Origin of the sequence: Streptomyces clavifer (assembly GCF_036345975.1) — a bacterium.
In the GTDB taxonomy this organism is placed as follows: Bacteria; Actinomycetota; Actinomycetes; order Streptomycetales; family Streptomycetaceae; genus Streptomyces; species Streptomyces clavifer.
Window position 1 is genome coordinate 3,379,015 of record NZ_CP107793.1, and the last position, 915,576, is coordinate 4,294,590.

Here is a 915,576-nt window from a genome sequence, read left to right on the forward strand (position 1 = left end):
CTGTTGGGCCGTTCCGACGAGTGAGACTTTAGCGGAATCCCCGGCCCCGACGCTAATCGGGGGTCCTTCGAACGCTGATTCCCCATTCCGCACATGCGCACAGAAAAACGTGCGACAGATGTCGCGCGTTTCGAGTGGTTACTGCGGAATGGTTGTCCGGGGACCGACCGGGGTCGGCACTCACGTCGGACAACTCGGAGGACACTACGGATGCGGGCGGGCGCTGTCAACCTCCGTCTGCCCACCTGTGTCGTGGAAGGCCAGCCGGTAGTCGCGCGGGCTGATGGCCAGGTGCGCGGCGAAGTGCTGGCGCATGGTGATCTCGCTTCCGATGCCTGTCCGGCGGGCGACTTCGGGAAGGGGGAGGTCGGTCCGTTCGAGAAGCTTCTGGGCTGCGGCGATCCGCTGGGTGATCAGCCAGCGCAGCGGCGTCGTCCCGGTGGTGGCCTGGAAGTGGCGGGCGAAGGTCCGTGCCGACATCCCCGCGCGGGCGGCGAGGCCGGCCACCGTATGGGGGTCCGCCAGATGGGCCAGCGCGTGGGCGCGTACCGACGCGAGGGCGTCCGCGTCCCGGTCGGACTGCGGGGTGGGTTGCTCGATGAACTGGGCCTGGGTGCCCGTGCGGAACGGAGCCGTGACCATCGAACGGGCAATGGTCGCCGCCGTCTCGGCGCCGTGCGACGTACGCACCAGATGGAGGCAGAGATCGATGCCGGCCGCCGTGCCCGCCGAGGTCCAGATGTTGTCGTCGTGGAGGAAGAGGGCATCCGGCACCACGGTCACCCGGGGGTGGTGGGTGCTGAGGAGCTCGGTGAGATTCCAGTGGGTGACGGCGCGGCGGCCGTCCAGGAGTCCCGCCTGGGCGAGGGTGAACGCTCCTCCGCAGAGCGCGGCGAGGGGGGTGCCCCGGCTGTGGGCGCTGCGAAGCGCTTCGAGTACCGGCTCCGGGGCGGGCGTCAGGTGGTCGTCGAGACCGGGAACCACGATCAGATCGGCGCGGTCGAGCCAGGCCAGTGTGCGGTCGGGGGTGAGCGACAGTCCGCCGCGGAGCGGGACGGGTGCCGGATCGGCGGCTACCCGGCGCAGGTCGAAGGCGGGGACTCCCCGGTCGGTACGGTCCACGCCCCACACCTCCGTGATGACCGAGACGTCGAACGCGCGGACCCCGGGGAACGCGACCAGGGCGATGCGGGAGGGGCGGTGCTGCGGCGACACGTTCATGGTGGCAGTAAAGCATCGGTCGATGACTTTCCGACCTCTGGGAGCCGGCCCTTCGCAGGGGGAGGCTGGTGGGCATGGAGATCGCAGAGAACGCAGCGCTCGTCGTCGTGGACGTACAGCGGGGATTCGAGGAGGACGCCTACTGGGGTCCGCGGAACAACCCGGAGGCGGACCGGAACATCGCCGGGCTCATCGACGCCTGGCAGGCGAGCGGCCGTCCCGTCGTGTTCGTCCGGCACGACTCGCCCAAGCCGGATTCGCCCCTGCGCGTGGGGTGTGCGGGGAACGGGTTCAAGGAGTACGTCGAGGAGCGGCGCGGAAAGGGGCACGGCGCCGAGCTGTTCCTGACGAAGTCGGTGAACTCCGCCTTCTACGGGACGCCGGATCTGGACGCCTGGCTCAAGGAGGCCGGGGTGCGGCAGATCGTGGTGGCCGGGATCCAGACCAATATGTGCGCGGAGACGACGGCTCGCATGGGCGGGAACCTCGGGTACGACGTGTACTTCGCGTTCGACGCGACGTACACCTTCGACCAGGAGGGCCCGTGGGGCTGGCGGCTGAGCGCGGACGAGGTGGCGCGGGCCACCGCCGTGACGTTGCACGGCGGTGGGTTCGCGAGTGTGGTGCGCAGTGCCGAGCTGGTCGCCGCAGTGAAGTAGTGGTGCGAACCGGCACGTGGTGCCGCGGATCAGCCGTTGCCGGAGGCCAGCTCGCGGCTGCGGTCGCGGGCTGCCTCGAGGGCGGCGATGAGGGCGGCGCGCACGCCGTGGTTCTCCAGCTCGCGGATGGCGCTGATGGTGGTGCCGGCCGGGCTGGTGACGGCCTCGCGGAGCTTGACCGGGTGCTCGCCGCTGTCCCGGAGCATGATCGCGGCACCGATGGCGGCCTGGACGATCAGGTCGTGGGCCTGGGCGCGGGGCAGGCCCAGCAGGATGCCGGCGTCCGTCATGGCCTCGACGAGGAAGTAGAAGTACGCGGGTCCCGAGCCGGAGAGCGCGGTGGCCGCGTCCTGCTGCGACTCGGGGACGCGCAGGGTCTTACCGACACCGCCGAAGATCGTCTCGGCGTGGCCGAGGTGCTCAGGGGTGGCGTGGCTGCCCGCGGAGATGACGGACATGCCCTCGTCCACGACGACCGGCGTGTTCGGCATGACGCGCACGACCGGGGTGCCGTCGGCGAGGCGCTCCTCGATGAACGCGGTCGGGATGCCGGCGGCGGCGCTGATGACGAGCCGGTCGGCGGTGGCGTGCGGGGCGAGTTCGTCGAGGAGCTTGCCCATGTCCTGGGGCTTGACCGCGAGGATGAGGATGTCCGCGCTCTTGGCCGCCTCGGCGTTGGTGACGGCCTCGACGCCGTAGCGGGTGCGGAGCTCCTCCGCGCGCTCGGAGCGGCGGGTCGTCACCAGCAGGTCGGGGGCGCGCCAACCGGCCCGGATCATGCCGCTGAGCAGTGCCTCGCCGATCTTTCCTGTACCGAGGACTGCGACTGTCTGGGTCATGCGGTTCACCCTCCGGATGGCGGTACGCGTCGTTGCCGCCATCCTCGCACCGGGTCGTCAGCCGGTGCGGCGGCGGAGGGTGGCGGCGCCGAGACAGAGGACGAGCAGGGCGCACCCCGCGACGATCAGGATGTCGCGGTAGAAGTCGGTGGTGACGTCCGTGTGGGTGAGGACCTGGTTCATCCCGTCGACGGCGTACGACATCGGCATGACGTTCGAGACGGCTTCGAGGACGGGGTGCATCCGGTCGCGCGGGGTGAACAGGCCGCACAGCAGCAGCTGAGGGAAGATCACGGCCGGCATGAACTGGACCGCCTGGAACTCGGAGGCGGCGAAGGCCGAGACGAACAGGCCGAGCGCTGTGCCGAGCAGGGCGTCGAGCAGGGCGACCAGGAGCAGCAGCCAGGGTGATCCGCCGACGTCCAGGCCGAGCACCCACACGGAGAGTGCAGTGGCCAGGACGGACTGGGCGACCGCGACGGCGCCGAAGGCCAGCGCGTATCCGGCGATCAGGTCGCCCTTGCCGAGGGGCATGGCGAGCAGTCGTTCGAGGGTGCCCGAGGTGCGCTCGCGGAGGGTGGCGATCGAGGTCACCAGGAACATCGTGATCAGCGGGAAGATGCCGAGCAGTGAGGCGCCGATGGCGTCGAAGGTCTGCGGGCTCGCGTCGAAGACGTAGCGGAGCAGCGTGATCATCAGGACCGGGACGATCAGCAGCAGCGCGATGGTGCGGGGGTCGTGCCGGAGTTGGCGCAGCACGCGGGCGGCGGTGGCCAGGGTACGGGCGGGGCTCAGCGGCCGGGGGGCGGGCGTGGTGGCCGTGGTGCTCATCGGGTCGCCTCCTTGCGGGCGGTGGCGGCCGCCTCGTCGACGAGGTGGAGGAAGGCCTCCTCGACGGTGGCCGAGCCGGTGCGGGTGCGGAGGGCGTCGGGGGTGTCCGCCGCGAGGACGGTTCCCTCGCGCATGAGCAGCAGCCTGTGGCAGCGCTCGGCCTCGTCCATGACGTGGGAGGACACGAGGATCGTGGTGCCGCGGTCGGCGGCGAGGGTGTGGAGGAGGTTCCACAGATCGCGGCGCAGCACGGGGTCGAGGCCGACGGTCGGTTCGTCGAGTACGAGGAGTTCGGGTGTGCCGAGCAGGGCGACGGCGAGCGAGACACGGCTGAGCTGGCCGCCGGAGAGGTTTCCGGCGAGGGCGTCCGCGCGGGTGGTGAGGTCGACGTCCTGGATGACGCGGGTGACGGTTTCCCTGCGGGAGTCACGGTGGGCGCGCCCGGGCAGCAGCACCGCCGCGAAGTAGTCGAGGTTCTGGCGGACGGTGAGGTCGGAGTAGACCGAGGGGGCCTGGGTGACGTAGCCGACGCGGGGGCGCAGGGCCGGGTGGCCGGCAGGGAGGCCGAGGACGTCGAGGGTTCCGCCGACCTTCGCCTGGGTGCCGACGACGGCACGCATGAGCGTGGACTTGCCGCAGCCGGAGGGGCCGAGGAGGCCGGTGATCCTGCCCGGCTCGACGGTGAAGTCGAGGCTGCGCAGGACGGTGCGGTCGCCCCGCTCGACGGTGAGGGCGCGGGCCTCGACGGCCCCCGGCGGTGCGGCGCCTTGGGAATTCATCATGTGATGAATATTGATCCCGGTGAGGTCCTTCGTCAAGGGAGCGGAGCGTCGAGGACGCGGGTTCGCCCCGCCAGGAGGTCGGCACGCCAAAGGCAGTACGTGGCTCGGGGCGCGGGTGGCTTACGGCTGCCGCTCTTCGCCGCCGACCTCCCGGCGGCCCGCGGAAGAGCTCATCCCGATACGGACGCTGGTGCCGCTGTGGCGCGGGCATCGCGGCGAGGGGGTGGCGCCGGGAGCGACGGCCGCCACCGTCGTGGTGACGAGCCTGTTCGAGGGGGTGCTGGTGGGGCTGCTGCCGGCGGTCACCAGGACCGCTCGGGACATCAGCCCTGTGCACGTGGAGGAGGTGGACGAGGACGCCGGCGGTGCGCTGCGGGTGCCGGGCCGTGTCACGTTGCTGCGGCTGCGGCTGCGGCTGCGGCTGCCGAGGCTGCTGGACGCCCCGGGACGCCCTGCCGCGCGGACGGAAGGTGGAGCTGGATCCGTCCGGGCCGCGGCACACCGGCCACGCGTGCGCCGCCGGGTCCGAGGGGTGGGTCGGAGACCCCACTGCTGGCGCGGTCTACGGGCTGCTCGCGCCGGCGGCGGTTCGCCGCGCCGGACCGCCGCCGGGCTACGCGCGCCCCGGGCGCTTCCCCTTGCCGCTCCTGCGGGCCGCCGGGTTACCGGTGCGGGCCGAACGCCGCTTCACGTACTGGGCGAGCGCCGTCTCGTACTCGGTACGCCGCAGCTTCTCGCCCGGTGCCTCGATGAGCGAGCGGAAGAAGTAGGCGAGGAGCGAACCGATGAAGCCGATCGACTTCAGGCCCCGCAGGCTGTCCTCGCGGGACGGGTCGGACGGTCGGCGGCCGAACCCCTCCCAGGTCCTGCGGAACGCGATGGCGCTGCAGACCGCGAACATCAGCACGACGAGCATGCCGACGAGGCCGCCGACGTCGGCGATCTCCAGGCCCTCGTACGCGAAGCGCAGGACGAAGCACGCGGCCACGGCCGCCGCGAGCGAGCCGACGCTGGCCCCGGCGCGCCGCAGCCCGTAGCCCCCGTCGTGGTCGACCCAGGTCGTACCGAAGAAACGCAGGGGCTCGGGCTGCGGCCCTGGTGCGGTGCCGCCGGGCGGCGTACTGCCGGAGGGCGTGCCGGATGCTTCGCTGTTCTCGCTCACGGAATCGATTATCCCCGGGCGGGCACCGTACGGGTCAGTCGCAGCGCGGGGCGATGTACCCGTCACTGCCCGTGTGGACATAGGCGTCCGCCACGAACTCCCCGCCGGCGATGTTGTCCCAGAGGTTCGACGTGCCGTACGGACCGGTGACCCGCTCCCCCGGCTTCTGGCAGTAGACCGGGACGCTCATGCCGTACGGAAGGGTCCGGACGATCCCGTACTGCGTGCCCGGTCCCTTGCGGACGTTGACGCGGTACCCGGGAGCGATCGGGTACCGGGCGACGCCCACCGCGAGCGTCACCACCCCCTGCTCGCCCCGCTCGTCCGCCGCCGCGCTGTCCGCGATACCGGTGTTCTCCCCAACGCCCATGAAGGCCTCCCCCGTTGAAATGACGCGTACGACGCGCAGGCTAACAAGCCCCACGCTGCTCGCACGCACCATCGACTAGGCTCCGTGCGTCGCGCTTGCGCACGAACACACGGGGGTGGGCGATGCCGCCGCTGCGAGGGACCGGATCACATCCGGAAGCGGAGCATCCTGAGTACGCAGGGCAGTACCGGCTGGAGGCATGTCTCGGGGCGGGCGGCATGGGCGTGGTGCATCTGGCCCGCTCCCCTTCCGGGCTGCAGCTCGCGGTCAAGGTGGTGCACCGCCAGCATGCCGCGGACCCTGAGTTCAGGGCCCGGTTCCGGCAGGAGGTGGCGGCGGCCCGGCGGGTCAGCGGCGCGTTCACCGCGCCGGTCGTGGACGCCGATCCGACCGCCGCGCTGCCCTGGATGGCCACCCTGTACGTGCCCGGCCCGACGCTGTCCGCACAGGTGAAGCGGAACGGGCCGATGAGCCCCGCCGAACTGCGCAGGCTGACGGCCAGCCTCGCCGAGGCGCTGCGCGACATCCACCGGGCCGGAGTCATCCACCGGGATCTGAAGCCGAGCAACGTGCTGCTTCCCGACTCCGGGCCCAAGGTCATCGACTTCGGGATCTCCCGGCCCTACGACAGCGACCTGCGCACCGAGACGGGCAAGCTGATCGGCTCGCCGCCGTACATGGCGCCCGAGCAGTTCCAGCGGCCCCGGGAGGTCGGGCCCGCCGCGGACGTCTTCGCGCTGGGCGCGGTCCTGGTCCACGCGGCGACCGGCCGCGGGCCCTTCGACTCGGACAGCCCGTACATCGTGGCGTACCAGGTGGTGCACGACGAGGCCGATCTGACCGGGGTGCCCGGGGACCTCGCCGGGCTGGTCGGACGCTGCCTGGCGAAGGACCCGGCGGAGCGTCCCACCCCGGACGAGATCATGGCGGCGCTGCACCCCCCGTCGTACGAGGCCGCGGCGTTCATTCCGGCCCAGCGGCGACCGGCCGCGTCGGCCGTCACCGGGACCGGGGACGCGGCGGACGGACCCACCCATGTGCGGGCGGCGGACGGGCTGCCCTCCCGGGCCGGTGGAGTCCGGCGGCGTACGGTGCGCCGGCTCGCGGCCGCCGCGGCGGTCCTCGCGCTGGTCGCCGGATGTGTGTGGGCGGCCGGGGCCCTCGGCGGATCCCCGGCACCGGACGCGACGGACTCCGGTGGGAAGGAGGAGCGGCCGCCGGCCTTCGTCCCCTGGCAGACGACGCTGCGGTCCCCGAGCGGCTCCACGCCGTCGTGCTCCCCGGGCGGCGAGGCGCTGTACTGCGTCGCGGCAGGTTTCGGCACGGCGCGGCTGGATCCGTCGGACGGCCGGGTGGTCTGGTCGCGCCGGGACGCCTCGCCCGAGGCCCCCGAGCTGGGGACGGCGCCCGACGGCACGGCGTACACCGCCGAACCGGGCGGCAGACTCCTGGCGTACGCCCCCGGCCGGGCCGCGACACTGTGGGAGACGGGTCTCTCCGCCTACCTGGACGTCCCCTTCCCGGCGGGTGACACGCTGCTGATGGCCGGGCGGGACGGCACCACCCGGGGACTCGACGCGAGGACCGGTGCGTCCCGCTGGCGGCACGCCGTCCCCGGCCACCAGCAGCCGGGCTACGCGCTGTACGACGGCGGGACCGGGCTCGCCTACGCCTTCGAGCACTCCGCGGACGGGGCCACCACCCTCGTCACCGCGGTCGAGGCGCGGACGGGACGCACGGACTGGCAGCACCGGCTGGACGGGATGCTCACCCCGGCCGGGACCGCCGGCGGGTCGCTCCTACTGACCTCGATGAACGGCAGCGCCCTGACCACCGGGCTGGTCCGCTACGACCCGGTGCCGCGGAACGCGACGCCGCTTCCGCTGCCCTACCGGATGAACGCGCCGGAGGTCGTGGTGGCCGGCACCACCGCCTTCCTGCTGGAACGCGGTGGCGCGCTGCTGGCCGTCGACATCCGTCCCGGCGCGGCGACGGCCGAACGGTGGCGGCTGGAGACGGCCGTCGGCCTGACGTCGACGCCGGTCCTCGGCGCGGGGGACCGCCTGTACTTCTCGGCGGCCGACGGGCGGCTGCTGGCCGTCGACACGGAGCGCGGGACGCTGCTCGGCCAGACCCGCCCGCGGCTGAGAGCGGGGAAGCTCGGTCACGCCTCGTCGCTGCCCGCTCCCGTGGTCCTCGGCCGGAGCGTCGTCGCGACGGCCCCGGACGGATCCGTCTTCGCCGTGGACGCGGACGACCCCGCCCGCTGGTGAGTGACCAGGGGCGGGGCCGGACGGGGCTGCCGGGGTGTCAGCCGAGCTTGGAGACGTCGCGGACCGCGCCGCGGTCCGCACTCGTCGCCATCGCCGCGTAGGCGCGCAGGGCGGCCGAGACCTTGCGGTCACGGTCCTTCGGCGCGTACACCCCGTTCAGCGCCTCGCGGCGGGTGGCGAGCTCGGCGTCGGGGACGAGGAGTTCGATCGATCGGTTGGGGATGTCGATCCGGATCCGGTCGCCGTCCTCGACCAGCGCGATCGTGCCGCCGGACGCCGCCTCCGGCGACGCGTGGCCGATCGACAGCCCGGACGTGCCGCCGGAGAAGCGGCCGTCGGTGACCAGGGCGCAGCTCTTGCCGAGCCCGCGGCCCTTCAGGAACGACGTCGGGTAGAGCATCTCCTGCATGCCGGGACCGCCGCGCGGGCCCTCGTAGCGGATGACGACGACGTCGCCCTCCTTGATCTCCTTGCGGAGGATCTTGTCGACGGCGGCGTCCTGCGACTCGCAGACGACGGCCGGACCCTCGAAGGTCCAGATCGACTCGTCGACGCCCGCGGTCTTCACGACGCAGCCGTCCTCGGCGAGGTTTCCCTTGAGGACGGCGAGGCCGCCGTCCTTGGAGTACGCGTGCTCCATGTCGCGGATGCAGCCGCCGGCCGCGTCCAGGTCCAGGGTGTCCCACCGCTCGGACTGCGAGAAGGCGGTCGCGGAGCGCACGCAGCCGGGGGCCGCGTGCCAGAGCTCGATGGCCTCGGGCGACGGGGAGCCGCCGCGGATGTCCCAGTTCTTGAGCCACTCGGCGAGGGTGTCGGAGTGGACCGAGTGCACGTCCTCGTTGAGGAGACCGCCGCGGTGCAGCTCACCCAGCAGGGCGGGGATGCCGCCCGCCCGGTGGACGTCCTCCATGTAGTACGTGCCGCCGGGGGCCACGTTGGGAGCGACCTTCGACAGGCAGGGCACGCGGCGCGAGACCTCGTTGATGTCGTCGAGGTCGTAGTCGAGCTCGGCCTCCTGCGCCGCGGCGAGCAGGTGCAGGATCGTGTTGGTCGAGCCGCCCATGGCGATGTCGAGCGCCATGGCGTTGTCGAACGCGGCGCGGGTGCCGATGGCCCGCGGCAGGACGGTCTCGTCGTCCTGCTCGTAGTAGCGCCTGGTGATCTCCACGACCGTGCGGCCCGCGTCCTCGTACAGCGCCTTGCGGGCGGTGTGCGTGGCGAGGACGGAACCGTTGCCGGGGAGGGAGAGGCCGAGGACCTCGGTCAGGCAGTTCATCGAGTTGGCCGTGAACATGCCGGAACAGCTGCCGCAGGTGGGGCAGGCGTTCTCCTCGATGCGGAGGATGTCCTCGTCGGAGATGCTTTCGTCGACCGCGTCGCTGATCGCGTTGACCAGGTCGAGCTTGCGGACCGTGCCGTCGACGAGGGTGGCCTTGCCGGCCTCCATCGGACCGCCGGAGACGAAGACCGTCGGGATGTTGAGGCGCATCGCGGCCATCAGCATGCCGGGCGTGATCTTGTCGCAGTTGGAGATGCAGATCAGGGCGTCGGCGCAGTGGGCCTCGACCATGTACTCGACGCTGTCCGCGATGAGGTCGCGGGAGGGAAGGCTGTACAGCATCCCGCCGTGCCCCATGGCGATGCCGTCGTCCACCGCGATCGTGTTGAACTCGCGGGGCACCGCGCCCGCCGCCTTGATCGCCTCGGAGACGATCCGGCCGACGGGGGCGAGGTGGGTGTGGCCCGGGACGAACTCGGTGAAGGAGTTGGCCACCGCGATGATCGGCTTACCGATGTCCTCACTGGCTACGCCGGACGCCCGCATAAGGGCGCGGGCGCCCGCCATGTTGCGGCCGTGGGTGACAGTGCGGGACCTCAGCTGGGGCATCGTCGCTCGCTCCTTCGACAGAAAAGACTGTCTCCGAGCGTACGCCTCGCTCCAGGATCTGGACAATGTGTCCGGATTTCGGGACACAGTGCCCTGTGTCCGGGCGGGGCGGCGCGCCGCGGCACGGTGCCTACGGGGCGTCCCGCTCCGTGAGGTACCGCTGGAGCGTCGGGGCCGCCATGGCGATGATCTTCTCCGGGTCCGCCGAGGCCAGGGGCTCCGCCCGGAGCACGTACCGGAGGATCGCGATCCCGATCATGTGCGAAGCCGCCATCTCGGCGCGGAAGGTCGGATCGGGCACGTCCAGGTCCGCCGCGATCCGCTCCAGCAGCCGCCGCAGCACGAAACCGCGCAGCACCTTCGCCGCGGCCTCGTGGGTGAGCGCGGAGCGCAGGATCGCCAACAGGGGGGCCCGGGTCGCCGGGTCCTCCCACACGCCGATGAAGGTGCGGGCCAGCCGCTCCCCCATGCTCTCCACGGGGCCGGCGAGGATGTCCGGGACGACGAGCGCGGGCTCGAAGGAGACCTCGATGGCCGCCGCGAAGACCTCGTCCTTCGTGCCGAAGTAGTGGTGCACCAGGGCCGCGTCCACGCCGGCCTCCTTGGCGATGCCCCTGATCGACGTCTTGTCGTAGCCGCGCCCGGCGAATTCCGTACGGGCCGCCGCGAGGATCCGGGTCCTGGCGTCGGGGCCCGTGCTCGTCGCCGCGCCGGAGGGGCGCCCCCGGCGCCGGGGGGCCCGGCCCTCGGGTCCTTCGGGCGTCACGAGCGGGGAGCCCGCGCCGAGGACGCCAGGTGGAGCCGGGTGAAGGCGAGGGCCTCCGCCAGGTCGGCCTCGCGTTCGGCCGACGACATGGCGCGGCGCGTGTTGACCTCGATGACCACGTGCCCGTCGAACGCCGTCCGGGCCAGTCGCTCCAGCAGCTCCGCGCAGGGCTGGTCGCCCCGGCCCGGCACCAGGTGCTCGTCCTTGCTGGAACCCTTGCCGTCGGCGAGGTGGACGTGGGCGAGCCGGTCGCCCATCCGGTCCACCATCGCCATGCTGTCGGTCCGCGCGGTCGCGGTGTGCGAGAGGTCCACGGTGAAGTGCCGGTAGTCGTGCCGGGTGACGTCCCAGTCGGGGGCGTACGCGAGCATCTCGCGGTCCCGGTAGCGCCACGGGTACATGTTCTCGACGGCGAAGCGCACGTCGGTCTCGTCCGCCATGCGCCAGATTCCGGTCACGAAGTCCCGCGCGTAGTTGCGCTGCCAACGGAACGGCGGGTGGACGACCACGGTCGACGCCCCGAGCTTCTCCGCCGCCGCCCTGGCACGCTGGAGCTTCACCCAGGGGTCGGTGGACCAGACCCGCTGCGTGATCAGCAGACAGGGGGCGTGCACGGCGAGGACCGGCACTCCGTGATAGTCCGAAAGACGCTTCAGCGCCTCGATGTCCTGGCTGACGGGATCGGTCCAGACCATGACCTCGACACCGTCGTAGCCCAGGCGCGCAGCGATCTCGAAGGCCGTCGCCGTCGACTCCGGATAGACGGAGGCCGTCGACAGGGCGACCTTCGCATCCGGGATGCGCACCACTGGATCTGCCACGTGGACAGGGTACGGGCAGTGGTACGCGTCGCCGCGGGGCCCCGGCCGAAAGTGAGAAGGCCCATGGGGCGGATACGGCGGTCAGGTGAGGGCGGCCCGTATAGGCGGGAGGTGGTCCAGGCGGCGCAGGATGACCCCCTCGCGCAGCGCCCAGGGACAGATCTCCAGCTCCTCGACCCCGAACAGGTCCATCGCCGCCTCGGCGACCAGTGCCCCCGCGAGCAGCTGTGCGGCGCGCCCCTCGGTGACCCCGGGCAGGGTGCTGCGCTGCTCGACGGTCATCGCCGACAGCTTCGGCACCCACTCCTCCAGGGCCTTGCGGGTGAGAACACGCTGCACGTACAGGCCTTCGGCGGAGCGTGGGGCGCCGGCGATCCTGGCGAGCTGCTTGAAGGTCTTGGAGGTGCCGACCACGTGGTCGGGCGGCCCGAGGCGGGTGAACTCACCGACCGTCCGGGCGATGCAGGTGCGGATGTGCCGGCGCAGCGCCCGTACGGCCGTGGGGTCCGCGGTGTCGCCCGGCAGCCAGCTCGCGGTGAGCCGCCCGGCTCCGAGCGGCAGCGAGACGGCGGCGTCGGGCTCCTCGTCCAGCCCGTACCCGACCTCCAGGGACCCGCCGCCGATGTCCAGGACCAGCAGCTTCCCCGCCGACCAGCCGAACCAGCGGCGGGCGGCCAGGAAGGTGAGCCGCGCCTCCTCCTCACCGCTGAGGACGGCGAGGGCCACGCCCGTCTCGTCCTGTACACGGGTCAGCACCTCGTCCGCGTTGGTCGCCTCGCGCACGGCGGAGGTGGCGAAGGCCAGCACGTCCTCGCAGCCCTTGTCCTCGGCGGCCCCGAGCGCGTCGGTGATCGTCGACACCAGGCGGTCGACCCCCGCGGGGCCGATCGCTCCTTCGGGATCGAGCAGTTCGGCCAGCCGAAGTTCCGCCTTGTGCGAGTGCGCGGGCAGCGGGCGGGCACCGGGGTGCGCGTCGACCACCAGCAGATGAACCGTGTTCGACCCCACGTCGAGGACTCCGAGTCTCATACCGGAACGCTACTGCCGCCGCGGACTTACTCTTGGCGCGTGCCAAAGACGAAAAAGGCGAAGCCGGACAAAGTCACGAAGAAGCAGAAAACGAAGCAGGAGATGCAGCAGCCGGAAGCAACAGGGCCGCACGGGCCCGACGAGAAGGGGCTCGACTTCGCGCGGGCCTGGGTCGAGTTCCCGGACCCCGCCGACGACGAGCAGGTCTTCCGCTGCGATCTGACATGGCTCACGTCCCGGTGGACGTGCATCTTCGGCAGCGGCTGCCAGGGCATCCAGGCGGGCCGGGCGGACGACGGATGCTGCACCCTGGGCGCCCACTTCTCCGACAAGGACGACGAGAAGCGGGTGGCCGGGCACGTCGCGCGGCTCACCCCGGACCTGTGGCAGTTCCACGACGTCGGCACGAAGACGGGCTGGGTCGGCGTCGACGAGGACGGCGAACGCCAGACGCGGCGCTGGGAGGGCTCCTGCATCTTCCAGAACCGGCCCGGGTTCGAGGGCGGCGCGGGCTGCTCGCTGCACATCCTGGCCCTGCGTGAGGGCAAGGAGCCGCTGGAGACGAAGCCCGACGTGTGCTGGCAGCTGCCGGTCCGGCGTACGTACGACTGGATCGACCGGCCCGACGACACACGCGTGCTCCAGATCTCGATCGGGGAGTACGACCGCCGGGGCTGGGGCCCGGGCGGTCACGACCTGCACTGGTGGTGCACGTCGGCGACGTCCGCGCACGGGGCCGGGGACCCGGTCTACGTGACCTACCGCCCCGAGCTCACCGAACTGATGGGTGAGGAGGCGTACGAGCGGCTGACCGAGCTGTGCGAGCAGCGGCTGGCGTCGCTGCTGCCGATGGCACCGCATCCGGCGGATCCGGCCTGACCGGAGCGGTGTGCCACGCCCGGGCTTCGGGCCGGCGCCCCGGCTTCCTTTCCGCTCGCCGGTTCCGTGCACCGGCCCGCCGTGACGGCGGCCCGGTGTGTGAGGGACGTCCGCTCCCCCGCGCACCGGGCCGCCGTCTCGCTGTGCGTCAGTCCGCGGAGTCCGGTGACGGCTCGCCCGGCCCCTCCGTCGGACCGGACGGCGCGGGGGTGGGGGACGCCTCGGTCGGGGACGGCGTGGGACCGGGCGAGCCCGGCGGGCTCGTCGGCGGATCGGTCGGGGACGGCGTCGGCTCCGGAGTGGGGTCCGGGGACGGGCCCGGCGACGGAGGCGGGGACGACGGCGACGGACCGGGCGGACCCGACGGATCCGGAGCAGGGTCCGGGCCTCCGTCGGGCGGTGCCGCGACGCCGTACCCCGTGACCGCGACCGCCGAGCCCGACGGGGCGAACACGACCCGTGCGCTCCACGGGCCCTCCGGTTCGGCCGCCTCGTTCACGAGCACCCGGACGGTGACGCTCCGCCCGGGGGCGAGCGTGCCGGACGAACGGCTGAGGTGCAGCCACGGAGCCTTCACCCGGGCCGACCAGGCGACGGCTTCGTCACCGGTCGCCGTCAGCGTGATCGTCGTACGGCCGCCGGAGGAACGGGCCACGATCCGGATCGCGTCGGAGGCGTGCGGACCGCCCCCGGCGCTGATCACCTCGGCCGTGACGTCCGGCCTCCGGGCGGCGTCCGTGAAGCGGTGGTTACTGTCGGGGCGGGCGTTGCCCGCGTTCTCGTAGGGGCCGTTCGGCTCTCCGGCGAGGCCGGAGGCGTCCCCCGCCTCCGTCGCCGTGACCGAGGTGCCGTCGCGGCCCTCCCCGGTCGGCGGTGCGCCGCGGTAGGCCGCCCACAGGGCGATCACGGGGGCCGCGACCACCGTCGCCACCACCGTCGTCGTCACCACCCGTGCGCGCAGCCGGTCCCGGCGCGCGGCATGGTCCTTCGGGTCCAGCGGGAAACCCGTCCGGCCGAAGCGCGGGCCGGCCGGACGGGCCCGTCTGGCGTGGGCCAGTGCGACGTGGACCGAGGGGCGGGGCGCCTCGACGACGGGCAGCACGGCGACCCGGTGGACTCCCGCGCCGGGCCACGGCCCGGTGGCACCGGCCCGCTCGGCGGCGCGGCGGCAGCGGGGGCAGTCGTCGACGTGCCGCACGAGCTCCCGGCGCAGGGCCGCGGAGAGCAGCGCCTGGTGGGTGCCGGTGAGCCGGGCGACCGTGGGGCAGTTCCCCGACTCGACGACGGCGAGGGCGGCGCGGGTGCGCTCCACCTCGCAGGCCGCCGCGGCCAGGAGTTCCCGGGCGTCGGCCGGTTCGAGGCCGAGGACGGCGGCGACGGCGCGGGGGGTGAGCCGGTGGCGTACGGCGAGCTCCAGCGCCTCGCGCTGCTCGGGGGTGGTGCCCGCGGCCTCCGGCCAGGCCAGCTGTGCCAGCTCGCGCCTGCGCGCCTCGGCCGCCGGGGACTCGGCGGGATCCGGGGCGAGCGCCTCCTCCGGAGTGCCGCGGGAGCCGGCCGCGGAGGCCGCAGGCGGGGCCGGGGCCGGTGGGGTCCGGCGGTGGGCCTGGCGGCCCCGCCTCTGTTCCGTGAGCGCGCGCAGACAGGTCCACCTGGCCAGGGCGTAGAGCCAGGATTTACGTTCCGCCTCGGCCGGGGGGCACCGGCCGTCCTGCCGTTCCGCGATCGCCAGGAGCGAGCCGAGCGCCTCGGTCGCCGCCTCGTGGTCGCACAGCACGGAGAGGCAGTAGGTGAACAGGCCGTCGAGGTACGGCTCGAAACGTGCCGCCGGCAGCTGGGCCGACGGGCGGGGCACGCGGCGGTGCGCCCGGTGTGCGCCGGTGGTGCGTCCGTGGGTCTCCAGCCTGCTGCTCGTCACGTGGCGACCGTAGGCAGACGAGGGCGCCTCCCTGGGGGCCCTTTCCCGCATTTAATCCTTATGAGTGAAGGTATCCCCCGAAAGAGGACAGGAATCCCAGAATTCCACCGGTCTCCTGCATCGGGCACCTGTTCGCCTCCCGTGCCCGTGGTCGGCGGTGTCGGACCCCACCTATACGGTGACGCCATGGCTGCCCGTACGAAATCCGCGAAGGACCGGCCGTCCTACCGCTGCACCGAATGCGGCTGGACGACCGCCAAGTGGCTCGGCCGCTGCCCGGAGTGCCAGGCCTGGGGGACGGTCGAGGAATTCGGCGGTGCCCCCGCGATCCGCACCACCGCGGCCGGCCGCGTCTCCACCGCCGCCCTGCCCATCGGCCAGGTCGACAGCCGGCAGGCCACGGCGCGCTCGACCGGTGTCGGAGAGCTGGACCGGGTGCTGGGCGGCGGACTCGTGCCCGGCGCCGTCGTGCTGTTCGCGGGCGAGCCCGGCGTCGGCAAGTCGACGCTCCTGCTGGACGTGGCGGCCAAGGCGGCGACCGAGGACCACCGCACCCTCTACGTCACGGCCGAGGAGTCCGCCAGCCAGGTGCGGATGCGGGCCGACCGGATCAAGGCGATCAACGACCACCTGTATCTGGCCGCGGAGACCGATCTGTCGGCGGTTCTCGGGCATCTGGACGCGGTCAAACCGTCCCTCCTGGTCCTCGACTCCGTACAGACCGTCGCCTCTCCGGAGATCGACGGCGCACCCGGGGGCATGGCGCAGGTCCGCGAAGTCGCGGGAGCGCTCATCCGGGCCTCGAAGGAGCGCGGCATGTCGACGCTCCTGGTCGGCCACGTCACCAAGGACGGTGCCATCGCGGGGCCCCGGCTCCTGGAGCACCTCGTCGACGTGGTGCTGTCCTTCGAGGGCGACCGGCATGCGCGCCTCCGCCTCGTGCGGGGGGTGAAGAACAGGTACGGGGCCACGGACGAGGTCGGCTGCTTCGAGCTGCACGACGAGGGCATCACCGGCCTCGCCGACCCCTCCGGCCTCTTCCTCACCCGGCGCGACGAGCCGGTTCCCGGCACCTGCCTGACGGTCACCCTGGAGGGCAAGCGCCCCCTGGTCGCCGAGGTGCAGGCACTGACGGTCGACTCGCAGATCCCCTCGCCCCGGCGCACCACCTCGGGGCTGGAGACCTCCCGGGTCTCGATGATGCTGGCCGTCCTGGAGCAGCGGGGCCGGATCAGCGCGCTCGGCAAGCGGGACATCTACAGCGCGACGGTGGGCGGCGTGAAGCTCACCGAGCCGGCCGCGGACCTCGCCATCGCCCTGGCGCTGGCCAGTGCGGCGAGCGACACACCCCTCCCGAAGAACCTGGTCGCGATCGGCGAAGTGGGCCTCGCGGGCGAGGTCAGAAGGGTCACCGGGGTGCAGCGCCGGCTTGCGGAGGCGTACCGTCTCGGGTTCAAGCACGCCCTGGTTCCGAGGGACCCGGGGCAGGTCCCCGCCGGTATGAAGGTCACAGAAGTCGCCGACATGGGCGATGCTCTGAGAGTCCTCCCCCGCCGGTCTCGCCCGGACGGACCACAGGAGGACGGCGCACGCCGGTAGACTTTGCCCTGGTCTCGCCCGCCCGTACGAACGGCATGAGGGAATCAGGGCACCGTAAACCTGTGACCGGAGGAGTGCAGTGGCAGCCAACGACCGGGCAGCAACGCCCGGAAAGTCCGGCCAAGGCACGGGTAACGAGTGGCTGATGCGCGCCTCGTTGAGCGCGGTCGCGCCCGGACAGCCCCTCCGTGACGGCCTGGAGCGCATCCTCCGCGGCAACACCGGCGGGCTGATCGTGCTCGGCATGGACAAGACCGTCGAATCCATGTGTACCGGCGGCTTCGTGCTGGACGTGGAATTCACCGCGACGCGGCTGCGCGAGCTGTGCAAGCTGGACGGCGCACTGATCCTCGACAAGGACATGACCAAGATCCTGCGGGCCGGTGTACAGCTGGTCCCGGACGCCTCGATCCACACCGAGGAGACGGGCACCCGTCACCGCACGGCGGACCGGGTCTCCAAGGCGTGCGGATTCCCCGTCGTCTCGGTCTCCCAGTCGATGCATCTGATCGCGCTGTACGTGGACGGGGAGCGGCGGGTCCTGGAGGAGTCCTCCGCCATCCTGTCCCGCGCCAATCAGGCGCTCGCCACCCTGGAGCGGTACAAGCTCCGGCTGGACGAGGTCGCCGGAACGCTCTCCGCGCTGGAGATCGAGGACCTGGTGACCGTCCGCGACGTCACGGCGGTCGCGCAGCGGCTGGAGATGGTGCGCAGGATCGCGACGGAGATCGCCGAGTACGTGGTGGAGCTGGGTACCGACGGCCGGCTTCTGTCGCTCCAGCTCGACGAGTTGATCGCGGGCGTGGAGCCGGAGCGTGAGCTGGTCGTGCGCGACTACGTGCCCGAGCCGACCGCGAAGCGGTCCCGGACGGTCGCGGAGGCACTGACCGAGCTGGACGCCCTCACCCACACCGAACTGCTCGAACTCCCCGTGGTGGCGCGTGCGCTGGGGTACAGCGGCTCGCCGGAGACGCTGGACTCGGCGGTTTCCCCGCGGGGCTTCAGGCTGCTGGCGAAGGTGCCGAGGCTGCCCGGGGCGATCATCGAGCGGCTGGTGGAGCACTTCGGCGGTCTGCAGAAGCTGCTCGCCGCCAGCGTGGACGACCTGCAGACGGTGGACGGGGTCGGGGAGGCGCGGGCGCGGAGCGTGCGCGAGGGCCTCTCGCGGCTGGCGGAGTCGTCGATCCTGGAGCGGTACGTCTAGGTCGTCCCTGACCGGAGCCGGCGGGTGCCGGGGCCGCACGGTGGCCGGACCTGCTGGTTGCCGCTCCCCGTACGCCGATGCACGCCGATGCACGCCCGGCGGTCGTTGCTGTCCGCGCACGCCCGGCGCTCGTCGCTGTCAGCGCACGCCCGTCCCCCGTGACCGGACGGGTCCGGAGCGACCGTCCGCCCGGCCGAGGTGACTTCGGGGCGGAGGCGGCTCCGGTGGTGAGCACCCGCACCCTCGAAAGCGGCCCGGGCGTGGAGCCGGCCGGAGGCTGGAGCATCGCCGGAGCGGAGTCCGGCGCGCAGGGCGCCGGAGCAGGAGCCGACAGCCCCGGGATCAGTCCTTGGCGAGGACGAACGAGGCCCGCTGGACGGGCTCGCCCGGCACCTTCGCTTCCAGCAGGTACGTGCCGGGGGCCGCCTTGCCCGCAGGGGGTGTCGCACATGTGGGCGCGCTCTGCCTGCGGTCCCACTTCACGGTGTGGACGACTGTCGCGCCCGCCGGAACCCGCAGGAAGAAGGCTCCGGTCCGCGGGCAGTCCTTGGACGACCACAGCTGTTCGTCGTCGTCACCGCCCGCCTCGGTGATCGAGAGCACCGCGCTCTTCGGGCCGAAGTCGGCCTTGCAGTCGGCGGACGAGGTGTTCCTGGCGACCAGGCGGAAGACCGGCTTGTCGTCGGGCCCGTAGCTGATCTCCGTCCTGAGGCTCAACTGAAGCGCTGAAGCGGCGCAGTTGGGGAGCGATGAGCCCGCCGGCACCCGCTCAGCCGCTGTCCCGCCGCCGGTCGCGGCTCCGGTGGTCCCAGCAGATCCAGCAGATCCGGCAGATCCGGCAGATCCGGTCCCGGACGACGTGGAGCCGCCCGTCCCCGAGCCGCCCGATCCGGGCTCTCCGCCCGTCCCGGTGCCGCCCGCGCCGCCGGAAGTCCCGTCACCGCCCCCGGTCGCCCCCGACTCGTCGCGTCCGCCCGGCGGTTGGCCGACGTCCGGGCCGGAGCTGGAGGGGCCGGGCGTGATGGAGGGGGCCGGGGCCGAGTCACCGGGCTTGCCGTCGTCGCCCTTCTTCGCCTCGCCGCCACCCGAGGTGACGACCCACGCGATCAGCGCCGCGAGCAGCGCGATCACCATCGCCGCTACTGCCCTCCGACGCCAGTAGATGCTGGAGGGAAGCGGCCCGACCGGATTGCGCATAGATCCCACGGCCAGAACTCTACGAGAGTTCCGGACCAACTCCGGCCCCCACCCGCCGCTCTGATCGACAAGTTTTCCGGATCATCATCACGGAGCGGACGCTCCCGGTAACTTACGGACGCTTTGCGCTGTTTGGTCCTCCCGCTCCCGGCCCGAAGGGACAGAACGGGTGGCGTTATCACCCCGTGAACCCTTCAGCCGGGCCGACACCCCCGCAGCCGTGCCCCTCGTCCCGTCTTCCGTGTCAGGATCGTAGGTGCGATGACTGCCACGACTTCGACACAGACGCCCCCCGCCTCCCTCCACACCCCCGTCATCGGGTGGTTCGAGCAGCACGCCCGCGATCTTCCCTGGCGCCGCCCCGAAGCGGGCGCCTGGGGTGTGATGGTGAGCGAGTTCATGCTGCAGCAGACCCCGGTGAGCCGGGTCCTCCCGGTGTACGAACAATGGCTGGCCCGCTGGCCGCGCCCCGCCGACCTGGCCGCCGACGCGCCCGGTGAAGCGGTCCGCGCCTGGGGCCGGCTCGGCTACCCGCGACGCGCCCTGCGCCTGCACGGGGCCGCCCAGGCGATAGCGGAACGGCACGGTGGCGACGTGCCGAGCGAGCACGGCCAGCTGCTCGCCCTGCCCGGGATCGGCGAGTACACGGCGGCGGCCGTGGCCTCGTTCGCGTACGGACAGCGCCATGCCGTGCTCGACACGAACGTCCGCCGGGTGTTCGCCCGGGCCGCGTCCGGCATCCAGTACCCGCCGAACGCGACCACCGCGGCCGAGCGCAAGCTCGCCCGTGCCCTGCTCCCCGAGGAGGACGAGCGAGCGGCCCGCTGGGCGGCGGCCACGATGGAGCTCGGCGCGCTCGTGTGCACCGCGAAGAACGAGGACTGCACACGCTGCCCGATCGCCGGGCAGTGCGCCTGGCGGCTGGCGGGAAAGCCCGCCCACGAGGGGCCGCCGCGCCGCGGACAGACCTATGCCGGCACCGACCGGCAGGTGCGGGGCCGACTCCTCGCCGTCCTGCGCGAGTCGGTCGCACCGGTGCCGCAGTCCGCGCTGGACGCCGCGTGGGAGGAGCCGGTGCAGCGGGCGCGCGCGCTGGACGGGCTGGTCGCCGACGGCTTGGTGGAACCCCTGGCGAACGGACGGTACCGGCTTCCCCTGACCTGACACCGCACCGGCGGACCGGGCTGTCCAGCGGCTGTTACACAACCGATGGACAGCCGTGCGTCCGCGTACGGCTGCTCCGCACAACCTCGTGACAACCCCCTCGTAGCGTCATCGGCGTCGGCAACGGGACCACCTGCCGGCGGCGGCACCACGGGGATGTACGGGGACGGAGGCGGTTGTTATGGCGCAGGGCGAGGTGCTCGAATTCGAGGACTATGTACGCACCCGGCAGGACGCGCTGCTGCGCAGTGCCCGTCGGCTGGTCCCCGATCCCGTGGACGCGCAGGACCTGCTGCAGACCGCCCTGGCCCGCACCTACGGCCGCTGGGACGGCATCGCCGACAAGTCCCTGGCCGACGCCTACCTCCGACGCGTCATGATCAACACGCGTACGGAGTGGTGGCGGGCCCGCAAGCTCGAAGAGGTCCCCACCGAGCAGCTCCCCGACGCGAGCGTCGACGACGGCACCGAGCAGCGCGCCGACCGCGCCCTGCTCATGGACGTCCTCGGCGTCCTGGCTCCGAAGCAGCGCAGCGTCGTCGTGCTGCGACACTGGGAGCAGATGAGTACCGAGGAGACGGCGGCGGCGCTCGGCATGTCCGCCGGTACGGTGAAGAGCACGCTCCACCGCGCCCTGGCACGCCTGCGCCAGGAGCTGGAGGACCGTGCCGCCCGGAGCCGTGAGGCCGAGGGCGCACCGGCGCGGATACCCGCGCAGCGTGACGGGCGTCATGACGAGCGGGGGCGGGAGCGGTGCGCGGCCTGACGGGCAGCGGTGACGGCACGAGCGGAACGACCGGCCGGGGCGGCACGCTCCGGACCGGTCTGGCGGCGGGGAGTACGGCTCTGGCCGGACTCGCCGCCTTCGGGCTGTTCTGCGCCGGCTGTGCCACCGGCGGTACGGGCACCCGCGACGAGGGCCCCGCGGGCACCCAGCCGGTCGCCCGGGCCACACCGTCGACCACCGTGCCCACCGGGACGGCGAAGCCGGTCACGCGGGTGAACGCGGTACCGCTCATCAAGGCCGACGCCGAGGTGAGCCGGCAGATCAGGAACGACCTGAAGCCCTGCGCGGGCGACGAGTACCCGGTGGACACCTCGTACGGCACGCTCACCGACGGCCCGGCCGCCGACATCGTCGTCAACGTGATGACCTGCGGCGACTCGGTGGGGGTCGGCACCTATGTCTACCGGCAGCGCACGGACGGCTCGTACGAGAACGTCTTCGCCGTCGAGATACCCGCGGTCTACGGAACCATCGACCGCGGCGACCTGGTGGTGACGACCCAGGTGTACGGGTCGAAGGACGCGGTCGCCTACCCCTCCGGCGAGGACGTCATCACCTACCGCTGGGCGACCACCCGGTTCACCGAGACCGACCGGGTGCACAACGACTTCAACCGGGCCCTCGGCAACGGGGAGGGCGACCTTCCCACACCGCCGACGCCGCAGAACTGAGGACCGCCCGCATGGCCGAGACCCATGTCCTCTTCGTCGAGGACGACGACGTCATCCGCGAGGCCACGCAGCTCGCGCTGGAACGCGTCGGTTTCACGGTGACCGCGATGCCCGACGGGCTGCAGGGCCTGGAGGCCTTCCGGGCCGACCGCCCGGACATCGCACTGCTCGACGTGATGGTGCCGGGGCTGGACGGGGTCAGCCTGTGCCGCCGCATCCGGGACGAGTCGACGGTTCCCGTCATCATGCTGTCGGCGCGGGCCGACGCGATCGACGTGGTCCTCGGCCTGGAGGCCGGGGCCGACGACTACGTCACCAAGCCGTTCGACGGAGCGGTGCTGGTCGCCAGGATCCGCGCCGTGCTGCGCCGGTTCGGCCACGCCTCGGGCCCGGGGGCCCGGGGCGGTGAGACGGCCGGGAAGACGGACGGTGTCCTCGTCTTCGGCGACGTGGAGATCGACACCGAAGGCATGGAGGTGCGCCGGGCGGGTTCCCAGGTGGGTCTGACGCCCACCGAGATGCGGCTGCTGCTGGAGTTCTCCTCGGCACCCGGCACGGTGCTCTCCCGGGACAGGCTCCTGGAGCGGGTCTGGGACTACGGCTGGGGCGGTGACACCCGGGTGGTGGACGTCCACGTGCAGCGGCTGCGCACCAAGATCGGGCAGGACCGGATCGAGACGGTCCGCGGCTTCGGCTACAAGCTCCGCGCATGAGGCGGCTCGCACTGCGGACCGGTGTCCGCTGGAAGATCAGCATCGCGATCGCCGCGGTCGGCGCCCTCATCGCCCTGGCACTGAGCCTCGTCGTCCACAACGCCGCACGCGTCTCGATGCTGGAGAACGCCCGCGAGGTGCAGCTGGAACGTCTCCTCTTCGCCCAGCGGCTCTACGAGGCCCCGAACACGCAGAAGTCGTCGCCGAAATTCGGGGCGAAGCTCAACGACCCCACGCTCCCCGCCGGCCTGCGCGCACAGATCCGGGACAACCGGCGGGCCACGCACGTCGACGAGTACGCCGACGGGATCCCGGACGTCTGGGCCGCCGTACCCCTGGCCAACGGGGACGTCCTGTCGCTGCACACCCGCTTCGCCGACCGCAGTGTCGCGATCATGAGCGACCTCGACCGGGCGTTGATCATCGGCTCGGTCTCGGTCGTCTTCGGGGGCTGCGCCCTGGGGGTCCTGATCGGCGGCCAGCTGTCCCGCAGGCTGCGCAAGGCGGCGGCAGCGGCCGGCAAGGTCGCCCAGGGCAACACGGACGTGCGGGTGCGGGAGGCCGTCGGCGGTGTCGTACGGGACGAGACCGACGAACTGGCGCGCGCCGTGGACGCGCTCACGGACGCGCTGAACGAGCGGATCGAGGCGGAGCGACGGGTCACCGCGGACATCGCCCACGAGCTGCGCACTCCCGTGACCGGGCTGCTCACGGCGGCCGAGCTGCTGCCGCCGGGCAGGCCCACGGAGCTCGTGCGGGACCGGGCGCAGGCGATGCGGACGCTGGTCGAGGACGTACTCGAAGTGGCCCGGCTGGACAGTGCATCGGAACGGGCCGAGCTGCAGGAACTGCCGCTCGGCGAGTTCGTCAGCCGGCGGGTCGGGCTGCTGAGACCGGAGATCACGGTGCAGGTGGTGCACGAGTCGTGGGTGTCCACCGATCCGCGCCGCCTGGAACGCATCCTGGGCAATCTGCTGGGGAACGCCGCCAAGCACGGGGCGGGGCCGGTCGAGGTGACGGTGGAGGGCCGGGTGGTCCGGGTCCGCGATCACGGGCCCGGTTTCCCGGAGGCCCTGCTGCGGGACGGGCCGAGCCGGTTCCGTACCGGAAGCACGGACCGGGCCGGGCACGGTCACGGGCTGGGGCTGACGATCGCCGCCGGTCAGGCGCGGGTCCTGGGTGCTCGTCTGACCTTCCGCAACGCCGCGCCTGCCGGGACCGCCGACGGCACGGGCGGTGCGGTCGCCGTGCTGTGGCTCCCGGAGCACGCTCCGACGAACACCGGGAGCTTCCAGGTCCTGAGGCAGGCCGACCGGCCGTCGTGAATGCGGGAACGGGCCCCGGAGGCGATGCGCCTCCGGGGCCCGTTCCCGCACCGCACTCAGACGGACTGCGACTCCTTGGCCGCGAGCGACGGTGCGCCGCCGTCGTCGCCCGAGGGCGTCTCCGGCTTCGCGGCGCCCCGCAGCGGGACCTCCTTGACGAACAGCGCCGCCACCAGGGCCACGACCGCGACCGAACCGCCCACCAGGAAGGCGAGGTGGGTGCCCGAGGCCACGGCGGCCTCGTACGCCTCGCGCACCGCGTCCGGCAGCTTCGCCAGGCTCGCCGCCCCCAGCTGGGCGGACTCCTCGGTGGCTCCCCCGCCGCCGTGCGCCGCCATCTCGTCCTGGACCCGCCCGGTGAAGAGGGCACCCATGATCGCGACGCCGAAGGAGCTGCCGAGCGTGCGGAAGAGGGTGGTCGCCGAGGACGCGACACCCATGTCCTTGAGCTCGACGCTGTTCTGTGCGACGAGCATCGTGACCTGCATCAGGAAGCCCATGCCCGCGCCGAGCACCGCCATGTGGACACCGGAGGTGAAGCGCGTGGTGCCGGTGTCCATGGTGGAGAGCAGGAGCAGACCCGTGACCATCAGGGCGCTGCCGACGATCGGGAACACCTTGTACTTGCCGGTACTCGTGGTGACCCGGCCCGCGATCAGCGAGACGATCATCATCGAGACCAGCATCGGCAGGAGCAGCAGTCCGGAGTTGGTCGCGGAGGCCCCCTGGACCGACTGCTGGAACAGCGGCAGGAAGAGGACGGCCCCGAACATCACGAAACCGGCCATGAACCCGATCACCGACATGAGGGTGAAGTTGCGGTTGCGGAAGATGTGCAGCGGGATGACCGGTTCGGCCGCCTTCGTCTCGACGAAGACGAATCCGACGAGGGAGGCCACCCCGAGGGCGATGAGCTCCATGATCACCGCCGAGCTCCAGGCGTACTCCGTGCCGCCCCAGGTGGTGACCAGCACGATCGCGGTGATGCCCACGGTGAGCAGCGCCGCGCCCAGGTAGTCGACGTCGGCCTTCGTCCGCTCCTTCTTGGGCAGGTGCAGCACGGCGGTCACCATGGCCAGCGCGACGGCGCCCAGGGGCAGGTTGATGTAGAAGCTCCAGCGCCAGCCCAGGTGGTCGGTGATGGTGCCGCCGACCAGCGGGCCGCCGATCATGGCGAGCGCCATCACGCCGGCCATCATCCCCTGGTACCTGCCGCGTTCCCGGGGCGGCACCAGGTCTCCGATGATCGCCATGACGCCGACCATCAGACCGCCGGCGCCGAGGCCCTGGACCGCCCGGAATCCGATCAGCTGGCCCATGTCCTGGGCCATTCCGCTCAGCACCGAACCGACCAGGAAGATCACGATGGACGTGAGGAAGATGCCCTTGCGTCCGTAGAGGTCGCCGAGCTTGCCCCAGATCGGGGTGGAGGCGGCCGTGGCCAGGGTGTAGGCGGTGACCACCCAGGACAGGTGCTCCATACCGCCCAGGTCACCGACGATGGTCGGCATCGCGGTGCCGACGATCAGATTGTCGAGCATGGCCAGCAGCATCGTGATCATCAGGGCGAGGACCACCACCCGGACGCTGCGTGCCTGTGGTTCCGGTTCCCCGGCCGTCGTGGCCTTCTTCAGCTCCGCCATGTCGCGCGCTCCCCTGATCCCCTGCGGTCCGGTCTGCCGCCGGACCCGCACTTACTTGCCGCCCGGCTAGTTGACTACACTGAGGAAAGTAGACCCGTAACTAGCCGGTCGTCAAGTAAGTTCTTGGGAGAGTCGCATGGGCAGCACGCCGCAGCCGCGCCGGGGCAACACCCGCCAGCGCATTCAGGACGTCGCCCTCGACCTCTTCGCCGAACAGGGGTACGAGAAGACCTCGCTCCGCGAGATCGCCGAGCAGCTGCAGGTCACGAAGGCGGCGCTGTACTACCACTTCAAGACCAAGGAAGACATCCTCAACAGCGTCTTCGAGGACCTGAACCGGCCCGTCGAGGAGCTCATCACCTGGGGCAAGGAACAGCCGCGCACCCTGGAGACGAAGATGGAGATCCTGGTCCGCTACAGCAACGCGCTCGACGCCGCCGCGCCGCTCTTCCGCTTCATGCAGGAGAACCAGGCGACCGTGCGCGAGCTGAGCATCGGCCACACCATCAAGCACCGGGTCATCGAGCTGGTCGACCTGATCAAGGAACCCGACGCACCGCTCGCCGACCAGGTGCGCTGCTTCACCGCGCTCTTCGCGATGCACGCGGGGATGCTCGCCCTCAGGGACGCCGAAGGCGACCCCGAGGAGAAGCGCAGGGCTACTCTCGAGGTCGCCGTCGAACTGGTGACCAGGGCACACGACCCGGGTTCCGCCGCTTAGCCGCTGCGGGCGCGGCGCCGCGTCAGATGTGGACGTGCTCCGTCTTCAGGAAGGAGACCGGGTTGATCGCCGAACCGTAGTTCGGGGAGGTCCGGATCTCGAAGTGCAGGTGCGGGCCGCTGGAGTTTCCGGTGTTGCCGGACAGAGCGATCCTCTCGCCGGTCTTCACGCGCTCGCCGACGTTCACTTCAATCTTGGACAGGTGCGCGTACTGCGAGTACTTGCCGTTGGAGTGTTTGATCACGATGGCGTTGCCGTACGCGGGGCCGTCGCCGCCACCGTTCGGGCCGGCCTTGACGACCCGGCCGGAGTGCGCGGCCTCGACCTTGGTGCCGATCGGCACCGCGAAGTCCTGACCGGAGTGCTTGCTGGCCCAGCGGTCGCCGCCGGTGCCGTAGGTCGCGCTCAGCACGTAGTGGTTGACCGGGGTCCCCCACGACTTGGCCTTCTTCTTCGCGGCTGCGGCCTTCTTCTTGGCCGCGGCCTTCTTCTCGGCCTTCTTGTCGGCCGAGGACTTCTTGGCCGCGTCGGCGGCCTTGCTCTGGGCGGTCGCCTGCTGGGCGACGGAGTCGGCGGTGGCCGCGCCGGCGAGGGCCGCGGTGCCCGCGGTGCCCGTCGTGCCGGACGCGAACGCCGCGCCCGCACCGAACACCATCGACGCACCCAGGCCGGCGGCCACGACGGCGCCACTGACGCGGGACATGGACGGGCGGCGGGAGTGCTGGAACGTAACGCGCTTCGACATGCGGGGTGAACCTCCGGGGTGACTGGACCCAGTGCTCGGACCGGGCTTGCTCCACCTTGGTAACCCGCACCCCGGGCAACACTCAAACCCCCCATCTACGATGAAAAGCCGTAGATGACCCTTCGGGAATCAACGACCGACCCACCTGCCGAGGCGCCCCCGAAACCCGCACCGACCACATGCGCGGAACAGGTTTAGCCCCAGCACGAAAGCCCCCTTAACGGACACAGGGCGGCGATACGGGCGTATCGCCCCTCCGTGCCGAAGGTCCCGCGCCGCTCAGGGACCTAGGACCCTTGAGCGATCAAGGACTTTTCTCCTACCTCGCGTAGTAGGCCCCTGAAGGGCTGTGCGCCTTGTCACCGCCGGTGGGACCAAAGACCTCCCGTTTCGGGACCTCCCGCGCGGGGCAGAATGCGGCGCTTCGCCGTACGACGAGACGCCCGGAAGCCTGCCGGAACACCCTTGAACGCGCCGGAAAACCGCCTGAACACGCCGGACGGCACGGTGTCGGACGGCCGCACCGCGTCGCGGACCGTCCCCGAGGAGTAGGGCCGTACACAGCGGGGATGCCCCCGGGCGCAGAGGGCGCGGGTACGGGGGCGCGCAGGTAGTCGGCGCCCAGGCACTCCGGGCGCGCGGGCACGGCCCCGCGCCGGCGCGAGGCGGGAAGCAGCCGCCCGTGGGCGGGGAAGGGGCCGGCGATCCAGGCCGGTCGAGCACCATCTGGCGGGCGGAGAACGGTCCGCCCGAGCGGGCACCCGTCGGACGGCACGGGAAGCGGCACCGGCCCACTCCAGTGGCAAGCACCTCGCCCGCCCGACCGGGCTACCCCTCACCCACCCGCTCCGAGAGCGGGCTCAGCATCACATCGAACGGCCCCCGCACGGCCCGGGAAGCAGCATCCGCTCATCCCGCCGGAGGCCCCGGCCCACACCGTCCGGAAAGACCCCCACGGCACGGAACGCGGACCAGCCACACCGATCCGCGATCCGGGCAACCACGCCCACCGCGCGTAGAGCGGACGCGGCACCGTGCCCCACACCGGACCAACGCCCCCGCACCACAGCGGGCGGCCCCACCCCGGCTGCCCCGGGCAAGGCACCCCACCCCGCACAGCGGGCTGCGCACCGGAACACCCGAGCCGTCGCGGACCGGCAGGCCCCCCGCACCGCAGGGACGGGCCGCCGCTCCCGGCGGGACTCCGAAGGCTCTCCGGTACCGCGTGCGAAAGGGCCCCTTCACGACGCCCGCGGACGCGGCCGAAGCCGGGCCGGGCCGGACAACGGCCCGGCCCCAGCACGCGAAGAGAGGGCGCGTCCCGGCCCCGGGCGTACCCCTCGGCGCACGCGAAAATGGGGCTGCCCCGGACCGTTGACCGGTCCGGGGCAGCCCCACACGCTCAGGCGCTACGCGCCCTACGCTTCCTTCGTCAGGTTCGGGCCGGCGCCGCCTGCCGCCTGCTCGACCGGCGGGACGTCGGGCAGTGCCGACTTCTCCTCGCCGCGGAACGAGAACTTCTTCTCGTCCCCCTCACCCTCGGTGTCCACGACCACGATGTGACCGGGGCGCAGCTCACCGAAGAGGATCTTCTCGGAGAGGATGTCCTCGATCTCGCGCTGGATCGTCCGGCGCAGCGGCCGGGCACCCATCACGGGGTCGTACCCCTTCTTCGCCAGGAGCGACTTGGCGTTGGAGCTGAGCTCCAGGCCCATGTCACGGTCCTTGAGGCGCTCATCCACCTTGTCGACCATCAGGTCGACGATCTGGATGATGTCTTCCTCGGTGAGCTGGTGGAAGACGACCGTGTCGTCGACACGGTTGAGGAACTCGGGCCGGAAGTGCTGCTTGAGCTCTTCGTTGACCTTGACCTTCATCCGCTCATAGTTCGTCTTGACGTCGCCCTGGGCGGCGAAGCCCAGGTTGAAGCCCTTGGAGATGTCCCGGGTCCCGAGGTTGGTCGTCATGATGATGACCGTGTTCTTGAAGTCCACGACCCGGCCCTGGGAGTCGGTCAGGCGACCGTCTTCCAGAATCTGGAGCAGGGAATTGAAGATATCGGGGTGGGCCTTCTCGACCTCGTCGAAGAGAACCACGGAGAACGGCTTGCGGCGCACCTTCTCGGTGAGCTGGCCGCCCTCTTCGTAGCCCACGTAACCGGGGGGCGAACCGAAGAGACGGGAAACCGTGTGCTTCTCGCTGAACTCCGACATGTCGAGGGAGATCAGCGCGTCCTCGTCGCCGAAGAGGAATTCGGCGAGCGTCTTGGACAGCTCCGTCTTACCGACACCGGACGGGCCGGCGAAGATGAACGAGCCGCCGGGGCGCTTCGGGTCCTTCAGACCGGCTCGCGTGCGACGGATCGCCTGCGAGAGGGCCTTGATGGCGTCCTTCTGGCCGATGACGCGCTTGTGGAGCTCGTCCTCCATGCGCAGGAGACGCGAGGACTCCTCCTCGGTCAGCTTGAAGACCGGGATGCCCGTGGAGGCTGCCAGGACTTCGGCGATGAGCTCGCCGTCGACCTCGGCGACGACGTCCATGTCGCCGGCCTTCCACTCCTTCTCGCGCTTGGCCTTCGCCGCCAGCAGCTGCTTCTCCTTGTCGCGGAGCGAAGCTGCCTTCTCGAAGTCCTGGGAGTCGATCGCCGACTCCTTGTCGCGGCGGACGCCCGCGATCTTCTCGTCGAACTCGCGGAGGTCCGGCGGCGCGGTCATCCGGCGGATGCGCATCCGGGAGCCGGCTTCGTCGATCAGGTCGATCGCCTTGTCCGGCAGGAAGCGGTCCGAGATGTAGCGGTCGGCCAGGGTCGCGGCCTGGACCAGCGCCTCGTCCGTGATGGAGACCCTGTGGTGGGCCTCGTAACGGTCGCGCAGACCCTTGAGGATCTCGATGGTGTGCGGCAGCGTCGGCTCCGCGACCTGGATGGGCTGGAAGCGGCGCTCGAGCGCGGCGTCCTTCTCCAGGTGCTTGCGGTACTCGTCGAGCGTCGTGGCACCGATGGTCTGGAGCTCGCCTCGCGCCAGCATGGGCTTGAGGATGCTCGCCGCGTCGATCGCGCCCTCGGCGGCGCCCGCACCCACCAGGGTGTGGAGCTCGTCGATGAACAGGATGATGTCGCCGCGGGTGCGGATCTCCTTGAGGACCTTCTTCAGGCGCTCCTCGAAATCACCGCGGTACCGGGAACCGGCGACCAGCGCACCGAGGTCGAGGGTGTAGAGGTGCTTGTCCTTGAGGGTCTCGGGCACCTCGCCCTTGACGATGGCCTGGGCCAGGCCCTCGACGACCGCCGTCTTGCCGACGCCGGGCTCGCCGATGAGGACCGGGTTGTTCTTCGTACGGCGGGACAGCACCTGCATGACCCGCTCGATCTCCTTCTCGCGCCCGATGACCGGGTCGAGCTTGGACTCACGAGCGGCCTGGGTGAGATTCCGGCCGAACTGGTCGAGCACCAGGGACGTGGAGGGCGTGCCCTCCGCGGGGCCGCCGGCGGTGGCCGCCTCCTTGCCTCCCGAGTACCCGGAGAGCAGCTGGATGACCTGCTGCCGCACCCGGTTCAGGTCGGCGCCCAGCTTCACGAGGACCTGGGCGGCGACGCCCTCGCCCTCGCGGATGAGGCCGAGCAGGATGTGCTCCGTGCCGATGTAGTTGTGGCCGAGCTGAAGGGCCTCGCGGAGCGACAGCTCCAGGACCTTCTTCGCCCGGGGAGTGAAGGGGATGTGCCCGGACGGGGCCTGCTGGCCCTGACCGATGATCTCCTCCACCTGCTGGCGGACCGCCTCGAGCGAAATCCCGAGGCTCTCCAGGGCCTTAGCGGCGACACCCTCACCCTCGTGGATCAGGCCCAGGAGGATGTGCTCGGTGCCGATGTAGTTGTGGTTGAGCATCCGGGCTTCTTCCTGAGCCAGGACGACAACCCGCCGCGCGCGGTCGGTGAACCTCTCGAACATCGTTAATCGCTCCTCAGAGCGGTCAGGCAGTAAGGGGTCGGTCCCCTCCCTGTCCTTCCGCAGCTTAGTCCCGCAGGCGGGGACCGCTCATTTCAACTGCCGACACCCGCGAAGGCCTCCTGCCCCGAACGCCGACAACTGCTCCAACCCGATGGTGCGAGACGATGTTCCCGCAGGCCAGGCAGATAGCCCTTTCGCCAGTACGCCGATGGCGAACGTGAGACGTTTTTGCCCGCGTGTCGCCCCTTCCCACTAGGGATGTCTTACCCGCACTCACTGACAGTCCATGCGGCGCACCCCCGTTTCCTCCGCTACGGGCGAACAACTTCGTGCTGTCCAGTACCTCCGCGCGCCCCCGGAATGGACACACTGGGCCATCGATCGACGACGGAGCGTAACCCCGGGCCCGGTCCGGCGGTTCATCGGTCATGGTTCCCCTCGTCCCGCCTCCCCGTACGGCTCCGGAATCCGACGACCGGGCGCAGTGGTACGTCCGCGTGCTCGGCTGGGCCACGGCGGGGGGCTCTCCCGTACGACTGCTGACGGGGCTGCGCTTCGACGTGCTGGAGCTGCCCGCGGCGGCGGGTCATGCCGTGCTGCGCCGGGTCGGACGCACCGGCCCCGTGGCACTGACGGGGCAGCGGATGCGGCTGCTGGTGGCCGCGGGAAGCGCCGACGAGCTGCCGGGGCTGCTCGACTGGCTGGAGTGGGGCGGGATCGCACTCGACCTGAACGCGATCGGGGTGGGCGGGCACATCGCGGCCCCGGTACCGCCCGGCGGGACGGAAAGGACACCGGGGGCCGCACTCTGGCTGCGGCCCCCCGAACCTCACCAGGAGGTGGAGCGTCTGCTCCCGGCCCTGGCCGGCCTCGGGAGCAGGGGTGGGGGTGCTCCCGATCTCGTACGACTCGTGGACGCGGCGGCGACGGAATGCCACCGGGCCCGACTGACGCATGCCCGGACGCACCTGTCGGCCGATCGGCCGACAGATCAGCCGTTGGCCTTCTCGTAAGCCTCACGGATCTCGGCCGGAACGCGGCCGCGGTCATTCACATTGTGGCCGTTCTCGCGCGCCCACTTACGGATCTCCGCAGTGTCCTTGTTGCCACCGGCGACGGCGCGGCCCTTGCCACGACCGGTCGCGGCGCGGCCACCGGTGCGGCGGCCGCTCTTGGCGTACGGCTCAAGAAGACTACGGAGCTTGTCCGCGTTCGTCGTCGTGAGGTCGATCTCGTAGGTCTTGCCATCAAGAGCGAACGTCACTGTCTCGTCCGCCTCGCCACCGTCGAGGTCGTCAACAAGAAGGACCTGAACCTTCTGCGCCACCGGATTTCCTTTCATCGAAAATGCAGTACGCGGAAAGGAAACCGCTTTTCCGGGGAAAACACAAACCCCTGGGAGAGCCCGAGGAGTGCAAGAACGCGGGAAACATGCGCGATTCGGACATAGGGATCGGGCTTCTTCCCCGTTCACAGGTGCAGAAGCATCCGGCTGTTGCCCAAGGTGTTCGGCTTCACTCGTTCGAGACCGAGGAACTCGGCAACACCCTCGTCATAGGAACGCAGCAGCTCGCTGTAGACATCTCCGTCGACGGGCGTCTCCCCGATCTCGGTGAACCCGTGCTTCGCGAAGAAGTCCACTTCGAAGGTGAGACAGAAAACCCGGCGGACGCCGAGCCAGCGTGCGGTCTGCAAGAGCTTGTCCAGTACTTGGTGCCCCACTCCTGCGCCCTTGATGCTGTGATCGACGGCGAGAGTACGCACTTCGGCAAGGTCTTCCCACATCACATGGAGTGCGCCGCAGCCGATGACCCGGGCGTCCTCGTCGCGTTCGGCGACCCAGAACTCCTGGATGTCCTCGTAAAGCGTCACTGTTGCTTTGTCGAGCAGGATGCCTTCGGAGACGTACCCGTCAAGGAGAGCACGGACGGACGCCACATCACTCGTCCTGGCCCGTCGGACGGTGATGGCCTGCTTTTTTACCGACGGGTCGGTATGAAAATCCGTGTGCGGCTCGGTTTGCGGCTCGGTTTGCGGCAGCTCTGAGGACATGACCCGACGCTATCGCCCGGTCTCCGGCGGCGCTTCATCGGCCGGGGCGCGGTCACCGGACGGCTCGGGGAAGGTGGGCGCGACGATGCGCACCGCATCCTGCAGGGCTTCGCGCTGCTCGGGGGACATCATGCCGAAGAAGGCGACCAGAGCGGCCGCCGGGTTGTCGCTGCGCGACCAGGCCTCGTTCATCAGTGCGGCCGAGTAGGCGGCCCGGGTGGAGACCGCCGTATATCGATAGGCCCGGCCGTCCACTTCTCGCCGCACCCAGCCCTTCTGATGGAGATTGTCCATAACCGTCATGACGGTCGTGTATGCGATGGACCGCTCCTGCTGAAGGTCTTCGAGAACTTCGCGCACGGTGACCGGACGGTTCCATTGCCAGACGCGAGACATCACGGCGTCTTCCAGCTCTCCCAATTGGCGCGGCACAGCGTCACCTCAGTGCTAGATGTCTGGAATGGGGCATTTATGGGATACGAAAAGGGCGCACAGCTCGTGAGGAGCCGTGCGCCCTTCGTACGCGGGTCCGGTCAGACGCTGTCGGGCCGCGGGGCCTGCCGTGTCGATTCGGCGCGGGCGATCGCCGCGTCCACGGCGGCGTCCTCCTTGGCCTTGTTCGGGCCACCCTGGCTCTTGATGATCGTCACGACGAGACCGATGAAGAAGACGGCCATCACCACGGGGGGCACGAGCGCGGATACGTAGTCCATGCCGCCAGGATATCGAGCCCGGCATTCCTTTCCCCGCCGGGCACCCCGTGGGGCGCGCCGTGCCCTTCCGTCACGCCACCCTCAGGACGCGGCGCGTTCCTCAGGACGCGGCGCGTTCCTCAGGAGGGGGCGCGGGACGGCGGCGGGGCGGGAAGACCTCGGAGGGTTTGGGCATCGGACGCTCACCCGGGGCCGCCGGACGGGACGGCGGTGCGGGCCGGGACGGGGCCGCGGGGCGCTCGGGCTCCTTGGCCGCGACCAGACCGCCCGGCAGGGCCAGCAGCCGGGTGCGCTGTGCGGGTGCGGTGACGGAGACCGCGCGGCCGGCGAGGCGGGCCCGCACCGAACGCTCCGCCAGCACCTGGCAGCGCTCCAGGAGGGCCGCGGCCACCGGTCCGGCGCGCAGGGCCCGCAGGGCGGCGAGGTCGTCGGGGCGAGGGTCGTAGCCGGCGGCGAGGGCGTCCTGGAGGAGCTCCAGGTAGCCGGTGAGCGAACCGGGGAGCGCATCGCGGTAGCGGGCGAGATCGGCGAGGAGGAACGCGCGCAGCCGGCCGGCCTCGCTCACCGCCTCGTCCACCGCACCCGCGAGCCGCAGGCAGTCCTGGACGTCATCTTCCGGCAGGGGCGTGGGGTGGAGGGCGTTGGCGAGGGCACGTCGGAGCACCCGAAGCTCGTCCGCACCGAACGCCATGCCGCCTCGTGATCCGTAGGGCGTGGGCATGACGCGACAATACGTGCTAAATGGACAAAATCCGCTTAACTGGCCGCTCGGCGGCGCGCCGTTCCCCGCCGCGCCGCCGAGCCGTTCCCGCAGGTGACCGCGGGCGCGCCCTACATCCGGGCGATGTTGCGCTCGTAGACGAGACGCAGGCCGATGAGCGTCAGCCAGGGCTCGTGTTCGTCGATGACGGAGGACTCGCCCAACACCATCGGAGCAAGGCCGCCGGTCGCGATCACGGTGACCTCGTCGGGGTCGGCCGCCAGCTCCTTCTTCATGCGCTCGACCACACCGTCGATCTGGCCCGCGAAGCCGTAGACGATGCCGGACTGCATGGCCTCGACGGTGTTCTTGCCGATCACACTGCGCGGTCGGGCCAGCTCGATCTTGCGGAGCTGGGCGCCCTTCACCCCGAGCGCCTCCACCGAGATCTCTATGCCGGGCGCGATCACCCCGCCCGTGTACTCGCCGCGGGCGGAGACCGCGTCGAAGGTGGTGGCCGTGCCGAGGTCGACGACGATCGCCGGGCCGCCGTAGAGCTCGACGGCGGCGACCGCGTTGATGATGCGGTCCGCTCCGACCTCCTTCGGGTTGTCGGTCAGGACCGGCACCCCCGTCTTGACGCCCGGCTCCACCAGGATGGCGGGCACGTCGCCGTAGTAGCGGCGGGTGACCTCGCGGAGCTCGTGCAGCACGGCGGGGACGGTCGAGCAGATCGCGATGCCCTCGATGCCGTCGCCGAGCTCGACGCCGAGCAGCGGGTGCATGCCCATCAGGCCCTGCAGCAGCACGGCGAGCTCGTCGGCGGTGCGGCGGGCGTCGGTGGAGATGCGCCAGTGCTCGACGATCTCCTCGCCGTCGAACAGGCCGAGGACCGTGTGCGAGTTGCCGACGTCGATGGTGAGCAGCATCAGGCGCCGGTCCCGTCGGCCGGCACCCCGGCGTCGCGGAAGTCCAGGCCGATGTCGAGGATCGGCGAGGAGTGCGTGAGCGCGCCGACGGCCAGGTAGTCGACCCCGGCCTCCGCGTAGGCGCGGGCCGAGTCGAGGGTCAGCCGTCCCGAGGACTCCAGCACCGCACGGCCGCCGACGAGGGCGACTGCCTCCTCGGTCCCGGAGGGGGTGAAGTTGTCCAGCAGGATCAGGTCGGCACCGGCGTCGAGCACCTCGCGGACCTGCTCCAGGGTGTCGGCCTCGACCTCGATCGGGAGCTCCGGGTAGGCCTGCCTGACGCGCCTGAACGCCTCACCGATGCCGCCCGCCGCGATCACGTGGTTGTCCTTGACGAGCGCCGCGTCCACGAGCGACATGCGGTGGTTGACGCCGCCGCCGCAGCGCACCGCGTACTTCTCCAGGGCGCGCAGCCCGGGGGTCGTCTTGCGAGTGTCGCGGACCTTGGTCTTCGTGCCGTCGAGGACGTCCGCCCAGGCCCGCGTCGCGGTCGCGATCCCGGAGAGCCGGCAGAGCAGGTTGAGTGCGCTGCGCTCCCCGGTGAGCAGGTCACGGGTGCGGGTGGTGACGGTGAGCAGCTTCTGGCCGGGCACGACACGGTCGCCGTCCTCGACATGGCGCTCGACCTCGAACTCGTCCGTACAGACGATCGACAGGACGGCCTCGGCCACGCGCAGACCCGCGACGACGCCCGCCTCGCGGGCGGTGAAGTCACCGGTCGCCACGTCCTCCTCCGGGACGGTCGCCACGGTGGTGACGTCCACCCCGCCGTCGAGGTCCTCCTCGATCGCCACGTGGGCGATGTCCTCGACCTGGACGGGGTCCAGACCGGCCTCGGCCAGCAGCTGGGCCAGCGCGGGGTCCAGGCCGCACTCCAGGCCGTCCGGGTCGTAGCCGTCCCCGCAGCCGCAGTCGTCGCCGCAGCCGCCCCCGGACGCGGCGGGCACGCCGATCTGGATCAGCGGTACGTCCACGGGTGTGGGACGCGGATTCTCTTCGGGCGTGCTCACGGTTACGGCTCCTCGGGGGCGTCGGCGGGGTGGTTCGGGAGGCTGGTGGGTACGGCGGAGTCTGCTGGATCCCCCGGCCGCACGGGCGGGAACGCCGCACTGTCCGTCCGGTGGACGACGGGCCGCCGGTCCGGGGTGAGCCGGACGACGAGGTGGCGGCGCCATTCCGCGTCGTCCCGGTCCGGCCGGTCCTCGCGCCAGTGGCAGCCGCGGGTCTCCTCGCGCTCCCGGGCCGCAGCGACCAGCACCCGCGAGACGAGGAGCAGATTCGTGGCCTCCCACGCCTCCACGCCCGGCACGGCGTCCTTGGGGCCGTCCGCCTCGGCGTCGGCGGCGTCCGCTGCCTGCTGCTGCAGGGCCTCGAGCTCCTCCGCGGCGGCGGCGAGACTGGCGGCGGAGCGGATGACTCCGGCGCCCCGGGTCATGATCCGCTGGATCTCGGTCCGGGACTCGGCGGTGAGCAGCGGTACGGCCGCCCGGCCGGTGGCCGTCACGGCTTCGGTCCGCCCCGGCCGTCCGGGGCGGGCCCCGTCCGCCACGATGTCCGCCGCGATGCGCTCGGCGAAGACGAGGCCCTCCAGGAGGGAGTTGGACGCCAGCCGGTTCGCGCCGTGCACCCCCGTGCAGGCGACCTCGCCGCAGGCGTACAGGCCGGGGACGGTCGTACGGCCCCGGAGGTCCGTCCGTACGCCGCCCGACGCGTAGTGGGCGGCCGGGGCCACCGGGATGGGTTCCGTGACCGGGTCGATGCCGTGGGAGCGGCAGGCGGCCAGGATCGTCGGGAAGCGCTGCTCCCACATCTCGGCGCCGAAGTGGCGGGCGTCGAGATACATGTGCTCGGTGCCCTGGAGTTGTGTCTGGCGGGTGATGGCCTTGGCGACGATGTCGCGGGGGGCCAGCTCGGCCAGCTCGTGCCGGCCCACCATGAAGCGCGTACCGGACGCGTCGACGAGGTGGGCGCCCTCGCCCCGTACCGCTTCCGAGACCAGCGGCTGCTGGCCCTCGGAGTCGGCGCCGAGAAACAGGACGGTCGGATGGAACTGGACGAATTCGAGGTCGGAGACCTCCGCGCCCGCCCGCAGTGCCAGTGCCACCCCGTCGCCGGTGGAGACCGGCGGGTTGGTGGTGGCGGAGAAGACCTGGCCCATGCCGCCGGTGGCGAGGACCACCGCGGGGGCGTGGACGGCGCCGACGCCGTCGTGCTGGCCCTCACCCATGACGTGCAGGCTGACGCCCGCGGTACGGCCTTCGGCGTCGGTCAGCAGGTCGAGGACCAGGGCGTTCTCGACGGTGTGCAGGGCGGCCGAGCGGACCGCTTCGACCAGGGCGCGGGAGATCTCGGCACCGGTCGCGTCACCGCCAGCGTGCGCGATGCGGCGGCGGTGGTGGCCGCCCTCCCTGGTCAGGGCGATGTCGCCGGTGTCGGTGGTGTCGAAGTGCGCGCCGGTGTCGATCAGCCGGCGTACGGCGTCGGGGCCTTCGGTCACGAGGGTCCGCACGGCCGTCTCGTCGCACAGTCCGGCCCCGGCGACCAGGGTGTCGTCGAGGTGCTGCTCGGGGGTGTCGCCGTCGCCGAGGGCAGCGGCGATGCCGCCCTGGGCCCAGCGGGTGGAGCCGTCGTCGAGGCGGGCCTTGGTGACGACGACGGTGGCGAGGCCCGCCGCGGCACAGCGCAGGGCGGTGGTGAGACCGGCCACGCCGGAGCCGACCACGACGACGTCCGCGTCGATGGCCCAGCCGGGGGCGGGGGCGGTCAGCCGTATTCCGGTCACGTGAGGGCTCCGAGGTTCAGCGGGATGTTGTCGATCAGGCGGGTGGCGCCCACCCGCGCCGCCACGGCGAGGACCGCCTCGCCGCCGTCACGGTCGTCGGGGACCTCGGTGAAGTCCGCCGGGTCGACGAGGGCGAGGTAGTCGAGGACGAGAGGGACGTCCTCCTGGGCCGCCTCGTCCAGGACGGCCCGGGCGGCGGCCCGGACCGCGGCGGGCCCGACGGCCGGCCGGGCCAGTGCCACCGCCTGCGAGTCGGCGGCCGCCCGGGCCTCCCCGAGCCGGGTGAGCGCGGCGGCCCGGCCGTCCGGCTGGGGTGCGGTCCGGGCGCGGGCGTGCAGCGCCTGCTGGGCGGCCAGCCGGTCGCGGGCCGCGAACAGCGCCTTGGACAGGGCGAGCGCCGTGGTGCGTTCACCGGCGGAGAGGAAGCGGTTGCGGCTGGAGAGCGCGAGGCCGTCCGGGTCACGGACCGTGGGCACGGCGACGATGCCGATGCCGAAGTCCAGGTCGCGCACCATGCGGCGGATCAGTGCCAGCTGCTGGGCGTCCTTCTGCCCGAAGAACGCCGCGTCGGGCCGGGTCAGGTGCAGGAGCTTGGCGACGACGGTGAGCATGCCGTCGAAGTGCCCGGGGCGCGAGGCGCCCTCCAGCCGCTCGCCCATGGGGCCGGCGGTGATCCGCACCTGCGGTTCGCCGCCGGGGTAGACCTCCTCGGCGGAAGGCGCGAAGACGGCGTCGGCGCCGGCCTCCTCGGCGACCGCGAGGTCGGCGTCCAGCGTGCGGGGATAGCGCTCCAGGTCGGCGGCCTCGCCGAACTGGAGCGGGTTGACGAAGACGGTGACGACGACCTGGCCGTCGGGTCCCGCGGCGGCCCGTGCCGCACGGATCAGGGTGGCGTGCCCCTGGTGGAGCGCGCCCATCGTCATGACGACGGCGCGCTGCGCCCCGGCCGGCCGGGCGAGGGCGTGCAGCTCCCCGGAGGTGCGGATCAGGGCGGCGGGTGCGGTGGTCATCGGCTCTCCCCCGGCCCGGACTCGTCCGTGCCGTGTGTTCCGTTCACCGTGTTCGCGCCGTCCGACAGGACGTCGAGGAGGTCCTCCGCGAACTCCGGCTTGAGCAGGCCGTGGGCGAGCGCCCGGTCGGCCGTGGTGCGGGCCATGGCGAGGTATCCGGCCACCGCCTGCGGGGCGTGCGTGCGCAGCTCGTGGACGTGCGCGGCCACCGTGCCCGCGTCGCCCCGGGCGACGGGGCCGGTCAGTGCCGCGTCACCGGAGCGCAGGGCGTTGTCCAGCGCGGCGCCGAGCAGCGGGCCGAGCATCCGGTCGGGTGCGGCCACACCGGCCTTCTGGAGCAGCTCCATGGACTGGGCGACCAGGGTGACCAGGTGGTTCGCGCCGAGGGCGAGCGCGGCGTGGTAGAGCGGCCGGGACTCCTCCGCGATCCATTCGGGCTCGCCGCCCATCTCGATGACGAGCGCCTCGGCGGCGAGTCTGAGCTCCTCGGGGGCGGTGACCCCGAAGGAGCAGCCCGCCAGTCGCTGGACGTCGACGGCGCTGCCCGTGAAGGTCATGGCCGGATGCAGCGCGAGGGGCAGCGCACCGGCCCGCAGCGCCGGGGCGAGCACCTTCGTCCCGTACCGCCCCGAGGTGTGGACGATCAGCTGGCCCGGTCGTACGGCACCGGTCTCGGCCAGGCCTTCGACCAGACCGGGCAGCGCGTCGTCGGGAACGGTCAGGAGGACCAGCTCGGCACGGGCCAGCACCTCGGCCGGCGACACGAGGGGTACGTCGGGGAGCAGGGCCGCGGCCCGGCGCACGGACGCGTCGGACACACCCGACACCGCCACCGGTCGGTGCCCGGCGAGCTGCAGCGAGGCGGCGAGGGCGGGGCCGACCCGCCCCGCGCCGACGACGCCGACGGTGAGGCGCGCGGGGCGGTCCCTGGGGTCGGGGGATTCCTTGGAAACTGATGCGTTCACGCGGCGATGGCCTTCCGTTCCAGTCCGCGGGGGGTACCGGACGATTCCTCTGCATGCTACGCCAGCGTTTCGCGGCACCCCCCGACTGTCCACAGCCTGTGGGTAACTCCGCACGGCGACGGGAAACGAGGTGGGCCGTGTCGGCGGTCCGGGTGATGATCGTCCCATGGCAGTCACCGATGAGCAGCAGCAGAGGCACCGCAGGCTGACCGCGTGGCAGCGGTCCGAGAGGGTGCTGGCCCGGGGTTCCGCGGACCGCACGCTGCGCGAGCGGCTGGCCACGCTGACCGCCGGCGCCGGGACGGTCCACGACCTGGACGGCTGGACGGACGTGTACGGCGACGGGGTCGTCGCCGAGGTGGAGCGGCGGACGGCGGACCTGCTGGGCATGGAGGCCGCCGCCTTCTTCCCGACCGGCACGATGGCCCAGCAGGTCGCACTCCGGTGCTGGGCGGGGCGTACGGGCAATCCGGTGGTGGCGCTGCACCCGCTCGCCCACCCCGAGGTGCACGAGGAGGGGGCGCTGGGTTCGGTCGGCGGACTGCGCACGGTGCACCCGACGTCGGCGCCCCGGCTGCCCACGGCGGAGGAGATCCGGGACCTCCCCGAGCCGTTCGGCACGCTGATGCTGGAACTGCCGCTGCGCGACGCCGGGTTCGTCCTGCCGACCTGGGAGGAGCTGGAGGCCGTCGTGGCCGCCGCGCGCGAACGGGACGCGGTGGTGCACCTGGACGGGGCGCGGCTGTGGGAGTGCGGGCCGCACTTCGGACGTGGTCTGCCGGAGATCGCGGGGCTCGCCGACAGCGTGTACGTGTCGTTCTACAAGTCCCTCGACGGCATGTCCGGAGCCGTGCTCGCCGGACCCGAGTCCCTGGTCGAGGAGGCCAGGACCTGGCGCCACCGGTACGGCGGGCAGGTCTTCCAGCAGTATCCGGCGGCGCTCTCCGCACTGCTGGGCCTGGAGCGGGAACTGCCGAGGCTGCCCTCGTACGTGGCGCACGCGAAGGTGGTCGCCGCGGCCCTCGCCGAGGGCTTCGCGTCCTCCGGGGTGCCATGGTCCCGGGTGTGTCCCGAGCCGCCGCACACACATCAGTTCCAGGTGTGGCTGCCGTACGGGACCCGGGTGCTGGACGAGGCGTCCGTGCGGCAGGCGGAGGAGACCGGCGTGACGCTCTTCCGTCGCTGGTCCGCCGGCCCTGCCGGCCCTCCCGGGGTGTCGTCCACCGAGGTCACGGTGGCGGCGCCGGGGCTGGAGTGGACCGCCGAGGACGTGCGGACGGCGGTGGCGGAGTTCGTGGCACGGCTGGAGTAGGAGCCGGGCCCCGCCGGCGCCCCGGCCATGCGGTTCTCGCGCCCCGCCCTCAGCCTGCGGGCCTGCGCGGTGCGGCGGCACGGGCGGCGAGGCGTCTGCGGACCTCGCGCAGGACCTCCCGGTCGTGGCGGCCGGGCAGGGGCGGCGGCGGCTCGCCGTGCTGCGCAGCGCGCCAGCTGTCGAGCATCTGTTGCTGAACGATGTCCATGCGTCCAGCGTGGACCCGTCACCGCGGGCCCGCCCGTGGATTGACGGCCGCCGTCAAATGGCGCCGGACCCCGTCTCCGCACCCCCACTATGGAGGGGTGAGCGTGCACATCGACATCGCGGGCCTGCCCCCCGAGCGCATTGTCTTCGAGACCTCCCCCCTCGCCGAGCTGGGGCTGGCCCTGCATGCGCTCTCCGAACCCGGGCACCACCCGGGTCTGCACGGCTGGGCGACCGCGACGGCTGCGGCGCTGGAGCCGGACCTCGCGGACCGCATGCACGAGGCGGAGTTCCTCTGGCGGAACACCTTCTCCGACGTGTTCATGCCGTTCGCCGGCATCCGCGGCGGCGACGGCAGGACCGGGGCGACCCTCGCCGAGGACCTGGACGTCCTCGACCGGCTCGACGACGAGCGGTTCGTCGCCGCCGCCCTGGAGTTCACCTGCGCGAGCCTGTACGGCACCGGGGCGCCGTCCCCGCTGTCGGACGCCGGAATGCGGACCCGCGCGCTGGACATGGCGGCGGCCCGGGGACCCAAGCAGGTGGAGTTCACCCAGCAGCTGCTGGCCGACCCGGGCTCCGTACGCGGCTGGATCCGGCGCCTCTTCGAGGACTGCGACGAGGCCTTCTTCGCGGACACCTGGCGGCGGGTCCGCGTCCAGCTGGTCGCCGACGCCCGGCACAAGGCGGAGATCCTCCGGCGCAAGGGCGTCGGACCGGCGATGGACGCGGTGTCCTCGGCCCTGTCGCTCAACGCGGACGCGAGCAGGATCAGCGTCGACAAGCTGGCCGAGGGCCGCACCGACGCCGTCGGCTCGTCGGCGGGCGCGGGGCTCACCCTCATCCCGACCAGCTTCGGCTGGCCGCACCTGATGGTGCTGCACGCCCCGGGCTGGCGGCCGGTGATCCACTACCCGGTGCACCGGCCCGAACTCCCCTCCCCCGCCTCCGTGGAGCTGCTCCAGCTCCGGATGGAGGCGCTGGCCCACCCGATGCGGATGCGCCTGTGCCGCAACCTGGCCCGCTCCCCGTACACCACGGGCGAGCTCGCCGACTCGCACGGCATCACGCCCCCCGAGGTCTCCCGCCACCTCGCGGTACTCAAGAAGGCCGGCCTGGTCACCACGCGGCGGCGCGGACGCTACGTCCTGCACGCACTGGACCTGACCGTGGTGGCCCGCCTGGGCAGCGACTTCCTGGAGGGCGTGCTGCGTTGAGCGGCGGCCGTCGACGCCGCAGCGGGCGCGCCCGCGGCCCGTCCGGACCGAGTACGGCGCGCCGACGCCCCGGTCCGGGCCGGTGATCCGAGCCGCGGTCAGCCGCCCGGTACGGAAGCGCCGCCCGGACTCAGGTGCGGCGGGCAGGGGCTCCGGTCAGCCCGCGCCGCCGCCCGCCCGGACCAGACCCGTCTCGTACGCGAGCACGACGACCTGGACACGGTCGCGCAGGCCCAGCTTGGTGAGGATGCGGCCGACATGGGTCTTCACGGTCGCCTCGGACAGCACCAGACGGGCGGCGATCTCGCCGTTCGACAGTCCCTGGGCGACCAGCATCATCACCTCGCGCTCGCGGTCCGTCAGCTTCTCGATGTGCTTGTGCCGCGGTTCCTTGATGCTGCTCGGCAGCATCGGCGAGAACCGGTCGAGCAGTCTGCGGGTGGTGGACGGGGCCACCACGGCGTCGCCGCTGTGCACGGAACGGATCGCGGAGAGCAGCTCGCCCGGCGGCACGTCCTTGAGCATGAAGCCGCTGGCCCCCGCCTTCAGACCGGAGAACGCGTACTCGTCCAGGTCGAACGTGGTCAGGATGAGCACCTTGGGCGGATCGGCCTGCGCACAGATGCGCCGGGTCGCCTCGACGCCGTCCAGCCGCGGCATGCGCACGTCCATCAGCACCACGTCGACGGCGGTGGACCGCAGGACCTCGACCGCCTCCGCGCCGTCGCCCGCCTCGGCGACGACCTCCATGTCCGGCTGGGCGGCGAGCACCATCCGGAAGCCGGTGCGCAGCAGCACCTGGTCGTCGACGAGCATTACGCGGATCGTCATGGCTGTCCTGTCCCTCGTGTCACTGGTTGGCGGGCTTGAGCGGGAGCAGCGCGCTGATCCGGAAACCGCCGCCGGGGCGGGGTCCCGCGTCCAGCGTGCCGCCGACCATGCCGACCCGCTCCCGCATACCGATCATTCCGTGTCCGGCGCCGTCGGCCCCGCCGTCCTCGTACAGCTCGTGCGCGGCGCCCCGGCCGTCGTCCTCGACCAGCAGTCCGAGCCCGTCGTCGAAGTAGACCAGCCGCACGCTGGCCCCGGCGTCCGGGCCGCCGTGCTTACGGGTGTTGGTGAGGGCTTCCTGAACGATTCGGTACGCGGTCAGTTCGACCCCGGTCGGCAGCGGTCGGGGGGTGCCCTCGATCTTGAAGTCCACGGCCAGGCCGGTCTGCCTGACCTGGTCCACCAGGTCCTCGATCTGCTCGACGTCGGGCTGCGGCACGTATTCGCCGGTCTCCCGGGTGTCGCCGGTCCGCAGCACCCCGAGCAGCCGCCGCATCTCGGCGAGGGCCTGGCGGCCGGTGCTGGAGATGGTCTCCAGAGCCTGCCGCGCCTGATCGGGGGACGCGTCCAGCACGTAGGCCGCACCGTCGGCCTGCACCACCATCACCGAGACGTTGTGCGCGACCACGTCGTGGAGCTCGCGGGCGATACGGGCCCGCTCGGCGGCGACGGCGACCTTCGACTGCGCCTCCCGCTCACGCTCCAGCCGGGCGGCGCGCTCCTCCAGCTGGCTGAGGTAGGCCCGCCGGGTGCGCATCGAGTCGCCCAGCACCCAGGCCAGGACGAACGGCACGGTCAGCACGACGACGACGAAGACCGACTGCATCCAGCTGCCCGAGGACGTCTCCTCCGGCCAGCGCAGCTGCGCGAGCGTGGCCGCGCACAGACTGCACCCGAGAGCCAGCCGGGACGCCCAGCGCTCCCCCGCCATGGCCACGGTGTACGTGATCACCAGCATGGCGAAGTTCGCCGCACCCGGCTCCACCCCGATCAGCAGCTGCACGACCCCGGTCAGGATCGTGAGCAGCAGCATCTTCTCCGGGGCGCGGCGGCGCAGCGCGACCACGGCGCACAGGGCGACGGCGACGGGCACCGCCGCCACGCGCTGCGGGCCGTTGCCGACCTGGCCGGCCACGATGGACACGCCGGAGAGCCCGAGGAGGAAGACAGCCCAGAAGGTGTCGACGCCCGTCGGGTGTCTGCGGATGAAATCGTAGAGGTGCTGCACATTGCCCAGCGTAGGGACAGCTGATCGGTGCCCGGGTCAGCCGAAGGACCGATCCGGGTCCTGGGACCGTACTCCCCAAGGTGGAGACTTGCCTACGTGACGTATGACTGGTGCGGCTGGCGGGAAGCCGCAGAGACCGCTTTGTACGGTAACGAGGGCTTCTACCGGCGCCCGGAGGGACCCGCGGGGCATTTCCGCACCTCGGTGCACGCCTCCCCGCTGTTCGCGTCCGCCGTCGCCCGGCTGCTCGCCGCCACGGCGCGCGAGCTGGGGACGGACACCGTCGACCTCGTGGACGTGGGGGCGGGCCGGGGTGAGCTGTTGACCGGGGTGCTGGCGGCGCTGCGGGCCGGCACCGCTCCGGATCTCGCCGTACGGGCGTACGCCGTGGAGATCGCCCCGCGGCCGGCGGGACTGGACCCGTGCGTCGAGTGGGGCGCCGAACTCCCCCGGGGCGTACAGGGGCTGCTGTTCGCCAACGAGTGGCTGGACAACGTCCCGACGGAGGTCGCCGAGGCCGACGCGGACGGCGTGGCCCGCTACGTCCTCGTGCGCGGGGCCGACGGGGCGGAGCAGCTGGGCGATCCGGTGACCGGGGAGGACGCCCGCTGGCTGAGCCGCTGGTGGCCGCTGTCCCGGCCCGGAGACCGGGCGGAGATCGGCCGCCCGCGCGACGAGGCGTGGGCCCGGGCGGTCGCGTCCCTGGCGGGCGGGACCGCGGTGGCGGTGGACTACGCCCATGTCCTGGGGGCGAGGCCCCCGTTCGGGACGCTGACCGGCTTCCGGGGCGGGCGCGAAGTGCCACCCGTACCGGACGGAAGCTGCGACCTGACGTCGCACGTGGCGCTGGACGCGTGTGCGGCGGCTGCGGAGAGCGGCACGGAGACCGAGCTGCTGGACCAGCGGACGGCGCTGCGGGAGCTGGGCGTGAGCGGTGGGCGGCCACCGCTGGCCATGGCGTCGACCGACCCGGCGGGCTATGTGCGGGCGCTCGGGTCGGCGGGCGAGGCGGCGGAGCTGACGGCGCGGGGCGGGCTGGGGGACTTCGGCTGGCTGCGGCAACGGGTGGTGCCGGGGCTCCGCCCCTGACCCGGTGGACGGCGCGGGGGATACTGTGCCGCATGACGGAGACGACGGTCGGCATCGGCGGCGCGGCAGAGAGCACCGACATGGTGCTCAACATCGGTCCGCAGCACCCCTCCACCCACGGTGTACTCCGGCTGCGGCTCGTGCTCGACGGCGAGCGGATCCAGCAGGCCGAGCCGGTCATCGGCTATATGCACCGGGGCGCCGAGAAGCTCTTCGAGGCCCGGGACTACCGCCAGATCATCATGCTCGCCAACCGCCACGACTGGCTGTCGGCGTTCTCCAACGAGCTCGGCGTCGTGATGGCCGTCGAGCGCATGCTCGGCATGGAGGTCCCGGAACGCGCCGTGTGGACGCGCACGCTGCTCGCCGAGCTGAACCGGGTACTGAACCACCTGATGTTCCTCGGTTCCTACCCGCTCGAACTCGGCGGGATCACTCCGGTGTTCTACGCGTTCCGGGAGCGCGAGGAGCTCCAGGCCGTGATGGAGGAGGTCTCCGGCGGCCGGATGCACTACATGTTCAACCGGGTCGGCGGCCTCAAGGAGGACCTGCCCGCGGGCTGGCTCGGCCGGGCCAGGGACGCCGTGGCGTCCGTCCGCTCCCGGATGGACGTGTACGACCGGCTGGTCCTCGGCAACGAGATCTTCCGGGGCCGCACCCGGGGGGTGGGCGTGCTGTCCGCCGAGGCCGTGCACGCCTACGGGGTGTCCGGGCCGATCGCCCGCGCCTCCGGAGTCGACTTCGACCTGCGGCGCGACGAGCCGTACCTCGCGTACGGGGAGCTGCAGGACACGCTCAAGGTCGTCACCCGGACCGAGGGCGACTGCCTGGCCCGCTTCGAGTGCCTGCTGGAGCAGACGCACAACGCCCTGGACCTGGCCGACGCCTGCCTGGACCGGATGGCCGGACTGGAACCCGGGCCGATCAACCAGCGGCTGCCCAAGGTGCTCAAGGCCCCGGAGGGCCACACCTACGCGTGGACCGAGAATCCGCTCGGCATCAACGGCTACTACCTGGTGTCCACGGGAGAGAAGACCCCGTACCGGCTGAAGCTCCGCTCCGCGTCGTTCAACAACATCCAGGCGCTCACCGAACTGCTGCCGGGCACTCTCGTCGCCGACATGGTCGCGATCCTGGGATCACTCTTCTTCGTCGTGGGCGACATCGACAAGTAGCCCGGCGCCGCCCGCCGGACGGGCCGGGGGCTACGAGGAGACCGCGCTGCGCAGTTCGACGACGTCCAGCTGCTCGGTCTCGTCGTGCACGGTCAGGTCGATGACCTTGCCCACCGCGCGGTTCCGGGCCGCGCCCGTGCGGTGCGCTGCCAGCGCCTCCTCGCCCACCACGTCCGCGAGGTCCTCGTTCTGCACGGACTCGATCGCGGCACTCGCCTTCTGCGTACCGAAGAAGTCGAAGGTTCCCTGCGGCACGAGGTAACGCCGCGCGGTGGCGTACGGGACGACGGCCGAGGCGGCGGGGACGGCGCGGGGTGCGCGGGCGGGCGCGGGCGCGGCCGGCGGCCGGCCGGCGGGGAGGGCGGCGGACGCGCGGCGGTGCTGCTCGGCACCCTCTCCGGCGGCCGCCGCGTGCTTCCCCTTCGGGCCTTCGCCCTCCGAGTCCCGCTCGGCGCTCCGCTCGGCGAGATCGCGCTGCCTGGCCAGTCCGGCCGTGCGGCGCGCCTCCTGGAGGGCGGCGTTGCGTGTCAGGTCCTGCAGAGCCTGGGCGGCCCGCGCATAGGCGGCCGGTGTCGGCGTGGACGTCGCGGCCGGCAGCTCACGCGGCACGGACACCTCGATGGCGAGCTGCCTGCGTCCCTCCAGCGCGCTGGCCCGCTCGGTCTCGGCGTTGGCGTACCGCCGCAGCAGCGCGGCGTGTTCGCCCCGCAGACCCGCGAGCTCCACGCGCTTGCGGCGCAGTTTCGCCTCCAGCCGGGTGCGCAGCTCCCTCGATTCCTCCAGGTCCGCCTCGAGCTCGGCTATGCGCTCCTCGGTCTTCCACTCGTCGCCGGCCCGGGCGCGGATCAGCTCCGCGACGCGCATCCCCGCGGCCCGGTCCCAGCTGCGCATCAGATAGGCGCCGGTGAGAGCGGCGGCCGCGGTGCCGGCCACCAGCCCACGCAGGGCCAGGGGTTCGGCGAGGAGCCAGGCTCCGGCGGCACAGACGACCGACACTCCGGCCACCACGGAGGGCGGCAGGATTTTGTGAAGGGGTGGCGAATGGCGGTGACGTCCACGTGGCATGGCTCGAAATTTACCGTGCGTACGGGTCACTTGGGAGGCCGCACGGCAATCTGTTCCCCGCCGGTTACCTTGCGGCCCCTCCCACAGCCCTTCTTTGTGCCCTTTACTTCTTGATCAGCCCCTTCGACTGCAGATACTCCTTGGCCGCGTCGGCCGGCTTGGCGCGCTCCGCGTCGACCGAGCGGTTCAGTTCCGCGAGGTCCTGCGTGGTGAGTACGTCGGTGAGCTTGCCGAGCGCCTCAGCGATCTCCGGCGCACCCGCGTCCTTGGCATTGAGCACCGGAAGGACGTTGTCGGCGTTCTGGAGCTTCTTGTCGTCCTCGAGGAACACCAGCCCGTACGTGTCGAGCACCGCGTCCGTCGTCGTCGTGAGAACGAGCTGGTCCTTTCCGTCCTTGACGGCCTGCTTGGACTGCGGCGTGCCGACGCCCTTCGGGTCGATCCCGATGACGTCAATGCCGTACGTCTTCTTCAGGCCGGGTGCGCAGAACGGGCGCACCTCGCACTCGTCACCCGCCGCGATCTTCACTTTGATCTTCGACTTGCCCAGATCGGAAAGGGACTTGAGGTCGTTCTTCTCGGCGAATTCCCTGGACACCGCGAAGGCGTTCTGGTCGACGGCCTCGCCCGCCGGGAGAACCTTCAGTCCGAGCGGGGTCGCGAGCTTCTCCAGGGCCGCCACGGTCGCCTCGGTGTCGCCGGAGGCGACCGGCTTCGCCGCGGCCGCGTCCGCCCCGTTGACCTTGGCGTTGAGGAATTCCGCGAGGGTCGCCGCGTATTCGGGGACGACGTCGATCTCGCCCTTCTCCAGCGACGGCTCGTACAGTTCGCGGTTCTTCACCGTGGTGATCGATGTGGTGTACCCGGTCTCGGCCAGGAGCTGGGCGTACAGCTCGGCGAGCACCTTGGACTCGGTGAACGAGGCTGCGCCCACGACGAGCGAGCCCTTCTTGGAGTCCGCCCCCGCACCCGTCTTCGAGCCGCCCTCCTCCTGCTCCAGGCTGTCGCCGCCGCAGGCGGCGAGCGACCCGGTCAGCGCCACCACTCCTATGACCGCACCAGCTATGCGCGAGGTCCTGCTCATGTTGTTCTCCGTCCGCGAAAAAGTGTGCACAGTCCGAAAAGTCAGGGTGTTCGTACGGCCCGGCGGCGCAGCGGCGACAGCAGCCGGTCCAGGGCCACCAGCACGCCCTCCACCACCAGGGCGAGCAGGGCGACCAGCACAGCGCCGGCGAAGACCTGCGCGGTGTCGTACGTGTTGAACCCGGCGGTGATGATCCGGCCCAGGCCGCCCAGTCCGACCATGGCCGCGATCGAGGCCGTGGCGACCACCTGGACCGCCGCGGACCGCAGCCCGGTCATGATCATCGGGTAGGCCAGGGGGAGCTCGACCCGCACGAACACCTGCCCGCCGGACATCCCCATACCGCGTGCCGCCTCCAGCACGGACCGGTCCACCTCGCGCATCCCGACGTAGGCGTTGGTGAGGAGCGGCGGCACGGCGAACAGCACCAGGGCGATGATCGTGGGCAGGTAGCCGGAGTTGCGCAGCGGCGTCATCATGAAGAGCGCCAGCACCGCGAAGACCGGTATCGCCCGCCCCACATTGGAGATGTTGACCGCGAGCGCGCCCCCCCTGCCGATGTGGCCGAGGTACAGCGCGAGCGGCAGGGCGATGGCGCAGGCGACCGCGAGGGCGACCCCGCTGACGTACAGGTGCTCGCCCAGCCGGTGCGCCGCACCGCCGTCCCCCGACCAGTTGGCGCCGGTGGTGAGCCAGGTCCAGGCGTCCTCGACGACTCCCATGGAATCAGCCCGCCTCCGTCTTCGCGACCGCGGGCCCGGCCGTGCGGGTCCAGGGGGTGAGCAGGCGCTGCAGGCCGAGCAGGAGCAGGTCCGCCGCCACCGCGAGCAGCACGCAGAGCACGGACGCGGTGAGTACCTGGGCCTTGAAGAAGCTGGGCAGCGCGTCCTCGATGAGGTTGCCGAGGCCCCCCTTGCCGACGAGGGAGCCCACCGTGGTCAGTGCGACCGTCGACACCGTGGCGATCCGCAGTCCGGCCATCAGCGCCGGCAGCGCGAGGGGGAGCTCGACCTCCCAGAGGAGCCTGCCCGGCCCGTAGCCCATGCCTTCGGCGGCTTCCTTCGCCTCCTGCGGCACCGCTTCGAGACCGGCCAGGATGTTCCGTACGAGAATGGTCAGCGAATAGAGCACCAGGCCGGTGACGACCAGTGCCGCGGACAACCCGAACAACGGCAGCAGCAGCGAGAACATCGCCAGCGACGGCACGGTGTAGAGCACGGTGGTCAGGCCCAGCACCGGCCCGGCGAAATACCGGCCGCGGCGTGCGAGCAGGGCGAGCGGAAATGCGACCACGAGCCCTATCAGCACCGAAGCCACCGTGATCCAGATGTGCTGGACGGTCGCGTCGGCGAGCTCCTGGCTGCGGGAGCGCAGATACTCCCCGCAGATCCAGTCGTTCGTCACCAGGCAGTTCTGCTCCGCCATCCGTCCCCCACCTCCTGTTCGCCGTGGTGCCGCCGGTCCTGATCCGATCTCCGGCGACCCTATCCTCGACCACTGACAATCGCCGAGGCTGTCGTATTCCAGCAACATGTCCTTCACAGAACCCGCGTCACAATGGGGAATCATGATCCGTTTCGAGCACGTCACCAAGCGGTACGCGGACGGCACCATCGCCGTCGACGACCTTTCGTTCGAGGTCGCCGAGGGTGAACTGGTCACGCTCGTCGGACCTTCCGGCTGCGGCAAGACGACCACCATGAAGATGGTGAACCGGCTGATCGAACCGACCGGGGGCCGGATATTCCTCGACGGCGAGGACATATCGGCCATCGACCCCGTACAACTCCGGCGCCGTATCGGCTATGTCATCCAGCAGGTCGGGCTCTTCCCGCACAAGACGGTCCTGGAGAACACCGCGACCGTCCCCCATCTCCTGGGCTGGAAACAGAAGGAAGGACGGCAGCGCGCCGCCGAACTCCTCGATCTGGTCGGACTCGATCCGGCCGTCTACGGCGGCCGGTATCCCGAGCAGCTCTCCGGGGGACAGCGCCAACGCGTGGGAGTGGCAAGGGCCCTGGCCGCCGATCCGCCCGTCCTGCTGATGGATGAGCCTTTCGGTGCGGTCGACCCCGTCGTGCGGGAAAGACTGCAGAACGAGTTCCTGAAACTGCAGGCACAGGTCCGCAAGACCGTGCTGTTCGTCACACACGACATCGAGGAAGCCGTCCGTCTCGGTGACCGGATCGCGGTGTACGGACAGGGCCGCATCGACCAGTTCGACTCCCCCGCCACCGTGCTCGGGGCGCCGGCGACTCCGTACGTCGCGGACTTCGTCGGGGCGGACCGCGGTCTGAAGCGGCTCTCGGTCACCCCCATCGAGGAGAGCGACCTGGACCAGCCCCCGGTCGTCCACCTCGACGACCCGCTGGCGACGGCGACCGCACGGCTGCGGAGCGAGGGCGCCCGCTGGGCGGTCGTGCTGGACCGTGAGGACAATCTGCACGGCTGGATCCCGGTGGGCGAGGCGGTGTCGGCCACCGCGAAGGGCACGGTCCGCGATCACGCCCGGCGCATGGAGGCGTGGCTGCCGCTCGGCGCGCCCCTCAAGCAGGCCTTCGCCACGATGCTCCAGCACGACGCGGGCTGGATCGCCGTCATCGACGAGGAGGGCACGGGCCGTTTCCTCGGCGTCCTCACCCCGGCCCGTCTCCACGAGGCCCTGCGCCGCTCGATCGACGCGGACGCGCAGTCCGTCCCGCGCGCCGAGGTGGCGGTGGAGACGGTGGCGAAGGTCGTGGCGCCGTGAGGCCGTCGTTCAGTCCGCGGTGAGTCTGCCGCTCATCCACTCCAGGGCGGGAGGGATCTCCCGCCGCCATGTCGTGAAGTTGTGCCCGCCGCTGTCGAGCACGATGGAGGACACCCGGGCGGGTGCCCTCACCCGGTCGATGAACTCGCGGGTTTCCCGCAGGTTCCCCTCGCCCTGCCGGGACGTCGTGACCAGGAAGGACGAAGCGGCGGGCGGCCGGTGGTCCAGGCTCCACAGCAGATCGGCACGGCGGCGTGCCGCCCGGTCCCCGTGGAAGAGATCGCCGGTCGTCGGGTCCTCGGCCGCCCGGTAGTACGCGGAGAGGCCGGCGCTCGCCGCGAATCTCTCCGGATGGTGCAGTCCGAGCTTCAGCGCGCAGTAGCCGCCGGTGGAGTTGCCGATGACACCCCAGTTACGGGCGCGCTCCCCCACCCGGTACGTGCGGGAGACGGCCCGGGGCAGGTCCTCCGCGAAGAACGTCTCGGCCTGCGGGCCGTCCCGGACGTCCACGCACTCGGTGTCCCTCGGCGGCGCCACCGTCGGCCGCAGCATCACCAGGACCATCGGCTGCGCCCTGCCCGCCCTCACCCGCTCGTGTGCGGTCCGCGGGTACCGCAGCCCCTTGAACAGGTTCTCGGCCGTACCCGGATAGCCGGTGAGGACGATCACCGCGGGGAACGTCCGTCCGGCGTGGGCCTGCTGGAAGTACTCCGGCGGCAGATAGACGTAGGCCCGGCTGTCGATTCCCGAGGCGCGCCCGGAGACGACGACCTCGTCGATCCGGCCGCCCGACGCCGGCCGGCCCGCCCCCGGCGCGTCCGGCCGCACGGTACCGATGCGCACCACGCCCCCGGACGCGCCCTTCCCCGCCCCGTGGTCCGTGACCGTGCCCAACTCCTGCTCGCGCCCGAGCAGGTCGGCCCAGGAGCCGTAGAAGAGGAAGGAGTGGTTGGCCAGCAGACCGGCCGCGACGAAGAGCGCCAGCTGGGTCGAGAGCAGCAGAGCCGTCCGGCCCGCGACCGCCCGGGCGGTGCGGCCCGCCAGCCGGGGCCAGAGCAGGAGCGTGGCGGCGAACAGCCCGCTCGCCAGTGCGGCCGCCACGACCAGAACAGGGGTGCCGGTGAGGCCCATGAGCAGAGATGAGCTTTCTGTGCGGGAAATTTCCGGAAAGAGGATGAACCCACTCCGTGGAAGCCTCGTCCTAGAGGGCGCACATCGTCCGTAGGGGCTTCGGCCGACGGACTCGGAATCTCTCGCGGAGCCACGGGAAGCGATGTCTGGCACGGTAGATGGGGATACATCAGGATCGGTTCCGCTCGCGGTGCGCGGACGTGGGTTCCTCCGCGGGCCACGCCCGGCATCCGTACCGGCGCTGGTGGGGAGCGCCTGCGCGGCGGTCGGCCTGATCGACGTCGCCGCGGGGGTCTTCCCGCGCTTCCGGCACAGCCGCGTGCACACCTTCGCCGAGGTGCTCCCCGGCGCCCTCGGACCGTTCGCGGCGGCACTCTCGCTCAGTTCCGGCGTGCTGCTGCTCCTCCTGGCCCACGGCATCAAGCGCCGCAAACGCCGGGCCTGGCGGGCCGCGGTGATCCTCCTGCCCGCCGGGGCGGCGGCGCAGTTCGCCTACCGCCACTCCCTGATCGGGGTGCTGCTCTCCCTGGTGCTGTGCTTCCTGCTGGTACGCCACCGGAGCGAGTTCGCCGCACTCCCCGACCCGCGGAGCCGCTGGCGGGCGCTGGCCAACTTCGTCCTCCTCGGCGCGGGTTCGCTCGTCCTGGGCCTGGTCGTCGTGAGCGTGCACCCGGGCCGGGTCGTGGGCGACCCCTCCATCGCCGACCGGCTCCAGCACGTGCTGTACGGCCTGTTCGGGCTGGAGGGACCCGTGGACTACACGGGGCCGACCTCCTGGACGGTGGCGTACTCCCTGGGCGCCCTCGGGCTGCTGACCGCCGTCACCACGATCTACCTCGCCTTCCGCCCCGAACACCCGGCCGCACTGCTGAGCGAGGACGACGAGGCGCGGCTGCGGGTGCTGCTCGACAAGCACGGGAGCCGCGACTCCCTCGGGCACTTCTCGCTCCGCCGCGACAAGGGCGTCGTGTTCTCGCCCAGTGGCAAGGCAGCCGTCTGCTATCGCGTGGTGTCGGGGGTGATGCTCGCCGGAGGTGACCCGATCGGCGATGTGGAGGCCTGGCCCGGCGCCATCGAACGCTTCATGGACGAGGCGCGGGCGCACTCCTGGACCCCCGCGGTGATGGGCTGCAGCGAGACCGGCGGTGAGGTGTGGACGCGCGAGACGGGCCTGGCCGCGCTGGAGATCGGGGACGAGGCGGTGGTGGACGTCGCGGATTTCTCCCTGACCGGGCGCGCGATGCGCAACGTGCGCCAGATGGTGAAGCGCATCGAACGTAACGGCTACGAGACCCGGGTCAGGCGCGTCCGCGACATCGGCCCCACCGAACTGGAACGCATCCGCGGGGCCGCCGCCGACTGGCGCGGCACGGACACCGAGCGCGGTTTCTCCATGGCACTGGGCCGGATCGGCGACCCTGCGGACGGCGACTGTGTCGTCGCCACCGCCCATCTGGCCGAGTCCGGTGCGGAGGATTCCCCGTACGGCGACCTGAAGGCCGTGCTCCACTTCGTCCCGTGGGGCGCCGACGGCCTCTCCCTGGAGCTGATGCGGCGCGACCGGTCCGCCGACCCCGGGATGAACGAGCTGCTGATCGTCGCCTCCCTCCAGGCCGCACCGCGGCTCGCCGTCGCCCGTGTCTCGCTGAACTTCGCGATGTTCCGCTCCGCCCTGGCCCGCGGCGAGCGGCTGGGCGCCGGGCCGGTGCTGCGCTGCTGGCGCGGGCTGCTGATCTTCCTCTCGCGCTGGTTCCAGATCGAGTCGCTGTACCGGTTCAACGCCAAGTTCCGGCCCCGCTGGGAGCCCCGGTTCGTGGTCTTCCGCTCCGGACGGGACCTGCCCCGGATCGGCCTCGCCGCTCTCCGGGCGGAGGGTTTCGTGACCCTCGCGCCGCCCCGCCCGTTCCGGTCCCGGCGCCCCCGCCCCTGCGCGCACCTGCCCGCGCAGGGCGGTGAGCGCGGTGTCCGCGCGGCCTGACCGACCCGTGCGCGGGCCTAGGCTGGTCGTATGAGTACGTTGCGAGGACGGGGCACGGTCCGGGGCCTGCCGGAGTGGGACCGCTGCGCGGTCATGGGAGTCGTCAATGTGACGCCCGACTCCTTCTCGGACGGAGGTCACTGGTTCGACACCACGGCGGCGATCAAGCACGGCCTCGAACTCGCCGCCGAGGGGGCGGACCTGATCGACGTCGGCGGTGAGTCGACCCGCCCCGGCGCCAGCCGGGTGGACGAGGCGGAGGAGCTGCGGCGGGTCGTCCCCGTCGTACGCGGGCTGGCATCCGAGGGCGTCACCCTCTCCGTGGACACCATGCGCGCCCGCGTCGCCGACCAGGCCGTCGCAGCCGGGGCCGTCCTGGTCAACGATGTGAGCGGTGGCCTCGCCGACCCGGACATGATCCCCGTCGTCGCCGCGGCCGACGTGCCCTTCGTCGTCATGCACTGGCGCGGTTTCAGTGAGTCGATGAACAGCCGGGCCGTGTACGAGGACGTCGTCGCCGAAGTGGTCGCGGAGCTCCGCGAGCGCATGGACGCCGTGATCGGGGGCGGTGTGAGCCCGGAGAAGCTGGTGATCGACCCGGGGCTCGGCTTCGCCAAGGACGCCGCCCACGACCTCTCGCTCGTCGCGCACCTCGCCCGGTTGCGCGAGCTGGGCCGGCCCCTGCTCGTCGCCGCCTCCCGCAAGCGGTTCCTCGGCCATGTCCTGGCCGGCGACGGCGCCGCGCCGCCACCCGCGCGGGAACGCGACGCGGCCACGGCCGCGATCTCCGCCCTCTCGGCGAACGCCGGCGCCTGGGCGGTCCGGGTGCACGCCGTACGGGCCAGCGCGGACGCCGTGCGGGTCGCCCGCGCCGTCGAGGGAGCCGCGTGAGCTCCGCGCGCGACGAGCACGAGGCGGCCGCCGCCGACATCCGGGCCGTCGAACAGGCCAACACCGCCTTCTACGAGGCGATGGAACGCGGCGACTTCGAGGAACTCTCCGGGCTCTGGCTGCCGGGCGAGGACCTCACCGTCTCCTGCGTCCACCCGGGCTGGCCGGTGCTCACGGGCCGCGGCGAGGTGCTGCGCAGCTATGCGCTGATCATGGCGAACACCGAGTACATCCAGTTCTTCCTGACCGACGTCGGGGTCGCGATGACCGGGGACACCGCACTGGTGACCTGCACCGAGAACATCCTCAGCGGCGGTCCCGCGGAGGAGGGTGACGCGCTGGGCCCGCTGGTCGGCCAGCTCGTCGTCGCCACCAACGTGTTCCGCCGCACACCTGACGGCTGGAAGCTCTGGTCCCACCACGGTTCGCCCGTACTGGCCGAGACCGGCGAGGAGGACGACGAGGAGTCCCCGTCCTGAGCGGGTAGGACCCCGAAAGGGGATTGGACCGCCGGATCGCGGGGTATACGCGGCTACCGGCCTCGCGCCCGGCCGGCCCGCGTCCCCGCGGGCGGGAACTGTCGGTGCTCACGGGTAGATTCGAAAGACGGCACCTCTCCGCCCGCACGCGACCGGGTGCCGCCGGACCAACGAACAGCAGGAGTGATTCGCGTGGATCGTGTCGCGCTGCGCGGCCTCAAGGCCCGTGGGCACCATGGTGTCTTCCCCCGGGAGCGGGAAGAGGGCCAGACCTTCATCGTCGACCTGGTGCTCGGCCTCGACACCCGCCCCGCGGCAGCCGCGGACGACCTCACGAAGACCGTGCACTACGGCGTGGTGGCGGAGGAGGTCGTCGGCGTCGTCAAGGGTGAACCCGTCGATCTGATCGAGACCCTCGCGGAACGCATCGCGCAGCAGTGCCTCAAGCACGAAGGGGTCGAGGAGGTCGAGGTCGTCGTCCACAAGCCGGACGCGCCGATCACCGTCCCCTTCGACGACGTGACCATCACCATCACCCGGAGCCGAGCATGACTGCATTTTCCACCGAGGGGCAGAGCGACCCGACCGTACAGCCGGTTCCGGCCGCCGTCGTCGAGCAGGTGGACGCGGCGGACGTCACCCTCTCCAACCCCAAACGGGCCGTGATCTCCCTGGGCTCCAACCTCGGCAACAGGCTGGAGACCCTCCAGGGCGCCATCGACGCCCTGGAGGACACCCCCGGCCTCCGGGTCAAGGCGGTCTCCCCGGTGTACGAGACCGAGCCGTGGGGCGTGGACCCCGGCTCCCAGCCCTCCTACTTCAACGCGGTGGTCGTCGTGAAGACGACCCTGCCGCCGTCCTCGCTGCTGGAGCGCGGCCAGGCCATCGAAGAGGCCTTCGACCGGGTCCGTGAGGAGCGCTGGGGACCGCGCACCATCGACGTCGACATCGTGGCGTACGCCGATGTGGTCTCCGACGACCCGCTGCTCACCCTTCCGCACCCGCGGGCCCACGAACGCGCGTTCGTTCTCGCCCCCTGGTACGACGTGGATCCCGAGGCCCAGCTGCCCGGTTCCGGACCGGTCGCCGACCTGCTGGCCGACATCGGGCGCGACGGGGTACTCCCCCGGGCCGACCTGGAACTCCGCCTGCCCGAGTAGTCGTTAGGCTCAAGGACGGACGACACGGCAACGGCGGCGAAGGGCGGCACTCTCGGTGAAGCAACTACGGCTCGGCCTCCTGGCCGGACTCTTCGCCGGAGCCGGCGTGCTGTCCTGGGCAGCAGCCCGCCTCTGGGACTCCTTGGGGACCTTGCCGAGCGTGCCGCTCGCGGCGTCCGTCGTGCTCGCGGTGATCGCCGTGGTGCTGCTGGCCACGGCCCTGTCGATCAGGGCCCGCCTGCGCGCCCAGCGGGAGCGCCGACCGGGGGCCAAGGGCGTCGAGCCCCTGATGGCGGCGCGTGCCGTGGTCTTCGGCCAGGCGAGTGCGCTCGTCGCGGCGCTGGTCGCGGGGATGTACGGCGGTGCGGGCGTCTTCCTGCTCGGCTACCTCGACATCCCGCCCCGGCGCGATCAGGCGATCTACGCCGGGAGTGCGGTCGTGGCCGGCATCGCCGTCGTCGCCGCCGCGGTCTTCCTGGAGCGCGTCTGCAGGCTCCCGGAGGACAGGGACGACGACAGGAGCGCGGCAGCGGCCTAGCAGGCCCCGGCCCGCCGGGCTCTCGACCGGAGTGCCGCGACCGCCGGGTTCGTGGAACGCGGCGCCGGCGCACCCGGCCGTCCTCGCGTCGATCCACGAGCTCCTGAAGGAACGCGTCCTCCCTCCCGGGAGGCATCCAGGCCCCGACCCCCGAGTTCACCGGCCCGGCACGCGAAGACCTCGCGCCGGGCCTGCGCCGAGACGTTCCGGCCTGCCGGCCCGGCCTCACACCTCGTGTCGGCGGGCCCCCGAAATGCCTCGCGCACCCCTCCACGGCCGTCGCCGGTACTGCGGCGGGCAGACGACCGGGGGCGTCCGCGCCTCAGGGATCCGGCCGGGAGGCCGTTCACCTGCAAGGGAGCTCCGCGGCGGCCCCGACCCGTCGGTCCCGCACACCCCCCGCCTGTTCAGCGCGCCATGATGAGGCTCATCGCCTCCGCGCGCGTGGCGGAGTCGCGCAGCTGGCCGCGGACGGCGGACGTGAGCGTCTTGGCTCCGGGCTTGCGGATGCCCCGCATCGACATGCACATGTGCTCGCACTCGATGACCACGATGACCCCGCGCGGCTCCAGGATGGCCATCAGGGACTCGGCGATCTGGGTGGTGAGCCGCTCCTGCACCTGGGGACGCCGGGCGTACACGTCGACCAGCCGGGCCAGCTTGGACAGCCCTGTGATCTTTCCGCTGGTCGCGGGGATGTACCCCACGTGCGCGACACCGCGGAAGGGCACCAGGTGGTGCTCACAGGTGCTGAACACCTCGATGTCCTTGACCAGCACCATCTCGTCGTGGCCGAGGTCGAACGTCGTCGTCAGGACGTCCTCGGGTTCCTGGTAGAGGCCCGCGAATATCTCCTTGTACGCACGCGCCACCCGGCCCGGCGTCTCGCGCAGCCCTTCACGGTCCGGGTCCTCCCCGACCGCGATGAGGAGCTCACGTACGGCCGACTCGGCCCGCTTCTCGTCGAATACGCCGATCGAACCCTGCCCGTCGAGCGTCACCGGGTCGGTCATCTGTGCCTCGTTCCTCTGTGCTGTCACCTGCGCAGGCCCACCCGGACATCCCAGGAGAACGGCAGGCACGACGCGGGCACACGAAAGTGCCGCGCCCCCACAGGCTAGAACCTGGGGGGCGCGGCATCCATTCCAGGCCCGGTGCTGCACCCGTGACAGGGGCCACACCGGGTCGGGCAGGGGTCTAGCTCTCGGGACGCTCCTCCGGAAGGGCTTCCGTGGACGTACCGAGGTCCTTCGACGTGATGTCCTTCGGAGCGATCTCCGCAGGGCCGGCCGAACCATTGGCGGTGGTCGAGCCGTTGGTGAGGGCCAGCTCCTTCGGAGACAGCACCGGCGGACGCGTCGAAGGCGTGCGCCGGGCCGAACCGGTCCACGCCGGCCGGGCCGGACGCTTCACGATCGGGGCGAAGATCTCGGCGATCTGGTCCTTGTTGAGCGTCTCCTTCTCGAGGAGCTCGAGGACCAGGGCGTCGAGGATGTCGCGATTCTCGACGAGAATCTCCCACGCGTCGTTGTGCGCGGTCTCGATGAGCTTCTTGACCTCTTCGTCGACGAGCGCCGCGACCTCTTCCGAGTAGTCGCGCTGGTGGCCCATCTCCCGGCCCACGAAGGGCTCGGTGTTGTCGCCGCCGAACTTGATCGCGCCGAGGCGCTCGGTCATGCCGTACTGCGTGACCATCGCGCGGGCCGTGGCTGTGGCCTTCTCGATGTCGTTCGCGGCACCGGTGGTCGGGTCGTGGAAGACCAGCTCCTCCGCCGCGCGCCCGCCCAGCATGTACGCCAGCTGGTCGAGCATCTCGTTGCGCGTCGTGGAGTACTTGTCCTCTTCCGGGAGCACCATCGTGTAACCGAGGGCGCGGCCGCGGGAGAGGATCGTGATCTTGTGGACCGGGTCCGACTGGGGCGAGGCCGCCGCGACCAGGGCGTGTCCGCCCTCGTGGTACGCGGTGATCTTCTTTTCCTTCTCGGACATGATCCGGGTCCGCTTCTGCGGACCCGCCACGACGCGGTCGATGGCCTCGTCGAGCATGCTGTTGTCGATCAGCTTCTTGTTGCTGCGCGCCGTGAGGAGCGCAGCTTCGTTCAGCACGTTCGACAGATCGGCACCGGTGAAGCCGGGCGTACGACGGGCGACCGCGTTGAGGTCGACGTCGGGGGCGACCGGCTTGCCCTTCTGGTGCACCTTGAGGATCTCCAGGCGGCCCTGCATGTCCGGGCGGTCGACGGCGATCTGCCGGTCGAAGCGTCCGGGACGCAGCAGCGCCGGGTCCAGGATGTCCGGACGGTTCGTGGCGGCGATCAGGATGACGCCGCCCTTCACGTCGAATCCGTCCATCTCGACGAGCAGCTGGTTGAGCGTCTGCTCGCGCTCGTCGTGACCGCCGCCCATACCGGCACCGCGGTGCCGGCCCACGGCGTCGATCTCGTCGACGAAGACGATCGCCGGAGCGTTCGCCTTGGCCTGCTCGAAGAGGTCCCGGACTCGCGAGGCACCGACACCGACGAACATCTCGACGAAGTCGGACCCGGAGATCGAGTAGAACGGAACTCCCGCTTCACCCGCGACTGCGCGAGCGAGCAGGGTCTTGCCCGTACCGGGCGGCCCGTACAGCAGGACGCCCTTGGGGATCTTGGCGCCGACGGCCTGGAACTTCGCCGGCTCCTGGAGGAATTCCTTGATCTCGTACAGTTCCTCGACGGCCTCGTCCGACCCCGCCACGTCGGCGAAGGTCGTCTTCGGCGTGTCCTTGGTGATCAGCTTGGCCTTGGACTTGCCGAACTGCATGACCTTGGAGCCGCCACCCTGCATCTGGTTCATCAGAAACAGGAAGACGACGACGATCAGGACGAAGGGCAGCAACGAGAGGAGGATCGAGACGAACGGGGACTGCTTCGACGGCGAGACGGTGTAACCCTTCTCGATGTCACCGCTCTCGAACTTCTGCTGCAGCGTGTCGGCCAGTTCGACGCCCTGGTTACCGATATAGCTCGCCTGGAACTTGCTGCCGGACTCGCCCTTGAGCTTCTGGCCGTCCTTCAGCTCGATCTTGAGAATCTGTTCGTCACCGGTGGTCAGCTTGGCCTGCTCCACCTGGTCCTTGCTGATCGCCTGGATCACCTTGCCGGTGTCCACCGTCTTGTAGCCGCCGGACGAGCCGACGACCTGCATCAACACGACCACGGCGAGGACGGCCAGCACGATCCACATGACCGGCCCACGGAAGTATCGCTTCACGTCCATCCATACGGAGCGAAGTCGCCCCGTCCCTCCTGCCCGTAGGTAAATGCTGCTGTGAGAAAAGACTGTTCTTCGGACGGTACCCCAGCATTGTCACCCGCGACCGCAGGGGACGTCCGACAAACCCGCCTTCGAAGGCTCCAACGGCGGGAGGGCGGTGAGGGTTCCCCGGAGTCCGACCGGGTTCGGCCGGGACCGTAGGGGCGGGTCTCAGCCGCCGTACACGTGCGGGGCGAGCGTGCCGACGAAGGGGAGGTTGCGGTACTTCTCCGCGTAGTCCAGCCCGTAGCCGACGACGAACTCGTTGGGGATGTCGAAGCCGACCCACTTCACGTCGATCGCGACCTTCGCGGCGTCCGGCTTGCGCAGGAGCGTGCAGACCTCCAGGCTCGCCGGCTCACGCGAACCGAGGTTGGTCAGCAGCCAGGACAGCGTCAGACCGGAGTCGATGATGTCTTCGACGATCAGGACGTGCTTGCCCTTGATGTCGGTGTCGAGGTCCTTGAGGATCCGGACGACGCCCGAGGACTGGGTGCCCGCGCCGTACGAGGAGACGGCCATCCAGTCCATGGTGACGGGGGTGGACAGCGCACGCGCCAGGTCCGCCATGACCATCACCGCGCCCTTGAGCACACCGACGATCAGCAGGTCCTTGCCCGCGTACTCCGCGTCGATCTTCGCGGCCAGCTCGACGAGCTTCGCGTCGATCTCTTCCTTGGTGAGGAGCACCGACTGAAGGTCGGTACCCATGTCCTTCTCGTTCACCCGCGTCTCTTTCTCTGCCTGCCGGACCCGGGCTTCCCCGGGCCGGACGGGCCGTCTCGCCTGCACGTCAGCCGCTTGCGCTTCAGCTCTGCCGAATCACCAGTCTGCCACCCTGCCGCCGTGCCTCGACGCGGCCGGGCAGGTTGATGGCCCCCTGGCCCCGCCAGCCCGTGATGAGCCGGTCGACTTCCTCGATGTGCCGGGCGAAGAGCGAACCGGCGGGGGACCCGGCCTCGATCAGGGCCCGCCGCAGCACGCGGCGGCGTACCGCGGGCGGCAGGACCGAGAGCTTGGCGCACTCCAGCCGTCCGTCGTCGTCACGCACCGAGCGGGCGGCCTCGGCGGCCCAGGTGTCGAGGGCGTCGGCGTCGTCGCGGGAGAGCTGGGCGGTACGGGCGAGGGCCCCGACGACCCCCTTGCCCAGCGCCTTCTCCAGGGCGGGCAGGCCCTCGTGGCGCAGCCGGGAGCGGGTGTAGGCGGGGTCGACGTTGTGGGGGTCGTCCCAGACGGGGAGCGACTGGACCATGCAGGCCTTGCGGGCGGTCTGCCGGTCGAGTTGGAGGAAGGGGCGGCGGTAGCGGCCCTCGGGGCCGGAGGCGGCGGCCATCCCGGAGAGCGAGCGGATGCCCGAGCCGCGGGCCAGGCCGAGGAGGACGGTCTCGGCCTGGTCGTCACGCGTGTGGCCGAGGAGGACGGCGGCGGCGCCGTGGCGCTCGGCGGCGGCGTCCAGCGCGGCGTAGCGGGCATCACGGGCGGCGGCCTCGGGGCCGCCCTCACGGCCGACGCGGACGGCGACGGCCTCGACCGGGTCGAGTCGCATCTCGGCGAGGCGGGCGACGACCTCACCCGCGCGGAGGGCGGAGCCGGGCTGGAGATCGTGGTCGACGGTGATGCCGCCTGCCCGGACAGGAAGTTTGCGCGACTCGAAGGCGAGTGCGGAGGCGAGCGCCATGGAATCGGCACCCCCGGAGCAGGCGACGAGCACCAGCGGGGTGTCGGGCCGTTCGGGAAGCGCGGCCCGTCGGCCGCCGGCCCCGGCTTCGGCCAGCTCGGCGTGCCCGGCCTGTTCGGTGTGGCGGTTGTATTCGGTGACGACGTCGTGGAGTACGCGGCGGACCGCCAGGCGTATCGCCGCGACCGCAGGATGGGGACCCATGTCCGGTGCCCTTCGGATGGAGTTCTGGGGGTGTGCCTCGGAGCGCCGGGACGAAGGTCCCGTCACTCAGAGTGCGTCGATGGTGACAGAGCCAAGCTGTTCATCGAGCATTGCACGCCATCCCGTGCCCCTATGGTCCCCCGGATGGGTGATTGAGAGGGCGCCCTCCTGCCGTCGCGCCGGCCGCGGTCAGGAATCCGTCCTGCGGTGCACCCTCGCGACCCAGTCCGCGGGGGCCGCGATCTCCGCCTTCGTGGGGAGGGTGTTGGGGGAGGTCCACACCCGGTTGAAGCCGTCCATCCCGACCTCGTCGACCACGGCCCGGACGAACTTCTCGCCGTCGCGGTACTGACGCAGCTTGGCGTCGAGGCCCAGCAGCTTGCGCAGCGCCAGGTCGAGACGGCTCGCCCCGCGCGCCCTGCGCTGCTGGAACTTCTCCCGGATCTCGGCGACGGAGGTCACCACGTCGGGGCCCACCCCGTCCATCACGAAGTCCGCGTGCCCTTCGAGCAGGGACATCACGGCGGTGAGACGGCCGAGGATCTCGCGCTGCGCGGGCGTCTGGACGATCTCGACGAGGCTGCGCCCGCCGTCGTCGCCGTCGTCCCCCTGCTCTCCCTCGGGGCGGCTGCCGCCCGAGAAGGACTGGGCCGCCTCCCTGAGGCGTTCCACGACGGTCATCGGGTCGACATCGGTCTCGTCGAGGAACGACTGGATTTCGCCCTGCAGATGGTCGCGGAGCCACGGCACGCCGGTGAACTGGGTGCGGTGGGTCTCCTCGTGGAGGGCCACCCAGAGCCTGAAGTCGTGCGGATCGACGCCGAGTTCACGTTCGACGTGGACGATGTTGGGAGCGACCAGGAGCAGCCTGCCGCCGCCGTTGGCGGAGGCCGGGAGCTCCCGGGTGGCGGGGGCGAAGGTCTCGTACTGCCCGAGGACCCGGGAGGCCAGGAACGACAGCAGCATGCCCAGCTCGACGCCGGTCACCTTCCCGCCGACCGCACCGAGCACCGCACCGCCGGGGCCGCCGCCCCGCCGGTCCTGCATCTTCCCCAGCAGGGGGCGCAGCAGCTCACGGAAGCCCGCGACGTTGGCCCTGATCCAGCCCGCCCGGTCGACGACCAGGACCGGGGTGTCCTCGGGTTCGTGCCCCTCCGGGATCATCCGGGTGAACGAACGGACATGCTCCTCCGAGGCCTTGGCATGCCGACGGAGCTCCGCGACGACGGCGCGGGCCTCCTCGCGGCTGATCTCGGGACCCGGCCGCACCAGTCGGGTCGCGGTCGCGACCGCGAGATTCCAGTCGACCATCTCGGCACCACCGATGCTCGTCATGCGTCAACCGTACGTGAGGTGGTCGTCCGGTGGTGGGGTGTCAGCCGCTCACCGGGTGCCGGTGACGAGGGTGGTGGCCAAGGCGTCCAGGGTGGATTCCGCCTCGGACGGGGATGTGGTGCCGGAGGCGAGGAAGGCGAAGGCGAGCAGACGGCCCTGCGCGTCGAGCGCCGTGCCGGCGAGGGCGTTCACCCCGGTGAGGGTGCCCGTCTTGGCCCGGACCACGCCGGTGCCCCGGGAGTCGGCGGGGTACCGGTCGTCGAGCGTGCCGGTGAAACCGGCCACCGGGAGGCCGGTGAGGACGGGGCGGAGCTCGGGGTGGTCCGGATCGGCGGCGAGCGCGAGCAGGCCGGTGAGCAGGCCCGCCGTCACCTTGTCGGCGCGGTCGAGGCCGCTGCCGTCGGCGAGGTTCGCGCCGGCCAGCGGCAGCCCCAGCTTCTTCAGCCGGTCGGTCACGGCGCGCCGGCCCCCTGCGAAGGAGGCGGGCTCACCCGCCTTCAGGGCCGTCTGGCGGACCAGTGCCTCGGCGATGTCGTTGTCGCTGTTGGCCAGGGCCCGTTCGACCAGGGCGGAGAGGGGCTCCGACAGGTGTGTCGCCACCGTCCTGGATCCCTTGCCGGCACGCCCCGGGGAGGGCTCGGACCCGGTGGTCACGCCCGCGTCGTCGAGCAGACCGGCGAAGGCGCGGGCGGCGTCGCCCGCGGGGTCGTCGGTGCGCGGGGCGGGGCCCCGGTCGCTTCCGTCGAGACGGCCCCCGCCGACCATCAGCGCGCTGACCGGCGTGATGTTCTCGTTGGGGCCGATGGGGTGGAGGGCGGGTCCGGAGTACCTGGACGTGTCGTACGTCAGCTCGACGTCCCCCGTGCCGCTGTCGCGCAGGGCGCGCGCCGTGTCGGCGGCCAGACCGCGCAACGCGGCCTTGTCCAGCGTGGGGTCGCCGCCGCCGACGAGGGTGACGGTGCGGGAGTCGGCCGACGCACGGACCGTCGTGGCGATGCGGTGCCCGGGGCCGAGGGCGGAGAGCACGGCGACGCCCGTGGCGATCTTCACGGTGGACGCGGGTGTCATGGGCGTGTCCGCACCCTGTGCGTACAGCTCCCTGCCGGTGGCCGTGTCCACGACGACGGCGGTGCGCACGGTGCCGAGGGCGGGCGTGCCCAGCAGGGGCGCGAGGACGCTCTTCAGGCTGCTCGCGCCCACCGGGTCGGTCACGCCGGCCGAGGCTCCCAGGGGTGCCAGGACGGCGGGGGCGCTGGGGGCGGGCCCCGGCCCGGCGGGCGTGGACCGTTGGTGATGTGCGCCACCTGCGCGCTCCTGGGCGGCAGCCCGGTCCTGCTCGGCCTTACGCTGACCGGAGTCCCAGGGACCGGCGGCCAGGACGGCACCGGCGGCGACCACCAGGCCGAGCACCGCGGAGCCTGCGGCGAGCTGCCAGTCGCGCGACCCGCCCGCCCGCTTCAGGTACTTCGAGTCCTTCCACTTGCCCCACCTGTTCAACGGTTCGTCCGTCGGTCTCTCCACCGGCTCGGCCACCGTTGACCAGCCCCTTTCGCGAGCACTCATCTGCGTGAGGGACACTTAACCACCAGTCGTATGTGTTGATCATGGAGGAGCCACCCGTGGAGTTCGACGTCACCATCGAGATCCCGAAGGGTTCGCGGAACAAGTACGAGGTGGACCACGAGACCGGTCGGATCCGCCTGGACCGTCGACTCTTCACCTCGACCAGCTACCCGGCCGACTACGGCTTCGTCGAGAACACCCTCGGCGAGGACGGCGACCCGCTGGACGCGCTGGTCATCCTGGACGAGCCGACCTTCCCCGGCTGCCTCATCAAGTGCCGCGCCATCGGCATGTTCCGGATGACCGACGAGGCCGGCGGCGACGACAAGCTGCTGTGCGTCCCGGCGTCCGACCCCCGGGTGGAGCACCTGCGCGACATCCACCACGTGTCGGAGTTCGACCGGCTCGAGATCCAGCACTTCTTCGAGGTCTACAAGGACCTGGAGCCGGGCAAGTCCGTCGAGGGCGCCGACTGGGTCGGCCGCACCGAGGCCGAGGCCGAGATCGAGGCCTCCTACAAGCGTCTTGAGGCGCAGGGCGGCGCGCACTGACGTAGTCCCTCCGGTTCCGCTTCCGGGCGGGACGGCGCGGACTGCGGCGTACTGGGCCGACCGGCCCTGCTGACCGTACGGAACGGGCGGCGCACCATTCACCGGTGCGCCGCCCGTTGTGCGTGGCGGCCCATGTCCGTGCCCATACTGGGCAGGAGCGCTCCCAGAACGCGCCGTCAAGGAGGAACGAGGTCGAGTGGTGGCGGAACAGGGCGGTCCCGAGGACCAGAAGCCCCAGTCCGACGAGGCACGCAGCGCCTTTGTCCCACCGGCCGGTGTGGAGCAGCCGCCGACGCCTTCCGAGGACGACCACCCCACATCGGAATTCGCCCTTCCGGCCGGTCTGCACACTGATCCGTCGGCGGGCCCCGGCTCGGGCCAGGGTTCCGCTTCCGGTCCGGGCGGCGGTGCCGACGCGCCGGCGTCCGCGTTCGTCCCGCCGAGCGGGTACAACGCGCAGCACCAGCAGCCCGTCTTCACTCCGGCGCACGGTATCCCGATGGTCCGGCTGACCAAGGAGGCTCCCTGGCAGGACCGGATGCGCACGATGCTGCGGATGCCGGTGACGGAGCGTCCGGCGCCGGAGGGTGTGCAGAAGACCGACGACTCGGGCCCCGCGGTGCCCCGGGTGCTCGACCTGACGCTGCGTATCGGGGAACTGCTGCTCGCGGGCGGGGAGGGCGCCGAGGACGTCGAGGCGGCCATGTTCGCGGTGACGCGTTCGTACGGGCTCGACCGCTGCGAGCCGACGGTCACCTTCACCCTGCTGTCGATCTCGCACCAGCCTTCGCTGGTCGAGGACCCGGTGACGGCGAGCAGGACCGTACGCCGCCGGGGCACGGACTACACCCGGCTGGCCGCGGTGTTCCGGCTGATCGACGACATCACGACCACGGAACACGTCGAGGTCTCGCTGGAGGAGGCCTACCGCCGGCTGGCCGAGATCCGCCGTAACCGGCACCCGTACCCGGGCTGGGTGCTGACCGCCTCCGCCGGGCTTCTCGCCGGTTCGGCATCGGTGCTGGTCGGTGGTGGTGTGCTGGTCTTCCTCGTGGCGGCAGCGGGCGCGATGCTCGGGGACCGGCTGGCGTGGCTGTGTGCCGGGCGCGGGCTGCCGGAGTTCTACCAGTTCATGGCCGCGGCCATGCCCCCCGCCGCGATGGGCATCGCGCTGACCCTCACCCACTCGACGGATGTCAGGCCGTCCGCGGTGATCACCGGTGGACTGTTCGCGCTGCTGCCCGGGCGGGCCCTGGTCGCCGGTGTACAGGACGGACTGACCGGCTACTACATCACCGCGGGAGCCCGGCTCCTGGAGGTCATGTACTTCTTCATCGGCATCGTCGGCGGGGTGCTGCTGATGCTCTACCTGGGCGTTCAGCTCGGCGCCCAGCTGAACCCGGAGGCACGGTTCGTGCCCAACGACCGGCCGGTGGTCCAGATCCTGGCGTCGATGGCCCTCACCCTGGCCTTCGCCATCCTGCTCCAGCAGGAGCGGTCCACCGTGCTCGCGGTGACCCTCAACGGAGGCGTGGCCTGGATCATCTACGGGGCGATGGCCCGCACCGGCGGGATCTCGCCGGTGGCGGCGACAGCGGTGGCCGCGGGCCTGGTGGGGCTGTTCGGCCAGCTGTTCTCGCGCTACCGGTACACCTCCTCGTTGCCGTACATCACGGCGGCGATCGGCCCCCTGCTACCTGGTTCGGCGACGTACTTCGGTCTGCTGGGTGTGGCCCAGAACGAGCTGGACACGGGGCTCGCCTCGCTCTCCACCGCGGTGGCGACGGCGCTGGCCATCGCCATCGGGGTGAATCTGGGGAGCGAGATCTCACGGCTGTTCATGCGCGTGCCGGGCGGGATCGGGGGACCTTCCCGCCGGGCGGCCAAGCGGACACGCGGCTTCTGACACGCGAAAGGCGCCCCGGTCCCTTGCGGGATCGGGGCGCCGTACGTGTGCGGCCGGTCAGCGCTTGGCGTGCCGCCCGCGCTGGCCGGACCCACCCTGGTCATTGCCCGGACCGCCCGCGTCCGGGCCGCCGTACGGGCCGTTGCCCTGGCCGCCGTCGTACGGGCCGTTCCCCTGGCCGCCGTCACCGTACGGGCCGTTGCCCTGACCGCCGTCGTACGGGCCGTAACCCTGGCCGCCGTCACCGTACGGACCATTGCCCCGGCCGCCGTCACCGTACGGGCCGTAGCCCTGGCCGCCGTCGTACGGACCCGACGCGGGGCCGTTGCCGCCGTAGGGGCCACCGCCGTACGGGCCGGAACCCGGACCGCCGTTGTACGGACCCGGACCGTTGTACGGACCCGCGCCCGGGCCGCCGTCCGAAGGGCTCCGGTCCTCCTGGCGCTCCGCGGCGCGCTCCTTCTTGCCCTTGCTGCGTGCCCGCAGGTACTCGATCACGATCGGCACCACGGAGATCAGCACGATCAGGATGAGGATCATCTCGATGTGCTCGTGCACGAAGTCGATCTTGCCGAGAGCGGCGCCGACGACCGTGACCCCGACGCCCCAGAGGATGCCGCCGATGATGTTGTACGTGATGAACGAGCGGTAGTTCATCCGGCTCACACCGGCGATGATCGGCGTGAAGGTACGGACGATGGGCACGAAGCGCGCCAGCACCAGCGACTTCGGACCGTGCTTCTCGAAGAACTCGTGGGCCTTCTCGACGTTCTCCTGCTTGAAGAGACGGGAGTCCGGACGCTTGAAGAGGGCCGGGCCCACCTTGCGGCCGAAGAGGTAGCCGACCTGGTCGCCGATGATCGCCGCCAGTGCGACCAGGGTGCAGACCAGCCAGAGCGGGTACTTCAGATCCCCCGTGGTCACCAGCAGACCGGTGGTGAACAGCAGGGAGTCGCCGGGCAGGAAGAATCCGATGAGCAGGCCGGACTCGGCGAAGACGATAAGCAGAAGGCCGGGAAGGCCGAACGTGTTGAGCAGATAGTCCGGGTCCAGCCAGCTCGGGCCGAGCGCAAGCGTATTCAAGGGTCCGGGCTCCAGGATCGATCGATGGCGGCTGCGTGGCCGCCCCAAGCTATCAACGCTGCGGAACGCCTCTGGGTTCCACTGGCGTAAGCAAGGATGCGCAGCGGACGAACCGGGGCAAAGCTGTCCACAGGAGGTGCCTTCCATGAGCATCGAGGACTACGGCGGCGGGCAGACGGCCCAGGCGGACGTCCTGGTCGTCACGACGAACGACGTACCCGGCCACCAGGTGACCCAGGTCATCGGCGAGGTCTTCGGACTCACGGTCCGCTCCCGCCACCTCGGCAGCCAGATCGGCGCAGGGCTGAAGTCGCTGGTCGGCGGCGAGCTGAAGGGGCTGACCAAGACCCTGGTCGAGACCCGCAACCAGGCGATGGAGCGGCTCGTCGAGCAGGCGAGGGCACGCGGCGCCAACGCGGTGCTGATGATGCGTTTCGACGTCAGCGAAGCGGCCGACGTGGGCACCGAGGTCTGCGCCTACGGAACAGCGGCCGTGATCAGCAGGTCCTGACCGCCCCCGGCACGCCCCCCACCCGGCTCCGCATCCTGGAGGTTCCCACATGCCCGTGTCCGTCAACGTCGCCGTCGTCCACTACTCCTCCACCGGCACGATCTCCACGATCGCCGAGGCCATGGCGAAGGACGCCGAGAAGGCCGGTGAGCGGGTCGTGAAGTTCGCCCGTGCCGTCAAGGCCGGGCTCGCGGCCGAGAACTGAGAGGACGACCCGCCCATGCCGCTCCACCGGGGTACACACGATGCGCCCAGGACCGAGGAACACCGCCGGCTCGCCCTCAACCCGTTCTTCGGCGAGGCCGACCCCACCGCCTCGATGGACACCGCGCCGCCCACGCACCGCCTCCCGGACGGTCCGTTGCCGCCGTCGTCCGCCTACCGGCTGGTCCACGACGAGCTGATGCTCGACGGCAACTCCCGGCTGAACCTCGCGACGTTCGTCACCACCTGGATGGAGCCCCAGGCCGGTGTGCTGATGGGCGAGTGCCGGGACAAGAACATGATCGACAAGGACGAGTACCCGCGGACCGCCGAGCTGGAGCGGCGCTGTGTGGCGATGCTCGCCGACCTGTGGCACGCCCCCGACCCGGCGACCGCGGTGGGCTGTTCGACCACGGGGTCCAGCGAGGCCTGCATGCTGGCCGGGCTGGCGCTCAAGAGGCGCTGGTCGACCAGGAATTCCGACCGCTATCCGGCGACCGCCCGGCCCAACCTGGTGATGGGCGTCAATGTGCAGGTCTGCTGGGAGAAGTTCTGCACGTTCTGGGAGGTGGAGGCGCGCCAGGTCCCGATGGAGGGCGAGCGCTTCCATCTGGACCCGCAGGCCGCGGCCGAACTCTGCGACGAGAACACCATCGGCGTGGTCGGCATCCTCGGCTCCACCTTCGACGGTTCCTACGAGCCGATCGCGGAGCTGTGTGCGGCGCTCGACGAGCTGCAGGAGCGCACCGGACTCGACATCCCCGTCCATGTGGACGGGGCGTCCGGGGCGATGGTGGCCCCGTTCCTCGACGAGGACCTGGTGTGGGACTTCCGGCTCCCCCGGGTGTCGTCGATCAACACCTCGGGGCACAAGTACGGTCTGGTCTACCCCGGTGTGGGCTGGGCGCTGTGGCGCTCTCCGGACGAGCTTCCGGAGGAGCTGGTCTTCCGCGTCAACTACCTCGGTGGCGACATGCCGACCTTCGCGCTGAACTTCTCCCGGCCCGGCGCACAGGTGGTGGCGCAGTACTACACCTTCCTGCGGCTGGGCCGGGAGGGCTTCCGGGCCGTTCAGCAGGCCTCCAGGGACGTGGCCCGCCGGCTGGCGGCGGAGTTCGAGAACCTGGGCGACTTCCGGCTCCTCAGCCGGGGCGACGAGCTCCCGGTGTTCGCCCTGACGACCGGCCCCGACGTCCACGCGTACGACGTCTTCGACGTGTCGAGACGACTGCGTGAGCACGGCTGGCTGGTCCCCGCGTACACCTTCCCCGCCAACCGGCAGGACCTGGCGGTGCTGCGGGTGGTCTGCCGCAACGGGTTCTCCTCGGACCTCGCGGAGATGCTGCTGGAGGACGTGCGCAGACTCCTGCCCGAACTGCGGCGCCAGCCGCATCCGTTGAATCGCGACCGGGCCACGCAGACCGGGTTCCACCACTGAGGCCCTCCGCCACGGGGACCGGAGGTTCGTCCGCCTCAGTGGCTGAGGCGGACGAACCTCCGTACAGCCAGGGGGAGGAACACCGCGATCAGCGCCACCGGCCAGAGCACCGCGAGGAGTTCGGCGTGTTCGGCGGCCCAGGAGCCCGTGGCTCCGCCGGGGTTGCCGAACAGGCCGCGGACCGCCGTCGCGGTGGCGGACATCGGGTTCCACTCGACCACCGTGCCGAGCCAGCCGGGCATCGACTCCGGCGAGGCGAAGACGTTGGAGAGGAAGCCCACCGGCCAGACCAGGATCTGCACCGCCTGCACCATTTCCGGCCTGCCCGCCACCATGGCGAGGTGGATGCCGACCCACAGCATCGCGAACCGCAGCAGGAGCAGCAGTCCCAGCCCGGCCAGGGCGGCGGCCGGGCCGTTGTGCCAGCGCCAGCCGAGCGCGAATCCGACGCCGGTCATCACGGCGAGCGCGGCCACCGACTGGAGCATGTCGGCGGCGCTCCGGCCGACCAGGACCGCGCCCGAGACCATCGGCATGGAGCGGAAGCGGTCGACGACGCCCTTGCCCAGGTCCTGGGTGACGGCGAGCATCGTGCCCTCCAGGCCGAAGGCCATGGTGAGCGCGAGCATGCCCGGCACCAGGAACTCGGTGTTGTCCCCTTCGACCCCCCGGCCCCCGCCGACCAGGTAGTTGAACATCAGGAGGAGCATCACCGGGAAGACCAGGCCGACAACCACCTGGACCGGCTGACGCGCCCAGTGCGCCAGTTCGCGCCGGGTCATCGTCCAGGAGTCGGCCAGGACCCAGCCGATGCCGCCCGCGCCCGCCGTCGCCGTACTCATACCGCCACCGCCGTGTTCATCGCCGCTTCCACTCCGTCGCCGGGGCCCGTGAGGGCCAGGAACACCTCGTCCAGCGTGGGACGGCGCACCGCGATGTCCTCCGCCTCGATGCCCGCCTCCTCCAGCGCCCGCACGGTCCGCGTCAGGGCAGCCATCCGGTCCGGTGCGGGTGCGCTGAGCAGCCGTCGGTCCGTGTCCGCGGTGGCTCCCTCACCCAGGAGCCGGGCCGCGTCGGCCAGCCGGCCCGCGTCACGGACGACCACGTCGATGCGGTCGCCGCCGACCATCGCCTTGAGCCGGTCGGCCGTCCCCTCCGCGATGACCCGGCCGCCGTCGACCACCGAGATCCGGTCGGCCAGCTGGTCCGCCTCCTCCAGGTACTGCGTGGTCAGCAGAATGGTGGTGCCGCCGGCAGCGAGCGAGCGCACCGCACTCCACACCTCTGCCCGGCCGCGCGGGTCGAGTCCGGTCGTGGGCTCGTCCAGGAAGAGCACCTCCGGTTCGGTGATCAGGGAGGCGGCCAGGTCCAGGCGCCGCCGCATGCCCCCGCTGTACCGCTTGACCGCCTTGCGCCCGGTGTCGGCGAGCCCGAACCGCTCCAGCAGTTCGTCGGCCCGTACGCCCGCCCGGCGCGCGCCCAGGTGGTGGAGCCGGCCGAACATCTCCAGGTTCTGCCGGCCGCCGAGCTCCTCGTCCACGGCCGCGTGCTGTCCGAGCAGCCCGATCCTCCGCCGCACCTCGGCGGCCTCGGTGCGCACGTCGAAACCCGCGACCTCCGCCCGGCCCCCGTCGTGCCGCAGCAGGGTGGACAGGATGCGCACGACGGTGGTCTTGCCCGCGCCGTTGGGCCCGAGCACCCCGTGGACCGTGCCGCCGCGGACGGTGAGGTCGAGTCCGTCCAGGGCGCGCTTCTGTCCGTACCGCTTGTGCACTCCTTCGACGACGATCGCGTCGCTCACGGTGCCACCAGCCCTTCGGATCATGTAGTCAAATTTGACTAGCAAAGCGAAAGTAACGCCGCTCGCGTCATTAGTCAAACTTGATCAGACAGGATCGCCGGGGTCGGGGACCCCGGTGGCGTAAGGGTTGTCCTGCCCTTCGGCGAGCACTCCCACGAAGGGCTCCCCCTCGCCCGCGAAGGTGTACGCCCCGGCCTCGATGCGTGCGATCAGGCCCCGCGTCCACTCGGCGCCCGCGTCGGCCGAGTGGACCCACAGATTCATGATCTCGCCGATGTGCCCAAGGGATTCAGGGCCTTCGGTGGGCGTGTAGTACCCCGTGACCGACGCCCGCCAGGCCTCGATGGCGGCGACCCGCTCATGGAGCAGCGCCACCGCCTCGGCCCGTTCCAGATCGACGACGAAGCCGATGCCCGCCGAGAGCACGTCCATGCCCTGGTCGTACGAGACCAGGGCGGCACGCAGCAGCGACAGGAACTCCTGGGTGCCCTGCTCGGTGATCTCGTACTCGGTGCGGGGCGGGCCGCCGGCCGTGGACGGGGCCGTCTCGTGCGCGACGAGCAGTCCCTGCTTCGCCATCTGCTTGAGCGCGTGGTAGATCGAGCCCGGCTTCGCGTTCGACCACTCGTGCGCGCCCCAGTACTCCAGGTCGTTACGGACCTGGTAGCCGTGCGCACGGCCGTGCTGACGCACTGCGCCCAGGACCAGGAGCCGGATCGCGGACATACCACCCACCCTTTGTGTTCAGCTCCGCCCAGCGTAGCCCGCCTCTTCCGCCACCAGCTCGAAGGCCGTCCTGCCGTCCAGCGCCTCGCGGATGATGTCGGCGTGCCCCGCGTGGCGGCCGATCTCCTCGACGAGATGCACCAGCAGCCAGCGCATGGAGCAGCGCTCGCCCTGCGGGAACCAGGGGGCCTCGGGCAGCGGGAAGGTGTCGTCCATGCTGTCGACGTCCTGGTGGATGAAGGCCTCGGTCTCCATGGCGACCTTCGACCAGAACTCCAGCATCTGCGGAATCGTCTCGGCACCCACGAGCCGGAAGCTGTCGGACCAGTCGGCCTCGGTCCGCGCATTCTCGTTCGGCAGCTGCTGGGCCATCCGGAGCCAGTTCAGCTCGCCCTCCGCGACGTGCTTGAGCAGCCCGGAGAGGGAGAGCGCGCTGGCCGTGGGACGGCTCGCCGCCTGTTCCTCGGTGAGCCCGAGCAGGGATCGCCGGATCGCGCCGCGCTGTGCCTCGACGAACGCCAGGAGCGCGCCGCGCTCGTCGCCGGAAGTCTCCGCGGGAACATGAGTGACCATGATGTCTGCCTTCGGTGGTACGTGTCGGTGGTGCGCGCACCGACAACGTACGGAGCCATCAGGTCGGAATCCGTCCTCAACCCGCGACGCTCAGAAGGGAAAAGCTGTTCGCCCGTGCTGGATCGACATCCACCTCTGCGTGGTGAACGCCCGGACGGCCGCCTCGCCGTTCAGACGTCCCATACCGGAGCCCTTCTCGCCCCCGAAGGCGACCAGCGGGTCGTCCTGCACGGTGGAGTCGTTGACATGGAACATCCCGCTCACGACGCGCCGGGCGAAGCGCACCCCGCGCTCGGCGTCCGCCGTGTGCACGGCGCCGCTCAGCCCGTACGGACTGTCGTTGGCGATCCGTACGGCGTCGTCCTCCCCGTCGAAGGGAATCAGCAGCGCCACCGGGCCGAGGATCTCCTGCTCCAGCAGCGGTGAACCGTCCGGCAGTCCGGTCAGCACCGTCGGTCCGACGAGGTTCCCGCGGGTACGGCCCCGTACGAGCGCGGTGGCCCCCTGCGCGAGCGCCTCGTCGACGAGCGCGGTGAGCGCGTCGGCCTGGAACTCGCTGATGACCGGGCCGATCCTGGTGTCCGGGTCGCGTGGGTCACCCGTCCTGAGGGTGCGCACCTCGGCGGTGAACCGCTCGGTGAACTCCTTCTCCACGGACCGGTCCACCAGGATGCGGTTGGCCGCCATGCTGACCTGGCCCTGGTACAGGAAGCGGCTGAAGACGGCGGCCCGGACCGCGTGCTCGATGTCGGCGTCCTCCAGCACGACCAGTGCGCTGTTGCCACTCAGTTCGAGGATGGTCTTCTTGAACAGCCCGGCGGCGGTGGCCGCGACATGGCGGCCGACCCGGTCCGATCCGGTGAACGAGATCACCTTGGGCACGGGGTGGTCGATGAACGTGTCGCCTATCTCGGCGCTGTCGGTGATCAGCACGTTCAGCACCCCGGCGGGCAGCCCGGCGTCCTCGAAGATCCTGGCGACCAGGCCGCCGCCGACGATGGGGGCGTTCTGATGGGGCTTCACCACCACGGCGTTGCCGAGGGCGAGAGCGGGGGCGACGGTCTTCATCGTGACCAGGAAGGGGAAGTTGAAGGCGCTGATCACACCGATGACGCCGACGGGCAGCCGGTAGACCCGGTTCTCCTTGCCGTCCGCGGCCGCGGGCAGCAGCTGTGCCTCCGGACGGAGTGTCTGGCCGGCCGCGGCACGGAGGAACTCCTGCGCGGCCCGCACCTCGTACTCGGCCCTGAAACGGGTGCCGCCGAGTTCATCGATAATCATCTCGATGATTTCGCCGCTGCGTTCCCCCACGAGGCGCACGGCGTTCTCCAGTACGGTCCGCCGCGCATAGGGACCGGCTTCGGCCCAGGTGCGCTGAGCGCGTTCGGCCGCCCGGTAGGCCAGATCGACCTCGGCCGCGGTGGCCACGGTGACGGCGCAGAGCTTTTCGCCGTTGTAGGGATTGAAATCAATGATGTCCCACGAGCCGCTTCCGGTCAGCCACTCGCCGTCGATGTACTGGCGGGCCAGTTCATTGAAGAAGGACATGCAATCCCTTACTGCAGGCGCAGACTCCTGTCGGTACGTCATCGTACTGGCGAATCAGATGAGTTGGAGAAGACCGCGAAGAAGATCCCGGCTCTCTTCGGCTCCCGGACTGTCCGCGTGCAGACGAACCATGGCCCTTTCGTACTGGGCGACTTCCTCCGCCTTGTCCAGATAGAGCGCACTTGTCAGCTGCTCCAAATAGACAATGTCCGACAGATCGGATTCAGGGAATCGCAGCATCGTGAATGCCCCGCTCTCGCCGGCATGACCGCCGAAACTGAAGGGCATCACCTGAAGCGTGATGTTGGGCTGTTCCGACATGTCGATCAGATGCCGCAACTGCGCACGCATCACTTCGCGGTCACCGTAGGGACGGCGCAGCGCGGCCTCGTCGAGCACGGCGTGGAAGCGGGGGGCGCGCTCGGACACGAGTGCCTTCTGGCGCGCCAGCCGCAGCGCCACCCTGCGGTCGATCTCGGCCGCGGGGGCACCGCGCATACCGCGCGAGACGACCGCGTGGGCGTAGGCCTCGGTCTGCAGGAGGCCGTGGACGAACTGGACTTCGTAGATCCGGATGAGCGATGCCGCTCCCTCCAGACCGATATACGTCTGGAACCAGCCGGGCAGCACATCGCCGTAACTGTGCCACCAGCCCGCCACATTGGCCTCGCGCGCCAGGCCCAGGAGCGAGTCCCGCTCCGCCTCGTCCGCGACTCCGTACAGCGTGAGCAGGTCCTCGACGTCCCTGGCCTTGAAGCTCACCCGTCCCAACTCCATGCGGCTGATCTTCGATTCGGAGGCGCGGATGGAGTAGCCGGCCGCCTCACGGGTGATACCGCGGGACTCGCGCAGCCGCCTGAGCTGCGAGCCCAGCAGGATGCGCCGCACCACAGATCCACTCGACTCGCCTGCCGACACTGGTCCAACCCTCCCCATCGCTTCCCGTACACCCGGGGCCCCCGAACCCAGGAGCCGGATTCTGCCACCAAAACGCTTCAGCCCGTACTCATTCGATTACGGAAATGGCAAGAGTTCCGGAAAGCTTCCCAACTTGGTACCGGAAGAAATGACCAAGAACCGGCACGCTACAGGGCAGGTCCGGCACGTGCACGTGCATCTGCCCTTGCATCTGCTCTGCGCATTCGGAACCATGGGCCTCGCGCACCTGCGTTCACGTTCGTGTTGTGCCGCTGTACCCAGCAGTGCCGTTACCAGCAGTGCCGCTACAGCCGCGAATCCGGGGAGTGCCTCGCATGGGGACGAATGGATCCACGATGCTCGAGCCGTTACGGCAGGGGCTTCCACCCATCGACCCCTCGGCGGTCTCGGGTTCGGCCTCCTGCTCCCTGCCGGCCCGGTTCGAAGCGGTGGGCGGGGCGCGCAAGTTCACCAGGACGACGCTGACCTCCTGGGATCTGGGCGACCGGTTCGACGACGTCGCCCTGGTCGTGTCCGAGCTGGTCACCAACGCCCTGCGCCACGCCCTCCCGGCCGACCAGCCGCGCGGACGGCACGATCCGGCCGTACGGCTGCACCTGATGCGCTGGACCTCCCGGCTCGTGTGCGCGGTGCGCGACCCCAGCGAGGAGAGCCCGGTGGCGGGCGAGGCACCCGACTCGGCCGAGTCCGGCCGCGGGCTGTTCCTGGTGGAGTCGTTCAGCGACTCCTGGGGCTGGCACCCGTCCCCGGCACTCGCCGCGGACACGCACGCGGGCAGAGCCGGGCGGGGCAAGGTGGTCTGGGCCCTCTTCCGGCTGTCGGACACGACCGACCGGGGCTGCGGCTCGATGGACGGCGTGTCCCGGAAACGGCAGCTGATGGACAGCGCGGTACCGGAAGCCCTGTAGGACGGCACACCGCGGGTCGGCGTCGCGCAGAGCGCCACACCGCGGGTCGGCGTCGCACGGAGCGGCGCGCCCAACGGGCGGCGGACGTACGGACGTACGTTCAGCCGCCCGTCGCCAGGTGGTCGAACTCCCCGTCCTTGACGCCCAGCAGCAACGCCTCTATCTCCGCCGGCGTATAGACGAGCGCGGGCCCGTCGGGGTGCCGCGAGTTCCGCATCGCCACATTCCCTCCGGGCAGTTTCGCGAACTCCACGCAGGACCCCTGGGAGTTGCTGTGTCTGCTCTTCTGCCAGACGACTCCGCGGAGCTCTGTGGCCGCCATGCCGTTGTACACGTGGTGCACAGGACGCTCCCCGAGTTGCAAGGTGCAAGTGTCAACTAGCTCGGATCATAGCTGTGTTCATATGCCAATGCATGAGCAGATGCACGTGCACACGGGGTGCGCGCGCGATTACAGAATTCCTCGATCCGCACGCCTCCCCATACCGGCGCACCTATAGGAGTGAGACGAACGGTGGGGCGATTTGGCTCCCGAATCCAGGAGGCGCTCCGTTCTTCCCCTGGTAGCTTGGCGCGGGCTCCGGGCCGTGACTCACCGAGGGGGAACTCCGTATGGACAGGTTCGTACGCTCCGGCGCCGCCGTCGCCGGGCTCGTCGCGGCACTCGCGCTGAGCGCCTGCGGCAGCGACGAAACGACCGGCGAGGGCCCGGCCGCGGGCTCCGGTTCCGAGCGGAGCGCGACGCCCGGCCAAGACGCGGGCAGCGGGTCCGGCGGCGTGGGAACGACAGAACTGGACGGCACCTGGACGGGGACCTCCGACGGCCGGGCGGTCGTCCTGTCCATCGCCTCGGGAAAGGTGGCGCTCGTCGCCGACCAGCATGTCTGTCAGGGCGACGTGAAGGACATGGGCACGTTGACGCTGGCGTTGACCTGCCCCGACGGGAACACCGACCGCGCCATGGGGGCCGTCGAGTCCCACGACGGCAAGAAGCTCGTCATCGCGTGGGACGGCGGAGCCGAGGACACCCTGACCAGGACCGATCCCGGCAAGCTGCCGACCGGACTGCCGGAGATCCCCGCCCCCTGACGCGCCGGCAGCCCCGGCACCCGTCCGGGCGGCGGGCGTCCGGGCGGGCTCCCTCAGACCCTCCGCTTGCCCGCGGGCCCGTCCAGGCCCCGCGCGAAGTCCTCCAGGGCCTCGAGCAGCATGGCCGCTCCGCTGCGCACGAAGGCGTCGGGCGGCGGCGCCGCTCCCCGGCGGTCCTCCGGGGCGTCCCAGCCCGCGAGCACCTGACGCACCGGTTCCCAGTCCGGCACGCGGCGCTCCCGCACCGCCTTCGCACCCTGCTCCGTGACCCGCCGCAGCGTGGCGGCCAGCTCCGCCGCGCCCGGCACCGGGGCTGCCGTGCCCGTCGGCAGGTGCGCCTCCAGCAGCATCGTGACCCGGCCGAACTGGGAGAGCGCGTGCTGCGCCTCGTCGGCGGCGGCACGGGAGATGCCGCGGTGACGGACCGGTTCGTGCCGGGCGGTCGCCAGCGCCTCCTGCCAGGCGACGCGCGCCTCACGGGTGGCGAGCAGGGCCTTGCGCACATCGGCGTTGCTCCTGGCCGCCGGATCGGCGTACCCGTCGAGGACGGTCGCCGCGTACCGCGCGTCCGTGACCAGCCAGCGGGCGAGCCGGTTGCGCAGCCGCGGGGTCTCCCAGGCCGGGTAGACGGCGTACGAGACCATCGCGAGCAGGCCTCCGGCGAGCGTGAGGACGACCCGTTCGAGGACGGTCTGCGACCAGTCCTCGCCCGCCATGCCGAGCAGGAAGACGACATAGGCGGAGACGCAGGCCTGGCTGACCGCGTATCCGGTGCGCATCAGCAGGTACATCAGCCACGCGCAGATCACCGCGAGGACGGCGGCGAGCGTCACGCCGGGCTCGACCGCCTGCACGAGGCCGGTGGCGAGGGCCACCCCGACGACGGTGCCGCCGAACCGGGCCACGGCCCGCGAGTAGGTCTGGGAGAAGTCCGGGCGCATCGCCATCACGGCCGCCATGGGGGCCCAGTAGCCGTGGCCCAGGGGCAGCGCGGCGCCGAGGAGGAAGCCGAGGGTGGCGACCGCCGAGAGCCTGACGGCGTGCCGCAGGACCGGCGACTCCCTGCGCAGCTCGCGGCGCATCGCCGCCAGCGCCACCGGGACGAGCCGCAGCAGGCTGGGGCGCCGCCGGGTGTCCGCGGTGTGCCCGGCGGGCTCCCGGGTGCCCGCGCCCTCGGCGATCTCGATGACGTCCGCGAGCAGCGCGTCGAGCCGGTCGGCGGCACGGCGCGGGGGCCCGGCCAGGATCACCTCGTTGTCCGGGGTCCCCAGGACTCCCAGGTCGGTCGCGGCGAGGTGCACCGGCTCCCCGTGCCGGACGGCCCGGGCCGCCGCGTCCAGCACGGATCCGGCCGCGCCGAGCAGTTCATTCACCCAGACGCGCTCCAGCCCGTCCCCGGGCACGCCCAGTGCCGGGTCCGCCAGGGAGGCGAGGACCGGCCGCAGCCGCTCGGCGACTCCGCGGGCGCCGTGCAGTTCGACGGGGAGCCGGCGGGCCTCGCGGGGGGTGATGGCGGCGGCGCTGCGGGCCGTCATCAGCGGTACGGGGTCGAAGGGGGCGACCGGGTCGTGGCGCAGCCGGCGCGCGTAGTCGGCCTCGGCGGCCAGGGCGTCCGCGAGCGCGTCGCGCTGGGCGCCCCACCTGCGTACCGGGAACAGCACGATCAGGGCCGCCTGGACCAGCCCGCCGAACGCCATCATCGCGGCGTGCGCGGCGGCGTCGGCGACGGAGCCGGGGAGGGTGATCGTGACCAGCATGATCGCGACGTTGGAACCCGCGAGGATGCCTGCCGTGGGGCCCACCGCCCAGGTCATCCCGGCGACGAACGTCCAGACCGCCAGGAGGACCAGGAACACGACGGGCTGGGTGATGCTGACGTAGCCGACGAACGTCGACACGGCGAGGCTCGTGCCGGAGATCAGGGCGAGTACGGGCCGGGGGCGCCAGCTGCGCTCGAAGGTGGCGATGGCCGCCTGGAAGGCCCCGAACGCGGAACTGGCCGCGATCACCGGTCCGAAGAGGGCCAGGGAGAGCCCGACGACCAGGGCGAGACCCGCGGCACCGCGCAGGGCGACCAGCGGTTCGAGTCGCTGTCGCTCGATGCTCAGACCCGAGCGGGCGGTCCCCTTCAGCGCCCGGAGCCAGCTCATGGGGCGAGCCTAACCGCATTCCACCACGAGCCGGACTTATGCCACTCGCACTTCGCTAGCGGGTTATTCCGGGCCCTCTCCCGCCCATGCTGGCCCGGTCCGCCGCCGCCGTGCCGTGGTCCCAGCCCTCGGCGTCCGTCGCTCCGCGCACCCGGCTGGTGGTGGTCCGGGGGAACATCCGCTCGGCGGCGTCGGTGACGGCGACGTCGCGGGCCGCGAGCACCGGCAGCAGGCCCTGTGCGGGGGCCTCGCCGCCACGGCCCGCACGGTCGCCGGTGTCGGCGGCGGCGGTGACCCGGGCGGTGTCCGCCGCGAGCCGGCTGCCGAGGCGCTGGGCGTACGCCATCAGGAAGGACTGCCGGAAGGTCTTGGTCCGCTTGCGTCCGCCGGCCCGCTGGCCGGCCTCCGCCTTCGTCATCGCGGCGGTGCCCTGCACCAGGAGAGAGGTGAAGAGCAGTTCCACGGCCTCCAGGTCCGGTTCGAAGCCGACGACCGTGGTGAAGCCGAGATCGCTGTTCCACACGGCCCGGCAGCGGTTCGCCGAAGCGACCGCGTCGAGGAGGATCGCCTTGGCGCTCTCGTACGGGGCGTCCACACCGATCCGGCAGGCGCCCGGCGTCCCGCCGGCGTGCGTACGGGCGGCGAGCAGTGCCTCGTCGATGCTGTGCCGGGCCATCAGCTCCTGCGCCTTCGTGGTCAGCGCCTCCGCCTCCTCGGGGAAGCCGGTCGCCTCCGCCTTGGCGAGCAGGGCCCTGATCCGGGTGAGCATGCGGGGTTCGCCGTGGGCGGGCGGGAGGTGCAGGCCGTCGGCCGCGGTGCCGGGCGGCGGGCCGACCGGTTCGATCACCGGGAGCCGCAGCAGCAGACGGTACAGCTCCAGCAGCGCGGAGGCGTACGTGAAGCGGTCGGGCCGGTTGCGCGGCTCCGGCGCGGGCAGGGCGGCGAGCTGGTCCGCCCAGCGCGGGGGCAGTCGACCGTACCGGGCGGTCTCCGCGGTGATCAGCGCGGAGGCGAGCGCGGCCCCCGTCGCGTCCAGCTCCCGCCGGACGATCCGCACGACGTCGGCCGGCTGCCAGCCCCGTGACCAGGCGCGCCGGACGAACTCCTCACCGCGCCGGTGCAGCTCCTCGTCGGCCGACGGGTCGGCGGCGAGGAGGGAGGCACCGACATCTAGGCCCTCGTCGCCGTCCGCGTAGAGGGCCGCCGCACACGCCCGGTCGATCACCGATTCCATCAGGTCAGGGTAGGCGGCGGCCGTTGTCCGGGTGCTCCCCGGGGAGCAGCACGAGCTTGCCGCGGACGTGTCCGGTCTCGCTCAGTTCCTGGGCCCTCGCCGCATCACGGAGCGCGAACGTCTGCGCGACCGGGATCCGCAACTCGCCGACGGCGGCCAGGGCCGCGTGCTGCGCGAGCCGTTCGCCCTCGTTCGCGGACACGCCGGCCCCCGCCGAGAAGGCCACGCCGTACGTCGCGGCGTCCGCGTCGGCGATGGTGACGATCCGGTCGGTGCCGCCGCGCAGCTCGACCGAGTCCGCCAGCGCCCCCTTGCCCGCGGCGTCGAACACGGCGTCCACGCCCTGCGGGGCCGCCGCGCGCACCCGCTCGACCAGCCCCTCCCCGTACGCCAACGGGACCGCGCCGAGCACCCGGAGGTGGTCGTGGTTGGCGGGCGACGCCGTCCCGATGACGGTGGCGCCCCTGGCGGTGGCCAGCTGGACGGCGGCGGAGCCGACCGCTCCGGCGGCCCCGTGCAGCAGCAGGGTCTCACCCGCGCTCACCGCGAGCTCGTCCAGCACTCGTGCGGCGGTCGCCGTCGCGACCGGCAGGGCGGCGGCCTCCTCCCAGCCGAGGCCCTCCGGCCTGCGCGCGACGGCAGCCGCGTCCGCCAGTACGTACGTCGCGTACGCGCCGGTCACACTCCGGCCGAGCACCTCGTCGCCGACCGCCGGCTCCGTGACGCCCTCCCCCGTCTCGTCGACGACTCCGGCGAACTCGCTGCCGGGCGTGGCGGGCAGCGGGGTGGGGAAAGCAGCTTCCATCCAGCCGTTGCGGATCTTGTAGTCGACCGGGTTGACCCCGGCGGCCCTGACCGCCACCCGGATCTGCCCGGGCCCCGGGTGGACGTCGTCGACCCGGGTGAGACGCAGCACCTCGGGGCCGCCGAACTCCTCGTACACGATCGCTTCCATCAGCGTCTCCTCCGCGCTTCCCCCTCGTCCTCGGTACGCGCCGCGCGTCCCGTGAGAATCCTCGCGGCTGTCGCACGCGACCGCTCGGCGAGCGGGGGCACGTTGTCAGTGACGGGTGCCAGACTCGGGCCATGACCGAACGCTGGGCTGTGGCCTCCACGGAGGCGGGCGGCGCACTCCTGGTGCCGCTGGAGCGCGACGGCCTGCCCGCCGGCCCCGTCCTGGCCGAACCCGACCTCGTCGAATCCGTCCGCTCCCGCCCCGACGTGGCCCGGTGGGTCTGGCGGTCGACCGCCGACATCTACCCCCGGCTGCTCGCCGCGGGCGTGCGTGTCGAGCGGTGCTACGACATCGAGTGCGCCGAGCTGCTGCTGCTCGGCCACGAGGGACGGCTCGGGGAGCCCCGCTCCGCCGCCGCGGCCTGGGCCCGGCTGTGCAACGCCCCCGTACCGCCCGATCCGCCGCCCCGCTCCGCGGAACCGGGCTCCCAGTCCTCCCTCTTCGAAGCGCGGGCCGGCACGGACGTGCCGTTCGAGGCACTGCTCCAGGTGTACGCGGAGCAGACGCGCCGCCACGACGCGGCCGAGCACCCGGGCCGGATGCGGCTGCTCACGGCCGCCGAGTCGGCCGGGATGCTGGTCGCCGCCGAGATGAACAGGTCCGGCCTGCCCTGGCGGGCCGATGTGCACCGTGCGGTTCTCGGTGAACTCCTGGGCGAGCGCTACGCGGGCGGCGGCGAGCCCCGCAGACTGGCCGAGGCCGCGGACGAGGTGTCGGCGGCCTTCGGCCGACGGGTGCGCCCCGATCTGCCCGCCGATGTGGTGAAGGCCTTCGCACAGGCCGGCATCAAGGTGAGATCGACCCGTCGCTGGGAGCTGGAGGAGCTCGACCACCCGGCGGTGGAGCCGTTGATCCGCTACAAGAAGCTGTACCGCATCTGGACGGCCCACGGCTGGGGCTGGCTCCAGGACTGGGTGCGCGAGGGCCGTTTCCGCCCGGAGTACCAGCCGGGCGGCACGGTCAGCGGACGCTGGACGACCAACGGCGGCGGTGCCCTGCAGATCCCCAAGGTCATCCGGCAGGCGGTCGTCGCCGACGAGGGCTGGCGGCTGGTCGTGGCCGACGCCGACCAGATGGAGCCGCGGGTCCTGGCCGCGATCTCCCGCGACCGGGGGCTGATGGAGGTGGCCGCCCACGACGGAGACCTCTACAAGGCCCTGTCCGACCGGGCGTTCCAGGGCGACCGCGAGCACGCCAAGCTCGCCCTGCTGAGCGCTGTGTACGGGCAGACCTCCGGCGACGGCCTCAAGAATCTGGCGGCGCTGCGGCGGCGGTTCCCACTGGCCGTCGCCTATGTGGACGACGCGGCGAAGGCGGGCGAGGAGGGCCGTCTCGTGCGGACGTGGCTGGGCCGTACGAGCCCGCCCGCGGCGGGGGCGGGCGAGGACGGGGAGGCCGGCATCCCGCAGGAGAGCGAGGGCCCGCCGCCCGCGGAGAGCTCGGAGGAGTACGGGTTCACGCCGGGGTACGCCTCGTCGAACACCCGGGCACGGGGCCGTTTCACACGCAACTTCGTCGTCCAGGGCAGTGCGGCCGACTGGGCGCTGCTGCTCCTCGCGGCGCTGCGGCAGACGCTCTTCGCCGGGAAGATGCGGGCCGAACTGGTGTTCTTCCAGCACGACGAGGTGATCGTGCACTGCCCGGCCGACGAGACCCCCGCGGTGGTGGAGGCGATCCGGGCTGCCGGGGAGCTTGCCGGGCGCATCGCGTTCGGCGAGACGCCGGTGCGGTTTCCCTTCACCACGGCGGTCGTCGAGCGGTACTCCGACGCCAAGTAGGACCGGCGCCGCCGCAGACGCTCCCGCGCCGGCGCCGGCGCCGGGTGTGGGGCCGCGGGGGCGGGTGATCGCCGAAGGGGTTGGGCGGGCCGGAGCGGTACCCGAATACGGTCCGGTGTCCGCTATAGGCTCCGCCCATGGCGACGCACGAGCACGAGATCACCGAGCCCGTCGACCTCTGCCTGCCCGACGGCTCGCTGAACCCGGCGGCGGTCGGCTGGTCCAGGAAGCCGCTGCACCGGGCGAATCTGCGCGGCTGGGGCCGGACGAAGCGGTGGGAGTACTGGTGCGTGACGACCCCCACGCATCTGGTGGCACTGACCGTGAGCGACCTCGACTTCCTCGCGCTGAACAGCGTCTACGTCCTGGAGTACGGGCCCGGTGGACGCGAGTTCGAGTGCTCCTCGGTCGTCCCCGCGGGCCGTGGAGTACATCTCCCGGACACCGTCGCCGGTGCACCGGGCTCCGAGGACGTGGTGGTCGGTCCCGCCCGGCCGACCGGTGGCAAGGTCCGCGTCGAGATCCGTGACGAGAACGCCGGAACCCGGCTGCGGGCCCGCTGCCTGACGCCGGACCGGCTCCCGCTGGAGGCCGACATCCTGGTCGCGCGGCCGGACGGCCACGAATCGCTCTCCGTGGTCGTGCCCTGGAGCGAGCAGCGCTTCCAGTACACCTCCAAGCACACGGCGCTCCCCGCCGCCGGCCGCGTCCGGATCGGCAGCGAGCTCCTGAAGTTCGGCGGGGGCGACGACGGGACCTGGGCTGTCCTGGACCACGGCCGCGGCCGCTGGCCGCGTACGGTCGACTGGAACTGGGGCGCCGCGTCCGGACGCACCGACGGGCGCACGGTGGGACTCCAGTTCGGCGGGCGGTGGACGGCGGGCACCGGATCCACCGAGAACGGCCTCTGCGTGGACGGTACGCTCACCAAGATCGGCGAGGAGCTGGACTGGCACTGGTCCGCCAACGACCTCCTGGCCCCGTGGACCGTCCGGGCACCGTCGTCGGGCCAGGTGGATCTGACGTTCACCCCGTTCCACAACCGGTCCGCGCACACGGACGCCGGTCTGATCGCCAACCGCACGGACCAGTGTTTCGGCCACTACAACGGCCGGATCCGCACCGACGACGGCACCGAGATCGCCGTGGAGCAACTCCTGGGCTGGGCCGAGGACGTCCGCATGCGCTGGTGACTCCCCCTCGTGCGGCGGCCCGGGTAGGTTTCCCCTCATGCACATAGGCCCTCTACTGGGCTCGGGACGCACCGCCGACGTGTTCGCACTCGACGACGCCTGGGTCCTTCGCCGCTACCGCCACGACACCGACGCCACCACGGAACTCGCCGTGATGTCGTACCTCTCCGCCTCCGGATTCACCGTCCCGCGCATCGGCCCGCCGGCCGGGGAGGCGCTGCCCACGGATCTGGTGATGCAGCGGCTGAGCGGGCCGACCATGTCGGAGGCCCTGCTGGCCGGCGCGCTGACCGGGGCAGAGGGTGCCGAGCTGCTGGCACGGCTCCTGCGGGAGCTGCACGCGATCCCGCCACGCATCTCCCAGGACCCGGAGGACCGGATCCTGCACCTGGACCTGCATCCGGAGAACGTGATGCTGACCCCGCACGGGGCCGTGGTGATCGACTGGCACACGGCGGCCGAGGGGCCTCCCGCACTGGACCGGGCCATGTCCTCACTGATCCTGGCCCAGGTCGCACTCGCCCCGGGCTCCTTCCCGGGCGAGCTCGTCCGTGGCCTGCTCGCCGACCTGCTCTCCCGTCTCGACGCCGACGGCGGCGTCCCTGCCGACGCGCTCGCCCTCGCCCGCACCCGGCGTGCGGCCGACCCCGGCCTGACCGCGCAGGAGACGGCGGTGCTCGACGACGCGGCGGCGCTGGTCACGGAGCTCGCGGGCTGACGGTCTTCCGGGGGGCGTAGCCAGCTGCTCCCGGACACGGCCCGTCACAGGAGCACCGGCACGGCCGAGGGTGCGGGATGGGCCGGGACCGGTGGTCCGCTGTCCCCGGAAGGGCCGGAACGGTCAGGTCGCGTCGGTTGGTCGCTTCGGTTGGTCGCTTCGGTCGGGGAGAGGCCGAGCCTGGTCCGAGGACCGGCCCGAAGGGCGCGCCGACCGTGCCCTCGCCGACGGTCGGCGCCTCGGCGAACGAGGTGTTCGACAGGCCCTCGCCACTCTCGCGCCGTGACGCCGGGACGGCGGGTCCCGCCGGTGTCCGAGCAGCCGGCGCTACCGTCGCGGGAGTCGAGCAACTCCTCGGCGTAGGCCCGCTGTACGTATGTGACAGGTGGCCGTCGAGCACGGAGAGCCGCCGGCCACCCCGGAGGCCGCTTCCCCGGCGGTCCGCAGGGGGCGGACAGTCCGCGGCCGGCCTGCGTGAGCCGCCGGGGTCACCCATGGAGCACGCCGGCCAGCACGACGACCGGGAACGGCCACACCACCACGCCGAGCAGGGCGAACCGGCCCGTCGGGGACATGCCGCGCAGGAACGGAGCACGGTACAGCGCGGTCAGCACGGCGACACCGGCCGCGACCACGCCGGCGGACCCCAGCAGGAACACCGCAGGGGACTCGCCCGAGGCGGCGCCCCACAACGCCGCCATCAGCACCAGGAACCCGAGCATGCCCAGGGCGGCGAGTGGGACGCACCAGATCAGAGCGGTCAGGACGACCAGCCGGGTACGGGCGGGCCCGGCAGGTGGTGCGGGGTCGGGAGCGAGAGGTGCCGGGATCATGCGCAACTGCCCTTCAGTGCCGCGGAGTAGGTGCTTCCACCCTCCGGGAGGCGGCCCGGCGCCGCCATGGGCGCAGATACTCAGACCCCTGGGCCGCGGCACTCGATCCGCATCGGCACGTCAGCCCGGCTCGCCCGTCTCGACCGGAAGGTGCGACGGCCGGCCCCACTCGCTCCATGAGCCGTCGTACACGGACACCGCGCGGTATCCGGCGAGTTCGGCGCCCAGAGCCAGGACACAGGCGGTGACACCCGATCCGCAGCTGACGACCAGGCGTTCGCGCTCACCGGCCAGCGCACGGAAGACGGAACGCAGTTCGTGTGCCGGCAGCATCCGGCCGCCGCGCTGGATCTCACCGAACGGCAGGTTCAGCGCCCCGGGCATGTGACCGGGCCGCAGCCCCGGCCTCGGCTCGGCCCCGTCACCGGTGAAGCGTTCGCGGGAACGGGCGTCGAGTACGGCCGCTCCCGGGTCCGCGAGGGCCGCCGCCACCGCACCGCTGCCCACCAGCATCCCGTCGCGCGGGCGGGCGGTGAAGTCACCGGTGCGCGCCGTGCCGCCGGGCGCCCGGTCCTCCACCGGCCTCCCGGCCGCGGTCCAGGCGGGCAGGCCGCCGTCGAGCACCGCGACCCGGTCGAAGCCCATCGCGCGCAACATCCACCAGGCGCGCGCGGCGGAGTAGATCCCAGCGGTGTCGTAGACCACGACCGTGGACACGTCGTCGATCCCCAGGGTCCGCATCTCCTCGGCGAACCGTCCGGCGCCGGGCATCGTGTGCGGCAGGGGTGCTGTGTGGTCGGACAGCGCCCCGTCGAGGTCGAAGCGCCGGGCTCCCGGAATCCGGCGGCCCGCCCCGCGGTGCGCCCCCACCGAGGCGTCGAGGACGACGACGTCCGTCCGATCGATCCGCTCCGCGAGCCAGTCGGCGCCGACGAGCGGTCCCGGCAGGTCCCCGGCCCCCTCGGTGCCTGCCGCCACGTCCGCCGCCCCCCTGTCGCCGGTGGTTTCCCGGCCGTCGGCCGTCCCCGTGTCGTCGGTCATGCCGCACTCCCCCCGCTGTCTCTCATCCGTCCGTACCCGCCGTGCGCATCAGCGCCACCACACGCCGCAGGTCCCGGTGGCGGAAGTACGCGCCCGAGTCGTCCTGGTAGGCGGGCGGTTCCATGCGTCGCCGCAGCTCCTCGTCACAAGCGTCCAGTCGAGCCCGCTCGGGCTCCCCCTGCATGCCACCGGCCTCCAGGCAGTCGGCCGCACAGCGGTCCACGGTGCGGCCCAGCTCGTCGTGGAGCCCTGTGTCCCGCAGCCGTACGCGCCAATGGGCCACGGCGTGCAGCGCCGCCTCACGACGCGCGCCGTACCAGTGCTCCGGCTGGTTCGGATTGCGCGCGCGTGCGCCCGGGGTACGCGAGCCGCGCCGCTTCGCCTCCACGCGCTCCGCCGCGTACACCCGCAACTCCGCCTGCCATGCGGCGCGACTGGCCTCGATCACACCCAGCGCGCGCAACAGGGCGTTCTCGTCCTCGCGGAAGGGTCCCGCCCTGTGCGCGAGGTAGCTCACCGTCGCCTCGAATCCGAGCGGCCGGTACAGCTGCACGCAGGAGCGGAGCGAGACCACCCGGTGCCCGTACGGCAGGGAGGTATCGCGGACCTTGCGTGCGAAGTTGGTGAAGCCCATCAACGGGAGGCTAGCCGGGTGTTCGGACTTAAGCCCGAGTTAAAAGCGTCTTAAGCGAACCGGACCTCAGGACGCCCACCCAAGTAACCGCAGGTCAGGGCGATTTCATCGTGAGCACCGCAGTTGGCCGAGCCGGTTCGTCTGCGTAGCATCGGGCTCCGTCGGCGGGTGGAAACCGCAGGACGAGAGCGCTCTCAGGACGCGCTCGCGTACGTCCTTCCGCGCGTTCCCGCCGACGTCACGTCCTGCTCTTCCCCACAGACAAGGTACGTAGCCCATGGCCGCTCACCGCGCACGCAGATGGTCACTAGGCGGACTCGTCCTCCTGCTCTCCGCCGCGCTCGCCGCCGCTTTCCTGGTCACCACGACCGGCCCCGCCACCTCCCGGGCGAACGCCGCCGCCGCCGGCGCGCAGACCTGGGCCGACGAGTTCGACGGAGCCGCGGGCAGTGCGCCCGACCGGTCGAAGTGGACCCTGGAGACCGGAGGTTCGGGCAACGGGAACAACGAACTGCAGTACTACACCGACAGCACCCGGAACGCGTCCCTGGACGGCAACGGGAACCTGGTGATCACCGCCCAGAAGAACACCGACTCCGGCCTCCGCTGCTGGTACGGGACCTGCCAGTACACCTCGGCACGGCTGAACACCGCCAAGACGTTCACCCAGGCGTACGGCCGCTACGAGGCCCGCATCAAGATCCCGCGCGGCCAGGGCATCTGGCCGGCCTTCTGGATGCTCGGCGACGACCTCGGCAGCGCCGGCTGGCCCAACAGCGGCGAGATCGACATCATGGAGAACGTCGGTCACGAGCCGGGCACCGTCCACGGCACCGTCCACGGCCCCGGCTACTCGGGCGGTGGGGGCATCACCGCCTCCTACTCCCTGCCGAACGGCAAGGCCTTCGCCGACGACTTCCACACCTTCGCGGTCGACTGGAGCCCCAACGCGATCACCTGGTCGGTGGACGGCCAGACCTACCAGACCCGTAAGCCCGCCGATGCGAACGGCAACAAGTGGGTCTTCGACCACCCGTTCTTCATCGTCCTGAACCTGGCGGTCGGCGGTAACTGGCCCGGCAGCCCGGACGGATCGACCTCCTTCCCGCAGAAGATGACCGTCGACTACGTGCGGGTCTCCACGTCCGACAGTTCGGGCGGCGGTGGCTCCAGGACCGGAGCGATCAAGGGCATCGGCGGCATGTGCGTCGACGTCGCGGGCGCGTCCAGCGCCGACGGCACCCCGATCCAACTGCACAACTGCACCGGCGTGGACGCCCAGAAGTGGACGACGGGCAGTGACGGCACCGTGCGCGCCCTCGGCAAGTGCCTGTACGTGCAGGGCGGTTCGACCGCCGCCGGCGCCGTCGTGCAGCTCTACACCTGCAACGGCACCAAGGCCCAGCAGTGGACCCACACCGCGGCCCGCGACCTGACCAACATCGGGTCGGACAAGTGCCTGGACGCCAGGGGCAACTCCTCGGCCGACGGCACCCGGCTCCAGACCTGGACGTGCACCGGTGCCGCCAACCAGAAGTGGACCGTCGGCTGACCGCCTGCGCCCCCGTCCTCGTACGCCCCTCCGCTCCCCCACGAAGGTGAACCCTCACATGGCCCCTCGCCACCAGCGCGACCTCTCCCGCCGCAAGCTGCTCACCGCCCTCGCCGGAGCAGCCGTGGCCGTCCCCGCCGTCGCCGTGATCGCACCGCACGCCCTGGCCACGAAGGGCTCCGAGGAAGGAGCCCCGAAGGCCGCGGCCACGGGCGCCCTCCCGCTGACGATCGTCAACAACTCCGGCTCCTTCACCAACTCCTCGGTGCGCGTCTACGTCGTGGGCAACCAGGACGGCCGGCAGGTGCGCCTCACCCCCGAAGGCACCCTGGCGCCGATATCGCTGTCGGACAACGGTGCGGACGGCTTCACCGACTACTCCATCCCCCTGTCCGGGAGTGGCGAGACCACGCTCTCCCTGCCGTACATGTCCGGCCGCATCTACGTCGCACTCGGCGACAAGCTCAAGTTCAAGGCGGTGGCGGACGGCAACGGCAACGCCGCACTCCAGTACCCCGCGGGCTGGGTCACGTCCGACCCCAACTACACGGTGCTGCACGACTGCGCCGAGTTCACATACAACGCCGCCGGGATGTTCTGCAACACCACCATGGTCGACATGTTCAGCGTCCCCATGAGCATCGGCCTCACCGGTGCCAAGGACCAGACCACGGGCACCCTGCGCGACGGCGGACGCGCCCAGGCCTTCGCCGCGGTGTCCCGGATCCCGGAATTCGCACCCCTGGTGGTGGACGACCGGCGCATCATCGCCCCGGGCCACGGCCTGGACTCGGGCATCTTCGCCAAGGACTACTTCGCCCCGTACATCGACGAGGTGTGGAGCACCTACACGGGCAAGGACCTGACCGTGACCACCAACGCGGGCGCCTTCACCGGCCGGGTGCGGGGCGACCGCTTCGTCTTCGGCGGCCCGGCGTCCGTGTCCTTCGACCGCCCTTCCACGCGTGACGTGCTGTTCTGCGACGGCAGGCTGGCCGCCCCCAACGACGGCACCACCGGTCCGGTCGCCGCCGTCCTAGGCGCCGGCTTCAACCGGTCCACGCTGGTCAGCAACCCCGCGCAGCCCACGACGGACCCGGCCGCCTTCTACCGGTCCTCGCAGCTCACCAACCACTACTCCGCGGCGATCCACGCGGCCACCCAGGACGGCAAGGCGTACGGCTTCGCCTTCGACGACGTGGCCGACTTCGCCTCGTACATCCAGGACACCGCACCGACGGGCGCCCGGCTGACGCTGACGCGCTTCTGACCGGCGGTCACGGGTTCCGGTCCGTCGGGCGCCGGGCGTCAACGCGCTTTCGGCATAGGGTTCCGTGCATCAGTGCGCACGCGCGGGCGCCCGGCACCGGCCCTGGAGGCGGAATGGTTTGGACACAGTGCATCGAGTCGCGGCCCTTCGCCGAGCACCGGCTGGTGTGCTTCCCCCACGCCGGAGGCTCGCCCTACTTCTACCGCGGGTGGGGCAAGGCCCTTGAGGAGTTCGAGGCGCACACGGTGTGCTACCCGGGGCGGGCCGAGCGGATGGCCGAATCGCCCGCCACCGATCTGAAGGCGATGGCCCGGCAGATCGCTGCTTCGATCCGCCCGCTGGTGGAAAGCCGGCCGACGGTGTTCTTCGGCCACAGCATGGGGGCGATCGTCGCGTACGAGACCGCCTGCGCGCTGGAGGAGGACGGGGCCGGGGCGACGCATCTGTTCGCGTCCGGCGCCCGGGCCCCGCAGCTGATGCGGGGAGACGCCGCCGCGGCCGCCCGATGGGACGACGATGCCATCGTCCGCAACCTCGTCGAACTGGGCGGCACGGACGCCCAGATGCTGCGGAACCCGGATTTCCTGGAACTGGTCATGCCCTATGTCGGGGCGGACTTCCGGATGCTCTCCTCCTACACGGCCGGGGAGCGGGCGCCGCTCGGGTGCGCCGTCACCGCGCTGGTGGGAACGTCCGACCCCCGGGTGACCACCGAACAGGCGGATGCCTGGCGGGAGTCGACCCGGGGCCCGTTCCGCAGGGTGTCGCTGCCCGGCGACCACTTCTATCTGGCCGCCGCCCCGCCTTTCGGGCTCGTCCGGGAGGCCGCGACCGGCTGAGCGTGTGCGCCCGGGCCTCGAAGGGCTGCCGGGTGCGGGAAACGCCGGAGCCACCGGCGCGAGCCCGTACGCGTGCGGCGTGGAGGCCCCGCTGTCGCGGGCGGAAGCCGTCACGACGCCGTCCGTCCTGCCCCAGGAGGACGGCGACGCCCGCCGGAGGGGACTCGTTGACGTGCCGCGTCGTGGCGCCCGCCTCCAGTCCGGCCCGGGAAGTCGCAACAGCAAGGGCGCCGCCCCGCCCCGCTGACACACCCCCGGGCACCCACGGGAGGGAAACGGCGTCGACCGGTCAGAGGACAGACAAAAGCCCCAGGTCACGGCGAGTGAGTCCTGGGGCTTCTGCAGGGCCGCCTTCGGGATTCGAACCCGAGACCTACGCATTACGAGTGCGTTGCTCTGGCCAACTGAGCTAAGGCGGCACGCTCTGTCGCACCATGGTGCGGTCAGCAGCGACGCCAATTCTACACAGTTTCGAGGGGTGCTCCGCACCGCCCGCCCCCGAGGCCGTCTCCGCAGGTCAGGAGCACTTCTTCCCGTTCTTGGGCGGGGTGCCCTCCAGCAGATAGGTGTTGATCGCCGTGTCGATGCAGTCGCTGCCCCGGCCGTACGCCGTGTGCCCGTCGCCCTCGTAGGTGAGCAGGGTGCCGGAGGAGAGCTGCTCCGCGAGGGACACGGCCCACTTGTACGGGGTGGCCGGATCGCGGGTGGTGCCGACCACCACGATCGGGGCGGCGCCCTTCGCCTCGGTGCGGTGCGGGGTACCGGTGGCCTCGACGGGCCAGGAGCCGCAGTTCAGGGCTGCCCAGGCGAAGCCCCTGCCGAAGACCGGGGAAGCCTTCTCGAAGTCCGGGAGAGCCTTCTCGACCTCGGCGGCGCGGGTGAAGGCGGGGGCCAGGTCGAGACAGTTCACGGCGGCGTTGGCGAACATCAGATTGGCGTACTTCCCGCTCGGATCGCGCTCGTAGTAGGTGTCGGCCAGAGCGAGGAGGCCGGCACCGTCGCCACGCTTCGCCCCGGCGAGAGCCTCCCGGAGCTGGGGCCAGGCGGACTCGTCGTACATCGCGGCGATCACACCGATGGTCGCCAGGGACTCGCCCAGCTTCCGGGTCTCGCCGGTCGGGACGGGCTCGGCGTCCAGGTCGGCGAAGAGCTGCTTCAGAGCGGTCGCGGCGCCGGCTGCGGACCTGGTGCCGAGCGGGCAGTCCGGCTGTTCCACGCAGTCCGCGGCGAAGGACTGGAACGCCGCCTCGAAGCCCGCGGTCTGATCCCGGTTGATGTCGATCGCGGGGAGTGACGGGTCCATCGCCCCGTCGAGGACCAGACGGCCCACCCGGCCGGGGTACAGGTCGGCGTACGTCGCGCCCAGGAACGTCCCGTACGAGGCACCGACGTAGTGCAGCTTCTCGTCACCGAGCAGGGAGCGCAGGATGTCCATGTCGCGGGCCGTCTCCACGGTGGAGACGTGCGGGAGGATCTCCCCGGACCGCTTCTCGCAGCCCTTCGCGAACCTGTCGAAGGCCTCGGTCAGCTTCGCGACCTCGGCGTCGTCGTCGGGGGTCTGGTCCACCTGGGTGTAGGCGTCCATCTGCTTGCCGGTGAGGCAGGTGACGGGTTCACTGCGCGCCACCCCGCGCGGGTCGATCGCCACCATGTCGTAGCGGGCACGGACCGGGGCGGGGTAGCCGATGGCCGCATACCCCTGGAGGTAGTCGACGGCCGAGCCGCCGGGGCCGCCCGGATTCACCAGCAGCGAGCCGATCCGCTCGCCGGGGCCGGTGGCCTTCTTGCGGGAGACGGCCAGATCGATGTCGCCACCGTCCGGCTTCCCGTAATCCAGGGGGGCCTTCATCGTCGTGCACTGGAAGCCCTCCACACCGCAGTCCCGCCAGCGCAGCTTCTGCCCGTAGTAGGGCGACATGTCCTCGGTGGAGGCCGATCCTCTCGCCGACGCGCTGGGCGCCGAACCGCCGCTGCTGCAGCCTGAGACGAGGAGGCCGGCAGTGCCGAGCCCGGTGGCGAAGATGCGGAGCAGGCGCCTGGTGTCCATTCCCGGAGCGTAGCCGCCGGGTGACGACTCAACCGATTCCCTACTCATACGGGTGAATCCGCGTTGCGGCACGTGTGAATCCGCGCGAGTCGGCCCGCCGGGAGGCGCCCGGCGGGCCGACTGGCGCGGGTCAGCCGGCCCTGAGTGCCATCGTCATCGCCTCCACCGCGAGCAGCGGCGCCACATTGCGGTCGAGCGCCCGGCGACAGGCGATCACGGCCTCTATCCGCCGCAGGGTCCGCTCGGCGGTCGACGACTCGGCGGTCCGGTCGAGGGCGTCCTGCACGTCGGTGTTGGCGATGGCGATCCGCGAGCCGAGCTGGATGGCCAGCACGTCGCGGTAGAAGCCGGTGAGCTCGGTGAGCGCGAGATCGAGGCTGTCGCGCTGCGTACGCGTCCTGCGGCGCTTCTGCCGGTCCTCCAGCTCCTTCATGACCCCCGCGGTGCCGCGCGGCATCCTGCCTCCGGCGACGGCGCCGAGGGCCGCCTTCATGTCCTCGGTCTCCTTGACGTCGACCCCCTCCGCGACCTCCTTGGCGTCTTCGGTGGCGGTGTCGATCAGTTCCTGGGCCGCCTTGAGGCAGCCTCCGACGTCGTGGACACGCAGGGGGAGCTTGAGCACGGCGGCACGGCGGGCACGGGCCCGCTCGTCCGTGGCGAGGCGGCGCGCGCGGCCGATGTGCCCCTGGGTGGCGCGGGCCGCGGCGGCGGCCCGCGCGGGGTCGATGCCGTCGCGCCGGACCAGCACGTCGGCGACGGCGTCGACCGGCGGCGTACGCAGCGTCAGGTGACGGCAGCGGGAGCGGATCGTGGGCAGCACGTCCTCCAGGGAGGGCGAGCACAGCAGCCACACCGTGCGGGGGGCCGGCTCCTCCACGGCCTTCAGCAGGACGTTGCCGGCACCTTCGGTGAGTCGGTCGGCGTCTTCCATGACGATGACCTGCCAGCGGCCGACGGCCGGGGAGAGCTGGGCCCGGCGGACAAGCTCACGGGTCTCCTTCACACCGATGGAGAGCAGGTCCGTGCGGATGACCTCGACGTCCGCGTGGGTCCCGATCAGCGCGGTGTGACAGCCGTCGCAGAACCCGCAGCCCGGTGCCCCGCCGAGGGCCCGGTCCGGACTGGTGCACTGGAGGGCGGCGGCGAAGGCACGGGCGGCGGTGGCCCGGCCGGAGCCGGGAGGACCGGTGAAGAGCCACGCGTGGGTCATCTTCGACCCCGGCGGTACCGGCTGCCCCGTGGCGTTGGCGGTGACCAGCGCATCGGCGTCCCGGGCGGCGGCGCCGAGCTGCTCCTGCACTCGGTCCTGGCCGACCAGGTCGTCCCATACGGTCATGGGTCACCGCCCTTCCGGTGGTGTGGTGCGGGGAAGACGGATCCCATTGTGCGGGAAGGCTCTGACATTCCCGGCCTTCCGGCCCACGGGGCGCCCCCGCCCGCCCTCAGCCGCACGGCCGGCACTCTCCTGCCCTCAGCCGCACGGCCGGCGCTCTCCCGCCCACCTCGGGCGGGACAGGCCGTGAAGGACCCGCCCGCACCCGGCCGGTCCGCCCTCGGCCGCCGGGCCGAGGGCCCGCTCCGCGTGCGGCCGGGGGCTTCCGCCGTCCTCAGCCGCGGGGCTTGCGGCCGTCCCGCCCTCGGTCGTCCCGGTCGTCGTCCTGACCGCCGAGCAGTTCGTCGGCCAGCGTCGGCAGATCGTCGAGCGGTGTCTCCTCCGCCCAGTCGGGACGCGGGCGCTTCGGGCGGTCCCGAGCGGCCCGCCCGGCCTGCGGGTCGTCACTGACCTGGGGCAGCTCGCGCGTGCGCTCGTTCTCGTTCTCGCCGGCGGCGGGCGCGGCACGGCGCTCGTCGCGGAAGACGCCCGGCGGCACGCGGTCGGCAGGGGCCTCGTCCCGTACGGGCGGCAGGACGGCCGTCTCGTCCGCGTCACGGACCTTACGGCCCGGGGGCGGGGTGAACGGGACCCGCTGGGTGATCTCGTTCGGATTCACCACCGGGGTCGGGATCGTGAGCTCGTTGTCCGGCACGGGCGGAGCGGACCGCGCGGACTGCCTGCCCGCAGCCGCTTCCGCCTCCGCACGGGCGGCGGCCTCCGCCTCGGCGCGGGCAGCCGCCTCTTCCTCGGCCCGGCGGCGCGCCGCCTCGGACCGGACCAGCGCCTCCTCCGCCTTGCGCTGCTTCTCCAGGCGCAGTGCCTCCGCCTCCTGGCGGAGCCTGGCCTCTTCCTGGGCCTGCTGCCGCAAGCGCGCCTGCTCCGCCTCGCGCACCCGGTCCTCGGCCTCCAGCCGGGCACGCTCCTCCTCGGCACGGCGGCGGGCGTCCTCGGCGCGCTGCCGCGCCTCCTCGGCCTGGCGCTCGGCCTCGCGCTGCCGCGCCTCCTCCTCCTCGCGCCGCTTGCGCTCCTCCTCCTCGGCACGGAGCTTGGCGAGCTGGGCCTGCCGCTCCTGCTCCAGCCGCTCCTCCTCCGCCTTGCGGGCCGCCTCTTCCTCGGCCTTGCGCCGGGCCTCCTCCTCGGCCGCCCTGCGCGCCTCCTCCCGGGCCTGGATCTCGGCCTCGGAGAGCGGGAGCAGTTCGTCGAGCCGGTGGCGTACGACGGTGGTGATCGCTTGCGGTTCCTGGCCGGCGTCCACCACCAGGTAGCGGGTGGGGTCCGCCGCCGCGAGGGTGAGGAAGCCGGACCGCACCCGGTTGTGGAACTCGACCGGCTCGGACTCCAGCCGGTCGGGCGCCTCGGTGAAGCGTTCGCGAGCCGTCTCCGGGTCGACGTCCAGGAGCACCGTCAGATGCGGTACGAGCCCGCTCGTCGCCCACCGGGAGATCCGGGCGATCTCGGTCGGGGAGAGGTCGCGGCCCGCACCCTGGTAGGCGACGGACGAATCGATGTAGCGGTCCGAGATGACGATCGCGCCACGTTCCAGCGCCGGACGGACGAGCGAGTCCACGTGCTCGGCGCGGTCGGCGGCGTACAGCAGGGCCTCGGCCCGGTTCGACAGCCCGGCCGACGACACGTCGAGCAGGATCGAGCGCAGCCTCTTGCCGACCGGGGTCGCTCCCGGCTCGCGGGTCACGACGACCTCGTGGCCCTTGGCCCTGATCCAGTCGGCGAGCGCCTCGACCTGGGTGGACTTGCCGGCCCCGTCGCCGCCCTCCAGGGCGAGGAAGAACCCGTTCGCGGCGGGTGCGACGGCAGGGTCCCCGCCACCGCGCAGCGCCTCGCGCAGGTCACGGCGCAGCGGGACTCCGGCCCGGTCGTCCGTCCTGGCGAGGACGATCACGGCGACGGGCAGCAGCAGGGCGCCGATGAGCATCAGGACGAAGGCGGCCCCGCCGTGGGCGAAGACGAAGTCCCCGGAACCCAGCCGGTGCCGTCCGATGGCGGCGGCGAGCAGCGGACCGCCCACCGCGCCGAGGGCGACCAGTACCCGTACGACGGCCTGGAGGTGCTCGGTGGTCCTGGCCCGCCGGGGCTCCTCGGTCTCCTGCTCGATCACCGCGTGCCCGATGTGGGCGGTGACCCCTGCTGCGTAACCGGCGAGCAGCGCGGTCAGCAGCCCGGTCGCCGTGTCCGGGACCAGGCCCAGCGCGAGGAGCGCCACTCCGGTGACGGCGGTGGCGAGGGACAGCAGCCGGCGCCGCGACAGGGTGGGAAGCACCTTCTGCGCGGTACGGATACCGAGCGCGGTGCCGCCGGTCAGGGCGAGGATCAGCAGGGCGAAGGTGGCGGGTCCTCCGCCCAGGTCGGCCGCGTGGAGCACGGAGACCGCGGCAGCGGCGGCGATGGCCCCGGCGACCGCGGCACAGACGCCGACGACCAGGGGAAGGCTGCCGGTACGGCCCTTGTCGGTGCCCGTTCCGGTGGCCGGCCGGCGCAGCCCTTCCAGGGGCGAGCGCGGTCGGGGCGTCGGGATGCCCGGAAGTTCGAGGAAGTAGAGGACCGAGATCGAGGCCGAGAAGAGGCCGGCTGCGACGTACGAGCCCAGGGCCGCCTGGTGGAAGGAGAACCAGTCGAGCCCGGTACCGAGCAGGCTGCCGATCAGCGCGGCGACCAGGAGCACGGCCGCAGCGGCGGGGATCGCCAGGAAGTCCGTCCGCTGGGAGAGCCTCCGCAGCGGATCGAGGTGGTCGGGAAGCGGGCGGACGGCCGCACCCTCGATGGGCGGGGCAGGCAGCAGCGCGGGGGCCGCGCTCTCCTTGGCCACCGTCCACAGGCGTTCACCCGCACCGGTCACGAAGACGGTGATGAGGATCATCATGAGTGCCTTGTCGGGCATCCAGTCGATCCACAGCGGCGCGATGACCAGCAGGGCGAGCCGCAGCCCGTCCACTCCGATCATCAGCCAGCGCCGGTCCACGGGACCGCCGGGTGCTGTGAGTGCCGTCAGAGGCCCCAGGAGCACGGCTCCGAAGATCAGGGTGGAAAGGATCCGGGCACCGAACACGGCGGCGACGGCGAAGGCCGCCCCGCGGTATCCGGCCCCGAAGGAGCCCTCAAGGACCGCTGCCTGCAGCGACAACAGCACAAGCACAAGAACGGCGAGTGAATCGCCGATACTGCCGACGAGCTGGGCGCTCCACAACCGCTTCAGCGGAGGAATGCGCAACAGGGCTCGTACGGCGCGCTCGCGTGAGTCTGCGGCAAGTGTGTCGGAGGTGGGGCTCACGACCGGTAGCTGCTCGGCTCGCGTCATCCGCCCAGCCTATCGGGAGCGGTGCGATGCACGGGGGGCGCGTCCGAACATACGGCCGCCGAGGAGTGCGGGGCTCTCCTCCGCACACTCCTCCCCCGCCGGTCCCGGCACACATGACGGGGGAGGAGCCGGGTGTCCGGCCCCTCCCCCGTGTGCGGTTCCGGGCGAGGTCAGTCGTCCGACGACGAAGCGGAGGCCTTCTTGGCCGGAGCCTTCTTGGCCGTCGTCTTCTTGGCAGCGGTCTTCTTGGCAGCCGTCGTCTTGGCGGCCGTCTTCTTCGCCGCAGTCGCCTTCTTCGCGGGCGCCTTCTTGGCCGGAGCCTTCTTCGCCGTCTTCTTCTTCGCGGGCCCCTTGGCCCGCTTCTCGGCGAGCAGCTCGAAGCCGCGCTCCGGTGTGATGTCCTCGACGCTGTCGTCGGTACGCAGCGTCGCGTTGGTCTCGCCGTCGGTGACGTACGCGCCGAAGCGTCCGTCCTTCACCACGACCGGGGCGCCGCTCACCGGGTCCGTACCCAGTTCCTTCAGCGGCGGCTTGGCCGCGGCCCGCCCGCGCTGCTTGGGCTGGGCGTAGATCGCGAGGGCCTCGTCGAGTGTGATGTCGAAGAGCTGGTCCTCGGACGTGAGGGAGCGCGAGTCCGTGCCCTTCTTGAGGTACGGACCGTAGCGGCCGTTCTGCGCGGTGATCTCGACGCCCTCGGCGTCCACGCCGACGACCCTCGGCAGTGACATCAGCTTGAGCGCGTCGGCCAGTGTCACCGTGTCCGGCGACATGGACTTGAAGAGGGACGCGGTCCGCGGTTTCACCGCGTTCTTGCCCGTCTTCGGCGTGCCCTCGGGCAGCACCTCGGTGACGTACGGGCCGTAGCGCCCGTCCTTCGCGATGATCTGGTGTCCGGTGACCGGGTCGGCACCGAGCTCGAAGTCACCGCTCGGCTTGGCCAGCAGCTCCTCCGCGTACTCCACGGACAGCTCGTCGGGCGCCAGGTCCTCCGGCACGTCCGCGCGCTGGTGGCCCTCGGAGTCCTTCTCGCCCCGCTCGATGTACGGGCCGTAGCGGCCGACCCGCAGCTTGATGTCGTTGCCGACCGGGAAGGAGGAGATCTCCCGGGCGTCGATCGCCCCGAGGTCGGTGACGAGCTCCTTCAGACCGCCGAGGTGGTCCCCGTCGCCGTTGCCCGCGTCGGATGCCTTCCCGGCACCGATCGTGTCGTCGCCGGCGCCGAAGTAGAAGCGCCGCAGCCAGGGCACGGACTGGGCCTCGCCCCGCGCGATGCGGTCGAGGTCGTCCTCCATGCGGGCGGTGAAGTCGTAGTCGACGAGCCGGCCGAAGTGCTTCTCCAGCAGGTTGACCACGGCGAACGAGAGGAACGACGGCACCAGGGCCGTGCCCTTCTTGAACACGTAGCCGCGGTCCAGGATGGTCCCGATGATCGAGGCGTACGTCGACGGACGGCCGATCTCACGCTCTTCGAGCTCCTTGACCAGCGAGGCCTCGGTGTAGCGGGCCGGCGGCTTCGTGGCGTGTCCGTCGACCGAGACCTCGTCCGCCGTCAGGGCGTCGCCCTCGGCGACCTGCGGCAGCCGGCGCTCACGGTCGTCGAGCTCGGCGTTCGGGTCGTCCGCGCCCTCGACGTACGCCTTCATGAAGCCGTGGAAGGTGATCGTCTTGCCGGACGCGGAGAACTCGGCGTCCCGGCCGTCACTCGCACGGCCACCGATCTTCACGGTGACGGAGTTACCGGTGGCGTCCTTCATCTGGGAGGCGACGGTGCGCTTCCAGATGAGCTCGTACAGCCGGAACTGGTCGCCGGTGAGACCCGTCTGCGCGGGCGTGCGGAAGCTGTCGCCCGAGGGACGGATCGCCTCGTGCGCCTCCTGCGCGTTCTTGACCTTGCCCGCGTAGGTGCGGGGCTTGTCGGGCAGGTAGTTCGCCCCGTACAGCTGCGTGACCTGCGCCCGGGCCGCGGAGATCGCGGTGTCCGAGAGGGTCGTGGAGTCCGTACGCATGTAGGTGATGAAGCCGTTCTCGTACAGCTTCTGCGCCACCTGCATCGTCGCCTTGGCCCCGAAGCCCAGCTTCCGGCTCGCCTCCTGCTGGAGGGTCGTGGTGCGGAAGGGCGCGTACGGCGAGCGGCGGTACGGCTTCGACTCGACCGAGCGGACCGCGAACGTGGCGTCGGCGAGCGCCGCGGCCAGGGCGCGGGCGTTCGCCTCGTCCAGGTGCAGCGTCTGCGCGGAGCCCTGCTTGAGCTGCCCGTCGGGGCCGAAGTCGCGACCCTGGGCGATCCGGCGCCCGTCGACCGCGCTGAGGCGGGCGGTGAGCGTCGAGGGGTCGGAGGCGTCGCCGGCCCGACCGGTGGCGAAGGTGCCCGTCAGGTCCCAGTACTCGGCGGAGCGGAAGGCGATGCGCTCGCGCTCCCGCTCGACGACGAGGCGGGTGGCGACGGACTGCACTCGGCCCGCGGAGAGCTTCGGCATGACCTTCTTCCACAGGACCGGCGAGACCTCGTAGCCGTAGAGGCGGTCGAGGATGCGCCGGGTTTCCTGGGCGTCGACCATCCGCTGGTTGAGCTCGCGCGGATTGGCGACGGCGGCCCTGATCGCGTCCTTGGTGATCTCGTGGAAGACCATCCGGTGGACCGGGACCTTGGGCTTGAGAACTTCCTGCAGGTGCCACGCGATGGCTTCGCCCTCGCGGTCCTCATCGGTGGCGAGGAAGAGTTCGTCGGATTCGGCAAGAAGCTGCTTGAGCTTCCTGACCTGGGCTTTCTTATCGGCATTGACGACATAGATCGGCTGGAAGTCGTTCTCGACGTCCACGCCGAGGCGGCGGACCTCACCGGTGTACTCGTCCGGCACCTCGGCGGCGCCGCTCGGCAGGTCGCGGATGTGCCCGACGCTCGCCTCGACGACGTATCCGGGGCCGAGGTAGCCCTTGATCGTCTTCGCCTTGGCAGGCGACTCGACAATGACGAGTCGGCGGCCTGCGGTCTCGCTGGTCGGGGACAACTTCGCTCTTCTCTCCGGTCGGCACTCGTGGGCATCCGGGCAACGCAGTAGCGCTGCCCGCGGTGCTGTCGCTGCGGAGTGTGACGGTACAACCCGCCCCCGTGTCAAACGGCAAAAGCCCGCAACGGCCACTCGAACGGTAACCCGACTTCCGCCACTCCTGCCGCCCGGACCGCCCGGTCCGCGCTTCGCAGCGCTGTCGCCTGCGGGTTTCGGGCCACCGCCGGGATGCCCGCGGGACGTCTGCCGGCCCTGCCGCCGAAGAGGATCAGACGCGGGTGAAACACCACACGCCGAGGACGACGAAGAGTACGCCGAAGAGCGTGGCGAGAGCGGTGGAGGCGACGGGGCTCACACCATGGGCGACGGGCGCACGCAGGATGGTGCGCGCCCCCGTCCAGATGAGGAGAGCGACACCGAACAGTGCGAATGCCGTGCCGGCGAAGACCGCGGTGACGCTCTCCATGTCCGTACCCCTCAACCTCTGCGCGACGGCTGCTGCCGGCGCTGCCCGTCCGCACGGACAGCCCGTGCGGTCCGTACCGCTCAGCAGAGGGGAGGCTGCCACGCCGGGGCGACCCCGGCACGAACCCCGGGTGAACTCCGCGCAGCCGTCCCGGGAACGGCCTCGAGCGGAATCCGCGGGGAGGTCGGGGGCCGGGTCACAGTGCGTAGGAGAGCGCTGATCAGACGGCTGCCGAGAAGGGGAAGTGCAGCCCGTGCGCCCAGGAAACGGAGCACGGCGACGGGACGGCACGGGGGCACGGGACGCGAAGGCGCGCGGCCCCGCACGGCGCCCTCCGCCTCACACCTCCCGTGACGGGGTCAGCGTGCCTGCGCGCCGCCCCGCACCGGCTCCAGGAAGCCTTCCTCCACCAGCAGCCGGATCGCCTGCGGGGTGCGGTCGCGCAGCAGTACGGAGTCCTCGGACATCAGTTGGGCGATGGCGTCGAGGATCCGGCCCGCGGGCAGGGATCCGTCGCACACACCAGCGAAACCCGCGGCGACCGCATCGACCTTGGTCGCCCGCCGCATCCCGCGGTTCTGACGCAGCACCACATGCTCGGGATCCTCGGCACCGGGCAGGCCCACCTGTTCCTGCACGACCTCCTCGGCCAGGCTGAAGTGCGCGGCCAGCAGCGCCGCGTCATCGTGCCGGCGCAGATAGTCCTGCCGCATGAAATGGGCCTCGACGGCCGGACCGAGGGGCTGCTCCACCGGGTGCGGCCACTCCTCGGCAACGACCGAGGGGTTCCCCGCAGCGGCCGCTGCGGACTTCCTGAGCGCGATCCAGCCGAAGCCGACGGCCTTGGTGCTGCGTGCCTCGAACTCGTCCAGCCAGGCCTCGTACCGCTCGGCGTACGCGGCCGGATCCGTGCGGTGGTCGCCGCTGTCGCGCAACCACAACTCGGCGTACTGCGTGACGTCCTGCACCTCGCGCTGCACGATCCAGGCGTCACAGCCGTGCGGCACCCAGGAACGCACCCGGTCCTGCCACTCCTCGCCCTCCACGTGCTGCCAGTTGGCGAGGAACTGCGCGTATCCCCCCTCGTTCAGCCGGTCGCCCGCCTGCCGCACCAGGGTCTGGCACAGTTCGTCGCCGCCCATGCCTCCGTCGCGGTACGTCAGCCGGGCTCCGGGGGAGATGACGAAGGGCGGGTTGGAGACGATGAGGTCGTACGTCTCCGCGTCGACCGGCTCGAAGAGAGAGCCCTCCCGCAGATCGGCCGGAGCCGCGCCGGACAGAGCGAGGGTGAGCCGGGTGAATGCGAGGGCACGCGGGTTGACGTCCGTGGCCGTGACCCGGGTAGCGTGCTGGGCGGCGTGCAGGGCCTGGATGCCCGAGCCCGTACCGAGGTCGAGGGCCGAGGACACCGGCCTGCGCACGGTGATTCCGGCAAGCGTGGTGGACGCCCCACCGATGCCGAGGACGACTCCTTCCTCGTGCGAGCCGATCCCGCCCGCCCCGCCGACCGCGCACCCCAGGTCGGAGACGATGAACCAGTCCTCGCCCTCGGGCCCGCCGTACGGCCGGACGTCGACGCTCGCTCTGACGAGGTCACCCTCACGGACCACCCAGCCGTCCTCCACACACTCCTCCAGCGGGAGGGCGCGGGCCGCGGTGGCGGCCGGGACGGAGCGTTGGAGGAGGAACAGCCGCACCAGCGTGTCGAGCGGCGTGTCCCCTCGTGTGGCCCGGAGTGCCGGGACGGTCTCGCTGCGGGCGAGCGCGGCGTAGGCGGCCGCGCCGAGCCGGTCGAGGAGCCCGTCGGCGGTGAAGGCGGCCGCGATCAGTGCTTCGCGGAGGAGGGACGTGCGGGCGGCTGCGGGAAGGCTGGTCGTACTCACCCGCCCATTGTGTCCGCTCCCGCCGACAACGGCAGCGGCCCGGCACCCACGGGGGCGACCGGACCGCTGTGCACGCGCTGCGGTTATGCCTTCTCGCTCGCCGAGGCCGACGGTGACGCGGACTTCGACGGCGTCGCTTCCGGAGCGGACGGGGCGGCCGCGGGCGGGGCGGAGGCTGTCGGCTTCTGGCAGCCCTTCTGCTTCGCCATGGCCGAACCGACCTCACCGGACTGCAGCTTCTTCAGAGCCTGGTCGCCGCTGGTGCTGATCTTGTTCAGCTCGTCGGCGATCCCCTTGAGCCCGTCGGCGAATTTCGCCTGGTCCTTCGTGTCGAGCGCGTCGACCTTGGTCTTCAGATCCGCGTACGCCACGGAGGAGGCGTTGAGCTCCTTCACCGCTTCCTTCTGTGTGGTCTCGCCGTCGTCCACGGGCGGCGGGCCGGCCGAGTCCACGGCAGCGCCCAGCGCCTTGTAGGCCTGCGAGATCTGCTGGAAGGCAGCCGAGTCGGTCTGCTGGACGTCGGCGGGCTTGCTGTTGTCGGCCGTCTGCTGCTGGATCGAGGCGTTCGCGTTCGCGATCTTCTGCAGTTGCGGCTGGACCTGGTCGCAGACCTTCTTCGCCCAGTCGTTCACCTTGTTGTCGCTGTCGTCGCTGCAGCCCGACAGCGTCAGTACGAGTACCGCACCGCCGGACAGTGCGGCTGCAAGCTTCTTGTTCACCGGATTGGGTCCCTTCCAAGGCTCTCGGCCCCGGAACTTACACGCCAAGTGGGCGACATTCAGGCGCCAGGTATCCGATGTGCGTGCTTTTGCAGCCATTTGCATCAAGGGAAATGAGGGAGATACAACTCACCCACAGACTCGGACGCACGTGCGAACGGCCCCCGCGCGCGTGAGGCCGATGGGCCGGGAACGGGCGGACAGGACATCAGGACGTCCGGTCCGCCCACCCGCTGATCAGGCGTTACTCACATCATGGGACCACCTGCCGCCGGACGCCTCATGACATGGCGGCCGGATCAGCCGACTTGGCGCCTCCGCCGCCCGGTCCGCCCTCGTCACCCATGGCGATTCCCCGCCGCTTGGACACGCGGACCGCGCCGATGATGACACCGAGGGCGAACACGGCCACCACGGCCCGCACCCCCGCGCTCGCGTCGTCCCCGTAGCTGAACTGCACGACCGCGGGGGCGATGAGCAGCGCCACGAGATTCATCACCTTGAGAAGCGGGTTGATGGCCGGGCCGGCGGTGTCCTTGAAAGGATCGCCGACCGTGTCCCCGATGACGGTCGCGGCATGGGCCTCGCTGCCCTTGCCGCCGTGATGACCGTCCTCGACGAGCTTCTTGGCGTTGTCCCACGCACCACCGGAGTTGGCGAGGAAGACGGCCATGAGGGTGCCCGTGGCGATCGCGCCCGCGAGGTAGGAGCCGAGAGCCCCGACCCCCAGGCTGAACCCGACGGCGATCGGCGCGAGCACCGCGAGCAGCCCCGGCGTGGCCAGTTCACGCAAGGCGTCCTTGGTGCAGATGTCGACGACGCGGCCGTACTCCGGCTTCTCCGTGTAGTCCATGATCCCGGGGTGCTCGCGGAACTGCCGCCGCACCTCGTGAACCACGGCCCCCGCGGAACGGGAGACCGCGTTGATGGCCAGGCCGGAGAAGAGGAACACCACGGCGGCGCCCAGGATCAGGCCGACGAGGTTGTTCGGCTGGGAGATGTCCAGACTCAGCCCCAGCTCCCCGGCACCGGCCCCCACGTCGTCGACAGCCGTGGCGATGGCGTCCCGGTACGAGCCGAAGAGCGCAGCAGCGGCCAGGACGGCGGTGGCGATCGCGATGCCCTTGGTGATGGCCTTGGTGGTGTTGCCGACGGCGTCCAGGTCGGTGAGGACCTGCGCCCCGGCGCCCGTGACGTCGCCCGACATCTCGGCGATGCCCTGGGCGTTGTCGGAGACGGGGCCGAAGGTGTCCATCGCGACGATGACCCCCACGGTGGTGAGGAGCCCGGTCCCGGCCAGGGCCACCGCGAAGAGTGCCAGCATGATCGACGTCCCGCCGAGCAGGAACGCCCCGTAGACGCCGAGACCGATCAGGAGCGCGGTGTAGACGGCCGATTCCAGGCCGATGGAGACACCGGCGAGGATCACCGTCGCAGGGCCGGTCAGCGAGGACTTCCCAATGTCCCGGACGGGGCGCCGGGTGGTCTCGGTGAAGTAGCCGGTGAGCTGCTGGATCAGGGCGGCGAGCACGATGCCGATGGCCACCGCGACCAGGGCGAAGACGCGCGGGTCACCTCCGTGCGAGGTGATGGCGCTGTCGGTGACCCCGTCCAGCTCGGCGTACGAGGAGGGCAGGTAGACGAAGACGGCCACTGCCACCAGGACGAGCGAGATCACGGCCGACACGAAGAAGCCGCGGTTGATGGCCGTCATCCCGCTCCGGTCGGCCCGGCGCGGGGCGACCGCGAAGATCCCGATCATCGCGGTGACCACACCGATCGCCGGAACGATCAGCGGGAAGGCCAGCCCCGAGTCGCCGAAAGCGGCCTTGCCCAGGATGAGCGCGGCGACCAGCGTCACGGCGTAGGACTCGAAGAGATCGGCCGCCATGCCCGCGCAGTCGCCGACGTTGTCTCCCACGTTGTCGGCGATGGTGGCGGCGTTGCGCGGGTCGTCCTCCGGGATGCCCTGCTCCACCTTGCCCACGAGGTCCGCGCCCACATCGGCGGCCTTGGTGAAGATGCCGCCACCGACCCTCATGAACATGGCGATCAGTGCGGCACCGAGCCCGAAACCCTCCAGTACCTTGGGCGCGTCGGCGGCGTAGACGAGGACGACGCACGAGGCGCCGAGCAGACCGAGGCCGACCGTGATCATGCCGACCACGCCACCCGTACGGAAAGCGATTTTCATCGCTTTATGCGAAACAGTGGTGAGATCCTTTTCCGGTTCACCCGCTGCCGGAGTCGCCTCACGCGCAGCAGCAGCCACACGCACATTACTGCGCACCGCGAGCCGCATACCGATGTATCCGGTGGCTGCCGAAAAGAGCGCACCCACCAGGAAGAACAACGAGCGCCCCGCACGCTGAGACCAGTTGTCGGCCGGGAGCAGCAGTAGCAGGAAGAACACGACGACGGCGAAGACGCCGACGGTGCGCAACTGTCGCGCCAGATAGGCGTTCGCGCCTTCCTGGACGGCCGCCGCGATCTCTTTCATGCGCTCGGTGCCTTCTCCGGCCGCCAGGACCTGGCGTCCCAGCAACTGGGCGACGACCAGCGCGGCCACGGCCACGACTGCGATGACGACGACGATCAGCCGGTTGCCGTCGGTGAGAACCGCGGCTGCGAGCGAGGTGGGCCGGCCGGAAGGTACGGAAACGTGCGCCAGTTCTGCGAGTGGGGTGTTGAAGAACTCCGCCATACGTCCTCCTTGACGCTCAGCGCTCAAGACGTGGACGGATTGTAGGGAGCGAATCCTGATCAAAACAGTGGGTGGTCAATGAAATCGACTTTCGTCCACCCAGCAGCAAATGATCCCGACCGGCACTGCACCCGAATGCAGTAATGGGACGGGGCCATGGCACGTACAGGAATTACTGGACCATCGATCATGCGCACACGAAAAAGGCCCTGCTCAGCAGGGCCGAAAAATGATCACACGTACCGGCGTGTCCGTGGCCGACCTGGGCCGCATACCGCTCGCACGGCGGCATAGCTGACTGCTGCACGGCGGCACAGCTGAACTACTGCACGGCGGCACAGCTCAGGGGAGGACGACCGCCGAGGCCGTCGGCCACGTCATGCGGATGACTCCGCCGTCCACGCCCGACCGGACTTCCACGTCGTCGACCAGCCCGCTGATGACAGCGAGGCCCATCTCGTCCTCGATGTCCGCCTCGGTGTCCGGCCCACCCGATGCCACGCTTCCGCTGCGGGGCGCTCCCGACAGCGAGGGATCGCTTCCGGGGCCGGGGACTCCGTCGCCGACCTCGATGGAGAACGCCTTCTCCTCCTCGGTCAGCACGACCGTGACCGGAGCGGTGATGTCATGACTGCGGTGCAGACCGACGGCACGGCTGCACGCCTCGCCCACGGCGAGTCTGACCTCGTCGAGCACCGCCTCGTCGACGCCGGCCCGGCGTGCCACGGCGGCTGCCACGAGGCGGGCCGTCCTGACGTGTTCGGGCTGAGCGCTGAAGCGGAGTTCAACGGTTGGCATGCCATCCCCCTCGGACGTACGGGCGTGCATCTCAGGGGCCCGGGCGTGGCGCCCGGTACCCCTGCTCTCCAAGCTCCTCCGGAGCCGACGAAACCGGCAGCCGACCCCATGGGGTCGACCACCTGCCCGTAGCGGCCCGCCTGCTGCCGCCCGTCGGCCCGTCGCTGCCCGCCGCCCAGGGACGGCAGGCATGGACCGACGACTCAGTCGGTGGCCGCGACAGCCTCGTCGACCGTGGTGTGAATGGGAAACACCTTGGTCAGACCTGTGATCCGGAAAATCTTGAGAATGCGCTCCTGGTTGCACACCAGGCGCAGCGAGCCCTCATGGGCCCGTACACGCTTCAAGCCACCCACGAGCACGCCGAGGCCGGTGGAGTCGAGGAAGTCGACGCCTTCCATGTCGACAACCAGGTGGTAGCTGCCGTCATTCACCAACTCGACCAACTGCTCGCGCAGCTTGGGCGCGGTATACACATCAATCTCGCCACCGACCTCGACGACCGTACGGTCGCCACCAGGGCCGGACACATTGCGAGTCGACAGGGACAGGTCCACGGATCCTCCAGCACCTTGCTATCGAGCGGTCGCCCCTCGGTCTCCCCGACGGAGGCCAGGGGACGGATCGCCAGCCGCGATGGCATTCAATCACTTACCAGCAGCCATGCACGACGCCTTGGGACCATTGTCCGTCATGCCAGTGACACACTCGGTGCCGATGGCCAAGAATCACCGCCCCAGTCGACCACCCGGGAACGGGGGCTCGCGCCCCTCTCCCGCCATGGTCCTCGACCGGCTCGCCGCAAGGGCGGACCGGGCAACGCGCATCACTCATACGGAGCACCTGCCCCCGCGGGCGGGAACCCATGCCATCTGGCCGGATCGCATCCGGCCGGAAGTGATCTCGGCCATTGCCGGGGCCGGGATCGACCATCCGTGGGAACACCAGGCCACCGCCGCCGAGCACGCGCTGGACGGCGAGTCCGTCGTCATCGCCACCGGAACGGCGTCGGGCAAGTCGCTCGCCTACCTGGCCCCCGTCCTGAGCGCCCTCCTCGACGGCTCGGAGGCGCCGAACGGCCGCGGCGCGACCGCCCTGTACCTCGCTCCGACCAAGGCACTCGCGGCCGACCAGCGGCGCTCGGTGAAGGCGCTCTCCGCCCCTCTGGGCACCGCGGTGCGCCCGGCCGTGTACGACGGCGACACGCCGGTCGAGGAACGGGAATGGGTACGCCAGTACGCCAACTACGTCCTGACGAACCCCGACATGCTGCACAGGGGGATACTCCCGTCCCACCCCCGCTGGGCCTCCTTCCTGCGTGCCCTGCGCTTCGTCGTCATCGACGAGTGCCACACCTACCGGGGCGTATTCGGCTCCCACGTCGCCCAGGTACTGCGCCGCCTGCGCCGCCTCTGCGCGCGCTACGGCTCCGATCCCGTCTTCCTCCTCGCCTCCGCCACCGCGGCGCAGCCGTCCGCAGCTGCGGGGCGCCTCACGGGCCTGCCCGTGAAGGAGGTATCCGACGACGCCTCGCCCCGCGGTGAGATGGTCTTCGCCCTCTGGGAGCCGCCGCTGACCGATCTGCACGGCGAGAAGGGCGCCCCTGTGCGCCGCACCGCCACGGCCGAGACCGCCGACCTCCTGACGGACCTGACCCTTCAGGGTGTCCGCTCGGTCGCCTTCGTACGCTCCCGGCGCGGCGCGGAGCTCGTCTCCGTCATCGCCAAGGAGCGGCTCGCCGAACTGGACAGCTCCTTGCCCGCGCGGGTCGCCGCCTACCGCGGCGGATACCTTCCCGAGGAACGCCGGGCCCTGGAGCGCGCACTGCACTCCGGCGAACTGCTCGGACTGGCCGCGACCACAGCCTTGGAACTCGGGATCGACGTCTCGGGCCTGGATGCCGTCGTCATCTGCGGCTATCCGGGGACCAGGGCGTCCCTGTGGCAGCAGGCGGGCCGCGCAGGACGCTCCGGACAGGGCGCATTGGCGGTTCTCGTGGCCCGTGACGACCCACTGGACACATTCCTCGTCCACCACCCCGAGGCGCTCTTCCAGCAGCCTGTGGAGTCGACCGTCCTGGACCCGGACAACCCGTACGTCCTCGCCCCGCACCTGTGCGCCGCCGCTGCGGAACTCCCGCTCACGGAATCCGACATCGCTCTCTTCGGCCCGGCAGCGCCCGGCCTGCTGCCTCAGCTGGAGGCCGCGAAGCTGCTGCGCAGACGGGTCACGGGCTGGCACTGGACCCGCCGCGAACGGGCCGCCGACCTCACGGACATCCGCGGTGGGGGCGGCCGCCCGGTCCAGATCGTCGAGGAGGGCACCGGCCGGCTGCTGGGCACGGTCGACGAGTCGGCCGCGCACACTGCCGTGCACGAGGGCGCGGTCCACCTCCACCAGGGCCGCACGTACCTGGTCCGGAAGCTGGATCTGGAGGACTCGGTGGCCCTGGTCGAGGAAGCCGTCCCGCCGTACTCGACCCATGCACGCGACACCACGGCCATCACCGTGCTGGAGACCGACACCGAGGTCCCGTGGGGCGACGGGCGGCTCTGCTTCGGCTCCGTGGAGGTCACCAATCAGGTCGTCTCCTTCCTGCGCCGCAGACTGATCACCGGGGAGGTCCTCGGAGAGACGAAGCTGGACCTGCCGCCCCGCACACTGCGCACCCGCGCCGTGTGGTGGACGGTCACGGAGGACCAGCTCGATGCCGCCCGGATCAACCCCGAGATCCTCGGCGGCGCCCTGCACGCCGCCGAACACGCTTCGATCGGAATGCTGCCCCTCTTCGCCACCTGCGACCGCTGGGACATCGGCGGTGTCTCCCTACCGCTGCACCCCGACACACTGCTCCCGACGGTCTTCGTCTACGACGGCCACCCCGGGGGCGCGGGCTTCGCCGAGCGGGCCTTCCACACGGCCCGTACGTGGCTGACCGCGACCCTCCAGGCCATCGCGTCCTGCGAGTGCGAGGCCGGCTGCCCGTCCTGCATCCAGTCCCCCAAGTGCGGCAACGGAAACGAACCGCTGCACAAGCGTGGCGCCGTACGCCTCCTGACCGAACTCCTCAGAACCGCCCCGCCGGACCCAGTGGAGGACACACGGCCGGCGGCCGGAGGAAGCTAGCCACCTGCCCGGCGTGTCGGCAATCCGACGGGGCCCGCGCCCCGGCGGACGCCCGCAGCCGTTCACCGGCCCGGCGCTTCGTCGACGCCCCGACATGATCGGCCCCTCGGCACCCCGGCAGGTCAGCTCCTCGGTGCGCTCGGTATCCGGGCCGGTCGGCGTACTCGCGGCAGGTCGACGTCCTCGCGGCAGGTCGACGTCCCGGCAGTTCAGGACCCTTCGGCAGGTCGGGCGGTCGGCACGTCGGGGCCTCTCGGGCAGGTCGGCGGTCGGCAGGCCGGGACCTGTCGGGCAGGCCGGGCGGTCGGCACGTCGGGGCCGTCTGCGGCTCACGGACCGGCACCCCGCCCCGAGCGGTAGAGGCGTCACCGGCCTCGGCTGCCCGGTCCGTGGTGAGCGTGAGTACGCGCGTGCCTCGGCCACCACGGCACGGGGTTGATGCCGCTACGGTCGGACCCGGGGCTCCTGTACACCACCCGACGATGCCGATCCGCCGTTCAAGGCGGCTCGTATCTGCGCGCCCGGTGTGGCTGCCGCTGCCCCCGGTGCGACGGGGGCTCCGTCCCGGGTTGGGACGGGGGCTCCGTCCCGGGTTGGTGCTGTCTCCGGCGTCCCGAACTCCTCGGCGGCTGGTGGCCCCGCCCTCGACCTCACCTCCGGCGCGTAGGGGCCGAACCGTACGCGGGCCGTCACATCGGCGATCTCCCCCTGGACGGCACACCGGATCAGCTCGGCCCCCTGTGCCCCGGCCACCTCCCTCGCCGCACCGCACGCCTCCGCTTCCCCCCTCGGCGCCCGATCAGCCGCGGCGAGCGAGGCCAGGTCTGCCGCCCCGCCGGCCCTGTGGCGGGCCGCCACCGCCTGTCCCAGCGCGAGCATCATGGCGAACACCGCGCACAGCGTCACCGTGGTCATGGCCACCCACACGGTCGCCAGCCCACGATCCCCGCCCGACGCTCTCGTCCGCGCACCTCTCACGGTTCCGCCCCAAGTGTGTCCTCGGCCAGCGCGACCGCCTCCGCGCTCAGCGTCAGGGCGAGCTGCCCCGGGCCGGGCGTCGGTGACTCCACCCTGACCCGCCACAGCTCACCGGTTCGCTCCAGATCGACCCGGGCTCCGCCAGGCGCCGCCTCCAGCGATGCGGCCAGCACCGCGGCCTCCGGTTCCGAGCGGGCGGCGGCCCGCGCCCCGGCCCTGGCGGCGTCCACGCAACGGATCTGGTCGGACACGGCTACCAGTGCCCACACGAGAGCCAGGACGAAGGCGACCAGTACGGGGGCGGCCATGGCGGCCTCCGCCGTCACCGCGCCCGAATCACCGGCCCCGGCCGGCCGGCGGACGGACCGGCCGGGGCCGGCCCTGGCCCCGGAACCGGACCGGTCCCCGGTCCCGTCCTTCCTCCCCGTGTCAGAACTTCGCATCGAGGGCGTCCTTGATCAACGACTGCAGCGCCGACTGCACTGCCCCGCTCGTCACCACCTTGTAGAGCACCGCCGCGAACGCACAGGCCGCGATGGTCCCCACCGCGTACTCCGACGTCGTCATGCCCCGGTCCGTCCTTCCGTACCCGACGTACCTGTCCTCCCAGGCACGGCGCATGACACACAGCGCCCGCACCATGACGTTCTTTCCCATTTTCGGCCCCGTTCTGTTCAGATTCAGGATTTCGGTTCGTACATTCGGATCGGAGCGGGCAGGGGCGTGACGCCCGGAGCGAAGCTCCCGCATTGCCACGTCAGTTGCCGTGCAGGAGTCCGGTCGCCAGACCGATGACCACGGGGGCTACGCCCACCGCCAGGAAGGCCGGCAGGAAACAGAGCCCGACCGGCGCCGTGATCAGCACGCCGGCTCGCTGGGCACGCGCCACAGCCGCGCTCGCCCGTTCGGCACGTATCTCGTCGGCCAGTCCGGAGACCGGTTCCGCCGCCGGAGCGCCCGTCGATCCGGCCCGCTCCAGGCACCGGGCCAGTGGGCCCGCGCCCGGTATCTCCGCGAACCGCCCCCACGCGTCGGCCGGTTCCCCGCCCAACCGGATCTCGGCCGCGGTACGGGCCAGCTGCTCGCCGACCGGTCCGCCCATCGATTCGCCGACGGCCTCAGCGGCATCCCGGGGCCCGGCGCCCGCGGAGAGGCAGGCCGACAACAGGTCTGCGGCAAGCGCCAACTGCCGCGCCACCCAGGCGTCCTCCGCTTCCTGGGCGCCTCTCCTACGTCCCTGCTTGGACCTCTGCCACCGCCGAACCCCGTAGGCCGCCACCAGGCCGGCCCCGCACCCGGCCGCCCCACCGATGAGGATCCAGCCGGCTGCCCAGGCCCCGCAGGGGGGCGCCCATCCCAGCGCGAGGCCCCAGCCGCCTGTCCGCAGGCACTGCCAACCGAGCCCCTGGCTGCCTGGGCGCGTTCCCGACAACCGCGCTCCGCGCTTGCGCGTCGCGCGCTCCTGTCGCCGCCCGGCCAGCGTGAAGACCAGATACATGCCCGCGCCCAGCACCGCGCCCACGGCCTCCGTACGGAGCACCTCACCGAGGAGCCCTCTCATTCCGCCTCCCCGGTCCGCACGATCCGCGCCGCCCAGAGCAGCCCCGCTGCCTCCAGCACACCGCCCGCCACCAGACAGGCCAGCCCGCCCGGGCTGTGCAGCAGCACCCCCAGCGGGTCGGCGCCGAGCGCCGCCCCCAGTCCCAGTCCCGCAACAGGCAGCAGCGCCAGCACCACGACCGTCGACCATGCGCCCGCCAACTGCGCGCGTAGTTCCTCCCGTCGGCGCCGCTCTGCCCTCAGAGCGCCCTCCAGACGAGCCAGACCCGCCGCGAGACCGGCTCCGCCGTCCACCGCCACCCGCCAACAGGCCGCCACCCCCGCGAGTCCATCGAGGCCCGGTCCGACCGACGCCTGCCGGAGCGCGCCCGCCACGTCGCCGCCGAACCGCGCGGCCGCCAGCACCGCTGACTCGGCGGCCCCCAGGGCTCCCGCATGGTGCCCGGCGGCAATCAGGGCCTGCCCCGGCTCGCGTCCCGCCCGCAGCTCGCCCACGACTGCCCCGCAGAGCGCCGTCACCGCGTCGGCCGCCCGTTCCCGCTCGTGCCGCAGCACCCGGCGCCGCATCCACCGCCGCACCAGGGGCACAGCCACGGCCCCCGCGAGCAGGGGCAGCACCGATTCACCCAGCACGGCAAGAAGCGCCGCCACAGGGGCGCACAGCCATTCACGCCGCTGCTCCAGGCACATCCGGACGCCGGCCCATCCAGCTCTCGGCCCCCGCGGGCCCGCCCCCGCTCCGGTGAACAAGGCCCCTGCCCGCCGTCCGCCCGGGTCCCGAAGCACAGCCAGACCACCCGCGAGCCCCGCACAGACGGCCGGCACCAGAGACAGTGCATGCCTCAAGGTGTCCGGACCCTCAGCTGTCACCGCGCCGCTCCGATCAGCGACCCCAACCGCTCCCAGCCCTTGTCCGGAACGAACCCCTCCGCCCCCCAGCGCAGCGCGGGCACGGTCACCACCAGACCCACCTCGTCCCGTTCGAGCACGTGTACTTCAGCGAGCCGGCGCTGCCCTCCCCGGTCGCGTACGAGATGCACGACCACGGACAACGCAGCCGCCAACTGGCTGTGCAGCGCGACCCGATCGAGACCCGCCGCCGTTCCCAGTGCCTCGAGGCGAGCCGGAACATGCTCGGCCGCGTTGGCATGCACCGTTCCGCAACCACCTTCGTGTCCCGTGTTCAGCGCGGCCAGCAACTCCGTCACCTCGGCACCTCGCACCTCCCCCACCACCAGACGGTCCGGCCGCATGCGCAATGCCTGGCGCACCAGGTCCCGGAGCGTCACCCGGCCCGCCCCCTCCTGGTTCGCGGGACGCGATTCCAGGCGCACCACATGAGGATGGTCCGGGCGTAGCTCCGCTGAATCCTCGGCGAGCACGATGCGCTCCCGCTCGCCGACCGCGCCCAGCAGACTGGACAGCAAGGTCGTCTTCCCCGCACCCGTTCCCCCACTGATCAGGTAGGAGACCCGGGCCTCGACCAGCGCTCTCAGGAAATGGTCCCCACCCGGCGGAACCGTCCCGGCCGCGACGAGCTCCGCCAACGTGAAGGCCCGGGGGCGCACCACGCGCAGCGACAGGCACGTCGTGCCGACGGACACCGGTGGGAGTACGGCGTGCATCCGCGTTCCGTCCGGCAGCCGTGCGTCCACCCACGGCCGGGCGTCGTCCAGCCGCCGCCCCGCTACCGCGGCGAGCCGCTGTGCCAGTCTCCGGACCGCAGCCGCGTCCCGGAAGGTGACCGTGGTCAATTCGAGTCCGGCCCCGCGGTCCACCCACACCCGGTCGGGCGCGGACACCAGCACGTCGGTCACCGCCGGGTCGGTCAGCAAGCGCTCCAGCACTCCCGTGCCGACCAGCTCACCACGCAACTCCTCTGCCGCCCCGAGCACTTCCGCGTCGCCGAGCAAGCGGCCCTGCGCCCTCAGGGCAGCAGCCACTCCGGCCGGGGTGGGCGCTGCACCGCTGCGGGCCAGCCGTTGCCGCACGGCATCAAGCAGCGCCTCGGTCATGGCATGCCTCCCCCGGAACGTCCTGCCGTGAAGTCCGCCGCACCGGCTGCGGGGTCCGCCAGATCCCAGAACGCCGTACAGAAGCGGGCCAGCGGACCGCGGGAACTGCCGCCCGGCGGCATGCCGCTGTCCTGGGCCGCCGAGAGTCCCGCTTCCAGGGGCAGGTCGCCTACGAGAGGCAGCCCCAGGGCCTGTGCCACCCACTGCTCGTCCAGGCCGGCCGTGTAGGGCCCGCGTGCGACGACCCGCAGATCGTCCAGGACCGCACCGACAGCCGACGCCACCCGCTTGGCCGCCGCCACGGCCCTGAGCTCACCCGGCACGACCAGCAGCCCTACGTCCAGTTGCGCCAGCGCCTCGGCCACGCTCTCGTCGACCCGGCGCGGCAGGTCGACGACGACCACTCCGCCGAGCCTCCGAGCAGCCGCGAGCACCGCCTGCATGGCCGGCGGAGGGACCGTCACCTCGCTGTCCCGTCCCCAGCTGAGCACCCGCAACCCGTGCAACGCAGGTAGGGACTCCTCGAGTGCGCTGCCGCCCACCCTCCCTTTGGAACGGGCGAAATCCGGCCACCGCATCCCCTCGGATTCCTCACCGCCGAGCAGCACGTCGATCCCCCCGCCCAGCGGATCACCGTCGACCAGCAGCGTCCGCCGACCGGACCTGGCCGCGGTCACGGCAAGCGCGCAGGCCAGAGTCGACGCGCCGGATCCTCCCCGGCCTCCCATCACCCCGACAGTGAGCGCGGGACGCCCGACGCCTTCCGCTGCGTTTCCGATCTGATCGACGAGCCAGCCTTCGGATTCCGGTAGTCGGAGCACATACTCGGCTCCGATCTCAACCGCCCGCCGCCAGACATCGGGGTCGTCCTGCTCCCTTCCGACCAGCATCACTCCTCGCCTGCGCGCCATACCGCGGCATCTCTGCGCGGCGTCGTCGCCCACCAGGACCATCGGGGCTTGTTCCCAGCCGCTTCTCTGCGCGGGGGGCCCGTGATGGACCTCGGGCACTGCTCCCGCGGCTGCGCACAGCCTCAGCAGGTCATCAAGCAAAAGCACGTCCTCAGTCACGATCAACGGCCCGCCCCGCAGCCCTTCTGCGTTCGACCGACCTTCTCGCGCGATGGATCCAGCCACGGTCCCCGCCCTTCCCACTGCCCCTTCAGCGCGGTTCGCGGCGATCTCGGACCGATCCGAGATGCGCGATTCCGGAACCCGCGGACTTCGCGGGTGGAATCAACATGCACCGCCTCGGAAAAGCATGTGGATCTTGCTCAAAAACTGTGGACAACTTCAGAGTTGTGAATATCTCGGTAGCTCGTACAGGCGACATTCGGAGCGCAGCCCTTCCGCTACACACCGTGACGAGGCATGCTCGGGGGAGTCCGTGAGGAATGGCCGGTGCAACCGACGCAAGGAGGAGGCCCCCCGCGATCCCGGAGGGAGGAACCGCGTCCGGACATGCGACGACCCCCGCCGGGGGGGAGAGCGGGGGTCGTCCCCACGGCCGACTCGGGGGGGGAGGAGTCGGACCGGGTTAGCACGGTCGCGAACGATCCGTGACTTCCATGGTGTACCCGAGCGCTCTCACAGGCAAACCCACCCGCCGGGGTTTACGCCGAATGGTGGGCCCCTATGCTCACCATCGTGGAAAACTGCTTCTCGCCGCGTACAGCAGCCTTCTTTGACCTGGACAAGACGGTCATTGCGAAGTCATCGACACTGACCTTCAGTAAGTCCTTCTACCAAGGCGGGCTGATCAACCGCCGTGCCGTACTGCGCACCGCGTACACCCAGTTCGTGTTCCTCGCCGGGGGCGCCGATCACGACCAGATGGAGCGGATGCGCGAATATCTCTCAGCACTCTGCAAGGGATGGAACGTCCAGCAGGTCAAGGAGCTCGTCGCCGAGACTCTGCACGATCTGATCGACCCGATCATTTACGACGAGGCAGCAACCTTGATCGAGGAGCATCACACCGCCGGACGCGACGTGGTCATCGTGTCGACCTCGGGCGCGGAGGTCGTCGAACCGATCGGCGAACTGCTCGGGGCCGACCGAGTCGTCGCGACCCGGATGGTCGTCGGCGACGACGGCTGCTTCACCGGCGAGATCGAGTACTACGCCTACGGACCCACGAAGGCCGAAGCCGTACAAGCACTCGCCCTGTCGGAGGGGTACGACCTTTCACGCTGCTACGCCTACAGCGACTCCGCCACCGACGTCCCGATGCTGGAGTCCGTCGGCCATCCGCACGCGGTCAACCCGGACCGGGCACTGCGACGCGAGGCAATCCTCCGGGAATGGCCGATTCTCGTCTTCGACCGCCCGGTCCGACTCAAGCAGCGGCTGCCCAGGTTCTCCATGCCGCCCCGCCCGGCACTCGTCGCTGCCGCAGCGGTGGGCGCGGCAGCCCTGACTGCCGGAATCGTCTGGTACGCCAACCGTCGTCGCGCCACCGCACTCACGAACTGACAGAGCTGACGGGTCGACGCGCACACCGGCCCGTCAGCTCCTCGGACCATGCGGTCAGCACGGCCAGACACGTCCCATTCGCGCTTATTTGAACCCAAAAGTAAAGAAGTGCGGTCAGGGCTTCCACTACTCCCGGTCCTGGAGTACAAAGGATTCAACGGCCCGCGAGACCAGGGACATCCGCGAGGATCACCTTTACACGCAAGAACGGCCCCACGGACCGCGCATGAAAGCCGAGCACCCACGCGACGTCGACCCGTCGATTACGGGCCAGCCGCACCAGGTGACGGGCAAAGAACCCGACCTGATGGGCACATATCGAGGACGCTTGGTAACTGGGCGGACATGCCAGCGGCGGTACCGGATCCGGTACCGCCGCAACCCTTTTCCGGCGCACCTCGACGCTTCGACGGCAGCCCTCTCGCCCGCCTAAGCGGCGCCGCGCTGCAGCGCCTCGCACACCGCCGTCGATTCCCTGACACCCAGCTCGACCGAGCGCCCGCAGTGCGCGATCCAGGCAGCCAGCCCCTCAGGCCTCCCCGAGAGGTAGCCCTCGAAGGCCGCCACGTAGGCCGCCCGCCCCTGTTCCGCGTGGCCCACCTCGGCAGGGCAGATCGACTTCGGATCGAGCCCGCTTCCGATGAGCACGATGCGCTCGGCCGTCCGGGCGACCAGGCCGTTGCGCGAGCCGAAGGGGCGCAGCGCCAGCAGTTCACCGTGCACGACCGAGGCCATCACCAGCGCGGGCGCCGCACTCCCTGCGATGATCAACTGCGACAGCCCCTCAAGCCGACCGGCCACCTCGTCGGCATCGGGAAGCGACGCCTCGATCAACGGCTCGTCGACCGGTTCTCCCGCCAGCCGGGGCCGACCGACCGTGTCGTCGGGGGACGCCCCGCCGGCCGCCACCAGATGCAACCGCGCCAGGGCCCGCAGCGGAGACTGCCGCCAGATGGTGAGCAGTTGACCCGCTTCCGCGGTCAGCCTCAGGGCCGCCCCCACAGTGCGGGCCTCGTCCTCGCCACTGAAATCGGTACGTCGCCGCACCTCCTCCAGGTTCCAGTCGGCCCCCGACAGCGCCGCCGACCCGCGGGCGCCACGCAGAGCCGCCTCCGCGGTGACCTCGTTACTGCGTCGCCGCATGACCCGGTGCCCGTAGACCCGGTCCACGGCCTTGCGTACGGAGTCCACCGCACCGGTCACCCCCGGGAGTGCACCCAGGGCGGCAAGCGGGTCCGAGGAAGTCGTACTCATAAGTAGGGAGGCTACGCTCCCCCCGCTCGGATACCGCCCAGGAGTGGTCTTCTTCACGAAGCGTGACAGCACTGAGCGATGACACCGCTACCCTAGGTGAACATGAAGATCGCTTTCGTGGGGAAGGGCGGCAGCGGCAAGACAACGCTGTCCTCGCTCTTCATCCGCCATCTCGCTGCCAATGAAGCCCATGTCGTCGCGGTGGACGCCGACATCAACCAGCACCTCGGGGCCGCGCTCGGCCTCGACGAGGAGGAAGTCGCCGCACTGCCCGCCATGGGTGCGCAACTCCCCCTCATCAAGGACTACCTGCGGGGCACCAACCCCCGCATCACGTCCACGGAGACGATGATCAAGACGACGCCGCCGGGTGAGGGATCGCGCCTGCTGCGCGTCCGCGAGGACAACCCGATCTACGACGCCTGCGCGCGGACAGTGCGACTGGACGACGGGGACATCCGGCTGATGGCCACGGGTACGTTCACCGAGTCCGATCTCGGTGTGGCCTGCTACCACTCCAAGGTCGGGGCGGTGGAGCTCTGCCTCAACCACCTGGTCGACGGCCCGGACGACTACGTGGTCGTCGACATGACGGCAGGATCGGACTCGTTCGCTTCCGGCATGTTCACCCGCTTCGACATGACCTTCCTGGTCGCCGAGCCGACCAACAAGGGCGTCTCCGTCTACCGCCAGTACAAGGAGTACGCGAGGGACTTCGGCGTCGCCCTGAAAGTGGTCGGCAACAAGGTGCAGGGACGGGACGATCTCGACTTCCTGCGTGCGGAGGTCGGCGACGACCTGCTGGTCGGAGTCGGCCAGTCGGACTGGGTCCGCACCATGGAGAAAGGCCGCCCCGGGCCGTTCGAGCTGCTGGAGGCGGATAACCGGATGGCCCTGCAGGCCCTGCAGAACGCCGCGGAGGACTCCTACGAACAGCGCGACTGGGAGCGCTACACGCGACAGATGGTGCATTTCCATCTGAAGAACGCAGAGAGCTGGGGCAACGAGAAGACGGGCGCCGACCTGGCTGCCCAGGTCGACCCCGCCTTCGTGCTGCACGAACACCGCGCGAACGCGGGCGCCGCCCAGCCGGCCTGACCGGGCCGATTCATGACCAGCCGGTGCGCCACGAAGCCGATGCCGGGCGCCACCCCCCAGCCGGGCGACGGCGCCTAGTCCGCGCTTCTGTCCGCACCCTTGGCGGCCGGCTGGTCCGTCGGCCTGGCAGGCACGGGGCTACCGGCGGGCTTGCCCGGGGCCGTCCCGGCCAGGAAGGCCTGCCAACCCTGCTCGGGCTTCTGTCCCACCTTCAGCGTTCCGAGCTTCGCGAGCGTCGCCGGGCCTTGCGCGTCGAGCCAGTCCGCGAGCTGCCTGAAGGAGACACAGCGCACGTCGCGCTGGGTACACACCGTCTTGATGGTCTCCTCGATGGCGCGCATGTACGTGCCACCGTTCCAGGACTCGAAGTGGTTGCCGATGATCAGCGGAGCGCGGTTCCCGTTGTACGCGCGGTCGAATGCCTGGAGCAGGCCGTCCCTCATCTGGTTACCCCAGTAGGCGTGCCTACTGGGGTCGCCCTTGGTCGTACCGGACTGGTTGAACATGAAGTTGTAGTCCATCGAGAGAGTCTCGAAGGCACGTCCGGGGACCGGGACAAGCTGAAGGGGAAGGTCCCAGACTCCGTCCTTCTTCTCAGGCCAGACCTGGTTCCCGACACCGCTGGAGTCGTAGCGGAAACCCATCGTCCGTGCGGCTGCGACCATGTTCTTCTGCCCCTCCAGGCAGGGCGTGCGGGCGCCGACCAGCTCCTTGTCGTAGTCGAAGGGCAGCGGTGCCTCTGCCTTGAGAGCCGGAACGTTGGTCTTCCAGTTCTTCACGAAGGCCTTCGCCTGAGCGATCTCGCTCTCCCACTCCTCGACCGACCAGGTCCCGACACCTCCGTCCGGCCCGCAGAAGTGGCCGTTGAAGTGGGTGCCGATCTCATTGCCGTCCAGCCAGGCGGCGCGCAGCTCCGTCAGCGTGTCACGGATGCCCTCGGTGTCGTTGAAGCCGATGTCGGAGCGCCCCGCCGCATGCTGGGGCGGGTCGTAGAGCGCCTTCCTGTTCTCCGGGAGGAGGTACACACCGCTCAGGAAGTACGTCATCTTCGCGTCGTACTTCTTCGCGACCCCACGGAAGTGCGAGAAGAGCTTCTGGCTGTCCTCCCCCGCGCCGTCCCAGGAGAACACCACGAACTGCGGAGGCTTCTGTCCGGGTTTCAGTCGAGTGGCCACGGGAAGCTCGGGCTGAGCGCCGGTGAAGGCGGTGGACCCGTCACCGATCAGCTTGACCGCTCCCTTGGGCGCCGCCGCCGGGGAGTGCTCCTCCTTCCCCGGCGCCGCCTCCTTCCCGATTCCGGAGCTGCCGGCTCCGGAACAGCCCGCCAGGCCGGCAACCAGAGCCGTGACCACGGCGCCGAGAGCGATCCTCTTCGTGGCGGCCATCATCCGTCCACCCTCTTCCTTGCAGGAGTCGTGCGTTGAAGTGCCGACGCGGCGCGGTCAACGTCGCACGCAGTTGCGAGGAATCAGTACGACAAGACGGTAGAAAAGATGCTTATTCACTGGAATGAGTGATTCAGTACGCTATCCGCTCGAAAGTATGGACACCTTTCTTTACTCTGCATTACGATTCGTTTACCGAGAGTTGCAACTCCCGCCGCTGCACGCCGTGACCCACGGCCGCGTCACTCACATTCCGCGACCGCGCTGCCCCGGAGGAGACGGGAACATGCCTGCTTGCGTCCCCATTCGAAATGACCGTTCGTCCCGCAGTTCACGCCCTCCCCGCGCCTCGGGGATCAAGCGGCCACACAGTCCGCCTCCACCCCCGAACAACCGCCGATTCCGCATCTCGGGCGCCGATCTGTCCGCGTCCCTCACCGTTTTCCTGATCGCCGTGCCCATGTCGCTGGGCCTTGCGGTCGCCATGGACGCCCCACTCGCCGCCGGGCTGGTCTCGGCGGTCATCGGCGGCATCGTCGCCGGACTCCTCGGCGGCACACCCCTCCAGGTCAGCGGCCCGTCCGCCGGACTGACCGTGGTCACGGCCGAGTTGATCCAGATCTACGGCTGGCGCACCACCTGCGCGATCACCATCGGCGCGGGACTGCTGCAGATCCTTTTGGGCTCGTTGAGAGCGGCGCGCAGTGCGCTCGCCGTCAGCCCGGCCATCGTGCACGGCACCCTCGCCGGTATCGGGGTGGCCATCGCGCTCGCCCAGCTGCACATCGTGCTCGGCGGATCACCCCACAGCTCCGTTCTCGACAACATCCGCTCCCTGCCTGCCCTGTGGGGACAGCTCAACCCGGCCGCCCCCTTCGTCGGCGCGCTGACCCTCACACTTCTCGTCCTCTGGCCACGGCTGCCCGGACGCGTCGGGTCGATGCTCGGCCGGATTCCGGCCGCACTCGCAGCCGTGGTCATCGCCACGGCCGTAGCGGCCGTGGCGACACCGGGTATCGCCCGGGTCGATCTGCCGTCCTGGCGCTCGCACGCCCTGCCCGAGCTGCCTCAGGGCCCGGTGGCCGCCCTGGCCACCGCGATGTTCACGGTCATGCTCGTGGCAAGCCTGGAATCCCTACTCGCTGCTGTCGCCGTGGACAAACTGACTGCCGACCGGACAGCGGCCCAGCACAAGGACGGGAACACGCCACCCGTACCGGTCAAACGCTCCGATCTCGACCGTGAGCTGCGCGCCCAGGGTGTCGCCAACGCGCTGGCCGGGTTCTGCGGAGGGCTCCCCGTCTCCGGTGGCGCGGTGCGCAGTTCGGCAAACGTGCGCGCGGGCGCCACGAGCCGCGCTTCCACCGTGCTGCACGGCGTCTGGGTGCTGCTCGCCGCGGTCATGCTGGTCACGGCCCTCGAATGGATCCCACTGGCGGCACTCGCCGCCCTGGTCATGGTCGTCGGCATCCAGATGGTCAACTACGCGCACATCCGCAACGTGCACAGACACCGCGAATTCCTGGTGTACGGGGCCACGATCACCGGCGTGATCACCGTCGGCGTCCTTGAGGGCGTGGCGATCGGCATCGTCGTGGCGGTGGGCGTCGCCCTGCACCGGCTGGCCCGCACCCGGATCACGGTGTCGGAACAGGATGGCAAGCATCTGGTGACCATCCGCGGGCAGCTGACCTTCCTCGCCGTGCCCCGGCTCAGCCGACTGCTCGGGCGGCTCCCTCAAGGAGCTGACGCCATCGTTGAGTTGGACGGCTTCTTCATGGACCACGCGGCATACGAGGCGATTCAGGAGTGGTGCACGGCCCAGACAGCCCTGGGAGGGCGAATCGTCTTCACCGGGCGCTCGGGCGGCCGCATCGCCGAGCCCTCTTCGGCCGCCCACTCCTGCTGTCGCCCATGGACGCCGTGGCGCAACCACCACTGTCACGACAAGGCGGGGCATGCCGGCCCGCCCTCAGTTCCCGGCGCAGAGGTCACCGCCGGCTCTCCCGCCGTCCCGTCGGGTGCTTCCGCCGTCCGGCAGGGTGCTCATCGGTTGCTCAGCGGTCTCAGTTCGTTCCAGCGCACCACTGCTCCACTGGTGCGGGAGGAGCTGGCCCGACTGGCGGCAGAGGGCCAACAGCCCTCCCAGCTGTTCATCACCTGTGCCGATTCCCGTCTGGTCACCAGCATGATCACCGCCAGCGGGCCCGGCGATCTCTTCACGGTGCGGAACGTCGGCAATCTGGTACCGCCACCGGACACGGAGAGCACGACGAGCAGCGACGATTCCGTGGCCGCCGCGATCGAGTACGCGGTGGATGTGCTGGAGGTCGAGTCCATCACCATCTGCGGTCACTCCGGATGCGGAGCCATGCAGGCCCTGTTGAGTGCCGCACCCGACACGGAGGCACCCCGGACCCCGCTGTGGCGCTGGCTGCGCCACGGCCTGCCGAGCCTGGAGCGTATGCGCTCCCGCCACCATTCCTGGGCGCGGATCTCCGGCCGGATGCCCACCGACGCGGTGGAACAGCTCTGCCTGACCAATGTGGTCCAGCAGCTGGAACACCTGCGGGCGCACGACTCGGTGGCGCGGCGGCTCGCGGCGGGCACGTTGCAGCTGCACGGCATGTACTTCCATGTGGGCGAGGCCCAGGCCTATCTGCTGACCGAAGGTGCCAGTTCGGGTACCGGTCCCGACGAGGTCTTCGCACGGGTCGCCCCCGGCCCCGATCCTGTGACGGAGCCCGGCGTGGAGCCGGGCACGCTCCTGGGCACCCAGGCCGGGGGTGCGTTCAGCACCGGGACCGGCGTACGGCCCGGTACTTCCTCCTGCCCTGAGGCCCTCCGCGCAACGCCCGACACAGTGGTCGGCGCCTGAACCGTACGCGCCGCCGGTCCGTGAGACCTTGTGGTCCCGCTTCCGCAACACACAACGCTGCTTGCGGAAGCGGGGCGCGTGCCCCTATACACGAGGCAGAGGTCTAAACCAATTCCCGGCAGACACTTGTCACCCGGCCTGCGGCCTGATGAGCTATGCCCCGGGACACAACGGACACCCTGGGAATGGGAGATGTCGTGAGCAACGAAAGCCTGGCCAATCTGCTCAAGGAGGAGCGGCGGTTCGTACCGCCTGCCGATCTGGCCGCGAACGCCAACGTGACGGTGGAGGCGTACGAGCAGGCCGATGCGGACCGGCTGGGCTTCTGGGCCGAGCAGGCCCGTCGCCTGACCTGGGCCACGGAGCCGACCGAGACGCTCGACTGGAGCAATCCGCCCTTCGCGAAGTGGTTCGCGGACGGCGAGCTGAACGTCGCGTACAACTGTGTGGACCGCCATGTAGAGGCGGGCAACGGCGGCCGGGTCGCCATCCACTTCGAGGGCGAGCCCGGCGACAGCCGTGCGATCACCTACGCGGAGCTGAAGGACGAGGTCTCCCGCGCGGCCAACGCGCTCACTGAGCTGGGTGTCGGCAAGGGCGACCGCGTCGCCGTGTACCTGCCGATGATCCCGGAAGCCGCCGTGGCGATGCTGGCCTGCGCCCGTATCGGCGCAGCGCATTCGGTGGTCTTCGGCGGCTTCTCCGCGGACGCCATCGCCGCACGCATCCAGGACGCCGACGCCAAGGTCGTCATCACGGCCGACGGCGGCTACCGCCGCGGCAAGCCCTCCGCGCTCAAGCCCGCGGTGGACGACGCAGTCTCCCGCATCGACAGCGTCGAGCACGTCCTCGTGGTCCGGCGCACGGGTCAGGACACCGCATGGTACGAGGGCCGGGACGTCTGGTGGCACGAGATCACCGGCCGCCAGTCCGCCGAGCACACGCCCGAGGCGTTCGACGCGGAGCATCCGCTGTTCATCCTGTACACCTCGGGAACCACGGGTAAGCCGAAGGGGATCCTGCACACCTCGGGCGGGTATCTCACGCAGGCGGCGTACACGCACCATGCGGTCTTCGACCTGAAGCCCGAGACGGACGTGTACTGGTGCACGGCCGACATCGGCTGGGTGACCGGGCATTCGTACATCGTCTACGGGCCGCTGGCCAACGGTGCGACGCAGGTGATGTACGAGGGCACGCCCGACACCCCGCACCAGGGGCGCTTCTGGGAGATCGTGCAGAAGTACGGGGTCACGATCCTCTACACGGCCCCGACCGCGATCCGCACGTTCATGAAGTGGGGAGACGACATCCCCGCCAAGTTCGACCTGTCGTCGCTGCGCGTCCTCGGATCGGTCGGTGAGCCGATCAACCCCGAGGCATGGATGTGGTACCGCAAGCACATCGGCGCCGACGCCTGCCCGGTCGTGGACACCTGGTGGCAGACCGAGACCGGCGCCATGATGATCTCGCCGCTTCCCGGAGTCACCGCTACCAAGCCCGGTTCGGCGCAGCGTGCCCTGCCCGGCATCTCCGCCACCGTGGTCGACGACGAGGCCAACGAGGTACCGAACGGCGGGGGTGGCTACCTCGTCCTCACCGAACCGTGGCCGTCGATGCTCCGCACCATCTGGGGCGACGACCAGCGCTTCATCGACACCTACTGGTCCCGCTTCGAAGGCAAGTACTTCGCCGGCGACGGTGCCAAGAAGGACGAGGACGGCGACATCTGGCTGCTCGGCCGGGTCGACGACGTCATGCTCGTCTCCGGCCACAACATCTCCACCACCGAAGTCGAATCGGCCCTCGTCTCGCACCCGGCGGTCGCCGAGGCGGCCGTGGTCGGCGCCAACGACGAGACGACCGGTCAGGCCATCGTCGCCTTCGTGATCCTGCGCGGCACGGCCACCGCATCCGACGAACTGGTCGTCGAACTCCGCAACCACGTCGGCACCACGCTCGGGCCGATCGCCAAACCCAAGCGCGTCCTACCGGTGGCCGAACTGCCGAAGACCCGGTCCGGCAAGATCATGCGCCGCCTCCTGCGCGACGTAGCCGAGAACCGTGAGCTGGGCGATGTCACCACTCTCACGGACTCGGACAGCGTGCGGCGCATCGCTGACAGCCTGAAGCCCGCTGACCCGGAATAGGAAGCCGTAGGAACCGAAGCCCCCGCCCTGTGCGGGGGCTTCGTTCATTCGGGTGCCCGCTGTCCGCGATGCCGCGGCGGAACCGCTCCCCCGGGGCCTCGGCCGGAGCCGGCCGATCAGCACCGTGCCGACGGCCAACTGCGCACGAGGCGGCTGACGTGGACGTCAGCAGATCCGGATGCGGTACCCGGCACGGGGCGCGTTCCGTTCACCGAATGGACAAGCAGTGTGCTCGGCGAGGAGCTCTGGCGTCGGTGCGCGGCGTGGCCACCCCGGGACGGCGTGAAAGATCGGCGGAGACGGCCCCTCACGAACGACGGCGCCTCACGAACGAGGACTGCTCACCCGCACGGACGCGTCCGCCCCGGCCGAAACGCTGCCGAGCAGCACGCTGATCGGCGAGACCGGCAACAGTTGACGTTCGCGATCGAACCACCGGGTGCCCCGTACAGCGTGGTACCGATGCGCACCGGTGCACCGTGCGGGGTCCTGCTGCAGAGCCATCGCGCTCGAGGACTCGGGGACGGATCCGGCGGCACGGGGGTGACCGTCAACGGCAAGCACGACTGTTCCTGCCACGAGCGCACCGTCGGCGGGGAGCAGGAGCACCACCCCCTCCGCCTGGCCGCCGAGGTGGGGCTGAATCGTAGGGTCGTCAAAGTCCCGGACGACCTCAAAGCCGGGGACGACCCGGCCACCGGAAGTTGTCCAATCCTGACGACACGGACGCCTCGGGTGTCGGGCTGCGCCGGGAACGTCCCGGGCCGCGCCTCGGACCGCTCATCCGGACGGGGGCCCGGCCGGAGCGCAACCCGGTGGGACGACGTACTGTCCGGCCGAGCGGCCGACGAGGTGTTGAGCGGCCCCTGGCAGGTGCGCCGCCGCCCCCTCGTCGTTCGGTCCGGCTCGGCTTCTTCTTCGTACGGCTCCGCAGGCGCGGTGAGTCCGGATGCCGTTCGGTCCCCTGGGCACGATGCTGGTCTGCAACCGGCTCGACCTGCGACGGATCCCGAAGCCGGGCGCGCATCCGGGACCCGTTCCCGGGCGCCCCGGGTAGAGTGATGGCCGTTCGCCGCACATCACTGCGGTGGCGACAACTTCACAACGAGAACTCCACAGGGGCGCCGGGAAGTCTGGTCGGCACGTGTATCTGCCATGCCGTCGCAGCCGTACCCGACCCGGAGGTCCCCCTCGTGGCCGCGCCCGTCCCCCCTCCCTCCTCCCGCCGTACCCTGTTCGGCCGGTTGTCCCTGCCCGAGCGCAACTACGTCGCCGAGGCGCTGCGCACCGAGACGGTCGGCGGCATCATCCTGCTGGTCGCGGCCGTCGCCGCACTGATCTGGGCGAACACCTTCGGCTCCGCCTACGCGGCCGTCAGCCGTTTCCACTTCGGTCCCGAGGCCCTGGGGCTCGATCTCTCCGTGGCCCACTGGGCTGCCGACGGACTGCTCGCGGTCTTCTTCTTCGTCGCGGGTGTCGAGCTCAAGCGCGAACTGGTCGCTGGAGAACTGCGCGACCCCAGGGCGGCGGCCCTGCCCGTCGCCGCCGCACTCTGCGGGATGGCCGTCCCCGCCGTCGTCTACGCCCTCACCGCCGCACTCGGCGGAGGTTCCACCGCAGGCTGGGCCGTTCCCACCGCCACCGACATCGCGTTCGCCCTCGCCGTCCTCGCGGTGATCGGTACGTCTCTGCCGGCGGCACTGCGGGCCTTCCTCCTCACGCTCGCCGTGGTCGACGACCTCTTCGCCATCCTGATCATCGCGGTGTTCTTCACCGCGAGCATCGACTTCCTGGCACTCGGCGGGGCCTTCGCCTGCCTGGTGGTCTTCTGGGTGCTGCTTCGTACAGGAGTCCGAGGCTGGTACATCTACGTTCCGCTCGCCCTGGTCATCTGGGGCCTGATGTACAACAGCGGGGTCCATGCCACGATCGCCGGCGTCGCCATGGGCCTCATGCTCCGCTGCACCCGGCGCGAGGGCGAGGCGCACTCCCCCGGCGAGCACATCGAGCATCTGGTGCGTCCGCTGTCGGCCGGCCTCGCGGTGCCGCTGTTCGCGCTCTTCTCGGCCGGTGTCACCCTCAAGGGCGACGCCCTGGCGGGGGTATTCACCCGGCCTGAAACGCTCGGTGTGGTTCTCGGTCTGGTCGTCGGCAAGACGGTCGGGATCTTCGGTGGCACCTGGCTCGTCACCCGCTTCACCAAGGCCGAGCTGAACAAGGATCTGGCCTGGGCCGATGTCTTCGCGGTAGCCGCCCTGGCCGGGATCGGATTCACCGTCTCGCTGCTCATCGGGGAGCTCGCCTTCGCGGGCGACGAAGACATGATCAACGAGGTCAAGGCCGCGGTCCTGATCGGATCCCTGATTGCCGCCGTACTCTCCGGTGTACTGCTCAGACTCCGGGTACGCACATACAGAGCGCTGTACGAGGCGGAGGAGCGCGACGAGGACGAATCAGGGGTGCCGGACGTCTACGAGCAGGACGACCCGCAGTACCACCTGCGCATGGCCGCGATCCACGAGAAGAAGGCTGCCGAGCATCGCCGCCTTGCCGACCTGGCGGGGGCAGCGCGCAGTAAGCCGGACAGTCCGGCATGATCTGACATCGGATGTACGGAAGAGGAGAGGGAGTCAGGGATGAGCGACCCCGGCAACTACGCGGGCAGCACCGACCGTAGTATCGGCCAGCTGTTCGCCTCGGCGACGGCCGAGATGTCCGCGCTGGTGCACGACGAGATCGCACTGGCCAAGGCCGAGGTGCGCCAGGACGTCAAGCGCGGGGTGATCGGCAGTGTGGCGTTCATCGTCGCGGGTGTGCTGATCCTGTTCTCGCTGCCCGTGCTGAGCTTCGCGGCCGCCTACTGGATTCACTCGTCGGGGCTCGGGCTCGCCTGGTGCTTCGGCATCGTGGGCCTGGCGTTCATCCTGCTGGCCGTCGTGCTCGCCCTGATCGCCATCGCCAAGTTCAAGAAGGTCAAGCCGCCGGAGAAGTCCATCGCTTCGGCCAAGCAGTCCGCGGCAGTACTGCAGGGCGTCAAGCCGCACCCCCGCCCGGCCGTCGTCGCAGGTGCGGTCGGCAGGGCCCCGGGCAGCACGCTCGCGGACAAGGCCATCGAGAACCGTCCGGTCCAGGACAAGGCGGTCTCTGTGGCACGCTCATCCACATGACCGACCCCGATGTGAACGCGCCCGGCCCGAATGGACCGCCGGGACCGGCTTCCGGTTCCGGCAGCCCCGTCCGTCTGGACGGCCCCTGGACCCACCGTGACGTGGCGGCCAACGGTGCGCGCTTCCACATCGCCGAGATGGGTGACGGGCCGCTCGTGCTGCTGCTGCACGGATTCCCCCAGTTCTGGTGGACCTGGCGCCACCAGCTCACCGCTCTGGCCGACGCGGGCTTCCGCGCCGTCGCGATGGACCTGCGCGGGGTGGGCGGTAGCGACCGCACACCCCGCGGTTACGACCCGGCCAACCTGGCGCTCGACGTCACCGGCGTGATCCGCTCGCTCGGCGAGCCGGACGCGGCGCTGGTCGGTCATGACATGGGCGGCTATCTCGCCTGGACCGCCGCGGTCATGCGGCCGAAGCTGGTGCGACGGCTCGTGGTGTCCTCGATGCCGCATCCGCGTCGCTGGCGGTCCTCGATGCTCTCCGATCCGGCACAGTCCCGGGCCGGCTCGCACATCTGGGGATTCCAGCGCCCCTGGGTGCCGGAGCGTCAGCTCGTGGCGGACGACGCCGCGTTGGTCGGCAGGCTGATCCGGGACTGGTCCGGGCCGCGCACGCCGGACTTCCCCGACGACGAGACGGTGGACGTCTACCGGCGTGCGATGTGCATCCCGTCGACGGCCCACTGCGCGGTCGAGCCGTACCGCTGGATGGTGCGCTCCCTGGCTCGTCCGGACGGCATCCAGTTCAACCGCCGGATGAAGCGCCCGGTGCGCGTCCCTACGCTGCACCTGCACGGATCGCTCGACCCGGCTGTCCGGACCCGCAGCTCCGCGGGGTCGGGCGAGTACGTCGAGGCACCGTACAGATGGCGACTTTTCGACGGTCTGGGGCACTTTCCCCACGAGGAGGATCCGGATGGGTTCTCGGCCGAACTCATCAGCTGGCTCAAGGATCCCGAGCCCGATCGCTAGCCGATGGGCACAGGTGTACGTCGAACAGCCAATTGCCTGCCGCATAAGCCAATTGGCTGACTCGCGCGCGATTACCGACCTTGGGTCACGGGCAGACGTCGGGGTATGGGCTGGACGCGCGACTTCAACGACGCAGCACGCAACCACCGCTCGACCGCTCCTGCCGGTCAGAGCACTCACAAGGGGGACGGCTCCGTGAGCCGGGTGCACGAGGTGAGTGATTCCGAGGGCCTCCGGCTGGGCATTCCGCGCATCCTCCACCGTCGAGCCCGCTGGGTCTCGGCGCGGCTGCGCCATCCCCGCGGATGATGCACGGGGCATAGCCCGTCACGCCACGCACGAGCTCCCGGCCGCTCAGGGCCTCGGGCCGTAGGCGGCCCACCCGCCACGACACGGCCCGGGAGCCGAGCGGCTCGACGCCCGCACGTCCCGGTACGGAGTGGAAGCAGCCGGGTGGCTGCGGCAGGACGCCGGACCACAGCACCAGGACCTTGTCGGGAGACACCCGGCTCCCTGCTCCGGCGTCTCCCGGACTCTCCGGTCCGGCCGCGTCCGGGGTCTGGTCCGGCCGAGTCCGGGGTCCGGTCCGGCCGCGTCCGAAGGAAGGCCTAGAGCGCGCAGCCCTGGCTGTCGACCTGCTGGACCGCGGTCCTGCCGAGCTCGATGTCCTGACGGATCTCATCAGCCGTCAGCGCGTACCCCGTTTCCGGGTCGTCGAGCGACTTCGCGAAGACCACCCCGTACACCTTGCCGTCCGAAGTGAGCAGCGGGCCGCCGGAGTTGCCCTGGCGGACCGTCGCGTACAGCGAGTACACATCGCGCTGTACGGTGCCCCGGTGGTAGATGTCGGGGCCGTTGGCGTCGATGCGGCCGCGGATGCGTGCGGAGCGCACGTCATAGGCGCCGTTCTCCGGGAAGCCGGCGACGATCGCGTCGTCACTGCTCTCCGCATCGGTGTCGGTGAAGCGCAGGGGCTTCGCGTCGAGGTCCGGGACGTCGAGTACGGCGATGTCCCGCTCCCAGTCGTAGAGGACGACTGTCGCGTCGTACAGCCGGCCTTCGCCGCCGATCTGGACGGTCGGCTCGTCGACGCCGCCGACCACATGGGCGTTGGTCATCACTCGGCGGTCCGAGAAGACGAAGCCGGTACCTTCGAGTACCTTCCCGCAGCCCGGTGCCATGCCGACCACCTTGACGATGGACTTCTTGGCGCGAGCGGCGACGGGGCTGCCCGCCAGGGCCGGATCAGGCGCCTTGACCTCGGGGATGGGCTCGTTGGCGAACGGACTGAAGACCTGTGGGAAGCCGTTCTGGGCGAGGACCGAGGAGAAGTCCGTGAACCAGTTGGAGGCCTGAGCGGGCATCACCCTGGAGACCCCGAGCAGCACGGAGGAACTGCGGACCTCCTTGCCCAGCGTGGGCAGAGTCGTGCCCGCGAGTGCGGACCCGATCAGCCAGGCGACCAGCAGCATGGCCACCACGTTGACCAGGGAGCCGCCGGTGGCGTCCAGGGCACGTGCCGGCGACCAGGTGATGTATCTGCGCAGTTTGTTGCCGAGGTGGGTGGTGAAGGCCTGGCCCACGGAGGCGCAGACGATCACGATGATGACCGCGACGATGGCAGCCGTGGAGGAGACCTCCGACCCGTCGGTCAACCGGTCCCAGATCACCGGCAGCAGGTAGACGGCAACGAGGCCGCCCCCCAGGAAGCCGATCACGGACAGAATCCCGACGACGAAACCCTGGCGGTAGCCGATGATCGCGAACCACACGGCACCGACCAGCAGCAGGATGTCCAGCACGTTCACCGTCTATAGCCTCGCAGATTCGTCACCTGGCCCGTCCGGTTCGACGGGGTCCGGGCCAGACCCGGAACAGCGCAGCACGGGAGTCAGCCTGTCATGCGCGCCAGTCGAGCGGCACCTGCTTGGCCCGGTCCCAGGGGCGTTCCCACCCCGCGTAGTACACGATCCTGTCGATCACACCCGCCGTGAAGCCCCAGACCAGTGCGGATTCGACCAGAAATGCCGGGCCTTGGTGACCGCTCGGATGGATGGCGGTCGCGCGGTTGCCCGGTTCCGTGAGATCCGCCACGGGGACGGTGAAGACCCTGGCGGTCTCGGCCGGATCGACCACTCCCACCGGACTGGGCTCACGCCACCAGCCGAGGACGGGCGTGACGACGAAGCTGCTGACCGGAATGTAGAGCCGGGGCAGCACGCCGAAGATCTGGACGCCGCGCGGATCGAGACCGGTCTCCTCCTCCGCCTCCCGGAGCGCGGCCCTGAGCGGTCCGGTGGTGGCGGGGTCGCCGTCCTCGGGGTCGAGGGAGCCGCCGGGGAAGGAGGGCTGACCGGCATGGGAGCGCAGGGAACTGGACCGCTCCATCAGGAGCAGTTCGGGCCCGCGCTCCCCCTCACCGAAGAGGACCAGCACCGCGGACTGCCGTCCGGCGCCGCTCTCGGGCGGCAGGAACCGGCTGAGCTGCTGGGCCCGGACACTTCGTGCCGCCCGGGCGACGGGGTCGAGCCAGCCGGGCAGCCCGTCGGTGGTGACGGTGATCCCGCTGTCGTGGGGCGTGCTCGTCCCGGTGGCGGCCGCGTCCCGCGCGGCCCGTGTGCTCTGTGCGTGCGTCATGGGCACCCCCGTCGTTCCAACGCCTGCCGTCGGCGATTTCGTTCCGCGCGGCCCCGTACACCACCCCGGCGGGTGGTGTCGTTCACCCGGCTCCCAGGGGTGGGGCGGGACTGCCCGGGTAGTTCGGTGGCGGACTGAGCCGCTGACCCGGATAGCCGCCCATCTCGTACTTCAGGAGCTTCCTGGCCTTCTCGGGGTCCGTCTCGCCCTCGCCGTACGACGGGCAGAGCGGGGCGATCGGGCAGGCACCGCAGGCCGGCTTCCGGGAGTGGCAGATGCGGCGGCCGTGGAATACGACCCGGTGCGAGAGCATCGTCCACTCGCTCTTCGGGAAGATCGCGGCGACGTCCGCCTCGACCTTCTCCGGATCCTCCTGCTCGGTCCACTTCCAGCGGCGGACCAGTCGGCCGAAGTGGGTGTCCACAGTGATGCCGGGCACGCCGAAGGCGTTGCCCAGGACGACGTTGGCCGTCTTGCGGCCGACGCCGGGCAGTGTCACGAGATCGGCGAGGCGGCCGGGGACCTCTCCTCCGAAATTGTCCCGGAGGGATGCCGACAACCCGATCAGGGAGCGTGACTTGGCCCGGAAGAACCCGGTCGGCCGGATGATCTCCTCCAGCTCCTCGGGGACGGCGGCGGCCATGTCCTCGGGGGTCGGATAGGCGGCGAAGAGCGCGGGGGTGGTCTGGTTGACCCTCAGGTCGGTGGTCTGGGCGGACAGCACGGTGGCGACGAGGAGCTCGAACGGGTTGCGGAAGTCCAGCTCAGGGTGGGCGTACGGGTAGACCTCGGCGAGCTCGCGGTTGATCCGGCGGGCGCGGCGGACCATCGCGAGGTGCGACTCCGGCTTCGCGGTCTTCTTCCCGGTCCCGGTCTTCTTCGCGGCCCCCGTCGCGGCCTTCTCTGCGGTCCCGCTACCGGCTCCCGTCGCCCTGTCCGCGGCCCCGGCTCCCGTCGTCTTCTTCCCGGTCCCGGTCTTCTTCGCGGTCCTTTTCGCCGGCTTCCCGACGGGGTGCTCCACAGCCTCTTCCGCCGCCTTCTTCGCGACCTTCTTCACCGGCCGGGCCCGAGACGCGCCGGCCGGGCGTCCCGCGCCCTCCGACCGGGCCCCGCCGGCTCCCTGCGCGGTCGGCCCGGCCGGCTGGTCCGCCCCCTCCGCAGGTCGTTCTGTCGCATTTCTCCGACCTTGCGCAGACTGTTCGCCCACAGCGGAATTCCTGTCTTCCGACACCCCATCAGCCCCCTCTGCCTGCGCTCTCACCGGCGTTCCGGACACCCGGCCAGCCTAGAGCCAGGGGCTGACATCCGCCCCGGTCACCGCGCATCCACGCCCAATCGGCCCCCTGCCGTAGGGTCCGGCACGCCCGTGCGTCAAACTGGTTTGTGATTGATCGCACTGTTTTACCGTCCGGCATCATGGGGACCAGGCTTCCCTGAACAGGCCGACAAGGAGAGAACTCGTGGACGACGTTCTGCGGCGCGCCCCGCTTTTCGCGGCGCTCGATGATGAGCAGGCCGCGGAGCTCCGCGCCTCGATGAGTGAGGTGACCCTCGCACGCGGTGACGCGCTGTTCCACGAGGGCGACCCGGGCGACCGCCTGTACGTGGTCACCGAGGGCAAGGTGAAGCTCCACCGCACCTCCCCCGACGGCAGGGAGAACATGCTGGCCGTGCTCGGCCCCGGAGAGCTCATCGGTGAGCTGTCGCTCTTCGACCCGGGTCCGCGCACCGCGACCGCTTCGGCGCTCACCGAGGTCAAGCTGCTCGGCCTCGGTCACGGCGACCTCCAGCCCTGGCTGAACGCCCGCCCCGAGGTGGCCACCGCACTGCTGCGGGCCGTCGCCCGCAGGCTGCGCAAGACCAACGACCAGATGTCCGACCTGGTCTTCTCCGATGTGCCGGGCCGTGTCGCCCGCGCGCTCCTCGACCTTTCGCGCCGCTTCGGCGTCCAGTCGGAGGAGGGGATCCACGTCGTGCACGACCTGACCCAGGAAGAGCTGGCCCAGCTGGTCGGCGCTTCCCGCGAGACGGTCAACAAGGCCCTTGCGGACTTCGCGGGCCGCGGCTGGCTGCGGCTCGAGGCACGGGCCGTGATCCTGCTGGACGTGGAGCGGCTGGCGAAGCGGTCCCGCTGACCTCCTGGCCCGTGCCCCCGTCGAAAGGGCCCCACCGTGCGGTGGGGCCCTTCGCGTGTCCGGGACGGCGTCGCGGGCGGTACGTCTCAGATCAAGCCGTGCTCGGTGAGGTACTCCAACTGTGCCCGCACCGACAGCTCCGCCGCCGGCCACAGGGAGCGGTCCACATCCGCGTACACCGTCGCCACGACCTCGGCGGGCGTCCGGTGCCCGGCCTCCACGGCCGTCTCGACCTGGGCGAGGCGGTGTGCCCGGTGGGCGAGGTAGAACTCGACGGCACCCTGGGCGTCCTCCAGCACCGGTCCGTGCCCGGGAAGCACCGTGTGCACCCCGTCGTCGACGGTCAGCGAGCGCAGCCGCCGCAGTGTGGCCAGGTAGTCGCCGAGCCGCCCGTCCGGGTGTGCGACGAGCGTCGTACCGCGTCCGAGGATGGTGTCGCCCGTCAGGACGGCCCGGTCGGCCGGCAGGTGGAAGGAGAGCGAGTCCGCGGTGTGCCCCGGAGTGGGGACCACCCGGAGTTCGAGCCCTCCGGTGGTGATCACGTCCCCCGCCGACAGCCCCTCGTCCCCGAGGCGCAGGGCCGCGTCCAGGGCACGGACCTTCGTGCGCGTGAGCTCGGCGAAACGTACCGCGCCCTCCGCGTGGTCGGGGTGGCCGTGGGTGAGCAGGGTGAGGCCGACGCGCCGCCCGGCCCTCTCCGCGGTGTCGATGACGGCCCGCAGGTGCAGCTCGTCGAGCGGTCCCGGGTCGATCACGACCGCGAGATCGGAGTCGGGCTCCGCGACGATCCAGGTGTTCGTGCCGTCCAGAGTCATCGCCGACGCGTTGGGCGCGAGGACGTTGACCGTACGGGTGGTGGCGGGGCCGGAGAGGACGCCGCCGCGGGGCTGTCCCGGCAGTGCTGCAGCGTCACTCATACGGTGCCGCCTTCCGTCCCGCTGCTGCCGTCGTCCGCGGTGGCGGGGGCGGGGCCGGGGGCGGCCGTGGGCGTGAAGGCGGCGGGGGCGGAGGGGACGTGCTTCGTGAACTCGTCGTGCCCCGGCCAGCTCAGCACCAGCTCTTCCCCCTCCATGCGGGCCTCTGCCAGTACGGGAGCGAGGTCCTGGGAATCCGCCCCCTCCAGCGCCTCGGCGGCCGTCCCGTACGGGCTCAGCGCCCGCAGCGTGGTCACGGTGGGCGGCATCATCAGCAGTTCGCCCCGGTCGTATCGGTCCGTGGCGTCGACGGGCCGGATCCAGACGGTCCGGTCGGCCTCGGTCGATGCGTTCCGGGTGCGCTGCCCCTCCGGGAGTGCGGCGACGAAGAACCAGGTGTCGTACCGGCGCGGTTCGAACGCCGGGGTGATCCAGCGGGCCCATGCGCCCAGCAGGTCGGAGCGCAGCACGAGTCCCCGGCGGTCGAGGAAGCCGGCGAAGGACAGCTCGCGTGCGACGAGTGCCTCGCGGTCGGCCTCCCAGCCGGCGCCCGTGGTGTCGCTCACGACCGTGCCCGGGGTGGGCCCGGCCAGCAGGACGCCCGCTTCCTCGTAGGTCTCGCGGACCGCCGCACAGATGATCGCCTGTGCCTCGGTGACCGTGTCGACTCCCAGCCGTTCCGCCCAGGTCTCCAGGGAGGGCCCGGCCCATTCCACGAGGTGGTCGTCGTCGCGCGGGTCGACGCCGCCACCCGGATAGGCGTACGCACCCCCGGCAAAGGCCATGGAGGTGCGCCGGCGCAGCATGTGGACGGCGGGCCCCGGGCCCTCGGCCCCGGACGGCTCGTCCCGCAGCAGCATCACCGTGGCCGCCCGCCTGGGGGTCACGGCTGCCAGCTCGCCGCTGGCGAGGGCCCGGATCCGGGCGGGCCATTCCGGTGGGTACCACTGACCGTTGGACATGGCGGGAGGCTATCCGGAACCGCGCCGATGTTCGAGGGCCGCAGGTCCCTGTCTGTGCCCCGTACACGCGTGATCCCGCCCGGCCACGAGGGCGGGGCGGGATCGGCGGAATCAGCGGGATCAGGCCTCGACGAGCTCGACCTGGACCTCGATCTCCACCGGTGCGTCCAGGGGCAGAACGGCGACGCCCACGGCGCTGCGCGCGTGCACGCCCTTGTCGCCCAGGACCGCGCCCAGCAGCTCGCTCGCACCGTTGACCACACCGGGCTGCCCGGTGAAGTCGGAGGCCGAGGCGACGAAGCCCACGACCTTCACGACGCGGGCGATCCGGTCCAGGTCACCGGCGACCGACTTCACGGCGGCCAGGGCGTTCAGCGCACACGTCTTCGCCAGTTCCTTGGCCTCGTCCGCCGTCACCTCGGCGCCGACCTTGCCGGTCACCGCGAGCTTGCCGTCCACCATCGGCAGCTGGCCAGAGGTGTACACGTACACCCCGGACCGCACGGCCGGCTGGTACGAGGCCAGCGGCGGGACGACACCCGGGAGCGTCAGGCCGAGCTCGGCGAGCTTCGCCTCGACGGCGCCCGCCACTACGGCTTCTCCCTCTTCAGGTAGGCCACGAGCTGCTCGGGGTTGTTCGGGCCGGGAACGACCTGGACGAGCTCCCAGCCGTCCTCGCCCCAGGTGTCCAGAATCTGCTTGGTCGCGTGCACGAGAAGGGGCACGGTCGCGTATTCCCACTTGGTCATGAGCCGACTGTAATGCCTGGCACATGCGGCCTCGTGCGTAGCCTGCCTGCCGACTGGTTAGGCTCGAAGACGTGAGCAGGTTCCAGGTCGTCAGCGGCAAGGGCGGTACCGGTAAGACCACGGTCGCCGCCGCACTCGCGCTCGCCCTCGCGACCGAGGGCAGGCGCACTCTCCTCGTCGAGGTCGAGGGCAGACAGGGCATCGCCCAGCTCTTCGAGTCCGAGGCCCTCCCCTACGAGGAACGCAGGATCGCCGTGGCGCCGGGCGGCGGGGAGGTCCACGCGCTGGCGATCGACGCCGAGCGGGCGCTGCTGGACTACCTCCAGATGTTCTACAAGCTGGGCAGTGCCGGCCGGGCACTGAAGAAGCTCGGCGCGATCGACTTCGCCACCACCATCGCCCCCGGCGTCCGGGACGTCCTGCTGACCGGCAAGGCCTGCGAGGCCGTCCGCCGCAAGGACAAGCAGGGCAGGTTCGTCTACGACCACGTGATCATGGACGCCCCGCCCACCGGCCGCATCACCCGCTTCCTCAACGTGAACGACGAGGTGGCGGGCCTGGCCCGGATCGGCCCGATACACAATCAGGCGCAGGCCGTGATGCGGGTCCTGAAGTCACCCGAGACGGCGGTCCACCTGGTGACGCTCCTGGAGGAGATGCCGGTCCAGGAGACCGCGGACGGCGTCGCGGAGCTGCGGGCCGCGGAACTGCCCGTGGGGCGCGTCGTCGTGAACATGGTGCGGCCGCACCTGTTGGACGAGGACGCGCTGCGCACGGCGTCCGGGGGGCGCCGCAGGGAGATCGCCAAGGCGCTGACCCGGTCGGGCGTGACGGGCTCCGCCGCGCTCGTACGGCCTCTTGTCGAGCAGGCCGCCGAGCACGCCCAGCGCGTGGGCCTGGAGCGGGAGCAGCGTGCGGTGCTGGCCGGGCTCGGACTGCCCACCGTCGAGCTGCCGCTGATGGGCGAGGGCGTGAGCCTGTCCGCCCTGTACGACCTGGCGGCGGAGTTCCGCAAACAGGGTGTGGGCGACGACACGGTGGACGCGGCGGGGCAGGGGTCCGCAGGGGGCGCGCCGCGCTCCGGGCCCGGCCCGGGGCGCGGATCCGGACGAGGGGTGGGGGCATGACGCTGAACACGGACATCGCACCGGGGCTTGACACGGACGCGCTGCTGGACGACCCGGGGATCCGGATCGTCGTGTGCTGCGGATCGGGCGGTGTCGGCAAGACCACGACCGCCGCGGCACTCGGTGTACGGGCGGCCGAGCGCGGCCGCAAGGTCGTCGTCCTCACCATCGACCCGGCCCGCCGGCTCGCCCAGTCCATGGGGATCGACCAGCTCGACAACATCCCGCGCCGGGTCGACGACATCGGCGGTGACGGCGAACTGCACGCGATGATGCTCGACATGAAGCGCACCTTCGACGAGACCGTCGAGGCGCACACGGACGCCGAGCGGGCACGCGCGATCCTGGAGAACCCCTTCTACCAGTCCCTGTCGGCCGGTTTCGCGGGCACGCAGGAGTACATGGCGATGGAGAAGCTCGGACAGCTGAGGGCGCGCGACGAGTGGGACCTGATCATCGTCGACACGCCTCCGTCCCGCTCCGCACTGGACTTCCTGGACGCGCCGAAACGTCTCGGCTCGTTCCTCGACGGGAAATTCATCCGGCTGCTGATCGCCCCGGCGAAGATCGGCGGGCGGGCCGGGATGAAGTTCCTCAATGTCGGCATGTCGATGATGACGGGCACACTCGGCAAGCTGCTCGGCGGGCAGTTCCTCCGTGACGTACAGACGTTCGTCACGGCGATGGACTCGATGTTCGGCGGATTCCGTACCCGGGCCGATGCCACGTACAAGCTGCTCCAAGCCCCTGGCACCGCGTTCCTCGTGGTCGCGACGCCTGAGCGGGACGCGCTGCGCGAGGCCGCGTACTTCGTGGAACGGCTGGCAGCGGAGAAGATGCCGCTCGCCGGGCTGGTCCTCAACCGGGTGCACGGCAGCGAGGCCGCACGGCTCTCCGCGGAGCGGGCGCTGGCCGCCGCAGAAAATCTTGAAGACGTCGGCATTGTGGATCAGACGACCGGGAAGGCTGGCCTTTGTGACGCGTCGGACCCGACGGCCGTCACCTCTCCCGAAGCCTCCGAGTCACCGCTCTCCCCCGAGCACGGCGACGAGCCGACGCCGCACGGATCCACGCCCGAGCCGCATGACCGGAAGTCGCCTGCCCCCGAACAGCACGACGCCGAGCCGCATGACCGAAAGTCGCCTGACCCGTCCGGACCACCCACGCACGCCGAACAGGACACCAGGGCCGTCCCCGCGACCGATGTGTCCGTCGATCAGCTGACCGCCGGTCTGCTGAGACTGCACGCCGAGCGGATGCAGGTCGTCGCGCGCGAGCAGCACACCCGCGACCGCTTCACCTCGCTCCACCCCGAGGTCCCGGTGACCGAGGTGGCCGCGCTCCCCGGTGATGTGCACGACCTCTCAGGCCTTCGGGCCATCGGGGAACGGCTCGCGACCGGTTCCGCCCCGGCCTGAGCTGCGCAGGTCCGACGTCGGGCCCCCTCACGGGGCTCGCCCCGCGCAGGCTCTACCCCACGGCTGCGTACGTCTCGTGCAGCTCCTCGTCGTCCAGCCCCACCGCTGCGGGCAGCATGCCCGTGGACCGCTCGTACTCACTGCGCGCGGTCTCCAGCAGGCGGCGCCAGGACGTGACGGTGGGCCGTCGCCGCAGTAGTGCGCGGCGCTCCCGCTCCGTCATTCCGCCCCACACGCCGAACTCGACGCGATTGTCCAGCGCATCGGCCAGGCACTCGGTCCGCACCGGGCAACCGGTGCACACCGCCTTGGCCCTGTTCTGCGCTGCCCCTTGTACGAACAATTCATCCGGATCGGTAGTGCGGCAGGCTGCCTGCGCACTCCAGTCGGTTACCCAGCCCATGCCGGCGCCGTCCTCTCCCGAATCGAGGCTCCCCCACGGCGACAGCGGCATATTCACCGCTGCCAGTTGAGGACGTTACGGAAGCCAGCGACAGCGCAACACCCCCTTCGGGCCCAATCTTGAATGGCCCGAACGGACTATGCGTAGGCGGCAGATCACCCAGGGGAGTGATGCTAAGACATACGGGACTGTCCCGATGGAATCGGGACAGGATACCCAAGTCGCAACGGACATTCAGTGACACGTCGGGCGAATTCGGGAGCGCCTCGATGAGTGGCTGATTTGCGCAAGGGCCGTGCACAGGGGTTGATACGAAATCGGTCAGCTGTGACAGTTGAGAGCAGCTTAGGCCAAGGCCTGTACGTGTGTCCGGCGAATGAGAACGTAGGCTGCACCCATGCCAATGAAGCGCTCAGGCGGGGGTCTCACGACGACTCAGCAGGCCGCCAAGTTCCTCGGTGTCGCCGCCCTCTCAGGAGCTGTGCTGGCGGGCATCGCGTTGCCGGCCGCCGGAGCACTGGGGCTCGCCGCCAAGGGGACGGTCGAGGGATTCGACGAGATCCCTTCCAACCTCAAGACACCGCCGCTGAGCCAGCGGACCACGATCCTGGACAACGAGGGCGGCCCGATCGCCACGGTCTACTCGCGCGACCGCACCGTCGTCCCGCTCAAGGACATCTCGCCGTACATGCAGGCCGCGATCATCGCGATCGAGGACTCGCGCTTCTACGAGCACGGCGCGGTGGACCTCAAGGGCATCCTGCGCGCGATGAACCGCAACGTGCAGGAGGGCGGTGCCGCGCAGGGCGCGTCGACCCTCACGCAGCAGTACGTGAAGAACGTCTTCGTCGAGGAGGCGGGCGACGACCCGGACAAGGTCGCCGAGGCCACGCAGCAGACCCTCGGCCGCAAGGTCCGTGAGCTCAAGTACGCGATCCAGGTGGAGGAAGAGCTCGGCAAGAAGAAGATCCTGGAGAACTACCTCAACATCACGTTCTTCGGTCAGCAGGCCTACGGCGTCGAGGCCGCTTCCCAGCGCTACTTCTCCAAGCACGCCAAGGACCTGAAGCTGGAGGAGGCCGCGCTGCTGGCCGGCCTCGTGCAGTCGCCGAGCCGCTACGACCCGGTCAACGACACGGAGGAGGCGACCAAGCGTCGCAACACCGTGCTGCAACGCATGGCGGCCGTCGGGAACATCTCGCAGAGCGAGGCCGGGAAGGCCATCGCGTCCAAGATCGAACTGAAGGTCAGGAAGCCGCAGAACGGCTGCATCACCGCTGTCAGCGGCTCCGGGTTCTTCTGTGACTACGTACGCAAGACCATCCTCACCGACCCGGCCTTCGGCAAGACCGAGGAGGAGCGCTCCAAGCTCTGGAACCTCGGCGGTCTGACCGTCAAGACCACCCTCTCGCCGCGTGCGCAGAAGGCCGCCAACGAGGCCGCGACCTCGAAGGTCCACAAGGACGACAAGATCGCGGCATCGGTGGTGCAGCTCCAGCCGGGCTCCGGCAAGATCCTCTCGATGGGTCAGTCGCGTCCGTACGGCCTGGACCAGAAGCAGAACGAGACGGTGCTCAACCTGGCCGTCAGCAACAAGATGGGCGGCAGCACCTTCGGCTTCCAGGTCGGCTCGACCTTCAAGCCGATCACCGCCGCCGCGGCCCTGGAGAAGGGCATCAGCCCGGCGCAGAGCTTCTCCAGCGACTGGAAGATCTCGGTGCCGATGAGTTCCTACCGGGACTGTTCGGGGTCCCCCACCGGCGGCGGCACCTGGGATCTCCAGAACGAGATGGAATCCGAGAAGGGCGCCTATGACATGACCAGCGCGCTCGGCAAGTCCATCAACACCTACTTCGCGAAGCTGGAGCAGAAGGCCGGGCTGTGCGAGACGGTCACCATGGCCAAGAAGGTGGGTTACGAGCGCGGAGACGGTGAACCCGTCTCGGACAAGCACCCGTCGATCACCCTCGGCGGCACGGAGAGCACGCCGCTCGCCATGGCCGCCGCGTATGCCACGTTCGCGAACCGCGGCACGTACTGCACGCCGATCGCCATCGAGTCCATCACCGATGCGAACGACAAGAAGCTCGAGGTGCCCAAGTCCTCGTGCTCCCGGGCCATGAGCGAGGCCACCGCCGACACCCTGAACCAGATGCTGAAGGGTGTCGTCGAGGACGGTACCGGAACGCTGGCCGGCCTCACCGACCGTGACAACGCGGGTAAGACCGGCACCACGAACGATCGCGTGGACGCCTGGTTCGTCGGATACACGCCGAACCTGTCGACGGCCGTGTGGGTGGGTGCCGACGTCGGCAAGAAGGTGCCGATGTACAACATCACCATCGGTGGTCAGTACTACGAGAAGGTCTGTGGCGGTTGTCTGCCCGGGCCCATCTGGAAGACCGCGATGACCGGTGCGCTGTCCGCCTCGGAGACCCCCACCTTCAATCCGATCTCGGTGCCTCGCGCCAAGGAGAAGGAGGACAAGGAGCAGGACGGGGGCCGCGAGGAGGACAACGACGGCGACAACGACGGCAACGGCAGGCCCGGCGGCGGAAACGCCATCGGCGGCATCACCCTCCCGCCCGGCGTCATCGGTGGCAATGACGGCGGTCGCGGCGGCGGCGGCAACGGCCCCTGATCACCCGGACCCGCGTGGTCCAACAGGAAAGGAGGGGCGCTCCCTGCTCGGGAGCGCCCCTCCTTTCCTGCGTCGTACGTCACGCCGCCCTTCCGGCCGGCACGACGCTCCCGCAGTGTCCTCCCTCGACCCGCTCAGCCCGCGAGAAGCTTCTTCACCGCGGCGGCCACCCGGCCGCCCTCGGCGAGCCCCGTCACCTTCGGGCCGACGATCTTCATGACGGCGCCCATCGCCCGCGGCCCTTCGGCACCGGCGGCCTTCGCCTCCTCGACGGCCTGCGAGACGATCGCGTTCAGCTCGTCGTCGGAGAGCTGCTTGGGCAGGTACGCGTCGAGCAACTCGCCCTCGGCCTTCTCCCGCTCGGCCTGCTCGGTCCGGCCTCCCTGCGCGAAGGCCTCGGCCGCCTCACGGCGCTTCTTCGCCTCCTTGGCGATCACCTTCTGCACCTCGTCGTCGGAGAGCTCGCGCGCGGACTTGCCGCTGACCTCTTCCTTGGTGATCGCGGTGAGGGTGAGCCGGAGGGTGGACGAGGTGAGCTCGTCACGCGCCTTCATGGCCGTGGTGAGGTCTTCCTTGAGCTTGGACTTGAGCGTGGTCATGCGGCGATTGTGACAGGTACGGAGCACCTGCCGCCCTCCTGTTTTCCTCTCGTCCCACCGTGTCTGCGACGATGGGCACATGCGCGCACGCTACGGAGTACCCCTGAAAGTCACGGCAGTCGGCGCAGCGGTCGGTGCCGCCGGCCTCGTGTACGCCGCCGGATTCGAGGCCCGCTCGTTCCGCCTGCGACGGATCAACATTCCCGTACTCCCGCACGGAGCAAGGCCGTTGCGCGTGCTCCAGGTCTCCGACATCCACATGGTGAGCGGACAGCGCAAGAAGCGCGCCTGGCTGCAGTCGCTGGCCGGACTGCGCCCGGACTTCGTCGTGAACACCGGTGACAACCTCTCCGACCCGGAGGGTGTACCGGAGCTGCTCGACGCGCTCGGTCCGCTGATGGAGTTCCCCGGGGTGTACGTCTTCGGCTCCAACGACTACTACGGCCCCAAGCTCCGCAACCCCGCCCTGTACCTCCTGGAGAAGATGCACGGCAAGCACGGGCTCAATGGAAACGCCCCGGCGGTCGGCGTCGTCCACAACCCCTGGGAGCCGATGCGGGACGCCTTCGACGCGGCAGGCTGGCTGAACCTGACCAACACCCGGGGCCGCCTCAAGCAGGACGGGCTGGAGATCGCGTTCACCGGCCTGGACGACCCGCACATCAAGCGGGACCGCTACGCCGAGGTGGCAGGCGGCCCGGACGCGGGCGCCGACCTCTCGATCGGCGTGGTCCACGCCCCGTACCTGCGCTCCCTGGACGCATTCACGGCGGACGGCTACCCACTGATCCTGGCCGGCCACACCCACGGCGGCCAGCTCTGCATCCCCTTCTACGGGGCCCTCGTCACCAACTGCGACCTGGACACGGACCGGGTGAAGGGCCTCTCCCGCCACGTGGTCGGCGACAAGCGCGCCTACCTCCACGTCTCGGCAGGCTGTGGCACGAACCGCTACACCCCGGTCCGCTTCGCCTGCCCGCCGGAGGCGACCCTGCTGACGCTGACGCCGCGCGACTGAGGGTCACGGGCGCTAACCGCCGTTCCGTCGTCCGGAACAAAACCGGATTTCGCCTCCGGGCGCCGGTGGGCTAAAGTAATCGATGTCGCCGAGACAATCGGTGGACATCGGGGTGTAGCGCAGCTTGGCAGCGCGCTTCGTTCGGGACGAAGAGGTCGTGGGTTCAAATCCCGCCACCCCGACAGCTGAAACACCAGGTCAAAGGCCAGGTCCTAAATTCAGGACCTGGCCTTTGTCGTATGCGGGAGGGCCTCGGGCCCCTGGCTTCGGCCCTCCCGCCATCGCGCCTCGCCACTCCAAGACCTTCTCCGTCGCCTCGGATTTCTGCGTGCTCACGGCGCGGATCCGTTCGCGAGGGACGGCCTCCGCCGTCGCCCGGAGCCGCTGCCCCGCCCTGGCGAGATGCCGGCGGTCGAGCGCGGACACAGGGCCGAGAGCTGATGTCCGCGAGCCAGTGCGCCATGCGTTGCGCGCTCGCGCCCAGGTCGCTGCTCGGATCCTGTGGAGCGCTCCGCAGACCGGCGGCTCCCCCAGGAGAATCCTGGGGGAGGGCTCTCGCCTCTGCCGTACAACAGGGAAGAACGCGGCAGTGAAGTACGCGGCCACTGGGGCGTGCGGAAGGCTCAGGCGGCTCCGGCCCCTTGCCGCTGGGAGCGACTCGCGTCGATGCACGACGGGGCACCGGGGGCATGGGACCAGGGTGGCTGTGCCCCTGCGATCACGCCTGTTTCGGCAGGGTGAGGATTTCGGCTCCGTCGTCGGTGATGGCGATCGTGTGCTCGCTGTGTGCTGTCCGGCAGCCTGTCGCACTGCGGAGCGTCCAGCCGTCGGCATCGGTGACGAGCTTGGCGGTGTCCGCCATGACCCACGGTTCCAGTGCGAGCAGCAGACCGGGGCGCAGTTTGTATCCACGCCCGGGGCGCCCGGTGTTGGGCACGTGTGGGTCCTGGTGCATCGTCGATCCGATGCCGTGGCCCCCGAACTCGGTGTTGATCGGATACCCCGCCTCGCTGAGGACCGTACCGATGGCGTGGGCGATGTCGCCGATGCGGGCTCCAGGTCCGGCGGCCGCGATGCCCGCGCTCAGTGCGCGTTCGGTAGCGCTGATCATCGCGACGCTCTCCGACGGCTTCGAGTCGCCCACGATGAAACTGATGGCGGAGTCCGCAGCGATTCCTCGCATGGAGACAGCGAGGTCCAGCGTCAGCAGGTCGCCGTCAGCAAGCTTGTAGTCGTGGGGCAGCCCGTGGAGCACGGCGTCGTTGACGGCCGTGCAGATGTAGTGGCCGAACGGCCCGCGTCCGAACGAGGGTGCGTAGTCGACGTAGCAGGACTGCGCTCCCGCCTCGGCGATCATGGCCTGGGCCCAGCGGTCGATGTCCAGGAGGTTCGTGCCCACCCTGCTGCGGCTCTTCAGTGTCTGCAGGATGTGGGCGACCAGGGCGCCCGTCTCCTTCGCTCGGTCCAGTGCGACGTGGTTCAGGATCTCGATCATGCGGCGTCTTTCTCAGGGAACCAATAACTATCCCGGCCATATTATCCCGGTACTAGTATCGGGACATGGTCAGGTTGCCGCTCACACCCGCAGAGGTCGAGCGCGGACAGCGCCTCGGTGCCCTGTTGCGTCGCGCCAGGGGCGGGCGCTCGATGCTCGAGACCGCGCTCGACGCCCGTGTCTCACCGGAGACCCTCCGGAAGATCGAGTCGGGCCGCGTAGCGACCCCGGCCTTCCCGACCATCGCTGCGATCGCAGATGTCCTCGGCCTCTCCCTCGACGCGGTGTGGGCCGAGATCAACCAGCCTGAAGGTGCTGGCGAACCGACCGCCTCCAGTCATGGCGCACGCGCCTGGCTGGCCTCGTAGGGCGCCGCCCCGCAGGTGCCTTCGAGTGCCGGCGGCCCAGCAGCGGCGGGAAAGGATCCCCCACTTCCCCGCACCACGCGGACCACCTGCCACACCGAGGTGCACGAGGACGGCGCGGTGACGCACGGGAACGATCGCGCGGCGCACGAGCGGGCGGGGGAAGCCCTCTCCTGGCTGGACGCGGTCTGGCCGTGTGAGCTGTCCTGTTTCGTCGTCGTCGACCTGGACGACTACGCCAGGGCCCACGGGATCACGCACCCCGACGAGCGGACCGGCCTGAAGGAGCACATCCACGAGGTGCGGGGGGGCGCATCGGGCCGCGGGCGGAACCCTCGGAGTACACACGTCGGCGTCGAGGTCTCCGTTGCCTGCGGCTGCGCGAGCCATGACCTGAGCATCTTCGCGGCGCGGATACGGGAGCAGCCGGGATGAGCGGGAGCGACAAGCGGTGGCTGGTGCAGCAGAGGAGCAACCCCCGAGGGGCGCGCGCATACGCCGCGATGGCTCGACGCGCTGCCGCGAGCCCGCCGGTGGTGAGCCGCCGGGCATCACACAGGAACAGGGACGCCGGCCAGGAGTGGCGGAGCTGGAGCGGTGACGTCACCGTGATGCACGGCTCCGTGCGCGCGCTCGCCGCCCGGTGCTCCTGGCGTCCCGACGGGGCCGTCCCCATCACCGGCACCGTGATGCCTGGGCTCGACGCCTGGCCGTGGGCGGATCACTGCCGCGTGGGCCTGCTCATCGGGAAGCGCCGGACCATCGGGCGATGCCGGCTGCGAGCGAGAGGGCCGCGGGCCGGAACACCCACGGAGCGGCTACGCGTCATGCCCCGCCGGGACGGAACACCGGTGCGGGGCTGAAGCAGGCCGGACGCGGAACCCCAGTGGGGCAGGGCGGGGCCGCGTGAGGTGCCCGGCGGCGACGCGGCATCCTCGGCGCGCCGCCGGCGGGAGTGGGCTGCGTCAGGCAGCCGCGACGGGCTGCTCGGCGACCCGACGGATGACCTCGGTGAGCGAGGCGACGACCTCGGCGTCATCGGCCGGGTGGGTCTCGGCGAAACGGGTCACGGAGCCGGGGATGGAGAGCTTGACGTCCTCCAGAACCGCTCCGCCGGCGATGCCGACGGACTTGCGGGCGTCGTCCTGGGCCCACACGCCGCCGAACTGGCCGAAGGCCGTGCCGACGACCGCGACCTGCTTGCCGGTGAGGGCGCCGGCGCCGTAGGGGCGGGACAGCCAGTCGATCGCGTTCTTCAGGACGGCCGGCATGGTGCCGTTGTACTCGGGCGAGAAGAGCAGGAAGGCATCGGCCTCTCCCGCCGCCTCACGCAGACGGGCGGCCGCAGCCGGAACGCTGCCCTCGACGTCGATGTCCTCGTTGTAGAAGGGCACGTCGGCCAGGCCCTCGAACACCTCGACAGCGGCGTTCGCCGGGGCGTGCTTCACCGCGGCCTCGGCGAGCTGGCGGTTGTGGGAGCCGGCGCGAAGGCTGCCGACGAGGGCGAGGATGCGTACAGACATGGGGGAACTCCTGGGAGACGAGACTGCGGGAGCAAGCGGACCATGGTCCGTTTAATGTTGTACCACTCAAACGGACCACGGTCCACTTATCTTCCCCGAGCGTTACCCTGATGCCATGACCGGTTCCCTTCCCCTGCCACCCGGGCCGCCCGACCCGGGCAAGGCGCGGCAGGCTCTCGTGCTCTCCACCGTCGGCGAACCCGAGCAGCTGCGGTCGGACGCGGCACGCAACCGCACACGGCTGCTCGACGCCGCCTCCCGCCTGATGGCCGAACGCGGAGCAGCGAACCTGACCATGGAGTCGGTGGCCGCCGCCGCCGGGGTGGGCAAAGGGACCGTCTTCCGACGCTTCGGCGACCGCACCGGCCTGCTCATCGCGCTGCTCGACCACCGTGAGGGGCTGCTCCAAGCCGCCTTCCTGTCGGGGCCTCCCCCCATGGGCCCGGATGCCCCCGCCGCCGAGCGGCTGCACGCCTTCGGTCCTGCCGTCATGCGCCACGAACGCGATCACCACGAGCTGATCCTCGCCTCCCGGACCGACCCCTTGCGCGCCTACGCGGTACCGGCGCACCGCCTGCGCCTCAGCCATGTCGCCATGCTGCTGCGCGGCGCCCGGGTGGAAGGCGACACCGAGCTGCTCGCACACACCCTGCTGGGATCGATCGACGCCGCCCTCGTCCACCACCTGACCAGGCGGAGGGGGATGCCCCTCGAAGCGTTGGACCAGGGCTGGCACGACCTGGTCTCACGGCTCGGGGCAGCACGCTGACCGGTGGACCCGACGCCGGCCGAGAACACCCCCTCGGGCAACGCGACTTCACCCGCCCCCCGAACCGGCCGTGGGAATGGCGCGGGCTGGCTACGATTGTCCCGGCCCAGACGACGTACCCCAAGAAAGGGAACCCGCACCCATGCCGGCCGAGACATTCGAGTTCCAGGTAGAAGCGCGCCAGCTCCTGCAGATGATGATCCATTCGATTTACTCGAACAAGGATGTATTCCTGCGTGAGCTCATCTCCAATTCATCGGACGCGCTGGACAAGCTGCGACTGGAAACTCTCCGCGACGACACGCTCCAGGCGGATACGTCCGACCTCCATATCGCCGTCGAGGCCGATATAGAGACACGGACGCTGACCATTCGCGACAACGGGATCGGGATGTCGCACGACGAAGTCGTGCAGCTGATCGGAACGATCGCGAACTCCGGTACGGCGAAGTTCCTGAAGGAACTGAAGGAGGCCCAGGACTCCGCGACCTCCGAGGAGCTCATCGGGCAGTTCGGTGTCGGCTTCTACGCCAGCTTCATGGTGGCCGACGAGGTCACGCTGCTGACCCGGCGCGCGGGTGAGAGCCACGGAACGCGCTGGAATTCCAGCGGCGAGGGAACGTACACCGTCGAATCCGTCGACGACGCCCCACAGGGCACCTCGGTCACCCTGCGGCTCAAGCCGGAGGACGCAGAGGACCAGCTCTTCGACTACACCTCGCCCTGGAAGCTCAGGGAGATCGTCAAGCGGTACTCGGACTTCATCACCTGGCCCATCCGTATGGCCGCCACGACGGCGGACGAGGACGGCGCCGAGCCCGGCACCGAAACGGTCAACTCGATGAAGGCGCTGTGGGCCCGGTCCCGCAGCTCCGTGACCGACGAAGAGTACAGCGAGCTGTACAAGCACATCAGCCACGACTGGACCGATCCGCTCGAAACGATCCGTATGCAGGCGGAGGGCACGTTCGAATATCAGGCGCTGCTCTTCCTGCCCTCCCACGCACCTCAGGACCTGTTCATGCAGGGCCACAAGCGCGGGGTCCAGCTCTATGTCAAGCGCGTATTCATCATGGATGACTGCGAAGCGCTCATGCCGACGTACCTTCGCTTCGTGAAGGGTGTGGTCGACGCCCAGGACCTCTCGCTCAACGTGTCGCGCGAGATTCTGCAGCAGGACCGCCAGATCGAGCTGATACGGCGCCGCCTGGTCAAGAAGGTGCTGTCGACGGTCAAGGACATGATGTCCGCCGCCCCGGAGAAGTACGGCACGCTCTGGAAGGAATTCGGCCGGGTCCTCAAGGAGGGCCTGCTCGACGACTTCGAGAACCGCGACACCCTTCTCGAGATCTCCTCGTTCGCCTCGACCCAGGACGAGGAAGGGCTGACCACCCTGCGCTCGTACGTGGAGCGGATGAAGGAGGGGCAGGAGCAGATCTACTTCATGACGGGTGAATCGCGCGCCGCCATGGAGAGCTCGCCCCACATGGAGGCCTTCCGCGCCAAGGGCTTCGAGGTCCTTCTCCTGACCGACCCGGTGGACGAGGTCTGGGTCCAGTCCGTGCCGGAGTTCGACGGCAAACAGCTGCAGTCCATCGCCAAGGGCGAAGTCGACCTCGACACCGCCGAGGAGAAGAAGGAGGTCGAGGCCGAGCGTGAGAAGCAGCAGCAGGACTACGCGGGCCTGCTGACCTGGATGACCGAACAGCTGGGTGAGAGCGTGAAGGAGGTACGGCTCTCCTCGCGGCTCACCGTCTCGCCGGCCTGCATCGTGTCGGACACGCACGACGTCACTCCGGCACTGGAGAACATGTACCGCGCCATGGGCCAGGAAGTGCCGCACATCAAGCGCATTCTCGAGCTCAATCCCTCGCACGCCCTGATCGGCGGGCTGAAGAAGGCCTACGCCGAGCGGGACACCGAGCAGGGTGCCGACGACTCACTGGCAGAGGCGGCCGAGCTCGTCCACGGTCTGGCCATCCTCTCCGACGGCGGCGAACTGACCGATCCCGCCCGTTTCAGCAGGCTGATGGCCGGCCGGCTGGAGCGCACGCTGTAACCGGCGCGCCCCACCGAAGCGGCCGCCAGGACCTCCTGGCGGCCGCTTCCGTGTGCGCGGGGGCGGTTCCGGAGACGGTCCGCCGCACACGGGGGTGATGAACGAGCCGCACGAGCCGCACCCCTGATGGTTACTCAGAGGAGTCATCGGGGTGTCACGGAGAGCCCGGAACTTCACCGGTTCGAGGGTCTGCCAGAGGTTTATCTACGCGCGGAGCATTGACAACCGAACGATCATTCGGGCATATCAGACGACTTTTTTCACGCCTATTACCGACGGGTACCGCGGGCTGCTACAAACGTGCTCGCCCCACGAACTCCCCACCCGTCCCCCACACTTCGAAGGGCTGGCAGCCCCATGTCAGTACGTACCTTCTGGGCATCCGTCTCCACTCTCGCCATTGCCGCCGTGGCCGCACTCGGCGTCGCGCAGCCCGCCTCCGCCGCGGGCGCCAACTACGTCGCTCTCGGTGACTCCTACTCCTCCGGCGTCGGCGCCGGCAGCTACACCGCCGAGAGCGGTGACTGCAAGCGGAGCACCAACGCCTACCCCCGCCTCTGGGCCAACACGAACGCGCCGTCGTCGTTCAAGTTCGTCGCCTGTTCGGGCGCCACCACCACCAGCGTGTCCAGCGGTCAGCTGAGCGCACTGAGTTCGTCGACCACCCTCGTGAGCGTCACCGCCGGCGGCAACGACGTCGGGTTCGCGGACGTGATGCAGACCTGTGTACTGCAGAGCGAGGCCACCTGTGTGAGCCGGGTGAACACGGCGGTCTCCCAGGTGCAGAACACGCTGCCGGGCAAGCTCGACTCGCTCTACGGCGGGATCACCTCGCGGGCACCGCAAGCCCGTGTGGTGGTGCTGGGGTACCCGCGCTTCTACAAGCTCTCCGGCAACTGCATCGCCGGGCTCACCGAGACCGAGCGCGGAGCGATCAACAACGCCTCGAACATCCTGAACGAGGTGCTCGCCAAGCGGGCCGCCAACGCCGGGTTCACCTTCTCCAGCGTGGTGGACGAGTTCACCGGGCACGAGCTCTGCTCGGGCGACGCCTGGATCCACAGCGTGACGGTGCCGATCACCAACTCGTACCACCCCAAGGCCGTCGGGCAGTCGAGCGGCTACCTGCCCGCCTTCCGTTCTGCGGCGTAACGCGCGTAGACGTAGATCATCTGGGCCTGCGCGGCGGCGGCACCGGGAGACATCCGGTGCCGCCGCCCTCCACTGCCGGGAGCCATCGGTGGGTCAGTACCGCTCGACGAGGTGCTCACGGCCCGCCGGGGGCTCGTACGCCTCGGGCCAGAAGTCCGTGACCGTGGCGATCCGCACCTCGGCGTCGAACGTGAAGAAGTGAATGGCCTGCATCCGCTCGGTGCCGGCCGTGACCAGCGTCCGTGCGGCGGCCTGCCGCCCTTCCCCGTCGGCCACCAGCTGTTCGATCCGGACGCGCCAGTCCCCCGGGTACTCCTGGTTGAAGCGCAGGTACCGCTCCTTGCCGCGGATCCGCTCACGGCTCTGCGGCAGGTCGTAGACCACGTCGTCGGCGAGGGTGGCGGCGAACGCGTCCCAGTCGCGGGCTCCCGCCGCGGCCCAGTACGCCTCCACGGCGGCCCGCACCTCTGCCGTGCCGTTCGGGGTGGTGGCTCTGCCGCTCTTGTCGGCCGTGTCAGTCATGGGTCCGAGTGTGGCCCCCGCCACTGACAATCGGGCGTCGCCCGGGGCCCGTCGGCCGCTGACCGGCCACGATGCCTCGACCGAGTGCAGCATCGGGACACCCGGGCGGTCCGCCCGCCGGGAAGCGGGATGGCCGTCCGCCTGCCGTGGTCGCCCAACAGCCGGCCGGCGTCCCACCGGTCGCCGGTGCGTCGGCTATCAGTCCTCGGCCATCAGTCGTCGGGCTTCGGACTTCGGACCTCGGCTTCAGGCTGCAACGCGCACGACGGGACGTTATCCACAGGTCGGGGAGCCTTTCGACGAGTTGTCCACAGGCTGCCCGGCGTGGCCGCCACATCGGGTTTGATGGGGCCATGAGCGACACACAGAACGAAACGTCCGTGGCGGAGCGGGAGCAGTCGCCCGAGTGGGAGCAGCGCTTCCGCGCCGCCCGGGTCTCCCTGCCCGACTGGGCACAGGACGCTCCCCACCGCGCGCTGTTCGTCTCCAACGCCACCGGTACGTACGAGCTGTACGCCTGGGACCGGGAGACCGGCGAGCAGCGCCAGGTCACGGACCGGCCCAACGGGACGACCGACGGGGTGCTGACACCGGACGGGGAGGCCGTGTGGTGGTTCGCGGACACCGACGGCGACGAGTTCGGTGTGTGGATGCGGCAGCCCTTCGGCGGCGGCGCGGACGAGCCGGCCGCTCCGGGTCTGGAGCCCTCCTACCCGGCCGGGCTGGCGATCGGCCGGGACGGGACCGCGGTGGTCGGCCGGTCGACGGACGAGGACGGTACGACGGTCCACGTCGTCCGCGCCGGTGCTGTGCAGGAGATCTACCGGCACCGGGAGTCCGCCGGGGTCGGCGACCTGTCCCACGACGGCACGCTGATCGCGCTGGAGCACACCGAGCACGGCGACGCGATGCACTCCGCGCTGCGGGTGGTGCGTCCCGACGGCTCGACCGTCGCCGAGCTGGACGACACCGAGGGCGGCACGAAGGAGCTGGGCCTGTCCGTGCTGGGCTTCGCCCCGGTGGCCGGTGACACCCGGCTGCTCGTCGGGCACCAGCGCCGCGGTCGCTGGGAGCCGATGATCTGGGACCCGGTCGCGGGGACCCAGACGGACCTGCCGGTCGATCTGCCCGGCGATGTGGGCGCCGAGTGGTATCCGGACGGCTCGGCGCTGCTGATCGAGCACGACTTCGAGGCCCGCAGCGAGCTGTGGCGGTACGAGCCGGGCGCGGAGGGTCCCGCCCGGGTCGACACCCCCGCAGGGACGGTGTCGGGTGCTACGGCCCGCCCGGACGGCACGGTGGAGTACCTGTGGTCGTCGGCCGCGCAGCCGCCCGCCGTACGGTCCACCACCGGCGCCGTCGTCCTCGATCCGCCGGGGGCCGGGGCCCCTGCCTCCGTGCCGGTGCGGGACGCGTGGGTGGAGGGCCCCGGAGGACGTATCCACGCCCTGGTACAGACGCCCACGACCGGTGACGGCCCGTTCCCCACGGTCTTCGAGATACACGGTGGGCCCACCTGGCACGACAGCGACGCCTTCGCGTCCGGTCCGGCCGCCTGGGTGGACCACGGTTTCGCCGTGGTGCGGGTCAACTACCGCGGGTCGACGGGCTACGGCCGCGCGTGGACGGACGCGCTCAAACACCGGGTCGGGCTGATCGAGCTGGAGGACATCGCGGCGGTCCGGGACTGGGCGGTGAAGTCGGGCCTCGCCGACCCGGCCGGGCTGGTCCTCGCCGGCGGCTCCTGGGGCGGCTATCTGACGCTCCTCGGTCTCGGTACGCAGCCGGACTCCTGGGCCCTGGGGCTGGCGGCGGTCCCGGTCGCCGACTACGTCACGGCGTACCACGACGAGATGGAGGCCCTGAAGGCGATGGACCGCACCCTGCTGGGCGGGACGCCGGACGAGGTGCCTGAGCGGTTCGAGGCGTCGTCCCCGCTGACCTACGTGGACGCGGTGCGCGCCCCGGTCTACATCTCCGCCGGCGTCAACGATCCGCGGTGCCCGATCCGCCAGGTGGACAACTACGTGGACCGCCTGGCCGCGCGCGACGCGGTCCACGAGGTGTACCGGTACGACGCGGGCCACGGTTCGCTGGTCGTGGAGGAGCGGATCAAGCAGGTCCGGCTGGAGCTGGACTTCGCCCTGCGGCACCTGGGACGGGTGTAAGGCCCGGATAAATGGTGCACCCCGCTCCGTCCGCCCGGAGCGGGGAACCGTACCGTGGAGGGGTGTACAGGTTCCTGCTGACCCCCCGGTGGTGGGGCATCAACCTCTTCGTCGTGCTGGCCATTCCGTTCTGTGTGTTCATGGGCACCTGGCAGCTCGGCCGTTTCGAGGACCGTGTGCAGTCGCACGAGGAGGCCGGGAAGAAGCCCGATCCGAGCACCCGGGCCGCGAAGCCGCTCGACGATCTGCTGCCTGTGAGTACGGAGACGTCGGGTCGTCCCGCCGTGGCCACGGGAACGTACGCCGACCAGTTCCTGGTCCCCGGACGCAAGTTGGACGACCGTGAGGGCTTCTATGTGCTGAACCTGCTGCGCACCGAAGGCGGCAAGACACTGCCGGTCGTACGGGGCTGGCTGCCCGGCACCGCGGACAGCGCCAGGGTGCCGGCGGCACCGGCCGGCGAGGTCACGTTGACCGGCGATCTGCAGGCCTCCGAGAACACCAGCAGCGACGGTGTCGACCTCAGGGGAGGGCTGCCCGAGGGCCAGCTCGGCATGATCAGCGCGGCGTCACTCGTGAATCTCGTCCCGTACGACGTGTACGACGCCTGGGTGACCCTGACCGAGCCCGAACCGGGCGGCGCCGGCGGGGCGATGAAGCCTGTTCCCGCCGCAGCGGCCCAGGGCAGCGGGCTCGACCTGAAGGCCTTCCAGAACCTCGGCTACACCGGCGAGTGGTTCGTCTTCGGCGGCTTCGTGCTCTTCATGTGGTTCCGGCTGATGCGCCGCGAGGCGGAGGCGGCACGCGACGTAGAGCTGGGACTCGCGGCGGACGCCGACTGAGAGCCCGGGACAGCGACGCGGAGAGGCCCGCCGGACGGATCCGGCGGGCCTCTCCGCGTTCGCACCGGTCGGCGTGCCCCGGGTACCGGCGGTCCCGCTACGAGGCGTCCAGGACGCCCGTGCGGTAGATCGTGCCGGCGCAGGCACGGGAGATGGTGGTCTGCGCCGTCGGCGCCCCCGACTCCGGTGTGTGGGTGACCGCGACGGTGCCGTCCGCCGGGCCGCCGTCCGCGCTGCCGAACTGCGGTGCCGTGTCCGTCGACCCCGTGTCGCTCCCGGAGGCACCCCCGATGCCTCCGCCGCCGTCGCCGTCCGTGGGCGTCGGGCTCGGCGAACCCCCGCCGGTCGGGCAGGTGTCCGTCGGCACCCAGGCGAACCGCACCTCGTACGCCATGGCCGGCTTCAGCACCACCTTCCCCGGCTCCAGCGACGGATCGGGCAGACCGGCCGCCGGGTCGCCCGCGGTGTGCTGCACGACGGTGATCTTCAGCGGATCGGCGGCGCCGCCCGCCTGGAAGCCCACCGTGCCGTTGCTCGTCACCGAACAGCCCCTGTCGGACACGTTGGCGATCCGGAAACTCCCGTACACCGTGCCGTCCGCGCCGGGCGATCCCGCCTGGGCGGAGGCGACACCGAGCTGGTCGGGGCCGCAGACGGGCATGCCCGCGGCCTCGGCGCCCGGTGAGTCCTCCAGTCCGGCGGTACCGCCGTCCTCGTCCTCCGTACCGGGGCCCGCCGACGGAGCGGTGGAGCTGTCGGCCTCGCCGTTCACACCCTCGTTCTGCTCGGCGGCGGGGCCGGCGCTCTGCTTGCTGCCTGCTTCGTCGCCCGCGTCCTGGCCGTTGCCGCCCTGTGCCTGCTCGCCGTGGCCGGCGATGGCCGGGCTGGCGGTGGCCGAGCCCTCGGAATTCGTCACATGGACGAACGCGGGCACGGCCGTACCGATCAACAGCGCCGCGGCTGCCGCTCCCACCACGGCCTGGCGCCGCCTGGCCCGCCGGGCGGGTACCGCGCGGTGCAGGTGGTCGAGGATCCCGTCGGAGGGTTCGAGGTCCCGGACCGCGCCGTGCAGCATGCGACGCAGCGCGACCTCGTCCATGTCCACGCCGCCGGGAGCACCGCCGGCACCGAAGAGCTCGGTCAGCGTGCCCCCGCCGGACGCACCGGCCTCATGCTCCACGCCCCCACGTGACCCGGCCTCACGCGACCCGGCCTTGCGCGGCCCGGAGACAGTGGTCACGGAGTCGGAGATCCCGGTGACGGAGTTCCCGGTGACAGCGTCTCCGGTGGCGGACGCCCCTGAAACGGATGTCCCCGTGGCCGCCGCGGACCGTGAGGCCGGGGCCTCTTCCGCACCGCCGTCGATCGCGTCCTCGCCCTGCTCCCGTTCACCGTCCTGCTCCGGATCGGTGTGCGGGGTGTTGTCCGGCCCGTCGTTCACAATTCCGTTTCCAGTCCGGTCATCGTCGTGCCTGTGCTCGGGCCCGCTCATGCCTGCGCCTCCATCACGACGCGCAGTGCCGCTATCCCCCGGGAGCCGTACGCCTTCACCGAACCGAGCGATATGCCCAGCGCATCCGCGACCTGAGCCTCCGTCATGTCCGAGAAGTACCGCAGCACCAGCACCTCGCGCTGGCGGCGCTGCAGCCCCTTCATCGCCTTGATCAGCGCGTCCCGCTCCAGCTGGTCGTAGGCCCCCTCCTCGGCGCTCGCCATGTCCGGCATCGGCTTGGAGAGCAGCTTCAGACCGAGGATGCGCCGTCGCAGCGCGGAGCGGGACAGGTTGACCACCGTCTGGCGCAGATACGCCAGGGTCTTCTCCGGATCGCGCACCCGGTTGCGCGCCGAGTGCACGCGGATGAACGCCTCCTGCACCACGTCCTCGCAGGACGCCGTGTCATCCAGCAGGAGGGCCGCGAGACCCAGCAGCGACCGGTAGTGGGCGCGATACGTCTCGGTGAGATGGTCGACCGTCGTTCCTGCCGCCACCGTCTCCTCAGCGCCCTCGCGCTGCGACGGCAGCCGGGTGGGTCGCGCAGCGGGCATGGGCGCAATCACCGGCATACCGCCGGCTGCGCGGGGCCGCCGGAGCGGGCGCACCGAAGCGCCTCGCAACGGGCCCACCACTGTGATGTCGAGAACCTCTGCCACGCCAGTTGGACACGCTTCCCCCCGTCAGGGTTGTACGCGAACGGCACCGCGTTCGATGCTGTGCGACATGCCCTCATTCGTACCTGCTCTTCCCCAAATGCCCCGTAAACGCATCCAGCCACGCAAGAAGTGACGGCATAGACGCGCCGCATCCGACTAGCGGTTGCAGGAGGTCAGGAGATCATCGTCGGATATGGCAACGGCCCAGCTCAAGAGGGGCCGACCAGCGAGTTCCCCACAGGGCATACACAGATCCTACAAAACAAGTTCGATCAAACCCGAGAGAATTCTCCCGCTACGGATTCAGCGATCTCGGCGACATTCAGAGCTGCACCTTTTCGGAGATTATCTCCGCAGATGAACATCTCGACGGCGTACGGATCGTCCATCGACCGCCGCACCCGCCCCACCCAGGTCGGGTCCGTACCCACGACATCGGACGGCGTGGGGAAGTCACCGGCCGCCGGATCGTCGAAGAGCACCACTCCGGGGGCGGTCGCCAGGATCTCGTGCGCGCGCTCCACGGTCACCTCGTTCTCGAAGCGGGCGTGGACGGACATGGAGTGCGTCGCGACGACGGGTACGTACACACAGGTCGCCGTGACCTTGAGCTCCGGGAGGCCCAGGACCTTCCGGCACTCCGCGCGGATGGCCAGCTCCTCGGTGGACCAGCCGTCCCCCGCGTCGTCGCCGGCCCAGGGCACGACGTTCAGAGCGACAGGAGCGGCGAAGGGACCGCTCTCCGCGTCGCCCAGCGCCCGGCGTACGTCTCCGGGCCGCGTGCCCAACTCCGTACCGGCCACCAGCGACAGCTGCTCGCGCAGTGCGGCGACGCCGTCGCGGCCCACGCCGCTGACCGCCTGGTAGGACGAGACGATCAGCTCCCGCAGCCCGAATTCCGCGTGCAGCGCGCCGACAGCGACGATCAGCGACAGCGTGGTGCAGTTCGGGGACGCGACGATGCCGCGAGGTCTGAGCCGCACGGCATGGGGGTTGATCTCGGGGACGACCAGGGGCACGTCGTCGTCCAGGCGGAACGCCGCGGAGTCGTCGATGACGACGACGCCCTTCGACGCGGCGACCGGCACCCACTGTGCGGACACCTCGTCCGGCACCAGGAACAGGGCCACGTCCACGTCGTCGAACACGTCCTCGCCGAGCGCGAGGACCTCGGTCTCCTCACCGCGCACGACCAGCTTGCGGCCGGCCGCACGCGGGGAGGCGATCAGTCTCACCTCGCCCCAGACATCCGCGTGCTGCGAAAGGATCTGGAGCATGACGCCACCGATCGCCCCGGTCGCTCCCACGACCGCGAGCGAAGGGCGGCGGTGGGTCATCGGCCGGTGCCCCCGTAGACGACGGCCTCGTCGGAGTCGCTGTCGAGGCCGAAGGCGGTGTGCACGGCGCGCACGGCCTCGTTGACGTCGTCGACCCGGGTGACCACCGAGATGCGGATCTCGGACGTCGAGATCAGCTCGATGTTCACACCGACGTCGGACAGCGCCTCGAAGAAGCTCGCCGTGACGCCCGGGTTGGTCTTCATGCCCGCACCGACCAGGGAGATCTTCGCGATCTGGTCGTCGTAGCGCAGCGACTCGAAACCGATGCCCGCCCGGTTCCGCTCCAGGGCGTCGATGGCCTTGCGGCCCTCCGCCTTGGGGAGCGTGAACGTGATGTCGGTCAGACCGGTCGACGCGGCGGAGACGTTCTGCACCACCATGTCCATGTTGATCTCCGCGTCCGCGATCGCGCGGAAGATCGCCGCGGCCTCGCCGGGCTTGTCCGGCACGCCGACGACCGTGACCTTGGCCTCGGAGACGTCGTGGGCGACTCCGGAGATGATGGCGTGCTCCACCTGCTGGTCCCCTTGCGGCTCGTTGCTGACCCAGGTGCCGCGCAGTCCGGAGAAGGACGAGCGGACGTGGATCGGAATGTTGTAGCGGCGTGCGTACTCGACGCAGCGGTGCAGCAGCACCTTGGAACCGGACGCGGCCAGCTCCAGCATGTCCTCGAAGGAGATCCAGTCGATCTTCTGGGCCTTCTTCACGACCCGGGGGTCGGCGGTGAAGACACCGTCCACATCGGTGTAGATCTCACAGACCTCGGCGTCCAGCGCCGCGGCCAGTGCGACCGCGGTGGTGTCGGACCCGCCGCGGCCGAGGGTGGTGATGTTCTTGCCCTCCTGGCTCACACCCTGGAACCCGGCGACGATGGCGATGTTGCCCTCGTCGATCGAGGTCCGGATACGGCCCGGCGTGACATCGATGATCCGCGCTTTGTTGTGGACCGAGTCGGTGATGACACCGGCCTGGCTGCCCGTGAAGGACTGGGCCTCGTGGCCCAGGTTCTTGATCGCCATCGCCAGCAGGGCCATGGAGATCCGCTCTCCGGCGGTCAGCAGCATGTCGAACTCACGCCCGGCAGGCATCGGGGATACCTGCTCGGCGAGATCGATCAACTCGTCCGTCGTGTCGCCCATCGCGGACACCACGACAACCACCTGGTTGCCGTTCTTCTTGGCATCGACGATTCGCTTGGCGACGCGCTTGATGCCTTCGGCATCGGCTACGGAGGAGCCTCCGTACTTCTGCACGACAAGGCCCACGTGCGCTCCTCGCTCAATAATGGTGCGGTCGGCTCAGTTTAACGAGCAGTGCGGAATCGACCCGTCGTTACCAGATGGTGAGATGTCCCGCCCACCACGTGGTCCGGCGTGTCGCCCCGGACTGCTCGTACGGGGCTGTTGCCCACTGGCCCGCCCCGCACGCGCTTTGTGTCCCACGACACAGCCCGCACCATCGGTCCGATCGGGACGGCAGTCCCTAGGTGACCGGCCGCAGGCCGAGCGGTCCCGCGATCTCCTCGGCCATCACACGGCCCGCCTCCTCGGCCAGGTCGCCGTCGCCCGGGTCCTGGTCCGTGTCCAGGCCGTCGAGCTCCTGGAGGGGCTGGTTCAGCCGGATGTGGGCGATCAGGGACTGGAGGGCGCGCAGGGCCGCCGACGCGGTGGAGCCCCAGTTGGAGAAGTACGAGAACTGCCACCACCACATGGCCTCCGCCGTGCGGCCCGCCTCGTAGTGGGCCAGCCCGTGGCCGAGGTCCGTGACCAGGTCGGCCAGGTCGTCCGAGATGCGGTGCGGCACGGGGGGTTTGCGGGGCTCGTACGGGTCGAAGACCTCGGAGTAGACGTCGATCGGCTCCAGGAGCGCGGCGAAACGCTCGCGCAGGCCGTCGGCGTCCGGCTCGGGGCCCAGATCGGGCTCGTAGCGCTCGTCCGGAAGGATGTCCTCGTACGCGCCGAGCCTTCCGCCGGCCAGCAGCAGCTGGGAGACCTGGAGGAGCAGGACGGGGACGGCCTCTTCGGGCTCACGGGCCTTGGAGACCTCACTGACCGCGACGATGAACGTCTTGATCTGGTCCGCGACCTGGACCGCGAAATCGTCCGGATCCTGCGTGACGGAGTTCAGCGTGGCGTCAGACATCGAGGGGACCTCCCGTGGGCACGACGGTCGCGAACGGTGGGTAGAACATAACGTCGCCGAACGTAAAGCCGAGATCAAGTGCCAGGTCACACATCGAGCAGCCGCCGCCCCTCGAACGCGCGGCCGAGCGTGACCTCGTCCGCGTACTCCAGGTCACCGCCCACCGGCAGGCCGCTGGCCAGCCGGGTCACCCGCAGGCCCATCGGCTTCACCATCCGGGCGAGGTACGTCGCCGTGGCCTCGCCCTCCAGGTTGGGGTCCGTCGCCAGGATCAGTTCCGTGATGGAGCCGTCCGCGAGCCGTGCCAGCAGCTCCCTGATGCGCAGGTCGTCGGGGCCGACGCCCTCGATCGGGCTGATCGCGCCGCCGAGCACGTGGTAGCGGCCCCGGAACTCGCGGGTCCGCTCGATCGCGACGACGTCCTTGGGCTCCTCGACCACGCAGATGACCGTCCGGTCCCGCCGCGCGTCCCGGCAGATCCCGCACTGCTCCTGCTGGGCGACATTGCCGCAGATCTCGCAGAACCGGACCTTGTCCTTGACCTCCAGGAGGGCATGGGCGAGGCGGCGTACGTCGGTGGGCTCGGCCTGCAGGATGTGGAAGGCGATCCGCTGGGCGCTCTTGGGGCCGACGCCGGGCAGTCTGCCCAGTTCGTCGATGAGCTCCTGAACCACGCCTTCGTACAACGGAACGCCTTTCCTTATTCCTGCTCGTACCGTAGCCGGTACGCACGGGTAGCCATAGGTCTCTGAGGTCGGTGCGTCAGAAGGGCAGGCCGGGCATGCCGCCCAGCCCCTGGGCCAGCGGGCCCAGCTTCTGCTGCTGGAGCTGCTGCGCGTTCTCGTTCGCCGCCTGCACCGCGGCGACCACGAGGTCGGCGAGCGTCTCGGTGTCCTCCGGGTCCACCGCCCTGGGGTCGATGACCAGGGCGCGGAGGTCACCGGAACCGGTCACGGTGGCTTTGACGAGCCCGCCGCCCGCCTGTCCCTCGACCTCGGTCCCGGCCAGCTCCTCCTGGGCCTCGGCGAGATCCTGCTGCATCTTCTGGGCCTGCTGGAGCAGCTGCTGCATGTTGGGCTGGCCACCACCGGGAATCACGGTCACTCCTGGCATTTCGACAACGGATTGTTTCGGTACGCCGAGCCTACGTGTTCACCGGACGCCACGCCCCACCCGCCGGGGACCAACTCTTTCGGGTGAGTTTCAGAAAGCACCTGTCGTGCTCCTATACCTGACCAGAGGCCCTGCACACCCGGGAATCCCGCGATTTCGACCCCGCGGCCAACCATTCGGCGGTAGGAAGAGCAGGCGCATCCGTACGTCCACGTACATCTCAGGTAACGCAGAGTTACACGGGTGGGGCCCTGGTCATATGCCGGATCCCGCCCCGCCCATGTCGGAGAGCCATGCCGATCCGCGTAGTCATGCGCCGATACGCGCCGAACCCAGAGTGCAGAGGAGTGCCCCGGTGAGTCAGCCGGAGATGCAGCCCGAGGGGCCGCCCGACGGGCCGCACCGCAAGGAGCCCGGCGCGGGATCCGGTGCAGGAACCGGAACTGATCGGTCCGGTTCGCGCGGCGGTTCGGCCCCCCGGGACCTGACCGGTCGCGCCTTCCCCCTCGGCGACTGGGGCGAACCCGCCGAACGGCTCGACGAGCTCTACCGCTGGGTCGAGGCGGGCGCCCTGCAGACCACCGACTGGTATCTGCACGACCGGATCCGGAAGCGGCGCGTGGCCCGGCTGCTGCGGGTCGGCACGGCGGCCGGGGTGATCACGGGCGCGGCCCTTCCGCTGCTCGATCTGACCGGGGAGTTGCACGGGTCGGCCGGCTGGGGCTATCTGTCGTTGCTGCTGGGCGCCGCCTGCATGGCGTGCGACCGGTACTTCGGACTGACCTCGGGCTGGATAAGGAACCTCGCGACGGCACAGGCCGTGCAGCGGCGCCTCCAGGTGCTGCAGTTCGACTGGGCGTCGGAGTGCGTACGGGAGATGCTCGGGCCGACCGAGGGCACGGCCAGCGAGGCCGCGGAGCGGTGCCTGGGGGTGCTGCGCCGGTTCTCGGAGGACATCACCGAGCTCGTGCGCATGGAGACGGCGGACTGGATGGTGGAGTTCCGCGCCGGGCCCGCCCCCATGGGGATGCAGTCGCTGGTGTCGGGCGGCGTCGGCGGCCGGCCCGAGCAGGGGGGCCAGACCCGGCTCACCATGCCCTCGGTGACCCGGCCCAACATGCCCCGGCAACGGCCGCCGGAGTCGCCCCGCTGAGCACCGCCCGGCCTCTCCCTGCTGCTGTCCGGCCTTCGACGTGAGCCACCCGGGTGCATGCCGCGGTGAGCGGCCCGGCACGTGCCGCCGGGAGCCGCCCGACGGCATGCCGCCGGGGTCCGCCCCGGCGCACGGCGCCCGGGACGGCTCCCGGCGGTTCAGCTGAAGATGATCATCGAGCCCTGGGCGAGGCTGCGCGTGGCCGCCGCGTGCAGGCCCAGCCAGACGTGCCGCTCGCGGGCGAACGGGCTCTCGTCGTGCGGGATCGGACCGGCCGGCTCCTCCAGCGTGGTCGGACCGATGGGCGGCAGCGGGGCCGCCGGCGGGTTGGCCGGGTCGATGCCGATGGCCGGGCCGACGAACTCCAGTTCCCGCAGCAGCCCGTGCGAGGAGCCCAGCGGACCGCCGCCCGCGAGCAGCTGGTCGTCGGAGAGCGGGGCGGGGAAGTCCAGCGGGACATAGGCCCCGGCATGGTCGTAGTGCCAGACCAGGTGCGACTGCTGCGCGCTCTGCTCGAACATCTCCAGCAGCTGCTCGTAGTCCCCGCCCAGTGCGTCGACGGGCGTGACGGCGAGCCCGCTCAGCTGGAGCAGGTAGGCGCGGCGCAGGAAGTGCAGGGCGTCGTAGTCGAAGCCCGCGACCGGGGCGACGTCCCCGGTGAGGCCGGGCATGTAGGCGTAGACGGGAACGGGCGGCAGACCCGCCTCACCCAGCGCCTTGTCGTAGACGGCGATCTCTTCGGCGAAGGGGTTGTCGGGGCTGTGGCACAGCACATCGACGAGGGGGACCAGCCACAGGTCACAGGCCACGAAGTCTCGCTCTCCAACGGTTTCGTTCGATGGTCGGGACAGCGTAATGCGGCCGGGACCCCGCGCACAGGGTGCGGGGCGGCCACCGGCTGTACGGGCCGGTCACCGCCCGGGTGCCGAGCAGGCACCGCCCCGTGCCCGCCGGGCGGTGGGCGGGTCAGTCGTGGCCCGGGTGCGGGGGGTTGCCCGCGGCCAGCCGGTCCGCCCAGTTCAGCCCGTGCCGGTAGTAGTCGTCCAGCACCGACCGCACCGCGGTGCGGTCGGCGGCCGTGATCGCCTCGACGAGCTTCTGGTGGCCGTTCCACAGCCATTCCTGGACGTCGGCGTCCCCCCGCAGGTACGGGACCGCGAAGACCCACGCCTGCACCCGCAGCCGGTGCAGGAAGTCGGTGATGTAGGTGTTGCCCGCGATCACGCCGAGCTCCCGCCAGAACCGCAGGTCGTAACCGATGAGGATGTCGAGGTCGCCGCAACGGGCCGCGCGGGCGGCCTCCTCGGCCCGGCGCCGCACGGAGGCCATGGCGGCGTGGTGGGTGGCGAGCAGCTCGGACGCCGAGGCCGGGCCGCCGACGATTCCGCGGAACACCCCGTCTATGACCAGGGCGCGCGCCTCCACCATGGACCGGTAGTCGGCGACGGTGAACGCGCGGACCCGGAAGCCCCGGTGCTGGTCGGATTCGAGGAGGCCCTGCGCGGAGAGGTCGAACAGCGCCTCGCGCACGGGCGTCGCGGACACCCCGTACTGCTCGGCGATCTGCTTGACGGTGAACTCGACGTGCGGCCGGAGACGCCCCGCGAGCACCTCGTCACGCAGCGCGTCGGCGATCTGCTGCCGCAGCGTACTGCGGGTCACACCTCCGCTCGCACCCATGAACGCCCCTCCCGGTTCTCGGCTCCGGTCACCTTAGACCGACCGGCGGGGGCGTCCCGTCCCGCGCGTTCTACACGGTGTGCTCGTCGGCCACCGAGAGCGCCGCGTCCAGGGCCGCGAGGCCCTCCCGGGCCTCGGCCTCGGTGACGTTGCAGGCGGGGACCGCGTGGGTGCGGTTCATGTTGATGAAGGGCCAGAGGCCGTTCCTCCTGCAGGCCGCTCCGAACGCGGCCATCGGGGCGTTGGCCTCGCCGGTCGCGTTGTACGGGACCAGCGGTTCGCGGGTCTCCCTGTTCCGGACCAGCTCCAGCGCCCAGAACGCGCCGAGGCCGCGGACCTCGCCGACCGAGGGGTGGCGTTCGGCGAGTTCGCGGAGGCCGGGCCCGAGGACGTGTTCACCGAGGTGCGCGGCGCTCTCGACGATCTTCTCGTCCTCCATCACGTTGATCGTCGCGACGGCCGCCGCGCAGGCCAGCGGGTGGCCGGAGTAGGTGAGCCCGCCGGGGTAGGGGCGGGTCTCGAAGGTGGCGGCGATCTCGGCGCTGATCGCGACGCCGCCGAGCGGCACGTATCCGGAGTTGACGCCCTTCGCGAACGTCAGCAGGTCCGGCACGACGTCGTGGTGGTCGGCCGCGAACCACGCGCCGGTGCGCCCGAATCCGGCCATCACCTCGTCCAGGACGAACACGATCCCGTACCGGTCGCAGATCTCCCGGACGCCCGCGAGGTAGCCCGGCGGCGGGGTCATGATGCCCGCGGTGCCGGGGATGGTCTCCAGGATGACGGCGGCGACGGTGGACGGGCCCTCGAAGACGAGGGTGCCCTCCAGGTGCTGCAGCGCGCGGGCGCACTCCTCGGCCTCGGTCTGCGCGTGGAACGGCGAGCGGTAGAGGAACGGCGCCCAGAAGCGGACGACACCCGCGGAGCCGTTGTCGGACGCCCAACGGCGCGGATCCCCGGTGAGGTTGATCGCGGTGGAGGTGGCACCGTGGTACGAGCGGTAGGCGGAGAGCACCTTCGTGCGGCCGGTGTGCAGCCGGGCCAGCCGGACGGCGTTCTCGACGGCCTCCGCACCGCCGTTGGTGAAGAAGATCTTGTCCAGGTCGCCGGGGGTGCGCTCGGCGATGAGACGTGCGGCCTCCGAGCGCGCCTCGACGGCGAACGCGGGCGCGAAGGTGGTGAGCCTGCCCGCCTGCTCCTGGATCGCGGCGACGACCGTGGGGTGCTGGTAGCCGATGTTGGTGAAGACGAGGCCGCTGGTGAAGTCCAGGTAGCGGTTGCCGTCGTAGTCCCAGAAGTACGCCCCCTCGGCGCCGGCGACGGCGAGCGGGTCGATCAGGCCCTGGGCGGACCAGGAGTGGAACACGTGCGCACGGTCGGCGGCCTTCACGGCCGCGCCTGCGGCGGAGTCTACGTACGGGGCGCGAGGGGCACGAGGGGTCATGCGGCGAGCGTAGGCGTCCGGCCGACGGTGCTCCATGGCCACTGTGTATGCCCTGGGGTGCCGCTCTCGGCAGGGTGTCGGGTCCCGCTCGGACCCCGCAGCAGTTGACAGCATGCTGCCTTAATGACAGCCTTCTGTCATGTGAGCCCCGCCGTCGGGCTCCGCACACTCCCTCCGGAGGTCACCATGACCGGCACGACCGTCCATCTGGCCGTCTACGACACCTTCGCCGACTGGGAGCCGGGCTTCGCGACCGCGCATCTCAACCAGCAGGGCCACACCGTGCGGACCGTCGGACCCACCACCGGGCCCGTCACCACCATGGGCGGGACGCGTGTGCTGCCCGACCTCGCGCTCGACGACCTGCGCCCCGAGGACAGCGCGCTGCTCGTCCTCACCGGCGCCTCCCTCTGGGACACCGGCGACACCCTCGCCCCGTTCGCCCGCACCGCCCGCGCCTTCCTGGACGCGGGGGTCCCGGTGGCGGCCATCTGCGGGGCGACGGCGGGGCTGGCCCGCGAGGGGCTGCTCGACGACCGGGTGCACACGGGAGCCGTGTCCTTCTACCTGGCCGCCACGGGGTACGCGGGCGGCCCGCACTACACCGATGCCGACGCCGTGACGGATGCCGGCGGACCGGGGGCCGGGGCGCTGATCACGGCCGGACCGACCGAGCCCGTGGCCTTCGCCCGCGAGATCCTCGGGCTGCTCGGGGTGTACGGGCCACAGAAGCTGGACGCGTGGTACCGGCTCTTCCACGACTCGGACGCGAGCGCGTACGAGGTGCTCCAGGGATGAGCGGGGCGCAGCAGGACCACTTCAGCCGCACGGCCCTCGGGGTGTTCCGGCTCAACGGCCAGTTCCTGTCCGTGGCGGAGGAACTGGCGAAGCCGGCCGGGCTCACGGCCGCGTGGTGGCAGGTGCTCGGCGCGGTCCTGGCCGAGCCGCTCCCGGTGTCGGGAATCGCCCGCGCGATGGGGATCACCCGGCAGAGCGTGCAGCGGATCGCGGACCTGCTGGTGGACAAGGGCCTCGCGGAGTACCTGGCGAACCCGGCCCACCGGCGGGCCAAGCTGCTCCGGCCCACCGAGGAGGGGCGGGCGGCGGTGGCCCGGATCGGCCCGGGTCACGCGGAGCTCGCGGCGCGGCTGGCAGCGGAGTTGGGCGAGGAGCGGTTCGCGGAGACGGTACGGGTGCTGGAGCGGCTCTCCGCGGCGATGGAGGCCGTGACCGACGAGGCGTGACAAACGGGCCGTCATGACGACTGCCCGAAGGCCGAGAAGCACGTGGGCCCCGGCAGAGGAGGGAGCGGACCCCGGCCGAGGGGTGCGGGCCCGTCCCGCAGCGGTGGCCGCCGCTATTCTCGACCACGGTCTGCCACGGCCGCTCGGGAAGGGAACAGATGGAGAAGCTGGGTTCCGGCGATCCGCAACGCATCGGGAGCTACCGCCTGTTGGGACACCTCGGTGCGGGGGGAATGGGCCAGGTCTTCCTGGCGCGCTCCGACCGCGGCCGCACCGTCGCCATCAAACTGGTCCGTCCCGAGCTCGCGGCGGAGCAGCAGTTCCGTGACCGTTTCCGGGCCGAGGTGCAGGCCGCCCGCCGGGTCGGGGGCGCCTGGACCGCGCCGGTGCTCGACGCCGACACCGAGGCCGCGGTGCCATGGGTGGCCACGGGGTACGTCGCCGGCCCGGCGCTGCAGCAGATCGTCTCGGGCCGTCCGGGCGCCCCGGTGTCCGAGTCGGGGGCGTACGGTCCGCTTCCCGAACGCTCCGTCCGCATCCTGGGAGCCGGTCTCGCGGGCGCCCTCCAGGACATCCACCGCGCCGGGCTGATCCACCGTGACCTGAAGCCGTCCAACGTGCTGATGACGATCGACGGGCCGCGGGTCATCGACTTCGGCATAGCCCGGGCGCTGGACACGGTGGCCGACGGCGGTCTCACCCGTACCGGCGCGCTCATCGGTTCGCCCGGCTTCATGGCCCCCGAGCAGGTGCGCGGCGAGCGGGTGACGACGGCGTGCGACGTGTTCTGCCTCGGTGCCGTACTCGCGTACGCGGCCACCGGCCGGATGCCGTTCGGCTCGGCGGACAGCGGGGTCCACGCGCTGATGTTCCGGATCGCGCAGGAGGAACCGGACCTGACCGGTGTACCCGTGGACCTGGTCGGGCTGATCCGGGACTGCCTGGCCAAGGATCCGGAGGCGCGGCCGTCGGCGGACGCCGTCATGGAGCGGCTGGGCGAGCACGGCACCACGGAGCCCTGGCTGCCCGGTGCGCTGATCGCCCAGCTCGGCCGGCACGCGGTGGAACTGCTGGATTCCGAGGACCCGGAGGAGGGACCGGAGCAGGGGCCGGAGCAGGGGCCTGTGGCGGGGCCGCACCAGCCCGCCGTCCGGACCCCGGCAGCCCCGCACACACCCGCCGCCCCATATTTCCCGGCTGCCCCACAGGCGCCGGGGTCAGCTCAGCAACCGCCCGGCACCGCGCAGGGACAGCAGCCCGTCCCGACCGGACCCCGGCCGCCCTCCTACGGCTATCCGCCGCAGCCCGCCCCGGGATACGGCAACGGCTACGGGCCCACCTCCCCGTACGGCACGCCCCCCTTCCCTGTTCCCCCCGCCGCGCCGCGCCGCCGCCGCACGGGCTCGACCGTGCTCCTGGTCTCGGTCGCCCTGCTCGTCGCGATCGGGGCCGGCTGGTCGGTCTACACCTTCATGGGGGACGGCGACGGGCACACCACGAGCGCGCCGACCGGGTCGGGATCCCCCTCCGGCACGGCCTCTTCCGAACAGAAGAACGGCGCGGGCGCCGTTCCCGACGACTACCTGGGCACCTGGTCCGCCACCATCGAGGGCGGCGCAGGACAGACCACCCGCAGGCTCGTCATCCAGCAGGGCGGGGTGGGCGACGCGGTCATGTCCCTCACCGCCGACGGTCCGCTCGACAACGGAGGCTCGTACCACTGCGTGTTCCAGGCACCCTTGGAGTCCGAACCCTCCGCAGGCGCCCCCGTCCGCATCGGCTCCTCCGAGGTGACGGTCGGTGAACCCATGACCTCGTGCACCCCCGGCCGGCCCACCGTCCTGACCCTGCTGCCCGACGGCTCCCTGCGCCGCCAGATCACCGACTCGGGCGAGAGCCTGACCTACGAGAAGACGGGCTGACCCCAGGCCGTGCGGCCCGCCGGAGGGTGCGCCCCCGGGGTGGTCGCTGCCGTCGGCCGCCGATGTCAGTGGTGCCGCATAGCGTGAATCCCGACCGTGTCGTTCGCCGACGAGAGGCCCCTGTCGTGGAATTCCGTATGGAGCGTGGCGCACTGACCGATGCCGTGGCCTGGGCAGCCCGGGTGCTGCCGGCCCGGTCGCCCGTTCCCGTACTGGGCGGGCTGCTGCTCGACGCCTCCGACGGCCGACTGCTCGTCTCCGGGCTGGACTTCGAGGCCTCGGCCCGCATCCAGGTGGAGGCGCACACCGCCCGGTCCGGCAAGGTGCTGGTCATGGGGCGCCGGTTGCTGGACATCTGCAAGGTGCTGCCCGACGGGCCGGTGGAGTGCGCGGTGGAGGACTCCCGGTTCACGGTGGCGGGGGACGGCGCACGGTTCGGGCTCTCGGTGCTGCCCCTCGACGACTATCCCGCGCTGCCGCCGCTGCCGGAGGTCCGCGGGCTGGTGGACGCCGCCGAGTTCGCCGCGGCGGTCGCCCACGTCACCGTGGCCGCGGGACGCGACGACACCCTGCCGACGCTCACCGGGGTCCGGATCGGGCTCGACGGCTCCACCATGACGCTGGCGGCCACCGACCGGTACCGCTTCGCCGTGCGTACCCTGCCGTGGCGGGCCGCGGCGTCCGACGCGACGGCCGACGTCGTGGTGTCGGCCCGCCGACTCGCCGAGATCGCACGCTCGTTGGGACGCTCGGGGCCGGTCAGCGTCGCCCTGGACGCGGGCTCGGCCGGCTTCGAGCACGGCGGGATGCGCACGACGGTCCGTCTCCTGGACGGCCGGCTGCCGCGCCACGACAAACTGTTCGCCCTGGCGGGCCCCACGGTCGCGGTGCTGGACCGGGCCCGGCTCGTGGAGGCCGTCAAGCGCGTCTCCGTCGTCGCGGACGGCGGCAGTCCGCTGCAGATGACCTTCGCCCCGGGTCCGGACGGCTCGGTGCTGCTGCAGGCCGGCTACGAGGACGACATCGCCTCCCAGCGACTGCCTGCCGCATGGGAGGGCGCCGGGGAGATGACGGTGGCCTTCAACCCCGCGTACCTCATGGACGCCCTGTCGTCCTTCGAGGAGCCGACGGTCCGGATGAGCCTCATGGGGCCGGGACAGCGCGCGATGATCACGGGCGGGGAGAGCGGGGAGGGCGCCCCCACCCACCAGCACCTGCTGATGTCCGTGAAACCCGCGCTGCTCTGACCGGCGCCGCCCTCACGGCAGGATCGCCGTCTCCCCGACGGCGGCGAGCAGCCAGATGGGGAACTCAGGGTCGGCCTGGCCCACGGCCAGCCCGACCCACCGGCCCCCGGCCTGCGGTGCGTCCGGCGACGGGCGCCAGACCTGCATGCTGCCCGCCAGGTTGCTGAGCTGACCCATCGGTTCGGGCGCGGGCACCCCCTCCGCGTCCTCCTCCAGGTACGGCCAGAGATCGACGGTCGCGGGCTCGCCCCAGCGTTCGGTCAACGCGGTGGCCAGGGCGCTGAACTCGGCCTCGATCTCCTGCTCGGCCGGCTCGACGCGTTCCGTGGACCGGTCGTCCCAGAAGTCCTGGCTCGCCCGCAGGATCAGCAGGTGGTGGCCGGGGCCGCTGCTGCGTACTCCGCTGTCCTCGCTCTCCTCCCCGGCCGGGAAGGGCAGGGCGAGGAGGCTCTCGATCCGGGCCAGCCCGCCCTCGGTGTCCGCGGACGGTGTGCTGCCGTTGTCGGTGGTCATGACGGGTGATCCTGCCAACCGCCCGCCCCGGGCGACGAATCGGGGGGCGTACCGGGCCGGAGCCGGGTACGCCCCCCGTTCCTCGGGGTGGGGCCGAGTTCAGCAGCTCAGGTTCGAGCCGGGCGTCGTACCGAGGAGCTGGACGAACGCCTTGTACTTGTCGATGCGGCTCTGGACCTGGGCGGGGTTGCCGCCGTTGCACTCGATGCTGCCGTTGATCGAGCGGATCGTCTGGCCGAATCCGGCGCTGTTGACCATCGCGTTGTGAGGCGTCATGGTGCCGGGGCCGGACTGGGTGTTCCAGTACCACAGGCCGGTCTTCCAGGCGATGGCCGCGTTCTGCTGCACCTGCCAGGGGTTGCCCAGGAGGTCGATGCCGAGGGCGTCACCGGCGGCCTTGTAGTTGAAGTTCCAGCTGAGCTGGATCGGGCCGCGGCCGTAGTAGGCGGCCTGGCCGGCCGGGCAGCCGTAGGACTGGCTGCTGTCGCAGTAGTGCGGGTAGTTGGCGGTGTTCTGCTCCACGATGTGGACCAGTCCGCCGGTCTCGTGGTGGACGTTGGCGAGGAACGCCGCCGCCTCCTGCTTCTTGACCGTGTCGCTGCCGGTCTTGGCGAAGCCCGGGTAGGCGCTCAGGGCCGCGGTGAGACCGCTGTACGTGTAGAACGAGTTCCGGCTCGGGAACATCTGGTTGAACTGGGACTCGCTGACCACGAAGCCCGAGGGGTCCGGCTGGCCCGGGTCGGTGCCGGAGCCGCAGCTGCCCTGGTCGGCCCAGACGTCGGCCGTGCCCGGGGCCTCGTTCTGCGTCCACCACTTCGCTGACCAGTTGTGCCCGTTGTACGAGGCCGCGCCTCCGCCCCAGTAGACGGCGGAGGAGTTCCACGCCGGGGCGCACGCGGCAGCCGAGGCCGTGGTGGCGGGGAGGAAGACGAGTGTGGCGACGATCGCGCCCAGCGCGGTTATCAGGCTCATGACACGTTTGATCACGTGATCACTCCTTCGGTGCGGCGCCGGCATGAGCGTGCGCCGCCATGGGGGTACCGCCACTCAACCGTCGATGGTCTGGACCTGTCAAGGTCTAGACCAGAAATCGGTACCGCCCAGTCCGCTTTCAACTACCCCTGAGAACACCCTTGTTGAACGCCGGGCGAACTTCACCGCAAGGAATCCGGCAGTCGGCCCAGCCCTGGCCGCGGCGCCGTACGGTGGCGCGAACCGGTCCACCGCACGCCCGAGGGAGCGCGAGCAGCCATGGCGTGGTTCGAACCCGAGAACGTCATCGCCGTCCTCACCGCCGCGCTGGGCGTGGCGACCTCCGCCGGCGTGCTCTGGTACGAACGCCGGGTCCCCCGTCGCAGACGCATCGGCTACCGCGTCCAGATGGACACCCCGATCGGCAGCGGCGTCAGCCAGGGCCGCGCCAACGTGCGGCTCGGACTCTTCAGCGAGACCCCGGACATGGCCGACGCCACGCTCGTCCTGCTCCGCATCGAGAACGACGGTTCGCAGTCGATCGCCCACGACGACTACACCGGACGCGGCGACCAGCCGCACGGCCTCACGGCCGAGTTCACCGGCCGTACCGTCCGCGGCGTCGCCGTCACCCACTCCCCCGGCGCCGACCACCTGATGGACCACTTCACCCCGGCGGCCGGACTGCGGCACACGGGTGCCTACATACGGCTGCCGCGCGTCCCGCTCAACCGCAACGAGCACGTCAAGCTCCTGGTCCTACTGACCGGCGCGACCGTGGGGAGCCCGATCAGGGTGACGGGCGGCATCCGGGACGGCGAGGTGTCCCCGAACCAGGCGCTGCGACCGGACGAGAAGCCTCCGGTCTTCAGCCGCTCCGCCAGGATCATCACGGTGGCCCTGACGCTCTGCGTCGTCACGCTCGCCTCGATCATCCTCGTGCGGAACACTCCCCCGCCGCCGATCGAGTGCGCCCCGGGCAGCCTGACGGTCACCGGCTCCACGGCATTCGCCCCGGTCCTGGAGGCGACGGAGAGGGAGCTGGAGCACAAGTGCGAGGACGTCCGGATCGAGGTGCGCGCGAGCGGCAGCGCCGAAGGCCTGCGCCGGCTCGCCGGCGAGGGGTCGAAGCCCGGGCGGGCGCGCGCCACCGTCGCCCTCTCCGACGGGGTGAGGCCCGAGGCGTACACGGAGCTGAGCGCCACGCCCATCGGCCTCTCGCTCTTCCATCTGGTGGTCAACGACGACGTCCCGGTGCGGGACCTGCGCCTCGGCACCATCCGGAGGATCTACCGCGGCGAGATCCTCAACTGGCAGGAGGTCGGCGGCCCCGATCTGACGATCAAGCTGATCAGCAGGGACGCCGGCTCCGGCACCCGCGAGGTGTTCGGACGCCGGGTGCTGGGGAGCGGCGAACCCCCCTTCTCGTCCCGCGACTGCACCACCAGGAGCGCGCCGGACGTCCCCTACATCCGCTGCGAGCTCGACGGCACGGAGGAGGTCCTGTCCACGGTCGCCTCGGTCAGCGGCGCGATCGGCTACGGCGAACTGCGCGGGGGCAGGGACACGAAGGGACTCCACCAGCTGGCCATCGACGGGACCACCCCCTCCATCGAGACCATCGGCTCGTCGCCGTACCCGTTCCGGGAGACCGAGTACGCCTACACGTACGGCCGTCCGCCGGCCGGTTCGCCCGCCGCCGGCTTCCTGGACTACCTGAGGCACGGCGGCGGCCAGGGCATCATGCGCGAGCACGGCCACCTGCCGTGCGCCTCCCCGGAGGGGCTGCGGCTGTGCGCCGGGGACTGATCGCCCCCGGGGGCGCGGGAGTTCGCCGCCCCACGACAGGCGCGGCCCCCCGGGTCCCGCATCCGGCCCCGCGCGCACGCGTACCTGGCGCGTAACGGAACTGCACCACAGCGTGCCCACCCCGCGCCCGGGCAGATGCCTCTGTGCGAGGATCCGGTGGTGGATCAGCTGACACATGACGACCCGTCACACATCGGACCGTACCGTCTGCTCGCCCGCCTGGGCGCGGGTGGCATGGGCGAGGTGTTCCTCGCGCGTTCGACCGGCGGGCGGACCGTCGCCGTGAAGCTCGTACGCTCCGAGCTCGCCACCGAACCCGAATTCCGCAGGCGCTTCGCGCAGGAGATCGCGGCGGCCCGCCGGGTCGGCGGGCTGTGGACCGCGGCGGTGCTGGACGCGGACACCGACGCCCCGGCCCCCTGGGTCGCCACCGCCTACGTTCCCGGCCCGTCCCTGCACGCGGTGCTCGCCGGACGGACCGAACCGCTGCCGGAACGCTCGGTGCGCATCCTCGCCCACCGGCTCGCCCAGGCACTCACGGCGGTCCACACCGCCGGGCTGATCCACCGTGACCTCAAGCCCGCCAACGTCCTGGTGACCATCGACGGGCCACGCGTCATCGACTTCGGGATCGCCAGGGCCCTGGACGCGGTGACCGCCGACGGCAAGCTGACCCGGACCGGCGCGGTGATCGGGTCGCCCGGCTACATGTCCCCCGAGCAGGTGCGCGGCGAGACGCTCACGCCCGTCAGCGACGTCTTCTCGCTGGGATCGGTGCTGGCGTTCGCCGGTACGCGCCGGCATCCGTTCGGCTCCTCGGAGAGCGGCATGCACGCGGTGATGTACCGGATCGCCCAGGAGGAGCCCGACCTGACCGGACTCCCGGCCGGCCTCATAGAGCTGGTGGACGCCTGTCTGGCGAAGGACCCGGCCGACCGCCCCACTCCGGCGGAGGTCGTGGCCCGTACGGAGGAGGTGTCCCAGGACACCGAGCCGTGGCTGCCGGGCGCGCTGATCGCCGAGCTCGGCCGCAAGGCCGCCGAGCTGCTGGACTCCGACGGACCGGAGCAGCGGGCCCCGGCCCGGCCCGCCGGGCCGCCCCCGGGCGCGACGCCTCCGCCGCCGACCGCGGCGCCCCGGCCGACCGGGTCCACGCCGCCGCTCCCGGCGGCCCCGCCGACCCCCCTGCCGTCCGCAGCGCCCACACCCCCGGCCGCACCCCCTGCCGGAGCCTTCTCCGCGTCGGCGCCCCCGCCTCGCACGGTGCCGCTCACCGGCCCGGAGCCCACTCCAGCTCCAGCGGCCTCGCCGCCGGGGCTCGCACCGGCCCCGCCCGCCGCACCCGCGCAGCTGGGCGTCTTCGGCGCGCCCCTCGCGGACCTGGGCCCGCAGGCCGGTACCCGGCCCGACGGCACCCGGCCCGACGGCACCCGGCCGGACGGCGGGAAGCCGCGACGCACCGCGCTGATCGTCACCGCGGCGGTCGCCGCCGTCGCCCTGCTCGCGGGCGGGATCACCTACGCGACCATGCGCGACGGTTCGGACGCCTCGGACGGCAAGGGAGCGAACGCGGGCTCTCCCAGCTCCTCGGCGCCGAGCGGGAAGCCGTCCACGGACCAGGCCACGGACGACGCCTCCCCCTCGCAGGCCTCCGCCGACCCGTCCGCCGCCGTCGAGGGCGTGATCGGCGAGGCGTACCTGGGCACCTGGGAAGGGCCGGGCAAGGACAGCGAGCAGCGCCCCGTCTCCTTCCGCCGCATCACCATCACCCAGGGCGGCGTGGGCGCCGATGTCGCCGCGACGTTCAACTCCTTCGACGACGAGCTGTGCACCGGCGCCGCCGAGCTGGTCTCCTTCGACAACCTGATGGTCCTGGAGTCCAGGGTCGTCAACAGCGTCCCCGAGGAGGCGTGCTCCGACGGGGGGCGTCAGACGGTCCGTGCGGCGGACAACGGCACGCTCGTCTGGACGGACGACGACGGCGAGACGGCGGTCCTCACCAAGAGCGTGGAGAACGCCACCCCCATCCCCGCAGGGTTCCTCGGGACGTGGGAGTACGTCGGGACGGGCGGCTCGCCGTCCCCCGACAGTTCCACCCTGAAGCTGAGCCAGGGCGCGTACGGCGAGGTGGTCGCCGCTTACACCAGCGACGGACCCTCCTACCACTGCGAGATGGAGAGCGTCCTCGTCCACGCGAACAGCAAGGAACTGCGGCTCGGCCCGCAAGCCGTGACCGCGGCGGAGCCCGAGGACAAGTGCGAGAGCGACGGGACCCGCACGGTGCAGATGAAGGGCGCCGACGGCCTGTCCCTCAGCTGGGCGGATTCGGACGAGGAGGACGCGCCGTCCACCTACCGGCGCACCGGCTGACCCCGGACGGCCCCGACGCGTGAGGCCCCCGGCAGCAGCTGCTGCCGGGGGCCTCACGCGTGACGTCCTACAGGAAGGAGTTGATCTCGATGGTCTCGGTGCGGCCGGGGCCGACACCGATCGCGGAGATCGGGGCGCCGGACATCTCCTCCAGCGCCTTCACGTACGCCTTCGCGTTCTTCGGAAGGTCGTCGAAGGTCTTGGCCTTCGTGATGTCCTCGGACCAGCCGGGGAGGTTCTCGTAGATCGGCTTCGCGTGGTGGAAGTCGCTCTGGTTGTACGGGAGCTCCTCGACGCGCTTGCCGTCGATCTCGTACGCCACGCACACCGGGATCTGCTCCCAGCCGGTCAGCACGTCCAGCTTGGTGAGGAAGAAGTCGGTGAGGCCGTTGACCCGGGTCGCGTACCGCGCGATCGGGGCGTCGAACCAGCCGCAGCGGCGGTCGCGGCCGGTGGTGACCCCTCGCTCGCCGCCGATCCGGCGCAGTGCCTCGCCGTCCTCGTCGAGAAGTTCGGTCGGGAAGGGTCCGGCACCGACGCGCGTGGTGTAGGCCTTGAGGATGCCGATGACCCGGCTGATCTTCGTCGGGCCCACGCCGGATCCGGTGCAGGCGCCGCCCGCGGTCGGGTTCGACGAGGTGACGAAGGGGTACGTGCCGTGATCGACGTCCAGCAGAGTGCCCTGACCGCCCTCGAAGAGGACGACCTTGCCCTCGTCGATGGCGTCGTTCAGGATCAGCGTCGTGTCGGCGACGTACGGCTTGATCTGCTCCGCGTACTGGAGCATCTCCTCGACGATCTTCTCCGACTCGATCGCGCGCCGGTTGAAGACCTTGGCCAGGAGCTGGTTCTTCTGCTCCAGCGCCGCTTCGACCTTCTGCGTGAGGATCGACTCGTCGTAGAGGTCCTGGACGCGGATGCCGACCCGGTTGATCTTGTCGGCGTACGTCGGGCCGATGCCGCGGCCGGTCGTACCGATCTTGCGCTTCCCGAGGAAGCGTTCCGACACCTTGTCGACGGTGACGTTGTAAGGGGTGATCAAATGAGCGTTGCCGCTGATCAGGAGCTTGGACGTGTCGACGCCCCGCTCGTTCAGACCACTCAGCTCGGAGAGCAGGACCGCCGGGTCCACCACGACACCGTTACCGATGACCGGGGTACACCCCGGCGACAGGATTCCGGAGGGGAGGAGATGCAGTGCGTACTTCTGGTCGCCTACGACAACCGTGTGGCCGGCGTTGTTGCCGCCCTGGTAACGCACCACATAGTCCACGGATCCACCGAGGAGGTCGGTGGCCTTCCCCTTGCCCTCGTCACCCCACTGAGCACCGAGCAGCACAAGTGCGGGCACAGGCGTACACCCCTTCCGGGCGGGGCATGTCCAAGGTCAGGGGGCGTACGTAAAGGTCGTACCTGCCGTACGACGATGTACGACAAAGCCTGAGCCGTCGAACCGGGTGCCCCGGAATTGACGAAGCCCCTGGCGCAATAGCGCAAGGGGCTCTTGCACCAAGATGCTACCCGAGGAAGGACCGAGGTGTCGGCTGCAGAGCCCCCCGGCGACGGCGACCACCAGCTACTCGTACTCATCGACCCCCTTGCCCGCCGCTACGACGGCGAGTCCGTGCGCATCGCGAAGGACGTGCTGAGCGCCGGCGCGCATGCCAAGATCTGCCTTCCGGACGGCCCGGACGAGTTCGCCCGGGCCCTTTCCCGCCGAGGCGGCCGACGGCCCGTGGTCGTCGGCGACGACCACGCGCTGCTGCGCGCCGTGGCCCAGCTCCACCGGGAGCGGGAGCTCGCCGACGGCGTGCTGTCGCTGATTCCGGTCGGTGCGGCCCACACGCTGGAGCTCGCCCACGCACTCGGCGTCCCCCGGGGCGCGGTGGCGGCGGCGCGCACGGCCCTGGACGGGACCGCGCGCCGGCTGGACCTGCTGGTCGACGACAGCGACGGGGTCGTGCTGGGCGACCTGCGCATCCCCGCCCTCACCCCGGCCCCGGGTGCGGGCGCGCACCACTCGGGCGTCACCGCGGTCTGGGACACCTGCCGCACCCTGATGGCCGCCCTGGTCCGGCCCGCCCCGCCTTCCCCCTCCTCCCCTCCGCGCGCGCACCGGCTGCGGGTGGAGACGGACGGGGTCCTGCTCAACGACCTGGACCGGCCGGTCGAGGGAGTCTCGGTGACCACGCAGGGGGACGGGGGCCTGGCGGACGTGGTGATCCACACCTCGTCCGGCAAGACGGTGACGGCCGAGGCCAAGGCGGTCACGGTGTCCGGCCCCGACTTCCGCTACCGGGCGGACATACAGGTCGCCGGTCCGGTCCGGACGCGCACCTGGACGGTGCGGGCGGGGGCGTGGGGGCTGGTACTCCCGGCAGCCGGCTGACCCGGTGGCGTGACCGGCCCGGCACCGGGGCCGCGCCGGCCGGAGGATGCCCGCCGGCCGGCATCGGGCGACGGGAACCGGAGCCGGCCGGGGCCACGTCCTGGTGAGCATGGACCAACGGGACACGGCAGGTTACGGCGGCTGCGGGCTCGCCCTGGCCGGGGCGGTCACGGCGCTGCTCGTGTGGAGCGCCTCCCGGCGCACCGACCGGCACATGGGCGGCGGCTTCGAGGGGGCGGGCCGGGACCTCTCCGTCCTGTGGACGGAGCTGCCCCTCGTCCTCCTGGCGGGTGCCCTCGTCCCCTCGGCGGCCTGGCTCCTGGCGCTGCGCCTGCTGAAAGGGCGCGGGCCGGCGGGGGCCCGGGTCCCGGCCGCGGCGGTGTGCGCGGCCGGGGTGCTCGCCCTGTCCGCGTGGGGGCTGCACTCCTGGGCGAACCCGGACCTCGGCACCGTGCGGCTCTCCGGGAGCGTCGGCTCAGATCTGCACCTGTAGTCCCCGCAGCCCGCGGATCACGTACCCCGGATTCCACTCCGGCTCCGCGACCAGCCGCATACCGGGCGCCCTGCGCAGCAGCTCGCCGAACGAGGCCGCCAGCTCGAGGCGGGCCAGCGGCGCTCCGAGGCAGTAGTGGATGCCCGCCCCGAACGAGATGTGCGGGTTGTCCTCACGGGACAGGTCCAGCGCCGCGGCGTCGGCGAAGCGCTCCGGATCACGGTTGGCCGACCCGAAGAGCAGGGCGACCTGCGAACCACGCGGAATGACGGTGCCGTCGACCTCGATGTCGTCCAGGACCCAGCGCGCGAACATCGGCACCGGGGTGTCGTACCGCAGGAGTTCCTCCACCGCGGTCGGCAGCAGTCCGTGGTCGGCGCGCAGAGCGGCCAGCTGCTCCGGGTGCCGGAAGAGCGTCCACCAGCCGTTGACGGTGGCGTTGACCGTGGCCTCGTGGCCGGCGTTCAGCAGCAGGACGCACGTGGAGATGATCTCCTGCTCGGTCAGCCGGTCGCCCTCGTCGTGGGCGGCGATGAGCGCGGAGATCAGATCCGTTCCGGGATCGGCCCGCCGTGCGCCGATCAGCCCGCGGAGGTACGCGGAGAACTCGACCGACGCCTGTACGGCGGCCCGCGCCGCCTCCTCCGGGGGGTTCAGCTCGAACATCCCGCAGATCGCCGCCGACCAGGGCCGCAGCAGCGCCCGGTCGGACTCCGGGACCCCGAGCATCTCGGCGATGACCGCCACGGGCAGCGGCTCGGCGACCGCGGCGAGGAGGTCGCCGCCGCCCGCCGCGACGAACTCGCCGACGAGCCCGGCGGCCAGCCGCTCCACGGCCGGCCCGAGCGCCTCGACCCTGCGCGGGGTGAATGCCTTGGCGACCAGCCGCCTGATCCGGGTGTGGTCGGGGGCCTCCAGGTCGAGGATCCCCTGTCCGTTGAGCGTGTGGAACGGCTCGTGGGCGGCGGGCGGGGCGGCGAGGCCGAACTCGTCGTGGGTGAAGCGGTGCAGATACGTCCGGCCCAGCCGCCGGTCGCGCAGCAGCCCGGACACCTCGGCGTAGTGCGGGATCAGCCACTGCCGGGTCGGCTCGAAGTAGTGCGCCCTGCCGGTGGCGCGCAGCGCGGCGTAGGCGGGGTACGGGTCGGCGACGAACGCCGGGGACCAGGGGTCGAAGGACACGTGCATGGACCGACGCTACCCGGGCGTGACCAGCCGGGCCTCGTAGGCGAACACGGCAGCCTGGGTCCGGTCGCGCAGCCCGAGCTTCACCAGGATGCGGCTCACATGTGTCTTGATGGTGGACTCGGCGACGACCAGGTGGGAGGCGATCTCCAGGTTCGACAGCCCCTGGGCGATCAGCACGAGGACCTCCGTCTCCCGCTCGGTGAGATCACCGATCCGGGCCATGGCGGGCGGCCGGGGCGCCTCGGCGAGCTTGGAGAACTCGGTGATCAGCCGCCGGGTCACGGTCGGTGCGAGCAGTGCCTCCCCGGACGCCACCACCCTTACCCCGTCGGCGAGCTGACGCGCCGACGCGTCCTTCAGGAGGAAGCCGGAGGCCCCGGCCCGCAGCGCCTGGTACACGTACTCGTCGAGGTCGAAGGTGGTCAGGACGAGCACCTTGGCGTCCGCGTCGGCGGCGACGATCTCACGGGTGGCCTCGATGCCGTTGAGCTCCGGCATCCGGATGTCCATCAGCACCACGTCGGGCCGCAGGGCGGCCACCTGCGACACGGCCTGCCGGCCGTCGACGGCCTCGCCGACGACCTCGATGCCGGGCATCGCGTTGAGCAGTACGGAGAACCCCTCGCGGACCATCATCTGGTCGTCGACGATCAGCACGCGGATGGCGGACTCGCTCATGCCCCCGCCTCCGCACCGTCGTGCACCGCGGGCACGGGCAGGAACACGGCGACCTCGTAGCCGCCGTCCTCCGTCGTCCCGGCCGTCATCTCGCCGTTCAGCATCTGCACCCGCTCCCGCATCCCCGTGATCCCGTGACCGGCCCCCTGCGAGGGTTTGACGAACCCGCGCGCGGGTCCGTTGACGATGCGCAGCCCCAGCCCGCCGAGCACGTACCCGATGTCCACCTTGGCGGACGCGCCGGGTGCGTGCCGGAGCGTGTTGCTGAGCGCCTCCTGGACGATCCGGTACGCCGACAGCTCGACGCCCTGCGGAAGCTCCCGCACCGCCCCGGTGACCGTCTTCTCCGTCTCCAGCCCGGTCTCCCGCACGTTGGACAGCAGCCGGTCGATCTCGGCCAGGGTGGGCTGCGGGGCGTCCGGCACCTCGTAGTCCTCCGCCCGTACGACTCCGAGGACGCGGCGCAGCTCGGTGAGCGCGGCGACGGCGTTCTCCCGGATCGTGACGAACGCCTGCTCCAGCTCGGGCGGCGGATTCTCCACCCGGTACGGGGCGGCCTCGGCCTGGATCGCGACGACGGACATGTGGTGGGCGACGACGTCGTGCAGCTCACGCGCGATGGTGGTGCGCTCCTCCAGGAGCGTGCGCCGGTCTCGCTCGACGGCGGTGACGGTGCGCTGCACGGTCACCTCCCGCTCGGCCTCGCGACGGGTCTGCACGACCGTCACGACGAGCAGGGCGAGCGCGGACGTGAAGGCCATGCCGCCATTGGTCGAAGAGGGGTTGTAGGGGCCGACGGCGTCCATGAAGGTGCCGGGGAGCAGGGTGATCACCCACATCCAGGCGGCGGTGCGCGGCCTGGTCCGTGCCGCGACGACGACCAGGACACCCAGGTGGCACACGAAGGCGTTCGGCGCCCACGGCCAGTCCCCGCTGCCCACGACGGCCATCACCGGGGTGGAGGCGATCGACACCCAGAAGGCGAGAACGGGGCGGTGCAGCGTCATCAGCAACGTGGCGGCCGGCAGGAAGGCGGTGATGAGGGTCGCGATCCCGAACGGCGAGTAGCTGTTCGCCGCGAAGACGCCGTCCAGCAGCGCGATCAGCGCGACCGCGGCCACCACCGCGTGCGGGAACCAGACGGCCCGCGTCCGGATCGGCTTCGGGAGCCGGCGCATCACCGGGCCGTCCGTGCCCAGCGGCGCCAGCGGCCGGTAGTCGAAAGCGTGGTGGAAGAGGTCCTGCCGCAGGCCGTCTATCGCCCCTGCGGCCAGCCGGAACTCGGGGCTTCTGGTCTTGGTCTCGGTCACGCTCTCCACGGTAGGGGGCCCGGCGGCCGGGGTCGTCAGCAGTGATACGGATCCTGGACCGTCCGTCGCAAGTACTACCGGGGCCGCGGCGGCGGATGCGATGCCGGGACGGGTCTCCCCCGTGTCCGGGTGGCCGCGTACGTGGTCCGGCGGCGCCCCGCGCCCGCTCTCCCGGTGTTCGACCACGTCGGCGTGCCGGGGGCCGGGACCCGGGTACCGGCGGGAGGTGCCGGCCCGGGTGAGGGCCCGGAGCGGGCGGTGCCGCGCGAGGTCGCAGGGGCGAGCACCGGTGGGCGGGGAGCGCAGCGGTCCGGGCCCGCAGGCACTGGCCGGGGCACGCGTGCCCCGGCCAGTGGGCCTACCAGGCCAGTTGGGCGATCTCCTCGGCCACCACCGCGCAGGCGTCCGCGGAGGGGTCGATCAGCGGGAAGTGCCCGACCCCGTCCAGCAGCGTCAGCCCCACCATCTCCCCGGCCTTCGCCGCGGCGTCCACGAACGCCTCGGTGACCTCCTGGGGGACGGTCAGGTCGTCGACGCCCTGCACGACGGCGGTCGCGATCCCGGTCGGGAGCAGCACGGCCGGATCGACGTGGGCGCCGCGCGCCTCGGCGTGCTCCTCGCCGCCCAGGAGTTGGTGCACGGCCCCGGAGCAGACGTCCAGTGCGGCGGCGCTCGCGAAGTCACCGATCGGCGCCAGCGCGACGACCCCGCGCAGCGGGGGCGGCGTGGGCAGCCGCCACGGCGAGCCGACCGGGAGCACGTGCCGGGCGGCGGCCCACAGCGCCAGCTGCCCGCCCGCGGAGTGTCCGGTGACCACGGTCTTGCGCACGTCGGCCTGCGGCAGCTCACGCGCGGCCAGTTCCGGCAGGGCGTCCATGGCGGCGGCCACGTCGTCGAACGTCTCCGGCCAGCGTCCCGCCGCGGGCCCTTCCGCGCCCTGCTGCGGGATCCCGCTGCCCCGGCGGTACTCGACGCTGGCCACGGCGAACCCGCGCCGGGCCAGGAAGTCCGCGAACGGTGACACGTGCTGCCGGTCGTACGACGCGCGCCAGGCCCCGCCGTGCAGCACGACCACGAGCGGTGCGCCGTCCCGGCCGTCACGCGGGGCGAAGAAGTCGATCACCTGGTCGGGGTGGCTGCCGTAGGCGGCGGACCGATCGGGGGCGACCGCCGGATGCGCGAACGCCGACCCGGTCTCGGCGGCGTCCCGATCACGCGCGGCAGAATCCGACATGCTGCTCCCACCGTCCTACGCATATGCCCGACTGGACTGACCTGCGGGGACGGTATCAGTACCGCGCGCCGCCACCGGACGGACCGTCACCTGCACGGTTCGGGGGAGCCCGCGGCGCCGGGGGGAACGGGCCCGGCCCGGAGACCGGGCCCGTCCTGTGCGGCTAGGCCTCCAGCACCTCGGCGAGGATGCGCGCGGCCCGCTCCGCGTCGGCGAAAGAGACGTAGAGCGGGGTGAAACCGAAGCGGAGCACGTCCGGTCGGCGCAGGTCGCCGACCACACCGCGGGCGACGAGCTCCCGCATCACCGGCTCCGTCTCGTCCGCGTCGACGCAGCGCAGCGAGACCTGGCTGCCGCGCTCCGCGTGGGCGGCCGGGGTGACCGGGGTGACCCGGCCCTCGGGGACGTACGCGGCGACGCACTCCAGGAAGAAGTCCGTCAGCGCCAGGGACTTGGCCCGCACGGCCTCCACCCCGACGCCCTCCCACACGTCCAGCGACGCTTCCAGGGCCAGCATGGACAGGATGTCCGGGGTGCCGACCCGGCCCCGTACGGAGCCCTCCGCGGGGACGTATCCGGGGGTCATCCCGAACGGGTCCGCATGCGAGGTCCACCCGGGCAGGGGCGAGTCGAAGGCCGCCTGGTGGCGCTCGGCCACGTACAGGTAGGCGGGCGCACCGGGGCCGCCGTTCAGGTACTTGTACGTGCATCCAACGGCCAGGTCCACGCCGTGCGCGTCGAGGCCGACCGGCAGGGCCCCCGCGCTGTGGCACAGGTCCCAGACGGCGAGGGCGCCGGCGCCCCGGACGGCGGCGGTGAGTCCGGGCAGGTCGTGGAGCCTTCCCGTGCGGTAGTCGACGTGGTTGAGGAGGACGACCGCGGTACGGGGCCCGAGGGCGGCCGGGACGTCGGCGGGGGCGACCGGGACGATATGGTGGCCCGTCATCCGGGCCGCGGACTGAGCGAGGTACCCGTCCGTGGGGAACGTCGAGGCGTCGACCAGGATCTCGTCGCGCCCTCCGGCTGCCAGGCGGCTCGCGGCGACCACGGCCTTGAAGACGTTCACGCTGGTGGAGTCGCCCACCACGATCTGTCCGGCGGCGGCACCGACCAGCGGAGCGATCCGGTCACCGATCCGCTCGGGCGCGGTCCACCAGCCGCTCTCGTCCCAGGAGCGGATGCGCAGGGCGCCCCACTCACGGGTGATGACGTCCTGCATGCGGGCGGGGACGTGGCGGGGGAGCGCGCCCAGCGAGTTCCCGTCGAGGTAGACGGTGTCGTCGAGGACGAACAGGTCCCGGAGCCCGGCCAGCTCGTCGGCGGAGTCGAGCGCCTCGGCACGCTCCCGCAGGTCAGACATGGCTGCGCGCCGTCCACAGCTCCGGGAACACACTCTTGGTGGCCCGCTTCTCCAGCCAGGCGACCCCCGCCGAACCTCCGGTGCCGGTCTTCGAGCCCATCGCCCGCCGGGTGGCGGTGAGGTGGTCGTTGCGCCATCGCCACACGAGTTCGCCGACGTCGGTCAGCACCTCGCCGAGCCGCACGAGCTCGTCGTTCTGGTCGGGGTTGGCGTAGATCTCCGCCCAGACGGCCTCGACCTGGGGGGACGGCTCGTACTTCCGCGACAGGTCCCGGCCGAGCACCGACTGCGGCACGGCGTGACCGCGCCGGGCGAGCAGGGCGAGCGTCTCGTCGTAGAGGCCGGGCTCGTGCAGTGCCTTCTCCAGCTCGGCGTGGACCCGGGGGGCACCGCGGTGCGGCACGAGCATGGAGGCGGACTTGTCACCGAGCAGGAATTCCATCCGCCGGTACATCGCCGACTGGAAACCGGAACCCTCGCCGAGCGATCCGCGGTAGGAGTTGAACTGGGCGGGGGTCAGGCCGGCCAGCGGCTTCCAGGAGGCGTTCAGCGCCTCCAGCTCCCGCAGCGAGCGCTTCAGGGCGTCCCGGGCGACCGGTATGCGGTCCTCGCGCAGGGCGTGCGCCGCCGTCTCCCACTCATGGACGATGACCGTGAACCACAGCTCCATGACCTGGGTGGTGACCAGGAAGACCATCTCGCCGGGATCGTCCGAGCGCAGGTGCTGGAGGTGGGTCAGGACATCCGCCTGGACGTAGTCCTCGTACGGAGTCGTTCCCGCGAAGTCCAGGTGCGGGGTGTCCGCACCGGTGGCTTCGGGGTCGGGGTTGATCGTCGACATTGCTGTCTCCTCGACACGAGCTTCCGGGTAGCGGTCCGCCCCTTCCTCTGAGGTGGTGGAGCTCCGGTCCCCTGTCGGCATCCTAGACCGGAGCCGCCCGGGACGCCTCGGGCCCCGCAGGCGACGGTGCGTGCCTGCGGGGCCCGGGACAGCGGAAGCGGCTCAGCCGAGGGTGTCGGCGGCGGTCTGGGAGGAGTCGCGCAGGAAGGACGAGCAGCGCTCGTACTCCTCCTGCTCCCCGATGGACTGCGCGGCCCGGGCGAGGGCGTGCAGGGCGCGCAGGAAGCCGCGGTTCGGCTCGTGCTCGAACGGGACGGGGCCGTGGCCCTTCCAGCCGGCCCGGCGCAGGGCGTCGAGGCCGCGGTGGTAGCCGGTGCGGGCGTACGCGTACGACTCGATGACGCGGCCGCGCTCGTACGCCTCGTCGGCGAGCTGCGCCCAGGCCAGCGAGGACGTGGGGTACTTGGCCGCGACATCGGCGGGCGGCGTGCCGCCGGCGAGCAGCTCGCGCGGCTCCGGGTCGTCGGGCAGGTGGGTCGGGGCAGGGCCCCCGAGCAGGTTCTCGTGGATGGACATGGCTCAAGTGTGCCTGGATCCGGGCTCCGGCTCCAAGGGCGGGGCCGTGACGCCGCAGTGCATCGCGCACGTGGGCTGCGGCTCGCGTCCGGGCTCCGCGGGCTTCCGCACGGCGCAGAAGGCGATCACGGCGCCCGCCACCAGCAGCCCGGCGCACATCGGCATCGCCCTCCGGAACGTCGAGGCGAACTCCGCGGCGTCACGGTACGCCTCCGGGCCCATTCCGGCGAGCAGCGGGAGCGCGGCCACCGCGAGCAGGCCGGCGGCCCGCGCGGCCGCGTTGTTGATGCCGCTGGCGAGCCCGGCCCGCCCGGTGGCGACGGCGGCCAGGACCGTCGCGGTGAGCGGTGCCACCAGGGTGACCATGCCGAGGCCCAGCACCAGGACCGCGGGCAGTACGTCCCGCACGTACGAGGCGTCCGGGCCGACCCGCAGCATCAGCAGCATCCCGGCGGCGGCCAGCAGCGGGCCCACGGTGAGCGGGATGCGGGGCCCGATCCGCCGGCCCAGGTCACCCGCGGACGCGGAGAAGAGCAGCATGAGCACCGTGGTCGGCAGGAGCGCGGTGCCCGCGCCGAGGGCCGAGTAGCCGGCCACCACCTGGAGCTGGATCGCGGACAGGAAGAAGAAGCCCCCGAGGGCCGCGTACACGCAGAACGTGACGATGTTGACGGCGGTGAACTGCCGGGACGCGAAGATCGACGGCGGCACCATGGGATCGGCCCGGTGCCGCTCCACGTGGACGAAGGCCGCACCGAGCAGCACACCGCCGAGAGCCGCCCCGACCACCATGACGGAGGCTCCCTGTTCCGGTACCTCGATCAGGGCGTACGTGACCAGGGCGAGCGCCAGGGCGGCGAGCGCGGCCCCGAGCACGTCGAAGCGGCCGTGCGCGTCCGGGTCCCGGGACTCCGGTACGTGCCGCAGGGCGACGGGCAGGCAGACGGCGGCGAGCGGGAGGTTGAGCAGGAACACCCAGCGCCACCCGGGCCCGTCGACGAGCCAGCCGCCGACGAACGGCCCGACCGCGGCGCCGACCCCTCCGAGCCCGGACCAGAGCCCCACGGCGCGGGCCCGGTCGTCGGGGTGGAAACTCGCCTGGATGAGCGCGAGGGAACCGGGTGTGAGCAGGGCCCCGCCGACACCCTGGAGGGCGCGGGCCACGACGAGGACTCCCGCGTTCGGGGCCAGCCCGCAGAGCAGGGAGGCCACGGCGAACCAGACCACCCCGACGACGAACACCCGCCGCCGGCCGTACCGGTCCCCGAGGGCGCCTCCGAGCAGGATGAGCCCGGCCAGCGTGAGCATGTAGGCGTTGACGGTCCACTGCAGGGCCGCCAGGTCGGTGCCGAGGTCCTCACCGATGCGGGGCAGGGCGACGTTGATGACCGTGGAGTCGAGCAGGGCCATGCTCGACCCGAGGACGGTGGTCAGGACGACCCACCGCCCGGCAGCCGAGGCAACCCGGATCCCACCGCCACCCGCATCGTCGTCGTTCATACGAGCCAGCATCACCCGCCCTCGCCCCGGAAGCAGCCGGGAACACGGTTCAAGCCCGCCCGAGCACCAAACCAAGCCCGCCCGAGCACCCATCAAGCCCGCCCGGTGACTGAGGGCAAACGGCCCCGGGGCGACGCCCCGACGCCCCGCGCCCACCCCCTACCGCACCGCCCGCACCCCCCGCACCAACGCCGCCATCCCCGCCTCCACCTTGCTCCGCGGGCACCCCGCGTTCAGGCGGAGGAAGCCCGGCGCCCCGTACACCGCCCCCGGCATCACCGCGACCTTCTCCCGCTCTATCAGGACCCGCTGCAGCGCCTCGTCGTCCACCCCCAGGGGACGCACGTCGATCCACGCCAGGTAGCCCGCCTGCGGCGGTTCCCACGCCAGCTCCGGGAACGCCCCGTTCAGCCGCTCCGCCACCAGGGCCAGGTTCCCGGCGACGTACTCCCGGACGGCGTCGAGCCACGGCCCGCCCTCCCGGTACGCCGCGATGTGCGCGGTCAGCGACAGCACCGCCGGGGAGGCGAGGCCCTCCGCCGTCTCCATCCGGCGCAGGAATTCCGCCCGGTCCGCCGGGTCGCCGATGATCCCGTACGAGCCGGTCAGCGCCGGGAAGTTGAACGACTTCGAACCGGAGCTGATCAGCGCCCAGCGCCCGTCGCCCCCGACCCGGGTCCACGGCACGTGCCGGTGGCCGTCGTGCACGAAGTCCGCGTGGATCTCGTCGCTGATCACCGCGACCCCGTGGCGCCGGGCGAGCGCGGCCGTCTCCCGCAGCTCGGCCTCCGTCCACACCCGCCCCGTCGGATTGTGCGGCGAGCACAGCACGAGCACCTTCGCGTCGGCCCGTGCCAGCTCCCGCTCCAAGGCAGCGGCGTCCCCCACCGGCACCCCCCGCAGCTCCCGGCCGAGCCCGGTGATCGCCTTCCGGAAGCCGTCGTACGTCGGGGTGTGCACGACCACGCCGTCCCCCTCGGCCGTCCACATCTGCAGCAGCTGTGAGAGCTGGCTGAGCACGGACGGGCCGTAGACGAGCCGGCCCGTGTCGATCTCGGTGCCGTACCGGGTCGCGAACCAGTGCGCGATCGCGGACCGGAAGTCGTCCTGCTGCCAGGTCGTGTAGCCGAGCACCCCGTGGTCGAGCCGGGCCCGTAGCGCGGTCAGGACCTCGGGCGCGGTCTCGAAGTCCATGTCGGAGATGGTGAACGGCAGGAGCCCGTCCACCCCGAACCGGTCGGCGACCCCGTCCCACTGGACGCACCAGGTGCCCCGGCGGTCGATGACGGTGTCGAAGTCGTAGCGCGCAGGCGTACTCACAGCGGATTCCTCAGGGATCGGTCGGACACGGAACGGGCCCGGCACCCCCCGAAGGGGGACCGGGCCCGGGACATCCGTGCGGAGGTGCTTACTTCAGCTTGGTGCCCGTGGAACGCAGGTCGGCGCAGGCCTGCGTGACGCGCGCGGCCATGCCCGCCTCGGCGGACTTGCCCCAGCTGCGCGGGTCGTAGAACTTCTTGTTGCCGACCTCGCCGTCGACCTTCAGCACAGCGTCGTAGTTGCTGAACATGTGGTCCACGATCGGGCGGGTGAAGGCGTACTGGGTGTCGGTGTCGAGGTTCATCTTCACGACGCCGTTCTCCAGCGCGGTGGCGATCTCCTCGGCCGTGGAGCCGGAGCCGCCGTGGAAGACGAAGTCGAAGGGGGACGCCTGGCCGTACTTGGCGGCGACGCCCTCCTGGAGGTCCTTGAGGAGCTCGGGACGCAGGACGACGTTGCCCGGCTTGTAGACGCCGTGGACGTTGCCGAAGGAGGCGGCCAGCAGGTAGCGGCCCTTCTCGCCCAGGCCGAGCGCCTCGGCCGTACGCAGCGCGTCGTCGACGGTCGTGTACAGCTCGTCGTTGATCTCGTGCGTGACGCCGTCCTCCTCGCCACCGGTCGGGGTGATCTCGACCTCAAGGATGATCTTGGCGGCGGCGGCCTTGGCGAGCAGCTCCTGGCCGATGGCCAGGTTGTCCGCGAGGGTCTCGGCCGAACCGTCCCACATGTGCGACTGGAACAGCGGGTTCAGACCCTTGGCGACGCGCTCGGCGGAGACGTCGAGGAGGGGGCGGACGTACCCGTCCAGCTTGTCCTTGGGGCAGTGGTCGGTGTGCAGCGCGACGGTGACGTCGTACTTGGCGGCGACGATGTGCGCGAACTCGGCCAGGGCCACGGCGCCCGTCACCATGTCCTTGCTGTACTGGCCGCCCAGGAATTCGGCACCACCGGTGGAGATCTGGACGATGCCGTCGCTCTCCGCCTCCGCGAAGCCGCGCAGTGCAGCGTGCAGGGTCTGGGTCGACGTCACATTGATGGCCGGGTAGGCGAACTTGCCTGCCTTCGCCCGGTCGAGCATCTCGGCGTAGACCTCGGGGGTTGCGATGGGCATCTGACCGCTCCTTGGGATGTGCGGGTGTGCAGTGCTGGTCCCTGACCTGGGGGCGACGTCATCGTCGCCCCCATCTTCCCAGACTCTCGCTCCGGCTCCACCCTGCCCGTCCATCGAGATGCGCGAGGGGCGGCCGGTTTCACGTGAAACCGGCCGCCCCTCGAAGAAAGAGCAGGTCAGGAGAGGTCGAGGTCCGCGACCCCGTACACCTGCACATACGGCAGCCCGGCCTCCGCGATGGCCGAGGCCGCGCCGCGCTCCACGATCACCGCCACGGCCACCACCTCGCCGCCCGCCTCGCGCACCGCCTCGACCGCCGTCAGCGGGGAGCCGCCGGTGGTCGACGTGTCCTCGACGACGAGGCAGCGACGGCCCTTGACGTCCGTCCCCTCGATCCGGCGCTGCATCCCGTGGGCCTTCTGCGCCTTGCGGACGACGAAGGCGTCCAGGGTCTTCCCGCGCGCCGCGGAGGCGTGCAGCATCGACGTGGCGACCGGATCGGCGCCCAGCGTCAGACCGCCGACGCAGTCGTAGTCCAGCTCGGCGGTGGCATCGAGCATCATCTGGCCGACCAGCGGCGCGGCGGTGCCGTCCAGCGTGATCCGGCGCAGGTCGATGTACCAGTCGGCTTCCAGACCCGAGGAGAGAGTCACCTTGCCGTGTACCACGGCCTTGTCCTTGATCTGCTGGAGCAGCTCAGCGCGTACGTCAGTCATGTGCACGAGGGTAAGCGCTGCCGCCACCGCGCCGGTCCCACCGGTCAGAGCCGCTCCCAGCTCCACGTGGTCGTGATCTCCAGCGGCTCGATCGGGGTGACCAGCCGGGGCGCGGTGTTCAGACCGTTCGGCGGGCCCGACTGGGGCTCCACGCAGACCGCCTCCGCCTGCTCGTCGTAGATCACCACCCACTCGTCCCGGCTCTTCACCGTCAGCTCCAGCTGCTCGGGCCAGGTGAGCTTCACGTCCACGCCGTCGGGCATCCCGAAGCAGTCGTCCCAGGGGCCGGGAAGGGGATCGATCCGGCGGCCGGTCGGCAGGTGGTCGTCGCCGCGCTCCTCCTGCCAGGCGGCCTCGAAGTCGATCCGCACGTCCTGGCCCCCGGTGTTGCGGAGGAACCAGGGGTGCCACCCGGCCTGCGCCGGGAACGAGTCCCCGTACGTCTCGATGCCGAGGCGGAGCGTGAGCGAGTCCTCGGTCAGCTCGAAGGACTGCGTCACCCGGCCCTCGTACGGCCACGGTTCGGCCAGGTCGTAGAAGAAGGCGGCCTCCGCGTCGTCCTGCCGGGCGGGCTGCCAGGCGGTGTCGCGACCGGTGCCGTGGATGGCGTGCGGCGGGGAGTTCAGCGGCAGCCGGTGCAGCTCGTCACCGTTGCGGAAGCGGCCGTTCCCGGTACGGCCGCACCACGGCACCATGGGGAAACAGCCGTACCGCTCACCCTGGCGCAGCAGTTCGGTCCCCCCGATCCGGAGGCTGCTGATACGGCAGCCGTGGACGGGGTCGACGGTCAACTCGGCGTCGCCGGCGGTCAGCCGGACGTTCTTCGCAACTCTGCTCACCCCACGACACTACTGGCGCGTGGCCGTTCTCACCTCCGCCGCCGCAGGGCCCGGCCCACCACCACCGCCGAGGCGATCGCCAGGGCGGCCGCCGGAGCCGCCCAGCGCAGCGCCATGCCCGCGGCACCCGCCTCGGGCGACGGCACGGGGGCGTACCGGCCGCGCGGTGGGGCGTGGTCGACCTCCTCCGTGCTGCGGCCGATCATCGTGCGGCGGGCGTGCGCGGCCTCGGCCGGCGGGACGTCCGGCACGGTGAACTCCAGCTCCGCGGACGGGTCGAGCGAGGGCGGCGGCACGGGAGAGCCGAACACGGACTCCTGGTCGGAGGGCGACGCCTCGTCGGGGGACGCCTGGGCGTCCGCGGACGGCCGGGCATCGGGCGACGCCGGCGCGTCGGACCCCGGTGCCTCGACGGGCGGCGCTTCGTCCGGGGTGTTCCCGGGAGGCGGACCGGCAGCGGGACCCGAGTCGGAAGAGGAGGTGGGAGCGGGATCAGGGACGTCGTCCGGCGCCGGGGCGGCGGCGGGCTCCTCCCCGTCCCGCGTGGCCAGTGACTCCGTCACCAGCTGCTGGGTGAATCGGTCCAGCAGCCGGTACGCCGCAGCGAGCGCGGCCGCGCTGTCCAGCTCCACGAGGCGGCCGTCGCCGCTCGCCGACCCGCTGTACGCGATCCTCGTGCCGCCGTCCGTCTCCGTGAGCCCGACGGTCAGGGCCAGCTTCGCCCCGCCCGTGCCGCGGGCCTCCACGCCCTCCCCCGTCACGGAGAAGGTGTCATCGCCACGGGCGGCGAGCGTCAGCGCCCCGCGGTACGTGATCGTGTGGCCGTCGATCCGGATCCTGAACCGGCCCGCCAGCGGACCCGCCGACGCGTCGGCGTCCCGTTGGAGTCCTGGGACGCAGCGTGCGGCACGCACGGGATCACCCAGCGTCCGACGAAGGGACGGGACGGGAACCGGAACGAACACCTCATGCTCCATGTCTACCGAGCCTACTCAGCCCCGGCCGTCCCGTCAGCGCTTCCCCGCCCCGTACACAGCGGGGACCGCGCCGCGCCGCCCCGCCGCGCTCACGGTTCCTCCCAGTACCGCGGGTGCACCAGGGTCGAGGGCGGCACTCCCCGCAGCCGTACGCGCTCCGCCGAGCGGCCGGCCGCCAGCAGCTCCCGCTCCCCCAGCGACCGCAGCGCCGGGGCCCCGGGGCCTATGCGGAGCCGTCCCACCGCGTGCGGCGCCCCCAGGACGAACCCCCAGTCGTGCGGCGCCTCCGACGCGCCCGTGGCGCGGTCCGGGCCCGCGTCGAATCCCGTGAGACGGCCGTCGACGCGGTACGGGCGGGTCGCCAGCCCGGCCGCCCTCATCGACGCCTCCACCGTCCAGTAGGTCTCGGGCCTGCTGCTCAGCGGCCCCGCGTGGACCACCACCCGCCCGCGCGGCTCCAGGGCCTCCACGACCAGCCCGTAGAACTCCGCCGAATACAGCTTGGTGCTGGCCGTGATCCCCGGATCGGGCAGGTCCGAGACCACCACGTCGTACCGGCCCCGCGTGGCCCGCAGCCAGGTGAACGCGTCCCCCGGGACCGCGGTCAGCCGCGGATCGTCGTACGCGTGCCCGTTCAGCCCGGAGAGTGCCGGGTCCGTCCGGGCCAACCGGGTGACGGCCGGATCGAGCTCGACCACCACGACGGACTCGACGTCCGGATAGCGCAGCACCTCACGGGCGGCCAGCCCGTCGCCCCCGCCCAGGATCAGCACCCGGGCACGGGGCCCCTCCATCGCGGGGTGCACGAGCGCCTCGTGGTAGCGGTACTCGTCGCGCGAGCTGACCCGCAGGCGGCCGTCCAGATAGAGCTCGAGGGAGTCCCGTCCCTCTCCCGTGAGGACGACCTCCTGCACCTCGGTCTGCACGGCGACCCGCACCCCGTCCCCGTACACCGCGCGCCGTGCCGCCCGCTCGAAGTCGTCGACCAGGACCGTGGCCGTGGCCAGGAGGGCGATCACCGTGACGTTGACGCCGATCAGCAGCCAGCGCGCCCGGGTGCCGAGGTCACGCCGGAACACCCACAGCACCAGTGCGCCGCCCGCCGCCGCGTTGACCGCACCGGTGAACAGCGCCCCGGTCAACTGGCCCATCATCGGCAGCAGCAGGAACGGGAAGGCCAGCCCGCCGACCAGCGCGCCCACGTAGTCGGCGGCGAAGAGGTCCGCGACGGCCCCGCCCGCGTCCTGCCGGTCGACACGTTGGATCAGCGTCATCAGCAGCGGGATCTCCGCACCGATCAGGATCCCGATCGCGAGCGAGAACCCGACCAGTGCGTGGCGCGACTCCCCCAGCCAGGCGAACGAGGCGTACAGGACGAGCGCCGAGGTGCCGCCGATCAGCGCAAGGGCGGCCTCGACGAGCCCGAACCCGACAGCGGCACAGCCGCATAAACGTTTCGCGAGAAGCGACCCGATGCCCATGGCGAACACCATCACGGAGAGCACGACGGAGGCCTGCGTGACCGAGTCGCCGATCAGGTACGAGGCGAGCGCGACCAGTTCGAGCTCGTACACCAGGCCACACGCCGCGCAGATGAACACGGCCGCCAGCACGAGGAAGCGACCGGTCCTCGGCCGTACGGGAAGCCGCGCCGCGCCCCCTCGCAGCGACACCTGCTGGTCGATCATGACGCAACGTTACGTCACGAGAGGATCACCGTTTGTCACCCACAAGGGTGTAAGTGGCCCGCCCCGGACGCGCTCCGCTCCGCACCCGCCGGGCTCCGCCCGCTCACGGAACCGGTGCCGCCATGCGTGCACCGACCCGCGTCCGGGTCACCACCAACTGCCCCTCCTGCGGGTACGCGTGCCAGGTGCGCCAGCGCACCTGACCCTCCGTCACCTGCGCCAGCATCGCGGTGAAGGCGTACGGGCTGCCGGGGAACGTCCCCACGAGACCGTGCGGGTGGTCGGTCACCAGCGCGAGCAGCTCCTGCGCGCGCCCCGCGAACGAGCCCTCGGAGAGCGTCTCGACACGGGCCGCGAATTCGTACTCCCGGTCGCCCAGCCGCTTGGCGACACCGAGGGGCAGGGGCGTACTGCTGCCGGGGATGCACGCCACGGTCTCGGAGCACGTCCCGCGCTCCTCCTCCAGCAGCACCTGGTGGGAGGCGCCGAGCAGCCTCATCTGCAGCTTGGCACCGGCAAGCCGGAGGTCCAGTACGGCGAGGGCGGGCAGGGGCTCCCGCCCGAGCGCCCAGGCCAGGTCGGCGGCGCGGGTATCGGAATAGGCGGTCTGGAGGGTCGTGAGCATGGGCCGGCTCCGCAAACACACATGGACACATGGACAGGGGGCGCCCCGGTGCGGTGCACGTGGGGGCAGGGAAACGCCCGATCCGGCCCAACTCGGGTCCGAGGGCTGAATGTTCTCTACAGCGAGGAAATCATGAACTACGCCGCGCTCACAGCGTTTTTGCCCAACTTGACGTGGTTTCCATCCCCCTGGGGGCCGCACGGTTCACCTGTTCCCCGTACGGCCCAACAAAACGGTGCCCGGCGGGAGTTCGGCCCACCGGACACCTCACTGCTTCAGTGCCGTCACCGAACGCCGGTGACGCTCACGTCAGTTGCCGCCACCGCCGCAGCCACCGCCGCCACCGCAGGACGAGCCGCCGCCGCAGGAGTGCCCGCCGGAATGACCGGACCCGCTGTCGCCGGCCCACCAGCTGCCCCCGTCGGAACCGCCGGAGCCGCCGCTGTCGGAGCTCCGGCGCCCCCCACGCCGGCTGCGCCCCGCCAGCGGCTTCCTCCGGCCGGCCGACCCCGACACCAGGGCTCCCACGCCCGCACACACCAGCACGATGAACACGATGAAGATGAACAGGTCCACCGACCTCACATCCTTCTCTTCCCCCGAAGCGAGGTCCCCGCTTCTTTCGTGCCAGGGGGATTCCCTCGCCGCTCCGGGGCCAAAGCAGACTTGAGCAACTCCAGAGCTTCGGCCCAGGATGGCGCCCATGACACAGGGACGACCGCTGCTCAACCGCCGCCTCGCCGAGTTCGGAACGACGATCTTCGCCGAGATGACGGCGCTCGCCGTACGGACCGGATCGATCAACCTCGGCCAGGGCTTCCCCGACACGGACGGCCCCGACGAGATCCGCGAGGCCGCCGTCCGGGCCCTGCGCGCCGGCCACGGCAACCAGTACCCACCGGGCCCCGGGGTGCCCGAGCTGCGCACCGCCGTCGCGGAGCACCAGCAGCGGCGCTACGGGCTGGTCTACGACCCCGACACCGAGGTCCTCGTCACCACGGGCGCCACGGAGGCCGTCGCAGCCGCCCTGCTGGCCCTCCTGGAACCCGGTGACGAGGTCGTCGCCCTGGAGCCGTACTACGACTCGTACGCCGCCTGCATCGCCATGGCGGGCGGCACCAGGGTCCCCGTCACGCTGCACCCCCACGACGGGGCCTACCGGCTCGACCTCGACGAGCTCCGCGCCGCCGTCAACCCCCGCACCCGCCTGATCCTCCTGAACACCCCGCACAACCCCACCGGCACCGTGCTGACCCGCGACGAACTGTCCGCCGTCGCCGAGCTCGCCCGCGAGCGCGACCTCCTCGTCGTCACCGACGAGGTCTACGAGCACCTGGTCTTCGAGGGCGAGCACATCCCGCTCGCCTCGTTCCCCGGCATGCGCGAGCGCACGGTCACCATCAGCAGCGCGGGCAAGACCTTCTCGTTCACCGGCTGGAAGGTCGGCTGGATCACCGCGAGCCCGGAGCTGGTCACCGCGGTCCGCTCCGCCAAGCAGTTTCTGACGTACGTCTCCGGCGGGCCGCTGCAGTACGCGGTCGCCGAGGCCCTGTGCCTGCCCGACAGCTACTTCGACGCGCTGCGCGCGGACCTCCGCGCCAAGCGGGACCTGCTGAGCACCGGCCTCGCCGAGGCCGGTTTCGGGGTCTACGAGCCCGCCGGGACGTATTTCGTCACCACCGACATCCGCCCGCTGGGCGGCGAGCAGGACGGCCTCGCGTTCTGCCGGGCGCTGCCCGAGCGGTGCGGGGTCGTCGCCGTCCCGAACGCGGTCTTCTACGACCACCGCGACCAGGGCGCGCCCTTCGTCCGCTTCGCGTTCTGCAAGCGCACGGAGGTACTCACGGAGGCGGTCAGCCGCCTGAAGGGCCTCGCCATGCGCTGAGACCGTCCGGAACAGGAAGAAGCCCGGCCCGGGCGGCGGTCGTGATGACGCCGCCCCGGGCCGGGCTGCCGTGCCGCGGGGCCGATCAGGCCTCGGGGGAGGCCTCCGTGGGCGTGTCGCCCCCGGTCTTCTCGGCGGGCTCCAGGCCCAGACGCTCGACGAGCCACTTGTCGAACTCGATCGAGGCGCGCACCCAGCTGACCGTCGAGGAGACGAAGTGCTCCAGGCTGACGCCGGTGCCGATGAGCATCTGCGCCTCACCGATCAGCCGGACGGACGCCGCGGCACCCTCCTCACCCTCGTGGGCGTGCGTGTAGACCTTGGGCCACAGGGTGCGGCGGTTCCAGTCGTCGATCGCGTCGAGCAGCACGGCGCGCTGGTCCACGGCGTGCGGCCGGTCGTAGAACGTGCGCACCGAGAAGACCTGCTGCTCCTCCTCGCCGCGGAACATGAAGTACGTGCGGAACTCTTCCCACGGCGCGGCGAGGTCGCCCTCGTCGTCGACGACGTACTTCAGCTCCATCTGCTCGAGAAGCTGCTTGACCAGGTCCTGGTCAGGGACGACGGGGCCCTCGGGTCCTGTCGGCTGCGGCTCGGACTGGCCCCCGAAGTTGGGAATCGAGGACGGATCGATAGACATCGCTGGGTACTCCTGTGGATCGCTCGTGGTTTCCTGCCATCGACCCTAGCCCCGATCGGTGTCCAGTAGTCCTACGCCCTCAGGGGAATCGTCCCGGCGCCGGTCTGCCTGGCCCGTGCCCAGGAGACCGCGACCATGATCGCGCAGAGTGTTCCGACGAGCCCGGCCCCGCCGATCGTCAGGGCCGAGGACCCGGACAGCTGGGCCGCCAGCCCGCCCGCCGCGACGCCGATGCCCTGCATGGCCGTCAGCCCCGACCTGGCGAGTCCCAGCGCCTGGCCGCGCTGGTCGGCGGGGGTGAGCAGGACGAAGGTGGCTCCGGCGGTGATCTGGTAGGCCGAGCAGATGCCCGACACCAGCAGCACCAGCAGGGCGACCCCCACACCGGGGCCCGCCCAGTAGACGAGCAGGGGAAGATTCGCACCCACGGCCAGCGGCCCGAGCAGTTGGCGGCGCCGCTCGTCGCCCACGGACGCCCGCCCCAGGAGCGCGGCACCCAGCACCATGCCCGTGGGGTGCGCGGCGAGCAGGAGCCCCACCGACGCGGCACTCGCTCCGGCCTCCTCCGCGAAGGGTGCGGCGAGCCCCTCCGGCAGCACGATGAACCCGGCGAGCCAGCCGAGCGCGACCAGCGAACGCAGCCGGGGGTCCGACCAGATCAGTGCCGCCGCGCTCCGTACCTGGGTGTGCATCCGCTTCGGCCGCGCGTCGGCGCCGGCGTCCACAGGCCGGGCCTTCACGCCCACCCTGATCAGGACCGCTGAGATCAGGAACGTCACCGCGTTCAGTCCCAGAGAGACGTGACTGCCGAGCCATACGACGAGCACACCGCCGACGGCGAAGCCGACCAGCTGCCCGGACTGGTGCGTGATCATGATGACCCGCTGTCCGCGCTCGTAGAGGCGCTCGCCCAGGACGGCGGGCATCAGGGCCCCCTGCGAGGCGCCGAACGGGGCCTCGGCGAGCTGTGCGAGCACCAGCAGACCCGCCAGCAGCGGCAGCGGTGTACCGGGCAGAGCCATCAGCCCGACGAGGACGGCACGCACGAGGTCGCAGCCGATCATGACCGTGCGCCGGGGAAAGCGATCCGCCAGTCCGGTCAGGAGCACCCCGGACAGCAGGGCCGGCAGGCTCGTCAGGGCGTAGGTCGCCGCTGTCCAGCCGGCCGACTCGGTACGTTCGAAGACCAGGAGCGACAGCGCCACCCGCGCCAGCTGGTCACCCAGGACCGACTGCGCGAGGGCTGCCCACAGAGTACGAAATTCGCTGAGGCGAATCAGACTGTCGCTTCTGCAACCATTCGACTCCGCACATATATCACCGGGTTTTCGATCCGTCATGCGCGTACCATACCGGCCACCGAATTAACCAGACCGCGCCCGGACGCCAGGAATTAGGGTCCGGAGTGTCCCGATATCGAGCAGCGGCCAGGGCCCCGGGAGGGCGCCGATCGACCGCGTCCGAGCGTGGCGATATGTACCGTCCGGATACAAATGACAGCGGGCGGACCGCCCACATCTGCCATTCGGCCACGGTATGTAAATTTTCGGCTCGATTTCGCAGCGGGTTCTGCGGGGGAAGGACTCGATAAGCCTTCACAGATGACGGATGGGTAATGCACCCATCAATGCGACGACTTCCGGCACACGTGTGCCCCCGGCCGGGACACGAAACTGTCCGGCCAGGGGCCACACGGGTGGTCCGGCGAGGGCTAGAGGGTCTTGCCGGTGGGTACCTCCGCGGGGGTGGTCCCGCTGCGGGACGCCGCCCCCACGAGGAGACCGTCCCCGGCACGGTCCACCCGCACCGTGTCCCCGTCCTTGACCTCGCCCGCGAGGATCTCCTTCGCGAGCCGGTCGCCGATCGCGGTCTGGATCAGCCGCCGCAGCGGCCGGGCGCCGTACGCCGGGTCGTTGCCCTCCTCGGCCAGCCAGGCCAGGGCGTCCGGAGTCACGTCGAGGGTGATCCGCCGGTCGGCGAGGCGGCCGGCGAGGCGGGCGACCTGGAGGCCCGCGATGTGGGCGAGCTCGTCACCGGACAGGGCGGAGAAGACGACCAGGTCGTCGAGCCTGTTGAGGAACTCCGGCTTGAAGGACGCCCGCACGGCCGTCAGGACCTGCTCCTTCTTGACCTCGGGCTCGGTCAGCGGGTCGACCAGGAACTGGCTGCCCAGATTCGACGTGAGGACCAGGATGGTGTTGCGGAAGTCCACCGTCCGGCCCTGCCCGTCGGTGAGCCGGCCGTCGTCGAGGACCTGGAGCAGGACGTCGAAGACCTCGGGGTGGGCCTTCTCCACCTCGTCCAGCAGCACGACGCTGTACGGGCGGCGGCGGACCGCCTCCGTGAGCTGGCCGCCCTCCTCGTAGCCGACGTAGCCGGGCGGCGCACCGACCAGGCGGGCGACGCTGTGCTTCTCGCCGTACTCGCTCATGTCGATGCGGATCATGGCCCGCTCGTCGTCGAAGAGGAAGTCCGCGAGGGCCTTGGCCAGCTCGGTCTTGCCGACACCGGTCGGGCCGAGGAACAGGAACGAGCCGGTGGGACGGTCGGGGTCGGCGATGCCCGCTCGGGTGCGGCGCACCGCGTCGGACACGGCTCGCACGGCCTCGGACTGGCCGATCAGGCGCCTGCCCAGCTCGGACTCCATCCGCAGGAGCTTCTGCGTCTCGCCCTCCAGGAGGCGACCGGCCGGAATGCCGGTCCACGCCCCGACGACATCGGCGATGTCGTCCGGGCCGACCTCCTCCTTGACCATCGTGTCCACGGCAGCCTCCTGCTCGGCCTCAGCGGCTTCCGCCAGCTCGCGCTCCAGGCCGGGGATCTCCCCGTACAGCAGCTTGGACGCGGTGTCGAAGTCGCCGTCGCGCTGGGCGCGCTCGGCCTGGCCGCGGAGTTCGTCGAGCCTCTCCTTGAGCTCGCCGACGCGGTTGAGGCCCTGCTTCTCCTTCTCCCAGCGGGCGGTGAGGCCGCGCAGCTCCTCCTCCTTGTCGGCGAGGTCGCGGCGGATCTTCTCCAGGCGCTGCTTGGAACCCTCGTCCGTCTCGTTCTTGAGCGCCAGCTCCTCCATGTGCAGCCGGTCGACGGACCGCTGGAGCTCGTCGATCTCCAGCGGGGAGGAGTCGATCTCCATGCGCAGCCGGGAGGCGGCCTCGTCGACCAGGTCGATGGCCTTGTCGGGGAGGAAGCGGGAGGTGATGTAGCGGTCGGAGAGGGTCGCGGCGGCCACCAGCGAGGAGTCGGCGATCTGGACCTTGTGATGGGCCTCGTAGCGGCCCTTGAGGCCGCGCAGGATCGCGATGGTGTCCTCGACGGACGGCTCGGCGACCAGGACCTGCTGGAAGCGGCGCTCCAGGGCGGGGTCCTTCTCGATGCGCTCGCGGTACTCGTCCAGGGTGGTGGCACCGACCATGCGGAGCTCACCGCGGGCGAGCATCGGCTTGAGCATGTTGCCCGCGTCCATGGCGGAGTCGCCGCCGGCGCCCGCCCCCACGACGGTGTGCAGCTCGTCGATGAAGGTGATGATCTGGCCGTCGCTCTCCTTGATCTCGGAGAGGACGGTCTTGAGCCGCTCCTCGAACTCGCCGCGGTACTTGGCACCCGCGACCATCGCGCCGAGGTCCAGGGAGACGAGCCGCTTGTTCCTCAGGGACTCCGGGACGTCGCCCTTGACGATGCGCTGCGCGAGCCCTTCGACGACGGCCGTCTTGCCGACGCCGGGCTCCCCGATGAGCACGGGGTTGTTCTTCGTGCGCCGCGACAGCACCTGCACGACGCGGCGGATCTCCTGGTCACGGCCGATGACCGGGTCCAGCTTGCCCTCGCGCGCGGCAGCCGTGAAATCCGTACCGAACTTCTCCAGGGCCTTGTACTGGCCCTCGGGGTCGGGAGTGGTCACCCGGCGCCCTCCCCTGCTCTTCTCGAATGCGTCCAGCAGCTTCTTGGCGCCGGCTCCCTGCCCGTCGAGGATCTCACCGCTGCGGCCGCCCTTCGCCGCGACGGCGATCAGCAGGTGCTCGGTGGAGAGGTAGTCGTCCCCGAGCTCCTTCGCCCGCTGGGCGGCGTCGGAGATGACGGCGAGCAGCTCACGGTTGGGCTGGGGCGGTGCGACGGTCGATCCGGTAACGCTGGGCAGCGTACCCAGCAGCCGTTCGGTCTCGGCACGCACGGCCGCCTGGTCGGCGTCGACCGCGGCCAGCAGGTCGACGATGTTCGCGTTGTCCTCGCCCTCGAGCAGTGCGAGCAGCAGATGCGCGGGGGTCAGATCGGGGTGTCCGTCCTTGACGGCCCTGCCGGTGGCCGCGTTGAGGGCGTCCCGGCTCCTGTTGGTCAGCTCGGCGTCCACGGGCGCTGTCTCCTCCTCGTTCTGGTGCTTCACGGAACCATGACTCGCACAACGGGTACAAAGTTGAGTCTATTCCACTCAAGCCTGAACGCACACCTCCGCACGCCGGCCGCTCACCTCCGGACACGCGCCGCACACCCCGCCACGCGCACCGCGGCCCCCGTCTCTAGGCTGACCCCATGCCCGACGTACGCAACCCCGGCCCCGAATACCTCGCCTTCTGGCGGGAGCGCCATGTCTGCACCCTGACGACCCTCCGGCCCGACGGCACCCCGCACGTGGTGCCCGTCGGCGTGACGTACGACCCGGAGACCCTGCTCGCCCGCGTCATCACCGACAAGCACAGCAGGAAGGTCGCGCACATCCTGGCCGCCGGCCCGGAGGGGGCACGGGTCGCGGTCTGCCAGATGCAGGGACGCCGCTGGGCGACCCTGGAGGGCCGCGCGGCAGTGCGCACGGAGGCGGAGCAGGTGGAGGACGCGGTACGCCGTTACGCGGAGCGGTACGAGCGCACTCCGGCACACAATCCCGACAGGATCGTCATCGAGATCGCCGTGGACCGGGCGCTCGGCAGAGGCTGACCCGCGTCCGGACAGCACAACGGCGCCATCGTGTTCAGGTCACGATGGCGCCGCTGTGTGGGGGAAGTGCCCGAACGATCTGGAACGACGGGGGAATCGTTCAGGCACTGCGGGGGGTGGCGGAAATGGCTTCTTGTTCGAACAGCTCGTGGTCACGCTGATCGAGATTGACGAAAATCATGCCGTACCTCACGGCACAGCGGACCGGTTGCGGAGCGCCACGGGGCCGGCGAAGACAGCGATAGGCGCGGATATCGTCATCCGTTTCCATCACGACGACAATCGGTTCTCCGAACAGGGTGACCATCAACGAATCGCCCTGGCGGGTAAGTGCCGTGAGCAGATCGATGAAATGCCACCCTGAGCGATAGGCCGTGGCCATCTCCCGCCGGAAAGTGCGGTCGTCCGGTGGGGTGGTCATGCCGCAGTGCCGGTCGGAGCCGCACCCCACGTGATGTCACCGGATGCCGCGCCCCAGGTGATGTCACCCGAGCCCGCACCCCACGTGATGTCACCGGATGCCGCACCCCACGTGATGTCACCCGAGCCCGCACCCCACGTGATGTCACCGGGAACGACCGTCGCCTGCTCGGCCGGCGCAGTCCCCCCGGCGATGTCGTGGACACCCAACGCGCCGTAGGCCAGGGCCCCCACGAAAGCTGTGGCAAGCACCGAGCGAAGCATTCGCTTAGACATTTCGGCTTCGTCCTCACTTGATGGATTCATCTCCCCCGCACTCAAGACGATGTCTCACGCGGACACGCAAGCACCACTGGATCGATGCATCATGTTCTTGCACGTACAGGAACATGGGGGGTGGAGATATGGATACAAGTGACTCAAAAGGTTCACATCGGCACGGGATCACCGAACTGTGCGATGCGGGACAGCACCTCTATGCAAGTGCATTGCGGTCCGGTCGCATACCGCGATCGGAGGTGGAGCCCGCTCCGTGCCTGATGGACTTCGCCCTGCTCCACCCCGACCCGGACGACGCCGACTGGCTACGCCCCGTGCCGCCCTCGGCGGCCCTCGCCCAGCGGCTGCACCCCATCGAGAGGGAGATCCAGGAGCGCAGACGCCACTCCCTGCAGCTGACCGAGTCCTTCGAGCCGTTCATGGACATCAGCGCGCAGGATCCGCCGACGACGCACGCCATCACCGTGCTCGAGGGCGGCACGCGCATCAACGCGGCCATCGACGTGGCCACCGCGGAGTGCCGCACCGAAGTGCTCACCGTGCAGCCCGGAGGCGCCCGGAGCGAGGACATCCTCAGCAAGGGGCTGGAGCGCGGCACGGCCGTGGTGAACCGCGGCGTCAGCATCCGGACGCTCTACCAGCACACGGTCCGCCATCATCACGGAACCTTCGCCTACGCGGAACGGCTCGCCGAAGGTGTGGAGATCCGCACCCTCGAGGAGCTCGTGCAACGCATGCTCATCTTCGACCGCACGGTCGCCTTCATCCCCGCACAGGACGACCTGACGGTCGCGCTGGAGCTCCGGCACCCGGGCCTCGTCTCCTATCTGATCGCCGTCTTCGAGCAGCTCTGGCAACGCGCCACCCCCCTGCTGGAGGACGTCCCGTACACCCCGACCCCCGCAGGGATCAGCGGAGTCCAGCGCTCCATCGCCCAACTGCTGGTCGAGGGACACGTGGACGACTCCATAGCCCGCAGGCTCGGCATGAACGTCCGCACGTGCCGTGCGCACATCGCCAAGCTCAACGCGGCTCTCGGAAGCGGCAGTCGGGCGCAGCTCGGCTACCTCATCTCACAGTCGGGCATCCTGGACCGGAAAAGCTGACGGCGGTGTCCCGTTCGCACGAGGCGTCGCCACCCGATGACGGGCGGACTCCACCCGGCATTCGGGCAGAGCCCCCGGAGCACGGCACACCCACACTCCACCCGGCCACTAGGCTCGCGCCACCGGCAACTTGTTGCAGTGCACAGAGCGGGGGGCTCCCAGATGGGGACAGAAACGGCGCAACCGCCGCACCGCCACGGGCCGAGAGAGCTCTGCGCTCCCGGACTCGCGCTGTACGAACGGGCACTGCGCCAGGGGCGGATCGCCCGTTCGGACCTCGCCGCCGCACCGTGCCTCACCGACGCCGCGCTGGTCCAGGCCGATCCCTGGGACGAGGCCTGGCTGCGCCCCGTACCGCCGTCCGCGGCCCTGGCCCGTCTGCTGCAGCCGCTCACACGTGAGATAGACGAACGCATCGAGCGGACGCTCGAACTGACCCGTTCACTGGCGCCGCTGACCGCCATAGCCAACGGTGACCCCCATCTGGCCATCACCATGCTGGAAGGCCCCGAGGCGATACGGACGGCCATCCAGGACGCCACCTCCCAGGCCACGGACGAGGTCCTCACGGCACAGCCGGGGAGCACCCGGCCCCAGGGCACCCTCCGGACGGCCCTGGACAACGCCGTGACGGTCATCGCCCGGGGCGCCGGGCTCCGTCACATCTACCAGCACCCGGCGCGCTACAGCAGCCAGGTCAGGGACTACCTCAGCAAGGTGCCCCCGGAGGCCCTCCAGGTGCGGACCACCGAGCTGACCGTGGAGCGGCTCCTCATCTTCGACCGCACGGTGGCCTTCATCCCCGCCACTCCCGACCGCAGCTCGGCACTGCAGATCCGGCACCCCGCGCTGGTCCGCTATCTCGTCCAGGTCTACGAGGTCCTCTGGGCGCAGGCCACGCCCTTCACCCAGCACCTCCCGACGACCGCCCCCGGGGTCCGGGTGACCGCCGTCCAGCAGAGCATCGCCCGGCTCCTCAGCCAGGGCCACGTCGACGACGTCGTGGCCCGCAAGCTCGGCATCAGCGTCCGCACCTGCCGCTCCCACGTCGCCAAGCTCATGCAGACCCTGGGCGCCACCAGCCGCACCCACCTCGGTGCCCTGATCGTGCAGTCCGGCATCGTGGACACCGCCGCGAGCACACGGACAGGGCCCGCCCCGGAGTGACGCACTCCGGGGCGGGCCCTGTCCGGCCGACTCAGTCCGGCCGGCTCAGTCCGTCGGCCTCTTCGGGCGCCAGACGACCAGCGCGCTGGTCTGCTGCACGTCCTGGTACGGCACCAGGTCACGCCGGTAGGAGGCGTGCACCTGGGCCTCGCGCTGCTGCATGGCCACGGCCGCGCCGTCCACCGCCGCCGAGAGCTCGGCGACGCGCTGCTGGAGCGCGGCGACCTGGTTCTCGAGCTCGATGATGCGCTTGATGCCCGCCAGGTTGATGCCCTCGTCCTGCGACAACTGCTGCACCGTGCGGAGCAGTTCGATGTCGCGGGCCGAGTAGCGCCTGCCCCGCCCGGCCGTGCGGTCGGGCGAGACCAGCCCGAGGCGGTCGTACTGGCGCAGTGTCTGCGGGTGCAGGCCCGAGAGCTGGGCCGCGATCGAGATCACGTACACCGGTGATTCATCGGTCAGCTGGTACGGATTGCGTCGACGGCCGTCCATCTCAAGCTCCCTTCGCAGCCTGGAACAGCTCCGCCCGCGGGTCCTCCCCCGCGGTCGCCTTCCGGTAGGCCTCCAGCGCTTCCTGAGCGTCCGCGCCGAGATCCTTGGGTACGGCCACCTCGACGGTGACGAGGAGGTCGCCCCGGGTGCCGTCCTTGCGCACGGCGCCCTTCCCGCGAGCCCGCATGGTACGCCCGTTCGGCGTGCCCGCCGGCAGTTTCAGGGTGACCGGGGGTCCGCCGAGCGTGGGCACCTTCACCTCGCCGCCGAGCGCCGCCTCCGTGAAGGTGACGGGCACGGTGACCGTGAGGTTGTCCCCCTTGCGGCCGAACACCGGGTGCGCGTCGACGTGGACGACGACGTAGAGATCGCCGGCCGGTCCGCCCCGCTCGCCCGGGCTGCCCTTGCCACGCAGCCGGATCCGCTGGCCGTCCAGCACCCCGGCCGGAATCCGGACCTGCATGGTGTGCGCCGACTTCGCCCGGCCGCTGCCCTTGCAGACCTCGCAGGGGTCCTGGGCGATCAGGCCCCGGCCCTTGCAGTCCACGCAGGGGTCCGTGAGCGAGAATCCGCCACCGCTGCCGCGCGACACCTGACCGGTGCCGACACAGGTCGGGCAGACCCTCGGGGTGCCGTTCTTGTCGCCGGTGCCCGAACAGGCCTTGCAGGGGGCCTGGCTGGACATCCGCAGCGGGACGGTGGCCCCGTCGACGGCCTCGGTGAAGCTGAGCGTCACCTCGGACTCGATGTCCTGGCCGCGGCGCGGCTGGACACGGGTGCCCGTGCCGCCCCGGTTGAACAGTCCCCCGAAGACGTCTCCCAGGCCGCCGCCACCGGCGCCGAAGCCGCCGGCTCCGCCGCCCTGGCCACCACCCGGGGCACCGCCGAAGAGGTCGCCCAGGTCGAAGTTGAAGTTGCCGCCCGCGCCGCCGGGACCCGCCCGGAAGCCTCCGTTGCCGAAGAGCGCGCGCGCCTCGTCGTACTCCTTGCGCTTCTTGGGGTCACCGAGGATGTCGTTCGCCTCGGAGATCTCCTTGAAGCGCTCCTCCGCCTTCGCGTCACCCTTGTTGGCGTCCGGGTGGAACTCGCGTGCGAGCTTCCGGTACGCCTTCTTGACCTCGGCGTCGGTGGCGTCCTTGGGGACGCCGAGAACCTTGTAGTAGTCCTTCTCGACGAAGTCCTTCGTACTCATCGACGTCCCTCCTTCCGGACGATCGGCCGTGCGGCCGGCCCCGTGGCCGGCCGCACGCCCCGTCGGTGTTCACCGCAGTGGTCGGACTGGACGTCAGACCTCTTCGGTGCCACCGCTCTCCTCGTCGTCTGTCTGCTCTTCCTTCGCGGCCGCGGGCGTGGCACCCGGCTGCGGTTCCGCCACGGCCACCCGCGCGGGGCGGATGGTGCGCTCCCCGATGCGGTACCCCGGCTGCAGAATCGCCACGCAGGTCGTCTCGGTGACGTCCGGCGCGTACGAGTGCATCAGGGCCTCGTGGATCGTCGGGTCGAAGGGCTCGCCCTCCTTGCCGAACTGCTGGAGGCCCAGCTTTGCGGCCACCGTCTCCAGCGATTCGCCGACCGACTTGAAGCCGCCGACGAGCTCGTTGTGCTCCCGCGCGCGGCCGATGTCGTCGAGCACGGGCAGGAGGTCGGACATGAGGCCCGCGACGGCGAGCTCCTTGACCGTGACCCTGTCCCGCTCCACGCGGCGGCGGTAGTTCTGGTATTCGGCCTGGAGCCGCTGGAGGTCCGCCGTGCGCTCGCTGAGCGCGGTACGGACCTGGTCCAGCTGAGCTGTCAGAGCCGCTGTCTGCTGTACGTCCCCGGCCGGGGCCGCCGCCTCCTCCTCGGAGGGGGTGGCGGCCTTCGGCTCGACTTCGTCGGAACTGGCGCCGGAGGGGACGTCAGGCTTCTCGTCGAAGCCCGGAGTCTCCTCGGTCACGCCGCACCGCCCTTGGTGTCCTTCTCGTCGTCGACGATCTCGGCGTCGACGACGTCGTCGTCGGCCTTCGCGCCGGCGCCGCCCTGGGCGTCCGCACCCGGCGTCGCACCGTCGGCCTGGGTGTTGGCGTACATCGCCTGGCCCAGCTTCTGGGAGACGGCCGCGACCTTCTCGGTGGCGGTACGGATCTCGGCGGTGTCCTCGCCCTTGAGCTTCTCCTTCAGCTCGGTGAGCGCGGTCTCCACCTCCGTCTTCACGTCGCCGGGAACCTTGTCCTCGTTGTCCTTGAGGAACTTCTCCGTCTGGTAGACGAGCTGCTCGCCCTGGTTGCGCGACTCGGCGGCCTCGCGGCGGCGGTGGTCCTCGTCCGCGTACTGCTCGGCCTCTTCACGCATCCGGTTGACCTCGTCCTTCGGCAGCGAGGAGCCACCGGTGACGGTCATCTTCTGCTCCTTGCCGGTGCCGAGGTCCTTGGCAGCGACGTGCATGATGCCGTTGGCGTCGATGTCGAACGCGACCTCGATCTGCGGCACACCGCGCGGGGCCGGCGGCAGGCCGGTGAGCTCGAACATCCCGAGCTTCTTGTTGTACGCCGCGATCTCGCGCTCGCCCTGGTAGACCTGGATCTGCACGGACGGCTGGTTGTCCTCGGCCGTCGTGAAGATCTCGGAGCGCTTGGTCGGGATCGTGGTGTTGCGCTCGATGAGCTTGGTCATGATCCCTCCCTTGGTCTCGATACCGAGGGACAGCGGGGTCACGTCGAGGAGCAGGACGTCCTTGACCTCGCCCTTGAGGACACCGGCCTGGAGCGAGGCGCCGATGGCGACGACCTCGTCCGGGTTCACACCCTTGTTGGCGTCCTGGCCGCCCGTGAGCTCCTTGACGAGCTCGGCGACGGCCGGCATACGGGTCGAGCCACCGACGAGGACGACGTGGTCGATCTCGGAGAGCTGGATGCCCGCGTCCTTGACGACGTTGTGGAACGGCGTCTTGCAGCGCTCCAGCAGATCGGCGGTCAGCTGCTGGAACTGCGAGCGCGTGAGCTTCTCGTCCAGGTGCAGCGGGCCCTCGGCCGACGCCGTGATGTACGGGAGGTTGATCGTGGTCTCGGTCGAGGACGAGAGCTCGATCTTCGCCTTCTCCGCGGCCTCGCGGAGACGCTGGAGAGCCATCTTGTCCTTGGACAGGTCCACGCCGTGCCCGTTGGCGAACTGCTTCACCAGGTGGTCGACGACGCGCTGGTCCCAGTCGTCACCACCGAGGTGGTTGTCACCGTTGGTGGCCTTCACCTCGACGACGCCGTCACCGATCTCCAGGAGGGACACGTCGAAGGTGCCGCCACCGAGGTCGAAGACGAGGATCGTCTGGTCGTCCTTGTCGAGCCCGTACGCCAGCGCGGCGGCCGTCGGCTCGTTGACGATGCGCAGGACGTTGAGGCCCGCGATCTCACCGGCCTCCTTCGTCGCCTGGCGCTCGGAGTCGTTGAAGTACGCCGGGACGGTGATGACCGCGTCGGCGACCTTCTCGCCCAGGTACGCCTCGGCGTCGCGCTTCAGCTTCTGCAGGATGAAGGCGCTCATCTGCTGCGGGTTGAAGTTCTTGCCGTCGAGCTCGATCTTCCAGTCAGTGCCCATGTGGCGCTTGACCGAACGGATCGTCCTGTCGACGTTCGTCACTGCCTGGCGCTTGGCGACCTCGCCGACGAGCACCTCGCCGTTCTTGGCGAAGGCGACGACGGACGGCGTGGTCCTGGCGCCTTCGGCGTTGGTGATGACGGTGGGCTCGCCGCCTTCGAGAACGCTGACGACGGAGTTAGTCGTGCCCAGGTCGATGCCGACCGCACGTGCCATTTCGATTCCTCCAACTGACTACTTGAGTGGATCTGACTCAAGGATGCATGACACCAGCCCCGGAGTCAAAGGACCTGAGCCACATCGACTCAACTAAGGTGCTCACACCCATCCTGAGCTGGTCTTTTATCTTGCTCATACGCTGCTGTGGCCGACTCGACCGGACGCCGCACCCGCGACACCCCGCACTCCCGTCGCGCCACACACCCCCGACCCACCATCGCATCGTGGGATCGTTCTGTCACAAAATGCAGCGAGACGGTCATAACGGCACGTCATGGATCCCGGGCAGGTGCGATGCAGCACGCGAAGCAGACCGCGGTACACAGGACCACGCACCCCGCCGCGACGCTCGCCGCGCAGGCGGCCTCACGCGCCGCCGAACTGGTCATGACCCGCCTGGCCGCCACGACGGTCAAACGGAGTCTGGACCTGGCACTCGGCTCCGTCCTGCTGGTCCTGGCCGCCCCCGCGCTCGCCCTCGGCGCGCTCGCCCTCACACTCAGGGCGGGCCTGCGACCCGGAGGCGTACTGAGCCGCGAGATCCGCACGGGCCTCGGCGGCCGCACCTTCGAGCTGCGCTCACTACGGACCCGGAGGCTCCGGCTCGACCTGCTGTCCCGGCTGCCCCACGTCGTACGGGGGGAGCTCTCGCTCGTCGGCCCGGCCCCGCGGGCGCCCGACGATCCGGAGGTCTGCGGTCCCGCCGCCGGCCGCTGGCGGCGGGAGGTCCGCCCGGGCCTGACCGGCCTGGCCCAGGTGCGCGCCCGCTCCGGAATGCCGTGGGACGAACCCGCCCTGCTCGACGCGCACTACGCGGAGCATCATGGGACAGGCCTCGACCTGGTGATCCTGGCGCAGTCCGTACACATTCCGATGCGTGCGGCACTGCGTGGAGTGGCCCACCCGGGAAAGGCTCACCTGAGCGACACAGATCACCGCCTGCCCGGCTACAGCGTGGCGGAATAAGTGGATAGTGTCAGCACAGACTGATTAAGTTACTGCTTAGTAATCGCTTGTACGTGCTGGATCCCACCCTCGCAGGCCCGAGGAGCCCCCAAATGCAACTCGCCGCGATCATCGTGTCGCTGGTGCTGACCGTCGTCGGCGTTGCGCTCATCGCCCGAGCCGTCGCGCAGATCTACCGGTTCGTCCGCATCGGACAGCCGGTCCCGGCAGGCAGCCGCACCGACAACCCCAAGCAGCGCACGATCACCCTGGCCAAGGAGTTCCTCGGCCACACCCGGATGAACCGGTGGGGCATCGTCGGCTTCGCCCACTGGTTCGTCGCCATCGGCTTCCTGACGCTGCCACCGACCCTGCTCCAGGCGTACGGGCAGCTCTTCCAGGCCGACTGGGTGCTGCCGATCGTCGGCGGCTGGCTGCCGTTCGAGATGTACATCGAGTTCATCGGCATCATGACCGTGCTCGGTATCGTCACGCTGATGGCCATCCGGCTGCTGAACCTGCCCTCGCGGGCCGGCCGCAAGTCGCGCTTCACCGGCTCGATCGCCTGGCAGGCGTACTTCGTCGAGTACATCATCCTGATCATCGGCCTGGCCATCCTGACCCTGCGCGGTCTCGAGGGCGCGATCCACCACGTCGACGGCTACGAGGCCTCGTACTTCGTCTCGTATCCCCTGGTGCTCGCCTTCAAGGGGCTCGCGGTCGGCACGCTCCAGAACCTCATCTACTTCACCGCCATGATCAAGATCGGCACCTCGCTGATCTGGATGATCACGGTCTCGCTCAACACCAACATGGGTGTCGCCTGGCACCGCTTCCTCGGCTTCCCGAACATCTGGTTCAAGCGGAACGCCGACGGAGAGGTCGCGCTCGGCGCGCTCCAGCCCATGACGTCGGGCGGCAAGGAGATCGACTTCGAGGACCCGGGCGAGGACGACACCTTCGGTGTGTCCCAGGTCGAGCAGTTCTCCTGGAAGGGCATCCTCGACTTCTCCACGTGCACCGAGTGCGGTCGCTGCCAGTCGCAGTGCCCCGCCTGGAACACGGGCAAGCCGCTCTCCCCGAAGCTCCTGATCATGTCCCTGCGCGAGCACGCGCACGCCAAGGCCCCGTACCTGCTGGCCGGCGGCGGCAAGGACATGGAGGGTAACGAGCAGGCGAGCGAGGAACAGCTCAAGGACGTCCCCGCCGCCGCCCTCGCGGAGGCCGAACGCCCCCTCATCGGCACCGCCGAGGAGAACGGCGTCATCGACCCGGACGTGCTGTGGTCCTGCACCACCTGCGGTGCGTGCGTGGAGCAGTGCCCGGTCGACATCGAGCACATCGACCACATCGTCGACATGCGCCGCTACCAGGTGATGATCGAGTCCGCGTTCCCGTCCGAGGCGGGCACGATGCTCAAGAACCTGGAGAAGAAGGGCAACCCCTGGGGGCTGGCCAAGAAGCAGCGCGTCGAGTGGACCAAGGAGGTCGACTTCGAGGTCCCGATCGTCGGCAAGGACGTCGAGGACCTCAGCGAGATCGACTACCTGTACTGGGTCGGCTGTGCGGGCGCCCTCGAGGACCGCGCCAAGAAGACGACGAAGGCCTTCGCGGAGCTCCTCCACATCGCGGGCGTCAAGTTCGCGATCATGGGCGGCGACGAGAAGTGCACCGGTGACTCGGCCCGCCGCCTCGGCAACGAGCCGCTGTTCCAGCAGCTCGGCCAGGAGAACGTCGCGATGCTGAACATGGCTTTCGGCGAGGACGACGAGGACGACTCGACGAAGAAGGCGAAGTCGGCGAAGAAGATCGTCGCGACCTGCCCGCACTGCTTCAACACCATCGCGAACGAGTACCCGCAGCTCGGCGGCGAGTACGAGGTCATCCACCACACGCAACTGCTCCAGCACCTGGTGGACGAGGGCAAGCTGATCCCGGTGACGCCGGTCGAGGGTCTGATCACGTACCACGACCCCTGCTACCTGGGCCGTCACAACAAGATCTACACGCCCCCGCGCGAGATCATCGCGAAGGTCCCGGGCCTGCGGAACGAGGAGATGCACCGCCACAAGGAGCGCGGCTTCTGCTGCGGCGCCGGCGGTGCCCGGATGTGGATGGAGGAGCGGATCGGCAAGCGCATCAACAACGAGCGCGTCGACGAAGCCCTCTCCCTCAACCCGGACATCGTCTCCACCGCCTGCCCGTTCTGCCTCGTCATGCTGACCGACTCGGTCAACGGCAAGAAGAACGACGGCCAGGCGAAGGAGTCGATCCAGGTGGTCGACGTGTCGCAGCTGCTCCTGGAGTCCGTGAAGACCCCCGCCGACCCGGCGGACGACGCGGAGCCGGCGGGCCAGCCCGAACCCGAGCCAGTGAAGTAGCCGCGCTCTCGTGCACGGAAGCGGCCGGACCTGCCTCGGGGGCAGGACCGGCCGCTTCCGTCCGTCCGGGGCCCCCGGGGCACCCGGGGCGGGGCGCCTGCCCTTCCGCGGGCTGCCCGGCGGGGTGACGGTGGGCGGTCCGGACGGACCGCGGGGAGTGGCCCGAACGGACCGCGGTGGGCGGCACGGACGGACCGTGGCGGGTGCGGCAGGCCCCCGGCCGGACCCCCTGCAGACCCCTCGGGGTTCCCCTAGTGGATGTCACAGCTAGGCCGCAAAGGCCCTCGTCTTCCCCCGGCCCCCACACCGCACCCACACGGACCAGGTACGTTCGGTGCGTGGCTGGATTCAGGATCGGACGCGGCCGGGACAACCGCACACGGCAGCAACACCCGCAGCAGCAGGAGCCGTACGGCACGCAGGCACCGCCGCCGCCGTACGGCCGGCAGTCGTGGCCGCCCACGGGCGGCGGCGGCGCGGCGTACGGAGGCTCCCAGGGAGCCCCGTACGGCGGCGGGCAGAGCGGCAACGGACAGGGACACGGAGGAAGCGGACACGGGGGCGGGCACGGTGAGCCGGAGTACTTCGGCGACCCGTACCACCAGCCCCCGCAACAGGACCCCTACGCCAACGCCCCGGGTCACACCCAGGCGTTCAGCATCAACGAGGACCCGTACGGCGACGGGAACACCTACCAGGGCGGCCAGGCGCCCGCCCAGCCCGCCGGCCCGCGGCTGCACTGGAAGCAGTTGCTGAGCGGCATCGTGCTGCGCCCCGGGCCGACGTTCTGGCAGATGCGCGACTACCCCGTCTGGGGCACCGCGCTCGTCGTCACGTTCGTCTACGGGCTGCTCGCGCTCTTCGGCTTCGACCAGGCCCGCGACGAGGCGATCCACGCGGAGGTCTCCACGGCCGCCCCGTACGTGATCATCACGGGCATCGGCTTCGTCATCGGCGGCCTGGTCCTCGGCGCGGTCACCCACACCCTGGCCCGCCAGCTCGGCGGCACGGGATCCTGGCAGCCGACCGTGGGCCTGTCCATGCTGATCATGTCGATCACGGACGCCCCGCGGCTGGTCTTCGCCCTGTTCCTGGGCGGCGAGAACTCCCTGGTGCAGATCCTCGGCTGGATCACCTGGCTGGCCGCCGGAGCGCTGTTCACGTCCATGGTGAGCAAGTCGCACGACCTGCCCTGGCCGAAGGCCCTGGGCGCCTCCGCCATCCAGCTGATCGCGCTGCTCTCGATCATCAAGCTCGGCACGATCTGACCGGGCGGACAACAGGAAGGGCCCGGCGCCTCCCGGCACCGGGCCCTCCTTGCGTCTTCGTCCGCCGGGCGGCGGGCGGGCAGCGGGAGCCCTACGAGTCGAGGACCTGCCCCGTACGACGCACCACGGGCTTCTCCACGCTCCACGGGAAGTTGATCCACTGATCGGTCTTCTTCCACACGTACTCGCACTTCACGAGCGACTGCGGCTTCTCGTAGATGACCGCGCTGCGCACCTCGGCCACGTGGTCGATACAGAAGTCCCGCACCAGCTTCAGCGTCTTGCCGGTGTCGGCCACGTCGTCGGCGATCAGGACCTTCTTGCGCGTGAAGTCGATCGCGTTCGGCACGGGTGCCAGCATGACGGGCATGTCCAGGGTGGTCCCGACCCCGGTGTAGAACTCGACGTTCACCAGGTGGATGTTCTTGCAGTCCAGCGCGTACGCCAGACCGCCCGCGACGAAGACCCCGCCCCGCGCGATGCTCAGCACGACATCGGGCTCGTACCCGTCGTCGGCGACCGCCTGCGCCAGCTCCCGCACGGCGAGCCCGAAGGCCTCGTACGTCAGATTCTCCCGTGCCTCACCAGCCATGCCGCGTCACACCTGCGTCCGGTGGAAGTTCATGTACGACCGGGAGGCGGTAGGCCCCCGCTGCCCCTGGTAGCGCGACCCGTACCGCTCGGAGCCGTACGGGAACTCCGACGGCGAGCTCAGCCGGAACATGCACAGCTGACCGATCTTCATGCCCGGCCAGAGCTTGATCGGCAGCGTCGCCAGATTCGACAGCTCCAGCGTCACGTGTCCGGAGAAGCCGGGGTCGATGAACCCCGCCGTCGAGTGCGTCACCAGCCCGAGCCGGCCCAGCGAGCTCTTGCCCTCCAGCCGTGATGCGAGATCGTCGGGGAGCGAGATGACCTCGTACGTCGACGCCAGCACGAACTCGCCGGGGTGGAGGATGAACGCCTCGTCACCCTCCGGTTCGACCGTGCGGGTCAGGTCCACCTGCTCGACCGCGGGATCGATATGCGGATAGCGGTGGTTCTCGAACACCCGGAAGTAGCGGTCGAGCCGCACATCGATGCTCGAGGGCTGCACCATCGAGGCGTCGAACGGGTCAATGCGAACCCGCCCGGCGTCGATCTCGGCCCGGAGGTCCTTATCTGAGAGAAGCACCCACCGAGGATACGCAGAACGCGCGAGCCCGCCCCAACCGGACCGCCCCGCGCGCCTGCCCCGGGCCCCTCGGCCCGTCCGTCACACCTCTACCGCTTACCCACCGCTCCCAGGGGGACCGCCTGCCGCAACCGGGCACAGCGCGGACAGCGCAGGAGCCGCCCGGGACCGATACGGCCGGACCCGAGCTGCTGCATCGGGAACGACGAGGTAGCAAAAACGTGCCCTTCGGCACAACGGACGACGGTGCGCTCCATCGACTCCATCAAGTCCCTTCCCCAACCAAGCCTCGCGACGAAACCGCCACATTAGGGGATGAACAGGGCGCCACCGCACCCGGCGCTCCGCGCACCCACGCTACGCCCTCAACTCCCCGCCCCCACAACCGCGTCCACGCCCCGGAACGCCGACCCGACCCCACGGCGAACGCACCGGGGGCCTGCGATGGGGTAGAGTGAGCGGCGTCGCACTGCCGATCATCGGCGCGCTTCGCGGGTGTAGTTTAATGGTAGAACATGAGCTTCCCAAGCTCAGAGCGCGAGTTCGATTCTCGTCACCCGCTCTTTCACGAACCCCCAGGTCATCGACCTGGGGGTTCGTTGTTGCCCAGACTTCCCCCTGCGTCGCGCACCACCTGCGCACCACTTGACCCGTGTTCTCGTAGGCTCGGGCGAGTACCGCTGCGGTGGCGGCCACGGCCTGGCGGAGTTCGGCCCGCGCAACGACCTCGACATCCCCCCGAGCCTCAGCAACTCGCAGCAGGCGTGCTCCATGCCCTCGACTGGGATGACCGCCTCGACCCATCATTCGTCACCGCGGGCGGTCGCGGTGGAGCCGAAGGCCCTCACCACCGCAAGGGCAACGTTGCCGAGCAAGCGCCGGCATTCCCAAGGAGAAAGGCGGACGGCGGCTGTGCCGATATAGCAGCGGGCCTGGAAGTCATCGAGGTAGGAGACCCGGTACACGCCCAGGTCGAAGTCCTGCGGCCGGTTGAACCGCTCGTCGCCCAGCATGGGGAGGGAACCGAAGAACCCTTCGGTCCCCTCCCACGTCCGGTCAGAGCCAGGAGTCCCAGATGCCGTACGCCGTCGATCGGGTCACGGCCTCGACGCCCGAGGCGTCGAGCCGTACGACGCGGTAGTAGTACAGGCCGAGCCGGTCCTCGTGCACCGTGGTGTCCATGTAGAACGCGGCGTCACCCATCGCGCCCTCCGCCAGGGCGACGTAGGCGGCAGTGACGGGGTCCCAGCGCTCCACGCGGTAGCTCGCGAACCGGGAACAGTCCCCGAGTCCGGAGCTTTCGGAGCAGCCGACGTACAGATCCGGGTACTGGCCCTCACGGACCTCGGTCTCCGTCCAGCCCGGCGGCTGGGTGTCGGGCAGGGTGACCGAGACCTCGGCGGGGTGGAGGACGCCGAGTGGATCGTCGCGGTGGTCGTCCATCGCGGCCACCTTGTAGACGTGGGTGGTGCCGTCCGGCACTGTCGGGCAGAGGATTTCGGTCCTGGTCAGGGAGCTGCCGGTCCAGCAGTTGTTCTTCCAGACCGTCTCACCGCTGTCCGGGTCGGTGACGCCCTGCCACGCGCGGTAGCCGGAGACATCGGTGTCGGCGGGCGGCGTCCAGGTCAGCCGGACGCCGAGCGGGACTCGTTCCGCGGTCAGGTCCTGGACCATGGCGGGACGCTGGGTGTCCGGGGTGGTCTCCGTGGCGGGCGGACCGGCCTGCGACACATGTCCGTACCGGTCGGTCGTCACGACTCGGTACTCGTACGTCGTCTCCGACTTGCCCGAGACGTCCCAGCAGCTGCCGTTGACCTGTTTGCGGGCGGACAGAGGAGCATCGTCGTCCGCCCAGGTCCAGTACGTGTCCGGGTCATCCAGCGGCTGGTCCACTGAGCTGTTCGGCTTGCACTGGTCCACGATGTCGGTCTCGCCGGTCGCGGTGTCGGTCCGGACGATCTTGTACGTGGGAAGAGGCCGCTCGTCGACGGTCCACGGGTCGACGCTGCTCCACTCGACCATCACACCCTCGTCGAACCTGTTGGCAGTGGTCTTGAACGCGGAGATTGCCTCCGGACGGTCGGCCAACTTCAGAGTGATCTCCACCGGCGCGGCAGGGTTGCCCCTGGCGTCCAGCGAGCGCACCGCGTACCGGTAGCTGTCGGCGACGGCGGCCGACTGGCGCGGCACGACGTCGGTCCGGGTGGTGGGGCTCCCGTCGGGAAGAACGTCGGTGTAGCCGCCGGTCGCCGGGTCGTACTGGAGGACCTGGTATGAGGCGGCCCCGGCGACGGGCGACCACACCAGATGCGGAACGCCCGACCGGTACTCGGCGCGGAGCCCCGTGACGGCGGCGGGCGGGGTCAGGTCGGGGGTGGTGAACGTCGTGGCGGCCGAGTACGCCGACCAATTCCCGGCGGCGTCCCGGGCCCGCCCCCGGTAGGTGACCTTGCTGCCGGTGTCGCAGATGGCACCCTTGGTGCCGGAGTAGATGGTGCTCCAGCTCTTCGCGGTGGCGTCGAGCCGCTGCATCTCGTACCGGGCGATGTCGGCGGCATTCTGTGCGGTGGTGACCAGCTCCGGTGCCGCGTAGGGCTGGTCGGCCGGGCAGGCATCCCATTCGACGAAGGGCGCGGCGGGCGGCGTCCTGTCGACGGTGGTGACGAGCTTGTCGGAGCTGCCGCCGGATACATTGCCCGCCTTGTCGACGGCCCGCACCTCGTAGTAGTAGGCCGCTCCGGTCTTGGGCAGCGCGCTGTCGGTGTACGACGTGGCGGTGGTCGTCGCGAGCTGCTTGCCGTACGTCGCGCCCTTCAGCCGCCGGTAGACCCGGTAGTTCGCCAGGTCCATCTCCTTGCTCCTGGTCCAGGTGAGCTTGGCGGCGCCGGTGGCGGAGTTGTACGAGACGGCCGTGCCAGTCGGGATGAGGGGCTTGACCTTGTCGTAGGCGGCGGAGGTGCGTGGCGTATAGGCGAACCTGACGTTCGCGGAACCTGTCCAGTTGACGAAGTCGAAGCGGATCGTGTGCTTGCCCGCGGGGATCGTCACGTCGACCGTCTTCTTGACGGTGGCGGAGACGTTCTTCCATACGTCGATCTTGCGGACGCCATCGACATAGACGCGCATTCCGTCCAGGGCGGAGGCCGTGAACGTGAAGGGGCCACCGGAGCCGAAGTCGCGCGTCACCGACCAACGCACGCCGAAGTTGTTGGACGGCACGCCGGAGACAGGGGCTCCGCTGCCCCAGTTCTGGTCGATCGTGGAATCGCAGTCCGTCTTCTTCGGCGTGCCCGAGAACGTCGTGTTCGCGAAGAACTGCCGTGTGAAGACGGGGGAAGTACAGTTCACCGCCGCGGAAGCAGGTACGGCGGTGGCGTAGAGCACTCCGCCTGCCGTGGCCAGAGCCAAGGCGGTGGCGGTCGTGCGTCTGGCTGGGTTCATCAAGTCCTTCAGTCCTGTTCGGCGGCCGATGTCGGTCAGACGTCGCCGAACAAGACAGACAAGAGGGCCGGTTGGTTGTACGGGCCTCAGCCGTAAGAGCTCAGACGCTGGGGCACGGTCTTCGTAGCGACTCCCGTGCCCCATCCGTGCCCAGCAGAGCGGACAACAGCGGTCAGGTGCGGTTCCCAGAGACCGTAGCCATACACCCCGCCTGACGGGAAAATGCAGGTCAGAACCCCTTCAACGACCCAAGAACCGTTGATTCCCAAGCTCAGAGCGCGAGTTCGATTCTCGTCACCCGCTCCATATGAAAGCCCCTGGCCGACGGCCAGGGGCTTTTTCGTCTGGGTCACCTTGGATGCGTCCGGTCGGCTTCGGTGGCCTCTCCTTGGATGATCGACGTATGGCATCACAGCCCAGTCTTTCTGATCTCCGCCGTGCCAAGTTCGCCCGGCGCCTACCCGCAGCGCTCTCCGAGCTTGCCGGCCCCGAGCACGGCACGGTGAGCCTGCCACGTCACCTGGCATGGTCGGGACTGACCACGTTCGACCTCGACCAGCCCCGGCTGCGGATGAGCTACTACCGCATCGTGTTGGCCGAGGGCCAGCACGACGACCTGGCCCGGTACCTCAACCGCGGCCTCCTCGTCAGCTTGTGGCCCACACTGCGCACACTGATCAGCCGTGATGTCCGTGAAGTCTGGGAACGCTCCTTCGAAGAGCTGGCTCACAGCGCCCAGGCTGCTGCGTGAACCTCACCGACCTGCACCGTCGCCTGCTTGTAGACGTGCTCGCCGTAGGCGGTGCATACCCTCTGGCGCTTACTGGTGGCTACACGGTCCAGGCGCACGGCCTGATCGACCGGCTCAGCCCTCCTGAACCGGACAGGCCCGACGGCCTGTTCGAGACGACCCCATGAGGCGCCTCCGACACGTCGCAGGTCCCTCGGGCTGTCCTGCCTGAAGTGGGTGCACCGGGCCCGCTGCGGCCGAACGGAGTGTCCGCCGTCATCGCGTGTCCCGGTGGAACGCATGGAGGGGCCCTGGTGCCGTACGGCACCAGGGCCCCGAAGGAACTGCTACACCATCTGCCGGCCCCTGTGCTGCGCCGGCCTTCTGTTTCCGCAGCCCCGACCTGAACTCAGTCGGGGGTACGAGGATCGCGGTTGCTTGACCGGAGACCACCTCACTATCGATGTCCTGCGGTACCCGGGCCCAGTCATTCCGCCCGGGCGATCCTGATGGCGCGCCCCTCCGTTCTTCCCTCTTGATCAACTGCTTGCCCCAGCAGCCACTTCGCACTGCTGGTCCTACGAACTGCTTGTCCTCGTCACAGCACCACTCTCCGGCAGCCAGCCCCGTCGCCCGTCCTGCATCCACTCCGGCTTGGAACCCCACTGCCGAACCTCCCGGTACGCGCGCCCGCAGCCGACGCCTTTACCGGGGAACCACTGACAACCGCACTGCTGGTACTGGGAACCGCGTGTACTGAACTGCTACTGCTGAACTGCGGTCCTGCTCGTGGCGGCCCCTGATCACTGCGGGCCACCCGGTCCGGTCGTCAGCCCCGTCGCCGTCCTTCACCTACCGACAAACATGGCTTCGGAACTCCACCACCGCACCGTCCTGCGCACTGCAACTGCTGTACTGCTGCCCGGCAGTTCGTCTCTGCCGGGCCCTGCTCGATCTCGGCTACGAGAGAAACAATAACCACCACACCATCCAATGTCTACTCTGCCTGCCATAGATTTCCAGTTACTAGCCAGAGAGATAGTCGATGTCGGTCCCGGAGGGGCGCGAGCAGTCCTCCCCGTCGAGTGCGGCTCCTCCGACCAGCACCGATGTGCCCGGCCCCATGCGGCGAACAACGTCCTGACCGCTTCGGTGCTCGACGGGAAGGGCCCGAAGCGCCCGGATCGGCGGCGACGCCGGTCGGTCGGTTCAACGAAGGCGCCGCGTACCGGCGTGGTGCCGGGGGGAGGCATCGGCTGTGCCCCGGGCTTCGCGGAGGCCGGGGGTGTTGGCTTCGACGGCGTCGTACCAGTTCCCGTAGAGGCCGGCGAAGTACGGCGCGGACATGCCGTGCAGCAGGATGCTGAGGCCGATCGTGACCGCGATGACCTGCCCCAGGACAGCGACTCCGGGCACGTGGTCCTCGACCAGGAGGAGTCCGAGAGTTACCGAGGCCAGGCCGCGGGGGCCGAACCAGCCGATGTAGGCGAGTGTGGGCAGGCGCATGCCGGTGCCGATCAGGGCGAGGGCCACGGGGAGCATCCTGACGACCGTCAGGCTGAGGACGGCGTACGTGAGGGTGCGCCAGTTCAGGTGCTCGAGGACCGGGCCGAGCAGGACGGCTCCGAAGACCAGGAAGCTCAGGGTTCCCAGCAGCCCGCCCACGTATTCGGCCAGGTCGGCAGGCCGCTCCCCGTCCGGCCGGCCCTTCGCCGGCCGGCCCTTGTGCAGAGCCGCACCGAAGGCGAAGCCGCCCATCCAGGTGGCGATGAATCCGCTTCCGTCCACGCCGGTGGCCACACCGTACGCGCAGAAGGCCACTGCCAGGACGACCACCTGCTGCCATTCGCCCGTTGCCCAGTCCCGGGCCCGGGCGAGGACCAGCAGGCGCCCTCCCGCCCAGCCGAGGACCAGGCCCACCGCGGTGCTCACGATCAGGGCCCGCCAGAAGACGCCGTCCGCGCCTTCCTCCGAGGCGAGCGTGCCGGGGACCGCGGCGAGGAACAAGAGGAAGAAGGGCAGGACCAGGCCGTCGTTCAGCCCGCTCTCGACATTGAGCCCGTGGCGTACGAGGACCGGTACACGGGGGCTGGAGGCTGCGGTCTTGCCGAGCGCCGCGTCGGTCGGGGCGAGGACGGCGCCGAGCAGCGCGAACTCCCACATGGTCAGGCCGGGAAACAGGGGCACGGCCAGCAGCCAGCCCGCTGCGATGCTCAGCGGCAGGCCGATGACCAGCAGTCGCAGGGGTAGGAAGCCGTCCGTGCGCAGGTCCCTGCTGCGCACCGTCATGGCGTCGGTGAACAGCAGGAGTGCCAGTGCGGCCTCGATCAGTGTCAGGACGGGGCCTGCGTCACGCCCCAGGTCGAGCACGTCCAGCCCGACCGGACCGATGAGCACGCCGAAGCCGGTGAACACCATGGGGGCTGACACAGGCGTCGTGCTCAGGCGGCGCGAGAACAGCGCGTAGCCGACGGTGACGGCTGCGACTGCGGCTCCGGTCCAGGCGCTGCCACCACTCATACCGTCCCACTCCTCCTGGTGCGGCCACACGCGAAGCCGACACCGGGGGGTGGAAGGGAACGTGCTGCACGAACCCGCTCTGCGTACTTCCCCCCGCCCAAAGGACGCACCGGCGGCAGCCCGCCGCCCGGGGCACACCTTCGGGCGTCGTGACGACGGGAGAGTCAGTCTGGCGCGGTGCCTGATCCGGAACGCGGCATCGACACGCGTACGGAGCCGGATCCGCCACCATCGCCCGGAGCCCAGGGCCCGAACGGGCGGTGATGCGGGCCGATCAGGTGCCGGTCGGCTGTGAGGAGCCTGCGGCCGCCCACCGCTTCCGGCCCGCAGTTCACATCACTCGCCGGCCGGCCGCCAGGGGACCCGGGCGGGGCAGTTGCTGCGCCGGGGCGGCCCACGTCGGCTGCGTTGCCCCGGTGGCGCGGCACGAGCCGCGCGGTGCGTGCGGGAGAGCCCTCCTCACCGCACGGGGAAACCGAAGGAGTACCCCTGCTCCTTCAGCCAGGGCAGGATCTGGCGCAGTGCTGCCAGGGTCTGCGACCGGTCCCCTCCCGCGTCGTGGAAGAGGACGGTGGGCCCGTTGGCAATCTCCCTTTTGACGGTGGCCACCATGGTGTCCACACCAGGATGCTCGAAGTCCTTGGTGTCGACGTTCCAGCCCAGCGGCCGCATCCCGCGGGACGCGGCGAGCTGGCGGCTGTACGGGGTGAACGCACCGCCCGGGGCCCGGTAGTACTGCGACCGGACGCCGCCGGACGCCTTGGTGATCATGCGTTCCGCATCCAGGATCTGCTGGGACTGGTAGGCCTCGGACCGGGTGTCCATGGTGGTGTCGTGCGAGACGGTGTGGTTGCACAGCCGGTGCCCGTCCGCGACGACCGCCTTGACCAGGTCCGGGTGTGCCTGGGCCTGCGTACCCACCATGCAGAACGTGGCCTTCACACCGCTGTCCTTCAGCAGTTGCAGCACCTGCGGCGTCCAGTCCGGGTCCGGTCCGTCGTCGATGGTGATGTTGACGCCCCGGGCACCGCGGTCCGAGGCGTGCGCGATGTCCACCGCCACGGGCCGGGCGTCGGGCGCCGAGACCCGCGCTTGCGGCTGCCGCCCTCCGGTGATGTCTGCCTGCGCGGTCCACATCGAGGTGGCGGCGGCCACCACTGTCACCCCGAGCGCCGCCGCGAGAAGACGGCCGTTCCATCCCCTTCCCTTGTGCCTTGCCATGTCCGCCCGCCCCTTTGCCGTCTCCGCTGATGCCGTCCGCTCATGAAGACATGCGAACGCCCGTACGCGCTGCCTCGGTTACCGATCACGGACACATCTGAAGGCGGTCGGCGACAAATCCAGGTGTCACAGGACAGGTACGCCGTGTCGGTGCGCACGTGTCGGTGCGCACGTGTCGGTGCGCACGTGTCGGTGCGCACGTGTCGGTTTCCGCCGCACGGAACAGAGTTGTCCTGGATCCACAAGCGGAGCGCCGCGCGATCCCGGGCCGGGGTCGCGGGGCGGCTGGCAGAATGCGGCGCCGACGAGGTATTCGAGGCTTCCTGTCAACGGGGGACATGCGCCATGACGACACACGCTGCGCGGGAGCAGCAGGTCCGGGAGCCCGCTGCCGGGCAGACACGGCGGCGCAGCACCGGTGCGCGGGCTCTCATGCTCATGGCCACGGCTCTCGTTGCCGGGGCCACCGGAGTCGCGGGCACCCTGCTCCACCAGAACGTCACCGCGCCGGACACGTCCGCCGTCGACGCTCAGGCCGCCGCGCTCGCCCAGGACATACGCGGCGACCTGACGACAGGCTTCGCGTCGCCAGGCCGTACGTACGGGGGGCAGTTCACCGAGGGCACGATCGTCGCCCAGGTGGTGGCACACGGCGGAGCCCTGCTGAGGGCAGGCCCGGAGCAGGGGCGGTCCGGAGGCCACGTCCACACGGCCGAGGTGATGCTGGGGCTGCTGCCACCCGGCACGGGCACCGTCGACCCGGACGCCTATCCGGTCCGCTGCTACCGCTACACCTTCGGTTTCGGCGCGCACAGCGTGAAGCAGTCCACGATGCCGTGCCCCGCCTCACGGATCGACGGCAATCCCGGGAGTCCGGCGGCGCAGATGGGCGTGCTGCTCGCGCATCGGCCTTCCGGGACGTATGTGTACCGGCAGATGGCGACCGCAGGTTACGCCCACACCCCGCAGGGCGTCACGGACCTGCTGAAGGACGAGGGGCTGGTAGCCGCCGGCGACGACGTGCGCATGGCCTCCGCCAGGGCCGGCGGCGATGACGTCCACGTCTTCGCGCTGCGCATCGACGACGCATGCCATTACCTGCGCATGGACTCCTCGCCCTCCGCGGCGCGACTGGTACCGCTGTGGCTCGCCCCGGCCGATGAGCAGGAGGCCTGTGGCGTGAAGCAGGCGCTGGCCGCCGCGACCCTGTACGGAATCGACCCCGCCAAGGCGGGGTGACCGCGCGCAGCCGGACGCTCGGCGAATCAGGCGCGTGCCCACGCAGAACGCCCGGCTGGGGGAATCCAGCCGGGCGTCTGGCGGAGCGTCTGGCGGCAGCCGCCTCACCAGCGGGTCGCACACCCTCTCCCATGCGCCGTCGGGAGAGGGCTCGGGCCTCCGCGTGGCCCTGGAGCTGCCGTCAGGTCAGATCGTCGGGGTGTCGTCGACGATCTCCTTGTGCGGCTCGACGACGAACTTCCAGCCCTCGCTGGGCTCCAGGAACCGTACGCGGGTCGGGTAGATGTCCATGGCCCGTCGGTCGCGGTTCTGGCTGCTCGTGCCCTTCCGTGCGCGGGCCGGCTCCTCGTACAGGTCGACCTTGACGTCAGGCACCGCGGCGACTTCCTCGCTCCAGCGCTGAACGACCCCCGCACCGAACGCGTCCCGCGCGGCGGAGTAGAGCGCCTCCAGGGACTCCTTGTTGCCGTTGGGCACGAAGAGGGCAAGGTTCAGGAGGACGCCGGCACTCTGCAGCACCTCGATCGCCTCTCCCGCCTTGTCGGCGATCCAGATCCCGCCCTCTTCGGCGTTCTCCGGGAGGACGTGGACCTCTTCGCCGAAGACCGTCCTCGCGACGAAGGAACCTCCCTCGAAGTCCTTGCCCGGCGCCGTGAGGAAAGCCGGGGCATAGCAGTCGAGAGGAAGGCCATCCACCCCTGCCGAGACGAAAATACTGTCCTGGAGGCCCAAGCCTGCAATTTCCTCGGCCGTAAGACGTCGAGCCGTAACCTTCTCGGTATTCACGCCATTCCCCTTATACTCGCGGCGTCCTGTGAATTCATTAGTACTCTACCACGAAATGGATCAACTCCTTCCCATTGCACACGTCTTCACTCTCGCGACACCGTCGGTCACTCCTCCGCGCATTTCCCTGCGGAAGAGCAATGGACGATGCCTTCCGCATCACCGGCGAAATGTGACACTCGTGGGAGAAATGTTGCGATATCCAGAATATGCCGCCCCGCTTCGGCGTTGTTCGCGGCAATCGGATCCGGACCCGTAATCGGCCCGGACCCGGGAAGGGATGAATCGAGGAAGGACGGGGGACGAGGTCCGCAGACAAGCTGCGGAGACCCTCGAGGAGGAAGGAGTGCGGCTGCCATGCCCTCCTCCGCCGGAGGTGAGGGCTGCAGCGGAAGGGCTGGAGCGGGCTCCGGGCCGAACCCGCCCCGCTGACGACACACCACCCGGCAGGTCCTGCGAGCGGAACAGCCGTGCCGTCCGGGCGTCGGAACATTCCCGCCACAGGAAGGGGTGGCGCGCTGCCGCCCGGCGCTCTGGAGTACGACGGTTTCCATGCCCTTCGGGAGAGAGAGAAGAACCCCCCTTCCCACTCGTAGCAGCCAGTCGTTCGACGCTGTTCACCGGCACGGCGCGACAGAGATGCAATTCACAGGTGCCGCGTGGACCGAGCCGCACTGCCGGACGACTCGATAAAGGCCGTAGGCCTGATTGCGGACACCACCACGGGCGCAGTCGGACAACCCTGCGACGGTTCGCCGTGCGGGCCCCTGACACGTCGATATCAGGGTGCACGGTTACTCTTTGCGGGCCGCCGCTCGGGTGCGCGTCCGCGCCTTTCTGCCGCCGCTGCGCAGCGATTTCACGGCGCTTCTGCACAGGGGCGCGGGCCGGACGGCGACCGCGCCGGAGCCGGGCCCTCCCGGGTGTTTCCCGCCCGGCCGGGGCGGCCGCCACGCAGAGTGGTCCGTATGACCACACCCGCAGAGCTGCTCCGCGCCTTCGCCCGTACCCGCGCCTCGCTCGACGGCCGGGAGGTCACGTACTGGTGGTCGGGCGACGTGTACTCCTGGGCCCCCGACGAGCCCTACCGAAAGATCTTCGGCTTCGAGGGGCTCAACGTCTCCCGCCTCGTCCAGGACGAGGAAGCCGGTCCCGATGCCTACCGACTGCTGTCCCGTGAGGCCGCCTTCTACCTGGACCCCACCGACCGCGAGATCCTGGAGACGTGGCAGGGCCTACCGGTGGTGCACGTCTGGAACGACCCGGCGAACCAGAGGTGGCGCCCCTTCCCGATCCCGACGACCGAGCTGGGCGGAAAGGTCTGCTTCAGCCTGGAGATCCCGCTCGCCTACCCCTCGCCGCTGCCGGTGGCCGAGTATCCCGCTCACTCGGCCGGTGACACGTACAGGGCGCTTGAGCTCTTCCAGTTCTTCGCCGACCGTGGTGACCTGGCAGGCCCGGCTCCCAGTGTCCCGGCCACCATGTCGTGGACCCGGATGTCCCCATGGCTGCCGTGGATGGCCCGCGGTCAGCAGCCGGGCGGGCTGACCTTCCACTGCCGGGGCCACAAGCTCGGTTCGTACGCGGAGGTCCCGGCGCGCACCCGTGCCCACATCGCCGGGCACCACCCGGAGTTCGCTCATGCCCCGGACGGGTGGAGCGAGCCGAACGAGACCAGCTGGACGTACTGGCGCGGGCTCAACCCGCCGCGATAGCCTCCGGCTTTCTCCCTCGTCCCAGGCCCTTCCGGAGCGGGGCACCGGGCCGCTCAGGGGCCGTCAGGGGGGCGTGTCGCCCCGCTCCGCGTGCGCCTCGAGCAGCTCCGGCAGGTCCTTGATCCGGTCGAGGCCCTTCACGGCGCGGGCCGTGCGGTGGTTGGCGGCGAGTCGGGTGCGGTGACGGTGGAGGAAGGCCCAGTAGCCGGCGGTGTAGGGGCAGGCGTGGTCGCCGGTGCGGTCGGTGGGGCGGTAGGCGCAGGGGCCGCACAGGTCGCTCATCCTGTGGATGTAGGCGCCGCCGGACGTGTACGGCTTGGTGGTCATGAGACCGCCGTCGGCGTACTGGGACATACCGACGACATTCGGGAGCATCACCCAGTCGTAGCCGTCGACGAAGCAGCGGTGGAACCAGTCGGTGACGGCCTCCGGGTCCCAGCCGTCCTGAAGGGCGCGGCTGCCGAGCACCATCAGGCGGGGGATGTGGTGGGTCCAGCCGGTGTCCCGCACCTGGGCGAGGACGGTGGACAGGCAGTTGGCGGTGACCGCGTCGGCGTCCAGGTCGAGGAACCAGTCGGGCAGGGGGGTGGTGTGCCGCAGTGCGTTGCGGTGGCGGTAGTCCTCGCCGAAGTGCCAGTAGAGGTGCCAGACGTACTCGCGCCAGCCGGCGATCTGCCGGACGAAGCCCTCGACGCTGTTGAGGGGCGCGTCGCCGGCCCGATAGGCGTGCACCGCGCGTTCCACGCATTCGGCCGGGTCCAGGAGACCGAGGTTCAGGGGTGCGGACAGCAGGCTGTGGCTCATCACCGGGTCGGCCGCGAGCACGGCGTCCTCGTGGCGGCCGAAGTCCGGGAGGCGGTGGGTGATGAAGCGGCGCAGCGCGGACAGCGCCTCCCGCCGGGTGGCGGGGAAGCGCCTGGGCCCGTCGCGGCCGACGAAGGAGACGTCGCCGTCGCGTTCCCAGCGGTCGAGATCGTGGCGGACCTCCTCGTCGATGTCGTCCTCGCGCGGCTGCCAGGGGCCCCGGACGTCGAGGGTTTCCTTTCCGCGCGGCGGGGGTTCACGATTGTCGTGGTCGAGGTTCCACCGCCCGCCCACCGGCCCGTCCCCGTCCATCAGGAGATCGTGCCGTCCGCGCACCCAGCGGTAGAAGCCCTCCATCCGCAGGCTCTGCCCGCTGCCGCGTCCGGCCCACTCGGCGAAGTCGTCGTGGCTCACCATGAAGCCCCGCGCCCCCAGGACCTCCACGCCCGGCTGCGCACGGACGAAGTCCAGTGCGCGGCGCGAGGTGGGATGGCAGACGGTCAGCCGGTCACCGGCACCGCGCTCCTGCGAGGGTCCCGCATCCCCGTCGTGGGAGTCCGGGCGGTGGGGGGCCGGGTGGCCGAGGGCCTGCTCCAGACCCTCGGCATACGTCTCGGCCCGTACATAGGTGATCCGGTCGCCGAGCTCGGCGGCTCGGTGCCGCATCGCCGAGAGCACCAGATGGGCCTTGGCACGGTGGAACCGGCGCCTGCGCAGCACCGAGCGCGCCTCGATCATGACCAAGGGCGACTTTGCGTCGGGGCCGCCGTGGCGCGGGTCGATGAAATGCGGACCGAGCTGGTCCCCGAACAGCCAGTGGGGGCGTGGCGCCATGGGTTCCGCCTCTCACGGCCGTCGCCTCGTGCGCGTACGGCCCCGTGGGGGCGGGGCGACCGGGACGAGGGCGAGTCGAAGGTGCCGGCGCAGCAGCCGGGTACGCGGCCGGCGCCCCGCGCCGTGCCGCACAGTGACCACCGGGCCGCCGCGCGACCGATGCTGCCAGCCCCTCGGCGCATCCGTACGCCGACACTCCGTCGGACCGGTCCGGGGAGAGCTCCGGCACGTTCCCCCGGGCAAGCCCCCGCTGCGGCGGTGTGCCGGGCCGATTCCTCGCCCGCCTTCCGGGTGCTTCCGCGTAGGGTCGGACAGTACGCGGCGGCCTCCCCTCCCGGTGGGAGGCGGGCGCCCCGGCCGCGGCGGGAACAGGAGCAGTGCCGTGAACGATCGTCCGACCGGCTCCTCCCCGGGAGGGCCCGAGCAGCCGGCGCTGTTCGAATGGGAGGACACCCTGCCCGCCTCCCTGCCGGACGGCGGCGGATTCCGGGACGGCCCGCAGGCACGACGCATGCTGGACATCCGCGAGGTGTACGCCGAACCCGCCGCGCTCGCCTCCCCTCGCGGCCGGCAGATCATGGCGCGGCTGCCGGGCGTCCCCGTCACCGAAGTGGCCGGCCACTGGCGCATCCCCTCCCTGCACGGTAACGACGGCAACGTCGCCCGCTGGACCCGCGTCAAGACCGAGACCCTGGTCCTGGGTGTCCGGCAGACGCTCACGACCCGCCCCAACGGCAGGTCGGCGGACTGGATCGCCCCCGGTGCCTCCAACGGCTGCGCCATGGCCTGCGCCTACTGCTACGTCCCGCGCCGCAAGGGCTACGCCAACCCGATCACGCTGTTCACGAACATCGGGGCGATCGTCGCCCATGTCCGGCGGCACGTGCAGGCCCAGGGCCCCAAACGGGAGCCCAATCAGTGCGACCCGCAGTCGTGGGTGTACGACATCGGCGAGAACGGCGACTGCTCCGTCGACGCCCTGGTCAGCGACAACACGGCCGACCTGATCGCCGCGTTCCGCGGGCTGCCCACCGCCAAGGCGTCGTTCGCCACCAAGTTCGTCAACCCGGACCTGCTCGCACTGGATCCGCGAGGCCGTACCCGGGTGCGGTTCTCGGTGATGCCCACGAGCGACTCCCGTCTGCTGGACATCCGCACCAGCCCGGTCACGGACCGGATCGCCGCCGCGGCGGACTTCCTCGACGCGGGTTACGAGGTCCACTTCAACCTCTCACCGGTGGTGCTGCGCCCCGGCTGGCAGCGGGACTGGGCCGACCTGCTCGTCCACCTCGACGACGTCCTCCCCGACCGGGTGAAGCGGCAGGCGGCCGCTGAGATCATCATGCTGACCCACAACCAGCAGCTCCACGAGGTCAACCTCGGCTGGCATCCCCGGGCCGAGGAGGTCCTGTGGCAGCCTGCCGCCCAGGAGACCAAGCGCTCGGAGAACGGGGCCCTCAACGTCCGCTACGCCCGCGAGGTCAAGCACACCGCCCTCGTCCAGCTGCGGGAGCTGATCGCGGTCCACGCACCGTGGCTGCGCATCAGGTACGCGTTCTGAACATCCGCACCTCAGGGGCGTGGCGTCCCCCGGTCGGGGGTGCGCGGCCATGAACACCACGGTCGGGGGTTCGTCACCACCGGGCGCGGAGCGGGGGCCGGGACCCTGCTGCCGTGGACCAGCTCGGGGTGGTCCCGGACCGCGATCCCGGACGTCGCGGGGAGCCGGGGGGACCGGGTCGGGGCAGGTCCGCTGCCGTGCGTCGCGAGGCGGCGGAGGGAGGCCCGGCGGAGCCGTGGCCGCCGGGCGACACCGGCCCCGGCGCCGCGCCGGCCCGCCGCAGTGGTTCTGCGGCGGGCGTCGTCCGCCGTCACGAGACCGATGCGGTGAGGCGTCGCAGTGCGGCTCGGGCCGGCGGGCCCCAGGTGGGCTTGCCTCCGGGGCGGCCGTGGACACCGGCGTCCCCGATGTGGATGCCGCCGAGGGCGCGCAGCACCGCCCAGCCGCGAGCCCGGCGCAGGGTCGCGGCGTCCGGGGCCGGCCGGTAGGTCGCGTGGAAGAGGTCGGTGGCGCCGTCGGGCAGCAGGATCCAGGCCGCGGCCAGGTCGCAGGCCGGGTCGCCGGCGAAGAGGTCGCCGAAGTCGATCACGCCGCAGAAGGTGCCGTTCGCCGTCAGGACGTTGGCCGGGTGCAGGTCGCCGTGGAGCCAGACCGCCGGGCCCGACCATTCGGGTGCGGCGGCGGCGTCCTCCCAGACCGCGCGGACGGCCTCCGGGTCGGGGATCAGCCCGCGTTCGGCGGCCGAGGCGAGCCCGTGGGTGAATTGTTCGGCGGTGTCGGCCAGCGGGCCCCCGCGGTCCCGGCCCGAGGGCGCCCCGTCGGGGGCGGGGCGGTGGAGGGCGGTCAGGAAGTCGGCCAGGGCGACGGCCGCCTCCGGGGCACGGGTGGCGGGGGCGCGGTCGGCGGGCTCGCCCGGTACCCAGGTGGTGACGATCCAGGTCCGCGGAAACCGTGCGGACGGCTCGCAGAGGCGCTGCGGGACGGGGACCGGCAGGGGAAGGTGCGGGGCGAGGGCGGGCAGCCAGGCGTGTTCCTTGCGCAGCAGCTCGTCCGCGGACCGGGTGGCCCAGGGCAGCCGGACGGCGAGGTCGTCGCCGAGCCGCCACACCTGGTTGTCCCAGCCACGTGCGCCGAGTTTCACCGGCCGGTCCGCCAGGTCGGGGTGCTGCTCGCGCAGCAGGTCCCGGACCAGGTCCTCGGTGATCTCCGTCTCGGTGGTCGTCATGGGACACCACGGTAGTGGGGTGTGGCCCGCCCCGGCTTCCGCTCGAGCGGGGTGTGGCCCACCACGGCTTCCGCCCGCTCAGCTCGGACCCGGTGTGCCCGTCCTGGTACGTCGGTGGAGGACGGCCAGCCGTACGGCGTGGGCCAGGCAGGCGACCGCCAGGACGGGCAGCACGACCAGGGCCGGGTTCACCCAGGCCGGCACCAGGTCGTAGCCCGCATGGCATCTGTCGTGGAGCGGGAACCACTGCGTGTACTCGTCGAAGTTCGCCCTGCGGTAGGCCCGGTCGTAGGTCTGGCCGTCCGCGTGGCACGCCTCCTCCGGGTCCAGGCTTCCGCCGGCCAGGGAACCGCCGAGGTAGGTGAGGCCCGTGGCCACCACGAGCAGAACGGCCGTCCCGGCGAACCAGCCGGTGCTGTGCCGCCACCGGCCGGCCGCCAGGGACCGGCCCCAGAACCAGAGTCCGGGGCCGGTCAGCACCACGAACAGCAGCAGGAGGAGAAGGAGACCCATGGACTAACTCTGCACGCTCTTCCCGCCGGCCCGGCTCGCCGCCCGCTTCGCGGCCTTCTCCTGGTAGGTGCGCAGGTTCTTCCGGTACTGCGCGGCCAGGCTGTTCTCCAGTCCGATCAGGGAGAGCTGCCGGTCGGTGAAACCCTGGCAGAAGTCGTCGAACTTGGCCGAACCGCCGGGCAGCAGGATGTAGTCCCCGGGCAGCACGGCGCCGGCCGCCGAGATGAGCGCGAAGCGGGCCGGGCTGATCTTGGAGTCGCTCGCACCGTAGAGCAGCTTGCTGCAGGACGACTTGGCGTTGCCGGCGGTCTGCCAGCGCCGGTCGAAGTGGGAACGGAAGCGGGTCAGCGCGCCCCCGTTGTTGTAGTGGGAGACCACCCAGTCGGCGATGTTCCCGTTCCCCGCGACGTGCTTCGCCAGGAGGTAGCCGTCGACGTCCTCGATCATGTCCGTGTAGCCGAAGCTGGACACGGTGCCGGGGATGGCGAGCTTGGCCCGGCAGAACGTGAGAGGGGAGGCGTACTCCTCCTCCGAGTTCCGCCAGTCAGCCCAGAAGGTCATGATGTCGCCGCCCCAGCCGGCCACGTCGCCGCCGGTCGCGTCCCCCTTGTCGTCCGGGTCGGAGTTGACCAGGAAGCCGTTGGCGGTGGCCATCAGATGGGCCGCGTCGAGGACGTAGCCGGTGACCGTGTCGGTGAAGGAGTCCGTCACGGACTCGCCCCGGGCGTTGCAGTACGCCACGAAGTCACCGTCGTAGCTGCCCGCCAGCCACCACCAGTCCAGGCCCTCGTACTTCTCGTGCCGGATGTACTCCATCACCAGCCGGCTGGCGTTGGTGTCCACGTCGTTCGCCGACTTGTACGCGAGGGCGTGGTCGTAGAGCCGGCGCACGTACGCGATGAAGGCGTCGGCGGGTCCGGCCGGCCGGTTCACGGAGTTGCTGCCCGGCTCGCTGTTGCGCCGCCAGACGTCCCGGTCCAGGTCGAAGACGTCCGAGCCGTTGGTGACCTGGAACTCCTTGATCTGGTTGATCGCCCAGTTCGGCGGCAGGGAGTAGCCGAGGTTCCCCGAGAAGCCCCAGGACATGCCGGAGACGAAGGAGAAGCGGGCTCCGGTCTTCTTGGTGACGTTGATACAGACGTTGCGGGAGCCGTAGACACCGTGGAAGTACTTCTTGCCTCGGTTGGCCAGGCCCGCCACCACCCCGTTGAAGTAGGCGATGATCCCCTGGGGCGAGCCGTCGATCTCCCACTGCTGGGCGTCGTAGTCGACCGCGAAGTACAGGGTGGTGCCCCGGTTGAAGCCGTACTGGCTGGCCAGATCGTGGGCGTTGAGCGCGTGCTGGTAGCCCTGGCCGTACGTGAAGTCGGGCAACTGCCGCGCGTTGTCCTGGTAGATGGGGAAGACGCGCAGCCCCGCGTCGAAGATGGTCTGCAGCTCGCCCGGCTTGATCTCCTTGTCGAGGGTCGATCCCGGCGGGTCGTACAGGTAGCGGCCGACGAGGCGGTAGTCGTGGTCGTAGAGCCAGCGGGCGCGCGACGCGGTGATCTCGAAGCGGGTGTCGGAACCGGTGGCCTCGCGGTCCGCGTTGCCCATCGACACCAGCAGCTGGGACCAGGTGTCGTACTCGCCCACGCCGTAGTTGGCGTCGCCGCTCCCGTACAGCTGCGAGAAGGCCTGGAAGACCTCGACGAACTCCTTGGTCTTGCTGTCGAAGCTGCTCTTGAAGGTGGTGCGGACCTCGATGTCGTCCTGGCCCTTCACGATCACGGGCTCGTTGAAGACACAGGCGGCGGTGAAGAGCTCGACGAAGATGCCGGAATCGCCCTCGCGGAGGGTGTGCGAGCGCAGTCCGGCCTGGGTGCCGGGTCCGAAGTTGCCGTTGGGCGTGAGCCCCAGCTCGTACTGGATGGCGATCACGAGGGCCTTCTGCACGTCACGGGAGTAGATCCCGTCGGCGGGCCCGATGTTGTAGGCGCTGCGCAGCCAGTAGCGGCCGTTGAGCCACCGCTGGATGTCACGGATCTTGTCGGTTCCGCCGGCCACGACGACGTACGCGTCCATGTTGAGGATGCACTTGAAGAGCGCCGGCGTGACGGTGCCGCCAGCCGTGCCCATGCCGCCGTCGGGCAGGCCCATGTCGACGCGGATCGCCTTGACCGCCTCGGTGGTGACGGCACCGAATTCGCCGTACCCGTTCGCGCCCCAGTAGCCCTTGCAGAACAGGCCGTGCTGGATGATGCGGACGATGTTCGCGTTCTGGCTCCAGCCGAACCCGATGTCACCGAGCGCCGCGAGCCGGGACAGGGTGGTCGGCCCGAAGCTCGCGACGAGCGGCGAGATGCCGAGCTCGTGCTGGAGCCCCATCACCAGGGCGTACATGGTGGACCAGCCCGTCTGGCCGTTCTCCGGGCAGCGGACGTATCCGCTCACTGCGCCGTAGGTGGAGTTGACCCACTTCTGGGCCTCCAGGACCTTGTCGTCGGCCATGCCCGGCCTTCCTCTCGTGCGCGTGCGGCTGACGTGCCGCTGAGGGAGACAGTCCGGCCGACCTGCGGCGCCGGTCACGGTTCAGGCCGGAGGGACCGTCGGGAGAACCCTAGGGACGCGCGCTCTCCCCGATCTCTCCGTCCGGGGGCGACGCAGGGCCGCGCGCATCGGGGACGGGTACGCCCTCCGCCCGCCCGGTTCCACCTGGACGCGGCCGTCCTCCGCCCCGTCGCCGCCGGCAACACCTGCCCGCCCGGCTCGCGCTCGTACTCGCTGGGGGCCTCGCCCTGGACCGGAGGGCCGCGCCGCCCCTCGGAACGGCACGAGCCGGGGACGCGTACGGGAAGGAGTGGTCCCGTGCGCGTCCCCGGCCGGGGTGCGGTTGTGTCGTGAAGCCGTTGAGCCGTGCGGCCGTTCAGGCGTTGAGGCGTTGAGGCGTTGAGGCGTTGAGGCGTTACGGGACGAGCCGGAGGAGCTTGTTCGGGGAGCCGGTTCCGATGCCCGTGAGGACGTTGGAGGTCGCGCCGTTCACCAGGGCCGCGCCCACGGCCGCCGGGGAGGCGCCCGGGTGGTTGGTCAGGTAGACCGCCGCGGCGCCGGCGACGTGCGGGGCGGCGAAGGAGGTGCCGTTGCCGGTGTAGGTGGCGCTGTCCGAGGTGTTCCAGCCGGCCGTGATGGCGGAGCCCGGCGCGAAGATGTCGACCACGGGGCCGTAGTTCGAGTAGGTGGCCCGGGCGTCGGTCCGGGTGCTGGCGCCGACCGTGAGCGCGGTGTCGACGCGGGCGGGTGAGTAACCGGACGCCAGGGCACCCGAGTTGCCGGCCGCGATGGCGTACGTGACACCGGAGGCGATCGACCGGCGCACCGCGTTGTCCAGGGTGGTGCTGGCGCCGCCGCCGAGCGACACGTTCGCGACGGAGGACGCGACGTGGTTGGCGGTGATCCAGTCGACGCCGGCGATGACCCCGGCGGTGGTGCCGGAGCCGTCGTTCCCGAGGACGCGCACAGCGACGATCTTCGCCTTCTTCGCCACGCCGTACGTGGTTCCGGCGACGGTCGTGGCGACGTGGGTGCCGTGCCCGGCACCGTCCTGCGCCGTGGCGTCGTTGTCGACGAAGTCGTAGCCGTACGAGGCCCTTCCGGCGATCTCCTGGTGGGTGATGCGCACCCCGGTGTCGAGGACGTACACGGTCGTGCCGCCGCCCCCGGAGTCCGGGTAGGTGTACGTGCCGCTCAGCGGGAGGTTCGTCTGGTCGATCCGGTCGAGGCCCCAGGGCGCGTTGCTCTGGGTGGCGGTCGAGTGGACCTTCTGGTCCTGCTCGACCGAGGCGACCGCCGGGTCGGCGGCGAGCCGCGCGGCCCCGGCGCTGCTGAGGGTGGCGGCGTAGCCGTTCAGCGCCGCCGTGTAGGTGCGCTCGACCTTCCCGCCGTAGCCGGATATCAGCTTCCTGCCCTGGGCCGCGGAGGCCGTGAACCCGGCCGTCTGCTTCAGCGTGACGATGTAGCTTCCGGGGACCGCCTCGGCCGTCCCGGCGTGCAGGATCCTGCCCTCGGGCTGGGCCGCCTGGGCGGGTAAGGCCGCGCCCGCTCCGACTGCCAGTGCCACAGTCGTCGCGGTGGCGATCGCTGCGGCGATCCGCCGCTTGGTGGTGCGCAGTGCTGCCATGGAGAGGTTCTCCTCGAACGGTGGCGCGCCAGGGGTTCACGCGCCGACGGGGGCGGCGTACGGGGATTCGTTCGCCGCGTCCGACGATGGCGGGGCGTGTTCGGGCAGGGCAAGGGGTCGCGAGATGCTGTCATGGCCGCGCCATGTTGGTGACCGTGTGTCAACTCCGCGTACACACGGCGCAACACGGGCTTCGCACGAGGCACACACCTCCCCCGCGCACCCCCGGTCCGGGGCGTCACGCGGATGTCCCGCCCGCGGCCCCCGCCCCCACCGCGGGGTGGACGGAATATCGCTGGTGGCGCGCAGAAGGCCGTGGTTAGCATCCGGTGGTGACGACGACGGTGGACGAACCTCTTGACGAAGCGGTCCTCCGAGGGGACATCGGGCGGCTGTCCGGTCACCTCGACGCACAGGTCTGCGGGCCGGCCGTCTTCGGACGCCTGGTCCGGCACGACGATCCCCGTGTGCGGTATCTGGGCCTGGTCCTCCTCACCGAACGGCTCGCCTCGGACAACGCCCTCGCGGCGCCGGAGAGCGCCGAGTTCGCGGCGCTCCTGCCGGTGTCGGTGGCCGGCCCGCCGGAGGCCGCACTCGTCCTGGCGGGCCTCTACGAGCGGCTCGGGCGGTTCCGGGGGGACCGCCCGTGGCCGTCGTGGCGTACGGCCGGACTGCCGGCACGCGTACGGATCGCCTGGCTGCGCGCCGAGCTCCTCGACGACCCCGCGGTCCTCCGGAGGGAGCCCCGCGGCGAGCTGCTCCACCAGGCGGTCCGGCAGACGGACGTGACCGGAGCGCACCGGCCCGCCCTGCTCGTCACCGAGCTGGCGGAAAGTGGCGACCCGGCCCTGCGGGGCGAGGCGCTGCGGCTGGCCCGGCAGGGTCTGCGGGAGGGGCTGCTGGCCCCCGCCCGGGTCCGCGAGGTGCTTGTCGGCCTGCTCGACGGGGCCGAGGACGCGCCCGCCGTTGCTGTTCTGGCCGAACTCACCGAACCCTGGGCGGCGTTGGATCCGATCCCGCCGGGAGACCTGTCCCCCTTTCTCGCCGGTGAAGCGGTGCGGGCGTGCCCCGGGGCGGCCGAGGCGGCCCTCGGGGCCGCGGCCCACCACGGGCACGGCGGTCTGCTGCGGCAGGTCGTCGGCGACGCGGGTCTGCCGCCGGGTCTGCGCCGGAGGGGCATGGAACTGCTCGGCGAGCTGGCCGGCCGCGATGACATCGGTGATCTGACGGCCGTCGCCGCGCAGGACCCCCTGCTGTTCGGAGGGCCTCTGGTGGCCTGTCTGCGCGGGCTCCACCGGCGCGGCCACTTCCCGGAGGACCTGCACGCCACGGCTGTCGTCGGGCTGGCGCTGGCGGATCACTCGATTCCGCCCGTCGAGGTCGCCACGATCCTCTTCACCTGCCGGCAGGCGGTGTTCCGCGTGCTGACGGACACGCCCGCGGACGATCCGGGCTGGCCCCGGCGGCTCGCTCTGCTGGTCGCCCTGGCCGGGCAGGGGGCGGGGGAACTCCCGATCGGGGACGCGATCGCACAGCTGCTCCCCCGTGTCCCCGCGCCGGGCCCCTTCCTCACCGCGATCCGCGAGGTGCGTCACGTGGACGCCGAGGAGGCTGTGATCGCCCTCCTCCCGACGGCACCCGCCGCGGCCCTGGACGCGCTGGAGGCGATCGGAGGCCACCGGACGGTGCGGGCGCTCAGGGAAGGGCTCGGCCTCGCCCCGCCCGAGGACACGAGCGAGCGCGAGGACGGGTGCGAGCGCGCAGACACGGCTGTGGGGGAGGGCGAGGGCCCGCGGGACACCATGGGCGTCATCGCTCCCCACCTCCGCGCCGAGCGCAACCGCGCCCTGGAGATCCTGTGGCACCTGACGGACGATCCGGAGCAGCGGCGCGCGCTCCTCGTCCGCCTCGATCCCACCGACCTGCCGGCCCGCGTCGCGACCGACCTCGGCGGGCCGGACGAGCGGGAACTGTCCCTCCTCAGCTCCCACCTCGACCCCGGCAAACCGGTGGCGGCCCTGTGCCGGCTGGCGGCGCACGGCAACGCCGGCACGCTGCCGGTCATCGCCGACCTGCTCGCGCGCGTCGTGGCCGAGCTGGCGGCGTCCGGGGAACCGGGGGCCGCCGTCCCGGAGCCCGGCGCCGGGCACACGGCCGGCGAGCCCGCGGTGCCCCAGGAGGTGCTGGACGCCCTGCACGCCCTGGGCGCCCGGCTCCACACGCGCGGAAGGATCAGGCCGTCCTGCCTGCTCGAAGCGACGCACGCGCCAGAGGCCGGCGACGCCCTCGTCGCGACGACGGCACTCGATCTGCTGGACCGGCCCGGACTGTCCGGCGGCGAGCGGGCGATCCTGCTCGGACTGCTGCTCCGCACCTCGTACGTACGGACCCGTGCACGCGTGCACCGCATGCTGCGCAGCCGCGACCCGCACGTGCGCAAGCACGTGATCGCGCTGCTCGCCCGTGACACCGGGGGCGACGACGCACAGGCGTTGTCGGCGACCCTGATCGCGCTGACCACCGACCGGGACATCCGGACCGTCCGGCAGGCACTCCTCGCACTCGGTCACGCCGGGGCCCGTTGGGCCGGTCCCTCGATCGCGGCCTGTCTCACCCATCCGAACATGAACATCAAGAAGACCGCCGCAGCGGTCCTCGTCGATGCCGGCACCCCTGCGGCGGTCCCGGCACTGCTGCGCTGTCTCGGGCAGCACGACAACCCCGGGCTGCGTGCCACGCTCGTCGGGGCACTGCGCTCGGTCCTCGGCGAGGCGTACGCGGCGACCCTGCTCGCAGCCGCCGAGCACAGTGACAGCACCCGCACCCGCGCACTGCTGCTCGAAGGGCTCGACGGCGCCCTTCAGGTGCGTTCGGTCCTCGCGCTGGACGACCAGGCGTCACCGGTCGTACCGGCGCTGCTCGCCCTGGTGGCGACGCGCCGGATCGGCCTCGCGTCAGGTTCGGCCGGGGACCTCGCGGCGCTCTCGGCGCGGCACGGCGTCACCGGGCCCGCCCCCTCCGGCCCGGCGCCGGAGGAAGGCGGCGGAGCGGACCTCGACGCCAGGTCGCTGGTCGTGGAGGGCTGGAGTCCGTCGGTCGCGCTGCGGCTCGTCGGTCGGGACGAGGCTCCGCGTCCCGACCGGATGCGCGCGCTGCGGCCCCTGCTGGCGGACTGGCTCCGGCTCGCCGGCGACGAACCCGCCGTCCGGGGCCGGGTGGTGCGGTTCACGCTGCGGCTGTGCCCGGCGCCCTGGGCGGCGGAGGAGGTGACGGCGTTCGCCCGGTGCGCCCAGCTCCTGACCGAGGTGCTCGGCGCCGCCGGTGCCTCGGCCGAGGACCGGTACGCGGTCCTCGGCGTCCTCGAAGCGGCCGCACCGGCGCTGACAGCGGTCAGGAGGGCGGCCGTGGCCGACGCGGTACGGGCACAGCCTCCCGCACCAGCGGGAGGACGGTCCCCGCTGCCGTTGCTGCGACGCCTCGGCGCCGTCCTGGTCCGCACCGATCTCGAGCAGTCACTCGCGGCGGCCCGGCTCGGCGCCGACCCGTGGCGGGCCGAGGTCGCCGTGCTGCGGGAGGCCTTCGCCGTCCCGGAGCCCGCCGCGGACTCCGTACGGGCCGAGGCCGCGGCGTGGCGGACCGCGCTGGAGGCAGCCGTACGCACCCCGGCCGCCCTGCGGCAGTTCCGGCGCGCGCCCCACGGCGGGACCGGCTCCAGGGAGCGTCTGAACGCTCTCGTCGAGGTCTGGCCCCCGGCCCGGAGCCCGGAGGTCCGCGCCGCGCTCATCGACTGGATGTCGGAGCTCCAGCCGCTCGACGCACCCGTCTGGACCCTCACGGAGACCACTCACGGACCTGTGCCGGCAGCCCGTGCCGTCCACGCGGACGATCTCGATCAGCCCCGTTCGGCGGCGCTGCGTGAACGGCTGCTGGCGATGCTGGACCACCGCGCTCCGGACCGCAGGGCGACCGCGGCACTGGCCCTCCTGGAGTGGCCGGAGCCGGAAGCCGGAATCGCTGTGCTCCGGGCGTACCTCCACGGCCGCGTCGACCTACCCGTCGGCGCCGGTCAGGCCCGCGCGCTGACCGCCCTCGACCGGAGCGAACTCGGGGCCGCCGGCATCCTGCGCGACCGGGTGGCCCACGTGGCCGCGCGGCTCGATCCGGAGGAGCTGGAGCCGCTGATCCCGCTGCTCCTCACCTGGTGGGCCGACGACCGGGCCCCCACCGCGATCGGCCAGGCGCTGCGCCGTGCCCGGGCCGATGTGCTGGCGCAGCACCTCGGCGCCCGTCTGGAGGCCGGGGCCTGGGGGTACCTCGACCTGCTCGTCGGCCTTCCGCTCCTTCGCACCCCGGCACTGGTCAGGACCTGCCGGCGGCTACGGGCCGAGGGCCGCGACGACCTCGCGGACCGGCTCCTCCTCGTCGAGGGCCCGCTGCGCGGTCCCGACGCCGCGCAGCGGGACTCCGCCGCACAGGCGTCCCTCCGCGACCGCACGCGGGCCGTACCCACCGGGGCCCCGCGGAGTCCGTCGCGGCGGGAGCTGCTGGACCTGGCCCGGACCGGCGACCCGGAGCAGATCCGCCGGGCGCTCACGCGGCTGGCCGAGGCCGGTCCGGACACCGGCCGGGACGGCGCGGTGCCCTCCCTGCTGGCCGAGTTGCTGCACCACCCCCGCCCCGGGGTCCGTCTGCACGCACACCGCACCTCGCGGGCGGTACTGGACCGGCAGACCTACCTGCGGCACACCTTCATCCTGCTGGAGGACCCCCGGCCCGACATCGTGCGGTCGGCGATCCGGGCCCTGTGCCACGCCTCCTGGACACCCGCGATACCCGCCCTGACCGGCCTGCTCGGGCATGCGCACCCCGTAGTCCGCCGGACGGCGGTCGAGGGGCTCGTCGGGCTGGGCGAACCGGCGGTCCCCTCGCTCAGGTACGCGGCCGATCACGCCCGCCCCGACAGACGGTCCCTCTACACGGAGGTCCTCGAACAGATCACGGCCGGCAGAGGATGACCACCCGGGGGCCCCGCCGTGTGCGCAGCCGGGGGCGCGGCCTCTCCCGAACGCAAAGGTCCGACCGCCCGGATCGCGCGGCGTGAGCCCCCGCCCCGGCGAGATCTTGACCACAGCGGTCCCGTGCGGGGATGCCGTGGCGGCGCCCGGATGTTGGCAGCGGATGGACATCCCGAGCCAACGAACAGGACATGACGTGACAGATGCGAACGCCGACCGCACAGCGGACACCCTCTCGCGCCCGTTCTCGGTCCGCGGACTGACCTCGCGCAACCGGATCGCCATGGCGCCCATGACCCGGCAGTTCTCCCCCGCCGGCGTTCCGGGACAGGACGTGGCGGACTACTACACGCGACGGGCCGCCGGCGGCGTGGGGCTGATCATCACCGAGGGCACCTACATCGACCACAGCTCCGCGGGTACCAGTGACCGGGTCCCGCGCTTCCACGGCGAGGACGCCCTCGCGGGCTGGGCGGACGTCGCCGACTCCGTGCACCGCGCGGGTGGGGCGATCATCCCGCAGTTGTGGCACGTGGGCGTCACCCGCGCCGAGGGCGCACCGCCCGTGGCGGACGCGGAACCCGTCGGCCCGTCCGGCGTGTCCCTGACGGGCGAGCCCAAGGGCCGCGCCATGACGCAGAAGGACCTCGACGACGTCATCGCCGCGTTCGCCGACGCGGCGGCAGCCGCCGAGCGGCTCGGTTTCGACGGCGTCGAACTCCACGGCGCACACGGCTACTTGATCGACCAGTTCCTGTGGTCGGGCAGCAACCGCCGTACGGACGCCTACGGTGGCGACCTCGTCGCGCGGACCCGCTTCGCGGCCGAGATCGTGGCGGCCTGCCGCGCCGCCGTCTCCGACGCGTTCCCCCTGTTCTTCCGCATGTCCCAGTGGAAGCAGGACGCCTACGAGGCGAAGCTCGCGCAGACGCCCGAGGAGCTGGACTCCCTGCTCACGCCGCTCGCCGAGGCCGGGGTCGATGTCTTCCACGCGTCCACCCGCCGCTACTGGCTGCCGGAGTTCGAGGGATCCGACCTGAACCTCGCCGGCTGGGTGAAGAAGATCAGCGGCAGGCCGACGATGACCGTCGGTTCCGTCGGCCTGGACGGTGACTTCTTCGGCGCCTTCCAGGGCAACAGCTCCGGCGTCACCGGCATCGAGCAGCTGCTGGAGCGCATCGAGAACGACGAGTTCGACATGGTCGCCGTGGGCCGGGCGCTGATCGCCGATCCCGAATGGGCGGCGAAGACCCTGCGCGGGGACACCGGGAACATCACGCCGTTCAGCGCGGAGATGCTGAAGACCCTGCGCTGACCCGGACGCCGCGGGAGCCCCGTGCCCCGCGCCGACCGCGGTGCCGCGAGAGCCCCGCCCCCGGGCCGTACCGCCGTTGCGGCCGCACCGGGGCGGGGCTCCTCCGCAGCCGGGGCCCGGGGTCACCGGGCAGGCAGCGAGGCCGGACCGCTCGTAAATACCCGGACACCGGCAGCCCTCCGATGTACAGTTTTCGAGTCCTGTCGTCTCCGATAGAGGTGGACGTTGCGCATCTGAGGCCCGCGATCATCGCGCGGTACGGCCCCTGCCGTAGCCCGTCACGCCGCCGTCGGCTTTCCTGCCGCCCCGTGACCCCGCGTGGATGCGACCTCGGTGCATGAGCCGTCCCCCGCTCTCCGGAGGACCGCACCCCCCTTTTTCTTTCCCGGCCCGGGTCGCCGCGTGGTGCTCGCATACGAAGCCCCTGTTCACACGCTTGCGACTGCGAGGATCACGATGTCCCACCCCCTCACGCCCACGGCCTCCCTCACCTGCTCCGGCCTGTCCTTCCGGTGGCCGGACGGCACCGAGGTCTTCGACGGGCTCTCGCTGACCTTCGGCCGGGGCCGCACCGGCCTGGTCGGCACCAACGGCTCCGGCAAGTCCACCCTGATGCGCCTGCTCGCGGGCCGGCTGCGGCCCTCCGCCGGGTCGGTGACCGCCGGCGGCAGCATCGCCCATCTCCCGCAGAACCTCACTCTCGACACGGAGCTCAGCGTCGAGGCGGCTCTCGGCATCGCCGGACGGCGCGCGGCGCTGCGCGCCATCGAGGCCGGGGACGTCGCCGAGGAGCACTTCGAGACGATCGGCGACGACTGGGACGTCGAGGAGCGCGCCCTGGCCACCCTGGGGACGCTCGGCCTCGACGCCGTCGGCCTGGACCGCACCGTCGGACAGCTGTCCGGCGGTGAGACGGTCCTGCTGCGCCTGGCGGCGCTGCTGCTGGAACGCCCGGACGTGCTGCTGCTCGACGAACCCACCAACAACCTCGACGTGTTCGCGCGCCGGAGGCTGTACGAGGCCGTGGAGTCCTGGCGTTCCGGTGTGCTCGTCGTGGTGAGCCACGACCGTGACCTGCTGGAACGCGTCGACCGCATCGCCGAGCTCCGCTCCGGCTCGGTGAGCTGGTACGGCGGTGGCTGGTCGGCGTACGAGGAGGCGCTGGCCACCCAGCAGGAGGCGGCGGGGCGCATGCTGCGGGCCGCCGAGACGGACGTACGGCGGCAGAAGCGCGAGCTGGAGGAGTCCCGGATCAAGGTGGCCCGCCGTCAGCGGCACAACAAGAGGATGGACGCGGAGCGGCGGGCCCCGAGGATCGTCGCGGGCGAGCGCAAGAGGTCGTCGCAGGAGGCGGCGGGCAAGCTCCGCGGGCTGCACGAGGACCGGCTCCAGGAGGCACGGGAACGGCTCGACGAGGCCTCGGACGCGATCCGTGACGACGCCGAGATCCGGGTCGACCTCCCGCACACCGCCGTACCCGCGGGCCGCACGGTCCTGAGCCTGCGCGGGCTGCGGCCCCGTTTCGGCGCGCTGCGCGAAGCCGAGCTCGACGTCCGGGGCCCGGAGCGCATCGCACTGGTCGGGCGCAACGGGGCCGGGAAGACGACGCTGCTGCGCACCCTCACCGGTGAGCTCGCACCGCTGGCCGGCGAGGCGAGGACCTTCGTGCCGCTGCGCTTCCTGCCGCAGCGGCTGGACGTGCTGGACGAGGGGCTGAGCGTCGCGGCGAACGTGGCCCGCCTGGCGCCGGGGGTCACCGACAACCACATCCGCTCCCAGCTCGCCCGGTTCCTGTTCAAGGGGGCGCGCGCCGAGCAGCCGGCGGGCACCCTCTCGGGCGGTGAGCGCTTCCGTGCCGCCCTCGCGGCGACGATGCTCGCCGCACCGGCCCCGCAGCTGCTGATGATGGACGAGCCGACCAACAACCTGGACCTGGCGAGTGTCCGGCAGCTGACGGGGGCGCTCGACGCCTACGAGGGCGCACTCGTGATCGCCGGCCACGACCTGGCGTTCCTGGAGTCGGTCGGCATCACCCGTTGGCTGCTCGTCGGGGAGGAGCTGCGGGAGACGACCGCGGAGGAGGTGCGCGAGCTGCTCGACGCACCGGACCCGGGCGTGTGACGGCCGCCGGTGTTGTACTGGAGGAGGCGGGCCCGCGCTCCCGGGCCGTCCCCCGGCACACACCGGCTACCGAATCCGGGTCTTCCATGCATCCTCTCCACGGACTCCGAAGAGCTCCCCGGGCGGTCGCGTGCGCGGCGGTCGTCGTCCTCGCCGCCGGCTGTGCGGCGGTGGCGGCCGAGCCGCCCCCGGCGGCGCCCGCCGCGGCCCCCGCCGCCGTCGCTGCCGTGCCGGCGCCCGCCGCCTCCGTGCGGCCCCCGGCCGACCGGACCGACCCGCGCACCGTGACGGCGACCCTCGCCATTCCGGCGCTCGGTCTCACGGACCTGCGCGTGGTCCCCTACGAGGGGACGACGGACGACCGGGCGGGCACCCGGATCCAGGACCGCGGTGCCGCCGCGAGTCCGTACGGCGCGAAGGGGGGCGTCGGTCCCGGTGAGACGGGGAACTACCTGGTGACGGCCCACCGGCTCTCCGCGGGCGGCCCGCTGCGCGAGCTCCCGTCCCTGGACAGGGGCGATCTCGTCCTCGTCACGGAGGGTGGGACGGTGTACGAGTACCGGATCACCGGGACCAGGGAGACCTCCTTCCGGTCGGAGCGCTCTCTCGCGGAACAGCGGGCGGAGGTCCCGGGCGAACCGGGTGTGAAGCCGACCCGGGCGATGATCACCCTCTCCACCTGTGCCACTCCTGAGGACGACGCGGCCGGCAACCACTGGCGGGACGGCAACAACAATCCGGAACACCGCATCGACAAGATCGGCGTCCTCGTGTCCGCGCGGCCGTCCTGACCTCCACCGCCCGGCGCCCCCGTGTCATTCGGCTGCGGGAAGCTCGAGCCAGCGGGCCGTTCCGGGGGCGATGACGTACGTGTGCCCGCCCAGCACGACCCGCACCCCGGGCCGGCCGTCGTCCGGCACGGCGATCCTGAGCCGCTCGGCACGGATGCGCAGGTCCACGTCCCAGTGCCGCCGGAAGCGCAGCCGTACCCGGAACTTCGACAGCTGGGGAAGGGTGGCCGGGCTCAGCCACAGCGCGTCCTCCCGGGTCTCCAGGCCCGTCATGCCGCGCTGGACGAAGTCGAGCGTGCCGGCCATGGCCCCGAGGTGGATGCCCTCCTCCGTCGTGCCGTCCTGGATGTCCGCCACGTCACCCGTGAGCGCCTCCTCGCAGTACGTCCACGCGTCGTCGCGGTGCACCCTGGCCAGCACCCAGGCGTGGACGAGGGAGCTGAGGGTGGAGCCGTGGCTCGTCCGGGCCACGTAGTAGTCGACCGTGGACCGCCAGGTGTCGTCGTCGAGTTCGTGGCCGAGCCGCCGGAACAGGGCGGCGAGCTCCTGGGGGGAGAAGAGGTAGCCGAGCATCAGGACGTCGGCCTGCTTGGACGCCTGGTAGCGGTTGACGGTGTCCTCCTCCGCCTCCATGATCCGGTCGAGCCGCCGGATGTCCCCGTACCGTGCCCGGTAGCCGTCCCAGTCGAGCTCGGCCAGATCGCCGTACCCGGCGAACTGGCTGATGACACCACGGTGGTACGGCACGTGCAGCCGGTGGGAGATGTCGTCCCAGCGGGCCAGCTCGGCGGGGTCGAGCCCGATCCGGTCGAGGAGCTGACGGCATCTGCTGTCGGGAAGATCCCGGCAGAGTTCGCCGGCGCGGGCCAGGACCCAGGCCGCCGTCACGTTCGTGTAGGTGTTGTCGTCGAGGCCCGCCGCCAGGGCGTCGGGGTAGGCGTCGTGGTACTCGTCGGGTCCCACGACGCCCAGGATGCGGTACTTCCCCAGGCCGTCGTCCCACGAGGCGCTGTCCGCCCAGAAGCGGGCGATCTGCAGCATCATCTCCGCGCCCTTGGAGTACAGGTACTCCGTGTCGCCGGTGGCCTGGCAGTACTGCCACACGTTGTACGCGACCGCGGAGCCGACGTGGTGCTGCAGCCGCGAACGGTCGGCCAGCCAGCGGCCCGAGCGCGGATTGAGGTGCAGCTCCTGGGTCTCCTCGCGTCCCTCGTCGGCGCTCTGCCACGGGTACATCGCACCGGCCCTGCCCGCCTCGTGCGCCGCACGGCAGGCCGCGGGCAGCCGCCGGTAGCGGTAGTCGAGCAACCCCCGTGAGACCTCCGGGAAATGGAGGTTCAGGAACGGCAGGACGAAGAGCTCGTCCCAGAACACATGGCCGCGGTACGCCTCGCCGTGCAGTCCTCTGGCCGGTACCCCGACGTCGAGTTCGGCGGTGTGCGGGGAGAGGGTCTGCAGGACGTGGAAGAGGTGCATGCGCAGGATGTGGCCGGGCTCGCCGGGCACGTCCAGCCTGACCTGCTGCCACAGGTCGGCCCAGGCCCGGTGGTGCGAGGCGAGCAGCCCCGGATAGGCGGGGGCCCTGCGCACCGCGGACACGGCGGCCTGCCGGGGGCTGCCGATCGCCGGGTCGCGGGAGGTGTACAGCGCGACCGTCTTGTCGACGGCGGCACTCTCGTCCGGGCCCAGCGGGAGCACGAGGCTCTGCACGACGGCGCGGGGCATCTGCCGAGGCCGTGCCCGGTGGTCCCGCCCGGCCGCCCGGCCGCCCCCCGCCGGTTCCGGCTCGTCGATCGCCGCCCGAGCGCCCGCGCCGGGCCCACGCGCGGCCACGGTACGGGCGGCCAGGGCGACGGTGATGTCCGACTCCACCGTGCGGCAGCGCAGCCAGACCGTGGACTCCGGTTCCGTACCGGTCTCCCAGCCGGTCAGGTGCCGGTTCGCCAGGTCCCGGTACCGCGCGACTCCGGCGTTGCGCACGTCACCGTCGATCCCGGACTCCACCTCCACCCCGCCCGCCCAGCCGTCGGCGGTGAACACCGTGTGCAGTGCGGCGAGATGGGGGTCGCCCATGTGCACCAGGCGTTCCTGCTCCACCGTCAGACGGCGGCCGGTCCCGTCCTCGTACACGGACCGGCGGGTCAGCGTCCCGCCGCGCAGGTCGAGCGACTGGCGGTGGTCGACGAGGTGCGGGTGGTCGGGTGAGAGCCACGGGCCGGCGGGGGCCCCCGCCGGGTGGATGCGGTAGCGCAGCGGCAGCCAGTCGGGGAGGTTGACCATGTCCTCGTTCTCGACCTGCTGGTCCTGGACCGAGGAGGTCAGCCGGTTGTAGCAGCCCGCCACATAGGTGCCCGGGTAGTGCGGTCCGCCCGCCGGTGTCTCGGACGCGGCCCCTCTGGTGGCGAAGTAGCCGTTGCCCAGGGTGCACAGCGCCTCGCGCAGGCGCTCCTTCGCCGGGTCGTACCCCTCGTAGGACCAGGTCCAGGCCCTCGCCATCAGTCGTCCCCGCCGGTCAGCAGATCCCCCGGATCGGACACCACGACGTCGGCACCATGGCGGCGAAGGTCGGCGGCACCGGCCGGGGTGTGCGTGCGGTCGACGCCGACGACCAGCCCGAACCCGCCGCGGCGGCCCGCCTCCACTCCGGCCAGCGCGTCCTCCACGACGGCGGTGTCCTCGGCGGGGGTGCCCAGCCGTCGGGCCGCCTCCACGAACAGGGCGGGATTCGGTTTGCCCGGCAGTGCCAGCCGGCGCGCCTCGTTGCCGTCGACCACGGTCTCGAAGAGGTCCAGGAGACCGGCCCCGGAGAGCAGTTCCGTCGCGTGCCGGGAGGCGGAGGCGGCGGCGCACGGCACCCTCTCCTCGCGCAGCACGTGCAGGAGGCGGACCGTGCCCGGCCAGACGGCGACCGGGGCGGCGCGCAGGCTTTCCGTGAACACCTCGTCCTTGCGGGCGGCGACCGCCCACACCGTCTCCGTGCCCGGCGGGTCGTCGGGACTGCCTTCGGAGAGGTCCAGCCCGCGCGACTTCAGGAAGGCGGCCGCGCCGTCCTTCCTCGACCGGCCGTCGACGTGGCGGCGGTAGTCGTCCCCCTCGTCGAAGGGACGTTGGCCCCCATGGGCCGACAGGCAGGCGTCGAACGCCCTCTTCCACGCCGCGGCGTGCACCGGCGCGGAGTCGGTGATCACCCCGTCCGTGTCGAAGACCACGGCACGCACGGAGCGCAGGCCCGCGGCCGGGGAGAGTGCTGCCATGACCGGGTGGTCCCTTCCTCGGGTGGGTCCCCCGTTCCATGGCACCAGGTTCCGGCGGCGAGCGCCTTTCCTGGAGCCTCACCAAAGAAAACTAAATGTCTCGTTCTGCACACGTTTGGGCTACCGTGAGTACATGGTCAGTACCAAGCGCCAGACGCATCGGCAGGCGGAGTACGCGTGTCCCGCCTGCAAGCACACCGTCGCGTCCGTGTTGGCACGGCACAAGACCCTCGGCATCTTCGTACCCCTCTGGGGCCCCGGCCCGTGCCGGAACCCCGCCTGCGGCAGGTACGTGCCGACGGACGAGCCCGAGCCGACGGAACACGCGGGACACTGAGCCCCGGACACCGGGCGCCGGGCGCCGGGCACGGTCAGTGCCCGCCGGAGCAGGGCAGGGGCACGGCGCACGGCGCACGGCCGGGGCGCCGCGCGCAGGACCCGTCGAGGCCCTTGCCACGTCCCTGCGCCTGCCGTCCTCGCACGCGCGGCGTTGATCCGGCTGCCGGAGTGCCCTGTGTCCCGGCCGTGGGGGATCGCCGTCGCGATGTCCCTCTCCCCGCGTCCCGCTCACACCGACGGAATCGGCTCCTCCCCCACCTCCGGACTCGGACCGCTCCGCTTCACTCGCGCCATCGAGCCGTCAGCCCTTCCATCGATCGGCCCTTCCATCGATCAGCACGACCGGACCCGCCGTGGCGCGGTCTGTCGTCGTCGCTGTCACACGGGAACGTGACCCGGCACGGGCGCCGGGATTCCGAGGACTTCCCCTTCGTCGGGCGCGGTAGCCGGCTCCGGCTCGGTCGGTCGGGCGCGGGATCGACGCCCCGGGATTCCTCCTCGTCCCGTCCCGGCGGGGTGCGCCGCTTGTCCGCCCACCCCGGAGGTGGGCCACCTTCCGGTCCACTTCGGGGCCACCCCGGCAGGGGCGTGGCCACGGTCGTCCGGCTCGGCGCCGGACTGCTGCACGTGCTGTGGTGCTTGCTGCCCGGGGTGCAGCTCGTCGGGGTGACGCGCGCGGCCCTGCGGGCCGGCCACACCGAGCGGCGCACCGAGAGAGTCTTCCGAAAGTGCTGTCATGCCGTGCTGTTCATGGACGGGGCCTACAGCCACGCTCCCGGGGAAGCGGCCTCGGGTCACTGCGGGAAAGCCGTTCGGATTCTGCTCGGGCCGAGGGGGGACCGGCGCGACGAGGTGGTCGTCGTCACAGGCTGCGTCCGGGTGACGCGGCGCTTCCTGGATTCCGGCCCTGTCACGCTTCACGCTTCTCCTGCCCGGTGCGGTTCGGGATCCACACCACGGACGTACCTTTCGGCACCATGGCCTCGCACGCGACGGGCTGCGGCCACGTCTGCCCGGACCGTGCGGTTCAGGCCGTGAGACGGAGGCGCTGGCCGGGGTAGATCAGGTCCGGTCCCTCGTCCAGCAGCTCACGGTTCAGCTCGAACAGCGCGTCGGTGCCGCCGGGTACGTCCGCGCGATCGGCGATCACGGAGAGGCAGTCGCCCGGCTGGACGACGTAGGTCCCGGTGCCGGCGAGCTCGTGGGAGTCGGTCGCCCCGGCCGCGTCGGACGCCTCGTGGGAGGAGCCCTGCGAGCTGCTCGGACCGCTGTCCGACCGGCGCTGCGGTGCGGCCTTCGGCGTCTCGCTCCGCTGGGGGGTGCTGCCCGCCTGCGGGCCCGATGTGCCGTTCGCACCGAGCCGGCCGCAGGTGGGCCAGGCGGACAGTCCCTGCGAACGGGCGACGCGCTCACCGACGGCGATCTGCTGGGACCGGGTGGCGAGGTCGGCGCGCGGTGCGTACTGCCCACCGCCGTACGCCTGCCAGGTGGAGGGTGCGAACTGCAGTCCGCCGTGGTAGCCGTTGCCGGTGTTGATGTTCCAGCGGCCGTTGCTCTCGCAGGCGGCGATGCGGTCCCAGTCGGTGCCCGCCGTGACGGTCGGCGCCATGACGGTCGGCGCCGTGGCGGCCCGGGCGGGGAACACCTGGACGGAGGCGGCCTGCGTGGTGGCTGCCCGGGCGGGGACGGACGCGACACTGCGGCCGGAGAGGCCCAGCACGCTCAAGAGGACCAGCAGAAGGACGAGCGCCGATTCGACGGGTCGCTTGGCGAGGGGTGATGCCGGCATGACGGTCTTCCTCCGCTGTGCTCCGGGAACTGTTGCAAGGGCACGAACAGACAAGCCGCCGATATGCTTTTCAAGGGGCTCCGACGCGTTCCGCGGCCGCATGTTCACCCGCGTGGGGGCCACGGCCCGGCCACCCGGCCGATGCGGGCGGGGACGGGCCCGAAGGGTCGGCCGAGGCCGGCTCCGCGGATGCCCCGGTCCGGCGCAGGTCAGCTGTGCGGAGCCCGCAGCCTGACCATCTCCGCCCGGACGGCGGGCAGTTGGTCGTAAAGCGCATCCCCGGGGCAGCTGGTCTGGAAGGTGTCGCGGTGGCCGGACACCGCGTGGAGGTGGACCACCTCACCCCGCTGGTACAGGCTCTCGTCGTTCGTCGAGACCATCCGTACGGTGCTCCGCGGGTCCGTGCCCGGCCGCAGCTTCCACGCGCCCACCTTCGCGATCCCCTCGATGAGCGCCTTCGGCACCGGGACCCCGGGGCCGAAGCTGCCGAGTGCCGCGACGCCCACGCTGTGCGCGTTGAAGCCCTTGGCGTGCGCCCCGCGCACCGAGCGCCCCACCCCGCCCGCCCTGCCCTCGTAGATCGTCCCGCAGCGGTCGACGACGAAGTTGTATCCGATGTCGTCCCATCCCTCACCCGAGACGTGGTCCCGCTCCATCTCCCGCAGCATCGTCGGGGCGTCGGCGCAGTCGTAGTCGTTGGCGTGGTTGGTGTGGTGGACGAAGACCGCGTTCACCGCCCCCGTGTACGTCGCGTGCTCCTTGACCAGGGTCTCGTCCGCGTGCCAGTCGGCCCGGCTGACGATCGCGGGCCGGAGGGCTTCGGACGGCGCCACGGGCCGGGCCATGACCGGCTCGGGCGCGACGAGCCGGACCGGCGCGTCCCTGAACACCAGGACGGCCAGCGGCACGACCATGGCGCCCAGGGCTGTTCGGCGAAGCCACATGGGGCCAGCCTGACCGCTGACCAGCGACGTCGCAGTCGCGCCGCACCCGGTCGGGTGAAGCGTGCCGGCGGGCCGGAAGCCCTCCCGCGCGGCATGCGGGGGTCAGGACGCGGCGGCGGCGGCCCTGTTCTCCTCGATGATGCGCTCGGCGCGGTGCGGGGAGGTGTCGAGCCGGGCCAGCACACCGGGGACGGCGTTGTTGGGGAGGATGAGCTCGAAGAGCGCGGAGATCTCCGTGACCAGGTCCGGGGCGTCCGCCATCGACTCCGTCACCAGCTGCACACCGGTCCACGCGCCGACGAGGAGCCGGGACGTGGCGACCGGGTCGACGTGCGGCAGCAGCTCGCCCCGCTCCTTGGCCTCGGTGAGCAGCTCCGCCCCCAGCGTGATCCAGTCCGGCCAGCGGGTCCCGAACAGGCTCCTGGCCCGGGGGTCGACGGACAGCCGTATCGAGGCGCTGAGCATGGGTTCACGGGGCAGCCGGTAGGCCAGCAGGAGCGCGATGTCCACCCACTCCTGCAGCTTGAACGTCTGCGGAGTCACGCCGTCCGAGGTCACGGCCTCTTCGAGGACGCCCCTCGCCAGCTCCTCCTTGGAGGTGAAGTGGAAGTAGAGCGCACCCCTCGTGAGGCCGGCCCTCTCCAGGATCGCGGCGATCGTGGCAGCGTCGTAACCGTGCTCGTCGAAGACCTCCGCAGCCGCCTCGAGGAAGATTCTGCGCGTCCGGATCGCCCGTTGCTGTCTTGCCAACTCGCGCTCCCTTGACCTCGGCTTGACGCTTCTTCAAAAAAGACCGGTGAACCGGTATTATATCAGCGCCAGGCTGCCCACTTTGCGCCATGTCCGGGGGGACCGTGCCCGACGTACCTGTTTTCCCTCACACTCCGCGCGCCGACGTCGGGGGCAGTGAGGGTGTCCGTATGGAATACGTGCACCTCAGACGTGCCGAAGCCGTTCTCGTCACCGGATGGCGCCGCCTCGAAGATGGCGAATTCTCGCTCACCCTCAACTGGCCCGCGCCCGATGGCGGACTGCCCTACGACCCCCGGATGCTCACCCAGGCCATCCGGCAGAGCGGCCTGCTCATCGCGCACGCGGAGTACGGCGTCCCGCTTTCCCACCACACCCTGCTGCACTCCTTCGACTTCACCGTAGCCCCCGGGTTCCGGGTTCGGTCGACCGGGCCGTCCCCGCTGACCGTCGGGATCTCCCTCGCCGAGCCGAAGAAGCGTGGCAGGGCCGTGAGTTCCCTCGGCATGGACATCCGCCTCTACCAGGATGACAGCCTGGTGGCGCGGGCGGACTGCGACTTCGGCTGGATATCCCCCGGCGCCTACCGCAGGCTCCGGGGCGAGCACCTCGGCGCCGGCTGGAACACCTGGGAGCTCCCCGCACCGGCCGACCCGCGCACCGTCCGGCGGGCGACCGGCACCGATGTGGTCCTGGCACCGGGCGGGCGGCCCCACCACTGGCGGTTGCGCAACGACGTGGACAACGTCCTGCTGTACGACCACCCCGTCGACCACGTCCCGGGACTCGTCCTGATCGAGGCCGCCCACCAGGCGGCCAACGCCGTCCTGCACCCCGCCACCTTCGAGGCCACCACCGTCGACACGTCCTTCGAGCGGTACGTCGAGCTCGACCGCCCCTGCTGGATCGAGGCGGAGCGGGCGCCCGCCTCCGGCCCCGGAGGAGCCACGGTGCTGGTCACGGGGACGCAGGACGGCGATACGGTCTTCCGGGGCCGGCTGAGCGGTCCGTGCGGCTGAGAGCCCCCGCGGAGTCACCGCCCGCGCGTGCGGCGGCTCACTGGTTGACGAAGCCGCCGTCCACCGGCAGGACGGTTCCCGTGAGGAACGGGCAGCGGTCACTGAGCAGCCAGGCCGCCGCGTTGGCCACTTCCTCGGGCTCGGCCGTACGGCCCTGCGGCGTCATGCTGTTGACCATCTCCTCCAGGCCCGGATTGCGCCCGAACCAGTCGGCGGTGATCTCACTGCGCGTGGTGCCCGGGGCCACGGCGTTCACCCTGATGCCCTGTTGCGCGTACTCGTCGGCGGCGGCCCGCGTCAGGCCGACGACCGCGTGCTTGGCCGCTATGTAGGGCGCGGCGGCGGGTATGGCCACCAGGCCGCCCACGCTGGTGGTGTTCACGATGGAGCAGCCCCCGTCGTTCGACAGCATGGCCGCTATCTCGTACCGGAGACAGTTCCAGACACCGCGCACGTTGACGTCCATGACGGCGTCGTAGACGTCATCGCCCATCAGGTGCAGGGGAGTCCGGTCGCCGCCGAGCCCCGCGTTGTTGAACGCCGAGTCCAGGCGCCCGTACGTGTTCACCGCGAAGTCCACCGCCCGGGCGGCGTCCTCCGCCACGGTGACGTCACAGACCACGTGGGACGCCTCCGCACCCTTGTCCCGCAACTCGGCCACCAGCGCGGCCAGTCGGTCCTCCCGGCGCGCGGCGAGGACCACCGTCGCGCCCTCCTGGGAGAACACCCGGGCCGCAGCCGCGCCGATGCCGCTGCTCGCCCCGGTGACGAGGACGACTCTGCCGTTCAGAAGATCACTCATGGGCGCAGTCTGGCAGGCCTGTTCGAACGGGACCATGCCTGCGGAGATCCGTGGCAGCAGCAGCTTCCAGAACCGGGGGACCGGGTACTGCGGGGACCGCTCCGCGTCGAGGCGGCCGAGGGCCCGCACCCCCGCGACCGCCGCCGTCACGGTGGACACCACGCCCTCCGGGGGAACGCCCGGGGCCGGTGCGTGTGCGGGGTCCACCAGGTGTCGCAGCGGGAAGAGCCGTCCGCCGGAGGGCGGGGCGAGGTCGTTCCGGAGGACGCGCGCCGCGGCCCCCGGCGGCCGACTTCAGCGCGCGCCCGTCGGGGAAGTGGAAGTGCGGCGCCCCACTGCCGACCCCGCCCCGGCGGCGCTACCGGTGAGCGAGGGGAGCGGGAAACCTCCCAGGTCGAATACCCCGGCGGCCGGGCGGAGCAGCTCCCGGCGCGTGCGTACCGCGCGGTCCTGCCGGGCCGGCCCGCCACTCCGGTGCGTGCGGGGGATCCGGGGACTTCGGGTGCCGCTGCCCGTTCGGTACCGGCCGGCAACGACGCAGGGTGACGTTCCAAACAAACCGGTTGTATTGTTTTTTTGCCCCTTCCCCGGGCCCGGGCCCCGACCCCGACGGATTCCGCGATGCCCGGACGTCACCGGGCCCCCGCGATACCGTGCGACATGATCGCAATCCAGTTCGACCACTTCGGTGGCCCCGAGGTCCTCCAGCCCGTGGAACTGGCCGCCCCCGTCCCGGGCCCCGGTGAGGTGCTGCTCACCGTCGAGGCCGCCGGGGTGAACTTCGCGGACACCCACCAGACGGACGGTTCCTACCTGGGGGCCGACGCCCTGCCGTACGTCCCCGGCAGCGAGGTGGTGGCCCGCACCCCCGACGGCAGGCGGGTGCTCGCCCGGGTCTCGCACGGATACGCGGAGCAGGTCACCGCCAAGGAGTCCGCCCTGCTGGAGATCCCCGAGGACCTCGGCGCCGCCGCGGCGCTCGCCCTGATGGTGCAGGGGCTGACCGCCTGGCATCTGCTGCGGACCTCCGCCCGGCTGCGGGCCGGCGAGACCGTCGTGGTGCACTCCGCGGCGGGCGGAGTGGGCAGTCTCGCCGTACAGCTGGCCAGGGAGTTCGGAGCGGGCCGGGTGCTCGCCCAGGTCTCCTCCCCGGACAAGGAACGGCTCGTCCTGGACCTCGGGGCGGACGCAGTCGTCAGCTACCCGCTCCAGGAGAAGGCGGACGTCGTCCTGGACGCCGTCGGCGGTGAGCTGTTCGACCTGGCACTGGACTCCCTGGCGTCCTTCGGCCGGCTCGTGTCCTACGGCAGCGCCGCCCGGACCGGTTTCACGCCGGTCGACCCGGCCCGGCTGGGGCGGCTCAACGCCGCCGTGGTGGGGTTCTGGCTGCGCCCCACCCTGGCGGCGCCGGGCGCGGTGGACGGGCCCCTCGAGGAACTCTTCGGCCTGGTCGCCGACGGGCGGCTCAAGCCGGTGGCGGGCGGCAGCTACCCGCTCACCGAGGCACGCCGCGCCCACGAGGACATGCTGGCCCGCCGGACGGTCGGCAAGGTGGTCCTCGTCCCCTGAGCCGGCCCCCGGCAGGGGGTGCGGGAAGGACCGCGAGCCGGGTCCCGCACGGGGTCCGTATGCGTGCGGGAGGTCATTAGGGTGGCCTGATGCCATCCCTGACCTCACGCACCCCGGGACCGGCCCCCTCAGGGGCCGGAGCCACGGACGCGGCCCCGGCCCGCCCCGGCCGCGACCCGTACTTCGACAACGCGAAGTACCTGGCCATCGTCCTCGTCGCGATGGGGCACTCCTGGGAGCCGCTGCCCGACAGCGGCCGCGTGATCGAGACGTTCTACACCTTCGTCTACGCCTTCCACATGCCCGTCTTCATCATGATCGCCGGCTACTTCTCCCGCGGTTTCGACCTGCGGCGCGAGCGGGTGTGGAAGCTCGTCACCAGCCTGATCGTGCCCTACGCCGTCTTCGAGGTGGCCTACACGCTCTTCGAGCGCCTCACCGGAGCCCCCGGCTTCCCGCTGAGCCCGCTCACACCGTACTGGCTGCTGTGGTTCCTGCCCGCGCTCTTCCTCTGGCGTCTCACGACACCGGTCTGGCAGACGGTCCGGTGGCCCGTCGCGGTGTCCCTGGTCATCGCGGCCATGGGGGCGGTCAGCAGCAACATCGGCGGCGATCTGCAGCTTCAGCGGGTACTGCAGTTCCTGCCGTTCTACGTGCTGGGTCTGCAGCTGCGGCCGGCGCACTTCGACTTCGTACGACGCCGTGCGGTGCGCCTCGCCTCCGTCCCGGTCTGCGTGATCGCCCTGGCCGCGGCGTACTGGGCGGTCCCGCGCACGACGACCTCGTGGTTCTTCCGCCGGTACGGCGCCGAGCAGCTCGGCTCGCCCGCCTGGACGGGTGCGGTCGTGACCCTGCTGCTGTTCGGCTGCGCCGTGGTGCTCAGCGCCTGCTTCCTCGCCTGGGTGCCGAGCCGCAGGATGTGGATGACCGCCCTCGGAGCGGGCACCCTGTACGGCTACCTGCTGCACGGCTTCGTCGTGAAGGGCGCGATCCGGCTGGACCTCTTCGAGGCGGACCTGGTCGCGACGCCGCTCGGCCGGATCCTGGTGACGGTGGTCGCGGCCGCCGTGGTCACCCTGCTGTGCAGTCCGCCCGCCCGCCGGGTGTTCCGCTTCGTCGTGGAGCCCCGGCTCGACTGGGCGAGGAAGCCCGCCCCGGCAAGCTGAGGGCGGGCGGGCCCAGGACGTCGCCTCAGCCGGTGACCTGCGTCCCGCCGAGGACCGTGGCGTGCTCCAGGACGTCCTCCAGCGGATCGTCGACCTGGCCCGTCGCGATCAGCGCCACCTGCGGCGCGTTGTGCGAGTCGGTGTGGGTCTCGTCGGCGTGGACCGTCCCGGCCGGAAACACGGACGCCAGCACGGCCACGCCGAGGACGGTGAGCCTGCTCTTCATGTGGGTGCCCCGTCTCTTCGTGCTCGGGCCGGGCGGCGCGAGCGGGGCGATCATCTCGCCCCGGGCGTGTCCGGGGCCGACGACTCGAGCCGCGCGGGAGGGACTGTTACAGACATTCCCGGCTTCGGCGGAAGACCGGTCGGCCCGCGTCCGGACGCACCGCACCCCCGGGCCCGCTGGGGGCGCCGGGGGTGCGGTGTCGTCGGACGCTGCGGTGTCGTCAGACGGACGGCCGGATGTCGTCAGGCGTGCCGAGCATGGCGGACGCGTTCTCCAGCGGGGTGAGGGGCACCGCCGGGGCGGGCACCTCCGCCGGACGGCAGGTGAAGCCGAGACGCGTCAGCGCCCGGGTCACCTCGGCCGCGCTGAAGTCGCGGCGGTCCTGCCGGGTGATGATCTCCCCGACCTGCTTGACGGGGTAGACGCGGCGGCTGATGACCACCGCGTCACCGGTGACGGGTTCGGGCTTGATGCCCTTCATCGAATCCTCCACTTCGTTCTTGAACAGATCGAAGGGGAAGCGGGCGATGACACAGCGCATGGTGCCTCAACAGGGTCGGTGAGAAAGCCGGAAAGGGTCTGCCGGACTGCTGTCCGGTGACTACGCGGCCCGGTTGGACCGGCGCAGCGCGGCAGCGGCACGCGCCTCGGGCGTCGCCGTGTTGGCGTTGGAGCGACGGCCCTGCGGGGGCCTGCTGCCTCGCCGGCGCGAGGGCGAACCGCTGCCCTTGCGCTCCGTCAGCGGCGCGGTGATGGTCACGGGGACGCCCGAGGGCGCCTGCGCCCCGGTGATGCGGCTGAGCTCGGCCTCGCCGGAGCGGACCTGAGCGACCTGAGGGGTGATGCCGGCGTCCGCCATCAGACGGGTCATCTCGCGGCGCTGGTTGGGCAGCACCAGCGTGACGACGCTGCCGGACTCCCCGGCCCGGGCGGTACGGCCGCCTCGGTGCAGGTAGTCCTTGTGGTCGCTCGGCGGGTCGACGTTGACGACGAGGTCCAGGTTGTCGACGTGGATGCCGCGCGCGGCGACGTTCGTGGCGACCAGCACCGTGACGTGGCCCGTCTTGAACCGGTCCAGGGTGCGGGTGCGCTGCGGCTGCGACTTGCCGCCGTGCAGCGCCGCGGCCCGGACACCGCTGTTCAGCAGGTGGTCGGTCAGCTTGTCCACCGCGTGCTTGGTGTCCAGGAACATGATCACCCGGCCCTCGCGGGCGGCGATCTCCGTGGTCGTGGCGTACTTGTCGGAGCCCTGGACGTAGAGCACGTGGTGCTCCATCGTCGTCACCGCACCGGCGGCGGGGTCGACCGAGTGCACGACCGGGTCGTGCAGGTAGCGGCGGACCAGCAGGTCCACGTTGCGGTCCAGGGTGGCCGAGAACAGCATCCGCTGGCCGTCGGCGTTGACCTGGTCGAGAAGCTCGGTGACCTGGGGCATGAAGCCCATGTCGGCCATCTGGTCGGCCTCGTCGAGCACCGTGATGGCGACGCGGTCGAGCTTGCAGTCACCGCGCTCGATGAGGTCCTTCAGCCGGCCCGGGGTGGCGACCACGACTTCGGCACCGCCGCGCAGGGCGCTGGCCTGGCGGCCGATCGACATGCCGCCGACGACCGTGGCCAGCCGCAGCTTGAGGGACCGGGCGTACGGGGTGAGCGCGTCGGTGACCTGCTGGGCCAGTTCCCGGGTGGGGACGAGGACCAGGGCCAGCGGACGGCGGGCGTCGGCGCGGTTGCCCGCGGTGCGGGCCAGCAGCGCCAGGCCGAAGGCGAGCGTCTTGCCCGATCCGGTCCGGCCGCGGCCCAGGACGTCACGCCCGGCGAGCGAGTTCGGCAGGGTGGCCGCCTGGATGGGGAACGGCACGGTCATGCCCTCGGAGCTCAGCGCCGCCAGCAGGGGCGCGGGCATGTCGAGGTCCCCGAACGCCTCAGCGGCGGGGAGGGCCGGCGTGATGGTCACCGGCAGTGCGAATTCACCCGACACGGAGGAGGAACGGCGCCCGCCGCCGCCACCGAAGCGCTTCGGTCCGCCGGAGCGGCCCTGCGCCGCGGCGCCCTGTCGGCTGGACGTCGTCGAGCGGAATCCGTTGGCGGTGCGACTGCCGGAGGATCCGCCGGAGCGAGTCCGGGAGAATCGGTCGTTCGTGCGAGCTGTGCGATCGCGGTTCAATGGAGAACCTTCCCTCGAATGGCACGTATCGAGGGATTCTTTCCGGGCGGCTGCAGCCATGTACGGCGCCAAGAATCGCAAGAACGAGCCGGTGAAATATCGAAAAACGAAGCCCGTCCGCCGGATGACCAGCTGCTTACGGCACTTCAGAATGACTGCAATGGGATGCGCGCCGACCTGACCTGTACACACCCGGAATTACTCACCGGTGCGACGTCCGCGGTCACGGTCGGGGAAAAACAACGAGCTGGGGCCCGCACCCCAAGGTGCGGGCCCCAGCTGCGCCATACGCCTGAGGTGATCAGGCGGGGGTGATGTTCTCCGCCTGCGGGCCCTTCTGGCCCTGCGTGACGTCGAAGTTCACCTTCTGGCCTTCCTGCAGCTCGCGGAAGCCCTGGGCGGCGATGTTCGAGTAGTGGGCGAAGACGTCAGCGCCGCCACCCTCCTGCTCGATGAAGCCGAAACCCTTTTCCGCGTTGAACCACTTCACGGTGCCAGTAGCCATGTCATATCTCCTTCGGGGCGTTGCCCTAGGGCCCACACTGTGCGAGCCCTACGTCGCCGCAAATGATTGCCCCGACCGGATAAGTCCGGAAATACAAAAGTGCACCCACCCGAGTGAAACCGGCGAGAGCACTTGAAGTTTTGGGAACCACAACTGCAACTGAGATCAACAGTAGCACGATTCGGGCAGATGCGAGCTGTACGCCATATCACTCCGCCGTGACTCCACCGCACACGGCATAAACTCTCACCGCCCATTGCGCATATTTCTGTGCTCACGGAAACAGATATGCACCCGCCCGCCGGTCAGGAACCGGCGCCGCCCCGCCCGACAGCGGGCCGCCGCAGCTCCTCGTCGAGGCGCGGCGCCTCCTCGCGCCGGCCCTCCGGGATGACGATGCGGCACGCGGCGTCGATCGGCGTGCCGCCGTCGACCAGCTCGCGGGCACGGGCGGCGATGCGTAGTCGGTAGCGGGAGTAGCGGCGACGCCCTCCCTCGGAACGCGGCGGCGTGACGAGGCGGGCCGCACCGATGGCCCTGAGGAAACCCGGCGCGGCGCCGATCATCTCCGCGACTCGCCCCGTGGCGTGAGCGGGGTGGTCGTCGTCGTCGAGACGATCGCCGGCGTGCGAGGTGCTCTCCGGAGGCACCTGCGCCTCTCTACTGTGGGCCGTGCCATTGATGTGAGCCGGCTGCACGAGGAACCCTGGGCACACGGATGGATCATGTCTACTTCCATCAGCACAGTTTTCGCCGTCACGCGGCGTGTCCGCGCCCGGCCGCCCGCCGGGAGCCTCACCGCGCACCACCCCGCGACCCCCGTCGCGAACGCCCAACGGGACTGACCGGCCGGTCAGTTGTCGACAGACCGGCGAAGGGTCATACTGCTCGCGTAGCCCTTCACGCATCCCCCGTCGTGAAGGGCTACATTGACGCCCGGACGACCGGCTCCCGGCGTCGGCGGACCCGGGAGAACCCAGCATGAGCGGCGCGGACCGGGCACGGACGACCACGACGGCGGCCCGCGCGGACCGGCCGGGCAGGACCACCGCTACGGCCCGCACGGTCACCGACGTCCTCCAGCCCCGCAATGTCCTGCTCGCGGGAATGCTCGGCACCGGAGTGGCCTCGGCCGGTCACTGGACCGGACTCCTCTGGGGCTTCCTCGGCGCACTGTGCGCCGGGCTCGTACCCGCCGGGTACATCGAGTGGGAGCGCAGGCGCGGCACCTGGGGCGACCGCCATGTCGTGGACCGCACCCAGCGGGCCCCCATCTTCCTGGTGATCCTCGGCTCGCTCGGCACCGGCGCGCTGATCATGGTCCTGGGGCACGCCCCGCGGGGCATCCTGATCGCGATGATCTCCCTGTGGGTGATGACGACCGTGCTCCTGGCGGTGAACACCGTCTGGAAGATCTCGGTGGACGCGGCCGTCTCCTCCGCCGTGGTCGCCCTGCTCTCCGTGGTGCACTCGCCGTGGTGGCTGACCGCGGGCACGCTGACCCTCGCCGTGTGCTGGTCCCGGGTGGCACTGCGCTACCACTCGGTGGCCCAGACGGTCGCGGGGGCCTCCCTGGGCGCGGCCACGGCGGCCGGTTTCCTCTTCTCCTGACCCGGGCGGGTCCCGCCCCCGATTGCGGGCCCGCTCCGGAGCCGGTTACGTGGACGAAGGGGCCGTGCGGGGATGCACCGGAGGTACGCGGATGGCCGGGAAACGGAAGAGCTCCAGGGCGGGTCTGCTCCTGAGCCTGGGGAGCAGCGCACTCGCGGTCGTCCGCGCCGTCCGGCAGATGCGCCGGATCCGGGGCACGCAGGACACGCTGAGCACCGTCAACGCAGCGGCGGGGCTCCTGCCCCTGATCACCTCCGCCCTGCTCATCCTGCGACGGCTGCGCCACCGGTCACCCCGGCCCGGCCATTGAACGGGTCCCGTTCCGGGTACGAGTGAGCCGTGCCGACATTCGAGATCACCACCGCGAGCGCCGACGACATGGGAACGCTGGGCGAGTGGGCCCACGCCGAGGGATGGAATCCCGGCCTCGGCGACGGACACGCCTTCTTCGCCGCCGATCCCTGCGGCTTCCTGATCGGGCGGCTCGACGGCGAGCCCGTCAGCTCCGTGTCCGTCGTGCGCTACGGGACCTGCTTCGGCTTCCTGGGCTTCTACCTGACCAGGCCGTCCCTGCGCGGCCGGGGATACGGGATGCGGGTCTGGCGCGCGGGCATGGCCCGGCTCTCCGGACGCACGGTCGGTCTCGACGGCGTCCCCGCCCAGCAGGACAACTACCGCAGGTCCGGCTTCCACGCCGCCTGGAGCAACGCGCGGTACGAGGGCGTCGTGCCCGTCGGCGTCGCTCCGCCGAACGGCGTCACCCTCGCCGACGCCCGCACCCTCCCCTTCGCCCGGCTCACCGCCTACGACCGGCGCTTCTTTCCCGAACCGCGCGACAGCTTCCTCGCCCAGTGGATCACCGCGCCCCGGCACACGGCACTGTGCGCGGTCCGCGACGGCGAGCTCGTGGGCTTCGCCGTGCTGCGCGCCTGCCGGGAGGCATCCCGGATCGGACCGTTGCACGCCGATTCACCGGATGTGGCCGCCGCCCTCGTGAGCGCGCTGGCCGCCGCCGCACCGGACACCCCTGTCGCGATCGACGTCCCCGACGTCAACCCGCCCGCCGTGCGCCTCGCGGAACAGCTCGCTCTGACCCCGTCCTTCGACACGGCCCGGATGTATGCGGGTCCCGTGCCGGAGATGGACCGGACGGGCATGTTCGGCATCACCAGCCTCGAACTGGGCTGAGGCACGCCGGAGCGGCCGTCCGGCGGCGGTGCTCAGTGCTCCCGGGCCCGCGAGGCGACGATCGCGATGTCGTCCTCCGCCATGGCCCCGAACCGGTCGACGGCCTGGTCCAGCAGGTCCTCCAGCCGCCCGCTCGCCGGGAGGGTGAGGCGGGTGAGGCGTTCGACGGAGACGTCGATGTCCTCCCCCCGGCGCTCGACCAGGCCGTCGGTGTACATGAACAGCACCGTCCCGGCCTGACACGGCACCGTCGTCGACCGGTATCCGCCGAAGCCCGTGCCCAGCGGGGGCCCCGCCTGCAGGTGGGCCACCCGCGCGCCGGACGGCCCCGGATCGATGAACACCGGCGGCAGATGGCCCGCGCTGGCCACCTCGCAGGTCCCGGCCCGCCGGTCGACGACGGCCAGCAGGCAGGTCGCACCCCGGTCGAGGCCGGACCGCTCGACCGCCCCGTCGAGCCGCTCCAGAACGCGGTGCGGCGGCAGGCCGTCCTCGGCCAGGAGACGCAGCAGCGAGCGGTAGTGGTTCATGGCGACGGCGGCCTCCACCCCGTGGCCCATCACATCGCCGATCACCTTGAGATGGCGTCCGTCCCCCAGCGGGATGGCGTCGAACCAGTCGCCACCCACCAACGCGCCCTGACCGGCGGGGAGGTAGCGGGTCGCGATCTCGATGCCCCGGTCGGGCAGCCGCGGCTCGGAGAGCAGGGAACGCTGGAGCTCCCGGGCGACGCCGTGCTCGCGGGCGTACCGGCGGGCGTGGTCCACGTCGACGGCGGCCCGGCCGGCCAGCGCGCGGGCGATGACGATGTCCTGGCCCTCGCTGAAGGGGGGCGAGTCCCCGGCCCGCAGAAGGCTGAGGACACCCAGCGGACTCCCGCGCGTGGTCAGCGGGACGGCGACCGCCGAGTGCAGGCCGACGGCGCGATAGGCGGCGACCCGCTCGGGAGTGGGCGCGGCGCGGCTGAGCTGCTCGTCGCCGAAGAGGTTCTCGATCACCGGCGAGCCGGCGGCCAGGCAGCGTGGCACCGCCGAGTCCTCCTGGTACTCGATCTCCGAACCGGCTCCGCCGAACTGGTCGATGGAATCGCGCAGTTCCGGAATCGCGGCCATCCCGGCGCGCAGCAGCCGCAGGCGCCCCGGTGTCGGCCGCAGCACCGAGAGGCGCTTGTCGACGTGGAAGATCTCGACCGCGGCGACATCGGCCAGCGCGGGGACGACGAAGTCCGCGAGTTCCTGGCAGGTGGTCATCACGTCGAGCGTCGTACCGATGCTGCCGGCCGCGTTGTCCAGGAGAGCCAGATAGCGCCTGGCCCGTTCGAGCTCGTCCTCCTGGTTCTGCACGGCGCTGATCTCCAGCGTGATCGCGACGAGCACCCGCGCCCGGCCGTCCCCGCCCATCCGGTGGTACGCGGCGCGCCAGTAGCGCCGTTCCGGGGCCAGGTCCGACCAGGTGCGGCCGCTCGCGGTGACCTCGCGGGCCCGTCCGTCCGCCAGCACCTGCCGCAGGACGCCCATGCGCACGTCGGCCTCCGGCAGCACCTCGGCGGGGGTCTTCCCCAGATGTGCGGCGGCGGGCACCCCGTTGAGCCGTTCGAGTGCCGCGTTCACGTACAGATAGCGCAGCTCGTCGTCGAGTACGGCCACCCCGGCCGGGGTGCCGCCCACCAGTGCGGCCACTGCCTCCGCGTCGAAGGGCGGCGGAACGTCGGCGTGCTCGTGGGCGGGCAACGGAGCCTCCAGAGGTGCGGGTGGGAAGGACAGGAGGCGAACGGAGTCACGACCTGCCCGCGCACCCGGGCCCTCATCGTCGGACGCCCCACCCCGCCCCGCATCTCCGCGCGCGCTGTCCGTCCGTCCCGCTCCGGTGCACGGCGTCCAGGGACAGCGTCCCCTCGGACGCCGGGGCGCCCGGCGGGAGACCGAACGCCGTCCCGATCCGGTCCGGTACCGGGGTCAGTCCCAGCAGCCCGGTCACGAGGGTGCTCGTCAGGTGGTGCCAGGCCGGGGCGCGGCGGAGCATCGCATGGTCGCTGCCGGGGATCGTGACCAGGCAGGTGCGGGCGCCGGCGCGCCGGGCCCTCGCAGTCAGCGACTGCGACGCCTGGGGGCTCGTCACCCGGTCCCGGGTGCTGTGCAGCAGGACCACGTCCCGCCCCGCGAGCTGGGTCACCGGGTCGCCGGGCGGACACCACGGGGCGAGGCCGACCACCGAACGGACCAGCGGATGACCGGCGGCGTGGAGCGCGGCACGCGCCCCCATGGAATGGCCGACGAGCACCACGGGGATGTCTCCCGCCTCCTGCCGCAGGGCGTCCAGGGCCGCCACGGCGTCGTGCAGCGGATCGGCACGGGTGCCGTTCCAGCCGCGCCGCGTGTAGCGGACGGTGCGCACGCGTATCCGGGAGCCGCCGCGCCCCCCGGTCCCGCCCCGTGCTCCTGACTCGACGCGTACGGCACGGGCCACCGCACGGGCGATCGGCAGCATCCGCAGGCCGGGCAGATTCATCACGCCGGGCGCGGGCGGCGTGAGGCCCGTCTCGTAGCCGCCGTGGAGGATGAGAACCGCCGCCGACGGCGAACGTTCGGCCACACGTACCTCCAGATCGGGTGCGGAGCCGTCGCCCGCACTCTCCCCATATTCGGTGCCGGAGGGTGTACGGATGGGTCGAACCTGCCGATGCGGGGAAAGTGCCGTGTCACCGCACGAGGCACGGATCCGTGCGCACGGCCACTCCAGGGAGTTTCGACATGGCATCAGGACCGCGGATCGGCGACACCGCAGAGGATTTCACCCTGCCCGGCGGCATGCTGTCCGACGACTCCTTCGAGCGCCGGGACTACACCCTGTCCGGCGCCCGCGGACGGGCCGTCGTCCTCGCCTTCTACCCCGGCGACAACACGTCCGTCTGCACCAGGCAGCTGTGCTCCTACTCCTCCGGGTTCGAGACCTTCGAAGGGCTCGACGCCGAGGTCTGGGGCATCAGCCCACAGGGTGTGGACAGCCACGAGTCGTTCGCCCGCTCCCACGGACTGCGCATGCCGCTCCTGGCCGACGAGGGGCGGGAGATCGCCAGGGCCTACGGCGTCACGGCGCCCGGCATCGGCGTACGGCGTTCGGTCTTCCTGATCGGTCCGGACGGTGTGCTGCGCTGGAAGCACGTCGCCCTGCTCGGGGCCACGTTCCAGTCGCTGGACACCCTTGCCGAGCAGATTTCCGGCATCAAAACCGCCTGAAGACTGCCGGAACCCGGCAGTACCCCTCACCGGTGCTTCATGGGATCATCCAGTCAGTTCGACGGAAACATATCGGGGGAAATTCGAAGGTCGGGGGAGTGATCACGTGACCATTTTTCTCGGTCTCGGCATTGCGGGAATCGTTCTTCTCACGCTCTCCCTGATCTTCGACGGAATCCTCGAAGGACTCTTCGGTGACGCCCTGGGCGGACTGCTGAACGGTTTCTTCGACGGTCTGCTCTCGCTGCCCGTGATCGCCGGCTTCCTCTCCATGCTCGGCTTCGGCGGCGCGATCGTCCTCGGCACCACCGACGTGGGTGCTCCCGTCGCGGTCGCGGCGGGAGCCGTGGCGGGGATCGTCGCCGCCTGGCTGACCTGGAGGCTCAGCAAGGCCCTGATGCGGGACCAGACCACCGCCACTCCGCGCGGCGAGGACCTCATCGGCACCTCCGGGTCCGTCGTCACGCCGATCCCGGCCGACGGCTACGGCGAGGTCCTGCTGCGCCTCGCGGGCCAGACCGTCAAGTTCTCCGCGAAGAGCGCGGTCCCGGTCGAGCGCGGCGCCGAGGTCTGGGTCGAGGCGACGCTCTCGACCACCTCGGTCACGGTCCGCCCCGTCGAGCGCTGACCCGCACCCGCCCGATTCCCGCACAGCCCGCACAGTCCGAACAAAACTGCCGCCCCCTCGGGAGGCAGGGGGGACACCACTCATGAGTCCAGTAGTGATCGCCGTCATCGGCGTAGTCGTGCTCGTCGTACTCCTGGCCCTCGCGGTCATCACCCGCTACAAGGTCGCGGGGCCCAGCCAGGCCTTCATCATCACCGGCCGCCGCGGCAAGAAGTCCACCGATCCGGTGACCGGCCGCACCAGTATCGACAACAGCGGCCAGAAGGTCGTCGTCGGCGGTGGCGTCTTCGTCGTGCCGTTCGTCCAGCAGAAGTTCACCCTGGACCTCTCCAGCCGGCACATCCCCGTCGCCGTGCGCGGCGCCGTCACCCTGCGCGGCGTGAAGTCCAACCTCGAAGGTGTCGCGATCGTCAAGGTCGGCGGCAGCGAGGACGCGATCCGGGCCGCCGCCCAGCGCTTCCTGCAGCAGCAGAACGGCATCGTCGGCTTCACCCAGGAAGTGCTCTCCGGCGCCCTGCGCGCGATCGTCGGCCGGATGTCCGTCGAGGACATCATCCGCGACCGTGCCGCGTTCGCCGGCCAGGTCGCCGAGGAGGCCGAAGCCAGTCTCTCCGGCCAGGGCCTGATCCTGGACGCCTTCCAGATCCAGGACATCACGACCGAGGGCTCCTACCTGGAGGACCTCGGCCGTCCCGAGGCCGCCCGCGCCAAGCAGGAGGCCGACATCGCCGAGGCCATCGCCCGGCGTGCCTCGGAGCAGGCCCGGCTGAAGGCGGCCGAGGAGATCGCCATCGCCGAGCGGACGTTCTACCTGAAGCAGGCCGAGATCAAGGCCGAGACGGAAGCCGCCGCGGCCAAGGCCAACGCCGCGGGCCCGCTCGCCGAGGCCGCCCGGCAGCAGGAGGTCCTCGCCGAACAGGAGAAGGTCGCCCAGCGCCAGGCCGCCCTGACCGACCGCGAGCTCGACACCAAGGTCCGCAAGCCGGCGGACGCCGCCCGCTACCAGGCGGAGCAGGAGGCCGAGGCCCGTCGTATCGCCCAGGTCAAGGAGGCCGAGGCGGACGCGGAGCGCTCCCGCCTGACCGGTCAGGGCGAGAAGCTCCACCGCTCGGCCCTCGCCGACGCCGTACGCATCGAGGGTGAGGCCGAGGCCGCCGCCATCGCCGCGAAGGGTGCGGCCGAGGCCGAGGCCATGCACAAGAAGGCCGACGCCTTCGCCCGGTACGGCGACGCGGCCGTGCTGCAGATGCTCGTCGAGGTGCTCCCGCAGGTCGTCGCCAAGGCGTCCGAGCCGCTGAGCGCCATCGACAAGATGACGGTCATCTCGACGGACGGCGCCAGCCAGCTGTCCCGCACGGTCACCGACAACGTGGCCCAGGGCATGGAGCTGCTGAGCTCGACCACCGGCGTCGACCTGGGCGCACTGCTCCAGAACCTCAAGGGCAGGACGGGCGGCGGCGCGGCGTCCGAGGCGGCAGCCGTCTCCGTACCGCAGCCCACGGCCCCGGACAGGAACAGCAAGATCGAGGTCACCGACTGACCCGCCCCTGCTGCACGGGCCCGGCGGCGATCGTCCACCGCCGGGCCCGTTCGCGTCCACCGGCCCCGGCAGGTCCTACCCGGTCGGCGACGTTTTCCCCCCGGCCGCCGGGCGCTCCCGCCCGGCCGGAGTCCTGATCATCGCCGTGCCCGTCGGGGCTCGCCGCGGCACGGATCCGGCCGGCCTTCCGCGAACACCCCGGTGCCCTGCGCCGGACCCTCACCCGCCCCCGCGGCCCGGCGGCCGAAACTCGCCGCCGGTTAGGGTAATGGGCGGCTAAAGAGATCATCAAAAAGCGCCGGATCGCCGCGCTCCTCGGGAGGACGTCATGGGAACCCACCGCACATCACTGCCGGGAGTCGGCGTGCAGTACGACTACACCACCGAGTCGGGACAGCACATCTCCGTGGTCGTGCACCACGACGGACGGCGTTTTCTCGGGTTCTACGAGAAGGACGACCCTGATTCGTGCCTGCTCTCCGTACCCCTGACCACCTCGGAGGCCACCGGGCTCGCGCATCTCATCGATGCCGCTCCGATCGACGCGGTGCGGACCGAGGGGATCGATCTGGTCACCGAGCACATTCCGCTCGGGACCCGCTCCCCGTACGGCGGGCGGCTGCTCGGGGAGACGAAGGCGCGGACCCGGACGGGTGCGTCGATCGTGGCTGTTCTGCGTACGCACAGTGCGCATCCGTCCCCCGGGCCGGACTTCCGGCTGGCCATCGGGGACACGCTCGTTGTTGTTGGAACGCGTGAGGGCGTGGACACGCTCTCCGAGATCATTGCGGAGGGCTGACCGTGCACGACACGACTGCACTGCTGGTGGAGCTGGGCTCCGTCATTCTGGGGCTCGGCATCATCGGGCGCTTCGCCGGGCGGGTCGGGCTCTCGCCGATCCCCCTGTACCTGCTGGCCGGTCTGGCCTTCGGTGAGGGCGGGCTGCTGCCGCTCGGTGCCAGTGAGGAGTTCACCGCCATCGGGGCGGAGATCGGCGTCATCCTCCTGCTCCTCCTGCTCGGACTCGAGTACAGCGCGTCCGAGCTCGTCACGAGTCTCAAGACGCAGTACCCGTCCGGGGCCGTCGACTTCGTGCTCAACGCGACGCCCGGTGCGGCAGCCGGTCTGATGCTCGGGTGGGGGCCCGTGGGGGCCGTGGCGCTGGCCGGGGTCACCTGGATCTCGTCGTCCGGTGTGATCGCCAAGGTGATGACCGACATGGGGCGGCTCGGCAACCGCGAGACACCTGTCATCCTCGGTGTCCTCGTCATCGAGGACCTGGCCATGGCCGTCTACCTCCCGCTGCTCACCGCGATGCTGGCCGGGGTCGGCCTGGCCGGTGGCAGCATCGCCCTCCTGATCGCGCTCGGCACCGTCGGGTTCGTGCTGTACCTGGCACTGCGGCACGGACGCCTCATCAGCCGTGCGGTGTCCTCCGACAATCCGGAGATGCTGCTGCTCGTCGTCCTCGGGCTCACCGTGCTGGTGGCCGGAGTGGCGCAGCAGCTGCAGGTGTCCGCGGCCGTCGGCGCGTTCCTCGTGGGTATCGCCCTGTCCGGTGAGGTCGCCGAGGGCGCCCGCAAGCTGCTGACACCGCTGCGGGACCTGTTCGCCGCCGTCTTCTTCGTGTTCTTCGGTCTGTCCACCGACCCGGCGGAGATCCCGCCCGTGCTGCTTCCGGCGGCGCTGCTGGCGATCGTCACCGTCTTCACCAAGATCGGCACCGGCTGGTACGCGTCGCGGCGGGCCGGGATCGGTCCCCGGGGCCGTTGGCGGGCGGGCGGCACGCTCGTGGCACGTGGCGAGTTCTCCATCGTCATCGCCGGTCTGGCCGTGGCGACGGAGCCGCGGATCGGGCCCATCGCCACCGCGTACGTGCTGATCCTCGTGATCGTCGGACCGCTCACCGCACGCTGGACCGAGCCGGTCGCCTCCAAGCTGCAGGCCAAGCTGGCCGGCCGGGGGAAGAAGCCCGCACCCGCGGTCGCGCGTGACGAGCCGATGCCCTCGCACGACGACCTCACGCCGGAGCACGCCGGTCGCGACACCGACTGAACGGACCGGGAAGAAGGACGGGGGCGGCGAGCCACGGCCGAGGCGGACGCATGTCCGTCGCGGACCGCTCGCCGCCCCCGTCCCCGTTCCCGCGCGTGAACCCGATCCTCCCGAGCCGATCGGAGCGGTCCACGAGTGAGGCGTCCGGGCGGTGGAGGGGCAGCCCCGGCGGCCTGTCCGAGGCAGGGTCACCCGGTGCGCGAGCACCCGCGAGCGCCCCTTCCACGAGCGCCCCGTCCACTGGCCGGCCGGCCACGGCAGGGCCGGCACGCTTACTTCTACACCGCTGTAGAGTCTGAGGGGTTCCGCACCGCACGCACCGCAACGTATGGAGACGTCATGGCCCTGTGGGATCGGATCAAGGAATCCGCGTCGACGATGCAGACGCAGCTGGAAGCGAAGAAGAACGACCTGAAGAGCGGGGCGTTCCGGGATGCGAGCATGGCCATGTGCGCCCTGGTCGCCGCTGCCGACGGTTCCATCGACCCGTCCGAACGCCAGCGCGTCGCCGCCCTGATCGCGGGCAACGACGTCCTGCGCAACTTCCCCGCGGACGACCTGCAGCGCCGCTTCAACGACTACGTGGACAAGCTGACCGCGGACTTCGACTTCGGCAAGGTCGGCGTGCTCCAGGAGATCGCCAAGGCGAAGAAGAAGCCCGCCGAGGCCCGGGCCGTCATCCAGATCGGCATCGTCATCGGCGGCGCCGACGGCGACTTCGACCCGTCGGAACAGGCCGTCGTGCGGGAGGCGTGCTACGCGCTCGACCTGCCGCCGCACGAGTTCGACCTGTAGGACAACTCCCCCGTACGGCACGGCACTTCCGCCGCCGTACGCTCCGTACCGCCGGACGGCCGCGGGCCACCCACCCGCGGTCCGCATCCGGCAGGCCGGGGGCGCCGCACCCCCCTGTGCGCCCCCGGCCACCCCTCTGCCCCGGTCAGAGCTCCTTCGCGGGCCAGTCGAGCAGCTGGGCACCGATCACCGCGGTCTGCAGGGTGTAGCGGTGCGTCGGGTCGGACGGGTCGGAGCCCGTCAGCTGGTGGATGCGCTCCAGCCGGTACGTCAGGGCGCGCACGCTGAGCGACAGCCTGCGGGCCGTCTCCGCGGCGACGCACCCCGCGTCGAAGTACACCGACAGGGTCTGCAGCAACGGTTCCGCGCCACCCCTGGCCTCCTTGAGCGGGCCGAGCTCGCTGCGCACCAGGTCGGCCATCGCCTGCCGGTCACGCGTCAGCACCGGATAGACCAGCAGGTCGGCGGCGTACAGCACCGGCTCGTCGAGCCCCATCCGCTGCGCCAGGTCGAGCGCGTCGAGTGCCTCGTCGTACGAGTGGACCACCCCGCCGGGGCCGCGGTGCGGGCGGCCCACCGCCACCTGCCCGCCGTCCGTCGCGGCGTGCGCCTGTTTGGCGAAGTACCGCAGGACGTCCGGCTGGCTGCCGGGCGCGATGCACACGAGCCGGCCGTCCTTCGTGGTGAGCAGGATCTTCCGGCCGCTGAAGCGTGCGAGCAGGGCCGCCTCCACGCTGCGGGGCACGGTGTCGGTCTCGGTGTACGCCTCCGGGCCCGACGCGACCGCGACGGCGTGCGCCCGCGAGAGCCGCAGCCCGAAGCGTGTGGCGCGTTCCGCGAGACGGCCCAGGTCGCTGCGCCCGTACAGCAGGTCGTCGATGAACTCCCGCCGCGCCGCCTCCTCGCGCCGCACCGTGAGGCGCTGCGCCCGCTCGAAACCCTCCGCGAACGCGTCGACGGCCTGCTCCACCGCCGCCAGCACGGCGTCGGTGGCGGTCGCACCGGCCCCGATCGCTCCACGCGGCCAGGCCGAACGCGTCGCCGACAGATGGAGGTTCACCAGGGCACGCAGCTGGTGGCCCGCCTCCGCCGCCTCCCTGCCGAGGGTGCGCCTGGTCTCCAGCTCGTCGCGCGTGAGCCGACGGCCCGTCTCCGCGACCTCGGCCAGGACGCGGGCATGGTCCCCCAGGAACTCCTGGGGGATCTCCGGCTCCGCCACGGTGCACTCCTCCGTACGTGTGTCTGCGCCCTCGTACCGCCAACGCACCGGGCGCGATGCCGGTGCCCGGCAGGGTGATCTCACCAAGTTTGCCGGAATCCGGCAATGCGCGGACACTCCCCCGGCTGACACCATCTGGTCAGCAGCACACGGGGGAAATCACGGGGGTCACGGGGGACGCACGGGGGAGAAGAACCGGACGCTGCGGTGCCGTTCACGGTGTCGCGGCGCCGGTGCCCTCCGGCTGCCGGCCGGCCCCCCGAACCCCGCAGAGACGCACCGAGTCGCAGGGGGGGTGGACCGGATGACCGAATTCCTTTCGGCGGCACTCACCTTTCCGGCCGTTCTCTTCGGTGCCGCCCTGGTGGTCGTCGTCTGCTTCTGGCTGCTGGTCCTCGCCGGGGCCGCCGCGTACGACACCTTCGACTCCGACCTGGACGCCGACGCGGTCGGCGTCGGTGGGGTACCGGTCGCCGTGTCGGTGTCACTGGCCGTCGTCGTGTCCTGGTTCATCAGCCTGACGGGATCGGCCCTGGTGGTGCGCAGCGGTGTCACCGGCACCGCGCGGTCCCTGCTCCACGTCGTCGTGCTGGCGGGAGCCCTGCTGATCGCCTGGGGGGCAGTCCGCATGCTCGTACGCCACTTCCGCAGGTACTTCCCGGCGGAACCTCCTCCATCGCGACAGGACTTCCTGGGGCGGGTCTGCACGATCCGTACGGGTTCCGTCACTGCCGACTTCGGGCAGGCGGAGGTCGCGGCGGCCGACGGTTCGACCGCGATCGTGCAGGTACGCCTGCTGGAGCGGCCGTCCGCGCCCGGGGGCACCCCCGGCGGTGACTCCGCCGGCTCCGGTGACGTGTTCGTGGCGGGCAGTGCGGGGCTTCTCTACGCGTACGACGCGGAGGGCGAGTTCTTCTGGGTGTCGCCGTACGACGCCGCGCTCGACCCGGGACCGCGACCGCTGCCGCGCGCGGCCGGCTGACCCGCCCCGCGTCCGACGCCCAGGGTCCCCGGGCCCCTGGTTCCGCATGCCGCCGTCACACGGTGCGCCCTTCCTTCTTCTTCCTTATCCCACCAGCCGCCAAGGACTGACATGGATGCCATCTCCTTGGGCGTCGGCGTGCTCATCGCCGTCGTCCTGCTCATCACGCTCGCTCTGCTCTTCGTCGTCACCCGCCTGTTCCGCAAGGTCGAACAGGGCAAGGCGCTGATCATCTCCAAGACCAAGAAGGTCGACGTCACCTTCACCGGTGCGGTCGTCCTGCCGGTGCTGCACAAGGCCGAAACCATGGACATCTCGGTGAAGACCATCGAGATCCGCCGCACCGGCCGCGAAGGTCTGATCTGCCAGGACAACATCCGCGCCGACATCCACATCACCTTCTTCGTCCGGGTCAACAAGACCGTCGAGGACGTCATCAAGGTGGCCCAGGCCATCGGCACGGAACGGGCGAGCGACAAGGTCGCGATCCAGGAGTTCTTCGCCGCGAAGTTCTCGGAGGCGCTCAAGACCGTCGGCAAGCAGCTCGACTTCGTCGACCTGTACACCAAGCGCGAGGAGTTCCGGGACCGGATCATCCGGGTCATCGGGACCGACCTGAACGGCTACCACCTCGACGACGCCGCGATCGACTTCCTCGAGCAGACGCCGATGGCACAGCTCGACGGCGCGAACATCCTGGACGCCCAGGGCATCCGGAAGATCACCGAGCTGACGTCGATCGAGCACGTGCGGACCAACGAGTTCCAGCGCACGGAGCAGAAGGAGATCACCCGCCAGGACGTCGACGCCCGCGAGACCATCCTGGAGCTGGAGCGCCGGCAGGCCGAGGCCGAGATCAAGCAGCGCCGCGAGGTCGAGACGCTGCGGGCCCGCGAGGAGGCGGCCACCGCCCGGGTGCAGGAGGAGGAGCGGCTCGGTTCGCAGAGCGCGTTCATCCGTACCGAGGAGCAGCTCGGCATCCAGCGGGAGAACCAGGCCCGTGAGGTCGCGGTCGCGCAGAAGAACCGTGAGCGGGTCATCGCGGTGGAGAACGAGCGCATCGAGAAGGACCGGCTGCTGGAGGTCATCGGGCGCGAGCGCGAGACCGAGCTGAACCGGATCGCCGCGACGAAGGAGGTCGAGGCCGAGCGCCGCGAGGTCGCGGACGTGATCCGGGAGCGGATCGCGGTGGACCGCACGGTCGCGGAGCAGGAGGAGTCGATCCTGACGCTGCGGGCCGTCGAGGAGTCGGAGCGCACCCGCAGGTCGGTCATCATCGCGGCGGAGGCGGAAGCGCAGGAGAAGCTGGTCAAGGACATCAAGGCGGCCGAGGCCGCCGAGGTGGCGGCGACGCACCTGGCGGCGGAGCAGCTGACGCTCGCGGAGGCCCGGCTGAAGACCGCCGAACTCGACGCGCAGGCGAAGCTGCGACTCGCGGAGGGCATCCAGGCCGAGACCGCCGCGGTGGGGCTGGCGGACGTCCAGGTCCGGGACGCGGAGGCCGACGTCACCGAGAAGGCCGGACTCGCGGAGGGCCGGGCGACGGAGGCTCGGCTCAGGGCCGAGGCGGAGGGCTCGCGGCTCAAGGCGCTGGCGGTCGCGGAGGGTACGCACGCCCAGGCGGCGGCGGACGCGGCGGTGCTCGGCGAGAGGCTGAAGGCCGAGGCGGAGGGGCTCACGCAGAAGGCCACGGCCATGGCGGCGCTGGACGACGCGTCGCGCGGGCACGAGGAGTACCGGCTGCGGCTGGCCGCGGAGAAGGAGATCCGACTGGCGGAGTTCGACGTGCAGCGGCAGGTCGCCCAGGCGCAGGCCACGGTGCTCGCGACGGGGCTGGAGAACGCGGACATCGACATCGTCGGCGGCGACTCGGTCTTCTTCGACCGGATCGTCTCGTCGATCTCCCTCGGGCGGAGCGTGGACGGGTTCGTGGAGAACTCGAAGACCGCGCAGGCCCTGGCGGGTCCGTGGCTGGACGGCAGCGGGTCGTTCACGGACGACCTGACCCGGGTGCTGGGGTCCGTCTCCACGGGGGACGTGCGGAACCTGACTGTGTCGGCGCTGCTGACGCAGCTGATGCGGGCGTCGTCGGGGGCGGGCGCCGGGCAGGTACGGCAGCTGCTGGCCGCGGCGGAGGAGCTGGGGCTGGCGGGGATGACGGTGTCCTCGTTGACGGGGGCCGGTGACGGGTCCGCGGAAGCCGGCGGCGGGCCCGCGGCTCCTCCGGTGTCGCGGAACGGGGCGGCCGTGGGGTAGTCGGGGCGGGTCGTCCCCGGGCGCAGGGCGGGCCGGGTCGGCCTCGGGCGCCCGGGGCCGGGCGGGTTGTCGGACGTAGATGTCTTGTAGGGAGCCGTACGCATGGACCGCGACACCACACCCACCGACACCGGTGCCTACGAGGTGCTCCGGCGGCGGCTCGACGGGCAGGCCGCCGAGCTCGTCCGGCGGGCCGAGGCCCTCAACGCGCGGCGGACCGAGGAGTTCGGCTCGACCGGGCTGCGGCTGCTCGCCACCGAGCAGGTGGTCACCGAGCAGGCGTCCACCGCCCGGGACCTCGTCGCCGTGGGCGGCCGGCTGCTGTTCGGCTTCGAGCGCGGGCCCGGGGCGGGCGGGGAGCCGGCCGTCGGTGACGTGATCCTCCCGCGGGGTCCCGGGCTGGAGGAGACGGACGCCGGGCTGCTCACCGACGAGGCCTTCGTCCGGGAGTTCGCCGGGTTGCACCGCTACTACCGCGGCGCCCGGCTGCTCCGGCTGCGGCGCGTCAACGGCAGGCTGCTCGCCGTCTTCCGTACCGGCGAGACCGCCGAGGACATCCGTGTCCTGCGCTGGGCGCTGGGTCCGGACGGCGCACCCGGGGCGTTCCTGGACGCCCGGGGGGACCGGGACCACGTGTTCCCGCCGTCGCACGATGTCGACTGGGTCCCGGCGGGCCGGGACACGCACGTGCCGGGGCGGCATCCGCACCTCGCGATCCGGGACACGGTCTTCGTCGACACGCTGGGCGGCAGCCTCACCGTCAAGACCGTGAACGACACCGGTTCCCCGGACGGGATCTACGAGGAGCCCGTCGACGAGCCGCTCCAGTCCCTCGCGGACGCCGACGTCGAGTACGCGGAGGCGGGACCGCTGATCCTGCTGCGGGTGCGCCCGTACAAGGAGGAGGGCCGGCGCCACCTGGTCTTCAACACGCTGCTCTCCACCGTCCGGAGGCTCGACGCGATCGGACCGTCCTGCCACCGGCTCCCCGAGGACCAGGGGATCATCTTCCCCGGCGGCTACTACCTCACCACCGGGGCCGCCAAGACCTTCGACACCGCGGAGGAGCTCACCGACCCGGTCTTCGAGGGCGCGGTCCGCTCGCCCAACGGTGAGGACGTGCTGTACGTCTTCCGGGACCGGGACGAGAGCCGCACCCTCCTCCTCCCCTACAACCTGATCCGCCAGGAGGTCGCCACCCCGCTGCTCGGCCGCGGTCACGCCCTCCTCGACGACGGCACCCTGATCCTCCTCAAGGACGGCGGCGAGAGCGGCGACGGGCCGGGCCGCGTCCACCCGGTGCAGCGCTGGCAGACCCCGTACGTCTCCGACACCTACGCCGCCTCCCGCCCCGTCGGCACGGGTCCGCTCGCCCGGACCGGGAACGCCGACCTGGTGCGCGGGATCTCCGACTGCCTCGCCCTGGCACACGGTGTGCGGGACATGACGCCGACCACCGCCGTGTACGGGCAGCTGGTCGCCGACTGCACCCGGGCCGGCGACCGTTACCACTGGCTGGCGGACCCCGAGCTGGGCGCGCTCGCCGAGCCGCTGGAGGAGCTGCGGGCCACCGCCCACCAGGTCCTGGCCGAATTCGAGACGGTGCAGGAGCTGACCCGGCAGGCCGCCGACGCCCTCGCCGCGACCACCGCCCGGCTCACCGCCCTCGTCCGCCGCATCCGCGGCGAGGCACCGCGCTCGGCCGCCGCCTGGGTGGCCCAGCTCACCGAACTGCGCCGCGCCCACGGCCATGTGGCGACCCTCGCCGAGATGCGGTACGCCGACACCGGCCGGATCGCCGACCTCTCCGCGGAGACCGAGCAGGACCTCGCATCGGCCGCCCGGCGGGCCGTGGCCTTCCTCGCCCGGGAGGACGCCTTCACCGGCTACCACGAGGACCTCGCGCAGCTCACCGGGGCCGCGGGCGCGGCGGACAGTGTCGCCGCCACGGCGGCCGTCGCGGACCGGCTGACCGGGATCACCGAGGGCCTCGGCACCGTGACGGACGTCGTCACCGGGCTCGACATCGGTGACGCCACCGTCCGTACGTCGATCCTGGAGCGGATCGCCGAGGTGCTGGCCGGCGCCAACCGGGCCCGCGCGACGCTGGACGCCCGCCGCGGGGAGCTGCTGTCCCGGGAGGGACGGGCCGAGTTCGCTGCCGAGTTCGCGCTGCTCGGGCAGGCCGTCACGGGAGCGCTGGCCGCCGCGGACACCCCCGAAGCCTGCGACGAGCAGCTCGCGCGGCTGCTGCTCCAGCTGGAGAACCTGGAGTCCCGGTTCGCGGAGTCCGACGGCTTCCTGGGCCGGCTGGCCGAGCGGCGTACAGAGGTGTACGAGGCGTTCTCGGCCCGCAGCCAGTCGCTGCAGGATGCCCGGGCCCGGCGGGCGGAGCGGCTCGCGGACTCGGCGAACCGGGTCCTGGGGACCGTCGCCCGGCGGGTGGCGTCGCTGGAGGACCTGGACGCCGTCCACACGTACTTCGCCGCCGACCCCATGGTGGCCAAGGTCCGCCGCACCGCCGACGAGCTGCGGGGGCTCGGCGAGCCGGTGCGCGCCGAGGAGCTCGACGGGCGGCTGAAGGCGGCCCGGCAGGAGGCCGGGCGGGCACTGCGCGACCGCGGCGAGCTGTACGCGGACGGCGGGGCGGTGGTCCGGCTCGGCCGGCACCGGTTCGCGGTGAACACCCAGCCGTTCGATCTGACGCTGGTCCCGTCCGGAGACGGGCTCTCCTTCGCGCTGACCGGCACGGACTACCGGGCCCCGGTCACCGATCCGGAGTTCGCGGCGGCCCGCCCGTACTGGGACCAGCTGCTGCCGTCCGAGTCGGCGGGCGTCTACCGCGCCGAGCACCTGGCCGCCCGCCTCCTGGACGAGCACGGCCCGGACGCCCTGGGCGACGTGACGGACCTCGCCGCGCTCGTACGCGAAGCGGCCGCGGCGGCGTACGACGAGGGCTACCGGCGCGGCGTGCACGACGAGGACGCCACCGCGATCCTGGCCACCCTGCTGCGGCTGCACTCCGGCGCGGGCCTGCTGCGCTTCCCGCCCGCCGTGCGCGCGGCGGCACAGCTCTTCTGGACGTACGGGGCGGACGACGCCCGGCGCACCTCGTGGACACGCCGGGCGGTGTCGCTGGCGCGCGCCCGTGACACGTTCGGGCTCGCCCCGGCCGTCACCGCGCTCCAGGAGGAGTGGGCGGCGGTCATGGGTTCCGGGGACGCCGTCGCCGCGTACCTCTTCGAGGAGCTGACCGGCGGGCCCGCCGGGTTCGTCACGGGTACCTCCACCCGCACGTTCCTCGAGAAGTTCCGCCGGGCCACGGGCACCTCGGCGTACGACGAGGATCTGGCGGCCCTGGCCGACGACCTGCCCGCCCGGCGCCAGCTGGTCGAGGGCTGGCTCACGTCCTACGCCGCCGCCTGCGGCGCGGAGGTGGACGACGGCGATCTCGCCGAGGCCGTCGCCGTGGAGCTGTGCCCACGGCTGGAGCGCTACGAGTGCGATGCCCCGCTGACCGCGACGGTCGAGGGACTCCTCGGCGACCACCCGCGGGTCGACGGGGGGAGGCTGCCGGTGCGGCTGGACGAACTCCTCTCCCGTACCGCCGAGTTCCGCACCGTCACCGTGCCCGGTTTCCGCGCGTACCAACGGCTGCGCACCACCCTGGTCGCGGCGGAACGCACCCGGCTGCGCCTGGACGACCACCGGCCGCGCGTCATGTCGGCGTTCGTGCGCAACCGGCTGCTCGACGAGGTGTACCTGCCCCTCGTCGGCGACAGCCTCGCCAAGCAGCTCGGCACCGCCGACGCGGACCGGCGCACCGACTCGCAGGGGCTGCTCCTCCTCGTGTCGCCGCCCGGCTACGGCAAGACGACACTCATGGAGTACGTCGCCGACCGGCTCGGCATGGTGCTCGTCAAGGTCAGCGGACCGAACCTCGGCCACGACGTGACCTCCCTCGATCCGGCACAGGCCCGCGACGCCACCGCACGCCGGGAGGTCGAGAAGATCAACTTCGCCCTGGAGTCGGGCAACAACACCCTCCTCCACCTCGACGACATCCAGCACACCTCGCCCGAGCTGCTCCAGAAGTTCATTCCGCTCTGCGACGCCACCCGCCGGGTCGAAGGGGTGCGGAACGGCGAGCCGCACAGCTACGACCTGCGGGGAAAGCGGTTCGCGGTGGTCATGGCGGGCAATCCGTACACCGAGTCCGGGGACCGGTTCCGGGTTCCGGACATGCTCGCCAACCGGGCCGACGTGTGGAATCTGGGCGAGGTGCTGAGCGGCCGGGAGGACGTATTCGCGCTGAGCTTCGTGGAGAACGCCCTGACCGCCAACCCGGTCCTCGCCCCGCTCGCCGGCCGCTCCCGGGAGGACCTCGCCCTCCTCGTGCGGCTGGCCTCCGCCACCGGTACCGGTGCGCGGGCGGACCGCCTCGAGCATCCCTGCACGCCTGCCGAGCTGGACCGGATCGTCTCCGTCCTGCGCCATCTGCTCACCGCCCGGGACACCGTCCTCGCGGTGAACGCGGCGTACATCGCGTCGGCGGCACGGACCGACGCGACGCGCACCGAGCCGCCGTTCCGGCTGCAGGGCTCGTACCGCAACATGAACAGGATCGCCGAGCGGATCGTGCCCGTCATGAACGACGCCGAGCTGGCGGCCGTCGTCGAGGACCACTACGCCGGCGAGGCGCAGACCCTCACGTCGGGCGCCGAGGCGAACCTGCTGAAGCTCGCCGCACTGCGCGGCACCCTCACCCCGGAACAGGCGGACCGCTGGGCCGCGATCACCGCCTCGTACGTCCGTACCCAGGCGCTCGGCGGCCCGGACGGCGACCCCATGACGCGGGCGGTCGCCGCCCTCGGGCTGCTCGCGGACCGCATCGCGGCGGTGGAGGCCGCGATCGGGCGGGCGGCCGACCCGCGCCACCTCCTGGCGGGCCCTGCCGACCGCCGGGGCCACAGCGACTGACACAGAGAGGACAAGGCATGCTGGGTTTCGTGCCCCCACTCCCGCAGCAGCCTCAACACCCCACCGTCAGTGGCCACATGGTGGTCTGCGGCGACGACACCCTCGCCCGGCGCCTCGCCGTGGAGCTGCGCTACGTGTACGGGGAGCGGGTCACCCTCGTCCTCCCGCCGGGCCGCGACACCGCCCGGCCCGACCTGCCGCTCACCCAACGCGCCCGGGCAGCAGCCCTGTTCGGCCGGATGTCGGCGGCGATGAACCGCAACGGGACGGTCGGCGGGAGCGCCGACGACACCAACGCCGGCGTCGAAGCCGTACGCATCACGGAGGCCCACGAGCCCTCGGACGAGGTGCTGGAGGAAGCGGGCGTCGACCGGGCCGCCGCCCTCGCCCTGGTCTACGACGACGACGAGCGCAACATCCGGGCCGCGCTGACCGCCCGGCGGCTCAACCCGCGCCTGCGGCTGGTCATCCGGCTCTACAACCGCAAGCTCGGCCAGCACCTGGAGACCCTGCTCGACCAGGCCGCCGCCGTCGCCATGCCCGGCCTCGACCCGACCGCCCTGGACGCCTCCACGACCGTCCTGTCCGACGCCGACACCGCCGCCCCGGCCCTCGCCGCCACGGCGGTCACCGGCAGCAGCAAGGTCATCCAGGCCGAGGGCCTCCTCCTGCGCGCCGTCGAACGCACCCCGCCCGGGCAGGGCGAACTCGCCGACCCCGGCCTGTGCACCCTGGCCCTGCTCTCCTCCACCACGCACGACCCGGCGGGCACCGAGGGCTCCGACAGCAGTGGCGACGAGGGCCCCCAGCTCCTGCCCGACCGGGCGACGGTGGCCGCGGCGACCGGCCGGGGCACGGTGGTCCTGGAGGCCATCAGCCAGGCGGGCCCCGACCGCGTCCCGACCCGGATGGGAGGCAGGGGCGCGCCGCTGGGCCACATCTTCTCGCGCAGGCTGCGCTGGTCGGCGGCGGGCGTCGCGGCGGCCGTCGTGGGCCTGGCCGTCGCCTCGGTCGTGACCACCGGCGACAGCCCGCTGCACGCCGCCTACCTGACCCTGCTCGACCTGCTCGCGATGGGCGACCCCGCGGAGGACACCGAACCGACGTCCCGCCGGATCATCCAGATACTGTCCGGGACGGCCGGGCTCCTGCTCCTCCCCCTGCTGGTCGCCGCCGTCCTGGAGGCGTTCGGCTCGCTGCGCACCGCCTCCGCGCTGCGGCGCCCGCCCCGGGGCCTGTCCGGCCACGTGGTGCTCCTGGGGCTCGGCAAGATCGGCACGAGGGTGCTGGTGCGGCTGCGCGAGATGGACATCCCCGTGGTCGTCGTCGAGGAGGACCCGGAGGCGCGCGGCATCCCGCTGGCCCGCAGCCTGCACGTACCGACCGTCATCGGGGACGTCACCCAGGAAGGTGTCCTGGAAGCCGCCAAGATCCGCCGGGCCCACGCCCTGCTCGCCCTGACGAGCATCGACACGACGAACCTCGAAGCGGCCCTGTACGCACGCTCGGTGAAGCCGGACCTGCGGGTGGCGCTGCGCCTGTACGACGACGAGTTCGCGACGGCCGTCTACCGCACCCTGCGCACCGCCCACCCGCAGGCCCTGACCCGCTCCCGGTCCGTTTCCCATCTTGCCGCCCCGTCGTTCGCGGTCGCCATGATGGGCCGCCAGATCCTCGGCGCCGTCCCGGTCGAGCGCAAGGTGATGCTCTTCGCGGCCCTGGAGGTGGGCGGCCACCCGCAGCTGGAGGGCCACACCGTCGAACAGGCCTTCCGCCCCGGCGCCTGGCGGGTCCTGGCCCTGGACGCCACACCACCGGCCGACCGCCACCCGGACCTGGCCGCCGTCCCGCCGTACGATCCGTTCGGCCCCGGGGCGGCGGACCGGCCTTCGGGCCTGGTCTGGGACCTGCACCCGGGTTACGTACTGCGCCGGGAGGACCGGGTGGTGATCGCCGCGACCCGGCGGGGCCTCGCGGAGCTGCTGCGCCGGCAGCGCGCCTCGGCCCGCCGCTAGGGGCCGCCCCTCCCGGAGCGGGCGGTCCGCGCCGCGGGGCCGTTCAGCGGATCATGCCCATCGCCTGCCGCACCTCGTCCAGGGTCGTCTCGGCGACGGCGTTCGCCCGCTCGTTGCCGGCGCGCAGGACGTCCCGCACGTACCCCATGTCCTGCGCGTAGGCGGCGCGCCGGGCGCGGATCGGGGCCATCGTGGCGTTGACGGCGTCGGTCACCGTCCGCTTCAGCGCGGCGGATCCGCCGTTCCCGATCTCCTCGGCGACGGCGTGCGGGTCCCGCCCGAGACAGAGCGCGGCCAGCAGGACCAGTCCGGACACCCCGGGCCGGGCCACGGGGTCGTAGGTGATGTGCCGGTCGGCGTCGGTGGTCGCGCCCCTGATCAGCCGGGCGGTCTCGTCCTCGCTCGCGCCGAGGGCGACGGAGTTGTTCCGGCTCTTGCTCATCTTGGTGCCGTCCGTGCCGAGCAGCAGGGGCGTGGCGGAGAGCAGCGCGTCGGGCTCGGGGAAGACGGCGCCGTACCGCTCGTTGAAGCGCCGGGCGACGGTGCGGGTGACCTCCAGGTGGGGCAGCTGATCCTGCCCGACGGGCACGAAGTCGCCCTTGCAGAAGAGGATGTCGGCGGCCTGGTGCACCGGGTAGGTGTACATGAGCCCGCTGACGGCGGACTGCCGGGAGTGGGCGATCTCGTCCTTGACGGTGGGGTTGCGGCCGAGCTCGGCCACGGAGACGAGGGAGAGGAACGGCAGCAGGAGCTGGTTGAGGGCCGGTACGGCGCTGTGGTTGAAGACGGTCGTGCGGGCGGGGTCGATCCCGATGGCCAGGTAGTCCAGCAGCATCCCCTCCACGTGCTCGGTGAGGCGCTCGGCGACGTCCCGGTCGGTGAGGACCTGGTAGTCGGCGATGAGGACGAAGACGTCCACGCCGAGGTCCTGGAGGCGTACCCGGTTGTGGAGCGTGCCGAAGTAGTGGCCGAGGTGCAGGGCCCCGGTGGGCCGGTCCCCGGTGAGGACCCGGAAACGGCCGGGGTCCCGGGCCAGTTGCCGCTCCAGCTCGGCGCTGCGCAGCTCGGCGGGGCTGACGGGCAGATCGGTGGTGGTGGTCACGGGGCTCTCCTCGCGGTGGTGTGTGCGTGGAGGACGGCCCGCGCCACGGGGGCACCGGTGCAGCAGAAAGGGCCGTCCTGTCGAACGGCCCTGGTTCCGTGCAGATGAAGGCGGCCGCTCCTAGGAGGAGCGCCACCAGTTCCGGCACGGTACGGAGGTCATGGGGGCAGTGTATCGAGCACGGGTCGCCGCGGCACGGAGGTTGGCGACCGTGGCCGCGGGCCGGGACGGGCGGCGGGAGGATCAGCACGTGCGTCCGGACGTGGTGACGCGGTGCCGGGGGAGACGCGGCGGGGCAGCGGTCCGCGGGCTACTTGTCCGCGTGGCCGCCCACGTAGAACAGCACCATGATGAAACCGGCGAAAATGTGCGTCGCGAAGACGTAGACGAAGACGCGCAGAGCGACGTTGCGTTCCTTCCAGCGTTCGCTCTCTGCCATGCGCCGACCACCTTCTCGCCCCTGGAGCCCCGCGCGGAGCCCGGCACCCAGGGTACGCAGCCGTGGTCCCCGGCCGCCCGGGAGCGGGCGGGAATAGGCATCGGGGGTGTCTCGTTGTAGGGTGTGTCCAGATAGTTCAACGTTCAACCAAACTCGTTCCACACCTCAGGAGGCGGGCGCCATGCAGTTCGGGATCTTCACCGTCGGAGACGTCACCACCGACCCCACGACCGGTACGACGCCCAGCGAGAACGAGCGGATCAAGGCGACTCTCGCGATCGCGCTCAAGGCCGAGGAAGTCGGCCTGGACGTCTTCGCGACCGGCGAGCACCACAACCCGCCCTTCGTCCCGTCGTCGCCGACGACCACGCTCGGCTACATCGCCGCCCGCACCGAGAAGCTGATCCTCTCCACGTCCACCACCCTGATCACCACCAACGACCCGGTGAAGATCGCCGAGGACTACGCCACGCTCCAGCACCTCGCGGACGGCCGCGTCGACCTGATGATGGGCCGCGGCAACACCGGACCGGTCTACCCGTGGTTCGGCAAGGACATCCGCCAGGGCATCCCGCTCGCGATCGAGAACTACGCCCTGCTGCACAAGCTGTGGCGCGAGGACGTCGTCGACTGGGAGGGCAAGTTCCGTACGCCGCTGCAGTCCTTCACCGCGACCCCGCGCCCGCTCGACGGCGTCCCGCCGTTCGTCTGGCACGGCTCCATCCGGTCCCCCGAGATCGCCGAGCAGGCCGCGTACTACGGCGACGGCTTCTTCCACAACAACATCTTCTGGCCCATGGAGCACACCCGGAAGATGGTCGACCTCTACCGCCGCCGCTACGCCCACTACGGGCACGGCACGGCCGAGCAGGCCATCGTCGGCCTCGGCGGCCAGGTGTTCATGCGGAAGAACTCGCAGGACGCGGTGCGGGAGTTCCGTCCGTACTTCGACAACGCGCCGGTCTACGGCCACGGCCCGTCCCTGGAGGAGTTCACCCGCGAGACCCCGCTCACCGTGGGCTCCCCCCAGGAGGTCATCGAGCGGACCCTGTCCTTCCGGGACGCCGTCGGCGACTACCAGCGCCAGCTCTTCCTGATGGACCACGCGGGACTGCCGCTCAAGACCGTCCTGGAGCAGCTCGACCTCCTCGGCGAAGAGGTCGTCCCGGTGCTGCGCAAGGAGTTCGCCAACCTGCGCCCGGCCGGTGTGCCGGACGCGCCCGTCCACCCCGCGGTCACCGCCGCCCGTGCCGCAGCCGCCTCGAAGGAGGTCTGAGTACCGTGTTCGCCACCACCCCCCTCACGATCGTGGCCGTCTCGGCCGGTCTCAGCAGCCCCTCGTCCACCCGGCTGCTGGCCGACCGGCTCGCCGAGGCCGCCCGCGAGCGGCTCGCCGTCGACCAGGACCGCAGGGTCGAGGTCCGGGTCGTCGAGCTGCGGGACCTGGCCGTCGACATCGCGAACCACCTGGTCACCGGGTTCCCCCCGGCCGGCCTGAAGGAGGCGATCGACGCGGTGACCGCGGCGGACGGGCTGATCGCCGTGTCGCCCGTCTTCACCGCCTCGTACAGCGGACTCTTCAAGTCGTTCTTCGACCTGGTCGACAACACAGCCCTGACCGGCAAGCCCGTCCTCATCGCGGCGACGGGCGGCACACCGCGGCACTCGCTGGTCCTGGAACACGCCATGCGCCCGCTCTTCGCCTACCTGAGGGCGGTCGTCCTGCCGACCTCCGTGTACGCGGCGTCGGAGGACTGGGGCTCGTCCGGCGACGAGTACACCGAAGGGCTGCCGTCCCGGATCCGGCGCGCGGGCGGCGAGCTGGCCTCCGCCGTCACGGGGCGGACCGTCTCCGGGGCGTCCCGGGCGCTCACGCTCGACGACGGCGAGGACGCGGTCGTGCCGTTCGCCCAGCAGCTCGCCGACCTCCGGGTGCGCTGAACCGGACGCCCGGGGCCACCGAGCCCCGGGCGTCCGGTTTGACTAGGGTTGTCACGGACAGGCGCACAGTGAGACGCACGCTGTACGTGAGCGAACAGACGGAGGCAGACATGGGCAGGATCGTCGTGGGTGTGGACGGCTCGGACGCGTCCATCAAGGCGCTGCGCTGGGCCGTGCGCCAGGCAGAACTCACCGGTGACACGGTCGAGGCGGTCAACAGCTGGGAGTACCCCGCGACCAGCTGGGCGTCCATGACGCCGGGCCTGCCGGAGGACTTCGACCCGCAGGCCGTGGCGACCGTCGCGCTCAACGAGGCGCTGGAGGAGGCCCTCGGCGTGGGCGCGGCGGCGGTCGAGAAGATCGTGGTGATCGGCAATCCGGCACAGTCCCTGCTGGAGCGGTCGAAGGGCGCGAACCTGCTGGTCGTGGGCGCCCGCGGTTACAGCGGATTCAAGGCGACCCTGCTCGGCTCGGTCAGCCTCCACGTCACCCAGCACGCCACCTGCCCCGTCACGGTCGTCCGCGACTGACCCGCTCCCCCGGTCGCCCGTGACCGGCCCCGCTCCCCTGACGGGCCGACGGTCGGGCCGCCCCTGCGTGGTGGACCCCGTGGCCGGTGCCGGTCGGCACGGTCCACGGGGTCCACCGCACGGTTGTCGCCGAAGGCCTTCACCGGCCCGCGCTGTCGACCGCCCGTCCCTGCACATGAGCGCGGCGCTCACTCCTCGCGTGTGTAGAAGAGATAGAACGCGGAGAGCAGCATCCCCGCTCCGACCGCCAGGCCGATCACGCTCGACATCAGCACGCTGCTGCCGTTGAGGCTGTGCAGGTAGCCGACCGCGCCCCCGGCCAGCGCGCCGTACGCCGCCGCCCGCAGTTCACGCGGCAGGGCGCGTTGCGTCCGGCCCAGAAGGAAACAGAGGGCGGCGAAGGCCACCCCGGAGACGACGCCCAGCCAGATCTGCCCGCCGGTGGTCGTTCCGCCGTCCCGGCGGATGAAGAAGGCCCAGAATCCGAGGATCACGCCCAGGGTGAGGGGAAGCGCCCACCCCAGCGCACTGTGTCCCTGCCGTGCCGGTGCACGGCTCCGCCGACGCACCGGCATCGTTGCGTGAGTGACCATGTCGGACAGCTCCTTCCCTCGCCCCCGTCCGTCGGTCCGTTTCTCCAGAGCACACCCGGCCGCGCCGCCCGGCAACTCGAACAGCGTACGGCCCGGAGCGCCCCGCCGCCGTACGGGATTGGCTGGGTGCCGTGCGGACCTCTCTCTCAGCGGCTTTCTCGGCGGTACTGCTCGTGCTGCTCACCGTGCTGGTCCCGGTGAGCGCGCTCTCCGCCTGGGTCGACCTGGAGCTCGACGACGCGGACCGGTACCTCGCGGCCGTCTCGCCGCTGGCCTCCGACCCCGACGTGCGGAACACCGTCGCGTCGGTGATCACCGACGAGGCCCTGAAGAACATCGACGTCGGCCCGCTCCAGGAGACCGTCGCGCAGTTCCTGCGGGAGACCGCGCAGTCGTTCACCACGACCGAGGCCTTCCAGCGGGCCTGGGACACCGCGAACCGGACGGCGCACGAGGCCGTGACCGCCGCGCTGCACGGCGAGAGCGGGCAGGCCGTGACCATCGAGCTCGCACCGGTGATCGAGGAGGTCAAGCGGGAGCTGATCAGCGACGGTGTGCCCTTCGCCGGACTGATCCCGGTCCGGGACACCTCGATCACCGTGCTCTCCGCCGACCGCGCGGACGAACTGCGCACATCGTTCCAATGGCTGAGGTACTGCAGCGTCTGGCCGGCCGTCGGCACGGTGGTGCTCCTCCTCCTGGTCCCGGGTCTCGCGCTCGTACGGGGCGGGGCGAGGGCCGCGCTGGGCGCCGCCGCCGTGGTGGGGGGCGGGTTCGTGCTCGGCTCGATCGTGCTGCGCGTCCTGGTCGCGACGGGGCGTTCCCGGGTGCTGGACCAGGTGCCGGGCAGCGACCGGGACGGGGCCGCCGCTGTGTACGACGCGCTGACCGCCTCGCTGCGGACGACGGCGTGGATCGTGCTCCTGGCCGGGGCGGTCCTGGTGATCGGCGGGGTGGCGGGACGGATCCTGACGGCACGGAGGACGATGGGGCGGTAGGCGGCAGGAGGAGGGGGATCGGCCCGTGCCGGGGACCAACACCATCACGACGCCCGGGGAGACCGGTGCCCGGCCGCGCGGCGTGGCCCTGTGGAGCGCCGCCCTCCTGCTGGCGGGCGTCACGTCCGTGCTCGGCTTCCGCGCCCTGGACAGCGACGGACCGACGCCCTTCCCCCAGGCCCTCGCCTTCCTGCCCTGGCTCCTCGTCCCCGGCGGCGTCGCCCTCCTCCTCGCGGGTCTGGCCCGGTGGCGTGCGGGCCTGGTGTGGGCCCTCGTGGCACTCGCGCTCACCGGCTGGTTCTGCCGGCCCTACGGCCCCGCGACGACGGGTGCGCACGGGCCGGTCGTCGCCGAGCTGCGCGTCCTCACCTCCAACGTGGAATTCGGCGACGCCACCGACGCGCTGATCAGCACCGTCGACCGCGAGCAGCCCGACATCGTCTTCGTACAGGAGTGTGATCTGCTCTGCTCGGACGCCCTCGACGCCCGGATCCCGCAGGCCGCGTACCCGTACCGCGAGGTCGTCCGGCTCGACGGTTCGCTCGGATCCGCCCTGCTCAGCCGCCATCCGCTGCGCACCGCCGAGCCCGTCGCCGGGGTGATGGCGATGCCTGGCGCGGTGGCCGCCATCGCCGGGAAGGACGTCCGGCTGCAGCTCGCCCACCCGCTGCCGCCGATTCCCGACGGGGTCGACGGCTGGCGGGCCGAACTCGGCCGGATCCAGGACTTCGCGGCCGGGACGAAGGGGCAGCCGGTCCTGCTCGCGGGCGACTTCAACGCCTCGCAGGACCACGCGGCCTTCCGGGCCGTGCTCGACGCGGGCGGTCTCCACGACAGCGCCCGGATCGCCGGGCGGTCCCGCACCTACTCCTGGCCGGCCGACCGCGCTACGCCCCTGCGCACCCAGATCGACCACGTCCTGGTCAGTGACGACTTCTCCGTACGGTCCGCCCGCTTCCTCGGGCTGAGCGGAACCGACCACCGCGCACTGCTCGTCTCGCTGGCGCTGCACGGAGCGTGACCCCGACGTGCGCGGTCGCGTGGACCGGGTGAGAGTGGGATCCGTGAGAGCAGGGGGGCGACTGAGAGGCCGGCCGTATGCGAGCCATCGCTGTCAGCACGTTCTGTGCGGAGCCCTGTCTCGTCGAGGTGCCGAAACCTGATCCCGCCGGGGGCGCCGTGCGGGTGAAGGTGGAGTACGCGGCCCTGAACCCGCTCGACTGGCAGACCGCGGACGGCGCCCTGGACGGCGTCGCTCCGCACGCCTTCCCGCTGATCCTCGGCACCGACTTCGCGGGCCGGGTGGACATGATCGGCAGCGGCGACAACCGCTTCCGGGTCGGCGACCCGGTGTTCGGCCGGGTGACGGACCCGCCGGTGGGGCGCTGCGGCGCGTACGGCGAATACGTGTGCGTACCGCAGGACTCCCCGATCGCCCTGGTGCCGCGCGACCTGCCGCTCAGGACCGCGGCGGCGCTCCCGTCCGCCGGGACCACCGCGGCCCAGATCCTGGGAAGCACCGCGGTCCGCAGCGGCAGGAGCCTGCTGATCATCGGTGCCGCGGGCGGGGTCGGCAGCTTCCTGACCCAGCTCGCTGCGGCCCGCTCCATCGGTGTCGTCGCGGCGGTGCGGGGCGACGAGAAGCGGCGGATGGGTGCGCTCGGCGCGGCGGTCACCGTGGACACGACCTCCGGCCCCGGCGCACTGGAAGCGGCGGTGGCGGGCCTGTATCCGGAGGGCGTCGACGCACTCGTCGACCTGGTCTCCACCCACCCCGCCGAGTTCGCCGCGCACACGGCCCTGGTGCGGGACGGCGGTGTCGCCGTCACCACCCGCGGGGTCGCCGCCCCGGCGGGTGTCGCCTGGGTGGACTTCCGGCTCACCCCGTCCGGCGAATTGCTCGACGCACTTGCCGCGGGAGCCGTGCGAGGGGAGCTGAGTGTGCCCATCGACATCGAGCTCCCGCTGGAGAAGGCCCCGCAGGCACTCGCCCAGAACCGTGCGGGCGGGGCGCGCGGCAAGACCGTCCTCGTCATCTGACGCACGCCGTCCGGCGCGCGTCGTCCCGGAGTGGGAGCAGGAGAAACGCCATGGGCGAACAGGACATCTTCGAGGACATCGGCGGGCTGGTCTCCGAGGAGCGCGCCCTGCGCGCCCGCTCGGCCGCGGAACCCGGACTCTCCGCCGAGGAGCGGTCGCGACTGCGAGAGGTGGAGATCCGGCTCGACCAGTGCTGGGACCTGCTGCGGCAGCGGCGCGCGCTCAGCGAATTCGGCGACGACCCGTCGCTGGCCGAGGTGCGGCCCGCCGACGAGGTGGAGGGCTACCAGGGGTGAGGAGCAGGCTCCGGGGAATCCCGCTCCTGTAGGCCCGTCGGGAGCAGCCCTTCAGGGAGGGGATGACTTCCGGGGGGCTCCGCGCGAAAGGGATCCGCGCGAGGGTGACCGCGCAAAGGGGCGCCGCGCGAAAGGGCTCCGCACGCTGGGCGACGTCGTTTCCGGGGGAGTCGCGGGTCGCCCCGGGGAAGGGTCATGCCCCGGGCTCAGGAGGGGTCCGGGCCCCTGCTCTGGAGCCGTTCCATCTCACGGCGGTCGCGTTTGGTCGGGCGGCCCGTGCCCCGGTCGCGGACCGGGACCTGGACCGCGGCCTCGCGGGGCGGCGGGGGCGGGCTGTTGTCGACGAAGCACTCCACGGCGACCGGCGGCCCGACGCGCTTCTTCACGATCTTCGACACGACCACGATCCGGTCCCGGCCCGCATGCCGGAGCCGCACCTCGTCGCCCCTGTGCAGCGCCTGAGCGGGCTTGGCCCGCTCGCCGTTGACCCGCACATGACCTGCCCGGCAGGCGGCAGCCGCCTGCGACCGGGTCTTGGTCAGCCGGACCGACCAGATCCAGACGTCGACCCGGACGCTTCCCTCCGCCTGCGGCGCCTCACCGGAAACCATGGACCCGACTCTAGTCCGGTGAGGTGCCCGGACGGGGACGGATTTCCTGCTCGCCCTCCGGGGCCGTCGTCGGTGGACGACGGGCACCGGGCCCGCGCCGCAGGGGCACGGGCCCGGTGCCGTGGTGGCAGGGCGCCTTCACGCGCTCCGGGATCAGACGCCGATGTCGCTGCCGTCCTTGCGCCAGACGGCGACGACCGAAGGGCGGACGATCTTCCCGGGGCCGTCCGGCCAGGTGCTCGCCGGCTTCTCGACGGAGGCGCCGTCGATCTCGCCCGGGTGCTGCACGGCCACCAGGACACGGCGGTCCTGGATCACCGGGCCGCACGTCTCGGCACCGGACGGCACGGTCAGGAACTGCTTCAGCTCACCCCGCCGTTCGCCCTGCGTCGCGACGCCGAACAGGCCGTCGTGCGAACCGAGCTGGGCTCCGTCCGTGGAGATCCACAGGTTGCCGTGGTCATCGAAGGCCACGTTGTCCGGGCAGGAGATGGGACTGACCTTCTCCTTGGGGAATCCCGCGAAGTACGTCGCCGGATCGTTCGGGTCACCCGCGACGAGGAACAGCCGCCAGGCGAACCCGTCGCCCGCCGCGTCGTCCCAGTTCTCCGCGAGCTCGAGGATCTGCCCGTGCTTGTTGGCGTTGCGGGGGTTGGCCTCGTCGGCGCCGGGCTTGCCCGCCTTGCCGCGGTCGGTGTTGTTGGTGAGGGCCACATAGACACGGCCGGTGCGCGGCGACGGCTCGACGTCCTCGGGACGGTCCATCTTCGTGGCGCCGACCTTGTCACCGGCGACGCGCGTGAAGACGTACACCTCCTCGGCGGTCATGCCGGGCACGTGCGAGGTGGTGCCGGTCGCGAGCGGGATCCACACGCCGCTGCCGTCGAACTCACCGTCGGAGGGGAGCTTGCCCGAGCCGTCGAACTCCGCGGCCGGGGAGTCGCCGGTCAGCTTGGCGACGTACAGCGTGCCCTCGTCCAGCAGCGTCAGGTTGTGCTCACGGGCGGCCCGCGAGCTGCCCTTCTTCATCTGCTTGCTGGAGACGAACTTGTACAGGTAGTCGAACCGCTCGTCGTCGCCCATGTAGACGACGGGGCGGCCGTCCGCGGTCAGCCGGGGCTCCGCGGCCTCGTGCTTGAAGCGGCCGAGCGCGGTGCGTTTGCGGGGCGTGGACTCGGGGTCGTACGGGTCGAGTTCGACGACCCACCCGAAGCGGTGCGCCTCGTTGGGCTCCTGCGCCAGGTCGAAGCGCTTGTCGAAGCGCTCCCACTTGCGCTCGGTACCGGCCGTTCCGATGCCGTAGCGCTTGTCGGTGTCACGGGAGCCGTTGGCGAAGTACTGGTTGAAGTTCTCCTCGCCGTGCAGCGTGGTGCCCCACGGGGTCGTGCCGCCCGCGCAGTTGTTGAGGGTGCCGAGCACCTTGCGGCCGGTGCGGTCGGCGGAGGTACGGAGCAGCGCGCCGCCCGCGGCCGGGCCGGTGACCTCGAACTCGCTGGTCGCGGTGAGGCGTCGGTTCAGCGGGTGGCGGTTGACCGGGCCGAGCTTGCCGGTACGGCTCTCCTCCTGGACGACGACCACGGAGAGTCCGTGCGCGGCCCAGGCGATCTCGACCTGCTCGCGGGTCGGATTGGCCGGATCGTATCCACGGAACATCAGGATCTCGTCCGTGTACTCGTGGTTGGCGACCAGCACCTGGCGGCCGCGCTCGCCGCGCAGCGGGAGCAGCGAGAGGAAGTCGTTGTTGTAACCGAACTGACCCGCCTGCGCCTTCGCCGACTGCTTGTCCGGGTTGAAGGCGGGCGCACCGCGCAGGATCGGTTCGCCCCAGCGGATCACGATGTTCTGGCCGTACCCGTCGGGGACGGTGACCTTGTCGTCCTTGTTCGGCGCCACAGGCGTGAAGCGCAGACCACGTGCGCCCGGAGGAGTGGGCTTCGGCTTCCTGCCGGGGTGGCCGGCGAGCGGCGCGGCCTCGGCCTGCGGAGCACCGGGGCCGGTGAGAGCGGCGGTTCCGGCTGCGGCGGCGACCGTCACCACCGCGGCGGCGCGCATCATCGACCGGCGTGACAGGGCACCGGCGATGATGTCGCCGGCGTACTCGTTGTCGCTGGTGTTCGGTACCTCGTTGAAGCAGGCGTCTCCGCAGCGGTAGCGGCAGGTCAGCGCAGAGCGCCCGCCCGGGTGCGAGCTGATGAGCGGCAGCAGGTTGCGCACGTTGTCGTCCCTCCGTCTGTGTGTCCTGCGTGACGGTAGGTGCGCATTCACGCGGCACGTGGGACTGCCGGTGAACAGAGGGTGAAGTCCCGGCCACCGCTGCTTCCTCGGCCCTGTTCCGGTGCCGGCGCGGGACTCGGATGGAACTCGGTTGGAGCTCGGTTGGCGCAAGGGCGGGCCGCACCGCCGAACGGCCGGATCCGGCCGCTAACCTTACGTATCCGCCCTGGCCAGGGATCAATTCCCGCAGTACGGACATTAATCGCACCCAACTCATGCGAAAGGCCTCGCCCATGGGCATTCGGAGCTTGCTGCGCAAGGTGTTCGGCCGCACGGAGCAGGACGAGCCGACCACGGCCACCGTCCCGCCCCAGGCCGAGCGCACCCAGCCCACGGAGCCGGAGCCGGAGACCACCACTTCGGCGTCCGAGCCCGCGAAGGCCTCGGTACCGGCCCCGGCCTCCCCCTCGTCGGCCCGGTCCGCCACCGCCACCACCGACGGTGAGGACGGACCGGCCTCGGACCTGGTGGCGGCAGCCTTCGACACGGCGGCCGCCACGTCCGCGTCCGCGTCCGCCTCCCCGGTCACGCCGACGGTTCCGGCCCAGGGGTCGGACCCCGACGCCAAGCGGGCCCAGGAGGCCACGGATGCCGCGGTCGAGCCGGAGCCGGCCCCCGCGGTCGAGCCGGAGCCGGCCGCCGCATCACCCCTCACGATCGACATCGACCTGGAGCCGGCGGCGGCAGCGGTGCCCGTTGCCGCCCCCGAGGTCGAGCCGGTCACCGCCGCGCCCGTCGTCGAGCCCGCTCCGGTCGCGGAAGCCGAGCCCGTCGCCGCCGAACCGGCCGCCGAGACGGAACCCGTCGCGGAGGCGGAGCCGGTAACCGCCGCGCCCGTCGTCGAGCCCGTGGTGGCTGCGGAGCCGGTCGCCGAGGCCGAGCCCGTCGCGGAGGCGGCGCCCGCCACCGTCGAGCCCACTGTGGTCGCGGCGCCCGAGCCCGTCGCCACCGAGGCGGAGCCCGTCGCGGAGCCCGTCGCGGAGGTCGCACCGGTCGCCCCCGCGGTCGCGGAGGCTCCCGCCGATGCGGCACCGGCCGGAGAGGAGACGGCGCCCGCGCCGGACACCACTCCGGGGACCGAGGCCCCCGAGGCTGCGGAGACCGCACCGGAGCCGGAGGTCGTACCGGTCGCCGAGGCCACACCGGTCACCCCTGCGCCGGAGGCCGTACAGGCCGCCGTCGTGGCCGAGGCCGCACCGGTCACCTCCGAGCCGGAAACCGCACCGATCGCCGTCGCACCGGTCACCCCCCGCCCGGAGGCCGCACCGGCCATCCCCGCACCGGCCGTCCCCGAGCCGGTCGCCGCCGAGCCGGTCGCCGCCGAGTCGGACGCCCCGCAGATCACCGTCGCGCCGGTCACCCTCGAACCGGTGGCCCCGGCCGTCCCGGCCGGTAGGCCCGCCACCTCCCTCGCCCGGGTCAAGGCCACCGCGCCCGGCCTCGTCGCCCCCTACAAGGCGGCACAGGCCGGACTCAAGGCGCACGGGCTGACCGGGCTGCGGGCCACCGTGTACCTGGTGCTCGACCGGTCCGGGTCCATGCGGCCGTTCTACAAGGACGGCAGCGCCCAGCACCTCGGCGACCGCACCCTGGCGCTCGCCGCGCACCTGGACGCGAACGCCACCGTGCCCGTCGTCTTCTTCTCGACCGACATCGACGGCACCGGGGCGATCGACCTCACCGCCCACGAGGGCCGGATCGACGAGCTGCACGCGGGCCTCGGCCGGCTCGGACGCACCAACTACCACCGGGCCGTCGAGGAGATCGTCGCGCACTACGAGAAGTCCGAGGCCGCGGGTCCGGCGCTCGTGATCTTCCAGACGGACGGCGCGCCGGACGCCAAGCAGGCGGCCAAGCAGGCCCTCACGGACGCGGCACGGCTGCCGCTGTTCTTCCAGTTCGTCGCGTTCGGCGAGGAGGACGCGAAGGGCTTCGACTTCCTGCGCAGGCTGGACGTCCGGAACGCCGGGTTCTTCCACGCCGGCCCCGCCCCCCGCGAGGTCCCGGACGCCGCGTTCTACCGGGAGGTGCTCGCCGGGCTGCCCGCCTGGGCCGCCGCCCGCGGAGTCGTCGCCGAGGACTGATCCACCGGCAGGCGTACGGTCACGGCGAGCCCGCCCTCGGGGCCGGGTACCGCCGTGACCGTACCGCCGTGAGCCACGGCAATAGAACGTACGATCGATAGCCCGAGTCCCGACCCCTGGCCCATCCGGTCCCGCCCCTCGCCGCGCCGGAACGGCTGGAAGAACTCCGCGATGTCCGCCCCGTCCACCACCGGGCCGGTGTTCCGGACCACCAGCGCGCCGTCCGAGGTGAGCGACACCTGGACACGGCCGCCGGGCACGTTGTACCGGACCGCGTTGGACAGCAGGTTCCCGACCAGCTGCGCGAGCAGCTGCCGGTTCCCCCGTACGGTGCAGGGAGCGGTCCCGACCGTGATCTCCGGACGCGGCAGCGGCCGTTCCGCAGCCGCCGTCGGCCGCGCGGTCTCCTCCGCCACCACCTGGGCGAGGTCGACCTCCTCGCGTTCGCCCTTCGCCAGCCCACGCTCGCTGCGCGCCAGCACGAGCAGCCCCTCGATGAGCCGCTCGCTGCGCCGGTTGTTGTCCAGCAGTGTCTGCCGGGTCCGCACGAGGTCCTCCGGGGACGGGTCGTCGAGTCCCACCTGGATCGCCGCCCGCTGAGTGGCCAGCGGTGTCCTCAGTTCGTGCGAGGCGTTGGCGATGAACCGGCGCTGGCTGTCGAAGGCCTTCTCCAGCCGGCCCAGCAGCGCGTCCAGCGTCTCGCCGAGCTCCTTCAGCTCGTCGTCCGGACCGCTGGACGCGATCCGCTCGTGCAGGGTGTGCTCGGAGAGCCGGCGGGCCTTCGCCGTCATCACGTGGACGGGCCGCAGCACCCGCCCCGCGGTCCACCAGCCCACCCCCACGGCGCACCCCGTCATCACGAGGAGCGCGGCGGCCGACCAGTACAGGAGCTCCCGGCTCGCGGCGTCGCTCACCTCGTCGGTGACGTCGTAGACCGTGGGCGGACCGAGACGGCCCCGGGTGTGCAGCGGTCCGTTGACCGCGAAGCCCGGCTGGGCGACCGCGGCGGACGTGGCGATGGCCCGTGCCTGCGAGTCGGTGCCGGCCCGGGACGCCAGATTGACCGTGACGAGCAGGGCCGTCCCGAGGACCAGGAACACCCCGCCGTACACGAGGGCGATCCGCATCCGGATCGTCGAGTGCCGGACGTGCGACGCCCCGGTGGCCCGCAGCAGCTCCGACAACCGCCTCACAGGGCGTACCCCACACCCTGCACCGTGCGGATGAGCGCCGGCTCCCCGAGCTTGGCCCGCAGCTTGCTCATGCAGACGCGCACGGCCCCCGTGAACGGGTCGGCGTTCGCGTCCCAGGCCCGCTCCAGCAGCTCCTCGGCGCTGACCGTCCCCCCGTCGGCCTCCAGCAGCAGCTGCAGCACCGTGAACTCCTTCGGGGACAGGTCGAGGTCGCGCCCGTCCCGCGTCGCGGCCCGCCGCACGCTGTCGAGCCGGATGCCGTGCCGTTCCAGCTGGGGCGGCACGGGACGGGCGCTGCGCCTGCGCAGCGCGCGCACCCGGGACACCAGCTCGGGGAATTCGAAGGGCTTGCTCACATAGTCGTCGGCGCCCAGATCGAGCCCCTCCACCCGGTCCTCCATCGTCCCGGACGCGGTGAGCATGAGGATCCTCGTCCGGGAGCCGGAGGACACGAGCCTGCGGGCCACGTCGTCGCCGTGCACCCGGGGCAGGTCCCGGTCCAGGACGACGACGTCGTAGTCGTGCAGCCCCAGATAGGCGAGGGCCGCGTCCCCGCTGTACACGGTGTCGACGGCGAACCCGGCCCGCCGCAGCCCGGTCGCCACCAGCTCCGCCAGGATCTCCTCGTCCTCGGCGACCAGTACCCGCATCGTGTTGTCTCCCGCCTCGTGCACGCGTGCCCACTCCTCCCAGGATGCGTCTTTGGTACGGGAAGGGATGTTTCGCAAAGCTCTCCGGGCGGAAGGCCGCGCTCATCGATGCGAGTGGATCCCCCACGGGCCGTTAGGATTTCGACCATGGCGGCCACTGGATCCGAGAAGCAAGGGGGCGACGGCGTGAAGAGTTTCTACGTATCGACCCCCATTTACTACGTCAACGACGCTCCTCACCTGGGGCACGCCTACACGACCGTCGCAGGCGACGTGCTCACCCGCTGGCACCGCCAGCGCGGCGAGAAGGTGTGGTACCTCACCGGCACGGACGAGCACGGTCAGAAGATCATGCGCACGGCCGAGGCGAACGACGTCACCCCTCAGGCCTGGTGCGACAAGCTCGTCGAGGAGGCCTGGAAGCCCCTCTGGGAGCACCTGAACATCGCGAACGACGACTTCATCCGCACGACGGAGAAGCGGCACACGGACCGTGTGCAGGAGTTCGTGCAGGACCTGTACGACAAGGACCAGATCTACAAGGGCGGGTACGAAGGCCCGTACTGCGTGGGCTGCGAGGAGTACAAGCTCCCCGGCGACCTGATCGAGTCCGAGGACGGCACGAAGCTCTGCCCGATCCACAAGAAGCCGGTGGAGCTCCTCAAGGAGGAGAACTACTTCTTCAAGCTGAGCGAGTACGGCCCGAAGCTGCTCGAGTTCTACGCGGCCAACCCCGGCTTCATCCAGCCCGAGTCGGCCCGCAACGAGGTCGTCAACTTCGTCACCCAGGGCCTGCAGGACCTGTCGATCTCGCGCTCCACGTTCGACTGGGGTGTCCCGGTGCCGTGGGACGAGAAGCACGTCATCTACGTGTGGGTCGACGCCCTGCTCAACTACGCGACGGCCGTCGGCTACGGCGCCAACCAGGAGAAGTTCGACGAGACCTTCCCGGCGAACGTGCACCTGGTCGGCAAGGACATCCTGCGCTTCCACGCGGTGATCTGGCCGGCCATGCTCATGGCGCAGGGGCTGCCGGTGCCCGGCCGGATCGCGGCCAACGGCTGGCTGATGGTCGGCGGCGAGAAGATGTCGAAGTCGAATCTGACCGGCATCAAGCCGCAGGACCTGACCTCGCACTTCGGTGTGGACGCGTACCGCTGGTACTTCCTGCGGGCCATCGCCTTCGGCAGTGACGGGTCCTTCTCCTGGGAGGACTTCAGCGCCCGCTACACCTCCGAGCTCGCCAACGACTACGGCAACCTCGCCTCGCGCGTCGCGGCCATGGTCGGCAAGTACTTCGGCGGCGCGCTCCCGGAGGCCACGGCCGCCGGTGACGCCGAGTCCGCGGTCCAGGAGGGCCTGGCCAAGGCGGTCGACACGGCCGATCGGAAGATCGGCGAGGAGCTGGACTTCCAGGGCGGCATCCTGGCGATCTTCGAGTTCGTGAAGCAGGTCAACGGCTACATCACGGAGCAGGAGCCGTGGAAGGTCGCCAAGGACGAGTCGCCCGAGGGCCAGGCCCGTCTCGCGACCATCCTGTACACGGCCGCCGAGTCGCTGCGCGGTGTCGCGGTCCTGCTGAACTCCGTGCTGCCGGACACCTCGCAGAAGCTGTGGGAGTCCCTGGGCGCCGAGGCGTCCCTCGGAGCCCTGGCCGACCAGCGGGTGCAGGACGCGGGCGACTGGGGCCGGCTGCCCGTCGGGACGACGGTGACGAAGGGCGCGGTCCTGTTCCCGCGCCTGGAGGAGAAGCCCGCGTAAGCCCTCGTAGGCAGCAGGGAGCCCGGGGCCGCCCATCGGCCCCGGGCTCTCGTGCGTACCGGGCTCTCGTGCCCGGGCTCACCTGCTCAGGGCCGCGGCGTCCCCCATCACGATCACGGGGTACTTCACCGGGTCCAGGAGGCGCAGGAGCTCCTTCATCCGCTCCTCGGGAAGCGAGACACAGCCCTGGGTCGGGCCGCCGTGGTCCACATGGATCCAGATGCCGCCACCCCTCTCCCCGCCGAGCGGCCGGGTGCGGTCCAGGGGGGTCGTGCCCGGTGTCCGGTTGTAGTTGATGGCGACGACGTAGTCGAAGGACCCCTCCAGAGGCTCCCCGTAGAAGCCCTCGCCGCTCACCGCGAAGCGCGACTGCTCGTCGTACGGGAGCAGCGCTCCGGGGTCGGGCAGCCGGCCGCCCGCGTCGGTGAGGCCGAAGACGCCGACGGGTGACCTGAGGTCGCCCGCGACATGGTGGTCGGTCCAGCCCTCCCTGCCGTTGTGGGCGGGCCAGGGGCCGGCCTCCGGTCTCCAGCCGAGTGCGGGATCGTCACGGGTGTAGAGCACGGCCGAGGAGAGATTGGTGTCGGGGCCCTCCCCGGTCACCACGACGGCCTGCCGGGCGGTCGCAGGGATCTCCGCCCGCACGAGCGGGCCCAGCCCCGGAATCTCCCGGGGGCGGACGGGCTCCGCGGGGGGCGACGCCGCGGCCGAGGACTCGGGGCCGGCGGCACCGCGGGGCGCCGTGGACTGCACGGCACCGGCGGAGCAGCCGATGACCAGCAGGAACAGCACGACGAGAAGGACGTGCGGGCGGCGTGGGAGGGACACGGGCGGAACTCCTCGGTGACGGGCGGTCGGTCTCCTTAGGTGCCAGTCATTGCCGGGCCCCGCAACGCCGAACCGGAACCGGGGCCATCCGGCTGTACCCGTCCCCGCGCCCGGGTCCACGGATGTCCGCGCAGTGGTCCGTACGCACGTCCTTCTTGTGCGCGGGTCCCTGATTCTCAGTCATGGGAGGGGAGACCAGGCAGCCCGGCCGGCAGGAGCATGAGCGTGAGCTGTGCGTTCCTGTGCGTACCCGGTGCGCGTACGAGAACAGTCCCCGGCCTGGCGGCCGGGGACTGTTTCACGTGGAACCGAAGCGGAACCGCCGACGCCTACTTCGCGCCGGTGTCCCTCGCCACCGAGTCCTTGGCCTCCGCCTTCTCCTTCGCCGACGCGACGGGCTTGCGGAGCTGGATGTTCAGCTCGCGCAGGCGGGTCTCGTCCAGCTCGCTGGGGGCGCCCATCATCAGGTCCTGGGCGTTGCCGTTGAGCGGGAAGGCGATCGTCTCCCGGATGTTGGGCTCGTCGGCCAGCAGCATCACGATGCGGTCGACGCCCGGGGCGATGCCACCGTGCGGCGGTGCGCCGAGGCGGAACGCGCGCAGCATGCCCGCGAACTCCCTCTCGACGGTCTCGGCCTCGTAGCCGGCGATCGCGAAGGCCTTCAGCATGACCTCGGGCTCGTGGTTGCGGATGGCACCGGAGGACAGCTCGATGCCGTTGCAGACGATGTCGTACTGCCACGCCAGGATGTCGAGCGGGTCCTTCTCCTCCAGGTCCTTCATGCCGCCCTGGGGCATGGAGAACGGGTTGTGCGAGAAGTCGATCTTCCCGGTGTCCTCGTCCTTCTCGTACATCGGGAAGTCGACGATCCAGCAGAAGCGGAAGACGCCCTCCTCGAAGTGGCCGGCGCGCTTGGCGGCCTCGACGCGGACGACGGACATGATCTTGGAGACCTCGTCGAACTCGCCGGCGCCGAAGAAGACGGCGTGGCCGGGGACGAGGGACAGCCGCTCGGTGAGGGTCTTGACGTCCGTCTCGGTGAGGAACTTGGCGATCGGACCCGCCAGCGCGCCGTCCTCGCCGACGCGGACCCAGGCGAGGCCCTTGGCGCCGTGCTCGACCGCGTACGCGCCGAGGCCGTCGAAGAACTTCCGGGACTGGCCCGCGGTGTCCGGCACCGGAAGGGCGCGGACGTGCTTGCCGGCGAAGGCCTTGAACTCCGAGTCCGCGAAGATGTCGGAGATGTCGACGAGTTCCAGCTGGGCGCGCAGGTCCGGCTTGTCGTTGCCGTACTTCAGCATCGACTCGCGGAACGGGATGCGCGGGAACGGCGAGGTGACGGGGCGGCCGTTGCCGAACTCCTCGAAGAGCTCGGTCATGAGCTTCTCGATCGGCTGGAAGACGTCCTCCTGCTCGACGAAGGACATCTCGACGTCGAGCTGGTAGAACTCGCCGGGCGAACGGTCGGCGCGGGCGTCCTCGTCACGGAAGCACGGCGCGATCTGGAAGTAGCGGTCGAATCCGGAGATCATCAGCAGCTGCTTGAACTGCTGCGGCGCCTGCGGCAGCGCGTAGAACCTGCCCGGGTTCAGGCGGGAGGGGACCACGAAGTCGCGGGCGCCCTCGGGGGACGTCGCGGCGAGGATCGGGGTCGCCATCTCGTTGAAGCCGAGGGCCACCATCTTGGAGCGGATGGAGGCGATGACGGACGAGCGCAGCATGATGTTGCGGTGCATGCGCTCGCGGCGCAGGTCGAGGAAGCGGTACTCCAGGCGCCGCTCCTCGTTGACCCCGTCCTCGGCGTTGATCGTGAAGGGCAGCGGGGCGGCCTCGCCCAGCACCTCGACCTCGGTGACCTCGATCTCGATCTCGCCGGTCGAGAGCTCCGGGTTGACGTTGTCGGCTCCGCGCGCGGAGACCTTGCCGTCGATCCGGACGACGGTCTCCTTGGTCAGCTTCGCCAGGGCGTCGTTGCCGGGGGTGCCGGGGCGGGCGACGAGCTGCACCAGACCATAGTGGTCGCGCAGATCGATGAAGAGGATGCCGCCCAGGTCTCGGCGATTGTGCAGCCAGCCGCTCAGCCGGACGTCGGTGCCGACGTCAGAGGCGCGGAGCTCGCCGCAGGTGTGGGACCTGTACCGATGCATCGTCGTTCATCCAGTCTTCGCGGTTCGGGGCGGATTGACACCCCAGGCTACCGCCCGTAGGCGCACCGCTTCATTGACATTGCTGCCGCACGGCCCTCCGGGGCCCGTCACGAGGAGCCGGAGGCACGGTCCGGACGGGCTTCTTGCAGGCGTCCCTCGGTGGCGTCGACGGAGGACATCTTCCTAAAGTGGGGCAATGCGCACCGAGGAGATCCTGGCTGCGATCGGAACCGGACTGTGGAGCTGGGACAGCTCCACGGGCATCGTCACGTTCGATGCCGAGGCGGCCCGGCTGGTAGGCCTGCCCGCCGAGCCCGTGTCCTGCCACGGGCACGACGTGCGCGGACGCTTCCACCCGGCCGACTGGAGCGAGATCGACGGGGTCGTGAACTTCGCGATCGCCGAGGGCATCGTCGCCGAGGCCAGGATGCGGATCGTGGACGAGGACGGCGCGGTCCTGCGCACGGTGCGCAGCCGGTCCAAGCCGGTCGCCGTCGAGTCCCCGGGCCGCCACGAGTACGTGCTGGTGGGCATCCTCCAGGACGTCGCCGAACCCTCCGCGGCCTCCGCGGCACACACTCCCGTCACGGGTGACTGGCGCCGGTCGCGCGAGGCGTTCCTGCTGGACGCGGGGCGGGCACTGGCCGAGGCCGGGTCCACCGAGGAGGTGCTGCGGGTCGCCGGGTCGCTCTCCATGCCGGGGTTCTCCCCCGAAGGTCTGGCCGTCTTCGGGATCACCGGCGAGCGTCTGACGGTCATCGGGCACCACGGGCAGAGCGTGGGCGACGAGAAACCGTTCACCGACATGCCGCTGGACACCGACTACCCGGCCGCCGAGGTCGTGCGGACCGGGCAGCCGGTCTATCTGCCGTCCCCCGAGGCGTACCGTTCCCGCTACCCGGCCACCTGGCCGCTCGCCAGGGCCTTCGGGCGCCGCTCCTGGGCCTTCCTGCCGCTGATCGCCTCCGGCCACACCATGGGCGCCTGGATGGCGGGATTCCGGCACAGCGTGGCCTTCTCGCCGGACGAGCGCTCCGTGCTGACGACGGTGGCCCGGATGCTGGCGCAGGCGCTGACCCGCGCCGGGGAGGCCGAGACGGAGCGCGAGCTGTCGCTGGGGCTCCAGAGGGCGATGATGCCGTCCCTCGGCCCCGGGGTGCCGGGGCTGACGGTGGCCGCCCGGTACGTCCCGACCGGCGGCGGGCTCCAGGTCGGTGGCGACTGGTACGACATGATCCCGCTCCCCAGCGGCCGGATCGCCCTGGTCATCGGTGACGTCCAGGGCCACGACGTACGGGCCGCCGGGCTGATGGGCCAGTTGCGGATCGCCCTGCGGGCCTACGCCGCCGAGGGGCACCGACCCGACGCCGTGCTCTCACGCGCCTCACGTTTCCTGGCCGGGCTCACCGACGGCGAGGACGGGCCGGACGCGGCCCGTTTCGCCACCTGCCTGTACGCGGAGGCCGACCCGGACACCGGCACCCTCGACATCGCCCGGGCGGGCCACCCCGACCCGGTGGTGATCGGCGTCGACGGCACCGCGGTCATCCGGCAGACCGCGGGAGGGCTGCCCCTGGGCATCGAGAAGGACGCCGACTATCCGACGACCCGCGTCGTCCTCGGGCCCGGGGAGACGATCATGCTGTGCACGGACGGGCTCATCGAGACCGGCGGGCACGACATGGCCACCGGCTGGACCAGGCTCCGGCCGATCCTGGAGACGCCCGTGGAGGACCTGGAGAAGCTGGCCGACACCCTGGTCGGGGCCGTGCACGGCCCCGGCTCGCACTACACGACCGGGCCGCTCGTGGACCGCCGTGAGGACGACATCGCGGTGCTCGTCCTGCGCCGCGAGGCTCCGCGCTCCCGCAGGCCACCGGGCCGCCGTTCGGCGATGACCATCGCCCAGGCGGAGCCCGAGCGGGTCGCCGCGAGCCGCCAGCAGGTGCGGGAGCTGCTGCACGACTGGCCGGACGAGGAGCAGGTCGACGCGGCGGTGCTGATGGTGTCCGAGATGGCCACGAACGTGCTGGTCCACACGGACGGCGACGCCCTGCTGGTGGCGGAGGTGACCGGCGAGCGGGGCGAGCGGCGGCTGCGCGTCGCGGTCGGCGACTCCAGCGACGAACTGCCCCACAAGCGGCGTCCCGGCGAGATGGCGTCCAGTGGCCGGGGACTGATGCTGATGGAGATGCTCGCCGACGCGTGGGGGGTGGACCCGGAGGGGGAGGGGAAGTCCATCTGGTTCGAGCTGTACGAGTCGGAGGAGCCGGCGGAGCTGGGCGCCGGCGGAACCCCATGAAGCCCGATGGCGGTCCGTGAGGGCCGTACGGGACCGGAGCCCGGCCCGTGAGCACCCCGACAGCTCCGGGGGACCCGCCCACGAGCACCCGGGCGGTGCCGGGGCCCGGTCATGAGCGTTCCGGAAGCAGCCCGTCGCCCTTGCGCAGCTCGCCGATCACACCGAACACCGCGGCGCACAGCGGCACCGCGAGCAGCATGCCCAGCAGGCCCGCGACGCTCGCCCCCGCGGTCAGCGCGACCATGATCGTGGCGGGGTGCATCTGGACGGTGCGGCTCTGGATCGCGGGCTGCAGCACGTGCCCCTCGAGGACCTGGACGGCGACCACGACGCCCAGCACCCAGAGCGCGATCACGAAGCCCCGGTCCGCGAGGGCGACCAGTACGGCGACGGCCCCGGAGATGAAGGCCCCGAGATACGGGATGTAGGCGCCGACGAAGACGAGTGCCCCCAGCCCCACGGCGCCCGGCACCCGAAGGATCAGCAGGCCGACGGTGATGCACACCGCGTCGATGAGGGCGATGAACGTGGTGCCGCGCATGAAGCCCTCGACGGCCTCGAAGGCCCTGCGCCCCATGGCCTCCACGAGGTCGCCGGTGCCGCGCGGGGCGACGCTGTGGGCGAGGTGGGGGGCACGGTCGGAGTCGCGCAGGAAGAAGAACGTCAGCAGCAGGGTCAGGATGGCCGTGGTGACGAGGGAGCCGATGAGGCTGATGCCGGTGAGCAGCCCGCCCGCGGCACTCGCGCCGAACTTCCCGACGAGGCCCCTGGCGTTGTCGGCGAGATCGTCGACGTTCGCGACACCGGCGATGTCGAAGTGGTCGATGACCCACTGGGCGGCGTCCTTGAGCGAGGCCACGATCTGGGCGCCGGTGTCGACCAGCGCGGTGACCACGATGTATCCGGCGCCCCCGACCACCCCGACGAGCACCGCACAGGTGAGCCCCGCGGCCAGCGACCTGTTCACCCCGTGTGCGGTCAGCCAGCGGTGCACCGGCCCGAGCAGCGCCGTGCCGAGCAGGGCCAGGAGGACGGGAGTGACAGCGGTCTTGAGCGCGATGCTCAGCCAGACGGCCACCGCCGCGACCCCGGCGACCAGGAGCAGGACGCCGCACCAGGCGGCCGTCCGCCGCGCGCTGTCGGGCAGGAGGGGCTTCCGGGAGGACACCCTCCCACCCGATCACGGAGGGGCGGGAGCGGCCCGCCCTCACGGGCGTACGGGTGACTGGCCGTCACCCGTACCGCCGCGTGCTCCGTCACATGCCGTGGACCGCGGGCACCGTGCCGAGGCGGCCCGCCTGGAAGTCCTCGAAGGCCTGCTTGAGCTCGTCCTGGGTGTTCATCACGAACGGTCCGTAGTGCGCCATCGGCTCACGGATCGGACGCCCGCCGAGCAGCACGACCTCCAGGTCCGGGGTGTTGCCGTCCTGCGCCTCGTCGGCACGGACGGTCAGCGAGGATCCCTTGCCGAACACCGCCGTCTGCCCCATGCGGACCGGACGGCGCTCCTCGCCCACGCTCCCGCGACCGGCCATGACGTACGCGAGGCCGTTGAAGTCCTCGCGCCACGGCAGGGTCACCTCGGCGCCCGGCCGGACCGTCGCGTGGACCATGGTGATCGGGGTGTGGGTGATACCCGGGCCCTCGTGGCCGTCCAGGTCACCGGCGATGACACGCAGGAGCGCGCCGCCGTCCGGGGAGGCGAGGAGCTGGACCTGGCCACCGCGGATGTCCTGGTAGCGCGGGGCCATCATCTTGTCCGACTTGGGCAGGTTCACCCAGAGCTGGAGGCCGTGGAAGAGGCCGCCGGAGATGACGAGCGCCTCGGGCGGCGTCTCGATGTGGAGCAGGCCGCTGCCGGCCGTCATCCACTGGGTGTCGCCGTTCTCGATGGAGCCGCCACCGCCGTTGCTGTCCTGGTGGATGAAGCTTCCGTCGATGATGTAGGTGACGGTCTCGAAGCCGCGGTGCGGGTGCCAGGGGGTGCCCTTGGGCTCGCCGGCCGCGTACTCCACCTCACCCATCTGGTCCATCATGATGAACGGGTCGAGGTGCCGGTAGTTGATCCCGGCGAAGGCGCGCCGCACCGGGAACCCCTCGCCCTCGAAACCGCTGGGCGCGGTCGTGACGGTGAGCACGGGACGTGCCACGGCCTCGGCCGGGGCCGTGACCTTCGGCAGGGTCAGCGGGTTTTCGACGGTCACTGCGGGCATGGGAGCCACCTCCGGGAGTCTTCTGCCACCAAGTTAGTTGAATGGTGAACATCTTGCAAGGCGGAATCCATTCCCCCGCGTCCCCACGCACCGGAAAGGGGCCCGCACCCGGTCGGTGCGGACCCCTCTCAACGGCGGCCGGCCCGTCCGCCCGGCACCATCCGGGCGGGCGGCTCCAGCCGCGCCTGCGCCTCTAGCCGTACATACGGCGCATCGCGAAGTCGACCATCTGCTCCACCGCCTTGGCGTCGAAGACCATGCGGTGGTCACCCTCCATGTCCAGGACGAAGCCGTAGCCGGTCGGCAGCAGGTCGATCACCTCGGCCCCGGTGATCACGAAGTACTTGGACTCCTTGCCCGCGTACCGGCGGAGCTCCTTGAGCGTGGTGAACATGGGGATCACCGGCTGCTGGGTGTTGTGGAGTGCCAGGAAACCGGGATTGTCACCGCGCGGGCAGTAGACCTTCGACGTCGCGAAGATCTGCTGGAAGTCCTCAGCGGACAGCGACCCGGTCGTGAAGGCCCGTACCGCGTCGGCCAGGGACGGCGGCGAGGGTTCGGGATACAGCGGCTGCTCGCCGTAGCCGCCACCCATCTGCTGCTGTGCGCCCTGGTTCTGGTCGTAGCCATACATGCCACAAAGAGTAATCGGACACATCTGAGCCTTGAGGGGTTGCGTCTTATTACTGACGGGTAGCATCATCGGAGGAGTCAGCTGACACACCTCGGCCGGCCCGTCGCCCGTTCCTCACCCCTCCACGGGGCGCTGCGCGCCACTGCTATTGATTACGGAGCCTTCCCATGGGGCACTACAAGTCGAATCTCCGCGACATCGAGTTCAACCTCTTCGAGGTCCTCGGGCGCGACAAGCTGTACGGCACCGGACCGTTCGCGGAGATGGACGTCGACACCGCGAAGACCATCCTGGACGAGACCACCCGCCTCGCGGAGAACGAGCTCGCCGAGTCGTACGCCGACGCCGACCGCAACCCGCCGGTCTTCGACCCCGAGACCAACACCGCGCCGGTCCCGGACTCCTTCAAGAAGTCATACAAGGCGTTCATGGACTCCGAGTACTGGCGCCTGGGACTCCCCGAGGAGATCGGCGGCACCACCTCGCCCCGCTCCCTGATCTGGGGCTACGCGGAGACGCTGCTCGGTGCCAACCCGGCGGTCTGGATGTACTCCTCCGGCCCGGCCTTCGCCGGAATCCTCTTCGACGAGGGCAACGAGGCGCAGAAGAAGATCGCCGAGATCGCCGTCGAGAAGCAGTGGGGCTCGACGATGGTGCTGACCGAGCCGGACGCCGGTTCGGACGTGGGCGCCGGCCGCACGAAGGCGGTCGAGCAGGAGGACGGCTCCTGGCACATCGAGGGTGTGAAGCGCTTCATCACCTCGGGCGAGCACGACATGTCCGAGAACATCATCCACTACGTGCTGGCGCGCCCCGAGGGCGCGGGCCCGGGCACCAAGGGCCTCTCCCTCTTCATGGTCCCGAAGTTCCACTTCGACTGGACCACCGGCGAGCTCGCCGAGCGCAACGGCGTGTACGCGACGAACGTCGAGCACAAGATGGGCCTCAAGGCGTCCAACACCTGCGAGATGACCTTCGGCGACCAGCACCCCGCCAAGGGCTGGCTCATCGGTGACAAGCACGACGGCATCCGTCAGATGTTCCGCATCATCGAGTTCGCCCGCATGATGGTCGGCACGAAGGCCATCGCCACCCTGTCGACGGGCTACCTCAACGCGCTGGAGTACGCCAAGGAGCGCGTGCAGGGCACCGACCTGTCGCAGTTCATGGACAAGACGGCGCCCAAGGTCACCATCACGCACCACCCCGACGTGCGCCGGTCCCTGATGACGCAGAAGGCGTACGCGGAGGGCATGCGCTCCCTCGTGCTGTACACCGCCTCCGTCCAGGACGAGATCCAGGTGAAGGAGGCCGCGGGCGAGGACGCCAAGGCGCTGATCGGCCTCAACGACCTGCTGCTGCCGATCGTGAAGGGCTACGGCTCCGAGAAGTCCTACGAGCAGCTCGCGCAGTCGCTCCAGACCTTCGGCGGCTCCGGGTACCTCCAGGAGTACCCGATCGAGCAGTACATCCGTGACGCCAAGATCGACACCCTGTACGAGGGCACGACGGCGATCCAGGGCCAGGACTTCTTCTTCCGGAAGATCGTCCGTGACCAGGGCGCCTCGCTGAACACCCTGTCCGAGGAGATCAAGAAGTTCCTCGCCGGCGCCCAGGGCGACGAGGAGCTGTCGGGCGCCCTGGACAACCTCGCCAAGGCCGCCGTGGACCTGGAGGCGATCGTCGGGACGATGATCACCGACCTCACCGCGACCGGCGAGGACGTCAAGAACATCTACAAGGTCGGCCTCAACACCACCCGCCTGCTCATGGCCTCCGGCGACGTGGTCGTCGGTTACCTGCTGCTCAAGGGTGCGGCCGTGGCGGCCGAGAAGCTGCCGACCGCCTCCGCGAAGGACGTCGCCTTCTACCGGGGCAAGATCGCCGCTGCGAAGTTCTTCGCCGCGAACATCCTGCCGGGCGTCTCGGCCGAGCGCGCGCTCGCCGAGACCGTGGACAACTCGCTGATGGAGCTGGACGAGGCCGCGTTCTAGTCTTTTCCACGCTCTGCGCACAGCGATGGATACGGCCCGTCCCCTGCCGGGGGCGGGCCGTATCCATGACCGCGGGCGGGCCCCGGGGCGGATGCGGTCATGGATGTGAAACCGGCGGGCGCAGCCGGGAGCGGGCTGAGCGGCCGTGCTGCCCGCGGACCGCACCGCGGGCGCGGAACGGCGCCGAACCGCGCGCGGAAACCCGGGCCCGGCGGGTACCGGCGATGCTTTCCGGACGAGGGCCGCGGGTGACGGCTGTCCGCCGTGAACCCCCCGGGGCAGCCGTCGTTACAGTGAAGAACATGAGCTCTCCCCTCCGCTTCGACCGCGGGCACACCGACGACCTGATGGCCTTCCTCATGGCCGGCCCCACCCCGTACCACGCCGTGGCCACCGCTGCCGCGCGGCTGGAGAAGGCCGGTTTCCGGCAGGTCGAGGAGACGGCGGCGTGGGACGCCACCACGGGTGGGAAGTACGTGCTGCGCGGCGGCGCGATCGTCGCCTGGTACGTGCCGGAGGGTGCCGCGGCGCACACCCCGTTCAGGATCGCCGGAGCGCACACCGACTCCCCCAACCTCCGGGTCAAGCCGCAGCCCGACACGGGTTCGCACGGCTGGCGCCAGGTCGCCGTCGAGATCTACGGCGGGACGCTCCTCAACACCTGGCTCGACCGGGACCTCGGTCTGGCCGGGCGGATCTCGCTCCGCGACGGGACCCACCGTCTGGTGAACATCGACCGGCCGCTGCTGCGCGTACCGCAGCTGGCCGTGCACCTGGACCGCTCCGCCAACACCGAGGGCCTCAAGCTCGACCGCCAGAAGCACATGCAACCGGTCTGGGGGCTCGGTGAGGTCCGCGAGGGCGACCTCATCCGCTTCGTGGCCGAGGAGGCGGGCGTCGACCCGGCGGACGTGACCGGCTGGGACCTGATGCCGCACCCCGTCGAGCCGCCCGCCTACCTGGGCCGCGACCGTGAGCTGCTGGCCGGGCCGCGCATGGACAACCTGATCTCCGTGCACGCCGGGACGGCGGCACTGGCCGCCGTGGCCGGCCTGCCGGACGACCAGATCCCCTACATCCCCGTGCTGGCCGCCTTCGACCACGAGGAGAACGGCTCGCAGTCCGACACCGGCGCGGACGGCCCGCTGCTCGGCGGCGTCCTGGAGCGCTCCGTGTTCGCCCGCGGCGGCTCGTACGAGGACCGGGCCCGGGCGTTCGCCGGGACCGTCTGCCTCTCCTCCGACACCGGCCACGCGGTCCACCCCAACTACGGCGAGCGCCACGACCCGACGCACCACCCCGTGGCCAACGGCGGGCCGATCCTCAAGATCAACGTCAATATGCGGTACGCGACCGACGGCAGCGGGCGGGCCGTGTTCGCCGCGGCCTGCGAGAAGGCGGGAGTGCCCTGGCAGACCTTCGTCTCCAACAACTCGATGCCCTGCGGCACCACGATCGGCCCGATCACCGCCGCCCGGCACGGCATCCAGACCGTCGACATCGGCGTGGCGATCCTGTCGATGCACAGTGCCCGTGAGCTGTGCGGCGCGGACGACCCGTATCTGCTGGCCGGGGCGCTCGCGACGTTCCTCGCCGGCTGATCCTCCGCTTCCCCAACGGGCCACCGGGACATGGTTGTTGCCGGGCCGGGTACGCGACCCGTACACCGGCCCGGATGCACCGGGCGGTCGAGGAGGCGGAATTCATGGGACTCGGAGGATGCATTCTCCTGATCGGTGCCGGGGCGATTCTCGCTTTCGCCACCGACTGGAAGCTCGACACCGTCAACGTCGACATGGTCGGCTGGATCATGATGCTGGTCGGTCTCGTCGGGGTCTTCGTCTACGTGAGCATCGCGCGTCGGCGCCGCATGGTCGTGCCGCCCACCACCACGGTCGTCGCGGAGGACGAGCGCCGCTACCAGTGACCTGAGGAACGCGGGCGGGCCGCTCCCGCCGACCCGGCACGATCCTTCGTCGGCTCGGCGGTGCCCCGATATTCTGGGACCCGATCCGGGCCCCCACCCCGGGTGCATCCCGCCCGGAAGGAAAGCACCACGTGGAGTTCCGGCTGCTCGGCACGGTTTCCGTCGAGACGCTCACCGGACCGCTGCCGCTCGGGCCCGCCAAGCGGCGCAGCCTGCTGGCCGCTCTGCTGCTGTCCGCCAACACCCCGGTCCCGGTCTCCAGGCTGACGGACTCCCTGTGGGACGACATGCCCCCGCTGCACGCCCGCAGCGTCATCCAGGGGCACGTCTCACGCCTGCGCGCCCTCCTGGTGGGCGCGGACGCGGCGGCGTACGGGGTGGAGCTCGTCACCCTCGGCGACGCGTACCTGCTCCGGGTGCCGGAGACCCTGCTGGACTCCCAGCGGTTCGAGGAGCTGCTGATGCTGGCACGGCAGCAGCGCAGCCCCGCCGACTCCGTGCTGATGCTCACGGAGGCGCTGTCGCTCTGGCAGGGCCCGGCGCTCAGCGGTGCCTTCACCGGGCCGCCGCTCCAGGCGGCCGCGCACACGCTGGAGGAGTCACGGCTGGCGACGGTCGAGCAACTGGCCCTCGCCTGGACGGCGATGGGCGAACACCATCGCGCCGCGTCCGTGCTGCGGGCGGAGGCGGCCGGGCATCCGATGCGCGAGTCGCTGGCGGCGGCCCTGATAAGGGCGCTGTACCGGGCCGGGCGCCAGTCGGAGGCACTGGACTGGTTCCACCGCACGAGGCGGCTGCTCGCGGACGAGCTCGGCATCGACCCGGGCCGTGAACTCGCCGACGCCTACGCGCTGATCCTTCGGGGCGACCCCGAGCCCGCAGCCCACCGGAACGGGACGGACGCGGCACTGCCGGCCGGGGGTCCTGGCACGGCACCGCACGATCCGTCCCCCGGCTCCGCGGGCGGGGACGGTACCGTGCCCGCGGCCCGTCGGTCCGGGGAGGGCTCCGGGCCACCGGTCGCCGGCGGCACCCCGCACCACGACCTCCCGGTGGCGCCCCCGGGCGGCCCCCATCCCGCCGATCTGCTGCCCCGCGCGCCCCGCGGCTTCCACGGCCGGGCGGCCGAACTGGCCGCGCTCACCCGGGCGGCGGCGGGCCAGGCACCCGTCTGCCTGGTCACCGGGCCGGCCGGTGTCGGCAAGACGGCGCTGGCCCTCCAGTGGGCCCATCACAGCTCCGCCTTCCCGGACGGGCGGCTCTTCGCCGACCTGCGCGGCTTCAGCGAGACCGGCGAGACCCCGCTGACCGACGTCCTGCGCGAGTTCCTGCTGGCGCTCGGTGTCGCACCGCGCCGCGTTCCCGAGTCCGTCCCCGCCGCGGCCGCGCTCTTCCGCTCCCTGACCGACCGGCGCCGGCTGCTCGTGGTCCTCGACAACGCCCGCGACTCCGCGACGGTCCGGCAACTGCTCCCGGGCGGCACCGACTGCGTCACCCTGGTCACCAGCCGGCACCGGATGGAAGGGCTCATCGCCTCGGACGCGGCCCGTCCCGTCCCCCTCGACACGCTCGAACCCCACGACGGCACGGCGCTGCTCGCCGGAGTGCTCGGCGAGGAACGGGTCCTCGCCGAGCCGGTGGCCGCGCACCGGCTCGCCGAGCTCTGCGGCGGCCTGCCGCTCGCCCTGCGCGTGACGGCGGCCCGGCTGGCCGGGCGACCGCACCGGACCCTCGCCGGGCTCGCCGCCGAACTGGCCGACGAACGCAGCCGGCTGACGTATCTCGACGTGGACGACCTCGGCGTCTCCGCGGCGCTGCGGCTGACCGTGCAGCAGCTGCCGCCGGACGCCGTGCACCAGTTGGGCCGGCTGGGCCACCACCCCGGCAGCCACTTCGACCCGTACACGGCCGCCGCTCTCGCCGGGACGGACCCGGTGTCCGCCGCGGCGGCGCTGGAACGGCTCGGCGCCGCCCACCTCGTGACCGAGACGGCGCCCGGGCGCTGGGTGCTGCACGACCTGGTGCGCCTCTACGCGCGCGGGCTCGACCCCGCCTCCGGGTCCGAAGCCCTCGTCAGGGTCCTCGACCACTACATCGCCACGGCCCTCGCCGCGGCCGACACCGCCGAGCCCGGCGGTGAGCCCTGCTTCGTCCTGCCGGACAACTTCCACCGCCCCACCGCGGTCCGGGACTTCACCGACCGGGCGGTGGCGATGCGCTGGCTCGCAGCCGAACGCGACGACCTGGCCCTGGCCGCCGTCGCGGCCCGGTCCGCAGGGCTCCACGACCGGGCCTGGCGGATCATCCTGCTGCAGTGGCCGCAGGTCGTGTGGCGGGTCCGGGACAGCTGGGCCCCCCTGCTGGAACTGGCCCTGGACTCCGCCCGCGCCCAGCGGGACGCGTACGCGGAGTCGAGGGTGCGAAACCTGCTGGGGTGGGTGCTGACGGAGGAGGGCAGGACGGCCGAGGCCATCGCCCTGCTGGAGCGTTCGCCCGGCCTCGCCAGGGAGGCGGGCGACCGACTGGGCGAGGCGACGGCACTGATCAACCTCGCGGTCGTCCAGGCCGAGCAGGGCGATCTCGCGACGGCGCTGGAGGGCTGCTCCCGCGCCGTCCGGCTGGCGCGCGAGGAGGAGGACCGGCACACCGAGATGCTCGGCCTGCAGCACCTCGCCCGGATGCGGCTCACCGCGGGCCTGCCCGAGGACGCGCTCGAAGCCGCCCGGACCGCACTCGACCTGGGCCCCGAGCACGAGGAGGCGGCACGCCGGAGCCTGCTGCTGGCCATCAGCGGCGAGGCCCGTCTGGCGCTCGGCGGGCGGGACGAGGGAATCCTGCTGCTGGACCGGGCGGCGACCGAAGCGGAACGCACGGGTTATGAGGAAGGTGCGGTGAAGGCCCTGGCGGCCCTGTTGCGCGTGACCGGGGGCGCGGAGTACCGGAAGCGGTACGAGCAGGCGCTCCAGCGGCTCGCGGACGAGGGCTGACGCCCACCCGGAGCCTCACCGACGGACGTCAGCAGGACGTCAGCGGGACAGCAGCGGGACGTGAGGGGCGGGGGCCAGACTCATGGATGTCAGCAGATCGGAGGCGCTCCGCCCGGACCAGGCGGGCGCCTCGCTCCGCGCCACCACCACACCCACGGGGGAATCTCCATGCGTACGTTCCGCAACCGCACCACCGTCCTCGGCGCCGTGTCCACGGCGGTGCTCGCCCTGGCCCTCACCGCCTGCGGTGACGACGGCACCGGCACGAAGTCCGCCGGCCCGGCGGACGCTGCCGCGCCGGCCGCAGCCTCCTCGACGGCGGCGACCGCGCGGGACACCGGCGCGGCGAAGGACAGCGGCACCGCCCGGGCCGCCGGTGCGTCGGACGGGGCGGGCGGCACGCAGACCTCCGCCACGAAGGACACCGGCGGCTCCTCGTCGTCCGCTCCCGCCTGCACCACCAAGGGCCTGCAGATCGGCGCGGCGCTCCAGGACGGCCCGCCCTACACGCACATCGTCCTGACGGCGAAGAACACCTCGGGCCACAGCTGCCGGCTGGACGGCTTCCCGGAGATCCGCTTCCTGGAGAACGCCCGGGGGACCGTCCCGGCCGTGGACAGGAGCAAGCCCGCCGCCCCGGTCGTGCTCGAGGCCGGTGCGCCCGCGTACGCGCTGGTGAAGCTGTCGGACGGCGGGATGGACGAGGACGTGCAGACCGTGGAGGACTTCTCCGTCACGCTTCCGGGCAACGGCGGCATGGCCATCGTGAAGGCCCCCGGCGCCGAGGGCCTCGCCGTCGATCCGGCCGCGTGGGCGACCGGCTACTGGACGTACGAGCTGCGCAACGGCGCCGACGACTTCTGAGCCGTCAGGCCCGCTCGTCCATCCCGGCCAGTACCAGCGGGAGCCTGGAGACCCCGTCGGCGGTGACGCGGACGGGAACCCCCCAGTCCTGCTGGTGCACGTGGCAGGCCGGGTACTCGTTCGCCGGGTCGTCGTCGCAGGAGGCCGCCATCGCGGACACGTGCAGGACGCCCTCGGTGAAGCCCTCCGCCAGGCGGAGGTCGCGGCCCAGGTCCGTGCCCTGCCCCGATCCCCCGGCCAGCAGTTCCGGCGGGGTCGAGGAGACCAGCAGACGGGTCGAGGGGCCGTACCGGGTGTCCAGCTTCTGGCCCGCGGGGGCCTGGAAGACCACGTCGAGGCGGAGCGTCCCGGCGACCTCCGTGGCTGCTCGCTGGGTGCGGTGGGCCCGGTCGGCGACCCGTACGGCCTCCTCGGGGAGCCGCAGCCGGGTCAGCCGGTGCCGTGCGGACTCGACGACGACCAGGTCGCCGTCGACGAGCACGGCGCCGCTCGGTTCCCGCAGGTCCGTGGCCAGCGTGGTGACCTCGCCGCTCTCCGGGTCGTAGCGCCGCAGCGCGTGGTTGTACGTGTCGCTGACGGCCACGGAGCCGTCGGGCAGGGCTGTGACGCCCAGCGGGTGCTGCAGGAGTGCCTGCTCCGCGGGGCCGTCCCGGTGCCCGAAGTCGAAGAGTCCGGTACCGACGGCGGTGTGGACGGTGCCCTCCAGGTCCACGTACCGCAGTGCGGAGGTCTCCGAGTCGGCGACCCAGAGCCGGTCACCGGCCGCCGCGAGGCCGGACGGCTGCGCGAACCACGCCTCGGCGCCGGGCCCGTCGACCAGCCCCTCGTTGGTCGTGCCCGCGGCGACCCGCACGGTGCCCGTGGCGGGGTCGTAGGTCCACAGCTGGTGCACCCCGGCCATGGCGATCCACAGCCGCTCGTCGAACCAGGCGATGTCCCACGGCGAGGAGAGGTCGACCTCCGTGGCCGGGCCGCTGGTGGCGGAACCCTGCCACCACTGACGGCCCGTGCCGGCGAGCGTTGTGGTCAGGCCCGTGGCGGGGTCGAGGGCCCTGATCGCGTGGTTGACCGTGTCCGCGACGGCGATCCGCCCGTCGGGCAGGAGCGCGAGGCCCTGCGGCTCGCTGAACTCGGCCTCGGAGGGGCCGCCGTCCGTGAAACCGCGCGTACCGGAACCGAAGTGCCTGCGCACGGTCTCGCCGTCCGCGTCCAGCTCGACCAGCCGGTGCCGGGTCGTGTCGGAGACCAGGAAGCCGCCGTCGGCGAGGGCGAGCGCCTTGCCGGGGAACCGCAGATGCGTGGCGACCGGCTCGGGAGCGACGTAGGGGCCGTCGCCGCGGCGCAGGGTGCCCTTGGCGGCGTGCTCGTCCTCCAGCTCCTGGACGAGCTTCTCGATGGCGTGCGCGTGGCCCTCGCCCGCGTGCTGGGCGACGACGTAGCCCTCCGGGTCGACGACGACGAGCGTCGGCCACGCGCGCACGGCGTACTGCTTCCAGGTGGCGAGCTCGGGGTCGTCGAGGACGGGGTGGTGCACCGCGTAGCGCTCGACGGCGTCGACGACCGCCTGGTGCTCCGCCTCGTGGACGAACTTCGGAGAGTGGACACCGATGATCACCACGGTGTCGCGGTGCTTCTCCTCCAGCTCGCGCAGCTCATCGAGGACATGCAGACAGTTCACGCAGCAGAACGTCCAGAAGTCCAGGATCACGATGCGTCCTCGCAGATCAGCGAGGGTGTACTGCTGGTCGCCTGTATTGAGCCAGCCGCCCTTGCCGATCAGTTCGGGGGCGCGGACGCGTGCACGTGCTGTCATGCCACCAGTCAACATCACCGCGGCCTGCGCGCATTCCGGCGGGGCGTCGGGGAACCTGTGATCCATGAGACTTCTCGTGCGTGAGCGCCTGTTCGCCATCGGCGACGACTACTGGATCGAGGACGCGGACGGACACAAGGTCTTCCTCGTCGACGGCAAGGCGATGCGGCTCCGCGACACGTTCGAACTGAAGGACGCCGACGGCAGGGTGCTGGTGGACATCCGCCAGAAGCTGATCAGCCTGCGCGACACGATGATCGTCGAGCGCGACGGCGAGGAGCTCGCCAAGGTCAAGCGGAAGCGGCTCTCACTGCTCCGCAACCACTACCGCGTGACCCTGGTGGACGGCACCGAGCTCGATGTCAGCGGCAAGATCCTGGACCGTGAGTTCGCGATCGACTACGACGGCGAACTGCTCGCGCAGATCTCCCGGCGATGGCTGACCGTCCGGGACACCTACGGCATCGACATCGTCCGGGAGGACGCCGACGTGCCACTGCTCGTCGCGGTCGCGGTGTGCGTGATCGTCCTCGCCGACAAGGAGAAGGACGACGGAGGGGACTGAGCCCCGTCGGGCTCCCTGTTTCACGTGAAACAGGCTCAGCGCGGCGGGGCGAGCCCCAGTCGGCGGTCCTTGAGGGCGGGGAACTGCTCACGGGTGGTGACGGTCCTCGCCGGGTCGAACTCCACGCTGAGGACCTCCTCGCCCGCCCCCGCCTCCGCGAGCACCTCGCCCCACGGGTCGACGACGATGCTGTGCCCGGCCTGATCGACCCCGGCGTGCGTTCCCGCAGTACCGACGGCCAGGACGTACGCCTGGTTCTCGACGGCGCGGGCCTGCGCCAGCAGCGTCCAGTGCGAGCGGCGGCGCTCCGGCCAGCCCGCCGCGACGACCAGCGTCTCGGCCCCCGCGTCGACGAGCCCGCGGAACATCTCGGGGAAGCGCAGGTCGTAGCAGGTGGCGAGGCCCAGGGTGGTCTGCGGCAGGGCGACGGTGACGAGCTCCGCACCGGCGCCCATCATCACCGCCTCGCCCTTGTCGAAGCCGAAGCGGTGGATCTTGCGGTACGCGGCGGCCCGCTCGCCCTCGGGCGTGAAGACGAGTGAGGTGTTGTAGAGGGTGCCGTCCTCGGCGCGCTCCACGAAGGACCCCGCGTGCAGCCAGACGCCGGCCTCGGCCGCGGCCTCGGCCATCACCTCGTGCGTGGGGCCCCGCAGCGGTTCGGCCTCCTCGTCGAACACGGTGTAGGCGAAGGCGCCGACCGGCCAGAGTTCGGGAAGGACGACCAGGTCCGCACCACGCTGCGCGACCACCAGTGAGGCCGCGCGCTCCCTGCGGGAATTGGTGGTTTCGTCCGGATTTACTGCGATCTGGATGAGGGAGGCGAGCACACTACCACCGTCCTGGCATGAGAGACGTCAACACGGGCCTACGATCGTCACACGAAAGCACTGCCGGGGTGCCTGCCCGCAGCGTAACTTAGCGAGCGAACCTCCCACGCAGCCCGCAGACAGCGCCGTCAGTGCCGGCCAGCCCGCCGGCACTCCCTGCTCTCCAGCCCATGCACCGCAGAACCGCACGAGGGGTCCCGTGACCGTCCATCCCAGCCTCCAGACCTACGCCGATGCCTGGACCCACTCCGTCGAGTCGATAGCCGAGCTGGTCAAGCCGCTCGCCGAGGGGGAGTGGAACCGCCGTACGCCCTGCCCGGGCTGGTCGGTGCGCGACATCGTCTCGCACGTCATCGGCATGGAGTGCGAACAGCTCGGCGATCCGCGCCCGATCCACACACTTCCGCGCGACCTCTACCACGTGCAGAACGACCACCAGCGCTACATGGAGATGCAGGTGGACGTGCGGCGTCACCACACGGCGCCGGAGATGACCTCGGAACTCGAGTACACCCTCATCCGGCGCATGCGCCAGCTGCGCAACGAGTCGCGCGCCCCCGAGACCATGGTCCGGGCACCGCTGGGCGCCGAACAGACGCTGGAACTGGCGCTGCACATGCGGGCCTTCGACACCTGGGTGCACGAGCAGGACCTGCGGGCGACGCTGGGTCAGCCGGGCAACCTGGACTCCCCCGGCGCCCTGATCGCCCGCGACACGCTGCTCGCCGCGCTGCCGAAGGTGGTCGCCAAGGACGCGGGCGCGCCGCCCAATTCAGCCGTGGTCCTCGATGTGCACGGCCCCGTGGAATTCCTGCGCACGGTGCGCGTGGACGGCGACGGGCGCGGTTCGGTCGACGGTGCGCCGTCACTCGGCCCCGCGGTGACACTGGCGATGGACTGGGAGACGTACTACCGCCTGGCCTGCGGCCGGGTGCGTCCGCACGCGGTGGAGGACCGGATCAAGGTCGACGGCGACCAGGATCTGGCGGCGACGATCCTGCAGCACTTCGCCGTGACGCCGTAGCGGGACGTTCGGCGGCGCCCGTCCGTACGCGGACCGGGGCGGGCGCGCCGCCGGGCACGGTCATACCGGGACGTGCACGGCCTCCACCCGGCTGACGACATGGTGGTCGCGTTCCCGGTGCCGGGCGCCGGCGTGCAGCCGAAGGATCTGCACGACCCCGAACGCCTCCAGCACGAAGACCGAGGCGAACGCGATGCGGTAGTTGTCGCCCGTCGCGTCCAGCAGGACACCGACCGCGAACAGCGTGGTCATCGAGGCGACGAAGCCGCCCATGTTGACGATCCCCGACGCAGTCCCCTGACGCTCCGGCGGGTTGGCGGGCCGCGCGAAGTCGAAACCGATCATCGACGCGGGTCCGCAGGAGCCGAGCACCACGCACAGGGTGATCAGCAACCACATCGGAGCGTGGTCGCCGGGGTGGAGGATCGTGGCGGCCCAGAGCAGCGCGGTCACCGCGACGGTGCCCAGCGCCAGCGGAGTGCGCGCCGCGTGATGCCGGGCGATGACCTGCCCGTAGACGAGACCCACCGCCATGTTGGAGAGCACCACCAGCGTGAGCAGCTCACCGGCGGTGCCCCTGCTCAGCCCCTGGGCCTCGACCAGGAAGGGCATGCCCCACAGCAGCAGGAAGACCATGGCGGGGAACTGCGTGGTGAAGTGCACCCACATACCGAGCCGGGTGCCCGGCTCCCGCCACGCGGCGGCCAGCTGCTTGCGCACGTAGGCGGAACCGGCGTGCTCGGACGGCGGCGGCTCGTGGCCCTCGGGGTGGTCCTTCAGGAAGAGCAGCAGCAGCACCAGCACCACGACGCCCGCCACCGCGCTGCCCGCGAAGGTGGTGGTCCAGCCGAATCCGTGCAGCGCGCGGGCGATGAAGAGGGTCGAGACGAGGTTGCCCGCCATGCCGAAGAGCGCGGCGACCTGCCCGATCAGCGGCCCGCGCCGGGCCGGGAACCAGCGGGCGCCGAGCCTCAGCACACTGATGAACGTCATCGCGTCACCGCAGCCGAGAAGGGCGCGGGAGGCGAGGGCCATGCCGTACGAGGGGGAGAGGGCGAAGCCCAGCTGTCCCAGCGTGAACAGCACCACCCCGATGGTGAGGACCTTCTTGGTCCCGAGCCGGTCGACCATCAGGCCGACGGGTATCTGCATGCCCGCGTAGACGAGCAGTTGGAGGATGGAGAACGTCGACAGGGCCGAGGCGTTCACGTCGAACCGGTCGGCGGCGTCGAGGCCGGCGACGCCCAGGCTCGTCCGGAAGATGATGGCGACGAAGTAGACGGCGACCCCGATGCCCCAGATCCAGGCGGCACGCCGGCCACCGGGCGGGTCTCCGGGCAGGGAGAGGGTGGGGGCTGCGGACGTCACCGGTCCTCACCCCGGACGAGCACCTTGACCCGGCTGACGTGGCGCCGCACGACCTGCGCGGCGCCTTCGGCGTCGCCGGCCCTGATGGCGTCCAGCAGCTCACCGTGCTCGGTGATGTTGGCGGCGATCCTGCCGGGGTGTGCCTCCATCACGGCGACACCCATCCGCAACTGCCGGTCGCGGAGCTGGTCGTAGAGGCGGGAGAGGATCTCGTTGCCCGCGTGCTTCACGATCTCGGCGTGGAAGCAGCGGTCCTTGACGGCCACGGCGGCCAGGTCACCGGCCTCCGCGAGCTGCCGCTGTTCCTCCAGGAGCTGCTCCAGACGGGCGATCAGCTGCGCCGAGGCGGGAACGGCCTTGCGCGCGGCGAACTCCTCGACGAGCAACCGGGTCTCCACGACATCGGCGATCTCCTGCGCGGAGACGGCGAGGACCAGGGCACCCTTCTTCGGGTAGAGCCTGATCAGCCCCTCGACCTCCAGCCGCAGCAGCGCCTCCCGCACCGGCGTGCGGGACACCCCGACGGCTTCCGCCAGGTCGCCCTCGGTGAGGAGCGTGCCCCCCTCGTAGCGGCGGTCGAGGACCGCCTCCTTGATGTGGGTGTAGACGCGTTCGGCAGCGGGGGGCTGCTTGGCGGAGGTCTTCACCGGTTCGACGGGAGCAGGGGGCGCGGCAGGCATGCACACAGCATAGATACAACATGAACGCATGACAGAACGTTCCACGATGCGGACTCACCGCACACGGCACGCCTCGATTCCGGGCCCCTGCGCGACCGGACGCGCGCCGGTCCGGCTCCTCCCGGGCCGGACCTCCCGCACCCCGGGCCCCGCGGCCCGCGGTATCGAATTCCACCTGTACGTCCCCCGATCCTCCCCACCCGGGCACGTGCTCCCGAAATCACCCCGGCAGCAGCACATCCATTCGGTGGCCTCATGAGTCTCACCACCGAGCGGCACCCTCATGTGGCCGCATTCCAGGGGTATTTGGAGCGTTTGACTTGAAAACCGGTCTTAAGGGCATAAACCGCGCAACCGTTGCCGCCACTGTGGCTCTCACCGCGGGTGCCGTCCTCGCGGGCAGCGCGTTCGCCTCGACAGCTCAGGCAGCGACACCGCCGACTCCCACGATCACCGCCAAGGGCGGCTTCGTGATGAACAACGGCACCGCGAAGACGCTGTACAGCAAAGCAGCGGACACCCGCCGCTCGACCGGCTCCACCACCAAGATAATGACGGCCAAGGTGGTGCTGGCCCAGAAGAACCTGAATCTGGACTCCAAGGTCACCGTCCAGAAGGCGTACAGCGACTACATCGTCGCCAACACCGCTTCCTCCGCGCGGCTGATCGTCGGCGACAAGGTCACGGTCCGCCAGCTCCTGTACGGGCTGATGCTGCCGTCCGGCTGCGACGCCGCCTACGCGCTGGCCGACAAGTTCGGCTCCGGCACGACCCGGGCGGCCCGGGTGAAGTCGTTCATCGGCAAGATGAACGCCAGCGCGAAGAGCCTCGGTCTGAAGAACACGCACTTCGACTCGTTCGACGGCATCAGCAGCGGCTCGAACTACTCGACGCCCCGCGACCTGACGAAGATCGCCAGCAGCGCGATGAAGAGCTCCACGTTCCGCGCGATCGTGAAGACGAAGTCGACGAAGCAGAAGGTCACGACGAAGAGCGGTGGCTACCGCTACATGTCGTGGTCCAACACCAACGCCCTGCTCGGCACCTACAGCGGAGCGATCGGTGTGAAGACGGGCTCGGGCCCGACGGCCAAGTACTGCCTGGTCTTCGCCGCGACCCGCAGCGGCAAGACGGTCATCGGCACGGTCCTCACCTCGACCTCGTCGACGACCCGTACCTCGGACGCGAAGAAGCTCATGGACTACGGCTTCAAGAAGTAGTCGCGGACACCCGCGCCCGGATACGCCAAGGAGGGGCCTGCCGCATCGTGCGGCAGGCCCCTCCTTCGTGTGCGGCGGGCGCGGGGGCCCTCGTCCGGATCATGCCGGGCCGGCGTGGCCCGGCACCCCGATCCGGACGGCAGGCCCTCAGGCCCAGGTGATCAGCCGCTTCGGCTGCTCCAGGATCGCGGCGACGTCCGCGAGCACCTTGGAGCCGAGCTCGCCGTCGACCAGCCGGTGGTCGAACGACAGGGCGAGCGTGGTCACCTGGCGGGGCTTCACCTTGCCCTTGTGGACCCAAGGCTGGAGCTTGATCGCCCCGACCGCGAGGATCGCGGACTCGCCCGGGTTGAGGATCGGCGTGCCCGTGTCGACGCCGAAGACGCCGACGTTCGTGATGGTCACCGTGCCGCCCGCCATGGCCGCGGGGGACGTCTTGCCCTCGCGCGCGGTGGAGACCAGCTCACCCAGTGACGCGGCCAGCTGGGGCAGGGTCTTGTCGTGCGCGTCCTTGATGTTCGGGACGATCAGACCGCGCGGGGTGGCCGCAGCGATACCCAGGTTGACGTAGTGCTTCTGCACGATCTCCTGGGCGGCCTCGTCCCAGGCCGCGTTGACCTCGGGGTTGCGCCGGATCGCGACCAGGAGCGCCTTGGCGATGATCAGGAGCGGGTTGACCCGCACCCCCGCCATGTCCTTGTCCTCCTTGAGCTCCGCCACCAGCTTCATCGTGCGCGTCACGTCGACGGTCACGAACTCGGTGACGTGCGGCGCGGTGAAGGCGCTGCCGACCATGGCCTGCGCGATGGCCTTGCGCACGCCCTTGACCGGGATGCGCGTCTCCCGGGCGCCGACGGCCGCCGCGGGTGCGGCCGGAGCCTGGACGGCCACGGCGGGTGCCGACGGTGCGGGGACCTCGGCGGCGGCCGGAACTGCGGCCGCGTGGACGTCCTCGCGGGTGATGATGCCGCCCTCGCCGGTCGGGGTGACCGTCGCGAGGTCGATCCCCAGGTCCTTCGCGAGCTTGCGCACCGGCGGCTTGGCGAGCGGCCGGCTCTCCGGGACCACCGCGCCGTGGCCGTTGATCTCTGCCTGGATCGCGGCGGCGGCCGGACCAGGGACCTCGACGCCCTTGCGGGCCCGGCGCTTGGTGGAGCTCTCGGACACGCCGTAGCCGACCAGCACCGGCTTACGGGCCTTGGGTGCCTCGGGCTCCGCCTCCGTCACGGGCTGCTGGACGGCCGCCGGTGCCCTCTCCGCGGCGGGGGCGTCACCGCTGCCGGGCGCCACGTCCACCGCGATGATCACCTCGCCGACGTCGACGGTCGTGCCCTCGGGGAAGCGCAGCTCGTGCACCACCCCGTCGAACGGGATCGGCAGCTCGACCGCGGCCTTGGCCGTCTCGACCTCGCACACGACCTGGCCGTCGGTGACGGTGTCGCCGGGCTGGACGAACCACTTGAGGATCTCGGCCTCGGTCAGTCCTTCGCCCACATCGGGCATCTTGAACTCGCGGAAGCGAGCGGACGTTTCGGTCATCGTCGTCACGTGCCCTCTCCTCAGTACGCCAGCGAGCGGTCGACGGCGTCGAGCACCCGGTCGAGACCCGGCAGGTACTCGTCCTCGAGCCGGGCCGGCGGGTACGGAACGTGGTAGCCGCCGACCCTCAGCACCGGTGCTTCCAGGTGGTAGAAGCACCGCTCGGTGATCCTGGCGGCGATCTCGGCCCCGGATCCGTAGAACACCGGCGCCTCGTGGACCACCACGAGCCGGCCGGTCTTCTCCACGGACGTCTGTACGGCGTCGAAGTCGATCGGGGACATCGACCGCAGGTCCAGGACCTCCAGCGACTTGCCCTCCTCCTGCGCGGCCGCGGCCGCCTCCAGGCAGACCTTCACCATCGGGCCGTACGCGGCCAGCGTGAGGTCGGAGCCCTCGCGGGCCACGGCTGCCTTGTGCAGGGGCCCGGGGATGGACTCGGTGTCGAGCTCCCCCTTGTCCCAGTAGCGCCGCTTCGGCTCGAAGAAGATGATCGGGTCGTCGCTCTGCACGGCCTGCTGCATCATCCAGTAGGCATCACTCGCGTTCGAGGGCGAGACGACCTTGAGGCCCGCCACATGCGCGAACAGGGCCTCGGGCGACTCGCTGTGGTGCTCGACGGCTCCGATGCCGCCGCCGTACGGGATGCGGACGACGACCGGCAGCTTGATCTTGCCGAGCGAGCGGGCGTGCATCTTGGCGAGCTGCGTGACGATCTGGTCGTACGCGGGGAAGACGAAGCCGTCGAACTGGATCTCGACCACCGGCCGGTAGCCGCGCAGGGCCAGTCCGATCGCCGTACCGACGATGCCGGACTCGGCGAGCGGGGTGTCGATGACCCGGTCCTCGCCGAAGTCCTTCTGCAGCCCGTCCGTGATCCGGAAGACCCCGCCGAGCTTCCCCACGTCCTCACCCATGATGAGGACCTTGGGGTCGGTCTCGAGTGCCTTGCGCAACGACTCGTTGAGCGCCTTCGCGAGGGACATCTTTTCCATGGCCACGGCTAGTTGCCCTCCTCGGCGAACGATGCCTGGTAGGCGGCGAACTGGGCGCGCTCCTCGTCGACGAGCGGGCTGCCGTCGGCGTAGGCGTGGTCGAAGATCGCCAGCCGGTCCGGGTCGGGCATGGCCCGCACCACTTCGCGGACCCGCTTGCCGAGGGTCTCGCTCTCCTCCTCCAGCGCGGTGAAGAACGCCGCGTCGGCGAGGCCCTGCTTCTCCAGGTACGCACGCAGCCGCAGGATCGGGTCCTTCGCCTCCCATGCCGCACGCTCCTCGTCCGCCCGGTACTTGGTCGGGTCGTCGGAGGTGGTGTGGGCACCCATGCGGTAGGTGAACGCCTCGACGAGGGTCGGCCCCTCGCCCCGGCGGGCACGCTCCAGCGCCGACCTGGTGACGGCCAGGCACGCCAGTACGTCGTTGCCGTCGACCCGGACACCAGGGAAGCCGAAGCCCTGTGCGCGCTGGTAGAGCGGCACTCGCATCTGCTTCTCGGTCGGCTCGGAGATGGCCCACTGGTTGTTCTGGCAGAAGAACACGACGGGCGCGTTGTAGACGGCGGAGAAGGTGAAGGCCTCCGCGACGTCGCCCTGGCTGGAGGCTCCGTCACCGAAGTACGCGATCACGGCCGAGTCCGCACCGTCCTTGGCGACGCCCATGGCGTAGCCGGTGGCGTGCAGGGTCTGCGAGCCGATGACGATCGTGTACAGGTGGAAGTTGTTCGTGGTGGGGTCCCAGCCGCCGTGGTTCACACCGCGGAACATCCCGAGCAGATTGGTCGGGTCCACTCCCCGGCACCAGGCCACTCCGTGCTCCCGGTAGGTCGGGAAGACGTAGTCGTCGTCGCGCAGCGCCCGCCCGGAGCCGATCTGCGCGGCCTCCTGGCCCAGCAGCGAGGCCCACAGGCCCAGCTCGCCCTGGCGCTGGAGCGCGGTGGCCTCGGCGTCGAAGCGGCGGGTCAGAACCATGTCCCGGTAGAGACCCCGCAGCTCGTCGCCGCTCAGGTCGATCGCGTAGTCCGGGTGCTCGACGCGCTCGCCCTCCGGCGTCAGCAGCTGGACCAGCTGGGGCTCGGAACTCTGTGGCGTCTTCGCGGCGCTGGTCCGCTTGCTGCTGCGTCGCGGTTTGCGCGCGGCAGTGCTCTCCACGGTCACGTGCGTGCTCCTCCGTCGGTCCGGCCCCCGGGATGGCCGGGAACCAGTGCGGCTCGCCTGTGTCCGGACCCGTGCACGGGGTGGGTGCCGCTCGGCCGGGAACAGGCGTGACAGGTGCCCCGGCGAGCGCCCTGTCATAGGCACGTTACCCAGTGCATCGCATAACTGCGAAACACCTTGTGACCTGCGATTTTGCTTGGATTTCCAAGTAAATCGCAAAAATCTCGCAGTCCTGCTGGTCACAGCACTGGCAACAGCCTTGCAGGCCGCCGGAACAACGGCACGTTATCCCGGGTCGCAGCGCCAGGGAAGGGCATACAGGAAAGGAGTGTGTGAGACTGCGATGGTGCGCGAAGAAGGAAAAATCACCGTATTCCTGGTCGACGACCACGAAGTCGTCCGGCGCGGGGTACACGAGCTGCTCTCCGTCGAGGAGGACATCGTGGTCGTCGGCGAGGCCGGGACGGCCGCGGACGCGCTCGTGCGCATCCCGGCGACACGGCCGGATGTCGCCGTTCTCGACGTACGGCTGCCCGACGGGAGCGGCGTGGAGGTCTGCCGCGAGGTCCGCTCGAAGGACGAGAGCATCAAATGCCTGATGCTCACCTCGTACGCGGATGACGAGGCCCTCTTCGACGCCATCATGGCGGGCGCGTCCGGATACGTGCTCAAGGCGATCCGCGGCAACGAACTGCTGAATGCCGTTCGGGACGTGGCGGCCGGAAAATCCCTGCTGGACCCGGTGGCCACCGCCCGGGTGCTGGAACGGCTGCGTGAGGGGAAGGGCGGAAAGGGCGACGACCGGCTCGCCGGCCTGACCGACCAGGAGCGCAGGATCCTCGACCTGATCGGCGAGGGCCTGACGAACCGGGTGATCGGCGAGCGACTGCACCTCGCCGAGAAGACCATCAAGAACTACGTCTCCAGCCTGCTCGCCAAGCTCGGCATGGAGCGGCGCTCGCAGGCGGCGGCGTACGTGGCCCGGCTCCAGGCCGAGAAGCGCTGAGCGACACGGCGTCGCCAGTTCCGGGACGGGAGGCGGCGGACCGCTGGTCCGGACCGTCTGCGGACATGATGGCGCGGTCCCGGCTCGGACTCGAGCTCGGCTCCGGCCCGGGCGGCTCCGGCCCGGACTCGGCTCCGGCTCGGCTTCGGGCTCGGACTCGGCTCTGGCCCGGACTCCGCCCGGATCCCGGTTCGGGCTCCGGCGTCGGAAGGGCCGGCCGCCCACCCCGCCCCGGCCAACAGCCGCCCGCCCCGCCCCGTCGGAAAGCCACGGGCGGGACCTTGGTCCCTGCGCATGCGGGGCGGCGGACTCTTACCCCGCCCCTACAGGTGCCGGACAGTGGAGCGCATGCCCTTTCCCCGCCCCTCCGACGAACTCCGCGCCATCGAACTCCTCGGCCGCGTCCGTTACGGCCGACTGGCCACGAGCATGCGGGCCCTGCCCTTCCTGGCGGTGGCCCGTCACCTGGTGATCGAGGGCCGGGTCGTCCTGCGGATGCACCGGGGGCTCGGCTGTCACGAGTCCTGCGACGGCAGCGTCATCGCCTACGGGGCGGACAACTTCAACTCCCCCGCGGTCCCCGCGTCCGCCGACGAGGACCTCTGGTCGGTGCAGTTCACCGGCCCCGCCGAGATCGTGGACCCCGACGCCGGCCAGCGGAAACTCTTCGGCGCCGGCCCGTCGGAAGTGAACGGCGAACCCTTCGATCCGGTGTATCTCCGACTCGATCCCCACGTGGTTCACATGCACACATTGAGCTTCAACGCAAGTCAGTAAAACCAGCCACGCAGCGTCACCTAACATGTGGCGAGTGCCGCGCTCATCTGTGACCTTTCCGCCAGTTCCTCCGGTCGGCGAGGTAGTACGCCGCTATCCGGGCGCCGGTGAACCCCTCGCCTGCGAGGCCCTCAACAAGGGCCTGCTCAACCACGGCTACCGGGTCTCCACGGCCCGGGGCTCGTACTTCCTCAAGCACCACCTCGACAAGCACCACCTCGACGACGCCAGTGGCGATCACGACACCATCGTCCGGCAGCACCGCGCGACCCAGCAGCTGCACTCCCTGGGTGTGCCGGTCGCCCCACCCCTCGCGAACACGGAGGGTGACACGGTCACGGTGATCGGCGGGAAACGCTATGCCCTGCACCCCTGGGTGGACGGCCTCCACCGCGACGGCGCCCAGCTCACGACCGCCGAGTCGCGGCGGCTGGGGGCGCTCCTCGGTGCCGTGCACACCGGTCTCGAACAGGTCATGGAGGCGGACAGGCCGCCTCCCGTCCGGGGGCAGAGCCCTGATCCCGCCGATACGTTCGCCCTGATCGACGACTTGCTGGCGTCCGCGCGGGGCATGGGCCCCCGCGACGCGTTCGACGAGCTCGCCGTGCACCGGCTCGTCGAGCGGCGCGCCCTGCTGGAGCAGCACGCGCACCGCCGTCCACCGACACCCGGGGAGCCTGCGAGGGGCTGGGTGCACGGCGACTTCCACCCGCTGAACCTGCTCTACCGGGGTGCCGACCCGGTCGCGATCGTGGACTGGGACCGGCTCGGTGTGCAGCCCCGCGCCGAGGAGGCCGTACGGGCCGCGGCGATCTTCTTCGTCCGGCCGGACGGGGAACTCGCGCTGGAGAAGGTCCGGGCGTACGCCGGCGCCTACCGGCGGTCGGCCGGTGCCGGGGCGGCCGAGCTCGCGGCCGCGGTGCACCGGGTGTGGTGGGAGCGGCTCAACGACTTCTGGATACTGCGCTGGCGCTACCGCCTGCACGACCGCAGGGCCGACCCGCAGTTCCCTGCGGTGTCGGCCCTGGCGGTGTGGTGGACGCGCGAGTACGAGGCGGTCGGCGAGGCCTTCACGGGGTGAGGGCCCGCCGAGGTCACGGGGTGGTGGTGCCGGTGGTGGTGTTCCCCGCGGCAGCGCCGGCCGAGGTTCCGGCGGGGGTCCCGGCCGTGGTCCCCTCGGTCGTCGCTCCCGTGTCGGCGCCGGTGCCACCGTCGTCTCCGGTGCCACCGTCGTCACCCGTGCCACCGTCGTCGCCGGTGCCCCCGTCGGTGGTGGTGCTGCCGCCGTCGCTCGTGCCCGGGTCGGGCGACGACGGGACGTCCGACGGCTCCACGGACGGTTCGGTCGGGGTGTCCGTGGGAGTCCAGGTCGGCTTCTTGGTCGGCCAGGTCTGCCCTCCGGTGGAGGTCTCCGGTGCCTCGGTCTCCTCCGTCTCGTCGTCCGTCGGCTCGGGCGAGGACTCCGTCGCGGACGGGGAGGGCGAGCTGGAGGGCGCGGTCGGCTCCTTCTTGCTCCCGCCGTCGTTCGCCGCCTGCACGGCGAACGCGACGCCGGCACCGATCGCGATGAGGGCGAGCAGGACGAACAGCCACATCTTCCCGCGCCCGCCGCCGTTGCGGTGGCCACCGGCGTAGGCGCCGTCGTCGGGGTTCATCGGCGGCAGGATCGGGCCCTGCGAGGTGTCCCCGTGCATCGGGTGACCCATGGCAGCCGTACCGCCGCCGATGTTCATCGCGGCCGTGTGGCCGCTGTCGTTCATCACGACCGGGCCGGTGTTCCACGTACCCGTGTGCCCGCCCTGGACCTGCAGCATCTGCAGGCTGTACTGGACGAGGCCGCGCATCTCCTCGGCGCTCTGGAACCGGTCGTCCGGGTCCTTCGCGAGCGAGCGCATGACCATGCCGTCCAGCTCCGGCGGCACGCTCCCGGCGACCTCGGACGGCGGGAGCGGGATGTCCTGGACGTGCTGGTACACGACGGAGAGCGGGGTCTCGCCGGTGAACGGGGGCCGCAGGGCCAGCAGTTCGTAGAGCAGGCAGCCGGTGGCGTACAGGTCGGAGCGGTGGTCGACCGCCTTGCCGAGGGCCTGCTCGGGGGAGAGGTACTGGGGGGTGCCCATGACCATGCCGGTCTGGGTCATCGTCGACTGGGCGCCGTGCAGCGCACGGGCGATGCCGAAGTCCATCACCTTGACCGCACCGGAGTGCGTGATGATCACGTTCGCCGGCTTGATGTCGCGGTGCACGATGCCGTGCTGGTGCGAGTAGGCGAGCGCTTCCAGCACACCCGAGACGATGATCAGCGCCTGCTCGGGAGGCGGTGCCTCGGCGCTGATCAGCAGTTCGCGGATGGTCCGGCCCTCGACCAGCTCCATCACGATGTACGGCACGGTCGCGCCGCCCACGACGTCCTCGCCCGAGTCGTACACGGCGACGATCGCGTGGTGGTTGAGCCCGGCGACCGACTGCGCCTCACGCGTGAAGCGCGCCTTGGAGACCGGGTCCTCGGCGAGATCGGAACGGAGCAGTTTCACTGCCACCGTGCGTCCCAGACGGACGTCCTCCGCGGCGAAGACCTCGGCCATTCCGCCGCGGCCGAGCCGGTGTGTCATGCGGTAACGGCCGTCTCCGACCACACCGTCGACACCCCAGGAGTCGGTGCCATCCGAAACTCCGCCGCCGTTTGCTTCGGATTCGGGTGCCATCAGTCCTCGCCGTCGTTTATGTCCGCGCGTCCGCGGGTTCTCACGGTGCCTTGCTGCATTGCCACGTCACGCTACAGCCTCTGCCGGACACACCTGTTCCGAGCGGGACGGGTCATCCAATCGGCTGGCGTGCCGCACACGCAAATTCCATGCGGTTCCTGTAACGCTTCCGAGACGCTTCTTGTGCGTAGGGTCACGGAACGGGCACCTGGCTTGACGTGTCGGACCCCTCGGGCAGACTTGGCCCGTAATAGGGATCATCGCGGCGTGGGCGCCGAGGGGGAGCAAGTCATGAGCCAGGACGGCGCACACGGCGCACAGGGGCGCTACGCGGGCGGTTCCGTGGCCGGTGGCCGCTACCAGCTGCGCGACCTGCTCGGCGAGGGCGGGATGGCCTCCGTCTATCTCGCGTACGACTCCGCACTCGACCGCCAGGTCGCCATCAAGACGCTGCACACCGAGCTGGGGCGCGAGCAGTCCTTCCGCGAGCGGTTCCGGCGCGAGGCGCAGGCCGTCGCCAAACTGCAGCACACCAACATCGTCTCGGTGTTCGACACGGGCGAGGACGAGCTCGGCGGCGCGCTCATGCCGTACATCGTCATGGAGTACGTCGAGGGGCAGCCGCTCGGCTCCGTGCTCCAGGCCGACATCCGGAACCACGGCGCGATGCCGGCGGACAAGGCGCTCAAGGTGACGGCCGACGTGCTCGCCGCCCTGGAGACCAGTCACGAGATGGGCCTGGTCCACCGCGACATCAAGCCCGGCAACGTGATGATGACCAAGCGCGGCGTCGTGAAGGTCATGGACTTCGGCATCGCCCGCGCCATGCAGTCGGGCGTCACCTCGATGACCCAGACCGGCATGGTCGTCGGCACCCCCCAGTACCTCTCCCCCGAGCAGGCGCTGGGCCGCGGAGTGGACGCGCGGTCCGACCTCTACTCGGTCGGCATCATGCTCTTCCAACTGCTCACGGGACGCATCCCGTTCGACGCGGACTCGCCGCTCGCCATCGCGTACGCGCATGTGCAGGAGGAGCCGGTCGCGCCGTCCAGCATCAACCGTTCCCTCACTCCGGCGATGGACGCGCTCGTCGCCCGCGCGCTCAAGAAGAACCCGAACGAGCGCTTCCCCAGTGCCGCCGCGATGCAGGACGAGATCGCGCGCGTGCTCAGCGCGGGCAGCCACGCGGGCGCTCCGGCGATCATCAGCGGCAGCGCTCCGGCGAACAGCGGCTCGGGCGTCGGCTCGGCGGTCTTCCCTCCCGTCGACCAGACCACCCCGGCGCCCCAGGGCGTGCACACGCCGTACCAGCCGTATCCGGGGACCCACCAGCAGCACCAGCCGGGCCCCTACGCCCCGCCGACCCCCGCACCCACGCCGGGTTACGGCTACCCGCAGACGGCCCAGCCGTACGGCACGCAGGCACCCCTCGCGCACCAGACCGCGCCGCCCTACACGATGTCCTCCCACTCGACCGCGACCACGGGCGGCAGCGGCGGCGGCTCCAAGCGGAATCTCCCGGTCATCGTCGGTTCGATCGTCGTGGCCCTGGTGGCGATCGGCGGTCTGATCGGCTTCCTGTCCATGGACGACGGATCGGACCCCGGCAAGAACGACGATCCGAGCACCGGCGAATCGGTCGCGGCGGGCGAGCACAAGCCCCCGGAGCGGAACCGGACGATGGACACCGAGGACTGCACGGACGCGATGGAGGACACGGACGACCCGCAGAAGGTGGCGGCCCCGAGGTTCGTCTACAAGGACATCTTCTCGGCCAAGGAGTGTGCTCTCGCCGCGGGCTGGACCGTCAAGGAGATCGAGGAGCCGGGCAACACGTACGCCGAGGGCCAGGTCGTCGGGCAGTTCCCCTCGCCCGGTACGGCCGTGTCGGAGCGCGGTGCCCATTTCGAGCTGAAGGTCTCCACCGGCGACCCGGTCTGACCTCGTGCGCGGGCGGACCGGTTCCCGGGCTGCCGTGCCGGTGGCCGAGCCCGTTCGCGCGTGAACCTGTGAGCGGCTGCCCGGTTCGCGTATGACACGGTCCGGGGTCGCGCCCAGGGGGGCGCGGCCGGGTACCGGGTACCAGTCCGGCGGCGTCCAGGATGCCGGAGGCATCGGGGCGTGTGACGCTGATCTCATGCCCCCAGGACTCCTGGTCTCACGGTCGTCCCGATGCGTGGCCTGTCTGGTGATGGCCGTCGGCGTGGCACTCGGACCGGCAGCCGGGGCGTACGGGGACGGGCGGCCCGCCGCGGCCCGCTCCGCACCGGGCCCGTCGTCGGACCGTCCCACCGGATCCCCCTCGCCCTCCACGACGGAGCCGTCCATGGCCGGAAGACCGGCCGGGGAGGGCCGCGCACGACCCGGACGCTCGCTGTCCACGGCTGAGCTCGCCGCATCCGAGGCCCCGGCCGACGAGGTGCCGCCCGGTAACGACCCCGGCGAGGCGTCCGCGTTCACCCCGCCGCCCGACGCGCTCCCCGACGGCCGGACCACCCGTGAGCGACGGGCGCTGGACGAGCCCGCCGCACGGCAGGTCCCGCAGGTGTCCCTCGGCAGCGGGATCGCCCTGGTCGGCCTGGGGTTGGGGTTCCTGGCGTTGCGCATGCGCCGCGCGGACTGACCGCCAAGGCACTTGCGGTCAGCGACATACTCGGTATACATACTCAGTATGTCGATCCGCCACGGGCTGCTGGCCCTCCTGGAGCGGGGGCCTCGGTACGGCTCCCGGCTCCGCACCGAGTTCGAGTCCCGCACGGGATCCACCTGGCCGCTGAACGTCGGCCAGGTCTACACGACCCTCAGCCGTCTGGAACGCGACGGCATGGTCGCGCAGGACGGCGAGGACGACGCGGGCCACTCGCTCTACTCGATCACCGAGGACGGCCGCACCGAGCTGCGCAGCTGGTTCGAGACCCCCGTGGACCGCAGCAGTCCGCCGCGGGACGAGCTGGCCATCAAGCTCGCGATGGCGGTGGGGGCGCCCGGCGTCGACATCCGGGCCGTCATCCAGTCCCAGCGCAGCCACACGCTGAAGGCGATGCAGGACTACACACGGCTGAAGGCCCAGGCACTCGCCGACGTCCCCTCCGACCGCGACGAGGTCGCCTGGCTCCTCGTGGTGGAGCAGCTGATCTTCCAGGCGGAGGCGGAGGCGCGGTGGCTGGACCACTGCGAGTCCCGCCTCGTGCGCCTCGCCGAAGCGGCCGCCACCGAGCCCGCCCCCTCCTCCGCGCCCGCGGCCCGCACCGGCGCCCGTACGGCGGCCTCCCAGCTCCGGGCCCGGAGCTGACCACCGCGGACCGCACACCGCACACCACGAACCGCTGACCGCAGGGGCACAGCCCATCCGGTCGCGCCCGCCTCTCGCACGCTGTCCCAGGGGGAGCAACCCGTCATGTCCTCATCCGTCCCGTCCCCGTCCGCCGGCCCGCCCGCGCCCGTCCTCGAGCTGAGGGCACTGACGCGTACCCACGGCTCCGGCATCGCCGAGGTGCATGCCCTGCGCGGCATCGACCTCTCCGTGCGCGCCGGGGAGCTCGTCGCCGTGATGGGCCCTTCCGGTTCCGGCAAGTCCACCCTGCTGACCCTCGCCGGGGGTCTCGACACCGCGACCAGTGGCCAGGTCGTCATCGAGGGCCAGGACATCTCCGCACTCGGTCCCAGAGGCATGGCCGCCCTGCGCCGCCGCAGCGTCGGCTACGTCTTCCAGGACTACAACCTGATCCCCGCCCTCACCGCCGCCGAGAACATCGCCCTGCCTCGCGAGCTCGACGGAGTCTCCGTGCGCAAGGCGCGCAAGGAAGCGGTGGCCGCGTTGGAGGAGATGCGTCTCGCGGAGATCGCGGACCGCTTCCCGGACGAGATGTCCGGCGGCCAGCAGCAGCGCGTCGCCATCGCCCGCGCCCTCGTCGGCGACCGGCGCCTCGTGCTCGCCGACGAGCCCACCGGGGCGCTCGACTCCGAGACCGGGGAGTCCGTCCTCGCCCTCCTGCGCATGCGCTGCGACCAGGGAGCGGCCGGCGTGATGGTGACGCACGAGCCGCGCTACGCGGCCTGGGCCGACCGGGTCGTGTTCCTCCGGGACGGGACGATCGTCGACCAGACGCTGTCCTCCGGTGCCGAATCCCTGCTGCCCGCGGAAGGTGCCCGATGAGCGTCCTCCCGGGGTGGCGGGCCGCCTTCCGGATCGCCCGGCGCGACGCGCTGCGGTCCAAGGGCCGCAGCGCGCTCGTCGTCGCGATGATCGCCCTGCCCGTCCTCGGCGTCACGGCCGCCGACGTCACCTACCGCAGCTCCGAACCGACCCTCGCCAAGACGCTGACGGCCGGCTTGGGGTCGGCGGACGCCTTGTTCAGCTCGGCGGGCCTCGGGCCCGTTCCCCTCGAGCAGCTGCCCGATCTCCGGACCTGGGGGACTCCGCCCGGCGCGCCGGAGGTGGACAGCAGTACCGCGGGGCCTGTCGACGTACCGAGTGCCTTCCCGGAGGGCTCGCGGTACGTCACGGAGCAGCCCGTGCCCGCCACGGTCACCACGCGGCACGGCATCGCCAACATCGAGATCGTCGAGCTGCGGACCTCCGACCCGGTGGTCCGCGGCAAGCTCGACCTGGTCGACGGGGCATACCCGGAGGGCAAGGACGAGGTCGTCGCGACCGAGCACTTCCTGGAGTCGGCCGGACTGGCCATCGGATCCCGCACCACGCTGCGCGGTCCCGAGCAGACGTACACGATCGTCGGCAGCGTCGAGCTGCACAGCGACCTCGCCGCCAACGCGCTGTACGCCGATCCGGGGGCGGTCGTCGCACCGTGGAAAGCGGCGTCCGCCCGTGACGACACGATCGTCCCGCCCAACCCCGGAGACACGAAGTGGCTGGTCCGGGCCGGGGCAGGGGTCACCTGGGCGGACGTACTCGCGGCCAACGAGAAGGGGGTCCTGGTGCTGTCCCGCGAGGTCGCCCTCGACCCGCCGCCGGACTCCGAGGTGCCGCTGGCCGCACGCGCCGGGAACGGCTTCCCCGACGGGTCGGTGGAGCTGAGCGCTGCCGTCGTGACCGTCGTCGCCATGGCAGTCCTGGAGATCGTCCTGCTGGCAGGCCCCGCGTTCGCGGTCGGTGCGCGTCGCTCACGCAGACAGCTCGGTCTCCTCGGCACCTGCGGTGGTGACCGGGGCCAGGTGCGGGCGGTGGTGCTGGCCGGTGGTGCGGTACTCGGCGGAATAGGCGCCGTGGCCGGCGTGGCCGCCGGTCTCGGGCTGACGTTCCTGTTCCGTCCGCTGATCGAGGACTGGAGCGGAAGCCGCTTCGGCACGCTCGACATCCGCCCCGGGGAGCTGCTGGCCATCGCCCTGATCGGCCTCGCCACCGGGATTCTGGCGGCGCTGGCCCCCGCGATCGTGGCGGGCCGCCAGTCCGTGCTGGAGTCGCTCACCGGGCGCCGCGGGACGCGCAGGAGCTCCCGTGTCCTGCCCGTCGTGGGCTGTGTGGCCCTGGTCGGCGGCACGGCGCTCGCCGTCGTCGGCGGCACCGCGGGGGACACGCAGCTGGTCGTGGGCGGCTCGATCGTCGCCGAGCTCGGAGTGCTCGCCTGCATCCCGGTGATCGTCGGATTCATCGGCCGGCTCGGCTCCCGGCTGCCGCTGTCCCCCCGGATGGCACTGCGGGACGCCGCCCGCAACCGGGGGCGCACGGCGCCCGCCGTAGCCGCCGTGATGGCCGCGGTCGCGGGCACCGTGGCCATCGCCACGTACACGGCCGGCGTGACGGCCGAGCACGCGTACGACTACATCCCCACGCTCACGCCCGGCACAGTGGCACTCGTGGTAACCCCGGAGGCGGAGGACGATCAGTTCCTCCTCGCCCGTAGGGCCGTCGAACAGAATCTGGCCGGCATCGGCGACCGTGCCGACTTCGGACGCGTCTGGGCCGGCTCCGACTGCTCCGTCTACTACGAGGAGGACGGTTGCGGCACTGTCGAGCTGGTCAAACCGACCGGCAAGGACCACAGCTGCCCGCTGCAGGGCGCGGGAGCCCGGAAACTCGCCGAAGGGCTCTCCGCCGACGCGCACAAGAGGCTCATGGGCACACCGGCCTGCGTCGACGAGTACGTCCAGGGGTCTGCGTTCGATTCGGGCACAGCCAAGATCGTTGTGGGTGACGCCGCCGTGCTGACCTCGTACGCGAAGCTCGACGACCCCGCAGCGGCCAGGGCCCTGGCGGACGGCACGCCCGTACTGCTCAACCCGGCGTACGCGCAGGACGGCCGGGTCACCCTCAAGGCCGTGCACACGTACAACGAAGCCGACAAGGAGAACCGGAAGCTGCACCCGGGCAGGGCCAGGACGACCACGGACCGGCTGGACGTGTACGTCGCGCCCGCCCAGTACGCCGCCACCCCCGGAATCCGCATGATCCTGCCGCAGAGGACCGCGGACCGGATCGGGCTGCACACCAGGGACCACGGCAGTTTCTACTCCGCCGCCCACCCGCCGACGGACGCCGAGCAGCAAGCGGTGTCGGTGGCGTTCGCCCAGTTCGGGAGTGGCGCCTACCTTCAGTCGGAGTACGGGCAGAGCTCCCGCGACGAGGACGTGGTCCTGCTCATCCTCGCCCTGTTCGCGGGAGTGGTGACCCTGGGCGCCGCCACCATCACGACCGGTCTCGCCAAGGCCGACGCGGAGGCCGACCTCACCACGCTCAGCGCGGTGGGCGCGCCACCGCGCGTCCGGCGTACCCTCTCCGGCTTCCAGTGCCTGGTGGTCGCGCTCACGGGCGTGCTGCTCGGCACGGTGGCGGGCATCGTGCCCGCGGTGTCACTGCGTCTGATCGACCTGCGTGAGGCGATGAAGTCCATGCGCGCGCAGCCCATGGACTCCGCGTACACACCGATCGTGATGCCGTGGGAGACCATCGGGCTGCTGGCCCTGGCCGTGCCGGTGCTGGCCGGGCTGCTCGCCGCCCTGTTCGCCGGGAAGCGGCTGACACTCACCCGCCGCGCGGTGTGACAGCCCGCCGTCGAGGCCTTTCCGGTGCCCGCGGAAAGGGTGGATCATCCCTTCACGGGGGCACCAACCTGATGTGCGGCAGGTGTACGCGACAATGGCGGCATGGAGATGCCGAGGAATGACCGGTCGCAGGAGCACCCCCAGGTCCTCGTGGTGGGGCAGGACGGAATGGCTATCGGCGGCGGTGGCAGTGACGACGAGTTGCGCGAGGTCCCGGTGACGGAGATGGTCGAACAGCCCGCGAAGGTCATGCGCATCGGCAGCATGATCAAGCAGCTTCTGGAGGAGGTCAGGGCCGCTCCTCTCGACGAGGCGAGCCGGGTCCGGCTCAAGGAGATCCACGCGAGCTCCGTGAAGGAGCTCGAGGACGGCTTGGCCCCGGAGCTGGTGGAGGAGCTGGAACGGCTCTCGCTGCCGTTCACCGAGGAGTCCGTGCCTTCCGAGGCCGAGCTGAGGATTGCGCAGGCTCAGCTGGTCGGCTGGCTGGAGGGCCTGTTCCACGGCATCCAGACGGCTCTCTTCGCCCAGCAGATGGCGGCCCGCGCACAGCTGGAGCAGATGCGCCGCGCCCTTCCTCCGGGCGTGGGTCACGAGGACGAGGAAGGCGCTACGGACCCGCACGGCCCGGCACGGTCCGGTCCGTACCTGTAACCACCGTCTGTTCAGCCCTTCGTCCGCGCCCTTTTCCTGAACCGACAGCGGTATGCGCAGGGGCCCGGCACACATGACGTGTGTCGGGCCCCTGCGCGTACGCGCGCCCCTGCGCGAATGCCGTGGCTTCGTGGCTTCGTGGGCGAGTCCGCCCGTGTGCCCGTCCGGGCCGTCGAGGCCGGCGCTGCGGTGTCAGGCCGTCGGGGCGAGCAGGAGCACCTTGCCGATGTGCGCGCTGGACTCCAGCACCCGGTGGGCCTCCGCCGCGTCGGGCATCGGTACCGTGCGGTCCACGACCGGCCGGACGACGCCCTCGCCGATCAGCGGCCAGACGTGTTCCCGTACTGCGGCGACGATCGCGGTCTTCTCCGCGAGCGGGCGTCCGCGCAGGGACGTGGCCGTCACCGCGGCCCGCTTGCTCAGCAGGGCTCCCAGATTCAACTCGCCCTTGACGCCGCCCTGGAGGCCGATGATCGCGAGCCGGCCGTTCACGGCCAGGGCCCGGACGTTCCGGTCCAGATACTTCGCCCCGACGATGTCGAGGATGACGTCCGCCCCCGCACCGTCCGTGGCCTTGCGCAGTTCCTCCACGAAGTCCTGCTCGCGGTAGTCGATGAGGACGTCGGCGCCGAGCTCCTGACAACGTGCCAACTTCTCCGGGCCGCCGGCAGTCACCGCGACGCGCGCACCGACGGCCTTCGCGAGCTGGATCGCCATCGTGCCGATGCCGCTGGACCCGCCGTGCACCAGCAGGGTCTCGCCAGGACGCAGATGGGCCACCATGAACACGTTGGACCAGACCGTCGCAGTCACCTCGGGCAGCGCGGCGGCCACCGCGAGATCCACACCGTCGGGGACGGGCAGCAGTTGACCGGCCGGCACGACGACCTTCTCCGCGTATCCGCCGCCCGCCAGCAGCCCGCACACCTCGTCGCCCACCGACCAGCCGGCCACTCCCGGGCCAAGGGCCGCGACACGGCCGGCACACTCCAGGCCCGGGTAGGGCGAGGCGCCGGGCGGCGGGTTGTAGAAGCCCTGCCGCTGCAGGACGTCGGCCCGGTTGACCGCGCTGGACACGACCTCGACGAGGACCTCGCCCTCGCCCGGTACGGGATCGGGGACTTCGGCCCACACGAGTGCCTCGGGGCCACCGGGTTCGGGGATCGTGATCGCATACATGGCCGCGAGGCTACTCCGTGCGACCCCCGACAGCCGTCAGGCCTGCGAGCCGCCGTCCTTCCAGGACCGCTGGTTGGGCTGCGGCAGATGGCCCGACTGGGTTACATGGCTCGGCGAGGCGCGCACGATCGTGATCACCCGGTCCGTCAACTGCAGCGGGCTGGCCGCCGGATCGTCGTAACCCATCAGCCGGTGACCCCGCAGCACGCTGACCACCAGGTCATCGGTCTCCCGGACGCTCTTGCCCACCTCGGCCTTTATCACCGGCCGTTCGACGAGATCGAGACCGCTGCCCTGCTGGATGAGGTCCTCCATCACCGTGCCCGCGCTCGGGCTGAGGACGGAGAGGCCCAGCAGACGACCCGCGGCGCTCGCGCTGGTGATCACGGCATCGGCACCGGACTGGCGCAGCAAGGGCGCGTTCTCCTCCTCGCGCACAGCAGCGACGATCTTCGCGCCCCGGTTGAGCTGACGCGCGGTCAGTGCCACCAGTACGGCGGTGTCGTCGCGTTGGGTCGCGATGATGATCTGCCGCGCCTTCTGAACCTCGGCCCTCAGCAGCACGTCGCTGCGCGTGGCATCGCCCAGCACACCGACGAACCCCTCGGCATTGGCCGCTTCGATCACCTTGCCCGCAGGGTCGACGATGACGATCTGGTCCTTCTTCAGACCAGTCGCACAGAGCGTCTGAATCGCCGAACGGCCCTTCGTGCCGAAGCCGACGACAACGGTGTGTTCACGCAAGTTGCTTCTCCAACGGTTCAGCCGGAAATCCTCCCGGGTCCGCTCCGTCAGGACCTCGAGGGTGGTGCCGACCAGGATGATCAGGAAGAGCACGCGCAACGGCGTCACCAGCACCACGTTGACCAGCCGGGCCGGGTCGCTGTACGGGACGATGTCGCCGTACCCGGTCGTCGACAGTGTCACCGTCGCGTAGTAGACGGCGTCGAGGAAGTCGACCTTGCCGTCGGCGTTGTCGTGGTAACCGCTGCGGTCCGCCCAGACGATGAACACCGTGGCAGCGAGCACGGTCATAGCCATCGCCAGGCGCTTGGCCACCTGGCGCAGCGGCCTGTCGACGACCCGTCGGGGCAGGAGCACCCGGGTGGGGACGACGTGCTCGTCCGCCCGCCTGGCCATCGCGTCGTGGCCGGGAAGTTTCACGTGAAACACCCTTCCGTCCACGGCGTCGCCGAGGCCCACGGTAGATCGAGGATCTCCACCTCGGTGCCGGACCGTACCCAGCCCGGCGGCACGACGGCCAGCCCGTCCGCGGCGGCGATCCCCCGCAGCATGGCAGGGCCGTTGTAGTGCAGGGCGACCACGCTGTCCGTGTGGTGGACGACGGGGACGAGCCGGGTGTCGTGCGGATGTCCCTGCACCGCTTCGCGCACGGACGCACGGTACGCGTCCTGAGGGAGCCGCCCGGCGATCCCACGGAGCAGGGGCTCGGCCAGCGTGAGCAGTCCGGACACGGCGGCGAGGGGATTGCCTGGCAGCCCCACCAGGTACGGGCCGCCGTCGGCGATTCTGGCCAGGAGCATGGGATGACCGGGGCGTACGGCCACTCCGTCGACCAGCAGCTCGGCCCCTGTCCCGGCCAGGACCGGATGGACATGGTCGACGGGGCCGGCTGCGGTCCCGCCCGTGGTGAGGATCAGATCGGCGTCGGAGGTCGTGAGGGCCTCCCGGAGCGCGTCAGCGTCGTCGCCCAGGCGCCGGGTGCCGGTGACCTCGGCCCCCAACGACCGGAGCCAGGGCCCCAGCATGGGCCCCAGGGCGTCCCGGATGAGCCCGTCGTGCGGAAGTCCGCCCGTGAGGAGTTCGTCGCCGAGAACGAGGACGTCCACCCGGGGCCGGGGTACGGCGACGAGGGCGTCGTACCCAGCGGCGGCGGCCAGTCCGAGAACGGGTGGGGTCACCAGAGTCCCGACGGGCAGGAGCAGATCGCCGGAACGGCATTCCTGGCCGCGGGGGCGGATGTCCTGTCCGGGGACTACTTCTCGGGTGCCGTGGAGCATGCCCTTGGCCACGTCGGTGCGTGCGTGCTCGCTCCGAATGACGGCGGTGGCGTCCACCGGAATGCGGGCCCCGGTGGCGATGCGCACGGCCTCGCCGTCGGGGAGTGGTTCCGCAGTGCCGCGTCCGGCGAGGAGTCCTTCGCCTTCCCGTACGTTCCAAGGGCCCGGACCGGCTACGACCCAGCCGTCCATGGCGGAGGTGTCGAAGGACGGCAGATCGGTGAGCGCCACCACCGCCTCGGCCAGCACATGCCCGAGCGACCGGTCCAGGGGGAGCCGGTGGGCGGCGCGGGGGGCTGCACGACCTAGGCGCTCGGCCAGGGCGCGTGCCTCGCTCCAGGGCGTGGCGCGGGCACGGTGGGCCGGCGTGGACGTGAGCGGGGCCGCCGACGGCCGGCCCGGAGGAACGGGAGCGCCCGAGCGAGCACCGTTGGCGCCGGATGTCTCACCCGGCGCCGCAGGCGGCGCGGGCCGGGCGGGCCGGGCAGGTCCACCGGTTCGGGCGGAACCGGCGGCCCGAGCGGGTCCGTTCGGTCGAGCGGGTCCGTCCGGGCGCGCGGAACCACCGGTTTCGTCGGATCGGTCCGGAGGGAGGTGCGCGGCCTGTGCCTGGCGCCCCACGAGAGCGAGGGCCTGCTCGACCGCCCGCTCCACGTCGGCCGCCCTGAGCTCCTCGGCCGCCCTGAGCTCCTCGGCTGTCCGCTCTTCCTCAGCTGCCCGCTCCGCCTCGGCAGAGCGTTCCGCCTCGGCTGTGCGGGGCTCCATGGGCGCCCGCGGTCCCTCGGCCGCTCCGATCTCCGCGGCCGTCGCGGTCGAGCCCCGGCCGGCCGGGCCCGGGCCGGGGCCCGAGGCATCCGGTCGGGGGGCCGGTCCGCCCGCGGACACGGGCCCGCCGGTCCGACCTCCGGAAGCCGTCATGGTGTGCCGGGTCCCCTGTCGGTCTCCGTCTCCTCCTCCCACCGGAGGGCGAGCGCGGTGGCCTTGCGGGCGGCCTCCGCCACCGCTTCGGCCGCGGCTTCCGGGCTCTTGCCGCTGCTCGCCATGGCCGCCGCGTACCCGACCAGGAACGTGGTCAGCGGCGCGGCGGGGCGGGCCACGCCGTGCGCGGCGTCGCGGGCGAGGTCGAGCAGGACATCGGTGTCGACGTCGAGTTCGATGCCCAGTTCGTTCTTGACTGCGGTGATCCATTCGTCCAGCACGGTCCCATGCTCCCTGATCCGCGCCCTGGCGGCAGCAATGTCTTCCCAGGTGTCGCAGTCGAACGAGGCGAGGGGGTCCGCCGCGACCGGGGCCAGGTCCAGTTCGGCCGTCAGCAGCCGCAGCGGCAGACCGGCGAGACTGCCGTGTTCGGTGGCGAGGAGAGCGAGCTCCCGCCGCAGCGGCTCGCCGCGGTAGACCGCGACCAGCGGCTGGTCCCGCCCGTCCGGATCCCTGCACAACGCGCCCTCGTGGGCTCCTGTCCCGGCGGCAGTCAGCAGCGAGCGAACCGTCGCCTGTCCCAGGAACGGCAGATCCGCGGAGAGCACGAGAACGCTCTCCGCGGTCGTGTGCCGTACCCCGGCCCCGAGCGCGGCCAACGGGCCGCCTCCTTCGGGCGCTTCGCGGGTCCAGAGGACCGGGCGCATCGTGGGGCGGCGACCGCCCACCACCACGGTGGTCCCGGCGTCGGCGCAGACGGCGAGCACCCGGTCGAGAAGCGACCGTCCACCCACCCGGAGTCCTGGCTTGTCGGCTCCCCCGAGCCGCTTCGCGGCCCCTCCGGCGAGAACGATGGCGTCATACGCGGTCATGCCCCGAGTATGCGTGCCACCCGCCCCCGCTGATTCCGCCGGGTAAGGAACTCACAGACGGCCCCGGGGTGAAGGACCCGGCGGATGAAGAGACCCGTGGGGAGCGAGGGGCTGCCGTGGATGCCCGGTCCGGCCGACGGACCGGCCGGACATCCATGCACTGCCCACGCGCCACACGGCTCCCCACCGCACCACGCCGTCGCCCATGTCCGCACCGCGTCCGCGCACCGTGTCCATGCACCGCCTCTACGCGCAGGGGCGGCTACAGCGTGCGCAGAAGCACGGCCGGCTGTTCCACGCAGTCGGCCACGTACCGCAGGAAGCCTCCCGCCGTGCCGCCGTCGCAGACCCTGTGGTCGAAGGTGAGCGAGAGCTGGACGACCTGGCGCACCGCCAGCTCCCCCTGGTGGACCCAGGGCTTGGGCACGATCCGGCCGACCCCGAGCATCGCCGCCTCCGGGTGGTTGATGATCGGGGTCGAACCGTCGACGCCGAACACGCCGTAGTTGTTCAGCGTGAAGGTCCCGCCGGTCAGCTGTGCCGGGGTCAGCTTGCCCGTCCGGGCCGCCTCGGTCAGCCGGGCGATCTCCGCACCGATCGACTCCGCGTTCCGGGAGTGCGCGTCCCGTACGACCGGAACGACCAGACCTCGCTCCGTCTGGGCGGCGAACCCGAGGTGCACCTCCGGAAGCCGCACGATCTCCCTGGCCTCCGCGTCCACGGTGGAGTTGAGCTCGGGGAACCGGGCCAGAGCCGCCGTGCAGACGCGAGCCAGCAGAGCGAGCACCGACACCTTGGGCGTCACCTCGGAAGCACCGGCTCCGTTCATCGCGGCCCTCGCCGCCATCAGCTCGGTGGCATCGGCGTCGACCCAGCACGTGGCGTCGGGAATCTCGCGCCGGCTCCGCGCCAGCTTGTCGGCGACCGCTCCCCGGACCCCACGCAGCGGAACGCGCTCACCGGCGAGAACCGAAGCCGTCCGGGCCACCGGGGCCGCAGGAGCGGAGAGTTCCTCGTCCGCCGTCCTGATCGCCGACTCGACATCGGTGCGCAGAATCAGCCCGTCGCGTCCGGAACCCACGACGCGGTGAAGGTCGAGCCCGTGCTGCCGCGCCAGCTTCCGCACCAGGGGGGAGACGACCGCCACGGGCCCCCTCGCCTCATGAGCACCGGCGACCGGAACCGACGCCGGGGAAGGAACCGGAGCCGGCACCACCACCGGAACCGCAGCCGTGACCGGGGCGGGCCTGACTCTGCGGCGGCGCGCAGCGGGTGCGCCCGTGCCGTAGCCGACCAGCACGTTGCCGGACGACTCGGTCTCCTCGGCGGCGCCGGAGCCGGAGTCGGAACCGGAAGGCACACCGGTGGCCGGCTGCCCCGCCTCCGGCGCCGTCCCGACCGCCACGGTCAGCAGCGGAGCCCCCACCGGGAGCTCCGCTCCCTCCTCGCCGAACCTCGCCGTCACCACGCCCCCGTACGGGCACGGCACCTCCACCATCGCCTTGGCCGTCTCGACCTCGACGACCGGCTGGTCGATGGCGACCACGTCGCCGACCTCCACCAGCCAGCGCACGATCTCGGCCTCGGTCAGCCCTTCCCCGAGGTCCGGCAGCTTGAATTCGAGTACCTGCGCCATCAGCCCTCGGCCTCCCACTGAAGACGGGCCACCGCGTCGAGCACCCGGTCCACGCCCGGCAGGTGGTGCCGCTCCTGCATCGGCGGCGGATACGGAATGTCGAACCCGGCCACGCGCAGCACCGGCGCCTCCAGGTGGTGGAAGCACTGCTCGGTGATCCGGGCCGCGATCTCGCCGCCCGGACCGCCGAAACCGGAGGACTCGTGGACGACCACGGCCCGGCCTGTGCGCCGCACGGACGCGGCAACGGTCTCGTCGTCGAAGGGAACGAGCGAACGCAGGTCGACGACCTCCAGGTCCCAGCCCTCGGCCGTGGCAGCCTCCGCGGCCTCCAGACACACCGGCAGGGAAGGCCCGTAGGTGATGAGGGTCGCGCTGCGCCCGGAGCGGCGGACCACGGCCCGTCCGATGGGCTCGACCGCAGCAGGCGCGTCGGGGGACCAGGCGGCCTTGGACCAGTAGAGCCGCTTGGGCTCGAGGAAGACCACCGGATCGTCGGAGGCGATGGACGCCCTCAGCAGCCCGTACGCGTCGTCGACCGTGGCCGGCATGACGACATGCAGACCCGGCGTCGCCATGTAGTAGGCCTCCGAGGAGTCACTGTGGTGCTCGACGCCGCCGATACCTCCGCCGTAGGGCACCCGCACCGTGATCGGCAGCGGCATCGCCCCCCGGGTCCGGTTGCGCATCTTGGCCACATGACTGATCAGCTGTTCGAACGCCGGATAGGCGAACGCGTCGAACTGCATCTCCACGACGGGCCGCAGCCCGTACATCGCCATGCCGACCGCCGCGCCGAGGATTCCCGCCTCGGCCAGCGGCGTGTCCGTGCAGCGGTCGTCGCCGAACTCCTTCGCCAGTCCATCGGTGACACGGAAGACCCCGCCGAGCGTGCCGACGTCCTCGCCGAGGACATGGACCGTCGGGTCCTCGGCCATCGAGTCGCGCAGCGCGCGCCCGAGGGCCTGCGCCATGGTGGCCGGCTTGGCCCTGCCGGTCCGCTCCCCGGCCGCCGCCGCAACGGTCGTCATCGCACGTCCTCCGCGCCGCTCTCGTCGTGCCGGTCGTGCTCGGCGTCCAGCTCGACCCGCAGCCGGGCGGCCTGCTCACGCAGCTGCCCGGTCTGTTCCTCGTAGACATGGGAGAAGAGATCCATCGGGTCGAGCACCGGATCGGCGTTCATCTGCTCGCGCAGGCCCGCCGCCATACGCTCCGCAGCCTCCCGCACGGTGCGGACGCCGTCCTCGTCCAGCAGCCCCCGCCCGGTCAGCTCCCGCTCCAGCAGCAGGATCGGATCGTGCGCACGCCACGCCTCCACCTCGCTGTCCACCCGGTACCTGGTGGCGTCGTCCGCGTTCGTATGGGCGTCCATGCGGTAGGTCACCGCCTCGACCAGCGTCGGCCCCTCGCCACGTCTGGCACGCGCCATCGCGTCGGCGAGCACCTCGTGCACCGCGGCCGCGTCGTTGCCGTCGACCAGCCGGCCCGGCATCCCGTACCCCACCGCCTTGTGCGCGAGCGACGGCGCAGCGGTCTGCTTGGCCAGGGGGACGGAGATCGCGAAGCCGTTGTTCTGCACGAGGAAGACCACGGGGGCCCGCCAGACGGCCGCGAAGTTCAGTGCCTCGTGGAAGTCGCCCTCGCTCGTGCCGCCGTCGCCGACCATGGCGAGTGCCACCACGTCGTCGCCCTTGAGCCGTGCCGCGTGCGCCAGGCCGACGGCGTGCGGCAGCTGTGTGGCCAGCGGGGTACAGAGCGGGGCGATGCGGTGCTCACGCGGGTCGTACCCGGTGTGGCGGTCCCCTCGGAGCAAGGTCAGCGCCTCTACGGGGTCCAAGCCGCGCGCCACCGCGGCGAGGGTGTCGCGGTAGCTGGGAAAGAGCCAGTCCCGCTCCTCCAGCACGAGGGCCGCCGCGATCTCGCAGGCCTCCTGGCCGGTGCTCGACGGATACACCGCGAGCCGGCCCTGCTTGGTCAGGGCGGTGGCCTGGGCGTTGTAGCGGCGGCCCCGCACCAGCTCGGCGTAGAGCCGCAGCAGGAGCTCGGGATCCGCTCCGGCCGCCGCCTCCGTACCGAGCACGCGGTACGGCTCGGGGTCCGGGAGCAGCGGCGCGGGGTCGGTGAGCGGCTTCCAGGCCGGGGGCGGCGTGGGCCGGTAGGCGGCTGCGCCGGGCAGCTCTTGGACCGTCATGACAAGCACCTCCTGGCATCGAGATATATCGAGGGGTGTCGAAATCTGCAGGAATGTCGACGCTTGGGCTCGGCACCGGTGTGGTGTGCCTCACCTACCGATTGTTCGGTCGCCGGCGCAATTTGGCTACAGGCGCGGTCAGCCTGTGGACAAACGGTTCTCCACAGCCTGGGATGGATACAGGTCGTCCACAACAGGGAGGCACCGGCAGATGGCAGCTGAACGAATGGCCGACAAGGGCGGGGAACCGGGCCAGGTTCCGCCCGCGCGACCGCTGGACTCCGTCGACCGGGCGATCCTCCGCATCCTGCAGACGGACGGCCGGGCCTCCATAAGGGCGGTCGCCGAACGCGTCCACGTCTCCCGGGCGAACGCGTACGCCCGGATCAACCGGCTCGTCGAGGACGGCGTGATCCGGGGTTTCAGCGCACGGGTGAATCACGAGCGGGCGGGACAGGGGGCTTCCGCCTACATCACACTGAAGATCGTCCAGAATTCATGGCGCACCGTGCGCGAAGAGCTCCAGGCGCTGCCGGGTGCCACCCACATCGCCCTGGTCAGCGGGGACTTCGACGTCCTGCTCCTGGTCCACACCCCGGACAACCGGGCACTGCGCGAGCTGGTCCTGACGAGGATCCAGGCCATACCGGAGGTGCTCTCGACCCGCACACTGCTGGTGTTCGAGGAGACCGATCCGGGCCCCCACCCCGACCGCCCGACCGAGCTCGGCTGAGCCGGAACGCACGCACGGGCCCGGTCACCCACCGGGCGAACGGACGGTTCAGCCGGCACCCGGTGCCGGGCTCAGCGGCTGGCCCTCATGCCCTCGAACGCCAGCTGGACGACCGTGTCGGCCAGCTGCTCCCGCTCAGGGGATCCGCCGGGCTGCGGGCGGTACCACTCGACCAGGGAGTTCACCATCCCGAAGATCAACCGGGTGGCCATGCGTATGTCCACGTCGGCGCGAAGGTCCCCCTCCGCCACCGCGGCCTTGAGCAGTTCGGACACCCGCTGGTCGAACTCGCGCCGCCGCTCCAGGGCCCAGCGCTCGGTCTTCGTGTTGCCGCGCACGCGCAGCAGCAGCGTGACGTACGGCAGCTCGTCCATCAGCACCTCGACGGTCCGGCGCGTGACGTATTCGACCTGCGCGACGGCCCGCCCCTGCGTCGCACCCGGCTCGTCGAGGATGCCGAACAGCCCGTCGAGCGCCCGGCTCACCGCCCGCCTCAGCAGTTCTTCCTTGCCCGCCACGTGGTGGTAGATGGACGACTTGGAGATGCCCGCCGCCCGGGAGAGGTGCTCCATGGATGTGCCGTCGTAACCGCGCTCGTTGAAGACACGGACGGCGACGGCGAGGAGGGTCTCCGGGGTGTACGTGTCCCGCTTGGGCGTGGTCATGTCCGCGATCCTCCCCCATGAGTTGTCCACAGGTTCCTTGGGGCCCCTTGTCCCGACCGATCGTTCGGTTACTCTAACTCCGTCCGCACATCCCTGCCCGGCTCGACGAGGAGTTGGTCCGTCATGGCCGCCGTGCTTTCCCCCGAGAAGCTGTCCGAGACCCACCGCCGCACGCTCGACCAGGCCCTCGAAGCGATCCGTACGCGCGGCTACTGGTCGCCGCACCCCGAGCACCCCAAGGCCTACGGCGAGGGCGGCCTCCCCGGCAGCCTGGGCGCGGCCGAGGGCAAGGCCGCGTTCGACGCCGTGCTGCACACCCGGCTCGACCTCGGCCAGCCCGGCACCGACGGCTGGACCGGCGGGGAGGTGTCGCCGTACGGACCCGAGCTCGGGGTCGAGTACCCCCACGCGGAGCTGGACGTCCTGCTCCCGGCGATGAGCGCCGGCATGGGCGCATGGCGCTCGGCGGGCCCGGAGACCAGGGCCCTGGTCTGCCTGGAGATCCTCGCCCGGATCAGCGCCCGCACCCACGAGCTGGCGCACGCCGTGATGCACACGAGCGGGCAGGCCTTCGTGATGGCGTTCCAGGCCGGCGGCCCGCACGCCCAGGACCGCGGTATGGAGGCGGTGGCGTACGCGTACGAGGAGCAGGTGCGCACGCCCGGGGCAGTCGACTGGTCGAAGCCCCAGGGGAAGCGGGATCCGCTCCAGCTGCACAAGTCGTACACGGCGGCCGGGCGGGGCATCTCTCTGCTGATCGGCTGCAACACCTTCCCCACGTGGAACGGCTACCCCGGCCTCTTCGCCTCTCTGGCGACGGGCAATCCGGTCCTGGTCAAGCCGCACCCCCGGGCGGTCCTGCCGCTCGCCCTGACGGTCCGGCTGGCGCGCGAGGTCCTGTCCGAGGCGGGCTTCGACCCGAATCTGGTCGCGCTCGCGGCGGAGCGGCCCGGCGAGGGCATCGCCAAGACCCTGGCGGTACGGCCCGAGATCAGGATCATCGACTACACGGGCTCCACCGCCTTCGGCGACTGGCTGGAGGCCAACGCCCGGCAGGCCCAGGTCTACACGGAGAAGGCAGGCGTCAACACCGTCGTCGTCGACTCCACGGACGACTACCGCGGCATGCTCTCCAACCTGGCCTTCTCGCTCTCCCTCTACAGCGGCCAGATGTGCACCACCCCGCAGAATCTGCTCATCCCCCGCGGCGGCATCACGACCGAGGCGGGCACCAAGTCCTACGAGGACGTGGTGGCGGACATCGCCGAGGCCGTCAACGCACTGCTGGGCGACGACGCCCGGGCCAACGGACTGCTCGGCGCCCTGGTGAACCCGGACGTGAAGGCCCGCCTGGAAGCGGCAGCGGACCTGGGAGACGTCGCGCTCGCCTCGCGTGCGGTGGCCAACCCCGACTTCGCCGACGCGGTGGTGCGTACGCCGGTCATCGTGAAGCTCGACGGCACGAAGCCCGATGACGGGGCGGCCTACCTCTCGGAGTGCTTCGGCCCGGTCTCGTTCGCGGTCGCCGTCGATACGACCAGTGACGCGCTGGACCTGCTCCGCCGCACGATCCGGGAGAAGGGGGCGATGACCGTCGGCGCGTACACCACGTCGGCGGAGGTGGAGCAGGCCCTGGAAACCGTCTGCTTCGACGAGTCGGCCCAGCTCTCGCTCAACCTCACGGGCGGGGTCTTCGTGAACCAGACGGCGGCGTTCTCCGACTTCCACGGTTCGGGCGGCAACCCGGCAGCCAACGCGGCGCTGTGCGACGGAGCCTTCGTGTCCAACCGCTTCCGGGTGGTGGAGGTCCGCCGCCAGGCCTAGAGCACCGGGCGGACCGGGCGGTGGTGGTCCGCCGCCCCACCGGACCACCACCGGCGGACCGTGGAGCGGGATCCGCTCCACCGGTCCGCCGGTCACCCGCCCCGCGGGTCCGGGATGTCCGCGTACCGCTGCACCCAGGCGTGCATCGCGATGGCCGCCGCGGCACCGGCGTTGATCGACCGCGTCGAACCGAACTGCGCGATCGAGCAGACCATCGAGGCGTGCGCGCGCGCTCCGTCCGTCAGGCCGGGCCCCTCCTGCCCGAACAGCAGCACACACCGCCGCGGCAGCTCCGTCCGCTCCAGCGGGACAGCACCGGGAAGGTTGTCGATGCCGATGATCGGCAGCCCTTCCGCCTCCGCCCAGGCGGTCAGGTCCGCCGTGTCGGGGTGGTGCCGCACATGCTGGTAGCGGTCGGTGACCATCGCCCCCCGCCGGTTCCAGCGACGCCGCCCCACGATGTGGATCTCCTTGGCGAGGAAGGCGTTGGCCGTACGTACGACCGACCCGATGTTGAAGTCGTGGCTCCAGTTCTCCACCGCCACGTGGAAGTCGTGCCGCCGCAGGTCGAGATCGGCGACGATCGCCTCCCGCGTCCAGTACCGGTAGGCGTCGCCCACGTTGCGCCGGTCGCCCTGGGCGAGCAGCTCGGGGTCGTAGCGCTCCCCCTCGGGCCAGGGCGCCGGGTGCGGCCCGACACCGATCTCGTTGCCGTACCCGTCGTCGTACTGCATGGGATCCGCCGGGGAATCGGGCGTCGCCGCCGCCCCGGGCCCTTCGGTCGCCCGGGGCTCTTCTGTACTGCCGGTCTCGCTGGTCACCCGACGAGCGTATGGCCACCGCCGGCACCGGTCCGCGCCGCCTCCTGTTCGTCCGCGTCCGCCCGGCGCGGCCCCGGCACCACGGCCTTGCCCCGACGACGGGAGGAGAGCCGCTGCCGGCCGAGCGCCACCTTGCCGCCCAGCCACACCAGGAAGACCGTCGGCAGGAAGACCGCATCGGCGGCGATCATCGCCATCGAGAAGAACGGCAGTCCGAGCAGCACGGCGATCCCGGCGTGCTCGCCGATCATGACGACCAGCAGGACGTTCTTGACCCGACGGTTGAACAGCGTGAACGGGAAGGCGACCTGCACGATGACCGTGGCATACGTCAGCACCATGACCGCGAGCGCACTGGAGGCGAGAAGCCCGGAGAGGCCGGGCCACGGGGTGAAGTAGTCCAGTTTGAGCGGGTAGTAGAGCGCGGTGCCGTCCTGCCAGCGGGAGCCCTGGATCTTGTACCAGCCGGCGGTCGCGTAGATCAGGCAGACCTCAGCCATGATCACGACGAGGCCGGCGTTGTGGGCGAGGTTGGCCAGGACATCGAGCAGGGTGCGCAGTTCATGGTCGGGGGCGCGACGGTTCAGGGCCCACCACGCGCCATTGCCCAGCCACAGCACCCACAGGAGGGACGGCAGCCACCAGGTACCACCGAGCCCGCCCAGCACGGTGGCCGGGACCAGCACCAGGCCGAGCACGGCCCACAGGGCGGGGCCGGCGACGTCCCGTGCGGGCCGGCTGTCGGCCGCGAGTCGCGCCGCGTTCCGTGCGGCTCGGCGTGCGTCCAGGGACCACACCCGCGCACAGCGCGTCAGCACCAGGTAGATCGCCAGCAGGTGGATGACGTTGTCACCGCCGTCACCCATGAAGATGCTGCGGTTTTGGAGCGAGAGCACCCCGGTCATGAACAGGACGGACGTCGCACGGGTCCGCCAGCCGACCATGAGCAGCGCGGCCGACACCAGGGTGAGCGCGTACACGATCTCGAACCAGATCGCGCTCTGCGACCACATGAGAACCGTGAAGGAGTCGTTGTTGCTGATCAGCCGACGAGCCATGTCCCACTGCCAGGGGCCGTCGGGGCCGTACAGCTCACGCCTGTGCGGCAGCTCGCGCAGCAGGAACAACAGATACGTGGCCGAGACGCCGATCCGGACGACAGCGCTCTGGTAGGTGCCGAGGGGCACGGCAGTCACGCGCTGGACGGCGCGGGCCGCTGAGGACGGGGACGGGCTGTCCCCGGTGGTGCCGCGGTCCTGGACGGGGGCGCTCACTTCTCCGCCTCCTCACCGCGTGAAGCCTGGTCTTCCCCGGCCTGGGCGGGGAGATCGGCCGATGTGACGGTCCACCACGGGAGGACCCGGTAGTTCGGCTTGGTGTTGATCTTCTCGTTACTCCAGGGCGGGGCACCGACGGATCGCACGGAGGACCGCACCTGGATGCGCTCCACGGTGCCGCCGTAGTCGTGATCGGACAGGCGCAGCATCACGATCCGGCGGATGTAGCGCTCGGACAGTTCGCCGCGGAGGCCGTTGGCGCGGTTCTCGTCGGTGTGCGAACCGGTGTAGAAGTCCCAGGCGCGCCGCAGCTCGTTCTGGTGGACGTGGCTGGGCAGGGGGTTGCCGCGTATCGCCTCGCCGTCCTCGTGCGTCAGGCTCATCCAGCGCGTGGTGGTGCGGCCGTCGGCACCGGCCACCTCGGCCCGTACGTGCACGTAGATGTTCTGCTGGAGCGGATTGGGGGCGAACAGCTTCCAGTTCTGCTCGAACTCCGGATAGATCCAGTCGTCGACCACTTCGCCGTGCTGCTTCGTCAGCGTGTTGGACGGGGCGACGTGCAGAAAGACCATGGCCAGGTGTCCACAGGCCAGGAGGCCCATGACGGACAGCGCCAGTGCTGCGGTGATCTGGTAGGGAAGCGAGAGCGCGGCTATCCCACCGCCCGCGCGGTGCACGGCGGGCCCGGCACCGGCGCCCGAGGCCGGATCGTCCGCCGGTGCGTCGGAAGGCGTGTCGCGGCCCGACGCCGAGCCCGGTATCCCGGGGGGTACGGCGTCGGCGTCCGCCCGGCCGTCCCCGCCTTCCGCCGACGGGGCGCTGGTGCCCGGTCCACCGTCCGGACCTGCGGCGGGGTGACTGGTCACCTCCGGCCAGGCGGCCTTCTTCTCGCTTCCGGCGCGCCCACCGTGGTCCGAATCCATCCCGCCCCGATCACCGTCGATCACCACTCAGTTATCCACAGGGTTGACACCCTACGGGCCTCCGACTCACCATTGAAGTCAAGGAACCGAACGATCGGTCGGTAGGGAGCCCGGGATGGCGGCAGTGACTGCGGACCAGAGGACGCAGGGGACAGCGGGCACGGTGGACGAGGCCGCGGCCGCGGCGCTCACGGCGGCGTTCGACGCCGCCGTGGCCGCCGACGACCGGATCGAGCCGCGGGACTGGATGCCCGACGCGTACCGGGCCTCACTGGTCCGTCAGATGGCCCAGCACGCCCACTCCGAGATCATCGGAATGCAGCCCGAGGCCAACTGGATCACGCGGGCACCCTCGCTGCGCCGCAAGGCGATCCTGATGGCGAAGGTGCAGGACGAGGCAGGACACGGCCTGTATCTGTACAGCGCCGCCGAGACGCTGGGTACCAGCCGCGAGGAGATGCTCGACAAGCTGCACGCGGGCAGGCAGCGCTACTCGTCCATCTTCAACTACCCGACGCTGACCTGGGCGGACGTCGGTGCGATCGGCTGGCTGGTGGACGGCGCCGCGATCACCAACCAGGTCCCCCTGTGCCGCTGCTCGTACGGCCCGTACGCCCGGGCGATGGTCCGGATCTGCAAGGAGGAGTCCTTCCACCAGCGACAGGGGTACGAGCTGCTGCTCGCCCTCAGCCGGGGGACCGCCGCACAGCACGAGATGGCGCAGGACGCGGTGAACCGCTGGTGGTGGCCCTCGCTGATGATGTTCGGCCCGCCCGACGACGCTTCGGCACACTCGGCCCAGTCGATGGCCTGGAAGATCAAGCGGCACTCGAACGACGAGCTGCGCAGGCGTTTCGTCGACATCTGCGTGCCGCAGGCCCAGGCGCTGGGCCTCACCCTCCCGGACCCCGACATCCGGTGGAACGAGGAGCTCGGACAGCACGACTACGGAGCGATCGACTGGACGGAGTTCCAGGAGGTCCTCAAGGGCAACGGCCCATGCAACGAACAGCGTCTCGCTCAGCGGCGCGCAGCCCATGAAGAGGGCGCCTGGGTGCGCGACGCGGCGGCGGCCTACGCAGAGAAGCACACGGCACGGCCCGGTGCGTCCGGGGCGACCGCACATCCCGTGGAGGCGACCGCATGAGCAGCTCGACCGACTGGCCGCTGTGGGAGGTGTTCGTGCGCTCACGGCGCGGGCTGTCGCACACCCACGCGGGCAGCCTGCACGCACCGGACGCCGAGATGGCCCTGCGCAACGCACGCGATCTCTACACGCGCCGGTCCGAGGGCGTCTCCCTCTGGGTGGTCCCGTCCACGGAGATCACCGCTTCCTCGCCGGACGAGAAGGACTCGTTCTTCGAGCCCGCCGGGGACAAGCCCTACCGCCACCCCACCTTCTACGAGATCCCGGAAGGGGTGAAGCACCTGTGAGCGCGGCGCTCGCCCTCGGGGACGACGCGCTGGTGCTGTCGCACCGGCTGGGGGAGTGGGCGGGTCACGCCCCCGTGCTGGAGGAGGAGGTGGCCCTCGCCAATATCGCCCTGGACCTGCTGGGGCAGGCCAGGATGCTGCTCTCGTTCGTCGGGGACGAGGACGAGCTGGCCTTCCTCAGGGAGGAGCGCTCCTTCCGCAACCTCCAGCTCGTGGAGCAGCCGAACGGCGACTTCGCCCACACCATCGCCCGCCAGCTCTACTTCTCCGTCTACCAGCACCTGCTGTACGAGCGGCTGGCAGCCGGCGAGGGTGAGTTCGCGGATCTCGCGGCCAAGGCGGTCAAGGAGGTCACGTACCACCGTGACCACGCGGAGCAGTGGGTCCTGCGGCTCGGCGACGGCACCGCGGAGAGCCACGAGCGGATGCAGCGCGGTCTGGACGGGCTGTGGCGTTTCACCGGCGAGCTCTTCGAGCCCGTCGAGGGCGTCGACGTCGACTGGCAGGCGCTGCGCGACGGCTGGCTGGCAGCCGTCACCTCCGTCGTCGAGCGGGCCACCCTGACGCCCCCCTCAGGCCCGCAGTCCGGGGCCTGGGCGGCGGGGGCGGGCCGTCAGGGCCTGCACACCGAGCCGTTCGGCAAGATGCTGGCCGAGATGCAGCATCTGCACCGCAGCCACCCGGGGGCGTCATGGTGACCGAAACCCTGCTGGAGGCGGAGCTCCACCGGCTGGCGGGCTCCGTGCCCGACCCGGAGCTCCCCGTCCTCACCCTGGACGAGCTCGGTGTGCTCCGCGGTGTGCGGGTGCACGGCCCGGACAAAGTCACCGTGCAGCTCACACCTACGTACACCGGCTGCCCCGCGATCGAGGCCATGTCCGCCGACATCGAGCGGGTACTGCACGAGCACGGCGTGGCGGAGGTCTCCGTGGTCACGGTGCTCGCGCCGGCCTGGTCGACGGACGACATCAGCGACGAAGGGCGGCGCAAGCTCGCAGAGTTCGGGATAGCACCGCCACGGCACAGTGGCGGGCCCGGCGGCCCGGTACCGCTGACGCTCTCGGTGCGCTGCCCGCACTGCGGCTCGACCGACACGGAGCTGCTGAGCCGGTTCTCCTCCACGGCGTGCAAGGCGTTGCGTCGCTGTGTGGACTGCCGGGAGCCGTTCGACCACTTCAAGGAGTTGTAGATGTTCCATCCGCTCCGGGTCAGCGCGATCGAACGGATCACGGACGATGCGGTGGCCGTCACCTTCGCCGTGCCGCCCGAGCTGCGCGAGACCTTCCGGCACACACCCGGCCAGCACCTGAACGTGCGCTACACCGTCGGGGGTGAGGAGATCCGCCGGTCGTACTCGATCTGCGCACCGGCCACCGAAGGGCCGGGCGATCCCGTGCTGCGTGTGGGCATCCGCCTGGTCGACGGCGGCGCCTTCTCCACGTACGCACTCAAGGAGCTGGCGGTCGGAGATCGGGTGGAGGCGATGGCCCCCATGGGCCGCTTCGTCCTAGCCCCGCGCCCAGGCCTCTTCGCGGCGGTCGTCGGCGGCAGCGGCATCACTCCGGTCCTGTCGATCGCGGCCACGCTCCTGGCCCGTGAGTCCCTGGCGCGCTTCTGTCTGGTCCGCAGTGACCGGACCGCGGCATCGACCATGTTCCTCGACGAGGTGGCCGACCTGAAGGACCGCTACCCGGACCGCTTCCAGCTGGTGACCGCCCTGTCCAGGGAGGAGCAGGCTGCCGGGCTTCCGTCCGGCCGGCTGGACCGCGAGCGACTCACCGGGCTGCTCCCCGCGCTCCTCCCCGTGCCCGATGTGGACGGCTGGTTCCTGTGCGGACCCTTCGGTCTGGTCAAGGGAGCGGAAGACGCCCTGCGGGCACTGGGGGTCGACCGGTCGCGCATCCACCAGGAGATCTTCCACGTGGCCGACGAAGGGACGGATACGCCCCCGCCCGCCCTGACCGGCGCACCGGCGCAGAGCACCCTCACGGCGACGCTCGACGGCCGCTCGGGCAGCTGGCCGGTCCAAAGCGGCGAGTCGCTGCTGGAGACGGTGCTGCGGAGCCGCTCGGACGCCCCCTACGCCTGTAAGGGAGGTGTGTGCGGGACCTGCCGTGCGTTCCTCGTCTCGGGCGAGGTGAGGATGGACCGCAATTTCGCACTGGAACCGGAGGAGACCGGGGCAGGGTTCGTACTCGCCTGCCAGTCGCACCCCGTCACCCCGGACGTGGAGCTCGACTTCGACCGCTGAAGAGGCCCACCGCGAACGGTCCGGCCGCTTCCTGCCCCGCGCCGCACAGCCCAGCAGCCCCGCACCGGCTCGGCGCGGGGCTGCTGTGTCACGGCCGCTGGCGCTGCCTGTCACCGGCGGACCTGCCGGACAGCGGCCCCTGCCACGCCTGCCGGAGCACTCGGAGCGTGATGCTCAGAGAACGAAAGCCGGGTTCCCGTTGTCCGCGACCATCGGGCGCCCTGCGCCGTCCCAGGCGAGCATCCCGCCGTCGATGTTCACGGCGTCGATGCCCTGCTGCACCAGATACTGGGTGACCTGGGCCGACCGGCCGCCGACCCGGCACATCACATGGACACGACGGCCGTCTTCGGCTGCCTCGGTCAGCTCACCGAAGCGGGCCACGAAGTCGCTCATGGGGATGTGCAGCGCACCATCGACATGTCCGGCTGCCCATTCGTCGGCCTCCCGCACGTCCAGCACGAAGCCGTCCGACGGCACGGCCGCGACATCCACCGAGGGAAGCGGAGCGAAATTCATGGGTCATGCCTTCTCTCGTACGTACGCGCCACGGTCACCGGAAACGCTACTGCACCAGGCCCGCCAGCTCGTCCTCCCGCTGGGACACCTCGGCCAGAAGCTTCTCGCCGATGTCGTCCAGCAGCAGGTCGGGGTCGTCAGGTGCCATCCGCAGCATCGAGCCGATCGCGCTCTCCTCCAGCTCCTTGGCGAGGACGGTGAGCAGCTCCTTGCGGCGGCTGAGCCATTCCAGCCTGGTGTAGAGCTCCTCGCTCTCGCTCAGCTGCAGCTCCGGCGCCACCGGCCCTGCCGCCCACTCCCCCGCCAGTTCCTTCAGCAGGGCCACGTCACCCCGTCCGTAGGCCGCGTTCACCCGGGCGATGAACTCGTCCCGCCGTGTCCGCTCCTTCTCGTCCGGCGCGAGGTCCGGGTGAGCCTTGCGGGCCAGCTCCCGGTAGAGCTTGCGCGCCTCCTCACTCGGCCTGACCCGCTTGGGCGGCCTGACCGGCTGCTCCGTCAGCATGGCCGCGGCCTCGGGCGAGAGTCCGTCGGAGTCCATCCAGTCGTGGAAGAGCTCGTCGACCCCGGGCATCGGCATGACCATCGCCCGGGCGTCCTGCGCCTTGCGCAGATCCTCCGGATCACCGGTCCTCGCGGCCCGGGCCTCCGCGATCTGCGCATCGAGCTCGTCGAGGCGTGCGTACATCGGGCCGAGCTTCTGGTGGTGGAGCCGGGAGAAGTTCTCGACCTCCACGCGGAAGGTCTCCACCGCGATCTCGAACTCGATCAACGCCTGCTCGGCCACCCGGACAGCCCGCGCCAGCCGCTCCTCGGGCCGGGGCGCGCCGGATTCACCCGCAGGCCCACCCGCCGCGCCGTCGGCCGCACCGGCAGGCCCGCCTGCGGTTGCACCGGCAGCGGCGTCACCGGTGGAGGCATCAGCCTGCGGCGCATCGTGCGGACCGCTCCGCAGATCGCCCGGCGACGCATGCCGCGGCTCGTCCTGCCGGCTCTGGTCCTGCCGGTCTTCGTCGTTCCGGGTGGTCGGCACCCCGGCGGCTTCGTGGGTCACTCGTCCAGCGTATGGCCACGGCCGCCACCAGAGAGACGCGCGGTGGCCACCAGGCCCGTCAGACGCCGAGCTCGGCGGCTATTCGCCCGGCCCGGACGGCCCGTACGAGCTCCGCGTGGTCCGCCTCGGTCCGGTCCGCGTACGTCACCGCGAAATCGGCAACCGCGTCGTCCAGCTCGGCGTTCTTCCCGCAGTAGCCGGCGAGAAGCCGGGGGTCGGCGCTGTGCGCGTGGGCCCGGGCCAGCAGCGCACCGGTCATCCGCCCGTAGTCGTCCACCTCGGCCGCCGAGAGAGCGGCGGGGTCCACGCTGCCCTTGCGGTTCCTGAACTGGCGCACCTGGTACGGCCTGCCGTCGACCTCGGCCCATCCGAGCAGCATGTCGCTGACGACCTGCATGCGCTTCTGTCCGAGCACCACCCTGCGCCCCTCGTGCACCACCTCCGGCGCATCGAAGCCGACCCGGGGAAGATACGGCGAGAGCGCCGAAGGACGGGCTTCCTTCACCTGCAGGACCAGCGGCTCACCACGGTGGTCGAGCAGCAGCACCACGTACGACCGGGTCCCCACGCTGCCCGTACCGACCACGCGGAACGCCACGTCGTGGATCGCGTAACGGGCCAGAAGCGGAACCCGGTCCTCGGAAATCGTCCCGAGGTAGCCCTCGAGCCCCGCCGCGACCGCGGCGGCCTCGGCGTCAGGCACCCGGCGCAGCACGGGCGGCGCGTCGACGAAACGGCGTCCGCCGTCCTCGCACTCCTCCGTGGACCTGGCGGCGAACCGGGCACTCGTGTTGTTGCGGGCCTTCGCCGACACCCGCTCCAGCGTCCCGAGCAGGTCCCGCGCATCGGTGTACGAGACGAGCTCCTCGTCCGCGATGGCGTTCCACGCGTCCAGTGCGGGCAGCCCTGCCAGCAGGCGCATCGTGCGCCGGTACGCGCCCACCGTGTCGTACGCGCCCTGTCGGCAGGTGTCCTCGTCCGCACCGGCCAGGCGGCCCACGAGGACGAGCGAGGTGGCGAGCCGCTTGAGGTCCCACTCCCACGGACCGAAGACGGTTTCGTCGAAGTCGTTCAGATCGATGACCAGATTTCCGCGCGCGTCGCCGTACAGGCCGAAGTTGGCCGCGTGCGCGTCACCGCAGAGCTGCGCGCCCACGCCCGTGACCGGCGTTCCCACCAGGTCGTGGGCCATCAGCCCCGCGGATCCGCGCAGAAAGGCGAACGGGGTCGCAGCCATCCGCCCCACCCGCATCGGTGTCAGCCCGGGCACCCGGCCGACGCCGGACTCCTCTACCGCCTGCACGGCGTCGGGCCGGCCGGAGGGCAGGACCAGCGAGCTGTGCGACGACCGCGGCACCTTGTGCCGCAACGCCTTTCCTGCCGCCTTCGGGGACCCCGCTGCCGGCCCCCCGGACCCCCGCCCGGCCCGCTGCGCGAACCCGGGAACAACCGGAATGCGCAGGTCTCCCGCTGCCGTCCGCTGTACCGGCCCCGTCGCATCGACTCCGCTCATGGAGCGCCGCCTCCCCCGCCTTGTTCATCCGCTGTGTCCAACATCAATTGCGGATGACGTTACCGCCGCCCCGCAAGAGCCGTCTGCCCCTGTGGACAACCCCGGGGAGCAGCCTGTGGACAACTCCCCGAGCCCTGCACCCCCATCTGAGAACGGAACAGCCGGAAGGGACGCGACCGGGCAGAAGGACGGTTCACACCCCGACCGTCTCCTCCATCTCCTCCTCGGCATCGGGCCTCACCGAACCGGTACCGGGCCCCTCCGAGCCGGGCCTGCCCCCCGCAGAAGCGGAACTCTCCCGGGCGGACCTCTCCGGCGCGGAACTCTCCGTGCCGGAGAGGTCCGGAGCGGACGGAGCCTCCGTCAGCCGTGAGGCGGCCGGACGGCCGCGCCCCGCGGCCTCGTGGCGCCACCTCGCTTCGGCCAGGCCGGCCACGCCCATGGCAGCCAGCCCCGCCGCGAACCAGACGACCAGGACCAGCACATGGTCACCCAGTCCATGGCCCCCGAAGTACACGTGGCTGCGCACCCCTTCGAGGAAGCCCGCACCGTTCCAGAAGGCGTGGAGGGATCCGAAGAACCCGGGCTGGAGCTCGGGCCGGAAGACACCGCCGGAACTCGTGAAGTTGAGCATGACGAACAGCACCATCACGCCGAGCGTCGTCCACCGCTTGAGGAAGGTGTGCAGCCCGACCCCGATCAGCAGGATTCCCGCCGAATAGAGCCACGCCATGGCCCAGAGGCCGCCCAGCCCGTGGTCCACAAGGCCGAACAACGGTCCGGCGAACGCCGCTCCGATCGCACTGACCACGAGCGAGGCCCCGAACGCCAGCGCGGCCCTGAGCCGCAGTGCCAGCACCGCGCCGGCACCACCGATCACCGCGACCGACGCGTACGACCCAATGCTGACGGCCACCAGCAGGAAGAAGAGCCCCTGGCCGGTCGGATCCCCGTCCGCCGTCGGCGCCACGTCCGTCACCTCGAGGGGGGCTCCCTGACCGGCGGCAACGTCGGTGAAGACCTTCTGGACCACTGTGGCGCTGGTGTCCGACGAGGCGGTGGCGACCAGCAGCCGGGGGGTCTTTCCCGGCAGATACGCGCCGAAGCTCTGCTGCGTCCTCAGATGGTTCACCGCGGTGTCGCGGTCGGCTACCGTACGCACACTCAATGCACCGTCGCCCCTGTCCTGCAAGGTCTGCGCAAACACGTGGGCGCTTGCCCCCGAGCCGACGACGTCCACCCTCAGGTCGTGTGGCTCCGGGGCGTGAAAGGCACCCAGGTAGGCGAGTCCCATGCCGACGCACATCAGCAGCGGCGTTACGAGATGGCTGAGCACATGACGCAGCGCACCGGCAGAGGTGCCGGACGCTCCATTCGGACCTGCGGACATGCGGCCGGTCCCTCCAATAGTTGGCTTTTACAACTCCCTATTCGTTGTAGCATACAACTAACTTTCGAGAAAGGTGATTCCGTGGCAGGCGCCCCCCGGGAACGCGAGGAGTCGCTGGATGTCATCCAGCGCGAACTGACCGCCTTCGCCCGCCGCGCACGCGCAGCAGCGGCACGACTCCACCCGGATCTGCCCCTGGTCTCGTACACACTGCTCGCCCACATCGACCACCGGCAGGGTTGCCGCGCAACAGATCTGGCCGCGCACTACATGCTGGACAAGTCGACCGTCAGCCGGCAGGTCGCGACCCTGGAGAAGCTCGGCCTGGTCGAACGCCACCCGGACCCCGACGACCACCGCATCCAGGTCCTGCATCCCACGACTGCCGGCGTCCGGGCCCTGGCGTCGACCCAGGCCAGCCGCCGCGCCGCCTACCGGGAACGCCTCGGCGAGTGGACGGCGGACGACCTCGCCCGGTTCGCGGAGTACCTGTTGCGCTACAACGCGACGGGCGACGGTACCGATCCGCGATAGAGGGGCATCCGCTCCGCCGCCGGACCTACCCGTGGCCGTTCAGCAGCCTCCGGGCTCCCGCAGGTACACGTCCGCCCACCGCCCCATCTCCTCGAGCGCCGGCCCCATGGCGGCACCGGCCTCCGTCAGGCGATAGGAGACCCGCAGCGGGGGCCCCTCGTCGACCTCGCGCACCACGAGCCCGGCGGTACCCAGCTCGGAGAGCCGGTCCGAGAGCATGCGCTCGCTGATGCCAGGAATCGCCCGCCGCAGATCCGCGAAGTGCACCGGCTGCCGCATCAGTACCGAGACGATCGGGCCGGTCCAGCGCTTCCCGAACAGCTCGAAGACGCGACTGATACCCACATCCACCCGCCGACAGGCCTGCTCGCTGTGATCCGCCATGCCCTCAGGGTACTGCGCCCACGTGAGGGGCTTACGAAAAGTAAGGGACTGTGTTATCAATAGGTACGCACGAAACATGAGTGGTGCACTGCGGAGCGGCGACGTGAACACGCAGCCCGGGACCGCCCCTACTGATTCATTGGAGAACCCCATGGCCACGCTTCTGCATCTCGACTCCGCCGTATTCCCCCAGGGCTCCGCTTCCCGCGACGTGACCGCCGCGTTCGTCGAAGCCTGGCGCGAGCAGCACCCCGACGGAGAGGTCGTCTACCGCGACCTTGCCGCCGAACCCCTGCCCCACCTGGACGCCTCGGCCGTCGTCGCCGGAGCCGAAGACGCACTGCGCGCAGAACTGGCCGCCGAACTGGCCTCGGCGGACGCCGTACTGATCGGCGCACCGATGTACAACTTCTCCATCCCGTCCACGCTGAAGGCATGGCTGGACCAAGTGATCATCGTGGGCCACAACGCCGGCCCCGACAGCCCCGTCGCCGGCACATCCGTCACCGTCGTGGCCAGCCGCGGCGGTTCGTACGCGCCCGGCACCCCGCGCGAAGACTTCGAGTTCGTCCAGAACTACCTGGAGAAGGTACTGACGGGCATGCTGGGGGCCGAAGTCGATTTCATCGTCCCGGAGTTGACGCTGGCCCACTCCAAGCCCGAGATGGCCGAGCTGATTCCGCTCGCGGATGCCTCCCGGGCCAAGGCGTTCACCGACGCCGAGGAGAAGGCCAAGTCACTCGCCGTGCGCCTCGCCGGCTGACGTACGCACATCCCCGGGCCACGAGTCCGGACGGAGCGAGGAGGCGGGGGAAGACCGGGGCCGCAGCGAGAGACCGACGCTGCGCCCCAGTTCCCGGACCCCCGAACCACCCGATACGGCGCGGACCAGACGTTTCACGTGAAACAGGCGGGCCGCACCCACAGGCAGACCGGCAGACCGGATCCTCTCCCTGGCACACGACGGCAGGCAACAACGCCCGACAGTCCCGGGACGACCAGGCAGGCCGACTGACCTACGGGGCACTTCCACCGCCCCGACAGACGGCCGACCGGCGAACAGGGGCACACTTCGGACCGACGGCCCCTCTGCGCCGACGGTCCCCGCACAACGAAGAACCCCCGCCCCGGATCTCTCCGGGGCGGGGGTTCTGTCGAACCAACCCGGCAGTTGCAAGCAACTGCCCGTTGTGCGCGAGGGGGGATTTGAACCCCCACGTCCCTAAGGACACTGGCACCTGAAGCCAGCGCGTCTGCCGTTCCGCCACTCGCGCATGAGTGGTGTTTTCAGACCTTCACACCGTGTGGTGCGATCGCCTGGCGACAAACGGAAGATTAGCACGCTGGGCAGGGTGGATTCACATCCGTTGTTTCGCCCGACCCACGAGGGGAACCGGGAACGCGGGAAGCCCGCCCCCACTCCTCCAGAGTGCACCCGGAGTGCGGGACACTGTCAGGAGAGCACCTCTACGATCCGTGTGAGAGGTGACACTCGTCCACTGTGCAGACAAGGGGAACCAGCCGATTTCCCGACGCGTGGATACGATCAGCAAGCAGTACAGGGATGACGACACCGGAGGAGGTGCCCCATGGGAGTCATGAAGCGTTTCGAGCAGCGTCTCGAAGGTCTGGTCAACGGCACCTTCGCCAAGGTCTTCAAGTCCGAGGTGCAGCCGGTCGAGATCGCCGGAGCCCTGCAGCGCGAGTGCGACAACAACGCAACGATCTGGAACCGCGAGCGGACCGTCGTCCCCAACGACTTCATCGTCGAGCTCAGCACCCCCGACTACGAGCGCCTCAGCCCGTACTCGGGTCAGCTCGGCGACGAGCTGTCGGGCCTCGTACGGGACTACGCCAAGCAGCAGCGGTACACCTTCATGGGACCGATCAAGGTCCATCTGGAGAAGGCCGACGACCTCGACACGGGGCTCTACCGGGTACGCAGCCGGACCCTGGCATCGAGTTCGTCACAGCAGGGACAGCAGAGCGACCCTGCTCCTCACGCAGCCCCGAACCGGCCCTCCGCCCCGCAGGGGCAGGGCGGTTACGGCTACCCGCCGGCCTCCCCTCCGCCCATGCCCGCGGCCCCGCCGCCGGGCTCCGGGCGCCCTGGAGGCCCGGCGGGCGACTGGCGTCCCCCGGCGGCGTCCGGCCCCGCGCCGGACGCGCAGGTGAGGCGCTGGATCGAGATCAACGGCAACCGCCATCAGATCTCCCGCCCGACGTTGGTGATGGGACGAAGCACCGACGCCGACGTGCGGATCGACGACCCCGGCGTATCGCGCCGGCACTGTGAGATCCGGACCGGAACGCCCTCGACGATCCAGGATCTAGGGTCCACCAACGGCATCGTGGTGGACGGGCAGCACACAACCCGCGCTACGCTCCGCGACGGCTCGCGGATCGTCGTGGGCAGCACCACCATCGTTTACCGGCAAGCCGAAGGGTGAAGCGGGGGCAATGTCAGAGCTGACCCTGACGGTCATGCGGCTAGGTTTCCTGGCTGTTCTGTGGCTATTCGTAATCGTGGCCGTACAGGTCATTCGCAGCGACCTGTTCGGAACGCGCGTCACGCAGCGCGGCTCACGCCGCACTGCCAACGAGACGCGCCCCCAACAGGCTCGCCAACAGCAGGCAGCGCCGCCTCAGCAGCGCCAGCAGCCCGGGCGCCAGCGCCGCGGGGCACCGACAAAGCTGGTCGTCTCCGAAGGCACGCTCACCGGCACCACCGTCGCCCTCCAGGGCCAGACCATCACCCTGGGCCGGGCGCACGACTCAACGATCGTGCTGGACGACGACTACGCGTCCAGCAGGCATGCCAGGATCTACCCCGATCGTGACGGCCAGTGGATCGTCGAGGATCTCGGGTCCACCAACGGCACCTATCTCGACCGGACCCGGCTCACCACCCCGACCCCTGTTCCGCTGGGCGCGCCGATCCGCATCGGCAAGACCGTCATCGAGCTGCGGAAGTAGTACGACAATGAGCGAGCGGAGCGAGCGAGCCGCGGCGGTCCTGACGAAGGAACCCGCCCGGCTCCCGACCGGAGGGTGGGCAGTGTGGCTCGAGACCGGCTGTACCCCGAGCCGACGGGCGAGGTGCGCATGAGCTTGTCCCTGCGCTTCGCCGCCGGATCGCACAAGGGCATGATCCGGGAAGGCAATGAGGACTCCGGCTACGCCGGTCCCCGCCTTCTCGCCATCGCCGACGGCATGGGCGGTCAGGCGGCGGGCGAGGTCGCCAGCTCCGAGGTGATCTCGACCCTCGTCCAGCTCGACGACGACGTGCCCGGCTCCGACATCCTCACGGCGCTCGGCACGGCGGTCCAGCGGGCCAACGACCAACTGCGTGTCATGGTCGAGGAGGACCCCCAGCTGGAGGGCATGGGCACGACGCTCACCGCCCTGCTCTGGACCGGACAGCGCCTCGGCCTCGTCCACGTCGGCGACTCCCGCGCCTACCTGCTCCGCGACGGCGTACTGACGCAGATCACCCAGGACCACACCTGGGTGCAGCGCCTCGTCGACGAGGGCAGGATCACCGAGGAGGAAGCCACCACCCACCCGCAGCGCTCCCTGCTGATGCGGGCACTGGGCAGCGGCGACCACGTCGAACCCGACCTCTCCGTCCGTGAGGTCCGGGCGGGCGACCGTTACCTGATCTGCTCGGACGGACTCTCCGGCGTCGTCTCGCACCAGACGATGGAAGAGACCCTGGCCAGCTACCAGGGCCCGCAGGAGACGATCCAGGAGCTCATCCAGCTCGCTCTGCGCGGTGGCGGCCCCGACAACATCACCTGCATCGTCGCCGACGTCCTGGACGTCGACAGCAACGACACCCTGGCCGGGCAGCTCACCGACACCCCGGTCATCGTCGGAGCCGTCGCCGAGAACCAGGCCGCCCAGCTGAGCGACGGCGGAGCCATGGAGACCCCCGCGGGTCGCGCGGCCGGCCTCGGCCGCACCGTCCCGCCACCCGCCGGAGGCTTCGGCCCGCCCGGCAGCGGCGACGACATGGGTTACGGCTCCGGTCCCGACGGCGCCTTCGACTCCTACGCCGATGACGACTTCGTGAAACCCCGTGGCGGCCGGAGGTGGCTGAAGCGGTCGTTCTACATCGTTCTGGCGCTGGCCGTCATCGGCGGTGGCGTGTACGGCGGCTACCGCTGGACCCAGACGCAGTTCTACGTGGGCGCGAAGGACGAGAACGTCGCGCTGTACCGCGGGATCAGCCAGGACCTCGCCTGGGTCTCGCTCTCGAAGGTCGAAGAGAGCACCGAGATCGAACTGAAGTACCTCCCGCCCTACCAGCGCAAGCAGGTCGAGGCGACGATCGCCGAGGGCAACCTCACTGATGCCCGCAAGAAGGTCGGCGAGCTCGAAGCGCAGGCCTCCGCCTGCAAGAAGGACGCCCAGCGTCGGGCTGCCGAAGCGGACAGCACTGCCGCCGAGGACCAGAGCAAGAAGCCCGACACCGCCGACAGCACTTCCGCCACTTCCCCCGCCGAGGGGACCAAGACGACCGCGACTCCCACTCCCGGCCCCAGCCTCTCGGAGGAAGAGAAGAAGCTGGTCCCGCAGTGCGGTAAGCAGTAAAGCCGTAGGGGGCCTCCAGCACCATGAGCGTTGTCACCAACACCACGACCATCGGCGCGATCGACGCGCCGAGCCGCCGCAACACCGAACTGGCGCTGGTTGTCTTCGCCGTTCTCATCTCGGTGTTCGCGTACGCCAACGTCGGCCTCGCCCTCAACGGCGAACTGCCTGCCGGCATGCTCGGATACGGGCTCGGCCTCGCCCTGCTCGGCGGCATCGCGCACCTCGCCGTACGGAGATTCGCACCGCACGCGGACCCGCTGCTGCTCCCGCTGGCGACCCTGCTGAACGGGCTGGGCCTGGCGCTCATCTGGCGTCTGGACCAATCGGAACGTCTGCTCAGGCTGCCCAGCTTCGCTCCGGCCGCCTCGAAGCAGCTGGTCTTCTCGGCAGTCGGAGTGGCGCTCTTCGTCGGCGTGCTGCTCCTACTCAAGGACCACCGCATCCTCCAGCGCTACACCTACATCTCCATGGTCGTGGCGCTGGTCCTGCTGATCCTCCCCATGTTCTTCCCGGCCCAGTTCGGTGCGAAGATCTGGATCACCATCCCCGGTGTCGGATCTCTCCAGCCCGGAGAGTTCGCCAAGATCATCATTGCTGTGTTCTTCTCCGGCTATCTGATGGTCAAGCGCGACGCACTGGCGCTCGCCAGCCGCCGCTTCATGGGCATGTACCTTCCCCGTGGCCGCGACCTCGGACCGATCCTGGCGATCTGGGCCGTGTCGATCCTCATCCTGGTCTTCGAGACGGACCTCGGTACCTCGCTGCTGTTCTTCGGCATGTTCGTCGTCATGCTGTACGTGGCCACCGAGCGCACCAGCTGGATCGTCTTCGGCCTGGTCATGTCCGCCGTCGGCGCGGTGGGCGTCGCCTCGTTCGAACCGCACGTACAGGACCGTGTGACCGCGTGGCTCGACCCCTTCGCGGGCTGGGGCACCCACCAGGCCAGTGAGCAGATGGCCCAGGTCCTCATGTCGTTCGGCTCCGGAGGCACACTGGGATCCGGACTCGGCCAGGGCAACTCCGACCTCATCCTGTTCGCGGCCAACACCGACTTCATCCTCGCCACCGTCGGCGAGGAGCTCGGCCTCGCGGGCATGATGGCGTTCCTCATGCTGTACGGCCTGATCGTCGAACGCGGTGTCCGCACCGCGCTCGCCGCCCGCGACCCCTTCGGCAAGCTCCTCGCCATCGGTCTCTCCGGCGCCTTCGCCATCCAGGTCTTCGTCGTCGCCGGCGGTGTCATGGGCCTCATCCCGCTGACCGGTATGACCATGCCGTTCCTCGCGGCCGGCGGTTCGTCCGTGATCGCCAACTGGGCCCTGATCGGCATCCTGATCAGAATCAGCGACACCGCCCGTCGTCCCGCTCCGGCCCCCGCGCCCTCCACGGACGCCGAGATGACCCAGGTGGTCCGGCCGTGAACAAGCCGCTCCGTCGGATCGCGATGTTCTGCGGCATCCTGGTCCTGGCCCTGCTGGTGCGCACCAACTACCTGCAGTACGTCCGCGCCGACGAGCTCAACTCCAACGAGCACAACCGCCGGGTCGAGATCGAGCGCTACGCGCACGAGCGCGGCGACATCATCGTCGACGGCGTGCCCGTCACCGGCTCGGTCGAGACCACCGACAGCGACTTCAGGTACAAGCGCGTCTGGAAGAACGGCCCCATGTGGGCTCCCGTCACCGGCTACTCCTCGCAGGCCTTCGACTCCTCCCAGCTGGAGAACATCGAGGACGGCATCCTCACCGGCAACAGCGACCAGCTGTTCTTCGACCGGACACTGTCGATGTTCACCGGCGAGAAGAAGACCGGCGGGAACATCGTCACCACCCTCGACGGCGCCGCGCAGAAGGCCGCCTTCGAAGGGCTGGGGGACAAGAAGGGGGCGGTCGCGGCGATCGACCCGCAGACCGGCGCCGTCCTGGCACTGGCCAGCACCCCCTCGTACGACCCCTCGGTCTTCGCCGGGAACTCGCTCAAGGACTCGGACGCCCGGCAGAAGCTCCTGAACGACAAGGACAAGCCGATGCTGAACCGGGCCCTGCGGGAGACCTACCCGCCCGGCTCGACGTTCAAGGTCGTCACGGCCGCCGCCGCACTGGAGAACGGCCTCTACACCGACATCGACGCGAAGACGGACTCCCCGCTGCCCTGGCGGCTGCCGCAGTCGACCAACCTGCTGCAGAACGAGGGCAGCATCCCGTGCAAGGACGCCTCGCTCCGTGAGGCCCTGCGCTGGTCCTGCAACACCGTCTTCGGCAAGCTGAGCGACGACCTCGGCAACGACAAGATGATCGAGCAGGCCGACAAGTTCGGCTTCAACGAGGAGATCTTCACCCCGGTCCGCGCCGACGCCAGCGTCTACCCCAAGGACAACCGGCCGCAGAACGCCATGGCGGGTATCGGGCAGGCGTCCAACCGGACCACCCCGCTCCAGATGGCCATGGTGGCCGCCGCCATCGCCAACGACGGCAAGCTGATGCAGCCCTACATGGTCGCCCAGCGGCAGGCACCGAACCTGGACGTCATCTACACCCACGAGAAGGAGCAGCTCAGCCGGCCGCTCTCGGGTGAGAACGCCCAGAAGGTGCAGCAGATGATGGAGACCGTCGTCGAGAACGGCACGGGAACCAACGCGCAGATCGACGGCGTCACTGTCGGTGGCAAGACCGGAACCGCGCAGCACGGCCTCAACAACAGCGAGAAGCCGTACGCCTGGTTCATTTCGTACGCCAGGACGGACAGCGGCTCCCCGGTCGCCGTCGCCGTGGTCGTGGAGGACGGCAACGCCAACCGGGACGACATCTCCGGCGGTGGCCTGGCCGCACCGATCGCCAAGAATGTGATGAAGGCGGTACTCGACGGAAAGAAGTGACAACCGTCACAACTTCTGTCCACACCAGCACATTGGGATACCGGTCGGATATCAGCTGACGGGTGCGGGGCGATCACGTCGGGCGCGCCCGGTAGCGTATGCGCGAACAGCGCACCGCCGGACCACACACGGGTGCGGTCGGGACTGACGGAGAGGGCTGGATCAGTTATGGAAGAGCCGCGTCGCCTCGGCGGCCGGTACGAGCTGGGCTCGGTGCTCGGCCGTGGTGGCATGGCCGAGGTCTACCTCGCGCACGACACCCGGCTCGGCCGCACCGTAGCTGTGAAGACGCTGCGGGCCGATCTCGCCCGCGACCCGTCCTTCCAGGCCCGGTTCCGCCGTGAGGCCCAGTCGGCCGCCTCGCTCAACCACCCCGCGATCGTCGCCGTCTACGACACCGGCGAGGACTACGTCGACGGTGTCTCCATCCCCTACATCGTGATGGAGTACGTCGACGGCTCCACGCTCAGAGAGCTGCTGCACTCCGGTCGTAGGCTGCTGCCCGAGCGCATCCTGGAGATGACGGTCGGGATCCTCCAGGCGCTGGAGTACTCGCACCGCGCCCAGATCGTCCACCGCGACATCAAGCCGGCGAACGTCATGCTGACGCGCACCGGGCAGGTCAAGGTCATGGACTTCGGCATCGCCCGCGCGATGGGCGACTCCGGCATGACGATGACTCAGACCGCGGCCGTCATCGGCACCGCCCAGTACCTCTCCCCGGAGCAGGCCAAGGGCGAACAGGTCGACGCACGCTCCGACCTCTACTCCACCGGCTGTCTGCTCTACGAACTGCTCGCGGTCCGGCCTCCGTTCGTCGGGGACTCACCGGTCGCGGTCGCCTACCAGCACGTACGGGAGGAGCCGCAGCCGCCGAGCAACTTCGACCCCGAGATCACGCCCGAGATGGACGCGATCGTGTTGAAGGCGCTGACCAAGGACCCCGACTACCGCTACCAGTCGGCCGACGAGATGCGCGCCGACATCGAGGCCTGCCTCGACGGCCAGCCGGTCGCAGCCACGGCGGCGATGGGTGCGGCGGGCTACGGCGGCTACGACGCCTACGGCAACGACCAGCCCACTACGGCCCTGCGCCCGACGGACCCGGCCAGTGCCCAGACGTCCATGCTGCCCCCGGTCAACCCGGACGACGGCGGGTACGGCTACGACGAGCGGCCGGGCCGCCGGCGCCAGAAGAAGAGCAACACCTCGACGATCCTGCTGATCGTCGCGGGTGTCCTGGTGCTCATCGGTGCGATCCTGATCGGCCGTTCGGTCTTCGGCTCCAACGGCGGTGGCAGCGGTGAGTTCGATGTCCCGAACATGGTCGGCTCCACGGTGGAGCAGGCGCAGGGAGTGGCGGACAACGCCGAGATCGTCCTGAAGGTCGGTCCGAAGGAGCCCTGCGAGGAGCAGGCCGAGAACAAGATCTGCAGCCAGACCCCGGCGGACGGCACGATGAAGGCGGGCGACACGATCACGGTCGTCGTCTCCTCCGGCGCGCCCAAGGTCGAGGTCCCGAACATCCTGGAGAAGTCCGAGGACACGGCCCGCAAGGAGCTCGAGGACAAGGGCTTCACGGTGAAGGTCGCCACCGCCGAGTCCGAGAAGACCCCGGACACCGTCATCAAGCAGGACCCGGGGCCGGGTGAGAAGGCGGAGAGGGACTCCGAGGTCACGATCACGGTGGCCAAGGAAGCCCTGCTGGACCTGCCGGTGCTCAACCGCACCTACGCCGAGGCCGAGGCCCAGCTCAAGGGCATCGGATTCACCAACATCCAGCGCGAGGACGTCGACTCGGAGCAGCCGAAGGACACGGTCGTCGGGCAGACTCCGGCGGGGCCGAGCAAGCAGGCCAAGGACGCCCAGATCGTCCTCAAGGTCTCCAAGGGCCCCGCTCAGCCGGAGCAGGTGGCGGTGCCGGACCTGCAGAACAAGACGCTGGGTGAGGCCAAGGCCGCACTGGCTCAGGCCGGTCTGCAGCTGGGCGACGTCCAGGGTCCCAAGGACGACAACGCGCGGGTGCTCGGCTTCCAGCCGCAGGCGGGCCAGATGGTCGACAAGAACAGCGCGGTGAACGTCCAGACCCTGCCGGGCGGCGGGGACGGCAACATCTTCGGAGGCCCGTCCGGCTTCTCGGACTGACCTCCGTGACACACGACGATGAAGGGCCCCGGTCACCTCAGATGAGGTGACCGGGGCCCTTCTTCGCTCCGGGCCCGCTCCGGCGCGTGCAACGGCGGCCGACCACGGTCGTCACGAACAGCCGGACTCCGCCGGGCGCCCCGTGACCCGGCGGGTCGGCGCGGCTCCACCGGCTTCGTGGCAGGTCGGCGCGGCTCCACCGGCTTCGTGGCAGGTCAGCGCAGCTCCACCGGCTTCGTGCGGTCCCTGTCGACCTTCTCCGTACGGACCAGCTCGCCCCACACGATGTAGCGGTACTTCGACGTGTAGACCGGCGTGCACGTCGTCAGCGTGATGTAGCGGCCGGGCTTCTTCACACCCGACTCCTCAGGAACGGGGGCGATCACGTCGACGTTGAACTTCGACGTCTCGGGGAGCTCGGCGTAGACCTTGTAGACGTACCAGGTGTCCTTGGTCTCGAAGACGACGGCGTCGCCCGTCTTCACCTTGTCGATGTTGTGGAACTTGGCGCCGTGGCCGTCCCGGTGCGCGGCGAGGGTGAAGTTGCCCTGCTCGTCCGAGGGCAGCGCCGATTCCACAGGATCCGTGTAGTAGCCCGCGATGCCGTTGTTGAGGGTCTTGGGGTCCGTGCCCTTCTTGACCAGCACTTCGCCGTTCTCCATGGCGGGCACATGCAGGAAGCCGATGCCGTTCCTGGTGTCGAGCGCACCGGGCCCGCCCGCCCAGCGGTCGCGGACGGAGTTGCCCTGCTTGTCGGCCTCACGGTCGGCGAGCACGTTGGTCCACCACAGCGAGTAGACGACGAAGAGGCCCAGCACCAGACCGCCGGTGATCAGCAGCTCGCCGAAGAGGCTCACGGCCGCCGCGACGGGGTGACGGCTCCGGCGTCGTACCGGCGGGGATGACCCGTCGACGCGCTCTTCGTGCTCGGTCCTCGCTGCCACCGCACCCGCCCCTGTCGTGATGATGTTCAGCCGACGAGCGCGTCGGGCTTCCCCTCGCTGCGCGGCCGTTCGTCGACCATCTTGCCCCACACGATCATTCGGTACGTACTCGTGAATTCGGGCGTACACGTCGTCAGCGTGATGTACCTGCCCGGACCGGTGAAGCCGGACCCCGGCGGCACCGTGCCGATCACCGCGACGTTGGACGGCGACGTCTGCGGAAGGATGCTGGTCATCTCGTAGGTGTAGTAAGCGTCCTGGGTCTCGACCACGATCGGGTCGCCGGGCTTCAGCTTGTTGATGTAGCGGAACGGCTCGCCGTGGGTGTTGCGATGGCCGGCGACCGCGAAGTTCCCCTGCTTCTCGGAGGGCATGGCGGTCTTCAGCTTGCCGTCGGCGTAGTGCCCGATCATGCCGCGGTCGAGGACCTTCTCCTTGTCGATGCCCTCGGCGATCGGTGCGACCACGTCCAGCTTCGGGATGTGCATGATGGCGAAACCCTGGCCGGCCTCGAAGGCACCCGGGGTGCGCTCGCCGCTCGCCCAGTCGTCCTGGATCTTGTGCGTCTCCCGGCCGGCGATCTGGTCGGCACGGACGTTCGTCCACCACAGCTGGTAGGTGACGAACAGGAGCATCAGCACACCGAAGGTGATGAACACTTCACCGACGACCCGGCTGGCGACGACGGCCGGGCTGTCCTTGGCCGCTCGGGCCGCACGCCGGGCCTCCAGCCTGGACATCGGGGCCACGGACTCGGCCGGGGCCACGGACTCGGCCGGGTCCGCCTCCGCCGTACGCGGCGGTTCGACGCGCCGCCTGCCGCGGCCCTTGGCCGCTCGCCGGCGCTCGGCCCGGCCGCCGGTGGGCACGGCTCCGGCGGCCGGGGAGTCCGGCAGCGGGCCGGACGACGGTTCCGGCACCGGAGCATCGAGGCCGGACCCGTGGCCGCCCGTCCGCGACGGGCGCCGCACATCCGCCGTCCGCAGGGCGACGGTCTCGTCGGCCCGGACCTGGGGAGCCGCAGCGGAGGCCCCGAAAGGCACAGGGCCGGAGGCCGAACCGGGCACGGGGCCGGGAGCCGCAGCGGAGGTCCGAAGTGGCACGGGATCGGGTGCCGGAGCAGGGACCCGGAACGATGTGGAACCTGGCGCCGCGGCCGTCGTCGGAGCAGAAACCGGCTGAGGGGCCGGTTCCGGCTCCCGTTGCCCGTACCAGTCCCGCTGGTACCCCTCCGGGTCGTACCACTCCCCAGGGGCCTCCTGGGGCTGCTGAGACCCCTGCTGTGCCGCTCGCGAGGGGTCCGGTCCGGTCGAACCGTCCGCCGGGGCGGTCTCGGGCCGCGGCCACGACGCCGAACGCTGCCCCGGCAAGGGGTCGTTCAGCGGGTCAGCGAGCTTCTCCACCGCCGCCTCGAACGTGCCGTCGGCCTCGTACGCTCCCTGCGCGTACGGGCCGTTCTGCCCGGCACCGGGTTCGGGACGGTGTGCGGTCACGCCGCGGCCTTGCCCACCACTGGGGCGAGCCCCACCGACCTCGCGACGGCCCCCGCGTCACCGCACTGCGCCAGCCAGTTCGCGAGCATCAGGTGGCCGTGCTCCGTGAGCACCGACTCCGGGTGGAACTGCACTCCTTCCACCGCCAGTTCACGGTGTCGCAGCCCCATGATGATCCCGTCGGCGGTCCGCGCGGTGACCTCCAGCTCGGGAGGGACCGTCGCCGGCTCCGCGGCGAGGGAGTGGTAGCGCGTCGCGGTGAACGGGGACGGAAGACCGGCGAACACGCCCTTGCCCTCGTGCAGCACGGGGGAGGTCTTGCCGTGCAGCAGCTCCGGCGCACGGTCCACCACACCGCCGTACGCGACGGCCATCGACTGCATGCCCAGGCAGACGCCGAAGACGGGGACACCGGTCCGCGCGCAGTGGTGCACCATCTCGATGCAGACACCGGCCTGCTCGGGCGTGCCGGGTCCGGGCGACAGCAGGACACCGTCGAAGCCGTCCCCGGCGTGCGCCGTGGTCACCTCGTCGTTGCGCACCACCTCGCACTCGGCGCCGAGCTGGTAGAGGTACTGGACGAGGTTGAAGACAAAGCTGTCGTAGTTGTCGACGACGAGAATGCGCGCGCTCACTGACCGGTCTCCGCTCCGCCGGTTCCTTCGCCGTCCACCGTCACGTCACCGAACGGGAGCAGGGGCTCCGCCCAGGGGAAGACGTACTGGAAGAGCGCGTAGACAGCGGCCAGGACCAGCACGAGCGAGAGAAAGCCCCTCACCCATGTGTTGCCCGGCAGATGCCGCCAGATCCAGCCGTACATGCTGTCGCCTCCGTTCGGTACGGCACCAGACTAAAGGTCCGGGGGTCGGACATGGGTCAGCTGTGGAAAGCCGCGGAACCACCGCGCGTCACCGCTGTGCGGCGGCTGTGGACGAGCGCGGCCCGGATCCCGCCTCCGGCATCGGCCGCAGAGCTATTCCACCGGCTGTGCGTAATGCAGGTCGACCGTGCCCGAGTACCCGGGAAGCGTCACCCGGTCGTCCTCGTCGACCTTCCAGCCCAGCCCGTACGCCTTCACGTACAGCTGGTAGTTCTGGATCGCCGTGGAACGGTTGAGCGCCTGCTTGAGCTCGCCGGGGTCACCCACCGCGGTGACCTTGTACGGCGGGGAGTACACCCGGCCCTGCAGGATCAGCGTGTTGCCGACGCAGCGCACCGCACTCGTGGAGATCAGCCGCTGGTCCATCACCTGGATCCCGCGGGCCCCGCCCTCCCAGAGGGCGTTCACGACGGCCTGCAGATCCTGCTGGTGGATGACCAGGTCATTGGGCTGCGGCTCGGGGTAGCCGGGGTTCGCGGTGGCGTCGGGCGGCGCGTCGTTCAGAGTGACGCTGACGGCCCCACCCGTGAGCTCCGTCGTGCCCGCGGCCTTCTCCAGCGCGTCGAGCTTCGCGTCCTCCGCCCTGGTGCTCCCGTCGTCACGCCGGGCGAGCGCGTCGATGTCCGCGCGCACCGCGGCAGTGGATTCGTCCAGCTCCGCGTTGTTCTCGCTGCGCTGCTGGATGAGGTCGGACAGCTTCAGCAGGGAGGAGTCGGTACGGATGTCCGTACCCTTGGCGGTATTGGCGCTGGTGACGAAGATGAGTCCGGCCAGTGCGAAGACGGCAGCGGTGAGGCTCTGGACCGGCCACCGGGACACATGCCGGGCCGGACCTTGGGGAGAGTCGGCAGAATTGCTCAACGTACCCTTATCTCCTTAGGCGCCACGGAAGCACTACGCTAACGGACGCCCCGGGGAGGCAGCATTCCCCCTTGCGCCCCGGCGCCAGCCACAGATCCCTGCGCGGTCACGCAGCGCATCGACAGGAGAGTCCCTCGTGCCGAAGTCACGTATCCGCAAGAAGGCAGACTTCACGCCTCCGCCGGAGAGGCAGTCCACCAACATAAAGCTGACCAACCGGAGTTGGGTGGCGCCGGTGATGCTGGCGCTCTTCCTCATCGGTCTGGCCTGGATCGTGGTCTTCTATGTGACCGAGGGCGATCTGCCGATCGATGCCCTGGGCAACTGGAACATCGTGGTGGGCTTCGGCTTCATCGCGGGCGGCTTCGGCGTCTCCACGCAGTGGAAGTAGCCCTGCGCTCACTCCTCCCCTGAGTTACCCACAGAGTTATCCACAGACAGGGGAAAAGGTCGGACGATCTGTGGATAACTTCCTTCGCGGTTGACGCCGGTGTGACTGCACACTCTCGCATCGCGCGACAGAATGCCCCTTGTCCTGACTGGAAAAACCCAGTTCAGCGACAAGGGGCACACCTGTTCCCCACGCCATGCACAAGATCCGACACGTTCTGTGGACAACTCAACCCTCGGAGCGCCGCATTCCGCTCAGGCGAGGGCTGCACTCCTGGCGAGAACGATCACGACGACCGTCACCAGGACGAGCGCACAGGCCCCGTACTGTACGAGGTTCCGCCGCTCACGCGGCGCGTGCACCATGGCGATCGCGATCAGGGCACCCGCGACCAGGCCGCCGATGTGTGCCTGCCAGGCGATCGCACCCCACGGGTTGAAGGTGAAGATCAGGTTCACCACGAGGAGCGCGATCAGGGGCCGCATGTCGTAGTTCATCCGGCGCATCAGAACCGCCGTGGCGCCCAGCAGCCCGAAGACGGCGCCGGAAGCACCGAGCGAGCCCTGAGCCGGGTCGGCGATCCAGTACGTGAGGGCGCTGCCCGCCAGCCCCGAGAGCACGTACAGCAGCAGGTAGCGGACCCGCCCCAGCGCGGCTTCCAAAGGCCCGCCGAGCCACCACAGGCCCAGCATGTTGAAGGCGATGTGCCACACCTCCTGGTGCAGGAACATCGACGTCACCAGGCGATACCACTGGCCCTCGGCCACACCTTCGAGGCCGGACGGCTGATTCCCCGTGTAGGCACGGCCGAAGAGCAGAAGATCGTCGATCAGAGGGCGCCCGGCGACCGAGACGGCGATGAACACCGCGAGGTTCAGCCCGATCAGGATCTTGGTCACCAGCCGGGGGTCACTCGCGACGGTGCCGCCCGCCAGGGTGCGCGGCCGGCTCGCCGCCGGATGGTGACCCGTACCGGAGCCCTCCCGGACACAGTCCGGACACTGGAACCCCACCGAGGCGTCGATCATGCAGTCGGTGCAGATCGGGCGATCGCAGCGGACGCAGCGGATCCCCGTCTCCCGGCCCGGATGCCTGTAACACGTGGCCGGACCGTCCGCGGCAGCGGACACGTCACGGTCTTCCGGTGGCTGCTGCTCCATCGGTCAGGGCCCCTTCGGTCCTCGTCCGTGAAGGCGGCGCACCTGCGTCCGCCCCGCTCGCCTGTTATGTAACAGTACGGACGAACGGGGCATTAGGTTCCCGGGAGTCCGGGGCCGACAGGACCCGGTGCCGGCCGCCGGCGGGCCAGGGGCCGACGACGCCCCGGCCGGGGGCCGGTGCATTCCGACGACGCCGAGGTGAGGGCCGACGGTCCCGGCGACGCCGCACAGGGCTCCGGCGGCCTCATGGCGTCGGCACGGACGTCAGCGGGTCTCGATGGCGACCGACTCGATCACCACGTCCTGCAGCGGACGGTGCGTGCGCGGGTTGGTTGCGGCCGCCGCGATGGCGTCCACGACCTTCCGGCCCGCGTCGTCGGCGACCTCACCGAAGATCGTGTGCTTGCCGGTCAGCCACGCCGTGGGTGAAACGGTCAGGAAGAACTGCGAGCCGTTGGTGCGCGGACCCGCGTTGGCCATCGCCAGCAGGTACGGCTTGGTGAAGGCGAGGTCCGGGTGGAACTCGTCGCCGAACTCGTACCCCGGGCCGCCCGTGCCGTTGCCCAGCGGGTCGCCGCCCTGGATCATGAAGCCGCTGATGACGCGGTGGAAGACAGTGCCGTCGTACAGCTTGTCCGTGGACTTCTGGCCGGTCGCCGGGTTGGTCCACTCACGCTCGCCCCGGGCGAGCTCGACGAAGTTCTTGACCGTCTTGGGCGCGTGGTTCGGCAGGAGCCGGATCTCGATGTCGCCCTGGCTGGTCTTCAAGGTGGCGTAAAGCTGCTCGGCCACGGTCTGCCTTCCGTAAGTCTTCGCTGACGACCACCGATCCTCGCACGGAGCACCACCTCCGCCCCCGGTCACCGCCCCAAGAACGGGCGGCACTCACCGTGTTGCCCGCTTTCCTGCATCTTTCCCACACTTCCTGCGGGACAAATGCGGCCAAGCGCGTGGCGCCACGGCGCGTACCGACACGAACCGTGGCATCGTCGTGCGCGCGCCCCCCTTGCACCGCTTTGCCTGAGAATGCCGTTCGTGACCCGGATGCCCGTCCCATCTGGCGCTCAAGACCTCAGCAGGCATGATTTCGAACTGGGTGGATAGGCGGAGTACCTACCCGCCACCAAGGAGGAGGATCCCGTGACCCGCATCGACAGCGTGCGCGCCGCAACCTACTCGGCGAAGGACAGCGCGCAGCACGCCGCGGAAGTGGTGGCGCCCTACGCCGACACGGCCAAGGAACAGGCCGCGCACTACGCGCAGGAGGCTCGGGCACTGCTCGCGCCCAGGGTGTCGAAGGCAGCCGCGCAGGCCCGCGTCCAGTACGGCGCGCATCTCGCGCCCCGCATCGAGCAGGCACGTACCCATGTGCCGCCCAAGGTCGACGAGGCCGCGCACCGCGCTGCCGTCCGCACACGTCAGGCCGCCCGGAGCGCCGCCGACTACACCGTGCCGCGCGTCGAGCACGCGGTGGCGGCTGCCCAGCCCATGGCCGAACAGGCCACCGCCCGCAGCGCCGCCGCGCTGGCCGCACTGCGCGGCCAGGTGACGGCCAAGGAGATCCAGAAGCTCGTCCGCAAGCACGAGCGGCGTGCCAGGGCCGGCCGTGTGGCCAAGGGGGCCCTCGTCCTGGGCGCTCTCGCGGGCGGCGCCTTCGCCGCCTGGAAGTGGTGGGACAAGCAGGCCAACCCCGACTGGCTGGTCGAGCCGCCTGCCCCCACCGAGGTGGCCGACGACCGCGCTCCCCTGACGTCGGTCGACGGCAGCGGTTCGGCCGTGCTCGACCCCGAGGTCCGTGCCAAGCAGGACGAGGACGACGCCGGGGCGGACACGGCGGAAGGCAGCGACCGCGACGAACGCCGCTGAGCGCACCGCGGACAGGAGGGCGCCGGAAGACCACGGTCTTCCGGCGCCCTCCTGTGTCGTGTGCGCCGGGCCCTCGCCCGGCAGCGCACGGTTCGGGGACGATGCTTCGAAGCCCCGCCGTACATGCCGCCCGGTTCGGTGAGGTGGAGCCCGCGTACGACGCGCGACGCCTCGCAGGGGTACGCAGCGGCAGACGCCGCGGATCTGCCCCTGCCCGACAGCACGGTCACGGAGGAGCCCGACGCCTCCGGGCCCGGGCGGGTGCCTCAGGCGGCGGCCAGAATGTCCCGCTCACGGAACGGGCCTGTCCAGCCGCCCGGGGAGGCCGACGGCACCCGGCTGTGCGTCGCCCGCCCGGAGCCGGAGCCGCCCGCCCGCCCGGGCCCGAGCCGCCCGCCGGAGGGAGCACGGGAAGTACCTGAGGGAAGCAGTCCCGGCCCCGGCCGCCCCGGGCACCCTCGCGCCACGCAAAACACCCCTGACCTGCTGAAACACAGGTCAGGGGTGTGGATTGTGGAGCCTAGGAGATTCGAACTCCTGACATCTGCCTTGCAAAGGCAGCGCTCTACCAACTGAGCTAAGGCCCCGGGAAAAACCGACAGTACCGGACACATCCGTGCCGCGGCCTCCGTCGCACAACAGAGTACCGGGTGACCCCCTGAATCTTGCAAAAGGATTGGGACTCCCGGTCCGCAACCGCTCTCCGTAAGATGCACGACGAGGTTCGCAGCAGCGAAGCCGCAGCGAAGGGGAGACGCAATGGACGCAGCGCAGCAAGAGGCGACGGCTAGAGCCCGGGAGCTCCAGCGCAGCTGGTACGGAGAGCCGCTGGGGGCGCTCTTCCGCAGGCTGATCGACGATCTCGGCCTGAACCAGGCCCGGCTCGCCGCGGTGCTCGGGCTGTCCGCGCCCATGCTGTCCCAGCTGATGAGCGGCCAGCGGGCCAAGATCGGCAATCCTGCGGTCGTCCAGCGCGTCCAGGCCCTCCAGGAGCTCGCCGGACAGGTGGCGGACGGCAGTGCCAGCGCGGGAGAGGCCACGGACCGGATGGAAGAGATCAAGAAGTCCCAGGGCGGTTCGGTCCTGACCAGCACCGGCCAGACGTCCGCCACCGGCGGGGCTCCCACGGTCCGGCGCGTGGTCCGCGAGATCCAGTCGCTGCTCCGGTCGGTCTCCGCCGCCGGCGACATCATCGACGCCGCGGACTCCCTCGCCCCGACCCACCCCGAACTGGCAGAGTTTCTCCGGGTGTACGGAGCGGGACGCACCGCGGACGCGGTCGCACACTACGAAGGACACCAGAGCTAGAGAGGTCCCGGGATCCCGGGACGAGGGGCCCTGTCCTGCAGGGCCCTGGCAGTATCCCGTCGGCCGGGGCACGGGCCGAAACCGGAACGGGGAGCGGGCGCAGCGCAATGGGTGAGGTATTCGCTGGTCGGTACGAGCTGATCGATCCGATCGGACGGGGTGGGGTCGGCGCCGTCTGGCGCGCCTGGGACCACCGGCGCCGCAGGTACGTGGCGGCCAAGGTCCTGCAGCAGAGCGACGCGCACACGCTGCTGCGCTTCGTCCGCGAGCAGGCCCTGCGGATCGAGCATCCGCACGTCCTGGCTCCCGCCAGCTGGGCGGCCGACGACGACAAGGTCCTGTTCACGATGGACTTGGTCAGCGGCGGATCGCTGGCCCATGTCATCGGCGACTACGGACCGCTGCCCCCGCGATTCGTCTGCCTCCTGCTGGACCAACTGCTGTCCGGGCTCTCCACGGTGCACGCCGAGGGCGTCGTGCACCGTGACATCAAGCCCGCCAACATCCTGATGGAGGCCACCGGATCGGGCCGTCCGCACCTGCGGCTCTCCGACTTCGGCATCTCGATGCGCAAGGGCGAGCCCCGTCTGACCGAGACCAACTACGTCGTCGGTACGCCCGGTTACTTCGCCCCCGAGCAGATGATGGGCGCGGAACCCGACTTCCCCGCAGACCTGTTCGCCGTCGGTCTCGTCGCGCTCTACCTGCTGCAGGGTCAGAAACCCGATGCCCAGGCGCTCATCGAGTACTTCGCCGCGCACGGCACCCCGGGTGCTCCGCAGGGCGTACCGGAGCCTTTGTGGCAGGTCCTCGCCGGGCTGCTGCAGCCGGACGCGCAGGCCCGCTTCCGGACGGCCACGGGTGCGCGCAAGGCTTTGGCCGCCGCCGTCGAGATGCTGCCGGATCCCGGCCCGGACGAGGAGCCGGTGGAGGTCTTCGACCAGATCGGACCACTGCCCGCCGGATTCGGCCCCGACGGCCCCGTACAGGCCCACCAACCACCCGTACAGGCTTTCGGCGCCGCACATACGCCTCAGCCGCCACAGCAGCCCCTGAGCGCCGGGCAGCAGCCGTACGCCCCGTCGCCACCGCCGCCCTCGTCGATGTCGGAGACGGGCAGCTTCCACCTCGCTCCGCCCCCGCAGCCCGTGCCGCTGCCCCTGGCTCCGCAGGCCGCGGCCCCGGCGCAGACGTCCCCGGCTCACACGGCCCCGCCTTTCGCCGCCGCCTCGCCGGGCCCCGACCAGGCCACCACGGCCGCCGTGGGGCACGGGGCGGCGCCCACCCGCGCCTACACGTCCCAGCACCCGCAGGCGCCCCACCCCGCGGGGGTCGTCACGCCCCCGGCCTCCGCCGCGCACGCGTCGCCCCGTACGCGCCCGGGACCGCCCCCGAAGGTCGCGGTCCCGGTGCTGATCGTGGCTCTGATCTGCTTCGCCGTGGGCATCTGGGCGCTCACCCAGACCTGACCGGCGCGGCCCCGCCGGGCGGGGTCACCAGGTCTGGGGCGGACCGCCGAACGGGGGCGGGCCGCCGGCGCCCGGCGGTACGGGGGCGCTGCCGGCCCGGCGCCTGGCCAGCAGCGTCCACATCCCGAGTCCGAGCACCAGCACGGCTCCCGACCCGATTCCAGCAGCGGCCACCACCTTCATGGTGTCGCTCTTGCCGGCCTCGGGCGCGCTCTGACCGTTCTTGGCCATGTCCCTGTCGGCGTCGGACACCCCGAAGATCCCGGCATCCCCCTGGTAGGGCGTCCGGCCGGCCTCGTCGACGACGTTCACCTTGAGCGTCAGCCCGACAGGCGTGTCCCCGTAGTGCTCCGCGACCTTCGGACTCAGCGTCACCGAGAGGTAGTACCAGCCGGCGAAGCGCATGGCGCCGACGGCCGAGGCCGAGGCGTAGCGGTTCTCGTACGCCACCGGCGGCAGCGGGTCCAGGGCGACGGATGTGGGCTTCCCGGCGTAGGAGAGTGTCGCGTCGTCGACGTGGCCGAGCGCCGGGTTGTCCAGCGACACCGCCAAGGCGTTGCCGAGGAACTCGTCCGACGCGTTGTTGTTGCTGAGCGCGGCCGTCGCGAAGATCCGCTGACCCCAGTCCACCGGAACCCGGTAGAAGCGCGTCCGGCCGGGTGCGATCGTGTCCACCCACTCGCCGGTCTCCAGGCTGGTGGCGTCGTAGTAGCTACTGCCCCCGGTCCGCTTCTGCTTCCCGGAAGGCGGGGCCGGCGAGGCGGAGGGCCAGTTCTCCGGCGCCTCGGTGGGCGGTGCCTCACCTTTCGCGAGAGCCGGTTCCGTCTCGAACCGCAGCTCCAGGTCCCACTCGTCCGCAGCCGACGTGGCCTTGCTCTCCCGCTCGATCAGGACGTTGTAGGCGCCTTCCGCGCGGCACGTGGTGCTGTCCTTCTCCACGGTGCGGTACGCGTACGCGGCGATCGGGCGCGGGAACTCCGCGGACTCGAAGATCGCGTCCTCGGAGCTGCACTGCGAGTCGTTGAGATCCCGGACGCTGACCGTGATGCCGTCCCCGTAGGCGACCTTCCCGTCCTTCCTCGGCACGACCACCGCGGAGACGTACGCGTTGGTCCTGTCGTCGAGATCCAGACGGTAGTAGAGCTTCTGGTCCGCCTTGATCGAGCTCCTGTAGACCGATCCGGGCTTCAGCTCCGACGCGTCGGCATTCGTCTCCGTCCCCTGTACCGCGGTGGCCGCGGGGTCGAAGGTGTAGGCCCCCGGGCCGTCGGCCGCGTGCGCCTGTCCCGGCAGCACCGCCACCGCGCACATCGCCGCGAGCGACGCCAGCGCCACCCGGCCCCTGTTGCGCTGCCTGTTCACGCGCTTCCCCTCGTCGTCTGCGTGCCGCCCCTGCGACGGCTGCGTACGCACACGAGCCCCGCGATCAAGGCGGCCACTGCTCCCGCTCCGACAGCGGTCGCGATGCCGGACCATCCTGCCCCGCGCATACCGCTGCTGTCTGCGGCCACAGCCGAACCACGGCTATTGCCCTGCTTCGCACCATGGGTGTTCCACTTCAGGGCGGAGGCTCCGTGCCGGACCCCCGCAGAGGCGTCCCGGAGGGCGGCCACCCGCAGCACCACGCCGATCTGCGGGTTCTCGGCGATCCCGGCCACCCTCGCCCTCAGGGTCACCGCGATGCGGCGGCCCTCACGTGTGTGCCGGACGGACCGCGGAGCCCGATGGCGTGGCAGTCGGTCCGAGCAACGGGCCCCATCCGATCGGGAGGGCCGCGAGCCGACCGTCATAGGTCGCGTCCGGGCTGAACCCGCCGCCGTCGACCGGGAACCGGACGGGGGCGGTGAGGTGTGCCGACCGTACGGGCGGGTGGAGGGAGCGCCCCGCACCGTGGGCTCGTCGGTGAACTCCGCCGCGTAGCGGACCTGCTGCCCCCGCCACCGCCAGGCCGGGACCTCGCACCAGAGGGGCAGCTTCCCGCGGGTCATGGGCCCCGTCGTCGCACCACGGCGACGCATCGCCGCCCTCGTCCGCGCCCTCGCCGAAGCCCTCTCATTCCAGCCACTTCGCTCACGCAACCCAGTGATTTGCTTGGGCGAACTCACGGGTGCAGCCGTCACGGTCCCGCAACAGCGCTCCGGACAACGAAAAGCCCCGGCCGCTCAGCGGCCGGGGCTCATAACAGACTGTTCCGTCTCACACACCCGAACCTGCGGGCACGGAGTCGGTCGCCTCCGTCCACAGATCCTGCTCGGCGCGATCCGCCTGGATCTGGCGGTACACGAGGAGCCCGCCGATGGCGGCCAGTGCGACCAGGAGAAGCTTCTTCACCGCGCGACCTCGTCTTTCCTTGGCGTAAGGGACTTCTGCCGCCCGACTATACACACCGACCGATACCGATCGGTGACCTCCCCGGGGCCTCCCCGGGGCCTCGCGCTGCCCCTCGCCGGTGCCGCCCTCCACCCCGGATCAGCTCGTCCTGGCCGGTTGAACCATAAGAGTGGTGTTCATCGGAAGATCGCCGCAGCGGGGGCGTCGGTCCCGGATTCCGCCGGTCATCTCCACATAGTCGGAAAGGTAAGCAAACAGGACCACCTGAAAGCGAGGGGCCATGAGCACCTGCAGGATCAAGAGCGTCTGGACCGCCTTCATCACCGCCTTCTTCGCACTTCTCGCGTCGCTGGGCCTCGTCACCGCCCAGGCCACGGCGGCGGAGCCGGCGACCACGCCCCAGGATCACATGGGCGCGACCGCGGCAACCGCAACCACTCCCTCGGTGCGATGGGCCCTTCCGCGTGACAGCGCGCTCCCACCCACGATGAAGCAGCGCATCCACGCCGAGGCCCACGGCTCCTCGCCGACCGCCCGGCAGCTGTCCGCCGACACGACCGAAACCGCGACTGCATCCGCGACCGCGACGAACAGCACCCGCTCCACCCACGACGGCACCCCGGCCGGGGACTCGTCCCCGCTGCCGCCCTGAACACCCCGAGAGCACCTCGGCCGACGTGCAGGCCCCTGGTCCGGTTCACACCGGCGGGGGCCTTTTCCATGCCCGGCACCGCCCCCTGAGCCACCCTCGGGGCAGCATGGGGGCACGCACGCCGGACAAGCGGCACAGTCCTGTCCCGGACATGGGCCGGGGCCAGGACGGGCAAGGACGTCACACGAACCCGCAGCCCTTGGTCCGGCCCCGAGCGTCCCCACGGGAGTCCCCCGTGGACAGCCCCGGTCCGCACGGACCGAGCGGCTTCGCCCGGGTCGGGGAGGCCGTGCCCGTACTCACCGGGCCTCCGGAGGACTCACTCAGCGGCTGATGTCGGCCGAGTACGCCGAAGACCCCCAGCCATGATCGACTGGGGGTCTTCTCGCAAGTGGGGCTAACAGGATTTGAACCTGTGGCCTCATCCTTATCAGGGATGCGCTCTAACCAACTGAGCTATAGCCCCGCCGCGCTGCTGCGCTGACTTCTGAAGATTAGCGCACGTCGGGGCCAGTCCCAAAATCGATACCTGGTGTCCTACTCGTCCTCGGCCAGAGTGAGCTCGACGCCACCCACGAAGCCGGCCGACAAGTTGTAGATGAACGCGCCCAGCGTGGCCAGCGCGGTGGCCAGCACCACATCGATCACCGCGATGACCGACGTGAAGATGAGGACGCGCGGCAGCGACAGGAACGACTGCAGATCGAAGCCGTTGCTCTCGTTCGAGCCGGTGGCCTCGCTGATCGTGCCGCCGACGGTGTCGAAGACACCCATCGCGTCCATCACCATCCACAGAACGGCGGACGCCACGACCGTGCAGATGCCGAGCGCGATGGACAGCAGGAAGCTGACCTTCATCACCGACCACGGATCAGCCTTCGCCACCCGCAGCCGCGCCTTACGGGTACGCGGAGTGGTCCGCGCCCCCGTCCGGGGCAACCGGGTCGCCTGTACGCCGCCCACGCCCTGTGCTCCGCCCTGTGTGCCGCCACCCTGCGTACCGCCCGCGGGGGACGGATACGCCTGAGGCGGGTGGTAGGGCCCCGCCTTGCCCGTTGCAGGCTCCCGCTCACCGGGCAACGGCCCGGTCGCGTACCCCTCGTACTGGGGCTGAGGTCCCCGAGTGTCCGTCACAGTGCCCCCTTGGGAGTCCGTGGCAGAGCCACGGGCACCGTTCGCTCCAGCTCCGGAAGCGGCCGAATCGGCGCCCTTGGCTCCACTCACGCTCTACTCCTCGTGCTCCCCGGCCGAGGGCTCCGTGCCCTCGACTGCGCCCTCGACCACGCTCGTGGCTTGGGCCTCGACCGTGCTGCCTTCGGCCTCGTCGGTCCCGTCGACCTCTTCGGCCTCGCGACCGGCCTCGGCGTTGCGCGCGATGCCGACGACGGCATCCCGCTTGCCCAGATTGATCAGTTGGACGCCCATGGTGTCACGGCCCGTCTCCCTGACTTCATTGACTCGCGTACGAATCACACCACCGCCGAGCGTGATGGCGAGGATCTCGTCCGTCTCCTCCACCACCAGCGCGCCGACGAGTGTTCCCCGGTCCTCCACGATCTTCGCGGCCTTGATGCCCAGACCGCCACGACCCTGGACGCGGTACTCGTCGACAACGGTCCGCTTCGCGTAACCGCCGTCGGTGGCAGTGAACACGAACGTACCGGGGCGGACAACATTCATCGAGAGCAGCTCGTCGCCCTCGCGGAAACTCATGCCCTTCACGCCCGAAGTCGCACGGCCCATCGGGCGCAGCGCGTCGTCCGTCGCGGTGAACCTGATCGACTGGGCCTTCCTGCTGATGAGCAGCAGGTCGTCCTCCGCCGACACGAGCTCCGCACCGATCAGCTCGTCGTCCGCGCCGCTCTCCGTCTCCCGGAGGTTGATCGCGATGACACCACCGGAGCGCGGCGAGTCGTAGTCCTTCAGCGATGTCTTCTTCACCAGGCCGCCCTTGGTGGCGAGGATCAGGTAGGGAGCCGCCTCGTAGTCACGGATCGCCAGGATCTGCGCGATCTGCTCGTCGGGCTGGAACGCCAGCAGGTTCGCCACGTGCTGACCACGGGCATCCCGGCCGGCATCCGGCAGCTCGTACGCCTTCGCCCGGTACACCCGGCCCTTGTTCGTGAAGAACAGCAGCCAGTGGTGCGTCGTGGACACGAAGAAGTGGTCGACGATGTCGTCTTCCTTGAGCTTCGTACCGCGTACGCCCTTGCCGCCGCGCTTCTGCGAGCGGTAGTCGTCCGTCTTCGTGCGCTTCACATAGCCGCCGCGGGAGATCGTGACGACGATGTCCTCCTCGGCGATCAGGTCCTCGATGGACATGTCGCCGTCGAAGGGCACCAGCTTCGAACGCCGGTCGTCACCGAACTTGTCGACGATCGCCGCCAGCTCCTCGCTGACGATCTGCCGCTGCCGCTCGGGCGACACCAGGATCGCGTTGTACTCGTTGATCTTCGCCTGCAGCTCGTCGTGCTCGGCGGTGATCTTCTGGTGCTCCAGTGCGGCCAGCCGGCGCAGCTGCATCTCCAGGATCGCGTTCGCCTGGATCTCGTCGATCTCCAGGAGGCCCATCAGGCCCTCGCGTGCGATCTCCACGGTGTTGCTGCGGCGGATGAGTGCGATGACCTCGTCGATCGCGTCCAGGGCCTTGAGCAGGCCGCGCAGGATGTGCGCCCGCTCCTCGGCCTTGCGCAGCCGGAACTTCGTGCGCCGGACGATGACCTCGATCTGGTGGGTCACCCAGTGCCGGATGAACGCGTCGATCGACAGCGTGCGCGGCACCCCGTCGACGAGCGCCAGCATGTTCGCGCCGAAGTTCGTCTGCAGGTCGGTGTGCTTGTAGAGGTTGTTCAGCACGACCTTGGCGACCGCGTCACGCTTCAGCACGACGACCAGGCGCTGCCCCGTACGCGAGGACGTCTCGTCCCGGACGTCCGCGATCCCACCGACCTTGCCGTCCTTCACCAGGTCGGCGATCTTCTGCGCGAGGTTGTCGGGGTTGGTCTGGTACGGGAGCTCCGTGACCACCAGGCACTGACGGCCCTGGATCTCCTCCACCGCCACGACCGCGCGCATCGTGATGGAGCCACGGCCCGTGCGGTACGCCTCCTCGATGCCCTTGCGGCCCACGACAAGTGCGCCCGTCGGGAAGTCCGGGCCCTTGATGCGTTCGAGCAGGGCGTCCAGGAGCTCCTCGTGCGAAGCCTCCGGGTGCTCCAGGTACCACTGCGCACCGGCCGCGACCTCGCGGAGGTTGTGCGGCGGGATGTTGGTGGCCATACCGACGGCGATACCCGCGGAACCGTTGATCAGCAGGTTCGGGAAGCGCGCCGGGAGAACCACCGGTTCCTGGTTGCGGCCGTCGTAGTTGTCCTTGAAATCGACGGTCTCCTCGTCGATGTCACGGACCATCTCCATGGACAGCGGCATCATCTTGCACTCGGTGTACCGCATCGCCGCGGCCGGGTCGTTGCCCGGGGAACCGAAGTTGCCGTTGGAGTCCACCAGCGGCATGCGCATCGACCAGTGCTGCGCCAGTCGCACCAGCGCGTCATAGATCGAGGAGTCGCCGTGCGGGTGGTAGGTACCCATGACGTCACCGACGACGCGGGCGCACTTGTAGAAGCCCTTCTCGGGCCGGTAGCCGCCGTCGTACATCGCGTACAGCACCCGGCGGTGGACGGGCTTCAGGCCGTCCCTCACGTCGGGCAGGGCACGCGACACGATGACGGACATCGCGTAGTCGAGGTAGGAGCGCTGCATCTCCGTCTCGAGCCCCACGGGCTCGACACGCATGCCCACGCCCGCGGCTGCGGGCACCTCTTCAGGGGTCACAGGGGTGTTCTCGTCGGCCATTGCTGGTCAAAGTCCTTTCGAGCTGCGGCTTGCTTGTACGGCCGACTCAGATGTCGAGGAAGCGGACGTCCTTGGCGTTGCGCTGGATGAACGAGCGCCGCGCCTCGACGTCCTCACCCATCAGCACCGAGAACAGGTCGTCGGCCTGCGCCGCGTCGTCCAGCGTGACCTGGCCGAGGACCCGGTGGTCCACGTCCATGGTCGTGATGCGCAGCTCCTCGGCGTTCATCTCACCGAGACCCTTGAAGCGCTGGATCGAGTCTTCCTTGATCCGCTTGCCGTTCTGCTTGCCGAGCGCCACCAGGGCGTCGCGCTCCCGGTCGGAGTACGCGTACTCGAAGTCGTCCCGGCCCCACTTGATCTTGTAGAGCGGCGGGCGGGAGAGGTACACGTGCCCGGACTCGACCAGCGGCCGCATGAACCGGAACAGGAACGTCAGCAGCAGGGTGTTGATGTGCTGGCCGTCGACGTCGGCGTCCGCCATCAGAATGATCTTGTGATAGCGGAGCTTCTCGATGTCGAAGTCCTCGTGGACCCCGGTACCGAAGGCCGAGATCAGCGCCTGTACCTCGGTGTTCTGCAGGATCTTGTCGATCCTGGCCTTCTCGACGTTCAGGATCTTGCCGCGGATGGGCAGGATCGCCTGGTACATAGGGTTACGGCCGGACTTGGCCGAACCACCGGCGGAGTCACCCTCGACGATGAAGATCTCGCACTTGGTGGGGTCGTTCGACTGGCAGTCGCTCAGCTTGCCGGGCAGCGAGGCGCTCTCCAGCAGCCCCTTGCGCCGGGTCAGGTCGCGCGCCTTGCGGGCCGCGACACGCGCCGTGGAGGCCGCGATGCCCTTGCGGATGATGTCCGCGGCCTCGTTGGGGTTCCGGTCGAACCAGTCCGTCAGCTGCTCGTGGACGACCTTCTGCACGAAGGTCTTGGCCTCCGTGTTGCCCAGCTTGGTCTTCGTCTGGCCCTCGAACTGCGGCTCGCCCAGCTTCACCGAGATGATCGCGGTGAGGCCCTCGCGGACGTCCTCGCCGGTGAGGTTGTCGTCCTTCTCGCGCAGCAGCTTCTTGTCGCGCGCGTACCGGTTGACCAGGGAGGTCAGCGCCGCACGGAAGCCCTCCTCGTGCGTACCCCCCTCATGCGTGTGGATCGCGTTGGCGAAGGAGTAGACCCCTTCGGTGTACTGCGTGTTCCACTGCATGGCGATCTCGGCCGAGAGGAGACGCTCCTTGTCCTCGGCCTCGATGTCGATCACCGACTGGTGGATGACGTCGCCCTTGCGGGAGTTGAGGTACTTGACGAAGTCGACGATGCCGTTCTCGTAGTGGTACGTGACCGACCGGGTCGTCTCCTCCTCGGGAACCTCGACGGCCTCCGCGCTGTCCGCGCCCGCCGTCGCCTTCGCCGACTCGCGCTCGTCGGTCAGCTTGAGGGTGAGGCCCTTGTTGAGGAACGCCATCTCCTGGAAGCGGCGCGAGAGGGTCTCGAAGGAGTACTCGGTGGTCTCGAAGATGTCCCCGTCGGCCCAGAAGGTGACGGTCGTACCGGTCTCGTCGGTGGCCTCGTGACGGGCCAGCGGCGCGGTCGGGACGCCGAGCTTGTAGTCCTGGGTCCAGCGGTAGCCGTCCGTCCTGACCTCGACGGCCACCCGGGTGGACAGCGCGTTGACGACGGACACGCCGACACCGTGCAGACCGCCGGAGACGGCGTAGCCGCCGCCGCCGAACTTGCCGCCGGCGTGCAGCACGGTGAGGACGACCTCGACGGCCGGCTTGCCTTCGGACGGCACGATGCCGACCGGGATGCCCCGGCCGTTGTCGATGACGCGCACTCCGCCGTCGGCGAGGATCGTGACGTCGATCGTGTCCGCGTGGCCGGCCATCGCCTCGTCGACCGAGTTGTCGACCACCTCTTGCACGAGGTGGTGGAGGCCGCGCTCACCGGTGGAACCGATGTACATACCGGGTCGCTTGCGGACCGCGTCCAGGCCCTCGAGGACCGTGATGGCGTTGGCGTCGTACGAGGCGGTGACCTCGCCGGACTCACCGGCTGTGGACGGGTTGTTCTCGTTGGGGTTGCCGGAATCGGCCACGAAGCGCCCTTTCTGGCACAGCACAGGCCGTCTCCGGGCAGGCGGGAGCGGCTGCGTCGTTCGGCTTGTATCGACGACTCCCGCACGGAAGCGGGATTGTCCGTCAGTCTACCGGTAGCGCCGACATGAATGGGTGTTTGCGGGTACCTGAGTACGCATGTGCCGCCCTGAATGAGCGGCTGACGACTCCCCATATTCGGGAAGGGGCTCTGAGAGGCTCACGAGGGCATTGAGCGCTTCGGCCTGTCAACCTCCCGCTACGGTGAGGGACGCCTCATCCCGGCACCCCGAAGGGAATCGATGGATAAGCCACATAACGGAAGGGCCACACCGGTCCCGAAGCGGGACACAGGGGAAACCGAGGTACATCGCACCACCCCGCGCCGGGGCGGGCCCGCGGGGTTCCGGAACAGCAAAAGGCCAGCTCAGCCGTAGGTGTCCCCGGGGCCTCTGCTTCCGGGGGTGCGCAGGGGACCGAACCTTCGCTCCGGGCCTCCGGGCCCCAGCACCTTGATCATGCGTACCGTGCCGTGCCCCAGGTCCGTGTTCAGCCGGGCCACCAGCTGCGGCGCCAGCAGACGCAGCTGCGTCGCCCACGCCGTCGAATCGCACTGCACCGTCAGAATCCGCTCGGCCGGATCCTCGTCGTACCGCAGCGGCACACAGTGTCTGGCCAGATCGTCCCCGACGATCTGCGGCCACCGGCCCATCACGCCGCCCACCGCCGCCGGGGTCTCCCAGCCACGCTCGGTGATCAGCCGGTTGATCGCCGACCCCAGGGCCAGCGGATCGCGCCCGTCGGAGCGCGCACCGGACCGCAGGCCACCGCCCCGCCTGGCCTGTTTCTTCTGCTGGACCGCGGCGCCCCGGGCCCTGGCCTGCTCCTTCGCCGCACGCAGCGCCACCCGCGCGAGGTCGACGCCCGACGCCTCGGGCTGTTTCGCCGCCCCGGGCACCGCGTCCGACGGCTCCTTGCTCGCTCTCGTACCGCTCACAGCCGCTCCACCGCCCCCGCGGACACCGCGTAGCGTGCGCCCGCCAGTACCCCAGGGACGTCGTCGTCCACCGCGGCCGTCACCAGCACCTGCTCACCCGGCGCCACCAGCTCCGCCAGCCGTTCACGGCGGCGCGCGTCCAGCTCGGCGAACACGTCGTCCAGCACGAGCACCGGCTCGTTGCCCTCGGTCCGCAGCAGGTCGTACGAGGCCAGTCGCAGTGCCAGCGCGTAGGACCAGGACTCGCCGTGGCTCGCGTACCCCTTGGCCGGCATACCGCGCAGTCCCAGCACCAGATCGTCGCGGTGCGGGCCGACCAGCGTCACACCCCGTTCGATCTCCTGCTTGCGAGCCTCGGCGAGCGCCGCCATCACCTGCTCGTACAGCTCCTCGCGGGTGCGCGCCTGCTCGGTCCCGGCACCGACCGAGCTGCGGTACTCCAGGGTGACCGGGCCACCGCCCGGTGCGACGTCCGCGTACGCCTTGTCGGCGAGCGGCTGCAGTGTCGCGACCAGGTCCAGACGCTGAGCGAGCAGCTCCGCACCGACGCGGCCCAGGTGCTGGTCCCACACGTCCAGGGTGGACAGGTCCATCGACCTGCCCCCGTGCCGGCGGGCCATCGCCGCGGACTTGAGCAGGGTGTTGCGCTGCTTCAGCACCCGTTCGTAGTCGGACCGGACGCCCGCCATCCTCGGCGAACGCGCCGTGATCAGCTCGTCCAGGAAGCGTCTGCGCTCGCCGGGGTCGCCCTTCACCAGGGCGAGGTCCTCGGGAGCGAAGAGCACCGTTCGTACGATCCCCAGGACGTCACGTGGTTTGACCTGGGAGGACCTGTTGATGCGGGCCCGATTGGCACGGCCCGGGTTGAGCTCGAGCTCGATCAGCTGGGACCGCTCGCCCTGCGTGACCGCGGCCCGGACGACCGCACGCTCCGCGCCCATCCGCACCAGTGGGGCGTCGGACGACACCCGGTGGCTGCCGAGCGTCGCGAGATAGCCGATCGCCTCGACCAGATTGGTCTTGCCCTGGCCGTTGGCGCCCGTGAACGCGGTGACGCCCGGGTCGAGAGGGACCTCGACCCGGGCGTACGAGCGGAAGTCGGCCAGCGAGAGATGCGTGACGTGCATGTTCGCCGACCTTCCCGCCTTCGTGTTCCGCGTTGTACCGCGCTGCTGCTTACTTCTTGTTCTCCACCGCGTGGCCGCCGAACTGGTTGCGCAGTGCGGCGATCATCTTCATCTGCGGGGAGTCGTCCTGCCGCGAGGCGAAGCGCGCGAACAGGGACGCGGTGATGGCCGGCAGCGGGACGGCGTTGTCGATGGCGGCCTCGACCGTCCACCGGCCCTCGCCCGAGTCCGCTGCGAAGCCGCGGAGCTTGTCGAGGTGCTCGTCGTCGTCCAGCGCGTTGACCGCCAGGTCGAGCAGCCAGGAACGGATGACCGTGCCCTCCTGCCAGGAGCGGAAGACCTCGCGCACGTCCGTGACGGAGTCGACCTTCTCCAGCAGCTCCCAGCCTTCGGCGTAGGCCTGCATCATGGCGTACTCGATGCCGTTGTGGACCATCTTCGCGAAGTGGCCGGCGCCGACCTTGCCCGCGTGGACGGAGCCGAAGTCACCCTCGGGCTTGAGGGCGTCGAAGACCGGCTGGACCTTCGCGACGTTCTCGGCGTCGCCGCCGTACATCAGCGCGTAGCCGTTCTCCAGGCCCCAGACGCCACCGGAGACGCCGCAGTCGACGAAGCCGATGCCCTTGATGCCCAGCTCGACGGCGTGCTTCTCGTCGTCGGTCCAGCGGGAGTTCCCGCCGTCCACGACGATGTCGCCCGGGGAGAGCAGCTCGGCCAGCTCGTCGATGGTGGACTGGGTCGCGGCACCCGCCGGGACCATCACCCATACGACGCGCGGACCCTTGAGCTTGCCCACGAGCTCTTCGAGGCTGTGGACATCCGCGACGTCCGGGTTGCGGTCGTAACCGATGACGGTGTGGCCTGCGCGGCGGATGCGCTCGCGCATGTTGCCGCCCATCTTGCCGAGTCCGACGAGACCGAGCTCCATCAGAGATTCCTTAAGCGTTGTGCCGATTCGTACCCAGGACCGAGCCTACGCCCGGCCTGGGACAGCACGGCGGGCCTGCTCGGCACTGAGCATGCCCGCCGGAACTGCCATGACAGGAAGCGAACCGCCGGATCAGCCCGAGAGCCGGACCGGCATGATCAGGTACTTGTAGGCGTCGTCCGCCTCGGCGTCGACGGCGGGACGGCCACTGAGCAGGGCCGGCTTGGTCGACGTCGTGAAGGAGAGCTGGGCGACCGGGGAGTCGATCGCGCTGAGCCCGTCCAGCAGGAAGGTCGGGTTGAAGGCGATCGAGATGTCGTCGCCCTCGAGCACGGCGTCGACGCGTTCCACAGCCTGTGCGTCGTCGCTGGAACCGGCTTCCAGGATCAGCACACCCTGCTCGAAGCTGAGGCGCACGGGGGTGTTCCGCTCGGCGACCAGGGCCACGCGCTTGACTGCCTCGACGAACGGGGCGGTCTCGATGACCGCGACCGAGTTGAACTCGGTCGGGAAGAGCGTGCGGTACTTCGGCAGGTCACCTTCGAGCAGCCGCGTCGTCGTACGGCGGCCGGCGCCCTCGAAACCGATGAGCCCTTCGCCGGCACCGGCCCCGGACAGCGCGAGCGTCACGGTGTCCCCACTGGTCAGCGCCTTGGCGGTGTCCAGGAGCGTCTTGGCGGGCACCAGGGCCACGGCCGAGGCGTCCGGATTCTCCGGCTTCCACAGGAACTCGCGGACCGCGAAGCGGTAACGGTCCGTGGACGCGAGGGTGACGGTGTCGCCCTCGATCTCGATACGGACGCCCGTCAGGACCGGCAGCGTGTCGTCCCGGCCGGCCGCGATGGCGACCTGGGCGGCGGCGGAGGCGAAGACCTCACCGGGGACGGTGCCCGTCGCCGTCGGCATCTGGGGCAGCGCCGGGTACTCCTCCACCGGCAGCGTGTGGAGGGTGAACCGCGAGGAGCCGCAGACCACGGTGGCCCGTACACCGTCGGTGGAGATCTCCACCGGGCGGTTGGGGAGGGCGCGGCAGATGTCGGCGAGCAGCCGGCCGGAGACCAGCACCGTGCCGTCCTCCTCGACCTCCGCGTCCACCGAGACCTTGGCCGAGACCTCGTAGTCGAAGCTCGAGAAGCTGAGGGCGCCGTCCTCAGCCTTCAGCAGAAGGCCCGCAAGAACGGGCGCCGGCGGACGGGCCGGGAGGCTGCGGGCCACCCAGGCCACCGCCTCCGCCAGTACATCGCGCTCCACCCGGATCTTCACCGGAACCGCCTCCTGCTGTTGCTCGCTCGCCCTGCCGGCCTTCGTCGTCTGGTCGGGGCTTCCCCGCCGAAGAGCTGGGGAGGCCGCCGGGGTCCAGTCTGACGTACGGCACCGACACTCGTTGCTGCTCGGGGTCAAGTCGCACCCGGAGGTTCGCGGAGCTCGCCACTCAAGTTGTGCACAGGCCCCACTTCGAAGCTGATTCCTGGCTAACTCTGAGTGGTAGTAGTAGTAGGCCCTGTGGAAACCGTGGATAACGTCGTTTTCGCAGGTCAGATGCTGTTTTTTGTCCACCGAGCCTGTGGGTGACACCGGTGGACAACCAGGCGTTTCTGTGGACACGCGAAAGTTCTGCACACCCGATGCACAGGCGGGGGTGACTTCTCCCCAGGGCTGTCCCCAGCTTTACCCACGTTCCCCACAGCTCAACCAGGGGTGTCGGTGTGACGCCTTTCACTCTCGGCAGTGAAAGGCGGTGTCGGGTTGCCGAACAGTGGACAGTCCTGGGGAGAACCTGGGAAAAGCTGGGGACAACACGGTCCAGCCTGTGGGCCAGCGGTGGACAACGCGGACAGGCCTCTGTGGACCAAAAGTTTGTCCACAGGCTGTGGATCAACGTTGACCACAAATCCCCAGGCATGTGACCTGGCCTGATGGAGTATCGACAGCGCCACCTGTGGATGCAATCTGGACAACTTCCCAGTCCCCAGGCTGTGGACGCCCATTTTCCCCTCTGTCTGTGGAGAAGAGCCCTGTTCAGGCCCGTATTCGAACAGCCGACGTGCTCAGTGAGGGGCCGACCGCGCTCGGAAGGGGCCCGCGGACGCCGCTCGGACGCCCCGCAGACCTGCCGAAGGACCCGTCTCCAGGGCGGCCGGGTATGCGCAGAAGGGCGCTGGGGGAAGCGGAAAGGCGCCTCCGAGGACGTGTGTAAGTCCTCGGAGGCGCCTTGTCCGTGCGTGGTGCGGGGTGGCCGTACCGGGCCCGTCAGCCGTTCTTGATGCGGTTGGTGAGCTCGGTGACCTGGTTGTAGATGGAGCGCCGCTCCGCCATCAGCGCGCGGATCTTCCGGTCGGCGTGCATCACCGTTGTGTGGTCCCGGCCGCCGAACTGGGCGCCGATCTTGGGCAGGGAGAGATCGGTCAGCTCCCGGCACAGATACATGGCGATCTGGCGCGCTGTCACCAGGACGCGGCTGCGCGAGGATCCGCAGAGGTCCTCGACCGTCAGCCCGAAGTAGTCGGCCGTCGCCGCCATGATGGCCGGCGCGGTGATCTCGGGGGCGGAGTCCTCTCCACCCGGGATCAGGTCCTTGAGCACGATCTCGGTCAGCCCGAGGTCCACCGGCTGCCGGTTGAGGCTGGCGAAGGCGGTGACGCGGATGAGCGCGCCCTCGAGCTCGCGGATGTTGCGCGAGATCCGGGAGGCGATGAACTCGAGCACCTCGGGCGGGGCGTTGAGCTGCTCCTGCACGGCCTTCTTGCGGAGGATCGCGATGCGCGTCTCCAGTTCGGGCGGCTGGACATCGGTGGTGAGGCCCCACTCGAACCGGTTGCGCAGCCGGTCCTCCAGGGTCACCAGCTGCTTCGGCGGACGGTCCGAGGACAGCACGATCTGCTTGTTGGCGTTGTGGAGCGTGTTGAAGGTGTGGAAGAACTCCTCCTGCGTCGACTCCTTGCTCGCCAGGAACTGGATGTCGTCGACCAGGAGGATGTCCACGTCGCGGTACCGCTTGCGGAAGGTGTCGCCCTTGCCGTCGCGGATCGAGTTGATGAACTCGTTGGTGAACTCCTCCGAGCTCACGTACCGGACCCGGGTGCCCGGGTAGAGGCTGCGCGCGTAGTGGCCGATGGCGTGGAGCAGGTGGGTCTTGCCGAGTCCCGACTCCCCGTAGATGAAGAGGGGGTTGTACGCCTTCGCGGGGGCCTCGGCGACGGCGACGGCCGCGGCGTGCGCGAAGCGGTTGGAAGCGCCGATGACGAACGTGTCGAAGAGGTACTTCGGATTCAGCCGGGCATGCGGCTCGCCGGGTCCCGGGGCCGAGGGCGACGGCGCACCCATCGGACCGCCGCCGCCCCTGCCGGTGCCCGGGCCGCCCTGCCGGTGCTGGGGCTGCTGGTCCTGGAGGTCGTGGCGGTCACGCCCGTCGCGCTGCTGTTCGTAGCCCTGGCGCTCGGGCTGCTGCGGCCGGTAGTCGTGCAGCGACTGCTGGGGCCGCGGGCTCGCGTACGGATCGCGGTCCTGGTAACCACCGTGCCGGGGCTGCCAGGACAGGTCCTCCTGCGCACGGGGCCAGGCGCCGGGCTCGGGGCGCTGCCGCTGGTAGTCCGGGTAGGCGGGGCGGGCCGTCGGCATGCCGTCGTCGGAGGGCCGGTGGCCGTACCCGTCGTAGGCGTCGTGGTGCTGGGCCTCGTCGCGCTGCGGTCCCTGATAGCGGTGGGACTGCTGATCCTGGTGGGGCTGGTGCACGGGGGGTGCGAGCGGGGCGGGCGGCTCCGCGGAGTCGTCGACCGTGATCGCGATCCGGATCGGGCGGCCGCACTCGCGGGTGAGCGTCTCGCTGATGAGCGGCGCCAGCCGGCCCTCCAGGACACGCTTGCCCCATTCGTTGGGAACGGCCAGCAGCGCGGTGTCGGCGACGAGTGCCAGCGGCTGGCAGCGCTCGATCCACTGCTTGTCCTTCGGCTCGATGCCCTGCTGGCCCTCCCCGAGGAGTTGTTCCAGCACTCGTGGCCACACTGCGGCAAGATCGGCAGGTACGTCAGCCACAAGGCACGCTCTCTCGCATGTCCCACGAATGTGTGCTTCTCGGGACGGGGTGGGTCGGGTCGGGTGAGGCCCGGCAGGTGGGAAGGAAAAGAACCGGAGTCCAGCCACGGTAGTCAGGCCGACCCACGCGGTTCAAGTTGTTGTCCACAGGCTGTGTACAGCACGGGGTGGTGTGGGGCCGGTTTGACCGAATGGCGCAGCCGCGCGTACCGTGACCAGGTCGAGTTGTCGATGGCTGCTGCCGCCTGCCTCCGATGGGCAAAGATCACGATCATGTGATTGTGAAGCGGTGCACTTGGGCGTATACGCGAGTTTCCTCGTGGGCGCACGGTGACAGCCAGGCGATGTCCCGCCAACACACGATCATTTCTGGAGCCCCCGAGTGAGCAAGCGCACCTTCCAGCCGAACAACCGTCGTCGCGCCAAGACCCACGGTTTCCGTCTGCGTATGCGTACCCGTGCCGGCCGCGCGATTCTCGCGAACCGCCGTGGCAAGGGCCGCAGCAGCCTGTCCGCCTGATCGCTTACAGGTCCATGACGTGCTGCCTACCGAGAATCGGCTGAGGCGGCGCGAGGACTTCGCGACCGCGGTACGACGAGGACGTCGAGCCGGACGTCCGCTACTGGTCGTCCATCTGAGCAGCGGTGTAACGGACCCGCACGTGACGGGGGGGAGTGCTCCCCCGTCACGTGCGGGTTTCGTTGTCAGCAAAGCAGTGGGTGGCGCGGTCGTCCGTACCGCGGTGAAGCGCAGGCTTCGCCATCTGGTCCGCGACCGGCTGGCTCAGCTGCCCCCCGGTAGCCTTGTTGTCGTACGAGCGCTGCCCGGATCGGGTGACGCCGACCATGCACAGCTGGCCCGAGACCTGGACGCCGCTCTGGAGCGGCTACTGGGAGGGGGCGCGCGATGAAGTACCCGCTGCTGGCTCTCATCAAGCTGTACCAGTGGACGATCAGCCCACTTCTCGGGCCTGTCTGCCGTTACTACCCGTCGTGTTCCCACTACGGATATACGGCGATCGACCGGCACGGTGCGATCAAGGGAACGGCGCTGACCGCTTGGCGCATCCTGCGATGCAACCCATGGTCACCCGGCGGCGTGGATCACGTACCGCCACGCAAACGTCCGCGTTGGCACGAACTGCTGCGCAGCTGTGTGCGTGGCGGCAAGGGCGGGGACTCAGCCGCCGCTGTGCCTTCCGGGGGGTCGGTCTCCGAACCCCCGAGCCCGGCCACAGAGACCTCGCCCAAAGCTCAAGGAGCCTGATTAGTGGACACGATTGCCAGTCTGTTCAGCTTTATCACCACACCTGTCTCGTGGGTCATTGTCCAGTTCCACAAGCTGTACGGAGCGCTCTTCGGCGACGACACGGGCTGGGCCTGGGGCCTTTCCATCGTGTCCCTGGTGGTCCTGATCCGGATCTGCCTGATCCCGCTTTTCGTCAAGCAGATCAAGTCGACCCGCAACATGCAGGTGCTCCAGCCGAAGATGAAGGCGATCCAGGAGCGCTACAAGAACGACAAGCAGCGTCAGTCCGAAGAGATGATGAAGCTCTACAAGGAGACGGGCACCAACCCGCTCTCCTCGTGCCTTCCCATCCTGGCGCAGTCTCCGTTCTTCTTCGCCCTGTACCACGTGCTGTCGTCCATCGCCTCGGGCAAGACGATCGGCGTCATCGACCAGCCGCTGCTTGACAGCGCCCGGCAGGCACACATCTTCGGTGCTCCGCTGGCCGCGAAGTTCATGGACAGCGAGGAGAAGGTCCAGGCGCTCGGCGCTTCGCTGACCGACGTCCGTGTCGTCACCGCGATCATGATCGTGATGATGTCCGCGTCACAGTTCTTCACCCAGCGCCAGCTGATGACGAAGAACGTCGACCTCACGGTCAAGACCCCGTACATGCAGCAGCAGAAGATGCTGATGTACATCTTCCCCGTCATCTTCGCCGTGATGGGCATCAACTTCCCCGTCGGTGTCCTCGTGTACTGGCTGACCACCAACGTCTGGACCATGGGTCAGCAGATGTACGTGATCAACCAGAACCCGACACCGGGCAGCAAGGCACAGGACCAGTACCTGGGACGTGTGCTGAAGAGCGTCACCTCCCATGGTCAGGTGCGGGGCAGGACCCGGCGCAACACGGTCAAGCGGATCGTCGTCAAGGGCCCCGACCGCAACGACATCGAGCGCAAGTTCATCACCGGTCTGGCCAAGCTGGGTTTCGCTGCTCAGGAGGACGGGACGGTGGCGAAGAGCGATGCCGCCGTACTCGAGGCCGAGGGCGGTGCCGCGCCGAAGAGGCAGCAGCCCAAGCGTCAGACCAAGGCGAAGCGTCACACGGCTGCCACGCATCCGGGTGCGGCCAAGGACTCCGAGCCGGCCGAGCCGCAAGCCAAGACGTCGCTGGAGAAGCACTCCGCATCGCAGGACGACAAGTCGAAGCCGGCGGGCAAGTCCACGTCCGGTTCCTCACGCCAAGCCAAGTCCGGACAGCGCAAGGGCCCGCAGCGGCCCAAGCACCCGTCCAAGAAGTAAGAAGGAGTCCATCCGTGACGGACGGCACCATCACCACGGCCGCTGAGGGCAGCGACACCCTGTCCCGCCTGGAGCAGGAAGGGGAGATCGCGGCCGACTACCTCGAAGGCCTGCTCGACATCGCCGACCTCGACGGCGACATCGACATGGATGTTGAGGCGGACCGGGCAGCGGTCTCGATCATCAGCGACTCGGCGCGTGACCTGCAGAAGCTCGTGGGTCGTGACGGCGAGGTGCTGGAGGCACTTCAGGAGCTGACCCGGCTGGCCGTTCACCGGGAGACCGGTGACCGCAGCCGGCTGATGCTGGACATCGGGGGCTTCCGTGCCAAGAAGCGTGAGGTCCTCGCCGCGCTGGGTGCCAAGGCCGCGGACGAGGTCAAGAGCTCGGGCGAGCCGGTGAAGCTGGAGCCGATGACGCCGTTCGAGCGCAAGGTCGTCCATGACGCGGTCGCGGCAGCGGGTCTGCGCAGCGAGTCGGAGGGCGAGGAGCCGCAGCGCTTCGTCGTCGTTCTCCCGGCCTGACCGAACCCTTGTACTGTCGGCCCCGTCTGCTCGCAGGCGGGGCCGATCTTTGTCAGCCCGATAGTCAGCCACCCACAGTGCGCTAGTGCGGTACGGAAGGACGGTCCCCGTGACGGAGGCAGCAGAGCTCCCTCAGGCGCCCCAGGAGGCGCAGGCGGTATTCGGTGAGTTCTTCCCAGAAGCTGTCCGGTACGCGGAGCTGCTCGCGGACGCCGGGGTCAAGCGGGGGCTGATCGGCCCCCGTGAGGTGCCGCGTCTGTGGGAGCGCCACCTGCTGAACTGCGCGGTGCTCTCCGAGGTGGTTCCCGACGGCGTCACGGTGTGCGACGTGGGGTCGGGGGCGGGTCTTCCCGGTATCCCTCTGGCGTTGGTACGCCCCGATCTCAAGATCACTCTGCTCGAGCCGCTGTTGCGCCGGACGAACTTCCTCCAGGAAGTGGTCGAGCTGCTGGGCCTGGACCATGTGACGGTCGTCCGCGGCCGGGCCGAGGAAGTGCTCGGAACGCTCCAGCCCGTTCACGTGGTGACGGCTCGCGCCGTGGCACCGCTCGACCGGCTTGCGGGCTGGGGGGTGCCCCTGCTTCGTCCGTACGGAGAGATGCTGGCCCTGAAGGGCGGTACCGCCGAGGAGGAGATCCAGGGGGCACGTGCCGCACTGAGCAAGCTCGGCGTGGTGGAGACCGAGGTGCTGCACGTAGGTGAGGGCCTCGTCGATCCGGCGTCCACGGTGGTACGCGTCGTGGTCGGCGAGAGTCCGGGCGGTGTGAGGTTCGCCGCAAAGAGGGCCAAGGCCGCGCGGGTCAGCCGGACGCGCCGACGCCGCTGAGGCGAGGCGCTTTTCTCCTGGTTCGACCCTTCTTCGGTTTTTCTCAGTGATGCTCCAAGAATGCGGCGATATGCGCCGTCTGCGGAGTGTCGGGAGCCTGCCGCTGCACTGCGCAGGCATCGTGTTTCACGTGAAACGTCGCTCTCTGCTGCAGGGAATCATCGACCGTGGTCGTGCGGCCGCCGCGCCGCGCGACCGTAAACCCGTACGGGTTGCCGCGTTGTCCACAGAAGTGGATTCGTCCACAGAACAGTCGACCTCGCTGGTTCGCGACCCCAAAAGCATGGCAGGCTCTGTTCATTGCGAGCCTGAAGTCGAGGAGAGTGAATCCTTGCGGTCCGACGCCGACATCGCGGGACCGATGACCGATCCGGTCCCCGGTCCCCGTACCGAGTCCGTGGGGGACGGTGTTTCACGTGAAACACCGCCCCCGATGGACGACACACCCATCGGTCGTGCGGCCCAGCTGGCGGTCGAGGCCCTAGGCCGCGCCGGCGAGGGGCTGCCTCGACCTGACCGGACACGCGTCATCGTGGTGGCCAACCAGAAGGGCGGTGTGGGCAAGACGACCTCGACGGTCAACCTTGCCGCTTCGCTCGCTCTGCACGGTGCGCGTGTTCTGGTGGTGGACCTCGATCCGCAGGGCAATGCCTCCACGGCTCTGGGGATCGACCATCACGCCGAAGTTCCCTCCATCTACGACGTCCTGGTGGAGAGCATGCCGCTCTCCGAAGTGGTCCAGCCCGTCCCGGACGTCGAGGGCCTCTTCTGCGCCCCGGCCACCATCGATCTCGCCGGTGCGGAGATCGAGCTGGTGTCCCTGGTAGCGCGGGAGAGCCGCCTGCAGCGGGCGATTCAGGCGTATGAGCAGCCGCTGGACTACATCCTCATCGACTGTCCGCCGTCGCTCGGTCTGCTGACGGTCAACGCGATGGTGGCCGGCGCCGAGGTGCTCATTCCGATCCAGTGCGAGTACTACGCACTGGAGGGCCTCGGACAGCTGCTGCGCAACGTCGATCTCGTCCGGGGGCACCTCAACCCCGACCTTCACGTGTCGACGATCCTGCTCACCATGTACGACGGCAGGACCAGGCTCGCCTCGCAGGTGGCGGAGGAAGTGCGCAGTCACTTCTCCAAGGAGGTGCTGCGGACGAGCATCCCCCGGTCGGTGCGCATTTCGGAGGCGCCGAGTTACGGGCAGACCGTGTTGACCTACGATCCGGGTTCCAGCGGATCCCTGTCCTATCTCGAGGCAGCCCGGGAGATCGCCCTGCGGGGCGTAGGGATGCACTACGAGGCGCAGCAGGCCCACACGGGCCTTCAGAACAGCCGGCAGAACACTTCGGAGGGCATGCAGTGAGCGAGCGTCGTAGAGGGCTGGGGCGTGGGCTCGGTGCACTGATCCCCGCAGCTCCGCAGGAGAGGCAGGTAGCCACCCCCGGGGCGTCCCCGGTACTGACCGCCGAGCGGGGCGTGGCCGCAGCGAAGGTGACAGGGCTTCCGTCCGGCCCGATCGTCCCGGAGCCGAGTTCTCCGGTCGCGGAGACGGTGGCGGGGCCGAACGATTCCGCCGGTGCGTATTTCGCCGAACTTCCCCTGGATTCGATCACACCGAACCCCCGGCAGCCTCGTGACGTGTTCGACGAGGAAGCTCTGGCCGAGCTGGTCACCTCGATCAAGGAGGTCGGTCTCCTCCAGCCCGTCATCGTGCGTGATGTGGGTGACGACCGCTACGAGCTCATCATGGGTGAGCGTCGTTGGAGGGCGTGCGGGGAGGCGGGGCTGGACCGCATTCCGGCGATCGTCCGGGCGACCGACGACGAGAAGCTGCTTCTGGACGCGCTCCTGGAGAACCTGCACCGGGCGCAGCTGAATCCACTGGAGGAGGCTGCGGCGTACGACCAGTTGCTGAAGGACTTCAAATGCACGCATGACCAGTTGGCGGACCGGATCGGGCGGTCCCGTCCCCAGGTGTCGAACACGCTGCGTCTACTGCGGCTTTCCCCGCCGGTGCAGCTCAGGGTCGCCGCGGGCGTTCTCTCGGCCGGCCATGCGCGAGCCCTGCTGTCGGTGGATGACTCCGCGGAGCAGGACCGACTGGCTCACCGCATCGTGGCCGAAGGGCTGTCCGTACGTGCGGCCGAAGAGATCGTGAAACTACTGGGCTCCGAGCCCACGAGTTCCGCGAAACCGCGAGGGCCCCGCCCAGGTGGGCGGGTTGCGTCAGGGCTGACCGATCTCGCGTCCAGGCTCTCCGATCGCTTCGAGACGCGGGTGAAGGTCGACCTCGGGCAGAAGAAGGGGAAGATCGTCGTCGAGTTCGCTTCGATGGAGGATCTGGACCGGATTCTCGGCAGCCTCGCGCCGGGTGAGGGACGCGTACTGGAGCAGAGCGCCGCTGAGGACAGGGCCGAGGACGACGAAGGCTGACCCTGCGGGGAAACAGGGGGCGGGCTGTTGTACCGGGGAGATGCCGGAACACAGCCCGTCCTTTGCTCTCTCTCGGTATCCGCTTCATGTCCGGGTGGATACGATGCGTTCTGGTATGGCGTATCCACCACCGTGATCCACCTCAGAGGAGGCGGGGGCCGTGCGATCAGTGAATCGCAGCCACCTGGTGACAGTCGGGTTGGGGCTTGGCGCTGTCGGGGGGTTTGTCGGCAGCCTGTTCCGCGAACGGAGTGCGCTGGCAGCCGCACGTGATGCGGCGGGCGCAGGAAGCGAGGAATCGCCTTCATGGGGCGACGGCTTGTACCGCTCACACTGGACAACCTTCCGGATCTCCCCGGGCGTTGCCGTTCGTGCGTCTTCTGGGAACTTGATCCGGTCAGCGGGGAAGCTGCGGTAAAGGCAGGCAGACCGGGGCCGGAGAAGGAAGCCTGGATCTCCGCGGTGCTGCTGGAGTGGGGTTCCTGCGGGCGGGTCGTCTATGTGGATGATGTCGCGGCCGGCTTCGCGCTCTATGCGCCGCCTGCGTATGTTCCCCGGGCCATGGCCTTTCCCACGAGTCCCGTCTCCCCCGATGCCGTACAGCTGATGACCGCACTGATCCTGCCGCAGTTCCAGGGGCAGGGGCTCGGCCGCATGATGGTGCAGACGGTGGCCAAGGATGTGTTGCGGCGGGGCTTCAAGGCGATCGAGGCCTTCGGTGACGCCCGCTGGAACGGGCCGGCCTGCGTCCTGCCCGCAGATCATCTTCTCGCGGTCGGCTTCAAGACCGTGCGTCCCCATCCGACGTACCCGCGGCTGAGGCTGGAGCTGCGTACGACGCTCTCCTGGAAGGAGGACGTCGAGCTGGCACTGGACAGACTGCTGGGCGCCGTACAGAAAGAGCCTGCGCTGCGGCCGCTCTGAGGCTGTCGGTGGTCCTGCTGCCAGATGCTGTACGGGTTCTGTGTAAAACGGAGAACGGGCCCGCCCGAAGGGCGAGCCCGTTTCACGTGAAACATTGTGTGCCGCTGCACTACTCGCTGATGAAGGCCTCGAGGTCGCGCAGGATCGCGGCCTTCGGCTTGGCGCCGACGATGGTCTTGGCGACCTCGCCGCCCTGGTACACGTTGAGCGTGGGGATGGACATCACGCCGTACTTTGCCGCGGTGGCCGGGTTCTCGTCGATGTTGAGCTTGACGATCTCGATCTGGTCGCCGTGCTCGGCCGCGATGGCCTCCAGAGAGGGGGCGATCTGGCGGCAGGGGCCGCACCAGGCAGCCCAGAAGTCCACGAGTACGGGCTTCTCGTTCTTCAGGACGTCCTCGTCGAAGGAGTCGTCGGTCACGTTCTTCAGGGCGCCGGCCACGGCGACCTCCTTAACTTCGCGGGGTGTGGGGTGAGGGGAGCGTCAGACCGCGGGGGTCTTCTCCGGCTCGGCGAGCTTCTCGTCCGAGAGCGCTGCCAGGAAGCGCTCGGCGTCGAGGGCTGCGGAACAGCCGGTCCCGGCAGCGGTGATGGCCTGTCGGTAGGTGTGGTCGACGACGTCGCCGGCGCCGAAGACACCCTTCAGGTTGGTTCGGGTCGAGGGGGCTTCGACCTTGAGGTAGCCCTCGTCGTCGAGGTCGAGCTGGCCCTTGAAGAGCTCGGTGCGGGGGTCGTGACCGACAGCGATGAACAGGCCGGTCGCCGCGAGCTCGGACGTCTCACCGTTCTTGGTGTTGCGCAGCGTCAGGCTGGCAAGCTTCTGATCGCCGTGGATCGCGGCAACCTCGCTGTCCCAGGCGAACTTGATCTTCGGGTCGGCGAAGGCTCGGTCCTGCATGGCCTTGGACGCGCGCAGGGAGTCACGACGGTGGACGATCGTGACGGACTTGGCGAAACGGGAGAGGAAGGTCGCCTCCTCCATGGCCGTGTCTCCGCCACCGATGACGGCGATGTCCTGGTCCTTGAAGAAGAACCCGTCGCAGGTGGCACACCAGGAGACGCCGCGTCCGGAGAGTGCGTCCTCGTTGGGCAGGCCGAGCTTGCGGTGCTGTGAACCCGTGGTGACGATGACGGCCTTGGCATGGTGCACGGTGCCCGCAGTGTCCGTGACGGTCTTGATGTCACCGGTGAGGTCGACGGAGATGACGTCGTCGGGGATGAGCTCGGCACCGAAGCGCTCGGCCTGGGCGCGCATGTTGTCCATGAGCTCGGGGCCCATGATTCCGTCCTGGAAGCCCGGGAAGTTCTCCACGTCGGTGGTGTTCATCAGTGCACCGCCTGCGGTGACGGCGCCCTCGAACACCAACGGCTTCAGCGACGCGCGAGCGGTGTACAGGGCGGCGGTGTAACCCGCCGGCCCGGAGCCGATGATGATCACATTACGGACGTCGCTCACGGGTTCTTCCTCGTCTCTGCAGACTGCCTACTGCCTACTGGGGTCGGTTCCACGACTCTCACCCCACCCAACGGATCCTACGGGGCGTGCATTCCCGAAGTGGCGCAGCGGATCCCGGCAGGTGCCTCAGGGGCGAGCGTAGGACTGGCTGAGCAGCAGCCGGCCCTTTGCCACGGGTGTGGTCTCCACACATGCGGCGTCGACCACATAAGCCTGGACGCGGCTCGAGTCGGTCGCGTGGGGCATGACGACAAGAAAAGCAGCCGTGCCGTGGTAGTCGCCTTCCTCCACAGCCAGGGCCGGGGAGTTCCGTCCGGTGCCTTCCTGGACGCACGGGGGAACGTCCACGACAGGAGTGCGTAGGGGAGAGCGGGGGGAGGCAGCGTCGGGAGACGTGTTCTGCGGAGACGACTTGGTGTCCATGGACGGTGTCGTCACGTCGGCGCCGGGTGACTCCAGGGCTGCCGCCTCACTCAGAAGCGTATGGACCTGGCCTTCGAGCGAGTCCTCCGCGAAGCTTCCCTCGCTGCTCTTGGCGGCACTTGCGCGGTGGTCGGACGCGCTGCTTGCCGAGTCCTGTGAAGTCTGGATCGCCTGCAGCAGGAAGACGCTCATACCGACGACTGCCGCGCCGAGGGCTGTGCCCAGGATCGCGGTGCGGCGCCTGCGTCGTGCCGGGCGGCGACCGGGTCCGGTTGCGCCTCGGGGGCGGCCGGCCGGACGGGCTGGGGCAGGGCTCTCCAGCGGCTGGCCGTGTGTTTCACGTGAAACTGACTCCGGGGTGGCCCGTGTCTCGGGATCAGGGACTGATTCGGCCACCAGCGCGGCGTCGATCCGCCGGGCGACGTTCTCCGGCATCTGCTCGTGCGCACCGAGGGCTCCGAGCAGTGAGCGGACTTCTTCCAGCGAGGAGTACACGTCGGCGCACTGCGCGCACATGGCGATGTGGTGGCGGAGTTCTGCCGCCCGTGCGAGAGGGAGGAGGTCTTCGGTGAGGTCCGCGATCTCCGAGACGTCAGGATGCTGAGCCGTGTCGGCTGTGGATGTCATGCGTGCCCTCCTCCACCCTTCACCGCAGCAGGATCGCTTTCCCCTGCATCCCTTGGTCCTGATATTGGTGGGACGGATGCCCCCTGGGTCCGGTTCCTTCCCACGGCACCGTCTGCGCTGTCGCCTCTGGTGGTGCGCAGATGAGAGAGCAGGGGCAGCAGCCTGGCCCGGCCCCGTGCACAGCGGCTCTTCACCGTGCCGGTCGGGACGTCGAGGACGCGAGCTGCCTCCGCGACGGGGTAGGCCTGCATGTCCACGAGGACGAGCGCGGCCCGCTGCTCGGCGGGGAGGGTGGCCAGTGCCGCCAGGAGTTCGCGGTGCAGATCCTGCCGCTCGGCGGGAGCCTCTGCGGATTCGTGCGGCTCCAGGAGCTGGTCGAGCCGCTCCGCGTCGTCGACCGGTGCGGTTTTGCGCGAGGCGGCCTTGCGGGCGCGGTCGAGGCAGGCGTTGACCGTGATCCGGTGCAGCCATGTGGTGACCGCGGACTGGCCACGGAAGGTGTGTGCGGCGCGAAAGGCGGAGACCAGGGCGTCCTGCACGGCGTCTGCCGCTTCCTCGCGGTCGCCCAGTGTGCGGAGGGCCACGGCCCAGAGGCGGTCGCGGTGCCGGCGTACGAGCTCACCGAACGCGTCCGGCTCGCCTGCGACGTGCTGGGCCAGGAGATCCTGGTCGGTGGTGTCGGCGAATCTGGCGTCGTCCAACGGTGAGCCCCCTCCCCTGGTGCCATCAGCTGGTGATCTTGATGTCCGAGACCTTGCCTCTGTAGTTCCCGTCGTCACTCAACGGGAGCTCGGTCAGCCAGACCAGAACGTACCGCGCCTTCACCTGCTTGTCGGGCTTGAGCGACACCTTTGTGCCCGATCCCTGCGCGACCTTGGTGAAACCGTCGGGCATCTGCGGTACGGAAGGGCCGTCCGAGGTCCTCAGCTCGACCGATGTCCGGCCGATGAAGGACACGTCGACGTTCCCCACCTGCTGGACCTTGCCGAGATCGAGGACGATTCCGACGCCCGACTTGAGCCTGCCGAAGTCGGCGCTGTAGTAGCCCGACGTGGGCCAGTAGGAGCCGGCGTCCCCGTCGAACACGTTCTTTATCGAAGCGGGCTTCTCGGAGCCGTCGGGGCCCAGCGGATCGTAGTCCCGGGCGCTGGCGATGGTCACCGGCTTGCTGGGCTCGACGGCGTTGTTGTCGTCCTCGTTCTCGTCGGTCTGCGTGGTGACGGGTTCGCGGGAATCCTTGTCCCTGTCGAGGACGGTCTCCGCCAGCTGCCAGCTGCCGAGCCCCAGCGCGGCGATGAGCAGCGCGGACACGGCCCACTTCAGTGCCTTGCCGGTGCGGCTCTGGAGAGGCGCCGGAGGCGTGGCCATCACCGGCTGCGTCGCAGATGCGGGGCGAGCCGTCGGGCGGCCGTAGGTGCCCTGCTGATAGGTCGTGCGCTGGTACTCGGGCGGAGCCGTGAACGTCGGCTCCGGAGGCAGGACGCGCGGCATGGCCGCGACGGCCTTGGCCAGCTCGTCCGGTGTGGTGCACGGCTGTTCCTGCCGCGAAGCCGTGGCGCCGTCATTGACGAGTGCGCGCATGGCCAGTTCCGACAGCCCCCGGTGGACCCCTGCCCGTACCTGGTCCGGCGGGATCAGCCCCAGGTCCTTCGGGAGCCCGGAGAGACCGTAGGCGTCGCTCTCGTACGGCCAGCGCCGGGTCAGCGCCGCGTAGAGGAGGGCACCGACGGCCTCGGTGTCCGTGCGCAGCGGATGGTCGGACGTGATGCCGCGCAACGCCGCGTTGACGGCCAGACCGCGGATCCGGTACTGCCCGGTCGAACTGCGCAGCACCGCTCCCGGGGTGAGACGCAGATGTGCGAGGCCCTCCCGGTGGGCGGCGGCCATGGCCTGGGAGATCTGGCTCACGAGCTGGTAGGCGTCGTGGGCTTCCAGCGGTCCTGCGGCCAGCAGGGCAGTGAGCTCGGTGGCGTCGGGAAGCCACTCATGGACCACGTAGACGAGGTCGCCCTCCTCCACCGCGTCCAGGACCTGGACGAAGCGCGGGTCGCCGAGCAGGGCGGAGGAGCGGGCCGCGGCCAGTACCGAGCGGGCGCGCGGGTGGTCGGCGGGAAGCAGATGGACCCCCACCGCACGGCGCAGCTTCTCGTCGACGGCCCGCCAGCTGCTGAATCCGTCCAGACGGGTGACGCACTCCTCGAGGCGGTAGCGCCCGGCGAGCTTGTGGCCGCTGTGGAGATCGGGCGCTGCCGGGACGGCGGCCGGGCTGTCCTGCCCGGCGTCCGCACCCCGGGGGTCCGCCCCTTCGGTGTCCTGGGCTTGGGCCGTGCCGTCGGTCGTGGCCTTGTCCGCCTTGGCGGCCAGCGGCTCGCCGCCGCTGTTGTCGGCCACGTCGACAGCAGCCGTGCTACGTTCCGCCACCGTCGTTCCTGCCTCCCCATCCGTTGCGCGATGCCAGCCAGCCAGCTCTGCACAGTCACGCCAATTGTGCCCACACTCCGGCGCTATGCACGACACGCGGTGTCCGGCGATGGTTGTGCGACCCGGCGCCCTTTCAGCGTCCGAGTCGTCCCCGGACCATGCCGACCATGCCGTTGAGCTCCTCGATGCGCATCTTCCTCGCAGCGACGAAGAAGACGCCGAACAGGATGACGCTGCCGCAGACCAGTGCCACCACGGAGCCGCCCGCACCGTCGCCGAGCGTCGTCAGGAGGCCGTAGCCCACGCCACCGCCGATGGCGGCCGCGGGGACGGCGGCGAGGCAGAGGCGGGCGTAGGTGCGCACCACGCGAGCGCCGTCGAGGTCGCCCCCGAGGCGGTTGCTCAGCCGGCGCCAGGCGATGCCGACACCCACCGCGTAGGCCAGCCCGTAGGAGGCGGCCATACCGACCACTGCCCACTGGGCCGGGAGGACCACGTAGCAGAGGGCGGAGGCCGCGGCGTTCACTGCCGCGACGATGACCGTGTTGTAGAAGGGGGTGCGGGTGTCCTCGTACGCGTAGAAGCCGCGCAGCACCACGTACTGCACGGAATACGGGATGAGGCCGAGGGCGAACGCCATCAGGATGAAGCCCATGGAGCGTGCGGCCTCGGTGCCGCTGGAGGCGTACAGCAGGGTGCACATCGGCAGGCCGAGCGCGAGGAACGTGAAGGCGACCGGAACGATGGCCACGGCCGAGTTGCGCAGGCCCTGCGAGATGTCGTCGCGGACGGCCCCGGGGTCGTTGTCGTGGGCGGCGCGGGAGATGCGCGGGAGCAGGGCCGCCATGACCGAGACGGTGATGATGGCCTGCGGCATGCCCCAGATCAGCTGGGCGTTGGAGTACGCGAGGAAGCCGGCGCCATCCTTGTCGGCGATCTTTCCGGCCGATGTGGCGAGCTGGGTGACGACGAGCACGCCTGCCTGGTTGGCCAGGACGAACAGGACCGTCCATTTGGCGAGCTTGATCGTTTTTCCGAGCCCGTGCCCCTTCCAGTCGAAACGGGGCCGGAAGCGGAAACCCGCCTCACGGAGGTACGGGATCATGGCCAGGGCCTGGACGACCAGGCCGAGCAGCGTGCCGACGCCGAGCAGCCGGACACCGTCCTCGGGGATCGTCGCCACACCCATCCGGGATTCGGCCGACGTGCCGTAGACCCAGATGAACAAGCCGAACGTGAAGATCATGACGATGTTGTTGAGGACCGGCGTCCACATCATCGCGCCGAACCGTCCCCTGGCGTTCAGGATCTGGCCCATCACCACATGGACGCCCATGAAGAAGATGGTCGGCAGGCAGTAGCGGGCGAACGTGACAGCGACGCCGTTGGCCGCCGGTTCGTTCGCGATGGGCAGCGACATCATGCGGATGAGCACGGGCGCGGCGAAGACCGCCAGAGCGACGATGAGACCGAGTACGACCATGACGAGGGTCAGCAGGCGGTTGGCGTACGCCTCCCCGCCGTCCTCGTCGTCCTTCATGGACCGGACGAGCTGCGGCACGAAGACCGAGTTCAGCCCACCGCCCACGGTGAGGATGTAGATCATCGTCGGCAGTGTGTACGCGATGGTGAAGGTGTCGCCGAGCATGGCCGCACCGAGTGCTGCCGTGATCACCAGGCTGCGGACGAAACCGGTGAGCCGGGACACCAGGGTGCCGGCCGCCATGAGGGCACTGGACTTCAGTATTCCGGAGGCACGGCCGCCGGACTTGGGAGGTACGGGGGCCGGAGCCGCCTCGGGCTCGGCCGGAGGGCCGGGAGGCCGTCCCGAGCCCTCCTGGTCGCGGAACAGGTGAGCGAAGGCGTCCGGCTCCTCGCGGTCGTCGGACGCCCGCGTGACGAGGGCGTCGACCCCCACGTACTGGGTGGTCGCCGGGTTGTCCCCGTAGGGAAGGTGCCGGGAGGGGCCTGCAGGCTCCGGTGGCGGCGTCTGGGCCCAGATGCGGGGGTCGGGCGCGTAGGGGGGAGCGGGAGGCTGCTGGTAGAGCGCCTGTGGCTCCTGGTAGGTACCTGGGGGCGGCGGTGGGTGGGACGCACGGTCGTAGAGCGCTTCGGCGACCGGATCCTGCGCGGAGAGGTCCTGTGCCCGGTACGGGTCGTGGTCGTACGCGTGCTGCAGGTACGGGTCAGGTGCTCCCCCGTCCTCTGCGCCCTGCGGTACGGGCGGACCGCTGGAAGACCCAGCTCCGCCCGCGCCCTGGCCGCGGTCACCGTCGTACGGCGCGTTCATCGAAACCCCACCTCATTGTCCCCGGCCGACAGGCCCCGACAGACATCGCTCAACGGTCCACTTTCTCACCCGGTTCCGACGGGTTCCCGCTTTCCGGACCGGTGTCCGGTGTCGGGTCACTCGGCTGCTCGGGTTCACCGCCGTCGTGCGCGCTGCCGTCGTCCTCCACCGTGCTGCCCGCGACGGTCCGTTTGCGGTGGGTGTACATCCTGATGCCGGCCAGGACCAGCAGCAGCAGTCCTCCGGCGATCACCAGGAGGACCGTCGGTGTGACTTCGGAGACCTTCACCGTGAAGGTCATCTCCTCGCCGTACGGCGTTCCGTCCTCGGTGAAGAGCCGCGCGGTGACCTGGGCCTGGCCGTTGGCGTTGGCCGAGGCGTCGAACTTCACGGACTGACTGTGCCCGCCCGCGATCTTCACCGGCTGTTCGGCCACCGGGGCACCGTCGTTGAGCTTGAGCCGCGTGGCGTTGCCCGACGTCAGGCGGAGCACGAGGTTGTCGACGCCCTGAACCAGCTTGTTCTGCACGGTGACGGGAATCGTCGCACTGCGGCCGGACAGGGTGACATCGGACTTCGCGATGAGCTGCACCTCGTTGGTGAGGCTCTGCAGGTAGGTGCGGACCGCATCGCGGTACTGCTGGGCCTCCAGGGGCCTGCCGCGCCACGACGTCGACATGGAGCGGTCGATCGCGTTCCCGAAGGGAGTCACCACCCGGTCGGGCTGGGTGAGGATGATCTGGAAGCTGTTGAGCGAGTCCTGCGTCGTCCTGATGTCCTGGAAGGCCTGGGTGGGCAGTTCCTGGCTGCGCAGCTTCTTCGGGTACTGGGAGGCCTTCGGCACCTTCGTGGTGGCGCCGGCGTCGGGCTTCTCCTCGGCTGCCGACACCAGGTCGACCGGCTGCGTCCAGCGCTCTTCCGTGAGGGCCTGCAGGGCGCGTGCCATGGTCTGCGTCTGGGCGACCGTGGGCGTCCGCTGCGGGGCGACGACGATGCTGCGCTCCTTGTCGGGAGCCTGCTCGGTCACCGCCAGCGTATGGGCGAGGAACTTCTGGACGGCGAGCGTCGAGTCCTCGGCCTTGGCCAGTTCGCCCTGGAACGCGGTGGAGAGCCGGTAGTCGGAGACCACGGCGGTGGTGCCTCCACCGATGGGCCGTGCCGACGTCGGGGTGTACGGGAGGCCGCCGGTCTCCTCGAGGCTGTCGCTGCGGGCGATGACCTTGTGCGCACCGGCCGACGTGGCCACGTCGACGACGGAGGGATCGATGGCACCGTCCACCGGCCAGGCGAAGTCGGTGGACGGCTTCACGTGAAGGACGGTCTCCACCGTCGCCCCCGCCACTTCGGTCGCCGTACGCAGATGGCTGAGCGTGCCCGAGACGTTCTTCCCGCGGTGGGCGATCGAGGCGAGATCGGGATCGGCGAACGGCAGGGCCACCACCTTGCCGTCCTTCACCGCTGTCTCCAGTGCGGCGAGCCACTGCTTGGCGATGCCCTGGTTCGTCCCGGCGATGGTGGTGTCACCGACCCTGACGCGATAGTTCCTGGTCATCGCGTCGACGGAGGCCAACAGGTCCGGGTCGATCACCCAGGTCACCGGGAGCCGGCTTCCCAGTGCCACCGCCTGTTCCAGCCGCCCGCCGGCCGCGAGCTCGCGGGCCAGGTCGTCATTGTCGAAGACGGGCGTCTGCTGTGCGTCGGATCCCGTCTCCGCGGTGACGTGCGCGGACGCGATCAGAGGCCAGAGGAAGGTCAGCTTGGTCCTGCTGTCGGTGTCCCCGGGCTGCCACGGGAGGAAGGTCCGCTGGATGCCGAGCACCTGGTCGTAGAGGGTGTCCGAAGTCCGTCCCGTGATCGAGACGCCCAACTGGTAGACCCCCTCGTCGTCCAGACCCAGCTTGTTCACCGGCACGTCGAGGGTGAAGTCCTGGCTTATCCCGGGGGCCAGTTTCGCCGTCTTCAGCGTGTACTTGCCGCCCAGCGCGGCGGGATCACTGCCGGGGAGGTAACCGGTGCGCTTGGCCGCCTCGTCGATCTCGGACCTGCTGGACAGGGCGGGGCCGACCCGGAGATCGACCTCGGCGTCGGTGACCGTCTTCTTGCCCTTGTTGGTCAGGGTGCCGGAAACGGTGAGGGTGTCGCCCTTGACCGGTGCACTGGGTGTGAGGGTGTTCAGAGACACATCAACGGTGCGTGAACCGGTCGGCGCCTTCTTCGCCCCGTCGGCCTGCGCCGAGGGAGCGGCCGGACCGGCCAGCAGCCCGGCGATCAGGGGAGCCCCGACGATCAAGGAGGCTGCCCGCCGGAGCCACCGGCGGGCAGGGGAAGGGTTCATCCCCTGGATGTCTGCCGCCTCGGCCACGCGCTATCCGTCCCTCGTCGTCGTGCTGGTGCCGGTCTCGCCGGTCTCTGCGTCCCCGCATGGTAACGATGCGCCCGGCGGGTGAGTGCCGGGGACCGTGCCACATGATCGGGAGAGTCTCGCAGGCGCCCAGGAAACGATGACGCCCGGGACGGCTGGGGCACGTAACCTTTTCTGTTGTGCCGAACGCCAACGAAGACAACCCCAGTGCACTGAGTCAGGTGCAGCACCGCGCAGTCAGTGAACTGCTGCGGGTGTCCCCGGTCGCTGACGACCTCGCCCGCCGATTCCAGGAGGCCGGATTCAGCCTCGCCCTGGTCGGAGGGTCGGTCCGCGATGCGTTGCTCGGCAGGCTCGGGAACGACCTGGACTTCACGACCGACGCCCGCCCGGAGGACGTACTCAAGATCGTCCGCCCGTGGGCCGACTCGGTGTGGGAGGTCGGCATCGCCTTCGGCACCGTCGGTTCACAGAAGGACGGCTACCAGATCGAGGTCACGACCTACCGGTCGGAGGCGTACGACAGGACCTCGCGCAAGCCCGAGGTGTCCTATGGCGACTCCATCGAGGAAGATCTCGTACGCCGCGACTTCACCGTCAACGCGATGGCTGTCGCGCTGCCGCAGAAGGAGTTCGTGGACCCCCACGGCGGCCTCGAGGACCTGGCGGAGCGTGTGCTGCGCACCCCGGGCACGCCCGAGGCGTCCTTCTCGGACGATCCGCTGCGGATGCTGCGCGCTGCTCGGTTCGCCGCGCAGCTGGACTTCGAGGTGGCTCCGGATGTCGTCACGGCGATGACGGACATGGCCGGGCGTATCGACATCGTCTCGGCTGAGCGGGTCCGTGAGGAGCTCAACAAACTGCTGCTGTCGGAGCACCCCCGGAAGGGTCTGGGGCTGCTGGTGGACACCGGCCTGGCAGACCGGGTGCTGCCCGAGCTCCCCTCGCTGCGGCTGGAGAGTGACGAGCATCACCGCCACAAGGATGTCTACGAGCACTCCCTGACGGTTCTGGAGCAGGCCGTCGATCTGGAGGAGGACGGGCCGGACCTCGTGCTGAGGCTCGCGGCTCTCCTGCACGACATCGGCAAGCCGAGGACGCGGCGTTTCGAGAAGGACGGCCGGGTCTCCTTCCACCACCACGAGGTGGTGGGCGCCAAGATGACAAAGAAGCGGCTGACCGATCTCAAGTACTCCAACGACATGATCAAGGACGTGTCGAAGCTTGTGGAACTGCACCTGCGCTTCCACGGCTACGGGGACGGGGAATGGACCGACTCCGCGGTGCGACGGTACGTGCGCGATGCGGGGCCCTTGCTCGACCGGCTCCACAAGCTCACACGTTCGGACTGCACGACGAGGAACAAGCGCAAGGCGAGTGCTCTGTCGCGCACCTACGACAAGCTCGAGGAGCGCATTGCGCAGCTACAGGAACAGGAAGAGCTGGACGCGATCCGGCCCGACCTGGACGGCAACGAGATCATGCAGATCCTGGGCATCAGCCCCGGGCCGGTGATCGGCAGGGCGTACTCCTTCCTGTTGGAGCTGCGGCTGGAGAACGGGCCGATGGGCCATGACGCGGCGGTCGCGGCGCTCAAGGAGTGGTGGGCCGCTCAGCAGTGAGGCCGGAGAGATCCGTTTCCGGGGAGCTCCACGTTTCACGTGAAACATGGAGCGTGAGGCGCGGACCGAGCCTGTGTGACGGTGACTGAGGGGCGTTGTTTCACGTGAAACAACGCCCCTCAGTCCTTGAGCGGGGCCTGACGAGGTGAACTGCCGGCACGTTTCCAGCGGAGCATCGTCATCGAGACGGTGGCATAGAGGGCGGCCAGCGTGAGCACCACGGCGGCGGACCGGCCGTCAGCGGGGAGTGCGAGGGCGGACGCCGCCGCGGCAGCGACGAACGCGACGTTGAAGAGCACGTCGTAGAGCGAGAAGACCCGGCCGCGGAAGGCGTCGTCCACCGATGTCTGCACCTCGGTGTCCGTGGCGATCTTCACCCCCTGCGTCACGAGCCCGAGGACGAAGGCTGCCGCCAGCATCGGGATGGGCGTGAAGGGCAGTCCCAGGGCAGGTGCCAGAAGTGCGGCGGCCCCGGCGCACACCGCCATCCAGCCGAACCGGCCGAACCGGCCGATGGCCCAGGGGGTGAGTACGGCGGCGGCGAAGAACCCCGCGGCGGAGGCGCCGAGTGCGAGGCCGAGGAGGGCGAGCCCGTCGGACTCGTTGTCCGACCAGGCGTAGCGACAGAGCATGAGCACCATCACGGTCAGTGCGCCGTAGCAGAAGCGGACCACTGTCATGGCGGCCAGGGCGTGGGCGGCATCCTTCCGCTCGGCCAGATGGCGCAACCCCGCGGCGAGCCCGTGTGCCGTAACGGCCAGCGCTTCCCGCGTGCGTATGCGGTGCCTGCTCAGATCCGGGCCCAGGAGTGTGCGGGACAGGGTCAGGGACGCGAGGGCCGACAGCAGGTAGAGGGTCGCCCCCAGGAGGACGACGGCCGTGTCGGAGCCGTCGGTCAGCAGACGCAGGGCCAACGCCAGACCCCCGCCCGCGGTCGCGGCCAGTGTGCCGGCCGTAGGGGAGAGGGAGTTGGCGATGACGAGCCGGTCGGAGTCGACGACGCGTGGGAGGGCCGCGGACAGCCCGGCCAGTACGAAGCGGTTGACGGCGGTGACGCAGAGGGCCGAGGCGTAGAACAGCCACTGTGGCGCGGAGCCGAGGAGCAGCAGCGCGGTGCAGCAGGCCAGGGCGGCCCGCAGCAGGTTTCCGTAGAGGAAGACCTGGCGGCGCGGCCAGCGGTCCAGCAGCACGCCCGCGAACGGGCCGATCAGCGAGTACGGGAGCAGCAGCACCGCCATGGCGGACGCGATGGCGCCCGGAGTGGTCTGGTTCTCCGGCGAGAAGACGACGTAGGTGGCGAGCGCGACCTGGTAGACGCCGTCGGCCGACTGGGAGAGGAGTCGGACTGCCAGCAGGCGACGGAAGTTCCGAACTCGCAGGAGGACACCCAGATCACGCACGACAGGCATGTGGGCAAGGGTCACACACGTGGGGGGTCCGCGGGCGGATTGCCCGGGGACCCCCCACGTGTGGAAGGGGCGGAGCGTTGCCGCTCCTCACCCTGATGAGACTGATGCCGTGACCGGCAGGATCAGCGCTCGATGTCGCCGCTGATGAACTTCTCGACGCTCTCGCGGGCCTCGTCGTCGAAGTACTGGACCGGCGGGGACTTCATGAAGTACGAGGAGGCCGAGAGGATCGGGCCACCGATGCCGCGGTCCTTGGCGATCTTCGCAGCGCGCACGGCGTCGATGATGACACCGGCGGAGTTCGGGGAGTCCCACACCTCGAGCTTGTACTCGAGGTTCAGCGGAACGTCACCGAAGGCACGGCCCTCGAGGCGCACGTACGCCCACTTGCGGTCGTCCAGCCAGGCCACGTAGTCCGAGGGGCCGATGTGGACGTTGTCCGCACCGAGCTCGCGGTCACGGATCTGCGAGGTGACGGCCTGCGTCTTCGAGATCTTCTTGGACTCCAGGCGCTCACGCTCGAGCATGTTCTTGAAGTCCATGTTGCCGCCGACGTTCAGCTGCATCGTGCGGTCCAGGATGACGCCCCGGTCCTCGAAGAGCTTCGCCATCACGCGGTGCGTGATGGTGGCGCCCACCTGGGACTTGATGTCGTCGCCGACGATCGGGACACCGGCCTCGGTGAACTTGTCCGCCCACTCCTTCGTGCCGGCGATGAACACCGGGAGGGCGTTGACGAACGCGACCTTGGCGTCGATGGCGCACTGCGCGTAGAACTTGGCAGCCACCTCGGAACCGACGGGCAGGTAGCAGACGAGGACGTCGACCTGCTTGTCCTTGAGGATCTGGACGATGTCGACCGGAGCCTCGGAGGACTCCTCGATCGTCTCGCGGTAGTACTTGCCCAGGCCGTCGTGGGTGTGGCCGCGCTGCACGGTCACACCGGTGTTCGGCACATCGGCGATCTTGATGGTGTTGTTCTCGCTGGCACCGATGGCGTCCGCGAGGTCGAGGCCGACCTTCTTCGCGTCGACGTCGAAAGCGGCGACGAACTCGACGTCGCTCACGTGGTACTCGCCGAACTGGACGTGCATCAGGCCGGGCACCCTGCCGGCCGGATCGGCGTCCTTGTAGTACTCGACGCCCTGCACCAGCGAGGCGGCGCAGTTGCCCACGCCGACGATGGCTACGCGAACCGAACCCATGCCGATTGCTCCCTGTGTCTTCTCAGTGTGCCCCGGTGAAGCCTCACGGCTCTGCGGGGATCTCACTTGGTGTCGTCGGACGGATCCGGCCGGGAGTGATCCCGGTGCCGGGGCAGGCCGTCCGTCTCTCCTGATGTGTCGTGCTGAGCAGAGCCTTCGAGCGAGGATCGTCGCTGATCCCGTCCCGACCGCTCGCTCTCGATGAGCTCGTTCAGCCAGCGCACTTCGCGCTCCACGGATTCCATGCCGTGTCGCTGCAGCTCAAGCGTGTAGTCGTCGAGTCGTTCGCGGGTGCGGGCCAGCGAAGCGCGCATCTTCTCGAGGCGCTCCTCCAGCCTGCTGCGCCGTCCTTCGAGCACGCGCATCCGCACCTCGCGCTCCGTCTGCCCGAAGAAGGCGAAGCGCGCGGCGAAATGCTCGTCCTCCCAGGCGTCGGGACCGGTGTGCGAGAGCAACTCCTCGAAGTGCTCCTTACCTTCCGCCGTCAACCGGTAGACGATCTTGGCCCGGCGTCCTGCGAGGGAGGAGGCGGCGGGCGGCACAGCCGGAACACTTCCCGGCTCCTCGATCAACCAGCCGCTGGCGACCAGCGTCTTGAGGCAGGGGTAGAGGGTGCCGTAGCTGAACGCTCGGAAGATCCCCAACGAAGTGTTGAGGCGTTTGCGCAGCTCGTACCCGTGCATCGGGGACTCGCGGAGCAGGCCGAGGACGGCGAATTCGAGGATGCCGGAGCGTCTGCTCACCTTCGCCTCCTCCTTCGTCAGGTGCTCCCGCGGAGCCCGGGGCTCCACCTTATGCCGTGCTGATGTATCGACTCGATACATCAGCACGATAGATCGGTCCGTGATGTTCGACAAGAGGAGGAATCGTGAGCGGCGTCACATCGTCGATTCATAGGGAGCGACTTGCGTTATTTGGGGTGAAGTTCGGTCCCAGGAGGTTTTTGACCGTGCGTAGTCTGTGCGGCATGCAGACCACCGGGAACCGTGAGACGCCGTCGCGCGTCAGTAATCGCGGACTGCCGGATGTACTGCGGATGAGCCTTCCGCAGGGCTTGTCCGTAATTCGGGGGGACCGGATCTCAACTGCCGCTTCCAGGCGCTCTCGCCTGCCCGAGGAGTAGTCGTTCGATGAGCGAGCACCGTCGCAAGACGCCGCAATCGCAAGGTGGCGGGCGTGCCGCGGCCAGACGAGCCGCCCAGCAGCCCGCAGGACGTCAAGAGTCATCACGTAGAGCAATGCCGCCCTCACCGTCCGACGCCCACGGTGAGGAGGAGTCGTACAGCGGCCGTGCCGAAGCCCGTCGCGCCGCCCAGCGGGGCGGCGGAGGCGGCAGAAGGCGCGGGAGCGAAGGCGGAGGGCGCGCGGCGGACAGCCGTTCCGGCAAGAAGCGCCTCGTCGACTACCCGCGGGCCGGCAAGGACGGCGCGCGGCGCTGGGTGCCGTCGTGGAAGCTCGTCTCCGGCCTGTGCCTGGGGTTCCTCGCGCTCCTGATGGGCGTCGCCGGCATCTCGTACGCGCTCGTGGCGACTCCCGAGGTGAAGAGCATCGCCAGGGCGCAGAACAACGTCTACTACTGGGCCGACGGCACGCAGATGGTCGCCACCGGAGGTTCGGTCAACCGGCAGTGGATCGACTACGCGCAGATCCCCGAGGAGATGCGCAACTCCGTCATCTCGGCCGAGAACAAGACGTTCGAGACCGACAAGGGCATCGACCCCATGGGTATCGCCCGCGCCTTCTACAACATGGCGAAGGGGGGTGACACCCAGGGCGGGTCGACGATCACCCAGCAGTACGTGAAGAACTCGATGCTGACGCAGGACCAGACGATCAGCCGGAAGTTCAAGGAGCTCTTCATCACGCTCAAGGTCGGTAAGACCGAGAGCAAGGAGAAGGTCATGGAGGGCTACCTCAACGTCTCGTACTACGGGCGTGGCGCGTCGGGCCTCCAGGCCGCCGCACGTACGTACTACGGGATCGACGCCTCGAAGCTCGACGCGAGCCAGTGCGCCTTCCTGACGAGCCTGCTCAAGGGCGCGAGCTACTACGACCCCGCCGGCGCCGAGGACGTCGACCCGGTCGGGGCCACTCCGGAGAAGAACCTGGCGCGGGCCAAGTTCCGCTGGAAGACGATCCTCGACGAGATGGTCAAGGACAAGCGGCTGAGTGCCGCCGAGCGGGCCACGTACAAGGAATTCCCCATGCCGGATCCGCCGAAGAAGGAAGCCAAGCTGGGCGGGCAGACCGGTTACCTGGTGGACCTCGCCACGGACTACTTCCTCGCGCACACCAAGGACGGCACCACCGAGCGGCAGCTCGCCCAGGGTGGCTACGAGATCCACACGACGTTCAAGAAGGACAAGGTCAAGCAGCTCGAGACCTCGATCTCCAAGGTACTCAAGAGCAAGATCGACCCGAAGAAGCGTCCCGATCTGGACTCGCACGTCGAATTCGGCGGCGCCTCGGTGGACACCGAGACGGGCGCCATCGTCGCCACCTACGGCGGTCAGGACGCGACGCAGCACTACACCAACAACGCGGACGCGACCGGCGCCCAGGTCGGCTCGACGTTCAAGCCCTTCGTGCTGGCGGCCGGTATGCAGTACGGGGCCCGCGACCCGAAGCTCGGGCCCGACCAGGGCGAGTCGACGCGCACCCCGGTCTCGCCGAAGAGCGTGTTCGACGGCGACAACAAGCTGAAGATCAAGAAGTACAACGGCGAGGTCTGGACCGACGAGGACAACAACCCGTGGTACCAGACCAACGACGGTGACAAGTCCTACGGCGACATCGACCTGCGGTACGCGATGCAGGAGTCGGCCAACTCCCCCTTCGTCCAGCTCGGCATGAACATCGGCACGGACAAGGTGAAGGATGTCGCGATCGCCTCCGGGCTGCGCGACGACCGCTACATGGCGAACTCGACCGTGCCGTCGTTCTCCATCGGGACGTCGTCGCCCAGCGCCATCCGGATGGCCGGCTCGTACGCCACCTTCGCGACCAGCGGCAAGCAGCGCGACCCCTTTTCGGTCACCGAGGTGAAGAAGAAGGGCAACGTCGTCTACAAGCACAAGACGGTCACCAAGATGGCCATGGACAGCGTCATCGCGGACAACGTCACCGACGTGCTGAAGAACGTCGTCGAGAACGGGACGGGTACGCCCGCCCAGCTCGAAGGGCGTGATGCGGCGGGCAAGACGGGTACGACGGACGGCAACAAGTCCGCCTGGTTCGTCGGGTACACCCCGCAGCTGTCGACCGCGGTCAGCATGTTCCGGCTGGACGACGACGAGACGAAGAAGAACCGCGAGTTCCTGGAGATGTACGGCACCGGGGGTGAGAAGCAGATCCACGGTGCTTCCTTCCCCGCGCAGATCTGGCACGACTACATGACCGTCGCCATGAAGGGCGAGAAGGTCATGAACTTCCCGAAGCCCGAGCCGTTCGGCGAGGTCGTCGGTACGCCCAGCCCCACGCCCACCCCGAGCCCGTCGCCGTCGCCCTCCGAGTCCAGCGAGGCGCCCACGACGCCGTCGCCCAGCCCGTCGTCCCCGTCCCCGTCGCCCAGCGAGACGTGCGGAACGTTGGACTGGGACTGCCAGAACCAGAACAACGGCGGTACCAACACCGGCACCGACAACGGAGGGACCACCGACGGAGGGACCGACAACGGAGGAACCGACGCCGGGACCACCGACGGAGGAACGGACACCGGAACCACCGACGGCACGACGGACGGCTCGACCGGGACGTCCAACGGCAACAGCAACGGCAACAACAGCGGGGGCGGCCTCTTCGGAGGCGGCGGATAGCAGCGCCGCACCCCGGGAGCACCGTCAGGAGCCCGCCGGACACGCATGAGGAGGGCCGCCCGCACCTGCCAGGTGCGGGCGGCCCTTTCCTTGTCCCGTACGCGGCCCACGCCCCGCACACAGCGCCGTACGGCAGGATGTGCGGCATGCCAAGCACAGAGGACACGAGCGTGCACCAGGAGCGGCCCGTCGTTCGGCCCACGCGGGAGGACGAGATCTCCGCGGCCGGCAGCGAGCTGATCGGCGGACCCGCGGGCCGCTGGGCACGGCTCGGATCGGGGCCGCTCACACCGGTGCGCGTCATCGCGCTCGTGGCGATCGGGATGTTCGCACTCGGCATGGTGCAGAAGGTCCCCTGCTACGACTGGGCGTGGTTCCGGGGCACGAGCTCGCAGTACACGCACGCGTGCTACTCAGACATCCCGCACCTCTACCTCGGCCGCGGCTTCGCCGACGGGCTGGTGCCCTACGTCGACCGGCTCGGCGGAGACATGGCGTACCTCGAGTACCCCGTCCTCACCGGCCTGTTCATGCAGATCGCGTCCTGGCTGACGCTGACGCCCAGCACCGACCCCATGCAGCAGCGTGAGCAGATGTACTGGATGGTCAACGCGGGCATGCTGATGATCTGCGCCGTGATCATCGCGGTGTGCGTGGCCCGTACACACCGCCGCCGGCCCTGGGACGGGCTCCTGGTCGCCCTCGCACCGGCGCTCGCGCTCACGGCGACCATCAACTGGGACCTGCTCGCCGTCGCCCTGACGGCCGCCGCGATGCTCATGTGGTCCCGCGGCAGGGCTCTCGCCTTCGGCATCCTCATCGGCCTGGCCACCGCCGCCAAGCTCTACCCCGTGCTGCTCCTCGGGCCGCTGCTCGTCCTGTGCTGGCGGGCCGGCACGTGGCGGGAGTTCGGCAGGGCGCTGTTCGGCGCGGCGGCCTCCTGGCTCCTGGTGAACCTCCCGGTGATGCTGTACGCCCCCGAGGGGTGGAAGAAGTTCTACACCTTCAGCCAGGAACGGCAGATCGACTACGGGTCGTTCTGGCTGGTCATCACCCAGCGCACCGGTAAGCCCATCGACGTGGGCACCGTCAACACCGCTTCCGTGCTGCTGATGATCGTGCTGTGCGCGGGCATCGCCGGGCTGGCGCTGACCGCCCGGCACCGGCCGCGCTTCGCGCAGCTCGCCTTCCTGGTGGTGGCCGCCTTCATCCTGACGAACAAGGTCTACTCGCCGCAGTACGTGCTCTGGCTGATCCCGCTGGCGGTGCTCGCCCGGCCCCGCTGGCGGGACTTCCTCGTCTGGCAGGCCTGCGAGGTCATGTACTTCCTCGGGATCTGGTTCTACCTCGCGTACACGACGAGCGGTGACAAGCACCAGGGGCTGCCCCAGGAGGGCTACCAGGTCGCGATCGCCCTGCACCTGCTCGGAACGCTGTACCTGTGCGCTCTGGTCGTCAGGGACATCCTGAGGCCGGACCGCGACCCCGTGCGACGCGACGGGTCGGACGACCCGTCGGGCGGAGTGCTCGACGGGGCACCGGACACGGTCGTGCTCGGGCAGCCGGCGCATCACCCGGCCCGGAACGCGGCACCCGCGGTCCGAGGACCGCGGGTGGAGTGGGGCACGGCGGGCGGAGCGCCCTCCGACTGAGGGCGTGTCCGGCTGCTACCGGTCCACGAGGCGGTCGAACTGGGTGGTCGTGTGGCGCAGATGGGCCACCAGTTCGTCGCCGACCTTCGGCTCCTGCGCGTCCGACGGCACGAACAGGATCGACACCTGCATGTGCGGAGGTTCCGCGAACCAGCGCTGCTTGCCCGACCACACGAACGGCGAGAGATTGCGATTGACCGTGGCCAGCCCGGCACGTGCGACGCCCTTGGCGCGCGGCATGACACCGTGGAGGGCCTTGGGGGCCTCCAGGCCGACACCGTGGGACGTACCGCCCGCGACGACGACCAGCCAGCCGTCGGAAGCCGCCTTCTGCTGGCGGTAGCCGAACCGGTCCCCCTTGACGACCCGCGTCACGTCGAGCACGGCGCCGCGGTACTCGGTGGCCTCGTGGTCACCGAGCCAGAGCCGCGTGCCGATGCGGGCCCGGAAGCGGGTCTGCGGGAACTGCTGCTGCAGCCGCGCCAGCTCCTCGGCGCGCAGGTGGCTGACGAACATGGTGTGCAGGGGCAGCCGGGCCGAGCGCAGGCGGTCCATCCAGGAGATGACCTCCTCGACCGCGTCCGAGCCGTCCGTGCGGTCCAGCGGCAGGTGCAGGGCGAAACCCTCGAGGCGCACGTCCTCGATGGCCGCGTGCAGCTGTCCCAGCTCCTCCTCCTTCACACCGTGGCGCTTCATCGAGCTCATGCACTCGATGACGACGCGCGCGCCCACCAGGGCGTGCACGCCGTCCACGGAGGAGACGGAGCGGATGACGCGGTCGGGCAGCGGCACCGGCTCCTCGCCCCTGCGGAAGGGCGTGAGGACGAGCAGGTCGCCGCTGAACCAGTCCTTGATCCTGGCGGCCTCGTACGTGGTTCCGACGGCCAGCGTGTCGGAGCCGAAACGGATCGCCTCGTCGGCCAGCCGTTCGTGGCCGAAGCCGTATCCGTTGCCCTTGCAGACGGGAACGAGACCGGGGAACTGGTCGATCACGGACTTCTGGTGCGCCCGCCAGCGCACGGTGTCGACGTAGAGGGAGAGCGCCATGGCCGGCCCGGGACCTTTCTGGTGGCTGCGGTGGGTTCGGAGGGGTGAGGAGCTGATCGACGCGGACCAGGATCGACGCGGACCAGCGGGTGTTTCAGCGGCGCGACATGTACATATCGAGCGCCTTGTGCAGGAGTTTGTTGAGGGGGAAGTCCCACTCGCCGACGTACTCGACGGCCTCGCCGCCGGTGCCGACCTTGAACTGGATCAGGCCGAAGAGGTGGTCGGTCTCGTCCAGGGAATCGCTGATGCCGCGCAGGTCGTAGACGGTCGCACCCATCGCGTAGGAGTCGCGCAGCATGCGCCACTGCATCGCGTTCGAGGGCCGGACCTCGCGTCCGATGTTGTCGGACGCGCCGTACGAGTACCAGACGTGTCCGCCGACCACGAGCATGGTGGCCGCGGAGAGGTTCACGCCGTTGTGGCGGGCGAAGTAGAGCCGCATGCGGTTGGGGTCCTCGGAGTTGAGGACCGTCCACATGCGCTGGAAGTAGGAGAGCGGGCGCGGCCGGAAGTGGTCGCGCACCGCGGTGATCTCGTACAGCCGCTGCCATTCGGCGAGGTCCTCGTAGCCGCCCTGGACCACTTCGACGCCGGCCTTGTCGGCCTTCTTGATGTTGCGCCGCCAGAGCTGGTTGAAGCCCTTGAGGACGTCCTCCAGCGAGCGGTTGGCCAGCGGGACCTGGAAGACGTAGCGGGGCTGTACGTCACCGAATCCGGCGCCGCCGTCCTCGCCCTGCTGCCAGCCCATCTTCCGCAGCCGGTCCGCCACCTCGAAGGCGCGCGGTTCGATGTGGGTTGCCTCGACGTCGCGCAGCCGCTTCACGTCGGGGTCCTGGATGCCCGACTTGATGGCGATCGAGTCCCAGCGGCGGATGACCACGGGCGGGCCCATCTTCACCGAGAAGGCACCTTGCTGCTTCAGGTGCGCGAGCATCGGCTGGAGCCAGTCGTCGAGGTTCGGGGCGTACCAGTTGATGACCGGGCCCTCGGGAAGATAGGCCAGATAGCGCTTGATCTTGGGCAGCTGGCGGTACAGCACCAGGCCGGCACCGACCATTTCGCCGTTCTTGTCGAACCATCCCAGGTTCTCCGAGCGCCATTCGGTCTTCACATCAGCCCACGCCGGGACCTGGCAGTGACTGGCCGAGGGCAGGTTCTGGATGTACGCCAGATGCTGCTCTCGGCTGATGGTCCTCAGGGTCAGGCTCATGCGGGGCGCTCCTCGGCAGGTGTGTCCCCATCGGTCAGGGGCTCCGGCTCTCGCGCCGAAGCCTACTGTGACCGGGGAGCGCCCCGTCTGGGCCCTGGGTGACCGGGACGGGTTTTCCGCGCGCCCCTCAGTTGATCACGCCGCCGAAGAGGCCGCCGTGGGCCATGCCGAGGAAGAAACCGAGCGCGGACGCACCCAGCCCCACGATGAGGGGAAAGCGTTCACGGGTGGTGACCGAGACGTACTGCCCGTAGGCGCCCGTCATGATCCCGACCAGCCCGGCCCAGGAGCTGATCAGGTGCAGGTGGTGGAACATCGCCGTCACGAAGGCGAGGATCCCGAGGACCACGGTCACGGTCACGAGCGCGTCCTGGAGGGGGTGGGACCTGCCGTCCGTGGCGAACAGGGAGACGGCGGGACGGGTGCGGGGTCGCATTGGCTGTGCCATGGGGAACCTCCTGACCGGAAAGCGGCGCACTGTAACGCCGCTCACATCCGATGTGTACAGATTGCGGCCTTCCGGCACCGGATTTCAACCGGAAGCCTGTCTGCGGGTAGTCTGTACGGTCTGCACCGGTGTCTGCCCTGAGTCAGCACTGCAACTCCCCTCGACCATCGAAGACGGGCGTTGTCAGTGGTGGCTGTTTTACTCGGGGACATCGATGCCTACGCATCACGACCCTCCTGCCACGGAACGACCGTGGCCGCTGAGTCCAAAGGAGGTGGGTTCCACATGCGTCACTACGAGGTGATGGTCATCCTCGACCCCGATCTCGAGGAGCGAGCAGTCTCCCCGCTGATCGAGAACTTCCTCTCCGTCGTCCGTGAGGGCGATGGAAAGGTTGAGAAGGTCGACACCTGGGGCCGTCGTCGTCTCTCTTACGAGATCAAGAAGAAGCCTGAGGGCATCTACTCGGTCATCGACCTGCAGGCCGAGCCTGCGGTCGTCAAGGAGCTCGACCGACAGATGAACCTGAACGAGTCGGTCCTCCGGACCAAGGTCCTCCGTCCCGAGATCCACTGAGCATCTAGCTCAGCGGTCATCGGGTTCGAGTAGCAAGCAGCCAGAAGCAATCCCCGCCGAGAGGTTCACCCATGGCAGGCGAGACCGTCATCACGGTCGTCGGCAATCTCGTCGACGACCCCGAGCTGCGCTTCACCCCGTCCGGTGCGGCGGTCGCGAAGTTCCGTGTCGCGTCCACTCCCCGCATCTTCGACCGGCAGACCAATGAGTGGAAGGACGGCGAAGGCCTGTTCCTCACCTGCTCGGTCTGGCGTCAGGCGGCGGAGAACGTCGCGGAGTCGCTCCAGCGAGGCATGCGCGTCGTCGTGCAGGGCCGGCTGAAGCAGCGGTCCTACGAGGACCGTGAGGGCGTCAAGCGCACGGTCTACGAGCTGGACGTCGAGGAAGTCGGCCCCAGTCTCAAGAGCGCCACGGCCAAGGTCACCAAGACCACAGGTCGCGGTGGCCAGGGTGGCGGTCAGGGTGGATACGGCGGCGGCCAGCAGGGCGGCGGCAACTGGGGCGGCGGTCCCGGTAGCGGCGGTCAGCAGGGCGGCGGCGGTGCACCTGCCGACGACCCGTGGGCCACTGGCGCGCCTGCGGGCGGTCAGCAGGGCGGGGGCCAGCAGAGCGGCGGGGGTGGCTGGGGCGGAAGCTCCGGCGGCTCCGGTGGCTCGGGCGGAAGCTCCGGCGGCGGCTACTCGGACGAGCCTCCCTTCTAGGGCAGCTCGTACCCCCACTTCTTGATCACACAGGAGAAACACCATGGCGAAGCCGCCTGTGCGCAAGCCTAAGAAGAAGGTCTGCGCGTTCTGCAAGGACAAGACCCAGTACGTGGACTACAAGGACACGAACATGCTGCGGAAGTTCATTTCCGACCGCGGCAAGATCCGTGCCCGCCGCGTCACCGGCAACTGCACGCAGCACCAGCGTGATGTCGCCACGGCAGTCAAGAACAGCCGTGAGATGGCGCTGCTGCCCTACACGTCCACCGCGCGATAAGGGAAGGGTGACCGAATCATGAAGATCATCCTCACCCACGAGGTCACTGGCCTCGGTGCTGCCGGCGACGTCGTGGACGTCAAGGACGGGTACGCCCGTAACTACCTGGTTCCGCGTGGCTTTGCCATCCGCTGGACCAAGGGTGGCGAGAAGGACGTGGCGCAGATCCGCCGCGCCCGTAAGATCCACGAGATCGCGACGATCGAGCAGGCCAACGAGATCAAGGCCAAGCTCGAGGCCGTCAAGGTGCGTCTGGCTGTTCGCTCCGGCGACGCCGGCCGTCTCTTCGGCTCCGTCACCCCGGCCGACATCGCCTCGGCGATCAAGGCCGCCGGTGGTCCGGACGTCGACAAGCGTCGCGTCGAGCTCGGTACGCCGATCAAGACGCTCGGCGGATACCAGGTATCCGTGCGCCTGCACCCCGAGGTTGCCGCGAAGCTCGGTATCGAGGTCGTTGCTGCCTAAGGGCACAGCTCAGCAGAGCTAGGTGAAGGGCCGCACCTCACGGTGCGGCCCTTCGTCGTGCTGCACCGGCGAGGTCTCGTGCCTGGTTCGTTTCGTGTTTGGTTTCACGTGAAACGGCGTCGCGGTCCCGTTTCACGTGAAACGGGACCGCGACGCCGTTGGTCGGTCAGCGGGTGGCGCCAATGACGAGCCACTTGCCCGAGCGCATGCGCAGCCAGAGTGTCACCAGTCGGACTGCCATCATGAGCGTCATCGCCCACCACAGGGCGGTCAGGCCTCCTCCGAGGCCGGGGATGAGGAGGGCGACGGGGGCGAAGGCGGCCAGGGTCACGATCATGGCCCAGGCGAGGTACCGGCCGTCACCCGCACCCATGAGTACGCCGTCGAGCACGAAGACGACACCGGCAATCGGCTGGGAGAGCGCGACGACGAGCAGCGCCGGCAGCAAGGTCTCCTGCACCGACGGGTCGCCGGTGAACAGGGGGATGAACAAGGGGCGCGCCAGCACGATCAGCACACCGAGAACCACACCGGAGGCGATGCCCCACTGGACCATCCGGCGACAGGCCTCGCGGGCTCCCTTGGCGTCGCCCGCGCCCAGGTAGCGGCCAATGATGGCCTGCCCCGCAATGGCGATGGCGTCGAGAGCGAAGGCCGTGAGGCTCCAGAGGGACAGGATGATCTGGTGGGCGGCGATGTTCGTGTCGCCGAGTCGGGCCGCCACTGCGGTGGCGATCAGCAGGACCGAACGCAGTGAGAGCGTACGGACCAGCAGGGGGAAGCCTGCCTGGGCGCTGGCCCTGATTCCTGCGGCGTCGGGACGCAGCGAAGCTCCGTGTCTCCGCGCGCCGCGCACAACAACGATCAGGTAGGCGAGCGCCATGCCGGCCTGGGCGATCACCGTGCCCCAGGCAGATCCGGCGATGCCGAGTCCGGCTCCGTAGACGAGCCCCACGTTGAGCGCGCCGTTGGCCGTGAATCCACCGATGGCGACGTAGAGGGGCGTCCGGGTGTCCTGCAGGCCCCGCAGTACGCCGGTCGCGGCGAGCACGACAAGCATGGCGGGGATGCCGAAGCTGGAGATCCTCAGGTAGGTCACGGCGTAGGGGGTGGCCGTGTCCGACGTGCCGAAGGCCTCGATGAGCCAGGGGGCCGCGGGATAGGCGAAGGCGACGACGAGGGCGCCGAGCAGCAGGGCGAGCCAGATGCCGTCCATTCCCTGTCGGATGGCGGAGGGGATGTCGCCTGCCCCGACCCGGCGGGCCACCGCAGCCGTGGTCGCGTAGGCGAGGAAGACGAAGATGCTCACGGCAGTGGTGAGCAAGGCGGCGGCGACCCCCAGGCCGGCCAGTTGGGACGTGCCCAGATGGCCGACGACGGCGCTGTCGACCATGACGAAAAGTGGCTCGGCGACGAGAGCGCCGAAGGCCGGTACGGCGAGGGCGATGATCTCGCGGTCGTGCCGACGGCGGGACGGCGGCTGGGTCGCGGAGGCCTGGGTCATGGGTGTCAATTTAATCTTCCACAGGTAAGAGATGCAACACCATTGGAGTCCTTACCTGTCCACGAGTTCACGGATCGGCCGGGGGGTGATTCCGGCGATCTTGAGCTCAGGGCGAAAGTTTTTCTCCCCCACAGCCAGTGGATGGAGAAAGCCCAGGTCAGAACCCTTCCGGCTGGGTCGGTATGAGTTTGTCCACAGTGCTGTCCCCTGGCCCGTGCACAGGATCGGAGGGGTTCTCCACAGCATCTGGTCCGTCGTCCACATGCCCTGTGGATAACCAGATTGGCTGACGGTGCATACCGGCCTACCGTGGGGCGGCGCCCGCACTCCGTTCCGGCAGGGATGACCCCAGAACTTGACGCGCCGGAACCGGAGTCGGGCGTCTTGTTTGTCGGTGCCGTGCCGTAAGAAAGAGTGGCACGGTTAGGTCCGCGCAGCGGACGGGAGGAGGTGGCCCGGTGAGCATTCCCGAGCCTTTGGACGATCCCTGGGCCGATGTCGGTCCCAGTGACCGTCTGCCCGTTTCCCGTCAGCGCCGTGGAGAGGGCAAGGGGCGGGACGAGCAGCACGAGCGGGGCCGGGAGAGCAGCTGGGACAGCGGCTCGTCCGGGTTCGAGCGAGTGCCTCCCCAGGACCTCGACGCGGAGCAGTCCGTGCTCGGCGGCATGCTGCTGTCCAAGGACGCCATCGCCGATGTCGTGGAGATCATCAAGGGCCACGACTTCTACCGTCCGGCTCACGAGACCGTCTACACGGCGATCCTCGACCTCTATGCCAAGGGCGAGCCGGCCGACCCGATCACGGTGGCGGCCGAGCTCGTCAAGCGCGGTGAGATCACCAAGGTTGGCGGAGCCCCGTATCTGCACACCCTGGTCCAGTCCGTGCCGACGGCCGCCAACGCCTCGTACTACGCGGAGATCGTCCATGAACGGGCGGTTCTCCGGCGTCTCGTCGAGGCCGGCACGAAGATCACGCAGATGGGGTACGCAGCCGACGGTGACGTGGACGAGATCGTCAACTCGGCGCAGGCCGAGATCTACGCCGTCACCGAGCAGCGCACCAGTGAGGACTACCTGCCGCTCGGCGACATCATGGAGGGCGCTCTCGACGAGATCGAGGCGATCGGGTCCCGCAGCGGCGAGATGACCGGTGTCCCGACCGGATTCACCGATCTGGACGCCCTGACGAACGGCCTGCACCCCGGGCAGATGATCGTGATCGCGGCGCGTCCCGCCATGGGAAAGTCCACGCTCGCCCTGGACTTCGCCCGTGCCTGTTCGATCAAGAGCAACCTGCCGAGCGTGATCTTCTCGCTGGAAATGGGCCGCAACGAGATCGCGATGCGTCTGCTGTCCGCCGAGGCACGGGTGGCACTTCACCACATGCGCTCCGGCACGATGACCGACGAGGACTGGACGAGGCTGGCCCGGCGGATGCCGGACGTCTCGGCGGCTCCGCTCTACATCGACGATTCGCCGAACCTCTCCATGATGGAGATCCGGGCGAAATGCCGTCGTCTCAAGCAGCGCAACGACCTCAAGCTCGTGGTCATCGACTATCTGCAGCTGATGCAGTCCGGCGGTGCCAAGCGGGCCGAGAGCCGTCAGCAGGAAGTCTCGGACATGTCCCGAAACCTCAAGCTCCTCGCCAAGGAGCTGGAGGTTCCCGTCATCGCGCTCTCCCAGCTGAACCGTGGCCCGGAGCAGCGCACCGACAAGAAGCCGATGGTCTCCGACCTGCGTGAATCGGGCTCCATCGAGCAGGACGCCGACATGGTCATCCTGCTGCACCGCGAGGACGCGTACGAGAAGGAGTCCCCGCGTGCGGGCGAGGCGGACCTGATCGTGGCCAAGCACCGAAACGGCCCGACAGCGACGATCACAGTGGCGTTCCAGGGGCACTACTCACGCTTCGTGGACATGGCCCAGACCTGAGTCGGGTCATGCAGAAGGCTGAGCCGGTCCAGCAACCGAGCCCGCGTCTCGGCAACGCATCGGCAAGGCCGGTCGACCCGGTACTCCGAAACCGTTTCTGCTCCCCGTGGCCGTGGTGCGGGAGCGCTGGTTTCGCTGCGGGTGCCGGACGACAGCGCTGCCGAGAAGCCGAAGGGGCGGCTGCGGTCGGCGAGCGTCCCGGTGGTCGGACACGGAGCCGGACGTCGAGTGCGCAGAAGCCGTCACGCGAGCTGCGAGTCACACCGTGCGCCGGGTGGAGAGGCCCGGCGCTTCGGCAGCGGCAGTCGGCTGAGGTCCGTCCGCCCGGTGGGCGTGAACACCGCCGTCGATAGTCTGCACGTCGTGATCAAGTCATACGCGAGCCTCGACGATGCCGGCGTCGCCGTCGCTGCGGCACGTGCCGGCGCGGACGTGGTGCACAGCATGTACGGCCGGCGGCTCACTCGCATCGACAAGGGTGCCGGGGATTTCGCCACTGCCGCCGACGTGGAGGCCGAGAAGGCGATCCTCGCGGTCATTCGTGCCGCTCGGCCCGATGACGCGGTGCTCGGCGAGGAGGGCGGGCACCAGGGCGCCGTCGAGGCCACGCGTCAGTGGTTGGTGGATCCTCTGTGCGGGACGCTGAACTACGCCGTCGGCAACATGCTGGTGGCCGTCAATGTGGCGCTGCGCGACGGGGCGGCGGCCGTGGCCGACCCGTTCACCGGCGAGGTCTTCTTCACCGACGGTGAGACAGCCCGGGCGCGGCACGGCGGGGCCGATGTGCCGCTGGTACCCACGTCCGCCACCCGACTGGTGGACGTCAACCTGGACCCGCCCTTCCCGAGCGCGCCTGGCTTCCGGGCCGTGGGCCTGCTGGCACACCCCGGGTTCGCCGAGCGGTTCCGGCCACGGGTCGTGTCCACGACGTTGGCGTTGGCCTGGGTGGCGGCAGGCAAACGAGCCGCGTACGTCACCGATGGCAGTGACCTGTCCGGGAGCGTGCACTTCGCCGCCGGCATCGCCCTGTGCCGGGCAGCCGGTTGCGTGGTCACCGGGGTCGACGGCGCTCCGATCGGGCAGGGGAACCGCGGCCTGGTCGTGGCAGCGGACGCCGAAACTCACGGGCTGTTGATGTCGATGATCCGCGGTCGAAGCTGACGAGGCGGGCGAGACGGTACTGGACGTCCCGCCCGTGTGCCGGACCCATCTCGACGACCGACCGTGGGTGCTGGTCGAATTCCGGGACGGCGAGGTGCTGACTGCGGTCAGGACTTCGCTCTCCGCCGGAGCCGCGGCGGGTGACGGGTGACGGGTGACGTGCGGATTCACGGTCCGTCCGGCTCGTGCGGGGGTACGAGCGCCGTGACGACGATGTCCACCAGGCGGTCGAGCGCCGTGTCGGACAGCATGTCGGGCAGTGTCAGGTGCTCGAGCAGCAGGCCGGTCATGGCCAGGTGGAGCACGAGGAAGGTGTCGGCGTCGCCCGGCAGGCCCGCCTCGCTGTAGAAGGCGCCGCTCTGGTCGAATTCCGCCCGCACGGTTTCGGTCAGGCGCGTTCGCAGGGCCGGGCGGCGAGTGGCTTCGAGCCGGAGTTCCAGCATGGCCAGATAGCCGACGCGGTCGTCGGCCATGCGCTGGACCAGCCAGTGCATGAGGGAGGTGACCAGCTCTCGGGACGGCGCGGGGAGCATCACCTGTTCGACCTCGGTGGCGTCCGGTGTCATGCGGTGGTTGATGCGGGCACCTGCCTGCATGAACAGATCGTCACGGTTCGTGAAGTAGTTGGACGCGGTACCGAGGGGGACACCCGCCCGGGAGTCCACCGCGCGGAAGGTGAGCCCGCGGGCTCCCTCATGGGCCAGCACCTCGATGGCGGCGTCGACGAGTGCCGTTCTGCGCTCCGGATTTCTGGCCATGGTCCTCTCCTGTCCGGCGTGCCTCCGAAAGAGGCTTGCTTAACCACTACGTATGAAGCACTCTATGTGCAGTAGTTGGGGCGGTGGCCGACGGTACCGCTGCCGGGCACGACCGAAGCAACAGACCTGCGCGGAACGGGGACCTCATGCGAAAGCTCACTTACTTCGTCGCCTGCTCCATCGACGGATTCATCGGTGATCCGGGCGGGGACGCCACGTCGATGATGGCCTTCGTCGATGAGGAGATGATCGAGTTCCTCACGTCGGAGTACCCGGAGACGGTCTCGGCGCAAGGCCGCGAGGTGCTGGGATTCGGTGAGGTGAAGAACCGGCGTTTCGACACCGTGATCCAGGGGCGGGCCAGCTATCAGATCGCCCTGGACGCCGGCCTCACCAGTCCGTACGGGCACATGGCGGAGCTCGTGGCCTCCCGGACTCTGCGGGAGTCCCCCGACCCGAACGTGGAGCTCGTTTCCGGCGATGTGGTCGGACGGATCAGGGAACTCAAGGCGCAGGACAGCGAACTGGGCATCTGGCTCTGTGGCGGATCCCGGCTGGCCGGTGAGCTGATCGGTGAGGTCGACGAACTCGTCATCAAGACCTATCCGCAGGTGTACGGGTCCGGAATGCCCATGTTCGGCGCGGATTTCGCGGTCACCGACTTCGCCCTGGAGAACGTCCGCACATTCGACAACGGTGTGCTGGTCAGGACCTACAGCCGGAAGCGCTGAGCGGCGCAGTGCGCCCCGGTGCCGTGCGGCGCGTCCCGCCGGTCCGGGGCCCTACGGCTCGAGGGCCGGGCAGGGTGAGGACCGGAGCCCGGTCCCGGCTGTGAAAAATGCTCGCGAGACGGCTGCCGCACGGGTAGTTCTTGACCATGACCACTTCCGAAGCGCTGCTTCCCGGCACCCGGCGTGCCCTGCTCCACCGCATTGCCACGGCCCAGTCCGAAGGCCGCGCGCCTTCTCTCGTCGCCGCTGTTCAGCGCGAGGGCCGGATCGCCTGGAGTGGCTCACGCAGCTGCGTGGAGGGGCATGCTCCCGACGACGATACGCAGTTCAGGATCGGCTCCATCACCAAGACGTTCACCGCCGTGCTGGTGCTGCGCCTCCGTGACGAAGGCCTCCTCCATCTGGACGACCCGCTGGAGAAGCACCTGCCGGGTACGGGCGTCGGACACGTGACCGCCCGTCAGCTGCTGGGTCACAGTGCCGGACTCGGGGCGGAGACGCCCGCACCCTGGTGGGAGAGGACGCCCGGTAGCACGCGGCCGGACCTGGCCGCCGTTCTCGGTGACGAGCCGCTGATGCACCCGCCGGGCCACAGGCACCATTACTCCAATCCTGGCTACACGCTGCTCGGATCGCTTGTCGAGAGGGTGCGCGGTGACGCCTGGGCGGAAGTGCTGCGCCGGGAGATCCTGGATCCGCTGGGGATGGACCGTACGACCGCATCGGCACAGGCACCGCATGCGGGCGGCTGGGCCGTCCATCCGTGGGCCGACGTCATGCTGCCCGAACCGGCCGAGGACCTCGGACTGATGGCTCCGGCCGGTCAGCTCTGGTCGACCACCTCCGACCTTCTCCGGTTCGCTTCCTTCCTCGCTCGCGGGGACGAACGCGTGCTCCGTGCCACGTCGGTCGAGGAGATGCGTACGCCCGTGGCACCGCCCGAAGCGGGCGACTGGGCAGGGAATTACGGCCTCGGCCTCCAGGTGGTGCAGCGGGAGGGCCGCACGCTCCTCGGTCACTCGGGGTCGCTGCCGGGCTTCCTTGCCGCGCTGTGGATCAGCGTCGAGGACGATGTGGCCGCAGTGGTGCTCGCCAACGCCACCTCCGGCCCGCTCGCCGGTGCGGTGGCCGCGGACCTCGTGCAGATCGTCGCCGATGCGGAGCCGAGGATCCCGGAGCCCTGGCGCCCGCTGCCCGAGGTGGACGAGGAACTGCTGGCGCTGACCGGCCCCTGGTACTGGGGAACGAGCATCCACACACTGAAGCTGCTCGCCGACCGGGGCTTCGAGCTGCAGCCGTTGCGCGGTACGGGACGCGGTGCCCGCTTCCGCGCATGCCCGGACGGCACCTGGACCGGGCTCAGCGGCTACTACGCGGGGGAGACGCTCCGCGTCGTCCGCTCCGCCGACGGCACGGTGGATCACCTCGACCTGGGATCGTTCGTTTTCACCCGGACGCCGTACGAACCCCGGGCGGCAGTGCCCGGTGGCGTGGACGAGGGCGGGTGGCGCGGACTCGTCACCTGAGCCGCCGGAGCGGGCCGGGCTACCCGAGCGCACTCACGGCAGGTGTCTCGCGGTCGTCGTTTCACGTGAAACGACAACCGGTGGGGCGGGCCGTTCATGCCGTCAGTTCGCGCTCCAGAGGTGTGCGGAAGCGGGGAGTGACCCGCGCCCCGCCCACCCAGGCCGACAACCCGGCAGCCTCCTGCTCGATGTGGCGGACGGCCTCCCGGCCCACGTCGGAGAGCAGCCGCCACACCAGCTCGCCGTCCGCGCGCTGCGCCCAGCCGCCCACGATCGTCCCGTTCCACCACACCGTCGGACCGATGTTGCCGGCCCGGTCGAAGAGCGCCCCACGATGATCGGCCCGCAGGTGGAAGGCTCGATCGGTCCAGCCCATCGCACTGGGATCGAGGCCGGGCAGAAGTGCCGCCCAGGGCTCCGGGGGCGGCTCGGGAGCGAGGTCCCCCGGCACGACCCAGCCCGAGGCGCCGCTGTCCAGCGAAACCTCCTCGGCAGTGACTGCGGCCAGTGCCTGACGGGTCTCCCGCACACCCCAGCCGGTCCACCATTTCAGGTCGGCCTCCGTTGCAGGGCCGTACGAGAAGAGCCAGCGCCGGGCCACCTCTGTTCGTGCCTCGGCGGGATCCGCCGCCGGCCACGGCGTGGTGGCCGTCCAGCGGAACTGGCTGGAGGTCCAGGCACCGCGCGGCCGGTCCCGCCGGATGCGTCCGTCGGCGGCCAGCAGACGGATGACCCGCGACGCGACGCCCTGGACCGTTTCCTGCCTCGTGCCGGGGAAGACGGTGATCTTCGTGCGTAGCGAGGGAACTACCGCGGAGAGCTCGCTCCCAGTAGCACGACCCCGTTCGTCGAGGACGGTGAGCGTCCCCCGCTCTACTTCGGCGAGCCAGTGCTCGTCCAGCCCCTTTCCGTCCTCCCTCAGGTGTTTGAGGAAGGTCCGGCGCTCCTTGGCTGCCACCGCCCGCGCGTGGGAGGCGTCCACGAAGCGGGCCGCATCCGTGGACATGGCGAACAGGGTGTTCCGCATGGAGAGCAGGCGCACCAGTGAGACGTCCTCGTAGAGGGCGCGTTCCACCGTTTCGACGTTCGGCTCGGACAGCCGGGCGCAGGTGGAGAGATAGACCGTAGCCGCGTCGGTGGCGTGCAGGGCCACCACCGCGTCCGCCACTTTCACGACGGAGGAGGCCCGCAGGGACCGGGCCAGCAGATGCCGCCTGCCGAGCCTGATCCGGCGTTGCTCGTCGTCGATGTGATGCATACGTGCCTCCGGGCGGTGGAGCCCGCCCAGGTGCTCCGGGCTCCTGGGAGCTCAAGGCGGTCTTCCCGGTTTCAGAGTGTGAGCTTGAACCCCACATGGCTTGCGGCGAAACCGAGCCGCTCGTAGAAGCGGTGGGCGTCGGTGCGGGTGGTGTCGGATGTCAGCTGCACCAGCCGGCAACTCTGGCGCCGGGACTCATCGACGGCCCACTGGATCAGCTGGGTGCCCAGGCCGCTGCCGCGCTCATCGGAATGGACCCGGACGCCCTCGATGATCGAGCGTGTCGCACCGCGCCGGGACAGCCCCGGGACAACCGTGAGCTGCAGGGTTCCGACGACGCGTTCTTCGCGCACGGCGACGACGATGCGCTGGTTGGGGTCGTCGGTCAGACGTCGGAACGCGGCTTCGTACGGGGAGAGATCGTCCGGTGACTCCCGCCGGGCACCGAGCGGGTCATCGGCGAGCATGGCTACGACGGCCGGAATGTCGGTGAGGACGGCGGGGCGTATCTCGAGATCGCTCATGATCGGCAGACTACGCAACCCGTCGGCTCAGGCGGGGACCTTGAGTGCTTCGACCGTGCGGACGAGCGGGGCCAGCTCGGGGTTCTTGGCCGCCTCGTCGAGAGCGGCCCGCAGGGCGGTGTCGTTGGTCGGCCTGGCCTCGTCCAGGAGTGCGAGGCCGGCTTCCGTGACATCGGTGTAGATGCCCCGCCGGTCCGTGTCGCACAGGTACCGGGTGAGTAGCCCACGGTCCTCGAGCCGGGTCACGAGCCGTGTGGTGGCGCTCTGGCTCAGCACCACGGCGTCCGCCACCTGCTTCATCTGGAGGTGGCCGCCCGTGCCGCTGTGCTGGCGGCTCAGGACGTCGAGCAGCGAGTACTCACGCACGCTGAGACCGTGGCCGGACTGGAGGGCCCGCTCGATGTGGGCCTCGATCCTCCCGTGGAGCAGCGAGAGGGCGCACCAGCTCTGGGAGAGGGCGGTCAGTGCGGGGTCCGTTGCTGTCATCTGTCTTCTCTCCTCCGTGCCGGAGCTGCTTGCGTCCAAGGGTAGGTCACGTGCGCAATAGCCCGCGCTTGCAATTATGCCGCGTCTGCAATTATTGTGAACGCCTGTAAAGCGCAGACGCAACCTTCAGGAAGGTGGAACCCATGCCGCTCGCGCTCCTCGCCCTGGCCATCGGGGCATTCGGAATCGGGACGACCGAGTTCGTGATCATGGGGCTGCTCCCCGAGGTCGCTGCGGACTTCCAGGTCTCGATTCCCACCGCGGGCTTTCTGGTCACCGGCTACGCCTTGGGGGTGGTCCTCGGTGCTCCGCTGATGACGGTGCTCGGCACGCGGGTCACCCGAAAGCGCATGCTGATGCTCCTGATGGGGCTGTTCATCGTCGGCAACGTGGTCTCCGCCCTCGCCCCGGTCTTCGAAGTCATGCTCGTCGGGCGGGTGGTCGCCTCGCTCGCGCACGGAGCCTTCTTCGGAATCGGATCGGTGGTCGCCGCCGATCTGGTGGCCCCGGAGAAGAAGGCGGGTGCCATCGCCATGATGTTCACCGGACTCACTGTCGCCAACGTGGTCGGAGTCCCTCTCGGCACCTACATCGGCCAGAGCGCCGGCTGGAGGATCACGTTCTTCGTCGTCGCCGGACTCGGCGTCCTCGGTCTTCTCGGGGTGGCGAAGCTCGTCCCCGAGCAGCCGAAGCCGGACGGTGTGCGCATCCGGCACGAGCTCGCCGCGTTCCGGAACGTGCAGGTGCTTCTCGCCATGGCCATGACCGTTCTGGGCTTCGGCGGTGTCTTCGCGGCGATCACCTACATCACGCCCATGATGACCGGGACCGCCGGCTACGCGCCGTCCTCCGTCACCTGGCTGCTCGTCCTCTTCGGGCTCGGCATGGTCGGTGGCAACCTGCTCGGCGGCAGGTTCGCCGACCGCCACCTGATGCCGATGCTGTACGTCTCCCTCGGTGCGCTCGCCGCCGTCCTGGCCCTGTTCACGCTGACGGCCCACGACAAGATCGCTGCCGCGGTCACCATCGTCCTCATCGGGGGCCTGGGCTTCGCGACGGTGCCGCCGCTCCAGAAGCGTGTGCTCGATCAGGCAGCAGGCGCACCCACACTGGCCTCAGCCGTCAACATCGGAGCGTTCAACCTCGGGAACGCACTGGCGGCCTGGCTGGGTGGCATGGTCATCGCGGCCGGCTTCGGCTACACGGCACCCAACTGGGTCGGCGCCGCTCTCGCCGCGTCGGCACTGCTCCTCGCGCTTCTCTCCGGTGCTCTGGAGCGCCGCACGGCCGACCGTGACCGGCCGGCGGCCGAGCCGGCTCCCGAACCCACTGCTGTGGCCGCAGGCCGGCGCTGACTCCGGGGGCGCCCGCTTCCCCGGCTGTCGCCGCGTGTGTGGCCGGCGGCTGTGCGCCGGTAGGCGCAACCGCCGGCCGCCGGGGTTCCTGGCGGGCAGAGCGCCCGTGCTCCGCGAAGCCCTCGGTCGCCCCTGGATCCGACATCGAGGTGTCGTGTGCGGCAGCCGCCCGCCGACAAGGGGGCCCGGCACGGCCGGCCGAGGCATGCAACCGTCGGCTGCCGTGGTTCATGGCGGGTGGTCGGCCCGCATGCCTTCAGCACCCGGATCGCGGTACTGAAGAGGCACGTGGCGGTGGCCAACGAGGGCGCGACCACCAGGCGATGCCCCTGTGCCCCGGGTCGCGGCATCATCCATGCCCGGACGAGGCGAAAAGAGGGGCAGGGGTGCAAGGGTCGGCGGCAGCCAGAACGTCGTCCACGCGGACGGTGCCTGGCCGACCCCCGGTGCGTGCCGGCCATCGGCACCAGGCCGGTGACGACCGAGAGCAGGGCCACCTCCACCACGAGCGAGTCCGCGAAGGTCTTCATGGCATGAGTAGCGGCCGGGGCCAGGACGGGGTCCCCGGTGAGGAACACCGCGAGGCCCGGCACCAGTCGCCCCACGGTGAGTCCCAGCCAGCTCACGGACACGGCGACGCGGGCGGTGAGGACGCTACGGCGATCGGAGCGCTTCAGAGGGTTTCACGTGAAACACGGTGACAAGCCCGGGGTGGGAGTCACCCGAGAGCGGGAGCGTCCCCCGTGCACCGGCCTTGGTGTTCCCGCCGCCCGGAGCGGTCGTGACCGGGATTCGGCGTTCCGGATCCTTCCTCAGCCCAGGTCGGGCGCATGCATCGCCCGCACTCCCTCGATGTTTCCGTCCAGGTAGTGCCGCAAGGACAGTGGAACCAGGTGCACGGCCGCGATGCCGACGCGGCTGAACGGCACGCGCACGATCTCGTATTCTCCGCAGGGTTCGTCGATCTCCGGGCCGTGCCGCCGGGAGAGGTCCATCGACTCGAGCCGGCAGACGAAGAAGTGCTGCACTTTGACGCCCTTCACCCCACCGCCCGCGATGTGTTCCACGGTGTCGACGAAACAGGGCACGACGTCGACGATCTTGGCGCCGAGCTCCTCGTCGACCTCGCGGTGCAGGGCGTCGATGACGGTGTCGTCCTCCGGCTCGACCCCGCCTCCTGGTGTGACCCAGTACGGATCCACCCCGGGCTTGGTGCGTTTGATCAGGATGAGGTCATCGCCGTCGAGCAGGACGGCACGTGCGGTGCGCTTGACCACAGGACGTTCGGTCATGGCAAGAGAGTGGCCCAGGAAAGCCGATCTGAAACTCGTGCGGGCCGACAGGTCACCAGTCCACGGCAGCACGCACCAGCCACTCGTGCGCCCGCGCGATGTGCGGAAGCGCCATGGTGCCGGTCCTCACGACGAGGAAGTACGTCCGCAGCGGCGGTACCGGAGGGTCGAGCAGGGCCACGACCTCACCCCGCTCCAGTGCGAGCTCGCACAGGTAGCGCGGGAGCACGGCGAGGCCCGCCCCGGCCGCCGCGCACTCCAGGACCGCGCGGAGATCGGGTGCGACCACCGTGGCGGACGCGGCGGGCCTGCTGTCGAACACGGCGGCCCAGTAGCGGGAGACGAGGGGCAGGCTCTCGTGCACTTCGACCACGGGCAGCTGCTCCAGGACCACCGAACCTCTGTGGCGCAGCGTCCCGGGGCCCAGGCGTGCGGCCCAGCGCGGGGCGGCGACCAGGACGTGCTCCTCGTCGCAGAGAGTGGTCGATGTGAGGAGCCCACCCCGCGGACGTGCCGTGGTGATGGCCAGATCATGGTGTCCGGCGGCCAGTCCTTCCAGCGCGTCCTCGGCATGCGCGAGGAACGTGGTGCGTAACGCCAGCCCTTGGGCGATCAGCGGGGTGAGGGCGGGGAGCGCGCGTATGGAGGTGAACTCCGGAGGGCCGGCCAGATGCAGGGTCCGCACCCCCGGATCGTCGCCCAGACCGGCCTCGGCGATCTCGACCAGTGCGTCCAGGTGGGGTGCGGCACGGTGCGCGAGCTCGTCGCCCACGGTGGTCGGCGTCACCCCCCTGGCCCTGCGCAGGAAGAGCGGTCGGCCCAGCTGTCGTTCCAGTGTGCGTATCTGCGAGGTGACGGCGGGCTGGGACAGCCCGAGCAGAGCGGCGGCCCGAGTGAATGATCCGGCCCGGTGTACCGCGACGAACGTGCGCAACAGCGCCAGGTCCATGGTCCGCACCTCCCGCTTCTGAACCGCACAACTATAAATTTGTCGATAGGCAGCTGTCGCTACTGTGATTGGACACTGACGCTGAGTCAATTAGCCTTGTCCAGGCGGTTCTTTGCGCAAGGAACCGGGGTGGTCCGAGTCACGAGGGGGGAGACTCGGACCGCCTGTCCCGAGCAGGACCGGCCCGGTCGACGGGGACGCCCGTCCCGGACCGGTCCTGCCGGACCGCGAAGTCACCGCGGTCAGTCGGACCGAGCAGTGCCCGCGGTCAGCGGCCGGCTTCGTCCAGCGCGCGTTCCACATCCGCCAGCAGGTCCACCGGGTCCTCGGCGCCGACCGAGAAGCGGATGAAGCCTTCCGGCACGGCGTCCCCGCCCCAGCGGGCCCGGCGCTCCGCGGTGGACCGCACGCCACCGAAGCTCGTCGCGTCGTCGACCAGCCGGAGCGCGGCCAGGAAGCGCTCGGCGGTCTCCTTGTCCGCCAGCACGAACGAGACGACGGAGCCGAAGCGCCGCATCTGCCGTACGGCGGTCGGGTACGAGGGGTCCTCGGGCAGTCCCGGGTACCGCAGCCCCGCCACCTCGGTGCGCTTGGCCAGTGTCTCGGCGAGCACCAGCGCGGTCGAGCACTGCCGGTCGACGCGCAGCTGCAGGGTGGACAGCGAACGGTGGGCGAGCCAGGCTTCCATGGGACCGGGGATCGCGCCGACGACCTTCCGCCAGCGACGGACGCCTGCGGACAGCAGCGGATCCCGGCAGGTCACATGGCCGAGCAGGATGTCTCCGTGGCCGGTCATGCCCTTGGTGTCGCTGGCCACCGAGAAGTCCGCTCCCAGCTCCAGCGGCCGTTGCCCGAGCGGTGTGGCCAGTGTGTTGTCGACCGCGACCAGTACGCCCGCCGCGTGCGCGGCCTCCACGAGCCGGCGCACGTCGCAGACGTCGAGTCCCGGGTTGGAGGGCGTTTCGATCCACAGGAGCTTCGCCCCGTCGAGGACCTCCAGCTGGGCATCGCCGCCGGTCGGCGCGGTCCGCACCTCGACGCCGTAGGCCTCCAGCTGTTCCCGTACCAGGGGGAGCGCCTGATAGCCGTCGTCCGGCAGCACCACGGCGTCCCCGGCGCGGGCCACGGACAGCAGTACGGCCGAGACTGCCGCCATTCCGGACGCGAAGACCGTGGTCTCGACCTGCTCCTCCGGCGCCTCCAGCTCGCTGATGGCCCGTTCCAGGTGGGTCCACGTCGGGTTCGTCTCCCGGCCGTAGGTATAGGGGCCGACGGGCACGCCGGACAGGTGGAAGTGCGCGGCGAAGACGGGGCCGGGCAGTGTGGGTTCGTACTGCTCCGGCTCGGGCAGCCCTGCTCGAACCGCCCGTGTTCCGTCGCCCATGGCGCTCATGCGTCCTCGCTCTCTTTCCGGCTGCTCACCGGTCCTGTCTGCACTGTGTCAGGAGGGGTGGGATCAGTCCTCGTCGGGGAGCACGACATTGAGCGCCCAGGAGACGACGGAGATGATCAGGCCGCCCAGGACCGCGGTCCAGAAGCCTTCGACGTGGAAGCTCAGGTCGAAGAGACCCGCCAGCCACGAGGTCAGCATCAGCATCAGGGCGTTGACCACCAGGGTGATCAGGCCGAGCGTCAGGATGAACAAGGGGAGGGTGAGGAGCTGGACCACCGGCTTGACGACAAAATTCACCAGGCCGAACAACAGCGCCACCACGAGCAGCGTGAGCACCTTGCGGCCGGTGTCGCCGCCGGTCAGCGTGATGTCGTTGAGCAGCCAGATGGCCACGGCCAGCGCACCCGCGTTGGCGATCGTCTTGACTACGAAATTCTTCATGTGTCTGATCGTTGCAGACGTGATCGGTGGCGGACACCGGCAGTGCGGACGAGTAAAGGCACGAGGAGCGGACCGACGATGAAAGCATTCAGACTGGACGAGCTCGAGGCGGAGCGGGCCGCCAATGACGGCGCCTACCTGCAGTTCGTCCGGGAACGCAACATGTCCGTCGGCCTGTACGCGCTGGACGCCGGTGAACTCGACCCGCAGCAGCCGCACAACCAGGACGAGGTCTACTTCGTCGTCAGCGGCCGTGCATCGATCACGGTCGGGATGGAGACCACACAGGTCGGGAGGGGGAGCGTCGTGTACGTACCCGCCGGGGCCGCCCACAAGTTCCACCACATCACGGAGGACCTCCGGGTGATGGTGGTCTTCTCCCCGCCGGAGGGCTGAGCGGTTCCGCCGGCGCGTTCCCTAGGGGATCGATCAGGGGACTTCGGGGGATCCCGGCCCTCCGCCGGCCGCCCCCGCGCCTCTAGCATCGAGGCAGGAACTCACAGAGACGAGGTCGGGACGATGGCGGTGCGGGAGATTTTCGCGGGGATGCCCTGGTGGGTGAAGTGGGTCGCGGTGCCTCTCATCGCGATCGTCGTGTTCGGCGGCCTGATCGCCAGCGTGGTCGGATTCGTCATCGGTCTGCTGTTCAAGGTGCTGGTCTTCGTCGTGCTGGTCGGTGGCCTGGTCTTCGTCGTGAGGAAGTTCATGGCGTCGTCCTCCCGCAGCGACTGGTAGGAACGGCGGGCGGCCGCCGGATCCATGGTCCGGCGGCCGGCACGGTGCCCACGGCCGGGCGGGGCGACGCAGTCCCACGGGGCCGGCGGGTGGCGCAGTACCCTCCCTGCGGCGGCCGGAGAACGTGATCACGCACGGCCGGACGGTCACCGGATCACGCACGGCCGGACGGACGGATGACAAGCCGGCGATACGGCGATTAGCCCAGCTGAGCTAAGTCCAGGACGAAACCTCACTCGTGACGGAGCGTGCCGATACAGTGGCGTACCGCTGCCGTCGGCTGAGAAGTGACTGCCCGTCACCATTCTGCTCGGAGTCTGTGCGACCGTCCGGTCTCCGGACCTCGGGCTCGCGGCGGGCCCGCGGGGGCGGCCCCCGCGGGAGGGCTGAATGCCCGTCACCATGCCTGGGGGTGACCTGTGACCACGGCATCGAGTCCCGCTGCCCCGACGTTGATCGGATCGGTTCAACGGGCGTTGAGGCTGCTGGAGGCTGTGGGTACCCATCGGGACGGGGCGCCGGCGAAGCAGCTCGCGCGGGAGGCGGGCCTCCCCCTTCCCACGGCCTACCACCTGCTGCGCACTCTGACCCATGAGGGCTACCTCCGCAGGGAGAACGGCGTCTTCCTGTTCGGCGCCGCTGCCGAGCGCCTCACCGGTGGCGGGCAGCCCGTGGCCCGCCCCGGTGTGATCGTCGACTCGCTCGCGCGCTGGGCGGAGGTCATCGGTGCGCCCGTGTACTGCGCCCTCTATCGGGAGGGGGAGATCGAGATCATCGCGGTGGCGGACACGCCTGCCGCTCCCGCCGTGGGCGAGTGGGCCTCGTTCCGGGAGACGGGGCACGCCCATGCGCTCGGGCAGTGCCTGCTGGCCCAGCTCGACGAGAGGGCCCGCGAGGACCATCTGGACCGCCACCCGGTCCGGCAGCTGACGCGGTACTCCGTACGGGACCGTGCCACGTTCCTCGACCGGCTCGGATCTATGAAGCGGACGGAACCTGTCATCGAGCGGCAGGAGTACGCGCTGGGGACGGTCTGCGCGGCCATTCCGATCACGGTGGGTCCCGCCGTGGCGGCGATGGCTGTTTCTCTCCCCCTGGACCAAGAGGAACGGTTGCTCGCTGCAGTCGAACAACTACGCTGCGAAGTGACCGCGCTCTTGCGCTCGTTCGTGTTCTCTATCAGTATCTGAAAAATCACTCCTTGTGATCTGCTATCGCGTGCACCACGATGGCGTCAATAGGGCCATGGGGGATCATTCCTGGCCAGATTCATCTACTGCGGGGTTGAACGATGCGCGAGTCGGTTCAAGCAGAGGTCATGATGAGCTTCCTCGTCTCCGAGGAGCTTTCGTTCCGTATTCCGGTGGAGCTCCGGTACGAGGTGGGAGATCCGTACGCGATCCGGATGACCTTCCACCTGCCGGGTGACGCCCCCGTCACCTGGGCTTTCGGCCGTGAGCTGCTGCTCGACGGTCTCAACAGTCCGAGCGGCGACGGTGATGTGCACATCGGGCCGATCGAGCCCGAGGGTCTTTCGGATGTACACATCCGCCTTCAGGTCGGCGCGGACCGTGCGCTCTTCCGAGCCGGCACGGCTCCTCTTGTGGCCTTCCTAGACCGGACGGACAAGCTGGTGCCATTGGGACAGGAGCACACGCTGGGTGACTTCGACGGCAATCTCGAAGAGGCCCTCGGCCGCATCCTCGCCAAGGAGCAGAACGCCGGCTGAGGAACAGGGAGACCCGGCCGAGGACATGGCCGCCCGGGACCTCCGGCCGAGCGGCGCGCGACCGCGAACAGCGGTGCCCCGGGGCATGCCTCCGGTGCCCGCGCTCACGCCTTTCGGCGTCGGCCCCTCCCGGTCCGTACGGGTGCAGGAGCTTCGGCTTCCGCGCCGAGCCCCGTGCGGTCCGCGGAGACCACCAGGGCCGCGAGCACCGTCGTCACCGGCACCGAGGCGACCAGCCCGATCGATCCGACCAGGGTCCGGACGATCTCCTGCGCGACCAGTTCGCTGGTGGCCACGGTCCCCACGCTGCTCTGGGCGATCGAGAAGAGAAGCAGCAGCGGCAGCGCGGCGCCCGCGTAGGCGAGTACGAGCGTATTGACGACCGAGGCGATGTGGTCGCGGCCGATTCTGATGCCCGCCCGGTAGAGGCGGCGCACACCCATGGCCGGGTCCGCCTGATGCAGTTCCCAGACCGCCGACGTCTGGGTGACGGTCACGTCGTCGAGGACCCCGAGCGAACCGATGATGACACCGGCCAGCAGCAGACCGCTCATGTCGATGTTCGGGAACAACCCGTGGATCAGGCCGGTGTTGTCGTCCGTGTTGCCGCTGAGGCTCGCCCAGCCGATGAAGAGTGAACCCAGCAGCCCGATCAGCAGCAGTGAGATGAGCGTGCCGATCACGGCCACGGAGGTGCGGGCCGTCAGTCCGTGGCAGGTGTAGAGAGCGATCAGCATGATGGCGCTGGCACCGATCACCGCGACCACCAGTGGATTCGAGCCCTGCAGGATCGCCGGAAGGATGAACAGGGTCAGCACGGCGAACGACACCGCCAGCGCGATCAGTGCCATCAGACCGCGCAGCCTGCCGACCACGATCACCGCGAGCGCGAAGATCCCGGCGAGCAGAGCCATGGGGAACGAACGGGCCACGTCCGTCACCGAGTACTGCAGGTCCCGGGGGGCGTCGGGCGCGTACGCCACGATCACTCCCTGACCCTCCCGCAGCTGCCTGGAGGCGTCGGGCTGGACCACCTCGACGAACGTACGGCCCTTGTCGTCGCCGGTCGTCACCTCGACCGTGGCCTTCTTGCACAGCCCCGTCTCCTCGTTGACGGCCTCTCGACCCGAGGCTGTCGAGGTGTCACCGGTCGGTGGTACCTGCGCGGCGTTCACGTCCGCGCAGTCGACGTTGACGACCTTCACCACCTTCCCGTCCTGGGTCTGCCGGTCGAAACCGACTCCGGTGCGCTCGTGGGCGGGGGCCCCGCCGGGCCAGAACGCCACCAGACCGACGAAGACCGCGGTGGCGAACGGGATCAGCACGGCCGCGATGACCTTGCGCAGATGCTTGGACACGGGCGCGGCAGGACCGTGGCTGTGTGTGTGGCCGTGCGCATGACTCTGTGTGCTGCCGGATGCGGGGCCTTGGGGTTCGGGGGCGCTTCGGGGGGATGTCACCCGGCGATCATCCCAAGAACGGGGGAGGCCCTCTGGCCAGCACGCCAGGAGGGACGCTAGCGTGGGGTCACCTTTGCACACGCGGGAGCTCGGAGCACCGGGCTGAGAGGGCGCTGACCTCCGTACATCCGTACGGGAAACGCTGCGCCGACCGACGAACCTGTTACCGGGTAATGCCGGCGTAGGGAGTAGGTCTCATGACCACAGCGGACGCACGCACGCCTGCCTCGAAGCAGGAAGAAGCCCAGAACGCGCAGGACTCCGGGAGCGGCGAGGCCGGGAAGTCCATCGGCTGGCACAAGGGGTACGTCCAGGGTTCGCGCCCGGACCTCCGGGTGCCGGTCCGCCAGGTGCATCTCACCAACGGCAAGGACGTGACGCTGTACGACACGTCGGGTCCGTACACCGATCCCACCACCGAGACCGATGTCCGCCGCGGGCTCGCACCCCTGCGGGAGAACTGGATCATCGCGCGCGGGGACACCGAGGAGTACGCGGGCCGTCCCGCGCGCCCGGAGGACGACGGACTCAAGCACACCTCCCCACGCGGCGGTCTGCGCAACCTCGACGCGGTCTTCCCCGGCCGCCCGCGTCAGCCCCGCCGCAGCCGCGACGGACAGCCGGTCACGCAGCTCGCGTACGCCCGCCGGGGGGAGATCACCCCGGAGATGGAGTACGTGGCGATCCGGGAGAACGTCGAACCGGAGGTCGTGCGCGAGGAGATCGCCGCGGGCCGGGCCGTCCTGCCGGCCAACGTCAATCATCCGGAGATCGAGCCGATGATCATCGGCAAGCGGTTCCTGGTGAAGGTCAACGCCAACATCGGCAACTCCGCGGTCACCTCCTCCATCGAGGAGGAGGTGGACAAGATGACCTGGGCCACCAAGTGGGGGGCCGACACGGTCATGGACCTGTCCACCGGCCGCAACATCCACACCACGCGCGAGTGGGTCCTGCGCAACTCCCCCGTGCCGATCGGCACCGTCCCCCTCTACCAGGCCCTCGAGAAGGTCGACGGCCGGGCCGAGGAGCTGACCTGGGAGATCTACAAGGACACGGTCATCGAGCAGGCCGAGCAGGGCGTCGACTACATGACGGTGCACGCCGGCGTCCGGCTGCCGTACGTCCCGCTGACCGCCCGTCGCAAGACCGGCATCGTCTCCCGCGGCGGCTCGATCATGGCGGCGTGGTGCCTCGCGCACCACAAGGAGTCGTTCCTCTACGAGCACTTCGAAGAGCTCTGCGAGATTCTCGCGGCCTACGACGTGACGTACTCCCTCGGTGACGGGCTGCGCCCCGGATCCATCGCCGACGCCAACGACGAGGCGCAGTTCGCCGAGCTGCGCACCCTCGGGGAGCTCAACTCCGTGGCCAAGCGCTTCGGCGTGCAGACGATGGTCGAGGGTCCCGGACATGTCCCGATGCACAAGATCAAGGAGAACATCGACCTCCAGCAGGAGATCTGCGAGGAGGCACCCTTCTACACGCTCGGCCCGCTGACCACCGATGTCGCTCCCGCGTACGACCACATCACCTCGGGCATCGGGGCGGCGATGATCGCCTGGTGGGGGACGGCGATGCTCTGCTACGTCACGCCCAAGGAACACCTGGGGCTGCCGAACCGGGACGACGTGAAGACCGGCGTCATCACCTACAAGATCGCCGCGCACGCGGCGGATCTCGCCAAGGGGCACCCCGGGGCGCAGGAGTGGGACGACGCACTGTCGGACGCCCGGTTCGAGTTCCGCTGGGAGGACCAGTTCAACCTGGCGCTCGACCCGGACACGGCACGGGAGTTCCACGACGAGACGCTTCCGGCCGAGCCGGCCAAGACCGCACACTTCTGTTCGATGTGCGGCCCGAAGTTCTGCTCGATGAAGATCTCCCACGACATCCGGCGCGAACACGGGAGCGAACAGGTCGATATCGAGGCCGGGATGGCGGAGAAGTCCAAGGAGTTCGCGGCGGCCGGCAACCGCGTCTATCTGCCGATCGCGGACTGAGACCTACGCGGCCGCGGGTGGCCGCGTAGGGGCGCTTCCAGCGGCGCTGCCTCGGGCAACATGCCCCTGAGGCAGCGCCGCTGGGCTGTTTTTCGGGTTGTATACATACATCACGAAGCATCCGGTCAATGGCTGATTTCAGCTGATCGATCCTGTACTGCGTTGCTTCCGGGCGGTGTTCGGAGACGATAAGGACACGGAAACGTGGCAGCTGGATGTACGTTTCGCCAGGAGTCTGCCTGTGCTTGACCGGTTCCTTATCTGTGACCTACCTTCCGCTGTGCTTGGCCGAAAAGGTGTGCGCCTCCAACGGGGGCGCCAGGGGAGGGAATCACAGTGAACTGGTACCTGGACGTACTCAAGAACTATGCAGGCTTCAGTGGGCGCGCGCGCCGCAAGGAGTACTGGATGTTCGCACTCTTCAACGCCATCGTGGCCGTGGTCCTGCTGGCCATAGGTTTCGCCATCGAGTCCCAGATCCCCTACGGCATCTACATTCTCGCCGTGCTGGTTCCCTCGCTCGCCGTCGTCGTGCGCCGGCTGCACGACACCGGCCGCTCCGGCTGGTGGTTCCTGATCGCGTTCGTCCCGCTGGTGGGCGGCATCATCCTGCTCGTCTTCATGTGCTCCGAGGGTGCGCGTGAGGCGAACGAGTACGGCGCCGACCCCAAGCTGGCTCCGCAGGGAGTCTGAGGGGACGCTCCGGCGACCGGAGCACGTACAACCGACGGCAGAGGCCGGGCGCAGCGGGAGCTGCCCCGGCCTCTGCCGTGCGGCGGTACCGGCCGTCGAAGCGTGAGCGGCCCCACGGTGCCGGTCGTGAACCGGGGACGTGTTTCCGTGACACGGCGGGGTCGCGGCCGGGCCAGGACCCGGTGGGGATCACTCCGGCCGGTGTTCGGGGCCTCCGAAGTCCGGGCTGGTGAAGTCGGGGCTGGTGAAGGTCGGACGCGGTCCTGCCGAAGGCCCGTCCTGCGGTCCGGAGAAGTCCGGGCTGCTGTAGCCGATCTTCGGGATGCGGTTCGGCGAGCGGTGCGGTGTCCGCGCCGCGGGCCCCGCGGTGGGGTCGGCCAGGGCATCCCGCAGGAAGGGCAGGATGCCGCGCTCCAGCAGGGCGTGGCGCCAGGCCTCCCTGGCCCGGGCCACGTCCTCCGGCAGTTCGTTCTCCTCGTCCGGCGCGGGCAGGGCCGTGGAACCGTTGCGCAGCGCGGTGACCAGGAGTCCGACCGCGGCGACCAGAATGGCCGCGGCGGCGACCGCCGCGAAGAACCACCCGGCGGCGACCATGGTGCCGGCGAAGGCCATGGTGGGGCTGACGGCCTTCAGGAGATAGCCGACCAGCAGGAATATCAGGGCGGCGGTGCCCGCGAGGACGGGAGCCAGCACGGTGATCACCGCGAGTGTGCCCGCGCCCGGCCCGTCCGCCTCTTCCGTGGCGGGCCGGAGGACGGAGTCGGGGTCCGGCGGATCGGACGGTCTGCGCAGGTCGCCGCGGACCTTCACGTAGTGCTCGTACTCGGTGGCCGCGGCCGCGGTGATCAGCGCCGTGGCGTCCAGCGCCATCGTCCGCAGCTGCTCCGTGTTGAGCCGGTCCCCGACTCCGTCCAGATCCGGGCGTTCATGGGCGTGACGCAGCGCGTCTGCGAGGATCCGCGCATACTCCGGGCGGTCCTCGGCCAGCAGGTGCGGAGCGCTTTTCATGTGCATCCCCCGATGCTCCGTAGGGCCTGATCGACCGCATGGGCCGGGCGATCGGGCGGAAACGGAGGAGAGCCTGCTACTGATACGCCGATGGTAGAGCGCCTACCGCACGGGGTGACAGGGGGTTTCCGGAAATTGGCCCGGCAGACGGCGATGTCAGGTCGCCGCGGGCCTGCCCCCTGCGACCGTCAGTCAGGCAGGGGTAGTTCGACGACGAGCAGCTTTCCGGCCATGGTCACGCCGCCGTCCATCGCGATGGCCAGCCCGTCCGCGTACACGTGCGGACCGTCCACCGCGGGGCGGGCGCTGTCCTCGCCGTCCTCCGACCCGACCTCGCCGAGGAGATACGGGATGGGGCTGTGACCATGGACGACGCGTCGGCCGCCGTAGGTCGACATGAGTTCGCGGACGGCTTCGGCACCGCCCTCGTCACGGAAGGCGAAGCGCTTGGTGAGCTTGCGGAAGAGGTCCCAGCACTCGTCGGCGTCATGCCGCGTGAGAATGGCGTGCACGGTGTCGTTGACGTCCTCGATGGTGGACCCGTAGTCGAGGTACGCCGTGGTGTCGGAGTGCATCAGCAGATGCCCGTCCTCCTCCACGACCGCGTCGAGCCGGGCCATCCACTGGAGGTGGACGTCCTGGAGCCGCTCCATGTCGGTCTTCTGGCCGCCGTTGAGCAGCCAGGCGGCCTGGAAGGTCGCGGTACCGGCGCCGGAGTTCACCGGGGTGTCGCCGAACCTCTTCGCGCCGATGAGCAGCAGCTCGTGGTTGCCCATCAGGGCCTTGCAGTACCCGCCGGCCGCGGCCGCCTCCGCGGAGAGGCGCATGACGAGGTCGATGACGCCGATGCCGTCCGGACCGCGGTCGGTGAAGTCGCCGAGGAACCACAGCCTGGTGTTGCCGGCGGCCCAGTGGCCGTCGGCGTCCACGAGGCCCTGCTCGCCGAGCGCCGCCAGGAGCTCGTCCAGATAGCCGTGCACGTCCCCGACGACGTACAGCGGGCCGCGCTCCCCGTCGGCGACCTGACGCGGCTCCGGAACGGTCCGCACCTGCACGGTGTCCCCGCGGTTGATCACCGGAAGATCGCGCGCGGTGGGCGTGTAGCCCTCCGGCGGCTCGTCGCCCGCTGCGACGTTGCCCGGATGCGGCAACGGCGACAACGGCGCCTGTGCATACGGCGGTACGCGGAAGTCACGCAACGTCGCTGTCCGCACCACGGGTCCCTGACCGGCCCCCTGAGTCATCGACCCCTCCACCACCGTCGCGCCGCCGTACACCTGACGGGCCCTGCCTGGTAGAGGTGGTCCGCGGTGTCGTGCGCCCATCATAGGAATGCGGATCGTGCTGTGTGACGCACCAGGGGTGGTGAATCCGGACGCACACATGGTTCATCGACCGTTTCATCCCGGATTGATCCGATCAATCCCCTGCGGGTGAACGCGGCGCGCTGACCGTGGTGCGGGGCGGCCGTCGTTGCGAGGAGGTCCGGACGATGAGTTCCGTCGGTATCACCTGTTCCACCGGACCGTCGTGCTCGACCCCTTCGATGGCGTCGATGAGGAGCTGCACGACCGCCGTGCCGATCCTGCGCGGCTTGAGCGAGAGCGTCGTGATGGGCGGCTCGGTCGACGCGTACACGGTGGACTCGCTGCAGCAGACCAGCAGCAGGTCCTCGGGGACCCGCAGGCCGTAGCGGCGGGCCGCGGCCAGCAGATCGGTCCCGTTGGGGTCGAAGAGTCCGTAGACGGCGTCGGGGCGGTCGGGGCGGGCGAGGAGTCGGTCGGCGGCGACCGCGCCCGCGCAGGGGTCGTGGGCCGGATAGGACTCGTAGACGGGGTCCTGGCCGACCCGCTCGCACCAGTGCAGGTAGGCGGTGGTGGAGAGGCGGGTGTACGTGTCGGTGGTGGTGCCGGTCAGCAGCCCGATGCGGCGGGCTCCCGCTGCTGCGAGATGGTCGAGGAGGTCGAGCACGGCCGCCCGGTGGTCGTTGTCGACCCAGGCGGTGACGGGCAGTGTGCCGGCCGGGCGGCCGTCGGACACCACCGGCAGCCCCTGGCGGACGAGTTCGGTGACCACCGGGTCCTGGTCGGAGGGGTCGATGACGACCGTGCCGTCGAGGGCGACGTTCGACCACACGTCGTGGCGTGAGGTCGCGGGCAGGATGACCAGGGCGTAGCCGCGGGCGAGCGCCGCCGAGGTGGCCGCTCTCGCCATCTCCGCGAAGTAAGCGAATTCGGTGAAGGTGAAAGGTTCGTCCCCGTACGTGGTCACGGTCAGGCCGATGAGCCCCGACTTGCCGGTACGGAGGGTTCGGGCCGCCGCGGACGGGCGATAGCCCAGCCGTTCGGCGACCTCGCGGACATGGCGGCGGGTGGCATCCGGAAGTCTGCCCTTGCCGTTGAGCGCGTCGGAGACGGTCGTGATGGAGACTCCGGCCGCTGCGGCAACATCCCGGATGCCCGCCCGTCCCGGCCGGCCGCTGCGCCGGGGCGTCTCTGTCCGGCTCACCTGGTGCTTCCCTGCTGCTGTCATGGCGAGCCGATAGTAGGGCTCCGACGGGGGGTGGCGCCGGACGCATATGCACACGCCGACAGGCACGTTTCTGCATGATCATTAAGGGATAAGCGCCTTGCAATGTAAGGCTATTGGTGGTCTGCATGCTGTTGTCCCTCGTGTCGGCGTGCATGAACCTGCTCAATGGTTCATGTCTCGAAGAGGTCTCAACTCACCCCTTCGAGGGATGCGCGCCAGGGCGCGAGCCACCAGCGTGCGCCGGGTCGGGCAGCGCTCCCCCTCCGGAGAGCCGGCCGGCACCTCGTGCGACCGGTGCTTCCCGGCGGACGGAACGATTTCGCCGCCGGGCCATTCGCAGGGGCGCCCAATCCTCATAAGGTGAGCAGTATTGATGTGTACGGATGGTCGAGGAGGACCTGCGGTGAGCGAGACGAGCCCCAAGCTGCGCGCCGAGCTGGACGGCGTCCCTGCCTATGTGCCGGGGAAGCCGGCGTCGGCCGACGGACCGGTTGCCTTCAAGCTGTCCTCCAACGAGAACCCGTACCCCCCGCTGCCGGGGGTGATGGAATCGGCACTCGCCGCGGCTGCGCACTTCAACCGGTACCCGGACATGGCGTGCACCGGCCTGATGAACGAGCTGTCCGACCGGTTCGGTGTGCCTCTCGCGCACCTCGCCACCGGCACCGGCTCGGTCGGTGTGGCGCAGCAGCTGCTGCAGGCCACCTCCGGCCCGGGCGACGAGGTCATCTACGCCTGGCGCTCCTTCGAGGCGTACCCGATCATCACCCAGGTCAGCGGCGCGACGTCGGTCAAGGTGCCGCTGGCCGACGGCGAGGTGCACGATCTGGACGCGATGGCCGGAGCGATCACGGACCGCACGCGGATGATCTTCGTCTGCAACCCGAACAACCCGACGGGCACCGTGGTGCGCAGGGCGGAGCTGGAGCGCTTCCTGGACCGGGTGCCCGGGGACGTGCTGGTGGTGCTCGACGAGGCGTACAAGGAATTCGTCCGGGACGCCGACGTGCCGGACGGCATCGAGATCTACCGGGACCGGCCCAATGTGGCGGTGCTCCGGACCTTCTCCAAGGCGTACGGCCTGGCGGGGCTGCGGGTCGGCTTCGCCGTGGCGCACGAGCCGGTGGCGGCGGCACTGCGCAAGACGGCCGTCCCCTTCGGGGTCAGCCAGGTCGCGCAGGATGCCGCGGTCGCCTCGCTGCGCGCCGAGGACGAGCTGCTGGGCCGGGTCGGGGCGCTGGTGGGCGAGCGCACCAGGGTGCGTGAGGGGCTGGTGCGGCAGGGCTGGACCGTCCCCGAGTCCCAGGCGAACTTCGTCTGGCTGCGGCTCGGCGACCGTACGCTCGATTTCGCCGCGGTGTGTGAGCGGGCGGGTGTGGTGGTCCGGCCGTTCGCGGGTGAAGGCGTGCGGGTCACCGTCGGGGAGACGGAGGCCAACGACATGTTCCTGAAGGTGGCGGAGTCGTACCGCAGGGAGAAGTAGGGCGGCACGCGACGGCCTCGTGCCGGCCGCGCCCCACGGTGGCCCCGGACCTCGGGTGACGAGGTCCGGGGCCACCGTGCTGTGGGCCGTTGTGGCCCGCTTCGTCCCGGTGGCGCGACGTCCGATTTCGGGTGGCTCGGCCGGGTCGGCCGGAAACCACCCCCCGCTCGAACGCTTCGAATCCATGTGCGCCATAATTGCTTGTGAATGTGAACGCGTTCACAAGCGTGCCCCGTTTTCTCCCGTGATCAACGGGATTGAAGGGGGCGAGCAGCGGCTGTGATCACGGCGACGCAAGGAGAAGAGGGCGTGAATCTAGCTCTGGCACCAGAGACTCTGGCGCGATGGCAGTTCGGCATCACCACCGTCTACCACTTCCTGTTCGTCCCATTGACGATCTCTCTCGCCGCGCTCACAGCCGGCCTGCAGACCGCCTGGGTGCGCACGGACAACGAGAAGTACCTCAGGGCCACCAAGTTCTGGGGAAAGCTCTTTCTGATCAACATCGCCATGGGTGTGGTCACCGGCATCGTCCAGGAGTTCCAGTTCGGGATGAACTGGTCCGACTACTCGCGGTTCGTCGGTGACGTCTTCGGAGCCCCGCTCGCCTTCGAGGCGCTGATCGCCTTCTTCTTCGAGTCGACCTTCATCGGGCTGTGGATCTTCGGCTGGGACAAGCTGCCGAAGAAGATCCATCTCGCCTGCATCTGGATGGTCTCCCTCGGCACCATCCTCTCCACGTTCTTCATCCTGGCGGCCAACTCCTGGATGCAGCATCCGGTCGGCTACCGCATCAACGAGGAACGCGGTCGTGCCGAGCTCACGGACTTCTGGCAGGTGCTCACCCAGAACACCGCACTCGCCCAGTTCTTCCACACCATCACGGCGGCCTTCCTGGTCGGCGGCGCCTTCATGGTCGGCATCTCCGCCTTCCACCTGGCACGCAGGAAGCACATCCGGGTGATGCGGACCTCGCTGCGACTGGGACTGGTGACGGTGGTGGCCGCGGGGGCGCTCACGGCGGTCAGCGGAGACACGCTCGGCAAGGTGATGTTCGAGCAGCAGCCGATGAAGATGGCCGCCGCCGAGGCGCTGTGGGAGGGCGAGGACGGTGCGCCCTTCTCCCTCTTCGCGGTCGGTGACGTGGCCGAGGGCCACAACACCGTGGAGATCTCCATTCCCGGAGTGCTGTCCTTCCTGGCGGACAACGACTTCAACTCCTACGTCCCCGGCATCAATGACATCAACGACCAACTGGTGGAGACGTACGGCCCGGGCGACTACCGGCCCAACATCCCGGTCGCCTTCTGGAGCTTCCGCTGGATGATCGGCTTCGGTATGGCGTCCTTCGGGCTCGGCCTGCTGGGACTGTGGCTGACCCGGCGGAGGTTCCTGCTGCCGCCGGCGATGCGCACGGGTGAGGACGAGGTGCCGCATCTGGTGCTCTTCAGGAACAAGGCACTCAGCCCGAAACTGACCAAGCTCTACTGGCTCACCGCCCTCTGGACCATGCTCTTCCCGCTGATCGCCAACTCCTGGGGATGGATCTTCACCGAGATGGGCCGCCAGCCCTGGGTCGTCTACGGCGTGTTCCAGACGCGCGACGCGGTCTCCCCCGGCGTCTCGCAGGGTGAGGTCCTCACGTCGATGATCGTCTTCACCGCTCTGTACGCGGTGCTCGCCGTGGTCGAGGTCAAGCTGCTCGTGAAGTACGTCAAGGCCGGGCCGCCCGAACTCACGGAGGCCGACCTCAACCCGCCCACCAGGATCGGCGGCCACGACCATGACGCCGACCGGCCGATGGCCTTCTCCTACTGAGAACAGCGGAGCTGAGAGATGGAACTCCACGACGTCTGGTTCGTGCTCATCGCCGTCCTCTGGATCGGCTACTTCTTCCTGGAGGGATTCGACTTCGGCATCGGAGTCCTGACCAAGCTGCTCGCCCGTGACCGCAAGGAACGGCGCGTCCTGATCAACACGATCGGGCCGGTCTGGGACGGCAACGAGGTGTGGCTGCTCAGTGCCGGAGGCGCGACCTTCGCCGCGTTCCCCGAGTGGTACGCCACGCTGTTCTCCGGCTTCTACCTCCCGCTGCTGGTCATCCTGCTGTGCCTGATCGTGCGGGGAGTGGCCTTCGAGTACCGGGCCAAGCGCCCCGAGGAGCGCTGGCAGACCAACTGGGAACACGCGATCTTCTGGACCTCGCTGATACCGGCCTTCCTCTGGGGCGTGGCCTTCGGGAACATCGTCCGCGGAGTGAAGATCGATGCCGACATGGAGTACGTCGGCAACCTCTGGGACCTGCTCAACCCGTACGCCCTCCTGGGCGGACTGGTCACGCTGACGCTCTTCACCTTCCACGGTGCGGTGTTCGCCGGGCTCAAGACCGTCGGGGACATCCGGGGGCGGGCGCGCACGCTGGCGCTCAAGCTCGGTCCGGTCACCGCGGTGCTCGCGCTGGGCTTCCTGGTCTGGACCCAGGCGGAGAACGGCGACGGCTGGAGCCTGCTGGCGATGACCGTCGCCGTGCTGTCGCTGGTGGGGGCGATCGGGGCCATCGCGGCGGGACGCGAGGGCTGGTCGTTCGCGCTCTCGGGCCTGACCATCACCGCAGCCGTGGCGATGCTCTTCCTGACCCTCTTCCCCAACGTCATGCCGTCCTCGCTGAACGAGGCGTGGAACCTCACGGTCACCAACGCCTCGTCCACCCCGTACACCCTCACGATCATGACGTGGTGCGCCGGCATCGCCACTCCAGTGGTGCTGCTGTACCAGGGCTGGACGTACTGGGTGTTCCGCAAGCGCATCGGCACACAGCACATCGCCGATCCGCACTGAAAAAGCACCGGGTGCGCGTGCTCCGAACCCGCACGCGCACCCCGGACACGAGAGCCGCATCCGTACGCGCCTCACCGAGTAACCGAACGCCACGAGCTCACCCGGGGAGCTGTTTCACGTGAAACCGATCGACCCGCGCCTTCTTCGCTACGCCCGCGCCACTCGCTTCTTCCTGGCTGCCGTGGTGGGACTCGGGCTGGTCGGTGCTGCCCTGGTCATCGCGCAGGCCATGCTCGTCGCCGAGGTGGTGGTGGGCGGTTTCGAGGACGGACTGACCGTCGCCGGACTCCGCACCCCGCTGCTCCTGCTCGCCGCCGTGGCGCTGGGCCGGGCCCTCGTGGCCTGGCTGACCGAGCTGGCCGCTCACCGGGCGAGCGCCGCGGTCAAGTCCGAGCTGCGCGGACGTCTCATGGCGCGGGCCGCGGAGCTCGGCCCGGAATGGCTGAGCGGGCGGCGCACCGGTTCGCTGGTGGCTCTGGCCACACGGGGTGTCGACGCGCTGGACGACTACTTCTCGCGCTACCTCCCGCAGCTCGGGCTCGCGGTCGTGGTGCCGGTGGCGGTCCTGGCCAGGATCGTCACCGAGGACTGGGTGTCGGCCGCGATCATCGTCGTCACGCTGCCGCTCATCCCGCTCTTCATGATCCTGATCGGCTGGGCCACCCAGTCGCGGATGGACCGTCAGTGGCAGCTGCTGTCGCGGCTTTCCGGACACTTCCTCGACGTGGTCGCGGGGCTGCCGACACTGAAGGTCTTCGGGCGTGCCAAGGCGCAGGCCGAATCGATCCGCGCCATCACGTCGCAGTACCGTCAGGCCACTCTGAAGACGCTCCGGATCGCGTTCCTGTCCTCCTTCGCCCTGGAGCTGCTGGCGACCCTCTCCGTTGCCCTGGTCGCCGTCACGATCGGGATGCGCCTCGTCCACGGCGAACTCGACCTCTACACCGGCCTGGTCATCCTCATCCTGGCGCCCGAGGCATATCTGCCGATCCGCCAGGTCGGGGCCCAGTACCACGCGGCGGCGGAGGGACTCTCCGCCGCGGAGGAGATCTTCTCGGTGCTGGAGACCGAGCCCCCGGCCCGTGGGTCCGGGGACGTTCCGCCGTCACCGCGGCTGGAGCTGGAGGGTGTCACGGTCCGGCACGCGGGCCGTACCGAGCCCTCCCTGGACTCGGCATCGCTGGTGGTGGAGCCAGGAGAGACCGTCGCCCTGGTCGGTCCCAGCGGAGTGGGCAAGTCCACGCTCCTGAGCGTGGTGCTGGGATTCGCGCAGCCCGACGAGGGACGGGTGCTGGTCGGCGGTACCGACCTGTCCGGCCTCTCCGCCGAACGCTGGCGCGAGCAGATTGCCTGGGTCCCCCAGCGTCCGCACCTCTTCGCCGGGACGATCGCGGAGAACGTACGGCTGGCGCGCCCGGACGCGGACGACGACGCGGTCATGGCGGCGCTGCGCGAGGCAGGGGCGTACGACTTCGTGGCGGGTCTCGCGGACGGCCCGCGGACCCTGCTGGGGGAGGACGGGGCCGGACTGTCCGCCGGACAGCGGCAACGCCTCGCGCTCGCACGGGCGTTCCTCGCCGACCGTCCCCTGCTGCTCCTCGACGAGCCGACGGCGAGCCTGGACGGGGAGACGGAGGCGGGCATCGTCGATGCCGTACGGAGGCTGGCGGTAGGACGCACGGTCCTGCTGGTCGTGCACCGTCCGGCACTGCTCTCGGTCGCGGACCGGGTGGTGACCCTGGAGCCGAGGGCCGCAGGGTCTCCCGGGGCCGCTGCGGCACCTTCGCGGGTCCCGGCCGGCTCGGGAGCCCCGGCCGCCGGCGGGCGTACGGAGGCGGCGGACCCGGGGCTGCTGAAGGACACGGCTCCCCGGGCCGGCGGACGGGTGCTCGCCCGGGTCCGGGAGGCCGCCGGTGCCCAGCACGGCAAGCTGGGACTGGCCCTGTTGCTGGGCAGCCTCGCCGTGGGCTCGTCCGTCGGCCTCATGGCAGTCTCCGGATGGCTGATCTCACGCGCCTCGGAACAGCCGCCGGTGCTCTATCTGATGGTCGCCGTCACCGCGACCCGCGCCTTCGGTACCGGGCGTGCGGTGTTCCGCTACGCGGAGCGGCTGGTGTCGCACGACGCGGTGCTCAGGATGCTCGCGGAGCTCAGGGTCGCCGTGTATCGCGGGCTCGAACGCATCGCGCCCGCCGGACTGCGTACGACACGGCGCGGCGACCTGCTGTCCCGGCTCGTCTCCGACGTGGACGCGCTGCAGGACTACTGGCTGCGCTGGCTGCTGCCCGCGGGAACCGCGCTCGCGGTCGGGACGGCGGCCGTCGGGTTCACCGGCTGGCTGCTCCCCGAGGCGGGCGCCGTGCTGGCCGTCGGCCTGCTCCTGGCGGGCGTGGGCGTACCACTGGTGAGCGGCGCGTGCGCCTGGCACGCCGAGCGCCGGCTGGCGCCCGCACGGTCCGCACTGGCCGTCCGCGTCGCCGATCTGCTGGCCGGGACGGCCGAGCTGACCGTCGCGGGGGCGCTGCCGGCACGCAAGGAGCTCGTGCGCGGGGCCGACGCCGCCCTCACCCGGATCGCTTCCCGCGCGGCGACCGCGACCGCACTCGGCGGTGGGCTCTCCGCCCTGCTCTGCGGACTCACCGTCGTGGGTGCGGCAGCCGTCGCCCTTCCCGCGGTGTACGACGGACGGCTGGCAGGCGTGGAGCTCGCCGTCGTGGTCCTCACCCCGCTCGCGGCCTTCGAGGCCGTGACGGGACTGCCGCTCGCCGTGCAGTACCGCCAGCGGATCAAGCGGAGTGCGGAGCGGGTGTACGAGGTCCTGGACGCCCCCGTGCCGGTCCGTGAGCCCGTCACGCCGGCGGAGACACCCGGCACGCCCTTCCCGCTCGCCGTACGAGGGCTGTCGGCCCGGTACGAGGGGGCGGGGCACGACGCGCTGGCCTCGGTCGATCTGACGTTGACCGCCGGGAAGCGGGTGGCCGTCGTGGGCCCGTCCGGATCGGGAAAGACCACGCTCGCGCAGGTCCTGCTCCGCTTCCTGGACGCCCGGGAAGGGACGTACCGCCTCGGTGGTGTCGAGGCGTCCGCGCTGGACGGGGACACGGTCCGGACCTTTGTCGGACTGTGTGCCCAGGACGCCCACGTCTTCGACAGCTCCATCCGGGAGAATCTGCGGCTCGCGCGCACCGGGGCGACGGACGACGAGCTGCGGGACGCGCTGGCCGGGGCCCGGCTGCTGAGTTGGGTGCAGTCCCTGCCGGACGGTCTGGACACCCCGGTGGGCGAACACGGTGCCCGCCTCTCGGGCGGACAACGGCAGAGGCTCGCCCTGGCCAGGGCGCTTCTCGCCGACTTCCCCGTTCTCGTCCTGGACGAGCCGGCGGAGCACCTCGACCTGGCGACGGCGGACGCCTTGACCGCTGACCTGCTGGCCGCCACGCGGGGGAGGACCACCGTGCTGATCACGCACCGGCTGGCCGGACTCGACGCCGTGGACGAGATTCTGGTGCTGGACGGGGGCAGAGTGGTGCAGCAGGGGCCGTACGCCGCTCTGGCCGCGCAGGACGGGCCGCTGCGCCGGATGCTGGAACGCGAGCAGGCGCCCGTGCCGGTGAGGGCCGTGACAGCGCGGCCGGTCGCGGAGGAGCACGTGGCTGCATCTGCGCGGCCCTGACACGGCGGGCCGACCGGGCGTCCGACTTTCCGGACCGATGGCCACTCATTAGGCTCGGTTCATGGCCGAGCCGGACCCGAAGGACTCGCCCGGAGCCGCGACACAGGACGACGGAGGCCTTCAGGGGCTCGCCGCGGAGCTGACCGCACGCGTCCCGCAGCTGCTGGAAGGCACGAGGTCCGTCGGCACGGGCCTGGAGCTCCGCTCCACCCTCGACCGCATCTGCGCGACCGCGGCCGAACTCACCCACGCCCGCTACGGTGCCATCGGCGTCGTCGACGAACCGGGCGACAGCCTCTCCGACTTCGTCACCCACGGGGTGCCCGACGAGGTCGCCCACGCCATCGGACGCCCGCCGGACGGCCGTACGGGTCTCCTGGGCGCGCTGATCCGGGACCCGGTCCCCATCAGGCTGAACGATCTTTCGGCCGACCCGCGCTCGGCCGGTTTCCCGCGCTCCCACCCGAGGATGCGGACCTTCCTCGGAGTCCCGATCCGGGTCCGGGGCGATGTGTTCGGGAACCTCTACGTGGCGGAGAAGCGGTGCGGCGCGCCGTTCGACGACGACGACCTGCACATGCTGAGCGTGCTCGCGACGGAGGCCGGAATCGCCATCGGCCACGCGCGGACGTACGAGGCCGCGCGGCAGCGCGAACGGTGGATCGACGGCTCGGTCGCGGTCACCACGGCACTGCTGTCGGGCGGGGACGCCGAAGACGCGCTGACCGTCGTCGCCGAGCAGGCTCGTCGTCTCGCCGGCTCCGCCGCGGGGATCGTGCTGCTGCCGGCCGAGGAGGGGGGCCTGGAGATCGTCGCCGGCGCCGGCGACCAGCCGTCCACCTCCCTGGGCGTGATCATTCCGGCTCACAGCCCTGTGGTCGCGGCTCTCCGCAGGGGGGAGGCGGTCTTCGTGGACGACGCGGCCACCGACCCGCGCGTGATCACCAGGCTGGCCGATCGGTTCGGACCGCAGATGCTGCTTCCCCTGAGCAGCGGCGGACGGGTGCTGGGCGCGCTCTCCATCCTCCGGAAGCGGGGTGAGCGGCCCTTCACGGAGTCGGAGCGGACGCTGGCCACGCAGTTCGCCGCGCAGGCCGCGCTGGCCCTCAAGGTGGCCGAGACCCAGCGGGACCGGGAGCGGCTCGCCGTGTACGAGGACCGGGACCGGATCGCGCGGGACCTCCACGACCTGGTCATCCAGCGTCTGTTCGCCACGGGGATGATGCTGGAGCGGGCCCAGCGCCGCTCGGCGGTCCCCGGGGTGCAGGCCGGTGTCGGACGGGCCGTCGACGAACTGGACGTGACCATCCAGGAGATCCGTACGGCCATTTTCGCGCTGCAGCAGGAGCCGGCCGAGGCCCCGTCCGGACTGCGGACCCGGGTGCTTCGGGAGATCAACATGGCGGCCGTGCCCCTGGGGTTCAAGCCGACGCACCGTTTCCTGGGGCCCGTCGACTCGCTCGTCGGGGAGCTCACGGGCAAGAACCTGATCGCCGCCCTGCGGGAGGCGCTGTCCAACGTCTTCCGGCACGCACGGGCCTCACACGTCGAGGTGAGCGTGGACGCGACCGCCGTCCTGCCGGACGGGAGGGACGCCGTGCGGCTGTGCGTCGCCGACGACGGGGTCGGCATCCCGGACAGCGGGAGGCGCAGCGGACTGCGCAACCTCGCCCGCCGTGCTGAGTCGCTGGGGGGAGCGAGCCGTTACGGGCCCGGGGAGGAAGGCGCCGGCACGACGGTGGTGTGGGAGGCCCCGCTCTGATGCGAGGGCGGTACGCCGGACCGTCCTTCTACGTCGAGCCGTCTCTCTACGCCGCCCCGTTTCCCTACGCCGGGCCGCCGCCCCGCCGAGTCGTCCTCACGGAAGGCACCCCGGCCTCCGGGTGGTCCCTCGACCCTCCCGGCCGGCTTCTCCCGCTGTCGTCCGGGCCCGTTCCGCCCGCCCGTACCCCGGGACGCCGCGCAGGCGGCCTCAGCGGGTGGCGAGGATCCGCTCGATGACGACCGCGACGCCGTCCTCGTCGTTGGTGAGGGTCACGCCGGAAGCGGCAGCGAGCGCGGCAGGATGGGCGTTGCCCATGGCGAACGAGGCTCCGGCCCACTCCAGCATCTCCACGTCGTTGGGCATGTCACCGAAGGCGACCACCTCGGACTGCGCGATGCCGCGCTCCGCACAGCAGGCGGCGAGCGTGCGGGCCTTGGAGACGCCCGCGCCGCTGATCTCCAGCAGGGCCGTGGGGCTGGAGCGGGTGACCGATGCCCGGTCCGCCGCCGACTCGCGGGCCAGCGCGAGAAAGGCGTCCGGTGCCAGTTCGGGATGGTGGGCGAGCACCTTCAGCACCGGGGCGCCGGTACCGGGCGCCTCCTCGTGGAGCAGCTTCTCCGCGACGGCGACGGTGGCTCCCGGGTCCAGGTGGAACGGCGGGTAGGCCGGCTCGTAGTGGATGCCCGTGGTCAGTTCGACGGCGAACGAGGTGCCCGGCGCGACCTCGCGCAGGATACGGACGACCTCCAGGGCGACCTCGCGCTCCAGCGGGTGGACCTCGATCAGTCGCCCGTCGGCCCGCAGATCGGCGACGGCGGCCCCGTTCGCGCAGATCGCCATGCCGTGGCCGTGGACATGGGCACTGACGACGTCCATCCAGCGGGCCGGGCGGCCGGTGACGAAGAAGACCTCGATGCCCGCCTCCTCGGCCGCGGCGAGGGCGGCGATCGTACGGTCCGACAGGGTCTTGTCGTCACGCAGCAGCGTGCCGTCCAGGTCGGTGGCGATCAGCCGGGTTACGGCAGGCAGAGGCGAGTCGGTAGCTGAGGTCACCCGGTCATTCTCCCGCACGGGGTCGCACGGTCGTGCGCAGGGGCGCACATCTGAGAGTGTGAGCCCCTGATCTGCGGTACGTGACTTTGGCATATGACAAAGGCTGGGCGGCCCGCGATCCGGCGTGGTCGCGGGCCGGAACGGTCAGCCGAGCTGGGAGAGGCCCTCGGTGGCGATCCGCTCGAAGACCTTGTCGTCCATGGCGAAGTCGGAGTCCGGCACCGGCCAGTGGACGACGATCTCGGTGAAGCCGAGCTCGAAGTGCGTCCCCGCGAAATCCACGAACGCGTCGAAGGAGCGCAGCGGACGGCCCGGGGTGAAGCCGGTCAGGAGGATCTTGTCCAGCCCCGAGACATCCCGCCCCACCGCCTCACCGGCTGCGCCGAGCCGGGAGATCTGTCCGCGGACGGCTGCCACGGACTGTTCGGCCGTCCCGGTCTCGAACAGCTTCGGATCGCCCGTGGTCACCCACGCCTGGCCGTACCGCGCGGCGAGCTTCAGCCCACGCGGCCCCGTGGCGGCGACTGCGAACGGCAGCCGCGGGCGCTGTACGCAGCCAGGGATGTTCCGGGCCCCGTCGGCCGCGTAGAGGCGTCCCTCGTGCGTCACGGACGGCTCCCGGAGCAGCCGGTCGAGCAGGGGGACGAACTCGTCGAAGTGGTCGGCGCGTTCCCGGGGCGTCCAGGGTTCCTCGTCGCTCCTGCGCAGTGTCGTGGCGTCGAAGCCGTTGCCTCCCGCGCCGATACCGAGCGTGATCCGCCCGTCGGAGACGTCGTCCAGTGTGATGAGGTCCTTGGCGAGCGTCACGGGGTGCCTGAAGTTCGGCGAGGTGACGAGGGTGCCCAGGCGCAGCCGCTCGGTGGCCGCGGCGGCGGCCGTCAGTGTCGGGACCGCGCCGAACCACGGTCCGTCACGGAAGGTCCGCCAGGCCAGGTGGTCGTAGGTGTACGCCGCGTGGAATCCCAGCTCTTCGGCGCGGACCCACAGGTCCCGACCGCCGTCGTGCCAGCGGCGGATGGGCAGGATCACGGTGCTCAGGCGGCGAGAGGAGGTCATGGCCACGACTCTACGGTGGCGTTTCCGGGACCGCTGCGGGGCGCCCGCGACGGCTGATGCGGCACCGGGGGACGGGCGCCGGTGGTCGCCGCGACGGGGCCGGGCGACGGTGGTCGCCGCGACGGGGCCGGGCGGGCCGGGGCGATCTCGAAGGGGAGTGGGCGCCTGGAGGGTCTTCGCGCCGGCCTGGGCCGCCTGCGGGGCAGCGAGCCGCGGAGTGCGGCCGTGGCGGGCCTGCGACGGCACGCCTCCTACCGCATGCGGAGGAAGCCCGGCGGCACGGCATCGGTGAGCCACACGCCGTTGGCGGTGACATGGAAGAGATGACCCGCACGGTGCATGGCGCCCGCGTCGACGGACAGGACGACGGGGGCACCGCGTCGGGCGCCGACACGGGTGGCAGTCTCGCGGTCGCGCGAGAGGTGCACATGGTGCCGGGCCATGGGCCGCAGTCCTTCGTTACGGATGGCGTCGAGGGCCCGTGCCACCGTCCCGTGGTAGAGGTACGCGGGCGGCTCGGCCGGTGCCAGGTCCAGGTCCACCGCGACGGTGTGCCCCTGGTTCGCGCGGATGCGGTCGTCGGCCACGGCGAAGCGCTGCTTGTCGCTGGCCGCGACGACGTGGTCGAGCTCCGATCGTGAGATGGCGAACCCGTGTCGGGCACAGGCCCGCAGCAGCTCTTCTATGGAGACCCAGCCGTGGGCGTCGAGGCTGATTCCGATGCGGTCCGGCTGGTGCCGCAGGTGCTTCGAGAGGTACTTGGACACCATTACGGTGCGTTGTGCGTCCATCGCGCCAGAATGCCCGCCGACTGGCTCGCGGTGCACCTGGTTATGTGTCGGAAGTTTTGGTGTCCGTCACCCTGCCCAGGTTTGATCCACAGCCAACTCGGTTTATCCACAGGTGTTTTGGCGATTCTGTGGACAAGTGCCGGGCGGATAGCGGCTTTTGAGTAACATGCATCATTTTGGGACATCTTGTGTCCATTGTGGGTAAATGCAGCTATGGATGGCCGCGTTGGGCCGCTGAACACAGGAGCGCGATGGCTTGGGCCAACCGCCTCGGCGCAGGCGTCAGGTGCGGAGAACCAGCTGCAAGCCCCGGCGCCGAGACCGCTGTTGGCGGCGGGTCGCCCCGAAGCTCTGAACCCGTCCCTCCTCAACGGTCGTTACGGGCCCGGCGCGGCGAACTCGGCCGTGCTGTCAGAGTGGTGGCTTCAGACGGGCCAGGGCACGCCGTGTCCCGGGGCTGAAGCGCGACAGCAGCCGGGATCCGCGGGCCTCCGCGGTCACGGGGACCACCGCTCGGTTGTGCACCACGGCGCGCAGGATCGCGTCAGCCACCTTCTCCGGCTGGTAGTTGCGAAGGGCGTACAGGCGGGTCGCGCGCTTCCGCAGGCGTGCCTGGTCCGCTTCGTCGGCTCCGGCGAAACGAGCCGTCGAGGTGATCGGGGTATTGACGAAGCCGGGGCATATCGCGGTGACGCCGATCGACTTCTCGGCCAGCTCCGCCCGCAGGCATTCGCTCAGCATCAGGACGGCGGCCTTGGACGTGCTGTACGCGGGAAGCGCCCGAGAGGGCTGATAGGCCGCAGCCGAGGCGATGTTGACGATATGGCCGCCCTGGCCGCGGTCGGCCATCTGCCCGCCGAAGATGCGGCAGCCGTGGATGACGCCCCAGAGGTTGACGTCGAGGACGTTCCGCCAGTCCTCGCTCGTGGTCTCGAGGAAGGAACCGGACAGCCCGATACCGGCGTTGTTCACCAGGACGTCGACTGTGCCGTACTCCGAGGCGACCTTTTCCGCCAGCTTCTCCATCGCCTGTTCGTCGCTGACGTCCGCCGTCTCGCTCCATGCCGCGGCCGCGCCGATCAGACGGGCCGTGTCCGCCGTCCGGGCCGCGCCCCCGGCGTCCCGGTCCACCGCCACCACCCGCGCCCCGGCGCGGGCGAAGGCGAGCGTGGTGGCCCGTCCGATGCCGGAAGCGGCGCCCGTCACGAGGACCAGCCGGCCGCCGAAGTGCTCCGCGTGGGCGCCCGTGGCGACGGTCTCCTGCACGGGCGGGCCGTCGTGCGAGGACTCCGCCTCGCACCCGGAGACGAAGTCGCTGATCCAGGCCGACAGCTGATCGGGCCTGGTGCGCGGCACCCAGTGCCTGGCCGGCAGGGTGCGGCGGACCAGCTGGGGTACCCAGGTGTCCAGGTCGTCGTAGAGCGTCTCGGAGAGAAAGACGTCGCCGGTCGGTGTGATCAGCTGGACCGGTACGTGGGCGGTCGCGTCCGGACGCGGCCTGCGCAGGCGGGCCCGGACGTTGTCACGGTAGAGCCAGGCCCCGTGGGCCGCGTCGCGCGGCAGCGAGGACGTCGGGTATCCGTCCGAGGGCACCCGTTCCATCCGTTCGAGCATCCGGGGCCACTGTCTGCCGAGCGGCCCGCGCCAAGCCAGCTCGGGCAGCACGGGGGTGTGCAGTGCGTACACGTACCAGGACTTCGCACCCTGGCCGAGCAGCTGGCCCACCCGGCGCGGACTCGGGTGGGAGACGCGCTGCTTGATCCAGTGCCCGAAGTGGTCCAGGGACGGTCCGGACATCGAGGTGAACGACGCGATCCGGCCCTTGGTCCGCTCGACCGTGGCGAACTCCCACGACTGGACCGAACCCCAGTCGTGGCCCACCACATGGACCGGCCGGTCCGGGCTCACCGCGTTCGCGACGGCCAGGAAGTCATCGGTCAGCTTCTCCAGGGTGAAGCCCCCGCGCAGCGGTGCGGGCGCCGTCGACCGGCCGTGTCCCCGGACGTCGTAGAGCACCACGTGCCACCGCTCCGCCAGCCGGTGGGCGACCTGCGACCAGACCTCCTTGCTGTCCGGATATCCGTGCACGAGCACGACCGTCGGCCGCGTCCGGTCACCCAGCTCGGCGACGCACAGCTCGATCCCGCCCGTACGTACCCAGCGCTCACGCGCGTCTCGCAGATCCACGGTGCCCCCCTCGTCCGGTGCCGGTGCCGCTGTTGCGGCACCGGCCCGTCACATGACACCGACGAATGTGGCAACCCCCGGCGGCCGCGTCAAGGGATGCCCCGACCCTGTGGACAACGCCGGTGAGCCCCTGCCGGGAGCCGTGCGGACCACGGCATGTGGGCGGCTTCGCCGGTTTCGGGTCATCCCCCGTGGGGTCCCCCTACGGGTCCGTACGCCTGGAGGCGGACGCTCATCCAGCCGCCTGGTCTGACGACTCCCCCGGCGCGCACCACTACCGTCGGGGACGTGACTGTGATCGCGACCGAAAGCCTGAGCAAGCGGTTCCCCCGGGTGACCGCTCTTGACCGGCTCTCCTTGGACATCGGACCGGGCGTAACCGGCCTGGTGGGTTCCAACGGGGCCGGCAAGTCCACACTGATCAAGATCCTGCTGGGTCTGTCCCCCGCCACCGAAGGCCGGGCCGCGGTGCTCGGACTGGACGTCGCCACCGAAGGCGCCGCGATCCGGGAGCGCGTCGGGTACATGCCCGAGCACGACTGCCTGCCGCCCGACGTGTCGGCGACCGAGTTCGTCGTCCACATGGCGCGGATGTCCGGCCTGCCCCCGACGGCCGCGCGCGAGCGCACCGCCGACACACTGCGCCACGTCGGCCTGTACGAGGAGCGCTACCGGCCCATCGGCGGCTACTCCACCGGCATGAAGCAGCGGGTGAAGCTGGCCCAGGCACTCGTCCACGACCCGCAGCTGGTCCTTCTCGACGAGCCGACCAACGGCCTGGACCCGGTGGGCCGCGACGAGATGCTCGGCCTGATCCGCCGCATCCACACCGACTTCGGCATCTCCGTGCTGGTCACCTCGCATCTCCTGGGCGAGCTGGAGCGCACCTGCGACCACGTCGTCGTCATCGACGGCGGCTCGCTGCTGCGCTCCAGTTCCACCAGCGACTTCACCCAGATCACCACGACCCTGGCGGTCGAGGTCACCGACAGCGACGACCACCCCGACGGCACGGACGCCGTGCGGCGGGCTCTCACCGGGGCCGGCGTCAAGCTCGTGGGGCTCGACGGCCTCGACGCCGCGGGTCTGCCCGGGGCCGGCCACATCCTCCTGGTCGAGGCGACGGGCGAGGAAACGTACGACCTGGTCCGCGACAGTGTCGCCGGGCTCGGACTCGGTCTCATCCGGATGGAACAGCGACGCCACCACATCGCCGAGGTCTTCCGCACCGAAGAGGCACCACAGGCAGCCGTGGCCGCGACAGCCGGCGCCGGAGAGCAGAAGGGGAGCGGTCGCGATGAGCACTGAGACCGGGACCGTCACCGGGAGCGACACCTCCCGGATCCACAACATCGGGTACCGCTCGTACGACGGGGTCCGCCTGGGCCGGGCCTACGCCCGACGGTCACTCTTCTCGCAGTCGCTGCGCGGCTCGTTCGGACTGGGCCGTTCCGCCAAGTCCAAGGTGCTGCCGATGCTGCTGTGCGGGGTGATGTGCATGGTGGCACTGATCCTTGTCGCGGTGGCCATGGCGACGCCGAACATGACGAAGCTGCCCATCGAGTACACGGCGTTCGCGATCTACCTGCAGGCCGTGATCGGCCTCTTCATCGCCTCCCAGGCACCGCAGTCGGTGTCCAGGGACCTGCGCTTCAAGAGCGTGCCGCTGTACTTCTCGCGGCCGATCGAGCGACTCGACTACGTGATCGCCAAGCTCGCCGCCATGGCGTCGGCCCTGCTCATCCTGACCGGGCTGCCGCTCGTCATCCTCTATGTGGGCGCCCTGCTCGCCAAGTTCGACTTCGCCGAGCAGACCAAGGGGTTCGGGCAGGGGATGGTCTCGGTGGCGCTGCTCTCCGTGCTGTTCGCCGGGCTCGGACTGGTCGTCGCCGCACTGACCCCGCGCCGGGGCTTCGGCGTCGCCGCTGTGATCGCCGTGCTCACCATCACGTACGGCGCGGTCTCCACGGTCCAGGCCATCGCCTGGGAGACGGGCTCCACCGGTGCCATCACCTGGCTGGGGCTGTTCTCGCCCATCACGTTGGTGGACGGGGTGCAGACAGCGTTCCTGGGTGCCTCCTCCGCCTTCCCCGGCGGTGAGGGCCCCGGAGCCGCCGCCGGTGTCGCCTACCTGATCGTCGTCCTCGCACTCGTCGCCGGCTCGTACGCCGTACTGATGCGCCGTTACCGGAAGGTCGGGCTGTGACCACCATCGAGATCGACCACACCTCGCGCTGGTTCGGCAACGTCGTCGCCGTCAACGACGTGAGCATGACCGTGGGACCGGGCGTCACCGGTCTCCTGGGCCCCAACGGCGCGGGCAAGTCCACGCTGATCAACATGATGGCCGGCTTCCTCGCCCCGTCGACGGGCAAGGTCACCCTCGACGGCACGCAGATCTGGCGCAACGAGGCGGTCTACAAGGCCATCGGGATCGTGCCGGAGCGGGAGGGCATGTACGACTTCCTGACCGGCCGCGAGTTCGTCGTCGCCAACGCGGAGCTGCACGGGCTGGGAGACGCCGCCGCTCGGACGGCACTGGCCACCGTCGAGATGGAGTACGCGCAGGACCGCAAGATCTCCACGTACAGCAAGGGCATGCGCCAGCGCGTGAAGATGGCCTCCGCGCTGGTCCACAACCCCTCCGTGCTGCTCCTGGACGAGCCGTTCAACGGCATGGACCCCCGCCAGCGGATGCAGCTGATGGAACTGCTGCGCCGGATGGGTGCGGAGGGCCGCACGGTCCTCTTCTCCTCCCACATCCTGGAGGAGGTCGAGCAGCTCGCCTCGCACATCGAGGTGATCGTGGCGGGACGGCACGCCGCCTCCGGTGACTTCCGGAAGATCCGCCGGCTCATGACCGACCGGCCGCACCGCTACCTCGTGCGGTCCAGCGACGACCGGGCCCTCGCGGCCGCACTCATCGCGGACCCGTCGACGGCGGGGATCGAGGTCGATCTCACCGAGCAGGCCCTGCGGATCCAGGCCGTCGACTTCGGGCGCTTCACCACGCTGCTGCCGAAGGTGGCACGCGAACACGGCATCCGGCTGCTGACCGTTTCTCCGTCCGACGAGTCCCTCGAATCGGTCTTTTCCTATCTCGTAGCGGCCTGAGTAGTGGCCTGAAAGGAGCTGTGAAGCGTCATGTACGACCCCACAGTCGCCCGGCTCACCTACCGGGCCCTGCTCGGCAGGCGCCGGGCCGCCATCCTGTTCGTCCTGCCCGTGCTGCTGGTGGTCATCGCCGTGGCGGTACGGGCGTTCGCCGGGGCGGATGACGACGTCGCCTCCGGGGTGCTCGGCGGTTTCGCCATCGCCACGATGGTGCCGCTGATCGGTGTCATCGCGGGAACGGGTGCCATCGGTCCGGAGATCGACGACGGTTCGATCGTCTATCTGCTGGCCAAACCGGTGAAGCGGCCCACCATCATCTTCACCAAGCTGATCGTCGCCATCGCCGTGACGATGCTCTTCTCGGCCCTGCCGACGTTCGTCGCCGGCATGATCCTCAACGGCAACGGCGGCCAGATCGCCGTGGCTTACACGATCGCGGCACTGGTCGCCTCGATCGCGTACAGCGCGCTGTTCCTCCTGCTCGGTACGGTCAGTAGGCACGCCGTGGTCTTCGGCCTGGTGTACGCCCTGGTGTGGGAGGCGCTCTTCGGCAGCCTCGTGCCCGGGGCCAGGACGCTCAGCGTGCAGCAGTGGTCCCTGTCGGTCGCCGAGAAGGTCGCCGGAGACGGTCTGGTCACCTCGGACGTCGGCCTGCCGCTCGCGACGATTCTGCTGGTGGGCGTCACGGTCGCCGCCACCTGGTACGCGGGTCAGAAGCTGCGTGCGCTGAAGCTCGCCGGCGAGGAGTGACACCCGCTCCGGCCGTCTGAGAGGCGTCCGGGCCCGCGCAACCCCCGTCCGGTGGACGGGGGTTGTTCTGTATGCGGGCAGTGAAACGCGTAACTGTACGTTTATCGGCTCGTTGTGCAGCCTGCGTGGAGGCAACTGGAATCCGTGGCGTCGAGCTTTCGTGAAATCGGGGATTGCCGGCACCGGTGAGGCAGCGCCCGCCGTGTCGGTCATAGAGCAAGTGGCAACCGTGAGCGTCCTCCGCCCTCGCGGCCCGGGGACAGGGCCGGTCCACCTCGTATCCACGTGTGAAAGGCATGCCCATGCCCACGGAAGTCGCCCTGCTCGAATCGCATGCCCTGCGTGTGGAGCAGATGGGGCGCGTCGACGTCCTCGACAAGGTCAAGAGCCTTGTCATGCTCCCTGACGGAGTTCACGTTCGCACAGAGGACGTGGCTCGCTACTTCGAAGTATCCACAGCCTCGGTGAGAAGGCTCACCGATCGGCATCAGCAGGAGCTCATCAGTAATGGCATGAGAGTCCTGCGCGGCTCTGAGCTGCAATCCTTCCATAGCGACATGATGTCGCTATGGGGAGAGGGCGAGGTGGGAAGTTATCCACAGGCAGCCACTCAGCTACGGCTCCACACCCGCAGGACCGTGCTCAACATCGCCATGCTTCTTCGCGACAGCGACATCGCTCGCTGTGTCCGGACCTATCTGCTGGACGCCGAGGAGGACCTCCGCGAGTCCGTCGCCTCGCTCGACCGGAGGGTCACCCGCGTCGAGGGCTGCCTCGTCGGCGTCGGCAACGCGCTCCAGGAGCTCGGTCCCGTGCTGAGCAGGATGTCGCACCGGCTCGACGTCCTCGACCGGAAGCTGGACATCACCCACCAGGTCGTCGGGGCCATCAGTCTCCGGCTCACCGATGTCTCGCAGGACATCGTCCGGCTCGACGCGCGCATGGACGACGTCGCCCGGCAGCTCAAGGACCTGAGCCGGGGCGGGCTCGGCTGACATCCGGCTCGGACGAGGGGCGGCCGTCCGGGGGCCGCCGAAAAGGAGTGGCCCCCGGCCGGCGCCCTCGGGCACAGTGAGGGAGAAGGCGCACGGGTGCACGGCGCCCACGAAGTCCGGGAGAGGAGCGCGACGATGACCGGCAGTCCGAGTCCGTCGAGTTCCCGTCAGGGCGGTCCGCAGCCGGTACCGCAGTAGCCTCACCAGGCACTGCGTTGCCGTGATCAGCCGGACCCCGGGTGGCCCCGTGCGGCGACGCGCGGGCCACCTCCCGGAGGATTGGCCGAGTGGTAAGGCAGCGGCTTGCTAAGCCGTCGTCGGGGCGAAACCCCGCGCGCGTTCGATCCGCGCATCCTCCGCCGCAGACATCCGCAGGCCCCGCGGTCAGGACGCAGGCCGGCGGACCGCGCTCTACGCGCGCGTGGCCGTCCGGAGCAGCTCCTCCAGCACGACCGCGATGCCGTCGTGCTCGTTCGACGCGGTGATCTCGTGGGCCACGGCCTTCAGGTCGTCATGCGCATTGGCCATGGCCACACCGTGCTGCGCCCAGCCGAACATCGGGATGTCGTTCGGCATGTCACCGAAGGCCAGGGTGTCCGCGGCCTTCAGCCCCAGCCGGCGGGCGGCCAGTGAGAGACCGGTCGCCTTGCTCAGCCCGAGGGGCAGGATCTCCACGACACCGGGGCCCGCCATGACGACGTCCACCAGACTGCCGACGGCCTGCCGCGCGGCCTTCGTCAGGGCGTCGTCACCGAGCTCCGGATGCTGGATGTAGACCTTGTTCAGCGGAGCGGCCCACATCTCGGCGGGGTCGTCCACGAAGAGGGCGGGCAGCGGCCCCTCCTGCACCTGGTAGCCGGGTCCGACGAGCACCTCGCCCTCGAGACCGTCCCGGCTCGCGGCCAGCGCGAGCGGACCGACCTCCGCCTCGATCTTGGACAGCGCGAGTCCCGCGAGCTGCCGGTCCAGGGTCAGCGAGGTCAGCAGCTTGTGCTCCCCCGCGTGGTAGACCTGCGCGCCCTGACCGCACACGGCGAGGCCGTCGTACCCCAGGTCGTCCAGGATGTGCCGGGTCCAGGGCACCGCCCGTCCGGTGACGATGATGTGCGCCGCGCCGGCCGCGGTGACCGCGGCCAGCGCCTCACGTGTGCGCTCGGAGACCGTGTGGTCGTCACGGAGCAGAGTGCCGTCGAGGTCGGTCGCGACGAGCTTGTAGGGGAAGGCCACGGAGACGCTCACTTGGAGACCGGCTCCAGAACCTCGCGCCCGCCCAGGTACGGGCGCAGCACCTCGGGGACCCGCACGGAACCGTCGGCCAGCTGGTGGTTCTCCAGGATGGCCACGATCGTGCGCGGGACGGCGCAGAGCGTGCCGTTGAGCGTGGAGAGCGGCTGGACCTTCTTCCCGTCGCGCATACGCACGGAGAGCCGCCGCGCCTGGAAGCCGTCGCAGTTGGACGCGGACGTCAGCTCGCGGTACTTCCCCTGGGTGGGGATCCACGCCTCGCAGTCGAACTTCCGGGAGGCCGAGGAACCCAGGTCACCGGTGGCGACGTCGATCACCTGGAACGGCAGGTCGAGGGCGGTGAGCCACTGCTTCTCCCAGTCCAGGAGCCGGCGGTGCTCTGCCTCGGCGTCGGCCGGGTCGACGTACGAGAACATCTCGACCTTGTCGAACTGGTGGACGCGGAAGATGCCCCGGGTGTCCTTGCCGTACGTGCCGGCTTCGCGGCGGAAGCACGGGGAGAAGCCCGCGTACCGCAGCGGCAGCTTGTCGGCGTCGAGGATCTCGTCCATGTGGTACGCGGCGAGCGGGACCTCGGAGGTGCCGACCAGGTAGTAGTCGTCCTTCTCCAGGTGGTAGACGTTCTCCGCGGCCTGGCCGAGGAAGCCCGTACCCTCCATGGCGCGCGGGCGGACCAGCGCGGGGGTCAGCATCGGGACGAAACCGGCCTCGGTGGCCTGTGCGATCGCCGCGTTGACGAGGGCGAGCTCCAGCAGCGCGCCGACGCCCGTCAGGTAGTAGAAGCGCGATCCGGAGACCTTCGCCCCGCGTTCCATGTCGATGGCGCCGAGCGCCTCGCCGAGCTCCAGGTGGTCCTTGGGCTCGAAGCCCTCCGCAGCGAAGTCACGGATCGTGCCGTGCGTCTCGAGGACGACGAAGTCCTCCTCGCCGCCGACCGGAACGTCCTCATGGACGATGTTGCCGAGCTGGAGCAGCAGCCGCTTGGCCTCGGCGTCGGCCTCGTCCTGTGCGGCGTCGGCCGCCTTGACGTCGGCCTTCAGCCGGTCGGCCTTCTTGAGGAGCTCGGCGCGCTCCTCGGGGGTGGCCTTGGGGATCAGCTTCCCGAGCGACTTCTGCTCGGAGCGGAGTTCGTCGAAGCGGACGCCGGACGACCTGCGCAGCTCGTCGGCGGAGAGCAGGGCGTCGACGAGCGCGACGTCCTCTCCACGGGCGCGCTGGGAGGCGCGAACACGGTCGGGGTCCTCACGGAGCAGGCGAAGGTCAATCACCCCTCAAGGCTACCGGTGCGGGGATCCACCGCTCGAACCGATATCGGCGAGCGCAGCATTTTGCCCGAATTGCCGGAATCGCTAATTCGGGTGGGGAATCAGGGGCGCTCGAAGGGCGAGGGGGTCCCGTCGCCCCGAAAGCGGAGGTGGGTCACCCCTGCGTGTGCGACGCATCGTCGGTGCCCGGTGCGGTAGTTGGGGGCGCGGGCGGGGATCTTGTCCACAGGTTGTCGTCGCGCAATAAGTTATCCACAGGCTGTGAAGAAGTTCTGTGGATGCCGGAAGCGATCGTTCCGAAAGCCGCATGACGGGTCATGGATTCATCACTCAAACCCGATTCGTGCACTCATTCGGGTGGGAATTTCCCTCATTGGTGCGTGGATCAATGGAATTGAGGGGGCGAAGGTGTGACTGTGGGCTTTCAGAGGGTCCAGGAGTCCTGGGGTGATTTGTCGACCATGCGGCATTGTGGTGTCGACTTGTCCCCAGGGTGAGGGATGGCCTGTGGATAACGCTGTGGGTAACAGGGCTCAGCAGGTGGAGCGGCAGGAGTCACCGGCCGCGGGCCGCCTCGGGCGGGGTGAACCGGGCCCCGCACATCGCGTCGAGCACCGCACACCGAGCTCCGACCGGCGGGCAGCGTGCAGCCGAGGTCCTGCCGGGCCCGGGGCGGCCAGACCCTGCCTGGACCGTTCCCGCCGGTCGGGCCCAGCCGGAGCCGTTCCCCAGGGGGTCAGACCCGGCCGTCCTGGCTGCGGGCCAGCCAGTCCGATGCTTCCGTGAAGTCCCTGTCCGAGGTGCCGGCCCGCAGGGCGCTCACCTCTTCCGGGGTCACCCCGGCCCGCGGGTACGAACCCAGGAACCGCACGTTCGGGCAGATCCGCTTCAACCCCATCAGCGCCTCCCCGACCCGGCGGTCCGCGATGTGGCCCTCCGCGTCCACGGCGAAGCAGTAGTTGCCGATGCCCTCCCCGGTGGGCCGCGACTGGATCAGCATCAGGTTGACCCCGCGCACCGCGAACTCCTGGAGCAGTTCGAGCAGTGCCCCCGGGTGGTCGTCGCCGAGCCAGATGACGACGGACGTCTTGTCCGCACCGGTCGGCGCCGACGGCCTGGCCGGCCGGCCCACCAGCACGAAGCGGGTCTGTGCGTTCTCCGCGTCGTGGATCTCCGTCACCAGCGGTTCCAGCCCGTAGGTCGCCGCCGCGAACTCACCGGCGAAGGCCGCGTCGTAGCGCCCCTCCTGGACCAGACGGGCACCGTCCGCGTTGGACGCGGCCGACTCCCACACCGCGTTCGGCAGATGGGCCGCCATCCAGTTGCGCACCTGCGGCTGGGCGGCCGGGTGCGCCGTGACGGTCTTGATGTCCGTCAGCTTCGTCCCGGGGCGCACCAGCAGCGCGAACGTGATCGAGAGCAGCACCTCGCGGTAGATCATCAGCGGTGCGCCGGTGGTCAGCTCGTCGAGGGTCGCGGTGATTCCGCCCTCGACGGAGTTCTCGATGGGGACGAGCGCGGCCGCGGCCTCCCCGTTGCGCACCGCGTCCAGTGCGGCCGGTACCGAGAGCATCGGTACGAGTTCGCGGGTGGCGGCTTCGGGGAGAGTGCGGAGGGCCACCTCGGTGAAGGTGCCTTCGGGACCGAGATAGGCGTAGCGCGTGGCTGACATACGGTCACCCTAATAGGCCCGCGGAGGGGAGCGTGCGGACTCACGCCTCCAGCAGCCGCTGCCCCACGTACTCCCCGGCTGCGACGCCACCAGGAACGGCGAACAGGCCGCTCGACTCGTGCCGGATGAACGGTGAGAGAGCGTCCCCCCGGTCGAGCTTGCGCTGAACCGGAACGAAGCCCTTGAACGGATCGGCCTGCCAGCAGACGAAGAGCAGCCCCGCGTCCGGGGTGCCGTCGTCGGAGATGCCGTCGTGGTAGGAGAACGGCCGCCGCAGCATCGCGGCACCCCCGTTCTTCTCCGGGGAGGAGATCCGGGCATGGGCGTTGTCGGGGATCAGCAGCCTGCCGTCCGCATCCGCCTTGTCCAGATCCATCTCGGTGGTCTCGGAGCCCCCGCTCAGTGGCGCCCCGTCCGCCTTGCGCCGCCCGATGACCCGTTCCTGCCGGTCCACGGGGAGCTGTTCCCAGTCGTCGAGGAGCATCCTGATCCGGCGTACGACGGCGTACGACCCCCCGGCCAGCCACTCGTGCGCCGCCGGACCTCCGGCCGGGACGAAGATCCGCTGGTCGAAGTCACTCCCGCCCGGCTTCGGGTTGCCGGTGCCGTCGATCTGGCCCATCAGATTGCGTGCGGTCATGGGCCGTGCCGTGGCGCCCGGGGTGCGGTTGAAGCCGTTCATCTGCCAGCGGACCCGGGCCGTGGCACCGGCTTCCCTCTGGACGGCGCGCAGCGCGTGAAAGGCGACCAACGCGTCGTCGGCCCCGATCTGCACCCAGATGTCGCCGTCGGACCGCTGGGCGTCGAGGTGGTCCGAGGAGAACGCGGGCAGCGGATCCAGTCCGGCGGGCCGACGGGCTTCCAGGCCCGTGCGGGTGAAGAAGGCGCGTCCGAATCCGAAGGTGACCGTCAGGGAGGACGGGCCGGCGTCCCGCGCCACCCCCGTGTCGTCCCCGGTGGGTTCGCCGGCCATCAGCCGCTCCGCCACGGCCGACCAGCGACGCATCAGCGCGGCGGCTTCCCTGCGCCCGGCGCCGGCTGCCAGGTCGAAGGCGACCAGGTGCCCGCGGGCCTGGAGCGGAGTGGTGATCCCTGCCTGATGTTTCCCGTGAAACATCGCCCCGGTCGTGCCGATCGTGGTCAGCGCGGCCGGTTCGTCACCGCGGGTCGCGGCATAGCCGCCCGCGCCGCCTGCCGCGCCGAGCACCAGGCCGGCCGCCCCGGCCGCTCCCGCACCACCGATCAGCCGCCGTCGGGAGACGCCGGAGCCGGCGCCCGGAACGGTGCTGCCGGCTTCCGTGGTGCCCACGGCTCCGGAGCCGCCTGTCTTCTTGCTCATCGTGCTCAGCCGATCTTCACGTTCTTGTCGATGGTCGTCTGGTCGATGTCCGACGTACGCACGGTCACCTCGACCGTCCAGTCGCCCGCCATCGGGATCTGTACGCCGCTCGAGGTCCAGTGCCCCGCCGCGAGGCGGTCGGGGACGACCGGCAGCGGGCCGATGTCCTTGGACTTCAGGGTGAAGGCCACCTTCACCTCGGCGACGTCCATGGCGTCGCCGCCCGGGCCGTCGATCCAGACGTGCAGGTCGTTGGAGCCGGTGCCGCCGGGAGCCATGTCCAGCCGCACCGTCCCCTTGCCGTTCCGGCCGCCCGTGTCGAAGGGCACGCTCACGTTCACCGGCCCGGCCGTGTCCTGTACGGCCGTCGCGGTGGTGCTGCGGGCGGCCTCCTCCTCGGTACGCCCGGGCTCGGTGGACGTCAGAATCGTCGTGACCGCGAGCAGCACCACGGCGACGGCCGTTTCCACCAGCACGGAGCGGCGCAGCCCGGCGCGGGTGGGGTCGGCGTCACGGGCGCGCTTCTGCTTCGTCGCCGTCAGAGCGGCGTGCTGCCGGGCGAGCTGGGCGGCACGCTCCGGCGCGATCTCCCCGGCTTCGGTGGCCAAGGGCTTCCCCGTACCGTCCCCGGCCGCCTGCCCCGCACCGGCCTCGGATTCCTGCCCGGCGTCGGCCTCGGACCCGGCCGGCTTCGCGGAGTGCACCTCGGACAGGGCGGCGTCGGCCGTGAGCGACTCCTCGCCGGGCGCGCCCTCGGCGGCACGTGCTTCCCCACCGGGTTCGCCCTCGGTACCGGGCCCGCCGTCGGCCAGCCGGCCCGTCCACCGTCGCGAGAACCAGGCGACGCCGATCAGCACCACGACCAGGGCCACCTTGATGATCAGCAGTACCCCGTACCGGGTGCCGGTCAGCGCGGACCACGAGCCGACCTGGCGCCACGACTGGTAGAGCCCGGTCGCCGCGAGTACGAGCACGCTGCCGAACGCCAGGCGTGAGAACCGCCGGACCGCCCCGGCGGTGACGTCCGGTGTCCGGTAGAGGGCGACCAGCAGCGCGGCGAGCCCTCCCAGCCAGGCGGCGACGCCGAGCAGGTGCAGGACGTCGACCGGCATGGCGATACCCGGCTGGATGCCCGTGGAGGCGTGCTCGGCCAGGGCCCAGGTGCCGGCGATGCCCGCGGCGATGACCGCGCCGCCGGTGGCGAGCCCGAAGGTGAGGTCCTGCTTCTCCTTCTCGTCCTCGCGCTTGGCGTACGCCCCGAAGAGGACGGCGATGAAGAGGGCGGAGGCGCCGAGGAGGAGGAGCCGGGAGACCAGCGCCGCCCCGGGCTTGGTGTCGAGGGCGGCTTGCAGGCCGTTGAGGTCGAAGGCGTCGGCGATCTTCCCGGAGCCGGTGTACGGGTTCCGCAGGAGCAGCATCGCCAGGGTGGCCACGGTGAGCGTGACCCAGCCGCGTACGACGAGACGCTGCAGCGGTCGTGCGCCGGCCCCTTCCCGCCAGCACGCGAGCACGAAGGCCGATCCGCCCGCGAGCAGGATGAATCCGGTGTACGCGGCGTAGCGCGCGATGCCGTAGAGCGTTCCGACGAGGCCTCCGCCCACCTCGGTGGAGGGGAGCGAGACCGTGGTCTCCGAGGGGGCGCCGACGGAGAAGGTGAAGGCCCCGGCGACCGGGTGGCTGTCCACGGAGACGGCCTGCCAGGCCACGGTGTACGTGCCGTCGGGCAGACCGCCGTGGAGCGTGATGCCGTAGCGCACGGCGCCCCCGCTCGTCAGGTCACGGGGCGCTCCCGTGTCGGCCCGCTTTCCGCTCGGGTCGAGTACCCGGATCGAGTCGTCGCCCATGGCGATCTGTTCGGAGAAGGTGAGCGTGACCTCCTTGGGCGCGGTGGCGACCACCGCCCCGTCCTGCGGGTCGCTCCCGGTGAGGGCGGCGTGCGCGGACGCGGGGCTCGCGCCTGCCAGCACCAGACCGAACAGCAGGCTGATCAGCGTGGCGAGGAGCGCGACCGCGGCGAGCGGCCGACGTATGAGGGAGGGCCCGGAGTGCGGGGCGGCGGCTGTCATGGAGTCAGTACCTCACTGCTTCTTCGGGTTGTAGGTGGTCTCCTTGACGGGGAGTTCGACCGTGATGGGGTCCGCCTTCTCGAAGTGCAGTTCCACGGAGACCGTCTCGCCCTGCTCGGGCCGCTGCTTGAGGTCCATGAACATGATGTGGTTGCCACCGCGTTCGAGATCGAGCGCGCCACCGGCGGGCACCTCGAACGACGAGACCATCCGCATGGCCTGGTTCTTCGTCTCGTGGATGGTGACGTGGTCCGAGAGGCTGCTGCTCACCGAGGTGAGCCGGTCGGTGCCGCCGCTGTTCTTCACGACGAGGAAGCCGGCTGCCATGTCGCCGACGGGCTGCGGCATGTAGGCGCCGGTCACCGTCAGCTCCGGGCCGCTGTCGGAGGAGCACCCCGTCAGCGCCAGCCCGGCGGTGACGGCCAGTGCGCCGGCGAGGACGATGTGGCGGTTCACGGGTTCTTCCCCTCGAGGATCTTGGGGAGGTCCTTGGTGTAGTCCTCGGCCGTCGTGTCCTCGCTGTACAGCACGTACCCCTTGTCGGTCTTCGGGGAGAACGCGATGACCTGCGCGCCGTGCATCGAGACGACCGTGCCGTCCTTCTCCTTCTTCGGCGCGTCGATGCCGATGCCGATCTGCCGCGCACCCGCCTGGATGGTCGGGAAGTCGCCGGTGAGGCCGGTGAATTCGGGGTCCTGGGCCTTGAGCCAGCTGCCCAGGGACGCCGGGGTGTCCCGCTCGGGGTCGGTCGTGACGAAGACGACCTGGAGCTTGTCCTGGTCGGCCTTCGGCAGGGCCCTCTTGGCGAGCGCGATGTTGCTCATGGTCAGCGGGCACACGTCCGGACAGTTGGTGTAGCCGAAGTAGATGAGTGTCGGCTTGCCCTTGGTCCTCTCGCGGAAGTCGTAGGGCTTGCCGTTCGTGTCGGTGAGTACGAGGTCGGGCTTCGTGAACGGCTGGTCGAGCACGGTCGCGGGCTTGGACTCGGTCTCCACGGACACGTCGGCGACCGACGTGTCCGTGGAGGTGTCGCTGCCGCATGCCGACAGGGTCAGTGCTGCCGCGGCGGCGAACGCCACGGCCAGCACCCTCTTCTTGTTGCGCATGGAGAGCTGATTCCTGGTCTGTGGTGCGGGTGGTGGAGCCGTGGGGTCAGGCGCTGCGGCGACGTCCGGCGAGGACGCCGAACGCGACGCCCGCGACGCCGATCACGATGCCGACGATGCCCAGGACGCGTGCGGTGCTGTCGCTGCTGCTCGACGAGGCCACGGTCTCCGAGGACGCCTCGGTCTTCTCGGCGTGGTCCGTCCCGCTGCCCTTGTCGTCCGCGGCAGCGCCGTGGGCGTCGGCCGTCGCCGCGGTCAGCTTGAGGACGGGAGCCGGGCTCGCGGGCTCTTCGCCGCCCTCGACGGGCTCCTCGATCCAGCGGACGACTTCCTTGTTGCTGTACGTCTGCAGGGCCTTGAAGACCAGCTGGTCGGCGTCCTCGGGAAGCTGTCCGACCGAGAGCGGGAACTGCTGGAAGTAGCCGGGCTCGATGCCGCTGCCGTCGGTGGTCCAGGTGACCTTGGAGACGGCCTCGTTGATCTTCTTCCCGTGCACCTCGAGCGGCTTGGCCAGCTTGCTCCGGGTGACCTCGATCTTCCAGCCGGGGATCGCCTGCGGGCTGACGGAGGCCAGCGGGTGATCGGTCGGGAAGTTGACCTCGAGCTTCGTGGTCGACGCGTCGTCGCGCTCGTTGGGGACCTTGAAGTTGATGGTGGCGTAGCCGCCCTTGGCGGCCTCGCCCTGCGGCTGCACGCTGACGTGGGCGGCGGCGGGACCGGCGAGCAGCAGGACGGTGGACGCGGCGACGCCGCCCGCGATGGCGATACGCGAAACGTTCATGGCAGGGATCACTCCACAGGGAACGAGAGGAACGGTGGTCCGGCGCGCGGGTGCGCGACGGCATCGCGACCGCCCCGGTCGCCGGTTCCGGCGGAGGGGGTCGCGTCAGGCTGCGCGTACGTATACGGGCGGAGGCCCGCGCCTGATCACCATGTGCTGCAGAGGAATCCCGGGGGTGGGCACCGGATCGTGCGCGGCGGTACGGATCGGCCGGGGCCGGGCGGGACGCCCGGGCAGACCCGCACGGAGTGCGCGTACGAGGGCCATGGCAGCCCGCAGGGACCGCAGCCGGGCCCCGGCCACGAGCTGGCGGCCGCCGTACGCGGACAGTCCGGCCAGTCGGAAGAGCGCGATTTCGCCGCGGCGGAGCAGCCAGCCGGTGGCGAGCGCGGCCAGGAGGTGCCCGAGGAACATGGGCAGGCTCGGCAGGAGGGCGGCCGGCGCGAAGGCGTCGGCCGTGCCCGCGGCCGCTCCGGCGGCGAGGTGCGGGTGCCCGCCCGTCACAGTCGTGGGATCGATGCCCGCGGTGGTGACGATGCGATGGGCCTCACCGGCGCTCAGCTGTGCCGGACCCGCACCGCAGACCAGTCCGGCGGCGAACCGGATCAGCGAGTCGTCCCCGGAAGCGGCCCCGGTGCCGGCCGTGTGACGCCCCAGTCCGAACACGGCGTGCAGGACGATCTGTCCGGCGGCCAGGGCGGCGGTGATCGAGAGGAGCGTACGTTCGCGCCCGGCGAGGGCCACCGCGACGCCGAAGACCCCGAGGAAGCCGGCGAGGACGGTCCATCCGGGCACCGCCGCACCGGAGGCGAACGCGTGTCCTGACGCGGCCAGCACGACGCAGACCGCGGCGAACACCGCGGTCCTCAGGAGCCGCAGACCGGCTCCGGCGCGTGTGACAGGCATAGACATGGCCGGGTCATCATCGCACTGCGACCCCGGCTCCCGTACGGCAGGTCCGGAAGGTCGGCATCCGTCCCCATCGGGGGGTGTTGCGCCTGTTCGGGGGTGCTCCGCGACCCGGCCGGGGGCCGGGAACGCACCGGTATGCGGAACATTCGCCTCCGCCGAATGCGCGCTGTCACAGCGAATCCGTGCTTACGAACCGCTGTGCGCGGCAATACGTATCGGTATGTCGAGCCGCAGCCAGGAGGCTGGAGCATGAGCATGTGGTGGTCACTCCATTTGCGGCGCGAAGCTGCGAGCGTTCCGCTCGCCCGTCGTTTTCTGCTCGGCACCATGGAGACCGCGGGGGTCGATCCCGACATCTCCTACGACCTCTCCGTCGCCCTCAGCGAAGCCTGTGCGAACGCCGTCGAACACGGCGGGGCGCCGGGGGACGCGGAGGCCGCCGGTGACGTCGTCGGCCCCGGCCGCGCCGAGTACCCGCCGACCGGGGGTGACTGCGGCCAGTACCGGGTCACCGCTTATCTGGACGGCGAGAAGTGCCGTATCGAAGTCGCCGACTCGGGGCCCGGTTTCCCCGCACGGCGCAAGCTTCGCACCGCAGCACATCCATCCCACGGGAATCCGTCGGAACCGCAGCAGCCGATGGTCCGTACGCCGTCCGCGCACGCGGGCGGCGGCGGCGGCGGAGCCGCGGGACATCTCTCCGCCATGGCGGAGAGCGGCCGGGGACTCGGGCTGATCGAGGAGCTCGCCGACCATGTCCACTTCGGCAACCGCCCGGGCCGGGGCGCGGTGGTCAGCTTCGACAAGGTCCTGAAATGGCGGGAGGGCGCGCTGCTCATGGTGTCCTGAGCAGCGCGCCCTCCGGCGTTCACGGCGCGGCCGTGCGCATCGGCCGCGTCAGCGGCTTCAGCCCTTGAGCCGGGCCATCCACGCCTCGACCTCGTCGGACCGGCGCGGCAGGGTGTCGGAGAGGTTCCGGTTGCCGTCCTCGGTGACCAGGATGTCGTCCTCGATGCGCACGCCGATGCCCCGGTACTCCTCGGGCACGGTCAGGTCGTCGGCCTGGAAGTACAGCCCGGGTTCGACGGTGAGGCACACCCCCGGCTCCAGGATGCCGTCGACGTACGACTCGGTGCGGGCCGCCGCACAGTCGTGGACGTCCATGCCGAGCATGTGGCCGGTGCCGTGCAGGGTCCAGCGGCGCTGCAGACCCAGCTCCAGGACCTTCTCCACGGACAGGTCGCCCAGCAGGCCCCACTCGACGAGCTTCTCGGCGAGCACGCGCTGCGCCGCGTCGTGGAAGTCGCGGAAGGCGGCGCCCGGCTTCACGGCGGCGATGCCCGCCTCCTGGGCCTCGTACACCGCGTCGTAGATCTTCCGCTGGAGCGGGGTGAACGAGCCGTTGATCGGGAGCGTCCGGGTCACGTCGGCGGTGTAGAGCTCGTCGGTCTCCACGCCCGCGTCGAGCAGCAGGAGGTCGCCCGCGCGGACCGCACCGTCGTTGCGGACCCAGTGCAGTGTCGTGGCGTGCGCGCCGGCGGCGCAGATCGACCCGTAGCCGATGTCGTTGCCGTCGACCCGGGCGCGCAGGAAGAAGGTGCCCTCGATGTAGCGCTCGCTCGTGGCCTCGGCCTTGTCGAGGACCTTCACGACGTCCTCGAAGCCGCGGGCAGTGGCGTCGCAGGCCTTCTTCAGCTCGGCGATCTCGAAGGCGTCCTTGACCACACGGGCCTCGGAGAGGAAGACGCGCAGTTCCTCGTCGCGCTCCGCGGTGACCTTGTCGGTCAGGGCCGCTTCGATGCCCGCGTCGTGACCGCGGACGTTGCGCACCGGGCCGGTGGCCTCGGTGAGGGCGGCCGGGAGTTCACGGACGTCCTTCGCCGGGATGCCCAGCAGCTGTTCGGCCTCGCCGAGGGAGCTGCGGCGGCCGACCCAGAGCTCGCCCTGGCCGTCGAGCCAGAACTCGCCGTTCGCGCGGTCGGAACGGGGCAGCAGGTACACGGTCGCGTCGTGACCGGCGCCCGTCGGTTCGAGTACCAGGACGCCGTCCTGGGTGCGGTCGCCGGTGAGGTAGGCGTACTCGGTGGAGGGGCGGAAGGCGTACTCGGTGTCGTTGGAACGGGTCTTCAGGTTGCCCGCCGGGACGACGAGCCGCTCACCGGGGAAGCGCGCGGAGAGCGCGGCTCGGCGGGCGGCGGTGTGCTCGGCCTGGGCGATCGGCTCCAGACCGTGCAGCGTGGTGTCGGCCCAGCCGGACTTCATGCTCTCGGCGAGCTCATCGGAAATGCCCGGGTACAGGCCGTTCTTCCGCTGCTTGACCGGCTCTGCTTCGGTGGCTTCCGGGGTCTCCGGGGTGAGCTCCTCAGACACGATTTGTCTCTCCTTATACGACACTGGACCCCCTCCATCGTACGGGCGTACGGAAGGGGGCCCAGGGTCGGAAGACCTCTTACAGGTCCGGGGCGGCCGTCAGTCGAAGCGCGCGGCCAGAATCACCACGTCCTCGGTGCTGTCGCTCGTCGGTCCGCCGGGCAGGACCGTCCGCAGGACGTGGTCCGCCACGGCTCCGGGGTCCTGGCGCAGGGCTCTCGGCACAGCCGCCGCCGCCGCGTGCAGCCGTGCGAACGCCCGGTCCATGGAGTCGCTGGTGCGACGCAGCAGCCCGTCCGTGTAGAACAGCACGGTCTCGCCGGGGCCGGGGGAGAACTCCACGCTCGGTGCCTCCCAGCAGGAGAGCATGCCCAGCGGGGCGGAGAGCGTCGTCTCCACGAACTCGGTGCGCCGGTCGCCGGTCACCAGCGGAGGGGTGTGCCCGGCCCCGGCGAACAGGACCGAACGGCGGTCGGGTTCGCAGTAGGCGTAGAGCGCGGTGGCCGCGCCGGCCGGTTCGGTCAGCGTCACCAGCAGTTCGAGATCGGAGAGCACGGCGACGGGGTCCTCGCCCTCCATGACGGCGTAGGCCCGCAGTCCGGCGCGGAGCCGGCCCATGGCGGCGAGGGCGCGTGGGCCGCGACCGCCGACCGAGCCGACTGCCAGGCCGAGCGCACGGTCCGGGAGGGGCAGCGCGTCGTACCAGTCGCCGCCGCCCGTGGGGGTGGTCCGATGGCGGGCGGCGAGCCGCACTCCGGGCACCCGGGGCAGCACGCTGGGGAGGAGCTCCTCGGCGATGACGGCGGCGTCGGCCCTGGTGCGTTCCAGTTCCAGCAGCCGGAACAGGTGCGCCGTGGCGTAGCGGGTGTACAGGCCGGCCAGATGGCACTGCCGTTCCAGTGGCTCGGCCGGTTCGTCGTACAGCCAGACCGCCACGCCCAGCCGGCCGTCGGCTTCGGTGGCGAGGGGAAGTGCGTAACTGGCGGCGTAGCCGAGTCCGGTGGCGACTTCGCGGCAGCGGGGATCCAGGCCGGGGTCGCCGAGGATGTCGGGGCTGGCCAGTGGCCCGGTGGTGACCGGGAGGCCGTCGAGGAACCGGCCGTGGGGAGTGGCGCTGCGCGGCACGGTCTCGATGTGCCCGAGTTCCGCGTGGGCGAGCCCGAGGCCGATGGTCCGGGAGGGCCCGGCCCCGTCGGCCGGGTCGAGCACGAGGAGTCCGCGGCGGGCTCCGACCAGAGCGGCCCCGGCCCCCAGGGTCTCGTGCAGGGCGCTGTCGAGGGTGCGGGTCGCGGCCAGTCGCTCGGTGAGTTCGTGCAACGTGGTGAGGTCGGAGACCCAGCCCGCCAGCCGGTCCTGGAGGAACGCTCCCGGCGCGGCGGGCACAGCCCTCAGAGGCGCAGCAGTGTGCGTTGAAACGGGAACCATGGGATCGATTCCAGCCACTTTCGGCAGGTGTGGGGCGCTCATGGCTGCGGGCTTTCCAGCTGGTGCATCTCATTGAATAGCATCGCAAACCCCCATCTCGTTCTGCGTCGCTATCAGCGCATCCACGTGTACACGCACCCACATCTACACGCACAAGTAAGCTGATGTCCAGCATTGTCCCGACGGTATTTATGGTGTCCACGAGACTGCTAACTTGGCCAGAAAATGCACCCCCGTGCGGCTATTTGCGGTCGACTGGGTGTGCTCGACAGGGAGCTACCTCGGGGTGAAGTGCCGGAGGGAGCGTCATTCCGGGCATGCTGGGTACGTAATCGTGGATGGCCAGGGGCGGTTGTGATCGCCCCGGAACCCGACAGTGAGCCCGGGCGTCCTCACTCGTGACGGCCGCACCTCCACCCCGAGTGACGGGGTGTGCACCAGGGAAGGCAAGCGCGCCGCGCATGCCGCCCGCGCGATGTTCTGACCGGACTCGGTTCGGTTCAACTCCATTCGGCTCAGCTCCACTCTGTTCGGTCCCACACTGCTCGGCTCACGCTCGGCACCGACTACTCGTCCGTACCGCAGACCCGATGAGCACGCACGCGCGGCGAAGAGACGCACACGTGGTGTAACGAACACGTCTGTGATGTGGACCTCGGCGTTCAACGGAAAGGAACGAGCGCTCATGCGCGAGATCCTCGGAAGGCGACGCAGGCACCGGCTCCGACGCAAGGGCGGTTCCGCCCAGCTCGATGCGGCCCTGACCTGTGCCACCGCCTGGAAGTGGCCCGTACTCCCCGGAGTGGGACTGGCCGCGGCGGGTGCGCGCGGCGAACGCGGCCGCGGCTGTGCCTGCCCCGATCCCGAGTGCGCCGTCCCCGGCGCACATCCCTTCGATCCCGGACTCCTGGCGGCGACCACCGATGCGCGCATGGTGCGCTGGTGGTGGACCAACCGGCCCGCCGCCCCCGTCATGCTGGCGACGGGTGATCAGGCGCCCTGCGCGCTGAGCCTGCCGGCCGTGGCGGGCGCCCGGGCGCTGGCCGCGCTCGACGGTATGGGACTGCGCCTCGGTCCCGTGGTGGCGACCCCTACCCGGTGGTCGCTGCTGGTGGCCCCGTACACCCTGGAACGGCTCGGAGAGCTGCTGCACGCGAAGGACCGGGTGCCCAGCTCGCTGCGGTTCCACGGCGAGGGCGGCTATCTCGTCCTGCCTCCGTCCGAGGTGGGTACGGGGCAGGTGCGCTGGGAACGGGCACCGGCGGCCGGGCCGGCCGCACCCTGGCTCCCGGACGTGGAAGCGGTCCTGGACGCACTGGTCGAGGCGAGCAACAGCGCTCCGGACGGCGGAAGCCGGCTCACCTACTGAACCCTGGACGCCGCCACCGACGCAACGGCGTGGGTGGAAGCGGCGGGCGCGGAAACGGCAGGCGCGGAAACGTCGGGCGGCTCACCCTCGGGGTGTGGGTCCGCCCGAGTTCTGCTTCACGGGCCGATGGCACGGGTGCGTGGATGCTGCCGCGCGTGTATCCCGTGGTGCCGACGCGTCATGCCCGGTGTTCCGCCAAGGACTCGTACTTCTGTCCGAAAGCGAACGGCCCGTCCCTCGCGGACGAACGCGGTCCGGGGCGCACGCCGCCGGCGGACGCCACGGCGTGGACCGCGACTCACCCCGCGTGCAGAACCCACCCGGAGCACGGACCTGTCGCGAGGGCCGGTCGACGGGTGCGGAGGGCAGAAGCGGAAGGGGCCGGTGCCGCAGGTGCGCCGGTCCGTGTGTGCTCCGGCGTGCGCCCCGGCCGTCCGTGCCCGGAAACGAGGACGCCCGATCGCTGGCGACGGGGGATGCACCAGCGACCGGGCTTTCAGAACGGTAACAAGAGATCTGCCGTTAGCAAATTCGATCTCGCCTATTCGGACAGGGATTTACCGACGAGTACGGGGAGCTGTGACAGGAGTCACCGCATCCGTCCGGACTGTCGTCACCGTCAGCTGAGGGTGACCTGACGGTTGGTGAGCCCGCCGCGCGCCCTGCGCTCCTCGCCGGTGAGGGGGGCGTCCGAGGCGAGTGCCCCGGCAAGCGCCTCCGCGAACTGCGCCGCGGGCTTCTCGCACTCCTCGGCGCCCATCGTGCTCGGCAGGTCCCAGACCGGGACCATCAGCCCGTGTGCCCGGAAGGAACCGACCAGGCGGGTGTCCTCACCGAGCGAGGAGGCGCCCGCCGCGTGCAGCCGGGCGAGTGCGTCGAGGAGCTGCTCCTCGGGGTGCGGCATGACCCAGCGCAGGTGGTTCTTCTCCGGAGTCTCGCACCAGTAGGCGGCGTCCACGCCGGAGAGCAGGGTGGTCGGGATCGCGGCCGCGTTGGCGCGCTCCAGGGAGGCGGACACCTCGGCCGACGCGTTCTCCGCGTCCGGGACCCAGAACTCGAACCCGGAGTGCACGACCGGCTCGAACATGGCCCCGGGGTCGAGGACGTCCTGCAGACGGGGGCCGTCGGCGGGTACACGGCGGGCGGCGACCGGCGAACCCGGCTCCGCCTCCAGCGCGCGCAGCAGGGTGTCCGCCAGGTCGCGGCTGAGGTCACCGGACGAGGTGTCGTTCTGCAGGGCGAGGAGGACGGAACCGTCGTCGCGGCGCAGCGCCGGCCAGGCCATCGGGAGTACGGTCGCGAGCTTCACGGAGGGCACGCCCTCCGGCAGCCCGTCCTTCAGGGTCAGCTCGACCGTTGCGGCGGGGACCAGCTCGCGCAGGGCGATCCAGTCGCATTCGCCGGCCAGCCCCTCGAAGGGGCGCTGGACCAGCTCGGTGACGGCCTGGGCCGCGGCGCGGCCGTGACACGCCTTGTAGCGACGGCCCGATCCGCACGGGCAGGGCTCGCGGGCCCCGACGACCGGGATCTCACCATCCTTGAGCTGCTGCTTCCCGGCCTTGGACTGAGTGCGCTTCTTGGCCATGGTGGGCGTTCTCCCGTTTGCGACAGTGAGGTCTCGGCCGCGAGCCTAGCCGTCCCCGTCGCCACCGGGGCACACCTGCCGGTGTACCCACGCCGGTCCCGCTCCGCCGTGCCGTCCGCCGGGACGCTCAGCCCGCGTCGTCGAAGGCGTCGAGAACGTCGGCGAAGTCCAACTCGTCCAGTGGACCGCGTCCGTGCAGCCCGTGCAGCCCGTCCCGCTCGCGACGGCTGGACGCCGTACGGCCCAGGGGCTCGGCGCGTGTCGTGAACGCCTTGCGTCCGTGATCCGAGGCGACCAGGGCCCAGACGGTGACCTCGCCGGACGTGTCGTCCCGGACCCCCCACTTCTCCGCGAGGGCGCTGATGATGTTGAGCCCGCGTCCGCCGCGGGCGGTCACCGACGGTGTGGCCGGCACCGGCCTGGTCGGACCGCCGCCGTCCGTGACCTCGACGGTGAGGTCACCCGCTCTGTTCATGCGCCAGGCGGCGCGGATGTCGCCGTCACCGACTTCCGCGTGACGGCCCAGGGGTCTGCCGTGCCGGCAGGCGTTGCTGAGAAGTTCGGAAAGGATCAGTACAGCGTCGTCGACGACCGTGTCCGACACCCCGTTGCCGCGCAGCTCCTCACGCATGCAATGCCGTGCCTGCCCCACGCCCGCAGGGCCATGGGGTACGGCCATGCTCGACGACGTCGGCACTTCCTGTGCCACCACAAACGCCACCCCCGACACCTCCTTTGCCCCATGCCACGAATTGGATGCCCCCCCGGGCTTCACCGGAAACCGGCCATTGCCTTGTCAGTGATGCACTCGTAACGCTCGAACGCGGAATGAATGCGCCGGTGCACCCCCTGTAACTGATGTTAAGAGCGGCCTAGTTGCGCCAGCACCTGTTTGGGTCGGTTCGTGATGATTGCTTCCACGCCGAGGCGCACGCAGAGCTCGACGTCCTCCGGCTCGTTCACGGTCCAGACGTGCACCCGGTGACCCGCGCGGTGCAGGCGCTCGATGTGTCCGGGGTGATTGCGTACGATCCGCATCCCCGGGCCGGCGATCCTGGCCCCGGCGGGGAGCCGCCCGTCACGCAGCCGCGGTGAGACGAACTGCATCAGGAAGACCGTGGGCAGAGCGGGTGCGGCGGCCCGGATGCGGTAGAGCGACCGCGCGGAGAAGCTCATGACACGGACCGGGGACGCCTCGCCGGCCGGCGCGGGAGCGTCCAGTTCGAACCGCTTGAGGAGATGCAGCAGCCGTTCCTCGACCTGGCCGGCCCAGCGCGTGGGGTGCTTGGTCTCGATGGCCAGCTGGAGCGGCCGCCCGGTCGCCCGCACCTCGGTGACCAGCTCGAGGAGTCGTTCCAGGGTGAGCACGGACGTGAGCTCGCCCGGCAGCGGGTCCCAGTCGGGAGACTCCTCGCGGTCCTTCCAGGAGCCGAAGTCGAGTGCGGCGAGATCGGCGAGTTCCAGGGCGGAGACGGCCCCCCGGCCGTTGGACGTGCGGTTCACCCTGCGGTCGTGCACACAGACGAGCCGGCCGTCGGCGGTGAGGCGGACATCGCATTCCAGTGCGTCGGCACCGTCCTCGATCGCCTTCCGGTATGCGGCCAGGGTGTGCTCGGGGGCGTCGTCCGAGGCCCCGCGATGGGCGATGACCTGGATGGGAGGGCGTGCGGCGGGTAGGCGTGCGTGGGTCACCGCGCCATGGTGCCACCGTGACGCGGCGAGTGCCGACCCCTTACTGCGTAAGACCGTTTTGCCTGATGTAAAGATTGGTGTGCGGATGCACAGGTCCTGCTTACAGTGGCCTGACGTGCTGTGGGAAAAGCTGACCGCAGACACGTGCACAGCGGATCTCTTGCCGATTGCCGAGTGGAACCTGAGGAGTAAAGAGCTGTGAGCACCGAGAACGAGGGCAACGAGGGCACCGCGGGTCCGTCCGTACCGTCCGTTCCGTCCGCACCTCCCGTGCCGGCTGCCGCTCCCGAGGGCGCCCCGCAGGGAGGCCCGTCAGCGTCCGGGGCCGGCCCGTCCGTCCCCGCGGACGCGCCGACGGCCCAGGTTCCGGCCGCGACGCACCAGGACGGCCCCGACCCGTCCTTCCACTCGTACGACCAGCAGCCCTACCAGCCGCCGTCGCCTCCGCAGCAGCCCCCGGCCGCCTCGGCGGCCTGGCCGCCGCCCCCTCCCGCCGTCCCGTCGTGCGCGGACGGTGGCGGCACCCCGGTGTGGGGCGCCCCGGCGCCCGCGGCAGCCGAGCCGTCGCGCAGGCCCCGCGCGGGCGGCCTGGTCGCCGCCGTCGCGGTGGCGGCCCTCGTCGCCGGCGGGGTGGGCGGAGCGCTCGGCTTCTGGGCGGCCGACCGGAACGACTCCGGTTCCTCCTCGGGCTCGACCACGGTCGCGGCCTCCAACAGCCCGAAGGACTTCAAGCGCGCGGAGGGCACGGTCGCGGGCGTCGCGGCGAAGGCACTGCCCAGCGTCGTCACCATCGATGCCCAGTCCGGCGACGGTGAGGGCGGTACGGGCACCGGCTTCGTGTACGACAAGGAGGGCCACATCCTCACGAACAACCACGTGGTGGCCTCCGCGGCTGACAGCGGCCAGCTGACGGCGACGTTCTCCGACGGGAAGAAGTACGACGCCGAGGTGGTCGGCCGGGCCCAGGGCTACGACGTGGCCGTGCTGAAGCTCAAGAACCCTCCGAACGGACTGACACCGCTGCCGCTCGGCGATTCGGAGAGGGTCGCGGTGGGCGATTCCACCATCGCCATCGGTGCGCCGTTCGGTCTGTCCAACACGGTGACCACCGGCATCATCAGTGCGAAGAACCGCCCGGTCGCCTCCGGTGACGGTTCCAGCAACAAGAACTCGTACATGAGTGCCCTGCAGACCGACGCCTCGATCAACCCGGGCAACTCCGGCGGCCCGCTGCTGGACGCGGGCGGCGCGGTCATCGGCATCAACTCGGCCATCCAGTCCACCAGCGGGGGCGGCGCCGGCCAGTCCCAGGCGGGCTCCATCGGCCTCGGCTTCGCGATTCCGGTCAACCAGGCGAAGAACGTCGCCGAGCAGCTCATCAAGACCGGTGAGCCGGTCTACCCGGTGATCGGCGCGACGGTGACGATGGAGGAGAAGACCGGCGGCGCCGCGATCTCCGACCAGGGAGCGTCGGGTACCCCGGCCGTCACGCCGGACGGGCCCGCGGCCAAGGCGGGGTTGAAGGCGGGTGACGTGATCACGAAGTTCAACGACACCGTGGTCGAGAGCGGTCCGACCCTCATCGGTGAGATCTGGACCCACAAGCCGGGCGACAAGGTCACGCTCACCTACAAGCGCGACGGCCGGACGGCCACGGCCGAGCTCGTCCTGGGCGAGCGCAAGGGCGACAGCTGACCGGCTAGGCTGTCCTTCGCGTCGAGGCGGACCCGGCTGCCGGGTGGGCCACGATGCGGGGTGGGTTGCCCGAGCGGCCTAAGGGAACGGTCTTGAAAACCGTCGTCGCAGCGATGTGACCGTGGGTTCAAATCCCACACCCACCGCAGGCGAGAGGCCCCCGACCAGTACGTATGGTCGGGGGCCTTTGCCATGTCCGTATCCCGCCGGGCACCGCTGTTCCCCCTGTTTTCCCGCTCTGTCGGGCACGGAAGGGGCACGCGGGGGGCACGGCTTCCGGCATGTTCGCCGGTTCGTGGCGGCTCCCGTGGCGCTCACCGGAAGAGCTGCGGCAGAGGGCAGACTTCCAGCACCGCATCCGGTTGGTCCGCCCACCGCCACCAGATGTGACCTCCGCTGCACTTCCAGAGTGAACGGCACGCCCGCCCGCCACCCTCGCGGCCCACCAGCGTCAGCCCTGCGGTCTCCAGTACGTGACCACACTCCAGGCACGACACCGACTCGTCCACCTGCTCTGCCCCCACCCTCGAACTACCGACTGATCGGGATCTCGTAGACGATCTCGCAGCGTGCTGCGGGCACCACGATGTCCGCGGTCTCTACGGGGCCCTACCGCTCGATCGAGTGCCGGATCGGCACACACTCCACCTGCGTTGAGTCCTCCCCGTTTTTGGCACCAGTCGACGTCCCGGTGATCTATGAGGCGTGCGACTGCCCGTGCCACTCGACGCCCGACCGGGCCGAGCCCGTGGAGGTGACGGAGTTGTCGCCGAAAGGATCGCGTCCCAGGGACTGTGGTTATGCCGCCATTCGGGTACCGCGGCGCCAGACGGCACGAGTGTTGAGGGTGTCGCTGATGTTGCTGGTCGGGTCGCCGTCGACCAGTAGGAGGTCGGCGCGGAGGCCCTCGGCGATGCGGCCCCGGTCGCTCAGGCGGAAGCGGCGGGCCGTGGTCGCCGTGGCCGCGCGCAGGGCCCGTGCGGGTGTGAGGCCGGCTGTCACCAGGTATTGCAGTTCGTGGTGCAGGCTCGCTCCGTGTGCCAGGCCCCCGAAGAACGTCTCGGGCATGGAGACGTCGGTTCCGGCGAGCACGTCGACACCGGCAGTGTCCAGTGCGCGCACGGTGTCGTAAACGTCGTGGAGCTTGCCCTGCGGGTAGCGGTCATAGCTGGAGCGCAGGGTCCGGTCCCAGTCGGCGTCGAGGCGTGCGGCGACCCGGGGGTCGTCGGCGAGTTCGCTGCCGGTGATCCCCATCATCGAGGCGTTGAGAGTGATGCAGGGGATGACGAACATGCCCGCGTCCTTGATCAGGCTGATGATCTCGGCGGTGTGCGGCTGGTCCATGAACACGTGGGTGACGCCGTCGATGCCCGATTCGGCGGCCGTCCTGGTGGCCTCCACGGTCAGCGCGTGGGCCACGGTCAGGGCGCCGTACTTCTTGGCTTCGGCGACACCGGCGCGCACGGTGGCCCGGTCGAGCGTGGGCAGCCCGGGGTGACCCTCTACGCTGCCGTCGTCGATCATGAACTTGATGAAGTCGGACCCCCGGGCGAGGAGCTGCGGCACGAAGGCGGCGGCCTCTTCGGGTGTGGTGGAGAACGGCATCAGGGGCATGACCGGGGGAAGGTCCCACTTGGGCCGGAACCCTTCGGGCATCAGCTCACTCGGGTGACCGCCGGGCGGTGTGACGGCGAAGCCGGAGGAGCGCACGTCAGCCTGTGTGTCGTCGTCGGTGATGGCCCCCCGGTTCTCCCGGGTGTTCATCCCCTGCATCTCCAGTTCGGTCGTCACCCCGAACCGCAGGGCGAGCGCCAGGGAGCCCGGGGCGGAGTGGACGTGGGCGTCGATGAGTCCCGGCAGCAGTGTGGCGCCGCTGCCGTCGACGATCTCGCTGCCCTCGGGAGCGTCGCCACCGACGCGGGCGATCCTCCCGCCGTCGATGACCACGGTCCGCACGCCGACCGCCTTCTCCCCGTCGAAGATCTGCGCGTTGGTGATCGCGGTGAGCGCCATGGCGGTCCGCCTCTTTCCTGGCTCGTTCAAGATTTACATACCTGATGCTATGGACTTATTGAATGGTATGCAAATGTGCTGGCCGGGCCTAGACTCGGCACATGAGCAGCACCTCCTCCGAGCAGCCCCCCGACGACCGGACGCTGGATCAGATCGGTCCGGCGCTGTCCCGTCTGCGGCGACGCGCACCGGCAACGGGCAAGGATCTCTCCCGCAACCTCGTGCTCAACGTCATCGCCGACGCGCCGGGCGAGACGACCGTTGGCGGGCTTGCCGCCGAGATGGGCGTCGCGCAGCCGGTCGCCAGCCGGACCGTCGCCGCCTGCATAGCGGACGGGCTGCTGCGGCGGGCGGCATCCCAGTCCGACGGGCGCCGCACCGTGCTCGAACTCACCGAGCACGGCGAAGCCGAACGCAACCGCTTCGCCGTCGAACAGCGAGAAGCGTTCCTGGAGATCACTGTCGCCTGGTCACCGGAGGAGCGAACCCAGTTCGCACGGCTCCTGACGCGATACGGAGTCGACGCCACCGCCTGGTCCAGGAAACAGACCCCACGCCGCGATTGAACGGGCAGCGCCCCGAGACCGAGTCACGGCCAGGAACTCAGGTGCCGAAGCGCTGACGCCCTGACCAGTCTTGGCGCGCTCACAGGTTGAGGGGGCACGCAGCGGGCACGATGACGACGGCAATGGTTCCAGCGGGGCGGCTTCTACCCGTTTGACCTGCGAGGGGGTCCCAGAAGCCGCCCGGCCGCCAAAAGGTCTTGAAAACCGTCGTGGCAGCGATGTCACCGTGGGTTCAAATCCCACACCCACCGCAGGCGAGAGGCCCCCGACCAGTACGTATGGTCGGGGGCCTCTGCCATGCCCGTTCCCTCCGGTCACCGCTCGGCCCCGTGCCGTCCCGCCCTGTCGGGCGCGGGAGGGCACGCGGGGGTACGTCTGGGCGCCTCGGACATACGCGCGTCGGTCTCGTCGGAGCCACACGTCCCCACCGGTCGGGAAGCGGTGCGGATTGTCCGGAGCACGGCCAATTCCCCTGTCCTGCTGGGTTCTTTGCTCACTGCGCGGGGTGGTGAGGCGTTCCTGATGGGACGTGATGAACGCCGTGCACCGGTTCGGGCACTCGCACGCGAGCGTCAACACCGGACCCCACGCCCGGCAATGTGCGTGTCGATCCGGCGAAGCGGTGGGCTGCTCTCGAAGCCGTGGGCGACGTGCGGCCCGCAGCCGACCTCGTTCATGTTCCCGGACGTCCTCATCGTCTGCCGGGCACCATGGGAGCTCGTCATCCCGGCCGGCACGGGCAGTGCGGGCCGGGCCGCACTCGGGGAGGGTTCATGGATCTGACGGAGCGCATGGGGGAGGCCGTGGCCGCCCTGAAGGCCCCGTTGGGGCCGATCGACCGTGAGCAGGGCTGGACCGACGAGTTGCGGCGGGAGATCCAGGAGGAGATCTCGGTCAACCGCTCGATGCTGCGGCGCCACGGGTTGTGGAACGTGCGGCACGTGCGACTGCGCCTCGACGAGGTGTTGGACGCCGAGGGCGTGCGCCCCGGCCGCCTCCGTGATGTGGTCCTGGACGTGCAGGCCTTCGTCGCCGAGGCGCGCGAGGCGGCCCGTCCGCGATGAGGGTCCCGACGGCCGGCGGGGTCCTGCGGCCGGCGGGGCGGGGGCCCCGCGCGGCGTCGCGTCACGGGCGTTCCGTGGTCAGCCGGGCGGCTGAGGCGATGGCGGCGCGGGCCTCCTGTTCGGAGAGGCCCGTGCGGACCGCCGCGTCGGTGAGGGCGTCCGCCAAGGCGTCGCCGAAGCCGTGTTCGTAGGCGCGGCAGGCTGCCCAGAAGAGACGGGTGTTGCGCTGTCCCTCGTGGGCCGCGAGGACGAACTGGACCAGGCCCCGGCCCTGACCGGTCCGGGAGTGGCTGTCCGTGGCGTGGTGGGAGCGCTTGGGGGGTGTGAGCAGGCGCAGGAGGGTGCGGGGGCAGGCGGCGGGTGGGAGGTGGGCGGTGCCGGGAGCGAGCCGGTAGCTGCCGTGGGTGGTGACCGACCCCGGACCGACCAGGTAGCCGCCGGCTCCGCGGACGTCGATGCCCGGGGCCAGGCGGCTTGCCGAGTTGGGCACGGCGACGCCGGACGGACCTGTCAGCCAGAGGTGCCGACCGCCGCTGGGGGTGATCACCGTGACGGTGGCCGGGATGGTGAAGAGGTGCTGGAGGGCCAGCTGTTGGAGGGCGGCCACCGAGTCGTTGCCGTGGGTGGGGTCGATGTCCAGGTCGATGCCGATGAGGCGGTGGGGCGGCCGTCCGCAGGCGATGCCGTATCCGGTGGCACGAGGGGCGGCGGCGAAGAGGGCCCGGACGGCGGCGGGGTGGGTGGTGGCGTCGTGGACACCGTGACCGGGCAGCCCGCAGGCGCCCCGGCAGCGGGTGGGCGGCGTCTCGTCGTGGTGCGGGGAGCGCAGCGCCGGGAGCTTGTTGGCGGACAGCGGGAAGACGGGGAGCCCGCGCTCGGCGGCGGAGAGCGCATGGGCCAGGGCCAGGGTGGCGGTCTGCCGGTCGATGATGGCCATGGACCTATGTTCGCACAAGCGTTCGAAGATCGGGAGGGGGCGGGACGGGGAGCAGTGGTGGCGAATCGCTTCTTCCGTTGCTGCGCGGGGGCTGGGTGGCAGGAGACGGTCGGGAGGTCTGTCGAGTGCTTCTCACGCTTACGGGGGAATCGAGGATTACGTGCGGTTCTCCGCGGATTCGGTGGGCAGCTTGGTCTCGCGACACCGTGACCAGCACCGTCATGGCCGGCGCCGGGGCAGTCGGCCGCGTCGCTCCGGATCGGCCGCACCAAGTCGTACCTTTCGCTTCCTGGAGGAAATTGAGATGGCAAGCACCCGTACCGCTCGTGTCCTCGCCGCTGTCGCCGCCGTACCCCTTGCCGTGGCTCTGTCCGGCGGTGTCGCGGTGGCCGACAACGGCTCGTTCGCGAACGACGGATCGAACGCGGGGGTGGCGACGATCGGGTCCGGTGGTGTCGGGGGCGACAACTCCGGGAATTCGTCCACGTCGCAGCAGCAGGCCGTCGGCGAGGGCGCGTCGAACCAGAGCAATGTGGCTCAGGTGAGCGAATCGCCGTTCGCGATGATCGACCAGTCCACCTACGTCGTCGTGGTGAACTTCTCGCCGCTCTGGTGAGCCACCGGGCCGGCCGGTCCGGCGTGCGGGGTCCGTGCGGCGGCAGGCCCGGTCGCTGTCGCGCGGACCGCCGGCGGCGGGTGGTGGGCGGGGCCCGCTCTCGGGGTGGGACCCTGACGCGGGCCTGTGGGCCTCCACCTTCAGGAGGTGGAGCCCGCCCCACCCCTACAACCTGAGGCGGACGTCGCTTCGGGACCTGGGGCCGATCCCCCGGGCGGTGCCCGCTCCTAGCGTGGAGTCATGACCACGCCAGTCTGCACCGGCGCCTCCAGGGCGGTCGCTGCCACCGCCGGACACCGCCGCTACGCGTCGTTCTCGTCGTACGTACGGGCTCGGGGCCCCGTACTGCTGCGCACCGCGCGCTCCCTCACCGCGAACCCGAGCGATGCCGAGGATCTGCTGCAGACCGCCCTCACCAAGACATACGTCGCCTGGGAGCGGATCGAGGACCACCGGGCGCTCGACGGATACGTCCGCCGCGCCCTGGTGAACACGCGCACCTCACAGTGGCGCAAGCGCAAGGTCGACGAGTTCGCCTGCGAGGAACTGCCGGAGAAGGAAGCCCCACCCGCCCCCGACCCCGCCGAACAGCAGTCGCTGCACGACGCCATGTGGCGTGCCGTGCTGAAGCTCCCCGACCGGCAGCGGGCCATGGTCGTCCTGCGGTACTACGAGGATCTGAGCGAGGCCCAGACCGCCGAGGTCCTCGGCGTGTCCGTCGGTACGGTCAAGAGCGCCGTGTCGCGGGCGCTCGGAAAGCTCCGCGAGGACCCGGAGCTGCACCCGGTCCGCTGAGCCGCGCGGGCGTATGCCGTCACCCGATTCTGCGTGCCGACACCGATTCGTACTCCCGGAAGTAGTGACATACCGAGTGGTATGTGCGCAGAATCAGCGGAACCTTACTGCCGCGTAGCGCCCACCGGGAGGACGCCGTGCTGAGCACCATGCAGGACGTACCGCTGACTGTGACCCGCATCCTCACACATGGGATGACCATCCACGGGAAGTCACAGGTGACGACCTGGACCGGCGAGCCCGAGCCCCATCGTCGCAGTTTCGCCGAGATCGGCAGGCGGGCCACACAGCTGGCCAACGCCCTGCGCGACGAGCTGGGCGTCGACGGCGACCAGCGGGTCGCGACCCTCATGTGGAACAACGCCGAGCACGTCGAGGCGTATCTGGCGATCCCTTCCATGGGGGCCGTGCTGCACACGCTGAACCTCCGGCTGCCGGCCGAGCAACTGGTCTGGATCGTCGGCCACGCCGACGACAAGGTCGTCCTCGTCAACGGCTCGCTGCTGCCGCTGCTCGTGCCGCTGCTCCCCCACCTGCCCTCCATCGAGCACGTGGTCGTCTCCGGTCCGGGCGACCGCTCCGCGCTCGCGGGTATCGCCCCGCGGGTGCACGAGTACGAGGAGCTCCTCGCCGGCCGCCCCACCACGTACGACTGGCCCGAGCTGGACGAGCGCCGGGCCGCCGCCATGTGCTACACCTCCGGCACCACCGGGGACCCCAAGGGCGTCGTCTACTCCCACCGCTCCATCTACCTCCACTCGATGCAGGTCAACATGTCCGAGTCGATGGGGCTGACGGACAAGGACACGACCCTCGTCGTCGTCCCGCAGTTCCATGTGAACGCCTGGGGTCTGCCGCACTCGACGTTCATGACCGGCGTCAACATGCTCATGCCCGACCGCTTCCTGCAGCCGGCTCCGCTCGCCGACATGATCGAGCAGGAGAAGCCGACACATGCCGCGGCCGTACCCACGATCTGGCAGGGCCTGCTCGCCGAGGTCACCGCGAAGCCGCGCGACCTGACCTCGATGGCCCGCGTCACCATCGGCGGTGCCGCCTGTCCGCCCTCCCTGATGGAGGCCTACGACAAGCTCGGCGTCCGCCTCTGCCACGCCTGGGGCATGACCGAGACATCGCCGCTCGGGACCATGGCCAACCCGCCCGCCGGGCTGACCGACGAGGAGGAATGGCCCTACCGCATCACCCAGGGCCGCTTCCCGGCCGGCGTCGAGGCGCGGCTGGTCGGCCCGGGCGGCGAGCACCTGCCGTGGGACGGCGAGTCCGCGGGCGAGCTGGAGGTCCGCGGGCCCTGGATCGCCGGCGCGTACTACGGCGGCGCCGGTGGCGAGGACCTGCGCCCGGAGGACAAGTTCAGTGAGGACGGCTGGCTGAAGACCGGTGACGTCGGTGTCATCAGCGACGACGGTTTCCTCACGCTCACGGACCGGGCCAAGGACGTCATCAAGTCCGGCGGCGAGTGGATCTCCAGCGTCGAGCTGGAGAACGCCATCATGGCGCACCCGGATGTCGCCGAGGCCGCGGTCGTCGCCGTCCCGGACGAGAAGTGGGGTGAGCGCCCCCTCGCGACCGTCGTCCTGAAGGAGGGCGCCACGGCCGACCATGCGGCGCTCAGGACCTTCCTCGCCCAGTCCATCGCCAAGTGGCAGCTGCCGGAGCGCTGGACGGTCATCGAGGCCGTGCCCAAGACGAGCGTGGGCAAGTTCGACAAGAAGGTGATCCGCAAGCAGTACGCGAACGGCGAGCTGGACGTCACGCAGCTCTGACCCGGCCGTCGGCACGACGGGGGCGAGGGCGGTACGGGAAGTCCCGTACCGCCCTCGCCCCCTGTGCCCTCCGGTGACGGCGCAGGCCGTCAGTTCGTTCCTATCTTCGCCAGCAGATCGACGATGCGGGACTGCACCTCGTCGCTCGTCGACCGCTCGGCGAGGAAGAGCACGGTCTCACCCGAGGCGAGCCGCGGTAGCTCCGCCTCGTCCATACCGGTCGAGGTGTAGACGACGAGCGGCGTGCGGTTCAGCCGGCCGTTCGCCCGCAGCCAGTCGATGATCCCGGCGCGCCGGCGCCGTACCTGCATCAGGTCCATCACCACCAGGTTCGGCCGCATCCGGGTGGCGAGGTCGACCGCCTCGCTGTCGCCCGACGCCCGCAGGACCTGCATGCCGCGGCGCTCCAGCGTCTCGGTCAGAGCCAGCGCGATCTCCTCGTGCTCCTCGATCACCAGCACCCGCGGAGGGTGCTGGTCGCTGTCGCGCGGGGCGAGCGCCTTGAGGAGGACTGCCGGGTCGGCACCGTACGCGGCCTCCCGGGTGGCCTGCCCCAGGCCGGCCGTCACCAGCACCGGAACCTCCGCCGCCACGGCCGCCTGGCGCAGCGACTGCAACGCCGTACGCGTGATCGGACCGGTCAGCGGATCGACGAACAACGCCGCGGGGAACGCAGCGATCTGGGCGTCGACCTCCTCGCGGGAGTGCACGATCACCGGGCGGTAACCGCGGTCGCTGAGGGCCTGCTGGGTGGACACGTCCGGAGCGGGCCAGACGAGCAGCCGCCGGGGGTTGTCCAGCGGCTCCGGGGGGAGCTCGTCGTCGACGGGCCGGGGCTGCGGACGGTTGGCCACCTCGACGGCCCCACCGGGGCCGTCCAGCGGCTCCGGCCCCTCGGCGCCCTCGTCGGGCGCCCCTATCGCGTACGCACGACCCTCGGCCGCGGGGGCGGACAGCAGCTGCCCCGAACCGGAGCCCTGCGTGGTGCCGCCCGGCGCGGCCTGCTGCGGCGGCACGGGAGCCGGCGCGGCGGGCTGCCCGGGGACGGGCGCAGCCGGGCGCTCCGCCTCGGGCGGGGCGGCGAGCTTGCGACGGCGTCCGGCACCGCCGAGCGTCTGGTTCTGCTGGTGCGCCAGGTGCTGCGCGAACGGCACGCCCTGTCCCAGGGTCCGCACGCTGAACGCACGGCCCTGCGTCGAATCCGACGAAGCGGACTCGGGCATCGGCTCCTCGGCGGGCAGCGGCCGACGCCGGGCGTCCGGCAGGGGGGCGTGCGCGCCGTCGGCCGGATGAGGCGCCGGTGCCCGCTCCGCCACGGAGTCGGGCTCGGGCGGGGTGGCGATGGTGCCTGTGGTGTGGGTGGTGTTGCCGGGGCCCACCCAGGACTCGTCGGCCGCCGGATCCGGTGCGTCGGCTCCGGCGGGCACGTCGTCGTGCAGTGTGAGCGCGGCCGGGCCCCGACCCGACGTGCCGGTCTCCACCCACTCCGGCTGCGGAGGAACGGCGGGCAGGGGCTGCCCGGGGCCGGTCGGCCGGCCGGACTGCTCCGGCGCTTCCGCGGGGCGCGCCCTACGGCGGCCGGATGCCACGGGGTGCGCCCGCGGCGGGGTGTGGTCCGCGTCGGGTGCGGTCCGTACGACGTCGTGGCGCTCCGGCAGCGGAACATCCGCCCCGCCCACGGCGGGAACGGGCCGGCCGCCGGCGCGGGGAGCCTCCGGCGTGACGGCCGTTGCTCCGGGCGCGACGGGCGGTGCCGGTGCGGCAGGCGGTGCGGGGACGACGGCCGGTGCCGGTGCGACAGGCGGCGTCGGCGCGGCGGGTGCTGACGGTGCGACTGCGGCTTCGGGCACGGGAGGCGCTTGTGGCGCGACCGGCGGGACCATGGCTGCGGGCGCTGCGGGCGCTGCGGGCGGGACGCGGTCCGCGTCGGCCGGCGGCAGCGCGAACGCGCTGCGCGGGGCCTCGGCCGGCGCGGAGTGCTCCTGGGTGGCCGAGAGAGCTCGCCTGGCCCGGCGCCCCCCGGACTGCTGTGCCTGAAGCCCTTGCTGAGCCTGGTGCCCCTGCTGGGGCGCCTCGGCAGAAGCGAGGGCCGGAAGAGCGTTCTGGTTCCCGCTGCCCGGACGCGTCCGCATCCCCTGGGCCTCGTGCGGTACCCCTTGGGGCGGCACGGTCTGCCCGCGCTGCGGTCGTCCACCACCGCCCTGGGCGCCCTCGGCAGCCGTCACCACGGACCCCTCGGAGGGGGAGCTGGGCGCCGCTGAGGGAAGTGCCAGGGCCTGCCGGGGCTGTTCCGGCCGGACCTCGGCACCCGTACCCGTTTCCGCCGGGCTGGGGCGGCCACGCCTGCGCCCGGATCCCTCGCTCTGCGGGGACGGGGCATCCTGGCTCCCCTGCTCCTGCGCGGGCTCCACTTCACGACGCGCCCTGCGGCGCCCGGTCGGCTCGGCCGCGGCCGTGTCCTCGGACGCCTCGACGGAACTCTCCAGGAACGCGTCCGTGGACGCCCTGCGGGCCCGGCGCCGGCCGCCCTGTGTGGGCTGGGGCGCAGGCGCCGGCTCCGGCTCCGGCACGACGGGCTCTTCGGGCACCGGCACCGGCATCGGTACGGGCGCGATCGTCCCGGAGCCCGCCCCGAGCGGCACCTCCAGGACGTACGCGCTCCCACTCATCCCGGGCATCTCGTGCGTCTGGAGCACGCCGCCGTGTGCCTGAACGATCCCGCGCACGATCGGCACATGCACCGGATCACCCCCGGCGAACGGCCCGCGCACCTCGATGCGTACGACGTCACCACGTTGTGCCGCGGCCACGACGATCGTCGAGTCGACGTACCCACCGCCCGGCACCAGCCGTGCCTTACCGGTCGAGTCGACACCGGCCACGTCGGCGACGAGGTGGGCCAGCGCCGTGATCAGCCGGCCCGGATCGATCTCGGCCTCGATCGGCGGTGCGTGTACGGCGAACTGGGCGCGGCCGGGCCCGATCAGCTCCACCGCGCCGTCGATGCCCGCCGTCACCACCGAGTCCAGCAGCACCGGCTGCTTGACGAGTTCCTCCGTGCCACTGTCCAGACGCTGGTAGCTCAGTACGTTGTCGACGAGCGTCGTCATCCGGGCGTAGCCCGCCGCGAGGTGGTGCAGGATCTGGTTGGCCTCGGGCCAGAGCTGGCCTGCCGGGTCGGCCGCGAGCGTGGAGAGTTCGCCCCGCAGCTCCTCCAGCGGGCCGCGCAGGGACTCGCCGAGGACCGCGGTCAGTTGGGTGTGCCGTGACTCGAGGCCGATGAGGCGGTCGGCCTGTTCCTCCAGCTCGGAGGCGTACCGCTCGGCCCGGTCGGCCAGCTCCGCGGCGTGCTGCTCGGTCAGTGCGGCGACCTCGGCCCGGTGGCTCTCGGTGAGCTCGGCGATCTCGGCGGCGTGCCGCTCGGTCAGCCCCGTGACCTCGTCGGTGTGCTGCTCGGTCAGCTCCTCGTAGGGCCTGCGGTCGGTGAACGTCATGACGGCACCGACCAGCTGGTCCCCGTCGCGTACCGGCGCCGTGGTCAGGTCGACCGGCACCTGGTCGCCGCTCCTGGACCAGAGCACCTGGCCGCGCACCCGGTGCTTCCGCCCGGACTTGAGCGTGTCCGCGAGCGGGGAGCCGTCGTACGGGAACGGCTCGCCGTCCGCCCGCGAGTGCAGGATCAGCGTGTGCAGTTCCTTGCCGCCGAGATCGCTGGCACGGAAGCCGAGGATCTGCGCGGCGGCGGGGTTGACCAGGACGACCCGGCCGTCCATGTCCGTACCGACGACGCCCTCGGAGGCGGCCCGCAGGATCATCTCGGTCTGACGCTGCGAACGGGCCAGCTCGGCCTCGGTGTCGACGGTGCCGGAGAGATCCCGGACGACGAGCATGAGCAGCTCGTCACCGGTGTAGCTGGAGTTGATGTCGTTGTAGCCGGCCTGGCCGCTGTCCAGGCTTGCGCTGGTGACCTCGACGGGGTACTCGGTGCCGTCGGTCCGGCGCGCGATCATCCGTGTGGGCTTGGTCCTGCCCTGCTCGTCCGCAGCATCCGGCCTTCGCATCGACCCCGGGATCAGCCTGGAGTCGAACTCCGGAAGCAGATCGAGCAGTCCGCGGCCCACGAGCGCGGTGCCCGGGGTCTCGAACATTTCGAGGGCGATGGTGTTGGCGTTGACGACCGTGCCGTTTGCGTTGACGAGCAGGAGCCCGTCCGGAAGGGCGTCGAGTATGGCTGCGAGGCGAGCAGCGCCTCGGGATGGCCTGCTGCTCACGAGACGCTTCCTCCCTGAATACCGCACCTTGCCGACAGCGGGCCCCATCCTGCCCCTCGGGCCTCAGGCTGTCACGCGACGAGTCTAAAGGCAGGCACGGCCTGCGCGGCGGCGGATGAGGGGGAGCTCTCACCAAGGTTCTGTGCACACGGTGTACGCCGGTGGCCTATGACGTGCCTGCGAGCGCCCCCTGTGACGTGCTCCGATGTGCGTCGGCCCGCCTCGCGGGAGCCCCGGCGCACGCCCTGCGGAAGCTCGCCTCAGGTGCTCTCGTGGAACCGTCCGTGGGCCACCGGACGGTCCACGGACGGTTCCACGAGGTGGTCCGCTGCCGACCGGTGGCTACCTGGCCGACGGCAGCACCGGCACGAGGTTGTTCCAGCGCGAGATCTCGCATCCGTTGGAGCGGCTGAACCGCGCGTCGACGTTCTCCCCCTGCCAGGTCCCGCTGACCCGGGCGGCGGCCGGCCCTCCGGCCTGCATGGTGCACATGGCGTTCCGGTCCGTCGGTACGAAGGGGTTCTCGCCCGACTTCGCGGCCTCGTCCAGAAGGTCGCAGGCCCGCTGCGCCGCGAGGTGGCTGCCGCCCGCCGGACCGCACTCGAGCTCGAACGTCCCGTTGGCCGCCGGATTACCGGACTCCGAGACCGTCACCGTGAGCCGGGTCTGCGTGTCCTGCTGGGCGAGCCAGTCCCCTTGGAGCACGGGCAGCGGCGGAAGCGGGAGGAGGGGGGACGTGGCCGTCGCGACGGGTGCGGCGGCGGCCAGCGCGGCCAGGGACGCGACGGCGGTGAGGGTGAGACGGCGCAGCATGCGGGCTCCTGTGGTTCTGCGGGCTGCCCCCGCGCACGCCGGTGGGTGCGTGCGCGGGGGCAGGCGGTCGGTGGCTGACAGAGGGCGGAGCCCTCGCACTCTCTAACGCTCCGCACGTCCGCACGTTGCGCAACTCATGGGGGGCCGACCGGAAACAGGCCGCAAGGCGCTTTGCCTCGCCGCCGACCTGCCTAGTACGGTGGGTGGCGATTGGTGACAGCACGCTCGTCTGTGTCATCATCTGCACGCACCACTCGCGCTTGCCGCGGGGTGTGCTGGAGGCGTCGCCTAGTCCGGTCTATGGCGCCGCACTGCTAATGCGGTTTGGGTCTTAAAGCCCATCGAGGGTTCAAATCCCTCCGCCTCCGCAAGATCCCGAAGCCCCGTGCCCCTGGCACGGGGCTTCGGTCGTGTACCGGCAGGAGAGAGCACTCGCGCAGGGCCGCAAAGCAGGGCTCCGGGCGGCGCTTTCGCAGGTCAGGACAGGTGTGGCTAATGGATTTCGCGTGACGGCGCCGGTCATGTAATGTTGTTCTCGCAACGCCGACCAGGCAGAAAAACGCCGGGGGAGCGGGACCGAGGCTCAGGCCGAGGACAAGCACTCGTAGCTTAACGGATAGAGCATCTGACTACGGATCAGAAGGTTGCAGGTTCGAATCCTGCCGAGTGCACAGCAAGTGAGAGGCCCCGGAGAGATCCGGGGCCTCTTGCGTTTCCCCGGGAGCAGTGCCGACCGGAGTGGTGGCGACCGGTTGCGCCGGTGGGGTGTGGGGGTCGCGCCTCAGCGCGCGGTGGTCCAGGAGCGTTGGTCGCGCGCCACGGCGTACACGGCTTCCACCTGTTCGGGGCTCAGTACGCCCGTCGAGGGCGCCAGGGCGGCCAGGTCTCGGGAGTCGAGAGCGCGCACGCCGTTCGCCGAGGGCTCCACGGTGAGGACGGCAGGCCGGACGAAGACGAGCACGGGGTGCACGACTACGGGGAAGCCGCACCCCCGTTCGAGCACGCGCGTCACGAGGGCCGCCTCGCGCCGGCTGTTGCGGAGGTAGGGGCGCTCCTCCCCGTGGTTGACCCGGACGGTGTGTTCACCGACCCGGACGGACTTGTCGCGATGATTCTTCGTGTTGATGGAGAAGACGCCGCCGAGGCCCACGACCAGGTGATCGATGTCCCAGGTCGGGGAGAGCGGTACGGAGTGCAGGGTGCGCCAGCGGTGTGGTGACAGCCGGGAGAGCCGGGCCAGTTCACGGCCCACGACGCGCTCGCCGCGGAGCCCGGCCTTCCAGGAGTCGGCCTCGGTGGGACGCTTGAGCATCCATGCGAGGCAGCGCTCCAGGGGCCCGGGAGAGATCTCCTCGATCTTCTTCTTCAGTGCGGCACCGGGACGCCGCCGGGCCAGGTCGTGCTCGGGCGGAGGGGGGAGAGAGCGGTCCGGTGCGACCACGCGGTGGGATGCCGAGTGCCGGGTCATGTGCGGGGCCAGGGCGTCCAGGACAGGCTGACGCCACGCCTCGTCCTTGACTTCGATGTGTCCGGTGTTCCGGTCGAACCACGCCACGGCCGTGCCATCAGGCGCGTTCACGTACAGCCGGTCCAGCCCGTGACGCTTCCATTCCGAAACCCGTAACCCGGTCACGCCTGCCCCCCTGGCTCCGCGTACCTCGTACCTCCATGGGACCAGGAGCGCCCCCGCCCCACAAGGCCGTCCGGGTGCGGGCTCCGTGGTCGGGTCCGGTCCCGCAGCCCTCCTCCCCCGGCTGGTGAAGCGCTGGGCGGGGCCGGAGTTCGAGGGGTGCGGGTCCGGACCCTTCCGAGTGCACAGCCGAAGAGGGCCGCCGGGGGATCCAGGGGCCCTCTTCCTCCTGGGGCGGGCAGTGGGCGACGGGTTGGGGAGCCGGGGGTGGAGACCGGGCTGCCGCGCCCCACCCGCCTCTTCGGGCTCGGAGCCCGCGTCGTCGTCCACCCGCACCCGGGAGCCGCGGCGGGTCAGGCCGACTCGGTGGCCGGGACCGTGCGGGTCCGCTCCTGCGCGATGCGGCGGCGCCGACTCGGCATCCCGAGTGTCGGGTTGGCGACGCTCCATGCCGCGCCCTTGCAGACCAGCTCCTTGTACAGGGCGGCGAACCGTCCGGTCAGGGCCGCGCGGACGGCGCGGTCGTCGGCCGTGACGTACTGGATCAGGCCCTCCTTGCGGCCCAGCGAGATGCACTGGTTGAAGTAGCGGAGAGGAGCGTCGGGGAGCTTCCCGCCGGTCAGGCGTGCCGCGAGGGAGTCGGCGGCCTGCCACGCGGCGGGAATGCCCGTGGCGCACGACATCCGCAGCGGCTTGTCGCCGGGACCCATGGCCATGGCCGCGTCCCCGATGGCGTACACGTCCGGGTGCGAGACCGAGCGCATGGTCCCGTCGACGACGATCTGACCCGTCCCGGTGACCTCCAGAGTGCTGGCCCGCGCGATCGGGTGGACCGCGAAGCCGGTGGTCCACACGGTGACGGCGGCCGGGACGAACGTGCCGTCGGCGGTGGCGACGCGGTCGGCGTCCACGCCGCTGACGGCGGTGTGCTCGTGCACGGTGATGCCGAGCCCGTCGAAGACCTTCCGTACGTGCCGGCGGCCTGCGGGCGAGAGCCAGTCGCCGAGCCCTCCGCGGGCGGCGAGGGCGACGTCGAGGTCCGGGCGCGCTTCGGCGATCTCGGCCGCGGCCTCCAGGCCGGTGAGGCCGCCGCCGACGACGACCACGGGCTGACCGGCGCCGAGGCCGGCCAGCCGCTCGCGCAGCCGGAGGGCGCCGGGGCGTCCGGCGAGATCGTGGGCGTGTTCGGCGGTGCCGGGGACGCCGTGGGTGTCCCAGCCGCTGCCGAGGGCGTAGACGAGGCTGTCGTACTCCAGCTCCTCGTCGCCGTCCGCGCCGGTGACGGCGACGGTTCTCCGGTCGACGTCGACGCCGGTGACCTTCGCGAGCCTCAGGGCGACGCCGGTGCCTGCGAACATCCGGCGGAACGGGCGGGGTCGGAGGTCCTGGCCGACCGCCAGCTGGTGCAGCCGGACGCGCTCGGCGAAGTCGGGCTCGGCGTTGACGAGGGTGATGGCGACGTCCTCGCGGTGCAGACGCCTGGCGAGGCGTCCGGCGGCGACGGCCCCGGTGTATCCGGCTCCGATGACGATGATGCGGTGCTGCATGTCCTGGCTCCTGTCTCGCGCGGATTCGCCCCTTGAACCGGGTAGCCCACCGATTCCTGACAGGACCTCGATGTGAAGCACCTCACATCGAGGTCAGAAGACGTGGAGCAGGGGCTCTCCGTGTTCCGTGGCCGCCCACCGGCGGGTCGCGCGTTCGAGCTTGTCGGGGTTGGCCTGGCTACGGAAAGCGGCGATGCCGTCGGCGGTGATCTCCAGGCACATGACGCCGATGACCCGGCCGTCGAGGACCACCGCGAGGGCGGGGGTGTTGTTGGCGGTCGTGGAGTACACCGCGGGGGAGCCGCCCACGAGGGCGCGCTTGGCCTTGCCGGGCTTGAACAGGCCCCGCATGAACGTCGCGACCGCGAGAGCGCCCTCGAACGCCTTGGTGCGGGCCGGGACCTTCCCGCCGCCGTCACCGATCGCGATGGCGTCGGCGGTGAGCAGCCGCACGAGGGGCTCGGTCCGGCCGCTGGTGGCGGCGGCGAGGAACTCGTCGACGATCCGCCGGGCGGCGGCTGCGTCGATCTCGGTGCGGGCCCTGCCGTCCACGACGTGCTTCTTGGCGCGGTGGTAGAGCTGCTGGCTGGCGGCCTCGGTGATGTCGAGGGTCTCCGCGATCTTCCGGTGCGGGTAGTCGAAGGCCTCCCGCAGCACGTACACCACCCGCTCGTTGGGTGAGAGACGCTCCATGAGGGCGAGGACCGCGTACGAGACCGATTCGCGCTGCTCGACGGTGTCGGCGGGACCGAGCATCGGGTCTCCGGCGAGCAGCGGCTCGGGCAGCCACTGGCCCACATAGGTCTCGCGCCGTGCGCGGGCCGAGGTGAGCTGGTTGAGGCACAGGTTGGTGAGGACCTTCGTCAACCAGGCCTCGGGGACCTCGATGCGGTCGATGTCGGCGGCCTGCCAGCGCAGGAACGTGTCCTGCACGGCGTCCTCGGCATCGCTCGCGGAGCCGAGGAGGCGGTAGGCGATGGCCTCCAGGCGGGGCATGGAGGCCGCGAACCGGTCCGTGTGGTTCGTGGTCGGGGCCATGGCCCGGATCCTAGTCCGGCTCCACCGGGCTTCACATCCGAGTACGACCGCGTGGTGGGGCTGCTGTCCGGAGCGATCCGGTGTGCCGGGCCCCGACCGGAGGGGTGAGCTGATCGATGCGGGTCTCTCGCTCGGGGGCAGTACGGGGGCGAGAGCGAGGGCGCGTACGGCGTGAGCCCCCGCGGGGCACCCCCTCCCGGCGCAGACCGACCCCTGGGAGAACGCCGGACCGGTCGGGGCGTACGGGGCAGAAGGCGTCGAGCCGTACACGGCCGGTCCGTACACGGCCGCGGAGTACGGTCAGAAGGCGTCGAGCCGTACGCGCCGGCTCTCGCCGTCGGACAGGAACGACGCCAGCGCCTCCCCCTCCTCGGCGACGCGGGCGCGGTCGGCCGGGGAGAGGCGGTGCAGGGGCGAGACGGTCACGGTTCCGGCCTGCACGGTCCAGGTCGCGGCGACCCGGCCGTCGACCAGGACGAAGCGGGCGCCGGTGACGGACAGGCCGCGGTGGGCGTCGTCGATGATCCGGGTGCGGTCGTCGTAGCCGAGGACGACGTTGTCGAACGCCGGCAGGAACCGTACGGGCGCCGGTACGTCGGGGCCGGGGCGCGGTGCGTCGGGGAGGTCCAGCAGTTCCCGGCCCCGCTCGTCGCGGAAGGCGACCAGCTCCTCCCGTGACGCGGCCACCGCGGCCGGCAGTCCGGCGACCCCGCACCAGGCGCGCAGGTCGGCGGTGGCGGCGGGACCGAACGCCGCCAGATAGCGGCGCACCAGCACCTGGCCCACGGGGTCGGAGCCGTCCGGGGACGGAGGATCGACTTCGCGGCCCAGCCAGGACGCGAGCGGGACGTTGCGCACCCCGGCCTTCGTCCGCCAGAGGCCGCGCGGCGGCATCTGGGCCATGGGGACGAGGGCGGCGATCAGCATCTCCCCCAGGGCGCGCGGCCCCGGATCCGGCCAGCGCCCGGCGACCGCCCGGGCGAGCTCGGTCATCGTGCGCGGCTCGCCGTCGGCCATGACCGCCCTGCCCGCCGCGGCCAGTTCGGCGAGGTCCACCCCTTCGAGCTCGCGCCGGTAGGTCCCGAGCACCCGCTGGCGCAGCATGGCTTCGTGGCGGCCACGCCAGGCCAGGGCGTCGTCGGCGGTGACGAGGTGGACGGTACGGCGCATGAGATGGGTCCGCACCACACTCCGCCCGGCCAGCAGGCCCGAGAGGGTCGCCGGGTCGAACGCGCGCAGTCGCGACCAGAGTCCGACGAACGGTTCCTGTGGTTCCTGCGCCTGCAGACCGCCGAGGTGCGCGACGGCGTCGAGAACCGGTACGTCGGCCCGGTCGAGCAGCAACTGCCGGGCGACGGTCGCGCGGTTGAGCGCCCTGGCGTCGAGAACGCCTCCCCGGGTCATGACGCGGCACGCTCGTCGAGGCCGGCCGGTGCGGTCGGCCGGGTGCCCGGGCCGTGGGGGCCGGGCCGGGGCCCGGTCGGCATCGGATCGTGCGTGGTCATGGTGACGCCGCTCCTTTCCGTTCGGTGGGTGCCACGGGGTGGCTGGTGAGTCCGGTGGCCCGCGGCCCGTCGGCCGGCACCACCACCGCGGGGCGGGGGTGGTGCCGTGCGGAGGGAGGGCCGTGCCCTGTCATGGGTCAGCTCGACGTGCGACCGTCGAGCGTCTCACGCAGGAGGTCCGCGTGCCCGGCGTGCTGGGAGGTCTCGGCGATGAGGTGCGTCAGTACCCGGCGCACGCTGCGTACCGCTCCCGGTTCGTTCCAGGGGGCCTCCGGCAGCGGGTGCGTGGCCGACAGGTCGGGCACGGAGGCGATGACCTCCTCGCTCCGGGCGGCGATCCGCTCGTAGCGCGCGAGGATCCCGGCGAGCGTCTCACCGGGCAGCATCCGGAAGTCGTTCCCGTGGTCGATCGCCCACTGCGGGAACTCGCGGGCGGTACCGGCCGCGAGTTCCTCCCAGGTGACACCGTCGGGCAGGTCGTAGCGCATCGCCGAGGGGCCCTCGACCGCGAAGCGCATCCAGGCCTCCTCGAGGGACGCGACGTGCTTGATCAGCCCGCCCAGGCACAGCGTGCTGACCGTGGGGTGCGCGGCGGCCTGCTCGTCGCTGAGACCACGCGTCGTGCCGGTCAGGGCGTGGCGCGCGGCCGCGAGCCCGCCGAGCAGGTCGGCCCGCTCGGCGTCGTGGGTCGGGGGGAGCGTGGTGGTGGTCACGGTGATCGGGCTCTTCCGTTCGTTCCTGTTGTCCGGCGCGGATCAACATTCGCAAGGGAAGCGGCCAGGGTGTGTCCGCTTCTCCGGGCATCATGGGGTCGTGCTGAAGACCTCGGCGCGGCTGCTGTCGCTGCTCTCGTTGCTCCAGGCGCGTCGGGACTGGCCCGGCGCGCTCCTCGCGGACCGGCTCGACGTCAGCCCGCGCACCGTGCGGCGCGATGTCGACCGCCTACGCGAGCTCGGGTACCCCGTCGTGGCCTCCAAGGGGCCCGACGGCGGGTACCGGCTCGACGCCGGCACGGAACTGCCCCCGCTCCTCTTCGACGACCAGCAGGCCGTCGCCCTCGCCGTCGCGCTGCAGATCGCCGTCACCACCGGAGCCGGCATCGAGGAGGATGCGGCGCGCGCCCTGCACACCGTCCGGCAGGTCATGCCCGCACGGCTCCGCCGCCGTATCGACACCCTCCGGGTCACCGCCGTCGAACGGGCCGCGGTCCGGCCGGAGACCCAGGCCGACAGCGGCGTGCTCATGGCGCTGAGCACCGCCGTCCACGCCCGCGAGGTGCTGCGCTTCGACTACCCTTCCGCGTCCCCTCCGGAAGCCGGTGACGAGCGCGCGGTGGTGCCGCCGCGCCGGGTGGAGCCCCACCACCTCGTCACCCGGGGCGGGCGCTGGTACCTCGTCTCCTGGGACCTCGACCGCGAGGACTGGCGCACCTTCCGCGTGGACCGGATCACCCCGCGCACCCCGACAGGGCCCCGCTTCACCCCGCGCGAGCTGCCCGGCGGGGATGTGGCCGCGTTCGTCGTCAGCAGGTTCAGGGGCTCCGACGGAGCGGGCAACTGGCCGTGCCGGGGCGAGGTCGTCCTCGGTCTGCCCGCTGCCGAGGTGTCCCGTTACGCCGGCGACGCGTTCGTCGAGGCGATCGGCCCGGACCGCTGCCGGGTCGTCATGAGCTCGTGGTCCTGGCCCGCCCTGGCCGCCGCCGTCGGCAGGTTCGACGCCGCCATCGAGGTCGTCGGGCCTGCCGAGCTCAGGGACGCCTTCGCGCACCTGGCGCGCCGCTTCGCCGACGCAGCGTCCGGGGTGCCCGCCACCCCGCCCCGGCCCGATGAGCCGGCGGCCCGCCGAGGCCGTCGACGACAATGAGGCCGGTGGGCTTCCCGGCGAACGCCGCGGAGGCGACCGCCCTTCGGCGCGCGACCGGCCCCGCCGGCCGTCCGGCCGACGAAGAGCCGGGAGTGGGCGCATGGGCTGGCAGAGCAGCGGGCTGAGCTGGCCCCACGACGGGCCCGTCCTGGGGTGGCGGCGGAGCGACGGGGCCGGGCGGGGGCGCATGAGCGTCCTGGCGTACGGCAAGGAGCTCGGGTTCCGGGCGGAGGGCGAGCGTCGCTGTACGGGGGCGCGGGGCAATCCGTGCCCGGTCGCGGCCGTGGTGCCGGTGCGGACCACGGGGCCGCGCTGCCCGGAGTGCGCGCGGCTGGACCGGGCGCACTCGGTGGCCGCGGACACGATCGCCGACGACCCCCGGCCGTACCGGGTGTACCTCGCCTGGTTCGGGCCCGGGATGGTCAAGGTCGGGATCACTCGCGAGTCCCGGGAAGCGGCCCGGCTGCGGGAGCAGGGAGCCGTGGTCTTCACCTGGCTGGGACGCGGGCCCCTGATGGCCGCGCGGCGTACGGAGGAGGTGCTGCGCTCGGCGCTCGGGGTGCCCGACCGGATTCCGTACGCACGCAAGCGCGCTGTGCGGGGCGAGCTGCCGGGGGTGGCCGAGCGTGCCGCCGAGGTGGAGGGGCTGTACCGCCGGGCCGTGGCGCTGGAGGGCTCCGGGTGGCCGGAGACGCTGGAACGGCTGCCGTTCGAAGCCGTCGACCATGCCGGGGCGTTCGGGCTCGACACCGTGGGAGCGTCGGCGGGTGCGGTGTCGGGCCGCGTGGTGACGGGGCTTGCGGACGGCGGCGCGGTGGGTGGGCGCCTGGTGGCGGCCGCCGGGCCCGATCTGCATCTGGAGACCGCGGCGGACGGCTTCGTCGTGCTGGACACGCGGCTGATCACCGGCTGGGATCTGGTCGGGGGCGACGCGCGGGCCGTGCTGAGCGTTCCGGTCACCGCCGCGGGGGGCGGCGGGGTGCAGGACGGGCTGTTCTGAGATCGTCGCGGGACCCGGGTCACCGGGGGAAGCGACGGACGTGACGGACAAGGCGGGTGGGGCGGGTGGCACGGGTGGGGCGAGTGAGTGACGTCGACGACGGCCGTGACGACGACGGCCGTGACGAGGTCGTGCGGTTCTGGCAGCGGCTCGGACTGCCCGGGATCATCGACGTCCACACGCACTTCATGCCGGAGCCGGTGCTCCGCAAGGTGTGGGCCTACTTCGACGCGGCCGGCCCGCTGACCGGCCTGGAGTGGCCGATCACCTACCGGCACGACGAGGAGGAACGCCTTGCCCTGCTGCGCTCCTTCGGTGTGCTCCGGTTCACCTCGATGCTGTACCCGCACAAGGCCGGGATGGCGGCCTGGCTGAACGGCTGGGCGGCCGGTTTCGCGGACCGGGTGCCGGACTGCCTGCACACGGCCACCTTCTTCCCGGAGGAGGGCGTGGCGGACTACGTGCGCGAGGCGGTCGAGTCGGGGGCCCGCGTCTTCAAGTCACACCTCCAGGTCGGTGCCTACGACCCGAACGACCCCCTGCTGGAGCCCGTCTGGGGGCTCCTGGCGGAAGCCGGCGTCCCGGTGGTGACCCACTGCGGCTCCGGTCCCGTCCCGGGCGCGTACACCGGACCCGGGCCGATCGGGCGGTTGCTCTCGCGCCATCCGCGGCTGCGGCTGGTGGTGGCGCACATGGGGATGCCGGAGTACGCGGAATTCCTGGCGCTGGCGGCGGCGTACCCGGAGGTGCGCCTCGACACGACGATGGCGTTCACGGACTTCGCCGAGGACCTCACACCGTTCCCGGCGGCGGAGCGCGGCCGGCTCGCGGACCTGGGTGAGCGGATCCTGCTGGGCACGGACTTCCCGAACATCCCGTACCCGTACGCCCACCAGCTGCACGCGCTGGAGCGGCTGGGGCTGGGCGACGCCTGGCTGCGGGCCGTCTGCCACGGGAACGCGAGCGCGCTGTTCCGGTGAGGCGTGGTGCGTGGCGCCAGCGCGCGCTGTTCCGGTGAGGCGGCGGCAGGCCGGCGCGCCGCCGGCGGCGCTCGCAATTCTCAGGTGATTCACAGGTAGGGGAAAGGAACCTCTCACGGCCGTCTCACAGGCTGGGAGCCATGACGACGACCTCGCCCCAGGGGCGTACCGAACTGCTCAGGCCGGACCGCAGCCCCGTCCGCGTACTGGTCGTGGACGACGAGGCTCCGCTTGCCGAGCTGCTCTCCATGGCCCTGCGGTACGAGGGATGGGACGTGCGCAGCGCCGGAGACGGGGCCGGTGCGCTGCGCACGGCCCGTGACTTCCGCCCCGACGCGGTGGTCCTCGACGTGATGCTGCCCGACATGGACGGGCTCGCCGTGCTCGGCCGGCTGCGCCGGGACCTCTCCGACGTGCCCGTGCTGTTCCTGACGGCGCGGGACTCGGTGGAGGACAGGATCGCCGGGCTCACGGCGGGCGGCGACGACTACGTCACCAAGCCGTTCAGCCTGGAGGAGGTCGTGGCGCGGCTGCGCGGGCTGATCCGCCGCTCGGGCACGGCCTCGGTGCGCAGTGAGTCGACGCTCAGCGTCGGAGACCTGGTGCTCGACGAGGACAGTCACGAGGTGAGCCGGGGCGACGACTCCATCCACCTCACCGCGACCGAGTTCGAACTGCTGCGCTTCCTGATGCGCAACCCGCGCCGGGTGCTCAGCAAGGCCCAGATCCTGGACCGTGTGTGGAACTACGACTTCGGCGGCCAGGCCAACGTCGTCGAGCTCTACATCTCGTACCTGCGCAAGAAGATCGACGCGGGGCGCACCCCGATGATCCACACCCGGCGCGGGGCGGGATACCTGATCAAGCCCGGTGAGTAGCCCGGCGACCGACTCCGGGAGTGCGTCTGTGAGCAGGAAGCGGAAGAGGGCGCGGCGGCCGTGGACCCTGCGGACCCGGCTGGTCGTGTACGCGGTGTCGCTGATCGCCGTCGTCGCGGCCGTGATCGGTTCGGTCACCGCCATCGCCTTCCACAGCTACATGTACGGAAAGCTGGACGCCCAGCTGACCGACATCGCGAAGCGGGCCGACAACCGCCCGCCCGCCGGGGCGCCGGCTCCGGGCGGACTGCAGAACAGGGACCCGCTCGACTTCGTCGGCATGGGCGGCGGCCAGCCCTTCAAGACGTTCGGCGCGGTGTCCGCGGACGGTTCCGTCACCTCTTCGCAGATCGTGAAGAAGAGCAGTGAGCAGGACGCGCAGCCGACCGTGGAGCCGCTGACGGGCTCCCAGGAGCGCGCCCTGGAGGCGGCCGGAGTACCCGCGGACGGCGAGGCGCACGACGTCGACCTGCCCGGACTCGGCGGCTACCGCGTGGAGGCCGTCCCCAGGAGCGACGGTTCGACCGTCCTCGTGGGCATCCCCACCACCGAGGTGAGCGGCGCCCTCACCGCCCTGATCGCCGTCGAGGTCTGTGTCACCGGGGCGGGCCTCATCGCCGCCGGGATAGCGGGTGCGGCGATGGTCGGTGTCGCCCTGCGCCCCCTGCGCCGGGTGGCCGCCACCGCGACCCGGGTCTCCGAACTCCCGCTGCACAGCGGCGAGGTCTCCCTGTTCGAACGGGTCCCCGGCGCCGAGGCCGATCCGCGTACCGAGGTCGGCCAGGTCGGCGCGGCTCTCAACCGGATGCTGGGCCACGTCGGTTCGGCCCTGGACGCGCGCCAGAAGAGCGAGATGCGGGTACGGCAGTTCGTCGCGGACGCGAGCCATGAGCTGCGGACCCCGCTCGCCTCGATCCGCGGGTACGCGGAACTGACCCGGCGCGGCCGTGAGCACGCCGGACCCGATACCCGGCACGCCCTGGGACGGATCGAGTCCGAGGCGGAACGGATGACGGGCATGGTCGAGGACCTCCTGCTCCTGGCCCGGCTCGACGCCGGACGCCCGCTCTCGTACGAGAGCACCGATCTGTCACCGCTCGTCATCGACGCGGTGAGCGACGCACAGGCCGCGGGACGGACCGCGTCCGGGGCGGAGCCCGGGCCCACGCACCACTGGCGGCTGGAACTGCCCGACGTGCCCGCGACCGTCCTCGCCGACCCGCCGAGGATCCAGCAGGTGCTGGTCAACCTGCTGGCCAACGCCCGTACGCACACCCCGCCCGGGACCACCGTCACGGTGCGGGTGCGGGAGGCGCGCAAGAACCTGCCCCGGGTGACCCTGGAGGTGCAGGACGACGGGCCCGGCATTCCCGCCGAGCTGCTGCCGCACGTCTTCGAGCGGTTCGCACGCGGGGACGCCTCACGCTCCCGGCACGCCGGGTCGACGGGGCTGGGCCTCGCCATCGTGCAGGCCGTCGCCACCACGCACGGCGGGCTGGCCGAGGTGCGCTCGGTGCCGGGGAACACGGTGTTCGCCGTCCATCTCCCGGCGGACTCGGTGTACGAGGGCGGCCCGGCCGGCGACACCGCGGGCACCCCCGTGGACAGCCCGCCCGGCACCCCCGGGCCCGCTCTCCCCGGTGCCCCCGCGTCCGCCCTCCCCGGCACCCCCGCGTCCGGCCACCCGGCGCACTCACAGCCGGACCACAGGCTCAGCACACGGATGTGACAGCGCGGCCGCCGACCGTCGTTGTCATGCGAACCGACATCCCTTGGAGCACCTTGCCGGCCCGGGAACACCTCCTGGCCGCCGCGGTCGACGCGGCCGGTGCTCCCGTACTCGACGTGGTGGTCCCCGTCCACAACGAGGAGAAGGACCTCGAGACCTGTGTGCTGCGCCTGCACGACCATCTGGCGCGCACCTTCCCGTACCGCTTCCGCATCACCGTCGCGGACAACGCCAGCACCGACCGCACACCCCAGGTGGCGGCACAGCTCGCGGCCGTGATCCCGGAGGTGCGGTCCTACCGGCTCGAGGAGAAGGGCCGGGGGCGTGCGCTGCGGACCGTCTGGTCCCACTCCGACTCCCCGGTCCTCGCCTACATGGACGTCGACCTCTCGACCGACCTCAACGCCCTCCTGCCCCTGGTCGCCCCGCTGATCTCCGGCCACTCCGACCTGGCCATCGGCTCGCGCCTCGCCCGCAGTTCGCGCGTGGTGCGCGGCTCGAAGCGGGAGTTCATCTCGCGGTCCTACAACCTCATCCTGCGCTCCTCGCTGGCCGCCCGGTTCAGCGACGCCCAGTGCGGGTTCAAGGCGATACGGCGCGAGGTCGCACAGCGGCTGCTGCCGATGGTCGAGGACACCGGCTGGTTCTTCGACACCGAGATGCTGGTGCTCGCCGAGCGGGCCGGGCTGCGGATCCACGAGGTGCCGGTCGACTGGGTCGACGACCCGGACTCCACCGTGCACATCGTGAAGACGGCGACCGAGGACCTGAGGGGCGTCTGCCGCGTGGGCAGGGCGCTGGCCACCGGCGCCCTGCCGCTGGACCGGCTGGCCCGGCCGTTCGGTGACGACCCCCGCGACCGGGCCGTGCCCGGGGTTCCGCGCGGACTCGCCCGGCAACTGGTCGGCTTCTGCGTGGTGGGCGCGCTCTCCACGCTGGTCTACCTCGCCCTCTACTCCCTCTTCCGGCTGGGCGCCGGTCCGCAGATCGCCAACGGAGCCGCGCTCCTGGTGTCCGCCGTCGCCAACACCGCCGCGAACCGGAGGCTCACCTTCGGCGTACGTGGCCGGGGCGGTGCCGTGCGCCACCAGGCCCAGGGGCTCGTCGTCTTCGCCATCGGGCTCGCGCTCACCAGCGGGTCCCTCGCCGCGCTCGGCACGGCCTCCGGATCGCCCTCGCACGGGACGGAGCTCGCCGTGCTGATCGCGGCCAACCTCGCGGCGACGGTGCTGCGGTTCCTGCTCTTCCGAGCCTGGGTCTTCCCGGACCGGCGCGCTGACCACCAGGACGCCCGCAAGGGTTCCGCACACGAACTGGGGAACGTCCGATGACCGCCACCCGTCCCGACCACCTCCCGGCCCCGCCGGGCATCCCCGGGCCGACGGCGCCGCCGGCAGGGGCTGCCGACGGGCAGGGGCACGGCCGCCCGAGGACGCCGCTGCCGCACCGTACCTGGCGGGGCAGGCCCGAGGACCCGCGCTGGGCACGTCCCGCCTTCCTCGGCATGCTGCTGGTGATCGCGCTCGCGTACCTCTGGAACCTCAGCGCCTCCGGATACGCCAACTCCTTCTACTCCGCCGCCGTGCAGGCCGGCAGTCAGAGCTGGAAGGCCTTCTTCTTCGGTTCGCTGGACTCGGCGAACGCCATCACGGTCGACAAGCCCCCGGCGACCCTCTGGCCGATGGCCCTGTCGGTCCGGATCCTCGGCCTGAACTCCTGGGCGATCCTCGCCCCGCAGGTGCTGATGGGAGTGGCGACGGCCGGGGTCCTGTACGCCGCCGTACGCCGCCGCTTCAGTGCCCCGGCCGGGCTGATCACCATGGGCGTGTTCGCGCTGACGCCCGTGGCCGCGCTGATGTTCCGGTTCAACAACCCGGACGCGCTGCTCGCCCTGCTGATGACGGTCACCGTCTACTGCGTGCTGCGCGCGATGGAGGCCGGACGGACGAGGTGGCTGGTGTGGGCGGGTGTCGCGGTGGGCCTCGCGTTCCTGTCGAAGACCCTGCAGGCGTTCCTGATCCTGCCGCCGCTGGCCGTGCTGTACGCGGTGTCCGCCCCCGTGCCCGTGCGCACGCGGTTCGGCCAGCTCGGTCTGTCCGCCCTCGCGATGATCGTCTCGGGCGGCTGGTGGGTGGCGGTCGTCGAGCTGTGGCCCGCCTCCTCGCGCCCCTACATCGGCGGCTCGCAGAACAACTCCTTCCTGGAGCTCACCTTCGGCTACAACGGACTCGGCCGCATCAACGGCGAGGAGACCGGCAGCGTCGGCGGGGGCGGCGGTCAGGGCGGTGGCTGGGGCGAGACCGGTATCGGCCGGATGTTCAACTCCGAGATCGGCGGCCAGATCTCCTGGCTGCTGCCCGCCGCCCTGCTCCTGCTGGTCGCGGGCGTCTGGCTGACCCGGCGGGCCGGGCGGACCGACACGGCCCGTGCGGCGTTCCTCGCGTGGGGCGGCTCGCTGCTGATGACGGCCTTCGTCTTCAGCTTCATGGCCGGGATCTTCCACCAGTACTACACCGTGGCCCTGGCGCCCTCCATCGCGGCGCTGGTCGGCATGGGCGCCACGGTCCTGTGGGAGGAGCGGGCGAAGTGGTGGGCGGGTGCCGCGCTCGGCGGGACCGTCGCGGCGACGGCCGTGTGGTCGTACGTCCTGCTGGGGCGCACGCCGGACTACTTCCCCTGGCTGCGCTGGGCCGTCCTGGTCGGCGGCCTCGTCGGAGCGGCGGGGCTGCTGCTCGGCGCACGGCTGGGGCGCGTGTTCGCCCTCGCCGCTGTGGCGGTGGGCCTCACCGCGTCGCTGGCCGGCCCGGCGGCGTACACGGTCAGCACACTTAACACCGGGCACCAGGGCTCGATCGTCACCGCCGGACCGGCGGGCGCGAGCATGGGCGGCGGCCCCGGTGGCGGGGGTGGCCGGGGTGGCGGCGACGACGGCGGCGGCCCCGGTGGCGGCACGCCTCCCGGCCAGGGCGCGCAGCAGGGCGGCCCTGGGCAGGGCAACGCCCAGGGCGGCGGCCTCCCGGGTGGTGGCCGGCCCGGTCAGGGTCAGGGCCAGGGGCAGGCGGGTCAGATGCCAGGCGGTATGCCGGGTGGAGGCACGGGCGAAGGCGGCACGGGCGGCGGTGGCGGGATGGGCGGTCTGCTCAACGGAGCGTCCGTCGGTGCCGAGGCCGAGAAGCTCCTGGAACAGGACGCCGGCGACTACACCTGGTCCGCGGCGGCCATCGGCTCGCAGAACGCCGCGAGCTACCAGCTCGCCACCGGCGAACCGGTGATGGCGATCGGCGGCTTCAACGGCAGCGACCCGTCCCCGACGCTCGCCCAGTTCAAGAAGTACGTGGCGGACGGGAGGATCCACTACTTCGTCTCCGGCGGCACGGGCGGCGGCATGGGCGGCGAGGGCACCTCGTCCCAGATCTCGGCCTGGGTGGAGGAGAACTTCAAGGAGGTCACGGCGGGCAGCGCGACCTTCTACGACTTCACGCGGCCCACGAGCGAAAGCGCCGGCTGACGCCGTAGTCCCGGACGGGCGGCTACGGGGCGGTGGCCCGGGGCGAGTGCCCCGGGCCACCGCCCCGTCGCGCACCCGCACGGCTCCGCCGGCCATCGGCACCGCCACGCAGCGGACCGCCTCACCGGACCGGGAGCGGGGAGGGCCTGCGCCCCGGTGCGTCATCCGTCGGCTCCGACGGGAGCGGCTCCGGTTCGTCCGCCCCCGGGTGTAGGGAGGATCGCTTCCGGCCGCACTGCCTTATTGAGTGGTACGGCGTACAGGAGTGCCTTACGGTGTACGGCACTAGTCCTATACGCCGTACGAGAGCACCGGAACCAGGAGCCCGCATGACGGCGACCGCCGCCGAGCAGCACGACCGCGCCCCCCGGGGCAGCCATCCGCAGCGCTGGCTGATCCTCGGTGTCATCTGCCTCGCCCAGCTCACCGTGCTGCTCGACAACACCGTCCTGAACGTCGCGATCCCCTCCCTCACCACCGAGCTCGACGCCTCCACCGCCGATGTGCAGTGGATGATCAACGCCTACTCGCTCGTGCAGTCGGGTCTGCTGCTCACCGCCGGGAGCGCCGCGGACCGCTACGGACGCAGGAAGATGCTGGTCGCGGGCCTCGTGCTGTTCGGTATCGGCTCACTGGCGGCCGGGCTCGCGCAGTCCTCCGGACAGCTGATCGCCGCCCGCGCCGGGATGGGGATCGGCGGCGCGCTGCTGATCACCACCACGCTCGCCGTCGTGGTGCAGATCTTCGACGACACCGAGCGCGTCAAGGCGATCGGCATCTGGTCCACCGTCAACTCGCTCGGCTTCGCCGTCGGTCCGCTCGTCGGGGGCGTCATGCTCGAGCACTTCTGGTGGGGTGCGATCTTCCTGATCAACATCCCTGTCGCGGTGCTCGGAGTGATCGCGGTCGTCCGGCTCGTCCCCGAGTCGAAGAACCCCCGGGGCGACCGCCCCGACCTCCTCGGCGCACTGCTCTCGACCATCGGCATGGCCGCGGTCGTGTACGCGATCATCTCCGGCCCGGAACACGGCTGGACCTCCGGTCAGGTCCTGCTGACCGCGTTCACCGGGGCCGCCGTCCTCACCGGTTTCGTCCTGTGGGAGCTCCACATCCCGTATCCGATGCTGGACATGCACTTCTTCCGCGACCAGAGGTTCATCGGTGCCGTCGCCGGTGCCGTCCTGGTCGCCTTCGGCATGGGCGGCTCCCTGTTCCTGCTCACCCAGCACCTGCAGTTCGTGCTCGGGTACGGGCCGCTGGAGGCGGGTCTGCGCACGGCGCCGCTCGCGATGACCGTGGTCGCGCTCAACCTCACGGGCCTCGGCGCCCGTCTCGTCCCGAAGATGGGGACGCCCGCCACGATCGCCACCGGGATGAGCCTGCTGGCCGCCGGACTCGGCGCCATCGCGCTGCTCGGCGGCGAGGGGTACGGCGGCATGCTGCTCGGCCTGGTCGTCATGGGGGCCGGGATCGCACTCGCCATGCCCGCCATGGCCAACGCGATCATGAGCGCCATCCCGCCGGAGAAGGCGGGCGTCGGCGCCGGGGTCAACGGCACGCTCGCCGAGTTCGGCAACGGGCTCGGGGTCGCCGTGCTGGGAGCCGTGCTCACCTCGCGCTTCGCCACGCTCGTACCGGCCGCCGTCGGTGCCGCGTCGCTGCCCGCCGCCCTCGCCGCGGCCGACGGCGCGGGGGACCGGCAGCGGATCACGGACGCCTTCGCCTCCGGGCTGGAGACCAGCCAACTGGCCGGTGCGGTGGCCGTCCTGGCGGGCGGTCTGCTCGCCGCCGCACTGCTGCGGCGGGCGGAGCGCGGCGGGCCCGCCGCGCCGGAGCGGGACGCGGCTCGGGCGGACTCCGCCTGAACAGCGGGCATAGCATCGGACGGGGTGCCGTACGCGGGGGTGTCTTCCGCCGGGTACGGCCCTCGTGGGAACGGACCGGACGCGTCCGTACCGTCGGCAGGACGAGGAGAGTGCGCCATGGGGTCCGCGGCTGACCGGGTGAGTAACGCTGCGCGGGTCAGCGTCTGGCTGGACCGGCGTACACCGGCGCGCACCCGCAGGGCCGACCAGCCGGCCGGTCTCGACCGGGAGAGGATCACCGCGGCCGCCGTGCGGCTGCTGGACGCCGAGGGCCCCGCGAAGTTCTCCATGCGCCGTCTCGCGGCCGAGCTCGACGTCACGGCGATGTCCCTCTACTGGTACGTGGACACCAAGGACGACCTGCTGGAACTGGCCCTGGACACGGCCTTCGCGGAGATCCCGCCCGCGCGGGAGGACGCCGCCTGGCGCGACCGGCTGCACGAACTGGCGCTCAGTTACCGGCAGATGCTGGTCCGGCACCCCTGGGCCTCCGCCCTCGCCGGGCGCTTCCTGAACATCGGCCCGCACTCCATGCTGTTCTCGTACGCCGTCCAGGACGTCATCCGGGCCACCGGGCTCCCCCTGGAGCAGCAGACGGGCGCGATGTCGGCCGTATTCCAGTTCGTCTACGGATTCGGCACCATCGAGGGGCACTTCGTGCAGCGTTCCGCCGAGGCCGGACTGAGCCAGGACGCCTACTACCGGCAGGCGATGGGCGCGATCCGCTCCCATCCCGAGCACCAGCAGATCGTGCGCACCTCGGAAGCCCTCATGGAGGCGCGTGGCGGGGGGACCGTCGAGGAGATGCGCGAGCGGGACTTCGAGTTCGCGCTGGACGTGATGATCGCCGGGATCGAGGCGATGCGCGCACGGGAGGCCCGCCGCCCGTAGCCGGTGCGGTGGGTCAGTAGCCGCGCCCGGTGTCCACGGCCAGCGCGGGCATCCGCCCCTCGGTGACGGCCTCCCAGCAGGTGGCGAAGTCCGTGACGACGTCCTCGTCGGCGGTGATGCCGGCGGAGTGCGAGGTGACCACCGTGCGCGGCAGCCCCCAGACACGGTCGCCGGTGGCCGGCGGCTCCTCGGGCAGCACGTCGAGGACGGCCCGCCCGACGGTCCCGGAGCGCAGGGCCGCCTCGAGCGCTGCCATGTCCACGCAGGCGCCCCGGCCGACGTTCAGGAAGGAGGCGCCCCGCATCGCGGTGAACCGGGCGTCGTCGAAGAACCCTTCCGTGGCGCCGGTCAGCGGCAGCGTGGACACCACCCAGCGGGCCTCGGCCAGCACCGCCCGCTCCTCGTCGCCGCCCGCCGTGACCACCCGGTCGAAGCCCGGTGGCACCTCACGAGGGGTGCGGCCGACCCCCACCGTGTGCAGGGAGCAGGCCCGCAGCAGGGCGGCGACGGCGGAGCCGATGCGGCCGGTGCCGTGGACGACCGCGGTCTGCCCGGCGGCGAGGGTGGAGGGGAGCCGGTGCCACCGGGCGCCGGCGTGCTGCGCGGTGTGCTCCGGGACGGACTGGCACTCGGCGAGGATCCAGGCCAGCACGTACTGGGCGATCCGCTCGCCCATCCGGCCCACGGTCCGGGTCAGCAGGGCTTCCCGCGGCCACGGTCCGGCGGCGAGCAGCGCGTCCGTACCGGCGTTGACGCTGTGGAACCACACCAGCCGAGGGGTCCGCAGGGCGTCGGGCAGCGTGTCCCCGACGTAGAGGAAGGGGCCGTCCGGCTCGCCGCCGTAGGGGTGTTCCACCGGGCGTCCGGTGATCTGCTCCAGGGCTCGGGACACGGGCCCGTCGACACCCGGGGCGGCCAGCAGCCGGGCCCGCGCCAGCACCTCGTGGGGCACCATGCGCGGTCAGCCTTCGGCGGCCGTGCGGGCGGGGAAGCCTCCGGTGGCGATCGGTCCCCAGCGTTCCGGGGTGATCCGGATGAGGGACTTGCCCTGCTTGAGCATCGCCTCCCGGTACTCGTCCCAGTCGGGGTGCTCGCCGGAGATGTTCCGGAAGTACTCGACGAGCGGCTCGACCGAATCCGGTGCGTCGATCACCTCGGCCGAACCGTCGATCTGGACCCACGGGCCGTTCCAGTCGTCCGACAGGACGATCACGCTCACCCGCTCGTCCCGCTTGGCGTTGCGGGTCTTGGCCCGTTCGGGGTAGGTCGAGACGACGATCCGTCCGGCGTCGTCGACGCCGCAGGTGAGCGGGGACCCCTGGGGGCGGCCGTCGGACCGGGTGGTCAGCAGGATCGCCCGGTGCCGGGGCCGCACGAAGTCCAGCAGTTCCCCGAGCTCCACCGTGGTGTTGGTCGCGATGTGTGCCATGGGACCAACCCTAAGCCTCGACGTAATCCCCCTGCACGGCCTGGATGTCGAGCTCCACGCGCAGCGTCGTGCCGATCGCGGAGATGCCCGCCTGCACGACCTGGTTGTAGTGCATGGCGAAGTCGTCGCGGTGCAGCTCCGCGGTGGCGTGGAAGGCGGCCCGCACCCCGCCCCACGGGTCGGGGCCGGTGCCCAGATAGCTGAGGTCCAGGTCCACGTCGCGGGAGACGCCGTGCATCATGAGCACCCCGTGCACGGTCCAGCGGTCGGGCCCGGCGGGGGTCAGCGCACGGGAGCGGTAGGTGATCTCCGGGAAGCGGTCGACGTCCAGGAAGTCGGGCGAGCGCAGGTGCTTGTCCCGCATGCCGTTGCCGGTGTCGATGCTGGCCGGGGTGATGAAGGCCTCCACCCGGGAGCGCTGGACGTCCTGCGCGATCTCGATCCGGCCGCCGAACTCGGTGAACCGGCCGTGCACGCTGGAGATTCCCAGGTGCTGCGCGACCGCGGCCACCGAGGAGTGCACCGGGTCGAGCGACCAGGTGCCCGGCGGCGGCAGTTCCACGCCGCCCTGCCGGGCCAGCACCACGGTGCCGGCTTCGACGCGGCCGCTCGCCGTGACGAGTGCGGTGGAGGCGGACGGGGCGTACCCGACCGCCGTGACGATCACCGTGTAGGCGCCGGCCGGCAGGAGATCACCGGTGCGTACGGCCCCGTGCTCGTCGGCGGAGGCCCGGAGCACCTGCGTGCCCGTCATGTCGGTCACGGTCACGACCGCGTGCTGGACCGCCCAGCCGTCCCGCGTGCGTACGTGTGCGCGAAGTCCCATCCTGTGTTCTCTCCTTGCTCCATCACTCAGTGGCGCAGTGACTCAATGAGTCGGGCCCCGGGTGGGAACGGCAGGCCGTCCCCTGCCTGCCGTTCCCACCGCGGGGCCCATTTCCGCCGACGGGCACAGCCTCTCCGCTGGGAGCGCTGTTCCGCCAGGGGTCTATGTGGATCTTCCGTGTGTCTACGCGCCCGGGTGGGCGAGCTCGATGTCGTGGCCGTCGACTCCGGCGCCGGTCACGGTCAGCGAACCGGCCACCGGCGGATAGCCGGTCGCGACGACCGAGTACTCGCCCGCGTCCAGGTCGGCGAAGGCGTACACGCCGTCCTCCCCGGTCGTGGAGGTGGCGACCACGTTGCCGGCCGCGTCGATCAGCGTGACGCGTGCGTCGGACAGCGGTGCCCGGCCGGTACCCGCCCGGACGACGCCCTTCACGAGCGCACCGGACTCCAGCGCGGCGTCGACCCGGGTGACACCCTGGCCGCCGATCTCCACCGGCAGGGCCAGCGGACGGTAGCCCGCGGCCGTCACGGCCACGGTCACGGCGCCGGGGACGAGCTCACCGAAGGCGAACTCGCCCGTGGCACCGGAGGAGCCGGTGGCGAGCACGTCGCCGCGCACGTCGGTCACGAGGACCATCGCGCCCTCGACCGGGCTGCCGCCCTCCGCGGTCCGCACGGTCCCCGCGAGACCACTCGTACCGGCGAGCAGGATGTCGTACGCCAGCGGCTCCTCGCCGACGACCACGGTGGACGCCTGCGGCTGGAAGCCGTCGGCGGACGCGATCAGGACGTACGAGCCGGAACCCGGCGCGTCCAGCACGTAGCCGCCGTCGGCCCGGGCGACGGAACGCCCCAGCTGCCGGCCGCCCAGCGAGATCAGCGTGACGGCCGCCCGGGCGACGGGTGCGCCCTCGGCACCGCGCACCACACCCCGTACGGGGGTGCCCTGCAACGTCGTGACCAGGGTGTCCGGAGTGTCCGCGGTCTCCTGGGCGCCGACCGAGGTGACCCCGGCCGTTCCCTCGGCGACGAGTGCGGCGGTGCCCGGGGCAGCCGTGGCGTTCTCCGCGGCGGGTGCCTCGGCACCGGCCTTGTCGTTGCCGGCGTTCGTCTTCAGGGCGACCTCCTTGATGAAGATCGTCACGATGAAGGCGACGAGCGCGGCCGGTGCGGCGTAGAGGAAGACGTCGCCGACACCGTGGCCGTAGGCCATCTCCACGACCGTGCGGAACGGGGCGGGGAGCTTGTCCAGGTCGGGGATGCCCCCGCCGCCGGTACCCCCGTGACCGAACGCGGCGCCCTCGGGGCCGAGGTCGGCGAGCCCGTCCTTGACGTAATGGGTGACGCGGTTGGCCATCACGGCGCCCAGGGCCGAGACGCCGATGGCGCCACCGAGCGAACGGAAGAACGTGACGACGGAGCTGGCCGCGCCGAGGTCGGCGGGAGCGACCTGGTTCTGCGTGGCGAGGACCAGGTTCTGCATCATCATGCCGATGCCGAGACCCATCACGAACATGAAGACCGCGATGTGCCAGTACTCGGTGTCGTACCGGATGGTGCCGAGCATGCCGAGCCCCGCCGTGACCAGGAAGCCGCCGCTGACCAGCCAGGCCTTCCAGCGGCCGGTCTTGGTGATGACCTGTCCGGAGACGGTCGAGGAGAGGAACAGGCCGGCGATCATCGGGATCGTCATGACGCCCGACATCGTGGGCGACTTGTCGCGCGCCAGCTGGAAGTACTGGCTGAAGAAGACGGTGCCCGCGAACATCGCGATGCCGACGAACAGCGAGGCGACCGAGGCCAGCGTGATGGTGCGGTTGCGGAACAGGCGCAGCGGGATGATCGGCTCACTGGCCCTGGACTCGATGAGCAGGAAGAGCGCGATGAGGGCGACGGTGCCGCCGAGCATCGTGTAAGTCTGCCAGGAGATCCAGTCGTACTTGTCGCCCGCGAAGGTCACCCAGAGCAGCAGCAGGGAGACGGCGGCGCTGATGAAGAACGCGCCCGACCAGTCGACCTTGACCTCACGCTTGACGACCGGGAGCTTCAGGGTCTTCTGGAGCACGACCAGGGCGATGACCGCGAACGGCACACCCACGTAGAAGCACCAGCGCCAGCCCATCCAGCTGGTGTCGGTGATGACGCCCCCGAGGAGCGGGCCGCCCACGGTGGCGACGGCGAAGACCGCGCCGAGGTAGCCGCTGTAGCGCCCGCGCTCGCGCGGGGAGATCATCGCGGCCATCACGATCTGGGCGAGGGCGGAGAGGCCGCCGACGCCGATGCCCTGCACGACGCGGCAGGCGATGAGCATGCCGCTGCTGGTCGACAGACCGGCCACGATCGAGCCGAGCACATAGATGATCAGGGCTATCTGGACCAGCAGCTTCTTGCTGAACAGGTCGGAGAGCTTGCCCCACAGGGGGGTGGTGGCGGTCATGGCCAGCAGCGAGGCCGTCACGACCCAGGTGTAGGCGCTCTGTCCGCCGCCGAGGTCGGAAATGATTTCCGGCAGGGCGTTGGAAACGACCGTCGACGAGAGGATCGCGACGAACATGCCGAGCAGCAGCCCGGTCAGCGCTTCCATGATCTGCCGGTGTGTCATCGGCGTGCCGTCGGGGGCTTCGGACGCCCCGTGCTTGGCGTGGCCGCCCCGCACACCGGTTGGTGTGGTCGTAGCCATGGAGTTCCTTGTCTTTGCTTCTGTTACTCGGGTGTACGGGTGTACGAGTCGTCGGCTTGCCCGGCGCGGCAGTCGCCGCTGTGCTTCCCGGGGACGCATCCACCGGAGCCGCGGCAGGAGAAGCTGTCGCGCAGCCGGGACAGCAACGCGTTGAGCCGTCCGACCTCGTCGTCGGACCAGTCGGTGAGGTGGTGAGCGAACATCTCGGTCGTCCGCCGGGTCAGGTCGTCGATCAGTTCGTCCCCCGCGGGGGTCAGCCGCAGGATGCGGGACCGCTTGTCCGCCGGGTCCGGGAACCGCTCGATCCAGCCGCTCTCCACCGTGTGTGCCACATGCCGGCTGGTCACCGACATGTCCACGGCCAGGAGCTCGGCCAGCCGGGTGATGCGCATCTCGCCGTACTTGGCCAGCAGCATCAGCACCGTGGCCGACCCCCCGGGGCACGTGGCCGGCAGGATGCGGGCGAGGCCCCTTTTGACGGCTCCGACGGCGCTGAGCTGCCGGGCCAGTTCTTCGTACTGGCTCCGTGCGGCCACCGGCCCTCCAGGATCGTCTCCGGTCATCTTGTTGCTTAGGGCAACGATAGAAGCCGTTGGTTGCTACAGGCAAACGAAATGCCCCTTGCATAAGTAAAGGAAGCGAAAAGGCTCCGTAGGCTCCCGGTCAAGCGCCCAGCGCACAGGGGGGTGACCTGCGGCGGATGTGTTCCCGGGCACAGTGCACGGGTGCCCGGCCCTCTCGTTCAGGCGGTGGGAAGGGCCTCCGCGGAGGGGTGGAGGGCCGGCGGGTGCCGTGTCGGCGCATCACCCGCTGCGGACCCGGGGGTTGGGCCGTTCCGTCGAGTTCGCTAGTGTCCGGGCCATGGCACACAACCCCCACGCCCCTCAGCCGGGCCCCGAGGGCACTCACGACCCGGCGGGCAGCACGCAGATGTTCCGCGCGTTCGTCGACGACGGCGAGCCGCAGCGCAGGCAGCAGCCGGCCGCGACCTCGTCCGGACCGAAGACCGGGGTGATCGTGGCCGTCGTCGCGGTCATCGTCGTCCTCGGCGCCGTCGCCTGGCTCGCGCTCCGCTGACCGAGGCCACGTCCCCGTCACTCCGACTCCTACGGCGGTGAAGCCCCCGGGCCCGCGCAGCAGCGGACCGGGACCCGCCAGGCGTCCGCCCACACGGCGCGCGCCGCCCCGCGCAGCCGCTCCGCACCGGATCTCCGGCGCGGAGCGGCTGAGTCGGTTCCGGGGGCGCCCGCCCCGGTCCGTACGGGTACGCGGGTCCTCGGGTCCGCTCCGGTGTGCTGCCGTACCGCCCGTGCGCGGCGCGGCCGCCGGGGCGGTGATCGAGGTGCCCCGGCGGCCGGTGGATCCGTGCGTCCGGCGCCCCGCCGCACCGGATCGGCCGACGGGACGGGACGTGCGTCGGTGACCCGGGTCGGGTCGGTCGGGTCAGTCGGCGATGAGCCCTTCCCTGAGCTGGGTGAGCGTCCGCGTCAGCAGCCGTGAGACGTGCATCTGGGAGATGCCGACCTCCTCGCCGATCTGCGACTGGGTCATGTTGGCGAAGAAGCGCAGCATGATGATCTGCCGCTCGCGCGGGGCGAGTTTGGCCAGCAGCGGCTTCAGGGACTCCCGGTACTCGACGCCTTCCAGTGCCGCGTCCTCGTACCCCAGACGGTCCGCCAGCGAGCCCTCGCCGCCTTCGTCCTCGGGGGACGGGGAGTCCAGCGAGGAGGCCGTGTAAGCGTTGCCCACGGCCAGGCCGTCGACCACGTCCTCCTCGGAGACCCCGAGCGCCTTGGCCAGCTCCGGCACGGTCGGCGAGCGGTCGAGCTTCTGGGCGAGCTCGTCGCTGGTCTTGGTGAGGGCGAGCCGCAGCTCCTGCAGCCGGCGGGGCACCCGCACCGACCACGACGTGTCGCGGAAGAAGCGCTTGATCTCCCCCACGACGGTCGGCATCGCGAACGTGGGGAATTCCACGCCCCGTTCACAGTCGAAGCGGTCGATCGCCTTGATCAGGCCGATCGTCCCGACCTGGACGATGTCCTCCATGGGTTCGTTGCGGCTCCGGAACCGCGCCGCCGCGTACCGCACGAGCGGGAGGTTGAGCTCGATGAGTGTGTCCCGCACATAGGCCCGCTCGGGGCTGTCCGTTCCGTCGGGGCCCGAAGCGGGACCGAGCGCGGCGAGCCGCAGGAACAGGGAGCGGGACAGGGTCCGGGTATCGATGGCTTCCGATGAGCTGGTGAGCACGGCAGGTGCTGCTGCGCTCTTCGTGAGCGTGAGCACCTTCGAGCTGCCCTGTTCTGCGGACATGCCACCCCCTTGAGGTCGCGGACGGTCGCGGTGGCCACGACCATCGGAGGAACGCAGCCTCCACCTGAATACCGGAGGTAGGGCTGCGGCAAACGCGGTTCCAGCAGAATGTCACATGTCGGCAACACGCTGTAGTGACATGTCGACAAGTAAGCGGTGGAACTGTGCAGGAAACAGGGGGTGTACGGCTTTTACGCCTCCGGAACCCATCTACAGGGGGTCTACCCGTTCCGGTTACGCCTCGATCCTGTTTGCGGATCGCAGACGGGCGAAACTTCTGGCCAGAAGCCTTGACACATGCATCTGGGAGACGCCCAGCTCGGCGCTGATCTGGGACTGCGTCAGGTTGTTGTAGTAGCGCAGCAGCAGGATCCGCTGCTCGCGCTCGGGCAGCTGGACGAGCAGGTGCCGTACGAGGTCGCGGTGTTCGACCCCGGCCAGCGCCGGATCCTCGTAGCCGAGCCGGTCCAGGAGTCCGGGCAGTCCGTCACCCTCCTGGGCGGCCTCCAGTGAGGTGGCGTGGTACGAGCGGCCCGCCTCGATGCACGCGAGGACCTCGTCCTCGGAGATCCTGAGCCGCTCGGCGATCTCGCCCGTGGTCGGTGAGCGGCCGTGAGCGGTCGTCAGGTCCTCGGTGGCGCCGGTGACCTGGACCCAGAGCTCGTGCAGCCTCCGCGGCACGTGGACGGTCCGTACGTTGTCCCGGAAGTAGCGCTTGATCTCGCCGACCACGGTGGGCATAGCGAACGTCGGGAACTGGACCCCGCGTTCCGGGTCGAAGCGGTCGATGGCGTTGATCAGGCCGATGGTGCCGACCTGGACGACGTCTTCCATCGGCTCGTTGCGGCTGCGGAACCGGGCCGCCGCGTACCGCACGAGCGGCAGGTTCGCCTCGATCAGGGCGGTCCGCACCCGGTGGTGCTCCGTGGTGCCCGGTTCGAGGTCCTTGAGCCGGCCGAACAGCACCTGGGTGAGCGCCCTCGTGTCCGCGCCCCGGGCCTTGGCGGGCGCGGCGGGGTCGGGGGTCTCGGTCTGGATCTCGTCGGTCTGGACGTTCTGGGGCGGGACTTGAGGCGCTGTACTGGCCGGCACGGTGTCGCCACCCCTTTGCGGTCAACTACGGTCAACTCATCCGTCAAAAGCGGTCATAGCATCACAACACATGTCCACTGGACGCAAGCACCGCATGGAGTCGTGTTGGGGGCATTTCGGTTTAAACGCGACGAAGAGCCCCTCTCCCGTAGGGGAGGGGCCGACGGGGCCGGGGTACCGGAACGCGTCAGAAGGGGTAGTCGGCAATCACCCAAGTGGCGAACGCGCGCCATTGACCGGCCGCGGCCCGGTGGTCGGGGTGCTCGATGTAGCGCGTGAGGGCGTCCTCGTCCGCGACCGCCGAGTTGATGGCGAAGTCGTACGCGATCGGCCGGTCGGTGACGTTCCAGGCGCACTCCCAGAACTCCAGCTCGGGAATCCTCCCACCGAGCTCCCGGAAGGCCTCCACCCCTGCGACGACCCGCGGATCGTCCCGTTCGACGCCGTCGTTCAGCTTGAACAGGACCAGGTGGCGGATCATGGGGGTTCTCCTACTTCACGAGCTCGGACATGAAGTCCCCGACGCCCTGGGCGGCACTCGACACGCCTTCGAACCCGACTTGGACGAGATCGGCGGCCCGGGCGGGGGACGTGATGATCGTGTACAGCACGAAGACCACAATCAAGTAGAGCGCGATCTTCTTCGCTTGCACCACAACCCTCGCCTCACCCGTTCGCTCACCTGCGCGGTCGGGTGATTCTAGCCGCACGTACGGCCGTATCCGGGGGCTGTTTCCGATCACTGATACGACTCTTAGGGACCAAGGACCCGTCGAATCGGGCCCTTTGCCCGCAGGTGCGGCTTCTGCCGAGGGGGAGGATGGTGAGCGAGCCCGTGCAGGTGGCAGAAATGCGCGGGCCGAGGGACAGGACCTCTCCGAGGTCCACGCCGCGAGACTTCCCCCGACCGCGGCGAGGGCCCCTGGTCCCGTCCTCACCGGGGGGAGCGGCTTGTCCCCCCGACGCCGCTCCCCCCGACCTCGAACGACGCGGCACACGACTGCGGCCCCGGCTCACCGAGCCGGGGCCGCAGTCGTGTCCGGGAACGCTCGAAGGGCCCGACGCGATGCGCCGGGCCCTTCGTAAGAGCGGTAGCGGAGGGATTTGAACCCTCGGTGAGTTTCCCCACACTCGCTTTCGAGGCGAGCTCCTTCGGCCGCTCGGACACGCTACCGAGAGAGAGCTTAGACCATTCCGGGCCCAGGTCCGAAATCCGTTTCCCGCCGGTCGGCCGGTGTGTGCCCGGGAGGCGTCACCGCTCGCGGAAGAAGGCCGTCAGCCGGGCCGCGCAGGCGTCCTCCAGGACCCCGTGGATCACTTCGGGGCGGTGGTTGAGCCTGCGGTCCCGCACGACGTCCCAGAGCGAGCCCGCGGCGCCGGCCTTCTCGTCCCGCGCCCCGTAGACGACCCGGCCGATCCGGGACTGCACGAGCGCGCCCGCGCACATCGTGCAGGGCTCCAGGGTGACGACCAGCGTGCAGCCGGTCAGCCGCCAGGCGCCGAGCGCGGCGGCGGCACGGCGCAGGGCGAGCACTTCGGCGTGGGCCGTCGGGTCGCCGGTCGCCTCACGCTCGTTGTGGCCCGCTGCGAGCAGGGCGCCGTCCGGACCGAGGACGACGGCGCCGACCGGCACATCGCCGGCCAGCGCCGCCTGCGCGGCCTCGTCGAGGGCTCGGCGCATGGGTGCCTGCCACGGGTCCCGTACGGGATCGGGGGAAGGCGGTGAGGAGGGTGGGGGTGGTGGTGCGTTCACCCGCGGACCCTAGCGGACGGACTCCAGGACCTCGGCCGCGCCCAGCGCGTCCGCGATCTCCCCCAGCGCGTCGGTGCGCAGGGTCAGCAACTCCTTCTCGGACAGCCCGAGGTCGGTGAGGATCCCGAGTTCGCCCAGCGGCCCCGCCGGTACGGCGTCGGGGTCGTGGTCCGGGTCGGTATCGGCCACGACGGGGGCGGCCCGGCCGTGGGCGTCGTCGTCCTGCGTACCGTCGAGGTCGACGAGTTCCTCCAGTGCGGCGATCTCGTCCTCGGCCCCCGGTTCACGGCCGAGCAGTTCGTCGGTGAGCAGGATCTCCCCGTACGAGGAGCGGGCGGCGGCGGACGCGTCCGAGACGTAGATACGGGGGTCCTCCTCACCGTCCACCCGGATGACGCCGAACCAGGCGTCCTCCTGCTCGATGTAGACCAGGACCGTGTCCTCGTCCATCGAGGCCTCACGGGCCAGATCAGTCAGGTCGGACAGGGTTTCGACATCGTCGAGCTCTGTATCGCTCGCTTCCCACCCGTCTTCGGTGCGCGCGAGCAGTGCGGCGAAGTACACCGTGACTCTCCCACTGGTCATAGGCGAATCGGTCCGACGGGAGGGCAGCCGGTGGTCCGGCCGCCCTGGGCCCCGCCCAATCGGCATCGTGGCAGAAACGAGCGCGATGCGAGACGTCTTCGGCCGTTGCGTCGGCCATCAGTTCCGCAATTCGCTGCCGGCCCGTGCTCCCCCGCGCCCCTCCCGGGGCCGGTCCGGCGGCCACGTGGACGGCGGTCACCAGCGGAACGTACGCATCCGCATCTGTTGGCGCATACGGGCCGCGCGGGCGCGGCGCGGCTGGACCCGGTCGCGGAGCTGCTTCGCCTCGTGCAGTTCGCGGAGGAACTGCGCCCGGCGCCTCCGGCGCGCAGCGTCACTCTCCTGCGCGTCCGGCACGTTCTCCCGCGCGTCGGGCAGGTCGCGCGCGTCGCGCGCGGCCTGCCGCTGATTTCGCTGTTCCCCGTCGGGCAATCGACACACCACCCCAAGCCTGGGTCCGTATGCACCCACCTTCCCTCCGAACAGGCGGTTGATGCCAGCGCAGACTGGCGGGAACCCTGCCCGGGGCCCGGCTACTGTGGACGTCATGCGGATCCACGTCGTCGACCACCCGCTGGTGGCGCACAAACTCACCACGCTGCGCGACAAGCGCACCGACTCCCCGACCTTCCGGCGGCTCGCCGACGAGCTGGTCACCCTCCTGGCGTACGAGGCCACCAGGGATGTGCGGACCGAGCAGGTCGACATCGAGACCCCGGTGACGCCCACGACCGGTGTGAAGCTGTCGTACCCCCGGCCGCTCGTCGTCCCGATCCTGCGCGCCGGGCTCGGCATGCTCGACGGCATGGTGCGGCTGCTCCCGACCGCCGAGGTCGGCTTCCTGGGCATGATCCGCAACGAGGAGACCCTCCAGGCGGAGACGTACGCGACGCGGATGCCCGAGGACCTCTCCGGCCGTCAGGTCTACGTCCTGGACCCGATGCTGGCCACCGGCGGCACGCTCGTCGCGGCCATCAGGGAACTCATCAAGCGCGGGGCGGACGACGTCACCGCGGTCGTGCTGCTCGCCGCGCCCGAGGGCGTCGAGGTGATGGAGCGCGAGCTGGCCGGCACGCCGGTCACGGTGGTCACCGCCTCGGTCGACGAGCGGCTCAACGAGAACGGCTACATCGTGCCGGGCCTCGGCGACGCGGGCGACCGGATGTACGGCACCGTCGACTGACGGTGCCCGAGGCGCGGCGCCTTCGGCCGGCGGTGCCCGACGCGGCACCGCCGGCCGAAGGCGCCGTTCCGGTTCAGCAGGAGGACGGCGCCGGCGCGGGCTTCGTCAGCGCCGTGAGCGCCGAAGCCGCCGCGGCGGGCGAGCTGAACGTCTTGAACTTCGTACCGATGATCAGATCGACGTCCGCCGTCCTGCGGGTGTCGGTCCTCTGTACGGCCCCGGGAAGCTGCGTGGCCAGCACCGTGAACGAACCGTTCGTGGCCGCCGGAGCGCCGAGGAGCAGTCCGGTGCCGGACACCTTCTTGTCGTAGGCGGCCGGGGCGTTGTCCACCTTGCCGATGGCGAAGCCGCGCTTCTTCAACTCGTCCGCGGCGGCCTTGGCGAGCCCGCTGCGCGGCGTCGCGTTGTAGATGTTGACCTTGATCGCCGCCGGCCGGGGGAGCGCCTTGACGGGCGCTGCCGCCGTCGGGGAGGGGCAGGCCTTCGCACGCTCGGCGGCGTTGGCCTGCTTGTCGCCCCCGGTGAAGACGTCGATGAGCTGGAGCGTGCCCCATCCGGCGAGGCCGAGGGCCGCCACTGCGGCGATCGCCGAGAGGATCAGCTTGCGGCGGTGACGCGGGCGGCGCATGCGGGGGTAGGTGTTCCCCGTGACGCGGTACTTTCCGCCCATGCCGGGAGGGGTCAGCATGCTCATGGGCGCAGCGTAGTGCGACCTGGTGATGATGCCTACTAAACGATCAACAGATGGCACCCGTACGAGCATAAAAGCACCCGAAAGGCCCGAAATGGCCCACGGGTGGGAGTGGCGGGACTCAGCCGAGCTCGAGGACGCGCGCGTGCAGCACCTGGCGCTGCTGCAGGGCCGCCCGCACGGCACGGTGCAGCCCGTCCTCGAGATAGAGGTCCCCCTGCCACTTCACGACGTGGGCGAACAGGTCGCCGTAGAAGGTGGAGTCCTCGGCGAGGAGGGTTTCGAGGTCCAGCTGGCCCTTGGTGGTCACCAGTTGGTCGAGGCGGACCGGGCGCGGCGCGACATCCGCCCACTGCCGGGTGCTTTCCCGGCCGTGGTCAGGATATGGCCGCCCATTTCCGATGCGCTTGAAGATCACACGGAAAGCCTACCGGGCAAGGGCCTCCGGGCGCAGCCGCGGGACGGGACTGCGCCGCCGTGCAAAACGCTTCCAAACGGGGGATAGCGGATAGGGGTCGCCGTAAGTGGACGCGGGAGCCGCGACGCATACCGGCCGCGGTGGCGGGACATCGCCGCCAGGGACGCCTTCTCCGGGCACCGCGGGCGCACTCGGCGTGCTCCGCCGGAGCGGACCGACGGTCGCCGGGCACGCTCCTACGGGGCGGGCGGATCTCCCGCTCGCTCCTTCCCGGCGTGGCGGCCGTGGGCGGTGAGCGGGACTCACCGCCCACGGCATGCGGAGCCGGGTCCCGCTACTCGGTGACTCCGTGTGTGTGGCCCTCGCGCAGCCCTCCGCCACCGCCGGTTTCGCCGGCGGTGGGCGCGGCCGGGCCCGGGCGGGTCAGGGAGCGCAGGTCGTGGGCGTAGGTGCCGACGGCGTTGGCGATCACATCGATGTTGGTGTCGAAGTGGGCCATGTCGACGTTGTCCAGGTCGTCGCAGGCCGCGTGGTAGCACGGGTCGTACGCGATGCCGGCCGTCCCGCCGAAGGTCTTGGCCTGGTCGGCCGTCTTGACGCCCTCGGCGCCGGTGTCCGTACCGCCGGAGGGGATGCCGACCTCGATGAACGGCCCGTAGTCGGAGCGTCCCGTGAAGTCCGTGCCGGTGTGCGGCTTGTTCTTCCCGTCCAGGAAGTCGTTGATGTCGCGCTCCAGTTGTGCGGAGCCCTCCGGGCCGGGGCCCGCGCCCGTGCCGTCGGAGTCGTCGCCGTCGAAGACGAACTGCGCGCCGTTCGGCGACGCGATCATGTCGAAGTTCAGGTAGAGCGCGATCTGCTCGCGCTGTGCCCCGGAGAGCTTGGCGACGTACGCCTCCGAGCCGAGGAGGCCGTTCTCCTCGGCCGACCACCACGCGAAGCGCACCTTGTTGGCGGGCTGCTCGTGCGACTCGGCGAGTCGCAGGGCGACTTCGAGGAGACCGGCCGAGCCGGAACCGTTGTCGTTGATGCCGGGACCGTCGGTGACCGAGTCGAGATGGGCACCGAGCATGACCGTCTTCGCGGCGTTCCCGCGCCGGGTCTCCGCGACGACGTTGCGGGTGGTGCGCTCCTCCTGGAGCTGGCGGATCTCGAAGGAGACCGTCACCTCGCTCCCGGCCAGGCCGGCGACGAGTTTCTCGCCCTCCGCCCGGGTGAGTCCGCCGGTGGGGATCTTCCCCGACGAGACGTCCCCGAGGGTGCCGGAGAGCACGCCCTCGGTGTTGTTGTAGATCACCGCTCCCGCCGCTCCCGCGCTGCCGGCGGCCGCCTGCTTGTCGGCGAAGGAGCAGCCGCCGCGCTTGATCAGCGCGATCTTTCCGGTGAAGTCCGCGGAGGCGTAGTCGGCCGCCTCGCAGCCGGTGGTGGCGTCGACGGGGACGGCGAGGAGGGCCGCCCGGATGCCGCCCGCCCCGGTGGACTTCGTGTACGTCATCGCCTTGATGTCGATGTCACGGGGCGTGGGCGAGACCACGGAGAGCTTCTCGGCGAGCGTCTCGGTGTAGACGAAGCCGAAGGTCCGGTAGTCCACCGCGTAGCCGGCCTCCCGGAGCTGCCGGTAGACGTAGGCGGCGGAGGCGTCGTGCCCGAGCGAGCCGGCCGCGCGGTGGCCCTCCGCCGAGTCGGCTATCGCCTGGAAGCGCCGCAGATGCCGGTACGCGTCCTTCGCGGACGAGTCGCGCACGAGCTCCCGCGACAGCTTCGCGGCGGCTTCGGCCGGGTCGTGCGGTGCGTGTCCGGGGTGGGGGGACGCGGCGAGGAGGAGGGGTGTGGCGAGGGCGGTGGCGGCCGCAGCAGCCAGGGATCTGCGACGAGATGCGTGCACAGGAGTCCTTCCGGTGTGTACGGATGTGCGGGAGGGCCGGCGCGTCGGCCGGTCCCCGTGAAGCCTGTAAGCGTCCGTGGCCGCCCGTGCGGCCCGTACCTGATCACCTGGTCCGGCCCGCCGCTCTGGCCGCCGCCTTCGCCTGCTGCTTGCGCGCCCGCACCGCGGCGAGCGAATCGGGTCCGGTGATGTCCGCCACCGAGCGGTGCGAGCCCGCCTCGCCGTACGGTCCTGCGGCCTCCCGCCGGCCCGTGGGGCGTACACCGAACTGCTTGCCGAGCAGGGCCGGGAAGATCTGCGCCTTCTGGGTGCCGAAGCCGGGCAGGGCCGTGAGCCGTTCCAGCAGCTCGGAGCCGGTCGCGGCGTCCGCCCATACGGCGCTCGCCTCCCCGTCCTACTCCGCCACCAGGTACTGGCAGAGCTGCTGCACCCTCCCCCGAGCTCTGAAGGAGCAGGGGGGACCCCCACGGCCATGGAACCGGGACAGCGGTGCAGCGCGGGTTTCGCGGTGAAGAGCGCGGTGAACGCCTCGGGGTCGTACGAGGCGATCCGCCGGGCGTCCAGATCGTCCGACTCCATGCGGACGGCCAGGGTGAACGGCCCGGTGAACGCCCACTCCATCGGCCTGCTGCTGGTCCAGCAGCAGGCCGACGAGGGCGGCCGGCGGACTGCGTCCCAGGAGTTCGTCCGCCTCGGGCTGCTGGGCGATCCGCACGGTGCGGCCCTTGCCGTCGTCGCGCTTCGTCATGTCTTCGATGATCGCGAGACCGGCGGGGTTCGGCGACTCGATGGCGCCTTCGGGTGGTGGCGTACGGCTCCGCCGTCAGGGGAGCAGCCGGGCCGCGCGCGTCCGCGGGTGGTGGGCCTCCGACGCACGAGCCGCGCCGAGGACCTGCGGCGCGTGCCGGTGCAGCAGGTCCCCGGTGTCCTCGGCCCGCGCTTCACCCGTGCCTCCGGCCAGGTGGTTCCTCAGAGGTCGCCGCCCGATCCGATCGGACGGATCACCACGGGGTGCGCGGGCGCGCCCGCGGGCTGCGGGCAGAGCGCGATGCGCGCCGCGATCTCGGTCACCCGCTCCGGGCTCGCGCAGTCGAGCACCCAGTACCCGGCGAGCACCTCCTGGGTCTCGGCGTACGGACCGTCGGAGACCACCGGCCGACCGTCGGTGCCCGCACGCACGAAGAGGGTCTTCGCGGGTTCGGCCAGACCGTTGGCGTCGACCAGCTCACCGGACTCGGCGAGGTCGTTGTTGATCTCTTCCATGAAGGCGAACATCGCCTGCATGTCCTGCTCGTTCCAGGCCGGGCTGCCCCCGGACGCCTTGCCGCCCATCGCCTCGTAGTCGGCCTGCGATCCCTGCACCATCACGAGGTACTTCATGGTCTTCTCCTCCGGTTGCCGCGCCGCCCTCGTGGGCGGCTCCCACAGGGGACGCCGGAGCCCGGGGCGGGTTCTCGTCACCACGCGGGGACTGCCCCGGAATCACTCCGCCGCGCAGGTCCGGAGTCACGTCCCAGTAGAGTTCGGCAGCGTCATCCACCGAAACACCGAGGTAGCGGCCGTGTCCCCCGCATCATCCGTACCCCCCGTCCCGCCGCCCGGGTCCGCCGTGAGTGTCGTGGGAATCGGCGCCGACGGATGGGCGGGCCTGCCGGAGACCGCGCGCTCGGTGCTCCTGGACGCCGAGGTCCTGATCGGCGGAGAGCGCCAGCTGGGGCTGCTCCCTCCGGTGTGCGCGGGGCGGCGGGTGCCCTGGCCCTCGCCCCTGCGGCCCGCGGTGCGTGGGCTGCTCGCCGCCCACGCGGGGAGCAGGATCGCGGTCCTGGCCAGCGGTGACCCCATGTTCTACGGCATCGGACGGGCCCTCACCGAGGAGCTGGGGGCCGGGGCCCTGCACGTCCTGCCGCACCCGTCCTCGGTGTCGTACGCCTGCGCCCGGCTCGGCTGGGCCCTGGAGGACACGGAGACCGTCACGCTCGTGGGGCGCCCCACGGCCCGGCTGGCCGCCGCGCTGCACGACGGGCGCCGGCTGGTGGTCCTCGGCGCCGACGCGACGGCCCCCGCCGCGGTGGCGGCACTGCTGCGGGAGCACGGCTTCGGCCCGAGCCGGATGCGGGTGCTCGAGCAGCTGGGCGGCATGGACGAGGACTGCCTGGACGGCACCGCGGACACCTGGGCGCACCCGGCCGGCGACCCGCTGAACGTCATCGCGGTGGACTGCCGGGCCGCCCCCGACGCCCTGCGCCTCGGCGCCGTGCCGGGACTGCCCGACGAGGCGTACGAGCACGACGGCCAGCTCACCAAGAGGCACGTGCGGGCGGCCACCCTGGGCGTCCTCGCCCCCGCTCCCGGCGAGCTCCTGTGGGACATCGGAGGCGGGTCCGGCTCGATCGCGGTGGAGTGGCTGCGGACCCACCCGTCCTGCCGCGCGGTGACCGTGGAGCGCGACCCGGAGCGTGCGCGGCGCATCGCCCGCAACGCGGACCGGCTCGGTGTTCCGGCGCTGCGTGTGGTCACCGGCCGGGCTCCGGACACGCTGGCCGGGCTGCCCGTGCCCGACGCCGTCTTCGTCGGCGGCGGGCTCACTGCCCCCGGCCTGCTCGACGCCTGCTGGGACGCGCTCCCCGCGGGCGGACGGCTGGTCGCCAACACCGTCACGCTGGAGTCCGAGGCGCTGCTCGCGGACCGGTACCGCCGGTTCGGCGGCGCGCTGGTACGGCTGGCGGTGTCCCACGCGGTGCCGGTCGGCGGGTTCACGGGGTGGCGGCAGGCCATGCCCGTCACGCAGTGGTCCGTGCGCAAGACCTCTTCGACCCCCTCAGGAGACAACTGATGACCGTGTACTTCATCGGCGCGGGCCCCGGCGCCGCCGATCTGATCACCGTGCGCGGCGCCCGTATCCTCGCCGCCAGCCAGGTCTGCCTGTACGCGGGCAGCCTGGTGCCGCGCGAACTGCTCGCGGAGTGCCCGCCGGACGCCCTGCTCGTGGACACCGCCCGGCTCGACATCGACCGGATCACCGCCGAGCTGGTCCGTGCGCACGAGGGCGGGCACGACGTCGCCCGGCTGCACTCGGGCGACCCCTCGGTCTTCAGCGCGGTCAACGAGCAGATGCGGCGGCTCGACGAGGCCGGCGTGCCGTACGAGGTGGTGCCGGGAGTGCCCGCGTTCGCGGCGGCGGCGGCGGCGCTGAAGCGCGAGCTGACCGTGCCCACCGTCGGGCAGACGGTGATCCTCACACGTGTCGCCCAGCGCGCGACCGCGATGCCCGAGGGCGAGGACCTGGCGACGCTGGGACGCAGCGGCGCGCTGATCGTGCTGCACCTCGCGGCACAGTACGTCGACCGGGTGGTCGACGAGCTCCTGCCGCACTACGGGGCGGACTGCCCCGTCGCGGTGGTCGCCATGGCGTCGCGCCCGGACGAGATCATCCTGCGCGGCTCGCTGGACTCCATCGCGGAGCAGGTCAAGGCGGCCGGGGTGGTCCGGACCGCGGTGATCATGGTGGGCCGGACGCTGGGCGCGGAGCAGTTCCGGGACAGCCACCTGTACTCCCCGGCCCGGGACCGCCACACCTGCTGAGCCGCGGAGGGCCGGCCGGCCCCCGGGCGCGACGGGAGGATCCCGGCCGGTGGCACCGTCAGCGCACTTCGCTGCGCCCCACCACCGTGCCCGCCCGGTCGATACAGATGACGTCCACGGCCACCGGCGCCCCGCGCAGCACCGAGAGTGCCTGGTCCCGGGCCGCCACCGCGACCAGGTCGCCGAGCGGCACCCCGGCCGCCATGCAGAGCTGCAGTGCCGCGAGGCCCGTGTTCGCCACCTCGATCTCGGCGGCCAGGGCCTCGCTCGCCCCGCCCTGCCGTGCCAGCCGCGCCAGGAAGGGCTTGTCGACCTGGGAGCGGCCCGAGTGCAGGTCCAGGTGACCGGCGGCGAGCTTGGACAGCTTCGCGAACCCGCCGCAGATCGTCAGCCGGTCCACCGGATGACGGCGTACGTACTTCAGCACCGCACCCGCGAAGTCCCCCATGTCCAGCAGAGCGATCTCCGGCAGTCCGTGCTCGGCCGCCACCGTCTTCTCCGAGGTCGAGCCCGTGCACCCCGCCACGTGCGTCTGCCCGGCCGCCAGCGCCACGTCCACGCCGCGGCGGATCGAGTCGATCCAGGCCGAGCAGGAGTACGGCACCACGACGCCCGTCGTCCCCAGGATCGAGAGCCCGCCCAGGATGCCCAGACGGATGTTCCACGTGAAACGTGCGATCTCCTCGCCGTCGTCCACCGAGATCGTGATCTCGACGTCCCCGGTGCCCCCGTGTTCCGCGGCCACCCGTGCCACGTGGTCCCGCATCATCTGGCGGGGCACGGGATTGATCGCGGGTTCCCCGACGTCGAGCGGCAGCCCGGGGAGCGTCACCGTGCCCACACCGGGCCCGGCCCGGAACACCACCCCGGACCCGGGCGGCAGCAGCCGTACGGTGGACCGGACGAGCGCGCCGTGCGTGACGTCCGGATCGTCGCCCGCGTCCTTGACCACGCCCGCCGTGGCCCGTCCCTCGGCGAGCTCCTCCACCGCGAGTGCGAAGGCGGGGGTCTGGCCCCTGGGCAGCGTGATCGTCACCGGATCGGGGAACTCGCCGGTCAGGAGGGCGGTGTACGCGGCCGTGGTCGCCGCCGTCGCACAGGCACCGGTCGTCCATCCCGGTCGCAGACCGGTGTGCTTGAGTTGGGCGGTGCGCCCGCCCTGCGCCTCACTGCTCATGGATGGACCGGTCCCATGCCCTTGCACGTACTCGTCCTCGGCGGCACGACGGAGGCCCGCCGCCTCGCGGAGTGCCTGGTGGCCGCGGACGGACCGGCCTGGGTGCGGGTGACCAGCTCACTGGCGGGCCGGGTCGCCAGCCCGAGACTGCCGCCGGGCGAGACGCGCGTCGGCGGGTTCGGCGGGGCCGACGGAATGGCGGAGTGGCTCCGCGCACACCGAGTGGATGCGGTCATCGACGCCACCCATCCTTTCGCCGGGACGATCAGTTTCAACGCGGCCTCGGCCGCTGCCGCAGTCCATGTTCCCCTGCTTGCGCTGCGCCGGCCCGGCTGGGTGCCCTCGGACGGCGACCGGTGGCACATGACCGACTCCCTGGCGGGGGCGGCGGAGCTCCTTCCGGGGCTGGGGCGGCGCGTCTTCCTCACGACCGGGCGGATGGGGCTGGCCGCGTTCGCGGAGCTGGACCCGCTGTGGTTCCTGATGCGTTCGGTGGACGCCCCGGAGGCCCCGTACCCGGCACGGATGGAGATCCTGCTGGACCGGGGGCCGTTCTCCCTGGACGGGGAGCGGGAGCTCGTCCGGCGGTACGGCGTCGACGTCCTCGTGACGAAGGACAGCGGCGGCCACGCGACCGCCCCCAAACTCACCGCCGCGCGGGAGGCCGGGATCCCGGTGGTCGTGGTCCGCCGCCCGCCGGCCCCCGACGGCGTACCGGTGGCGGGGACCCCGGAGGAGGCCGTCGCCTGGCTGCGGGGCCTCGTGGGGCAGGGGGCCTGAGGCCTTTCGGCCGGATCGGTCCGGGCGCGTCGGAGGGCCCGCGCCTCCGCCGGCCACGGATCGTCGGCGGTGCCGGGGAGGCCCCGTACCGCCGGACCGACGGCCCGGCGGGAGGTCAGCCGGTGGCAGAGCCACGACCACCGGGAACCCGTCGCGAGGAGCAATGTCAGTGGCCGTCGTTAACGTCTTGGGCAGACCCACTCACCAACGCCTCGAACCGGCGTGACGAAGGCTCAGGAGCCCCCCATGCAACCGACGTTCGCCGACTTCTCCGCCACGCCGGTCAGCGTGTCCAATGCCGGGATCAGGTACCGCGACTGCCATGAGGCACCGTCACACCTGGTGATGGGGGCCGACGCGAGCACCGAGCTCGACTTCGAGGTGGACGGTGCGGAGCAGATCCTCGAGGCGACGCTCAAGGTCACCGCGCTGGTCTCCAAGCTGGGCGGGTCCCCCGGACACGCGCCGGTCGACCTGCTGCTGAACGGGAAGGTGCTGACGGAGGGGCTCACCGTGCCCGGTGGCGGCGACCTGCCGCAGGACAACGTCTTCGCCGTGCCGGGCGAGCTGCTGAGGCCGGGTACCAACACGCTGGAGATACGCACGGGGGCCGACGCGCGCAGCATGCTCTGGCTCTACCGCGTCACGCTCGACTCCGTGTACGAGCGCGGCCGTTCCGAGCGCGCGATGGCCGCGGCGGCTGCCCGGGACACGGTCTTCACCTACACGACGGAGCGGCGTCTGCCGTTCACCTCGGACTGGCGGCCCGGCCCCCGGCTGCTGTTCCACGTCGACCGGGGTGAGCAGTCGCTGCCCGCCCAGCTGGGATGGCGCGGGCAGAACGGCGCGGAGTCGGCGATCAGCTTCCAGTCGAACATGTCCGACTTCCACGGCCACCACCGCGCCGCCGACGGCACTCTCGCCGAGTTCCGTGGCCGCGTCATCGGGCGCGGGGCGTTCCCGGAGGGGACCGAGGGCGTCCGTGTGCACCGCTTCCGCACCGAGGAGGGGTGGGGCGGCGGCTGGCACGACTCCGGCGAGCTGCGGATCCTGGTGGAGGACGGTTCCGGCCCCGTGGAGCGGGTGACCTGGCGTGACCAGCGGGGCAACTCCGGTGTGGCCGGGCTGAGCATCGCCACCGGGCGTTCGGGGGCGGGGGACGCGCCGGACGTGACCGCGGGGGCGACGGTCGTCGACGTCAGCGACGAGTTCGAGGAGGTCGGGGAGGTGGCGACGAATCTGCTCCGGGACTCCCGGGCGAAGTGGCTGGCCGGCTCGTGCGAAGCCACCGTGGATTTCGCGTTCGGCCGGCCCCTCGCCCTCACCGGCTACACGCTGACGACCGCCAACGACTTCCCGGACCGTGATCCCCGGGACTGGACCCTGCTCGGCTCGCAGGACGGCATCCGCTGGACGGAGCTGGACTCCCGGGCCGGGGAGAGCTTCACCGGGCGCTTCGAGAGCAGGCGTTTCCGGATCGGTGCCGCCCCGGTGGCCTACTCCCGCTACCGCCTCGACATCACCGGCAACGGGGGCGCGGGCGAGATACAGCTCTCCGGTGTGCGGTTCGCCGGAGTCACCTCGGACCACTTCAGCGGCTACTACCAGCGGCACGACGAGGGCCCCATCGGATACCGGGGCACGGCCCTCGCCACCCCGGACGACGCCGCGGAGCGCGAGCGGACGGCCCGCCTCGCCGTGGAGCTGGAGCAGGCGGCCCGCAGCCTGGCCGAGGCGGCCCGGTCCATCGGCAGGCTGGCGGACTCGGTCCGGGACCGCTGATCCGTCCGGGCACCGCTTCGGCCCGGCCGCCCGGACACCGCCCGGCGCGGCCGGCCCGGGCGGTGTCCGGAGGGCTCCGTCAGCCCTCCGGGTAGCGGCGCGGCGTCCAGACGATCTGCCGGCCGTCGCCCCGTCGCACCCAACGGGTCTGCGAGGAACCCACGATCAGGATCGTCCGCATGTCGACCTCGGCCGGATCGAGATCGGCGAGCCGCACCGTGCGCACGCTCTCCGCCGGCCCGCCGACATCACGCCCGAGCACCACGGGGGTGTCCGGGGAGCGGTGTTCCAGCAGCAGGTCCCGGGCCTTGCCGACCTGCCAGGTCCGGCTGCGGGAGCCGGGGTTGTAGAGCGCCAGGACCAGGTCGGCCGTCGCGGCGGCGCGCAGCCGCTCGGCGATGACCTCCCAGGGCTTGAGCCGGTCCGAGAGCGAGAGGGTGGCGTAGTCGTGGCCCAGCGGAGCACCCGCGCGGGCGGCTGCGGCGTTGGCCGCGGTCACCCCGGGCAGCACCCGCACCGCTATGTCCGTGTACGCGTCCTGCGAGGCCACTTCCAGCACGGCCGTCGCCATGGCGAAGACCCCCGGGTCGCCGCCGGACACGACGGCCACACGGCGTCCCCGGCGTGCCAGGTCCAGGGCGAATTCGGCGCGCTCCGACTCGACCTTGTTGTCGGAGCCGTGGCGCTGCTGCCCCGGGCGGACCGGGACCCGGTCCAGATACGTCGTGTAGCCGACGAGGTCGTCGGCGGCGGCCAGCGCCCCCCGCGTCTCGGGCGTCAGCCACAGTGGTCCCGCGGGGCCGGTGCCGACGACGACGACCTCACCGGTGCCCGGGGCCGCCGACGGTGCGGGGCGGGGCGCGTCGATCCTGCTGGGCAGCACCGCGACCGCGAAGTACGGCACCGAGTCGGCGTCCGTGTCCGCCAGGTCGCCGGTGCGCTCCCCGGCCATCGTGGCCCGCTCCACGTACCGCGCCTCGGGCAGCCGCCCGGACGCCTCGAACGCGCGGCGCACGGCGGGGAACGTACGGCCCAGCTTCATCACCACCGCGGAGTCCGTGGCCGCCAGACGTGCCGTCAGCTCCTCCTCCGGCAGCGTGCCGGGCAGGATCGTCAGCACCTCCTCGCCCTCGACGAGCGGCGTGCCGAGCCGGGCGGCGGCGGCGCTGACCGACGTGACGCCGGGGACGACCTCGGTGGCGTAACGGTGCGCGAGCCGCTTGTGCATGTGCTGGTACGAGCCGTAGAAGAGCGGGTCGCCCTCGGCGAGCACGGCGACGGTGCGTCCGGCGTCGAGGTGCACGGCGAGCCGGGCCGCGGCCTCGGTGTAGAACTCGTCCAGTGCGCCCCGGTAGCCGCCGGGGTGGTCCGTGGTCTCCGTCGTGAGGGGGTAGACCAGTGCCTCTTCGATGTGGTCGGCGCGGATGTGCTGCGCCGCGATCGAGCGGGCGATGGAACGGCCGTGGCGGGCGGAGTGGTACGCGACGACATCGGCCTCGGCGATGATCTGTACGGCCCGCACGGTCATCAGGGCCGGGTCACCGGGGCCGAGCCCGACACCGTACAGCCGCCCGGTGCCTCCGGTGCTCTGCTGCTCGCTCACGCTCACTCCTCCTCGCTGGCGATCGCGTTGAGGGCGGCGGCCGCCAGGGCGCTGCCGCCGCGCCGGCCGCGCACGATCAGGTGCTCCAGGCCGGACGTGTGGACGGCCAGGGCCTCCTTGGACTCGGCGGCCCCGATGAAGCCGACCGGCACACCGATGACGGCGGCCGGGCGGGGAGCACCGTCCTCGATCATCTCCAGCAGGCGGAAGAGCGCGGTGGGTGCGTTGCCGACGGCGACGACGGCCCCCTCCATCCGGTCGCGCCACAGCTCCAGGGCGGCGGCGCTGCGGGTGGTGCCGAGCTTCGCGGCCAGCCCGGGGACGGCCGGGTCGGACAGGGTGCAGATCACGTCGTTGTCCGCGGGCAGGCGCTTGCGGGTGACACCGCTGGCGACCATGGCCACGTCGCACAGGATCGGCGCACCGGAGCGGAGCGCCGCGCGGGCGTCGGCCACGGCGTTCGGCGAGAAGGCGAGATCGCGTACGAGATCGACCATGCCGCAGGCGTGGATCATGCGGACGGCGACCTGGCTCACGTCGGCGGGCAGCCCGGCCAGATCCGCCTCCGCGCGGATGGTGGCGAAGGACTGGCGGTAGATCGCCGGTCCGTCCTTCTCGTACTGGTGCACAGTGCTGTCGCTTTCTTTCTTCAGGGGTGCTTCGGGTACTGGGTGGTCAGGCGGTACGGGCGTCGCGTGCCGCCGCCACGGCGGCGGCGAGCGCGGCCGGGTCGTCCCGGACGGTCGCCGCCGGGGTGGTCCGGTCCCCCCGCACATGGGAGATCCGGTGTCCTGCGGGGGTGGCGACCACGTCGATCCACTCCCCGTGCGGATGGCCGCACCGGCGTTCGCACCCGGACCAGTACACAGGGAGCCGTCCCGCCGGTCCGACGGCGGCCCCCGCCTGGGCCCGTACGTCGGCCAGTGACTTCGCGCAGCCGGGCTGCCCGATGCACGCCCCGACACCGGCCCACGCGGAGCCCGGGCCGACGATCAGCCCGGCCCCGGAGAGGGCGCCGAGCAGGCCGTCCACCCGCTCGGGGACGACGCGGGAGACGACGGCGCCGCGCCACGGGGTGAGCCTCAGCTCGCCGGAGCCCGACAGGAGCCGCCACTGCTCCCGGTCCAGCCGCCCCAGCGGTACGCCGACGGAGAGCGCGACCTCGTGGCCCCGGCCCCGCACGGGCCCGGGGGCCGGGGGGCGGGCGCCGGACGGGCGGGGGTGACGGTCCGGCGCGGCGGGGATCCCGGCGTCCCGCAGGCGTCGGACGACGGCGCCGGACAGGGCGGACGCCTCGTCGTCGGGCAGGTCCTTCACCCGCCAGGCCCCGGTCGGGCGGGCCGCGTCCAGGAACGCCCCGGCGGCGAGGAGGGCGGCACGCGGGCCGTCGTCGGCCGGCAGGCGGAGGACGGCGTCCGTGGGTCCGACGCGCAGCAACGCGGTCTCGCCGGTACGGGCCAGCAGGGCGAGGTCGGCGCCGAGGGCGTCGACGTCTCCGCGGCCGTCGTCGAGCGCGAAGAGGAACCGGCCGGAGAGGTCCGCGGCGCGGTCGCTGCCGCAGACGAGCCGGTCGAGCTCGGTCAGCCACGGCCCGACGTCCGCGGACCCGAGACCGTCGAGACCGGAGAGGGGGGAGGCGACGAAGTTGCGTACCCGCTCGTGGCGTTCGGAGGGAAGGAGTCCGGCCCCGCTCAGCAGCCGGGCCAGTTCCGGACCGCAGTCCGGGGCGAGGCCGCGCAGTTGGACGTTGCCGCGCGACGTGAGATGCAACTCACCGTCGCCCAGCCGCAGTGCGGCGTCCAGGAGCGTGTCCGCCCCGGCCGCGGTCAGCACCCCGCCGGGTATGCGGACCCGCGCCAGCGCACCGTCGTCCGCACGGTGCAGACGCAGTGTCCCGGGGCAGGCGTCACCACTGCTCCGGGCACACGCGTCGCCCGGAGACCGGGGCGAACTGGAGGATGCGGACATGGCGGCGAGCATACCCACCGTGACCGTGGCACAGCCCTGCGGTCACTGTGAGCTGCAGGACATCCCGGCGGGGCCGCGCCCCATCCCGGCCCAGCCGCGTCAGGGGCCCTGGTCACACCCGCCCACCTGCGGCCTACTATGCCTAGCGGCGGTCCGTTCGGTCCGCCATCGCCAGACGGCGACATGGGAGGAAGCCCGGTGAGATTCCGGCGCGGTCCCGCCACTGTGAGCCCGGTCCACGACCGGGCGAGTCAGGAACTCCTGCCGTCCGACACCGCCCGGGGCGTGGACACCCCGAGGAAGGCCTGACCCCGCATGATCCTGCTCCTGTCGACGTCCGACACCGACCTGCTGAGCGCCCGTGCCTCCGGTGGACCTGTCGGCTTCCGGTACGCCAACCCGTCCCGGCTCCCGCTCCAGGACCTTCCCGCGCTGCTGGACGGCACCGACCTCGTCGTCGTACGTCTCCTCGGCGGCGTACGCGCCTGGCAGGACGGGCTCGACCAGGTGCTGGCGACCGGCCGCCCCGTCGTCGTGCTGACCGGTGAACAGGCCCCGGACGCCCAGCTGATGGCCGCGTCCACCGTCCCGATCGGCATCGCCGCCGAGGCGCACGCCTACCTCGCGCACGGCGGCCCGGCCAACCTGGAACAGCTCGCCCGGTTCCTCTCCGACACGGTGCTGCTCACCGGCCACGGCTTCGAGCCGCCCGCCCCGGCCCCCGCGTGGGGCCCGCTGGAGCGGAAGACCCGTGAGGGCGTCACCGGGCCCACCATCGCGGTGCTCTACTACCGCGCCCACCACATGAGCGGGAACACCGACTTCGTGGAAGCGCTCTGCGCCGCCGTGGAGGACGCCGGGGCCCGCCCCCTCCCGCTGTACGTCGCCTCGCTCCGCACCCCCGAGCCCGAGCTCATCGACGAACTCCGGGCCGCCGACGCCATCGTGACCACCGTCCTCGCCGCCGGCGGCACCAAGCCCGCCACCGCCTCCGCGGGGGGCGACGACGAGTCCTGGGACGCCGGCGCCCTCACCGGCCTCGACGTGCCCGTCCTCCAGGCGCTCTGCCTCACCAGCCCCCGCGCCGCCTGGGAGGAGAACGACGAGGGCGTCTCCCCGCTGGACGCCGCCACCCAGATCGCGGTGCCGGAGTTCGACGGCCGCCTGATCACGGTGCCGTTCTCCTTCAAGGAGATCGACGAGGACGGCCTGCCCGCCTACGTCGCCGACACCGAGCGCGCGGCCCGGGTCGCCGGAATCGCCGTACGGCACGCCCGGCTCCGCCACATCCCGGCCGCCGAGAAGCGGATCGCGCTCGTCCTGTCCGCCTACCCGACGAAGCACTCCCGCATCGGCAACGCGGTCGGTCTCGACACCCCCGCCAGCGCCGTCGCCCTGCTGCGCAGGCTCCGGGCCGAGGGTTACGACTTCGGGCCCGAGGAGGAGATCCCCGGGCTGGTCTCCGGCGACGGCGACGAGCTGATCTACGCACTGATCGAGGCCGGCGGCCACGACCAGGAGTGGCTCACCGAGGAGCAGCTGGCCCGCAACCCGGTCCGCATCCCCGCCGCCGACTACCGCCGCTGGTTCGCCACACTGCCCGCCGAGCTCCGCGAGGCCGTCGAGCACCACTGGGGCCCGGCCCCCGGCGAGATGTTCCTCGACCGGTCCCGCAACCCCGAGGGCGACATCGTGCTCGCCGCCCTGCGCCGCGGCAATCTCCTGATCCTCATCCAGCCGCCGCGCGGTTTCGGTGAGAACCCGATCGCGATCTACCACGACCCGGACCTGCCGCCCTCGCACCACTACCTGGCCGCGTACCGCTGGATCGCCGCGTCCGCCGACGACAACGGCTTCGGCGCCGACGCGATGATCCACCTCGGCAAGCACGGCAACCTGGAGTGGCTGCCCGGCAAGAACGCCGGCCTGTCCGCCGCCTGCGGCCCCGACGCGGCGCTCGGCGACCTCCCCCTCGTCTACCCGTTCCTGGTGAACGACCCGGGAGAGGGCACCCAGGCCAAGCGCCGGGTGCACGCCACCCTGGTCGACCACCTCGTGCCGCCGATGGCCCGCGCCGACAGCTACGGCGACATCGCCCGACTGGAACAACTCCTGGACGAGCACGCCCAGATCGCCGCGATGGACCCGGCCAAGCTCCCGGCGGTCCGCGCCCAGATCTGGACGCTCATCCAGGCCGCCAAGCTCGACCACGACCTGGGTCTCGAAGGCCGGCCGGAGGACGAGGGCTTCGACGAGTTCATCATGCATCTCGACGGCTGGCTCTGTGAGATCAAGGACGTCCAGATCCGCGACGGCCTGCACGTCCTGGGCAGCGCCCCGGCCGGCAAGGACCGGGTCAACCTGGTCCTGGCCGTCCTGCGCGCCCGCCAGATCTGGGGCGGCACGGCCTCGCTGCCCGGACTGCGCGAGGCGCTCGGCCTCGACGAGTCCGCCGCGACCCGCACCGCTGCCGACGAGACCGAGGAGAAGGCCCGCGCACTCGTCCAGGCGATGGACGACGCGGACTGGGACCCGGCCGCCGTCGCCGGTGTGGCCGCCGGACACCCGCAGGCCGTCGCCGACATCCTCGACTTCGCCGCCCGCGAGGTCGTGCCCCGCCTCGCCGCGACCACGGACGAGCTGGACCACGCCGTCCACGCGCTGAACGGCGGATTCGTCCCCGCAGGACCGTCCGGCTCGCCGCTCCGCGGTCTGGTGAACGTCCTGCCGACCGGACGGAACTTCTACTCCGTCGATCCGAAGGCCGTCCCGTCCCGACTCGCCTGGGAGACCGGCCAGGCCCTCGCGGACTCGCTCCTGGAGCGCTACCGCGCCGACAACGGCGACTGGCCCACCTCGGTCGGCCTGTCCCTGTGGGGCACGAGCGCCATGCGCACCGCCGGCGACGACATCGCCGAGGCCTTCGCCCTGCTCGGCGTCCGCCCCGTCTGGGACGACGCCTCGCGCCGGGTCACGGGCCTGGAGGCGATCCCGTACGAGGAGCTGGGACGCCCCCGCATCGACGTCACGCTGCGCATCTCCGGGTTCTTCCGGGACGCCTTCCCGCACACGATCGGCCTCCTCGACGACGCCGTACGCCTGGCCGCCTCGCTCGACGAGCCCGCCGAGCGGAACTTCGTCCGGGCGCACACCCAGGCCGACCTGGCCGAACACGGCGACGAGCGGCGTGCCACCACCCGCATCTTCGGCTCCCGCCCGGGGACGTACGGTGCCGGGCTGCTCCAGCTCATCGACTCCCGCGACTGGCGCACCGACGCCGACCTCGCCGAGGTCTACACGGTGTGGGGCGGCTACGCCTACGGCCGTGAGCTGGACGGACGCCCGGCCCGGGACGAGATGGAGACCGCGTACAAGCGCATCGCGGTCGCCGCGAAGAACACCGACACCCGTGAGCACGACATCGCGGACTCGGACGACTACTTCCAGTACCACGGAGGCATGGTCGCGACCGTGCGCGCGCTGAAGGGCACCGCTCCCGAGGCGTACATCGGCGACTCGACCCGCCCCGAGACGGTCCGCACCCGCACGCTGGTCGAGGAGACGTCCCGGGTCTTCCGTGCCCGGGTGGTCAACCCGAAGTGGATCGAGGCGATGCGTCGCCACGGCTACAAGGGCGCCTTCGAGCTCGCCGCCACGGTCGACTACCTGTTCGGGTACGACGCGACGACCGGCGTGGTCGCGGACTGGATGTACGACAAGCTCACCGAGACGTACGTCCTCGACCCGACGAACCGCGCGTTCCTCCAGCAGGCCAACCCCTGGGCGCTGCACGGCATCGCGGAACGCCTCCTGGAGGCCGAGTCCCGCGGCATGTGGGCCGAGCCCGACCCGGCCGTGCTGGAGGCGCTGCGCAAGGTCTTCCTGGAGACGGAAGGCGATCTGGAGGGCGAGGACTGACCGGTCGCCCGGCCCTCCGGTAAGGGGTGGAACCGGGAGGTATTGCCGCCGCGACGTCCTGGGTCCAAGCTGGTGGAATGGGTGATCGGACCGGCCCCACGCTGTCGTCCGTCCAGCAGGCCCTTCGCCTGATGGAGGCCGCGGGGGCGCACGAGGACGGTGCTCCCGCGCCGCAGCTGGCGCGGGAGGCGGGCCTGCCGCGGGACTCCGCCCTCCACCTGCTGCGCGTGCTCACGCAGGACGGTTACCTGCGGGAGCTCGACGACGGAGTGTTCGTACTGGGTGACAAGCTGTACTCCTCGCACCAGGACGTCGACGGGCACGGGCTGCTCGACCGGGTGCGACCGGTCCTGGCCTCGCTGCGGGACGAGGTGGCGTCCGCCGCCTACCTGACGTTCTACGAGGAGGGCGAGATCCGCATCGCGGAGATCGTCGACAGTCCGAAGGCGCCGCGGGTCGACCTCTGGGTGGGATTCAAGGACGCCGGGCACGCCACGGCGCTGGGCAAGTGCGTCCTGCGGGAGCTGGACCGCGAGGCCCGCGCCGAGTACTTCTCCCGGCACACGCTCGCCGATCTGACTCCGCGCACCATCACCCACCGCGAGGAGCTGGTCCGGCAGCTCGACTCGGCCCCGCCCGCCCCGGTCGTCATGGACCGGGAGGAGTACGCCCTGGGCACCGTCTGTGTGGCGGTGCCCGTGTACGGCGGCTCGCAGATGGGGTCGCTCGGCGTCTCCTTCCGGTCGGACCGGATGTACCGGACCGGCGACCTCCACCGGCGGGTGCTGGCCGCGGCCGACCGTGTGACCAGGGGACTCTGGCTCGCCGACTGAGAGCGGGCCGGACGTACGGAGTCCGGCCCCGCCCGTCCCGCGGCCGGGTCAGGCGGCCGAGGGCCGGCCGAGGGCCGGGCCCAGCAGGGTGGCGATGTCGGTGAGGATCTGCACGTAGTCCTCGTGGTCGAAGCTGAACGGCAGCGCGAACGCGACCTCGTCCACCTCCCGGAACGCCACGTGGGCGGCGAGCCGTTCGGCGATCTCGGCGGAGCTCCCGACCAGGTCGGGCGCGAACATCATGCGGGCGGGACCCTGCGGAGAGGCGGTGCGCGGCATCCGCGTCCGGGCGTACTCCTCGTACTTGGCGCGCTGTCCGGGCGTCGCGGAGTCGGTCGGGATGACGACCAGCCCGTGTGAGACGCGGGCCCGCTCCCCGTCCGGATGACGCTCGCGGAAGGCCCGGATGTGCGACAGCTGGATCTCGGCGAAGTCCTCGGACTCCTCGGCCTTCACCACACTGGAGGTCAGGAGGTTCATGCCCTGCTCGCCCGCCCAGCGCGCCGACCGCAGGCTCGCACCGCCGTACCACATGCGGTCCGCCAGACCGGCGGCGTGCGGCTGGACCCGGTCGGAGAAGGCCTCGAAGCCCTCCGTGCCGCTGAAGTCCGTGGCCCGCTCGCCGCGCACGAACCCCATGAGCCGCCGTACCCGCTCGTAGCTGAAGTCCTCGGCGTCGGCAGTGCCGGGGTAGAGCGCCTCCCTGACCCGGTCGTAGTGCATCGGCGGACCGACGCTGACCCCCGGGTTGAGCCGCCCCCCGGACAGGAGGTCGAGGGTCGCCAGGTCCTCGGCCAGCCGGAGCGGATTCTCCCAGCCCAGCGGGATCACCGCGGTACCCAGCTGGATGCGGCTGGTGCGCTGGGACGCCGCCGCCAGGAGGACGAGGGGCGAGGAGATTCCGTACTGCAGATGACGGTGCCGCACCCACGCGCTGTCGAAGCCCAGTCGCTCGCCCAGCTCGATGATCGAGAGCGTCGACTCGTGTCCTCGGCGCGGATCGGCCTCGTCGAACAGTCCGATGGTCAGGAAGCCCAGCTTCCGCAACGGCCTCGAAGTCGGTGGCACGGGGCTCCTCCATCGTCCGTGGCATGCCCTCCCGCACGCCTGGTCCGATTCTCGCAGGCGTCGACTGCTGCGGTCCCGGCCGGATACGTGCCGACCGGGCACGGTCGATGCGGGGCCGGTGCGGGGAGCCGCCCCACCGGCCGGGGGCCCTTGCCGAGGTCTCCGGTGGGAGCGGCGCCGGCCGCCCGTCCCTCCGGCGGTCAGCGGCGGCGCAGTGCCGGGTCGAGCAGAGACGGCGGGGTGTCGTGCTTCTCGTCCGCCGCGAGATCGACACCGGGAGCCACGATCGCGTCGATCGCGTCGAGTACGTCGGCGGAGAGCACGGTGTCGGCGGCGGCGAGCTGCGAGTCCAGGTGGGCCGGCGTACGAGGGCCGATGATCGCGCTGGTCACGGCGGGATGCGCGGTCACGAAGCCGAGCGCGAGCTGGATCATGGTCAGCCCGGCCCGGTCGGCGACGTCCGCCAGCTGCTCGACGGCGTCGAGCCTGGCCCGGTTGGCGGGCACGGACATGTCGAAGCGCTGCGGCATGAACGCCGAGCGGTTCGTGGCGACCTCCTGCCCCCTGCGGATCGCACCCGACAGCCAGCCCGAGGCCAACGGGCTCCACGCCAGCACACCGAGCCCGTACTCCTCGGTCACGGGCAGTACATGGGTCTCGACCCCGCGCTGCAGGATCGAGTAGCCGGGCTGCTCGGTGACGTAGCGGCCCAGGTGGTGCTCACGGGCGGCCCACTGCGCCTGGACGAGGCGGTACGCGGGGAAGGTCGACGAGCCGAAGTAGCGGATCTTCCCGGCGCGTTGCAGGTCCGTCAGCGCGGACAGCGTCTCCTCGTCGCTGGTGCGCGGGTCCCAGCGGTGGATCTGGTAGAGATCGACGTGATCGACACCGAGACGGCGCAGGCTGTTGTCCAGCTCGGTGACCAGCCAACGCCGGGAACTGCCCCGGTGGTTGCGCTCGTCACCCATGGGCATGGTCGCCTTCGTGGCCAGCACGAGGTCGTCGCGGCGGCCCGCGACGGCTTTGCCGACCATCTCCTCGGACTGGCCGGCGCTGTACATGTCGGCGGTGTCGATGAGGTTGATGCCGCCCTCCAGAGCGGCGTCGACGAGGGCGGTGGCCTCCTGCTGGGTGGTGCGCCCGATGGCGCCGAAGTTCATCGCGCCGAGCGCGAGGGAGCTGACCTGTACACCGGTGCGGCCCAGAGTGCGGTACTGCATGACCGTGTTCCTCCGTTGCGGGTGTGGCGTGGTAGCAATGCGTGGACTGGTCGCGGGTCCCCCGCTCCGGCATGATGAGTAAACGGAACGCCGCTCCGCAACGATACGGAGCGCTGTTCCGGTTTGGCAAGCCCGTTAGTGGAGGAAGTGGCGCGGTGAACGGCAGCGACGAGGGTGCGGGGCGTGAGCCCCGTGCCAAGCGGGCGGACGCCCGGCGCAACAAGGAGACCCTGCTCGACGCGGCCGCCGCGGTGTTCGTCGCCTCGGGCGTGGAGGCGCCGGTGCGCGACATCGCGGCGCAGGCCGGCGTCGGGATGGGCACGATCTACCGCCACTTCCCGACGCGGGCGGACCTCATCATCGCCGTCTACCGGCACCAGATCGAAGCCTGTGCCGAGGCGGGGCCGGCGCTGCTGGCGGCCGGAGTCACCCCTCATGCCGCGCTGGGGCGGTGGATCGACCTCTTCGTCGACTTCCTGGTCACCAAGCACGGTCTCGCAGCCGTCCTGCAGTCCGACGACGCCGGCTTCGACGCTCTGCACGCCCACTTCCTCGACCGCCTCGTGCCCGTGTGCACCCGACTGCTCGACGCCGCGGCCGAGGCCGGCGAGATCCGGTCGGACCTGAAGGCCTACGAGCTCATGCGCGGCGTCGGGAATCTCTGCATCGGCGACGACCGCGACCCCCACTACGACGCGCGTCGGCTGGTCGGCGTCCTGATCGCGGGACTGTACGAGGCGCGCTGAGGCGCGGCGCGGCTGGCCGCCGGGTACCGGGTGTCAGGGGCGCGACGGTCCGGCCGCCGCCGCCGCTGCCGGCCGAGGGTGCGGCGGTAGGCGCGGCCCTCCAGGCGACCGCCGGTGGGCGCGGTGGCCGGGGGCTCACCCCGGAGCGGATCGTGCCGGTCGTTCCGGGGCGCGTGCCCCGGCCCCCAGGACTCTCCCGCGGCCCTGGGAACCGAGGCCCTCGCGGCGGAGGGCGTCCGGACGGAATGACGCGGCCACAGCCCGCTGTCGACCGCTCGTACGGATCCGCCCGGTGCCGGCCCGTGACGCCGGTGCCGGCCCGTGACGCTCAGACGGTTCTCAGCCCGGGGTCGACGACGCGCAGCTGTTCCACCACGGCCGATGCCTTCTCCCTGCTGTCGCTCCGGGAGTAGGCGTTCCTGAGGCCGTGCAGCGCACGGCCCAGCGCGGAGGACCCCAGCGCGACCAGCTGGACCTCGCGGACATCCCCCCGCTCCGTGATGTAGATCTGGACTATCCAGCCCCCGAACAGGGTCTTGAGCGAGGCGTAGGCCTGGAAATCGGCATTCTCGTCGAACGGGTTGTCGTTGCCCTGGACGGTGCCGAATTCGACCTTCCGCGAGTACTGGAGCGTCGAGCTGAAGATCTTTTTGATCTGCTCGACGCCGAGGGAGGTGTGGAGGTGAAGAACATCTGCGGCCATGTGCCGTCCCCTTACTGAAATGCCGTTCCGGTCTGCTATTTGCCGTCGACCACGCGGCGGGCGCGGTTTCCGAGGGAGCTGCTTTCCCTGTAGAGGACCATGAGGAGTTTCAGGTCCTGTTCCTTGAGTGAGCCGAGGCCCAGTTTCTCGGCCTTGACGAGTGCTGCCTCGTACTGCTGCTTGGTCGCCATTTCTCTCCTGGTGTCCGAAGGCGGCGGAGCGGTCCGGTGGATGGGCGCACACGGGGGCGTACGCGTGGTGCACGTGTGGGGGACCGGACGGAGCCGGGACTGCATGCAGCGTGGCACGCGGTCGGCCGATCGAGTGCGGATGGACGGAAAGCGACCGGCCGACGGACGGAAGTTACCCGGCTCATGCCCTCATTCGACCGTTCGTTGACCATATGAGGTTCATTTGTGGGCTCTCTTCTTCCAAAGCTTGGAAGGAAACGTGCACGGCCCCGCTCGGTGATCGGCGGGCCGGCCACTTCGGACCCGGTGGGAGAGGTTCCCGAAAAGGCGTTGCGGGGAGCCGGACACCGCCCGCGTTCCCACCGGAAAGCCCCCTGGCACACGCTTTGCCGCCGTCCTCGCGGAATCGGTTGTGGGCTTTCCCGGACGGTGCCATCCTTCCGTCATGTCCGAAAGCGCACTGCCGGATCACGCTGCGATCCTGCGAGAGTTACGACTGATCCGGCGGGTCGGTGTCATGCGGCTGCGAGGGCTGCACCTGCCCGCTCTCGAACGCGCCGCTTCCGCGCCCGAGCCCTCCGGCCCCGGAACGAAGGTCGAAGCCGTGGAGCGACTGCTGCGGCTCGCGGTGGAGGCGATGGACGGCGGCAGCCTCCGGGAAGCGGCCGAGTACACGCTCGGGCTGGCCCGGGGCACCCGTGACCTGCCCTCGGCCGACCGGCGCCGCAAGGCGGCGGCCCTGTACGACATCACCGTCGACCACTTCCGCAAGCACCAGGAGTTCGCCGTGCTCGGCGAGGTCGCCGAACAGGTGATCAGGCTCTGCGGCGCACCCGCACCCGCACCCGCCGGGGTCGTCGGCTCCGCTCCCGTCCCTGCCCGCTTCGGCGCCCTGCCCCGCCAACGGCCGTTGTCCTCCGGCCACCGGAGCCTGCCGGTGTCGGTCCTCGGGCACCCTTCGACGATCACCCTGCACGTGCACCCGGTCGATCTGCTGCGGGACGTGGACGTGGTGGTCTCGCCGACCAACACCTATCTGTCCCTGCCCGAGGCCTACAAGTCCTCCGTCTCCGCCTCGCTGCGCCGCGAGGGCGCGATACGCGACAACGCCGGCGGCCTGGTCGAGGACCGGGTGCACGACGAGGTGCGGGAGTGGGTCCACCTGCACGCGGCACCCGGCCGCTCCGTCCTGCCGGGCACCGTGGTGCCCACGAGTGCCGGTGCGCTGACCGCTCAGGGGGTACGGCGCATCTACCACGCCGCGATCGCGGTGCCGCGGCCCGGGACCAACGACTACGACGTCCAGCCCGACGACGTCACCCGGGGCGCCGCGCGGGCGCTGGCCCTCCTCGCCGCGGAGCGCGAGGCGTTCGATCCGCCGCTGCGGTCCATCTGTTTCGCCCTGCTGGGGTCGGGGAGGGGCGGACTGAGCCACGAGGCGAGCCTGCGCGCGGTGTGGGCGGCGATCGAGGCCGAGCTGGCCCGGGGTGCCCGGGACGCGGTCCATCTGGTGGTGCGCCACCCGGCCCGCGCCGACCTCATCGAGCGGATGCTGGCCCCGTACGAGGACCGGAGCACCGACCGTACCGGCCGGACGGAGCCGTGCCGTGGCGGCCGCTGACGGCGGGGCGCCGCTGGACGCCCTGGCCCGCGCGGCGGCGGACTGGGACCGGCTGGAAGGCCGCCTGACCCCGGACGGCCGGGACCGCCTCGCCGCGTGTCTGACGGAGTTCCGTGCTGCCGGACCCGGTACCGCACGACGGACCGCCGCGGCCGCGTCGGCTCTGCGGCTGCTCGGCGGGGAGGCCGGGCCCGAGGGCTCCCGGCTGGCGGGGGCGCCGCCCGCGCCGCCCGGTTTCACCGCGGAGGACCTGGCCGTCCTGGTGCTCGACGGCCACCGCATGGTCGGGCCCGTACTCGGTGCCGTACGTGACCGTCTGCTCGCCGCGCCCGCGGTCCCCGCCACCGGTCCCGCGGACCCGTACGACGCCCGGCTCATCCGGCTGCGGGGCGCGGGCGGCCTGGTCACACTGCCCGCGTTCCAGTTCCGCCGCCCGCCGGACGCGTGGCCCAGTGTCCTGACCGTGAACGAGGTACTGGACGCGGCGCGCGACCCCTGGGGCGCCGCCGACTGGTGGCTCTCGCCCAACGCCTGGCTCGGGACCGCTCCGGCGTCCCTGCTCGGCGGTGACCGGGACGGCGAACTCCCGGCTGCGGCAGGCCATGTGCTGGCCTGACGGCCCGTCAGTGCGGCGCGGCCGAGCAGCCGATCCGGCCCGACTGCCCGGCATGAACCGCCGGCCGCTGAATCAGCCGAACCGTCCTGCAGAGCGACGTGACCGCTTCCGAACCGTCCCGCACCGGCCGTCGGTGCAGAGAGTGAGGTGGGACCCGTGGTGAACACCAGGCCGCCCACGGCCCTTCCGGGCACGCCCGGCACAGTGACCCTGGCTGCGGGCGTCGGCCTGTTCCGGCTGCACGCTGCCCATCGGCCCGCCGGTTCCTTCAACACGGTCCGCGCCCACCCCTTCTACGGCGGCGGGCGGTTCGACGGGACGGAGCACGACCCGTACGGGTACGTGTACGCCGGGCTGACCTCGGCATCGGCCGTCTGCGAGTCCCTGTTGCGCTCGGTGCCGTTCGACGGTGCCGCCACCGCACGGCTGGTACCGCGCAGCGCCGTGCGGGGCAGGCGGCTGTCGTTTCTGCGGCTGGCCACCGAGGTGACCCTTCTGCCGCTGCTGTCCGGACGGGACCTGGCCGCCGTCGCGCAGGACACCTGGCTCACCCAGGCCGAAGCGGCCCACTACCCGTTCACCCGGCACTGGGGGCACTGGATCCGTGAGAACACCGCCCCGTGGGCGCAGGGCTTCATATGGCCGTCCAAGCGCGAACCCGCCGATCACGTGGTGGTGCTGTTCTCGGACCGGTGTCCTGCCGGAGTGATCGAGGAGACCGGCCTGCCGCCCGTCGACTTCGAAGCACCCGAGGGCGAGGAGTGGCTCAACTCCGTGCTGGAGCCCTACCTGGCCCGGGTGGCGCCGTGACTGCCCCGGCGGGGGGCCGGCCCGGCGAGGGGGACGACGGAACGGGCGCCCCCGACGCGCTCTCCGACGACGGCACGGTCGACCCCGACGCGCTCTCCGACGACGAACTCGCTCTGGAACGCGACGAGCTGAGTGCCCTCACGATCGAGCTCGACGACGGCGACCTGTGGGAGGCGTGGGTGACCGTGGGCTGGTGGAGCTTCCTGCTCCACCGGCGCCGCGGACACGCCGAGGACCTGAGGCTTGCCGCCGACGCCCTCGACACCGCCTTCGCGCTGCCCGTTCCCGGCCCCCGGCCCGATGACGAGATGTACGTCTCGGCGCGCGAGCTGCGGGCCGATGTGGCCGTGCTCCGCAGCGACGCGGAGCCGGACGACCGGTATCTGCTCGAAGAGGCGGCGGCCCTCGTGCACGCGCTGCTGACCGGCCCCCGCCCCGCCGGCCGGACGGCCGCCGGCGACCAGGCCCTGCACGAGAACTTCGCCGACCTCTGCCTGCGCCGGTCCTACCTCCCGGACGACTGGTCCGAGGCGCCCTCGGCCGGGCTCGCGGCCCGGCACTACGCGCACGCACTGGCCGCCGCGGAGGAGGGCGGCGCCGACATCGCGTACCTCAGGGAGCGCCGTGCCACCGCCCTGCTGCGTTTCGGCCGGGGCACCGGTGACCGGGTGGTCCTCGGCACGGCACTGGAGGAGTTCGCACGGGCCGTCACCGCTGCCGGGCCGGCCGCCGGGGGGCAGCCGTCCTGGCTCTGGGAGACCGGCGTGGAGATGGTCTTCGGCCGGTGCCTGCTGTGGTTCCGCTGGCAGGACGCCACGCAGCCGGCCGAGGCCGAGCGTGAGCTGGACGTGCTGCTCGGGGCGCCGGACGCGCTCGACGTCATCCCGCCGCACTATCTGGACGTCTTCGGCCGCATCCTCCACGAGAGGGCCGCGGAACGGGACGACGGCCCGGCGCGGGACCGGGCCATCGGCCTGCTGCACCGTGCCGTCCAGGACTGGCGGCCGGACGAGGACGGTGACGTGGAGGCGGCGGCCGGGGCACTGATGCTGTTCCAGACCGCCCGCTACGTGGCCGACGCCGACCCGGACCGGCTGCGGGGAGTCGTCCTGGGCGCGCAGGTCCTGATCGACGGCGCGGCGAGCGACGAGGACACCCTGCGGCAGGCGCGTACGGCGCTCGGCATGGCGCGCGCCGAACTGGCCCGACTGGGTCTCGGCCCGGCGGACCCGCAGGCGGTGGAGGAGGCCGCACGCGCGGCCCATGAGCTGTCCGGCTCGACGACCGACGGGCGGTACCCCGGATTCGACGAGGCGTCACTGAGCGCCTCCGTGCGGGACGTGACCGGATCACAGCGCGTCGGCCAGGCCTTCGACCGGGTCTACGCCCAGTGGCTGGCGATCGAGGACGGAGAGCAGGCCGGTCTGGTCGCCGGGCAGCTCCTCCTCGACCTGCCGAAGTGGGACCCGCACGGAACCCGTGTGACCGGGGAGCAGATCGACCGGCTCTTCGGGGCCGCGATCACGGCCAGGTCCGACGCCGGCTGGCAGGTGGGTATGCACGGCATGCTCGCCGTCGTGCGGAGCAGCCGTGCCGCGGCGTCCGGGGGCCTCGGTGTGCACGAGGCCGTGGGATTCGCCGACCGGGCCGCCGAGCTGGCCGAGGAGAGCCGGCAGCGTGACGCCGCGGACTTCATGCGTGCCTTCGCGATGATGCTGCGCGGCCTGCTGTTCGGCGGCACGGACGACGTGGACGCGACCGTGGCGATCTGGCGGCGTGTCCGGGACAGCGACCTCTTCACGCCGTACCGGCGGAGCCTGTTCGACGGGCAGTTCGCCGGGCTGGAGGCGGTGCGCGCGGTGGCGCGCGGCGACCTGCCGGCCGCCGACCGGAGCATCGCCCGGATGGCCGAGGCCCATCGGTCGATGCGCGACGAGGACATCTCCCGCATCGAGATCTGGACCTTGCTCGAGCAGGCCCGTCAGTTCCGGAACGGTCTCGCCGAGACCCTCGGGGCCCCGGTGCTCGCGACTGTCGGGGGGCGGCCGGACGCTGCCGCGCTGCGTGCCGCCGCCGCACAGCTGCCGCGCGACCACCGCGCCCACGTCCTCGGTGACAACGGGATCGCCCGGGCCGCGGACGCGACCGCGGCCCGGGACCGGTACGCGCTGGCGGAGGCCACGGAGCTGCTCCGCGAGGCGGTGGAGCTGTGCGACGAGGGCGGTGACGCCTGGCTCCGTTACAGCTACGCGGTCGGCCAGACCGACTGCGTACGCGCCTTGATGGAGCAGAGCCGCGGCCCGCTCGACCGGGGCATCGCCGTGCTGGAGCGGACCCGCACGTTCCTGCCCGGACCCGAACACCGGCTCTGGGCCACCACGGGGCTCTCCCTGGGCACGGCCCATCGTCAGCGCGCCTCCCTGCGCGGTGCCACCGCCGCCGAGGACCGCCGCGCAGCGCGCCGGACCGGACTGGACGCACTGCGCGGCCACACCTGGGCGGCCCTCCTGCAGTCCGGCACGGACCACGCGGCCGAGGCGGCGTCCAGGGCGGTCGAAACCGCTCTGGACGTGGCCGGCTGGTGCCTGGAGGACGGCGCGCTCCAGGACGCGGTCCGGGCGGTCGACTCCTGCCGCGCCCTGCTGCTGCACGCGTCCGTCACCTCCCGGTCGGTCGCCGACCGGCTGGTGACGGCGGGCCGCGCGGACCTCGCCGAGCTGTGGCGGACGGCGAGCGAGCAGTCGTCCGGCACACCCGGCGGACCGGACGGACCCGACGGGGTCCCCAGCGACCTGCGCCGCCGGGTGCTGGAGGTGCTCACCGGTGCGGGCGTCGCCGGGAGGTCCGGGGCCGGCCGCCCCGGACTGCTCGACCCCCCGGAGACCGGGGAGATCGCCGCAGCGCTCAGGGCGACCGGGTCGGACGCGCTGGCCTATCTGCTGCCCGCCCGCGAGGACCGGCAGGGCTGCGCCCTGCTCGTCACCGCCGACGGCCGCACCCACCTGCTGCCGTTGCCGCTGCTGCGGGCGGACGCGGGCCCGGTCCGTGACTACCGGCCGGGGGGCGGCGGCCGGGACATGGGCCCCGTCTCCCCAGGAGGCCCCGCGGAGGCCGCGGCACCCCTGCGCAAGCAGCTCGACCGGCTGTGCGCCTGGGCCTGGTACGCGGCGACCCAGCCCCTGCTGGCAGCGCTGGGCGCCCCGGGCCGGCAGCCCGCGGTCGTCCTCGCGCCACTGGGCGTGCTCGGGGTGGTGCCCTGGCACGCCGCGTGGGAGCCCGGCCGCTCGGGTGCCCGCCGGTACGCGGTGGAGGCGGGCTCCTTCTCGTACACGGCCTCCGCGCGGATGCTCTGTGACGTGGCGTCGCGTCCGGCCGTGCCGCACACGGGCGCCGCCCTGGTCGTCGGGAATCCCACGGGCGACCTGCGCGCCGCGGGCGACGAGGCGCTCGCGGTGCACGAGGCGTTCTACCCGCAGGGCGCGTTCCGGTCCGCGGACGCCACACCGGCGGCGGTGCTCGACTGGCTGCGGCAGCCCGAGCACGCGGGCGGGGTCCTGCATCTCGCCTGCCACGGCTCGGTGGCCGAGCACCACCGGCTCAGCGCCCGCCTGTCACTCGCCGGGGGGCACCTCGCCGCGGAGAACCTGACGGAGGTGGGGGCCGGGGCGCGCGGGGCCGAGGACGGCGCCCTGGAACTGGTGGTGCTCGCCGCGTGCCGCAGCCAGGTGTCCGGCCGCGGTCCCGACGAGTCGTACAGCCTGTCCACGGCCTTCCTGGTGGCCGGGGCCAACTCGGTGGTCGGCTCCCTGTGGCCCGTCCCCGACGACGCCACGTCGGTGCTGATGTTCATGACGCACCACTTCCTGCGGCGGGCCGGCCAGTCCCCGGGAGGCGCCCTGCGCCGGGCCCAGCTGTGGATGCTGGACCCGGCGAGGGCGGTGCCGGAGGGGATGCCGAGGGTGCTCCGGCGCCGGGCGCGCGACACGGACCCCGACGACCTGTCGGCCTGGGCCGGTTTCACCCACCTCGGCCGGTGACCGGGGCCCCCGCCCCGCGGTTCAGTCCTCCGGACCGGGCACGACCGTGCGCAGCGCCAGGGTGTGGGTGGCCCACTGCCCGGTCTGCCGACGGGCAGGCCCGGCGTCGCGGTGACCAGAGGCGGGGGCGGTGAGCCGCAGCATGCCGTCGGCGGCCGTCGGCTCGAGCCGGGCTCGTCCGGCATCGGGCACCAGACGGCCCAGCTGGAAGGGCACCGTGTTGAACTCGTGCTCGGCGGCGATGAGTTTGAGCCAGTCCCGTACGTACGCACCCGGCCTGACCGGGCGGTCCGGCGGCAGACCGAGCCGTACGGGCTCGCCGTTCAGCGCGTATCCCGTACAGCCCGGTCCGATGAAGTCCGGCCGGTAGAGCCCCGGGTCCGAGGCGTAGCTGTCGGTGAGGTCGAGCAGGAGGAACCACAGCGGCACGTTCGAGTCATTGCGGATGCGGACGGTGACCCAGGGTTCGCGGAGGCGCCCCGGGCCGCCTCCGTACCGGAAGACGCGCTCCCCGTACGGCGCGTCCCCGTCGGCCGAAGGCATGCCGTGGACGTCGGACACCTCGATGCGTACCCGGCCGTCCAGCGGTGAGGACATGTGGTGCAGGTCGCGCAGCTGGTACCAGCGGGTCAGGTGGATCAGGCAGTCGACGACGTCCGACGCGTCACTCCTGTCCGACAGGGGCATGCCGGGGACCGCGACGGTCCCGTCCCGGTGGACCACGTCCGCGCGGCCGTCCCGGACCACGACGCGGAACCGGATCAGCGGTTCCGGCTCCCGGGGGTGCGCGGCCTGACCTGCCCGCAGCAGCGGAGTGGGGCCGCCGCCGGGCCCCGCGGTGGCGAGGGCGGCGCACAGCCACCCCTCCGCCCGGGGTTCGTGCGGTGCGTCGACCAGGACCCGGGCGGGCGGCAGCGCGAGGGCGGACAGCGCCACGGGATAGACCCGAGCCGTGTCCGGCGTCCAGTCGGCGGGTGTCACGAGCACCCGGTCGGGCCGTACCTCCCGGACGTGCACCAGCCCGGTGCCGGAGCCGCCCGAGGTCACGATGAAGGCGGCGGCGTCGTCCCCGGCCGGGGACGACGCCGCCCAGGCGCTCAGGCCATGGAGGCTGCCGTGGTCGACCTCCCAGCCCTCCCGGCCGTGGCGCAGGAGCTGTGGACTGGGCGCGCGGGCCGCGCCGCCGAGGAACGGCCGGTCGGCGAGCCCGCCCGCGTCGTGCGGGCTGAGCATCGGGTGCTGCAAGGAGGTCAGGAGCTGCACCCGGCAGTGCGCGGCCGCGAGGATCTCCCGCGAGGTGGCGGTGGGACCCGCCGTGGCGAGCGCTTCGAGCAGCGAGTAGCTGAACATGCCGTGCGGGCGTCCGCCGAGCTCGTCCTCCCACGCCACCTGCCCGACGGTGCTCGCGGCCAGCGTCACGTGCCCGGCGCCGTACGGCCCCGAGCCGGCCGCCTCCCTGGTGCCCGCCCCGGCGACCGGGGCGGGCGGCCGCCAGCGGGGGTCCCACTCCACGAAGCGGGCGGTGGGCCCGTTCACGTCGTCACGGGTCGACCCGCCCGAGTAGCAGCAGTCCATGACGGCGGTGGTGTGTGCGCCACGGGCGGCGACGGCCTCCAGCAGGGGCCCGAGTTCGACGTCGGCCAGCGGGCCGTCCGCGCAGACGATGGCCTGGCAGTCGCCCGTCCCCTCCTTCATCAGCTCCTCGGGGCTGCGGGCGGCGAACCTGCTCCCGTGGCCCGAGAACCAGAACAGCGCGGTGTCGCCGGGGCCGGCCTGCCCGAGATGACCGGTTATCGCGTCCCTGACCGCGGCGGTGGTGGCTTGCCCGTCAAGCAACTCGTGCAGCGAGAGGGGTGCGTCGACCCGGTTCTCCAGCCACGTGCGGGCGGCGGCGACGTCGTGCAGGCAGCCCTTCAGCGGCTGTGAGGCGACCGACGGGTGGTAGGCGTTGATGCCCACGAGGAGTACGTGGACGGTCCCCGCCGCGGGGGGCTGCGTCCTCTTGCGGTTCCGGCCTTCGGCTTCCATGGCCGGATTCTGACAGCGGGGCCCGGTGAGTCGTGGGCTCTTCTCCGGTGGTGTCCGGGGTGCGGTCCGGGGGAGAACCGGGCATTGGAGAACTTCCGCTTCCAATCCGTAGATCTGCCCACATGATTGGCATCCCATCACTACTCTCACCTTGTCTGTGACATGCGCCACAGCATGTCGTGTTCATGCATGCGGGGGGACCACCCATGGGACACATCGAGCGACCACGCCGTGCGGTACGGCCCGACACGGCCACCGGTGCCGCCCCGGCCCTGGGCGGCGGCACGCGCCGTGGCTCCGCGCCCGTAACCGCCGGAGCGCCGCTGGGCATCCGGCCCCCGCCCCTGCTGCACGCGGTGCGGCGGCTGGACGCGGGGCTCGCGGACGAGGCCCTGCGCGAGACGGCCGCATGGCTGCGTGAGCACTACACCAACGCGTACGGCACCGCACCGCTCGGCTATGTCGCCCCGTGCTTCCTGGGGCCCCCGTACGCCGACCACCTGCTCGGTCTCGACGGCTGCATTCTGGAGCACTACGCCCCGGCCGACCCGATGCCGGCTCCCTTCCCGGCCGCCCGGATGCTCGCCCGCTCCGGTGCGTACGCCTATGTCGAGGTGTACGAGGGCGGGCTCGTCCTGCCGGTCCTCGCCGACGGCACCGTCGTCCGCCCCTGACCGTCGCCGCACCCGCCGGCCGGCCCGCTCCGGAGTGTCCACCGCTCCGCCCGGTCCGGCGTCCGCGGCACACCCACCACCCCTCGGGCGCGCCTCGCGCCAGAACCTGAACGGAGGCAGGCATGACGGAGGTCGACCGCCAACTGCACAACAAAGTGGACCAGGTCGGCAACCGGGTGCTCAGACTCACCGAGAACCTGATTGCCGTATCCGACCAGGTGTCCGCCGTGGACACCGCCCAGAAGCAGACGCAGGACAGTCTGCTGGCCCTCGTCACGGAGTTCAGGAGCTTCGTCCGCTCCGCCGCACTGACCGCCAACCTGCACAGTGCCGAGACCCAGATCCTCTCGGTGGAGGAACGTCTGGAGCGGGAGTACGGCCATCTCAAGCGGGTCCGCCGTACCGCCGTCGGCATCCTCCAGGCCTTCGACGTCGGCCTCGCCACGCAGGACACCGTCCAGCAGATCAGCGAAGAGCTGATGATCGAGAGCCCCCGCTAATGGCTCGCACCCGCCCTGGTGGCGCTCGCCGCCTGGCCCCGGGACGACCGGGCACTCTGCGACAAGGCCGTGGAGGAGGCGTTCCGGCGCTCACCGGAACGCACGTCGCTGCTGTTCGCGCTGATCCTGCGCCGCCAGGGCCGCGCGGACGGCACCGTGCGCTGGCTGCGCCACTACCTGCGCGCCCAGAACCCGGACGCCCTCGGGCGCGAGTTCGCCGTCATCCTCGAATGCATCGCGCAGGGCGCCTTCGGGCCGGCCGGGCGCGACCTGATGAAGACGACGCTCGCCGGCTGGCGGGAGACCCTGATGACCGACGACGAGGCCAGGCAGGCACAGGTGCGCCGCTGGCGGGCGGAGATCGACGGTCTGCGGGGACCCGCGTCGGCGCAGTTCCCCCGGCTCTCCCGGTGCTCGCCCCAGTGGCCGGTACTGGACGAGGTGCTCCGCTGTGCGGGCGCCCACCAGGCGCTGCTGGACACCTACGCCGCGCTCCCGGAGCCGGACACACGTCTCTCCGACCGGCTGGAGGACACCGTCGACGACATCCTGGACCGGCTGGTCGGGGAGTACGACAGCGAGGAGTTGCCGTACCACCGTGAGCTGGCGCTGCACCGGGCCGTCGTCGCGGCGGGCGGGGACCGGGACGCGGCGCAGCGTGCGACGGAGGTCGGGGCGGCCTCGTACGAGGAGCGGTCGGACTACCTGAGCGTGCAGACCACGGCGGCCCTCGACCCGGCCGCCATCGGTGCGTCGGCGGCCACCCAGCGGCTGTCCGTGGCCGCCTGCGGACCATGGATCGCCGAGGCCCACGCCGGCTTCAGCCGCGACTACCGGGCCAAGGCCCCCAGCGAGGTCGAGCTGCACATCGGTGACCCGGCCGGAGTCGACGCCGGGGGCAGGAAGTGCCGGATACCGGTGTGGAAGGGCTCCTTCAACACCGAAGTCGACGCGATGGAGCGGTCCCTCGTCAGCCACTGGGAGCGGCGGATCGAACCCTTCGTGCAGACCCTGGCCTATCCGCTCCGCACCCCCCTGCTGCTGATGGCCGGTGTGGTGGTCGCGATCCTGCTGGTCCTCTCGGGCGCGAGCGTGGGCTTCGCCCTGCTCCTCGCCCTCTTCGTCGGTGGCGTGTGGGGCGTGGTGGTCTATCAGCGCTGGGACGCCGCCGACACCGCGCAGGACGACGCCCGCGAACTGCTGCACCGGCACAAGCGCGAAGCGGTGGACCAACTGCGCGGTTCTGCGGCGGAGCTGGCCGACTGGCAGCAGCGGTACCGGGCCGCCGACGCGGTGGAGGGCGCCGCCCGCACGTTCATCGCCTCACTGGCGACCACGACGCCGGCCGGCGCGCCCTTCGAAGGGCGCGTCGTGACCGGGAGCGAAGGAGGAACGGTATGAGCGACGAGCGACCCGGCGGCCGGCCACCCATGCCCGTAGGACCGCCGCCGCCCCGGGGGGCACCCGGCGCCGCCCCGTCCGGCTCGGCCCCGTCCGCCGCCCCTTCCGGTGCCGCGGCAGGATTCGGTGCCGCGGCCGTCCCGCCGGTACCGGCGGGCCTCCCCGCGGTGCCGGCGCCCTCCCCCCGGCGGGAGGCCACGCACCTCCGGCAGGGACTCCCCCCGGCCGCCGCGCCCTGGTCGGCCGGCCCGGGCACCGGACCCACCCCCGCACCCGCCACCGCCAGGATGCGCCGCATCGCCCAGGCCCTGCCCGACTGGGAGCCGCTTCCGCCGGGCGAGATCACCGTACGGCGCCCCGGAGCGGGCACATGAGCGGGCTGTGGGCGGGGGGCGGCAGCTACCAGGCGTGGGCGGACCACCTGGAGGACTGGGCCGACGGTGGTACCGCCGCCGTGCCCGATCCCCCCGCGCTCACTCAGGACGGGCTGCCCGCCGACGCCTGGCAGCGGCTCAACGTGCGGATCACCGAGGCGCTCGGCCGGCGGCTGCAGAGCTGGGCCGACGCCCTGGTCGCCGCGCTGGCGGCGGCCCCCGACGAGTTCTCCGCCGGCCGGACCCTGGCCCAGTCGCGCGACGGGCTCCGGCAGGTCCGTGCGGCGGCGTCCCACCCGAGCCTGCCGGAGGACTTCCGGAACAGGTTGCTCGCATCGGTCGACGCGCAGATCCGGCGCCTCCAGGACGACATCGAGGCGCAGCTGGACGAAGTGGCGGGGGACGGCCCCGACCCCCGGTGGCGGGAGGCCCGCCGCCGCACCGTGCGGGACAACCGCCTGACCCAGGTGCTCGCCGAGGACCCGGCGGCGGCCGCCCGCGGTGCCGCCGCCACGTGGTCCTACGACCCGGCCGCTAACGGCCGCCGCGTCATCGGGGGCTGACGGGCCCGCCGGGCGACCGGATCCCGTACGACGACGAACGAGAGCGAAGGCCCCCCATGGCGAACTACGGCGAGAGCCGGCTGGACCTGGAGAGTTACCTCACCGCGCGCGTTCCGGTGATCGGCGTGCGCACCATCGAGCAACGGCGGGCGCTCCGCCTGGTGAAGGAGGTCGCCGAGCAGCCGAAGCGCGCGGCCCAGCCCTTCTGGATCTACACCCGGGCGACCGGTCTGCGTGACCTGCGTACCAACAGCACGGTGCTCGACGACCGTTCACTGACGGGCGCCATGGACTACATGGCGGCCCAGTTCGGCGCCAGGCAGCTGGCCACCGTCATCCTGGTCGACCCGGACGGGCTGGATTCCGACACCCCGTTCACCCGCCATGTCGCCGAGCTGGCCCGCCTCGCCGACACCAACGCCGGCAGCATCGTGCTCATCACCGACAACCCGATCTGGAGCGGCCTGCAGCGACTCGGTATGAGCCTCCAGCTCGACCTGCCCGACCAGGACGAGATGTACGCGATCATCAGTGACTTCCTCACCGACCACCGCGGTGTCGTCCCCATCGCGTGGACGCAGGACGACGCCCGGCGCGCCTCGGAGTTCCTCCAGGGGGTGACCGAGGGGGAGGCGGTCAACCTGATGGCGACGATCGTGGCCAAGGGATCGGTCGAACCGGACGACGTCCTGGTCCTGGCCCGTTCGAAGGACCGGATCTTCAGTGACCTCGCCGGCCTGGAGCGGCTCAGCCTCAAGGCGGCGGACTACTCGGTCGGCGGCCTGTCCAGCCTGCGCGACTGGCTGGCCCGCAAGCACCGCCTGATGCACGCGGACCTGCGGGCCACCGGGCTGCGACCGCCCCGCGGTGTGCTCCTGGTGGGTGTCCCCGGCTGCGGCAAGTCCCTCTCGGCCAAGGCCGTGGCCCAGCAGTGGCAACTCCCCCTCTACCGGCTCGACATGGCCAGCATCCACGGCAAGTACCTGGGGGAGTCGGAGAGCCGGATGCGGGAGGCGCTCGCCACCGCGGACCGGGTGGCGCCCTGCATCCTGTGGATCGACGAGATCGAGAAGGGCCTGGCCGGCGGAAACGACCAGTCCGGCGTTCCCCAGCGCGTACTCGGGCAGTTCCTCTTCTGGCTCCAGGAGTCGGAATCCAGGGCGTTCGTCGTCGCCACCGCCAACGACGTGCGCAGCCTGCCGCCCGAGCTGCTGCGCAAGGGCCGCTTCGACGAGCTGTTCTTCGTCGACCTGCCGGACGGCCAGGACCGCAAGGAGATCATCGAGATGTACTACAGGCGCTACGTGAAGGCGGAACCGGACCCGGACCAGGTGGAGCGGCTGGTGGACATCTCCGAGGGCTTCGCGGGGGCCGACATCGAGTCCGCACTGCACGACGTTGGCGCCGAGGTGCTGCTCAACGGCGGTGCGGAGGCGCTGCACCCGACGTTCGTCCTGCAGACCTTCGCCAACACGACTCCGCTCAGCCGCACCAACCCGGAGCAGGTCGACGACATCAGGACCTGGGGCCGCGAACGCGCCGTCCCGGCCGGCCGCCAGGCCACCACCTCGTACTCCGGCGGCGCACCGTCGCGCAGGGTCGTGTTCCTGGGCGACTGAAACCGGGGCCGGGCGGCCCGCGGGCGGTGGTGGGGGCCGCCCTCCCGGACGCCCGCCGCCGTCTCGTCCGTCCCGTGGAGCTGTCGTCCGGCCGGCCCCGATGGGCCACGCGGCCCCGGTGGCAGCCGCTCAGGCGCCGCGTGCCCGGGCGGACCAGGACGGTGCCTCCCTGAGCAACCTGGCCGGCTACGCGTTCCTCGGGGGCGTCTTCTTCCTCGTCTCGGCCCTCCGCCTGGGACGTGTCCGCAGGGCGTGACCCGGCGCGTCGACGGGCGGCCGCCGCCCACCGGGACCAGGGCTTGGGCCGCTGACGGCGAAGGCCCTTGCCGCCCGGCTGCCGGGAGGCGCAACGGCGTGCTCCGGTCAGGCTATTCGGGAAACGGTCCCCGGACCGAGACGCCGCCGTCCAGCACGATCTGCTGACCGGTGACGTACCGCGCCTCGTCGGAGGCCAGGTAGACGGCCGCAGCCGCCATCTCCTCCGACGTGCCGTAGCGGCCTGCCGGGATCTCAGGGACCCATGCGTCGGAGGAGCCGGTGTTGACGGCGGTGCTGATCGCCCCACCCGCGACGACGTTCATCCGGATCCCGTCGGCCGCGTACTCGGCCGCGACGGTCCGCGCCAGGCTGTACAGGCCGGCCTTGGCAGCGCCGTAACCGGCCTGCTTCGGCGCGGCCATGAATCCGGTGACCGAGCCGATACTGACGATGTTCCCGCCCGTGCCCTGTTCCAGGAACAGCCGCAGCACGTGCCGCACCGCTCGGGCCACGTAGCGCAGGTTCAGTTCGTAGACGGTGTCCCAGTCCTCGTCGGCCATCTCGTGCAGCTTGACCGCGGGCACGAACGCCACCTGCCCACCGACCACCGTGACCAGGATGTCCAGCCCGCCGAGCCGTTCGGCCGCGCCGGTGATCAGCGCCTCGAGCTGCTCGAGGGAGCGGACGTCACCGCTCAGCGCATGGGCGACGTGTCCGGCCGCCCGTAGTTCGTCCGTCGCCTCGGCTGCCCGTGCGGCATCCACGTCGACCACCACCACGGCCGCCCCGGCGGCCGCACAGGCACGGACGATGCTCCTGCCGATCCCCGCCCCACCACCACCGATCACCAGAACCCGCTTGCCGTCGAGCCTGCTCAACCCGGCCATGCGCCCTCCCCCTCATCCAGTTGCCCAAGGCTATCGACGCGACGGCCCGATGGGGAGGAGAAGCAAGACCACGTCGGCTTCACCCCGGGCTGCGAGGTCGAGCCACGCGATCATCTTCCGGCACCGCGCGCGGCCAGGGGCGGGGCTTCGCGGTCGAGCACGAAGGCGCGCAGCGGTCGCTACGGGATTCGAGCCCGTGAGGGGTTGCCCCCCACACGCTTTCCACATGGTGTCCGGGCATCCGGGGGCGGTCACGGGCGTGCCGACCTCTGACGGAGCCGGCGACTACAGGCGGGCTGAACTGTGCTGTGCGCCTGCGAACGAGACCAGAACCGAGCACGGGCACGCGTCTATTTGCCGGCCTCCGGGCCGTACCACTGCATGGCTTGGCCGGTGATGGCGGCGATGCAATCGAAGTCGTGGTCGCGGTGCAGGAGGGTCAGGCCCTGGAGTTCCGCGGCGGCGGCAACGACGAGGTCAACAGGTCCCGCACTACGGTGCTGGCCTCGCTGGGTCAGCAGCTCCTGAACCTGCCGGGTTCGGTCGTACGCGCGGTCATCGACAGGCACCCAGCCGAACAGCAGCCGCATGTCTTCGATGCCGCGCGCACGGTCTGCGGCGGAGCGGGCGCTGTAGAAGAACTCCAGCTCGGTGACAGGGCAGGTTGCGACGAGCCCTGCCGTGGCGGCTTGATCCCAGCCGTACTGTTCGGCGTCGGAGCGGAAGAACCGGGCGAGCGCGCTGGTGTCGATCAGGAACTGTGCCGCGCTCACCGCCGGTAGTCCCTCTTGTCCTCGAACACATCCAGATCGAAGCCACCCTCGCCCGCTGTGGCCCGCAGTCGAGTGAGAGCGAGTGCCCGTCGGCGGTTCTCGAGCACCTCGCGCAGAGCGGTGTTGACCGTCTCCTTCTTGGTGCCGGTCCCCAACGCCTGAGCAACGTCGGCCAGCAGTTCGTCGTCGAGGTCGATCACTGTGCGACTCATCGAGCACCTCCGGTGATATCAACTCGTACAGCACGTATATCTCGCTGGATGTCCAGATGCCTCGAGCGAGTATCTGGCGAACGCCGCAGCAGCCGTCTACGGAGCTGCGGCAAACCACTGCTCGCCGGACTCGGGGGCGCGCTCCCTCGTGGCACGAGGTCCGCGTGCCGTGGGCGCTCTCGACGACGTCGTGGAGGGGCCGGGTGGCAGTGGCTCAGGACGCCGAGAGGGGCGGACCGGAGGGCTCCGAAGAGTGTCTCATTGAGACTACGAACGTTGAAGGGCCCCGCAGCAAGCTTGGGTTTCAGTGGTCGTCGCAACACCCCAGCTGAAGGCCAGCGCGTTCGTGTGACCGCCAGGTCGGCGGTCAGTCGGTCGCTGCGGGACGTGGGCTGCCGTGGAAGACCTGGCTGGTGTGCCAGGAACGGTGGTCGGCGGCGACGGGGCGGACGCCCGCCTGGGGCCCGATCACCGGACGGCCGGCAAGCATGACGACGTGCTCCCGGGCGGCGGCGCTGCGGCCGACGAAGCTCTGCGAGACCAGGATGCGGTGGCCCTCGCCGATACCGAGTACGCCTTTGTCGAACAGCTTGTGGTGCAGCGAGCAGAGGCACAGCCCGTTCTCGATGTCGTCCGGTCCGTCGAAGGCCCACCAGCGCACATGGGCAGCCTCGAGCCCGACCGGCACTGCCCCGATCCTTCCGTCGTAGCCGCAGAAAGCGCACTGGTACTCGTAGGCCGTCAGGACCATTTCCCGCATCCGCCGGTCCCGCTGCCTACGCGCGCTCAAAGCCGGCGCCTCGGCCTCCTCCAGCGCCAGGCCGACGGCTTCACAGAGTTCGCCGTGGAGGGAAGGCGTGAAATTGAGATCGAGCAGCACCCGTGCCATGCGGCCGAGGAGGGACGGCTCCCGCCGCAGCGCCGTACGTAGCTCCGGTGTCAGCCGCCCGGTGGCACCGGTTGCGCGCAGCTCCCTGACCCGGGTCCCGGGACTCGCCGGCCCGCGCTCGGTGCGCACCTCCCACACGCCGTCACTCACCAGGTGATGGAAGGGGTAGGCGGGCGTCGTCCGGTTGCCGGGGCCGTACTCCGTGAGCAGTCGCCCCAGGTCGTCTTCCACCGCGCTGTACAGCAGCGCGCCTTCGGAGTCCTGCTGGAACCGACTGAGCGCGTACAGGAGCAGCAATGGCTTGTGCGGAGCCCTCACCCCGCTCCGCGTCCACTGCCTCAACTGCGCGGTGCGTTCGACCCAGTCCATGGTCGGCGAGCGTAGTAGTGGCTCGTCGATACCGCGTGGCTACTTCTACGGGACTGGTCCCAGTCCGTTCATCCTGTTCGTACAGTTCCGACATGTCGAAGCCGCTGTCGCAGCGCTGCGTGCAGCTGAGCTCGACCGCGATTACGTGGGCATCATGCGCTCGCCGACCGAGTGACGCTACCCGTCGACGACTGGCTGGCTCCTGGCGAGCGAGAGCTGTCCGAGGCGTCGACTTCGATGCGCAGCCCGCGGAGGATACGAGATTCGAACTCGTGAGGGTCGGAGGTGGTCATGGGCGTCCTGACCAGCCGTGGAGCGGACTGTCCAGCGGCGTCCGGGCACGGCTGAACGTAGGTGAATGAGACCAGAACCGAGGACCACGAGGTGAGTGGTGGGCAGCCCGCCTCATTCGGCGTGCTGCTTCCCGGTCGAATTCCTACTTGTTTGATAATGTCAGTCCCATGAGCGATATTCCGTACAGCGTCGGTGAAGGGCCGGCCACCAGGGTCAGCCTCTCCCTTCCCGAGGGGACGGCGGAGGCGATCCGCCGGCGGGTCGGCAAGCGTGAGTTCTCCGCGTTCATCACCGAAGCGGTGGAGCGTGAGCTGCGCGGTCAGATCTTGGATGAGTACCTGGCCGACTACGAACGCCGTCAGGGGCCGATCTCCGAGCCCGAGCAGGAGCGGGCGCGCCGGGTCTTCGACGAGGTGTTCGCTGAGGAGGGGCAGTGGCCCGCCGCAAGCTGAGCCACGAAGGCACCCTCGTTCTCGACTGCGAGGGTCTGTCGAAGTTCGTCAGTGATCACGAGCCCGTCGTCGCACTCGTCGCCGAAGCCCGCAAGCGGGGCATGGAGGTGGTCATCAGCGCGCTCACCATCGTCGAAGCGGTGCATCGCCGGACCGACAAGGCCCGGCTCGCCTGGGTCCTGTCCGGCGTGCGGATCGTGCACATCGGCGACGAGGAGGCCAAGGCCGCCTCAGCCGTGCTGATCAACGCCGGGCTGCATGGTCACAAATACGCCATCGACGCCGCCGTGGCCGAGGCGGCGCTGCGTCAGCGCCGCCCGGTCGTCATGCTCACCTCTGATATTGACGACATGACGAAGCTCTGCGGCGACAGAGTGCGCCTCGTCGCCGTGTAGTCGACGCCCGCGACCACCCCAACGCGGATGTGAGGTCGGTCCGTACGTCCTTGTCCGTGCGTGGCGGCCGGTGGACCAGTCGGGAGCATCCAGGGCCGTGAACGGCTGCGTGGCCGGACGGCTCGTCTTCATGGTGCCGTGAGGCGCAGCAGGCGCGTGTTGGCCTCGTCCGGTGCGAAGCGACCAGGGGTGCATTCCGTGGCGGACCGAAGTCCGAGCCGCTCCAGCATGGTGTGGTGTTCCTCATGCGCAGGGCTCGGGCTCGCCGCGCTTACGGGCCGTCTCGATGCGGCCGTCCGGCGTCAACCCGGTGGTGTCCTAGGCGAGATGGGCAGTGCCCAGGGAAGCGAGAGCCCTTGCTGGTCGCGGCGCTAGTTGCGGTCCGACACTCTGTTCGCCTGCTCAGGACGCTGCGGAGATGCGAGACCCGAAACTCGTGAGGGGTTGCCCCAACACACGTCGAAGGCCCCCGCAGCGAGCCTTGGGTTCACTCGTCGAGAACGTAGCGGACGTGTGGGGCTTCCTCTCCCCGTGGCACCGGGGCAGGAGGAGGACGATGAGATCACCTTCGCCGACAGGAGATCGACAGAAACTGCCGGGCGGGTGAGGAGGGCTGGTTCGTCAGCGACGCACGGCCTATCCGAGACCTGGGCCAGCCGACCGGCGGATTCACCCTGCCGCGCATGCGTGCGCCAAGGTCAGGCAATTACACGCTGATCTTGCCCGTCGAGCGGGCTGCCGCCTCTGCGGCTCTGGGCTGTCCGCCGTGAGGGCTGGGGCCGTGCGCTGACTGCGGCCAGCTGATGCACCGGTCCGGGCGCGACACGGCCATGTTCTGCGGCGTGTGCCGTGAGGCTCTGAACAGTCGGTAGGTGCCAGCAGCTCGTTGGTGACAACTGCAACCACCAACGTCGAAGGGCCCCGCAGCAAGCTGCGGGGCCCTTCGACGTATTGCCCGGTGAGAGCAATGGCGGAGGATACGAGATTCGAACTCGTGAGGGGTTGCCCCCAACACGCTTTCCAAATGTTCGTACGGCTGTCCGGCGGAGGTCGTACCCGTCCTGACCTGCGGCGGAGCGTCCAGGGTGGCCCTGTCCGGACGGGCCCGGACAGGGGCGAATGAGACCAGAACTGAGACCAGGCGGGGCGCGAGCCGGGCGCCCACGCGCTCCACGCCGTCAGTCGGCGCTCAGAACCGTCGCCACCGCCTGGAACCACGCTCCGTACGAGAACGGCTCGGGCGGGTTGACCTCCATGCCGAGTTCCGCGGCGGCCACGGCGTAGTCGCCCTCGTCCAGCGGGAGGGCGATCAGTTCGTGGAGCTCACCGACGAGGCGGGCGACGAGCTGGGGGTCGGTGGTGGCGGCGTAGTCCGCGACCGCGGCCTCGTGGTCGGGGAACTCGTCGACGATGTCCTGCGAGAACCAGCCGCCCAGCAGCTGCGCGGTCTCCGGGAACCGTGCGTGCCACTCCCAGTGCGTCTGCGGGTTCGTGGGCGGCGGCACCTCGCCGTCCTCGATGCTCTGCTTGAGGTGGTCGGCGAGCAGGAGCAGCCAGTCGCCGATCGCGGACTGGGGGATGCCCACGTCGGGGACCGCGTAGAACTCCCCGAGGTCGATCCGCAGGCGTCCCGGGGGGTTGCGGCTGTATTCGCGCAGCTGCCGCTCCGCCTCCGCGATGGCCCAGGGCCGGGTGTGCCAGGTGTGGCGCAGATAGGCGTCCAGGGCTCGGCTGCGCCGCTCGGCGGTGTCGTCGGCGCTCTGGCCGAGGTAGGCGCGCAGGACCTGATCGAGCTCGCCGTAGCGGCGGTCGTGCTCAAGGGGCTTCATGGACACGGTCGCACTGCCTCTACGGGTAGAACGGGACGGTGGTCTGTACGACGAACCCGTACGGGCTGTCAGGCTCCCGCCGCAGGACGACGCGGGCGGCCCGGACGTCGAGCGGCTCCTGCCCGGCGAGCAGCATCGCCTCCAGCAGCACCCGCCCGACGGGCTCCTCCCGGGACGGCCAGGCGGCCTCGATGGTGAGGCGGGCCCGCGTCCCCTGGGCGAGCCAGCGGTGGATGACCTGCTCGTTGGCGGTCACCACCTGCTGGGTGGCCCACTGGGCGGTCTCCCGGTCAGGGTAGGTGGCGGATCGGGTCAGCATCGGATCATTGTCTCAATTCGCGTTGAACGACCAGAAGACCCCGACCTCGTCCGCGGACACCGCGATCAGGCCGAGATCCATCATGTAGCCGGTGAAGGGGTGGCCGCCTTCGAGGTCGCCCGCCAGGAAGTCGGGCGCGTCGCAGGTACGGGCGAGGCCGGAGGAGGTCCAGAACGCCGCCTCGGGACCGAAGCGGTCCAGCACGGTCCGGGCGTCCGCGAGCACCGCGTCGCGGTCCTCCCGCGACCGGACCGGGGAGCCCTCGAAGAACCACTCCTGCGAGAGCGAGGCGAGCAGCTCGACGGCGGCGCCGGCCGTGATCGGCCGGAGCCCGGCGCGGAGGTCCTGGGCGGCCGTCACACGGAACGGGTAGCCGGGGCAGCCGGCCTCCCAGCCCTCCTGGAACGTCTCCGAATCCAGGGCGAACCAGCCCCGCGGGTCGGCGACGGACCGCTCCATGACGGCGAGGACGTCCTCGGCCCAGTCCCCGTGCAGCCGCGGACCGCTCCTGGCGAAGACGAAGACGTCCTCCAGGAGCCGTAGCAGCGCAGCGTCCCAGGTGCTTCTGTCGAGGGGGTTCATCAGAGTCCCTACAAGGTCGGTCGGGGCGCGGGCATCGACGTGTAAATGATGTACGGCGGATCGAGGCTGGAATCGTACTTGAGGACGGTCTTGACGTAGTTGACGTCGATCGCCTTCGCATTGAGGCCGTGGTCCTTGTAGCCCGTCCCGGGGATCGTGCCCGTGGACCCGTCCTGGTTGGGCGTGGGCTGCTTGGAAACGTAGCTGCCGCTGGCCTCGCCGTTTGGCGTCTTGCTCACGAAGGCCTTGTTCTGGCCGTCCTGCGGGTTGGAGGCGAGCCAGGCGTCGATCTCCGACTGCGTCAACCGCAGGTTCTGCTCGGTGAGCCGCTGCGCGTCCGCGAGCGATGGCGGCCCGATACCAGCACGTGACGGGCGGCATCCTCGCCGACGTCGCGCAGCGGGTTGGGGGACTCATCTGGGAAGTGGCCAAGGAGCCCGACGAGACCGGCGCGGAGGGCTCCGCAGCGTCTCAATGAGACTGCAGATGAGACTACGGGCCTAGGAGAACGCCGAAGGGCCCCGCAGCAAGCTGCGGGGCCCTTCAACGTATTGCCCGGTGAGAGCAATGGCGGAGGATACGAGATTCGAACTCGTGAGGGGTTGCCCCCAACACGCTTTCCAAGCGTGCGCCCTAGGCCACTAGGCGAATCCTCCGCCGCAAACAATACAAGACGTTGGAGGGTGCTCGCGAACACGTTCCCCGGAGATCGTTCCGGACCGCTCTCCGGGAGGTGTGCGGCCGGGGAGCGGGTGGACGGCGGGGGGCCGGTATCGGCTAAGGTGGGCGTCAGCCCCTCACGTGGCGCTATCTGACTGAACTCCCCCAGGGCCGGAAGGCAGCAAGGGTAGGTTGGCTCTGGCGGGTGCGTGGGGGGCCCTTGCGTGCCCGGAGCGTGTCCGTCCCGCCCGGTGCCGTGCCCGGAGCGGGACCGGTTGTCGGTCCACCCCGATAACCTCGTAGATGTGTCGTCCCTTGCGCTGTACCGCCGCTATCGCCCCGAGTCCTTCGCCGAGGTCATCGGTCAGGAGCATGTCACTGACCCGCTGCAGCAGGCCCTGCGGAACAACCGGGTCAATCACGCGTACCTGTTCAGTGGGCCGCGCGGCTGCGGAAAGACGACCAGCGCGCGCATCCTCGCCCGCTGTCTGAACTGCGAGCAGGGGCCCACGCCGACACCGTGCGGGGAGTGCCAGTCCTGCCAGGACCTGGCGCGCAACGGGCCGGGTTCGATCGATGTGATCGAGATCGACGCCGCGTCGCACGGTGGCGTGGACGACGCCCGTGACCTGCGGGAGAAGGCGTTCTTCGGGCCCGCGTCGAGCCGGTACAAGATCTACATCATCGATGAGGCGCACATGGTCACCCCGGCAGGGTTCAACGCCCTGCTGAAGGTGGTCGAGGAGCCGCCGGAGCATCTCAAGTTCATCTTCGCGACCACGGAGCCCGAGAAGGTCATCGGCACGATCCGGTCGCGTACCCACCACTACCCGTTCCGGCTGGTTCCGCCCGGGACCCTGCGCGGGTACCTCGCCGAGGTGTGCGGCAAGGAGAACAGCTTCGTCGAGGACGGTGTGCTGCCCCTCGTCGTCCGGGCCGGTGCGGGATCCGTGCGTGACTCGATGTCCGTCATGGACCAGCTGCTGGCCGGAGCGGGCGAAGGAGGTGTGACATACGCCATGGCGACCTCGCTCCTCGGTTATACGGACGGGTCCCTGCTGGACTCCGTCGTGGACGCCTTCGCGGCGGGCGACGGGGCGGCGGCCTTCGAGGTCGTGGACCAGGTCGTCGAGCGGGGCAACGACCCGCGGCGCTTCGTCGCCGACCTGCTGGAGCGGCTGCGCGACCTGGTGATCCTGGCCGCCGTGCCGGACGCCGGGGAGAAGGGGCTGATCGACGCTCCCGCCGATGTGGTCGAGCGGATGCAGGCACAGGCGTCCGTCTTCGGCGCCGCGGAGCTGAGCCGCGCGGCCGATCTGGTCAACGAGGGGCTCACGGAGATGCGCGGAGCGACCTCGCCGCGGCTCCAGGTCGAGTTGATCTGCGCCCGGGTGCTGCTGCCTGCCGCCTTCGACGACGAGCGTTCGCTCCAGGCCCGGCTGGACCGGCTGGAGCGCGGTGCGTCCTTCGCGACCGCCGGGGCGGGCCCCGCCCTGGGATACGTGCCGGGCCCCGAGGCGCACGCGGCCGGTGCCGGGGTCGCCTCCGGGCCGCACGCAGCCCGCGCGGCGGTCGGCGCTCCCGCCGACGTGCCCCGGGGAGCCCCTGCGGCCCCGGAGGCCCCGGCTGCCGCGCCGGCGCTCCACCAGGCTCCGGTCCACCAGGAACCGGCTCACCAGGCGCCGGTCCAGCAGGCGCCGGTCCGGCAGGCTCCGACCGAAGCAGCGCCGGCCGAAGCACCCGCCTCCGCCTCCGCCCAGCGGCCAGGAGCCTGGCCCGCAGCCGGGGGACCCGGCAGTGGAGCCGCGGGCGGAGGCGAGGCGGCGCGCAGGCCCGGTGGCTGGCCGACCACGTCGGCGCCCGGCCGGACGCCGCCTCCGCAGGCCCCCGCCGCGGCTCCGATCCAGGCCGCCGCCCCCACGCCCGCCGCCGCACCCCCCGCAGGCGGGCAGGACATGGTGCAGGGCGCGGCCCAGGTGCGGAACATGTGGCCGGACATCCTGGAGGCGGTGAAGAACCGCCGCCGCTTCACCTGGATCCTGCTGAGCCAGAACGCCCAGGTCACCGGCTTCGACGGCGCCACCCTGCAGATCGGCTTCCTCAACGCGGGCGCCCGCGACACCTTCACGAGCAGCGGCAGCGAGGAGGTGCTGAAGCAGGCGCTCGCCGAGCAGTTCAACGCCAAGTGGCGGGTCGACGCCGTCGTCGACCCGTCGGGCGGCGGTGGCCAGCCCGTGCAGACCGGTGGTGGCGGCCGGCCTCCGTCCTCCGCTCCGTACCAGGCCGCGCCCGCCCCGCAGGCCCCCGCGTACGAGCCCCGGCCCGCCCCCGCACAGCAGCCCCCGCCGGCCGCACAGCAGCCCCCGGCCCAGCAGCCGGGCAGGCCCGAGCCGAGCGGGTACGACCGGAGTGCCCCCGAGCCGTCGTACGCGGTGGCGCCCGAGGACGACACCGCGGAGGCGGACGATCCGGATCTGGTCGACTCCGCGCTCTCCGGGCACGAGCTGATCGTCCGTGAGCTGGGAGCCACGGTCGTGGAGGAGTTCACCAACGAGTAGGGCGCCGGTTGCCGGGCCGCCGTCCACGGAGCGGCGCTCGTCGAGGCCGCCCCGCCCCGGCGGTTAGGCTGCACACCGTGAAGGTCCTCGTCATCGGCGGCGGCGCCCGCGAACACGCCCTGTGCCGCTCTCTTTCCCTCGACCCCGATGTCACCGCTCTGTACTGCGCCCCCGGCAACGCCGGAATCGCAGAGGTGGCCGAACTGCGCCCGGTGGACGCGCTCGACGGCGGAGCCGTCGCGCGCCTCGCGACCGAGCTGGGCGCCGAGCTGGTGGTCGTCGGCCCGGAGGCACCGCTTGTCGCCGGTGTCGCCGACGCCGTGCGCGCCGCCGGTATCCCCTGCTTCGGCCCCTCGGGCGAGGCGGCCCGGCTGGAGGGCTCCAAGGCGTTCGCCAAGGACGTCATGGCCGGTGCCAACGTCCCGACGGCCCGCAGCTACGTCTGTACGACGCCCGCCGAGATCGACGAGGCCCTGGACGCGTTCGGCGCCCCGTACGTGGTCAAGGACGACGGTCTCGCGGCCGGTAAGGGCGTCGTCGTCACCGACGACCTCGAAGCCGCCCGCGCCCACGCGCTGGCCTGCGACCGCGTGGTCATCGAGGAGTTCCTCGACGGTCCCGAGGTGAGCCTCTTCGCGATCACCGACGGCACCACGGTGCTGCCGCTGCAGCCCGCCCAGGACTTCAAGCGCGCCCTGGACGGCGACGAAGGCCCGAACACCGGCGGCATGGGCGCGTACTCCCCGCTCCCGTGGGCCGACCCGAAGCTGGTCGACGAGGTCATGCAGACCGTCCTCCAGCCGACCGTCGACGAGCTCCGCCGCCGCGGCACGCCCTTCTCGGGCCTGCTGTACGCGGGCCTCGCGATCACCTCGCGCGGTGTACGGGTCATCGAGTTCAACGCCCGGTTCGGCGACCCGGAGACCCAGGTGGTCCTGGCCCGGCTGCGGACCCCGCTGGCCGGGATCCTGCTCGGTTCCGCCAACGGCACCCTGGACGTCGTACCGCCGCTGACCTGGCACGACGACGCCGCGGTCACGGTGGTCATCGCTTCGCACAACTACCCCGCGACGCCTCGGACGGGTGACCCGATCGAGGGCCTCGCGGACGTGGTGGCCCAGGATGCGCCGCATGCGTTCGTCCTGCACGCCGGCACCCGGCAGGAGGGCGACGCGGTCGTCAGCGCCGGAGGCCGCGTGCTGTCCGTCACCGCGACCGGCAAGGACCTGGGCCAGGCCCGCGAGCGCGCCTACGCGGCTGTCGGCCGGATCCGGCTCGACGGCTCCCAGCACCGTACGGACATCGCCCGTAAGGCAGCCGAGGAGGCCTGAGGGCCGCTCGCACTCCGCCGCACCCGTGCCCGGCACCTCTCCGCGAGGTGTCGGGCACGACTGCGTGCGGCCCCTCCCGGCCCGCCCGCCCCCACCCCCGGCGCGCTCGGCCACCGGAGCCTTCCGAGCCGACCGGAACTCTCCCCAGGGCCCTCCGAGTCCACCGGACGCCCGCGCCCGTACCGCTGAACCCCTTCGGGCCGGCGCGTCAGCAGCTTTGCCCAAAGCCATTCCATCGGGTGACGACTCGGCCATCCGGATGACGCCCGCCCGGGCCCCAACTAGGGTGCGGCGCAGGCGTTCCGGCACTTGGCCCACCGGCATTGCGATGTCGGAGGCTGGTGCCACAGTGGGGGAGTGACCAACACCGTCGCGGGGGCAGAGGGGGTGACGTCCGGCCGTGTCCGCTACCGGTTCGGTTGAGGAGCTGGGTGCGCTGTCGGCGCGTGCCCGTGCCCTGGCGCTGCTGCGCATCCGCAGCAGGGCTACGGCCGTTGCCATCCTGCCCGCCGCCGCGGCCGTCGTGCTGTTCGTCGCGGAAGCACAGGGGCGGCTCGGCGGCGGTGCGTGGGACACGGCGCGCTGGGCGGTGACCGCCTGCGCGGCCGTGGTGCTGCTGCTCGCCGCGACGGTCTCCGTCGCGGTGGCGCGGGCGAGGCCCGCGATCAGCCCGACGGTGCCCCTCACCGAGAAGGCGGCCCCCGATCTCTACCGGCTGGTGCGGGACCTGGCCGACCGGCTCGACGTCCCGGCGCCGTCGGCCATAGCGCTGACCCCGGACTGCGACAGCTGGCTGGAGGACCGTACGCATCCCGCGGCCCGGCCGAGGGCGACGGAGCCGGCCGGGGGCCTGGCCGGCGGCAGGCGAGGGCGGCGGGTGCCGGCCGCGCCCGTGCTGGTCATCGGCTCGCCCTTCCTGTGGTGGATGCGGGTCGCCGAGCTGCGGGCGGTGCTCGCCCCCGTCGTCGCGGGCACGGGGCCGTCCGCGCACCCGGACATAGCCGCCGCCCGCCGCTTCGTGCGCGGCCTGGACGCCGTGGTCGCCGATGCCTCCGTGCCCGGCCAGGGGTTCCTCCGCCGCATTCCGTCGGCCTTCGCGGGGTCGGTCGCCCGGGTGCTGCTGCGCGGCTGCCGCGGTCACGCGGCCGAGATGGAGCGCTGCGTCGCCGCCGCGGCCTCGGTGCGCGCCCAGGGGGTGGACTACGGGCTGCGGATCGTCGCCCAGGAACAGGTCGGCCTCGCCTACGCGGGCTGGGACCGGCTGCTGACCCGGGTCGCGCTGCCGGCCTGGCGGATGGGCCGCTGGCCCTCCCGGCTCGACGCGGGGGTCGTCTCCGCCCTCACCGAGCTCTCCCGTCGCGACCGGCTGGCCGACGGCTTCGCCTCCCGGCTCGGGGAGCGCCCCGCCTGCGATCTCCTGGAGGAGCCCGGCGCGGCGGACGAGGCGGCCTCACTGCTGGCCGCGCGGCTCTTCCACGGCGGCCCGGCGGAAACGGGCCCCGGCTGGTCGCCGGTCGACTGGCAGCAGTATCCGGAAGAGGTCGTCGACCGCAAGTGGCGCACCGAGGCCGCCCGTCTCCACCGTGTGCTCGACACCATGGGAGTGGCCACGAACATCTCCGTGGGAGCGCAGGGTCAGGGCGGCGCACCGATCGACGGCTCCGCGGTGCCCACACTGTCCCGGGTCATCGACCACCTCGCCGCTCCGGGCGGCAACAGCGAGGAGCTCGCGGCCGGCATCGGCGCCGCCGTGGCCCGTGACGAGGCGGGGACGGCTGCCCGGCCCGGTGCGGGCGCCGAGGAGGCCCGGAGCGGCCCGGAGGGCGGGAGCGCCGCGGCGGTCGCCGCCGACCCCCTCGACGTCTGGGGGCCCGTCCCGCTCCCGCTCTTCCCGCTCCAGCCGCCCCGTACGGGCACGGAGCTCCTCGCCGACCACGTCGTGGCGATGGTCTGCTGCGCCGCCGTGGACACGGCCGGAGCGGCACCCGGCCTCGACTGGCTCGACGGCCCCGCGCTGCTGGTCGACGGCGGGCGCAGGTCGGACCTGGGCGGCCCCGTGCTCGTCCTCGTCGAGGACGGTGACGCGGAACCGCTGCGGGCCTGGCTCTCCACGGTTGGTGTCCGTGCGGACAAACCCGTGCGTCTCGTATGAACGGCCGTGCGTTCACCTGAACCACGAGATGTCCGCCGTACACCTCCAATAGCCGGAAGAATGGCCTCCGTTCACATCAATTCACGACGAACGGTGACGGAGTGCATGCGACATGTGATGTGCTGGGGGCAGGCGTCGCATCCGGCGCGGCAGAGGTGTCCGGGGGACGAGGGAGGGGAGCGGTATGGGGGCGGACCACATCCGGCGATGGGAATCGGGTGCCCTCGCGCATGCCGTGAGCGACCCCTTCGGGCAGGGCCCGCTGCCCTGGCTGCGCGGCAGCGAGAACTACTTCGACGACACCGGTCAGGTGGTCGCCTGGTACGCCGACCCCGATCTGGGGCGCGGCGGCGCGGGCGGCGGCACGAGGACCGCCGACGACGTGCGGCGGCAGATCAAGGGCTTCGCGTCACCCGGTGCGGCGGCACCCGGCGAGGCGATCGACTTCCACATCACGGTGGACCCGCCCCAGCAGTTCTCCGTCGACGTCTACCGGATCGGGCACTACGCGGGCGACGGCGCCGCCAAGATCACCACGAGCCCGCGCCTCTCCGGCATCGTCCAGCCGCCGCCGCTCACCGCCGAGCGGACCGTCTCCTGCCACCACTGGTGGCTCTCCTGGCGTCTGCAGATCCCCGCCTACTGGTCGGTCGGCGCGTACGTCGCTGTCCTCACCACCGCCGACGGATACCGTTCGCACATCCCCTTCACGGTCCGCGACGACCACCCCGCCGACCTGCTGCTCCTGCTTCCCGACATCACCTGGCAGGCGTACAACCTCTATCCGGAGGACGGTCGCACCGGCGCCAGCCTCTACCACGCCTGGGACGAGCAGGGGCGGTTGCTGGGCGAGGAGGACGCCGCCTCCACCCTCTCCTTCGACCGTCCCTACGCGGGCGCGGGCCTGCCCCTCCACGTGGGCCACGCCTACGACTTCATCCGCTGGGCCGAGCGGTACGGCTACGACCTCGCGTACGCCGACGCCCGCGATCTGCACGCGGGCCGCGTGGACCCCAGCCGTTACCGCGGCCTGGTCTTCCCCGGTCACGACGAGTACTGGTCGGTGCCCATGCGCCGTACCACCGAGCTCGCCCGCGACACGGGCACCTCGCTCGTCTTCCTCTCCGCCAACACCATGTACTGGCAGGTCGGTCTCTCGCCGTCCCCCTCCGGCGTCCCCGACCGTCTGCTCACCTGCCGCAAGCGCAGCGGCCCGGGCAAGTCCGCCCTGTGGCGCGAGGTCGACCGCGCCGAACAGCAGCTGCTCGGCATCCAGTACGCGGGCCGGGTCCCCGAACCGCACCCGCTGGTCGTGCGGAACGCCGGGCACTGGCTCTGGGAGGCCACCGGAGCGGGGGAGGGCGACGAGCTCGACGGGCTGGTCGCCGGTGAGGCCGACCGCTACTTCCCGCGGACGACGCTGCCCGAGCACGAGAACCGCATGCTGCTCGCCCACTCCCCCTACCGGGACGCCGACGGCGCGACCCGGCACCAGGAGACCTCGCTCTACCGCGCCCCGTCCGGTGCGCTCGTCTTCGCCTCGGGCACCTTCGCGTGGTCCCCGGCCCTGGACCGCCCCGGCCACGTCGACCCCCGGATCCAGCGGGCCACGGCCAATCTGCTCGACCGGATCTGCAAGCGCGACTGAGCGGGCCCGACCGCCGGCGGCGACCCCCGGCGGCGGGGCACGTTCGCATGCGGGACAATCGGACCGACTCCTGGATCAACCTACGCGGAGGCAGCGTGTCCGGTTTCGTAGAAAAGCCCGAGCCCGTGCAGGTGCCGGGGCTCACCCACCTGCACACCGGCAAGGTGCGCGACCTGTACCGGAACGAGGCGGGCGACCTCGTGATGGTCGCCAGCGACCGTATGTCCGCGTACGACTGGGTCCTGCCCACGGAGATCCCGGACAAGGGGCGGGTGCTCACCCAGCTGTCGCTGTGGTGGTTCGACCAGCTCGCCGACCTCGTCCCGAACCACGTCCTGTCCACGGACCTCCCGCCCGGCGCCCCCGCCGACTGGGAGGGCCGCACACTGATCTGCCGGTCGCTGCGGATGGTCCCCGTCGAGTGCGTGGCACGCGGTTACCTCACGGGCTCCGGCCTGGTCGAGTACGAGGCGACGCGCACGGTCTGCGGCCTCGGTCTTCCCGAGGGCCTCGTCGACGGGTCCGAGCTCCCGGCGCCGATCTTCACCCCCGCCACCAAGGCGGCGGTCGGGGACCACGACGAGAACGTGTCGTACGAGGAGGTCGCCCGCGAGGTCGGCAGCGAGACGGCGGCCGTGCTGCGGCAGACGACGCTCGCCGTCTACGGCAGGGCGCGTGACATCGCTCGCGAGCGCGGGATCATCCTCGCCGACACGAAGTTCGAGTTCGGCTTCGCGCCCACGGCGGACGGCGGCGAGGAACTGATCATCGCGGACGAGGTGCTGACCCCGGACTCGTCGCGCTTCTGGCCCGCGGCCACGTGGGAGCCGGGCAGGGCGCAGCCCTCGTACGACAAGCAGTTCGTGCGGGACTGGCTGACCTCGCCGGCCTCCGGCTGGGACCGCCACAGCGAGCAGCCGCCCCCGGCCCTGCCGCAGGAGATCGTCGACGCGACCCGGGCCAAGTACCTGGACGCGTACGAGCTCCTGACCGGCACCAAGTGGCCGGCCGCGCGACAGGCGTAACGGCAGAAGGCCCCGGTCACGAGGACCGGGGCCTTCTTGCGTGGAGCGAACGACGAGGTTCGAACTCGCGACCTCAACCTTGGCAAGGTTGCGCTCTACCAGCTGAGCTACGTTCGCATGCGCCGCAGCGCGCTGCCCACTATACCCAACCTCGCTCACGGGCGAGACGCACCGCAGCGTGACGGTTCTCCGCACCGAGTTTGGAGACCGCCGCCGACAGGTAGTTGCGTACGGTGCCCTGCGACAGCGACGCCCGCTCCGCGATCTCGGCGACCGGCGCCCCGTCCGCGGCCAGTTCCAGCACCTCCGCCTCCCGCGCGGAGAGCGGTGAGTTCCCCGCGGAGATCGCGTCGGCCGCCAACTCGGGGTCCACGTAGCGGTTTCCCTCGTGCACCGTACGGATGATCTCGGCCAGCCGCCGGGCGCTGACGGTCTTCGGTACGAACGCCCTGACGCCCGCCGCGAGAGCGCGCTTCAGATGGCCCGGTCTGCCGTGACTCGTCACGATCATGGTCCGGCATCCGGGGAGCCCGGTGCGCAGCGATGTGGCGACCTTCACACCGTCCGCCCCCGGCATCTCCAGGTCGAGGACGGCGACGTCGGGCCGGTGGGCCAGCGCCATCGCGAGCGCCTCGGGCCCGGTCGCCGCCTCGGCGACGAGGACGATGTCGTCCTCCAGCGCGAGGAGGGCCGCCAGGGCGCCCCGGATCAGGTGCTCGTCGTCGGCCAGCAGGACCCGGACGGGCCGTGGTGCGGATGTCATCGTTCCTCCTGCAGGGCCGGGGCGGGTTCTCGTGGTGACGCGGGCAGCGGCACCGTCGCCGCCAGGCGGAACAGGCCGTCACCCGTCGGCCCCGCCTCCAGCGAACCGCCCAGTGAGGCCAGCCGCTCCCTCAGGCCGTTCAGTCCCGAGCCGCCGGGGCTCACGGCCGTGGCCGGCGACACCCCGTCGTTCTCCACCACCAGGCGGGCCTCACCCTCCGCGCTGCGGAGGCGGATCACGCACAGCCGGGGGTCACCGTGGCGCAGCACGTTGGTGGCGGCCTCCCGCACGACCCAGCCGAGCGCCGACTGCACCGTGGCCGGCAGCCGTTCCACGTCTCGAGGGCTGCCGCCCTCGACGGAACAGCTGATCCCCGCCGCCCGCAACACGCCCCGCGCCCCCGCCAGTTCCGTGTGCAGGTCGACCTCCCGGTAACCGCGTACGACATCGCGGACCTCCTGCTGGGAGACCCTGGCGATCCGCTGCACCTCGACCATCTGGTCCACGGCGGCGGGCTTTCCGCGCTGCGCCAACTCCACGGCCAGCTCGCTCTTCAGCGCGATCACCGCCAGATTCCGGCCCAGCACGTCGTGCATGTCCCGGCCGAAGCGCAGTCGCTCCTCGGCGACGGCCAGACGGGTCTCCACATCCTGGGCCTCGCGGAGTTTCGACATCACACCCAGCGACCATGCGGACAGTCGCACGCTCACGGTGATCAACAGGCTGCTGAAGGCCACACCGAGGAACGTGGAGAGCACGGAGGTGCCGTCCCCGCCGGTCAGTTTGACACCGACGCACAGCCCGCCGACGAGCAGCGCCTGGAACACGCCGGACACCCACACGGGCGCGACGAGGACGAACGACGTCATGAACGGCGCCACCGACGCACCGAGGGCCAGCTGCAGTTCGGGGAACTTCTCGACGCCGGTGTACGCGCTGAGTGCCAGCAGGCCGGACATGTTCGCGGCCAGCAGGACCGCTCCGAGCGCGAGCAGACGCCGGTCGGCGTCCCGACGGCCCAGATAGCTGTCCATTGTCCGGGCGACGAGGGGAATTCCCACGGCGATCTGCCCGACCGCGGCCAGAACCGTCCCGGCGATCAGCGCGAGCGGGGCACCGGACTCCCGCACCGGACGGGTCACCGTCAGCAGCACCTGGCTCAGGGTGGCCAGCCACACGAGGGAGTGCAGGCTGCCGCGCGTGTAGAGGTCGATCTTGTCGTAGCCGCTGCGCTTCTGCCAGCGCCGCATACACGCCCTCACCCACACCACAGTGTCCTGCTCCCCTCGGCCTCGTACGGTCGGTGGCGTCGCGCGTCGTCGCGCCACCACCGCTTCACAGCAAACACCGGCGGCGCGGTCGGGGCCAGGCCGGCTGCCCGCGCCGAGCCGGTCACGAACCGCCGAGCCGGCCGTGATCCGCGGCCGGGCCGGGGCACGCGGGCCCTTCGGGGAGCTCGACGGCGGACTCCCTCGGGGCTCTCGGTCACCAAGGACCCGGGCACCCCCGACAGGGCGGCGACGCGGTCGTCCGCACCGCGGGAGCGACCCGCCGCGGAGGAGCCACCAGCCGCGGAAGGGCCGACTGCCCCGCGGAAAGAGATCCAGGTCACGGCCTCGGATGTCTCCGTGTAGGGGGCATCCGCACATCGCCGCCGCATTTCACACCCTCCGCCGGTGGGGCCGGCGGGCTGAAGATCCTCGGTGGTCATGACCCGAGTCTTCCGTCGGATCACGGGCGTGGGCAGTGCGCCCTGTCATCACGGCTCATGACAAACGTCATGAGCCGGCAACGGACACGACAAAGGCCCCGGTCGATATCGACCGGGGCCTTTGAACACGAGCGGACGACCAGGTTCGAACTGGCGACCTCAACCTTGGCAAGGTTGCGCTCTACCAACTGAGCTACGTCCGCATTGCAACCACTCGGCTTTCACCGGTGGAGCGATCACTACTCTACCTGATCCACCAAGTGGTCCGGTAAGGCAGTGCAGAGCGGGTGACAGGAATTGCACACTGCGCCTTCCCCCTGGAAGGAGGATGTTCTACTACTGAACTACACCCGCACGCTGCTTCGGACCCGGCTTTTCGGCCTTGCCCTTCGGCGTGCTCCAGACTCTAGCCGACCTGCAGGGGTGTTGTGCAAGTCGGCTCCCCGGGGCGTCGTTCCGGAGGGGGCCGGGGGCCGAAGCGGAATGGATCATTCCGGGCGTGACACCCGGGCGCCCCTCAACTGGCGGCCTGGAACGCCTCGTAGACCTTCTTGGGGATCCGGCCCCGGGCGGGCACCTCCATCCGGTGCGAGCGGGCCCAGGCGCGCACGGCGGCAGGGTCGGGGGCGAGCGACGTGTGGTGGTACGACACCGGAGTCCTGCCGTGCTTGCCGGCATTTGTCTGATTTCGACCGGCCGCCACGTAGGGGGCCAGGGCCTTGCGCAGTTTCTTTGCGTTGGCGGGATTGAGGTCGATCTCGTACGACTTCCCGTCCAGGGCGAAGGTGACCGTTTCCGCCGCTTCTCCCCCGTCGATGTCGTCCGAGAGTGAAACCACTACGCGCTGAGCCACGGATATCGGTCCTTTCCTACGGCATCGCCGCGTCTGACATGCGCCGATGCCGGCCTTCCGGCTGCCAGGCGGATACGGATCGACCGGGTGTCGACTGTTCCGGGGCAATGGTGCTTTCCCCCGTAATCATTTGTACAGCGGTGGGAGCCGCATTGTGAAGCCCGGCCAATTACCTCCGCGTGTCCGCATGCAATCCGGATGAAGATTTTTCCCTGGATTTTCCCCGCATGTTGTCGCGGCCGATATCTCACCGTGATCCGGCCCGCGCGATATCTACCCGCGTAGAATTTCAGGCCAGGTAGGCTGAGTGGACCCGCGGGGATCTGGGGAACCCCTCGGAGACACAGCCGCACCACACCACCGGGAGTGCCAGTGGCACGCGTCGTAGTCGACGTCATGCTCAAGCCGGAGATCCTCGACCCGCAGGGACAGGCTGTGCAGCGCGCACTGCCCCGTCTCGGCTTCGACGGAATCGCGGACGTACGTCAGGGAAAGCGTTTCGAGCTCGAGGTCGAGGGGCCGGTCGACGCCGCGGCCCTCGCCCGTATTAACGAGATGGCCGAGACCTTCCTCGCCAACACCGTCATCGAGGACTTCACCGTCAAGATCGAGGCGGACGAGAAGGCCGAGGAGTCGAAGTGACCGCTCGTATCGGAGTCGTCACTTTCCCCGGCACGCTCGATGACCGGGACAGCCTGCGGGCCGTCCGGATCGCGGGTGCCGAACCCGTATCGCTGTGGCACCGCGACACCGACCTCCACCAGGTCGACGCGGTCGTCCTGGCGGGCGGTTTCAGTTACGGCGACTATCTGCGGGCCGGCGCCATCTCACGTTTCTCGCCGGTGATGGAAACCGTCATCGAGCAGGCGAAGGCCGGTATGCCGGTCCTCGGCATCTGCAACGGCTTCCAGATCCTGACCGAGGCGCACCTGCTGCCCGGCGCGATGCTGCGCAACAACCACCTCCACTTCATCTGCCGCGACCAGAAGCTGCGGGTGGAGAACGCGGAGACAGCCTGGACGTCGGACTACACCGCCGGCCAGGAGATCTCCGTACCCCTGAAGAACGTGGACGGCCGGTACACCGCCGACGAGCGCACGCTCGACGAGCTGGAGGCCGAGGGACGGGTCGCCTTCCGTTACTCCGACGTGAATCCGAACGGCTCGCTCCGCGACATCGCGGGCATCACCAACGCCGCGGGCAACGTCGTCGGTCTGATGCCGCACCCGGAGCACGCCGTCGAGCCGCTGATCGGCACCGGTCGCACCGACGGTCTCGGTTTCTTCACCTCGATCATCAAGAAGCTGGTCAACGCATGAGCCTGGACACGGTCGAGCACGCGGCCGAAACCCCGGACGCCGAGCAGCCCTGGAAGGACCTCGGCCTCAAGGAGGACGAGTACGCCCGGATCCGCGAGATCCTGGGCCGCCGTCCCACCGGCGCCGAGCTCGCCATGTACTCCGTGATGTGGTCCGAGCACTGCTCCTACAAGAGCAGCAAGGTCCACCTCAAGCAGTTCGGCGAGAAGGTCCCCGAGAACGACGCGATGCTCGTCGGAATCGGCGAGAACGCCGGTGTCGTCGACGTCGGGCAGGGTTACGCGGTCACCTTCAAGGTCGAGTCGCACAACCACCCCTCGTACATCGAGCCCTACCAGGGCGCGGCCACCGGCGTCGGCGGCATCGTCCGCGACATCCTGGCCATGGGTGCCCGCCCGATCGCGGTCGTCGACCCGCTGCGCTTCGGTGCGGCCGACCACCCCGACACCCGGCGGGTCCTGCCCGGCATCGTCGCGGGCATCGGCGGATACGGGAACTGCCTCGGCCTGCCGAACATCGGCGGCGAGGTCGTCTTCGACGCCTGCTACCAGGGCAACCCGCTCGTCAACGCCGGCTGTATCGGTGTGATGAAGCACGAGGACATCCACCTCGCCCAGGCCTCCGGCCCCGGCAACAAGGTGATCCTGTACGGCGCCCGCACCGGTGGCGACGGCATCGGCGGCGTCTCCGTGCTGGCCTCGGAGACCTTCGACGACACCAAGCCCACCAAGAGGCCCGCCGTCCAGGTCGGCGACCCGTTCCAGGAGAAGCTCCTCATCGAGTGCACCCTGGAGATCTTCAAGGAGAAGCTCGTCGCGGGCATCCAGGACCTCGGCGGCGCCGGGCTCTCCTGCGCCACGAGCGAGCTGGCCTCCGCGGGCTCCGGCGGTATGCGCGTCGAGCTGGACACCGTGCCGCTGCGCGACTCCTCCCTCTCGCCCGAGGAAATCCTCATGAGCGAGTCGCAGGAGCGCATGTGCGCGATCGTCGAGCCGCAGCACGTGGACCGCTTCATGGAGATCTGCGAGAAGTGGGACGTCATCGCCACCGTCATCGGTGAGGTGACCGAGGGCTCGCAGCTGGAGATCTTCTGGCACGGCGAGCAGATCGTGGACGTGCCGCCGCGGTCCGTGGCCCACGAGGGCCCGACGTACCACCGCCCGTTCGCCCGCCCTTCCTGGCAGGACGCGCTGCAGGCGGACGACGCCGGCAAGCTGGCCCGTCCGGGAGACGGCGCGGAGCTGCGCGAGCAGGTCCTCAAGCTCGTCGGCTCCCCGAACCAGGCCTCCAAGTCCTGGATCACCGACCAGTACGACCGCTTCGTGCAGGGCAACACGGTGCTCGCGATGCCCGAGGACGCGGGCATGGTCCGGATCGACGAGGAGTCGAATCTGGGCGTGGCCATGGCGACCGACGGCAACGGCCGGTACGCGAAGCTCGACCCCTACACGGGCGCACAGCTCGCGCTGGCGGAGTCGTACCGCAACGTGGCCGCGTCCGGTGCCAAGCCGCTCGCCATCTCGGACTGCCTGAACTTCGGCTCCCCCGAGGACCCGGACGTCATGTGGCAGTTCGCCGAGGCCACCCGTGGTCTCGCGGACGGCTGCCTGGAGCTCGGCACCCCGGTCACCGGCGGCAACGTGTCGCTGTACAACCAGACCGGTGAGACCGCGATCCACCCGACGCCGGTCGTGGCCGTCCTCGGTGTGATCGACGACGTCACCCGGCGCACGCCGGTCGCCTTCGCCGAAGAGGGCCAGCTGCTCTACCTGCTGGGCGACACGCACGAGGAGTTCGGCGGCTCGGCCTGGTCCGAGGTCATCCACCAGCACCTCGGTGGCATGCCGCCCAAGGTCGACCTGGGCCGCGAGAAGCTGCTCGGCGAGATCCTGATCTCGGCCTCCCGCGACGGCATGATCGACGCGGCGCACGACCTCTCCGACGGCGGCCTGATCCAGGCGGTCACCGAGTCCTGCCTGCGCGGCGGGAAGGGTGCCCGGCTGGTCGTACCGGACGGGCTCGACGCGTTCACCTTCCTGTTCTCGGAGTCGGCGGGACGCGCGGTCGTCTCGATTCCGCGCAGCGAGGAGCTCCGCTTCAACGACATGTGCGGTGCACGGGGTCTGCCCGTGGCCCGGATCGGTGTCGTGGACGGCGAGGAGATCGAGGTCCAGGGCGAGTTCAGCATCCCGCTGAGCGAGCTGAGTGAGGCTCACGAAGGGACCCTGGAGGGTCTGTTCGCCTAGATTCTGCCTGAGCCGAAGCCCCCGTCCGGGTCGACCGGACGGGGGCTTCGGCGTTCTCACCGGAAACGTGTTGGTTTATGTTACGTAATTACGTAAGGTTGTGTTCTGTGGAGCTTGAAGAACGCGTCGCCGAGCTGGAACGCCGGCTGGCGGTGCTGGAGCGGGCGGCGGACGGCGGCCCGCCGAGCCTGGGCGTCGGCGACTTCTGGGCGCTGGACGGGCTGAAGGACCAGCTCGAACAGGTCGGGGACGCCGCGGCCGACGGCGGGGTGCTGTTCACGGGCGCGGTACGGCTGCCGTCCGGCGAGCGTCACGAGTGGCAGTACGGCGCGCTCACCGCAGGGCTCCTGGGGTCCGACGAGGACCGCCCGGACTGGGCGGAAGCCGCCGAACCCCTGGCCGCGCTGGGCCATCCGGTACGGCTGCGGCTGCTCCGCGAGATCCTCGCGGGCCGGCGTACCGCTGCCGAGCTGGCCGGGCTGGACGAGACGGGCACGACCGGTCAGATCTACCACCACCTGCGTCTGCTGACCGGCGCGGGCTGGCTGCACACGACGGGCCGCGGGCGCTACGAGGTGCCCGGCCCCCGCGTCGTGCCGCTGCTGGTGGTGCTCACGGCCGCCCGGCCCTGACCGCACACGCTACGAGGGGAACGTCATGTCCGTACGCAAGGCCGCCATGATCCTGTACCGCTGCTGCTGGATCGTCTTCGTCGCTCTGGTGCTGGTCACCGCCTTCACGGAGCCGCTGGACCCGTTCGGCCTGGTGTTCCTGCCTGCCGCGGTGGCTGTCGTCATCGGCTTCGTGGTGAGCCGTTCCGGCGGTGCGGCCATGACGGATCCCCGGCCCGCGGTGGAGGTGGACCCGCCGGTGACGGGCCGCTGGACCGCGCTCAACAGCCCGGCCGACAAGGTGCCGAGCCACGGCACACACGTCTACGGGCAGACGTACGCGATCGACATCGTCGCCGAGCCGGAGGACGAGAGCCGTCCGCCCTTCCGGTGGCTGTGGCCCGTCGTCCGGCCCAACCGCGACTTCCCGGCCTTCGGTGCCCCGCTCCTGGCGGTGGCGGCCGGCACCGTCGTCCACGCGAGCGACGGGCAGCGCGATCACCTCAGCCGGAACTCGGGCCCGGCACTCGCGTACCTGCTGCTGATCGAGGCGTCGTTGCGCGACCTGGCCGGTGCGAGCGGGATCTGCGGCAACCGCGTCGTGCTCGACCTCGGCGACGGGACGTACGCCGCGTACGCGCACGTGCAGCAGGGCTCGCTCCTGGTGGAGGCGGGGGAGACCGTCCGGGCCGGGCAGCAGCTCGCCCGGTGCGGCAATTCGGGCAACTCCACCGAGCCGCACGTGCACTTCCAGCTGATGGACCGCCCGGACTTCGACACGGCCCGGGGAATCCCCTTCACCTGGCGCGGCCTCGGCATCCCGGCGAACGGCGATGCGTTCGTCGCCGACGAGGCTGTCAGCAGCGGCTGACGGGCCCGTCGGCCGTCGCGCGCGTGGTGCGTGCGGGCCCGGGGGCGGGACGGACGGCCGGTGCCGTGCGCAACAGCGTGCGGTGGGCCACCGTGTACGAGACCGGGAGCGCGGAGGCACGGGGGTGCTGTCGGACCCGCCGGTTAGTCTCACCCCCATGCCCCCGGCCAAGAAGCGCCCTCGCGCCTACGACTTCTCCAGGACCCGGACCGCCGTCCTCGCGCAGTTCGCCCAGGTGCGGGAGGTGGTCCGCACCCTGACTCCCGAACAGCTCGCGGGTCCGGCCGGACCGGGCGGGTGGACCGTACGGGACCTGGCGGAGCACCTCACCACGGTGATCGAACGGGTCAGCAGCGCTCTGGAGCTCCCGGAGCCGGCGGGCGGCCCGAAACCGCAGCTCACCCTGCTGGAGTGGCCGTTCTCCACCGCCGAGGGTGCCGGGCGCACCACCGACGGCACCCGCGCGCCCGCCGGGGAGTGGCCCGGCCTCGACTCGCTGTACGAGGAGACCGCCGCCCGGTTCGCCGCGCTGGTCCCGTCCGACGCGGGGGACCGGCTGGTGACGACCCGGGCGGGGACCATGCGGCTGGGCGACTTCCTGGTGACCCGGACCGTCGAGCTCGTCGTCCACACGGACGATCTCCACCGGGCGACCGGCATCGACATCCCGTACGACCGACAGGCGCTCGCCGCGTGCACCCGGCTGCTCGCCGACGCGCTCGCCGACCGGGCGCCGGGGGGTTCCGTCGAGGTGCGCATCCCGCCCTTCGCGGTCGTGCAGTGCATCGGCGGGCCCAAGCACACCCGGGGCACGCCGCCCAACGTCGTGGAGACGGATCCGCTCACCTGGGTCCGGCTGGCCACGGGCCGTGCGGAGTGGACGCGGGCGCTGGAGGACGCGCGGGTCAGTGCCAGTGGGGAGCGGGCCGACCTCGCCCCGCTGCTCCCTCTGACGGGCTGAGGGAACCGGATCGACGGGTCGATCCGTCCCATGGCCATGTACAAACAACGTATGGCTGTCAGTGTCCTGGCCCTCCTCACCCTCGCCGCCTGCGGTACGGAGTCGGGCTCCGGAGCGGGATCCGGAGACGGCAGCGGCACCGTGCGGACGGACCTCCCCCTCAGCGGTGTCCACTGGAGCGTGTCCTCCCTGACCGTCGGCGGGAAGAAGACCACCGCCCCCGACGGAGCCCACGTCGAGATCGACTCCGCAGGCAGGGCGAGCGGCAATCTGGGCTGCAACCGCTTCACCGCGGACGTCCGAGTCGACGGGGACACGGTCACCGTCGGACCGGACACCACCACCGGAATGGCCTGCGCAGAGGAAGTCCAGCGGTTCGAGGAGGCGTTGGGCCGCACGTTCAGCGGCGAGCTCCGGGCCGCCGTCGCGGGCGAGGACGCCGGGAGGACCCTGACCCTGACCGCGGCCGGGGGCGACTCCATCGCCCTCGCCTCCCGGCCGCCGGCCCCGCTCACCGGCACCGCCTGGAAGGTCACCGGTCTGGTGTCCGGCGACACCGCCTCCTCCCTGCCCGCCGGCACGGAGGGCACGGCGCACCTGACCCTCGGCAAGGACGGCTCCGTGGAGGGCAGCCTCGGCTGCAACTCCTTCCACGGCAAGGCGGCGGTGTCCGGCTCCACGATCACCTTCGGGCCGCTCGCCTCGACGCGGAAGATGTGCCCGGGCCCCGAGATGGCCCTGGAGCGTGAGCTGCTCGCCGTCCTCCAGGGCAGGGCGACGTACAGGATCGAGCACCGCACCCTGTCCCTCACCGCCGAGAGCGGCAAGGGACTGGACGCGTCCGCCCCGTCGGACGGGAAGTGACCGATCCGGCGCCCCCGGGGCGTCAGGAAGCCGTCGGGTACGGGAGAAGACCGGCGTTCGTCCGCTCCCACGACGCCCGCAGCTCGGCCAGCAGCTCCGGCTCGGCCGCTGCCCGGTCGGCCTGTTCCCGCTGGTCGTCGGCCAGCCGGAACAGCTGATCGGTGCCGCTCCTGCCCCGGTAGTACTTCCAGTCGCCGCGCCGCAGCGCCCGCTCCCCGCGCACCCGCCAGAACAGGTCGCGCTCCTTCGGGGCCTCGTCCCGCAGCAGGTAGCCGGCGAGGCTGGTGCCGTCCAGGGGATGTGCGGGGTCCGGGCGGGCGCCGCCGAGTTCCAGCAGGGTCGCCGTCCAGTCGGGCGAGAACACCGGCAGGTCGCTGACCTGGTTCCCGTTGATGCGGGCCGGCCAGCGCAGCACCGAGGGCACCCGGATGCCACCCTCCTGGAGCGAGCTCTTGTTGCCGGACAGCGGCCAGTTGTACGAGAACCGCTCACCCCCGTTGTCGCTCGCGAAGAAGACCAGGGTGTCCTCCTCCTGGCCCGAGCGCTTCAGTGCCTTCAGCACCTCGCCGACCGAGCGGTCCAGGTCCTCCACCATCTCCGCGTACTTCTCGACCGAGCCGCCGTCGGCGTTCCACAGGGCGCGTCCGTCGCCCGCCTTGATCCGCCGGACGATCTCGGCACTCTCCTCGGTGTCCCCGTCCGCGATCCACGGCCAGTGGGGCGTGGTGAAGTTCAGGTTGAGGAGCCACGGGCGGTCGTGGTCACGCTGTACGTACTCGCTCGCGCGCTCCGTCAGGATGCGTGTGTAGTAGCGGAGGTCCTTGTACTCGGCGTCACCCTCGTACAGGTCGTACTCGCCGCCGAGACCGAGCTTCGAGTAGTACTCCAGGGCCCCGCCGAAGTTCCCGAAGAACTCGTCCCAGCCCGAACGGGTCGGGCTGTAGTCCGGCAGGTAGCCGCAGTGCCACTTGCCGATCAGCGCGGTCGCGTAGCCGGCTCCGCGCAGCAGGGACGCCAGCGTGGGGTGGGTCGGTTCGAGGCCCACCGACGTGTCGGCGATGGGCTCGGCGAGCCCGCCCTCGGTGCGGCCCGGGTAGCGGCCCGTGTAGAGGCTGAACCGGGTGGGGGAGCAGGTGGCGGAGCCGGAGTACGCGTCCGTGAACCGCACGCCCTGGCGGGCGAGCCTGTCCAGGTTCGGGGTCCGGATGTGCGGGGCCCCGTAGGAGGAGAGGTCCGCCCAGCCGAGGTCGTCGCCGAGGATGAACAGGATGTTCGGGCGGCGCGCGTGCTTGCCGCGGTCGGCACGGAAGGGCTGCTCCCGCGCGGCTCCCGCAGCGGTCGCTTCCGCAGTGCCCGGGCCGGCAGCGGCGGCGGCCGGGATCCCCGCGGCGACGGTCGCCGCGGTGGCGCCCACGGCGGCGCCGAAGGCGCGCCGGGTCAGCGGCGAGGGGGTTACGTGAGGGGAACTGGTGTTCGATTCGTTGGCAGGCATGAGTCTCCTCGGCGGGCTTCGCGCACGGGTCCGAGAGCGGGCGCGGGACGGATGGAGGTGGCGGGGTCCCGTCAGGAGGGTGCGCACGGGGCGGCGCACCCGGCCGCGAACGGGAGAAGGGGAGGGAGCGCGGCACCCGGGAGTCGGGGCTCCGGGCGTTCCGTGATGCCCGGTCGACGCCGGGACGCGTGCGCGGTGGCCGGTGCCCGCGAGGGGCCGGGCGGCAGCGGTGCGCGGTGCTCGCCGGGGTAGCGGACAGCAGCGGCGCCCGGCGCCCCTGGTGGGGTCAGGCGCAGCGACAGATGGCGCTCGCGACGCGTCCCAGATCGACGTGGCGGCGCTCCACGAGCGTGACCGAAAGATCACCGAGGGGCTGCATGGACCAGGAGCCTGCCAACCGGCCATGCGCCTGTCAACGCCGGTCTCGTACTGCGGACGCCTGCCGCCGCTCGGGGCCCTCGAGCGAGTCCGCGACGCCCCCGGCGACGGGGATCCGGTGTGAGGCTCACCACGAAACGAGCGTTCGGTCACGCGTCGCCCCCGCGCCCCCGCCGGTTCACCGAGCGCCACGTCCGGGTGCGCCCGAGCCGGTCGCGGCCGTGGACCGCGACCGGGCGGTAACCAGGCGCGGATCCGGGCGGTAACCGCCTCGGGGGTCTCTCCGCCCCGCCCGCCCGGACAGGGTTGGTCACTCTCCGTGATCGTGCGGTGCGGTCTCCCGCGCCCCCGCGGGACCGCTCCCGCGCACGTCCGCAGGGCTCCGGCGGCCCCTGCGGTACGGCTCCCCAATTCGGACCGGTGGTCGATCTCCCCTACACTCGGTGCCGTGCCTCGTGGTGATGGACGACTCAACCACGACCTGCTCCCCGGAGAGAAAGGCCCCCAGGACGCTTGCGGCGTCTTCGGTGTCTGGGCTCCGGGCGAAGAGGTCGCCAAGCTCACCTATTTCGGACTGTATGCCCTGCAGCACCGTGGACAGGAGTCCGCGGGCATCGCAGTGAGCAACGGGTCCCAGATCCTGGTCTTCAAGGACATGGGCCTGGTCTCGCAAGTCTTCGACGAAACGTCTCTGGGATCGCTCCAGGGCCATATCGCGGTCGGCCATGCCCGCTACTCCACCACCGGTGCCTCGGTGTGGGAGAACGCGCAGCCGACGTTCCGTGCCACCGCGCACGGCTCGATCGCCCTGGGCCACAACGGCAACCTGGTCAATACGGCCCAGCTCGCCGAGATGGTCGCCGACCTCCCCCGCAGGGACGGCCGGGCCACCCAGGTCGCAGCGACCAACGACACCGACCTGGTGACCGCGCTGCTCGCCGGCCAACGGGACGGCAACGACAAGCCGCTCACCATCGAGGAGGCCGCCGCAAAGGTGCTCCCCGAGGTCAAGGGCGCCTTCTCGCTCGTCTTCATGGACGAGCACACCCTCTACGCCGCCCGCGACCCGCAGGGCATCCGTCCGCTGGTCCTCGGCCGGCTGGAGCGCGGCTGGGTGGTGGCCTCCGAGTCCGCCGCCCTGGACATCTGCGGTGCCAGCTTCGTCCGGGAGATCGAGCCGGGCGAGCTCGTCGCGATCGACGAGAACGGCCTGCGCACCTCCCGATTCGCAGAAGCGAAGCCCAAGGGCTGCGTGTTCGAGTACGTCTACCTGGCCCGCCCCGACACCGACATCGCCGGGCGCAACGTCTACCTGTCCCGGGTGGAGATGGGCCGGAAGCTGGCGGCCGAGGCTCCCGTCGAGGCCGATTTGGTCATAGCGACGCCGGAATCCGGCACCCCCGCGGCCATCGGCTACGCCGAGGCGAGCGGAATTCCGTTCGGTGCCGGACTGGTCAAGAACGCCTACGTCGGCCGGACCTTCATCCAGCCGTCCCAGACGATCCGTCAACTGGGCATCCGTCTCAAGCTGAATCCGCTCAAGGAAGTCATCAAGGGCAAGCGCCTGGTGGTCGTCGACGACTCGATCGTCCGCGGCAACACCCAGCGCGCGCTGGTCCGGATGCTCCGCGAGGCCGGCGCCGCCGAGATCCACATCCGGATCTCGTCCCCGCCGGTGAAGTGGCCCTGCTTCTTCGGCATCGACTTCGCGACCCGCGCCGAGCTGATCGCCAACGGCATGACCGTCGACGAGATCGCCACCTCCATGGGTGCCGACTCCCTCTCGTACATCTCGCTCGACGCGATGGTCGAGGCGACGACGATCGCCAAGCCGAACCTGTGCCGCGCCTGCTTCGACGGTGAATACCCGATGGAGCTCCCGGACCCGGAACTGCTCGGCAAGCAGCTGCTGGAGACCGAGCTGGCCGCCGGCCCCGCCGCGACCGCGGCGGCCGACGCGCTGCGCCGTCCGTGACCCGGACCGGCCGGCGTCCCCACCAGCCCCGTATTCCCACACGAAAGATCCCGGGCAATGTCTGAGACAACAGGTGCTTCCTACGCGGCGGCCGGCGTCGACATCGAAGCCGGTGACCGCGCCGTCGAGCTGATGAAGGAGTGGGTGAAGAAGACGAGGCGCCCCGAGGTACTGGGCGGCCTCGGCGGATTCGCCGGCCTCTTCGACGCCTCGGCGCTCAAGCGCTACGAGCGGCCGCTGCTGGCCTCCGCCACCGACGGCGTCGGCACGAAGGTCGATCTGGCCCGGCAGATGGGCGTGTACGACACCATCGGCCACGACCTCGTCGGCATGGTCGTCGACGACCTGGTGGTCTGCGGTGCCGAACCGCTCTTCATGACCGACTACATCTGTGTCGGCAAGGTGCATCCCGAGCGTGTCGCGGCCATCGTGAAGGGCATCGCCGAAGGCTGCGTCCTCGCGGGCTGCGCGCTGATCGGCGGCGAGACCGCCGAACACCCGGGCCTGCTGGGCCCCGACGACTTCGATGTGGCCGGTGCCGGTACGGGCGTCGTCGAGGCGGACCGGCTGCTGGGCCCCGAGCTCATCCGCAAGGGTGACGCCGTCATCGCGATGGCCTCGTCCGGTCTTCACTCCAACGGGTATTCGCTCGTGCGCCACGTGGTCTTCGACCGGGCCGGCTGGGCCCTGGACCGCGAGGTCGAGGAGTTCGGCAGGACGCTCGGCGAGGAGCTCCTGGAGCCCACCAGGATCTACTCCCTGGACTGCCTGGCCCTCACCCGTACGACCGAGGTGCACGGCTTCAGCCACGTCACCGGCGGTGGCCTCGCCAACAACCTGGCCCGGGTCGTCCCGGACGCGCTGCACGCCACGGTCGACCGCTCCACCTGGACGCCGGGCGCCGTGTTCGACCTCGTCGGCAAGGCCGGGCAGGTCGAGCGGCTGGAGCTGGAGAAGACGCTCAACATGGGTGTCGGCATGATCGCGATCGTGCCCGCCGACTCGGTGGACGCGGCCCTGACGACGCTGGCGGACCGGGGTGTCGACTCCTGGGTCGCAGGGGAGATCACCGACCGCGGCGACCACGCCACGGGCGCTGCCCTGACCGGCGACTACGCACGGTAGAACCGTCACGACCGTCGGTCCGGCGCCCACCGGACCGACGGCCGCCGGGGCTGCGGACCTCCGTGCCGGGACAGCACAGAACCCGGTCCGGGCAGGCCCGGACCGGGTTCATGTGTCAGCGCGAGGTCAAGCGCCGCGGCGCTGTGACGACGGACCGGACTGGCCGTCCTCGTCCGCGTCCTCGTCGTCGTTGTACAGATCCGCGTACTGTGCGTACGGGTCATCTTCCTCGTCGTCGTCCTCGAACGGTTCTGCGTTCGGTGGTTGACTCGAAGGCGATGCGCCCAGCTCATTGGCCAGACGCGAAAGGTCAGTCCCGCCGCTGCTGTACTTCAGCTGGCGGGCGACCTTGGTCTGCTTGGCCTTTGCCCGGCCGCGCCCCATGGCTCGACCCCCTCGGTGACGGGGCTCGACGGCCCCAGAGTCTTGACACGCGTTCATGTTTCAGGACGGACTCTCGGCTGAGAGACCGCGCCCGTGGCTTTAACGGTACCTGCTTCCTCGGCCATACGGTACGCCGCCCGCATCACGTGCCTCCGCGCAGGACCGCAAAGGAGCCCGTCCTCGCTGGTCAACCGCGATTTTAACCTCTTCCGGACGGCCGACCCGCCGACCGGAGTGAGTCTTGTCTCCCCGCCCCCGCGCGCGCCGCGGGGGCGGTCCGGCACCGGCCCGCAGCACAGCCCGGTGACGCACCGCCCACCTCGCGGTCACGGGTCAGCGGCGCCGCGCCTCGGCCATCCGCTGCTCGGCGATCCGGTCGGCGGCCGCGGCCGGCGGAATCCCGTCGACCTTCGCACGTGCGAATATGGCCAGCGTGGTGTCGAAGATCTTCGCGGCCTTCGCCCGGCACCGGTCGAAGTCGAAACCGTGCAGCTCATCGGCGACCTGGATCACGCCACCTGCGTTCACCACGTAGTCCGGTGCGTACAGAACCGAGCGGTCGGCAAGGTCCTTCTCGACGCCCGGGTGCGCGAGCTGGTTGTTGGCCGCGCCGCACACCACCTTCGCGGTGAGCACCGGGACCGTCTCGTCGTTCAGTGCTCCGCCGAGTGCGCACGGGGCGTAGATGTCGAGACCCTCGGTACGGATCAGCGCGTCCGTGTCCACGGCCACGGCCACCTCGGGGTACAGGTCGGTGACGCGGCGTACGGACTCCTCGCGCACGTCCGTCACGACGACCTCCGCGCCGTCGCTGAGCAGGTGTTCCACCAGGTGGTGGCCCACCTTGCCGACACCCGCGACACCGACCTTGCGGCCGCGCAGCGTCGGGTCGCCCCACAGGTGCTGGGCGGAGGCCCGCATGCCCTGGAAGACTCCGAACGCGGTGAGGACGGAGGAGTCCCCGGCGCCGCCGTTCTCGGGGGAGCGGCCGGTGGTCCAGCGGCACTCCCGGGCGACGACGTCCATGTCGGCGACGTACGTGCCGACGTCGCAGGCGGTCACGTAGCGCCCGCCCAGGGATGCCACGAACCGGCCGTAGGCCAGGAGCAGTTCCTCGGACTTGACGGTGTCCGGGTCGCCGATGATGACGGCCTTGCCGCCGCCGTGGTCGAGGCCGGCCATGGCGTTCTTGTACGACATGCCTCGCGACAGGTTCAGCGCGTCCGCGACGGCCTCCGACTCGGAGGCGTACGGATAGAAGCGGGTGCCGCCGAGGGCCGGGCCCAGGGCGGTGGAGTGGAGGGCGATGACGGCCTTGAGGCCACTGGCACGGTCCTGGCAGATCACGACCTGCTCGTGTCCTCCCTGATCCGAGTGGAACAGGGTGTGCAGTACGTCGACAGGCGCGCCGGTCACATCGGTCACTGTGGTGACTCCCAAGTAAAAAGCGGCGGAAGACCCTCCTGAAGGTGGGGAGGGTCCCCGGACCGACCGGCACGGCCGGTCCGACTGGGCAAGAGCGTAAGTCCTCGGGGCACGCAGATCTGTTCCAGTGCCGAGGATCACCCCCTGGCGGAGTACGGGCGTGACACGATTCGCCGCATGTCGGTGGTGTCTTCAGTGCTCGTCCCATACACGTCCTACCTGCGGGTGTACGAGCCGCTCGCCGCCTTCCGGGAACCCGAACGCAGTCACTGGGCGCGCTACGCGCAGCGTTCCGAGCTCCCCACGGCGCAGGACGAACTGCGCCGCTCGCTGGCGGACCTGGTGCCCACCCCGCCGGTGCCCGTCCCCGTGCACGAGAGCGCGGACGCCTTCGTGGCGGAGGTCGACGGCGTGGTGTGCGTCTGTCCGTGGCGGACCCGGATGCGCGGCTGGCTGGCCCTGGAGGAACTCGGGGGGCTGTTTCCGGCCACTGTGCTGGACGCGGTCCTCCCCCCGGTGGTGCGGGGGCAGGCGGCCGCGGACCACGAGCGCTGGGCGGAACGGAACCCGGACGCCCGGCCCTGGATCCGCACCACCGTGTGGCACGTCCCGGTGCGCTGGTTCGTGCTGTTCGACGACGAGGAACGGGAGTACGTCGCGGTGGGCACCGAGGGGTGCCGGCCCCTGCTGCGCTACCGGACGCCGATGGTGCAGGCGCGCCGCCGGCTGGCGAGGGCCCTCCGGACGCTGCGGGAGACCGTCGACGAAGGACCGCTGACCGAGGGGCTCGTGGACGTGGGGCGCTGGCTGGAGGAATTCCATCCGCGCGCCCTGGTGGAGCTGGACTACGGCGGTCTGGTGCACGCGCTGCCCGGGGAGCAGCTCGCGGCCGACCGGTCGGCCGCGGACGTGGCCGAGGGCATCGCCGCGCTGCGGGCCGGGGACGGTGACGCGGCGGGAGTCGCGTACGCGCGTCTCGCCGAGCGGTGGCGGGCGGTACGGGACAGGCAGTCCGCCAACTAGCCCGATAGCTGTGTGAAATGACACGTACCGCCGCATAGAGCAGCGATCGGCAGGGAAGAGACATCTCGTGAGGTGTCCGGCATCGGCGGATGCCGCGGGTGCCGGGCGGAGGTGGGGAGGGATGGGGCGAGAGGAACCGGCGGGCCCGGAAGGGAACTGACGGGCCGTGAACCTGAGTCCTGTGTGATGCGTGTGACAGGTGAGGCGCAAGGTCCACCGGAAGGCCTGGGACCTACGTCCTGAACCGGGCCTTTGCCTCAAGCGTGACGGATAGCACTAACGGGGCTCTTGCGCCCTTCCCTACCCCTCATGCCAAAATAGGACAAGGAGTCCGGGGAGGGCTCCGTCCGCCCAACTATGGGCGGAATGCTCAGCATTGCACGCTATGGGGGGTCTGGTGACTCCTGAGCGCTCCTGTGACTGATCGTCACTGACGCGTGACTGTCCGCTATGGCATGGTCCATCGGCTTCCGTCGCTGATGAACACCTGGGAGGGCAATTCCATCGGTTTGGCCGACGTGGCTGGACGGATGGTGTAGTTGTAGTGCCGAGGACACGCCGTTCGTCCTATAACCGACTCGGCCCGCGTCCGCCATTTCGGGCAACGCGGGTCAAGGTGCAGAATTTAGAGGAAAGAACCGAGATTTGTTCGGTTCTCCCGAGGAGGCCGCTCATGACCGCTCGCACCCCTGATGCCGAGCCGCTGCTGACCCCGGCTGAGGTTGCCACGATGTTCCGCGTGGACCCGAAGACGGTCACCCGTTGGGCCAAGGCTGGCAAGCTCACGTCCATCCGCACGCTCGGTGGACATCGCCGGTACCGCGAGGCAGAGGTCCGCGCACTGCTTGCGGGTATTCCGCAGCAGCGCAGCGAGGCCTGACACACCCCTGTCGCCGCAGCCATAACAGGGCTACCGAAGGGTCCCCCAACCCCCGGTACCCACTCATAGCTCTACACGACGGACGCCTGCCCCAACGGGCGTCATACCTGTGTAAGCGGGTGCGTCGTTCGATCGCGCTGGGCTCCGCCGAGTCCAGCGCGATCTTTTTTGTGCCCGGAGTGACTCCCGACACCTGCCCGCCGGCGCCCGAACGGGCCGACGGGTCGGTTTCCCCGGGGCCCGCGTGCGGTGTGCGCGGGCCTGTTCGGGGCTGTTCGTACGGGTCCCGGGCGTCGTGGGACGGCTCGGGCGGAACGGTCCGGGATGTACGTGCGGGGGAGTGCAATTGCACATATTAAATTCGCAAGTTGTAGGAAGTGCGTAAAGTCCCCTCTGCGCAAAACCAATTCGGTGACTCCCGTCACACCCCGGTGGCCTTGCCAACTACGAGCCTGCCACTGGCGGGAGGCGGCCGGCTGCGGCAGATGGTCAGGGGACGGGAGGACTTTCGTCCTCCTGCCGGCCCTCGTCGGCCGGTGCGGTGCCGGACGGCCCGGGTGGCGCCCCGGCGTCCCCGTCGCGGGCCCCGGTGGATTCCTCCGGGGTCGTAGGCGGATCGGGGGTGTCGTAGGCGCGCCGGGCTGCGTAGGGCGGCTGTGGGGCCGTCAGGGGCTCCATCGCGAGCCGCAGCAGGCGGTGGCAGATCGGACAGTGGCGGGTGAGGTGGCGGTAGCCGGACGCGGCCGCCAGATGGGCGCGCAGCAGCGCGCGGGTCTCGTGCCTTGCCGTGGACGCAGACATACGCGCGACCTCCCGGTGGACCCGGCCGCCCCGCGCCGAGGAAACAAGAGCGGCCTCTGTCCTACGGGTTACCCGCGTCGGACGCCGGCGTCAAGACGCACGAAAGCCCGGATCCAAGGGATCCGGGCTTTCGACTACTGCGGTCCTGACGGGATTTGAACCCGCGGCCTCCACCTTGACAGGGTGGCGAGCACTCCAAACTGCTCCACAGGACCAGAATTCGCTGCCGTTCTTTCGTTTGGCTGCGAAGACAGACTGTACAGGAGGTCTGCGGGCCAGGTCGAACTCACCCAGGGTGGCGGTGTCGTCACGACCCGGGGAGGGGTCGGATCACGGCGCCGCCGCGTCGATCGCCTTCACGATGCGCTTGTCCGAAACGGGCTGGGCGGTGCCCAGCGCGTGCGCGAAGTAGCTCACCCGCAGCTCCTCGATCATCCAGCGGATGTCCAGGACCTCCTGGGGGACGGGACGCCCCTGCGGCAGTTGCTCCAGCAGCCAGGCGTACTCGTCCTGCATCTCGTGGACCTTCTCCATGCGCGTGGTGTCGCGCTGCACGTTCGTCGGCATCTGCTGCAGCCGGCGGTCCTCGGCGACCAGGTAGCGCATCAGGTCGGGCAGCCTGCGCAGCCCGGTCATGGTGACGAACCCCGGCGGCACGAGCCGGGCGAGGTGGTCCCGTACGTCCGTGACGTTGTTGATCAGGACCAGGCTGTTCGTGGACTTCAGCCGGCGCTCGCAGGCCTGCCAGGCCGCCAGGATCTGCTGCACCTGGCCGATCGTGCGGACGGTGAGGTCCACGAGGTCCGCCCGCACCTTGTCGTACAGCTTCCGGAAGGACGCCTCGTCCCAGGCCGGGCCGCCGTGCGCGGCGATCAGCCGGTCGGCCGCCGCCGTCGCGCAGTCGTCGAAGAGCGCCTGGATCGAACCGTGCGGATTCCGGGACAGCGCCAGCTTCTGCTGGTTGGTGAGCGTGTCCGACGCGAACTTCGAGGGGTTCACGGGGATGTTCAGCAGGATCAGCTTCCGGGTGCCGCGCCACATCGCCTGCTGCTGCTCGGCCTCGGTGTCGAAGAGCCGGACGGCGACGGTCGTGCCCTGGTCGACGAGGGCCGGGTACGCCTTGACCGGCTGACCGGCCCTCCGGGTCTCGAAGATCCGGTCGAGCGTGCCGATCGTCCAGTCCGTGACGCCCGAACGCTCGATGGACTCGCCCGAGGGGCCCGCGGTGGCCGCCGCGGCCTTGGAGAGGGCCTGACGGGCCTTCGGACGCAGATGGACCTTCAGTGCCTCCAGGTCCTTGTCCTCGGCGACCTTCCGGCGCCGTTCGTCGGTGATCCGGAAGGTGATCTTCAGGTGGTCCGGGACGCGGGACAGGTCGAAGTCGTCGGCCGTGACCGGGACGCCGACCATCCGCTGCAGCTCGCGGGCGAGCGTCAGCGGCAGGGGCTCCTGGAGCGGGACGGCCCGGTCCAGGAACTTCGTCGCGTAGTTCGGTGCCGGGACGTAGTGCCGGCGGATCGGCTTGGGCAGCGAGCGGATCAGCTCGGTGACCACGTCCTCGCGCAGGCCCGGGATCTGCCAGTCGAAGCCCTCGGAGGTGACCTGGTTGAGCACCTGGAGCGGGATGTGGACCGTCACCCCGTCCGCGTCCGCACCGGGTTCGAACTGGTACGTCACGCGGAAGGTGAGCCTGCCCTGCCGCCAGGAGTCCGGATAGTCGTCCTTGGTGACGGCGGACGCCTTCTCGTTGATGAGCATCGAGCGCTCGAAGTCGAGGGCGTCCGGTTCGTCGCGGCGCTTGTGCTTCCACCAGGAGTCGAAGTGCGCCCCCGAGACGACGTGCTCCGGGATCCGCTGGTCGTAGAAGTCGAAGAGCGTCTCGTCGTCCACGAGGATGTCGCGGCGGCGCGCGCGGTGCTCCAGCTCCTCGACCTCGCCGAGGAGTTTGCGATTGTCATGGAAGAACTGGTGGTGCGTACGCCAGTCGCCCTCGACCAGGGCGTTCCGGATGAACAGATCGCGGGACGCCTCCTGGTCGATACGGCCGAAATTGATCTTGCGCTGGGCGACGATCGGTACCCCGTAGAGCGTGACCCGCTCGTACGCCATCACCGCGGCCTGGTCCTTCTCCCAGTGCGGCTCGCTGTAGGTGCGCTTCAGCAGGTGTTGGGCGATCGGTTCGATCCACTCCGGCTCCACCCTGGCGTTGACCCGCGCCCAGAGCCGGGACGTCTCGACCAGCTCGGCCGACATCACGAAACGCGGCTGCTTCTTGAACAGCGAGGACCCGGGGAAGATCGCGAACTTGGCGCTGCGGGCGCCCAGGTACTCGTTCTTCTCGGTGTCCTTCAGCCCGGTGTGCGACAGCAGCCCCGCCAGCAGCGAGGTGTGCACCGCCTGCTCGGGCACGCCCTCGTCGGGCCTGGGCTCCTCGACGGCGATGTCCATCTGCTTGGCGACCGTGCGCAGCTGGGCGTAGATGTCCTGCCACTCGCGGATGCGCAGGAAGTTGAGGTACTCCTGCTTGCACATCCGGCGGAAGCTGGAGGAGCCCCGCTCCTTCTGCTGCTCCCGGACGTAGCGCCACAGATTCAGGTACGCCAGGAAGTCGGACGTCTCGTCCTTGAAGCGGGCGTGCTGCTGGTCGGCCTGGGTCTGCTTCTCCGAGGGCCGCTCGCGCGGGTCCTGAATGGAGAGCGCCGCGGCGATGACCATGACCTCGCGGGCGCAGCCGTTCTTGTCGGCCTCGATGACCATGCGGGCCAGGCGGGGGTCCACGGGCAGCTGCGAGAGCTTGCGGCCCAGCGGGGTGAGCCGCTTCTTCGGATCCTTCTCCTCCGGGTCGAGTGCGCCGAGCTCCTGGAGCAGCTGGATGCCGTCGCGGATGTTGCGGTGGTCCGGCGGGTCGATGAAGGGGAACTTCTCGATCTCGCCGAGACCGGCCGCGGTCATCTGGAGGATGACGGAGGCGAGGTTGGTGCGCAGGATCTCGGGGTCGGTGAACTCCGGGCGGGTGACGAAGTCGTCCTCGGAGTACAGCCGGATGCAGATGCCGTCCGACGTACGGCCGCAACGGCCCTTGCGCTGGTTGGCGCTGGCCTGCGAGATCCGCTCGATCGGCAGCCGCTGGACCTTGGTGCGGTGGCTGTAGCGGGAGATGCGGGCGTTGCCCGGGTCGATCACGTACTTGATGCCGGGGACGGTCAGCGACGTCTCGGCGACGTTCGTCGCCAGGACGATCCTGCGTCCGGTGTGGCGCTGGAACACGCGGTGCTGCTCGGCGTGCGAAAGACGCGCGTAGAGGGGGAGGACCTCGGTGTGCCTGAGGTTCCGTTTGCCCAGCGCGTCCGCGGTGTCGCGGATCTCCCGCTCGCCGGAGAGGAAGACCAGGACGTCACCGGGCCCCTCCGACTGGAGCTCGTCCACGGCGTCGCAGATCGCGGTGATCTGGTCGCGGTCGGAGTCCTCGCCGGCCTCCTCCAGGAGCGGCCGGTAGCGCACCTCGACCGGGTACGTACGTCCGCTGACCTCCACGATCGGCGCCTCGCCGAAGTGCTGGGCGAAGCGCTCCGGGTCGATGGTCGCCGAGGTGATGACGACCTTGAGATCGGGGCGCCTGGGCAGCAGCCGGGCCAGGTAGCCCAGCAGGAAGTCGATGTTCAGCGACCGCTCGTGGGCCTCGTCGATGATGATCGTGTCGTAGGCGAGGAGCTCGCGGTCCGTCTGGATCTCGGCCAGCAGGATGCCGTCCGTCATCAGCTTCACGAAGGTCGCGTCCGGGTTCACCTGGTCGGTGAAGCGCACCTTCCAGCCGACGGCCTCGCCGAGCGGGGTCTTCAGCTCGTCGGCCACCCGCTCCGCGACCGTACGGGCCGCGATCCGGCGGGGCTGGGTGTGCCCGATCATGCCCCGGACGCCGCGCCCCAGCTCCATGCAGATCTTGGGGATCTGGGTGGTCTTGCCGGAGCCGGTCTCACCCGCGACGATCACGACCTGGTGGTCGCGGATCGCCTCCAGGATCTCGTCCTTCTTCTGGCTGACCGGGAGCTGTTCCGGGTACGACAGGGCGGGCACCCGCGCGGCGCGTCCTGCGAGCCGCTCGGCCGCCTTCCCGGCCTCGGCGGCGATCTCGTCCAGCACGGACTGCCGGGCTTCGGGCTTGCGGATGCGGCGGGCACCCTCGAGACGACGGCCGAGCCGGTTCGCGTCGCGGAGCGAGAGCTGCCCGAGCTGGGACTGGAGATCGGCGAAGGAAGTAGACATACGGATCCCAGGATCTCACCCGGGCGGGAGGAGTGGCGAACCATTTCACGCGGGCTCCGTCACTCGGTCCGCGCGGGCCGGTCGACGCACCCCCGCACGACCCGGTCACCGAGCGGGCGCGAGGGATCACAGGACGTACCATTCCGGACGGCTGAGTCCGTGCTGAGGGTGTAGACGGACCCGCCTCCCCTCCTCCCCTTCCCGCAGGACCGGACGCACGAGCACGGAGTGCCGCATGCCCACGCCCACCCGCCCCACATCCAGGAAACCGCTCGTGTTCGGCCTCGTCGTCGTCCTCGCCGCAGGCGTCCTGGGCTTCGTCTCCTACCGGGCGACCGCCCCCGACGGCTCGGGTTCCGGCACCTCCGTCGTCGAAACGACCGCGGAACCGGACGCCGACACGTACGCGGAGCTCGCCGGGCTCGCCCGGCGCGACCCGGGCGACAAGCTGGCCCTCGGCCGTGCCGACGCCCCCGTCGTCCTGATCGAGTACGCCGATTTCACGTGCGGCTACTGCGGCACGTTCGCCCGGGAGACCGAACCCGAGCTGATCGAGAAGTACGTCGACGACGGCACCCTGCGCATCGAATGGCGCAACTTCCCGATCTTCGGCAAGGAGTCCGAGGCTGCCGCCCGCGCCTCCTGGGCTGCCGGTCAGCAGGACCGCTTCTGGGCCTTCCACCGGGCCGCCTACGCCGAGGGGGGCAAGGGGAAGGGCTTCGGCGCGGACCGGCTCAGGGCCCTCGCCCGGCAGGCCGGCGTCAAGGACCTCGACCGCTTCGTCCGCGACACGGACGGCGCAGCGGCCGCGGAAGCGGTCGCCGAGGACCAGGAGCAGGCGTACGGCATCGGTGCCACGTCCACCCCGTCGTTCCTCATCAACGGCCGTCCCGTCGCCGGAGCGCAGCCGACGGCAGTCTTCACCCGGGCCATCGAGGCCGCGGCGGCGGACGCCGCGATCGTGGGCAGCGCCGGGGACCCCGCCGAATGACCCAGGACATCGGATACTTCGCAGCCCTGCTCGGCGGGCTGCTCGCCCTGGTCAGCCCGTGCAGCGCCCTGCTCCTCCCGGCCTTCTTCGCGTACTCCGTCGACTCCGTCTCACGGCTCCTGGCCCGCACCGGCATCTTCTACGCCGGTCTCGCCACCACCCTCGTCCCGCTCGGCGCCGCGGGCTCGTACGCCGGACGGCTCTTCTACGGGCACCGGGACGCACTCGTCCTCGGCGCGGGCTGGCTGATCATCGGGCTCGGCCTCGCGCAGATCGTGGGCCTGGGCTTCGCCTCCCGCCGGATCGTCGCCCTCAGCGGCCGGATCCGCCCCACGACCGCCCTCTCGGTGTACGCCCTGGGCGCGGTGTACGGGCTCGCCGGCTTCTGCGCCGGGCCGATCCTGGGCAGCGTCCTCACGGTCGCCGCCGTCAGCGGAAGTCCCGTCTACGGCGGTCTGCTGCTCGCCGTCTACGCGCTGGGCATGGCCCTGCCGCTGTTCGTGCTCGCACTGCTCTGGGAGCGTTTCGACCTCGGACGGCGGGCCTGGCTGCGCGGGAGGACCCTGCGCGCCGGCCGCTTCCGACTGCACAGCACGTCCCTGCTCTCCGGCCTCTTCTTCATCGGGCTCGGGGTGGTCTTCCTCAGGTACGACGGGACGACCACTCTGCCCGGACTGCTGGACGCCGACGCCGCGTTCGCCGTGGAGCAGTGGGCCCAGGGCGTCGGCCGGCGCGTGCCCGACGCCCTCGCGCTGGGGGCCGTGGCGGCGGTGGCGCTGCTGATCGTCGCTGTGCAGGTGTGGCGGCGGCGCACCGGACGGAGGGAAGAGGAAGCGGCCTGACGACGGCGAAGGCCCCGTCCATCGGACGGGGCCTTCGGGTGGTGGCTGGGGCCGGGATCGAACCGGCGACCTATCGCTTTTCAGGCGATCGCTCGTACCAACTGAGCTACCCAGCCACGCAGCTCATACGGGCTGCAGCGGTCCTGACGGGATTTGAACCCGCGGCCTCCACCTTGACAGGGTGGCGAGCACTCCAAACTGCTCCACAGGACCAAGCAATGTGCGAGACGAGTCTCGCACACAGTAATGCGTGCCCCCAACGGGATTCGAACCCGTGCTACCGCCTTGAAAGGGCGGCGTCCTGGGCCACTAGACGATGAGGGCTAAGGGCCCACCTGCGCGCTTTCCAGCGCGTCGGGGACGTGAGAAGCATATGGGATGCGGGGAGGTATCGCCAAAACGGTTTACGGGGAGGTCGTGGAGGCGGACGGCGAGGGCGGCCCGGGGGCCAGGTTCTCCTCCGGCAGGTGGCGGCCGACCTCCGCCGTCGTCAGGCCGAGACCGCCCAGGGTGATCTCGTCCCAGGCCTGCAGGTGCCGGGTGGCACGGTCCAGGTAGAGCACCGAGGCGCGCACCTTCTCGGGCTTCTCGTTCTGCACGGCGCGCAGCCCGCCGCCACCGGTGGAGCCTTCGACCTTCAGCCGCGTACCGAGCGGCAGCAGTTCGTTCACCCGGTGGTGCACATGGCCGGCCAGGACGAGCGGAACCGTTCCGTCGGTCTGCCGCGCGGCGTTCGGATCGTGGGCGACCGCGATGTCCACGGGGGTGCCGGCCCGCCGCTGGTCGCGGAGCGCGGAGGCGAGCCGCATGCCGGCCAGCTCCTCGGCCGCCCTGCCGCCGGTGGGGCGCGTGCGGTCCGGGGTGAACTGCGGGTCGCCGGTGCCCGCGACGCGCAGCCCGGCGACGTCGACGGCGCTGCCCTCGTCGAGGACGTGCACGTTCTCCAGCTTCTCCAGATAGGCCTGGGTGATCCGGGAGTCGTGGTTGCCGCGCACCCACACGTACGGAGCGCCGAGCTCGCGGGCCGGGTCGAGGAAGCCGTTCTCGGCGGCCGTGCCGTGGTCCATGGTGTCGCCGGAGTCGATGATCACGTCGATCTCGTACTGCTCGACGAGCGAGCCGATGATGTGCCAGGCGGCGGGGTTGAGATGGATGTCCGAGACGTGCAGCACCCGGATGGTCGCCGGGTCCGGCTGGTACACGGGGAGCGTCGACGTGGCGTCGTACAGCTTGGTGACGTTGGTGACGAGCCTGGCCAGCTCCTGCTGGTAGACGTCGAACTCGGTGACGATCGAGCGGGCGTCGCCGACGACCGAGGGGGCGCTGGAGAGGAGCCCGGAGAACTTCGGCTCCAGGACGGACTTCGGATTCCAGGTCGCGTACGCGCTGACGCCGGACGCGGCCAGCAGCGCGAGGGCGAGTCCTCCGGCGGCCAGGGCCCGCCGGGGGCGGCGGTAGACGGCGAGGCCGAGAGCGGTGGCGCCGGAGACGACGGCCACGCAGGAGCGGACCGCCAGCTCCCGGGTCCCGGCGGCGACGTCGTCGGTGACCTCGTCCTGCAGCCCGGAGAGCCGCTCGGGGTGCTTGACCAGCGCCTGGGAGCGTTCCGGGTCCAGCTGGTCGACATCGACGTCCAGGCGGACCGGGGCGACGTGGGAGTCCAGCTCCAACGCGCCCAGCGGCGACACGTTGATCTTCGTGCCACCGCTCAGCGAGGGCCGCAGGGTCATCGTCGTGTCCACGGGACCGACCGGCGTACGGACACTGCCGACGATCAGCAGCCCCAGCCAGGCCCCCAGCACGACGACCGCGAGGAGGCCGAACACCCGCCTGTACGGGTGCGGGGCGGTGGCGAGCGTGCTGACGGTCGTGGTGGTGCGGGAGTGGTGGGGGCGGCGGACACGGGCGACTGCGGCTCGGAACGGGCGTGCCATTGGGCGCGTATGCCCCGATCGGGCGGTGGGCATGCGGGCGGGCGGAGAGGCGTGGGCCGGGCGGGTGTCCGCCGGGCCGGGACGACCCGCCCGTTGCGGCCGGAGGTACGTGACAATGGCCGGGTGCTGGAGATGACGCGCGAGGAGTTCGAAGAGCTGGTGAGCGTGGCCCTGGACCGGGTCCCGCCCGAACTGATGCGGCTGATGGACAACGTCGCGGTGTTCGTCGAGGACGAGCCGGAGGACCCGGAGGACCGGGATCTGCTCGGGCTCTACGAGGGCACGCCGCTCACGGAGCGCGGCGAGTGGTACGCGGGGGTGCTGCCGGACCGCATCACGATCTACCGGGGGCCGACGCTGCGGATGTGCGAGACGCGGGAGGACGTCGTCGCCGAGACCGAGATCACCGTGGTCCACGAGATCGCCCACCACTTCGGCATCGACGACGAGCGGCTGCACGAGCTGGGGTACGGGTGAGCACCGGGGAACCGCCGCCCCGCCGGGTGCCGATCGACCCCGACGTCGACCTCTCCGTACCGGCGCAGCGCGCCGAGACCGCGGGAGCCGGCCGGTGGGGCGTCCTGGCCGTGATCGCGGCGGGCGGGGCGCTGGGCGCCTCGGCCCGCTACGCGGCCTCCCTGGCCTGGCCGGCCGCCGAGGGGACGTTCCCCTGGGCGGTCTTCGCCGTCAACGTGACGGGCTGCGCCCTGATCGGCGTGCTGATGGTGCTGGTCGCGGAGCGGAGTGTGGTGACGCATCCACTGGTGCGGCCCTTCCTGGGCGTCGGCGTGCTCGGCGGGTTCACCACCTTCTCGACGTACGCGGCCGACGTGACGGAGCTGCTGGAGCGTCAGCGGGTGCTGGTGGCGGTGGCGTACGCGTCGGCGACGGCCGTGGCGGCGCTCGGCGCGGTGTGGGCGGCGGTCGTGGCCACCCGGGCGCTGATGGACGGGGACCGGCGCGGGCGGGCCGGGTGAACTGGCTGCTGGTCGTCCTCGGGGGCGCCGCCGGTGCGCCGCTGCGCTACCTGGCGGACCGTGCGGTGCAGGCGCGGCACGGGGCGGGGCTGCCGTACGTGTTCCCGTGGGGGACCTTCACCGTCAACGCGGCGGGCAGCCTGCTGCTCGGGGTGCTGACCGGGGCCGCGGTGTCCGCACCCGCGTACGCCCTGCTGGGGACGGGGCTGTGCGGGGCGCTGACGACGTACTCGACGTTCTCCTACGAGACCCTGCGCCTCGCCGAGACGGGCCGCGGCTTCCTGGCGGCGGCCAATGTGCTGGCGTCCCTGCTGGTGGGGCTCGGGGCGGTGTTCCTCGGGGTGGAGCTGGCCGGGGGCTTCGGGAGTCCCGGGGGCTCCGGAGGCTGAGCCCCGGGGGCCGGTCGCCGTGTGCGGGTGTTGTGTCCGGGCGTGTCCCCGGCGGGTGCAGGGGAGTTGAACACCACACTTCCTCGGCTCCGCCGACTCCCCGCCCCCGGAGGTGCCACCCCGTGCGCCAGTTCTCCGCCCGCGTTCGCCGGGCCGCCGTCACCGCGCTGACGATCGCCGCGTCCACCGGCTGCATGAGCGTCGGTGAGGACGCCGGGACACCGGTTCAGCCGCGTCCGGCCGACCGTAAGGGGGCGCCGGCCGAACCGGAGGGTGACACCGTGCCCGGTACTGGAAGGGCCGGCTTCGGCAGCGGCCGTGCCGAGGCGCAGTCCGACCGCGGCACTCCCCGCAAGCCGGATCCGAGCGGCTCCGGGAGGGCCCCGTCGGCCGCCCCCGGGCACACCCGCCCGGTACCCGGCCCCGGCACCCCGGAGCCGACCCTGGGCGGCCATCCGCCCACCCCCGAGCCCAGCGCGCCGGGACCCGCTGAGCCGCCGCCCCCGCCGGTCACTCCGGAGCCGCCGCCCCCCTCTCCCGAGCCGGAGCCCTCGGAGCCGCCGGAGCCGCCCTCGGCCTCACCCGCGGCGCAGATCCGTACCGACGCGATGGGGCTGCCGAAGCGGGTGCGGATGTGGTCCACTCCGACGGCATCACCGCAGGTCACGCCGGTGTGAGGAGGCCTCCGGCGGAGGCGGTTTGCGCAAAGCGGGGGTGAGTGCGTATGGTAGTAGATCGTTTGATCCCATTGCCCGGCGCCGACACAGAAGAGCGCCGTGTGGCGCGTACTCTCCCTTGCCGTGGCTGGACCGCATTGAGGCGGTCGAAATTGCGAATCACGGAGTTACGGGCGCGTGCCGAGACTCCGGAAGGTTTCGCATTTCGCATGTCAATTTCCAGTTCTGACAACACCGTCATGTCCGAGAACGTCGAGAACAACGAGATCGTGGAGATCGCCGAGGCTGTCGTGGCCGCCGCTCCCGAGGCTCCCGCCGACACCATCGAGGTCCTCGCCGAGGCCCCCGCCGCCGAGATCTCCGGCGAGTCCGCGGACGACGTCGAGGACGCCGAGCCGACCGTCACCTTCGCGTCGCTCGGACTGCCCGAGGGCATCGTCCGCAAGCTCGCGCAGAACGGTGTGACCGCCCCCTTCCCGATCCAGGCGGCGACCATCCCGGACGCCCTGGCCGGCAAGGACATCCTGGGCCGCGGCCGTACGGGCTCCGGCAAGACGCTCTCCTTCGGTCTGCCGACCCTGGCCACGCTGGCCGGCGGTCACACCGAGAAGAAGAAGCCCCGCGCGATCATCCTCACCCCGACGCGTGAGCTCGCGATGCAGGTCGCGGACGCGCTGCAGCCCTACGGCGACGTGCTCGGCCTGAAGATGAAGGTCGTCTGCGGCGGTACGTCGATGAGCAACCAGATCTACGCGCTGGAGCGCGGTGTCGACGTCCTCGTCGCCACCCCGGGCCGGCTGCGCGACATCATCAACCGTGGCGCCTGCTCCCTGGCCAACGTCCAGGTCGCGGTCCTCGACGAGGCCGACCAGATGTCGGACCTGGGCTTCCTGCCCGAGGTCACCGAGCTGCTCGACCAGATCCCCGGTGGCGGCCAGCGCATGCTCTTCTCCGCCACGATGGAGAACGAGATCGGCACGCTCGTCAAGCGTTACCTGAGCAACCCGGTCACCCACGAGGTCGACAGCGCCCAGGGCAACGTCTCGACCATGTCGCACCACGTCCTCGTCGTGAAGCCGAAGGACAAGGCGCCGGTCACGGCCGCGATCGCCGCCCGCAAGGGCCGCACGATCATCTTCGTCCGCACCCAGCTGGGCGCCGACCGCATCGCCGAGCAGCTCATCGAGTCCGGCGTGAAGGCGGACGCGCTGCACGGCGGCATGACGCAGGGTGCCCGTACCCGCGTGCTCGAGGACTTCAAGAAGGGCCTCGTCAACGCGCTCGTCGCCACCGACGTCGCCGCCCGCGGCATCCACGTCGACGGCATCGACCTGGTCCTGAACGTGGACCCGGCCGGTGACCACAAGGACTACCTGCACCGCTCGGGCCGTACCGCGCGTGCCGGCAAGTCCGGTGTCGTCGTCTCCCTGGCGCTGCCGCACCAGCGACGCCAGATCTTCCGCCTCATGGAGGACGCGGGCGTCGACGCCTCGCGTCACATCGTCCAGGGCGCGGGCGTCTTCGAGCCGGAGGTCGCCGAGATCACCGGCGCCCGTTCGCTGACCGAGGTCCAGGCCGACTCCGCGAACAACGCGGCCAAGCAGGCCGAGCGCGAGGCCGCGGACCTCACCAAGCAGCTGGAGCGCGTCCAGCGCCGTGCCGTCGAGCTGCGCGAGGAGGCCGACCGCCTGGTCGCCCGTGCCGCCCGCGAGCGGGGCGACGACCCGGAGGCGGCGGTGGCCGAGGTGGCCGCCGAGGCCGAGGCCGCTCTGGTGGCCGCCGCGTCCGTGCCGGAGCAGCCGGCCCCCCGCGAGGACCGTCGTGACGACCGGGGCAACTACGGCCGTCGTGACGACCGCGGTGGCGACCGTGGTGGATACCGCGGCGGCAGCGACCGCGTCGGCGAGCGCAGCGGCCGTCCCACCGGTGCGAACGGCTACCGCGGCAGCAGCGACCGTCCGTCCTTCCGCGGAAGCAACGACCGTCGTGAGGACCGTCCCGTGGGCGGCGGTTTCCGCTCCGGTGGTGGCGACCGTCGTGACGACCGTGGCGGCCGTTCTTTCGAGCGTCGTGACAACGACCGCCCGGCGTTCAACCGCGACCGCCGTGACGAGCGCCCCTCGGGCGGTTTCCGCTCCGGTGGCGGCGAGCGCCGCGACGACCGTGGTGGCCGCCCCTTCGAGCGTCGTGACAACGACCGCCCGGCGTTCAACCGCGACCGCCGTGACGAGCGTCCCTCGGCCGGTCCCTCCGGTGGCTTCCGCTCCGGCGGCAGCGACCGTCCGTTCAACCGCGACCGTCGTGACGACCGCCCCGCGGGCGGCTTCCGCTCCGGTGGCGGCGACCGTCCGACCGGCCGCCGCGACGACCACCGCGGTGGCACCGGCACGGGTACCGGCACCGGCACCTTCGGCCGCCGTGACGACAAGCCGCGCTGGAAGCGCAACGGCTGACCGAGGCTGAACAGGTCTCATCGAACGACCGGAAGGGCCCGTACGACACCGACTCGGTGGCGTGCGGGCCCTTCCGCCTTCGTCCGTCCTCCTCGGCCCGTGACCCCGGTTCCGGCCCCGGCTCGTCCCCGGTCGCCGTTCCGGCCCGCATGCGGCGCATGCGGCGCCCCCGGTGAGGGAACTGCTGGGGGCATGACAACTCAACCGCCCGCACCACGCACGGGTTTACCCACCACCGACGAGGAGCGGCTGGCCGAGCTCGGCTACACCCAGGTGCTCGCCCGCCGCATGTCCGCCTTCTCCAACTACGCGGTCTCGTTCACGATCATCTCGGTGCTCTCCGGCTGCCTGACGCTGTACCTGTTCGGCATGAACACCGGCGGCCCCGTCCTCATCACCTGGGGCTGGGTCGGAGTCGGCCTGATGACGTTGTTCGTCGGCCTGGCCATGGCGGAGATCTGTTCGGCGTACCCCACGTCCGCGGGCCTGTACTTCTGGGCCCACCGGCTCGCCCCTCCGCGTTCGGCGGCCGCGTGGGCGTGGTTCGCCGGCTGGTTCAACGTGCTCGGCCAGGTCGCCGTCACCGCCGGGATCGACTTCGGGGCGGCGTCCTTCCTCGGGGCCTACCTGAACCTCCAGTTCGGCTTCGAGGTGACCCCCGGCCGTACGATCCTGCTCTTCGCCGCCATCCTGGTCCTGCACGGGCTGCTGAACACCTTCGGCGTCGGCATCGTCGCGATCCTCAACAATGTCAGCGTCTGGTGGCACGTCGTCGGTGTCGCCGTCATCGTCGGGGCGCTCACCTTCGTCCCCGACTCGCACCAGTCCGCGTCGTTCGTCTTCACCGAGTTCGTCAACAACACCGGCTGGGACAGCAGCTTCTACGTCGTGATGATCGGCCTGCTGATGGCCCAGTACACCTTCACCGGGTACGACGCCTCCGCGCACATGACGGAGGAGACCCACGACGCGGCCGTGGCGGGGCCGCGAGGCATCGTGCAGTCCATCTGGACCTCCTGGATCGCCGGCTTCGTCCTGCTGCTCGGCTTCACCTTCGCCATCCAGTCGTACGACGGCGCCCTGGGCTCCCCGACCGGCGCGCCGCCCGCCCAGATCCTGCTGGACGCGCTCGGAGCGACCACGGGCAAGCTCCTGCTGCTCGTCGTCATCGGTGCCCAGCTGTTCTGCGGTATGGCCTCGGTCACCGCCAACAGCCGTATGATCTACGCCTTCTCGCGCGACGGCGCCCTGCCCCTATCCCGTGTCTGGCACACGGTCAGCCCCCGCACCCGTACCCCCGTCGCGGCGGTCTGGCTGGCCGCCATGGGCGCCCTGGCCCTCGGTCTCCCGTACCTGATCAACGTGACCGCGTACGCCGCGGTGACGTCCATCGCGGTCATCGGCCTCTACATCGCCTACGTCATCCCGACCCTGCTCCGCCTGCTGCGCGGCGACGACTTCACCCCGGGCCCCTGGCACCTGGGCCGCTGGTCGCGTCCGATCGGCATCGTCGCGGTCGCCTGGGTCGCGGTGATCACGGTGCTGTTCATGCTGCCCCAGGTGTCCCCCGTCACCTGGGAGACCTTCAACTACGCACCGCTGGCCGTCCTGGTGGTACTCGGCTTCGCGGCCACCTGGTGGCTGGTGTCGGCCCGCCACTGGTTCCTGAAGCCGGCCGCGGATCACACACGCACGAGCCCGGCCGGAACCGTGGACTGACCTGCGAGCTCCGGTGCGACAGGGCCCGGCACCCGATACCCGATCGGCTGCCGGGCCGGGGGCGGCTATGCTTCGTGGGGTGATCCGGTACGGGCCGTTAGCTCAATTGGTCAGAGCAGCGGACTTTTAATCCGTTGGTTGTGGGTTCGAGTCCCACACGGCCTACCGCTGGATCCCGGGTCAGAGCGTTTCCTGACCCGGGGTCCTTTGCTTGTTCGAGTTCAGTTCGGGCAGATGCTCCACCCGTGCTCCGTCGAAGTGCAAACGATCGCGCGAAGAGGCCCCGACCGCGTGCGGTCGGGGCCTCTTCGCGTGCGCCAACCTCAGCCGGACGCTCGGACGAGGAGTGTGCCGACCTTCCTGGGGCCGGGGTGGGGCCGGCAGAACCGGAGTGCCGGCCTTGGCGGGGTGGGAGCGGGCGGCGGCGCTCAGCTTGGACAAGGAGACCGACGGGCGCTTCGGCGGGGACGGCACCGCCGGCTTGGCCGGGGCCTTCGTAGCGAGCCGCGCGTGGACACGGCCGCGCACGTCGTCCATCTCGAAGCCACGCGGGCATGACGAAGCCCCGGACCATCGGCACGGGGCCTGAGTTGGAGGTGCCCCCCGCACCAGCTGTGCGGGGGGCACCAGTGATCAGGCGGTGGTGACGTCCTGCGCCGTGATCGACGCCGGGACCTGAAGTCCGGGCAGAGCAGCGCGAATACCCGCTATTGCGGCCTCCAGCAGAGCTTGCCGGTCAGCCGCACTCAGATCGCCGTACACCGGCTGGCCGGGCTCGATGCTGATCGAGATCACGGCCTTGTGCCGGTCCGGGTCCGAGCCCGAGTAAGGACGAAGCTCTGCGCTGACGGGAATGGACATGAGGCTCCTTGAGTCAGAGTCGGACGGTTGCAGTACGGGAACGTACCGGCGGATGACGAGGTGCCCGTCCCCGTCGTCGACGCGGACTGTCTCTCCGGGGAGCGGTGTGGTCCGGAAGGCTGCACGACCGTGGACCCGGCTGTTAGGTCAGGCATGTGCCGCTCCTCTCGGACGCCCCACCGTCCCTCTTCGCCGTGACGTCGTTCCGGGTCAGCTTGCCGTTGTCGGTCGGCTGGAACGGTTTGGCGAGCACGCCGTCCGCCCAGTTCAGGGTGACGGTCGGGTCCTGGATGTGATGGGTGCGGCGGCCCCGGTGGACGAGCGCCAGGGCGTCGCGGGCCTCCAGGAGGTAGCCGAGGTCCGTGCGCGCCACCGTGGTCAGCGTGTCGAGGAATCGTTTTGACCGCTGGACGCCCAGCAGGGTGCCGTCCGTCACCGCCCCGTACACGGACGCGGGAACACCGCGCTCCGCTGCGACCCGCAGGACCCTCGGTGGGCATTCCGGGGCGGCGCCGTCCGGACCGGAGGCGGGAGAACGGGGGCCGTCTGTCAGCCGATCGTGCGCAGCACCAGCCGCGCGACACCCATGAGGCCCCGCCCGATCCACCCGAGCAGTCCCGTCTCCACAGCCAGCTCTGCGGCCTCCAGCGCCGTTTCGCCCCGGTCCGACGATCCGGACCGGCACCGGGCGCACGAGCGGGGCCAACGGCGCTTCTTCGCACCGCACTTCCTACACATCGCCGAACCCTTCATTCGCCCTGCCGCCGCCCTCGGGAACGGGCCCGGGACGTCGCCCCTGAAGCCGAGCTCGTCGTCGGACAGGTTGTGGGCGGCGCCGCCGGCACGGCCGCACCCGTGTCGTCGCTTGTGCCGGAGCGACGTGTGTCCCCGCCGGGGAGCCATGGCCGATGGCGTCACAGAGGACTCCGTGCCGGTCGATGACGTCTGCTCAGGCACCGGCAGGGGAGGTGCGCCGTGCGGCCCGTCCGCGAGCCGAGCGGTACGCGGCGCCGAGCGCCAGGGCCTGGGCGACGGCCCCGACGGCGATACCGGCGAGCAGCAGTTCACCGGGAAGGGTCACGAACAGGAACGAGGTCGGTGCGGTCACGATGAACAGCCACACGCCGGCGAAGCTCGCGTCCACCCGCTCGACGAGGAGCATGTCCAGCCCGACCCATACGCCGACGGCGGCCACGACGGCCAGGTAGCCCAGGGCGGCGGGGTTCACGAGGTAGTGGCGAAGGGACTGGGGCAGGGTGCGCGACGAGGCAGCCATCTCTAACTCCGATGTGAGGAAACCGTGTTGCTCGGTGTGAGACACACAATGCCCTCGGGGCGGTGGCTGCCGTATGAGTACTCATACCTATGTTCGTATAGTGCCGGTCGGCTCGGCTTCGTGCGCGGGGCCGGAGGAGGGGGCGGGCCCGCCCGCGAGGCTCGTGCTTCCCTGACACCGGACGACTCCGTGGACACGGCCGGTCGGAGCGGGTGCCGGCCGACGAGCGCGCGGTGCCGGTGCCGGGGCGGCATGGACCCGCTACGGGGACAGCAGCCGCTGTTCCGTGGCGACGGCCACGGCGCCCGAGCGGGTGTCCACGCCGAGCTTGGCGTAGATCCGGCCCAGGTGGGTCTTCACGGTCGCCTCGCTGATGAAGAGCGCGCGGGCGATCTCCCGGTTGCCGAGGCCGCGCGCGAGCTGGCCCAGGATGTCGCGTTCGCGGTCCGTGAGGGTCGGTCCGGCCGCTCCGCGCATCCGGTCCATGACACGGCTGGCGACCGGCGGGGAGAGGGTCGTGCGGCCCTGGGCGGCGGCGCGGATCGCGGCGAAGAGCTCCTCGGGGCGTTCCGCCTTGAGGAGGTAGCCGGTGGCGCCCGCCTCGATCGCCCGGGTGATGTCCGCGTCCGTGTCGTACGTGGTGAGGACCAGGACGTGCACGTCCTGGCCGGCGATCCGGCGCGTCGCCTCCACCCCGTCGATGCCGGGGCCGAGCTGAAGGTCCATCAGGACGACGTCCGGTCGCAGCCGGGCGGTGAGGGCGACCGCCTCCTCCCCGCTGCCCGCCTCTCCGACGACCTCGATGTCCGGCTCGCTGCCGATCAGGGCGAGCAGCCCCGCGCGTACGACGGTGTGGTCGTCGCAGAGCAGGATGCGTACGGGCGTGGTCATGGCACGGGCTCCAAGGGGATCGCGGCGGTGAGCACGGTGCCCTCGCCGGGGGTCGATTCGATGGTGAGGGTGCCGCCGAGCCCGCGCACGCGGGCGCGTATGGCCGGGAGGCCGTGGCCGCGCACGCCGTCCCCCGTCCGCTCGGTGGGGACGAAGCCGCGGCCGTTGTCGGCGATGTCCAGGACCACCTGGTCGTCCAGGTGGGTCAGGGTGAGGGCCGCGGTGGTGGCGTCCGCGTGTTCGCGCACGTTCGCGAGGGCGCCCTGGGCGATGCGCAGGAGCGCGGACTGGATCCGGTCGGGAAGGGGGGCCGCGGGGGCGCTGTCCTGGTGGAAGCGGATCCGGAGGGTGTCGGTCGTCTCGCGCGCCGCCAGGGCGCGCAGCGCGTCGCCGAGGCTGCCGCCCCCGGCGAGGTCGGCGGGGGCGAGGTCGTGGACGAAGCGGCGGGCCTCGGCGAGGTTGTGCTCGGCGATGGACGCGGCGGAGCGGACATGGCGACGCGCCGTCTCCGGGTCGCCGGCCCAGAGCCGGTCCGCGGCCTGGAACAGCATCTGCTGGCTGGACAGGCCCTGGGCGAGGGTGTCGTGGATCTCCATGGAGAGCCGCTGACGTTCGGCGAGCGCGCCCTCGCGGCGTTCGGTGGCGGCCAGTTCACGGCGGGTGCGGACGAGATCGGTGATGACGGCCCGCAGCCGGACGGCCTGGCGCTGGGAGTGGATGAACACGGCGGTCGCGACGGCGGCGACGGCCGGGGGCGCGAACAGCAGGTTGGGATCGAAGCCGAACCGCAGGCGCAGTTGGACCTGTGCGGCCACCACGAACACGGTGATCAGCGAGACGAGGAGGATCGCGGACCGGGTGCGCAGCGAGCGCAGGCCGGTGTAGAAGAGCGGCACGGCGCACCAGCCGAAGCTCGGCGCGAGGACCACCAGGGTGAGCCAGGTCCCGATGACGGCCGCCAGCCACAGCCTGGACGCCGCGGTGGGGTCCCTGGGAGCCAGGTCCTCCTTCGGGCCGAGCACCGGACCGAGGACGTACAGCAGGGCCAGTGCGAGGGCGAGTGCGACGACCCAGGGTGTCGCCGGCGCACCTGGGTGGCGCATCAGGAAGCGGGCCAGCGACGAGCACAGGAGCACGAAGAACGCCACGTGCATCACGGTCGCGAGCCGGCGGGCGTCGTCGTCGGCCGCTTCGGTGTCGATGGCCGACCACGTGTTCCTTCGCACCGCACACTCCTCGGCGGCCTGCCGTTCTGCAGGTCCGCCCGACCAAGGCTATCCGGAGGTGGCTCGTCCGCATCGACCGTTCGGCTGACCCCTCCGTCATCCGTCGGGAGCGTCGGACGGAGCCTGTGGGCCGACCGGGAAGGCCCGGATCCGGACCCACGATGGATGTCGGAGCGGGAACGCAGAGATTCCCGAACCGCTCTCGTCCACCCAAGGAGCCACCATGAAGAAGCTGTCCCCGCGCACCCGTGTCCTGACCGGCACCGCCGTCGCCGCCACGCTGGCGGCCGGTACCTTCGGCGCGGTGTCCGCCAACGCGGCCGACCCGGCCGCGGCCCCCGTGGCCAAGGCCGGTCCGGGAGCCACGACGGGCGCGGCCGGCAAGAACCTCACGCAGTCGACCCACCTGACGGTCGAGGCCGCGACCGGGGCCGCGCAGGCCGCGCTGGAAGCCGCGGCGAAGGAGAACCAGCGCGTCTCCGTCGCCGTCGTCGACCGCAACGGCAACACCGTCGTCACGCTGCGCGGCGACGGCGCGGGACCGCAGTCCCCCGAGTCCGCGGTGAAGAAGGCGTACACCGCCGTCTCCTGGAACGCGCCCACCTCGGCCCTGGTCGAGCGCCTGGAGCAGACGCCCAACCTGAAGGACATTCCCGGCACCCTCTTCCTCGGCGGCGGCGCCCCGGTCCAGGCGAAGGGCGCACCGATCGCCGGCATCGGCGTCGCCGGCGCGCCGAGCGGCGACCTGGACGAGAAGTTCGCCCGGGCCGGTGTCGCCTCGCTCGGCAGGTAGGAAGCCCCGGGCCCGGCGGAACCTGGTACCCGTAAGGTTCCGCCGGCCCTTTCGCACGGACGCAGTGGAGGAACACGATGCAGCACCGCACGCGGCAACTCCTGGACGCCGCCGGCCGGGGCGACGCCGCCGGGGTGCGTACCGCGCTGGACGCGGGCGCCCCGGTGGAGGCCCGTGACGAGGAGCTGCGCTCCCCGCTGCTCCTCGCCTCGCTGGGCGGCCATGTGGAGGCCGCACAGGTCCTGCTGGCGGCCGGGGCCGACCCCGACGCGCAGGACGCCCGCCGGGACAGCGCGTGGCTGGTCACCGGTGTGACCGGCGACGTCGCGATGATGAGGGTCCTGCTGACGGCGGGACCGGACCTGACGCTGCGCAACAGGTTCGGCGGGATCGCGCTGATCCCGGCGAGCGAGCGCGGTCACGTCGCGTACGTACGGGCCGTACTGCGGGACACGGGCATGGACGTCGACCACGTCAACGACCTCGGCTGGACCGCCTTGCTGGAGGCCGTGATCCTCGGTGACGGAGGCCGCCCGCACCAGGAGGTCGTGCGGCTGCTGCTCGCGGCCGGCGCACGCCCGGACCTTCCCGACGCCGACGGCGTCACGGCCCTGCGCCACGCCGAACGCCGCGGCTTCGACGCGATCGCGGCGCTGCTGAGGGCCGCGTGAGGGCCCGCGCGCACGCCGCCCTGGGAGCTGTCGCCGGAGTCCTGCTGACCGCCGGGTGCACCACCACCGGCACCGCCGAGCCCGCGGCGACCGCGCAGCGGTCCGGCACCGCCGCACCCTCCGCCCCGGCCCCGGCGCGCACCGCGCAGGGAACCCTGCTGGTCGCGGACTTCGGGAGCGACACCGTCACCTTCATCGACCCCGTACGCGGGCCCCTCGACTCGGTGGAGGTGGGCACGGCGCCGTACGGACTCGTCGTGGGCGCCGACGGCCGGGCCTGGGTCGCGACCGCCGAGGGTGTGGCCGTCGTGGACACCGCGTCGCGCGAGAGCCTCGGCAGGATCCCGTACGCCACGCGGACCGGCCCCGTCACGACGGGGGAGTACCGGGGAGGCGGCATGGGCATCGCCCTGGCGCCGGACGGCACACGCGTGTACGTCGGCGTCAACGTCCCCGGCGCGAAGGGGACCCTGGAGGTCATCGACACGGCGACCCGCACGGTCACGGACACCGTCCCCGTGGGCCGCCGCCCCTTCGACGTCGACGTGGCCCGTGACGGCAGCGAGGTCTACGCCACCGGCCACGACTCCTACGACGTGACGGCCGTACGCACCGGCACGCTCACCCCGCGCCGCCTGGAGGTCGCGCCGTACGGCACCGAGGGGGGCCTCGGCTCCTGGCTCAAGCCGCACTACGCGGTGGTGCGCGCCGACGGGAAGCTCCTGCTGCCGTTCGAGGGCGAGCGGCTGGCCGTCCTCGATCCGCGCAGCGGCAGGGTCGATGTGGAGCGGATGACCGCCGACACCCATCAGCACGGCGCCGCGCTCACTCCCGACGGCACCCTGCTCGTCGTCGGTACGGGCCCGATCGACGGCTCCGACGCGGGCCCGTCGCTGACGGTCCGCGCCCCCGGGGGACAGGAGCGCGTCCTTCCGCTCGACGGCCCGCACGAGGACGTCGCCGTCTCCGAGGACGGCGGCACCGCCTACGTCGGCGGGGGCTTCACCCGGGAAGGCTTCTGGGACGGGATCACCGTCGTCGACCTGGACAGCGGTGCGACCCGGCGGTTGCCCGCGGGAGTGCGGCCGCTGGGGATCGCGGTCCTCTGACGCGGTTCGGCGTCCGGCCCGTCACGTCCCGGGCCGCCGGCACGGACCGTTCCGGCCTCGTGTGCGGTGCGCCGGCGCGCTAGTCGAGCCCCTCCGCCCGGAGTACGTACATCAGGAGGAAGGCGCGGTAGGTCTCCGCGGGCACGTCCAGGCACACGTCGGGCCGGTTGGTGGCGGTCGACGTGTTGTCGAGGGCCCGTCGGCAGGCCGCTTCGGTCTCGGCCTCGGACGGGATGCTCGAGACGAACGCGGCGATCAGCAGGACCACTGCGAGGACGACCACGCCGATACGGATGCGCATGGTCTCCCAACGACCGTACGGCCCGCCCGGTCACTGGGGACCGGTCACGAGCGGCCGGCGGTCCGCCCGGTCACTCGGCTTCGTCGGTCAGCGGCGGCAGGTCCGGCTCGATGAACAGCCCCGCGTACTGCGGAGTCGGGAGCGGTGCCGCCGTGTCCGCGGCAGCGGCCGAGCTGTCGTGGTGCCGGTGCGTGCGTGCGGGCATGTCGGTCATGGAGTGTCCTGTACGTAGGTGTGCGGTGAGAGCCCGTGACGGAGCCGTCGGCAGGAAGAGCCGGAACGGTCCCGACCGGTAGGGCGACGATGTGCCGCTACCGGTGCGCACCGCTCCGGGGGCGTCCGGATCATCATGCGGTGTATGCAGACTGTAACCCTCGGAGCACAGCTTTCCCCCGGTATTGCGGCGCACGAGTCCGCGGTCAGTGCGCCGGGGCGGGTTCGATGTTCTGGTTTGCGTGGAAGAGGTTGTGCGGGTCGTAGGCCTGCTTGATCTCCGCGAGCCGGTCGTAATGGCCCCGGTAGGTGGCCCTGACCCGGTCCTGCGACTCCCCGGAGCCGATGAAGTTGACGTAGCCGCCGCCCATGGAATGCGGCTGCAGCGCGTCCCAGTAGCTCACGGCCCACTGCCGGAGCGCCTGCGCCCGGGCCGGATCGGGGTCGATGCCCGCGATGACGCCGGACCAGACCGCGTCGCGGTACGCCCAGGCGGTCTCGTCCGGTCCGACGCGGCCCGCGGCCCCGTCGACCGGGTAGAGGTGCATGGTCGACAGGTCGGTGGGGAGGCTCTCCGCGAACGAGGCGTGCACGTCGACCGCGTCGTCGGTGATCCGGTCGAAGAAGGCGCCGCGCCAATACCACTGCAGGCCGGCGGGGAGCAGCCCGTCGAACATGGTCTGCAGGGCCGGGTAGGGCATCGGCGCCGTGAAGTGGAAGGCGGGCGGGCCCGCTTCGCCGACGGCCGCGAGGGCCGTGCCCAGGGCCTCCGGGGCGCCCGTCGAGGACCAGACGACACCGCACATCTTCCGCCCGTGGATCTCCTCGGGGAACGGCGGGCCGGGTGGGACGGTCAGCGCGGCGAAGAAGCCGTAGAGGTCGTCCGGTGCCTGCGGCAGGAAGGCGCGGTACCAGCGCAGGACGTCCTGGAAGAGGTCCGGCGGCCACAGGGTGATGCCGACGCCGACGGTGCCCACGGGGTGCAGCTCGAAGTCGAACGACGTGACGATGCCGAAGTTCCCGCCGCCGCCGCGCAGCGCCCAGAACAGGTCGGCGTTCTCGCTCGCGTTCGTCGTGGCGAAGCTGCCGTCGGCCAGGACCACGTCCGCGGACACCAGGTTGTCGATGGTGAGTCCGTACTTGCGGGTGAGGTAGCCGTGTCCGCCGCCGAGTGTGAGACCGCCGACGCCGGTCGTGGACATGATGCCCGCCGGGGTGGCGAGGCCGAAGGCGTGCGAGGCGTGGTCCAGGTCGCCCAGCTTCGCTCCGCCGTCGACCTGGGCGGTCTGGGTGGCCGGGTCGACGCGTACGCCGCGCATCGGCGAGAGGTCGATCGTCACGGCGTCGTCGGCGAGGCAGAGGCCGGGACCGCTGTGTCCGCCGCCCATGACGGCGACCTCCAGGCCGTGGTCGCGGACGAAGTCCACGGCCGCCATCACGTCCGCCGTGTCGTGGCAGCGGATCACGGCGGACGGCCTCTTGTCGATCATGGCGTTGTAGATCGTCCGGACCTGTGCGTACTCCGGGTCGTCGGGGCCGATGACCGGGCCGCGCAGTTCGGTCCTCATCGTTTCGAGTGTGGTGCCGTCCATGGCCGTCTCCTTGCCGAAGCGCGTGCCGCAGCGCGCCCGGCCTCCTCTGCCCCATGGCACCGGCCGAGGCGGTTGCTCGCGCCGATGACCGGCACCGTTGGGTGCCGCAGACGGGACCGGGCACGGAAGGGCTGGGTGCTTCAAGCGTCCCGCGGCCCCGGGAGCCTCGCAATCGCGGCAGGAACCGGGCCGGGGAGCAGCGAGGGGGAACCCGCGGGCGGCGGACCGCGGGAGGGGCCCGTGCCCGGGGTGGCCGACCGGGCGACGGCTGCGGAACGGGTGCCGAATCGGATGCCGAATCGGATCGGGGGGTGCGGAAACCTCGGCAGGCGCAGCGCGCCCCGTGGCAACTGCCTTTTCCATGCCGGGTGTTGATGGGAACCGATCCATGCGGTGGATGCCGGCCCGCCCCCGGGGCGCGAGTGGCTACGCCGGAAAGTGGTCGAGGCGCCCTCCGCGATGCCGTAGAGTTGCAATCACAACGACGCGGGGTGGAGCAGCTCGGTAGCTCGCTGGGCTCATAACCCAGAGGTCGCAGGTTCAAATCCTGTCCCCGCTACTGAAAGACAGAGGCCCGAATCCTTTCGAGGATTCGGGCCTCTGTCGTATGCGCGCACCGCCGCGCCCGTGCTCCCGCTTGACCTTGACGCAACGTAAAGATCTAGCGTTTCCGGCATGGAGTGGTCCATCCAGGAAATCGCCAGGGAAGCCGGCACGACGAGCCGAACGCTGCGGCACTACGGAGACCTCGGTCTTCTCGCGCCGAGCCGTACGGGCGCCAACGGCTACCGCTACTACGACCAGGGCGCCCTCGTCCGACTGCAGCGCATCCTGCTGCTGCGTGAGCTGGGGCTGCCGCTGCCCGCCATCAAGGACGTACTGGAGGGGCAGCGGGACACCTCCGCGGCGCTGCGGACCCATCTGCTCCTGCTGGAGCAGGAGCAGATGCGCATCGGGCGGCAGATCGCGTCGGTGCGGACCACTCTCCACAGGACCGAGGAGGGAGAAGAGCTGATGGCCGGGGAAGTGTTCGACGGTTTCGACCACACGGTGTACGAGCGGGAGGTCACCGAGCGCTGGGGCCGGGAGGCGTACGCGGAGGGCGACCGGTGGTGGCGCGGGCTGAGCCGCGAGGAACGTGCCGACTTCCAGGGTGTGCACGACGCGATCGCCCGGGACTACGGAGCGGCCAGGGAGGCCGGTCTGGACGCCGGCGGCGAGGCGGTGCAGCACATCGCAGGGCGCCACTGCGCCTGGCTCGCGGGCACGACGACGGTCACCCGGTCGTACGTCACCGGCCTCGCCGGGATGTATGTCGCGGATCCGCGCTTCGGGAAGAACTACGATCGGTACGGAGACGGCACCGCCGTCTTCGTACGGGATGCACTGACGATCTACGCGCAGCACCGGCTCACCGACTGACCTCCGGGGGGCGGGGCTCCGGCGCGCTCCCCCCTTCGGCCGACGACGCGCCGTCGCACGGCGCGGCTCCGGCCGGCCCGGGTGGATCGCGGTACCGTCCGCAGCCGTGAGCGGACCGGGCAGGAGTGCACAGGTGGGGAAGCGGGACAGTCGGCGGGGCGGAGCCGGCGAGGGCGTCGGGGCCCGGCGGTTCGTGCGTGCGCTGCCCACCCTGATGATCGGGGTCGGGATCGTCTTCGACCTCGTGACCCCGACCGCCGTCACGGCCGTTCCGCTCTTCGCGGCGGCCCCACTGATCGCCGCCCCGTTCTTCTCGCTGGCGAGCACCGTCCGTACGGGGGTGGCCGCGACCCTCGCCGTCCTCGCGATCCGGCTCTCGGACGGCCTGATCACCAAGGTCGTACCGCTCACCGATCTGCTCACCCTGATCACCGTCTCCGCACTCGCCCTGGTCATCAACGGTGTCGTACGCCGCAGCAACGAGCAGCTCGCCTCGGCCCGGGCCGTCGCGGAGACCGCGATGCGCGCGGTGCTGCCGACACCGGACGACCGGATCGGCGGACTGCTGGTCGCGGCGCGGTACGAGGCCGCGCAGGCGGACGAGTTCGTCGGCGGCGACCTGTTCGCCGTCGCGGACACCCCGCACGGCGTGCGGCTGGTCGTCGGGGACGTGCGGGGCAAGGGGCTGGACGCCGTGGAGGCGGTGGCCGTGGTGATCGGTGCCTTCCGTGAGGCGGCCGAGCAGGAGCTGTCGCTGGAGGGCGTGGCACAGCGGCTGGAGCGGGCGCTGGCGCGGGAGGGGAGCCGACGCGGCGGGCTCGACTCCATGGAGGGGTTCGTCACCGTCGTGCTCGCCGAGATCCCCGTGGGCGCGGGTGCGGTGCGGATCGTGAACCGCGGTCACCCCGAGCCGATCCTGCTGCACGCCGACGGGGCGCTGGAGGTGCTGGCGCCGACCGCACCCGCGCTGCCGATCGGGATGGACCTGGGGGTGTGGCCGGACCGGTCGGACGAGTGGGAGCTGCCGGCGGGGGCCACGCTCCTGGCGTTCACGGACGGCCTCTCCGAGGCGCGGGACGCGGACGGGGTCTTCTACGATCCGGCCGCCCGGCTGCGCGGCCGGATCTTCCCGGGACCCGAGGAGCTGCTCTCCGCGCTCACCGACGACGTACGGCTGCACACCGGTGGACGCGCGACGGACGACCTGGCGCTGCTCGCGGTGGGCCGGCCCGCGCGGGGGCAGCCGCAGCGGCGCACGACGGTGAAGATCGTGGGGAGGGGCAGTGAATGACCCTTTACCACCGTCCGTAGTCGAAAGGTACCGCTCCGCATAACATTTGACTAACCGTCAGAAATTCGTGTCCGGAGTGGGAATACTCAACTCGACCGTTTACGACCGTTTTCCACCCTGAAGTCCCGGCCAGAGTGCTGAACGATCAATCGGAACAGCTTGGAATCGGGCCCCGGTGTCTATTAACGTTCGATAACGCAGCGCGGTTGTCCCAGTCGTCGCCAGAGGCGACACCGTGCGCGAGCGCCGAATTCCGCAAGGGAACCGGGGAACCACCTACATGGGGTGAATCGGGCACCTGTGTCTCGTGAGAGACGAAGGGGCCCGTAGGAGACCTTCCTGCTCCGAACCCGTCAGCTAACCCGGTAGGCGAGAAGGAAGGAAAGGAGTGCGCCCACGTGGCGTCCAATCAGCCTGCCCCCGAGGCCCCGTCACCCTTCAGGACCGGCATGGCCGGTGACGAGGAGCGGACGTGGGAGGAATGGAATCCCACCGAGGAGTCCATCCGTCCCGTGCGCGGCAGGCACCGCGTAGCCAAGCAGCGCGGTCTCGCCCGTAGCTCCACCGTCCTCGGCGTCGGCGTCATCGCGGCCGTCGGCGCGGGTGGCATGGCCACGGCGCAGAGCAAACCGCCGGTCTCCATCTCCCTTCCCGATTCCATCGCGGACAGTCTTCCCGACGCCAAGTCCCTTCCCGGCGTGAGCGCTTTCATGTCCGGCGGCTCCGAAGCGGACACCGGGACGACCACCCAGGCCGCCCCGCTCACCACCGCCGGCATCACGTCCGCCGAGGCCGAGCAGGGTGCCACCGACGCCGGTGAGGCGCTGCGCGCCCGCATCCTCCAGCAGGCCGAGCAGCAGCAGGCCGGAGCCGCGGCCGAGGCCAGGGCCGCCGAGGAGAAGGCCGCCGCCGAGCAGGCCGCTGCGCAGGCCACGAAGCAGCAGAGCAACGCCGAGGTCGAGGCCGCCGCGAAGAAGAAGGCGGCGGAGAAGAAGGCCGCGGAGAAGGCTGAGGCCGAGCGCCTCGCCAAGCTCGCCGCCAGCTACGCCGTCCCGACGTCCTCCTACACGATCACCTCGACCTTCGGCCAGGCCGGTTCGCTGTGGTCCTCCGGCTACCACACCGGGCTGGACTTCGCGGCTCCGACCGGCACCCCGGTCAAGGCCGTGCACAGCGGCACGGTGAAGTCGGCCGGCTACTCCGGTTCGTACGGCTACCGCACGGTCCTGGTGCTCGACGACGGCACGGAGATCTGGTACTGCCACCAGTCCTCGATGGACGTCACCGCCGGCCAGAAGGTCAGCACGGGCGACACCATCGGCCGTGTGGGCGCCACCGGGAACGTCACCGGCCCCCACCTCCACCTGGAGATCCACACCCCGGACGGCACGGGCGTCGACCCGTTGAGCTGGCTCCGCGGCAAGGGCCTGACGATCTGAGCCCCGCGCCCCACGGCGCACCCGCACCCCGGCGGCCCTGACGCACACCCCCCGACGTCAGGGCCGTCGGCCTGCGGCACGCGGGCCCGCCCGGGGTGCGGAGCGGCTCGGCGGAATAGCGTCCTCCGTGGACCGGTTGGCCCCGGGGATGCGGAATAGCGTCCTCCGCAGACCGGTTGGCCCCGGGTATGACGAGTCTGCGCCCGCTCGGTTCTTCGAGCCTCCAGGTATTCCCCCTCGCCCTCGGCGGCAACGTCTTCGGCTGGACGGCGGACGAGGACCAATCCTTCGCCGTCCTCGACGCGTACGCCGCGGTGGGCGGCAACTTCATCGACACCGCCGACGCCTACTCCTCCTGGGCCCCGGGCAACGAGGGCGGTGAGTCGGAGACGATCATCGGCAGGTGGATGGCGGCCCGCGCCAACCGCGACGACATCGTCGTCGCCACCAAGGCCGGCGCCCACCCCGCGTACAAGGGACTCTCCGCCGCCACCGTCAAGGCTGCCGCCGAGGCGTCGCTGCGCCGGCTCGGCACCGACCACATCGACCTCTTCTACACGCACTTCGACGACGAGAGCGTCCCCGTCGAGGAGATCGTCACCGCGCTCGACCACCTGGTGAAGGCGGGCACCGTGCGGGAGATCGCCGCCTCCAACATCAGCCCCGCGCGACTCCGAGCCTCCCTGGACTTCTCCGAGCGCGAGGGGCTGGCCCGCTACACCGCCCTGCAGCCCCGCTACAACCTCGTCTCGCGCGACACCTACGAGGGCGCGCTCCTGGACACGGCCGCCGGCGCGGGGCTCGCAGCCGTTCCCTATTCCGGCCTCGCCTCGGGTTTCCTCACCGGCAAGTACCGGCCGGGCACGGAGGTCGACAGCGTGCGGGCCGGGAGCGCGGGCCGGCATCTGGAATCGGAGCGCGGCGGCACGGTGCTCGCGGCGCTCGACAAGGTCGCCCGGGAGCACGACGCGGAGATCGCCACGGTCGCACTGGCATGGCTGGCCGCCCGGCCGACCGTCGCCGCACCGATCGCCTCCGCCCGTACGGTCGGACAGCTGCCCGCGCTGGTGGCCCTGGCCGACCTGAGGCTGACCGAGGAGCAGCTGGCGGAGCTCACCGACGCGTCCGCCTGACACCGGGGAGCGCTGCGGCTGCCCAGGGAGACGCCGATGTGGCTTCACCCCGGCGGTAAGGGCCCGGTGTTGACGCCGGCGGACTGCCCGGGTGGTGGCGGACTGCCCGGGTGGTGGCGGCACCGTGGTGACGCCGGTCCGCTACCCGGGCGGTACCGGCCCGTGGCCCGTGCCCGGCTGCCGCGCGACCGGCTGGAGATACGGGTTGTAGCCGCCGTAGTGCCGGTGCGGCGCGGGGACCTGGTGCTGCGGATACGGCGCGCCGTGCGGCCGGCGGGGGTACGGCGGCGGCACGCGGTGGGCGCGGGCGCGTCCCGTCGCACGGGCCGCGTACGTCAGGGCCGGCCCGGCGATGTCCCGGCGCTGCCACAGGTGGTGCAGCAGCTCCTGCTCCCGGTGGGCGAAGTCCGGGCCGGCCCCGTCGCGGCGGGCCCGGTGGCGCAGTACGGCCAGCGAGGTCGCGAACGACTCGTACTCCGCGACCGCACGGGCCGCCGCCCTGCCCCGGGACCGGTCCGGGTGGCTGTTCCAGTGCCTGGCCATGTCGCGGGCCATCCCCCGCGCCCGCATCGAGGCCAGCGCGAGCGGCTCGGCCGGAGTCAGCCAGCCGGCCGACGCGTACACGGGAAGCTCGGCGGAGAGCGTACGCAGTTCCCGCTGGCGCGACCAGATCGCCAGCCACGTCACCAGGGCGAGGGCGGGCACCATGAAGGCCCCGTACACCGCGTAGAAGCCGTACGGTCCGAAGGCCGACGAGCCGTTCCACAGGGCGTGCATGCCCATGGCGAGAACGAGTCCGAGCAGTGGCAGCACGATCCGGCGCACCCGGCGGCGCCGGCCGCCGAGCGCGGCGATGCCGAAGCCGATGCCGGTGAGCACGGTGAAGAGCGGGTGGGCGAACGGCGACATCACCACGCGCACGAAGAAGGTCCCTGCCGTGACCGAGGCGAGGCCCGTGGTGCCCAGCTCCTGGTCCTCGCCGAAGGCGTTGCCGAGATAGAGGATGTTCTCGGTGAAGGCGAAACCCGTCGCGGTGAACCCGGCGACCACGATGCCGTCGACGACACCGCCGAACTCCCTTCTGCGGAACAGGAAGATCAGCAGGACGGCGGCGGCCTTGGCGCTCTCCTCGACGACCGGGGCGACGACCGTGGCCCCCAGGGTGTCGGCACTGGCCGGGTCCGCGGTGGCCGTGGCTATCCAGCGGGTCGCGAAGGAGTTGGCGATGATCGCCACCAGGGCCGCGGCACACGCACCCCAGGCGAAGGCGAACAGCAGATTCCGCCAGGGGCCGGGCTCGACACGGTCGAGCCAGCGGAACGCCGCCATCAGCAGCGGCACGGGCAGCACGGCCAGGCCCAGACCGACCAGGAAACCCTCCGTGCCGGTCTGGTCGCGCACCAGGGACAGGATCACCAGACCGCAGAGGGCGAGCACGGCGATCACCGCACCGGCGCGGAAGGCCTTGCTGCGCCAGACCATGCCGACCCGGCGGGGCCGGTAACGCCACTGGCCACGCTCGGGAACGGCGCTCAGGAACTCGTCGAGCCGCTGCTCCTCGAGAACCGGGACGGCCGGCTGCTGGTGCTGTACGGACCCCTCGGACACCTGATGACCCTAACCAGGGGGACCGACACCTGACCACGGCGCGAAGTGCCGGGCGCCGGCGGGTGGCTGATCGGCGACGGTCGGCCGCTGCCCCTCCGGGCCCACCACGACCGGCACCCCGGTCCTGCGGCCGTCGGCCCCGCACCCCGGTCCTGCGGCCGTCGGCCCCGCAGCCCGTGCGCCGCGTGCGCCGCCGCAGTCGGGCCCGCTCCGCCGCTACCGGTCCGTGTTCCGGGTGAACAGCACGTCGTGCACGACGTGCCCCTTGTCCAGCCCCTGCCCCTCGAAGCGGGTCAGTGGCCGGAACGCGGGGCGGGGCGCGTAGCCCCCGTCGGCCCGGGTGTTCTCGAACAGGGGGTGCGCCGTGAGCACCTCCAGCATCTGCTCCGCGTACGGCTCCCAGTCCGTCGCGCAGTGGACGACCGCTCCGGGCTTCAGCCGCTGCGCCACCAGGTCGAGGAACTCCGCCTGGATCAGCCGGCGTTTGTGGTGCCGCTTCTTGGGCCAGGGGTCGGGGAAGAACACCCGGAGCCCGTCCAGCGCCGCCGGCTCCAGCATCTCGCGCAGCAGGATGATCGCGTCACCGTTGGCGACCCGGACGTTGGACAGGCCCGCCCGGTCCGCGAGACCGAGGAGGTTGCCCTGGCCCGGGGTGTGCACGTCGACGGCCAGGATCCCGGTGTCCGGGTCGTCGGCCGCCATCTGCGCGGTGGCCTCGCCCATGCCGAAGCCGATCTCCAGGACGACCGGGAGGCCGTCGAACAGGTCCGGCAGGTCGAGGACGCGCAGGCCGTCGATGTCGAGGCCCCACTTCGGCCACAGCCGCTGGAGGGCGTCCTCCTGGCCGGTGGTCACACGGCTGCGGCGCGGCTGGAAGCTGCGGATCCGGCGCTCGTGGTGGGAGCCCGCCGGATCGGCGGCGGGCCCGCCGGGGAAGCGCGGTTCCTGGCGCAGCCTGCGCTGCCGCTCGAAGGAGGCGGCGCGCAGCGCCTCGGCGTCCGCGTCAGCGGTGGCGCCGGGCGTCTCTGGGGTGGGGTTCACAGGCTCAGACACAATGCCCCGATTCTACGGCGGGGGGCTTCCACCCCGTCGCGCGAGCCCGCACCAGAGCCCGCCGCGCCACCTCCCTCCCGATGGGCAGCGAAGCGGTGGCCGCGGGCGACGGGGCGTTCAGCACGTGCACGGTGTGCGGGGCCTCCCGGATGAGGAAGTCGTCCACCAGCGTGCCGTCCCGCAGCACCGCCTGGGCCCTGACCCCGGCGGGTGACGGCCGCAGGTCGTCCTCCGTCACGTCGGGCAGCAGCCGCCGCACCGCCCGGGTGAAGGCACGCTTCGACAGGGATCTGTGCACCTCGCCCGCCCCGTACCGCCAGTGCCGCCGGGCGATCCGCCAGGAACCGGGCCAGCTCAGGGTGGCGGCCAGCTCGCGCGGGTGCACGACCGGCCAGCCGTATCCCTCGCGGGCCAGGGCCGGCACCGCGTTCGGACCGACGTGGACCGTGCCGTCGACGCCGCGGGTCAGATGCACCCCGAGGAACGGGAACGCCGGGTCCGGCACCGGATAGACCAGCCCGCGCACCAGCTCCGGCCGGGCCAGCTCGTAGTACTCCCCGCGGAACGGCACGATCCGCACCCCGGGGTCGTCCCCCACGAGGCGTGCCATCCGGTCGCTGTGCAGGCCGGCGCAGTTGACCAGCACCCGGGCCCTGGTCACCCGGCCGTCGGCCGTCCGCACGGCGACACCCCAGGGGCGCCGGTCGACGGCGACGACCTCCGCGCCGTACCGGACCTGCCCGCCGGCCGCGCCCACCTCGGCGGCGAACCGGGCGGCCACCGCGGAGAAGTCGCACACCCCGGTCGTCCCGACCCGGATCGCCGCGAGCCCGCGCACCTCCGGCTCGTACTCCGCGATCTGGGCGGGGCCGAGCTCCCGGACCGGCAGCCCGTGCTCCCGGCCGCGCTGCACCAGGCCGTGGAGCCTCGGCAGCTCGTCGCTGGCCGTCGCCACGATCAGCTTGCCCGTGACCGCGTGCGCGATGCCGTGCCCGGCGCAGAAGTCGACCAGCTCGGCGGCGCCCCGCACCGCGTAGCGCGCCTTGAGCGAACCCGGGGGGTAGTAGATGCCGCTGTGGATCACCCCGCTGTTGCGCCCGGTCTGGTGCCTGGCGGGGCCCCACTCCTTCTCCAGCACCGTGACCCGGGTGCCGGGCGCGGTGCGCGTGAGCGCATACGCGGTCGACAGACCGACGATCCCGCCGCCGATCACCAGCACATCGCAGTCGTACGCCGCGTGCGTCATCATCACGCCACCTCCCACCCCGATAGTGCACTGACCCACTGACAACGGGCTCAAACCAGGGACGGCAGGGGCGTGGCGTCCGATCCGTCTCCCGGGCGGGGCATAACGGGGTGTTCCGGTGTTCCGCTACACGGGGGTCACCAGAAGCGGACGGGCCCGTTCCCGGAGCTCGGCGACGCGCGGCTCGTCCCCGTACGGTTCCAGGCGGTGCAGCAGATCGCGGACGTACTCCGTGGTGCGTGCCGAGGAGATGCGCCCCGCCACCTCGACCGCGCGCGTCCCCGCCGCGCAGGCGGCGTCCAGATTTCCGGACTCCAGCTCGGCGACCGCCGACACGACGAGCCGCAGCCCGTGCGAGCGGACGAACTCCTCGGTGGGCCTGGACAGCGCCTGCTCCGTGAACCGCCGCACCTGCCGGGGCGCCTTCAGGTCGCGGTAGCACTCGGCGGCGTCGGCGGCGAACCGGTCGTACGAGTAGAAGCCGAGCCAGGACGGATCCAGGTCACCGGCCCGGGCGCGCTCCAGCCAGCTCTCCGCTGCCCTGAGCGCGGCCCCCGCGGCCGGTGCGTCGCCGGCCTTCGCGTGGGCGCGGGCCTCCACGAGGCGGAAGAAGCTCATGGTCCGTGCGGTGGCCAGGCCGCGATTGCGCTCGACCGCAGCCTGCGCGAGGTCCACACCCTCGTCGGCGAAGCCCCGGTACGTCGCCTGGAGCGACATCGATGCCAGTACGTATCCGCCGAGCGGGACGTCGGCGGCGGCCCGGGCCAGGCGCAGCGCCTGGATGTAGTACCGCTGCGCGGCCTCCTGCTGGCCGGTGTCGAACGCCATCCAGCCCGCGAGCCTGGTCAGCTCGGCCGAGGCGCCGAAGAGCGCCCGGCCCACCTCGTCGCTGTAGGAACCCAGGAGCAGGGGGGCGGCGTCGACGCGTAAGCACTCCGGGACCATGGAGGAACGCCAGTCGCCGCCGCCGTACTTGGAGTCCCAGCGGCGAGCGTCCTGGGCGGCCTCGCGGAGCTTGGCCACATCGCTGTGGCCCACCCGGAAGAGTGAGGCGTCGGACACCGTGTCCGGACCCGGCTGTACGGGCACTGCGGCCTGCGCCCCCGGCGCGCCCTGGCCGCCGGGTGCGCCCCGGGTGCCGAGGATCGCGGCCTGGGCGGCCGTCGGGTCCCGGGCGACCGACGGATCGGCGGGTGTTATGAGCCATCGGGACGCGGGGGTCGCATACGCGCTCACGGCGAAGGAGCCGGCGAGCGACTGCCAGATCCCGCCGCCGCCCCGGCGGCCCGCCAGGTCCAGCCGGTACAGATCCGTCGCCGAGCGCACCGCCTCGCCCACGTCGCGCGGGAAGGCCAGCCCGACCTCGGGCGCCGGATCGGCGTCGGCCAGCCCGATCTCGTGCAGCGGCACGGGGCGGCCGAGTTTGGCCCCTATCGCCGCCGCGATCAGATGGGGCGCCGCACCCTGCGGCACCATGCCCTTGGCGACCCAGCGGGCCACCGAGGTCTTGTCGTACCGCAGTGTCAGACCGCGCTGCGCTCCGAGGTCGTTGACCCGCCGGGCGAGCCCGGCGTTGCTGATTCCCGCGAGGGCGAGAACCGTGCCGAGCTTCTCGTTCGGCCCGCGTTGCTCCCTGGACATGCGCCACCCCTCGACACACAGACGGCCGCCGCGACACCGTGGGGCGCGCGGCATTCGTACCGTGTTCTCCCCAGGTACGGTCCCGGGCACTCCGGCCGCACACGCATTTGGCTGAGCCCCGTGGAATATGCCGCCCTGCTGAGAACATCGGTAAACCCAGCGTAGTTCGCCGCATCCCTACCGTTAAGGGGCAGTCGTCCGGATGGCGGGAATGTTGTCCGCCATGCCGGAGTCGGGGGGTCCTGTCCGCCGGTGTGCCACCCCGCGCACCGGCTGCGCACCGGATGCGTCGGGGGTCACGGGTGCGGCTCCGCGCGCGGAGTCACGGCCGGCCCCCGAACGGTGCGGAGCAAGACCATCGTGCTCCCGGTGTGTGGCCGTGCGCCCGGCCGTGCGCTCTGGCCCGGCCTGCACGGAAGCGCTTCCATGGTTCCTGCGTGGGTCGGCCCGCTGCACTGGACTCAGCGGGCTGGGGGAGACCGCCGCCCCATTCCCCGCGGGCGGCGAACCGGTCCGGGAGGTGACGAACACCTCCCGGACTGTGCGTGGAAGGGCACGTTCCATGGGGGACGAGGCGTGTGGGCCGGCGCACCGGGGGGATGCGCCGGCCGACGCGTGACCGGGGCGGCCGCGAGGTTCCCCAGGGGCCCGCAGGCTCTCTCCGGAGCACGGCCGGGGGCGTCGTCGGACACCCCTCCGAGGCCTTCCGGAGTGAAACGCGCACGTGGATCGTGATCTGAGATTGGCTGGATCCTGTCGGTCGGGCAGCGCTTCCCGGATCGGTCCGGCTATGGCCGGTTTACGTCTGTTCCACAGCACGGCCGAGGCGTGGTCCGCATTTCCGGCCGGGCGGCGCAACTCCCCGAAGCCGCGGTTGCGTTGTGAGGGAATCCCGGAAGTCGGCCCCCGGCCCTTGCCAGGGGCGCATGCGCATCCTGTGTGCGCCGCTCGTACCCCCTCCCAGGTGCCGTTGTCGTGGCAGCATGTCCCGCAGCGGCGTTCCCGTGTCTGGCGCGCCGGTTCGTCCACAGCCTGTGGAGGCGGCGATGCGTTGGTTGGTGGGGTGGAGCAGTATCGCCGCGAGCTTCGGCACCGTGGGCGCGGTCGGCCACCAGGGGGAGGGGCGCACCGTCCACCCCGTGGGTTCCCAACTCCTGTGGGGGGACCCGGATCCGCTCTGGGCCGTCGGCGACTGGCGCCCGGACGAGATCCGCATCATCACGGTGGCCACCCCCGAGGGCGCGCCCACCACCCGCCTCGCGGTCCTCGGCTGCTGCGGTGCCACCGACGAGCAGCTCCGGGTCGGGCTGCTGGCCGCCCGCGGCGGTGCGCTGCGCCATCTCACCGCCTGGCCGGGCAGTTACACGGCCGTCGTGCAGATCGGCCGCCGCGTCACCGTCGCCGGTGACCTCGCCGGGGCGCGCCCCGTCTTCCACACCCCCTGGGCCAACGGCACCGCGTACGCCACCGCGGCCCTCCCGCTCGCCGATCTCATCGAGGCCCAGCTGGACATCGGCCATCTGGCCGCGCTGCTGGCCTGCCCCGAGACCCCGGAGGCGCTGGGCGACGGCACGCCGTACGCGGGCGTGAAGCGGATCCCCCCGGGACACGCGCTGATCCTCCGGGAGGGATCGCGCGAGATCACGGGGTACGAGGCGGTGGCCTCGCTCGCCGTCGCGGCCCCCCAGACCGACCCGGTGAGTGCCGTCGAGGGTGTGCGGGACGCCCTGGTCGAAGCCGTACGCGCCCGTCTCACGGCCCCGCGCCACGCCCCGGAGACCATGCCGCCGGATCCCGGTCCCGTCCCCGGGATGGGGCCCGCCGAGCGCCGTGCGGCCCGCGGGGCGCCCGTGCCCGGCATCGGCTCGGACCTGTCCGGAGGCAGCGCGTCCGCCACCCTCGCCCTGCTGGCCGCCGGGCTGCCCGGGCTCCCCGGCACCGTCCTCGGTCACGGCTCGGGGGCCGGCGAGCGGCTGCTGGCCGTCACCTTCAACGACCTCTCCACGCAGGGGCGCGAGGACGAACTGGAGCGCGCCCGCGTCATCGCGGCCAACCCCCGCCTGCACCACGTGGTCGTCGCGGCGGGCGAGGAGGCCCTGCCCTACGCGTCGCTGGAGACCGGACCGCTCACCGACGAGCCCGCGCCGTCCCTCGTCGTCGCCGAACGCCACCGCCGCAGGCTGGCCGCGGGAAGCGCCGACCACCTGGTGGGGCACGGCGCCCGGCAGGTCCTCGACGCGCACCCGGCACGGCTGGCCGACCTCCTCATGGACCGGCGCAGACGCCACCTCCTGCGGCCCGTCGCCGCGCTCGCCAGGGCCGAGGGGCCGTCCGCGCACTCCCTGTTCGTCCCGGTGGCCGTCTACCGCGCCGCCCGCCGGCTGTCCCGTACGTCGTACCGCACAGGGCTCGAGGCCGCGGCCGGTCTGCTGCCCGACGCCAACCGCTACGCCCCGGACCTCGACACACCGGCCGACGCCTCGCTCGCCGCCCTCACCTGGTCCCGGCCGGGCCCGGCCGCGCGCTGGCTCACCGGTGAGGCACTCGCCGAGGTGGCGGTCCGGCTCCAGGAGGCGGCGATCCGGCCGACGTCGGTCCAGCGCCCGGGGGAGGCCCGCGCCCGTGCGGCGCTCGCCCGGCACGCGGCCGACCAGCGCATCCTGGAACAGGCCGCCGAGGTGCGGAGCCAGCGGCTGCACGCCCCGTTCCTCGACAACCAGGTCGTACGGGCCGCCCGGGCCCTGCCCGAATCACTGCGCGTCCAGCCGGGCGCCCGGGCCGCGATACTGCGCCGGGTCCTCGCCGGCGCGGGCATCCACGAACTGCCCCCGGGCTGGGGCGCGCCGTCCCAGGCCACCTCGAACGCGGCGGGCCGCCTCGGCCTGCGCACGGCGCTCCCGGAGCTGATCGCCCTCTTCGACGCCCCGCTGCTCGCCGATGCCGGCCTCGTCGAGGCGCGCGTCGTGCGGAAGGCGCTGCGTGCGGCGTCCGAGGGTGAACCACTGCCGCTGGACGGGCTCGCCGCCCTCGTCTCCACCGAACTCTGGCTCCGCCGCCTGGTCACCCGCCGGGGCACCTGCTGGACGGGTACGGCGGCCCCGCGCCAGCGCGCGGTGGCGGGCGGCGTGGTCCCGGCCCGCCGGACACTGCAGCCGTAACGGCCCCGGCCCCGGGCCCCCGGCTCTTCGAGAGCGCCGCAGGGCGGGCGCGGCCCCGCTCCGGACGAGGTCGTGGACCTCCTCGTCCGCCTCACCCGGGATCTCAGCGGCAGCTGATCCGCGACTGCGCCCAGTCGGCCAGCGTCAGCCCTCCGAGCGGCCCCGCGGGCACCACCACGAGCCGGATCGTGCCCTGTCCTTCGATGCCGACGCTCGTCGCCACGGCGGGGTCGCCGCCCCGCATCAGGGGCGACTCCCACAGCCGTACCCCGTCGCCGCCGACCACGGAGAAGCGCACCGGGCCGAGCATCTCGGTCAGGTCGTCCACACCGACCATCGCCTCGTAGCGGGTGCACTGGCGGTTGAGACGGATCGCGACCGATGAGCGGGCGTGGACGGTCACACCGTGGGAGTACCTCGTGGAGCCGACCGACAGCCCGGTCCGCTGCCAGACCGCGCCCCTGGTCTCGCCGAGCAGGATCTCCGGCGCGGTGTGATCACCGGCGACGGAGTACGGCAACTCGTTGACCTGGTAGACCTCGGGGGGCACGGGCGGAGCGGGCGGTGCGGGCGGCGGTGGGGTGGTCGGCGCGGGAGGCGCGGGGCCGGGCTCCGGCGGGGCCGGCGCGGGCGCCTTCGGCCGTGCCGGCTCGGCGGCGGGCTCCGGCGAGGGCGGCGCGGGTTTCGGCGGACGAGCCCGCGTCGGCTCCGGCTCGGGTGCCGGTTCGGGCGCGGGAGGTGGTGCGGGGGCCTGCGGCTCCGGCGGGGGAGCGGGCGTCGGTACGGCGGGGGCCGCCACCGGCGGCCCGGCCACCGGTTTCGGCTCCGGGGCGGGCCGGTCGTCGCCGACCAGGGCCCACACCAGTCCGGCCGCGGCCGCCACGGCCACGGTCGCGGCGATGCCCGCCTTCACCGGCGCGCCGAGCCCTTCCGCCGCAGCGGATCCACCGGCTGTGCCGCCGGAGGAGGAACCGCCGGTCGCAGCCGCGGCGGCACCGGCACCCGCGGCGCCGACCGTCCCGCCCGCCACGATGCCCGCCGCCTTGACCGCATAGCCCGCGGCGAACCAGCCGATGACGGCGACCGGGAGCAGCGCCGGGATCCCGGAGTTCACCCGCTGCAGCTCGCCGGCGGCGATCCGGCACTTCGCGCACTCGTCCAGATGCTTGCGGAGCCCGCGCTCGGCCCGGCTCCGCAGGCCTCCCCGGGCATGGGCGCCCAGCCGGTCGGCGTACCGGGCGCAGTCCCCGCCGGCCGTGAGCGCCTGGCTCACATGCGCCTGCAGATAGGCCTGCTTGAGCCCTTCCCGGGCACGGACGGCCAGCACCGCCGTGGCGTTGGGCGTCAGGCCGAACAGCGGTGCCACCTCGCTCGGAGTCTCCTCCTCCACGGTGGTGTGCCACAGCACGGCCTGCCAGCGCTCCGGCAGGCTGCGGAATGCCTCCATCGCCATGGACCGGTCCGCCTCGTGCATGGCGATCACGTCGGCGCCGAGACCGACGGTGTCGGCCTCCGCGAGTTCGGAGGAACGCGTGGCCTGCGCGGCGAACACAGCGAAGTCATCGACGAGATGCTCACGCTTCGCACTCTTCGTCCACGCGGCGGCGACGTGCCGGACCGCGGTCATGAGGTAGGCCCGGACGGCTTCCTCCGGCCCCTTCCCGCCCCGTACCGCCTGCAGTGTCCGTGCGAACACCTCGGCCGTCAGGTCGTCCGCGGTGTGCGCGTCGCGGCAGCAGGTGCGGGCGTAGCGGCGCACCGCCCCCGAGTGGCGCAGGAACAGCTCCTCGTACGCCCGGTCGTCGCCGGCCCGCATGCCCTGGATCAACTGCGCGTCGGACGGCCCGGGACCGGCGGAACCCGCACGTCCCTCCCGCTGGAGGGGTACGGCGTACACGGCACCGGCCTCGGCGTCGTCCGCGGGCACCGGCCAGGGGCCGGGGAGCACGGTGCCGCCCTCGGCACGGCCGCTGCCCGGCCGTCCGGAACCCGCCTGGCTCGGCACCTGGCCGGCGAGCGGCCCGCCCGTCTCCGTGCCTCCGCCCGCGATACCGTCGGCCGGTTCCCCCTGCTGCGCGTCACCGCTCATCGCGGAAGCCCCCGTATGCACCTTCGGACCCGTCATACCGGGGCCAGAGTGCCACAGGGCCCTGCCACAGCGAACCCTCGGCCCGGGCAACCACTCGTCCGGGGTGTTTTCCCGTGGGTGAGGCGCGCGGCATCACTCCTTGGAGGGAGTACCGACACCCCGCGGCCGTACGGGCGTCCGCCCGGCAGGTCCGTCCGGTGAGCCCGTCCCGGGAAGGACGGACACCGGCCGGACCCGTCCGGTAACGGGGCACCCGCCTACGCGGGCCGGGAGCGCAGACCCTCCAGCAGGATGTCCAGCAGCCGTGCCGAGGCCGCGGCCTGATGCGCGGGATCCGGCAGCGCCGGTGCCGCCGTGGCGATGACCAGCAGCACGTCCGCCACGGTCACGTCGCCGCGCAGCTCACCCGACTCCCGGGCCCGGCCCACCAGTCTCCCCACGACCTCGAGGAGCTCGGCCGCACCGGAGTCGTCGTCGAGGCCCGCCTCGGCGGCGGAGCGCGGTGCGACCACCCTGAGATCGGCCTGTCCCACGCCCTGCCGCTGATGCGGAACCCGCGTCTCGCCGTCCGCCGAGCCCGGCGCGGCGGACGCGTCCTCCGCGTCGGCCCCGACCCGCAGCACCTGCGGCGGCAGCAGCCGGCCCGCACCCGAGGCCACCGACGTCCGAAGGAAACGGGACAGCGCCGACCAGGGCTCGTCCTCCTGCCCCAGAGCCGACCGCGCCTGGTCGGTGAGCCGCGAGGTCTCCTCCTCGGCTATCCGGCGCACCAGCACGTCCTTGCTCGGGAAACGCCGGTAGACCGTGCCGACCCCGACCCGGGCGCGGCGTGCCACGTCCTCCATCGGCGCGCCGTACCCCAGCTCGCCGAACACCTCACGTGCCGCTCGCAGCACGTGTTCCAGATTGCGCTGCGCGTCCACGCGGAGCGGCGCCGAGCGGCCCGTGCTCCCCACCGGTCCACCCCCAGCGACCGTCGCGAGCGCTCCTACGGGGCTCAACCGCCCGTGGCCCTCCACAGAAGAGGTGACAGCGCTCTGCCCATGCAGATCCTGAATGTGCATAACTTCCCCCGGTTATGACGTCTCCCCCCGGAGACTTCCCCGCCGTGTGAGCCGGTGTGCGGATCACCGTCCGAACCAGACACCCCGACGGGGTACGAACATAGTTGAGCCCGGCTCAATTCAGAAGAGGGTAGTTCCGCACGGAGCGCCCCCCGATCGGAGCAAGGACCGGTTGAACCCTGATTCACCCCATGCCCGCCTGCCTTGCCGCCATGCCTGACCTGCAACGCTGCCGTGATACAGGGTGATTGATCCCCGCCGGGTGATCGAAGAGCTCCGGTCACACAATTTGACGGGCCTGTGGACAAACGCCGGACTCCGGTGCGTCATGGGATGGTGATGGCTCCAGATTCCCGGGGGACGACCCCCGACACCAGGCCTCGTGTACGCATTCTCGTCGTCGGCGGCGGTTACGTCGGGATGTACACCGCACTGCGTCTCCAGCGGAAGCTGCGGCAGAGACTGAAGAGCGGCGAGGCCGAGATCGTGGTGGTCACGCCGGAGCCCTACATGACGTACCAGCCGTTCCTGCCCGAAGCCGCGGCCGGTTCGATCTCGCCCCGCCACGTCGTCGTACCGCTGCGCCGGGTCCTGAAGCACTGCACGATCGTCATCGGTGAGGCGGAGCGCATCGACCACGCCAAACGCACCGCGACCGTCACGACGCTCGCCACCGGAGAGGACGGCACCGGCGCCGTCGAGATCCCGTACGACGAGGTCGTCATCGCGCCCGGGTCCGTCTCGCGCACCCTCCCGGTCCCCGGCCTCGCCGACTTCGGCATCGGCTTCAAGACCGTCGAGGAGGCCATCGGCCTGCGCAACCACGTCATCGAGCAGATGGACATCGCCTCCGCGACCCGGGACCCCGCCATCCGCGACGCGGCCCTCACCTTCGTGTTCGTCGGTGGCGGGTACGCGGGCGTCGAGGCGCTCGCCGAGCTGGAGGACATGGCCCGCTACACCTCGCGGTACTACCACAACATCAAGCCCACGGACCTGCGATGGATCCTGGTCGAGGCGACCGGCCGCATCCTGCCCGAGGTCGGCGAGGCGATGGGCAAGTACGCCGTCCGGGAGCTGCGGGGCCGCAACATCGACGTCCGGCTCGACACCAGGCTCGACAGCTGCGAGGCCCGTACCGCGGTCCTCAGCGACGGCTCCCGCTTCCCGACCCGCACCCTCGTGTGGACCGCGGGCGTCAAACCCGCACCCCTGCTCGCCGCCACCGACCTGCCCCTCACCGAGCGCGGCCGGCTGCGCTGTACCGCCGCGCTCCGCGTCGACGGCGTCGAACACGCCTGGGCGGCCGGCGACGCGGCGGCGGTACCCGACCTCACGTCCTCGGAGCCCGGCAGGGAAACCGCGCCGAACGCCCAGCACGCGGTGCGGCAGGCCAAGGTCCTCGCCGACAACATCCTCGCCACGCTCGCCGGACGGCCCGCGAAGGACTACCGGCACTCCTACGCCGGATCCGTCGCCTCGCTCGGCCTGCACAAGGGCGTCGCCCACGTCTACGGCCGCAAGCTCAAGGGGTATCCGGCGTGGCTGATGCACCGCGTCTACCACCTCAGCCGGGTGCCCACGTTCAACCGGAAGGCCCGCGTCCTCGCCGAGTGGACCCTCGCCGGACTGTTCAAGCGCGAGATCGTCTCCCTCGGCTCACTCGAGCACCCGCGCGCCGAATTCGCGCTCGCTGCCGGCGGGCACGCACACCTCCGCCCGGGGAGCGAGGGGAACGGCGCGCGGCCCGGAGGCAATCCGCCCGAGGACGACGACGGCCCGCCGAAGACATCCGGCTGATCCGCCGCCCCGGGCCGGCACACCTTCCTTCCGCACCACCGCCGGCACCTCCTCCGACCACCGCCGCAGGGCACCCCCGACCGCCGGGGGAACGCCGCGGACCGCCGGGCGAACCGACCGCCCCACGACAACTGTCAGTACGGTCGGTCACACTGGACGTGTGACCATAGGTGGGCCCACACCTGCAGAGAGTGACCCGCCCGGCAGTCACCTACAGTGACCGGCAGCGAAGACCACCAGCACGAAGAGACCCGGCCGCGCCTTCCCGGGGGACCGCCCCGGTACCCCGACCCGGCAGACGTACCGGCAGACGAACGGCAACGACCGGCACAGGTACCGGCCGACGAAGAGCTCGCCCGAGCGGACCAGACCGACACACGAGGCCAGAATTTCCGTGAACTTCACGCGCTGGAGTGCCCGCCTTCCCGGAACGCAGCGCCGAGCCGCCGCGCGGGACGACCACAGCTCCGTACCCGCCGCCCGCGCCGAGTCCGTACAGCCCAGGACCGAACCCACGCCACCGGACGACACGGCGGAGCCCTCCGAGCCCGGACCCTCCCTCGATTCCCTCTCCGCCCGCGAGATCCTCGGCCGGCTGCCCGCCCCCGTCGCGCTGCTCCACGGCCCCGACCACCGCGTCACGTACGTCAACGACGCGTACACGGCGGCCTTCGGCCCACGCCCCTGCGGCGTACCCGCTGCCGAGGCCATGCCCGAGCTGTCCGAGCTCAGCCTGCTGCCCCTCATGGACCAGGTCCTGCGCAGCGGCACGCCCCGTACGGTCAAGTCCCGCAAGACCCTCACGGGCAGCTCCTACACCGCGACCTGCACCCCGGTGGCCGCCGGCGACCCGGAGAGCGCGGACGGGGCGGGTGTGCTCGTCTACGTCACCGACGTCACCGACCACGCCGAAGCCGCCGAGCGGCTCCGGGCCAGCGAGCGCCGCCACCGCGACACCGCCGTCACCCTCCAGCGCTCCCTGCTCCCGCAGGAGCTCGAACAGCCCGACGACCTGCGGATCGCCGCCACGTACCAGCCGGGCGGCACGGACGCGGCGGTCGGCGGCGACTGGTACGACGTCATCACCCTCGGTGCGGGCCGCACCGCGCTCGTCATCGGAGACGTGATGGGACGCGGCGTCCGAGCCGCCGCCGTCATGGGCCAGCTGCGCACCGCCGTCCGCGCCTACGCCCGCCTCGACCTGCCGCCGCACGAGGTGCTGCAGCTCCTGGACGTCCTCGCGGCCGAGATCGACGCGAGCCAGATCGCCACCTGCGCCTACGCGGTCCACGACCCCAACGAGGGCCACCTCGTCTACGCCTCCGCCGGCCACCTCCCGATCCTCGTGTGCGACGAGGACGGCACGGTCCACCGAGCGGAGGAGCCCACCGGACCTCCGCTCGGCACGGGCGGATGGGTCCACACCTCCGGGACGATCGCGCTCCCGCCCGGCTCGACGGCCGTTCTCTACACGGACGGACTGGTGGAGCGCCGCAGGGAGGACATCGACGAGGGCGTCGCTTCCCTGGAGCGCGCCCTGTCCGGCGCCAAGGGGTCGCCCCAGGTGGTCTGCGACCGCCTCATCCGTTCCCTGGGAGTGACCGCGGAGCACGACGACGACGTGGCGGTGCTCGTCGTCCAGCACCCGGCCCGCACGGGCGCGAGCGCGGAGCTGTTCCACAACGCCTCGCTCGAACTGCTCGGCGGCATCGAGGCGGCGCCCCGGGCCCGGGCCTTCGCCACCGGAGTCCTGGCTTCCTGGCGCTTCCCCATGGAGCTGTGCGATCTGGGGGTCCTCGCCGCGAGCGAACTCGTGGCGAACTCCCTCCAACACGGCACCCCGCCCATGCGGCTCGGCCTGCGCCGCACCGACCGGCGACTGATCATCGAGGTGACGGACGGCGACGACCACCTGCCGCGCCGCCGCCGCGCCGAACCCGCGGACGAGGCGGGACGCGGGATCTCCATCGTCGCGACGATCGCCTCGTCCTGGGGCAGCAGGCGCACCCCGGGCGGCGGCAAGGCGGTGTGGTGCGAGTTCTCCCTCCCCGGCTGAGCCGGGGAGGGACGCCGGCTCAGCGAGCGGCGGCGGGTACGGCGACCGGCTCGCTCTCCGGAAGTGACACGGCCACCACCCGCGAGGGCGCCGTCACGAGCGACGGTTTGTCCTGCACGGGGGTGAGCTGCCGACCGAGCTTCAGGGCAACCACGGTGATGCCGAGCGAGAACAGCACGAACGTCACGATGTACGGCCCGTGCAGCGACGCCCCCATGGGCCCGCCCACGGCCGGTCCGACCGCCAGGGCCAGCTGCTTCACCAGCGCGAAGGCCGAGTTGTACTGACCGACCATGGCCTCCGGGGCCAGATCGGCGACGAGCGGCGCGACGGTCGGCGACAGCATCGCCTCACCGAGCCCGAACAACGCGTACGTCGAGATCATCGCGGCCGTCGCCATGGTCTGGCTGCCGTGCCCGATACCCGCGTAGCCGGCCACGATCCAGGCGAACGCCCAGATCAGGCCGACCCACGCGATGACCCGGCTGCGCCGCCGGCGCTCAACGAGGCGCAGCACGACGAACTGCGCGGCGACGATGACCGCGGTGTTGGCGGCCAGCGCGATGCCGAGGGTCGACGGTTCGATCCCGGCGGCCTCTGTCCCGTAGGCCGCGAGGCCGGACTCGAACTGCCCGTAGCAGGCGAAGAAGATCACGAAGCCCAGGACGCACAGCTGCACCATCGCCTTGTGCGACAGCAGCACCCGGAGGCCTGCCTTGGGCGCGGAGCCGTCGGCAGGCACGGCCCCGGGCACGGAGGCGGCGCGGGGCATGCGCACGGTGGCGGCGACCACGCCGAGCACGACGAACATCACCGCTTCGATGAGGAACAACAGGGTGAAGCTGGACGGCCGGCCGACGTCGACCAGCTGACCGCCGACCAGCCCGCCGATGCCGAGACCGAGGTTCTGCAGGAAGAACTGCATGGCGAAGGCGCGCGTACGGGTGGAGGCGTTCGTGCACCACACCAGCATCGTGGCGAGCGCCGGCTGCATGACCGCCGTACCCGCGCCGAGGACCGCGGCGGAGAGGACAGCGGTCGTCACGCTGTTCGACACGCCCAGAGCGGCCGCGCCCACGGCCGCCGTGCCAGCGGCGACGATCAGCACGGGCAAGGGGCCGCGCCGGTCGATGGTCCGACCGGTGAACGGCAGTACGGCCAGCGCTGCCATGGCGAAGACAGCCAGTACGACACCTGCCGTACCGGCACCAAGATCCCGTACCTGCGCCACGTAGACGTACAGATACGGGACGGTGAACCCGAGGCCGAACGCGCTCAGCGCGCTCCCCACCTGGATCCGCCGCAGCGCTGCACCCATTTCCCTGGTCACACTCACCTACCTCAAGACTTGGAGAACGTTGAAGAAATCAGACTCGTAGACTTTAGCACTAAACTTAGAGTCTCAACGCTATAGCTCGAAGGACTTCGAAGCCGATGGGGAGCGTGCGATACTGCCCGCCATGTCTGACACCCCCGAGCAGCCCGAGCTCCAGGAGCCGAGCCTCGACGAGCAGATCGCGGCCTACCAGCGCGAGTTCCGCGACCTCGACCCCCAGGTCGAACAGGTCGTCTCCGCGCTGGGCCGACTGAACCGCCGGATGAACGTCGCGTACGGCAGACAGCTGGCGGCCCTGGGCATCAGCAACGCCGAGTGGGAGGTCCTCAAGACCCTGGTCCTGGCAGGCGCCCCCTACCGGCTGGGCCCGGGCGAGCTCGCCAAGCGGCTGGGGCTGACGCCCGCCGCCATGACCCACCGCATCGACCGCATGGCGGGCGAAGGCCTGGTCACGCGGGACAGGGACGAGAACAACAGGGTGCGGGTCATCGTCGAGCTGACCGACGAGGGCCGTACGAAGTGGCTCGAGGCGATGCGTATGGCCACCGCATTCGAGGAGGACCTCCTCCAGGACCTCGAGGGCGAGGAGCGCGGGGCGTTGGGCGAGATCCTGATCCGCCTCCTGCGCCGCGTGGAACACGCCCAGCCGGACGCCGGCGGCCGGCTCACCGACCTGGACTGATGGCGTCGAAGGGCCTCCCGGGGATGGGTTGACACGCCCCTCCCCGATCCGTAAGGTTCTTCGAGTTGTCACGGAGCCGGTACGGAGCCGCGGCAGCCGATCCCGCCGCGAATGCGGCAAACAAACTCAGTACGACCTCCCATCGGGGAGAATTTCGGCATGCCGGAATTCAAATCGAAGGCTCGATTATGAGCCGCCGGGAGAATCCGCTAGAGTTTGAGCGTCGGAACGGCCCAACAGCCGGGAAGACAAGCCCCACTGACTGGGAATCAGGCCCGAAAGGATCTGATAGAGTCGGACTCGCCGGAAAGGGAAACGCGAAAGCGAAGAACTGGAAAGCGTAAATCCTCTGCTCGCAGGGGCCCGCTTCGACCGGGAATCGGACACGAAAGAGTCTGATAGAGTCGGAAACGCAAGAACGAAGGGAAGCGCCCGGAGGGCCCCGGTGAAACGGGACCGAAGGAAGCGTCCGTTCCTTGAGAACTCAACAGCGTGCCAAAAGTCAACGCCAAATTTGTTGATACCCCGGCCCACTTCGGTGGGTTGGTGGTTCCTTTGAAGTCCTACTGGCCCATGTGGCGGGTAGGCAACATCAGCGAGGACGCTGTGGATGACCAGCCCTATTCCGGTTGGTTGTCCCGCTCTTCTATGGTGCTCTCCCGATTACGGGAAAACATTCATGGAGAGTTTGATCCTGGCTCAGGACGAACGCTGGCGGCGTGCTTAACACATGCAAGTCGAACGATGAAGCCCTTCGGGGTGGATTAGTGGCGAACGGGTGAGTAACACGTGGGCAATCTGCCCTTCACTCTGGGACAAGCCCTGGAAACGGGGTCTAATACCGGATAACACTCTGTCCCTCATGGGGCGGGGTTAAAAGCTCCGGCGGTGAAGGATGAGCCCGCGGCCTATCAGCTTGTTGGTGGGGTAATGGCCTACCAAGGCGACGACGGGTAGCCGGCCTGAGAGGGCGACCGGCCACACTGGGACTGAGACACGGCCCAGACTCCTACGGGAGGCAGCAGTGGGGAATATTGCACAATGGGCGAAAGCCTGATGCAGCGACGCCGCGTGAGGGATGACGGCCTTCGGGTTGTAAACCTCTTTCAGCAGGGAAGAAGCGCAAGTGACGGTACCTGCAGAAGAAGCACCGGCTAACTACGTGCCAGCAGCCGCGGTAATACGTAGGGTGCGAGCGTTGTCCGGAATTATTGGGCGTAAAGAGCTCGTAGGCGGCTTGTCACGTCGGATGTGAAAGCTCGGGGCTTAACCCCGAGTCTGCATTCGATACGGGCTAGCTAGAGTGTGGTAGGGGAGATCGGAATTCCTGGTGTAGCGGTGAAATGCGCAGATATCAGGAGGAACACCGGTGGCGAAGGCGGATCTCTGGGCCATTACTGACGCTGAGGAGCGAAAGCGTGGGGAGCGAACAGGATTAGATACCCTGGTAGTCCACGCCGTAAACGTTGGGAACTAGGTGTTGGCGACATTCCACGTCGTCGGTGCCGCAGCTAACGCATTAAGTTCCCCGCCTGGGGAGTACGGCCGCAAGGCTAAAACTCAAAGGAATTGACGGGGGCCCGCACAAGCAGCGGAGCATGTGGCTTAATTCGACGCAACGCGAAGAACCTTACCAAGGCTTGACATATACCGGAAAGCATCAGAGATGGTGCCCCCCTTGTGGTCGGTATACAGGTGGTGCATGGCTGTCGTCAGCTCGTGTCGTGAGATGTTGGGTTAAGTCCCGCAACGAGCGCAACCCTTGTTCTGTGTTGCCAGCATGCCCTTCGGGGTGATGGGGACTCACAGGAGACTGCCGGGGTCAACTCGGAGGAAGGTGGGGACGACGTCAAGTCATCATGCCCCTTATGTCTTGGGCTGCACACGTGCTACAATGGCCGGTACAATGAGCTGCGATGCCGCGAGGCGGAGCGAATCTCAAAAAGCCGGTCTCAGTTCGGATTGGGGTCTGCAACTCGACCCCATGAAGTCGGAGTTGCTAGTAATCGCAGATCAGCATTGCTGCGGTGAATACGTTCCCGGGCCTTGTACACACCGCCCGTCACGTCACGAAAGTCGGTAACACCCGAAGCCGGTGGCCCAACCCCTTGTGGGAGGGAGCTGTCGAAGGTGGGACTGGCGATTGGGACGAAGTCGTAACAAGGTAGCCGTACCGGAAGGTGCGGCTGGATCACCTCCTTTCTAAGGAGCATCTAGGTTTCCTTCGGGGAATCCAGAGACCATTACGTCGGCAAATGTTCGACGGTGGTTGCTCATGGGTGGAACGTTGACTATTCGGCACGATGAGCAAGTTGTTGTGAGTACTGCTTCGGCGTGGAAAACAGGGACGGGTTGATCGGGTCGGGCACGCTGTTGGGTATCTGAAGGTACGGGCTCGTTGAGTCACGGTCTTCGGTTGCCGGCCCCAGTGAACTCACCTGTAAGGGTGGGGTGATGGGTGGCTGGTCGTTGTTTGAGAACTGCACAGTGGACGCGAGCATCTGTGGCCAAGTTTTTAAGGGCGCACGGTGGATGCCTTGGCACCAGGAACCGATGAAGGACGTGGGAGGCCACGATAGTCCCCGGGGAGCTGTCAACCAAGCTTTGATCCGGGGGTTTCCGAATGGGGAAACCCGGCAGTCGTCATGGGCTGTCACCCGCTGCTGAACACATAGGCAGTGTGGAGGGAACGCGGGGAAGTGAAACATCTCAGTACCCGCAGGAAGAGAAAACAACCGTGATTCCGGGAGTAGTGGCGAGCGAAACCGGATGAGGCCAAACCGTATGTGTGTGATACCCGGCAGGGGTTGCGCATACGGGGTTGTGGGATCTCTTTTTCATAGTCTGCCGACTGTGAGACGAGTCAGAAACCGTTGGTGTAGGCGAAGGACATGCGAAAGGTCCGGCGTAGAGGGTAAGACCCCCGTAGCTGAAACATCAACGGCTCGTTTAAGAGACACCCAAGTAGCACGGGGCCCGAGAAATCCCGTGTGAATCTGGCGGGACCACCCGCTAAGCCTAAATATTCCCTGGTGACCGATAGCGGATAGTACCGTGAGGGAATGGTGAAAAGTACCGCGGGAGCGGAGTGAAATAGTACCTGAAACCGTGTGCCTACAAGCCGTGGGAGCGTCGCTGTATGTGCTTGCACATGCAGTCGTGACTGCGTGCCTTTTGAAGAATGAGCCTGCGAGTTAGCGGTGTGTAGCGAGGTTAACCCGTGTGGGGAAGCCGTAGCGAAAGCGAGTCCGAATAGGGCGATTGAGTTGCACGCTCTAGACCCGAAGCGGAGTGATCTAGCCATGGGCAGGTTGAAGCGGAGGTAAGACTTCGTGGAGGACCGAACCCACCAGGGTTGAAAACCTGGGGGATGACCTGTGGTTAGGGGTGAAAGGCCAATCAAACTCCGTGATAGCTGGTTCTCCCCGAAATGCATTTAGGTGCAGCGTCGTGTGTTTCTTGCCGGAGGTAGAGCACTGGATAGGCGATGGGCCCTACCGGGTTACTGACCTTAGCCAAACTCCGAATGCCGGTAAGTGAGAGCACGGCAGTGAGACTGTGGGGGATAAGCTCCATGGTCGAGAGGGAAACAGCCCAGAGCATCGACTAAGGCCCCTAAGCGTACGCTAAGTGGGAAAGGATGTGGAGTCGCAGAGACAACCAGGAGGTTGGCTTAGAAGCAGCCACCCTTGAAAGAGTGCGTAATAGCTCACTGGTCAAGTGATTCCGCGCCGACAATGTAGCGGGGCTCAAGCGTACCGCCGAAGTCGTGTCATTCATACACATAGGGCCAACGCCCGTATGGATGGGTAGGGGAGCGTCGTGTGCCGGGTGAAGCAGCCGCGGAAGCGAGTTGTGGACGGTTCACGAGTGAGAATGCAGGCATGAGTAGCGATACACACGTGAGAAACGTGTGCGCCGATTGACTAAGGGTTCCTGGGTCAAGCTGATCTGCCCAGGGTAAGTCGGGACCTAAGGCGAGGCCGACAGGCGTAGTCGATGGACAACCGGTTGATATTCCGGTACCCGCTTTGAAACGCCCAATACTGAATCAGGCGATGCTAAGTCCGTGAAGCCGGCCCGATCTCTTCGGAGTTGAGGGTAGTGGTGGAGCCGATGAACCAGACTTGTACTAGGTAAGCGATGGGGTGACGCAGGAAGGTAGTCCAGCCCGGGCGGTGGTAGTCCCGGGGTAAGGGTGTAGGCCGTGTGGTAGGTAAATCCGTCACACATTAAGGCTGAGACCTGATGCCGAGCCGATTGTGGTGAAGTGGATGATCCTATGCTGTCGAGAAAAGCCTCTAGCGAGTTTCATGGCGGCCCGTACCCTAAACCGACTCAGGTAGTCAGGTAGAGAATACCGAGGCGTTCGGGTGAACTATGGTTAAGGAACTCGGCAAAATGCCCCCGTAACTTCGGGAGAAGGGGGCCATCACTGGTGATCCGATTTACTCGGTGAGCTGGGGGTGGCCGCAGAGACCAGCGAGAAGCGACTGTTTACTAAAAACACAGGTCCGTGCGAAGCCGTAAGGCGATGTATACGGACTGACGCCTGCCCGGTGCTGGAACGTTAAGGGGACCGGTTAGTGCACTTTCGGGTGTGCGAAGCTGAGAACTTAAGCGCCAGTAAACGGCGGTGGTAACTATAACCATCCTAAGGTAGCGAAATTCCTTGTCGGGTAAGTTCCGACCTGCACGAATGGCGTAACGACTTCTCGACTGTCTCAACCATAGGCCCGGTGAAATTGCACTACGAGTAAAGATGCTCGTTTCGCGCAGCAGGACGGAAAGACCCCGGGACCTTTACTATAGTTTGATATTGGTGTTCGGTTCGGCTTGTGTAGGATAGGTGGGAGACTTTGAAGCGGCCACGCCAGTGGTTGTGGAGTCGTCGTTGAAATACCACTCTGGTCGTGCTGGATGTCTAACCTGGGTCCGTGATCCGGATCAGGGACAGTGTCTGATGGGTAGTTTAACTGGGGCGGTTGCCTCCTAAAGAGTAACGGAGGCGCCCAAAGGTTCCCTCAGCCTGGTTGGCAATCAGGTGTTGAGTGTAAGTGCACAAGGGAGCTTGACTGTGAGACCGACGGGTCGAGCAGGGACGAAAGTCGGGACTAGTGATCCGGCAGTGGCTTGTGGAAGCGCTGTCGCTCAACGGATAAAAGGTACCCCGGGGATAACAGGCTGATCTTCCCCAAGAGTCCATATCGACGGGATGGTTTGGCACCTCGATGTCGGCTCGTCGCATCCTGGGGCTGGAGTCGGTCCCAAGGGTTGGGCTGTTCGCCCATTAAAGCGGTACGCGAGCTGGGTTTAGAACGTCGTGAGACAGTTCGGTCCCTATCCGCTGTGCGCGTAGGAATATTGAGAAGGGCTGTCCCTAGTACGAGAGGACCGGGACGGACGAACCTCTGGTGTGCCAGTTGTCCTGCCAAGGGCATGGCTGGTTGGCTACGTTCGGAAAGGATAACCGCTGAAAGCATCTAAGCGGGAAGCCTGCTTCGAGATGAGTATTCCCACCACCTTGAGTGGTTAAGGCTCCCAGTAGACGACTGGGTTGATAGGCCAGATGTGGAAGCCCGGTAACGGGTGGAGCTGACTGGTACTAATAGGCCGAGGGCTTGTCCTCAGTTGCTCGCGTCCACTGTGTTAGTTCTGAAATAACGAACGGCCGTGTTTTCATCCGGTGTTGGTTAATTTCATAGTGTTTCGGTGGTCATTGCGTTAGGGAAACGCCCGGTTACATTCCGAACCCGGAAGCTAAGCCTTTCAGCGCCGATGGTACTGCAGGGGGGACCCTGTGGGAGAGTAGGACGCCGCCGAACAATTATTCCGGGAAAGCCCCGTGCCCTTGTGGCACGGGGCTTTTCTGCGTTCCGGGCCGGTTCGGCCGGGCCCGGGCCGGCTCTTCCAGGAAGGCCGGCCCGGGCTGTTGCCGGATCGTGGTCCCGGCTGCGTACAGCGCCGGGTCCTATCGCGGATTCACCAGACGGGTGTCGTAGGCCAGGATGACTGCCTGTACGCGGTCCCGGGATCCCGTCTTGGCGAGGATTCGGGTGACGTGTGTCTTCACCGTCGATTCTGCGAGATGCAGACGGCCGGCTATCTCGTTGTTCGTCCAGCCGTGTCCGATCACCGTGAGGATCTCCCGCTCCCGTTCCGTGAGAGAGGCGATGCGCGGGTCCGCCGTACCTGTGGTGTCGCCCGGTGCGTTCGGCAGGTGGTGCACATAGGCGTCCAGGAGCCGGCGGGTGAGGCTCGGGGCGACGACCGCGTCTCCGCTCGCGACGGCACGGATGCCCGACAGGAGGTCCTGGGGAAGGGCGTCCTTGACCAGGAAGCCGCTCGCCCCCGCGCGGAGCCCGTCGTAGGCGTACTCGTCCAGATCGAAGGTCGTCACGATGAGGACGCGGGTGCGGACACCGGACGTGATGATCCGGCGGGTGGCTTCGATGCCGTCGAGACCCGGCATCCGGATGTCCATCAGGGCGACGTCCGGGTGGTGCCGGGCGACGAGACCGACCGCCTCTGTGCCATTGGCTGCCTCGCCGACGACCGTCATGTCGTCCTGGCTCTCCAGGAGCATGCGGAAGCCGAAGCGCTGCAGGGCCTGGTCGTCGGCGATGAGTACGGTCGTCACGGGGGTGTGTCCTCCAGGGGAAGGCGAAGTCGTGTCTGCCAGCCGCCGGTCGGGAGCGGGCCCGCCTCGAGTGTGCCGTTGTAGAGCGAGGTGCGCTCACGCATTCCGCTGAGCCCGCGCCCGTCGCTGCCGGTCCGGCGGACGCCGGAAGGGCCGCCGGGCGGAGTGCCGCCCGAGTCCGCGGCGAGCACCTCCAGGCAGTCGCGCGTGCAGGTGAGGGTGACCTGGGCGGACGCCCCCGGGCCCGCGTGCTTGAGCGTGTTGGTGAGGGACTCCTGGACGACGCGGTAGACCGCGAGTTGGAGGCCGGGCGACAGCGAGGGGGCCGCGGGGGTCCTGTGCGTCGTGAGGCGGACCGGCAGCCCTGCCTCCCGTACGCCCGTGACCAGCGTGTCGAGGTCCGCGAGGGAGGGCTGCGGGGCAAGGTCGGCGTTCGTGGCCGTCTCGCGCAGGACCCCGAGCACGCGCCGGAGCTCTCCGAGGGCCTGCCGGCTCGTGGTGCCGATGGCTTCCAGGGCCTGGGCCGCACGTTCGGGGTTTCGGGCAGCGGCGTACGCGCCGCCGTCGGCGAGGCCCGTGATGACGGACAGGTTGTGGCCGATGATGTCGTGCATCTCCCGGGCGATACGGGTGCGTTCGGCGGCAGCCGCGAGTCGTGCCTGCTGGTCGCGTTCGTGTTCGAGCCGCTGAGCACGCTCGACGAGTGCCTCGGTGTACTCCCGGCGGGTGCGGACCGCGATGCCGAGCAGGGCGACGAAGGCGAAGCCCCAGAGGTAGGAGACGAGCTGGCGGTCCGTGTTCCCCGGGAGGACGAGCGCGCCCACCGCTGCCGGGAGGGACATCAGGAGGCCGGACCACGCGAGGTACTTCAGCGGGAGCCGCAGGGCGATCGTGTAGGCGGGGATCAACTGCAGGAGGGCGGCCTGGACGACCGCCCCCGTCCAGATGTTGACCACGGACACCGGCGCCATCAGGAGGAGTACGGTCATCGGCCGACGGCGCCGCCACAGCAGGGGCGCGGAGAAGCACAGGCTCATCAGCAGAACCAGCGGTTCCGGCGCCTCGGTGTCGCGGGCCACCGTGCGCCAGCCGCCCGTGCTGTAGTCGAGTACGGCGAAGGTGATCCAGAGACCGGTCACCACCAGGTCCCAGAGGAGGGGCCGACGCCGGTCGAGGGCCCGGAACCGCTGTATGCGGTCCTGGATGTTCCGGGTCAACGGGGCCGGGGCCGGCAGGTCGGTGGGGCGGGGGCCGGTCTCCTCGCTCGCCGTGTCGGTCATCGGTCCGTCCGTCCTCGTCGGGGCCGCCCCGCCACGCGTCCCGTCACGCGTCCCGGCGCCGGAGCAGCACGGCGGCCGCACCCAGTGAGACCGCCGCCCACAGGCACAGGGCCAACAGGGCCGGGCCGGCGGCCGCGGCGCCCGGGAAGGGGGTGGCCGAGCCGAGTGCCCCGGCAGCCTGGGTCGGGAAGTATGCGAGGGCGCTCTCCACGGCATCGTACGGAAGCATTCCGAGCACCTCGGGAAGGACCAGGACTCCGCCGATGAAGGCGCCGATGCTGCCCGGCACGGACCGGAGCAGGGCGCCGAGGCCGAGGGCGATCAGGCCGAGCAGGGTGATGCCGGCGGAGTTCCCGGCGATCGCGCCGAGGATGCCGGGGTCGGTGAGGCCGGCCTCCTGATCGGTGCCGCGGAGGAGCCGCTGTGCGGCGAGGAAGGTGAGCAGGGCGGTGGCGAACAGTGAGGTGAAGGCGGCGGCGGTGAAGACGGCGGCCTTCGCCCACAGGACGGGGACGCGGCCCGGGACGGCGATGAGCGAGGCGCGGATCATGCCCGTGGAGTACTCGCCGGCCGTCACCAGGACTCCCAGGACCGTGATGCAGAGCTGGCCGAGCAGGGTGCCGTAGAGGACGAGGACGACGGTGTCGATGTCGGCGTCGCCGCCGCCCGGGGTGTAGGTGGCACCCATGGTCACCCCTGTGCCGAGCACCAGGGCGGAGGCGGACAGGAGGGTGACCCAGGTGGAGCGCAGCGAACGGAACTTGTGCCATTCGGAGTGCAGGACACGGACCGCGGTGATCCGGTACGAGGAGGGGGCCGGGATGGTCATGCGGCGGCCCCGGTGAGGGGTGCGGCGGTCCGGTACTCGGCGGATTCCTGGGTGAGTTCCATGAAGGCGCGTTCCAGGGAGACGGTCTGCGGGGTGAGTTCGTGAAGGGTGATGGTGTGGGCGGCGGCGATGCGGCCGATGGTGGCGGCGTCGGCACCGTGGACGACGAGCTCGTCCCCGGCCGCTCCCGGCTCGGCGGTGACGTTCCTGCCCGTCAGCAGGTCGCGCAGGGTGGTGGCCTGGGGCGTGACGACCTTGACCGAGGCGCCTCCCGCGGCGCGGATCAGCTCGGCGACCGTGGTGTCGGCGAGGAGCCGGCCGCGCCCGATGATGACGAGGTGGTCGGCGGTGAGTGCCATCTCGCTCATCAGATGGGACGAGACGAGGACCGTACGGCCCTGCGCGGCCAGGGAGGTGAGAAGGTTCCGGATCCAGAGAACGCCCTCCGGATCCAGTCCGTTGACCGGCTCGTCCAGGACGAGGTGTGCCGGGTCGCCGAGCAGCGCGGCGGCGATGCCGAGGCGCTGGCCCATGCCGAGGGAGAAGCCCTTGATCCGCCGGTGGGCCACGTCGGTGAGACCGGCCAGGTCGAGGACGTGCTCCACGCGGCTGCGGGGGATGCCATGGGTGTGGGCCAGGGCCATCAGGTGGTGGAACGCCGTGCGGCCCGGGTGGACGGCGCGGGCCTCCAGCAGGGCGCCGACCTCCGTGAGGGGTGCGGGGTGGGTGGTGTAGTCCCGGCCGCCGATGGTGGACCGGCCGTGTGTGGGGGCGTCCAGGCCGAGGAGCATGCGCAGCGTCGTCGATTTTCCGGCGCCGTTCGGGCCGAGGAATCCGGTGACGGTGCCGGGGCGGACCGTGAAGTCGAGGCCGTGGACGACGGTGGTGTCTCCGTACCGCTTGGTGAGGTCGTATGCCCTGATCATGCTGTCGACGCTACGGAGAGGGCGGGTTGCGGTCGTCCGACCGGGGGCGGGACATGGGCGCGGGCGTAGTACCGGGGTACGACGTGGCCCGCGCGCCTGATCCCACCCACCTGCGTAGGACGGGTGGAGCATCCGGACAAGCCCGAGTCTTCGACGCGTTCGGACGAACGAGAAGAGCCCTCCCCGATGCCCGTCGAGCCGCCGGGTGCGACCGTCGTGCCGTGCCGCCGGGCGTCCGCACCGCGAGGAGGGCGGAGCCCGCGTGCTCGCGCGGTCCGGGGCGAGCAGGACCTCACGCGTGCTGATGCCCGTCCCCGGCTGTTCGGTATCGCGACCCCTCTCGTGGGGCGGCACCGCAGGTACGAAGCCCGCCGCTCCGAGGCGCCCGCAAAGGTCCACGGGCTGTCGCGGTCGCCGGCCCGAAGTGTCACGAGCGTCGAGCAGCGGTCCTGACCGGTGTGCGGCGGCCCCGGGGGAGAGGGCGGGGCCCCGGAGGGGCGGGGACGCCCCTCCGGGCCCGGAGGGGCCGTGCTCAGTCGGTGGCGGTGCCGAACCACCGGGGCAGCCGGCCGAGCAGGTCCCGCTGGTCGTCGCCGACCCACGCCACATGGCCGTCCGGACGGAGCAGTACCGCGGGCACCTCGGGATCCTCGGCGATGTCGACGACGTGGTCGACCCGGTCGGCCCAGCCCGCCACCGAGAGGCTTCCGGTCCGGTCGAGCAGCAGTCCGCGGCCGTCGTGCATCAACTCGTAGAGACGCCCCTGCTTCAGCTCCACGTCCCGCATGCGGCGGCCGAGCAGCTCGTGCCCCTCGCCGAAGTCGTAGCGCACGTCTACCGCGGTGATCATGCCGGTGACGTACCGGTTGACCTCCTCGAAGTCCATCAGCTCCGAGAACAGTTCCCGCAGCGCCGTCGGACCTGGATCCGACCCCAGCAGGGTGATCTGCGCACGGGTGTTCCGCAGCACCCGGGCGCCCACCGGATGCCGTTCGGCGTGGTAGCTGTCGAGGAGGTCGTCCGGCGCCCAGCCGTCGACAGCGGCGGCCAGTTTCCAGCCGAGGTTGAACGCGTCCTGCACGCCGAGGTTCATTCCCTGGCCACCGGTCGGCGGATGGGTGTGCGCCGCGTCGCCGGCCAGCAGCACCCGGCCGACCCGGTAGCTCTCGGCCTGCCGGGTGGCGTCGCCGAACCGGGACAGCCAGCGCGGTGAGTGGACACCGAAGTCGGTTCCCGCGACCGCCCGGAGCTGCCGCTTGAAATCGTCGAGGGTCGGCCCGGCCGTACGGTCCGCGGACACCCCGTCGGCGGGCACGATGATGCGGCACACACCGTCACTGCCGGGGGCGACGCCGAAGCGCAGTTGTGTCTTGCGGACTTCCGCGACGACGGCGGCGATCGTCGCCCGGTCCTCGGTCACCTCCATCTCGCCCAGCAGCGTCTCGACCGTGGCGGGCTCGCCGGGGAAGCCGACCCCGAGCTGTTTGCGCACCAGGCTGCGGCCACCGTCGCAGCCGACGACGTAGCGCGCGCGCAGCCGCGTGCCGTCCGCAGACTCGACGGTCACTCCGTCCTCGTCCTGGCTCAGACCGACCACTTCGCAGCCGCGCCGGATCTCCGTGCCCAGTTCGAGGGCACGCTCGTTGAGCAGTCTCTCGGAGACCGGCTGGGGGGTGGCGAGGCCGTACGGATGGGCCGTGTCCAACCGGTCGGGCCACGGCTTCATGATGCCGCCGAACAGGCCGCCCACCTGGAACTTCTCACTGACCGCGAGGAACCGGTCCAGCATGCCGCGCTGGTCCATCACCTCGACGCTGCGCGCGTGGAGGCCTTGCCCGCGGGACTCTTTGGTCGGTTCGGTCAGTTTCTCCAGCACCACCGTCCGCACGCCGTGCAGCCGCAATTCGGTGGCCAGCATCAGGCCGGTCGGTCCGCCGCCGACCACGATCACGTCAATCATCAGAACACCCGTTCAAGGAGATTGGATTCCGCTCGGCCGTCGCCCGCGGTCCGGCGGCACGCCCCTGACGCACCGCGCCGTCGTACCGGGCCGTACTGGGCGCACCAGGCTTCCGCCGGTGGCATCCGCCCTGGTCCTGGCCTCGGCGGATCATTGTGCGGCAGTACGGGGGCCTTGCCGCAAGCCCCCTGGGGCGCTATAAGTTGAGAGTGGAGAGGAGTGGGTTTCTTCCTTCCTCGTGTCGCGGACGACCACAGGGCCCCGGCCTCGCCGCCCTTCCGGCGTTCCGCTCCCGTCATCCCTCGATCTGGGCGTCCTCGTCGGGTCGTCCTTCGATGACGGGCGCCAATCCGTCGAGGAGCGCGGTGAGGGCGAGCTCGAAGAGGATGTCGAGACGCAGGTCGTAGCCGTCCTCGAAGGCCCCGACGATCTTGGCGAAGGTGGGGAAGCGGCCGGACTCCGCCAGGTCCCGCAGCGCGGGGGGCGCGGCCCTCCATCCACTGGTCCTCGCGTGGACGATGCGGTCGAGCGTCAGTTCCTGCTCGGAGGGCGGGGTGGACGGCCGGCGTCCGCGGGGCGGGGCGGCTGTACGTGCACGAATTTCATGCACGCCCCGCCGCCTTCCACCGCCGGATCGGCTTCGTCGTGTCCGGGCGGACGATGCTGCTGGAGGGCGATCCGGCGGCCCGAGAGCCGGAGTTCGAGATGCGTCGCGCGGCGGAGCGGCACTGAGGTACTGAGGTGTCCTAACCCTGGACCGGCGGTTCCGGGGCCGTCAGCCGCTCCTGCCAACGGGCCCTGCCCTGCTCCTCGGAACGGAGGAGTACCAGGGTGGGCATGCCCAGTGTCTGACCGGTCGTCAGCAGCTCCGGGAGCTGGGGAAGGGGAGCCACGGCTGCGACGTCGTCGAGGACGAGCGTCATTGGTGGGTCGAGCCGACCGTCGGTTGACCGTGCGGCCATGCGGCGGCCGTGCTCGACCACGTGTGAGGCGAGTGCGGTGAGGAGGGGCATCGCACCGGGGCGGTGGCGGGGATCCTCGATGGATTCACCGACCACATAAAGCGTTCCCCCTTCACTCGCAAAAGATTCCAGTGCGAGCGAATCGGCTCGGTTCGGTGTGCAGGCCTCGCGGATGTGGACCGAGGAGAGGGCCGCGAGGGCCCGTACGGTGAGTTCCTGGGCCGTCTCGCGGCGTTCGGGGTACCCGGTGAGTGCCGACTCCAGGAGCCCGGCGAGACCGGAGGCGGCCTTGGGGTGGGTGCGGAGCAGGCGCACCGGTTCGTGCGCGCTGCCTCCGCCGGCCCACCGGTGGACCTGGCGGAAGGGCCGGCCGTCCACGGCGGCGGCGTGCAGCCAGCACTGCAGAAGGGTCTGGGCGGTGTCGGCGACGGCCGTGTCGACCCGGGCCTGCGGGCGGACGGGGGCGAGGAGTGCGGCGGCCCGTGCGGCGGCGGTGGCGGGGTCCTCGCAGCCGGCGGTGGGCGACCAGTGGAGGCGCGCCGGGGTGTCGCAGAGGTGGCCGGGGTCGTAGACGAGGACCGGGCCGAGCTTGCCGCGGGCGTCCTTCGTGTCGGCCCAGACCGTGGGGTCCGACGTGACGACGAGGGTGGAGCCGTCGGCGTCCTGGATGGCCTGGACGGCGGTGGGGCGGCGGGTGGTGGACGTGCCGTAGAGGAGGAAGGGGCCGCGGGGCGAGGGAACCGTCGGGACGACCGGGACGGGCACGGACGCCGGTGCCGGGGGTGCCGACGCCTCGGTGTACGCCGGAGCCGCGGCGGCCACGCGTGCGGGCTCCTGTGCGGGCTCACCGGCCGGCTGTTCGTACGGCGTCCGTACCGCCCTCGCGCTCCGCTGCTTCCGCACCAGGCGCCAGCGGGCCACCACACCCACCACGAACACGGCCAGGACCACGAGCACCATCAGCTCACCGATGAACAGGCCCCAGAACAACCCGAATCCGGAGAGGTCGCCCGCCGGGGTGTCGGGCCAGGCGCCCGGGAGGTTCTGCGGGTCGGCCACCAGGGCCCGCAGGGCCAGGGGCGTCCGGGCGAACGTCACACCGTCCGGCCAGGCCCCGTGGGCGAACAGCCCCGCAAGGCCGGTGGCCGTCCAGGCCAGGACCGTCAGGCCGGCCAGGAAGGCCAGCAGGCCGATCAGCAGCCCGTCCGGGATACCGCCCTGGCCCTCGCCGCCGCGCTCCGTACGGGATGGTGCCTGGCGTGCCATGTCATGCCACCGTTGACTCGGACGACTCGTTCAGCCGTTGCTGGTTCTCGATCCGCGCCGCCCGCTGCTCCGCCTCCAGCTCCGCGGCTCGTACGTCCTCGGGGAGCAGGTCCGATGCCGAGCCCTCGGTCATCGCGCGGTCGGTGAAGACCAGGGGGCGTTCCGCTTCGGTGATCAGGTGTTTGACGACCTGGACGTTGCCGTTGACGTCCCAGACCGCGATGCCCGGGGTCAGCGTGGGGATGATCTCCACCGCCCACCTGGGCAGACCGATCACCTTGCCGGTCGCTCTCGCCTCGTCGGCCTTCTGGGCGTAGATCGTCCGGGTCGAGGCCATTTTCAGGATGGCCGCCGCCTCCTTCGCCGCGGCCCCGTCCACGACGTCGCTGAGGTGGTGGACGACCGCGACGAACGACAGGCCGAGCCGCCGTCCGAACTTCAGCAGGCGCTGGAAGAGCTGTGCGACGAAGGGCGAGTTGATGATGTGCCAGGCCTCCTCGACGAGGAAGATGCGCTTCTTCCGGTCGGGCCTGATCCAGGTGTGTTCCAGCCACACGCCGACGATCGCCATCAGGATCGGCATCGCGATGGAGTTGCGGTCGATGTGCGAGAGGTCGAAGACGATCAGCGGGGCGTCCAGGTCGATACCGATCGTCGTCGGACCGTCGAACATGCCGCGCAGGTCACCGTCGACCAGCCGGTCCAGTACGAGGGCGACGTCCAGGCCCCAGGCCCGCACGTCGTCTATGTCGACGTTCATCGCCTCGGCCGATTCGGGCTTCGGGTGGCGCAGCTGTTCCACGATGTCCATCAGAACCGGCTGGCGCTCGGTGATGGTCACGTTCACGAAGGCGTGCGCGACCTTGAGCGCGAAGCCGGACCGCTCGTCCAGACCGTGCCCCATGGCGACTTCGATGATCGTGCGGAGCAGGGCGAGCTGGCCGGTCGTGGTGATCGTCGGATCGAGCGGGTTGAGCCGGATCCCGTCGTTCAGCGCGGAGGCCGGGTCCAGGCGGATGGGGGTTATGCCCAGCTCCTGGGCGATGAGGTTCCACTCGCCGACCCCGTCCTCGCCCTGGGCGTCCAGGACGACGACCTGACGGTCGCGGAAGCGCAGCTGGCGGAGCACGTACGTCTTCTCCAGCGCGGACTTGCCGTTGCCGGACTCGCCGAGCACCAGCCAGTGCGGGGCGGGCAGCTGCTGTCCGTACAGCTGGAAGGGGTCGTAGATGTAGCCCTTGCCGGAGTACACCTCGCGTCCGATGATCACACCGGAGTCGCCCAGACCCGGTGCGGCGGTCGGCAGGTAGACGGCCTGGGCCTGGCCCGTCGACGTGCGGACCGGCAGCCGGGTCGTCTCCACCTTTCCGAAGAGGAAGGCGGTGAAGGCATCCGACAGTGCGGACAGCGGGTCCCGCATGGCGTGACTCCCTCCCTCTCGGTTTCTGGGTCGACGTGGTCAGCGACGGATGCCGGTGGCGAACGGCAGGGTGTTCACGAAGGCGCGGTGGTGCTCACGGTCGCACCACTCCAGCTTCAGGTACGACTTGCCGGCCGACGCCCGGATCGTCCGCTTGTCGCGGGCCAGGGCTTCGGGGTTCCGGGACGACACCGTGATGTACCCCACCAGGTTCACCCCGGCAGCGCCGCTCGCCAGATCTTCACCCCGCTGGTCGAGCCGGCCGTGGGCCGCGATGTCGCGCGGGTCGACGGTGCGGTTCATCTTGGCCTGACGGCTCGCCTCGGCGTCGTCGTTCGTCTTCTCGGTGAGCATCCGCTCGATGGCGACCTCGGTGGGTTCGAGGTCCATGCAGACCGCCACCGTGCGGATGACATCGGGCGTGTGGACGAGGAGCGGGGCCAGGAAGTTCACGCCGACGGGGGTCATCGGCCATTCCTTCACCCACGCCGTGGCGTGGCACCAGGGGGCCCGGGTCGTCGACTCGCGGGTCTTGGCCTGCAGGAACGTCGGTTCGACGGCGTCCAGTTCGGCCGGCCAGGCGTTGCGCTTCGTCATCGCCTGGATGTGGTCGATCGGGTGGTCGGGGTCGTACATCGAGTGCACGAGGGAAGCGAGCCTGCTCTGGCCGAGCGGCTGGCGCACCCGGATGTCGGCCTCGGCGAGGCGGGCACAGATATCGGTGAGCTCACGCGCCATGACGACGGCGAGACCCGCGTCCCGGTCGATCTTCCGGGTGCCCCGGGGACGCACGGCACGCGCCATGGCGTTGGCCTCGGCGGCCAGCTCACGGCTGTAGTGCATGCACGCGACGAGGTACGCGCGGTGCTGCTCACTGGAGGTGGAGACCATGGACTGGAGCTGGTCGTACGACTCCTGCAGCCAGCCGGGTGCTGCCCTGTCGCCGCGCTGGGCGACGTCCTTGGCGTGGGCGTCGGGGTCGGCGGGGAGCGTGCGTGCCAGCATCTGGAGGCGCGTCACGAAGCCGTCTCCGTTCGCCACGTGCTTGAGCAGCGTCCCGAACCGGTCGACCAGGGCCTCCTGGTCCTCGCTGTCGCGCAGTCCGACGCCGGGGCCCTCGATCTCGATGGCGGCGGTGACAGTACGGCGGTCTGCGTGCAGGAGCACGGCGATCTCGTCCGGCCCGAACGGCGCGGCGAGCCAGCTGATGCGGCCGATGCCGGGGGGCGGCCCGATCTCGACCTCGCGCCCGTCGGTGCTGACCCCGGCCTCCATGGCGGTCGAACGGTAGGCCGTACCGCGGCGCACCGTGCGCTTGAAGCTGCGGTTGATCTCGTACCACTTGTAGAAGGTGCGGCCCTTGTACGGGACGTACACGACGGCCAGGGCGAGCATGGGGAAACCCACGAGCGCGACGATCCGCAGGGACAGCGCCGGGACGAGGAGCCCGCTCATCATGCCGAGGAAAGCCCCGGCGATGATCAGCGCGATCTCGCCCGTTTCGCGGTTCTTGCCGACGATGGCGTTCGGGCGGGCGCGGCCGATGAGATACGTGCGGCGGGGTGCGATCGTGTGGGACTGGGTCGTCAACGCCCCCCACCTCCTGAGCTCGTGTTACCTGTGCTGCCTGAACCGCCCCGCGAGGGGCGGCTGCCGTGGGGGGTGCCGGAGGTGGGTCCGGCCCCGCTGCGGGGTGAGGGCGCGCTTCCGCCCCCGGAGGTGCGGGAGCTGTGTGCGGCGACACCGCCGCTGACCGTGTTCGACGGACGGGCACCGCCGCCACCGCTGTCGCCGCCTCCACCGCGTCCGCTGTGGGTCTTGATGCCCTGCGAGACGAGCGCGGCCGGAGAGCTGATCATCGCGGCGGCCTGGGAGCCGTCGGTGGCCTGCTTGCGGTTGGTGCGGGCGCCCTGGATCTCGTCGCCGAAGCCGGGGACGAAGCGGTAGATCATGGCGGACGCGAAGATGGCCAGCAGGATGATGGCGAGGCCGGACACGACGGCGGACATGGCGTTCGGTCCGTCGTCCTCGGAGAGCGCGCCGGCGAGCCCGAGCACGATGACGATGACCGGCTTGACCATGATCACCGCGATCATGATGCCCGCCCAGCGGCGGACATGGCCCCACATGTTCTTGTCGACGAGCCCGGAGTAGACGACGACGCCGAGCAGGGCGCCCACGTAGAGCAGGGCGGCCCGGATGACGAGCTCCAGCCACAGGATCCCGGCGGCGAGGATCGAGACGAGCGAGACGACGATCAGCATGATCGGCCCGCCGCCGATGTCGGTGCCCTTCTTCAGGGCCTCGGCGAACGATCCGAAGAAGACGTCGCTCTGGCCACCGGTGGCGGTCGCGATGCCTTCGGTGACGCCGTCGGTGGCAGAGACGACGGTGTACAGGATGAGAGGGGTGAACGCGGAGGCCAGGACGGTCAGCCACAGGAAGCCGATGGCCTCGGAGATCGCTGTGGTCAGCGGCACGCCGCGGATGGCGCGCTTGGCCACGGCGAGGAGCCAGAGGACCAGCGTGAGGATGGTCGACGCGGCGAAGACGACGGCGTACTGCTGGAGGAACCGCTCGTTGGTGAAGTCGACGGTGGCGGTGCCCTCAACGGCCTCGCTGAGCTTGCCGACGGTCCAGGACGCGGCGTCGGCGCAGCCGCGGGCGAGGGAGGTGAGGGGGTCGAGGGCGTCGTCGGTGACGGTGGGGGAGCGGCGGGCGGCGCCGCCGGGCTCATTACCTTCGCAGTAGTCCTTGGCGGGACCGCGAATCAGGTCACACGCGTCGTTGCTTGCGCTGGGCGAAGGGGTCGGCGTCGGTGAGGGCGCGGCTGCAGCCCGGCTCGCGAACAACACGGCAGCCACCTGGATGGAGCCGAGCGTTGCTGCGAGCGAGAGCACTCGGCGCGATCGCTTATCGGGCATAGGTGAACCCTCCGAACTGTTCCACGGCGTCAGCCATCTCCTGGGCAGGGGAGGCAGCCTGATCGCGGGCGACCGGAGCGGGCCCGTCCTTCTGCGTGAAGTCGGTGACCTTCCAGTCCTCGTTGATCCAGATCAGTTCATAGGTGGTCGTGTACCAGCCTTCGGAGACAGGATTCTTGGATCCCTCGCCGGCCAGACCGAACAGTGCCGAGTACCAAACGGCGACGCTCGCCGTGTCGCCACTGAACTTTTCTACCTTGGTGCCTACAGGACTGACCCGGGAGATGAAGCTCAGACCCGCTGGTGCGGTGCCGTCGGGATCGAGCCCGATTCGTGCCAGAAAGTCTGTTCCGGAGTAAGCCTTGTCAAGGTCGCCCTGCCGTTCAGCGGCTACATCGGGGGCGTACACGGCGGCTGCGATCGCGCGACGGCTGTCCTCGTTGAACATTCCGGTCGACCCCAGCACCACCCCATAATTCGCCGCCGCGCTCTGCGCCCCCTGCTCGTCCTGCGCGAAGCCCGAAGCGATGGTGCCGTCCGCGCCCTGCACCGGCTTCGTGCCCGTCGCGGCGGTGGGGCCGGCGCCCACGGCGTCCGGCTTCTTCTCGGCCGTGCCGCCGCCCGAGGCATCGCCCCCGCCCCGGTTCGCGAAGGCGATGGCCGCGACGAGCAGGACGACCACGCCGACCACCATGATCAGCGAGCGGGAGTTGCGGGCGGGCCGGCGCCCGTAACCGTCGCCCTCGTCCCCGCCGGGGAGGCGCGTACGGGTCTGGCGCGTCCCGCCGAGCGTGCTGTACGCGTCCTCCGTCCGGCCGCCCGGTTCGCTGCCGTAGCCGCGCTCGTCGCCCTGGCTCATGCCGCGTACGCCCCCTCAGCCGTGTGCGGTTCCGCGGAGTAGGACGGTAGCTGTGCTGGTTCCCGCGTGGGCGCGGTGTGGTGACTCGACATCAGGGGACGCAACCTCTGCCGGTGGGCACGACGGACGGGTGGGTAGGGGCGGGCGAGGAGCCGGGTGTGGGCGGAGGGGCTGACCTGAGGTCAGACAGCCATCCCGTACACGATGGTGAACAGGGTCCCCAGTGATCCGATGATGAAGACGCCGGTCAGGCCCGCCACGATGAGGCCCTTGCCCTGTTCGGCGCTGAACGTGTCACGCAGGGCCGTTGCGCCGATGCGCTGCTTCGCCGCACCCCAGATCGCGATGCCGAGGCAGAGCAGGATGGCTACCGCCATCACCACCTCGATCATGATGCGCGCCTCGTTGCCCAGGGTCCCGAACGGCCCCCAGTTCGGGGCGATTCCGCCGATGATGGTGGTGATGTCGCCCTTTTCAGCTGCCAGGATCATGTAAGTCACCGCCCCTGTTGGGTAGTTCGCTGCCCGCGCCGTTCGACACGGGTCGGTCTCTATCTTCGCTGATGAAACCGGTATCGCACGACGCCTTCCCGGGTCTCTTTACCCGGATCTCGTACGTTTGACCGGTGAGCCTGCCCTGACCTGCGCATCGGGTCGGGATCCGTGTGCATATGCATGGTTACTCTGTGTATCACGGTGCATGACCGCTAGCAACGACGATGGCCATGGGTTCCGGACGCGGTTGCGGCGTTCGCAGGGTCGGCTGTGTTCGTACGCGCTGTTCGAGAGCCGTGTGCGCGCCGGTGGCTTCCGGCCGATGCGTCATCAGGTGCGCGACGGGGAAGCGCCTTCCGGCCCTGAGCTTCGCAGAACCGTCCGCGCCGGAGCCGTGGCGCGGGGCGGTGTCGTCCAGCGCGGGGGTGGCCGGAAGTCGCACCAGGAGCCGTCGAACGGGAAGGCCCCCGACTCGGCCAGCCGTGCCACCCTCTCGCCCTCGGCGCGGATGCCGGCCGCCTCGCCGGCCGACCAGTACGCCGGGTGCCCGGTCTTCTCGGCGAACGACCGCTCGTCCTTCCATTGCCAGGTGCGGTCCGGTGCCACGGTGACGTCGAGTTCGTGGTCGGCGACGTCGATGTCCTCGCCGTGGTGCACGCGGTGCTCGAGGTTCACGTACCAGCCCCCGAACTTCTGCCTCCGTCCGAAGAACCAGAACACCGCGTGCCCGGCCCCGGCCGGTTGGTGGATGAGGGCGCTGCCCAGGGGCCACCGGTCCGCCTTCACGGGATAGCCCCCGGCAGGACGGTCCTGCGGCGGGATGTCCCTGAGGTGCGCCCCACCGGGCAGTTCCGTACGCCACATGGGGGTGCCCGTCTCCAGCCACACCAGCTGGCCCTCATCCGTGCGTTCGACGAGACGGACGGGGACGGAGGAGCTCAGGTGGCCGCCGATGAAGAGGTTCCAGCGGAGGATCTGCCCGGTCATGAGGCGAGCAGGTCCAGCTCGCCGGCGGTGAGCCGCAGCGTGCCGGCCGCCACGTTCTCGACCAGGTGGTCCGGGTTGCCCGTGCCGGGGATGGCCAGCACGTGCGGTCCCTGGTGCAGCGTCCAGGCCAGGCGCACCTGTGCGGGCGTCGCGCCGTGGTCGCGTGCGACGGTGAGCACCGCTTCGCTCTCGGTCGTGGTCGCGCCCGCCTCGCGCCCGGTACCCGCGATGGCCCAGAACGGCACGAACGCGATGCCCTGCACGCCGCAATGACGCAGGAAAGCGTGGTGCTCGGGCGGCGAGCCGATGCCGTACATGTTCTGTACGCAGACGACGGGGGCGATGGCCCGTGCCTCGGCGAGTTGTTCCGGCGAGGTGTTCGATATGCCAAGGTGGCGGATCAGCCCTGCCTCACGCAGTTCGGCCAGCGCGCCGAAGTGCTCGGCGACGGACGAGGACGTGTGGCTGCGGGCGATGCGCAGGTTCACCACGTCGAGGTGGTCGCGGCCGAGCTGGCGGAGGTTCTCCTCGACCTGCCCGCGCAGCTGGTCCGGGGAGGCCCATGTCCACTCGCCGGAGGGGTCGCGGCCCGGGCCGACCTTGGTGGTGATGACCAGGTCGTCGGCGTACGGGGCGAGCGCGGTGTTGATGAGCTCGTTGGCCGACCGCAGGGGCGAGAAGTAGAAGGCGGCGGTGTCGATGTGGTTCACGCCGAGCTCCACCGCGCGGCGCAGGACGCGTACGGCGCGGGCCCGGTCGCTGGAGTCGCCGCGCGTGAACGCGGTTCCGTTCTGTGGGAGGCGCATGGCTCCGAAGCCGATCCGGTTGACCGTCAGGTCACCGAGCTCCCACGTGCCGGAGGCGGAGGCGGTGATCGTTTCCGTGGATGGGGTCATCATCTGATCCTTCCACCGGAGGCCGGTGCCGTACGGCGGTACGAGGTCGGCGTGCCCGGGGGCGCCGGTGCGGAGGCCGGGCCCGTTACGGACGGAGGGCGTCGCCCGGGGCCGGCCCCGGGGTGGCGTCGGGCTCGGTGAAGTGGTCGAACTCGCCGGCCCGGACGCCCCGGGTGAACGCGTCCCACTTGGTGCGGGTGGTGGTGACAATCGTGCCGGGGTCGCCGGTCTCGCGGAGGTGGACGAGTTCCCCTGCCCCGTACGCGATCTCGATCCAGGGCCCGGGGCCCTCCGCGTCCTCGGGAGCGGCGCGCGTCCAGGTCAGGTCGGCGGGGATGTCAGTCATCGGACCGGGGTTCCTTGACGGTGCGGAGGAGGGCGGCCCACGCGGCCGGCGTGGTGTGGACGATCGCGCCGGTGGGGTCGCTGCTCTCGGTCACGTGGACCGCTCCGTGACGTGCGGCGACGTGGAGGCAGGACTCCCCTTGACCGCAGTACGAGGATCGCTGCCACTGGTACGAGGACACGTCGGGCTCCTTCACAGCTCGCGGGTCAGGCTGACGACGAAGTCCCGGGACTCCGACGGGGTGAGAGCGACTTCCTCCATGCGGTCCAGCAAGATCCGGTACGACTCCAACTCGGCCTCGGTGTCGACGAGTGCGGGACCGTGGGACTGGTCCAGAGAGACGGTGTCGAGCCGAGGTGCGGAGCCCCGCACGTACAGGATCGTCTGCCCCGACCCGGGGAAGGCGCCGATGCGGAACGGGATCACCTGGACCGTGATGTGCTCACGTTCGCTCTGTTCGACCAGGTGGCGGAGCTGAGCCGCCGCGACCAGTCGGCCACCGACGGGCACACGGAGAGCTGCCTCGTGAATGACCGCTCGGAAGGGTGGTGGGGCCGGGCGGTCGAGGACCGCCTGACGCCGGAGCCGGTGGTTGACCCGGTGCTCGATGTCCGCACGGGAGAGCTCGGGAACGACCTGTCGAAAGATTTCACGGGCGTGGTCCGTGGTCTGGAGCAGGCCCGGTAGGTGGGCGGTGTTGGCCGCCCTCAGCGCAGTGGCGTGGTGTTCGAGCTCGGCGATGTCCAGGAGCGGAGGGGGCAGTACGTCCCGGAAGGTTTCCCACCACCCGGGTCTGCGTTCCCCCGCGAGGTCGAGCAGGCCCTTGATGTAGGCACGGTCCGAGCAGTCGTAATTCCGCGCCATGGCCTGGAGGCGCGCGGGACTGACGCCGAAGCGGCTCGCCTCGATGTTGCTGAGCTGGGCTTGGCTGACGCCGATCAGGCGTGCGCTCTCGGTGGCGGAGAGCCCTGCTCGCTCACGCAGGCGCCGGAGCTCGGTACCGAGGCGTCGGCGACGGACGTTCGGAGCCGCTCTGGAAGTCACACGTCAACCCTCCCTGCTGGACACGCCCAGGGCGCTGTCACCCACAAGAGTGCATACATCAAGTGATTGGCGATAGCGCAAATACTTTATGTCGCCAGGCGCTAGCTTGAGACGCAGGCCACCCGCCCGGAAGAACCCCGCTCGACGGAGCGACCTGGTCACTGGGCCACCCATCGCATTGCCCCCAACGTCCCTCCGTGAACGGAGACTCCCATGACCACTGCCACCGTAACGCCGCCCTGGACGTACACCCTGCACCTTCCGCGAGATCCCCGTGCACCGGGTGTGGCCCGCTCGACCCTGCGTGCCGTCCTGCGGGTGCACGGTATGGCGGAGCTCACCGATACCGCCGAGCTGCTGGCCAGCGAGTTGGTCACCAACGCGTACCTGTACTCCGAGGGGGCGTACTCGCTCCGGCTGCGCGGTGCGGGGCGACAGCGCGTCAGGCTCAGCGTCCAGGACACCGATCCGTACATTCCGGCGCCCTTCAGCCGGCGTGCGGAGGCCCCCGACGCGCTGGCCGAGCGCGGGCGCGGTCTCCACCTCGTCACGCTCTGGGCCGAGAGCTGGGGCGCGTACCCGGCGGGCGGCGGGCTGCCGGGGCAGGGCGGGAAGCTGCTGTGGGTCGAATGCGGGGGCAAGGCGGGGAGCGATACGGGGTGAGACGGACCGCGGATCCGCCTCACCCCGCCCTGCTCAGCCGGCGTACCGGGCTTCGAACGTCCGGAACGCCTGCTCCTGGCGCTGTTCCAGGCGGGCCTTCGGGCTCTGTGCCAGCAGCCGCTCACAGCGGGCCGACTGCGGGACGCGGCACTCCTCGACCAGCCGGAAGCCCTTCCGTACCGGGTCGGTACGCCACAGGCTGCGGCCCGGCAGGAAGGCGTACTCCAGGGATGCGCGCGCAAGGTCCTTCAGCTCGGCGTAGCCGAGTCCGTAGGTGCGTGCGGCCCGCTGGTACTCCTGGCTGATGTCGCCGCGCGATACCCCGGGGTCGTCCGTGGAGAGGACGACCGGCACCCCGTACTTCCGGTAGACGGGGAACGGATGCTCCTTGCCCTCCACCTGGAGGATCTGCGCGTTACTGGTGAGCGGCACCTCCACGGCGACCTGGCGGCGGGCCATGTCCCGTGCGAGGCGGCGCCAGTCGTCCTCGTGCACCAGATCGACGCCGTGGCCGATCCGTTCGGCGCGGCCGGTGCGCACGGCGTCGTCGATGTGGAAGGTGAGGTCCTCAGGCTTCACGAGCCCGGGGACGAGCTCACCGGCGTGCAGGGTGATGTGGGCGCGCGGGTAGACGCCGTGCAGGTAGTTCAGCATGCGCATGTGGAGGCGGTAGTCGCGGAGGGAGATCTCGCCGTCCTCGGGCTGGACCAGGTTCACCGCGACGAACCGCTGGTCGCGCTCGGCCAGGCGCAGCCCCAGCGCGATCTGGGTGAACACGCGCTCCGGCGCACTGTTGCGCGACACCTGGGAGATCCAGCGCACCGTGATCCGACAGCCCGGATCCGGGTCGGCGCTCGCACAGCGCGCGGCCGTGCGGAACTCCTGGTCCGCAGCGTCCGCCTCGTTCTTGGAGTCGGTGACCAGCTGGTCCAGCCGGCCTCCGGCGAGCAGCTTGCGGTGCAGGGCGGCGAGGTCCGTGTCCCAGCCGACATCCGCCGCGAGCTTCTTGGCTCCGTCGGATGCGGGGGTGACCATGGTCTCGAGGTACGTCTGGTTCTGGGCTGCCGCAGAGCCGGCCACATCGGCCAGCATCTTTCCCCGGTGAGCGGTCGCGGCACCGAACTTGCCGAAGGTGGCGAAGAAGTGGTCGTGTCCCGACTCGTCCTGCGGGAAGTCCTGCATGGACCAGGCCCGGACGATGGCCTGCCGGAACCCGGCATCGGTGAGGGCGTCGGCCGCCGGACGCCTGCCGGGGCCGCACGGCGGTGCGACGGCGGTCATGGTGGCGTCGATGCACAGACCGTCGTCGGCGGCGAGCTGGACGAGGTACTCGGTCCGTACCGCGCCGGAGAGGTGATTGTGCAGGTCACCTCCCTTGGGCAGGCGCTGGAAGAAGCGGTCGGCCGCCGCGGTCCCGTTCGGCTGGGAGTCCAGCCAGGCGGAGGTCCGGGCCTCGGCGGCGGTCAAGGGCCGGGGCGGTACGGATGCGGCGGTGGCCGCCCTGGCGGGCGGTCCGGCGGGCAGCGAGGACACGAGAGCCGCTGCGGCAAGGCCGGCGGTCAGCAGCAACCGGCGGCCGTGCGATGAGTTGCGGTGTACGGAGATCACCCCTCGCATGATCACGAAGAGTGCGGTCCGCCACCCCGAACCGCGTACGCAGCCCTCCGTAAACCATCCGTCCGGGGGACCCCGGCGGAGTCCTGCGGGGGAAGCCGGTCCAGGCCGTCGACACCGGCTGCGTGTCGGACGGGCGGGTCGCGCGTGCCGCCTCGGTGTGGTTTCCCTCGGCGTGGAACCGGTGTCGCGTCGCGCGATCGGGTGAACGTGTTGGCCCGGGGCGCCTTGCCGCAGCGGGGGCGTGGCACCTCACCGCCTGCGTGCCCGGCGTGTCGGGTACGCCGGATTTGGCACAGTGCCGCTCCGTGGTCGAGAACGGGGTGAGCGGTGTGGCCGTGGTGCAGAGACTGAGCGATCTGGCGGGTCCGGCGGGCGGTGGTGGAGCCGGCCGGGCGGAGCTGAAGCACAGCGACGGACCGTGGTTGCGGGCCGCCCGGGGTGCGGAGGCACTGTGCGCGCACCTGGGGCCGGTGCCGTCGGAGCTGGCCGCCGCCCACGAGGGGCTGGTGGCGGGTGCCGGCGCCCTTTCCGCCCTGGCGGAGCTGGGTGCCGTACGGACGTCCTGGGAACGGCGGATCGCGGCGGCGCGGGGCGAATGCGCAGGTCTCGGCGGCGCACTGCGGGCCGTCGCGCGGGCCCAGGGAGAGACGAACGAGACCGTGCGTGCGTCATTCGCGCCCGTGGCGGACAAGGCCGGGGCCCGATGAAGTCGTCGGGCCTGACCTGGGCGGTGTTACGGGACCTGAAGTGCGGCGAGCTGGAGGGCGCCGCCGACGGATGGGGCGAGGCCAGTAACCGGGCGGACGCGGCGCGGGACCGGATCGAACAGCAACTGCTCAACGGGTTGCGCGACACACAGCAAGGGGACGCTGCCACGGCGGCCGTGGCGCGGCTGCGGCAACTGAGCCGGAACCTCCAGTACGTGTACACGGAATGCGGGCTGCTCCGTACGACGCTGAACAGCCTGGCCCACGAGCTGAAGGCGCAGCAGCGGGTGCTGGCCGACGCGCTGGACGATGCGGTGACGCTGAAGTTCACCGTGCGGGCGGATGGCGCGGTGACGTATCCGGCGGCGGGCGACGGCCTCATCGACGGCCGCCCGCTCCCAGGCGGTACGGCGTCGTCGGGCGGCCTGCCGGGTCTGCAGGCGCCCTCGGGTCTGGTCGCGCCGAACCCCGACGCGGCCCGGGCGCAGGACATCGCGGACCGTGTCGCGGGGGCGGTACGGGCAGCGGCCGAGATCGACTGGCGGTACGCGGGGATCCTGCGGCGTCTGAAGGCCGAGGAGGGACTGAAGGTCCCGGACTTGACGTTGAAGGACGCGGCGGGGGATGCGGCAGTGGTCCGGGACGCGGCGAGGGCGTACCTCAGAAACGCGATCCCGCACGACGCGAGCCCCGCGGAGCGGCACGCGTGGTGGGCGGGCCTGACGCAGGAGCAGCGCGAGGAGTACCTGGCGGTCTACCCGGACCGGATCGGCAACCTGGACGGGATTCCGGCGGTGGTCCGGGATGCTGCCAACCGGGACAACCTGCAGCTGCTGATCGGGAAGCTGGAGGGGCGGGACGACGAGCGGTCGGTGACGCAGTTGGCGGGGCTGCGGGAGATCGACCGGCAGTTGGGGGCGGCCTTGAGGCCTGGAGACCCACCGATGTTTCTCCTTGGTGTCGGTGATGAGGGTAATGGTCGGGCAATTGTCTCGTACGGCAATCCTGATACGGCAAAGAATGTGTCTGCTTACGTGCCTGGGTTGAATACGTCGCTCGACGAAGATTTTGCAAAAAATGACCTCAAACGTGCGCATGACACTGCAATTGCTACCCGTGATATCGACTCTTCGAGTGCGACGATCGCCTGGCTTGGATATGACGCGCCTCAGATGCCGGATGGGATGGAGACTCTCGCAATTATGAGTAGTGAGAGGGCGGAGGGAGGAGGTCGATCCTTCAGTGGGTTCATGGGCGGCCTAGTGGCCTCCAATGAGAATGATGATCCGCACATGGTTGCCATTGGGCACTCCTATGGTTCGCGGACCGTGGGTGCTGCAACGCAACAAGGCGATGGCCTTCCGGGCGTTGACGACATCATTCTTGTCGGCAGTCCTGGGGTAGGCGTGGACCGTGCAGAGGACCTGGGGGTAGCCAGAGGGCATGTGTTTGTGGGCGCAGCGGAAAATGATGTGGTCACCAAGGTCCCGTCTAGGCAACAGGTCGCTCTTGGGGCCGCGGCAGGCCCATTTGCCTACGTGGTGGGAGACATTGTTGACCAGGGTGATGATGACCTCTGGTTCGGTAAGGATCCAGCAAGTGAGGCCTTTGGTGCTACGCGCTTCAAGTCCGATGAGGGGCCACATTTAGTCAGCCCCCGAGGCGTTTCGATCGATGCTCACTCTCAGTACTTCGATCGAGGCGACGTGGATCCCATGTCAGCGGACAACATTGCGCTCATTGCGGCGGGTAAATCACACAAAATCAAGGTGGAGGAACCGCGTTGAGGTATCGCTTGTTGACTTCGGTGCTGACCTTGACCTTGGGGATTGCAGTTGTTGGAGGCTGCGACAAAGGGCAGGTTGATGGTGTGAACATGCAAACGGCTGCCGAGCAGGCGGACGGAATGCTCGACGCGGTACTGAAAGAAGTCAAACCTGCAGTTTCGTGGACTCATGGCCCAACCACCGCAGGGAGTTGCGAGGTATCTCGGAGAAGAACGATCATGACTGTCATTTCCGAGAGTCGCAGGGGGAGCTTTCTTGGGGTTGTCGATCGGTACTGGCGCAGCAGTGGGTACCGGATCACCGCCATGAACAACGACGCGGACTTCCCGGCTCTGTACGCGAAGACCGAGGAGGGGTACATGGCGAGTCTGCGATTTGGCGGCGATGGGCAGGCGTTCTTCCGTATCGACAGCCCCTGCGTCGAGGAGTCGGAAGTGGCCGAGTCCACCACCAAACCCACCGCCCCCACCTACGAGGGCATGGAGCACATCCCCCGCCCGAACATCCGTTCCCCCTTCTGGTCGGCCGGCGCCCCCTGACCCCCCGTAACCGCCCCTGACGCCCCCTCATGCTCCCTTCCACCCGTACACACCAGCGAATCGCGACGTGAACCCCGCCCGAATGGGGGATGGTTGGGGGGTGCGGAAATACTGGTTGTTCGTCGGTGGTGGGATCGGGCTGGGCCTGTGCTTCATCGCTCTGCTCGTTGTGGGTACGTACTCCGCCGCCGCCGGGATCTCCGGGGCGGGCGGGGCGGTAGGGCTGGCCAAGGGGGCCGTGCCCGCGCGGTACAAGCCGCTCGTGGAGAAGTGGGGCAACCTCTGCCCGGCCATCAACCCCGCTCTGCTGGCTGCGCAGTTGTACCAGGAGAGCGGCTGGAACCCCCGCGCCCAGAGCCATGCCGCCGCGCAGGGGATCGCGCAGTTCATCCCCGGGACCTGGGCCTCGCACGGCATCGACGGGGACAACGACGGTGACCGGGACGTGTGGGATCCGGCCGACGCGATTCCGTCCGCCGCCTCGTACGACTGTGAGCTCGCCGGTTACGTCAAGAAGGTTCCGGGCGATCCGACCGACAACATGCTCGCGGCGTACAACGCCGGTGCCTACCGGGTGATCAAGTCGGGTGGCGTGCCCGCGATCAGCGAGACGCAGAACTATGTCAAGATCATCCGGTCCCTGGAGAAGAGCTTCGCCAAGCCGATCGGCCGGGTCGAGCCGTCACGGCAGGCGGCCGGGGCGATCTACTTCGCGCAGGAGAGGCTCGGTACGCCCTACCTCTGGGGTGGAAACGGAACGGCGGCGCAGGGTGGGCGGTTCGACTGCTCCGGGCTGACCCAGGCCGCGTACCGGACGGTCGACATCGAGCTGCCCCGGGTGGCCAACGACCAGTACAACGCCGGGCCGCACCCTTCGCGGGACGAGTTGCTCCCCGGGGACCTGGTGTTCTTTTCGGACGACCTGAACAACTCGCGGGCCATCCGGCACGTGGGGCTCTACGTCGGAGGCGGGTACATGATCAACGCGCCGTTCACCGGGGCCGTGATCCGGTTCGACAAGATTGATACACCCGACTACTTCGGTGCGACGAGAGTCACGGCGGATGGTGCCGCGGCGCTTCCGACCGCGCTTCCCGGGAGCTGACGGGTGAGCCGGAAAGTATGCTCGTCGGAGCTGACGGGGAGTCGGCCCTGGCTGGAACTCTCCGTGAAGCCTGGGCCCTGAGCTGCGACGATGAGTCACTCTTCGATAACGTCATGGTGATCATTCGGTGGAGGGTGGAACGTACGCAGCCCATAGGCCGTTCCCTGGACTGGGACAGCACGCGCACTGACCATGCGGCACTGGCCAGGGCAGTCACCGCGTCACGGCAGCACGGCGTCACGCAGTACTGAATCCGCACCGACCACGGGGGTCCGACCAAGGCGGCGTACATCGTTGTGCGCCGCAGCAGCAGACAAGGCAAGGGGCCGCAGCAGATGGCTGGACTCGCACTCGATGGGTCGAACCCCGACGTCAGCCTGCTCTACGACATCAATGGGCTGGCGAAGGCCGCTCCTCCCTGGTTCGACCAGGTCATGGGGTTCGTCGGTGAATTCGGGATCATGCTCGCCATGGTCCTGTTGGGCCTGTGGTGCTGGTGGAGCGTGCGCAGACGCGGGACGACCGAGGATTCGGTGACGGGAGTCGCCGGGCTCGTGTGGGCACCCCTCGCGGCCGGGATCGCGGTGATCATCAACATCCCGATCCGGGGATTCGTGGAGCGGCCGCGTCCGTTCAATGACCACGAGGGCCTCGAAGTCCTCGTGGAGGGCAAGACCGACTTCTCGTTCGTCAGCGACCACGCGACGCTGGCGATGGCGATCGCCGTGGGAATCTTCGTGGCCAACCGGAAGTTCGGCCTGTTCGCGATCGCGCTGGCGATCCTGGAGGGCTTCTGCCGCGTCTACATGGGCGTGCATTACCCGACCGACGTCATCGGCGGATTCGCCCTGGGTACGGCTGTGGCTCTGCTGCTCGCCCCGCTCGCGATGATGATGCTGACTCCCCTGGTGGGGGCCGTTGCCCGTGCAGGAGCGGTCGGCGGGCTCGTGCGCTCGCGCCGGCCGGTCGCCGGCGCGGCCGACGGTACGGGCGAGTCGCACGGGATTCCCGAGCCGCGCCCGGGTTCGGGTCGCGGCGCCTCGCCGGACGAGAAGGACCTCGCCGCGTAGGGACGCCACGGGACGTGCTCGTGCCCGACCGCCCGCGGGGCAGTCGCAGGGGCGTCCGCAGGAACGTCCGCGAGGGCGTGCGCAGCGTGAGGTCGACGTGACGTCGATAGGGAGGGGGCAGCCCACGGGCTGCCCCCTCCAGCCACGTACCGGCCCGCCTCCCGGCCCGCCGTCCGGCATGCAGCCCTACGCACCTCCTGGCCCGCCTTCTGCTCCGCTCCCCCACGCACCTCCCGGCCCGTGGCCGACTTCGGCATTCCGGCTACATGCCGCCGGCGGCGAGGCATCATGGCCTCGATCCGGGGGTGGTGGGTATGGCTGGGCGGCGACCGTCACGGCAGGAAGTCAATCGGCGGCGCGGGCGCGCGGGGTTCGTCGGGCGTCATGCAGAGCTGGCGGCCTTCCGGGAGACCTTCGCCCGTGATCCGGAGGAGGTCGATTTCCCGTTTCTGTTCCATGTGCGCGGCAACGGCGGCGTGGGCAAGTCGACCCTCGTACGGCAGTGGGAGTCCACCGCCCGTGAGCAGGCCACCGTCGTCACCGCGTTCGTGGACGACGACGTGCACGACGCGATCGAGGCGATGGAGGCGGTCAGTGCCCGGCTGGGCCGGCAGGGCCACCCGCTGAAGAGGTTCGACAAGCAGTTGGCCACCTACCGCCAGCGCCGCCACCAGGCCGAGAGCGCGGTCCCCGCGCCCCAGCCGGATCCACTCGGTGCCCAGACCGCCGTGCCGGCACCGGTTGCCTCGCCGTCGAGCACCGTGGCGGCGCAGGTGGGGCTGGTCGGGCTGGGCATGGTGCCCGGGGTCGGGGCCTTCGTCGGTGCGGTCGATCCGCAGCAGGTCGCGCTCGGCGCCGACCGGGTGCGGGCGGCACTCAACACGCGGCTGCGCAGCCATGACGATGTGCAGCTGGTGATGAATCCGGTGGCGGTCCTCGCTCCGGTCTTCCTCGAGGACCTGGCCGACGTCGCGGAGCGGTGCGAGCGGGTGGTGCTGTTCTTCGACGTGTACGAGCGCACCGGGCCGGTGCTCGACACGTGGCTGCACGACATCGTTTTCGGTGAGGAGCACGGGGGCCTCCCCGTGAACGTGCAGGTCGTGCTCTCCGGTCAGCTGCGCCTGGACACCCGGGTCTGGGGTGACCGGCTCGGCCAGGTCACCGAGGTGTGCCTGGAGGTGTTCACCGAGGAGGAGGCCCGCACCCTGCTCGCCACCCACGGCGTCACGGACGAGCGGAGCATCGAGCTGGTGCTGCGCCTGTCGGGTCGGCTACCGCTGCTGGTCGACATGCTGGCCCGCAGCGACGCGAGCAGCGGCGGGAGCTTCGAGGACCCTTCGGAGACGGCGGTCGAGCGATTTCTGAAGTGGGAGCCGGACGCCGGTCGGCGGGAGGCGGCGCTGGCCTGTGCGCTGCCGTTGCAGCTGAACGAGGACGTCTACCGGGCCGCCGTGCCGGAGGCCGCGGCCGACGGATATCCCTGGCTGCGCGGGCTGGCATTCGTCTCCACACAGGCGGGGCGGTGCCGGTACCACGACGTGGTCCGGGTGGCGATGCTGCGCCTGCAGCGGACCCGGTCGCCGGCCCGTTGGCAGCAGTCGCACAGCGTCCTCGCCGATGTCTTCGCGCGGTGGCGGCAGGCTGTGGAGGCCGGACTCGGCCCGGCCGTGGACAGCCACTGGGAGGACGCCGTCTGGCGCGAGCACCGGCTCAACGAGACGTACCACCGGTTGTGCGCCGGCCCCCGGACCGCGCTGCCCGATGCCCTTCACCAGGCAGTCCACGCCATCGACCACGACGTCGCCACCCTGCGGCGCTGGGCCCAGATCGTCGGTCGTGCCGGATTCGACACCGGGACGGCGGAACTCACCTCCTGGGGGCACCGCCTGGAGACCGCGGGAGAGCGGGACGCGGCTGGTGCCGAAGTGCTGACGCTGCTGCTGACCGCGCCGGAGCTCTGCGCTTCCGGTCGGGCGCTGGCCCACACCGTGCGGGCCCGGGAGTACCGGATCGCGGGTGACTACGACAGTGCGCTGGCGGACTACGCGGTCGCCATCGGTATCGATCCGGACGTCGCGCGCCCCCACGGAGGCCGTGGCGAGACGTACCGGGTGATGGGGCGTCATGAGGACGCGGTCGCCGCCTGCACCCGCGCCGTGGAGCTCGACCCCCTGGATGAATGGGCCATCGGCAGTCGCGGGGACGCCTACCGCGGCCTGGGCCGTTACGACGAGGCCCTGGCCGACTTCGCCCGCGCCATCGAGCTCGACCCGCAGTACGCGTGGGCGTTCGGCAGCCGCGCCCAGGTCTTCGAGGCGTTGGGCCGCCCCGAGGACGCGGTGGCCGGCTACACCCGGGCCATCGGGCTCGATCCGCAGTACGCGTGGGCCTTCGGCAGTCGTGCGTATGTCCACCAGAACGCGGACCGCCACGACGAGGCCCTCGCCGACTACACCCGGGCCCTGGAGATCAATCCGCAGTACGCGTGGGCCCTGGCCAGTCGCGCGCAGGTCCACCACCTCACGGGCCGCTACGAGGACGCGCTGGCCGACTTCGCCCGGGCCCTCGAGATCGATCCGGACTATGCGTGGGCCCTCGCCAGCCGGGCGGGCACGTACGAGGAGATGGGCCGGTACGAAGACGCGCTGGCCGACTACGCCCGGGCCGTCGACGCCGACCCCCGGTACGCATGGGCGCTCACCAGCCGTGGAGGGCTGTACGAGCGGCTGGGCCGGTACGAGGACGCGCTGGCCGACTACGCCCGGGCCGTGGAGGCCGACCCCCGCTACGAGTGGGCTTTCATGAGCCGCGGGCTGCTCCTCCGCCGGCTGGGCCGGTACGAGGACGCGGCTGCCGACTACTCCCTGGCGATGGAGATCGACCCCCGGGCCGGGGGCCACGTCGCTCACCGCGCGGAGTCGTACCGGCGGGCGGGCCGGTACGAGGACGCGCAGGCCGACTACCGCGTGGTCATGGAGGCCGAGGCGCCGTCGGCGTGGTCGTACGCCGGCCGTGCACAGCTGCATCTGCGCCTGGGCCGCTTCGAGGACGCAGTGGCCGACTGCGCGCGGGCCGTGGAGGACGATCCCGACGACGGGTGGTACGCGGGTTTGCACGCCCTCTCCACGCTCCTGACGGGCGACGAGCGGGAGGCCGGGGCGCGCTTCCGGCACGCGATCCGCCTGCTCCTCGAGGCCGAGACCGGGGGCCGGACCGGGGAGGCGCTGGTCCTGGGCTGCCTCCTGTTCGTGCACTGCGCGCTCCGGGAGCGGGAGGAGGCCGCCGCGCGGTGTGACGCCCTGCTCGGCCGGGTTCCGGACGGGCATGTGATCCGGGAGGTGCTGGAGGACCTCACGCTCCTCCGGGACGTCCTGCCGTCCGTGGCAGCCGTCACCGACCCCTTCGTGCAGCGGCTGCGCGAGGAGCAGGAGCGCCGGGCCCGGTAGCGCCGGCGGCGGGCCTCAGCGGTCCGCGGCGGCGGCGTGTTCCGCCGCGTCCGTGCGGGCCCGGTCGCGGGAGCGGCGGGCGGGGCCCGACCAGCCGCAGGTGCAGCGGGCCAGGCAGAACGAACCTCGTTCGACCGTGCTGATGCTGTGTGGCGGGGCAAGGGTGACGGGGAGTGTGGAGGCCGGAGCGAGCACCGGGGCCGGGGCGTGGGCTGGGGGGTCCTCATGCACGGATCCACGGTACTGCGGGCGGCCCCGTGCCGTGTCCGAGTGGGCCGATCGGCTTCCCCCGGGGTGTGTGCCGCGTGACGACGCGTCCCGGCGGTCGTTAGGCGGGGCAGGCGGGAGCTCGGTCAGGGGTACGTCGTTCACGGTGGGCAGGCGATGGCGGTGCGGCAGCGCAGGTGCGGAGGCGGGGCACTGGCTGTGTGCGCCCTGGCCGTGGCGGGTGTGATGGCGGTGGGCACCGGGTGCGCCGGTGCGGGCCCCGGTGCGGATGGTGGCGGCGGTGGCGGGACCGGTCGTCGGGCCGGGGCCGGGCCGGGCGGCACCGACGACCCGGCGGCCGTGGTCCGGCGGGCCGCGGACGTGCTGGCGGGTGCGGGCTGCGCCGAGACGCGTACGTCGATGGAGACCGCGGCCGGCGGTACCCGGGTGACCATCCGGGGCGAGGGGGCGTACGACTTCCGCCGGCAGCTGGGCCGGATCAAGGTCGTGCTGCCGAAGGACGCCGCGGGGGCGGGCGGACACCGGCCGATCACCGAGCTGCTGGCACCCGGGGCGCTGTACATGAAGAACCGTGGTGCCGGGGTGCCCGACGACAAGTGGGTGAGGATCGACACGACGGGCCTGGAGGACGGCAACCTCGTCACCGGCGGCGTGACGGACCCGATGGCGGCCGCCGAGCTGCTGCGCGGGGCGGACGGGGTGACCTACCGGGGGCGGACGGAGCTGGCCGGGGTGGCGGTCCGTCACTACCGGGGAGTCGCGGACATCGGGAGGGCCGCGCGGGCGGCCTCGCCGTCCGCACGCGGTGCGCTGGCGGCCGCGGCGAAGGGGTTCAGCGTGGACGCGGTGCCCTTCGACGTCTATCTGGACGACGAGGGACTGGTGCGCAAGGTCCGTCACCGCTTCAGCTTCGCGACCGAGGGACCGGCGGTGACGGTGGTGTCGACGATGCTGCTGTACGGGTTCGGGATTCCGGTCTCCGTGCGGCTGCCGGCCGACGCGGACATCTACACGGGACGGATCCAGCAGGGGAGGAGTGGCCCGGAAACGCCGTAGGGAGGGGGCCGAAATGGTCCGTCCGTGCCATGCGCGGCGCGTGGTGCGCTCCCTACGCTAGGGAGACGGTGCGCCAGGAGTCGGCGATGGCAGAGAGAGGTGACGCAGGTGGTGACGCTCAGCGCTCCGAACGGTCAGGACCGTGTGGCCCTCGCCGAGATCGAGCTGTGCGGCGAGCTGATGATCGCGGCGTCGGCCGCGAGGGAGGACCGCCTCAGTCCGGACCGCATCGACGAGGTGCTCGACGTGAGGGCGGACCGCGACCTCCGCCACGAACCCGGTACCGGGGCGGCCCGCGGCACGCATGACGGGCCGGGCGCCGGAGCGGCCCGGGGTGTCCCCGAGGAGTCCGGAACCCGTGCGGCCGGCCGTGCCGACGGGTCCGGCGCCGTGACGGCCCGCGGTACCCATGACAGGCCCGGAAACAGGGCGGGCCGTGACATCGGCGACATGCCGGGCGCCGGGCCGGACCGTGACGTTGCCGACATCGGGGTGGACCGTACGGGGCGGGTGCCCGGGGCGGACGACCGCGGCGTGCGGGGCGCCGGCGCGGACCGTGCGGGGCGGGGCGCCGATGCGGGACGGGCTTCGCGTGACGCCGGATCGGGCGGTGGTGCGATGTCCGGTCCCGGGTCCGGCCGTCAGGCATCCGCCCGGGGACCGGAGGGGCCGGACCATGACGAGCGGGCGGCCAGGGTCCCCCGGCAGTACCACCACCGGGGCTGATCCGCCCTCTGCCGCCCCGCCCGGGCCGGCGCCCTCATGTGCGCAGCAGGCGGGCGATCGCCTTGGTGGCCTCCTCGACCTTCGCGTCGACCTCCGCGCCGCCCTTGACCGCCGCATCGGCGACGCAGTGGCGCAGATGCTCCTCCAGCAGTTGCAGCGCGAAGGACTGCAGGGCCTTGGTGGAGGCCGAGACCTGGGTGAGTATGTCGATGCAGTAGACGTCCTCGTCCACCATGCGCTGGAGCCCGCGGATCTGCCCCTCGATGCGGCGCAGGCGCTTGAGGTGCTCGTCCTTCTGGTGGTGGTAGCCGTGGATACCGCGGTCGTGGTCGGTGACGACCGCGTCCGTACCGGCCGCCCCGCCTGCCTCGGTGGTGGTCATGGGGTCCTCCCGTAGTCCTCGTTGCCCTGCGCCCTGTATACCGGTCTGGGCCGTCTGCATACCCCTGCCGGGTATATGGTAACGAATCCAGCCGAAACGTGACCGGGGGTCCGTGCTGATCACTGTGCCCGATGCGCGACACTGAATAACGCCGGTTAGCCGTGGCCGGATGATGCGCCTAGCATCAGCCTGACCGAATCCAAAGCATCCCGAGGACCCCACGTGCGCTTTCGTCTGACCCCCAGGGAGACGAGCTTCTACGACATGTTTTCCGCATCCGCGGACAACATCGTCACGGGCTCGAAACTCCTGATGGAACTGCTCGGGGCGGACTCTGCCTCCCGAGTCGAGATCGCGGAGCGTATGCGGGCAGCGGAGCACGCGGGGGACGATGCCACCCACGCGATCTTCCACCAGCTGAACTCCTCCTTCATCACGCCGTTCGACCGCGAGGACATCTACAACCTCGCGTCGTCGCTCGACGACATCATGGACTTCATGGAGGAGGCCGTCGACCTGGTCGTGCTGTACCAGATCGACGAGCTCCCGAAGGGTGTCGAGCAGCAGATCGAGGTGCTGGCCCGGGCGGCGGAACTGACCGCCGAGGCCATGCCGGGTCTGCGGACCATGGACAACCTCACCGAGTACTGGATCGAGGTCAACCGCCTGGAGAACCAGGCCGACCAGATCCACCGCAAGCTGCTGGCCCAGTTGTTCAACGGCAAGTACGAGGCCATGGACGTGCTGAAGCTCAAGCAGATCGTGGATGTGCTGGAAGAGGCGGCTGACGCGTTCGAGCACGTCGCGAACACCGTGGAGACCATCGCGGTCAAGGAGTCCTGAACCACGTGGACACCTTTGCGCTGATCGTGACCATCGGTGTCGCGCTCGGCTTCACATACACGAACGGCTTCCACGACTCGGCGAACGCCATCGCCACCTCGGTCTCCACCCGGGCGCTGACCCCGCGTGCGGCCCTGGCGATGGCCGCCGTGATGAACCTCGCAGGCGCCTTCCTGGGCCAGGGGGTCGCCAAGACCGTCAGCGAAGGCCTGATCGCCACTCCCGAGGGCCAGAAGGGGATGGGCATCCTCTTCGCGGCGCTGGTCGGCGCGATCATCTGGAACCTCGTCACCTGGTACTACGGTCTGCCGTCGTCGTCCTCGCACGCCCTGTTCGGGGGAATGGTCGGCGCAGCGCTGGCCGGCGGGACGATGGTGCACTGGGACGGGGTGCTCACGAAGATCGTCATCCCGATGTTCCTCTCCCCGGTCATCGGCCTGGTCGCCGGCTATCTGGTGATGGTCGGGATCATGTGGATATTCAGGAAGGCCAACCCCCACAAGGCCAAGCGCGGATTCCGCATCGCGCAGACGGTCTCGGCGGCGGGCATGGCACTGGGACACGGTCTGCAGGACGCCCAGAAGACGATGGGCATCGTCGTGATGGCGCTGGTCATCGCCGATGTCGAGGGCCCGAACGACGAGATCCCCGTCTGGGTGAAGATCGCCTGTGCGGCGATGCTGTCCCTCGGTACGTACGCCGGTGGCTGGCGCATCATGCGCACGCTCGGCCGCAAGATCATCGAGCTCGACCCGCCGCAGGGCTTCGCGGCCGAGACGACCGGTGCGTCGATCATGTTCGGCTCGGCGTTCCTGTTCCACGCTCCGATCTCCACGACTCATGTGATCACCTCCGCGATCATGGGTGTGGGCGCGACGAAGCGGGTGAACGCGGTGCGCTGGGGCGTGGCCAAGAACATCATCCTGGGGTGGTTCATCACGATGCCGGCCGCGGCGCTGGTCGCCGCGCTGAGCTACGGCCTCGTGGTGCTGCTCTTCGGCTGAGGCGGCCGGCCCCTGCCGGGCCCGGTGACGCCGTACGTAAATGGGTCCGCCCCCGCTCTCTGCCGAGAGCGGGGGCGGACCCTTTTGCCTTGTGGGTGGCACCGCCATGCAGCACCCCAAGGCCGTCTGTGGTTATCCGAAGCGGCCCGAGATGTAGTCCTCGGTCGCCTGCACCGACGGGTTGGAGAAGATCCGCTCCGTCTCGTCGATCTCGATCAGCCGGCCGGGCTTGCCCACCGCGGAGAGGTTGAAGAACGCCGTGCGGTCCGAGACGCGCGCCGCCTGCTGCATGTTGTGCGTCACGATGACGATCGTGAAGCGCTCCTTCAGCTCGCCGATCAGGTCCTCGATCGCGAGGGTCGAGATCGGGTCGAGTGCCGAGCACGGCTCGTCCATCAGCAGCACCTGCGGCTCGACCGCGATCGCGCGGGCGATGCACAGACGCTGCTGCTGGCCACCGGAGAGGCCGGATCCGGGCTTGTTCAGGCGGTCCTTGACCTCGTTCCAGAGGTTGGCGCCCCTGAGGGACTTCTCGACGATCTCGGCCAGCTGGTTCTTGCGGTACGAGCCGTTCAGCCGCAGGCCCGCCGCGACGTTGTCGAAGATCGACATGGTCGGGAACGGGTTGGGCCGCTGGAAGACCATGCCGACCGTGCGGCGCACGGTGACGGGGTCGACACCCGGTCCGTACAGGTTCTCGTCGTCCAGCAGCACCTTGCCCTCGACCCGGCCGCCGGGGGTGACCTCGTGCATGCGGTTCAGGGTGCGCAGGAACGTGGACTTGCCGCAGCCGGAGGGGCCGATGAAAGCGGTCACGGAGCGGGGTTCCACGGTCATCGAGATGTCCTCGATGGCCTTGTGGGAGCCGTAGTAGGCGGTGAGGCCGCCGATGTCGATGCGCTTGGCCATGTGAATCACTGCTTTCTGCGTGGCCTCAGCGGCCGGTCTTCGGGGCCTTCCAGCGGGCGATACCGCGGGCCACCAGATTGAGGATCATGACGAAGGCGATCAGGACCAGGGCAGCACCCCAGGCGCGGTCGTACGACGCCTCGCTGCCGATCTTGTACTGCTCCCAGATGTAGAAGGGGAGCGACGACTGGGCGCCTTCGAAGGGGTTGGTGTTGATCAGCTGGCTGCCGAAGACCAGCAGCATGATCGGCGCGGTCTCGCCGGCGATGCGGGCGATGGCGAGCATGACGCCCGTCGTGATGCCGCCGATCGCGGTCGGGAGGACCACCTTCAGGATGGTGCGCCACTTCGGGATGCCGAGGGCGAGGGAGGCCTCGCGGAGCTCGTTCGGTACGAGCTTGAGCATCTCCTCGGTGGAGCGGACCACGACCGGGATCATCAGGATCGTCAGGGCCAGCGAGCCCATCAGGCCGGACGGCTTCAGCTCGGCCATCAGCATGATCGACAGGATGAAGAGACCGGCCACGATCGACGGGATGCCCGTCATCACGTCGACGAAGAAGGTGACGGCCCTGGCGAGCGCGCCCCTGCCGTACTCCACCAGGTAGACGGCCGTCAGCAGGCCGATCGGGGCGGAGATCGCCGTGGCGATGCCGACCTGCTCCAGGGTGCCGACCAGCGCGTGGTAGACACCGCCGCCCGGCTCCGTGCCCAGCACGCCGGCCATGGAGTGCGTCAGGAAGTAGCCGTCGACGACCTTCGCGCCGCGGCTCAGCGTCGTCCAGGTCAGCGAGGCGAGCGGCACGACGGCGAGGACGAAGCACACCCAGACGACGCTGGTGGCGAGCCGGTCCTTGGCCTGGCGCTTGTTCTCGACGGCCGTGGTGACGGTGTACGAGATGGCCACGAAGAACAGGGCCGAGAGCAGACCCCACTGGATGCGGCTGTGCCAGCCGGCGACCAGGCCCAGGCCCACGCCGAGCACGATCGCCACGGCGGCGAAGCCGAGCGGGGCCCAGCGCGGCAGCGTCCGGCTGCTGAGGCTGGTGGTGGCGACGGCCGGAGCGGGCGTCGGCCGTTCCTGCAGGGTGGTGGGTGCGTGGCTCATGCGTTGGCCCCCGAGTACTCCTTGCGGCGGGCGATGATGAGCCGGGCCGCGCCGTTGACCAGCAGGGTGAGCACGAAGAGGACGAGGCCGGACGCGATCAGGGCGTCACGCCCGAACTGGTCGGCCTCGTCGAACTTCGCGGCGATGTTCTGGGCGAAGGTGCCGCCGCCCGGGTTGAGCACGTGGAACGAGATGAGGAAGCTCGGCGACAGGACCGTGGCGACGGCCATCGTCTCGCCGAGTGCGCGGCCCAGGCCCAGCATCGACGCGGAGATCACGCCGGAGCGGCCGAACGGCAGGACCGAGAGGCGGATGACCTCCCACCGGGTGGCACCCAGGGCCAGTGCGGCTTCCTCGTTCATCTTCGGGACCTGGAGGAAGACCTCGCGGCTCACGCTCGTCACGATCGGCAGGATCATGATCGCGAGCAGGATGCCGACGGTGAAGAGCGAGCGGGCGACGCCGACCTCGGTCTTCTCGAAGAGGTACGTCCAGCCGAAGAACTGGTCGAGCCAGAGGTTCAGGCCCTCCAGGTACGGCACGAGGACGAGCGCGCCCCAGATGCCGTAGATGATGCTCGGTACCGCGGCCAGCAGGTCGACGACGTACGCGAGGGGCGAGGCGAGCCGGCGCGGCGCGTAGTGGGAGATGAAGAGGGCGATGCCGACAGCGATCGGAACCGCGATGGCCATCGCGATGATCGAGCTGATGACGGTGCCGAAGAGCAGGACCGCGATGCCGAAGACCGGCGGGTCGCCCGCCGGGTTCCAGTCGAACGTGGTGAAGAAGTTGCCCTCGTTGTCCGCGAGGGCGAGCGCGGCGCGGTAGCTGAGGAACACGGCGATCGACGCCATGATCACGAGCAGCAGGATGCCCGAGCCGCGGGAGAGGCCGAGGAAGACCTTGTCACCTGCGCGCCCGGCCGACTTGGGACGCTGTCGTGGGGCCGGCGGTGCCGGTGGGATGTCTACGGGTGTGGTGGAAGCCATGATCTTTCCGGTCTGTGTGGGGAAGCGCTGGGCTCCCCTGGCGGCGGTGCACCGGATGGGGACGGTGGCGGGGCCGGTCCGGCGGTGTGCGCCGGACCGGCCCGCCCTGTGCGTGCGCGTGGAGCGGGGAGCGGGTTACGAGAGGCCGGCGACCGTCTCGCGGACCTTGGCGTTGATCTCTGCCGGGATCGGCGCGTAGCCGGCGTCCGTGAGGACCTTCTGGCCCTCCTCGGAGGCGGTGTAGGTCAGGAAGGACTTGACCGTGCCGAGGGTCTCGGCCTTGTTGCCGGTGTCGCAGGCGACCTCGTACGTCACCAGGACGAGCGGGTAGGCGCCCTCGGCCTTGGTGGTGTAGTCGAGCTCCAGGGCCAGGTCCTTGCCGGTGCCCACGACCTTGGCCGCGGCGATCGCCTTGGAGGCGTTCTCCGAGGTGGCCTCGACCGGGGCGGCGCCACCGGTGTTGACGTCGACGGTGGTGATGGCCTGCGAGGAGGCGTAGGACAGCTCGAAGTAACCGATGGAGCCGTCGACCTGCTTCACCTGGGCGGCGACACCGGAGGAGCCGGACGCGGCCTGGCCACCGGGGGCCGGCCACTTCTTCTCGGCCTCGTACTTCCAGTCCTTCGGGGCCGCGGCGCCGAGGTACTTGCCGAGGTTCTGGGTGGTGCCGGAGTCCTCGGAGCGGTGGAAGGCCTGGATGGCCTTGTCCGGGAGCTTGGCGCCGTCGTTGAGCGCCGCGATCGCCGGGTCGTTCCACTTCTTGATCTTGTTGTCGAAGATCTTGGCGAGCGTGGAGGCGTCCAGCGTCAGGCTGTCGACACCTTCGAGGTGGAAGCCGATCGCGATGGGGCCGCCGACCATCGGGAGGTTGATGCCCTGGCCGGTCTTGCAGATCTTCTTCGAGTCGGCGACCTCTTCGGGCTTCAGCGCCGAGTCGGAGCCGGCGAAGCCGACGGTGCCCTGGTTGAAGGCGATGATGCCCTCACCGGAGGAGGAGGACTTGTAGTTGATCTCCACGCCCGTGCAGGCGGCCATGTAGTTCTTGATCCACAGGTCCATGGCGTTCTTCTGCGCACTGGACCCGGAGGCGAGGAGCTGGCCCTCGGCGCCGTCGCACTTGATGTTCGACGCGGCCGCGCTCGTCTTGCCGCCGTCGGCGTCCGAGCCGGTGTTGTCGTCCGAACCGCACGCCGTGAGGACCAGGGCGCCGGAGACGGCGAGGGCACCGAGCGCGGTGGCACGAAGCCGGTTCTTGCGCTGAAGCTTCACTTTCGGGGTGTTCCTTCCAGGAGCCGCCGCGGCTGTAGGTGCGTGGCGGCGTGCGATGAGGAATGGTGCGGTGGCTTGGCGCCGTGCACCGTGTACGTCCGAAATTAGGCAGAACAGGTGAAGCCGCCTACGGGGCAGAGTGAACGGAAGGTGAACCGTGCTGGGCGGGCTGGTTCCAGCGGGTAAGGAGCCTCGCCTCAGGCGTCTGAGGGGCCCGGTGCCAGGAACGCGTCCAGTTGCACGCGGTCGCCGGGGCGGGTCAGACGGGTCCGGGCGGCCGGCGGGGAGAGCCAGGTCACCCGGTCGACCTCGTCGTTGGGGACGAAAGCGCCGTCCGTCGCCTCCGCGGCCCAGTAGCTGACCTCTTTGGGCCGGCCGTTCACGAGGTACCGGGCCGTGGGGAGGACGGCGGCCGGGGCGCAGTGGTGGCCGGTCTCCTCCAGCACCTCGCGCAGGGCGCAGTCCAGCGCCGTCTCGCCCCGCTTCAGCTTGCCCTTGGGGAAGGACCAGTCGTCGTAGCGCGGGCGGTGGACCAGGCAGATCTCGATGGCGCCGTCGTACGGGGAGCGGCGCCACAGCACGCAGCCCGCCGCCCGTACGGGGTCGCTCATGGTGCGGTCACGGCCGCCGTGTACGGCCAGGTCTCCCGGAACACGCTGCGCGCGGCCTCCACCTCGTGCCGCTGGTCGGCGTGGAGCACGCCCAGGGCGTACGCCGTCGCCGGGGCGATGCGCGGGGTACGGGCCGCCGCGGACGCGGCGGCGGCCGCTTCCGCCGCGTCCCGGTGCAGGTCGAGCGCGTGCCCCGCCCCGGTCAGGACCGGATCGGGGGCGCCCCGGACCACCTCGTGCGCGTACCGGTGCAGCCGCAGCAGGAGACGGGCCTGGTGCCACAGGGCGTCCTGCGCCTCGTTGTACGGCTGCAGGGCGTCGTCGGGCGGCAGCGCGGCCACCGCGGCGAGCATCCGCTGCTCGGCCAGGCCGGCCGGGCCGTGCAGCAGGTCGTCGGCCTGGTCCGGGGCCGTGGACGACAGGGGGACCTCGGAGGCGAGCAGAGCCACGGCGTCGGCGACCGCGTGGAAGCGGGAGGAACCGAGCGCCTGGAGTGCCGCGGAGTGGGCGCGGGTCCGGGCGAGGGTCAGACGGCGTTCGAGCAGCGCGCCGGCGCGGGCCGCACCGACGCCCAGGGCCGCCCGCTCCTTGTCGCCGGCGGCCGGTTCGGCCTGCCCGGCGGGCACGGCGGCTGTCCGGGCGGCGGGCAGCTGGGCGCCGGAGAGCTGGTGCAGGGCCTCCAGCAGGCGGCCCAGCCGGGTGGCGTAGGCGTGCTCGCGGGCCAGGGTGCCGGACAGCCAGGCCAGTTCCGTCCGGAGCTGGTCGGCCCAGCCCGGTTCGAGCGCTGCCCGGAAGGTGTGCAGCGTGCCGCTGATCCGGCGTGCCGCGTGCCGCAGCGCACGGGCGGCCTCCTCGGCCCGATGCGTGCCGGCGTCCGTCGGGGCGCTGTGCTCGCGGTGCAGACGCAGGCTGCGCAGGAATCCCGCGGCCTGGTCGCGCAGGTAGGGCGCGAGGACCGCTTCCGCGGAGAGCGTCGTCGTCTGGTGGTCAGGGCGTCGCACGCCGGCGCCTCCGGGCGTCAATGAGCATCTCTTGTACGTGCCGCAGCGGCTGCCCGTCCGCGTCCGTGGCGTGCCGGGTCCAGTTCCCGTCGGGGCCCAGGTGCCAGGAGGACGTGGTGTCGGACATGCCTGTTTCCAGGAGCCTGCTGAGGGCGGCGCGATGGGCTGGGTCGGTGACGCGGACCAGTGCTTCGATCCGGCGGTCGAGGTTGCGGTGCATCATGTCGGCGCTGCCGAACCACACTTCGGGCTCGCCGCCGTTGCCGAAGGAGAAGACCCGGGAGTGCTCGAGGAAGCGGCCCAGGACGGAGCGGACCCGTACGTTCTCGGAGAGCCCGCTGACGCCGGGGCGGATCGCGCAGATCCCGCGCACCCAGATGTCGATCGGTACGCCGGCCTGTCCGGCCCGGTAGCAGGCGTCGATGATCGCTTCGTCGACCAGCGAGTTGACCTTGATCCGGACGTAGGCGGGGCGGCCCGCGCGGTGGTGGGTGATCTCCTTGTTGATGCGGGCGATCAGACCGTCGCGGAGGGACTTCGGGGCGACCAGCAGCCGGCGGTAGGTCTCGCGGCGCGAATAGCCGGAGAGCCGGTTGAAGAGGTCGGAGAGGTCCGCGCCGACCTGCGGGTCGGCGGTGAGCAGGCCGAGGTCCTCGTAGAGCCGGGCCGTCTTGGGGTGGTAGTTGCCGGTGCCGACGTGCGAATAGCGGCGCAGGGTGTCGCCCTCCTGGCGGACGACGAGCGACAGCTTGCAGTGGGTCTTGAGTCCGACGAGGCCGTAGACGACGTGGCAGCCGGACTCCTCCAGCTTGCGGGCCCATTTGATGTTGGCCTGCTCGTCGAAGCGCGCCTTGATCTCGACGAGGACGAGGACCTGCTTGCCGGACTCGGCGGCGTCGATCAGTGCGTCCACTATCGGGGAGTCGCCCGAGGTCCGGTACAGGGTCTGCTTGATCGCGAGGACGTCCGGGTCGCCGGCCGCCTGCTCCAGGAAGGCCTGGACGGAGGTGGAGAACGAGTCGTAGGGGTGGTGGAGCAGTACGTCGCGCTCGCGCAGGGCGGCGAAGATGTCGGGTGCGGAGGCGGACTCGACCTCGGCCAGATCGCGGTGGGTGCCGGCGATGAACTTGGGGTACTTCAGCTCGGGCCGGTCCAGGGACGCTATGCCGAACAGTCCGGTGAGGTCGAGCGGGCCCGGCAGCGGGTAGAGCTCGGTCTCGGAGATCTTCAGCTCGCGCACGAGCAGGTCCAGCACGTACGGGTCGATGGACTCCTCGACCTCCAGGCGGACCGGCGGGCCGAAGCGGCGCCGCATGAGCTCCTTCTCCAGTGCCTGGAGCAGGTTCTCGGTGTCGTCCTCCTCGACCTCGAGGTCCTCGTTCCTGGTGACGCGGAACATGTGGTGGGCGAGGACCTCCATGCCCGGGAAGAGCTCTTCGAGGTGCGCCGCGATGATGTCCTCTATCGGGACGTAGCGCTGCGGGGACGCCTCCAGGAAGCGCGTGAGCAGCGGCGGCACCTTGACCCGGGCGAAGTGGCGGTGCCCGCTGACCGGGTTGCGCACCACGACGGCGAGGTTGAGCGAGAGACCGGAGATGTACGGGAAGGGGTGCGCCGGGTCGACGGCCAGCGGGGTCAGGACGGGGAAGACCCGCTGCCGGAAGAAGGTGAACAGGCGTGCCTGTTCCTTCTCGGTCAGCTCGGGCCAGCGGATCAGCTGGATGCCCTCGTCGGACAGTGCGGGCGCGATGTCCTGCTGGTAGCAGGCGGCGTGCCGGGCCATGAGTTCGCGCGAGCGGGTCCAGATCAGGTCGAGGACCTCGCGGGGCTGCAGCCCGGACGCGGAGCGGGTGGCGACTCCGGTGGCGATGCGGCGCTTGAGGCCGGCCACCCGGACCATGAAGAACTCGTCCAGGTTCGAGGCGAAGATGGCGAGGAAGTTAGCCCGTTCGAGGAGCGGGGTGGCGGGATCCTCGGCCAGTTCCAGCACTCGTTCGTTGAACGCGAGCCAACTGCGCTCCCGGTCGAGGAACCGTCCCTGCGGCAGCTCGTCGCCGTCCGCGTCGGGCTCGTACGCATCGGCGTCGTTGTCCAGGTCGGGGTCCAGGTCGGTGGCCGTGGTGAGGCCGGAGCGCACGGACGAGGAGCCGGCGACGGCATTCGGCCGGTGCGCGGCGAGTGAGCCGACGGACGGCTGGGCGGGCTGGACCGGGACCTCGGAGCTGGGCTGCTGGCTCATGGACCCATTGTTCCGCGCGTTCGGCTTATGAGGCGCGTCGGAGCCGTTAAAGATCGCGGAAGAAGCGGGAGCGGGCAGCGAACCCGGGTCTCTGCCGGGGTTTCTCCCGTTGCGGGGGGTGGGCACAGCTGGCTGCATCCCGTGAGGGTCGCAAGCGTGTCTGAATGGCCGGTAACGACGACATGACGTGCAGGAAGCGGTGTGGCTGCGGCGACGTCCCTTTTTCGGCGCACCCGGCCCTCTTTGTCGTGCGCCGGTTCGTTCACCGTACGCCCGTCCCTGTCCGGGCTCCCCCCGGAGCCCGGACAGGTGGTCGGTCAGCCGTGGCGGCGGCGCAGCACCCGGAAGGCGAGCGTGAGGGCCAGGGCGGCGAGGGCGAGCACGATGCCGGTCTCGACGAGCTGCAGGGGCCAGAGGTGCGAGGCGGGGTGGTGGTCGACGAACAGGCCGGTGATGTCGCGATCGGCCAGGCACCGGGCCTGCGCGCCCTCGTCGTCCTGCGGCCGGCACACGTCCATCGGCAGCCGTTCGCCACCGCCGGTGACACGGCCGATCTCGACCACCCAGGAATCGAGCGGCACGTCAAGGCGCCCGTCGAACGTGGCGGTCGCGGTCCGCAGGGGCCAGAGGTCGCTCCGGAAGGTGCCGAGCGTCACCATCACCGTGCCGGTGGCGACCGCGGCGACGGCTATCGCGGCCACGGTGCGGTGCACCAGCAGGCCCGTGAGCGAGCCCACCGCGATGCCTAGCAGGGTGTAGCCGGTGACCACGGGGATCGTCGTGCCGAAGACCTGGGCGTCGAACCAGTCGACGGTGAAGTCGGAGGACGTCCGTGTCCGTGCCCAGGCGAGGACGGCGGACAGCACGGTCACACCGGCGACGAGCAGCACAGTGGGTACGGCGAGCTTGGCCGCCAGCCAGCGGGCGGGCGTCACGGACTGGGTCCAGGCCATGCGGTAGGTGCCGCTCTCCAGCTCCCTGGCGATCACGGGGCCGGCGACGAACGCGCTCACGATCACGGGAAGGGCCGTCAGGACCAGCCCCGCGTACATGAGCACGCTGCTGTACAGGTGCATCGACCCCTGGAAGTCCACGATCCGCTGGTCGCACGCGCGTCCGGAGGTGCCGGAGACCTCGCAGGGGCCCGCCTCGAAGGCGTCGATGAGGTGGGACGACCACAGGGCGAAGCCGATGACGGCTACGGCTCCCGCCAGGGCGAGGAGGCCGCCGGTCCGCAGGCTGCTGCGGTGCTGGCGCACGGCCACGCGGGCGGGGCCGCGCAGGGGGGTGAGCGTGCTCATGCGGCGGCCCCCGTCCGGCTCGGCCCGCCGGTCGCGCTCGGGGTGAGCAGCGGTGGAGCCTGCGGCGAGCGGAGGTGGGCCAGCAGGAGTTCCTCCAGCGAAGGCTCCGTGACGTCCCAGGCTGCGGGGTCCACCGGGCCCTCCTTCCTCACGAGTGCGGTGAGCTGACGTCCCGTCGTGCGGGACTCGACGACGGTGTGCGGGGCGAGGTCGCGGACCTGGCCGGTGACCACGGCGTGCGCGGCGACGATGTCGTCGCTCTCGCCGCCGAGCCGCACCTGGCCGCCGTCGACGAGCAGGAGGTAGTCGCAGGCGCCCTCCAGCTCGGTGAGGATGTGCGAGGACATCACGATGGTGGTGGCGTGCTCGGCGGCCTCGGCCATCAGGACGCCCATCAGCTGGTGTCTGGCGAGCGGGTCGAGGTCGGCCATCGGCTCGTCCAGCAGCATCAGTTCGGGCCGTTTGCCCAGGGCGAGTGCGAGGGCGAGGCGGGTGCGCTGCCCGCCGGAGAGGGTGCGGACCTTGGCGTCCTGCGGGAGCGGGCCGGCGATCCGGTCGGCGGCCTCGCGGTCCCAGGTGGCGGGGTTGAGCTCCCGGCCGGCCCACAGGGTGTCGGTCACCGTCAGCTGCGGGTAGAGCGGCTTGTCCTGGGAGACGTACGCGATGCGGGTCCGTGCCTCGCCGGGGTCGGTGCCGAGCACGCGCACCGAGCCCTCGGAGGGCCGGAGCAGGCCCGCGGCGAGGGAGAGCAGGGTGGATTTCCCCGCGCCGTTGGGCCCGACGAGGGCGCAGACCCGTCCGGCGGGCAGCCGGAACGAGCAGTCGCGCAAGGCCCACCCGCGCTTTCGCCCGTACGTCATACCGAGGCCGTTCGCCTCGATCGCGGAGCCTGTCATGAGTCCTGGTCCCCCTTGAATGTGCTGTCCAGTACGGCGGTGAAGAGTGCGCTCACGTCGTCCTTGTCCAGTCCGGCCGCGCGGGCCCTGCGGGTCCACGCGGTGAGTTCGGCGCGCAGGGGCGCGTCGGTGGTGACGGCCGCGCTGCCGAGGGTGCGGCGGACGAAGGTGCCGAGGCCCCGGCGGGCCTCGACGAGCCCTTCGCGCTCCAGCTCGCGGTAGGCCTTGAGCACGGTGTTGGGATTGATGGCCGTGGCCTCGACGACCTCGCGGGCCGTCGGCAGCCGGTCGCCCGGCTCCAGCACACCCAGGCGCAGTGCCTGCTTGGTCTGCTGCACGATCTGGAGGTAGGTGGCGACGCCGCTGCGCCGGTCGATGCGGAACTCGACCGCTGCGGACTCTGCCATGGTCACCACCCTTTCACTAATTGAGTAGTGAAAGGGTGTCGCAAAGAAGGGGCGGCGTCAAGCGGCGCCGCCCCGAGCGGTGCTGAGCCGGTGTCAGGACTCCGTGCGGTACATCAGGTCGACCTCGTGCGTGGCGAAGCCCATCCGCTCGTACACCGACAGGGCCGCGGGGTTGTCGGCGTCGACGTAGAGCATCGCGGTCGGCAGGCCGAGGGCGGCCAGGTGGCGGAGCCCGATCGCGGTGAGGGCCTTGCCGAGGCCGCCGCCCTGGGCATCGGGCAGGACGCCGACGACGTACACCTCGCCGAGTTCCTCCTCGGCGTGCACCTTCGTCCAGTGGAAGCCGATGATCGCGCCGTCCCGCTCGGCGAGGAAGAAGCCCTTCGGGTCGAACCACGGCTCGGCCTTGCGGTCGTCCAGGTCCCGCTGCGCGAGGGAACCCTGCTCGGGGTGGTGTGCGAAGGCGGCGCTGTTGACCGCGAGCCAGGCCGCGTCGTCCTGGCCGGGCACGAAGGTGCGGACCGTGACGCCCGGGGGCAGGACCGGCTCCGCGATGTCGAGCGATCCCAACGGCCGCCGGAGCTGGCGCAGTTCACGGAAGAGGGAGAGGCCGAGGACCTGCGCGAGGTGCCGGGCCGCGGGCTTGCCGCCGTGCGCCCAGGCCCGCAGCCGCTTCCCGGTCGCGGCGAGGAGTGCGGCGCCCAGGGCCCGGCCGTGCCCGTGGCCGCGGTGTGCCGGGTGGACGACGAGCTCGGCGGCGGGGGCTTCGACGGGGTCGGTGTCCTCCAGCTGCGCGTAGCCGGCCAGCACGCCGTCGGCGGTGAGCAGGAAGTGCCGGACGCCCTCGCGGTCCCCGCCCCGCAGCTGGAGCCGGCCCTGCTCGGAGACCGCCTGCCTGCCGTCGGTCCCGGCGGCCTCGCCGAGGAGGGCGAGGACGGCGTCGGCCTGCTCGGGGGAGAGCGCGTCGAGGGTCTCGATCGCACGGCCGGGGGAGGGGAGGGGCGCGTCAGTCGTCATGGGTACGAGCGTACGGGGGCGGGGTGGGGCGTCGGCCGTTCCACGCGGTCGAGACGGGTCGCGACGGCCGTGGCCGTCTCGGCCGTCCTGGCCGAGGCGCCCGTCGGCAGCCGGGGCGGCGGGGACGAGGGGGTCCGGCGGAGTCGAGGGGGAGACGCGGCGGAGATGCGCGGGGGAGTCACGGGGGAGCCGCGGGGAGATGCCCCACCCCGCCCCGTACGCTCCGGTCCTTCTCGGGAGGCATGGTGCACGCGTGCGCGATGTGGGCGGATCTGCCGCTTTCCGGCATGGAAGCAACCAGCTCGTAACCCCGACACCCTGTCGCGCTACGCGCGTTGACTCTAGGCTGCGGCAGCAGGCTCCAGACCTGTCACCTTTCCCAGACCTCCCGCTGAACGCACAAGGGGACCGATGTCAGCGACTCCGCAGAAGAACCGCGCGTCCCGGCGGGTGCTCGCCGCCGCCGCCGGAATGGCCACCGTCGGCGCGCTCGTCGCCGCGATGCCGGCCGGCGCCCATGACCGGGGCCACGGCCACGGCCACCAGTCCCGCACCGTCGACGTGCAGCTGCTCTCCTTCAACGACCTGCACGGCAACCTGGAGCCGCCGGCCGGCTCCGCGGGCACGGTCGGCGAGACGCAGGCCGACGGCACGGTGAAGTCGATCCCGGCCGGTGGCGTCGAGTACCTGGCGACCTCGCTGCGCACCGCGCGCAAGGGCAACCCGTACTCCGTCACCGCGGCCGGCGGCGACATGGTGGGCGCGAGCCCGCTGCTGTCGGGGCTCTTCCACGACGAGCCGACCATCGAGGCGCTGAACGGGCTCGACCTCGACGTGACGGCCGTCGGCAACCACGAGTTCGACGAGGGTGCCACCGAGCTGGCCCGTCTGCAGAACGGCGGCTGTCACCCGGTCGAGGGCTGCTACGAGAAGGGCAAGAAGTTCAAGGGCGCGGACTTCCCCTACCTCGCGGCCAACGTGACGTCGGAGAAGTCCGGCAAGCCGATCCTCAAGCCGTACACGGTGTGGAAGAAGAACGGCGTCAAGATCGGCTTCATCGGGGTGACCCTGGAGGGCACGCCGAACATCGTCACGGCCAACGGCGTCAAGGGCCTGAAGTTCCACGACGAGATCGAGACGGTCAACAAGTACGCCAAGGAGCTGGACCGCAAGGGCGTCAAGTCCATCGTGGCGCTGATCCACGAGGGCGGCGCCCCGGCCTCCACCTCGTACAACTACGACTGCGACAGCCCGGGCGCCGGCGACGGCATCTCCGGGCCGATCGTGGACATCGCCAAGGGCATCACGCCGAAGGTCGACGCCCTGGTCACGGGCCACACCCACCAGGCGTACGTCTGCACGGTCCCGGACCCGTCCGGCAAGCCGCGCATGGTCACCTCGGCCTCGTCCTTCGGCAAGGTCTACACGGACACGACCCTCACCTACGACCGCCGCACCAAGGACATCGTCCGTACGTCGGTGAAGTCCGTGACGTCGGAGAACCACGTCGTCCGCCGGGACCAGGCCAGGGCCACGGACATGACGGCCCTGATCGCCCGCTGGAACACGCTCGCGGCCCCGATCGCCGGCCGTCCGCAGGGCTTCATCTCCGCCGACATCAACGGCCGCGGATCCACGGCCCCCGAGAAGCCGCTCGGCAACCTGATCGCCGACGCCCAGCTCGAGGGCCTGGCCCCGGCGGACAAGGGCGGCGCGGTCGTCGCGTTCATGAACCCGGGTGGTATCCGATCCGACCTCGTGTACACGGCCTCCGCCGGTGAGGGCGACGGAGTGGTGACGTACGGCGAGGCGTTCACCGTCCAGCCGTTCACCAACATGATGAACGTCGTCGACCTGACCGGCGCGCAGCTCGTCGCCGCGCTCCAGCAGCAGGTCAGCGGTTCCAACGCGGCGTCGCCGAAGATCCTCCAGATCTCGAAGGGCTTGACGTACACGCTGGACCTGACGAAGTCGGGTGCCGACCGTGTGGTCGCCGAAACGATCCGCCTGAACGGTGAGGCGATCGACCCGGCGAAGACGTACCGCGTCGCGATGAACGAGTTCCTCGCGGGCGGCGGCGACGGCTTCGCGGCCCTCGGCCAGGGCACGGACAAGCTGGTCGGCGCGTCCGACCTGGACCTGTTCAACGCCTACCTGGCGGCGCACTCCACGGCCTCCGCGCCGCTGGCCCCGCCGGCCACGGACCGGATCACGGTCGTGCAGTAGCTAGGTCACACGGGAGCGTCTCGCTGCTCTCGTTCGGTCCGGAGACCGATGGTCCGCCACGCCACGTGGCGGACCATCGGCTTGTTCAGGCCGGCCCGGGGACGAAGATGTCGTGGCCCCCCACTCGGCGCCACAGGATGTGCGTCACCCCTGGGCGGACTTCGTCTCCGTACTGCCAGGTGGCACGACCGTCCGGTGCCCAAGTCATCTCCATGACAGGGCGTGCGCCCTGCGGCAAGGAGATGCCCTGAACCGGCTTGACCCGGAGCCCGGGTCGGAACTGCCCCAACTCCACATCCGGAACGAACTTCTTCCGGATGACGTCCTCGAAGCGCTTCCGCTCCTCAGGCTTCAAGGCCTTGAAGTCCCGCTTGAAGTGGGCAGTCGTCTCAAAAGTGGGCAATCGGGCCTCCCGGTGTCAGGGGTCAGTCTTCGTCGAGGTGCGCGAACATGCTGTCCGTGTCCTCGTGGACGGCGGTGCGGCCGGCAGCGATGTCCTCGCTGGTCCTGCGCTCGCCTTCCTGCCACTCCGGTGTCCAGAACCAGGCCTGGTCGGAGCGGATCTTGGTGAGTCCGTGCACCGTCACTTCACCGGCGCCGGTGATCTCGAACTCGAGTTCGTCGCCCTGGTTCACCCCGAGGGCTGCCCGAATGGCCTTGGGCATGGTGATCTGCCCGTTCGCGCGCAGTATGGCTGTGGCTCCAGTCATGCAATGACCTCCTACCTCTGTCGCCATCCTCGCCAAGGTATCACGAAATGCGAACATTCCGAGTTTGTTAAATTCGTAATCTTGCATCGCGTTGCTCGCCGTCACGGTTTCGTCCTGCGAGGGAGGCGGTGTCAAGGAGGGGTCCTTCCCGGCGGCGATCCGGCCGGGCGGGTGTGCGGGTCGGACGGTGGCCGAAGTATTCCGGCCATGCGGGCGTCGGTGGCGAGATGACCCTGTTCCGTCATTGAGGTGTACCCGACATAATTCGAGCCCCCACGGCCCCCGGAGGCACACCCCCATGAGCCCGTACAGCACCAGCCGCCGGACCTTCCTCACCGGCGCCCTCGCCGCCACCGCCGGAGTCCTCATCGGCGGGACACCCGCCGTCGCCGCCGCCGACCGCGCCCTCGGCACCCAGGACTGGATGGGCGGCATCGCCGACTCCACCCCCCTGCAGCGCCTCACGATCCCGGGTACGCACAACTCGGGGGCGCGTCACGGCGGCCTCTGGACGGCGTGCCAGAACACCACGGTCACCGAGCAGCTCAACAGCGGCGTCCGCTTCCTCGACATCCGCTGCCGGATCAGCGGCGACGCGTACGCCATCCACCACGGCGCGTACTACCAGCACCTGAACTTCGACGATGTGCTCGGCGCCTGCCGGGACTTCCTCGCCCAGCGCCCGTCGGAGACGGTGCTGATGCGGGTGAAGCAGGAGTACTCGCAGGAGAGCGACGCCGCGTTCCGGCGGATCTTCGACATCTACCTCGACGGCAGGGGCTGGCGCCCGCTCCTGCGCCTCGACCCGACGCTGCCGAACCTCGGCGCGGCCCGCGGCAAGGTCGTGGTCCTCGCCGACAACGGCGGACTGCCGGGGGTCCGGTACGCGGACCCGGGGATCTTCGACATCCAGGACGACTACATGGCCGAGCCCGGGGCCAAGTACCCGAAGATCGAGGCGCACTTCCGCAAGGCCGCGCAGCAGCCCGGCAAGCTGTTCACGAACTACGTGAGCACCGCGGCCCTGCTGCCGCCGCGCTGGAACTCCGACCGGCTCAACCCTCAGGTGCACTCGTTCCTCGACGGGACGGCGTCGGGCTGGACCGGTCTCGGCATCGTCCCGCTGGACTTCCCGGCGACCCGCTCCGGCCTGGTCGAGTCGCTGATCCGGCACAACCCGGGGGTCTGAGCCGGGCTCAGAGCTCCGGCGGCGGCGTGGGTGCGCCCGGCAGGCGGATCGACGCCACCGTGCCCCCGCCGCCGGAAGCCGGGCGCAGCGCGATGTCGCCGCCCGCCTGCTGGACGGTACGGGCCACGATGGAGAGGCCGAGCCCGGAGCCGGGGAGCTGGCGGGCGGACGGGGAACGCCAGAAGCGTTCGAAGACGTGCGGGAGCTCCTCGGCCGGGATGCCGGGCCCGTGGTCCCGGACCGTCAGCTCGCCGCGGTGCAGGACGACCTCGACCGTGCCGCCGGGCGGACTGAACTTCACCGCGTTGTCGAGGACGTTGACGACGGCCCGCTCCAGGGCGGCCGGCTCGGCCCGCACGTACCAGGGGGCCAGCTCGGCCGTGATCGTCAGCTCGGGGCCGCGCAGCCGGGCGCGCTGCAGGGCGGTACGGGTGATGTCGTGCAGGGCGACGACCTGGAGGGGGCCGGGCTGGGCGGCGTCGGGGCGGGAGAGCTCCTGCAGGTCGCCGATGAGGGCGGCCAGCTCCGTCATCTGGGCCTTCACCGAGGCCATCAGGGCCCTGCGGTCGTCGGGCGGGATGGCCCGGCCCGTCTCGTCGCTGCGGACCAGCAGCTCGATGTTCGTACGGAGCGAGGTGAGCGGGGTGCGCAGCTCGTGCCCGGCGTCCGCGATGAGCTGGGACTGGCGGTCGCGGGAGGTGGCCAGCGAGCCGGCCATCGAGTTGAAGGAGCGGGAGAGGCGGGCGATCTCGTCCTCGCCCTCCACGGGGATCCGGACGGTGAGGTCCTCGGTGCGGGCGACGTGCTCGACGGCGTCGGTGAGTTCGTCGACGGGGCGCAGACCGGTGCGGGCGACCCACAGGCCGGCCGCCCCGGCGCCGACGACACCGATGCCGGAGACGAGGAGCAGCACCCAGGCGAGGGTGGACAGCGAGTCGGTGATCTCGCTCATCGGGCGGGCGATGGTCACGGCGAGGTTTCCCGGCTCCGAGCCGGGGGAGCGGACGTCCAGCGGATAGGTGTAGACCCGCATGTCCGTGCCGTTCTCGGCCGTGGCCGAGTGCAGGGCGTAGTGCCGCTCCTGCTTCGCCACCTCCAGGTCCTCGCCGCTCACCGGAAGTTTCCACGAGGCGGCGTCGGGAGCGATGCAGACCGTGCCCCGGGAGTCGATGAGCTGGACCGTCAGTCCGGCGAAGCTCGGGGGCGTCTGCGAGGTGTCGCCCTTGCAGTACGCGTACAGACTCGTCAGGTAGCGCTCGTCGACCTTGGAACCGCTCAGCGTCTCGTCCAGCTGGTTCTCCAGCTGCTCGCGCGTCACGAACCAGCACGCGACGGCCACCGCCGCCACCGCCACCGCCACGGCGGTGGCCACCAGCAGGGCGAGCCGGGAACGGATCGGCAGGGCGCGCAGTCGGCGCAGCGGTCCCGTCACCCCTCACCGCCCCCGGACCGCAGCGCGTACCCGACGCCCCGCACCGTGTGGACGAGCCGCGGCTCGCCGCCCGCCTCCGTCTTGCGGCGCAGATACATCACGTACACGTCCAGGGAGTTGGAGCTGGGTTCGAAGTCGAAGCCCCACACGGCCTTGAGGATCTGCTCCCGGGTCAGCACCTGCCTGGGATGGGCCAGGAACATCTCCAGGAGGGTGAACTCCGTGCGGGTCAGCTCGACCCGGCGGGTGCCGCGGGTGACCTCGCGGGTGTTCAGGTCCATGCGGAGGTCGGCGAAGGACAGGACGTCGTCGTCGGGGAGGTCCCCGCCCGCCGCGACCGCGTAGGAGCTGCGGCGCAGCAGGGCCCGGATGCGGGCGAAGAGCTCGTCCAGCTCGAAGGGCTTGACGAGGTAGTCGTCGGCGCCCGCGTCGAGGCCGGTGACCCGGTCGCCGACGGTGTCGCGGGCGGTGAGCATCAGGATGGGCGTGGTGGACCCGGTGGACCGGATGCGCCGGGCGGCGGTGAGGCCGTCCATGCGGGGCATCTGGATGTCCAGGACGATCAGGTCGGGGGCGTACGACTCCACCTTGGTGAGGGCGTCGTAACCGTCCACGGCCACCTCGGTGCCGTAGCCCTCGAAGGCGAGGCTGCGCTGCAGGGCCTCGCGCACGGCGGGCTCGTCGTCGACGATCAGGACACGCTGCGGATCGTCTTCGGCGGGGCTCATCGCTTCGTCCTCTTCCTTCGCGTGTACGGGTGCTGTGTGCTGCGACCTCAGCCTCGCACGGCCGCCGTGCGCCGTCGCGCGGCACGGCGTCCGCGGCTGGTGGCGGATGTGCGGACCTCAGGGGTCCTGGTCCGCTGCGCGGTGGAGCCGCGGGCCGCCGGTTCGGCGGCCAGGGCGAGCGGCAGGGCCGAGCCGGACGGGCCGGCGGTCGCGGCGTCGGGGTGCATCGGGACCTGATCTCCTCGTCAGGAGCCGTCGCCGGCGCGCAGGGTGTCCAGGTCGGCCTTGACGGTGTCGACCGGGATGGCGAATCCGAGGCCCACGCTGCCCGCCGCGGAGCTGCCGGATGCGCTGGACGAACTGGGCGAGTACATGGCCGAGTTGATGCCGATGATCTCGCCGTTCATGTTGATGAGCGCGCCGCCGGAGTTGCCGGGGTTGAGTGAGGCGTCGGTCTGGAGGGCCTTGTACGTGGTCTTGGACGTGCCGGTGTCGCCGTTGAACTGCTGTCCGCCGAACTCGAACGGCCAGTTGCCGGAGCCTTGTTGCTGCTGCTGTCCCTGACCGGAGCTGTCGTCGTCCTTGGCGACCGTCACATCGCGGTCCAGCGCCGAGACGATGCCGCTGGTGACGGTGCCGGTGAGGCCCTCGGGGGAGCCGATCGCCACGACCTGGTCACCGACCTCGACCGCCGAGGAGTCGCCGAGGGAGGCCGTCTTGAGACCGCTCGCGTCCTGGAGCTTGATCAGGGCCAGGTCCTTGTCGGGGTCGGTGCCGACGACGTCCGCGGTGTACGTCCTGCCGGTGCTCAGGGCCACCTCGATCTGCGAGGCCCCCGAGATCACGTGGTTGTTGGTGACGATCTCACCGTCCGAGGTGATGACGACGCCGGAGCCGGTGGCGTCACCCGCCGAGGACTTCGCGCTGATCTCCACGATCGCCGGGGCCACGGCCGCGGCCACACCGGAGACGGTGCCCGCGCTGCTCTGCGAGACGGTGGTGCCGCTGACGACGCCGCCGGAGGCGGAGCCGGCCGTGCCGCCGTCGGTGAGTTCGCCGAGGAGGGTGGCGGTGCCGCCGCCGACCGCCGCCGCGGCGATGGCCACGGCGGCCAGCAGGGCGAAGGGCCGCTTGACCCGGCGCTCCGGTGCGGGTGCCGGTGCGGGCTCGGGGGCGGGCCAGTCGGGGGCGCCGGCGTTCTGCTGTGCGGGTTCGTACGCCGGCGGCGGCGGGTAGGCCGCCTCGCCGTTGCCGTACGAGGGGTACATCGGGTACTCGCCGCTCGGGCGGTGGCTGTCGGTCATGTCTCCGAGAGTGGTCGGCGAACATGAGAAGCACCTGAGCGCGTCCTGAGAAGCCCGACAGAACCGTGTATGCCCCATATAAGGACGTACGGCTACCGTGCGGTGGCCGTCGGTTCCCCGCAGCCGCACGAGCGCCGCACCACCAGCGCGGACGGGAACTGCTTCAGCCGCTCGCGCCGCGACCCCGAGACCCGCAGCGAGTCGTCGAGGACGAGGTCCACGGCCGCCCGTGCCATCGCCGGCCGGTCCGAGAAGACCGTCGTGAGGGGCGGATCGGTGAGGCCCGCCTCCTTCACGTCGTCGAAGCCCGCGACCGCCAGCTCCTGGGGCACGTCGATCCGCAGCTCGCGCGCGGCCCGCAGCACCCCGATGGCCTGGTCGTCCGTCGAGCAGAAGATCGCCGGAGGCCTGTCCGGTCCCGACAGCAGCTTCAGGGCCACCTGGTAGGCGTCGTAGCGGTTGTACGGGGCGTGGAAGAGCCGGCCCTCCGTGGACCGTCCCGCCTCCTGCATCGCCCGGCGCCAGCCCTCGATGTGGTCGGCGACCGGGTCACCGACCACGGGGGTCGACTCCGTGCCGCCGAGGCACGCCACGTAGGCGTTCCCGTGCTCCAGGAGGTGGCGGGTGGCGAGCTGTGCGCCGCCGATGTCGTCCGTGACGACCGCGACGTCGTCGATCGCCTCGGGCCGTTCGTGCAGCAGGACGACCCGGGCGTCCCAGGCCTCTATCTCGGCCGCCGCCCGCTCGCTGGGTCCCTGGCTGACCAGGATCAGTCCGGAGACCCGCATGCCGAGGAAGGCCCGCAGGTAGTGGACCTCGCGCTCGTCGCGGTAGTCGGAGTTGCCGACGAGGACCATCTTCCCGCGCTCGGCGGCGGCCTGTTCGACCGCGTGCGCCATTTCCGCGAAGAAGGGCTGGCGTGCGTCCGGCACGATCATGCCTATGAGGTCGGTCCGCCGCGAGGCCATGGCCTGGGCCACCCGGTCGGGCCGGTAGCCCAGCTCCTTGATCGCGGCGAGTACCCGCTCGCGCGTGGCCGGGGCGACCGGCCTGGGTCCGTTGTTGATGACATAGCTGACGACCGCTGTCGAGGTCCCCGCCAGTCTCGCCACATCGTCCCGCGTCACCTTGGCCACGCGCGGCAGTCTACGCGGATCGACCTACCGCTTGGCAGGTGCGACCGGGGCTTCTTCCGTAATCCCCGCTTCCGCGGACTGCTCCGAACGGGTGACGGCCTCCTCGACGGGCTTCGGCGCCGCCTTGGCCTTGGCCTCCTCCGCCGCGCGCTCCACCTTCTCGGGGGTGACGAAGCGGTAGCCGACGTTGCGGACGGTCCCGATCAGCGACTCGTGTTCGGGCCCGAGCTTCGCGCGCAGCCGCCGTACGTGGACGTCGACCGTGCGTGTGCCGCCGAAGTAGTCGTAGCCCCAGACCTCCTGCAGGAGCTGGGCGCGGGTGAAGACCCGGCCGGGGTGCTGCGCGAGGTACTTGAGCAGTTCGAACTCCTTGAAGGTCAGGTCCAGGACCCGGCCCTTCAGCTTGGCGCTGTACGTCGCCTCGTCCACCGACAGGTCACCGTTGCGGATCTCCATGGGGGAGTCGTCGGCGGTGATCTGCTGACGGCCGGTGGCCAGCCGCAGCCGGGCCTCGACCTCGGCGGGGCCCGCGGTGTCCAGCAGGACGTCGTCGATGCCCCAGTCGGCGGTGACGGCCGCGAGGCCGCCCTCGGTCACGACGAGGATCAGCGGACAGCCGGGTCCGGTGGACCGCAGCAGCTGGCACAGCGAGCGCACCTGGGGGAGGTCGCGGCGGCCGTCGATGAGTATGACGTCGGCACCCGGGGTGTCGACGAGCGCGGGTCCCTCGGCGGGGGCGACCCGCACGCTGTGCAGCAGGAGGCCGAGGGCGGGGAGCACCTCCGTCGACGGTTGAAGGGCATTCGTCAGTAGCAGCAGTGAACTCATCGCCGCCCACCTGCCTGGGTCGTCGGTCGATCGTGCACGGTTCGCTCGCCCATTACGTCGGTCCTCCTCGTTCCCTGCGAGAGGGGCACTCCCGGGTCGGACCCGGGGGAGTATGCGGCACTGCTTCGTACTCCCGTACGACCGTCCGCCCTTGGCGGCCGTCATACGGTTTTTACTGCGCGGCCCCACTTCGGGGGGACCGCTGAGCTTGTTGAAACGTCGCCGTAACAACGCGCGGAAAGCACAAAAGGACCCGGGGGCTGCTTTGCCCGGATCCTCTTCACAGGAGAATAACCCACATGAGTTCTGTGTCCGAGGGTCGATTCCTGAGTTCTTTTGTTCCCTCGATCACGCCGATCCCCCGCCGGAGCACATTGCTGACCGGTGACGGGGTCCGTATCGAGGCGGTGTACACCCCGTGTACGGCAGGTTCGGCGGCCGTCGGGGGCACGCCGTCCGACGGCACGGCCGTCGTCCTCGCGCACGGCTTCACCGGCTCCGTCGACCGGCCGGCCGTCATGCGGGCGGCCGGGGTGTTCGCCCAGCGTGCGGCCGTGATCACGTTCTCGTTCCGGGGGCACGGGCGGTCCGGCGGGCGGTCCACGGTGGGCGATCGCGAGGTGCTGGACCTGGCCGCCGCGGTGGCCTGGGCGCGGTCGCTGGGGCACCGCCGCATCGTTACGGTCGGCTTCTCGATGGGCGGTTCCGTGGTGCTCCGGCACGCTGCTCTGTATACGGCGCCGGAGGCCGCGGAAACCGAGGAGAAGAATTACCCTGCGACGGCCGAACGGGTGGGCGGGCGCATGGGTGCACACGGGGGGCGCACGGGCATGCACACGGACGCGGTGGTCGCCGTCAGCGCACCGGCCCGCTGGTACTACCGGGGGACGGCCCCGATGCGGCGCCTGCACTGGGTGGTCACCCGGCCCGCCGGGCGGCTCGTCGGCCGGTACGGCTTCCGTACCCGCATCGAACGCGAGGACTGGGACCCGGTCCCGCTGTCCCCGGTCGAGGCCGTCCCGCTGATCGCGGCGCCCCTGCTGATCGTGCACGGCGACCGGGACCCGTACTTCCCGCTCGACCACCCGAGGATGCTGGCCGGGGCCGCGGGCGGCCGCGCCGAACTGTGGCTGGAGCGGGGGATGGGGCACGCCGAGAACGCGGCGGACGACGCCCTGCTGTCCCGCATCGCCGACTGGGCGGTGCCGGCGTGACTCATGATGGACAGCTGACGCACGACGAAAGGGGTGCCGCCATGGCAGCGGGGACGATCCGCTACTGGGCCGCGGCCAAGGCCGCCGCCGGGACCGCGGAGGAGCCGTACGCGGCGGCGACGCTGGCCGAGGCGCTCGCCGGGGTGCGCGAACGGCACCCCGGCGAGCTGACGCGCGTACTGAAGAGATGTTCGTTCCTGATCGACGGGAACCCCGTCGGGACCCGCGGCCATGAGACCGTACGGCTTGCCGAGGGCGGCACGGTCGAGGTGCTCCCGCCGTTCGCAGGAGGGTGAACCGGAGACCATGAGCAACAACGATCAGCAGTATCCGTACGACGACCAGGGGTACGGGCAGCAGCACGGCGGGGAGGGGCGGCAGCCGCACGGACAGCAGCAGCAGCCGCAGCCCTCGTACGGTGACCGCGCCCCGTACGACGCGTACGCCCCGTATGCCGCGGCCCCCGACGCCGCCGCCTGGCCGGCGGGCCCGCAGACGCCCCCCGGGGCCGGGTACGCGCAGCAGGGCCCGGGCGACCAGGGCGCGGCCCAGACGTGGCAGGGGCAGACCTGGGACACCCAGTACCAGCCGGCGGCCCAGCCGCAGGCCCCGCAGCACCGGGCCGCCCACCAGCAGGCCCCGGAGCACCAGGCCCCGGAGCACCGGGCCCCGCAGCACCAGGTCCCGCAGTACCGGGCCGAGCAGCCGCAGGCCCCGCAGCACCGGGCCGGCTATCACCAGGCCCCGGAGTACGGCGCATCCCCGTACCCCGACTCCGGTTCGTATCCGCTGCCGCCCGAGGCGCCGGCTGCTCCGGCCGCTCCGGCGGCCCCCGTCGCTCCCGTCGCGCCGGTGCCGGACTCCGGGTACAGCGCTCCCACCACGGTGGGCAACAGCAGGATCACCGACGCCCAGCGGGCCCGTGCCGAGGGGCGTTCGCCGATCATCGCGCCCGGGATGCAGCCTGCCGCGATCACAGCGGTCCTGAGCCTGCTCCTGGCGCTCGGTGCCGCGCTCGGGCAGTACGCCCTGGTCGTGCCGCTGGTGCTGCTCCAGGCCGTGACGGCCGCCGGCTGGTTCCGGCTCAACGGCATGTGGCCGGCCAGGCAGGGCATCGCCCTCGCCTTCGCCGGCGGCTTCGTCGCGGACGTCGTCCTGCTGGTGGCGGGCCGGGGCAACGCCCCGGCGGCCATCCTCGGCACGCTCGGCGTCTGGGTGCTGCTCACCGTCGTGCTGCAGCTGCGCAGCCACGCCGGGGCGGACGAGCGGCTGTACGGCCTGACGGCCACCGTCGCGTCCGCCGCCCTCGCCGTGCTGGCCGCCGGCCACCTGGCGGCGGTTCCGGACGCGGTGACGGTCGGGGGCATCGCGGTGGCGGTGGCCGTGCTCGTCCGGGCGCTTCCGCTGCCCGGAGCCGTCTCGGTCGTCCTGTCCCTGCTCGCCTCGGCGGGCGCCGGTGCCGCCGCGGGCGGCTTCACGGACTTCGGCACGCAGGCCGCGTTCCTCGGTCTCGCCGCCGGTGGCTGCGCGCTGATCGGTCTGCGGGTGGCGAGCTACGACTACCCGTCCCGCTTCGTGCACATGACGGCCGGAGTGGCTCTGCCGCTCACCGCCGCCGCCCCCGCCGTCTACCTGATCGGCCGGGCGATCGCCTGACGTCCCCCACCGTGCCTCATTCCCCTCCCTCGGGAGGGAACCGGCCGGGCCTCCCACTCGTCGATCACTCCGGGCGCGCCGCGCGGCGGCACTAGGCTCATGGGCACGAGAGGCCCGTCCGGCAGAAGTGGGGGAGTAACAGGCATGCGCGCACTGCGAATACTGCTGATCATCGCCGTGGTGCTGGGCGGTGTCTTCGTCGCCGTCGACCGTGCCGCGTTGCACTTCGCCGAGTCGGAGGCCGAGGGCCGGGTCGGCTTCGGCGGTGCCCGGGCCGGCTCGACCGACATCTCGATCAAGGGCTTCCCGTTCCTGACCCAGGTCGCCGGATCGGAGCTCGACCGGGTCGACGTGACGGTCAAGGGCGTCGAGGCGAGTGCGGCCGGCAAGTCGATCCGGATCAGTGAGATCCAGGCCCGGCTGCAGCAGGTGACGCTCGGTGCCGGCTACACGAGCGCGACGGCCTCCCGTGCCACCGGGACGGCCGTCATCTCGTACGCGGACCTCACCGAGGTCGCGGACGACGGGGCCACGGTCGCCTACGGCGGCAACGGCAAGGTCAAGGTCACCGGATCGGTGGAGATCCCGCTGCTGGGCGAGTCGGTCACGCGGAGCGTGCTCTCCACCGTCACCCTGGTCGACGGCAGCACCGTCAGGGTGCGCGCGGACGAGGTGCCGGGCGAGGGCATCCCCGGCCTGGAGGAACTGGTCCGCAAGAAGACCGACTTCCAGCGTGAGATCGGCGGACTGCCGGCCGGCCTGAAGCTGGAGAAGATCGAGGTGACTCCGGGCGGCCTGGAGATCTCGATGGCGGGCTCCGGTATCGAACTCGCCGGGTGACGGCGGGACTTGGCGCGGCGGTGGGCAGGACACCGCACGGCGGGCCGGGGCTCCGCGGAAGCGGACTGGGCAGTCGATCCAGATAATGAGACGAACCCGTCCGGCCTGTAGATGAGTGTGGGGCGCGGAGCCTCGGGCGGCCGGGTCCAGTAGGGCCCGACGCGGTCTCCGTCTCGCATTGCGGACGATCGCGTCTCATCATCCGACACGACGGTGACATCTCCGCCCGTACCTCCCTACGATCGGACACATGAAGCGACAGGCGGACCTCACGAAGCGGCGGGCAGTAGACCTGTGCCGCGTCGCCGCCATGCTCTGTCGCACCTTCTGAGCGGGACCCTCTCCCGTATTCCAGGCCCCTCGACGAAGTCGGGGCCGAACCCGTGCCGTCCGTACGCGTCCCGCTCCCAGCACCTGCGCGTACAACCCGCACCCCGCACCTCGCATCACCCCGCCGCAGACTGCCCCGGAGGAGAAACACATGAGCCGCGCAGACGTACTGGTCGACGCCGACTGGGTCGAGGCCCACATCGACGACGCGCAGGTCGCCATCGTCGAGGTCGACGAGGACACCTCGGCGTACGAGAAGAACCACATCAAGAACGCGATCCGGATCGACTGGACCAAGGACCTCCAGGACCCGGTCCGTCGTGACTTCATCGACCAGGCCGGCTTCGAGAAGCTCCTGTCCGACAAGGGCATCGGGAACGACACCACGGTCGTCCTCTACGGCGGCAACAACAACTGGTTCGCCTCCTACGCGTTCTGGTACTTCAAGCTCTACGGCCACCAGGACGTCCGCCTGCTCGACGGCGGCCGCAAGAAGTGGGAGCTCGACTCCCGTGACCTGGTGGACGGCGACCAGATCCCGTCCCGCCCGGCCACCGCGTACAAGGCCCAGCCGCAGGACGCGTCCATCCGCGCCTTCCGTGATGACGTCGTCGCCGCGATCGGCAACCAGAACATCGTCGACGTGCGGTCGCCCGACGAGTTCAGCGGCAAGCTGCTCGCCCCGGCGCACCTCCCGCAGGAGCAGTCGCAGCGCCCCGGCCACGTGCCGAGCTCGCGCAACATCCCGTGGTCGAAGAACGCCAACGACGACGGCACCTTCAAGTCGGACGACGAGCTCAAGGCCCTCTACGAGGACGAGCAGGTCGACCTGTCGAAGGACACCATCGCGCTCTGCCGCATCGGTGAGCGTTCGGCCCTGACCTGGTTCGTGCTGCACGAGCTGCTCGGCGTCGACAACGTCAGGAACTACGACGGTTCGTGGACCGAGTACGGCTCCCTCGTGGGCGTGCCGATCGAGCTCGGCGCCAACAAGTAACTCCGTACGACCCGATCAGCACGACCCGATCAGCAGGACCCCGACCATAAGGACAGAACCATGTGTGGAGCACAGGCCGGCGGCCCCGACGCTTCGACGATCAAGCCGGGCGAGACGACCATCCAGGGCAGTGTGACCCGCGACGGCGAGCCCGTCACGGGCTACGTCCGCCTGCTCGACTCGACCGGTGAGTTCACCGCCGAGGTCCCGACCTCGGCGACCGGACAGTTCCGCTTCTACGCGGCCGAGGGGACCTGGACGCTCCGCGCCCTGGTCCCGGGCGGCACCGCCGACCGCACGGTCGTGGCACAGACCGGTGGTCTCGCCGAGGTCGCCATCGCCGTGTAGTTTCTGCGCAGATACGGCCGGAGGGCCGCACCCCAGGGGGTTGGACGCCACCTGAGCAGGGGTGCGGCCCTTCGCGCCGTTCCCACCGGCATCCCGGGCGGTCCGGTCCTACCCTGGGGGTATGTACGCCCGGCGCAGGCGCGTCTACTTCCTCATGATGGGCGGATGCCTCGTACTCTTCGTCTCCGCCTGGGCCTTCGTGCGCCTCTGGTCGATGCCGGCGGCGGTGGCCATGTGCGTGGTCGCCATGGTCATCCCGCCCGTCGCGGCGATGGTCGCCAACCGGCGGGGGCCGGAGGACCGCTGGTGGGACGATCCCTCCGGCGACCCGAAGTCGGACGAGTGGTGGGACGAGCTCGACGGCAGGAAGCACCGTCGGTAGGACCGCTCCGGACCCCGCTCGCGGGCGGGGGTCAGTAGACGAGGGCCTGGGTCCCGTCCGTCATGGCCTCCTGCACGAACACCTGGGCACCGGCGATCCGCACGCCGTCCAGTACGTCCTTCTCCGAGATGTCGCGCCGTGCCGCACACTGCGTGCAGAGCGTGATCCGGCCGCCCGCCAGGATCGACTCGATCAGGTCGGGCAGCGGCGCCGAGTGCGGCAGTTCGAATGCGGCGGCACGCCCCGGCAGCGCGAACCAGGCGGATTCGCCGGTCAGCCAGAGCGAGACCTCGACCCCACTGGCCACGGCCACGGCCGCCACGGTGAAGGCCTGGGAGCAGCGCTCGGGAGAATCGGCCCCGGCGGTCACCTTGATCACGAGCTTCTTCGACATGTACCGCACTGTAATCGCCGGACGAACGGCCTCCCCGTGGTGCGGCGGTGCCGGTCCCCGGGGACGACGGGGCCGCCGTGCCGACCGGGCCCGGGGAAACCCCGGGCCCGCGTGCGGGGGCGCCACCCATTAGGCTGGGGCCCGGCCCTGTACTGCCGTCATGTCGTTCGTCCCGAGGAGCACCCGTGCTTGAGGCATTCTTCTCCGCCCTGCTGATCCTGGTCTGCGTCGGTGTGCTCGCCTTCGCCGCCGTGGCCGTGAAGAAGCTGTACCAGGGCCAGCGCTGACCCTCGCCGAACTCCCTGCCCGCACACCCTCACAGATCGTCTGAGCCGTTCATGATCGAGATTCCGTCCGACCTCCACCCGGACCTCGTGCCGCTGGCCTTCCTCCTCGGCAACTGGGCGGGTGCGGGCGTCTCCGACTTCCCCGGCGCCGAGAAGTGCAACTTCGGCCAGGAGGTCACCTTCAGCCACGACGGCCGGGACTTCCTCGAGTACGTCTCGCACTCCTGGGTGCTGGACGCCGAGGGCAACCAGGTCAAGCCGCTGGAGAGCGAGTCCGGCTACTGGCGCATCGACAAGGACCGCAAGGTCGAGATCGTCATGGTCCGTGACCAGGGCATCGTCGAGGTCTGGTACGGCGACCTGGCGAAGCAGAAGCCGCAGATCGACGTGGTCACCGACGCGGTGGCGCGCACCGCGGCCTCCGGCCCGTACAGCGGGGGCAAGCGCCTCTACGGCTACGTGAACAGCGACCTGATGTGGGTCGGCGAGAAGGCCACCCCCGACGTCGAGCTGCGGCCGTACATGTCGGCGCACCTCAAGAAGGTCGTCACCCCCGAAGAGGTCGCCGAGATGGCGAAGAGCCTCGGTGACATGCCGGACGACGGCATCGCGTTCTTCAAGTAGGCCGTCCGCTCCGTGCCGTCCGGGCTCCCTGCCGGACGGCCCGGAGGAGCCGGCCCCCGCCGCGGCACCTGCGCCGTGCTCGCTCCGCCCTACACTGGGCGGTGTGGTGAGCACCGACTGGAAGACCGATCTTCGGCAGCGCGGCTACCGGCTGACGCCTCAGCGCCAGCTTGTCCTGGAGGCCGTCGACACCCTGGAGCACGCGACGCCCGACGACATCCTCTGCGAGGTCCGCAGGACCGCGTCGGGGGTGAACATCTCCACCGTCTACCGGACCCTGGAGCTCCTCGAGGAGCTCGGGCTCGTCAGCCACGCCCACCTGGGGCACGGCGCCCCGACGTACCACCTGGCCGACCGCCACCACCACATCCACCTCGTCTGCCGCGACTGCACGAACGTCATCGAGGCGGACGTCGACATGGTCGCCGACTTCACGGAGAAGCTGCGCGGTGCGTTCGGCTTCGAGACCGACATGAAGCACTTCGCGATCTTCGGCCGCTGCGCCGACTGCACGGCGAAGGCCGCGGAGGCCGGTCCGGACCGGGCAGCCGGGAGCAAGGGCTAGACCGAGTCGTACGCTGGTCGCATGAAGAGCCCCTTGCTGTCCCTGCCCGGCGCCGTCCCCGCCGAAGGGCGCGACGAAGGCGTCGCCGCGCACTACGGCGACCTGTTCCGTGAGCAGCGCGCACTCGCCGACGGCACCGGCCTCGTCGACCTCTCGCACCGCGGCGTCGTCGCGGTCACCGGCGACGACCGGCTGGCCTGGCTGCACCTCCTGCTCACCCAGCACGTCAGCGACCTGGCGCCGAACCGGGCGACCGAGGCGCTGATCCTCTCCGCCAACGGGCACATCGAGCACGCCCTCTATCTGGTCGACGACGGCACGACGGTGTGGATGCACGTCGAGCCGGAGACCCAGGGCGAGCTGATCGCCTACCTGGAGTCGATGAAGTTCTTCTACCGCGTCGAGGTCGCCGACCGTACGGAGGACTTCGCCGTCGTCCACCTGCCGGCCGGTTCCATCGCCGAGGTACCGGACGGCGTCGCCGTACGGGAGACGGCGCACGGCCGTGATCTCTTCCTGCCCCGTGCGGACCTGGAGGCGTACGCCGCCGGGCACGGCCCGGCGGCAGGCATCCTGGCGTACGAGGCGCTGCGCGTCGAGGCGCACCGCCCGCGCCTCGGCTTCGAGACCGACCACCGCACCATCCCGCACGAGCTGGGCTGGATCGGCACCGCGGTCCATCTCCAGAAGGGCTGCTACCGGGGGCAGGAGACGGTCGCCCGGGTCCACAACCTGGGGAAGCCGCCGCGCCGGCTCGTCTTCCTCCACCTGGACGGCAGCGAGGTCCACCTGCCCGGCCACGGCACGCCGGTACGGCTCGCCGCGGACGGGCAGGAGGGCCGCCAGCTCGGCTTCATCACCACGTCGGCCCGCCATCACGAGCTGGGCCCGATCGCCCTGGCGCTCGTGAAGCGGAACGTGGCCGTGGACGCGGAGCTGATCGCCGGGGACACGGCGGCGGCCCAGGAGACAGTGGTCGAGCCGTAGACGGCGTCGCTCCCGCGCGCGGATCCGGAGCGGTTCGCTCCGGGCCGTGCCGGGCCGCGGTCCGGAGCCGCTCACACCAGCGGGCCCGGATCCCCTACGTGCGCCCGTCCACCCGGACCGGGCGCCCGGCTATACCTCGATCAGTACGGTGAACGGGCCGTGGTTCGTGAGCGAGACACGCATGTCCGCCCCGAACCGGCCCGTTCCCACCTGCGCGCCGAGCGCCCGCAGTTGTGCCACGACCTCGTCGACCAGCGGCTCGGCCACGTCGCCCGGCGCGGCGGCGTTCCAGGTGGGCCTGCGGCCCTTCCTGGCGTCCCCGTAGAGAGTGAACTGCGAAATGACCAAAAGTGGTGCATTCACGTCCGAGCAGGACTTCTCACCCTCGAGGATCCGCAGGGTCCACAGCTTGCGGGCGAGCTGCGCCGCCTTCTCCGCCGTGTCGCCGTGAGTGACCCCCACCAGCACACACAGCCCTTCGCCGACGATCTCGCCGACGATTCCGGTCCCCGGAGCATCGTCCGCGGCGCCTGCCACGGTGACGCTCGCGCCGTCCACTCTCTGTATCACTGCACGCATACAGACCAACCTATCTTGGGCTGAACGGGTACAGAGCACCTGCGTGAACACCGTGCGTAGTGGCACCATGCACGATGTCGGTGTGCCGACGCACCGGTCGAGGGGACGGAACATCATGACTACACATGGAACCGGGCCATCACCCGGCGCCGTACCGGTGACACGTACGCCCGGCGCGCCGCGACCGCCCGTGCAGCGGACCGGTGCCTCACCGCAGGGTCCGCAGCCCGCGCCGCTGCCGGGAGCGCTGTCCGGCCCGCTGTCCGTGCCGGGGCAGACGGGCAACGCCGGGGCCGGGGAAGCGTTGGCCGCGGTGCGTCCGCAGGCCGGATTCCGCGGACTGCGGCTGCCGGAGCTGCGCACACGGCGCCGTGACGCGCAACGCGACGAGGCCGACCTCAGCTACGTGCGCCGCCTGGTGCAGGGCCGGATCGACATCCTGCGGGCCGAGCTCGCGGGCCGCGCGGCCCCGGACTCCCCGGTGGTGGACCGGCTCTCGGAGATCCTCGCCGACACTCCCTCCGTCCACCGCTCCTCGGCGCGGCACGTCACCCTCACCACGCCGCGCAGCGACGAGTACCGGCAGCTGGCCGCGGACACGCTCGCCGAGGTCGAGCTCTCGGACCTCGACGCCCGGACGGACGAGGAGCTTCTGACGGCCATGGGGCGGCTGGTGCGCTACGAGCGGCAGGTCTCCCGGCGCCGTCACCGGCTCCAGCGGACCGTGGACGATTGCAGTGCGGAGATCGCCCGCAGGTACCGTGACGGGGAAGCACAAGTAGACGACCTGCTCACCTGAAGCGATCCTTCCGGGGGCGGGTTCCGCCCGTCCCCGGAAGGCCGCCGCCATGACCTCCATATCCCCCTCCGCGTCCCCCGCGCACCCGGTCCTGGCCGAGGTCGTGCGGTCCGGCTTCACCGAGGGCCACCACCGGGGGTCGCTGGTCGTCCTGGCCGCCGACGGGAGCGTGGAGTACGCGCTCGGCGACCCCGCGGCCCCGGTCTTCCCCCGCTCGTCCAACAAGCCGATGCAGGCCGCGGCGGTGCTGCGGGCCGGGCTGGACCTCTCGGGGGAGCGGCTGGCCCTGGCCGCCGCGAGCCACTCCGGGGAGGGCTTCCACCTCGACCTCGTCCGCACGATGCTCGCCGAGCACGGACTGGGGCCGGACGACCTGCAGACCCCGCCGGACCTCCCGCTGGACCCGGTGGAGGCGGAGTCGTACCTCGCCGCGGGGCGGGTGCGGGAACCGCTCACCATGAACTGCTCGGGCAAGCACGCGGCGATGCTCGCCGTCTGCCTGCACAACGGCTGGGACACGGCGACGTACCTCGACCCGGCGCACCCCTTGCAGCAGCTGGTCGGCCAGGTGGTCGCGGAGGCGGCGGGCGAGCCGGTCGCGGCGGTCGGCACGGACGGCTGCGGGGCCCCGCTGATGGCGATCGGGCTGGTGGGACTTGCCCGCGCGTTCCGTACGTTCGTGCTGGCGGAGCCGGGCTCCGCGGAGCGCCGGGTCGCGGACGCGATGCGGGCGCACCCGGAGTACGTGGCGGGCACGCGGCGCCCGGACACCTGGCTGATGCGGGAAGTGCCGGGCACGCTCTCCAAGATGGGCGCGGAAGCCGTGCAGGCGGTGGCGCTGGCGGACGGCAGGGCACTGGCCTTCAAGATCGACGACGGCTCGACGCGGGCGCTGGGCCCGGTGCTGGCCCGCGCGCTGGCACTCCTGGGAGTCGACGCACCGGTGGTGTCCCGGATCGGCCGGGCACCGCTGCTGGGCGGCGCGGCCGAGGTCGGCGCGATCCGCGCGGCGTTCTGACCGGGCCCGGAAGACGATCGCGCGGCGTTCCGGCCCGGCCCGGAGGATATCCGCGCGACATCCGGGCCGCTCCTGCCTAGCGTGGGGCGCATGAGCCTCGATCCCCGTAGCGTCACCGTCTCCGAATACCCCGAGTGGCTGCGTGCCGTGAGCACCGGTTTCCTGATGCCGTTCAAGGAGTCGGAGGAGGAGATCGCGGTGCGCCTGGCCCATACGGACCTGGCCCGCACCCAAGGGGTGTTCGACGGCGGACGCTGCGTGGCGACGTTCCGTTCGTTCGCCCAGGACCTGACCGTCGTCGGCGGTGCCACGGTTCGGGCCGACGCGATCAGCGCGGTCACGGTGACGGCCACGCACCGCCGGCGCGGGCTGCTCAGCCGGATGATGGCCGCGGACCTGGCGGCGGCGAAGGAGCGCGGCGACGTGGTCGCCTCGCTGATCGCGGCCGAGTACCCGATCTACGGCCGTTACGGATTCGGGCCCGCGACCTGGACCACGGAGTGGGAGATCGACGTCCCCCGGACCGGTCTGGATCCGCGTCGGCCGGTCCCTTCCCAGGAGGACGGCGGCCGGATCGATCTGGTGGACGGCGCGGAGGTGCGCAAGACCGGCCCCGAGCTCCACGAACGGCTGGCGGCCCGGCAGCACGGTGTGATCAGCCGGGACGCGCGCTGGTGGGAGCGCAGTACCGGGGTGGGCGTGCCGGAGCACGAGAACTGGACGGAGCCGTTCTACGCGGTGTACCGCTCGGCGGACGGGCAGGTGGACGGGCTGATGGCCTACCGTGCCGACACGAACTGGGGCGACGCGAAGCAGCCGCTGAACAAGGCGACCGTCACGTGGATGACCGCGGTGACCCCGGCGGCGGAGCGCGCGCTGTGGCAGTTCGTCTGCTCGATCGACTGGATCACCACGGTCCGTACGGGGTACCGCGCCACCGACGACCTGCTCCCCCTCCTCCTCCCGGACCCCCGGGCCGCCCGCATCGTGACCCGGGCGGACTGGCTGTGGCTGCGGGTCCTGGACGTCCCCCGGGCCCTGGAGGCCCGCACGTACGGGACCGCGGGGTCCCTGGTCCTGGACGTCCGCGACGGGACGGGCCTGACGTCCGGCCGCTTCCTGCTGGAGGCGTCCCCGGCCGGTGCCTCCTGCGCCCCGACGACACGGAGTGCCGATCTCGTGCTGGACGTACGGGAGTTGGCTTCGCTGTACCTGGGCGACGAGTCCGCGGTGCGGCTCGTCGCCCTGGGCTCGGTCGAGGAGGGCCGGCCGGGTGCCGCGGCCTCGGCGGACGCGCTGTTCCGGGCGGGGCGGCGGGCGTGGTGCCCCGACATCTTCTGAGCGGGGCACCGGGGGTCGTCCGGCGGCAGGAGGAGGGTTCCGCCTACAGTGCCGTGCCCACCACGACCACGGCGAGCAGCACGGCGCCGGCGGTGGTGATCTGACTGCTGCCGGATTTCGTGCCTCCCAGCAGCAACGCGAAGGCGACCGTACTCGCGGCGCCGAACTTCCATTCCAGGTAACGCTCGATGATGAAGAGGACTACCGGCATGGCGGTCCCTCCTGAGGAGGTGGGGAGCGAAGGCTCCGGAAGCGGCCGATGCGCGAGCCGCACCCGTACGGCGTCGGACGGGCGCGGCGATGAACAGGTCGTACGGGAGGAAATGTTGGCGAAGTTGGCAGCCATCTTACTTATAGTTGTCCCCACTTGGTTTCAGTTAATAACCAACTGAGGGGCAAGTTCCGTTAGATGGCAGGAAGTTGTAGCGTTCTGTTGTGACCCCTGAGCGCACAGCCATGAACGGCACGAGAAAGCCCTCCGCCGAAGAGGTGGCCGATGTCCTGCGCGCGCGCATCCGCGCCGGGACGCTGAAGGCCGGTGACCAGATGCCGACGCAGGCGCGGCTCGTCAAGGAGTTCGGCGTCGAACGGGGAGCGATCCGGCGGGCGGTGGAGCGTCTCAAGGGTGAGGGCCTGCTGACCGCGGTCACGCGGGGCGCCCCGCCGCGCATCGCGGCTCCGTCGTCGGCCGACGACGAGGCGGCGGCGGACGGCCCCCAGCAGACGGCCGCCGGCCTCGGGCCGAAGATACTGGCGGCGTTCGAGGTCCCCGATGTGCGGATCGACGCGCTCTGCCTCACGGCGGAGTCCCTGGCGCTCGCCCTGGCGGAGCCCCTGCAGCGGATCCGCTCCGGTCGTCTCGCCCCGCGCTCGGTGAAGGTGCGCATCCTGCTGCCGGGCCGCCATCTGGACCTGGCGTTCCCCCGGCCCGCCGATGACAGCGAGGACGCCGCGCAGGTCCACGAGCGGTGGCTGCACCTGCGCAACATCCAGGGCGGGGCCCTGCGCCACAACCTGTTGGCCATGCGCAGCACGCGTGATCTCGACGTCGAAGTGACCTTCAAGGCGCTGCCGTTCACTCCACCGGTGAAGATCTACCTGCTGAACGAAGCCGAAGTGCTGTTCGCGTACTACACCGTCACCCGGCGCGAGGAGCAGATCGCAGGCAGTCCGGTCGAGCTCTTCGACGTACTGGGCAGCGACTCGACCCTCTTCCCGTTCACCGTCGACGGCGGGGTGCGGGACGAAGCCTTCGTGGCGCAGTCCGCCCAGTGGTTCGAGGGGATCTGGACCACGGTGGCGACGGACCTGCACCTGGAGCCCTGACCCGGGGATCCCGTTCCCCGAGTTCTGTCGCGGGGGTCGCGGGCAGGATGGGAGGCGAAGGTGCCGGCCCCGGCCCGCTGCCCCGACGGACGGAGCGACGTGATTCAACCGCACGCCACCGACCCACACGTTCTCCTCTCATCCGCCGCCTGCGTCTTCTTCGACTTCGACGGCCCCGTATGCCGGTTGTTCGCCGGCCATCCGGCCGCAGGGGTCGCCCAGCGGCTCGCCGTGCGGCTGGAGGCACTCGGCCGTGATCCGGCGCCGGTGGCCGTGAGCGTGCGGGATGCCGATCCGCTGGGTGTGCTCCTGGCGGTCCGGAAGCACTACCCGCAGGACCGTGCGCTCATGGCCGTGCTGGAGGAGCAGCTCACCGAGGAGGAGGTCGTCGCGGCGGGGAGCGCCACGCCGACCCCGGGGGCGGCGGCGCTCGTACGGGCCCTTGCGGCGGCCGGTACCCGACTGGCGGTGACCACCAACAACTCGCCCGCGGCGGTGGCCTCCTATCTCGCCCGCGACGGTCTGGGCCCGTGCTTCGACGGGCACATACACGGCCGCGGGCCGGACCCGGCACTCCTCAAACCGGACCCGGACTGCCTGCATCGCGCCCTGGAGTCGACGGGGGTGGCGGCCGCGGACGCGCTGATGATCGGTGACTCGGCCGCCGACCGGCTGGCGGCGGGCAAGGCCGGTGTGCCGTTCCTCGGCTACGCGGAGAACGCCGAGAAGTACGGGAGGCTGCGCGACGCGGGGGCGGAGGTGAGCGTCTCCACGCTGGAAGGACTCGTCCGGGCGGCGTAGTCCCTCGACGCGTGGGTCCGCGAGCGAACGGCGGCGGCGCGGGTTCGACGCGAAACCGCGGGCTCGGAACGACCGGATGACGAGGACGTCGATTTCCCGCGGGACGGACGATCAGCGGGGTACCTTCCTCCTCAGTCACCGAGTTCCGTACCCGCGAGGCCATCCATGAAAGCCGACACACTGTCCGAGGTCCGACGGGCGGCGGCGGAGAGGGCCGGGCTGGATCACGGCGACCGGGCGATCGAGGGGCCGCTCCAGGGGTACCACCACGAGACCTACGTCATTCCGCTGCCACCGGGCTGCGTCCCGGGCGGGCGGCCCCGCCGCGCCAAGGTGCGGGAGCCGCGTCCCGGGCTGTTCTGGTACGACCGGCGGTGCTTCCGGTCGGAGGAACTCCTGCTCCTGTCCCTGCAGGGGCGGGTGCGGAGGATCCCGGAGATCATCGAGGCCGGTCCGGACGTACGGCTGCAGGCCTTCATCGAAGGGCGCACCCTGGGCCGGGGCGTGCTGCCGAGCGGGCCGCTCTCCGCACGGCACAGCGCTCAGCTCGGTGAGCTCTTCGGGGACCTGGCAGCGGTCCGGACGGACGAGATCGATGCCGGACGGATCTGCCGCCCCGAGGAGCGGCCCGGGGACGGCGACTGCGCCGGCTTCCTGACCGGCCTGATCCGGTTCACCCAGGAGCGGGTCTACCGGGAGCACGGTGCCCCGTACCGGGGGCTGTTCGAGCGGCTGGGCGTGGACGACGGCGCCCTGGAGACGCTGAGGTGCCGGGCGCGGGGGATGGGGTCCCGTCCCTTCGTGCTCGTCCACGGCGACCTGCACCGGAAGAACTTCGTCGTCGACCTCCGCGGCGACCTGTGGACCATCGACTGGGAACTCGCCATGATCGGCGACCCGCTCTACGACCTGGCGACGCACCTCCACCTGATGGGCTACGCGGAGCGGGAGAGGGAGCGGGTCTGCGGGGTCTGGGAGCCGGCCGTCGAAGCGGCCCGGCCCGGTGCCGCCGCGGGGTGGCGACAGGACCTGCCCGTCCTGCTCGCCTACAAGCAGGCCCAGTCGGTGTACACGGACGTCATCCGGGGAGCCCTCGCGCTGGAGCATCCGGCGGGCGGGCTGAACCGGCGGCTGCTCCCGGGAGTGGCCTGGCGGGTCCAACAGGCGCTGGCGGTCGCGCGGCCGGTGCTCGGGGCGCGGGCCGCCCCCACGCTCCGGCAGGTCGTGGGGGCCTACCTGCGGTGGTTCGGGTCCCGTCCCGCCGTCACCGCGTCCGCAGTCTGAACAGCACCCCCGAAGCCGCGACCGCCACCGCCAGGATCCCCGCGGCCCACGCGAGGGCGATCCACGGCGTGTTGCCCACCGGCTGGTCCAGCAGGAGGCCGCGGATCGACTCGATGGCCGGGGTGATGGGCTGGTGGTCGGCGAAGCCGTGGAGCCAGCCGGGCATCGAGTCGACCGGGACGAACGCGCTGCTCGGGTAGGGCAGGAACGACATGAAGAAGGTGAAGCCGCCGGCCGCCTCCGGGGTGCGGGCGAGGAGGCCCATGGCGGCCGATATCCAGGACAGGGCCGTGATGTAGGCGAGCAGCACCCCGGTGACGGCGAGCCAGCCGCCGGGCGTGGCGGCGGGGCGGAAGCCGATGAGCAGGGCGACGCCGAAGACCAGGGTGGTGGAGACCAGGTTGCGTACGACGCTCGCCGCGACGTGACCGGCCAGGACCGGCGTACCGCCGATGTCCAGCGAGCGGAAGCGGTCGATGATGCCGCCCTTCATGTCCTCGCTCACGGCCACCGCCGTGGTGGCCGAGCCGAAGCCGGCACAGAGCAGCAGGACGCCCGGGACGACGTACATGACGTAGGAGTCGTAGGCGGATCCCGTGTCGATCGCGCCGCCGAAGAAGTAGACGAAGATCAGCATCAGCATGACGGGCAGCATCATCGAGGTGATGACGGCGTCGACGTTGCGGCGGCTGATGCGCAGGCTGCGGCCGGTCATGACCGTGGCGCGGGTGAGGAATCCGGGTGCCGATGCGGTGGTGTCAGACATGGGCGGGGGCCTCCGCGGTGTCTGCGGGTTCCGCGTTCTCCGCGGTGAGGGTCAGGAACACGTCGTCGAGGGTCGCGCTGTGCAGCGAGAAGCGGTCCACGTCGGTGCGCTGCGGATCGATCTCGTCGAGCAGAGCGCGTGTCTGGGCCGCCGTGCCGTCCGTGGGAAGTCCCAGGGTGAGCGACCCGGGGGAGTGGTGGACGGCCCGGGCGGCGAGGCGGAGGTAGGCCTCGCGGGTGGTGAGCACCAGGTCCAGGCGGTGGCCGGGGACGCGTGACTTCAGCTGTTCGGGGGTTCCCTCGGCGGCGATCCGGCCCTTGTTCAGGACGGCGATGCGGTCGGCCAGCTGGTCGGCCTCCTCCAGGTACTGGGTCGTGAGCAGCACCGTCGCACCGCGCCCGGCCAGGTCGCGCACCACCTGCCAGAGCTCACGCCGACTGCGCGGGTCGAGGCCGGTGGTGGGTTCGTCGAGGAAGAAGACGCCGGGCTCGGGCGAGCCGACCAGGCCCGCCGCCAGGTCGAGTCGGCGCCGCATCCCTCCGGAGTACGTACGGACCAGGCGGCGGGCGGCGTCCGTGAGACCGAAGCGCTCGAGGAGTTCCTCGGCCCGCTGCCGCGACCGGGCGCGCGAGTGGCCCGTCAGCCGCGCCATCATCCGCAGGTTCTCCTCGCCGGTCAGGGTCTCGTCGACGGCGGCGAACTGCCCGGTCAGGCTGATCGCGCGGCGCACCCGGCGCCGGTCGGCCACGACGTCGTACCCGGCGACCCGCGCCGTGCCGGCATCGGCGGTGGTGAGAGTGGCGAGGATCCGGACCGTGGTGGTCTTGCCCGCGCCGTTGGGGCCGAGCAGGGCGAAGACGCCCGCACGGGCGACCCGGAGGCCGATGCCGTCCAGGACACGGACCCGGGCGGAGGGTCTTCCGTAGGACTTGGTGAGGCCGTGCGCCTCGATCATCACGTCGGGCATGAGAGGTTCCCCCGTTCTGCGTATGGCATACGCGTTACTGCGTAAGCATTACGCAAACCTAGGATGGTGGTCAAGACGGTCCCTGGGAGAGGCGGCTTCGGTGACGGAGAAGAACGGCGCGTCGGGCGGTGCGGACCTCCCCGCCAGCATCGAGGCCGCGTGGGGGCTGAGGGACCGTCCGGTCAAGGGCCCGAAGCCGGGGCTGACGCTGGACCGCATCGTCGCCGCGGCGGTCGCCCTCGCCGCGTCCGAAGGGCTGGCGGCCGTCTCGATGGGGCGGGTCGCCAAGGACCTGGGCGCGTCGACGATGGCGCTCTACCGGTACGTCTCCGCCAAGGACGAGCTCTTCCTCCTGATGCAGGAGGCGGTCACGGGAGAGCCGCCCCCGCTGCCCGCGCTGGAGGCCGGAGCGGGCTGGCGTGAGGCGATCAGCCAGTGGGCGGCCGCCCAGCGGGAGATGTTCCACCGCAACCTGTGGGCGCTGCGCATCCCGATCTCCGGCCCGCCCGCCAGCCCGAATTCGGTCGCCTGGTGGGAGCAGGGCCTCCAGGCGCTCGAGGACAGCGGACTGAGCGAGGGGGACAAGATCTCCGTCATCCTGCTGATCTCGGGATTCGTGCGGAACGAGGCGCTGCTGATGAGCGATCTCGCCGCGGCCGTGGAGGCGAAGGGCATCCCGGCCCAGGAGGTCATGGCGCGGTGGGAGCGCACGGTGAAGAGGCTCGTCGACCCCGTACGGCATCCGGCCCTGACCAGGCTGCTGGACACCGACGTCATGAGCCAGCCGGACGACGTCGACTACGAGTTCGTGTTCGGTCTCGAACGGCTCCTCGACGGGACCGAGGCGCTCATCCGGAAGGGGGCGGAGTCATGACCGGGGCGGGGACGGGGGTCCGGGGGCCCCGGCGCCGGTCCGGGGCCCCCGGGTGCCCGCGCTCCCGCAGGGTGACGGGCGACGCCGGGGACACCGTGCGCCCTGACTGGGCCCGCATCTCGTCGTGGTGGTCGTGAGCGGTCGCGCGGACGCCTCGTCGAGCGGAGCCCACTCACTGCCGCGTCCCGAGGTCACGGACTCACGGGCGGGCGTCGAGACGGTGTTGCAGGGATCCGTCCGGGCCGAAGACGTCCAGCAGGTAACCCCGGCTCAGTGACAGCTCCTCCTCGCGCTCCAGGAAACCGGTGACCGACCCCTTCAGGCGTTCGAACGCCTGCGCGCTGTCATTCGCGTCGTGCGTCCACACGGTCAGCAGCGGGACGCCTCCGGGGCCGGTGCCCTTCTGGATCCCGTACACCTCCCGCGCACCGCCGTGCTGCTTGTAGCGCTCGGCCACCCGGGCGGCGTCAGCGGGGGCGACGGTGGTGGTGGCCGTCGGGCCGGCCGTGGCGGGAGCACGGGCGGAGCCATGGTCCTGCGCACCGGCACAGCCGGACAGGACGAGGGCGCCTGTGACACAGGCGAGAAGGGTGGCGGTTCGGGTGCTCTTCTTCATCGCGCGATCAACCGGCTTCCGGCGCGGCGCCCGAGAGGTCGTACACCGCCCAGTCGGTGAGCGTGCGATAGCCGAGGCGTTGGTAGAGGGCGTTGCTGGTGGGGTTGGACAGGTCAGCGAACAGGACGACGTCCTTCGCGCCCGCGGCCAGCGCGGCCCGGCTCACCTCCGCCGTGACGGCGCCCGCGTAGCCGTGACCGCGGAGGTGGGCCGGGGTGTAGACGATGTCCACCTGGATCTGGCCTCCGATCAGCGGGTTCATGCCCGCGACGGAGACGGGGGTGCCGTCCGGGGTCTCCCAGAGCGTGTAGCGCTTGTCGGCGAAGCGGGTGCCGGACCACGTGGCGGCGTCGATGGTGCTGTCGTCGCCCACGGCCTTGGCGAACTCGCCGCACCAGAAGATGACTTGTTCGAGGTCCTGCTCGCCCAGGACGCGGCCGCGGCCTGCCGGCAGGGGCTCCGGTGGGGTGAGCGTGCCGAGGCGGTACAGACGGAGCCGTACGTCGCGGAGTTCCGGCGTGACGCCGGTGTGCCGCTGCCAGGCCTCGGCGAAGGCGCCGGCCGAGCCGTGGTCCGCGCCTGCGGAGGGAACGGGCTGCCCGAGTGCTGCCAGGCGGGCGGCGAGGGAGTCGGCCTGCTCGGGCGTGAGCGGGGAGAGGCCGAGGCCGCGGGACGGGAGCCGGTAGAAGGTGGCGTGGGCCCTGCCTGCTCGCTCCAGCACACCGAAGAGCGGGGCGTCGGTGCCCGACGGCTCCACCCCACGCGCGCGTATCCTCTCGGCCCAGGTCAGTTGCATGACGTGCGGGCCGGGCCGCGAGCGCAGGAAGTCTCCGGCCCGGTCGAGGAAGTCGTCCACGTCTTCGGTGAGGTACCAGTCGTCGGGTCGCATGCTTCATGATTTCCCATGCGCCTGGAGTGCCCGACGATTTTCCGTCAGGGCGGGTCAGGGCGGATCGAAGCGAATCAGGATCGGGCCTGTTGATCCCCACGAACGCCGCGACGGAATGGGGTGGTCGTCCGAGCTCCGCAGCCCGTACGTTCGGCCGCATGACTGACGAGAGTTTCGGACAGCCACGCCTCGCCGCGCTCTACGACCCGCTCGACCCTGATCGCAGTGACCTCGACGCCTACGTCCGGATGGCAGAGGAGTTCCGGGCGCGCCGGGTGCTGGACATCGGCTGCGGCACAGGTGTGTTCGCGCTCCTGCTGGCCGAGCGGGGATTCGAGGTCGTCGGCGTCGATCCCGCCCAGGCTTCCGTCGACGTGGCCCGCAGTAAGCCGGACAGTGGGCGAGTGCGCTGGATCTGCGGCGACGCGACGACACTCCCGCCGCTGCGGGTCGACCTGGTGACCATGACGGCGAACGTCGCCCAGCAGATCGCCGGTGCCCAGGAGTGGCGGGAGACCCTGCGCGGCGCGTACGAGGCACTGCGGCCCGGTGGCCGGCTGGTGTTCGAGACCCGGGACCCGGCCGGGCGTGCCTGGGAGGTGTGGAACCGAGAAGCCTCGTACCGCGTGACGGAGGTGCCGGGTGTCGGCGCCGTCGAGAGCTGGGTCCAGGTGACCGAGGTGCGTGGGCCGCTGGTGACGTTCCGCTGGACGTACGTGTTCGCTGCGGACGGGCAGATGCTGACGTCGGACTCCACCCTGCGCTTCCGTGAGCGGGAGGAGGTCGAGCGGGAGTTGCTCGCGCTGGGCTACGAGGTGGAGGGCGTACGCGACGCGCCCGACAGGTCGGGCAAGGAGTTCGTCTTCGTCGCGCGACGCCCATGGTCCGGCCCGGCCGTCGGGGGCCGCACGGATTGAGCGGGGCTCGAGTGGCGACGCCGGAAGGTGGTCCAGGCGCCCTCCGCCACCGAGTGGTCGGCCTCGTCGTCACCTGGTCCGCCGACGTGGTCGGCTCGTCACCCCGGCACACGGCGGTCCGACGACCCGAAGAAGGCCCCATCTGTGCCGTATTGCGCCCTCTCCGGGTCCGCCCTGTGCTTTCTCCCGGGCCGGGGAGGCCAATCAACGCGTAGCGGCGTCGGCGAGGATCGCCCGAAGTCGTGCCCGGCATTCGGCGACGAAGGCCGGGAAGGTGTCCCAGTAGTAGGAGATCCCGCTGACGCCCACCGCGATCGCCCAGGCGCGGGCGCGGGTCCAGGTCGCATCGTCGAGGTCAAGGGTGTCCCAGTAGGCCTGCCGGGCCTGGGACGGCAGGTCCCAGACCGTGGAGTGCTCGGCGTCGGGAAAGCCGATCGAGAGCCCTCCGAAGTCGATGACTGCGTGGAGCCCGCCCTCCCGGACCAGGAGGTTGGTCGGCTTGAGGTCGCCGTGGAGCCACACGTGGGGCCCGGAGGGCTCGGGCAGCGCGAGCGCGGCTCGCCACAGCTGTTCCAGGAAGTCGATGTCGAGCTCTGAACCCACCGTCGTCCGGCAGTCGTCGAAGCACCCCGCGATCCACTGGTCGCACGGTTCCAGGCTGCCTCCGCGATACCAGCTGAGACCGTCCGCGCGCGCCGCTCCCATGAGGTCGACGCGGTGGAGCTCGCGCACGACCGCCGCCAGGTCCGCTCCGAAGGTGGCCCAGTCCCCGACGGTGTCCGGCCCGGCTTCGTCACCGTCGATCCAGCGGAGGACCGACCAGGCGACCGGGAACGCGTCGGTGGGCGTACCTGCGTGCACGGGCTCGGGAATCACACAGGAGAGGCGGGCCGCCAGGCGGGGGAGCCATTGCTGTTCCTTGCGCACGGACTGCCCGCTGCCGGCGGTCCGTGGAAGACGCACGAGCAGGTCATGGCCCAGTCGGTACATGGTGTTGTCCGTGCCCGCGCCGGCGGGCGACAACGGCAGGCCGGCCCACTCCGGGCGCTGCGCCTGCAGCAGGGATCGGACCAGCGTTTCGTCGACCGGGATCTCATTCTCGTGAAGTGCCACGCCGGGAGTCTCCTCGCCGGTCGGAGCGGGAAGCGAGCGAATTATCGGCACCCGCTTCGTCCGGGCAGTCCTGTCGGGCGTGACCCGGCAGCGCCGCACTGGAACTGATGGGCTGCTCGGCCCGACGCCTCAAGGCCCGGGTCGTGAAGGTCTACCACGGCCTGGAACAGGTCCGTGACGCTCGGGCCGACGCCGAGTCCGGCACCACGCCGGACAAGCAGGTCAAGCGCCGGTCCCCGCTTCGCGGGCCGCGAAGGCGGCCGGGGTGAGACCGGTGCGGTCGCGGAAGAAGCGGCCGAAGTTCGCGGGATCGCTGAAGCCGAGGTGGTCGGCGACGGACCGGGCATTCCATCGGGCGCTTCCCAGCAGGCGCCGGGCTTCGAGCAGGCGCCGCTCGTCGATGAGTTCACGCACTCCCTTGCCGGTGGCGTCCCGGGCGGCGCGGCTGAGGGTGCGGACCGAGCAGCCGAGCGACTCCGCGTAGTCCGCGGCCCGGTGCATCTCGCGGAAGTGCAGCTCCAGGGCGTCCGCGAACCGTCCGTAGGTGTCACCACGGCTTCTGCCGGCGCGCGTGTCGGCTTGGGTGATCCCGGGGGCGCCCGCGAGGCGAAGCAGCAGCGATTCGAGCAGGCTGCGCCGCAGGGCGTGGTGGACGTCGAGGGGGCGGCGCCCGAGTGCGCGGTGTTCGTCCAGGAGCTGGAGTGCCGTCTGCTGGAGCCAGGTGGCGTCGGCGGGGTGCGGGCTCAGCACGGCGGGAGCCTCGTGTGCGGTGAGCGGGGCCAGCAGGCGGACGATGTCGGGCCGCAGTACATCCGGTTCGAACAGGATGAACGGCCCGCGGGCGGCGCCGGGCGGATGCCAGCACTGCGTGTGTCCGGGGCGCACCCACAGCCACTGGCCGGGGGCGACGGTCCGCGTGAGGTGGTCGACGTCGTGCCGCAGCTCGCCCTCGGTGACGGCGATGAGGTAGTGGAAGGAGGCGCGGCCCGGACGTGGCGGGTTCCACGGCCAGTCGTCGTGCCGGGCGAAGAAGTCCTCGACGGTGCTCACCTCGAGGCCGTACGGGGTGCCGACCGGGGGCTGGAAACCGTACAGCGGGACCGCGGCCGGTCCGGCCTGTCCGCTCGGGCCGGGGTGTCGCCTGTCGACCATCACGTGTCCGCAGCCTACTGCCCTTTTTGTCGGCTTCGAGGGGAGGATGGGATGTGCCGCCGCGGCCACCCCCTGAGGAAGGCAACGCCCCATGAACGGAACGACCCTGCACAAGACCGCCGCCGACTGCGCCGAGGAGCTTCCCGGAGCCCGGCTGGAGCATCCCTTCGGCGACGACTGGGAGGTCTTCAAGGTGCGCGGCAAGGTGTTCATGCTGATGACCGAGGTCCCGGGGCGTCCCGTCGTGATCCTCAAGGCGGATCCCGGTGAGGCCCACGCCCTGCGGGAGCAGTACAGCCACATCACCCCCGGTTACCACATGAACAAGAAGCACTGGATCACGCTGGAGGGCGGGGACGGCGTCGACGGGGAACTCGTCGATGAGCTCGTCACCGACTCCTACCGGCTCGTAGTCGCTCGCCTGCCCAAGGCCGAGCAGCCCGTCGACCCCCGCACCTACGGGAGCAGCACGCGGGCAGCCTCGTGAGCGCGGCCGGTGACCGGCTCCAGGACACCGCCCGCCAGGCGGCCCTCGCGCTGCCCGGGACGGACCACGGTTACCCGTTCACCCAGCACCTGGACGTGTACAAGGTCGCCGGCAAGGTCTTCCTGATCGTCACCGACGACCCGGACGAGCAGATCATCACGGTCAAGTGCGAACCCGAACAGGCCCGTGCGTACGTGCACGGCCATGCCTCGATCACACCGGGCCGCTACCTCGACGGACGGCACTGGATCTCGCTCGGACCGGGCCCCGGCATCACCGGGCGGTTGGTCACCGACGCAGTCGAGGATTCCTACGACCTGGTCGTCGCGCGGCTGCCCGGGCGCGACCGCCCCCGTACCCGATGAGCACCGCGAGCGCGCCCACGAGCCGCTGAGCCCACGCCTCCCAGTGCCCCGTGCACGGCTCGCCACGCCCGCACACCTCCGCCTGCGATCCGAGAGACCGATGGAACCGACCGAAGCGACCCTGCCGCTCTTCGACGAGGAGCCCGCCCGGCCACTCGCCGACCGCCTGCGTCCCACCCGGCTGGAAGACGTGGTCGGGCAGGACCACCTCCTGGCCCCGGACGCCCCGCTGGGCCGCATGGTCGCGTCGCAGCGCCTGGGCTCCGCCATCCTGTGGGGTCCGCCAGGCGTGGGGAAGACGACCATCGCCCGCCTCCTCGCGGACGGCGGCAACCTGGTCTTCGAATCGGTGTCGGCCACCTTCTCCGGCGTGGCCGACCTGCGCAAGGTCTTCGCGGCCGCCCGCAGCCGGCGCACCATCGGCCAGAGCACCCTGCTGTTCGTCGACGAGATCCACCGCTTCAACCGCGCCCAGCAGGACAGCTTCCTGCCCTACGTCGAGGACGGCACGGTCACCCTGGTCGGCGCGACCACGGAGAACCCGAGCTTCGAACTCAACGGCGCCCTCCTCTCCCGCACCCAGGTCCTCGTCCTCAAACGCCTCGACGAAGCCGCCCTGTCCACACTCCTCGACCGTGCCGAGGACCTCACCGGCCACCGGCTGCCCCTGGACGACGACGCCCGCCGCGCCCTGATCGCCATGGCCGACGGCGACGGACGCTACCTCCTCAACACGGCCGAACAGCTCCAGGCACTCCCGGACCCCGGCACCCCCCTGGACACCGCCGCGCTCGCCCACCACATCCAGCAGCGCGCCCCGCTGTACGACAAGGCGCAGGAGGGCCACTACAACCTGATCTCCGCGCTCCACAAGTCGATGCGCGGCTCCGACCCGGACGCGGCCCTGTACTGGCTCGCCCGCATGCTCGACGGCGGCGAGGACCCCCTCTTCGTGGCCCGCCGCCTGGTCCGCTTCGCCAACGAAGACATCGGCATCGCCGACCCGCACGCCATCCAGCAGGCCCTCGCCGCCTGGGACGTGTACGAGCGACTCGGCTCGCCCGAGGGCGAGTTGGCGATCGCCCAGGCCGTCGTGTACCTCGCCACGGCCCCCAAGTCCATCGCCGTCCACCGCGGCTATGACACGGCCCACCGATCCGCCCGCCGCACCGGCTCACTCATGCCGCCCGCCCACATCCTCAACGCTCCGACCCGGCTGATGAAGGACCTCGGCTACGGCAAGGACTACCAGTACGACCCCGACACCACCGACGGCTTCTCCGGCGCCGACTACTTCCCCGACGGCATGGACCACGAGACGTACTACCGCCCCACCCGCAACGGCTACGAGTCCCAGGTGTCCGAGCGCCTCCGCCACTGGGCCGGCTTGCGCGCTCGTGGGCGCAGCGGCTGACGTGGACCGATCGGCGGCGGACGGAGTCCGCACACGACAGATGGCGCGCTCGGACGACCTCTGCAACCACCGTGCTCAGTCACAGCCCGGCTCCCGCATGACACGGAACACTTTTGCAAGCAGGCGCTTGCAATAGTTAGCAAGGGTGATGCAGTATCGAGCCATGGCATCACTCAACGTCGGCAATCTCGGCGAGTACCTGCGTGAGCAGCGGCGTACCGCGCAGCTCTCCCTGCGGCAGCTCGCCGACGCCGCCGGGGTGTCCAATCCGTATCTCAGCCAGATCGAGCGCGGTCTGCGCAAGCCGAGCGCCGAGGTGCTGCAGCAGGTCGCCAAGGCCCTGCGGATCTCCGCCGAGACGCTGTACGTGCGCGCCGGGATCCTCGATGAGCGGGAGCGGGAGGAACTGGAGACGCGGGCGGTCATATTGGCCGATCCGTCGATCAACGAGCGGCAGAAGAACGTGCTGCTGCAGATCTACGACTCCTTCCGCAAGGAGAACGGTTTCGACGTCGTCCCCGACACCGGCGCAGAGGTCCACGGCGCCGCGGGTGCGGGGAGCAGAATCGATGCCGAAGTGGAAAGCGGTGCCGGTGACGCGACCGGTACCGGTACGGATGCCCGCGGCCCCCGCACGGCCGGCGGCAGTGATGCAGACACACCCCTGAACTGACTTCTGATGATCCGGGAGGACCACAGTCATGGCCATCACCGATGACCTGCGCAAGACCCTCACCGACCCGACCCCCCTCTACTTCGCCGCCGGTACCGCCGACCTCGCCGTCGAGCAGGCGCGCAAGGTCCCGGGGCTGATCGACCAATTGCGGGCCGAGGCGCCCGAGCGGATCGAGGCCGTGCGCAACACCGACCCCAAGGTGGTGCAGGAGCGTGTGACCGCGCAGGCCAAGGAGGCCCAGGCCACCGTGCAGGCGAAGGTGAGCGAGGTCTTCGGGTCGCTGGACACCGACCTGAAGAAGTGGGGCGAGTCCGCCCAGGACCTGGCGCTGCGGAGCGTGGGTGTGGCCGCCGAGTACGCGGTCCGGGCCCGGGAGACGTACGAGAAGGTCGCCGAGCGCGGCGAGCAGAGCGTGCGGACCTGGCGCGGCGAGACGGCCGAGGAGATCGTCGAGATCGCCGCCGTCGTCGAGGCGGAGCCCAAGCCCGTGCCGAAGCAGAAGTCCGACGCGGCGACCGCCCCGGTGAAGCCGGCGCCCACCGCGAAGCCCGTGACCGCGACGGCGAAGAAGCCCACGCCCGCCGCGTCCGCCAAGAAGCCCGCACCGGCCCGCAAGCCCGTGGCGAAGAAGACCACTCCGCCGTCCGCGAAGTAGCGGGACGGACGGGAACCGGCGGAACGGTCCGGGCACCTTCGGGGTGGCCGGGTCGTTGTCCCGGTACCTTGGCCGCGAGGCGCTCATCCACTGACTAGGCGGTGCTCACCATGTTGCTCGCAGCATTCGGCTCGTTCCTCCAGCTGCTGTTCCTGGCCATGCTCGTGCTGGCCGTGGTCGCGCTGGTCTTCGCGGTGACGGCGCGCGAGGACGCCTACCGTGCGGCGGGCAAGCAGAAGAAGTCGTTCTGGCTGATCATCCTCGGCATCACCGTCGTGGTGAACCTGGTCATTCCGATCCTGTTCCTGCAGATCGCGGGCGTTATCGCGTCCATCGTCTTCATGGTGGACGTCAGGCCGGCGATCAAGGCGGTATCGGGCGGCAGCAGCCGGGGCGGATCGAGCAGCGACGGACCCTACGGTCCCTACAACGGCGGGCGCTGAGCGCCGGCCGGTCGGGCCGAGCCGGGACGGGAGCGCATCGCGCTCCCGTCCCGTCGTCGTATCCGGGTCTCGTCGCGCTCCAGCAGCAGGACCGCCACGTCGTCGGTCAGTTCGCCGCCGTTCAGCTCCTGCGCCCTGGCGACCGCGGCCTCCAGCAGCGCTTCGCCGCCGAGCCCTCCGTCGAGCTGTCCGTTGACCATCGCGACCATGCCGTCCTGGCCGAGCCGCTGCGTCCCGACCGGTCCGACGCGTCCCTCGATGAGGCCGTCGGTGTACATCATCAGGCTCCAGGAGCCGCCCAGCTGGATCTGCCTGCGCGGCCAGCGGGCCTGCGGGAGCAGACCGAGAGCGGGGCCGCCGTCCTCCTGGGGGAGCAGCTGCGCCGCCTGCCCCCTGCGGGCGATCAGCGGCGCGGGGTGGCCGGCGATGCAGAGTCCGGCGCGGCGGCCGTCCGGAGCGATGTCGACGGTGCAGAGCGTCGCGAAGATCTCCTCGCTCTGCCGTTCGTGCTCCAGGACCTGCTGCAGCGTGGAGAGCAGATCGTCCCCGCAGAGCCCGGCCAGGGTCAGTGCCCGCCAGGCGATGCGCAGTTCGACGCCGAGGGCCGCCTCGTCCGGGCCGTGCCCGCAGACGTCGCCGATCATCGCGTGGACCGTGCCGTCCGGCGTGCGGACCGTGTCGTAGAAGTCCCCGCCGAGCAGGGCACGACTGCGGCCCGGCCGGTAGCGGGCGGCGAAGGCGAGGTCGGAGCCGTCCAGGAGCGGCGTGGGCAGCAGCCCGCGTTCCAGCCTGGCGTTCTCCTGGGCACGCAGCCGGGACTCGGTCAGCTGGTGCTGGGCGACGTCCGCGCGCTTGCGCTCCACGGCGTACCGGATGGCGCGGCTGAGGAGGCGTCCGTCGAGCTCTCCGCGGAAGAGGTAGTCCTGTGCCCCCACGCGTACCGCGTCGGCGGCCCGCTCGGCGTCGTCCTCCGCCGTGAGGGCGAGGACGGCGTGCCGCGGCGCGATGCGCAGGACGTGTTTGAGGGTGGCGAGCTCGTCGTGTGCGGTGCCGTCCGGCCCGTCGGCCCGGACGCCGGCCGGCAGGGCGAGGCCGAGGTCGAGCAGGATGCAGTCGACGTCGTCGGTGAGCAGGCGGCCGGCCTCGGTGAGATTGCGCGCGGTTCGGACGCGCACCCTGGTCCCGGCGGCGGACGGCAGCTCGGGGACGGTGAAGGTGCCCGCAGGGTCGTCCGTGATCACCAGGAGGGTGAGGTCGGCGCCATGAGTGGCCTCCGCAGCGGGCACAGTGCGCTGCTGCGGTACGGGTACGGGTACGGGCATCGGTTCGGGTTCCTTCCCTCCCCCGAGGGTGCGGCGGGGCGACGATCGGCGATCTGCCAGACGGGGACGATAGCGGTCGGGAGCGGGGGAGCGGAATGGTGTTCGAAGATCAGCCCGTGGCATATGCGCGACCATAAGCCGCGTCCTGTCACGGATCCGGACCGATGCGTACGGACGAAGCGGACAGGGGAGCCATGACAAACATCACGCCCCCGGGAGCCCGGGCGGGGGCCGGTGCGCGTGATCCGGAGAGTTCCTATCCTGGCTCGATGGCGACACCGGATTTCATCCTCGCGCTGCGCGAAAAGATCGGGAACGACCCGCTGTGGCTGTCGGGGGTGACGGCAGTCGTCCTCAGGGAGGGGCAGGTCCTTCTGGTGAGGCGCGCGGACAACGGCGCGTGGACCGCCGTGACCGGGATCATCGACCCCGGGGAGCAGCCGGCGGACGCCGCCGTCCGCGAGGTGCTGGAGGAGACCGGTACCGACGCGGTCCCCGAGCGTCTCGTCCTGGTCCACGTGACGGGTCCCGTCGTCTACGGGAACGGGGACCGGGCCCAGTACCTCGATCTGGTCTTCCGGTTCCGCTGGCGGTCCGGTGAGCCGTATCCGGCCGACGGGGAGAACACGGAGGCCCGCTGGTTCCCCCTGGGGGACCTGCCTCCCCTGTCCGACGACATGATCGCCCGCATCGCGGCCGCCGTGGCCGACGAGCCCGCCACCCGGTACGCGGTCTCCCCGCAGTCCGCTGCGCACCCGTAAGCGTCCGGCCCGTTGCGTTGCGGGTCCGGCCGCCGGCCGGGTCCCGCTGCGCGGACGGCAGGCGGGACTACTTGTCCGGGCGGACCACTCCCAGGATCTCCATCGAGCCGGCGCCCGCCAGTGTGACGTTGCGGCCGGGCCGTGGCGCGTGCACGATCATGCCGTCGCCGACGTACATCCCGACGTGGCTGGCGTCACCGTGGTAGATGATCAGGTCACCGGGGCGCATGTCCTGGACAGGAATGCGCGGCAGCTGCCGCCACTGCTCCTGGGACGTCCGGGGGATCGGCCGCTTCGCCGCGGCCCAGGCCTGCGAGGTCAGACCCGAGCAGTCGTACGAGCCGGGCCCCTCGGCCCCCCAGACGTACGGTTTGCCGATCTGGGCGGTCGCGAAGGTCACCGCCTGCCTGCCGCTCGCGCTCGCCTCGCGGTTGATGTCCAGGAGTGCGCCGGACGAGAGCCAGGCGTTCTGTGCCGTGGACGCCGCGTCCTGCTCCAGCTCGAGGAGCCGGGCCCGCTCCTTCTTCTCGAGCTGCGCCTCGAGCTTCTTCGCCGCCGCGATCTGCGCCTTGACGGTCTTCCTGGCCTCGGCCTGCTTGACGCGGTTGGACTCGAGCTTCGCCCAGTTGAGGCCGGCGTCCTTGGTGTACGTCTCCAAGTCCTCCTGGGCCTGCGTCAGTTCCGTCAGCATGCCCTTGGTCGCCTGCTGGCCCTGCCTGACCTGGTTGACGCCGTCGAGGAAGAGATTCGGGTCGCCGCTGAGCACCAGCTGAGCGCCCGGCGGCAGGCCGCCGTTGCGGTACTGCTCGCGGGCCTCGGCACCCGCCCTGCCCTTCAGCTCCGCGATCCGCGCCTGTCCCTCGGCGATCGCCCCGGCCAGCTGGACGATCTCACCGGACTGCTTCTTCGTCTGTTCCTCGGCGAGGTTGTACGCGTCCGTGGCCGCCCCGGCCCTGCGGTAGAGCAGGTCGATCTCCTCGCGCACTTCCTCGAGGCTCTTCTTCCCGGGAGCGGAAGGTGCGGCGGAGGCGGTGGGGAAGGGCTCGGGAACCGGAGCCGCCATGGCCTGGACCGGCGCGGTCAGCAGGGCGAGTGCGCAGACCAGAGTGATCGCGGCACTCGCACAGTGGCGTCGGTTCACGAGCTCCCCCTCCGGGCGAAAGGCAACGAAAGCCAGATCGCGGACATGTGACTTACCGTCAGTAACTTTTGGTCGACGACGCGATCGTGCCATGCCACCCCGCAAAACAACAGTGGCCCGCGCCACCTGACGCGTCACAGAGGGGGACGAATGGTGGTCCGCGTGCGTTCCCGCTTCCGGGCCCCGGCTCCGTCGGCACCGGAAGCCCTCCCGGGCGCGCGGCGCCGCCAGGACGCCCGGGACGGTCAGAGCGCGCCGGGCCGCAGCGCGGACCACCGCACCGTGACCTCGCCCTGCCGCCAACGTCGTACGTCGTCCGTCAGCGGCCAGTCGGCGGAGACCGTCCGGACCGTCGTGATCCAGCGCTGCCGCGCCCCCAGTGACGCGTAGGGGGAGGCCGTGGCCCAGGCCCGGTCGAGGTCGCGGAGGAAGGCGTGGACGGGTTCGCCCGGCACATTGCGGTGGATCAGGGCCTTGGGAAGGCGCTCCGCGAGGTCCGAGGGGCGATCCAGCGAGCCGAGCCGGGTCGCGAAGGTGACGGTGCGCGGGCCCTCCGGGCCGAGCGCGACCCAGACGTGTCTGCGCCCGATCTCGTCGCAGGTGCCCTCGACGAGCAGGCCGCCGGGGGCCAGCCGCGCGCACAGCCGCCGCCAGACCGCGGCGACGTCGCCCTCGTCGTACTGGCGCAGCACGTTCGCCGCCCGGATGAGGGAGGGGCGGCCGGCGAGAGGGATCTCGAAGCCGCCGTGGACGAAGGTGAGGCCCTCGCGCTCGTACGGCGTCGCGGCGGCGACCCGCGCGGGGTCGATCTCGATGCCGACGACCCGCGTGCGCGGCTCGGCGGTCCGCAGCCGTGCCAGCAGCTCGACGGCGGTCCACGGCGCCGCGCCGTACCCGAGGTCGACCGCGACGGGGGAGACCTCGCGTCGCAGGGCGGGGCCGTGGGTGGCGGCGATCCAGCGGTCCATGCGGCGCAGCCGGTTGGGGTTGGTGGTCCCGCGGGTCGCGGTGCCGATGGGGCGCTGGTGCATGACAGCGAGCGTATGCGAAGCACTGGCGGGGGCAGGCGCGGAGCGGGGAGCGGGGCAGGGTGCCCCGGCACGCCGGGAGCATCGTAATGATTTGGCAAAGCGGAAATGAATGGCTGGGTTCCGCTGTTTTTCCTCTTGGAAGGGGCCGTGCGCCCCTTACGCGTCATGCCCCGAGCGAGGAGGAGCGGGACCAGGTGAGCCAGTACGTCTCTCGGCTCGGCAGCGGCCGTGTGGCACCGCGCATCCGCTTCCCGGGCGGTTTCGCGGGCGGCCCTCGCAAGCCGCGCCGCATCGCGATGCTGTCGGTGCACACGTCCCCCCTGCACCAGCCGGGCACCGGCGACGCGGGCGGCATGAACGTCTACATCGTCGAGCTGGCCAAGCGCCTCGCGGCGATCAACATCGAGGTCGAGATCTTCACCCGGGCCACCACCGGCGCCCTGCCCCCGTCGGTCGAACTGGCGCCCGGCGTCCTGGTCCGTCACGTCGACGCGGGGCCCTACGAGGGCCTGGCCAAGGAGGAGCTGCCCGCCCAGCTCTGCGCCTTCACGCACGGCGTGATGCAGGCGTGGGCCGGCCAGCGGCCCGGCTACTACGACCTCGTCCACTCCCATTACTGGCTCTCCGGGCAGGTCGGCTGGCTCGCCGCCCAGCGCTGGGGCGTCCCCCTCGTCCACGCCATGCACACCATGGCGAAGGTCAAGAACGCCGCGCTCGCCGAGGGGGACACCCCCGAGCCCGCCGCACGGGTCATCGGCGAGACACAGATCGTGCACGCGTCCGACCGGCTCATCGCGAACACCGCGGGGGAAGCGGACGAGCTCGTCCGCTTCTACGAGGCCGACCCGGCCGCCGTCGCGATCGTCCACCCCGGCGTCAACCTGGACCGCTTCCGTCCCGCCGACGGCCGCGCCGCCGCCCGGGCCCGTCTCGGACTGCCGCAGGACGCGCTCATCCCCCTCTTCGCCGGCCGCATCCAGCCGCTGAAGGCCCCCGACGTGCTGCTGCGCGCCGTCGCCGTCCTGCTGGACCGCGATCCGTCGCTGCGCTCCCGCATCGTCGTGCCGGTCGTCGGCGGCCCCAGCGGCAGCGGGCTCGCCAAGCCGGAGGGCCTGCAGAAGCTCGCCGCGCGGCTGGGCATCGCCGATGTCGTACGGTTCCACCCGCCGGTCGGGCAGGACCAGCTCGCCGACTGGTTCCGGGCCGCGTCCGTGCTGGTCATGCCGTCGTACAACGAGTCCTTCGGGCTGGTCGCCATCGAGGCACAGGCGTCCGGCACCCCGGTGGTCGCGGCAGCCGTGGGGGGTCTTCCGGTCGCGGTGCGCGACGAGGTCAGCGGCTTCCTGATCCCGGGCCACGATCCGGACGCCTACGCACAGGCGCTCGGCCGGTTCGCGGACAGCCCGCAGCTGGTCGACCGGATGGGCCGGGCGGCCGCCGCGCACGCCCAGTCCTTCGGCTGGGACACGGCCGCCGCGGCCACCGCCGACGTGTACACGGCGGCGATGCACGACCACCGCCGCCGTGCCCGTTCGCACCACCGCTGAGGCCGCTGCCCCGCCGGCGTGATCCCGCAGCACGGCTGCGGCCCCGCCCCGGCCCCGCTGTCGTACGCTCGCACCATGGCTGACGTACCGGACGAAGCAGCAGCGGCGCAGGTCATCGAGGCGACGCTGAACGACGCGGAGCTCGCATGGGAGAGCCCAGGACCCGGCAGCTACGTCGTGACGCTGCCCGGCACCCGGAAGCTGTCCACGACCTGCTCCCTGCGGGTCGGCAGGCACTCCCTGTCCCTCAACGCCTTCGTCATCCGCCACCCGGACGAGAACGACGCCGCCGTGCACCGCTGGCTGCTGGAGCACAACCTGCGTCTCTTCGGGGTGAGCTACGCGATCGATCCGCTCGGCGACGTCTATCTCGTCGCCAGACTGCCGCTCTCCGTGGTGACCCCCGAGGAGCTCGACCGGCTGCTCGGCGTGGTCCTCGAAGCGGCGGACGGCGCCTTCAACTCCCTGCTCGAACTGGGCTTCGCGAGCGCGATCCGCAAGGAGTACGCGTGGCGGGTGGAGCGTGGCGAGTCCACGCGGAATCTGGACGCCTTCACCCACCTGACCCGGCGCTCCGCCGACTGATCCCCACCACGTGGCCGGGCGCGGGGCGGTCCGGCGCCGCAACACCGTTGGGCGCCGCCACCTCGCCGAGGGCTGCCACCTCGTTGATGGCCGCCACCTCGCCCAGCGCTGCCACGAGCCGCGGAGCCACCTCCGTGCGCGTCCACTCCAGCGCGTCCGCAGGGACGCCCCGGGGGACTGTTTCGGTGAGCATGATCAGGTAGAGGTAGCTGCGGTAGAGGGCGAGCCTGAGCCGTACCGACGGGGTGAACTCGACGGGACCGCCCGCCGTGGACGCGTACCCGGAGAGGAAGTCCCGGTCCGCCTCCACGTCCCCGAACAGCGCTGCCGAGACGAAGTCGGCGACCGGGTCGCCCCAGAACATCCGCTCACCGTCGATGATCCCGCCGATGGACCGGGTGCCCGGCTCCCCGGTCACCAGCAGATTGCCCTGCCACAGATCGAAATGGACCAGGGCGGGCCGGGTCACGTCGTCCAGTACGTAGTCCGCCGAGCCGAGCAGCGCACGGATCTTCCCTGTCGGCCACGGCAGTTGCGCGCCGTATGCCTCCGCGTCGTCGAGCACCGCACCGGTCATCGCGGTGAACGCCTCCCGCCAGGTCGGCGACGGCGGCCCGAAGGGCTCGGCGGGGTACCCGAACCCACCCGGTCCCGTCACGGTGTGGAGGCGTCCGACGAGCTGTCCGAGCTCCGTGCGCAGACCACGACGCTCACTGTCCGTCAGCTCGGCATCGAGGTCGTGCCAGGGCCGCCCCGGACACGCGGTCATGACGACGTACGCCCCCGCCGGTTCGGTGGCGTCGGTCCGGCTGTGCACGACCTGGGGGATCGTGCCGCGCCCCACGGGCGCCGCCTCCTCGTAGAAGGTGACCTCGTTGACGAGCAGCCGCTGTTCGTAGCTCATCCCCGCACCGTGGAGGGGCGGGATCTTCACCACCCAGTCGCGGCCGTCCTCGAAGGTCACACGAGTGACGACGTTGTACGTGCCACCGGTGAGCGGCTCGTAGGAGGCGACCGCGCTACCCGGCCCCGCGGCGGCCTCGACCGCGCGGCGTACGGCTGCTGTTGCGTCGACGGGCACGGGCGGACTCCTCGGACCATGCTGCGGTGGTCCCACAGCGTCTTCACAGCGTGATCACAACAGAGTCACGATCACATCCCGTGACCGTGCGGAGCGATCATCGGACAGGTGTCCGAACGTAGAGTGTGACGCACTGCAACACCCTTCCCCTGGCCGCTGAAGTTCCGTGCCGGAAGGGGCTGTTGATCCTACGGACGCGAGCTTTCAGACGTGAGCCCCCGGACGTGACATCTCAGACGGAGAGACGAACCATGCGCGCCACCGCCGTACGCCGTACCGCCCTCGCCGCAACCGCAGCGGCCCTGGCCCTGCTGGCCACCGCCTGCGGCGGCTCGGACTCCGCCGGCACGAAGGACGGCGCGAAGCCGGACGCCGGGGCCGACGCGAAGCCCGCGGTCAAGGCGCTGACGTCCGCCGAGCTGGAGAAGGCGTCGCTGGAGCAGGGCGACGTCGCAGACCACAAGATCACGAAGACCGGTCCGGAGGACATCGCCGCGGCAGCCGACGTCACCGTGGACAAGAAGAAGTGCGAGCCCATCGGTCACGCCTTCTACGGGGTGAAGCGCGGCACGCCCGTCGGGAACGCCGGCCGCAAGGTCGTCAGTGAGCCCAAGAAGCCCACCGGTGCCTCGAAGGACGACCTCGCGGGCGCACTCGACTCGACGTCGTCGCTGGTCACGCTCGCCTCCTACGAGGGCGACGGCGCCGTGAAGAGCCTGGCCGAGCTCCGCGAGTCCGCGGCCAAGTGCGCCACCGGCGGCTTCACCCTGACGATGAAGGACTCCAAGCAGAAGGTCGTCAAGCTGACCGAGGAGAAGGTCAACGGCGGCGAGGAGGCCGTCGCGTGGACGGTGCTGATGGGTGAGGCGGACGCACTGGTCCCGTTCAAGCTCGTGACGCTGCGCCAGGGCGGCACCGTCGCGACGGTCTTCTCCTTCAACCTGAGCGCCTTCGGCGGGAAGTCCCCGGACTTCGACATGCCGACCGCGGTCATCGACGCGCAGGCCAAGAAGCTCGGCTGAGGCCCGTCCACGTCCTCCGGGTCACGGCAGCGGTACGAGCCGGACCACGGTGACCGTCAGCACGGACCCGGAGACGTAGTAGAGGACGATGGCCCCGGACACGGTCGCCTCGCGCCTGTCACGTTCACGCTTGACGGCCGTGGAGGCATGTCCGTACGGCTCACGGCCGAGGGTGCGCGCCATTGCGTCCCGGAAGGCGTCGCCGTCCCCCATCTTGGCCAGGGTGTCGTCGGCGGGCGGTGCGTAGGAGATACGGAAGCTCAAGCGACGCTCCGCCTCTCGGCCTCGTCCTGCGCCAGTCGGTGCAGGATCTGCTCGGCCTCGGGATCGGGTACGGATTCGAGCATCCAGTGCCGCATCACGGCCTGGATCTCGTGCACTCCCGCGTCGTTGATCGCGTGGTCGAACTCCTCGCGTCTCTCCTCGGGCAGCGCGGCACGGATCGCCGGGATGCTGTTGGGCACCTCGACCTCGGTGCCGCCGACGAAGGTCTTCAGAGACTCGCCCATGATCGCTCTCTCCGATCTCCTTGCTCCTCGTGCTCTGCCTACCCGCTCCCCGTCCCGCACGCATGTGAGCAACAGGCGGCCACAGGGGTCACGTTAGCGGGTGCCGCTCGGGCCCGGACCGTGCGTACGGTCCGCACGCACGCGCGACACACCCCGGCCGGAAGCAGTCGGCCGAGGCTGGAAGCGCTCCGGCGCACCCGGGTGCGCCCCGCCGGCACGCGGGGCGCACCCGGTGCGGCCCACCCGCGCCCGCAGACAGCCGGCTTCGGCACTGCCGCGGTGCAGATTTCGTGGCCCTCCCTGTGCCGCAACCGGTGCCGAGAAACGGACGCGGCTGCCCCGGAACAGACCGTGGACGCCCTTCCACCTGCGTCGTACGCTGCCGATCATGAAACCCCCCGAGCGGGACACCGAGGCGCCGCCAGAACGCCCGACTCTGCTGTGGGGCGTCTCGTTCGCCGCGCTGGGCGTATTCCTGCTCACCTGGGCCCTGCTCTGGCTGAACGCGTACGTGGTCAACGACGACCTGCCCAACGCCTGCCACGACCTGCGCAGGCAGAGCTTTCCACCGGAGGTGGCGTGCGCTTCCTTCGACGGCACGACCACCGGCGGGAACCCCGGGTGGCTGGAGGCGCTGTTCCTCGCCTCCCTCATCACGACGGCGCTGATGGGCACGATGGCGGCGGCGATAGGCACGGCGATCCAGATCAAACGACGCTTACATGATCGGCCGGACAGCTCCTAGGAGGGCGATCCGGTCGGCTGCTCACGTGCCGACGATCGCATCACCCGCACGTATGGTCGGGGCTTGGTGAGGTACATGACCCGACCCGGCCCTTCGGCACACGGTTTTCGGAGGTGGAGGCGCTGGTCGACTCCGTCTCTGGGAGATCAGCGACGCCCGCGCTCGATGGACCTTGTTGTCGCCTACACCGCACTCGTTACTGATCTGGGCGCGGGAAGGCGGGTGGTCCCCCCGGCTCCCACACGTGCTCCGCTGCCGGAGTTCGTCGCCGATGCGGAGATAACGCGGCCGCTTTGGGCACATGGAGAAATTAAGCGTTGCGTCGACCGACCAAGTGCGTGTGTGTCTCGCTGCACCCAGCTAAGAGCTCGTAACAAGATCTTGTTCAAGCGTTCTGGTCGGGTGGGGCCAGAGTCAGCGCTAGGCGAGCGCGTGCGGGCTGAGGGCGGTAATCGAAGTTGGCAAGGACGGCTCAGATGTTGGGTGCGTGACTTTGCTTCTGGATCATCGTCGTGGCCCGGTGGTGCCAGGGACCAAGATGCCCCAGCGCTGAGTGGAGCCGCCTTCTGCCCCAAGGCTGTGGCGTGCGCCTGCCACGACGGTGGGCAACCGTTTGCTGATCTCAGCCGTCATATGCACATGACGACGACGCCTGCCCTCCCATCCCTCGTGCTGCGCGGCAGCAATGCCACCGCCCGCTTCGGGGACGGACTCGACTACGTGCAGTGGGAACAGGACGGGCGCGTGACACAAATTCCGCTGGATGCCATCGAAGCGGTCCGCAGCCTCGACCGCTCGTTCGAGGTCGTACTGACGACTGCAGAGGCCGACCGCCCTCCTGCCGTGTACGCGGTTCACGATGCCAGCGCCGCTGCCGTGACCGCGGTCTGCGCCGCCCTGGAGGCCCGCCTGCCCGAGAGCGCGGCCGAAGGACCGCGCGTCGACGGCGAGGATCTGATCACCGAAGTGCCTGCTGGGCACCCCCGATGGTCCTCGAAGCGCTGTCTCGTTGTCGCCGTGATCGCGGTCTTCGCGGTGATCGATGTGGCAGTGGCGGTGCTCCGTGAGCCGGCATGGGCGATCGCGCTGCCGTTCTTTCAGCTCTTCGCGTGTGCGGGGGCATTCATGGCTCTGACGCTGGGACGAGGCCTGTACGACGCGCTGCGACTCCCCAAGCACGGCATCACGGTGATGGCCGAACTCGACCACTACACCGACAAAACCAAGGTGTACCGGTATGTGGACCAGGATGGCGGGCTGCACTTCTACCGGGAGCCGACCGGCGGGCAGCAACTGGAGCTCAGTTACGACCCGCGCAACCCCAGCCGCGCCTCCGCCCGCCAGTCCCTGTACGGCCAGGTCATGATGGCGCTGATGGCAGTCGTAGGCCTCGGTATGGCCTGCGGCGGGCTTGGAGTCACCGGGTACCAGCTCTTCATCGCATTGCGTGGCTGACTCCGTACGCGCGCGTGCCGAGCACTTCTTAAGAACTGGAACCACCGCTCATGATCGGCACTGCTTGAGGCGCCTGAAGCAGATCAGGCTGCAGGCGAGGGAGACGAAGGCGTCGTGGAGTTCGGTGCGGCGTTCCCAGCGCACGGCGAGCCGCTTGAACTGGTGGAGCAGGGCGAAGGTCTGCTCCACGATGTAGCGGAGCTTGCCGATGCCCTTGATGTTCGGGGATCCCTTGCGTGAGATGACAGGCAGGATCCGTCGGTTCCGCAGTGCGTCGCGGTGGGCGTTGGAGTCGTAGCCCTTGTCACCGAGCAGGGATTCAGGTCGGCGCCGGGGGTGGCCGGGGCGCCCTGCGACGGGCGGGATGCCGTCGACCAGGGCGAGGGTCTGGGTGACGTCGTTGACGTTCGCCGCGGTCGTGATGACCTTCAGTGGGGTGCCGCGTCCGTCGCAAATCAGATGGTGCTTGCTGCCTGTCTTCCGTCGGTCGACCGGCGACGGACCGGTGTCGGAGCCCCCTTTTTCGCGCGGATGTGAGAACCATCCACGCAGGCCCGTGACCAGTCGAGCTCGCCGGCCGCGTTCAGCTCGGCGAGCATGACCCGGTGCAGCCGGTCGAAAGCCCCTGCCTTCTGCCACCGGTCCAGGCGACGCCAGCACGTCTGCCCGGAGCCGAAGCCCAGCTCCAACGGCAGAAGTTGCCAGGCTATGTCGTTGTAGAGGACGAACAGAATGCCCTGCAGACAGAGCCGGTCCGACACCGGCCGAGGCCCCGGAGACCGCTCCGGCCACGGCGGCAACAACGGCTCGATCAACGCCCACAACTCATCGTCCACGATCCACGGTCGAGTACCCACACCCTCACGAACGGCCGCCTCGTCACACCGGTAACGCCCAACCAGCCCACATCAACAAGATCGTGTTACGAGCTCTTAGGGACCGAACCGCCCGACGTAGAGAGTTGATCCGTCACCTACATCGATGATGAGTTGGGCCTCGCTCTTTGCTGGCTCATGAGAACGTCCTCCGCGGTCACTCAGGTCCCATGACGCTGCTTCAGGTAATCCGCTACGGTTGATCTATCGCTCAGAAGGTGGATGTTGAGGGGGCCCATGCCGACACTGCTCTACTACCCTTTGGTTAGACCGCCCCAGGCAGTCCTGCATCAGGCGCTGCTGTACTGGGACGACATCGCTTCCGTAGTGCCGGGCGATCCAGAGGTCTACGAGGTCGCGGTCTCGGAAGAGTTGAAGGACCTCAAAGCGAGAGGGCTCTACCACCCCATCGTTCTGGGCCAGCAATACAACCAGCCACTCGACGACACGCTTCACCTCGATGTTTTGATCAGGGAGCTTCGCGAACTGGCCTCCAGGCCGCCAAGCCCTCAGGTCTCGGTCATGGACGCCTTCCTCTTCCGCTCAAAGGTCGGATACCTTTTGGAGGCGGAGATCATCCGCCTAGGCTTGGGGCGGCGGCTTGGGAACGCACGGACACCACTTGGTGCAGCTGTAGCTGTCTCCAGGGAGGTGCGACTCCTCTTGATCGGTACGTTGGCACAGGAAGTGGCTCTCACGACCGATGCTCGCGCCTACACGCCCTACACGGATCAACGATTTTCCTATGAAACGTCGTTGCGTCCAATAGCTCCTGGCTTCGGTGTGGCGGCCTGGCGGGTGGAGTTGGGCCGCTTGCTTCCGATGCCAGCGCCAGGTACACCCACTTCTGAGGTGCTGGCTTTTCGCGACAGGTATGCCTCCGAGCGAGAGCGCTTGATGCGTGCTACGCAGACCATGCTGAGCGATCTGTGCCGCGAATGGGAGCATCCAGCCGACGTGCTGCAACGAATGCGGGTGGAGCTGAACCAGGCATGCGGGGATTATCAGTCGGCGGCCCGAGCGAGCCGTACAGCCTGGGTGCACAGGTCGATCTCGGTCACGGTAGGAGTAGCTGCAGCTGCTGTAGGGGCGTTGATCGTCCCGAATCTCGGCTGGGTTGCTGGCATAGCGGGTAGTATCGGATTCAATATCGCTACTCGAGAAGTTCGCCCACTGTTCTTTGCGAAAAGAGAGCATCCGTTCAGCTATCTACACCAGGTGGATCGCGAGCTGGCGTAATGACTGCTGCCCTGACGCTCGTTGTCACTGCCAGCCGCTGTTTCACTGGGTTACTGAGATTGAACGCGTGGTGTCGTAGGGGGTGACGGCTGGCCGTTGGCTGCGGTATCACCGAAGGCATGCGGTATCCACAAGAGGGCGGGCTGACCGCCTAACGGCAGCATTTCCGTGAAGAGTTACGGCTCCAGGCGGCCGAGCGGTTCGCCCGGGGTGAGGGCAGTACAGCGATCGCCAGAGATCTGCGGGTCAGTGTCCGTTCGGTCCAGCGATGGCGTCACGCGTGGGCCGAGGGCGGCCCGCGATCCCTGCGGTCGCAGGGGCCGGCGTCACTGCCGAGGCCGAGCGATCAGCAGTTCGCTCAGCTGGAGTCGGAGCTGGCCAAGGGGCCGGCCGCGCATGGCTGGGAGGACCAGCGCTGGACTCTGAGCCGCGTGAAGACGTTGATCGGTCGGCGCTTCCATCTGACGTACACGATCCAAGGTGTGCGGAAGCTGTTGGTGCGTAACGGCTGGTCCTGTCAGGTTCCGGCCCGTCGTGCCATGGAGCGGGACGATGATGCGGTCGCTGGGTGGGTCAAGGAGGTGTGGCCCCGCGCGGAAGGTTAGCGGCGGCCCGTGGGGCCTGGCTGGTCTTCGAGGACGAAGCTGGCTTCTCCATGACGCCGCCGCACGCCAAGACCTGGTCACCACACGGCCGCACTCCGGTGGTCCGGGTCCGCGGCCGTTCCCGCCGCCGACTCTCCATTGCCGCCCTGACCTGCTACAAACCCGGCTACCGATCGAGGCTGATCTACCGGCCGCGACGGGACGACGGCAACCGTGACGGGCGCAAGAGCTTCTCCTGGCGCGACTACCGGGACCTGCTGATCGCCGCCCACCAACAACTCGACGGCCCCATCGTCCTCATCTGGGACAACCTCAACGTCCACAAAGCCGCAGGGCTGAGGGAGTTCGCCGAATCCCGCGACTGGCTGACCATCCACTACCTGCCACCCTACGCACCCGACCTCAACCCCGTCGAAGGCATCTGGTCACTCCTACGCCGCGGCTGGCTCTCGAACGTCGCCTTCCGCACCCCGGAACACCTCGACCAGACCGTCCGGCGCGGCCTGCGGCACATCCAGTACCGCAGCCATCTCATAGACGGCTGTCTCACCGAGACCGGCCTGACCATCCGACCCGCCTGATCAGCAGCACGACATCCCGAGTTCAACCTCAGTAGTGCGATCTTCGGATCGCAAAACGTTAAGCGTCATAACGGGCGGGTTCAAATGTTGTCCGATTTCGATCCTCATATTTGAGATCCGCTTTGGGGCTTCAAGTATTGGTTCCAAATGGATGTTTCAGTCCGTAGGGCAGGTCGGTTTATCCAACCCGGGTTGTCCAAGCTGAATTGTCCAAGCCGGGTTGTCCAAGTTGGGCTGGCTAAACCGTCTAGTCAGCACTGACGGCCGCTCCGCAAGGCCACCGGACCCTCTCCCCCTACAGGGAGGGGATCCCGTTCGCGCGCGACGCTCCACATCCGGAGGTCCAGGAAGTGCGAGGTGAAACGGCCAGCACCAGGCAACGAGTGGCAACGAACGGCAACGAGTTGCGTGGGGGTGACTCCTGGAAAGATTGGTCTGTCCGCAGAGTCCCCGAGAAATGTCGAAGCGCTCTGTCCAAGAACTTGGACAAGCTGTCCACGCGCATGAACAGGCTGTCTATGCAAACGAACAGAGTGGCTTTCAGCTGCACGTTTGTCTGTCGCGCGATGACTGTGGGAAAGTTCCTGCGGCATGTGAATGCCGCCCCCGCAAGGGCGGCATTCGCCTCCATTGCCACGCCCCAGAAATCACCTTGCGAAGTGAACCGAGCACAGCTGGAGGGCTCCATGGTCCCACGCGTCGGCGTAACCGTCGATATCCACCCTCGCGATCTCCCGATCGCGCTCATCGGCACTGCCGGCGGCGCACTCGCCCTCTGGGCTGACGCCCCCGCGGAGATCGCCGTCCCCGTGGCACTGCTGATCGTCCTCGACATCCGCATCCGCCGCTGGAGCAGACCCGCCTGACGGCCCGTTGAGCACGTGACGGCCCACAGACGGCCCAGCGCACCAGAAAGCCCCCCACCACGCGGAGAACCCGCAGGTAGGGGGCTTCTTCAGCTCTGCTTACTTCTTCTTGCCCTGGTTCTTCACGGCCTCGATGGCCGCCTTCGCCGCCTCCGGGTCGAGGTACGTGCCGCCCGGCTTCAGCGGGCGGAAGTCGGCGTCCAGCTCGTAGGCGAGCGGGATGCCCGTCGGGATGTTGAGGCCGGAGATGGCGTCGTCGGAGACGCCGTCCAGGTGCTTCACCAGACCGCGCAGGCTGTTGCCGTGGGCGGCGACCAGGACGGTCTTGCCGTCGAGGAGGTCCGGGACGATGCCGTCGTACCAGTACGGCAGCATGCGGTCGACGACGTCCTTGAGGCACTCCGTGCGCGGGCGCAGCTCCGTCGGGATGGAGGCGTAGCGCGGGTCGGCGCTCTGCGAGAACTCGGTGCCGTCCTCGAGGGCCGGCGGCGGGGTGTCGTACGAACGGCGCCAGAGCATGAACTGCTCCTCGCCGAACTCGGCCAGGGTCTGGGCCTTGTCCTTGCCCTGGAGGGCGCCGTAGTGGCGCTCGTTCAGCCGCCAGGAGCGGTGTACGGGGATCCAGTGGCGGTCCGCCGCTTCCAGCCCGAGCTGTGCGGTGCGGATCGCGCGCTTCTGGAGGGAGGTGTGCACGACATCGGGGAGCAGGCCGGCGTCCTTGAGCAGCTCACCGCCGCGGACCGCCTCCTTCTCGCCCTTGTCGGTGAGGTCTACGTCCACCCAGCCGGTGAACAGGTTCTTCGCGTTCCATTCGCTCTCGCCGTGGCGGAGGAGGATCAGCTTGTACGGTGCGTCGGCCATGGGTCCGAGCGTAATCGAACCCGTGCAGCCTCCGCGCGCCCGGTCACAGGGCGGACAGGGGCGTCCGTACTGCGGGTACGGCGTGACGTTTGACGGTCGGCGTCAATCGAGTGGCGGCCGGGGATCCGCGCTTCGTAATGTTCGGACAGCCATCGGGCCGCTTACAGGAGCAGAGCCCGTATCCGTTGTGTGCGTCCTCGGGGGGAAGCCTTATGTCCGTCGCCGGTCTGAGAAAGGCGGCGCACGAGACGGTCGCCGGGCTCCCCAGGGAGTTCTGGTGGCTGTGGACCAGCACGCTGGTCAACCGTCTCGGGGCCTTCGTCGCCACGTTCATGGCGCTCTACCTGACCCTGGACCGGGGCTACTCGGCCTCGTACGCCGGACTGGTCGTCGCCCTCCACGGGCTCGGCGGGGTCATCTCCTCGCTGGGGGCCGGGGTGATGACGGACCGGCTGGGTCGTCGGCCGACCATGCTGATCGCGCAGCTCTCGACCGCCGTGTCCGTGGCCGTGCTCGGCTTCATGGTCCATCCCGGGGCCATCGCGGGTGTCGCCTTCGTGGTCGGCATGGCCAGCAACGCGTCCCGGCCGGCCGTGCAGGCGATGATGGCCGACATCGTCCGGCCCGAGGACCGGGTGCGGGCCTTCTCGCTCAACTACTGGGCCATCAACCTGGGCTTCGCCATCTCCTCGGCCGCAGCCGGATTCATCGCCGAGTACAGCTACCTGGCCGGGTTCGTGGGCGAGGCCGTGATGACGCTGGTGTGCGCCGTCGTGGTCTTCCTCAAGGTGCCGGAATCGCGGCCCGAGGCGGTGCCCCCCGCGGCCGGCACGCGGGCCCCGGACGACGTGCGGCTGAGCACGGTCCTGCGCGACGGGCGCTTCATGGGAGTCGTCGGACTGTCGTTCCTGGTGGCCCTGATCTTCCAGCAGGGGTACGTGGGGCTGCCGGTGGCCATGGGCACGGACGGGCTCTCCAGCTCTGATTTCGGCATGGCCATCGCCGTCAACGGGGTGCTGATCGTGGCCCTGCAGATTCCCGTCACCCGCTTCATCCAGCACCGCGACCCGCGCCGTCTGCTGATCATCTCGTCCGTGGTCGCGGGGTACGGATTCGGGCTGACCGCCTTCGCGGGATCGGTCGGGGTGTACGCACTGACGGTGTGCGTCTGGACGATCGCCGAGATCGTGAACGCGCCGACGCAGACGGGCATCGTCGTACAGCTCTCCCCGGCACACGGCCGGGGCCGCTACCAGGGCATGTACACGATGTCCTGGTCCGCGGCAGCGCTCGTCGCCCCGCTGATGTCCGGTTTCGTGATCGACCACTACGGCGCCGACTGGCTGTGGGGCACCTGCGCCGTGCTGGGCACGGTCGCGGCGGGCGGCTACTGGCTGCTCATGCGCAACCTGCCTGATCCTGTGACTGCCGGATCGGCTCCGGTGGGCGCCGGGTCTGCTCCGGTGACCGCCACCGCCACTCCGGATGTCGTGGGTGCCGCGTCGGCCCCGTCCGGCCGGCCGGCCGCGGAACAGGCCTCCGCGGAACAGGCCTCCGCGGAACAGGCCTCCGCGGAACAGGCCTCCGCGGAACAGGCCTCCGCGGAACGGTTCCTTGCGGAACAGCCCCTCGCCGAACCGAAAGTCTGAGCGCCCCGAACGGGACAGGCCCCCCGACCGGGACAGGCCCCCCGAGCGGGGCGGGGCCGGCAGTGCCCCGCGGCGGACGTCCGTCCGCCGCGGGGCACCACCGGCCGTCTCCGGTCAGCCGGAGCATCCACCGCACTGGCACGGCGCGCCGGACTGGCAGCCGCACCCGCAGCCCGAGCCGCAGCCGCAGGCGCCGAGCACGGTCAGGTGCACCACTTCGGTCGGGGTCTCCTGCTGGGGTTCGGTCATGGGGGAATCGGCCATGGTCCCTCCTCAGGGCGTACGACTCGACGGCGTACGACGCATGCGTACGACGGGGGCGTACGGCATCCGTGCCGCCCCCGTCCCATTGCATGCCCAACCGGGCGGGCGCATCAACAGCGCACGCGCGCCGGGACAAACGTGCTACCCCCCAAGCGCCCTCTGCGCCGCTACGCTCCCTCCACCGGCGCCGCCGCCTGGATCTCGTCCGCGTGCTCACCCGTCACCAGGTAGACGACGCGCTTGGCGACCGATACGGCGTGGTCGGCGAAGCGCTCGTAGTAGCGGCCCAGCAGCGTCACGTCGACGGCCGTCTCGATGCCGTGCTTCCAGCGGTCGTCCATCAGGTGCTGGAACAGCGTGCGGTGCAGCAGGTCCATCTCGTCGTCGTCCTGCTCCAGCTGGAGCGCCAGGTCGACGTCCTTCGTGATGATGACCTCGGCGGCCTTCGCCATCAGCCGCTGCGCCAGCTGCCCCATCTCCAGGATGGTGGCGTGCAGGTCGTGCGGCACCGCCGACGCCGGGAAGCGCAGCCGTGCCAGCTTGGCGACGTGCTGGGCGAGATCGCCCGAGCGCTCCAGGTCGGCGCTCATCCGCAGTGAGGTGACCACGATCCGCAGATCGGTCGCGACCGGCTGCTGGCGGGCCAGCAGCGCGATGGCCCGCGCCTCCAGGTTGTGCTGCAGGTCGTCGACCCTCTGGTCCGCGGCGATCACACTCTCGGCGAGCTTGAGATCGGCGTCGAGCATGGACGTCGTGGCCCGTCCGATCGCCGATCCGACGAGCCTGGCCATCTCGACCAGGTCCTCGCCGATCGAATCGAGTTCCTCGTGATAAGCGTCGCGCATGGAAGTCCCTCTCCAGATCCTTACTGAGGCCGGGGTCTCTGGGCCGACCCCCACGCTCCCACGGTGCGCGGCCAACGCGTCGGGATCCGGCCCCCTAAATGAACCACCACTATCCCCTCGGTGAACTCTGGGCGACGAGTGTTCGAGATGGCACCCGGATGGCTGGGAGAGTGTCGGCACGCCCGCATAACCTTGAAGCATGGACGTGAACGCGGCAGTGGCCGCAGCTGCTGCGATCGCCGGGTTGTGCACCGGTGTGATCGCGATGCTGGCGTTCCGCTGGAGTGAACGCGAGCAGAAGCGCCCCACGCGTACGTCCATGCGGCCCGACAGCAATGCCCCCCTGCCTCCCGGGGTGGACACCGTCCTTTCCGTGCTCAGCTCGTCCGCCGTCGTGCTCGACGAGAGCGACAGCGTCGTCAAGGCCAGCTCCGCCGCCTACGCGCTGGGGCTGGTCAGGGGCGGACGCCTCTCGGTGGAGCCGATGCTCCACATGGCCAGGGACACCCGGCGCGACGGTGAGATACGGCAGGTGGAGCTGGACCTCCCGCGGCGCGGTACGGGACGGGGGGAGGCGCTCGCCGTCTCGGCCCGGGTCGCTCCGCTGGGGTCGCGGCTGGTGCTCCTGCTGGTCGAGGACCTCACGGAGGCGCGCCGCATAGAAGCGGTCCGGCGCGACTTCGTCGCCAACGTGAGCCATGAGCTCAAGACTCCGACCGGCGCGCTCTCGCTGCTCTCCGAGGCCGTCATGGACGCGTCCGACGACCCGGAGGCCGTGGAGCGGTTCGCCGGGCGCATGCAGATCGAGGCGACGCGCCTGACCAACCTCGTACAGGAGCTCATCGACCTCTCCCGGGTGCAGAACGACGACCCGCTGGAGGACGCGGAGCCCGTACGGGTGGAGGAGCTGGTCGCGGAGGCCGTCGACCGGTGCCGGCAGCAGGCCGGTTCCAAGCAGATAACCATGGCGTCGGGCGGCACCGCGGGCCTCTTCGTCTGGGGGAACCGTGGCCAGCTCGCGGCCGCCCTCGGCAATCTCGTGGAGAATGCCGTCAACTACAGCCCCGCCCGTACCCGCGTCGGCATCGCTGCCCGGCGGCTGGTCGCACCCGGCGGGGATCTGATCGAGATAGCCGTGACCGACCAGGGCATCGGCATCTCCGAGAAGGACCGCGAGCGTGTCTTCGAGCGGTTCTACCGCGTCGACCCGGCCCGCTCACGGGCCACCGGTGGCACCGGTCTCGGCCTCGCCATCGTCAAGCACGTGGCCGCCTCGCACGGCGGGGAGGTCACTGTCTGGAGCTCCGAGGGACAGGGCTCCACCTTCACCCTGCGACTGCCCGAATCGGGTGTCGTGCGGAGTCGCACCAGCGGCGGTCCGCTCATCGTCAACGGTGCCGTTGACGACGAGGGACCGTACGAGACCGATACTTTTGAACCATTTCCTGCCCCGGAGGCTCTTCCGTGACCCGAGTGCTTGTCGTCGAGGATGAGGAATCCTTCAGCGACGCCCTGTCCTACATGCTCCGCAAGGAAGGCTTCGAGGTGGCCATCGCGGCCACCGGCCCGGACGGCCTCGACGAGTTCGAGCGCAACGGCGCCGACCTCGTCCTGCTGGACCTGATGTTGCCGGGCCTGCCCGGTACGGAGGTCTGCCGGCAGCTGCGGGTGCGGTCCAACGTGCCGGTGATCATGGTCACCGCGAAGGACAGCGAGATCGACAAGGTCGTCGGCCTGGAGATAGGAGCCGACGACTACGTGACCAAGCCCTTCTCCTCGCGGGAGCTGGTGGCCCGCATCCGTGCGGTCCTGCGCCGCCGCGGCGAGCCGGAGGAGGTCACTCCGGCGGCCCTGGAGGCGGGCCCGGTCCGGATGGACGTCGACCGTCACGTCGTCACGGTCTCCGGCGGCAAGGTCGACCTCCCGCTGAAGGAGTTCGACCTCCTGGAGATGCTGCTGCGCAACGCGGGCCGCGTACTGACCCGCATGCAGCTGATCGACCGGGTCTGGGGTGCCGACTACGTGGGGGACACGAAGACCCTCGACGTGCACGTCAAGCGGCTCCGGGCCAAGATCGAGCCCGACCCGGGAGCGCCGAGGTACCTGGTCACGGTGCGGGGGCTGGGCTACAAGTTCGAGCCGTAAACCGGCACGGCGGTCCCTGACGCGCGCACCCCGGCACGGAGCCGGACGGCGGGCCCGGTGGCCGCGGTACCGCTGCGCGAAGGGGCGTCTCCGGCCGGAGACGCCCCTTCGCAGCACCATGCGTCAGTGGGAGGTGGACGCCTCGTCCGACTCCGTGGACGTGCCGCTCTCCGCCTCGGAGCCGGACTCGGAGGCCGACTCGGATTCCGCCGGGGTGCCCGACGGCTCGCCGGGCGTCTCGGAGGCGCTCTCCGAAGGCTTCGGAGAGGGCGCCGGCAGCGCGCTCGGGCCGAACTCCTTGAAGAAGTGGGTCGCCGGGACGATCGCGGCACCCAGCTGGACGTCACCCGTCCTGCTGAACGCGAAGACGACGTTCTGCACGTCGCCGGCGCGCCCGGCCTGCCGACCGTTCTCGATCACGGCGGAGGCGTTGCCCTTGCCGCCCAGGATGACGCGGCCGCCGGCCGGGACCACGACCGGTCCCTTGCCCTCAGCTGCCTGCAGCTTCACCGTGGCGCCGGTGCCCGGCAGCGTGACGGTCTCCAGGACCTCCTGCTTCGGGCCGTCGTTGAACAGCGTGGCGGCGACGACGGCAGGGCCCTCGGCGTCCTGCTCGGGCTGGATGATGACGTTCGCGTTCTGGATCTTGATCCGGTCGACGGTGGTGGCCGCGTTGTCCGGCCTGACCTTGAGCGTCTCTGCGTTGTTGCCCGCGCCGCACGCGGACAGCGTGCCGATCGAGAACACGAGGGCAGTGGCGGCGAGGGCGCCGTGTCGAAGGCTGCGGCTCACGGCGGCGGCAACTCCTTGAACGTTCGGACTGCGGACTTCGGACTCTGCGGACAGGAAGGCCGAGCGACGTAAAGCCGCCCTAAGTGTGTGTCAGCGGACTCAGGTTACCGAGCGGCCGTCCCGGGCCCGCACCCGACCCGCCCCTACGGGCGCCCGACCTGACAGCCGGTCCGATCTCGCCGTTTCGCACCGCGTTCACAAAGCGCCCGTGATCGGTGCGCGACCGGGCGCGTGATCAATTCTCCCGGCGGTGGCGCATTCCTTGCGCATAATCCACCCGGCGGTCGGGCGTTGATCAATTTCATTAGCCATCGAGACTAAGGGCCGTACGGGTGATCGATGTCCGAACGGGGGAGGGAAAGTTCAGATCCGTAATCCGGCAAAACGGGACGTTCAGCCCCTTCTGAGCGGGTTCCGGTCCATGTGACGCACGTGTTTCAGTGCGACCGCGCGCCCGCTCCGACCTGCGAATATCGCCTTCCGGCGGCCTTCCGCAGCACGTTCGTGTTGCTGTTGTCAAGCCCTGAGATATGCTCTGACCTGCGAAAACGCCATTCAGGAGAAGCCGTTCTCGTGTTACTCTGGATAGCCACGGAAGGGGTACCTGTCACATGACGTTCAAGGTTGGCGACACCGTGGTCTATCCCCATCACGGGGCCGCGCTGATCGAGGCTATCGAAACTCGCCAGATCAAAGGCGTGGACAAGACCTACTTGGTGCTCAAGGTCGCCCAGGGCGACTTGACGGTTCGTGTGCCGGCGGACAATGCGGAGTTCGTCGGTGTGCGTGACGTAGTCGGGCAGGAGGGGCTGGACCGGGTCTTCGAGGTGCTGCGCGCGCCGTACGCCGAAGAGCCGACGAACTGGTCCCGACGCTACAAGGCAAATCTCGAGAAGCTCGCCTCCGGCGATGTCATCAAGGTCGCCGAAGTGGTGCGTGACCTGTGGCGTCGTGAGCGCGAGCGTGGACTCTCCGCAGGTGAGAAGCGCATGCTCGCCAAGGCCCGCCAGATCCTGGTGAGCGAACTCGCCCTCGCGGAGAACACCAACGAGGACAAGGCCGAGGCCCTGCTCGACGAGGTCCTCGCGTCCTGACGCTTGACGCCGGCGTCCGGATCGCACCGGAATCCGGATCACGCCGGTCGTAGGTATGTGCCGCGGTGCCCGCTGACACACCGTCCTGGACGGTAGGTCGCCGGGCGCTGCGGCATGTCCGGACATGCTGCGGCATCCATGAGATCCCACGGCGGGTCCGCCGCCTCGAAGACGACCGGATCCCGTCGGATCCGTGCCGTCGGCGTGCTTCCCTCAGCAAGCTCAACCAAGCCCTCGCTGCCGCCTGCCCGACCAGGGGTCACGGAAGGGGTCCCGGTCAGGTCAAGGCGTCGCGCCCGGCTCGCTGGGGCCATACCCATGTCGGCCGTGGCAACAAACCTGCCGAAGCTTCGGAGTGCAACCGATGTCACCGATGTCCCCGACGCCAGCCGAACCGCGCCCGACCCGCACCGCGGCGGTGATCCCCGCGGCCGGCCGCGGAGTCCGGCTCGGCCCCGGAACCCCCAAGGCGCTGCGCGCACTCGGCGGGACCCCCATGCTGATCCACGCCGTACGGGCGATGGCCGCGTCCCGCGCCGTCAGCCTCGTCGTCGTGGTCGCACCCCCGGACGGCGCGCCCGAGGTCAAGAACCTCATCGCCGATCACTCCCTGCCCGAGCGCACCGACTACCTCGTCGTCCCGGGCGGTGCGACCCGGCAGGAGTCCGTGAGCCTCGGCCTCGACGCCCTGCCCGAGGACGTCTCCGTCGTGCTCGTCCACGACGCGGCCCGCCCCCTGGTGCCCGTCGACACCGTCGACGCGGTCGTCGAAGCCGTACGGGAAGGGGCGGTCGCCGTCGTCCCCGCGCTGCCGCTCGCCGACACCGTCAAGGAGGTCGAACCCGGTGCGCCGGGCGAGCCCGAGCCCGTCCTCTCGACCCCGGTACGGGCCAGGCTGCGCGCGGTCCAGACCCCGCAGGGCTTCGACCGGGACACGCTCGTCCGGGCCCACAGGACCGTGGCCGTCGACGGAGAGGGCGCGACCGACGACGCCGGCATGGTGGAGCGCCTCGGCGCACCCGTCGTGGTCGTCCCGGGGCACGAAGAGGCATTCAAGGTGACCCGGCCGCTGGACCTGGTCCTGGCCGAGGCCGTTCTCGCACGCCGGAGGGCGAACGATGGATTCTGAGCACATGCAGCAGCAGGCCCCGGCGCCCGTGATTCCGCTCGTCGGGATCGGGACGGACATCCATGCCTTCGAGGAAGGCCGCGAGCTCTGGTGCGCCGGCCTGCTGTGGGAGGGCGAGGGGCCCGGTCTGGCCGGCCATTCCGACGCCGACGTGGTGGCGCACGCCGCGTGCAACGCCCTGTTCTCGGCCGCCGGGCTCGGCGACCTGGGACAGCACTTCGGCACGGGCCGCCCCGAGTGGTCCGGCGCCTCCGGGGTCACCCTGCTCACCGAGGCCGCCCGGATCGTGCGTGCCGAGGGCTTCGGGATCGGCAACGTCGCCGTCCAGGTCGTCGGCCTGCGCCCGAAGATCGGCAAGCGGCGCGACGAGGCCCAGAAGGTGCTGTCCGACGCGGTGGGCGCCCCCGTCTCGCTCTCCGCCGCCACCTCTGACGGCCTCGGGTTCACCGGCCGGGGCGAGGGCATCGCCGGTATCGCGACAGCCCTGGTCTACCGCACCGCCGGCTGACTCCGTCCGGGCCGCCCACCTGCCCCGCGTCGCCCCGCCCTCTTATTGCGCATCACTTGCACGTACGCTGATACGGCAGGTGATGTGCCGTACGGGGCCCGTGGGGCCGGGAGCGAGGGTGAGGGTCCGTGAGGGCGACCGCGGAGGCGACAAGGGTTCCGGGCGCGCCTGCCCACACGGGCGGGTACGACGCGCACGCGGGTGGGTACGACGCGCCTGCCCACACGGGCGGGTACGAGCTGCGGACCGCCACCGCGCAGGACCTCGGCGGCGCACGGGCGGTCATGCTGGACACCGTCTACCGCGACCTCGGCTCCGGCTACGTCCCGCGCTGGCACGCCGACATCATCGACCCGGAGAGCGCCTATCTGAGGCCCGACCGCTGCACGCTGCTGGTCGTGCGGCACGGTGACGAGATCGTCGCCACGGGCGCGGTGCGGGACCGGGGCCCCGCGGCGCCGCCCAATCCGCAGTGGGTCGCCGACCGCTTCCCCTCCGGGACGACCGCTCAGCTGTGCCGGATCTACGTACGCCCCGAGCACCGGCGGCACGGGCTGGCCCGGTGGCTGGTGCGGGAGCTCGGGGCCTTCGCCGCCGGGGCGGGCGGCTACACCTCGCTCTACCTGCACACCGACCCGGCCGTGCCGGGCGCCGAGCCGTTCTGGCGGTCGTTGGCGCGCGAGGTCTGCGACGAACGGACCCTGCCCGGCGGAGGCCAGGGCATCATCCACTTCGAACTGCCGATGCCGATGCCGGCCGCTGTGTGAACCACCAGCCGCTCCGATGACAATCGTTTCCATAGAGGGTTCCGCCATGCCTACGCTCCGAAGCCGCCGTTCACCCCTGCCGGTGATCGCCGCAGCCCTCCTGCTGCCTCTCGCCGCCTGCTCCTCCGGCGGCGACGGTGCCTCCGAGGGCGGAGGCCGGCTCCGGGTCGTCATGGCTTTTCCGCCCGCCCAGGCCATGTCCCCCTACGGCGACGACGCGGTCACCCTCAGCCGGCTCGCCGTCATCGAGGGCCTCACCACCCTCGACAGGAACGGCGCCCCCCAGCCCGCGCTCGCCGCGTCCTGGAAGCGGGACAACGCCACCACCTGGACGTTCACCCTCCGCGACGCCGTCTTCCAGGACGGCACCGAGGTGGACGCCGACGCGGTGGTGCGCTCCCTCACCGCAGCCGGCAAGGCATCCCCGCTGCCCCGGGTCCTGTCCGACACCGGCCTGCGGGCGACGGCCACCGGCCCCGGCACCGTACAGATCGTCACCGAGGACGCCGACCCGCTGCTCCCGCAGCGGCTCGCCAACCCCTCCCTCACGATCCTGTCCGCCGACGCCTACCAGGGCGGGAAGGTGAACCCCGCCGGGCACGCCACCGGCCCCTTCACCCTGACCGACGTCAAGGGCGCGGTCGCCGCCACCCTGGAGCGCAACGCCGACTACTGGGGCGACACGGCGAAGTCCCCGGGCGTCGACGTCACCTTCGTCGCCGACGGCACCGCCCGCGCCAACGCCCTGCGCACGGACGCCGTGGACGTCGCCGAGTACGTACCGATCGCGCAGGCGTCGCTGCTCGGCGACGGGTTCGTCCACGCATTCCCCTCGGCCCGGACCAACGGCCTGTCGCTCAACACCGCACGCGGTGTCTTCGCCGACCCGGCCATGCGCGCCGCCGCCCGCGAGGCGATCGACTCCGAGGCCCTCGTCGACGGCGTCTACGAAGGCCGGGCCGACACCTCCCAGGGCCTCCTCGGCCCCGGTGTCCCCTGGGCGGCGAAGGGCCGCACCGCGCCCACGAACCGGGCCGAGGCCGCCGGACGGGACGAGGTGGCGAAGACGAAGGAGATCGTGCTCGCCACCTACACCAACCGGCCCGAACTCCCCGAGGTCGCCACGATCGTCCAGCAGCAGCTCAAGAAGCGCGGCTTCACCGTCAAGCAGGTCGTCCGCGACTACGCGCAGCTGGAGGCGGACGCGCTCGCCGGGAAGTTCGACGCGTTCATCCAGGCCCGCAACACGCTGCTCGACACCGCAGACCCCGTCTCCTACCTCGCCTCCGACTTCACCTGCGACGGCAGCTTCAACATCTCCCAGCTCTGCGACCCGCGCGTCGACGCCGCCGTCGCCGAGGCCGCCTCCCTGGCCGGCACCGAGGAGCGCCACCGCGCCGAGATGACCGCCGAGGCCGCGGTGCTCGGCGCCGACGCCCTCGTGCCGCTCGTCCACGAGCGCTTCGTCCAGGGCTATGACGACGCCCGCGTCGAAGGCGTCGCGCTCGACCCGATGGAACGCACCCTGATCACCGCCGACACCCACGTCGGCTGACCGGGTGCGGTACCTGGGACCGCGGCTGGTCACCCTCCTGGCCGTCGTCGCCGTGATCGGCCTGCTGCCCTGGCTGACCCGGACCGATCCGGCCCTGACGATCCTGCACGCCCGTTACGCGGACCGGCCGCCGACGCCCGCCGTGCTCGACGCCATCCGCGCCGAGACCGGGCTCGACGGCGGCCCGCTGCGGGTGCTCGTCGACTGGGCGGGCGGGCTGCTCCGGGGCGACCTGGGGGAGTCCTGGGTCTCCGGACAGCCCGTCGGCCCCGATGTGACGTCCGCGCTCGGCGTCTCGCTCACCCTCATGGGCGTCTCGCTCGCCGTCGCCCTGGTCCTCGCACTCGCACTCGCCTCCCCGACGCTCCGACGAGGCGCACGCCGCGAGCTCACCACCACCCGGGCCGGGGCGGGTGCCGCGGTCCTCGCCGCCCTGCCGGAATTCCTGCTGGCCGCGGTCCTGGCCACCGTCCTCGCCGTACAGCTGGGCTGGTTCCCCGCCCTCGGCTGGGGGCGCGCCGAACAGCTCGTCCTGCCCGCCCTCGCCATGGGCATCCCGGCCGGCGCCCTGCTCGGACGGCTCCTGGACGACGCACTGCCCGCCGCCCTCGCCGAACCCTGGGCCCGCGCCGCCACCGCCGGAGGCATCCCGCCGCGCCGCATCGCCGCCCACGCCCTGCGCCGCACCCTCCCCACCCTGCTGCCGCAGCTCGGGCTGATCGTCGTCGGCCTCACCGGCGGCGCGGTCGCCGTCGAGACCCTCTACGCCGTACCCGGCCTCGGCGGCACCGCGCTCGCCGCAGCCCTCGCCCAGGACCTGCCCGTCCTCCAGGCCTGCGTCCTGCTCCTGCTCCTGCTGGGTCTCGCGGCCGGGCTCGCGGCCCGGCTCGGCTCCCTCGCCCTGCTCGGCCCCGCCCGGTCCGACCGGGCCCTGCCCGCCCTCACCCACCCGTCCCTGCCCGTACGCCGCCCGGTCACCGTCGCCGCAATCACCCTGGCCGCGCTGCTGGCCGCGGCCGTCGTCTGGGGCCTGCTGCGCGACCCGCTCTCCGTGGACGCCGCCGCCCGCCTCGCCGCGCCCTCGGCCGCCCACCCGCTGGGCACCGACTCCCTGGGCCGCGACATCCTCGCCCGGCTCGGCCACGGCGCCGCCCGGACCGTGCTCACCGCCCTCGCCGTCGGCGCCGTCACCCTGCTGCTGGGACTGATCGTCGGAGCCCTGGGCGCCGGGGCCCTCACCGAGACGGCCAACGCACTGCCCGCGGTCCTGGCCGGACTCGTCGTCGCCGCCATCGCCGGACCGGGCCCCCTGGGCGCGGCCGTCGCCGTCGCCGCCGTCGCCTGGGCCCCCCTCGCCGCCCACACCTCCGCGCTGTACGCACAGGAGAAGGCCGCCCCGCACCTCGCGGCCGCCGTCGTCCTCGGCGCCGGACGGGCCCACCTGCTGCGCCGCCACCTCCTGCCGGGCGTCGTACCCCCCGTCGTCCGGCACGCCGTCCTGCGCGTCCCGGCCATCGCCCTGGCCCTCGCCTCCCTCGGCTTCCTCGGCCTCGGAACCCAGCCCCCGGCACCCGAATGGGGCCGCATGCTCTCGGAGAACATGCCGTACGCCGAACGGGCCCCCTGGGCCGTCCTCGCCCCCGCCGCCGCCCTGGCCGCCCTCGGCGCGCTCGCGGTGCTCACCTCGGCGGCCGTACGCGGCAGGAGCCACCGATGACCGTGCAGCCCGAACGCGTCCGGGCGGGCGCGGCCCGGTCCGCCCTCACGCCCTACCTCCGGCTCCTGACCGTCACGCAGTTCGCCTTCAACGTCGGCTTCTACGCCGTCCTGCCCTACCTCGCCGCCCACCTCGGCGACGGACTCGGCATGGCCGGCTGGCTCGTCGGCCTCGTCCTCGGACTCCGCACCTTCAGCCAGCAGGGCCTCTTCGTCGTCGGAGGCGCCCTCACCGACCGCTACGGCCCCCGCCCGGTCGTCCTCGCCGGATGCGTCCTGCGCATCGCCGGATTCTGCTGGCTCGCCCTCGCCGGTTCCACCGCGACCGTCATCGGCGCCGTCGTCCTCATCGGCTTCGCCGCCGCGCTCTTCTCACCGGCCGTCGAGTCGGAGACCGCCCGGGCCGCCGTCGCACACGAAGCCGGCACCGGAACCCCGCGCGCCCAGGTCCTCGCCGTGTTCTCCGCCGCAGGCCAGGCCGGAGCCTTCCTCGGGCCCCTGCTCGGCACCCTCCTCCTGTTCCTGGGCGGCGGATTCACGGCCGCCTGCCTCGCCGGAGCGCTCGTCTTCATCGGCGTACTGGCCGGGCACGCCCGCCTCATGCCGCACCGGCCCCGCACCACCACCCGCGAGCCCGGACGCGGCCGCTTCCCCCGCGAGGTCTTCGCCAACCGCCCCTTCCTCGTCCTGTGCCTCGCCTACAGCACCTACCTCCTCTCCTACAACCAGCTGTATCTCGCCCTGCCGGTCGAGGTGGAGCGCGTCACCGGGTCGCAGAGCGCGATCGGCGGACTCTTCGCGCTGTCGTCCCTCCTCGTCGTCGGCGCCCAACTGCCGCTCACCCGCTGGTCGGCCCACCGCATCGCACCCCGCACCGCACTCGTCGCCGGGCTCGCCGTCGTCTCCGCCGGATTCGCCGCCGTACCCCTCGCCCCCGGCGGGCCCGCAGGACTGCTCCCCGCCGCGACCTTCGTCGTCCTGCTCACCCTCGGTCAGATGCTGCTGATCCCCGCCGCCCGGGGACTCGTACCCGACCTGGTCGACGACCACCGGCTCGGCCTCGCCACCGGAGCCCTGTCCTCGGTCTCCGGCCTCGCCGTCCTCGTGGGCAGCGCTGCGACGGGCACGCTCCTCGGCACCCCGGGACCGGTCCTGTGGACCGCGCTCGCGGCGGTCCCCCTCGCCGGTGCCGCACTCGCCCTGGCCCTGCCCCGCGGAGGGCTCGCCCGGGTGCCCGAGGGCACCGGGAGCGATTAGTTGCGACACGTTTTCCACAGGGGCGCTGGGCACTGGTGCGGGCCCACTACCCTTGAGGGGTGACTATTCGCCTGCATGACACCAACGCCCGGCAGATCCGTGACTTCGTGCCGCTCACCGCGGGCTGTGTCTCGATCTACCTCTGTGGCGCGACTGTCCAGGCCGCCCCGCACATCGGGCACATCAGGTCCGGGCTGAACTTCGACATCATGCGCCGCTGGTTCGAATACCGCGGGTACGACGTGACGTTCATCCGGAATGTCACCGACATCGACGACAAGATCATCAAGAAGTCCGCCGAGCAGAACCGCCCCTGGTGGTCCATCGGCTACGAGAACGAGCGCGCGTTCAACGACGGCTACGACGCCCTGGGCTGCCTCCCGCCCACCTACGAACCGCGCGCGACCGGCCACATCACCGAGATGGTCGAGATGATGCGCGGCCTCATCGAGCGCGGCCACGCCTACGAGGCCGACGGCAACGTCTACTTCGACGTCCGCTCGTACGAGGGGTACCTGGAGCTCTCCAACCAGGACCTGGACGACCTGCGCCAGCCCTCCGGCGACAACGAGACCGGCAAGCGGGACAAGCGCGACTTCGCCATGTGGAAGGCCGCCAAGCCCGGCGAGCCCAGCTGGGAGACGCCCTGGGGCCGCGGCCGTCCCGGCTGGCACCTGGAGTGCTCCGCCATGGCGCACAAGTACCTCGGCACCGCCTTCGACATCCACGGCGGCGGCATCGACCTGATCTTCCCGCACCACGACAACGAGATCGCCCAGGCCAAGGCCTTCGGCGACGAGTTCGCGAAGTACTGGGTCCACAACGGCTGGGTCACCCTGGCCGGCGAGAAGATGTCCAAGTCCCTCGGCAACTCCGTGCTGGTCAGCGAGATGGTCAAGCAGTGGCGGCCCATCGTGCTGCGCTACTACCTCGGCACCCCGCACTACCGCTCCATGATCGAGTACAGCGAGGAATCGCTGCGTGAGGCCGAGTCCGCGTTCGCACGGATCGAGGGCTTCGTCCAGCGGGTCATCGAGAAGTCGGGCGGCGAGGTCGCCCCCGCCTCCGAGGTGCCGCCCGCGTTCGCCGAGGCGATGGACGACGACCTCGGTGTCCCCCAGGCGCTCGCGATCGTCCACACCACCGTCCGGCAGGGCAACTCCGCCCTCGCCGCCGACGACAAGGAAGCCGCCGTCGCCCGCCTCGCCGAGGTGCGCGCCATGCTCGGCGTCCTCGGCCTGGACCCCCTCGACGCCCACTGGGCGGGCGAGACCGACCGCGGCGAAGACCTGCACGGCGTCGTCGACACCCTCGTACGGCTCGTCCTGGACCAGCGCCAGTCGGCACGCGAGCGCAAGGACTGGCCCGCCGCCGACGCCATCCGCGACCAGCTCAACCAGTCCGGCCTCGTCATCGAGGACAGCCCCGGGGGACCCAGGTGGACCCTCGGCGCGCGCTGAGCGGTTGCCCTTCGCACCCCGCGTGAGCAGCGCAAATGTGCCGCCCGGCCGTCCGGGCGGCACACTTTCACTTGAGACACGTTTTTCTGAAGCAACGAAACAGGTAGGTCATGGCCGGGAACAGCCAGCGCAGGAACCGCCGCACGTCCAACAAGAAGGGCATGCAGGTCGGCAGCGGCGGTAACCGACGCCGTGCTCTCGAAGGCAAGGGACCGACGCCGCCCGCCTCCGTCCGCAAGGGACACAAGAAGAACCGGGTGGCGAGCGCCCAGGCCAAGCAGGCCGCGGCCCGCCGCCCCGCCCCGCGCCGCGGAGGCGCCAAGGGCACGTCGGAGATGGTCGTCGGCCGCAACCCGGTCTTCGAGGCCCTGCGCGACGGTGTCCCCGCGACCACCCTCTACGTCCAGCAGTACATCGACAACGACGAGCGGGTCCGCGAGGCGCTCCAGCTCGCCGGTGAGCGCGGCAACATCCACCTCATGGAGGCACCGCGCCCCGAGCTCGACCGGATGACGAACGGCCTGAACCACCAGGGCCTCGTCCTCCAGGTCCCGCCGTACGAGTACGCGCACCCCGAGGACCTCACCGCCGCCGCGTACGACAACAACGAGGACCCGCTGATCGTCGCCCTCGACGGCGTCACCGACCCGCGCAACCTCGGCGCCATCGTCCGCTCCGTCTCCGCCTTCGGCGGCCACGGCGTGGTCGTCCCCGAGCGCCGGGCAGCAGGCATGACGGCCGGAGCCTGGAAGTCCTCCGCCGGTACCGCCGCCCGCACCCCCGTCTCCCGCGTCACCAACCTGACCCGGGCCCTGGAGGGTTACCAGAAGGCGGGCATCACCGTCGTCGGCCTCGCCGCCGACGGGGAGCACACCGTCGAGGACCTCGAAGCCCTCGCGGGCCCGGTCGTCATCGTCATCGGCAGCGAGGGCAAGGGCCTCGGCCGCCTCGTGGGCGAGACCTGCGACTACCGGGTCCGGATCTCGATGCCGGGTGGCGCCGAATCCCTGAACGCGGGCGTCGCCGCGGGCATCGTCCTGTACGAGGTCGCACGCCGCCGCGCGTGAACCGTCATGTCCGGCCCGGGAGTACACCCCCGGGCCGGACGGCGTACGCGACATGTCTACGCACCACGGTGCCCGACGGCGCACCCGATCCGCACGTGATCCGCGGGGAACCGCACGCCGTCACAGACTATTGACGGGTCTCGGACACTTCGGACGTGCCGAGGCAGTGTCCTAATCACACATCACTCGGTTAGATGAGTGTGGACACCAGAACGCCTCGGTTCGACGACCAACCCGCCCTGAGCATGACGAAGGTCAACAGCGACCCAGCGCAGGTCATCGTCAACCACGCCAGCTTCCGGGTGCAGCTCGCCCCGGGCCAGCGCACTCGGCTGCGGCCGGTGGCCTCCGCCGGAGCGGTCAGGATTCCCGCCATGAGCGGCGCGGGCGGCCGCAGGCGGGCCCCCCTCGTATGGAGCGGCAGGTCGGAGCCGGGTGACCCCGGAGCGACCGGGCTCCTGCAAGCCGTGCGGAACTCCACCGCGGGCCACCTCGATGCCCGCCCGGGCAGCGGCTACAGCGGGACGCAGGTCATCCCGCTCCTCGAGGAGACCCAGCCCACCCCGGTCGTCGTCGCCCCCCGCCCCGGACCCGGCCGGACGGGCCCCCTGCTGCCCCCCATGCGGCAGGCCGTCGGTGCCTACGACTCCGTCGACACCGACCCCCGGGCACCCCACGACCCCTACGACGACGAGAGCCCCGACGACACCACCGCCGGGGAACGGCGCCACGCCAACGACAACGTCCGGCACGCCTACTTCCCCGGACGCCGCATGAACCTCGGCGTCGTCCTCCTCCCGCTGCGCGTCTTCCTCGGCTTCATCTCCATCTACGCCGGCATGGGCAAGCTCTCCGACCCCGCCTACTTCGACGGCGGCGACCGCGGCTCCATGGTCAAGTGGCTCACCTCGCTGCACCCCTGGCCCCTGGGTGAGCCCCTTCGCGACTTCGCCCTCACCCACCCCGTCGGCGCCGGACTCTCCGTCGCCTTCCTCCAGGTCGTCGTCGGCGTCCTCACGGTCCTCGGCCTCTGGCAGCGCGTCGCCGCCGGCTTCGGGGCCCTGCTGTCCGCCGCTCTCCTCGTGACGGTCAGCTGGCACAGTGCCGCCGCGTACGACGCATCCGACATCATCTTCCTGGCCGCCTGGAGCCCGCTCGTCATCGCAGGCGCCCCCGTCTACTCCGTCGACGGACGCCTCGCCGGAGACGCCTGGCGCAAGCTCGGCCCGCGCTCCGACATCTGGGACCTGCGCCGCCGCGTCCTGCGCCGCGGAACGGTCGTCGCCACCGTGGTCGTCGGACTGACCCTGCTGGTCGGCTCCATGATCGGCGGCGCCGTCCGGTCCACCGAGGTCGTCACCGTGCCCGGCCCCAACGGCAACCCGACCAACCAGCTCCCGGGCTCCCCGCTCCCGGGCGAGACCACGGGCAAGGGCAAGCCGTCCCGCACCCCGGAGCAGCGCCGCCCCGAGGCGGCCCCGTCCAGCGCCCCGAGCACCCCTTCGGCCGACGCGTCCACCCCGGGGTCCGACTCGGTCCGCGAATCCGGCCAGGCTCCCGGCATGAGCACGGGCCGGCCCAGCCAGACCCAGGGCACCGGCCAGCAGCCCCCGCAGGAGACGACTCCGCAGGAGCCCCCGGCCGGCAGCTCGGGCCCGACGTCGACCGGCGGCACCAGCTCCGGCGGCACCACCGGCGGCTCGGACGGCGGGTCCACCGACGGCGGCTCCACGGGCGGCTCCGGTGGAGCCGGCCAGAACCCCATCGGCGGCCTGCTCGGCTGACACCCGTACACCGCACGGTGAGGGCGGCCACCGGTATCCGGTGGCCGCCCTCACACATGCCCCGATGCCCCGCCAAGGCTCAGCAGGGGGTCTCAGCGGCCCTGCTGGGCGCCCAGCTCCCTGGCAGCCTCGGTCAGGTCCTTCGCGGTGTCGATCGCCCGCCAGTAGGCCCCGTGCGGCAAGGGGAAACCGGCCAGCCGGCGTTCACGGGCCAGCCGTGGGAACGTCGTCCGCTCATGGTCCCCGATGTCCGGCAGCAGGGCGGTGAACCCGGGCGCGAAGACGTACACCCCCGCGTTGATCAGGTACGGCGAGGGCGGCGACTCGATGAAGTCGGTGATGTGCCCGAACGCGTCCGTCTCCACCGCACCCCAGGGGATCCGGGGGCGGGCCAGCGCGAGCGTCGCCGTGGCGTCCCGCTCGGTGTGGAACGCGGCCATCTCCCGCAAGGAGAAGCGCGTCCAGATGTCGCCGTTGGTCGCGTACCAGGGCTCCGACGGGTCGGGCAGCCGCGCCGCGGCGTGCTTCAGACCGCCGCCTCGGCCCAACGGCTCGGTCTCGACGACGGTCGTGACGCGCAACGGAAGATCGGCCGAGTCCAGCCACTCCTGCAGCACATCGGCAAGATGGCCGCACGAGATCACGGCGTCGGTGACACCCTCGGCGGCCAGCCAGGAAAGCTGATGGCCGATGATCGGGGTCCCGGTTCCCGGGATCTCGACCATCGGCTTGGGACGGTCATCGGTGTACGGCCGCAGCCGCGAGCCCTGGCCACCCGCCAGGATCACGGCCTGCGTCGGATACGTATGCATGCCAGGCACGATATGCCGTGCCTGCCCGGGGGAGTCAGCTGAACCGGGCCACGCCCGAGGCGAACGACGTGTCGCAGACCGGACGGGAGAAGCGGTGCGCACGCGTCGGTCCGTACTGGTCGACGGCGGCCTTGCCCAACGCCTTCGCGATCGCCATGCAGTGCCGGGCCATCGAGGGGCGCGCCTCGACGGTGCGCTGCAGCTCGGTGAGGGCGACGCCCGGGTCCTTCTCCCTCATCTCGACGAGGAGCTTGTCGCGCAGGACGTCCTGCGGCGCGCGCGGCGTCCTGGCGCGCTTGGAGACGGTGGTCTCCGAGGCAGCGGTCAGCAGCTGCGACTCAGTGGTGTCCCCCGACCACGACACGCGGGTGACCGCGAGGGTCCCGGACAGGACCATGACGACGGGCAGTACGAGAGCGAGGGTTCGGCCGATGCGGCGAGCGGTGTGGGTCACGCAGGCGAGCGTAGCGGTCAGTGAGGGAATGGCGACATTTCGTCACCCCTGCGGGGGGTGGTTCGAGGGTGCTTTTCGAATTACGGGTTGACGTGCAGGGGTGAATGGGCCGAAGTGTCGGGGTATTCGCCCCCTGTTGATCCGAAACCCGTATCCACCGTGCCCTACGCGAACGGCCCCCGTTCCTCGACCGGAGTCGGGGAACGGGGGCCGCCGTACAGCGAGGACGACGTCAGGCGGTGAGGCGCTCACCGGTCGACGTCGCGAAGACGTGCAGCTCGTCCGGGCGCGGCACGACGTGCAGCTCGGTGCCCTTCTCCGGCACGGCACGGCCGCCGACACGGACGACCAGGTCCTTGTGCTCGCCACCGACCTGCGCCCCGCCGTAGACGAAGCCGTCGGCGCCGAGCTCCTCGACGACGTTGACGGAGACGGCGAGACCGGCCGGGGCGTCGGCCGAACCCTTGGCGAGGGTCTGCGCGGCGGCACCGCCGTGCTCGACGATGTCGAAGTGCTCGGGACGGATGCCGACCGTGACGGTCCGGTCACCACGGTCCGCGGCGGCGGAGAGCGCCGCACGGGAGACCGGGACGACGCTGTTGCCGAACTTCACGCCACCGTCGGTGATCGGGACCTCGACGAGGTTCATCGCCGGGGAGCCGATGAAGCCGGCGACGAAGAGGTTCGCCGGGCGGTCGTACATGTTGCGCGGGGAGTCGACCTGCTGGAGCAGACCGTCCTTGAGGACCGCGACCCGGTCGCCCATGGTGAGGGCCTCGACCTGGTCGTGGGTGACGTACACGGTGGTGATGCCGAGGCGGCGCTGCAGGGAGGCGATCTGCGTACGCGTCGACACACGGAGCTTGGCGTCGAGGTTCGACAGCGGCTCGTCCATGAGGAAGACCTGCGGCTCACGCACGATGGCACGGCCCATCGCCACACGCTGACGCTGACCACCGGAGAGCGCCTTGGGCTTCCGGTCCAGGTAGTCGGTGAGGTCCAGCATCTTGGCGGCCTCTTCGACCTTCGCCCGGATCTCCGTCTTGTTGATCCCGGCGATCTTCAGCGCGAAGCCCATGTTGTCCGCGACGGACATGTGCGGGTAGAGCGCGTAGTTCTGGAACACCATGGCGATGTCCCGGTCCTTGGGCGGCAGGTGCGTGACGTCGCGGTCACCGATGCGGATCGCGCCGCCGTTGACGTCCTCGAGACCCGCGAGCATGCGCAGGGAGGTCGACTTGCCACAACCGGAAGGACCGACGAGGACGAGGAACTCACCGTCTTCGATGTCGATCTCGAGCTGGTCCACGGCCGGCTTCGTGGAGCCGGGGTAGACGCGGGACGCCTTGTCGAACGTGACACTGGCCATGACGATACTTCTCCTTCACCGGCAGGAACGTGCCGGACGATCCGAGTAAGGGAGTCTGCTGCGGCCCGCGGGATCGAGCCTGCAGTGACGCTACCTGGCGTTTTCGAATATGTCAGCAGTCCTGAGTCCCGAATATTGCGCAGGTCCGGCCCGCCGAGTTGGTTAGACTGCTCCGGCATGCCTCCTTAGCTCAGCTGGCCAGAGCAACGCACTTGTAATGCGTAGGTCGTCGGTTCGAATCCGACAGGGGGCTCGATGAAACCCCAGGTCACATAGCCCGTGACCTGGGGTTTCTGTCGTTCCGGGGATGGCGTGCCGGATGGCCGCGGCGCGGCGGGCGGGCCTGCGTGAGCGGTGCGTGAGCGGAGCGGCTCAGGGACCCCTACTTCTTGGGCTTCCGGTGCTTGGCCTTCACGGCCTCCTCGGCCTGGGCTTTCGCCTTGTTGCTCGGCTTGCCGACCTTGGCCCTGCCGCCGTTCTTGGCGGCGGCCTTCTTGGCCTTCGCCTTCTTCGCGGCCTTCAGTGCCGCCTTCTCGGCCTTGCGCTGGAGGGGGACGAGCTTGGCTGTGGCCTCGGCGGCGCTCCGGCCGACGTGGGGCAGGACGCTCTGGTAGACGTCCCGTGTGATCCGGGTGTCGCTGTGTCCGAGGGTGTCCGACACGATCTTGATGTCGATGCCGGCGGCGAGCATGAGGGTCGCCGCGCCGTGGCGGAGGTCGTGCAGTCGGATCGGCGGGAGGCCGGAAGCGGCGACGAGGCGCTCGAAGAGGTCGGTCACCTTGCCCGGATGGAGCCAGGAGCCGTCTTCCTGGGTGAAGACGTGGCCGGTCTCGACCCAGGCCCTACCCCATTTCTCGCGGTCTTGGCCCTGCCGTTCGCGGTAGCGCTTCAGGACATCGACGGTGTCGTCGTCGAGTGCGACCACGCGGTAGCCGCTGTCGGTCTTGGGATCGGACGCCTCGATTCCCCAGCCGTCCTGGACGAGCTGGGAGGAGACCGTGAGGGAGTGGGTGTCGAGGTTCGTCTCCGACCATGGCTGCCCGCACGCCTCGCCCCGGCGCAGGCCGCGGAAGGCGATGAGGTGCCACATCGCGTACAGCCGGTCCTCGGCGACGAAGTCGAGGAAGGCGCCGGTCTGCTGGGGTGTCCAGACCATGACGGGAGACGGCTTCTCGCCGGTTTGCTCCCACTTGGTGACCCGTTCGTCCGTCCACACGAGCGCCTTCGGCTTGCGTACGGGGTCGATCTCGACGTGGGCGGCGGGATTGAAGGTGATGATCTGCTGCCCGATCGCGTCGTTCAGCGATGCCCGGAGGGTGGCCTTGACGTGCTGGCGCGTAGCGGGCCCGGTGATGCGGCGGAAGGGCGGCATCTCGTCGATGGCGGCCTTCATCGCCTTGCGCCGGGCTCGGTTCTCCACGCCCTTCCACGGCACGGTCGCCATCTCGTCGATCGCGGCTCGTCGCTGGGCGTTGTCCTCCAGAATCCGGGCGTTGGCGTCGCGGATGTCCGTGAACATCTCGCTGAGGTGGCTGACGCGCAGCCGGTCGAGGCGCCGGCCGCCGATTCGCGGCTTCAGGTGCACGCGGATGTCGGTCTCGTAGCGGTTCAGGCCGGACTTGCGTATGCGTTTGCCGGCCAGCCAACGGTCGAGCCACTCGGCCACGGTCAGGCTGCCGATGAGGTCCTGGCCGGCGTTGAGCCGCCGCCTCGTCTCCTCGACCTCGGGCAGAGGCGACCGTTCGCGGCTGACCTCGGCCAACATCTCGGCGATGAGGTCGATGCCCTCGGAGTCGTCCGACTCGGCCAGCCCCAGGAGAGCGCGTACATGGTCGAGGTCGGCCTGGGCCGCCTTGAGACTGCCGTACCCGCCCCGGGCGAAGGAGCGCCGGTTGCCGTCCTCTCGGGATGGCAGCTCCTGGCGTACGGAGTAGGTGCAGTGGTTCCTGCTGTTGCGCTTGGGGCAGGAGGTGCCGAGTTCCTTGCCGGTCTTGGGGTCGCGGCAGGAGCAGCGGCGGTAGGTGGAGCCCTTCAAAGATCGTTCTCCTCGGTGCTATCGGGATCGGTCCCGGGTGAGTCGATTACGTCGGCCACGTCCGGCCAAAGAAACGGGGGTGTGACGCCCTCTTCCTCGATGAAGGCGCGAACTCTGCGCAGGCGGCTTGCGGCGCCGTCGGCCGCCTCGGCGGCACGGGCCTGGGAGCGGAGGGCCTCGGCCTTCCGGTCGGTATTCGGCGCGGTCTGCGCGTGGTAGCGGGCGTACTCCTCGTCGCGTCGCGCGCCTCGCAGTCGCTCCTGGGCGGCTTGGTGGGCCCGGAAGTAACGGAGCATGTCGTCGTCCGCGCCGAGTTCGGTCTCCTCCCCGGTGAACCAGCGCAGCGCGTCCAGGGTGGATGTGGAGTCCTGGAGCGGAAGCCGCTGCACGTCGTCGACGTAGCCGACGGGGTAGATGAGGCAGATGGGCGGCGTGTTAAGTGCCTGGGCCAGAACCATGACGTCGACCAGGGGCAGGTTGGAGCGGCGCCTGGACTCCATGTTGGCGATGACGTTGCGGGGGATGGGGTGACCCATCTCCTCGCACTTGTCGGCCAAGTCTTGCGCGCTCCAACCCAGTTCCCTCCGTCGTCTGCGGACCTCTGCAGCCACGGTGGCCATCACCTGGTCCACCCACTCCAGGACGTCGTCCTCGTCGTCGGCCCTCTTGGATCTATGGTCGCTTCGGTGTTGTGTCATGGAGACACATTAGCTCGCCTAGCGTTGATTCCAAGACCTGGAGACGGGCGCGGCAGCCGCGTTCGCCGTGGGCTCAGTCATGGATGGAGCGCGCATGCGTGAGAACGAAGAGGCCGGCCGAGTGAAGGGGATGAGCCGCGGGGAGCTTCTGGAGCTTCCTGCGGCCATTGACCTGGAGACGGGCAACCGGGCGCTGGGGCTTGGGCGGAGCAAGGGGTACGAGCTGGCCAAGCGCGGCCAGTACCCGTGCAAAGTGCTCAGGCTTGGGAACGCCTACCGGGTGGTGACCGCAGACCTGTTGGCCCTGCTGGGGCTGGCGGCGTGAAGCGCGTGATGTGCAGCAGGCATTTCTGCGCTGAGCTGACACAGAAACGCTGGACTGTGACACGGCGTGGACGTACTGTCCGTGTTCGCTCGCGGTGCCGAAACCCCCGCGAGGAGAAGAGGGAGAGCCTCCGGCGGTGCAACGCCGGAGGCCCCAGGACTCCCCAGCAATCCCATGAGAACCGACCCGGCGGCAGGGGCGTGCAAGCCCGACGCCGCCAGACGAGGAGCCGCTCAGTGGAACCCGAGAACCCCGAGCCCTATTCCGCCCCTGTCCGGGCGGCCTGGCCCGCCACGGCAGTCCCCGGCCGACCCGGCGCCCACCTGCGTCCCACTCAGGCTGACAGCGCCACGGTCGACCCGGGCGGCGGCAGCGCCAGCGAGGCGGACCCGGCGAGCGGACTGGAGGCCATCCCGGACGCGGAACCGACATCCGGCTCGGAGCTGCTGAACGAACTGCGTTCCCAGATAGCCCAGTTCGTGATTCCGCCCTCATCCGAGGCGCTGGACGCGATCACTCTGTGGGTGGCGGCAACGCATCTCCAACCCGCGTGGCAGCACGCCCCACGGCTGGCGGTGGTGGGGCCGGCGAAGCGCTGCGGCAAGTCGCGACTCCTGGACGTGCTGACCGAGACGGTCCACGAGCCGATGCTCACCATCAACACCACACCAGCGGCCATCTTCCGCTCCATCGACGGCGAGGAGCCGCCGACGCTGCTGGTGGACGAGGCCGACACCATCTTCGGCCCCAAGGTTGCGGAGAAGAACGAGGAGACACGCGGCCTCCTCAACGCCGGCCATCAGCGCGGCCGGTATGTCACCCGGGTCGTCGGCAACGACCACACCCCGCACAAGTTCGCCACCTTCGCCATGGCGGCGATCGCGGGAATTGGGGATCTACCTGACACGGTGATGGACCGGTCGGTGGTCATCCGCATGCGCCGCAGGGCCGAGGGCGAGAAGGTCAAACCCTTCCGCTCGCGGCGCGACATCCCGGCCCTGCACGAGCTGCGCGACCGCATCCACACCTGGGCCCGCCCACTGCTGGAGGATGCCGCGGACCTGGAGCCGGGCATGCCGGTCGAGGACCGAGCTGCTGACACGTGGGAGCCCCTGGTGACCGTCGCCGATCTGGCGGGCGGTCGCTGGCCCCGGCTCGCGCGGGTCGCGTGCGCGCGGATGGTCGCCGCCGAAGTGGCAGCCGAGGAGGACCATCCCAGTGGGGCGCGCATCCTTGCCGACATCCGGCGGGTCTTCTTCGCCCAGCGGGAGGCGGACAGCCTCTCCACCGAGGATCTCCTGCACTACCTGAACGCGGATGCCGAAGCCCCGTGGGGTGAGCGGGGGCGCTACGGCCTGACCTCCCGGGAGCTGAGCGGGATGCTGCGTGACTACGACATCCGGCCCGGCAACGTGCGCATGGCCGACCGGTCGCAGCGCAAGGGCTACATGCGCAACAAGTTCCTCGACGCATGGCGGCGGTACTGCCCGACCGTCCACCCGGTCGACGCTCCTCGCGGCGAAGGCTGAATCTCACCCTCCCTGGTTGCCGTACTTGCCGTCCCTGCCGTGATCTCGCAGGTCAGAGCACACACCGGTAAGACGGCAGCCGAGGGCAAGACGGCAACGCAGACGTCCCTGCGCTGGCAGCCCGCCAGGGACACCGTCCGGATCCGTCTTGCCCCGTCCCAGGCGTCCTTGCCGTATCGCTGCTGGTCGCAGTCCTGCTTGCCGGGACGGCTGCCGTAACGCAGCCGTCCCGGCAGGAGGCAAGCCGACCCAAGGCAGAGACCGGACCGCAGCCGCCGCCTCCTTGTTCCGAGTCGGAACAAGATCTGGCCCTGCTCCCCGGGGCGAAAGCCGCCACTTTCCTGTCCCGAGTCGGGACAGGACACGGGCGCCGCCCTGCCGGGACGGCACGGCCGGAGCGCTGCCGTCCCGCCCTGACCTGCACGTGCAACGGCCGAGACGGCAAAGACGCCCCACACCCCTACCCCCAGGAGCTTCCCGCTTGACCGCCCCGCACCTCACCACGCAAGCACCACGACCACGAGACGACGCCAGCAGCGAAAGGCAGCCGAAGAAGAGGGCCGACGCCGAACAGCTCGTACTCGGCGCGGCCGGCATCGTCATCGTCGCCCTGACAGCCGGAGCGTTCTGGCTCTCCTACGCGCACCTCGCCGACGTCGCTGGCCAGCACGGGCTCAGCGCATCCCCCATCCGCCGCTGGGCCTGGCCCGCCACCCTGGACGCGTTCATCGTCGCGGGCGAACTGCTCATGCTGCGCGCGGCACTGCGCCGCGTCACCGACCCCTGGGCGATCGCAGTGACCACCGCCGGATCGGTCGGCTCCATCGCGTTGAACGTCGCCGGGGTCAGCGGCACCGGAAACGCGGGCGCCGTACCGTTCCTCGACTATGTGGTCGCGGCCGTTCCTCCGGCCGCCGCGATGGTCGCCTTCGGCGTCCTGATGCGACAGATCCACCAGCTCGTCGCACCGCCGGACGACGTTCCGGACACCGGTTCCGCGCAGGCGCAGAAACGGTCGGTCGGCGACGTCAGCCGCAGCCACTGGACGGATTCCGCTCCCGATGATGCGCAAGCCCCGAGCAACGAGCGGACGGAACCTGCGCCCCAGGTGCCGGAGAGCAAAGCGAGCGGCGGCCGACCGCCGAAGGCAACCATCGCGGAGCTGACGGATATCGGCCGGGCCACCGGTCATCAGCACGGCAAACTCACGCGCGGCCTGCTCCGAGCGGCTGTGAAGGACCGGAACCTGACGATCGGCAGCGAGCGGCAGACCGAGGTGATGGAGAGGCTTCGGCCGGAACTCGAAGCCGTCGGTATCGAGGTATCCAGGCGCTGACGCCAGCCCTGCTCGGGTGACCGGAACCCTTCCGGCCACCCGAGCACCGGCCGACCGGCCCGCAGATTTCCACACCTGTGGACACCGCGATGGCCGCGCCGCGCAGACATCTTGGCCCCGCTCGCCCAGCCGCACTTGGAGCATGTCCCTTGACGCACAACCAGCACCTGCCCGACGACACCCACGCTGAGCTGTCAGCGTCGCCACCGTCCCCTACGCTGCTCGCACGTCTGCGGCGGGCGTTCGGACGGACAGCTCCTGGCGGAGCCAGTAGTACCCCGAGTCCGACTCATGGCCGGTCTTCGGGGATCTCCGCCCCCGGGGTGGCGGAGACGGCCCAGCGCCAGGGGGCGCCGGACCGGCAGGCCGGGGCCGAGGGCGGCCCCGACCAGGACGAGCTCCGTACCGTCCAGCAGCAGATCCTTCACCCCACGCCCACCGCCGAGCCGACGGCCGGTGAGCGCGATGTGCAGAGCATCCAGCCTGCGATCCGCCGCTTCACCGGCACCAAGCGAACCGTCCGCGTGGGCCCCCTGCGCTTCACCGCCGACGAGCACGGCGCCCTCCAGGAGGCCGTCGCCGAGCACGGCTACAAGGGGGAATCCGGCTTCGCCGCCGACATCGTCCTCGCTTTCATCACCGGCCGGTTCACCGCGAACCTTCCCCTGTCCGAGGACCGTCGCCGCACCCACATGTTCCGCGCCCAGGTCCTGCGCCAGCTCAACCGCATCGGCGTCAACGTCAACCAGATCGCCCGCGCACTCAACAGCGATCTCACCCCGCCCGACATCCGCCAGCGCCTCGACGAACTCCACCACCTGCTGACCCTGATCGCCGAAGTCCTGCGCCGGCCCACTGACCCGACGGAGGTCTGACCGGATGATCGCCGCCATCAAACCGACCGGATCCAACACCCGCGGACTGCTCGCCTACCTCTACGGCCCCGGTCGCCACGACGAACACCTCGACCCGCACCTGGTGACCGGATTCGCGATGCTCGGCATGCCCGACCCCGGACGCGACGAGAACGCCACCCTCACCGAACTCGGCCGCCACCTCGACGAGCCTGTTCGCCTGCGGAACAGCGAGTTCGGCAAGCCCGTCACCGACCACGTCTGGCACTGCCCCGTCCGCGCCGCACCCGAAGACCGCCATCTCTCCGACACCGAGTGGACCGACATCGCCCAGCGCATCGTGTCCGCAGCGGGCATCGCCCCTGACGGCGACGACCTGGCCTGCCGATGGATCGCCGTACGCCACGCCGACGACCACATCCACATCCTCGCCACCACCGTCCGAGAAGACGGCCGCCGCCCCAAACTCCACGACAGCGGTATCCGCGTCGGCGACGAATGCCGCCGTATAGAGAAGGACTACGGGCTGCGCCGCCTGAAGAAGGGCGACCGCACCGCCGAGCGCCGGCCCACCCAGGCCGAGATGCACAAGGCCGAACGCCTCGGCTGGGAGCAGACCAGCCGCCAGTGGCTCCAGGACCGCATCCGCGCCGCCATCCCGCACGCCACCAGCGCAGAGGAACTCCTCGCCTACCTCGAAGCCGACGACATCCTGGTCAAGCCTCGCCGAAGCCCCTCCGGAGACCTCCTCGGCTACGCCGTCGGCCGTCCCGGCGACCTGAACAAGGACGGCGAGCAGATCTACCACCCCGGCGGGAAGATCGCCCCCGACCTCACCCTGCCCAAACTCAAGGCCCGCCTGGAATCCAGCGCACCGGAGGAACACTCCACAGCCCGCCGCAACCGACCCACCACCCCTTGGCATCAGGCCACCGAAGCCCTCGACACCCTTCGCCCAGAGACCGCCACCACGAGCGCCGACGAGGACGCACGGACACAGGCGCACATCAGCGCTCTGGGCGAACTGATCGAAGCCACCGCCCAAGCAGCGCCCGCCGACCACCGTGCCCAACTGCGCGCAGCCAGTGCGGCGTTCGCCCGTGCGCAGCGGTCGCAGGTGCGGGCCGAGGACCGGGCCGCCCACGCCCTGCGGACCGCGGCCCGCGACATCGCACACACCGCCACCGGCCCCGACGGCAGCGCCCTCGCAGCCCTGACCGCCGCACTCCTCTGGGCCGCCATCCTTGCCGCACGCTGGCACGAGGCCAAGGGCCACGCCCACCAGGCCGACGCTGCCCGCCAAGCCGTCCAGCACCTCCAGTCGGCAGCCGACGCCGCGCTCGCTCCGACGCTCACCGCACTCGAAGCCCGGCGCCCTGGTGAAGGGACCCGACGCACTCTTGCCAACGACGTACGCGCAGCCGTTCCCGAGCACGCCGAGCGGATCCTTACCGACCCGGGCTGGCCCGCCCTCGCCACCGTCCTCGCCGACGCCGAAGCCAGCGGCCACAAACCCCACCAGCTCCTCCAGGAAGCCGCGGCCCAACGTGAACTGACCACCGCCCGCCAACCGGCCCGCGTCCTGATTACCCGCATCCAGCACACCGCCCGTAACCCCGCTCCCAACCGGCGAGCTGAAGCGGCCCGGCTTCGTAGCGCCGCTGCACGGGGAGTCGGCCAGCAGCCCTTCGTCGCGCACCCGACGACCACGCCCGCGCGTATGCCTAACCGGCCACGACGGTGACACCTGGATCGAGGGCGCTGCATACGGTGTGGAGGATGGTGCCGTGACGGATATCAGTGACGACCACGTGAAGGTCCACTTCAGAATGGAAGTGGACGAGGACGGCTGGCCTCCGGCGAGCATCGAGAGTCTCTGGGCGGTAAAGCTCGGGAACGGCACAGTACGGCTCGACAACACACCGTGGTTCGTCCGAGGAGTCGCCAGCGGGGACATCATCAGAGTGGAACTTGAAGACGATGGTGTCCTCTATGCCCGGGAGACGATCCAGCCGTCGCAGAACTGCACGATTCGGTTGATCGTGCTGAAGGACGAGGGCTCAGCTGCTGCCCGGCAGACGGTGCTGGAGACCTTCCATCGCCTTGGCACGACCGGCGAGGGCATCGAACGCTTCCGCATGGTGGCCCTGGATGTTCCCCCGGAGGCGGACCTGCCGAAGATCCGAAAGCTTCTGGAGCACGGTGCGGCAAAGGAGTGGTGGCACTGGGAGGAAGGGTGTGTCACCTCCGCTTGGGAAAATGCCGTCTGAATCAGCAAGAGTTGGGCCCTCGGTATGGGCAAGCCGATTGTGTCCTCTGGCAGGTTCTGACGGTCCCTCGTGGCTCATGTCGATCGGTTCGCCGATGTCCTTCGTGATCTGCGATCGTCGGGAGAATCCTTTCCGGGCTCAGCGCGGGGTAGCGTTTCCATGAGGTCGACGGAGAGGACGCTCGCAACCATGCCGATGCCCGCCGGTACCCCCGAGCCCACAGCCCCGCGCGGGCTCATCCTGGACTTCGCCGGAGTGCTGACCGCCGATCCCCGGCCGACCCACCGCCTCTGGGCCGAGGAGGAGGGCCTGCACGCGGAGGCGTGGCGCGCCACCCTCAACGACACCGCTGAAGGACGACGCCTGTATGCGGCGCTGGAGATCGGACAGCTCGGCCAGGTCGAGTGGAACGCGCAGACTGCTGCTCTGCTCGGTACGAACGTCGACCCGGTGAACCTGATGGGCCGTGCCTGGTCCAAAGTGCCGGCGGCACCTCGGATGGCAGCCCTTGCCCGCGCGGCCAAGGAAGCGGGCTACCGGCTCGCCCTCCTGTCCAACAGCTTCGGCCTGGACCCCTTCAACCCGTACGAGCACGTCGGCATCTGGGACCTCTTCGACGTACACGTCATCTCCGAAGTGGTCGGCATGGCCAAGCCGGACCCTGCGATCTACCAACTCACCTTGGACCGCCTCAGTCTCCCCGGAACGGCGTGCGTGTTCGTCGACGACCATCCGGTGAACCTTCCGCCCGCCGAAGCCCTCGGGATCACCACCGTCCTCGCGACTGACGAGGACTCCGCAGTCGCCGAGCTGGAGCACTTGCTCGGTGTGACGGCGACCCTCGCCGTGCAGAGCTGATTCCAGCCACACCAACGGGTCCCCTTTCGGAGAAGGGGTGTTGGCCCTCCCTTTGCCATGGGTACGGTCAACTCCTGGCGGACCAGAAGGGGAAGTGGCTCTCATGCAATGGTCGGAGTACACCACCGCCGAGAGACTCAAGGCGCTCCGCAACGGCATGACGCAGGAGCAGTTGGCCGAGGCCGCCGAGGTGTCGGTCGGCGTCGTAAGGAAGCTGGAACGCGGCGGCACCGCCTCTCTTCCTTCACTGCTCTCCATTGCTTCCGCCCTCGGCACCGACATCGCTGTGCTCTTCGGACAGCAGGCGCCTCGTCGCTCCATGGATCGCGACGAGCGAGCGGCCCTGCGGTCCCTGTCCGGAGCCACCCACGACGCCGCCCTCGGTATCCCGGCCGAGGTCGAACCGGGGACGGTCGACGAGCTCCGGGCCGTTGTACAGGACGCCGACGCCGCCTACTGGGCGGGTCGGTACGCCGAACTGGGGGTTCTGCTCGGCGCGCTGCTGCCCGAGGCCCGCGCACGGTACGACGCATCGAACACCGACGAGAAGACGGCAGCCGCCGGCGTTCTGGCCGACGTCTTCCAGACCGCCGCGATGGCCGCGAACGTCTGGGGCTCACGGGACCTTGCATACGCGGCGCTCACCTACGGCCGACAGATCGCCGTACAGGCGGGCGACGACCTTCGTGACGCGCACCTCGCCGCCACCACCGCATGGGTCAACCTCCGCGACGGTCGGACCGCGCAGGGGTTCTCGCTCGCCGCCACCCAGGCGGACCGGATCGAGCCGAAGATGTCGGAACACGACCCGGATCGGCTGGCGGTCTACGGCCAGCTCGTCACCAATGCAGCCGTGGCGGCTTCCCGAGGCGGCTCCTCCGCCGAGACCGCCCGCGAGTACCTTTCTCAGGCTCACGCCGTCGGTGCACGGCTCGGTTCCGAACACGCCCGTGGAGGGCACGCGCAGCCCTACGGTCCCCTCTACGCCGCCACCCAGGCCATGAGCATCGCCGTTGCTCTCGGCGACATCCCTGGAGCGCTGCGCCTCATGGATACCGTCAAGCTCGACGACACCGTCCCTCTCGCCACCCGGGCCCGGTACGGCCTCGATGTGGCCCTGACTCATGTGGAATGCCGCCGCTGGGACCAGGCCGCCGACACCCTCGAAGCCGTGTGCGGCATGGCGCCCGGCTGGGTGCAGCACCAGATGCTGCCCGGCGTGATCATCTCCCGCCTGGCCGGCGTGTCCGTGGGTCGCCTGCGTGGACTGGCCCATGCAGCGGGAGTACCCCTGGGCGTCCGCTAACTGCCACGACCCGTAGCAGCGGGGCGACAGGAGGCGTGACTACCGCCACGTTTCGTGGCACTGGACCGCCCCACCGGGAGTCACGGCCGTTACGTGACGTGGCGGCACCCGTACATACGGTCCGCTCCACAGCCACGGGGCGTGCCTGTTCCGTACGGAGCCCCAGCAGCACGCTTGGGGCATGCCGAACACTCCGCTCGGCGGCGTCGGACATGTACCGGTAGCCGTCTACTCCTGCGCCACCTCCACTCATGCCGTACGCGAGGCCGAGCGCCGTGCCCGCCACTACGCCGATGCCCGCCATTGGCACGTGGCCGGCGCGTGGACAGACCGCGACCCGAGTGCGCCCCTGGGGTCTCGCCTGGGCTGGCAGGCCATGACGGGCGCTCTGTCGTCCGGCCTCGTGCGCGGTGTCGTCGTGGCGACCATCTCCCACGTGGCGCTCGACGCCGCGCAGTTCGCCGCCCTCGGCGTTCTCGTCAGGGACCGGGGTGGCTTTCTCGTGGAAGCGACTGCCGGGCCACAGCAGCGCACCCCGGGCCAGCTCGAACACCGCCCCACCCTCTTCGAGGGAGCCGCCCGACGGTTCTCGTACGGACACCTCGCGCCAGAGGCGTCGTGGTGAACACGACGCGGGCCAAGGTCGGCGACATCGTCGCGGATGCCGAAGGCCGGCAGGCGATCGTGACCGACATCAGGCAGAACGTGACCTGGGTCCTGCGCCCGAGGCAGGGACCGACGACGGCGCAGTGGGACACAGCCGAACCTGACTCCCTCCGAGTCGTAAAGAGCCGCGCCTCCCGCCTCGACGAAGAACACGGCCTCTGGTGACCGAGCGCGCTCTGCTCGTCGAACCGAGTGATCAGTAGGCATGCCCACCCCCTGAACGGAAGGAGGACCCCGGTGTACCCGTCCGGCCTGCGCACTGCCCAGAACCACCTCTCGCTCGGCCTGGCGATGATCGCCGCCCGGGCGCTGTGCGCCCTCACGAGCGATCTCGCCCTCGCCCACACCGTGCTGCTGGCCCACTTCGCCAAGCCGGCTGGCTTCGGATCCATCGGCGTTGCGCGCCATACACCGCTCCGCGCGTCGCGCATGACAGAGAAGGCCGGCCGATGAGTCCGCGCGCGGTCGTCCGGCACCAGCAGTGGACGCTGCAGCCCGACCGGGAGCCGGACGCCGAGCCGACCAGTTACGCAATGCAGTGCGCAGTGTGCGGAGATATCTCGCCCACGGGCACCGAATTCACGGCCTCGCGGAACTGGGTGTTTGCGCACGGCGGGCGCAATCCGACGCACCACACGTACCGGGAGGTCATCACCCGTCCGTGGAGGGCGTGGTGGAAGCCGTGACCGGCCGCGTCGCCGCCCAGGTCGCCAGAATCGCCCGCTACACCGGGCCACTGCTGATCGTGCTCGTGTCTGCCTCGTGCGGCTTCGTGATCGGCGTGGCCGCCTCGACCGCACGGATCGCACCCTGACGTGCGCTGCGCGAAAGGACCCGCCGACCGGGGAATGTCCGACCTTTTCGCTGCCCACCACCGGACCCGACTGATCCCTCACACCGAGCCGTGGAGGCCCCATGACCGCAACGAGCACCAGCACCCAGGAATTGCAGAGCGGAACAGTCCCGCTGCTCGTGGCCAGCCCGTTCCTCGCCCAGTACCTGCTCGTCCGGCCCGGCCGGGCGGCCGGCGTGCGCATCCCGGAGGTCCGCTACGAGGAGCTGCGGGCCGCCGGTAAGGAGGGCCGGCCTGCCCCGACCTGGCTGGCCGATGCGGCGCAGAGGGCCTGGGGCGTCGAGCTGCCCGAGGCGCCGCTCGACGACGTCATCCTCGTCCGCGAGCGCTCCGGGTACGGGTATGGCAAGGCGTCGTGGGAGATCAACCTCGGCTGTGACTACGACTGCGAGTTCTGCTACCTCGGCGAGAAGCGGTTCGAGGGTCTGGACTGGGCGGGCAAGCAGACGCTGCTTCGGACGCTGAGGGACGCCGGGGTGCTGTGGTTGCAGATCACCGGCGGTGAGGCGCTGATCGACCGCGAGTTCGGCGCGGCGTACGAGTACGCCCATCAGCTCGGGATGATGGTGCAGGTCTCCTCGAACGGCTCCTCGCTGCGCAAGCGACCGATCCGGGACCTCTTCACCCGCCACCGGCCCTACCGCCTGACCCTGAGCGTCTACGGCGCGACCGCCGAGACGTACGACAAGGTGACGCGGAATCGCGGAGCGTTCGGCCGGTTCATCCAGGGCCTGGACACCGCCCGCGAGGACCGGCTGCCGGTCCGGCTGAACGTGATCGTCTCGGACGACAACGCGCACGAGACCGACGCGATGGTGCGCCTTGCGGAGTCCTACGGCTTCCCCACTCAGGTGTTCACGAACATGTCGCCGACGATCGACGGCGAGGCGAACCCGCTGGCCACGCAGGCGGAGAGCCACCTCAAGGCCCGGAGCATCTTCACTGGCTGCAACGCGGGCCACACGTTCTTCCACGTCAACCCGCACGGCATCGCGTCGATCTGCAAGGTCGGCCGTGACCCGAGCGTGAACCTCATCACCGAGGGCGTCGAAGCCCTGCCTCGACTCGGCTCGATCGCCGAGTCCCTACAGCTCCGCACCGGTGGATGCTCCGGCTGCACGAAGGTCGGCACGTGTCGCACGTGCCGACCGCTGGCCAAGCTCTACCAGGACGCGGGGGACCGTCGAGAGCTCTACTGCCAGCATGGAGGCTACGGAACATGACCCCTTCACCCGCAACCCTCGCCCCGCCGCGCGAACCGGTCCTGCTCACCATCGGACAGAGGCCGGCCACCTGCCCCACCGGAGTCCTGCCGGTGCCACTGACCGCCGCGCCGATCAAGGACGACGAGATCCAGATCATCGCTGACCTGGACGAGGCCGCCGAAGGCGCCGAGTGCAGCTGCTCGGCTGGCGACGACCAGCCCTACTAGATATCCCCCACAGAGGGCGTTACCAGCGCTGCCCATCGCGCCCTCTGAGTGCCGCCTCGGCCGTATTCTGGCCGAGGCGGCACTCTCTCTATAACCCAGCACCTGAGGAACCGCGCGTGTCCATGTCCCGCATCCCCTTCGAGCAGCTACCCGCCGACGTCCGGCAGGCCATCGTCGACAAGACAGGCCGCGTGCACGCGGCGCGGACCGTGCAGGGCGGCATGAACTCCGGCATCGCCTCCGTCCTAGAGACCGAGAGCGGCAGTGTCTTCGTGAAGGGCATCCCGGCCGACCACCTACAGGCCAGGGCGCAACGCCGCGAGGCGGCCATTGCCCCACACCTGCCAGCATCCTGCCCGCGCCTGTACTGGCACCTGGAACTCGACGGCTGGAGCCTCCTGGGATACGAGGTCGTCCACGGCCGTCACGCCGACTACGCGCCCGGTTCGCCCGACCTGTCGCTCGTGGAAGCCGCGCTCACAGAACTGCAAGGGGTCACGGCCCCGCCCGACATCGAGATCAAGAATGCCGTGGATCGGTGGGCGGAATATGCCCCGCCAGGGACGTCGCACTACTTCGGCGGCGACGCGCTGCTGCACACCGACTTCGCCCCGGACAACGTCCTGATCGTCGGTGAGCGGGCCCGGCTCGTCGACTGGGCATGGCCGACTCGGGGTGCGGCCTGGATCGACCCGGGGGCGCTGGCACTGCGGCTCATGGAGGCCGGGCACACGGTGGAGGCGGCGGTGGCCTTCGCGGGGCGGTTCCCGTCGTGGCGTGGGGCCGAGCCGCAAGCTCTGGCAGCGTTCGGCGCGGCCACCGCAGCACTGTGGCGGGAGATTGCAGAGGAGGGCGGGACATCGTGGAAGCGAAGGATGGCGAAGCAGGCGGCTACGCTCCGGCATATCCTCGAAGGGAAGCTGTAAAGACACTTGGTCCGTGTCGGTAACAAGCACGTGCGGGCGAACGTCCCGCGCGACACGTGACTGTCGCTGCTCAACGGCGCCCAGGAGCAGATCAACGTCCTCGTCTTCTCCGGCACCTTTTTTGCCCAGTCCACCCCGCACGTCGCCAAGATGCTCGCCGAACGCGCATCAACCGGGGTACGGGTGCGGGCTCTGTTTCGGCGACTCGAAGGGCCGGGGCCGCAGCAATGCGGGGCCACGAAGAGGGAATCGGCGACACCCTCGCGGCCAAGATCCGCGCCTCCCTGACCTACTACCGGCCGCTGCTGTACGAGGCCGGATGCGAGGTGAGGCTGCACGACACCACGCTCTACACCTCCATTTTCCGGTACGACGATGACCTTCTGATCAACCCGCATGTGTTGGGGCCAGCCGGTCAGTGCCAACCCCCTCCTCCGCAGAGCAGATACGGCAGGCTGGTTCGACAACTACGCTCGGAGCTTCGAAGCTGTCTGGGCCACCGCACGGCCCTGGACACCGGACCAGGAGGGGCCCTCGCCGCATGGGCAGGACTGAGTACTACAACGACCCCAAGGCCCCCAAGGCGAACACGCTCATCCCCGCCAACAACCTGCTCGTCGTCGACGACAACGGCGCCGTACTCCTCCAGCGCCGCCGGGACACCGGCCAATGGGCCCTGCCCGGAGGAGCCCAGGACATCGGCGAGACCGCGGCCCAGTGCGCCGTGCGTGAATGCCTGGAAGAGACCGGAATCATCGCCGAGGTCACGGGCTTCCTGGGGGTCTACACGAACCCGAACCACATCGTGGCCTACACGGACGGCGAGATCCGCCAGCAGTACGAGAACACCTACATCGGCAGACCCGTCGGCGGCGAACCCACCATCAACGACGAAGCCGACGGCGTCCGCTACGTCCAGCCCAACGACATGGACCAGTACGACATCCACCCCAGCATGCGCCAGCAGATCGGCGACTACCTCGCCGGCACGTACCCCTACCTGGGCTGAGCGGCCAGGGCTGCTTCCACCCGACCGATGGCTGCACGGATGTCCGGCTGCGCCCGACGGATGAACCGCCCCACTGGGCTGTCCGTGTCGTAGCGAACGGTGATCTCCGCCAGCCGGGCCTCCGCAGTGGTGACCTCACCATCGGGCGTGGTCGTCATGTCGCAGTAGACGAGCCCGTCTACAAGAAGCTGGTCGTCCAGCAACGGAAACTCTGCCTCCAACACGTCCCGCAGCCCTCGCTCCTCCGCTTCCAACAATGCCATCGAGTGGTTTGCCACCAGCCGAACTAGCCGCTCATCCGCAGCATGGATGTCGCGAAGGAACCGGGCGTCATCCGGCGGATGGAAGCTTGTCGCGGCCAGTCGCGGAGCGTAACCCACGTCGTGCAGCACCGCAGCAGCGAACAACAGGTCCGCCTCATCTCCGACGACCTCCGCCAGTTCGCCCGCGCGCCGCCCGACCTCTTGCGAGTGCGCCCATCAACGAGGAAGCGATTCGCGCAGCTCTACTTCGGCCACCGAGCATGCCCACTTCGCCATCGATCCGTTCATGTTTGGGCCTCAACGGTAGAGCAGCCAGGCGCCTATGCCCATCCCCGCAAGCAGCAAGGGCCCATAAACAGGGGCAACCGCCCACGATCTGACATCCGGCCAATCGGGCCAGTAGTTGACGCGAGAACCCGCGGGCGACGCCAGAGCAGGATTCAAGGAGAATGCAGGAATTGAACGACCGGCCGCCACCTCGTCATAGAGCTTGCGAAAGGCGCGCTCCTGCTTCAGATAATTAGCATCAAGGACACCAAAGACAAGTACCGCCAATAGGCCGAGGAGCGCCACGAAGATCGAACTCTTCGTGATCGCGTATCCGTAAGTCGCGGTTACGATTGGAAGCAGCCACGCCTTCGAGGATGAAGACGCTTGCGACATGCGCGTAATTATCGCTTGAATGAATGACAAGTGCTGCCGACGATCCTCCGGATCAACCGCGCTTACTTCATTAAAAAGCGCAGACTGGATCGCAGCGAGAGTCTGGATTTGAGCTTGACTATTCTCGGCCGCACCCGCAGGCCATCCAAGCACCATGCGATCCCCCGACCATCGGGGCACGAGGTGGAAATGCACGTGAGGTACGGTTTGAGTAGCGGCTGCCCCGGTCGACTGAATTACGTTCAAACCATCCGGAGCTAGGGCCGAACGGATCGCACGCGCTGCTTTGAGGAGTGCTTCACCCAAATCGCGGCCCTCGGCAGTGTTGAGATCGGTCAGGTCTGAAACATGGCGGTTCGGTACTATCAGAGTGTGACCGCGAGTGGCTTGTTCCAACGGGAAGAATGCGGTGACCTCTTGGGTGCGATACACCAGCCTCGCGCTGGAGTCATCTCCTGCGGCAATCGCACAAAACGGGCATCCAGATTGATTCACCATGACGCTCTAATAGCCCCCTGATTCGACCAAAACTCCAAGTTGTCGCGCAGTTTATTATAGGTCGCCTTGCTGTCGGTATTTCCCGACCAATCTTGCGTCGTGGGATCAAATACCGGCACTATCCCCGCACCAATAGCCCTGGTGAAGGGGTCGGGGCCCGCACTGTCAATGCCCCCAAGTGCCGAGAGGCTATGGATTCGAATCCCTAGCAGCGGCTTCTTGTCGGCCCATGCCTTTTTAATCTCATGCATGACCCAGGGTCGACCTGCCGTGTACTTGCCGATCAGGACGATCACGGCCTTCTTGTACGCCATCTGCTCGTGAATCCACTTCTCGATTGCCTCGTCTCCAAGTCTGCGCACCTGCTCCCAGTCCTGAGAGTTCAACAGTGGCTGCGCTTCAAGCGCGTTAATATTGCGAACCAACTGGACCCGGTGGACATCTTGTTCGTAGTGGAAGCTGTAGAAGACTGTCTTGGCCATGGGAATGCCTATCGAGAGTGCCGATGTGGACCAATGCGACTCTAGCTGCGACCCCCGACAACTTGTATGAGAACGCAAGAAGTCGTGCGTTTTGGGCGAGGTGGTCACGCAAGGCAACTCTGATGCGGATCGCAGCCGCAAGCAGCCGGTCTATCTCCGTCAGCGCCATGGCCCAGAAGTCCAGCGCATGGATCCGGGGAGCCCGCAAGTGCGGAGCCAGAGGTCGCCGACCGCAGCGGGCGGAGCATCACAGTGTGATCTACCTCGAAGATCATCGCTCTGGCCGAAGCCGGCCCGTGTGCATTGACGTCCTGACCTTCGCGATCTTGAGTGTTCAGAAGCATGACTCAGCCACCACCCTGACAGAGGGAACGGATAAGGAGGAGCTACACCGCCATGGGGGGCGTCTTCATCAACTACCGCAGGAGTCCGCGTGCCACAGATGCGGTGCACCGGCTGCGTGATCATCTCAGCCGTCACTTCGGTGATGCACAAGTCTTCCTCGACACGTCGTCGATGCTGCCGGGTAACCGCTACCCGGACGACCTCAGAGGCCGAGTGCATGACTGCGAGGTTCTGCTCGTCACCATTTCGGAGGGGTGGCTTGAGGCGCGGGACCCGACGGGCGCGCGATCCCTCGACCGCGAGGGCGACTGGGTGCGGCACGAGATCGAACTGGCGCTTGCCGCTGGGAAGACCGTGATCCCCCTGCTCCTTGACGCTGTAGAGCCACCGTCGCCCGAGTTGCTTCCCGCGTCGATCCGGGATCTCTCCCTGCGACAGGCACATCGGATCCGCGCTGATGGCTGGGACGCGGCCGTTGAGGAGTTAATCGCCACGCTGGAGACCCTGGTGGCACCGGAGTGGGTGCCAGCAGTCCTGTCTGAAGTGCGGCCGCCACGACGGCCCGGCCGACTACTCGGCTGGGCCACGGGCCTTCTCGCCGCCTCACTCTGCGTTCTGGTGCCGTGGGTAGCAACGGCGACTGGGCTGCCCCCAGAACCGGGCGACGACCCCGTCGCTCTGCTGCTGGCCCTGGCGTCCCTTGGGCTGATGGGCTTCGTTCTAATCGCTGTACTGCTGTCCTGCGGCCTCATGCGCCGCCCCGTCCAAGCGTGGGAACGTGAACTGCAGGAGGCCACGCAGGAGAACTACCTCCGGGCAACCTATCCGGTGCCGGCCTTTCTCCTGCTGTTCGCGGCAGTGCTGGTGATTCAAGTGTGGGGGCGGAGTCCTGGCTTCGCCGTCGTGCTGATGTTAGGCATGTGTGTTGCCGTCGGCCCGATGGCAGCCCGCTTCGTGCGCTCCCTCAAGGACGACCGCGAACGGTGGGTGCAGTGGCCAGAGGCGATGCCCTTGTCCGCCCCGATGGCGGTGGTACGGCGGGAGATCGCTCGGCTTGACGTGCGTACGCAGGAGTGGGGCGCGCCGATCCGGCGAGAGCAGCGGGATCGAGCACGGTTCGCGCTCGAAGAGCTGGCAGGGGCGGTTGCGGCTCAAGGGCGTGCGGCGGAACGTGGGCGGTTCCGATGGCTGTGTGAGGCGCAGCCCTGGATCTTCAGCGGGTACTTCCTGTGGTTGGCGCTCACCGTCGCCCTCACTCTCGCCTGGACTATGTCCCTCGGCGTCCAAGGAGGGGGTGGGGTGCGGCTGCACGCGGCGCCCGTGGCCGCTGGGCTTGTGGGATTCTGGCTGTCCTGGACGACCATGGAGTGCTCTTACCGCTACCAGCGGTGGCAGCGCCGGATGTTTAGCACAGAGGCCGTCCGACGGCTCACTCTGATAGGGGTGCGGGTCGACACGCTGAGTCTGCCGGTCCGTACGCGGCTGGCGACGGCGACGGAACGCTAGGCGGGACAGGTGCAGCGGCGCAGGGCCTGGTCACGGCCGCGACCTGGGTTCAACCCATAAGAGCGCGAGCTGGGAAAGCTCACTCATAGGGGCCGAGGAACCGTGAGCCGTGCAAGTGGATCAGAGGTCAGGCGCGCCAGCCACCCAGGCTTCGGTCTCCCATGCGAGGTCGGCCAGCCACGCTGCGGGTTTGGCGCCGACGACGCGAAGCGACGGCCGGGCACGCCGGACGACTAGTTCTCCGGTGTGGGCAGCTCGGACAGCTCGTCCTCAACGGCGACCAGCTCGGCGATCTTGGAGGCAATAACTGCCATCGAATCATCTGCCGTGTCCAAGCCGTTTCGAGAAGCAAGCAAGGGGCTAATGTCCCGGAGTTCGCCGTAGGTCGTTTCGTGCATGACAGGGAGCAGCAGGTCACGTGCAAGGAGCTCCGAGAGCTCCTTGTCAGAGACACCACCGTGATCGATGCGCCTCAGTAGCGCAGGGGTAACCAGGACGAGACCCGTACGCGACCTCGCCAGGCCCCTGTCGATTTCCCGCATGAAGGGCAGGCCGAGCGCGATGTCCTTCTCGCTGAACCAGACGGACACGCCCTCTGCTTCCAGCAGGTCGTACAACTTCCGGGCGGCACCGCGCCGGTCGTCCCATGCGTGGCAGAGGAAGACATCCCGAAGGTCGGGCTGTTGACGCGCGCGCAACACGGCGGCGTCGCGAACAGGAGTCAGCCCCTTCACCTCGGCTGGTGTGTAAATCACGGAGGAGGTGCTCGGTGACCAAGGCGCCCGCGTCCTACCGCTACTGGAGCTGCCCCCACTGGTCGCGCCGCCGCCGCCACCGCTCCGCGGCGTGTAAGCCGGCGGCGGGTAGTAGGACCGGGGTGACGAGTACCCATAGCCTCCGCCGCCGCACGCGGGGCACGCCGCACGTCCGCTGGCGGTCCGATGACCCTGGCGTGGGGCTGTACAACGACTCATAGCTATACGGTAGTCCACCCGGCTCCTGGAGCCATCTCCTTTACACGTAGACCCGGTTCGCCAGCACGTTCCCGCAGGTTGCGGTTCTCCGAGGGGCAGAATCAGTCGAGGCCACTCGCATGCATCGCGACTGTCTGCTTGCCTGCGGCCAACAGACCTCTGGGGACTGCTGCATGATCGGGTGACAGCGGGGTTTATGCAGCCAGGGCTGCGGGTGGGGTCATGATGGTCTCGTACTCGACGGGGGTCAATCGGGCCAGGCGTCTCTGACGCCGGCGTCGGTGGTAGGTGCGCTCGATCCAGGTGACGATCGCGATCTGCAACATCCTTCCAGGCCGCCTCTCAGCAAGCCAGGTCAGGTGTCACCTATCCGTGCAGCAGTCCCGTATGGGCTCGCCGCAACAAGTGGGATGCGTTACCGAGCATCACTGAAGCGCACGCCCTGCTGCACCCCGTACCGGACGACGAACCGGCTAGCTCATCAGCTTCCGCAGCACGCCGATGGTGTCCACTGCACTCGACACGACGACGCTACCTGCCATCAACTCCATCAGAGCGACCAGCCCGATCTTCCAAGATGCCCCTTCACAACTCAAGCGCTCCTATGATCGGTTCACGCGATCAATGCGGAGTCGTAGTGGGGGGCCATGACACAGCCAGCAGCCGAAAGGGCGATCGAGAGACTCCTCGGCCACGACAGGGAGATCCTCGGTCTTCGGCATGACATCCGTAAAGCCCGCCTTAAGCGGCTCTTATTGGTTTCGACCTATTCCTCCGCCCCCACACTGCTGTTGCTCCTCTTCATCGGGAACATCGCGGCATGGGGCCGCGTCGACCTCGCCCGCGTCAATCTGGCCTGCATCCCGCTTCTCGTCGCCCTCCTGGTCCTGTGCGTGATCGTCCGCGAGAACAGCACCGACCGTGTCGGCATACATACGGTCCTCTCAGACACGTGGGCGTCGGGGTACGCGGCGACGAAGAAGATCGACCTTGAGCTGGCCATAGAGCGAAGGCGCCTTTCCGCCGTATCTACCAACCTGCCAACAGAGACCCGCCGCCACATCTACCGAGAGACCGTGCCAGGAGCCATCGAGCAGTACCGCTCCGACGGACTTCGCTACAGGCGGGTTCACAACCTCTTCCAAAGCGTCATCATCATCGGCTCGCTGGCGACGTCGACGGCAGCGAGCCTCGCGGAAACCCCAGCGCCCTACAAGTGGATCACCGTTGGCACCAGCTTCTCAGTTGGCCTCGCGGCAGGCTTCACCGGCTACTTCAAGTTCCGCGAGCGCAGCTTCTACCTCCAGCAGACGTCCGATGCCATCGAGGAGGAGTACGACGCCGTCAACCTGAAGGTGGGTCGGTACAAGGGCAGCACAGACGACGCAGCGGCTCTGCTGGAGTTCACCGAACGCGTTGAAACCCTCAAGAACGACCAGCGCAAGCGCCAACAGCAACTCGACCAGCCGACAGAGACGCCCGAGGGCTGACGTCATTATCCTGATCGTTGTCCAGTTCGCTGACGGACGCCACGGTCCACTGTCGTACGCGCACCCCCTCCGACCAGCAGCGCGAACGCCCATGAACAGCCCCGGACGATCATGCGCACAGTTGGAAAGCGTGTTGGCCGCAAAACGATCACGTGCCCGGAGTGCGTGAGCGCTGCGTGAGCGGACGGGGTGGCATGGGGTGGATCGAGCGGTACGCGTTGCGAACCCCTCAGGTCTCCTACCTGGGGAAACGGGATTCACAGGCACTGCCCAGCACCACCCGGGATGATCATGCAGGCCCTTGTAATGCGTAGGTCGTCGGTTCGAATCCGACAGGGGGCTCCGTGGAAGGCCAGGTCACCTAACCCGTGACCTGGCCTTTTCGCTGGGCGCGGTCTCGTGGGTGCCTGGCCGGGGCCCACCGGTGCCCGCCCGGGTATCCGGACCGGTGCCTGTCATCGCCGCCTCCACCTGCTCCGATGCGGTCCCCCGTCTGTCGGTTCGGTTACGGCGCTCCACACCCGGCGACCGTCGTGGCTAGCCGCGGCCCGAGATCCGGTCCGCAGCTTTGGCGATCCGGTCCGTGCCCGCCTGTGGGGAGGTCGCCTCGCGGCGGTCCGCGGTGCGGTAGGCGGCGTACAGGGCGTGGACGCCGAGCCAGCGCAGGGGTTCCGGTTCCCAGCGGCGGACCTTGTGGTTGACCCAGGGGAGGGTCGTCAGGTCGGTGGGGCCCGCCTGGCCGGAGTCCTGCTGGATGAGGTCGCGCAGGGTGCGGGCGGCGAGGTTGGCGGTCGCGACGCCGGAACCGACGTAGCCGCCTGCCCAGCCGAGACCGGTCGAGCGGTCCAGGGTGACGGTGGCGCACCAGTCGCGGGGGACGCCGAGTACGCCGGACCAGGCGTGGTCGATGCGGGTGCCCGCGGTGGTGGGGAAGAAGCGGACGAGGAGGTCGCGCAGGGCCTCGATGGTGGCGGGCCGGGTGCGGCCGTCGTTGTCGGTGGCGGAGCCGTAGCGGTAGGGGACGCCCCGCCCGCCGAGGGCGATGCGGTTGTCGGCGGTGCGCTGGGCGTACATGTAGGCGTGGGCCATGTCGCCGAGGGTTTCGCGGCCGTCCCAGCCGATGGTGTCCCAGAGGGCCTCGGGGAGGGGCTCGGTGACGATCATGGAGGAGTTCATGGGGAGCCAGGTGCGCCGGTGGCCCTTGAGGCCGGCGGTGAAGCCCTCGGTGCAGCGCAGGACGTAGGGGGCGCGGACCGTGCCGTACGGGGTGACGGCGTGCTTGGGCTTGATCTCGGTGACGGGTGTGGACTCGTGGATGGTGACGCCGAGGGCTTCGACGGTGTCGGCGAGGCCCTTGACGAGCTTCGCGGGGTGCAGCCGGGCGCCGTGCGGGGTCCAGGTGGAGCCGACGGCTCCGGTGACGTGGACGCGTTCGGCGGTCTCGCGGGCGCCGCGCAGGACGCGGTCGGTCTCGCCGAAGGCGATCTCGACGGAGTGGAAGTCCTTGAGGCGGGCGAGTTGGGCGGGGCTGTGGGCGATCTCGAGGACGCCGCCGTGGTGGATGTCCGCGTCGATGTTCTCGGCGGCGGCGGTTCCGATGACCTCACCGACCGTGTCGTTCATGGCCTTCTGGAGGCGGACGGCGGCGTCGTGGCCGTGGAGTCTCGCGTAGCGGGCGCGGCCCGCGATGCCGTTGTAGAGCCAGCCGCCGTTGCGGCCGGAGGCGCCGTAGCCGCAGAACCTGGCTTCGAGGACGGTGATGTTGAGGAAGGGGACCGCCTTCTTGAGGTAGTACGCCGTCCAGAGTCCGGTGTAGCCGCCGCCGACGATGCAGACGTCGGCGGTGGTGTCACCGGGCAGGGGTTCGCGGGGGGCGGGAGTGCCCTCGTCCGCGTACCAGAACGATATGCCGCCGTTGACGGTACTGACGGTGCTCATGTGTCCCCTGCTTGTCCGTGTGCAGCCGAGTCGCTGAGGGGACGTTACTGCGCTTCCGGGGGTCCCGGCGCGCGGAGGCTTCTAGCCTGGGAGCGTGATCGAGATTCCCGAGGGTTTGGTTGCGTCACAGTCGGAGTTCAACGGCGCGGCGGGACGGTCGTTCATCGCCGGACTTCCGGGGCTGGCCGGGCGGTTCCTGGAGGAGTGGGGGCTGCGGCGGGACGGGCCGGCGCTGTACGGGATGTGTGCGCTGGTGCTGCCGGTGGTGAGGGTGTCGGACGGCCGGCGGGCGGCGTTGAAGCTGCAGGCGGTGGACGAGGAGACGGTGGGCGAGCCGGTCGCGCTGAAGGTCTGGGGCGAGGCGGGCGCCGGGGTGGTGGGACTGCTGGCGCACGACGCCGCCACCGGGGTGATGCTGCTGGAACGGCTGGACGAGCGGCGCCCGTTGACGGGGGTGGCCGACGCGCGGGTGGCGGTACGGGTGCTGGCCGAGTCGCTGGCCCGGCTGGTGGCCGTACCGGCTCCGGAGGGGATGCGGCGGCTGGGGGACGTGGCCGCGCTGATGCTGGAGGAGGCGCCGAGGGCCGTCGGGGCGCTGGCGGACGAGGGGGAGCGGCGGTTGCTGCTGGACTGCGCCGCGGCGGTACGGGAGGTGGCGGGGGAGCCGGGGGACCGGTTGCTGCACTGGGATCTGCACTACGACAACATCCTGGCCGGGTGTGCGGAGGAGGGCCGGGCGGGGGAGTGGATCGCGCTGGATCCGAAACCGTTGGCGGGGGACCCGGGGTTCGAGCTGTTTCCCGCGCTGGACAACCGCTTCGACGCCTCGGAGGTGGTGTGGCGGTTCGACGCGATGACGGGGGTGCTGGGGCTGGACCGGGAGCGGGCGCGTGCCTGGACCTTGGGGCGGGTGCTGCAGAACGGGCTGTGGATTCGCGGCGGGGGGCAGCGGTTGCCGGCAGACCATGTGGAGATCGCCCGGCGGTTGCTGGGGCGCGGGTGAGACGTGGGGGCGCCCCGGGGCGGGTGTCTACGCTGCTCCCATGATTCGTCGAGCTACTGCCGCTGATGTCCCCGCCATCCACGCCATGGTCCGTGAGCTGGCCGATTACGAGAAGGCCCTGGACGAGGCGAACGCCACGGAGGAGCAGCTGCGGGAGGCGCTGTTCGGGGAGCTGCCGGCGGCGTACGCGCATGTCGCGGTGGCGGACGAGGACGGCGAGGTGGTCGGGTTCGCGCTGTGGTTCCTGAACTTCTCGACGTGGCGCGGGGTGCACGGGGTGTACCTGGAGGATCTGTACGTACGTCCGGAGCGGCGTGGCGCCGGGCACGGGAAGGCCCTGCTCGCGGAGCTGGCGCGGATCTGTGTGGAGCGGGGGTACGGGCGTCTGGAGTGGTCGGTGCTGGACTGGAACGCCCCGTCCATCGCGTTCTACGAGTCCTTGGGGGCGCGTCCTCAGGACGGCTGGACGGTGTACCGGCTGACGGACGGGGCGCTGGCCGGGCTCGGGGGGCGCTGAGCCGGGGCGGGGGCCGGGACGAGGGGCCCCGGTCAGGGGATCAGGACGCCCTTGCCCCTCGTGCCGCGGGTCTCGAGTGCGCGGTGGGCGGCGGCCGCTTCGGCGAGCGGGTAGCGCTGGACGACGGCGACGGATGCGGGGCCGAGGCCGGTGAACCGGACGATGCCCAGGGTGTGGTGCGGCCCGTGCCGATCATGGCGGCGGCCGCGGCCGCGTCGAGGAGGTGCACACCCGCTGCGGCGACGGCGATCCTGACCTGGCCGGGGGTGGGTACGGGGTCGGCCGTGCGTTCGTACGTGAGGTTCTCGGCGGGTCCGAAGGCGCGGAGGCGGACGGCGTGCATGGCGGGCTCCCCGGGTGGCGGTGTGGGCCACTCTTCGACCTCAAGGGCGCTTGAGGTCAAGCCCTTCCGGTGCCGCTCTCCCGATCCGGGCGAGTGCCAGGGCGGCTGCCTCGATGCCGCTGTTGAAGGAGACCTCGCTGAGCAGTCCGGGGGCGGCGACCTGGTCGCCCGCGAGGAGGATTCCGTCGCCCCGGTCGATGGCGGGGCGGTCGCGCCAGGTGGTGCCCGGCCTGTCCACGGCGCCGGTGCGGCCGGCCGCGAGGGAGTCGCGGCGCCAGGTGGTGCGGTCGCGCCAGCCGGGGAAGCCGAGGTCGAGGAGCTGCTCGGCGCGGTGGAGGGCTTCGGCACGCGGGGCGTCCGGGGCGAGGGGGATCTGGCCCTGGACGAGCTGTTCGCCCTGCGGGGCGAGGGTGGGGTCCTGGGCGGTGAACCGTTCGATCCAGCCGGGGGCGTCGAGGTCGGAGAGGATGAACGGGTCGCCGCGCCGGGTCCGCACGGCCAGGTCGATCAGGGCGGTCCGGCCGCTGTCCCAGGTCAGGGTGGGGTCGTCGAGCAGCGTGCGGGCGGCGGCGAGGTGGGTGGCGACGATCACCGGCCCGGTGCGGGCGAGGTCCTGGAGTGCTCCGGTGCCGATGCGTTCCGCCGTCTCGATGCGTACGCCGAGGTTCCAGGCGCGGGTGGCCATCCGTTCGACGATCTGGGCCCAGCCGCCGACGGGGTAGCGGGCCTCGGGCGGCAGGGCCGTGGCGCGGCGGAGCCGTTCCTGGACGAAGGCGGCGGAGAGCGAGCCGGGATCGTGGTGGAAGAGCGCCACACCCATGTAGTGCGCGGCCGCGCGGGCGCCGTCCTCGCCCGCCTGCCGACTGGCCCAGCTGTGGAAGTCGGTGTCGACGGGGGCACGGCGGCGGGCGAGACGGAGCAGGGCGAGGGGCGGGGTCCTGCGCAGCGCGCCGTTGCGGCGGAAGAGGAAGCGGGTGCCTTCGAGGGGCGGTACGGAGGCGACCGGCCCCAGGAGGTTGCGCCGTTCGAGCCAGGCCCAGTGGGGCCCGCGGCGGTACAGGGCGTGGGGCCCCTCGTTGGTGAGGTAGGGGCCTTCCGCGGTCCTGGCCCGTCCGCCGAGGGTGTGGTGGGCCTCGTACAGGGTGACGGGGGCCCGGGATTCGGCGGCGGTGACGGCCGCTGCCAGTCCGGCGAGCCCGGCGCCGACGATGTGGATGCGCTGCATGGCTGTGTCTCCTCGCGGTGGGCGCTGTTCTGCAGGGGGGACGGTCGGGCGCGGGTGTTCTGTGACACGGGTCCGGGACGTTGTCAGTGCTGTGCGTCACGATGGGGGGCATGGCAGGGAGAGGCAACACGGGCGGCAGGGGCGGCAGGGGCGCGAAGGACACGGTCGCGGAGGTGCGGCGGCCGGAGGTGAGACTGCCCCCGCTCGTCGCGTACGACGGGGAGGGCCTGGAGGCGGACGGGGATTACGACGGTGTGTGCTTCGAGGAGACGGACCTCGCGGACGCGTCGGGTCCCGGCGCGCGCTTCATGGACTGTGAGCTGCGGGGATGCGCTCTGGACCGTACGGAGCTGGTGCGGGCCCGGTTCATCGACTCGGTGCTGACGGGCGTACGGGGCGTGGGTACGGACCTTGCGGGGGCGTCGCTGCGGGACGTGGAGGTGGTGGACGCCCGGCTGGGTGGGGTGCAGCTGCACGGCGCGGTGCTGGAGCGGGTGCTGATCCGGGGCGGGAAGATCGATTACCTGAATCTGCGCAAGGCACGGCTGAAGGACGTCGTGTTCGAGGGCTGCGTGCTGTCGGAGCCGGACTTCGGGGACGCGCAGCTGGTGCGGGTGGAGTTCCGGGACTGTGTGCTGAAGCGTGCCGACTTCAGTGCCGTCCGGATGGAGTCGGTCGATCTGCGGACGGTGGCCGAGCTCGACATCGCACGGGGGGTGGAGCGGCTGGCGGGTGCGGTGATCAGCCCGTCCCAGCTGATGGAGCTGGCTCCGGCGTTCGCGGCGCAGATCGGGGTGCGGGTGGAGGCCTGACCGAGGACTCCGTGCGGATCAGGCCGGGGCCCGCGAGCCCCGGCACCGCACCTCGCGCAGCCAGGGGTGGTGGAGGGTCCCGCTGTTCCTCCGGCCGGCCCGGACGAAGGACCCCGGGTCTCAGAGGCGGGGGAAGCGGGCCTGGAGGTCCCAGACGACGGGGTTGTCGGCGAGGCCTTCGTGCATGTCGGCCAGGTCGGCGATCAGGTCGTGCAGGAAGTCGCGGGCCTCGCGGCGCAGGAGGGAGTGGCTGAAGGTGAGCGGGGGCTCGTCACCGGGCATCCAGTCGGCTTCGACGTCCACCCAGCCGAAGCGGCGTTCGAAGAGCATCCGGTCGGAGGACTCCGTGAAGTCGAGCTCGGCGTACTGCTGGCGGTGAGAGCGGTTGCCCCGGGGGTCCCGGTCGATCTGCTCGACGATGTCGCAGAGGGCCCAGGCGAAGTCGAGGACGGGGACCCATCCCCAGGCTGTGGATACTTCGCGGTCCGCCTTGGTGTCGGCGAGGTACACGTCGCCGGAGAACAGATCGTGCCGCAGGGCGTGGACGTCCGCGCGGCGGTAGTCGGTCTGCGGGGGGTCCGGGAAGCGCCGGGAGAGGGAGTAGCCGATGTCGAGCACGGTTCGATGGTGTCATGTCCGGTGAGCGGCCCGCGCCGGTCCCGTGAGCGCCCGCGCCCGGGCGGACGGCTCGGCCGGTGGGGCGGTGGCCCGGAGCCGGGCTTCCGCGCTCCGGACCGTGGCACGGCGGACCGGACGAGCGCGGTGCGGGTGAGCGGGGCTCCCGTCGGCGGAGTCCGGCACCCCGTGCGCGTACGTAGGATCGCCGGTGTGGATCAGCGATCAGCGGCACGCCGCACCGTGCCGGGCGCCGCCCTGTTCCTCGCCGTGGTCACCCTGGCCACCACGTGCACGGCGGGCCGCGGGGTGGTGGGCACACCGGGTGCCGCAGGAGTGCGCGATCCCTACTTCCCCCGGCTCGGCAACGGCGGCTACGACGTCACGCACTACGACCTGGCCCTCGACGTCGACGACGGGGCGGGGCAGGTGCGGGGTACGGCGGTGATCACGGCCCGGGCCACCCAGGACCTCAGCGCGTTCAACCTGGACCTCACCGGGCTCGACGTCCGCTCGGCGACCGTCGAGGGCCGGCCGGCCTCCGTGAACAGGGCGGGCGACGAGCTGACACTGCGGCCGGACGGCGAGGTCGCGGACCACCTCCGCAGGGGCAGGACCTTCCGCACGGTCGTCCGCTACTCCGGTGCCCCGCGGACCGTCACCGACGCGGACGGGTCCCGGGAGGGCTGGCTCAGGACGGAGCACGGGGCGGTCGCCCTCGGGGAGCCCGCCGGTTCGCCGGCCTGGTTCCCCGGGAACCACCACCCGGTCGACAAGGCCTCGTACGACGTCCGGATCTCCGTCCCCGAGGGGCGGACCGCCGTCTCGAACGGGGAGCTGGTGTCCCGTCGCACGAAGAGCGGGCGCACGGTCTTCCACTGGCGTACCCGCGAACCCATGGCGAGCTACCTCGCGACCGTCGCGGTCGGCCGCTACACACTGAGGCACGACGTCACCGCGGACGGCCTGCCGGTGGTCACCGCCGTGGACGCACGGGTGGCGGGGTCGAGCGCCGTCGTGCCGGCCCGCATTCCGGAGGTCATGGAGTGGGGGGCGCGGACGTTCGGCCCGTATCCCTTCGCTTCGACGGGGGCGATCGTCGGTCTGCCCGGGGACGCGGGATACGCACTGGAGACCCAGAACCGGCCCTTCTTCCCCGGGCCGCCGGACATGGGCCTGCTGGTCCACGAGTTGGCCCATCAGTGGTTCGGCAACTCCGTCACGCCCGCGAGCTGGCAGGACATGTGGCTCAACGAGGGCTTCGCGACCTACGCGGAGTGGCTCTGGAGCGAGGAGCACGGGGGTGCCACCGTGCGGGAACACTTCGACGAGGCGTACGAGGACGAGGCGAACTGGGCGTTTCCCGCGGGCCGTCCGCCGGGCCCCGCGGACCTGTCCCGGCCCCCGGTGTACGGGCGTGGGGCGATGGTCGTCCACCGGGTCCGGCAGGAGATGGGCGACGACGGGGCCTTCTTCACCCTGGTCCGGGGCTGGCTGACGGCACATCGGCACGGCAACGCCTCGACGGACGATTTCACCGCGTACGCGGAGCGGGAGTCCGGCCTCGATCTCACCGAGCTGTGGGGCACCTGGCTCAACGGCAGGAGCCGGCCCGCCCGAGGCTGACCGGCTCCTGTTCCGCGTGGCTCGCTCCGCGTGGCTCGCTCCGCGCGGGTCGCTCCGCGCGGTTGTGCGACGGAACCGAAAGGGGCGAGACGGGCCCGCGGCGCGACGGGTCGGGGCGCCGTCCGGACGCACGGGAGCCCCCGGCCTGCCGGCCGGGGGCTCCCGTGGGTGAGTCGTCCGCGTCAGAGGTTGACGCCGAAGTCCTGGGCGATGCCGCGCAGGCCCGAGGCGTAGCCCTGGCCGACCGCGCGGAACTTCCACTCGGCGCCGTTGCGGTAGAGCTCGCCGAAGACCATGGCGGTCTCCGTGGCGGCGTCCTCGCTCAGGTCGTAGCGGGCGAGCTCGGTGCCGCCGGCCTGGTTGATGATGCGGATGAACGCGTTGCGGACCTGGCCGAAGTTCTGGCTGCGGGCCTCGGCGTCGTAGATGGAGACCGGGAAGACGATCTTTTCGATGTCCGCCGGGAGGCCGGCCAGGTTGACGTTGATCTGCTCGTCGTCGCCCTCGCCCTGGCCCGTGATGTTGTCACCGGTGTGGACGATGGTCTGGTCCGGCGTCGCCTTGTTGTTGAAGAAGACGAAGTGGCCGTCGGAGTAGACCTTGCCGGCCGTGTTGACCGCGATCGCCGAGGCGTCGAGGTCGAAGTCGGTTCCGGTGGTGGTGCGGACGTCCCAGCCGAGGCCGACCGTGACGGCGGTCAGGCCCGGGGCCTCCTTGGTGAGCGAGACGTTGCCGCCCTTGGACAGGCTTACAGCCATGGGAAGTCCCTTTCCTCGTCGTGTGCGGGCTTCGTGCCATCACGAAAGCTACCGTCACCCGTCATAACGCAGGCAGTGGACCACGAGGTTCCTGCTCGCTTTACTTTCTTTACCGAACTTCTGGTCGAACGATGGCAAAAGAAGGTGACGAACGGGCTGCGGGGCAGGGAACATGGGTGTCATGTCCGGGCCCTATGTCATCCGTGGCTCGGTCTCCCTGCCGGAGGCCGAGCTCATGTGGCGTTTCTCGAGGTCCTCCGGCCCCGGCGGGCAGCACGTCAACACCAGCGACTCCCAGGTGGAGCTCCGGTTCGACCTGGCTGCGACCGAGGTGCTGCCGGAGGTCTGGAAGGCGCGGGCGCTGGAGCGGCTGGAGAGCAGGCTGGTGGGCGGTGTCGTGGCCGTACGCGCCTCGGAGCACCGCTCCCAGTGGCGCAACCGCGAGACGGCCGCCGTGCGACTGGCCGCGCTCCTGGCGGAGGCCACGGCACCGCCGCCGAAGCCGCGCCTCAAGAAGAAGATCCCGCGGGGCATCAACGAGCGCCGGCTGCGGGAGAAGAAGCAGCGCGGCGACACGAAACGCGGCCGCTCCGGCCGCGACTGGTAGCCCGTACGGCCTTCCGACAGCCGACAGACGACAGCCGACAGCCGACAGCCGGCTGTGCGAGCGGCCTCAGAGCGCGCGCACGGGCCGGGCGGGGTTGCCGACGGCGACGACGTCCGCGGGGATGTCCTTGGTGACCACCGCGCCGGCGCCGATGACCGTGTTGTCGCCGATCGTCACTCCGGGGCACACGATGACCCCGCCGCCGAGCCAGACGTTGTCGCCGATGGTGATGGGGCGTGCGGCTTCCAGCTTGTCCCGCCGGGGCTGCGGTTCCAGGGGGTGGGTGGGCGTGAGCAGCTGGACGTTCGGACCGATCTGGCAGTCCTCGCCGATGGTGATCGTCGCGACGTCCAGCGCGGTCAGGTTGTAGTTGACGAAGGTGCGGGCCCCGATGGTGATGTTGCTCCCGTAGTCGACGGCGAGCGGCGGCCGCACCTCCACGCCCTCACCGACGGAGGCGAGGAGCTCGGCGAGGAGCGGCCGGGCCGTCGCGGCGTCCTCGACGTACGCGGCGTGGTACCGGGCGGCCAGCCGCATCGCGTGCTGCTGCCGCCGGGCGATCTCGGGGTCGTCGGCGATGTAGAGGTCACCCGCGAGCATCCGCTCCAGGTTCGTGCGCGGGTCGTCGGCGAAGTGGTCCGTCACCATGCCTGCGAGCGTAACCCCCGGGCCGTGCGGTCGTACGTTCCTCAGCCGAGCCGGCGGTAACGGCCCTTGAAGTACGCCAGTGGTTCGCCGTCCGCGCTGGGCAGCGACGCGGTCAGCACCCGGCCGATCACCAGTGTGTGGTCGCCGGCCAGGACCCGCTGCTCGGTACGGCACTCCAGGGTGGCGAGCGCGCCGCCGACGAGCGGTGCGCCCGTCACCTCTCCGCGTATGTAGGGGACGTCCTCGAACAGCAGCCGGTCGCTGATCCGGTTCTTCATGGCGAAGCGGCTCGCGACGTGCCGCTGGCTCTCCGCCAGTACGGACACCGCCCACAGCGGCTGCTCGGCCAGCAGGTCGTCCATCCGTGAGTCGTTGCGCAGGCTGACCATGACCAGCGGCGGGTCCAGGGAGACGGAGACGAAGGCGGTCGCCGTCATTCCGACGTCCTCGCCCCGCCCGTGCTCGTCGAGCGGCGGCTCCTGGGCGGTGATCAGCACCACGCCCGCGGCCAGGCGGGCCAGGGCGGCGCGGAATTCGTCGTTGCTCACCCCCTCAGCATGGGGGACGGCTTCGGGGCGTGGGGCGGGGGGAGTCTTTCGCAGCACAACGGGCACGCTAGCGCCGGACGTCGCGTGCCCGCATCGGGCCGAGGGACCAGCCCGGTCCTAGGACTCGCGGACCAGGGGCCCGGCGACGGCGTGCGGGAGGATTTGCGAACAGAGAAGAATGCCGGTCCGCAGGGGCAACTGTGGCCTCTTTACCAACTGTTGTGACTTGAGTCACAGAGTGCAATATTTGTTGACCCTGTGTACCGGGTGCACAGCTCACTGTGATTCAGTGAGCGTGACACTGCAATAAGTACGTCGATATGAAACCTGGAGTTGCTGTCGAGGTCTCAGGGAGTGCGAGCAATGGAGGCCGAGTCGGAGCCGTACGTCCGCCTTGCGACGATGCGGCAGTTGCACCAGGCAGTCGCTGACCTCAACACGGCGCGCAGTCTGGCGGACACGCTGCAGACCGTGGCCGACGGCATCGTCACCGGCCTCGGCTACGAACTGGGCTGCGTGAACGTGGTCCGCCCCGACGGCGACCTCGTCGTCGCCGCCTTCGCGGGGAACTCCGCGGCGGAAGCCCTGATCACCGGCCGTGTCGGCTCCCGTGACTCCTGGGAGCGCAGGCTGTCCATGGGCGAGGCCTGGGACGGGCTCCGGTTCATACCGCACACCGAGGGCTGGGTCCTCCTCGACGACGACGTACCGCAGTGGCACACCGAGGGTCCCGAGCCGCGCTTCGAGGACGAGTGGCACCCCCTGGACCGCCTCTACGCCCCCATGTACGCCTCCGGCGGAGGTATGGACCTCCTGGGCGTCCTCTCCGTCGACCGGCCGCGCAACGGCCGCCGGCCCGGAGCCTGGGGCCGGGAAGCTCTGCAGATGTACGCCTCCCAGGCCGCCATTGCGATCAGTAACGCACGGCTTCGAGCAAACATGCAGCGCGCCCTGGTCAGGCTCGAAAGGGAGCAGCAGGCGCTGCGGGCCAGTGAGGAATCCTTCCGCCAGGCCTTCGAGTACGCACCCAGCGGCATGGCCATCGCCGAGATGGGCGGTGACCAGCACGGCAGGCTGCTGCGGACCAATGACGCGCTCTGCCGCCTCCTGGGCCGCCCCGCCTCCGTGCTGCGCCGCTACTCCTTCGCCGATCTCGTGCACCCCGAGGACATCGGGACCCTGCTCCGCACCTCCGCGGAGGGCGGCCGGGCGGAGCTCCGGCTGGGGCGCAGGGACAGCACGTACCTCTGGGTCTCGCTGCGCAATTCCGTCGTCGCGGACACGGCCGACGGCCCGCGCTTCCTGCTCACCCATGTCGAGGACATCGAGGAGCGCAAGCGCAACGAGCTCAATCTCGCGCACCGTGCCTCGCACGACGCGCTCACCGGCCTGCCCAACAGCGCCGAGCTGCGCTCCCGCCTCAGCGCCCGGCTGTGTGAGAGGCCCCACTCCGTCGCCACCACCGCGATCGAGGCACTGGACGCGGCGTACGGGGACGTCGAGGCGTCGGCCGCGCACGGCTATCGCGCGGACGGCTACGAGGCGGAGGTCCCGGGGCTGGGCCCGTACGACCACCACGTGCACGTCGCGGCGCCCGACACGGAGCGCGACGACGGGGCGAAGGGGCTGGCGGTGCTGTTCTGCGACCTTGACGGCTTCAAGTCCATCAACGACCGTTTCGGACATCACACCGGTGACGTGGTTCTCATCGAGGTCGCCAGACGGCTCACCACCTGTGTGCGCGACGGGGACACGGTCGCGCGGCTCGGGGGTGACGAATTCGTCGTCCTCGCGGACGGTCTGGGGGCGGCAGATGCCGCAGATCTGGCCGTACGCTTGCGTAATGCCATTATTCCGCCCATCCGGGTGGACGGCCGGGCCGTCAGGGTCGGGGCGAGTTTCGGTATCGGCTGGGCCGAGTGCGGCATGACCGTGGAAGAGGTCCTGCGCTCCGCCGACCAGCGGATGTACGTGGAGAAGCGGTCCCGGTCGAAGGTTCACCGCCGAGCCGGCTGACGTTTCACGCACCGGCTGTCCCCGTACCCCGCCCGGTTTCCGGGTGGGCCGAGGGCAATTCGACGCCTGCTCCGTTCGGGGTAGGCTCGGCCGGTCGGCGACGGCTGGCGACATGGTGAGGAGTGACCCAGGGATGACGGCCGGAAACAACGGCGCGAGCAAGCCCGAGGACGACGATCCGTTCGGCTACCTGTACGAGGACGGGCGGGCGGCAGGCGCCCAGCCGCCCGGCCAGGGCGGCTACGGCTACCCCGGCCCCGTCGCGCAGCCCGGCGTGCCCAGAACGTCGTACAACCAGGTGCGGACCGTCGGCGAACGCCAGTACGGGCAGGTTCCGCAGCAGCAGGCCTACGGCCAGCAGCCCCCGCCGCAGCAGGGCGGGCAGTACGGCCGGCCGAACGGGCAGTACGCGGCGCCGGAGACCCATCCCGGTGGCGCGCCCACCGGCCCCATGCCGTCGCACGGCGGCGGCCGGGGTGCGGGTTCCGGCCGGGGCGGCCCCAACACCAAGGCGCTGCTGATCGCGGCGGTCGCCGTGGTCGCGGTGGTGCTCATCGGTATCGGTGCCGCGCTGATGACGGGCGACGACTCGGACGAGAAGAGGGGCGAGGCCTCCTCCTCGGCGGGCCCGGCGGGCGAGGTCGAGGAGTCGCCGGAGCCGGAGAAGTCCACCGAGGCGTCCGAGAAGCCCGCCGTCGACCTGCCCAAGCAGGACGCGGCGACGCTGACGCTCGGCGGTTCGGCCGGTCTGGACAACTCGGTGAAGGGCGCGAAGAGCGCGAACGGCCAGTACATCAACCTCAACGAGGTCGGCCGGTCCGCCGCGTGGACGGTCGACGTGCCCCAGAGCGGCCCGTACACGCTCTATGTGACGTACGGCGTGCCCGGCAAGGACGCCAAGACGTCCCTCACGGTCAACGACGAGGAGCCCCGCTCCATCAACATGACAAACTTCGCGCACGCCGCGGAGGGCGACCTGGAGAAGGGCTGGACGACGACGTACGCGTACGTGCAGCTGGACAAGGGGTCGAACACGCTCATGCTGTCGTGCCGCGAGGGCGACCAGTGCGACGCGAACCTCGACCAGCTGTCGCTGAAGTCCGGTCACGTGAAGTCGAACTGACCACGAGCACGCCACCACCGTCCCGGTCCTCGCCCCGTGCGAGCCGGGACGTGGTGTTTTCCCCCGGCCCTGGAGGGCCGGTGACCGCTCAGGCGGCGGAGGCCTGCCGGGCGACGGTGACCCGGGGCAGCAGGTCCGCGTAGGCCGAGCGGTCGAACTCACCGGCCGCCGGGGCCAGCACGGTCGCCGTCGAGAGGGCGACCGCGCGGGCCAGCCGGTCCGGCCAGTCCAGCTCCTCCGCGAGCCCGGACAGCAGTCCGGCGACGGCGGAGTCGCCCGCGCCCGTCGGGTTGCCGCGCACGGTGGACGGCGGTGCGGCCCGCCAGGTGCCGTCCGGGGTGACGGCGAGCAGCCCGTCCGCGCCCAGGGAGGCCACGACGTTGTGGGCGCCCCGGCGGCGGGCGTCACGGGTCGCGCGCAGGGGTTCGCGGGCGCCGGTGAGCTGGGCGAGCTCGTCGGCGTTCGGCTTGACGAGGTCGGGGCGGGCGGCGATGCCGCGGCGCAGCGGTTCGCCGCTGGTGTCCAGGAGTGCCGGTACGCCCGCTGTGCGGGCGAGGCGGATCAGCTCCGCGTACGCGCCGACGTGGATGCCGGGCGGCAGGCTCCCGCAGAGGGCGACCGCGTCGGCTCCGGGGAGCAGATCGGCGTACGTCCGCAGGAAGGCGGCCCACTCGTCGGTGTTGATGTGCGGTCCGGGCTCGTTGAGCTGGGTGGTGTCGCCGGTGGTGCGGTCGACGACGGCCGTGGTGCGGCGGGTGTTCCCGGCCACGGTGACGAGCGCGTCCGTGAGCGGTGCGTCGCCGGGCCGGCGGGGGAGCGCCCTCAGCAGGTCGCGCAGGGCGGCTCCGGTGGCGCCCCCGGCGAAGCCGGTGACCACGGTGTCGTGACCCAGCGCGGAAAGCACCCGGGCAACGTTGACGCCCTTGCCTCCGGGGCGTTCGGACATCTCGCTGATCCGGTGGCTGGTGTGCGGGACGAGGGCGGGGACGGTGTACGTCAGGTCGAGTGCCGTGTTCAGCGTGACGGTCAGTATCACCCGCACCGGCCTCCGGTTCCGTGTCGGTCCTGTGCGCCGTCTCCCGTGGCGCTGCCCGGGTGATCATGCCAAAGGGGTGGCGGCCGTCCCAGACCTCCGGGACAACCGCCGTCTCTTCGTTACGTGTTCACCGGGCGGTCGCCACGCTCATCCGAGGGGTGGCTCGACGATCCACTCGCCCCGGCGCATGACGCCCCTGACCGCGAAGTCCGCGTCCAGGACCACCAGGTCGGCGTCCTTCCCGGGGTCCAGCGAGCCGACCCTGTCGTACAGGCCGAGCAGCCGGGCCGGGTTGGCGGAGATGGACCGCACGACGTCGTCGACGGGGATGCGGTCGACCGTCACCGCCCTGCGGAACGCGGTGTCCAGGGTGAGGGTGGAGCCCGCGATCGAGCCGCCCTCGACCAGGCGGGCGACGCCCTCCTTGACCTCGACGGCGAGCGGGCCGAGCTGGTAGCGGCCGTCACCGACGCCGGCCGCGTCCATGGCGTCGGTGATCAGTGCGACGCGGCCGGCGCCCGCGTGGTGGTAGGCCATCTGCAGGGCTGCGGGGTGCAGATGCGTGCCGTCGTTGATCAGCTCGACGGTGATCCGCTCGTCCTCGAGGAGAGCCGCGATCGGGCCGGGCGCGCGGTGGCCGAGCGGGGGCATCGCGTTGAAGAGGTGCGTGGCGACGGTGGCGCCCGCCCCGATGGCCTCCACGGTCTGCTCGTACGTGGCGTCCGTGTGCCCGATGGCCGCGATGACCCCGTGCTCGGCGAGCAGCCGCACGGACTCGATGCCGCCCGGCAGTTCGGTGGCCAGGGTGACCATCTTCGCCGTGCCGCGTGCCGCGTCGAGCAGCTTGCGGACCTCGGCTGGGTCGGGGTGGCGGAGCAGTCCCTCGCTGTGGGCGCCCTTGCGGCACGGGGCGATGAAGGGCCCCTCGAAGTGGACGCCCGCGATCTCGCCCTGCTCCACCAGCTCGGAGAGCATCCCCGCCTGCCGGGCCAGGAAGTCCATGTCACCGGTGACGGTGGAGGCGACGACGGTCGTGGTGCCGTGCTCGCGGTGCACCCGGGCGCCGGTGAGGACGTCCTCGGCCGTGCCGGTGGCGAAGGAGGCGCCACCGCCGCCGTGGTTGTGCATGTCCACGAAACCGGGGACCACCCAGTGGCCCGAGAGGTCGACGGTCCGGGCGCCCTCCGGCGTGCTGCCGGCGATCCGGGTGCCTTCGACGATCACCCGGCCGTTCTCGACGGTCCCGGTGGGAAGCACCACCCGGGCACCTGCGAGAACCGTGCTGTCTGCGCGTCCGGCCATCAGGCGGATACCTCCGTGGAGAGAAGATCCCAGGCGAGCAGCCCTGCGCCCAGGCATCCGGCGGTGTCCCCGAGGGCCGCCGGGACGATGTGGGGCAGCTTCTGGAACGTGACCCGCTCCTCGACGGCCGCACGCAGTGGTGTGAACAAGGTTTCCCCCGCCTCGGCCAGACCGCCACCGATGATGAGCGTGCGGGGGTCCAGCAGGGTGAGCGCGGTGACCAGCCCGGCGGCGAGCGCGTCGACGGCGTCCGCCCAGACGCGCAGGGCCGCGGGGTCGCCCGACTCCACGGCCTTCGCGCAGTCCGCGGCGTCGGCGCCCGGGTCCCCGGACGCGGCGGCCCAGGCCCGGGACACCGCGGACGCGGAGGCGAGGGTCTCCAGGCAGCCGCGCTGACCGCATCCGCAGTCCGGGCCGTCCGGCCGGACCACGACATGTCCGATCTCGCCCGCGTAGCCGTGGGCTCCGGCCTCGATGCCGCCCGCGATGCCGATGGCGCCGGCGATCCCGGTGCCCAGCGGCACGAACAGGAAGCGGTCGGCTCCCTTGCCGGCGCCGATCCGCCCCTCGGCGAGGCCGCCGGCCCTGACGTCGTGGCCGAGGGCGACGGGTATGCCGCCGAGCCGCTCGCCGATGAGCGTGCGCAGCGGCACGTCGCGCCAGCCCAGGTTGGCGGCGTAGACCGCGATCCCGCGCTCGGCGTCGATGATCCCGGGCACGGCGACCCCGGCGGCGACGGCGCCCTCGCCGAACCGGCCCCTGCCGTACGCCTGGAGCTCCGCGGCGAAGCCGAGGATGGTCTCCACGACGGCGTCGGGACCGCGCTCCCTGCCGGTGGCCCGGCGTGCCTCGTGGAGCAGGGCGCCGTCGGCCCCGACCAGCGCGGCCTTCATTCCTGTGCCGCCCACATCGAGGGCGATGACGTGTCTCACGGAAGACAGTTTCGCCCGCCGACCCCTAAAAGGTCTAGTCCACTATCGAGGTTTGTTGAGCATGCATACAAAACGACCCTGCTAGATTGCCGAATCGATACGGCGGTGGTGTAGACCTCCGCTCCGGTCGTGAGGCAGGATCGCCGGTCACCGAAGGACTGGTGACCGGTAGGAAACGATGTAGGGATGGCTGGGCTGTGCAGCGGCGCTTGGTGGGTCTGACCGCGGCGATAGCCGCACTCGGTATGACGGCGATGCTGTCGGGCTGTGGCACCGACAGCGGTTCGGGGGACGTCACCCTGAAGCTGGTCGCGGCCGACTACGGGACCGACGCGGCCAGCAGCTCCGAGAAGTACTGGAGCGACCTCGCCGGGAAGTTCGAGAAGGCCAACCCCGGCATCAAGGTCGACGTCGCCGTCCACTCCTGGAAGGACGTCGACCGTGACGTCGCGGCCATGGTGAAGGCCGGCGAGGCCCCCGACATCGCGCAGATCGGGGCCTACGCCGATTATGCCAAGGCAGGCAAGCTCTACACCGCCGACGAGACGCTCGCGATCCGCACCGAGTCCAACTTCCTGCCCTCGCTCAGCGACGCGGGCAAGGTGGACGGCAGCCTCTACGGGCTGCCGTTCGTGGCCAGCACCCGGCTCCTCTTCTACAACAAGGGACTGTTCTCCGACGCGGGGATCGACGCCCCGCAGACCTGGGCCGACATCCAGAGCGACGCCGCCGCGCTCAAGGCACGCGAGGTGACGTACCCCTTCGCCCTGCCGCTCGGACCCGAGGAGTCCCAGGCCGAGACCCTGATGTGGATGCTCAGCGGGGGCGGCGGCTACACGGACGACATCGGCAACTACGACATCGACTCCGTGGCCAACGTCCAGACCTTCCGCTGGCTGAAGAACAACCTCGTCGGCAAGGGCCTCACCGGGCCCGTCGCCCCCGGCAAGCTCGACCGGGAGAAGGCGTTCGACGCGTTCGCCAAGGGCGAGGTGGGCATGCTCAACGGCCACCCGACGCTGATGCAGGAAGCCGAGAAGAAGGGCATCGACGTCGGCATGGTGCCCCTGCCCGGGCGCGACGGGCCGACCAAGGGCTCGATGGGCGTGGCCGACTGGATGATGGGCTTCAAGCAGAACGGCCACCGCGAGGAGATCGGCAAGTTCCTCGACTTCGCGTACACGGACGAGAACGTGATGGCCTTCGCCGACCAGTACGACCTGCTCCCCGTGACCGGCAGCGCCTCCCTGGCGATGGAGTCGGACGGGAAGCACGAGGCGCTGCACGACTTCCTGGCGGCGCTGCCGAACTCCACGCTGTACCCGTTCGGCAAGACCTCCTGGGCCCGGGCCAGCGAGTCGATCAAGGAGAAGATCGGCGGCGCCGTCGAGCCGAACGGCAACCCGGAGAGCGTGCTCGCGGAGATCTCGGGGCTGGCGCGGCAGGCGGAGAGCGCGGAGTAGGTTGGTCGGTATGACCGCCGACCCCGCCGCCCCGCTCTCCGACCAGGAACGCGCGGTCCTGGCCGTGGAACGGCGCTCCTGGTCCGGCCCCGGCGCGAAGGAGCGGGCGATACGCGAACAGCTGGGCATCTCGCCGGTCCGCTACTACCAGCTCCTCAACGCCCTCCTCGACGACCGCCGCGCGCTGGCCGAGGACCCGGTGACGGTGAACCGCCTGCGCCGGGTCAGGGACGCGAGGCGGGGCCGCCGCTGAGGCGCCCCGGCGTCCCACGCCCGCCCGGGGTGCGACCCGGGCCCCGGGGTCCGGGACCCCAGCAGGTGCCTCCCGATACGCTCGGGGCATGGGCAATCCGGACCACCCCCTGCCGACCCCGTCCACCCAGGCGGGCCGCGAAGGCCTCGCCGCACTCCTCGCCCGGCCCGGCCGGGCCGTCGTCGCGCTCGACTTCGACGGCACGCTCGCCGACATCGTTCCCGACCCGGAACAGTCCCGCGCCCACCCGGGCGCCGTCCCGGCACTCTCCGCGCTCGCGCCCCGGGTCGCCTCCGTCGCCGTGATCACCGGCCGCCCGGCCGCCCTCGCGGTCCGCTACGGCGGCTTCGCAGGGGTGCCGGGCCTGGATCACCTCGTCGTCCTCGGGCACTACGGCGCCGAACGCTGGGACGCCGTCACCGGCACCGTCGAAGCCCCCGACCCGCACCCCGGCGTCGAGGCCGCCCTGGCGGAGCTCCCCGCGGTGCTGGAGCAGTCCGGGGCGGGCAGCGGCACCTGGATCGAGGAGAAGGGGAGGGCGGTCGCCGTGCACACCCGCCGTGCCTCCGCACCGCAGGCCGCCTTCGACGCCCTGCGCGGCCCGCTCGGGGACCTCGCCGCCCGGCACGGCCTGATCGTGGAACCGGGCCGCCTCGTCCTGGAACTGCGCCCGCCCGGTGTGGACAAGGGGGTGGCGCTCACGGAGTACGTACGCGCGACCGGCGCCGAAGCCGTCCTGTACGCGGGCGACGACCTCGGCGACCTCGCCGCGTACGCCGCGGTGGAGGAGCTCCGCACCGCGGGCACCGCCGGTCTGCTGGTCTGCAGCGGCACCGAGGTGCCCGAACTCGCCGAGCGGGCCGACCTTTTGGTGTCGGGACCGGCAGAGGTGGTGGGCCTGCTGGAGGCCCTCGCCCAGCAGCTGGGCACGTCCTAGGACCACGTCCGGACCGGGCCCCGCCCGGTCCGGACGGGACACCTCAGGCCCGTAGCGCGTCCAGCTGGTCCAGGAACCACCGCTGCGGCGGCAGCGCGGTCGCCGCAGCGGCGAGGCGCTTCGTACGGGCGCCCCGCTCGTCGACGTCCATGGTCAGCGCCTCGTGCAGGGCCGCCGCCGTGGCCGACACGTCGTAGGGATTGACGACGAGCGCGTCCTCGCCCAGCTCCTCGTACGCCCCGGCCTCCCGCGAGAGGACCAGCGCGCAGCCGTCGTCGGAGACGACCGGGACCTCCTTGGCGACGAGGTTCATGCCGTCACGGATCGGATTGACCAGCGCCACGTCCGCCAGCCGGTACGCCGCAAGCGAGCGCGCGAAGTCGTCGTCGACGTGGAGCAGGACCGGGGTCCAGTCCGGCGTGCCGTACTGCTCGTTGATCCCGTCGGCGACCCGTTGGACCTCCGCCGTGTAGTCGCGGTACACCGCGAGGTCCTGCCGGGAGGGATAGGCGAACGCCACGTGCACCACCCGCTCGCGCCACTCCGGGCGCTCCTCCAGCAGCGCCCGGTAGGCGTGCATGCCGCGCACGATGTTCTTGGAGAGCTCCGTGCGGTCCACCCGCACGATCGTCTTCCGCCCGGCGCCCACCTGCCCCCGCAGCGTCTCCATCCGCTCGTCCACGTCCGCCTCGCGCGAGCGGCGGCGCAGGAAGTCCGCGTCGGCGCCCAGCCCGTGCACCCCGACCCGGGTGCGGCCGGTGCCGCCGAGGATCTCCGTACAGCAGCCGATGAACGCGTCCGCCCAGCGCCGGGTCAGGAAGGCCGCCCGGTCGGCGCCCAGGATGCCGCGCAGCAGCTGCTCGCCGATGTCGTCGGGCAGCAGCCGGAAGTAGTCGACGGGCGCCCACGGGGTGTGCGAGAAGTGCCCGATCCGCAGGTCGGGGCGGAGCTCGCGGAGGATGCCCGGGACGAGTGAGAGGTGGTAGTCCTGCACCAGGACCGCCGCGCCGACGCCGGCCTCCTCGGCGAGCGCCTCGGCGAAGGCCCGGTTGTAGGCCTCGAAGGAGGCCCACTGCCGGCGGAACTCCGCGTCGAAGACGGGCTCCACCGGCGTCTGGTAGATCATGTGGTGCACGAACCACAGCACCGAGTTCGCGATGCCGTTGTACGCGTCGGCGTGGACCCCGGCGTCGATGTCGAGCATCCGGACGCCGGGCTCGGAGACGCCGCGCCGGACCGCCTCGCGGTCGCCGTCGCCCAGGGCCGCGCACACCCACAGCTTGTCCTCGACGGCGCTGAGGCCGGACACGAGCCCGCCCCCGCCGCGTTTCGAGTCGAGCGAGCCGTCCTCACGCAGCGCGTACGACACCGGGCCGCGGTTGGAAGCGACGAGGACCTGGGCAGCGTGCTCGGAGACCATGTAACCGAACCTAGCCCGTCCGGGGACCCGCCAAACGTGACGCCGGCCGTCTTGCTACGCCGCGCGGCGGGACGCGTACTCCGCGACCTCCCGCATCGGCGGCCGTTCCTCCGTGTCCACCGCGTGGGTGCGCGGTACGAAGCCGTTCGCGCCCCGCTCGAACTGGGTGAGGGAGGGCCGCACCAGATGCCCACGGGACAGCCGCAGTTGCGCGGTGCGGTAGATCGCCGCGGCCATCCGGCCGAGCGCCTGCCCGTCCTGGTGGCGGTGCTTGCGTACGCCGACGTCGACCTGGGCCAGTGCGTCCAGGCCCACCGTGTGCAGGGCGTCGACGAGCAGACCCAGCTCCACTCCGTAACCGACCGGGAAGGGCAGCCGTTCCAGCAGGGAGCGGCGTACCGCGTACTCGCCGCCGAGCGGCTGGACGAAGCCGGCCAGCTGCGGCCAGTGCAGGTTGAGCAGCGGACGCGCCACCAGCTCGGTGACCCGGCCGCCCTGGCCCGCGGTGTCTCCCAGCGGCCGGTCGTACATGGCCTTGACGAAGTCCACCTCGGGGTCGGTCAGCAGCGGGCCGACGATCCCGGAGACGAAGTCGGCGGAGAAGTCCCTGAGGTCCGCGTCGATGAAGCAGACGATCTCCCCGCCGGTCACCAGCAGTGACCGCCACAGCACCTCGCCCTTGCCCGGGACGGCGGGCAGCGAGGGGAGGATTGCGTCCCGGTGCACGACGCGGGCGCCCGCCCGCCGGGCCACCTCGGCGGTGGCGTCGGTGGAACCGGAGTCGATCACGACCAGCTCGTCGACGAGCCGGACCTTCTCCATGAGCTCGCGCCTGATCTCCGCGACGATCGCGCCGACCGTCGCCTCCTCGTTCAGCGCGGGCAGCACGACACTCACGCTCGCACGGTGCGGATCCCTCGCCCGGGCGGCCGTGAGCCGGTCGAGCGGGCGGTCGGCGGCTGACCAGGAACGCCTGCTCAGCCAGCGTTCCACCTCTTCCAGCACGGTCGATACTCCCTGTATGTGATCCATCTCGCGGTGCGGACGACTATCTCCATCGCCCGGGGCTTCGGTTACAGTCTTGAACAACGCGGATGGCCCTCGCATGTCGGGGTCGGTCCGCGAATAAATGCCCGGATCCATGATCCGGTGCCACAGCGCTCATCCAGAGGGACTGAGGGAACGGCCCGTTGAAGTCCCGGCAACCCTCCTGCCGACCGCGAGGTCACGGTGGGGAAGGTGCCAATTCCGTCTTGTGGCGAAATACGTCGCGAGGAAGATGAGGAGAAAGGGCCTCCGCCATCATGGCCGTGCAGACAGTTGCAACAAACAACAATTCCTCCGCCGTGGACCTCGGTCCCGCCGTAGCGCTTTCCTGCCGCGAATGCAGCGAACGTTTCGAGCTCGGCCCCATTTTCGCCTGTGCGTCCTGTTTCGGGCCGCTCGAGGTGGCGTACGACCTGCCGAGCGGCTCGCCCGAAGAGCTGAAGAAGCGCATCGCCGAAGGCCCGGACAACATCTGGCGCTACGCGCCGCTGCTGCCGGTCCCCTCGGACGTCGCGGACAAGCCCAACATCAACCCCGGCTTCACGAAGCTGGTCAAGGCCGACAACCTCGCCCGTGAGCTGGGCGTCACCGGCGGCCTGTACGTCAAGGACGACTCCGGCAACCCGACGCACTCCTTCAAGGACCGCGTCGTCGCGATCGCCGTCGAGGCCGCCCGCGCCTTCGGATTCACCACCCTCTCCTGCTCCTCCACCGGCAACCTCGCCGGTGCGGTGGGTGCCGCCGCGGCCCGCGCCGGCTTCCGCTCCTGCGTGTTCATCCCGCACGACCTGGAGCAGGGCAAGGTCGTCATGGCCGCGGTGTACGGCGGTGAGCTGGTCGGCATCGAGGGCAATTACGACGACGTCAACCGCTTCTGCTCCGAGCTCATCGGAGACCCGCTCGGCGAGGGCTGGGGCTTCGTCAACGTCAACCTGCGGCCGTACTACGGCGAGGGTTCCAAGACCCTGGCGTACGAGATCTGCGAGCAGCTCGGCTGGCGGCTGCCCGACCAGCTCGTCATCCCGATCGCGTCCGGATCGCAGCTCACGAAGATCGACAAGGGCCTCCAGGAGCTGATCAAGCTCGGCCTGGTCGAGGACAGGCCGTACAAGATCTTCGGCGCGCAGGCCGAGGGCTGCTCCCCGGTCTCCGCCGCCTTCAAGGCCGGCCACGACGTCGTCCGGCCGCAGAAGCCGAACACGATCGCCAAGTCCCTCGCCATCGGGAACCCGGCCGACGGCCCGTACGTCCTGGACATCGCCCGGCGCACCGGCGGTGCCGTGGAGGACGTGAACGACGAGCAGGTCGTCGACGCGATCAAGCTGCTGGCCCGCACCGAGGGCATCTTCGCGGAGACCGCGGGCGGTGTGACGGTCGGCGTGACGCAGAAGCTGATCGAGGCCGGTCTGCTCGACCCGACGCTGACCACCGTCGTCCTGAACACCGGTGACGGGCTGAAGACGCTGGACGCCGTCGCCCCGACGACCGGCGTGGCGGCGACGATCCGGCCCAGCCTGGAGGCGTTCCGCGCCGCGGGCCTCGCCGCCGCCAACTGACCACCCGAGACCGAAGGAAGGCACCCACATGAGCGTCAAGGTCCGTATCCCCACCATTCTCCGCACCTACACGGGCGGTCAGGCCGAGGTCCCGGCGGAGGGCGCGATCCTCTCGGAGGTCATCGAGTCGCTGGAGAAGGACCACCCGGGCATCGCGGCCCGCGTCCTGGACGACCAGGGCAAGCTGCGCCGCTTCGTGAACGTGTACGTCAACGACGACGACGTGCGCTTCGAGGGCGGCCTGGAGGCCGCCACCCCGGACGGCGCCGGCATCTCGATCATTCCGGCCGTCGCCGGAGGCTGACCGCCGGGCGGGCCCGCGCCGGGCCGCTGACGGACGTGGGTCCGGCCGTCGTGTGCGAGGCAGGGGCCCGGGGTCCCGCCGGCTCCGTCGACTCCATCGGCTCCATTGCGTGAACATCATTGCCCCCTCCGCGAGAGAAGCGGAGGGGGCAATTCTGCAGGATTGAGCGGGGTACAGTTGGGGAAGCCCCCTCAGCTGCCCGCGCCGCCCGCATATGAGAATGCGCCCGGTCGCGATAAGAAGCAGCCAAAGTGCGTGAACCCCTTGAGGCATAAGTGGCCTTTGTCAGGCCCGACTTGCCCCGGAACATCCACGGTTCCCCCTATCCGGGCATTCGGCCATGCCCAGAATTCTCGTCCGATTGACCTGTTGCAGAGGGCAGTTGGGCGGATACATTCGGCCGCGGTCGACGCGTTCCGGCGCACGCCACCCTCTCCTGTCGGAGGGTGACTTCTGACCCGGGCCCGCGAAGTGCGGACCTGCGCAAGGGCCAGTAATAGGGGAGTAAGGCTATGGCTCAGGGCACCGTCAAGTGGTTCAACGCGGAGAAGGGGTACGGCTTCATCGCGGTCGACGGTGGTGCGGATGTCTTCGTCCACTACAGCGCGATCCAGATGGACGGATACCGCACCCTCGAAGAGGGTCAGCGAGTTGAATTCGAGATCTCGCAGGGCCAGAAGGGGCCGCAGGCGGACATGGTCAAGCTCGCCGTCGGCTGAGCTCGGCGCGGTCGGCCGACGACACCACTCACACACGCAGGGCCCGTACCTCCGAAGAGGGGGACGGGCCCTTCGTGCGTGTGTGCGCCCCTCCCGGTTGTCCACCGACGGAGGGGGACGCTTGCACTCGCAGGGGTCGAGTGCTAATTATTGGCGTTAGCACTCTCCAGGTGAGAGTGACAGAACTTGGACCGGGCCGGTGAGGCCCGCAGGCTCTGTGGGGCAAGGAACCACAGAGCACGCTGGCCGTCCGTCGCGGGCGCCTCTCGGTCCGGAGAAATCCACCCCTGTCCGGGAGGACCACTTCACATGGCCAAGATCATCGCGTTCGACGAGGAGGCACGGCGCGGTCTCGAGCGCGGGATGAACCAGCTCGCCGACGCCGTCAAGGTCACCCTCGGCCCCAAGGGCCGTAACGTCGTCCTCGAGAAGAAGTGGGGCGCGCCCACGATCACCAACGATGGTGTTTCCATCGCCAAGGAGATCGAGCTCGAGGACCCGTACGAGAAGATCGGTGCGGAACTGGTCAAGGAGGTCGCCAAGAAGACGGACGACGTCGCCGGCGACGGTACGACCACCGCAACCGTTCTTGCTCAGGCGCTCGTCCGCGAGGGCCTGCGCAACGTCGCCGCGGGTGCCAACCCGATGGCTCTCAAGCGTGGCATCGAGAAGGCCGTCGAGGCCGTCTCCGCCGCTCTGCTGGAGCAGGCGAAGGACGTGGAGACCAAGGAGCAGATCGCTTCGACGGCCTCCATCTCCGCCGCCGACACCGAGATCGGCGCCAAGATCGCCGAGGCGATGGACAAGGTCGGCAAGGAAGGCGTCATCACCGTCGAGGAGTCCCAGACCTTCGGTCTGGAGCTCGAGCTCACCGAGGGTATGCGCTTCGACAAGGGCTACATCTCGGCGTACTTCGCCACCGACATGGAGCGTATGGAGACGTCGTTCGACGACCCGTACATCCTGATCGTCAACTCCAAGATCAGCAACGTGAAGGACCTCCTTCCGCTGCTCGAGAAGGTCATGCAGTCGGGCAAGCCCCTGCTGATCATCGCGGAGGACGTCGAGGGCGAGGCTCTGTCGACGCTGGTCGTCAACAAGATCCGTGGCACCTTCAAGTCCGTGGCCGTCAAGGCTCCGGGCTTCGGTGACCGCCGCAAGGCCATGCTCGGCGACATCGCCATCCTCACCGGTGGCACCGTCATCTCCGAGGAGGTCGGTCTCAAGCTGGAGAACGCCGGCGTCGACCTGCTCGGCACCGCCCGCAAGGTCGTCATCACCAAGGACGAGACGACCATCGTCGACGGTGGCGGCGACAGCGACCAGGTTCAGGGCCGCGTCAAGCAGATCCGTGCCGAGATCGAGAACTCCGACTCGGACTACGACCGCGAGAAGCTCCAGGAGCGCCTCGCGAAGCTGGCCGGCGGCGTGGCCGTCATCAAGGCCGGCGCCGCCACCGAGGTGGAGCTGAAGGAGCGCAAGCACCGCATCGAGGACGCGGTGCGCAACGCCAAGGCCGCCGTCGAGGAGGGCATCGTCGCCGGTGGTGGCGTGGCTCTGCTCCAGGCCTCGGCCGTCTTCGAGAAGCTCGACCTGACCGGTGACGAGGCCACGGGCGCCAACGCCGTGAAGCTCGCGCTGGAGGCTCCGCTCAAGCAGATCGCCGTCAACGGCGGTCTCGAGGGTGGCGTCATCGTCGAGAAGGTGCGCAACCTGCCGATCGGTCACGGCCTGAACGCCGCGACCGGCGAGTACGTCGACATGATCGCCGAGGGCATCATCGACCCGGCGAAGGTCACGCGCTCCGCTCTGCAGAACGCCGCGTCCATCGCCGCGCTCTTCCTCACGACCGAGGCCGTCATCGCCGACAAGCCGGAGAAGGCCTCCGCGGCCGCTCCGGGCGGCATGCCGGGCGGGGACATGGACTTCTGATCCCTCGGGACCAGTAGCTCCACGCAGTACCTGTACGACGCCGGCCCCCGGGATTCGTCCCGGGGGCCGGCGTCGTACCCGCAGTGCGCCGTCCCCCGTGGCCGCCGTTTCCGTCGCGCCGTTCAACGGCGGCCACGGGGCCTCCCGGCGCGCCGTGGCGGCCGTGTCGTGCCCGCTGTCACCCGGGGGAACGGGCCGCGCGGATACACGGTCGGCCCGTCGCCGCGTACCGGACGCCGCGGACACGGCGAAGCTCCACGGGCAGGTGCGAGAGGGGTGCCCCCACTCGCACCTGCCGGATACTGGTGGCCCCTTGCACCCGTCCAGAAGGAGCACACCGGTGACCACCGACTCCCGTACCGGGCCGCCCGGTGCAGGCGGCGAGCGCGAGACCCTGCGGGCCTTCCTCGACTACCACCGCGCGACCCTGGCCATGAAGTGCGAGGGGCTGGACGACGAGGAGCTGCGGCAGCGGTCGATGCCCCCGTCCACGCTGACACTGCTCGGACTGGTGCGTCACATGGCCGAGGTGGAACGGGCCTGGTTCCGCCGTGTGTTCGAGGACAACGCGGCGCCGATGGTCTGGTCCGACCGGATCGACTTCCAGGCCGCCTACGACGCGAGCGCCTCGACCAGGGAGGAGGCGTTCGGAGCCTGGGAGGCCGAGGTGGAGAACTCGCGCCGCGTCGAGCGGGAGGCCGAGTCCCTCGACGTGCTGGGTCTCCAGCCGCGCTGGGAGGCGGAGGTGTCGCTGCGGATGGTGATGGTGCACGTGCTCCTGGAGTACGGCCGCCACAACGGACACGCGGACTTCCTGCGCGAGGGCGTCGACGGGACGGTGGGGGCCTGAGGTCCGACGACTTCGGCGCGTGGCCGGTGAAGGACCGGTTCGGCATCAGCGGCGTCCACTTCAAGGGGTGACGGATCGCTGCCGCCGTGGTGCGCCGCCGCCGGATCCGGCGGCGGCGCACCACGTGGGTCAGGGGCGGTCGATGCCGCCCCGCGCGATGACGTCGGCGTACCAGCGGGCGCTGTCCTTCGGGGTGCGGCGCTGGGACGCGAAGTCCACGTGGACGATGCCGAACCGCTTGCCGTAGCCGTACGCCCACTCGAAGTTGTCCAGGAGCGACCACAGGAAGTACCCGCGCACGTCCACGCCGTCCCCGATCGCGCGGTGCACGGCGGACAGGTGCGCGTCCAGGTACGCGACCCGTTCCGGGTCGTGGACCTGGCCGGAGGGGTCGGCGTAGTCGTCGTACGCGGCGCCGTTCTCGGTGACCATGAGCGGCAGGCCGGGGAGGTCGTCGCGGAGCCGGGTGAGGAGTTCGTACAGCCCGTCCGCGTCCACCGGCCAGTCCATCGCGGTCCGGGGCCCGTCCGCCGGGGTGAACGCCACGTGCTTCTCGGCGCCCGCCCACGGGGACGGGGACTCCGACGCGCCGGCGGAGACGACGCTGGGGGAGTAGTAGTTGATGCCGAGGGAGTCGAGCGGCGCGGAGACGACCTCCAGGTCACCGTCCCGGACGAAGGACCAGTCGGTCACCGCGGCCGTGTCCTGCACCAGGTCCTGCGGCAGCCGCCCGTGGAAGACGGGGTCCAGGAAGAGGCGGTTGGCGACGGCGTCGATCCGGCGGACCGCGTCGTGGTCCGCCGGGGTGTCGGCCAGCGGGCGCAGGGCGTGCAGGTTCAGCGTCAGCGACACCTCGGCGGAGGCCGGCAGCAGGCTCCGCAGGACACCGGTCGCGCTGCCGTGCGCCAGGTTGAGGTGGTGGGCCGCGCGCAGGGCGGCGACGTCGCTCGTACGGCCGGGGGCGTGGACCCCGTTGCCGTACCCGAGGAAGGCCGCGCACCAGGGCTCGTTGAGCGTCGTCCAGGTGGCCACCCGGTCGCCGAGGGCCCGGGCCACGAGTCCGGCGTAATCGGCGAACCGCTGTGCCGTGTCACGCTCGGGCCAGCCGCCCGCGTCCTCCAGCTCCTGCGGCAGGTCCCAGTGGTAGAGCGTCGCGACGGGCCGGATGCCGGCGGCCAGCAGTTCGTCGACGAGCCGCCGGTAGAAGTCGAGACCGTGCTCGACGGCGGGGCCCCGGCCGGTCGGCTGGACCCGCGGCCAGGACACCGAGAAGCGGTAGTCGGTGACGCCGAGGTCCTTCATCAGCGCCACGTCCTGCGGCATCCGGTGCAGGTGATCGGCGGCGATGTCACCGGTGTCGCCGTTGCGGACCTTGCCGGGGATCCTGCTGAAAGTGTCCCAGATGGACTCGGTGCGGCCGCCCTCGGTGGCCGCTCCCTCGATCTGATAGGCGGCGGTGGCCGTCCCCCAGCGGAATCCGGTGGGGAACCGCAGCCCCGCCACGGTGTCGGGGCGGGCGTCGACAGCGGTCATGAGACAGGCACTCCAGGAGGTGAGTCGGTGCGTGTGGGGGTGGTGGGGGAGGCTCAGCCCTTGACGGCTCCCTGCATGATGCCGCCGACGATCTGCCGGCCGAGGAGGCCGAAGACCAGCAGGACGGGGAGCGTGCCGAGCAGCGTGCCGGCCATGATCACGGACTGGTCGTGGACGTATCCGCCGCCGAGCTGCCGCAGGGCGACCTGCACGGTCGGCTCCTGCGAGGACAGCGCGATGATCGGCCAGAAGAAGTCGTTCCACGCGGTCATGAAGGTGAGCATGCCGAGCACCGCCATACCGGGCCGGGCGACGGGGACGACGATGGACCAGAAGATGCGTGCGGTGGACGCGCCGTCGACGCGGGCCGCCTCGATCAGTTCGTCGGGCAGTGACTGCACCAGGTACTGGCGCATGAAGAACACCCCGAAGGCCGACACCAGGCCGGGCAGGATCACGGCCTGCAGCTGGTTCACCCACTGGAGCTCCGCGATGAGCATGAACAGCGGGATGACCCCGAGCTGCGGCGGGATCATCATCGTGCCGATGGTCAGGGTGAGCAGGGCGCCGCGGCCCTTGAAGCGCAGTTTGGCGAAGGCGAATCCGGCCAGGGTGCAGCACAGCACGGTGCCGACGGTGATGGAGCCGGACACGATGAACGAGTTCAGCAGCGCCTTGCCGATCGCGGCCTCCTCCAGCACCGCGCCGAAGTTCTTGATGAGGTTCGGGCCGGGCAGCAGGCTGGGCGGCACCTTCGCGAGGTCGGCGTTGGAGCGGCTGGCCGCGACGATCGTCCAGTAGAAGGGGAACGCCGAGATCAGCAGGGCGAAGCCGAGGATCAGGTAGGAGAGCCAGCCGCCGTGCATGCCCCGTGCTCCCCGCGGCTTACCGCGCCGGCCGCGCGGGGTCGTGGGCGGTACGATCTCTGGCGCGGTCGGCTGTGCGGCGAGCGTGGTCATCGGCCGGCCTCCTTACGGGCACGGCGGCGCGCGACGAGGGCGTTGGCCCCGACGAGCACCACGATCAGGACGAACATCACCCAGGCGATGGCGGCCGCCCGGCCCAGGTGGAAGAAGCCCCAGCCCTGCTCGTACATGTACAGGCCGAGGGTCTGGTACTGGTGCGAGATGCCGCCGGAGATGGACCCCTCGAAGAGCAGGGGCTCCCCGAAGAGCTGGGTGGCGCCGATCGTCGACACGATCACCGTGAAGACGATGGTGGGCCGCAGGCCGGGCAGCGTGACGTGGATGAACTGGCGCCAGCGGGACGCCCCGTCCATCTCGGCGGCCTCGTAGAGCTCGCCCGGGATGGACTGCATGCCCGCGAGGTAGATCAGCGCGTTGTAGCCGGTCCAGCGCCAGACGACGATGGTGGAGACGGCGATCTGCGACGCGACCGTGCCGGTCTGCCAGTCCACGGGACTGAGCCCGACCAGCCCCAGCGCGTAGTTGATCAGACCGAAATCGCGGCCGAAGAGCTGGGCGAACACCAGCGTCGCGGCGGCCACCGAGGTGGCGTACGGGAGCAGGATCGCCGTCCGGATGAAGGTGCGGCCGCGCAGTTTGTAGTTGAGCAGGTGCGCCAGGCCCAGCGCCATCGCGAGCTGCGGCACGGTGGACAGCACGCCGATGGTGAACGTGTTGCGCAGCGAGGTCCAGAAGTACTCGTCGGTGAACAGCGCCGTGTAGTTGGCGATGCCGCGCCACTCCATGTCGCCGCTCGTCTGGAGCTCGACCCGGTAGAGCGAGACGAACGCCGTGTAGAGCAGCGGGAAGAGGCCGAAGGCGGCGAAGAGGGTGAGGAAGGGCACGATGTAGGCGTACGGCGACAGCTTCTGCCACGTGCGCCGGAGGGAGGCGGCCCGACCGTCGTCGGAGCCGGTTCCGGGCGCCCGGGGCGCGGCCTTCGCGGTGGCGGTGAGGGTCACGGTGCGGCCCTTCGGGGAGTTGCGGACGGGGGAGTGGGGCGGCCGGGAGGCGTGACGGGGCCGGGGGCCGGCCCGCCGCGGCAGTGCGGCGGACCGGCCCCGGTGGGGCGGCGGGCCCGGCGTCGGTGCTGATCGACGCGTGGCCGGCGAGCGGCTGACTCGGCGTGCGGTGCTCACCGGCCGGCGGATGACGGGCGGCGGCCCGGCGTCGCACGGGTGGCGGACGGGTGTCCCGGCCCGGGCGTCCGGTGCGCATCGACCGTGGCACCGGGCCGTGGCGCCGGCATCCGGTGCCCAGCGACCGCCGGCACCGGGCGCCGTGGCCCGGGAAGGGGAATGACCGGGTGTCAGCCGATCACGTTGGCCACGCCCTTCTTCGCCGTCTCCCACGCCTTGTCCGAGGAGGTGCCCTTGCGCTCCACCTCGCTCAACGCGTTGGTCAGCTGCTGGGCGACGTTCTGGTCGTGCACACCGAGCACCTGGACCGGGGACTCCTTGGCCGCGTCACCGAAGATCTGGCCGATGGGCGCGTCGGAGAAGTACGGGTCCTTGGCGTCGGCGACCTGTGCGATCGCGCCCGTCGAGGACGGGAAGTTGCCCTGCTTCTTGAAGAGCTTGGCCTGCTGCTCGGGGGCGGTGAGCCACTTGATCAGCTCGTACGCCTCCTTCTTGTGCTCGGCCGCGCGCGGGACCGAGAGGTAGGAGCCGCCCCAGTTGCCCGCGCCGCCGGGCAGCTTGGCGATGTCCCACTTGCCCTTGCCCGCGTCACCGGCCTGACCCTTGACGTAGCCGAGCATCCACGCGGGGCACGGGATGGTGGCGAAGGAACCGGCGGCGAAGGCCTGGTTCCACTGCGGCGACCACTGGTCGAGCTTGGCGCTCAGCCCGGCCTCGGCCGCCTCGACCGAGGTGTCCCAGGCGTGCTTGACCGCCGGGTTCTTCTCGTAGATCAGCTCACCGGAGGCGTCGTAGTACCGCTCCTTCTCCTGGCCGATCATGATTCCGTAGAGGCTGCCGACACTGTCCAGCCAGGCGCTCTTGGCGGGGGCCTTCTTCTTGTACTGCTTGCCGAGCTCCAGGTAGCCCTCCCACGTGGACCACTTCTGGGCGAGCTCCGCGCGGTCGGTGGGCAGCCCCGCCTGCTCGAACAGGTCGGTGCGGTAGCACATCGCCTCCGGCCCGACGTCGGTGCCGAGACCGAGGACCTTGCCGTCCTTCGTGGTCGCGGCCGACCACTTGGCGTCGGCGAACTGGTCCTTGAGCTTGTCGGCGCCGTATTCCTTCAGGTCCTGGAACTTGTCGGCCTGCAGCTGGGTGACCGACGCGATGCGGCCCACCTCGACGCCCTGCACATCGGCGAGCCCGCCGCCGCCGGCCAGCCGGGTCTGGAGCGACTTCCAGTAGTCGGCCTCGTCCTCGGTGTCGGTCTGCTTGATGGTCACGCCGGGGTTGAGCTTCTCGTACTCCGCGTACAGCCCGGCCTCCTTGTAGCCGAAGGATCCGAAGAGGTCGACGGTCAGCGTGACGTCCCCGCCGGCACTGTCGGAGGAGTCCGAGGTGCCGGATCCACAGGCGGCGAGGAGCGTTCCGGCGAGGACGACCGCGCCGATGCGGACGGTGGCTCTCTTGGCGGCTCGGGCGATGGGCATGGGAAGCCTCCCTTGGCTTCGGGATGAACCGAGCGCTTGAGAGCGCTCTCAAAACCTGCGTCTGGAGCGTCCCCCAGGGCCCACTCCCCGTCAAGACTCGAACACATAACGGCTTTGCGTTGAGTCCAACTACCGTGTGTGTCACTTCTATTGACACTGACGTTTCAGAAGTTTTACGTTCCTTGGCAATTGAGAGCGCTCTCGAAGGTGCTCCGACCCCCCCATGACGAGGTGCTGCCATGCAAGCCTCCCTCTCCAGACCAGCAGCGGCGACGGTCCTGGCCATCGCCCTGGCCGCCGTGGGCCTGGGCCCTGCCGCATCCCCGGCGGCAGCCGCCACCATCCCCGCAGGATCAGGCAGCTACACCGACAGCCGTCCCGCCGGTACCTCCGGTCCCACCACCAACACGGGCGCCCCCGTCACGCCCAAGCTCACGGCCGCGGCGAAGGACAAGCCGGTGCCCACGAACGACTGGTGGTCCTCGCTCGCCTACCAGCGCTACGGCGACAACCCGTACTCCACCCCGATGTACGGGCATCCGCTGACCTATCAGGCGACCTCCGGCGGACTGGAGGTCGGCTACCCGACGACCCCCGCGGTCGTCGGTGACGGCCGGCAGTACGAGTACGCCCACAAGGCCGACCTCACCGTCGGCCTCAACGGCCTGAACAGCCCGGACACCAAGGCCGACGCCTGGTCCGACTGGACGGTCACCCCGTACTGGTCCGACGGCACCCGCACCCTGCGCACGACCATCGGGCACGGCATGCCCTTCGTGTACGCCAAGGGCTCCGGCGGCGACGCGCGGATCACCACGGCCGGCACCCCCACCGTCTTCGCGGACAACGGCAACGTCCTCGGCATCACGGTCGCGGGCCACCACTACGCCCTGTTCGCCCCGACCGGCAGCGACTGGAACGTCTCCGGCACGGCGATCACCGCCGGGCTCGGCGGCAAGGACTACTTCTCGCTGGCCGTGCTGCCGTCCACGGACGCGCTCGCGACCTACCGCAAGTACGCCTTCAGCTTCGTCACCGGATCCAAGGTGACCTGGGAGTCCACCGGCGGCACGGTCAAGGCGACCTACGCTCTGACCACGGAGGCCAAGGAGGGCACCGAGCGGGGCACGCTCCAGGCGCTGTACCGCCACCAGTGGCTGCACACCACCGACGCGCTGACGCCGTACACGTACGTCTCCCCGCGCGGCACGATGAAGGTCCGGGAGTCCGCTTCCTTCACCACCAGCCAGAAGAACCAGGGCGTGCTGCCCGCCCTGCCCGCCTCCGGCGGGGTCGACAAGGCGCGGCTGACCGGATATCTGAACGAGGTGGCGAACGCCTCCGACCCGTTCTCCGGGGCGAGTGACACGTACTGGACCGGCAAGGCGCTCGGCCGTCTCGCCCAGCTGGTGCCCGTCGCCGACCAGATCGGCCAGACCGGCATCCGGGACAAGCTGCTCGGCCTGATGAAGGGCCGCCTCCAGGAGTGGTTCACGGCGGGCGGCGCGAGCGAGTTCAGCTACGACAAGGACTGGAAGACGCTGACCGGCTACCCGGCCTCGTACGGCAGCGACACCGAGCTCAACGACCACCACTTCCACTACAGCTACTACGTGTACGCGGCGGCGATCGTCGCCCAGTACGACCAGGCGTGGGCCGCCGACTCCGCCTGGGGCACCATGGTCAAGACCCTGGTGAGGGACACCGCCAACCCCAGCCGCACGGACACCGCGTACCCCTTCCTGCGCGGCTTCGACGTGTACGCGGGCCACAGCTGGGCCTCCGGCCACCAGGGCTTCGCGGCCGGCAACAACCAGGAGTCCTCGTCGGAGTCCATCAACCTGAGCGCGGGTCTCGTCCTGTGGGGCGCCGCGACCGGTGACACCACACTGCGCGACCTCGGCAGCTACCTGCTGACCACCGAGTCGGAAGCGATCACGCAGTACTGGTTCGACGCCGACCAGCAGGTCTTCCCGGGCTCCTTCGGGCACGACACGGTCGGCATGGTCTGGGGCAGCGGCGGCGCGTACTCCACCTGGTGGACCGCGAACCCGGAGGAGATCCACGGCATCAACGTCCTTCCGGTGACCGGCGGTTCACTTCACCTGGCCCGCGAGAAGGCCGCCATCAAGCGGAACCTCGCCGAGCTGGTGCGGGAGAACGGCGGACCGGCCGTCGAGTGGCGCGACCTCCTGTGGGAGTTCGAGTCACTGGCCGATCCGGCGGCCGCCAAGACCAAGTGGGACGCGGGCAACGGCGGCTACACCCCGGAGCAGGGTGAGTCCAAGGCGCACACCTACCACTGGATCGCCACGCTCGACAGCCTGGGCGCGCCCGACATGACCGTCAGCGGGAACATCCCGACGTCGGCCGTCTTCACCAAGAACGGCGTCCGCACGTACAGCGCCCACAACCACGGATCCACCGCCCGCACCGTCACCTTCTCCGACGGGGCGACCCTCTCCGTGCCGGCCCGCTCCACGGCCACCGGTACGGGGACCGGCGGCGGCGACCCCGACCCCGAGGAGCCGGGTCCGTCCACCGGGAACACCTTCCGGCTGAAGTCCGGTGGCACCCTCACCACCGCCACGGACGGCGCGGCGGGAGCCGACACCCTGGCCTCGGCCGACGGTGTCAACCGGGACGGCACGCCGTACAGGGCAACGGTCTACGAGATCAAGAAGGTCGACGGGACACTCGCCGCGGGGGCGTCCACCGCCTTCCGCCTGCGGGTCGACGCGGGCACGAAGGTGGGCCTCGCCCCGCAGGTCAGGGTCAGCTACGACCTGACCGGTGACGGCACCTTCGACCGGACCGAGACCTACCGCTACTTCGCGACCGACCCGGTCACGGGGTGGGAGGAGTACACCCAGGCGGTGGGCACCTCGGCGGTGACCGGAAGTCTCGGCAACCTCAAGGGCGGGACGGTCCGCCTGGAGATCTGGAACGCGCTGGGCAACGGCACGTCCCAGGTGCAGACCGGGACGGACGCGGCGGTCGTGAAGATCCCGTACGTCTGATCCTGAACGCGCACCTCCGGACACCCCTTCGTGCGGCGGGTCCCGGGCCTCTCAGGCCGAGGCCCGCCGTACGAGCGTCGTCGGGGTGATCACCGAGTCCGGCCGGCCGGCCCCCGTACGGTCCTTCTCCAGGCCGCGCAGCAGCAGCCGGGCCATCAGCCGGCCCTGGCCCTCGATCTCCTGCCGGACGGTGGTCAGCGGCGGATCGGTGGCCTCGGCCACCGTGTCCATGTCGTCGAATCCCACCAGGGCTACCTGCTCCGGCACCGGGATCCCGCGCTCCCGCAGCACCCGTAGGGCACCCGACGCCATCAGGTCGTTGGCCGCGAACACCGCGTCCAGATCGGGGCGCCGGTCCAGCAGCTCCGCCATCGCCCGGGCCCCGCTCTCCACGGTGAACGCACCCTCGGCGATCAGCGTCGGGTCCGTCTCCACCAGGATGTCCCGGTAGCCGTCGAGCCGGTCCACGGCCGACGTCTGGTCGGGCGGCCCCCCGATGTACGCGATCCGCTCCCGCCCCAGCCCCCGCAAGTACTGCACGGCGGCCCTGGCCCCGCCCCGGTTGTCGGCGTCCACGTACTGCACGGCCTGTTCCCCGGGGCCCGCGGTCCAGCTCGGCCTGCCTCCGTAGACCGTCGGGACCCCGGCCCGCCGGGTGATCGAGGGCAGCGGGTCGTCGGTGTGCAGCGAGAAGGCGAGGGCTCCGTCGACATGGCCGCCGGACAAGTAGCGGGCGATCCGGTCGAAGTCGGCGGGCCCTTCCACGATCAGCAGCACCAGCTGGGTGTCGTGGGCGGCCAGCTCCTTGCTGATGCCCCGGAGCTGCAGGGAGAAGAACGGGTCCGAGAAGATCCGGATCTCCGGCTCCGCGATGACCACGGCGACGGCTCCGGTCCGCCGGGTGACCAGCGTCCGGGCGGCGTGGTTCGGGATGTACTGGAGCTCCTCGACCGCCTGGCGCACCCTGTCCACCAGCGGCTTCCGGACCCCGTCACCTCCGTTGACCACCCGGGACGCGGTGGCCCGCGAGACCCCTGCCCGCGCCGCGACGGCTTCCAGGGTGGGCCGGGACCCGGGGTGCTGCTCAGGCAAGGCGGGCGCTCCTCGTTGCGGGGCGGCGGCACGATGCGTGCGAGGCGCCGCCGGGTCGCGTACAGCGTAACGCCGAGGCCCGGCGTCCGCTTGAGAGCGCTTCCAAGCAGCTGCGGCACGGGCTTGTGGGCCGGGCCGCCTCCCGCCGGACATTCTCTGTCATGCCCCTGGCGGAACGATCGATCCGCCTTCACAATCGAGGAGGAGCGAGTGGGAGCGCTCCCATGTCTGTCTGTCTGTTCCGTGCTCCTCCCGTGTCTCTCCCGTCCCGCGCCCGTGTCTCCGGCGTCCCCGAGCCCGGCGCGCCCGACCTCGGCTCCCACGTCACCCGCACCCAGTCGACGAAAGGCCCTCCCGGTGAATGCCTCACCACTCTCCGCGCGGCCCGCGCCCGCCCGCCCCCGGCACGGGCGGCGCGTGTTCGGGATGTCCGCCGCCGCCTTACTGTTCGCCGCGGCACTGGCGGTGCCCGGCACGGCCGGTGCCGAGGAAGCCGATCCCGGTCCCGAGCAGATCAGCAACGGGGACTTCACCGCCGGCACCGCTCCCTGGTGGTGGACGGCCAACACGTCCGGTGCCGTGTCCGAGGGCCGGCTCTGCGCCGCCGTCCCGGCCGGGACGACCAATCCGTGGGACGTCATCATCGGCCAGAACGACATCCCGATCGTCGCGGGTGAGAGCTACTCGCTCAGCTACACGGCCACGTCGACCGTGCCCCTCACCGTCCAGACCCGGGTCCAGGAGGCCACCGCCCCGTACACCCCGGAGCTCGCCACCGCCGATCCGGTCGGGCCGGAACCCGTGACGGTCACCCACTTCTTCACCGCCGCGGCCGACCGTCCGAACGCCCAGGTCGCCCTGCAGATCGGCGGCGGCGACAGCGCGACCACCTTCTGCCTCGACGACGTGTCGCTGCGCGGCGGTGCCGAGCCGCCCGTGTACGAGCCGGACACCGGGTCGCCGGTCCGCGTCAACCAGGTCGGATATCTGCCCCACGGCCCCAAGAAGGGCACGGTGGTCACCGATGCCGAGGCGCCGCTCGCCTGGTCCGTGAAGACCGCCGACGGCGCGACGGCCGCCACCGGCACGACCGTCCCGCAGGGGGAGGACCCGAGCTCCCGTCTGCGGGTCCACACCTTCGACTTCAGTGCGCTCACCACGGCCGGCGACGGCTACACCGTCGAGATCGACGGCCACACCAGTGAGCCGTTCTCGCTGCGCGCCGACCTGTACGACGGCCTGCGCTCCGACGCGCTGGCGTACTTCTACCACAACCGCAGCGGCACCCCCATCGACGCGGACCTCGTCGGCGACGCCTACGCGCGCCCGGCCGGACACATCGGGGTGGCGCCCAACAAGGGGGACAAGGACGTCCCCTGCCAGCCCGGTGTCTGTGACTACCGGCTGGACGTGTCGGGCGGCTGGTACGACGCGGGCGACCACGGGAAGTACGTGGTCAACGGCGGTATCTCGGTGGCCCAGCTGATGGCCACGTACGAGCGGACCCTGACCGCCGAGGACGCCGAGTCCGCGGAGCTCGGGGACGGCGCGCTGCGGGTGCCCGAGCGGGGCAACGCCGTCCCGGACATCCTCGACGAGGCGCGCTGGGAGATGGAGTTCCTGATGCGGATGCAGGTCCCCGCCGGTGAGCCGTTGGCCGGGATGGCCCACCACAAGATGCACGACGCCGCGTGGACGGGTCTGCCGCTGGCCCCGCACCTCGACCCCCAGCAGCGTGAGCTGCACCCGCCCTCGACGGCCGCCACGCTCAACCTGGCCGCCGCGGCCGCCCAGTGCGCCCGCCTCTACGCCCCGTACGACGCGGACTTCGCGGACCAGTGCCTGGAGGCCGCCCGGACCGCCTGGGCCGCGGCCGAGGCGCACCCGGACGTCCTGGCCGACCCGAACGACGGCACGGGCGGCGGCGCGTACAGCGACGGCGACGTCTCGGACGAGTTCTACTGGGCCGCATCGGAGCTGTTCACCACGACGGGGGAGGCCGCGTTCCGCCAGGCCGTGCTCTCCTCACCGCTGCACGGCGACACCGACGCGGTGTTCCCGGCCGGCGGCGGCATCTCCTGGGGCTCCACCGGCGGACTGGGCGTGCTCACGCTGGCCACCGTGCCGAACGCGCTGACGCCCGCACAGCTTGGTGAGGTCCGCTCCGTCGTCACCACGGCCGCCGACCGCTACGCGAGCCAGTCCCGCGCACAGGTGTACGGGCTCCCGTACGCACCCAAGGACGAGGACTACGTCTGGGGTTCCAACAGCCAGGTCCTGAACAACATGATCGTGCTGGCCACGGCCCACGACCTGACCGGCGAGGCCGCGTACCAGGACGCGGTGCTGAGCGGTGCCGACTACCTCCTCGGCCGCAACCCCCTCAACCAGTCGTACGTCACCGGCTACGGCGAACGGGACTCCCGCAACCAGCACCACCGCTTCTGGGCGCACCAGAACGACCCGGACCTCCCCCACCCGCCGGCCGGCTCGATCGCGGGCGGCCCCAACCTCACGGCCGTCGCCTCCGGTGACCCGGTCGCCGTGGAGAAGCTGGGCGGCTGCGCCCCCGCGATGTGCTACCTCGACGACATCGGCTCCTGGGCCACCAACGAGGTCACCATCAACTGGAACGCGCCGCTCGCCTTCATCGCCTCCTATCTGGACGACGCGGGCGACGGACGGCGGAACGCGTCGCGCGGCTGCGAGGTCACCTACACCTCGCATCCCTGGAGCAGCGGCTCGACGGTCACGGTGAAGCTGAAGAACACCGGCGCGGAGCCCGTCTCGCCCTGGCAGCTGACCTGGCTGCTCCCCGGGGCGCAGGCGGTCAGCCACACCTGGAGCGCGCAGTTCGACCAGCACGGCAGGACGCTCAGCGCCCGGCCGCTGTCCTGGAACCGGGTGATCGCACCGGGTGCCACGGTCGACTTCGGCTTCAACACCAAGGCGTCGGGTGCGGCGGCCGACCCCCGCACCTTCAAGCTGAACGGCCGTTCCTGCTCAACGAGTTGATCCGCCCCGCGTGATCACGGCAGGGTGCGGTGCCCGTCTTCCGGCGGGCACCGCACCCGGGCGTCCCGCCGCAGACGGCCGGCCGCCCGTATTCGGTCGAGTGCTCGGATCCCGCTGCCGAGCCCCGGTCGGGGCGGTGCCGCGATCGGCGGGCCGGACCGGATCGGCGGGGCGATCAGGACGGCTGGTCAGGGGACATACCGAGGGTGATCGATGAGTTTCTCCGCGACCGGCGGTCATAGGGGCAGAGTGGGCGTACCGCAGCCGGCTCGGCCGGCCGCAGTGGGCCGCCCCGACCGGTGAGAACCGAGAACACGAGACACCTGGGAGACCCTTCGATGCGCACCCTGATCACCACCGCCTTCCTCTCGCTCGACGGCGTGGTCGAGGCCCCGGGCGGCGAGCCCGGCTACCGGAACTCCGGCTGGACCTTCAAGGACGTGGAGTTCCTCCCCGAGGCCTTCGAGATCAAGGGGCGGGAGCAGGGGGAAGCGACGGCGATGCTGCTCGGCCGGGCCAGCTACGAGGCGTTCAGCCAGGTCTGGCCGGGCATGGAGGACTTCGCCGGCTACAAGGTCATGCCGAAGTACGTCGTCTCCACGACCCTCTCCGAGGACGACCTGGTCGAGGACTGGGGCCCGACGACGATCCTGCGGTCGCTCGACGAGGTGGCCGCGCTGAAGGAGACCGAGGGCGGCCCGATGATCGTCCACGGCAGTGCCTCCCTCAACCGTGCCCTCTCGGACGCCGGCCTGATCGACCGCTACCACCTGCTCGTCTTCCCGCTCCTGCTCGGCGCGGGCAAGCGGCTCTTCAGCGACACGGACAAGGACACCCAGAAGCTGAAGCTCGTCGAACACGAGGCCTATGCCAACGGCCTGCAGAAGAACGTCTTCGACGTCGTCCGCTGACGCGGGGCCCCGTACGCGGTCAGCGCCCGTGGATCCGGTCCAGGTCCAGCTGTACGGGGGGCGGCAGGGGGCCGGGGCCGGCGGCCGGTCCGGCCCGGAACGACTGGAGCAGATAGGCGACCAGGCGCCGGGACGCGGCGGCGGCCTCCTCGCCCGCCCCGGTGGTCGCACCGCAGTTGGCCAGCACCACCAGGATGATGTCGTTCACGTCGAAGTCCTGGCGCAGCTGCCCGGAAGCCTTGGCCCGCCCCACCAGTCGCGCCAGTGCCTGCTCCGCGCGGGTGCGCTCCTCGGCGTACTCGGTGTGCTCGGGGAACTGGGCGAGGAACGCCTGGGTGAAGCCCCGCTCCGTCGCCTGCATGAGGCAGACCTGCTCGATGACCGAGCAGAACCCGCGCCAGGGGTCCGGGTCCTCCAGTCCTTCGTACAGTGCCGCCACGCAGTGTGCGAGCTGCTCGGCGAAGGACTCGCTCACGAGCGCGGCCCGGGTGGGGAACCGCCGGTAGAGCGTGGCGACCCCGACGCCCGCGCGCCGGGCGATCGTGGCCATCGGCACGTCGATCCCATGGAGGGCGTACGCCTCACGGGCGGCCGTGAGAATGCGTTCGCGGTTCTGCCGGGCGTCCGCGCGGAGCACGTTCTGAGAGGTCTGAGCAGGCATGTTTCTCACTTCGGGCTAAATGGAGAGTGCCATCCGTTTACCCGTTTAGCGTGGAAAACATGAATGACATGCGAGCAGCGCTCTACGACAGGTACGGCCCTCCCGAGGTGCTGTACGAGGGCAGGGTCCCCGTCCCCGTACCCCGTCCGGGTGAGGTGCTGGTCCGCGTCCACGCGACGAGCGTCAACGGAGGAGAACTGTACGGCCGGGGCGGCCGTGTTCGCCTGGTGACGGGCCGTCGCTTCCCCCAGCGCACGGGGATGGACTTCACCGGCGAGATCGCCCGGGCCGACGGCGCCGTGACGGGGCTGCGCGAGGGCGACCGGGTGTGGGGGCTCCTGGGACGCCGCTTCGGCAGCGCCGCCGAGTACGTGGCCGTCCGCCCCCGGCAACTGTCGTACGCCCCGGCGAACCTCGGCCTGATCGAGGCCGCCTCCCTCCCCGCCGGTACGACCGCCATCACCGCGCTGAAGGCCGAGGCGCGGCTGCAGCCGGGGGAGCGGCTCCTCGTGCGCGGCGCCTCGGGCGGCATCGGCAGCGTCGCCGTACAGCTGGGCAAGGCCCTGGGCGCGCACGTCACAGGCCTCGCCGGCAGCGGGAACCTCGACTTCGTCCGGAGCCTGGGGGCCGACGAGGCCTTCAGCTACACGACGACGGGCCCGGCCGACCTCGGTGCGTTCGACGTCGTCCTTGACACCTTCGGCACCGAACACCGCGCCTTCCGGCGGCTCCTGGCCCCCGGCGGGCGCATGGTCTCCATCGCCTTCGACATGGACCACCCGGCCCGGAGCCTCTCCTACCTGCTCGCCTCGACGGTGCACGGCCCGCGCCGGGTCCGCTTCTTCAGCGGCAACCCGAAGCACGACCTGTTCGCCGAACTGGCCCGGTACGCGGAGAGTGGTGCGATCCGGCCCGTGGTGGACACCGTCCACCCCCTGGCCGACATCGCCACCGCCCACCGGGCACTGGAGGCGGGCGGTGTGCGTGGCAAGCACGTGATCCGCGTGGTGTGAGACGGGCGGGCCGCATCGGGCCGGGCGGGAGCCCGCACGGAGCGAGTGGCCCTCGGGGGCGGCGCCGTGACCGGGCGCGGCGGAGGGGTGCCTGTGATCGTACGGGCGGGACCCGGAAGGGGGCGCGCGGCCCGCAGGCCGCGTGACGGATCCGCCGGGCGTGCCGTCCCGGGCCGGTCTACGCCCCGAGGCCGGCGTCGCGGGCCAGCAGTGCGGCCTGCACCCTGTTCTCGCACTCCAGCTTGGCGAGGATGCGGCTCACATACGTCTTCACGGTGGCCTCGCTCATGTGGATCCGCTGGCCGGCGTCCGCGTTGGACAGGCCCTCGCCCAGCAGGGCCAGGACGTCCCGTTCGCGTTCCGTCAGCTTCTCCAGCCGGCTGCGGGCCTGTTCCGCGCGGTGGGCGGTGCCGCCGGACGCCAGCGAGTCCACGACGTGCCGGGTGGCGCCGGGCGACAGATAGGCGTGCCCGGCCGCCGCCGCCCGTACCGCCCGCATGAGCTCCGCCGGTGCGGAGTCCTTCAGCAGGAAGCCCGCGCTCCCCCCGGTCAGGGCCCGTAGGACGTTCTGGCGTTCCCCGAACGTGGTCAGGATCAGCACCCGCACCTCGGGCACGGTCCGGCGCAGCTCGGCCAGGGCCGTCAGCCCGTCCATGACCGGCATCTGGATGTCGAGCAGCGCCACGTCGACGCGCTGGGACCGGGCCAGTTCGACCGCCTCGCGGCCGTCGGCCGCCTCCGCGACGACATCGATGTCGTCGGCCGAGGAGAGGATCATCCTGATTCCGGCCCGGATGAGCGGCTCGTCGTCCGTCACAAGAACCCTGATCACGACTCTCCCGAACGGTCCTGAGCGGTCGTACCTGCCGGCACCGGTTCATCATCCCCGATCGGGTGCCCGGCCGGAAACCCGTGCAGGGAACCTCAGTTCGTCTCGAAGGACTTCTTCTCGATCAGCTTGCCGTCCTTGAAGCAGAACCGGAACACCGGCTCCGCGTCCAAGTCGCTCCCGAACTCGGTGGAGAGAAGCGTGAGACACGTCGACCCCTCCGGCTCGGGCGGCGCACCCTTGCCCATGTCGCTGTTCAGGATCGAGTCGCCGCTGGGCAGTTGCTTCCGGACCTCCGACTCCGACCGGCCCACCTCCACGGCCTCGTACTGCTTGGGCTCGATCATGGCGGCGTCCGCCTCACGCATGAGGAAGATGCCCCCGACGACCACCCCGATCACCAGCAGCACGGCGACGAGCACCGCGACCCCGCAGCCGATGGCTATGCCGTTGCCCCTCTTGGTCCTGCTCATGGTCCTGGCCAACTCCTTCGGGAATTCGTTCCACTCGGTGACCGGATCACTTTCACCTGCGGAGCCCTTCGAGCTCTGCGCCCGAAAGTCGTTCGTGGGCGCGACGAACGTCGCCGTGGCGTCGTCGGGCGGCGGGCTCGGGAAGCCGTCTCCCGGCGACGTGTAGGGCAGGACACCCGCCAGCCGGAAGCCGCCGTCCGCCACCGGGCCCGCGTGCACCATGCCGCCGACGAGCCGGGCCCGCTCCTCCAGCCCCGTCAGCCCCTGGCAGCCGCTCGCCACACTGCCGCTCACCGGCTCCACCGCCGGACCGTTGGCGACCTCCACGACCAGCGAGTCCGGTTCGTACCGCAGTCCGATGGTGATCGAGGCCCCCGGGGCGTGCTTGTGCGCATTGGTCAGGCCCTCCTGGACCAGGCGGTACGCCGCGTGGTCGGCGGTCGGGGCGAGCGGACGCACGTCGCCCGAGCGCCGCACCTCCACGGCTGTCCCCGCCCTCCGGGACGCCTCGGCCAGCCCGTCGATGCCGGCCACCCCGCGGGACGGTGTCCCGGGGTCCTCATCGCCCGCGTCGGAGGGCTGCGGCGATCCCGCGGTACTGTCCCGCAGCACGCCCACCACGTCGCGCAGTTCGTGCATCGCGGCCACCGACGCCTCGCGCAGCACCCCGACGGCCTCGCGCTGCTGCCCCGTCAGCTCCCGGTCCACCTCCAGGGCGCCGGTGTGCACCGCGATCAGGGCGAGCTGGTGGCCGAGGCTGTCGTGCATGTCCTGCGCGATGCGCTGACGTTCCCGTATCCGGGCGTGCCCGGCGATCATGGCCCGCTCGCGCAGGAGTTGCGCGTTGTACTCGCGCAGGGTGTCGGTCAAGGTGCGGCGCTGCGACCAGTAACGCCCCGCGAGGCCCGGCACGATGATCGAGACCAGCAGGAACAGCCCGCTGAAGATCAGCAGCGACGGTGAGAGGTAGGGCTCCGACGCGGCGGTCAGACCGAGCGTGAGTCCATAGGCGAGGGCGAAGACACCGACCGCCCTGCCGAGGCCGTCGATCCGCCGCCCGGCCGACCAGGAGACGACGAGGAAGAGCGGCCCGAGAGCACCGAACGGCACGACGCCGACAGCGGTCAACAGCAGTACGGACGCGGGGAGTACCCGGCGCAGGGGCGACAACAGCCCGGCCGCCAGCCCGACGCCGATGGCCTGCAGTGCCCCGTCGTCGCCCAGGAATCCGGTGCCCGTCGCCAGCAGCGCGAGGGTCAGGCTCAGGAGCGATTCGCCCACGACGCGCCCTACGGACCACATGCCGGGCGCGAAGAGGGCACGCCCCGGCACGGTCGGCCGGAACGCCCGGCGCGGCCTCACCGCCGGTGCGTCGGGGGCGGGAGGCGCGGGGGTGAGGGAATCCAGACGAGTCACGCGCCCACGGTAGAGAACCCGGCCGGGCACCGCTGTGGCCTTTGGTCGCGACGACCGACGACGAAAGTCGTCGGTCCGTTCCGGCGGGACGGCTCAGGACTCCGACGCAACTGACAGGGGGCCGAGGAGAGGGCCGCCCATGGCGGTCGGGGGGGCGGTCCACAGCAGTGGGTGAACGAGCACGGTCACGCCTCCGCCGCACGGGCCCGGCGACTGACTGTGACGCCCGTGCAGGTGTTGGAACTGCGCATCTTCCGTGAGGGCATCGAATTGAGCACGCTGAGTAGGCATAGCCGCTACCCGGTGTGGAAATGGGGAAGATCATGATGACGGCTACGGAACGGCGCGAAGAGGCAGCGGCGAGAGTGCGGGCTGCGAAGGACGCCGTGGCGCGGCTCTGGGCCGGATCGGCCGGGGTCTGTGTGACGCTGCCGTCGCCGCGGACCGCCCCGGTGGCGTACGCGGGCTGTCGGCCGGCACCGCCGACCGGACCCGGCCGGTGCGCGATCGGCACGGTTCCGCGGCTGGGCGCCGGCGTGTGGGACGGGAAGCAGGATGTGGTGGCGGCTCATGGCGGTTGAGGGCCTCGAACCGTGCATGCCGAAGCCCGGTTCGTTCGCGATGGACGTCCGGGACGGGCGGGTGGGCCGTGTGATGGGGCGTGTCGGGCCGTACGTGCAGCTGCGTCCGCCGGGGGGTGGCGCGGAGTGGGACTGCCCGCCCGAAGCCGTCCGGGTGGCTCCGCCGGGGCTCGTGCTGAGGGCTCGGGTGAAGGAGATCAACCGGGAGGGAAGGCTGCCGTGAGAGGGCTGCCGTGAGGGGGCTGCAGTGAGGGGGCGGGGCCCGACGTCGCCGGTGCGGCCGTTGTGCGCCGCACCGGCGATATCCGTCCGCGCAGCTGAACGGCGGGGGTCCGCCCGTGTTGTCCGGGTGGACCCCCGCCTCTGATGCGGGGTGCTGCCTACCTCACGTGAGGCGGTGGCTGGTGTAGTAGCTGTCCAGCTGGGCGTGGTAGCCCGGGTCGCCCGTGTGCTTGTGCTTGTCGAACTCCGGAGAATCCTTGATCTGGTCCTTGGTCAGGTCCACGAAGATCGTCCGGTTCTCGGTGTCCACGGCCTTGATGGTGCCCGCCGGAAGCAGGACGTCCTTGCCGAAGATCCAGACACCGGTGTCGACGACGAGGTAGGCCGAGCCGACCTCGTCCGAGTGCTTGTCGACCTTTCCGACGCTGCCGTCGGTCGCCTCGACCGAATAGCCGATCAGGTCGGCGCCGGCGGTGTGACCGCTTGTCGGCTTATAACCCCACAGGTGGTCGCTCATCATTGGCTCCTTTCGTGACGGTTCATTCGGTGTTCGTAGGTTCGCGTGCCCGGCTTTCCGGGGTTCACACACCTCGAATTATTTTGTTCTGAGGAATGTGTACGGCCCGTGCCGTCCGGGTCCGGGCCCTACACATCAGTGCTGGTGAAAGTGTTCTACCAGCGGTACCAACGGCCACGACGGCCGCCGCTCGCGGTCGGGCGGACAACGAATCCGATCAGCCAGACCACAAGAACGATTATGGCGATCCACCACAGTGCCTTGAGTGCGAAACCGGCACCGAAGAGGATCAGGGCGAGCAGAAGAACAAGAAGCAGGGGAACCATTGTTATCAACCTCCGACGCATCTGGTGCCCGGCAATCAATTGCCTACACACGGAAGTTCGGACGGATTCCAGAGGCGGATCCGGGTGCCCCGTCCGCCTCTGGTTCCGGCCTCCTCGCACCGCGGGTGACCGCCGTCCGGACCGACCGCCCCTGCCCCCGGCGCGAGGCGCGGACCGGAGTCCGGTGTTGCCCGGCCGCCTCGCGGAGCTCGCTCCGGGTGAGGCGGTGACCGCCGACGCGGTTCGCGATACGCGCGATCGCCGGGGCAGCACAGTGCGGTGCCGCGTATGCGGGGTGGCCGGTGACCCGGGCGTTGCGGCGATTCTCGGCGGGTCGAGGCTGTGGCCGGGCGGCAGCGCCCTGCGCGCACGCTCGCCGGCCTTCCGGTGTCTGCGTCTGCTGCTTCCGGCTGCCGCCTCGGACGACCGGCCGGTCAGGTCGGCGCCGGTGGTGCGCGCTTGCCGCCGGCAGCCCCACAGGAATCGTCGGGGCTGCCGGTCTTTCGTGACAGCCATTCACGCTCTGAGTCCTGCGTGCCCTGTTACGGATCTGCGCGCCCGTGGGTCGACGGGAAAAGGGAATGCGAATGGGGTCCGGATATGAAGTCCGGACCCCATTCGCATCAACCGTGCTGGTGAAGGTGTTCTACCAGCGGTACCACCGGCCGCGTCGGCCACCGCTCGCAGTCGGGCGGACGATGAATCCGAGCACCCAGACCACGAGGACGATTACTGCGATCCACCACAGTGCCTCGAGCGCGAATCCGGCACCGAAGAGGATCAGGGCGAGCAGAAGAACAAGAAGCAGGGGAACCATTGTTATCAACCTCCGACGCTTCTGGTGCCCCTGAATGAATCGCCTACACCACGTGGTTACACATTCTTTACCGTGTTCAGAACCACGGAGCCGATGCCGCGCGCAGGGACTCGACGGCCTCGGCCAGCCCCGCCACGGAGGCGAGGGCACCGGAGACCGCGTAGAAGGCCCGCCGGACACGGCCCCGCGCGGGCTCATCGGCCTCGCCGGAGGCGGGGACGGCTTCCTCCATCTCGGCCAGTGCCGACTCGGCGTCCGCCGCGGCGCCGGCGGGCAGCTCCCCGGGGTCGAGGGCCCGTAGCCGGAGGCGCAGCTCCTCCACCGCCTGCCGCAGCTGCGCGAGCTCGGGGGTCTCCGTCGCCGGGACGCCTACGTGCTGGACCATGTCCGCCCGGCTGTTGTCGCCGGTCTGGACGATGCCGTTGATCGTGCCGCCGGAAACGTTGATGCTGCGCGTGCTGCCGTCCTGCGGAGTCGTCATCCGTTCAGCTCCCTTGCGTGGAGCCGCGGTCGGGCCTCGGCCCGACGCGCGGCTGCGGTGTGGTGATCGTCTGGTGGCTGGCCCGTGCGTGGTCGCCCGACTGGACGTTGCCGTTGACCGTCCCGCTGACGTGTACCGAGTGGTCGAAGACGATGTTGGCGCGGGCGTTGTACTCCCCGGTGGCGTATCCCGCGTCGCGCAGGCTCAGGCGTACCGCGGTCAGCGTTCTGGTCTGGATGCTCTTGAGGAAGCGCTGTACGTCCATCTCCTGGAACAACTGCTGGAAGGCGGGTTCCGCGGCCAGTTCACGCACCGAGCGCTTCGGGCTGTGATCGACCACCTGGTTGGTGGCGCACATGTGCGCGTACCAGGCATGGGAGCGGCCGATCCGGCCTGCGGTCCGGGAGATGCGGAACAGGTCGATCGGAGCGTCGGACACGACGGTGAACACCGACGCCGATGCGCGCTGCACCAGCTCGAACCAGTCCCACACGCCGTCGGGGGGCGTCACCCTGTCGATGGCGTGGAAGGCACGGGCGATGGGCGGCAGCAGGAACGCCCGCGACTCCAGGAACAGCAGGCCGCCCTGCACCTGCACCCGGCTGAAGACGGTGAGGACGACCTCGTTGCCCCAGCTGCCCACCCGGACCGTCAGGTAGTGACGCAGGCGTTCCTGCGCCGCGAGATCCAGGCTGTCCGGCCACCAGGTCGCGGGAGCGGGGCCGTCCGGCACCCCGCCGAGCTGTACGACGGCCTCCCGCCGGGCGTCCGGCGCCAGCTCCTGGAACGCGGAGTCGGGGCCCGTGCCGCTCCAGTCCGTCGACGGACCCAGGCGCAGCCCGCTCTTCACGATGTAGTCGTCCACACGGATGCCGTGCATGCGGTCGCCCGGGTACGCGTCGCCCTCGCCGAGCCGCAGCAGTTCGCGCCGTATCCGCGCGTGGATGAGGGGCACGGTGAACCCGGCGGGCCGGTCGGCAGTCGTGCCGTCCGGCTTGTGGCTCACGTCGGGGGTCAGCTCGATGGCGAACGACCAGTGGTCCAGCTCGATGCCCGCGCCCACGAAAGGGGCGTAGTCGCTGAAGACGATGTCGGGGTCGGCCTGCTGCTGCCGCAGTTCCGCCAGCCGGGCGGCGTGCGCGGGGGGATCCTGGCGGACCGGGGTGCGGCCGGTGGCGAACTGGTGCAGGAGCCGGGTGGTGCGGTGGTGGAAGACCGTCGCCACCACGATCCAGCACACCAGTACCAGCAGAGCGGTGACCAGGGTGAGGTTCAGCTCGTCATCCCTGGTGCAGGAGGATTCGCCGACGGCGTTGTACCGGCACACGGACCGGCTGATGAACAGCCCTTCGGCGAACAGGAGCACCGAGGCTGCCAGCACCTGTCCGGCGAGGTAGATGCTGAGGACCAGGAAGATGAGCGCCCTGATGGCGCGGCCCGCTCCGGTGGGCCGTGCGTTCCCCGGCTCCGTGCTGGGCGCCAGAAAGCCGGCGAGCCCTCTGGCGACGTACAGGAAGAGGCGGATGTAGAGGACCAGCGCCACCATGGTGAGCGCGCCCGCCACGTCGACGGCCATCAGGAGCAGGGGGAGGACGAGCAGGAGGGCTCCGCGGATCCCGGCCTGCCGGCGTGCGATGAAGCACTCCCTGAGGACCGCGGCCAGATCCACCCCGTACGACGGCGGGGGGATGCGGTGCGGATTTTCGGCCAGCTCGGTGATCACCGCGTCGCGGAAGGGACGGTCGGTGTGCGCGGCCCCGCACAGATAGGCGGTGGCGTCGCCCGGCGGGTTGCCCGCCTGCGACCGGATGAGCATGCCGAGCCGGCTCCCGGGATCGAGCAGCGGCGCGACCGGTGGCAGCGGGTCCGGGTCCGGGCGCGGGCCGGGTACGGGGCCCGGCTCGGGACCGTTCGGCTGGGTCGTCAAAGGAGTCGGCCTTCCGTCGGGACAGACAGGGGGGATGACAGGTGGAGCCGGGCGGACCGTCAGATCCGGGTGGCGTCGCGCGCCGGCAGTCCGTACTGCTCGGCGATGCCGGCCCACACCAGGAGGAAGTCCTCCTTGGCGGCTGTGGCCAGAGCGCTGCTGTCCGCGCCGCGGGTGTGGGAGGGGCCGCGGGCGACCTGGCCGGGAGTGCAGCCCGCGGCGTCGTCGGCCCAGGCGGCGAAGGCCCGGTCCGCGTCCGCCGAATGCCTCCAGGCCACGCGCAGACTGTCCGCCGCCTCCCGGCCCGACGGGATCTCGTCCAGGGAGAGTTCGTCGAGGCGGGCGATCAGGTCGTCACGGCGGGAGGCGGCTGCGTCGAGGGCCTTGCCCGCGCTCGCCACGGACGCGGCGGAGGCACACGACTCGACCTTTCCCACGGCCGCGATCACCGTACTGCGGTCGGTTCTGCTTCTGTCCAGCAGCGCGTCCACCGCAGCGGCCTGTTCCGCACCGGACGCGGCTGTCCGTACCGGGTCCTGTTCCGCCGCGGAGGTCGTGGTGGAAGGTGCCGGAGGCGAGGACGTGCCGGAGGCCGCAACGGGGTCGTCGGTGTCGGAGGAGCCGAAGAAGGAGGAGAGGGCCAGGACCAGGGCCGCTATGGCCACGCCGCCTCCGACGGCCATGAGGATGACCTTGGTCGGCAGGGGTGGCCTGGGCCCGCCGTCGTCCGGTGGCGGAGTCGGTGACCCTGCCGCGCCGCGGACCCATCCGCCGGCGCCGCCACGGGCCTGCTCGTCCCAGCGCATCGGTTCTTGTCCGTCTGCTTCCCCCATGCGCAACCCCCGTCGCCTGTAAGCACTCCCATCATTCCACCCACTGCTGTCCGATGCATGAAGTGCATTGATTCTGGCCGAAGTTGGAGCATCGGAGCCAGGTGGGCCCTTTTGTGCCCCGCCTCGTGCCGTGCCTGCCGTGGGGCCGATCGCAGCCATCGGCCCCGCCCCCGCCCGCGACGACGGCACACGGGGGCGGACAGCCGAAAGGCGGGGGCCGGGCCCGTGTGTCCCGGGTCGGCCCCCGCCTCGGCAGCGGTGCGGAAGGAGTCAGACCCCCGCCGGCTCCTTCACGGGGGTGTCACCCGCGGCGGAGGCCGGTCCGGTGGCGGCCACCCTGGACGTGGCCGGCTCCTGCGAGACGTTGAACTCGTCCAGCAGGGCCTTGCTGAAGCCGAAGAAGTACGTGGCGACGAACCCGGCGACATAGCCGACCGCCAGGCCGCCCGCGTAGATCGCGATCGTCGAGCCGAGGCCGTGGTTGCCGTCCAGGAGGGGGAACAGGGCCCAGCCGGACGGGCCGATGGCCGTGGAGCCGACGGAGTCGCCGAGCTGGTTGAACAGGCCCACGAAGCCGCCGCCGAACGCGCCGCCGACACAGGCCGTGATGAACGGGCGGCCGAGCGGGAGCGAGACGCCGTAGATCAAGGGCTCGCCGACGCCCAGCAGCCCCGCCGGGAGGGCGGACTTGATGGTCCTGCGGATCGATTCGTTGCGGGGCAGGCGCAGGTACACCGCGGCTGCCGCACCGACCTGGCCCGCGCCGGCCATGGCGAGGATCGGGAGCAGGACCGTGAAGCCCTGCTGCTCGATGAGGGTCGTGTGGATCGGGATCAGGGCCTGGTGCAGGCCCAGCATCACCAGCGGCAGGAAGAAGCCGCCGAGCAGGAATCCGGCGCCCGCGCCGCCCGTGGAGAGCAGCCAGTCGGCGAACGTACCGATGGCGGAGGAGACCTCACCGGCCACGTACATCAGGCCGAAGATCGTGACCAGGCCGGAGATCAGGACCGTCAGGGTCGGGGTGACCAGGACGTCCAGGGCCTCGGGCACCCAGCGGCGGCACCACTTCTCCACGTACACCGCGAGGACCGCGGCGCCCAGCGCGCCGAGCACGCCGCCCTGGCCGGGGGAGAGGGTCTGGCCGAAGGCGTCGATGTTCGCGACACCCGGGAAGACGATGATCGCCGCGACCGCACCGCCCAGGATCGGCGTACCGCCGAACTCCTTCGCCGTGTTGTAGCCCACGAACACCGCGATCAGCGCCATGAAGCCGGACGCCATCGCCGCGAGTGCGGGCGTGACGGAGGGCAGCCACTCCAGATTCACCAGCAGGCCGTTGAGACCGGCGATGATCCCGCAGCCGATCAGCGCAGGGATCAGCGGGACGAAGATGTTCGCGATCCGGCGCAGGAACAGCTTGAACGGGGTGGCGTTCTTCGTCTTCTGCTGGGCCTTGATCGCCGCGCCCTGCGCCGCCAGCTCCTCGGACGTGTGGACGACGGGGGGCGCGGAGGCACGCTCCTCCTCGACCAGCTGCTCGAACTCCGGGGTGACCCGGGCGACCGTGCCGGGGCCGAGGACGATCTGGTAGGTGTCGTCCTCGACCACGCCCATCACCGCGGGTACGGCCTTGAGGGCCTCGTCGTCGACGAGGGAACGGTCGTGCAGGCCCAGGCGGAGCCGGGTCATGCAGTGGGCGATGGAGCTGACGTTCGCTGCGCCACCGACGAGCGGAAGGATCGCGGCGGCGGTGGCGCGGTTCTTGTCTTCAGTAGCCATGAGTGGTGCCTTGCTGTGCGGGGGAGTGGTGCAGGCGGTGCGTCAGGTGGTGCGTACGGCCGCGAGGGCGGCGCGGAGGTGGCCGTGGGAGTCGGCCAGGAGCGTGGCGGCGGTGGGGCCGTCGACCTCGCCCAGGATCGTGAGGATGGCGTTCTTCACCTCGCCGTCGGTGGCGGCGAGGGCCGCCTCGATCTCCTGGTCACCGGCGCCGGTGGCGAGGGAGACGATCCGGCGGGAGCGGGCGCGCAGCTTCTCGTTGGAAGCGCGCACGTCGACCATCAGATTCCCGTACGTCTTGCCGAGCCGGATCATCGTGATCGTCGACAGCATGTTGAGGACGAGCTTCTGGGCCGTCCCCGCCTTCAGACGCGTGGAACCGGTGAGCAGCTCGGGCCCGACGACGATCTCCAGTCCGTGTTCGGCGGCCGCCGCGAGGGCGGAGTCCGCGTTGCAGGAGAGACCGAGGGTGAGCGCGCCCTTGCGACGGGCGTGCTCGACGGCCCCGATGGCGTACGGCGTGCGGCCGGAGGCGGAGATGCCGACCACCGTGTCGTCGGCGGTCAGGCCCAGTCCGTCCAGGTCGGCGGCGGCCAGCTCCTTGCTGTCCTCGGCGCCCTCGACGGCCTTGACCATGGCGGACGGGCCGCCCGCGATCAGGCCGATGACCTCGGACGGGTCGGTGTTGAAGGTGGGCGGGCACTCGCTGGCGTCGAGCACGCCCAGCCGGCCCGCCGTGCCCGCGCCCGCGTAGATGAGCCGGCCGCCGTGCGCCATGCGCTCGGCGGTGGCGTCGATCGCGGCGGAGATCTGCGGCAGCTTCTCGGCGACCGCGGCGGGGACGGTGGCGTCCTCGCCGTTCATGATCCGGGCTATCTCCTGGGTGGAGAGCCGGTCGATCTCGGCGAGCTCCGGGCGGAACGCCTCGGTGGTGAGGGTGGCCAGCTGCGCGCGCAGCTCGCCGTAGCCGTCGGGGGTGGCGGCGCCGGTGCCTGAGTCGGTGGTGGAGGTCATGGACAGCTGCTCTGCTTTCTCGGTCTCGTACGGTTCAGCGGTGCGCTGCGGGTGCGGGTGCGGGTGCGGGTGCGGCCGGCGGTCAGCGGCTGCGTGGGCTGTGGCGGTGGGCGAGCGCCTCGTACGAGGCGGACAGGGCGGGCGCCGCCGTCTCGTACGTGCGCTGGGCGACGCCTATGAACAGGCAGTCGACGACGAGGAGCTGGCTCGTGCGGCTCGACATGGCGGCGGGCCGCAGCTCGCTCTCCCGGGCGGTGGACGTGGTGAGGACGTGGTCGGCGTACTGCGAGACCGGTCCGTCCGGGCGGCCGGTGATCGCGACCGTCGTCGCACCGCGGTCGAAGGCGACCCGGAGCGGCTCTATGACGTCACCGGTGGAGCCGGAGTGCGTGATCGCGATGGCCACGTCGCCGGCGCGGAGCTGCACGGCGTTGGTCACCGCGAGGTGCGGGTCCATGTGGGCGTGGGCGATCAGTCCGATGCGGAGCAGCTTCTGTGCCAGGTCCTGGCCGACGAGGGAGGAGGCGCCGACACCGTAGATGTCGATGCGGCGGGCGGTCGACGCGGCGGCCACCACGGCGCCGAGCTGCACGGTGTCCAGGCCCGCCGCGGTGTCGGCGAGGGTCTGCTGCTCGTCGTGGGCGAGCTTGGTCACGACGTCGGCGATCGGGTCGTCGACCGCGATGTCGGCGGTGACGGCAGGCGCCCGGCCGGACAACTGGTGGGCGGCGAGCCCGGCGAGCGCCAGGCGCAGGTCCCGGTAGCCGGGGTAGCCGAGGAGGCGCGCGGTGCGCACGACCGTGGCCTCGCTGGTGCCGGTGAGCTCGGCGAGACCGGTGACGGTGAGGGCGGCGCACCCGGCGGGGTCCCCCGCGACGGCTTCGGCGACCCTCTGCATGGAGCGGGTCATGGTCGGGGCGAGGGTCCGCACCTTGGCCGCGAGGGCCGCCGGCGCGGGCGGCGAATCAGCGCTGAAACTTTCCTTCACGTCATTGGTCACCCTTGAAAGTTATTTCCACTCCGCCTCCTCGTCAATCCCCTATGACTGGATGGGATGTTAAGGACGAAAATATGGTGGATATGCCCGGTTTGCGCGTCACCAAAGTCCCATCGAGCGGCTCCGGAGGGGCGGGGGGCGGGAGGGGGAGAATGGGGGGATGGAGTTGGATGCGGTTGAGCGGGAGTTGCACGGGGCGCGGGCGTTGGTCATGGCCGACCTGGCCGCGGGGGACGTGGCCGAGGCCGAGATCGTCTCGCTGGTCGAGGACGCCGTGACCCATCGGCGCTGGTGGGTGCAGCAGTGGCCCGAGGGTGTGTCGTTCGTCACCGGGCTGATAGCCCAGGACGTGCAGGACGCGCTGCTGGAGCGCTACGGCCGCTGGCCGCTGTGCCCGGTGTGTACGGAGGACGGCCCGCACGCACTGGAGGTCGAGCCGGAGCTCGGTCCCGACCCGCACTGGGTCTGCACGAAGGCGACGGTGTCCGTCGCACCCGTGGGCGGGCTCGCCGCGGTGCTGCGCCGGTGACCGTCTACATCGACCCGCCCACCTGGCCGGGGCACGGCCGGCTGTGGTCGCACCTGGTCAGCGACGTGTCGTTCGAGGAGCTGCACGCCTTCGCCGCCGCGATCGGCTGCCCGCCGCGCGCGTTCGAGCGCGACCACTACGACGTACCCGAGGCGCACTACGCGGACGCGGTGCGCGCCGGGGCGCAGGAGGTCGGCTCGAAGGAGATCGTGCGCCGGATCACTGCCGCGGGGCTGCGACGCCCGAAGGGGCGGCCCGCCCCGCTCGGTGGTCCGGAGTGACCTGCGCGGGCGCGCCCACAGGGCTCGGGGCGCCGCCCGAAGTGCCCACAGGGCTCGGGGTGCCCGCGGGGTCGGCAAGGTGCGGTGCGCCCTTGGCGCCCGCCGTACCCGTAGCGCCCGCGACGCGGCGGGACGGTGTGCCGTTGCCGCCCAGGCGCATCGACACCACGACGGCCGCCAGGCCGACCAGCATCATGGCGGCGCCCGCCCAGGCCGTCGCACGGAACCCGAAGTCCGCGTCGATGACCGTGCCACCCAGCCACGGGCCGCTCGTGTTGCCCAGGTTGAACGCGGCCGTGGTCGTCGCACCGGCCAGCGTCGGGGCGACGCCCGCCACGTTGAACATCCGGGCGTTGAGCGCCGGGGCCGTGTAGAACGCGGACAGTCCGAGCAGGAACGCCAGGACGACCACCGCGATCTGGTTCGAGGCGAAGAGCGCCAGCGCCACCAGGAAGACCGTCGACGCGGTGATGCCGCTCAGCAGCACCCCGAAGAGGTGCGCGTCCGCGACCCGGCCGCCGATCGTCGTACCGATCACCGCACCCACCCCGAACAGCGCGAGCACCCACGGCACCCAGCCGGAGCTCAGCCCGGCGACATCGGTCAGCAGCGGTGCGAGATAGCTGAACGCGCAGAAGACACCGCCCGCCGCGAGCGCCGTGATCACGATCGACAGCCACACCTGGCGGTCGCGGTAGATCGCGACCTCCCGCTTGAGCTGCGGCTTCTCGTCCGGCAGCGGAATGCGCGGGATGCGTGTGGCGACTCCGACCAGGGCGACGGCGGAGGCCGCGCCCACCGCCCAGAACGCCGAGCGCCAGCCGAAGCTCTCCCCGAGGAACGCGCCCAGCGGCACGCCCAGCACATTGGCGATCGACAGCCCGCCGATCATCACGGCCATCGCCCTGGCCCGCGCGTTCACCGGCACCATCGCGATGGCGACCGCCGCGCCCACGGCCCAGAAGCCCGCGCACGCGAAGGCGCTCACCACGCGGGAGACGAAGAGCACCTCGTACGTCGGCGCCAGCGCACCCGCGATCTGGCCCAGGCCGAAGACCGAGATGAGCGCGATGAGCGTCGTGCGGCGTGGCAGCCGGAGCGTGGCCACGGCCAGCAGCGGGGCGCCGACCACCATGCCGATCGCGAAGGCGGATATGAGGAGTCCGGCCTGCGGAATCGATACGCCCATGTCGTCGGCGATCGGTGGCAGCAGCCCGGACAGCATGAACTCGCTGGTACCGAGAGCGAAGACCGAGAGGCCCAGGATGTACACGGCCAAGGGCATACGGGGGCGGCTGGAAGCAGAGTCGGGCATGACACTGGCCAACAGCGTCCCAGCCCTCGGCATTCCCCCGTCTCAGTGGGTGAGCAGCTCCAGCTCCGTCGTCAGGTTCTGCCGGGCCCGCGGCTCCCACTCCGCCACCCCGTGGGGCGTACGGAACAGCCGGGGCAGGCCGAGGAGCTGCCGGAGGACCGCCGCCCGGCCCTCACGGAAGGCGCCGTCCGGGACGAAGCCGTACTCCTCCCGCACCTGTGCCGCGTACGCCGCGTACTCCTGCGGGCCCGAGGCGAGGATCGCCAGGTCCGCGTCGCACAGCACCTCTCCGTTGGTGTCGCCGTCCGCCGGGTCGTGGGTGACGGTGAGCCGCACCAGCCGGGCCACCTCGGCCGCGGCGGCGTCGGGGACCCCGGCCTCGGGCAGGGCCCGCTCGGCGAGGGCGGCGCTGCGCTCCTCGTTCTCGGTCCGGTCGGGGCGGTAGACGGCGTCGTGGAACCACACGGCGAGGCGCACCAGGGCCGGGTCGGCCGCATGGCGGGCGAGGGTGTCGACCCGTTCCAGGACCTGCGTGAGGTGGGCGGTGGTGTGGTAGCGCCGCTGCGGTTCGGCCCAGCGGGCCAGCAGGTTGTCGGCGTACGGCGCAGGGTCGGGGCCGGGGGCTCCGCCCCGGGCGGCGACGAGGGCGTCCTGCCAGCGGGCGCGGAGCGTGGAGGCATCGGTCATGGGGTGACTGTAGAACCGCCCGGTCTTGTCGTGCGGGGCGGCCAGTGGTTAGCGTGCGGCCGTGACGGACACCGCGGACCCGATGTGCTCGACGTACCCGATGGACCTCAACGCGGACCTCGGCGAGGGGTTCGGGCGCTGGACCCTCACCGAGGACGAGGCGCTGCTGACCTGTGTCACCAGCGCGAACGTGGCCTGCGGCTTCCACGCGGGGGACGCCTCCGTGATGCGCCGGGTCTGCGACCTGGCGGCGGCCCGCGACGTACGGATCGGGGCGCAGGTCTCCTACCGCGACCTGGCCGGCTTCGGACGCCGTGCCATGGACGTCCCGGCCGGCGAGCTCGCGGCCGAGACGGCGTACCAGATCGGCGCGCTGCGGGTCTTCGCCGAGGCGGCGGGTTCCACGGTCTCGTACGTGAAGCCGCACGGCGCCCTCTACAACCGTGTCGTGTGGGACGACGGCCAGGCCGCCGCCGTCGTCGAGGGCGTGCTGCTCGCGGGTGGCCGTCCGGCGGTCCTCGGCCTGCCCGGGTCGAAGCTGCTGGCCCACGCGGAGGCCGCCGGTCTGACGGCGGTGACGGAGGCCTTCGCCGATCGCGCGTACACCCCGCAGGGCACGCTCGTGCCGCGCGGTGAGGAGGGTGCTGTGCTGCACGACGCGGACGACGTCGTACGCCGCAGTGTCGGCATGACCGTCGAGCGGACGGTGACCGGCGTGGACGGGAGCCGGATACCGGTCGCCGCGCGGTCGCTGTGCGTCCACGGGGACACCCCGGGGGCCGCGGCGCTCGCCCGGCGCATCCGGGCGGCACTGGAGGACGCGGGCGTGTCCGTGCGGGCGTTCGCGTGAGCGCGGTCCGGGTGCTGCCGGCCGGTCCCCGGGCCCTCCTGGTGGAGCTGTCGTCCGGCGAGGAGGCGGAGGCCTTCCACGCCGAGCTGCTGCGTCGCAGGGCGGACGGCGGTCTGCGCGGCGTCCGCGAGATCGTTCCCGGTGCCCGGACGGTGCTGCTGGACGGGGTCGAGGACCGCACGCTCGCCGATCGGCTGCCGTGCTGGGAGATACCGCCGCTGCACCGGGGCGCCGGGGAGGCCGTCGAGATCCCCGTCGTCTACGACGGTCCGGATCTCGCCGAGGTCGCCCGGGTGTGGGGCGTCGCCGCCGCCGAAGTGCCGCGCATCCACGCCGGTACGGAGTTCCGGGTGGCCTTCTGCGGATTCGCGCCCGGTTTCGGGTACCTGACGGGTCTGCCCGGCCATCTGCGCGTGCCGCGCCGCGCCACCCCGCGGACCCGGGTGCCCGCCGGTGCGCTGGCCCTCGCCGGGCCCTACACGGGTGTCTACCCGCGCCCCTCGCCCGGCGGCTGGCAGATCATCGGCCGGATGCCGGAGCCGGCCGCCCTGTGGGACCCGGCGCGCGAACCGGCGGCGCTCCTCGGGCCGGGCGCCCGCGTGCGGTTCGTGGCGACGGGGGCGGGCGGATGAGCCCCGGGCTCCATGTCGTCCGGGCCGGGGCACTGACCACGGTGCAGGACGAGGGGCGGACCGGCTGGGCCCATCTGGGGGTGCCCCGGGCGGGGGCGCTGGACGCGCCCGCCCGGCGCCTGGCCAACCGCCTCGTCGGCAACGCGCCGGATGCGGCGGTGCTGGAGACGACGCTCACGGGCTGCGCGGTCCGCCTGTCCGGCGCCCGGTCCGTGACCGCCGTCGTCGGCGGGGCGGGCTGCCGCGTGACGCTGGACGGGCGGCCGGTGGCCTGGGGCGTGCCCGTACGCGTACCGGACGGCGCGGTCCTGGAGGCCGGGCCCGCGGTGCACGGGCTCCGCGCCTATCTGGCGTTCGGTGGCGGCCTGGTCCCGGAACCGGTGCTGGGCAGCCGGTCCGCCGACCTGCTCTCGGGGCTCGGCCCGCCGGTCCTGCGCGACGGCGACGTCCTCCCGCTCGGCCCCGCGCGCCCCTGCCCGGCCCACGGCGCCGTGCCCTGGCCGGGCGCCCCCGCCGAGCTGGTCCTCCCCCTGCACCCGGGGCCCCGGGACACCTGGTTCACGCCGGCGGCCCTGCGCACGCTCACCACCGCCGCGTACCGGGTCTCGGAGCGGAGCAACCGCATCGGACTGCGCACCGAGGGCCCGGCCCTGCGGCGCTCCCGGGACGGCGAACTGCCCAGCGAGGGGATCGTGCTGGGCGCCGTCCAGGTGCCGCCGGACGGGCGGCCCCTGGTGTTCCTGAACGACCATCCGACGACGGGCGGCTACCCGGTCGTCGGCGTGGTCGCCGAGGCCGCGCTGGCGGCGGCGGCCCAGGCGGTCCCCGGGACGCCCGTACGGTTCGTGGCGGCCCGGCCCTGACCGGGAGGGGCCCGCCCCCACCTGCGGAACCCCGCGCATCTTTCAGGCCCATGCGTTCGCAGGGGGAGCTGCGCCTTCCGGAGCCGACCCGTAGGCTGGTTATTGGACTAGACCTGTAGCCGCTCCGAAGGAATGGAACCCCATGAGCAACCGTGCAGTCCTGGAGGTGATCGCTCTCGACGCGGAGGACGCGGTCGCGGCCCAGGCGGGTGGTGCGGACCGCCTCGAAGTGGTCACCGACATGGCCGCGGACGGCCTGACCCCCGCCCCGAAGACCGTCGCGGAGATCCGGGCCGCCGTGGACATCCCGCTGCGCGTGATGCTCCGGGTCGCGGACGGGTTCGCGGTCGGAGACATCGACGTGCTGCTGGAGAGGGCGCGCGAAATGCGTGCGGAAGGGGCCGAGGAGTTCGTGCTCGGCTTCCTCGACCAGGAAGGACACGTCGACCTGGTGGCCGTCGAGCGCATTGTCGCCGAGCTCGACGGCTGCCGGTGGACCTTCCACCGGGCGATCGACCGAGCGGTGGACCGCGACGCCCTGCGCAAGCACCTCGCGGAACTGCCCGGCCTGGACACGTACCTGACGGCGGGCTCGGAGAAGGGCGTCGACGAGGGCATCCCGACCCTGCTGGCCGAGGCGGAACGCACCGCCTCCGGACAGCCCGGTTACGAGCCGCAGATCCTGGTGGGCGGCGGGCTGCGGCTGGACCACCTGCCCCGTCTGGTGGCCGCCGGCATCGACGCCTTCCACATCGGGGGCGCCGCCCGCCCGGCCGGCTGGTCGGGCCCGGTGGACGTGGCCGCCGTACGGGAGTGGCGCGCGGCGCTCGACGGGTGAGCGTGCGGCGCGGCGGGTGAGTGCGCGGCGCGACGGGTGGGTGCGGGAGTGGCGGGCGGCGCCGGACAGTGCGGCGCGCGTCACCCGTTCCGTCATTCCAGGCGTGCCGTGGCGCCGGAAGGGACTTTGAATGCTGAGTGTCCCTGGTGCGCCGCTCCAGCCCCGGAGTCCACATGCCGCTCTCACCCTCCGTCCACGGCCGTGCCACGCGGTCGAGCCGCGGAGGCGTGCTCCGGCGGACCGGCGAATGGTGCGCGCGCCACTTCGTGGTCGTCATCGTCCTGTGGCTGGCGGCCCTCGCCGGGGCCCAGGCCCTGCAGCACGCGTACGGGGGCGACTACTCCGACGACTTCTCGGTCCCCGGGACCCAGTCGCAGGACGGCCTGGACGTGCTCGAGGCGCACGCCCCCTCGGCGGGCGGCTACGGCAGCCAGGTGGTGGTGCACGATCCGGACGGGTCGCTGAGCGCCGTCGGCAGCCAGGTCTCGACCGTCGTCGGCAGCCTGGGGAAGCTGCCCGACGTGCTGTCGGTCCAGAATCCGCTCTCCACGGACACGCCGGCCACCACGCCGAACGTCGGACCGCTCTCCACCGACGGGAAGACGGCGTACATCACCATCCGGTTCGCCGTGCAGCCCTCCACCCTCGGCGCCGGCTACCTCGACGGGGTGGACTCGGCCGTCCAGCCGCTGCGGGCCGCGGGCGTCGAGGTGGAGTACGGCGGTCCGCTGGGCGAGCTCGCCCGGCCCGAGGCGAACGACAGGACGAGCGAGGCCATCGGATTCGGGGTCGCCGTCCTGGTGCTGCTGATCGGCTTCGGCAGCCTCGTCGCCGCACTGCTGCCGCTGGTGACCGCCCTCGTCTGCGTCGTCCTCGGGCTGGGCCTGCTGGGGCTGCTGGCCGCCACGACGACCTTCGCCACCGTCTCACCGACCCTGGCGACCATGATCGGGATCGGCGTCGGGATCGACTACGCGCTGTTCCTCGTCACCCGGCACCGGCAGAACCTCATGGACGGCGGGGACCCGGTGACCGCCGCCGGAAGGGCCGCGGCGACCAGCGGGCGGGCGGTGCTGCTCTCCGGGTGCACGGTGATCGTCGCGCTCTGCGGGCTGTGGGTCTCCGGCATCGGCTTCATCGGCAAGCTCGGCCTGGCCGCCGCCGTCACCGTGGTCACGGCCGTGCTCGGGGCCCTCACCCTGGTGCCGGCCGTGCTCGGTCTGATCGGGCGGCACATCGACCGTGTCCACGTCCGCAGGCCCGTCGCCGAGACGGACGCCGAACCGGCCGCCCCCGGGGACGCCTCGCACGGCACCGGGACCTGGCACCGCTACGCCCAGCGGGTGGAGCGCAGGCCGTGGTGGTTCCTGGCCGGCGGAGTCGTGGTGCTGGCCGTCCTGGCCTTTCCGGTCTTCTTCATCCAGCTCGGTCACATCGGGGACGGCGCCGACCCCAGGTCCTTCACCGACCGGCGTGCCTACGACCTGATGTCCTCGGCGTTCGGGCCGGGTTCCAACGGCCCGCTGACGCTCGTCATCGACCAGAGCGCGGTGGCGCAGGGCGACCGGTCCGCGCTGGAGTCCCAGGCCCAGCAGGCCCTCACGAAGGTGCCGGACGCCGCCTTCATCACCCCGCTCACGCCCACGTCGGACGGGGACGTCCTCACGGCCACCGCGTACTCCGTGGCCGCACCGCAGGACGTGAAGACCACCGATCTGGTCAACCGGCTGGCCGACGACGTCCTGCCCGGCGCGGTCTCCGGCACCGACGCGCAGACGTACGTCACCGGCACGACCGCCGCCCAGGTCGACTTCCTGGACATCGTCTCCAGCCGGCTGCCCCTGATCATCGCGGTGGTCGTCGGCCTCGCCTTCCTGATCATCCTGGCCGTGTTCCGGGGCCTGCTCGTCGCGGTGAAGGCGGCCGTGCTCAACGTGCTCTCGATCGCCGCCGCGTACGGGGTCGTGGTCGCCGTCTTCCAGTGGGGCTGGGGTGGGCCCGCGCTCGGCGTGTCGGGCGACGTCCCGATCGAGAGCTACGTACCGATGATGATGTTCGCCATCGTCTTCGGCCTCAGCATGGACTACGAGATCTTCCTGCTCTCCCGGATCCACGAGGCCTGGCTCCGCACGAACGACCCCAGGGCCGCCGTGGCGCAGGCCCTGGAGATCACCGCGCGGGTCATCACCTGCGCCGCCCTGATCATGGTCAGCGTCTTCGCCGCGTTCCTGATCAGCGACAACATCGTGGTGAAGATGCTGGGGCTCGGCCTCGCCGCGAGCGTGCTCATCGACGCCACCATCGTCCGGCTGCTGCTCGTGCCCGCCGTGATGACCCTGCTCGGCCGCGCCGCCTGGTGGACACCGCGGTGGCTGGACCGGATCCTTCCGCATCTCGACGCGGAAGGACCCCGGGACCGGGAACCGCCCGCCACCCCTGCCCGTCGCTGACCGGAGCAACGCACGCGCCGCGCCCGCCCCGCGACCGGAGCGACGCACGCGCCGCGCCCGCCCCGCGACCGGAGCGACGCACGCGCCGCGCCCGCCCCGCGACCGGAGCGACGCACGCGCCGCGCCCGCCTCGCGACGGGATGCGTGGAGCGGACGTCCGGACGACCACGGGCAGCTTCCAGGGACGCGCCGTCCGAACGGATCCGCTCGCCAACTCGCTGGCCCCACCGCCCGCTTGGACGCTCAGTGCCCGTAGCCATGTCCCGTTGCGGCGACACTGGTCACATGATTATCGAACGCGCGTATGCTCATCGGCCTGCGCACGACGAGGACGCCTGGCCCTGGTCGGTGCCCTGCGTCCGGCAGTTGCTGGAGGAAGGGCTGCGCTTCACCGCGCCGGTCACCTTCCTGGTCGGTGAGAACGGCTCAGGGAAGTCGACGCTGGTCGAAGCGGTGGCGGAGGGGTTCGGCCTGGATCCCTACGGCGGCTCGCACGACTGGCGCTACGCTTCCCCGCGCGACAAGTCGGCGCTCGGCGAGCGGATGAAGTTCGACGCGGCCCCCGGGCGCGGGCGCCGTATGGCCGCCAGCTGGTCGAACCGCAAGGGCTTCTTCCTCCGTGCCGAGACCGCGATGGACGCCCTGGACAGGGAAGGCTTCTCGCCGGACTCCGTCAGCCACGGCGAAGGCTTCCTCGCGGCGTTCCGCGGAAAGTTCCTCCACGCCGGGCTCTATGTGCTCGACGAGCCGGAGGCGGCACTCTCCTTCTCGTCGTGCCTCGAACTGGTCGGTCATCTCGACCGGTTGGCCAAGGAGGGCAGTCAGGTCATCTGTGCCACGCACTCCCCGTTGCTGACCGCTCTGCCGGGTGCGGACATCATCGAGGTCGGCGACCACGGCCTGCGCCGGGTCGCCTGGCGGGAACTCGGCATCGTGGACCACTGGCGTCGCTATCTCGCCGATCCCCACGCCTACCTGCGGCACATCGTCGAACCGTGAGCCGGTTCCCACCCGTTGCGTACGCGCACGCAGGTGAGGACGGCCTAGGTGCTGACCGCACGGACGACCGCGGCGACGTCCTGACGGCTCATGGGCTCGACGTCCATGGAGTTGTGGATGCTCACCCCTTCCACCAGCGCGTCCAGGGCCCTGGACGTCCGTGCGTCGAAGTGCCGGCTCAGTGACGCACGGCTGGCCCGCATCCAGGACCGCATCACGCCGAGCAGGGCCGGGTTGCGGGAGGCGAAGGCGTACAGCTCGTAGCTGAGCACCAGCTCCCGGGGGCTGCCCCAGTGCGTGCCGCAGATGATCTCCACCACGGCGGCACGCGCTTCCTCCACGTTCCCGGCCGCCTCCAGCGGTTCCCGGTAGCGGGCGGACATCGACTCCGCGAGCCGCGTGAACACCTCGACGAGCAACTGCTGCCGGCCCTCGAAGTAGTACGTCATCGACCCCAGGGACACCCCCGCGGCATCGGCGATGCGCCGGTGGGTGGCGCCGGTGACCCCGTACTCGGCGATCACGTCGAGGGCCGCCTCGACGATCCGGTCCCGACGTCCCGGATCGTTGGGGCCCCGCGAACTGCCCGACATGGCATTCCCCTTTCCTTCACCCCCAACAGGAATGTACGTTTGTACATACTTTCCGGGGGTGGTTCCGTCCTCGGCTGTCCCACGTTCGGATCGAGCCCGTAGTGACAGACCTGGCCACACGCCGGCGCCGCACCGCATTGTTCCTCTTCTTCCTCATGCCCGGCCTGTCGATCTCCTCCTGGGTGACGCGCACGCCCGACATCAGGGACCAACTGGGCGCCTCGACCGCGCAGATGGGGATCGTCCTGTTCGGCCTCTCCGTCGGCTCCATGCTCGGCGTCCTCAGCTCCGGGGCACTGGTGGCCAGGTTCGGAACCCGGCCGGTCATGTGTGCGGGAACCGCGCTCGTCATCGTCAGCATGGCGGTGATCGGCTGCGGTGCCCTGTGGTCCTCCGTGCCCGTCGTCATGGCGGGGCTCTTCCTGTTCGGTGCCGGCATGGGCGGCGGCGAGGTCGCGGTCAACATCGACGGCGCCGAGGTCGAACAGATCACCGGGCGTACGGTCCTGCCCACCCTGCACGGCTTCTTCAGCCTCGGAACCGTCGTCGGAGCCTCACTCGGCATTCTCTGCACCGCCGTCGGATTCCCCGTGCACTGGCACCTGACGGCCGTCGCCGTCGTCACCGCGGCCATGTTCGCCCACGCCCTCCGCGCCATCCCCCACGGCGTCGGCCGAACCCGTGGCACCGACCCGGGCACCGCGGAGAAGTCGCCGCGCCCGGCGGTCCTGAAGGACCGACGGCTGCTCCTGATCGGCGGCATCGTGCTGACCATGGCCCTCGCCGAAGGCGCTGCCAACGACTGGCTTCCCCTGCTCATGGTCGACGGACACGGCATGGACCCCGTCCTCGGATCAGCCGTCTACGCCGGCTTCGCCGCGGCCATGGCGATCGGCCGCTTCGGCGGCGGCTTCTTCATCAACCGCTACGGCCGTGCCCCCGTCGTCCGCGCCAGCGCCCTCTCCGCGGCCCTCGGCCTCGCCGTCGTCATCTTCGCCGACAATCCCCTCCTCGCCGGTGCGGCCGTCCTCCTGTGGGGCCTGGGCGCCTCACTCGGTTTCCCCCTCGCCCTCTCCGCGGCCGGCGACTCCGGGCCGGACTCGGCCGCACGGGTCAGCCTCGTCGCGATGATCGGCTACGTCGCCTTCCTCGTGGGCCCTCCCGGACTGGGCTTCCTCGGCGACCACTACGGCCTGCGCGCCGCGATGACCGTCGTCCTGGTCCTCGTCGCCGTCTCCGTCTTCCTCGCCCCCGCCGTCAGCACCCCCCGCGAACCGAAACCCCCCGCACCGGGCCCCCGGCCCGCTCCGGCGGGCGAACGCCTGGGCCGCACCGATCACTGATCCCCGGCACGCGCCCGATCGGCGTCGCCGCCCCGGCCGAGCTGCTCCGGCAGCGGCGCGGCGTGCAGGACCACGAGACCGGAGACCGCACGCGTCAGGGCCACGTACAGCCGTCGCAGGCCCGTGCGTTCGTCGGGTTCACCGTCGACGACGGCGGCAGGCTCGTCCAGCACCACGTAGTCGTACTCCAGGCCCTTCGCCAGCGACGCCGGGACCAGCGTCAGGCGCGAGGCGGCGGTCGTCTCCTCGCCGGGGGAGAGGTAGGTGTGACCGGCCGCCGTCAGGGCGTCGGCCAGCGCCGGGACGCGGGCGTCGGCGGCGATCAGGCCGATCGAGCCCTCGTGCGCCAGGGACTCCTCGCACGCGGCGACGACCGCCCCGTCCAGGGCGTCCGCACCGGCCACCTCCCGCACGGCCAGTGAACCGGGCGCCTCACGTACGGACTCCACGGGGGCCAGGCCGGGCGAGATCGCGGGGAGCAGCCGCGAGGCGTACGCGATCACCTCGCGCGGCACACGGAATCCGGCGGTCAGCTCCTCCACCACCGCGTCCGCCTTGCCGAGGTGGAACAGCGCCTGCGCCCAGCTCTCCGTCGACCAGGGCGTCGTCCCCTGGGCCAGGTCGCCGAGCACCGTCGCCGAACCGGTCGAGCAGCGGCGCCCCACCGCCCGGTACTGCATCGGGGACAGGTCCTGGGCCTCGTCGATGACGACATGGCCCAGCGAGGGCGTCCGGGCCACCAGGTCGCCGGCCTCGTCGATCAGGACCGCGTCCGCCGCCGACCACTTCGCCGACTTCACGCTGCGGGCGGGCCTGGCCATGAGGATCCGCTTCTGCTCGTCCTCGGTGAGGATCCCCTCCGCGTGCGCCGCAAGAAAGCCGGGGTCCGCGAGGAGCCGCAGCACCAGCTTCGCCGGGTCCACCGCGGGCCAGACCGCCTTCACGGCCGCCTTCACCGCGGGGGTGCGCGCCACCGCGTTCTGCACCCGGTCGTCCGGCGCCTCGCCCGCCTCCTCCATCCGTACGAGGACGGAGTGCGCGATCCGCTGCGGGAGCGCCTCGTGGGCGGCGCCGTAGCGCATGTCGCGGGCCAGCAGCTCGACGACCATCTCCTCGATCTCGTACGCCGGCACCCGCCAGCGCCGCGAGCCGCGCACCACCACGACACCCTCCGTCGGCAGGGTGACGTGCGAGCGGAGCGCGCGCCGCAGGACCTCCGCCATCCGGGCGTCGCCCTTGATCACGGCGGCGGCGGCCTCGTCCGTCCCGCGCACCTCGACCTGCGCCGTCACCAGGTCCTCGACCGTGGCCTGCTTCACCTCCAGCTCGCCCAGTGCGGGCAGGACCTGTTCGATGTAGTGCAGGAACGACCGGTTCGGGCCGATGACGAGGGTGCCCGTGCGGGCGAGCCGCTCGCGGTGCGCGTACAGGAGGTAGGCGACCCGGTGCAGGCCGACGGCCGTCTTTCCGGTGCCGGGGCCTCCCTGGACGCAGACCGTCCCGCCGAGGTCGCTCCGGACGATCTCGTCCTGCTCCGGCTGGATCGTCGCCACGATGTCGCGCATCGGGCCGACGCGGGGCCGCTCGATCTCCGCCTGGAGGAGCTTGCTGGTCCGCTCGGTCTCCGCCGGGTCGGTGAGGTGCTCGTCCTCGTACGCGGTCAGTTCGCCGCCGGTGTAGCCGAAGCGGCGGCGCCGGTCGACGTCCAGCGGGTTGTTCCTGGACGCCTGGTAGAACGGCTGGGAGACCGGGGCGCGCCAGTCGATGACCATGGGGTCGCCGTGGGCGTCGTGGACGTGGCGGCGCCCGATGTAGAACTGCTCGCCCCCGGATCCCTCCGCCTCCCGGGCGCCGACCGGGTGCCGGTAGTCCAGGCGGCCGAAGAACAGCGGGGTGTGGGAGAGGTCGGCGAGCGCTTTGATGCGGTCGTCGATCTGGGCCTGCAGGACGGCGGCGTTGACCCAGTTCGCGGTGACGTCGCGGATGTCGAGGGCCTGCACGTCCTCGCGCATGGCGCGCAGTGCGGCGCGGGATCCTGCGAGGTGGGCGCGTTCCCCGTCCAGTGGACCGCTGGTCGCTTCGCTGGTGTCTTCGCTTGTCTCTTCGTGCGCGGGCACGGTGTTGCCTCCGGCTTTTCAACGCAGGACGGCGGACCGGGCCCAGGGGGTCCGGTCCGCTCAAGGACGCTCACAGGTGCGCACACAGACGGGTGCGTGCGGCTGGTGTCGGCCGGTTTCCGTCCGGTCGGCGGCGCTCCCCCGGCTGCCGGCCGCTCTGGAGGCGGACCGGTACCACGGTGCGGGAGGCGGGCAGACCGGCGATTGTATCGACCGCGGCCCGCAGCGTCGACCGAATAAGGGCGGCGTCCGTACGTCCCGTAGGGGACGGCGTGCGACCTGGGGCCTACCCGGGCCGTCGCGCGCTTCCGTCCGCAGGCCGATGCCGCTACGGGCCGGGGCGGCGCACCATGGAATGCATGAGCACCGTATACCTGGACCCACGCAGGACCGGCCCCGCGCACGGCGCGACCGCGGCCACCGGTCACACCCGCGGCCACCGCCTCGGCGACGCGGTGCGCGCCGTCGGCGTCTTCGCACGCACCGCGTTCGGGGTGGCCGTCCTCGGTGAGTACGCCGAGGAGGCGGGCATCGTCCGCCGCCACCGCTGAGAGCCGCGGGACGGCCGGCGTCACCCCGGCTGCCTCCGGCTCAGCTGTCCGTGAGCAGCTCGTCCGCGTCGACGATCCGGTACGCGTACCCCTGCTCGGCCAGGAACCGCTGGCGGTGCGCGGCGAAGTCCTGGTCGATCGTGTCGCGCGCGACCACCGAGTAGAACCGGGCCTCGTGCCCGTCGGCCTTCGGCCGCAGCACCCGGCCGAGCCGCTGGGCCTCCTCCTGGCGCGAGCCGAACGTTCCCGACACCTGGATGGCGACCGTCGCCTCCGGCAGGTCGATCGAGAAGTTCGCCACCTTCGACACGACCAGCACGCTGATCTCGCCCTCGCGGAACGCGCCGAACAGCTTCTCGCGCTGCGCGTTGCTGGTCTCGCCCTTGATCACCGGGGCGTCCAGGTGCTCACCGAGCTCGTCGAGCTGGTCGATGTACTGCCCGATGACGAGGGTCTGCTCACCCTGGTGCTTGCGGACGAGTGCCTCGGTGACCTTCCGCTTCGTCGCGGTCGTCGCGCAGAACCGGTACTTCTCCTCGGCCTCGGCCGTCGCGTACGCCAGCCGTTCCGAGTCGGTCAGATTGACACGGACCTCGACGCAGTCGGCGGGCGCGATGTAGCCCTGCGCCTCGATCTCCTTCCACGGCGCGTCGAACCGCTTGGGCCCGATGAGCGAGAAGACGTCCGACTCCCGCCCGTCCTCGCGCACCAGCGTGGCGGTGAGGCCGAGGCGCCGCCGGGCCTGGAGATCGGCGGTGAACTTGAAGACGGGCGCGGGCAGCAGGTGCACCTCGTCGTAGATGACCAGACCCCAGTCGCGGGAGTCGAACAGCTCCAGGTGCGGGTAGACGCCCTTGCGGCGGGTCGTCAGCACCTGGTACGTGGCGATGGTGACCGGCCGGATCTCCTTGCGCGTACCGCTGTACTCGCCGATCTCGTCCTCGGTCAGCGAGGTCCGCTTCACCAGCTCGTGCTTCCACTGCCGGGCCGAGACGGTGTTGGTGACCAGGATCAGCGTCGTCGCCTTGGCCTCCGCCATCGCACCGGCACCGACCAGCGTCTTCCCGGCACCGCAGGGGAGGACGACGACACCGGACCCGCCGTGCCAGAACCCCTCGACGGCCTGCTTCTGGTACGGGCGCAGTGCCCAGCCGTCCTGGTCGAGCTCGATCGGGTGCGCCTCGCCGTCGACGTACCCGGCGAGGTCCTCGGCCGGCCAGCCCAGCTTCAGGAGCGTCTGCTTGATCTGCCCGCGCTCGGAGGGGTGCACGGCCACGGTGTCCGGGTCGAGGCGCGCCCCGACCAGCGGCTGGACCTTCTTCGAGCGGAGGATCTCCTCCAGCACCGGCCGGTCGTTGGAGGTCAGCACCAGGCCGTGCACGGGGTGCTTGGACAGGGTGAGGCGGCCGTACCGCGCCATCGTCTCGGCGATGTCGACGAGGAGCGCGTGCGGCACGGGGTAGCGCGAGTACTCCACGAGCGCGTCGACGACCTGCTCGGCGTCGTGTCCCGCGGCGCGGGCGTTCCACAGGCCGAGCGGCGTGACCCGGTAGGTGTGGATGTGCTCGGGCGCACGCTCCAGCTCCGCGAACGGGGCGATCACACGACGGCAGGCGTCCGCCTGGTCGTGGTCGACTTCGAGGAGCAGCGTCTTGTCACTCTGGACGATGAGGGGTCCGGTCACGCGCGTCGGCCCTTTCCTGCGGGGGGTGGTCGTCCGGGTGCGAACGGCCAAACGTCCAGTGTGCCGCATCGGGGGCGTGAGCGGGGGGCTACGTTGAGGGCATGAGCCGGGACCGCGCGCGAGATGCCACATGAAGGTTTCTTCATCCTGGCTTCATCCTGGCCCGCGGACGCGGCAGGCAGGCTGTGCGCATGGCCTTCTCGCACCGCATCGCCACCCTGGCAGCCGTCGTCGCGATCCCTCTGGGCATAGCCGCGACCAGCTACGCGCTGGCCGACAGCCCCACGAAGCCGGAAGTCCCCGGCCGGGTCGAGCTGAACACGGGCTCGCCCTCGGGCAGCCCGGATCCCGGCGCCACGGGCCGTCCGAGCCCGAGCGGCACGGGCAGTCCGGACGGCGGCGTCACGACCGTGCCCGACGGCGCCTCGCCGACGGCGCCGCCGAGCGACGTCGTCGTCCCGCAGCCGCCCGCCACTGACAGCACCGACGACGATGACGACACCGACAACGATGACGACACCGACGACGGATGAGCCGCTCCCGGCAGGGCACCGGCTCTCCGCCCGGGTCCGCATCCTGCTCTGGCTGCTGGTGGTGATGACCGTGGCACTCGCCGCGGTCGCCGCCACGACCCGTTCCATCCTGCTGGGCGACCTGGACCACCGGATCAGCACGCTGCTCGCCCAGGAGACCCGCGAGTTCGCGAACTTCGTGGAGCACGGCAGGGACCCCGCCACGGGCGCCCCCTTCGACGGCCCGCAGCGGCTGCTGGAGGTGCATCTGCAGCGGCAGTACGCGGACACCGGTGAGGAGCTGCTCGCCGTCGTCAGCGGGACGTCCGGCTCCTCGACGCTCCGGCAGAACCGTGAGATCTCCACCGGACTGCCCCTTCACCGGGACCGTGCGTCGGTGAAGGCGATCACCGGATCGTCGCGGAGCACGGGGACCCTCCAGCGGCCACGGGGCGAGATCCGCTGGGCGAAGGTCGACGTCGGCACCGCCGGCACCACTCCGCAGGGGACCTTCGTGGTCGCCTTCCACGCGGACGGCGAACGGGCCATGGTGAACGACGTCTTCCGGATCCTGCTCGCGATCTCGTGCGTCGCCCTGCTGATGACCACGGGTATCGCCTGGGTCGTCGCGGGACGCATACTCGCACCCGTCCGGCTGGTACGCGCCACGGCGGCGCAGCTCACCGAGCAGGACCTCACCCGCCGTATCCCCGTCCACGGGCGGGACGACATCTCGGCGCTCGCCGAGACCTTCAACGCGATGCTGGACCGGCTGGAGCGCGCGTTCGGGACCCAGCGGCAGTTCATCGACGACGCCGGCCACGAACTGCGCACCCCGATCACCATCGTGCGCGGCCATCTCGAGCTCATGGGCGACGACCCCGCCGAACGCGAGGAGACCGTGCGGCTGGTGACCGACGAGCTCGACCGGATGAGCCGGATCGTCGAGGACCTGCTGCTGCTCGCCAAGGCCGAGCGCTCCGACTTCACCCACCCCGAAGCGGTCCAGCTCACCGAGCTGACCGCGGACGTCTACGTGAAGGTACGGGCGCTGGGACGGCGGGACTGGCAGCTGGACGGCGGCGCCGACGGCTGGGCGCTCCTCGACCCGCAGCACATCACCCAGGCGATGGTGCAGCTCGCGCAGAACGCGGTGCAGCACACGGCTCCCGGCGCGACGGTCCGGATCGGTTCACGGTTCACGGACGCGGGCGAGGTGGAGCTGTACGTCGCGGACAGCGGTTCCGGTGTGCGGCCCGAGGACGCCGAGGTGATCTTCCAGCGGTTCCGCCGCGGCGCGGCCCGGCGCGGTTCGCGCGGCAGCGGCGCCGGGCTCGGGCTGTCGATCGTCAAGGCCATCGCGGAAGGCCACCGGGGGCGCGTCGAACTGCGTCCCACCCCCGGCGGCGGGGCGACCTTCGCCCTGCTGCTGCCCTGCGTGCCCGTTGCGGAACCTGATGTGGAGGCGGTCGGACCGTGAGCCGGATTCTCATCGTCGAGGACGAGGAGCGGATCGCCGCCTTCGTCGAGAAGGGCCTGCGGGCCAACAACTTCACCACGACGGTCGCCGGCGACGGCCGCACGGCCGTCGACTACGCGTGCACGGGCGGCTTCGACCTGATCGTCCTGGACATCGGACTGCCCGACCGCGACGGGTTCTCGGTGCTCCGGGAGATACGGGAGGCCCAGGTGACGTCCCCGGTGATCGTGCTGACAGCACGGGATTCGGTGCGGGACACGGTGGCCGGCCTGGAGGGCGGCGCGGACGACTGGATGACCAAACCGTTCCGCTTCGAGGAACTGCTGGCGCGGGTCCGGCTACGGCTGCGGACCGCGGCACGGGTGCCGGAGGTGACCGTACTGCGCAGCGGAGACCTGACGCTGGACCTGCGTACCAGGCGGGCCAGGGCCGCGGAGCGCACCGTGGACCTGACGGCGCGGGAGTTCGTCCTGCTCGAACTCTTCCTGCGCCACCCCGACCAGGTGCTGTCGCGCGAGCAGATCCTGTCGCACGTGTGGGGCTACGACTTCGACCCGGGGTCCAACATCGTGGACGTCTACGTGCGGGCGCTGCGCAAGAAGCTCGGGGCCGAACGGCTGGAGACCGTACGCGGCATGGGGTACCGGATGCGGTGACCGCGCCCGCGCGCGCATGAACTTTCCTTCATGGACGGCTCATCAGGGGCTCACCGAGGCTCCCGAGACTGGTCGGGAGGGGCCAGGACCGGCCCCGGACCACCCCGTGGAGGAGCCAAGGTGACCCTGACCACCCGTCAGGCCGTGTCGGTGTGCGTCGCGCTGAGTGTCTGCGCGGTCCTGCTCGTGCCGGGGGTCGCCCGGGGCCTCGGCACGGACGCCCGGATCACGCTGCTGGTGTTCGTCGTCGCCACGTGTGCGTGGATCGGGACCTCCGTGGACGACACGTACATAGCGCTGGGCGCCGGGCTCGTGCTCGCGGCGGCGGGAGTGATCAGCAGCGACACCCTGTTCGCGACCCTCGGTGACTCGACCGTCTGGCTCCTGATCTGCGCCTTCGTGATCGCCGCCGCGGTGTCGCGCAGCGGACTCGCGGGCCGGGCCGCGGCCTTCCTGGTCGGTGGGGCACGCACCGTGCGCCAGCTCGTGCACCTGACGACGACGGCCCTGGTGCTGACCGCGTTCGCCGTTCCGGCGACCTCGGGGCGTGCGGCACTCGCGCTGCCCGTCTTCCTGGCCCTGGCCAAGGTGCTGGCCGACCGCAAGCGGCTGGTGGTCATGCTGGCTCTGCTCTTCCCCACGGTCATCCTCCTGTCGGCGGTGGCCACCCTCATCGGGGCGGGCGCGCACCTGATCACGGTCTCCGTGCTGTGGGAGGCCACCGGGCAGGACATCGGCTTCACCCAGTGGCTCCTGCTGGGGCTGCCCCTGGCCGTCGTCTCCTCCCACCTCGCGGCGGAGCTGGTGCTGCTGACCACGACGCGGCGGGCGGACCGGCGCGGGCCCGTCCACATCTCGGTGGAAGAGATCCAGGAGCACAGCGACAAGCCGGTGACCGGTCCGCTGGAGCCGGGCGAGGCACGGTGCGCGATGTTGCTCGGCACCGTGGTGGTGCTGTGGTGCAGCGAGCCGCTCCACGGGGTGCCGCCCGCCCTCGTCGCGCTGATCGGCGCGGTGGTCGCCGCGTCACCGGTGCTGGGCACGGTCCGGCTGAAGGACGCGCTGACGACGGTGCCGTGGTCGCTGCTGCTGTTCATGGCCGCGACGATGGCGATGGGTGCCGCGCTCACGCAGTCGGGAGCCGCGGAGTGGCTCGTCTCGTGGCTGCCCGCCGGCACCGGAGTGCCCGCCTGGGTGTTCCTGGCGGTCGTCGTCGCCCTCAGCACCGCGGCGCACCTGGTGCTCCAGTCGCGCTCCGCCCGTTCCAGCGTGCTCGTACCGCTGGTCGTGGCGGCCGCCGCGGGGCTCGGCGTCAACCCGATGTCTGCCGCACTGGCCTCCACCGCCGCCGCGGGCTTCTGCCACACCCTGCCCGCGTCGGCCAAGCCCGTGGCCCTCTTCGCCGACGTCCCCGGCATCCCGACCTACGGCCCGCGGGACCTGCTGCGCCTGTCGGCGCTGCTGGCACCGCTGACCGCGGCGGTCGTGCTGCTCTTCGCCCTCCTGGTCTGGCCGCTGCTGGGCGTAGCGCCCTGACCGGGGCGCCCGCGCCCCCGCCGTACCTCTTCCGTCATCCCTCATCTGCATTCAGGAGCATTCATGTCCGCGACGTACCGGTTCGCCATCGCCCCCAGCGGTTTCAAGGAGTCCCTGTCCGCACAGGATGCCGCGCAGGCCATCGCGGAAGGGCTGCTGCGGGTGGTCCCCGACGCCGAGGTCGACCTGATCCCGCTCGTCGACGGTGGCGAGGGCACGGCACGGGCGCTGGCCGCCGCCACGGGGGGCAGGCTGGTGCACCGTACGGAGACGGGGCCGGTCGGCGAACCGGTCGACACGCACTTCGCCCTGCTCGGCGGCCCGGCGCACGGACCGCGCACCGCCGTGGTGGAGATGGCGGCGGTGGCCGGTCTGAGCCTGGTGCCGCCGGACCGGCGCGACCCGATGGTCACCACCACGTACGGGGTGGGAGGGCTCATCCGTGCCGCGCTGGACGCCGGGGCGCACCGGATCCTCGTCGGCTGCGGGGACTCGGGGACCTCGGACGGCGGCGCGGGAGCGCTCCAGGCACTGGGCGCGAGGCTGCTCGACGCCGAGGGCCGTGAACTGGCCCGGGGCGGGGGCGAACTGCGCCGCCTGGCCCGCATCGACACCTCCGGTCTCGACCCCCGGCTGTCCGAGGCGGAGATGCTCGTCGCGTGCAATCCGTACAACGTGCTCTGCGGACCGCAGGGCGTGGCTCGGGTCTTCGGCCCGCAGAAGGGCGCGACGCCCGGCCAGGTCGAGGAGCTGTCCCTGGCGCTCGACCACTGGGCGGGCGTACTCGCCCGTGACGTACGCCCGCGCCTGTGCGGCGTGTCGGGCGCGGCCCCGCCGGACAGCCTGCGGCACGGGCCCGGCACCGGTGCGTCGGGCGGGCTGGGTGCCGGACTGGCCGCACTGGGTGCGAGCCTGCTCCCGCGCTTCGAGGTGCTGCTCGACCACCTCGACCTCGACGCACGGCTCGCCCGTGCCGACCTGGTGATCACCGCGGAGGGCGCCCTGGACCGCCAGACCCCGCGCGGCAAGGTCCCGTCCGAGGTGGCGCGCAGGGCCAAGCTCCACGGCCGTCCGGTGCTCGCGCTGGCCGGGACGATCGGCGACGGAGCCCAGCAGGTACGGGCGTCGGGCGTCGACGCGTACAGCGGCATCCTGCCCGCACCGGTGGGCCTGGCGGAGGCGCTCAGCCGCGGTGGGGAGTTCCTCACCGACGCTTCGGAGCGTGCGCTGCGCATGGTGCTGATCGGCATCGGCCTGACCTCCACCGGCACGACGGTCTCCCGGACGGCCGCTCCCGGCGAGGCGCTGGCACCGACCGGGTGAGGCCCGTGCCGGGAGGCCGCCGGTGGCTGCCCCGCTCCGCGGGCCCAGGACGTGTCCGTTCCGCGGCGGGAACGCCCGGTGCCTACGGCGTCGCGTCGTCGGCCAGCTCCGCCACGCCCGTGATCCGGTGCAGCGGATACGTGCGGACCTCGTCGGCCGTGTGGTCGTACGCCGTGACGAAGCCGCCCTCGACCTTCACGGGGGCGATCACCCGCTGGCTGGCCGCGCCGTCCGCGTTGACGTAGCCGATCCACACCGCGGACCCGGTCATCGCGGCGGCCTGGACGGTGGCGAGGGTCTCGGCGGGAGTCGTGCGGGGGAGCGAGCCGGCCGACGCCGTCTCCGGGGCGTCCCTGTGGACCACCCGGGCGGCCGTGTCACCGGCCCTGATGGCCCGCACCGCGGCGGTCAGCAGCGTCGCGTCGGGGACCGGAGGGCCCTCGGGGACGGGTGCGGGGGCCGTGCGGGGCGGGGTGCGGCGGGCACCCGCGCGGGTGATCAGCACGTCGCCCTCGGCCGATTCGGCGGCCGGGGCGTACCCCATCTCGCGCAGTGCCTCCAGCAGCGAGCCGGGGTCGGTCTGCGCGGCCAGGACCGTCGGAGCGAGCCGGCGCAGCCGCAGGGCGGCCGAGCGCTTGTCGGCCAGGATCTCGTTCAGCACGGCCTCGTCGTCGCAGCGCACGTACGCGGAGGCGGCGCCGATCCGCAGGTGGCCGTGGCGGCGGGCCACGTCGTCGATGAGGTAGCTCAGCGGCTGCGGCACCGGGGTACGGCTGTGCGTGGCCAGGAAGGCGTGCAGGTCGGAGGCGGCCTGGCCGGCGTCCAGGGCGCGGCGTACGGAACCGGGGGTGAAGCGGAAGACCGTCGCACCGCCCTTGGACTCGATGTCCGCGAGCACCGAGAGCATCTCGGCGAGCGGGCGTTCCAGGGGGCCGGGGGCCACCGCCGTCAGGTCGGCCTGGAGCAGGACGTGGTCGAGGGGCTCGGGGATGAGCGGGGCGAGGCGGGCGGCCGCCTCGCGGGGGCCCTCGTCGAGAAGTGCCCGGGCCTGGGAGGAGAGGGCCCCGCGGCCGGTGATGCCGAGCAGCTCCGCCTCGTTGACGGTCCACAGGGCGATGCGGGAGCGCAGGTCTGAGACGTCGCCGGCGGACGGGGCCGTGCCGGACGCGCCCGTACGCAGCGGCCGTTCCCAGCGGAGGCGGGCCAGCAGGGTCTGCGGGTCGGGGGCGGTGCCCGGGGGGAGCGAGGCGAACAGGGCCAGCACCCGGCGGCGCACCTCGGGCGCGGCCGAGCGGTCCAGCTCGGCGCCGAGCGCGGAGAGCGCCCGTCCCTTGGCATCCTGGCCGCCGACCAGGCCCGCGGTGCGGGTGGCGGCCAGCCAGGCGGCGGCGAGGCGGGTCCAGCGGTCCTGGGCGGGGAGCTCGAGCCAGTCGTCGTAGGCGGGCGTCGCCGCGTACCGCTCGTCGGCCTCGCCGTCGGTGGCCAGCAGCCCCGCCGCGTAGGCGAGTTCGACCCAGAAGGCCGCGATCGGCTCGGACACGTCGAGGGCGTTCGCGACCCGCTTCAGCTCGCGCACGCTCAGGCCGCCCGCGCGGAGGATGGCCGGACCGCCGTTGTTCCAGAGCTTCAGCAGTTCCTCGATCATGGACAGCGCGGTGAAGGCCTGGCCGGCCGCCGCCCTGTCCACAGCCTGGGGATCGCGCTCGGCCGCCGCCACGAGGGCCGGCGGCACGGGCTCCGGTACGCGGTGGGCGCGGCCGGCCCGCAGGTGCAGCGCGGCCTCGCGCGGCAGGACGACGGTCCGGGTCGACACCGGCAGCAACAGGCCGCGGTCGCGGAGCCATTGGACGGGCGGGGCCGGATTCGGGGTGACCTCCCCGTACGGCGGGCCCCACACCAGCCGGTCCAGCACGGACAGCGCCTCGACCGGGGCGGTGTCCAGCAGTGCGGCCATCCTCGTCCGGTCGGTGAAGAGGCCGGCCAGCGAGGCGACGGCGGAGACCGGGTCATGGGTGGCCGGCAGGCCGGCGGCGGTCAGGATGTCCTGCAGCCGGCCCGGTGACATGCCGGCCGTCGCCTCGGCGACGGTCGGTCCGAGACCGGTGGGGGAAGGGTGCTGCGGGGACGGGGCGAGCAGTTCGCGTGCGGTGCGCACGAGGTGGAGCCGCTCGTCCTCGCCCCAGACGAGGGCCTGTTCGCGCAGGGTCGTGAGCGCGGCGGGCAGAGCGGCGGTGATCGCCGCACCGGATTCGTCGCGGCGGTCGCCGTCCCCCTCGCCGTCACCGGTGAGGAGCGCGAGCAGCGCGTCGTACGGAGCGGGATCGGGCGCCACGGCCAGCGCCTCCGCGGTCTGCAGGGCGAACCGGTCCAGGTGCTCCAGCGCGCGGATGACGGAGGCGCGCGTGCCGGCCCGCGTCGCCAGCTGGGTGATGTCGTTCGGCACGGGGCTGAGCAGGTCGGGGCGGGCACGCAGCAGCCCCGCCAGCGATTCGTCGCCCCGGGCGCGCAGGGCTTCGGCGAGCGTGCGCGGTGGTGTGGTCGTCCCCATCCGTCCCACGGTAGCCGCTGGAACGCTACCGTCGGGGCAGGGCGGGTAGAGGGAGAACCAACGCGTGGGGATCGAGAGCGACCAGCTTGTCTACGACTATCTGAGCCGGATCGGTGACCTGGCGCAGCGGCAACAGCTGTCCTCGGGCGCCCGGATGAGACTTGTCGCGACGGTGCGGGGCGAGATCGACCGTCAGCGCGGGACGAACGGTTCGGACTCTCCGGCAGTGGTCCGGCGCATTCTCGGCCGGCTCGGTCCGCCGGACGAACTCGTCGCCGCGGCAGCCGAGTCGGGCGATGGAGAGGCGGGGCCGCCGGCCCCGCGGGCCGAGCCGGACGCGGCCCCCGCGAAGCCGCGCGCGGTGCCCCGGCCGCGGCGGGGCGTGCTCCGGAAAGACGCGTTGCGCAAGGGCGCGTCGGACGGGGGCGCGACCCGGGAAGAGGCCGGGGAAGCGGCCGGGGAACGGTCCGGCGGCGAGGGCCCGGTGCCCGGCTGGCCGTCCGCCTCGGCCCCGCACATGGTGGGTCTGGACGAGGCGGGGCCCCCGTCGGGGGAGCCCGAGTGGTGGCGGATCGAGCCGGGGCCGTTCGGCGAGGGCGATCCGGGTACGGCCGTGCCGGGGTTCGTGGGCGGGCTGGAGAGCCCGGAGCTGCTGCGGCCCCGGCGACCGGTGGTGGAGGCGGAGACGGAGCCGCCGGCGGACCCCGGGGCCGAGGAGGAAGCCGCCCCGGTCCCGGGGTCCGCCGCCGGCTCCGGAAGGCGGAAGCGGCTGCGGCTCCGCCGTCGCAGGCCCGTCGGCGCCGCACCCGCCCCGGCGGTCGTCGCCGGGAAGCCCGCGCTCGGGAACCCCTTCCTGCTTCTGGCCGCCGCGCTGCTGGTGGCCGGGGCGGTGCTGGGCTCGTGGATCGCGCTCGCGGCGGGCTGGCTGCTGGCCTACAGCTCGCGGCGGATCTCGCGCGCGGAGGCGAAGTGGATCGCGATGGGCCTGCCGGGCGTGGTGGTGGCCGGGGCCTTCGTGTGGCTGTGGGGCCGTACGACGGGCCGCTGGGGCAGCCCCCTGGCGGAGGGCGCGATGGGTGACGCGATGACGGAGGCGTGGCCGGTGGTCCTGCGCACGGCCGCGGTGGCGTCGGCGGTGTACCTGGTGTGGCGGGCGCGGCGCCTGCGGGGGTGAGGGGCGCTTCCGGGACGGCCGCTCCGGACGCCCGGGCGGGTGCACCCGTGCCGGGTGCCGGGGACGGCCGTGGTGCCGGGCCCGCGGTGCCGGGCCGCGGCTGGCCGTCACGGCCGCGTGGGCCCGGGCAGTGGGGCGGGCGCCCTCGCCCACCCGTCTCGGCACAATGGTTCCATGCCCCCACTTGCCCCGACGGTCGGCTTCGACCTCGACATGACGCTCATCGACTCGCGGCCCGGAATCAGGGCCGCCTACCTCGCCCTGTCCGCCGAGACCGGATACGCCATAGACACCGACCTGGTCGTCAGCCGTCTCGGCCCTCCGCTGGAGGACGAGCTGGCCCACTGGTTCCCCGCGGACATGATCGCGGCGACCGCCGACCGGTACCGCGAGATCTACCCCGAACGCGCGATCACACCGACCACCGCGCTCCCGGGCGCCCGCGAGGCCGTCGAGGCGGTGCGGGCCCTCGGTGGGCGGGCGCTCGTCGTCACGGCCAAGTACGAACCGAACGCGAAGCTGCACCTCGAGCACCTGGGCATCGAGCCGGACGCGCTGATCGGCGGGCTCTGGGCCGAGGGCAAGGCGCAGGCGCTCCTGGAGCACGGCGCGCACATCTACGTCGGCGACCACACCGGTGACGTGCGCGGGGCGCACGCGGCGCAGGCCCTGTCGGTCGGCGTCACCACGGGGCCGTGCGACGCGGACGAGCTCCGGGCGGCCGGTGCCGACGTGATCCTGCCAAATCTCACCGTGTTCCCGGCGTGGCTGCGGACCTGGGCGGGACGTTCCTGACGGGCCCGCCTAGCGGGCGGCGGCGCGCTTCGGGGAGCTCTTCCACACCGACCGCACCACCCCCGCCGCGGCGATGAGGAAGCCCAGGCCCATCAGCATGCACACCGCATAAGCCACGGACGGGAACGGATCGGTGCCCAGGAACAGCGGGGCCACAGTGACCAGTGTGGCCAGTGCGCCGATGAAGAAGACGATCGCGCCGACCTGTACGAGCCGGTCGCCTGCGCCTGAAGGAGTAGTACTCACCCGGCCAGGGTAGTTCCCACCCCGGCGGAACCCGTCGGCGACGTCTTGTCTCCGGCCCCCGGGCCACTAGCCTGGGACCGGCGGGTCGTGGAGACCCGCTGTACTGCTATCCGGAGCCGTTTCCGCGGCTCTCCCACGCACCGACGAGTACGAGGACGAGGACAGACGTGCCCACGGGTAAGGTCAAATGGTTCAATTCGGAAAAGGGCTTCGGCTTCCTCTCGCGCGACGACGGCGCCGACGTCTTCGTCCACTCGTCCGTACTGCCGGCCGGCGTCGATGCCCTCAAGCCCGGTCAGCGTGTCGAATTCGGCGTGGTCGCGGGCCAGCGCGGTGATCAGGCCCTGTCCGTGGTGATCCTCGACCCGACCCCGTCCGTGGCCGCCGCACAGCGGCGCAAGCCGGACGAGCTGGCGTCGATCGTGCAGGACCTGACGACCCTCCTGGAGAACATCACCCCGATGCTGGAGCGGGGCCGCTACCCCGACAAGGCCTCGGGCGCGAAGATCGCGGGCCTGCTGAGAGCGGTCGCCGACCAGCTCGACGTCTGAGCGGCCGGGAGGACGGCCCCGGACCTTCGGCCGCTGCCCGGCGTGCGTCGGCCCGGCGTGCGGTACGGCCGCCCGCCGGGCCGCGTCCGTTCCGTCAGCGGGCGCCGAAGGACAGCGCGTCCGGGCCCAGCGGCGGTACGAGCCCTTCGGCCGCCGCCCGCGTCAGCAGCCCGCGGATCGCCGCGTAGCCGTTGTCGCCGAGGTCGGCGGTGAACTCGTTGACGTAGAGCCCGATGTGCTGGTCCGCCACGGCGGGGTCCATCTCCTGCGCGTGCTCCAGGACGTACGGGCGGGACTGCTCCGGGTCGTCCCAGGCCATGCGCACCGACGTGCGGACCGAGTCCGCGAGCTCCTGCAGCATCTCCTCACCCAAGGACCGCTTGGCGATGATCGCGCCGAGAGGGATCGGCAGACCGGTGGTCGACTCCCAGTGCTCGCCCATGTCGGCGAGGCTGTGGAGGCCGTAGTTGCGGTAGGTGAAGCGCGCTTCGTGGATCACGAGCCCGGCGTCCACCCGGCCGTCGCGCACCGCGGGCATGATCTCGTCGAAGGGGAGGACGACGATCTCGCCCACACCGCCCGGCACCACCTCGGCCGCCCAGAGGCGGAACAGCAGGTACGCGGTGGAGCGCTCGCTCGGTACGGCGACCGTCCTGCCCGTCAGGTCCGTGCCCGGCTCCTTCGTGAGGACGAGCGGCCCGCAGCCCCGTCCCAGCGCACCGCCGCACGGCAGCAGGGCGTACTCGTCGAGCACCCACGGCAGGACGGCGTAGGAGACCTTCAGCACGTCGAGCTCGCCGCGCTCCGCCATTCCGTTGGTGAGGTCGATGTCGGCGAAGGTGACGTCGAGGGCGGGCGCGCCGGGGATCCTGCCGTGGGCCCAGGCGTCGAAGACGAAGGTGTCGTTCGGGCACGGGGAGAAGGCGATCCGCAGCTTCGCACTCGGTGCGGCGGCTTCAGTCCCGGTTTCGGTCGTGTCGGTCATGCTGGGTCCAACCTTCTACTACGGGTGCGGTCTTCCCGAACGCCTCGGTGAGCACGGCCAGGGCCTCGCCGATGCGCCAGGCGGCACGGTCGCGCGGGCCCACGGCATTCGAGACGGCCCGGATCTCGAGCGCCGGGACGCCGATCCGGGACGCGGCCTCGGCGACGCCGAAGCCCTCCATGGCCTCGGCGACCGCCCCGGGGTGCGCGGCCAGCAGCACGGCGGTGCGGGCGGCGCTGCCGGTCACGGTGGAGACGGTGAGCACGGGTCCCGCCAGGGCGCCGGTGGCGGCCGCCACGTCCCGGACGAGGGCGGCGGGCGGCAGGAACGAGTCCCTTCCGAAGCCGAGACCGGTGACGGGTACGAAGCCGTCAGGGGTCTCGGCGCCCAGGTCGGCGGCGACGATGCCGGTGGCCACGACCAGGGAGCCGACGGGCGCGGCGGGGCTGAATCCGCCGCCGATGCCCGCCGAGACGACGAGACCGTACGGATCCGCGGCGGGTGCGGAGGCGAGGGCGAAGGCGGCGGCCGCCGCCGCGGCGGCCGGGCCCGCCCCTCCCGCGAGGACGTCGAACGGACCTGCGCGGTGCACCTCGGCGCCCGGCACCTCACGCACCTGGGCCGGGCCCCCGAACGCACGCGTGACCGCGTCCCGTTCGGCCGGGACGGCGGTCACGACAAGCACCCGCACAGCGGTGGTCCTTCAGGAGGTCAGGGGATCAGGAAGTCTTCTTGAGCTCGAAGTGCCAGACGCCCGTGAGCTTCTGTCCCTTCGTCTCGACGATGCTGATCTGCGTCTTGGACGCGGTCTCCTCGCCGGTCTGGCTGGCGAAGAAGGCGCTGCCCGGGATGGAGCGGTAGGTCTTCTTGTACGGCTCCTGCTCGGCCTGCTGGCCGTTGATGAACAGGGTCCAGCCGTTGTCCGCGATCTCCGGGTCGACGCCGAAGCGGACCTTGTCGTCCATCGCGACCTTGACGGACTTCTCCGCCTTCTTGTTGAGGCAGCCCTGGACCTCGGACTCCTTGAGGGCCTTGCCGTCGTTGTAGCAGGCGGCCTCGGTGTTCACCGAGTTGTCGCCGACCGTCACGGTGGCGAGCGGCGTCGGCTTGTCGCAGGCGGACAGGACAAGGAGTCCCGCGGACACGGCACCAAGAGCGACGCCGATTCGACGGCCCTTACCGGAGAAGAACGCAACGGTCATGCGCCGAAGGTTATCGGTCGTCACCGCTCACGCCACGCGGGGGTGTGGTGTGCCGCGCCGTGCGGCGCCCAGGAGACCCCGTACGGAGGCGCCGGCGCCGAGGGCGAGGATGCCGGCGGCGACGGACATGCCGAGTACTCCGTTGAGGGGGAGGGCGATGCCGATGGCGCCGCCGACCACCCAGGACATCTGGAGCAGGGTCTCGGACCGGGCGAACGCCGAGGTGCGCACCTCCTCCGGCACGTCCCGCTGGATCATCGCGTCCAGCGAGAGCTTCGACAGGGCCTGGGTGAACCCGGCGATCGCACCCAGTGCGGCGACCATCAGGGTGCTGAAGAACACGGCGGCGAGCACGGCGACGCCCAGGGCGAGCCCCAGGACCGTCGCGATGATCACCTCGGGGCCGCGGGCCCGGAGCCAGGACCCCACCGCCGTGCCGCAGGCGTTGCCGACCCCGGCGGCGACGCCCACGATGCCGAGCGAGACGGCGGCGCTCTGTCCGGAGAGCGGGTGCTCACGCAGCAGGAAGGCGAGGAAGAAGATCAGGAAGCCGGAGAGGGCGCGGTGCGAGGCGTTCGCCTGGAGGCCGTGCAGCACGGACGGGCCGACGGACCGCAGCCCCGGCGGCCTGTCCCGGGCCTCCTTCCTCCCGTTCTTCTTCTTGCCGTCCTTGGTGTCGGCCGGGCGTGGCGCCGGGGGCGCCTCCTCGCCGTGCGGCACGACGAGGCGGGCCCTGCGCTCGCCCTTCGCGGAGTCGACCTTGGGCGGCAGGGTGAAGGCGAGGACGGTCCCGCCGAGGAAGATCGTGCAGGCGCCGTAGAGAGGCCACGGCGATCCGATCATCTGGAGCCCGGCCCCGATCGGGGCCGCCACACCCGTCGCCAGCAGGCCGGCGAGGGTGACCCGGGAATTGGCCTTCACCAGGGAGAAGCGGGGTGGCAGGAGACGGGGTACGACCGCGGATCTCACGACCCCGTACGCCTTGGAGGACACGAGGACGCCCAGGGCGGCCGGATAGAGCTCCAGGCCGCCCGTGGCCACCGCCCCCGACATGGTGATCGCCAGCACCGCCCTGGCGAACATCGCACTGGCCATCGCGGCGCGGCGGCCGTGCGGCAGGCGGTCCAGGAGCGGGCCGATCACCGGGGCGAGGAGGGTGAAGGGCGCCATCGTGACGGCGAGGTACAGGGCGACGCGCCCACGTGCCTCGTCCGTCGGGACGGAGAAGAACACCGTGGAGGCGAGCGCCACGGTGATCATGACGTCGCCCGCCCCGTTGACCGCGTGCAGCTCGATCAGCTTGCCCAGGCCGGACTCGCCGGCCCCGTGGGCGTGGGTCGCCTTCCGGATGCCCTTCGCGGTGCCCGTGAACGGGGTCCGCAGGGCACGGGCCATCGCCCGGCCCCCTCTGCGGAGCGGGCCGGCCCCGTCGGAGGACCTGGCGGCAGCCACGTGGTCATAGTGCCCCACGCTCCGCCGTCACGAACCATGATCGGGCCGGGGCGCGGCGACCGATCCCCCTGCGGGTGAGTGGTCCGGGAAGCGGCCGCGTGGCTGAGCGGCGTCCGGAAAGGGCGCGTGGACCAGGATTCCGCGAGTCGGATTCGTCCCTCTCCGTCCCTGCTCAGCTGCGGATCCGGCACTGTTCCGGTCCTTCTTGGGACGGGCAGGTGGGCGCGGGGCGGCAGAGAGGGTAGCGTGCACTCACGCGCCACCAGCGGTTGTTCTTGGCCGCGCGCCTCTCCTCGATCCCGCAGAATGGGTGGCAGAAGGCGCGCCCGAGGCAGGCACAACGGGTGTGGACGTCGACGCGGCCCCCAGGTCCGCTCCGCCCGCACCTGTCATGGCTGAAATCGGACACCGATGGGCTCCCGGCGCGCTCGTGAGACGGCGTATGGAGAGAAGCGAGACCTGTGAGTGCTGCGACGACGCGAAGCCGTACGGCCCGTATCCCCGCCCCCGACCGCCTGTGTGCCGAAGCGGTAGACCTCGCCCGCGAGGCGGCCGAGGAGGCCGCCTGGCCCGGAGTGGTCGGTGAACATCTGGCGCTGGTCTCCGAGGGTGACCGGGTCGTCACGCACTACTTCGAGTGCAAGGAGCCCGGCTACCGGGGCTGGCGCTGGGCGGTGACGGTCGCCAGGGCCTCCCGCGCCAAGAACGTCACCCTTGACGAAACGGTGCTGCTCCCGGGGTCCGACGCACTGCTGGCCCCGGAGTGGGTGCCGTGGAGCGAGCGGCTGCGGCCCGGCGACATGGGGCCCGGCGACCTGCTGCCCACGGAGGCGGAGGACCCGCGTCTGGAGCCCGGTTACACGGGCGAGGACGAGCCCCTGCCGAATTCGGCGGTCTCCGAGGTGTCCCAGGAGCTCGCGGCCCTCGTGGACGTGGAGGACGCGGAGCTGACGGTCCGGCCCGCGGGGACGAGCCGCGGCTCGATCGCCTCGGTCGCGGAGGAGCTCGGCACACGGCGGGCGCGGGTGCTGTCCCGGTACGGGCTGCGGCTGGCGGCGGACCGGTGGGACGAGGAGTTCGGCGCGAAGACGCCGATGGCGCAGGCCGCGCCGGCGTCCTGTGTCAGCTGTGCGTTCCTGGTGCCGATGGCGGGCTCGCTGAAGCAGGCCTTCGGGGTGTGCGCGAACGAGTTCGCTCCGGCGGACGGCCGCGTGGTCTCACTGGCCTACGGCTGCGGGGGGCACTCCGAGGCTGCGGTGATGCCGAAGACGAAGCCGACGCCGCACGCGCTGGACACGTTGCAGGTGGACGACTATTCGCTGCGTCCCGCGGACGACTCCGGTTCGGTGCCGGCCGTGGCGGACGGTGCGACGGAGGACCTGGGCCACTCCTGACGCTCCTGGCCGCCGGGGGCCGGGCCTGCGGTGCGCCCGGGTCCGGCGGGAGTGTGTCCTCAATCGCCGGACGGGCTTGGTGTGGGCCCTGTGAGGGGGAGGCCCTCAAGCGCCGGACGGGCTTGGGTGGGGCTGCCCGGGGGCGGTCTGGTTCGGGGCGCCTCGATGGGGGGTTTGTCCGCAATCGCCGGGCGGGCCCTGTATGGCCCTGCGCGGGATGTCCTCGGGTGTCGGGCGGGCCCGGTGCGGCCCTGCGCGGGGATTCCACGGGCGGCGGGCGGGCTTCCCGCGGGCCGGTGCGGGCCGGGTCGTCGTGGGGCGGAGCCCGGACGTCCGGGGGCGAGGGCGCTCGTCCCGACGGTGGAGGCGGCTCCGGTCGCGGTACCTTCGGGCGCACACTGGGCGTCACGGGTCACCGGAAGAGCGGAGTTACGAGCGTGAGCATGAATGCGACCGAGGGGGCCGATCCGTTCGGGACGGCACGGCTGCGGCGCGGCGTGCTCGACGCCTGGGGTGCCGGTCCCGCCCGTTTCCGTGAGGACGCCAACGCCGAGGAGGACCTCGTCCTCGGCGGCTACCGGGACCGTCTCGTCGTCGAGCTGGCGCAGAACGCGGCCGACGCCGCCGCCCGCGCGGGCGTCCCCGGCCGGCTCCGCCTCACCCTGCACGCGGCGGGCGACGGCTCCGCCGTCCTTGCCGCCGCCAACACCGGCGCCCCCCTCGACGCGACCGGCGTCGAGTCGCTGAGCACACTCCGGGCCTCCGCCAAGCGCGAGGGCCACGAGTCGTCCGTGGGCCGCTTCGGCGTCGGCTTCGCCGCCGTGCTCGCGGTCAGCGACGAGCCCGCCGTCATCGGGCGGCACGGCGGCGTCCGCTGGTCCCTCCCGGAGGCCCGCGACCTCGCCCGGCAGGCCGCCGTCGGCAGCCCCGGCCTCGGGGACGAGCTCCGCCGCCGCGACGGCCACGTACCGCTGCTCCGGCTCCCGCTGCCCGCCGAGGGCACCGCTCCCGACGGGTACGACACCGTCGTCGTCCTGCCCCTGCGCGACGGCGTCGCCGAGGACCTCGTCGGGCGGCTGCTCGCCGGTGTCGACGACGCGCTCCTCCTCACCCTTCCCGGCCTCGAAGAGATCGTCATCGAAGGTCCGGACGGCACGAGGACGTTGCGGCGCTCGCTGCACGGCCCGTACACGCACATCGACGACTCCACGCACGGTCTGCACCGCTGGCGCACCGTCGCCCGTCACGGACCCGTCGAGCCCTCCCTGCTGGCGGACCGGCCCGTCGAGGAGCGGCTCCGGCCTTTCTGGTCGGTCACGTGGGCCGTGCCCGTCGGCGAGGACGGGGCGCCCGAGAGCCCCCGTACCGCCCCGGTCGTGCACGCGCCGACGCCCACCGACGAGCCCCTCGGCGTTCCCGCGCTGCTCATCGCCTCCTTGCCGCTCGACACCACCCGCAGGCACCCCGCGCCCGGCCCGCTGACCGACTTCCTGGTGCAGCGCGCGGCCGACGCGTACGCGGAGCTGCTCGCAGGGTGGGAGCCCGTGTCGATCGCCACGATCGCGCTCGTGCCCGGCCCGCTCGGCAAGGGGCAGCTGGACGGGGCGCTGAGGGCCGCGGTCCTGGAGCGGCTGCCCCGGATCGCGTTCCTGGAGCCCGCCGCCCCCCGGGACCCGGCCGCCGAGCCCGACCGGTGGGAGGACTGGGACGCCACCGGAGCCGGTGCTCCCCACCCCGCGACGACCGCGCTGAGGCCCATCGAGGCCGAGGTCGTCGAGGGTGTGGGCGCCGAGACCGTACGCGTCCTGGCGGAGGTCCTGCCCTGCCTGCTGCCCGCGGGCCTGGAGCGCCGCACCGAGCTCCGCACGCTGGGCGTCGCCCGCGTCCCGCTGACCGAGGCCATCGACCGCCTGGCCGGTCTGGAGCGTGCCGCGGACTGGTGGCGGCGGCTGTACGACAGCCTGGCGGGCGTCGACCCGGACCGCCTCTCCGGGCTTCCCGTACCGCTCGCCGGGGACGGCGCGTCCGACGACGCGCCCCGCACGACCATCGGTCCCCGGCAGGTCCTTCTTCCGCTGCCCGACGCGCTGACCGCCCCGGTCCTCGCCCGGCTGTCCCGGCTCGGGCTGAAGGTGGCCCACCCGGACGCCGCCCATCCGCTGCTGGAGAAGCTGGGCGCCCTGCCGGCCACGCCGCGGGCCGTCCTGACGACCCCGCAGGTCCGGGCCGCCGTGGCGGGCTCGCTGGACGCGGGCGAGATCTGGGACGAGGACGCCCTGGACGGGGAGGAGCTCGCCGAGACCGTCCTCACGCTCGTGCGGGACGCGGACCTCGAACCCGGTGAGGAGCCCTGGCTGGGCGCCCTCGCCCTGCCCGACGAGGACGGCGAACCGGCCCCCGCGGGTGAACTCGTGCTGCCGGGGAGCCCGTTCGCCCAGGTCATGCGTCAGGGTGAACTCGCCCTGTGCGACGGGGAGCTGGCCGAGCGCTGGGGCGAGCAGCCCCTCACCGCCTGCGGGGTTCTGGCCACCTTCGCGCTCGTACGGGCCACCGACGTCGTGCTGGATCCGGACGAACTGGAGCCCCGCGACACCGACTTCGCCGAGCCGGACGACGCCGGGCTGCTCGACGCCGTGGACGTGTGGTGCGAGGACGTCCTGGACCAACTGCCCGACACGCCGGTACCGCCCGTCGCCACGGAGCTCGTCGCCGTGCGCGACCTCGACCTCGTCGACGACGACGCCTGGCCGCAGGCGCTCGCGATGCTCGCCCGCCCGCCGCTGCGCGACGCGCTGACCCAGCCCGTGCGCGTGCTGCTCCCGGACGGGACGACGCAGTCCGTGCGCCCCTACACCGCATGGTGGCTGCGCGACCACCCCGTGCTCGACGGCCGTCGTCCGGCGGGCCTGCGCGCGGCGGGCGGGGACCCGCGCCTCGCGGGGCTGTACGACTCCGCCGACGCGACCGGCTTCGACGACGTCCAGGTGCTGCGCGCACTGGGTGTACGGACGTCCGTGGCCGCTCTCCTGGACGAGCCCGGCGGTGCGGCCGAGCTGCTGGGCCGGCTCGCGGACGAGGACCGCCCCGTCGGCCCCGTACAGCTGCACTCGCTCTACACGGCCCTGGCCGAGCTGGATCCCGAGCAGGTCACCCTGCCCGACGAGCTGCGGGCCGTCGTCGACGACGAGGTGCGGGTGGTCGAGGCCTCCGACGCCGTGATCGCCGACGCGCCGGACGTGCTGCCGCTGACCGCGGGGCTCCCGCTGCTGCCGGTGGCCCCGGCCCGCGCGGCCGAGCTGGCGGAGCTGCTCCAGGTGCGGCGGCTCGGCGAGAGCATCGAGGCGGAGGTGACGTCCGAGGGTGAGGAGCACCGGGTGCCGGACGCGGTGCGGATCCTGCTCGGTGCGGGGACCCCGGACACGTACGTCGAGCACGGTGAACTGCGCGCGGGCGGTGTGGAGCTGGACTGGCGCCGCACCCGGGACGGGGTGGTCCACGCGTCCACCCTGGAGGGTGTCGCGGCCGGTCTGGCGTGGGCGGCCGGCCAGTGGCCGCGCCGGTTCGAGGTGGCCGCGCTGCTGGAGGATCCGTCGCGCACGGAGGAGCTGGCCCGCGACCGCTGGTTCGACTGACGCCTGCGATCTTCCGAATCATGTGATCTTCACAGGAAAGTCGTCGATTTCGTACAACCATTCACATGTGAAACTCGTCTGGTCTTGCGAGTCACCAGACTCGCAGACCACATGGGACCCGTCGGCCTCACTACTTGCCACGGGCCCCCTTCTCCACTGGGGAACACATGCGTATTCGTGCCACTGTTGCCGTTGTCTCCGGCGCCCTGGCTCTGTCCGCTTTCGCCGTCCCGGCCGCGACGGCCGACGACGGCCGCACCTGGACGCCTGACTTCGGGCTCTCCGCCCCGGAGCAGTCCAACGGGCGTATGGCCGCCCGTTCGATCACCGCCGACGACGACCTGAAGATCACCAAGGCCGTGGTGAACGGTGGCAAGGCCATCGTGGTCGGTACCACCGCACCGAAGACGGTCACCCTGGCCATCACGGCCACCGACGACTCGGGCATCGCGGGTGCCGGCGGGTTCGTGTGGATCGGCAGCGACGTCGAGTCCGACGACAGCTTCGGCTTCGGGCAGAACGAGGACGCCGCCAAGTGCAAGGCGGTCAACGCCACGACGTCCACCTGCACGGTCACCATCACCATCGACCCGGCGTGGCTGATCAACTCCGACGCGACCACCTGGAAGGTCGGCGCGGCGGTGGCGAGCAAGGACGGCCAGCTCGTCGAGAACCACGCCTTCGCCAAGACCAAGCTGCAGCGCCTCTCCAAGATCACCGTCAACGCCGCCCCGGAGCCCGTCAAGAAGGGCAAGACCATCACGGTCACCGGCAAGCTCTCGCGTGCCAACTGGGACACCGCCACGTACAAGGGCTACGCCACCCAGGCCGTCAAGCTGCAGTTCCGCAAGAAGACCAGCACCGCCTACACCACCGTCAAGACCATCAAGTCGAACAGCACCGGTGCGCTGAAGACCACCGTCAAGGCGTCCGCGGACGGCTACTGGCGCTACAGCTTCGCCGGTACGTCCACCACCCCGACCGTCACGGCCGCGGGTGACTTCGTCGACGTGAAGTAGTCGACGGGCAACACCTTCACAAGATCTATGTGGGGAAGCGGCGGCCGACCAGCCTCCAGGCCATTTCCAGGACGGCCGCCGCGACCGCCGCGATCCCCACCGCGGCCCACGGCATCGTCGTCCCCACGAGTTTCAGGGCGAAGAAGTCCTGGAGCCAGGGCACGACCAGCACGATCAGGAACCCCAGGCCCATCGTCGCCACCAGGGCGACCCGCCACCAGGTGTACGGGCGGGCGATGATCGCCAGGACCCACATCGAGACCAGGAACAGCGTGAGTGTGGCCGCGCTGGTCTCGGCGTCCAGCGCTCCCGTGCCGGCGTAGTGGTGCCGGGCCACCAGGTACGTGGTGAAGGTGGCCGCCGCCGCGATGACCCCGGACGGGATCGCATACCGCATGACGCGGCGCACGAAGTGCGGCTGGGCGCGCTCCTTGTTGGGCGCGAGCGCCAGGAAGAACGCGGGGACACCGATGGTGAGCGTGGAGAGCAGCGTCAGGTGGCGCGGCAGGAACGGGTACTCCACCTGGAAGCAGACCACCAGGATCGCCAGCAGCACCGAGTAGACGGTCTTCGTCAGGAACAGCGTGGCGACCCGGGTGATGTTCCCGATGACCCGGCGGCCCTCGGCCACGACCGACGGCAGCGTGGCGAAGCTGTTGTTCAGCAGCACGATCTGGGCCACGGCGCGCGTCGCCTCGGAGCCCGAGCCCATCGAGACCCCGATGTCGGCGTCCTTCAGCGCGAGTACGTCATTGACCCCGTCGCCCGTCATCGCGACCGTGTGGCCGCGCGACTGGAGTGCCGCGACCATGTCCCGCTTCTGCTGCGGGGTGACACGGCCGAACACCGCGTTCTGCTCGATGGCCGTCGCCATGTCGTCGCGGTCGGCCGGCAGCTTGCGGGCGTCCAGGGTGTGCTCGGCGCCCGGCATGCCCAGCTTCTGGGCGACGGCGCCGACGGAGACGGCGTTGTCACCGGAGATCACCTTCGCGGCGACGTTCTGGTCGGCGAAGTAGGCCAGGGTCTCGCCGGCGTCCGGCCGCAGCCGCTGTTCCAGGACGACCAGCGCGGCGGGCTCGGCCCCCGCGGCGGCGTCCGGGGCGTCCAGCCCGGCCCGCACCCGGGCCAGGAGCAGGACCCGCAGCCCCTGTTCGTTGAGGTGCACGGTCTCGGTGAGGGCGGGGTCGTCGGCGGCCAGCAGTACGTCGGGGGCGCCGAGCAGCCAGGCGGACGTGCTGCCGTCGCCCTCGGTGAAGGCGGCGCCGCTGTACTTGCGGGCCGAGGAGAACGGCATGGCCTGGGTGACGCCCCAGGCCTCCCCGTTCGGCGGGTACGCGTCGATGATGGCCTGGAGGCTGGCGTTGGGGCGCGGGTCGGACGCGCCGAGGGCCCCCAGGACACGGTGGACGTAGACCTCGTCGGAGCCGTTCAGCGGCCGGACCTCGGTGACGTCCATGCCGCCCTCGGTCAGGGTGCCGGTCTTGTCCAGGCAGACGATGTCGACCCGGGCCAGGCCCTCGATCGCGGGCAGCTCCTGCACGAGGCACTGCTTGCGGCCGAGCCGGATGACGCCGATCGCGAAGGCGACCGAGGTGAGCAGGACCAGGCCCTCGGGGATCATCGGGACGATGCCGCCGACGGTGCGGGCGACCGAGTCCTTGAAGTTGTTGTCCTTGACGACGAGCTGGCTGATGATCAGCCCGATCGCGGTCGGCACCATCATCCACGTCACGTACTTGAGGATCGTGCTGATGCCGCTGCGCAGCTCGGACTGGACGAGGGTGAAGCGGGAGGCCTCCTCGGCGAGCTGCGCTGCGTAGGCCTCGCGGCCGACCTTGGTGGCGGTGAACGCCCCGCCGCCGGCGACGACGAAGCTGCCGGACATCACCGGGTCGCCGGGCCGCTTGAGCACCGGGTCGGCCTCGCCGGTCAGGAGCGACTCGTCGATCTCCAGGCTGTCGGCCTCGGTGACCGCGCCGTCGACGACCACTTTGTCGCCGGGGCCGAGCTCGACCAGGTCGCCCAGGACGATCTCGGAGACGGAGATCTCGGCGGCGACCCCGTCGCGGCGCACGGTGGGCTTCGCCTCGCCGATGACCGCGAGGCTGTCCAGGGTCTTCTTGGCGCGCCACTCCTGGACGATGCCGATGCCGGTGTTGGCGATGATCACGAAGCCGAAGAGGCTGTCCTGGATCGGCGCGACGAAGAGCATGATCACCCAGAGCACGCCGATGATCAGGTTGAACCGGGTGAGGACGTTCGCGCGGACGATCTCGGTGACGGAGCGGGACGAGCGGACGGGTACGTCGTTGACCTCGCCCCGGGCGACCCGTTCGGCGACCTCGGCGGTGCTCAGGCCCCCGGGCGGCTCGGGCGGAGGGGAGGGTGTTCCGGGGTCCGGCTGCTCACCGGAGGAGTCGAGTGCCCGCTGCGTCATGGAGTCGACGGTACGGGCGGAACCGGTGATTCACCCGCCGGGGTGCGGAAGATCAGACCGGGGGAGGAGCGGGATGGTCCCGTGGTCGTACGTCAGCGCCGCGGGCCGGCGTCCCCGGCGGCGGCCGGCCCCGCGTCGGCGAGCGCGGCCCGCTTGATCGCGGCGTCCCGTGCCCGGACGAACCAGATGCCGATCAGTCCGAGTCCGGCACCGGCCAGGCAGGTCCACACCCACCAGGTGTGCCCGTGGTCGTCGAACCACCCGTAGAAGGGGAGCTGTACCAGGAAGAGGACGAACCAGAGGATCGTGCCGCCGGTGACGGTGGCGACGACAGGGCCCTCCAGGGGCTCGGGTGCCTCGTGCTGCGGGGTCCACTTCTCCATGGGCTCAGTCTAGGGCCCCGGTCCGCAAGGGCTGCCGGGGCAGACGGCCCAAGGGTCTACGCGCGGAGATAGCGATCTTCGAGTTATGTATTCATACTGAATCTGCTTATGGATGACTCGAATTATTCGTGTGAACATCCAAAATTGACCATTTTCACTCCCTCGATGCACGACTGAAGGTCACACATGCCCCCCTCGGCCACCGCTCAGGTCGACCCCACGCCGCCCCCGGCTCCCCGGCAGCCCTCCGGCGGCCTGGACCGGTACTTCAAGATCTCCGAGCGGGGGTCGTCGGTCGCGCGCGAGATCCGCGGTGGCTTCGCCACGTTCTTCGCGATGGCGTACATCATCGTGCTCAACCCGATCATCCTCGGCAGTGCCAAGGACATGTACGGGCACCAGCTCGACGGTGGCCAGCTCGTCACGGCCACCGTGCTGACGGCGGCGTTCTCCACGCTCCTGATGGGCGTCATCGGCAATGTGCCGATCGCGCTCGCCGCCGGTCTCGGCGTCAACACCGTCGTCGCCCTCCAGCTCGCCCCCCGGATGAGCTGGGCCGACGCGATGGGCATGGTGGTCCTCGCGGGCATCGTGGTGATGCTGCTCGTCGCGACCGGGCTGCGCGAACGCGTGATGAACGCCGTACCGAAGTCGCTCCGCAAGGGCATCGCGATCGGGATCGGCCTGTTCATCCTGCTGATCGGCCTGGTCGACTCCGGCTTCGTCTCCCGCATCCCGGACGCCGCGCACACCACTGTTCCGCTGCAGCTCGGCAGCGACGGCCACCTCAACGGCTGGCCCGTCCTGGTCTTCGTCATCGGCACGCTGCTGACCCTGGCGCTGATCGTCCGCAAGGTCCCGGGCGCGATCCTGATCTCCATCGTCGCGATGACCGTCGTCGCGCTCGTCATCGACGCCGTCGCCGGCCTCCCGGCCGGTGCCTGGGGGCTCACCGTCCCCGAGTGGCCCGGCAATCCGGTGGCCTCCCCGGACTTCGGGCTGCTCGGCCAGGTCAGCCTGTTCGGCGGCTTCGGCAAGGTCGGTCTGCTGACCGGCATCCTCTTCGTCTTCACCGTGCTGCTGTCCTGCTTCTTCGACGCGATGGGCACCATCCTCGGCGTCGGCGACGAGGCGAAGCTGATGGACAAGGACGGGCACTTCCCGGGCATCAACAAGGTGCTCTTCATCGACGGCGTCGCCGTCGCCGCGGGCGGCGCGAGCTCCTCCTCCGCGTCGACCTGCTTCGTGGAGTCGACGGCGGGCGTCGGCGAGGGCGCCCGCACCGGACTCGCGAGCGTGGTGACCGGTCTGCTCTTCACGGTGGCGCTGTTCCTGACGCCGCTGGCGACGATGGTCCCCTCGCAGGCCGCCACTCCGGCGCTGGTCGCGGTCGGGTTCCTGATCCTCGCGGGCTCCGTGCGGGACATCGACTGGAGCGACTACACGCTGGCCATCCCGGCCTTCCTCGCGATGCTGATGATGCCCCTCACCTACTCGATCACCAACGGCATCGGCATCGGCTTCATCGCCTTCTCCGTACTGCGCCTGGCGGCCGGCCGCGGCCGTGAGGTCCCGGTGGCCATGTACGCGGTGTCGGCGGTCTTCGTCTTCTACTACGCGATGCCGGCGCTCGGCCTCACGTCGTAGCGTCCGAAGCCTCCACCCCTACGGGGCGGACCTCCGTCGCGCGGACCCGGTCGGCCGGTTCCGCGTGACGGGGATCCGCCCCGTAGAACTTCTCCGTCTCGTCGACGGACGCGTTGAAGCGTTCGTCGAAATCGTCGCGGACGAGCGTCCGGACCACGTAGTCCTGGACGGTCATGCCGCGTCTGGCGGCGTGCCGGCGGAGCCGGTCGAGCAGCTCACCGTCTATGCGCAGGCTGAGCACTGTCGATCCCATGCCAAGCAGGGTCGCGGCACACCTGGTCGTTTCGGTGCTGTTTCCGGCTCGTATTCACTCGTTCGGGTGCTCGTTTTCTTGCGCGTGTACCACCGACTGGTCTTTAGTGAAGCTAATGAGTTACGCTAATAAACATGCCTGACCTGATCCACGACGGTGACAGTGCCGCCGCCGTGAGCTCCCTCCGCTCCGCCGTGATGCTGCTGGGCCGTCGCCTGAAGCACCAGCGCGTCGACGAGTCGCTGAGCCCGACCGAGATGTCGGTGCTCGGCACACTTGCCCGCTGCGGCTCCGCCACCCCCGGTGAGCTGGCCCGCAAGGAGCACGTGCAGCCGCCGTCGATGACCCGCATCGTCGCGCTGCTGGAAGCCAAGGGGCTGGTCAGACTGGAACCGCACCCCGATGACCGTCGGCAGAAGATGGTCAGCCGGACCGAGCAGGCGGAAGCCATGCTCGCCGAGAGCCGCTCCAAGCGGAACGCCTGGCTGGCCGACCTCGCCGAGGGCCTGGACGAGGACGAGTGGGAGAGGCTGCGGGACGCAGCTCCCGTGCTGGAGAAGCTCGCCCACCTCTGACCCGACGGGGCGCACGGGCCGCAGTTCGCGGCCGGTCGCGCCCCGCCGTCACGTCCCCGTCAGTACGTACGTCGTATACGCCCGAGGAGGCGAACCCTTTTGAGTACGGGATCCGGAGCAGACTCCGCCCCCGCACCGACGTCCACCCACGAGAGCAAGACCGGCGGGACCTTCTCGTCGCTGAAGATCCGCAACTACCGCCTGTTCGCCACGGGCGCCGTGATCTCCAACACCGGTACCTGGATGTCCCGCATCACGCAGGACTGGCTCGTCCTGAGCCTCACCGGGTCCGCCGCCGCCGTCGGCATCACCACGGCCCTCCAGTTCCTCCCGATGCTGCTCTTCGGCCTGTACGGCGGCGTCATCGCCGACCGGCTCCCGAAGCGGCGTCTGCTGCTCATCAGCCAGGCGGCGCTCGGCCTGTGCGGTATCGCACTCGCCGTGCTGACCCTCTCCGGCGCCGTCGAGGTCTGGCACGTCTACCTGATCGCGTTCCTGCTCGGCATGGTGACCGTCGTCGACAACCCGGCGCGCCAGTCGTTCGTGTCCGAGATGGTCGGCCCCGCGCAGCTGCGCAACGCGGTCAGCCTGAACTCGGCGAACTTCCAGTCCGCCCGGCTCATCGGTCCCGCCGTCGCGGGTGTCCTGATCACCACGGTCGGCAGCGGCTGGGCCTTCATGTTCAACGGGCTGTCGTTCATCGCCCCGCTCGTCTGCCTGCTCATGATGCGTACGAGCGAGCTCCACGCGTCCGTGACCGTGAAGCGGGCCAAGGGACAGCTGCGTGAGGGCCTGCGTTACGTGTCCGGCAGGCCCGAGCTGATCTGGCCGATCGTCCTGGTCGGCTTCGTCGGTACGTTCGGCTTCAACTTCCCGATCTTCCTGACGGCCTTCGCGGACGAGATCTTCGACGGCGGCGCCGGGATGTACTCGTTCTTCAACATCCTCATGGCGGCCGGCTCCCTGGCCGGAGCCCTGCTCGCAGCCCGCCGCCGCTCCTCGCGGCTGCGGATGCTGGTGGCCGCGGGCACCCTGTTCGGCGCCCTGGAGATCATCGCGTCCTTGTCGCCGTCCGTCTGGCTCTTCTCGCTGCTGCTCGTCCCGATCGGCATGATCGGTCTGACGACCAACATCAGTGCCAACACGAGCGTCCAGATGGCCGCGGACCCCGAGATGCGGGGCCGGGTGATGAGCCTCTACATGATGGTGTTCGTCGGGGGTACGCCGGTGGGCGCCCCGATCGTCGGCTGGATCAGCGACGTCTACGGCGCCCGGACCGGCATGGCGGCCGGCGGCGCGATCTCCATGCTCGCCGCGCTCGGTGTCGGCTTCGCCCTGACCCGCGTCGGGGGCCTGCGCCTGAAGGTCGACCTGCGTCCGGGCCGCCCGCACGTGCGGTTCGTCCCACGGGAACAGCTGGCCACGGCTGCCTGAGCCGTCCCGCGAACGCTGCCCTTCTCCTCGCCGGAGAGGGCGGCGTTCCCGTTTCCGGACGCGGTCGGCGCGGTCGGCGCCCGGCGGGGTCAGTCGGGGAGCCGGTCCATCAGCCAGGTGCACAGCTCCTCGGTGATGGCCGTGTGCGCGGTGGTCGTGGACGAGCAGAGGAATTCGTCCAGCTCGCTCTCCTGCGGGTTCAGCCCGTCGATGGCCGCGTACAGGTCGTCCTGCTTCTCGACGTCGCGGATCGCGACCGCGCTGACCGAGGGGACGAAGCACACGTCCTCGTGCCGCAGGTCGGCCTTGCCGCCGAGCTTCTTCATCGAGTCGGCGAGGATCCTGTAGGTGTGCAGGGTTCCGCCCGGCGCGCCGTCCAGGTCGGGGAAGCCGTTGGTCGCGATGGTCTTCTCGGCCTTGGGGAACCTGCGGTTCAGGTAGGCGGCCGTGACGTCGTCACCCTGGGCCTGGGTGTAGAAGGTGGTGCCCGGGTAGATCCGCTCGATCCGCAGCGCGACCTCGCCGGGCTTCACGTCCGGCAGGCCCACCCCGTCCGCGCGGCCGTTGGCCACGGCGATCCTCCTCGGGATCCGCGGCCAGCCGCCGACCCGGTCCAGGGCGGTGAGGAACTCCGCGCGCTCCGGGGCGACGCCGATCTTGCCGGTGTCCTTGTCGTAGTGCTGCCACAGCATCTGGCGTGCGGCCTGGCTGTCCATCTGCTTCGAGAAGTCGTTCGGGAACGGGATGAAGTGCGAGAACGCCTGCACGCCGACCGGGACGGAAGCGCCGCGGTGCGGGCTGTCGTAGGAGAAGTACAGCGCGGTCCGGTGGTCCATCCGCATCGTCTCCAGCTTCGCGAGTGCGTAGCGGGTGACGATGCCGCCCATGCTGAAGCCGCCGACGACCAGGCGGGCGTCGCCCAGTTGCTCGGCCTGTGCCCGCATGACGGCGGCCGTGACCGTCTCCGCGTTGTCCAGGATCGACGCGCTGCGCTCGTCGAAGCCGAGCAGGATCACGTCCCTGCCGCGGCGCCGCAGCTCGCTGACGAACGGGAAGAGGCCCCGCTCCAGCCCCTGGTAGAGCACGTCGAGCTTGCTCCGGCCGAGGCTGAAGCCGTCGGCCATGATCACGGGCCGGACGAGTGCGGAGTTGCCCTCACCGGGGAACACCCAGGCGAAGCCGTGCGGCAGCTGCCACTCCTCGTGCTCCGGTACCTCGATCGTCCCGGCGGGTTCGGCGGTCAGCGGACCGTCGAGGGTGAACGAACCGACGTTGGGCTCGGTCGTCTCGGACATGGTCGTGCTCCTTGGGGAAAGAATGGGCGGAACGACGTCATCATGGGGGGCGATCCGGGCATATCACTCTTCCGGTCAGAGGGGTTCACCACATCTGATGGAGCCGGAGCGGGAAGGGTTTGACACGCCCGGCACATGCCGTCGGCCTGTTCTCGTCGCTCGCCCGTTCCCCGCCGCACGCGTGCCGTAGGGGGCGGCCGGCGAGCGGGTCCCGGCCTGCCGGACGGGTCGCGGGCGCGCCGTGTGGCGGACGACCGGTCCGGTCGGCAGGGCACGCGGGGGCGCTGGGACACTCGCCGCATGAGCAGCCAGAGACTCTTCGCCGCCGTCCTGCCGCCCGCGCCCGCGGCGGACGAGCTGGCCGGGGCCGTCGCCCCGCTGCACGAGGTGCCCGGCGCCGGGCACCTCCGCTGGACCGCCCGCGCGGGCTGGCACTACACGCTCGCCTTCCTCGGGGGTGTGGAGGAGGACGTGCTGCCGGATCTGCACAGCCGGATGGAGCGGGCCGCGCACCGGACCGAACCGTTCCCGCTGCGCGTCCACGGCAGTGGCAGATTCGACGGGCGGGCGCTGTGGGCGGGGGCCGCGGGCGGGCTCGACACGCTGCGGCTGCTGGCCGCGCGGGCCGGTGCCGCCGCCCGCCGGGCTGGGGTGCCGATGGAGGAGCACCGCCGCTACACCCCGCACCTCACCCTGGCCCGCAGTCGCGTCCAGGTGGATCTGAGGCCGTTCACGGAGGCCCTGGCCGGTTTCGAGGGCATGCGCTGGGAGGCGGGGGAGCTCAGCCTCGTCCGCAGCCGGCCGCCCGTGGACGGGGTGCCGGGGGAGCAGCCGCGGTACGAGGTGGTCCGGGCCTGGCCGCTGGGGCGGTGAGCGGGCCCGCGGGGCTGGACGCCGGAGCGGTGGGCGGGCCGGTTACGCTCGTCGGGTGGATCCGAAGACCAGAAACCGCATCATGGCCGCCGTGCTCGTACTGATGTTCGTCGTCGTCGCGGCGGCGTCCGCCCTCGGGGGCTGAGCCCGCGGAGGGCTGAACCCGCCGGGGCGGACGCGTGTGATCCGGCTACCAGGCGAAGTTCTCCGGCGACGGACCCGGGCCGGGGAAGATCTCGTCCAGGGCGCTCAGCACCTCGTCCGACAGCTCCAGCTCCACCGCGCGCAGTGCGGAGTCGAGCTGTTCCCGGGTGCGCGGGCCGGAGATCGGCCCCGTGACCCCCGGGCGGCTGAGCAGCCAGGCGAGGCCCGCCTCGCCCGGCTCCAGGCCGTGCTTCTCCAGCAGGTCCTCGTACGCCTGGACCTGCGCCCGCACCTTCGGGTCGGCCAGGGCCTCCGCGGACCGGCCCGAGGTGGACCGGGCGCCGCCGCCCTCGCGCTCCTTGCGGATCGCGCCGCCGAGCAGCCCGCCGTGCAGCGGCGACCACGGGATGACGCCGAGGCCGTACTCCTGGGCGGCCGGGATGACCTCCATCTCGGCCCCGCGCTCCATCAGGTTGTAGATGCACTGCTCGCTGACCAGGCCGTAGCTGCCGCGCTGCTTGGCGACCTCGTTGGCCTGCGCGATCTTGTAACCCGCGAAGTTGGAGGAGCCCGCGTACAGGATCTTGCCCTGCTGGATCAGTACGTCGATGGCCTGCCAGATCTCCTCGATCGGGGTGGACCGGTCGACGTGGTGGAACTGGTACAGGTCGATGTGGTCCGTCTGGAGGCGCTTGAGGCTGGCGTCGACGGCCCGCCGGATGTTGACGGCGGACAGCTTGTCGTAGTTCGGCCAGGCGTCGCCCTCGCCGGCCATGTTGCCGTAGACCTTGGTGGCGAGGACGACCTTGTCGCGGCGGTCGCCGCCCTGGGCGAACCAGGTACCGAGGATCTCCTCGGTACGGCCCTTGTTCTCGCCCCAGCCGTAGACGTTCGCGGTGTCGAAGAAGTTGACCCCCGCGTCGAGGGCGGCGTCCATGAGCGCGTGGCTGTCGCTCTCGTTGGTCTGGGGGCCGAAGTTCATCGTCCCGAGGACGAGGCGGCTGACTTTGAGTCCGGTGCGTCCGAGCTGCGTGTACTTCATGACCCCCAAGCCAACTCCTTCGAGCGCGCTCGAAGCAAGGGGTGATCTCAGGCGCGCCGGGCGAACCGGTCGAGTGCCGCGACGACCGCGCGTCTGGTCGCGGGCCCGCCGAGGTGGCCCGCGCCGTCGATGACCGTCAGCTCCGCGTCCGGCCATGCCCTGGCCAGCTCCCACGCGGTGGTCAGCGGTCCACCCAGGTCGAAGCGCCCGTGCACCAGGACACCGGGGATGCCGGCGAGGCGGCCGGCGTCACGGATCAGCTGTCCCTCCTCCAGCCAGGCGGCGTGCGAGAAGTAGTGGGAGCAGATCCGGACGAGCGCCTGCCGGCCGCGGTCGGGCCGGTCGCTGTACGGGGACGGGCCGGTGTGCGTCTCCATGGAGACGACCGCGTCCTCCCACGCGCACCAGTCGGCCGTGGCCCTCGCGCGCACCTCCGGGTCGGGGCTCTCCATCCGCCGGGCGTACGCGGCGACGAGGTCCCCCGGGCCCTCGGCCTCGGGGACGCCCGCCCGGAACCGGTCCCAGGCCTCGGGGAAGATCTGCCCGGCGCCGCGGTACAGCCAGTCGATCTCGCTGCGCCGGGTCGTCGTCACCGCGGAGACCACGATCTCCGAGACCCGTTCCGGATGCTGTTCGGCGTACGCCAGGATGAGTGTGGAGCCCCAGGAGCCCCCGTACAGCAGCCACTTCCCGATGCCCAGGTGCGTGCGCAGCTGCTCCATGTCGGCGATCAGACGGGCCGTCGTGTTGTGCCGCAGGTCGGTGGCCGGGTCGCTCGCGTGCGGGGTGGAGCGACCGCAGTTGCGCTGGTCGAAGAGCACGACGCGATAGAGGTCCGGGTCGAAGTACCGCCGGAACAGCGTGCCGCAGCCCGAACCGGGGCCGCCGTGGACGAGGAGGGCGGGCTTGCCCTCCGGGTTGCCGCAGACCTCCCAGTACACGAGGTTGCCGTCGCCCACGTCCAGCATCCCGTGGTCGTACGGCTCGATCGGCGGGTACGTCTCGTCGGGTGTCCTGTCCACCGCGCTCCTCCCCCTCCGGCGGTTCGCCTGCTCGTGTGCGCCGGGCGGCCCGGTCCACGCACCCGCCCGGCAGGGAGGGCCCGGCTCCGGTCGGCGGCCCCTGCGCGTGCGGGCGCACGATAGCCTCCGGGCCGGGCGGGGCCGTAGCGCAGAGGTCGTCGCGCCGGTCTCCACAACCGCGAGGACGCCGGTTCGAATCCGGTCGGCTCCGCCTTTCCGCCCGGGCGGCACCCGCCCCTGGTGCGGCCGGCCGACGGCGCTACGGGCCGACGGGCAGCCGACGCTTGTGGTCCGTGAGGCGGTAGCGGCCGACGATCGTGTCGAAGGCCCGCTCGTCGACCGGCTTGCCCTCCAGGAAGTCGTCTATGGCGTCGTAGGTGACCCCGAGCGCGTGCTCGTCCGCCTTGCCCGGGGCGAGCGTCTCCAGGTCGGCCGTCGGCACCTTCCAGACCAGCTCGGTGGGCGCGCCCAGCGCCTCCGCGACGGCGCGCACCCGGCGCTTGGTCAGTCCGGTCAGCGGGACGACGTCGGCCGCGCCGTCCCCGAACTTGGTGAAGAAGCCGGAGACCGCCTCGGCCGCGTGGTCCGTGCCGACGACCAGGCCGTTGTGCGCCCCGGCGACCGCGTACTGGGCGATCATGCGCTGCCGGGCCTTGATGTTGCCGAGCACGAAGTCCTGGTGATGGGGGTCGCGGAAGGTCACGTCGCCGGTGAGCAGCGACTCCTGCGTGGCGTCGCTCGCGGGCCTGATGTCCACGGTGAGCACGTGGTCGGCCCGGATGAAGGAGAGCGCGAGCTGGGCGTCGTGCTCGTCGGCCTGGACGCCGTAGGGGAGGCGCATCGCGTAGAAGCGGGCCTCGTGACCGGCGCCCCGCGCGCGCTCGACGGCGAGCTGGCACAGCCGGCCGGCGGTGGTGGAGTCGACGCCGCCGCTGATGCCGAGCACCAGGGAGCTCAGCCCCGTGGAGGTCAGCCGTTCGGCGAGGAAGGCCACACGGCGCTCGATCTCCTGTGCGGCGTCGAAGGTCTCCGCGACCTCCAACTCCCGGGCGATCTCCTGCTGCAGGGCGATGTTCGCCGGCTCGCTCACGTCTGCTCCTCGTTCCGGTCCACGGTGGCCCGTCCCGCCCACCCTACCCACGGCCCTCTTCCTGCCGGGCCGGTGCGGGGGCGGAGCCGGGGGACAGTCAGCCCTTGACCGCCACGTGGTACGCGGAGCCCCACAGGGTCACCGCGGAGGCCAGGCCCACCACCGCGCGCACGCTCTCGTCCGACAGGCCGGCCGCGATGAGCGCGAGCCCGGTGACCGCGACCGCGCTGAGCACGACCGCCGTCACCCGGTACTGCCACTGGTCGTAGAGGCGGGCGAGCGGGAAGAAGTGCAGTCCGACGACCAGCGCGATGGCCGGCGGCACGAAGGCCGGGTGGCCCGAGGCGTTGGCCACCGCGATCACGGCGAAGACCGCCACGAGCTCGACGACGTTCACGATGCCGACCGAACGTGCCCAGTTCCGCGGCAGGACCACCATGCGGGGCGATGGGGCGGCTCCCCTGCGGTAGGCAAGGAGGACCGCTGCGGCGGCGAGCGGCACGGCGGCGATCTCGACGGTCAGGGCCGCACCGGGCGACGCGAGCCCGGACGCTCCGGCGAAGGCCCAGACGACCGCGAACACCGACAGGACGACGGTGCCGCGGCGTCGCAGGGTCCGGGTGAGGGCCTCGCACTCGGCATCCGGCACGGCCGCGGTCGAGGGCGTGGGCTGGATCATTCGGCCGAGAGTACCGCCGTCGTCGGCCCCGTCCGACGGTTTCGCCCAGGCGCGGGGAACCTCCACGTACGGAGGCGTTCCGTCCGCCCCGCCCCGCCCCGACCAGCCGTTCCTTCAGGGCGCCAGGACGAGCCGCCCCGTACGCCGCCCTCCGCGAGGCGGCCGTACGCGTCGGTCGCCCGCTCCACGGGGTACGTGCGCGCCACCCGGGCGTCGGAACCCCCGCGTCGACCAGCTGCACGAGCTCGCCGAGCCCGTCGCCGTCCGCGGCCGGCTCCACGACCTGTTTCTCCCGGCCCACTAACCTGGGAGGAGTTAACTCCTGGGTGCGTAGGCCACCCACAGGCAGGACCGGAGGCAGCCAGGCCCATGGCTACACGCACCGCGGCCCAGCGCCGCGAAGAAGCCCCATCCGCGTACGACGCGTTCCTCAGGGACCGCCCGACCGACCAGCTGCTCGGGCGCCTCGGTGACAAGTGGGTCGGCCTCGTCGTCAGCGCCCTGCGTGACGGACCGATGCGCTACAGCGACCTCGGCCGCAGGATCGCCGGGGTGAGCCAGAAGATGCTGACGCAGTCGCCGCGCTCGCTGGAGCGCGACGGTCTCGTCACCCGCACCGTGACGCCGTCCGTCCCCGTCCGTGTCGACTACGAGCCGACGGAGCTCGGGCACAGCCTGAGCGGTCCGCTGTCCGCGCTGAAGGTCTGGGCGGAGACGCATTTCGACCGGGTCCACGAGGCCCGTGGGCGCTACGACGGGGAGGTCGCCGCGTGAACGCGACTCCTCAGGTGCTCGCCGTGCTGGACGAGCTCCTCGCCTCCGCCGCTCCCGGCGAGCGCGGCGCCCTGTGGCACCTCGCCGAGCAGGGAAGGGAACTGGACGCCAACGTCGTGCACCTGCCGCCGAACGCCGGGGTGGGCGAGCACCAGGAGGACGTCCTGGACGTGCTGCTGGTCGTCCTGGCGGGCGGCGGCAGCCTGCGTACGGGCGGCGACCCCCTGGACCTCGCCCCGACCACGGTCACCTGGCTGCCCCGCACCTCCCGCCGCGCCCTGGAGGCGGGGCCGGAGGGGCTGACGTACCTGACGGTGCACCGTCGCCGGCCGGGGCTGATGATCAAGCCCGCGGTGCGGGTGCCGGCGACGACGCACGAGGGCGGCGAGGCCCCCTGCATGCTGGACCTGGTCTGCCCGGAGTGCGGGCGGCTGTCGGCGGACCGGAACCCCGCGTTCTGCAGTGCCTGCGGGGAGCCGTACCCGGGGCGTTGACCGACGGCCCGGGTACGGCTCGCGGGCTCAGGCGATGGCGCCGGCGAACTGGCTCGCGCCCGACTCCGTGCCGTCCGCGTACAGGACGGTGAAGCGGTAGAAGAGCGTCGTCGCCGTCGGCTGGTGGGCGTCGTGCCAGGACATGGGGTGGTCGATCCCGCCCGTGCCGACGAGGTCGAACGTCCCGTTCGCCGGGTTCCAGCGGTGGACGGCGAAGCCGGTGGCCTCGCTGCCGTTCTCGTTCGTGGTGTCCTCGAGGTACAGGTCGAAGTAGCTCGGCCCGTTGGCGCGGATCCAGGTGAAGGGCGAGCCGGTGGCGGGCGGGGCGGTCGGACGGAGGTCCAGCTCGGTGACGGCGGTGACGGTCGCGCCGGTGTCCGGGGTGAGCTGGTTGCCGTACTGGTCGACGCCCACCACGGCGTAGCGCACCTGCTGGCCGTCGGCGGGCGTGACGTCGTGCCAGGTCGTCCCGGTGAGCCACGGGCGCTCGTTGGTGCGGTCGCCCACCGGGGTGTAGGTCCACTCCCCGTCGGCGAACGTGCCGCGCAGCACCCGGTAGTGGTCGAGGGACGGGTCGCCGCTCGCCTGCCAGGAGACCGTGACGCCGTTCTCCTTCGGGACCGTCGTGACGCCCTCGATCGCGGCGGGGGAGGTCGTGTTGCCCGTGACGGCGACCTGGAGGTCCTGGGAGGGGGTGCCCGGGTTGCCCTCCCAGTCCTTGGCGACCACCCAGTAGTAGTAGGTGCTGCCGGGCGTCACGGTGTTGTCGACGAAGGTGCTGGTGTCGCGCAGTCCCTGGGCGATCTCCGACACCCTGGTGCCCGCGGAGCGCGGCTTGGGCGACCGGTGGACCGAGTAGCCCGCGAAGTCGCGGCTGGTCTGCTCGGAGGCGTCCCAGGTCACGGTGACCCCGGTCTCGCCCTCCGAGGCGTGTGCGCCGAGCGGGGTGTCGACGGGACCGGTGAGGTCGTCCGAGTAGTACTCGGCGGTGCCCGAGGCGGGGGATTCGTTGCCGTGCGTGTCGACGGCGGTGACGACGTAGTAGTAGATGTCACCGGTCTGCGGCAGCGGTCCGGTGTAGCCGCCGCCCGAGGAGGCCAGCCTGTTGGCGGGGGTGAGGGCGACCGGCACGGAGGTCGAGCGGTACACCCGGTACTCGGCGAGGTCGGGCTCGGTGTTGCTGTCCCAGTAGAGGGTGATCCTGGTGGGGGAGCCCATCGCCCAGTTGTCCTCGACGCCCTTGGGGGCGGCCGGGGCGATGCGGTCGACGGTGGTGACGCCGAGGTCGGCGGTGCCCGCGGAGGTGTTGCCCGCCCTGTCGTGGGCGCGGACCTCGTAGTAGTAGACGTTGCCGTCCTTCGGGACGGTCGTGTCGGTCCACGTGGTGGAGGTCGTCGTCGCGATCGGCTTCGTGGGGAAGGAGGCCCCCTTCAGCCGCCGGTACACGCGGTACCCGGCGAGGTCCATCTCCTTGTTCCCGGCCCAGCCGACCCGCGTGGACGTCGTCGCCGTGTCGTAGGCCGCGGTCGTCCCGGTGGGGACGAGCGGCTTGACCTTGTCGACGGCCGCCGTGGTGCGCGGTGTGTACGCGAACTTGACGCCGGCGGCGCCGGTCCAGTTGACGAAGTCGACCCGGAGGCTGTGCTTGCCCGCCGGAATGGTCACGTTGACGGTCTTGGAGACGGTGGAGGAGACGTTCTTCCACACGTCGACCTTGCGGACGCCGTCGACGTAGACGCGTATGCCGTCGAGAGCCGATGCGCTGAAGGCGAAGGGCCCGCCGGAGCCGAAGTCGCGGGTCATGGACCAGCGGACGCCGAAGTTGTTCGCGGGCATGCCCTTGACGCCGGGGGCGCCGGTGCCCCAGTTCTGGTCGATCACGGAGTCGCAGTCCGTGCCCCTGGGAGTCCCGGTGAACGTGGTGTTCGCGTAGAACGTCCGCTTGAAGACGGGCGATGCGCAGGTCACGGCTGCGGAGGCCGGGGCTGCCGCGGTGAGCAGGCTGCCCGCGGTGGCGAGTACGACGGCGCTCGCGGTGGCGACCGTCGTGCCTCTGGGTCGGTTCATTCGTTCCTTCGGTCTTGATCGTCTGTGGCAGGAATGCGTCTGCCGACGATCAAGACCTATGAGGAATGGTCATGGTTGTAGTCACTGGCCGAGACCGCCGTTGCTCTTCAGCAGCTGCCCGTTGACCCACTGCCCCTGCGGCGAGCAGAGGAAGTCCACGAGGTGCGCGGTGTCCTGCGGGGTGCCGAGGCGGCCGAGCGGAGTGGCTGCGGTGAGCACCTCCTTCGCCTCGTCGGGCATCCAGCCGGTGTCCACCGGGCCGGGGTTCACGGAGTTGGCCGTCACGCCGAGGTGGGAGAGCTCGTGCGCGGCGGCCAGCGTGATGCGGTCCAGAGCGCCCTTGCTCGCGCCGTACGGGAGGTTGCCGACCGTGTGGTCGCTGGTGAGGGCGACGATCCGGCCGGTGCCGGGCGCGCCGCGGAAGCGCAGCCCGAATTCGCGGATCATCAGCCAGGTGGCACGGGCGTTCACGGCGAAGTGCCGGTCGAAACTCTCGATGGTGGTGTCGAGCAGCCCCGAGTCGACCGACTCGCAGTGGCACATCACGAGCGCGGTGACGGGCCCCAGGCGCCGCTCCGTCTCGTCGTAGATCCGCGAAGGGGCGTCCGGGTCCGCGAGGTCCGCCTCGACCGCCACGTGGGCGGCGCCGTGCTCGGTGAGCATCAGGCCGATCGCGTCGGTGGCGCCGCGCTCCACCCCCCAGTCCATGCGCCGGTCGTACGGGCTCCAGTAGGTGAAGGCGATGTCCCAGCCCGACGCCGCGAGCTGCCGCGCGATGCCGGCACCGATGCCGACGGTGCGGCCCACTCCGGTGATCAGGGCGAGCGGGCGACGTGCCGTGTCGTTCTCGTCCATGGTGGTCACAGACGGACATGGTGCGGGACGGCCGGCGGTCGCGGCAACCGCTTTGCGCCCTGCCGGACTTCACGGCGGCGGTCCCCCCGCTCGCTCGCTCGGACCGCGGCGGGCACGGCTTCTGCGGGCGGGCGGGCGCGAACCCGGGGTACCCCTATGGCGCGGGCGGGGCCCCGAGGAACTCGATGATCTCGGGGGCGATCTTCCTGGGCGCCATGACGACCGCTCCGTGATTGAGCCCCTTCAGGGTGCGGTGCCGGGCATCGGGCAGTACCTCGGTCAGTGCCTGTGCGGCCCGTCCGAATCCCTCCGGGCTCCTGGATCCGGTCAGCACCAGGACCGGGGCCTTCACCGCGGACCAGGGCTTCGGCTCCAGCGGCCTGCCCCGCTGGGTGTCACCCATGACGGCG

General features: G+C 71.0%; 809 protein-coding genes, 23 tRNA genes, 3 rRNA genes, 1 other RNA gene, 11 pseudogenes and 3 riboswitches (1 of these 850 only partly in view). Of the genes and pseudogenes, 400 read left to right on the forward strand and 447 right to left on the reverse strand.

All coding sequences use genetic code 11. The annotated features are described in order from the left end of the window. Window positions 1-204: 204 nt before the first annotated feature. On the reverse strand, window positions 205-1,221 hold the full coding sequence (locus OG927_RS14515) for a GlxA family transcriptional regulator (protein ID WP_330320275.1): 1,017 nt from the start codon (window positions 1,219-1,221) through the stop codon (window positions 205-207). Between the two features lie 74 nt (window positions 1,222-1,295). On the opposite strand from OG927_RS14515, the gene OG927_RS14520 reads away from it, so the two are divergent. Further along, window positions 1,296-1,880 carry a cysteine hydrolase family protein gene (locus OG927_RS14520; protein WP_124282013.1) on the forward strand — a complete coding sequence of 195 codons (585 nt, stop codon included), beginning with the start codon at window positions 1,296-1,298 and terminating at the stop codon, window positions 1,878-1,880. Between the two features lie 29 nt (window positions 1,881-1,909). On the opposite strand, the gene proC is transcribed toward OG927_RS14520, so the two are convergent. The 5 genes from proC to OG927_RS14545 all read right to left on the reverse strand — a co-directional run bounded on the left by proC (window position 1,910) and on the right by OG927_RS14545 (window position 5,864). Next, the gene (gene proC, locus OG927_RS14525) at window positions 1,910-2,719 is read right to left on the reverse strand and encodes a pyrroline-5-carboxylate reductase (RefSeq protein ID WP_330320276.1); all 810 of its coding nucleotides are present in this window, start codon (window positions 2,717-2,719) and stop codon (window positions 1,910-1,912) included. 57 nt (window positions 2,720-2,776) lie between these two features. After that, the gene (locus OG927_RS14530; protein WP_330320277.1) at window positions 2,777-3,550 is read right to left on the reverse strand and encodes an ABC transporter permease; all 774 of its coding nucleotides are present in this window, start codon (window positions 3,548-3,550) and stop codon (window positions 2,777-2,779) included. After that, window positions 3,547-4,332 (reverse strand): ABC transporter ATP-binding protein, encoded by a 786-nt coding sequence (locus OG927_RS14535; RefSeq protein ID WP_330320278.1) that lies wholly within the window; start codon window positions 4,330-4,332, stop codon window positions 3,547-3,549. The genes OG927_RS14530 and OG927_RS14535 overlap by 4 nt, the downstream gene beginning before the upstream one ends. 613 nt (window positions 4,333-4,945) lie before the next feature. Beyond that, a complete protein-coding gene (locus OG927_RS14540; protein ID WP_209470266.1) occupies window positions 4,946-5,494 on the reverse strand; it encodes a hypothetical protein in 549 nt (182 codons plus the stop codon). A 34-nt stretch (window positions 5,495-5,528) separates the two neighbouring features. Next, a complete protein-coding gene (locus tag OG927_RS14545; RefSeq protein WP_056793551.1) occupies window positions 5,529-5,864 on the reverse strand; it encodes an SH3 domain-containing protein in 336 nt (111 codons plus the stop codon). Between the two features lie 122 nt (window positions 5,865-5,986). Here OG927_RS14545 and OG927_RS14550 point away from each other — a divergent pair, with 122 nt between their 5' ends. After that, a complete protein-coding gene (locus tag OG927_RS14550; protein ID WP_330320279.1) occupies window positions 5,987-8,137 on the forward strand; it encodes a protein kinase domain-containing protein in 2,151 nt (716 codons plus the stop codon). 37 nt (window positions 8,138-8,174) lie between these two features. Here the strand turns inward: OG927_RS14550 and ilvD are convergent, their stop codons facing one another. From ilvD to OG927_RS14570, 4 genes are all read right to left on the reverse strand, one after another. Beyond that, window positions 8,175-10,025 carry a dihydroxy-acid dehydratase gene (ilvD, locus tag OG927_RS14555; protein ID WP_056793549.1) on the reverse strand — a complete coding sequence of 617 codons (1,851 nt, stop codon included), beginning with the start codon at window positions 10,023-10,025 and terminating at the stop codon, window positions 8,175-8,177. 130 nt (window positions 10,026-10,155) lie between these two features. Then, the gene (locus OG927_RS14560; protein ID WP_056793548.1) at window positions 10,156-10,791 is read right to left on the reverse strand and encodes a TetR/AcrR family transcriptional regulator; all 636 of its coding nucleotides are present in this window, start codon (window positions 10,789-10,791) and stop codon (window positions 10,156-10,158) included. Continuing rightward, window positions 10,788-11,612, reverse strand: a complete 825-nt coding sequence (locus tag OG927_RS14565) for a sugar phosphate isomerase/epimerase family protein (protein WP_079099573.1) — start codon at window positions 11,610-11,612, stop codon at window positions 10,788-10,790. The genes OG927_RS14560 and OG927_RS14565 overlap by 4 nt, the downstream gene beginning before the upstream one ends. Before the next feature lie 81 nt (window positions 11,613-11,693). Continuing rightward, window positions 11,694-12,641 carry a Ppx/GppA phosphatase family protein gene (locus tag OG927_RS14570; RefSeq protein ID WP_056793546.1) on the reverse strand — a complete coding sequence of 316 codons (948 nt, stop codon included), beginning with the start codon at window positions 12,639-12,641 and terminating at the stop codon, window positions 11,694-11,696. Window positions 12,642-12,680: 39 nt separating this feature from the next. Here OG927_RS14570 and OG927_RS14575 point away from each other — a divergent pair, with 39 nt between their 5' ends. Further along, window positions 12,681-13,520: a hypothetical protein gene (locus OG927_RS14575; protein WP_056793545.1), complete on the forward strand. Its 840-nt coding sequence runs from the start codon at window positions 12,681-12,683 to the stop codon at window positions 13,518-13,520. A 148-nt stretch (window positions 13,521-13,668) separates the two neighbouring features. On the opposite strand, the gene OG927_RS14580 is transcribed toward OG927_RS14575, so the two are convergent. Beyond that, the gene (locus tag OG927_RS14580; protein ID WP_408058069.1) at window positions 13,669-15,435 is read right to left on the reverse strand and encodes a BACON domain-containing protein; all 1,767 of its coding nucleotides are present in this window, start codon (window positions 15,433-15,435) and stop codon (window positions 13,669-13,671) included. A gap of 186 nt (window positions 15,436-15,621) precedes the next feature. On the opposite strand from OG927_RS14580, the gene radA reads away from it, so the two are divergent. Both radA and disA read left to right on the forward strand, forming a co-directional pair. Further along, the gene (radA, locus tag OG927_RS14585) at window positions 15,622-17,034 is read left to right on the forward strand and encodes a DNA repair protein RadA (protein WP_056793543.1); all 1,413 of its coding nucleotides are present in this window, start codon (window positions 15,622-15,624) and stop codon (window positions 17,032-17,034) included. A 79-nt stretch (window positions 17,035-17,113) separates the two neighbouring features. After that, window positions 17,114-18,238 carry a DNA integrity scanning diadenylate cyclase DisA gene (gene disA / locus OG927_RS14590; RefSeq protein ID WP_056793542.1) on the forward strand — a complete coding sequence of 375 codons (1,125 nt, stop codon included), beginning with the start codon at window positions 17,114-17,116 and terminating at the stop codon, window positions 18,236-18,238. Between the two features lie 342 nt (window positions 18,239-18,580). Here the strand turns inward: disA and OG927_RS14595 are convergent, their stop codons facing one another. Further along, window positions 18,581-19,444, reverse strand: coding sequence for a hypothetical protein (locus tag OG927_RS14595; protein ID WP_330320281.1), 864 nt, complete (start codon window positions 19,442-19,444; stop codon window positions 18,581-18,583). Between the two features lie 252 nt (window positions 19,445-19,696). On the opposite strand from OG927_RS14595, the gene OG927_RS14600 reads away from it, so the two are divergent. From OG927_RS14600 to cseC, 5 genes are all read left to right on the forward strand, one after another. Further along, window positions 19,697-20,599, forward strand: a complete 903-nt coding sequence (locus OG927_RS14600) for an HhH-GPD family protein (RefSeq protein ID WP_056793540.1) — start codon at window positions 19,697-19,699, stop codon at window positions 20,597-20,599. A gap of 181 nt (window positions 20,600-20,780) precedes the next feature. Further along, window positions 20,781-21,365, forward strand: coding sequence for a SigE family RNA polymerase sigma factor (locus OG927_RS14605; protein ID WP_056793539.1), 585 nt, complete (start codon window positions 20,781-20,783; stop codon window positions 21,363-21,365). Beyond that, window positions 21,353-22,057 carry a hypothetical protein gene (locus tag OG927_RS14610; protein ID WP_056793538.1) on the forward strand — a complete coding sequence of 235 codons (705 nt, stop codon included), beginning with the start codon at window positions 21,353-21,355 and terminating at the stop codon, window positions 22,055-22,057. The genes OG927_RS14605 and OG927_RS14610 overlap by 13 nt, the downstream gene beginning before the upstream one ends. An 11-nt stretch (window positions 22,058-22,068) precedes the next feature. Then, entirely contained in the window at window positions 22,069-22,770 is a 702-nt protein-coding gene (gene cseB, locus OG927_RS14615; protein ID WP_056793537.1) for a two-component system response regulator CseB, read from the forward strand. Continuing rightward, window positions 22,767-24,095: a two-component system sensor histidine kinase CseC gene (gene cseC, locus OG927_RS14620; protein WP_056793536.1), complete on the forward strand. Its 1,329-nt coding sequence runs from the start codon at window positions 22,767-22,769 to the stop codon at window positions 24,093-24,095. Before cseB ends, cseC begins: the two co-directional genes overlap by 4 nt. Before the next feature lie 56 nt (window positions 24,096-24,151). On the opposite strand, the gene OG927_RS14625 is transcribed toward cseC, so the two are convergent. Then, complete coding sequence (locus OG927_RS14625) at window positions 24,152-25,738, reverse strand: MDR family MFS transporter (RefSeq protein ID WP_056793535.1); 1,587 nt, start codon at window positions 25,736-25,738, stop codon at window positions 24,152-24,154. Between the two features lie 136 nt (window positions 25,739-25,874). On the opposite strand from OG927_RS14625, the gene OG927_RS14630 reads away from it, so the two are divergent. Beyond that, a complete protein-coding gene (locus OG927_RS14630) occupies window positions 25,875-26,459 on the forward strand; it encodes a TetR/AcrR family transcriptional regulator (protein WP_056793533.1) in 585 nt (194 codons plus the stop codon). 22 nt (window positions 26,460-26,481) lie between these two features. Here the strand turns inward: OG927_RS14630 and OG927_RS14635 are convergent, their stop codons facing one another. Together OG927_RS14635 and OG927_RS14640 are read right to left on the reverse strand one after the other, a co-directional pair. Then, a complete protein-coding gene (locus OG927_RS14635) occupies window positions 26,482-27,204 on the reverse strand; it encodes a M23 family metallopeptidase (RefSeq protein ID WP_056793530.1) in 723 nt (240 codons plus the stop codon). Window positions 27,205-28,622: 1,418 nt separating this feature from the next. After that, window positions 28,623-31,151, reverse strand: a complete 2,529-nt coding sequence (locus tag OG927_RS14640; RefSeq protein WP_056793528.1) for an ATP-dependent Clp protease ATP-binding subunit — start codon at window positions 31,149-31,151, stop codon at window positions 28,623-28,625. Window positions 31,152-31,579: 428 nt separating this feature from the next. Here OG927_RS14640 and OG927_RS14645 point away from each other — a divergent pair, with 428 nt between their 5' ends. Next, window positions 31,580-32,164 (forward strand): SCO3374 family protein, encoded by a 585-nt coding sequence (locus OG927_RS14645; RefSeq protein WP_319100650.1) that lies wholly within the window; start codon window positions 31,580-31,582, stop codon window positions 32,162-32,164. Here the strand turns inward: OG927_RS14645 and OG927_RS14650 are convergent. From OG927_RS14650 to OG927_RS14695, 10 genes are all read right to left on the reverse strand, one after another. Beyond that, window positions 32,143-32,478 carry a histone-like nucleoid-structuring protein Lsr2 gene (locus tag OG927_RS14650; RefSeq protein WP_056793525.1) on the reverse strand — a complete coding sequence of 112 codons (336 nt, stop codon included), beginning with the start codon at window positions 32,476-32,478 and terminating at the stop codon, window positions 32,143-32,145. The two genes, OG927_RS14645 and OG927_RS14650, sit on opposite strands and share 22 nt — an antisense overlap. A 143-nt stretch (window positions 32,479-32,621) precedes the next feature. Continuing rightward, complete coding sequence (locus OG927_RS14655) at window positions 32,622-33,203, reverse strand: amino-acid N-acetyltransferase (RefSeq protein ID WP_245376770.1); 582 nt, start codon at window positions 33,201-33,203, stop codon at window positions 32,622-32,624. Between the two features lie 9 nt (window positions 33,204-33,212). Then, window positions 33,213-33,635, reverse strand: a complete 423-nt coding sequence (locus OG927_RS14660) for a BlaI/MecI/CopY family transcriptional regulator (RefSeq protein ID WP_330320282.1) — start codon at window positions 33,633-33,635, stop codon at window positions 33,213-33,215. 101 nt (window positions 33,636-33,736) lie between these two features. Continuing rightward, on the reverse strand, window positions 33,737-33,916 hold the full coding sequence (locus tag OG927_RS14665; RefSeq protein WP_056793521.1) for a hypothetical protein: 180 nt from the start codon (window positions 33,914-33,916) through the stop codon (window positions 33,737-33,739). A gap of 100 nt (window positions 33,917-34,016) precedes the next feature. After that, complete coding sequence (locus OG927_RS14670) at window positions 34,017-34,607, reverse strand: hypothetical protein (RefSeq protein ID WP_319100674.1); 591 nt, start codon at window positions 34,605-34,607, stop codon at window positions 34,017-34,019. A gap of 140 nt (window positions 34,608-34,747) precedes the next feature. Further along, window positions 34,748-35,545 carry a type III pantothenate kinase gene (locus OG927_RS14675; RefSeq protein ID WP_056793518.1) on the reverse strand — a complete coding sequence of 266 codons (798 nt, stop codon included), beginning with the start codon at window positions 35,543-35,545 and terminating at the stop codon, window positions 34,748-34,750. Then, window positions 35,545-36,594: a carboxylating nicotinate-nucleotide diphosphorylase gene (gene nadC, locus OG927_RS14680; protein WP_330320283.1), complete on the reverse strand. Its 1,050-nt coding sequence runs from the start codon at window positions 36,592-36,594 to the stop codon at window positions 35,545-35,547. The genes OG927_RS14675 and nadC overlap by 1 nt, the downstream gene beginning before the upstream one ends. A gap of 2 nt (window positions 36,595-36,596) precedes the next feature. After that, window positions 36,597-38,366, reverse strand: coding sequence for an L-aspartate oxidase (locus tag OG927_RS14685; RefSeq protein ID WP_209470254.1), 1,770 nt, complete (start codon window positions 38,364-38,366; stop codon window positions 36,597-36,599). After that, window positions 38,363-39,376 carry a pantoate--beta-alanine ligase gene (panC, locus tag OG927_RS14690; protein ID WP_330320284.1) on the reverse strand — a complete coding sequence of 338 codons (1,014 nt, stop codon included), beginning with the start codon at window positions 39,374-39,376 and terminating at the stop codon, window positions 38,363-38,365. The genes OG927_RS14685 and panC overlap by 4 nt, the downstream gene beginning before the upstream one ends. Continuing rightward, window positions 39,373-40,341 carry a Rossmann-like and DUF2520 domain-containing protein gene (locus tag OG927_RS14695; protein ID WP_209470253.1) on the reverse strand — a complete coding sequence of 323 codons (969 nt, stop codon included), beginning with the start codon at window positions 40,339-40,341 and terminating at the stop codon, window positions 39,373-39,375. The genes panC and OG927_RS14695 overlap by 4 nt, the downstream gene beginning before the upstream one ends. Window positions 40,342-40,507: 166 nt before the next feature. Here OG927_RS14695 and OG927_RS14700 point away from each other — a divergent pair, with 166 nt between their 5' ends. Continuing rightward, window positions 40,508-41,653, forward strand: a complete 1,146-nt coding sequence (locus tag OG927_RS14700; RefSeq protein WP_330320285.1) for a threonine aldolase family protein — start codon at window positions 40,508-40,510, stop codon at window positions 41,651-41,653. A 49-nt stretch (window positions 41,654-41,702) separates the two neighbouring features. On the opposite strand, the gene OG927_RS14705 is transcribed toward OG927_RS14700, so the two are convergent. Beyond that, a complete protein-coding gene (locus OG927_RS14705; RefSeq protein WP_164494173.1) occupies window positions 41,703-41,861 on the reverse strand; it encodes a hypothetical protein in 159 nt (52 codons plus the stop codon). 103 nt (window positions 41,862-41,964) lie between these two features. On the opposite strand from OG927_RS14705, the gene OG927_RS14710 reads away from it, so the two are divergent. Further along, window positions 41,965-43,077, forward strand: a complete 1,113-nt coding sequence (locus OG927_RS14710; protein WP_124282736.1) for a DUF5937 family protein — start codon at window positions 41,965-41,967, stop codon at window positions 43,075-43,077. A 156-nt stretch (window positions 43,078-43,233) separates the two neighbouring features. Here the strand turns inward: OG927_RS14710 and OG927_RS14715 are convergent, their stop codons facing one another. Next, the gene (locus OG927_RS14715) at window positions 43,234-43,908 is read right to left on the reverse strand and encodes a response regulator (RefSeq protein WP_056793499.1); all 675 of its coding nucleotides are present in this window, start codon (window positions 43,906-43,908) and stop codon (window positions 43,234-43,236) included. A gap of 19 nt (window positions 43,909-43,927) precedes the next feature. After that, window positions 43,928-45,136: a sensor histidine kinase gene (locus OG927_RS14720; protein ID WP_319100641.1), complete on the reverse strand. Its 1,209-nt coding sequence runs from the start codon at window positions 45,134-45,136 to the stop codon at window positions 43,928-43,930. 96 nt (window positions 45,137-45,232) lie between these two features. On the opposite strand from OG927_RS14720, the gene OG927_RS14725 reads away from it, so the two are divergent. Then, the gene (locus tag OG927_RS14725; RefSeq protein WP_330320286.1) at window positions 45,233-46,225 is read left to right on the forward strand and encodes an SAM-dependent methyltransferase; all 993 of its coding nucleotides are present in this window, start codon (window positions 45,233-45,235) and stop codon (window positions 46,223-46,225) included. 32 nt (window positions 46,226-46,257) lie between these two features. Then, complete coding sequence (locus OG927_RS14730) at window positions 46,258-47,400, forward strand: NADH-quinone oxidoreductase subunit D (RefSeq protein WP_056793493.1); 1,143 nt, start codon at window positions 46,258-46,260, stop codon at window positions 47,398-47,400. Window positions 47,401-47,430: 30 nt separating this feature from the next. Here OG927_RS14730 and OG927_RS14735 read toward each other — a convergent pair whose 3' ends face one another. From OG927_RS14735 to OG927_RS14750, 4 genes are all read right to left on the reverse strand, one after another. Further along, window positions 47,431-48,465: a hypothetical protein gene (locus tag OG927_RS14735; RefSeq protein WP_319100637.1), complete on the reverse strand. Its 1,035-nt coding sequence runs from the start codon at window positions 48,463-48,465 to the stop codon at window positions 47,431-47,433. Window positions 48,466-48,568: 103 nt separating this feature from the next. Further along, window positions 48,569-49,549, reverse strand: a complete 981-nt coding sequence (locus OG927_RS14740) for an ABC transporter substrate-binding protein (RefSeq protein WP_209470251.1) — start codon at window positions 49,547-49,549, stop codon at window positions 48,569-48,571. A gap of 41 nt (window positions 49,550-49,590) precedes the next feature. Beyond that, on the reverse strand, window positions 49,591-50,271 hold the full coding sequence (locus OG927_RS14745; protein ID WP_056793486.1) for an ABC transporter permease: 681 nt from the start codon (window positions 50,269-50,271) through the stop codon (window positions 49,591-49,593). Between the two features lie 4 nt (window positions 50,272-50,275). Beyond that, complete coding sequence (locus OG927_RS14750) at window positions 50,276-50,974, reverse strand: ABC transporter permease (RefSeq protein WP_056793485.1); 699 nt, start codon at window positions 50,972-50,974, stop codon at window positions 50,276-50,278. Between the two features lie 142 nt (window positions 50,975-51,116). On the opposite strand from OG927_RS14750, the gene OG927_RS14755 reads away from it, so the two are divergent. Next, window positions 51,117-52,298: a betaine/proline/choline family ABC transporter ATP-binding protein gene (locus tag OG927_RS14755; protein ID WP_056793483.1), complete on the forward strand. Its 1,182-nt coding sequence runs from the start codon at window positions 51,117-51,119 to the stop codon at window positions 52,296-52,298. 9 nt (window positions 52,299-52,307) lie between these two features. Here OG927_RS14755 and OG927_RS14760 read toward each other — a convergent pair whose 3' ends face one another. Beyond that, a complete protein-coding gene (locus OG927_RS14760) occupies window positions 52,308-53,429 on the reverse strand; it encodes an alpha/beta hydrolase (RefSeq protein ID WP_056793481.1) in 1,122 nt (373 codons plus the stop codon). A 142-nt stretch (window positions 53,430-53,571) separates the two neighbouring features. Here OG927_RS14760 and OG927_RS14765 point away from each other — a divergent pair, with 142 nt between their 5' ends. The 6 genes from OG927_RS14765 to OG927_RS14790 all read left to right on the forward strand — a co-directional run bounded on the left by OG927_RS14765 (window position 53,572) and on the right by OG927_RS14790 (window position 58,475). Further along, window positions 53,572-55,407, forward strand: a complete 1,836-nt coding sequence (locus tag OG927_RS14765; protein WP_209470249.1) for a phosphatidylglycerol lysyltransferase domain-containing protein — start codon at window positions 53,572-53,574, stop codon at window positions 55,405-55,407. 30 nt (window positions 55,408-55,437) lie between these two features. After that, window positions 55,438-56,298 carry a dihydropteroate synthase gene (folP, locus tag OG927_RS14770; RefSeq protein ID WP_456293802.1) on the forward strand — a complete coding sequence of 287 codons (861 nt, stop codon included), beginning with the start codon at window positions 55,438-55,440 and terminating at the stop codon, window positions 56,296-56,298. Further along, window positions 56,295-56,777: a nuclear transport factor 2 family protein gene (locus tag OG927_RS14775; protein ID WP_330320287.1), complete on the forward strand. Its 483-nt coding sequence runs from the start codon at window positions 56,295-56,297 to the stop codon at window positions 56,775-56,777. Before folP ends, OG927_RS14775 begins: the two co-directional genes overlap by 4 nt. Before the next feature lie 192 nt (window positions 56,778-56,969). Next, window positions 56,970-57,329, forward strand: a complete 360-nt coding sequence (gene folB, locus OG927_RS14780) for a dihydroneopterin aldolase (protein ID WP_056793476.1) — start codon at window positions 56,970-56,972, stop codon at window positions 57,327-57,329. Continuing rightward, entirely contained in the window at window positions 57,326-57,937 is a 612-nt protein-coding gene (gene folK / locus OG927_RS14785; RefSeq protein WP_056793475.1) for a 2-amino-4-hydroxy-6-hydroxymethyldihydropteridine diphosphokinase, read from the forward strand. Before folB ends, folK begins: the two co-directional genes overlap by 4 nt. 55 nt (window positions 57,938-57,992) lie before the next feature. Further along, a complete protein-coding gene (locus OG927_RS14790) occupies window positions 57,993-58,475 on the forward strand; it encodes a DUF3180 domain-containing protein (protein WP_056793473.1) in 483 nt (160 codons plus the stop codon). Between the two features lie 407 nt (window positions 58,476-58,882). On the opposite strand, the gene folE is transcribed toward OG927_RS14790, so the two are convergent. The 6 genes from folE to dacB all read right to left on the reverse strand — a co-directional run bounded on the left by folE (window position 58,883) and on the right by dacB (window position 66,519). Continuing rightward, window positions 58,883-59,488: a GTP cyclohydrolase I FolE gene (folE, locus tag OG927_RS14795; RefSeq protein ID WP_056793471.1), complete on the reverse strand. Its 606-nt coding sequence runs from the start codon at window positions 59,486-59,488 to the stop codon at window positions 58,883-58,885. Window positions 59,489-59,672: 184 nt separating this feature from the next. After that, entirely contained in the window at window positions 59,673-61,733 is a 2,061-nt protein-coding gene (gene ftsH, locus OG927_RS14800; protein ID WP_124281993.1) for an ATP-dependent zinc metalloprotease FtsH, read from the reverse strand. 207 nt (window positions 61,734-61,940) lie between these two features. Further along, window positions 61,941-62,480, reverse strand: coding sequence for a hypoxanthine phosphoribosyltransferase (gene hpt / locus OG927_RS14805; RefSeq protein ID WP_014155504.1), 540 nt, complete (start codon window positions 62,478-62,480; stop codon window positions 61,941-61,943). 97 nt (window positions 62,481-62,577) lie between these two features. Next, a complete protein-coding gene (gene tilS / locus OG927_RS14810; RefSeq protein WP_056793468.1) occupies window positions 62,578-63,651 on the reverse strand; it encodes a tRNA lysidine(34) synthetase TilS in 1,074 nt (357 codons plus the stop codon). A 189-nt stretch (window positions 63,652-63,840) separates the two neighbouring features. Continuing rightward, on the reverse strand, window positions 63,841-64,986 hold the full coding sequence (locus tag OG927_RS14815; RefSeq protein WP_056793467.1) for a zinc-dependent metalloprotease: 1,146 nt from the start codon (window positions 64,984-64,986) through the stop codon (window positions 63,841-63,843). A gap of 48 nt (window positions 64,987-65,034) precedes the next feature. Further along, entirely contained in the window at window positions 65,035-66,519 is a 1,485-nt protein-coding gene (dacB, locus tag OG927_RS14820; RefSeq protein WP_056793466.1) for a D-alanyl-D-alanine carboxypeptidase/D-alanyl-D-alanine endopeptidase, read from the reverse strand. Between the two features lie 86 nt (window positions 66,520-66,605). On the opposite strand from dacB, the gene OG927_RS14825 reads away from it, so the two are divergent. After that, window positions 66,606-67,100: an inorganic diphosphatase gene (locus OG927_RS14825; protein WP_018959738.1), complete on the forward strand. Its 495-nt coding sequence runs from the start codon at window positions 66,606-66,608 to the stop codon at window positions 67,098-67,100. Between the two features lie 196 nt (window positions 67,101-67,296). Beyond that, window positions 67,297-69,006, forward strand: coding sequence for a threonine/serine exporter family protein (locus OG927_RS14830; RefSeq protein ID WP_209470248.1), 1,710 nt, complete (start codon window positions 67,297-67,299; stop codon window positions 69,004-69,006). A 381-nt stretch (window positions 69,007-69,387) separates the two neighbouring features. Here OG927_RS14830 and OG927_RS14835 read toward each other — a convergent pair. Beyond that, a pseudogene (locus OG927_RS14835) lies at window positions 69,388-70,089 on the reverse strand (DedA family protein); the annotation flags it as partial. Window positions 70,090-70,234: 145 nt separating this feature from the next. Between OG927_RS14835 and OG927_RS14840 the strand changes: the two are divergent. From OG927_RS14840 to OG927_RS14850, 3 genes and pseudogenes are all read left to right on the forward strand, one after another. Continuing rightward, window positions 70,235-70,600, forward strand: coding sequence for a YbjQ family protein (locus OG927_RS14840; RefSeq protein WP_056793463.1), 366 nt, complete (start codon window positions 70,235-70,237; stop codon window positions 70,598-70,600). A 49-nt stretch (window positions 70,601-70,649) separates the two neighbouring features. Continuing rightward, window positions 70,650-70,757, forward strand: a pseudogene (locus tag OG927_RS14845) (NAD(P)H dehydrogenase); the annotation flags it as partial. A 63-nt stretch (window positions 70,758-70,820) separates the two neighbouring features. Further along, window positions 70,821-72,242 carry a glutamate decarboxylase gene (locus OG927_RS14850; protein WP_056793461.1) on the forward strand — a complete coding sequence of 474 codons (1,422 nt, stop codon included), beginning with the start codon at window positions 70,821-70,823 and terminating at the stop codon, window positions 72,240-72,242. Between the two features lie 35 nt (window positions 72,243-72,277). Here the strand turns inward: OG927_RS14850 and OG927_RS14855 are convergent, their stop codons facing one another. From OG927_RS14855 to OG927_RS14880, 6 genes are all read right to left on the reverse strand, one after another. After that, complete coding sequence (locus OG927_RS14855; protein ID WP_056793459.1) at window positions 72,278-73,084, reverse strand: ABC transporter permease; 807 nt, start codon at window positions 73,082-73,084, stop codon at window positions 72,278-72,280. After that, the gene (locus OG927_RS14860) at window positions 73,081-74,043 is read right to left on the reverse strand and encodes an ATP-binding cassette domain-containing protein (RefSeq protein WP_330321321.1); all 963 of its coding nucleotides are present in this window, start codon (window positions 74,041-74,043) and stop codon (window positions 73,081-73,083) included. The genes OG927_RS14855 and OG927_RS14860 overlap by 4 nt, the downstream gene beginning before the upstream one ends. Before the next feature lie 84 nt (window positions 74,044-74,127). Then, window positions 74,128-74,769 carry a PadR family transcriptional regulator gene (locus OG927_RS14865; protein WP_330320289.1) on the reverse strand — a complete coding sequence of 214 codons (642 nt, stop codon included), beginning with the start codon at window positions 74,767-74,769 and terminating at the stop codon, window positions 74,128-74,130. An 18-nt stretch (window positions 74,770-74,787) separates the two neighbouring features. Beyond that, on the reverse strand, window positions 74,788-75,342 hold the full coding sequence (locus tag OG927_RS14870) for a DinB family protein (protein WP_056793454.1): 555 nt from the start codon (window positions 75,340-75,342) through the stop codon (window positions 74,788-74,790). Between the two features lie 90 nt (window positions 75,343-75,432). Further along, window positions 75,433-76,890, reverse strand: a complete 1,458-nt coding sequence (locus OG927_RS14875; RefSeq protein WP_056793449.1) for an aldehyde dehydrogenase family protein — start codon at window positions 76,888-76,890, stop codon at window positions 75,433-75,435. Between the two features lie 54 nt (window positions 76,891-76,944). Then, entirely contained in the window at window positions 76,945-77,826 is an 882-nt protein-coding gene (locus OG927_RS14880; RefSeq protein WP_330320290.1) for a helix-turn-helix domain-containing protein, read from the reverse strand. A gap of 338 nt (window positions 77,827-78,164) precedes the next feature. On the opposite strand from OG927_RS14880, the gene OG927_RS14885 reads away from it, so the two are divergent. Then, a complete protein-coding gene (locus OG927_RS14885) occupies window positions 78,165-78,737 on the forward strand; it encodes an ATP-binding protein (RefSeq protein ID WP_079099575.1) in 573 nt (190 codons plus the stop codon). A 100-nt stretch (window positions 78,738-78,837) separates the two neighbouring features. On the opposite strand, the gene OG927_RS14890 is transcribed toward OG927_RS14885, so the two are convergent. Then, a complete protein-coding gene (locus OG927_RS14890) occupies window positions 78,838-79,080 on the reverse strand; it encodes a DUF397 domain-containing protein (protein WP_056793446.1) in 243 nt (80 codons plus the stop codon). A gap of 269 nt (window positions 79,081-79,349) precedes the next feature. On the opposite strand from OG927_RS14890, the gene OG927_RS14895 reads away from it, so the two are divergent. Then, complete coding sequence (locus tag OG927_RS14895; RefSeq protein WP_056793444.1) at window positions 79,350-79,826, forward strand: hypothetical protein; 477 nt, start codon at window positions 79,350-79,352, stop codon at window positions 79,824-79,826. A gap of 53 nt (window positions 79,827-79,879) precedes the next feature. Here the strand turns inward: OG927_RS14895 and OG927_RS14900 are convergent, their stop codons facing one another. The 3 genes from OG927_RS14900 to OG927_RS14910 are packed head-to-tail and all read right to left on the reverse strand — an operon-like array spanning window position 79,880 to window position 84,165. Next, window positions 79,880-81,976 (reverse strand): FUSC family protein, encoded by a 2,097-nt coding sequence (locus tag OG927_RS14900; protein WP_056793442.1) that lies wholly within the window; start codon window positions 81,974-81,976, stop codon window positions 79,880-79,882. Window positions 81,977-82,031: 55 nt separating this feature from the next. Further along, complete coding sequence (locus OG927_RS14905) at window positions 82,032-83,210, reverse strand: DUF2786 domain-containing protein (RefSeq protein ID WP_056793440.1); 1,179 nt, start codon at window positions 83,208-83,210, stop codon at window positions 82,032-82,034. 4 nt (window positions 83,211-83,214) lie between these two features. Further along, entirely contained in the window at window positions 83,215-84,165 is a 951-nt protein-coding gene (locus OG927_RS14910) for an NADP-dependent oxidoreductase (RefSeq protein WP_330320291.1), read from the reverse strand. A 131-nt stretch (window positions 84,166-84,296) separates the two neighbouring features. Here OG927_RS14910 and OG927_RS14915 point away from each other — a divergent pair, with 131 nt between their 5' ends. The 3 genes from OG927_RS14915 to OG927_RS14925 all read left to right on the forward strand — a co-directional run bounded on the left by OG927_RS14915 (window position 84,297) and on the right by OG927_RS14925 (window position 87,914). Beyond that, complete coding sequence (locus OG927_RS14915) at window positions 84,297-86,003, forward strand: bifunctional 3'-5' exonuclease/DNA polymerase (RefSeq protein ID WP_056793432.1); 1,707 nt, start codon at window positions 84,297-84,299, stop codon at window positions 86,001-86,003. Window positions 86,004-86,140: 137 nt separating this feature from the next. After that, window positions 86,141-87,196 carry a DUF2804 domain-containing protein gene (locus OG927_RS14920; RefSeq protein WP_056793430.1) on the forward strand — a complete coding sequence of 352 codons (1,056 nt, stop codon included), beginning with the start codon at window positions 86,141-86,143 and terminating at the stop codon, window positions 87,194-87,196. 37 nt (window positions 87,197-87,233) lie between these two features. Beyond that, window positions 87,234-87,914 carry a phosphotransferase gene (locus tag OG927_RS14925; protein WP_056793427.1) on the forward strand — a complete coding sequence of 227 codons (681 nt, stop codon included), beginning with the start codon at window positions 87,234-87,236 and terminating at the stop codon, window positions 87,912-87,914. 488 nt (window positions 87,915-88,402) lie between these two features. On the opposite strand, the gene OG927_RS14930 is transcribed toward OG927_RS14925, so the two are convergent. The 3 genes from OG927_RS14930 to OG927_RS14940 form a co-directional block, all read right to left on the reverse strand. Then, window positions 88,403-88,747, reverse strand: a complete 345-nt coding sequence (locus tag OG927_RS14930) for a hypothetical protein (protein WP_330320292.1) — start codon at window positions 88,745-88,747, stop codon at window positions 88,403-88,405. Between the two features lie 120 nt (window positions 88,748-88,867). Next, the gene (locus tag OG927_RS14935; protein ID WP_408058070.1) at window positions 88,868-89,788 is read right to left on the reverse strand and encodes a sulfurtransferase; all 921 of its coding nucleotides are present in this window, start codon (window positions 89,786-89,788) and stop codon (window positions 88,868-88,870) included. Between the two features lie 22 nt (window positions 89,789-89,810). Beyond that, entirely contained in the window at window positions 89,811-90,422 is a 612-nt protein-coding gene (locus OG927_RS14940; protein ID WP_330320293.1) for a hypothetical protein, read from the reverse strand. A gap of 277 nt (window positions 90,423-90,699) precedes the next feature. Between OG927_RS14940 and OG927_RS14945 the strand changes: the two genes are divergently transcribed. The 3 genes from OG927_RS14945 to OG927_RS14955 all read left to right on the forward strand — a co-directional run bounded on the left by OG927_RS14945 (window position 90,700) and on the right by OG927_RS14955 (window position 94,083). Further along, window positions 90,700-91,974 carry a family 16 glycosylhydrolase gene (locus OG927_RS14945; RefSeq protein WP_330320294.1) on the forward strand — a complete coding sequence of 425 codons (1,275 nt, stop codon included), beginning with the start codon at window positions 90,700-90,702 and terminating at the stop codon, window positions 91,972-91,974. Window positions 91,975-92,032: 58 nt separating this feature from the next. Further along, window positions 92,033-93,244: a glycoside hydrolase family 64 protein gene (locus OG927_RS14950; RefSeq protein WP_124281985.1), complete on the forward strand. Its 1,212-nt coding sequence runs from the start codon at window positions 92,033-92,035 to the stop codon at window positions 93,242-93,244. A gap of 113 nt (window positions 93,245-93,357) precedes the next feature. Further along, window positions 93,358-94,083: a thioesterase II family protein gene (locus OG927_RS14955; RefSeq protein ID WP_056793421.1), complete on the forward strand. Its 726-nt coding sequence runs from the start codon at window positions 93,358-93,360 to the stop codon at window positions 94,081-94,083. Between the two features lie 345 nt (window positions 94,084-94,428). On the opposite strand, the gene OG927_RS14960 is transcribed toward OG927_RS14955, so the two are convergent. From OG927_RS14960 to OG927_RS15010, 11 genes are all read right to left on the reverse strand, one after another. Further along, window positions 94,429-94,502 (reverse strand) — tRNA-Thr (locus OG927_RS14960). A gap of 98 nt (window positions 94,503-94,600) precedes the next feature. Then, a complete protein-coding gene (locus OG927_RS14965) occupies window positions 94,601-96,130 on the reverse strand; it encodes an alpha/beta hydrolase (protein WP_209470239.1) in 1,530 nt (509 codons plus the stop codon). 130 nt (window positions 96,131-96,260) lie between these two features. Further along, window positions 96,261-97,466, reverse strand: a complete 1,206-nt coding sequence (locus tag OG927_RS14970; RefSeq protein WP_056793418.1) for a DNA polymerase III subunit delta' — start codon at window positions 97,464-97,466, stop codon at window positions 96,261-96,263. 271 nt (window positions 97,467-97,737) lie between these two features. Continuing rightward, window positions 97,738-100,818, reverse strand: a complete 3,081-nt coding sequence (gene tmk, locus OG927_RS14975; protein WP_079099576.1) for a dTMP kinase — start codon at window positions 100,816-100,818, stop codon at window positions 97,738-97,740. Window positions 100,819-100,988: 170 nt separating this feature from the next. Next, on the reverse strand, window positions 100,989-103,826 hold the full coding sequence (gene topA, locus OG927_RS14980) for a type I DNA topoisomerase (RefSeq protein WP_209470237.1): 2,838 nt from the start codon (window positions 103,824-103,826) through the stop codon (window positions 100,989-100,991). Between the two features lie 268 nt (window positions 103,827-104,094). Beyond that, on the reverse strand, window positions 104,095-104,292 hold the full coding sequence (locus OG927_RS14985) for a hypothetical protein (protein WP_056793413.1): 198 nt from the start codon (window positions 104,290-104,292) through the stop codon (window positions 104,095-104,097). A 359-nt stretch (window positions 104,293-104,651) separates the two neighbouring features. Next, complete coding sequence (locus OG927_RS14990) at window positions 104,652-106,175, reverse strand: DUF7059 domain-containing protein (RefSeq protein ID WP_330320295.1); 1,524 nt, start codon at window positions 106,173-106,175, stop codon at window positions 104,652-104,654. Window positions 106,176-106,258: 83 nt separating this feature from the next. Beyond that, a complete protein-coding gene (locus OG927_RS14995) occupies window positions 106,259-106,894 on the reverse strand; it encodes a small secreted protein (RefSeq protein WP_124281981.1) in 636 nt (211 codons plus the stop codon). Between the two features lie 280 nt (window positions 106,895-107,174). Next, window positions 107,175-109,598 (reverse strand): sodium-translocating pyrophosphatase, encoded by a 2,424-nt coding sequence (locus tag OG927_RS15000; RefSeq protein WP_056793407.1) that lies wholly within the window; start codon window positions 109,596-109,598, stop codon window positions 107,175-107,177. A gap of 342 nt (window positions 109,599-109,940) precedes the next feature. After that, window positions 109,941-110,396: an ATP-binding protein gene (locus OG927_RS15005; protein WP_056793405.1), complete on the reverse strand. Its 456-nt coding sequence runs from the start codon at window positions 110,394-110,396 to the stop codon at window positions 109,941-109,943. Window positions 110,397-110,599: 203 nt separating this feature from the next. Further along, window positions 110,600-110,953 (reverse strand): STAS domain-containing protein, encoded by a 354-nt coding sequence (locus OG927_RS15010; RefSeq protein ID WP_003967428.1) that lies wholly within the window; start codon window positions 110,951-110,953, stop codon window positions 110,600-110,602. A gap of 79 nt (window positions 110,954-111,032) precedes the next feature. On the opposite strand from OG927_RS15010, the gene OG927_RS15015 reads away from it, so the two are divergent. Further along, window positions 111,033-113,522, forward strand: coding sequence for a DEAD/DEAH box helicase (locus OG927_RS15015; RefSeq protein ID WP_079099577.1), 2,490 nt, complete (start codon window positions 111,033-111,035; stop codon window positions 113,520-113,522). Window positions 113,523-113,966: 444 nt separating this feature from the next. Here the strand turns inward: OG927_RS15015 and OG927_RS15020 are convergent, their stop codons facing one another. From OG927_RS15020 to ssd, 7 genes are all read right to left on the reverse strand, one after another. Continuing rightward, window positions 113,967-114,437 (reverse strand): Rv3654c family TadE-like protein, encoded by a 471-nt coding sequence (locus OG927_RS15020; protein WP_388202970.1) that lies wholly within the window; start codon window positions 114,435-114,437, stop codon window positions 113,967-113,969. A gap of 59 nt (window positions 114,438-114,496) precedes the next feature. Continuing rightward, a complete protein-coding gene (locus OG927_RS15025) occupies window positions 114,497-114,943 on the reverse strand; it encodes a TadE family type IV pilus minor pilin (protein ID WP_124281980.1) in 447 nt (148 codons plus the stop codon). Then, entirely contained in the window at window positions 114,930-115,121 is a 192-nt protein-coding gene (locus tag OG927_RS15030; protein ID WP_330321323.1) for a DUF4244 domain-containing protein, read from the reverse strand. Before OG927_RS15030 ends, OG927_RS15025 begins: the two co-directional genes overlap by 14 nt. 136 nt (window positions 115,122-115,257) lie before the next feature. After that, complete coding sequence (locus tag OG927_RS15035; RefSeq protein ID WP_124282733.1) at window positions 115,258-116,061, reverse strand: type II secretion system F family protein; 804 nt, start codon at window positions 116,059-116,061, stop codon at window positions 115,258-115,260. Next, complete coding sequence (locus tag OG927_RS15040) at window positions 116,058-116,930, reverse strand: type II secretion system F family protein (RefSeq protein ID WP_403088984.1); 873 nt, start codon at window positions 116,928-116,930, stop codon at window positions 116,058-116,060. Before OG927_RS15040 ends, OG927_RS15035 begins: the two co-directional genes overlap by 4 nt. After that, window positions 116,927-118,075 (reverse strand): TadA family conjugal transfer-associated ATPase, encoded by a 1,149-nt coding sequence (locus tag OG927_RS15045; RefSeq protein ID WP_124281977.1) that lies wholly within the window; start codon window positions 118,073-118,075, stop codon window positions 116,927-116,929. Before OG927_RS15045 ends, OG927_RS15040 begins: the two co-directional genes overlap by 4 nt. Then, complete coding sequence (gene ssd / locus OG927_RS15050) at window positions 118,072-119,211, reverse strand: septum site-determining protein Ssd (RefSeq protein ID WP_056793596.1); 1,140 nt, start codon at window positions 119,209-119,211, stop codon at window positions 118,072-118,074. Before ssd ends, OG927_RS15045 begins: the two co-directional genes overlap by 4 nt. A 498-nt stretch (window positions 119,212-119,709) precedes the next feature. On the opposite strand from ssd, the gene OG927_RS15055 reads away from it, so the two are divergent. Further along, a complete protein-coding gene (locus OG927_RS15055; RefSeq protein ID WP_056793391.1) occupies window positions 119,710-120,549 on the forward strand; it encodes an HAD family hydrolase in 840 nt (279 codons plus the stop codon). 429 nt (window positions 120,550-120,978) lie between these two features. Here the strand turns inward: OG927_RS15055 and OG927_RS15060 are convergent, their stop codons facing one another. Next, window positions 120,979-121,803 (reverse strand): Fic family protein, encoded by an 825-nt coding sequence (locus OG927_RS15060; protein ID WP_056793386.1) that lies wholly within the window; start codon window positions 121,801-121,803, stop codon window positions 120,979-120,981. 102 nt (window positions 121,804-121,905) lie between these two features. Here OG927_RS15060 and OG927_RS15065 point away from each other — a divergent pair, with 102 nt between their 5' ends. Beyond that, on the forward strand, window positions 121,906-122,901 hold the full coding sequence (locus tag OG927_RS15065; RefSeq protein WP_124281975.1) for an ATP-binding protein: 996 nt from the start codon (window positions 121,906-121,908) through the stop codon (window positions 122,899-122,901). Window positions 122,902-122,975: 74 nt separating this feature from the next. Here OG927_RS15065 and OG927_RS15070 read toward each other — a convergent pair whose 3' ends face one another. Continuing rightward, window positions 122,976-124,289, reverse strand: a complete 1,314-nt coding sequence (locus OG927_RS15070) for a polysaccharide deacetylase family protein (RefSeq protein ID WP_056793383.1) — start codon at window positions 124,287-124,289, stop codon at window positions 122,976-122,978. 283 nt (window positions 124,290-124,572) lie between these two features. Here OG927_RS15070 and OG927_RS15075 point away from each other — a divergent pair, with 283 nt between their 5' ends. The 6 genes from OG927_RS15075 (at window position 124,573) to OG927_RS15100 (ending at window position 133,764) form a co-directional block, all read left to right on the forward strand. Beyond that, complete coding sequence (locus OG927_RS15075) at window positions 124,573-127,164, forward strand: bifunctional SulP family inorganic anion transporter/carbonic anhydrase (protein WP_330320297.1); 2,592 nt, start codon at window positions 124,573-124,575, stop codon at window positions 127,162-127,164. Window positions 127,165-127,319: 155 nt separating this feature from the next. Next, window positions 127,320-129,314 carry an acetate--CoA ligase gene (gene acs / locus OG927_RS15080; protein WP_330320298.1) on the forward strand — a complete coding sequence of 665 codons (1,995 nt, stop codon included), beginning with the start codon at window positions 127,320-127,322 and terminating at the stop codon, window positions 129,312-129,314. A gap of 1,193 nt (window positions 129,315-130,507) precedes the next feature. Next, entirely contained in the window at window positions 130,508-131,911 is a 1,404-nt protein-coding gene (nhaA, locus tag OG927_RS15085; RefSeq protein WP_330320299.1) for a Na+/H+ antiporter NhaA, read from the forward strand. 39 nt (window positions 131,912-131,950) lie between these two features. Then, complete coding sequence (locus OG927_RS15090) at window positions 131,951-132,481, forward strand: phage holin family protein (protein WP_056793378.1); 531 nt, start codon at window positions 131,951-131,953, stop codon at window positions 132,479-132,481. Then, the gene (locus OG927_RS15095) at window positions 132,478-133,455 is read left to right on the forward strand and encodes an alpha/beta fold hydrolase (RefSeq protein ID WP_056793377.1); all 978 of its coding nucleotides are present in this window, start codon (window positions 132,478-132,480) and stop codon (window positions 133,453-133,455) included. Before OG927_RS15090 ends, OG927_RS15095 begins: the two co-directional genes overlap by 4 nt. Before the next feature lie 105 nt (window positions 133,456-133,560). Further along, window positions 133,561-133,764: a hypothetical protein gene (locus OG927_RS15100; protein ID WP_124281971.1), complete on the forward strand. Its 204-nt coding sequence runs from the start codon at window positions 133,561-133,563 to the stop codon at window positions 133,762-133,764. 299 nt (window positions 133,765-134,063) lie between these two features. Here the strand turns inward: OG927_RS15100 and OG927_RS15105 are convergent, their stop codons facing one another. The 3 genes from OG927_RS15105 to nth form a co-directional block, all read right to left on the reverse strand. After that, a complete protein-coding gene (locus tag OG927_RS15105) occupies window positions 134,064-135,263 on the reverse strand; it encodes a MarP family serine protease (RefSeq protein ID WP_056793375.1) in 1,200 nt (399 codons plus the stop codon). 91 nt (window positions 135,264-135,354) lie between these two features. After that, window positions 135,355-136,092, reverse strand: a complete 738-nt coding sequence (locus tag OG927_RS15110) for an NUDIX hydrolase (RefSeq protein WP_330320300.1) — start codon at window positions 136,090-136,092, stop codon at window positions 135,355-135,357. 82 nt (window positions 136,093-136,174) lie between these two features. Further along, window positions 136,175-137,149, reverse strand: a complete 975-nt coding sequence (gene nth / locus OG927_RS15115; RefSeq protein WP_330320301.1) for an endonuclease III — start codon at window positions 137,147-137,149, stop codon at window positions 136,175-136,177. 403 nt (window positions 137,150-137,552) lie between these two features. Between nth and OG927_RS15120 the strand changes: the two genes are divergently transcribed. Further along, on the forward strand, window positions 137,553-138,227 hold the full coding sequence (locus OG927_RS15120; RefSeq protein WP_031090867.1) for a Crp/Fnr family transcriptional regulator: 675 nt from the start codon (window positions 137,553-137,555) through the stop codon (window positions 138,225-138,227). A gap of 86 nt (window positions 138,228-138,313) precedes the next feature. Here the strand turns inward: OG927_RS15120 and OG927_RS15125 are convergent, their stop codons facing one another. The 4 genes from OG927_RS15125 to OG927_RS15140 form a co-directional block, all read right to left on the reverse strand. After that, window positions 138,314-139,144: an MBL fold metallo-hydrolase gene (locus OG927_RS15125; RefSeq protein ID WP_056793369.1), complete on the reverse strand. Its 831-nt coding sequence runs from the start codon at window positions 139,142-139,144 to the stop codon at window positions 138,314-138,316. Further along, a complete protein-coding gene (locus OG927_RS15130) occupies window positions 139,141-140,103 on the reverse strand; it encodes an NUDIX hydrolase (RefSeq protein ID WP_330320302.1) in 963 nt (320 codons plus the stop codon). The genes OG927_RS15125 and OG927_RS15130 overlap by 4 nt, the downstream gene beginning before the upstream one ends. A 120-nt stretch (window positions 140,104-140,223) precedes the next feature. Further along, entirely contained in the window at window positions 140,224-140,694 is a 471-nt protein-coding gene (locus OG927_RS15135; RefSeq protein WP_056793365.1) for a RidA family protein, read from the reverse strand. Then, window positions 140,694-140,852 (reverse strand): DUF4177 domain-containing protein, encoded by a 159-nt coding sequence (locus OG927_RS15140; RefSeq protein ID WP_019992579.1) that lies wholly within the window; start codon window positions 140,850-140,852, stop codon window positions 140,694-140,696. Before OG927_RS15140 ends, OG927_RS15135 begins: the two co-directional genes overlap by 1 nt. 71 nt (window positions 140,853-140,923) lie before the next feature. Between OG927_RS15140 and OG927_RS15145 the strand changes: the two genes are divergently transcribed. Together OG927_RS15145 and OG927_RS15150 are read left to right on the forward strand one after the other, a co-directional pair. Next, window positions 140,924-141,979 carry an ArsA family ATPase gene (locus tag OG927_RS15145; RefSeq protein WP_209470228.1) on the forward strand — a complete coding sequence of 352 codons (1,056 nt, stop codon included), beginning with the start codon at window positions 140,924-140,926 and terminating at the stop codon, window positions 141,977-141,979. Beyond that, window positions 141,976-143,397 (forward strand): ArsA family ATPase, encoded by a 1,422-nt coding sequence (locus OG927_RS15150; RefSeq protein WP_209470227.1) that lies wholly within the window; start codon window positions 141,976-141,978, stop codon window positions 143,395-143,397. The genes OG927_RS15145 and OG927_RS15150 overlap by 4 nt, the downstream gene beginning before the upstream one ends. A gap of 52 nt (window positions 143,398-143,449) precedes the next feature. On the opposite strand, the gene OG927_RS15155 is transcribed toward OG927_RS15150, so the two are convergent. Beyond that, complete coding sequence (locus OG927_RS15155; RefSeq protein ID WP_056793362.1) at window positions 143,450-143,800, reverse strand: WhiB family transcriptional regulator; 351 nt, start codon at window positions 143,798-143,800, stop codon at window positions 143,450-143,452. A 397-nt stretch (window positions 143,801-144,197) separates the two neighbouring features. Between OG927_RS15155 and OG927_RS15160 the strand changes: the two genes are divergently transcribed. Next, on the forward strand, window positions 144,198-146,441 hold the full coding sequence (locus OG927_RS15160; RefSeq protein WP_209470226.1) for a transglycosylase domain-containing protein: 2,244 nt from the start codon (window positions 144,198-144,200) through the stop codon (window positions 146,439-146,441). Between the two features lie 134 nt (window positions 146,442-146,575). Here the strand turns inward: OG927_RS15160 and OG927_RS15165 are convergent, their stop codons facing one another. Further along, window positions 146,576-147,040 carry a GatB/YqeY domain-containing protein gene (locus OG927_RS15165; protein ID WP_056793360.1) on the reverse strand — a complete coding sequence of 155 codons (465 nt, stop codon included), beginning with the start codon at window positions 147,038-147,040 and terminating at the stop codon, window positions 146,576-146,578. Window positions 147,041-147,119: 79 nt separating this feature from the next. Between OG927_RS15165 and OG927_RS15170 the strand changes: the two genes are divergently transcribed. Together OG927_RS15170 and OG927_RS15175 are read left to right on the forward strand one after the other, a co-directional pair. After that, the gene (locus OG927_RS15170; RefSeq protein ID WP_056793359.1) at window positions 147,120-148,058 is read left to right on the forward strand and encodes a metallophosphoesterase; all 939 of its coding nucleotides are present in this window, start codon (window positions 147,120-147,122) and stop codon (window positions 148,056-148,058) included. A gap of 108 nt (window positions 148,059-148,166) precedes the next feature. Beyond that, window positions 148,167-148,240: transfer RNA gene (locus tag OG927_RS15175), tRNA-Pro, on the forward strand. A 536-nt stretch (window positions 148,241-148,776) separates the two neighbouring features. Here the strand turns inward: OG927_RS15175 and map are convergent. Then, a complete protein-coding gene (gene map / locus OG927_RS15180; RefSeq protein ID WP_056793358.1) occupies window positions 148,777-149,553 on the reverse strand; it encodes a type I methionyl aminopeptidase in 777 nt (258 codons plus the stop codon). Window positions 149,554-149,618: 65 nt separating this feature from the next. Between map and OG927_RS15185 the strand changes: the two genes are divergently transcribed. Continuing rightward, window positions 149,619-149,921: a helix-turn-helix domain-containing protein gene (locus OG927_RS15185; RefSeq protein ID WP_056793357.1), complete on the forward strand. Its 303-nt coding sequence runs from the start codon at window positions 149,619-149,621 to the stop codon at window positions 149,919-149,921. Window positions 149,922-150,038: 117 nt separating this feature from the next. Continuing rightward, window positions 150,039-150,353, forward strand: a complete 315-nt coding sequence (locus tag OG927_RS15190) for a hypothetical protein (RefSeq protein WP_209470225.1) — start codon at window positions 150,039-150,041, stop codon at window positions 150,351-150,353. Window positions 150,354-150,883: 530 nt separating this feature from the next. On the opposite strand, the gene OG927_RS15195 is transcribed toward OG927_RS15190, so the two are convergent. Further along, window positions 150,884-151,441: an NAD(P)H-dependent oxidoreductase gene (locus OG927_RS15195; RefSeq protein WP_056793355.1), complete on the reverse strand. Its 558-nt coding sequence runs from the start codon at window positions 151,439-151,441 to the stop codon at window positions 150,884-150,886. Between the two features lie 115 nt (window positions 151,442-151,556). Here OG927_RS15195 and OG927_RS15200 point away from each other — a divergent pair, with 115 nt between their 5' ends. The 3 genes from OG927_RS15200 to OG927_RS15210 all read left to right on the forward strand — a co-directional run bounded on the left by OG927_RS15200 (window position 151,557) and on the right by OG927_RS15210 (window position 155,421). Then, the gene (locus tag OG927_RS15200) at window positions 151,557-152,210 is read left to right on the forward strand and encodes a TetR/AcrR family transcriptional regulator (protein ID WP_056793354.1); all 654 of its coding nucleotides are present in this window, start codon (window positions 151,557-151,559) and stop codon (window positions 152,208-152,210) included. Between the two features lie 142 nt (window positions 152,211-152,352). Next, the gene (gene htpG / locus OG927_RS15205) at window positions 152,353-154,269 is read left to right on the forward strand and encodes a molecular chaperone HtpG (RefSeq protein ID WP_330320303.1); all 1,917 of its coding nucleotides are present in this window, start codon (window positions 152,353-152,355) and stop codon (window positions 154,267-154,269) included. A 357-nt stretch (window positions 154,270-154,626) separates the two neighbouring features. Then, window positions 154,627-155,421: an SGNH/GDSL hydrolase family protein gene (locus tag OG927_RS15210; RefSeq protein ID WP_056793352.1), complete on the forward strand. Its 795-nt coding sequence runs from the start codon at window positions 154,627-154,629 to the stop codon at window positions 155,419-155,421. A 93-nt stretch (window positions 155,422-155,514) separates the two neighbouring features. On the opposite strand, the gene OG927_RS15215 is transcribed toward OG927_RS15210, so the two are convergent. Next, window positions 155,515-155,943 carry a nuclear transport factor 2 family protein gene (locus OG927_RS15215; RefSeq protein WP_319101670.1) on the reverse strand — a complete coding sequence of 143 codons (429 nt, stop codon included), beginning with the start codon at window positions 155,941-155,943 and terminating at the stop codon, window positions 155,515-155,517. A 353-nt stretch (window positions 155,944-156,296) separates the two neighbouring features. Here OG927_RS15215 and OG927_RS15220 point away from each other — a divergent pair, with 353 nt between their 5' ends. Both OG927_RS15220 and OG927_RS15225 read left to right on the forward strand, forming a co-directional pair. Continuing rightward, window positions 156,297-158,111, forward strand: coding sequence for a S9 family peptidase (locus tag OG927_RS15220; RefSeq protein ID WP_330320304.1), 1,815 nt, complete (start codon window positions 156,297-156,299; stop codon window positions 158,109-158,111). 62 nt (window positions 158,112-158,173) lie between these two features. Then, window positions 158,174-158,953 (forward strand): SURF1 family protein, encoded by a 780-nt coding sequence (locus OG927_RS15225; protein WP_319101673.1) that lies wholly within the window; start codon window positions 158,174-158,176, stop codon window positions 158,951-158,953. Window positions 158,954-159,050: 97 nt separating this feature from the next. Here the strand turns inward: OG927_RS15225 and OG927_RS15230 are convergent, their stop codons facing one another. The 7 genes from OG927_RS15230 to OG927_RS15260 form a co-directional block, all read right to left on the reverse strand. Beyond that, window positions 159,051-160,445, reverse strand: a complete 1,395-nt coding sequence (locus OG927_RS15230) for a hypothetical protein (protein ID WP_056793348.1) — start codon at window positions 160,443-160,445, stop codon at window positions 159,051-159,053. Further along, window positions 160,442-161,017 carry a SigE family RNA polymerase sigma factor gene (locus OG927_RS15235; protein ID WP_056793347.1) on the reverse strand — a complete coding sequence of 192 codons (576 nt, stop codon included), beginning with the start codon at window positions 161,015-161,017 and terminating at the stop codon, window positions 160,442-160,444. Before OG927_RS15235 ends, OG927_RS15230 begins: the two co-directional genes overlap by 4 nt. A gap of 359 nt (window positions 161,018-161,376) precedes the next feature. Then, on the reverse strand, window positions 161,377-162,441 hold the full coding sequence (locus OG927_RS15240) for an aspartate-semialdehyde dehydrogenase (RefSeq protein WP_056793346.1): 1,065 nt from the start codon (window positions 162,439-162,441) through the stop codon (window positions 161,377-161,379). Next, window positions 162,438-163,709: an aspartate kinase gene (locus OG927_RS15245; protein WP_056793345.1), complete on the reverse strand. Its 1,272-nt coding sequence runs from the start codon at window positions 163,707-163,709 to the stop codon at window positions 162,438-162,440. Before OG927_RS15245 ends, OG927_RS15240 begins: the two co-directional genes overlap by 4 nt. A gap of 217 nt (window positions 163,710-163,926) precedes the next feature. Further along, entirely contained in the window at window positions 163,927-164,586 is a 660-nt protein-coding gene (locus OG927_RS15250) for a DUF5063 domain-containing protein (RefSeq protein WP_330320305.1), read from the reverse strand. Between the two features lie 86 nt (window positions 164,587-164,672). Further along, entirely contained in the window at window positions 164,673-165,272 is a 600-nt protein-coding gene (gene recR / locus OG927_RS15255) for a recombination mediator RecR (RefSeq protein ID WP_031090791.1), read from the reverse strand. Window positions 165,273-165,348: 76 nt separating this feature from the next. After that, window positions 165,349-165,684 carry a YbaB/EbfC family nucleoid-associated protein gene (locus OG927_RS15260; protein WP_079099585.1) on the reverse strand — a complete coding sequence of 112 codons (336 nt, stop codon included), beginning with the start codon at window positions 165,682-165,684 and terminating at the stop codon, window positions 165,349-165,351. 370 nt (window positions 165,685-166,054) lie between these two features. Between OG927_RS15260 and OG927_RS15265 the strand changes: the two genes are divergently transcribed. Further along, window positions 166,055-166,852, forward strand: a complete 798-nt coding sequence (locus tag OG927_RS15265) for an SLATT domain-containing protein (protein ID WP_056793342.1) — start codon at window positions 166,055-166,057, stop codon at window positions 166,850-166,852. Between the two features lie 158 nt (window positions 166,853-167,010). Here the strand turns inward: OG927_RS15265 and OG927_RS15270 are convergent, their stop codons facing one another. From OG927_RS15270 to OG927_RS15280, 3 genes are all read right to left on the reverse strand, one after another. Beyond that, window positions 167,011-167,661, reverse strand: a complete 651-nt coding sequence (locus OG927_RS15270; RefSeq protein ID WP_056793341.1) for a hypothetical protein — start codon at window positions 167,659-167,661, stop codon at window positions 167,011-167,013. A gap of 157 nt (window positions 167,662-167,818) precedes the next feature. Beyond that, window positions 167,819-168,532 (reverse strand): GntR family transcriptional regulator, encoded by a 714-nt coding sequence (locus OG927_RS15275; protein WP_330320306.1) that lies wholly within the window; start codon window positions 168,530-168,532, stop codon window positions 167,819-167,821. A 70-nt stretch (window positions 168,533-168,602) separates the two neighbouring features. Next, window positions 168,603-169,976: an aspartate aminotransferase family protein gene (locus OG927_RS15280; RefSeq protein ID WP_330320307.1), complete on the reverse strand. Its 1,374-nt coding sequence runs from the start codon at window positions 169,974-169,976 to the stop codon at window positions 168,603-168,605. 186 nt (window positions 169,977-170,162) lie between these two features. Between OG927_RS15280 and OG927_RS15285 the strand changes: the two genes are divergently transcribed. The 4 genes from OG927_RS15285 (at window position 170,163) to dnaN (OG927_RS15300) (ending at window position 174,389) form a co-directional block, all read left to right on the forward strand. After that, on the forward strand, window positions 170,163-170,774 hold the full coding sequence (locus tag OG927_RS15285) for a DJ-1/PfpI family protein (protein ID WP_124281962.1): 612 nt from the start codon (window positions 170,163-170,165) through the stop codon (window positions 170,772-170,774). Continuing rightward, entirely contained in the window at window positions 170,771-171,220 is a 450-nt protein-coding gene (locus OG927_RS15290; RefSeq protein ID WP_124281961.1) for a MarR family winged helix-turn-helix transcriptional regulator, read from the forward strand. The genes OG927_RS15285 and OG927_RS15290 overlap by 4 nt, the downstream gene beginning before the upstream one ends. A 158-nt stretch (window positions 171,221-171,378) precedes the next feature. Continuing rightward, window positions 171,379-173,142: a serine/threonine-protein kinase gene (locus OG927_RS15295; RefSeq protein WP_330320308.1), complete on the forward strand. Its 1,764-nt coding sequence runs from the start codon at window positions 171,379-171,381 to the stop codon at window positions 173,140-173,142. 125 nt (window positions 173,143-173,267) lie between these two features. Further along, on the forward strand, window positions 173,268-174,389 hold the full coding sequence (dnaN, locus tag OG927_RS15300; protein WP_330320309.1) for a DNA polymerase III subunit beta: 1,122 nt from the start codon (window positions 173,268-173,270) through the stop codon (window positions 174,387-174,389). Between the two features lie 12 nt (window positions 174,390-174,401). Here the strand turns inward: dnaN (OG927_RS15300) and OG927_RS15305 are convergent, their stop codons facing one another. Beyond that, entirely contained in the window at window positions 174,402-174,902 is a 501-nt protein-coding gene (locus OG927_RS15305) for a hypothetical protein (protein ID WP_330320310.1), read from the reverse strand. A gap of 99 nt (window positions 174,903-175,001) precedes the next feature. Further along, window positions 175,002-175,889, reverse strand: coding sequence for a glycoside hydrolase family 19 protein (locus tag OG927_RS15310; protein WP_330320311.1), 888 nt, complete (start codon window positions 175,887-175,889; stop codon window positions 175,002-175,004). Between the two features lie 264 nt (window positions 175,890-176,153). On the opposite strand from OG927_RS15310, the gene OG927_RS15315 reads away from it, so the two are divergent. After that, on the forward strand, window positions 176,154-177,683 hold the full coding sequence (locus OG927_RS15315; RefSeq protein WP_056793333.1) for a substrate-binding domain-containing protein: 1,530 nt from the start codon (window positions 176,154-176,156) through the stop codon (window positions 177,681-177,683). A gap of 159 nt (window positions 177,684-177,842) precedes the next feature. Continuing rightward, window positions 177,843-180,053 (forward strand): serine/threonine-protein kinase, encoded by a 2,211-nt coding sequence (locus OG927_RS15320; RefSeq protein WP_330320312.1) that lies wholly within the window; start codon window positions 177,843-177,845, stop codon window positions 180,051-180,053. Window positions 180,054-180,120: 67 nt separating this feature from the next. Here the strand turns inward: OG927_RS15320 and OG927_RS15325 are convergent, their stop codons facing one another. After that, window positions 180,121-181,404 (reverse strand): adenylosuccinate synthase, encoded by a 1,284-nt coding sequence (locus tag OG927_RS15325; RefSeq protein ID WP_056793331.1) that lies wholly within the window; start codon window positions 181,402-181,404, stop codon window positions 180,121-180,123. 186 nt (window positions 181,405-181,590) lie between these two features. On the opposite strand from OG927_RS15325, the gene OG927_RS15330 reads away from it, so the two are divergent. Together OG927_RS15330 and OG927_RS15335 are read left to right on the forward strand one after the other, a co-directional pair. Then, a complete protein-coding gene (locus OG927_RS15330; protein WP_056793330.1) occupies window positions 181,591-182,442 on the forward strand; it encodes a diacylglycerol kinase family protein in 852 nt (283 codons plus the stop codon). A 109-nt stretch (window positions 182,443-182,551) separates the two neighbouring features. Further along, window positions 182,552-182,935, forward strand: a complete 384-nt coding sequence (locus tag OG927_RS15335) for a hypothetical protein (protein ID WP_206431802.1) — start codon at window positions 182,552-182,554, stop codon at window positions 182,933-182,935. Here the strand turns inward: OG927_RS15335 and OG927_RS15340 are convergent. The 3 genes from OG927_RS15340 to OG927_RS15350 are packed head-to-tail and all read right to left on the reverse strand — an operon-like array spanning window position 182,918 to window position 186,111. After that, complete coding sequence (locus tag OG927_RS15340) at window positions 182,918-184,123, reverse strand: cytochrome P450 (RefSeq protein WP_319105774.1); 1,206 nt, start codon at window positions 184,121-184,123, stop codon at window positions 182,918-182,920. The two genes, OG927_RS15335 and OG927_RS15340, sit on opposite strands and share 18 nt — an antisense overlap. 9 nt (window positions 184,124-184,132) lie before the next feature. Continuing rightward, window positions 184,133-184,801, reverse strand: coding sequence for a response regulator (locus tag OG927_RS15345; protein WP_056793328.1), 669 nt, complete (start codon window positions 184,799-184,801; stop codon window positions 184,133-184,135). Continuing rightward, entirely contained in the window at window positions 184,798-186,111 is a 1,314-nt protein-coding gene (locus tag OG927_RS15350) for a sensor histidine kinase (protein ID WP_056793327.1), read from the reverse strand. The genes OG927_RS15345 and OG927_RS15350 overlap by 4 nt, the downstream gene beginning before the upstream one ends. Window positions 186,112-186,240: 129 nt before the next feature. Between OG927_RS15350 and OG927_RS15355 the strand changes: the two are divergent. Further along, a pseudogene (locus OG927_RS15355) lies at window positions 186,241-186,387 on the forward strand (DNA mismatch repair protein MutT); the annotation flags it as partial. An 82-nt stretch (window positions 186,388-186,469) separates the two neighbouring features. Here OG927_RS15355 and OG927_RS15360 read toward each other — a convergent pair. From OG927_RS15360 to OG927_RS15420, 13 genes are all read right to left on the reverse strand, one after another. After that, window positions 186,470-187,345: an alpha/beta hydrolase family protein gene (locus OG927_RS15360; protein ID WP_319105775.1), complete on the reverse strand. Its 876-nt coding sequence runs from the start codon at window positions 187,343-187,345 to the stop codon at window positions 186,470-186,472. A 163-nt stretch (window positions 187,346-187,508) separates the two neighbouring features. Further along, window positions 187,509-188,705 carry a kynureninase gene (kynU, locus tag OG927_RS15365; protein ID WP_330320313.1) on the reverse strand — a complete coding sequence of 399 codons (1,197 nt, stop codon included), beginning with the start codon at window positions 188,703-188,705 and terminating at the stop codon, window positions 187,509-187,511. Then, window positions 188,698-189,546: a tryptophan 2,3-dioxygenase family protein gene (locus tag OG927_RS15370; protein WP_056793324.1), complete on the reverse strand. Its 849-nt coding sequence runs from the start codon at window positions 189,544-189,546 to the stop codon at window positions 188,698-188,700. Before OG927_RS15370 ends, kynU begins: the two co-directional genes overlap by 8 nt. A 162-nt stretch (window positions 189,547-189,708) precedes the next feature. Beyond that, window positions 189,709-190,122 carry a DUF3151 domain-containing protein gene (locus OG927_RS15375; RefSeq protein WP_056793323.1) on the reverse strand — a complete coding sequence of 138 codons (414 nt, stop codon included), beginning with the start codon at window positions 190,120-190,122 and terminating at the stop codon, window positions 189,709-189,711. Between the two features lie 3 nt (window positions 190,123-190,125). Further along, window positions 190,126-191,622, reverse strand: a complete 1,497-nt coding sequence (locus tag OG927_RS15380; protein ID WP_056793322.1) for a DHA2 family efflux MFS transporter permease subunit — start codon at window positions 191,620-191,622, stop codon at window positions 190,126-190,128. Window positions 191,623-191,781: 159 nt separating this feature from the next. Beyond that, on the reverse strand, window positions 191,782-192,942 hold the full coding sequence (locus tag OG927_RS15385; RefSeq protein ID WP_056793321.1) for a MalY/PatB family protein: 1,161 nt from the start codon (window positions 192,940-192,942) through the stop codon (window positions 191,782-191,784). 88 nt (window positions 192,943-193,030) lie between these two features. After that, the gene (fbaA, locus tag OG927_RS15390; RefSeq protein WP_056793320.1) at window positions 193,031-194,053 is read right to left on the reverse strand and encodes a class II fructose-bisphosphate aldolase; all 1,023 of its coding nucleotides are present in this window, start codon (window positions 194,051-194,053) and stop codon (window positions 193,031-193,033) included. A 176-nt stretch (window positions 194,054-194,229) separates the two neighbouring features. Further along, window positions 194,230-194,769 carry an orotate phosphoribosyltransferase gene (gene pyrE, locus OG927_RS15395; protein ID WP_056793594.1) on the reverse strand — a complete coding sequence of 180 codons (540 nt, stop codon included), beginning with the start codon at window positions 194,767-194,769 and terminating at the stop codon, window positions 194,230-194,232. A 44-nt stretch (window positions 194,770-194,813) separates the two neighbouring features. Next, window positions 194,814-195,608, reverse strand: coding sequence for an aldose epimerase family protein (locus tag OG927_RS15400; protein WP_056793319.1), 795 nt, complete (start codon window positions 195,606-195,608; stop codon window positions 194,814-194,816). Between the two features lie 29 nt (window positions 195,609-195,637). Continuing rightward, on the reverse strand, window positions 195,638-196,585 hold the full coding sequence (locus tag OG927_RS15405) for an SRPBCC domain-containing protein (RefSeq protein WP_056793318.1): 948 nt from the start codon (window positions 196,583-196,585) through the stop codon (window positions 195,638-195,640). Between the two features lie 89 nt (window positions 196,586-196,674). Next, entirely contained in the window at window positions 196,675-198,273 is a 1,599-nt protein-coding gene (locus OG927_RS15410) for a polyamine aminopropyltransferase (RefSeq protein WP_056793317.1), read from the reverse strand. 103 nt (window positions 198,274-198,376) lie between these two features. Next, a complete protein-coding gene (locus OG927_RS15415) occupies window positions 198,377-198,898 on the reverse strand; it encodes a DUF2617 family protein (RefSeq protein WP_124281949.1) in 522 nt (173 codons plus the stop codon). 309 nt (window positions 198,899-199,207) lie between these two features. After that, window positions 199,208-199,474 (reverse strand): hypothetical protein, encoded by a 267-nt coding sequence (locus OG927_RS15420; RefSeq protein ID WP_124281948.1) that lies wholly within the window; start codon window positions 199,472-199,474, stop codon window positions 199,208-199,210. 127 nt (window positions 199,475-199,601) lie between these two features. On the opposite strand from OG927_RS15420, the gene OG927_RS15425 reads away from it, so the two are divergent. Beyond that, window positions 199,602-200,783 (forward strand): pyridoxal phosphate-dependent aminotransferase, encoded by a 1,182-nt coding sequence (locus OG927_RS15425; protein ID WP_330320314.1) that lies wholly within the window; start codon window positions 199,602-199,604, stop codon window positions 200,781-200,783. Window positions 200,784-200,868: 85 nt separating this feature from the next. On the opposite strand, the gene OG927_RS15430 is transcribed toward OG927_RS15425, so the two are convergent. The 3 genes from OG927_RS15430 to clpB form a co-directional block, all read right to left on the reverse strand. Continuing rightward, entirely contained in the window at window positions 200,869-201,423 is a 555-nt protein-coding gene (locus tag OG927_RS15430) for a YbjN domain-containing protein (protein WP_330320315.1), read from the reverse strand. 71 nt (window positions 201,424-201,494) lie between these two features. Beyond that, a complete protein-coding gene (locus OG927_RS15435; RefSeq protein WP_056793312.1) occupies window positions 201,495-202,763 on the reverse strand; it encodes an MFS transporter in 1,269 nt (422 codons plus the stop codon). 371 nt (window positions 202,764-203,134) lie between these two features. Next, on the reverse strand, window positions 203,135-205,765 hold the full coding sequence (clpB, locus tag OG927_RS15440) for an ATP-dependent chaperone ClpB (protein WP_056793311.1): 2,631 nt from the start codon (window positions 205,763-205,765) through the stop codon (window positions 203,135-203,137). A 179-nt stretch (window positions 205,766-205,944) separates the two neighbouring features. Here clpB and OG927_RS15445 point away from each other — a divergent pair, with 179 nt between their 5' ends. Continuing rightward, window positions 205,945-206,346 carry a pyridoxamine 5'-phosphate oxidase family protein gene (locus OG927_RS15445; RefSeq protein ID WP_056793310.1) on the forward strand — a complete coding sequence of 134 codons (402 nt, stop codon included), beginning with the start codon at window positions 205,945-205,947 and terminating at the stop codon, window positions 206,344-206,346. Window positions 206,347-206,446: 100 nt separating this feature from the next. Here OG927_RS15445 and OG927_RS15450 read toward each other — a convergent pair whose 3' ends face one another. Together OG927_RS15450 and OG927_RS15455 are read right to left on the reverse strand one after the other, a co-directional pair. Next, the gene (locus tag OG927_RS15450) at window positions 206,447-206,767 is read right to left on the reverse strand and encodes a Rieske (2Fe-2S) protein (protein WP_033296620.1); all 321 of its coding nucleotides are present in this window, start codon (window positions 206,765-206,767) and stop codon (window positions 206,447-206,449) included. Continuing rightward, window positions 206,764-207,018, reverse strand: coding sequence for a 5'-nucleotidase (locus OG927_RS15455; RefSeq protein ID WP_330320316.1), 255 nt, complete (start codon window positions 207,016-207,018; stop codon window positions 206,764-206,766). Before OG927_RS15455 ends, OG927_RS15450 begins: the two co-directional genes overlap by 4 nt. A 152-nt stretch (window positions 207,019-207,170) precedes the next feature. Between OG927_RS15455 and OG927_RS15460 the strand changes: the two genes are divergently transcribed. Both OG927_RS15460 and OG927_RS15465 read left to right on the forward strand, forming a co-directional pair. Further along, a complete protein-coding gene (locus OG927_RS15460) occupies window positions 207,171-208,151 on the forward strand; it encodes a helix-turn-helix domain-containing protein (RefSeq protein ID WP_199862862.1) in 981 nt (326 codons plus the stop codon). A gap of 162 nt (window positions 208,152-208,313) precedes the next feature. Next, complete coding sequence (locus OG927_RS15465; protein WP_124281946.1) at window positions 208,314-209,318, forward strand: helix-turn-helix transcriptional regulator; 1,005 nt, start codon at window positions 208,314-208,316, stop codon at window positions 209,316-209,318. Between the two features lie 45 nt (window positions 209,319-209,363). Here the strand turns inward: OG927_RS15465 and OG927_RS15470 are convergent, their stop codons facing one another. The 4 genes from OG927_RS15470 to dnaK form a co-directional block, all read right to left on the reverse strand. Then, a complete protein-coding gene (locus OG927_RS15470; RefSeq protein WP_056793306.1) occupies window positions 209,364-209,810 on the reverse strand; it encodes a heat shock protein transcriptional repressor HspR in 447 nt (148 codons plus the stop codon). Between the two features lies 1 nt (window position 209,811). Then, the gene (dnaJ, locus tag OG927_RS15475) at window positions 209,812-211,002 is read right to left on the reverse strand and encodes a molecular chaperone DnaJ (protein ID WP_056793305.1); all 1,191 of its coding nucleotides are present in this window, start codon (window positions 211,000-211,002) and stop codon (window positions 209,812-209,814) included. 93 nt (window positions 211,003-211,095) lie between these two features. After that, window positions 211,096-211,746, reverse strand: a complete 651-nt coding sequence (gene grpE / locus OG927_RS15480; RefSeq protein ID WP_056793304.1) for a nucleotide exchange factor GrpE — start codon at window positions 211,744-211,746, stop codon at window positions 211,096-211,098. Next, entirely contained in the window at window positions 211,743-213,596 is a 1,854-nt protein-coding gene (gene dnaK / locus OG927_RS15485; RefSeq protein WP_056793303.1) for a molecular chaperone DnaK, read from the reverse strand. Before dnaK ends, grpE begins: the two co-directional genes overlap by 4 nt. Before the next feature lie 297 nt (window positions 213,597-213,893). Here dnaK and OG927_RS15490 point away from each other — a divergent pair, with 297 nt between their 5' ends. From OG927_RS15490 to OG927_RS15500, 3 genes are all read left to right on the forward strand, one after another. Beyond that, the gene (locus OG927_RS15490) at window positions 213,894-214,565 is read left to right on the forward strand and encodes a sugar transferase (RefSeq protein WP_408058072.1); all 672 of its coding nucleotides are present in this window, start codon (window positions 213,894-213,896) and stop codon (window positions 214,563-214,565) included. 92 nt (window positions 214,566-214,657) lie between these two features. Beyond that, the gene (locus tag OG927_RS15495; RefSeq protein ID WP_056793301.1) at window positions 214,658-216,925 is read left to right on the forward strand and encodes a (Fe-S)-binding protein; all 2,268 of its coding nucleotides are present in this window, start codon (window positions 214,658-214,660) and stop codon (window positions 216,923-216,925) included. A gap of 338 nt (window positions 216,926-217,263) precedes the next feature. Next, entirely contained in the window at window positions 217,264-218,193 is a 930-nt protein-coding gene (locus OG927_RS15500; protein WP_056793300.1) for a Yip1 family protein, read from the forward strand. Between the two features lie 91 nt (window positions 218,194-218,284). Here the strand turns inward: OG927_RS15500 and OG927_RS15505 are convergent, their stop codons facing one another. Next, window positions 218,285-218,785 (reverse strand): phosphoribosyltransferase, encoded by a 501-nt coding sequence (locus OG927_RS15505; RefSeq protein WP_056793299.1) that lies wholly within the window; start codon window positions 218,783-218,785, stop codon window positions 218,285-218,287. A 6-nt stretch (window positions 218,786-218,791) separates the two neighbouring features. Continuing rightward, window positions 218,792-219,367 (reverse strand): dCTP deaminase, encoded by a 576-nt coding sequence (gene dcd / locus OG927_RS15510; RefSeq protein WP_056793298.1) that lies wholly within the window; start codon window positions 219,365-219,367, stop codon window positions 218,792-218,794. A gap of 491 nt (window positions 219,368-219,858) precedes the next feature. Between dcd and OG927_RS15515 the strand changes: the two genes are divergently transcribed. Next, window positions 219,859-219,929, forward strand: a tRNA-Gly gene (locus tag OG927_RS15515). A 241-nt stretch (window positions 219,930-220,170) separates the two neighbouring features. Here OG927_RS15515 and OG927_RS15520 read toward each other — a convergent pair. Both OG927_RS15520 and OG927_RS15525 read right to left on the reverse strand, forming a co-directional pair. After that, window positions 220,171-220,380 (reverse strand): hypothetical protein, encoded by a 210-nt coding sequence (locus tag OG927_RS15520; protein ID WP_330320317.1) that lies wholly within the window; start codon window positions 220,378-220,380, stop codon window positions 220,171-220,173. 43 nt (window positions 220,381-220,423) lie between these two features. Next, window positions 220,424-222,808 carry a PA14 domain-containing protein gene (locus OG927_RS15525; RefSeq protein ID WP_330320318.1) on the reverse strand — a complete coding sequence of 795 codons (2,385 nt, stop codon included), beginning with the start codon at window positions 222,806-222,808 and terminating at the stop codon, window positions 220,424-220,426. Window positions 222,809-223,211: 403 nt separating this feature from the next. Between OG927_RS15525 and OG927_RS15530 the strand changes: the two genes are divergently transcribed. Continuing rightward, a complete protein-coding gene (locus tag OG927_RS15530; RefSeq protein ID WP_124281925.1) occupies window positions 223,212-223,559 on the forward strand; it encodes a transcriptional regulator in 348 nt (115 codons plus the stop codon). A gap of 1,188 nt (window positions 223,560-224,747) precedes the next feature. Here the strand turns inward: OG927_RS15530 and OG927_RS15535 are convergent. Then, window positions 224,748-226,058 (reverse strand): cation:proton antiporter, encoded by a 1,311-nt coding sequence (locus tag OG927_RS15535; protein ID WP_330320319.1) that lies wholly within the window; start codon window positions 226,056-226,058, stop codon window positions 224,748-224,750. Between the two features lie 459 nt (window positions 226,059-226,517). Next, the gene (locus OG927_RS15540) at window positions 226,518-227,279 is read right to left on the reverse strand and encodes a polysaccharide deacetylase family protein (protein WP_056793287.1); all 762 of its coding nucleotides are present in this window, start codon (window positions 227,277-227,279) and stop codon (window positions 226,518-226,520) included. A gap of 345 nt (window positions 227,280-227,624) precedes the next feature. Between OG927_RS15540 and OG927_RS15545 the strand changes: the two genes are divergently transcribed. Next, window positions 227,625-228,518 (forward strand): hypothetical protein, encoded by an 894-nt coding sequence (locus OG927_RS15545; RefSeq protein WP_330320320.1) that lies wholly within the window; start codon window positions 227,625-227,627, stop codon window positions 228,516-228,518. Between the two features lie 186 nt (window positions 228,519-228,704). On the opposite strand, the gene OG927_RS15550 is transcribed toward OG927_RS15545, so the two are convergent. Further along, complete coding sequence (locus OG927_RS15550; protein ID WP_056793285.1) at window positions 228,705-229,304, reverse strand: hypothetical protein; 600 nt, start codon at window positions 229,302-229,304, stop codon at window positions 228,705-228,707. 968 nt (window positions 229,305-230,272) lie between these two features. On the opposite strand from OG927_RS15550, the gene OG927_RS15555 reads away from it, so the two are divergent. Next, complete coding sequence (locus OG927_RS15555) at window positions 230,273-231,019, forward strand: DUF1838 family protein (protein WP_056793284.1); 747 nt, start codon at window positions 230,273-230,275, stop codon at window positions 231,017-231,019. A 63-nt stretch (window positions 231,020-231,082) separates the two neighbouring features. Here the strand turns inward: OG927_RS15555 and OG927_RS15560 are convergent, their stop codons facing one another. Beyond that, entirely contained in the window at window positions 231,083-232,657 is a 1,575-nt protein-coding gene (locus OG927_RS15560) for a cryptochrome/photolyase family protein (RefSeq protein ID WP_330320321.1), read from the reverse strand. A 382-nt stretch (window positions 232,658-233,039) separates the two neighbouring features. Here OG927_RS15560 and OG927_RS15565 point away from each other — a divergent pair, with 382 nt between their 5' ends. After that, window positions 233,040-234,218 carry a spore photoproduct lyase family protein gene (locus OG927_RS15565; RefSeq protein ID WP_330320322.1) on the forward strand — a complete coding sequence of 393 codons (1,179 nt, stop codon included), beginning with the start codon at window positions 233,040-233,042 and terminating at the stop codon, window positions 234,216-234,218. A gap of 310 nt (window positions 234,219-234,528) precedes the next feature. Here the strand turns inward: OG927_RS15565 and OG927_RS15570 are convergent, their stop codons facing one another. From OG927_RS15570 to OG927_RS15585, 4 genes are all read right to left on the reverse strand, one after another. Next, on the reverse strand, window positions 234,529-235,443 hold the full coding sequence (locus tag OG927_RS15570) for an aminoglycoside phosphotransferase family protein (RefSeq protein WP_056793281.1): 915 nt from the start codon (window positions 235,441-235,443) through the stop codon (window positions 234,529-234,531). Window positions 235,444-235,521: 78 nt separating this feature from the next. Then, window positions 235,522-235,956 carry a hypothetical protein gene (locus tag OG927_RS15575; RefSeq protein WP_056793280.1) on the reverse strand — a complete coding sequence of 145 codons (435 nt, stop codon included), beginning with the start codon at window positions 235,954-235,956 and terminating at the stop codon, window positions 235,522-235,524. 3 nt (window positions 235,957-235,959) lie between these two features. Continuing rightward, a complete protein-coding gene (locus OG927_RS15580; protein ID WP_330320323.1) occupies window positions 235,960-238,446 on the reverse strand; it encodes a glycoside hydrolase domain-containing protein in 2,487 nt (828 codons plus the stop codon). A 454-nt stretch (window positions 238,447-238,900) separates the two neighbouring features. Continuing rightward, the gene (locus tag OG927_RS15585) at window positions 238,901-240,112 is read right to left on the reverse strand and encodes a S8 family peptidase (RefSeq protein ID WP_330320324.1); all 1,212 of its coding nucleotides are present in this window, start codon (window positions 240,110-240,112) and stop codon (window positions 238,901-238,903) included. A 332-nt stretch (window positions 240,113-240,444) separates the two neighbouring features. On the opposite strand from OG927_RS15585, the gene OG927_RS15590 reads away from it, so the two are divergent. From OG927_RS15590 to OG927_RS15605, 4 genes are all read left to right on the forward strand, one after another. Then, window positions 240,445-245,127, forward strand: coding sequence for a HEAT repeat domain-containing protein (locus OG927_RS15590; RefSeq protein ID WP_330320325.1), 4,683 nt, complete (start codon window positions 240,445-240,447; stop codon window positions 245,125-245,127). Window positions 245,128-245,323: 196 nt separating this feature from the next. Next, on the forward strand, window positions 245,324-246,442 hold the full coding sequence (locus tag OG927_RS15595) for an NADH:flavin oxidoreductase (RefSeq protein ID WP_079099587.1): 1,119 nt from the start codon (window positions 245,324-245,326) through the stop codon (window positions 246,440-246,442). Window positions 246,443-246,898: 456 nt separating this feature from the next. Then, window positions 246,899-248,563: an ABC-F family ATP-binding cassette domain-containing protein gene (locus OG927_RS15600; RefSeq protein WP_330320326.1), complete on the forward strand. Its 1,665-nt coding sequence runs from the start codon at window positions 246,899-246,901 to the stop codon at window positions 248,561-248,563. Window positions 248,564-248,649: 86 nt separating this feature from the next. Continuing rightward, entirely contained in the window at window positions 248,650-249,354 is a 705-nt protein-coding gene (locus tag OG927_RS15605; RefSeq protein ID WP_330320327.1) for a class E sortase, read from the forward strand. Window positions 249,355-249,378: 24 nt separating this feature from the next. On the opposite strand, the gene OG927_RS15610 is transcribed toward OG927_RS15605, so the two are convergent. Both OG927_RS15610 and OG927_RS15615 read right to left on the reverse strand, forming a co-directional pair. After that, entirely contained in the window at window positions 249,379-251,850 is a 2,472-nt protein-coding gene (locus tag OG927_RS15610; RefSeq protein ID WP_330320328.1) for a glycoside hydrolase family 65 protein, read from the reverse strand. Continuing rightward, window positions 251,850-252,608: an HAD family hydrolase gene (locus tag OG927_RS15615; RefSeq protein WP_330320329.1), complete on the reverse strand. Its 759-nt coding sequence runs from the start codon at window positions 252,606-252,608 to the stop codon at window positions 251,850-251,852. Before OG927_RS15615 ends, OG927_RS15610 begins: the two co-directional genes overlap by 1 nt. A 133-nt stretch (window positions 252,609-252,741) precedes the next feature. On the opposite strand from OG927_RS15615, the gene OG927_RS15620 reads away from it, so the two are divergent. Continuing rightward, window positions 252,742-252,945, forward strand: coding sequence for a hypothetical protein (locus OG927_RS15620; RefSeq protein WP_056793593.1), 204 nt, complete (start codon window positions 252,742-252,744; stop codon window positions 252,943-252,945). Window positions 252,946-253,974: 1,029 nt separating this feature from the next. On the opposite strand, the gene OG927_RS15625 is transcribed toward OG927_RS15620, so the two are convergent. The 3 genes from OG927_RS15625 to OG927_RS15635 form a co-directional block, all read right to left on the reverse strand. Beyond that, window positions 253,975-254,736: a transglycosylase family protein gene (locus tag OG927_RS15625; RefSeq protein ID WP_330320330.1), complete on the reverse strand. Its 762-nt coding sequence runs from the start codon at window positions 254,734-254,736 to the stop codon at window positions 253,975-253,977. 209 nt (window positions 254,737-254,945) lie between these two features. Further along, window positions 254,946-255,680, reverse strand: coding sequence for a peptidoglycan recognition protein family protein (locus OG927_RS15630; RefSeq protein ID WP_330320331.1), 735 nt, complete (start codon window positions 255,678-255,680; stop codon window positions 254,946-254,948). Window positions 255,681-255,782: 102 nt separating this feature from the next. Then, window positions 255,783-256,430: a ScbR family autoregulator-binding transcription factor gene (locus OG927_RS15635; RefSeq protein ID WP_056793270.1), complete on the reverse strand. Its 648-nt coding sequence runs from the start codon at window positions 256,428-256,430 to the stop codon at window positions 255,783-255,785. A 170-nt stretch (window positions 256,431-256,600) separates the two neighbouring features. On the opposite strand from OG927_RS15635, the gene OG927_RS15640 reads away from it, so the two are divergent. Beyond that, the gene (locus OG927_RS15640; protein WP_242413214.1) at window positions 256,601-257,449 is read left to right on the forward strand and encodes a ScbA/BarX family gamma-butyrolactone biosynthesis protein; all 849 of its coding nucleotides are present in this window, start codon (window positions 256,601-256,603) and stop codon (window positions 257,447-257,449) included. 37 nt (window positions 257,450-257,486) lie between these two features. On the opposite strand, the gene OG927_RS15645 is transcribed toward OG927_RS15640, so the two are convergent. Further along, the gene (locus OG927_RS15645) at window positions 257,487-258,251 is read right to left on the reverse strand and encodes a glucose 1-dehydrogenase (RefSeq protein ID WP_056793591.1); all 765 of its coding nucleotides are present in this window, start codon (window positions 258,249-258,251) and stop codon (window positions 257,487-257,489) included. Between the two features lie 660 nt (window positions 258,252-258,911). Here OG927_RS15645 and OG927_RS15650 point away from each other — a divergent pair. Together OG927_RS15650 and OG927_RS15655 are read left to right on the forward strand one after the other, a co-directional pair. Then, the gene (locus OG927_RS15650) at window positions 258,912-259,820 is read left to right on the forward strand and encodes a quinone oxidoreductase family protein (RefSeq protein ID WP_330320332.1); all 909 of its coding nucleotides are present in this window, start codon (window positions 258,912-258,914) and stop codon (window positions 259,818-259,820) included. An 89-nt stretch (window positions 259,821-259,909) separates the two neighbouring features. Then, window positions 259,910-260,986: an acyltransferase family protein gene (locus tag OG927_RS15655; protein WP_124281912.1), complete on the forward strand. Its 1,077-nt coding sequence runs from the start codon at window positions 259,910-259,912 to the stop codon at window positions 260,984-260,986. A gap of 25 nt (window positions 260,987-261,011) precedes the next feature. Here OG927_RS15655 and OG927_RS15660 read toward each other — a convergent pair whose 3' ends face one another. From OG927_RS15660 to OG927_RS15680, 5 genes are all read right to left on the reverse strand, one after another. After that, window positions 261,012-261,212 carry a hypothetical protein gene (locus OG927_RS15660; RefSeq protein ID WP_056793589.1) on the reverse strand — a complete coding sequence of 67 codons (201 nt, stop codon included), beginning with the start codon at window positions 261,210-261,212 and terminating at the stop codon, window positions 261,012-261,014. Between the two features lie 220 nt (window positions 261,213-261,432). Continuing rightward, a complete protein-coding gene (locus tag OG927_RS15665) occupies window positions 261,433-261,753 on the reverse strand; it encodes an SCO5918 family protein (RefSeq protein ID WP_056793268.1) in 321 nt (106 codons plus the stop codon). A gap of 60 nt (window positions 261,754-261,813) precedes the next feature. After that, a complete protein-coding gene (locus OG927_RS15670; protein ID WP_056793267.1) occupies window positions 261,814-263,376 on the reverse strand; it encodes a DEAD/DEAH box helicase in 1,563 nt (520 codons plus the stop codon). 301 nt (window positions 263,377-263,677) lie between these two features. Next, the gene (locus OG927_RS15675; RefSeq protein ID WP_031090619.1) at window positions 263,678-263,881 is read right to left on the reverse strand and encodes a cold-shock protein; all 204 of its coding nucleotides are present in this window, start codon (window positions 263,879-263,881) and stop codon (window positions 263,678-263,680) included. A 305-nt stretch (window positions 263,882-264,186) separates the two neighbouring features. Then, complete coding sequence (locus OG927_RS15680; RefSeq protein WP_330320333.1) at window positions 264,187-264,531, reverse strand: MerR family transcriptional regulator; 345 nt, start codon at window positions 264,529-264,531, stop codon at window positions 264,187-264,189. A gap of 331 nt (window positions 264,532-264,862) precedes the next feature. On the opposite strand from OG927_RS15680, the gene OG927_RS15685 reads away from it, so the two are divergent. The 3 genes from OG927_RS15685 to OG927_RS15695 all read left to right on the forward strand — a co-directional run bounded on the left by OG927_RS15685 (window position 264,863) and on the right by OG927_RS15695 (window position 266,680). Continuing rightward, window positions 264,863-265,492: a phosphatase PAP2 family protein gene (locus OG927_RS15685; RefSeq protein ID WP_330320334.1), complete on the forward strand. Its 630-nt coding sequence runs from the start codon at window positions 264,863-264,865 to the stop codon at window positions 265,490-265,492. A 91-nt stretch (window positions 265,493-265,583) separates the two neighbouring features. After that, the gene (locus tag OG927_RS15690; RefSeq protein WP_330320335.1) at window positions 265,584-265,802 is read left to right on the forward strand and encodes a hypothetical protein; all 219 of its coding nucleotides are present in this window, start codon (window positions 265,584-265,586) and stop codon (window positions 265,800-265,802) included. Between the two features lie 68 nt (window positions 265,803-265,870). Continuing rightward, entirely contained in the window at window positions 265,871-266,680 is an 810-nt protein-coding gene (locus OG927_RS15695; protein ID WP_381552072.1) for a GNAT family N-acetyltransferase, read from the forward strand. A gap of 32 nt (window positions 266,681-266,712) precedes the next feature. Here OG927_RS15695 and OG927_RS15700 read toward each other — a convergent pair whose 3' ends face one another. Both OG927_RS15700 and OG927_RS15705 read right to left on the reverse strand, forming a co-directional pair. Further along, window positions 266,713-268,410 (reverse strand): SpoIIE family protein phosphatase, encoded by a 1,698-nt coding sequence (locus OG927_RS15700; protein WP_330320336.1) that lies wholly within the window; start codon window positions 268,408-268,410, stop codon window positions 266,713-266,715. A gap of 73 nt (window positions 268,411-268,483) precedes the next feature. Then, entirely contained in the window at window positions 268,484-269,272 is a 789-nt protein-coding gene (locus OG927_RS15705; RefSeq protein ID WP_330320337.1) for an alpha/beta hydrolase, read from the reverse strand. Window positions 269,273-269,430: 158 nt separating this feature from the next. Between OG927_RS15705 and OG927_RS15710 the strand changes: the two genes are divergently transcribed. The 6 genes from OG927_RS15710 (at window position 269,431) to OG927_RS15735 (ending at window position 274,934) form a co-directional block, all read left to right on the forward strand. Next, a complete protein-coding gene (locus OG927_RS15710) occupies window positions 269,431-269,916 on the forward strand; it encodes a peroxiredoxin (RefSeq protein WP_056793260.1) in 486 nt (161 codons plus the stop codon). Between the two features lie 106 nt (window positions 269,917-270,022). Further along, the gene (locus tag OG927_RS15715) at window positions 270,023-270,544 is read left to right on the forward strand and encodes an NfeD family protein (protein WP_056793259.1); all 522 of its coding nucleotides are present in this window, start codon (window positions 270,023-270,025) and stop codon (window positions 270,542-270,544) included. An 82-nt stretch (window positions 270,545-270,626) separates the two neighbouring features. Beyond that, entirely contained in the window at window positions 270,627-272,084 is a 1,458-nt protein-coding gene (locus OG927_RS15720; RefSeq protein ID WP_330320338.1) for a flotillin family protein, read from the forward strand. 328 nt (window positions 272,085-272,412) lie between these two features. Continuing rightward, on the forward strand, window positions 272,413-272,883 hold the full coding sequence (locus OG927_RS15725; RefSeq protein ID WP_056793257.1) for a cation:proton antiporter regulatory subunit: 471 nt from the start codon (window positions 272,413-272,415) through the stop codon (window positions 272,881-272,883). A 2-nt stretch (window positions 272,884-272,885) separates the two neighbouring features. Next, the gene (locus tag OG927_RS15730; RefSeq protein ID WP_056793256.1) at window positions 272,886-274,139 is read left to right on the forward strand and encodes a cation:proton antiporter; all 1,254 of its coding nucleotides are present in this window, start codon (window positions 272,886-272,888) and stop codon (window positions 274,137-274,139) included. 339 nt (window positions 274,140-274,478) lie between these two features. Then, complete coding sequence (locus OG927_RS15735) at window positions 274,479-274,934, forward strand: tellurite resistance TerB family protein (protein WP_056793255.1); 456 nt, start codon at window positions 274,479-274,481, stop codon at window positions 274,932-274,934. A gap of 145 nt (window positions 274,935-275,079) precedes the next feature. On the opposite strand, the gene OG927_RS15740 is transcribed toward OG927_RS15735, so the two are convergent. Further along, window positions 275,080-276,153 carry a PucR family transcriptional regulator gene (locus OG927_RS15740; RefSeq protein WP_330320339.1) on the reverse strand — a complete coding sequence of 358 codons (1,074 nt, stop codon included), beginning with the start codon at window positions 276,151-276,153 and terminating at the stop codon, window positions 275,080-275,082. A gap of 304 nt (window positions 276,154-276,457) precedes the next feature. Here OG927_RS15740 and OG927_RS15745 point away from each other — a divergent pair, with 304 nt between their 5' ends. The 4 genes from OG927_RS15745 to OG927_RS15760 all read left to right on the forward strand — a co-directional run bounded on the left by OG927_RS15745 (window position 276,458) and on the right by OG927_RS15760 (window position 286,386). After that, on the forward strand, window positions 276,458-277,135 hold the full coding sequence (locus tag OG927_RS15745) for a hypothetical protein (RefSeq protein WP_330320340.1): 678 nt from the start codon (window positions 276,458-276,460) through the stop codon (window positions 277,133-277,135). Window positions 277,136-277,246: 111 nt separating this feature from the next. Continuing rightward, window positions 277,247-279,391, forward strand: a complete 2,145-nt coding sequence (locus OG927_RS15750; RefSeq protein ID WP_056793253.1) for a flotillin family protein — start codon at window positions 277,247-277,249, stop codon at window positions 279,389-279,391. Between the two features lie 102 nt (window positions 279,392-279,493). Further along, entirely contained in the window at window positions 279,494-284,371 is a 4,878-nt protein-coding gene (locus tag OG927_RS15755) for a DNA repair ATPase (RefSeq protein WP_330320341.1), read from the forward strand. A 17-nt stretch (window positions 284,372-284,388) separates the two neighbouring features. Beyond that, window positions 284,389-286,386 (forward strand): NAD-binding protein, encoded by a 1,998-nt coding sequence (locus OG927_RS15760; protein ID WP_330320342.1) that lies wholly within the window; start codon window positions 284,389-284,391, stop codon window positions 286,384-286,386. A 43-nt stretch (window positions 286,387-286,429) separates the two neighbouring features. Here the strand turns inward: OG927_RS15760 and trpS are convergent, their stop codons facing one another. After that, window positions 286,430-287,488, reverse strand: coding sequence for a tryptophan--tRNA ligase (gene trpS, locus OG927_RS15765; RefSeq protein ID WP_330320343.1), 1,059 nt, complete (start codon window positions 287,486-287,488; stop codon window positions 286,430-286,432). Between the two features lie 310 nt (window positions 287,489-287,798). Further along, the gene (locus OG927_RS15770; RefSeq protein ID WP_241191841.1) at window positions 287,799-287,927 is read right to left on the reverse strand and encodes a DUF6126 family protein; all 129 of its coding nucleotides are present in this window, start codon (window positions 287,925-287,927) and stop codon (window positions 287,799-287,801) included. A gap of 181 nt (window positions 287,928-288,108) precedes the next feature. On the opposite strand from OG927_RS15770, the gene OG927_RS15775 reads away from it, so the two are divergent. The 3 genes from OG927_RS15775 to OG927_RS15785 all read left to right on the forward strand — a co-directional run bounded on the left by OG927_RS15775 (window position 288,109) and on the right by OG927_RS15785 (window position 290,398). Further along, window positions 288,109-289,203 carry an LLM class flavin-dependent oxidoreductase gene (locus OG927_RS15775; protein ID WP_124281903.1) on the forward strand — a complete coding sequence of 365 codons (1,095 nt, stop codon included), beginning with the start codon at window positions 288,109-288,111 and terminating at the stop codon, window positions 289,201-289,203. A 5-nt stretch (window positions 289,204-289,208) separates the two neighbouring features. Beyond that, a complete protein-coding gene (locus tag OG927_RS15780) occupies window positions 289,209-289,868 on the forward strand; it encodes an FMN reductase (protein ID WP_330320344.1) in 660 nt (219 codons plus the stop codon). Window positions 289,869-289,978: 110 nt separating this feature from the next. Further along, complete coding sequence (locus OG927_RS15785) at window positions 289,979-290,398, forward strand: universal stress protein (RefSeq protein ID WP_124282728.1); 420 nt, start codon at window positions 289,979-289,981, stop codon at window positions 290,396-290,398. Between the two features lie 188 nt (window positions 290,399-290,586). On the opposite strand, the gene OG927_RS15790 is transcribed toward OG927_RS15785, so the two are convergent. Beyond that, complete coding sequence (locus OG927_RS15790; protein WP_056793246.1) at window positions 290,587-290,991, reverse strand: hypothetical protein; 405 nt, start codon at window positions 290,989-290,991, stop codon at window positions 290,587-290,589. Between the two features lie 131 nt (window positions 290,992-291,122). Here OG927_RS15790 and OG927_RS15795 point away from each other — a divergent pair, with 131 nt between their 5' ends. The 4 genes from OG927_RS15795 (at window position 291,123) to OG927_RS15810 (ending at window position 294,325) form a co-directional block, all read left to right on the forward strand. Beyond that, entirely contained in the window at window positions 291,123-291,989 is an 867-nt protein-coding gene (locus tag OG927_RS15795; RefSeq protein WP_056793245.1) for a hypothetical protein, read from the forward strand. A 25-nt stretch (window positions 291,990-292,014) separates the two neighbouring features. Next, window positions 292,015-293,010 carry an endonuclease/exonuclease/phosphatase family protein gene (locus tag OG927_RS15800; RefSeq protein WP_209470193.1) on the forward strand — a complete coding sequence of 332 codons (996 nt, stop codon included), beginning with the start codon at window positions 292,015-292,017 and terminating at the stop codon, window positions 293,008-293,010. Between the two features lie 77 nt (window positions 293,011-293,087). Then, entirely contained in the window at window positions 293,088-294,029 is a 942-nt protein-coding gene (locus OG927_RS15805; protein WP_209470192.1) for an NADP-dependent oxidoreductase, read from the forward strand. Between the two features lie 50 nt (window positions 294,030-294,079). Continuing rightward, the gene (locus tag OG927_RS15810) at window positions 294,080-294,325 is read left to right on the forward strand and encodes a DUF2630 family protein (RefSeq protein WP_056793242.1); all 246 of its coding nucleotides are present in this window, start codon (window positions 294,080-294,082) and stop codon (window positions 294,323-294,325) included. A 206-nt stretch (window positions 294,326-294,531) separates the two neighbouring features. On the opposite strand, the gene OG927_RS15815 is transcribed toward OG927_RS15810, so the two are convergent. Together OG927_RS15815 and OG927_RS15820 are read right to left on the reverse strand one after the other, a co-directional pair. Further along, entirely contained in the window at window positions 294,532-294,936 is a 405-nt protein-coding gene (locus OG927_RS15815; RefSeq protein WP_056793241.1) for an RNA-binding S4 domain-containing protein, read from the reverse strand. Between the two features lie 153 nt (window positions 294,937-295,089). Beyond that, window positions 295,090-297,150: a PhoX family protein gene (locus OG927_RS15820; protein ID WP_056793240.1), complete on the reverse strand. Its 2,061-nt coding sequence runs from the start codon at window positions 297,148-297,150 to the stop codon at window positions 295,090-295,092. Window positions 297,151-297,443: 293 nt separating this feature from the next. Between OG927_RS15820 and OG927_RS15825 the strand changes: the two genes are divergently transcribed. After that, window positions 297,444-299,294 (forward strand): VWA domain-containing protein, encoded by a 1,851-nt coding sequence (locus OG927_RS15825; RefSeq protein WP_330320345.1) that lies wholly within the window; start codon window positions 297,444-297,446, stop codon window positions 299,292-299,294. Here OG927_RS15825 and OG927_RS15830 read toward each other — a convergent pair. Next, window positions 299,228-300,487: a sensor histidine kinase gene (locus tag OG927_RS15830; RefSeq protein ID WP_056793238.1), complete on the reverse strand. Its 1,260-nt coding sequence runs from the start codon at window positions 300,485-300,487 to the stop codon at window positions 299,228-299,230. The genes OG927_RS15825 and OG927_RS15830 overlap by 67 nt on opposite strands. Next, the gene (locus OG927_RS15835; RefSeq protein ID WP_056793587.1) at window positions 300,484-301,137 is read right to left on the reverse strand and encodes a response regulator transcription factor; all 654 of its coding nucleotides are present in this window, start codon (window positions 301,135-301,137) and stop codon (window positions 300,484-300,486) included. The genes OG927_RS15830 and OG927_RS15835 overlap by 4 nt, the downstream gene beginning before the upstream one ends. Window positions 301,138-301,284: 147 nt before the next feature. On the opposite strand from OG927_RS15835, the gene metG reads away from it, so the two are divergent. Then, window positions 301,285-302,898 carry a methionine--tRNA ligase gene (metG, locus tag OG927_RS15840; protein WP_330320346.1) on the forward strand — a complete coding sequence of 538 codons (1,614 nt, stop codon included), beginning with the start codon at window positions 301,285-301,287 and terminating at the stop codon, window positions 302,896-302,898. A 78-nt stretch (window positions 302,899-302,976) separates the two neighbouring features. On the opposite strand, the gene OG927_RS15845 is transcribed toward metG, so the two are convergent. Then, a complete protein-coding gene (locus tag OG927_RS15845) occupies window positions 302,977-303,726 on the reverse strand; it encodes a L,D-transpeptidase family protein (protein ID WP_056793236.1) in 750 nt (249 codons plus the stop codon). Between the two features lie 329 nt (window positions 303,727-304,055). Next, window positions 304,056-305,873, reverse strand: a complete 1,818-nt coding sequence (gene aspS, locus OG927_RS15850; protein WP_056793235.1) for an aspartate--tRNA ligase — start codon at window positions 305,871-305,873, stop codon at window positions 304,056-304,058. A 196-nt stretch (window positions 305,874-306,069) separates the two neighbouring features. Here aspS and OG927_RS15855 point away from each other — a divergent pair, with 196 nt between their 5' ends. Continuing rightward, complete coding sequence (locus tag OG927_RS15855; RefSeq protein WP_056793234.1) at window positions 306,070-308,175, forward strand: SpoIIE family protein phosphatase; 2,106 nt, start codon at window positions 306,070-306,072, stop codon at window positions 308,173-308,175. 109 nt (window positions 308,176-308,284) lie between these two features. On the opposite strand, the gene OG927_RS15860 is transcribed toward OG927_RS15855, so the two are convergent. The 3 genes from OG927_RS15860 to OG927_RS15870 all read right to left on the reverse strand — a co-directional run bounded on the left by OG927_RS15860 (window position 308,285) and on the right by OG927_RS15870 (window position 311,022). Beyond that, window positions 308,285-309,343 carry an AI-2E family transporter gene (locus tag OG927_RS15860; protein ID WP_209470189.1) on the reverse strand — a complete coding sequence of 353 codons (1,059 nt, stop codon included), beginning with the start codon at window positions 309,341-309,343 and terminating at the stop codon, window positions 308,285-308,287. A gap of 88 nt (window positions 309,344-309,431) precedes the next feature. Continuing rightward, window positions 309,432-310,388 (reverse strand): pirin family protein, encoded by a 957-nt coding sequence (locus OG927_RS15865; RefSeq protein ID WP_056793232.1) that lies wholly within the window; start codon window positions 310,386-310,388, stop codon window positions 309,432-309,434. A gap of 193 nt (window positions 310,389-310,581) precedes the next feature. Beyond that, window positions 310,582-311,022, reverse strand: coding sequence for an SseB family protein (locus OG927_RS15870; RefSeq protein ID WP_056793231.1), 441 nt, complete (start codon window positions 311,020-311,022; stop codon window positions 310,582-310,584). 167 nt (window positions 311,023-311,189) lie between these two features. Between OG927_RS15870 and OG927_RS15875 the strand changes: the two genes are divergently transcribed. The 5 genes from OG927_RS15875 to OG927_RS15895 all read left to right on the forward strand — a co-directional run bounded on the left by OG927_RS15875 (window position 311,190) and on the right by OG927_RS15895 (window position 318,794). Next, window positions 311,190-313,016 (forward strand): acyl-CoA dehydrogenase, encoded by a 1,827-nt coding sequence (locus tag OG927_RS15875; RefSeq protein WP_056793230.1) that lies wholly within the window; start codon window positions 311,190-311,192, stop codon window positions 313,014-313,016. Window positions 313,017-313,318: 302 nt separating this feature from the next. Continuing rightward, window positions 313,319-314,617, forward strand: coding sequence for a M18 family aminopeptidase (locus tag OG927_RS15880; protein WP_056793229.1), 1,299 nt, complete (start codon window positions 313,319-313,321; stop codon window positions 314,615-314,617). 104 nt (window positions 314,618-314,721) lie between these two features. After that, the gene (locus OG927_RS15885; protein WP_056793586.1) at window positions 314,722-314,943 is read left to right on the forward strand and encodes a DUF6458 family protein; all 222 of its coding nucleotides are present in this window, start codon (window positions 314,722-314,724) and stop codon (window positions 314,941-314,943) included. Between the two features lie 131 nt (window positions 314,944-315,074). After that, window positions 315,075-317,930, forward strand: a complete 2,856-nt coding sequence (locus OG927_RS15890) for an AfsR/SARP family transcriptional regulator (RefSeq protein ID WP_330320347.1) — start codon at window positions 315,075-315,077, stop codon at window positions 317,928-317,930. A 168-nt stretch (window positions 317,931-318,098) separates the two neighbouring features. Then, entirely contained in the window at window positions 318,099-318,794 is a 696-nt protein-coding gene (locus OG927_RS15895; protein ID WP_330320348.1) for a DUF4232 domain-containing protein, read from the forward strand. A 4-nt stretch (window positions 318,795-318,798) separates the two neighbouring features. Here the strand turns inward: OG927_RS15895 and OG927_RS15900 are convergent, their stop codons facing one another. Next, entirely contained in the window at window positions 318,799-320,607 is a 1,809-nt protein-coding gene (locus OG927_RS15900) for an NHL domain-containing thioredoxin family protein (RefSeq protein WP_124281896.1), read from the reverse strand. 64 nt (window positions 320,608-320,671) lie between these two features. On the opposite strand from OG927_RS15900, the gene OG927_RS15905 reads away from it, so the two are divergent. Then, window positions 320,672-321,172: an LURP-one-related/scramblase family protein gene (locus OG927_RS15905; protein ID WP_330320349.1), complete on the forward strand. Its 501-nt coding sequence runs from the start codon at window positions 320,672-320,674 to the stop codon at window positions 321,170-321,172. A 35-nt stretch (window positions 321,173-321,207) separates the two neighbouring features. Here the strand turns inward: OG927_RS15905 and OG927_RS15910 are convergent, their stop codons facing one another. Continuing rightward, window positions 321,208-321,999 (reverse strand): carbon-nitrogen family hydrolase, encoded by a 792-nt coding sequence (locus OG927_RS15910; RefSeq protein WP_330320350.1) that lies wholly within the window; start codon window positions 321,997-321,999, stop codon window positions 321,208-321,210. A 199-nt stretch (window positions 322,000-322,198) separates the two neighbouring features. Between OG927_RS15910 and OG927_RS15915 the strand changes: the two genes are divergently transcribed. Further along, window positions 322,199-323,023, forward strand: coding sequence for a maleylpyruvate isomerase family mycothiol-dependent enzyme (locus OG927_RS15915; protein ID WP_056793223.1), 825 nt, complete (start codon window positions 322,199-322,201; stop codon window positions 323,021-323,023). A 60-nt stretch (window positions 323,024-323,083) separates the two neighbouring features. On the opposite strand, the gene OG927_RS15920 is transcribed toward OG927_RS15915, so the two are convergent. Further along, entirely contained in the window at window positions 323,084-324,391 is a 1,308-nt protein-coding gene (locus OG927_RS15920; RefSeq protein WP_056793222.1) for an MFS transporter, read from the reverse strand. After that, entirely contained in the window at window positions 324,388-325,071 is a 684-nt protein-coding gene (locus OG927_RS15925; RefSeq protein WP_056793585.1) for a GntR family transcriptional regulator, read from the reverse strand. Before OG927_RS15925 ends, OG927_RS15920 begins: the two co-directional genes overlap by 4 nt. A 320-nt stretch (window positions 325,072-325,391) precedes the next feature. On the opposite strand from OG927_RS15925, the gene OG927_RS15930 reads away from it, so the two are divergent. Then, window positions 325,392-326,291, forward strand: a complete 900-nt coding sequence (locus OG927_RS15930) for a D-alanyl-D-alanine carboxypeptidase family protein (protein WP_079099590.1) — start codon at window positions 325,392-325,394, stop codon at window positions 326,289-326,291. 147 nt (window positions 326,292-326,438) lie between these two features. On the opposite strand, the gene OG927_RS15935 is transcribed toward OG927_RS15930, so the two are convergent. From OG927_RS15935 to pdhA (OG927_RS15945), 3 genes are read right to left on the reverse strand one after another with little or no spacing between them, the layout of a single operon-like run. Continuing rightward, entirely contained in the window at window positions 326,439-327,839 is a 1,401-nt protein-coding gene (locus tag OG927_RS15935; protein ID WP_056793220.1) for a dihydrolipoamide acetyltransferase family protein, read from the reverse strand. Between the two features lie 11 nt (window positions 327,840-327,850). Next, the gene (locus OG927_RS15940) at window positions 327,851-328,831 is read right to left on the reverse strand and encodes an alpha-ketoacid dehydrogenase subunit beta (protein WP_274922874.1); all 981 of its coding nucleotides are present in this window, start codon (window positions 328,829-328,831) and stop codon (window positions 327,851-327,853) included. A gap of 2 nt (window positions 328,832-328,833) precedes the next feature. After that, complete coding sequence (pdhA, locus tag OG927_RS15945) at window positions 328,834-329,982, reverse strand: pyruvate dehydrogenase (acetyl-transferring) E1 component subunit alpha (protein WP_056793219.1); 1,149 nt, start codon at window positions 329,980-329,982, stop codon at window positions 328,834-328,836. Window positions 329,983-330,328: 346 nt separating this feature from the next. Between pdhA (OG927_RS15945) and OG927_RS15950 the strand changes: the two genes are divergently transcribed. The 3 genes from OG927_RS15950 (at window position 330,329) to OG927_RS15960 (ending at window position 332,846) form a co-directional block, all read left to right on the forward strand. Then, on the forward strand, window positions 330,329-330,988 hold the full coding sequence (locus OG927_RS15950; RefSeq protein WP_056793583.1) for a response regulator: 660 nt from the start codon (window positions 330,329-330,331) through the stop codon (window positions 330,986-330,988). A gap of 348 nt (window positions 330,989-331,336) precedes the next feature. Continuing rightward, a complete protein-coding gene (locus OG927_RS15955; RefSeq protein WP_330320351.1) occupies window positions 331,337-331,765 on the forward strand; it encodes a pyridoxamine 5'-phosphate oxidase family protein in 429 nt (142 codons plus the stop codon). A 25-nt stretch (window positions 331,766-331,790) separates the two neighbouring features. Further along, window positions 331,791-332,846 carry a phosphotransferase gene (locus tag OG927_RS15960; RefSeq protein ID WP_056793218.1) on the forward strand — a complete coding sequence of 352 codons (1,056 nt, stop codon included), beginning with the start codon at window positions 331,791-331,793 and terminating at the stop codon, window positions 332,844-332,846. Window positions 332,847-332,859: 13 nt separating this feature from the next. Here the strand turns inward: OG927_RS15960 and OG927_RS15965 are convergent, their stop codons facing one another. After that, window positions 332,860-334,470 (reverse strand): protein kinase domain-containing protein, encoded by a 1,611-nt coding sequence (locus tag OG927_RS15965; RefSeq protein ID WP_056793217.1) that lies wholly within the window; start codon window positions 334,468-334,470, stop codon window positions 332,860-332,862. A gap of 291 nt (window positions 334,471-334,761) precedes the next feature. Here OG927_RS15965 and OG927_RS15970 point away from each other — a divergent pair, with 291 nt between their 5' ends. The 6 genes from OG927_RS15970 to OG927_RS15995 all read left to right on the forward strand — a co-directional run bounded on the left by OG927_RS15970 (window position 334,762) and on the right by OG927_RS15995 (window position 342,123). After that, complete coding sequence (locus OG927_RS15970; RefSeq protein ID WP_124281890.1) at window positions 334,762-336,411, forward strand: protein kinase domain-containing protein; 1,650 nt, start codon at window positions 334,762-334,764, stop codon at window positions 336,409-336,411. A 385-nt stretch (window positions 336,412-336,796) separates the two neighbouring features. Then, a complete protein-coding gene (locus OG927_RS15975) occupies window positions 336,797-337,093 on the forward strand; it encodes a hypothetical protein (RefSeq protein ID WP_056793581.1) in 297 nt (98 codons plus the stop codon). A 48-nt stretch (window positions 337,094-337,141) separates the two neighbouring features. Beyond that, the gene (locus tag OG927_RS15980) at window positions 337,142-337,762 is read left to right on the forward strand and encodes a PadR family transcriptional regulator (RefSeq protein WP_330320352.1); all 621 of its coding nucleotides are present in this window, start codon (window positions 337,142-337,144) and stop codon (window positions 337,760-337,762) included. Window positions 337,763-337,867: 105 nt separating this feature from the next. Then, window positions 337,868-338,626 carry an ABC transporter ATP-binding protein gene (locus OG927_RS15985; protein ID WP_056793214.1) on the forward strand — a complete coding sequence of 253 codons (759 nt, stop codon included), beginning with the start codon at window positions 337,868-337,870 and terminating at the stop codon, window positions 338,624-338,626. Further along, window positions 338,623-341,472, forward strand: a complete 2,850-nt coding sequence (locus tag OG927_RS15990) for an FtsX-like permease family protein (protein WP_330320353.1) — start codon at window positions 338,623-338,625, stop codon at window positions 341,470-341,472. Before OG927_RS15985 ends, OG927_RS15990 begins: the two co-directional genes overlap by 4 nt. 102 nt (window positions 341,473-341,574) lie before the next feature. Continuing rightward, on the forward strand, window positions 341,575-342,123 hold the full coding sequence (locus OG927_RS15995) for a bacterial proteasome activator family protein (protein WP_056793212.1): 549 nt from the start codon (window positions 341,575-341,577) through the stop codon (window positions 342,121-342,123). Window positions 342,124-342,315: 192 nt separating this feature from the next. Here OG927_RS15995 and OG927_RS16000 read toward each other — a convergent pair whose 3' ends face one another. The 7 genes from OG927_RS16000 to pdhA (OG927_RS16030) form a co-directional block, all read right to left on the reverse strand. Continuing rightward, a complete protein-coding gene (locus tag OG927_RS16000; RefSeq protein ID WP_056793211.1) occupies window positions 342,316-343,302 on the reverse strand; it encodes an NAD(P)H-quinone oxidoreductase in 987 nt (328 codons plus the stop codon). Window positions 343,303-343,338: 36 nt separating this feature from the next. Further along, window positions 343,339-344,505 (reverse strand): potassium channel family protein, encoded by a 1,167-nt coding sequence (locus OG927_RS16005; RefSeq protein WP_056793210.1) that lies wholly within the window; start codon window positions 344,503-344,505, stop codon window positions 343,339-343,341. Next, on the reverse strand, window positions 344,463-346,088 hold the full coding sequence (locus OG927_RS16010; RefSeq protein ID WP_330320354.1) for a molybdopterin molybdotransferase MoeA: 1,626 nt from the start codon (window positions 346,086-346,088) through the stop codon (window positions 344,463-344,465). The genes OG927_RS16005 and OG927_RS16010 overlap by 43 nt, the downstream gene beginning before the upstream one ends. Window positions 346,089-346,237: 149 nt before the next feature. Beyond that, window positions 346,238-347,113, reverse strand: coding sequence for an NTP transferase domain-containing protein (locus tag OG927_RS16015; protein WP_056793209.1), 876 nt, complete (start codon window positions 347,111-347,113; stop codon window positions 346,238-346,240). A gap of 262 nt (window positions 347,114-347,375) precedes the next feature. After that, window positions 347,376-348,749, reverse strand: coding sequence for a dihydrolipoamide acetyltransferase family protein (locus OG927_RS16020; protein WP_330320355.1), 1,374 nt, complete (start codon window positions 348,747-348,749; stop codon window positions 347,376-347,378). Further along, entirely contained in the window at window positions 348,749-349,780 is a 1,032-nt protein-coding gene (locus OG927_RS16025; protein ID WP_330320356.1) for an alpha-ketoacid dehydrogenase subunit beta, read from the reverse strand. Before OG927_RS16025 ends, OG927_RS16020 begins: the two co-directional genes overlap by 1 nt. Next, window positions 349,777-350,940 carry a pyruvate dehydrogenase (acetyl-transferring) E1 component subunit alpha gene (gene pdhA, locus OG927_RS16030; RefSeq protein WP_056793206.1) on the reverse strand — a complete coding sequence of 388 codons (1,164 nt, stop codon included), beginning with the start codon at window positions 350,938-350,940 and terminating at the stop codon, window positions 349,777-349,779. Before pdhA (OG927_RS16030) ends, OG927_RS16025 begins: the two co-directional genes overlap by 4 nt. A gap of 211 nt (window positions 350,941-351,151) precedes the next feature. Between pdhA (OG927_RS16030) and OG927_RS16035 the strand changes: the two genes are divergently transcribed. Continuing rightward, window positions 351,152-351,673 carry an Lrp/AsnC family transcriptional regulator gene (locus tag OG927_RS16035; protein WP_107103284.1) on the forward strand — a complete coding sequence of 174 codons (522 nt, stop codon included), beginning with the start codon at window positions 351,152-351,154 and terminating at the stop codon, window positions 351,671-351,673. Window positions 351,674-351,744: 71 nt separating this feature from the next. Here the strand turns inward: OG927_RS16035 and OG927_RS16040 are convergent, their stop codons facing one another. After that, window positions 351,745-352,338 carry a TetR/AcrR family transcriptional regulator gene (locus OG927_RS16040; RefSeq protein WP_330320357.1) on the reverse strand — a complete coding sequence of 198 codons (594 nt, stop codon included), beginning with the start codon at window positions 352,336-352,338 and terminating at the stop codon, window positions 351,745-351,747. A 123-nt stretch (window positions 352,339-352,461) separates the two neighbouring features. Between OG927_RS16040 and paaN the strand changes: the two genes are divergently transcribed. Continuing rightward, window positions 352,462-354,162 (forward strand): phenylacetic acid degradation protein PaaN, encoded by a 1,701-nt coding sequence (gene paaN, locus OG927_RS16045; protein WP_330320358.1) that lies wholly within the window; start codon window positions 352,462-352,464, stop codon window positions 354,160-354,162. 92 nt (window positions 354,163-354,254) lie between these two features. Here the strand turns inward: paaN and OG927_RS16050 are convergent, their stop codons facing one another. The 3 genes from OG927_RS16050 to OG927_RS16060 are packed head-to-tail and all read right to left on the reverse strand — an operon-like array spanning window position 354,255 to window position 357,183. Further along, the gene (locus OG927_RS16050) at window positions 354,255-354,983 is read right to left on the reverse strand and encodes a TrmH family RNA methyltransferase (RefSeq protein WP_330320359.1); all 729 of its coding nucleotides are present in this window, start codon (window positions 354,981-354,983) and stop codon (window positions 354,255-354,257) included. Continuing rightward, window positions 354,980-356,257: an HTTM domain-containing protein gene (locus OG927_RS16055; protein ID WP_056793201.1), complete on the reverse strand. Its 1,278-nt coding sequence runs from the start codon at window positions 356,255-356,257 to the stop codon at window positions 354,980-354,982. Before OG927_RS16055 ends, OG927_RS16050 begins: the two co-directional genes overlap by 4 nt. Continuing rightward, window positions 356,254-357,183, reverse strand: a complete 930-nt coding sequence (locus OG927_RS16060; RefSeq protein ID WP_330320360.1) for a DUF5819 family protein — start codon at window positions 357,181-357,183, stop codon at window positions 356,254-356,256. Before OG927_RS16060 ends, OG927_RS16055 begins: the two co-directional genes overlap by 4 nt. A 115-nt stretch (window positions 357,184-357,298) precedes the next feature. Here OG927_RS16060 and paaA point away from each other — a divergent pair, with 115 nt between their 5' ends. From paaA to OG927_RS16085, 5 genes are read left to right on the forward strand one after another with little or no spacing between them, the layout of a single operon-like run. After that, window positions 357,299-358,330 (forward strand): 1,2-phenylacetyl-CoA epoxidase subunit PaaA, encoded by a 1,032-nt coding sequence (gene paaA, locus OG927_RS16065; protein WP_056793200.1) that lies wholly within the window; start codon window positions 357,299-357,301, stop codon window positions 358,328-358,330. Then, window positions 358,327-358,617 (forward strand): 1,2-phenylacetyl-CoA epoxidase subunit PaaB, encoded by a 291-nt coding sequence (gene paaB / locus OG927_RS16070; RefSeq protein ID WP_031090474.1) that lies wholly within the window; start codon window positions 358,327-358,329, stop codon window positions 358,615-358,617. Before paaA ends, paaB begins: the two co-directional genes overlap by 4 nt. Beyond that, window positions 358,614-359,315 carry a 1,2-phenylacetyl-CoA epoxidase subunit PaaC gene (gene paaC / locus OG927_RS16075; RefSeq protein ID WP_330320361.1) on the forward strand — a complete coding sequence of 234 codons (702 nt, stop codon included), beginning with the start codon at window positions 358,614-358,616 and terminating at the stop codon, window positions 359,313-359,315. Before paaB ends, paaC begins: the two co-directional genes overlap by 4 nt. Beyond that, the gene (paaD, locus tag OG927_RS16080; RefSeq protein WP_056793197.1) at window positions 359,309-359,806 is read left to right on the forward strand and encodes a 1,2-phenylacetyl-CoA epoxidase subunit PaaD; all 498 of its coding nucleotides are present in this window, start codon (window positions 359,309-359,311) and stop codon (window positions 359,804-359,806) included. The genes paaC and paaD overlap by 7 nt, the downstream gene beginning before the upstream one ends. After that, complete coding sequence (locus OG927_RS16085) at window positions 359,807-360,868, forward strand: 2Fe-2S iron-sulfur cluster-binding protein (protein ID WP_330320362.1); 1,062 nt, start codon at window positions 359,807-359,809, stop codon at window positions 360,866-360,868. Window positions 360,869-361,042: 174 nt separating this feature from the next. Here the strand turns inward: OG927_RS16085 and OG927_RS16090 are convergent, their stop codons facing one another. The 4 genes from OG927_RS16090 to OG927_RS16105 form a co-directional block, all read right to left on the reverse strand. Then, window positions 361,043-361,387: a rhodanese-like domain-containing protein gene (locus OG927_RS16090; RefSeq protein WP_056793195.1), complete on the reverse strand. Its 345-nt coding sequence runs from the start codon at window positions 361,385-361,387 to the stop codon at window positions 361,043-361,045. Window positions 361,388-361,433: 46 nt separating this feature from the next. Beyond that, a complete protein-coding gene (locus OG927_RS16095) occupies window positions 361,434-362,438 on the reverse strand; it encodes a J domain-containing protein (RefSeq protein ID WP_056793194.1) in 1,005 nt (334 codons plus the stop codon). Window positions 362,439-362,496: 58 nt separating this feature from the next. Next, window positions 362,497-363,951, reverse strand: a complete 1,455-nt coding sequence (locus tag OG927_RS16100; protein ID WP_079099592.1) for a DUF2252 domain-containing protein — start codon at window positions 363,949-363,951, stop codon at window positions 362,497-362,499. 193 nt (window positions 363,952-364,144) lie between these two features. After that, the gene (locus OG927_RS16105) at window positions 364,145-365,341 is read right to left on the reverse strand and encodes an ABC-2 transporter permease (RefSeq protein WP_056793193.1); all 1,197 of its coding nucleotides are present in this window, start codon (window positions 365,339-365,341) and stop codon (window positions 364,145-364,147) included. Window positions 365,342-365,422: 81 nt separating this feature from the next. Here OG927_RS16105 and OG927_RS16110 point away from each other — a divergent pair, with 81 nt between their 5' ends. Further along, window positions 365,423-365,875 carry a MarR family winged helix-turn-helix transcriptional regulator gene (locus OG927_RS16110; RefSeq protein WP_056793192.1) on the forward strand — a complete coding sequence of 151 codons (453 nt, stop codon included), beginning with the start codon at window positions 365,423-365,425 and terminating at the stop codon, window positions 365,873-365,875. A gap of 39 nt (window positions 365,876-365,914) precedes the next feature. Here OG927_RS16110 and OG927_RS16115 read toward each other — a convergent pair whose 3' ends face one another. After that, window positions 365,915-366,259, reverse strand: coding sequence for a winged helix-turn-helix transcriptional regulator (locus OG927_RS16115; protein WP_079099593.1), 345 nt, complete (start codon window positions 366,257-366,259; stop codon window positions 365,915-365,917). 151 nt (window positions 366,260-366,410) lie between these two features. Here OG927_RS16115 and OG927_RS16120 point away from each other — a divergent pair, with 151 nt between their 5' ends. Next, window positions 366,411-367,022 (forward strand): FMN-dependent NADH-azoreductase, encoded by a 612-nt coding sequence (locus OG927_RS16120; RefSeq protein WP_056793190.1) that lies wholly within the window; start codon window positions 366,411-366,413, stop codon window positions 367,020-367,022. 428 nt (window positions 367,023-367,450) lie between these two features. Here OG927_RS16120 and OG927_RS16125 read toward each other — a convergent pair. Then, window positions 367,451-367,533: transfer RNA gene (locus tag OG927_RS16125), tRNA-Leu, on the reverse strand. Between the two features lie 315 nt (window positions 367,534-367,848). Here OG927_RS16125 and OG927_RS16130 point away from each other — a divergent pair. The 6 genes from OG927_RS16130 (at window position 367,849) to pknB (ending at window position 375,878) form a co-directional block, all read left to right on the forward strand. After that, complete coding sequence (locus OG927_RS16130; protein WP_056793189.1) at window positions 367,849-368,709, forward strand: FhaA domain-containing protein; 861 nt, start codon at window positions 367,849-367,851, stop codon at window positions 368,707-368,709. Window positions 368,710-368,719: 10 nt separating this feature from the next. After that, on the forward strand, window positions 368,720-369,235 hold the full coding sequence (locus OG927_RS16135) for an FHA domain-containing protein FhaB/FipA (protein WP_056793188.1): 516 nt from the start codon (window positions 368,720-368,722) through the stop codon (window positions 369,233-369,235). A gap of 129 nt (window positions 369,236-369,364) precedes the next feature. Then, entirely contained in the window at window positions 369,365-370,855 is a 1,491-nt protein-coding gene (locus tag OG927_RS16140; protein WP_056793577.1) for a Stp1/IreP family PP2C-type Ser/Thr phosphatase, read from the forward strand. 23 nt (window positions 370,856-370,878) lie between these two features. After that, window positions 370,879-372,279: an FtsW/RodA/SpoVE family cell cycle protein gene (locus OG927_RS16145; RefSeq protein WP_056793187.1), complete on the forward strand. Its 1,401-nt coding sequence runs from the start codon at window positions 370,879-370,881 to the stop codon at window positions 372,277-372,279. Then, window positions 372,276-373,733, forward strand: a complete 1,458-nt coding sequence (locus OG927_RS16150) for a peptidoglycan D,D-transpeptidase FtsI family protein (protein WP_056793186.1) — start codon at window positions 372,276-372,278, stop codon at window positions 373,731-373,733. The genes OG927_RS16145 and OG927_RS16150 overlap by 4 nt, the downstream gene beginning before the upstream one ends. Window positions 373,734-373,901: 168 nt before the next feature. Then, window positions 373,902-375,878, forward strand: coding sequence for a Stk1 family PASTA domain-containing Ser/Thr kinase (gene pknB, locus OG927_RS16155; RefSeq protein ID WP_056793185.1), 1,977 nt, complete (start codon window positions 373,902-373,904; stop codon window positions 375,876-375,878). A gap of 215 nt (window positions 375,879-376,093) precedes the next feature. Here the strand turns inward: pknB and OG927_RS16160 are convergent, their stop codons facing one another. The 5 genes from OG927_RS16160 to OG927_RS16180 form a co-directional block, all read right to left on the reverse strand. Then, entirely contained in the window at window positions 376,094-376,822 is a 729-nt protein-coding gene (locus OG927_RS16160) for a class E sortase (protein ID WP_124281874.1), read from the reverse strand. 26 nt (window positions 376,823-376,848) lie between these two features. Then, window positions 376,849-378,315 (reverse strand): class E sortase, encoded by a 1,467-nt coding sequence (locus OG927_RS16165; RefSeq protein ID WP_209470170.1) that lies wholly within the window; start codon window positions 378,313-378,315, stop codon window positions 376,849-376,851. Further along, a complete protein-coding gene (locus OG927_RS16170; protein ID WP_056793182.1) occupies window positions 378,312-378,950 on the reverse strand; it encodes an aminodeoxychorismate/anthranilate synthase component II in 639 nt (212 codons plus the stop codon). The genes OG927_RS16165 and OG927_RS16170 overlap by 4 nt, the downstream gene beginning before the upstream one ends. Then, a complete protein-coding gene (locus OG927_RS16175) occupies window positions 378,947-379,135 on the reverse strand; it encodes a hypothetical protein (protein WP_056793181.1) in 189 nt (62 codons plus the stop codon). Before OG927_RS16175 ends, OG927_RS16170 begins: the two co-directional genes overlap by 4 nt. 153 nt (window positions 379,136-379,288) lie before the next feature. Next, on the reverse strand, window positions 379,289-380,056 hold the full coding sequence (locus OG927_RS16180) for a DUF881 domain-containing protein (RefSeq protein ID WP_063887937.1): 768 nt from the start codon (window positions 380,054-380,056) through the stop codon (window positions 379,289-379,291). A 136-nt stretch (window positions 380,057-380,192) separates the two neighbouring features. On the opposite strand from OG927_RS16180, the gene crgA reads away from it, so the two are divergent. Next, window positions 380,193-380,447 (forward strand): cell division protein CrgA, encoded by a 255-nt coding sequence (gene crgA, locus OG927_RS16185; RefSeq protein WP_056793179.1) that lies wholly within the window; start codon window positions 380,193-380,195, stop codon window positions 380,445-380,447. Between the two features lie 254 nt (window positions 380,448-380,701). On the opposite strand, the gene OG927_RS16190 is transcribed toward crgA, so the two are convergent. Beyond that, window positions 380,702-381,607 carry a rhomboid family intramembrane serine protease gene (locus OG927_RS16190; RefSeq protein WP_056793178.1) on the reverse strand — a complete coding sequence of 302 codons (906 nt, stop codon included), beginning with the start codon at window positions 381,605-381,607 and terminating at the stop codon, window positions 380,702-380,704. A gap of 264 nt (window positions 381,608-381,871) precedes the next feature. After that, window positions 381,872-382,399, reverse strand: coding sequence for a peptidylprolyl isomerase (locus OG927_RS16195; protein ID WP_056793177.1), 528 nt, complete (start codon window positions 382,397-382,399; stop codon window positions 381,872-381,874). A gap of 348 nt (window positions 382,400-382,747) precedes the next feature. Here OG927_RS16195 and OG927_RS16200 point away from each other — a divergent pair, with 348 nt between their 5' ends. Next, a complete protein-coding gene (locus OG927_RS16200; protein ID WP_056793176.1) occupies window positions 382,748-383,473 on the forward strand; it encodes a DUF5324 family protein in 726 nt (241 codons plus the stop codon). Window positions 383,474-383,987: 514 nt separating this feature from the next. On the opposite strand, the gene OG927_RS16205 is transcribed toward OG927_RS16200, so the two are convergent. After that, a tRNA-Ala gene (locus tag OG927_RS16205) sits at window positions 383,988-384,060 on the reverse strand. Window positions 384,061-384,232: 172 nt separating this feature from the next. Here OG927_RS16205 and OG927_RS16210 point away from each other — a divergent pair. Next, on the forward strand, window positions 384,233-384,781 hold the full coding sequence (locus tag OG927_RS16210; RefSeq protein ID WP_056793175.1) for a helix-turn-helix domain-containing protein: 549 nt from the start codon (window positions 384,233-384,235) through the stop codon (window positions 384,779-384,781). A 107-nt stretch (window positions 384,782-384,888) separates the two neighbouring features. After that, window positions 384,889-386,250, forward strand: coding sequence for a serine/threonine protein kinase (locus tag OG927_RS16215; protein WP_056793174.1), 1,362 nt, complete (start codon window positions 384,889-384,891; stop codon window positions 386,248-386,250). A gap of 24 nt (window positions 386,251-386,274) precedes the next feature. On the opposite strand, the gene OG927_RS16220 is transcribed toward OG927_RS16215, so the two are convergent. Continuing rightward, a complete protein-coding gene (locus OG927_RS16220) occupies window positions 386,275-387,612 on the reverse strand; it encodes a hypothetical protein (protein WP_330320363.1) in 1,338 nt (445 codons plus the stop codon). An 834-nt stretch (window positions 387,613-388,446) separates the two neighbouring features. After that, window positions 388,447-388,581, reverse strand: coding sequence for a DLW-39 family protein (locus OG927_RS16225; RefSeq protein WP_003958712.1), 135 nt, complete (start codon window positions 388,579-388,581; stop codon window positions 388,447-388,449). A 280-nt stretch (window positions 388,582-388,861) separates the two neighbouring features. Here OG927_RS16225 and OG927_RS16230 point away from each other — a divergent pair, with 280 nt between their 5' ends. Then, the gene (locus tag OG927_RS16230) at window positions 388,862-389,233 is read left to right on the forward strand and encodes a DUF6344 domain-containing protein (RefSeq protein WP_330320364.1); all 372 of its coding nucleotides are present in this window, start codon (window positions 388,862-388,864) and stop codon (window positions 389,231-389,233) included. 392 nt (window positions 389,234-389,625) lie between these two features. Here OG927_RS16230 and OG927_RS16235 read toward each other — a convergent pair. From OG927_RS16235 to dnaA, 9 genes are all read right to left on the reverse strand, one after another. Next, window positions 389,626-389,699 (reverse strand) — tRNA-Ile (locus OG927_RS16235). 71 nt (window positions 389,700-389,770) lie between these two features. Continuing rightward, window positions 389,771-390,367 (reverse strand): DUF3566 domain-containing protein, encoded by a 597-nt coding sequence (locus tag OG927_RS16240; protein ID WP_056793171.1) that lies wholly within the window; start codon window positions 390,365-390,367, stop codon window positions 389,771-389,773. A 93-nt stretch (window positions 390,368-390,460) separates the two neighbouring features. Further along, window positions 390,461-393,088 (reverse strand): DNA gyrase subunit A, encoded by a 2,628-nt coding sequence (gene gyrA, locus OG927_RS16245; RefSeq protein ID WP_056793170.1) that lies wholly within the window; start codon window positions 393,086-393,088, stop codon window positions 390,461-390,463. Window positions 393,089-393,134: 46 nt separating this feature from the next. Then, complete coding sequence (gene gyrB / locus OG927_RS16250) at window positions 393,135-395,204, reverse strand: DNA topoisomerase (ATP-hydrolyzing) subunit B (protein WP_056793169.1); 2,070 nt, start codon at window positions 395,202-395,204, stop codon at window positions 393,135-393,137. 401 nt (window positions 395,205-395,605) lie between these two features. Then, complete coding sequence (locus tag OG927_RS16255) at window positions 395,606-396,175, reverse strand: DUF721 domain-containing protein (protein ID WP_408058074.1); 570 nt, start codon at window positions 396,173-396,175, stop codon at window positions 395,606-395,608. Then, window positions 396,172-397,302: a DNA replication/repair protein RecF gene (recF, locus tag OG927_RS16260; RefSeq protein WP_056793167.1), complete on the reverse strand. Its 1,131-nt coding sequence runs from the start codon at window positions 397,300-397,302 to the stop codon at window positions 396,172-396,174. The genes OG927_RS16255 and recF overlap by 4 nt, the downstream gene beginning before the upstream one ends. 49 nt (window positions 397,303-397,351) lie before the next feature. After that, on the reverse strand, window positions 397,352-398,230 hold the full coding sequence (gene gnd, locus OG927_RS16265; protein ID WP_018553877.1) for a phosphogluconate dehydrogenase (NAD(+)-dependent, decarboxylating): 879 nt from the start codon (window positions 398,228-398,230) through the stop codon (window positions 397,352-397,354). Between the two features lie 132 nt (window positions 398,231-398,362). Beyond that, window positions 398,363-399,493: a DNA polymerase III subunit beta gene (gene dnaN / locus OG927_RS16270; protein WP_056793166.1), complete on the reverse strand. Its 1,131-nt coding sequence runs from the start codon at window positions 399,491-399,493 to the stop codon at window positions 398,363-398,365. Between the two features lie 987 nt (window positions 399,494-400,480). Next, entirely contained in the window at window positions 400,481-402,262 is a 1,782-nt protein-coding gene (dnaA, locus tag OG927_RS16275; RefSeq protein WP_330320365.1) for a chromosomal replication initiator protein DnaA, read from the reverse strand. 382 nt (window positions 402,263-402,644) lie between these two features. Between dnaA and rpmH the strand changes: the two genes are divergently transcribed. From rpmH to OG927_RS16320, 9 genes are all read left to right on the forward strand, one after another. Continuing rightward, window positions 402,645-402,782 carry a 50S ribosomal protein L34 gene (gene rpmH, locus OG927_RS16280; RefSeq protein ID WP_003967884.1) on the forward strand — a complete coding sequence of 46 codons (138 nt, stop codon included), beginning with the start codon at window positions 402,645-402,647 and terminating at the stop codon, window positions 402,780-402,782. A 19-nt stretch (window positions 402,783-402,801) separates the two neighbouring features. Beyond that, window positions 402,802-403,173 (forward strand): ribonuclease P protein component, encoded by a 372-nt coding sequence (gene rnpA / locus OG927_RS16285; RefSeq protein WP_079099595.1) that lies wholly within the window; start codon window positions 402,802-402,804, stop codon window positions 403,171-403,173. Next, on the forward strand, window positions 403,170-403,529 hold the full coding sequence (gene yidD, locus OG927_RS16290; protein ID WP_079099596.1) for a membrane protein insertion efficiency factor YidD: 360 nt from the start codon (window positions 403,170-403,172) through the stop codon (window positions 403,527-403,529). Before rnpA ends, yidD begins: the two co-directional genes overlap by 4 nt. Window positions 403,530-403,532: 3 nt before the next feature. Next, window positions 403,533-404,798: a membrane protein insertase YidC gene (gene yidC / locus OG927_RS16295; RefSeq protein ID WP_330320366.1), complete on the forward strand. Its 1,266-nt coding sequence runs from the start codon at window positions 403,533-403,535 to the stop codon at window positions 404,796-404,798. Window positions 404,799-404,812: 14 nt separating this feature from the next. After that, on the forward strand, window positions 404,813-405,322 hold the full coding sequence (locus tag OG927_RS16300; protein ID WP_056793163.1) for a Jag family protein: 510 nt from the start codon (window positions 404,813-404,815) through the stop codon (window positions 405,320-405,322). A 109-nt stretch (window positions 405,323-405,431) separates the two neighbouring features. Beyond that, on the forward strand, window positions 405,432-406,148 hold the full coding sequence (gene rsmG / locus OG927_RS16305; protein WP_330320367.1) for a 16S rRNA (guanine(527)-N(7))-methyltransferase RsmG: 717 nt from the start codon (window positions 405,432-405,434) through the stop codon (window positions 406,146-406,148). A gap of 283 nt (window positions 406,149-406,431) precedes the next feature. Continuing rightward, a complete protein-coding gene (locus tag OG927_RS16310) occupies window positions 406,432-407,508 on the forward strand; it encodes a ParA family protein (RefSeq protein WP_079099597.1) in 1,077 nt (358 codons plus the stop codon). Continuing rightward, entirely contained in the window at window positions 407,505-408,578 is a 1,074-nt protein-coding gene (locus tag OG927_RS16315; protein WP_079099598.1) for a ParB/RepB/Spo0J family partition protein, read from the forward strand. Before OG927_RS16310 ends, OG927_RS16315 begins: the two co-directional genes overlap by 4 nt. A gap of 306 nt (window positions 408,579-408,884) precedes the next feature. After that, entirely contained in the window at window positions 408,885-409,502 is a 618-nt protein-coding gene (locus OG927_RS16320; protein ID WP_056793160.1) for a GNAT family N-acetyltransferase, read from the forward strand. A gap of 109 nt (window positions 409,503-409,611) precedes the next feature. Here OG927_RS16320 and trxA read toward each other — a convergent pair whose 3' ends face one another. From trxA to OG927_RS16355, 7 genes are all read right to left on the reverse strand, one after another. Further along, the gene (gene trxA / locus OG927_RS16325) at window positions 409,612-409,944 is read right to left on the reverse strand and encodes a thioredoxin (protein ID WP_056793159.1); all 333 of its coding nucleotides are present in this window, start codon (window positions 409,942-409,944) and stop codon (window positions 409,612-409,614) included. A 42-nt stretch (window positions 409,945-409,986) separates the two neighbouring features. Next, window positions 409,987-410,958 (reverse strand): thioredoxin-disulfide reductase, encoded by a 972-nt coding sequence (gene trxB / locus OG927_RS16330; protein ID WP_124281865.1) that lies wholly within the window; start codon window positions 410,956-410,958, stop codon window positions 409,987-409,989. A 126-nt stretch (window positions 410,959-411,084) separates the two neighbouring features. Beyond that, window positions 411,085-412,008 (reverse strand): anti-sigma factor, encoded by a 924-nt coding sequence (locus OG927_RS16335; protein ID WP_330320368.1) that lies wholly within the window; start codon window positions 412,006-412,008, stop codon window positions 411,085-411,087. Beyond that, window positions 412,005-412,709 (reverse strand): RNA polymerase sigma factor SigM, encoded by a 705-nt coding sequence (gene sigM / locus OG927_RS16340; protein ID WP_056793156.1) that lies wholly within the window; start codon window positions 412,707-412,709, stop codon window positions 412,005-412,007. Before sigM ends, OG927_RS16335 begins: the two co-directional genes overlap by 4 nt. Before the next feature lie 25 nt (window positions 412,710-412,734). Then, window positions 412,735-414,429, reverse strand: a complete 1,695-nt coding sequence (locus OG927_RS16345) for a protein kinase family protein (protein WP_330320369.1) — start codon at window positions 414,427-414,429, stop codon at window positions 412,735-412,737. 133 nt (window positions 414,430-414,562) lie between these two features. Next, window positions 414,563-416,719, reverse strand: coding sequence for a murein biosynthesis integral membrane protein MurJ (gene murJ, locus OG927_RS16350; RefSeq protein WP_124281862.1), 2,157 nt, complete (start codon window positions 416,717-416,719; stop codon window positions 414,563-414,565). Window positions 416,720-416,768: 49 nt separating this feature from the next. Continuing rightward, window positions 416,769-419,081, reverse strand: a complete 2,313-nt coding sequence (locus OG927_RS16355; RefSeq protein ID WP_056793153.1) for a DUF6049 family protein — start codon at window positions 419,079-419,081, stop codon at window positions 416,769-416,771. A 179-nt stretch (window positions 419,082-419,260) separates the two neighbouring features. Here OG927_RS16355 and OG927_RS16360 point away from each other — a divergent pair, with 179 nt between their 5' ends. Next, window positions 419,261-420,703 (forward strand): CCA tRNA nucleotidyltransferase, encoded by a 1,443-nt coding sequence (locus OG927_RS16360; protein ID WP_056793152.1) that lies wholly within the window; start codon window positions 419,261-419,263, stop codon window positions 420,701-420,703. A gap of 119 nt (window positions 420,704-420,822) precedes the next feature. Here OG927_RS16360 and OG927_RS16365 read toward each other — a convergent pair whose 3' ends face one another. The 3 genes from OG927_RS16365 to OG927_RS16375 form a co-directional block, all read right to left on the reverse strand. Next, the gene (locus tag OG927_RS16365; protein ID WP_330320370.1) at window positions 420,823-422,112 is read right to left on the reverse strand and encodes an MFS transporter; all 1,290 of its coding nucleotides are present in this window, start codon (window positions 422,110-422,112) and stop codon (window positions 420,823-420,825) included. 122 nt (window positions 422,113-422,234) lie between these two features. After that, window positions 422,235-423,317, reverse strand: a complete 1,083-nt coding sequence (locus tag OG927_RS16370; RefSeq protein ID WP_056793150.1) for an inositol-3-phosphate synthase — start codon at window positions 423,315-423,317, stop codon at window positions 422,235-422,237. Window positions 423,318-423,379: 62 nt separating this feature from the next. Further along, window positions 423,380-424,060, reverse strand: a complete 681-nt coding sequence (locus OG927_RS16375; protein ID WP_056793575.1) for a PadR family transcriptional regulator — start codon at window positions 424,058-424,060, stop codon at window positions 423,380-423,382. 387 nt (window positions 424,061-424,447) lie between these two features. Here OG927_RS16375 and OG927_RS16380 point away from each other — a divergent pair, with 387 nt between their 5' ends. Then, window positions 424,448-427,132, forward strand: a complete 2,685-nt coding sequence (locus OG927_RS16380; protein ID WP_330320371.1) for a transglycosylase domain-containing protein — start codon at window positions 424,448-424,450, stop codon at window positions 427,130-427,132. A 146-nt stretch (window positions 427,133-427,278) separates the two neighbouring features. After that, the gene (locus OG927_RS16385; protein ID WP_056793149.1) at window positions 427,279-428,784 is read left to right on the forward strand and encodes a glycosyltransferase family 87 protein; all 1,506 of its coding nucleotides are present in this window, start codon (window positions 427,279-427,281) and stop codon (window positions 428,782-428,784) included. Window positions 428,785-428,799: 15 nt separating this feature from the next. On the opposite strand, the gene OG927_RS16390 is transcribed toward OG927_RS16385, so the two are convergent. The 3 genes from OG927_RS16390 to OG927_RS16400 all read right to left on the reverse strand — a co-directional run bounded on the left by OG927_RS16390 (window position 428,800) and on the right by OG927_RS16400 (window position 431,492). After that, window positions 428,800-429,831 (reverse strand): alanine racemase, encoded by a 1,032-nt coding sequence (locus OG927_RS16390; protein WP_056793148.1) that lies wholly within the window; start codon window positions 429,829-429,831, stop codon window positions 428,800-428,802. A 94-nt stretch (window positions 429,832-429,925) separates the two neighbouring features. Beyond that, complete coding sequence (locus OG927_RS16395; RefSeq protein ID WP_056793147.1) at window positions 429,926-431,044, reverse strand: lipid II:glycine glycyltransferase FemX; 1,119 nt, start codon at window positions 431,042-431,044, stop codon at window positions 429,926-429,928. Between the two features lie 127 nt (window positions 431,045-431,171). Then, window positions 431,172-431,492: a hypothetical protein gene (locus OG927_RS16400; RefSeq protein ID WP_056793146.1), complete on the reverse strand. Its 321-nt coding sequence runs from the start codon at window positions 431,490-431,492 to the stop codon at window positions 431,172-431,174. Window positions 431,493-431,777: 285 nt separating this feature from the next. Between OG927_RS16400 and rpsF the strand changes: the two genes are divergently transcribed. The 4 genes from rpsF (at window position 431,778) to rplI (ending at window position 433,514) form a co-directional block, all read left to right on the forward strand. Further along, a complete protein-coding gene (gene rpsF / locus OG927_RS16405) occupies window positions 431,778-432,068 on the forward strand; it encodes a 30S ribosomal protein S6 (protein ID WP_028441690.1) in 291 nt (96 codons plus the stop codon). Between the two features lie 71 nt (window positions 432,069-432,139). Continuing rightward, entirely contained in the window at window positions 432,140-432,769 is a 630-nt protein-coding gene (locus OG927_RS16410; protein ID WP_056793145.1) for a single-stranded DNA-binding protein, read from the forward strand. A gap of 43 nt (window positions 432,770-432,812) precedes the next feature. Beyond that, complete coding sequence (gene rpsR / locus OG927_RS16415; RefSeq protein ID WP_003967857.1) at window positions 432,813-433,049, forward strand: 30S ribosomal protein S18; 237 nt, start codon at window positions 432,813-432,815, stop codon at window positions 433,047-433,049. Between the two features lie 18 nt (window positions 433,050-433,067). After that, on the forward strand, window positions 433,068-433,514 hold the full coding sequence (gene rplI / locus OG927_RS16420) for a 50S ribosomal protein L9 (protein WP_056793144.1): 447 nt from the start codon (window positions 433,068-433,070) through the stop codon (window positions 433,512-433,514). 166 nt (window positions 433,515-433,680) lie between these two features. Here the strand turns inward: rplI and OG927_RS16425 are convergent, their stop codons facing one another. Beyond that, a complete protein-coding gene (locus tag OG927_RS16425; protein ID WP_056793143.1) occupies window positions 433,681-435,018 on the reverse strand; it encodes an MATE family efflux transporter in 1,338 nt (445 codons plus the stop codon). A gap of 476 nt (window positions 435,019-435,494) precedes the next feature. Between OG927_RS16425 and dnaB the strand changes: the two genes are divergently transcribed. Next, window positions 435,495-436,952, forward strand: coding sequence for a replicative DNA helicase (gene dnaB, locus OG927_RS16430; RefSeq protein ID WP_056793142.1), 1,458 nt, complete (start codon window positions 435,495-435,497; stop codon window positions 436,950-436,952). Between the two features lie 363 nt (window positions 436,953-437,315). Then, window positions 437,316-438,113, forward strand: a complete 798-nt coding sequence (locus OG927_RS16435) for an inositol monophosphatase family protein (protein ID WP_124281856.1) — start codon at window positions 437,316-437,318, stop codon at window positions 438,111-438,113. A gap of 167 nt (window positions 438,114-438,280) precedes the next feature. Here OG927_RS16435 and OG927_RS16440 read toward each other — a convergent pair whose 3' ends face one another. Then, the gene (locus tag OG927_RS16440; protein ID WP_056793141.1) at window positions 438,281-438,871 is read right to left on the reverse strand and encodes a TetR/AcrR family transcriptional regulator; all 591 of its coding nucleotides are present in this window, start codon (window positions 438,869-438,871) and stop codon (window positions 438,281-438,283) included. A gap of 146 nt (window positions 438,872-439,017) precedes the next feature. Between OG927_RS16440 and OG927_RS16445 the strand changes: the two genes are divergently transcribed. Together OG927_RS16445 and OG927_RS16450 are read left to right on the forward strand one after the other, a co-directional pair. After that, entirely contained in the window at window positions 439,018-439,602 is a 585-nt protein-coding gene (locus tag OG927_RS16445; RefSeq protein WP_056793140.1) for a dihydrofolate reductase family protein, read from the forward strand. A gap of 146 nt (window positions 439,603-439,748) precedes the next feature. After that, window positions 439,749-441,128 (forward strand): serine hydrolase domain-containing protein, encoded by a 1,380-nt coding sequence (locus OG927_RS16450; RefSeq protein WP_124281855.1) that lies wholly within the window; start codon window positions 439,749-439,751, stop codon window positions 441,126-441,128. 94 nt (window positions 441,129-441,222) lie between these two features. Here the strand turns inward: OG927_RS16450 and OG927_RS16455 are convergent, their stop codons facing one another. The 3 genes from OG927_RS16455 to OG927_RS16465 form a co-directional block, all read right to left on the reverse strand. Continuing rightward, window positions 441,223-442,386: a winged helix DNA-binding domain-containing protein gene (locus OG927_RS16455; RefSeq protein ID WP_209470153.1), complete on the reverse strand. Its 1,164-nt coding sequence runs from the start codon at window positions 442,384-442,386 to the stop codon at window positions 441,223-441,225. A 71-nt stretch (window positions 442,387-442,457) separates the two neighbouring features. Then, window positions 442,458-442,910: a GNAT family N-acetyltransferase gene (locus OG927_RS16460; RefSeq protein WP_056793137.1), complete on the reverse strand. Its 453-nt coding sequence runs from the start codon at window positions 442,908-442,910 to the stop codon at window positions 442,458-442,460. A 27-nt stretch (window positions 442,911-442,937) separates the two neighbouring features. Next, window positions 442,938-443,396, reverse strand: coding sequence for a MarR family winged helix-turn-helix transcriptional regulator (locus tag OG927_RS16465; protein ID WP_124281853.1), 459 nt, complete (start codon window positions 443,394-443,396; stop codon window positions 442,938-442,940). Window positions 443,397-443,539: 143 nt separating this feature from the next. Between OG927_RS16465 and OG927_RS16470 the strand changes: the two genes are divergently transcribed. Then, entirely contained in the window at window positions 443,540-444,751 is a 1,212-nt protein-coding gene (locus OG927_RS16470; RefSeq protein WP_056793135.1) for an MFS transporter, read from the forward strand. Window positions 444,752-445,563: 812 nt separating this feature from the next. Here OG927_RS16470 and OG927_RS16475 read toward each other — a convergent pair. The 4 genes from OG927_RS16475 to OG927_RS16490 all read right to left on the reverse strand — a co-directional run bounded on the left by OG927_RS16475 (window position 445,564) and on the right by OG927_RS16490 (window position 448,826). After that, a complete protein-coding gene (locus OG927_RS16475) occupies window positions 445,564-446,043 on the reverse strand; it encodes an NUDIX domain-containing protein (protein ID WP_056793134.1) in 480 nt (159 codons plus the stop codon). A 52-nt stretch (window positions 446,044-446,095) separates the two neighbouring features. Beyond that, window positions 446,096-446,992 (reverse strand): LysR family transcriptional regulator, encoded by an 897-nt coding sequence (locus OG927_RS16480; protein ID WP_056793133.1) that lies wholly within the window; start codon window positions 446,990-446,992, stop codon window positions 446,096-446,098. Between the two features lie 268 nt (window positions 446,993-447,260). Next, entirely contained in the window at window positions 447,261-448,385 is a 1,125-nt protein-coding gene (locus OG927_RS16485) for a cystathionine gamma-lyase (protein ID WP_124281848.1), read from the reverse strand. Window positions 448,386-448,448: 63 nt separating this feature from the next. Continuing rightward, window positions 448,449-448,826, reverse strand: a complete 378-nt coding sequence (locus OG927_RS16490) for a phage holin family protein (protein WP_056793131.1) — start codon at window positions 448,824-448,826, stop codon at window positions 448,449-448,451. Window positions 448,827-448,904: 78 nt separating this feature from the next. Between OG927_RS16490 and OG927_RS16495 the strand changes: the two genes are divergently transcribed. The 4 genes from OG927_RS16495 (at window position 448,905) to OG927_RS16510 (ending at window position 451,290) form a co-directional block, all read left to right on the forward strand. Beyond that, window positions 448,905-449,222, forward strand: coding sequence for a cupin domain-containing protein (locus OG927_RS16495; RefSeq protein ID WP_056793130.1), 318 nt, complete (start codon window positions 448,905-448,907; stop codon window positions 449,220-449,222). Window positions 449,223-449,351: 129 nt separating this feature from the next. Beyond that, window positions 449,352-449,561, forward strand: a complete 210-nt coding sequence (locus OG927_RS16500; protein ID WP_056793572.1) for a DUF5326 family protein — start codon at window positions 449,352-449,354, stop codon at window positions 449,559-449,561. Window positions 449,562-449,980: 419 nt separating this feature from the next. Beyond that, a complete protein-coding gene (locus tag OG927_RS16505) occupies window positions 449,981-450,751 on the forward strand; it encodes an IclR family transcriptional regulator (protein ID WP_319100498.1) in 771 nt (256 codons plus the stop codon). A gap of 101 nt (window positions 450,752-450,852) precedes the next feature. Beyond that, the gene (locus OG927_RS16510; RefSeq protein ID WP_056793128.1) at window positions 450,853-451,290 is read left to right on the forward strand and encodes an SsgA family sporulation/cell division regulator; all 438 of its coding nucleotides are present in this window, start codon (window positions 450,853-450,855) and stop codon (window positions 451,288-451,290) included. Between the two features lie 104 nt (window positions 451,291-451,394). Here OG927_RS16510 and OG927_RS16515 read toward each other — a convergent pair whose 3' ends face one another. Next, window positions 451,395-452,750 (reverse strand): YibE/F family protein, encoded by a 1,356-nt coding sequence (locus OG927_RS16515; RefSeq protein WP_056793127.1) that lies wholly within the window; start codon window positions 452,748-452,750, stop codon window positions 451,395-451,397. A gap of 197 nt (window positions 452,751-452,947) precedes the next feature. Here OG927_RS16515 and thiC point away from each other — a divergent pair, with 197 nt between their 5' ends. Beyond that, window positions 452,948-454,753, forward strand: a complete 1,806-nt coding sequence (gene thiC, locus OG927_RS16520) for a phosphomethylpyrimidine synthase ThiC (RefSeq protein ID WP_056793126.1) — start codon at window positions 452,948-452,950, stop codon at window positions 454,751-454,753. A 336-nt stretch (window positions 454,754-455,089) separates the two neighbouring features. Then, complete coding sequence (locus tag OG927_RS16525) at window positions 455,090-455,446, forward strand: DUF805 domain-containing protein (RefSeq protein ID WP_209470148.1); 357 nt, start codon at window positions 455,090-455,092, stop codon at window positions 455,444-455,446. A 189-nt stretch (window positions 455,447-455,635) separates the two neighbouring features. On the opposite strand, the gene OG927_RS16530 is transcribed toward OG927_RS16525, so the two are convergent. The 3 genes from OG927_RS16530 to OG927_RS16540 all read right to left on the reverse strand — a co-directional run bounded on the left by OG927_RS16530 (window position 455,636) and on the right by OG927_RS16540 (window position 458,986). Continuing rightward, on the reverse strand, window positions 455,636-456,460 hold the full coding sequence (locus OG927_RS16530; protein ID WP_209470147.1) for a hypothetical protein: 825 nt from the start codon (window positions 456,458-456,460) through the stop codon (window positions 455,636-455,638). Window positions 456,461-456,642: 182 nt separating this feature from the next. After that, complete coding sequence (locus OG927_RS16535) at window positions 456,643-457,698, reverse strand: metallophosphoesterase (protein WP_056793571.1); 1,056 nt, start codon at window positions 457,696-457,698, stop codon at window positions 456,643-456,645. A 175-nt stretch (window positions 457,699-457,873) separates the two neighbouring features. Then, entirely contained in the window at window positions 457,874-458,986 is a 1,113-nt protein-coding gene (locus OG927_RS16540) for a LacI family DNA-binding transcriptional regulator (RefSeq protein WP_037758261.1), read from the reverse strand. Between the two features lie 403 nt (window positions 458,987-459,389). On the opposite strand from OG927_RS16540, the gene hisC reads away from it, so the two are divergent. The 5 genes from hisC (at window position 459,390) to OG927_RS16565 (ending at window position 468,742) form a co-directional block, all read left to right on the forward strand. Further along, complete coding sequence (gene hisC, locus OG927_RS16545; RefSeq protein ID WP_056793123.1) at window positions 459,390-460,469, forward strand: histidinol-phosphate transaminase; 1,080 nt, start codon at window positions 459,390-459,392, stop codon at window positions 460,467-460,469. A 309-nt stretch (window positions 460,470-460,778) separates the two neighbouring features. Then, entirely contained in the window at window positions 460,779-462,287 is a 1,509-nt protein-coding gene (locus OG927_RS16550; protein ID WP_056793122.1) for a cytochrome ubiquinol oxidase subunit I, read from the forward strand. An 18-nt stretch (window positions 462,288-462,305) separates the two neighbouring features. Beyond that, the gene (cydB, locus tag OG927_RS16555; protein ID WP_056793121.1) at window positions 462,306-463,307 is read left to right on the forward strand and encodes a cytochrome d ubiquinol oxidase subunit II; all 1,002 of its coding nucleotides are present in this window, start codon (window positions 462,306-462,308) and stop codon (window positions 463,305-463,307) included. 118 nt (window positions 463,308-463,425) lie between these two features. Then, on the forward strand, window positions 463,426-466,980 hold the full coding sequence (gene cydD / locus OG927_RS16560) for a thiol reductant ABC exporter subunit CydD (RefSeq protein WP_330320372.1): 3,555 nt from the start codon (window positions 463,426-463,428) through the stop codon (window positions 466,978-466,980). 61 nt (window positions 466,981-467,041) lie between these two features. After that, window positions 467,042-468,742: a GAF domain-containing sensor histidine kinase gene (locus tag OG927_RS16565; RefSeq protein ID WP_056793119.1), complete on the forward strand. Its 1,701-nt coding sequence runs from the start codon at window positions 467,042-467,044 to the stop codon at window positions 468,740-468,742. Window positions 468,743-468,952: 210 nt separating this feature from the next. Here the strand turns inward: OG927_RS16565 and OG927_RS16570 are convergent, their stop codons facing one another. The 4 genes from OG927_RS16570 to OG927_RS16585 all read right to left on the reverse strand — a co-directional run bounded on the left by OG927_RS16570 (window position 468,953) and on the right by OG927_RS16585 (window position 473,832). After that, window positions 468,953-469,798, reverse strand: a complete 846-nt coding sequence (locus OG927_RS16570; RefSeq protein WP_056793118.1) for a Cof-type HAD-IIB family hydrolase — start codon at window positions 469,796-469,798, stop codon at window positions 468,953-468,955. A 144-nt stretch (window positions 469,799-469,942) separates the two neighbouring features. After that, window positions 469,943-470,854 (reverse strand): LLM class flavin-dependent oxidoreductase, encoded by a 912-nt coding sequence (locus OG927_RS16575; protein WP_124281844.1) that lies wholly within the window; start codon window positions 470,852-470,854, stop codon window positions 469,943-469,945. A 251-nt stretch (window positions 470,855-471,105) separates the two neighbouring features. After that, window positions 471,106-471,645, reverse strand: coding sequence for an RNA 2'-phosphotransferase (locus tag OG927_RS16580; protein ID WP_330320373.1), 540 nt, complete (start codon window positions 471,643-471,645; stop codon window positions 471,106-471,108). Window positions 471,646-472,056: 411 nt separating this feature from the next. Then, entirely contained in the window at window positions 472,057-473,832 is a 1,776-nt protein-coding gene (locus tag OG927_RS16585) for an SDR family oxidoreductase (RefSeq protein WP_330320374.1), read from the reverse strand. Between the two features lie 333 nt (window positions 473,833-474,165). Between OG927_RS16585 and OG927_RS16590 the strand changes: the two genes are divergently transcribed. The 6 genes from OG927_RS16590 to OG927_RS16615 all read left to right on the forward strand — a co-directional run bounded on the left by OG927_RS16590 (window position 474,166) and on the right by OG927_RS16615 (window position 479,050). Further along, the gene (locus OG927_RS16590) at window positions 474,166-475,140 is read left to right on the forward strand and encodes an ABC transporter ATP-binding protein (protein WP_241191937.1); all 975 of its coding nucleotides are present in this window, start codon (window positions 474,166-474,168) and stop codon (window positions 475,138-475,140) included. Further along, entirely contained in the window at window positions 475,130-476,038 is a 909-nt protein-coding gene (locus tag OG927_RS16595) for an ABC transporter permease (protein ID WP_124281841.1), read from the forward strand. The genes OG927_RS16590 and OG927_RS16595 overlap by 11 nt, the downstream gene beginning before the upstream one ends. Then, entirely contained in the window at window positions 476,035-476,946 is a 912-nt protein-coding gene (locus OG927_RS16600) for an ABC transporter ATP-binding protein (protein WP_056793112.1), read from the forward strand. Before OG927_RS16595 ends, OG927_RS16600 begins: the two co-directional genes overlap by 4 nt. A gap of 30 nt (window positions 476,947-476,976) precedes the next feature. After that, window positions 476,977-477,696: an ABC transporter permease subunit gene (locus tag OG927_RS16605; RefSeq protein ID WP_056793111.1), complete on the forward strand. Its 720-nt coding sequence runs from the start codon at window positions 476,977-476,979 to the stop codon at window positions 477,694-477,696. A 302-nt stretch (window positions 477,697-477,998) separates the two neighbouring features. Beyond that, entirely contained in the window at window positions 477,999-478,691 is a 693-nt protein-coding gene (locus tag OG927_RS16610; protein WP_056793570.1) for a hypothetical protein, read from the forward strand. Between the two features lie 273 nt (window positions 478,692-478,964). Next, a tRNA-Ser gene (locus OG927_RS16615) sits at window positions 478,965-479,050 on the forward strand. A 52-nt stretch (window positions 479,051-479,102) separates the two neighbouring features. On the opposite strand, the gene OG927_RS16620 is transcribed toward OG927_RS16615, so the two are convergent. From OG927_RS16620 to OG927_RS16660, 9 genes are all read right to left on the reverse strand, one after another. Continuing rightward, a complete protein-coding gene (locus tag OG927_RS16620; protein ID WP_056793569.1) occupies window positions 479,103-479,918 on the reverse strand; it encodes an HAD family hydrolase in 816 nt (271 codons plus the stop codon). Window positions 479,919-479,926: 8 nt separating this feature from the next. Further along, window positions 479,927-481,204, reverse strand: a complete 1,278-nt coding sequence (gene serS / locus OG927_RS16625; RefSeq protein ID WP_330320375.1) for a serine--tRNA ligase — start codon at window positions 481,202-481,204, stop codon at window positions 479,927-479,929. A gap of 733 nt (window positions 481,205-481,937) precedes the next feature. Then, window positions 481,938-482,873, reverse strand: coding sequence for a prephenate dehydratase (gene pheA / locus OG927_RS16630; RefSeq protein ID WP_319100485.1), 936 nt, complete (start codon window positions 482,871-482,873; stop codon window positions 481,938-481,940). Window positions 482,874-482,913: 40 nt separating this feature from the next. Then, window positions 482,914-484,212, reverse strand: coding sequence for an iron uptake transporter deferrochelatase/peroxidase subunit (gene efeB / locus OG927_RS16635; RefSeq protein ID WP_330320376.1), 1,299 nt, complete (start codon window positions 484,210-484,212; stop codon window positions 482,914-482,916). A gap of 5 nt (window positions 484,213-484,217) precedes the next feature. Beyond that, complete coding sequence (locus OG927_RS16640; RefSeq protein ID WP_330320377.1) at window positions 484,218-486,278, reverse strand: copper resistance CopC/CopD family protein; 2,061 nt, start codon at window positions 486,276-486,278, stop codon at window positions 484,218-484,220. Between the two features lie 12 nt (window positions 486,279-486,290). Continuing rightward, the gene (locus tag OG927_RS16645; RefSeq protein WP_056793106.1) at window positions 486,291-486,734 is read right to left on the reverse strand and encodes a copper chaperone PCu(A)C; all 444 of its coding nucleotides are present in this window, start codon (window positions 486,732-486,734) and stop codon (window positions 486,291-486,293) included. Then, window positions 486,731-487,384, reverse strand: coding sequence for an SCO family protein (locus OG927_RS16650; protein WP_056793105.1), 654 nt, complete (start codon window positions 487,382-487,384; stop codon window positions 486,731-486,733). The genes OG927_RS16645 and OG927_RS16650 overlap by 4 nt, the downstream gene beginning before the upstream one ends. Before the next feature lie 46 nt (window positions 487,385-487,430). Next, complete coding sequence (locus tag OG927_RS16655; RefSeq protein ID WP_124281836.1) at window positions 487,431-488,165, reverse strand: YcnI family copper-binding membrane protein; 735 nt, start codon at window positions 488,163-488,165, stop codon at window positions 487,431-487,433. Window positions 488,166-488,270: 105 nt separating this feature from the next. Beyond that, window positions 488,271-489,077 carry a hypothetical protein gene (locus OG927_RS16660; RefSeq protein WP_124281835.1) on the reverse strand — a complete coding sequence of 269 codons (807 nt, stop codon included), beginning with the start codon at window positions 489,075-489,077 and terminating at the stop codon, window positions 488,271-488,273. 249 nt (window positions 489,078-489,326) lie between these two features. On the opposite strand from OG927_RS16660, the gene OG927_RS16665 reads away from it, so the two are divergent. Continuing rightward, complete coding sequence (locus tag OG927_RS16665; RefSeq protein WP_124281834.1) at window positions 489,327-489,926, forward strand: ATP-binding protein; 600 nt, start codon at window positions 489,327-489,329, stop codon at window positions 489,924-489,926. 57 nt (window positions 489,927-489,983) lie between these two features. On the opposite strand, the gene OG927_RS16670 is transcribed toward OG927_RS16665, so the two are convergent. Both OG927_RS16670 and OG927_RS16675 read right to left on the reverse strand, forming a co-directional pair. Further along, window positions 489,984-491,447 (reverse strand): aminopeptidase P family protein, encoded by a 1,464-nt coding sequence (locus tag OG927_RS16670; RefSeq protein ID WP_056793101.1) that lies wholly within the window; start codon window positions 491,445-491,447, stop codon window positions 489,984-489,986. Between the two features lie 99 nt (window positions 491,448-491,546). Further along, window positions 491,547-492,914, reverse strand: a complete 1,368-nt coding sequence (locus OG927_RS16675; RefSeq protein ID WP_330320378.1) for a PP2C family protein-serine/threonine phosphatase — start codon at window positions 492,912-492,914, stop codon at window positions 491,547-491,549. 643 nt (window positions 492,915-493,557) lie between these two features. Between OG927_RS16675 and OG927_RS16680 the strand changes: the two genes are divergently transcribed. Then, entirely contained in the window at window positions 493,558-494,241 is a 684-nt protein-coding gene (locus OG927_RS16680; protein ID WP_056793567.1) for a bifunctional DNA primase/polymerase, read from the forward strand. A 619-nt stretch (window positions 494,242-494,860) separates the two neighbouring features. Here OG927_RS16680 and OG927_RS16685 read toward each other — a convergent pair. The 3 genes from OG927_RS16685 to OG927_RS16695 form a co-directional block, all read right to left on the reverse strand. Beyond that, a complete protein-coding gene (locus tag OG927_RS16685; RefSeq protein WP_330320379.1) occupies window positions 494,861-495,826 on the reverse strand; it encodes a DUF5926 family protein in 966 nt (321 codons plus the stop codon). Window positions 495,827-495,953: 127 nt separating this feature from the next. Then, the gene (locus OG927_RS16690; RefSeq protein ID WP_241191833.1) at window positions 495,954-496,547 is read right to left on the reverse strand and encodes an ATP-binding protein; all 594 of its coding nucleotides are present in this window, start codon (window positions 496,545-496,547) and stop codon (window positions 495,954-495,956) included. A 140-nt stretch (window positions 496,548-496,687) separates the two neighbouring features. Continuing rightward, window positions 496,688-497,518, reverse strand: a complete 831-nt coding sequence (locus OG927_RS16695) for a glycerophosphodiester phosphodiesterase (protein WP_056793098.1) — start codon at window positions 497,516-497,518, stop codon at window positions 496,688-496,690. 198 nt (window positions 497,519-497,716) lie between these two features. Here OG927_RS16695 and OG927_RS16700 point away from each other — a divergent pair, with 198 nt between their 5' ends. Together OG927_RS16700 and OG927_RS16705 are read left to right on the forward strand one after the other, a co-directional pair. Then, window positions 497,717-499,213 (forward strand): S1C family serine protease, encoded by a 1,497-nt coding sequence (locus OG927_RS16700; RefSeq protein ID WP_330320380.1) that lies wholly within the window; start codon window positions 497,717-497,719, stop codon window positions 499,211-499,213. Between the two features lie 59 nt (window positions 499,214-499,272). Further along, window positions 499,273-499,359, forward strand: a tRNA-Ser gene (locus OG927_RS16705). A 385-nt stretch (window positions 499,360-499,744) separates the two neighbouring features. Here OG927_RS16705 and OG927_RS16710 read toward each other — a convergent pair. Next, window positions 499,745-499,819, reverse strand: a pseudogene (locus tag OG927_RS16710) (UTRA domain-containing protein); the annotation flags it as partial. 192 nt (window positions 499,820-500,011) lie between these two features. Next, window positions 500,012-501,226: an amidohydrolase family protein gene (locus OG927_RS16715; protein ID WP_330321324.1), complete on the reverse strand. Its 1,215-nt coding sequence runs from the start codon at window positions 501,224-501,226 to the stop codon at window positions 500,012-500,014. 101 nt (window positions 501,227-501,327) lie between these two features. On the opposite strand from OG927_RS16715, the gene OG927_RS16720 reads away from it, so the two are divergent. Both OG927_RS16720 and OG927_RS16725 read left to right on the forward strand, forming a co-directional pair. Further along, window positions 501,328-501,792, forward strand: a complete 465-nt coding sequence (locus OG927_RS16720; protein WP_031090228.1) for a MarR family winged helix-turn-helix transcriptional regulator — start codon at window positions 501,328-501,330, stop codon at window positions 501,790-501,792. A 773-nt stretch (window positions 501,793-502,565) separates the two neighbouring features. Continuing rightward, a complete protein-coding gene (locus OG927_RS16725; protein ID WP_330320381.1) occupies window positions 502,566-502,856 on the forward strand; it encodes a hypothetical protein in 291 nt (96 codons plus the stop codon). A gap of 61 nt (window positions 502,857-502,917) precedes the next feature. Here the strand turns inward: OG927_RS16725 and OG927_RS16730 are convergent, their stop codons facing one another. Next, window positions 502,918-503,793 (reverse strand): bifunctional DNA primase/polymerase, encoded by an 876-nt coding sequence (locus OG927_RS16730; RefSeq protein ID WP_056793093.1) that lies wholly within the window; start codon window positions 503,791-503,793, stop codon window positions 502,918-502,920. Window positions 503,794-504,097: 304 nt separating this feature from the next. On the opposite strand from OG927_RS16730, the gene OG927_RS16735 reads away from it, so the two are divergent. The 3 genes from OG927_RS16735 to OG927_RS16745 all read left to right on the forward strand — a co-directional run bounded on the left by OG927_RS16735 (window position 504,098) and on the right by OG927_RS16745 (window position 506,988). After that, entirely contained in the window at window positions 504,098-504,409 is a 312-nt protein-coding gene (locus tag OG927_RS16735; RefSeq protein ID WP_056793092.1) for a hypothetical protein, read from the forward strand. 240 nt (window positions 504,410-504,649) lie between these two features. Further along, complete coding sequence (locus OG927_RS16740; RefSeq protein ID WP_056793091.1) at window positions 504,650-505,204, forward strand: SigE family RNA polymerase sigma factor; 555 nt, start codon at window positions 504,650-504,652, stop codon at window positions 505,202-505,204. A gap of 137 nt (window positions 505,205-505,341) precedes the next feature. After that, window positions 505,342-506,988, forward strand: a complete 1,647-nt coding sequence (locus tag OG927_RS16745; RefSeq protein ID WP_056793090.1) for a long-chain fatty acid--CoA ligase — start codon at window positions 505,342-505,344, stop codon at window positions 506,986-506,988. Between the two features lie 89 nt (window positions 506,989-507,077). Here the strand turns inward: OG927_RS16745 and OG927_RS16750 are convergent, their stop codons facing one another. Beyond that, window positions 507,078-511,259 (reverse strand): PAS domain-containing protein, encoded by a 4,182-nt coding sequence (locus OG927_RS16750; protein ID WP_330320382.1) that lies wholly within the window; start codon window positions 511,257-511,259, stop codon window positions 507,078-507,080. Between the two features lie 342 nt (window positions 511,260-511,601). Further along, window positions 511,602-512,072, reverse strand: a complete 471-nt coding sequence (locus OG927_RS16755) for an SSI family serine proteinase inhibitor (RefSeq protein WP_209470129.1) — start codon at window positions 512,070-512,072, stop codon at window positions 511,602-511,604. 277 nt (window positions 512,073-512,349) lie between these two features. Here OG927_RS16755 and OG927_RS16760 point away from each other — a divergent pair. Continuing rightward, window positions 512,350-512,440: transfer RNA gene (locus OG927_RS16760), tRNA-Ser, on the forward strand. 230 nt (window positions 512,441-512,670) lie between these two features. Continuing rightward, window positions 512,671-512,743, forward strand: a tRNA-Arg gene (locus OG927_RS16765). A 110-nt stretch (window positions 512,744-512,853) separates the two neighbouring features. Here the strand turns inward: OG927_RS16765 and OG927_RS16770 are convergent. The 5 genes from OG927_RS16770 to OG927_RS16790 form a co-directional block, all read right to left on the reverse strand. Continuing rightward, a complete protein-coding gene (locus tag OG927_RS16770; RefSeq protein ID WP_330320383.1) occupies window positions 512,854-513,651 on the reverse strand; it encodes an NERD domain-containing protein in 798 nt (265 codons plus the stop codon). A gap of 404 nt (window positions 513,652-514,055) precedes the next feature. Continuing rightward, the gene (locus OG927_RS16775) at window positions 514,056-515,249 is read right to left on the reverse strand and encodes an NAD(P)/FAD-dependent oxidoreductase (RefSeq protein WP_056793086.1); all 1,194 of its coding nucleotides are present in this window, start codon (window positions 515,247-515,249) and stop codon (window positions 514,056-514,058) included. A 93-nt stretch (window positions 515,250-515,342) separates the two neighbouring features. Then, window positions 515,343-516,287, reverse strand: a complete 945-nt coding sequence (gene sigJ / locus OG927_RS16780) for an RNA polymerase sigma factor SigJ (RefSeq protein WP_056793085.1) — start codon at window positions 516,285-516,287, stop codon at window positions 515,343-515,345. A gap of 300 nt (window positions 516,288-516,587) precedes the next feature. Then, window positions 516,588-517,691 carry a winged helix DNA-binding domain-containing protein gene (locus OG927_RS16785; RefSeq protein ID WP_330320384.1) on the reverse strand — a complete coding sequence of 368 codons (1,104 nt, stop codon included), beginning with the start codon at window positions 517,689-517,691 and terminating at the stop codon, window positions 516,588-516,590. 238 nt (window positions 517,692-517,929) lie between these two features. Beyond that, window positions 517,930-518,505 carry a DinB family protein gene (locus OG927_RS16790; RefSeq protein ID WP_371612595.1) on the reverse strand — a complete coding sequence of 192 codons (576 nt, stop codon included), beginning with the start codon at window positions 518,503-518,505 and terminating at the stop codon, window positions 517,930-517,932. A gap of 100 nt (window positions 518,506-518,605) precedes the next feature. Between OG927_RS16790 and OG927_RS16795 the strand changes: the two genes are divergently transcribed. The 9 genes from OG927_RS16795 to OG927_RS16835 all read left to right on the forward strand — a co-directional run bounded on the left by OG927_RS16795 (window position 518,606) and on the right by OG927_RS16835 (window position 530,506). Continuing rightward, on the forward strand, window positions 518,606-519,655 hold the full coding sequence (locus tag OG927_RS16795; protein ID WP_209470125.1) for a helix-turn-helix transcriptional regulator: 1,050 nt from the start codon (window positions 518,606-518,608) through the stop codon (window positions 519,653-519,655). 100 nt (window positions 519,656-519,755) lie between these two features. After that, window positions 519,756-520,655: a DUF2797 domain-containing protein gene (locus OG927_RS16800; RefSeq protein ID WP_330320385.1), complete on the forward strand. Its 900-nt coding sequence runs from the start codon at window positions 519,756-519,758 to the stop codon at window positions 520,653-520,655. Between the two features lie 83 nt (window positions 520,656-520,738). Further along, on the forward strand, window positions 520,739-521,635 hold the full coding sequence (locus tag OG927_RS16805) for an amidohydrolase family protein (protein WP_330320386.1): 897 nt from the start codon (window positions 520,739-520,741) through the stop codon (window positions 521,633-521,635). A 140-nt stretch (window positions 521,636-521,775) separates the two neighbouring features. After that, window positions 521,776-522,513 (forward strand): response regulator transcription factor, encoded by a 738-nt coding sequence (locus OG927_RS16810; RefSeq protein WP_056793081.1) that lies wholly within the window; start codon window positions 521,776-521,778, stop codon window positions 522,511-522,513. 28 nt (window positions 522,514-522,541) lie between these two features. Next, a complete protein-coding gene (locus tag OG927_RS16815; RefSeq protein ID WP_330320387.1) occupies window positions 522,542-524,242 on the forward strand; it encodes a HAMP domain-containing sensor histidine kinase in 1,701 nt (566 codons plus the stop codon). A 26-nt stretch (window positions 524,243-524,268) separates the two neighbouring features. Then, window positions 524,269-525,573 (forward strand): bifunctional glycosyltransferase family 2/GtrA family protein, encoded by a 1,305-nt coding sequence (locus OG927_RS16820; RefSeq protein ID WP_056793079.1) that lies wholly within the window; start codon window positions 524,269-524,271, stop codon window positions 525,571-525,573. Then, window positions 525,570-527,750 carry a mannosyltransferase YkcB-related protein gene (locus OG927_RS16825; RefSeq protein ID WP_330320388.1) on the forward strand — a complete coding sequence of 727 codons (2,181 nt, stop codon included), beginning with the start codon at window positions 525,570-525,572 and terminating at the stop codon, window positions 527,748-527,750. The genes OG927_RS16820 and OG927_RS16825 overlap by 4 nt, the downstream gene beginning before the upstream one ends. Window positions 527,751-528,079: 329 nt before the next feature. Beyond that, a complete protein-coding gene (locus tag OG927_RS16830; protein ID WP_124281780.1) occupies window positions 528,080-529,615 on the forward strand; it encodes an MFS transporter in 1,536 nt (511 codons plus the stop codon). 117 nt (window positions 529,616-529,732) lie between these two features. Further along, window positions 529,733-530,506 (forward strand): TetR/AcrR family transcriptional regulator, encoded by a 774-nt coding sequence (locus OG927_RS16835; protein ID WP_056793076.1) that lies wholly within the window; start codon window positions 529,733-529,735, stop codon window positions 530,504-530,506. A gap of 13 nt (window positions 530,507-530,519) precedes the next feature. Here the strand turns inward: OG927_RS16835 and OG927_RS16840 are convergent, their stop codons facing one another. From OG927_RS16840 to OG927_RS16860, 5 genes are all read right to left on the reverse strand, one after another. Further along, window positions 530,520-531,461, reverse strand: a complete 942-nt coding sequence (locus tag OG927_RS16840) for an NAD(P)-dependent oxidoreductase (RefSeq protein ID WP_124281779.1) — start codon at window positions 531,459-531,461, stop codon at window positions 530,520-530,522. Between the two features lie 6 nt (window positions 531,462-531,467). Beyond that, complete coding sequence (locus OG927_RS16845) at window positions 531,468-531,935, reverse strand: PPOX class F420-dependent oxidoreductase (RefSeq protein WP_056793074.1); 468 nt, start codon at window positions 531,933-531,935, stop codon at window positions 531,468-531,470. Window positions 531,936-531,945: 10 nt separating this feature from the next. Continuing rightward, window positions 531,946-532,761 (reverse strand): YceI family protein, encoded by an 816-nt coding sequence (locus OG927_RS16850; protein ID WP_056793073.1) that lies wholly within the window; start codon window positions 532,759-532,761, stop codon window positions 531,946-531,948. A gap of 183 nt (window positions 532,762-532,944) precedes the next feature. Beyond that, the gene (locus tag OG927_RS16855; protein WP_330320389.1) at window positions 532,945-535,443 is read right to left on the reverse strand and encodes an MFS transporter; all 2,499 of its coding nucleotides are present in this window, start codon (window positions 535,441-535,443) and stop codon (window positions 532,945-532,947) included. 23 nt (window positions 535,444-535,466) lie between these two features. Then, a complete protein-coding gene (locus tag OG927_RS16860) occupies window positions 535,467-535,979 on the reverse strand; it encodes a MarR family winged helix-turn-helix transcriptional regulator (RefSeq protein ID WP_056793071.1) in 513 nt (170 codons plus the stop codon). 325 nt (window positions 535,980-536,304) lie between these two features. Here OG927_RS16860 and OG927_RS16865 point away from each other — a divergent pair, with 325 nt between their 5' ends. Beyond that, complete coding sequence (locus OG927_RS16865; RefSeq protein WP_056793070.1) at window positions 536,305-536,520, forward strand: hypothetical protein; 216 nt, start codon at window positions 536,305-536,307, stop codon at window positions 536,518-536,520. Window positions 536,521-536,886: 366 nt separating this feature from the next. Here the strand turns inward: OG927_RS16865 and OG927_RS16870 are convergent, their stop codons facing one another. The 8 genes from OG927_RS16870 to OG927_RS16905 all read right to left on the reverse strand — a co-directional run bounded on the left by OG927_RS16870 (window position 536,887) and on the right by OG927_RS16905 (window position 541,615). Then, window positions 536,887-537,753: an RNA polymerase sigma factor SigF gene (locus OG927_RS16870; protein ID WP_330320390.1), complete on the reverse strand. Its 867-nt coding sequence runs from the start codon at window positions 537,751-537,753 to the stop codon at window positions 536,887-536,889. A 234-nt stretch (window positions 537,754-537,987) separates the two neighbouring features. After that, a complete protein-coding gene (locus OG927_RS16875) occupies window positions 537,988-538,845 on the reverse strand; it encodes an RNA polymerase sigma factor SigF (RefSeq protein WP_330320391.1) in 858 nt (285 codons plus the stop codon). 187 nt (window positions 538,846-539,032) lie between these two features. Beyond that, window positions 539,033-539,326, reverse strand: coding sequence for a Dabb family protein (locus tag OG927_RS16880; protein WP_056793067.1), 294 nt, complete (start codon window positions 539,324-539,326; stop codon window positions 539,033-539,035). A gap of 10 nt (window positions 539,327-539,336) precedes the next feature. Continuing rightward, window positions 539,337-539,501 carry a hypothetical protein gene (locus tag OG927_RS16885; protein WP_164494166.1) on the reverse strand — a complete coding sequence of 55 codons (165 nt, stop codon included), beginning with the start codon at window positions 539,499-539,501 and terminating at the stop codon, window positions 539,337-539,339. Between the two features lie 433 nt (window positions 539,502-539,934). Next, window positions 539,935-540,019: transfer RNA gene (locus tag OG927_RS16890), tRNA-Ser, on the reverse strand. 78 nt (window positions 540,020-540,097) lie between these two features. Then, complete coding sequence (gene tadA / locus OG927_RS16895) at window positions 540,098-540,526, reverse strand: tRNA adenosine(34) deaminase TadA (protein WP_056793066.1); 429 nt, start codon at window positions 540,524-540,526, stop codon at window positions 540,098-540,100. Window positions 540,527-540,607: 81 nt separating this feature from the next. Beyond that, the gene (locus OG927_RS16900; RefSeq protein ID WP_056793065.1) at window positions 540,608-541,162 is read right to left on the reverse strand and encodes a tRNA adenosine deaminase-associated protein; all 555 of its coding nucleotides are present in this window, start codon (window positions 541,160-541,162) and stop codon (window positions 540,608-540,610) included. 216 nt (window positions 541,163-541,378) lie between these two features. Further along, window positions 541,379-541,615: a hypothetical protein gene (locus OG927_RS16905; protein ID WP_056793564.1), complete on the reverse strand. Its 237-nt coding sequence runs from the start codon at window positions 541,613-541,615 to the stop codon at window positions 541,379-541,381. A gap of 115 nt (window positions 541,616-541,730) precedes the next feature. Between OG927_RS16905 and upp the strand changes: the two genes are divergently transcribed. After that, on the forward strand, window positions 541,731-542,366 hold the full coding sequence (gene upp, locus OG927_RS16910; protein ID WP_056793563.1) for a uracil phosphoribosyltransferase: 636 nt from the start codon (window positions 541,731-541,733) through the stop codon (window positions 542,364-542,366). A 73-nt stretch (window positions 542,367-542,439) separates the two neighbouring features. Here upp and OG927_RS16915 read toward each other — a convergent pair whose 3' ends face one another. The 5 genes and pseudogenes from OG927_RS16915 to OG927_RS16935 all read right to left on the reverse strand — a co-directional run bounded on the left by OG927_RS16915 (window position 542,440) and on the right by OG927_RS16935 (window position 546,737). After that, window positions 542,440-543,036, reverse strand: coding sequence for a LytR C-terminal domain-containing protein (locus tag OG927_RS16915; RefSeq protein WP_056793064.1), 597 nt, complete (start codon window positions 543,034-543,036; stop codon window positions 542,440-542,442). A 142-nt stretch (window positions 543,037-543,178) separates the two neighbouring features. Continuing rightward, on the reverse strand, window positions 543,179-543,475 hold the full coding sequence (locus tag OG927_RS16920; RefSeq protein WP_003955420.1) for a type II toxin-antitoxin system VapB family antitoxin: 297 nt from the start codon (window positions 543,473-543,475) through the stop codon (window positions 543,179-543,181). 334 nt (window positions 543,476-543,809) lie between these two features. Beyond that, window positions 543,810-545,357: a M28 family metallopeptidase gene (locus OG927_RS16925; protein WP_319101229.1), complete on the reverse strand. Its 1,548-nt coding sequence runs from the start codon at window positions 545,355-545,357 to the stop codon at window positions 543,810-543,812. Window positions 545,358-545,460: 103 nt separating this feature from the next. Continuing rightward, window positions 545,461-546,105: pseudogene (locus tag OG927_RS16930) on the reverse strand (HhH-GPD-type base excision DNA repair protein). 221 nt (window positions 546,106-546,326) lie between these two features. Continuing rightward, window positions 546,327-546,737, reverse strand: a complete 411-nt coding sequence (locus tag OG927_RS16935; RefSeq protein ID WP_124281774.1) for a YciI family protein — start codon at window positions 546,735-546,737, stop codon at window positions 546,327-546,329. Between the two features lie 181 nt (window positions 546,738-546,918). Between OG927_RS16935 and cbiE the strand changes: the two genes are divergently transcribed. Together cbiE and cobM are read left to right on the forward strand one after the other, a co-directional pair. Further along, window positions 546,919-548,190 (forward strand): precorrin-6y C5,15-methyltransferase (decarboxylating) subunit CbiE, encoded by a 1,272-nt coding sequence (cbiE, locus tag OG927_RS16940; protein ID WP_124281773.1) that lies wholly within the window; start codon window positions 546,919-546,921, stop codon window positions 548,188-548,190. Next, a complete protein-coding gene (gene cobM, locus OG927_RS16945; RefSeq protein WP_056793062.1) occupies window positions 548,190-548,939 on the forward strand; it encodes a precorrin-4 C(11)-methyltransferase in 750 nt (249 codons plus the stop codon). Before cbiE ends, cobM begins: the two co-directional genes overlap by 1 nt. Window positions 548,940-548,997: 58 nt before the next feature. Here cobM and OG927_RS16950 read toward each other — a convergent pair whose 3' ends face one another. Next, window positions 548,998-550,116, reverse strand: coding sequence for a cobalt-precorrin-5B (C(1))-methyltransferase (locus OG927_RS16950; RefSeq protein ID WP_124281772.1), 1,119 nt, complete (start codon window positions 550,114-550,116; stop codon window positions 548,998-549,000). 15 nt (window positions 550,117-550,131) lie between these two features. Here OG927_RS16950 and OG927_RS16955 point away from each other — a divergent pair, with 15 nt between their 5' ends. Beyond that, entirely contained in the window at window positions 550,132-550,896 is a 765-nt protein-coding gene (locus OG927_RS16955) for a cobalt-precorrin-6A reductase (RefSeq protein WP_209470117.1), read from the forward strand. Between the two features lie 246 nt (window positions 550,897-551,142). Beyond that, window positions 551,143-552,678 carry an alpha-1,2-mannosidase gene (locus OG927_RS16960; protein WP_330320392.1) on the forward strand — a complete coding sequence of 512 codons (1,536 nt, stop codon included), beginning with the start codon at window positions 551,143-551,145 and terminating at the stop codon, window positions 552,676-552,678. Window positions 552,679-552,757: 79 nt separating this feature from the next. Here the strand turns inward: OG927_RS16960 and cobJ are convergent, their stop codons facing one another. The 3 genes from cobJ to OG927_RS16975 are packed head-to-tail and all read right to left on the reverse strand — an operon-like array spanning window position 552,758 to window position 556,261. Continuing rightward, a complete protein-coding gene (cobJ, locus tag OG927_RS16965) occupies window positions 552,758-554,287 on the reverse strand; it encodes a precorrin-3B C(17)-methyltransferase (RefSeq protein WP_056793058.1) in 1,530 nt (509 codons plus the stop codon). Beyond that, a complete protein-coding gene (locus OG927_RS16970) occupies window positions 554,284-554,910 on the reverse strand; it encodes a precorrin-8X methylmutase (RefSeq protein ID WP_056793057.1) in 627 nt (208 codons plus the stop codon). Before OG927_RS16970 ends, cobJ begins: the two co-directional genes overlap by 4 nt. 46 nt (window positions 554,911-554,956) lie before the next feature. Next, window positions 554,957-556,261, reverse strand: coding sequence for a cobalamin biosynthesis protein CobG (locus OG927_RS16975; RefSeq protein WP_330320393.1), 1,305 nt, complete (start codon window positions 556,259-556,261; stop codon window positions 554,957-554,959). Window positions 556,262-556,390: 129 nt separating this feature from the next. Further along, a riboswitch (cobalamin riboswitch) is annotated at window positions 556,391-556,532 on the forward strand. A 32-nt stretch (window positions 556,533-556,564) separates the two neighbouring features. Here OG927_RS16975 and cobN point away from each other — a divergent pair. Together cobN and OG927_RS16985 are read left to right on the forward strand one after the other, a co-directional pair. Further along, the gene (gene cobN / locus OG927_RS16980; RefSeq protein WP_330320394.1) at window positions 556,565-560,167 is read left to right on the forward strand and encodes a cobaltochelatase subunit CobN; all 3,603 of its coding nucleotides are present in this window, start codon (window positions 556,565-556,567) and stop codon (window positions 560,165-560,167) included. 77 nt (window positions 560,168-560,244) lie between these two features. Beyond that, window positions 560,245-561,000, forward strand: coding sequence for an IclR family transcriptional regulator (locus OG927_RS16985; RefSeq protein WP_056793054.1), 756 nt, complete (start codon window positions 560,245-560,247; stop codon window positions 560,998-561,000). A 48-nt stretch (window positions 561,001-561,048) separates the two neighbouring features. Here the strand turns inward: OG927_RS16985 and OG927_RS16990 are convergent, their stop codons facing one another. Beyond that, entirely contained in the window at window positions 561,049-562,068 is a 1,020-nt protein-coding gene (locus OG927_RS16990) for an LLM class flavin-dependent oxidoreductase (RefSeq protein ID WP_124281765.1), read from the reverse strand. Window positions 562,069-562,268: 200 nt separating this feature from the next. Continuing rightward, a complete protein-coding gene (locus tag OG927_RS16995; RefSeq protein WP_330320395.1) occupies window positions 562,269-563,288 on the reverse strand; it encodes an aldo/keto reductase in 1,020 nt (339 codons plus the stop codon). Between the two features lie 155 nt (window positions 563,289-563,443). Here OG927_RS16995 and OG927_RS17000 point away from each other — a divergent pair, with 155 nt between their 5' ends. Next, window positions 563,444-564,034: a TetR/AcrR family transcriptional regulator gene (locus OG927_RS17000; RefSeq protein ID WP_056793051.1), complete on the forward strand. Its 591-nt coding sequence runs from the start codon at window positions 563,444-563,446 to the stop codon at window positions 564,032-564,034. Window positions 564,035-564,362: 328 nt separating this feature from the next. Here OG927_RS17000 and OG927_RS17005 read toward each other — a convergent pair whose 3' ends face one another. After that, window positions 564,363-564,737, reverse strand: coding sequence for a hypothetical protein (locus OG927_RS17005; RefSeq protein WP_319101246.1), 375 nt, complete (start codon window positions 564,735-564,737; stop codon window positions 564,363-564,365). Between the two features lie 35 nt (window positions 564,738-564,772). Then, complete coding sequence (locus tag OG927_RS17010) at window positions 564,773-564,928, reverse strand: hypothetical protein (protein ID WP_164494165.1); 156 nt, start codon at window positions 564,926-564,928, stop codon at window positions 564,773-564,775. Between the two features lie 445 nt (window positions 564,929-565,373). On the opposite strand from OG927_RS17010, the gene OG927_RS17015 reads away from it, so the two are divergent. The 4 genes from OG927_RS17015 to OG927_RS17030 all read left to right on the forward strand — a co-directional run bounded on the left by OG927_RS17015 (window position 565,374) and on the right by OG927_RS17030 (window position 572,012). Next, window positions 565,374-566,549, forward strand: coding sequence for a macro domain-containing protein (locus tag OG927_RS17015; RefSeq protein WP_319101248.1), 1,176 nt, complete (start codon window positions 565,374-565,376; stop codon window positions 566,547-566,549). Next, complete coding sequence (locus OG927_RS17020) at window positions 566,536-567,165, forward strand: hypothetical protein (protein ID WP_319101250.1); 630 nt, start codon at window positions 566,536-566,538, stop codon at window positions 567,163-567,165. The genes OG927_RS17015 and OG927_RS17020 overlap by 14 nt, the downstream gene beginning before the upstream one ends. A 156-nt stretch (window positions 567,166-567,321) precedes the next feature. After that, window positions 567,322-567,975 (forward strand): RES family NAD+ phosphorylase, encoded by a 654-nt coding sequence (locus OG927_RS17025; RefSeq protein ID WP_124281761.1) that lies wholly within the window; start codon window positions 567,322-567,324, stop codon window positions 567,973-567,975. Further along, window positions 567,972-572,012 carry a CHAT domain-containing protein gene (locus OG927_RS17030; RefSeq protein ID WP_319101251.1) on the forward strand — a complete coding sequence of 1,347 codons (4,041 nt, stop codon included), beginning with the start codon at window positions 567,972-567,974 and terminating at the stop codon, window positions 572,010-572,012. Before OG927_RS17025 ends, OG927_RS17030 begins: the two co-directional genes overlap by 4 nt. Before the next feature lie 21 nt (window positions 572,013-572,033). On the opposite strand, the gene OG927_RS17035 is transcribed toward OG927_RS17030, so the two are convergent. Further along, window positions 572,034-574,040 (reverse strand): caspase family protein, encoded by a 2,007-nt coding sequence (locus tag OG927_RS17035; protein ID WP_319101253.1) that lies wholly within the window; start codon window positions 574,038-574,040, stop codon window positions 572,034-572,036. 206 nt (window positions 574,041-574,246) lie between these two features. On the opposite strand from OG927_RS17035, the gene OG927_RS17040 reads away from it, so the two are divergent. The 7 genes from OG927_RS17040 (at window position 574,247) to OG927_RS17070 (ending at window position 579,427) form a co-directional block, all read left to right on the forward strand. Then, window positions 574,247-574,714, forward strand: a complete 468-nt coding sequence (locus tag OG927_RS17040; RefSeq protein ID WP_124281758.1) for a hypothetical protein — start codon at window positions 574,247-574,249, stop codon at window positions 574,712-574,714. Window positions 574,715-574,836: 122 nt separating this feature from the next. Further along, the gene (locus tag OG927_RS17045) at window positions 574,837-575,214 is read left to right on the forward strand and encodes a hypothetical protein (RefSeq protein WP_330320396.1); all 378 of its coding nucleotides are present in this window, start codon (window positions 574,837-574,839) and stop codon (window positions 575,212-575,214) included. 18 nt (window positions 575,215-575,232) lie between these two features. After that, a complete protein-coding gene (locus OG927_RS17050; RefSeq protein ID WP_330320397.1) occupies window positions 575,233-576,615 on the forward strand; it encodes a hypothetical protein in 1,383 nt (460 codons plus the stop codon). Continuing rightward, complete coding sequence (locus OG927_RS17055; RefSeq protein ID WP_209470109.1) at window positions 576,612-576,989, forward strand: hypothetical protein; 378 nt, start codon at window positions 576,612-576,614, stop codon at window positions 576,987-576,989. The genes OG927_RS17050 and OG927_RS17055 overlap by 4 nt, the downstream gene beginning before the upstream one ends. Next, entirely contained in the window at window positions 576,986-577,552 is a 567-nt protein-coding gene (locus OG927_RS17060; protein ID WP_056793041.1) for a hypothetical protein, read from the forward strand. Before OG927_RS17055 ends, OG927_RS17060 begins: the two co-directional genes overlap by 4 nt. 56 nt (window positions 577,553-577,608) lie before the next feature. Further along, complete coding sequence (locus tag OG927_RS17065) at window positions 577,609-579,171, forward strand: AAA family ATPase (RefSeq protein ID WP_330320398.1); 1,563 nt, start codon at window positions 577,609-577,611, stop codon at window positions 579,169-579,171. A 118-nt stretch (window positions 579,172-579,289) separates the two neighbouring features. After that, window positions 579,290-579,427 (forward strand): hypothetical protein, encoded by a 138-nt coding sequence (locus tag OG927_RS17070; protein ID WP_157862984.1) that lies wholly within the window; start codon window positions 579,290-579,292, stop codon window positions 579,425-579,427. 112 nt (window positions 579,428-579,539) lie between these two features. Here the strand turns inward: OG927_RS17070 and OG927_RS17075 are convergent, their stop codons facing one another. From OG927_RS17075 to OG927_RS17090, 4 genes are all read right to left on the reverse strand, one after another. Next, the gene (locus tag OG927_RS17075) at window positions 579,540-580,316 is read right to left on the reverse strand and encodes an SDR family NAD(P)-dependent oxidoreductase (protein WP_124281754.1); all 777 of its coding nucleotides are present in this window, start codon (window positions 580,314-580,316) and stop codon (window positions 579,540-579,542) included. Between the two features lie 350 nt (window positions 580,317-580,666). Next, window positions 580,667-581,089, reverse strand: coding sequence for a PIN domain nuclease (locus OG927_RS17080; RefSeq protein ID WP_056793038.1), 423 nt, complete (start codon window positions 581,087-581,089; stop codon window positions 580,667-580,669). Next, entirely contained in the window at window positions 581,086-581,301 is a 216-nt protein-coding gene (locus OG927_RS17085; RefSeq protein ID WP_209470107.1) for a type II toxin-antitoxin system VapB family antitoxin, read from the reverse strand. Before OG927_RS17085 ends, OG927_RS17080 begins: the two co-directional genes overlap by 4 nt. Before the next feature lie 367 nt (window positions 581,302-581,668). Continuing rightward, the gene (locus OG927_RS17090) at window positions 581,669-582,559 is read right to left on the reverse strand and encodes a phosphorothioated DNA-binding restriction endonuclease (RefSeq protein ID WP_056793036.1); all 891 of its coding nucleotides are present in this window, start codon (window positions 582,557-582,559) and stop codon (window positions 581,669-581,671) included. 461 nt (window positions 582,560-583,020) lie between these two features. On the opposite strand from OG927_RS17090, the gene OG927_RS17095 reads away from it, so the two are divergent. After that, window positions 583,021-583,305, forward strand: coding sequence for a hypothetical protein (locus tag OG927_RS17095; RefSeq protein ID WP_319105252.1), 285 nt, complete (start codon window positions 583,021-583,023; stop codon window positions 583,303-583,305). Continuing rightward, window positions 583,287-583,700 (forward strand): DNA-binding protein, encoded by a 414-nt coding sequence (locus tag OG927_RS17100; protein WP_319105254.1) that lies wholly within the window; start codon window positions 583,287-583,289, stop codon window positions 583,698-583,700. The genes OG927_RS17095 and OG927_RS17100 overlap by 19 nt, the downstream gene beginning before the upstream one ends. A gap of 1,178 nt (window positions 583,701-584,878) precedes the next feature. Here the strand turns inward: OG927_RS17100 and OG927_RS17105 are convergent. From OG927_RS17105 to OG927_RS17125, 5 genes are all read right to left on the reverse strand, one after another. Beyond that, window positions 584,879-585,535 (reverse strand): contact-dependent growth inhibition system immunity protein, encoded by a 657-nt coding sequence (locus tag OG927_RS17105; RefSeq protein WP_209470105.1) that lies wholly within the window; start codon window positions 585,533-585,535, stop codon window positions 584,879-584,881. A 13-nt stretch (window positions 585,536-585,548) separates the two neighbouring features. Then, complete coding sequence (locus OG927_RS17110) at window positions 585,549-585,848, reverse strand: RNase A-like domain-containing protein (protein ID WP_209470104.1); 300 nt, start codon at window positions 585,846-585,848, stop codon at window positions 585,549-585,551. Between the two features lie 12 nt (window positions 585,849-585,860). After that, complete coding sequence (locus OG927_RS17115) at window positions 585,861-586,430, reverse strand: hypothetical protein (RefSeq protein ID WP_209470103.1); 570 nt, start codon at window positions 586,428-586,430, stop codon at window positions 585,861-585,863. 8 nt (window positions 586,431-586,438) lie between these two features. Then, the gene (locus OG927_RS17120; protein WP_330320399.1) at window positions 586,439-586,735 is read right to left on the reverse strand and encodes an RNase A-like domain-containing protein; all 297 of its coding nucleotides are present in this window, start codon (window positions 586,733-586,735) and stop codon (window positions 586,439-586,441) included. A gap of 263 nt (window positions 586,736-586,998) precedes the next feature. Continuing rightward, window positions 586,999-587,086 (reverse strand) — tRNA-Ser (locus OG927_RS17125). A 133-nt stretch (window positions 587,087-587,219) separates the two neighbouring features. Here OG927_RS17125 and ffs point away from each other — a divergent pair. The 6 genes from ffs to OG927_RS17155 all read left to right on the forward strand — a co-directional run bounded on the left by ffs (window position 587,220) and on the right by OG927_RS17155 (window position 595,804). Beyond that, an RNA gene (ffs, locus tag OG927_RS17130) (signal recognition particle sRNA small type) lies at window positions 587,220-587,314 on the forward strand. Between the two features lie 81 nt (window positions 587,315-587,395). Further along, window positions 587,396-589,648 carry a DNA polymerase III subunit gamma and tau gene (locus tag OG927_RS17135; RefSeq protein WP_124281727.1) on the forward strand — a complete coding sequence of 751 codons (2,253 nt, stop codon included), beginning with the start codon at window positions 587,396-587,398 and terminating at the stop codon, window positions 589,646-589,648. Window positions 589,649-589,725: 77 nt separating this feature from the next. Next, window positions 589,726-590,979 (forward strand): phosphoribosylamine--glycine ligase, encoded by a 1,254-nt coding sequence (purD, locus tag OG927_RS17140; protein ID WP_124281726.1) that lies wholly within the window; start codon window positions 589,726-589,728, stop codon window positions 590,977-590,979. 400 nt (window positions 590,980-591,379) lie between these two features. Continuing rightward, entirely contained in the window at window positions 591,380-593,131 is a 1,752-nt protein-coding gene (locus tag OG927_RS17145) for a M48 family metalloprotease (RefSeq protein ID WP_330320400.1), read from the forward strand. 184 nt (window positions 593,132-593,315) lie between these two features. After that, window positions 593,316-594,779, forward strand: coding sequence for a N,N-dimethylformamidase beta subunit family domain-containing protein (locus tag OG927_RS17150; RefSeq protein ID WP_124281724.1), 1,464 nt, complete (start codon window positions 593,316-593,318; stop codon window positions 594,777-594,779). 95 nt (window positions 594,780-594,874) lie between these two features. Beyond that, window positions 594,875-595,804 (forward strand): phosphoribosylaminoimidazolesuccinocarboxamide synthase, encoded by a 930-nt coding sequence (locus OG927_RS17155; protein ID WP_056793029.1) that lies wholly within the window; start codon window positions 594,875-594,877, stop codon window positions 595,802-595,804. A gap of 41 nt (window positions 595,805-595,845) precedes the next feature. Here OG927_RS17155 and OG927_RS17160 read toward each other — a convergent pair. The 6 genes from OG927_RS17160 to OG927_RS17185 all read right to left on the reverse strand — a co-directional run bounded on the left by OG927_RS17160 (window position 595,846) and on the right by OG927_RS17185 (window position 599,131). Beyond that, window positions 595,846-595,921: transfer RNA gene (locus OG927_RS17160), tRNA-Gly, on the reverse strand. Between the two features lie 22 nt (window positions 595,922-595,943). After that, window positions 595,944-596,567 carry a response regulator transcription factor gene (locus tag OG927_RS17165; protein WP_056793028.1) on the reverse strand — a complete coding sequence of 208 codons (624 nt, stop codon included), beginning with the start codon at window positions 596,565-596,567 and terminating at the stop codon, window positions 595,944-595,946. Next, complete coding sequence (locus tag OG927_RS17170; RefSeq protein ID WP_245377323.1) at window positions 596,564-597,817, reverse strand: sensor histidine kinase; 1,254 nt, start codon at window positions 597,815-597,817, stop codon at window positions 596,564-596,566. Before OG927_RS17170 ends, OG927_RS17165 begins: the two co-directional genes overlap by 4 nt. A gap of 591 nt (window positions 597,818-598,408) precedes the next feature. Continuing rightward, window positions 598,409-598,481: transfer RNA gene (locus OG927_RS17175), tRNA-Gly, on the reverse strand. A gap of 79 nt (window positions 598,482-598,560) precedes the next feature. Further along, window positions 598,561-598,632, reverse strand: a tRNA-Gly gene (locus tag OG927_RS17180). Window positions 598,633-598,795: 163 nt separating this feature from the next. Next, a complete protein-coding gene (locus OG927_RS17185; protein ID WP_330320401.1) occupies window positions 598,796-599,131 on the reverse strand; it encodes a histone-like nucleoid-structuring protein Lsr2 in 336 nt (111 codons plus the stop codon). A gap of 372 nt (window positions 599,132-599,503) precedes the next feature. On the opposite strand from OG927_RS17185, the gene purS reads away from it, so the two are divergent. The 7 genes from purS (at window position 599,504) to OG927_RS17220 (ending at window position 606,003) form a co-directional block, all read left to right on the forward strand. Further along, window positions 599,504-599,773 (forward strand): phosphoribosylformylglycinamidine synthase subunit PurS, encoded by a 270-nt coding sequence (gene purS / locus OG927_RS17190; RefSeq protein ID WP_056793025.1) that lies wholly within the window; start codon window positions 599,504-599,506, stop codon window positions 599,771-599,773. Next, complete coding sequence (gene purQ, locus OG927_RS17195; protein ID WP_056793024.1) at window positions 599,770-600,450, forward strand: phosphoribosylformylglycinamidine synthase subunit PurQ; 681 nt, start codon at window positions 599,770-599,772, stop codon at window positions 600,448-600,450. Before purS ends, purQ begins: the two co-directional genes overlap by 4 nt. After that, on the forward strand, window positions 600,447-602,696 hold the full coding sequence (gene purL / locus OG927_RS17200; protein ID WP_056793023.1) for a phosphoribosylformylglycinamidine synthase subunit PurL: 2,250 nt from the start codon (window positions 600,447-600,449) through the stop codon (window positions 602,694-602,696). Before purQ ends, purL begins: the two co-directional genes overlap by 4 nt. 107 nt (window positions 602,697-602,803) lie before the next feature. Then, window positions 602,804-603,328, forward strand: a complete 525-nt coding sequence (locus OG927_RS17205; RefSeq protein ID WP_056793022.1) for an ArsR/SmtB family transcription factor — start codon at window positions 602,804-602,806, stop codon at window positions 603,326-603,328. 25 nt (window positions 603,329-603,353) lie between these two features. Next, the gene (locus OG927_RS17210) at window positions 603,354-604,178 is read left to right on the forward strand and encodes a M23 family metallopeptidase (protein WP_330320402.1); all 825 of its coding nucleotides are present in this window, start codon (window positions 603,354-603,356) and stop codon (window positions 604,176-604,178) included. Between the two features lie 157 nt (window positions 604,179-604,335). Continuing rightward, complete coding sequence (locus OG927_RS17215; protein WP_124282721.1) at window positions 604,336-605,139, forward strand: maleylpyruvate isomerase family mycothiol-dependent enzyme; 804 nt, start codon at window positions 604,336-604,338, stop codon at window positions 605,137-605,139. Window positions 605,140-605,169: 30 nt separating this feature from the next. Then, window positions 605,170-606,003 (forward strand): META domain-containing protein, encoded by an 834-nt coding sequence (locus OG927_RS17220; RefSeq protein ID WP_403090606.1) that lies wholly within the window; start codon window positions 605,170-605,172, stop codon window positions 606,001-606,003. 22 nt (window positions 606,004-606,025) lie between these two features. Here OG927_RS17220 and OG927_RS17225 read toward each other — a convergent pair whose 3' ends face one another. Together OG927_RS17225 and OG927_RS36000 are read right to left on the reverse strand one after the other, a co-directional pair. Then, the gene (locus OG927_RS17225; RefSeq protein WP_209470073.1) at window positions 606,026-607,495 is read right to left on the reverse strand and encodes a sulfatase family protein; all 1,470 of its coding nucleotides are present in this window, start codon (window positions 607,493-607,495) and stop codon (window positions 606,026-606,028) included. A gap of 286 nt (window positions 607,496-607,781) precedes the next feature. After that, window positions 607,782-607,874: a putative leader peptide gene (locus OG927_RS36000; RefSeq protein ID WP_351273646.1), complete on the reverse strand. Its 93-nt coding sequence runs from the start codon at window positions 607,872-607,874 to the stop codon at window positions 607,782-607,784. Window positions 607,875-608,321: 447 nt separating this feature from the next. On the opposite strand from OG927_RS36000, the gene purF reads away from it, so the two are divergent. Both purF and purM read left to right on the forward strand, forming a co-directional pair. After that, entirely contained in the window at window positions 608,322-609,848 is a 1,527-nt protein-coding gene (gene purF, locus OG927_RS17230) for an amidophosphoribosyltransferase (protein ID WP_056793017.1), read from the forward strand. A 57-nt stretch (window positions 609,849-609,905) separates the two neighbouring features. After that, entirely contained in the window at window positions 609,906-610,973 is a 1,068-nt protein-coding gene (purM, locus tag OG927_RS17235; RefSeq protein ID WP_056793016.1) for a phosphoribosylformylglycinamidine cyclo-ligase, read from the forward strand. Window positions 610,974-611,099: 126 nt separating this feature from the next. On the opposite strand, the gene OG927_RS17240 is transcribed toward purM, so the two are convergent. Together OG927_RS17240 and OG927_RS17245 are read right to left on the reverse strand one after the other, a co-directional pair. Further along, window positions 611,100-611,357, reverse strand: a complete 258-nt coding sequence (locus tag OG927_RS17240; RefSeq protein WP_031097368.1) for a DUF3073 domain-containing protein — start codon at window positions 611,355-611,357, stop codon at window positions 611,100-611,102. A 333-nt stretch (window positions 611,358-611,690) separates the two neighbouring features. Further along, complete coding sequence (locus tag OG927_RS17245; RefSeq protein ID WP_330320404.1) at window positions 611,691-612,782, reverse strand: Leu/Phe/Val dehydrogenase; 1,092 nt, start codon at window positions 612,780-612,782, stop codon at window positions 611,691-611,693. Window positions 612,783-612,959: 177 nt separating this feature from the next. Between OG927_RS17245 and OG927_RS17250 the strand changes: the two genes are divergently transcribed. Further along, the gene (locus tag OG927_RS17250; protein WP_056793014.1) at window positions 612,960-613,805 is read left to right on the forward strand and encodes a hypothetical protein; all 846 of its coding nucleotides are present in this window, start codon (window positions 612,960-612,962) and stop codon (window positions 613,803-613,805) included. Between the two features lie 673 nt (window positions 613,806-614,478). Further along, window positions 614,479-614,685 (forward strand): developmental transcriptional regulator BldC, encoded by a 207-nt coding sequence (gene bldC / locus OG927_RS17255; protein ID WP_003949541.1) that lies wholly within the window; start codon window positions 614,479-614,481, stop codon window positions 614,683-614,685. A gap of 489 nt (window positions 614,686-615,174) precedes the next feature. Here bldC and OG927_RS17260 read toward each other — a convergent pair whose 3' ends face one another. The 3 genes from OG927_RS17260 to hrpA form a co-directional block, all read right to left on the reverse strand. After that, entirely contained in the window at window positions 615,175-615,486 is a 312-nt protein-coding gene (locus tag OG927_RS17260; protein ID WP_056793013.1) for a DUF6274 family protein, read from the reverse strand. Window positions 615,487-615,626: 140 nt separating this feature from the next. Then, window positions 615,627-615,701, reverse strand: a tRNA-Asp gene (locus OG927_RS17265). 115 nt (window positions 615,702-615,816) lie between these two features. Further along, window positions 615,817-619,749 carry an ATP-dependent RNA helicase HrpA gene (gene hrpA, locus OG927_RS17270; RefSeq protein WP_330320405.1) on the reverse strand — a complete coding sequence of 1,311 codons (3,933 nt, stop codon included), beginning with the start codon at window positions 619,747-619,749 and terminating at the stop codon, window positions 615,817-615,819. Window positions 619,750-619,984: 235 nt separating this feature from the next. Here hrpA and OG927_RS17275 point away from each other — a divergent pair, with 235 nt between their 5' ends. Together OG927_RS17275 and OG927_RS17280 are read left to right on the forward strand one after the other, a co-directional pair. Continuing rightward, entirely contained in the window at window positions 619,985-620,740 is a 756-nt protein-coding gene (locus OG927_RS17275; RefSeq protein ID WP_330320406.1) for a DsbA family protein, read from the forward strand. After that, complete coding sequence (locus OG927_RS17280; protein ID WP_330320407.1) at window positions 620,737-621,582, forward strand: cytochrome c biogenesis CcdA family protein; 846 nt, start codon at window positions 620,737-620,739, stop codon at window positions 621,580-621,582. The genes OG927_RS17275 and OG927_RS17280 overlap by 4 nt, the downstream gene beginning before the upstream one ends. A gap of 39 nt (window positions 621,583-621,621) precedes the next feature. Here the strand turns inward: OG927_RS17280 and OG927_RS17285 are convergent. The 4 genes from OG927_RS17285 to OG927_RS17300 form a co-directional block, all read right to left on the reverse strand. Then, window positions 621,622-621,698 (reverse strand) — tRNA-Phe (locus tag OG927_RS17285). 22 nt (window positions 621,699-621,720) lie between these two features. Then, window positions 621,721-621,795: transfer RNA gene (locus OG927_RS17290), tRNA-Asp, on the reverse strand. A 38-nt stretch (window positions 621,796-621,833) separates the two neighbouring features. Further along, window positions 621,834-621,906, reverse strand: a tRNA-Glu gene (locus tag OG927_RS17295). A gap of 80 nt (window positions 621,907-621,986) precedes the next feature. Further along, window positions 621,987-623,516, reverse strand: coding sequence for a metallophosphoesterase family protein (locus OG927_RS17300; protein ID WP_056793009.1), 1,530 nt, complete (start codon window positions 623,514-623,516; stop codon window positions 621,987-621,989). A gap of 123 nt (window positions 623,517-623,639) precedes the next feature. On the opposite strand from OG927_RS17300, the gene OG927_RS17305 reads away from it, so the two are divergent. The 7 genes from OG927_RS17305 (at window position 623,640) to OG927_RS17335 (ending at window position 629,896) form a co-directional block, all read left to right on the forward strand. Further along, the gene (locus OG927_RS17305; RefSeq protein WP_330320408.1) at window positions 623,640-623,993 is read left to right on the forward strand and encodes a metallopeptidase family protein; all 354 of its coding nucleotides are present in this window, start codon (window positions 623,640-623,642) and stop codon (window positions 623,991-623,993) included. Next, window positions 623,990-624,493, forward strand: coding sequence for a fluoride efflux transporter CrcB (crcB, locus tag OG927_RS17310; protein WP_330320409.1), 504 nt, complete (start codon window positions 623,990-623,992; stop codon window positions 624,491-624,493). The genes OG927_RS17305 and crcB overlap by 4 nt, the downstream gene beginning before the upstream one ends. After that, window positions 624,490-624,882 (forward strand): fluoride efflux transporter FluC, encoded by a 393-nt coding sequence (locus OG927_RS17315; RefSeq protein WP_330320410.1) that lies wholly within the window; start codon window positions 624,490-624,492, stop codon window positions 624,880-624,882. The genes crcB and OG927_RS17315 overlap by 4 nt, the downstream gene beginning before the upstream one ends. A 122-nt stretch (window positions 624,883-625,004) precedes the next feature. Then, a complete protein-coding gene (locus OG927_RS17320; protein ID WP_056793005.1) occupies window positions 625,005-625,559 on the forward strand; it encodes a hypothetical protein in 555 nt (184 codons plus the stop codon). Window positions 625,560-625,768: 209 nt separating this feature from the next. After that, window positions 625,769-628,012: a DEAD/DEAH box helicase gene (locus tag OG927_RS17325; RefSeq protein WP_330320411.1), complete on the forward strand. Its 2,244-nt coding sequence runs from the start codon at window positions 625,769-625,771 to the stop codon at window positions 628,010-628,012. A 192-nt stretch (window positions 628,013-628,204) separates the two neighbouring features. After that, the gene (locus OG927_RS17330) at window positions 628,205-629,731 is read left to right on the forward strand and encodes an amino acid permease (RefSeq protein WP_330320412.1); all 1,527 of its coding nucleotides are present in this window, start codon (window positions 628,205-628,207) and stop codon (window positions 629,729-629,731) included. A 91-nt stretch (window positions 629,732-629,822) separates the two neighbouring features. Then, window positions 629,823-629,896 (forward strand) — tRNA-Lys (locus OG927_RS17335). A gap of 468 nt (window positions 629,897-630,364) precedes the next feature. On the opposite strand, the gene OG927_RS17340 is transcribed toward OG927_RS17335, so the two are convergent. From OG927_RS17340 to OG927_RS17360, 5 genes are all read right to left on the reverse strand, one after another. After that, on the reverse strand, window positions 630,365-630,592 hold the full coding sequence (locus tag OG927_RS17340; protein WP_056793001.1) for a hypothetical protein: 228 nt from the start codon (window positions 630,590-630,592) through the stop codon (window positions 630,365-630,367). A 142-nt stretch (window positions 630,593-630,734) separates the two neighbouring features. Then, window positions 630,735-631,028 carry a hypothetical protein gene (locus OG927_RS17345; RefSeq protein WP_157862986.1) on the reverse strand — a complete coding sequence of 98 codons (294 nt, stop codon included), beginning with the start codon at window positions 631,026-631,028 and terminating at the stop codon, window positions 630,735-630,737. 513 nt (window positions 631,029-631,541) lie between these two features. Next, a complete protein-coding gene (locus OG927_RS17350; protein ID WP_056792999.1) occupies window positions 631,542-631,868 on the reverse strand; it encodes an SCO4225 family membrane protein in 327 nt (108 codons plus the stop codon). A 261-nt stretch (window positions 631,869-632,129) separates the two neighbouring features. Continuing rightward, a complete protein-coding gene (locus tag OG927_RS17355; protein WP_124281713.1) occupies window positions 632,130-632,759 on the reverse strand; it encodes a response regulator in 630 nt (209 codons plus the stop codon). Continuing rightward, window positions 632,756-633,913 (reverse strand): sensor histidine kinase, encoded by a 1,158-nt coding sequence (locus tag OG927_RS17360; RefSeq protein ID WP_209471293.1) that lies wholly within the window; start codon window positions 633,911-633,913, stop codon window positions 632,756-632,758. Before OG927_RS17360 ends, OG927_RS17355 begins: the two co-directional genes overlap by 4 nt. A 295-nt stretch (window positions 633,914-634,208) precedes the next feature. Between OG927_RS17360 and OG927_RS17365 the strand changes: the two genes are divergently transcribed. The 3 genes from OG927_RS17365 to OG927_RS17375 all read left to right on the forward strand — a co-directional run bounded on the left by OG927_RS17365 (window position 634,209) and on the right by OG927_RS17375 (window position 636,558). Further along, window positions 634,209-634,778, forward strand: coding sequence for a GlcG/HbpS family heme-binding protein (locus OG927_RS17365; RefSeq protein WP_124281712.1), 570 nt, complete (start codon window positions 634,209-634,211; stop codon window positions 634,776-634,778). Between the two features lie 77 nt (window positions 634,779-634,855). Then, window positions 634,856-635,449, forward strand: a complete 594-nt coding sequence (locus OG927_RS17370; protein ID WP_330320413.1) for an ankyrin repeat domain-containing protein — start codon at window positions 634,856-634,858, stop codon at window positions 635,447-635,449. Beyond that, a complete protein-coding gene (locus OG927_RS17375; protein WP_330320414.1) occupies window positions 635,446-636,558 on the forward strand; it encodes a YncE family protein in 1,113 nt (370 codons plus the stop codon). The genes OG927_RS17370 and OG927_RS17375 overlap by 4 nt, the downstream gene beginning before the upstream one ends. Before the next feature lie 79 nt (window positions 636,559-636,637). On the opposite strand, the gene OG927_RS17380 is transcribed toward OG927_RS17375, so the two are convergent. The 3 genes from OG927_RS17380 to OG927_RS17390 all read right to left on the reverse strand — a co-directional run bounded on the left by OG927_RS17380 (window position 636,638) and on the right by OG927_RS17390 (window position 638,664). Continuing rightward, on the reverse strand, window positions 636,638-636,859 hold the full coding sequence (locus OG927_RS17380) for a hypothetical protein (protein ID WP_056792993.1): 222 nt from the start codon (window positions 636,857-636,859) through the stop codon (window positions 636,638-636,640). 70 nt (window positions 636,860-636,929) lie between these two features. Continuing rightward, window positions 636,930-637,073 carry a hypothetical protein gene (locus OG927_RS17385; RefSeq protein ID WP_164494161.1) on the reverse strand — a complete coding sequence of 48 codons (144 nt, stop codon included), beginning with the start codon at window positions 637,071-637,073 and terminating at the stop codon, window positions 636,930-636,932. Window positions 637,074-637,278: 205 nt separating this feature from the next. Further along, window positions 637,279-638,664 carry an FAD-binding oxidoreductase gene (locus OG927_RS17390; RefSeq protein WP_330320415.1) on the reverse strand — a complete coding sequence of 462 codons (1,386 nt, stop codon included), beginning with the start codon at window positions 638,662-638,664 and terminating at the stop codon, window positions 637,279-637,281. Window positions 638,665-639,149: 485 nt separating this feature from the next. Between OG927_RS17390 and OG927_RS17395 the strand changes: the two genes are divergently transcribed. The 5 genes from OG927_RS17395 to OG927_RS17415 all read left to right on the forward strand — a co-directional run bounded on the left by OG927_RS17395 (window position 639,150) and on the right by OG927_RS17415 (window position 643,949). Continuing rightward, window positions 639,150-639,223 (forward strand) — tRNA-Met (locus OG927_RS17395). 116 nt (window positions 639,224-639,339) lie between these two features. Further along, the gene (locus OG927_RS17400; RefSeq protein WP_056792991.1) at window positions 639,340-640,086 is read left to right on the forward strand and encodes a MerR family transcriptional regulator; all 747 of its coding nucleotides are present in this window, start codon (window positions 639,340-639,342) and stop codon (window positions 640,084-640,086) included. Between the two features lie 133 nt (window positions 640,087-640,219). Beyond that, entirely contained in the window at window positions 640,220-641,377 is a 1,158-nt protein-coding gene (locus OG927_RS17405; RefSeq protein ID WP_056792990.1) for a PP2C family protein-serine/threonine phosphatase, read from the forward strand. Window positions 641,378-641,611: 234 nt separating this feature from the next. Further along, window positions 641,612-641,764, forward strand: a riboswitch (cyclic di-AMP (ydaO/yuaA leader). An 11-nt stretch (window positions 641,765-641,775) separates the two neighbouring features. After that, a complete protein-coding gene (locus tag OG927_RS17410) occupies window positions 641,776-642,816 on the forward strand; it encodes a M23 family metallopeptidase (protein WP_330320416.1) in 1,041 nt (346 codons plus the stop codon). 188 nt (window positions 642,817-643,004) lie between these two features. Further along, on the forward strand, window positions 643,005-643,949 hold the full coding sequence (locus OG927_RS17415; protein WP_124281708.1) for an aldo/keto reductase: 945 nt from the start codon (window positions 643,005-643,007) through the stop codon (window positions 643,947-643,949). 141 nt (window positions 643,950-644,090) lie between these two features. Here the strand turns inward: OG927_RS17415 and OG927_RS17420 are convergent, their stop codons facing one another. The 4 genes from OG927_RS17420 to OG927_RS17435 all read right to left on the reverse strand — a co-directional run bounded on the left by OG927_RS17420 (window position 644,091) and on the right by OG927_RS17435 (window position 649,497). Next, the gene (locus OG927_RS17420) at window positions 644,091-645,557 is read right to left on the reverse strand and encodes a PrsW family intramembrane metalloprotease (RefSeq protein WP_209470061.1); all 1,467 of its coding nucleotides are present in this window, start codon (window positions 645,555-645,557) and stop codon (window positions 644,091-644,093) included. Window positions 645,558-645,773: 216 nt separating this feature from the next. Beyond that, complete coding sequence (gene trmB / locus OG927_RS17425) at window positions 645,774-646,610, reverse strand: tRNA (guanosine(46)-N7)-methyltransferase TrmB (RefSeq protein ID WP_371612629.1); 837 nt, start codon at window positions 646,608-646,610, stop codon at window positions 645,774-645,776. After that, window positions 646,603-647,859, reverse strand: coding sequence for an L-2-hydroxyglutarate oxidase (lhgO, locus tag OG927_RS17430; protein WP_056792985.1), 1,257 nt, complete (start codon window positions 647,857-647,859; stop codon window positions 646,603-646,605). Before lhgO ends, trmB begins: the two co-directional genes overlap by 8 nt. Before the next feature lie 123 nt (window positions 647,860-647,982). Then, entirely contained in the window at window positions 647,983-649,497 is a 1,515-nt protein-coding gene (locus OG927_RS17435; RefSeq protein WP_330320417.1) for a sporulation protein, read from the reverse strand. A 1,046-nt stretch (window positions 649,498-650,543) separates the two neighbouring features. Here OG927_RS17435 and OG927_RS17440 point away from each other — a divergent pair. Continuing rightward, on the forward strand, window positions 650,544-652,655 hold the full coding sequence (locus OG927_RS17440; protein WP_107103280.1) for an asparagine synthase-related protein: 2,112 nt from the start codon (window positions 650,544-650,546) through the stop codon (window positions 652,653-652,655). A gap of 103 nt (window positions 652,656-652,758) precedes the next feature. On the opposite strand, the gene OG927_RS17445 is transcribed toward OG927_RS17440, so the two are convergent. After that, on the reverse strand, window positions 652,759-654,744 hold the full coding sequence (locus OG927_RS17445) for a sigma-70 family RNA polymerase sigma factor (RefSeq protein ID WP_330320418.1): 1,986 nt from the start codon (window positions 654,742-654,744) through the stop codon (window positions 652,759-652,761). A 257-nt stretch (window positions 654,745-655,001) separates the two neighbouring features. After that, window positions 655,002-655,808, reverse strand: coding sequence for a TetR/AcrR family transcriptional regulator (locus OG927_RS17450; protein ID WP_056792981.1), 807 nt, complete (start codon window positions 655,806-655,808; stop codon window positions 655,002-655,004). Window positions 655,809-656,147: 339 nt separating this feature from the next. Between OG927_RS17450 and OG927_RS17455 the strand changes: the two genes are divergently transcribed. Further along, window positions 656,148-657,608, forward strand: a complete 1,461-nt coding sequence (locus tag OG927_RS17455; RefSeq protein WP_056793559.1) for an NAD(P)/FAD-dependent oxidoreductase — start codon at window positions 656,148-656,150, stop codon at window positions 657,606-657,608. 394 nt (window positions 657,609-658,002) lie between these two features. Continuing rightward, window positions 658,003-659,664: an ATP-binding SpoIIE family protein phosphatase gene (locus tag OG927_RS17460; RefSeq protein WP_056792979.1), complete on the forward strand. Its 1,662-nt coding sequence runs from the start codon at window positions 658,003-658,005 to the stop codon at window positions 659,662-659,664. A gap of 19 nt (window positions 659,665-659,683) precedes the next feature. Here OG927_RS17460 and OG927_RS17465 read toward each other — a convergent pair whose 3' ends face one another. Then, complete coding sequence (locus OG927_RS17465; RefSeq protein WP_209471290.1) at window positions 659,684-660,982, reverse strand: MFS transporter; 1,299 nt, start codon at window positions 660,980-660,982, stop codon at window positions 659,684-659,686. A 142-nt stretch (window positions 660,983-661,124) separates the two neighbouring features. Here OG927_RS17465 and OG927_RS17470 point away from each other — a divergent pair, with 142 nt between their 5' ends. The 4 genes from OG927_RS17470 (at window position 661,125) to rrf (ending at window position 667,507) form a co-directional block, all read left to right on the forward strand. Then, entirely contained in the window at window positions 661,125-661,682 is a 558-nt protein-coding gene (locus tag OG927_RS17470; RefSeq protein WP_056792977.1) for a MarR family winged helix-turn-helix transcriptional regulator, read from the forward strand. Between the two features lie 676 nt (window positions 661,683-662,358). Continuing rightward, a 16S ribosomal RNA gene (locus tag OG927_RS17475) occupies window positions 662,359-663,884 on the forward strand. 303 nt (window positions 663,885-664,187) lie between these two features. Continuing rightward, window positions 664,188-667,311 (forward strand): 23S ribosomal RNA (locus OG927_RS17480). 79 nt (window positions 667,312-667,390) lie between these two features. Next, window positions 667,391-667,507 (forward strand): 5S ribosomal RNA (rrf, locus tag OG927_RS17485). The 16S, 23S and 5S rRNA genes sit together here, the layout of an rRNA operon. A gap of 146 nt (window positions 667,508-667,653) precedes the next feature. On the opposite strand, the gene OG927_RS17490 is transcribed toward rrf, so the two are convergent. Genes OG927_RS17490 through OG927_RS17505 form a run of 4 tightly spaced genes read right to left on the reverse strand, consistent with a single transcriptional unit; the run spans window position 667,654 to window position 671,357 of the window. Then, window positions 667,654-668,322, reverse strand: coding sequence for a response regulator (locus tag OG927_RS17490; RefSeq protein ID WP_124281548.1), 669 nt, complete (start codon window positions 668,320-668,322; stop codon window positions 667,654-667,656). Next, complete coding sequence (locus tag OG927_RS17495; protein WP_056797687.1) at window positions 668,319-669,602, reverse strand: sensor histidine kinase; 1,284 nt, start codon at window positions 669,600-669,602, stop codon at window positions 668,319-668,321. Before OG927_RS17495 ends, OG927_RS17490 begins: the two co-directional genes overlap by 4 nt. Window positions 669,603-669,645: 43 nt before the next feature. Continuing rightward, window positions 669,646-670,431, reverse strand: a complete 786-nt coding sequence (locus tag OG927_RS17500; protein WP_124281547.1) for an ABC transporter permease — start codon at window positions 670,429-670,431, stop codon at window positions 669,646-669,648. Continuing rightward, window positions 670,428-671,357 (reverse strand): ABC transporter ATP-binding protein, encoded by a 930-nt coding sequence (locus OG927_RS17505; protein ID WP_330320419.1) that lies wholly within the window; start codon window positions 671,355-671,357, stop codon window positions 670,428-670,430. Before OG927_RS17505 ends, OG927_RS17500 begins: the two co-directional genes overlap by 4 nt. A 294-nt stretch (window positions 671,358-671,651) precedes the next feature. Here OG927_RS17505 and OG927_RS17510 point away from each other — a divergent pair. Beyond that, window positions 671,652-671,753, forward strand: a pseudogene (locus tag OG927_RS17510) (RNA polymerase subunit sigma-70); the annotation flags it as partial. A 136-nt stretch (window positions 671,754-671,889) separates the two neighbouring features. Here OG927_RS17510 and rox read toward each other — a convergent pair. Next, a complete protein-coding gene (gene rox / locus OG927_RS17515) occupies window positions 671,890-673,317 on the reverse strand; it encodes a rifampin monooxygenase (RefSeq protein WP_330320420.1) in 1,428 nt (475 codons plus the stop codon). 295 nt (window positions 673,318-673,612) lie between these two features. Then, window positions 673,613-673,927: a hypothetical protein gene (locus OG927_RS17520; RefSeq protein ID WP_330320421.1), complete on the reverse strand. Its 315-nt coding sequence runs from the start codon at window positions 673,925-673,927 to the stop codon at window positions 673,613-673,615. Here OG927_RS17520 and OG927_RS17525 point away from each other — a divergent pair. Beyond that, a complete protein-coding gene (locus OG927_RS17525) occupies window positions 673,909-674,049 on the forward strand; it encodes a hypothetical protein (protein WP_164494143.1) in 141 nt (46 codons plus the stop codon). The genes OG927_RS17520 and OG927_RS17525 overlap by 19 nt on opposite strands. 14 nt (window positions 674,050-674,063) lie before the next feature. Here the strand turns inward: OG927_RS17525 and OG927_RS17530 are convergent, their stop codons facing one another. The 11 genes from OG927_RS17530 to OG927_RS17580 all read right to left on the reverse strand — a co-directional run bounded on the left by OG927_RS17530 (window position 674,064) and on the right by OG927_RS17580 (window position 684,515). Continuing rightward, complete coding sequence (locus tag OG927_RS17530; RefSeq protein ID WP_330320422.1) at window positions 674,064-675,545, reverse strand: type IV secretory system conjugative DNA transfer family protein; 1,482 nt, start codon at window positions 675,543-675,545, stop codon at window positions 674,064-674,066. A gap of 1 nt (window position 675,546) precedes the next feature. After that, window positions 675,547-676,965 (reverse strand): ATP-binding protein, encoded by a 1,419-nt coding sequence (locus OG927_RS17535; RefSeq protein ID WP_056797664.1) that lies wholly within the window; start codon window positions 676,963-676,965, stop codon window positions 675,547-675,549. A gap of 39 nt (window positions 676,966-677,004) precedes the next feature. After that, on the reverse strand, window positions 677,005-678,555 hold the full coding sequence (locus OG927_RS17540; protein ID WP_056797662.1) for an SCO6880 family protein: 1,551 nt from the start codon (window positions 678,553-678,555) through the stop codon (window positions 677,005-677,007). Next, window positions 678,552-679,889, reverse strand: coding sequence for a hypothetical protein (locus OG927_RS17545; protein WP_330320423.1), 1,338 nt, complete (start codon window positions 679,887-679,889; stop codon window positions 678,552-678,554). The genes OG927_RS17540 and OG927_RS17545 overlap by 4 nt, the downstream gene beginning before the upstream one ends. Then, window positions 679,879-680,748 (reverse strand): hypothetical protein, encoded by an 870-nt coding sequence (locus tag OG927_RS17550; RefSeq protein WP_330320424.1) that lies wholly within the window; start codon window positions 680,746-680,748, stop codon window positions 679,879-679,881. Before OG927_RS17550 ends, OG927_RS17545 begins: the two co-directional genes overlap by 11 nt. A gap of 182 nt (window positions 680,749-680,930) precedes the next feature. Beyond that, window positions 680,931-681,239 carry a hypothetical protein gene (locus OG927_RS17555; protein ID WP_014047394.1) on the reverse strand — a complete coding sequence of 103 codons (309 nt, stop codon included), beginning with the start codon at window positions 681,237-681,239 and terminating at the stop codon, window positions 680,931-680,933. 333 nt (window positions 681,240-681,572) lie between these two features. After that, the gene (locus OG927_RS17560) at window positions 681,573-682,229 is read right to left on the reverse strand and encodes a DUF402 domain-containing protein (RefSeq protein WP_056797656.1); all 657 of its coding nucleotides are present in this window, start codon (window positions 682,227-682,229) and stop codon (window positions 681,573-681,575) included. Further along, window positions 682,226-683,128 (reverse strand): aldo/keto reductase, encoded by a 903-nt coding sequence (locus tag OG927_RS17565; RefSeq protein WP_330320425.1) that lies wholly within the window; start codon window positions 683,126-683,128, stop codon window positions 682,226-682,228. The genes OG927_RS17560 and OG927_RS17565 overlap by 4 nt, the downstream gene beginning before the upstream one ends. Window positions 683,129-683,210: 82 nt before the next feature. Continuing rightward, complete coding sequence (locus tag OG927_RS17570; RefSeq protein ID WP_209470051.1) at window positions 683,211-683,471, reverse strand: DUF397 domain-containing protein; 261 nt, start codon at window positions 683,469-683,471, stop codon at window positions 683,211-683,213. After that, window positions 683,464-683,652, reverse strand: coding sequence for a DUF397 domain-containing protein (locus tag OG927_RS17575; RefSeq protein WP_209470050.1), 189 nt, complete (start codon window positions 683,650-683,652; stop codon window positions 683,464-683,466). Before OG927_RS17575 ends, OG927_RS17570 begins: the two co-directional genes overlap by 8 nt. An 11-nt stretch (window positions 683,653-683,663) precedes the next feature. Next, window positions 683,664-684,515 carry a helix-turn-helix domain-containing protein gene (locus tag OG927_RS17580; protein WP_330320426.1) on the reverse strand — a complete coding sequence of 284 codons (852 nt, stop codon included), beginning with the start codon at window positions 684,513-684,515 and terminating at the stop codon, window positions 683,664-683,666. Between the two features lie 213 nt (window positions 684,516-684,728). Between OG927_RS17580 and OG927_RS17585 the strand changes: the two genes are divergently transcribed. Further along, window positions 684,729-685,178, forward strand: a complete 450-nt coding sequence (locus tag OG927_RS17585; RefSeq protein WP_124281539.1) for an ATP-binding protein — start codon at window positions 684,729-684,731, stop codon at window positions 685,176-685,178. A gap of 33 nt (window positions 685,179-685,211) precedes the next feature. Here the strand turns inward: OG927_RS17585 and OG927_RS17590 are convergent, their stop codons facing one another. Beyond that, the gene (locus OG927_RS17590; RefSeq protein WP_330320427.1) at window positions 685,212-686,795 is read right to left on the reverse strand and encodes an adenosine deaminase family protein; all 1,584 of its coding nucleotides are present in this window, start codon (window positions 686,793-686,795) and stop codon (window positions 685,212-685,214) included. Between the two features lie 305 nt (window positions 686,796-687,100). Between OG927_RS17590 and OG927_RS17595 the strand changes: the two genes are divergently transcribed. The 6 genes from OG927_RS17595 to OG927_RS17620 all read left to right on the forward strand — a co-directional run bounded on the left by OG927_RS17595 (window position 687,101) and on the right by OG927_RS17620 (window position 695,449). Further along, entirely contained in the window at window positions 687,101-687,502 is a 402-nt protein-coding gene (locus OG927_RS17595) for a hypothetical protein (protein ID WP_319107522.1), read from the forward strand. Beyond that, a complete protein-coding gene (locus OG927_RS17600; protein ID WP_330320428.1) occupies window positions 687,499-689,289 on the forward strand; it encodes an alpha/beta hydrolase in 1,791 nt (596 codons plus the stop codon). Before OG927_RS17595 ends, OG927_RS17600 begins: the two co-directional genes overlap by 4 nt. Before the next feature lie 305 nt (window positions 689,290-689,594). Next, a complete protein-coding gene (locus OG927_RS17605) occupies window positions 689,595-689,828 on the forward strand; it encodes a hypothetical protein (RefSeq protein WP_330320429.1) in 234 nt (77 codons plus the stop codon). A 115-nt stretch (window positions 689,829-689,943) separates the two neighbouring features. After that, complete coding sequence (locus tag OG927_RS17610; RefSeq protein WP_056797632.1) at window positions 689,944-690,933, forward strand: bifunctional lytic transglycosylase/C40 family peptidase; 990 nt, start codon at window positions 689,944-689,946, stop codon at window positions 690,931-690,933. Between the two features lie 335 nt (window positions 690,934-691,268). Next, window positions 691,269-692,003 (forward strand): phosphatase PAP2 family protein, encoded by a 735-nt coding sequence (locus OG927_RS17615; protein ID WP_056797623.1) that lies wholly within the window; start codon window positions 691,269-691,271, stop codon window positions 692,001-692,003. A gap of 314 nt (window positions 692,004-692,317) precedes the next feature. After that, window positions 692,318-695,449: a tetratricopeptide repeat protein gene (locus OG927_RS17620; RefSeq protein WP_330320430.1), complete on the forward strand. Its 3,132-nt coding sequence runs from the start codon at window positions 692,318-692,320 to the stop codon at window positions 695,447-695,449. A gap of 15 nt (window positions 695,450-695,464) precedes the next feature. On the opposite strand, the gene OG927_RS17625 is transcribed toward OG927_RS17620, so the two are convergent. Next, complete coding sequence (locus OG927_RS17625; protein WP_056797614.1) at window positions 695,465-695,644, reverse strand: hypothetical protein; 180 nt, start codon at window positions 695,642-695,644, stop codon at window positions 695,465-695,467. A gap of 189 nt (window positions 695,645-695,833) precedes the next feature. Here OG927_RS17625 and OG927_RS17630 point away from each other — a divergent pair, with 189 nt between their 5' ends. Together OG927_RS17630 and OG927_RS17635 are read left to right on the forward strand one after the other, a co-directional pair. After that, window positions 695,834-696,733, forward strand: coding sequence for a hypothetical protein (locus OG927_RS17630; protein WP_206431763.1), 900 nt, complete (start codon window positions 695,834-695,836; stop codon window positions 696,731-696,733). Window positions 696,734-696,841: 108 nt separating this feature from the next. After that, entirely contained in the window at window positions 696,842-697,459 is a 618-nt protein-coding gene (locus OG927_RS17635) for a hypothetical protein (protein ID WP_164494067.1), read from the forward strand. Between the two features lie 34 nt (window positions 697,460-697,493). Here the strand turns inward: OG927_RS17635 and OG927_RS17640 are convergent, their stop codons facing one another. Then, window positions 697,494-697,841 carry a metal-sensitive transcriptional regulator gene (locus OG927_RS17640; protein WP_056797603.1) on the reverse strand — a complete coding sequence of 116 codons (348 nt, stop codon included), beginning with the start codon at window positions 697,839-697,841 and terminating at the stop codon, window positions 697,494-697,496. Window positions 697,842-698,063: 222 nt separating this feature from the next. Here OG927_RS17640 and OG927_RS17645 point away from each other — a divergent pair, with 222 nt between their 5' ends. Next, window positions 698,064-698,684 carry a DUF47 domain-containing protein gene (locus OG927_RS17645; protein ID WP_056797600.1) on the forward strand — a complete coding sequence of 207 codons (621 nt, stop codon included), beginning with the start codon at window positions 698,064-698,066 and terminating at the stop codon, window positions 698,682-698,684. A gap of 5 nt (window positions 698,685-698,689) precedes the next feature. Continuing rightward, window positions 698,690-699,688 (forward strand): inorganic phosphate transporter, encoded by a 999-nt coding sequence (locus OG927_RS17650; RefSeq protein WP_056797596.1) that lies wholly within the window; start codon window positions 698,690-698,692, stop codon window positions 699,686-699,688. 132 nt (window positions 699,689-699,820) lie between these two features. Here the strand turns inward: OG927_RS17650 and pstB are convergent, their stop codons facing one another. From pstB to mshD, 11 genes are all read right to left on the reverse strand, one after another. Continuing rightward, window positions 699,821-700,597, reverse strand: a complete 777-nt coding sequence (gene pstB, locus OG927_RS17655) for a phosphate ABC transporter ATP-binding protein PstB (protein WP_056797593.1) — start codon at window positions 700,595-700,597, stop codon at window positions 699,821-699,823. A gap of 25 nt (window positions 700,598-700,622) precedes the next feature. Next, window positions 700,623-701,705 (reverse strand): phosphate ABC transporter permease PstA, encoded by a 1,083-nt coding sequence (gene pstA, locus OG927_RS17660; protein ID WP_056797590.1) that lies wholly within the window; start codon window positions 701,703-701,705, stop codon window positions 700,623-700,625. Next, window positions 701,702-702,694, reverse strand: a complete 993-nt coding sequence (pstC, locus tag OG927_RS17665) for a phosphate ABC transporter permease subunit PstC (RefSeq protein ID WP_056797587.1) — start codon at window positions 702,692-702,694, stop codon at window positions 701,702-701,704. Before pstC ends, pstA begins: the two co-directional genes overlap by 4 nt. 135 nt (window positions 702,695-702,829) lie before the next feature. Beyond that, window positions 702,830-703,963, reverse strand: coding sequence for a phosphate ABC transporter substrate-binding protein PstS (gene pstS, locus OG927_RS17670; RefSeq protein WP_056797585.1), 1,134 nt, complete (start codon window positions 703,961-703,963; stop codon window positions 702,830-702,832). Window positions 703,964-704,160: 197 nt separating this feature from the next. Beyond that, the gene (locus tag OG927_RS17675) at window positions 704,161-704,574 is read right to left on the reverse strand and encodes an NUDIX hydrolase (protein WP_330320431.1); all 414 of its coding nucleotides are present in this window, start codon (window positions 704,572-704,574) and stop codon (window positions 704,161-704,163) included. Beyond that, a complete protein-coding gene (locus OG927_RS17680) occupies window positions 704,571-705,575 on the reverse strand; it encodes a CHAD domain-containing protein (protein WP_209470043.1) in 1,005 nt (334 codons plus the stop codon). The genes OG927_RS17675 and OG927_RS17680 overlap by 4 nt, the downstream gene beginning before the upstream one ends. Then, a complete protein-coding gene (locus OG927_RS17685; protein ID WP_056797578.1) occupies window positions 705,562-707,814 on the reverse strand; it encodes an RNA degradosome polyphosphate kinase in 2,253 nt (750 codons plus the stop codon). Before OG927_RS17685 ends, OG927_RS17680 begins: the two co-directional genes overlap by 14 nt. A gap of 317 nt (window positions 707,815-708,131) precedes the next feature. Next, window positions 708,132-709,115, reverse strand: coding sequence for a hypothetical protein (locus tag OG927_RS17690; protein WP_330320432.1), 984 nt, complete (start codon window positions 709,113-709,115; stop codon window positions 708,132-708,134). Beyond that, complete coding sequence (locus tag OG927_RS17695) at window positions 709,112-710,011, reverse strand: ABC transporter ATP-binding protein (RefSeq protein ID WP_056797569.1); 900 nt, start codon at window positions 710,009-710,011, stop codon at window positions 709,112-709,114. Before OG927_RS17695 ends, OG927_RS17690 begins: the two co-directional genes overlap by 4 nt. Beyond that, window positions 710,008-710,418, reverse strand: coding sequence for a GntR family transcriptional regulator (locus tag OG927_RS17700; RefSeq protein WP_056797879.1), 411 nt, complete (start codon window positions 710,416-710,418; stop codon window positions 710,008-710,010). Before OG927_RS17700 ends, OG927_RS17695 begins: the two co-directional genes overlap by 4 nt. A gap of 93 nt (window positions 710,419-710,511) precedes the next feature. Next, window positions 710,512-711,435 (reverse strand): mycothiol synthase, encoded by a 924-nt coding sequence (gene mshD / locus OG927_RS17705; RefSeq protein WP_330320433.1) that lies wholly within the window; start codon window positions 711,433-711,435, stop codon window positions 710,512-710,514. A 411-nt stretch (window positions 711,436-711,846) separates the two neighbouring features. Here mshD and OG927_RS17710 point away from each other — a divergent pair, with 411 nt between their 5' ends. Continuing rightward, window positions 711,847-713,661, forward strand: coding sequence for a bifunctional metallophosphatase/5'-nucleotidase (locus tag OG927_RS17710; RefSeq protein ID WP_124281530.1), 1,815 nt, complete (start codon window positions 711,847-711,849; stop codon window positions 713,659-713,661). A gap of 425 nt (window positions 713,662-714,086) precedes the next feature. Here the strand turns inward: OG927_RS17710 and OG927_RS17715 are convergent, their stop codons facing one another. Beyond that, on the reverse strand, window positions 714,087-714,371 hold the full coding sequence (locus OG927_RS17715) for an AbrB/MazE/SpoVT family DNA-binding domain-containing protein (RefSeq protein ID WP_124281529.1): 285 nt from the start codon (window positions 714,369-714,371) through the stop codon (window positions 714,087-714,089). A 298-nt stretch (window positions 714,372-714,669) separates the two neighbouring features. Here OG927_RS17715 and OG927_RS17720 point away from each other — a divergent pair, with 298 nt between their 5' ends. After that, complete coding sequence (locus tag OG927_RS17720; RefSeq protein WP_319102634.1) at window positions 714,670-715,560, forward strand: phosphatidylinositol-specific phospholipase C; 891 nt, start codon at window positions 714,670-714,672, stop codon at window positions 715,558-715,560. A gap of 7 nt (window positions 715,561-715,567) precedes the next feature. On the opposite strand, the gene OG927_RS17725 is transcribed toward OG927_RS17720, so the two are convergent. The 6 genes from OG927_RS17725 to OG927_RS17750 all read right to left on the reverse strand — a co-directional run bounded on the left by OG927_RS17725 (window position 715,568) and on the right by OG927_RS17750 (window position 720,988). Then, window positions 715,568-716,992, reverse strand: a complete 1,425-nt coding sequence (locus tag OG927_RS17725; protein ID WP_124281527.1) for a sensor histidine kinase — start codon at window positions 716,990-716,992, stop codon at window positions 715,568-715,570. Next, window positions 716,989-717,720, reverse strand: a complete 732-nt coding sequence (locus OG927_RS17730) for a response regulator transcription factor (RefSeq protein ID WP_056797552.1) — start codon at window positions 717,718-717,720, stop codon at window positions 716,989-716,991. Before OG927_RS17730 ends, OG927_RS17725 begins: the two co-directional genes overlap by 4 nt. Window positions 717,721-717,767: 47 nt before the next feature. After that, on the reverse strand, window positions 717,768-717,947 hold the full coding sequence (locus OG927_RS17735; protein WP_209470040.1) for a hypothetical protein: 180 nt from the start codon (window positions 717,945-717,947) through the stop codon (window positions 717,768-717,770). An 18-nt stretch (window positions 717,948-717,965) separates the two neighbouring features. Beyond that, window positions 717,966-719,024 carry a S1C family serine protease gene (locus OG927_RS17740; protein WP_330320434.1) on the reverse strand — a complete coding sequence of 353 codons (1,059 nt, stop codon included), beginning with the start codon at window positions 719,022-719,024 and terminating at the stop codon, window positions 717,966-717,968. 92 nt (window positions 719,025-719,116) lie between these two features. Further along, window positions 719,117-720,160 (reverse strand): LacI family DNA-binding transcriptional regulator, encoded by a 1,044-nt coding sequence (locus OG927_RS17745; protein WP_209470038.1) that lies wholly within the window; start codon window positions 720,158-720,160, stop codon window positions 719,117-719,119. Window positions 720,161-720,184: 24 nt separating this feature from the next. After that, window positions 720,185-720,988, reverse strand: coding sequence for a response regulator transcription factor (locus OG927_RS17750; protein WP_056797537.1), 804 nt, complete (start codon window positions 720,986-720,988; stop codon window positions 720,185-720,187). A 299-nt stretch (window positions 720,989-721,287) separates the two neighbouring features. On the opposite strand from OG927_RS17750, the gene OG927_RS17755 reads away from it, so the two are divergent. The 8 genes from OG927_RS17755 (at window position 721,288) to OG927_RS17785 (ending at window position 726,755) form a co-directional block, all read left to right on the forward strand. After that, window positions 721,288-722,202, forward strand: coding sequence for an alpha/beta hydrolase (locus tag OG927_RS17755; protein ID WP_330320435.1), 915 nt, complete (start codon window positions 721,288-721,290; stop codon window positions 722,200-722,202). A gap of 41 nt (window positions 722,203-722,243) precedes the next feature. Continuing rightward, window positions 722,244-722,498, forward strand: coding sequence for a MoaD/ThiS family protein (locus OG927_RS17760; protein ID WP_124281523.1), 255 nt, complete (start codon window positions 722,244-722,246; stop codon window positions 722,496-722,498). Window positions 722,499-722,508: 10 nt separating this feature from the next. Next, window positions 722,509-723,858: a hypothetical protein gene (locus OG927_RS17765; protein WP_330320436.1), complete on the forward strand. Its 1,350-nt coding sequence runs from the start codon at window positions 722,509-722,511 to the stop codon at window positions 723,856-723,858. 144 nt (window positions 723,859-724,002) lie between these two features. Further along, a complete protein-coding gene (locus OG927_RS17770) occupies window positions 724,003-724,698 on the forward strand; it encodes an LmeA family phospholipid-binding protein (RefSeq protein ID WP_056797524.1) in 696 nt (231 codons plus the stop codon). Between the two features lie 250 nt (window positions 724,699-724,948). Next, window positions 724,949-725,029 carry a putative leader peptide gene (locus OG927_RS36005; RefSeq protein ID WP_350310325.1) on the forward strand — a complete coding sequence of 27 codons (81 nt, stop codon included), beginning with the start codon at window positions 724,949-724,951 and terminating at the stop codon, window positions 725,027-725,029. Window positions 725,030-725,179: 150 nt separating this feature from the next. Then, window positions 725,180-726,025 (forward strand): sulfurtransferase, encoded by an 846-nt coding sequence (locus OG927_RS17775; RefSeq protein ID WP_330320437.1) that lies wholly within the window; start codon window positions 725,180-725,182, stop codon window positions 726,023-726,025. A gap of 60 nt (window positions 726,026-726,085) precedes the next feature. Then, a complete protein-coding gene (locus OG927_RS17780) occupies window positions 726,086-726,373 on the forward strand; it encodes a DUF1416 domain-containing protein (protein WP_014154938.1) in 288 nt (95 codons plus the stop codon). A gap of 121 nt (window positions 726,374-726,494) precedes the next feature. Further along, window positions 726,495-726,755, forward strand: a complete 261-nt coding sequence (locus tag OG927_RS17785; protein ID WP_056797518.1) for a DUF3099 domain-containing protein — start codon at window positions 726,495-726,497, stop codon at window positions 726,753-726,755. A gap of 31 nt (window positions 726,756-726,786) precedes the next feature. Here the strand turns inward: OG927_RS17785 and OG927_RS17790 are convergent, their stop codons facing one another. After that, window positions 726,787-727,149 carry a DsrE family protein gene (locus tag OG927_RS17790; RefSeq protein ID WP_319102622.1) on the reverse strand — a complete coding sequence of 121 codons (363 nt, stop codon included), beginning with the start codon at window positions 727,147-727,149 and terminating at the stop codon, window positions 726,787-726,789. A gap of 338 nt (window positions 727,150-727,487) precedes the next feature. Here OG927_RS17790 and OG927_RS17795 point away from each other — a divergent pair, with 338 nt between their 5' ends. From OG927_RS17795 to ygfZ, 3 genes are all read left to right on the forward strand, one after another. Beyond that, entirely contained in the window at window positions 727,488-728,060 is a 573-nt protein-coding gene (locus OG927_RS17795; RefSeq protein WP_056797511.1) for an FABP family protein, read from the forward strand. A 103-nt stretch (window positions 728,061-728,163) separates the two neighbouring features. Then, the gene (locus tag OG927_RS17800; RefSeq protein ID WP_056797498.1) at window positions 728,164-728,625 is read left to right on the forward strand and encodes a Fur family transcriptional regulator; all 462 of its coding nucleotides are present in this window, start codon (window positions 728,164-728,166) and stop codon (window positions 728,623-728,625) included. A gap of 21 nt (window positions 728,626-728,646) precedes the next feature. Further along, window positions 728,647-729,612 (forward strand): CAF17-like 4Fe-4S cluster assembly/insertion protein YgfZ, encoded by a 966-nt coding sequence (gene ygfZ, locus OG927_RS17805; RefSeq protein ID WP_056797496.1) that lies wholly within the window; start codon window positions 728,647-728,649, stop codon window positions 729,610-729,612. Window positions 729,613-729,741: 129 nt separating this feature from the next. On the opposite strand, the gene dtd is transcribed toward ygfZ, so the two are convergent. Next, on the reverse strand, window positions 729,742-730,191 hold the full coding sequence (gene dtd, locus OG927_RS17810) for a D-aminoacyl-tRNA deacylase (protein ID WP_056797493.1): 450 nt from the start codon (window positions 730,189-730,191) through the stop codon (window positions 729,742-729,744). A 115-nt stretch (window positions 730,192-730,306) separates the two neighbouring features. Between dtd and OG927_RS17815 the strand changes: the two genes are divergently transcribed. The 3 genes from OG927_RS17815 (at window position 730,307) to OG927_RS17825 (ending at window position 733,349) form a co-directional block, all read left to right on the forward strand. Continuing rightward, on the forward strand, window positions 730,307-730,990 hold the full coding sequence (locus OG927_RS17815; RefSeq protein WP_124281520.1) for an RsiG family protein: 684 nt from the start codon (window positions 730,307-730,309) through the stop codon (window positions 730,988-730,990). A gap of 49 nt (window positions 730,991-731,039) precedes the next feature. After that, window positions 731,040-732,008 carry an asparaginase gene (locus OG927_RS17820; RefSeq protein WP_330320438.1) on the forward strand — a complete coding sequence of 323 codons (969 nt, stop codon included), beginning with the start codon at window positions 731,040-731,042 and terminating at the stop codon, window positions 732,006-732,008. A 90-nt stretch (window positions 732,009-732,098) separates the two neighbouring features. Further along, window positions 732,099-733,349, forward strand: a complete 1,251-nt coding sequence (locus OG927_RS17825) for a GNAT family N-acetyltransferase (protein ID WP_330320439.1) — start codon at window positions 732,099-732,101, stop codon at window positions 733,347-733,349. Window positions 733,350-733,392: 43 nt separating this feature from the next. Here the strand turns inward: OG927_RS17825 and OG927_RS17830 are convergent, their stop codons facing one another. Beyond that, window positions 733,393-733,560 (reverse strand): hypothetical protein, encoded by a 168-nt coding sequence (locus tag OG927_RS17830; RefSeq protein WP_164494141.1) that lies wholly within the window; start codon window positions 733,558-733,560, stop codon window positions 733,393-733,395. Window positions 733,561-733,805: 245 nt separating this feature from the next. On the opposite strand from OG927_RS17830, the gene OG927_RS17835 reads away from it, so the two are divergent. The 3 genes from OG927_RS17835 to OG927_RS17845 all read left to right on the forward strand — a co-directional run bounded on the left by OG927_RS17835 (window position 733,806) and on the right by OG927_RS17845 (window position 736,760). Beyond that, window positions 733,806-734,675, forward strand: a complete 870-nt coding sequence (locus OG927_RS17835) for a GntR family transcriptional regulator (protein ID WP_056797487.1) — start codon at window positions 733,806-733,808, stop codon at window positions 734,673-734,675. 99 nt (window positions 734,676-734,774) lie between these two features. After that, window positions 734,775-735,476: an HAD family hydrolase gene (locus OG927_RS17840; RefSeq protein WP_330320440.1), complete on the forward strand. Its 702-nt coding sequence runs from the start codon at window positions 734,775-734,777 to the stop codon at window positions 735,474-735,476. Window positions 735,477-735,641: 165 nt separating this feature from the next. Further along, window positions 735,642-736,760 carry a phosphotransferase family protein gene (locus tag OG927_RS17845; RefSeq protein ID WP_063887968.1) on the forward strand — a complete coding sequence of 373 codons (1,119 nt, stop codon included), beginning with the start codon at window positions 735,642-735,644 and terminating at the stop codon, window positions 736,758-736,760. Here the strand turns inward: OG927_RS17845 and OG927_RS17850 are convergent. Both OG927_RS17850 and OG927_RS17855 read right to left on the reverse strand, forming a co-directional pair. Further along, window positions 736,741-737,526, reverse strand: a complete 786-nt coding sequence (locus tag OG927_RS17850; protein WP_056797485.1) for an ABC transporter permease — start codon at window positions 737,524-737,526, stop codon at window positions 736,741-736,743. The genes OG927_RS17845 and OG927_RS17850 overlap by 20 nt on opposite strands. Continuing rightward, on the reverse strand, window positions 737,519-738,493 hold the full coding sequence (locus OG927_RS17855; protein WP_124281516.1) for an ATP-binding cassette domain-containing protein: 975 nt from the start codon (window positions 738,491-738,493) through the stop codon (window positions 737,519-737,521). Before OG927_RS17855 ends, OG927_RS17850 begins: the two co-directional genes overlap by 8 nt. A 100-nt stretch (window positions 738,494-738,593) precedes the next feature. On the opposite strand from OG927_RS17855, the gene OG927_RS17860 reads away from it, so the two are divergent. Then, window positions 738,594-739,367 (forward strand): TetR/AcrR family transcriptional regulator, encoded by a 774-nt coding sequence (locus OG927_RS17860; RefSeq protein ID WP_124281515.1) that lies wholly within the window; start codon window positions 738,594-738,596, stop codon window positions 739,365-739,367. A 199-nt stretch (window positions 739,368-739,566) separates the two neighbouring features. Here OG927_RS17860 and OG927_RS17865 read toward each other — a convergent pair whose 3' ends face one another. Together OG927_RS17865 and OG927_RS17870 are read right to left on the reverse strand one after the other, a co-directional pair. After that, complete coding sequence (locus OG927_RS17865) at window positions 739,567-739,983, reverse strand: hypothetical protein (RefSeq protein WP_124281514.1); 417 nt, start codon at window positions 739,981-739,983, stop codon at window positions 739,567-739,569. Window positions 739,984-739,990: 7 nt separating this feature from the next. Then, window positions 739,991-740,872: a GNAT family N-acetyltransferase gene (locus tag OG927_RS17870; RefSeq protein WP_056797472.1), complete on the reverse strand. Its 882-nt coding sequence runs from the start codon at window positions 740,870-740,872 to the stop codon at window positions 739,991-739,993. A gap of 158 nt (window positions 740,873-741,030) precedes the next feature. Between OG927_RS17870 and OG927_RS17875 the strand changes: the two genes are divergently transcribed. Then, the gene (locus tag OG927_RS17875) at window positions 741,031-741,789 is read left to right on the forward strand and encodes a class I SAM-dependent methyltransferase (protein ID WP_124281512.1); all 759 of its coding nucleotides are present in this window, start codon (window positions 741,031-741,033) and stop codon (window positions 741,787-741,789) included. A gap of 204 nt (window positions 741,790-741,993) precedes the next feature. Here OG927_RS17875 and OG927_RS17880 read toward each other — a convergent pair whose 3' ends face one another. Together OG927_RS17880 and OG927_RS17885 are read right to left on the reverse strand one after the other, a co-directional pair. After that, window positions 741,994-742,902, reverse strand: a complete 909-nt coding sequence (locus tag OG927_RS17880) for an aminoglycoside phosphotransferase family protein (RefSeq protein ID WP_056797469.1) — start codon at window positions 742,900-742,902, stop codon at window positions 741,994-741,996. 222 nt (window positions 742,903-743,124) lie between these two features. Then, window positions 743,125-744,057, reverse strand: a complete 933-nt coding sequence (locus tag OG927_RS17885) for a helix-turn-helix domain-containing protein (RefSeq protein WP_330320441.1) — start codon at window positions 744,055-744,057, stop codon at window positions 743,125-743,127. An 88-nt stretch (window positions 744,058-744,145) separates the two neighbouring features. On the opposite strand from OG927_RS17885, the gene OG927_RS17890 reads away from it, so the two are divergent. The 6 genes from OG927_RS17890 to OG927_RS17915 all read left to right on the forward strand — a co-directional run bounded on the left by OG927_RS17890 (window position 744,146) and on the right by OG927_RS17915 (window position 748,094). Then, window positions 744,146-744,541, forward strand: a complete 396-nt coding sequence (locus OG927_RS17890; protein WP_056797460.1) for an MmcQ/YjbR family DNA-binding protein — start codon at window positions 744,146-744,148, stop codon at window positions 744,539-744,541. Continuing rightward, window positions 744,538-744,906 carry an MmcQ/YjbR family DNA-binding protein gene (locus OG927_RS17895; protein WP_056797457.1) on the forward strand — a complete coding sequence of 123 codons (369 nt, stop codon included), beginning with the start codon at window positions 744,538-744,540 and terminating at the stop codon, window positions 744,904-744,906. The genes OG927_RS17890 and OG927_RS17895 overlap by 4 nt, the downstream gene beginning before the upstream one ends. Before the next feature lie 100 nt (window positions 744,907-745,006). Next, window positions 745,007-746,320 (forward strand): replication-associated recombination protein A, encoded by a 1,314-nt coding sequence (locus tag OG927_RS17900; protein WP_330320442.1) that lies wholly within the window; start codon window positions 745,007-745,009, stop codon window positions 746,318-746,320. Window positions 746,321-746,483: 163 nt separating this feature from the next. Then, window positions 746,484-746,993 (forward strand): helix-turn-helix domain-containing protein, encoded by a 510-nt coding sequence (locus OG927_RS17905; protein ID WP_124281507.1) that lies wholly within the window; start codon window positions 746,484-746,486, stop codon window positions 746,991-746,993. A gap of 28 nt (window positions 746,994-747,021) precedes the next feature. Further along, the gene (locus tag OG927_RS17910) at window positions 747,022-747,651 is read left to right on the forward strand and encodes a hypothetical protein (RefSeq protein ID WP_124281506.1); all 630 of its coding nucleotides are present in this window, start codon (window positions 747,022-747,024) and stop codon (window positions 747,649-747,651) included. Between the two features lie 110 nt (window positions 747,652-747,761). Then, a complete protein-coding gene (locus tag OG927_RS17915) occupies window positions 747,762-748,094 on the forward strand; it encodes a DUF2516 family protein (RefSeq protein ID WP_056797845.1) in 333 nt (110 codons plus the stop codon). On the opposite strand, the gene OG927_RS17920 is transcribed toward OG927_RS17915, so the two are convergent. Continuing rightward, window positions 748,076-749,416, reverse strand: coding sequence for a PP2C family protein-serine/threonine phosphatase (locus OG927_RS17920; protein ID WP_330320443.1), 1,341 nt, complete (start codon window positions 749,414-749,416; stop codon window positions 748,076-748,078). The two genes, OG927_RS17915 and OG927_RS17920, sit on opposite strands and share 19 nt — an antisense overlap. Before the next feature lie 269 nt (window positions 749,417-749,685). Here OG927_RS17920 and OG927_RS17925 point away from each other — a divergent pair, with 269 nt between their 5' ends. Beyond that, window positions 749,686-750,177, forward strand: a complete 492-nt coding sequence (locus OG927_RS17925; RefSeq protein WP_209470029.1) for an NUDIX hydrolase — start codon at window positions 749,686-749,688, stop codon at window positions 750,175-750,177. A gap of 67 nt (window positions 750,178-750,244) precedes the next feature. Here the strand turns inward: OG927_RS17925 and OG927_RS17930 are convergent, their stop codons facing one another. Both OG927_RS17930 and OG927_RS17935 read right to left on the reverse strand, forming a co-directional pair. Then, window positions 750,245-751,318 (reverse strand): C40 family peptidase, encoded by a 1,074-nt coding sequence (locus OG927_RS17930; RefSeq protein ID WP_330320444.1) that lies wholly within the window; start codon window positions 751,316-751,318, stop codon window positions 750,245-750,247. A 245-nt stretch (window positions 751,319-751,563) separates the two neighbouring features. After that, window positions 751,564-752,349: a class I SAM-dependent methyltransferase gene (locus OG927_RS17935; RefSeq protein WP_056797415.1), complete on the reverse strand. Its 786-nt coding sequence runs from the start codon at window positions 752,347-752,349 to the stop codon at window positions 751,564-751,566. Between the two features lie 194 nt (window positions 752,350-752,543). Between OG927_RS17935 and mshA the strand changes: the two genes are divergently transcribed. Next, the gene (gene mshA, locus OG927_RS17940; RefSeq protein ID WP_056797412.1) at window positions 752,544-753,896 is read left to right on the forward strand and encodes a D-inositol-3-phosphate glycosyltransferase; all 1,353 of its coding nucleotides are present in this window, start codon (window positions 752,544-752,546) and stop codon (window positions 753,894-753,896) included. Window positions 753,897-753,971: 75 nt separating this feature from the next. Next, window positions 753,972-754,481 (forward strand): type III secretion system chaperone family protein, encoded by a 510-nt coding sequence (locus OG927_RS17945; RefSeq protein ID WP_056797842.1) that lies wholly within the window; start codon window positions 753,972-753,974, stop codon window positions 754,479-754,481. Here the strand turns inward: OG927_RS17945 and OG927_RS17950 are convergent. Beyond that, a complete protein-coding gene (locus tag OG927_RS17950) occupies window positions 754,450-755,562 on the reverse strand; it encodes a phosphotransferase family protein (RefSeq protein ID WP_209470027.1) in 1,113 nt (370 codons plus the stop codon). The two genes, OG927_RS17945 and OG927_RS17950, sit on opposite strands and share 32 nt — an antisense overlap. A gap of 251 nt (window positions 755,563-755,813) precedes the next feature. On the opposite strand from OG927_RS17950, the gene OG927_RS17955 reads away from it, so the two are divergent. Beyond that, complete coding sequence (locus tag OG927_RS17955) at window positions 755,814-756,584, forward strand: hypothetical protein (protein ID WP_330320445.1); 771 nt, start codon at window positions 755,814-755,816, stop codon at window positions 756,582-756,584. Between the two features lie 21 nt (window positions 756,585-756,605). On the opposite strand, the gene OG927_RS17960 is transcribed toward OG927_RS17955, so the two are convergent. Together OG927_RS17960 and OG927_RS17965 are read right to left on the reverse strand one after the other, a co-directional pair. Beyond that, window positions 756,606-756,848: a hypothetical protein gene (locus tag OG927_RS17960; protein WP_056797401.1), complete on the reverse strand. Its 243-nt coding sequence runs from the start codon at window positions 756,846-756,848 to the stop codon at window positions 756,606-756,608. Continuing rightward, the gene (locus OG927_RS17965; RefSeq protein WP_124281501.1) at window positions 756,845-757,093 is read right to left on the reverse strand and encodes a hypothetical protein; all 249 of its coding nucleotides are present in this window, start codon (window positions 757,091-757,093) and stop codon (window positions 756,845-756,847) included. Before OG927_RS17965 ends, OG927_RS17960 begins: the two co-directional genes overlap by 4 nt. A 388-nt stretch (window positions 757,094-757,481) precedes the next feature. Here OG927_RS17965 and OG927_RS17970 point away from each other — a divergent pair, with 388 nt between their 5' ends. Continuing rightward, the gene (locus tag OG927_RS17970; protein WP_330320446.1) at window positions 757,482-757,838 is read left to right on the forward strand and encodes a hypothetical protein; all 357 of its coding nucleotides are present in this window, start codon (window positions 757,482-757,484) and stop codon (window positions 757,836-757,838) included. Window positions 757,839-758,477: 639 nt separating this feature from the next. Continuing rightward, on the forward strand, window positions 758,478-759,293 hold the full coding sequence (locus OG927_RS17980; RefSeq protein ID WP_330320447.1) for a DUF3592 domain-containing protein: 816 nt from the start codon (window positions 758,478-758,480) through the stop codon (window positions 759,291-759,293). A 48-nt stretch (window positions 759,294-759,341) separates the two neighbouring features. Here OG927_RS17980 and OG927_RS17985 read toward each other — a convergent pair. Continuing rightward, a protein-coding gene (locus OG927_RS17985; RefSeq protein WP_392930595.1) for an IS5 family transposase occupies window positions 759,342-760,132 on the reverse strand; the annotation gives its coding sequence in 2 pieces (ribosomal slippage) (window positions 759,342-759,815 and window positions 759,818-760,132; 789 coding nt in all). A gap of 273 nt (window positions 760,133-760,405) precedes the next feature. On the opposite strand from OG927_RS17985, the gene OG927_RS17990 reads away from it, so the two are divergent. The 3 genes and pseudogenes from OG927_RS17990 (at window position 760,406) to OG927_RS18010 (ending at window position 763,459) form a co-directional block, all read left to right on the forward strand. Then, entirely contained in the window at window positions 760,406-761,407 is a 1,002-nt protein-coding gene (locus tag OG927_RS17990) for a hypothetical protein (RefSeq protein ID WP_319101090.1), read from the forward strand. 119 nt (window positions 761,408-761,526) lie between these two features. Further along, window positions 761,527-762,593, forward strand: a pseudogene (locus tag OG927_RS36190) (IS630 family transposase). 659 nt (window positions 762,594-763,252) lie between these two features. Next, the gene (locus tag OG927_RS18010) at window positions 763,253-763,459 is read left to right on the forward strand and encodes a hypothetical protein (protein ID WP_319101095.1); all 207 of its coding nucleotides are present in this window, start codon (window positions 763,253-763,255) and stop codon (window positions 763,457-763,459) included. Between the two features lie 99 nt (window positions 763,460-763,558). Here OG927_RS18010 and OG927_RS18015 read toward each other — a convergent pair whose 3' ends face one another. Beyond that, on the reverse strand, window positions 763,559-764,320 hold the full coding sequence (locus tag OG927_RS18015) for a phosphoglyceromutase (protein WP_056797351.1): 762 nt from the start codon (window positions 764,318-764,320) through the stop codon (window positions 763,559-763,561). Between the two features lie 212 nt (window positions 764,321-764,532). Here OG927_RS18015 and OG927_RS18020 point away from each other — a divergent pair, with 212 nt between their 5' ends. Continuing rightward, entirely contained in the window at window positions 764,533-765,969 is a 1,437-nt protein-coding gene (locus tag OG927_RS18020; protein WP_330320450.1) for an MDR family MFS transporter, read from the forward strand. 114 nt (window positions 765,970-766,083) lie between these two features. Here the strand turns inward: OG927_RS18020 and OG927_RS18025 are convergent, their stop codons facing one another. Both OG927_RS18025 and phoU read right to left on the reverse strand, forming a co-directional pair. Next, a complete protein-coding gene (locus OG927_RS18025; RefSeq protein ID WP_164494140.1) occupies window positions 766,084-766,233 on the reverse strand; it encodes a hypothetical protein in 150 nt (49 codons plus the stop codon). Between the two features lie 167 nt (window positions 766,234-766,400). Further along, window positions 766,401-767,078: a phosphate signaling complex protein PhoU gene (gene phoU / locus OG927_RS18030; RefSeq protein WP_056797341.1), complete on the reverse strand. Its 678-nt coding sequence runs from the start codon at window positions 767,076-767,078 to the stop codon at window positions 766,401-766,403. 199 nt (window positions 767,079-767,277) lie between these two features. Between phoU and OG927_RS18035 the strand changes: the two genes are divergently transcribed. Both OG927_RS18035 and OG927_RS18040 read left to right on the forward strand, forming a co-directional pair. Beyond that, window positions 767,278-768,546 (forward strand): sensor histidine kinase, encoded by a 1,269-nt coding sequence (locus OG927_RS18035; RefSeq protein WP_056797338.1) that lies wholly within the window; start codon window positions 767,278-767,280, stop codon window positions 768,544-768,546. After that, window positions 768,543-769,223 (forward strand): response regulator transcription factor, encoded by a 681-nt coding sequence (locus OG927_RS18040; protein ID WP_014047499.1) that lies wholly within the window; start codon window positions 768,543-768,545, stop codon window positions 769,221-769,223. The genes OG927_RS18035 and OG927_RS18040 overlap by 4 nt, the downstream gene beginning before the upstream one ends. Window positions 769,224-769,346: 123 nt before the next feature. On the opposite strand, the gene OG927_RS18045 is transcribed toward OG927_RS18040, so the two are convergent. Next, entirely contained in the window at window positions 769,347-770,015 is a 669-nt protein-coding gene (locus OG927_RS18045; protein WP_124281497.1) for a DUF461 domain-containing protein, read from the reverse strand. A 611-nt stretch (window positions 770,016-770,626) separates the two neighbouring features. Between OG927_RS18045 and OG927_RS18050 the strand changes: the two genes are divergently transcribed. The 10 genes from OG927_RS18050 to OG927_RS18095 all read left to right on the forward strand — a co-directional run bounded on the left by OG927_RS18050 (window position 770,627) and on the right by OG927_RS18095 (window position 782,352). Further along, window positions 770,627-771,109: a CarD family transcriptional regulator gene (locus OG927_RS18050; protein ID WP_006380568.1), complete on the forward strand. Its 483-nt coding sequence runs from the start codon at window positions 770,627-770,629 to the stop codon at window positions 771,107-771,109. A gap of 364 nt (window positions 771,110-771,473) precedes the next feature. Continuing rightward, window positions 771,474-772,238: a 2-C-methyl-D-erythritol 4-phosphate cytidylyltransferase gene (gene ispD / locus OG927_RS18055; protein WP_056797333.1), complete on the forward strand. Its 765-nt coding sequence runs from the start codon at window positions 771,474-771,476 to the stop codon at window positions 772,236-772,238. Beyond that, window positions 772,228-772,746: a 2-C-methyl-D-erythritol 2,4-cyclodiphosphate synthase gene (ispF, locus tag OG927_RS18060; protein ID WP_056797328.1), complete on the forward strand. Its 519-nt coding sequence runs from the start codon at window positions 772,228-772,230 to the stop codon at window positions 772,744-772,746. The genes ispD and ispF overlap by 11 nt, the downstream gene beginning before the upstream one ends. 239 nt (window positions 772,747-772,985) lie before the next feature. Continuing rightward, window positions 772,986-773,513, forward strand: coding sequence for a GNAT family N-acetyltransferase (locus tag OG927_RS18065; protein ID WP_056797839.1), 528 nt, complete (start codon window positions 772,986-772,988; stop codon window positions 773,511-773,513). 46 nt (window positions 773,514-773,559) lie between these two features. Next, window positions 773,560-775,068, forward strand: coding sequence for an ABC transporter substrate-binding protein (locus OG927_RS18070; protein WP_124281496.1), 1,509 nt, complete (start codon window positions 773,560-773,562; stop codon window positions 775,066-775,068). Window positions 775,069-775,072: 4 nt separating this feature from the next. Continuing rightward, the gene (locus tag OG927_RS18075; RefSeq protein ID WP_056797324.1) at window positions 775,073-776,785 is read left to right on the forward strand and encodes an ABC transporter permease subunit; all 1,713 of its coding nucleotides are present in this window, start codon (window positions 775,073-775,075) and stop codon (window positions 776,783-776,785) included. Further along, a complete protein-coding gene (locus OG927_RS18080; protein ID WP_330320451.1) occupies window positions 776,782-778,041 on the forward strand; it encodes an MFS transporter in 1,260 nt (419 codons plus the stop codon). Before OG927_RS18075 ends, OG927_RS18080 begins: the two co-directional genes overlap by 4 nt. A gap of 59 nt (window positions 778,042-778,100) precedes the next feature. Then, a complete protein-coding gene (gene cysS, locus OG927_RS18085) occupies window positions 778,101-779,501 on the forward strand; it encodes a cysteine--tRNA ligase (RefSeq protein WP_056797318.1) in 1,401 nt (466 codons plus the stop codon). Between the two features lie 110 nt (window positions 779,502-779,611). After that, complete coding sequence (gene rlmB / locus OG927_RS18090) at window positions 779,612-780,568, forward strand: 23S rRNA (guanosine(2251)-2'-O)-methyltransferase RlmB (protein ID WP_056797315.1); 957 nt, start codon at window positions 779,612-779,614, stop codon at window positions 780,566-780,568. A 194-nt stretch (window positions 780,569-780,762) separates the two neighbouring features. Then, entirely contained in the window at window positions 780,763-782,352 is a 1,590-nt protein-coding gene (locus OG927_RS18095) for a DoxX family protein (RefSeq protein WP_330320452.1), read from the forward strand. Between the two features lie 92 nt (window positions 782,353-782,444). On the opposite strand, the gene OG927_RS18100 is transcribed toward OG927_RS18095, so the two are convergent. The 3 genes from OG927_RS18100 to OG927_RS18110 form a co-directional block, all read right to left on the reverse strand. Then, a complete protein-coding gene (locus OG927_RS18100; RefSeq protein WP_056797310.1) occupies window positions 782,445-783,164 on the reverse strand; it encodes a nucleotidyltransferase family protein in 720 nt (239 codons plus the stop codon). A 34-nt stretch (window positions 783,165-783,198) separates the two neighbouring features. Beyond that, complete coding sequence (locus OG927_RS18105; protein WP_056797307.1) at window positions 783,199-783,618, reverse strand: hypothetical protein; 420 nt, start codon at window positions 783,616-783,618, stop codon at window positions 783,199-783,201. Between the two features lie 232 nt (window positions 783,619-783,850). Then, complete coding sequence (locus OG927_RS18110; RefSeq protein ID WP_056797304.1) at window positions 783,851-784,987, reverse strand: ABC transporter ATP-binding protein; 1,137 nt, start codon at window positions 784,985-784,987, stop codon at window positions 783,851-783,853. Between the two features lie 179 nt (window positions 784,988-785,166). Between OG927_RS18110 and OG927_RS18115 the strand changes: the two genes are divergently transcribed. Further along, window positions 785,167-785,240, forward strand: a tRNA-Thr gene (locus OG927_RS18115). Window positions 785,241-785,369: 129 nt separating this feature from the next. Here the strand turns inward: OG927_RS18115 and OG927_RS18120 are convergent. Then, a complete protein-coding gene (locus OG927_RS18120) occupies window positions 785,370-787,022 on the reverse strand; it encodes a tyrosine-type recombinase/integrase (protein WP_330320453.1) in 1,653 nt (550 codons plus the stop codon). Then, the gene (locus tag OG927_RS18125; protein WP_330320454.1) at window positions 787,019-787,720 is read right to left on the reverse strand and encodes a transcriptional regulator; all 702 of its coding nucleotides are present in this window, start codon (window positions 787,718-787,720) and stop codon (window positions 787,019-787,021) included. Before OG927_RS18125 ends, OG927_RS18120 begins: the two co-directional genes overlap by 4 nt. A gap of 94 nt (window positions 787,721-787,814) precedes the next feature. On the opposite strand from OG927_RS18125, the gene OG927_RS18130 reads away from it, so the two are divergent. The 18 genes and pseudogenes from OG927_RS18130 (at window position 787,815) to OG927_RS18210 (ending at window position 801,084) form a co-directional block, all read left to right on the forward strand. Next, window positions 787,815-788,045, forward strand: coding sequence for a hypothetical protein (locus OG927_RS18130; protein ID WP_330320455.1), 231 nt, complete (start codon window positions 787,815-787,817; stop codon window positions 788,043-788,045). A gap of 236 nt (window positions 788,046-788,281) precedes the next feature. Further along, the gene (locus tag OG927_RS18135; RefSeq protein WP_330320456.1) at window positions 788,282-789,574 is read left to right on the forward strand and encodes a DUF3631 domain-containing protein; all 1,293 of its coding nucleotides are present in this window, start codon (window positions 788,282-788,284) and stop codon (window positions 789,572-789,574) included. 481 nt (window positions 789,575-790,055) lie between these two features. Continuing rightward, the gene (locus tag OG927_RS18140) at window positions 790,056-790,910 is read left to right on the forward strand and encodes a DUF2637 domain-containing protein (protein WP_330320457.1); all 855 of its coding nucleotides are present in this window, start codon (window positions 790,056-790,058) and stop codon (window positions 790,908-790,910) included. Between the two features lie 323 nt (window positions 790,911-791,233). Then, window positions 791,234-791,785 (forward strand): MobC family plasmid mobilization relaxosome protein, encoded by a 552-nt coding sequence (locus OG927_RS18145; protein ID WP_330320458.1) that lies wholly within the window; start codon window positions 791,234-791,236, stop codon window positions 791,783-791,785. A gap of 4 nt (window positions 791,786-791,789) precedes the next feature. Beyond that, the gene (locus OG927_RS18150; protein WP_330320459.1) at window positions 791,790-793,508 is read left to right on the forward strand and encodes a relaxase/mobilization nuclease domain-containing protein; all 1,719 of its coding nucleotides are present in this window, start codon (window positions 791,790-791,792) and stop codon (window positions 793,506-793,508) included. 43 nt (window positions 793,509-793,551) lie between these two features. Next, window positions 793,552-794,034: a DUF4265 domain-containing protein gene (locus OG927_RS18155; protein WP_330320460.1), complete on the forward strand. Its 483-nt coding sequence runs from the start codon at window positions 793,552-793,554 to the stop codon at window positions 794,032-794,034. A gap of 189 nt (window positions 794,035-794,223) precedes the next feature. Then, window positions 794,224-794,892, forward strand: a complete 669-nt coding sequence (locus OG927_RS18160; RefSeq protein ID WP_330320461.1) for an HAD-IA family hydrolase — start codon at window positions 794,224-794,226, stop codon at window positions 794,890-794,892. 103 nt (window positions 794,893-794,995) lie between these two features. After that, window positions 794,996-796,198 (forward strand): helix-turn-helix domain-containing protein, encoded by a 1,203-nt coding sequence (locus OG927_RS18165; protein WP_161196578.1) that lies wholly within the window; start codon window positions 794,996-794,998, stop codon window positions 796,196-796,198. A gap of 181 nt (window positions 796,199-796,379) precedes the next feature. Next, window positions 796,380-796,823, forward strand: a complete 444-nt coding sequence (locus OG927_RS18170) for a hypothetical protein (RefSeq protein WP_330320462.1) — start codon at window positions 796,380-796,382, stop codon at window positions 796,821-796,823. Beyond that, a complete protein-coding gene (locus OG927_RS18175; protein ID WP_330320463.1) occupies window positions 796,820-797,029 on the forward strand; it encodes a hypothetical protein in 210 nt (69 codons plus the stop codon). Before OG927_RS18170 ends, OG927_RS18175 begins: the two co-directional genes overlap by 4 nt. Before the next feature lie 72 nt (window positions 797,030-797,101). Beyond that, the gene (locus OG927_RS18180; protein WP_275535463.1) at window positions 797,102-797,317 is read left to right on the forward strand and encodes a hypothetical protein; all 216 of its coding nucleotides are present in this window, start codon (window positions 797,102-797,104) and stop codon (window positions 797,315-797,317) included. Further along, entirely contained in the window at window positions 797,314-797,550 is a 237-nt protein-coding gene (locus OG927_RS36195) for a DUF7848 domain-containing protein (RefSeq protein ID WP_456293803.1), read from the forward strand. The genes OG927_RS18180 and OG927_RS36195 overlap by 4 nt, the downstream gene beginning before the upstream one ends. Further along, complete coding sequence (locus OG927_RS18185; protein WP_330320464.1) at window positions 797,538-797,678, forward strand: hypothetical protein; 141 nt, start codon at window positions 797,538-797,540, stop codon at window positions 797,676-797,678. The genes OG927_RS36195 and OG927_RS18185 overlap by 13 nt, the downstream gene beginning before the upstream one ends. Before the next feature lie 101 nt (window positions 797,679-797,779). Continuing rightward, complete coding sequence (locus OG927_RS18190; RefSeq protein WP_330320465.1) at window positions 797,780-798,940, forward strand: radical SAM protein; 1,161 nt, start codon at window positions 797,780-797,782, stop codon at window positions 798,938-798,940. Further along, window positions 798,937-799,149: a hypothetical protein gene (locus OG927_RS18195; protein ID WP_330320466.1), complete on the forward strand. Its 213-nt coding sequence runs from the start codon at window positions 798,937-798,939 to the stop codon at window positions 799,147-799,149. The genes OG927_RS18190 and OG927_RS18195 overlap by 4 nt, the downstream gene beginning before the upstream one ends. A gap of 122 nt (window positions 799,150-799,271) precedes the next feature. Further along, the gene (locus OG927_RS18200) at window positions 799,272-800,075 is read left to right on the forward strand and encodes a phosphotransferase family protein (protein WP_330321325.1); all 804 of its coding nucleotides are present in this window, start codon (window positions 799,272-799,274) and stop codon (window positions 800,073-800,075) included. A gap of 33 nt (window positions 800,076-800,108) precedes the next feature. After that, a pseudogene (locus tag OG927_RS18205) lies at window positions 800,109-800,630 on the forward strand (XRE family transcriptional regulator); the annotation flags it as partial. Next, window positions 800,617-801,084, forward strand: a complete 468-nt coding sequence (locus tag OG927_RS18210) for an NUDIX hydrolase (protein WP_330320467.1) — start codon at window positions 800,617-800,619, stop codon at window positions 801,082-801,084. The pseudogene OG927_RS18205 and the gene OG927_RS18210, both read left to right, overlap by 14 nt. Here the strand turns inward: OG927_RS18210 and OG927_RS18215 are convergent. The 3 genes and pseudogenes from OG927_RS18215 to OG927_RS18225 form a co-directional block, all read right to left on the reverse strand. Beyond that, window positions 801,072-801,635: pseudogene (locus tag OG927_RS18215) on the reverse strand (HD domain-containing protein). The gene OG927_RS18210 and the pseudogene OG927_RS18215 overlap by 13 nt on opposite strands. Window positions 801,636-801,644: 9 nt before the next feature. Further along, complete coding sequence (locus tag OG927_RS18220; protein ID WP_330320468.1) at window positions 801,645-802,508, reverse strand: HIT family protein; 864 nt, start codon at window positions 802,506-802,508, stop codon at window positions 801,645-801,647. Beyond that, window positions 802,502-802,990, reverse strand: a complete 489-nt coding sequence (locus tag OG927_RS18225) for a TIR domain-containing protein (RefSeq protein ID WP_330320469.1) — start codon at window positions 802,988-802,990, stop codon at window positions 802,502-802,504. The genes OG927_RS18220 and OG927_RS18225 overlap by 7 nt, the downstream gene beginning before the upstream one ends. A gap of 396 nt (window positions 802,991-803,386) precedes the next feature. Between OG927_RS18225 and OG927_RS18230 the strand changes: the two genes are divergently transcribed. Then, on the forward strand, window positions 803,387-804,841 hold the full coding sequence (locus OG927_RS18230; RefSeq protein WP_330320470.1) for a toll/interleukin-1 receptor domain-containing protein: 1,455 nt from the start codon (window positions 803,387-803,389) through the stop codon (window positions 804,839-804,841). A gap of 233 nt (window positions 804,842-805,074) precedes the next feature. Here the strand turns inward: OG927_RS18230 and OG927_RS18235 are convergent, their stop codons facing one another. Then, entirely contained in the window at window positions 805,075-805,596 is a 522-nt protein-coding gene (locus tag OG927_RS18235; protein WP_330320471.1) for a toll/interleukin-1 receptor domain-containing protein, read from the reverse strand. Window positions 805,597-806,009: 413 nt separating this feature from the next. Beyond that, window positions 806,010-806,138: pseudogene (locus OG927_RS18240) on the reverse strand (IS3 family transposase); the annotation flags it as partial. 324 nt (window positions 806,139-806,462) lie between these two features. On the opposite strand from OG927_RS18240, the gene OG927_RS18245 reads away from it, so the two are divergent. Next, on the forward strand, window positions 806,463-807,305 hold the full coding sequence (locus tag OG927_RS18245; protein WP_330320472.1) for an SLATT domain-containing protein: 843 nt from the start codon (window positions 806,463-806,465) through the stop codon (window positions 807,303-807,305). A gap of 537 nt (window positions 807,306-807,842) precedes the next feature. Here OG927_RS18245 and OG927_RS18250 read toward each other — a convergent pair. Beyond that, window positions 807,843-809,243 (reverse strand): NAD(P)/FAD-dependent oxidoreductase, encoded by a 1,401-nt coding sequence (locus tag OG927_RS18250; RefSeq protein ID WP_056797301.1) that lies wholly within the window; start codon window positions 809,241-809,243, stop codon window positions 807,843-807,845. Between the two features lie 94 nt (window positions 809,244-809,337). Between OG927_RS18250 and OG927_RS18255 the strand changes: the two genes are divergently transcribed. Further along, window positions 809,338-810,246 carry an aminoglycoside phosphotransferase family protein gene (locus OG927_RS18255; protein ID WP_056797296.1) on the forward strand — a complete coding sequence of 303 codons (909 nt, stop codon included), beginning with the start codon at window positions 809,338-809,340 and terminating at the stop codon, window positions 810,244-810,246. Between the two features lie 40 nt (window positions 810,247-810,286). After that, complete coding sequence (locus tag OG927_RS18260; protein WP_124281493.1) at window positions 810,287-810,763, forward strand: GNAT family N-acetyltransferase; 477 nt, start codon at window positions 810,287-810,289, stop codon at window positions 810,761-810,763. Between the two features lie 32 nt (window positions 810,764-810,795). Here OG927_RS18260 and OG927_RS18265 read toward each other — a convergent pair whose 3' ends face one another. The 3 genes and pseudogenes from OG927_RS18265 to OG927_RS18275 form a co-directional block, all read right to left on the reverse strand. Beyond that, the gene (locus OG927_RS18265; protein WP_330321326.1) at window positions 810,796-810,933 is read right to left on the reverse strand and encodes a zinc-binding dehydrogenase; all 138 of its coding nucleotides are present in this window, start codon (window positions 810,931-810,933) and stop codon (window positions 810,796-810,798) included. Between the two features lie 38 nt (window positions 810,934-810,971). After that, a pseudogene (locus tag OG927_RS18270) lies at window positions 810,972-811,106 on the reverse strand (oxidoreductase); the annotation flags it as partial. Window positions 811,107-811,146: 40 nt separating this feature from the next. Continuing rightward, window positions 811,147-812,331, reverse strand: a complete 1,185-nt coding sequence (locus tag OG927_RS18275) for an NAD(P)-binding protein (RefSeq protein ID WP_330320473.1) — start codon at window positions 812,329-812,331, stop codon at window positions 811,147-811,149. Window positions 812,332-812,432: 101 nt separating this feature from the next. Here OG927_RS18275 and OG927_RS18280 point away from each other — a divergent pair, with 101 nt between their 5' ends. Further along, window positions 812,433-813,143 (forward strand): pentapeptide repeat-containing protein, encoded by a 711-nt coding sequence (locus tag OG927_RS18280; RefSeq protein ID WP_199862774.1) that lies wholly within the window; start codon window positions 812,433-812,435, stop codon window positions 813,141-813,143. 120 nt (window positions 813,144-813,263) lie between these two features. Here OG927_RS18280 and OG927_RS18285 read toward each other — a convergent pair whose 3' ends face one another. Next, window positions 813,264-813,761 carry a hypothetical protein gene (locus tag OG927_RS18285; RefSeq protein ID WP_033297163.1) on the reverse strand — a complete coding sequence of 166 codons (498 nt, stop codon included), beginning with the start codon at window positions 813,759-813,761 and terminating at the stop codon, window positions 813,264-813,266. 210 nt (window positions 813,762-813,971) lie between these two features. Between OG927_RS18285 and OG927_RS18290 the strand changes: the two genes are divergently transcribed. Continuing rightward, on the forward strand, window positions 813,972-815,384 hold the full coding sequence (locus OG927_RS18290; RefSeq protein WP_408058076.1) for a M1 family metallopeptidase: 1,413 nt from the start codon (window positions 813,972-813,974) through the stop codon (window positions 815,382-815,384). Window positions 815,385-815,566: 182 nt separating this feature from the next. On the opposite strand, the gene OG927_RS18295 is transcribed toward OG927_RS18290, so the two are convergent. Further along, complete coding sequence (locus OG927_RS18295) at window positions 815,567-816,142, reverse strand: TerD family protein (protein WP_056797280.1); 576 nt, start codon at window positions 816,140-816,142, stop codon at window positions 815,567-815,569. Window positions 816,143-816,314: 172 nt separating this feature from the next. Between OG927_RS18295 and arfB the strand changes: the two genes are divergently transcribed. Continuing rightward, the gene (gene arfB / locus OG927_RS18300; RefSeq protein ID WP_056797275.1) at window positions 816,315-816,749 is read left to right on the forward strand and encodes an alternative ribosome rescue aminoacyl-tRNA hydrolase ArfB; all 435 of its coding nucleotides are present in this window, start codon (window positions 816,315-816,317) and stop codon (window positions 816,747-816,749) included. 66 nt (window positions 816,750-816,815) lie between these two features. Here arfB and OG927_RS18305 read toward each other — a convergent pair whose 3' ends face one another. Continuing rightward, window positions 816,816-817,397 (reverse strand): sugar O-acetyltransferase, encoded by a 582-nt coding sequence (locus OG927_RS18305; RefSeq protein ID WP_056797272.1) that lies wholly within the window; start codon window positions 817,395-817,397, stop codon window positions 816,816-816,818. A gap of 41 nt (window positions 817,398-817,438) precedes the next feature. Next, on the reverse strand, window positions 817,439-817,945 hold the full coding sequence (locus tag OG927_RS18310; RefSeq protein ID WP_056797269.1) for a flavin reductase family protein: 507 nt from the start codon (window positions 817,943-817,945) through the stop codon (window positions 817,439-817,441). Between the two features lie 363 nt (window positions 817,946-818,308). Here OG927_RS18310 and cdgB point away from each other — a divergent pair, with 363 nt between their 5' ends. Both cdgB and OG927_RS18320 read left to right on the forward strand, forming a co-directional pair. Then, a complete protein-coding gene (cdgB, locus tag OG927_RS18315) occupies window positions 818,309-819,961 on the forward strand; it encodes a diguanylate cyclase CdgB (RefSeq protein WP_056797266.1) in 1,653 nt (550 codons plus the stop codon). A 133-nt stretch (window positions 819,962-820,094) separates the two neighbouring features. Beyond that, window positions 820,095-821,084 carry a carbohydrate-binding protein gene (locus tag OG927_RS18320; RefSeq protein ID WP_330320474.1) on the forward strand — a complete coding sequence of 330 codons (990 nt, stop codon included), beginning with the start codon at window positions 820,095-820,097 and terminating at the stop codon, window positions 821,082-821,084. An 88-nt stretch (window positions 821,085-821,172) separates the two neighbouring features. Here OG927_RS18320 and OG927_RS18325 read toward each other — a convergent pair whose 3' ends face one another. From OG927_RS18325 to OG927_RS18335, 3 genes are all read right to left on the reverse strand, one after another. After that, a complete protein-coding gene (locus OG927_RS18325; protein ID WP_124281693.1) occupies window positions 821,173-822,120 on the reverse strand; it encodes a 1-phosphofructokinase family hexose kinase in 948 nt (315 codons plus the stop codon). A gap of 147 nt (window positions 822,121-822,267) precedes the next feature. Next, the gene (gene nagA, locus OG927_RS18330) at window positions 822,268-823,422 is read right to left on the reverse strand and encodes an N-acetylglucosamine-6-phosphate deacetylase (RefSeq protein WP_056797259.1); all 1,155 of its coding nucleotides are present in this window, start codon (window positions 823,420-823,422) and stop codon (window positions 822,268-822,270) included. After that, window positions 823,422-824,354 carry an ROK family protein gene (locus OG927_RS18335; protein ID WP_079099416.1) on the reverse strand — a complete coding sequence of 311 codons (933 nt, stop codon included), beginning with the start codon at window positions 824,352-824,354 and terminating at the stop codon, window positions 823,422-823,424. Before OG927_RS18335 ends, nagA begins: the two co-directional genes overlap by 1 nt. A gap of 245 nt (window positions 824,355-824,599) precedes the next feature. Between OG927_RS18335 and OG927_RS18340 the strand changes: the two genes are divergently transcribed. The 3 genes from OG927_RS18340 to otsB all read left to right on the forward strand — a co-directional run bounded on the left by OG927_RS18340 (window position 824,600) and on the right by otsB (window position 827,007). Further along, entirely contained in the window at window positions 824,600-825,817 is a 1,218-nt protein-coding gene (locus tag OG927_RS18340) for an extracellular solute-binding protein (protein ID WP_330321328.1), read from the forward strand. Window positions 825,818-825,827: 10 nt separating this feature from the next. After that, the gene (locus tag OG927_RS18345; protein ID WP_056797823.1) at window positions 825,828-826,070 is read left to right on the forward strand and encodes a DUF3263 domain-containing protein; all 243 of its coding nucleotides are present in this window, start codon (window positions 825,828-825,830) and stop codon (window positions 826,068-826,070) included. Window positions 826,071-826,158: 88 nt separating this feature from the next. Next, window positions 826,159-827,007 (forward strand): trehalose-phosphatase, encoded by an 849-nt coding sequence (gene otsB, locus OG927_RS18350; protein WP_330320475.1) that lies wholly within the window; start codon window positions 826,159-826,161, stop codon window positions 827,005-827,007. A gap of 43 nt (window positions 827,008-827,050) precedes the next feature. Here the strand turns inward: otsB and OG927_RS18355 are convergent, their stop codons facing one another. Continuing rightward, the gene (locus tag OG927_RS18355) at window positions 827,051-828,427 is read right to left on the reverse strand and encodes an alpha,alpha-trehalose-phosphate synthase (UDP-forming) (RefSeq protein WP_209469988.1); all 1,377 of its coding nucleotides are present in this window, start codon (window positions 828,425-828,427) and stop codon (window positions 827,051-827,053) included. Between the two features lie 54 nt (window positions 828,428-828,481). Continuing rightward, window positions 828,482-829,432 (reverse strand): glucosyl-3-phosphoglycerate synthase, encoded by a 951-nt coding sequence (locus OG927_RS18360; protein WP_056797247.1) that lies wholly within the window; start codon window positions 829,430-829,432, stop codon window positions 828,482-828,484. 153 nt (window positions 829,433-829,585) lie between these two features. Further along, window positions 829,586-829,713, forward strand: a riboswitch (SAM riboswitch). Between the two features lie 18 nt (window positions 829,714-829,731). On the opposite strand from OG927_RS18360, the gene thrC reads away from it, so the two are divergent. The 5 genes from thrC to OG927_RS18385 all read left to right on the forward strand — a co-directional run bounded on the left by thrC (window position 829,732) and on the right by OG927_RS18385 (window position 834,835). Next, on the forward strand, window positions 829,732-831,030 hold the full coding sequence (gene thrC, locus OG927_RS18365; RefSeq protein WP_056797243.1) for a threonine synthase: 1,299 nt from the start codon (window positions 829,732-829,734) through the stop codon (window positions 831,028-831,030). A gap of 28 nt (window positions 831,031-831,058) precedes the next feature. Further along, complete coding sequence (locus OG927_RS18370; protein WP_056797238.1) at window positions 831,059-831,334, forward strand: MoaD/ThiS family protein; 276 nt, start codon at window positions 831,059-831,061, stop codon at window positions 831,332-831,334. 512 nt (window positions 831,335-831,846) lie between these two features. Then, window positions 831,847-832,053 carry a cold-shock protein gene (locus OG927_RS18375; protein WP_003967346.1) on the forward strand — a complete coding sequence of 69 codons (207 nt, stop codon included), beginning with the start codon at window positions 831,847-831,849 and terminating at the stop codon, window positions 832,051-832,053. Between the two features lie 309 nt (window positions 832,054-832,362). After that, window positions 832,363-833,985 carry a chaperonin GroEL gene (groL, locus tag OG927_RS18380; RefSeq protein ID WP_033297197.1) on the forward strand — a complete coding sequence of 541 codons (1,623 nt, stop codon included), beginning with the start codon at window positions 832,363-832,365 and terminating at the stop codon, window positions 833,983-833,985. Window positions 833,986-834,325: 340 nt separating this feature from the next. Further along, the gene (locus OG927_RS18385; protein ID WP_056797233.1) at window positions 834,326-834,835 is read left to right on the forward strand and encodes a DinB family protein; all 510 of its coding nucleotides are present in this window, start codon (window positions 834,326-834,328) and stop codon (window positions 834,833-834,835) included. Window positions 834,836-834,964: 129 nt separating this feature from the next. On the opposite strand, the gene OG927_RS18390 is transcribed toward OG927_RS18385, so the two are convergent. From OG927_RS18390 to OG927_RS18405, 4 genes are all read right to left on the reverse strand, one after another. Next, window positions 834,965-836,368 (reverse strand): GH1 family beta-glucosidase, encoded by a 1,404-nt coding sequence (locus tag OG927_RS18390; protein WP_319103699.1) that lies wholly within the window; start codon window positions 836,366-836,368, stop codon window positions 834,965-834,967. 53 nt (window positions 836,369-836,421) lie between these two features. After that, window positions 836,422-837,327, reverse strand: a complete 906-nt coding sequence (locus OG927_RS18395; protein ID WP_330320476.1) for a carbohydrate ABC transporter permease — start codon at window positions 837,325-837,327, stop codon at window positions 836,422-836,424. Further along, a complete protein-coding gene (locus OG927_RS18400) occupies window positions 837,324-838,295 on the reverse strand; it encodes a carbohydrate ABC transporter permease (RefSeq protein ID WP_330320477.1) in 972 nt (323 codons plus the stop codon). The genes OG927_RS18395 and OG927_RS18400 overlap by 4 nt, the downstream gene beginning before the upstream one ends. A 347-nt stretch (window positions 838,296-838,642) precedes the next feature. Beyond that, window positions 838,643-839,944, reverse strand: a complete 1,302-nt coding sequence (locus OG927_RS18405; RefSeq protein ID WP_056797221.1) for an ABC transporter substrate-binding protein — start codon at window positions 839,942-839,944, stop codon at window positions 838,643-838,645. 239 nt (window positions 839,945-840,183) lie between these two features. Here OG927_RS18405 and OG927_RS18410 point away from each other — a divergent pair, with 239 nt between their 5' ends. Next, complete coding sequence (locus OG927_RS18410; protein WP_124281486.1) at window positions 840,184-842,964, forward strand: glycosyl hydrolase; 2,781 nt, start codon at window positions 840,184-840,186, stop codon at window positions 842,962-842,964. 51 nt (window positions 842,965-843,015) lie between these two features. Here the strand turns inward: OG927_RS18410 and OG927_RS18415 are convergent, their stop codons facing one another. Then, the gene (locus OG927_RS18415) at window positions 843,016-844,056 is read right to left on the reverse strand and encodes a LacI family DNA-binding transcriptional regulator (RefSeq protein ID WP_056797214.1); all 1,041 of its coding nucleotides are present in this window, start codon (window positions 844,054-844,056) and stop codon (window positions 843,016-843,018) included. A 426-nt stretch (window positions 844,057-844,482) separates the two neighbouring features. On the opposite strand from OG927_RS18415, the gene OG927_RS18420 reads away from it, so the two are divergent. Together OG927_RS18420 and OG927_RS18425 are read left to right on the forward strand one after the other, a co-directional pair. Continuing rightward, entirely contained in the window at window positions 844,483-847,071 is a 2,589-nt protein-coding gene (locus OG927_RS18420; protein WP_330321329.1) for a glycoside hydrolase family 9 protein, read from the forward strand. A gap of 338 nt (window positions 847,072-847,409) precedes the next feature. After that, complete coding sequence (locus tag OG927_RS18425) at window positions 847,410-847,982, forward strand: dihydrofolate reductase family protein (protein WP_330320478.1); 573 nt, start codon at window positions 847,410-847,412, stop codon at window positions 847,980-847,982. 19 nt (window positions 847,983-848,001) lie between these two features. Here OG927_RS18425 and OG927_RS18430 read toward each other — a convergent pair whose 3' ends face one another. Continuing rightward, entirely contained in the window at window positions 848,002-848,643 is a 642-nt protein-coding gene (locus OG927_RS18430; protein ID WP_056797207.1) for a TetR/AcrR family transcriptional regulator, read from the reverse strand. Between the two features lie 59 nt (window positions 848,644-848,702). On the opposite strand from OG927_RS18430, the gene OG927_RS18435 reads away from it, so the two are divergent. Beyond that, window positions 848,703-849,656, forward strand: coding sequence for an NAD(P)-dependent alcohol dehydrogenase (locus tag OG927_RS18435; protein WP_056797204.1), 954 nt, complete (start codon window positions 848,703-848,705; stop codon window positions 849,654-849,656). Between the two features lie 178 nt (window positions 849,657-849,834). On the opposite strand, the gene OG927_RS18440 is transcribed toward OG927_RS18435, so the two are convergent. Together OG927_RS18440 and OG927_RS18445 are read right to left on the reverse strand one after the other, a co-directional pair. After that, window positions 849,835-850,488 (reverse strand): response regulator transcription factor, encoded by a 654-nt coding sequence (locus tag OG927_RS18440; RefSeq protein WP_056797201.1) that lies wholly within the window; start codon window positions 850,486-850,488, stop codon window positions 849,835-849,837. Window positions 850,489-850,580: 92 nt separating this feature from the next. Next, window positions 850,581-852,260, reverse strand: a complete 1,680-nt coding sequence (locus tag OG927_RS18445) for a sensor histidine kinase (protein ID WP_056797818.1) — start codon at window positions 852,258-852,260, stop codon at window positions 850,581-850,583. A gap of 684 nt (window positions 852,261-852,944) precedes the next feature. Here OG927_RS18445 and OG927_RS18450 point away from each other — a divergent pair. Further along, window positions 852,945-853,178, forward strand: coding sequence for a hypothetical protein (locus tag OG927_RS18450; RefSeq protein WP_330320479.1), 234 nt, complete (start codon window positions 852,945-852,947; stop codon window positions 853,176-853,178). Between the two features lie 162 nt (window positions 853,179-853,340). Here OG927_RS18450 and OG927_RS18455 read toward each other — a convergent pair whose 3' ends face one another. The 9 genes from OG927_RS18455 to OG927_RS18495 all read right to left on the reverse strand — a co-directional run bounded on the left by OG927_RS18455 (window position 853,341) and on the right by OG927_RS18495 (window position 861,868). Next, window positions 853,341-853,694: a PRC-barrel domain-containing protein gene (locus OG927_RS18455; protein ID WP_056797806.1), complete on the reverse strand. Its 354-nt coding sequence runs from the start codon at window positions 853,692-853,694 to the stop codon at window positions 853,341-853,343. 155 nt (window positions 853,695-853,849) lie between these two features. Then, window positions 853,850-854,020 (reverse strand): hypothetical protein, encoded by a 171-nt coding sequence (locus tag OG927_RS18460; protein WP_056797198.1) that lies wholly within the window; start codon window positions 854,018-854,020, stop codon window positions 853,850-853,852. 646 nt (window positions 854,021-854,666) lie between these two features. Continuing rightward, entirely contained in the window at window positions 854,667-854,837 is a 171-nt protein-coding gene (locus OG927_RS18465; protein ID WP_056797196.1) for a hypothetical protein, read from the reverse strand. Between the two features lie 76 nt (window positions 854,838-854,913). Next, complete coding sequence (locus tag OG927_RS18470) at window positions 854,914-855,318, reverse strand: DUF5955 family protein (RefSeq protein ID WP_056797193.1); 405 nt, start codon at window positions 855,316-855,318, stop codon at window positions 854,914-854,916. Window positions 855,319-855,322: 4 nt separating this feature from the next. Further along, window positions 855,323-857,245, reverse strand: a complete 1,923-nt coding sequence (locus OG927_RS18475; protein WP_330320480.1) for a hypothetical protein — start codon at window positions 857,243-857,245, stop codon at window positions 855,323-855,325. A gap of 59 nt (window positions 857,246-857,304) precedes the next feature. Continuing rightward, window positions 857,305-858,078, reverse strand: coding sequence for a hypothetical protein (locus OG927_RS18480; RefSeq protein WP_330320481.1), 774 nt, complete (start codon window positions 858,076-858,078; stop codon window positions 857,305-857,307). Window positions 858,079-858,348: 270 nt separating this feature from the next. Continuing rightward, entirely contained in the window at window positions 858,349-859,857 is a 1,509-nt protein-coding gene (locus tag OG927_RS18485) for a PTS transporter subunit EIIC (RefSeq protein WP_056797185.1), read from the reverse strand. 42 nt (window positions 859,858-859,899) lie between these two features. Continuing rightward, window positions 859,900-860,868 (reverse strand): N-acetylmuramic acid 6-phosphate etherase, encoded by a 969-nt coding sequence (gene murQ / locus OG927_RS18490; RefSeq protein WP_056797183.1) that lies wholly within the window; start codon window positions 860,866-860,868, stop codon window positions 859,900-859,902. Window positions 860,869-860,950: 82 nt separating this feature from the next. Beyond that, complete coding sequence (locus tag OG927_RS18495; RefSeq protein WP_056797181.1) at window positions 860,951-861,868, reverse strand: MurR/RpiR family transcriptional regulator; 918 nt, start codon at window positions 861,866-861,868, stop codon at window positions 860,951-860,953. A 157-nt stretch (window positions 861,869-862,025) separates the two neighbouring features. On the opposite strand from OG927_RS18495, the gene OG927_RS18500 reads away from it, so the two are divergent. Both OG927_RS18500 and OG927_RS18505 read left to right on the forward strand, forming a co-directional pair. Beyond that, complete coding sequence (locus OG927_RS18500; RefSeq protein ID WP_056797178.1) at window positions 862,026-862,394, forward strand: hypothetical protein; 369 nt, start codon at window positions 862,026-862,028, stop codon at window positions 862,392-862,394. Continuing rightward, window positions 862,391-862,675, forward strand: coding sequence for a DUF4031 domain-containing protein (locus OG927_RS18505; RefSeq protein WP_056797175.1), 285 nt, complete (start codon window positions 862,391-862,393; stop codon window positions 862,673-862,675). The genes OG927_RS18500 and OG927_RS18505 overlap by 4 nt, the downstream gene beginning before the upstream one ends. Here OG927_RS18505 and OG927_RS18510 read toward each other — a convergent pair. Together OG927_RS18510 and OG927_RS18515 are read right to left on the reverse strand one after the other, a co-directional pair. Next, window positions 862,614-863,960 carry a Cmx/CmrA family chloramphenicol efflux MFS transporter gene (locus OG927_RS18510; RefSeq protein WP_330321330.1) on the reverse strand — a complete coding sequence of 449 codons (1,347 nt, stop codon included), beginning with the start codon at window positions 863,958-863,960 and terminating at the stop codon, window positions 862,614-862,616. The genes OG927_RS18505 and OG927_RS18510 overlap by 62 nt on opposite strands. Window positions 863,961-864,032: 72 nt before the next feature. Beyond that, window positions 864,033-864,677, reverse strand: a complete 645-nt coding sequence (locus OG927_RS18515; RefSeq protein ID WP_330320482.1) for an HD domain-containing protein — start codon at window positions 864,675-864,677, stop codon at window positions 864,033-864,035. Window positions 864,678-864,777: 100 nt separating this feature from the next. On the opposite strand from OG927_RS18515, the gene OG927_RS18520 reads away from it, so the two are divergent. From OG927_RS18520 to OG927_RS18545, 6 genes are all read left to right on the forward strand, one after another. Further along, window positions 864,778-865,527: a LamB/YcsF family protein gene (locus OG927_RS18520; protein ID WP_056797803.1), complete on the forward strand. Its 750-nt coding sequence runs from the start codon at window positions 864,778-864,780 to the stop codon at window positions 865,525-865,527. Then, entirely contained in the window at window positions 865,524-866,159 is a 636-nt protein-coding gene (locus OG927_RS18525) for a 5-oxoprolinase subunit B family protein (RefSeq protein WP_330320483.1), read from the forward strand. The genes OG927_RS18520 and OG927_RS18525 overlap by 4 nt, the downstream gene beginning before the upstream one ends. Continuing rightward, on the forward strand, window positions 866,156-867,022 hold the full coding sequence (locus OG927_RS18530) for a 5-oxoprolinase subunit C family protein (protein ID WP_330320484.1): 867 nt from the start codon (window positions 866,156-866,158) through the stop codon (window positions 867,020-867,022). The genes OG927_RS18525 and OG927_RS18530 overlap by 4 nt, the downstream gene beginning before the upstream one ends. Window positions 867,023-867,164: 142 nt before the next feature. Further along, window positions 867,165-867,860, forward strand: a complete 696-nt coding sequence (locus OG927_RS18535; RefSeq protein ID WP_056797162.1) for a copper homeostasis protein CutC — start codon at window positions 867,165-867,167, stop codon at window positions 867,858-867,860. A 173-nt stretch (window positions 867,861-868,033) separates the two neighbouring features. Continuing rightward, window positions 868,034-870,310, forward strand: a complete 2,277-nt coding sequence (locus tag OG927_RS18540; RefSeq protein ID WP_330320485.1) for an MMPL family transporter — start codon at window positions 868,034-868,036, stop codon at window positions 870,308-870,310. A 285-nt stretch (window positions 870,311-870,595) separates the two neighbouring features. After that, window positions 870,596-871,309, forward strand: coding sequence for an AAA family ATPase (locus OG927_RS18545; RefSeq protein ID WP_056797156.1), 714 nt, complete (start codon window positions 870,596-870,598; stop codon window positions 871,307-871,309). Between the two features lie 44 nt (window positions 871,310-871,353). Here the strand turns inward: OG927_RS18545 and OG927_RS18550 are convergent, their stop codons facing one another. Then, window positions 871,354-871,902: a TetR/AcrR family transcriptional regulator gene (locus tag OG927_RS18550; protein WP_330320486.1), complete on the reverse strand. Its 549-nt coding sequence runs from the start codon at window positions 871,900-871,902 to the stop codon at window positions 871,354-871,356. A 101-nt stretch (window positions 871,903-872,003) separates the two neighbouring features. Here OG927_RS18550 and OG927_RS18555 point away from each other — a divergent pair, with 101 nt between their 5' ends. After that, window positions 872,004-873,245, forward strand: a complete 1,242-nt coding sequence (locus OG927_RS18555; RefSeq protein WP_209469977.1) for an MFS transporter — start codon at window positions 872,004-872,006, stop codon at window positions 873,243-873,245. Here OG927_RS18555 and OG927_RS18560 read toward each other — a convergent pair. After that, window positions 873,239-875,362 carry a HelD family protein gene (locus OG927_RS18560; RefSeq protein ID WP_330320487.1) on the reverse strand — a complete coding sequence of 708 codons (2,124 nt, stop codon included), beginning with the start codon at window positions 875,360-875,362 and terminating at the stop codon, window positions 873,239-873,241. The genes OG927_RS18555 and OG927_RS18560 overlap by 7 nt on opposite strands. A 359-nt stretch (window positions 875,363-875,721) precedes the next feature. Between OG927_RS18560 and OG927_RS18565 the strand changes: the two genes are divergently transcribed. Continuing rightward, on the forward strand, window positions 875,722-875,913 hold the full coding sequence (locus OG927_RS18565; protein ID WP_056797147.1) for a hypothetical protein: 192 nt from the start codon (window positions 875,722-875,724) through the stop codon (window positions 875,911-875,913). 40 nt (window positions 875,914-875,953) lie between these two features. Here the strand turns inward: OG927_RS18565 and OG927_RS18570 are convergent, their stop codons facing one another. Then, window positions 875,954-877,597: a DNA repair helicase XPB gene (locus tag OG927_RS18570; protein ID WP_056797144.1), complete on the reverse strand. Its 1,644-nt coding sequence runs from the start codon at window positions 877,595-877,597 to the stop codon at window positions 875,954-875,956. A gap of 191 nt (window positions 877,598-877,788) precedes the next feature. On the opposite strand from OG927_RS18570, the gene OG927_RS18575 reads away from it, so the two are divergent. From OG927_RS18575 to OG927_RS18595, 5 genes are all read left to right on the forward strand, one after another. Then, window positions 877,789-878,130 carry a hypothetical protein gene (locus OG927_RS18575; RefSeq protein ID WP_056797141.1) on the forward strand — a complete coding sequence of 114 codons (342 nt, stop codon included), beginning with the start codon at window positions 877,789-877,791 and terminating at the stop codon, window positions 878,128-878,130. Next, on the forward strand, window positions 878,108-879,589 hold the full coding sequence (locus OG927_RS18580; RefSeq protein ID WP_241191770.1) for a sensor histidine kinase: 1,482 nt from the start codon (window positions 878,108-878,110) through the stop codon (window positions 879,587-879,589). The genes OG927_RS18575 and OG927_RS18580 overlap by 23 nt, the downstream gene beginning before the upstream one ends. Beyond that, on the forward strand, window positions 879,586-880,245 hold the full coding sequence (locus tag OG927_RS18585) for a response regulator transcription factor (RefSeq protein ID WP_056797138.1): 660 nt from the start codon (window positions 879,586-879,588) through the stop codon (window positions 880,243-880,245). The genes OG927_RS18580 and OG927_RS18585 overlap by 4 nt, the downstream gene beginning before the upstream one ends. Window positions 880,246-880,365: 120 nt before the next feature. Further along, window positions 880,366-881,781 carry an SLC13 family permease gene (locus OG927_RS18590; RefSeq protein ID WP_056797135.1) on the forward strand — a complete coding sequence of 472 codons (1,416 nt, stop codon included), beginning with the start codon at window positions 880,366-880,368 and terminating at the stop codon, window positions 881,779-881,781. 63 nt (window positions 881,782-881,844) lie between these two features. Next, window positions 881,845-883,104, forward strand: a complete 1,260-nt coding sequence (locus OG927_RS18595) for a glycerate kinase family protein (protein ID WP_330320488.1) — start codon at window positions 881,845-881,847, stop codon at window positions 883,102-883,104. Between the two features lie 82 nt (window positions 883,105-883,186). Here the strand turns inward: OG927_RS18595 and OG927_RS18600 are convergent, their stop codons facing one another. Then, window positions 883,187-885,652: a helicase C-terminal domain-containing protein gene (locus OG927_RS18600; RefSeq protein WP_330320489.1), complete on the reverse strand. Its 2,466-nt coding sequence runs from the start codon at window positions 885,650-885,652 to the stop codon at window positions 883,187-883,189. 64 nt (window positions 885,653-885,716) lie between these two features. Here OG927_RS18600 and OG927_RS18605 point away from each other — a divergent pair, with 64 nt between their 5' ends. Then, window positions 885,717-886,826: a hypothetical protein gene (locus OG927_RS18605; protein WP_056797126.1), complete on the forward strand. Its 1,110-nt coding sequence runs from the start codon at window positions 885,717-885,719 to the stop codon at window positions 886,824-886,826. Window positions 886,827-887,000: 174 nt separating this feature from the next. Beyond that, entirely contained in the window at window positions 887,001-887,621 is a 621-nt protein-coding gene (locus tag OG927_RS18610; RefSeq protein WP_056797124.1) for an HAD family hydrolase, read from the forward strand. 9 nt (window positions 887,622-887,630) lie between these two features. On the opposite strand, the gene OG927_RS18615 is transcribed toward OG927_RS18610, so the two are convergent. Further along, entirely contained in the window at window positions 887,631-887,867 is a 237-nt protein-coding gene (locus OG927_RS18615) for a hypothetical protein (protein ID WP_028439437.1), read from the reverse strand. A gap of 167 nt (window positions 887,868-888,034) precedes the next feature. Between OG927_RS18615 and OG927_RS18620 the strand changes: the two genes are divergently transcribed. Then, complete coding sequence (locus tag OG927_RS18620) at window positions 888,035-888,418, forward strand: cold-shock protein (protein ID WP_056797121.1); 384 nt, start codon at window positions 888,035-888,037, stop codon at window positions 888,416-888,418. Window positions 888,419-888,512: 94 nt separating this feature from the next. On the opposite strand, the gene OG927_RS18625 is transcribed toward OG927_RS18620, so the two are convergent. Genes OG927_RS18625 through OG927_RS18640 form a run of 4 tightly spaced genes read right to left on the reverse strand, consistent with a single transcriptional unit; the run spans window position 888,513 to window position 892,057 of the window. Then, window positions 888,513-889,403, reverse strand: coding sequence for a 1,4-dihydroxy-6-naphthoate synthase (locus OG927_RS18625; protein ID WP_056797119.1), 891 nt, complete (start codon window positions 889,401-889,403; stop codon window positions 888,513-888,515). Continuing rightward, window positions 889,375-890,094: a futalosine hydrolase gene (locus OG927_RS18630; RefSeq protein WP_056797116.1), complete on the reverse strand. Its 720-nt coding sequence runs from the start codon at window positions 890,092-890,094 to the stop codon at window positions 889,375-889,377. Before OG927_RS18630 ends, OG927_RS18625 begins: the two co-directional genes overlap by 29 nt. A 28-nt stretch (window positions 890,095-890,122) precedes the next feature. Next, window positions 890,123-890,605: a hypothetical protein gene (locus OG927_RS18635; protein WP_056797113.1), complete on the reverse strand. Its 483-nt coding sequence runs from the start codon at window positions 890,603-890,605 to the stop codon at window positions 890,123-890,125. 27 nt (window positions 890,606-890,632) lie between these two features. Beyond that, on the reverse strand, window positions 890,633-892,057 hold the full coding sequence (locus OG927_RS18640) for an MFS transporter (RefSeq protein WP_056797109.1): 1,425 nt from the start codon (window positions 892,055-892,057) through the stop codon (window positions 890,633-890,635). Between the two features lie 461 nt (window positions 892,058-892,518). On the opposite strand from OG927_RS18640, the gene OG927_RS18645 reads away from it, so the two are divergent. From OG927_RS18645 to OG927_RS18655, 3 genes are all read left to right on the forward strand, one after another. Then, window positions 892,519-893,451: a DUF3027 domain-containing protein gene (locus OG927_RS18645; protein ID WP_199862775.1), complete on the forward strand. Its 933-nt coding sequence runs from the start codon at window positions 892,519-892,521 to the stop codon at window positions 893,449-893,451. A gap of 443 nt (window positions 893,452-893,894) precedes the next feature. Continuing rightward, entirely contained in the window at window positions 893,895-897,083 is a 3,189-nt protein-coding gene (locus tag OG927_RS18650; RefSeq protein ID WP_330321331.1) for a sacsin N-terminal ATP-binding-like domain-containing protein, read from the forward strand. 167 nt (window positions 897,084-897,250) lie between these two features. After that, window positions 897,251-898,102, forward strand: a complete 852-nt coding sequence (locus OG927_RS18655) for a DUF5707 domain-containing protein (protein ID WP_330320490.1) — start codon at window positions 897,251-897,253, stop codon at window positions 898,100-898,102. Window positions 898,103-898,127: 25 nt separating this feature from the next. Here the strand turns inward: OG927_RS18655 and OG927_RS18660 are convergent, their stop codons facing one another. Both OG927_RS18660 and OG927_RS18665 read right to left on the reverse strand, forming a co-directional pair. Continuing rightward, window positions 898,128-900,539 carry an HAD-IC family P-type ATPase gene (locus tag OG927_RS18660; protein ID WP_319102256.1) on the reverse strand — a complete coding sequence of 804 codons (2,412 nt, stop codon included), beginning with the start codon at window positions 900,537-900,539 and terminating at the stop codon, window positions 898,128-898,130. A 92-nt stretch (window positions 900,540-900,631) separates the two neighbouring features. Beyond that, on the reverse strand, window positions 900,632-900,922 hold the full coding sequence (locus tag OG927_RS18665) for a DUF2530 domain-containing protein (protein ID WP_330320491.1): 291 nt from the start codon (window positions 900,920-900,922) through the stop codon (window positions 900,632-900,634). A gap of 186 nt (window positions 900,923-901,108) precedes the next feature. On the opposite strand from OG927_RS18665, the gene OG927_RS18670 reads away from it, so the two are divergent. Next, complete coding sequence (locus OG927_RS18670) at window positions 901,109-902,569, forward strand: NCS2 family permease (RefSeq protein ID WP_124281464.1); 1,461 nt, start codon at window positions 901,109-901,111, stop codon at window positions 902,567-902,569. Here the strand turns inward: OG927_RS18670 and OG927_RS18675 are convergent. Beyond that, window positions 902,559-902,822 (reverse strand): hypothetical protein, encoded by a 264-nt coding sequence (locus tag OG927_RS18675; RefSeq protein WP_164494138.1) that lies wholly within the window; start codon window positions 902,820-902,822, stop codon window positions 902,559-902,561. The two genes, OG927_RS18670 and OG927_RS18675, sit on opposite strands and share 11 nt — an antisense overlap. Window positions 902,823-902,956: 134 nt before the next feature. On the opposite strand from OG927_RS18675, the gene OG927_RS18680 reads away from it, so the two are divergent. Next, on the forward strand, window positions 902,957-903,397 hold the full coding sequence (locus tag OG927_RS18680) for a MarR family winged helix-turn-helix transcriptional regulator (RefSeq protein ID WP_056797091.1): 441 nt from the start codon (window positions 902,957-902,959) through the stop codon (window positions 903,395-903,397). Between the two features lie 99 nt (window positions 903,398-903,496). Then, entirely contained in the window at window positions 903,497-904,831 is a 1,335-nt protein-coding gene (locus tag OG927_RS18685) for an MFS transporter (protein ID WP_056797088.1), read from the forward strand. 89 nt (window positions 904,832-904,920) lie between these two features. Here OG927_RS18685 and OG927_RS18690 read toward each other — a convergent pair whose 3' ends face one another. After that, window positions 904,921-906,126, reverse strand: coding sequence for an esterase/lipase family protein (locus OG927_RS18690; protein ID WP_319102250.1), 1,206 nt, complete (start codon window positions 906,124-906,126; stop codon window positions 904,921-904,923). 300 nt (window positions 906,127-906,426) lie between these two features. Between OG927_RS18690 and thpR the strand changes: the two genes are divergently transcribed. After that, a complete protein-coding gene (thpR, locus tag OG927_RS18695) occupies window positions 906,427-906,999 on the forward strand; it encodes an RNA 2',3'-cyclic phosphodiesterase (protein ID WP_056797083.1) in 573 nt (190 codons plus the stop codon). Between the two features lie 190 nt (window positions 907,000-907,189). Here the strand turns inward: thpR and OG927_RS18700 are convergent, their stop codons facing one another. Together OG927_RS18700 and pip are read right to left on the reverse strand one after the other, a co-directional pair. Further along, window positions 907,190-908,185 (reverse strand): aldo/keto reductase, encoded by a 996-nt coding sequence (locus OG927_RS18700; RefSeq protein ID WP_056797080.1) that lies wholly within the window; start codon window positions 908,183-908,185, stop codon window positions 907,190-907,192. A 47-nt stretch (window positions 908,186-908,232) separates the two neighbouring features. Next, window positions 908,233-909,207: a prolyl aminopeptidase gene (gene pip / locus OG927_RS18705; RefSeq protein WP_124281462.1), complete on the reverse strand. Its 975-nt coding sequence runs from the start codon at window positions 909,205-909,207 to the stop codon at window positions 908,233-908,235. Between the two features lie 137 nt (window positions 909,208-909,344). On the opposite strand from pip, the gene OG927_RS18710 reads away from it, so the two are divergent. Continuing rightward, window positions 909,345-909,418 (forward strand) — tRNA-Trp (locus OG927_RS18710). A gap of 48 nt (window positions 909,419-909,466) precedes the next feature. Here OG927_RS18710 and nadE read toward each other — a convergent pair. Both nadE and OG927_RS18720 read right to left on the reverse strand, forming a co-directional pair. Continuing rightward, window positions 909,467-910,297, reverse strand: coding sequence for an ammonia-dependent NAD(+) synthetase (gene nadE, locus OG927_RS18715; RefSeq protein ID WP_330320492.1), 831 nt, complete (start codon window positions 910,295-910,297; stop codon window positions 909,467-909,469). Window positions 910,298-910,394: 97 nt separating this feature from the next. After that, a complete protein-coding gene (locus OG927_RS18720; protein ID WP_330320493.1) occupies window positions 910,395-910,976 on the reverse strand; it encodes a DUF7010 family protein in 582 nt (193 codons plus the stop codon). 369 nt (window positions 910,977-911,345) lie between these two features. On the opposite strand from OG927_RS18720, the gene OG927_RS18725 reads away from it, so the two are divergent. Further along, a complete protein-coding gene (locus tag OG927_RS18725; protein ID WP_330320494.1) occupies window positions 911,346-911,750 on the forward strand; it encodes a winged helix-turn-helix transcriptional regulator in 405 nt (134 codons plus the stop codon). Beyond that, window positions 911,747-912,244, forward strand: coding sequence for a hypothetical protein (locus OG927_RS18730; protein ID WP_330320495.1), 498 nt, complete (start codon window positions 911,747-911,749; stop codon window positions 912,242-912,244). The genes OG927_RS18725 and OG927_RS18730 overlap by 4 nt, the downstream gene beginning before the upstream one ends. 27 nt (window positions 912,245-912,271) lie before the next feature. Here OG927_RS18730 and OG927_RS18735 read toward each other — a convergent pair whose 3' ends face one another. From OG927_RS18735 to OG927_RS18745, 3 genes are all read right to left on the reverse strand, one after another. Further along, window positions 912,272-914,311, reverse strand: a complete 2,040-nt coding sequence (locus tag OG927_RS18735; RefSeq protein WP_330320496.1) for a PA14 domain-containing protein — start codon at window positions 914,309-914,311, stop codon at window positions 912,272-912,274. An 81-nt stretch (window positions 914,312-914,392) separates the two neighbouring features. Next, the gene (locus OG927_RS18740; protein ID WP_330321332.1) at window positions 914,393-915,166 is read right to left on the reverse strand and encodes an SDR family oxidoreductase; all 774 of its coding nucleotides are present in this window, start codon (window positions 915,164-915,166) and stop codon (window positions 914,393-914,395) included. A 154-nt stretch (window positions 915,167-915,320) separates the two neighbouring features. Next, window positions 915,321-915,576, reverse strand: partial view of an alpha/beta fold hydrolase gene (locus OG927_RS18745; protein WP_056797055.1) — the 3' end only. It continues 587 nt past the right edge of the window; only the last 256 of its 843 coding nucleotides appear in the window; the start codon falls outside the window, past its right edge; its stop codon occupies window positions 915,321-915,323.

What these genes read in the sequence shown, in the direction of transcription:
- OG927_RS16680 (WP_056793567.1), top strand. Translation starts at nt 493,558, where the DNA reads ATGCGCGAGATCCTCGGAAGGCGACGCAGGCACCGGCTCCGACGCAAG.
- OG927_RS15885 (WP_056793586.1), top strand. Translation starts at nt 314,722, where the DNA reads ATGGGACTCGGAGGATGCATTCTCCTGATCGGTGCCGGGGCGATTCTC.
- OG927_RS16865 (WP_056793070.1), top strand. Translation starts at nt 536,305, where the DNA reads ATGGCACACAACCCCCACGCCCCTCAGCCGGGCCCCGAGGGCACTCAC.
- folK (WP_056793475.1), top strand. Translation starts at nt 57,326, where the DNA reads ATGACTGCATTTTCCACCGAGGGGCAGAGCGACCCGACCGTACAGCCG.
- OG927_RS16495 (WP_056793130.1), top strand. Translation starts at nt 448,905, where the DNA reads ATGAAAGCATTCAGACTGGACGAGCTCGAGGCGGAGCGGGCCGCCAAT.
- OG927_RS17165 (WP_056793028.1), bottom strand. Translation starts at nt 596,567, where the DNA reads ATGACATCCGCACCACGGCCCGTCCGGGTCCTGCTGGCCGACGACGAG.
- OG927_RS36000 (WP_351273646.1), bottom strand. Translation starts at nt 607,874, where the DNA reads ATGCAGCCCCTCGGTGATCTTTCGGTCACGCTCGTGGAGCGCCGCCAC.
- OG927_RS36005 (WP_350310325.1), top strand. Translation starts at nt 724,949, where the DNA reads ATGAAGCGACAGGCGGACCTCACGAAGCGGCGGGCAGTAGACCTGTGC.
- OG927_RS14665 (WP_056793521.1), bottom strand. Translation starts at nt 33,916, where the DNA reads ATGGACTACGTATCCGCGCTCGTGCCCCCCGTGGTGATGGCCGTCTTC.
- OG927_RS17225 (WP_209470073.1), bottom strand. Translation starts at nt 607,495, where the DNA reads ATGCCTGCCAACGAATCGAACACCAGTTCCCCTCACGTAACCCCCTCG.
- OG927_RS17220 (WP_403090606.1), top strand. Translation starts at nt 605,170, where the DNA reads ATGGCCATGTACAAACAACGTATGGCTGTCAGTGTCCTGGCCCTCCTC.
- OG927_RS17965 (WP_124281501.1), bottom strand. Translation starts at nt 757,093, where the DNA reads ATGGGCGAGTCTCTGAAGACCTTCGTCGGCGGCACCGAGGTCGAGGTG.
- paaA (WP_056793200.1), top strand. Translation starts at nt 357,299, where the DNA reads ATGGCGGCAGTGACTGCGGACCAGAGGACGCAGGGGACAGCGGGCACG.
- OG927_RS18460 (WP_056797198.1), bottom strand. Translation starts at nt 854,020, where the DNA reads ATGGTTCCCCTGCTTCTTGTTCTTCTGCTCGCCCTGATCCTCTTCGGT.
- OG927_RS15875 (WP_056793230.1), top strand. Translation starts at nt 311,190, where the DNA reads ATGGGGCACTACAAGTCGAATCTCCGCGACATCGAGTTCAACCTCTTC.
- OG927_RS15200 (WP_056793354.1), top strand. Translation starts at nt 151,557, where the DNA reads ATGACCGGTTCCCTTCCCCTGCCACCCGGGCCGCCCGACCCGGGCAAG.
- OG927_RS18245 (WP_330320472.1), top strand. Translation starts at nt 806,463, where the DNA reads ATGACACAGCCAGCAGCCGAAAGGGCGATCGAGAGACTCCTCGGCCAC.
- OG927_RS15985 (WP_056793214.1), top strand. Translation starts at nt 337,868, where the DNA reads ATGTCCTCATCCGTCCCGTCCCCGTCCGCCGGCCCGCCCGCGCCCGTC.
- OG927_RS17870 (WP_056797472.1), bottom strand. Translation starts at nt 740,872, where the DNA reads ATGCGACCCGACGACTGGTACCTCACCGAAGACGTGGACGACTTCCTC.
- OG927_RS16605 (WP_056793111.1), top strand. Translation starts at nt 476,977, where the DNA reads ATGTACGACCCCACAGTCGCCCGGCTCACCTACCGGGCCCTGCTCGGC.
- OG927_RS15880 (WP_056793229.1), top strand. Translation starts at nt 313,319, where the DNA reads ATGAGCTCTCCCCTCCGCTTCGACCGCGGGCACACCGACGACCTGATG.
- OG927_RS16975 (WP_330320393.1), bottom strand. Translation starts at nt 556,261, where the DNA reads ATGCTCGCCGCCATGTCCGCATCCTCCAGTTCGCCCCGGTCTCCGGGC.
- OG927_RS14675 (WP_056793518.1), bottom strand. Translation starts at nt 35,545, where the DNA reads ATGCTGCTCACCATCGACGTCGGCAACTCGCACACGGTCCTCGGCCTG.
- OG927_RS17785 (WP_056797518.1), top strand. Translation starts at nt 726,495, where the DNA reads ATGTACGCCCGGCGCAGGCGCGTCTACTTCCTCATGATGGGCGGATGC.
- OG927_RS14570 (WP_056793546.1), bottom strand. Translation starts at nt 12,641, where the DNA reads ATGAGACTCGGAGTCCTCGACGTGGGGTCGAACACGGTTCATCTGCTG.
- OG927_RS16410 (WP_056793145.1), top strand. Translation starts at nt 432,140, where the DNA reads ATGGCAGGCGAGACCGTCATCACGGTCGTCGGCAATCTCGTCGACGAC.
- OG927_RS15030 (WP_330321323.1), bottom strand. Translation starts at nt 115,121, where the DNA reads ATGCGCCGTGCCTGGGAGGACAGGTACGTCGGGTACGGAAGGACGGAC.
- OG927_RS14655 (WP_245376770.1), bottom strand. Translation starts at nt 33,203, where the DNA reads ATGTCCTCAGAGCTGCCGCAAACCGAGCCGCAAACCGAGCCGCACACG.
- OG927_RS16535 (WP_056793571.1), bottom strand. Translation starts at nt 457,698, where the DNA reads ATGACTCAGGGGGCCGGTCAGGGACCCGTGGTGCGGACAGCGACGTTG.
- OG927_RS18295 (WP_056797280.1), bottom strand. Translation starts at nt 816,142, where the DNA reads ATGGCTGTAAGCCTGTCCAAGGGCGGCAACGTCTCGCTCACCAAGGAG.
- OG927_RS17695 (WP_056797569.1), bottom strand. Translation starts at nt 710,011, where the DNA reads ATGACAGGCTCCGCGATCGAGGCGAACGGCCTCGGTATGACGTACGGG.
- OG927_RS14520 (WP_124282013.1), top strand. Translation starts at nt 1,296, where the DNA reads ATGGAGATCGCAGAGAACGCAGCGCTCGTCGTCGTGGACGTACAGCGG.
- OG927_RS15375 (WP_056793323.1), bottom strand. Translation starts at nt 190,122, where the DNA reads ATGTCCATCCACGAGAACCTGCTCGGGGGCCCTGCCCCGACCCACCTG.
- OG927_RS17365 (WP_124281712.1), top strand. Translation starts at nt 634,209, where the DNA reads ATGAAGAAGCTGTCCCCGCGCACCCGTGTCCTGACCGGCACCGCCGTC.
- OG927_RS14545 (WP_056793551.1), bottom strand. Translation starts at nt 5,864, where the DNA reads ATGGGCGTTGGGGAGAACACCGGTATCGCGGACAGCGCGGCGGCGGAC.
- OG927_RS16725 (WP_330320381.1), top strand. Translation starts at nt 502,566, where the DNA reads ATGGATCTGACGGAGCGCATGGGGGAGGCCGTGGCCGCCCTGAAGGCC.
- murJ (WP_124281862.1), bottom strand. Translation starts at nt 416,719, where the DNA reads ATGAACGCGCCGTACGACGGTGACCGCGGCCAGGGCGCGGGCGGAGCT.
- OG927_RS16785 (WP_330320384.1), bottom strand. Translation starts at nt 517,691, where the DNA reads ATGACCCGGGGAGGCGTTCTCGACGCCAGGGCGCTCAACCGCGCGACC.
- OG927_RS15560 (WP_330320321.1), bottom strand. Translation starts at nt 232,657, where the DNA reads ATGGCGCCACGCCCCCACTGGCTGTTCGGGGACCAGCTCGGTCCGCAT.
- OG927_RS18050 (WP_006380568.1), top strand. Translation starts at nt 770,627, where the DNA reads ATGACGTTCAAGGTTGGCGACACCGTGGTCTATCCCCATCACGGGGCC.
- OG927_RS15665 (WP_056793268.1), bottom strand. Translation starts at nt 261,753, where the DNA reads ATGCGCTGTGTCATCGCCCGCTTCCCCTTCGATCTGTTCAAGAACGAA.
- murQ (WP_056797183.1), bottom strand. Translation starts at nt 860,868, where the DNA reads ATGACCTCCACCACCGACTCAGGCACCGGCGCCGCCACCCCCGACGGC.
- OG927_RS18250 (WP_056797301.1), bottom strand. Translation starts at nt 809,243, where the DNA reads ATGAGCACCGTCAGTACCGTCAACGGCGGCATATCGTTCTGGTACGCG.
- OG927_RS18160 (WP_330320461.1), top strand. Translation starts at nt 794,224, where the DNA reads ATGCCGATGCCCGCCGGTACCCCCGAGCCCACAGCCCCGCGCGGGCTC.
- ftsH (WP_124281993.1), bottom strand. Translation starts at nt 61,733, where the DNA reads ATGGACGTGAAGCGATACTTCCGTGGGCCGGTCATGTGGATCGTGCTG.
- OG927_RS15675 (WP_031090619.1), bottom strand. Translation starts at nt 263,881, where the DNA reads ATGGCTACTGGCACCGTGAAGTGGTTCAACGCGGAAAAGGGTTTCGGC.
- tilS (WP_056793468.1), bottom strand. Translation starts at nt 63,651, where the DNA reads ATGGGTCCCCATCCTGCGGTCGCGGCGATACGCCTGGCGGTCCGCCGC.
- fbaA (WP_056793320.1), bottom strand. Translation starts at nt 194,053, where the DNA reads ATGCCCATCGCAACCCCCGAGGTCTACGCCGAGATGCTCGACCGGGCG.
- cobM (WP_056793062.1), top strand. Translation starts at nt 548,190, where the DNA reads ATGACCGTGTACTTCATCGGCGCGGGCCCCGGCGCCGCCGATCTGATC.
- OG927_RS15005 (WP_056793405.1), bottom strand. Translation starts at nt 110,396, where the DNA reads ATGCCAACCGTTGAACTCCGCTTCAGCGCTCAGCCCGAACACGTCAGG.
- OG927_RS15155 (WP_056793362.1), bottom strand. Translation starts at nt 143,800, where the DNA reads ATGGGCTGGGTAACCGACTGGAGTGCGCAGGCAGCCTGCCGCACTACC.
- OG927_RS15315 (WP_056793333.1), top strand. Translation starts at nt 176,154, where the DNA reads ATGGCGTGGTTCGAACCCGAGAACGTCATCGCCGTCCTCACCGCCGCG.
- OG927_RS16085 (WP_330320362.1), top strand. Translation starts at nt 359,807, where the DNA reads ATGTTCCATCCGCTCCGGGTCAGCGCGATCGAACGGATCACGGACGAT.
- OG927_RS17600 (WP_330320428.1), top strand. Translation starts at nt 687,499, where the DNA reads ATGAAGTCGTCGGGCCTGACCTGGGCGGTGTTACGGGACCTGAAGTGC.
- OG927_RS14630 (WP_056793533.1), top strand. Translation starts at nt 25,875, where the DNA reads ATGGGCAGCACGCCGCAGCCGCGCCGGGGCAACACCCGCCAGCGCATT.
- OG927_RS15360 (WP_319105775.1), bottom strand. Translation starts at nt 187,345, where the DNA reads ATGTCGGATTCTGCCGCGCGTGATCGGGACGCCGCCGAGACCGGGTCG.
- OG927_RS15165 (WP_056793360.1), bottom strand. Translation starts at nt 147,040, where the DNA reads ATGACCACGCTCAAGTCCAAGCTCAAGGAAGACCTCACCACGGCCATG.
- OG927_RS14955 (WP_056793421.1), top strand. Translation starts at nt 93,358, where the DNA reads ATGGTTTGGACACAGTGCATCGAGTCGCGGCCCTTCGCCGAGCACCGG.
- OG927_RS15655 (WP_124281912.1), top strand. Translation starts at nt 259,910, where the DNA reads ATGCCATCCCTGACCTCACGCACCCCGGGACCGGCCCCCTCAGGGGCC.
- OG927_RS18735 (WP_330320496.1), bottom strand. Translation starts at nt 914,311, where the DNA reads ATGAACCGACCCAGAGGCACGACGGTCGCCACCGCGAGCGCCGTCGTA.
- OG927_RS16140 (WP_056793577.1), top strand. Translation starts at nt 369,365, where the DNA reads ATGAGCTTGTCCCTGCGCTTCGCCGCCGGATCGCACAAGGGCATGATC.
- OG927_RS17890 (WP_056797460.1), top strand. Translation starts at nt 744,146, where the DNA reads ATGAACGGAACGACCCTGCACAAGACCGCCGCCGACTGCGCCGAGGAG.
- OG927_RS15405 (WP_056793318.1), bottom strand. Translation starts at nt 196,585, where the DNA reads ATGGAGCATGAGGTGTTCGTTCCGGTTCCCGTCCCGTCCCTTCGTCGG.
- OG927_RS16320 (WP_056793160.1), top strand. Translation starts at nt 408,885, where the DNA reads ATGGGGCGACGGCTTGTACCGCTCACACTGGACAACCTTCCGGATCTC.
- OG927_RS15415 (WP_124281949.1), bottom strand. Translation starts at nt 198,898, where the DNA reads ATGCTCACGACCCTCCAGACCGCCTATTCCGATACCCGCGCCGCCGAC.
- OG927_RS17380 (WP_056792993.1), bottom strand. Translation starts at nt 636,859, where the DNA reads ATGCGCATCCGTATCGGCGTGGTCGTCCTCGCAGTGGTCCTGCTGATC.
- OG927_RS18305 (WP_056797272.1), bottom strand. Translation starts at nt 817,397, where the DNA reads ATGGTGACGGACCACTTCGCCGACGACCCGCGCACGAACCTGGAGCGG.
- paaN (WP_330320358.1), top strand. Translation starts at nt 352,462, where the DNA reads ATGGCCGCCGTGCTTTCCCCCGAGAAGCTGTCCGAGACCCACCGCCGC.
- OG927_RS18100 (WP_056797310.1), bottom strand. Translation starts at nt 783,164, where the DNA reads ATGCATACGTATCCGACGCAGGCCGTGATCCTGGCGGGTGGCCAGGGC.
- OG927_RS15075 (WP_330320297.1), top strand. Translation starts at nt 124,573, where the DNA reads ATGCCTGCTTGCGTCCCCATTCGAAATGACCGTTCGTCCCGCAGTTCA.
- OG927_RS14950 (WP_124281985.1), top strand. Translation starts at nt 92,033, where the DNA reads ATGGCCCCTCGCCACCAGCGCGACCTCTCCCGCCGCAAGCTGCTCACC.
- OG927_RS17690 (WP_330320432.1), bottom strand. Translation starts at nt 709,115, where the DNA reads ATGAGCACGCTCACCCCCCTGCGCGGCCCCGCCCGCGTGGCCGTGCGC.
- rpsF (WP_028441690.1), top strand. Translation starts at nt 431,778, where the DNA reads ATGCGTCACTACGAGGTGATGGTCATCCTCGACCCCGATCTCGAGGAG.
- OG927_RS15835 (WP_056793587.1), bottom strand. Translation starts at nt 301,137, where the DNA reads ATGCGGGTACTGGTCGCCGAGGACGAGGAGATCCTGGCGGAGCTGGTG.
- pstA (WP_056797590.1), bottom strand. Translation starts at nt 701,705, where the DNA reads ATGAGCCACGCACCCACCACCCTGCAGGAACGGCCGACGCCCGCTCCG.
- gyrA (WP_056793170.1), bottom strand. Translation starts at nt 393,088, where the DNA reads ATGGCCGACGAGAACACCCCTGTGACCCCTGAAGAGGTGCCCGCAGCC.
- OG927_RS15905 (WP_330320349.1), top strand. Translation starts at nt 320,672, where the DNA reads ATGAGACTTCTCGTGCGTGAGCGCCTGTTCGCCATCGGCGACGACTAC.
- OG927_RS17450 (WP_056792981.1), bottom strand. Translation starts at nt 655,808, where the DNA reads ATGCACATTCAGGATCTGCATGGGCAGAGCGCTGTCACCTCTTCTGTG.
- OG927_RS15970 (WP_124281890.1), top strand. Translation starts at nt 334,762, where the DNA reads ATGAGCCAGGACGGCGCACACGGCGCACAGGGGCGCTACGCGGGCGGT.
- pknB (WP_056793185.1), top strand. Translation starts at nt 373,902, where the DNA reads ATGGAAGAGCCGCGTCGCCTCGGCGGCCGGTACGAGCTGGGCTCGGTG.
- OG927_RS18195 (WP_330320466.1), top strand. Translation starts at nt 798,937, where the DNA reads ATGACCCCTTCACCCGCAACCCTCGCCCCGCCGCGCGAACCGGTCCTG.
- OG927_RS18530 (WP_330320484.1), top strand. Translation starts at nt 866,156, where the DNA reads ATGAGCCCCGGGCTCCATGTCGTCCGGGCCGGGGCACTGACCACGGTG.
- ilvD (WP_056793549.1), bottom strand. Translation starts at nt 10,025, where the DNA reads ATGCCCCAGCTGAGGTCCCGCACTGTCACCCACGGCCGCAACATGGCG.
- OG927_RS14635 (WP_056793530.1), bottom strand. Translation starts at nt 27,204, where the DNA reads ATGTCGAAGCGCGTTACGTTCCAGCACTCCCGCCGCCCGTCCATGTCC.
- OG927_RS15505 (WP_056793299.1), bottom strand. Translation starts at nt 218,785, where the DNA reads ATGGCTGGTGAGGCACGGGAGAATCTGACGTACGAGGCCTTCGGGCTC.
- OG927_RS16390 (WP_056793148.1), bottom strand. Translation starts at nt 429,831, where the DNA reads ATGGCGCTCTCCCTCTACGTCGACACCGTGCGCTGGCGGGCGCACCAG.
- OG927_RS15755 (WP_330320341.1), top strand. Translation starts at nt 279,494, where the DNA reads ATGGACCGCGACACCACACCCACCGACACCGGTGCCTACGAGGTGCTC.
- OG927_RS16010 (WP_330320354.1), bottom strand. Translation starts at nt 346,088, where the DNA reads ATGGAGCCCCGCACAGCCGAGGCGGAACGCTCTGCCGAGGCGGAGCGG.
- OG927_RS15545 (WP_330320320.1), top strand. Translation starts at nt 227,625, where the DNA reads ATGACGACACACGCTGCGCGGGAGCAGCAGGTCCGGGAGCCCGCTGCC.
- OG927_RS16425 (WP_056793143.1), bottom strand. Translation starts at nt 435,018, where the DNA reads ATGACCCAGGCCTCCGCGACCCAGCCGCCGTCCCGCCGTCGGCACGAC.
- OG927_RS18035 (WP_056797338.1), top strand. Translation starts at nt 767,278, where the DNA reads ATGGACGTGAACGCGGCAGTGGCCGCAGCTGCTGCGATCGCCGGGTTG.
- OG927_RS15275 (WP_330320306.1), bottom strand. Translation starts at nt 168,532, where the DNA reads ATGGGTGCGAGCGGAGGTGTGACCCGCAGTACGCTGCGGCAGCAGATC.
- OG927_RS15610 (WP_330320328.1), bottom strand. Translation starts at nt 251,850, where the DNA reads ATGGCGAGGGCCTGGACCTGGTCCTACGAGGGGTACGACCCGGCGAAG.
- OG927_RS17830 (WP_164494141.1), bottom strand. Translation starts at nt 733,560, where the DNA reads ATGCCGGTAGTCCTCTTCATCATCGAGCGTTACCTGGAATGGAAGTTC.
- OG927_RS15240 (WP_056793346.1), bottom strand. Translation starts at nt 162,441, where the DNA reads ATGACCCACCGCCGCCCTTCGCTCGCGGTCGTGGGAGCGACCGGGGCG.
- OG927_RS16475 (WP_056793134.1), bottom strand. Translation starts at nt 446,043, where the DNA reads ATGACCGAACGTCCTGTGGTCAAGCGCACCGCACGTGCCGTCCTGCTC.
- OG927_RS17075 (WP_124281754.1), bottom strand. Translation starts at nt 580,316, where the DNA reads ATGGCCGGGTTGAGCAGGCTCGACGGCAAGCGGGTTCTGGTGATCGGT.
- phoU (WP_056797341.1), bottom strand. Translation starts at nt 767,078, where the DNA reads ATGCGCGACGCTTATCACGAGGAACTCGATTCGATCGGCGAGGACCTG.
- OG927_RS17325 (WP_330320411.1), top strand. Translation starts at nt 625,769, where the DNA reads ATGTCAATTTCCAGTTCTGACAACACCGTCATGTCCGAGAACGTCGAG.
- OG927_RS15630 (WP_330320331.1), bottom strand. Translation starts at nt 255,680, where the DNA reads ATGTGGCTTCGCCGAACAGCCCTGGGCGCCATGGTCGTGCCGCTGGCC.
- OG927_RS18220 (WP_330320468.1), bottom strand. Translation starts at nt 802,508, where the DNA reads ATGGTGAATCAATCTGGATGCCCGTTTTGTGCGATTGCCGCAGGAGAT.
- OG927_RS15150 (WP_209470227.1), top strand. Translation starts at nt 141,976, where the DNA reads ATGACGCTGAACACGGACATCGCACCGGGGCTTGACACGGACGCGCTG.
- OG927_RS16490 (WP_056793131.1), bottom strand. Translation starts at nt 448,826, where the DNA reads ATGAAGAATTTCGTAGTCAAGACGATCGCCAACGCGGGTGCGCTGGCC.
- OG927_RS18445 (WP_056797818.1), bottom strand. Translation starts at nt 852,260, where the DNA reads ATGTGGTCCGTAGGGCGCGTCGTGGGCGAATCGCTCCTGAGCCTGACC.
- bldC (WP_003949541.1), top strand. Translation starts at nt 614,479, where the DNA reads ATGACCGCTCGCACCCCTGATGCCGAGCCGCTGCTGACCCCGGCTGAG.
- OG927_RS18470 (WP_056797193.1), bottom strand. Translation starts at nt 855,318, where the DNA reads ATGACGACTCCGCAGGACGGCAGCACGCGCAGCATCAACGTTTCCGGC.
- OG927_RS15490 (WP_408058072.1), top strand. Translation starts at nt 213,894, where the DNA reads ATGCAGCACGCGAAGCAGACCGCGGTACACAGGACCACGCACCCCGCC.
- OG927_RS15710 (WP_056793260.1), top strand. Translation starts at nt 269,431, where the DNA reads ATGGCATCAGGACCGCGGATCGGCGACACCGCAGAGGATTTCACCCTG.
- OG927_RS36195 (WP_456293803.1), top strand. Translation starts at nt 797,314, where the DNA reads ATGAGTCCGCGCGCGGTCGTCCGGCACCAGCAGTGGACGCTGCAGCCC.
- OG927_RS17850 (WP_056797485.1), bottom strand. Translation starts at nt 737,526, where the DNA reads ATGTCTGACACCACCGCATCGGCACCCGGATTCCTCACCCGCGCCACG.
- OG927_RS15540 (WP_056793287.1), bottom strand. Translation starts at nt 227,279, where the DNA reads ATGGCAAGGCACAAGGGAAGGGGATGGAACGGCCGTCTTCTCGCGGCG.
- sigJ (WP_056793085.1), bottom strand. Translation starts at nt 516,287, where the DNA reads ATGGCCCCGACCACGAACCACACGGACCGGTTCGCGGCCTCCATGCCC.
- OG927_RS15465 (WP_124281946.1), top strand. Translation starts at nt 208,314, where the DNA reads ATGGGGACAGAAACGGCGCAACCGCCGCACCGCCACGGGCCGAGAGAG.
- OG927_RS15895 (WP_330320348.1), top strand. Translation starts at nt 318,099, where the DNA reads ATGCGTACGTTCCGCAACCGCACCACCGTCCTCGGCGCCGTGTCCACG.
- OG927_RS17545 (WP_330320423.1), bottom strand. Translation starts at nt 679,889, where the DNA reads ATGCCCGATAAGCGATCGCGCCGAGTGCTCTCGCTCGCAGCAACGCTC.
- OG927_RS15065 (WP_124281975.1), top strand. Translation starts at nt 121,906, where the DNA reads ATGAAGATCGCTTTCGTGGGGAAGGGCGGCAGCGGCAAGACAACGCTG.
- OG927_RS16090 (WP_056793195.1), bottom strand. Translation starts at nt 361,387, where the DNA reads ATGAATTTCGCTCCGCTTCCCTCGGTGGATGTCGCGGCCGTGCCGTCG.
- OG927_RS14945 (WP_330320294.1), top strand. Translation starts at nt 90,700, where the DNA reads ATGGCCGCTCACCGCGCACGCAGATGGTCACTAGGCGGACTCGTCCTC.
- OG927_RS17280 (WP_330320407.1), top strand. Translation starts at nt 620,737, where the DNA reads ATGACCCAGGACATCGGATACTTCGCAGCCCTGCTCGGCGGGCTGCTC.
- OG927_RS17355 (WP_124281713.1), bottom strand. Translation starts at nt 632,759, where the DNA reads ATGACCACGCCCGTACGCATCCTGCTCTGCGACGACCACACCGTCGTA.
- OG927_RS17845 (WP_063887968.1), top strand. Translation starts at nt 735,642, where the DNA reads ATGAAAGCCGACACACTGTCCGAGGTCCGACGGGCGGCGGCGGAGAGG.
- OG927_RS16145 (WP_056793187.1), top strand. Translation starts at nt 370,879, where the DNA reads ATGAGCGTTGTCACCAACACCACGACCATCGGCGCGATCGACGCGCCG.
- OG927_RS15250 (WP_330320305.1), bottom strand. Translation starts at nt 164,586, where the DNA reads ATGTCTGACGCCACGCTGAACTCCGTCACGCAGGATCCGGACGATTTC.
- OG927_RS15450 (WP_033296620.1), bottom strand. Translation starts at nt 206,767, where the DNA reads ATGACCACCCCACCGGACGACCGCACTTTCCGGCGGGAGATGGCCACG.
- OG927_RS16460 (WP_056793137.1), bottom strand. Translation starts at nt 442,910, where the DNA reads ATGAGCGATCTCGAGATACGCCCCGCCGTCCTCACCGACATTCCGGCC.
- OG927_RS15660 (WP_056793589.1), bottom strand. Translation starts at nt 261,212, where the DNA reads ATGAAGAGCAGGCTCACCGTCCTCGGCGTGGCCGTGCTGGCGTCCGTG.
- OG927_RS15640 (WP_242413214.1), top strand. Translation starts at nt 256,601, where the DNA reads ATGGAATACGTGCACCTCAGACGTGCCGAAGCCGTTCTCGTCACCGGA.
- OG927_RS15685 (WP_330320334.1), top strand. Translation starts at nt 264,863, where the DNA reads ATGAGCGGCGCGGACCGGGCACGGACGACCACGACGGCGGCCCGCGCG.
- OG927_RS17730 (WP_056797552.1), bottom strand. Translation starts at nt 717,720, where the DNA reads ATGAGCCCCGCCGAAGACGATCCGCAGCGTGTCCTGATCGTCGACGAC.
- OG927_RS18355 (WP_209469988.1), bottom strand. Translation starts at nt 828,427, where the DNA reads ATGGTCTCCGAGCACGCTGCCCAGGTCCTCGTCGCTTCCAACCGCGGC.
- OG927_RS16880 (WP_056793067.1), bottom strand. Translation starts at nt 539,326, where the DNA reads ATGATCCGCCACCTGGTCCTGTTCAAGCTGAACGACGGCGTCGAACGG.
- OG927_RS15215 (WP_319101670.1), bottom strand. Translation starts at nt 155,943, where the DNA reads ATGACTGACACGGCCGACAAGAGCGGCAGAGCCACCACCCCGAACGGC.
- OG927_RS16540 (WP_037758261.1), bottom strand. Translation starts at nt 458,986, where the DNA reads ATGACAGCAGCAGGGAAGCACCAGGTGAGCCGGACAGAGACGCCCCGG.
- OG927_RS17440 (WP_107103280.1), top strand. Translation starts at nt 650,544, where the DNA reads ATGCGTTGGTTGGTGGGGTGGAGCAGTATCGCCGCGAGCTTCGGCACC.
- OG927_RS14840 (WP_056793463.1), top strand. Translation starts at nt 70,235, where the DNA reads ATGAGCATCGAGGACTACGGCGGCGGGCAGACGGCCCAGGCGGACGTC.
- ispF (WP_056797328.1), top strand. Translation starts at nt 772,228, where the DNA reads ATGGATTCTGAGCACATGCAGCAGCAGGCCCCGGCGCCCGTGATTCCG.
- OG927_RS16740 (WP_056793091.1), top strand. Translation starts at nt 504,650, where the DNA reads ATGACCACGCCAGTCTGCACCGGCGCCTCCAGGGCGGTCGCTGCCACC.
- OG927_RS18610 (WP_056797124.1), top strand. Translation starts at nt 887,001, where the DNA reads ATGCCCCCACTTGCCCCGACGGTCGGCTTCGACCTCGACATGACGCTC.
- OG927_RS18510 (WP_330321330.1), bottom strand. Translation starts at nt 863,960, where the DNA reads ATGCCCTTGGCCGTGTACATCCTGGGCCTCTCGGTCTTCGCTCTCGGT.
- OG927_RS17620 (WP_330320430.1), top strand. Translation starts at nt 692,318, where the DNA reads ATGGCTGGGCGGCGACCGTCACGGCAGGAAGTCAATCGGCGGCGCGGG.
- dnaJ (WP_056793305.1), bottom strand. Translation starts at nt 211,002, where the DNA reads ATGAGTACGAAGGACTTCGTCGAGAAGGACTACTACAAGGTTCTCGGC.
- OG927_RS17990 (WP_319101090.1), top strand. Translation starts at nt 760,406, where the DNA reads ATGCCGACACTGCTCTACTACCCTTTGGTTAGACCGCCCCAGGCAGTC.
- OG927_RS18680 (WP_056797091.1), top strand. Translation starts at nt 902,957, where the DNA reads ATGCCTGACCTGATCCACGACGGTGACAGTGCCGCCGCCGTGAGCTCC.
- OG927_RS16810 (WP_056793081.1), top strand. Translation starts at nt 521,776, where the DNA reads ATGACGACGACCTCGCCCCAGGGGCGTACCGAACTGCTCAGGCCGGAC.
- yidD (WP_079099596.1), top strand. Translation starts at nt 403,170, where the DNA reads ATGAAGTACCCGCTGCTGGCTCTCATCAAGCTGTACCAGTGGACGATC.
- OG927_RS18020 (WP_330320450.1), top strand. Translation starts at nt 764,533, where the DNA reads ATGTCCGTCGCCGGTCTGAGAAAGGCGGCGCACGAGACGGTCGCCGGG.
- OG927_RS15585 (WP_330320324.1), bottom strand. Translation starts at nt 240,112, where the DNA reads ATGGCAGCACTGCGCACCACCAAGCGGCGGATCGCCGCAGCGATCGCC.
- OG927_RS16575 (WP_124281844.1), bottom strand. Translation starts at nt 470,854, where the DNA reads ATGACCTCCTCTCGCCGCCTGAGCACCGTGATCCTGCCCATCCGCCGC.
- OG927_RS18095 (WP_330320452.1), top strand. Translation starts at nt 780,763, where the DNA reads ATGAGTGTGGACACCAGAACGCCTCGGTTCGACGACCAACCCGCCCTG.
- OG927_RS18600 (WP_330320489.1), bottom strand. Translation starts at nt 885,652, where the DNA reads ATGGGGACGACCACACCACCGCGCACGCTCGCCGAAGCCCTGCGCGCC.
- OG927_RS15805 (WP_209470192.1), top strand. Translation starts at nt 293,088, where the DNA reads ATGCGAGCCATCGCTGTCAGCACGTTCTGTGCGGAGCCCTGTCTCGTC.
- OG927_RS17565 (WP_330320425.1), bottom strand. Translation starts at nt 683,128, where the DNA reads ATGATGACCCCATCCACGGAAACGATCACCGCCTCCGCCTCCGGCACG.
- OG927_RS16040 (WP_330320357.1), bottom strand. Translation starts at nt 352,338, where the DNA reads ATGACCACGCCCAAGCGGGACACGTACACCCCGGAGACCCTCCTCGCC.
- OG927_RS15790 (WP_056793246.1), bottom strand. Translation starts at nt 290,991, where the DNA reads ATGGTCACTCACGCAACGATGCCGGTGCGTCGGCGGAGCCGTGCACCG.
- OG927_RS18670 (WP_124281464.1), top strand. Translation starts at nt 901,109, where the DNA reads ATGCCCCCCTCGGCCACCGCTCAGGTCGACCCCACGCCGCCCCCGGCT.
- OG927_RS17935 (WP_056797415.1), bottom strand. Translation starts at nt 752,349, where the DNA reads ATGCACCAGCGCCCCATCGGCACCGCGACCCGCGGGACCACCAACCCC.
- OG927_RS15980 (WP_330320352.1), top strand. Translation starts at nt 337,142, where the DNA reads ATGTCGATCCGCCACGGGCTGCTGGCCCTCCTGGAGCGGGGGCCTCGG.
- proC (WP_330320276.1), bottom strand. Translation starts at nt 2,719, where the DNA reads ATGACCCAGACAGTCGCAGTCCTCGGTACAGGAAAGATCGGCGAGGCA.
- OG927_RS16995 (WP_330320395.1), bottom strand. Translation starts at nt 563,288, where the DNA reads ATGCAGTACCGCACTCTGGGCCGCACCGGTGTACAGGTCAGCTCCCTC.
- OG927_RS15235 (WP_056793347.1), bottom strand. Translation starts at nt 161,017, where the DNA reads ATGCCGGTGATTGCGCCCATGCCCGCTGCGCGACCCACCCGGCTGCCG.
- OG927_RS18665 (WP_330320491.1), bottom strand. Translation starts at nt 900,922, where the DNA reads ATGGAGAAGTGGACCCCGCAGCACGAGGCACCCGAGCCCCTGGAGGGC.
- OG927_RS14970 (WP_056793418.1), bottom strand. Translation starts at nt 97,466, where the DNA reads ATGACCGTATGGGACGACCTGGTCGGCCAGGACCGAGTGCAGGAGCAG.
- pyrE (WP_056793594.1), bottom strand. Translation starts at nt 194,769, where the DNA reads ATGACTGACGTACGCGCTGAGCTGCTCCAGCAGATCAAGGACAAGGCC.
- OG927_RS17010 (WP_164494165.1), bottom strand. Translation starts at nt 564,928, where the DNA reads ATGGCGACCAAGCAGCAGTACGAGGCAGCACTCGTCAAGGCCGAGAAA.
- OG927_RS17005 (WP_319101246.1), bottom strand. Translation starts at nt 564,737, where the DNA reads ATGGCCGCAGATGTTCTTCACCTCCACACCTCCCTCGGCGTCGAGCAG.
- OG927_RS16855 (WP_330320389.1), bottom strand. Translation starts at nt 535,443, where the DNA reads ATGGCTACGACCACACCAACCGGTGTGCGGGGCGGCCACGCCAAGCAC.
- OG927_RS15435 (WP_056793312.1), bottom strand. Translation starts at nt 202,763, where the DNA reads ATGACGGATCGAAAACCCGGTGATATATGTGCGGAGTCGAATGGTTGC.
- hpt (WP_014155504.1), bottom strand. Translation starts at nt 62,480, where the DNA reads ATGGGTACCGACCTTCAGTCGGTGCTCCTCACCAAGGAAGAGATCGAC.
- OG927_RS14705 (WP_164494173.1), bottom strand. Translation starts at nt 41,861, where the DNA reads ATGGACATCGTTCAGCAACAGATGCTCGACAGCTGGCGCGCTGCGCAG.
- OG927_RS18430 (WP_056797207.1), bottom strand. Translation starts at nt 848,643, where the DNA reads ATGCCTGCTCAGACCTCTCAGAACGTGCTCCGCGCGGACGCCCGGCAG.
- OG927_RS17605 (WP_330320429.1), top strand. Translation starts at nt 689,595, where the DNA reads ATGAACAACGACGCGGACTTCCCGGCTCTGTACGCGAAGACCGAGGAG.
- OG927_RS17920 (WP_330320443.1), bottom strand. Translation starts at nt 749,416, where the DNA reads ATGCCCGTACCCGTACCCGTACCGCAGCAGCGCACTGTGCCCGCTGCG.
- OG927_RS16210 (WP_056793175.1), top strand. Translation starts at nt 384,233, where the DNA reads ATGGACGCAGCGCAGCAAGAGGCGACGGCTAGAGCCCGGGAGCTCCAG.
- OG927_RS16825 (WP_330320388.1), top strand. Translation starts at nt 525,570, where the DNA reads ATGACCGCCACCCGTCCCGACCACCTCCCGGCCCCGCCGGGCATCCCC.
- OG927_RS15280 (WP_330320307.1), bottom strand. Translation starts at nt 169,976, where the DNA reads ATGACCCCTCGTGCCCCTCGCGCCCCGTACGTAGACTCCGCCGCAGGC.
- rpsR (WP_003967857.1), top strand. Translation starts at nt 432,813, where the DNA reads ATGGCGAAGCCGCCTGTGCGCAAGCCTAAGAAGAAGGTCTGCGCGTTC.
- OG927_RS15775 (WP_124281903.1), top strand. Translation starts at nt 288,109, where the DNA reads ATGCAGTTCGGGATCTTCACCGTCGGAGACGTCACCACCGACCCCACG.
- lhgO (WP_056792985.1), bottom strand. Translation starts at nt 647,859, where the DNA reads ATGATGACGCACGCGGCGTACGACTGCGATGTGCTGGTGATCGGCGGC.
- OG927_RS18435 (WP_056797204.1), top strand. Translation starts at nt 848,703, where the DNA reads ATGAATGACATGCGAGCAGCGCTCTACGACAGGTACGGCCCTCCCGAG.
- OG927_RS15555 (WP_056793284.1), top strand. Translation starts at nt 230,273, where the DNA reads ATGACCACACCCGCAGAGCTGCTCCGCGCCTTCGCCCGTACCCGCGCC.
- OG927_RS17415 (WP_124281708.1), top strand. Translation starts at nt 643,005, where the DNA reads ATGACGAGTCTGCGCCCGCTCGGTTCTTCGAGCCTCCAGGTATTCCCC.
- OG927_RS15430 (WP_330320315.1), bottom strand. Translation starts at nt 201,423, where the DNA reads ATGTCTATCGATCCGTCCTCGATTCCCAACTTCGGGGGCCAGTCCGAG.
- recF (WP_056793167.1), bottom strand. Translation starts at nt 397,302, where the DNA reads ATGCACGTCACGCATCTCTCGCTGGCCGACTTCCGCTCGTACGCCCGG.
- OG927_RS16985 (WP_056793054.1), top strand. Translation starts at nt 560,245, where the DNA reads ATGGGTGATCGGACCGGCCCCACGCTGTCGTCCGTCCAGCAGGCCCTT.
- OG927_RS16310 (WP_079099597.1), top strand. Translation starts at nt 406,432, where the DNA reads ATGGCAGGCTCTGTTCATTGCGAGCCTGAAGTCGAGGAGAGTGAATCC.
- OG927_RS15690 (WP_330320335.1), top strand. Translation starts at nt 265,584, where the DNA reads ATGGCCGGGAAACGGAAGAGCTCCAGGGCGGGTCTGCTCCTGAGCCTG.
- OG927_RS18575 (WP_056797141.1), top strand. Translation starts at nt 877,789, where the DNA reads ATGGCCTTCTCGCACCGCATCGCCACCCTGGCAGCCGTCGTCGCGATC.
- OG927_RS17535 (WP_056797664.1), bottom strand. Translation starts at nt 676,965, where the DNA reads ATGCGGGACCCGCTGTCCGCACTGTCGGATGCCTTCACCGCCTTCCTC.
- acs (WP_330320298.1), top strand. Translation starts at nt 127,320, where the DNA reads ATGCCCCGGGACACAACGGACACCCTGGGAATGGGAGATGTCGTGAGC.
- OG927_RS15760 (WP_330320342.1), top strand. Translation starts at nt 284,389, where the DNA reads ATGCTGGGTTTCGTGCCCCCACTCCCGCAGCAGCCTCAACACCCCACC.
- OG927_RS17750 (WP_056797537.1), bottom strand. Translation starts at nt 720,988, where the DNA reads ATGAGTTCACTGCTGCTACTGACGAATGCCCTTCAACCGTCGACGGAG.
- OG927_RS16870 (WP_330320390.1), bottom strand. Translation starts at nt 537,753, where the DNA reads ATGTCCGCAGAACAGGGCAGCTCGAAGGTGCTCACGCTCACGAAGAGC.
- OG927_RS18625 (WP_056797119.1), bottom strand. Translation starts at nt 889,403, where the DNA reads ATGACCGACACGACCGAAACCGGGACTGAAGCCGCCGCACCGAGTGCG.
- OG927_RS18550 (WP_330320486.1), bottom strand. Translation starts at nt 871,902, where the DNA reads ATGTCGGGCAGTTCGCGGGGCCCCAACGATCCGGGACGTCGGGACCGG.
- OG927_RS14730 (WP_056793493.1), top strand. Translation starts at nt 46,258, where the DNA reads ATGACGGAGACGACGGTCGGCATCGGCGGCGCGGCAGAGAGCACCGAC.
- OG927_RS17435 (WP_330320417.1), bottom strand. Translation starts at nt 649,497, where the DNA reads ATGTCCAGGGAGCAACGCGGGCCGAACGAGAAGCTCGGCACGGTTCTC.
- OG927_RS15015 (WP_079099577.1), top strand. Translation starts at nt 111,033, where the DNA reads ATGGCATTCAATCACTTACCAGCAGCCATGCACGACGCCTTGGGACCA.
- metG (WP_330320346.1), top strand. Translation starts at nt 301,285, where the DNA reads ATGGCGGCCACTGGATCCGAGAAGCAAGGGGGCGACGGCGTGAAGAGT.
- kynU (WP_330320313.1), bottom strand. Translation starts at nt 188,705, where the DNA reads ATGTCTGACCTGCGGGAGCGTGCCGAGGCGCTCGACTCCGCCGACGAG.
- OG927_RS16035 (WP_107103284.1), top strand. Translation starts at nt 351,152, where the DNA reads ATGGCAGCTGAACGAATGGCCGACAAGGGCGGGGAACCGGGCCAGGTT.
- OG927_RS18465 (WP_056797196.1), bottom strand. Translation starts at nt 854,837, where the DNA reads ATGGTTCCCCTGCTTCTTGTTCTTCTGCTCGCCCTGATCCTCTTCGGT.
- OG927_RS16845 (WP_056793074.1), bottom strand. Translation starts at nt 531,935, where the DNA reads ATGGCACACATCGCGACCAACACCACGGTGGAGCTCGGGGAACTGCTG.
- OG927_RS18375 (WP_003967346.1), top strand. Translation starts at nt 831,847, where the DNA reads ATGGCTCAGGGCACCGTCAAGTGGTTCAACGCGGAGAAGGGGTACGGC.
- OG927_RS18540 (WP_330320485.1), top strand. Translation starts at nt 868,034, where the DNA reads ATGCCGCTCTCACCCTCCGTCCACGGCCGTGCCACGCGGTCGAGCCGC.
- OG927_RS18130 (WP_330320455.1), top strand. Translation starts at nt 787,815, where the DNA reads ATGCGTGAGAACGAAGAGGCCGGCCGAGTGAAGGGGATGAGCCGCGGG.
- OG927_RS17715 (WP_124281529.1), bottom strand. Translation starts at nt 714,371, where the DNA reads ATGACTGGAGCCACAGCCATACTGCGCGCGAACGGGCAGATCACCATG.
- folE (WP_056793471.1), bottom strand. Translation starts at nt 59,488, where the DNA reads ATGACCGACCCGGTGACGCTCGACGGGCAGGGTTCGATCGGCGTATTC.
- OG927_RS18200 (WP_330321325.1), top strand. Translation starts at nt 799,272, where the DNA reads ATGTCCCGCATCCCCTTCGAGCAGCTACCCGCCGACGTCCGGCAGGCC.
- OG927_RS18480 (WP_330320481.1), bottom strand. Translation starts at nt 858,078, where the DNA reads ATGGGGGAAGCAGACGGACAAGAACCGATGCGCTGGGACGAGCAGGCC.
- OG927_RS17215 (WP_124282721.1), top strand. Translation starts at nt 604,336, where the DNA reads ATGCCCCCGGCCAAGAAGCGCCCTCGCGCCTACGACTTCTCCAGGACC.
- OG927_RS15925 (WP_056793585.1), bottom strand. Translation starts at nt 325,071, where the DNA reads ATGCCTGCCGCGCCCCCTGCTCCCGTCGAACCGGTGAAGACCTCCGCC.
- OG927_RS17640 (WP_056797603.1), bottom strand. Translation starts at nt 697,841, where the DNA reads ATGACCACCACCGAGGCAGGCGGGGCGGCCGGTACGGACGCGGTCGTC.
- OG927_RS16950 (WP_124281772.1), bottom strand. Translation starts at nt 550,116, where the DNA reads ATGAGCAGTGAGGCGCAGGGCGGGCGCACCGCCCAACTCAAGCACACC.
- OG927_RS17055 (WP_209470109.1), top strand. Translation starts at nt 576,612, where the DNA reads ATGAGCGACGAGCGACCCGGCGGCCGGCCACCCATGCCCGTAGGACCG.
- OG927_RS16400 (WP_056793146.1), bottom strand. Translation starts at nt 431,492, where the DNA reads ATGGCACAGCCAATGCGACCCCGCACCCGTCCCGCCGTCTCCCTGTTC.
- OG927_RS15025 (WP_124281980.1), bottom strand. Translation starts at nt 114,943, where the DNA reads ATGCGAAGTTCTGACACGGGGAGGAAGGACGGGACCGGGGACCGGTCC.
- cobN (WP_330320394.1), top strand. Translation starts at nt 556,565, where the DNA reads ATGATCCTGCTCCTGTCGACGTCCGACACCGACCTGCTGAGCGCCCGT.
- thpR (WP_056797083.1), top strand. Translation starts at nt 906,427, where the DNA reads ATGAGCAGCCAGAGACTCTTCGCCGCCGTCCTGCCGCCCGCGCCCGCG.
- OG927_RS16020 (WP_330320355.1), bottom strand. Translation starts at nt 348,749, where the DNA reads ATGGCGCAGGTACTCGAATTCAAGCTGCCGGACCTCGGGGAAGGGCTG.
- OG927_RS16100 (WP_079099592.1), bottom strand. Translation starts at nt 363,951, where the DNA reads ATGAGCGGAGTCGATGCGACGGGGCCGGTACAGCGGACGGCAGCGGGA.
- OG927_RS17900 (WP_330320442.1), top strand. Translation starts at nt 745,007, where the DNA reads ATGGAACCGACCGAAGCGACCCTGCCGCTCTTCGACGAGGAGCCCGCC.
- OG927_RS16960 (WP_330320392.1), top strand. Translation starts at nt 551,143, where the DNA reads ATGCAACCGACGTTCGCCGACTTCTCCGCCACGCCGGTCAGCGTGTCC.
- OG927_RS15785 (WP_124282728.1), top strand. Translation starts at nt 289,979, where the DNA reads ATGGGCAGGATCGTCGTGGGTGTGGACGGCTCGGACGCGTCCATCAAG.
- OG927_RS18170 (WP_330320462.1), top strand. Translation starts at nt 796,380, where the DNA reads ATGCCGAACACTCCGCTCGGCGGCGTCGGACATGTACCGGTAGCCGTC.
- OG927_RS17150 (WP_124281724.1), top strand. Translation starts at nt 593,316, where the DNA reads ATGGGGGCGGACCACATCCGGCGATGGGAATCGGGTGCCCTCGCGCAT.
- OG927_RS15855 (WP_056793234.1), top strand. Translation starts at nt 306,070, where the DNA reads ATGCGCACCGAGGAGATCCTGGCTGCGATCGGAACCGGACTGTGGAGC.
- OG927_RS18015 (WP_056797351.1), bottom strand. Translation starts at nt 764,320, where the DNA reads ATGGCCGACGCACCGTACAAGCTGATCCTCCTCCGCCACGGCGAGAGC.
- OG927_RS14925 (WP_056793427.1), top strand. Translation starts at nt 87,234, where the DNA reads ATGCACATAGGCCCTCTACTGGGCTCGGGACGCACCGCCGACGTGTTC.
- OG927_RS17015 (WP_319101248.1), top strand. Translation starts at nt 565,374, where the DNA reads ATGTCCGAAAGCGCACTGCCGGATCACGCTGCGATCCTGCGAGAGTTA.
- OG927_RS16655 (WP_124281836.1), bottom strand. Translation starts at nt 488,165, where the DNA reads ATGAACGTTTCGCGTATCGCCATCGCGGGCGGCGTCGCCGCGTCCACC.
- OG927_RS16370 (WP_056793150.1), bottom strand. Translation starts at nt 423,317, where the DNA reads ATGGGTTCGGTTCGCGTAGCCATCGTCGGCGTGGGCAACTGCGCCGCC.
- cdgB (WP_056797266.1), top strand. Translation starts at nt 818,309, where the DNA reads ATGGAGGCCGAGTCGGAGCCGTACGTCCGCCTTGCGACGATGCGGCAG.
- OG927_RS16685 (WP_330320379.1), bottom strand. Translation starts at nt 495,826, where the DNA reads ATGGCCAAGAAGCGCACTCAGTCCAAGGCCGGGAAGCAGCAGCTCAAG.
- htpG (WP_330320303.1), top strand. Translation starts at nt 152,353, where the DNA reads ATGCCGGCCGAGACATTCGAGTTCCAGGTAGAAGCGCGCCAGCTCCTG.
- OG927_RS18080 (WP_330320451.1), top strand. Translation starts at nt 776,782, where the DNA reads ATGACCGTGCAGCCCGAACGCGTCCGGGCGGGCGCGGCCCGGTCCGCC.
- OG927_RS18125 (WP_330320454.1), bottom strand. Translation starts at nt 787,720, where the DNA reads ATGACACAACACCGAAGCGACCATAGATCCAAGAGGGCCGACGACGAG.
- tmk (WP_079099576.1), bottom strand. Translation starts at nt 100,818, where the DNA reads ATGACGCGAGCCGAGCAGCTACCGGTCGTGAGCCCCACCTCCGACACA.
- OG927_RS18635 (WP_056797113.1), bottom strand. Translation starts at nt 890,605, where the DNA reads ATGACCGTTGCGTTCTTCTCCGGTAAGGGCCGTCGAATCGGCGTCGCT.
- OG927_RS14985 (WP_056793413.1), bottom strand. Translation starts at nt 104,292, where the DNA reads ATGGAGAGCGTCACCGCGGTCTTCGCCGGCACGGCATTCGCACTGTTC.
- OG927_RS17550 (WP_330320424.1), bottom strand. Translation starts at nt 680,748, where the DNA reads ATGAGCCAGGGCGACGAGCGCGGCTACGGCAGCGAACCGGGCGGCCGG.
- OG927_RS18260 (WP_124281493.1), top strand. Translation starts at nt 810,287, where the DNA reads ATGATTCGTCGAGCTACTGCCGCTGATGTCCCCGCCATCCACGCCATG.
- OG927_RS14815 (WP_056793467.1), bottom strand. Translation starts at nt 64,986, where the DNA reads ATGACGAGCATCGGTGGTGCCGAGATGGTCGACTGGAATCTCGCGGTC.
- OG927_RS17275 (WP_330320406.1), top strand. Translation starts at nt 619,985, where the DNA reads ATGCCCACGCCCACCCGCCCCACATCCAGGAAACCGCTCGTGTTCGGC.
- ygfZ (WP_056797496.1), top strand. Translation starts at nt 728,647, where the DNA reads ATGAAGAGCCCCTTGCTGTCCCTGCCCGGCGCCGTCCCCGCCGAAGGG.
- OG927_RS17915 (WP_056797845.1), top strand. Translation starts at nt 747,762, where the DNA reads ATGTTGCTCGCAGCATTCGGCTCGTTCCTCCAGCTGCTGTTCCTGGCC.
- panC (WP_330320284.1), bottom strand. Translation starts at nt 39,376, where the DNA reads ATGACCACCGCACCCGCCGCCCTGATCCGCACCTCCGGGGAGCTGCAC.
- OG927_RS15070 (WP_056793383.1), bottom strand. Translation starts at nt 124,289, where the DNA reads ATGATGGCCGCCACGAAGAGGATCGCTCTCGGCGCCGTGGTCACGGCT.
- OG927_RS17740 (WP_330320434.1), bottom strand. Translation starts at nt 719,024, where the DNA reads ATGACCGACAGCCACCGCCCGAGCGGCGAGTACCCGATGTACCCCTCG.
- OG927_RS17675 (WP_330320431.1), bottom strand. Translation starts at nt 704,574, where the DNA reads ATGAGCGACCCCGTACGGGCGGCGGGCTGCGTGCTGTGGCGCCGCTCC.
- OG927_RS17060 (WP_056793041.1), top strand. Translation starts at nt 576,986, where the DNA reads ATGAGCGGGCTGTGGGCGGGGGGCGGCAGCTACCAGGCGTGGGCGGAC.
- OG927_RS15370 (WP_056793324.1), bottom strand. Translation starts at nt 189,546, where the DNA reads ATGTCGACGATCAACCCCGACCCCGAAGCCACCGGTGCGGACACCCCG.
- OG927_RS18425 (WP_330320478.1), top strand. Translation starts at nt 847,410, where the DNA reads ATGCGCACCCTGATCACCACCGCCTTCCTCTCGCTCGACGGCGTGGTC.
- OG927_RS16955 (WP_209470117.1), top strand. Translation starts at nt 550,132, where the DNA reads ATGCCCTTGCACGTACTCGTCCTCGGCGGCACGACGGAGGCCCGCCGC.
- OG927_RS17790 (WP_319102622.1), bottom strand. Translation starts at nt 727,149, where the DNA reads ATGTCGAAGAAGCTCGTGATCAAGGTGACCGCCGGGGCCGATTCTCCC.
- OG927_RS17970 (WP_330320446.1), top strand. Translation starts at nt 757,482, where the DNA reads ATGAAACCCCCCGAGCGGGACACCGAGGCGCCGCCAGAACGCCCGACT.
- OG927_RS17040 (WP_124281758.1), top strand. Translation starts at nt 574,247, where the DNA reads ATGGGACACATCGAGCGACCACGCCGTGCGGTACGGCCCGACACGGCC.
- OG927_RS15380 (WP_056793322.1), bottom strand. Translation starts at nt 191,622, where the DNA reads ATGAACGACGACGATGCGGGTGGCGGTGGGATCCGGGTTGCCTCGGCT.
- OG927_RS17170 (WP_245377323.1), bottom strand. Translation starts at nt 597,817, where the DNA reads ATGCGGCGCTGGCAGAAGCGCAGCGGCTACGACAAGATCGACCTCTAC.
- arfB (WP_056797275.1), top strand. Translation starts at nt 816,315, where the DNA reads ATGGGTGTCATGTCCGGGCCCTATGTCATCCGTGGCTCGGTCTCCCTG.
- OG927_RS17240 (WP_031097368.1), bottom strand. Translation starts at nt 611,357, where the DNA reads ATGGGGCGCGGCCGGGCAAAGGCCAAGCAGACCAAGGTCGCCCGCCAG.
- OG927_RS15810 (WP_056793242.1), top strand. Translation starts at nt 294,080, where the DNA reads ATGGGCGAACAGGACATCTTCGAGGACATCGGCGGGCTGGTCTCCGAG.
- OG927_RS16380 (WP_330320371.1), top strand. Translation starts at nt 424,448, where the DNA reads ATGAGCGAGCACCGTCGCAAGACGCCGCAATCGCAAGGTGGCGGGCGT.
- OG927_RS15185 (WP_056793357.1), top strand. Translation starts at nt 149,619, where the DNA reads ATGGTCAGGTTGCCGCTCACACCCGCAGAGGTCGAGCGCGGACAGCGC.
- OG927_RS17455 (WP_056793559.1), top strand. Translation starts at nt 656,148, where the DNA reads ATGGCTCCAGATTCCCGGGGGACGACCCCCGACACCAGGCCTCGTGTA.
- OG927_RS16130 (WP_056793189.1), top strand. Translation starts at nt 367,849, where the DNA reads ATGGGAGTCATGAAGCGTTTCGAGCAGCGTCTCGAAGGTCTGGTCAAC.
- OG927_RS15955 (WP_330320351.1), top strand. Translation starts at nt 331,337, where the DNA reads ATGCCCTTTCCCCGCCCCTCCGACGAACTCCGCGCCATCGAACTCCTC.
- OG927_RS15305 (WP_330320310.1), bottom strand. Translation starts at nt 174,902, where the DNA reads ATGACCACCGACAACGGCAGCACACCGTCCGCGGACACCGAGGGCGGG.
- rplI (WP_056793144.1), top strand. Translation starts at nt 433,068, where the DNA reads ATGAAGATCATCCTCACCCACGAGGTCACTGGCCTCGGTGCTGCCGGC.
- OG927_RS15615 (WP_330320329.1), bottom strand. Translation starts at nt 252,608, where the DNA reads ATGGCAGCACTCTCCCCGGCCGCGGGCCTGCGCTCCGTGCGTGCCGTG.
- upp (WP_056793563.1), top strand. Translation starts at nt 541,731, where the DNA reads ATGCGGATCCACGTCGTCGACCACCCGCTGGTGGCGCACAAACTCACC.
- OG927_RS16115 (WP_079099593.1), bottom strand. Translation starts at nt 366,259, where the DNA reads ATGGCGGATCACAGCGAGCAGGCCTGTCGGCGGGTGGATGTGGGTATC.
- OG927_RS17250 (WP_056793014.1), top strand. Translation starts at nt 612,960, where the DNA reads ATGTCGGTGGTGTCTTCAGTGCTCGTCCCATACACGTCCTACCTGCGG.
- OG927_RS17700 (WP_056797879.1), bottom strand. Translation starts at nt 710,418, where the DNA reads ATGGCAGAGTCCGCAGCGGTCGAGTTCCGCATCGACCGGCGCAGCGGC.
- OG927_RS18410 (WP_124281486.1), top strand. Translation starts at nt 840,184, where the DNA reads ATGCAAGCCTCCCTCTCCAGACCAGCAGCGGCGACGGTCCTGGCCATC.
- OG927_RS15695 (WP_381552072.1), top strand. Translation starts at nt 265,871, where the DNA reads ATGGGAACGCTGGGCGAGTGGGCCCACGCCGAGGGATGGAATCCCGGC.
- OG927_RS18650 (WP_330321331.1), top strand. Translation starts at nt 893,895, where the DNA reads ATGAATGCGACCGAGGGGGCCGATCCGTTCGGGACGGCACGGCTGCGG.
- OG927_RS16835 (WP_056793076.1), top strand. Translation starts at nt 529,733, where the DNA reads ATGGGGTCCGCGGCTGACCGGGTGAGTAACGCTGCGCGGGTCAGCGTC.
- OG927_RS17770 (WP_056797524.1), top strand. Translation starts at nt 724,003, where the DNA reads ATGCGCGCACTGCGAATACTGCTGATCATCGCCGTGGTGCTGGGCGGT.
- OG927_RS16715 (WP_330321324.1), bottom strand. Translation starts at nt 501,226, where the DNA reads ATGGCGCTCACCGCGATCACCAACGCGCAGATCTTCGACGGGGAGAAG.
- OG927_RS18150 (WP_330320459.1), top strand. Translation starts at nt 791,790, where the DNA reads ATGATCGCCGCCATCAAACCGACCGGATCCAACACCCGCGGACTGCTC.
- OG927_RS15060 (WP_056793386.1), bottom strand. Translation starts at nt 121,803, where the DNA reads ATGAGTACGACTTCCTCGGACCCGCTTGCCGCCCTGGGTGCACTCCCG.
- pheA (WP_319100485.1), bottom strand. Translation starts at nt 482,873, where the DNA reads ATGTCAGCCACGCGCTACGCCTATCTCGGTCCCGAAGGCACCTTCACC.
- OG927_RS15445 (WP_056793310.1), top strand. Translation starts at nt 205,945, where the DNA reads ATGCCCGACGTACGCAACCCCGGCCCCGAATACCTCGCCTTCTGGCGG.
- OG927_RS14640 (WP_056793528.1), bottom strand. Translation starts at nt 31,151, where the DNA reads ATGTTCGAGAGGTTCACCGACCGCGCGCGGCGGGTTGTCGTCCTGGCT.
- aspS (WP_056793235.1), bottom strand. Translation starts at nt 305,873, where the DNA reads ATGCATCGGTACAGGTCCCACACCTGCGGCGAGCTCCGCGCCTCTGAC.
- OG927_RS18535 (WP_056797162.1), top strand. Translation starts at nt 867,165, where the DNA reads ATGAGCAACCGTGCAGTCCTGGAGGTGATCGCTCTCGACGCGGAGGAC.
- OG927_RS18210 (WP_330320467.1), top strand. Translation starts at nt 800,617, where the DNA reads ATGGGCAGGACTGAGTACTACAACGACCCCAAGGCCCCCAAGGCGAAC.
- OG927_RS15095 (WP_056793377.1), top strand. Translation starts at nt 132,478, where the DNA reads ATGACCGACCCCGATGTGAACGCGCCCGGCCCGAATGGACCGCCGGGA.
- OG927_RS14515 (WP_330320275.1), bottom strand. Translation starts at nt 1,221, where the DNA reads ATGAACGTGTCGCCGCAGCACCGCCCCTCCCGCATCGCCCTGGTCGCG.
- OG927_RS17045 (WP_330320396.1), top strand. Translation starts at nt 574,837, where the DNA reads ATGACGGAGGTCGACCGCCAACTGCACAACAAAGTGGACCAGGTCGGC.
- OG927_RS15100 (WP_124281971.1), top strand. Translation starts at nt 133,561, where the DNA reads ATGGGCTGGACGCGCGACTTCAACGACGCAGCACGCAACCACCGCTCG.
- OG927_RS18660 (WP_319102256.1), bottom strand. Translation starts at nt 900,539, where the DNA reads ATGACGCAGCGGGCACTCGACTCCTCCGGTGAGCAGCCGGACCCCGGA.
- OG927_RS18520 (WP_056797803.1), top strand. Translation starts at nt 864,778, where the DNA reads ATGGACCTCAACGCGGACCTCGGCGAGGGGTTCGGGCGCTGGACCCTC.
- OG927_RS16000 (WP_056793211.1), bottom strand. Translation starts at nt 343,302, where the DNA reads ATGTATGCGATCACGATCCCCGAACCCGGTGGCCCCGAGGCACTCGTG.
- dtd (WP_056797493.1), bottom strand. Translation starts at nt 730,191, where the DNA reads ATGCGTGCAGTGATACAGAGAGTGGACGGCGCGAGCGTCACCGTGGCA.
- OG927_RS14905 (WP_056793440.1), bottom strand. Translation starts at nt 83,210, where the DNA reads ATGGAATCGGTGATCGACCGGGCGTGTGCGGCGGCCCTCTACGCGGAC.
- OG927_RS14870 (WP_056793454.1), bottom strand. Translation starts at nt 75,342, where the DNA reads ATGGTCACTCATGTTCCCGCGGAGACTTCCGGCGACGAGCGCGGCGCG.
- thrC (WP_056797243.1), top strand. Translation starts at nt 829,732, where the DNA reads ATGGCCGTGCAGACAGTTGCAACAAACAACAATTCCTCCGCCGTGGAC.
- OG927_RS17260 (WP_056793013.1), bottom strand. Translation starts at nt 615,486, where the DNA reads ATGTCTGCGTCCACGGCAAGGCACGAGACCCGCGCGCTGCTGCGCGCC.
- OG927_RS16850 (WP_056793073.1), bottom strand. Translation starts at nt 532,761, where the DNA reads ATGGGACTTCGCGCACACGTACGCACGCGGGACGGCTGGGCGGTCCAG.
- OG927_RS15865 (WP_056793232.1), bottom strand. Translation starts at nt 310,388, where the DNA reads ATGCCCGCAGTGACCGTCGAAAACCCGCTGACCCTGCCGAAGGTCACG.
- OG927_RS15090 (WP_056793378.1), top strand. Translation starts at nt 131,951, where the DNA reads ATGAGCGACCCCGGCAACTACGCGGGCAGCACCGACCGTAGTATCGGC.
- OG927_RS17370 (WP_330320413.1), top strand. Translation starts at nt 634,856, where the DNA reads ATGCAGCACCGCACGCGGCAACTCCTGGACGCCGCCGGCCGGGGCGAC.
- OG927_RS17765 (WP_330320436.1), top strand. Translation starts at nt 722,509, where the DNA reads ATGAGCAACAACGATCAGCAGTATCCGTACGACGACCAGGGGTACGGG.
- OG927_RS15575 (WP_056793280.1), bottom strand. Translation starts at nt 235,956, where the DNA reads ATGGGTCTCCTTCTCCTCCTGCTGCTGTTCGTGGTGCTGACCGGCCCC.
- OG927_RS17465 (WP_209471290.1), bottom strand. Translation starts at nt 660,982, where the DNA reads ATGGGTGCAGCGCTGCGGCGGATCCAGGTGGGGAGCGCGCTGAGCGCG.
- OG927_RS17330 (WP_330320412.1), top strand. Translation starts at nt 628,205, where the DNA reads ATGACAACTCAACCGCCCGCACCACGCACGGGTTTACCCACCACCGAC.
- OG927_RS15825 (WP_330320345.1), top strand. Translation starts at nt 297,444, where the DNA reads ATGGGCATTCGGAGCTTGCTGCGCAAGGTGTTCGGCCGCACGGAGCAG.
- OG927_RS14875 (WP_056793449.1), bottom strand. Translation starts at nt 76,890, where the DNA reads ATGTCCTTCTTCAATGAACTGGCCCGCCAGTACATCGACGGCGAGTGG.
- OG927_RS16730 (WP_056793093.1), bottom strand. Translation starts at nt 503,793, where the DNA reads ATGGCCATCATCGACCGGCAGACCGCCACCCTGGCCCTGGCCCATGCG.
- OG927_RS16660 (WP_124281835.1), bottom strand. Translation starts at nt 489,077, where the DNA reads ATGTCTATGCCTGTCACACGCGCCGGAGCCGGTCTGCGGCTCCTGAGG.
- OG927_RS17560 (WP_056797656.1), bottom strand. Translation starts at nt 682,229, where the DNA reads ATGACCGGGCAGATCCTCCGCTGGAACCTCTTCATCGGCGGCCACCTG.
- OG927_RS17945 (WP_056797842.1), top strand. Translation starts at nt 753,972, where the DNA reads ATGGCTGACGTACCGGACGAAGCAGCAGCGGCGCAGGTCATCGAGGCG.
- OG927_RS17755 (WP_330320435.1), top strand. Translation starts at nt 721,288, where the DNA reads ATGAGTTCTGTGTCCGAGGGTCGATTCCTGAGTTCTTTTGTTCCCTCG.
- ispD (WP_056797333.1), top strand. Translation starts at nt 771,474, where the DNA reads ATGTCACCGATGTCCCCGACGCCAGCCGAACCGCGCCCGACCCGCACC.
- OG927_RS16215 (WP_056793174.1), top strand. Translation starts at nt 384,889, where the DNA reads ATGGGTGAGGTATTCGCTGGTCGGTACGAGCTGATCGATCCGATCGGA.
- OG927_RS18725 (WP_330320494.1), top strand. Translation starts at nt 911,346, where the DNA reads ATGGCTACACGCACCGCGGCCCAGCGCCGCGAAGAAGCCCCATCCGCG.
- OG927_RS15425 (WP_330320314.1), top strand. Translation starts at nt 199,602, where the DNA reads ATGACACAGGGACGACCGCTGCTCAACCGCCGCCTCGCCGAGTTCGGA.
- OG927_RS14735 (WP_319100637.1), bottom strand. Translation starts at nt 48,465, where the DNA reads ATGCCACGTGGACGTCACCGCCATTCGCCACCCCTTCACAAAATCCTG.
- OG927_RS17925 (WP_209470029.1), top strand. Translation starts at nt 749,686, where the DNA reads ATGGCGACACCGGATTTCATCCTCGCGCTGCGCGAAAAGATCGGGAAC.
- OG927_RS16640 (WP_330320377.1), bottom strand. Translation starts at nt 486,278, where the DNA reads ATGACAGCCGCCGCCCCGCACTCCGGGCCCTCCCTCATACGTCGGCCG.
- OG927_RS16190 (WP_056793178.1), bottom strand. Translation starts at nt 381,607, where the DNA reads ATGGAGCAGCAGCCACCGGAAGACCGTGACGTGTCCGCTGCCGCGGAC.
- OG927_RS15345 (WP_056793328.1), bottom strand. Translation starts at nt 184,801, where the DNA reads ATGAGCGAGTCCGCCATCCGCGTGCTGATCGTCGACGACCAGATGATG.
- OG927_RS16675 (WP_330320378.1), bottom strand. Translation starts at nt 492,914, where the DNA reads ATGAGCGCCCCACACCTGCCGAAAGTGGCTGGAATCGATCCCATGGTT.
- OG927_RS14645 (WP_319100650.1), top strand. Translation starts at nt 31,580, where the DNA reads ATGGTTCCCCTCGTCCCGCCTCCCCGTACGGCTCCGGAATCCGACGAC.
- OG927_RS16395 (WP_056793147.1), bottom strand. Translation starts at nt 431,044, where the DNA reads ATGAGCCTGACCCTGAGGACCATCAGCCGAGAGCAGCATCTGGCGTAC.
- OG927_RS17570 (WP_209470051.1), bottom strand. Translation starts at nt 683,471, where the DNA reads ATGACTGACATCCCCGCCGACCTGACCTGGACGCGCGCCGCTCCCGAG.
- cydB (WP_056793121.1), top strand. Translation starts at nt 462,306, where the DNA reads ATGGAACTCCACGACGTCTGGTTCGTGCTCATCGCCGTCCTCTGGATC.
- OG927_RS15900 (WP_124281896.1), bottom strand. Translation starts at nt 320,607, where the DNA reads ATGACAGCACGTGCACGCGTCCGCGCCCCCGAACTGATCGGCAAGGGC.
- OG927_RS17825 (WP_330320439.1), top strand. Translation starts at nt 732,099, where the DNA reads ATGAGCCTCGATCCCCGTAGCGTCACCGTCTCCGAATACCCCGAGTGG.
- OG927_RS16830 (WP_124281780.1), top strand. Translation starts at nt 528,080, where the DNA reads ATGACGGCGACCGCCGCCGAGCAGCACGACCGCGCCCCCCGGGGCAGC.
- OG927_RS14745 (WP_056793486.1), bottom strand. Translation starts at nt 50,271, where the DNA reads ATGGGAGTCGTCGAGGACGCCTGGACCTGGCTCACCACCGGCGCCAAC.
- OG927_RS16915 (WP_056793064.1), bottom strand. Translation starts at nt 543,036, where the DNA reads ATGGGCGGAAAGTACCGCGTCACGGGGAACACCTACCCCCGCATGCGC.
- OG927_RS15720 (WP_330320338.1), top strand. Translation starts at nt 270,627, where the DNA reads ATGAGTCCAGTAGTGATCGCCGTCATCGGCGTAGTCGTGCTCGTCGTA.
- OG927_RS18500 (WP_056797178.1), top strand. Translation starts at nt 862,026, where the DNA reads ATGGAGTTGGATGCGGTTGAGCGGGAGTTGCACGGGGCGCGGGCGTTG.
- OG927_RS15285 (WP_124281962.1), top strand. Translation starts at nt 170,163, where the DNA reads ATGACCGGCACGACCGTCCATCTGGCCGTCTACGACACCTTCGCCGAC.
- OG927_RS18225 (WP_330320469.1), bottom strand. Translation starts at nt 802,990, where the DNA reads ATGGCCAAGACAGTCTTCTACAGCTTCCACTACGAACAAGATGTCCAC.
- OG927_RS17085 (WP_209470107.1), bottom strand. Translation starts at nt 581,301, where the DNA reads ATGAGTCGCACAGTGATCGACCTCGACGACGAACTGCTGGCCGACGTT.
- OG927_RS17815 (WP_124281520.1), top strand. Translation starts at nt 730,307, where the DNA reads ATGACTACACATGGAACCGGGCCATCACCCGGCGCCGTACCGGTGACA.
- OG927_RS18280 (WP_199862774.1), top strand. Translation starts at nt 812,433, where the DNA reads ATGGGGGGCATGGCAGGGAGAGGCAACACGGGCGGCAGGGGCGGCAGG.
- paaB (WP_031090474.1), top strand. Translation starts at nt 358,327, where the DNA reads ATGAGCAGCTCGACCGACTGGCCGCTGTGGGAGGTGTTCGTGCGCTCA.
- pstB (WP_056797593.1), bottom strand. Translation starts at nt 700,597, where the DNA reads ATGGCCAAGCGCATCGACATCGGCGGCCTCACCGCCTACTACGGCTCC.
- OG927_RS14895 (WP_056793444.1), top strand. Translation starts at nt 79,350, where the DNA reads ATGGACAGGTTCGTACGCTCCGGCGCCGCCGTCGCCGGGCTCGTCGCG.
- OG927_RS14880 (WP_330320290.1), bottom strand. Translation starts at nt 77,826, where the DNA reads ATGGGGAGGGTTGGACCAGTGTCGGCAGGCGAGTCGAGTGGATCTGTG.
- OG927_RS18390 (WP_319103699.1), bottom strand. Translation starts at nt 836,368, where the DNA reads ATGACCGCTGTCGACGCCCGCCCCGACACCGTGGCGGGGCTGCGGTTC.
- OG927_RS15220 (WP_330320304.1), top strand. Translation starts at nt 156,297, where the DNA reads ATGAGCGACACACAGAACGAAACGTCCGTGGCGGAGCGGGAGCAGTCG.
- OG927_RS15745 (WP_330320340.1), top strand. Translation starts at nt 276,458, where the DNA reads ATGACCGAATTCCTTTCGGCGGCACTCACCTTTCCGGCCGTTCTCTTC.
- OG927_RS18675 (WP_164494138.1), bottom strand. Translation starts at nt 902,822, where the DNA reads ATGGGATCGACAGTGCTCAGCCTGCGCATAGACGGTGAGCTGCTCGAC.
- OG927_RS17795 (WP_056797511.1), top strand. Translation starts at nt 727,488, where the DNA reads ATGATCGAGATTCCGTCCGACCTCCACCCGGACCTCGTGCCGCTGGCC.
- OG927_RS15995 (WP_056793212.1), top strand. Translation starts at nt 341,575, where the DNA reads ATGGAGATGCCGAGGAATGACCGGTCGCAGGAGCACCCCCAGGTCCTC.
- cseC (WP_056793536.1), top strand. Translation starts at nt 22,767, where the DNA reads ATGAGGCGGCTCGCACTGCGGACCGGTGTCCGCTGGAAGATCAGCATC.
- OG927_RS14900 (WP_056793442.1), bottom strand. Translation starts at nt 81,976, where the DNA reads ATGAGCTGGCTCCGGGCGCTGAAGGGGACCGCCCGCTCGGGTCTGAGC.
- OG927_RS16450 (WP_124281855.1), top strand. Translation starts at nt 439,749, where the DNA reads ATGACCACTTCCGAAGCGCTGCTTCCCGGCACCCGGCGTGCCCTGCTC.
- OG927_RS17095 (WP_319105252.1), top strand. Translation starts at nt 583,021, where the DNA reads ATGAGCGATATTCCGTACAGCGTCGGTGAAGGGCCGGCCACCAGGGTC.
- paaD (WP_056793197.1), top strand. Translation starts at nt 359,309, where the DNA reads ATGGTGACCGAAACCCTGCTGGAGGCGGAGCTCCACCGGCTGGCGGGC.
- OG927_RS17470 (WP_056792977.1), top strand. Translation starts at nt 661,125, where the DNA reads ATGTCTGACACCCCCGAGCAGCCCGAGCTCCAGGAGCCGAGCCTCGAC.
- OG927_RS17710 (WP_124281530.1), top strand. Translation starts at nt 711,847, where the DNA reads ATGTCAGCGACTCCGCAGAAGAACCGCGCGTCCCGGCGGGTGCTCGCC.
- OG927_RS15965 (WP_056793217.1), bottom strand. Translation starts at nt 334,470, where the DNA reads ATGGCACCCGAATCCGAAGCAAACGGCGGCGGAGTTTCGGATGGCACC.
- OG927_RS17035 (WP_319101253.1), bottom strand. Translation starts at nt 574,040, where the DNA reads ATGGAAGCCGAAGGCCGGAACCGCAAGAGGACGCAGCCCCCCGCGGCG.
- OG927_RS17980 (WP_330320447.1), top strand. Translation starts at nt 758,478, where the DNA reads ATGACGACGACGCCTGCCCTCCCATCCCTCGTGCTGCGCGGCAGCAAT.
- OG927_RS14600 (WP_056793540.1), top strand. Translation starts at nt 19,697, where the DNA reads ATGACTGCCACGACTTCGACACAGACGCCCCCCGCCTCCCTCCACACC.
- OG927_RS16755 (WP_209470129.1), bottom strand. Translation starts at nt 512,072, where the DNA reads ATGCTGCGCCGTCTCACCCTCACCGCCGTCGCGTCCCTGGCCGCGCTG.
- OG927_RS16800 (WP_330320385.1), top strand. Translation starts at nt 519,756, where the DNA reads ATGGGCTGGCAGAGCAGCGGGCTGAGCTGGCCCCACGACGGGCCCGTC.
- OG927_RS17210 (WP_330320402.1), top strand. Translation starts at nt 603,354, where the DNA reads ATGTCCGTACGCAAGGCCGCCATGATCCTGTACCGCTGCTGCTGGATC.
- OG927_RS15290 (WP_124281961.1), top strand. Translation starts at nt 170,771, where the DNA reads ATGAGCGGGGCGCAGCAGGACCACTTCAGCCGCACGGCCCTCGGGGTG.
- OG927_RS17495 (WP_056797687.1), bottom strand. Translation starts at nt 669,602, where the DNA reads ATGACCGACACGGCGAGCGAGGAGACCGGCCCCCGCCCCACCGACCTG.
- OG927_RS15975 (WP_056793581.1), top strand. Translation starts at nt 336,797, where the DNA reads ATGGCCGGAAGACCGGCCGGGGAGGGCCGCGCACGACCCGGACGCTCG.
- OG927_RS15055 (WP_056793391.1), top strand. Translation starts at nt 119,710, where the DNA reads ATGCTCACCATCGTGGAAAACTGCTTCTCGCCGCGTACAGCAGCCTTC.
- OG927_RS14755 (WP_056793483.1), top strand. Translation starts at nt 51,117, where the DNA reads ATGATCCGTTTCGAGCACGTCACCAAGCGGTACGCGGACGGCACCATC.
- OG927_RS14700 (WP_330320285.1), top strand. Translation starts at nt 40,508, where the DNA reads ATGGCAGTCACCGATGAGCAGCAGCAGAGGCACCGCAGGCTGACCGCG.
- OG927_RS16595 (WP_124281841.1), top strand. Translation starts at nt 475,130, where the DNA reads ATGAGCACTGAGACCGGGACCGTCACCGGGAGCGACACCTCCCGGATC.
- OG927_RS14855 (WP_056793459.1), bottom strand. Translation starts at nt 73,084, where the DNA reads ATGAGTACGGCGACGGCGGGCGCGGGCGGCATCGGCTGGGTCCTGGCC.
- efeB (WP_330320376.1), bottom strand. Translation starts at nt 484,212, where the DNA reads ATGAGCAAGAAGACAGGCGGCTCCGGAGCCGTGGGCACCACGGAAGCC.
- OG927_RS14670 (WP_319100674.1), bottom strand. Translation starts at nt 34,607, where the DNA reads ATGGCGTTCGGTGCGGACGAGCTTCGGGTGCTCCGACGTGCCCTCGCC.
- OG927_RS18110 (WP_056797304.1), bottom strand. Translation starts at nt 784,987, where the DNA reads ATGGCCAGTGTCACGTTCGACAAGGCGTCCCGCGTCTACCCCGGCTCC.
- OG927_RS18740 (WP_330321332.1), bottom strand. Translation starts at nt 915,166, where the DNA reads ATGGACGAGAACGACACGGCACGTCGCCCGCTCGCCCTGATCACCGGA.
- OG927_RS14940 (WP_330320293.1), bottom strand. Translation starts at nt 90,422, where the DNA reads ATGGGCTTCACCAACTTCGCACGCAAGGTCCGCGATACCTCCCTGCCG.
- OG927_RS17720 (WP_319102634.1), top strand. Translation starts at nt 714,670, where the DNA reads ATGAGCCCGTACAGCACCAGCCGCCGGACCTTCCTCACCGGCGCCCTC.
- OG927_RS15020 (WP_388202970.1), bottom strand. Translation starts at nt 114,437, where the DNA reads ATGACCACGGTGACGCTGTGCGCGGTGTTCGCCATGATGCTCGCGCTG.
- OG927_RS16530 (WP_209470147.1), bottom strand. Translation starts at nt 456,460, where the DNA reads ATGCACATGAAAAGCGCTCCGCACCTGCTGGCCGAGGACCGCCCGGAG.
- pdhA (WP_056793206.1), bottom strand. Translation starts at nt 350,940, where the DNA reads ATGACGGTCCAAGAGCTGCCCGGCGCAGCCGCCTACCGGCCCACGCCG.
- OG927_RS15815 (WP_056793241.1), bottom strand. Translation starts at nt 294,936, where the DNA reads ATGGTTTCCGGTGAGGCGCCGCAGGCGGAGGGAAGCGTCCGGGTCGAC.
- radA (WP_056793543.1), top strand. Translation starts at nt 15,622, where the DNA reads ATGGCTGCCCGTACGAAATCCGCGAAGGACCGGCCGTCCTACCGCTGC.
- OG927_RS14930 (WP_330320292.1), bottom strand. Translation starts at nt 88,747, where the DNA reads ATGATCCCGGCACCTCTCGCTCCCGACCCCGCACCACCTGCCGGGCCC.
- OG927_RS18275 (WP_330320473.1), bottom strand. Translation starts at nt 812,331, where the DNA reads ATGCAGCGCATCCACATCGTCGGCGCCGGGCTCGCCGGACTGGCAGCG.
- OG927_RS16440 (WP_056793141.1), bottom strand. Translation starts at nt 438,871, where the DNA reads ATGGCCAGAAATCCGGAGCGCAGAACGGCACTCGTCGACGCCGCCATC.
- OG927_RS15110 (WP_330320300.1), bottom strand. Translation starts at nt 136,092, where the DNA reads ATGACGCACGCACAGAGCACACGGGCCGCGCGGGACGCGGCCGCCACC.
- purM (WP_056793016.1), top strand. Translation starts at nt 609,906, where the DNA reads ATGTCTGAGACAACAGGTGCTTCCTACGCGGCGGCCGGCGTCGACATC.
- OG927_RS14965 (WP_209470239.1), bottom strand. Translation starts at nt 96,130, where the DNA reads ATGGACACCAGGCGCCTGCTCCGCATCTTCGCCACCGGGCTCGGCACT.
- OG927_RS16820 (WP_056793079.1), top strand. Translation starts at nt 524,269, where the DNA reads ATGCGAACCGACATCCCTTGGAGCACCTTGCCGGCCCGGGAACACCTC.
- OG927_RS16335 (WP_330320368.1), bottom strand. Translation starts at nt 412,008, where the DNA reads ATGACATCCACAGCCGACACGGCTCAGCATCCTGACGTCTCGGAGATC.
- OG927_RS18070 (WP_124281496.1), top strand. Translation starts at nt 773,560, where the DNA reads ATGCCTACGCTCCGAAGCCGCCGTTCACCCCTGCCGGTGATCGCCGCA.
- OG927_RS16470 (WP_056793135.1), top strand. Translation starts at nt 443,540, where the DNA reads ATGCCGCTCGCGCTCCTCGCCCTGGCCATCGGGGCATTCGGAATCGGG.
- OG927_RS16135 (WP_056793188.1), top strand. Translation starts at nt 368,720, where the DNA reads ATGTCAGAGCTGACCCTGACGGTCATGCGGCTAGGTTTCCTGGCTGTT.
- OG927_RS15045 (WP_124281977.1), bottom strand. Translation starts at nt 118,075, where the DNA reads ATGACCGAGGCGCTGCTTGATGCCGTGCGGCAACGGCTGGCCCGCAGC.
- OG927_RS15140 (WP_019992579.1), bottom strand. Translation starts at nt 140,852, where the DNA reads ATGACCAAGTGGGAATACGCGACCGTGCCCCTTCTCGTGCACGCGACC.
- OG927_RS17615 (WP_056797623.1), top strand. Translation starts at nt 691,269, where the DNA reads ATGGCTGGACTCGCACTCGATGGGTCGAACCCCGACGTCAGCCTGCTC.
- OG927_RS16230 (WP_330320364.1), top strand. Translation starts at nt 388,862, where the DNA reads ATGAGCACCTGCAGGATCAAGAGCGTCTGGACCGCCTTCATCACCGCC.
- OG927_RS15335 (WP_206431802.1), top strand. Translation starts at nt 182,552, where the DNA reads ATGGACCAACGGGACACGGCAGGTTACGGCGGCTGCGGGCTCGCCCTG.
- OG927_RS16060 (WP_330320360.1), bottom strand. Translation starts at nt 357,183, where the DNA reads ATGGATTCGGACCACGGTGGGCGCGCCGGAAGCGAGAAGAAGGCCGCC.
- OG927_RS15195 (WP_056793355.1), bottom strand. Translation starts at nt 151,441, where the DNA reads ATGTCTGTACGCATCCTCGCCCTCGTCGGCAGCCTTCGCGCCGGCTCC.
- OG927_RS14740 (WP_209470251.1), bottom strand. Translation starts at nt 49,549, where the DNA reads ATGAGCAGGACCTCGCGCATAGCTGGTGCGGTCATAGGAGTGGTGGCG.
- OG927_RS14715 (WP_056793499.1), bottom strand. Translation starts at nt 43,908, where the DNA reads ATGACGATCCGCGTAATGCTCGTCGACGACCAGGTGCTGCTGCGCACC.
- OG927_RS17065 (WP_330320398.1), top strand. Translation starts at nt 577,609, where the DNA reads ATGGCGAACTACGGCGAGAGCCGGCTGGACCTGGAGAGTTACCTCACC.
- OG927_RS17775 (WP_330320437.1), top strand. Translation starts at nt 725,180, where the DNA reads ATGAGCCGCGCAGACGTACTGGTCGACGCCGACTGGGTCGAGGCCCAC.
- OG927_RS16365 (WP_330320370.1), bottom strand. Translation starts at nt 422,112, where the DNA reads ATGCCTGTCGTGCGTGATCTGGGTGTCCTCCTGCGAGTTCGGAACTTC.
- OG927_RS15605 (WP_330320327.1), top strand. Translation starts at nt 248,650, where the DNA reads ATGCATCCTCTCCACGGACTCCGAAGAGCTCCCCGGGCGGTCGCGTGC.
- OG927_RS14625 (WP_056793535.1), bottom strand. Translation starts at nt 25,738, where the DNA reads ATGGCGGAGCTGAAGAAGGCCACGACGGCCGGGGAACCGGAACCACAG.
- OG927_RS15620 (WP_056793593.1), top strand. Translation starts at nt 252,742, where the DNA reads ATGGTCAGTACCAAGCGCCAGACGCATCGGCAGGCGGAGTACGCGTGT.
- OG927_RS18485 (WP_056797185.1), bottom strand. Translation starts at nt 859,857, where the DNA reads ATGGCTACTGAAGACAAGAACCGCGCCACCGCCGCCGCGATCCTTCCG.
- OG927_RS16445 (WP_056793140.1), top strand. Translation starts at nt 439,018, where the DNA reads ATGCGAAAGCTCACTTACTTCGTCGCCTGCTCCATCGACGGATTCATC.
- folP (WP_456293802.1), top strand. Translation starts at nt 55,438, where the DNA reads ATGAGTACGTTGCGAGGACGGGGCACGGTCCGGGGCCTGCCGGAGTGG.
- OG927_RS16455 (WP_209470153.1), bottom strand. Translation starts at nt 442,386, where the DNA reads ATGCATCACATCGACGACGAGCAACGCCGGATCAGGCTCGGCAGGCGG.
- OG927_RS18025 (WP_164494140.1), bottom strand. Translation starts at nt 766,233, where the DNA reads ATGGCCGATTCCCCCATGACCGAACCCCAGCAGGAGACCCCGACCGAA.
- OG927_RS17760 (WP_124281523.1), top strand. Translation starts at nt 722,244, where the DNA reads ATGGCAGCGGGGACGATCCGCTACTGGGCCGCGGCCAAGGCCGCCGCC.
- OG927_RS15650 (WP_330320332.1), top strand. Translation starts at nt 258,912, where the DNA reads ATGATCGCAATCCAGTTCGACCACTTCGGTGGCCCCGAGGTCCTCCAG.
- OG927_RS17505 (WP_330320419.1), bottom strand. Translation starts at nt 671,357, where the DNA reads ATGATCAGGGCATACGACCTCACCAAGCGGTACGGAGACACCACCGTC.
- OG927_RS15750 (WP_056793253.1), top strand. Translation starts at nt 277,247, where the DNA reads ATGGATGCCATCTCCTTGGGCGTCGGCGTGCTCATCGCCGTCGTCCTG.
- OG927_RS15340 (WP_319105774.1), bottom strand. Translation starts at nt 184,123, where the DNA reads ATGCACGTGTCCTTCGACCCCTGGTCCCCGGCGTTCGTCGCCGACCCG.
- OG927_RS16015 (WP_056793209.1), bottom strand. Translation starts at nt 347,113, where the DNA reads ATGACCGCGTATGACGCCATCGTTCTCGCCGGAGGGGCCGCGAAGCGG.
- OG927_RS15170 (WP_056793359.1), top strand. Translation starts at nt 147,120, where the DNA reads ATGCGCGCACGCTACGGAGTACCCCTGAAAGTCACGGCAGTCGGCGCA.
- OG927_RS16665 (WP_124281834.1), top strand. Translation starts at nt 489,327, where the DNA reads ATGAGCATGTGGTGGTCACTCCATTTGCGGCGCGAAGCTGCGAGCGTT.
- OG927_RS16720 (WP_031090228.1), top strand. Translation starts at nt 501,328, where the DNA reads ATGAGCAGCACCTCCTCCGAGCAGCCCCCCGACGACCGGACGCTGGAT.
- OG927_RS18720 (WP_330320493.1), bottom strand. Translation starts at nt 910,976, where the DNA reads ATGATCCAGCCCACGCCCTCGACCGCGGCCGTGCCGGATGCCGAGTGC.
- OG927_RS18420 (WP_330321329.1), top strand. Translation starts at nt 844,483, where the DNA reads ATGTCCGCCGCCGCCTTACTGTTCGCCGCGGCACTGGCGGTGCCCGGC.
- OG927_RS18455 (WP_056797806.1), bottom strand. Translation starts at nt 853,694, where the DNA reads ATGAGCGACCACCTGTGGGGTTATAAGCCGACAAGCGGTCACACCGCC.
- OG927_RS15230 (WP_056793348.1), bottom strand. Translation starts at nt 160,445, where the DNA reads ATGAGCGGGCCCGAGCACAGGCACGACGATGACCGGACTGGAAACGGA.
- OG927_RS17400 (WP_056792991.1), top strand. Translation starts at nt 639,340, where the DNA reads ATGGAGTGGTCCATCCAGGAAATCGCCAGGGAAGCCGGCACGACGAGC.
- rlmB (WP_056797315.1), top strand. Translation starts at nt 779,612, where the DNA reads ATGGCCGGGAACAGCCAGCGCAGGAACCGCCGCACGTCCAACAAGAAG.
- OG927_RS17385 (WP_164494161.1), bottom strand. Translation starts at nt 637,073, where the DNA reads ATGACCGACATGCCCGCACGCACGCACCGGCACCACGACAGCTCGGCC.
- OG927_RS15530 (WP_124281925.1), top strand. Translation starts at nt 223,212, where the DNA reads ATGGCATCACAGCCCAGTCTTTCTGATCTCCGCCGTGCCAAGTTCGCC.
- OG927_RS15000 (WP_056793407.1), bottom strand. Translation starts at nt 109,598, where the DNA reads ATGGCGGAGTTCTTCAACACCCCACTCGCAGAACTGGCGCACGTTTCC.
- dnaK (WP_056793303.1), bottom strand. Translation starts at nt 213,596, where the DNA reads ATGGCACGTGCGGTCGGCATCGACCTGGGCACGACTAACTCCGTCGTC.
- OG927_RS15495 (WP_056793301.1), top strand. Translation starts at nt 214,658, where the DNA reads ATGCAACTCGCCGCGATCATCGTGTCGCTGGTGCTGACCGTCGTCGGC.
- OG927_RS15570 (WP_056793281.1), bottom strand. Translation starts at nt 235,443, where the DNA reads ATGACGACCACCGAGACGGAGATCACCGAGGACCTGGTCCGGGACCTG.
- OG927_RS17445 (WP_330320418.1), bottom strand. Translation starts at nt 654,744, where the DNA reads ATGAGCGGTGACGCGCAGCAGGGGGAACCGGCCGACGGTATCGCGGGC.
- OG927_RS14915 (WP_056793432.1), top strand. Translation starts at nt 84,297, where the DNA reads ATGACCGAACGCTGGGCTGTGGCCTCCACGGAGGCGGGCGGCGCACTC.
- OG927_RS16510 (WP_056793128.1), top strand. Translation starts at nt 450,853, where the DNA reads ATGCGCGAGTCGGTTCAAGCAGAGGTCATGATGAGCTTCCTCGTCTCC.
- OG927_RS18340 (WP_330321328.1), top strand. Translation starts at nt 824,600, where the DNA reads ATGACGGCGATGCTGTCGGGCTGTGGCACCGACAGCGGTTCGGGGGAC.
- OG927_RS15525 (WP_330320318.1), bottom strand. Translation starts at nt 222,808, where the DNA reads ATGAACCCAGCCAGACGCACGACCGCCACCGCCTTGGCTCTGGCCACG.
- rox (WP_330320420.1), bottom strand. Translation starts at nt 673,317, where the DNA reads ATGATTGACGTGATCGTGGTCGGCGGCGGACCGACCGGCCTGATGCTG.
- OG927_RS16120 (WP_056793190.1), top strand. Translation starts at nt 366,411, where the DNA reads ATGGCCACGCTTCTGCATCTCGACTCCGCCGTATTCCCCCAGGGCTCC.
- OG927_RS17955 (WP_330320445.1), top strand. Translation starts at nt 755,814, where the DNA reads ATGCGCGCCACCGCCGTACGCCGTACCGCCCTCGCCGCAACCGCAGCG.
- OG927_RS15410 (WP_056793317.1), bottom strand. Translation starts at nt 198,273, where the DNA reads ATGATCGACCAGCAGGTGTCGCTGCGAGGGGGCGCGGCGCGGCTTCCC.
- OG927_RS14850 (WP_056793461.1), top strand. Translation starts at nt 70,821, where the DNA reads ATGCCGCTCCACCGGGGTACACACGATGCGCCCAGGACCGAGGAACAC.
- OG927_RS18565 (WP_056797147.1), top strand. Translation starts at nt 875,722, where the DNA reads ATGAGCACCGTATACCTGGACCCACGCAGGACCGGCCCCGCGCACGGC.
- OG927_RS16650 (WP_056793105.1), bottom strand. Translation starts at nt 487,384, where the DNA reads ATGCGCAACAAGAAGAGGGTGCTGGCCGTGGCGTTCGCCGCCGCGGCA.
- groL (WP_033297197.1), top strand. Translation starts at nt 832,363, where the DNA reads ATGGCCAAGATCATCGCGTTCGACGAGGAGGCACGGCGCGGTCTCGAG.
- OG927_RS17905 (WP_124281507.1), top strand. Translation starts at nt 746,484, where the DNA reads ATGGCATCACTCAACGTCGGCAATCTCGGCGAGTACCTGCGTGAGCAG.
- OG927_RS18230 (WP_330320470.1), top strand. Translation starts at nt 803,387, where the DNA reads ATGGGGGGCGTCTTCATCAACTACCGCAGGAGTCCGCGTGCCACAGAT.
- OG927_RS17630 (WP_206431763.1), top strand. Translation starts at nt 695,834, where the DNA reads ATGGCGGTGCGGCAGCGCAGGTGCGGAGGCGGGGCACTGGCTGTGTGC.
- pstC (WP_056797587.1), bottom strand. Translation starts at nt 702,694, where the DNA reads ATGGCTTCCACCACACCCGTAGACATCCCACCGGCACCGCCGGCCCCA.
- OG927_RS16485 (WP_124281848.1), bottom strand. Translation starts at nt 448,385, where the DNA reads ATGAGCGCCATGGGCGACGGAACACGGGCGGTTCGAGCAGGGCTGCCC.
- OG927_RS15580 (WP_330320323.1), bottom strand. Translation starts at nt 238,446, where the DNA reads ATGGCCGACGACAAGGTCCTGGAGGCCCAGAAGTGGGTCAACTCCACC.
- OG927_RS16565 (WP_056793119.1), top strand. Translation starts at nt 467,042, where the DNA reads ATGGCCGAGCCGGACCCGAAGGACTCGCCCGGAGCCGCGACACAGGAC.
- OG927_RS18165 (WP_161196578.1), top strand. Translation starts at nt 794,996, where the DNA reads ATGCAATGGTCGGAGTACACCACCGCCGAGAGACTCAAGGCGCTCCGC.
- OG927_RS18690 (WP_319102250.1), bottom strand. Translation starts at nt 906,126, where the DNA reads ATGTCCGAGACGACCGAGCCCAACGTCGGTTCGTTCACCCTCGACGGT.
- OG927_RS17530 (WP_330320422.1), bottom strand. Translation starts at nt 675,545, where the DNA reads ATGGCACGCCAGGCACCATCCCGTACGGAGCGCGGCGGCGAGGGCCAG.
- OG927_RS18370 (WP_056797238.1), top strand. Translation starts at nt 831,059, where the DNA reads ATGAGCGTCAAGGTCCGTATCCCCACCATTCTCCGCACCTACACGGGC.
- OG927_RS17820 (WP_330320438.1), top strand. Translation starts at nt 731,040, where the DNA reads ATGACCTCCATATCCCCCTCCGCGTCCCCCGCGCACCCGGTCCTGGCC.
- otsB (WP_330320475.1), top strand. Translation starts at nt 826,159, where the DNA reads ATGGGCAATCCGGACCACCCCCTGCCGACCCCGTCCACCCAGGCGGGC.
- OG927_RS17855 (WP_124281516.1), bottom strand. Translation starts at nt 738,493, where the DNA reads ATGCCCGACGTGATGATCGAGGCGCACGGCCTCACCAAGTCCTACGGA.
- OG927_RS14910 (WP_330320291.1), bottom strand. Translation starts at nt 84,165, where the DNA reads ATGGAAGCGATCGTGTACGAGGAGTTCGGCGGCCCCGAGGTGCTGCGT.
- OG927_RS16840 (WP_124281779.1), bottom strand. Translation starts at nt 531,461, where the DNA reads ATGGTGCCCCACGAGGTGCTGGCGCGGGCCCGGCTGCTGGCCGCCCCG.
- tadA (WP_056793066.1), bottom strand. Translation starts at nt 540,526, where the DNA reads ATGCGCCGAGCCCTCGACGAGGCCGCGCAGGCGGCGCTGGCCGGCGAT.
- OG927_RS18395 (WP_330320476.1), bottom strand. Translation starts at nt 837,327, where the DNA reads ATGACCACGCTCGCCGCACAGCCGACCGCGCCAGAGATCGTACCGCCC.
- OG927_RS15295 (WP_330320308.1), top strand. Translation starts at nt 171,379, where the DNA reads ATGGAGAAGCTGGGTTCCGGCGATCCGCAACGCATCGGGAGCTACCGC.
- OG927_RS15725 (WP_056793257.1), top strand. Translation starts at nt 272,413, where the DNA reads ATGGGAACCCACCGCACATCACTGCCGGGAGTCGGCGTGCAGTACGAC.
- OG927_RS15125 (WP_056793369.1), bottom strand. Translation starts at nt 139,144, where the DNA reads ATGAGTGACGCTGCAGCACTGCCGGGACAGCCCCGCGGCGGCGTCCTC.
- OG927_RS14885 (WP_079099575.1), top strand. Translation starts at nt 78,165, where the DNA reads ATGCTCGAGCCGTTACGGCAGGGGCTTCCACCCATCGACCCCTCGGCG.
- OG927_RS15990 (WP_330320353.1), top strand. Translation starts at nt 338,623, where the DNA reads ATGAGCGTCCTCCCGGGGTGGCGGGCCGCCTTCCGGATCGCCCGGCGC.
- OG927_RS15460 (WP_199862862.1), top strand. Translation starts at nt 207,171, where the DNA reads ATGGATACAAGTGACTCAAAAGGTTCACATCGGCACGGGATCACCGAA.
- OG927_RS16935 (WP_124281774.1), bottom strand. Translation starts at nt 546,737, where the DNA reads ATGAAGTACCTCGTGATGGTGCAGGGATCGCAGGCCGACTACGAGGCG.
- OG927_RS17585 (WP_124281539.1), top strand. Translation starts at nt 684,729, where the DNA reads ATGACCACTGCCACCGTAACGCCGCCCTGGACGTACACCCTGCACCTT.
- OG927_RS14865 (WP_330320289.1), bottom strand. Translation starts at nt 74,769, where the DNA reads ATGTCCGCGATCCGGCTCCTGGTCCTGGGCGCAGTGCGTCAGCACGGC.
- OG927_RS17835 (WP_056797487.1), top strand. Translation starts at nt 733,806, where the DNA reads ATGAACGGCACGAGAAAGCCCTCCGCCGAAGAGGTGGCCGATGTCCTG.
- OG927_RS18345 (WP_056797823.1), top strand. Translation starts at nt 825,828, where the DNA reads ATGACCGCCGACCCCGCCGCCCCGCTCTCCGACCAGGAACGCGCGGTC.
- OG927_RS16775 (WP_056793086.1), bottom strand. Translation starts at nt 515,249, where the DNA reads ATGCAGCACCGCATCATCGTCATCGGAGCCGGATACACCGGGGCCGTC.
- OG927_RS15645 (WP_056793591.1), bottom strand. Translation starts at nt 258,251, where the DNA reads ATGAGTGATCTTCTGAACGGCAGAGTCGTCCTCGTCACCGGGGCGAGC.
- nagA (WP_056797259.1), bottom strand. Translation starts at nt 823,422, where the DNA reads ATGGCCGGACGCGCAGACAGCACGGTTCTCGCAGGTGCCCGGGTGGTG.
- OG927_RS15210 (WP_056793352.1), top strand. Translation starts at nt 154,627, where the DNA reads ATGTCAGTACGTACCTTCTGGGCATCCGTCTCCACTCTCGCCATTGCC.
- OG927_RS15160 (WP_209470226.1), top strand. Translation starts at nt 144,198, where the DNA reads ATGCCAATGAAGCGCTCAGGCGGGGGTCTCACGACGACTCAGCAGGCC.
- OG927_RS18655 (WP_330320490.1), top strand. Translation starts at nt 897,251, where the DNA reads ATGCGTATTCGTGCCACTGTTGCCGTTGTCTCCGGCGCCCTGGCTCTG.
- OG927_RS15035 (WP_124282733.1), bottom strand. Translation starts at nt 116,061, where the DNA reads ATGAGAGGGCTCCTCGGTGAGGTGCTCCGTACGGAGGCCGTGGGCGCG.
- OG927_RS14530 (WP_330320277.1), bottom strand. Translation starts at nt 3,550, where the DNA reads ATGAGCACCACGGCCACCACGCCCGCCCCCCGGCCGCTGAGCCCCGCC.
- OG927_RS14920 (WP_056793430.1), top strand. Translation starts at nt 86,141, where the DNA reads ATGGCGACGCACGAGCACGAGATCACCGAGCCCGTCGACCTCTGCCTG.
- OG927_RS16465 (WP_124281853.1), bottom strand. Translation starts at nt 443,396, where the DNA reads ATGACAGCAACGGACCCCGCACTGACCGCCCTCTCCCAGAGCTGGTGC.
- purL (WP_056793023.1), top strand. Translation starts at nt 600,447, where the DNA reads ATGAGCCTGGACACGGTCGAGCACGCGGCCGAAACCCCGGACGCCGAG.
- mshD (WP_330320433.1), bottom strand. Translation starts at nt 711,435, where the DNA reads ATGACGACTGACGCGCCCCTCCCCTCCCCCGGCCGTGCGATCGAGACC.
- OG927_RS17735 (WP_209470040.1), bottom strand. Translation starts at nt 717,947, where the DNA reads ATGCACCCCGACGCCGCGACCGCCGGCCCGTCCGGCTCGGCCCTGCCG.
- OG927_RS17110 (WP_209470104.1), bottom strand. Translation starts at nt 585,848, where the DNA reads ATGCTGACCCGATCCGCCACCTACCCTGACCGGGAGACCGCCCAGTGG.
- thiC (WP_056793126.1), top strand. Translation starts at nt 452,948, where the DNA reads ATGACCACAGCGGACGCACGCACGCCTGCCTCGAAGCAGGAAGAAGCC.
- OG927_RS17500 (WP_124281547.1), bottom strand. Translation starts at nt 670,431, where the DNA reads ATGACCATCCCGGCCCCCTCCTCGTACCGGATCACCGCGGTCCGTGTC.
- OG927_RS15735 (WP_056793255.1), top strand. Translation starts at nt 274,479, where the DNA reads ATGGCCCTGTGGGATCGGATCAAGGAATCCGCGTCGACGATGCAGACG.
- OG927_RS17555 (WP_014047394.1), bottom strand. Translation starts at nt 681,239, where the DNA reads ATGATCCTGGCAGCTGAAAAGGGCGACATCACCACCATCATCGGCGGA.
- OG927_RS17360 (WP_209471293.1), bottom strand. Translation starts at nt 633,913, where the DNA reads ATGCACGTGGCGTTCTTCGTGCTCCTGTGCTCGTCGCTGGCCCGCTTC.
- OG927_RS17865 (WP_124281514.1), bottom strand. Translation starts at nt 739,983, where the DNA reads ATGAAGAAGAGCACCCGAACCGCCACCCTTCTCGCCTGTGTCACAGGC.
- OG927_RS16580 (WP_330320373.1), bottom strand. Translation starts at nt 471,645, where the DNA reads ATGGACGCACAACGCACCGTAATGGTGTCCAAGTACCTCTCGAAGCAC.
- OG927_RS14535 (WP_330320278.1), bottom strand. Translation starts at nt 4,332, where the DNA reads ATGATGAATTCCCAAGGCGCCGCACCGCCGGGGGCCGTCGAGGCCCGC.
- OG927_RS17090 (WP_056793036.1), bottom strand. Translation starts at nt 582,559, where the DNA reads ATGGACTGGGTCGAACGCACCGCGCAGTTGAGGCAGTGGACGCGGAGC.
- OG927_RS15625 (WP_330320330.1), bottom strand. Translation starts at nt 254,736, where the DNA reads ATGCCGGCATCACCCCTCGCCAAGCGACCCGTCGAATCGGCGCTCGTC.
- OG927_RS14765 (WP_209470249.1), top strand. Translation starts at nt 53,572, where the DNA reads ATGTCTGGCACGGTAGATGGGGATACATCAGGATCGGTTCCGCTCGCG.
- OG927_RS16385 (WP_056793149.1), top strand. Translation starts at nt 427,279, where the DNA reads ATGCCAAGCACAGAGGACACGAGCGTGCACCAGGAGCGGCCCGTCGTT.
- map (WP_056793358.1), bottom strand. Translation starts at nt 149,553, where the DNA reads ATGATCGAGATCCTGAACCACGTCGCACTGGACCGAGCGAAGGAGACG.
- OG927_RS18450 (WP_330320479.1), top strand. Translation starts at nt 852,945, where the DNA reads ATGGCGGTTGAGGGCCTCGAACCGTGCATGCCGAAGCCCGGTTCGTTC.
- OG927_RS18545 (WP_056797156.1), top strand. Translation starts at nt 870,596, where the DNA reads ATGATTATCGAACGCGCGTATGCTCATCGGCCTGCGCACGACGAGGAC.
- OG927_RS17115 (WP_209470103.1), bottom strand. Translation starts at nt 586,430, where the DNA reads ATGAACCCCCTCGACAGAAGCACCTGGGACGCTGCGCTGCTACGGCTC.
- OG927_RS18320 (WP_330320474.1), top strand. Translation starts at nt 820,095, where the DNA reads ATGACGGCCGGAAACAACGGCGCGAGCAAGCCCGAGGACGACGATCCG.
- OG927_RS17350 (WP_056792999.1), bottom strand. Translation starts at nt 631,868, where the DNA reads ATGGCTGCCTCGTCGCGCACCCTGCCCCAGTCCCTTCGCCACTACCTC.
- OG927_RS18580 (WP_241191770.1), top strand. Translation starts at nt 878,108, where the DNA reads ATGACGACACCGACGACGGATGAGCCGCTCCCGGCAGGGCACCGGCTC.
- OG927_RS15960 (WP_056793218.1), top strand. Translation starts at nt 331,791, where the DNA reads ATGTGGCGAGTGCCGCGCTCATCTGTGACCTTTCCGCCAGTTCCTCCG.
- OG927_RS15870 (WP_056793231.1), bottom strand. Translation starts at nt 311,022, where the DNA reads ATGTATGGCTACGACCAGAACCAGGGCGCACAGCAGCAGATGGGTGGC.
- OG927_RS14760 (WP_056793481.1), bottom strand. Translation starts at nt 53,429, where the DNA reads ATGGGCCTCACCGGCACCCCTGTTCTGGTCGTGGCGGCCGCACTGGCG.
- OG927_RS16480 (WP_056793133.1), bottom strand. Translation starts at nt 446,992, where the DNA reads ATGGACCTGGCGCTGTTGCGCACGTTCGTCGCGGTACACCGGGCCGGA.
- OG927_RS16610 (WP_056793570.1), top strand. Translation starts at nt 477,999, where the DNA reads ATGCCCACGGAAGTCGCCCTGCTCGAATCGCATGCCCTGCGTGTGGAG.
- OG927_RS14605 (WP_056793539.1), top strand. Translation starts at nt 20,781, where the DNA reads ATGGCGCAGGGCGAGGTGCTCGAATTCGAGGACTATGTACGCACCCGG.
- hrpA (WP_330320405.1), bottom strand. Translation starts at nt 619,749, where the DNA reads ATGTCTACTTCCTTCGCCGATCTCCAGTCCCAGCTCGGGCAGCTCTCG.
- OG927_RS17590 (WP_330320427.1), bottom strand. Translation starts at nt 686,795, where the DNA reads ATGCGAGGGGTGATCTCCGTACACCGCAACTCATCGCACGGCCGCCGG.
- OG927_RS16735 (WP_056793092.1), top strand. Translation starts at nt 504,098, where the DNA reads ATGGCAAGCACCCGTACCGCTCGTGTCCTCGCCGCTGTCGCCGCCGTA.
- OG927_RS14550 (WP_330320279.1), top strand. Translation starts at nt 5,987, where the DNA reads ATGCCGCCGCTGCGAGGGACCGGATCACATCCGGAAGCGGAGCATCCT.
- OG927_RS16175 (WP_056793181.1), bottom strand. Translation starts at nt 379,135, where the DNA reads ATGTACGGCTGGATCTGGCGGCATCTGCCGGGCAACACATGGGTGAGG.
- OG927_RS18190 (WP_330320465.1), top strand. Translation starts at nt 797,780, where the DNA reads ATGACCGCAACGAGCACCAGCACCCAGGAATTGCAGAGCGGAACAGTC.
- cseB (WP_056793537.1), top strand. Translation starts at nt 22,069, where the DNA reads ATGGCCGAGACCCATGTCCTCTTCGTCGAGGACGACGACGTCATCCGC.
- OG927_RS17685 (WP_056797578.1), bottom strand. Translation starts at nt 707,814, where the DNA reads ATGAGCCAGCAGCCCAGCTCCGAGGTCCCGGTCCAGCCCGCCCAGCCG.
- OG927_RS15535 (WP_330320319.1), bottom strand. Translation starts at nt 226,058, where the DNA reads ATGAGTGGTGGCAGCGCCTGGACCGGAGCCGCAGTCGCAGCCGTCACC.
- OG927_RS17390 (WP_330320415.1), bottom strand. Translation starts at nt 638,664, where the DNA reads ATGGACGGCACCACACTCGAAACGATGAGGACCGAACTGCGCGGCCCG.
- OG927_RS17300 (WP_056793009.1), bottom strand. Translation starts at nt 623,516, where the DNA reads ATGGCACGCCCGTTCCGAGCCGCAGTCGCCCGTGTCCGCCGCCCCCAC.
- OG927_RS17910 (WP_124281506.1), top strand. Translation starts at nt 747,022, where the DNA reads ATGGCCATCACCGATGACCTGCGCAAGACCCTCACCGACCCGACCCCC.
- OG927_RS17875 (WP_124281512.1), top strand. Translation starts at nt 741,031, where the DNA reads ATGACTGACGAGAGTTTCGGACAGCCACGCCTCGCCGCGCTCTACGAC.
- OG927_RS16025 (WP_330320356.1), bottom strand. Translation starts at nt 349,780, where the DNA reads ATGACGACCGTTGCGGCGGCGGCCGGGGAGCGGACCGGCAGGGCCAAG.
- OG927_RS17780 (WP_014154938.1), top strand. Translation starts at nt 726,086, where the DNA reads ATGTGTGGAGCACAGGCCGGCGGCCCCGACGCTTCGACGATCAAGCCG.
- OG927_RS18595 (WP_330320488.1), top strand. Translation starts at nt 881,845, where the DNA reads ATGTCCGCGACGTACCGGTTCGCCATCGCCCCCAGCGGTTTCAAGGAG.
- OG927_RS15130 (WP_330320302.1), bottom strand. Translation starts at nt 140,103, where the DNA reads ATGTCCAACGGTCAGTGGTACCCACCGGAATGGCCCGCCCGGATCCGG.
- OG927_RS15470 (WP_056793306.1), bottom strand. Translation starts at nt 209,810, where the DNA reads ATGGACGGCCGTCGACGCAATCCGTACCAGCTGACCGATGAATCACCG.
- OG927_RS18700 (WP_056797080.1), bottom strand. Translation starts at nt 908,185, where the DNA reads ATGAAGTACACGCAGCTCGGACGCACCGGACTCAAAGTCAGCCGCCTC.
- OG927_RS15520 (WP_330320317.1), bottom strand. Translation starts at nt 220,380, where the DNA reads ATGCTGGGCGACGAGCGGTTCAACCGGCCGCAGGACTTCGACCTGGGC.
- OG927_RS16105 (WP_056793193.1), bottom strand. Translation starts at nt 365,341, where the DNA reads ATGTCCGCAGGTCCGAATGGAGCGTCCGGCACCTCTGCCGGTGCGCTG.
- gnd (WP_018553877.1), bottom strand. Translation starts at nt 398,230, where the DNA reads ATGGAGCTCGGTCTCGTCGGACTCGGCAAGATGGGCGGCAACATGCGC.
- OG927_RS14935 (WP_408058070.1), bottom strand. Translation starts at nt 89,788, where the DNA reads ATGACCGACGACACGGGGACGGCCGACGGCCGGGAAACCACCGGCGAC.
- OG927_RS18405 (WP_056797221.1), bottom strand. Translation starts at nt 839,944, where the DNA reads ATGCCCATCGCCCGAGCCGCCAAGAGAGCCACCGTCCGCATCGGCGCG.
- OG927_RS14750 (WP_056793485.1), bottom strand. Translation starts at nt 50,974, where the DNA reads ATGGCGGAGCAGAACTGCCTGGTGACGAACGACTGGATCTGCGGGGAG.
- OG927_RS18515 (WP_330320482.1), bottom strand. Translation starts at nt 864,677, where the DNA reads ATGACCGATGCCTCCACGCTCCGCGCCCGCTGGCAGGACGCCCTCGTC.
- OG927_RS15770 (WP_241191841.1), bottom strand. Translation starts at nt 287,927, where the DNA reads ATGGCAGAGAGCGAACGCTGGAAGGAACGCAACGTCGCTCTGCGCGTC.
- OG927_RS15600 (WP_330320326.1), top strand. Translation starts at nt 246,899, where the DNA reads ATGTCCCACCCCCTCACGCCCACGGCCTCCCTCACCTGCTCCGGCCTG.
- OG927_RS17340 (WP_056793001.1), bottom strand. Translation starts at nt 630,592, where the DNA reads ATGTCCATTCCCGTCAGCGCAGAGCTTCGTCCTTACTCGGGCTCGGAC.